The following is a 922,746-nucleotide window of genomic DNA, read 5'->3' on the forward strand; positions in this document are numbered from 1 at the left end:
CGGCCGTTAAGCTCCGCAGCGCCGATGGTACTCCCTTGCGGGGTAGAGTAGGTCGTTGCCTCATCCCTTTTTTCCCCCTAAGCCTCTGATCGCCCTGCGTTCAGAGGCTTTTTTATATTCTTCTCTCCACAGTTTTCATCATTCCCGGGTACCACTCAGAAAATGTGTCGCTCTTAACTCTTTCCCGAATGGTTTCCATCAACCATAAATAAAATGTGAGATTATGTTTGGAGGCAAGTTCAAGTCCCAGTATTTCATCATTCCGAAAAAGATGATGAACGTAACTCATATTATATCGTTGACAAATTTCTGATGGGAAATCGATATCAAGTGGTTTATGATGGTGTTTCCATTTGGCATTTCGAATATTGATTGTACCATTTCTTGTAAACAACATTCCGTTTCTGGCATTTCGAGTTGGCATCACACAATCAAACATGTCAATTCCTAAAGCAACACACTGAAGCAGATTTCCTGGTGTTCCCACGCCCATAAGATAACGTGGTTTGTCTTTAGGTAAGTGATCTGTGTTGAAATCGGCAATTTCATACATAATATCTGTAGGTTCACCAACACTGAGACCACCAATGGCAAGCCCTTCAAAATCCAAAGAAGCCATAAATTCACTGGACTCCTTTCTCAAATCTTTGAAGGTTCCTCCCTGAACAATTCCGAATTGCAACTGCTCATGGCCGTAAAGAGATTTGGTTTCTTCAAACTGTTTTCGCCCTCGTTCGGCCCATCGATGTGTCAATTTCATGGAGTTCTCGACGTAATCATATTCGGCGGGATAGGGCGGACACTCATCTAAAATCATCATGATATCAGATCCCAGGATTCGTTGAGTATCGACAACGTTTTCGGGCGTAAACAGATGTTTGGATCCGTCAAGATGACTTTGAAATTCGGCTCCTTCTTCACGCAATTCACGAATATCAGAGAGTGAAAAGATTTGATAACCACCCGAGTCGGTAAGAATAGGGCGATCCCATCCCATAAATTTGTGTAGTCCACCGGCCTCCTGCATAATCTCATTTCCAGGTCTGAGATAGAGATGATAGGTATTTCCTAATATAATTTGGGCTTTTACCTTATCTTTGAGATCATCCTGATTGACCGCTTTAACACTTCCAAGTGTGCCGACCGGCATAAAAATCGGGGTTTCAATAGTGCCGTGGTCTGTCTTTAATAAACCGTTTCGCGCCTTGGTTTTATCAGATAATTTTTTTACTTGAAACAAGAACTTTATCTATTTTATTTACTTTCCATTATTTTGTTCTAAAACTACAATAAAAGTTGTTCTAAATCATTTAGTTTCAGGTGAGAAACAAATACAACTTTGCTCAAAAACTGCTGGCATAATTATCTCCAAATCAAAATTTTCTTCGGAGACAAAATATGAGTGATTCACTCGTCATTATTCCAACCTTCAACGAAGCTCATAATATTGGGCGCATGATTGATCAAATCCAATCTTTGGATATTGGGATAGATACACTTGTGATAGATGATGGCTCGCCCGATGGCACCGCAGATATTGTTCGATCTAAAATGACGGATAAAAATGGTGTTTTTTTAATTGAACGAGAGGGAAAACAGGGGCTTGGAACGGCTTATGTTGCCGGTTTTAAATATGCTCTTGAAAAAGGATATACTTACATTTGCGAAATGGATGCCGATTTTTCTCACAATCCAGAGGATCTGCCACGGCTTATCGAAAGCGTTAAATCCGAGGGAGCTGATATTGCTGTTGGGTCGAGGTATTCTCAGGGAATTAGTATTGTAAACTGGCCGTTGAGCCGACTGATCTTGTCGTATTGTGCAAATCTGTATGCAAGATGGATAACCGGGATTCCCATCAAGGATACTACAGCGGGATTCAAGTGCATTCACAGAAAAGTACTGGAAGCTATAGACCTGGATCGCGTTGGTTCTAACGGATATGCATTTCAAATTGAAATTCATTTCCGCGCATGGAAAGCAGGATTTAAACTAAAGGAAGTCTCCATCATATTCCGGGAGCGGGAAGAAGGCGTATCCAAGATGTCAAAATCGATAGTAAGGGAAGCCGTTTGGAAAGTTTGGAGTTTAAAAATACGTTCTCTCGTCGGATCTCTTTAGTGATGTTCTAAAACAAGATTGAGCCAAAAGAAACAGCACTGTTTTGCTCTTTTTCATCCCACCAAAAATAGTTGAGGAGTTCACCTTTTTTGTCCGGAAAGATATTTAGATACGTGTAGAGTGGCGGAAAACCACAAATTCGGGTAGAGTCATAATCCCTTTTTACATGATTTAACAGATGATCAGGATTTCCAATCTCAGAAAGATCCAGGAATTGCTTATCAGATTGTTCAACTTTTTCCCTCAGAATGTTTGCCGGCTCGCGGTCGCCAAATTTTTGTCCGACATGAGACAAGTCTCCACTGATTAGCACAAATGTTTCTTCATCAATAAATGATTTTAGCTGTGTTGTGAAATGCTCGATTTTTTTTGCCAAATCTCCGGTTTGAGAGTAGTAGAGATCATCAAAACCTGAAATGAGAATGGGTACAATTTTAAAATCGTGCTGCCAGATTTGTGAAGCGAATACGAGATGAAACTCAATGCTGTGTTCGATTCTGTGGGCCCGGTCTTTCAGAGTAAATCCGTTTTCAGGACTTTCACTATCGAGTGCCTGAATCACCTCCAAATCGGGCGAAAGAATTCTCCCAGGGATTTTGAACATTTTTTGCGATCCAATAAAAGGCAGTCCATCATAAAAGCGATAATAGTAATTGGCGTAGTGAGAAGTAGCCAAAATCACGACTCTTTTCGGAGCGATTTTCTTTAAATGTGAAAAAGCTTCACCATATAATTTCTTGCCCACAGAAATTTCAATGTGGGGAGCGTAAAGTGCACTTGGAATTTTTCCATTTTCCTGCTCGAAATCAGGAAGCAGCTCAGATACAAACGTCTGTAATTGTTCAGCGTTATTCGGATAACTGTTGCCAGCCAGGAAAGCCTCACGAGCCTCGCCTTTTTCGAAATCCTGGTCAAGTTGGTCGGAGTAAAAATGGAAATATTCAGAATGCAACAACCGGTGTTGATCCAGCAATTGCACGAAATCCAACAGGTTTTCCGTAGAAAGAGAACCATCAATTTGTTTATGAATATCATCAATGCTTAGCTCCCCGGTTATCATCTGAAGAAGGGGTTGAACATTGGCATCAAGAGCAAAATTCTCTGAAAGATATCCCATTGAATCATGGAAATAGAGCAGTTTCCGGCCATTATCTTCAATAGGAATCATTTGAAGATCCCGTCTAAGCGGTGGAACCGGTTCGGTAGTGGAATGAAAAAGTTGTTTATTCCTCAGCATCTGCTTGTCCTCTCATTTTCCAGCACTCGCAATTTTTTCCATATTTAATACAAACGGGATGATCCGGAGGTTCAGAAATCCGGGCTTTACATGCATTTCGTCCATGATGTATAAATAAATGCGAAAGATTTGTCCAGGTTTCCTGAGGGAACAACCCCATCAGATCACGCTCAATTTTATTGGTATTTTTTTTCTCTTTGGTAAGTCCAAAACGGTTCGAGAGCCTTTTAACGTGAGTATCCACCACAACCCCTTCATTTTTTCCGAATGCATTTCCCAGAACCACATTGGCTGTTTTCCGTGCCGCACCTCGGAGAGTGAGAAGTTGACTCATGGTTTGAGGCACTTCTCCATCAAATTCTTCTACTATTGTTGTAGATGACTCTTTCAACGATTTTGCCTTATTCCGGTAAAATCCGGTTGATCGTACCAACTCTTCCAGGTCTTCGAGCTGTGCCTGCGACATCGCTTCGGGAGTTGGATATGCCTCGAACAAATCTGGCGTTACCTTGTTGACCCGAACATCGGTGCATTGGGCGCTCAAAATTGTAGCTATCAGAAGTTCAAACGGGTTGCGATGATTCAGTTCGCACCTGGGATTCGGATAATGCTCAAGAAGCTCTTCATACAATTCAAGTGCCCGTTTCTTTTGTTCTGCTGTTTTCTTGGGAATTTTAGCCACTGAATAATTCTGATTTATTTGAGAGGATTTTGGAAAAAATGACTTCCATACAATTATTAAATTCAATTTTGAAGTTCGTAATTCCTGATCGCCTGTTCAAATTTGATTTCATCCCTGGAGTATTTAAAAAACGGTTGTTCACAAATGCAATAAATGCTTAAACTTTCAGGGTGTTGCGATCTGCTTCAACAACTAATTTTTATGAGTAAAAAAGCCACCTACGGCACTGTTTTTTTATTTACCCTGATCTATGTTCTCAGTTTCGTAGATCGCCAGATTGTCGCTGTTTTAGGCGTTCAAATTCGGGATGCTCTTCAATTGAATAACTTGCAGATTGGGCTTTTGTATGGCCCGGCTTTTTCATTTATCTATGCGATTGCCGGAATCCCCATGGGCAGGCTGGCCGATAGAACCTCGCGTAAATTGATGATTTGTCTCGGACTATTTATTTGGAGTTTGATGACAGTTTTTAGTGGTTTTGCAGCTTCGTTCTTGTTTTTGGTTACCGCCCGGCTTTTTGTCGGTTTGAGCCAGGCAATGCTTAGTCCGGCAGTTTACTCCTATCTGGCCGATACTTTTTCACCCAACAAAAGAGCTACTATTTTTTCGTTTTATTCAGGTGGAATTTTCATTGGAGTCGGATTGTCTTTTTTGATTGGTGGATCCATTTCGCTGGCCTATGACTGGAGAATGGCAATGATAGCCGTTGGCGTGCCGGGAGTGGTGATTGCTCCTGTGACGTGGTGGTTTTTAAAGGAACCTGATCGCCCATTTAGTAAAAAAGGAACGGAAAATAACGCTCTTTCAGAAATTCGGGATCTTCTCAAAAAGAAAACCGTTCGATGGCACCTGCTGGGGTTCTCGTGCCTTGCCTGCACGGGATACACCATTTTAGCCTTTGTTGGAAATGTTTTTAACGATGTTTATTCGGAACCGGGTTTGATACCAAATTTTGGATGGTTTATGATGGGGGTTGCCGGCACAGTGATTATTTCAGGGCGGGTAGCTGATCTGCTTGCACGAGACAAACCAGAGTACAGATTCTGGATGGGAATCGTAGCGGCTCTTGGCGGGCTTCCGTTATATATTTTTGGTCTCTTCCAGCCGGATGCCACCACAGCATTTATCTGTGTTGGTATTGGAGTTTTGATTTCATCCTCCTATAATGGCGTGGCCGCTGCTTTGCTTCAATATTTTGTGAGGAGTGATCAACGGGCGTTAGCCGGTGGGCTTTACCTGTTTGTAATAAGCATAGCTGGGTTTGGGCTGGGACCGCCTGTAACAGGTTGGCTGATCGATTCAGTTTATACCGGAACGTATGCCGTTTCCTATGCTTTAATGACAGTTATGATAGTTTGCAGTTCAATTGCTACCGTTTCGTTCATCCAGGCAATGAAATCATATCAGCACGACGCTTTAAATACATGAGGATTCGTCCATTTAACTAAAAGAAAATCATCAAATTGGAAAATAATCAGACCGAAAAAACCGAGCCGAAGAAGGATGAAACGTCCTGGAAAGAATCGCCTTTTTTAATTATAAAGGGATTTTTGATGGGATCGGCAGATATTGTGCCCGGCGTTAGCGGGGGAACCATGGCATTGATTACGGGCATTTACGACCGGTTGATTTTTGCGATACAAAGTGCCGATTTACAGGCAGCCAAAAGTGCACTGACATTTCAATTCAAAAAGCTATTCGAGCACTTTCACTGGAAGTTTTTCCTGCTTCTTTTCACGGGAATTTTTTCAGCGGTCATCTTTTTTACACGGATTGTTCCCCTCCAGGTTTACATGTTTACCCATCCCGAAATTGTATATGGTTTGTTTTTTGGGTTGATTGTGGGATCCATTGTTCTGCTTATGTCGGAAGTGGAAAAGACGGAGAGAACTCCTGTCAACTTTTTATATGTGCTTGTTGGAGCATTTATCGGGTTTTGGGTCGTCACACTTGTTCCGGCCGATACTCCCGAATCGTTTGGGTTTGTCTTTCTTTCGGGATCCATTGCAATCTGTGCTATGATTTTACCAGGAATATCCGGCTCTTATCTTCTGCTGATTTTTCGAAAATACGATTACATTCTTTCCCTTCTGGGAATGATCGGAACGATGGATACGGTAGATGCGATACTAAATCTGATTCCTTTTTTCCTTGGGGCACTGTTTGGAATCATACTCTTTTCGCGGATTTTATCCTGGTTGCTTAAAAACTTTCATACCGCCACACTAATGGTCTTAATTGGATTTTTGATAGGATCGCTTTACGTGATATGGCCGTATCAACAACGCACTTTTGAAGATCACGTTCGGGATAGGGAAATTGTGGAGATGACAGACCCCATTGTTGAAGAATTACAGCAAAGGGAATCTATCCCGCCGGGCCCCCAATACCAACGAATTGGCGAGATTCAAAACCCCGATGCATCATTCGATCGTTTGAAGCGGGTAGAGATTGAAACGGTTTCAAGAAAACTTGTATCCAGTCAGCCATTCTTTCCGGGAATCAACTGGCCGGAACAAGATCAGGGGATTAATAAAATTGGAGGTATTGCCGGAATGGGAATCGGTTTGTTCCTGATTATTGGCATCGCATGGCTGCGTAGAAAACAGTAGAATTCTACTGTGTAGGTTCATAATATTTCCGTATTTATAGCGGTGGAGTATTAAAGAAATCATCACATTTTCCGTATTATTAAGTATAATCATCAACTAAAAAATTGGTGCCAATCATGATCAATTTTAAAAAAATTTTAGTACCGACCGATTTTTCATCCGGTTCTGAAATAGCATATTCTGTGGCGCAAAATATTGCAGATACGTTTGGTGGAGTAATCGATTTTATTCACGTCGTACCAACAATCACATATCTGAATGAGAGCATCAAGAGGCTTGGGGTTCCTTTAGATATGGAGAAGGATATCTATCCCAAAATTATTGAAGAGTCTGAAGTGAAGCTCGAAAAAGCGATGGACCAGTACCTGAAAGAAAAAAGCAAGGGAAAGCATATCGTAAAAATAAACCGCAGACCTTCTTATGCAATTTCTGAATATGCCAAGAAGCATGATTATGATATGATTGTGATTGGATCTCGCGGAAAAGACGAGACCAAGTTTATTCGGGGCGGAACCACGGAGCGGGTTATCCGAAGATCACATGTACCGGTATTTTCCGTGGATGACAGGTTTGATAAGAGCAAAGTCAAAAATGTGTTGATGACCACGGATTCCTCCGAAATGTCGTTGGTTGCCTTCCCACTTGCTGTTGCTATTGCGGATGCATTTGATGCAAGGCTCTCGCTTATGCATGTTGTTGAACTTTATGGTAGTCTTTCGGAAGAGATACCTAAAAGTCCCAAAAAGGGTGAACTGGTATCGATTTACGAAGGCATTATTGAACGAATTAATCATTATCTCACCAAAAAAGGCTTTGACAGTATTCACGTTCAGAGAACGGGTGTAACGTATGAGGATGAGGTGATTATAACCGACGGAGAAAATAGCCGATCCATCCAGCTTTCCACAAAGATTGAGAAAGGGGTTTCGGCCCATTATGAGATTGAGGCTTACGCTTCTGATGAAGCTGATGTTGTGGTGATGGCAACTCACGGCCACAGTGGATTCGCTCATTTAATCCTTGGCTCCACAGCAGAAAAAGTGGCTCAATATGTGAAGAAACCCGTCATTACCATCCGGCCTGATGAAGACGAGTTTGAAGACTGATCGTTTTAAACAACCGTCTTCAGATTTTTTTGTGAGGTTTATTTTTTTTAAGCAATTTAATTTGAAATGGCGGAAAAAAAGTATGGCTTGTTTTTGAAGCAGACATTCATCTTCTTGTCCATTGATTGTGTAAATCAATCAAAATGACTATTTATAGAGAAAGAGAAATAGGTACCATTCATTGAGCTTTGAGCTATTTATATACCGGCATTTCTTTAACCAGACATCTTAGCCGATTTAAAATCTAATTTAAACCAGATACATAGTTATGAAAAAAGTTGGTACAAAAATTCTGGGTTTGTTCCTTATAATTGCCGCACTTCCGGCTCTTGTAAATTCTCAGGATCTTGCCTCGTTTGAAGAAAAAGTTACCGAATTTACCCTCGATAACGGGTTGAAATTCGTTGTGATCGAGCGACCGGTAGCACCGGTTGTAAGTTTTGCTACGTATGTAAATGTGGGGGGAGTGGATAATCCAAAAGGGAATTCCGGCCTGGCACATGTTTTTGAACATATGGCATTTAAGGGAACCCAGACAATAGGAACAACCAACTGGGAGGAAGAAGAAAAAGTTCTGCAAGAACTTGATGAAATCTATCAGGAATGGCTTGAAGAGCAGTATGCCACGGAGCCGGATTCTGCGAGAATTGACGAGTTGTGGTCTGAATTCTTGGCGTTGCAGGAAGAAGCCGGTCAATATGTGGTGAATAATGAATTTTCTGAGATTGTAAACCGAAATGGCGGAACGGGTATGAATGCCACAACCAGTGCAGATCGTACCAATTACTTCTACAGCCTTCCCGAAAACCGAATTGAGCTTTGGTTTAGCCTTGAATCCGACCGGTTTATGAATCCTGTATTCAGAGAATTCTATAAAGAAAAAGAAGTTGTTCGGGAAGAACGAAGATCCAGTTACGAATCTTCCCCGGTTGGAAGCCTGTATGAATCATTTATCACCACTGCTTATTCAGCACATCCCTATGGAGTACCTAATATCGGTTGGCATTCAGATATTACAGCCACTACCATAGAAGATGCCCGCAAGTTTTATGAAACCTATTATGTTCCAAATAATATTACCATTGCAATAGCCGGTGATGTAGATCCTGGGGAAGTTCAGGAACTCGCCGAGATCTACTTTGGTAGACTCGAAAGAGGGCCCACACCACCGCCGATTTATACCGAAGAACCGAAGCAGACGGGAGAAAAAAGATTTACGATTCAACGGGAATCCCAACCTTTCTTGCTTCTTGGATACCACACCGTAAATGATCAACATCCGGATTTTGCAGCTCTTGATTTGTTAGGCTCTCTGTTGGTTGGTGGCCGTACTTCAAAGCTATATAAACGACTTGTGGAAGAAGAACAGATCGCACTGGGTTTTCAAATGTTGAACGGAGTGCCCGGTTCGAAATACGGAACGATATTTGGGTTACTCGCCGTGCCAAACCAGGGAATTTCTGTAGATACTCTGGAAACGGCTATTTATGAGGAAATTGAAAAAATCCAAAATGGTGAAATTACCCAGGAAGAACTCGACCGTGTTCGAACAAATGCACGGGCCGGGCTGATTCGCGGATTGGATTCGAACTCGGGTTTAGCAGTAGGGTTTGGCGCCGCCGAAGCGCTTCAGGGTGATTGGCGCAAAGTCTTCACAGATCTTGAAGAACTTGAAAATATAACTGTCGAAGAGATCCGGCGGGTTGCTAATGAATATCTGGTGAAGGAGAATCGAACGGTCGGCATTATTTCCAATGAATCCAGCGAGGAGGAGGTAGCCGATGCGAATCAATAAGAAATATTTTTATCACCTTTCAACAGAAAAGTTATTTGATATGATGAAACGAATCGTATTTCTCAGCATGCTATTCCTTTTTGCAAACTCTGCACTGCATGCTCAAAAACAGTACGATGAACTGGAATATCCTGAATTAAATGAATTCCAGGCTCCCGAAGTCGAAACATTTACTACCGATAACGGAATTCAGTTTTTTCTGCTTGAGGATAAGGAATTACCGTTGATTGATCTTACCGTGGTAATTAAGACAGGCAGCATTTTGGATCCTGCTCAAAAAGAAGGGTTGGCGTCCATCGCAGGAACGGTCATGCGCTCGGGCGGAACGGAACAATATCCGTCTGATTCTCTCAATGTTCTGCTCGAAAATAAAGCAGCGAGCATGGAGACGGGGATTGGCTTTACATCAGGCAGCGCAAGTATGAATGTGTTGAAGGAAGATTTTGATGAACTCCTTCCGGTATTCATAAACCTGCTGACAAGTCCCGCATTTCCGGATGATAAGATTGAGCTGGCTAAAACTCAGACAAAATCCAGTATTTCACGAAGAAATGACGATACCCAGTCGATTGGCGTTCGGGAATTTCGCCGATTGATTTATGGAAGGGATACACCATATGGACGAAATATTGAGTACGAAACGATTAACAATATCACTCGCGACGACTTGGTTGAATTTCATGATAAACATTTTGTATCCGAAAATATGATGGTGGGAATTGTAGGCGATTTCGATGCATCAGAAATGAAGAACAAGTTGGAGGATGCTTTCAGTAATATTCCCTCAGGTCAAGAAACGAATTTGGACTTTCCGGAAGTGAATTATCAGCCAAAGAGCTCCATCAATTTTGCGAACAAATCAGATGTAAATCAAAGTTTTATATTGATGGGCCATCTTGGTGGACTTCGTGATAATCCGGATTATCCCCAAATTCAGGTAATGAATCGGGTATTGAGCGGCGGCTTTTCAGGCCGGTTGATGCAGGTGATCCGGACAGAAATGGGACTCGCCTATTCTGCATTTGGTCAATACAGCATGAACAGTTTTTATCCGGGATTCTTTTATGCCGGAGTGATGACTAAAAGCTCAACAACAGCCGAAGCGATTGAAGCCGTGATTGGAGAGATTGAACGGCTCCAAAATGAACCAATTACTCAGCAGGAGTTGCAGGATACCAAAGACCAGATTCTGAATTCTGCCGTTTTTGAATACGACAGTTATGAAGAAATTCTCAGCCAGCAAATTTCTTATGAATACCAGGGACTTCCATTGGATGCTTACGAAGAATACCTGAACGGAGTTCGGGAAACCACCATCGAAGATGTTCAGAGAGTGGCCCGGGAATATTTGACACCTGATCAGTTGGAAATTTTAGTAGTTGGAAATTCCCAGGAACTCGGGGATCAACTGCAGCAATTCGGGGAAGTGAATGAAATTGATATTTCTATTCCCGAACCGGGCGGGCAAGAAGAAACCGTTGCCGGCGATGCGACAGCCGGACGCGACTGGCTCAATAAAATGGCGAGTGCGGTTCTGCCGGGCGGACCCATTGAGGGCGAGTTGATTTTTGAAGCAAAGAATGTTGTTCAGACGCCACAAGGTGAAATGAATCTTGATCTTGAACAGACCATCAACTTTTCCACAGATAAATTGGTAGCCAATGTTTCCATGCCGATGGGGCAGGTTACCATGCAAATTGAGGATGGAGAAGGGAAAATGATCATGGGAGGAAACGAGATGCCCATGCCGCCGGCTCAAAAAGAACAGTTGATGGCTGAGTACCATCGGAACCATGTATATCTTGCTCTAAAAGGAGCAGATCTTGGAGTTGAATATCTTGGCATGGAAGAGATGGAAGGACAGGAATTGGCACACATTCGGGTGGAAGCGAATGAAACGATTCATCTCTATCTTGATCCCAATACATCACTGCCGATTGTGAGAACCTATCAGCAATTTGATCCTCAGGCTGGAGAACAAGTGACAGTTAAGGTTGTTTCAAACGATTGGAGAGAAGCCGATGGAGTGCTCATGCCGTATGAAACGGTTGTTTACGTGGGTGGCGAGCAAAGTGCTACAACTATTGTCAGCACACATTCCGTTGAATAAATTTTTCTTGCAAGGTGAATTTATCAAAGGCCCTGTTTTTTGGGGCCTTTTTTATTTTATCTTGATTAATCGACACTAAAATCATTGGATGAGAATGTTCGATCGTAATCCAAGAATTTTTGTAACTGAATCATTCGATGATTGCCACTAACGGATCAAACCAAAAAGATTCATGAAAATTGAAAAAAATGAATACGGTGAGTTTTTTGAACGATATGTAAAACTCAGTAATAACACTCTTTTGGTTGATCTTTTGAGGTCAAACGCCAAAGAGATGAACGATCTTTTTGAAGGTTTATCGGAGGAAGATGCGCTCTATAAATATGAGGAAGATAAATGGACGCTGAAGCAGGTTTTTGGGCATTTGGTTGATACGGAACGCATATTTAATTATCGTGCGCTCTGTGTTGCCCGTGGAGAACCTAATGCGTTGCTCAGCTTCGATCAGGATGTTTATGTTGATAATGCCGATTTTAATGCAATGCCAATATCCAAATTGCAAGAGCAATACAATGCAACCCGTCAGTATACCATCGCTCTCTTTTCTCATTTTACCGATGAAGAACTCTTGAGAAGAGGTTCAATCAGTGGTTATTCATTTACGGTGAGAGCTACGGGCTATGTCATTGCCGGTCATGAACTTCACCATCTCAATATAATCAATGAGCACTATTTACCGGGACTTACGCAGTAATTTCTGCCACCGTCTCATACGCGTTTGCATCCTGAACTTCCAGCAAATGCTCGGATGAGAAATGGCCTTCATGATTTTTCGCAAGCTGGATCAACATATCTACTAATTTCGAGGTATCAGCAATTTCCTCCAGTTGAATGGGGTTTGTGTTTTTAATCCAGTCTTTTGCCAGTTCAACAAAAGCATCATCGATATTTCTGGCTGTGTGTACACGCATTTTTTGTAATGCAGCAGCGTTACAATACTGCTCATATTGATTAGAAATTGGGATGGTGAGCAATTTCTTGCCCAGAAACATCGCCTCGGCACATGTTTCAAATCCGGCACCTGTGATCACTCCAAAACTGCTTTTCATGCTATCCAAAAAAGGAAGATTCCCGACAGGTCGAATAAGGACGTTCTTTTCAGCGTATGATTCTTTACAATCAGGAGAAAAAACATGCCATTCAACTTCAGGAATCTGGCTGAATTTTTTGGCCAAAAATTGAGGATCAAAAGCAGGAAGATATACGGTTACATGATTGCTTTTTTTTGTGATTAAAGAGCGGACATCTCTTCGAATAATGGGAGGCAATATAAACGAATCGTACCGCTTGAAGTGAAATCCTACCGGTTTTCTGCACGGAGCAAAATGGCGGAGTATTTGTTCACCCACCAACGATTTTTTGGAAGGTCGTGGAGCTTCAGTCGACAGAAAGGAAGCCTGGTGACTCAAGGCGATGGAAAACACACTTTTTTGATGGGCGGCCCACGCGGTTACCGGTTCAAAGTCAGAAATGACAAGATCGTACTGTTTAACATCCAGCGCGTGAATATCCCGTATAAACGTAACGGGTTTTAGATTAAAGGCCGTTTTCAGATACGAAACACTGCCTTCCGAATCATACGTTAAACTGATCCCTCTCTTCTGGATAACCGTAATATCTTCAAGATTCATAGTACAGTTGTAGCCGCTGAGAAGAACATCAATCTCCGCTTTTTCTGACAATATGGGGAGAATTTCTCTTGCTCTGCTGATGTGGCCGTGACCGGTTCCCTGTATTCCGTAAAGTATTTTCATTTGATATAAACCTCTGAGTTGCGTCGGTGAGATCGAATGAGCTTTTCAATTCTCTCATTTTGTATAAAATCTTCTTCCCTGAATTTGTACATATCCCACTGCTGTCCGTCGTATTCCAGGGAAGTCAGGTTTTCTACCCAATCGCCGGAGTTCATGTAAATTACCGATCCTTTTTCATTCTCAAACCCGCGAATCTTGGGTTGATGGATGTGTCCGCAAATCACGTAATCGTATCCCTGGTCAATGGCAAGCTCGATAGCTGTTGTTTCAAAATCTTCAATAAAGCGGACAGCCTTCTTTACACCGTCTTTTATTTTTTTGGAAAGAGACAACTTACCTCGCCCCATTCTTTCGGTAATTTTGTTGATGGCGCGGTTCAGAAGTATCAATAAATCATATCCTTTTCCACCAATTTTGGCCACCCATTTGCTGTGTTTCATGGTGATGTCAAAAATATCACCATGAAAAATCCAGACTTTTTCGCCGTTCAGTTCGAGAATAAGTTTATCGCGAATAAACAGGGGACCTAATTGCAGGCTGGAAACTTTTCTGAGAACCTCGTCATGATTTCCTGTCAGGTAATAGATATCGGTACCGTTGGTCATCATGGTAAGCATGGTTTTTAAGACCATCATATGAGACTCCGGCCAGTAATATTTTCTGAAATTCCATACATCCACAAAATCCCCATTCAAAATCAAAATTTTCGGATCGATGGAATTCAGGTACTGCAACAATTCGAGTGCATGGCAACCCACAGTTCCCAGATGGATATCTGATAAGACAACAATATCGAGCGGTCTTTTTACCATAAGTAGATGATTGTTTATGACTAAGAAAACCATTCATTATTATTAGAAGTTGTACCTATTGTTAGTTTTTGATCACCAGATTGTTAAGAAATTATTTCCCAACTAAATGATTTTAATTGTAGATTGTAGGATATGTGCTAATTTAGGGGATGTCTATAAGTCTTAGGTTCGCAATGAAATAGACAAGTTTACTCTTCGGTCCTGCCAGATTTTTTAGGTAGCTCAATTTATTTTTTCTCAATGAGACTGATAATTTTTTCATTCAAGCATGTCTAAAAGCAAACTTCTGAAGGAGAGGGTCAAAGAGCTCACTTGCCTCTATACAATTTCTAATCTGAATGAACACGAGCTTTCAGTGAATGAACTTCTTCAAAATGCAGTGGAATGTCTTCCGGAAGCCATGCAATACACTGAATACTCATCCGGCTGTATTGAATTTGATGGCCATCGGTATACAACAGAAGGCTTTGCTCCTTCAAAGTGGATGTTGACTGAAACCAACGAGACTCTTCGGAGGGATAAGTTGAACGTTCATGTGGCTTATTCGGATGATTTCTCAAATCAAAAGGAAGCACCATTTTTAGATGAAGAAAAGCAGATGATTCGTTCCATTGCTTATCAGCTTTCCCTTAAGATAGATCGAATTCACAGGAAAAATGAACTTCAGAAGAAGCAATTAATCGTCAAGCGATCGTATGAGTTAAGCGGAATCGGGACATGGGAACTGAATGTAGAGGATTCTGTTTTCTACTGGACTCCTTTCATCAAGGAGTTACATGGAATTGACCTGGATACTGATTTAAAGCTTGATGATGCATTCAAACTTGTAAAAGAAGGAGAGAGCAGGCAGATCATTCAAAAAGCCATAGCGGGTTGCATAGAAAGGGGAGGTAGTTTTGATATAGAAATAGAGTTGATTACAGGGAATGGCAAAACCGTTTGGACGCGTATTGTAGGCGAGGCGAAATTTGAGAATGGTACATGTACCCAACTCTATGGGACCCTTCAGAATATTCAGAAAAGGAAGCAGGCTGAATTATTGGTTAGTGAAAGCAGGGAAAAGTTGCACAAAATCATGAATCAGTCACCAGATGTAATTTGTACTGTAGATACTGAAGGCAGATTTGTAGAGGTAAGTGAAAAATGTATAGAAGCTTGGGGGTACCAACCTGATGAAATAATAGGGCAACCTATTTTTAATTATGTTCATCATAAAGACGTACACAAAACCCGTCGGGCTTTCAAGAAGATTGTTGCCGGAAGAGAAATGAATAATTTTGAAAATCGGCACGTACATAAAAACAGATCTCATATACCCGTTATCTGGTCGGCCAAATGGGATGAAAAAGATGGGCTCATATATTGTGTAGCCAGAAACGGAACTGAAAAAAAGCAAGCGGAAAGAGAGTTGAAAGAGTATAATAAGTTTATAGAAACAGCAATTGAAAATTTGCCTCTTGGCATTGCTGCTTACAGTACATCAACAGGCAAAACACAACTAATCAATAACAAATACAGCGAAATTTGCGGATGGCCAAAGGAAGAACTTTCTGATGGTGAGAAGGTTTATGAACTTCTTTTTCCCGAAGAAGCCTACAGGAATGAAATTAAAGGCAGAATTCTTGAAGACACCGAGAGTGGTGAATTAGATAGAATGGTTTGGGAGGGTTTTAGGATTACTGCAAAAAATGGAGAAGAGAGAATTGTACAGGCCCAGAATATTCCTCTATATGAACAAAACCTGATGATTTCTACCCTTATTGACATCACGGAGAAGAAAAAGATGGAGCAGCAATTGATTGAGAATGAAAAACGGTTTAAGGCCTTGGTTCAGGAGGGATCTGATTTGCTGGCAATTTTCGATCAAAATGGTATTTATACATATGTAAGCCCAACCTCCGAAAATATTCTTGGAATCAAATCCGAGCATTTTGTTGGAAAAAATTTGCTACAGTTTGTCCATGAGAAAGATAAAGCCAAGATTATCAGAGTGATAAAAAATTTGCCGGCATTGAAGCGATTCAAAATTCCGGTGGTTCGGTTTCGAGATGTAAATTACAACTGGCGATGGCTGGAAACGACTATTACAAATTTGACCAAGGAGCCGGCTGTTAACGGATATGTAGCTAATTCCCGCGATGTTACAGAGCGGGTTAAAGAGCAGAAAATCCTACAGGAATCCCTCGAAGAGAAAGAAGTTTTACTATCCGAAATTCATCACCGCGTAAAAAATAACCTGGCTATTATTTCCGGAATTTTACAGCTGCAAGCGTATGATGAAGAGAACGAACAGGTTCTTGAACGGCTCTACGACAGTATATTCCGGATTCAAACAATGGCGTCCATTCATGAACTTCTCTATCAAACAGATAACTTTTCGAGACTTCTATTTTCCGAGATCATCACGAAACTGACTTATGGGATTGATGAGACATTGAGAGGTGGCAAAAACGTGAATATCAACATATCTCAGCAAGAGCATGAGTTAAATATTAACCAGGCCATACCCTGCTCACTGATTATAAATGAGGTGATTACCAATATCTACAAGCATGCTTTTAAAAGCAGAAAGGAGGGTTCTCTTTGGATAAGTATCCAGGAAGAAAATGGGTGTTTACAATTGAAAATACAGGATAATGGGATCGGTCTTCCAGAAGGCTTAAATACAAATGAGTCGACTACGTTAGGAATGAATATCATCAGAATTTTGTCTATTCAACTCGAAGCAGAATATAAGTTTGAAAGCTCTTCGGAAGGCACAATATTCGAGCTCAAATTCGCAAAAAATATTTTTGAAAAAGAGCTTGTGAATTCCCGGTGAGATCTTTTTCGATAATTTTCAAAGAGTTATCCTGCGTGGGATAAACCAATCAAAACCAAGTTATTTAGCGATGTCAGAATCTGCCGATAAAATCATTGTGCATATCCATTTGGGAGACCAGAATTATAAAACGGTAATGACGGCCGGGAATCACGAATTAATTGCGGATGAACCAGAAGAAGCGGGCGGAAGTAATGAAGGGCCCGGGCCATACGATTATTTGTTGATGGCATTAGGTTCTTGCAGTGTAATCACAATGAAAATGTATGCTGAGAGAAAAAAATGGCCTGTTGAAGATATTTTTATTGAAATGAGGCACTCGAAAGTTCATGCCGATGATTGTGTGGATTGTGATGATCCAAACGCCAAAATCGATAGAATAGAGAAGGAAATTATTATAAAGGGAGACTTAAATGAGGAACAACTCAACCGGTTGCTGGAAATATCAAAGAAATGTCCCGTTCATAAAACATTATTGAGTGATATTGAGATCGACTCAACCCTCGGGTAATCAATAGATTGTTCTCTAGCCGGTTGTAACGGTAGAATTTAATCCAATCAGAGATTGAAGATATCGGTTTTTGGGAGTTTGAAGATCTGGTTTCTCTGCTTCATCATCAACACAAAAATCGATAACCCGGAATTCGTTTGGGGATAAATGATCGTGACAGTCATTTTGGATTGATTCCTTCCAATAACCCACATTTAACCATGTGAAAGGGTTGTTAAATGTAGAATAGAGAGCGAACCATAATTCAAAATCACTGCTGCTTAATCCATTACCTTGCAAGATCTCTGTCTGCTCAATTTGCTTAATATCCAATTGATACTGTCTCGCCAGCGTTTGAATGATTTTTTCAGGATCACTTTTTTTATGTGATTTATCCTTGGAAGGTGTTGAATTTCGAACAAACGTACTGTTAACATCAATTCTTATAGAAGCTACCACACCGGGGTTTTCTAAACTTGGAAAGCTCTGGATGTGAAAATTGGATTGGTTCCTTTCGATGTAGCATGAGAGCGCCTTTAAAACCTGGCCTACAGCAATTACAGAACATCGGTAATTATTTCTGTCTTTCAGGTAGGCAGGTAAGATGGAAATCTCAATAACATTGCCAGAGATATGATATTTCCATGAGTCCGTTTTATAAAGATTCGAATGTTTACGAATCTCTTCAATCCATTTTTTAAGCATCTCTCTTCTCGCTATTAATTATTGCCTATGGCTATCAGATCGAAATGGACGGTTAGTTCTTCATCAGCTCTGATTAGTCCCATTAGTGCCGTCGGGGGTTCTACCCCAAAATCGGTCATTCGTATTGTTGTTTGACCAACTGCACGGACTCTCTCATCATTCAGGTAATAGGCATTTGTCATAAAGCTTATATCCCTGGTGTTTCCCGCGACGGTTAGGTTTCCGTGCACTCTCACTTCAAATGCATCATCAAATGACTGAGGCTGACTTATCAAATCGGCCTGCTCAAATACAAAAGTAATCTCAGGAAATGTATCTGCCTTAAGTGCCTTCTGCAGGTCTTTATTCATCTTTCGTTGACCACACTCTATGCTGTCAACTTCAATCTCTATTTGTACAGAAAGTATTTCTGTGACTTCATTTAAAAGAGATGAAGGATTGTTGAATTCAGGCAGTGTTGCTTCTCCTGAATAATTCTCAGCAAGGCATTCAAACTCATTGACATTTGATCGTCCCTGGAACCAAAGTTTACTCTCATTAAGAGGGACAAACGTAGATTGAAATGAAAAAACTTCCCCCGCAAAAATCAGACTGAAGAGCATGAGAACGGCTATCTTCATAAATGATATGTTAGGGAAGTTTTTCATCTTGAAAAAAATATTATGGCTATCTACTGAAAGATACGTCAAATTTTATAATAACTTCATCTTTAGATCGAATTGTACCAAAAACTGCGGTCGGCGGATCGATACCAAAGTCGGTCATCAGAATTTGTTTTTCGCCAGTGAACTGGATGCTGCCATCCTGAACATTTGCTGTTACCTGCATATCAGCCGTATAGGAAGTTCCTTTAGCTGTGATAACCCCGTTTCCGGTGATTAATAATGCACCGTCTTGACTGGTTACTTCTGTAACGTTATTAAGCTCGAAAGTAACATTCGGGTAATCATCTTTTTCCATGTGTTTATGGATATTTTTTTTGAGCCCACCAGACTCAGCATCAATTCCCTCTACAGGAATGGTTAAACTCAGGCTTTTAAAAGATTCAGGTGTAAGATTTTCTGCACTGACAGACTCTATATTTTGAAGAACAAGAGTACCGTTTACTTCAGTAGCCTGGGCCTCCCAGTCATGAACGTTAGAGTCTCCGTCAATAATCATGCTGGAGGATTCCTGAGCGGTAAGTGTGATGTCCTGTGCTACGGCTGATCCTGCCATGAATAGTAGCGCGATGAAAAGGGATATTATTTTTTGAGTATACATAGCTTTGTAAATTTAATTTGCAGGGTTGTTTTTTTACAACCCTGCATGGGGTTTATTAATTCAATTTATTTCTTAGAAACTTACTACTGCTTCGATGTTGATTCCGCTGAATTCTGCATCATCATATACTCCGGAGAATCCATCGTAAGACTGAGTTACAAATTCAACTTTTGTCAGTACGTTTTTGGTGAGGAACCAGCCACCACCGATGTTCAATCTTGAGATGTCAACGTCTCCATCGGAAATATGATCACCAGATACAGTGTTGTATCGTCCGCCGATGTAGAAGTCTTCATCTGCACCAAATCTGTAGAGAAGTTCTCCACCAAGTTGTGTGAATGATCGTGAGCTGGGCTCAGCAGATCCCTGACCGGATGTGGTTTCAAATACTCCGAAGAATTCCAGGCCTTGATATTTCAGGAATGGGTTGATCATGATAGATGTCATTTCTCCACCACCAGCATCAGCAAATGCAGGGTCGAATCGGCCAGCCCGGAAGTTGCCGGGTTCAATTGCGTTATAGTATCGGCTACCTGCCCGGTCGCCAGCGTAGATGTAAATTCGGGCAGCTTCAGATATTCTCATGAGAGATCCGGTAATTCGGAATCTGAAATCGTCATTTATTTGGCTGTCATATCCAACTTTTGCGAGGAAAGTTGCTTTTGTTTTAACGTCGCCCTCAACAGTGCTTTGATTTAATTTACCATTGGTAAGGCCAATCATTCCAAATATCGGTCCGTTGTACAAGTACACTTCACCACCAACTTCTGTTGTGAATGAATCCATGATGTAGTTACCTACAAATGGGTTGAAGATCGTAGCACCGTTATCACTTCGTCGGAAGTGAGTATCACCGTAGTTGTTTTCCATGTGTCCCACTTTAATTCGCATGTGGTCACTTAATTCAGAAAGAAATCCTTCTTCAATGAAATCAAATGAATCCATTTGCAGATATCCACCTTTAACGTATGCTTCCGGGTGGTGTTGAGATGAAAGATAGGTTCTGAGGTGCATTCTCAATCCGGGAGCCAAAGCTACATCAAAATCCAGGTTTGAGGTTGCCAGGTTAAAGTTGTTTTCAAGGTCGGGTAAATCACCTGCGGCATTATCATGGCTCATTCCCTGGAACTGTAACGTGTTAGAGCCGCCAATTCGAAGATTAAAACCATCGAATTCTTTGTCGGTGTAGAAGGGAGCTTCAAATTCGTTCAAGCCTGTTTGATCAGGAGAGACATAATAGGGTAACACCCGATCATTATCTTGGGCTTGCAATCCAATGCCCCAAAGCGAGAATAAAAATATAAAGGATAATGTAGTTGTTAGAGTTTTCATGGTCTTATTTTTTTCTGTGTTTATTGGGTAATTATTAAAAATTTTTTTGAGCCGTAATGTGGCCGTCATCTGTTGTTTGTTTCTTGATGACGGAACAAATATTGCAAGAAACAGAAATAAGAGTAAGAGGACTTAATCTGATTGAGCAGTAAGGACATCCCCTATAGGAATGGGGATTTCCCCTATGATGTGTATAAAGAAGAGACGGAGTTTTCTGTAGGAGAAATGGATGGGAAAATCATAAAAAAGCTATCTGGCGGACTCTTCTACCCACTTTACGGCATGGCGCATCAATTCGTTTGCAGTGTCTACCTGGAGCTTGTCTTTGATGTTTGCCCGATGAGATTCCACGGTTTTAACGGAGATGTGTAATTTATGGCCGATCTCTTTTGTGGAGAGGCCCTTTCCTGTTAGTTCGAAAACTTCAAGTTCACGATCGCTAAGCAAATCAAGAGGATTGTCGCTTTTGGAGGCATTGCCCGTGGCCATTTTCATGATCAGTTTTGTACCAATGTTTTCGCTCAGGTAAATTCCTCCTTTCAATATTTGCCTGATTGCGGAAATCAAAACTTCGGCGGCTTCCAGTTTCATCAGATAACCTTTGGCTCCAGCCCGCAGGGCGCGTTCCGCATAGAGCTCTTCATCGTGCCGGGAAACTACCAGTATTTTTAAATCCGGCTGTTGATGCAGTACATTTTTGATGAGTTCGATGCCGTTCATCCCCGGAAGGGAAATATCAACAACTGCAACATGTGGTTTCATATTAATGATATCCGTGAGTGCTTCTTCAGCACTTTCAGCCTGACCACAAACTTCAAAACCAATCTCTTTTTCAATAGTCATTACCAACCCCTTTCTCATAAGTGGGTGGTCGTCAACAATGTAGATTTTTTTGTTCTCAGCCATGGTTAAGTTTGCTTATTGCTAAAGTTGTTAAGAAGATAAGATTTTATAGGAGGATCCCACGGCGAGAAGTGTAACCAAAATTGCTGCTCCGCCGAGGCTGCTTTTTTCTATTTCAAAATTTGCACCGATTAACCGGGATCGGAACTTCATAATCCTGACTCCCAGTCCTTTATGTTTATCCCAGTCCTGGGAAAAACCTGTTCCATTGTCCTCAATTTTTACGATAAGTTTCGTTTCATCGTGTTTCATATCAATCTGTACTTTCGAGGCATTTCCGTGTTTTACGGCGTTACTCGTAGCCTCTTGTACAATTCTGAACAAATGAGTCAGGCTTGTGGGATCATCAAAATGAATATTGAGAGTATCTTTTAATTTGCACTCGATATTAAAAAGACGTTCAGCATTTGTGGCGAGGCGTTGAAGTGCGGCAACAAGGCCACTGCTGTCCAGTTCAACGGGAATCAGGTTTCTGGAGAGTCCGCGGGCATATTCATCCGCTTCTTTCAGTAAATCGGTAATTTCCACAACATCTTTTGCCAGAGGATGATCTTCATCTTTCAGTGAAGAAGCAATATTTTTGGTAATCAGGGTAATTCCCGTCAGCATTTGCCCAAGCCCGTCATGCAGATCCTGCCCGATTCTGAAACGTTCATGTTCGCTCACCCGCAGTACTTCCTGCTCAAGACGGCGTTGTTCTGAAACATCCCGGATGATACCTGTATAGAGGCGTTGTCCGTTTACATTCACCTCACTGACCGCCAGATACATCGGGAAAGTTGAACCATCTTTTCGTTTACCGGTCACTTCTCGGCCAATCCCAATTATTTTTCGATCACCCGTCTGATGATAGTTATGTATGTAGCCATCATGTTCGCGACGGTAGGGCTGGGGCATCAAAACTTTTATATTTTGTCCGATCACTTCGGAGCTGCTGTACTGGAAAAGATCTTCTGCAGCTTTATTGAACGTTCGCACACTTCCCCGGTCGTCGATCGCAATAATGGCATCGACGGTTGTTCGTAATATACTGCGTGCACGGGCTTCACTTTCCCGAAGTTTCATTTCGATAAGGAACTGGCCTTCTTTATTCCGGGCCATTTTTTCAGCAAATGCAAGCCGAACATCCAGCCGCTGTTCGCTGTGAAGTGATTCAATAATGTACTGATCAATATCGGCGTCAATCAGGCGGTGTAGGTGTTCAACATCCGATTGAGTAATAACTGCAAAAATCGTGTACTTTCTGCCGTGCTCTTTTGCCCGAATCAGTTTGCAAAACTGGATGGCCTCTTCAGAATAATCACTGATTAGAATGAGCGAAAAATTCTTCTCCTCCAAAAGATTCAATCCCTGGTCAGTCGGCTCTGTGATGACTATATAATGATGTCGCCTCTGGAGGGCGTTGAATAATGTTTTTTTGACCTCTTTGTCAAACCCTGCAATAAGTGTATTCATCAAGCGGTAACTTCTTTTTGAATGATGTATGGGAATCTAATAAATATCTGGCTATTTGTAATGCTTTAAGATGATGGGTATTAGCCTGCTAATACTGTGTATCTGTTGTGGAATCAAATGTTTGTGCCAGGTTTACGAATCTGTTGATTCAGAATATTTAGGTAAACGTACAAGTCCGTCCTTCCATTCAATTTGGAGTTCTTTTTTGGGATCAAACGTTGTTTGGGTGCGTATCCACTTGCCGTCCTGCAGAATTCTCGAAAATCCCTTTTCCAGGGGGGCTTTCGGATTGATTTCTCTCAGCTTTGCAAAAGCATCTTTGTAACGCGATGTTTTATCATTCAGAACTTTTTCCGATCTGTTTTTCATTTTTTCATTAAGTGATTCTATCAGCCGGGAGTAATTTTGAATGGAGTTTTTGGGACTTTGCTGCTCCAATTGATTCATGGAATATTGAAGTGTGGATTCGCGTTCTAAAACCATCTGCCGGAATCGGCTTCGCATTCTTTCCCTCAGGCTATCCACTCTATTTCTCTGAATAGTCAGCCTTTCTTGTACAACGAGCAAAGCGTGCGAGTGGGCAAGGCGATCCACATAATCCCTGTAATATTGAATTTTTTGCGCAATCAGGGATTCAAGAGTCTTAACATCATCCTCAATCTGAAAACGAAGTTCATTGATATCGGGTGTAGAGATGATCACGGCTTGTGTTGGCGTTGCAGCCCGGGCATCGGCCACAAAATCGGAAATACTAAAATCAACTTCATGTCCCACAGCACTTACAATTGGGATAGCACACTTATGAATGGCTCGTGCTACAATTTCTTCGTTAAACGGCCATAAATCTTCCAGCGAGCCGCCACCGCGTCCAATAATAATAAGATCCACCGGATTTTCCTGCCGTTCAAAATACTCCAGGGCTTTTACCAGTTCACCGGCGGCCTGCATTCCTTGTACACTTGCGTGATGAAGATACAGCGTAGCTACAGGCCAGCGCTGTTGAAAAGTTGATTGAATATCATGAAAGGCAGCTCCCGTGGATGATGTGATTACGCCAACTCTAAAAGGGAAAGGAGGAAGAGGTTTTTTGATGGAATCATCAAAGAGTCCTTCATCCTGAAGTTTTTTCTTAAGCTCTTCGAACTTTTTTTGAAGGCGCCCAATTCCAGCTTGTTGAACAAGGGTAACGATCATTTGGTAACGCCCGTGGGGTGGATACACCTGGATGTCTCCCCCAAGCACCACTTGTTGACCATCCTGCAACTCCACATCAAGCCGGCTGGCAGTGCTGCGCCAAATGACACAGGGAAGCTGGGCGGAATCGTCTTTTACGGTAAAATAATAGTGGCCGTTCCGGCTTTGGTTTACATTGCTGATTTCACCTTCTACCAGGATATCCCGGAAATTACTTTCAAGAATATTTTTGATTTGATCTGTCAGCTCCGAAACCGAGGGTACATCGAACGCAAAGGGTATCTGGTTTTTCATCGTTAAAAAATCACTGTTCCAAAAACCAAAATCCAATGATTTTTTGGAACAAAATCAAAAATAAGTAATACAGAATAATGAGACGGAGTTGCGGCCGTTATTGAATCGAACTATTAAAGTAGAGAAATATTTCCTATCCAAGCCCCGGAAAAATCGGCCATCTTTGTACATAAAAGTTTCTGTATCGGACTCATCAGGAAATATTGAATATTGAAACAGCATTTTATTAAAAACCCCGATTAAAAGCCATAAACGGCGATCTCATTTGAAGTGACGTAGTGTTGTTGTAGTGTTAAAAAAGCGCTTTTCTTCGAGTGTAGTAATTTTATTGAGTTTAAAGTTCTTGCTAAGCAAAGTGATGTGATTAATCTTTAAAAGAGACGGAAAGGTGTAGTCACCATAACGAAAACTATTCCAAGTAACAGCAGTAACGTATGAAAAGATGTAGATACAAAGACGACCTTTGGAGATTTTTAACTTTACTCGTGATGATATTCTTTCTGGCGCAATCCGAAGGGATAAGAGCAAATTCCTATGGGCTGGATTCAAAGAAAACTTCTCAAGAAAAGACACACCAAATTCATAGTGAATTTAAAGCGGATACAACAGATACCTTTCACGGGGTTCCTGTTTCATTTTTGGAAGATTTAAAAGAGAGAACATTCACCTATTTTTGGGAGGTTGTGGATACATCAACTTGGCAAAGTGATGATCGGTATCCCACACGAAATTTTGCCAGTATCGCTGCCACCGGTTTTGCTTTGCCAACCTATATAATAGGAATTGAGAACGGGTACATTACCAGGGAAGAGGGAACAGAGCGAGTACTAAATGTATTGGAATGGCTTTGGAATGCTCCTGTGGGTGATGATGAAAAGGGAGTTGCCGGTTACAAGGGATTTTACTACCACTTTCTGAACTACGGATCTGGTACGCGATTTAAAGATGTTGAGCTTTCTACTATAGATACGGGTTTGCTGATGGCCGGAATTCTAACCGCTCAAAGCTATTTTGATGGGGACAATTCAGAAGAAACTAAAATTCGTGAGTTGGCCGATTCTTTATACAGACGGGTTGAATGGGATTGGGCGATGAATAACAATCCTACCATGTCTATGGGATGGCGTCCGGAAAGAGGATTTATAGAAGCTCAGTGGAAAGGCTACAATGAAGCGATGATTTTATTGATTCTCGCTTTAGGCTCGCCAGAGCATCCCATTCCTGATAATTCCTGGGATGTTTGGACATCCACATACGACTGGGAAGATTTCTATGGATTTGAACATGTGAATTTTGGCCCGCTTTTTGGTCACCAGTATTCGCAAATGTTCGTTGATTTTCGCGGCATTCAGGATGATTATATGCGAGAGAAGGGAATCGATTATTTCGAAAACTCAAGACGTGCCACTCTTGCAAACAGAGCCTATTGCATTGATAATCCCAACAATTTTGAGGGATATGGAGAAAATATTTGGGGATTAACGGCAAGCGACGGCCCTGCAAATGAAACACGTGAAATCGGTTCCAAATCGGTTCGTTTCCGAACCTATCACGCCCGTGGAGCGGCTGCCGGATATATCCAGGATGATGGAACCATTGTTCCCACAGCTGCCGGTGGATCCATCCCATTTGCTCCCGAAGAGACACTGGCTGCACTTTATACAATGAAAGAGAGATTTGGTGATCAGCTCTATACGGGATATGGCTTTATAGATGCCTTCAACCTGACCTATCAGGAAGATGGTTGGTTTAACGAAGATTATATAGGAATCGATCAGGGGCCTATCATTATTCAATTGGAAAACCTTCAAACAGGTTTGATTTGGAGCATTTTGCGGGAAAACGAATACATCCAAAAAGGATTGGAAAAAGCCGGATTTACAGGCGGCTGGCTCGATGAAACAGATTAATTATTAAACAGAATAAAATGAAAAAATCCATGAAAGCATGTAACAAATGGATGTCCGGAATTACAAAAACAGGCAGGCCCATTCTGTTTCTTTTTGTGATTTTAATAACCGGACTTCTAAACAGTGAGAATGCCTGGGCCCAGCAACAGGTTCAGGGAACGGTGGTAGATGCCCAGAGCGGGGAAACACTTCCGGGTGTAAACATACGAGTACAGGGCAGTGGTAATCGAGGAACGGTAACCGACATGGATGGTAATTTCAGTATTACCCTTCAAGCCGGTGAAAATGTACTGATTTTTTCATACGTCGGTTATACTCTACAAGAAGTAAATGTTGAAGGACAACAGGAACTATTCATTGAACTGGAACCACGAGTCGGTGAACTGGATGAACTTGTAGTCATCGGTTACGGAGCCGTTCGTAAACGTGATGTAACCGGTTCGGTAGGCCAGGTTCCGGCAGAAGAAATCGGGGATTTTACAACCTTTAATGCCGAACAATCCCTTCAGGGAAAGGTAAGTGGTGTGCAAATCAGTGCCTTGTCTGGTCAGCCGGGAGATGGCTCGGCTGTGCGAATTCGTGGAGTAGGAACATTTAATGATTCCTCTCCAATATATGTAGTTGACGGGGTAATTCTTGATAACATCGATTTTCTGAATCCTGCAGATATTGAATCCGTTGAAGTTCTGAAAGATGCGTCAGCTACCGCAATTTACGGATCAAGAGGTGCGAATGGAGTTATTCTGATTCAAACAAAAACCGGCTCGGGCCTTGAACAGGGCAGTACATTGGTAACCGTGTCGGTTGAAGGAGGCGTTCAGCAGTTGGAAAAACAGATTGATCTGTTAAATGGTCGCGAATTTGCCATCATAGCCAATGAGATTCGCCCAGGATCTTACAATAATGTGGATGCCGTTCCGAACACAAACTGGCAGGATCAGATTTTTGATACCGCTCCAATGCAGAATCACCAGATATCTGTTAGTGGAGCCACGGATAAATCCGATTATTATGTGAGTCTTGGCTATTTCCAACAGGCAGGTATCATAGACAAGTCGAATTACGAGCGACTGAACCTGAAATTGAACAATAATTATTATCTCAGTGATAACGTAAAACTGGGAAATAATCTCACCATCTCTCCGTACCGGCAACGCATTGCTCCAAATGTATCCTTTGCAGCTTATCGGGCACAGCCTCTGTTAGATCCCTACTATCCGGATGGAAGTTTTGGGGTCGTTTACAACGTAGGAAATCCACTGGCCAGCCTGGAGTACTCTAATAACTACAATCGTGGAGTTCGGGTTGTTGGAAACGTATTCGGTGAATTTACACTGTTTGAAGATTTCCTTTTCAGAACCAGTTTTGGTACAGATGCTTCTCTGAATCGCGCCAAAAATTTCACGCCGGCATTTACAGTGTATAATCCTGATGGAACGCAGTCGCAGCAGAACAATGAATTCAGCGATCTGTTTAAAGGAGAAACCCTGAATTACAATCTTCTTTGGGAGAATACGATAAACTATATCAAAGATTTTGGCAGGCATAGTGTTAATGCGGTTGCCGGACTTACCATGCAGCAGGTGAAATCTGAGCGATTGGAGCTGTCTGGCCAGAATATACTTCGGGATGATGAAGATTTCTGGTATATCGATCCCTCTTATGTTATCGATGAAGCGAATAACATCAACATGTTATCGTCTATCCTCAATGAGGTAGATCCAAACCAGTATTTCAATATGATGTCGTACCTGGGGCGTGTGGTTTATTCCTATGATGGTAAGTATACGGCCACTCTGACAATCCGACGAGACGGTTCATCGAAATTTTCGGAAGGAAATCAGTGGGGTACTTTCCCATCAGCCGCATTGGGCTGGAATATCGACCGGGAAGCTTTTATGGAAGATATTACATGGCTTAGTAACCTGAAACTTCGTGGAAGCTGGGGTATGATTGGTAATGAAAAGATTACTTATTATGATCGGTTTTCGCGTATAAATGCCGGGTTATTAGCTGTTTTCGGAAATCCGGATGCCACTTATAATGCGGCTACATATGGAAAATCAGGGAACCCCGATCTGCAATGGGAAACCACTACTCAAACAGATATCGGTTTAGAAATCGGCATGTTAGACCAGCGATTGTCTGGTGAATTTGATTTCTACAACCGGGTCACAGACGATATTCTGATTGAACTTTCCACTCCCGGCCATCTCGGAAACGGACAGGGACAAAAAGTGCGATATAATGCAGCATCTGTTCTTAACAGAGGAATTGAATTTCGGGTGAACTGGGAAGATTACATAGGCGATGATTTCTCATATGGAATCACAGTCCTCGGTAATACCATTCATAACGAAGTTCAGGATATCGGTGGAAACAGTGAAGTTGATGATGAGCTGATCGGTGGAGGATTGGCAAACGGCCAGCAGGTTACCCGATCGATAGTCGGCCGTCCAATTGGATCGTTCTATGGATACGTAACCGATGGTATCTTCCAAAATCAGAATGAGTTGGACAGCTACCCACATCTTTCAAACGCCGGTGTTGGAGACCTTCGATTTGTAGATACCAATGGAGATGGTACTCTAAACGGAGACGACAGAACTTTTATCGGTTCTCCGATCCCTGATCTGGTCTACGGATTTTCGGTTGATCTGGCATATCAAAACTGGGATTTGTCAGTTGCTTTTCAGGGGCAGTACGGAAATGAATTATTTAACGGTAAAAACGCAGTCCGTCCTGATCCTTACAACTTTGAGCAACATGTTTGGGATCGCTGGACCGGCGAAGGAACCAGTAATTCTGAACCACGTCCTTCATATGGCGGCTACAACTATTTACCGTCCGATCGATTTATTCAGGATGGTTCGTACTTGAGACTTCGAAGTATTGCTCTTGGATACAGCCTTCCGACGGGACTGGTAAATAATTTGAATATGACTCGTGCAAGAATTTATGTGAAAGGAAATAACCTGTTCACATGGACCAGTTACACCGGATATACCCCGGAGATTGGTAGCGGAAATGTACTCTCAAACGGAATAGACACGGGTATCTATCCCATTCCACGAGTTTTCTCCGTAGGAATTAACACAACATTTTGAGGCCATAATTATGAAAATTCACAAGATTTTAATTTTGACATTTGTACTTGTGGCTTTTGCAGGCTGCGAGGATTTTTTAAGTGTTAGTCCCCAGGGGGAACTGACGCAAGAAGCATTTCCAACGACTCCGGAAGATGCTCTGCAAGCGACAAACGCCGTGTATTCAACTGTTCGGAGCTGGCACTATCACAGTGGTGGATTTCCCATTCTAGATTTTATGTCTGATGATGGACACAAAGGAAGTAACCCCAATGACGGCGCAAATACACAGGGGCCATATGATAATTTCACGCACACCCCAACTCAAGACGGGCTTGACCGATGGTGGAATGCACTTTATGAAGGGATCAAACGTGCCAATGTGGTTCTTGAGAAAGTTGAGCCTATACAAATGGATCAGCAATTGAAAAGCCGGTATCTGGCTGAAGCAAGTTTTTTGAGAGGGCTTTACTACTTCGATTTGGTTCGGGCATGGGGTGGTGTTCCATTGGTTACCTCATTGGAAGTTCCCTTTGAAGTTCAGAGATCATCAGCCGCCGAGATTTATGATTTGGTAGAGCAGGATCTGCTGTTTGCGATCGACAATCTTCCGCCCAAAAGTGCATATGGTGCCAACGATCTGGGAAGAGTGACCAGAGGAGCTGCACAGGCATTACTGGCAAAAGTATACCTGTTTCAACAAGATTTTGAAGGTGCTGAGCAGTATGCGATGGAAGTTATCAATTCTGGCGAATATGGACTGGAACCTGATTTTTATGATGCAAACGGACCCGGCGGGGAGCACGGCATAGAATCCGTCTTTGAAATTGGCGCTGTTGCCACTTCCGGCACAGATAATGGTGGTAATCAGTATGCCAATACCCAAGGTGTTCGCGGCACTCCAAACAGAGGATGGGGCTTTAACCGGCCTTCTGTTGATTTAAGGGAAGCGTTCGGCCCAAACGATCCGCGTCGAGATGCCACAATTATTGAACTTGGTGAAGTTATTGACGGAGTAGAAATTTTGGGTGATGGTACAACTCCCGATGAAATGACCGATGAAAACGGAATTCTTCAAATAGAAAGTTACAACCAAAAAGTGTGGATTCCGGGAACATCAACCAATACACAATTCGGGCATAACCGGCGCCTTATTCGTTATGCAGACGTGCTGTTGATGGCAGCCGAAGCTCTGAATGAAAATAATAAACCAGGGCAGGCGCTGACTTATCTGAATCAGGTGAGGGAGAGAGCCCGCCAGGGAAATGCATCCATTCTGCCGGATATCACTGAGACAAATAAGGATGCCCTCAGAGATCTGATCATAAAAGAACGCAGACTGGAGTTGGCACTTGAAGGCCATCGTTTCTGGGATCTTGTTCGCACCGGAAAAGCACCGGAAGTACTCGGTCCGTACGGATTTGTAGAAGGCAAACATGAAGTACTTCCAATTCCTCAAAGTGAAATTGACCTGTCGCAGGGAACGCTCACTCAAAATGAAAATTGGTAAAAGAACATTTAAAACATCAATCCAACCATAACAAAAACAAATAATTATGAAAACAAAACTTACAACACTACTGATGCTTTCAGCTGTTTTTATGATGGCTGTTCTGTTTCAGGCATGTGGAACCGATAGTGGACCAGAAGATTTGAACATCGAGTCGATGACGGTAGGAGGTCAGGATTTGAATGCTGCTGAATCCCCCGAAGATGTGCCAGCGGATGCAAGCATTGAAGTGACTTTTAGCTCTAATGTGCAAGCTGCAACGGCTACATCAGCGAATATCATGTTAGTTCAGGATTATAACGATGAGCAGATTCCGTTGGATATTTCTGTAAGCGGAGCAACGATTACAATTACTCCACAAGAGAACCTGGGATCTGGCGCTCTGTATCAACTGACACTTAGCAGTGGACTTCTGAACGAAGATGATCAACCGCTTGCAAATACAACCCGGTCTTTCTCCACAGCGGGTACATTTGCACCTGCGGGCATGGTTGCTAATTGGACATTTGAAGATACTGCGGATGATGTAGTTGGAACTTACAGCCCGAGTGCCTCTGGAGTCGTCGCTATTACCTATACAGACAGCCGTAATGATGCTGCCGGAATGGCTGCCACATTTGATGGAGATGCAAGTATTATTGAGATCCCCAATGGCGATCAATTAATTGATACCGAGGAATTTACGATGAGTTTTTGGCTAAAAACCAATTCTACAAATCACGTAAATGAAAATGGAGATCCAGCCGGACATTTTGTATTTGGGTTGGCGGCATTCCATGGAATCCAGATGGAAATTCCAGCTAACTACTCTCAATTTGCCATCCCAAATGCGGTCAGGCTTTCAGATGGAACGGTTACAGGGGCTGGTAATATGAATTGGAATGGAGATGGTATTACCGGACAAACCGGCGGTTATGTAGCCATTACTGTAAGCGATGAAGAGGATGTACCTGCTTTAATTAAAGATAAATGGACTCATGTAACCATTATTGTTGATGGACCAAATAAATCTCGTTCATTATATGTAAATGGTCAATTAAGAATGCATCACGACTTTACATTGTTGGATGCAGACAGCCCATTACAAAATATGACGGGCATGGCTTACAATGGCAGTGAACCTGACGTTTATCCAGAATTAGCTTTTGGATTTATCCAATCAAGACAGGGTACAATGTGGGATAATGAACCTTGGGGAGGATATGATTTCCCAACAGCAAATCACTTCAAAGGTCAGCTTGACGATATAAAAATCTATCATAAAGCCCTTACTGAAACTGAAATTCAGTTAATGTACGATTCAGAAAGTTAATTCAAGAAAACCCATAGAGGTACGTTCGCGTATCCACCATAATTCCCGGTATGGATGCTGCTTTGCCTGAGTGAGGGAGTGGCGCTCCACACCGGGAGTTTTTTATCACAGTTGAAGTATTTATGAAGTAATGAATCACAAACTATATAATCTTTCTACAGTAAGGGAGAATTTTTCATATCGTCTCTTTTTTGTAATTAATTTTTTTTTGATTGCTTTCCTAATAACAGGCTGCAAAGATAAAAGCACGGAACCTGAACCGGGTACATTCCAATTGCTTAAAGCTTCTGCCGATGATGTGACACTGAGAAGCAGCCAATCGACTCCCGATATTCCAGCAACTGCTACATTTACGATTGATTTTTCAACGGCTTTAAATCAGCAACAAGCTCAAAACAGTATTCGAATTGTTTCTCTTGAAAATGATGAAGCTGTTTCGTCTGACATAACATTTGAGAATAATGGAAACAGCGTTGTCATCACTCCACAGCAAACACTGAACTGGCTACACGAATATAAACTTGAAATTTCTGATGAACTTGAATCAGCTGAAGGTGCCCATTTTCCAGGCGTGGAATTTCTATTTGAAACCAAAAACGGGTCAGGAGAGATCGTTTCCATAACAGTCAACAATACAGAGCTGCCAGAACAATCTGTGATTCGCAATGTAACTTATAATGATGTAACTGTGGAGATTGTCTTTTCTGAATCGTTAAACGAACAGAATTTGCAGAACGATATCAGAATTACGCCGTCATTTGCATCCGACTTTTCACTTTCGCCGGATGGCAAAACCGTGACCATCACCAATACAGAAGACCTTGATTACTATCGCCACTATTTTGTGAATATAAGTGGTGATCTGTCTTTTGAAAACGGATTTGAGTTCGACGAGTTTAACACCCGTTTTCAAACCGGCCTGAATTCCGAACCGAAGTTTCCGCAAATTTCTGATGAAGAGCTACTCACAAAAATCCAGGAAGCTACTTTTGGCTACTTTTGGGATTTTGCGCATCCGGTGAGCGGACTGGCAAGAGAGCGGAACACCTCGGGAGATACCGTTACAATCGGAGGCAGCGGCTTTGGAGTTATGGCGATTTTGGTCGGCATTCACCGTGGATTTATTACCCGGAATGAAGGAGTAGAACGGCTTCAAAAAATTGTGGATTTCCTGGAATCGGCGGATCGCTTTCATGGAGTTTGGCCTCATTGGATGAATGGAAATACAGGCAATGCAATCCCCTTTAGCCAGTACGATGATGGCGGTGATCTTGTTGAAACGGCGTTCATGGCACAGGGACTCATAACGGTTCGCGAATTTTTAAATGAGGGAATTGAAGAGGAGGGAAATCTGATCGATCAGATCAATGGCCTTCTCGATACCATCGAATGGAACTGGTACACGCAGGGTGGTCAAGATGTTTTGTATTGGCACTGGTCAGAAAATCACGAGTGGAGAATGAATCACCAAATACAAGGCTATAATGAAGCATTGATTGTGTATGTGCTGGCCGCATCGTCTGATGATTATGGAATTAATCCTGAAGTATATCAACAGGGATGGGCAAGATCAGGTGGAATTGTGAATGGGAAATCATTTTATGGAATCACGCTTCCCGTCGGATTCGATTATGGCGGTCCACTCTTTTTTGCACATTATTCCTTTCTGGGACTCGACCCAAGAAACTTATCTGATTCGTATGCAAATTACTGGACGCAAAATCAAAATCATACGCTCATAAACCGTGAGCATAATATTGTCAATCCCAATAATTTTGTGGGATACAGTGCCAACAGTTGGGGCCTCACGGCAAGCGACAATCCCGAAGGGTACAAAGCTCATGAACCAACACACGATGACGGGACCATTACACCAACTGCAGCCGTTTCGTCTATCCCATACACTCCGGATGAATCGATGGATGCGATTCGCCATTTTTACTATGCATTGGGTGATAAACTTTGGGGTGAATACGGATTTCATGATGCATTTAATCCCACACAAGGGTGGTGGGCGAATTCCTACCTGGCTATTGATCAGGGCCCGATTATCATCATGATAGAAAACCATCGGTCGGGTTTATTATGGGATCTTTTTATGGATGCGCCCGAAGTACAATCGGCGCTGCAAGAACTTGGTTTTACTACAAACGAATAATTTTAATATCAAATAGCAGAGTGGAAGCAATGAAGAAAATGTTGATATTGGCGATTGTGACAATACTATCAGCGAGTTTTGGGTGTGGCAGTAATTCTCCTGTCTCTGATTCCGAGAGAAGCATCGAACAAAAAGTGGATTCGCTGTTGTCGGTCATGACGCTACAGGAAAAAGTTGGTCAGCTTACGCTTTATACCAGCGATATGGATCAAACCGGTGCATTTTTACGCCCGGAATATTTGGAGGATGTCAGATCCGGAAACGTGGGAGCGATATTTAATGCCTATGGTGCTGAGTATACACGAGAACTTCAGGAGATGGCAGTTAACGAAACACGGCTTGGCATTCCTCTTTTGTTCGGATACGATGTAATTCACGGCCACCGAACCATTTTTCCGGTTCCGCTGGGACAAGCTGCAAGCTGGGATCTGGATCTTATTGAAGCTTCCGAAAGAGTTGCTGCCCGTGAAGCCTCCGCAGAAGGATTGCACTGGACATTTGCTCCAATGGTTGATATTTCTCGGGATCCTCGCTGGGGAAGAATTGTAGAGGGTGCAGGTGAAGATACCTATCTGGGATCGAAGATTTCGGCAGCAAGAGTGCGTGGATTCCAGGGAAATGACCTAGGAGATGTACAGACAATTGCCGCAACTATGAAACACTTTGCCGCTTATGGGGCTGCAAAAGCCGGCCGGGATTATCACACCGTTGACATGTCGGATAGGGAATTGCGCGAGATCTATCTGCCACCATTCAAAGCAGGTTTTGATGCAGGAGCTGCTACTGTGATGACATCTTTTAACACGCTCAACGGAATTCCTGCTACAGCCAATGAGTACCTGTTTGAGGATATCCTTCGGGATGAATGGGGATTTGACGGTTTTGTAGTAACAGACTATACAGCCATCATGGAACTGCTTTTTCACGGAGTGGCAAGAGATGAACAGCACGCCACAGAGCTCGCGATGAATGCCGGAATTGATATGAGCATGCAGGATGGATTTTATCAACGAAATCTGGCAGATCTGGTTGAAGAGGGCAAAATCACAGAAGAACAACTAGACAATGCCGTTGCAAATGTTCTGCGTGTGAAATATCAATTGGGTTTGTTTGAAGATCCATATCGCTACAGCTCTACTGAAAGGGAAGAAGCTGAAATCATGAAACCTGAGAATATTGAGACAGCCCGCGATATGGCCCGGAAATCAATGGTTCTTTTGAAGAATCAAAACCAGGTTCTACCAATCAAAGATGATGTGGAAACGATTGCCGTGATTGGCCCGCTTGCAGATAGTCAACGCGATCTGATTGGAAGCTGGTCGGCCGCAGGAGATTGGTCGAAATCCGTTTCCCTGTTGCAGGGATTGAAGAATAAAAAACCGGAAATTAATTTCATCCATGCAAAAGGGACCGGAATTGATGATGGAGATACATCCGGCTTTGATGCGGCTGTTAACGCTGCCCGTCAGGCTGATATGGTGATTTTGGCTTTGGGCGAAGCGTACTGGATGTCAGGTGAGGCAGCAAGCCGTTCAGAAATTGATTTGCCCGGCGCACAGCAAGAGCTTGCCAAAGAAATTCATGCACTCGGCAAACCAACCGTTGCCGTATTGATGAATGGCCGTCCATTAACTATCAACTGGCTGGATGAAAACATTCCTGCTATTCTCGAAACATGGTTCTTGGGAACAACCACAGGCGACGCCATCGCCGATGTACTTTTTGGCGATTATAATCCATCCGGAAAACTGCCGGTGACATTTCCGAAAAGTGTTGGCCAAATTCCTATCCACTATGATATGAAAAATACCGGCCGCCCGTTTGATGCCAATAACAAATACACCTCAAAGTACCTGGATATATCCAACGAGCCTCTGTATGTTTTTGGTCACGGTTTGAGTTACACAACCTTTGATTATAGCCCGATTACTTTATCATCCAACAAAATGGCCACATCCGATAGCCTGCAAGTATCGGTTACAGTCAGCAATACGGGTGAATACGCAGGCGAAGAAGTAGTACAGCTCTATCTGCACGATAAAGTGGCTTCGATAGCTCCTCCGGCGCGACGTTTAAAAGGATTTCAAAAAATAAACCTGCAACCGGGAGAATCGAAAGAAGTAGTCTTCAACGTTACGAATAAAGACTTGTCATTCTACCAAAAGGATATGAGTTACGGCTCTGAACCCGGAGAATTTATGGTCTTTGTAGGAGGAAGTTCAAAAGACACGCAGTCGGCTGAGTTTGTTTTGGAATAGCATGGCGCTTAGCGCAGAAAGCTTGGCGTAAAGTGTGGGGCGAAGAAGGATAAGTACGATGTAATCTTTTCAGCCTGATTGTGTAAGGTTCACAGATTTTTGGTTCATATATAAGAACAGGTGAACTGCAAAATCTATTACCACTATGGCTGAATTTAGATTTCAAAAACTGGAAATTTGGCAAATAGCAATTGAAATTGCAGATACTCTGTTTGATATAGCAGATAACCTTGAACAGAGAAAACTGTTCCGATTTGCAGATCAGTTGCGGGGAGCGGGAATGAGCATGTCGAACAATATTGCGGAAGGGTCAGGATCGAGTTTTAAAAAGGTCTTTAACCGATATTTGGATGACGCCAGGAACTCAGCCTTTGAAAATGCGAATATTGCAATTTTGTTATGCCGAAGAAAATTGATTTCAGAGAAACAAAAGGAAGATATTTTAGAAGATCTGGATAAGTTTTGTCGTAAAACAAGCTCTTTCCAAAAATCATTGAACCGCTAAACGCCTTGCGCCACGCTCTCCGCGCTAAAACGTCATAATCAATTCAGTAAGATTCTGATCCGTTGAAAGATCCAGACGTTTCCGTAGTCGATACCGACGCTCTTCCACACCGCGAACGGAAATATTTAAAAGTGGTGCAATTTCCTTTGAAGAGAGGTTCATCCGCAAATATGCACAAAGCCGAAGATCGCTTGGAGTAAGCTGGGGATATTCTTCCTTCAGCCGTTTGAAGAAATTTCCATGGGCTTCGTTATATAACTGTTCAAAAATTTCCCACTCATGCTCATCTTCAATTCCATCTTCAATCAGTTTAATGAGTTTGTTATAGGATTTGTCAGGAAGTTGATTTCGTGACTTTTCTTTTTGACTCTCCAGTTCATCTTTAATGGAACTCAAAAGATTGTTTTTGCGCATCATTGCCATGGTATTGGACGCCAGTTGCGCAGATTTGTGCTCAATTTCATTCTGAAGTTTTTCATTACTCAGTTTGATCACTTCTTTCTCCGCTTTTTCCCGATCCTCAAGAATTTTCTGCTGATTCTTTTCCAGCTCTTCACCGAGTTTTTTCCATCTTCGGCGGGAGATATAGAATCGAATCATCAAAACAAAAGACAATAATAAAATAAAGTAGAGCACAAAGGCTGCGGGTGACAAATACCATGGTACTTCAATTGTAAAAGAGAAAGTTACCGGCTCCGTAAGCTGTCCGCTGGGGCCAATCGAGCGGACAAAAAAGGTATATTCTCCGGCGGGCAACCGAAGGTATTCTGACTGAGTGTTGGTTGTCCATTCACTCCAGTTTGCATCAATTCCATCCAGTTTGTATTGAAAGAACGCACGATTTCCGGCCATTTGGGTGGTTGACCAATTAAAACGAATCGAATTGTTTTGATTGGAAAAATTCTTTTCTGAAGATACATCGGGATTAAGGACGGATGTATGTTGTTGTGAATTACTGATTGTAACGGAATTCAATTCAACTTCAGGAGCGGGATAGTTCGTTTCATTCACAAGGTCCAGATTGAGAACGGCAAAACCATCTTCCAGGCTGATAAGATGTAAGTTTTCATTCAGCGGAATGATATTTTCATAACCCTCAACCAGTTTTAGATTATACATTTCGGGCAGTATTCTGTACACAAGATTTATGGAATTGAAGTAAACTTCCACCAACAGAATTTCTGATTCCTTAATAATCCAATACCATTGTTCACCAACGGGAATAATATTGGATACGGATTCCCTGACCGTAAAAAACTCATTTAAATCGTTATAGGGGACAAACCTTTCGTTAATGGCATCCCACTGATAAAGCGTATCGGCGATGGAAGTCATTATCTGGTTGTTCATCTTGAATACAAGATTCGTACTCTGCGGGAGCCCCTCGGCGCGTCCAATTTCACGGATTTGATCGATCCGGTTAAATTGCATGTTTGGTTGAAGCCGAAAAACTCCCCGGATAGTATGCCCAAGCCAGATGTTTCCAATATGATCAAATTCCAGGAAACGGGCGGGTGATTGAAATCCGGACATCAAATATGATTGTTGCCAAATGTCATTCTCTTTTTGATAGACAACAAGGTTGCTGTATGTACTTTGCAGGAGGAGTTCCCGGTTATTGACTGGGTAAGGTTTCAGGTTATATCCCCCGTGAACGGTACTTACTTTGGTCAACTCCTTATTTTCGATAAGGTAAGTTCCATCGTTCAAGCCGCTGTACAGTTTTTCATCAAATACTTTGAGAAACCAAACCTGTCCCTGGGAATCCGGGATCAGAGATTTGTCATAAAAATTTCCGTTTTCATCCCTTTTGTACCAGTAGATGCCCCGGTTTGTACCTATGTAAAGTTCGTTATTATGAAGGGCAGCAGTATAAACACTTCCTATTCCATCGGGTTCTTCCAGGTATGGATGAATGGGTGTATCAAAAGCGATGTAGCCGATTCCCCTGTCCATCCCAACCCACACATTTCCAAAAGAATCGGCGTGAAGTGATAAAATGGTGTTGTTCTGGAGTTGATTCCTGGTGTTAATATTTTCGAGAAAATTAAAATCCAGATCGTAGATGTAAATGCCATTCAGAATAGTTCCGATAATAATTTTATCGTCTGTCCGGACAATCGTATTGATCCTGTTTTGAACCACCTCGTCGGCGCGTTCTGCCTCCCAATCATCAAATGCATTTCCATCAAACGTATAAATTCCGCCGGAGGTACCAATGAGCATGGAGTTCTCGTTCAGGCGAATAATTGAGGCTACTTCTTCCTGGCTGAGAAATTCGCTTCCGGCTACCGGAATAAATTCATCATTTATCAGCCGTCGCAATCCTCCCTGAACTTGTTGAGTGTAAACGTTGTCTCCGATTTTGTATAAAAACATAAACGATCCGGGTGGATCCAGGCGATAAACGTCTGCATTTACTTCATCATAACAATAAACAGACCCAAAGCTGTGGAAGTAAATTTTGTTTTGATGTTCTACAATTTTCCAGATTTCATCGTTGTTTAAATCCGGATTTTCCAGTCTGTTTGCCAGCGAGTGATATTGAAGTTCGCCTGCCGCGTTTTCTTCCCAATAGCCAAAATCTTCAAAAGAACCGGTGTAGATTCTATCATTGATGTATGCTACAGAGCGGAATACCGTACTGCCTGGAAGTTTGTGGAGAGTAAATGTGGAATTTTCATAAATCAATAAACCGTTGTTATTGGCGATTAAAATACTTCCACTGTCGTTGGCTGTAATATCCCAGTTTTGGTTTCCGGCCCCGGCTTCACTTGCACTATAATTACTAACCTGGTAACTGATTTGAGCCTGAACAACAGCCAGATCCGCCAACAGAAGAAATAAGATTGGAAGTATAAACCGTACTAAAACCATAGCTTTATTTCGACCTTTCACAACATGAATTTTTCTCAATCCTTCAAGATAAGAAATAAACGATATCTATTGGTGAATGTTGGTTTTGCATAAATGCGAATAAAAATTTTACGTACAGGTTGAAATATGTGTAAAACATGTGTAATGTGTAGGTGTACTCAAATTTTTTACGCCTGTGGATAATAACAACAACAAATTTCCTCCCATAAATGTACTCAATGTAATGAGGGGATTTCATCATTCTGATATTCCTCATCATGTAACTCCCTACCGGTTTGAAACACGGGATGGGAAACGCTATAAAATTTCGGAGATTCGGCAGGTACACCGTGAGCGGGTAGGCAAGGGATTTCATTACCATTATGTGGTAAGAACGGATAATCAAAGATATTTCCACCTCGTATTGGAAAGTGAATCATTTACATGGAGGATGATCCAGGAAGTGGATAATGAACTGTTCTTTTCGTGACTATCGATTGCATTTACAGACTGTAAACATCAATAAATCAGGGCTTTTTTTCTGGCGATGTCAGGCTCTGGGGTGGAACTGTTTGTGTACCTGGTGAAGCAGGGAACGGTCTACATGGGTGTAAATTTCGGTGGTTACAATAGAGGTGTGGCCAAGCATCTCTTGTACGGCTCTCAAATCAGCTCCGCCCTCAAGCAGGTGAGTTGCGAACGAATGGCGAAAAATATGAGGATATACGTTTTTTTTGATTTCCGCTTTTTGTGCGTACTTATTCACAATATTCCAGATACTCATGCGGCTTAGCGGTCCGCCGCGTTGATTCAGGAAAAGCTTATTTTCACTCTTTCCGGGATTTTTATCGCTCATAAATTCTTTCCGGGCGGTTTCTATGTAATGCTCAATTGCCTGCTGTGCTATTTCTCCGATAGGTACCAGCCGCTCTTTATTTCCTTTCCCGATTACTCTGATGAAGCCTATTTCAAAGAAAAGCCGGTTCATCTCCAGGTCCGTTAATTCACTTACACGCATGCCGCTTGCATAGAGTGTTTCAAGGATGGCCGCATCCCGGATGCCGGCGGAGGTTGTACGGTCGGCAGTATCAATGATGCGCTCAATTTCATTGGCATCCAATACTTCAGGTAATTTTTGGGCTTTTTTGGGCAGATCGATCAACTCTGCCGGGTTGGCTTCAGCAAGTTTTTCAACAAGGGCAAACTCGTGGAAACTCCGGATGCTGGAGATATTTCGGGCAATCGTACTGACGGCCAGCCCCATATCCGTTAACAGTTCCAGGTATTGTTCGATGTGAGAATGGGTTACGCCACCCAAATCCCGGACATTCAGGTCTTTTGCTATAAAATCCAGATACCGGTCCAGATCGTTTTGATAGGAGATGACGGAGTTTTCGGAGAGGCCTTTCTCAAGTTTTATGAACTGCAGGTACTGCTTGAGTTCTCGTTCAAAAGCCTTCATTTTTTATGATGTCTCCGTATCAGGGATCTCTTTATTCTCGGGTTGTTTTTTCTGTTCGTTTTTTTTTCGATTCGTCCTGCTTCTTTTCATCGTCGGGATATTCAATTCTTGTATGATATACCCCTTTCAGGATGCTCAGAAAAGAATCTTTAATGATTTGAATTTGCCGGAACGTTAAAGGACAATTAGCCAATTGGCCGTCGTTTATATGATCATCAACAAGCTTGTTTATCTGGTTTTCAAGCTTATTATAGGTCGGATCCTTCATAGAACGGCAGGCAGCCTCCACAGTATCGGCAAGCATCAGAATACCTTGTTCTTTTGTATAAGGAATGGGACCGTCGTATCGAAAATCTTCATCCTGTACATCTTCTTCCTCATCGGTAGCTTTTTTGTGAAAATATTTTATAAGAGAAGTACCGTGATGGGTTTTGATAAACTCGATAATTACCTTCGGTAGATTATGCTCTTGGGCAATTTTTGCACCTTCGCTGACATGAGCTTTAATCACCAGCGTACTCATGCGTGGTTTGAGCTTTTCGTGCTCATTTGTTTGGCTCTGGTTTTCAATAAAGTAGCTGGGTTTTACCATTTTGCCAATGTCGTGATACATGGCACCAACCCGGCATTGCAGAGCATTAGCGCCAATTGCCGAGGCGGCCGAATCAGCCAGGTTGGCAACCTGCAGGCTGTGATGGAAAGTTCCCGGCGCTTTCCCCATTAATTCTTTCATTAGTGGGAGGTTCGTATCCGCTAACTCAAGGAGTGTGAAATCGGTTGTGATTTTGAACAATTTTTCGAACAACAAAATCAACGGATAGGTAAAAAGGATGAATACGGAGTTGATGGCGATAAACATCAGATCGGGCCAGAAGTTGCCCCAGCCGCTGAGCCGCGTTAAAGCAAATCCCGATATTACCACTAAATAAGTCGCAAAAACAATTCCGGGTGTGATGAAGAAGAACTGCGAACGTTTTTTAATATCACGAACAGAAAAGACCCCCAAACTGCACGCTGCTGTGGTTGCAACCAGGTATTCAAAATTATTGTCGTGAATCAACCCGGTAATAATGGCGATTGTTATAGTGGCCATCAACCCAACCCTTGAATCAAAAATAATGGTTAGAATAATGGGAGCTATGGAAATCGGTACAATGTAGCTATTTACGTTTTCGATGGGGTAAATAAGCGTGCTGGTGAGAATAACTGCACCTAATACCAAAAATACAAGCAGCAGCATAGAGGGCTGATCGAAAATAGACCGCCGATAAAGGTAGAGGTAGAAAATAAACATCACGGTTGCCATGATGATCACAATCGACTCTCCAAGATATCTCAGCCATCTTTCAAGGGTAGATGCTGTTTGAGCACGCGCCTCAGCAAGGCTATAGAGTTTGTTAGCCGTTTCCGGAGTAATAATATCCCCGGTTCGGATGATGATCTCTCCCTGATCAACGGCTCCTTTTGTGGTAGAAATATTTGCCAGATTTTCATCGAGGCGTTCTTGGGTCGCCGATTCGCTGTAGACCCAATTTGCTTTAATAACCTGGCTGTAAATCTGAAGTGCCGCCTGCGCTACATTGGGAATAAATATTCTGTTCAGATAAAGCCGCGAATAATCAAGTGTTTCCGGGAGATCTCGTATATTGGCTTTATCTACCGTTCTTTCTGTTCGGTCCTGGAGATTTCTGATTGTAATTTCATCGCTTTGCAGGTCTCCTTTTTCCCGGTCAATGATGCCGTCTGACATCAGCGAACTGATCAAATTTTGTAGCTGATTTCGAATTTGAGAGATTACCGACCGCTGTTGAGGTTGATTATTCAGGATAACGGCAGAGTAATTTTCAAGGATGGTATTCCAGGATGATGAGTCGAGCTCTACAATTGAAAAATTTCGTTCCTGCATATACCGGATGCTGTCATTAGCAGCAGAAGAACTTCCCTCTTGCCGGGACCGTTGCCATTGCAAATAACTGTCTAATACTGGTTGAAAATCACGATAAAGAGAGTCTAAGCGGGCCTCTACAGTGGCACGAGCATCCGGATCAACGTGAAAAATAGGAGCGGTCTGTTGCTGAATTTGGTCTCTTTCCTGCTCTAGCTCATCTGCCGTTTTTTTGATGGCGAAGGTAAATGGAGCGGTCAAATCATCTGCGCGCCACGGTTCACCAACCGAATAATTGGAAACGGTTTGGAACGTGGATTTGGGAAGAGTGATCAGGATGATGAGCAAGAAACATATGAAAATAATAGCCCGAAAGTATTTGTTTTTCCTTTCTTTATTCTCCCTTTCCTCCTTAATCTTATTGGCGCCGATGTTAGGAGCTGCTTCCCGTTTTTTTTGTCCAAGGCCAATTTTTTTGAGAATACTCATGATAGATTTTTTAGATAATCCCGAGTGTAAACGAACACAGAGGTAATGAAAAGTATAAGAAGGGTTTACGATTAATAAAAGAGGTTCGGATATCTATAATAATTCCATCAGCTGTTGCAGGTTACAGCTCACCAATTTCTGTTCGGAATTCATCCTCCGTCCAAACGGTGATTCCGAGTTGTTTGGCTTTGTCCAGTTTGCTTCCCGCAGATTCCCCCGCAAGTACATAATCCGTGTTTTTACTAACCGAAGAAGTTGTTGTACCGCCATGCTTTTCGATCAATTCTTTGGCTTCATTCCGTGTGTAAGTGGGCAGTGTTCCCGTAAGCACAACTTTTTTCCCTTCCAGTTTTTTTGATAATAACCGGGCCTGTTCCTGTTCAAGAGCGAGACCGGCATCTTTCAGCTTTTGTACCAGTTCCTGGTTTTTTTCTTTCTGAAAAAAAGCTTCAACCGACTCGGCTATCTTTGGGCCGATGGAGTCGATATTGGTCATCGTCTCTGCATCAGCCCGAATAAGAGCATCAAGCGACTGAAAGTGGCTTGCAAGGTCCTTCGCTACTGTCTTCCCTACAAAACGTATTCCGAGCGCATAGATTACACGGTCCAGGGATTGTTTTTTACTTTTTCCAATGGCATTAATCAGGTTTTGAGCACTTTTTTCACCCATTCGTTCCAAAGGAACAATGTCTTCTTTTTTAAGCGTATAGAGATCAGCGTAGGTTTTGATAAGATCTTGTTGAAGCAAAAGTTCAACAACAGCTTCCCCAAGACCTTCAATATCCATGGCATCCCTGGATGCAAAATGTGTAACGCGTTCGCGAACTTGGGGAGGGCACTGCGGATTAATACATCTCCAGGCTACTTCACCATCCAGTTTTACCAATTCATCTCCGCAAGCCGGACAATTCTTCGGCATAGAGAAGGGAGCGTTTCTGTTTTCCGCATCCGGATTCATAACGCTGACTACTTGAGGAATAATTTCACCAGCTTTTTCAACAATAACCGTATCTCCTTCACGAATATCTTTTCGCTGAATTTCATCTTCATTATGAAGGGAAGCCCGTTTCACGGTTGTTCCGGCCAAAAATACCGGTTTAAGTTCCGCCACCGGTGTAATTTTTCCAAGGCGTCCTACTTGCAATGTAATAGATTCCAGTACTGTTGTAGCCTGTTCAGCTTCAAATTTGTAGGCAATAGCCCACCGGGGAAATTTAGATGTGGTGCCGAGTTCCTCGTAAAACTTTTCTTCATTTACTTTCAGAACCACGCCATCTGTTTCGTAAGGCAAATCCGGCCGAATTCTTCCCCAGCGATCAATCACATCAAAAACATCATCAATAGATTTACACACTTCAAAATGTTCGCAAACCTGGAAACCATACTCTTTTAAAAGATGTAGTTTCTTTTGATGAGTCGTGTTTTGGTCAGAGTTTTCCATCAACAGATCAAAAGCAAAAAATTTGATCGGACGGCGCGCTACTTCTCTTGAATCCTGCATTTTTAAAGATCCTGCAGTCGAATTTCGTGGATTGGCAAAGGATGGCAATCCCTGTTCTTCACGATTTTCATTCATGCGTACAAATGCCTCTTTTTCCATGTACGCTTCTCCCCGAACTTCAAGCACTTCAGGTGAATCCGTATTCAACTTTAAGGGAATATCCCGAATGGTTTTGAGGTTCTGTGTGATGTCATCTCCGCGTTCTCCATCCCCGCGGGTTGCCCCGAGAACAAATTCACCATTTTCATACCTCAACCGGATGGATGCTCCATCAAATTTCATTTCGCATGAATAGGTGTAGTCGGAATGTCCCAGGATATCCCGGACCCGCCTGTCAAAATCGCGCAGTTCTTCCTCGTTATAGGTATTGTCGAGGCTGAGCATCCGGGTGGGGTGTTCCACCGTGGGGAATTCACTGGAAGGTTCTCCCCCCACGCGCTGTGTGGGAGAATGTTCGGTAGCCAGGCCAAACTCCTGTTCCAGTTTATCAAGTTCTTCCAGGGCTTCGTCGAACTCCCGGTCGCTAATGAAGGGGTGGGCTTCCTGGTAATAGGCTTTATTTGCGCGGTTCAGGAGATCCCGTAGCTCCTCAACCCGTTTCTTTGCAGAAGCTTTATCCATGGGTAGAAAGTATTTTAAAAGGTAGGCCTGTTTGCGATAGAATCCGGCGGTGGTATGCCTTCAGGTAGTTCGTAGTCGATGCTGGTCGCCCATTTTTCGTCCGACTCAAAGAAATTGCGTGTAAGTTCAATATAGTCGGATTCCTGTTGGAAAAAGTTTTGAGCTGAATTTTCGATCAGGTTCCCATCCTTAAAAAGCAGCATGTTTTCGTATGATCCGCGGACACGAATGGTGTCGCTAAACTCAAATTGCATCGCAGTTCCCTGTTCAAGCCAATAGGGATCCATTCTGGGTTTGATATCACTCCAAACCCGAACAGGTCCTAAACCATCATATGCCGCATATATTGTCAGTTGAAGAGTCTCGCCACTTGGAACAGCACTTTGTTCGGATTGAATCATTTCTGTTTCGCCATCAACAGCTGCAAGAGAGTCTTCCAGTTCAAGTGATAAATTGCTCCGGGTTGCAGTATTTGCGGGATCCACTTGTTCTTGTGTCTGATCCTGCTGTGATCCATCACCCAGTGTGAAAAATCCATTTACGTATAGAAAATAGGCTACAAACCCGGCAATAATCAGTATAATGATGAGAGCCACAATCCATACCGGAGTGTGTTTCTTTTCTTGAGAAAATTTTCGTCCGACATCCGCCCAATCAACACTTTTTACAGAAGGCTCGGTATCTGTTGTTTTGGGTTTAGTCTCATTTTTAGGAGGGGCTGTTTCGGCAACATCCGATTTATCTTCAATATTTTGAGGCGCCTGAATTGTTTCTTCTTCAGCAGTTTCTGAATCTTGATCTTCATCTTCAAATGAGAATTCATTTTCGATTGTTTCCTCAGGCGGGATGAATTCTTCGTTCTCATTCTCCGATTCAGAATCAGTTTCCGCTTCGTGATCGTGTTCGGTTTCCGAAGGTGTTGGTTCTTGTGGAGCCAGGGCCGGGTATTCTTCCAGCAATAAATGAGTATAATTTCCAGCCTGATTTTGGTCGAGAGCTTTGATCATAACATCATCGTCAATTTTCAAAGCGCGGCCATAACTCCTTACAAAACTCCGGATATATGTTTGATTTTCTTCCGGATGGCTGAAGATAGCCCCATTTTCAATGGTTTTAAGGGTGGAAACCGGAATTTTTGTTAAATGTTGGACATCCTGAACGGTTAAACCAAGATGAGAACGAATTTTAGACAGGTCTTTACCAAGAGCTGGCATAAAGCTTTTTTTAGAGATTATTTTTGAATAAATCTAACGAATTGTGAACCATTCATAAAGCAGCAAAATCATTCTGCTAAAAGAATGTAAGAATTTTCAGGTTTTGGGTTCATACAGATATGGAATTAATGAAAAAAATCTATCAATCGTATGTGGAAATTGCCTTTCCGCCCACCTGTGTTTGTTGTGGTATATCTACAAGTAGTGAAGACAGATTTATTTGTTCCCTCTGCCGTACCAATCGGTTCGAAATTGTTGGAGACGAACAGAATGACATTCTACCATCTACCGTAAAATTTGTGAATACAATGTGGAATTTTGATAAAGGCGGATATCTTCAGGATTTATTGCACAAATTAAAATACCATCATTTGAGGGGCGTTGGGCTGGAACTTGGATACCTGATGGGGACAAATTTTTTACATCGCCATTCTCAAGAAGAATTGGATGGAATCCATGAGGCTAAACCGCTCATCATGCCCGTACCATTGCATCGCTCCAAAAAACGCAAGCGCGGTTATAATCAGGCAAGAGCACTGGGAGAAGGAGTGGCAAAGTCAACCGGGTGGGAGATCCTTAAACCCGGGGTGATAGAGCGCATCAAAAAAACCAAAACCCAAACCGGGTTAAATCTAAAACAACGATCTGAAAATTTACGGGGTGTATTCCGGGTAACAGATTCCCAACCGTTGAAAGGCCGCTTTCCGATTATTGTGGATGATGTATTTACCACCGGCGCCACAACATTTGAACTGGCAAGAGTGATTCATAATCTGAATGAACAAAGTTCGGGGATTATGACAGTGGCTAAAGCATAAACTTGAAGTCAGAAGAATTAAACTTCGAGCAACTGATGGCAGAAGGAATAGATTCTTCTCTTTAACAATTTGCAATCAATGGTTCGCCATTCCTTTGGTATCATTTTAGCCGAATACAGCCTATCTTTTAAGTCTATGAATTCTCGTAAGTCACATTCACAAAATATACTGGAAACGCCGGTTTCAACGGTTACCTCCGGGGGACACTGGTTTCACGCCACCCGAAATACGATTAAAGAGTACGTACCCGGTCTTTTGGATAAATACAACTTTGAAGAGTTAATAAAAAAAGCTGTTGTCTGGATAGACAGCGCGGACTCACTTTCGTTGATAATCTATTTTGGCCTCGCGTTTCTCGTAAATCCGTGGATAGCAGCGGCCATTGCACTCGCATTCCATGTTTTTTGGTATCACAAAAAAAGTGCTTTTGTCAATATTGTGATGACGCCTATTCTCTCTTTTTTGAATAAGGATATTTTTCAATTATTGGTGGCGGCTCTTGTGTTGAGTTATATGGGAATGAGCGGCATGTATACGGCGGTCGTACTTGGGATCATTTTTTTCTTCCTGTTTAAGGTAGGGCTTTTGAGAAGGGGATGGGATCGGCTGCAAAATCCTAAAGAAAAAGGGAATCTGCCATTGAATGACAGGGTTTTGAAAATGGTTTTAATCAGGTATGCCATCTATCAGAACATTCCGCCCAAAGAGGTTCAAAAGTTGGACGAACACGTTCAGAAAGCTGTTTTAGAATTTAATAAAAAGAAAAAATGAGTCATATTCGCTTGTTTATAGCTCGTCACGGCGAAACGGATTACAACAGGAACGGATTATTACAGGGCAGGGGGATTGATGCTCCGCTAAATGAAACCGGACAGTCTCAGGCCCGGCATCTTGCTGAATATCTTAGCAGTTACGAATCAACATCTGTTGTAAGCAGCAGCTTGCGACGTGCCTGGGAAACGGCATCATTTTATGAAGAAAAAACCGATCTCACTCTTCAAAAAAACAATGATTTGGACGAGATGGATTTTGGTGATTTTGAGGGGATTGCCATGACGGAGATCGCCAAAGAACTGGATGATTTTCAAAATGGTTGGAGGAAAGGTGATATTTCGCTTAGAATTCCCGGCGGAGAATCCCCGAAAGAAGTTTTTGAACGAGCTGACGCGGCTGCGCGATCGTATATCAGCGAAGCCGATTCGCAAACAGTTATGTTGTTTATCCACGGTCGGCTGATTCGTATTTTACTATCTGAATGGCTTGGATATGGGTTGAAGAATATGCACCGAATTGAACACCGGAATTGTGGCGTAAATCATTTGATTTTTAAAAATGGAAAGTTTGAACCGGTTTATTTGAACAAAACAGATCATCTTGAACTGGTAAATATCGACTGACGATTATGAGTGAAAAAGTAAAAAATATGTTTGCCGACATTGCGGATGATTACGACCGCATCAACACCATTCTCTCTTTTGGAGTGCATAATGCATGGAGAAAAAAGACGGTTTTGGAAAGTGGTGCCGCTCCCGGCGACAAAGTGCTGGATTGTGCCACCGGAACTGGTGATTTGGCGATTGAATTTAAGAAAGCTGTTGGCCACCAGGGCAAAGTTATCGGGACTGATTTTTGTGAGGAGATGATTGAACACGCTCCCGCCAAAGCCAATAAAGAACAACTGGTTGTAGAATTTGAAGTGGCGGATGCCATGAATCTTCCTTACGAGGACAATACTTTTGATATTGCCAGTATTGCCTTTGGAATCCGCAATGTGGATGATCCGCTGGTTTGCCTCAAAGAGATGGCTCGGGTTGTAAAATCCGGCGGAAGGGTTGTGGTATTGGAGTTTGGTCAGCCAAAGGGGCCCGTAAAAATTCCTTATGAGATTTATAGCAAACACGTAATGCCGGCCATTGGAGGGTTTATCAGCGGTAATCGCGAAGCTTATACATATCTGCCCGAAACAAGTGCAAAATTCCCGGCTGGAGACGAATTCCTGAAACTAATGAGAGAAGCCGATGTTTTTAGTGACCAGCGAGCGGTAAAACTAACCGGTGGAATATCTTACATATATGTGGGTACGGTGGGAGAGAATTAGTATATTCTAAACCCTGTCATGATGAAGGGTTTTTAAATTATTCGAAATCTTTCATTTTAAGACTGTGGTATTTTAAAACATTCAAAAAAATCTGTTTCATGGACATCGAAGAAATACGAAAATTACTTCCCCATCGGTATCCCTTTCTACTTGTAGACAGAGTTTTAGAACTCGAAGAGGAGCGAATTGTTACGATAAAAAATGTAACTGTAAACGAAGAATTTTTTAATGGACATTTTCCCGGCAAGCCCATTATGCCGGCGGTTTTGCAGGTAGAGGCAATGGCCCAAAGCGGGTGCATTATGTTGATGAAAAACAAGGTGGAAGACCCGGATAATTCACTCTTGGTTTTTACAGGCATTCAAAATGCAAAATTTCGAAAGCAGGTGGTTCCGGGTGATCAACTGAAAATGGAAGTAAAGCTGACCGGCATGCGCCGTAATTTTGCTACGATGGAAGGTAAAGCCACAGTCGACGATAAAGTTGTCTGCGAACTGGTTGCTTCTGCAGCGATTGTTTCAAGAGATCAGGCATGAGTACACAGAAGAAACCATCCCGCCCGGAAAAAATAACTACCCAAACTGTTGTAGAAATGAAGCAGAGAGGCGATAAAATCAGCATGCTCACTGCTTATGATTACACCATGGCCGGAATTATGGATGCCGCCGGAGTTGAAGTAATTCTCGTTGGCGATTCTGCAAGCAATGTGATGGCAGGTTATGATACCACCGTTCCCATGACGCTCGATCATATGATTTATCATACTTCATGCGTGGTTCGGGCCGTGGATCGTGCACTTGTGATTGGCGATCTGCCATTTATGAGTTACCAGGTTACGGCCAAGGAAGCATTGATTAGTGCCGGCAGAATGATGAAAGAAGCTGGTGCACATGCCATAAAACTCGAGGGAGGAAAGTCCGTTAGTTCAACAGTAAAGAGAATTGTAGATGCCGGTATTCCCGTAATGGGGCATCTTGGATTGACTCCCCAAAGTATTTATAAATTTGGGACTTACAAGGTGAGGGCGAAAGAGGAACAGGAAGCAAAAGAGCTTGTTGAAGATGCCAAAGCACTTGAGGATGCCGGTGCATTTTCTATCGTGTTGGAAAAAATTCCGTCAGATCTTGCAAAGAAAGTAACGGAATCTCTCTCGATTCCAACTATTGGAATTGGCGCAGGCCCACACTGCGACGGACAGGTTCTTGTGATCCACGATATGCTTGGCCTGAATAAAGACTTTTCTCCAAGATTTTTACGCCGATATGAGGATCTCCATAGTAAAATGACGGATGCCGTATCCCACTACATCAGCGATGTAAAAAGTGGTGACTTCCCCAATGAAAATGAGCAGTATAACTAAAAAATCTCCACTAAAAGGGGAAATGTAGACTTCCACAAGAGTAAAAGTGCGCTGTTTCTTTGACAACCAAAGAACTAAATTTCTACTGTATCCCCATCCCAATTATCCCTACTTTTAGGTCTCGGTTTTGATCTTTTCAGAGCTTCTTTACAGGCATTGATTTTATTATGAGTGATTACCAAAAACCGCTGATTTTAGTTTCTAACGACGACGGTATTTTTTCAAATGGAATAAAGGCACTTGCCGATGTGGCCGATGAGTTCGGAGATGTGGAAATAATCGCACCCGATCGCCAGCAAAGTGCTGTGGGACATTCGATTACAATTTCTACACCTCTTCGCGCCCGTTCATTTCGCATCGACAATCGTTTTAATGGACAGGCTGTATCCGGAACACCGGCGGATTCTGTAAAACTGGCTCACAACCAGTTGATGAACCGTAAACCCGATTTGGTGGTGAGTGGTATCAACCATGGAAGTAACGCGGGAATCAATATCATTTATTCCGGAACAGTAAGTGCGGCCACAGAGGGCACTATACTTGGTTATCCGTCCATCGCTATTTCCTGTACCGATTTTGACGAAGATGCCGACCTGAGCGGATGCAAAGATGCCGCCCGAAAAGTGATCGGATATGTGTTGAATCACGGGCTTCCAAAAGGTGTGACACTAAATTTGAATGCGCCTTCCGGACCGCTCAAAGGAATTAAGTGGGTCCGTCAGGCAAACAGCCGATATGTCGAAGAATTCGAAGGACGGATTGATCCCCATAACCGTTCTTATTACTGGATGACTGGAAAATTTCAGCTTTTGGATGAAGATGAGGACAACGACATTTCTGTTATCGAAAAAGGATATGCCGCTCTGACTCCCATTCAATACGATTTGACGGCCTATTCTCTTCTTGATGATTTGAGGGATTTAGACCTCTAACACTAATTGCAAATTCTGATTTATCAGATTGGAGAAGCTCATTTTCAGTGTTTGGAGATCACTTCACTTCCGTTCGTGATGACGGAATATTACTTTGATGAGGGAATTATTCTCACAGCCCATTTTCCTTCAAATTTCCAGCCAACTCCAGCCAGAATTTTTCCACAAGTGGTTTGCGATCTTCCTTCACCTGTATCTCAATTTGTTCCAGGTGGCTAATGGAAATTGTGCCCAAATGTTGGCCCCACCTGGCGCTTTCATCCGTCACAAAAGAATCATTAATTCCTTCATGCTGGAAAATAAGCTGATTTTGAATCCTGTAAATGGGATGAAGCGGTTCTTTGGTGCCTTTCCCCACAGCGGCACTGTAAGAAAAATATTGAATGCCGTCTGTATCGGAAATCGTGGTATTGAATTCATTGGTTACATATTCCCTGGTAAGCTGCTGCACAGCCGCTACTGCATTACTTTTGGTTGAGGGATAAATGCTTTCTCCGAACCAGTCTACAAATTCGGCAAGTTTGTCGCGGATAGTATCTGGAGAGTTCAGAACCAGCTCCGCCAGGCTTGTACCGCGATGAGGCGTGGCGATTGTGGTAAGCGATGCAACCGACTCTGAAACATCAAGCCGGGCAATAGCATAGCGCATATCAAGCCCGCCCATGCTATGGGCTACAATATTGATTTTCTCGTAACCGTACTTCTCTTTCAACTTTTTAATAATGCCTGACCATTGCTCGGCTCTGGTTTCAATCGTGGCATAGGGTACAATATTTGGGGCAAAAGCATGAATTCCAAAACTGCGAAGCCGCATGCAGGGTTTATGCATCGGCGAAGGAGAGAGGAGAGTGGAAAATCCTCCGTATCCATGACACATTAAAACCGGGTATTTTAACTGAATAATTTCCGGTTGCGGAAATTCCGAGAGGGCAAATTTTTTGAGATACTTTTTCGGTTCAATCCACTTCATATTATCAAGATAAAAGGTTTTCGCTTAGGAAAGTAGCCTTTCACAAAACAGCTGTCAGATCAGAATGTTCCAGAAGAACGAAATGTTTTTTGGCTCAAAAAAATCAGTCGTCACTTTCAGAATAAAGAAAAATTGTTCTCTGAACCGTTCCGTTAAAGGCGATGTGAATCTGCATGTCTTTTTCAGGAAAGTAAACATTCCCAATTGTTTCGGCCCGGTATGGCCAAATTCGTTCGTGCAGTGTGTAATGAAAGCTCGTTTTTGAAAAGGATGGGCTAACTTCAACAACATACCGTTTTCGGCTGAAACTGCTGTCAATAAGGATATTCTGGCTGCGAATTTGTGCATTTGAAATATTAAAATCGCGGAAAGAATCGGTGATCAATGAATCGATCTGGGTGGCAGATCTGAGCTGATGAACCGGTTGAGGATCTGTTGTCCACAGTAAATAAACAGATAATGCGCACGAGAGAACCAGCATACTGACAATGAGGACTTTTTTCCTGCTTGATCCGTTTTCATCTGAACTGCTCAAATTAGCCTCAATGCTTTTCGTTTCGTGGTTTGTACAATCCCGAAGGGCCTTGTACTTTTAAAATTCCCTTTTTTGATTAGATGTTTGAAGTTAACAATTGATTTGCTTTGATGGCATACCACTTTGAGAAGATTGTCGATAAGAAACAGGTCGATCTATTTCATGAATTTCCGTTTGAGATTTATGAGCACTACCCAAACTGGATTCCGCCATTTCGGTTTGAGATCGAAGATATTTTTGATCCGGATAAGAATTCTTTTTTTCAGCATGGAGAGTGCGAGCGATATTTAATGTATGCTGATAACCAACTTGTAGCACGCTTTGCGGTCATGAATCATCAAGAACGGGATGCTGTTTTTAAACCCAAAATGGGTGGGCTGGGTTTTGTTGAAATGATCAACAATCAGTCCGTGGCAAATGCAATGATTGATTTTGCAAAGAAATGGCATGGCAAACGGGGATACGAAGCTTTTCGAGGCCCGATCAATTTCGGCGAAAATTTAAATTTCTGGGGACTCCTGGTTGAAAATTTTGATGAACCGCCCATCTACGGAATGTTTTACCACGCACCTTATTACAAAGAGCTAATCGAAAATACCGGCGCCAAAAAACTGGACGACCACTGGAGTTACAAGCGCGAATTTGCCAAACCATTACCATCCCGATTGGTGAGAATTACCAATCGTATCGAGAGCCGGCCGGATGTACGTTTGCGGCCTATCGATATGAACAACCTGGAGCGCGATGCCGAATACATTCGTGGGATCTACAACAAAGCATGGGCCGATCAGGATATCGCCGAAAGAGAACATGAGTTTAACGAACTTTCAAGAGAGGATATACAGGAGATGGTTAAAAAACTGAAACCCATCATGATTCCGGACAGTGTCATCATCACGTTTGTGAAGGATGAACCGGCTTCTTTTGTGGTTTGTGTACCCGACCTGAACGAGATCTCTGCCGAAACGAATGGTCGTCTCCGCTGGTGGCAAATTCCAAAGTTAATGCGATTTAAAAAGCGGGTTAAACATCTACGGACAACCGTTTACGGAACTCTTCCAAAATATCGAAAAATGGGGCTTGAAGCCCTTACGTTTGTTCGCGGTATCCAGATGACACATGCTGCTGCTCCAACATTAGACTATTTTGAAGGAACCTGGGTCAGTGAAAAAAACTGGCTGATGCAGCGAAGTCTGGAGGCACTGGGATGTGTCCATCACAAGACACATCGGACGTATAAGTGGGCAACAAATTGATTTTGTAATGCTTGATCTTTTACATCCTAATGAATTCACCTATTTCCTTTCGTCCTAAAAGTTTGTTACTTACAAATAGAGCATTTAAAAAAATGCATGGGAGAAATGATGGGAAGAATTATAAAACAACTTCTCTTCTGGAGTCCCAGGGTTCTGGGCGTTTTGTTTGCTCTGTTTCTGGGACTTTTTGCACTGGATGTGTTCAGTGAAGATCTTAGCGTTGCAGATGCCATACTTGCTTTTCTCATTCACCTGATTCCAACATACGTAGTTCTAATCGTTATTTTTATAGCGTGGAACAGGGATGATATCGGCGCAATTATTTTCTTTGCTTTGGCACTTTTTTATATCGTATCCAGCAGCGCTGAAAACTGGGTGATATCCGGGCCTATGATTCTTATCGGGGGGCTTTATTTGATTGCTTATATCCTGCAAAAAACCCTGAAGAATCACGATCAACCAAATCAGATTTGAGACGTTTAAATAGTTTTTAAAATCAGTCTTGAAATGATTTTCAAAGACTAATTCTCAAAATTATGTACACCCGCCCTGAACTCTTTTGATCTCTTTTTTCGGTGGCTGCAAGCTGTTTTTGAGGCGTTCTTCAATCTCTGTAAGTCTTTCGGCAGCTTCTATGTGGAATTTGTAACGGGTCAGGTCGGTTTTGCTAACATCTCCAATCGGTTCAACAGCATTAAAAATAACTTCACGAAATTCCACTACAGGTGATTCCAAAATTACCGGATCGGTATCACCGAGTTCGCGAGCTAAAAATGCTGCTTTGTAGACTTTATCCATATCATCCCCGATAAAAACGTTGGTTTTATACGGCTGCTTCAACATCGAACGCCATTCGCGGTTATAAAGATTTTCGAAGGGAACATTGATCGCAGCCGGGATGGAAGCTTCTTTATATGCCGTAGTGTCCCGAATGTCGATAATGTTGAATTCATGGACATTATTCATGATCTCAAAAGCCAGCTTGTCGATAGTCATTGTATCGAAATTGTTCGATACTTCAGAGATCTGTGCCGAATCCATTTTGGAAAGTGTATACTCCTTTTTGTCGGGAGTCATCCAGATAAGAGTGATGATTACAATAGGAAGGACTGCTGTGAGGCTGTATTTGATTTTTCGATCTCGCGGTATTTCAATTGTTTTTCCGTTGACTTTATCCTCAATTTTTGAGGTCAGATAGAATGCAAGAAGAGCAATGATTGTCAGGAGAATGCCGAAAAATTCAGGTGATATTCCCAGCATGTCATTCATCGTCAGCGGCCCCATATTTGTAGAATTAAACAGGGTTTCCAGCATAGGATACCCTTCCGTGAAAGCTAAAATCCCAAGGATTGAACCTCCTACAAAAGCAAAGGCATCAATACGCCCGACCGCCAGTGCACAAAGGCTGGTTCCCGGACAAAATCCCCCCAGAATAAATCCAACGCCCATGATGGCTCCGCCCACCAGTGCCGACCAAAGAAAAGTTGGATTGATATAAATCACATTTAAATCAAGCAGGCCGAGATGGGCAAACAGCAGCACACCAACCATTGCCGTAACTCCAGCCGTAAAAAAGACTTTGAGTACGGTAAAATCATATCCATAAAAAAGGCCGACGAGTTTTCGGGAAGAGGAAAAACCGGCCTGTTCAAGCGCAAACCCAAAAGCAATCCCAACGATGAATGCTACAACAAGGTTAAATTCAGAACTCAATATTTCGGGGACAAGTGGTGCCATGTTAACCTCCTACGAAATCCATAATTTTCTGAAAAACCAGGCAACCATATAAGCCGAGCCAAAGATGGCGAACATCGTAATAATTCCTCCAAACGACATTACCGCCATTCCACTCAAGGCTGAACCGCTTGTGCATCCGCGGCCGAGTTGAGATCCCAATCCAAAAAGTGCGCCGCCCAAAACGGCGAAGATAATTCTTGTTTTGCTTTGGATTCTCGGTCCCTTTTCAAGTTTGAGTGCAATCCTGTTGGAAATCACCCCGGAGAAAAATGCGCCTATTAGCACCCCGATAATTTCATAAAACAGCCAGGTATTCAGCGGACTTCCGGGATTCGATTGCTGGTAGTTCGCGTAATATTCAGTGTTGTTCCAGTGTTCGGGAGCAACCTGTTCTACACCATATAGAGCCACAGCTTTAACGCCGCCGCTGGCCCCAAGTCCACGGCCGGTTACATAAATTGTGGCCAGTAATACAAATCCTAAAAAAAGGCCGGCCAGGTATGGATTCATATACGCTTTTGGTTTCATAATTCACCTCCTTCTGTTGCAATGACTTCAGCTTTTGGTTCCGACGGCGTTTCATCCTCACTTTCATCTGATTTCGTTTCAAGCTCTTCGTACCCGGTTACCATGGCTCTTATGTTGGAGGTGGGACGATCTCCGGTGGTTGTCATATAAACATGCAGGATAATGAACGCAACCAGGATAAAAGCTCCGAATGTATGCCAGGCAGCAATGACGGATAAATCAATATCGCTTATGATTACCACATCGTTGGCGTTAATGGTTTTGTGAAACATGTACAACAGTCCGGAGAGAACCACAATGGGCACAATCAAGATTTTGAAGGCCAGGTATGTGAAAATTTGAAGAGGATTCAGTTTCTGCCAGCGTCCATGGAGTGTGGGATGAGGCTCGTTCCGAAACATGCCCACGGTGTAGTATCGAAGCTGTGCACGAATATTTTTCAAGGTTGGGATATAATTACGCCACTCATCCGTTGTAAAATGCCAGAAGATGGCGAGACCAATCAGTAGCAGAAGTGCATAGGCCGCATAACGATGAAACATGACGGCTTTCTCAAACCCAAAAATGTGGATAGAATCGTGTACTTCAAACCCTGTAACGGCAAGAAACAGGATTAGTGCTGCTTGTCCCCAGTGCCAAAACCGCTCAAACCGTTTATATTTTTTGATCTTCTTCATCGTCAAAATCTTTATAGTGAGTCATCTCAAGGTCTTTTTCGCTGCGGATATGCGTTACAATTCTGAGTGAGCCGTGAATCATCACACCAAAAACAGTAAGCAGAATCAGCCAGTTGCCGAATGAATCAAGGAAGTGATTACGATCTCGCCCGGGAATGTAAAATCCTGTGAGGTTTTGAAGACGTCCGTCGTTTCGGGTATGACAATCCTGGCATTGCAGGGCACCCGTAGCAGGAGCCACCATATGATTGATGGGCCAATACATTTCGGTTTCAATAAATGTATGTTTACCACTATAGGGAAGGCCCACTTCCCTCATTCCGGCTTCGGCGGCAGTGGACCAGTCAAAATCCTGCCAATAGGCACTGTCTCCTACGGCTTCTCCATACAATTTCGGCTGGATAAGTGTCAGGTACTCAGTATCAAAAATCTGGTCGCCACGGTGAACTTTTACGGGTACAATTTTTGAGTTCGGATCCTCATGGCTTCCTAATAATTTATTCACTTGAACCGGTCCGGCGGTAGTATCCACTTTATCTCCCAAAAGATAATGCTGTGCTTTTCCATTGAACCAAACGTATTCGGGCACAAGATCAGATCCCCATTCAAACGAACCTTTAATGGAGAGGTAGGTGTGCTGACCTGTGGAATCATCTACTTCGTAAGGATCGCCATTTTCCAACATGCCTGCATCCGACCATTTCCATGTCAGTTTCGTGGGATTTTCTTTGGCATATGTTGGAATATGACAGGTTTGGCAGGAAACCCTCGCTCCGTGAATATTCAGCATTTCTGAGAGGTGAGGTGTATTTGTATGGCAATCTTCGCAAAACAGCCGGTTCACATTTTCGGAAGAAACCGAATACATTTTCCCTTTAATCTGGTGATTTTCCGCGGTATGGCAGTCCACGCAGCTCATATTCAAACCGGTTACAGCCATATGAACATCCAGTTCACGGTCAGCCGAATAAAGCGCTTCTTCCAGGTCCCCGTGTTTTACATTATTTCCGCCGCCGCCATAGAAGTGACAAGTGCCGCAGTTACTTATGATGGGCCTCCCAACACTTTTTGCTACGGCTGTCAGATCAACACCTTCCGCCGGGAAACCAGCCGATCCGGAGCCTTTTATATACTCTTCGCTGTTATCGTGGCAGGAAAGGCAATCCACATTCGTAGGATCCATGAAATTGAAATCTTCAACACTGTTCAATCCAAAACCGGTGTGACATTTTGCGCAGGCTACTTCATTCCCAGCCACGCTGATGCAGTAATTATTCAAAGCATTTCTTTTGCCCAGCGCATGGATTCCGCGCCCCTCAATGTAGGAGATGCGTTCCCAATTCCAGTGGTTCGATTCCATGACTTCGTTATGCCGTTCATTATGGCAACTAATGCAAGCTTCGGTGACTTCCTGGGGAGTGGTAAACATCCGGTCCAATTCAGGAAATTTTGAGTGATCCACCGGAGGTTTTGGAACCTTGGCGTACCGTATTCTAAGTTCTTCAAGCGCAAGGTTAGGCTCAGGTTGGCGGTAATTCATTTGAATAATGGCGATGACAAGGGCCGTCACAACCAGGATCAACAGGAGGTATAACTTTTGTTTGTGGTCAGATATACTCATGTTTCTCTCCGAAAAATGAACAAGTCTCCCGGACTTGTTTTTAAAACTGTTACATAGGATTAGTTTATCTCAATATCGAGCCATACACAATAAGGCATTCCCTGATTGCCAGCTTAAAAAAGGATGGTAATGTCCTAAAATACAATGACTTAAAGGTATGAAGACTTGCGTCCGGAGCAGTTGATGGAGAACCCAATAACCGATTGGCCTGGTGGAAAATTGACTCCAATCTGACGTGAGAGAACGAATAATTCCCAACCTTTCAAAAGTCCACCTTCTACAGTAGTTTACTGTTATAATCATTTGAAATAGAAACAACGTATGGTAGAAGGAACATCACTGTTGTTCATAGCTTTTTTGGCCGGGGTCATCTTTGCGGGTGTATATCTATATTTTTTCTATGGGTTGAATGATTGGTGGAAGAAAGTATTTAAGTCCCTGCTGTTTGTTGCCGCTTTGATCTTTTTATATGGATTTATCTATCAGTGGGGAATGGCAACTTTTGAGGGTTTTGAAAAAAGTTATATCCATTCCATTCAGGTAGTTATTGAGTCGATTACTACATCCGGTTATGGAGGCGATGCTCCCTGGAAGAGCGATTTTATGAATATTTTTGTGGTGTGGATGAATCTGACGGGAGTCATTCTGGTTTTCCTGGCATTTCCGCTTTTTGTTTTTCCGATGATTCGTGAAGCCATTCAACCCCATCCTCCCGAATCGGTTAACCTGGAAGATCATGTTATTATTTGCTCAATCTCAAAAAGAGTATCCATCCTGCAAGATGAGCTTCATTCAAAATCCATCCCGTATGTGATTATTGATCTGGATGAAGATGCCGTTCTGGATTTAAATCAAAATGGAACGTTGGCTCTGTGGGGAAATCCTTCTGACAGGGATGTATTGGAATCCGCCAATATTGAAAAAGCCCGGGCGCTGGTGGCGGATATGGACGACGAAAATAATGCTCTGATTACACTTACAGCACGTTCGCTCCGGGATGATCTGAAAATTCTGAGTGTAGCCACAGAAGAAAATGTGATTGCCTATCATCAATATGCCGGAGCAACGAATGTGATTTTGCCAAGACGCATTTTAGGGCAGAGCTTGGCAGAGAGAGTGATTGTTTCTCTTTCAAAAGATTTACAGGGAGTTACTCAATTAAGCGATGAACTGGAACTGACCGAAATTCTGATAGAACCCAAGAGTGATATTGTCGGCAAAAGTATCCAGGAATCGAAAATCAGGCAGCGGTTTGGAGTTAACATTATTGGCGCCTGGTTTTGGGGCAATTTTGTTGCCAATCCAAAGCCCAACCAGGTGATCAACGAACATACCATTCTTCTTCTGGCGGGGCCTCATGATAAACTGACGGAATTCAGAACCAAAACAACGTCGAAAGTGCATGAAGTTGAAGGCCCCATTATTGTTGCCGGTTTGGGAGTTGTAGGACGAACCATCGCGGCGCTTTTTCAAGAAAACGACATTCAGTTTACAGTTGTGGATATTGATGAAAAAGAAGGGGTGGACGTTATTGGCGATATTACCGAGGAGGAGATTTTAAAAGAAGCCGGAATTGAAAATGCATCGACCATTATTCTTGCCGTTAATGATGACCGAACGGCGATCTTTACAACACTTGTTCTCAAAAAAGTAAATCCCGAAATCGAAATCATCGCAAGAGTAAGTGATGTGGAAAATATCGGCAAATTGTACCAGGCCGGCGCCGATTACGTACTTTCCCTGCCAACCGTTTCTGGACGGATGCTATTCTCCATTTTGGTTGAAGATGATGAAGTTCTGTCCGCAAATACCATGTATGAGGTTGTGAGAATCAAGGCTCCGGAACTGGATGGGAAAAGCCTTGAAGGAGCAAATATTCGCGCTGAAACCGGATGCACCATTGTAGCAGTAGAGCGCAACGGGCATTTGGTGGCTGAACTTGGCCCATCTTTCGAACTCCACGAGGACGATCAACTTATTGTTGTTGGAAGTGACGAGACCATTAATGCGTTCAGGAAAAAGTACAGTTAGATAAAGAGATCGCCTAAGCTGAAAAAAGCATCTGAATATGCCTTTCGAAACAAATCCGGGAGATCAGGCTACAAATTATTCAGACTTAGGTTCGAAATTCTTGTGTTTAATTAAATCCATTCGTGGCTTTGAAAAATCTGGGACAATATAAAGATCTCGCCTTCTTTCTGTGGAAATATGGAAACAGTAATTTCATTGAACAGGCGAAAATTCAGGAGATTGCAAGCGAAGAGTGGAACGAGCAAAAACAGATTTCGGGGGATGTTCTGCCATCACAAATGGTTGAAGATCTTAAGGAAATGGGTCCGGCATTTATAAAACTTGGTCAGCTGCTTTCTACCCGCCCCGATCTGCTTCCACCGCCTTACATTCGGGAGCTTTCCAATTTGCAAGACCAGGTGGAGCCGTTTTCTTATGAACAGGTTGAGGAGATTATACAATCTGAACTTGGGGTTAAGATTTCAAAAGCATTTAAACATTTTGAAAAGAAACCAATTGCCTCTGCTTCGCTGGGACAGGTTCATATTGCCGAACTCAGGAATGGCGGAATGGTAGCCGTGAAAGTTCAGCGGCCGGGCATCCGTAAGAGAATCAGTGAAGACCTGGAAGTGCTTGAAAATACGTGTGAGTTCCTTGAAAAGAACACAGATTTCGGGAAGAGATATGGCTTGAATAAATTGTTTCAACAATTCAAGAAAACGCTGATACATGAGCTGGACTATCTCAAAGAGGCTAAAAATCTTCGCATCTTTGAGAAGAATCTTTCGGAATTCAGGCGGATTGTTATTCCCGAACCGGTTGAGGATTATTCCACAGATCGTGTGCTTACCATGCAATATCTCAAGGGGAGAAAAATCACTGAAATTTCGCCCTTGCAGCAACTGGAGTTGGATGGTGATGAGATTGCTGACGAACTTTTTCGGGCGTATTTGAAGCAGATTGTGATTGACGGATTCGTTCATGCGGACCCACATCCCGGAAATATTCACTTGATGAATGACAACAGGGTAGCCATGCTGGATTGTGGAATGGTTGCTCATGTTTCTCCGGAAATAAGGAATCAGTATTTAAAGCTTGTTCTAAATATTGGGGACGGCAGTGCGGGCGAAGCAGTCGATAAACTGATAACGATGAGTGAGGAGCTGGAAAATGCAGATGAAGTTCAGTTTCGAAAAAGTGTCAGCAGCCTGATTCTTGACAACATGAATTCTACAGCCAGCGAACTTCAGACCGGAAAAATTATCCTTGATATAGTTAAAGTTGCAGGGAAAAGCGGATATTTATTGCCGGTTGAAATGAGTATGATTGGGAAAGCGCTTCTGAATTTGGACCAGGTTGCGCGAATATTGTCACCGGAGTTCAATCCCAATGAGGCAATCCGTAAACATGCGATGGAACTTACCAACAAACATTTATGGAAAGACCTGACGTCTTTGAACTTTTTTCCAACTGTTCTGGAGAGTAAGGAGCTGATTGAAAAAATGCCGGAGCGGCTGAATAAATTCCTGCGCAATGTAGCAGAAAATAAGGTTCAATTTAAAATAGATGCGCTGGATGAGGAACGCCTTATGATGGGCTTCCAGAAAGTAGCAAACCGGATTACAGTTGGCTTAATTCTGGCCGCACTCATTGTCGGTTCATCCTTGCTGATGCAGGTTCAAACTGAATTTACACTATTTGGTTATCCGGGCCTGGCAATGATCTTTTTCCTCGTCGCTGTATTGGGATCCGGTATGCTTGCCTTTCGGATTTTTGTATCGGATAAAAACGAGTAAAATAGTTTGACCCGAATCAATCCACATATTTATGATTCCACCAGTCCGGCTGATCTTTTAAATATTTGTCAAACCAGGAAATGATGCTCTCTTTCCAGAGTTTGTATTTTTTGTAGTCGAGGATGTGATGATCCTGTCCGTCAACTGTAACTAAAGCAGTTTCTTTTCCAAGAAGTTTTAGAGCGGTGTACATTTGCAGACTTTCTCCGAGCGGGACGTTTGTATCCGCAGCTCCATGTACAAAAAGAAGCGGGGTGGTCACTTGGTCTGCTGAAAAAAGCGGGCTCTGGTTTACATAAATATCCTTTCGGTTCCATGGGAATGAATTAGCTGCTGCAACCGCATTGTATTGGAATCCCCAATAACCTACGCCCCAATAACTTGAAAGATTACTGATTCCTGCATGACTGACGGCCGCTGCAAATATGTCGGTTTCCGTCATCAAAAGCATCGTCATAAATCCACCGAATGAAGCCCCGATGGCACCCACATTTTCACGATCGGCATATTCATGTTCATCCAAAAATTCACCCACTCCGGATATAATTTCTTGCGAAACAATTTTTCCCCAGTCGTTTACATGTAGCGCTGAAAAATCCTGTCCGTAGCCAACGGCACCACTGGGTTGCATCACATAGACAATGTAGCCCATCGCTGCATAAAGTTCTTTGGGATATCGTCCGCCAAAAGCACGGTTTACAGGAACGGTTCCCCCGTAATAGTAGGAAATAACAGGGTATTTTTTGTTCGGATCAAAATTTGGTGGGAAGTAGATCACACCGTCAATTTCAGTTCCTCTTTCGTTTGTGAATGTCCAAGTTTCGTGCTCGCCAAACTGTACATCAGCAAAATAGTCCTCTCCGGGATATCTCAGCAGAGTCGATTCATCATCTTCCAAATCATGCGTATAAACCTGAATCGGCTGGGAAATTCCTGTTCCTGAATAGACGGCAACACTCCCGTCTTTCGAAATATCCACACTAGAAACGGCATCAAGTTCGGTGGTAAGTTTTGTGAAGCGGGAACGGCGCACATCATATTTGTAGAGAGTATTGAATGAGCGGTCTGTTGTCTGGAAATAAATCGTATTTGAATCTCCCCAAATAGCATTGTCAATCGAGGGGGCAAAATCGTACGTGATGGGAGTGACATTGGCCGATTCGATCTCATACAAAAAAGCCTGGTAGTCATAATCATTTGGCGTCGTGCCTTCCGGTACATTCACGCCAATATCTCCAAACATTGTAGGTCCGCCTGTAAATAGTATCGTCTCGCCATTGGGAGAAAAACTTCCGCCACCGCCAAAATTGGCTGAGAAAAGAGAATCCGTTTCCAGGGTTTCAAGATTCAGCAACTGGTATTCGCTAATGCTGTAAGGACGCTGTGAATAATCGATATGAGCGCGTGAATAGAGCAATTGCGTCCCATCGGGGCTGATATCAAGAAGTGAAGTTGTCAGGCTTCCGGCGGTAAGTCGTTGCGTGGTTCCGTCCGGCACGTTCAGTTTGTAAAGAAAATTTCTGTTGCCAAACCAGGGACGCCGGGCTTCCACATCACCAAGTAGTTCCACGCCGGAATCGTTGGACTCTGGTTCTTCGGAAATGGTATAAATAATGAATGTTCCATCGGGCGACCACCGGTAACTTCCGAAATCGGATACACCTTCCAAAAGCTTTTGCTGCGATCCGGTGTCCAAATCAGAAAGCCAAAGTGTAGTTTTCCCATCGTTTGATTCTGTATATGTAAACTTTAACCCTTCCGGAGCCCATTGTAGCCTTCCAAAGTTCTCCGTGCCCTTGTATTCCCGGTAGAGATCTCCTGAATCAGTTTCCCTGATTTCAATCCAGGATTCGGTTTTTCCATCCGGTGACGAAGATTTGCTAATTCGCATGGCTGCAAGGCTGCCATCTGCGGAAAGCGCAAGATTACTGACCGACGGCTGGTTGGACAATGTTTCCAAATCGAGAGTTTTCATGGGAGTGAGAGACGGAGAGACCGACGCTTCGCTGTTCCAGGAAACAGTAGCGGAAAGAGTAAAGTCAGCACTGTTTTCAGGATCGTACATGGAGCGAATCATTACGAGATGTTTGCCTTGGGTAAGCATTAATTTTTCGCTTTGAAAACCAGCCTCAGCATCTTCATCTTGGCTGCCGGTTTTGGTCGATTTGGCTGTTCCATTTATGTATAATTTAAAAGGATGATGACTCTTTACTTCGAGAGTTGCTTCCGTAAATCGTTCTGAACTCAGGTAGAATGCTGCCCAGTAATTTTGTGGATGTTGGCTTCCATTCGTTTCCAACACTAACGTTTCCCCAGACGCAGATTTCCACTCCAGTTCATTGTTCTGAGACCAGCCAATCACATTCCCATCTTCAGGATGCCAAGCGGAAACATCTACGGGTTCATGGCTCAGCAGATCAGACAATTCAAACGTTTTATTCTGAATGTTTTTTTGCTCGTGATAAACCGGGAGTTGCGTCTCAACCGGTCCGAGAATCAGCCATTCTGGAATAGTTGTTGAATTTTCCTGAGCATTCGCTGAAGAGAAAAAGCAGAAGACAAGAAGAATAAAGAACAATAGTGATTTATGTATACGCATGAGAACAGTTTTAAATTGAAAATCTTGTTGTGTTGAAAGCCAACCCTGCAATCTTTAAAAATATACAATTAATTTGATAAGACTTCGGTAGATATCATGGTCAAGTGGAACGAATCAGGAAGAAAATTAGTTTAACATTAAACAATTTTGAATCATCAAATGAAACAGGAATTATGAAACGCGAGAACAAAGGAATTCACCACATCTCAATTATTTCCGGGGATGCTCAAACCAATGCTGATTTTTATGTAAAGAAGCTTGGCCTGCGGATGGTTTTAAAGTCCGTGAATCAAGATGATGCGGGTACCTATCACTTGTTTTATGCCAATGCCGAAGGTGAGCCAGGTTCAAGCATCACGTTTTTTCCCTGGAAGAGAGCTGTAAAGTCAATCAGAGGAGTGGGGGAGGTTGAACGCATTTCGTTTTCAGTACCTGAGGGCTCGATCTCTTATTGGAAGCAACGATTTGAGGATTTGGAGATTCCTTTTGATGAACCGTTTGAGCGATTTGGCAAACCTGTTTTACCGTTTGAAGATCCGGACGGATTGCAGCTTGAAATCATTGAAGACGGCCGGTCCAACGATTTACCCGGCTGGAAGGAAGCCGAAGTTCCACTCGAATATGCTATCCGCGGATTCTGGGGAGCGAATCTATTACTTCCCCAAATGGAAGAAACCGCTGAGATTCTGACCGATTTTTTGGGCTTTGAGAGATCAGGTGAGTCAGGAAATCAAATCTTATTTGAAGCAGGTAGTTCGTTAGGGCATTCTGTGATTCTGGAAAAAGCAGAGAATCCTCAGTACGGAAAAACAGGACGGGGAACCGTGCATCACATTGCATTCCGGACTAAAGATGAAGAAGAATTGCAGGAGGTAAGGCAGAAGGTATTCACCAAAGGATTGTCGCCGACCCAAGTGATTGATCGTCACGTTTTTAAATCCGTTTACTTCCATACTCCCGGCGGTGTTCTCTTCGAACTGGCTACCGATGGCCCCGGATATCAATCCGTGGCCTCCAGCGATGAAGAGATGGGCCGAGAACTGTTTCTGCCCGATTTCCTCGAACCAAAACGGGAAATGATCGAGCAAAGGCTGGAACCCATTTCGATCTAAAACTCCACTTTAAAGGAGGAGGGAATCAGCAAAGTTTATAATAGGAATGGTTACATTTCAAAGCTGAAAGACCTCTTTTATCTTCTTTCAAACGAAATCAACCCAGTCATTGCGAGTGAGTGACAGCGATCGTGGCAATCCCCTAACATTGTTCCTCACTTTTGAGATTGCCACACATTGTTCCTCACTTTTGAGATTGCCACGTCGTCACTCCGTTCCTCTTCGCAATGACTATTTAAACATTTTCATTCCTCCACATTCAAAAAACTCCTGTCCATTTCGTACCTTTCGCTCTTGTTAAAATTCGATCCATTCAACATTTAAAAGTCAGGTTTCAGTGAGTGATCAAAAAGTAATTTTTTCGATGGTTGGGGTGAGCAAAGTTTACAAACCTCAAAAAACAGTTCTGAAGGATATCTACCTTTCGTTTTTTTATGGCGCCAAAATTGGTGTGCTCGGGGCAAATGGTTCCGGTAAAAGTACGCTGCTTCGAATCATTGCAGGAGAAGATGAAGAGTACATCGGCAATATTTCCCGGCAAAAAGGAGTGACGTTTGGTTTGCTTCCCCAGGAACCAAAGCTCGATCCTTCCAAAACCGTGAAAGAGATTGTTCAGGAAGGTGTACAAGAGACGATGGATCTCATCAAACAATATGAAGAAGTAAATGCTGCGTTCAGTGATCCCGATGCGGATTTTGAGAAACTGATCGAAAAACAGGAGAAGCTGCAAAGCAGAATTGATCACTTGGGAGCGTGGGATATCGACAGTAAACTGGAACAGGCGATGGACGCGCTTCGAACACCTCCGGGAGATACGTCCGTTGAGGTGTTGTCTGGCGGTGAAGCCCGTCGGGTTGCACTCTGCCGATTGCTCTTACAAAAGCCGGATGTTCTTTTACTTGATGAGCCCACAAATCACCTGGATGCCGAATCTGTTGCGTGGCTGGAACAACACCTGGCCCGATACGAAGGAACCGTAATTGCGGTGACGCACGACCGTTATTTCCTGGATAATGTGGCCGGCTGGATTTTGGAACTGGATCGGGGCGAAGGTATTCCGTTTGAAGGAAATTACAGCTCGTGGCTGGAGCAGAAACAACAGCGCTTGAAAGTAGAAGAGAAACAGGAATCCAAACGGCAGAAAACTCTGGAACAGGAACTGGAGTGGATCCGGCAAAATCCAAAGGGTCGCCGGACCAAGAGCAAAGCCCGTATCAACAAATATGAGGAACTGCTATCCGAAGAGCGCAGTAAACAACGCGAAGACATGGAGATTTTCATTCCGGCGGGACCGCGATTGGGTGACAAAGTGATTGAAGCCGATCATGTTTCTAAAGGTTATGGCGACCGCCTGCTGATAGAAGATATGAGCTTTAAACTGCCGCCCGGTGGAATTGTAGGTGTGATTGGCCCGAACGGCGCTGGTAAAACCACACTGTTTAAAATGATTACGGGAGAGGAAGAAGCTGATAACGGAACGTTTGAAACCGGCAGCACGGTAGAATTGGGATACATCAATCAAAAACGTCCGCTTGATCCCAATAAAACCATTTGGGAAGAAATTTCAGAGGGAAATGATATTGTAAAACTTGGAAATCGGGAAGTAAACTCGCGGGCCTATACTGCCCGGTTTAACTTCAGCGGAAGTGATCAGCAGAAGAAATGCAGCGAAATTTCCGGCGGTGAGAGAAACCGGGTTCACCTGGCCAAAATGTTGAAGCAAGGTGCAAATGTTCTATTGCTGGATGAGCCGACCAACGACCTGGACGTCCACACTCTCCGTGCGCTCGAAGAAGCTCTTCTCGATTTTGCCGGTTGTGTTGTGGTGATTTCCCACGACCGCTGGTTCCTCGACCGAATTGCTACTCACATTTTGGCTTTCGAAGGCAACAGCCAGGTGTACTGGTTTGAAGGAAATTACTCCGAATATGAAGAGAACCGAGAACAACGGCTGGGTTCAAAATATCATCCCGAAAGAATTCATTACAAGAAATTGATGCGGGAATAGTTAATCCCCTTTGCCCCGAAAGGATCCCTTTGGGAAAGGGGGAAAGTGACCACGACGAATGTCGTGGGAACTCGGTGGATGTCTCTCATTACACCTTTCGATTTAACGATGTAAAGATTTAGCGACGTAACGATTTTCGATTTTACTTATATAGATCGATAAATCGAGGATCGGAAATCTTAAAGATCGTTACATCAAATGCATTACCTTTCTGCCGCAAGGTTGAAACTTGTGCGATGAATTTTCAAGTTAAAAACTTGAACCAGACTAGCGGCAATGACGAAGAATGATTTCCGATTAGGAAAAAAACTTCTTCATTCAGATTTTTGTTTAGATTAACAGAACAGAGAAGCTGAAGACCTTGATATGATTGATTCTTTTCGTGAAGCACTGGTTTTTGAATATGAAAGATTGATAGCCTTTTTGCCGCGTCTGTTACTGGCGATTATTGCGGCCCTGATTATTTATACGCTGGGGAAATGGCTGGCCAAAGGGGTTATCCGATTTTTGAAGAGAAGTTCGATTCCCGAAACCTATCACGACTATTTTGGCAAACTGATCAAAATAATCGGGGCATTTGCCGCATTTGTCATTTTTTTGAATCTGATTGGATACCAAACTCTTGCCGCGAGTCTTTTGGCCGGCGGCGGATTAACAGCAGTGATGCTGGGATTCGCTTTCAAGGATATCGGCGAAAACTTCCTGGCGGGATTTTTCCTGGCTTTCAGTCGGCCGTTTACAACGGATGATATCATCGAAACAGACGGCATCCTGGGACAAGTAAAAAGTATTCAGCTTCGTCACACACACATCCGAACCGGCGATGGCTGCGATGTATTTGTTCCCAGTGCACAATTATTCACCAAACCGCTTCACAACTATACGCTGGATGGACTTCGCCGCGGCAGTTTTACTGTCGGGATTGATTATGCCGATGATGCCCAAAAAGCGGCTGATCTCCTTTTGGAATCAACAAACGAAACAGACGGTGTTCTCGAAATTCCCAAAGCGTCCGTACAGATTAAAGGTCTTGAACCTAATTACGTGGAACTTCAGGTTTTTTTCTGGATCAGGGCAAAAAACCAAGAGGCGTCTCTTGCCGGCGTAAGAACCCGGGCTATGAATAATTGCAGAAAAATGCTGATTAACCACAACTTTACAGTGAGTTCTAACGTCTCTACAGCAGTGGATATGAATCCGATTGAAGTACTTCTTCAAAATCGTGAAGATACTCGGAAGGATTGATTCATGAGTTTACTTATTTTAAAGAACATCTACGATAATCACCTTAAGGGGGAGCAAATGAATAAACAGATTTTATTTTCCTGTCTGATTTTACTGGCAGCTACACTATACACTTCCGAGGCAAATGCTCAAATTGATGCCCGCATGCTTCGGCAGGCTGATGTTTCTGATACGCACATCGCCTTTTCTTATGCCGATGATATTTGGATCGTTCCGATAGAAGGAGGAATCGCGAACCGCCTTACATCAGCCAAAGGAACTGAATCATTTCCTCGGTTTTCTCCGGATGGTTCAACCATTGTCTTTAATGCTAATTACGATGGTAATACGGATGTTTACGTGATTTCTCCCCTGGGGGGAATTCCTGAGCGAATTACGCATCATCCCATGGAAGAACGGGTTTTAGGTTGGTTCCCTGATGGAGAATCGATTCTTTTCTCTTCCAGTATGAAGAGCGGTCGCCAGCGTTTTAACCAGTTTTATAAAGTCTCAAAAGAGGGAGGAAACGCTGAGAAGCTCCCGGTTCCATACGGAGAATTTGGGGCTATTTCTCCCGATGGAGATCGTATTGCTTATACTCCAATTTCCCGCTCATTCCGTACATGGAAACGATATCGCGGCGGCATGGCTCCCGATATATGGTTGTTCGATTTGGAATCGTACGAATCACAAAATATTACAAACAATTCGGCCAACGATGAACAGCCGATGTGGTACGGCTCTACCATCTATTTTTTATCTGACCAGGGAGAAAATCAAAGAAACAATATCTGGGCATATAACACTGAGTCCGAAGAGACTCGTCAGGTCACAAATTTCAGCGATTACGATATTCACTTTCCGGCAATCGGCCCGTCAAATCTTGTGTTTGAAGCGGGTGGTCATTTGTATCTGATGGATCTCGAAACGGAAGAGTACGAAGAAGTAAATGTGGATGTGATAACAGACCGTTCCACCGTTCAATCCAAAACGGAAAACGTAAGCAACCTGGCTCAGAGTGCATTCATTTCTCCGGGCGGAGAGCGCGTACTTTTCCAGGCAAGAGGAGATGTTTTTTCTATACCGGCTGAACATGGGCCAATTTTGAATCTGACACAAAGTTCCGGAGTTGCCGAGCGATATCCGGCATGGTCTCCCGATGGAAAATATGTGGCCTACTGGAGTGATCGATCCGGAGAATATGAATTGACGCTTCGGGACAAAGCCGGCACAGGTGATGAACGGAAACTTACATCCACCGGCGAAAAATTTAAGTACAGTTTGTATTGGTCTCCAGACAGTGAAAAACTCGTTTTTGTAGATAATGCGATGAATATTCGCCTGTATGATATTGAGGAAGAGGAATTTACAGAGATCGATAAAGGTCTCTGGATGTTTGAAGGCGGACTTCAGAATTTCAGTGCGGATTGGTCGTCAGACAGCAAATGGGTGGCTTACTCACGCGGGTTGGATCATCAGCAAAATGCTGTTTTTCTTTTTAATACGGAAACAGGAGAACGCCACCAGGTTACTTCAGGATATTATCATGACCGGAGCCCGGCTTTCGATCCGGACGGAAAATATTTGTACCTGTTAACGAGCCGTTCGTTTAGTCCCGAGTACAGCGATTTTGATGGAACCTGGATTTATGCCAACTCTACAACGATTGCGGCAGTACCTCTGAGGGAAGATGTTTCATCACCACTGGCACCACGGAATGATGAAGTACAAATTGCCGATGAAGCAGATGAAGAAAATGGGGAAGAAGAAGGTGATGATCAGGAAGAATCTGATGAGCCAGAGGAAGTTGTTATTGATTTGGAAGGATTTGAAGATCGGCTGATTGAGCTCCCGGTGGATGCCGGGAACTATGGAAATATTAGTGGTGCATCCGGTAAAGTGGTTTATATGAAATATCCGAGAACAGGATCTGATGGACGAAGCGGAACTCTTGCATTTTTTGATTTGAAGGAGCGAGAAGAACAAACTGTCATTGAAGACATATTTGGATATCAGCTTTCTGCTGATGACGGCAAAATATTGGTTGGCAGTGGCGGAGGAAGGTATGGAATTATTGATCTGGCTCCGGGACAAAGTATCGAAACTCTATTGCGCACCGGCGAACTTTCTATGATGGTCCAGCCAAAAGAAGAGTGGCAGCAGATTTTTAATGATTCCTGGCGGTTTGTGCGGGATTTCTTCTACGATCCAAATTTCCACGGAGTAGACTGGCCGGCGGTTAAGGAACGATATCAAACCATGTTGGATGACGCAGAAACCAGAAATGATGTAAACTATGTAATCGGTGAAATGATTGCCGAGCTGAATGCATCACACACATACCGTGGCGGCGGAGATATTGAAGGTGCTGAAATGCGTGGTGTAGGATTGCTTGGAATTGATTGGAAATTGGAAAACGGCGCTTACCGCATTACAAATATTATCAAGGGAGCAACATGGGATAATGAAGTTCGGTCACCGCTTGATATGCCCGGAGTGGATGTATCAGAAGGCGACTATATTCTTGCAGTCAATGGCGAACGAATAAATACGAATGAAGATCCTTATGCGGCATTCCAGGGATTGGCCGGAAAAACCGTGGAGCTGACGATCAATGATTCACCCGATATGGACGGTGCCCGAAAAGTTATTGTAGAAACATTAACCGACGAAACACGATTACGTCACCTCGCCTGGATGGAATCAAATCGAAAACGTGTGGATGAAGCCACGAATGGCCGCGTCGGATATATCTATGTGAGAAGTACAGGTGTTGACGCACAAAATGAACTGGTTCGCCAGTTTTTTGCCCAACACGAGAAAGACGCCCTGATTATTGATGAACGGTTTAACAGCGGCGGTCAAATTCCTGATCGTTTTATAGAATTGTTGAACCGACAGGAACTGGCACACTGGGCCGTACGTGATGGAAAAGATTGGAAATGGCCACCGGTTGCACATTTTGGCCCCAAAGTGATGTTAATCAACGGATGGAGCGGTTCCGGTGGAGATGCATTCCCGGCTTATTTCAAAGAAGCCGGGCTGGGTCCGCTAATTGGAACAACCACCTGGGGTGGACTGATTGGGATTTCCGGATCGCCACAGTTAATTGACGGTGGAGGTGTAACTGTTCCAACATTCAGAATGTATTATCCCGATGGGGAGTGGTTCCCCGAAGGAGGTGGAGTTACGCCGGATATTCGTGTGGTTGATGATCCGACTCAACTGGCGAATGGAGTGGACCCGCAACTTGAACGAGCTATTGAAGAGGTTCAGCGGTTGATGAGAGAAAACCCGGATTCTTATCAACGTCCGGACCGCCCGCCATATGAAAACCGAACCGCAGATAATTAGAGGGTAATGTCAGTTTGAATACTATGATTAAATCGATTGATTAAGTTATAGTATTCAACATGGCGTATTTAATTCAAATACCTTAAGAAAATCTGGATAAAGGAGTGACTGAAATTGAAGGGTAATTATTCTTGATGGAGCACTAGTCAAACCAAACTATACGATTGGTATAAGAAATTTGCCAGACGGGGAAAAGAATTTTACGGGTTCACTTTAGCAGACGGCTTCCAGAAAAGAAAAGCTGCCATCAACACAAAAAATCCATTTCGGATTACCATCTTCCAACCAAACTGACTCCCAAGCAAGCTGCCAATCAGTGTGGATTCACCAAGTTCGCCGAAACATCCGCAATCCCCTTCTATTCCCTGGGTAAGTCCATAAATTGCAAAAATGAAGAATATCAGGTAGATGATTGTAGCAATCGGGTCAACAATTTTTGAAAAAAGACTCAGTGCCAAAAGACCTCCAACCAGTACTTCCACATATGGAAGCAGGTCAATAATCAGAGACTTCAGCCCGATAGGCAACCAGGTAATGTAGGCCACTGATTCAAACAAGGCGGAGTTGTCCTGCATTTTCAGAATTCCGGCGAAGACCAAAAGTCCACCGAGAATAAACCGAAAAAGATACTGAACGTAGGTAATGACTTTGTTTTTATTCATCGAACTAAATTACGAATATTTTGGATGAATATTTTTCAAGATAAAAGTTTTCACATTTGATGGCAGAAAAATCAACTCAACAGAATTAGAGTCTGTTATTTATAGCACTTTTCCATATCTTCCCTCTTACGATTAATTCTTTGATCATCGCCGTCAACAAATGACCGACAAACCTCACGATTATTGCGGGATTTTTGGAGTTTATAACCATCCGGAAGCCGCAGTCCTCACCTATTACGGTTTACACGCACTTCAACACCGTGGACAAGAATCAGCCGGAATTGTAACCACCTATTACGATATCAACAAAGGGCGATATGTAATGCCCATGCACAAAGATTTTGGGTTGGTTCTTTCTGTTTTTGATGATTCCAAGATCTTCAAAAAAGAATTGATTGGCCGATCTGCAATTGGCCATAACCGATATTCTACCTCGGGATCATCCAAAAATCCGGCAAATATTCAACCGTTTCGGGTTCATTACCGAAATGGAAACCTGGCAATTGGCCACAATGGAAACCTGACAAATGCCCGCCAGTTGCGCGAGCGATTTCGTGATGAGGGGGTTTTATTTCAAAGCACCTCGGATACGGAATTGATTCTTCACCTGATTTCTCACAGCAAAAAAGAGACAGTGGTAGACCAGGTTCTCGATGCTCTCAACCAGATTGAGGGTGCATACTGTTTAATGATTTTGACTGATGAGCAATTGATTGCTGTTCGCGATCCCAATGGGTTTCGGCCGTTGGCTTTGGGCATGATTGATGATTCTTACACCATAGCCAGCGAAACGTGTGCTTTTGATATTATCGGCGCGGAATATATTCGTGATGTTGAACCCGGCGAAATTGTGATTATTGACAGGGAAGCAGATATCAATCAAAAACCCAAGTCTCACTTTTTAAAACCAAAAGAAGGGACCGCACCCAGCCAGTGTATCTTTGAGTATGTCTATTTCTCCCGGCCAGACAGTAGAATTTTTGGCGAAAATGTCGATAAGATCCGGCGCAATCTTGGGAAGCACCTTGCCAAAGAACACCCGCTGAATGAAATCATTAAATATAACAGTGAGGACAAACGTCCCATTGTTATCTCAGTTCCCGATTCGAGTAACACAGCCGCCATCGGGTATGCCCATGAAAGCAAAAAAGCCGGTTATGATTGCAAGTATGATATCGGCTTAATTCGAAATCATTATGTGGGCCGCACCTTTATTTCACCGGGACAAAAATCGCGCGAGCAAAAAGTCCGTACCAAGTTCAATCCTGTTCGGGGAGTTTTGGAAGGGCGCTCGGTAATTATTGTAGATGATTCAATTGTGCGCGGAACAACGTCTCGTCATTTAGTAGATATGATTCGCGAGGCCAACCCGCTGGAAGTTCACTTTTTAGTGAGTTCGCCGCCCATAACTCATCCATGTTTTTATGGAATGGATTTTCCCGATCCCGATGAACTGATAGCCAATAAGTTTGACGGAAATACGGAAGCAATAGCCCGGGAAATCGGCGTAGATAGTTTGCGATATCTCTCAGCCAATGGGCTCGTTAGCGCTGTAAAAGAAGCCAATAATTCTCACCATAATTACTGTACTGCCTGTTTTACCGGAGACTATCCCGTACCGGTTAACTTTGGCGTGGAGAAAGAAGAAAACGAAATTGTTTGATGGCATTCGATACCGCCACATTTGTAACGAGTGCGCCCTCACTGAATGAGTGTCCGCCAGAAGGTCTGCCAGAAGTCTGTTTTGCAGGACGATCGAACGTTGGAAAGTCCTCGCTTATCAATACTCTTGTGAACCGGAAACGCTTGGCCAGAACAAGTAACACACCGGGAAAAACCCAGCAGATGAATTACTACAACATCGATCAAAAATTTTATATTGTAGATCTTCCGGGGTTTGGATTTGCAAAGGTTCCTGAAAAGGAGCGACAGCGTTGGGGCCGGGATATTCAACAATACCTGCTGAAAAGAAATACGTTGAGTATTATTCTGCATCTCGTAGACTCACGGCATCATCCCACCAAATTGGATAAAGATTTTTTTTATTGGATGGCGTCCAACCAGAAACCGTTTAGCGTGATACTTACAAAAACAGACAAGCTATCCGGGAATAAATTGGCAGCATCAAAAAAAGTTGTAAAAAAAACACTGGAAAAGATGAACATTGAAGTTCCGATTCTCGTCAGTTCATCAGAAACAGGCCAGGGAATGGACGAGCTTCAATCTCTGATTACAGAATTTGTTAACCGTAACTAGTAAATATATTTGAACCCAAGAACCTATGTCATTTAAAGTTTTATTGCTTGATAATGTAGACCCCGTTTGTGCGGATATTTTTAAAGAAAGAGGAATAGAAGCCGATCAGCCTCCAAAAATGGAGCTGGATGAACTAAAAAAAATTATCGGCAATTACGAGGCGGTTGTTGTTAGAAGTGCTACAACTGTCAATGAAGATTTGCTGAAGCACGCAGATAACCTGCAGATCATCGGCCGTGCCGGTGTTGGGGTTGATAATATCGACATTCCTGCAGCAACCCAAAAAGGGGTGCTTGTGATGAATACTCCGGACGGAAACACAATTTCCACGGCGGAACACACTTGCGGTATGATCATTGCCCTGGCCCGGAATATTCCACAGTCTGTAGAGAAAGTGAAAGGCGGGGGATGGGACCGGAAAAAATACATGGGTACCGAAGTTCATGGAAAAACCCTCGGAATTGTTGGGCTCGGAAAAATCGGGACTGAAGTAGCCCTGCGGATGAAAGCATTCGGAATGGAGATTGTTGCTTATGATCCGTTCACTACACAGGATCATGCCAAAGATATTGGCGTAAAACTGATGGAACTCGATGAATTATTGGGTGTCACAGATTTTCTAACTGTTCATACACCTCTCACGGAAAAGACCAAAAACATGATTTCTCTTGAAAATGAAGAGAAATTGAAACCCGGAATGAGATTGGTTAACTGTGCAAGGGGAGGAATTTATAAAGAAGAAGATCTTCCCGAACTCATTGAAAAACAGATTATTGCCGGTGCTGCACTGGATGTTTACACCACTGAACCTCCCTCAGAAGAGTTGTATGAAGTACTGAAAAATCCTGCAATTATTTCTACGCCTCACCTTGGTGCTTCAACTGAGGAAGCACAGGAAAAAGTAGCCGTGCAGATTGCCAGCCAGATTTCTGATGCGCTTGAGAACAAAAATTATAAAGGCAGTCTGAACAGCAAGTCTATTTCGTTGCTTACCAACGATGAAGTTCAGCCCTATGTTGAACTCGCTGAGAAACTTGGAAAGGTATCCGGACAGATCATGCCGAAAAATGCCAGTAACTTTTCTTTTGAATACACCGGTGTTTGCACCAAATATTCTGAAGTACTGACCGATGCTGTTTTGAAAGGAATGCTTGCTCAGTTTGTGAGTGAATCTGTGAATTTGATTAATGCACGTCATTATGCCATTGAGCGCGGGTTCAAACTCAGTGAAACCAACAAGAGTGATGACAAAAACTATAACGATCTGATTACCATTAAACTTGGTGACAGCTCTGACTACAAGCAGATTTCTGCTGCGGTATTTGGCCCGGGCGATTATCGAATTGTTGAGATTGACGGATTTGGAATCGAGTTGCGACTTGAAGGGGATATCCTGATGTATCAAAACATAGATAAACCGGGTATGCTCGCTGCCGTTTCCAGCACATTAGCCAAGCAAAATATCAACATTGGCGCATTGAGTCTCGGCCGAACAGGCAAGGGATCAAATGCCATTACGGCCGTCATTGTAGATAAACAGCTCGACACTGAAGAGTTGGAAGCTATTTACGAGCTTGATGGCGTAAGCAATGTAAAATACATTTCGTTGAGCTAAGAAAACTTCCATCAAAGGGAGACTTATTTCAAGTCATCGGATGAGTTGTCAGTAATAGAAAAGAATTTGTTACAAATACTCATCCGATGACTAAATTATTTCTGTCCTTTTCCTCTTAGCAATGGTGTGCCAGATCAATCCCACAACAAGAAAAGCCACACCTGAAATCCAAATAACGGGTTCAATCCAGAAGGAGAGAAAAAGGCATCCAAAAAGTCCCATAGCCGGAATCCAGACAGGATAGAGTCTTAGTTCTTTGGGCATCATCAAAGCAGAAAGATTGGTGATGGAGTAATAGATCAAAACCGTGAATGCACTGAATGACCAGGTAAAAATCACATCGCCACTCATTACCAGCAACCCGATGATAATTCCTGTAACCAAAACTGCCGCAGCGGGACTTTTGGTCTGAGGATTGATTTTTGATAAAACGTGAGGTACGTCACGTCGTCTTGCCATTCCCAGCAGTACCCTGGAAAGGCCTAAAATGAGATTGAGTAAAACCCCAAGCATTGCCGTTATGGCCGCGATCGTGATGACCGGACCAATGAGAGGAACGGAGAGTGTTTCGGCGACAATCATAAGGGGAGCGGCTTCACCATCTATAGTGTGTCCGAATGCATCGGCTCCCATAATGGAAAGTGCCGTAAGAGAAACCAACAGGTACAAAACCACAATGATCACCATCGCCAGAATAATTGCTTTTGGGATTGTAGTTCCCGGCGAATGAACTTCCTCGCCTAAAGTGGCAATTCGTCCATAACCTGTGTAAGCAACAAACATGAGGGCAGAACCATAGAGAATGGATGATCCGGAGGTATCCGTCAAAGCATTTGTGATGGGTTCAACTGGCAGCCCGTTCACAAAACCCGCTGCAACAATCAAAACAAAAAGTCCAAGAAGAGTTACCGATACAATCACTTTATTCGCAGTATTACTTCTTCGGATTCCGCCGGAAACCATAATCGTCATCACGAACAGTATCGCCAAACCGGAAATCACAAGTGTAAGCGAACCGGCCTGAAAATCCACTGCATAAAAGATATAACCCACGCATCCCAGAACAGCTGTAGCAGCAGAAGCAGATTTGGCAATCATAAACATCCAGCCGGCAGTAAAACCGAGATAAGAATTCAAAAACCGGTATCCATATTCATATGTTCCTCCACTAACCGGATGAGCCGCAGCTAATTGAGCACTGCTTAATCCGTTAAAAGTGGCCAGGATTGCTGCTATTACAATGGAAATTATGATTCCGTTTCCGGCAATTTGTGTGGCAATGGCGATACTCACAAAAATGCCGGTGCCTACAATGGAACCCAAGCCCATAAAAATGGCTCCGGGAGTTTTTATACTTCTCTCAAGTTCGTTTTTCAGGTTGCTCATTTTTCATGATATTGATTGAGTTTCAAAAAGAGAAAAACATGTACATTGACTGCATCTGAATGTAACCAGCTTACAAAGATGAGTGAAGATCTAAAAATATCATGTACTTAAATAATATGGATTGATATGATATCAGAAAATAAATGGTACATCAAATATACTTTTGGATTAGCCGGCCTCATGCTGACCATTTACACGATGGTGGTAGCAAAATCGGTTTTAGTGCCGCTTCTGTTTTCGTTGTTTTTTGCAATCTTGCTTTTACCGGTAAGCGGCTGGCTTGAGCGATATAAATTTCCGCGGGTACTCTCATCTTTTGGCGCCATCTTTTTAGGGATTATTCTTTTTTCTGGGGTTTTGTTCTTTTTCTTTACTCAAATGAATGATTTTGCCCAGGATGCCGATATGTTTGTTGAGCGCCTTCAGGAAATGCTCGCGTCGTTGAACCAATTTCTTTCTCAGTATTTTGATGTGCAAAATGTAATCCGGCTGGATCAAATTGTTGAGACACTTTTCAATTTTGTGCGCGAAAATACAGCCTCTCTTACCCGGCAGTTAAGCAGTGCGGCTTCAACACTTACAACAATTCTGCTTGTACCGATTTTTGTGTTTTTGATTTTGCTCCTCAGAGACATCCTCAAAAATTTTCTACTGAAAGCATTTGGACAAGGGGATTCCGGACAGGAGAAAAAAGTAAAAACGATCATTTTAAATGTGAAGGCAACGGTTCAAAATTACATTACGGGCGTGTTAATCGTGATGGGAATTCTCTCTGTTCTTTATTCCATTCTTTTGACTGTGATTGGAGTTGATCACGCTATTTTCTTCGGAGTTTTTGCAGGCATGATGAACATCATTCCATTTGTCGGCCCGCTTTTGGGTTCCGTTTTACCGATTCTTTATGCACTCATTACGATGGATTCTCTTTTCTATCCTCTCATGATTTTGCTCGGTTTTTACGTCATCCAACTCTTTGAGGGGAATTTAATTACACCGGTGATTGTAGGCAGCCAGGTGAGTATGAACGCTTTGATTACACTTTTGCTTCTTTTTGTAGGTGCCCAGGTTTGGGGCCTTGCCGGTATGATTCTTTTTATTCCGCTCGGAGCCATCGTGAAAGTGATTTGTGATGAGGTTGATCAACTGAATCCCTACGGATATGTGATGGGACGTACCACAGAAGATAAAAGTGAAGAGCGGAGTATACTGGCAAAAAAATTAAGGCAGCTTTCAGAAAAAGCATCATCTGAAAAAGACAAAAAGCCTGAATAGTTTCACAATCCTAAATTTAAAAAATCCAAGTCTGTTATGAGATCTTTCAAACGAGTTTTTCTGATGATTTGTGTGATTTTCCCTTTGTTTGCGACAACTTCTTTTGCTCAGTCACTGGTTATTAAAAACGTTCAGGTTCTGACGATGGAGAACGATCAGGTTCGGCAGAATCAAACCATTATGATTAAGGACGGATGGATTGAATGGGTGGGACCTGATAGCGAAGCCGAATATCCCGATGATGCAACCATTGTAGAGGGTTATTTTTACGTGATGCCTGGCCTTGCCGAGATGCATGCGCATATTCCTTCACCCGACCAGGGAGAACAGGCGATGCTCAATACGCTGGTTCTCTACCTTTCCCAAGGGATGACAACCATTCGCGGAATGTTGGGAGATCCTGTTCATCTTGAGTTAAGAGCCAGGGCAGAAGAGAGTGATTTTTTAAGTCCGAGGATTTTAACATCTGGCCCTTCTTTCAATGGAAATTCGGCCACTTCTCCGGAAATCAGCCGGCAGATGGTTCGGGATCAGGTGGATGCCGGCTATAATTTGCTAAAATTTCATCCCGGGATTACACTTGAGAACTTCAGTGCTATTACAGATGAAGCGAACAGCCTGGGTATTGAATTTTCAGGTCATATTTCAGAAGGAATTGGATTAGAACGATCCCTTGAAGCAGGGCAGGGGACTATCGATCATTTTGACAAATATCTTGAATTTCTGGCTGACGATGCCGAAAAAGAGAATGGATCTGTAATCTATTTTGGGTACGAAGAAACGCCCCGTGCGGATATTTCACTGATTGAAAATGCCGCTCAGATGACCGAAGATGCCAGTGCATGGGTAGTGCCGACAAATACACTTTTGGAGAATGTTTTCAATCCTGAATTGTCGGTTGAAGAAATGCAGCAATGGCCGGGAATGGAATACATGTCTGAAGACTTGGTTAATGGCTGGACCAATTTTGTGAGGCAACTCAGAAACAGCGATGACTATAACGAAGAACAAGCCCGCCAATACCTTGATATCCGGAAAGAGCTAACGCTTTCAGTTCATGAGCATGGCAGCCGGTTGTTACTTGGCGCCGATGCTCCCCAGATTTTTAATCCCCCGGGATTTGCCGCACACCGTGAGCTGGAACTGATGGTTGAATCCGGGCTTACTCCATTCCAGGCACTTCAAACCGGAACGGTAAATGTGGGCCGATATCTTCATGAAGAAGACACCGTTGGCAAAATAGCCGCAGGATATCGCGCGGATTTAATTCTGCTTGATGTAAATCCGCTTAAATCGATTCCATTTCAGAATCATATTCAGGGAGTAATTTATCGTGGCAACTATCTGAATAGCCAAGAATTACGCACTTTGTTGAATAATTTGAGGAATTAAAAGAATCTGTGAAATGAATTTGAGTCATTGCACGAGATCAGGAAAAGAGAACATCAGCTCCTTTACCCTGTGCGATGAGAGATTTATAGGTTTTCAGTTCCTCCTGAATATTTTGATCTGTCAAATCAATGGTTACTCCTTTTTCGGCAGCCAAATACGCCGCCTGAACGAGCTTTGAAACTTCAACTCCGAATTCCCAATTCAGGAAGGCATCTTTACCATTTAGAAAAGAATGAACCACATCCTGTTGCTCTGTTCCATATCCATACAAATCCGCTTCATTTGGATGGACGGGAAGAAGTCCCCTAGAAGCTGTTGATTTTTCCATTGCCAATTCAGCATCTGCCACGCCTTCAGCAGCTTCATCACCAATAAATATTTCCGAGGGAGAAATCAGAGAATTGATCTCCATGGCATAACCGGGGCCTAAAGCATCCATAGAAAGGCGGAGCCCTTGTTTATCGTACATCCAGGAATTGGTGAATTGGCCTTTTACAAGCTGGCCGGTTTCCGGGTTTTTGAATGTGATGATGCCTGTTACAAAGTCTTCCGCAGGAGTTTCAGCATAATCGACTCCAAATTTTTCCTTCAGTTGTTTGCGATATTTTGGTTGTCCCCATTTCAAAAGAGAAGTATCACATTGCACGGCAACCGGTTCCAGAAATGTGGGTGATTTTCCATGAGGAGTGAGAATGTGTCGACAAACTGCAATGCTATGGCAGCCCATGTCCGACAATACGCCGCCTCCCTGTTGGGCTGGATTCCAGAACCAGGCGTTATGTGGCCCCGCATGTTCTTCGGTACTTCGGGCCAGTGTAAACGAACCCATCACTTCCTGCTGTGGACGTAGTTGATCAAGGGCATTATTAACAGCTTTCATATGCAGCTGATTCTCATAATATGCCGTCAAAAGATTGGCGCCACGGGCAAGGTCTACCATTTTTTGCGCTTCAGCTACGGTTCGCCCAAGTGGTTTTTCACAGATAACGCCTTTTAATGGAGCTCCTTTTTGAACGGCATCCGCAATTTCTTCCATAATTGCCAGCCGGGTATAATTGGGTGAGTAAATAGCGATGGCATCGCAATGATTACACATTTCTGAAACAGTATTGAAAAGTTCAGGGTTTCCAAGTCCGTTTTCCTTAGCATATTTTGCCAGCTCTTCAGCTTCTCCGCGTTTGTAGATCGCCGATATTTCAATGTGGCGAACCTGCTTCATAGCAACAGCTAAAAATTTGCCAATAAATCCTGATCCTACAATTCCAATCTTCAATGCTTTCATTTAAAAATGTACTTTGGTGTGATAATTCAATAATGATTCTGACTTTTTAACGCCGTTAATCTACACAGTATATGAGATTCAAAAAATTTAAAAAGCCAAAAATTCGAAATATTTGACCTCATTGAGAGACCAGGTAATGATTTGTTTATCAGGATTTTATGATTAGCCGGTTTATTTTATTTGCAAATTAAAATCGAGGAATTAAATTCAGTGAGGTCTGGCAGTGGAATAAACGTCTATCTTAAATAAAAGAAGGAGAAATATGGCAGGTATCGATAATAAATACAGTGATTTAGCGCTGTTGATTCTGCGGATTGGAGTTGGAGTCATTTTTATTGTATCAGGCTGGGGGAAGTTGACCGGTATTGAAGGTGTGCAAGGTTTTTTTGGCACTGCTGGAATACCTCTTCCAGGGATTATGGCATGGGTTGTGGCTCTTATTGAGTTTTTTGGAGGAATGATGGTTGTTTTTGGCGCCTATGCAAAAATACCGTATTTGTTATTGGCTATTATAATGCTGGTAGCAATATTTACGGTTAAAATTGATCAGGGATTTGGAGCATCTCGATTGGAGCTAATGCTTCTATTGACATGTTTCGCTTTGTTTTTGACCGGGAGTGGCCAATATTCTATTGATTACAAGATAGCGACTCGTTAATTCAGCAATAAAACTTATCGGATGAGTGAATCATTTTAAAATGACATGGATTACAATCACTCATCCGATCATTCGTTTCTTCTACTCTCCTTCAACTTCAGATAAATGTTCTGTGAGTTCCATTCCCTCTTCGCCAATATAAAACACAACCAGTCGAACAGGCTCATCGCCAACGTTTTTCCCATAATGCCATGTGTTTACAACTTCGGCAAATGCATCTCCGGTCCGAAAAATTTTAGTCTCTCCATCTTTAATAGTAACCTCAAGTTCCCCACTCATAATATAGGCAAGCGAAGCCACAGGATGACGATGAAAAGCTGTTTCAGAACCCGGCGCAAATTCTATATGCAAAGCGGTTATTTCGGCAGATTCCGTCTTCGGATATTCAATCGGTTGATTATTCCAGGCTGTAGAGGTTTGAAGAAGTTGAGTGCTGGTTACCGGTTCGTCGGCTGTTTGTGATGTGCTTTGTTCACAGGTAACCACTAACAAAGAAATGGCCACGATAACGGCAAATAAGAGAAGTTTTAATTTCATGGAAAGCAAGTTAAACGGTTAGGTTTTCAGTCTCCCTCAAAATGCTTCTTTTCCTGATTATATTCATCATTAGTTATCAGACCTTGTTGCCATAAGCCTGTCAGGTAATCCAGTCTGTCCATACTGCCGGGATTTAACTCCGTTTTTTGGGAATTTCTTTTCTTTTGATCCAGAATTCGTTTTCTCTGCATTTCGGCAGCTTTAAGAATCATCTTGGCTAGATCCTCAGGATTTTCAAGTCCTATAAGTTCAACTCTTCTTGTATTGGTTTTTAATTGAAGAGTACCGATTCCAAATTTTTTATCTGTCCAGCGCTGATGGATGTCAACCTCGTTGATGTTTTCAATGTCTACCATCTCCGTGTATGTGGGATGAACAGTTGTAATAGACCGATCCGTAATTTTATAAAATGTGCCAGAAAGCTCACTGATTTTTTTGTAAAGAATATAAAGACCAACAAGAAGAGGAGTTAAAAGAACACCGATTACATACCACCAAAAATGGTGGCTTTTTCTCGGTTCTAAACGGATTGTTTTTTCAGTCATAGGTTTAAAATAACAAATGATCGTGAACAGTCATTCAGCTTTTCAAGCGATGACATGCCGATTAATCACAAGAAAATCTTCAAAACCTTCATAATCAGTTTATAAAAAACTCGTTCATTTTTGTTATCTTTTTCAACTGTACTAAATGCAAATTGAGCCATCACGAATTTGAAAATTTGGAAAATTGTAGTGTCGGTTTGGATGACGATTGTCATTACTGCCGGCTTCCTCATTCAGATACCCGATATTCCAATTTTACAGCAGTCAGCCCGGAATCTGTTTCTGCATGTGCCCATGTGGTTTACAATGATGGTGGCGTTTGCCATGGGGTTTTATTTCAGCATCCGTTATTTGAATGATGAACAGATGAAATGGGATCGAAAAGCGGAAACGGCTACATCGGTCGGTTTGCTTTTTGGAATTTGTGGCCTGTTTACCGGATCGCTTTGGGCACGATTTACATGGGGTGCCTGGTGGACGTTTGCCGAACCCCGAATGAATTTAGCCGCTTTGGCAATGCTGGTTTTTGTAGCTTATTTTATTTTACGGTCAGCTTTTAACGATCCGGAAAAAAAGGCGAAAATTTCAGCAGTCTATAATATTTTTGGAGTTACCACGATCCCGTTTTTATTGTATATCATCCCGAGGCAGTTACCGAGTTTACATCCCGGTGCCGAGGGAAATCCGGCATTCAGCGAAATAACCGCGCCCGAACTGAGATATATTTTTTATCCGGCCATTATCGGCTTTATAGGATTATCAATCTGGATTATGGATGTTGTTAACAGGTATAAGATTTTGCGGGAGCGCGTATAAGCGAATCATGGGAATAAATATACAAGATTCAACAAAAACCGCCGTTGATACCCTTACAACCAGTTACTCCGGTAAATGGGATGGGGTTGAAGGCATTGAACAATCGTCCGGATTTATACAAATGATGGCATCCAACGATCTTATTTTTGTAGTTTTAGGAGTGAGTTTAATTATCTGGTTTGTATTACTTTTCTACCTGATACGGGTTGACAGAAAAGTGGGCAAGCTGGAAAAATCATTGAAGGAAGAATCAGATGAAGCCTAAATTAATTATCGGTATTGTTTCCATTATTGTTTTTACATCCCTTCTGATGTACAACTTTGGAAACAGCATTAGTACATATGTAAACTTTGAAGAGGCCGAAGGCCGGTCATCTTCGCACGTGGTTGGTGTGTGGGATTCTTCACAAGATTATGGATTTTCTCGGGATACCATGCAATTCGTTTTTTATATGGAAGACCGCTCCGGAAATGTTCGAAAGGTGATCTATCCACGACCTAAACCGAATAATTTTGAACAGGCCACCCAGCTTGTTGTCATTGGTGAGATGAAGAATGATGTATTTTATGCAAACGAAATGCTCATGAAATGCCCTTCCAAATATAATGACGAGCCGCAGTTTGAGCAGGTGAACGCGACAGAGAGCTAACAACATGATTGCAGAAGCAGGACGCTGGTTTTTATCCATTGCTTTTATCTCCTCTGTGTTTACGATGGTTTTGTATGCGTATGCATCCATCAAACACGATAAAAAAGCGGAGCAGATTTCAAACTGGTTATGGGGCTTGAAGGGAATTCTTGTTACGGCTGCATCCGCAGCTTTGATCTACCTGATTATGACTCACCAGTTCCAATACTTTTACGTATGGAATTATACAAGCCTCGACCTTGAACCCCAGTATCTTTTTTCAGCTTTTTACGGCGGACAGGAGGGAAGCTTTCTTCTTTGGGTTTTCTTTGCTTTTTTAGTTGGCTTGGGTCTGATCAAATGGACGAGAAAACCTTATCGCGGGCCCGTCATGTTTGTAATGGCGATGACCCAGTTTTTCCTGCTTTCCATGATTTTAGGCTGGGATTTTGGAGTGGCAAAGATCGGAGCCTCACCATTCCGAACCATTGCCCAGGAAATGCCCAATGCTCCGTTTTTGCAAGCCAACCCCGGATTTGTACCACAGGATGGAACCGGCCTGAATGATCTCTTAAAAAGTCCCTGGATGATGATTCATCCGCCTATCATTTTTCTTGGTTTTTCTATGATGACGGTACCTTTCGCATTTGCCGTAGCATCTCTCTGGACAAAGACTTATCACGAATGGATTCGTCCGGCTTTACCGTGGACTCTTGCTGCAAATCTTTGTCTTCTGACAGCAATTTTCCTCGGAGGATATTGGGCGTATGAAACTCTTTCATTTGGCGGTTATTGGGCGTGGGACCCTGTTGAGAATGCCTCACTCGTTCCCTGGTTAATTGGTACGGCCGGTATTCATGCGATGATCATTCAACGGAAAAGCAAGCGAGCACATAAGGCATCCATTTTCTTTGCGCTGCTGGCGTATGTTTCTGTGATCTACCAAACATTTTTGACAAGATCCGGTGTTCTTGCCGATCAGTCCGTTCACAGTTTCGTGGATTTAGGTTTATACAATCAACTGCTTGCTTTTATTTTGATCGTAACCTTTATGGGTATTGGTTTCTATCTCTATCGATATAAAGAGCTTCCATCACCAGAAAAAGAGTCGAAGTTTTTGAGCCGGGAGTTCATGACATTTACCGGGGCCATGCTTCTGTTCATTCTCGGTATCGTAATTATTTTGGGTACCAGTTCTCCCATTCTTGGAAAGTTATTTGTTGATAATCCCACTCCGCCGGACATTCAGTTCTACAACGACTGGAGTATGCCGATAGCCATCATCATGGCGATTACCACAGTGATTGGCCAGTATTTGTTCTGGGAAAAACATACCTGGGAAAGTCTTGCAGGAGAATTAATTACTCCACTCTTGGTTACTTCAACCATTTCTGTTATTTCCATTGTATTAGGGAATGTGACATCGCTGTACTACATGATTTACATTTTTGCCGGCTGGTTTACAGTGATTGGAAATGGAACTGTACTGATCAGGTTGCTGAGAAAAAACCCAAAACTCGTGGGTGGCACACTGACACACATTGGTTTTGGTTTACTTCTTCTAGGAATTATTTCGTCATCGGTTTATACCACACCAATGCTCGATAAACGAACGGAAGATTATAATCTCAGGGTAGAACAGGGAGATGTGATTGATGAAGAAGGATTTCCCATCACACAAAAAGTGGAAATGTTTGAGTTGACCATCAATCAACCCAAGCTGATCAGTGATAAATATATGGTGACATACGAGGGCTATGAACTAAGCGATTCACCTCGTCCGGGGCAACAAAATTATCGGCTGAAATTTGAACCGATTGAAGGCGGTAATCCATTCTATCTTTCTCCGGAAGTCTATCCAATGCTTACTTCTTCAGGGCCTAATAGTGTTGAATGGTCGGTGGATCCTCACGTTCGCACAGGATGGTTTAATGATATTTATCTCTACGTGGCGGGTAGCCAATATGTTGAAAAGAGGAATGAAGCGGTTGAGCAGAATTCTCAAAATCAGCCAATGATTCCGGTCGGTGATGCTCAAAGTGAAGATCAGCAAGCTGAAGAAGATGTTCAAACAATAGAGTTGAGCCAAGGTGAAACGACAACAGCCGGGCCATTTCAGTTCACGTTTCAGAATTTTGTACCTGCAAGTGAAGAGTCACTTCCCGAGAATACACAAATTGGAATTCGATCTCTTATTCGAATTGAGCACGAACCTTCTGGTCGTGCATTTGAAGCGGAACCACTATTTGCCGTGTATACAGAAGATGACAGAAGTTATACCTATTCACCGCCGATTGATATCCAGGAGTGGGGAATGAGTGTTCTGTTTACCAGTGTACATCCGGAAACAGATTCCATAGAACTCAGTGTGTATGGATTGGACGAAAACTTTGAAGAGGATTGGGTTCTTGTAGTAGCGGAACAGAAACCGTTCGTTTCCATTGTTTGGATGGGAACTTTTATGCTTATGGCTGGTTTTTCGGTATCCATTTTTCGGCATTGGGCTCGCGAAAAGAATACTGTTTAATTATGTACAATTGAATGAAGATTGCAGAAATCAGAAGTGTTTCATGCTTCTGATTTTAACTGTTTGCTATTCAGTTTTTCGGCCTTCTTTATACGCATATTCCAAAAGTACTTCCATTGAAACTACTTCTAAAGTCAGTTCATTTGTAGCTTCGAGTACTACCAGGGGAGCCATTCCTTCATTGTAAGCTTCTTTCCATCGGGCAGCACAAAGGCACCATTTATCGCCAGGTTTCAATCCGGGAAAATTGAATTGTGGCATTGGAGTGGACAGATCATTCCCTTTGGCCTTAGAAAATTCAAGAAATTCTTCAGTCATAATAGCACATACCATATGATCTCCACGATCGTCCTCACCCGAATCACAACATCCATTTCTGTAATAACCGGTTACTGGATCGGTACTGCAATTTTGTAAAGATTCTCCAAAAACGTTTTTCGACTGAAAGTTCATTCTTCTAAAAAATCTAATTCAAGAGAGTTAGTATTGATCTTCCTGTAAAAGCATGATTTTCTATGCTTGCCATCTTTATTGGTCGTATGGCAGGCGCCATCGCCATCCAGGGTTACTTTATAAATAATTGCATCCTGATCGCAATCCACAAGAATTTCATCAATTAAAAGGGTATTCCCGGAGGTTTCACCTTTCACCCAAAACTGGTTTCTGCTGGTGCTCCAAAAAGCAGCCTTTTTATTTTTGATGGAGTAATTTAAAGCCTCGCCATTGACAGAGGCTAGCATCAAAATGTTTCCGGTTGAAGATTCCTGAACCACTACGGGCAACAAGCCATTTCGCTTTTCAAATTGCATTTGAAGTTCTGTTCCTTCTTCGAGTTGCCGGGGATTGCTCTTGTCCATAGAAATAAGATCCAAAATTTATGTCTGACGATAAGATAAAAGATTTGAGAAGCTGTTTTTGAACAACTTTAAAAATAGAGAGGAAATGAGGTATAAATTGTAGAAAGTGGCGGATTAAATACTTTCTTTAATTTGGCTGTATAGCCAGGCTCGTGCCGTTGTCCAGTCACGTTTAACCGTCGCTTCAGATACACCGAGAATGTCCGCCGTTTCTTCTACTTTATATCCGGCAAAATATCTGCATTCCACAATTCTTCCCTGGCGTTCATTCATCTTTTCAAGTCTCGTCAGGGCTTCGTCCAATGCAATCAATTCATCAGCTTTTTTTTCAGTCATATAAAATCCTTCTTCAAACTCAACCGGTTGGTTTTCTCCGCCCCGTTTCTGGCGACTTCTTTTTTTTGCATAGTTCACCAAAATCTGGCGCATAGCCCGGGCGGCCACACCAAAAAAGTGTCGCCGGCCATCCCAATCACCTTCTGGTGGAAATTTAACCAGTTTCATGTACGCTTCATGTACCAGAGCGGTGGTATTTATAGTATGCCCGGGGCGCTCCCGACGAAGTTGGTGATGAGCCATATTCCGCAAATCATCATATACGAGCGGCAGAATTTTTTTGATAGATTCAGAATCATCTCGTACAGAGTTCAGGATTGATGTCAATTGATGCTTTTCTTCAGACATAAATAGAAATCTATTATTAGAGCAAATTTATACTTCAAATAACCTATAGCCTAGTAAATTAGTTCTAATATCTACCACAAACCTGATTGGTTCGCCATCAGATTTATATACTACTCCTTTAATAGGGTTGAGCTGTTTCAAACATAAATAATGCATAGCAAATAAACCATAGCCATTAATTTATGTAGATTTGAAATGAGTAGAATGAGTAGAGTTAAAAATAACACGAAAGATTATAATGTCAGTCAGTTTTTTACAGTGTTAACATTGGTTTCATTATTACTTTTTGGGACCATTTCATGTAGTGATAATTCAACAGGCACAGAACCGGATCCTAAAGAACCAGAAAGTATTTCACAGGTAGATACGGCTGTAAATAGTTTTATGAGTCAATACAGTGTACCGGGTTTGTCAGTAGCGATTACAAAAGACGGAAATCTGGTGTATGCAAAAAGTTACGGACATGCAGATGCAGAAAATAATGTTGAAGTGTCTAATTCCAGTCTGTTCCGTATTGCCAGTGTTTCCAAACCTATAACCGGCGTCGCTATTATGAAATTGGCAGAGGATGGTTTGTTATCACTGGATGATAAAGTTTTCGGAGAGGGGGCCCTTTTAGGTACGGAATACGGCGCAAAAGCGTACAGCGCAAATCTGAAAAATATTACGGTTAATCATTTATTGCACCACACAGCCGGCGGTTGGGTGAATGACGAGACCGATCCGATGTTCCAAAATCTTGAAATGAATAATCATGAATTAATTTCATGGGTTCTTGATAATTATACACTCTCGAATGCTCCGGGGACAGCTTATGCCTATTCCAATTTTGGATATTCATTACTTGGCAGAATTATCGAAGAGGTAACTGGCCAATCTTATGAAAATTATGTTATAAATGAGATTCTTGGGCCCATGGGGATAAACACCATGCAAATTGGTGGTAATACAGCGGGGGAGAGAATATCGAATGAAGTTAAATACTATGGACAGCATAGCGATAATCCTTATGGCCATAATGTGACGCGAATGGATGCTCACGGCGGGTGGATCGCTACCGCCACCGATTTGGCAAAATTTCTTGTCCGGGTTGATGGGTTGCCCTCAAAGAGCGATGTATTACAAGCGTCAACCATACAAACTATGACAACGGGATCACAGGCAAATTCAAGCTATGCGGCTGGTTGGTCTGTAAACTCAGCAAACAACTGGTGGCATTCCGGTTCATTACCGGGGACAGCAAGCCTTATTGTGCGAAGTTCTCAAGGTTACAACTGGGTCATCTTGTGCAATACCCGGGCTTGGGAGAATACTTTTTTTAATGATTTGGATCTTCTTATTTGGAAAGCTGTTAATGATCCTAATACTGAATGGCCGGATGTGGACTTATTTTAAACAGTTTTAATGTTTAAGAATCAATGATCTGTATTTTGAGATAAAGCCTGAATGAAACAAGCTTTGAACTTCTGTTACTTTTACAAAATATGGAACTTTTTTTCTGATATCTTTTAACATTTAAAAACTAACGCATAAGACATAAAAATCATGAAAAAAATCTTTGTACTTACATTTATAGTTATATGCAGTATTTCTGTTGTGGACTCCGCTCAGGCTCAGGACAGAAAATTTGGAATCGGTGGTATTATTGGTGATCCCAGCGGCGTAACTGCAAAAGGCTGGCTTTCCGAATCAACAGCTATTGCCGGTGCCTTCTCAGTTAATTTGGGAGAGGACTATTCCTGGTTTCTTCTCCAGGCAGATTTCCTGAAGCAAAATACACTTGCCGTATGGGAAGAAGCTCTTCTGCAATCGCATTTTGGAGGTGGTTTAAGAGTAGTTTCCGGAGATTACTCGGATTATGTTGCACTTCGTGCCCCGATAGGAATTGATGTAAATGCCATTGATGCCCCCGTTGAAGTGTTTATGGAGGTGGTTCCTACCATCGATGTGGATCCCGAAATCTTTTTCTATTTTACCGGCGCAATGGGCTTCCGGTATTATTTCGGAAGTGATTGATATCCCTTTTACAGAAATACTATTATAATTTCAAAACCCCGGCATTTAATGTCGGGGTTTTTTTATTTCTTCAGATTTTATGAGCCATTATGGAGTTTGTTGTTGCATAGACCAAATGGATAACCACATATCAACCGAGGTGGATGTCCATATCTACAGACGATTAATTATAAAGATGACTATCTATGCGATCACAGTTTACAACTATTGCTTTATTGAAGAAATTAGCTGCAAATGGACTATTCTTTTTGTTGGCATTTATGCTCATAACATGCTCCGACAATCCAGGCAGCCCAAATTCGGAGCCTGAGCCGGAACCAGAGCCTAAGCCTACTCCCGAAGTGACAGTTGGGAATTTAGACATAACTACTGTTACAACAGGATTGGATCCTGATCCGAGAGGGTATACCGTTCTTGTCGAAAATGGGGAAAGCATAGATGCAGGCCCCAATGAAGTTTTTACACTCGAGGAGATTGATGAAGGGACGTATTCAGTAGAATTGAGTGATGTGGAGGAACATTGTACCGTCCAAAGTGCAAATCCTGTATCTGTGGAAATTGTGGCAGAGCAGACATCCACAGTTGAGTTTGAAATTGAATGTGCAGGTATTTTCCGGGAAAAAGTAGTTTTCTTCAGAAATGGTACACAGAGTGCAAAAACCGGGTATTCGCTGGCACAGCAAAGCTATTATGCAATGAACTATGATGGTTCAGAACTGGAAAGAGTGAAGGATTTAAATTTTGATGGACGAATTAATTTCTCATCAGATATTTCACCGGACGGCACAAAAATGGCTGTTATTTATATGGAAGACAGAGAATTTGATTCTCGGATCGGTATTATCAATGCTTATGATGATGAATTGATTTTCCTCAATGATCTGGAATCGGATGTCTCATATTTTTACCCGGTTTTTTCTCCGGATGGAAGCAAGATTGCGTACATAAAAACCAGCGATTCATCTACAAAAAGAGATATCTATATAATGGACTCAGATGGAACAAATATTGTTCAGGTTACAACATCAGGTGCGCTTGAGGAAAACCTGAATTGGTCGGCCGACGGTTCAAAAATTATATTTGAACGTTCAACGAAGGATTATAAATATCAGGGGATTTATTCAGTCAATACAGATGGAACCGGAGAGAAGCTGATAACTGATTCAGAAATGGAATTTACAGATCCGGTATGGTCGCCAAATGGTGATAAAATTGCAGTCGTAGGTTCCCAATTTGAACCGTATTATTACAATGAGGTGTTTGTGATGAACCCGGACGGAACAAATATCCAAAAAATAGCGAGTAAGGAGGGACAAAGCATCTATTACAGCGGTTTAAAATGGTCGCCGGATGGTACTAAGATTTATTTCTTATCGAACAGAGATGGTCAGCCGGATGCTGAGTTTGGATATGCTTATGCCTCCAAGGATATATTCATGGTAAATGCTGATGGCTCAAACCTTGTAAACATAACGAACACACCACAGGTTGATGAATCAAACCTCATGCTGACACCATGAGGTTATTCTACATCATTTGTGATTGTTTCAAAATCTTCCAATCGATTTTGGGTAGAAAGGAATTCTTTTAAACGTTCTTCGGCTTCCTGTGTAGACGTATGATTCTCCCCAAGTGATTGCAGCAGAATTTGGTAGCCTTCAATCAAAAGAGGTTCTGCTTCTTCCGTTCTGTTCAATGTAGCCAAACAATCTCCAAGCATACTGGTGGTAACACCACGTTCCGAACTGTTCGTGGACAACTGTTTAACCCGGATTTCGTATGCCCGCTGAAAATTAGGCAAAGCTTCTTGGGGATGATCTTGCAACATAAGTACAGAGCCAAGATTATGATAGCCATAACCCAAAAAAAGATGGTCTTCGGGTAAACCCTTTTCCCAAATATCAATCGCTTTTTTATAACTTTCTATGGCACCTTCCAGGTCTCCCGTTGTTCGTTTTGCATAAGCAATATTGTTGTATTGAATACCAACATTTGGGTGCTCATTTCCATAAATACTCTCATAGATTTCTGCCGATTCCTGTTGCATTTTTAGTGCTTCTTCAGGTTCTCCCAGATTTGTAAGTACAGAGGCAAGATTATTCATCGCATAAGCTACATCTGCGTGGTCTTCTCCCTTTAATTCCCTGAACAGCTCAAGTGCCTGCTCATGGTTGATCCGCGCTTCTTCATACTCTTCTAAATCATCATAAATAATTCCAATATGGCTCAGAACCTGCGGTATGGATGGGTGTTGGTCGTTTTCATAATTGGACCGGTAAATGCCCAGTTCACGATTATATAATTTCAAGGCTTCATTATGATATCCCTGATCCAACAGCAACGTGGCCAGATTCCCGAGAGATACGGCAAGTTGTACATCATTTGAATCCCGGAGTTGTTGTTCCAGTTCTAATGATTCGCGCAAAAGCTGTTCTGCAGATTCCAAATCGCCCATTTCCCACTTTAAAACGCCTCTATCACTAATACGTATAGCGACAGTAGTATTTTCTTTTCCAAGCCTGCTGAGATCCGATTCAAAAGCCAGACGCAAAAGAGAATCTGCAACAGCGTAGTTTCCTTTTTTTTGCTCAAGTTTTCCATATTCAGCCTGAGAGTCCGATATATCCGGATGTGGAGGTGTATAAAGATTATTTCGAACCTTTAAAGCTTCGGCTAAATGAACAGATGCCTTCTCCAAATCTCCGAGTTCACGATAAGTAACTCCCAGGGTATGATGAACAGCTGCTGCTACCGATGGATCCAGGTCTAATTCGTTGTCCATTCTTTCAGCAGTTTGATCAAGAATATCAATCACCCGAACATCCCGGCCATCTTCAAATGGGTTTGGAGAGGCGAGCATCTCCTGAAGAAAAGCATTGACCTGTTCCGTCTTCTGCCGTTCAATTTCAGTATTTCTGGCCTGAATTAATGAAAAAATAACTGTTCCAATAAGGATGAAAACTACAATCAGAGCTGCAGAGACGGCCGTTCGATTGCGCTGAACAAACTTTTTTGTGAGGTAACCTGCGCTTTCTGGGCGTGCTGAAATCGGTTCATTTTTTTGATAATGCCGAATATCCTGTAATAGCTGATCTGCAGAACCATATCTTCGTTCTGATTCTTTGCGAAGAGCCTTCATAATTATATTGTCCAGGTCACCGCGCAATTCTTTTTTGAGATATTTGGAATTTAAGCCGGTTCTAAGCCGTTTACTTTCTTCATTATTGATTTCCAAACCTTTGCCAACAAGGGTGCTTGGTTTGGTAGGGTAGGTCTCTGAAATAATGCTGCTGATTTCCATCGGGCTTTTTTCCGATAGATTGTATGGCAGGGAACCGGTAAGAATCTGGCATAGAATTAAACCAAGTGCATATACATCTGTTGCGGTAGTGATGGATTCTCCCCGGACCTGTTCAGGACTTGCATATTCTGGTGTCATAAGGTATTGCCCGGTTCGCGTCAAAGCTGCTCCCTCTTGCGGATCTTCTTCAAGTATTTTTGCGATACCGAAATCAAGAAGTTTAACGCTGCCGTTATTATCTACAAGTATATTTGTAGGCTTTAAATCCCGGTGGACAATCAGGCGTTGGTGTGCAAATTGTACTGCCTCGCAAACCTGCGCAAAGATATCAAGGCGTTGGGAAAACCCTATTTTGTTCTCGTAACACCATTCCGTGATTGGTTTACCATCAATATATTCAAGAATAAAATAGGGGCGTCCCTCATCAGTCACACCTGCATCAAACAGTTGAGCTATATTTTTATGATGCAGCTTGGCGAGAATATTTTGTTCTAACTGGAGCCGTTTGTGCATGGATCGGCCCGGAATCAAACCATGCAAAAATTTGATGGCTACATCGCGTTCAAACTGGCCGTCTGCACGGGAAGCATGGTAAACGATACTCATCCCCCCACGTCCAATTTCTCTATTGATTTTCCAGGGGCCTACACGATCCCCCGCTTTGATGAAATCGTGCTCTAAGATATCATCTTCCAAAAAAGTACCGGATGAATAGTAAGCTTCCAGAAGTTTTTTCACTTCTTTTGCAAGACCAGAATCCTTTTCCTCAAGATTTTTAAGAAATATTTCCTGTTCATCAAGTGGCAGTTTTTCGCATTGATGGAAAAGTCCCTGAATTTCACCCCATTTATTTGAGTCCATACATCTTTTTTATTAAAAAGTTTAATCAGTATAACTTGAGGTGAGAATTGCCGCAAATTAATTTTGTTTAAGAATCAGCCGAAGCAGTTTGTGGATAGCAATCAAAAAAGATTAATCGATTTTACCTAACTTATAGTAACTAATACGTTCGGTCTGAATTCTTTTGCGAATTAGATCTATATTCGAGTAATTTAAGGTATCATCTTAAACAGAGCTAAATGAGACATTGCTCCCGACTTTTACTGCTTCTGGCAGTTTTACTTATCAGTTCATGTTCGAAAAGGTCTGATACTTATCATGTAAGTATTACCGCAGTTCCCACAGAAGCCGGAACTGTAACACCCGCTGAAGGTGATTTTAATATTGGCAGATCGCTTGAAATTTCCGCTTTTCCGAACGAACATTGGGTATTTGAGAGATGGGAAGGAGATCATACCGGAACGAATAATCCGGCAATTATCAATTTAGATACAGACAAGGATATTGCAGCTATCTTTGCCAAACGGGAATATAATCTTACTGTAAATATTGAGGGAGAAGGCTCTGTCAGCGAAAGGATTGTTCAACAAAAAGCTACCGAATATCCTCATGGAACAGTTGTAGAATTGACTGCAAATCCGGCCGATAATTGGGAATTTATCGGTTGGCAGGGAGATATAACAGGAGCCGAAAATCCGGCTGAAATTACGATTGAAGGTGAAATGGAAGTCACAGCCGTATTCAGCAAGATTGAATATCCGTTAACTATCAATATTGTGGGCCAGGGAACGGTTACTGAAGAAATTGTCCAGGCCAAAGCCACTGATTATCCTTTTGGAACGGTTGTTAGATTAACGGCTGAAGCGGACTCAGGCTGGGCTTTCACAGAGTGGGAGGGAGATTTGGCAAGCACTGAGAATCCGGCTGAGATCACCATCGACGAGCCCAAGACAGTAACTGTAAACTTCGATCGAACATTCAGGTTGAATACAATTTCGATTCCTGCCGCCGGTGGTACAATTGAACCTTTAGACGGAACCTATGTGCGCGACACTTCTTTTGATGTAGAAGCTATTCCCAACGATGGCTGGCAATTCGTTGAGTGGCGTGGTGATTTTACGGGTACCACAAATCCGTTTAATCTTACTATGAATGGTAATAAAACTCTCGAAGCACATTTCGAACCTCTCAGTTTTACGTTGGATACAACCATAGTAGGAAATGGTCATATCTTGATTGATATATTGAATGGAGGAGAAACAGAAGATGGCTACGAGTACGGTACTACCCTGGAATTAACAGCCGTTGCCGAAACTGACTGGTCATTCGTTCGGTGGCAAGGAGATGTGTCGGGTACCATAAATCCTACGCTTGTTACTATTGATGGAAGTAAATCTGTAACGGCCGTATTCCGGTTCTTCGATGGTGGGAACGGCAATCCTGGAAATCCATATCAGATTTCCACATTGCTTCAACTCCAGGCCATGCAGGATTATCCCGATTCGCATTTTATTCTTACACAGGATATTGATGCAAGTGCAACTTCCGGTTGGAATATCGGTGCAGGATTTATGCCAATCGGTTCTGATGAAGTTCCATTTACCGGTGGTTTTAACGGTGCAGGATTCAATATTTCAAACCTGTTTATGAATCGGCCGGACGAACAGAATATCGGACTATTTGGCAATATTGGTACCGGAGTGGTTATTCAAAACACGATTCTAACCAATGCTGATGTTACAGGTAATGGAAATACAGGGGCTCTTGTAGGGCAAAATAACGGTGAAGTATTGCGCTCACACAGCACAGGAAGTGTGAGCGGATCATTCGCCAGCAGTGTTATTGGCGGCTTGGTTGGGCTGAATAATGGAACGGTTCAATCATCATCATCCAATGCAACGGTGATTGGTTATTCGAATGTTGGTGGATTAGTTGGAAGCAATACTTCCGATATTCTCAAATCCTATGCTCTTGGAGATTTTTCCGGCACTGACAATATTGGCGGTCTTTTGGGCGAAAATGTTGTGGGCGGTTTAGTTTCAGAATCGTTTGCAGCCGGCTCAGTATCAGCTTCACTTGGAAATGATGGCGGATTGGTTGGCGCAAACAATGCAACCGTAGAAATTAGTTATTGGGATACGGACTCATCCGGTCAGATGGATGGAGATGGTGATGGCGATGTGACAATTGGACTAACCGGTTTAACGACACCCGAAATGTCCGGACCTGCTGCCGAAACAAATATGAGTGATTTTAATTGGGTGGAAACGTGGACAACAACCCCTGCGTCTTACCCGATTTTACAATGGCAGTCTCAATAGAAGAGAAATAAAATCATTGAAAAAAAAAGCTCAATCTGAATAAACAAATTGAGCTTTTAAAATGGAGCGGGAAACGGGATTTGAACCCGCGACCTTCTCGTTGGTCCCGACGTTTCGGGACTCTGCCAATGAGCTATTCCCGGTATTCGTTTTCATCTGAGTCAATCAGTTTTTGGATGAACACTTTGCTTTTCTGCCGTTTGATAAAATTTTCAAATTTGATAGCCTCTGTTTTGGTGTCAAACGATTTGCAGAATTGAATCTCCCATGGTATTCCTGATTTTGTGGAAGGTGTAGATCCTTGATTATGAAGATGAAGTCGATTTTGAGGTGTATAGGAAGTGTAACCGGTATAAAATCGATCGGCTGATTGACTATGTAGGATGTAGGTATAAAACATTGAAAAGCCCATGAAATAAAAAAAGCTCAATTCGAGTGATCAAATTGAGCTTTTTTAAAATGGAGCGGGAAACGGGATTTGAACCCGCGACCTTCTCGTTGGCAACGAGATGCTCTACCACTGAGCTATTCCCGCTTGTTGCAAGACTTCAAATATAAAGCCTTTCGGCCTTCCTTTTCAACACTATTTTTAATTTTTTAATCTGGTTTTTCAATTTCAAGCTTCAAAAAAATCATCAATAGACACCAGTTACAAGTAATAAACTCTTATCGAACAATCGTCTCTGAGCGTTTGGGTCCGGTTGAAATGATGTTAAATTTCACTCCCGTGTAATCTTCTATAAAAGAGATGTAATTCTTTGCTTTTTCCGGGAGATCTTCAAAATTTGAGATATCTCTGGTTGATGATTTCCAGCCCTCAAATGCTTTATAAACCGGTGTGGCTTTTTCTACATTTTCTGTATCGAGGGGGAAAACACGGCTTGTCTTTCCATCAAGTTCATATTCTGTACAGACTTTTATTTCATCAAAATCGTCCAGAACGTCCAGCTTGGTGAGAGCAAGTTCATTCATTCCATTAAGCTGAACAGCGTATTTCAAAGCTACAAGATCAAGCCAGCCGCATCGTCGTGGGCGGCCCGTAGTTGCGCCAAATTCCTGTCCGTTTTTTCGGAGGGTTTCTCCGTATTCATCGTCCAATTCAGTAGGGAAGGGACCATTGCCTACTCGTGTACAATAAGCCTTTGTAATGCCCATTGCATGCGTCACAGCTAATGGGGGAATCCCACTTCCAGTACAGGCGCCTCCGGCAGTCGGGCAGGAGGATGTTACATATGGATATGTTCCGTGATCAACATCGAGCAAGCTGCCCTGGGCTCCTTCAAGTAAAATAGATTCTCCATCAATAAGGGCCTGATGAAGTTTTTGAGATGTATTACAGACAAACGGTTTTACCTTTTCGATGGCAGGTTTGAGCTCTTCAATCATCTTGTCGGCATCCAAAGGATCTTCACCATAAACATTTTCGAGGGCAACATTTATATCCTTAAGATTTTTCCGGATTTTGGAGTTCAGAGCGTTCTCATCTAAAAGATCGTCCATTCGAATTCCAATCCTGGAAACCTTGCTGACGTATGCAGGGCCAATTCCCCGGCCGGTTGTTCCAATTGCATCGCTGCCGCGACTTTTTTCTTTTACTTTATCCAGAACTTTGTGATAGGGAAGAATAAGATGGGCAGAACTGCTTATAAAAAGTCTGCCTTCTAAATCAACGTCATGCTCTTGAACTTCTTCGAGTTCTTCCACGAGAGCGATAGGGTCAATAACCACACCATTCCCGATTATACATTTTGAGTTTCCATTGAAAAGGCCTGACGGAATGAGGTGAAGCACAATAGTGGTATTGTCGAATTTAAGGGTATGGCCGGCATTGGCACCTCCCTGATATCGGACCACATATTGAGCATCGGCACTCAACAGATCAACAATTTTTCCTTTTCCTTCGTCTCCCCACTGGGCTCCAATAACAATTCGAACAGGCATAAAATCCAAAAAAAAGGAGGTGTGTTAAACACCTCCGTATTAAAATTTAAAAGGTTTAACAGCTACTAGTTTTCCTGGTATGAGGCAATTGCTTCATCCAGCGTTTTGTAGTGCTTAAATACAGTAATGAGTTTTGTGATAATGAGCAAGCTTTCAATTTTATCTGTAGCGTTGGCAATTCGTAAATCACCACCTGCTTTCTTCATCGTTGTAAGTGCTCCAATAAGCATGCCCAATCCGGATGAGTTCATAAACTTCACTTTTCCGAGGTCGACAACTACATTGGTTTTGTCGTTCTCGATCAACTCATGAAGTTCTTCATTCAGGCTAACGGCATCGGGTCCGCCCATTACATTACCTTTAAACTCGATTACCACACAGTTGTATTTTTCAGAAACATTAAAACTCATAGGTCAAACTTTTTCTATTATCCGTTGTTATTATTTGGCTTGCATTGCCCGTTTCTGAAGTTCTACAACGAGCGCACTTGCAACAAATAGTGAGCTGTAAGTCCCTAAAACGATACCGATTACGAGAGCAAAAGCAAAGCCTTTTAGTACTTCTCCTCCAAAGATAAACAGCACGGTTACCACAAACAAGGTGGTTAATGAAGTGATAACAGTTCGGCTGAGAGTGTCATTTAAGCTTTTGTTAATCATATCCTTGAAGTTCATGGTTTTGTAAACCAGCGAATTTTCACGAATACGGTCGAAAACAACCACTGTATCGTTCAGTGAGTACCCGACAATGGTCAGAAACGCAGCAATAATTGTTTGATCAATACTTACATCAAATGGCGCAAATTTTGCCATTATCGTAAAGATTCCGAGCACAACCAGTACGTCGTGTGCCAATGCGGCGATTGCTCCTGCCGAATAATACCATCCTTTGAATCGAATAAAAATATAGATGAATACAACGGCGAGTGCGAACACAATAGAGTAAAGCGCACCCATACGCAGATCTTCGGCAAATCGCGGACCTACAAGGTCGGTCTTCTCAATGGTAACAGGGTTGTCCGGATAGATTGACTCAAAATTTGAGAGGATGAGATCCTCTGTTTGAGTGATATCCATCTCCGTATCTACCCGAACCAAAATTTCACTGCTCGATCCGAAAAGTTTTATTTCCGGGGTTGTACCCAGCGGTTCGGTTAGTTGGTCCCGGACTTCAACGACATCCACGGGATTTTCGAAATCGAAAACGAACTCTTGTCCGCCACGGAAGTCAATGCCATAGGTCAAACCCATTGTAAAAATGGCCACAATGGAAATAATGACCAGCGCACCAGAAAAGAAATAGGCGATCTTCTGGGCTCTTATAAAATCGTAATTTGGTGTTTCAAACCATCTCATAATGTATACCTGTTTATTTTAAATTCTTTTTGATTGAATGATTATCCAAAGTTGATGTCGGCTGATTTATCGCGGGTCAGGTAATCAACAACCACGCGTGTAATCACAATTGCGCTAAACAGCGATGCAACAATTCCTGCCATCAGAGTAACGGCAAAACCTTTAATCGGTCCCACACCAAAGCTGTACAGAATTACAGCTACGAAAAATGTGGTAATGTTAGCATCCATAATAGCACTCATAGCGTTGGAGTAGCCATTATCTATAGCTGCGCGTAATGTTTTGCCACCGCGCATCTCTTCGCGAATCCTGTCAAATATCAGCACGTTCGCATCCACCGCCATACCAATCGTTAATACAATACCGGCGATACCCGGGAGGGTCAGCGTTGCGTTAAATGCGGCCAGAATTCCGAGAATAAAAATGATGTTTAGAATGAGAGCAAGATCGGCTATTCCACCACCGGCTCTGTAGTAAATAATCATAAAAAGAGCTACCACAAAAAGCCCGAAGAGGGTAGAATACAGACCCGCCTGGATAGAATCTTCACCTAAAGAAGCACCCACGGTTCGTTCTTCAATAATATCAAGAGGAGCGGGAAGTGCACCAGACAACAGAATGTTTACAAGGTCTTCCGCTTCCACAACACCACCTAACCCGGAAATGGATGAGCGTCCATTGTTAATTTTATTCTGAACCGTGGGATAAGAGTACACATAGCCATCAAGTACAATTGAAACGGGTTTGCCAATGTTTGCTCCGGTAATTCGCGACCATCTTCTGGCACCTTCGGAGTTCATTGTCATGGAAACTTCGGCAGCATTTGTGGTCGGTTCAAACGCAACCCTTGCTTCTGAAATCACATCGCCGGTCAACTCAACCTGGTTTCTTACAGGTATCAATTCAAACAATTCTGTTCCGTTGTCTTCGGCAAAAGCACTGGCTCCCCACATCAGTTCGATATTTCGGGGAATGAAACTCTGAACATCTTCCTGTGCAAGAATATCATTTACAATGGAAGTATCTCTGCCGGCGGTATATCCGAATGAGTACTGATTGGTACCACGCAGGTCAAACACTTCGAGCAGGTTGGTCACGTCATCATTTGATGAATCTTGTGCTAAAGAATCACCCTCGGCCTGAGCGAGTGTATCAGCCTGTTCCTGTTCCATTTGATTGCTGAAATATTCAGCGATTTGCTGCTTAACAGCGTTGATTTCTTCCGGTTCGGGGAGTAATCGGAACTCCAGTCGAGCTGTTCCCCGAAGCAGGTCACGAACCCGCTCTTCATCGGCTACGCCCGGGAGCTCAACAACAATCCGGTTATTGCCCTGTTGAAGGATAGAAGGTTCGGTTACACCATACCGGTCCACACGAGAGCGGATAATTTCCATCGCGCGATCAACAGCCGCGTTGCGCTGCTCTCTGAGGTAGGTTGCAATCTCTTCGTTTGTGGAACGGCGAGTGATATTGTCGGCGTCTGATCTGTAGTAACGGCTCAAAAGCCCATCAGGATTGCGTGTTTCAAACTCGGTGACAAATTCATCAATGAAATCTGTTCGTTGTTCAAAAGCGCGTTGGCGTGCAATCTGGATGATTTCACGAAGTTGATCATCAGCATATTCGCCGGCCAATTCGAGTAGTAATTGCGGAGTTCCTACTTCCAGTGTTACGTACATACCACCTTGCAAATCAAGGCCCAAAGAAAGAGATTCTTCTCGGAGGTTCTGTAATTTTGCAGCATTTTCTTCCTCGTATTGTGCTCGTTCCGATGGAACCATACTATTTATATGGCGTTGTTCCAATTGCCACTGAATAGTGGGGAATAGATAATAAATCGTCAATCCAAGGAACAGAACGATGCTTCCTATTTTAAATCCGTTGTTCTGTGATTTCATAATATTTATTAAATGATGTCTTAAAAAGGTTTAAATAATTTCATCGCGGTAGATAACAGGGTAAAATGTGATTGTGTTGAAATGAAAAGCCCTGTTAAATGGACAAATAAGAATGATTGTCCGGCATTTAGAAGAGATGATGCTAGGGAGCATTAATACTTATGCCGCTGATCAGCGGTTGCAGATTCTCGCCCAGTATAACTGCAAAAGAATAAAAAACCTCGTTTTGAGGGACGACCTGATGTGGGTTTGAATGATTTGTTATACCGGAAACATCAAGTGTTTGTGGAATCCAGTTGGGAAGTACTTTCAGGCTTTCAACAAGCACTGAATTAAAACCAGATTTTTGATTCTGGAATATATTCCACTGCTCAATCAGCCAACCGGATTGGGATTGATTTTGAGTGTGGGTGTCCGATGAAACCGGAATTTTGAAATGATCCCTGTGATTGGCCACCAGTTCGGAAGCTTCTTCTACAAGAATCCAGAAATCACCTGCCTGTTCCGGCAGTTCTTTGATCGTATTTCTGAGCTTAACCTCACTTTCATTTCCAGAGGAGACTACATTATGATCCAGCCATCGTGTAAAAGCCGTTTTTTGAGCCTGGCTTGAAAATGGCACAAGCAAGTGCGCCAGGAACCCGGCCATCAAAAAAGTGATGGTAATTGACCGAAAGATATGTGTAGCTCTTTTATTCATCAGACTTGTAAAAATAGACAGAATCAACCCTCATGACAAACATTATTTGCTGAGAATTTGAGACAAGAAATGGATCAAACTGATTCTTCAAATCATTCCTGCTGAAACGTGTCTTCCTGCATTAAAACTTCACCGAATGATATTTCCTCCGCAGCAAGAACCATGATGGTTGTGGGCAGGTTTTTAAGCCGTTTCTGAAGGGATTCATAATAAGAGGAAAAGTTTTCATCTGGCACGGCCATTCCCATAAATACAAGATCGGCATCACCGGAAGATTCGTGCAGAATTTGGGTAAAAGATTTACCTTCGGAAACCAACACCTGTGCTTCTGCACCAATCCGGATTTTTTGAATGATTTCAGTCAAATTCTGTTGAGCACTTTCAGCAGCCGCCTGATTATCTACAACCATTTTAATTCGTACTTTGGCATCCCACCAGGGCCGGCTGCTTTGCAACAAATAGGCCAGAAGCATCATCAATCCGCCATTTCCCCTTAAACCTCCCCACCAGATATCAATGATTTCTTTGTCTCCATATCCTTTTTCCTTGTTGTCGTGGACAACAATTACGTTTCTTTTTTGGCGATGAAAATGGGTAATCATTCCACAGTATTCATCGATATATTCTTTATTCTCGCTGTCTCCAAGAATTACCGTGTTTGGAACCAATGCACCAAGGCCGTACGAATCCACAAGTTTCTTGCCGCCTTCGAATGCACTCGCCGCAGTAGTCACCCTGACCAATCCCTGAATGCTTCGTTTTGAAAGAAACTCGCGGATTTTTTCTTCCATATCCTGCTGCCTTTCAGGGCTGATATTATCCGTTGTCAAAACAGTTGATATCGTGAGAATGCCCCTGTTGTGAGTAATGGAGGAGGCAAATTCAATGAGATGAAATCGTTTTGTGGGAGCTCCTGAAAGTACGAGAGGATGTGGCCGCCAGGTTTTGGCTTCAGTTTCAACACTCATTCGCATCAAACCTGCGCGGGTGATAGCCATCCAGATTCCGCGCCGTACATCTCCCCAAGTTGATTCTAGTTCTCTCCGTTGCAACCAGATAAAAATGACAATGACAAATAAAAAAGCAATTCCTGTAGCGAGTGCGTTGATCAGAAGCATGACACTAATACACCCCAAAGCTCCAAGCAATGAGAAGCTCCAGTGCACCTTGAACTTGGGTCTGAATGAAGGGCTTTGCAACAACCGCTCAATTCCTGCGGTGATATTGAGAACGCCATATGTGGTTAAAAAGAACATCGTAAGAATAGGAGCGATGATATTCAGATTGCCAAAGTAAACAGCGGTTAAAGCTACCAGTAACGTTATAACCGTACCAATTCTGGGGGAGTCGTCTTCGCCATCGCCCCGGCCGAGCCACCTCAACCATCTTGGTAAAACGCCATCACGGGCCAGAGCCTGGAGAACACGCGGAGCTCCAAGAATACTGCCTACAGCACTGGAAAGCGTGGCGCCCCAAACGCCAATCAAAATAGCATCCCCCCAGTAAGACATTTTTCTCATGATGAGGGGATCTTCGATCAATGTAAGTGCATCGGCCCGATTGGCCAGAATGATTGGCAGAACCATATAAATTAAATAGCCAACGCCAATTGCAGCAAAGGTTCCTTTGGGAATAGATTCGGCGGGATTTTCAAGATCACCGGACATATTTACCCCAGCCATAATTCCTGTTACAGCGGGGAAGAATACGGCAAATACAGTCCAGAATGGTTCGGAGTGGCGTTCGGCCGCTCCCCACATTTCAATATTGGATTGTTCAATCGGGCTGCCGAACAAAAGTGAAAGCAGTGAGAGCGCAATCCCAAACATGATGAAATACTGGGCACGGATGGCTGCTTTTGCCGAGATAATGGCAAGCACGGCGACACCAATAGTCGTGACCAGCCCTACAATCTTAAAATCCAATGCAGGAAAAACGCCAACTATACTTTCTGCAAATCCTACGGTGTACAAGGCTACAGAAAGTGCCTGGGCTATGTAGAGCGGAATACCGATAGCGCCGCCCGATTCAATTCCCAGGGATCGGCTGATCATGTAATAGGCGCCACCAATTCGTACGCGCTGATCTGTAGCGATAGCAGCAATGGAAAGGCCGGTTAGAAAAGTAATGGCAGTGGAAAGTGTTACAATCAGTAACGTACCGATAAGGCCAACATTCCCGACAACCCAGCCAAATCGTAAGTACATGATAACGCCGAGAATCGTCAGGATGGAAGGAGTAAAAACACCACCGAACGTACCTAAACCACCTTTTTTTGATGGAATCACTTCCTGTTCAGGTACAGACTTCCGGAATGGATTTTTCATAAATTAATTTCTTGTCCCCTGAACCCTTCTGAAAAATTTATTGATTCTTTGGATTTCAATGTGTCAAAAGCCATGTGTATTGAGCCATTCAAAGAAAGCAATTTCAATAAAAAAGAAAAAGAGTTTATCCTAAGCGGATGATTTTTCTTTTTTAAGTTCACGGTCAAATTCCTGTTTTAAATAACGGCCGGTATAGCTCTCTTCTATACTGGAAATTTCTTCGGGTGTACCGGTTGCAAGAATTTCACCGCCGCCGCGCCCTCCTTCAGGTCCAAGATCAATAATCCAATCGGCCGCTTTAATAAGATCAAGATTGTGTTCAATTACAATAACGGTATTTCCCTTGTTTACCAGTTTTTGGATCACTTCCACCAGCATTTTTACGTCCTGAAAATGGAGGCCGGTTGTCGGCTCATCCATAATGTAAACCGTATCCCCGGTGCCAATTTTCGACAATTCCCTGGAGAGCTTGATCCGTTGAGCTTCACCACCACTGAGTGTAGTACTGGACTGGCCAAGCGTCAGATATCCCAAACCGACGGAGTTTAAGGTTTTCAATTTTCGTTTTATAGAGGGGATGGAATCAAAGAACTCATACGCCTCACTGATGGGCATCTGAAGAACATCCGAAATATTTTTTCCCTTGTAATGAATTTCCAGCGTTTCACGGTTATAGCGATCTCCATTACAATTCTCGCAATCCACATACACATCGGGAAGGAAATTCATCTCGATTTTCCGAACGCCATCGCCCTGGCAGGTTTCGCAGCGGCCTCCCTTCACATTGAAAGAGAATCGACCCTGGTCATATCCCCTGATTTTAGATTCAGGAAGTTCAGCAAACAGAGAGCGAATATGATCAAAAACCTTTGTGTACGTGCCGGGATTTGATCGTGGTGTTCTTCCAATCGGGCTTTGATCAATCGAAATTACTTTATCAACGTTTTTCAAACCTTCTATTTCCTGGTAAGGAAGAGGTACATCTTTTGATTTATAAAACTCGTTCGAGAGAATAGGCGCGAGTGTTTGGTTGATCAACGAACTTTTACCGCTACCACTGACTCCGGTTATACAGATAAATTTGCCAAGTGGAATTTCCAGATCTACCTCTTTCAGGTTATGTCCGGTCGCTTTTTTAATTTGAATACTTTTTCCGGTTCCTTTTCGTCGCTTTTCGGGAAAGGGGATGGTTTCTTTATCCTGCAGGAACTTCATGGTCATGGAGTCCGGATCAAGTGCATCGGGCTTTCCTTTGGTTACAATGTAACCGCCTTCCGTTCCGGCGCCGGGGCCAAGGTCCACCACGTAATCGGCATGTTCAATCGTTTCGCGGTCGTGTTCAACTACAATTACTGAATTGCCAAGATCCCGCAACGTTTCAAGCGAACGGATCAGTTTGATATTATCTCTTTGATGAAGTCCAATACTCGGTTCGTCCAAAATGTAAAGTACGCCAACCAATTGAGTTCCGATCTGTGTTGCAAGCCGAATACGCTGAGCTTCTCCGCCACTCAATGTTTGCGCTTCACGGTCGAGAGTGAGGTAATTCAGCCCCACATTCAATAGAAAATCCAGCCGGTCGATAACTTCTTTCAATACCTGTTGACCAATGGTTCGCTGGCGTTCATTCAGTTTTAAATTGCCAATCGTTTTTCGCAGGGTGTCAATATCCTGAACAACAAGATCGTGGATTGTATACCCATCTATTTTATAGGAGAGAGCTTCGGGATTCAGCCGCCCGCCATTGCATTTGGGACATGTTATTTTGGATAAATATGCTTTTGCCTTGTCCCGCTGCTTATTCGATTTACTCTCTTCATACTGTTCCCGAATAATCGATCGAAGGCCTGAAAATTTATGCTTATAGGTTACATTGTTTTTCTTGAAATCATAACTCACATTGAATTTTTGATCGCCACCACCTTCAAACAAAAGATCGAGAGCTTCCTCAGAAAAATTTTCAATGGGAGTATCAAAATCATAACCAACAGTTTCCAAAACAGCCCTTAACTGTTTGAATACAAAAATATCCCGCGGTGTACCCAAGAAACGAATAGCCCCTTCGCTGATTGATTTTTCCGGATTTTGGATGACAAGTTCGCGGCTTACATCATACCGGTAACCCAAACCGTTACACGCTTTACAGGCTCCAAAAGGAGAGTTGAACGAGAATAGGTTGGGAGCGGGATCTTCATAAGAAAGCCCGCTTTCGGGATCATAAAGATTTTTGCTGAAGACTTTGTCGTGGATTTCACCATTTTCCTGGATTCCCAAAATCAGGTTTCCGTCGGCCATTTCCAGAGCAAGATGAACACTTTCCGAAATTCTTTTCTCGCTTTTTTGTGAGATCACAAATCGGTCTACAACAACCTCAATATTGTGTGTTTTGTATCGGTCCAGTTTAATTTCACCTTCAAGGTCAATCAATTCTCCATCCACCCGCGCTTTGATGTAACCTTGTTTCTTCATCTGTTCAAAAAGTTCGCGGTAATGTCCCTTTCGTCCGCGGACCACCGGCGCCAGGCAGTAAGCTTTCGTTCCCTCTTCAAGCTCCATAATGGCAGCTACAATCTGATCGGATGTTTGCTTCTCCATTTTATTCCCGGATTTATAGGAATAGGGGATGGCAATCCGTGCGTAGAGGAGCCGGAGAAAATCGTAGATTTCCGTTACCGTACCTACTGTTGAGCGCGGGTTTCTGTTTGTCGTTTTTTGGTCGATGGAAATAACGGGGGAGAGTCCGTCGATAAAATCAACATCGGGGCGTTCCATCATTCCTAAAAATTGCCGGGCATAAGCCGAAAGCGATTCGAGAAAACGGCGCTGACCCTCCGCATAAATCGTATCGAAAGCCAGTGATGATTTGCCGGAACCGGAAAGACCGGTTAAAACCACAAACTTCTCTCGGGGGATGTTAATATCGATATTTTTAAGATTATGCTCGCGGGCGCCGCGGATTACAATATCTTGTTGCACAGAAGAATGGATTGTAGGTTAAAACTTGTAAGATACAAAGAGTATTGATGAACAACATCCCTTTCAACAATGAAAAAAAGAAACGCATTCATGTTTTGCTAGATTGTTTTATGATTTAAAAAGTGAGTTCGGGCGAAGTCGAAAACCCGCTGAATATTTTCCGTCTTCCTTCTTAAAAAAGCTCAACACTTAGTTCATTGTTTCGTTCTCAATTGTATAATTACAGGATGCACTATTAAAACTTTATCAATTCATAAAATGATGCTTATATTTAGGGTCTTTTTGAACCGTATTTAATTTTAGACATGAGTACTATCGCCAAACGAGCCAATAAAATTGAAGTCCCCGATCTGATGGAAGGCCATGGTTGGCATCCGCTTTCCTGGAATGATAAAGAAATTGAACAACTCCCCGAGTATCCTGATACCGCAGAACTTCAGGCAGCATTTGAAGAATTGAAGTCACTTCCTCCGCTGATTACATCCTGGGAAATTGAAGCTTTAAAAGAAAAACTAGCCAGAGTTTCCAAAGGAGAAGCTTTTTTGTTGCAGGGAGGCGATTGTGCTGAAACGTTCGATGCCTGCCGCTCTCCAAAACTTGTAAATCTGCTGAAAGTGATTCTCCAGATGAGTTTCATTATGATTCATGAAATGGGAACCGAAGTGGTTCGTGTTGGCAGAATTGCGGGTCAGTATGCGAAGCCGCGTTCCAAAGATTTTGAAGAAGTGAACGGCGAAAAAATGCTGAATTATCGCGGAGATCTTATCAATAGCTTTAAACCCGATGTGGAGGCGAGAAAGCCGGATCCCAGGCGATTACTCGAAGCATATCAAAAATCGGCTTTATCATTAAACTTTTTGAGGGCTCTTTCTGATGAAGGATTTGCGGATTTGCAACATCCAGAACAGTGGGAACTCGATTTTATGCATAATAATGAGTTCTATAAAGATTATGAGAGCATGGTTGCCTCCATCAACAATGCCATCAAATTTATGGAGACCATTACTCCAAACCGGTTCAATACCATTCATAAAGTGGATCTCTATACGTCTCATGAAGCACTGAATCTTTTTTATGATTCTGCTCAAACAAGAAGAGTTCCAAGAAAACAGGGTTGGTGGAATTTAAGCTCGCATATGGTTTGGTTGGGCAATCGTACACAACAGCTTGATGGCGCACATGTTGAATATTTGAAAGGGATTCAAAATCCGGTAGGGATTAAAGTGGGTCCTCCTTTTGATCTGGATAACCTGCTTTCCATGCTCGATGCCATCAATCCGTCTCACGAAGCCGGGAAAATTGTTCTGATAACACGAATGGGACACGGACAGGTTGAAAAAAATCTCCCATCGTTTATCCGTGCTGTTAAACAAAATGGGCATCCGGTGGTTTGGAGCTGTGATCCTATGCATGGCAATACATATTCTACGGGAAATAACATCAAAACCCGGAAATTCGAAGAGATTCTTGATGAAATCAGAATGACGTTCGATGTTCATCGATCCGAAGCCAGCTACCTTGGCGGGGTTCACCTCGAGTTGACCGGAGATAACGTAACCGAATGTGTGGGTGGTGCTAATGGTTTGAACGAAGATGGCCTTAGCCACAACTACGAAACCTACTGTGATCCACGGCTGAATTACGAACAAAGCCTTGAAATGGCATTTCTGGTAGCGAAAGAATGGAATAGAAGTTATCGGTAAGACTTTTTTGCATTTCTGTTTTTAAAGGGAAGGCATTGTTGCCTTCCCTTTTTTATTTGCAGCCCATCTATACCCAAACTTACTCTCAAAAAAGACGAACCAAACCAATGGTTATCAGGATCAGACAAAAAAATATGTTCTGATTCACGGTTTATACCCATCTCCGCCAACTTTACAGTTCTATAAAGACAGGTTGACCAACACATAATGTCAAACGGTCGGGTTACGTTATATAAATGAAATATCTGCAGATTGATATTTCAAGGTTGTCAGTTGTTTTTGTGGATTCTCAATTTGGCATTCAGATTGCATAATTAATAAGTGAAAACATGAATTATTAATCTTAACCAAAAGGTGATTTACTATGACACTTATTAAATATAATCAGCCAGGTAGAGATATTTTCGGAAAGAGATTTTCAGACATTATGGACGAATTCTTTAATGATGCGGTAGCAACAAGACAAACGTCATTTGCACCAAGCATTGATATTTCCGAAACCGACAAACAATACCTTATTGATGTTGAGCTTCCCGGAATCAGCAAAGAAGACATCGACCTCAATATTGAAAACAACACATTGACCATTTCCGGCGAACGTAAGTTCGAGAAAAAAGAAGATGGCAAGCAATACCACAGAGTGGAATCACACTATGGCAGCTTCAGCCGATCTTTTACACTGCCGGACAATGTAAAAACTGACAGCATTAATGCCACTTACAACAATGGAATACTGAATATAACCGTTGATAAAAGTGAGCAGCAAATGAAGAAGCAGATTAAGATTAAGTAAGTGAATGATTACAGAAGAGCTGTTCTACTTAGTCCCCTAAAGAGAGCAGGTTAGTTAGCGCCGGAGCTGCATTGACATGCACCTCCGGCATTTTTTTGAATTTTAAATGTATCAGACAATAAGAGACAAGTACTACGTTAATTGTCATTGTAAAAATTAAACTAATATTTATCTATGATGGACAGAATGAAAATAAGTATCCTTGCTATGCTGACAGTTGTATTCCTGTTCCTGGGAATGCATTATGCAACTGATAATGGATCGGATCATGCATCTGTTTTTAGCATGCCTGAGTTTAACACTGCGGAGGTGACCAAAGCAGAAGATGCCCCCATTTCTTCGCTTAAGGATTTTAACGATGCAATTGTAAATATTGTAGATCAAACCAATAAAACAGTTGTTACCATTACTACCACTCAGACGGTAACGCGACGGCAACAATCCCCGTTTTCTTTTTTCTTTGATGATCCCCGGTTTAACCAGGAGCAGGAATTTAGCCGTCAGGGATTGGGTTCAGGCGTGATTGTTTCAGAAGATGGATACATCCTCACAAACAATCACGTGATTGAAAATGCCGATGAGATTACGGTCAGACTTTTTGACGATGAAGAATTGGATGCGGAAATCGTAGGGACAGATCCGGCCAGTGATATTGCCGTTTTAAAAGTAGATACCGGTAATGAACTTCCAGCCATCTCGTTAGGAGACAGTGAGAATATTCGGGTTGGGGAAATGGTGCTGGCAATTGGTAGCCCATTAGGGCAGCAATTTGCACACTCCGTTTCTATGGGAATTGTAAGTGCAAGCGGCCGTTCCTCTTTGGGGTTAAATTCTTATGAAAATTACATCCAAACCGATGCCGCAATCAACCCTGGAAATTCCGGCGGTGCTCTTATCAATCTTGATGGAGAACTAATTGGAATTAACACAGCGATTGCCAGCCGAACCGGCGGTTACCAGGGACTTGGTTTTGCTATCCCGGTAAATATGGCTCGCAATGTAATGGAAGCCTTGATTACAGAAGGCCGTGTTGCACGTGGCTATCTTGGAATTACCTTTGGCGGAGAAGTAGACCGTACGATGGCCCGAGCACTTGGGCTTGAAAATGCAAGAGGCATTGTAGTTGGAGATGTGATGTCGGACGGACCCGCCGGAGAAGCTGGCCTCAAAGAAGGAGATGTGATCTTGGAACTGAATGGTCAGCGGGTTCAAAGCTGGATGGACTTCAGAGTGAAGATCGGAAACCGCAAACCCGGCGATGAAATTACACTTGGAGTCTTCAGAGATGGCGAGCGAATGGATTTTGATATCGAGTTGGGAGAGTTGGAAACTGAAGAAATGGCATCCAATAACATTCAGAATGAAGACATGGACAATCTCAGGGAAACACTTGGTTTCTCAGTGGAAGACCTGTCAGACAATATTCGTCGCCAGCTTGACCTTGGAGAAGGCGTTAATGGTGTAATTGTGAGCAATATCTCGCAAGCAAGCCAGGCTTATCGACAAGGTCTGCAACGTGGTGATGTGATTACGCGAGTGGGTGACGAAGAAGTTTCAACTCCCAATGAATTTTATAGTGCCATTCAAAGTTATATAAATGACGAAACTGAAGCTGTTTTACTTCGTGTAAATCGGCAAGGTAGAAACGTTTTTATTGCAATTGAATTGCAGTAAAAAGCCATGTGGTTATGGTTAAGGTTAGGGCCTCTGTCATTTTTTTGACAGAGGCTTTTTTTATGTTTATGATTTCCAGTTAACCTGCAAAATGACAAAAGGAAAGTGTAACGTGATGCAAAATTCCATAAATGACTGTCAATATCGCAAAAGGGATTTGTAGTGGCATATCTTTTGCATATTGATGGATAGATGAATGATGAGGAGTAAGTATGGAGTACAAAGATTATTATAAAATTTTAGGAGTTTCCAGAAGTGCTTCCCAGGACGAGATTAAAAAAAAGTATCGGAAGCTGGCGGCGAAATACCATCCCGATAAAAATCCGGACAATCCAAAAGCCGAGGATAAATTCAAGGAAGTTGGCGAAGCTTACGAAGTGCTGAAAGATCCTGAGAAACGCAAACTTTATGATAAAGTTGGCTCCGACTGGAAACGGTATCAACAGGCGGGCGCCAGTGCCGATGATTTTAACTGGGGCCAATATGCCAGAGGCGGCGGTGGCCAGCGGATTAATATGGATGATATTTTTGGTGGAGGCCGATCTGGCGGAGGCAGCCCATTCTCCAGCTTTTTTGAAACCATTTTTGGAGGTGGAGATCCTTTTGCCGGCAGACAGTCTCAGGCTCGCCAATATCAAAGCAATGCACGAACAGCTGCTCCCCAAAGGGGCCAAGATACAAAGGCCGAGATTGACATAGATTTGAAAGACGCCATGACCGGTATTGAAAAGCAATTCCGTGTAAATGGCGAAAGGGTTAAAATCAAAATTCCTGCTGGCATTGAAAGTGGTAAGCGATTGAAGCTCAAAGGAAAAGGGTTGCCGTCACAAACGGGAGGAACAAAAGGTGATTTATACCTGACGGTGAATGTAATTGAGCCTGAGGGCTTTGAACGCAGAGGAAGTGATATTCATCAAAAAGTACCCTTAAACCTTTATACGGCTGTTCTGGGAGGCGAGCTGACGGCTCAAACTTTGAATGGAAAAATCAAATTAAACATCCCGCCGGAAACTCAAAATGGAAAGATATTTCGTTTGGCCGGACGAGGTCTGCCTCCATTCAAAAAATCCGGAAAGAAAGGCGACTATTATCTCAAAACCGAGATCGTAATTCCCGAGAATCTCACCCCAAAAGAGAAGGAACTTTTTAAGAAGTTGGCTGAAGAACGTAAAAACTAATTGAATAATGCCACTGACTTACTGAGATTCTCATTAAATCAGTGGCACTTTAATTCAGCAAACTTCAATAAATAATCCAGGGAAGGATTAATCAAAAAGAACGCGTTTGTGGCCTCCGTGCAGAATATGAATCGGAATACTTAATCCCACATGAAAGCTAAGTGCATTCCCCTTTGAAACCAGTGTTTCAGTAAATTCTTCTCCATTTACGCTGTAGGTGACATCTGTAGTTTCAATACTTTGTAGCCCGTAATTATAAGTAACCCCGGCGGTCAGAATGAAATGCCGGAAAGGATAGATATTTAAATCTATTCCGGCCTCTGTCAGAAACTTATTCTTGTTTACAACATGGGTTACACTCCCGATTTCCTGAAAGTCAGTTTTGTTGATAGTACCATTAAGTACCTCTGTACTGTCTGAGTCTGTTTGATTGGTTAGCCAAACCAAACCAACTTTGGGTGCGAGGCTTATCCCCTTTATAAGTTTGAATTCCTTACTGACAATCAACGGAACCTTTAACGTAGAAAGAGTACTTTCGTCATCATCTTTACTGCCATATTGCGAACCGTCAGGTGTTTTAAAGTAATATGCTCTTGAAAGATTTGTGGTATAAATTCCTGTTTGAAATGACCAAGTCCCTTTGGCTATTCGGATAGGAACGCCAAAGATCAACTCTTCACTGGTTCCTGGTTGAAGAACATCTTCTTGCCCATCAACTGTAAAACTATACTGGTTCGTCCCGGCGGTAAACCCAGTATGTACAGAGAGTTGTGCGGTGGCAATAGCTGAGAAGAAAAAGCAGAAGATGAATAGAAAAAAGTACTTCATATAAAAAAAATTTTTAGTTGCGGTAATTTGGTTAAAAATAGTGAATAAAAGTATTAAAAAAGACCGCGTTTGAAGTAGTAGCGTAAGCCGACATTAAAGCGAAAGCGTCTTTCGTCCTCTGATTCTATGAGAGAGCCATTTGAAAATGCTTGCCAACTGTTCCAGAAATACTGATAATCGGCACTAGCAAAAAGAGAAAAACTATCTTCAATAAAATAGTCAAAGCTTGACACGAGAAATAGTCTGCTCCAGGGGGCACTATTTCTTCCGAACCTTAAATAATTCAAAGTCGTATTGACAAGAAATCTGTCCGTAATTGTGTAAAGCCAGCTTGCGGACGAATTGAAAATTTTATTGTTATTCAGTGGGGAGTCCTTACCCAGCACTTTATGATATTGGAATGATCCTGAGAATCCAATTTGATGTTTTAGCGAGAGGTTTTTAAACCATGAGCCACCAAATGTGGGGGTGAGAGAAGTTTGAGTTGAGGTTTCTTTGAAAGTATCTCCGTTATGCCTGTGTTCATCGAGTGAATAGTTTACGTTATGTTGCAGGTCAACTGTAGCAGAAACCTCCCAGCCTTCTCGCCTGGTACCTAAAGCTTCAGACGTTACATCAGTTAGATAAAGGAGATCGAATGGATCCAAAGTAGATAAATCAGTAGCTAAACGTTCATCCATGTCTCCCCAAAAATATTTTTGAGGTCGGTCATATGTTTGTTGATATCCGTTCAGCCGGGTAAATTGTTCTGCAGCCTGCATCATGTCTTGTTGAGTCATATTTTGGCTGTTATCCAGGGAGTTCATTCGTTCATTTAGCCGAAGAGACTTTATCATGGGGTTTACAGTACGTAAGCGCCCGTAACCGATCCCGATGGATAAGGTTGGCTCGAAAACTCTGTTCAAAGATTTTTCATCATACTCGGCGACTGACTCTGACACGCTCTTGTCCCACAGATTTACTTGTCTGAATAAACCGGAGAAACTTCCTTTAAAAAAATAATCAGAGCCATCCAGGAATAATTTTTCATCCAGCGACCATTGAAGATATAATTCGATATCATCTCTTTCATCTTCAACCCCTGTTCTGGAAGTTTGATTTCTGACACTGTAATCAATAATTGGATTGATCCTATATGTGGATACCCTTGGCTCCGACTCATAATAACGAATATATTGGGGAGCTAATCGGCCGGTAAATAAATTATCGGTAGCCGATGAATTAGACATTGTTGATTTACTTTTTTGGAATGCTCCATCTAAAGAAAAATCCAGGAATAAATTTGTATATCCCCATTCCGGCAGACGATAGTCCAGCAAAGGTTGAATATTCTCAGGATTGGAAAAGCCAATAGATTCCTGGGCAACAGCATAAAATGGGACTGAACAGAATGTAAGTAGGATAAGTAGTTTTTTGCTCATGATAAGTAGTCATTTAGTTAGTGTACCTTTTCAGCAAAATAGAAAATTGCAAGTAAATAACTACTGACATGATCATGTGATTCCATACCAGGTATTCTTAAAATAATCCGGTTAGCGTGTGTTTTTATAAGGTTATTTACATCAGAAAGATATTTTTAAAATTGGTTTCCAAACCCTTCAAACATTTTTACTTTCTGCTAATAACAAAGCTCGTATCTTAAAAGAAAAATAGTTAGACAGTTATGAATTTTTTGATATCACTACTACTCATCACAGGCTTTTTATTGAATACACACGAATCAGAGCGCTGGGGACAAATCGGCCATTATGTAACCGGCGAAATTGCAGAACAACATTTAAACGAGCACGCCAAAAAACGGGTCCAGGATCTTCTTGACAGTTCTATGCCTATGTCTGCGGTTTGGATGGACGACATTCGTTCAGATAGCAGCTATGATTTTGATACTTGGCATTACGTTACCATTCCCGATGGCGAAAAGTACGATCGCAGCCTGCAACCAGAAAGCGGTGATATTATCTGGGCATTGGAAACACTCATTTCTGAATTAAAAGCCGGCGGACTTTCAGAAGAAGAAGAACTGGAAAAGTTGAAGTTAGTAATACATATGATCGGAGACATCCACCAACCACTGCATGTGGGAACCGGTGAAGATCGTGGTGGAAATGACGTTCGGCTCCAATGGTTTGGAGAGAACAGCAACCTGCATGCCGTTTGGGATAGCGGCATGATTGATTCCATTCAAATGAGTTATTCAGAGATCGCTGAAGAGTTAAACGTGGTTTCTCCGGAACAGGTTGAGGAGTGGCAAAGTGCCACCGTTCGCGAGTGGGCATACGAATCCATGGAATACAGGGATGAAGTTTATGACTTGCCCGATAACATGCGAATTAGCTACGAATACCGGTATTTCAAAAAAGACATTGCTTTCAAACGATTACTCCAGGCAGGTGTTCGAATGGCGGGAGTATTGAACGAAATCTACGGGGAATAAGAATTTCCCAAAGTTTGTCTTTTTTTGAATTGATTACTCACCGGGATTTATCGAAATATACTTTAGCATGGCCCGTCAGCTTCATGATTTAAGAGAATTCAGTGGGTAGCTTAAAATATCAACCAACCGCTTGATCAGCCCGTAATTTCTTTCAACACTTCTTTATGGATTTGATAATCATCTTCTCCAAAGAGCACAAACCTGACCATGAGCACATGTTCAAAACTACCCGATAGATCCATCACTGTTGTTAATGCAATTTTTGCCGCTTCTTTTTTGGGATAACCAAATACCCCGGTAGAAATGGCGGGAAAGGCAATGGATGTGATCATATTTTCATCAGCTATTTTTAAAGCATTTTCATAACAATTTTTCAAGAATTTATCCTCAGGTTTGTCTTTTCCATAAACAGGACCTAAGCAATGAATGATATGCTTATTGGGAAAATTGGGTGCTGATGAAATAACCGCTTCACCCGGAGATATTGGAGCCATACTTCGTGTCTCTTCTGTTAATTCGGGATCACCGATTGTGTGAATAGCACCGGCTACTCCTCCGCCGGTTCGCAATTGAGCATTTGCTGCATTTACAATCGCATCACAGTCGGGCTGATCAACAATATTTCCCTGTTTTATTTCTAAGATTATTGCATTGAATTTATTTTGTGTCATGGTAATGTTACCTAAATATTATCAAGTTTACTCTCATCTTTCTTAATTTTGGACCCGTCGCTCTCAAAACCCGCACAAAAAAAATGCAAAATGCCTGTCAGAGTTACAAAAACGTAAAAAACGAAGCGCTTTTAGTCATTTAAAAAGCAAAAAAATATATGTTTTTTTGTCAGAAATATGACTTAAAAAATCGAAAGCGCTTTCTCTAAAAATAGAAAATGTAACCGCTTTTTTCGAGAAATAATCCATAATTAGTTTTGACTACACAAGGACGATATTAAGACAATGTTAAGGGAAAATAATAGAAAGGGCTTCCAATGATGAAAAGATGTAATTATGACATTATCCTATAAAATAGACTGGAAAAAATACTGGATAAACTCTTGAATTAGGAGGCTTTCCCCCCCTAACTTTTAATCGAGTTGATAAACAATCAATCTCAATTAAACCGCAATAAATAATCATACAAATGAAAGCTCTAAAAATTGTAACCGCTGTTAGTTTCTTACTCGTAGCAAGCTTGTCAGCAGCAAGTAGCTTATTCGCTGCTTCTGATGTGGCTGAAGATTCTGTAGTAGTTGCAAAATTTCAAAATGAGAAAGAACTCTTCACCAAACTGGAAAGAGGACTGATCTATAACTTGAATTCTAATGTAAAGGGAGTTGTTGAATCTTCTCTTTATAATGCAATCAACTATAAAATTGCTTACCCTGAATTCGATTCACAAAAAGTGAAAGAGTTGATCAGCAGAATTGCACTTGAGGGAGAGAGTCACTCACTGAGATACAAAGCATACCTCACTTTGGCTTATTACAAACACCCGAGTCAGTTTGATTCTCCCGAAGCGCTGTTGTCCATGTTGGATTACAAGCATCAGGACGGAATCTTCTTCTATCTACAGGACAAGGTTCAGACTGAACAATTCACTTCTAACATAAATTAGATCCGAATACATGGTGAACTGGCTACTATAATAAAATGTCAGGTTGCCTGTGCTAATCAATGGAGCAGTTTTAGAAATTAAGACTGTAACCCACCATACATCAATCCGGTTGATTCCTTCTCAACAGAATGCGAATCAGCCGGATTTCATTTTTTTCATGAACAGAAATGGAGGTTTTCATGAAAACAGAGAAAGTCAGGATTAAAAACGGGGCCATAGAATTACCCGAAAAAGTACGATTATCTATGAATTTGAAAGATGACGAAACCGTACTTCTTGAACTGAATGAAGACGGAACCGTAACTCTTCGAAAGAATGATACGATTGCCAATTTGAAAGGAATTATCAAAAAGGGCGAAACCCCGGAAATACAGGTAAACGGGTTTTATAATTTACAATTTGAGACGTCCTCAAACGGACAGGGGAAACAATGAAAGCTTTAAATACTGAGATTTTATTGAAATACCTGGTAGAAGGCGAGGAAAACGCGGATGATGCTGAGATGTTTTTTCATTCGGCATCACCTTCAGAAACCTATTTTTTAAATAATATTGTGTTGCATGAAGTTATCACATCCTTCGAGGAGAATGTGAAATTTGATAAGACAGACATTCTTAAAGTACTCTCTGCGTTGATCTCAAATTCACAAATACGATTTGAAAGCCGGGAGGCTGTAACCGATGCGATTGAAATGTATAAGATCGGGCGTGTTGGTTTTTCAGAATGTCTGAAAACAGTAATTAACAGAAAGCATCAATCAGAAGAAATTTCTTCTGTGCAGAGCACTAAAAAAAGAAAAATGAAAGCTGTTGTGTAATTTAGCTGTTTAGATTTTTTTTCTTCAAATACTCAGTGTCCATTCTGCCATAACCCTCATCTGTGTCATCAATATGACAGTAATCTGCCAACTCCGTTTGTTTTTTCATTGAATTGGAGTCCGCAACGTCAGGAATCTGCAAATCCGACAGTTCTTTTTTGGGAGGTACGATTTTAGCAACTTACTTATAGAAAATGATCAAACTATAAGTGAGATATGAATTTCAATAAATTTACCATAAAAGCTCAGGAAGCCGTTCAGGCGGGGCTTGAACTTGCTCAAAATCATAATCACCAAGCGGTAGAACCGGCCCATATTTTGAGGGCATTGGTTTCTGATCCCGAGAATGTGACGGTAAACATTCTCAAAAAAGTGGGTGTTGCCATTCCCGCTTTGCATGACCGGTTGGATGGAATCATCAAGAAATTCCCGGTTGTAAAAGGCGCATCTGTTTCAGGCCAATATTTGTCGAACCATACAAAAGAAGTGTTCGACAAAGCCCAGAAAGAAGCGGATGATTTGGGTGATGAATACATCAGTTCAGAACACATTTTACTTGGATTGCTCCAGGCTGGTTCTGAAACGGCTACGCTTTTAAAAGACCAGGGAGTTCAGAGAAAACAGATTTTAAAGATTCTCAAAGATGTTCGGGGCTCTCAAAAAGTGGATGACCCCAACGCAGAAAGCCGTTACCAGGCTCTCGAAAAATATGCCCGAAATCTCAATGAATTGGCTGAAAAGAATAAGCTTGATCCGGTTATTGGGCGTGACCAGGAAATTCGCCGCGTTATGCAAATTCTTTCTCGGCGGACCAAAAACAATCCTGTTTTGGTTGGGGAACCGGGTGTTGGTAAAACAGCGATTGCCGAGGGATTGGCACTGCGGATTGTACGCGGTGACGTGCCCGAAGGCCTGAAAACCAAGCAAATCGTTGCGCTCGATATGGGCGCTCTGGTCGCCGGTACCAAATTCCGTGGAGAATTTGAAGAACGCCTGAAGGCCGTTGTCCGCGAGGTCATTGACTCTGACGGCGAACTGATTCTTTTCATCGACGAAATTCACACACTTGTCGGAGCCGGTGCTACAGAAGGTTCAATGGATGCAGCCAATATCCTGAAACCGTCGTTGGCCAGGGGAGAACTGCATGCTATCGGGGCAACAACTCTCACCGAATACAGGAAGTATATTGAAAAAGACAAAGCGCTTGAACGGCGTTTGCAAACGGTTTATGTAGGCGAGCCCTCTGTTGAGGACACGGTTTCTATTTTGAGAGGATTGCAGGAGCGTTATGAAGTACATCATGGAGTTCGGATTACCGATGCCGCCATTGTAGCTGCTGCTGAACTTTCTCACCGTTACATTGCGGATCGCTTTCTTCCGGATAAAGCCATTGACTTGATTGATGAAGCGGCCTCGAGACTTCGATTACAGATCGATTCAATGCCGGAAGAACTCGATAGCATTGAACGGCAAATTCGTCAGCTTGAGATTGAACGTGAGGCCCTGAAGCGTGAGAAAGATGATGCCAAGCTCAAGGGCAATGAAAGAGAGCTGGCCGATCTTGAGGAAAGAAGAAGTTCGATGCGGGCACAGTGGGACTTGGAAAAGAACCTGATCCAAAAAACACGTGAACTCAAGCAAGCCATCGAAACAGCCAGAATAGAGGCCGACAAAGCTGAAAGAGAAGGTTTGTACGAAAAAGTGGCTGAGTTGAGATACGGAACCATTACTCAGCTTGAGAAAGATTTGCAGAACACAAAGGCCGAACTTGACGACGTTCAGGAGGGCCGTTCATTACTCAAAGAACAGGTTGAGGCGGAAGAGATTGCCGATATCGTTTCACGCTGGACTGGAATTCCGGTGACTAAAATGCTATCCAGCGAACGGCAAAAATTACTGCTGCTCGAAGAAGAACTTCACAAACGGGTGATTGGTCAAGACCAGGCTATCGAAGCCGTTTCAGATGCTGTTCGCCGTGCTCGTGCAGGACTGCAGGATGAGAACCGTCCGATTGGTTCGTTCATGTTTCTCGGCTCAACCGGTGTTGGTAAAACCGAATTGGCAAGGTCTCTGGCGGATTTTCTCTTCAATGATGAAGATGCCATGATACGGATCGACATGAGTGAATATATGGAAAAACACAGTGTGAGCCGATTGATTGGCGCACCTCCGGGATATGTTGGATACGACGAAGGCGGTCAGTTGACAGAAGCCGTTCGAAGAAAACCGTATTCGGTGGTGCTGTTGGATGAAATCGAGAAAGCTCATCCGGATGCATTCAACATTTTATTGCAGGTTCTGGATGACGGGAGGTTAACCGATAACAAAGGCGTGACAGTCGATTTCACGAATACCATTGTGATTATGACGAGTAACATCGGTTCTCATTTGATTTCTGACCAGATCGAGAAAACCGGTGGAGAGATGGACGAGGAAATGTACAGAACTCTTCAGGATGAGTTGCTGGATCAACTGAGAAAAACCATTCGTCCAGAGTTTCTGAACCGGATTGATGATGTGGTTATTTTCCATCCGCTCAATCAAAAACACATTCGTTCTATTGTGGATATTCAGCTTAAACGCGTCGAAAAAATGCTTTTACGCAACAAAGTTTCACTTTCAGTAACCGACAAAGTGAAAGACTGGCTGGCCAAGCGTGGATACGATCCGGTTTATGGTGCACGGCCGCTCAAGCGGCTTATTCAAACCGAAATCGTTAACCAGTTAGCCAAGCAACTGATTAAGCGGGATGACGACTCACAACATATTGAGTACGAAGCAACGGTCAGCAAAGACGGAAACCGCCTCGAATTTGCAGAAGTGTTCAGCGATGCCGAAGCGTGGGCGGATTAATGAGAGAAAAGTGAAAGGTGAAAAGACAGAAGAGAGCACATGTCATTGCGAGTGAGTTTGCGAACGGGGCAATCCCCTAAACTGGAATCAGGAGATTGCTGCGGTGTCGCTATGCTCCTCCTCGCAATGATTTTTTAATGCCTATTCAATTTTTTCTTCATTACCACCACCCGAGAACCAGGCCTGCCAACACCAATCCCACAACATGATATCCATTATCCAAAAAGTGCAGCTTCATCGGGATATTGGTAAAAATTCCGGTTGTTCCGGCAAGTGAAAAAACAAATCCAGCACCGGCGCCAAACCCTATTAAAGCGCCATTTCCGGCGCTGTTTACTCCAAGTACGGTGATAAACATTGCAAGGGAAATGACCCCGATGAATTGCAGGATAACCGAATAAAGATAAATAACAGGATTTGGTTGCTCCATGGTTTCTTTATCCAGATTTCGGAGCTTCATCCAGATATTTCCAAAAAGCACGGGGCTATACCAAAGCGCCCCTAAAACAAAATACACTACTGTTGCTACAAGTATCGAAAGCCAATTGAGAGAAGAAAGCAGTTCAGACATGAGTGTAGTTATTAGGTGAAAGTTTCACCCTATTTAGCTAAGAAAATCTGAAAAAACAATAGAGCTCTGTTAAGCTGTCATAAACAGCTTTTCAAGACAATCTTCCTCAAAGCAGTGTATCAGGATTCAGTCCTTTCAGTTCATCCTTTACAAAAGTTCGTCCTTCACGAATAAGTTCTCCATCGCAATAAACATCCGGACCGATGCAGACCAAATCCCAGTGAATGTTGCTGGAATTTCCGTTTGGAGCAATGGCATAATCTTTTCCAAGCGTAAGGTGATTTGAGCCGTAGATTTTTTCATCAAACAGAATATCGTACATCGGTTTTTCAATAACCGGGTTGAGACCAAAACTGAATTCACCAAATCGCCTTGCGCCTTCATCGGTATCCAGAATTTCTTCTAGCGCTGTATTGTTTGAGGAATCAAAATCTACAACCACACCGTTTTTCACCTCAAGTTTCACAAACTCAAATGGTTTTCCCTGGTAAACGGATGGGGCATAAGTGATATGACCATTCACAGAATCGAGAATGGGGGAGGAGAATAGTTCACCATCCGGAATATTTCTCTTGCCGAAACATGGAATCCAGTTCTGTCCTTTGACGGAGAACTCAATGTCAGTGCCATCTCCTTTCATTCGAATTATATCTGTTTTGCGCAACAGTTCTTCGAGCGGTTTCATGGCGTGCTCAAGTTTTTCATAATCAAAAATACAGGCGTCGTAATAGAACTTGCGGAATTTTTCAGTCGGCATCTTTGCATTCATGGCAAAAGCTGGTGAGGGATATCTCAACACCACCCAGTTTGTATGCTCAACTCTTTGCTTAAAGTGAACGGGATTCAGGAATTGTTTGGAATACGCGCTGTTTGCATCCTTCGGAACACCAGAATTTTCATAAATATTTTCAGCCGCCCGAATTCCCACAAAGGCGTCCATCTGTTTCATGAGAGGAAGTTGGTCAACCTCGGCCTGGTTTTTCCAGAAGTCTTCATCGCCATTTTCCAGTAATACCCGGTTAATTTCCGGATCTTCAATTTTAATAAATGGATTTGCGCTTCGCTTTCTCACCTCTTCAACCAGCGCTCTTAATAATCCGATTCCATTCAGCCCAATCAGTTGAAGCATAATGTTTTGTCCGGATTCAAGTTCGGTGCTGTGATCCAAAAGTTTTTGTGCAAGTTGTTGATCTTCCTGAGTATACATTTTAGTCTTTTATGATTTTGACAGTTCTATAATTTCGTTACAGAGTGCAAGCTCCTCTTTTTGGTTGGAGGCAATCAGCACCATTCGGTTTCGGCTGCTGAATTTTTCCACAAGATCTTTAACCACATCTTTCCCTGCTTCATCCAGGTTTGATCCGGGCTCATCCAGCATTAAAATTTCAGGATCATGAATAATTGCCGCCGCCAGCTTAATTCGTTGCTGCTGACCGGTTGACAAGTCTCCATAATGAAGTTCAGTGAGTTTATCGGCTCCTAACGGCTGCAGAACATCTTTCAATACGTTATCCTTCAAAGAGCGAACTTTTATGATGAAATCGAGATTTTCACGAACGGTCAATTCCTCATACAACTGTACATATGGAGCTGCATAACCGAGAGAATTCTTTAAGCCCGCTCGTTCAAGTTCCTTGTTATTCATCATCCATTTAACAGAACCGGTTGTGGGTTTCATCAGACCGGCCAGGCATCTCAAAAGAGTAGATTTTCCCGAGCCGTTCATTCCGGCAATTCCCAGTACGGTGGTGTCTGTTTTTATGGAAAGGCCGGAGAACACGGTCTTTCTGCCGAATCTTTTTTCAAGGTTTTCTGTAATCAATTGTATCATTGCCAAAAGGTAGGCTGAGATGAAGCAAAAAGAAAAGAATTTTTAAAATGCCAGAGTAATTTTCTAAGAAATAGGAAATGTGATAAATTCCATTAATAGCATCATTTACCATTTGACAATGTAACCCCATTTCTACTCAACTATGGAGCAGTTTGCTGAACAAATCACAGAAAGTTTAATTCAACAGCTATCCAAAGAAGCTGATTTTTTTACCCCTCAGGAACTGCTCTCATACGGTATTTCCAGTGTGGTTGTAGAAACATTAAGAAGAAATGTTGTGTCTACAATTGAGTCTGGTATGAATTTGCCTGCAACCGATTGGGTTCAAACAGACTCTGAAAAAGTATTGGCTGCCTGGAATGTTTTCGTGGATGTATCCAAACAACACATCAGGATTCCGGCATCCAGAATTTCCAACCTGTTGGAAGAAGCCGTAGAGCAATGCCTTGAGCTGGCATTGAAACCGAGACAATCTGTTCCGGAAATTATTTTCAAAACCCGCAAGACAATTGACCCGGAAACTGCAAAAATGCGTGTTGCAGCTCTTGTGGTGAATCAACAATTGGGTCTTGCTCTTTTGAGATATATGGAAAAGAAAGAGAAGCCGGAGCTTTCTCTTGATGAGGCCCGCGAACTCATCAGAAAGATAGATGAGAAATTGGTTGAGAATTATCATCCGTTAAACTGGGCACAGTCATTAAAACCTGTTTTTGAATTAGCAGGTTCTGCCGTGCATTCCGAGCTCTTTCGCATGTATTTTGAAGACAAAGAAAAACTCGGCATTGCCCGAAAGTTTGATCTTCTGGAGAAGGATTTGAATGAGACGGAATTCATTGAATTTATGAGTTCAGCCGACTTATTGGATGTTGACGATTTTGAAGATTCCCAATCCGAACTGTTTGTTACGGATGAAGAGATTCCTACTCAGACTGAATATGAAGAAGAGGACTCTTTTGAAGAGGAATCTGTGGAGCTGGATGAGGAAAAAGTGAATTCTGAATTCCTTGAGGAGGATGAGCCTCCTTTTGATTTGGAAGATGAAAATGAACCGGAAGAACAGCCCGTTTTTGAAGATAAAATATTTGAAGAGGCTGACGAAGAGGAACAGGAAACTATTCAACAGGATTACCCCTCAGAAGACGAGGAGCTAGAGGATGAAGAATCTGAAATAGAAGAATCCGAAGATCTTGATCTTGAGGACGAGACAACTCAAAAAGAGGAAAATATTGTCAATCTGTTTTCACAAATTACAAAAGAGGAAGATGATGGGGACCTCTATTACCTCGAAAAAGAAGAAGAGAGTCGTTTGTCACTTGTGGAACCTGAAGAAGAGGACGATGACGATAATATTACTCTTCTGAACAAATTCATGTTTGATGAAAGCGTGTCAGATAATGATGAAGATTTTGAAGACGAAAGTGAAAACGAGATCCGACCGAAAAAAGAACCGTCATCCATTTATGACGAAATGAATCTTGTTAAGGAAAATCATCAGAGAAATGAAAGAGCGCCGGAAGTTTTTGATGAAATTTCTGATGAGGAAGATGCAGGAGATGAAGAAGACGAATCGGATGAAGGTCTCTCATACAAAATTGAAACGAGAGAAGAAGAGGCTGAAGATGCTTTAGAGGAATCTCAACCTGTAGAAAATGAAGCGGAAGAACCTGATGCGGAAAGTGAAGAAGATCTGCCTATGTGGCGATCATTTTTGGAGAGGGATGATCTTGAAACCGATTCAGGTTATGAATATGAGGATGAAGACGATGATGAAGAAGAATTCGAAGACGAGGAGGAATTTATAGAGGAACCGATTTATGATCTGACCGTCTCCGAACCCGATCCCGAAGAAAAACTCAGGGATATTTCGAAATGGATGGATGATGAGAAAGATCGGTTTATAGAAGAAATTTTTAGAAGTTCTGAAGTTGCGTACGAACAGGCACTCATCGAAATTTTGGATTTTGATAGCTGGAAAAGTGCGTCGCATTATCTTGAAAGGGAGGTTTTTTCGAGAAATAGAATAGATGTGTATGATGAAGCCGCGGTAGATTTTACCGATCGATTGCACAGCTATTTTATGGAAAACAAATCATAACATGACTAATCGAGATTACCATGTCAGAAAATGGAAAAGTGGAGCGACTAAAAAAGCTCAGAGAGGAAACAAAGAAGGGTGGAGGCGAAGCCCGGATACAAAAACAGCATGACAAGGGGAAGTTAACGGCAAGAGAACGAATTGATATTCTCGTTGACAAAGGAAGCTTTGAAGAAATTGACGCTTTTGTTACACACAGGAGCCAGGCTTTTGGGTTAGATGGACAACAGGTGATGGGAGATGGCGTAGTTACCGGTTTTGGAAAAATTGAAGGCCGACCGGTGTATATATTCAGCCAGGATTTTACCGTTTTTGGCGGGTCTTTATCAGAAACGCATGCCGAGAAAATTTGCAAAATTATGGATTTGGCTGTGAAGAATGGAATCCCGATAATTGGCCTGAATGACTCGGGAGGGGCACGTATCCAGGAGGGGGTAAGTTCGCTTGGAGGATATGCAGAAGTGTTCTGGAGAAATTCAATGGCATCCGGTGTGATTCCGCAAATTTCTGCTGTGATGGGTCCATGCGCAGGCGGAGCGGTTTACAGTCCGGCCCTTACTGATTTTGTTTTTATGGTAAAAAACACGAGCTACATGTTTGTAACGGGCCCTAACGTAGTGAAAACTGTGACTCATGAAGAAGTGACGTCCGAAGATTTGGGAGGCGCCTCTGCGCATGCTACAAAATCCGGCGTGGCACACATTACCAGCGAAAACGATGCCGAATGTCTGCGGCAGATTCGCCAGATGATGAGTTATATTCCGCAAAATTGTGAAGAAAAAGTACCGGCTCAAAAATCAGTAGAACCCGATTCCAAAAAAGCTGCCAAGTTGGATGAACTGGTTCCTTTAAATCCCAATAAACCCTACGATATCAAAGATGCTATCAAGGGTGTGATGGATAAGGATTCCTTTTTCGAAGTTCATGAAGAATATGCCGATAATATCGTGGTTGGTTTTGCAAGGCTGGATGGAAGAACTGTTGGGATTGTTGCAAATCAGCCATTGTCTTTAGCAGGTGTGCTTGATATAGATGCTTCCTTGAAAGGTGCGCGGTTTGTTCGATTTTGTGATGCGTTTAATATTCCGCTCGTTGTATTTGAAGACGTTCCCGGATTTTTGCCCGGCACTGATCAGGAGTGGGGTGGAATCATCAAACATGGAGCCAAGCTTCTCTATGCATTTTGTGAAGCAACCGTTCCTAAAATGACGGTCATCACCCGAAAAGCTTATGGTGGTGCGTATGATGTGATGAACTCCAAACATGTTCGGGCAGATTACAACGTGGCCTGGCCAACATCAGAAATTGCCGTAATGGGAACCAAAGGCGCTGTTGAAATTATCTTCAGGAAAGAAATTGAAAGTGCCGATGATCCCGCAGCGAAACAGAAAGAGCTTGAGGATGAGTATAACAAGGAATTCGCTCATCCATACAGAGCGGCTGCCCGGGGATTTATTGACGATGTAATTTTGCCGTCGGAAACAAGAGAAAAACTGATTAAAGCGTTCGAACTTTGCCAGAACAAGGTAGATTGTGTTCCCAAGAAGAAACACGATAATTTGCCGATATAAACGGACTACAGTTCGTCAAGTTGTGAATTAAGAATTAAGTTTATTGACAACGAGAGTAGGACGAATCATCGGATGGGCGAATAAGCTTGAGGATTTAAAGTTTTGATATAAAACTCATCCGATGAACGCTTGAGCCAGTTCAAGGAGTGTATTCTCACGATCTGCGCGTTATTTTATGGCATTATAAACGGTAAAAATGGAGCCGATTGAATGAACATTGGAGCTTCTTTTTTATTCATCTTTAGTTGGCTTAACAGCCCCTTCCCTGAAGTGATGAATCCTGTTCATTTCCAGATTGGTTAAAGTATCGTCTCTGCCAGACGGCCATTGAATCACCAACGTATCTATGGATGATTCTCCCAATCCAAAAAAAAGAGATTTACTGCCGGAACTGACGTATGAATTGCCGGCTTTTACGGTTTGCATTTGAACCTGTCTGTCTCTTCGTTTAACAATGGCCCGCACTCCAATGGCATCCCGGTTCGAGAGAGTACCTTCAAAATCGAGCCGAACCCAGTTGTTTCCAGTTGATTGGTTTTTGATAAGCTGTGAGGTGTCTCCATTAATGTTCGAGAAAATCAGATCGGGAGTTCCCGATCGGTCAAAATCGGTTACAGCCAGCCCTCTCGTCATTGCATGGTTTGGAAATTGCACAATCTCGTCTGTGACATTCTGAAACGATTCATTTCCTCGGTTTTTGAAGAATAGATTTTTTGCTTCTAATTCATCTTCAGGCTGCCAGAGCGGTCCGTTCCCCATCACCAAATCCTGGTGACCGTCGAGGTCCAGGTCAATAAAAACGACTCCCCAGCCGGATACACGGGCGCTGGGCATGATTCCGGTTTGGTAGGTTACATAATCAAAACGAAGATTTCCGTAATTTTTGAAAAGGCTGGCCATTTGTCCAATGAGGTTCGTGGTTACAAGATCAACTTCTCCACTATGATTAAAATCAACCGCATCTACTCCCATGCTGCTTTTGGCTTCATCTACAAAGGCGGCAATTCCTACCTCCGAAAATGTTCCGTCTTTTTTATTAATGTACAACCTGTTTGGCGACAGATCATTTGCGATATATATATCCGGCCAACGATCATTGTTAAAATCCGTCCAAACCGCTGAGAGTCCTTTTCCATCTTCGCGATGCCTGTGAGCATCCTGGTTATTAACCCCGCTTTCTGCCGATACGTTTTGAAATGTGCCGTCACCATTATTTCTCAAAAGGATCGTTGGCTGGGCATTGTAATGTATCGGTATGAGAGATCCCCGACCATAGTAACGGGAATCATTGATATCCCAGTCTACATTGTTGATAAGCAATAAATCCAGGAATCCGTCACGATCATAATCAGCTGAAGAGGCTGCAGCCACCATACACGGAAAATCACCGCAATATCCCTCGAGATTTACATTGGCTGAATGGGTAACATTTGTAAAGACACCAGCTTCATTTCGAAAAAGTTCGCCGCCGTTGTAGGCTGTTACATACAAATCCTGATGCCCGTCATTATTATAATCAAAAAAAAGTGCTCCAATCGGGTATCCCTTTATTTGATCCAGCCCCGATTCCCGGGTGATATCTTTAAATGTTCCATCACCAAGATTTCGAAATAACGCTGAGGATGTAGACAACTCTTCGGGAACTTCTTCAAACGACGGCATATTTGTAAAAAACAGGTCCTCCCAGCCGTCACCGTCAATATCACCCACGGCAACACCTCCGCCCATTACTTCCAGGTAGGAAGGATTGTTTTGGTTGATTTTGGGTCGTTTAAATAATTCAAGTCCTGCCTGCGCAGTTACATCCGAAATACGAATCGGATGGTTGTTAGGAGAAAAACTTTGAAGAAATGAAATTTGATAAACTCCGGTAACGTGAGCTATCAACAGAAGCAAGACAGATCCCGATAAGCATAGTATCGCGATTGTCCGCCATGAAAACCGCCCTGATTTTGTTGACCTGGAAAGCATGTTATGATTTGTTTGAAAAAAAACACATAATGGAAAATCCGTGTGGAATTTGAACAGAGTATTCAGGTAAAGAATGATAAATAAATGGTGAATGCCCAAAAAAAAGTACTTTTGTCTTTAATTGGTATTCTGTTTGTGTTTGCAATGGTGCTGTATTTTAAGAAAAATCCTGGAAGTGGCACTGAAAACAGAATAACGGATCCTCATTTTCTTGAAGGTAAACAACTGGCAACTACCTATTGCAGCAGTTGTCATAAATTTCCAGATCCCAACCTTCTACCGTGGAGAACGTGGCGTTTTGAGACCCTTCCGGCAATGGCTCCGTTTCTCGGGATGGATATCAACCGTTCCTCATACAACCCTGCCAGAAATCCCTATCTCCCTGAAAATTATTATCCTTCCGAACCGGTCCTTAGCACACAGGAGTGGAAAAAAATCCAAGACTATTATTTGCGTGCAGCACCGCAAGATTTAAATAAGACAGAAAGAATCCCGCCAATAATTGTCGATACACTATTTTTCAGTGCTGCATTTTCCGACGTTCAGGCTGAAGAACCACCGGGTGTAACAGCTGTAAAATTTGATCCGGTAAATCGATTGATTTACGCAAGTGATTTTCATGAAGGGATATTCATGGTTTTGAATGAGGATTTGCAACTCGAACACCGTTTTGAAATAGAATCAACATTAGCTGACATTCAATTTCTTTCGAAAAGTAAGCAGAGAAAACCCGGGCTACAGGAATTTCTTTTTACATTCATTGGCCATTTATATCCATCTGATGCACCCTATGGATCAGTACGAACCGGCAGTTATGATCCGGAGGCCCGGAGTTTATCAGTGGATTCAATTTTGGTATCTGATATAACACGACCCGTGGAAAGTCAGTTTGCCGATTTGAACCGCGACGGCCTGGAAGACCTGCTCGTAAATGAATTTGGTCATCGAATGGGCAGTCTCTTTTGGGTGGAAAATAAAGGCAGTGGAATAGCACAGGAAAAGCACATATTGATCAACACACCCGGATGTATCCAATCATATATTACTGATTATACTCAGAACGGGTGGCCAGACATTCTATCCCTCTGCACTCAAACCGATCAGGCTATTTACATATTTTCAAACAAAGGAGAAGGAGAGTTTGAAAGAAAGAAATTACTTCAGTTTGAAGTTACTGCCGGTTCAAGCTCATTTGAACTGCATGATTTTAATAAAGACGGGCATGTGGATATTTTATATACCAGCGGCGATAATGCCGATTTCTCAAAAGTATTGAAACCATATCACGGAGTTTACATCTATTTGAATGACGGACAGGATCAATTCAGCCAAAAGTGGTTTTATCCAGTAAATGGGGCTTATGATGCAAAAGCACGTGATTTTGATTTGGATGGCGATTTAGATATTGCGTTGATCTCTTTTTTCGCAGATTATGAGAAAAGTCCTGAGGAGGGATTCCTTTTTTTCAAAAATGAGGGGGATTTTTCTTTTAGGCCATATCATCATCCGGCCGCCAAACTGGGCAGATGGCAAACGATGGATGTGGCGGATTGGACTGGAAACGGAAGGGATGATATTCTTTTGGGCAATTTTTCCAGGGGCCCCTCATTAGTGGCAGATTCGGTTCAAAAAAGGTGGGAAAAATCTCCTCATATCTTATTGTTGGAAAACAATAAATAGGAATAAGTTACCGGTTAATTTTTTCTTGACTATTCAGCCGTTAATAATTATTTAAATAACAGCTCAAGTGTATTATATACACCAAAACTCTAATGACAGTTTTCCGTCCATTTTTTTACACTTAAACTGGAAGCGCTTTTATATAACTGTCAGTGTTAAATAACCTACCGGATAGCTACATGTTTTTGCAAGCAGATCATTCTTTAGATGGGAGTCAGGAGAATGATACAAAGTTATGGAAAGCCTATTTAGAAGGCGATCAAAAAGCTTTGGGAAGAATTTTTTTGCAGCACTACAAAAGTCTTTACCAATATGGGTTAAATCTGTCATTGGATGACGGTGTTGTGGAGGATGGAATCCAGGAATTATTTCTGAAGCTCTGGAAAAAAAGAAAGAGAATTAATGAGGCAGATTCTGTAGAGTACTATTTACTGTATTCATTAAGACGGATATTGTTACGCCACAAGGAACAGTCTGAATCGATTCACAGAAGAAACAGAGAGTACATGGAGGATATTTCACTTTCACTTCAATCTGCCGAGGATAGAATTATTTATGGAGAGATTGAGAGGAAACGCTATCAATTATTTTTAAAGGCACAGGAGAATCTGACTGACCGGCAAAAGGAAATTTTTTATCTCCGAATGAGTCACGGCATGACAAACGCCGAAATAGCTGAATTTCTCGATCTGTCTATTCAAAGAGTTAAGAACTGCATGTATGAATCCGTAAAGATTATTCGAGAGAGTATTGCCCGCGCCTCTGTTAACAAGTAGAGCTTACCGACTAGTATCGATATTTGTCTGCTGACAGTTTTTTCATTAATCAAAAGAAAAAACCGGTACTTATTCTTTTGGCTTGTGTCTATTAAGGTGAAGACACACAAAAATCAGATATCCTTTTTTACTACAAGTGACAGACAAAGAAAATGACAAACTTGAAAACCTTCTGCTTGACGACACTTTTGTTCGTTTCATAAAAGGTGTTGCCAGCGAGGAAGAACGGATCTACTGGCAGGAATGGCTGCAACGGCATCCCGATCACAAGATCCTGCTTCGGGATGCAAAAGAGTTGGTTCAGTTTGCTGAATTTAATGAAGGAAAAATTCCGAATCCCCAGGTTGAGTTGACAAAACTTGAAAAGTCACTCAGCGAATCTTCCTTGTCTTCAAAAAAGCCCGGTAAAAGAAATTTGTTTAAGGCAGGCAGAAGAAGTGGCGGTATTTGGTTTACAGCAGCCGCTATTATTGTATTTATAATGGTGTCTATTGGAATTTTTCAGTTTTCTGAAATTAGTACAAAGCAGCAACAAGAAGAACTTACCACTGTTTCCAGATCCGATTACCAAACAGGATTTGGAGAAAAAGCTTTCCTGCATTTGACTGACGGATCCCGCATTGTGTTGAATGCAAATTCCCATCTTACATATTCATGGTCCGATTCAAATGGAAGCGGACAAAATATTGACATCCATCTGGAAGGAGAAGCCTGGTTTGATATCGAACCGCACACAGGCGAAGTTTCACGTCTTTTAAGAGTCCACACCCAAGACGGAATTGTAGAAGTAACTGGTACCATATTTACCGTTCAAACATCATCTCAAGGTACCCGCACAGTTCTGGAAGAGGGTGAAGTTAAAGTTAGCATGCCAAATCATGAAGACTCTGAACATACTATTAATGCAACGCTGGAACCGGGAGAGATGGCCCGGCTTCTTCCCGGAAATGATAAAATTTTACTTCAAAAAGTGAATCCTGGTCTTTACACATCCTGGATCAGGGATATCTGGACATTCGAAAAAACTCCATTAAGTCAAATAGCAGAGCGCATTGAAACTGTATTTGGTATTGAAGTGAAAATCCCCTCTGCCGATTTGCAAAATAAAACTGTTTCCGGAACCATCAGCAGCACCAATCTTCAACTTATAAAAGAAGGCCTGTCCGAAGCTCTGCACGTGCATGTAAGACAGGAAGGGGGGACAATTTTCATAACCCCGAAATAAGGATTTCTCTTTGAATGAAATTCCTGTCGATGTCAAGGAAGTAAAATTTATTTGAATTGTGAATTAGCTTCAGGCAACCATCTTGAAGTATTTACTCTGATGAAGGAGCATTACGAGACAATCCCGGAGTATCGCACTGTTGCCGGGTAATTGTAAAATGGAGCACTGTGTTTTTAAGAAGAGAAGACCTGGCAGTATCATTCATAAAATCAAAACATCAACCAAAACGGACCGAAAATATGGAGCGGATACATTCTACCATACGTAATTTGCTTGTTCTATTGCTCATCTTTTTTGTGAGTACATGGGAGATGCAGGCCCAAGAGAAAAATTCTCTGGCATCTGTTTATGTGGATATGCAAAAAGAAGTTGGTACCCAAGCGTATCGCATACCCCTCAAAAACATTCTGAGTAATCTTGAAGAACAGTACAGGGTTACATTTCTGTACCAGGATCAGGTGATGGAAGATCAATATGTAAATCTACTTGAATCTGAGTTAAACCAGATGAACGGAAAGAGGCTTGCAGAAATTTTAACAGCTATGGAGCTCAATTATTCACAGCTAAATGAGTATACATATGTAATCTCCCGGCCCGAGATTCCGCTTGTTGTAATGCAGGAATTAATTACAGGAACGGTTACGGATGCAACTACAGGGGAGGCGCTTCCCGGAGTAAACATTACGATTAAAGATACCGACCAGGGTACCGCAACGGATATTGATGGGATGTATGAACTCACGGTGCCAACTTTGAATGATACACTCGTATTTTCTTACGTGGGATATCAGAGTCAGACCGTTCCAATCAACGGGCGTACTACGGTAGATGTAGAATTGGGAATGGATGTATTTCAGGCAGAGGATATTGTTGTTGTTGGATATGGAACTCAAACCAGGGAAACTCTTTCGGGTTCTGTCAGTTCGGTTTCGGGACGACGAATTGAGCAAATACCTGTTACTAATATGGCCAATTCTCTGACCGGCCAGCTTCCTGGGATCGTAACTGTAAACCAGAGTGGTGAGCCCGGATTCGATGGTGCACTCATCCGAATTCGTGGAGAGAGTACATTGAATGACAATCGTCCTCTTATAGTAATTGATGGAGTCCCGGACAGGTCTGGTGGACTGGATCGAATAAATCCGAGAGATGTAGAGAATATTAGTGTTTTAAAAGATGCATCGGCCGCAATTTATGGTTCTCGTGCAGCTAATGGTGTAATTTTGATTACGACCAAACGAGGACGTGCGGGGACTCCTCAGTTTTCGGTGAATTATAATCAGGGTTTCAATCAGCCAAGCCGTGTTCCTGAAATGGCAGATGCCGAGACTTATATGACGATGTTGAACGAAATTGATATGTACAGGAACACTGAACCCCGTTATAGCCAGGAGGAGATTAATTGTCATGCACAGGTACAGGATCCATGGCTCTGCCCGGACACAGACTGGTTTGCAGAGGCTTTAAAACCAATATCGTACCAGACCAGAGCGGATATGTCGGTCTCGGGCGGAACTGATAATTTTCGGTATTACCTTTCTTTTAGCGGGTTAACCGAGGATGGATTTTACGAAAACAGTGCTACCAGTTATAATGAGTATAGTTTTCGAAGTAATCTTGATGGGCAGCTCACAGAAAACATTTCGCTTGCTGTAGACCTTCTTGGGCGGTTTGAAGACCGGAATTTTCCCACAGAAAGTGCAGGTGAAACATTCCGGATGCTGATGAGAGGCAAGCCTAACGAACAAGGTTATTGGCCGAATGGACTGCCTGCACCAGATATTGAGAACGGAACCAACCCTGTCGTAACTGGAACAGATGCCACAGGCTATGACCGTGATGATCGCTATTATTTTCAAAGCAGTGTGAAACTCAACATCGAAATGCCGAGTGTTGAAGGCCTCTCTTTTACAGGTACCGCTGTGTTTGATAAAGATTTTCGCAATCGAAAATATTGGCAAACACCTTGGACCCTCTACGACCTGGCCGGTTTTGATACTAATGGAGATGGTGAGCCTGATGGCATGGACAGCAGTGGTACACCGATTTTTAATGCAAGCCTGGTGCCAAATCAGGATGCAAGGCTGGAACAATGGTCCGATGAGGGGCAGAACATCCTGGTGAACTTTCTGGCCAATTACCGAAGAGACATTGAAAATCACTCCTTTGGCATTTTACTCGGTGCTGAAAGGCAGGAGATCAAAAATTCCGGGTTTTATGCTTTCAGGAGGTTTTTCCCAACCACGCAGATCGATCAGCTTTCTTTTGGAGGTGAAGAACAGCAAAACATTGAAGGTGGTAGTTCTTCTTTGGGAGATGATATCGACCGGCCGAACAGAGCACTGCGGCAGAACTTCTTCACGCGCCTCAACTACAACTACCAGAGTAAATATTTGGTGGAGTTTGTGGCTCGGTACGACGGTTCGTACATCTTCCCGGAAGGCAGCCGTTACGGGTTCTTCCCTTCTGTTTCAGTGGGCTGGAGGCTAACCCAGGAAAACTGGTTTCGGAATGCAACAACTTTCTTCGATGAGCTGAAGCTCCGCGCTTCTTATGGACAAACCGGAAATGACCGGATCGAAGAGTGGCAGTTTATGTCCACATACCAATTTGGTGACGGGTATATATTCAACAATACTGCCAACCAGAGTATCTATCCGGCAAGAACACCGAACCCGGATGTAAGTTGGGAAGTGTCCAATCAGTTCGACTTGGGAATCGAATCTCGAATGTTCGACGACCGGTTATCATTGGAGCTTGATTACTTCAACGAACTTCGGACCGACATTCTTTGGTTTAGAAATGCCTCTGTACCCCAAACGGCCGGAATCAACCTGCCGCGTGAAAATATTGGTGAAGTGAAAGCTTATGGATTTGACGGCAGTATCGGTTGGCGGCAACAGTTCGGCACCGATTTCTGGCTGGATGTATCTGTGAACGGTGGATATGCAACCAATGAGATTCAGTTCTGGGATGAACCACCGGGAGCTCCTGAATGGCAGCAGTCTACAGGTAGCCCTATGACGATTGATGATGATGGTAATGATTATGGACTCATGTATGATGTGATTGGCGTCTTTAGAGATGAAGCACATCTAAATAGTATGCCCCATTTGGAAGAGGCACGCCCTGGTGACTTGATCTTCAGGGATGTGAATGGAGATGGGTTGATTGATGGAAAAGACCGAATCCGTACTGACAGAACCGGGGTTCCAAAATGGAATGGAGGACTGAATATCAGTGGTCAGTATAAGGCATTTGATTTCGTAATTTTATTTCAGGGTGCAGCCGGCGCTTCACAATGGGTGCAAACCCAGTCGGGTGACTTTGGTAACTATTTAAGTCACTTTGCCGATCAGCGGTGGACGCCAGATAACCCGGATGCTTCAGGCCCGAGAGCTTTCCAGCGCGAAGAGGAGTATTGGATCAACCAGCGCAATACGTACTTCTATATGGACACGGATTACATTCGGCTCAAAAATATGGAGATCGGGTATAATCTGCCGCCTTCTCTCACAACCCGAATGGGTATTAACAGGCTGCGAGTGTATGCAAACGGATTTAATCTGATCACGTGGAGTGATTTTCCATTGGATCCGGAAGCCCGGAACGCATCGGGATCCTATTATCCCCAGAAGCGGGTGTTCAACCTCGGTTTATCACTGGCATTTTAGGAAAAGTTCTGTTTGAACAAACCTGTCGGTTTTTCGAAACCAGGCAGGTTATTTCCACAAATAACTCTGAAAAATTTTAAAATCATGAAGAATTTATCAAAATCATTATTACTGATACTGACTGTAATAATTGTGGCTTTTGGTCTCAATTCTTGCGGTCAGGACGCATTGAATCTGAGCCCCACAGATCAGATTTCTGACAATCAAGTGTGGGAAGACCCCGCGTTGATGGACCTCTATTTGGGGGATGTCTATCGGCAAATGCACCACGGACAAGATGAGTTAAAGCTCTCCTCGCTGACAGATGACACTCATTTTACTCATGATTACGGATCATTTGGGATCGTTTCGGGCAATTGGAGACCCGACGACCTCGGGTCACTTGGTCGCGGAGATCTCCAGCATTTTCGGTGGGATCATCTCTATTATGCAATCCGGCAGGCCAACATCATCCTGGAGAATATCGATGATGCCAATGCCAGCGAAAGTTTCAAAAGCTCGATAAAGGGAGAAACACATTTTTTGCGAGCGTATTTCTATCATAATCTCATCCGTATGTACGGTGGGGTGCCTATCATCGAAACTTCAGTCGACCTGTTTGGTGATGAGGACCTGCTGGTTGCACGAAACTCTTTTGAAGAGAGCGTTAACTTTGTAGTTGAAGAAGCTGATCGTGCAGCCGCACTGCTGCCGATTGAACCCCGGGACCTTGGTCGGGCTACAAAAGGCGCGGCTTTAGCTCTGAAAGCAAGGATACTGATTCATGCAGCCAGTGATTTGTTTGCCGATCCAATTGGTTCCAATCCCGAATTGACCGGGTACACCTCCGGCAGTCAGGAATCTCGCTACCAGGCTGCAAAAGCCGCCGCACAGGAAGTGATGGATTTGAATATATACAGCTTGTACAACCAACATGCCGATCCCGCTGTAAATTATGAGCAGCTCTTCCTGGTGAATGGAAGACATTCTGAAACTATTTTAAATCGCTATTTCCTGGCCAGCAGAGATTGGACAGACCGCTACTTGACGCACCAATTTAACGGTCCAAACGGTTACCGGGGGTGGGCTGGTAATACTCCACTTCAGTCATTGGTAGATTCTTATGAAATGTCCGACGGATCCGAATTCGACTGGAATAATCCTGAACACGCTGCAGCACCATACGAAAATCGGGATCCCCGTTTTTACGCTTCCATTTTGTACGACGGAGCTCCTTGGGTAGAACCACCTTCATTTCGGGAACCTTATGATGCGAATGGGCATATTCAAACATTTGAATCTATAACCCTGCCCGACGGCTCAGAGGCTGTAGGAGTGGATACCAGAAATGGGCCAATAGAAGACTGGAACGGTAGTTACACACGGTACTACATGCGAAAATTTATCGACCCGACGATGCTGCCTTCAGAACGCCAGGAAACCCCCTATCCGTATTTCCGGTATGCCGAAGTTCTGTTAAACTATGCCGAGGCATGCATTGGGTTGAGTGAAGATGAAGAAGCCCGCCAGGTAATCAATATGGTGCGCGAGCGTGCCGGGATGCCGGATATTACCGACAGTGGCCAGGCTCTTGTTGAAAGATACCGGAATGAGCGTCGTGTTGAACTGTTCGGGGAGGAACACCGGTTTTTTGATATACGCCGATGGAAAACCGCTCCGGAAAAATATCATAATGGCTTCGGGATTAGAATTACAGCGGATGCAACGGATCGAAGAGATCGAAGTACATATTCCAACTATACTTATGAGCCGTATAGTATCCGGGAAAGAAACTGGAACGATAGCCATTATTTTGCGCCGATCTCTGAGGATGAAATGAATCGGAATAATCAATTAATCCAGAATCCGGGATATTGAATTGATCCATTTGCTTTGAGGTTAGGTTTATTTAAGCCTGTCAGGTTTGTTTGATGAATTGCAAATGAAGTCTGACAGGTTTTTTATGATCAATTCAAACATATTAGAAAACTGTGGTTGTTATAATTTGAAAAGCTGCATGAGAATTGAAAGTGGATTTTTACAGGCGAATCAATCATTTTATCCTCTCAAAAGCTGACAGATGTGCTGTCTTTTCATATCATTCTCTTTCAATTCGCAAAATTGTATGTCTGCTCTATCTAAGCTTGCTGCATTTCTTATAGGCTGTTGTACTCTGATGTCGGGTTGTACCTCCAAAGAAATACCCGAGTGGCAACAAGAGGATGGGTACCGCTGGGCAGAGGTCGATCCAGGTTTTTGGGATGACGAAGGTTTTAGGATGTTGCTCTCCTCAAATACAGGGATCATTTTCAGGAATGATGTCAGCGAAGAATTGCGGCGAAAGAACAGGCATTATCTGAACGGTTCAGGTGTGGCGGTTGCTGATGTAGATGGTGATGGATTGGTTGATATCTATTTTGCAGCGATCGATGGGCCAAATAAACTGTATAAAAACCTTGGCGGATTCCAGTTTGAAGATATTACACAAGAAGCGGGTGTAGCCCACGAGGGATTCAATTCAACAGGTGTAGTTTTTTCTGATATAAATGGAGATGGCAATCCTGATCTTCTTATCACTTCACTCAGTGATGAGAATTGTCTCTACATTAATGATGGTAACGGCAGATTCACCCTCAAAAAAGACAGTGGTTTGGGAAAAAGCCGGGGCGCCCATACAATGGCTATTGCCGATATTAACAGAGACGGGCTACCCGATTTGTACATTGCCAATTATAAAATTCAAACCGTCCGTGACATGTTTTCCGCCAGGGAGCTTTCGATGGAAAATACGGTGGAAATCATTGACGGAACATTACATGTGATCCCGGCATTCAGCGACTATTTCACAATTGTGGAAACGGAGGAAGGGCCATTCAGAAACGAGATTGGGGGGCCAGACGAGCTCTACCTTAATATTGGAAACGGTCGCTTTGAGCGTGTAAATCCACTTCATCATTTTTTTGATGAAGATGATAATCCTACAGGCTTATCACCCGACTGGGGTTTAACAGCCACGTTTCGTGATGTAAACGAAGACGGTTTGCCCGATTTGTACGTTGCTAACGATTTTTGGACTCCCGATCGTTTTTGGATCAACAGGGGCGACGGCACGTTCAAAGCTATAGAAAAGCATGCCATCCGTAATATGAGTTTTTCCTCTATGGGAGTTGATTTTTCCGACATTAACAGGGATGGTCATATCGATTTTGTGGTTACCGAAATGTTGAGTCGTAATCACTCGAGACGTCTTCGGCAATCATCAGATTATCTACCGGAATATCAGGGGAAAACCTTACACAATCGCAATTCTGTTTATTTGAATCGCGGAGATATGTTTGAGAACGAGCAAACAGGGACATTTGCCCAGATCGCTTATTACAGCGGATTAGAGGCCAGTGAATGGTCGTGGGCTACCCGGTTTCTTGATGTAGATCTGGACGGATATGAAGACCTGATTGTGACAACCGGATTTGGAAATGATTACCAGGATATGGATACCCAGGTTGCTATGTATGAGTTAGATAGGGGAAGTTCACGGGGTGGAGCCGATATTTTAAAATACCCACGCCTTGAACTGCCAAATAAAGTTTTTAAAAATAATGGGGACCTTACCTTTTCAGATGTAAGCGATGACTGGGGATTTGACTCTGATGATATTTCCCATGGAATGGCCATGGCCGATCTCGATAACGACGGAGATCACGACCTCATTTTAAACCGCATGGATGATGAAGCCGCTGTGTATGAGAACAGGTCCAACGCTTCCAGAATTGCAGTTCAGGTAAAGGGAGTGGTACCAAATACACAAGGTATTGGAGCAAAAGTTGAATTAAAGGGAGGTCCGGTTCAGCAGGTTAAAGAAATTACAGCCGGTGGAAATTATTTATCCGGCTCGCAAACGCTTGCCGTTTTTGCCGCCAATGATGAAAGTGATGAACACTCAATTATCGTAACCTGGCCGGATGGCAGGAAAAGTTTGATTTCAAATGTATCGGCCAACAGGATTTATGAAATTGACCAGTCATCCGTTGAAATTTTTCGGGAGGATTATGACTCTGTTATTGACAAGAGTATAACCCCGATATTCCGGGATGTATCTGATGAACTGGCACACAGGCACCAGGAAAACGATTACAACGATTTCAGGTTTAGTCCTTTGCTTCCTGCCAAAATAAGTAGCTTTGGCCCTGGCGTTGCATGGTTTGATGTAAACGGCGATGAGAATGATGATCTTTTTATTACATCGGGAAAAGACGGCCGGCCGGTTCTTCTAACAAACAATGGCAACGGAAGCTTTACGCATGCAGAAGTGAATGGATATGGTGATAACGCTCCGGGTGATCAAACGGCGATTTTGGGTTGGAAGGAGGATGAAAAGAATCGTATTGTCGTCGGGAGTGCCAATTACGAGCAGGGAAACCCGAATGTTCCGGCGGCCTTTGTCTATGACTTTAGTCATCAGGCTGCTTCAAGTGCCACGTCGGGTTTGGTGGCACAAGTAAAGGAAATTCCCGGCATCCATTCCACTACGGGACCGATTGCCGCTGCCGATTATACTGGAGATGGGTTCGTGGATCTGTTTATTGGCGGGCGTTTTAAACCGGGCCAGTATCCTGTGGATGCCGATTCGAGACTGTTTCGAAATAATCGTACTGGATTTGACTTAGATGCTCAAAACTCCGAGAGGTTAACCGGGGTTGGGCTCGTAACAGATGCCCTCTTTGTTGATATGAATGGCAACGGTCGGCAAGATCTCTTAATCAGTACGGAATGGGGAACACTTAAACTCTTCGAAAACCGGGGCGGCAGATTCATTGAAGTTACGAATCAGGTAGGGCTCAATACGTATAAAGGATGGTGGAACGGAATTGCCGTCGGCGATTTTACCGGTAACGGACTACCGGATATCGTGGCGCTCAATATTGGTTTAAACAGTTCTTATCAATTACGTGGCAATCGTGCGGTCCGAATGTATTACGATGATTTTAACTGGGACAGGCGACTCGATATCCTTGAAACGTACTACAGTGAAGAAGAAAATGCATATGTACCCAGGCGAAAACTTCATCAGTTTGAATCGGTTCCTACAATTCTATCAAATGTTCGATCACATGCCCAATTTTCAGAAGCAACTATTGAAGAGATTTTCGCCCAATCTTTTGAAAGGGTGCCGTTTAAAGAGATTAATACACTTGAGCATGTGGTTTTTATAAATACCGGCACTGGCTTTGAAGCCAAACCTCTTCCCACCGAGGCACAGTTCTCTATGGGGTTTTATGCGGGAGTTTCTGATTTTGATAATGACGGTCATGAGGATTTATTTATTGGACAGAACTTTTTTGGGTTCTCCAAAAATACGCCTCGACTTGATGCAGGAAGAGGTTTACTGTTAAAAGGGGATGGGACCGGTAATTTTATGACGATTTCCGGAAACGTGAGTGGTATCAAGATATATGGAGAGCAACGAGGTGCGGCGCTTGGCGATTTTAATGGTGATGGAAGGACAGATTTGGCGGTATCCCAAAATAACGGGCAGACAAAATTATTTGAAAACCAGGTTAACACAGAAGGAATTAAAGTAAAATTAACCGGTCCGCAATCAAATCTTAACGCTGTGGGTTCAAGCCTCCGATTGATCTACCAAGGTGGGAAAAAAGGACCTCGAAGATTTGTCCAGGCTGGAGGAGGATACGGCTCGCAAAACAGTTACACACAAGTGTTAGGTGTGATTGAAGGAGAATTTCCCTTAGCTGTTGAAATAACCTGGCCAAACGGCTCAGTAGAGAGAGTTGAGATTCAGGATAGAAGGCAGTTAGTGGAAATTGAAATAGGCTCCGAATAAAAAATTATTTATAATTTTCCCATATCGGCTTGATCGGAATAAGCACCAAATTTCGAATATACTCGTTTGTTCAAGGATGAATCAATTTCGCGCTTCTTTTTCCAGGTTTCTTGTATGAACATAAAGCTTGGGGTTTGGATTTTGAAAATTGGAAGTTAACTTTTGATATGGATTTATTTGAAAAAGACAGCCCGAACGATTCCCCTCTTCAGAGAGATTATGAAAATCAGCCGCTGGCAACACGTATGCGTCCGCAATCGCTGGATGAATTTGTAGGTCAGGAGCATTTGGTTGGAGAAGGCAAGATGTTGAATCGAATGATTAAGAGTGGAGTGATTGGTTCGTTGATTTTTTATGGCCCTCCAAGCTCAGGTAAAACCACATTGGCTCATGTCATTTCGAGAGAAATTGATGCAAGGTTTGAAGTGATTAATGCCGTGCTTGACGGAATCAAAGAGTTGCGAAAAGTGGTGTCGAAGGCCGAACATCAGAAAAAAGCCACAGGGAAGAAGACCATATTGTTTGTGGATGAAATTCATCGTTGGAATAAAGCTCAGCAGGATGCACTCTTGCCACATCTCGAATCCGGCGTTTTGACACTGGTTGGAGCCACAACAGAAAATCCCTTTTACTCGCTGGTAAGTCCATTGCTTTCCCGTTGCCAGCTTTTTGAATTGTATCCTTTAACGAAAGAGGATGTAAAAGTAATGATTGGCCGGGTTTTGAAGGATGAAGAAAGAGGCCTGGGATTTGTAGAGATTGAAATTTCCGATGATGCCGTTGAGCATTTCGCTGATTATGCCGGTGGCGACATTCGGAATGCGTTAAATGCACTGGAAGTGGCAGCATTGTCAACACCAAAGAGTAAGGACGGAAAAGTGGATATTACCCTTGAAATTGCTCGCCAATCCATCCAAAAAAGAAGTGTTCGGTACGACAGAACCGGTGACGAGCATTATCATTATGCCTCTGCTTTTATTAAATCCATGCGCGGTTCTGATGTAGATGCGGCTCTTTACTGGATGAACGCGATGCTTGAAGGTGGCGAAGATCCGAATTTTATATTCCGCCGGATGTTAATTTTTTCATCTGAGGATGTGGGCATGGCCGATCCGTATGCCATTACGGTGATTAATTCTGCACATGAAGCTTTTATAAAAACGGGCATGCCGGAAGGATTTTATTTTTTGGCTCATGCCTGTATTTTTCTTGCGATAAGCCCAAAGGGTAATAGCACAAAAGCTGTCTTTGAAATAAATAGTGAAATCAAGAAGAAAGGAATTGGTGAGATTCCAGCCCATCTGAGAGATAAAACTGCAAATAAACTGGCATCCATGTATTTAGATTCCAAGAATGCTTCGGATGACTATAAGTATCCTCACAGTTTTAACAGGCACTGGGTTCGGCAGCAATATCTCCCCGAGGAGTATAAAAATCAAACCTGGTACGAATTCGGAACTGAAGGCAGAGAGCCCGGACTTAATAAAAGGCTTGAAGAGATTAAAAAAAGAGAAGAGAAATAGGATCATTTGTATAAAAAAAGCTTGGCCGGAATTGTCCATTCCGGCCAAGCGAAGTATTGGAGCTATTGCTCGATGTCTACCATAACATGAGTTCTTAGAAATGAAGTTCTTTATCGTTCATCACTGATATAATGATAGGGTGTTTCGGGATGAATGGCAAATAAAATTAGGTAAATTTTATCTATCACATAGATAATTAAACTTTAATTAAAAATGTAAGCGCTTTTTTTAAGTGTAAGCCGAATTTTACAGTTCAAAAAAGAATTAAAAAATTTTTTCCAATCTGATTTATCGAATGGGAGAGATACAGGAAATGGAAACAGAGCGGTTTTGATTCAGAAGAGCATAGTCATCAGAAACCGAAGGTTGTGGATTGTTTCGAATTTTTTAAATGCGGCCTGATTAATTAAAGCGAAGCATGTAGCCAACTCCGTGAAGCGTCACAAGGAATTTGGGATCGTCAGGATTTTGCTCGATTTTAGCTCTCAATTTTGAGATGTGTACGTCTACTGTACGGGTGTTGGTGCTGTATTCATAGCGCCATACTTTTTCCAGCAGATCATCCCGAGAGATGGGGCGATTGGCATTGGCCAGAAAAAATTCGATGATTTCAACCTCACGTGTGGAGAGTTCTTCTTCTTCCTGGTTCGGTTTTTTTACCTTGGCGTCGTTTAGGTCAATTTTAACATCGCCAAGTTTCAGGATTTCTACCGGCCCGGATTTTGTATAAGCATTAGCCCGTCGCAGCCTTGCTTTAATTCGTGCAAGAAGTTCTTTTACCCCAAAAGGCTTTGTGATGTAATCATCTGCACCGATATTCAGCCCTGTGACTTTATCAATCTCCTGGTCGCGTGCGGTGAGCATAATAATGGGAAAGGTGTATTTCAGATCCCGAATTTGCTTACAAATATCGTAACCGCTCATATTAGGCAGCATCAGATCCAGAATCATTAAATCCGGTTCAATCCCTTTAACGGTTTCTACTGCCTCAGCCCCGTCCGTAACAACGGTTACATCGTAACTTTCAGCTTCCAGGGTATCTTTAAGAGTAAAGACAAGACTTGGCTCATCTTCAATAATTAAAATTCTTTTCGATCTATCCGACATATTTATCTAATTCAACTCTTTTCGAAAAATTAACGGAGTTAAGGTTTTCCTGTTCATTATAGCCTTCCGGAACTTTTACGAGCGCAGGAAAAGATATTGAAAATGTAGCACCCCTTTCCGGTTCACTCTTCAAAGAGATGATTCCCCCATTCAGTTCCACGAGATTCTTAACGATGGATAACCCAAGTCCGTGCCCTTTTGTTTTGGCAGTAAGAGAATTCTCCACCCGGTAAAATTTGTCAAACACATTTTTCTGCGCTTTTTTGGGAATGCCTTCTCCCTTATCGGTTACAGAAAGTTGTACATGATCTTTATCGGAAACCAAGTCAATCCGGATTTCCTTCTCTTTATGGCTGTATTTGAGACTATTTTCGATAAGATTATTCATGATGGTTTCCAAGTGATCCGGATCAATCATGACCAGAGGATTTTTTTCATCTGCCTTGAAAGAAAACTCAAAACCTTTCTCTTTAACATATTCTTTATTTGTCTCATAATAGTTACTAATGAGATGTTTGAGCTGATACGGAGCTTGTTCAACTACGGTCTGTCCAGAGTCAACTTTGGCTACATCCAGTAATTTATCGATCATTTTACGTAAACGTATGGCTTCTCCATATATATGTGTGCCATACTCTTTCAGGCGTTTCCCTTCAGTGACTCTGCCGTCTGAAATATTTTCACCGGCGGCCTGCATGACGGCAAGCGGCGTTTTTAATTCATGCGTAACATTGGCAAGGAAACCTGCCTGACGCCGGGCAAAATCACGCTCGCGCTGGGCATTTATAAACATAAAAATGAAGGCGCCAAAAAGAATGAAAACGGCGATTCCAAGAAGAATGAAGTTTCGATTTACAGATGCCTTGGTTGCGGCTACCGAGGGAGACTCAAGAAATGAAGCATAGAGAACCCAATTATCAAGCAGGTCGGGAAATCGCTGGCGAATGTCTACTTTTCCACGATCGTATGCAAAGCTGTCATCACTGCTCAGAAGAATTTCATCCTGCATCCAGTCGCGCAACCAAACAACAATTCCGGATTCATCAGGCGTACCAATTTTGATCGCCAATTTTGGCTTCATCACATTGTTCAACAGGTATTCCCTGTTGATTAGAAAATTGATATGACCCACGGTCTTTTGTTGGTCCATATCTATCAACGCAAGGGTCATAGAGCGATGGGCATCAAACTCTACTTTATTATTCCAGCGATAATTCTGAAGAGAAACTGTATTCATCCGCGACTTGGATATGCCAATACCATCACAAACCTCTTTAGGTACATTTTTTTCAACGATGAAAGAAGCGGAGGCTTTATCAAACTTGTAAATGGGTTCATCCGGGTACCAGCAACCGATCCTCTCATCCGAAGTGTAATATATATCGGAGAACAGAGAGTCATCAATGGCATCTAAAAGAACTTCTTTGAAGTTGACTGGAAAATCACCGGTTTCATTCCACGAATCTTCCAGGTTACTCATGTCCAGTTTGCTGAGGTTTCGGAAAGGGTAGGAGAAGCGGTGTCTGATTGTTTCGGTAAACTCCTCGAGTTGGCTTTTTCTGTTTTCCTTGGCTGATTCAATGGTTGATTCTCTCAACGCATATAACGAGTAGACATTTAGTCCGGTGAGGACAATAACAGCAAGAATCCCCGCACCCAGAAAAAACCAGCGTAATGTATTGCTCTGTTTAAATCGGTTAAAAATTGACCTCATATAATAGATGGTTGGTAATCAATTGCAATTGTCAATATTAACTTTAAAAAATGATACTTTCAGAGATTTTAAAAATTTCCTATCGATCTATCCTTCATCCGCAGACCACTGGTTGTTTGACCGGTCTACATCGGGGAATTTAAAATCGGGATCTATAGTAACTTGCGAAACAGGAGCTTCCGACATGATACGAATTTGAGCGGTTCGATATCCGTTCAGCCAACGCTCCACATCAACCGTTTCCGTATGAACGGTGTTGTTCTCAAACTCTATCAGAACGGTTGCCGGCATGGGTACATTGCCACGATCTTCAATTTCAATGACTACAGTATTTTCTTCATTTCTTACATCGGCAACGGCTTGGTCAAGAACCCAGGTTTCGTAATACCAGGATCTCCAGAACCAGGAAAGATCGCGGCCGGTTACATCTTCAACCGTTCGAAAGTAATCCCACGGGTATGGATGTTTGTATTGCCATCGGGCCATGAATTCACGGTGAGCTTCGAGGAAGAGTTCGTCTCCCAGAATTCCTTTTAAGGCGTATAAAACAGAGGCTGGTTTATCATACGATGCCACGCTGAAGGAATTGGGATAGTAGTGATAGTCTGACCATCTCATCATTTCTCCTTCTAACTCGGTTCCGGCAATCTGCATATATGTGCTGAATACGTCCAATTGATCAAAGCGATCGGAGCCGTATTTGTCGATGGAGGCAAGATTGTCGTGAAAACTGGTAAATCCTTCGTCCATCCAGGAGAAACGGCGTTCGTTGGTACTGAGCATCATGGGAACCCACATGTGTGCCAATTCGTGAGCTGTAACGCTGTGAAGACGGACAGCACCTGCCTGATTATAATCACCGATGATGGTCATCATTGGAAACTCCATACCACCGCCGATAATATCGGCTCCTTCAACGGAAGTCATGTGCGGCCAGGGATAAGAAAGGCCTGTGTAAGTCGACAAAAAATCGATGGAGTGTTGAGCATAGGATGCTTGTTCTTCCCATAACGGAGCCGGTTCACGATAAAATGTGTTGATTCGGGTGTAGTCAGTTTCACCGTCACCATCCAAATCGCCAACGGGTGATCGTGTACCATCCCATTTTGATTCGAGCGTGGCACTAAAAGCTACATCAGTGACATTTTGAGATTGAAATCGCCAGGGAAGTTTGCCGTCTTCAGTATTTTGTGTCACATCTCCAAGCTCATCGAAATCAACAATAGTTACAACTTCGTCACTTTCGCCGGCCTCTCGGTAACGTTCAAGAGTTTCATCAGACAGGGTACTTTCCGGGTTTAAAAATTCTCCTGTAGCCATAACCAGCCATTCGTCGGGAGCCGTTATGGTTACATCATAGTCTGCAAAGCCATGGTAAAATTCGGCATTCCCCAAAAACGGATCATTGAACCATCCATAAACATCATCATAAACGGCAAATTGAGGATACCAATAAGCCACATAATAGAGATTGTCACGGCTTCTCCCCATTCTTCCTGAATCATTTCCGGCACCTCCTTTTTGTGGAATTTCAAATGACCATTCAAATGCAAAATCCATGGAGTCACCCGGATTTAGAGGGCTTTCGGGGTAGATGTATAAGTGAGTGCCTTCGAGAATATAGCCGCTGGCGTTTTGGGTCCATCGTTCTAAAATGCTGGTCTCATCAATTTCCTGACCGTTTACGGCAATGCGAGAGAGGTCCATGCCGCCGGTAATCTCAATAGTTTCATTTTTAGGAACCCCTGCTTTATGAACATTCTGGGTTAGTTCAACAACAAGTACATGCAGCGAGTGGGGCGAGTTATTTTCATAAGTAACCTGAGAATTTCCCTTCAGAATATTTGTTGAAGTATCAATTTCAGCGTGAAGAGTATAATATGCATAGTTTTGCCAGTATTCATTTGAAGGAGCCCCGTTGGCTGTTCGTGTCCCCTGGCTTACGGCCGCGCTATATGCTGCGGGAATCTCAATAGGGTAGGGTATGGGCCGTTCAATCTGGCTGGTTAGAGTGTTTAGGTCTGGGGAAGTGTATGTTACCGTCTCAGTTGTGGAACAAGATGAAAGGGCTAAAAGTGAAATAAAAATCAGGCAGGAAATAGTACGATGAAAAACTTTCATAGAGGATGGCGTACGTTGATCAAAATTTTGGATTGAAGTCTTTGATGATTTGTAAAGAACATTATGAAAAAAACGATTTAATAATCGTTGGTAAATTTAAGCTTTGATATTGATTTATCATAAACCAAAACATGATGTAAATGGAGCGTTATTAAAGGGATTGTAATTTTCTATCCTTGAATCGTTTAGCCGTTTTTAAAAAAAACTTTCATCAAGAAAAAGCTATTGTGTGTTATGGAGTTATCATTAAATTATCAGTTGGAACGATTTGATATTTAAATACGAATTAGCCATTATCGTTTCAGGCTTTAACAATTCACTAATCATAACATAATTGGGGATAACCTATGGATGTAGAAGAGATTAAAAAGTGGTACATGGAAGCACTCGGCAAGTATATTGAATTTGAAGGCAGGTCCCGCAGAACTGAGCTGTGGACGTTTGTTCTTGTGAATTTTGTGATTTCTGTGATTCTGTCTGTGTTGGACACAATAGTGGGAATGGGCATTGGTTTTATTGGAACTCTGTTTAGCCTGGCCATTTTGTTGCCAAGTATTGCGGTAGGAGTTCGCCGGCTTCATGATATTGGCAAAGAGGGCTTGTGGATTCTGATTGGCCTGATTCCGCTTATTGGTTGGATTGTACTTATCTATTTTTATGTGCAGGATAGCGAACCGGGTACGAATGCTTACGGGCCCAACCCGAAAGGTATCTGATTATATCGTTCAACCTGAACCGCTTATTTCACATTTAATATTATGGAAGAAAAAATTCCCGGTAACGAGCCCGGCGCTCAAAGGAAAAGCTCGCACTCACCTTCAGTGGATGCAGATATAAGCCAAGTCCGGCTTTTTGGTATTATCGGATATATATTCCCGATTCTTTTTTTCCTTCCGCTGGTAACCGATGGCAAAGACAATTCTTTTGCAAAGTATCACGCAAATCAACAATTACTTTTACTGCTGTTCCTGGTTATAGGAAATATGGCTGCCGGTATTTTAACGGTTATTTTAATTGGCCTTTTGCTTTATCCAGTTGTTTGGCTTTTTTGGTTGGTTTGTATGATTCTCGGTATTATGAATGTGGTGAATGAAAAGGAAAAGCCGTTACCGCTTATTGGTACAATCACCACACTGATAAAGTAGTAAAAAAATAAAGCTTCAAAGAAAGCCCTGTTCGATGCATTGGAGGGCTTTCTATTTTTCTGATTCTTACTTTATAGAGTTACTAAAAACGAATTACTCTATGTTGAAAACCAGGTCTATTGCACTGTCTGCTATTGCGGCCTCATTGGCCGGCTTTTTATTTGGATTTGATACCATCGTGATTTCCGGGGCTGACCAGCCGATTCAGGAACTCTGGCAAATGAGTGATTTGTTTCACGGAACGTTTATTATGTCGATGGCTCTTTGGGGAACGGTCATCGGAGCTCTTTTTGGAGGTATCCCGTGTGACAAATTTGGAAGACGAAAAACACTCTTCTGGATTGGAATTTTATACTTTCTTTCCGCCGTAGGCTCAGGCCTTGCGCCCGATCCGTATATTTTTTCATTCTCACGCTTTATTGGCGGCCTGGGTGTTGGGGCCTCATCCGTAGCTGCCCCGGTTTACATTTCAGAAATTACACCCGCAAGAAATCGTGGCAAGCTGGTTGCTTTGTATCAATTCAATATTGTGTTTGGAATTTTGGTTGCATACCTGTCTAACTATTGGCTGGGAACCACTTTGGATGAAAACGCCTGGCGCTGGATGTTGGGTGTAGAAGGAATTCCTGCGGCCATCTACTGTTTCTTTGTGATAGGTATTCCGGAAAGTCCCCGATGGTTGGCAATCAAAAAACAAGATACATCAACCGCACGGGAGATATTGCAACAACTTAACCCAAAAGCCAATATCGACAAGATGATGGCTGAAATAACCAAATCGGTTTCTGGTGATTCTGGAGCATCCAAATTCTTTTCGAAAAGACTTCGCTTTCCAATCATGCTGGCATTCCTTTTTGCGTTTTTCAATCAGTGGTCGGGAATCAATTTTGTGCTTTATTATGCTCCCCGAATTTTTGAACAAGCCGGAATTGCCGCAAGCGAAGTTCTCGGAGCTTCAGTACCTATTGGGGTTGTAAACCTGATTTTTACCCTCTTCGGCATGTATCTGATTGACAAAGCTGGAAGAAAGGTTTTGATGTATATTGGATCATTTGGCTACATTTTATCTCTGCTGGGAGTCGCATGGGCTTTTTCAACCGGTGCTGAAGGAGCGATTGTGGTTGCATTTGTCACGGCATTTGTTGCCTCGCATGCTATTGGACAAGGGGCCGTCATTTGGGTATTCATTTCTGAAATATTTCCAAATGCCGTCCGCGATTATGGAATGTCACTCGGATCCGGAACGCATTGGGTTTTTGCCGCCATTATTACGCTGGTGACTCCCTCGGTTCTTAATGCATTTTCCGGAGCACAAATCTTTTCCTTTTTTGCTTTTATGATGTTCCTGCAACTCCTGTTCGTCTGGAAGCTTATGCCGGAAACCAAGAATATTTCGCTTGAAGAAATGGAAGCTAAACTAGGTATTAATCGAGAGGCGTTGGAAGAGTGAGCAAAAACAACTCAACAACCCCGGCTGATTCTTTGATTCAAAAAAAGTCTACAGATTTAAACCAATAATTTGAATCTCGCGGAAATAACAAAAGCCGGGTAACTCCAACAATTGATGAACGTACTGATTGCAGGTTTTTTATTCTGTACTGGATCTTTTTAGGGTAAGAAAATCAGCGTATCGCTATGATTCCTGCTCAAAGAAGAATAGTTTGGACACCGATGTAGAAAAATCTTCGATAGGTACCCTACAAACTCCCTCTTCCAACATTCTTAAATGTGTCTCTTTCTCTCCATGAATAACCATTTTTTGAGGAGGAGATTTATGAAGCCGGTCAATAGTTATTTTTGCCTCATGATTTATAACTTCTAAATGGATGGACAACTTATCTGTGTCAATATCAAACGAGTCAATATTTATGAAGTTTGTTTTCTTATCACAATAAACATGAACTTTTGATAACGGCAGGTATAACTCACACTGGTTCCATCCCTTGATATCGTTGAGGGAGATACTTTCGGGGATAGAAATAAAACCTCCCAATTCACTGACAAAGGTTAGTTTCTTTTCGGGTATTTTGATGATTACTAAATCGTCCTCACCAACAAATTCAGAAACCACATATAACTTAAACTGATTATTTACCTTGTCGTGTAATACACGTATTGAGGTTTTATGATCGTCCGAAATAAAGGTTCGAACTGGTTTAAGTGTTAAATTTTTTCTTGATAATGCCTGTATTTGGGTGGTGGGGGAAGAAAAGTTACTAGAAAAGCGCTTTTCCTCCTTACTCGATTTTAAGCGAATGTAAGAGGGTTTCTTATCGGTATCATTTGTGGATTTTTCGATTAGATCGACGGTATTGTAGTAATCCCTAAACCAATCTGCCAAAAGGCGGAGTTCGCAATCTTTCTCAATCCACCCTTCAATCCATATTATTTCTTTAGTAGACAGATCTGATGGATAGCGGATATAAGTTTCTATATGTTCTTCGGAAGGTTTATCCAAAATAACGTTTGTTGTTTTTACCCATGTCTTTGCAAAATCGAACTGGTGCCGATTTTAAAGCCAATCATCTTTGAAAGAAGATACTAAATCTTTTTTAATTTGATTAACAATATACTCAAGATATTGTCTTTTGTTATTCCTGTAATCCTCATGATCTAAGTGTGGCAGATAGTTTTTTAGCCATTCATATTGCGAGAATTCTTTCCTGCCATCCGTGAAATGATCTCTTACAATATCTTGGGCTGCAACCATATACAAATCCAGCTCCTCGCTATCTAATTTGCCTTTTTCAACGTATGACACGCCGGTTTTTTTCTTTGTTTTTTGAACGCTTTCATCCAGAAAATTTTCAAAATCTGATTGAAACATATCCTCTTCTACATTCGGTAACTTACTCGATTCTGCAAGAGATTCGTTGAGATGCACGTACGCTTCTCGAATGATGGATGCCAACGCCACAAGTGGAAATTCTTTTCGATATCTGTCCTGACAGATTAATACTTCAATCACTTCATCCAAAATATCAGGAATCTGCATTTTTTCATGTAACCTGGAGCAGAGTTTCATCTGCATAAACTCGGACGGCATTGCCGGTTGATTTTGAATTTCTTTCTCCTCAACAATAATTCTGCCGTCGTGATACATTATTGAGTGATGACAGCTTTTTTCTTTTAAAGCCAATTTAAGATTTCGAATAATTTTTCTCAGGGATGGATCTCTTTTTCCAAGAGAACGGAAAATATTATCCTCTACTTTTGTAAAGATAAGTTTCCTTAATTCAATACGGATTTTTTTCTCGGTAAAGGTTGCGATATCCTTATCACAAAAATATTCCTTTAATTTTATTAGTTCGCCCTTCTCATTTTTCTCAAAAATATCTGCGATAAAATCCCAGGCAATGTCTTCAAGTTTTTCTCCTCGTATCATATACAAAGAACTAGAAGAGGCTTTCATTCGTAAATATGCCAATGCTTTTCTGTGGCAAAAACGAATAAGTAAATGCAATTCATTTCTGCTTTCGCAACCGTCTATACAGCTTTTAACAGTCTCTTGTATTTTCATTTAAAATAATTTTGTATTTCTTAGTAAGAATCGTAAGAAATCTTAAAAGATTTTGGCAAGATTCGATTATTTTTTTAAAAATTTATGTCTGCACACTATTTTAAATGTTATGAAATTCTAATCAAATGGTAATTACTTTACAATACACAGTAAGCTATTAGCAAATGTATTTCAGTAATAATTAACAGTATTCTGCGAGGTCCTTGACTTAACTGTAATAAGATTAAAAAAAATTAATTAAATAATTTTAATTTTTCATTAAATAAAAAAAGGCACTGAGCTTTGCCGAATAATACTTTTTAAAACCCAAGCAGTGTGCTATAGAAGTATATTTGAATTCACATTCAATGTTTCTGAATAAATCAATTTTTTAGATAAACATATCAATAAGGGTATTTCATGAGCGACTTCGACAACAATTCCTTTTCAAATGGCAGCAACGGTTTTCATAGAGAACAGCCCCGGTATAAGGGAGAAAATGTGACGAACAATCAGAAGCTGTTTGAGTCTGGTAATGATAATGAGATTGATTTACGAGTTGTATTCGGAGTTCTTTTAAAATATAAATGGTGGGTGATTGGCATCACGCTGCTTTGTTTTGGCGGTGCGTATTTATATGCGAATTTAGCTCAGCCAATTTATGAAAGCTCGGGTACTGTTCTGATTACCCAAGAGAATTCTCAGTATCCCATGAAAGACTCTGATTTATCATATATGATGTCTTCAACGTTTGGGGTTGGTGCGGGCAACAGGCTGGAGAATGAAATGGAAATCTTACAATCCAGGAGCCTTTCAAGTGAAATTGCCAAGAGACTTTTAGAAGAGAAAACCATGGAAAACGGTGAGAACTTCCCGATTCTCTGGTATAATTATCCTGAAGATTCTACCCTTATTCCTCAGTCTGCCGTGGCACAGAGAATAAAAAATAAAATGATTTTAGAGCGGACGGATCAGGATACAGATGTTATTAGAATCCGGTATGAAAGTTACTCTCCATTCGAGGCAAAACGCCTGGTTGATATCACCATCGACACTTACATTGATGTATCTATACGGCAGAAAAGAACTGAAGCAAACTCAGCTCTCACATTTCTTGAGAGCGAATTGGATGATGTAGAAAGTAATCTTGAATCGGCCGAAGTAGCCCTGAAAGATTATAGAAAGAATACGAACCTGGTAGAGGTAGATGGCCAGACAAATGCAGTCATAACCAGGATGGCAGAACTTGAATCCCAGATGCAAGAGGTACAGGTGCAGCGGGTTTCTATAAGTTCTTCCATTGAATCGTATGAGAACCAGCTTGAGCAAATTAAACCCGGTCTTGCCGAACAGTTTGCCGAGAATATTAGCGGCAGGCTGGAAGGAGCCCAGTTGCGTTTGGCTGAGTTAAGAACAGCCCAATCATTAATGCTTCAACGAAATCCTGGATTGCAAAGTAACCCGGAATCCGAGCCACAGTTTATTCGTAATCAGGAAGAGATTAGAACGGTTCGTGAAGAGATAAGGGAAATCACCAATAATCTTTTAAATGCAGATGATTCCGATGTGTACATCGGTTTCCTGGAACAAGAAGATGGTGGTGTGACAAATCGTATTCTTGAGCTCAGAAAAAATTTAATTGAGTTGAAAATTCAAGAGTCGCAACTCAATGCACAGGAAGAGGTTATCCAGCAGAGAATGGCAGAAGAGAATCAATTTTTTGATGGTCTTCCGGAAAATATGCTGGAACTGGCGCGTCTTCAGCGGGAAGTAAAAATCTCGGAAGAACTTTTTACTACAATTTCGAATCAGTTTGCTGAAACGCAGTTATGGGAGCAAACACAATTTGGTGCAGGGCGGCCGATTGATTACGGTTACTTGCCAGAGGATCCATCCTCGCCGAATAAGATTTTGTATTCTCTCATCGGTTTGATCATCGGATTTACATTTGGAATAGGGTTTGTAGTTATAAGAAGTTCACTTAATTCGAAAATTGATGGCGCAGAGAAACTGAAAGATGCGGGATTCCGTTTGTTGTCGGTCATTCCTGATTATACCAATCATGTGAAGGAAAAATACAACGGGCAATCCTTTGTGCACGTAAAAGATAAAAAGGTAAGCACCGGCTGGGAAACCATACTGGATTCTATTTCACCCATTTCCGAAGCGTATCGCCGCTTGCAGAATAATATTATTTTTTCCGATCCGGACACGAATATTCAGACTATCGTAGTAACCAGTTCTCAGAAGAGTGAAGGGAAAACCACCGTTTCTGCGAATCTTGCCGTATCATTGGCAGAAGGTGGAAAAAAAGTTCTCCTGATTGACAGTGACCTCCGGAGACCGAATATTCATACATTTACCGGTGAAGCGAGAGAACCGGGCCTATCAGAAGTTTTTTATGATGACAAATCACTAAGTACGGCTATAAAACCAACCATTGCCCCGGCAGTAGAGGCTCTCACGGCGGGTCATTCCATTCCCAATCCTGCAGCCGTGATGCAGAGTAAGAAACTCAAAAGTTTTTTAAGTGAGTTAAAACACCACTACGATCACATCATTATTGATACTCCGCCATTTGGAGTGATTACAGATGCTGCCCCGTTAATGCAGAATGCAGATGGTGTAATTTTGGTAGCCCGGTTTGGCCAAACTCAGACATATCAGCTTGAACAAACCATTGAGAACCTGAAGGGTGTGAACGCGAATATAATTGGGACTGTATTAACAGCTTATAAGCATAGCAAGAGCGCTGAATATTACAATTACAATTATAAGTACAATAACTATGAAGCTTACAAAGAGTATCAGGAAACTTAGTCCGGATATTTTCAAGTAGCGAACCCCATTGTCTGTGAGATCTTGAGGATGTCTGTCCTCCAGATAGAGATGTTTCTTTACACTTTATCTCAACTGAAAATTCAGATGATACGCCCTTATAGCACTTAGAAATTTAAACTTTCGAACATCAGCATTAAAACCCAAAAGAACAACAAGAGCAATTCATGAAAAAAAACGGATACCTGATTTTATTACTCACCTTATTATCATTTGGCTCAGTATCAGAAAGCCTCAAAGCTCAGGATTTGTCACAATCTCTTTCTCTTTTTCGCTTGGCAGAGGGATATGTCCGTATAGCCGAACCAGGCGTTTTTGCGGATACAGTAAGTGTCTTTGGTGATGTGAATGCTCCCGGGCAATATATTATTCCGCGAGGTACAAATATTCATGAACTTATTGGGTATGCCCGTGGCCCTGTACAACAACGAAATATTTCTCAAACGGCAGACTGGAGTAAACTGCGTGTAGAAATTACGATTTCAAAGAAAGATCCGTCAACAGGCAGAAGAACCCAGGAATCATTTATGTTTCGCTACAATGAGGATTATCCTGACGAGTTTACAAATATGCCTTTGGGCAATGATTACATCGTAAGTTTGGAACTAAGGCGAAGGCCGGCTTTTGTGGATTGGCTGAGAGTGATTTCATCCATCGCAGGGACAACAGCAACAGCAATTCTTATAATAGATCGCTTGTCTTCTGAATAGAATAGGAATGCTCTGAGAGTGGGTGTTTCATCATTTTTAAAAAGGGCCAGATATTTTCAATAACTCCGTTTTGATAATTATCTGAGCTCGGTTTGGGTTATAAAATTAATCAGCAGATTTAAAGTAGTGGTAGGAACATATTAATGATGATTTTGATCGATTCAGTAAAATAAAATCACTGATAAGACGAATTCATCAGATGCTTTTTTTTAGCCTTCAAGAAACATTCTCTGGCAAAACATCTTTGGCAATATGTGTCCGTAATTACGTAAATAATTTTTGGCTCTAGGCAATCTAAGAAAATAAAATATGGCCTTTAGATATGGATTTCTTACATATCTCAGCAGATCTGGTTCAACTTTTTTAAGCAACTTATTAAATAATTATGCTGACATTTGTGTGACTCTTGAGGGAGATTTTCCACCCGAACTTTTAGGTGTGAAAAATCGATCTGTGTTGCACATTAACGCATATGAGGAGATTGACTATTACTTTGATTATATCGTCAATAACTCAAGAGTTTCTTCCTGGGATTTGGATTTAAGAAGTTTTAAAGATGATTTGTATGAGGCTTCATTACCCATTTCCGGAGCAGATATTTTTAAAAAATTATTAGAAGCCTATCGGAATAAGCATAAACCGAATGCCACGGTTGTTCTCTACAAAGGCGTTCCCTTTTTGCCCTGGATGCTCGATGAAGTTGTTCAAAACTTTCCGGAATCCCAGGTGATTCACCTGTTCAGAGATCCAAGGGCCGTTTACAATTCCCAAAAAGGGTTGCCACTGCCTTATGAAGAGAGGGATTTTGTGTTCAATCCATTTCAAACGGTGGATGAATGGAAAAGGTCCGTTCAGAAATGTAATCATCCTGTCCGCCAAAATGTCCTTCCTGTCAGGTACGAAGATCTGATCCTCAATACAGAAGCTATAAGAAAACAGCTGATTTCATTTCTGAAAACTTCCGACAACCTGGCTACAGAAAATACATTTTCCCAGCGAATTCCGGACCAGGAGCAGGTGATTCACCAGGATGTAGCAAAATCACCCAAAAAAGAAAAAATACACAGATGGAAGGAAAATCTTGAACCCAGAGAAATTGAAATATTGGAAATCGGGCTGGGCGAACTTTTAAAAGAACATGCCTATGATTTATCCGGATCTCACAACACAATCCCGTCACAGATTTCTTACTACAAGAGTTATCTGAGTTACACATTTTATACAGTATTTCACCGAATAAAGAGAATCATAAACGGAGTTCGAACCGATCCTTCAAAGTATTATATAAAATTGAAGAGCCGCTTCTGACAAGCAATTTACTTTTATGAAAAATGATTTGATCTCTATTGTAATCCCGGCTTTCAATGCTAAAGAATATATAGCATCGGCTATAGAAAGTGTCTTAGGCCAGGAAGGTCTTGAATGCGAATTTGAAATCATCGTTGTGGATGATTGTTCTCAGGATGGTACAGCTTCATTTGTCCGCGAAAAATTCAATTTGCAATCGGTTCGGGTCATTGAATTGGAGAAGAATAGTGGACCTGCTCATGCCAGAAATGTTGGCATTGAAGCTTCAAAAGGAAACTACATTTCTCTTTTGGATTCCGATGATATTTTCCAACCGGAAAAATTAGCCAGCCAATATACTTTTTTGGAAAATAATCCGGGGCGTGGAGCTGTAATAACCGCATCCAAAACAATTGTAGATAAAAAATATGGAAAAGATATCACCTATCATTTTCCTGTGACAAAACTTGAACAGGCAAAAGAAGTATTCTTTTCAAAAATAGCCCGCTTTACCTCCACTTTATTTTTTAGGAAAGAGTTGTACCAAAGCACAGGGGGATTCGATTGCAGCATGAATCATTTTGAGGATCACGAGTTCTTGTTAAGGTGTATTAAGCACTCAAATCTCGGCTATATCAATCAACTTTTGACCTGTTACAGGGTTCGTGATGATGGCCTGTCGGGATCCATATCTGAGGTGAGTTTCCTGAATAGCAGGCAGAAATTTGAAGAAAAAGCATTTGATATTTTCCCGGAGCTGAAAGTATTCGAACACGAATATTGGTCGAATGAATACTTCGGTCTTGGAAAGATCCTATTGTTTCAGAAACGGAATCGAAAGAGATCCAGATCCTATTTTAAAAAGAGTATTAGTGGAAATATGCAAAATGTGAAGCCCTATATCGGCCTGATGCTTTCGTATTTACCGCTTTTTGTCAGCATGAAAATCAGAAAAAAATTAATACTTGAGTCTTAATTGCCTGTGAGTAAAAAAGCTGACAAAAAAAAGGACTTATCGAAACAGTTGTCCAAAGGAAGCCAGATTGCCTTTATTGGCAACGGTTTATCCAAGGTTTTTTCAATAGGAACCAAAGTAATTATTTCCCGATTGATGGGCCCCTCAGGATTAGGGACGTTTGAGCTGGTTATTTCTCTCACAAGATTTGCATCCATGACGGGACAAATTGGCCTCCATCAAACCGTTGTTTATTACATATCGCATTTTCGAAGAAATGGTGAAGAAGACAAAATAGCCGCCGTAATCAGAAGTGGTTTCTTTGTTTTGGGGATTGTTTTCACCATCGTCACACTCCTGATGTTTTTATCAAGAGATCAAATCAAAACGGTCTTTTTTAGTAATGAAACTCCCGTCATTGTCATCACTGCGTTGACGGTAATGATCGTAGCTTTTGGTTTGAGAAATTATCTGACCATGTGCTACAGGGGCTTGAAAAAGATTACACAGGAGGTTTTTATAAACCAATTTGCATTCTATTGTATCATTGTGTTGAGTTTGGGGGCATGTTATTTAATCCGTTCCAATATTACGATTCATTGGCTGGCTATACTTTTAATTTTTTCGGCAGTTCTTTCCTTCTCCTTTTCTCTGCCTGTTTTATTTACTCATTTAAAAACAAAAATCTCCAGAGAGGAAGAGCGGACCATTTTAAAAAAAATGTTGATCTATGGATTTCCACTTTGGGGGAATGGTTTCCTGAACATTGGAAGAGCCCAATTGGATCGTGTGATGTTAGGTATTTTTTCAAATACTTCTCAGATTGGTTTTTTTGCAGCGGGAAATACGATCGCCGTTATTTTGTCTTTCATCCTGGACGCTTTTACGCCCATCTCCCAACCGCTGATTTCCGAGGCTTACGCAAGTTCCGATTTTCAGCAGCTTAACCACATTTACCGAACACTTGTAAGGTGGGGGGCAATAATATGTATTCCACTTGGCGGGGCATTCATTTTATTTGGCGAGCCCCTTTTGGCGATCATTTTTGGGGCTGAATTCAGCGGAGCTTACCTCATGCTGGTATTTCTTGTTTTTGGATACACTATAAATGTTTTGGCCGGGCCAGCAGGAAATATGTTGATTATGACCAATCATCAGAGAGCCAGTTTGCTGTCTCTCTTAGCCGGATTTATAATAGCTATTGGCCTCCACTGGTTTTTAATCCCAGTTTATCAGGGAGTTGGTGCTGCCGTTGCAACCGGTGTGTCACTGGCTGTTACAAATGTACTTCGGATTTTCCAGGTGAAGCATTATCTCAAGATTTCTTATGAAGTAGCAACCGTAGTTAAAATTTCTGCCGGGATAACCGCATCTGTGCTGTTGGTATCATATTTACGTGGGTTTGGTATTCACCTGATTTTCTTGGCGGCTATTTACACAATTATGTGCCTGATATTACTCTACTTCCTGGTAGATATTCGATCTGTCAGGGATAACATCCAATTAATCAAAAAGAATAAATAAAACCTGAAATGGATCTTCTTTCAGATGCTTTTAGAGTACTCGGTCTTTTTGAGATCGTAGATAAAAAAAAGCGGCAAAGAGTCAATCCGGCCGAGACTCTCCTCGTTTCTGGTTTTTGGAGAAGTGGAACGACACTTCTTATGCAGGCAATTAGTAAAATTTTTAACCGAAGGTCGATCTATGAACCTTTACATTTTAAAACTGAAGAGGCAAATAGGTTTTACTACAAAAATGAAAGTGACCGGCAATGGATTCCCTATTGGAATGATTACCTCAGTGACGATGAATTTTTTCATCTGCAGGAACAGGTTTTGAAAGGAGACCTGAAAGGAGAGTGGGTGAGAAGACATCGCGAGTACAAAGTGGCGTTTGCAGATCCATTGGTCGTAAAAATGGTAAGGTCGAATTTATGCCTGCCTTATTATGAGAAAAAATTCACATCAAAATGCATACTTCTGATTCGGCATCCGGGAGCTGTATTGGCCAGTATTATCCGGAACAAGGGAGGAGCAGCCAGAATTAAAGCCCAAATTTCCAGGTCAGACCTGGTCCGTCAATTACTCAGGAAATTTGAAAATGAATTACCAATAGATAACCATTTTGATCAGTACCTGGATGATGTGAATGCCCGCATCATTCTTTTATACATGATAATGAACGAACTCCCGCTTTACTGGAAAGAGGCAGGGTTCATCCATCCATTGGTTATTACCTACGAAGAAATGATCGCCTCGCCTCTTGAGATGTTTTACGGAATAAAAGACTATCTGAATATCGATAATCAAACTTCTGATGAAGAAATTTTAAGTATTTGGAAGAATCCTTCGGGAACTACGAAAAAAGAGAGAACCGATATTTCAGTCAATGAACGGTTGAATAGCTGGAGATCTGAACTGGATTCGGGAACGGAGGAGATGATTTACCAAATACTTAACAATGGTTCCGTTTTTCCAAGAACCAGAAACCAAATTAACCAGATTGATAAACTTGTAACTGAAAATTAGCTATGTCAGATACTCCCTATTTTATCGGAATTGGTGCCATGAGATGTGGCAGTACGTGGATTTCGCAGGTATTGAGCGAACACCCGGAAGTGTATATTCCTGCGTCTTTAAAGGAAGTACATTTCTTTGATGCCTTTTATAAAAATTCCAAAAGAGATAAAAAAGAGAGGTGGAATTATGGGCGGGGTATTGAGTGGTACATGAATTTATTAAATGAAGGAGGAAGCCATTTAAAGTCAGGAGAAATAACGCCCAATTATTTGTACGATAATGAGGCCCCCAATCTTATCAAACAGGACTTTCCGGATGTGAAGATTATTGTTTCGCTTCGGGATAAAGTTGAAAGGTCGCTTTCACATTTTCAGTTTGTGAAAATGCACAATTATCTGGAAACCACCGGAGATGATCTGGCTGACTATAAGAAGTACGATTCGGATTATCATTTTTCGGATTACAGCCATTACGAAGAACGCCTGAAACGGTATCACGAGCTTTTTGATGACATTCTTGTTATCAATTTTGAGGATATCAAAGAACGCCCATCCATTGTGTGCAAACAGCTTTATGGTTTTTTGGGAATTGAGGATGAGTTTCAACCTGCTTGTCTGAACAAAAAAATGAATAAATCCAGGGGCAAGAGGTCTGATTTTTTGTATGAAGTGTTCAAAAAAACAAGAAAAAAAGTAAAGAAAAACAGGGGGTTGGTTAAAGTATCCAACGCAACCGGCTTTACGAATGTGTTTAAGTTTCTCAACAGGCTGAATCTGTCCGAGAAAAAAGAGGTGAGTGACGATCTGAAGGAATATGTAGAGGGCTTATTTGCGGCTTCTGATGTAAAAGAAAAATCAAATCAGATTTAAGAATCGAATCATGGATATAAGCCGAATCTGAATCGAATGACACCACAAAAGGTAAACTTAATTTACATCGGCCCGATGGGTTACAGTGGGTCTACACTGCTGGATTTGATTTTGAATCAGCATGAGGAGATTCAAAGTGTGGGCGAGCTGATTTTTTATGATCGGTGGAGAAAGGACAATTTACTTTGTTCCTGTTCAAAGCCAATAGATGAGTGTGCTTTTTGGAATAAAGTGCAAAAAATGCTGCCGGATGATTTTAGACTGCATGGAGAACTGAGCCGGCTGAAAACATTTACAGGATTGGACTTCTTTACGAAAAATTTGTCAAGTGCATATTTTGAGCAAACTTATAAGTTGGTCGATAAAGTAAGCAGGATCAGTTCTGTGAAATATGTTCTGGATTCATCAAAAAGTGTTGGGCGGTTGGAGAAACTTGCAGAAGGCAAACAGGTTATAAATTTAAAAGTTATACACCTGATCCGAAATGGAAAAAGTGTGGTGCAAAGCAGCCTGAAAGAAAAAGCCCGGCCCAGCTATGATAATGACCAAAAGACATCCACGCGATCAGCCTATAAAACAGCTTTAAGATGGTTTTTAGTAAACAGAAGAATGAAAAAAGTCATCAACAAGTTCTCGTTAGATTCCATCGAAATACGATATGAAGACCTGATAAATGATCCGCAGGATGAGCTGAACCGCATTTTTAGCTTTTTAGATCTTGAGGCAATGGAAATCACCAATACGATTGATAATTCAAACATTCACAATATAAGCGGAAGCAGGTGGAGGTTTGACAACCAGATAGAAATTGTTCAGACAAAGCAAAACCACAATTTAAGTGGATACCAGAATTTCATTTTTAATTTAATTGCAGGAAATCTTTATAAATCATATGGATACAAGTAAAAAACTATGGGTTATCGGTTTCCCGAAAAGTGGCAATACATGGGTATGCTATTTAACCTCCTACATCTATAATGTGCCCTATTTTGATTTTGCTGATTTGAATTCAAAACCAAAACAGGAGTGGGTTTACGAAAACACACGAGGACAGCATGAGTGGGATCGGATTCACGGTATTGATGTTTTATACAAGTCTCACAAAATGATTGAGGATCTTCCCGTGAATACAGAAACCGACCTGATTCTGTATGTACATCGCGATCCCAGAGATGTGTATATCAGCTTTAAACATTTTATGGAAAATGGTTTAGCCGAATGGAAAGGACGGCTGCAATACCGGTTTTTCGGTTTTTTGGGAGAGAAATCAAGAATCAAGTGGTTTATAAATCAGTGGGAAAATCATTTAAAAGAGTGGGCCGAAATTGCAGATTTGAACGTCAGTTATGACTCTCTGTTGGAAGAAGGAGCTGATTATTTGTACCCGATTCTAAAAAAAGAAAAGGAAGATTTAGACAAAGAAATTGTTGAAAGTGCAATTGAGAAATTTAGTTTCAAAAGTATGACGAAAGGACGGAAACGGGGAAGCGAGGATAAAGACAGTTTTTTTAGAAAAGGTGTTTCAGGTGATTGGGAAAATCACCTCAGCAAAGAGGAAAGTGATTTGTTTAACCCGGTTTTAAAAGGATAAACATATGGCTGCCAATATTCTTATTAATTCTCATCGCCGTTCAGGAACTCATTTTCTTATCGATTCCATTCGGGCAAATGTTCAGGATGCGTGGTTTCCCAATCATTTTTTGTTGCCGGCAGATTTTAATATTGGCTCTTTATTCGGAAAAGATGAGAAGGTTTACAAAATATTTAAAAAGTATCTGAATGAAGACCGGCCTGTGATTATTAAAAGTCATCTTTTACCCGAGGAGATGAATATTGAAAATCCGAAGGATAAATTTGAACAGTTAATAAAGGATACTTTTCAGCAGTCAAAAAAAATCTACATCTACAGAAATGGAAAGGATACGTTGGTTTCATTATATCATTTTCTGAAACCGGGAGTGGACTTCCATAATTTTTTGGAAACAAAAAACGACCATATCATTAGAAAAATACGGACAGAACAAGCATATGATGAAAACCGGGTGCGTTACTGGGGATATCATGTGGAGGAATGGAAGAAAGTTGAAGACGTGTGTATCCTGAAGTTTGAAGATTTAAAGAATAACTATACTGAGGCGATAAAGTCAGTCTGTGATTTTATAAATGAACCACCTCAGGATCCTGTCAAAAAACCTCAAATACCCCGTTTTAAACTGCTGCATGGAATTCAAAAAAAAATGAGTAACCTGGGAATTACACCATTGCCCGCAAGCTCATCAGTCAGGCCCCGAAAAGGAAAGGTTGGGGATTCAGATTCCTATTTTACCAAAGAGTTAGACACTTATTTTAAGAAACAACTCGAGCATTCTGCCATTTAACATATAATTTCTCTTTTAAAGTTCAGGTATTCCTTGAAACTACGTGATATAGAAAAATTTGTATTCTTTGCTACTCTGGCCGGTTTATTTATTCCGCTCTCGGTAAATATCAGGGTGATCAATTTGTATGTGTGGAATATTCCGGCAATAGCTTTAATGATAGTCGTTTTTTTGCAGTCTTTATATACAGGCTTTTGGAAAGTTCAAAAGTGGGATCTCTGGGATTACAGTTTAATTGGTTTAATGTTTGTGTTGATCATTTTTTCGATGATCGGTGCCAACTTTATGAATAACCTTCCATTTCTCACCCAATATATAACCATACTGTTTATGGCTTTTTATGCCAGAAGAGCATGGGGCAGGGTTATTACTCCCAAAGTGCTGGTAAGCTTTGCACTTATCAGCGTATTTATTCAATCTGTAATAGGAATTATACAACAGCTTACATTTAGTCAGTTTGGAAATCCAAAAGCTTATTTTGGGCGCGGACAAAGTACAGAACTAAGAGATTCGTTTGGAGTAGAAATCAGCAGGGTACAGGGAACTCTGGGCCATCCCAACCTTGTGGGAAATTGGTTTATTACTTTGTTTCCGTTTCTTATAGTGAGTGATTTTTTTGACCGGAATAGAATAGCGTGGATAATGAAGAGAATAGCTGTTCTTCTCGGTTTTATTGGGCTTTTATTTACGCTTTCGCGGGGAAACATTGCCTTCTTTAGTTTATTATGCGTTTTATTCATACTCCCCTGGCTGAGATTAATCAGTCCCAAAATGTGGTCTTCTTCCCAAGTATTAACCAGAACGGTATTTGTTATTGTATTGACATTATCCTTGCTGTATTTAATCACCACAAACATGGAAGCGATAAATACCTACTATTCGGTTTTAGGGGATAGAATAGAGCAAGCTACATCTGTGAGAAATTCCAGGGGAACGGCAGATTTCAGGTTAGAGATGAACAAAGGTGCCTTACAAAAAGTGGTTGATCAAAAATTTATTCTTGGGAATGGCTTTAACAACTCAAGGAATATTTGGTCGGATGTAGATACCGATATTCCCGTTTGGTGGAACTACAGACCCCATAATGTTTATCTGGCCCTGGCGGTGGAAGGAGGAATCTTCGCTTTTATTTTTTACATCATAATAACCTGTCTGCCAATCTATTACCTTTATAGAAAAGTGAACTCCAGTGAGGTTTTGAAATATGCCTTTCTTTTTGCCTTGTGTGCCGGGTTTTTATTTGGCCAAATTTATCTGACGCATCTTTCGCCTGAATATGGTGTTTTATACTCTCTTATTTTGGGAAGCAGTATGGGGTATATTGATGAGATTTCAGCTATGTCCAATTCTCTGAGAGAAATCAGTTAGAGACGTGCTGATCCGTTTTCTTTTCGTAAAATTTTTGTGCAAGCAAGGTGCTATAGATCTTAGCACCATCACTATTCAGGTGTCCTGCATCAAACGAATATTGAAGTTCATAGAGCTCGGGAAAATTCTCAGGATCCGCTAATTGAATTTTATGGGATTCAGGAATGGCATGATATAAGTTGACTAAACTTTGTCTCGTGTTTCGTGGAGAAAGAAGGAAGATCAACTGTATATTCTTTTCCTTTGAGTCTTCAATCAATTTCAAAATTCTTTTGAGGTGAACTTCATTGAGCTCATCCGAAATGGATTTAAAATGGTTTTGAGTTGTTTGTGCTCTGACATCAAGCAGAGAACTACTATCAGCAAGGGCTTCTCTTCTTTCGGTATAATGATGAATAAGTGTGGAATCCGTTGTTGTATTTAATTCATAATCCAATGGAACATAACCGTTCGATGACGGCCCTAAATATTCAGCTTTATAATATCCGGGGCTTAAATATGATTGTCCAAAATGTCCCAGATTAAACATATTCTCAATAAATGAAATACCATATTTAATGTAATATTTGATGCTTTCCTGGTAGCTCATGCCGGGATGGTTAGCCACATACGATGAAATAAACCTCAATTCGTTAAAATTAATCCAATAAGTAGTTCTTTCCTGATGCATAACTTCATTGCCGAGGTTCTGTACGTGAGTCAATTCAACAAAAGCATATTTTTCCTTTGCATTTGCAGATAATTCAGAGTCCAGAAAATGTTCGTACAAGTGATACACTTGGGGTGCGAAAGTGGCTTGAGCTCCTAAATTGAAAGAAGAGATTTTTTGATTAGACAGGTTTGAATAAACACTATCGAATACGGATGGATCAATTTGCCGATAGACCCTGCTTGACCCGAAAAAATAAGCATCTGGCAGATCAGATTTATTCCGTTCATCCAGGGTTCGAATTTTTGAACTGAACCACGGATTTCCCCAATGATATGGAGCCAATAGGCCTATCGCCTGCGAAAGGAGAAAGAATATAAAAACAAAGATGACAATTTTTTTACAGAAACGTTTCATGATTGTCCTAAAATTGGAAGTAAATAAAGGAGTTCTCTGTCCCGAAAAAGGAAGCTACAAGAGCGGCAAGGATTAGATATGTACTCCACCTGAACGGGACTGAAAGTGACCTGTTTTCAAATGAAAGTCCATGTTCCTGTTCTCTCTGAATCCATTCAATGGTGATAAAGATTGCTATTAAAATTGCCAGATATAGAGGGAGAATTTCCGGGAGGGAAAAAAAACTTGGACTCATTATGCCCGCAAGATATGCTATGGCATGTTGTACACTTTCAGCACGGAAGAATATCCACCCTAATACGGTTATCAGGAACGTTAAGAGGATGCTGAAAAATTCTTTTATGCTGGGAAAGAGTCTTCCCTTTGATACGATTTCGAGATTTTGCCGGTTTTTATCCATTAGAAGTAATGGTAGAAAGTAAGCGGCATTTAAAGCTCCCCATACGATAAATGTCCAGTTTGCACCGTGCCAAAATCCGCTGACAATAAAAATGATGAAGATATTTTTAACCTGCATGGATAGCGGACCTCTGCTTCCACCAAGAGGAATGTATAAGTAATCCCGAAACCAGGTGGATAGTGAAATGTGCCACCGGCGCCAAAACTCCGCGATGTCTCTCGAGAAGTATGGGAATGCAAAATTTTTCATGAGATGAAATCCAAATAATCGTGCAGTTCCAATGGCTATATCCGAGTAGCCGGAGAAATCTCCATAGATTTGGAAAGCAAAAAGAACTCCTCCCAAGAGCAATGTGCTACCGGAATAATCTGAATAATTTGAAAAAATATCATTGACATATACTGCACAATTGTCTGCTATGACCACTTTTTTGAATAATCCCCATAAAATTTGCTTCATTCCGTCTGCAGCTTTCACATATTCGAAGGATCTATATTTAGAGAATTGTGGCAAGAGGTTTCCAGCTCGTTCAATAGGGCCGGCAACCAATTGCGGGAAAAAGCTTACAAAGGCAAAGAACTGAATAGCGTTTGTTGTAGGCGTAAGTTTTTTCCTGTAGATGTCAATTGTGTAGCTGAGTGTTTGAAATGTATAAAAGCTTATTCCAACAGGCAGGATGATGTTGAGAGTAGCAGGTTCAAATGGTTGGCCGAAAAGCGTAAAAGCATTCGCAAAATTCTCTGCAAAAAAATTGAAATATTTAAAAAATCCTAGGAAACCGAGATTTACAAGAAGGCTGACAGACAGCAGTAATTTACGCTTATGCTCAGCTTCAGTTTTTGACAAACGAATGCCGACAACATAATCGACAACAGAACTGAATGCAATTAAAGACAAAAAACGCCAATCCCACCATCCATAAAAGAAATAACTGACTATAAGTAGTAAAAGGTTTTGATCTCTTAAACGCTTGTTAAAAACAAACCAATAGAGCAAAAAAACAATGGGAAGAAAAAATGCAAATTCTATCGAATTAAAGAGCATTTACTATAAAGTGAATGAATACATAATTAGCCTTGGTAACTGAAAGCCAGGAAATAAATCATTTAAATATTTGCCATAAAGCCTACATGTATTGTTCTACGCACTGGAGATAAGTTGCTGAAAATAAAGGCTCTCATCTCCATTTATAATTCACTATTTCTAAACCAAACCCCCGGAACTATCTTTTATTCTAAACTAACTTATTTGCTTGCAGGCCTTTTAAAATCTACCTGTATCATTCTGATGCTGGTTTACTCTTCGTGCAGCCAGGCTCAAACGCCAAAACCTGAGTTTGGTATCCATAGCCATATCACCAAAAAGAAATCGTTTGATCTTGAAAGTGAATTTGCGGCACAAAATACACTCCTTGAAATAGCCAGGGATAAAGAGTCCCGGTTGATACGGACTGGATTTCTGTGGCGGGATGTAGAGCAAAAACCCGGCGAATGGGATTGGTCTGCCATTGACGAGGTCGTGGAAAATGCAGAGAAACATGATCTTCAGATCATTGCAGTTTTACATGAATCTCCGGCTTGGGCAAAAAAACCATTGGAGAAAAACCTTGAGGGTTGGAAAGAGTTTGTAAGTCGTGTAACGGAACGATATAAGGGAAGAATAACACGTTGGGAAGTGTGGAATGAACCGAATCTGTCCCATCGTTTTAAATCAGCTCAATCCAAACAATTCTTTTCTGAATTGCTTAAGGAGTCGTACAAAATTATAAAAAGTACGGATGCTGATAATCGTGTGGTTTTGGGTGGAATGGCAAGTCAGGAATCTGCTTTTCCTTTTTGGAAGGCCATCTTTACTCATGGAGCTCTTCAATATTGCGATGCCGTGGCAATTCATCCCTATCAATTTCCTGCAGAAAGTCTGGTGGATTATCTCGACAGACTGAGAAAACTGATGGGAGAATATGGCGAAGTAAAACCGGTGTGGATTACAGAATACGGGAATAGTTCGAGGCGCAATCCAATCCATCCGGCAGAATCAACAATTTTTGTAGAGTTAATTGAAAAAGCTTCTGCGGAAACATTTCCCAACCAGGAAAATCTCCAGATTGGTTTTGTGGAAGGAAAGTTGAAGAACACCTTTTTTGAACCGTTGGCAGATCAATTACAAGAAAATGGATGGAAGACTGAATCCATCAACATAAATACAAATGAAGGACAAGAAAAATTGCATTCTCAGGAATCCCGGATTCTGATTGTCGCGGCGTATTCTCAATTTTCAAGAGCACAACTCCAGGATATTTACGATTCAGTTAAAGACGGCGGGTTAATGGTCTCCATGGATGGTATACCGCTGGTTGCGTACGCTACCGAAGAAGGCGATGAAAAACCGGTAAGGTACACCAACGATTACAGACAAAAATTTAAAATCAGGATGAGGAGAATCCGCCATAGAAATGTAGCTAAAAAAAGAGAGGTTAAAATAGCCGACGGCGTGGAATTAAGTAGTAATCCGCAATCGAATATTTTCATTAACAGAATTTTGAGGAACCCAAGGGATGAAGATATTTCCTACACGCCTTTGCTGTCGGTGTATGATGGAGGGAAAGAAATGGGAGAAATCGCTTCGCTTTTTAAATACTCAACCTCGGAGTTTAATGGAAGTGTGCTAATGATCCCGGTTCCTATGATAAATGGCGACAGTTTTGAAGTGCAGAGTGTGCAATTATCAAAAACCGTGTTAAGCGCCTGGGCAACCGGCGTTGAAACGTTTATTGCGTTCGAGCTCAGAGATAACAAGTATAATGTCAGAGAAAAATATTATGGCTTATTGGATGAGAATATGAATCCCAAACCAGCCTTTGATAGTTATTCGAACCTGATCAAACTGGTTTCATCTCATACCGTTTTGGATTATGAGAAAAAAGGAAAGGGAATGTCTATTCAGCTTGAGGATGATAAAAACGGAGAGATCGTGTATATCGGATGGGGAGATCATTTCAGAAAAAAAATGGATTCAGAAAATCGTGTTTTTAAACCGCTGGATATCATCACAAATGCAACGGATGAATCATCCATATACATAGCCAGGAACTCTTCCAATGGAATCTAAAATTTTATTGGTCAACGACTATTATTCTGAAGGAGGGGCCGAAGGCGTATGCCGGAAAATTGAAGAGATCGTAAAAAGAAGAGGGGGGACCATCTCTTTCTATTATGGTTCAAAAAAATACCGGTTGCCGGACTCTGCGAAGGAATATATCTACTCCAAAAAGTATTACAGCGAATTCAAAAAAAAGATACTGGAGTTTGAGCCGGATATCATCCATTTGCACAATTATTATCATTTACTCTCACCGAGCATTTTAAAAGCGATAAAAGATTGCAGGAGGTCCGGCAGTTTTAATGGACGTGTAGTAATGACCGCCCATGATTATCATCTACTGTGTCCGGACAGCGGTTTATACTATAATTCTGATGGCAAAATTGTCCCCCAGAAAAGTTTGACTTCCTGGCAGGATATTTTGACTAAACAATATGATACGAGAGGATGGGCTTATAGCACGTTGAAAAAAGTGCAATGGGTTTACAATTATTCAATCCTGAAGCTTCAGGACCAGATTGATACTTTTTTAGCCCCAAGTAATTTTCTGAAGAAAAAATATGCAGAAAAATTTCCCGATAAACAGATTCATCTTGTGCGCAATCCTTATGAGATTAATGTAATCAACACCCCGTCAAAATCAATTCCGGACGAAGAGGAAACACTGAAAATTGTATTTCTTGGCAGAGTTTCGCCGGAGAAGGGGATCAAAGAATTTATTCGCTCACTCGCAGAGTCTAAGGTGGATAATTACCGATTCGATATCATAGGCGACGGACCCGATATTGAAAAAACTCAAGAATTAATTCAGGAACTGCACCTTACTGAGAGGATATTTGTATTAGGACGTATTCCCTACGAAGATGTCCTCCAAAGATTAACAGAATATGATGCTCTTGTTCTTCCTTCATTGTGGTTTGAAAATGCACCCTTGGTGTTAGTAGAAGCTGTAATTGCAAACATTCGAATTCTGACGAGCAATTGGGGAGGAATGAAAGAGATCGCAGAATTATGTGGAGGCAGTTATTTAATGAATCCACTTGATAGCGGTTCGGTGGAACGCTCAATGAATGACATTTACAGTGATATTTATGTTGAGAAGAAATCCCTTAACAGAGATATAGAGCGTATAACAAAAGAGTTTTCTACAGAACTGTTCATCCAAAAAATGACAAGTTTATATTCTAATAACAGTGCTTGATTTAAAAAATATTGCGGTTACTCACGATTGGTTATTAGAGTATGCAGGTGCGGAAAGAGTGCTTGAGGAACTTTTGCATGTTTTGGGAAAAAAGACAAAGGTGTATACCACGGTATTTGATGGTAAAGATCTTCCATTTCTTCAGGATCATGAGGTTGTAGAAAGTTTTATAAGCAAATTACCGTTTGGCAGGTCTCATTCTCATTACCGCAAATACCTCCCGATAATGCCTCTTGCCGTTGAACAATGGGATATGAGCGAGTATGATATTGTTATTTCAAGCAATTATGCGGTAGCGAAAGGCATTATTTGTCATCCGGATCAGCTCCATATTTCATACGTACATTCACCCATTCGGTATGCCTGGGATATGCAGTATCAATATCTCGATGAGGCCGATTTGGACAAAGGGATAAAGGGATGGATTGCGAAATACTTGTTACACAAAATTCGCTTGTGGGATGTTCGAACAGCGAACCAGGTGGATAATTTTATTGCAAATTCTCATTTCATCAAACGAAGAATTGCAAAGGTATACAGACGCGAAGCCAAAGTGATTTATCCACCCGTGGATATCAATGGGTTTAAGCTTAATAAAGACAAAGATGATTTTTACTGTACGGTTTCCCGCCTCGTTCCGTATAAAAAAACTTCGATGATCATAAGGGCCTTTAACCAAATGCCAAACAAAAAGCTGTACGTTATTGGCGGCGGACCAGACCTTGAAGAAATGAAAAAAATGGCGGGGCCGAATGTGGAGGTTTTAGGATTTCAACCGCAGGATAAAATGGTAGAGTACATGAGAAATGCGAGGGCATTTATTTATGCTGCTAAAGAAGATTTCGGAATCGTACCGCTTGAAGCACAAGCCTGCGGAACGCCGGTCATAGCTTTTGGTGAGGGAGGATTGTCTGAAACGGTTGTGCCGTGGCTGGGTAACGGACAAGCGGATGTCCCCACAGGTATCCTCTATAATAACCAGACAGCGAAGGATTTGGTGAATGCCGTTACCTTATTTGAGGGTAATCAAAATGTATTTGATTCAGAAGCTATCAGGGAGCATGCTGAATTTTTTGGTCCCGAAAGATTTAGGTACGAGATACAAGGTTATATAGAAAATTCCTGGGAATCGTTTCAAAGTTCAATTGTATAATAGATCAAATTCAGTCTCAGCACACACATCAAATTGCAAAGAAAATGTAGAGAAAGCTTTTTCTAACAAACTCTGACGATGTGTTACCTGAAAAGAGATTTATAAATGATGGGAGATATGTCCGTTCTTCTCTTCTTTCTCAAAACCAAATAAAATTATTACTTGCCTCACAACTGACCCTTCTTTTTATTTTTCTTTCTTTTTTTGAAGAGGCAAAAGGACAACAACACAAACTTGTTCCTACAGATAATTGGAGTTATGATTATATACAAAGACTCCAACACCGCGGATTTTTAAAAGAGCTCAACCCGACAAGAATTCCGTATTCAAGATCAGAAATTAAAGCTGCATTGGCGGCGTTGGAGGACACCGAACTATCCAACACGGAATCCCGATGGGTAGAAAGGCTTCGAAATTATTTTGATGTAGTTTCATCGGATACGGTTCGTACAAGTGATGATTTTACCTATGGATTGCAACTCGAGGGAGGATTTTCAGCGAGTAACTCCGATTCATTAATGCCGATGAGAGATCTCGACAGCAAAGGATTTATTTATCCAAATGGCACTCTTACCGGGTACATGGAAAAAGGGAATTTTATTGCTCATATGGGAATTCATCATGATCTTTTTTATGATCAAGACCCCATTGGCCTGGATGCAACGAGAAGACTCTACATTCGTAGCCAGGATGCTTATCTGGGATTTGCAAACGATTACCTTCAGATCTATTTAGGACGATTTCAAAACCACTGGGCGTCATTCGGTCGCTCCTCCACCATACTGAGTGACAATGCCCGAAGTTTTGACCAAATCAATATCACATTTGGGAATGAAGTGTTTTCCTTTCGATCCCTTTTAGGTGAATTGGATAATATTAGTGCAAGAGGAGTGTATCACGGGTTTAATCCTGTTGTGGGAGCCCGGCAAAGGTATTTGGCCGCTCATCGGTTCGACTGGCGAATCGTCCCGAATATCAGGCTTACGTTTTTTGAGTCGGTTCTCTATTCAGGGCCTTCATCCTCGGTTTCACTAAAATATCTGAATCCACTTCACTCCCTGGTTTTTGTGCTGGCAAATAAACCTCAAAATAATGAAGGCAATATTTTGATTGGCGGAGCACTGTGGATGCAATTCATGAATAATTTGACGATTCAGACCCAGTTTATGCTGGACGATCTGGACGTTGAAAGTGATAATGAACGAACCACATTTTCATGGTTTACTTCTATTGATATCGCAAATGTCTTTTCAAATGTAGATATCGGAGTAGAGACTGAAGCTGTTGCCTACCAAACGTACAACCCCGAACAGGCCGAAGGACGGTATCTCTATTTAAAACGCGGATTGGCCACGCAGTTCAATGATTATATTTATACATCTCTGTTTAGTAATATCTATTCCGGAGATCTTAGAATTACCCCGAAACTATCTTTTCTCTGGCAGGGCGAACAGGAAATCAATCAGCCACTGGTTAAGCGAAATCCAGATGGAACTCTGCTGGATGTTATTCTTACCGGGCTGCCTGAAAAAAGAATACGCCCCGGCCTTGAGTTGTTTTATAAACCTGTTGAAGCACTTACACTTTCGCTGGATCTCGGGTTTATGATGGCAGATGATCTGCAACATATCTCCGGGAACTCTGAAAGTGGACTCAACGGTATGTTGGAAATCAAGTGGAAATTATTTGATGTTCATAGCCAGTAACTATTCTGGATTTGCATCAATTCTGTCTCAAGTCTAAAAGGTGGTCTATTTTAAGGTTTCTGCAATTCTTTTTCGTCTTTTTGAATTTATTTCAAAAAAAAATCTGCAATTCTTTCCATGTGTTAAGAGACAAAAGTATATAGCATTAAGGATGGTTTTCTATCAAATGAGAATACCTTTTAAGCTACTACAAATACAATATTGATCTGAAAGGCAGAATGAAATTCATTCTGCTGCTTACAAAGGCCACAAAAATGGATTTTAAATTGTGGCCAAAATCATAAAGGTGAAGTGATATTTAATTAGTACGGATACGAACCTTTTTCATTAATAAATAGCCAAGTATTAGATCAAGTATGGATAGCCCATTACAGGTACTTTTAACTGAAAAATCATCATCCAGGCTTGTTGCGCCTTTTAACTTCAGGCTGTCGCCCTATATAATTCCTATATCAATCATGATACATCTGGGAATTATAAACTTTTTCCTTTTCCTGTTCACGCCTGCGACATATCTGGATCCGGTCAGCATTTTGTATTACAACTTTAGTTGGTTGTTTATTGCTTTTTCTCTGAAATATTATCGTATATCAAGAAACGAAGATTTTTCAACCAACCTGCCGAAATATCTGTCTTTATATATTCTCTTCGTGTTGGCCTATTTTGCCTACTTTGCGTTCCGGGGAATCGGATTTTCGATCCAGCATCAGGCCGTAATTCTATTAACAATTTTTGATGTCGTTACCTTTCACAGGGCTGTATTCTACTATTTCAGAAAAATCTACAGAGAAAAGGGAGGTAACTTTGTAAATGTAGTAGTAGTTGGGCTGGACAAAAACCTGGAAAAGCTCCGCAGTTTCTTTGCTCAGCCGGAATTGGGATACCGATATAAGGGATATTTTCATAATGAAAATCCGGGAGGAGGGGAATATCTTGGAAGGATTGACGACGTTTATAAATATATTAAACGCAATAATGTTGATGAAATTTATTGTGTGGCCTCTCAATTGTCTGAGAATGAGTTGCGAACCCTTCTGACATTCGCAGATAATAACTTCAAAAAACTCAAAATTATACCGGATAATAAAGGGATTTATACCCGAACCATGAATATTGAGCTTTTTGATACTACTCCGGTTTTAAACCTGAGAGAACTAAAGCTTAATACGGAATACGGAAGAATTGGAAAACGTGCATTTGATATCGTGTTTTCGTCACTTGTTATCCTGTTGATTCTCTCATGGTTAACCCCTTTGATGTACGTGATTATTAAGCTGGATTCAAAAGGTCCGTTGTTTTTTAAACAGTTACGGAATGGTCACAAGAAAAGGCCATTTAATTGTCTGAAATTCCGTTCAATGAAGGTGAATGAGCAAGCGGATAAAAAAATGGGTACGAAAAATGATCCCAGAATCACGAAAGTGGGCCAGTTTCTCCGAAAAACAAACATTGACGAGCTGCCACAGTTCTTTAATGTTTTTGTCGGGGATATGACAGTGGTAGGTCCAAGACCTCACATGAAAGCTCATACCCAGGAATTTGAAAGATCAGTCAATAAATATTTGGTACGGCATTTCTCAAAACCGGGAATTACCGGGCTTGCACAAGTCAAAGGGTACAGAGGGGAGATCAAAACCAAATACGACATTATCCACCGGGTAAAACTGGATATTTTTTATCTCGAGCATGTCTCCTTTGGCCTGGATTTGAAGATTATCTTAATGACGGTTTTTAAAACTTTTACGGGTGATAAGAAAGCGTATTAGTGAATGCCCATCTATTAAAATTAGAATACTCATATTAATATTAGTTACACATGAAAAACGACAGTAATCATCTGAAAGAACTGGAAGATGAAGGAATTTATGTGATGAGAGAGGTGGCTGCCCAGTTCGAGCGGCCAGTACTTTTGTTTTCGGGAGGCAAGGATTCGATCTGTATGTTCCACCTGGCCCAAAAGGCTTTTTACCCGGGCAAGATCCCCTTTCCTCTGATGCATATTGATACGGGGCATAATTTTCAGGAAACGATAGATTTTCGAGACAAACTGGTTGAAGAAAACGGGCTTGAATTGATTGTGGGTTATGTACAAGACTCCATCGACAGCGGCCGTGTGAAAGAGGAAACCGGACCGGATGCCAGCCGAAATGCCCTGCAAACAGTTACCCTTCTTGATACGCTTAAAGAATACCAGGTAGATGCCGCACTTGGTGGTGGTCGCCGCGATGAGGAGAAAGCACGGGCTAAAGAGCGATTCTTCTCCCACAGGGATGTGTTCGGTCAGTGGGATCCAAAAAATCAGAGACCCGAACTCTGGAATCTCTATAACGGCAGAAAAAACCAGGGGGAGAGTTTTCGTGTTTTTCCGTTAAGTAACTGGACGGAAATGGATGTATGGCAATACATTGCACAAGAAGAGATTGATATTCCGTCGCTCTATTTTTCTCATGATCGAAAAGTTTTCAATCGGCGGGGAGTATGGCTTGCCGATACGGATTTTGTTAATCGACAAAATGAGGAGCAACTCCAAACTAAAACGGTTCGTTTCCGGACGATTGGAGATGCTACATGCACCGGGGCCGTTTTGTCAGATGCTTCCAATATCGAAGAAATTATTGATGAAGTGGCCTCTGCCCGTCAGACGGAACGAGGTAATCGCCACGATGATAAGCGAAGTGAGACTGCAATGGAAGATCGGAAGCGATTGGGATACTTTTAAAATCGCCATCTTTCTGAATTAAAATTATAAGGATAAAGAGTTTAATATAGATGAGTAATTCCAACGGGCACAGCAAAGAAAATAATTATTTGGATATGGACCTGCTGCGGTTTACAACTGCCGGCAGCGTGGATGATGGAAAAAGTACACTGATCGGTCGGTTGCTGTATGATTCCAAATCCATTTTTGAAGACCAAATGGAAGCCATTGAAAAATCCAGCAAGAGCAGTGGGGAAGAAGAAGTCAATCTGGCGCTGCTCACAGACGGTTTGAAAGCCGAACGTGAACAGAAAATTACCATAGATGTGGCGTACCGCTATTTTGCAACGCCCAAACGGAAATTCATTATTGCGGATACACCCGGTCATATTCAATATACCAGAAACATGGTGACCGGCGCCTCTACAGCAGAGCTGGCAGTAATTTTGGTAGATGCTACCAAAGGATTGCTGACCCAGTCCAAGCGGCATGCGTTTATCTCATCATTACTCCAGATTCCCCACCTGGTGGTGGCAGTAAACAAGATGGACCTTGTGAATTATAGTAAGGAAAGATTTGAAAGTATTGTTTCGGATTTTCGCCATTTCGTGCAAAAGCTTGAGGTGGATGATGTTACGTATGTTCCTATTTCAGCCCTGAAAGGAGACAACGTTGTGGACTCCGGAGAAAATATGCCTTGGTACAAAGGCTCAACATTATTGCACATTCTAGAAACCGTTCGGGTTGATTCAACCCAGAATGTGATTGATTTCCGTTTTCCCGTTCAGTATGTCATTCGTCCGAATCAGAACTTCCGGGGATTTTCAGGCCGGGTAGCCTCAGGCCGAATTCGGCCGGGCGAGGAGATTATGGCATTGCCTTCGCGAAGGACCAGTAAGATCAAAGAAATTGTTACGAAAGACGAAAAGTTAGAGGAAACACATCCCGGTGATTCGGTTACGATCACACTTGAAGACGAGATTGACGTGAGTCGCGGAGATATGATCGTCAGAAAAAACAATGTGCCAAATGTTAATCAGCACTTTGAAGCTTTTGTGTGCTGGATGACCGATGAGCCGATGGAATTGGGCAAATCATATATCATCAACCATACAACCCGCACGGCGCAAGTATTTATTGATGAGTTGGTCTATCGGATGAATGTGGATACCATTGGCCGGGAAGATGCCGATACATTGAAGCTCAATGAGATCGGCCGGGTAAAACTTCAAACTTCTCTGCCCCTGTTTTTTGATCCCTACCAAATCAATCAGAAAACCGGAAGCTTTATTATTATTGATCCGGCCAGTAATGTGACGGTTGCCGCGGGCATGATTCGTGCGGGATCAACTGTTTCAGGAGATGAAGACGTAGTTGAAGAACTGACTGATCAAATTACAGAGGAGAAAACTATTCAGAAGTCTTCTCCAAATGTGGTTTGGGAACCATGGAATATTTCTCGCCAGGAGCGGGAGAAGCGAAATGGCCATGCTTCTAAAGTGTTGTGGTTTACAGGAATATCCGGAGCCGGCAAGAGCACCATCGCCAAAGAAGTTGAAAGACAACTTTGGGCTGAAGGTAAACAAACCGTTCTGCTGGATGGCGACCAGGTTCGCCATGGACTGAATCGGGATCTTGGATTTAGTGCCGGGGATCGTTCGGAAAATATCCGAAGAGTCGGTGAAACCGCACGCCTGTTTTTTGAGCATGGAAATATTGTTCTTTGCACGTTTGTATCTCCCTACAAAAAAGATCGGGAGATTGTGCGCAGCTTATTCCCCGAAGGCAGCTTTGAGGAAGTGTTTATAACCTGCTCACCTCAAACAGCCCAGGAACGGGATCCTAAAGGACTGTATGAGAAAGCCAAAAAAGGAGAAATTACAAATCTGACCGGGTATGACGCTTCCCATGAAGCTCCCGACAAGACATCTTCGCTACATATTGATACTACGGAGCTTTCCGTTGAAGAGGCAGTGGAACTGGTGAAGAAGCTTATTCAATAGACTTCTGTATAGCATAGACAGTTAATAGGTAGGTTGATGAAGTAGATTACAAGCAGACTGCTTCATCAATTTCTTCTTCATACGTAACCGAAGGGCCAGTAATTACTGCATTTTTCTGATACGTGTTTTCTTGAAAGCTCAGCTTAAACGTATATTCTTCATCCTTTTCAACAGCGTTTATATCAAAAGTGGCTCCGGTCAATGCCTGGTTGCTATGGTCATAATTCCATTTCAGGTTTTTGGCTAACCTCCACTTTGTTCCATTTTTCGCGGAGCTTTTTCTGTATGCAATAGAAGCTCCAGGCAAATTAGTAATCGAAATCACCTCGTCGGCATTGACACAGGCTAATTTTACATGGACGCTTGCGTCAATGAGCTTAGGTGGAGGCGCGGGAAGTTGAATCGATACTTCAGGTTGATCACAGAAATTAACCTGGACGGATTTTGAGTCAGTGGCCGTTTCAATTTTAACGGTGAGATCCGTATTTGGAGCTTCAAATTCAAATCTGTTATTGTTGTTTGATATATGAATTTCATTAAAGAACCCGGCTCCGGAAGCTGTTCCGAAGAGTTTTCCTGTGTTTCCATTTCGATTGACCACGATATAGGCTGAGCATGTGACAGATTCATCGATAACGGATCCAATCACAACGGCATAGGGCAAGGTCATGGAATCAAAAATTACACCGTTTCTCCCTTTTGATAGTTTTTCGATCTTTACGGTTTCCTCATCCAATATTTGCAGATTTTGATCAAAAGAAGTTACAACAAGTGGATCCCCGGCTTTAAATGGATTTCCGTCAATCGGGTTTTGAAAATCGTTCGGGATAGCTAACGAGAGGGATATCTTTTCGGAAGATTCTGATGTTCCCGAGTCCATTAGTATGGAGGAAACTGCAACATGATTGTTTTGATCCGAGATTGAAATCGTATTGATTCCTGCTGCATAAATGGTTTTTCCATCACTATTGATCAAATCAACCGGGGACAACTCAAGAGCTTCTGTCACGGATGGATCATAAAAAGTTAATTCAGTTCTCAGAGGGCCTGTAAGTATGTTTCCGTTTTCATCTTTAAAGACTGAGCCGTTCAAAATTTGTAACGTTGTGCCGGCAGATTGTTTTGCATTCGAATAGGTTTCAACCGCATATCTATTTTTGATTCTGCCATTTTTCTCTGCAAATCCTTCATGGTTAATCGTTACATAAATCCCCTTTTTTTCTTCCCGGACATTCTTCTTAAGCATTTTTACCTGGTAGTCAGTTGATCCGTCTTCTCTGATTTTGATAGTTTTGGCAGTTCGCACATACTGATTTGATTCCAATATGAGCTGAACAATTACAGGAGAATCCTCGGAAGGAGGCACTGAATTCTGAATTCCAAAGTTCAGAATGCCGTCTTGTATGTTTTTTTCGTTCAAAGGGTCACTATAAGTATCAATGACATCTTTTCCGTTTTTCCCGGCAAATGTTACACGAACATTTCTTTGAATAAGTTCGCCGGTTGAAGCGTCCGTAATAAGGACGGTAGGGGTTGTCTCTATTGGTTCAAGCTCAATAATCAGGCGGAAATCTTTTGCAGCATCTGTAACTCTGTCAACATCACAGCTCACAATTCCAGCTATGATGATCATTCCAAAAAAGAGTTGTATGAAATTTCTTTTCCTCATTGTAGTTGACATGTGTAGGTTAAAGAAATATGCTATCCACAGACTATACAAGCCTGAACAAGTTAAAGATTACATCTGTTCTCTGTGGTAAATAGAGAAACAAACTCACTTGTTCCGAAAAGTTACTATTGAGAGACAGCCATCAATAGGTTAATAAGAAAATGAAGCAAACTGACTTTATAAATAACCGGTCATTGGGGACACCTTCAGGTTCGCTAAAATATTAAAAATGAGATGGCCTCAGGAGAAATCAAACCAATAGAATGAATAAGCCCAATTTATTACTGGCAAATATCTTCATTAATCGTTTCTTCATAAGTAACAGAACTGCCGGTAATTGCTACATCTTGCTGATAAGTATTTCCATCAAAACTAACTTTAAATGTATACTCCTCATCTTGTTCAACCCCGGTAATATTAAAACCAACACCTGTTAAAGCTTGTTCATCCTCATCATATTCCCACTCAAGATTTTCTGCCAGCCGCCAGGGAGTTCCAACAGCAGCACTACTTTTTCTGTAGGCAACGGATGCAGCCGGCAGATCAGTGATTGAAATTTTTTCATCAGGCGCTGCACATCCTAGAGTGATGTTTACTGAACTATCAATAATATTTGGCGGAGGAGTGGGGAGGTTTACGGTTACATTGGGTTGAGCACAGAAATTTGCCGTTACAGAATGTGTTGTGGTGGCCGTCTGAATATCAATATTTACTTCGGCGTTCGGCGCGATGAAAGTAAACTCATTATTGCTACTGCCGATCTGTACTTCAACAAAAAATCCGGTTGAATAGGCGCTGCCAATCAGTGCTCCGGAATTTCCATTCCGTTCGATGGTCAATTGCGCGGGACAAGAAGCCGACAGTTCGGTGAGGGCATAGCCTGTGACCACCGCATAAGGCAAAGTGGTTGTGTTAAAAACCACACCGGTTTTCCCATTGGCAAGCACTTCCACCGTTTCCGAAACAACTTCAGTCAGTTGAAAAGAGTGACTAAAAGTGAATATGAAAATTTCGTCTCCAATCTTTACAGAGCTTCCATCCGGTTTCTTAAAGCCATCCGGTAAAGAAAATGAGACCGAAATTTCACCGGCAGATGCCGCCTTTTGTTTAGACATTGCTTCCAGCGAAGTTGCGAGATTACCATTTTCGTCCATAATTCGAATGGTATTGACGCCTGCGGCCTGGATTGGATTTCCATCATTATCAGTTAATTCGAAAGGGAGCAATTCGAACACTTTGTCTGCAGAAGGATTATAGTACGTTAATTCTGTTCTCAAGGATCCCCTAAGCGGGCTGCCGTTTGCTCCAAGAAATACAGAACCTTCCGGAACCTCCAGCGAAGTTCCGTTTCCATCCTGATTTGAAGGTGATTCCACTACAAAATTTTCCTGGATTGCGCCATCATTTCCGGCGGATCCCTGGGTATTTGTAGTTTTTTGAATTCCATCCGGATACGGCCCGGAATTCTCTTTTAGCATTTTAACATAGAAATCCGGAGATCCCTCTTCGGTGATGATAATTGTCCTGGATTTTTGCTGATAACCGTTGGCTTCTAATATTAGTTGAATTTTAACAGGTGAAGATTCGGAAGGTGCCAAAGAATTATCGATACCAAAATTGAGAATTCCGTCACTTACTTCATCCTGGGAAATCGGATCGCTATAAATATCGATCACATCCGCGCCATTCTGTCCCGCAAAAGTGATTGTAACATTTCCCGAGATGAGGTCACCGGTCGTTGCATCCGTAATCAAAACCGAAGGAGTTGTATGGATCGGTTCGAGGCCAATAATCAGCCTGAAATCATCCGCAGCGTCCGATACTTTATTAAAATCGCAGCTTGAAAGGAGAACAAGAAGTACGACCCCAAAAATCTTTAAAAAGGGAGTGTTAATTTTTTTCATTATTCGAATTTAAAGTCTGGTGGTAAGACTGATATTTAAGACCGGGTATAACTTAAAACTGTACATAGCATCTTCAAATGTATCAGCCTGGTTAGCTGTTGGCGCAATCATTCCTTTGCCCTGCATGTCTACATTTGGGTTGTTGGTAAACATAGCTCCAAGTTCGAATCCAACTTTTACGCGGCTGTTTTGATTTACAGCATTTCCAACTCCCAACCCCAGGTACGGAACAATTTTGGACTTGTAGGTGGCCTGTCCTGTTATTTCTCCAAGTCTTTCCGGTTGAAAAACTTTGCCCTCAACTTCGTACGGTTCGGATGGTTGAATGAGTCCCTCGACTAAAAAATCATGATAGTAAATTCCGCCTGTGAATTTGAACCAATTGTTAAAAGGGAAATAATCGACAACGGCACCAAAACTTTTCACACTTCCGTCAAGATCATAGTTGTAGTTCGGATCATCCTCTACTTCCCCGGATCTACCGTAGGCAAAAAAAGAAGCGTTTACGCGGGCATTAAAATTATTGTTAAGAGAGTTTACGACCTCCAGGCCAATTCCCGTGGTACCGGCTTTGATGCCAACAGCAGTTTGTGCGTAAAGAAATTCCGCTGATCCAAAAAGGAATATCAGGAGAAGGGGAATGTTTTTTAAAGTATGAGTCATCACATAATTAATGATTAATTCATGCAGTTGATTCTCTGCATGAGGAGAAAAGACAAATTGAAAAGAGACATCATCCGATTAAAACTTAATAGTATTTCTTTTCAAATAGTATCGAATGCTTAAAAAAATCTAATATTTTAAAACGGGTTATGAAGAATCAGAAAAATTATCCGGAGAGACAGTTCATTCTCCTTGTGCGGCAGTCTATTATCAAGGAGACTTTCTTTCAGGTATTTCGTTTTTCAAGTTGTTTAATTGAAGTTTGGCATTGAATCCAATTCAAAAATGAATAGAATTGGCAAACTTTTGACAAAGAAGAACAGCTTAAAAATGATGGGTGGGGGAGAAAAGTCGAAAGAATTAACGTGAAATTCTCAAATTAGGAGTTGCTCAAAACAAGCTATAAGAGATGCTTCATCTGTTAACATTTTAGGACGACAAATTATAGCCCGAATAGCTTCCCCTGATATCTTGCCGGGTAAATTGGAGCATAAATGTGGTCCCTTTTTCTGTGCTCATATAGTCGAATTGGGCATTGAGTTGCCTGGACAGAGTTTTGATAAGAAGGATTCCGGTGGTGTTTATTTCATGTGGTTTGAAATCCTGTGGCAACCCCCGGCCATTGTCTTTGATTAGAAGATTTACTTCGTTGTCTTCTTGCGTGAGATTAATCTGAATGATTCCAGGATCGGTTCCTCCAAATGCATGGTTCATACTGTTGGTAATTACTTCGTTTACAATCAAAGAAAAGGGCACTGCCTGATTGATATTTAATGTATCAATCTCCTGAATTTCAAATCGCGTTCTGATCTTCTGATCAGGCTGTGTGGCCCCAACAATATTATTGGCCAGCCTTTTGATCGCTTCCTTAATATTGATATGTGTCAGATTCTGTCCTTCATAAAGAAGTTCATGAATGTTCGCGATGGATTTAATGCGCGAAGTGAGAGCTTGCAATTCTTTCCTTAAAGGTTCATTATCCTCTTTTCGGGCCTGTAATTCCATCAACCCTGATAACAAAGCAAGATTATTCTTCACGCGGTGGTGGAGTTCCTGAAGTGTGGTGTTAATTTGTTCAAAAGCTACAATCTCGGCTGTAATATCCCGCTTGATTCCTACCCAGTACTCAGGCTGTGATGAATCAATCCGCACGGGAAAAATGGAAATGCTGGTCCAGAATTTCTCACCATTTTTTCTGTAATTAATCAGTTTGGCGTGACCCGGTTTTCCGGTCTCAATGGCATTTCTCAGTTTGTCCAGTTCCTTTCTTTCTGTTTCAGGGCCCTGGAGGATCTTGGGAGTTTTACCAATCACTTCCTCCTTTGTATAACCGGTCATTTCGAGATAGGCATTATTAACAAACACAATTTTTGGGCCACCCGATGAATTTTTGCCGGGTGTGTCTGTCACAACCACTGCATCTGAAGCATTCTCTATTATGGAACGAAAGATATGTTCATTCATGAAGGAGCGATTAGGGAATCAAAAAAGGAGATATTTTTTTTCTCTTAGAATTGATTAATAGCCAATAAAAAATTACCAACGTAGTAAGCCAATAATAATAAAAAATTTATTAAGACACTTATATCTTTTTTAAATAAAAATCTTCTCAGAAATATTTAACCGTTCTTAACGCAACACACATTTTCTATCTTCTGATTTGAGTACTCAAGGTTTTTTACTTTTCCGGGAGGATGTTTTTTGGACTTAATTTTCTCTTTTAAATGATTGGATATTGAACTTTATTTAATACGTTATACTATCTGTGAAAAGAAATCTTATCGATATGTCTGAAATCATTGAGAAAACAAAAAACGAACTAACAGGTCTGCAATATTCTTTAGACCAGATTCAACTGAATAAGATAAATGTGGATTTATTATTTATCTCAAACACACCCTATACAAGGGGTTTGATTGAAAACAGTGAGAGATATTTTGATTCTCGTGTCCAGACTCAAAAAGAATGGGAGAAAAAAGTTACTGAGGCTGCCGGTTTAGAATATGACGAAACACAGCCGTTTGATCGCCAGAGAATCTATGAAATATTGGGCGATGAAATGGATGAGACAATCACCCCGGAAAACCAGGAATCAATTCATTCTTCGGAAGAGGTTGAAATAGAGAGTTTGCTAAGTCATATCGGGGAGATCAAGGAACTGGATCAAAAAATTAATGATCAATTGGACCATTATCTGGAACTATTCCCGGCAACGCAGCAAATCGATTTTCATTTTATGCTTGATGCATTGCAAAACTTTGTTGAATGGGCGGACGATTATTCGACTAAGATAAAATCTTTTAAAAGGGGAAACATATCTGAAAAAGAGATGGAGGAATTTAAAATAAGCAGTGAATTCGTCAGCTTATGCTGTAACTGGCTGAGTTCCACAGTGAGTACTGTTCTGAAGTACGGGTTTGGCGGCTCGGAGAGTGAGACGATATAAAATTAATCCTTCCCATATAAACAGGTAATTGCAGTCGAGAGATCATCGCCATTTTGTCTGCGATGGTGGAACTCTGTAAACACTCAAAAGGCTCTTTTTCAGACAGAAATCATTAGGTATTTATTTAGATTTAATCTAAATTAACACTCATTCATTGGAGAGTTAGCCGTATTCTGGGCTTTAACCTCTTCTAAAATTAGAATTACAAAACGATCAGTATCAAATCTTACTAATGAAAATTGTCCAAATAGTATCCCTATTGTGTTTGATGGCATTGACCGCTTTAACCGCTCATGCTCAAACAATTTCAAAAACGACCAAAGTAGCTCCCGGCATTTATGAAATCATCCACAACCAGACAACGGATGAAATTTATATAGCATCTGCCGGTTCCAGGAGCAATCCCGTTAGCTATATTTATGTGTTAGACGCAGAAACCCTTGCCAAAAAAGATAGCATTGATGTGCAGCCGCATCGTGTTTTTGGGTTAGGATTCAACCAGAAAACTCAAACACTCTACACCTCAAATACAGTTTCTAATTCGGTTTATGCGATTGATGTATCCAAAAAAGAAGTTGTTGCTACCATCACGCCGGATAAAGAAGAATCCCACACCCGGGAAATCGTTGTTGATGAAGAAAATAACCTGGTTTATGTAACAGATGTTGGCAGCCCCGGATCTGTTTGGGTGATTGACGGATCATCAAATACGCTGGACCGCATTATTGAAAATACAGGCGAGACCACCACTGGGATTGCATTCAATAAGGAAAAAAATCTGCTCTATCTCACCAATATGGGGAGTAATGAAATTGCCGTTCTGGATATAAACACCGACAAAGTTGTACAAAACTATTCGTCACACAGTGAACGTCCCACAAATGTTGAATTTGATCCCGAAACCGATCGCTTATTTGTAGCAAATCAGGGCACAAATGATGTGACCGTTTTAAATGCCACGACCGGAGAACTCATTAAAACCATTGAAACCGGAGAAGGAGCGTTGGGCATTCGGTTTGATCCTAAACAAAAACGGATATATGTAGCCAATCGCGGCGCAGGAACCGTAACCGTTATTGATTCGGAATCTTATGGTGTTCTTGCCAATTTGGAAACCGGAACTCATCCCAACACCGTAGCAATCAATCCTGACTCGGGTGCAGCTTTTGTAACGAACAAAGCCAAAAGCGGCCAACGGGGAAGCTCAACTCCTCCGCCACCTGACCCGAATGGAGACACGGTTACCAAAATCACTCCCTGAGAATTTTTATCCACTTTTGTTTCCCATACATCAGATCCTGGTGGTATACTTTATGCTGCCGGGATTTTTTATGTCAAGAAGTCTTTGAACGGATTTTGAAATACTTTTCCTCTAAAAAATTCAACTGTTCACCTCTCTTTTTCACTGCATTTTACATACAGTTCTCTTATTTTTCTTACTTGTATTAAATCTAAATAAAGATTAAACAAATTGATTCGTACCACAGCTTTTTTACTTTTTGCTTTTATTCTTCTGTCTCTTTCCTATCCATCGAATAACCTTTTTGCTCAGAACTCAATTACCTTTCAGGATGTAAGCGGTCAAACTGTAACGCTGGAAAAACCCGCCGAACGAATTCTTTTGGGAGAAGGGCGGAGTTTGTTAGCATTGGCTCTCATTGATGAGAATCCCATTGACCGAATTGCCGGCTGGATGGGCGATTTTCATTTTTTGGGCCAGGAAATGTATAATCATTACAAAGATAAATTTCCCGCCATTGAGGATATAACTCTGGTTGGCAGAACAGGAGAGGATACATTTTCGATTGAAAAGGCTTTATCAACTCGACCGGACGTAGCTATTTTTGGAATCAATGGACATGGGCCGGGGTCGGATTCTTATGAAACCATCCGGCAGTTGAATGCAGCAGGAATCCCTGTAGTTTTTGTTGATTTTCGGCAACAGCCATTCGACCATACCTTGCCCAGCATGAGAGTTTTAGGAAAAGTCATTGGCCAGGAAGAAAAAGCGGAAGCATATATTGAATTCTACCAATCCCGAATGAATCGAATTTCGGAACGAATTTCGGAGTTGGAATCCATATCCCGTCCAAAAGTTCTTCTTGAAATGCATGCAGGAGCGTTCAGTGAATGCTGTTCTTCTCCGGGAAATGGAAGTTTAGGAGAGTTTATTGAATTTGCCGGCGGCCAAAATATAGGTGCTGATGTCATTCCCGGCGCATTAGGTTTGCTGAGCATGGAATATATTTTGTCCGAAAATCCGGATGTTTACATTGGCACCGGGGTGGAGCGGAGTATCCGAAAGACGGGAATTAATATGGGGTCAGGTGTTGATCCGCAGGACTCTCGGGAGTCTCTCAAAGAAATCGTGAGCCGTACAGGAATCAGTTCGCTCTCAGCCGTACAAAACGATCATTATCATGCGATTTGGCATAATTTCTATAATCTGCCCGTTAATATTTTAGCAGCCGAAGCAATCGCAAAATGGATTCATCCGGAGCTTTTTGAAGACATTGATCCGGCGGAAACATTGCAATATATGAATGAACATTTCCTGGCAGTTCCTATGAGAGGTACTTTCTGGGTGAGCCCCGAGTAATCTGTTTAACCTTCCCGATGTATTCCTTCAGTTTACGTAATGAGTAACGATTCGCAAGTAAAAATTCCTGAACAAAAAAAAGATCAAACTCCTGATCCATCTGCAAAAGAGATTAAGAAAGATACCTCCTCTTTGGTTCTGGAAGAGTATCAAAAATCGGTTGTCTGGAGGTACGGAATTCTTGTCCTTCTTGCGGCTGGTGTTCTGATTGCTTTCATGTTTGATTTAACGGTGGGCGCTTCTTCTCTTACGATCGCAGATTTGTGGCGTGGCATTATGGACCCCGGCAGTGTGGAACGAACGACGTCTGTGATTATCTGGGAAGTCCGGTTTCCTTATTCGTTGATGGCGGTATTGGTCGGCGGAGCACTGTCTCTTTCAGGTACAGAAATGCAGACGATTTTGAATAATCAGCTCGCCAGTCCGTTTACGCTTGGAGTTTCTGCGGCGGCATCCTTAGGGGCGGCTTTAGCCATTATTCTGAACATCACTATTCCGGGAGTTTCTGAAAACTGGATTATATCCGGTAATGCCTTTCTTTTTGCATTCGGATCAGTATTACTTTTACAGGCGATGGCCCGGTTAAAGGGGGGAAGTGCTGAAAACCTTGTGCTTCTGGGAATTGCATTCGTATTCACGTTTAATGCTCTTGTGGCATTAATTCAATTTGTATCCACACAGGAAGCATTGCAGCAATTTATCTTCTGGAGCATGGGGAGCCTGGTCCGTGCCAACTGGGACAAAATCCAATTTCTGACGGTTGCTTTCGTGTTGATTCTTCCTTTTTCTATCAAAGCCTGCTGGAAAATGAATGCACTTCGCTTGGGTGATGAACGAGCAAAAAGTTTTGGTGTAAATGTAAGCAGACTCCGGTTCGCCTCCCTGTTTCGCATTAGTATTTTATCGGGTATTTCAGTGGCGTTTGTGGGTACCATTGGATTTATCGGATTGGTGGGGCCGCATATCGCTCGTCTGATTATTGGTGAAGACCACCGTTTTTTGATTCCTGCCAGTATCTTTAGCGGCGCTTTTGTGATGTCGCTGGCATCCATCGCCAGTAAAATCATTTTTCCGGGAGTTCTGATTCCACTCGGCATTGTTACGTCACTGATCGGAATCCCGATTTTTCTTACCCTCATTTTGAGCAAAGAAGCATAAATATGATTTCTCAAAGCACATCGAATTTAAAAATTTCTGATTTTTCTACCGGATATCGGAAAAAGCAGATTATCGACAATCTAACCCTCCCAAAATTTGAGGCTGGTAATCTTATTGCCATTGCGGGACCAAATGCGGCTGGAAAATCAACTTTTTTAAAAGCGTTGGCAGGCCATCTTTCAGCTACAGGAACGGTGATGTTAGATGATAAAAACCTCTTTGATCTCAAGTTTGAAGAGTGGGCGGAACGTGTAACATTCATGCCTCAAAAACTTCCTGATGGCGTGGGATTAACGGTATTGGAATCGGTTATCAGTGCACTTAAAACCATTCCATCTCCAAAGTTTCTCAACAAACAGAAAATTCACGAACAAGCGATGGAAATTCTGGAACAAGTAGGAATCGAAGGAATTGCCATGCAGCCTTTAAATAAAATTTCGGGCGGTCAGCGACAGCTTGCAAGTCTTGCACAGTCGTTAGTTCGTGATCCCGATCTTTTTCTGCTTGACGAACCCACCAGCGCTCTTGATTTACGTTATCAAACGCAGGTTATGAATTTGTTGGGACAATTGGCACAAAAAGGAAAAATTGTGTTTGTAGTACTCCATAATTTGAGTCTCGCAGCGCGATGGGCCGATCAAATCATCATCTTCAGAGATGGAAAATTACATGCTTTTGGCCCGCCAAAAGAAGCGATTACCTCTGAAGTTCTGGCGCATGTTTATGGAGTGAAAGCCCGAATTGAACAGTGCAGCTGCCATCAATTACAAATCATGGTAGACAGCGTCATTTAAATCACAATCATTTTACCATTACACTATGAAAGAAATAAGCCGAATATCAACCGACAACGGAAGCATTTATATCAAAAGATTGTGCAAACATTTTTCTCATAAAGTACCGGCCAGTTTCTCTGAAAATGAAGGAAACGTTGAATTTCCTTATGGAGATTGTATCATGACGAGTGATGATAATCAGCTTACTTTCGTTATTACAGCTGACTCGGAAGAGAATTTAAGCAATGTAAAAAGTGTACTTATCAGCCATCTGGAGAAATTTTCGAGAGATGAGGAACTGACGGTAGAATGGCATAAACAGGATTAGAACTAAATAGCAGTTCTATTAAAAAAGCAGAAGAACTATTTCAAGCTCTCCTGCTTTTCAGTATACAATTCACTTTTGTTTAATAGACTAACAAGCTGTTTATAAGTTCAGCTCCTTCGTAAACCAATCCTTTGGTTACAGAGTAGTCTGCCGGATCAAAAATGTAAATATTATTTCCTTCGGATTGAGTATTACCAACAATGGCTACTGTTCCGTCATCCAATAATTGCATGGATCTTCGCGGCCATTTACTCAATGGAACATCCAGTTTCTGGGTTGCACCGCTTTCAAGATTTACGGCGTGATATTCAATCACAAAATCTCCCTGGTAATCTCCATATTCATCAACCAGATCACTTCGAAAAACCTGAACCACAGCTACATTATTTCCGGCGTAAACCATTCCACCGGTATGATTTCCCTCAAATTTCTCTGTAAGATTCAGGAAATAGCTGTCATCAAATTCTGTTTCCCCGGCGTTGATACGTACAATTCCTGAAGGAATGGATTCATTAGCTCCCCAATAGTCTGAATTACATGCAGCAAGATAAAGATCACCGTTTTCAGCAATGCCGTGAGAACTTATTATACTATAACCCAGGCATGCAGCTTTGTCAGTATAAATTGTTTTTTCATACTCCAACGTGGAAGCATCATAAATAGCGACAGGAGCTTCATCAAAAGCTACATAATTTTCATCGGTGTGAATGTACGGTACAAAGATTTTGCCGTCTCGCAGAATATAGGAGGAGGGAATGGACAATGCATTTTCATCGGTAGGCAAGGTAATGGTTCCCTGAGATTCTTCGGTCATGGTTTCGGTATCGATGATTTGATAACCGAAAACACCACCAGGAGCCTGGCGTGGACCTGTTGAAATCATCAGTCGTGTATCGGATAAAAATTCGAATACCGGACCACCACTGATTCCCAGGTTGGGAACGGATCCGAGATTCACTAAAATTCCATCTTCTCCAACTTCATATTTCGTCAGCAGTTCTGGTGAATTCAAGTACACATAACCATCATTGCCTGTTACGGAAACCGGTACAACACCAGGAACTTCCTGAGACTCTGCAATATCGGCCGTTCCCTCACGAATATCTGTCAAGGTATGAAAGGGATATGACTCGATGCTGGGCAAGCTCAGCGCCAACAAATAGCTGTAAGTATCCGGATCTGGTTCAGGATCTGGTCCTGTTGGGCTGTTATCATCCTGGCAGGCCACAATACCTATTACCAGCATTAGGAGAATCGTATAGTTTGTAAGTTTATGAATCATGATATGATTTATGAGTTGTTGTTTTTGAGATTAAGTAAAGTCCTATCGAAGCAGGTAGCGCACTTTGATATAAAGAGATCGTCCGGGTTTTTGGAGTCTGAAGCTATCGTAAGCTTCCGTATTGAAAATATTTCGGGCTTCCAGGCTCAGATTGTACCGGCTATCCGGGGTTGAAAATGTGATTCCGGTGTGATTCAAAAATTGGTGCGGAATCACATTTTTAGTGCTTTTTATAGAAATGCTGGAGTAGTTAAGATAAAATTCATGCACAAAATTCATCGAATAAAACACAGATACATGGCTCTCGGGAATAAGATCTTGAAACGTGTACGATGTCCGGAGGTTTGAGAAAAGATAGGGTGTGTTCGGCATTTGATCGCCATACACGCGACTTTTCGTATTGGTTCCCGGGATGTATTTTTCATTGTTCAGAACACGCTGCCACGTCAAATTTCCGCTGATAGAAAATCTGTCCTGATAGTTGTAAGATCCATCCCATTCAACACCTCTTACCAATACATTCAGTACATTTTTATACGAACTAAAAACTCCTTCTTGTTGATGAAAGATGTAATCATTCACGTCTCGCTGGAAGACATTCACCGTATTACTAAAAATTCCTGAGGATGAACTGTAGGAATGACTCAATCCCGCATTGAAGTTATAACTTGATTCTGGTTTTAAATCAGGATTGGCCAAAATACGTAGGCCATCGCCAAATATTTCCCGGGGTTGAGGTAGGCGGAATCCTCTTTCAAACGAAGTTTTTAAGAATAAATCCTGGAGAAGATAGAATCTTGCGGAAAGTGCATATCCAAGATTTTGGCTTGACGTTTCAATGTCTTCAATCTCAAATTCTCCCTGCGTATACTCTACAGCATTTTTGGTAAGCATATCGAAGTGATAGAACTTTACAGCGGCTACAACTTCCAGCCGATCATCCAAAAAGTTGGAATCCAGAGCAATACCGGTTACAGATTTTTTTAATGTATTTGGCGAACGGAATGGTTCATCATTATTGGTATTTAATCGGTTTTCGCCTTTCCGGCTGATATCTGAATAGAGTTCATTTACAGAAATCTGAATGGACTCGGAAAGTGCATATGTCGCATTCAGGCGGAAGAGATATTGAGACTGATCAAATTCAAAAATGGTTTTTTCGCGAACAAGCTCGCCAAGACTGTTATTTTCGGTACGGATAATATCCCCATTCCAGTTGTAGCGGTTTGATGAAGTATCCACACTGGTACTGGTTACGGTGTTGTGCAAGCCGAACAGGTCAAGATCCAGTTTATCATTCAACAGGTTTGATTTTCGATAACGAACTGTATACGATAAATTCTCTTCCTCTTCGGTCGCTTCGCCTACAGGAGTGCCATATACGCCATTTTGAATATCCTGATCGATCCCGGCATACGAGAATTGTGCCATCAATTCATCAGCCCATTTCACATTTGTAAATCCAATATTTGCAGCGATTCGCCTGGATTTATACGCATCATGAAAGCGTGTGATATCCATTTCTTTACTAACTCCACCCACAGAAACCGTCATATCATTCATCTGATAGTTGTTGTCGCTGTAGTTGTAATAGCCGGACACACCTGCTGTAAATCCGTTTTTCCAACGATGACGACCACTCAAAGCTCCGCGATGTGTATTGAAAGAACCTGCACTATACGAGGCATCCAGAAATGAAGAAGTTTGGCGGTCTGTCACAATATTAATCGCGCCACCGAGGGCATCGGCACCCAATTCAATCGGAACAACGCCTTTATATACATCCACGCGATCGACCAAATTTACCGACAGGTTATTCAGATTATAACCGCTTCCCAACTGGTCAACCGGAATACCATCCACAAAAATTCGAATTTGTCGTCCCGACAGCCCGTTCAGAGATAATTCATAACTGGAACCGAGCCCCCCCGATTCCCGTATTCTGATTCCTGATGATTCATTTAAGACCTTCTGTACATCGGCAGTAGTATTCTGAATCTCTTTTGTTTGAATAGAGTTGACCGTAAAACTGGCACGTTCTATTTCTGCGGATTCACCTTGAGCCTGCACCGTAATTTGGTCGAGTCCGATCACATCATCATTCAGCCGAATTTCGAGCTCAATTCTTTCGCTGTTGGCAACTGTAATTTCTTGCCTGAATGCCTGATAACCAATCCCGGATACAATCAAAACATACGTACCCGGTTCTATATCTGTAATTTCAAAAGCTCCATCTTCATCAGAAAAGCTGCCGATATTGGTATCCTCAAAATGAATTGTAATTCCTGCAACGGGGTTGCCGTTCGTATCTGATATCCGTCCTTCAACCGAAGCCCGATCCGTATTCGTTTGTGCAGATACCGACCAGAACAGACCTGATATTGCGAAAAGTAAAATGAAAATTGGTGCAAGTTTTTGCATCAAAAAAAGATGTAATCGTAATCAGTGAATTTTTTAAATGAGTTTAGGAAAGTTGATAAAACGAAGGGCGTATCCTATGAAACGCCCTTCTGTTTCTATCACACAAAGTGGTTATAACGTTACCTGAACTCCTGCCTGAACGTTGAACGGTTTTTGAGGCTGGCCGTATCCGTTATAGTAATGTTCATCCGTCAGGTTGTTGAATTTGAGCGTAAAGCGATAATCGGAATGATCATAAAATAGTGCTCCATCAAAAGTTGTATAATCAGACGAACCAAATGTATTGGTTGTGTTGATAAAGATTTCACTCACATAATTTCCACCAAAGCCGATGCCAAATCCGCCAATCGAGCCATCGATAAATCTGTGGCTCAGCCAGAAGTTAGCGACTTCCTGCGGTGAATAGGTTACGCTATTGCCTTCAAGTTCTTCATTGACATTTTCCTCAATCGTGGCTTCGTTATGAGTATATCCGGCCACCAGATTAAAACCGGGAAACGGATTGGCAATCAGATCAATTTCAAATCCTTTACTCAACGTTTCTCCTTCCTGAGCACTGTATTCTCCATAATTTAACACAGCATTTGTAATGGATATATTGTAATAGCTGATGGTACTTTCCAGCTTATCTCCAAACAGTTGAAGCTTGGTTCCAACTTCCCACTGAGTGGCTTTTTCAGCATCGAAATTGGTGAGGTCTCCGTTTTCATTCACACCAGGCGCTACATTACTGAAGCCATCCATATAGTTTGCGAAGATCGACACTTGATCCATCAATGGGGAATAGGTGGCTCCGAGTTTGTAAGAGAACGTATCCTGATCGTATCCACTATCGTCTTCTACGCCATTTGCTACTACATTCTGATTGGTAAAGTGATCATATCTTAATCCGCCAAGAATGGTCAGCCGATCGGCCACAGTAACAGCATCAGAGACGTATAATCCAAATGTATTCTGGCTGGTTTCGTACCAGCTTCTGGAAAGATTATCTGTGATGTACTGTTCCCATGCCTGCTTCGACAATACAGGAACTGCCGGATTTTCCCCGGAGAGATCAACCCGATCATACTCGATGAAGGGCGGGCCGGGCTGAACCGCGCGTTGATAATCATCAAATAATTTCATGTAGCTGGCACCGACCACTACTTTGTTTTCAAGATTTTCAAACGAATGAATTCCCGTAAAATCCTGCTGAAAATGGACCGATCCGGCCGTTCTGGGAGCGTATTGAATGAAGTTTCGCTGAAGAGTATTGTCATCCAACATCACCAATCTCAGAAAATCTGCATCTACATCAATTATGGATGAAAGAGCTTTCGTTTCAGACGACCAGTTGTCAGATATTTCATAATTAATGGTTCCGCCTAATACTCTGGATGCCATATCACTGGCCAAATCATTTCCGTGATAGGCTGTTTCGTAATCCCAGTTTAAATCATCCCAGGTATCGCCGGAAACCGCACCGGAAGCTCCGCGTGCGAAATAAAGCAGTCGTTTGGTTTTAAACAGTTCGGCTTCTACGTTGATGGAAAGGCGATCATTCACATGATAGGTTAGTGAAGGCGCAATCATCAAATCTCTTTGAATACCCTGATCACGAAAATCATTTTCGGAATGCACGGCTCCATTCAACCGAAACAGAACCTTGTTATCTTCATCGAGAGAAGTGTTATAATCTGCTGTAAAACGATTCAGTTCCCAGCTGCCGGTAATGTAAGACGCGCTAAAACGTTCCTGCTCCAATGGTTTTTTAGTTACCCGATTGATGAGTCCGCCATATCCGGCAATATTTTGCGTGTAGGCGCCAAACAGTGTGGACGATGGACCTTTAATCACTTCAATTCGTTCAATATTTTGTGGATCAATGGGAACCCTTGTATAGGAAACAAGACCATTTCGTACATAAGAATCGGTTCGAAATCCACGTAAATAGGCGGTTACATTCCCTTCGTTCGTTGCCACATAACCACCGCCGGTAATGCTTTTAAAAGCTGACGGAAAATCGGTAACCAACTGTTCTTGCATCAATTCATCCGTCACCACTGTGTATGACTGAGGATTGCTGAGGTTTTCGATAGGCATACGCGCAACATAGTCGGTCGTTTTCTCTGAAAATTTATTCAACCGGCTGGCAACAATAATCGCTTCATTCAGTTGCTGTGTATTTTCTGAAAGGATGACATCATCAACATTTACGGTTTCACCTGCCCGAACAGTGACCCTGAGATTTTTGGTATCCAAACCAATAAATGAGAATACCACTGTATAACTTCCCGGTTCAATATTTCGAAGAGCATACTCTCCGTTTCTGTCGGTAGCGGTACCTTTTTGTGTACCTTCAAGAATTACATTTACGGTAGCGGCGGGTTCCCCGTCCGAAGTTAACACGCGCCCTTCTATAGTCCCCGTGTTTTGAGCACTCACAATTTGTGAAAGACCTGTCAGCAGCATAAAAAAGAAAATGCCAATAGCTACTTTTTTCATCTTAACTACATCTTATTTTATAAAGTTATGATTAATTTTAAAATCTATTTAGATTAAGTCTAAATAAGATTTAATGCAACTTTTACTTTTAAAAAGTTTTTAAATAAACCTGTCTCCAGCCGATATTTTTGGGCTATATTTCCGTGAATCAATTAAATATGGAAGACATCCACATTGGCAAAAAACATTCGCTCTATTCTAAATTTTTAGATGAAGAGAGAGAGTATTGGGTACACCTGCCAGACAGTTATGAGGACACGACTTATGCTCCACAAGATTACCCCGTGTTGTATGTTTTAGATGGCGACAAACAATTTCATCTGCTAACCGGGATACAAAATTTTCTAAGTGAGGGATTGTATGCTTCTATTCCCGAAATGATTGTGGTGGGAATTTTAAATACTCATCGCTCACGGGATTTTACTCCCACGCATTCAAAATCTCATCATCCGGAAATTGGCGGACAATTTACATTTCCGGATAGCGGTGGGGGAGACACTTTTTTAGATTTCATTGAAAAGGAACTCGTCCCTGAAATCAATCAGAACTATCGAACAAATAAGTATAAAATTTTTGTCGGACATTCCTTTGGCGGATTGCTGGTTCTTTATACACTTTTAACTCGCTCCAACCTGTTTAATGCCTTTATCTCTATAGATCCCAGTATTTGGTGGGATGATTATTTTGTACTGGACAGATCCAAACAGTTATTGAGTGAGAAAAACTTTGAAGGCAAAACACTTTATTTGGCCCAATCTCCCTTTGGAAGCTCGAACCGGGCACCGGAGGAGTCGCTTGAATTTCGTGATCAGCTTCAAAAAAACACAATAAACGGCCTGCGCTGGAAATTCCGCTATTTTGAAGAAGAAAATCATGGCACAATTCCACTGCCGGCTGAACATCACGGATTACGATTTATTTTTGATGGATATCGAACCGATGTAAAGACAGCTGCGGAAGATCCCGAAATGGTTATCGACTCTTTTAAAAAACTTTCGAAAAAACTGGGGGTTAAAATACATCCACCAGAATATTTAGTGGATGGCCTTGGTGATTTTTGCCTGAAGTATGGTGAAACGTCAAACGCCCTGAAGTTTTTTAAGATAAATCAGGAAATCTATCCTGAAAGTCCTCATGCATTTCTCCAATTGGGAAATTACTATTCCCAAACCGGGGCTCCAGAAAAAGCTATTCAAGCCTATAAACAAGCTCTTGAGTTGGATAGTACGTATCAACCGGTTATTGAGAAATTGAAAAAGTAAGAACTTAAATAAAGGAAGTTATTATCCAACCTCTTCCAGCTCAAGCGGTCTTAAATTCGGTTTTCCGGAAAGATCTTCTATGTAATCCTCCAGCTCATCGAGTTTAAAAACTCTGATATCCAGGTTCCTACAACGGCTGCGAAAATCATCTTACGGTTGAGAATGCTCTTTCTCGATTGAGTGGTAGAAGTCGTCATCCCATCCTTGTGAACGAGCAATGATGATTACACAGAGATTTACTCTGAAAGAGGTATGGGTATTTTCATGCAATACGGATTGTTGGCTTGCGAAAACTCATTGCCATGATGAGAGTCATAGAATGCATGTCTATCGCTAACCTGTCATTTTCTCTCAAACATTTATTTGATTTATACCTTAGGACAAACTAATTTTTAGTCAAGGCTAAATAAATATTTAACTATGAAAGAATTATCTGTTTTACTCTCACTAATTTTGATTATTCCCTATATCGGATTCGCTCAAAATCAGGTTGGAGAGATTGAAGGAATCGTTAAATCGAAAGGTGAAATGGTTATCGGGGCAAATGTTGGAATCCCCGATTTGCAAAAGGGTGCGGCTACCGATGCCAACGGATTTTATCACATCAAAAATATTCCGGCTGGTACGTACACACTGGAGATCTCATCAGTGGGGTTTCAAAAATATTCTGAAACTGTTGAGGTTCAATCCGGTGAAATTCTGGAATTGAATATCGAGCTGGAAGAATCCACACTTGAGCTCGATCAAATAGTCGTCACAGGAACGATGAGGAAAATCTATGTGAAGGACTCTCCGGTGAAAGTCAGCGTGGTGAAAGCTGCCCAGCTTGAGCAGGGAAAAGTCAGTGCTAATATTATGGATTTGATCAGTAGTGTAAACGGACTTTCCACGCAACTAAATTGTGGAGTTTGCGGAACCAATGCCATTCGAATCAATGGAGTGGAAGGGCCAAACACAGCCGTACTGATTGACGGTATGCCGATCATGGGTGCGCTGGCCTCTATTTATGGATTGAATGGAATCAGCCCGTCTATTATTGATCAGGTTGAAGTGATTAAAGGCCCTCAATCTACGTTGTATGGAACACAGGCGTTGGGTGGAGTGGTCAATATCATCACAAAAAACCCTGCCACCACGCCTACATTTTCTGCAGATATTTATGGCAAGACTACTGAAGAAGGAAATGTAAACCTGGCGTATTCTCCAAAAATCGAACGTTTTGAAGGGTTTTTGAGCGGAAATGTTGTGCGACTGGAAAACTATTTTGACAAGAACGGCGACAACTTCAATGATCTTGTGAAGCAGTCCCGGGTCTCTCTTTTCGGAAAAGGTACATTGCTCGGAGAGAATATGGAACAGCGGCTGAATGTGGCCACCAAGTTTTACACTGAAAACAGAACCGGCGGCCTCCAGGATTTTACAGATGATTTGCGCGGATCGGATCAAATATACGGGGAATCGATCTACACCAACCGGTTGGAATTGATGACCGATTACCGGCCTGCAGGCCTCAACGAACAACTTCGTTTTAGCGGAGCGGCAACCTATCACGAACAAGACAGTTATTACGGAACGGACTGGTACGACGCTCAGCAGAGCATCTACTTTCTGCAGGGTACTTGGGATCAGTCAATAGGAGATCATTTTAAGCTCCTCAGCGGAACCACCATCCGATATGAAACCTACAACGATAATACTCCAGCCACCTCAGATAGTCCTGACCGACGTTGGATTCCCGGAATCTTCTCTCAGGGTGAATTGGCTATAGGTGATTTTACATTTGTCGGTGGACTCCGAATCGATCATCATTCTGAACACGGGTATATAACGGCACCGAGATTATCCGCAAAATTCAGCCCGACCGATCTGACCACATTTCGTGCCAGTGCCGGAACCGGATTTCGGGTTGTGAATGTTTTTACAGAAGATCATGCCGCGCTGACGGGTGCGCGTGAAGTTGTTTTCAATGAAGATCTTGACCCTGAACGATCAAAAAGCATTACCGCAAGTTTGGAGCAAATTATTCCGTTTGGTGTCAACCCGCTTACTGTTAGCTTGGATGGTTTTTACACGCATTTTTCAAATCAAATCATTCCGGATTATGACCAAGATCCCAACCTGATCGTCTATGAAAACCTGAACGGATTTTCAGTCACACGCGGATTTTCAGTAGATATCGATCAAAATTTTACAACCATTCCATTCAGCTACAATGCAAGCATTACTATTATGGATGTATTTACCGAAGAGGACGGCAATCGTAAAGCCCTGGTTTATGCTCCGGATTATCTCGGCACCTTTGGAGCCACGTATGACATTCGGTCACTTGATGGCCTTTCATTTGGATATAACGGAAATCTGGTTGGCCCGAAACGCATGCCAAATAATTATGTAGAAGATTTTGGTCTGGATGAATGGTCCCCGGCTTACTCCACACATGATCTTAAAATCACCAAAGAATTTACAAATGTGAATAGCCCGAACGGAATTGGTTTTGAAGTGTATGTATCGGCAGAAAATATCTTCGATTTCAAACAGGACAGCCCTTTGGTTGATCCGCAAGATCCTTTTGGTCCCAATTTCGATACCATTTATACATGGGGACCAATTGTTGGGCGAACATTTTCACTCGGTGCCAGACTAAATCTTCGATAGATGAGAAATTTCAAGTACAAATTTAAATTCGTAGCCATCTGGGTGGGAATGTTTCTACTGATGGGGGCTCTGTTCGGGTCCCCATTACCCGCCCAGAATACATCTTCTGTAGATTGGTATTCGTTTGAAAAAGCTATACAACTTGCTGAAGAGAATCAGCAGCTCATTCTGGTGGACGTTTGGGCCCCATGGTGCGGCTGGTGCAAAAAAATGGAGAAAGAAGTTTATCCTGAACTCTCAAAAAATATTACAAGCCAATTTATATGGACCCGATTAAACAGAGATGATAATCGCTCAAGACTTCATTTTAAAGAGCAGCGTTTTACTCCACTGAAAATTGCACAAAAATTGAATACTCAAAGCGTTCCGGCTCTTGTCGTTCTTTCTCCGGACGGAGATTATCTATTCCACATTTCTGGTTTTACGAAGGCCAAAAAGCTGGAATCAATTTTGGAATATGTTATTACTAATACGTTGAAAAGTTCTTCGATTTAAAAATAAAAAAGTGCTTTCTATCCCTTTTTCTAATCAACCCAATTGTTGAAAACTTGCCGGAAATGTGGAAAAGTATTCATTGACAATGAGTTGCCCAGCCGTTTAATTACAAGCAGATTTTAAAGGTGCCCCGAACATTCGGGGTGAAAAGGGAATCCGGTGGAAATCCGGAGCTGTCCCCGCAACTGTAATCCGGTTTATTTCTTTATTTACACCACTGTTTCAGCCCCAAAAGAAACGGGAAGGTTTAAAGAGATCATCGGTAAGTCAGGAGACCTGCCTTCTATAAATCAGTAAACAAAACCTTCGGGAGTTAAGGTGTTGTTGAAAGGCAGAAAGATCCTTGGTTCAATTCTTTAACCTATGTTCAACTTGCCTTCCTCAACGTTTTTAGCCTCCATTCACAGCTAAAACAAGTTCTAAAATGTTAACACATACCCTTGGATTTCCCCGCCTTGGTGCGCAGCGAGATTTGAAAAAACTCGTCGAGTCGTACTGGAAAGGAGAAATCGATCAATCTAAACTGATTCAATCCACATCAGCTCTAAAAGCGGTCCACTGGACCCAACAGAAGAGTGCCGGGATCGATCTGGTTCCGTCAAATGACTTCTCTCTCTACGATCAGGTTCTGGATACAGCTCTCCTTGTCGGAGCCATTCCGGATCGATACAAAGATTTATATCAGTCCGAACAAGAAAAATCTACCAGCTACCCTATTGATACCTATTTTGCCATGGCCCGTGGATTGCAGGATGACAAACACGACATCCCCGCTATGGAAATGACCAAATGGTTTAATACCAATTATCATTACATTGTGCCGGAATTTTCGGCCGATCAGGAATTTGAATGTCTGTCCACCAAAATTTTTGATGAATATGAAGAAGCACAATCTGTAGGAGTTGTTACCAAACCCGTGCTTATTGGTCCGGTTAGTTTTTTGCTTCTCGGAAAAGAGAAAGATACATCTGATGGATTTCACCGGTTAGATCTGCTTGATAAATTGTTGCCTGTCTATCAGGAAATTCTGAGCAAACTTCAGGACAAAGGTGTTGAATGGGTTCAGATTGAAGAACCATTCCTGGCGCTGGATCTTGAAGATGATGCGAAAATATCTTTTCAAAAAGCCTATGAAACGTTTCACCAGGATCTTGATAGCTTAAAGCTTTTGCTTACCACATATTTTGAAGGACTGAGTGATAATACAGCGCTGGCCTGCGGACTTCCCGTAGACGGACTTCACATTGATTTGGTGAATGATCCGGATCAGCTGGGTAACGTGTTGGATCAACTAAACGAAGAAACAGCGCTATCTTTGGGATTGATTGACGGCCGAAATATCTGGAAAACTGATCTTCAAAAAGCAGCAGCTTTTGTTGAAAAAGCAAAAGAAAAAATCGGAGAGGATCGACTGTTAATCGGCTCGTCTTGCTCACTGCTTCACAGTCCGGTAGATCTGGATCAGGAAACCGACGAAACCGCTCTTCCTGCTAAAGTGAAGCGTTGGATGTCTTTTGCGAAACAAAAATTGGGAGAAATTTCTCTGCTGAAAAAACTTGTAGCTGATGAACTTTCTGCCGATGAAAAGCAAAAGCTGGAAAAGCATCAAGCCGATGTAGACGACAAACGGACATCTGAGCTTGTAAACAATCCAAGCGTTCAAAGCCGAATGGATAATCTGGATGACTCCTACCTGAACCGTAAACAACCGTTTACCGAACGGCAGGCTGTTCAAAAAGAGCATCTCAACATTCCTGAAACGTTTCCTACCACCACCATAGGTTCGTTCCCTCAAACATCAGAAGTACGAAAATGGCGGGCCGATTACCGGAAAGGAGTTCTTTCGGAAGATCAGTACACAGAAATCATCCATAAAGCCATCAGCGAACTGATCAAAACCCAGGAAGAAATTGGACTGGATGTATTAGTACACGGTGAATTTGAACGGAATGATATGGTAGAATATTTCGGTGAACATTTTTCCGGATTTGCTTTTACGCGCAACGGCTGGGTACAAAGTTATGGAACACGAGGAGTAAAACCGCCCATTGTGTATGGTGATGTACACCTTCCCGATCCGGTAACTGTTCCATGGTCGGCGTATGCGCAATCGCAAACCGACAAACTCGTAAAAGGAATGCTAACGGGTCCGGTCACTATTTTGCAATGGTCGTTTGTGCGGGATGACCAGCCCCGATCCGAAACCGCGAAACAGATTGCACTGGCCATTCGCGATGAAGTACAGGATCTGGAAAAAGCCGGTATTCAAATCATACAAATTGATGAACCTGCCTTCAGAGAAGGATTACCGCTTCGATTGGATAAACGCGAGGCGTACTTAACATGGGCTGTGGATGCTTTCCGAATTTCGTCCACCGGAGTGGAGGATAAAACTCAAATCCATTCTCATATGTGTTACTCGGAGTTTAATGACATCATTGAGCACATTGCACGCCTGGATGCGGATGTTATTTCCATGGAAACATCGCGTTCACAAATGGAACTGCTGGATGCCTTCGTACAATTCGATTATCCGAATGAAATTGGCCCGGGAGTGTATGACATTCACTCGCCGCGAATTCCTTCCACAGAAGAGATGGTAGCACTATTGGAAAAAGCCGTTGAAGTGCTGAAACCCGAACAAATTTGGGTAAATCCTGATTGCGGACTTAAAACCCGCGGCTGGGAAGAAACCATTCCATCACTAAAAAATATGGTGCAAGCCGCCGGAAAAATGAGGCGAGAAACTGTCGAATCTTAACCCCTTTTTCCCGGCCTGCTCATGTGTCGGGACAGAAAGGATTGGAGGTTGATTTTTTATCTCCCCTAAATCCCCTCCTTATACAGGAGGGGACTTTCAAAAAACTATCAATCACATGCTTAACGCCACCATATATGAACCCTAAACTTATTGGAAAAACATCTGTCCGCGACAACATAAAATTAAGTGAGGACCCATCGTATCCAATTTTTCGTGAACTTTATGAAAAACAGAAAAAAGCTGTTTGGTTTCCTGAAGAGCTAAATATTCAGCAGGATGCGCTGGATTATCATTCCCTGTCTGATGATGAAAAAGATCTTTTTGATACCGCGGTCGGTTATTTTTGCTCATCAGAATTGCTGGTACAAAATGTATTGGTCAATTCCTTTTTCCCACTGCTAACCGACCCTCATGCAAAAATGAGTTTCAGTACGCAGCTTTTTATGGAAAACATCCATAGTGACTTTTTTGAAATCGTTTTGCAATCGTTCGGAATGGATCGCGAAAAAATGTACGATGTAGCTTTTTCTGATCCCATTCTTCGCAAAAAGCAGTCGCTAATTGTAGAAGAGATCGACAAAATCAGTTACAACGGAATTGACCCAAATTCCACCGAAGGTCAGAAAGATATTCTTCGTGCTATTCTTCTGAATAACATTATTCTCGAAGGTATTTTCTTTTACTCCTCATTCGCACACTTCTTTGCACTGAAAGATATGGGCAAAATGAAAAATGTTGTTTCCGGTGTGGAACTGGTTTTAATTGATGAATCTCTCCACCTGCAAAATGGTATTGAAGCTATTCTCATCATGCTGGAAGAAAATCCCGGCATCGTGGAAGACGAGCAATATGTACAAGAGATTCGTGACGTGATTCTGGAAGGAACGGCTCTGGAAATTGAATATGTACAACACAAATTTGGCAATAAAACCATTCTTGGAATTTCATTTGGCGAGATGGAACGCTACCTGAAGTACATTACCGATCGACGCCTGCAGGAGCTCGGATTTGAACAGGAATTCCACATCACGGAAAACCCGCTTCGATTCCTGCAAAAAGAAGATGTGAAAAAGCTGATCAACTTTTTTGAAGTGTCATCCACCGAATACACCAACTATTGAATATCGAACAGACGAACAAGGAATAACGAATGATGAAGTGGTTGCTTCTCATCTACTAATTTAATCACATAAAAATACCGCAGGAGTTAACATGCAACGCACAGTAATAAAACGAGACGGCACTGAACAGGATTTTCGCACTCAAAAGATCATCAATGCCATTTTTGAAATTATACAAGGACTGAAAGTTGAGGATGATTATGAGCTCGTTTTTCTCATCATGAAAGAGCTCGACTTGAAAGTTCCGGAACGGGTAACCACCGAGGAGCTTGATCGCCTTGTACTTAAAGCTATTGAACAGCTTATTCCAAAGCATCCCGTGTATGATACACTCGCCACACGGCAGTTATTAAAGCTGATCAACAAAGGCATTAATCGCCGTCTGGATAGTTTTGAAGCTTATTTTGAACATGCACTGGACCAAAATCTGCTGGATGAAAGTTTGAGGGAGTTCGATATTGAATTGTTGTCTGGTGCCCTGAATTACGAGAGAGACGGCTTGCTTGATTATTTCGGTTTAACAACGCTGAAGGATCGCTATCTGATGAAAAACAGACAGACCGAAACGATCGAAAAACCGCAGTGGTTTTTTATGCGAGTGGCAATGGGGATTGGCAATTCCAACGAAGAAGTCGTTAAAATCTATAACAAGCTGTCGAAGCTGGAATACCTGCATTCCACACCGACGTTGTTCAACTCGGGAACGGTCACCTCTCAGTATTCTTCCTGCTATGTGAGCGTGGTGGATGATTCGTTGGATTCGATCATGAATAAAGTTCGCGAAACCGGGTTTTTAGCCAAATATGCCGGCGGTGTCGGAACGGATATCACGCGTGTTCGGGCGACTGGTTCAAATATTAAATCCCTGAATGCACCATCATCCGGAGCGATTCCTTTCATTAAGATTTTTGATACACTGGTGAATTCCATTCAGCAGGGTGGCCGCCGCCGAAGTTCTCAGGTGATTTCTATGCAGCCTTGGCATCTGGATATTGACGGATTTCTGGATCTTCGTGAAACCACTGGAAATGCTTATTTCCGAACTCCATCACTAAACACCAAACTCTGGATGCCGGATGAAATGATGCGCCGGATTCATCAAGGCGAACCGATTTATCTGTTTGATCCGGGGGAGTGCCCTGAATTGGTAGAAGCGTTTGGTGATGATTTCAAGAAAAAATATGAAGCCCGAATTGAACAGGCAGAAGCAGGAAAACTGGATCAGTTCAAAAAGCTTGACAGCCAGAACTTCTTCAAAAAATATTTGTTTAAGTTAGCCAAAACGGGTCATCCATGGTTGATCTTTAAAGATGAGCACAACCGTCACAATCCGTGCCCGGAATACAGTGTCATCAACAGCTCCAATCTCTGTACGGAAATTTCGATTCCAAACCGGCCGGATTCAACCGCCGTTTGTACACTGGCATCCATCAATCTTTCTCAACATGTGAAAGAAGACCAGAGTGATGTGGATTGGGAAAAACTGGAAGACACGATTCAGGTGATGGTTCGCGGGCTTGATAATATTCTCGATAAGAATTTTTATCCATCCGAAGCCGCCCGAAAAAACACGATGGACTTGCGTCCGCTTGGCATCGGTTTGATGGGTTTTGCAGAAGCGTTGATTGATCTCAACATCTCATATGATTCTGAAGAAGCCGTGATTTTTGCGCGTAAACTCGGCGCTTTCATGAAAAAAATTGCCTACCAAACGTCAGAAAAACTGGCTGAAGAACGCGGTGCATTCAATCATTATCAGGAAATGGAGGAGCAGGACAAGCCCTACGACTATGCTCCCCGCCGAAATGCAGTGCTTTTAGCCATTGCGCCAACGGCGTCTATCTCCATTATTTCCGGCACCACTTCCTCCATCGACAGTTACTTCAGCAATCTCTATTCCCGCGATACGCTTTCCGGGAAACATATTGTGATTAATCGTCAGTTAATTCGTGATCTGGAAGAAAAAGGACTATGGAATGATGAAATGGCCGACACCATCAAAGCCAATAGTGGTTCTGTTCAGCATATCCGGGAATTGGATGGAGTGATCGAAAAAGAGCTCTATAAAACGGCGTATGAAATTCATCCAAAACGACAGGTAGATATTGCTGCAGCTTTCCAGGAATCGATTGATCAGGCGGTTTCTAAATCGATTTATATTGACGAGCAGCTCCGTGGAAATATGGAAGAGATCTATATCTACGCGTGGGAGAAAAAACTGAAATCCACCTATTATTGCTTTATCGACAAAGTGGTGAAAGGCGAAAAGTATACCTCCAAAGTGAATAAACGAGGAACACGACGAGGATTCGGAGCAACGGGATCTTCTAAAAACTCAGCGGTTCAGTCCAAACCCGAGCAAGAGGAAAGTTTGGAGGAATTGGAAAAAAAAGCCCGAAAAAAATTCGGAGATGATGTGGTAGATCAGGCATTATCTGCCGATGCAGATTCCTGTCCGACGGATCCCATGTTGCGAAAGATCTGCCCGAGTTGTGAGTAAATGATCTTTAATCAATTTCTTATACAAGTTCATACAGACCATATTTTTCAGGGATTTTTGAAAAAGGGCTTTAAAAGCTTTAAAACTGGTTCTTGTGAATGATTGTGCACCTGAAATTGTGCCCAAACTGGAAAGGAACAGAAGATTCCCCTATACTTTTTCGTGAAGCACACTACACTTAAAATGAAAAGCCCTTGCAACTCATTGAATTGCAAGGGCTTAATAATTGTACCGAAGGCCGGGCTCGAACCGGCACTCGCATTGTAATGCGAATTGGATTTTAAGTCCAACGCGTCTACCAATTCCGCCACTTCGGCACATCATTTCAAGACCTGAAATATAAGGGTAGACCTGGTTCTTCTACAAGAAGGAATTTAGAATATTTTGACGTGCCAAAAGTATTGGAACTGACCTCGAATTTAACCCTCTCGATTTCTGGCCAGCAAATAAACAGGTACACCAACTGCAAGAATAGCTACTCCCACAAGCGCACCGGATCCGGTGAAGGCAAGGCTGGAATAGAGCATGTATCCACAGGCAATGAGGAAAAGAATAGGCGTTAGAGGGTATAAAGGAACCCGAAACGGAAGTTCTTTTTTTCCCTGCCGAAAACGAAAGATGAAGAGTGTAGCTGTCGTCAACAAAAGAAATAACCAGAAAACCGGAGCGGTATAATCGACCATAGTCGTCACAGCTTCCTGCGACCATGCGCCAAGTCCGACTAATAATAGAGCAATCACTCCCTGTACAATGAGTGCATTGACCGGAGTATTATTTTTTGAGTTCCACTTCCCTAAAAAACTGAGCAAACTAAAGTCGCGTCCCAGTGCATAGTTAGTTCGGGCACCGGTAATAATTGTAGCATTTGCAGTTGAAAGAGCGGTAGCAACAACAATAAAAGTAACAATGATAGTCCCTTCAGGGCCAAATATTTGGTTGGCAAGGTCGGCTCCAACTGTTTCTGAGTTTTGAAGGGATTCTAATCCAAGTACACGGAGGTAGGCTGAGTTGATTAAAACGTAGATGAAAGTGATGATAAGTATACCAAAAAGAAGCACTTTCATCATGTTTCGCTTTACATCTTGTAATTCTCCTGAAAGATAAGCGGCTTCATTCCATCCGCCATACGTCAATAATACAAAGATCATAGCCGCTCCCGCAGAACCTCCTGAAAATAAACTCCAACCTGAATTTGTATTTGATTCAGAAAGTTCTGGTAAAGATTCTGCTGATATCAGTCCGGACAATGAGAGTAAAATCATCATCACAATAATTAAACCTGTAAGCAGATTTTGAATCCGCCGTGAGGGTGTCGTTCCGAATAAATTGAGGCCGGTGAGTATGATAATGGTTAAAGCTGCATATACAGCAGAACTGTGGGGGCCGATATCAAGAATCAGCGCTGCATAATCTCCCAAAATAAAAGCGATGAGAGCAAGCGAGCCTGTCTGGATGACCGTCATGCGTCCCCAAGTAAACAGGAATCCGATGGGTGGGCCAAATGCACGACTTAAAAAATGATATTCTCCACCGGCATCCGGTTTTGACGAGGCAAGTTCAGCATAGCAAAGAGCTCCCATCAGGGAAATAAATCCACCGGCTATCCAAAAAGATATGAATTGAAATTCGTTGGCTGAATTACTTGCCACAATGGGAGGAAGCCGGAAAATTCCAATTCCAACCACAATACCGACCATGACGGCAATGGAGCTGAGTGTTGTGAATCCCTGAATGGGTGTATTTTCCTGTAATGACGCTTTCATTGCTCATTCAGGGTTGTGGACCACTCTTCGATATGATGTGAATCACCTTGATGGATCTGGGCCGTACCTTCAATGGTATTATTTTCAACTCGTCCGTTGAAAATGTATCGGGTGTCATTTTCCTCATCCAGTGCAATGACATTGATACGTCTTCCAAGCAATGAAGCCTCTTCAGTTGTAATACCGCGATTTCCTATATACAATTGCACATTGATTTCCTGGAATTCCTGTTTTGCGGCCATAGTAAAGGACTCTCCGTTGGTTTCCCACTTCCAGTTTTCTCCAACTTTGGCGGGAATTACCCAAAAGTAAATATTCCTGTTGGCATATCGCTGGAAGTTATCAGGTTTCCAGTCGCCCATATCAAAACTGTGAGATACTACCCGTGTTCCCGGGCGAAGATTTTCAAGAAGAGTGGGGCGTAATTTTCTATTTACGGAGGTCAATAAATACATGGTAACGACAGAGGCTTTCCTGAAATCAGTTTCAAAAATATCTTCTTGCAGAAACATGATTCGATCTGAAACTCCTTCTGATTCGGCATTCTCCCGGGCTTCAAGAATCCGCTCGGGATTCAGATCTATTCCATGCCCGACGGCTCCGCGCTTGGCAGCGGCAATAACAATTCGTCCGTCGCCCGAACCAAGATCAATCACATAATCGCCGGTTCCCACATCGGCAAGGTCCAGCATTCTTTCCACCACATCACTCGGAGTGGGGACATAGGGCACATCCAAATCCTGGGCCTGGCTTTGAAAAACCAGCAATAATACGATTCCGGTCAAAAGTGAAGCGATTTTTAACATGAATTGAGGGTTGTTACCGCTTGAGTCGATAAAGTTCGGTGAGAGTAGATATTTTGCGACCGGAACTGATTTCTTTCTTGGTTTCATTGGGTCTCCATTTTTGGTTGAAGGTTCTTTTGAACCATCAAAGCCATTTGTGTGAATCCGTTAGGGATGATGGATCAAAGCTGATTTTAAAGCAGAACTCATATCAATAATTTTTCAACACTATTATATCGGCAAAAGTTGTATCAAAATTTGTAATTAATCGTTAAAGCCGGTTATGGACTATGTTTACGTTTATGATTGAAGTTCTTAAAGATTTGATTGCAATTATATATGATCTTAATTCTAAATGACAGGACAACATTCGATGGCAAAATATTTATTCAGCTTTTTGGTACTTCTATTTCTCGTTCAACCGGTTTTTGCTCAAGATTCAGATCGGGATTTATTAACCGAACTGGCATGGCTGCAGGGCAGATGGGAAAGAGTTACAGACAACACAAACCGCACGGCTTTTGAAGAGTGGGAAGTACAAAATCAGATTTTGGTTGGCAGAGGTGTAACGATTCAGGGAACGGATACCGTTTTCGTGGAGAAACTCTCTATTCTGATGAAAGATGATCAGCTCTACTACGTGGCGGATGTCAATCCGAACACAGAACCAACATTTTTTAAAATTACAGAGTATTCCGAAAAAGGATTTATTTCTGAAAATCCCGATCACGATTTTCCAAAAAAGATCGAGTATCGGCTTTCCGGGAATGGCCAGCTAACAGCTACTATTTCTGGTGACGGCCAATCGATTCCATTTGTATTCAGAAAACAATAACACTCACTTTTTTACAATACGAAGCGAAAAACCGTGATCCTTTTGAGTTCTTTAGGATATGGAAGACTGATCTTTTATCCCACTAATCAGAAGGTCTCTGATTCAGCTTCTTTTAAAGAGAAAATTTTCTCCATCGGAATCCATTTTTGATCTTCAGCTGCAAAGGGTAGACGTTTTTGATAGGTGTCCATCAATGTTTCCCATTCCTGAACTTTTGGATTGTTACGATCTGCTTCTGCTTTTACTTCGGGATCATAATCGTCTGTAGTTTCCATGATCATAAACAGCCGGTCGGCTACATGGTAAATTTGCATATCAATGATTTCTGCATCCGAAATGCTCTTCAAAATTTCCGGCCATACGTTTTGATGATGCTCAATATATTTTTGGATGAGTCCGGGATCGTTTTTTAAATCAAGAGCAAAACAGAATCTTTGCATAGCTGAAGGTTTGATGGGTTAAGTGAAAGAATTCAGGACAGTTTTAGCGTGAAAAACAAACAGTTGATGATACTAAGTTATCGCAATTTTACGATTACTAAAACCAAAGTAAGCAACTACCATAAAACAGATCACCGGCACAAAAAAGGAGAGGTGTATGCTTCCACTGATATCGGAAACCTGCCCCTGGATAGCCGTTAATACAGCGCCGCCGAGAATCGCCATAATCAAACCGGAACCAGCAATTTTTCGGTCTTGCCCCAGTCCCTGTGAAGCCAGGCCGAAAATAGTAGGAAACATCAGGGACATGCATCCGGAAATTCCCACCAACGCAAGAACACCCACAAATCCTCCGATAAAAATCACAATCAATAGAAAGATGACGGCAACAAACGCACTAAAAATGAGAAGGATGGACCCGCGAAATTTTTTGAGAAGCGCTGTGAAAGCGAATCGCATAATCGTAAATAAAACGAGTGCAGCCAGGTAATAGTTAGCTGCTCCGCTTTCATTCAGATCAAGTTCACCCATCACGTATCGAATCGTAAATGACCAAACTCCAATCTGTGCACCTACATAGAAAAATTGTGCAACCACTCCCCATCGGTAATTTGGGTTGTTGAATAGTCTCTTGAGCGAAGAACCCAGATGAATACTTTCTCCCATTTCTGAAAATTTGGGCATTTTTACTATGGAAATGGTGATCCAGATGACGGCCAAAAGCAACGCCACGCCGACGTAAGGTCCCATGACTGCAGAAAGTTCTTGTTGTTGAATAAGTTGGAGTTGTTCGGCGCTGAGTCCCGCTCGGGTAGTGGCATCTGCCGTATTCAGATTATTGAGGATAAAAAACTTGCTCAGCAGCACTCCGGAGATGGATCCGATTGGATTAAAAGATTGAGCCAGGTTTAGTCTCTGAACGCTGCTTTCGTCCGATCCCATTGCCAGGATATAGGGATTGGCCGTAGTCTCCAAAACCGATAAACCTCCTGCAAGAATAAAAAGTGCCGTGAGAAAATGACCGTAAACCATTGTTTGGCTGGCGGGATAAAACAAAAGAGCTCCCAGGATGAAAAACCCAAGACCGAGCAGAATACCGGCCTGGTAGGTAAATTTCCGAATAAAAATGGCCGCAGGAAGAGCAAGACAAAAATACGAACCATAAAAAGCCACCTGTATCCATGACGTTTGAAAATCGGTCATACTCATGATTCTCTTAAATGCCGCAAGCAGCGTATCCGTCATATTGTTGGCCAGCCCCCACATAAAAAACATGCTGGTGACGAGAACAAAAGGAATCAGGCATTTTTTTTCAATAACGGAAGAAGACATGGCTTTAGGTTTAAAAATCAGGTTAAAGTGATCTCGAATCGTTCATGTTTGGATTTTTGAATACGACAATTCAACGATTATAAGCCCGGTCAAAATGAACATATCCGCCATCCACAAATAGCCATTGACCGGTTGTATGAGAACTCCGGCTGCTGAGTAAGAATACGGTAGCGGCTGCAATTTCCTCAGAGGTTGTCATTCGTTTTTCGAGGGGAATGCGATCTGTAATTTGAGCCAAGCTGCGTTCAGAATCATCAAAAGAGTTAATCCATCGTTCATACTGGGGAGTCATGACTTCAGCAGGGACGACGGCATTCACCCGAATTCCGTATTGAGCTAATTCAACCGCCCATTCCCTTGTCAGAGCAAGCTGTGCTCCTTTGCTGGCGGCATACCCAGATGTACCTCCTTGGCCGGTTATGGCTGTTTTTGAGCTAATATTAACAATCGATCCTTTCGTTTTTTTGAGATGCGGAAGAGCATAATGTGCGAGATCATAGTAGTGCAACAGGTTAGTGATAACGGATTTTTTGAACGCTTCAGGACTGCCGGAATCCAACCCAACGCCATCGTTAACACCGGCGTTGTTTACGATTCCGTGTAAAGCTCCAAACGTATCTACCGTTTTTTGCACGGCTTCTTTACAGATCTCGGGATTCGGTAACTCAGCCATGATATTCAGACATTTACCGCCTCCTTCTTTGATCTTTTTTTCAATATCGATACCGGCTTCTTTCGATCTGCCCAGAATTACGGGAATTGCGCCTTCCTTCACCAATTCCAAAACAATTCCTTCGCCAATTCCCTTGGCACCGCCGGTGACGATAAAAACCTTGTTTTTCAGGTGTAAATCCATAAAATGTTACATTAGTTGATAAAATTTTGCGGCTGAAATCCCCATAATATTGTCGTATTCAGCCGCGCTTAATCCGTCCAGAAAATCTTCAACAATTCCTATCACTTCATCATATTCACCGGCTAAAAGGCAAACCGGCCAATCAGAACCAATCATAAGTCGATCAGCTCCAAACAATTCAAGACATGTTTCTAAATATGGTGTGAATTCATTTTTTTTCCAATGATTCCAATCTGCTTCAGTCACCATTCCTGATAACTTCACATGAACATGGGGAAACCCGGCCAGTTTTTTCATGTGAGCGGCCCAATCATCAAACGAACTTTCTTTGATGGTTGGTTTGGCAATGTGATCAATCACGAAATTCATTTCGGGAACTCGTTCCACGAACTTTACAGTTTCATGAAGCTGGTTTTCAAAAATGAGGATATCGTAGCGAAATCGAGTCTGCTGAAGCGTTTCGATTCCGGCGATAAAGGAATCGTCAAGCATGGTTCCGGTCGGCTGTCCCTGGAGAATATGTCGGAATCCCTTTAGCTTGTCGTATTGGGAAAAGTGTTCTAGACGCTGGTTTAAATTGGGAGCTTTCAAATCAACCCAACCTACAACACCTTTGATGAAATCATGTTTCTCTGCCAGATTTAACAGGAAGTATGTTTCCTCTTCGGATTGATCTGCCTGAACGGATATGCAACCATCAAATCCGGTTTTTTTGAGGACGGGTTCCAGATCTTCCGGCATAAAATCCCGCCGGATGACTTCCATGGAATCGTCAATCCACGCATCACGTACAGGATCAAATTTCCAGAAATGTTGGTGGGCGTCAATTTTCATCGGAATCGGCTGAAGTTAAAACATACGTTTGTCCAGCTTCTGTATTCAGATCGTATAAATAAACGTCCCGAAGATCCAAGCTTGCAATTTCAGCTTTCGGACTGATTATCGGTTCCTTGATTTCCGGCACGTCATAAAACGGGTTCGGATTTTCGCCAGATGCTTCTTCAAGCCCTTTTCCTTCCAAAGGAGTGTAGGAACGAATTCGGCTGTTGCCGCCAAGATCAGACTGAATCAAAACTCTTTTTGCAACTCCATTTTCCCATTCAATGTCTACTTCAAATCCGCCGTTTGCCCTGAGCCCTTTTACGTACCCTTCACTCCAGGCTGTTGGTAGTGCCGGTAAAATATGAATAGCTTCGTCGTGGCTCTGCAGAAGCATTTCAGCGATTCCTGCTGTGCATCCAAAGTTTCCGTCGATCTGGAAGGGGGGATGAGCATCAAATAAGTTAGGATAGGTGCCGCCCCGTTCCGAGCCGTCGGACTGACGAGACGGGCTGAGTTGATCCTGGATCAGTTTATAAGCGTGATCTCCGTCTAAGAATCGTGCCCAAAGATTCACCTTCCAGCCCATGGACCAGCCGGTGGAAACATCGCCGCGGTATAAAAGCGATTGACGGGCGGCTGCAAAAAGTTCCGGTGTTCGGTACGGAGAAATCTGGTTTGATGGATAAAGCCCGTACAAATGAGAAACGTGTCGGTGATCATCTTCCGGATCATCCCAATCATAAATCCATTCCTGCAACTGTCCGTACTGGCCAATTTGCATGGGTGGCAGCTTGGATTTCATCTCTTCGAGTTCCTGAACGAACTCCTCATCCAGATTGAACAATTCGGCTGTTTTTTGGGTGATCGAGAATAAATCGAAAATCAGTTGATTGTCCATCGTAACTCCGGATGATATGGCCGCGCTTTTCTCGTCTTCATAATGATAGACATTTTCGGGAGATACGGAAGGTGTTACAACCATCCAGTCGCTGTCGGCAAATGGCTGCAATTCATCCAGGTAAAATTGCGATGATGATTTGAGAACCGGGTAAAACGATTCAATGAAGTCCGTATCGCCGGTAAAATTATAGTGTTGATAGATGTGCTGGTTATACCAGGCTCCGGCCATTGGCCACATACCCCAGGAAAAAGCGCCGTCAACGGGATCGGTTACCCTCCAAAGATCCGTGTTGTGATGAACCACCCAGCCATCTGCATTGTAGGTTTGACGCGCACTCTGCTGACCCGTTACCGAAAGGTCGTGAATCATGTCAAACAAGGGTTGATGCAATTCACTCAAATTGGTAACCTCAGCCGGCCAGTAATTCATCTCCGCATTGATATTTTGCGTGTATTTACTGTCCCAAGGCGGCATCATATGATGATTCCAGATTCCCTGTAATGTTGGCGGCTGACCACCCGGCTGCGAAGAAGAGATCAACAAATATCTCCCGAATTGAAAGTAGAGCGCGGCTAACTGCGGATCATCTGATGTGGCAAAATCTTTAACCCGGATATCTGTCGTTTTTTGAGCGGCGTCTGTCTTTCCTAAATACAAATCCACACGATTGAAATAGGATTGATAGAACTCAATGTGATCTTTCAGAAGATCCTCGTAGTCTTTTTGAAAAGCATTTTGAAGATGATTGGATGCCATTTGCTCCGGATCGCCGCTCAGATCATCATAGTTTTGGAAATTGGTTTCGATAGAGATAAAGAGTGTCAGGTCATCAGCATTCTGAACAGACAATGTGGAATCGCCAGCAGAAATTTCACCCCCATTTTGTACAGCACGAATGGTTGTTTGAAACCTGACTTTGCCTTCTTTCCCCTCATGATCGCTGGTTCGTCCGGATATTTCCATATTATTTTCATGGATAGAAATCCGGTGCTCCTGCGGACTTTCAAAGGAGAGGACACTATTTATCCTGCCGGGTTGATCAGCGGTTATTTTCATGACAATCACATCATCCGTAAAAGAAGAAAAACCCTCTCTGTGATAGGTAACACCGTCAATTTTGTAGGATGATGTGGAAACGGCAGTTTCAAGATCAAGTGTTCGCGAGTAATCCGAATATGAATCATGACCGGGAAATTCGATAAACAGATTCCCAACCGGTTGATACGGCATCCCGTCATTCATCGACTGAACATGTTCGTTTGCATATTCTTGTGCTTCCGCATACCTGCCTTCATTCAGCAATTTTCTTATTTCGGGAATTGCATCAGCGGTCTCCGGATTAATATTATTGCCGGGTTCACCCGCCCAAACCGTTTCCTCGTTCAATTGCAACTCCTCTCTGGCTGGATTTCCGAAAATCATGGCTCCCAATCGTCCGTTTCCAATTGGCAGAGCTTCAACCCAATCATTGGCCGGTTCATCATACCTGAGAGTCAGATCCTGTTCTTTTGGCTGGATTCCCTGCTCGGTTCGGTTGCATCCAGCCAGGAACAGAATCACAAAAAAGCATAATAGGACGGGAACTGTTCTTGTCATAAGACGGGTAATTTTTTGTGATTTATTTCTTATAAGCGATGGCAGTTTGTTTGGCTGTTCCCAATCCGTCAATTCCCAGTTCCATAACATCGCCCGGTTTGAGATATCGCGGTGGTTTGAATCCAAGCCCGACACCTTCTGGTGTTCCTGTGGAAATGATATCACCCGGCATTAAACTCATGAATTGAGAGAGATAACTTACTATATGAGGAATATTGAAGATGAAATCTTTCGTATTTCCATCCTGCAATTTTTCTCCATTCAGTTTAAGCCAGAGGCGCAGATTATGTGGATCAGCAACCTCGTCTTTCGTTACGAGATAGGGGCCCAAAGGCGCGAATGTATCGCAGCTTTTTCCTTTTACCCACTGACCTCCGCGTTCAAGCTGAAACTCGCGTTCGCTAACATCATTATGAACGGCGTATCCTGCAACGTAGTCCATCGCTTCCTCTTTCTCTACGTAGTTTGCCTGTTTGCCGATAACCAGGGCCAGCTCAACTTCCCAGTCTGTTTTCGTACTGTTTTTGGGGATGATAACCGGATCAAACGGACCGCTAAGTGAAGAATTTGCTTTGAAGAAAATGATCGGTTCCTTCGGGATTGCAGCCCCGCTTTCTGCGGCGTGTTTACTGTAATTCAAACCAACACAAATAATCTTCCCAGGTTTGTGAATCGGCGCTCCAATTCGAACGTCATCATCAACCCGAGAAGCTTTTTCAGGATCAAAATTCGATTCAAGTTTTTCAAGTCCGCCTTCTACGAAAAACTCTTGGTTATAATCGCTTACAAGATGGCTGACATCATATTTTACTCCGTCAGCTTCAATGCCGGGTTTTTCGGCTCCCGGTTGGCCGTATCTGAATAATTTCATCTTTATATTTGGTTTTTTTGAGGACGACCAGCAGAATGAGACTTAACAATAAGCCTTTGTGTTCTCTGCAGTTGGTCCATTCATTAGTTATTTATTTTGATAAATCCGCCGTCAATCGGGTAATCAGTTCCGGTTATAAAACCGGCTTTATCGGAACAAAGGAAAAGTGCGAGTTCGGCAACTTCTTCTGGTTTGGCCATCCGTCCGATTGGCTGTGTTTTTGATAATTTATCATACATTTCCTGCTCTTGTCCCGGATAATTCTGGGCCAAAAATCCATCCACAAAAGGTGTGTGAACCCGGGCTGGGGAAATGGAATTACAGCGGATGCCATCGTTAATATAATCTTTAGCCACGGAATAGGTCATCGTGAGAACCGCGCCTTTGGTCATGGTGTATGCAAAACGGTCCGGAATCCCCACATGAGAAACCACCGAAGCCATGTTCAAAATACATCCCTTTGATTTCTTCAAAGCTCCAATGGATGCCTGGATACAGTTAAAAACTCCTTTAATATTAACACTGTAGAGCCGATCCAGATCTTCTTCACTTGTTTGTTCAATATTCCCGACTTTCGCAATTCCGGCGTTGTTTACCAGTATATTCAGCTCTTCGGTTTCGGTGATTTTTTGGATGACTTCATGAACTTGTCTGTGATTGGAAACATCACATTGGTGAACAGTGATTGCCGACTCATTTTGTCCGATTTTCACATCTTCCTTGAGTTCCAGAACATGAACTTTCGCTCCGTTAGCAATAAACAGATTTGTGATGGCGAGGCCAATTCCACTTGCTCCTCCTGTGACGATTGCGGTTTTGTCTTTTAATTCCATTTGTCTCAGATTTTCGATTAAATATGAGCAGTTATTTTAAAAATAGTAATTGTCGTTAGGCCCACATCCTCAGAAATTATCTTGTCGATTCCCCCTTCAAATGAGGAATCTTTATGCCAATTCACGCCAGATTTTTCCGTTTGGAAATTCATAATCTTTAAGTGATTCGGGTTTCATCTGGATGCTGTACCCTGGTGTTTGGGGCGGCATGTATGCTCCATTTTTAATAGTGACCGGATCCATAAAATGTTTGTGGAGATGATCCACATATTCGATGATCCGGTTTTCTTTGCTGCCACTAATAGCAATGTAATCAATCATGGATAAATGCTGAACATATTCGCACAAACCCACGCCACCGGCATGCGGACACACCGGAATTCCAAACTTTGCCGCCATTAACATAATGGCCAGGTTCTCATTTACACCGCCCACACGGCAGCTATCAATTTGGCATATCCCGAAAGCGTTTGCCTGCATTAACTGTTTAAATATGACCCGATTTTGACAGTGTTCCCCGGTGGCAACTTTTATGGGTGCGATGGCTTTCGCAATTTTTGCATGGCCCAAAATATCATCGGGACTTGTAGGTTCTTCAATCCACCAGGGATTAAATTTTGCAAGGGATTTCATATTTGAAATGGCCTCATCCACATCCCATTTTTGATTGGCGTCCATCATCAGAAACATATCCTCACCAATCTCTTCCCGAATGATTTGAGCGCGGCGCATATCATCCTGTAAATCAGATCCTACTTTCATTTTCAGGTGAGTAAACCCTTCTTCTTTGGCTTCTCGACTCAGCCGGTGGATTTTTTCATCCGAATAACCCAGCCAACCTGCCGAAGTGGTATACGCCGGATAACCGTTTTGAAGTAAATCATCCATTCGTTTCTGCCTGGATGGCTCCTGTTTTTTCAATATTGAGAGAGCTTCATCAGGAGTAAGAACATCCGTGATATAGGTAAAATCAACACATTTCACCAGTTCCTCGGGTGCCATATCTGCCAGAAGTTTCCAGAGAGGCTTGTTTTCGGCCTTCGCGTAGAGATCCCAAACTGCATTTACCAAAGCACCGGTAGCAAGGTGTATTACACCTTTTTCAGGGCCAAGCCAACGGAGCTGACTATCTCCCGTAGTATTCTTCCAGAAGCTTCCTAGATCATCTGTAATCTCACGAAGAGTTTTGCCGACAATCAGATGTTCCATGGATTGAATGGCCTGAACACAGATATCATTTCCGCGGCCAATCGTAAACGTTAAACCGTGTCCTTCAAGCTCACTATTTGTTTTGAGAATTACATAGGCTGCGGAATAATCCGGATCGGGATTCATGGCATCGGAACCGTCCAGCGTCTGGCTGGTGGGAAAGCGAATATCTTTCACCTCAATGTGTGTGATGGTAGCATCCATATCCAATACTTTATGGGCCAAATGGTTATGCAAAAGTGTGCAGTTAAAACCTGTTGCATCTAAAATAGAAATGGCCGCTCGAATATCAACGGATTTTTTTCTTGAGAATAAATATTTCTGAATGCAGGAATGCTATTTTAAGTTCAATGCTATTGAAGTAGAATTTTTAAAAGATGAAAGAATGTCCAAAAGAGTTTTAACCATTACGATGAATCCGGCGCTGGATGTAAGCAGCGAAGCGAATGAAGTGTTAACCGACCAGAAAGTGAGATGCGATAAACCACAGTATGATCCGGGAGGGGGAGGAATAAATGTAGCCCGCGTTTTAACACGGCTGGGAATAGAAGTGGATGCCGAATATTTGGTTGGAGGTGTAACCGGAAACTTTCTGATGCAATTGCTCAAAGAAGAGAAGATGTACGATCACCCGATAGAAATTAAGGGTATAACCCGTGAGAATACTTCAATCATTGATAAAAAAACCGGAGAGCAATACCGGTTTGTATTTCCCGGTCCCCAGATTGAAGAGAGTGAATGGAAAAGTGTTATCAAGAGGGTGGAGGATGAAATTTCAACCTACGATATTGTGGTGGCGAGTGGAAGTCTGCCGCCGGGTGTTCCCACAGATTTCTATAGCAGGCTTGCAAAGATCGTTTTGGATGAAAATAAAACGTATATCCTGGATGCATCCGGGGAGTCCCTGCTGGCGGGAATTCAGAATGGAGCGACATTTATCAAACCAAACCAGGAAGAATTCGATGCGTTGGCAGAAAGAACAAATTCGAAAGACCATCAAGCACTTGTAAAGAAATTGTTTTCCTTTGGTGTTGAAAATATTATTCATACAAAAGGAAAGGACGGAACTTATTTATACAATCAATTCGGAACGAAAGAGTTTACTTTGCCGGAAATTGAGGTAAACAGTTCTATTGGTGCGGGTGACAGTTTTGTGGGTGGACTTGTAGCCGGTCTTGTAGAAGGGAAAACAATTGAAGATTCGATTTGCTATGGGATTGCGGCAGCCTCAAGTACACTAAAGAGCTCAGGAACCGATCTTTGCGAACTCAGCGAGGTTCAGGCTATAAGCAGACAGCATTGCGGCGGGAAAGGCTGAAATTATATTTTACTCCTGGATTTCTAATGTAATTCGAATGGTGATTTAATCTCACTCTGGCTGAAAATGGCTTGCGGCTCCTTTCCAGGTTCCTTTTTTAAAACGGAGAGTATAGGTTTGTAGGTGATCAGATTTTTGCTGAGTCACTTCTCCTTCAATCTGTTTTGTAAGTGCTGCAATTATCCGTGAATCCAGCGAATTCGGGTCACTGAGATCAAAATCGTTTTGTGGTGTTCCGTTATTTTGAATGGTGAATTCCACGGAATCATCTTCCAGTTTAAATACAATTTGTATGAAGGGTTTATCAATCCCTATAAATTTATGTTGGTTTGTAATTACAAGAAGTTCATTACAAATCAAACCAACCGGAATTGCCTGATTGATATTCAGTTCTATATTCTCAATATGTGTTTTGTATTCAATATTCTTTCGATTGGGGGCAAACATTTCATTCAGATATTGGATCTGTTCTTGCAAGTACCAGTTAAAGTTAATCGTGGGCTCTCCCGCCACGTCTGCAAAATTTTCGTAGATAAGTGAGATCGTTTTTAACCTGGTTTTATAGTGCTCTAAAATTTGTTTTGTGGTTCCACCTTTTCCATGCATAAGCTGAAGTTCCAGCAAAGCACACATCAGGGCTATATTATTCTTCACTCGATGATGGAGCTCAGAAAGCAAAATCTGTTTTTCTTCGAGATTTTTTTTAAGCTTTACTTCATTCTCTATTTGTTGAGAAATATCTTCGATCATAGCAATTAAATAGATCGGGTTTTTGTCTTTTTCATATACAGCGCTCTTCGTTACCCTGCCGATAAAATAACTGCCATCTTTTCTCTTATACCTTTTTTCGGTTTTATAACTTGATAATTCTCCAGCAATCAGTTCCTGGTCCAGTTCGCGGCCGCGTTCCAGGTCATCCGCGTGTATAAAATCAGAAAACCTGAGACTTAAGAGTTCTTCTTTTTTATATCCCAGAAGATTACACAGAGATCTGTTTACGAGAATCCAGTTTTCATTGGGTTTATGATGTGCAATTCCGACAGGAGCGTACTCAAAAGTAGATTCAAATTTTTTACTGTTCTTTTGAGCGTCATTCACAAGGTCTTCAATCAGAACGTTACTTTGGTAAACGAGAAAGAAGATCAAAACGCCGGTTGCAATTACATAGAACCAACCCTCGAGTGATAGGACAAGGAGAAGTGTATCAGGATCTTCAATCAGGGAAAACAAAAGCTGATCGGAGTATTGAATCCACACAGCTCCAACCAGCACATAGATAAGTGCAATGATGAATGGACTACTCTTGATTATAGTTCGCAGCTTATTCATACAATTGATTGCTTTGACCTGACTCTTTCATAATCAAAGTAAATAGCATGTTATTTCAAAACCATTTACTAATTTTGTTTTCGATATGCTTTTGAAGTTTTTAAGTTGTTTTTGAGATAAAACCCTTAATTGACTGTTCTATGAAATACATGATGTCTGCTTTTTTACTGCTTTTGATAACATCTTTATCGCTGGTTGCAGCCACAACCTCCGATGATTCATCGGAAAAACAACCGGTTTATTCTGAGGATGATCACTCCATCCGCGTAATGACATTTAACCTTCGTTTGGATACATCCAGCGATGGCTCAAATGCTTGGCCAAACCGAAAAGAGATGGTTGCGCGGACCATGCGATTTCATGAAGCTGATTTTGTCGGGATACAGGAAGGACTTCCACATCAACTGGATGAACTGGACGAGATGCTTCCTTATTTCAAAAGAATTGGGGTGGGGCGAAACGGAACTGAAGAAGATGAAGGAGAGTATTCGGCCATCTTTTACCGGGAGAGCAGGTTCAAACTTGTAAACGACAATACATTTTGGTTGTCGGAAACTCCCAATGAAGCGGGGAGTAAAGGCTGGGATGCTGCATTGCCGAGAATTGTAACATGGGGCGAATTTAAAGACACCGAAACGGATGAGACCTTTTTTGTTTTTAACACTCATTTTGATCACATAGGAGAAACGGCTCGTGCCGAAAGTGCGAAACTGATCTTACATCAGATACTGGATATAGCTGAAGGGAAACCGGTAGTTTTGACAGGAGATTTTAATACCACTGAGAATGATCCTCCATATAGAATTCTCACCAAAACGAATGGGAATGAGTTGCCGCTTGAGGATGCATTTTATCACTCCGAATATGGACATCACGGTCCTACATCAACATGGAATGGGTTTGATAAAATTGTTCCGGATCGAAGAATCGATTTCATATTTACAAACACAGGATTTCGTGTATTACAACATGCCATCATTGCCGATCACCAGGACGGGCGGTTTCCATCCGATCATTTGCCGGTAGTAGCAGAAATTGAATTCTCTGAATAAGAGAAGCAGAAACGCCAATTGTGGATAAGATGCGTTGTGCTAATCAAATCCTTTTGGGTTTTTCTTCTGCCAGTTCCAGGCGTCCCTGCACATTTCTTCAAGTCCGCGCTCGGTTTTCCAGCCAAGTTCCTTCTCCGCTTTTGACGGATCTGCGTAACAAATGGCGGCGTCACCGGCGCGTCGGGGTGTAATTTTATAGGGAATGGAGACATCATTAACTTTCTCAAACGTTTTAATAAGTTCAAGAACGGTTGAGCCGCTGCCTGTTCCCAAATTATAGGTCACCAGACCGGGTTTTTCATCAAGTTTTTCAAGTGCCTTGAGGTGTCCGATGGCAAGATCAACCACATGAATATAATCCCGTTCTCCGGTTCCGTCGCGTGTAGGGTAATCATCTCCAAAAACATTCAGTTTTTCGAGTTTACCAACGGCAACCTGGGTGATATAAGGCATTAGATTGTTAGGGGTTCCTTGTGGATCTTCCCCGATCATCCCGCTTTCGTGAGCTCCAACCGGGTTGAAATAACGAAGCAGGGCGATGTTCCAGTCAGAATCTGCGGTATGAATATCTTTCAGCAGATATTCGCTGGTAAGTTTTGTTTGTCCATACGGATTTACAGCACTCAGGCTGGCTTCTTCCGTGAGCGGAGACTGCGAGGGATTGCCATAAACAGTAGCCGATGAGCTGAAAACAATGTTTTTAACGCCGGACTTTACCATCACATCACAAAGGTTTACGGTTCCGGAAATATTGTTTTTATAATAAAGCAGCGGTTTCTCAACGGATTCTCCAACGGCCTTGAGTGCAGCAAAATGAATCACTGCATCAAATGAATGCGCATTAAAAATTTCGGTCAGTTCTTTTGTATTCAACAGATTGATCTCGAAGAAATCGACAGTTTTACCTGTAATTTTTTCTACTCTCTTAAGAGATTCAATACTACTGTTGCTGAGGTTGTCTACTACTGTAACGTTGTAATTGGCGTTGAGAAGCTCAAGAACCGTGTGGCTTCCGATAAACCCGGCTCCGCCTGTAACAAGAATGTTTTTCATGAATACATATTCGATTAAGATCAAGCAATAAATCTTAGTAAAGATAAGCCCAAAAAGTGGTAAGGGAAAAGCCGGATTCCGAAAAGATAGCAGCTAAAAAGGGATGGAAATTTTAAAAGTGGTTCCACGGTTCAGAAAACTTTGAACACTGATTTCTGCTCCGTGAAGTTCAAGTATCTTTTGAGCGATGGACAAACCGAGCCCGGCACCAGAGCTGTTAGATCGGCTTTTATCAACTTGGTAGAACCGGTCGAAAACGTGCGGGATATCCGATTCGGGTATTCCTTTTCCGGAATCGCTGATTTCAAGACTGATGTCCCTGCCGTTTTGAATGGTTCGAATTGTAACAGTTCCACCTGAAGGCGTGTGCCGGATAGCATTGTCTATGAGATTAGAAAGTGCACGATCCAGCAGGCCAATGTCGGCATATATTTTTGCATGAGGATTTTCTGGGAAAACTGTATGGATATGAATGTTTTTCTGTTCGGCTATGGGTTTAAATTGTTGCACGAGATCCTGCACCAATTCTGCCATCGAAATATGTTCGAGCGTTGGAGTTACATTTTCTGCATCCAGTTTGGAGAGCTCGAACAGATCGTTAATCATTCTGTTCAGTTTTTGTGTATTTCCCAAAACGGTGTTCAAGTAGTTCTGTAGTTCTTCCTTGGAAATATTATCGCCTTTAAGCTGGATGGTTTCCAGGTATCCCTGGATGGACGACAAGGGATTACGTAAATCATGCGAAACATTTGCAACGAGTTCTCTCCGGAGCTTGTCAGCTTTTTTGATTTCATTCATACTTTCAACAACCGTATCTGCCATGTTGTTAAAGCAACGGGACAGGTCGGTAATCTCGTCGTTGCTTTTCAGAGGAATCCGCTTATTGAGTTCACCACGCTCAAAATCTTTCACCGTTTTTTTCATGACTTCAAGCCGGTGGGTGAGCATTCTGAAAACGAGAAAACCGATAATCAAACCGACCAATAAGATGATTCCAATAAATATCAACGTTCCTCTCAGGATGTAGCTATTCCTGAGCATATCTGCGGTTTGGGTAAATTCATTACCTTCCAGAACCACATAAATGTAGCAGTTCTCTTCACCCATAATGGTGATGTTGGCAGTGCTGAAAGGTTTTAGCCGATTGGGATTTAATGGATCCATTCCCAGGATTGGCAGTGGTTCTCCGTCAATAAAATCGTCAAGAGGTTTCACGTCCACCATTTTAACAAGTGGTTTCTGGCCGTTGGTTTCTCCCTGGATAAAGTTTTTGATCATCCCCTGGCGGCTTAAAAGATAGAAGTCAAACTGTGGATTGGCTCCGCTGAGCTCATTCAGTTTTTGCTCGATCGCGTTCGCATCAAACTCATCATCTACAATAGGCTGGAACTCGGTTACGAGCCGCATTGCAAGATCTTTGTTGGTGGTTTGAATGGATTCCTGGATGATTCTGGATGATGCATCAATACTGGTATAAGCTACCAGTACTCCAAAGAGAATCATGATTCCTGAAAAGATAGCAATCAGTTTAATGTAGAAGCTACGCATGGTTTTCTGCCTCTTCCAGATCCGCAAAGCGGTAACCAACGCCCCAAACTGTTTTTATAAATTGCGGGTTGGATGGATCGTCTTCTATTTTGCTTCGCAACCGGTTGATGTGTGAGTTTACCGTGTGGCTGTAACCTTCGTAACTGTATCCCCAAACCTGGTTCAAAAGTTGCTCACGGCTATATGCTTTTCCGGGATTGGAGCTGAAAAGAAGAAGCAGGTCGTACTCTTTGCTCGTTAATTCAACGGTACTGTCAGATAGTGTAACCTTTCGTTTTTTGGGATAGATTTTGAGATCGTTGAAAACAAGCTCGCGCGGAAGGTTTCCTTCATTCTCCTGGTCAACTTTTATGCGCCTGAATATAGCTTTAACTCTTGCCGTTAATTCCCGAATACTGAACGGCTTTGTCATGTAATCATCAGCTCCCAGTTCCAGTCCCAGTATTTTATCAACCTCTTCGGCTTTCGCAGTGAGCATCAAAATAGGAACCCGCCGGTTTTCCTGGCGGATTCTTCTGCAAACTTCAAAGCCATCCAGTTTTGGCAGCATGATATCCAGAATCAACAAAGAGGGATCCAACTCTTCATAAAGTTTCAGGGCTTCCAGTCCATCGCCGGCGGTATGTACATTGTAGCCCGCATCCTGAAGATTGATTTTAATCAATTTTACAAGATCCCGATCATCTTCAACAATTAATATAGAGTTTGCAGATTCCTGCATGAGACATTTTTTTAGAATTAAGAGATCAAAATGTCATTTTTCTCCTGCGATTATTCATCACAGAAACGTAACATCTCTATTGCAGCTGTTTTAGCTCTTTTATCAGCTGAGTGCAATATTCATTCATCTTCGCAACCATGTTTTTTATACTCTCATCGGCCGCTCCTTCCTCAAGCATAATTTTTGATGTTTCATACATCGTAATTACAGCTTCGAGCTTCATCATTTGTGCAACCGGTTTAATTTTATGACCTGCACGCCTGAGGTTTTCCATGTCGCGCTTCTTCAATGATTTTTCGAACTGTACCTTAAACTCCGAGAACGACTCCACAGAAGCCACAGCAAATTCACTGATATAATCCTCATCACCATATAAAAGGTCAACGATTACCTTTCTGTCTACGAGTGGTTTTTGTGATTCCATGGTCTATTGATTTACAGGTTTTTTGATGCCGTGAGGAGATGGTTTTCCATATTCGTCGAGATGAACAAATACGATTTTTTCGATCCGTATGATCGGTTGCCGGGTAAACTTATGCCGGACTTCACATCGCACGGTTATGGATGTTGTTCCCAAAGAAACAGTTTCCATGCCAATTTCAATGATGTCTCCAAGTTTAGCTGAACTTACAAAATCAATTTCAGACATGAACTTGGTTGCAATATTTCCTTTTCCCAGTTGACAGATAACGTAAATAGCAGCTTCCTCATCAATCCAGGCCAATACCGCCCCCCCGAATAACGTGCCATGGGCATTTAAATCCTGCGGTTTGATGAGTTTGCGGCTAAAAAATCTCATTTTTGGAAACGTATCTTGCATGAATGCGCGCTTTTAAAGTTTTATTTAAACAAGAGTTATGAATGCTGTTGTGAATGTCTGATAGTATGATCTAAGATAGCGTGTTTCTCTGTTTTGTGAAACGATTATAATAAAACTCGGAGTCGGCCGGCAAAATAATCTCTCTTATTTTTTTAATAATCGATTAACACTGAGTTAATGAGCGATGGATATGTTAAAGCAGTAACTCCAAAGCGTACTATCGACAATCATATAACGGCAAAAAAGGCTCTCTTGATTGAGGGCTTTTTTTATTTGTAATCTGGAAGTGTGTTTTAGCAAGTTAAATCCTATTTCCAGGGTTGTATATCGAGATACAATTTCGCTTCAAATCCTTTTCGTGATGATAGAGGGATGTATACGCCATTCCCATCACTTTGAATATTTTTGCCACGTTTTTCTCCCCACTCTTCGTCAGTTGGAATGTACCGGATATTCCAGCCGTCATTCGTAATAGTTGCACGTACGGTAAGTTTTTCACGATATAAATTTTCCTCCGGTATTCTCTCTTCAAGAAATAAGATCCTGTCGATCCGATACTCGGTTGTCCGAACAACGAGGTCTATGGTAAAAACAAGTGTTCGTCCGTGAGTGATTTTACTGCTGTCAAGAAATACGGAAAATAGAACCGGAAGACGAGGTTTGGTTCTGCCAAGCTTGTCAGGGCGTAACAGTTCATCAAATGTTCGGAATACAGCTGAACTATGATCTATTTTTCGCTCACTTAACTTATACGTATACGCACCTCTGGGAGCCACTGTCGATTCAAAAAAGTAAGATGCTTTGATATCTTTGTCAGCATCATAAGCTTCTTTTACTGATGGTGGTAAAGGAAGATGCGTGGGTTCTAAAATTGCTTTAACAAGGGTATTTCCAAACAGAAACCGAACAAGGTTTTGATATCCTTCTTCGGAGTTTACCATCCCAAAATGGCCGCTGTGGCTGTGATGGGTATAAGCACGCGGAGAACCGGCAACGCTGGCATTTTTAATTTTTACGAGTCCGTCACTCATAGCACCCACCGCATATTTTGCTGCTATATAATCTTTGTGATTTGTTCCCACAAGGCAGAAAAAACGGGAGGGATCAAATTTTCCGCCTAATGAATTTACTTCATCCTGTTTTTTATTATCCAGATGGAGATAGGTGGCCATCTTGTCGCGGTTAAAATTGTTTATATCCCACATGTCAAGAAAACCCGGAACATTCATTCCTCTTACTTCAATTCCGTTATGAGGTGTACCGTAAGTGAATACCTTATCGACCGATGACTTTACTTCAGCCGAACTAACATCCTCATTCTGTAGAAAACACCGGCAGATTAAACCACCCATGGAGTGTGCCACCAAGTAGACTTTAAAATCATCATGAGCTTCAGAATTATCTCCACACACCAGGTTCTTTACTTTTTCAACAAGCTTGCCGAGTGCTTCAGCAGCATCAATGATCGATGGACGCTCACCATATCCCATCTCCTTTGATGCCGTGTCATAATATCGGTGGATAATGATGCTTTTTGCCGGGATGGAATTCTCGTTCTCAATGCCATTCAAATAATTATCGAGATATCCATAGTCTTTCATGAGGCGAATCAGCGGAGATTCAAATATGTGTTTGGTAATATCTCCATCCCATTCCTGGCGAATTTTCGTGGAACCAAGATTAAACCCCATGTATGGAGTGGCCACTGTATCCTCAATTTCAGATTGCATCATGGCGAAACCTCTTACATAAATGATGGGGTAGTAGGGCGGTTGAATGATGGACATGTAGTTTCCCTCAGTTTAGATTTTGTAACATGACTAAATAAATAAATGAAAAACAACAATGATTTACTATTTTTGTGCGAATGGTTGAAAATTCGCTTGGGCTTATTGGAAGATACTCGTAGCTACATGCCTGATTATTGAATCACTTATTCACATCTTTTTAAAAAGTATGATCGCTGTCTGTATTTTTTACGGGTGGTTCCTACTTTTAGAAAAGAATATCATCTGATTAAACAAAGACAAATTGTTGGATTTAATTGTAATAGCAGGGGTTATAATTATTGCCGTCGGTAACTATATGTTTACCGCTTGGTTTATTAAATATGCAAGGTTACGCAGAATTACCGATGTGCCCACAGAGCGTAGTTCGCACAGTATCCCAACCCCCAGAGGAGGAGGGATAGGTTTTGTGTTGATTTCTCTCATTGCATTTATACTCTATTTTGCCTGGATGGGGTTACTGAGTTCAAGCATTTATTTAACCATGTTAATAACCCTTTCGGCGATAGCTTGTCTGGGTTGGTTTGATGACAGGAGGGATCTTTCGCAGATTATCCGCTTTACCATTCAGGTTGCAGCAGCGGCAAGTGTGATTTTCTTTGTTGAAGGGCTGGATACTTTTTTTGTGCCCTATGCATCAACTATCTCTTTGGGGGTATTTAGTCCCTTTCTCGGACTGCTTTGGATAACCGGGGTTACAAATATTTATAATTTTATGGATGGGGTTGACGGTATTGCGTCGATTCAGGCGTTAAGTGCTTCAGCGGGATGGATGATTTTTGGCTACCTGTGGAATGAGCCCATTTTAATTGTCATCAATTTGATCGTATTTGCGTCAGTTGCGGGATTTTTAGTTTACAATTGGGCTCCCGCCAGAATTTTTATGGGAGATGTAGGAAGCATCTTTCTTGGGTTCTTTTTTGCAATTATGCCTTTTTTGGCTGCAGCCATAGCAGAAGAAAGAACAGTAGGTTTTACACTCTGGATTGGCGCCCTTTTGATATGGCCATTCCTTTTTGATAGTTCCTTTACACTTCTTCGCCGCTTTATGAAAGGTGAAAACGTATTTCAGGCCCACAGAACCCATTTGTATCAAAGATTAAACATAGCAGGATGGCCTCATTCCACCATCTCCACACTCTATCTTATTTTTTCTTTTCTCTGTTTAATCATCGCTCTGGTTTTTACTCATGAAGAGAGCTTTATCCAAATTCTCTTGCTCATCACACTTCTAGTACTATCGTTGATTTATATATTGGCTGTTCAGAGAGTTGAGAAAAAAATATAGGATTATATTAAGTATCTATAAATATTTAATTTAGTGTCTATATACTTTTAGAATATCATATACTTTAGAGTCAATACAAGTCCATAAAGTCAATGATGATATCCTTTTAGATCAAATTAAAATCTTTTGTAGATATGAATTTAGATTTATCTAAAATTTTGAATATTGAGAGACTATTTTAAAAATAATTTTATTTACTATATTAAGGGCTTAAGTTTGGGGTTTTTAAAGACATAAATTTTTCCAAGGTACATCTACGGTTTAAATTATTTGCAATGGCAATTATAAAGAGATATACTCGTCGCGCCTTGTTCTTCATTGCTGGGGATGCAATTGCGATATCAATTTCAGCCGTATTGTCTTATCTCATTCTTGGATCTGTTGCAGGCTTTAATAATTCCTTTCCTTTTCAGAATTCAGCTATATATCTCTCGCTAACATTGCTTTCACTCGGTTTTTTTAAGATGTATCGGGTTAGCTGGAGGTTCACAAGTTTGAGGGAGTTGTTGATGATAACAAGCGCTCTCATCCTTTCATCAGTAATATTTGCAGGTATTCTATTTTTGTTTGGCCAGGTAGACAATTTTCAATTGTCTTTTCTGGTTGTCGCTTTCCTTCAAAATATTTTATACATCGGAGCTTTCAGGATTAGCAAACGAATGAGTCTGGAGATTTTTAATAGTCAGCACCACGAGAAAAGGGCTGTTGTTTTTGGTGCAGGAAATGCGGGCGATCAGATCTTGCGTGATATTAAAAGACACCGGCACTGGAACCTTAACATTATTGCGGTTTTTGACGATTCAGAAAGCCTGCATGGTCTTTCAATGCATGGCGTGCCGATAAAAGGCGATCGCAAAAAGATGGTTCAGTTTTTAAAATATACGGATATTGATGAGCTGATCATTGCCATTCCATCCCTTCCAAAAAACGAGTTAAAATCAGTTATAGAAGGAGTGAAAGAGGTAGATCCAAATCTTAAGATCAAAGTTCTTCCTTCATTCCACCTTCTTTCCGATGATCCTGTAGGTGTGAAAAATATTCGGGAGATCAGTATTGACGATATCCTGGGAAGAGAACCTGCCAAGATAGACATGGAGTCTATACGAACAAGCATTTCAGGTAAATCAGTTTTGATAACAGGTGCAGGAGGATCCATTGGGCGAGAGATTGTTCGCCAATGTGTGGGATTAAATGCGGGTAAAATTATTACACTGGATATTGATGAGACCGAAGTATTTCACATACAAAAGGAATTTGAAAATTCATCTGATATCATTCATCCATATGTGGCAAATATCCTTGACGAAGACCGGATGAATCGGCTGCTGAAGCAAGAAAGGCCGGACATTATTTTTCACGCGGCGGCATACAAGCATGTGCCAATGATGGAAAATTTTCCCGAAGAAGCGGTTAAAGTGAATGTACGGGGCACACAGATTCTAGCGAGCCTTTCCTGCATTCACGAGGTGAAGAAATTTGTGTTGATATCAACAGACAAAGCTGTAAATCCCACGAATGTTATGGGGGCTACAAAGCGAATTGCCGAAGAGATTTGTCTCTCTCATAACGATCTTTGCATAACCAAGTTTATTTCAGTCCGTTTTGGAAATGTGCTTGGTTCACGAGGATCGGTCGTTCCAATTTTTATCGATCAAATTCGAAAGGGAGGGCCTGTAACAATTACACATCCGGAAGTGAAAAGATACTTCATGACGATTCCCGAAGCTGTATTATTGGTGATGCAAGCAGGCGAAATGGGTAGAGGTGGAGAAGTTTTTGTTCTGGATATGGGCGATCCGGTTAAAATTGTGGATATGGCCAAACAGCTTATCCGATTGCATGGCCTTGAACCGGAGAAGGATATTCCGATTGAATTTATTGGCATGCGTCCCGGCGAGAAAATGTTTGAAGAATTGCTGAAAGCAGAAGAAGGCGTAGAGAAAACAAATCATGAACTTATCCATAAAGCCATTTGCCGGAAGGATGTGGATAACGAAGAACTTGGAATAATAACATCCCGTTTGCTCGACAATATCAAAAACGGCGAATACAAGTCAATTCGCCACCTTATAAAACAGCTTGTTCCTACCTTTACTTATAATGCTGAAGAATCAGATCTTCAGGAGAATCACAAATCACTCAAAGAGTTCGCTGATTGAACCAGCTTTCCGATTGTAAATCAGTCAAGAGAATGATAGTTTTTGGAATTATAAATAATGATGTTTTTTTCAATAGAATCATTCGTCAAAGAGTATTTTGTTTCTCAAATCAAGTAAGGAATCTTATATTCCACAGCTTAAATCATTTGTACTTACAATTAAATTGAAATGGGTGTAGAAAGTTTACTTCAGAAAATTCAACAAAGAGAGTATACAATTGGTATTATCGGCTTGGGATATGTTGGTTTGCCGCTCCTTTGGACCTTTCATGAGAAAGGAATGCCGGTTATTGGGTTTGATATAGACGAGAATAAAGTAAACTGTATCAACCAGGGAATTCCGTATATCAAACATCTTGGAGAAGATAAGATGAAGGTTTTGGCAGATTCAGATTTGTGCAGGGCTTCATCTGATTTTTCGAAACTGGTTGAAGCCGATGCTTTGTTGATGTGTGTTCCCACTCCGTTGAATTTATACCGCGAGCCCGAGATGAAATATGTGATTCAAACCACAGAAGTCATCTCGAAGTACCTGCGAAAAGACCAACTGGTAATTCTGGAATCCACAACCTGGCCGGGAACAACAGTTGAGTTAATCATTCCCATGCTTGAGAAGGAGACGGGTTTGATCTCGGGTAAAGATTTTTATGTAGCTTACAGTCCGGAACGGGAAGATCCGGGAAATGCAGATTTCAATACTTCCAAAATTCCCAAAGTTGTTGGGGCAGATGGGGAAGATGCTTTAAAACTGGCTTGTGAAGTGTATAATACCGCGATTGTCAGAACCGTGCCGGTCAGCAATACGAAAACCGCAGAAGCTGTAAAACTGACGGAAAACATTTTCCGGTCTATAAATATTGCTCTTGTTAACGAACTTAAGGTTGTTTACAAAGAGATGGGAATTGATGTTCATGAAGTATTGGATGCCGCTGAAACAAAACCTTTCGGCTTTATGAAATTTACCCCGGGGCCAGGTTTAGGCGGGCACTGTATTCCCATCGACCCGTTTTACTTGACTTGGAAAGCGAGACAATATCAGCAGAATACACGGTTTATTGAACTGGCAGGCGAAATAAATACGGAAATGCCAAACTATGTTGTAAACCGTGCCGTTAAAGCACTTAATTCGCACAAAAAAGCTGTAAATGGAAGTTCCGTTTTGATTGTAGGTCTTGCATACAAACCCAATGTGGATGACGACCGGGAATCGCCCAGTTACAGGCTCATGGATCTTTTCGATTCAATGGGAGCTGAAGTATCTTATTATGACCCTTATGTACCTGTTATCAAAGAATCCCGGGAACACTCTCATTGGGCAGGTCTAAAATCTGTTGAATGGAGTAGAGAAACGATGGAAAAATTTGATGTTGTAGTCATCTCTACAAATCATTCCGATATTGATTATCGTCAACTTTCGGATTGGAGTGATTTGATTGTGGATACCCGCAATTCAATGAAAGACGTAGCCCATCAAAACGGCCATGTTTGGAAAGCATGACCTTAATAAGATGATTTAATCAATTTATTCATTCAAATAGACCGTGAAAATTTTAATTCCCGAAAGCAATTCAAAAAGTACCTTTAGATGAAGATTTTAATAACTGGAACGGCCGGATTTATCGGCTTTCATTTAACTAAACGGCTCTTAAGAGAAAACTTTCAGATAGTTGGCATTGATAATATCAACGACTATTACGATGTAAATCTTAAGCAAGACAGGCTTCGGGAAACGGGTATTGAAGAACCCGAAAAAAATGCGATTGTAACCAGCTCACTGGATAAAAATTATCGATTTATACAAGCAAGTCTCGAAGACCAACAAGTTGTAAAAGATCTATTTGAAAGCGAGAAATTTGATGCTGTTGTTAACCTGGCTGCCCAGGCCGGGGTTCGGTATAGCCTGGAAAATCCTCAAACCTATATTGATAGTAACATAAACGGTTTTTTAAATATACTGGAGGGATGTCGCCATACAAACGTTGGGCATCTTATTTACGCTTCATCCAGTTCGGTTTATGGAGCAAATAAAGAGATGCCGTTTAAAACCACGGATGTGGTCGATCACCCCGTAAGTTTGTATGCAGCCAGCAAAAAATCGAATGAACTGATGGCACATGCATATTCGCATTTGTTTAAAATCCCCACTACCGGGTTGAGATTTTTTACTGTATATGGCCCTTGGGGCCGACCGGATATGGCGCTATTCATTTTCACCAAAGCAATGTTGGAGGGAAATCCTATTGATGTTTTTAACTATGGGAAAATGGCCCGCGATTTCACCTATATTGATGATATTGTTGAAGGGATTACAAAACTGATACCCAAGGCTCCTGACGACGAATCGCCCTATACTGCTGAATATACCCAAGCTCCCTATCAACTCTTTAATATTGGATACGGAAGTCCCGTTAAACTCATGGATTTTATACATGAAATAGAGAAGAATCTTGGTATTGAGGCAAATAAAAATCTGATGCCTATGCAAAAGGGGGATGTGCCTAAAACATGGGCAGATGTTCAAAGTCTTCACACCTTAACAGGATTCCGCCCGGAGGTATCTGTAGAAGAAGGGGTTAAAAGATTTATAGATTGGTATAAAAAATACTATAATATATAGGTAAAGACCGATTTGGATGGCTTAAGAAACAACTCTGCAGCAAATAAGTACGAATGCAAGATATCTAAGCTATTTTTTATAATTACGGGCACCATTTGCAATTAAACCGTATCTTTATGGTACAGAAGATATTTAACCATTATTCCTCTTTATACCTTATTATATTTGCCTGTTTAAAACAGCAGTTATGCCTTTTAGGGAGTGGTTTGGCCAATAGAAATACTAAGCGTTGGTAATGCTGAAAAGGATCATTGATTATAGAGACTTTGGTAAGTTCCTTATCGAGTTGTCCGTTTGGACGTCTATTACAGTTGCTGCCTTTCTTTTGAGATTGGATGGGAATATTAGCGGATTTGAAAACGAAATTATCCAAGCTACTTTATTTCTCTTCGGCCTAAAAGCTCTTTCTATTTACTGGTTTGAAACATTCCGTCAATCATGGAGAAATACCGGTTTTAGAGATCTCTTCTCACTTTTAAAATCACTGACACTCATCAGTGGAATCTTTTTTCTTGCCGCCGTTATATTTAGAGAGTTTATTGTAATTCCGCTCTCAGTCCCGATTATTGAATATTTTCTTTCCCTTCTTGTCCTTTCAGGAATTCGGGTAGGAACAAGGTTTTATCTTGTTTACTGGAATCCAAAGTATAATCGGTCTAAAAAAAGTAATTACCGCGTTTTGATTGCAGGTGCCGGCGAAAGCGGGAATATGGCAGCCCGCGAAATGTTTCGGCACCCTCAGGCAGGCATGCAACCAGTTGCCTTTCTGGATGATGATAAATCAAAACACGGCCAAAAATTTCTTGGCATTCCTGTGGTGGGCACAGTAGAAGATATGGAGGAAACGGTAGACCACTACAAGATCGATGAAGTTTTGATTGCTATGCCATCCGAGTCTGGTGAAGTTATACGTCGAGTAGTAGACCACGCCCGCAAAACAAATGCAAAATACAGGATCATTCCCAGCATTTATGATTTGATCAGTGGTAAAGTCACGATCAACCAAATTCGTAATGTAGACGTTGAAGACCTTTTAAGGCGTAAACCGGTTGAGCTGAATAGCTCCATGATTAAAAAGTATATAGAGAATAAAACGATTTTGGTAACGGGGGCCGGTGGCTCTATTGGATCAGAGTTGGTTCGCCAACTTTCGAGGTTTAATCCTCGCGAGGTTGTTTTATTAGGCAGAGGCGAGAACAGCATTCATCAGTTGATTAATGAAATTGAATATAATTTCAGTGATTTAAAATATGCTGTTCAGATTGGTGATGTTCGGGATTCCAGCACCATGAAGAGAATCTTTCAGAGATATAAACCCGAGGTCATTTTTCATGCTGCTGCTCATAAACATGTTCCGCTTATGGAAGCAAACCCGGAGCAGGCAGTTTTGAACAATGTGTTGGGAACCCGAAACCTGGTGAATCTTGCTGTAAAAAACGGGGTTACTCATTTCGTAAACATTTCAACGGACAAAGCTGTAAACCCAACATCTGTAATGGGTGCCACCAAGCGTATTTCTGAACAGATTGTACAATGGGGCGCAAGCCAGGCGAAGAATGGCGAAGTGTATGTGTCCGTTCGTTTTGGCAACGTTCTTGGAAGCCGTGGGAGTGTAATTCCAAAATTCAAGGAACAGATCAAACACGGTGGACCAATATCTATTACTCATCCCGATATGGTGAGATATTTCATGACGATTCCCGAAGCATCTCAACTGGTCATGCAATCCGGTGCTTTGGATATGAATGGCTCTGTTTTTGTTCTGGATATGGGAGAACCTATCAGTATTGAAACGATGGCGCGGGATTTGATTACTCTTTCAGGTTTTGAGCCAGATAAAGATATTGAAATTGAGTATACGGGAATGCGGCCTGGCGAAAAACTCTTTGAAGAACTGCTTACCGCAGAGGAAGGCACCGACATGACTCAGCACGAAAAAATATATGTAGCCAAAAGTATCGACAGTATTGATCATTTGACAATGGGCCTTGATCATCTATTGGAGATGGCTCAAAATGGAGATCACGATACGATTAAACAGGCAATAAAAGAACTTGTACCAACCTATCAGTATCAACCAAAAGAAGTGGTAAACTATTAAGCAGATTTTTTTAAAGCATGACTGGTTTTTATTGGGGAAGTGTTAATTGAAATCGATGAAATATTCATGTTTTAAACTCTTACTTCCACTTGCAGGAGCCAGTAAGTATCGGAAAAGATTCTGTTATTAAAACCGTTCGTTTATTAAGAACTCTATCATTTCTATATTACCCAATTAATTAGCAAATAAAGAAGCGTTATAGTGTCTGATATAAATAAAAATGAGCCGGATCAACCTGAGTCTTCAGAAGCGGGGAAAAAGGGCAAAAAACAGCTTCAAAAAAGAGTTCCGGCCGAAGAGTACAGACTGATTCCAGTTGAAGAAAATAGCTATGATGATTCTGACGACGAGGTCTTAATTGATGTAATTGGTACCTTAAAAGACATTTGGATTAACCGGACCATCGTCTATATAACTACTGCCGTTGTATTTGTAATTGGGCTTCTGATTTATTTTGGGAGTGACCGTATTTACTATTCTGAGGCGCAGTTGATGCCTGAATCTTCCTCAAATCAAAGTCAGCTTGGCCAGCTTTTCCAGCAATATGAGAACATTTTTGGCATTCAGAGAAGTGTTGAGGAAAACGATATCCAGGTCTCAATGTATCCGCATATTGTTGAAAGCCTTCGATTTCAAATCGAATTGATGCAGCACAAAGTCTATTTTGGAGAGCTTGAGCAGGAACTCACCATTTTCGAATATTTTACCGAATACTACAATCCACCATTTACAAGTAGAATTACGGACTTCGTTTGGGATTACACCATCGCCCTTCCGTTTACAGCGTGGAATTTTATTAAATCCCTTTCTTCTGATAGCGAGAAAGTACAGGAACCTATTGATTTTGCACAATTCAGGGAATTCGAAGCTCCGAAAATACTGGACAGTCAAATCAAAAGTGTTGCCAGTACCGTCAGTGCACTGATTACAATTTCACGTGAGCCTCAAACAGGATTTGTCAGTATAGGCGTTTCCTTGCCTGATGCCCAGGCTTCTACAGAAATGGTAATCCTTGTGAAAAACCTTCTCCAGGAATATGTGATTGATTACCGGACGGAAAAAGCTATGAATAACCTGGTATTTATTGAAGAACAATTTGAAGAGGCGAGAGTCAATTTCCAGGCAAAGCAGGATTCTCTTGCGGCTTTCCAGGACAGGAATGTAAACGTGGCAACATCCAGTATGGCCGTGGTAGAACAGCGTTTGCAATCGGAATATGAACTTGCTTATACGCTTTACAATACGTTGGCACGGCGTTTACAGGAGGCAAAAATCCAGGTGCAGGAACAGACCCCGGTTTTTCGTGTGCATGAACCAGCGATTGTACCAACTCAGCCGGCTGAACCAGACGCCATACGAATTTTAGGAGGAGCTATATTTGTTGGGCTGTTTTTGGGAGTTGCGTTTATTTATCTGCGCAGATGGTTTGGCATATTCGTACAAGAGTTTAAAAATAAAGATCCAAAACCTTACAAGGTCTGAGTTTGAAGTTATTCAAAAGTGTTAGGTATTATTTAAGTGTCTATAAGGATTTTATAGGCAAAAGGTTGTATATCGTTTTTTTGTTAACCGCTATTGCGGCTCTTACCGAAGGTTTTGGGATAACATTGATTTTGCCTCTGATTGAAGCTGCCGGAGCTGCTGATGGCGGACTCAACAACGGTGGTGCAGCCATCCAAATATTGTATTCAATTCTCGCCTTTATGGGGATTGAAGAATCCGTTGTGGGCATCCTCATTTTTATTGGGATTATATTTATCGGCAAGGGGTTGCTAAAGTTCGTAGAAGGAGGATATGCAAGTTATCTGCGTGCCGAACTACTCAAAGAGATCAAGAGTAAAATGTTTAATGCGTACCGGCTGATGGACTACAAATATTACGCAGAAAACAACACCGGTCATTTTATTAATGTCATCAACGGGCAGATCAACAACTTTATCCGCTCGTTTGATACGTTTACACGATTTCTTACGATGATCATCATCACGGCGTCGTATCTTTCTATTGCCTTTCTCTTGGCGTGGAATTTTGCATTGATGGCGATTGGAGTAGGAATTTTGCTGCTGTTCATGTTCAAGTATTTGAATACATATGTTCAGGAACTATCCAGAAAAACCTCATCGGAAGAGAGCGTTCTAAATAAATTTCTTGTTCAGACCATTCAATCATTCAAATACCTTTCTTCAACCAATCAGATGCAATATCTGAAAGGTGGTGTAATGGCCAGCATTCGGAAATTGGCCCGCTATATGTTCAGACAGGGAGCTGCCAGTGCATTTACACAAGCCATTCGCGAACCTGTTTCCGTTATTTTTCTCCTCTTTGTGATCATCATTCAGGTGATGGTATTTGATTCTCCAATCACTCCTATTTTTGTAGCACTTCTGCTTTTTCACAGGGGAATGCAGCATATGATCGGGATACAGGATGACTGGCAGAAAACCATGGAAAAAATCGGTTCTCTCGAAATGGTTGTGAAAGAATTTGAAGTGTTGAAATACAATCGCGAAAAGAGTGGAAATCGTGTAATTGGACAACTATCCAAAGGAATAAGGCTGGAGGACGTTAATTTTAAATATGACGATAAGGAAACAGATGTTCTGAAATCTATTAATGTCGAAATTCCCGTCAATCAGATGATAGCCTTTGTTGGTGAATCGGGCGCCGGAAAATCCACTTTGATTGATACTTTAACGCTTCTTCTGAAACCCAAAAAAGGGCAAATTTTTATAGATGATATTGAATCATCAGAAATTGATGTAGCTTCGTGGAGAAACCAAATTGGATACGTATCGCAGGAAACGGTTGTATTTGATGACACAATTGCGAACAACATTTGTCTCTGGAAAGGAGATTATGAGAATAATTCTGAAGTAAGAAAGAATGTTGAGGAAGCTGCAAAACGTGCCTTTGCAGATGAGTTTATAAAGAACATGGGGCAGGGTTATAATACCGTGGTTGGAGACAGGGGAGTGAGATTGTCCGGAGGTCAGCGGCAACGACTCTTTATCGCTCGCGAACTCTATAAAAATCCCAATCTTTTAATTCTTGATGAAGCTACCAGTTCGCTTGATACTGAATCTGAGCGATATATTCAGCGTAGCATCGATTCATTAAAAGGTTCGATGACGGTGGTCATCATTGCCCACCGGTTGTCTACCATTAAAAATTCAGATCTTATTTACGTACTTGAAAAAGGTGAAATTATTGAGAAAGGTTCGTACGATGAACTTTCACTTAACAGTGACTCCCGCTTTGCTCAAATGGTTGCCATTCAAAGTCTTTAGCGGGTTGGTTTTGACGACTTTTCACCTTTTTCAACCGTTTGCAAATCGACAGGGACTGAACTACATTTAGAACTCAAATCAGATGAGTGAAGAATGAATCACAACCTGGCCATTGTCATACCCGCCTACAAGCCCGATTTTTTTAAAGAAACGCTACGAAGTATTCAGGCACAATCAGACCAAAGATTTTCGCTCTACATTTTTGATGATGCCAGTCCTGCAAATCTGGAATCAATCGTTCAACAGTTTGCCTTTGAGTTTCCCGTAACGTTTAAGCGGTTTGAAAAAAATATGGGAAGTGAGTCGCTCGTAAAACAGTGGGAGCGATGTATCGACCAGACAGAAAACGAAGAGTGGATCTGGCTTTTTTCTGATGATGATATCATGGAACCGGATTGTGTAAAGTCCTATTACCAGGCCAAAGTGAAGAATCCCGGGTATGCTGCATACAGGTTTCATACAAAAAAAATTTCTGCTGAAGGAGATGTGATTCGTGAAAACCGTTTCCCCGCTACTTTTGATGGTGCAGATTTTTTGAACTTGAAACTATCATATGAGCAGGAAAGCTATGTCGTGGAATACATTTTTTCACGCGAAGGGTACGAGTTCATTGGAGGTTTCCCGGATTTGCCACTGGCCTGGGCATCCGATGATCTGTTTTGTCTTAAGTTGGCAGATTATGGCAGAATCTGTACGATTGAGGGCGGAAATATATGCTGGCGGTACAGCGACTTGAACGTATCCGGAAAAAGTCATCGCGGGAGTGCACGGCAAAAAATGGAAGCTTCGTATCAATTCGTAAATTGGATCTTAGATCATCAGAATATACGTGACAAACTGAACCCACGTGATTTGCCTATTTCCTGGTATGTTCGTCAATTAAGAACAATGCGAAATCAGCTTACAATGATGGACGAACTAAAAGCCGTTCAAAAACTGGCTGTTCGAGATAAGCGGGTATGGAAGCATTTTTTTAAAATGAAAAAGAACAGAAGCAAAATTATAGGATGGCTGAAAAGATTCTCATCATAAGTCCTGTACCTCTTTTTCCCGGCCATGCGGGGAACAGAGAACGCATCAGAGCTATATGCTCAGAGTTGATGAAGCGCGGATACGTGGTTGATTTTTTTTACGCAGGCTTCGATTCTGTATTGGATGAAAATCATGTTTCATTCTTCAATGGGGATGTACTGAAACACAATGTGGATTCCTATAAATTAAGCTGGACAGGCAACCCGGTTCAAAGAATATCAGAGATTATAAACGGCTTTAAAGACAAGGCACACAAATGGTTGCGTCATCTTCTGGATGGACCGGATTCAGCAAAGTTTAATAAAAGTATTTATCAGTATAGAAATTCAAGCAAATTATTACTCCTTAAAAATCAGCTTGGGGACAAAACTTACAAAGCTGTGATAGTCAATTACGCTCCATATTCTTTTTATTTTGATCTTTTTCCTGCCAAAACGATTCGGATTGTTGATACTCATGATCGTTTGACGGACCGGTTTAAACTTTTCTCCGAGAGTAATCAATCTCCTGTTGATTGGCACAGCTTGAGATACCGGGATGAAAAACGGGCTCTTTCAAAAGCTGATGTGGTTTGGGCAATTACGCATAATGAAAATCAACATTTTAAAAACATGTTTGATGATGACCATGTAAAGGTTTTCACACTGACACATTTAAAACCTTTTGAGAAAGTAACAGCTGAAACGACAGGAAAAAACATTGTGATGATCGGCTCGGGAAACCGGCTAAATATTGAAGGTTTGGATTGGTTTATGGAACAGGTTTGGCAGAAACTGAAACATTACGATGATGATCTCCGGTTTATAATCGCGGGTTCCATTTGCAAGGTAATGGAGGAATCTGTTGACGACCGTGTTCATCTTTTTGGCTTATTCGATTCGCCCAGGGAAGTTTATTCTCTGGGAGATGTCTTTATCAATCCAATGCAAAGCGGAACCGGGTTGAAAATCAAGACTGTTGAAGCTTTGTCTCAAGGCAAATTTGTAATTTCTACAACCGCCGGGGCTACCGGGCTATATGAGATGATTGGCAACGGCTTGATTTGTTCGGATGAACCCTCTGTGTGGATTGAACAAATTGTAGCTTTTTTTCGGGATCCCAATCAAAAGAAAAAAGAACTTGAAAGTGCTGAACAGTTGATTTCAGAAGTTTACAGGAAAAATTTGGATGTGATTTCAAAATCGTTGGAAGATTGAAAGTGAAACCAAAATCAATGACAGAGTTGATTACTTTTTCTACCTTATAGACGTGATCCAAAAAATTGAGCGGGAGCTCAGCCGATGAAGATTTTAATACCATACGACATCACTACCACCGGGATGAAAAATCCCTATCTCTTTCTGTTGATGAGAGAATTCTACCGGTTTGATGATGTGACCGAATTACAGCATGGTTATGGCTGGCTTTATGAGCCGGGTCTTTGGGATATTATCCATCTTCATTGGCCCGAGTTATTGGTGAAATCTCAACTGGCCGATATGTCCAGGACGAATCTTCTTGACGAAAAGCATTTCGACAGGGTTATTGAAGCCATCAGAAAGAAAAAAAATGAGGGAGCAAAAATAATCCTGACGGTCCATAATGAGAAACCTCACAAGGATAAATCCGGTTTGTTCGAAGAGTTTTACAAAGATATGTACGCGCTTAGCGATGGATTTATCCACATGGGTAAATTTTCCAAAAAAATACTTCTGGATGAGTATGCTGAGATTGCTAAGAATAAATTACATGTAGTTATTCCACATGGCGACTATGGTTTTTTTCCTGATGATCTAACACGATCTGAATGCCGAAACAAACTGAATATTTTAAAGGATGAAAAACTGATTTTAAGTTTTGGGGCGATTCGTTCAAAAGAAGAATTAGAGCTTGGAATCGATGCTTTCAAAAATGTGGAAATTGAAAACAGTATTTACTCAATTACCGGTTCGATCCCAAATCCATACCGTTCACAACCACAGCATTTTATTGTGAGGAAAAAACTGTATGCCAATATGTTCAATAATCGGATCAGAACCCATGAGCGAATAGTAGGACCGGAAGAAGTTCAGGTTTATTTGAAGGCTGCCGATCTTCTATTTATTCCGAGATTCAATACACTGAATTCCGGAAATATTGCGTTAGGGTTTACTTTTGGCAAGGTTGTAATCGGGCCGGATTATGGGGTCATCGGCGAGGTTTTGAAAGAAACTGATAATCCTGTTTTCAATCCGCATGATTTACAATCCGTAAGTGATGCCATTAAAAAAGGGCTTGAGTTGGCTGAGGCTGGCCACGGAATTAAGAATAAGGAGTATGCCAATCATTCTATGCAATGGGAGCAGATTGCATCGGAGACCATCAAAGCCTATCAATCCATATAGAACGACAGATGAATCAGCTGAAATCGCATTCTAATCTGCCGTTTGTCTCGGTAATTATTCCCTTTTTTAATAACCATGAAGAGGTTATTCGGATCGAAAAAAAACTCAGGGGACAAACCTATCCTTTGGACTGTTTTGAAATTATTTTTATCGATAATGGATCAACGAAATCATTCGAATTTCCCAAATTATTTTCAGAGAGAAATACACTCTTGTTTGAAAAGGAGCATATCAACAGTCCGTATTCAGCCAGAAACCGTGGAGTTGAAAAATCAAAAGGAGAGGTTATTGTATTTATCGATGCCAATTCAACGCCACAGGAAACCTGGCTGGAAAATGGAATTAACTGCCTCCGGCAAACCAATTCTGATCTCATCGGAGGAAAGGTTCAATTCGATTTTAAAGAGAAAGTGACGGCCGGGAAAATTGTGGACGCCCTTACATCCATCAATATGGAGAAAGCTATTCGTGAACGTGGAGCTGCTTACACGGCGAACCTGTTTGTGAAGAAGGAAGTTTTTGAAGCAGTTGGACTTTTTGAAGAAGGTGTGCGTTCCGGTGGTGATGTGCGATGGACACTGAGAGCAAAAAAGCATGGATTCAGCATTTCATATTGCCAGGCTGCGGTAGTTGAGAAATTCGCCCGGCCTGCCAAAGAGCTTTACCGAAAGAAAATTCGGACTGGAAAGGGTTATTACTATTCGTGGAGACAAGAACCGAACCGGAGAATTTGGTTCTATAATTTCTTTCGATCATTAAAACCACCGGCAAAATCGAAAATAAAAAATTTGAATCCAGATCGATATGATCCCGAATTTGATAAAAAAATAACGGGAATCTGGTTTCATATTTATATTTCGGGAATAGTAGAGCAACTCGCATTTATCTCTGAATACTTTAGCGTGAAAATCAGACATCGACTTTGATTGAAGAAATACCAATTACTTTTGTCTAATCAAAGTTTACATCTACTGGTGGAAAGTGGATATAACCTTCTCGAAAGAAGATCTCGGAGCTATATGCAACATTTTTTCTAATTGGTGGTTTAAAGAATTAGTTTTTCTTCGAATGAAAAGTAAAAAAGACAATAATATTCTAAGGAAGCACAATAGAGACAGAGGGCATATTTTCTTCTTTAAAACCAAAAATTTTAAAAAGAAAACGAATTCTCGAATATTGGGTAATATCGATTATTGTGCATGAAGCGAACATTATCATGCAAACCTTTTTACTAACCATAGACGATGTTTAAAATAAGGAGATAAGAAATGTTTAATTTTGAAATTAAATATTTTGATAAATTTATATTTAAATTACTCATTGAGAAAAGAGAGTAGATATTATTGTGAATAAATTATCCAAATAATGATTTGGTTAAAAAATGGATGTAAAAGAATATCTCATCAAGGTGCCGATTGTAGGAAATTTAGGAAAACGATTTATCAATTTATGGAGAGACAAATCTGATAAGAGGATTATCAAAAGGTTAGGAGGAATACCACACCCAATTGCAAAAATAGTTCAACATGTTTTGATTGATTTTAACAAGAACCATCTTACGGCCAGACAAGAGTGGACACAAGAGATTGAAACTAAACGAGAGCAATTACTAAAAAAGAATACCCCTTTGGTTGATGGATCATTCGATGATGAAGGGCTTTATGATGGTAACAAAACTGTTAGTGAAGCCTGCATAGTTAGCAGGGATCCAAACTCCGCAAGATTTCTTTATTTGATAGCAAAATTCTTGAACCCAAAGTATGTTCTTGAACTGGGGACAAATCTTGGAATTTCTTCGGCATATATTGCGGCAGCTCTTAATGATAATAAAAACAGTGGCTATCTGATCACGCTTGACGCATCCCCGTATCGTCAAAGAATTGCAAAAGAAACACATCAAAGTATTGGTTTAGAAAATATAAAATATGATCAGGGGCTATTTTATGATATTCTGGATGACTCCTTAAACCAGATAAGACAAGTTGATTTAGCTTTTATTGATGGACATCATCAGTATGATCCCACACTGTATTATTTGGAGAAAATTTATCCTTATTCAAATCCAGGATCAGTATTCATTTTTGATGATATACGATACTCTGACGGTATGAAAAAAGCTTGGGAGGAGATCCGAAATGATGAAAGATTTGATTTAGTTATCGATCTGAAAAATATCGGGATCTGTGTTTGTAAAGGAGAGGAAAGATCCAGACGCTTTGTGATTCCTACCATTTATAATATTTTTCGAGATTGAGTACTACTTAATATGCAGCATCTTTTTTGATGCCATTTTTTTATTCATCCGAAGTGTGTAAATATAAAAACCGGAGGCTAGTCCCGATCCATCCAGGAGTTGGATAAAATAGGTGCCCGGTTCTCTTCTCCCGTTAAAGAGAGTTTTAATTTTTTTTCCAGCCAGGTTATAAAGGTCTATTTGCACCTCTCCGGCTTCCTCAACAGAGTAATAAAATTGCGTTTGACTGTTGAAAGGGTTTGGATAGTTTTGTTCTAGGTAAAAGGATAATTCAGTTTCAATCTGAGGAAAGACTCCTCCTGTGATTTCTTTATATCTTTTTATCGCTTCCAGGAAATAATAGTCTGCATATACAGTGCCTCGTTCTTTATCACCCCGGTGAATCGTGGAGCGAAGAAGGATCGAACTGTCGCTGGTATTTTGAGATGAATAATGGGTCATAAGAGAGCTAAGGATATTTACAGACGTATCGAAATATTTAGGCTGATCTGTAAAAGAATACAACTCCATAAGGCCGGAAGCGGCAACAGAAGCAGCCGAAGCATCTTTGGTGGTAGAAGGAATGGACGGTTCAAGAAAGTCGTACCAGGGTATATTGTCGTCAGGTAAATTGGCGATAAAATATTCGGCAGCTTTGATGGCGGCCTCCAAAAAATCAGGGCGTTTGGTATAACGATAAGCCATCGTAAAGCCGTAAATAGCCCAGCCCTGCCCGCGGGCCCATACGGAATTTGGACCATATCCCTGGATGGTAAATTTTCGGTTTACATTTCCCTGGTCATCAAAATCTACAATGTGATAGGTGCTTCCGTTTTCTCTGAAGTGGTGCTTGTACGTAGTTTTTGCATGTTCAACGGCTATATTCAGCCATTCTTCTTTTTCAGAATATTTTGCAGCCAAGAAAAGCAACTCAAGATTCATCATGTTGTCGATGATCACCGGATAATTTGCATTTAACGATTCCCACGGATCCCACGATTTGATTGCTTTGATATCAGGATTATAACGGGAAGCGAGACTATTAGCCCCCTGCATAACGGCTCGTAAATATTGTCGATTTTGAGTTAGTATGTATCCGTTTCCCAAACTCCCGAATATTCTGAGTCCCACATCATGGTCGTTAGACATATTTGCCGTGCTTTTCATGTCCTCCGTCCACATGCTGGCATAATCTTTCCATTTTTCATCGCCGGTAAGTTGATACATATACCAAAGAGACCCTGCAAAATAGCCGCTGGTCCACTCATTTCGGGTGTGGGAAATCCATTTTCCTGTTTCTGGATCTGTATGAGCAGGATGGAGGGTAGGATCGAAAGCGAGCTCCTGTAATGTCTGGGTTAGTTTTTTATCTGCAAGATCTACCGCCTCATTTAGATAATGAAAATCATGGAGTCTTTGAGAGGAGATTTGTGAAAAACTGAACTCAACAGAAAAATTGAAAAAGAAGAGGAAAAAAAATAAAAAAAGATGAATGGTATAAAGAGCTTTCATTTTAAAAAACATTTTCCAACTTCGAAAAGTTGTATTTAGAGTGGCGCCGGGAAAGCAAGAAGAATATTCGAGTTTCGACAATGATTCTGTTCAACCAAATAATTCACAACCTGCTCATATTCTGCACTTTCGAAAGCGGTAGCGGCAGGGCGGAAAATTTCCAGGTATCTACAACTATTAAAGCCGGGATCGGAATTGAATAACGTCGCTTTATTTGCTCCCTGGATATATGAAGCTACATTGTCAAGAGCGGCTTTTAGTCCTCCATAAGTGCAATCAGCAGTGGCACAGTCTTTTAAAACCGGCCAGTCCCGATCATCACCTGTTTTCAGATAATGATTTTTTCGCAGCAGGCTCAAATACATATAGGCTTTTAAATTGAAATACACATAATGCTGGGGAATTGCCCTGCTTGCTTCTCTCGGGAGTCCGCCATTCGATTCAAATTGTCCACCGATTCGCTGAGATACCGGTTCAATATGAGTGGAAGAGTTTAAATGGTTCTCCTGTTCAGTGAATAACAGATAGATGACTCTTTGGGCATCCAGCCATGTAGAGACATTACTTCCGCCATAAGACTGAGGTGGATAATTATTATGAAGCCATATATAAAATTCAAAAAACCATTCTTTCAGCTTAAAGTGTTGATCTGCTGTCCAGTGAGGACTGTCATATAGTAAACTGGCTGATTCAATCATATCGATAAAATCCAATGCCCCTACGATACCGGACCCTCCCGGTTTTTCATGCACTCCCCACTGAATGCTTGAGAAATTCATGTTGGGGTTCATTCTTGTACCGGGATTGAGAAACCAGTTCTTTAATTCTGTTGAAGCTTTTAGAGCATACTTTTCATCTTTGGTGAAGTAGTACGCGAGAGACAGGCTGTAGACCGCTGCTGAAATCCTTTCCAGTTTGGGTTTATCATACTCATAAAATTCAGGATTGGTTCTGCCGTCGATTAAATCCGTATAAGCTCCTGTAGAATCGGGGTAGGCGTACCTGTGAATACTCATATAATCGTGAGGATCTCCACTTGGAGGCAATTTCGGCTTTTCGGTTACATAGCTGAAAGACACGTTAAGAAGAGAATCCGCCCCGGTAATTAACCGATTAAATTCCAAGGATAATTGAGAAGAATCCAGGCGTAAAGAATCAATAAGATCCAGATGATCCGTTTGTAATAAGTACGGTCCGGTATTGGAATTTGTAAGCCGCTTTAATTGAAGAATATTATCTGATGAAAGAGATTTTCCACAAGAAATGAAGACGAATGTGCACGCAAAAACGGCAGCGATCACCTTTAAAGAATTATATCTGAATCTATATACCAACGTTTATTTAAATATTTCAAACATTAACAGTAAATGTACTTGTAAAACTAATATCAAATATAAAATACGTTTTAGTCATTTACGAACAGTTTACAGAAGCTTAACTTTTTTTATAACAAATCTTTTAACTCAATTTTCACTTTTTCCTGATGATATGAAACCCTATTATCTATCCTCTTTAGAAATGGAGTAAATGATTGTTGATGCATTTACCATACATCGGTAGATTTAAAGTATAATATCTAAACGTGATTTCGGGAGTAGCTTCAGAAACCATAAAAAGGTTTTGGTGATTTCGGATTCACATCATTGTTACACGGTTTTTAAATGATTAATAAAATATTAGAACGACTTAAAATACTATTCTCAACCAAGAGCTCCCGGCGTAATATGTGGCCCATGGCCGAAAAACTTCCAACAGAGCACATCAAAAATTGTAAGCTGGTTGAAGACCGCTATCAATTACTGCGGGAAATCCACACAAGAGGAACCTGTGCTGAAATCGGGATACTAAAAGGAGATTTCTCCAGGGAAATTCTGGATACCATCAAACCCAAAAAACTTCATTTGGTGGATGTAGATTCCGAGGCCATCAAAATTGCAAGAGTTCGATTCAAAGAGTACATAAGTGACGGTTTTGTTTCGACTCATGAGGAAGATTCTTCCAAATGGCTTCAATCCATGCCGGATGAAACGTTTGACTGGATTTATATTGATGGAGATCACAGCTATGAAGGCGTTAAAAAAGACCTGGAAGCAGCTCATCCAAAATTAAAACCGGAGGGCATGATCTCTTTAAACGATTATATCTTTTTCGGGCCTTCCGATCTGACAAAGTACGGCGTGATTGAAGCAACCAATGAGTTTTGCCTGAAGTATGGTTATGAATTGGTTCACTTTGCCCTGCATGGCCGCATGTATAACGATGTGACCATCCGGCGAATGAAATAATAATCGTATTTGGAATCGGAGATGAGACGAGGCTTAGAATAACGTTGTTCAGAGCCTGAAATGTGCAAATGCTATTTGTCTCCGGGCGAAGTTTCAAATTCCATCCTTTCAAAATTACCGGGATGTATGCTACCTTTCGGGAATCATAACAGAATCGTGCTATTTTGAATCCAACCGTTACCGTTATAATCCCTGTTTTAAACGCAGCTTCTATGCTGCCGAAAGTGCTGGAGGCTCTTGCCAGCCAATCCTATCCCCGGGAGATGACAGAGGTTCTTATTGTTGACAACGGTTCTGCGGATAACTCAAAAGAGGTGGCAAAATCCTATGGAGTGAAGGTCTTATCCGAAACGGAAACTAAAAGTCCATACGCGGCCAGAAATGTCGGTTTTGAATATGCCACCGGGTCGATAATAGCGTTGACAGATGCGAATAAAGTACCGGACAAACACTGGATTGAAGAAGGGGTAAATTCTCTCCTTAAAAACGATGCTGACTTAGCCGGCGGCCAGATTCTGTTTGATCTTGATGAAAACCCCACAAGCGCTGAACTGTTCGATGCCATCACCTACAACGACAATCGTAGATTTGTTCTTGAACAACAAAGTTCAGCTTCCGGAAACCTGTTTTTCAAAAAGAACCTGTTGGATGAACTTGGACCGTTTCCCGATCAGTTTCGGTCCGGTATGGATATTTGGTGGACAAAAAACGCCGTTCAAAACGGGCACAAAATAGTGTTTTCAGAAAAAGCCGTTGTTTATTGTAAACCGCGTAAGCTAAAGTCAATCTTAAAAAAATCAATGCGGGTTGGTGTGCTTCACCCCATTATTTTCAAGCAGCAGGGAAAATCTATTTTCTACATTCTGGGGCAGACATTTCGTACCTTTGCACCACCAAAAATCAAACCGTTAAAACAGAAACTTTCCAAACTTGGGAAACCGAACTCACTTTTTAGAGTTTGGTGTGTTGCATGGATGTGCAAAGCCATGATGGGTGCAGGTCGTTTTCGTGGACTTACTCATCTTAACCAGAATATCCGAAGCGATGCGGAGTCATACACTTTGAATTGATCTGAATGAAGATTGGGTTCATTTATTATACATTTTATCCCGTTTCTGGGGGAGCGTCTGTTCACGGTTACAACCTGGCCAAAGAACTGCATGCGATGGGATACGAGCTGTATAAAATAAATGGAGCAGCCGATCCATTTACCACTAAGCTGCAAAACCCTGTTTCAGGAATCTTTCGGATTTTAGCAAGCTGCGATGTGATCTACATACGAATGGACTACTTTCTGAATCTCAGAAACCTGGTTTCGCTTTTCGCAATTGCCGGCAGAAAGAAAATTATTGTCGAGATCAACTCTCCATCGGATGAATTGCATTTGTTTGGACGAAGCGGGAAATATATTCGGCTTGCAGATCGTATAATGAGAAATATCCTGAAACATGCAGATGCAGTGATTACGGTCAGCGAATCATTAAAGAAATATTGCAAAGAAGCCTTGAACCTGGATAAAGTTTATGTGGTGGAAAATGGCGGTGAGATTTTTCCCGTATCAGATTATGCAGTAAGCAAAGAAGTGGAAGAAAAGTTTGTACGGATCAGGCAGAAATATTCAAAAATTGTGGTCTGGTCGGGTTCTTTGAATGAAATGCAGGATTTGTCGGGAATTCAAAAAATAGCCGAATCACAGAAAGAACATACGGCCGTTATCCTTATCGTAAAAGAGGATTTAAAAGAAGGTGCTTATCCAACGTCCCTCCAGAACCTGTTTGTTTTTAAAAATCTTTCGAGGGATGATGTCAAATATATTATCTCCAAATCGGATATCGGGTTGGCGTTGTACAGCGAGTACCCGTGGTCTCGGTGGGGATTTTATAACAGTTCGCTCAAAATATTTGAATATTTGAACAACGGCCTTCTTACAATTACAAATACGGAAGGTACCAGGTCTCAGAATTCATACCCCAATTTTCGATTTGTTGAAAATATGGATGAGATGATCAGAGTGATTGAGAATCATACACCAGGTGCTTTTGAAATACCGGCTCCCAGAACATGGAGAGACGTTGCAGAGGAGACATCACAAATCATACAAAAAGTGGTTCAGGGATGATGACAATCACTCATAAACATGTTAAACAATGGCTGTTTCTGTTGCCATTTTTCCTCTATGAGGATCTTATCCTTTCGGTAGGCATGTTTGTGATAGGCTATCTGATTATTGAGTATGAAAAAATAGATGTGGCGCTTTCCAAACTGGAATGGCGGGAGTACCTGTTTTTTATCTACATGTTTCACATGTTGTTTGGAGAAAGAGAGTTTGCCTATGTGGGATTTGAACCGCTCTTCGTCACGGAAATCGTAATATTCGGATTGGTGGTTTCCTATGCGAGAGAGCTTCTTCAAATCAGGAAAGTACTCCTTGTTTATTACCTGATTGTGCTGGCAGGGCTTGGGTTTGCCGTGGTCTACTTTTCGGATAACCAGATTGACGCGATTCGTGACTCCTTTATGCTTGTGTATGCCATTTGGGTTCCCATCGTTTACTACATTTTTAAAAATGAAAATCATTACGATCTGTTCTTTCTCTTTTTGAAACTTTTTATAGTACTGAAAGGTGCACAGTATGTCTACGAAGCGGTGATGATACTGACCGGCATGAAGATCATTTCTTTTGAAGGCTTCCGGTTTGGTGTAGGTTTCATCCTTCCGTCGCTGATTGTACTCACCATTTTCCTGCCGCTCCGGCAGGTCGACGTCAAATACAAAATTGCCGCTCTCGTTATGGTGCCCGCTGTATTTACCATGTTTCACCGGTCCGTATTTCTGGGCATAATACTTGGTTTGCTTCTTATTTTTGTGATTGGCAGCAATTTCACCCGAAAGAAGATTGTAACCTACGGGCTTTTGAGCCTTGTTCTGCTCATCGGGTTTTTATTCTACTACAATACAGTTGTTGATGTGGATATCTTCAGAATACTTGAACTGAAGACCTCTTTAGAGGAGGGAAATATCAACTATCGGTTTGTATCGTGGCAGCATGTTATGGATAAATTTTATGAACACTTTCTGCTTGGCTACGGGGTGGGGCAGCCGGTCATGTTTTCACAAAACAACATTTTTTATAACACGGTAGAATTAACCTATTTCCAGATCAGAGATCTTGATGGAAACGCACAGCCACACAATTCATATCTGAATATTCTTGCACGTTTTGGAATCCTGATTTTCCCGTTTTTTTTGTATGCCGTATTACAACCGCTCAAAAAGATCCCGGAATACATGCGGATTAAAAAGAGAGGGGGGAGTCATGCCTACTCAAAATTTTTGTTGCTGATCGGGTTCTTAATTTTGATGTATGTTCTCGCATTTTTCAATGTTGTTCTGGAAGGACCGCATCACGCATTTCCTTTTTGGCTGGCTATTGGGATGCTTCTTGGCTATGGAAGAGCCGGTAATTTTTCTGAAAAATTTGTTCAAATAAAACAAGTATCATCGGTTTCATGAAAATACTCCAGGTTCACAATAAATATAAGATTACCGGCGGAGAGTGGACCGTTCTGAATCAGGAGTACGATTTACTGAGAAGAGATCATGAGGTTGATCAGTTGATTGTTGATAATAATGAAATACTGAATTCGACACTCAGCAAGCTGAAGCTCATTTTTTCCACGCATTACAATAGCTCTTCAAAAGAATTGCTGAAAGCGAAACTGCACGAGAGCAAACCGGATGTGATGCATGTTCACAATTTTTTTCCGCTTTTAACCCCATCCATTTTTGAAGCTGCCAGGGAAGCCGGTGTTCCCTCAGTGTTAACTTTGCACAATTACCGGCTGATTCATCCCAACGGATTGATGTACCATCAAGGTAATATTGATACGCGAAGTGTTTCCGGTAGTGCGTATCAATGTGTAACAGACGGCGTTTACCGGGATTCCATACTGCAAACGGCGGTTTCGGCTCATATGATTGAGTATCATCGAAAACACAAGACCTGGGATAGGCTGCCGTCTGCTTTTATTGCACTTTCAGAATTTTCAAAACAGAAATTTATTGAAGGCGGTCTGCCCGGCGACCGTATTATTGTAAAACCAAACTTCATGGAAGATCCGGCGGGGAGTCATCCGGGGTTACTGTCCAAACCAAAGAAAAAGCATCAATTTATTTATGTAGGGAGAATGAGCCATGAAAAGGGAGTTCAGGACCTGATTGATTGCTGGATGAAATACAAGATTAAAGCAAAACTGATTTTGGCCGGTGATGGACCTCTGAAATCAAAGCTGGAAAAAAAATCCAAAGATAACAGTCAGATCATGTGGCTGGGCGAAGTTTCTAATGAAGAGATATTACAAAAGCTCGCCGAATCCAGTGCGCTGTTATTTCCAACAAAATGGTATGAAGGGTTGCCCATGATCCTGATTGAAGCGATGTCCGTTGGTTGTCCAATCCTTACATCCAAAATCGGGAATCCCCAGGATTTGGTAGATCACAACGAAAACGGACTCCACTTTGAACCGGGAAATGTAGATGAACTATATGAAAGAATTCAGTTTTTCGAACAAAATGAAAAGCTGAGGATGAAAATGGGAGAAAAGGCCCGGGAAAAATATGTGAAGTATTTCACGCCGGAAAGCAATTACAGGCAACTGATGGATGTATACGAAATTGCCGAACAGCTTGAACAACAATTGGCTGGATCACAAGAAACGGTTTTGGCGAAATGAGCGACCGGGTAAATATATTAGGGACAGAAGTGAGCCGGTACAATCTCTCCGAAACAATGGAGTTGATGAGTGAGGCTATCCAGGGCGGGAAGAAACTGAGGATTTCAGTAACGCCTGTAAATTGCATTCTCTGGGCCCGCAAGAATTCGAAATTGCGTGAAATTTACAATACGGCTGAAGTTGTAACCGCTGACGGCGTTCCAGTTGTGTGGGCCTCCAAAGTGTTAAAAAAACCGATCCGTGGTCGGGTTACGGGTCTTGATCTTTTGCCGGAGTTTGCAAAAGTAGCGGCAGAACGAAACCATTCCTTCTTTTTTTTAGGTGCAGCCGAAGGAGTTGCAGAAAGCCTTGCTGCATCACTAAAGGAGAAAAATCCCGGATTGAAAATTGCGGGAACATATTCTCCTCCGTTTGCGGCTCAATTTTCTGATGAAGAAAATCAGAAAATGATAGAAATGGTAAACAGATCGAATGCAGATGTACTTTGGGTAAGCCTAACCGCCCCCAAACAGGATTATTGGATTGCCAATCATTTTGATAAGTTAAATGTATCCGTGGCAATAGGTGTAGGCGCAGCATTTGATGTTGTTGCCGGAAATATTAAAAGATCACCTGCATGGATGCAAAAGTGGGGATTGGAATGGCTCTACCGGCTTATCCAGGAACCCAGAAGGTTGTCAAGGCGGTATCTGATCGAGGCACCTGTTTTTTTGCCCTTAATTATGAAGCAGGCATTTCAGACAAAACGAGAACATGGATATACAGAAAACAGATAAAATTTATGTGGCCGGCCATCGGGGAATGGTGGGTTCGGCTGTACTAAGAAAACTTACTGAGGAGGGATTTTCAAACCTTGTTGTAAGAACAAGCAGCGAACTGGATCTTCGTAAGCAAGAGGAAGTCCATTCATTTATCAGCCGGGAAAAACCCAAGGCAGTGATTATTGCGGCTGCAAAAGTTGGCGGCATTCTTGCCAATGATTCTTATCCATATGCTTTTTTGCACGACAATCTTATCATTGAAGACAACCTGATTCATGCTTCTCATGAAAATGATGTTGAGAAACTGATTTTTCTGGGCAGTTCCTGTATCTACCCAAAATATGCTGACCAGCCATTAAAAGAAGATTCGGTGCTTACGGGACCACTCGAGCCAACCAATCAGTGGTATGCCATTGCAAAGATTGCAGGGGTTAAATTATGCGAGGCGTTGCGAAAAGAGCATGGGCGCGATTATGTGTCGCTGATGCCTACGAATCTTTATGGTCCCGGCGATAATTTTGATCTGAAAACCTCGCATGTGCTGCCTGCGATGATTCGAAAGTTTCATGATGCTGCGGAACAGGGACATGAACCTGTAACATTGTGGGGATCCGGCCAACCAATGAGAGAGTTTTTATATGTAGATGATGTTGCCGATGCCGTGCTTTTTACACTGCGAAACAAAATGAGCGATCATCTATATAACGTGGGGACCGGGAAGGACATAACCATTTTAAAACTGGCACAAAAAATTCAGAAAATAACAGGTCACAAAGGTGAAATTATTTGGGATACCGGCAAGCCTGACGGAACTCCGCGAAAATTAATGGACGTATCGAAAATAGAAGCGGATGGATGGGTTTACAAAACCGAACTGGACGATGGGATTGAGAAAACTTATAGATGGTTTAAACAAAACCGCGAAAGGATTAGAGAAGTAAGGTTCGGTTAAATAAAGCCCCGGAATCAACGAGTCTTTTAAAATGGACTAAAAGATATTAAAATTATTTCATAGATAATTTCATGGAAAAAACCATATTCTGATAATGTGTTTTTCTCATAAAATTAAGTTCATTATTGGAAGCAAATATTCTTAAATTTATTTGTTATCATTTAATTCACTGAACGCATTTTCCTATTGTAAATAAGTTTGAAACGAGGTAAGTTTGTTGTTTACAAAAATTGCGTGGCCGAGAAAAGTAACTTGTAATGGATATATCGATCAATGAGGTTCAGACGGTAAGAGAAAGACTTCAGCAAGAGTCCAGAAATGGAAACGACAATGCTGATTCTTATCTCAAAAACGGCTATATGCTGTCGACCTATAAGAACCTTAAAGTAAGACAATATAAAGGAAAGAGAGTAGTAGATCTTGCGATCGGTTCGGTAGCACTTATTTTTTGTCTGATTTTATTTCCATTTATTGCACTTGGAATCAAACTTTCTTCCAGGGGACCAATCTTTTTTAAGCAAAAGCGCACCGGCCAAAATGGAGTTATTTTTACCTGCTATAAATTCCGGACAATGCGTTGTTCGACAAAACGTACACCAAATGGAAGGCCGGATATCACTGTAGAAGGAGATGACAGAATTTTTCCCTTTGGGAGATTACTCCGACTTTTAAATTTGGATGAACTCCCGCAAATCATCAATGTTTTAAAGGGAGACATGAGTTTGGTAGGCCCAAGGCCATACCCGGTTGAAGAGTGCTCTTTTTGGAATTCAACGTTTGACGACTTTTTTTACCGATATGCGGTAAAGCCCGGAATTACCGGTTTTTCGCAAGTGAAAGGATATAGGGGAGGTACATACAGTGTGGAGCACATGCGAAAGAGAACGGATTACGACCTGATCTATGTCCAGAAAAACACTTTTTTAATGGACCTCTATATTATCATGAAAACAGTAACAAAAATGATCAATTTGGATACAAACGCCCATTAAACCCATTCAATTTGTTCGACGTTAACCCCTCCAGAATTTATTACAATACGATATAGCCTACACATGAAAAAAGTTTTATCAGCACTCTTAATTCTATCCTCTTTTTTACTTCTCATTCCAAAACTATCGAACGCCCAACAGATTCCAAGCAACATCAATATCGGGAATATCCAGAATGTTGATGTAAGCTCGCTGACCGATGCCCAGTTGCTGAATTTTTATCAGCAAATGCAGGAAAACGGATTTACGGTTCAGGAAGTGGGGAATATAGCACGCGCCAGAGGTTTACCCCAGGCCCAGGCCCAGTTGCTTGTTACCAGGTTAAACCAGGTAGCTGCTTCCGTTGGGGGAGGTCAGGATGGACAGAACGGTTCAGGTAATCAAGGCCGTGATGACGCAGGCATGCAATTACAGTACAGTGAATTGCCCCCCGTTGAACAAGAGTTGCTTGTAAGTGAATTAAGGAGATTGGTTGAACAACGGAATGAAGAAGAAGTGATGAGACAACTTGATCTCATTATTGAGGAAGGGTTTCCTATTTTCGGGGAGAGTATTTTTGCAGGATCTTCCCAATCGTTTGAACCCTCTGTAGACATTCCCACCCCGGTTGATTATGTATTTGGTGCAGGTGATGTTGTTGAAATTGAAATATGGGGGGCAGCTGAAGAGCGGTATTCCGAGGAAATCGATCCATCCGGAAATATCAGGATTCCACGGATTGGCCCGATTCAAATTTCCGGGTTACGTTATGATGAAGCCAAAGCAAAAATTTTAAGAAACCTGAAACAAATATATTCAGGACTGAACCTGACAAATCCGAGTGAAGGAAATACTTTTGCAGATGTATCACTGGGTGATGTTCGAAGCATCAATGTAAGTATGATCGGTGAAGTGCGGCAGCCGGGTTCTTATACGGTATCTTCATTATCCACCGTATTCAACCTTCTTTATGCCGCCGGCGGACCAAATCGGTCGGGTTCATGGAGGGAAATCCAGATTATTCGTGGTGACAGTATAGCGTATACATTCGATATCTATGACTTAATGATATACGGAGATCAGTCAGACAATATCCGGCTTCGTGATCAGGATGTGATAAAAATTCCTCCCTATATAAACCGCATTCAGCTTACCGGAGAAGTAAAACGTCCCGGTTTGTTTGAGTTGGAAGAAGGTGAGACACTCGGTGATTTGATGGATTTTACAGGCGGTTTTTCAGCGGATGCTTACAAAGACCGAATTATTATTCACAGGAAAACCAATATTCAGCGAAGTGTTGCAGACGTCAATTGGCCGGATGGATCCGACTTTGTCCTGAGAAACGGTGACGAAATAGAGATAGGATCCATTGTAGATCGATATGAAAACCGTGTGAGCATTGAAGGTGCGGTTTACAAACCAGGCGATTATGAACTTACAGATGGATTAACATTACTGGATTTGATTCAGAAAGCCGAAGGAGTTACGGAAGACGCGTACCTGGACAGAGGTATAATTTACCGAAGTATGGATGATTTGATGCTGGAAAGTATTCCGTTCTCCGTTCGTGATATCATAGAAGGTAACGCCGACGATATTCCACTTAGAAGAAATGACCTTATTAGAATTTCTTCCCGTTTCGATTTAAGAGAAACTCTTACAGTGAGGGTAAGCGGGGCCGTAAATAATCCCAACAGGTTTGAATACCTGGAAGGCATGACTCTGGAAGATGCCGTATTCCTCGCTGATGGACTGAGAGATGAAGCTGCTGCCTATCGGGTTGAAGTGGCCCGGCGTGTGGTGGACGGTGATACTAGGGTGAAGGTCAATCAGATTGCAAATATTTACGAGTTTGAAATAGACGAAAATTTCAGCTTCCAGGGAAGTGATGGTGAGTTTGAGCTTCAACCTTACGATATGGTATTTGTTCGTACCAAGCCCAACTACCAGGAACAGTTGACCGTGAGAATTGAAGGCGAAGTTCAATATCCCGGAGAATATGTTCTCGAAAGAAGAGATGCACGCCTCACTGATTTGATCAGACAGGCAGGCGGTTTATCTGATTTTGCCTATCCTGCCGGCGCCTCAATGGACCGTATTCTTGAAATCACAACCCGCCGGGTTGAAATAGATCGTGAAGGTTCGGAAGGCAGAACCCAAACGCTTAACTCACTGAACCTGGAAAATGTCAACCTCGATCGTTTTGAAACGGTTAATGATACTACATATACCCCTGTGGGTATCCGTTTAGACGATGCATTGGATGATCCGAGTAGCATAGACGATATTCGTTTACAGGAAGGGGATATCATTCGAATTCCGCGTAATTTACAAACCGTTCGGGTAGAAGGCGGTGTTCTTCAGCCGGTCACGATGCGTTATGTTCCGGGCCGCGGATTACAGGGATACATCGACAATGCCGGCGGAACAACAGATCGTGGCCAGCGCCACAGGGCATATATTGTTTATGCCAATGGCGAAGTTGATCGGGTCCGGCGCTTCCTCAGAATCAGAAGTAATCCTGATGTAGAGCCCGGAGCCACTATTATCGTTCCGGAAAAACCGGCAGGACGTGAAATGTCGCCCCAAGAGCGAATTGGTTTAGCCTCGAGTATTGCTACAACCACCATTCTGTTCCTCAACCTGCTTGACAGGCTTCGTTAATAATTACTCAACATTTAAAGGAGGCTTTTGAGAGTCTCCTTTTTTTGATATTTGAGAATGAAGCAAAACGGCAGAAGTAACTCATTACTATTTTCACTTCTTGTCGAACATTTCGGATTTCTTTACTTTTATTCTGTCGTTAATCATCTAAAAGAAAAGGCTTCTGAACGGAGTGAATGCCAACCATCGGATTAGGAAACATTTATGAGCCGTAATAAAACCGCACTCATTACCGGAATAACAGGACAGGACGGATCTTATCTTGCCGAACTTCTTCTGGAAAAAGGTTATACCGTTCACGGTATCAAAAGGAGGGCAAGTTTATTTAATACAGAGAGAATTGACCATTTGTATGAAGATCCTCATGCGGACGATCCATCTCTGTTTTTGCACTACGGGGACATGACCGATTCGATGAATATCACCCGGATCATTCAGGAAACCCAACCGGATGAGATTTACAATCTTGCTGCAATGAGTCACGTGCAAGTCAGCTTTGAGAAACCGGAATACACTGCCAACGCTGACGGCCTTGGGATGCTTAGAATTCTTGAAGCGGTTCGTCTGCTTGGGATGGAGCAAAAAACAAAAATCTACCAGGCATCCACATCAGAATTATACGGGTTGGTACAGGAAGTTCCCCAAAGCGAGAAAACACCATTTTACCCGCGTTCTCCCTATGCGGCTGCAAAACTTTACGCATACTGGATTACCGTGAATTACCGAGAAGCCTACAAAATGTACGCCTGTAACGGTATTCTGTTCAATCATGAATCACCGCGGCGTGGGGAAACTTTTGTGACGCGGAAAATTACCAGGGCCGCTGCGAAAATTGCTCTGGGGCTGCAGGATATACTTTATATCGGGAATATGGATGCCCGGCGCGATTGGGGCCACGCCAAAGATTATGTGGAAGCAATGTGGCTGATGCTCCAGCAGGATAAACCGGAAGATTTTGTGATTGCAACTGGAGTGACAACAACTGTTCGCGATTTTATCAGAATGGCCTTTGCGAAAGCAGGAATGCAGATTCGTTTTGAGGGTGAAGGTGTTGAAGAGGTTGGAATTATAGACACATTGGATGAATCTTTCCCCACCAAAAAAGAAAGTGGTCTCAAGCCGGGCGATGTTATAATAAAGGTAGACCCACGTTACTTCCGTCCAACCGAAGTGGATATTTTGATCGGCGATCCCTCAAAAGCAAAAGAAAAACTGGGATGGCAGCCCAAATATACCCTTAAGATGCTTGTGAATGATATGGTTGAATCTGATCTCAAGCTTTTCAAAAAGCAACAAACACTCCTTGCCAACGGTTACTCTATTTTAAATCAGGCTGAATAGGTTTGATAAAGCGAATGGATGGTAATTTTGATCTGCAGAAGTAAAAACTATGTTTTTAATTTCCTTGGTTGTATCTCGTTATCGCATTCAAACAAGCAGCATATTTAGTGTGGCGAAATAGCATCGGATTATGAACAGAATCAATGTGAAATGAAGCCTGCATGAAAAACTCCATAACACGGATTTATCGTCTGTTGCCGGATGGCGATCTTTTCAAACTGGTTACCCTTTTTGGGATGATGATTTTCGCTTCCCTGCTGGCTTTGGTAGGGGTAGGTACAGTGCCACTGTTTGTCGCCGCGGTCATTGATTCTGAGAGGGTTTTCAACTATCCGGTTGTTGGGGATTTTCTGGAAATGATTCACATCACCACACCCTATCGTCTCGCACTTTTCGGAGCTGCTGTTCTGTTCTCGATTTATCTTTTGAAAAATCTTTTCATGGTATTCTATAACTATTTGAACAGCAAATATATGATGAACCGGGTTCTCTATCTTCAGAACCGGATTTTTAAAGCATATATGAGCTCTCCATATACTTTTTTTATCAGCCGGAATTCCTCTGAACTGTTAAGGAATATCAACAGCGAAATAAATAAGATTATTGACGGTACGCTCAAGCCCGCGCTCACGATTTCTCTTAACGGTATTATGACCATCGTCATTATTGGCGGACTCATTGTTGTTGAACCGCTTATTACCGGAATTGGAATTCTTCTCTTTGGCGGGTTTTCATACCTGTTTTTGCGCCTGACCAAAAAAAGCATCTCTTTCTATGGAAGTGAATCACTGGCCCACAGGCGCTCAATGACAAAGGCAATTCTTGAAGGCTTGCAAGGATTCAAAGATGCAAAGGTTTTAAAGCGGGAAATGTACTTCCTGAATGAATATGACAGCCACGCAAAAACCCACAGAGCCTACGATCTTAAAAGGTCTGTTTTAAACAGTCTCCCCCGGCAAATCCTTGAAATGATTTCGCTGACAGGCATTCTTTTTATTGCCGTAATGTTGGTACTGCAGGGGCGGGAGATGACAACGATTGTTCCCATGATTGCCCTGTTTGGAGCCGCTGTGATGAAAATAAGGCCCTCCATTTTTGCCATCATTGATGATATCAATAAGCTCCGCTATAATTTCTATTCAGTGGATGCAGTGTATGATGATCTTACTTACCTGGAAAGCCAGAAATATCAACTTTCGGATATCAGGGAAGATCAAAAATTAGCTTTAAAGAATGAGATACGCATTGAAGATCTCGAATTTTCCTATCCAAATGAACGAAAACCCGCTGTTCGAAATATCAATCTGACCATACCCAAAAACAGGGCTGTGGCTTTTGTGGGGCCTTCAGGGGTTGGGAAAACAACATTGGTCGACGTAATTTTGGGGCTTCTGGAGCCACAAAAGGGGAAAATCACAGTTGACGGACTTGATATTTTTGAAAACCTCGATGCCTGGCAAAAAAATATCGGTTACATTCCCCAGTTCATCTACCTGCTTGATGATACCATCCGCCGAAATATTTGTTTTGGAATCCCGGATGATGAAGTAGATGAAGAGAGGCTCAAGACGGCTCTTGAAACTGCCCAGCTTGCTGAGTTTGTACAAACCCTGAATAAAGGAGTAGACACTATTGTGGGGGAACGGGGTATACGTCTCTCTGGTGGCCAACGACAACGAATCGGGATTGCAAGGGCTCTTTATAACAACCCACAGGTGTTAATCATGGACGAAGCCACCTCAGCCCTCGATAACATTACCGAGAAAGTTCTTATCCGCGCCATCGAAAGACTGCGTGGTGACAAAACCATAATTATGATTGCGCACCGTCTGACCACTGTCCAAAATTGCGATACCATCTATATGATGAAAGACGGAAAAATTGCAGGATCAGGCCCGTATGACGAACTCCTTCAAACCAGTAAAGAGTTTCGTAAGATGAGTTTGGTTGATGAAACGTGAGTGACGATTATTCAATGATAATATCTGGCTATTCAATACCTGATGAGTTATAGCAATTGACTTAAAAAGTTTCTCATTCCATTACTTTTTTTCTAAATTTAAAAACTCATATCTATCATAAGATGAATTGATACATAACTGCTATTACCCGGAAGGAAGGAATTACATTTTTATTCTCAAAAATGGAGTTTGTTGCCTGTTTATGCTGAATATATTTCTGTAAGAACTTCTAAATCAGTAGCAGAGAAAGTAAAATAGTAATAGCTTAAATGCTTTTGAGTTTAATCTTAGGTTGACCCCTTACTCTCGTTTTAATACTTTGTCGCACTTATATTTTTCAATATACTATGTACTCTCAACTGAGATTTCTAATCTATGAATAAAGACAATCGCCAAGACTCAGATTTTTCCGAAAGTGGTTCAAAAAACGGACACCACACATATTCATCTGAATATTATAAAGGAGAGAAACAACTTTTCGAGAACGAAAGTGACGAAATCGATTTAAAATATTTATTTGCCAATTTACTGCGATATAAGTTTTGGGTTATTGGCATCACTCTTGGATGCATATTGATTGCTTTTCTCTATGCCAATTGGGTTCAACCCGTTTATCAAAGTACGGGTACACTATTAATAGCCCAAGAACAGAACCGTTATACCTGGGCAGGTACAGATCTTTCCAGTATGATGCAGTCTTCTTTCGGAGTGGGAACGGGAAGCAGGTTGACAAATGAAATCCAGGTCCTGCAATCGAGGAATTTGGCGGATGAGATAGCGGGGAAAATTATTGAGAAAAAAAGAATGGATGACGGGTCTGTCTATCCAATTTTGTGGTTTGAGTACCCGGAAGACTCAACGGAAGTGTCCCAAAGTATGCTGGCTCTCCGAATTCAACAGAAGATGAACCTGGAACGTGTTGATCAGGATACGGATGTTATTCGAATTTCATTCAGCAGTTACTCTCCGTTGGAAGCCCGTGATTTGGTAGACATTACAATGGAAACCTATTCGGATGTTTCTGCCCGCCAAAAACGATCGGCAGCAAATAATGCACTTGCTTTTCTGGAAGGAGAAAGAGAGGAAGTTCAACAAAATTTGGCGGATGCTGAAACAGACCTGCGCAACTATATGGAGAGTACCAACCTCGTTCAGGTTGACGGCCAGACAGAAGCTGTAATTGAACGCATGGCCGAACTTGAATCACAAAAGCAACAGCTTCAGGTTCAAAAGGTTTCCGTAAGCTCTTCAATCCAGTCATACGAGGAACAGCTTGAACAGATCAGGCCGGGATTGGCAGAACAGTTTGCTGAAAATATAAGCGGACAACTGGAAAGAGCACAGTTCCGGTTGGCAGAACTTCGTACTGAGCGATCCCTTTTGCTTCAAAATAACCCTGCGTTACGAAGTAATCCGGAGTCTGAACCGCAATATGTCCGTCTTCAGGACGAAATTCAAACCGTTCGGGGCGAAATCCAGGATATCACGAATAATCTGTTGAATGCCGATGACTCGGATGTTTACATTGGTTTTCTTGAACAAGAAGATGGTGGTGTTACCGCCCGGATTCTTGAACTGAGGAAAAATCTTATCGAGTTACGAATTCAGCAGTCTCAATTAGAAGCACAAGAGCGTGCCATCGATCAGAGAATGATTCAGGAAAACCAGTTCTTTGACGGTTTACCGCAAAACATGCTACAGCTTGCCAGACTGCAAAGAGAAGTTCAAATCCAGGAGCAACTATTTACCACGATTTCCAACCAATATGCTGAAACGGAATTATGGGAACAGACTCAATTCGGAGCGGGCCGTCCCATCGATTACGGAAATCTTCCACAAAGTCCAAGGTCTCCCAATAAGACTCTTTACCTTTTGATTGGTTTTTTGGCAGGGGGTATTCTTAGTGTAGGATTTGTTATTACAATAAATTCAATGAATAAAAATATTGACGGAACCGAGAAAATCCGTGGGATAGGATATCCATTGTTAGCCGTGATTCCTGACTTTAAGAGTCATATGAAATCTAAATATTCCGGCAAAGAATATATCACCGTGCAGGACAGAACCATCTCTGCCTCCTGGTCTACTTTGATAGATTCGGTTTCACCCATATCGGAAGCATACCGCCGTCTCCATAATAATATCATTTTTGCTGATCCCGATGAGAAGTACCAGACCATTTTAGTGACCAGCTCAAGAAAAGGCGAGGGGAAAACAACGATTTCAACCAATTTGGCGGTCTCTCTTGCTGAAACCGGAAAGAGAGTTCTGTTAATTGACACGGATTTAAGAAGGCCGAATATTCACCGGTTTACCGGAGAGGCCAGAGAGCCCGGTATTGCAGAAATATTCTACAATGATAAATCAGTAAAAGCTGCCATTAAGCCTACAGTTGCTCCCGGTCTGGATATCATAACGGCAGGAAAAAGTATTCCAAATCCGGCAGCTGTTATACAAAGTCAGAAGCTTAAGTCTCTTATCGATCATTTGAAAGATGATTATGATCACATAGTTGTGGATACACCACCATTTGGTGTAATTACGGATGCAGCCCCAATGATGAAAAAGGCTGATGGGGTAATTCTGGTGACACGATTTAATGATACACAAACCAACGAGTTAAACCATACCGTAGAGAATCTTAGACGTGTCAATGCCCATGTAATCGGGACTGTTTTAACCGCTTATCAGCATCGTGAGAGTACAGATTACTACTATTACGGACAATATTCCTACGATAGTTACCGAGGGTACGAAGAGTACCAGGAAAAGTAGGAGTGAGTGGTTCAAATTTTTCCATTTTCTCAAAATCTCAACTAATCTTATAAATACCCCAAACCACATGCTACGAAAAGCTATCTCAGTTATTCTTTTCCTTTTTCTTATTACAACGATCTGTTCTCAAAAAGTGAATGCTCAGAATCAGTTTTCTCAATCTTTGTTTCGGATGGCTGAGGGGTTTGTACGAATCGCGGAACCCGGTCAATTATCGGATACACTCAGTGTATGGGGGGATGTAAATTCGCCGGGCCGGTATATTGTGCCTCGAAATACCAAAGTACATGAACTGGTTTCTTATGCACGGGGTCCGATACAATCAAGAATTGCCGGACAAAATTTGGATTGGAGTAAATTAAGGCTGGAAATTTCAATTTCAAGGCCTCAAGGCAATGGCCAGCCCGATGAGGTAGCCTCATACGAGTTTATGTATAATGATCCTTACCCGGTAGATCTTAGAAACTACCATTTAGGCAATGATTACATTGTAAGCGTTGAGGTAAAAAGGAAACCTGCTTTTGTTGATTGGTTAAGAGTGGTTTCCTCAATTGTTGGAACTACAGCTACAACCATTATCATTGTAGACCGGTTAACCGAGTAGCAATGTTCACGATGATTCTGTTCCGACATTTTCTGTTTGTTTAAAGGATTCGATATGCAGCTTTTGAACAGATACCATTGATGGCTTTAAAATCATCATCTCGTGAAGTGAGAGTTAACATATTTCTTATTTTAATTTTAAGTGTAGAAGAATGAGGGGCGCAATGAATAAATTTGCATTGACCGGCTTGGCCGGATACATAGCGGAAAGACATCTGAAGGCCATTCAACAGACTGGAAACAACTTGGTGGCTGCTGTCGATCCACACGATTCAGTCGGAATTATTGATAGTTATTTCCCTGATGCGAGTTTTTTTACAGAAGTAGAACGATTTGACCGCCACCTCGAAAAGCTCCGCCGAAGAGACCATAATAGTGGAATCGATTATCTCAGTATTTGTACTCCAAACCATCTTCATGATGCCCATATCCGAATGGCCCTTCGGCTGGGAGCAGACGCCATCTGTGAAAAACCCCTGGTGCTGAATCCATGGAACCTCGACATTTTACAGGAACTGGAAGAGGAGTATAAACAGAGGGTTTGGACAATTCTTCAGTTGAGAGTTCACCCCGGGATTTTGGCATTAAAAAAGAAACTCACGGAAAGTAAAAATGAAAAGAGGCATCAGGTTCGGCTCACATATATTACATCACGCGGGTTGTGGTACTACTATTCCTGGAAAGGAGAGGAAAGTAAATCAGGAGGAATTGGTACGAATATCGGGATTCACTTTTTCGATCTTTTAATGTGGCTTTTTGGTGAACCGACTACGATTGAACTTCACATACGGGAGAAAAACCGCCTTGCAGGATTTCTTGAATTACCCAATGCAGATGTAGAATGGTTTTTGTCTCTGGAAAAACAGGATGTCCCCACAAACTATAAGGATAAACGGACGTTCCGTTCCATAACCGTTGATGGCAAGGAAATAGAATTCAGCGGCAGATTTGATAATCTTCACACGAAAGTATACGAAGAGACACTGATGGGGCGTGGATTTGGTATTTCAGATGCCCGGCCCTCCGTCGAATTGGTTCATAAGCTACGAACGATAGATGTTACGCAAAAACCTGTCGGTTTAGTTCACCCGGGCGTGGAGCGTTTAAACCATTTGTCTTTGCCTAAACAAGCGTAGCGAATTGTTCCAAATTGTGCAGCAGAGATTTCGTAAGCAATGAATTCCAGGGAAGAGTTCAGCAAGACCTCCGAAGCTTCGCATACCTTGCTTTAAAAATGAAATGGTGGTTAATTGTCTCCAATGAACAGCAAAAAAAAGATTGAAGATGTTACAATACACGAATCGGCCTGTGTTGATAATCCTGTAACGATTGGTGCAGGAACGAAAATCTGGCACTTCTGCCATGTCTCTGCACATGCATCCATCGGCGAAAATTGCGTTTTAGGTCAGAACGTATTTGTTGCGAATGATGTGAAAATCGGCAACCGGGTGAAGATTCAAAATAACGTATCGATCTACACAGGCTGTGAAATTGAAGATGAGGTTTTTTTAGGGCCAAGTTGTGTACTCACAAATGTGACTAATCCACGCAGCCAGGTAAATCGCCACTCACTATATGAAAAAACACTCTTCAGGCGCGGCGCCACAATTGGTGCCAATGCAACGATTGTCTGTGGAATTAGCATTGGTCGCTATGCTTTTATTGGAGCCGGTGCTGTTGTAACAAAAGATGTTCCGGATTATGCACTGATGGTTGGAAATCCTGCCAAACAGAAAGGGTGGATGAGCCGGCACGGGCATATTTTAAAAGATCCGGATGAAAAGGGAGTGATGATTTGTCCGGAATCAGGTTACAGGTATCAGTTATCAGTAAACAATAAACAGGAACAACAGTTGCGATGCCTTGATCTGGATGAGGAGGAGCCGTTGCCGGAAGAGCTGGCCAGCGGTTCAAAACCGTATGAGGATTTTAAAAATAAGGTTTAGAAGTTTAGAGGTTTATTTACTCACTTTGTGAGTGTGTTTATTAGTTTTGAAGTTAATGAGTTTAGGTCTCGTTTCACGAAAGCGTTCAGAGGATGAGATTTTATTGCGTCTTAAACTTATGTAACGGACGCAGAGTGTTTCAAATAATCAATAAAATGAAGCAATTTAGTTTTGAAAAATTAGATGTTTGGCAGAAAGCGACGGACTTCATTACAGATATCTATTCGATCACTGAATCTTTTCCTGATACCGAAAAGTATGGATTAACAAGTCAAATCAGAAGAGCCTCTGTATCCATAGCATCTAACATTGCAGAGGGAAGCTCAAGAAAAACACCGAGGGATAAAGCAAGATTTTATAATATTGCATACAGCACTGCTATCGAAGTTCTGAATCAATTGATTATAGCAGAAAAGCTAAATATGCTGGATAGTGATAAATACAGAACTTTGAGAGAAGATCTTGAGGAAATTACCAGAATGCTAAACGGTCTTCATAAATCCACAAACTCTCAAACTAAAGACGCAAAGCGTTTCTAAACCCCTAAACCCCTAAACTCCTAAACCCCTAAACTCCTAACTCAAAAATGGAATTCATAGACCTCAAAACTCAGTACAACAGATATAAAGATGAGATTGACGCCCGAATCCAAAAGGTTTTAGAGCATGGGCAATATATCATGGGACCGGAAGTGAAAGAGTTGGAGGAGTTACTGGCTGAGTACGTTGGGGTAAGACATTGCATGACCGTATCAAGTGGTACACATAGTTTGGAAATTGCTCTCAGGGCATTGGACATTGGCCCGGGCGATGAAGTGATTACGGTTCCCTTTTCCTGGATCAGTTCTGCAGAAGTGATTATGCTGGTGGGAGCAACCCCCGTGTTTGTAGATATTGAGTACGAAACGTTTAATTTGGATGCATCAAAACTTGAAGATGCGATTACTGAAAAAACGAAAGCAATCATTCCGGTAAGCCTGTTTGGCCAAATGGCAGACATGGAAGCGATACATCATATTGCTAGAAAGCATAATCTTGCCGTAATCGAAGACGGCGCGCAGAGCTTTGGTGCTTCACAAAACGGCCGGCGAAGCTGTGGAGTATCATTGATCGGCAGTACTTCTTTCTTCCCGGCCAAACCTTTTGGCTGCTATGGCGATGGCGGAGCACTCTTTACAAACGATGATAACCTTGCAAGCAACATGCAAGCCATTCGCACGCACGGCGGCGCTAAACGTCACCATCACACCCATGTAGGAACGAATGGCCGTTTCGATACCATGCAGGCGGCTGTGTTATTGGCAAAATGGCCGCATTTTGAAGAAGAGGTAGAGAAACGACATGAAGCCGGTGAGAGATACAGTCGTTTACTGAGGGAAATCTGTGTAACACCCGATGTTGTAAACGGCAATACACATGTTTACGCCCAATATACCATCCGTGTAGATTCGGAAATCAGAAATGAGGTTGCAAACGCAATGAAAGAAGCAGGCATTCCTGTTGGAATTTATTACCCGAAATGTTTTCATGAGCAGCCGGTTTTTAAACATTTAGGATACTCTTATGGAGATTTTCCTGAAGCAGAAAAAGCTTCCAAAGAAGTGCTGAGCTTGCCGATGCATCCTTTTTTGAAAGAAGAAGAACAGGAAGAAATCACTGAAAGGTTGATTCAAATAATAAATAAAGAATAGTGGCTAAGGGTACTCGTCAAGTTCTAATTCTATCTATTGTTTTACAATAAAGCTGTTACCTGATTTGACCGTACCAAAATTGCAATTTTGGGGAGTTGGTACGGACTTGGTATAGGGTTGGTACGGAGATTGATGGTAAAAAATTGAAAGAAATGACTACTGAAAGTTTGCTTTAGCGTAGAGTATTTTAAAATTAGTGACGAAGGATACCCCCATAGATTTAGAACGTCCTCCTTGAAGTGCCATCTGTTAAATATGAACCATCCTGACAGGCTGCCGCTGAGCGGTACCTGGTTTAAGAGAGGGCATAATGATTTTCTGCTGTGTAATAATATACGGTACTTTCAGAACTCAAAAGTTAATAGAGGCTTCCCCTTCCCGGTGAGAATCCGGACCTGGTGTTCGGATGAGGAGTTGCTGAAAAGTTTTAAAGAGCGGGAAAAACTGATCAGGCAGGTGTACCAGTTTAGCCGGCTCTACTGGAAATCTGTGAGCCAGCAATCCATACCCGTGACTGTAAAATACCCGGAAATGGTGGCAGAGATGTTCCCGTGGTTTGAAAGCCTCACCCTTCCGTCATTCGGGAGGAAAAATTTGTGGTTTTTGTGAGTTGCAGGTTATGAGTTGCGGGTTGCGGGTTCAGCTTCGTTACTTCGAGTGCAGCAAAGCGGAGTCGAGAAGTCTCGATGTACAAGCTTAATCTACAGGTTCCGGGCAAGCTCGACCGGACGAATTATTGATTACAAATGAGCCTATGCATACACACACAGACTCCAAAGTAGCTGGCATAAAAAATTATTAACAATTATTAATTTTTTCTTGAAAAAAGTTCCCCAACCTGTATCTTCGGAGGTGAAAAAAATGTTAAGGATAACCATTCACCAAGATTGCAACTGTAACATTTTCGGGTTGAATAAATCTTATGAAGAAAAGAATCATTACCATTAGCCTTAAATGCATAAACCCGGAAAACGCCACGGTATGAGCCATTACGGGAAATATTTTTAAAATGATCCAACGTTCTACCGGCAGCCCTTCCAACATACGGGAGTGGTTTGCCTTTTACATTAAACCCCGTCACGAAAAGAAAGCGGCAGCCCGCCTTGAAGAGCAGTTTAAAATTTACTGCCCCCTGAAAGAAGAGCGGATTCGCTGGAGTGACCGTTGGAAAACGGTAGTAAAACCACTCGTTCCGGGATACATTTTTGCGAATGTGACGGAACCGGAGTGGTTACACCTGTTACAAGACCCTTCGGTATTTAGGACGGTCTGTTTCAAGGGGAAACCGGCCATTATCCGGGAACGGGAAATGGAGGCAATGAAAAAAGTTCTTGGTGAAACCGACTGTGAAGATATTAGGCTGGAACCGCTGAATAAGGGTGATCGTGTAGAAATCACAGGTGGATCTTTCCAAAATGTGAATGGTGTAGTTGTAACCATAAAAGGAAACCGCGCCTCCCTGCGCCTGGACTCCCTGAACTGTGCCATGACCTTCACCGTTTCGGCAGCAATACTGGAGCTGGTTTGATAGCAACAAATAGAATGGCGTCATTCCGGCCCCCAACCGTCAGGGAAAACCTTCATGTGTAATCACAGCAACAGTCATTCTGATGGAAATCAGAATCTCATAATGTGATCACTGGAAAAATATAAAATGTCTATCTGTGCCAGTAAAGCACATTTTAGTTTCGGAATGGGACTTAGTGAGGCGAAGCTGTATAAAATGAGACATTTAGTTGGAAAATATATGACAACTTCTATGATAAAATGATAAATAAAATCAAAAAATCTGTCTTTGAACTACTATTAAAAAATCCAAAAGTTTTTGATTCGTATCGAATATTTACTGATAAGTTTAAAAGTAAAAGCGAAGAAAAATTATTTTTGAGAAACGCAATAGTTGGTATTAAAGACCCTATTAGAATTATTCAGATTGGAGCTAATGATGGGCTTAGAAGTGACCCTGTTCGGGAATTGATTATTGATTTTAAATGTAAAGCCTTACTAATAGAAGCAGATCCTGTTTGCTATGAAATCTTGAAAGAAAATTACTCCTATCTAAAAGAGAAGGATATAATTTTTCTAAATGTTGCTGTTGTGCCAAATAAGGAAGATAATATTGGATTTTATTCACTATCAGAAGAATTTCGATCAAAATTAAAAAAATCTGAACAAGTGAAAATGGCAAGGAAAGCGAGTACTGATAAATCTTTGTTTATTGATTATTTAAATGAAGTTAATATAGAAAATCCAGAGAATGCAGTTGTTCAGCAAGAAGTAGAAACAAAAAAACTTGATGATTTATTTGACGTGTATTTTGAGCCAAATGTTTTAGTAATTGATACCGAAGGATTAGATTGGTCTCTTATGCAAAGTTTAGATTTGCGTACTTATTCTCCAGATGTGATTTATTTTGAAAGTAAGTTCCCAACGGATGTGAATATTAGACTAGAGGTGTTAACAAAACTAGAGGAATCGGGGTATAAAATTCAGGATTTTGGAAATAATATTGGCTGTCAACTTATGGACAGATTGGTTAGATAATATTGAGTCTTAGAAAGAAAACTCTTAATGGCCTGTTTTGGGTAGGACTTGAAAAGGTTGGCCTTCATACTATTCAGCTTGCGGTCTTTATAGTTCTAGCAAGGTTGTTAACGCCTGAGGATTTTGGGTTGGTTGGGATGATAATGATTTTATTCTCTGTCTCCTCGACAATCATAGATGGAGGAATAAATCAAGCGATAATACGAGAGAAAGAGTTAATAAGAGATGATCTTGAGACAGCATTCACAATAAATGTAGTTCTTGGTTTCTTTTTATATAGTCTATTGTATTTATCAGCTCCTTCAGTAAGTGAATTTTATGGAGATTCTCGTCTGACACTATTAATAAGAATAATGGGGTTGGCAATATTATTTAAATCATGGGGTCTTGTTTACAGTGCAATTCTTATTCAAAAGTTAGATTTTAAAAAAGAACTTTACTTGATGATACCAGCCCATTTAGCGTCTGGTTTCATAGCGATTCTTCTCGCATTTAAAGGGTTTGGGGTTATTTCGTTGGCTGTTAAGTTTGTGGTATTAGAGTTTCTTAATGCAGTTTTACTTTTTATTTTTTGTTCTTTTAGAGTCAGTTTTGGATTCGATAAAAATTCTCTAAAGAAACTTATTGGGTTTGGATTCAACCTATCCGTTTCGAAAATACTGACAAGTATAAATTCAGATATTTATAAAGCTGTTATAGGTAAGGTTTATTCTGCATCAATTTTAGGACTTTACACTCAATCACAGAAAATTAAAAGACTCATTTCTGTAAATATAATTAGTGCCATACAGAAGGTTACATATCCAGCACTTGCAAAGATAAGAGACGATAAAAATAAGCTTAAAGAGACATATAAGAAAATAGTTATAATTAGTTGTCTATTCACAGTACCGCTCATGACAATTCTAATTATAACTGCTGACCCATTAATTCCTTTTCTTTTGGGAGAACAATGGAGAGATGCAATCCCAATATTACAGATTATTGCTATTGGAGGTATGATTTACAATGTTACTCTTATACATCAAAATTTGCTCAAAGTTTTGAATAGAACTGATGTTTTTTTAAAACTTGAAGTGATTCAAGTTTTTAATTTTATGTTAGCTCTTTTCATAGGAGTTTGGTTTGATATATATGTACTGTTATATCTTATAGTTGTGGTAAGATATATAAATACAATTATCTATGCTTTTTCTGTAGGTCATTTTATTGAATATCCCCTAAGTGAACAATTCAAAGATATTGCAGATATAATATGTATCTCAATATTAACATTATTAATAGTTTTATATCTAAAAGGGTTTTTACTTGATTTACAATTAAAGGACATTTATACATTAGTTTTACTTTTTTCAATATGCATTGTTTTATTTGTTCTTAATGGTATAATATTTAGAACAGATAAATTAAGTTTGATAAAAGAGATTGTATTGGAGAAGAGAAATTGAGTCGAGTTTATATAGTTTCATCAATACTACCACCGACTTTTAGTGGAGCTGGTATAAGAGCATTGCGAACAGCTAAGAACTTATCAGATAAGTATAATGTCTCCTTAATTACAGAAACAAGTAAAGTTGAAACTGATTTACAAACAGTAGTTATCAAGGGGCTAAGTGGTTATAAAAAAGATCATATTGTCTTTCTGCTCGTTAAGTATTTCTTCATTTTCTTTATAACACCTTTGAGTATTTTTAACCAATTGAGGAAAATAGAGGAACCCGATTTAATTCATTGTTTTTCTGTAACTTGGCTTGGTATTTATGTGTATTGGTATAATAAAATTTTTTGGAATGCACCTATACTATTTGAGGTGACTTTATTAGGGAGTGATACTATAGATGCAAAAAACAAGTGGTGGATTTATCGGAAAATCAGTGACTATTGTTTAAAAACAGCTGATCAGATAAACGCGATTTCATTGAGATTATATCAAGATTTATTAAAGAAAGGTTTAGATAAAGAAAAAATCTCACTTATTTCGAACTCTGTCGATATAGATCGCTTCAAACCGATATCTAAATATCAGCGAAGTATCAACAAAGGAAATTATAATATCAATAGTGATACATTTGTAATAATTACTACTGCTGGTGTATCTAAGAGGAAAGGCTATTTATTGCTAAAAGATATTGTTAAATCTTTACCTTCTGACTTTAATTATCATTGGTTTTTTGTTGGTGATTACTCAAGAAGGAAAAAAAGAGATTTAATGAATTATATTTTAAATGATTTTAAAAAAAATAACATCGACCAAAATGTTACATTCACTGGATATACGGATCCCGTCTCATACCTTAGAATGTCAGATCTCTTTGTCTTTACTTCAGAAAGAGAGGGATTTGGAACTGTGATTATTGAGGCGATGAGTTCAGGTCTCCCCATAATCTGCAAAAAAATTGAAGGGATTACAGACTTTATACTTAAGAATAATTCGGGGGTAATTATTGACTCTAATGATCCGAACGATTTTGTAGAGGAAATTTTAAAAGTTAAGGATGACGAGAAATTAGCAGAAGAAATGGGAAAAAATGCAGTAAATGTAGTTAAAAATCGATTTAGCCTTGAGATTATTATAAAAGAATATGATGAACTCTATCAATCATTAATAACATGATAGCCAATAAGTGATTTTATAATAATCAGTTTATTTAAAAAGATATGATTATACTTTTTTCTTTATTATTTCTTTTAGCAGTAGTTCTTTTAGTTTTCTTATTTCGATCATATACCAGTTTACCATATAAGATAGCATTATTGATATTACCATTTAATGCTATAGCGGATATTATGGTGGATTTTTCACTTTTAGGAGAGATTCACTTTGGAGAAATAAGAGGGGCGATTTTGTTGATTTATGTTTTAGCAATGTTGCCTTTTATAAGGCTAAATGGACCTGCAAGGACAGTAGTGATATGGCTCATCTATCTGTTACCTCTAATTTTCTTTAGTTCAGATATTATTTACTCATTCCAGGTTTATTCCAAAGTAGTAATTGCTTACCTGATGTTGCCAATTGGAATTTGGTTATTTCGAAGTAAGAGAAGCTTTAGTAAGCTATGTGTTTCACTTGTAATTACGTCTTACATCTATGTGATCGGATTTTGCATTTTTCAGTATTTTGATTTGGGTGAAGTTATTTATACAGATGAAGGGTTCTCAACGTTTGGAGGTGGACAAGCAAAATTTACCCAAATACTTACTTATGCAGTAATTGCTTTCCCTTTTTCTTTACACATGAGTGATAGTTTGAATAAGCAAAGAATTGTACACATTTTAGGACATCTTGCATCCGCAATTATTATAATTTTGGTATTTCATAGGTCTTCAATTTATGCATTATTATTTGGTTATTTAGTTCTCGTCATAGTCGGATATCAAAGGAAAAATATACTGAAGCTAAGTTTGATTATTCTTTTAGTCATTTTTTCAATAAGTACTTTTTTTTATCCGAGTATGTATGAATCACTTTTTGTCATATCTGGGGAACGAGATTTTTTGTTAGAGAATGAATTTGAATCTTCAAGGGGAAGACTTAGTGAGTTATATTTTGTAGAAAGAAATTTTACAAATTATACAACAATTGAAATTCTTTTTGGTCAAGAGTTATTTAATGGCAGGGTTTTAACTGATAGTTATAGAATATATAAATCCGCTAGGCCGTTGCATATCGATTATGTTGTAGTTCTTTTAGGTGCTGGAGTCGTTGGGTTATTCATGTATTTTTATATTTATTGGAAAATGACTTTATCGATAATTAACAGATCTAAATCTCTTCCAAATACCATTAAAAAAGGTTACTTAGCAACCTTTTTGGGACTTCTTATTGCGTGTCTATCAATGTCTCTTTCCAACCAAATATGGGGTCTTTCTTCACTATCAACATTTTTCTTGTTTACGGGGGCAATGATTGGTTTCCCAACCTCTTTTAAAAAGACTTAACCTTGAGAAGGATGCCAAAAAAACTCAAACCTAATTTATTTATTGTCGGACAGCCCAAATCTGGTACAACAGCGTTTTATGAATTTCTCAAATCTCATCCAGATATATATTTACCACCCCAAAAAGAGATTCATTATTTCTGCAAGGACTTTCATAAAGAAAATGAAAGGTACCATGGAGAATGTCTTCATTTTACGTATAGAACTGAACCAGAATTTCTATCACTATTTGTGGATCAAAATGGCGAAAAAGTTATCGGCGAGGCTTCCGTAAATTATTTTTATTCAGAAGTTGCTGCACAAAATATTCATAATTTTAACTCTGATTCAAAAATACTCATCTTTTTAAGAAATCCAGTTGATTTTTTAAAATCTTGGCATGCTCATTCCTTGCTTACAAATGGGGAGACTTATGAAAGTTTAGAAGATGCTTTAAACGCAGAGGAAAGAAGAAAAAATGGAGATGATCTAACGCAAATCATAAAGGTGCCCTCATATCTTTTTTATACTGAAAGATTACACTACGTTAAACATCTAAAACGCTTTTTAGATGTTTTTCCCAAAGAGCAAATTAAAGTAATTATTTATGATGATATTGTTTTAAATATCGGAGAAGTCTATAAAGAGATTTTATCTTTTTTAGATGTTGATAAAGATTTTGAACCTGATTTTAAGGTGATCAACTCACGAAAGAAAATACGCTTTAAGAGTGTCCTTAGGTTTACAAAATTTCCTAAGGTTAAAAAATTAATGAATTTAGCCATTTCAAGGAAAATTCGTCAAAATATTGGCTTGCAAAAACTTTTTAAAAAAATATTTCTTGTTCCTTTTGATAAGTATCCAGAAAATGAAAATCTGGAAAAAGATATTAAAAAGAAATTTGAAGAAGAGGTTATTCAACTTTCAGATATTCTTGATCGTGATCTGAAAGGGTTATGGAATTTTTAAATTATAGAATGTTAGCATTAATCCTAACTGACTTAGAGTTGAATTTCTTCTTATTTAACATACAATTCTAGTCATTTTTTTAGATGAAGATTCTAATAACTGTACCACATAGAAGAATTGGAGGTATAGCGAATTATTTCGAGGTCATTAAAAAATATTTTAGAAGTGATGTCGAATATATTTATCGTGGATCAGTGAAGTATAATAATTATAAGATTTTTGTTTTTATAAGGTTGATTAAAGATTACGCCATTTTTGTACAAAAGCTGTTTTATAGAGAGAATAAAATCATTTTAATTAATACTTCAATCAACAAGAATAGCATAATAAGAGATTTGATATACGTTTTTTTGTCTAAACTCTTTTTTAAAAGAGTAATTTTATTTATCCATGGATGGAATGAAAAAGATGAAGGTTTTTTAAAAAAAAATAGAGGTTTACGTGTTTCGATCATGAAAACATGTAATGCTTTTCTTGTTTTGTCAAACACATTCAAAAACAAGTTAAAGTGTTATGGATTTAAATCACCGATTTATATAACAACTACTGTTGTCGATGATGAATTTGCCCCAAAAGAATTTAAATTTCATAAAACAAACGAAAAAAGAATATTATTTCTCTCACGAATTGAAAAGGAGAAGGGCATTTTTGAGTTAATTGATGCATTTAAATTATTAAATAAATATCAAAATTTTAAGTTAGTAATAGCAGGAGATGGTACCAAGTATGATGAATTAAGAAGGGTTGTCCTTGAAAGTTGTACAAGAAATATTATTATCAAAGGGCATATAATTGGGAGTGAGAAGAAAAGAGTTTTTGAAGATTGTGATATATATGTATTTCCAAGCTATCATGAAGGAATGCCTACAACAGTCCTTGAAGCAATGTCTTGGGGATTACCTATTATTACTTCCCCTGTTGGGGGATTAAATGATTTTTTTGTTGAAGGGAAAATGGGCTATTTCTTAGAAAATCGTGAGCCTAAATACATTGCGGAAAAGATCCTTTCTCTTTTGAATAACCAGGAATTATTAGAGAGTATTTCTAGATATAATTTTTATTTTGCCAAAGAGCATTTTTATGCTACTAAAGTTGTAGACAGGCTTGAAAATATATTTAAAGAAATGCAATGTCTTCATTGAAGATAATAGATTTTAATTGTTGAGGTAGGGTATATAGAGTTGACTATTAACAAATATTCAATTGAACTTTTTTTAGATAAAACAGTAGAGAATAATTTTTTAGGATTCGATCCATACGATGGTTGTGCAACATCATGTCACTTATTGAAGGCTAATAAACACCTGCGTTTATTTTGTCAATATTTTAATAAATTTAGTCCTATTAATTTCCGGCCGTTATTGGGTATTGATAAGCATATTATGCCCCAGGTTCTTGCATATTTTGGGTTAATTGTATTTAACGAAAAACTTGAAAATAAGTTTAAGCCCGAACTCGATAATGCAGTATCCTTATTATTAGAGAAAAGTTTATTTGAGGAATATGGATATCATTGCTGGAATTCTTTAGGTTTTCCACTACAAATGCGCAATTCTTACTCCCCATCTGATATTCCAGATGTGGTAGGTGGAAGCTTAATAGGACTTTTTTTTTTAGAGTATCATAAGAGGTATAATTCTAAAATTATATTAGAGGTTTTAGAAAGTCAGTATTCTTTTTTTCTAAATGAACTTTTTGTACCGATAGGATCTGATGAAGCTTTTATCAGATATCGTCCTACACAACCGAATCATAAGGCTACTTACAATGCGTCTTTATTAGCATGTAATTTTTTGATCCAAGTGGGTACTTATTTAAATAAAAGAGATCATGAGAAGATAAAAAAATGCTATAATTTTGTTTTAAACCACCAAAAAATTACTGGTGAATGGTTCTATACAATTGATCTTAAAACCCAATCTGAAAAAAAACAGGTGGATTTTCACCAAGGGTTTATACTGGATTGCATATTATTATTTATGGAGCAATATGGGTTTAAAGAGCCGTACCTATCGGCCTATGAAAGGGGGTTAAGCTTTTATTATAAAAAACAATTCTTAGATACAGGTCAAGGGATTTATAGGTATCCTAAAAAATATCCAATTAATATCCATAATCAATCACAAGGCATCATAACTTTTGCCAAAGCATCATGTATAGATATGAAATATCTACAGTTTGCAAGAGTAATTAAAAAATGGACACTTGCAAATATGTTTGACTTCAAGAAAGAATATTTTTATTACTTAAAATTTCCAGTTATCAAATATGATATTCCATATATAAGATGGAGTGATTCTAACATGTTCTTAGCTCTTTCAACACTTAAAAATATTGAGGCTAATATTTAGCCGATTGTTTTCAAAAAACATGCATGTTAAGATTTAACCGTGATGTTGAAATTAAATAAATTTAAAAAAATATTTTTTTTGGTACTGTATTATGGTATAGCATGTAGGTTACCAAATATTTCTTTTCCAGGAGGGAAAGTTTACAATTGGTTTCGAATACTTTGCTTAAAGAAAATTATTAAAATAGGTGATGGATGTCGAATTATGGCTGGTGTTTACATTGGAGATGGAAATGATATTGAAATAGGGAATAATTGTAATATCAATGAGGGTGTTCGTCTTGATAATGTAAAAATTGGAAACAATGTAATGATCGCACGAGAAAGTGTTTTTTTAGGTAAAATGCATGAATTTAAAAATATTTCTATACCCATGATTGAACAAGGGATCAAGGGTAAAAAATTTACAATTATCGAAGATGACGTTTGGATAGGTATTAGAACAATTGTAATGCCTGGTATTACAATTAAGAAGGGATCGATAATCGCTGCTGGAGCTGTTTTAACAAAGGATACTTCAACAAATGGAATTTATGGAGGTATTCCAGCAAGATTAATTAAAGAAAGAGAGTAATACTCTAAAGTTTTTTTGTGAAAATCACAATATTGATAGGTGAAATTTAGAATAATGAGTGTACTGTTCCATCTTGGCCACCCGGCACATTTTCATCTTTTTAAAAATGTGATTCAAAAATTAAAGGATGAAGGACAAACTGTTCATATACTTGTAAAAGAAAAAGATGTCTTAATTGACCTATTAGAAGAGAGTGGATTTGATTATGGAAATATTTTGCCTGAAGGTAAGTCTGCTGGAAAACTTGGTTTAGTCAGGGATATGTTTATCCGGGGGCAAAGAATCATTTCTTACTGTAAAGAGCACCGCCCAGATTTGTTAATCGGTACATCACCCGACATTTCGTATGTTGGAAAATATTTGAACATTCCATCTGTAAATGTAAATGAAGATGATGCGAATGTTGTGCCACTGTATGCATGGATTTCGTATCCCTGGGCTACTGAGATTATCAGTCCTGAATGTTGCAATAATGGACGCTGGACAAATAAAACCACTCCTTATAAAGGATATCATGAGTTAGCCTATCTTCATCCCGATCATTTTACACCGGATGAAAAAATAGTTTCGAGATATATGGATCCTGAATCGATATTTTTCGTTCTGAGATTTTCCGGTTTAAAAGCACATCACGATACCGGCATTCGGGGAATTGATAATGATGTGGCAAAAGAGCTGGTCTCTATGCTGGTTCAGCATGGCAATGTGTATATCACATCAGAAAGGTCACTAGAAAAGCACTTTGAACCGTATCGCTTACAAATCAATGCAAAAGATATACACCATATTTTAGCACATTCAAATCTTGTAATTGGCGACAGCCAAACCATGTCTGCCGAAGCGGGAGTTCTTGGTACGCCATACATACGTTTTAACGATTTTGTGGGAAAAATTGGATATTTAAAGGATTTAGAGGAAAAATATAAATTAGGTTTTGGCATTACACCAGACCAACCCGGTGAACTTCTAAGAATTTCTGAAGAATTGGCCTCCTCTGATGTAAAGGATGAGTTCCAAAAAAGAAGGGCATTTATGTTATCTGAGAATATCAATACTGCTGATTTTATTTATACACAAATAAAAAAATATTTATGCTAATTGACATCATTGCCGGTGCAAGGCCCAATTTCATGAAGATTGCACCAATCATCAGGGAAATTGAAAAAAGCCGGAAAGAAGGGGCAGATTTATCGTATCGGCTGATTCACACCGGGCAGCATTACGACCGGAATATGAGCGGCAGCTTTTTTGAGCAACTGGGAATTCCCGATCCTCACTATAACCTTGGGGTGGGAAGCGATACCCAGGCCGGGCAGACGGCAAAGATCATGACTCGTTATGAAGAGATATTGTTCGACAAACCTGCCGATCTGTGCCTGGTTGTTGGGGATGTAACGTCAACAATGGCGTGTGCTATTACGGCAAAAAAAATGCACATCACGGTAGCCCATGTGGAGGGAGGAATCCGGTCCGGCGACCGGCGAATGCCGGAAGAGATTAATCGCTTGGTAACAGACTCCATTACCGATCATTTCTTTACCACCAGCCAGACGGCAAACGAAAATTTAAAAAGGGAAGGGGTTGAAGAGAGCAAGATCCATTTTGTAGGTAACACCATGATCGACACCCTTCTTGGAAATATGGACAGGCTTATAAAGCCCGGGGTTTGGGACGAGGCAGGTTTGAAAGAAAAAGAGTACCTGGTTATGACCCTCCACCGGCCGTCTAATGTAGATGAAGAGGAGCAGTTGAAAAGTCTCATTTCGGAGATCATCTCTTCAAGCAAAGAACTGCCGGTCATTTTTCCGGTCCATCCGCGTACAAGGAAGAATCTTGAAAAACTGGGTATTGAATACGACTCTTTGATCTATACAGATCCGTTAAGCTACCTGGAGTTTAATTATCTCGTCAGGCACTCCAAAGCGGTCATTACCGATTCCGGCGGCATTACGGAAGAAACAACCGTGATGGGGATTCCGTGCATGACCCTTCGAGACAGCACAGAACGCCCGGAAACCTGTATAACCGGTACCAACGAACTTCTGGGGACCGACCCAAGAGCCATTAAACCCGCCATGGAAAAATTGTTCAGCGGCAAGTGGAAAGAGGGGAGTATCCCTGAATTATGGGATGGCAGGACGGCGAAAAGGATTGTGGATATATTTACTTCGTTTTGAGTGCAAAAAGCAGTATTTCTGTGTGTGATTTCAGGATTGATTTGAATTTTCATTTGTGGTTGAAGTGGAAGCACTGATTTTCATGAGTATGATGATTATTTTCCGGAGTGTTTACACAAATGATCGATTCGATTCTTTTGAAATTGTTTGAAATCACCGGTTTGGTCAGGTTTGAAGGTACTCATCTTCAAGACAATGACGAAGATGAAGAGGATCACGTAGCGAAAAAGTACCTAAAGGATTTGTTGAATAACCAGTAATGAAGATTATCAGTCCCGCTCTCACAATATTTTTTTATATACTGGTGATTCTGATTCTTTACCTGCTGCCAACGGGTAGTGTTAATCTCAATAAACCGGTTATTGCCTCTTTCCGGCTGGACTCTTTGCTCCACATGCTTCTTTTTCTTCCATGGATGTATTTTAACAGCCAATTTCGCCGGCATCAAGGGAAATTGATTCGCACCAGATCGATTATTATCTGGCTGTTTTCGGGGATATTATTAGCCTCGGGGATCGAATGGATACACCTGTTGGTTTCTTACAGGATATTTAATTTTAAAGATATGTTTTATAACATCGCAGGACTTTTACTGGGAATGGCTCTGGTTCCTGTGGTAAATAAGATTCGCGGTATGTCTGCCGCATCTTTGAAGAATGATTAGCATTTTCCAATGCTAAAAACATATTCTTTACCGTTTACATTACTTACTTTAATGCGGACTTGATATAAAAAAAGATCAATTTCAGTTTGATATAACAGAAAAGAACACAGAACAGGAGATCCTTAGCCAGGCTCAGGATGGCGGTAAAAGGATCGAACATTCTCATGAAAATCCTTATGTCGGACCTTCACTAATTATTAAAATTTATTAATAAATCAATTGCTTTCATTCCGGAAATGGTTTATAATCGGACAACGGGTAAAATTATTGCATGATTGTTTTACCTCAGAAATGGCTATGAAGGTCTATCTAAACTATTCTTTTAAAGTGGGGTTAACTGCGTGTTTGAATCTGTTTTAACCAGGGTTAATGAAAGTGAAAGAAAGCCGCCAAGCTACGGAAAGGAGCTTGACGCGAAACTTTATGCTTACCTGAATACACTTGTAGACGAAAATACTGTTTCCAATCTTGCCTGGGATTTTCATAAAAATGAATCGGAGATCCCTGATAATCTGTACCGGCATACCGGTTTGGTCAATCTCCATCGGATCAATGATATCAAAAGGATTAATAAATACCTGGAAGCAGCCAACAGAAACCTTACAAACGGCCAGTACCTGGTGATTTCTATGGAAACGATGTCTTCCCGGAGAACCAGGATTCTTAACAAATACCCGTCAGGGTTCAACAGGATCTACTATTTCTTCGACTTTTTCCTGAAGCGGGTATTTCCCAAGTGGAAACCGACCCGGAAGCTCTATTTTTTGATTACGAAAGGAAGAAACCGGGTCATTTCTCTTACGGAAGGGTTGGCAAGAATGATCTCCTGCGGATTTGAGATTGTTGATTTTAAAAAGGCAGCTTACAATACGTATATCGTTGCAAGGAAAGTAAAGGAACCGGCCTATGACATGCAGCCCACCTACGGAGCGCTGATACGGCTAAACAGAGTTGGGAAAGGTGGAAAGATGTTCAGGGTATTTAAGATGCGCACGATGTATCCCTATTCTGAGTATCTGCAAGATTATATTTTTAAAAAGCATGACCTGAGAGAAGGCGGGAAGTTTAGGAATGATTTTCGAATGACAAGCTGGGGTAAGTTTTTCCGAAGATACTGGATTGATGAATTGCCGATGGTTATCAATTGGTTCCGGGGAGAGATGAAACTGGTGGGAGTGAGGCCGTTGAGTAAACATTATTTTGAGTTGTATCCCAAAAGTCTCCAGGAAATGAGGGTAAAGGTAAAGCCCGGCCTGGTTCCTCCTTACTATGCAGATATGCCGAAAACCCTTGAAGAGATTGAGGAGTCGGAACGTAATTATCTCATTGCATATGAGAAGAGCCCGTTTCTTACGGATGTGCGGTACTTCTTTAGGGCATTTTTGAATATTTTCTTGAAGGGTGCACGGAGTAAGTAAAAAAAGTCATTGTGAGCGTTGGGAGATCGCTTCATTTTGTTCGCGATGACGGTAGCGGGTTGTGAGTATGTTTTCTTTTCTATCTAATGAACAAGTCATTGCGAGGGAGCCTGCGACCGTGGCCCCGAAGGGGTGCCTTTGGCACAATCCCCGTATGTCATGATGCTTCTTATCTTGTTGGGGATCGCTTCACGCTGTTCGCGATGACGATGGTGGGTTGGGGGATGTTTTCTATCCAATGAACAAGTCATTGCGAGGGAGCCTGTGACCGTGGCCCCGAAGGGGTGCCTTTGGCACAATCTCCGTACGTCACGATGCTTCTTATCTTGTTGGGGATCGCTTCACGCTGTTTGCGATGACGGTAGTAGGTTGGGAGATCGCTTCACTTTGTTCGCGATGACGGTAGTGGGTTGGGGGGATGTTTTCTTTTCTATCCAATGAACAAGTCATTGCGAGGGAGCTTGCGACTGCGGCCCCGAAGGGGTGCCTTTGGCACAATCTCCGTATGTCATGATGCTTCTTATCTTGTTGGGGATCGCTTCACGCTATTCGCGATGACGGTGGTGGGTTGGGGGATCGCTTCACGTTGTTCGCGATGACTTGAGGGGGCTTTATCTTTCAGTTCTTGCCCCAGAATGGTACATAAGCTGTCATTACATCATAACGGTATTTAATGTAAAAGACGCCGCTCCATTTCCAGAAAATAATGCTAATGCAGGTAGCAATCGCGGCTCCTTCAATACCATAAGCAGGAATAAGAATGTAGTTCAGAAGAAAGCTCAATACAGACGAAGCGAGAGTAATATTTTGAAAGGCGATCTGGCTGTCGGTCATCTGCATAAAATAACCTTCTGATCCAGCCCATGCCCCGGCCAAATTGCCAATCGATAAAATGATAAGCGCATTTTTGCCGGATACAAATTCATTTCCAAATATCGAAAGGATAAAATCAGGAAACAGAACCAGAATCAGAAACAACGGAAGGGTACAGAAAAAGATGACAGAACTTGAATATCGAATTACTTTTCGGAGTTCTTGTATTTTGTTTTGGGAATAGAGCTCAGAAAATTTTGGTGTTACCACTACATTCACCGACGTCCAAAAAAGCAGCAGTAAGCCCGATAATTTTAAGGAAATATTATAGATGCCAACATCTTGTTCTGTTAAAAATGCTCCTACCATAATTGTGTCTATCCAACTATTCCAAAAGACCAGTGATCCTGCGAGAAGCAATGGCATGGAAAGTTTAAAAAGACGGGAAAAGTCATATCGGTTCATTCTTCGCCTGCCGGATTTGAAAGGATGAATATCATCTGTAATTAACCAGTAGAAACTTAATATCGTGATGAGATACAACCCGATTATGTAAGCAATTAATACAATCAGGTTTTGATGCCAGATGAGGATAAAAATCAACAAGAGCAGGAGAGCACTGATATGTCTGGCGACAAACCGAATAAAGACGTATCGGTTGATTTTCTCAAGCCCCTGGAGAGTTCCGGCATTGAGGTTAATAATACTCAGAGGGAAAACGGCAAGGGATGAGAGTTCGAATGTCAGTGTCAGATCCGGATTTTTAAAAAGAGTGCCGGCTATCCATTCCGCTAAAATAAATACAAGTAAAGAAGCTATAACAGATAAAACAGTAACGATAAGTAAAGCCGGCTTGTAGGACGATACGATGTCTTCAGGATCACGAAGACTGGCTGTAATTTTAACAATCGCCATATCCAGCCCTGCCGTTCCGAGAATGGAACCAAACAGAATTGCACTTAGTGCCAATGAGAATTCTCCCCAAGTTTGTGCTCCAAAAAAACGTGCTACAACAAACGCAAACAGGTAAGCGCATGCCAAACCGGCTATTTTTACGAACAGGCTTCTGGATGCTCCCGAAAGGATGTCTGAATAGTCGCCTCTAAATATCGTTTTAAAAGGGTTGATTACTGGCAAAATGGATTTGTGGAAAATGTGCAGATGAAGAATTCTGAAACGTCATTCTGAAGATTGTTCCTCACACAAAATGGAGCTTGCAGTGTATGTATCATTGATGACAAATATGGCTAAAACCGTGATCATTAAAAAGGCAACTATTGGTTAATGTCTGATCTCATACATGTTTTTATTTTTCTACCCTGAATAAAAGTTTATTTTCCACGAATAGATTTAAAAAGATCGTGTATAACGTTATAGCATGATGTAAAGCTTCTACATAGTTAATGAAAATACTATTCGACTTTGGCCACCCGGCAGATGTACACTATTTCAGGCATTTGATTTTTTACCTGGAAAAAAATGGGAATGAAGTAGAGATATTGGCTCGAGACAAAGACGTAACTTTAAAACTGCTTGAGAACTATCAACTTTCGTTCATTAACAAGGGAAGGGGAGGAACCGGCCTGTTTGACCGTCTGGCATATACTCTCCGAAGTTTGCAAACACTCCGAAAAGCATTCCATCATTTTAAACCGGACATTTGTATCAGTCATGCATCCCCTTACCTGGCTCTTGTAGCGGCGTTCTCTAAAACTCCTCACATTATGTTTAACGATACGGAGAAAGCATTTCTTTTTGATAAGGTTTTGAAGTATTTAAAGCCAAGAACCTATTCTCCGGATTCATTTCATCGGAAAGAGCATAAAGATTTAAATCTTTTCGATTCGTATATGGAACTGGCCTATTTGCATCCGGACCTTTTTGAACCGGATGAATCTATAAAAGACTTGTTGGGAGAATCATATGTACTTCTTCGATTTGTTGCGAATAAAGCGACTCATGACATTGGCCATGTGCATCTCAATCACGATTATAAAAGAGAGTTGGTGGATACGCTTGGTAAATTCACAAAGGTCTGGATTTCTTCTGAAGATCCGCTTCCTGAAGATTTGAAACCCTATAATCTGAAAGTTGCTCCCTCAAAAATTCACGATGTAATTGCTTGTTCCGAGCTTGTGATCAGTGAGGGTGCCACCGTATGTTCGGAAGCCGCCATGTTGGGAATTCCATCGGTTTTTATCAACCAAAATACACTGGGATATATTTCGGAGTTGGATAAAGAATATCAATTGGTTGATCATTTTTCAGCCGATAAAAATGGACGGCAGGCAGCGCTTGAACGTGCCGTTGCTCTCCTGAAGGATCCCGATCGAAGAGAGACGTATTTGCAAAGACGGCAGAGAATGTTGGCGACCAAAAAAAATCTCACCCAATTAATGATTGAGATTGTCGAAAATGTTGCTGGAGAAATTGGCAAGGAGATCCATAAAAACGAGCCGGCCATATGAATCAATATGTAAAAAGAGGCCTGATATCGATCTTCATTGTTGTTATCTACTTTACCGCCTGGAAAGGCATTCGCAGTTTTGTTACGTCCACGACCATCATTCCTCAAATAGAATATGCTATTTCCAATTGTGATGATACCATTGCCTATGAACGCTCTGCAAAATCTACATCACTTTTTATCTATCTTTTAGACAGAGAAGCAAACGAATATGAAACGTACGGATATGTTACCCCGGCCGGGTTTTACCTGCTTTTTGGTCTCATTTTTATCGTTTTGTTAGGAGGTGGCCGCTTCTACTATTATTTGCTCTTTGGTTTTCACGCTCTGTTTTGGATTCTTTCTACAGCGGCTATTTTTCCCGCACTTTGCTATCATTCGGCATTCTTGCATTTTACGGTTCTGGGGATTAAATATTTCACTCCATTCATCACTTTTCTGATTTTAATTTTATTGATTTCTCCGGATTTAAAGAACAGATTGAACATTTCAGATGAGATTCCGGAGCAGAGGCCAGATTGACGTTACGTTCTTGTTAGCCAAGTTAATCCTTTCCAAAAGCTATACTGGCTTTAGCTCAACTCCTTAAAAAAAGAAATTGTTTGTTTCATCGCTTCGGAGAGTGTAAAGTCTTTCACGGATTCAGAAATGTCGGGCTGATTTTTTTCGAATTCCGGAAACCGGCCTAGTGCTTTTTCTATTGCCTGCTGCAACTCTTCAACGCTTCCATCCTTAAACAGAAACCCGTTCTTTCCATCTATCAAGTATTCCTTGATTCCTCCGGAATCCGAACCAACAAGGGCTGCTCCACATGCAATCGCCTCAATCCCAACAAGTCCCAAAGGCTCTTCAGATGAAGGAAAAATAAATACTTTTGAGGCCTTATGGGTTTCTGCGAGAGTTTCCTCCGTTAGCCGGTCGCCGAACTCTATCAAATGAGAGATACCGGTTTTATCAGCATATTGAATGAGATCTTCTTTCCGTCCGCCCGAAAAATGAAGTTTGATGGTTAATCTCTGTTTCTCGTAATAATCTCTGTTTTGATGAATCGTTTCGAGCAAAAGCCGGATACCTTTTCTCCTGATCGTACTCCCGGCAAAAAAAAGATCGATGGGGCGGGGGGCGGACTGATATGTAAATACACGTTCATTGAATCCCGGGGTTATCACAGCACTTTTGCAATCATATTCTCTCTCTAATCTTCTCACCATGTATTCGCTATTCGTTACCACCGATGTACAATGATGCATGGTATAGCGGGCAATTTTGTACAGGAAGCTGTGTTGATTTACATAATGGTTTACGCTTCCATGTACATAGGTAATGTGTTTGATTCCGTGAATTTTCTGTGCAGCGAGCATCAAAAAACCCGGCCAGATGGGTGCATGAGAGTACAGTATGTCAAATTTCCGGGCGCGATAAATGACAACGGGCAGATATGAGAAAAAAAGGAAAAAAGTTTTGAGAACAGATGTAAATAGATTGCCGGTTTCAAGATCACTTTTGAAGAACTTGAAGTAAGGATTATAAAGGAGTTCCACTTCCAGGCCTTCATCTCTTAACCCCTCGTAAATATTTTTTATGAATGGCTGATGCGTTGGATTTTTCTTTGTCGGATAGCTATTGGTAGCAACAAGAACTTTCATTGGGTACGGCTCAAGCGGGCAATATTATTACAGGCAAATTGTATTACGATGCAGAAAACCTAAGGAATTAAGGGATTCAAAAAAACATTGAATATTTTGCACCCGGAATAAATTCCGGGCTCGTAAGTATCGCCCTCCACTTGTCGGGCTTGTTGGATTGCCTGAATAAAGTCCGGCAGGACGGAATATGCGAGCCGGTGATTCATCGCCGGACACCCCGGAATGAATTCCGGTCTCGTAAGTTTCGCTCTCCGTTTGACGGGCTTGTTGGATTGTCCGAATAAAGTCCGGGAGGACAGAATATGCGAGCTGGTGATTCATCGCCGGCCTCCCCGGAATAAATTCCGGTCTCGTAAGTATCGCCCTCCATTTGTCGGGTTTGTTGGATTGCCCGAATAAAGTCCGGCAGGACGGAATATGCGAGCCGGTGATTTATCACCGGGCACGCCGGAATAAATTCCGGGCTCGTGAGTATCGCCCTCCATTTGTCGGGCTTGTTGGATTGCCCGAATAAAGTCCGTCAGGACGAGATGTATGAGCCGGTCATTTATGTCTGGTTCCTTGATGTGGATTTTTGTCTCTTTTTTGGATAATCCCATGTTTTTTCAGCAAGGCTTCATTTTCATCATCGAACGAATAATTTTGATGATGCTTTTTTTGATTCTGAATATATTTTTTAACGCTTTCCAAGTTAGACTGGCTTACACTAAAAGCACTATAGCCACCTTGCCACCTGAAACCTCTGTCATTTTGAAAATATGTATCATTCAGCCACTTAGATGATGAACCCTTTATAAGGTGCATTATTTTGCTTAGAGACATTGTCGCGGGTTGTTGAACCAGTAGATGTAAGTGATCCGGCATTCCTCCAGACTTAATGATAGTAAATCCCTGATTTCTTGCTATTCCAGTAAGGTATTTCCTCAATGATCTTTCCATTTCGGAATTAATAAGTGGTTCTCTGGATTTTGTACAAAAAATTATGTGAATGTATAGAATCGCAAAACTTCCCATGGCGAGAATGATTGTAAGAGTTTATGAGTATGAGCCATTTTTTTAGAAATTCTTACAAAATTTCTTCAATAAAGTCCGGGAGGACGGAATATGCGAGCCGGTGATTCATCGCCGGACACCCCGGAATAAATTCCGGTCTCGTCAGTTTCACCCTCCATTTGTCGGGCTTGTTGGATTGCCTAAATAAAGTCCGGCAGGACGGAATATGCGAGTCGGTGATTTATCGCCGGACTCCCCGGAATAAGTTCCGGGCTCGTAAGTATCGCCCTCCATTTGTCGGGCTTGTTGGATTGCCCGAATAAAGTCCGGCAGGACGGAATATGCGAGCCGGTGATTTATCACCGGACTCCCAATGTATAAGCGGTGATTTATCGCCGGCTCCCGGTTATATCACTTCCTTTATTTAAATGCGGAAATTTTTCATAGATCGGTTTTCTATCGATGAAATTACAAAACCGGTGGTACGATTTTTTATCGGATAAATTAATCACAAGCAGATCTTGATCTCGGTATCTGAAATAGTCGCAAACGGTTTTATTATGTTCTAAATAAGCTTCTTTAAGGATTTCTTCATTAAATAAATCATCCGCCGGTGCGTCGAACCTAATTCGCATGTACTCCAATCTGTTGAGGCCTTCTGCTTTAAAAAAGGTCTCATTTTCTTCGCTGGTCGGGAGGTGCCCATTTTTTCCGAACTTCCTGATATGGTGATTGATAAAAGAGTCGTACCATCGCTTTTCATCATCGCGGACAGTGAGTATAAATTTGCTTCCCGGAAATGCACTGTCGAGCGCCTGGAAAGTGTAGGGAAGACCAAACAGCTCGTCTTCGAATACTTGTGCGGTTTTGCAATGCTCAATAAGCGGTTTGAAGTCCCGAACGGCATAGTTCTGATAAAAGGGATAAACGGCTGTTTCAGATCCAACGCGATACCCCAAATCCTGAAACGCTTTCTTCAAAGAGGTTGTGCCGGTTTTACTCATCCCTATACAAAATATTTTTTGTTTCCCGAACACTTCCATTTTATGCTTCACGATTGGGAGGAAGGGGAAGCTTCTGCTTAATTTATTTTTCAGAAATTGAATCACGCGAATCGATCATTGGGATTTATTTTAAAGCGGAGAAAGGAATTCCTAAAACCATAATCCGAAAATTCATATTGATATTCCATTCGATTCAAAATTGAGGTTTGTATTTCATATCTTTCCTCATTCAGAAAAAATCAGAAATAACAGAATTTTTTGGACTTTATTAAACCTTACGCTTCTCTAATTGAGCGTGAAATTGAACAACTTGGCCTGCCTGAAAAACCGTCTACTTTATATGATCCTCAGCGCTATATACTATTAAGCGCGGGAAAACGTATCCGGCCAATTCTTACATTAATGGGGTGTGGCCTTTGCGATCATGATATTAAAAAAGCCTTGCCTGCCGCACTTGCCGTTGAATTGGTGCACAATTTTACCCTGATCCATGATGATATTATGGACCAGGCAGAAATCCGCAGGGGGAATCCACCCGTGCACATGAAGTGGGATGAATCTACGGCGATTCTTTCCGGTGACAGTCTTTTTGTTCAGGCACTTCTTCAATTGCAGAGATTTCCGAAAGAGGTTGATTTTAAAAAAATCAGCGAGGTTTTTTTGGAGGGGGTAAACCGGGTATGCGAAGGCCAGGCACTTGATATGGAATTTGAAAAGAGACTGGATGTAACTCCGGACGAATATCTGGAAATGATAGCGGGAAAAACAGCCGCGCTGATTTCCGTATCATTGACTTTGGGAGGGATGGCAGCGAATGCATCATCAGAAAAACTTGAGCAACTCGATATTTTGGGGCAAACACTTGGACTCGCTTTCCAAATCCAGGATGACCTGATGGACGTAACAGCCGACCCTGAAAAGTTCGGTAAAAAAAAGGGCGGAGATATTTGGGAGGGCAAGAAAACATTTCTGATGGTTAAAACGTTGGAGTGCTGCAATCCTGATGAAAGGGAATGGCTTACGGAGTGCCTGAAGAATCGTCCGCTGGAATCTGAAGATGTACAAAATGTTTTAAAACTTTATAAAAAATATGACGTTACTAAAACGGCTGAAGTGCTTCTGAACCAATATTATGAGAAAGCAATAAATATTCTCGGTCAATTTGGTGATTCCAACTATAAACAAGATCTTCAACAACTTATAAATTATTTGAAAAGACGTGATTCTTAATCATATGCGAAACGTTATTATTGTTCTTTTGGCGATGGCTGCCCTGGTATCTTGCCGAAGTAAAGATTTAATCCGGCCCGGGGATTCACTCGAGGTTGCTTACGAGAAAGCCATGATGCAATTCAATTCTGAAAAATACTCCGATGCTGCCCGTGCTTTTGAAACGGTGATCTCCATCGGGCGGGGAACCGACTATGGAGAAGAAGCTCAATATTATCTGGCCGAGAGCTATTTCAGAGGGAACCGATACTTGCTGGCAGCTTCTGAATATGAGCGGTTTGCACAATATCATCCCAATTCCCCACGCCGCGAGGAAGTGGATTTCAAAGAGGCTCTGTGCTATTACAACCTGAGTCCGCGATATCGGCTTGATCAAACCTATACCCAGAGAGCTATTGAAGAATTTCGACTTTTCAGAACCCGCTATCCGGATGCTGAAAGGGGAGATGAAGCTGCGGGTTACATCGAGGAGCTAAGAAATAAGCTTGCCCGACGAGATTATAATGCGGCGGATTTTTACATGAGAACCGAACGCTACAATTCAGCCGCTATTTATTATGGCCTTGTGATTGATAACTACCCGGAAAGTTCCTGGGCTGAACGAGCGCTTGTAAAACAAATTGAATCCTACGTCCTCTACGCAGAGAATAGCATCCAGAACCGGCAGGCGGAGCGGTTTGAATTGGCTCTTGATAGCTACAATACGTATCTCCAATTATTTCCCCAGGGAGAAAACAGGAGCGAGGCTGAAGACCTTTTTGACAGAGCCATGGAAGGATTGGGCGAACATGATGATGGATCGGTTGTTGTTGAAACCAACTGATTTTCATCTGAATGACCTCAGGGAATTTCTGTAACTGGTGGTTTGACATTTCTGTTTTTATTCATTCAATGAATATTCGACTTTGAAAAAAAGAGTCGGCATACTGGGAGGTTCCTTTGATCCGGTGCATTGCGGGCATATTCGGATTGCGAATTCTTTTTTGAAATCCGGGTTGATTGATGAACTTCTGATTCTTCTGTCTCCTCATCCGCCACATAAACAAAACCAAAAAAAGGCCGATTTCTTACATCGGTTTGAAATGTTGAAACGCGCGTTTGAAACAATACAGAATGTGACACTCAGCGATTTGGAGCAGAAGCTTGAAAAACCTTCCTATACTCTCCAAACCATTGAGTATCTCCAGGAGAAAAATCCGGAAACCCTATATTATCTCTGTATTGGTGAAGACAGCCTTCAATACTTTGATAAATGGCATAAGTACCAAAAAATACTCGGGAAGGTACATCTTCTTGTAGCAGAACGCCCCGGTTTTGACAAGTATGGGGTGAATCCGGAGATACTTGAGCGGGCTATTTTTGTAGAGCATCAGCCTTACTCCATTTCTTCAACCACCATCAGGAAAGCGGGAATTGAGATTCAGGAAGATTTACCGGAGACCGTTGTGTCTTATATCAAAGAGAATCGTCTGTACGAGTAAATTTTCCAAATTCTCTGGACGGAGATTCAGAGAGAAATGTACAAGGGATTGCTCTTAAATCAGATCTTTAAAATTGATACGTAACGCCAAGATGGAATTGGACATTTGTCTTATCCATCGGTTCAAAGTTTTTGATGTTGATGCCGCCGAATTCGCCGTAGTTATAGCGTCCGTAGTTAAAAAGTTTGGTCCATGAGAAGTTTGCGGAAATCAAAAAGTTCTGGTAATAAAACAAGCCACGGGCTCCGAATGTCAGATCCGTTCGGTTTCTCCAGTAATCGCCGAAGCCTTGCCTGAATTCTGCAGGGCGATTTAAAAAGCGGTCGTATTCGTAATGAAAGTGATTGTTGTCGGCCATTCTTCGTGCAAATATTCCAATTCGTCCCGTATCAAAATAGGCATCGAGACCTGCGAACTGGCTGTTTGAACCCGGGCCAATGGCGGCTCCGATTACTTGTCCCCGGTTGGTATGTCCCTGCCGGATTGCGTCATCCGTATAGTAGTAGCTTTGAGGCCTGACTTCATCCAAATAGCCGGGAGTCATGTTCGTTAATTCAACATTCAGCTTATAAAAATGGACAAGGGGTGCAAAAATCAATTTTTGGAAGCCAAAAGCATAGCCGCTGTTGTGGCGTGGTTCCATAAGAAGATCCCGGGTATCCCAGGCAAAATCATCCCGGAAGTATTCGCCATAGATTTCAATATTGCTTTGAGGCCAAACCCATCTTGCGTATAACGAATTGAGGTGATTACGCGGTTTGATAATTCCAACCGGACCTCTTGTTTTTTCAAAGTTTTTATAGAGAAACGGATCAAAAATATAACCGAGTTCTTCTGATGTCAGCACTCCGCCATCAAGGTAGGTGTGGATCGCGCGGGTTAACCCTAAATGCACGTTAGACGCAAAAAACGGCGAGTAGGAGAGGTTAACGGCATTCATGAACCGATCTTTCTGATACTGAATTTCCTGATCAAAATAGTCGGAATCTTCCGGAAAACCGCCAAGCCATTTAAACTCAAAACTCCCCACATAAGGAACTTTAAGCGGCCCACGGGTTCCTATAAAAAAGTGTGGCATCCCGGCGGCATTGTTGCTCATGATGAGCGGATACTTTACGTTGGCTCCCCACCACATAGGCTCCGTACTTACGCCTGCTTCAATATTTTTATAATGAACCCGAACAGATGAGTAACCGAGGCTGAACGTTTGAAACGAATCGGGACCGAAGCGGAACGGCCGGTCAATCGAATTTCCGATTCCTTCGGCGATGTAACGAATATTTCCGTCCTGATCCAGCGGTATGAATCGGGGGACATCAAATTCCAGGTTTTGTTGACTGATAATATGTGGGCGGAAAGTGATGGTTACAAAGTCTGAAGTTAACCAGAAACCTCCCTGGAATTCTGTATTAAACCCTTTTCCGTACCAGGCAGCTTCGTTATTCTCGCCGTAGGGTACGGATGAGTTTGCAGTAAATTCCACATTCGGACTGTATATGCCTACCTTGAAATAGGATTTATACTCGTATTGCGGTGATTGAAAAACCCGGCTCCAAATGCCGTAGTCATCGGAATCCAAATCCATATACTTTAGATAGATATGATTCCAGGTCGGACGGTTTGTAAATGAGGAGTACTCAGATCCGTGAATGAGCTGGTGAATGCGCAACTGCTCTTCTTTGATGTCATCAATCGGTATGGTCTGAGATGATGCAGAGAACCAGGTACCCGGGAGGATAAGCAATAGCACGCTCCATATCGCAATAGAAACGACACGCGACCGCCGGATTTTATTTTGGAATATGTAGATGATGTTTTTCAAAAAATATCAGGGATTACAAAATGTACGTGATTCCAACCTGGAACTGGACGTTAATAAGATCTTTGTGCTCGTAATTTCTGACGTTTACCCCTTCAAATTCACCATAGTCGAACCGTCCGTAGTTAAAAGCCTTGGTCCACATAAACTTGCCATTCAGGTAAAATGGGCCGGGCCCATAAAGAAAATTAAAACCGAAATTCAGGTTCACGCGGTGTCGGAAATAATCACCGAATTCGTCGGAAGGAGCGAGGTCGGCCGATCCCCTCAGGAAATGAAAATTGTTGTTATCAACCCACCGCTGGGCAAAAAGGCCAAATTTATAATTATTCTTGTAGGCATCAATGGACAGATATTGACTGTTTGAGCCGGGCCCGATGGCAGCTCCCAGAACTTCTCCTTTATTGGTATGGCCCTGCCTGATTCGTGAGTGTGTGTAGATAAATGTTTGCGGCCGCACCTGTTCAAGAGCAGAGGTGGTGAGATTGGTAAATTCGACATTGGTCTTCAGGAAATCCACCCATGGTATGTAGGAAATTTTCTGGAAACCGAAAAGATACGCCCCGTTATGATGTGGCTGATTAATAAAATCGCGGGCATCGTAACTGTGATCTTCCCGGTAAAGCTCGCCATAAATTTCAGCATTCGCTTCCGGAAGTGACAAATGCAGGTAGAAAGATGCCGTTTGATTTCGAACCTGTTTGGTATCGTTGCCTCCGGAGCGTTCAAGCGTGGAGCTGCTGAGAGGATTAAAAATGAGGCCTACATTGCTGAAACTGAAACCGCCCTCCTCGTAAAGGTGATAGACCCGGGTAATACCAATCGTGAGATTTTTAAAGAAAAAAGGCCTGTAGGCAACATTGATGGAGTTGGTAAACCGTGTGTTTCCTTCTCCCACGCCGTCATAATATTTCGATTCCTGGGGATAACCGAGAATCCAACGAAACTGCAGGTCACCAAAGTAAGGGATATCGACAGGTTCCCTGCTGGAAAAGAAGAAGTGAGGAATTCCGGCGGCATTATTACTGAATACCAGGGGATAGCGGACGGCCGGTCCCCACCACAGAGGTTCTGTACTCAATCCTGTTTCAAGTGATTTGTAATGCAGGCGGATAGAGCTGTTACCGGGATCGATGGTTGTAAACGAATCAGGGCCGAACCGGAATGGCGCATCGAGCTGTGCCTGGATACCTTCGGCCACATAACGGATGTTCCCGTTTTCATCCCGAAAAATAAACCGCGGATGCCGAAAATCGAGATTCTCCTGGTATATGATATGGGGATAGAGATTGATGGTCAGAAATTTCGAGGTGAGATAAAATCCTCCTTTGAATTCTGTATTGCTTCCTCTTCCGTACCATGCCGCACCGTTATTCTCGCCATAGGGAAACTTGGAATTCACCGTATTCTGAATGAATGTGGGAAGCATTCCTGCTTCAAATACATTTTCAAGGCCAACTTTTCGGTTGATCAGATTCCTGTTCCACCACTTGCTTTGATCGGTGCCATTCATCAGGGAGTGGTAAGCATTTGCTGAAAATGGCCGGCTGACGGTTCCAAACGTTACTGAATCGGCCAGAAGGATTTGAAGTGTTGCCTGTTCATCCAGCACACTTCCCACGGGAATGGTCTGAGCAATAGCCTGGTACGGAACCAGAAGAACGAGTATTGTAAAAAATACTCCAATACACTTCTTAAGACTTGACATTCAGAAAATTTATCGTGCTGTTTGAACTAATTTTCAACGGTAGGGGCAGAAGTAAACGATCTGTTCAGCCCGTGATTAATCATCAAATATATGAAATCTTGTTATACTTGATGACAGTTTATAATGTGTTTGTTTTTGGATTCTCCTTACTGCTCGAACAGAAAAAGTTTAGAGTCGGTGTTTGCCTTCTTGTGCCAAATTTTAAAAAGGCACAGAAGATTTTGGGACGGTTGAGACTGAAACCTACCAGGTTTTTTCGAAGGATTTTGGATCCAGTTCCTTTTCGTCGTGAACCCAATACGTATCATGGTCAGAAGACAAGAGCATCGGGTCGTTTTCAGTCAGCCGGTGTATCAATGCAAAAGGCAAAAGAATCACGTAAAAAACAATTGTCAGCAAAATATTTGGCACAATATAACTGAGCAATTTTGACAAGCCCATCCATAACTTTTCGATAATTTGACTCAAATAGTCTGAAAGGCCAAGAAGCCCGACTACCAGTGAGATATACAGGAAAACCCGTGCATCCGAAAAGAAATAAATCAGCAGGAAACCCATGCTGATAATTAAGACCGTCGATTTCGATTTATCTTTTACCATAATTAGTTAATTAAACTCAATTGAGATTTAAAACAGTGTATAAATGAATGGGGCAATTGCACTTCCGCCGCCAATCACGATAAGGATGCCTAATATCAACAGGACTAAAATTACCGGCGCGAGGAGGAATTTTTTCCTCTCTTTTACAAAGAGCCAAAGATCTTTAAGGGTTTCCATAACAAGGGTTTAATTTTCTGATGTTAAATAATTATACAGCGTTTCTGCCACGAATTGATGACCATATTCATTCCAGTGGGAGTCTACTTCGGAATTAAATTTTGTTTGATGTTCCCGATAGTCCGCCTGCATCCAAGGCGCAAGGTTTAAAAAATCCATGTTATACTTTTCGGTAGTTTCGCGCATTAAATCGTTCAGCCAATATGCCCCGCTGGTGGATACATCATTTCCATCATAAATTACTTCTCGCGGTGCATCCATTACAAATATAATCCGTTTATTTGGATTTTCTTCACGGATTTTGCCAATTGTATAATCAACGGCCAGCTCAATTTGTTCCCGCATTTCAAATACTTCTTCGGGATTGATATTCGCTTCAAAATTTGGTGCTTCTTTTTCCGCTTCTTCCTCATCAGCAGATAGCGATTCAGTCATATTGGCAAACATTCTTTGAAGATTGATTCCAAGATATTCATAGTGACGAACATATCTCTGAACCCGGCTTTTTTGGATGATTGAGCGCACAAAACCTGGATTGAGTTTTTCATCAAGAAAATTGGTGAATACCGGGTCATTTTCAATAATTGTACTGTCAGGATTTACCGTAACCGTCATAAGGGATCGAAACCGGGGATCGTCCGTGCCTCCGGTAATCGATTCGTTGAAATCGTTGTGCACTATAGTAAAAACAAGCGTAGACGGATTGTATTTTTCAACAACATACCGGCTCACATGAAGATATTGCGTTAAAGGATACAAGGATTTTCCAAACGCATAAACTTCCTGATCATCCGGAAGCATCTCGTTCAAAAGATTCGGATAGCTTTTTGTGATATCCACCTGCAGGGCTTCCACATACGAATCCCCAATCACGGCAATCAGGTTTTTGCCAGAATCGGGTTGATAGTCGATCGGAGAGTTCCATCCCTCGTTATTAATCGACCAGTCCGCTCTTAACTGAAAGAACTTTCCTTTTGTATATGTTCCTGATCCGGATTCCGGGTTGAATTTCAGGATATTCGTTTGCTCATCATAAATGGTTTCCGGACGGCTGGGGAGCGGCATGAAAAAAGCCAGGATAATTTCCAGCATAATAATGAGAATGATAAGCGATGGAATGCTTACCAAGAGCACATTTTTGATAAACTCTCTCATTTTGATTGTTTAATCCTTTTTAAATGTTTCCATCCATTTTTCCTTGTTTTCCCAGTCGGGCTGATCAGTTTTCTTCAGGATGTAATCATTCACAACCAGGTAATCCATTTCGGTTCTCATAAAACATTTGTACGCGTCCGCCGGTGTGCAAACAATCGGTTCCCCACGGACATTAAAACTGGTATTTACAAGAACGCTGTACCCGGTAAGTTCTTTAAACGCTTTCAGCAGTTTCCAATATCTTGGGTTGGTTTCTTCATGAACGGTTTGAACTCTTGCCGAGAAATCAAGATGTGTAATAGAAGGAACATCACTCCGTTTGAAATAGAGTTTTGTCCAAAGATCCATATCGTGGTAACCCTCAGGCAAATCATTTCTCCGACTCTTCTGTACATCGGAAATCAGAAGCATATAGGGAGAGGGGACATCCATTTCAAAATAATCATTGCAATCTTCAGCTAAAACGGATGGAGCAAACGGACGAAATCCTTCGCGGTATTTAATTTTCAGGTTCAGCTTTTTCTGCATTTCTTCATTTCGGGCATCCGCAAGAATACTTCTGTTTCCCAAAGCCCGTGGGCCCCATTCCATTCTGCCCTGAAACCAACCGACAACATTTCCGTTTTTCAACAGGTCGGCGGTTTTTTTAGCCAGGGATTCGAAAGGTTCAACCTTTTCGTAAACGGCTTTGTATCGCTTTAAAGACTGAAGCACTTCTTTCTCTGAAAAGTAAGGACCAAGATAGGTTCCTTTCATGGAATCATTTTCTGAATCGACTGTCCGTTCATTTCCGAAATACATGTAATGAACGATTTGAGCCCCGCCCAGAGCTCCGCCGGCATCACCGGCAGCGGGTTGAATAAAAAGATTATCAATAAATTCTTCTTTGATGAGCTTGCCGTTTGCTACACAGTTCAATGCAACCCCACCCGCCAGGCATAGGTTGGAAGATCCCGTGACGGCAACAGCTTCTTTGGCCATCAAAAGAATAATCTCTTCAGTTACTTGTTGAATGGCATGGGCAAGATCACAATGTTTTTGATCGAGATCACCATCCGGAATGGCTTTTGGAAATCCGAAAAGTTTTTCCCATTTCTGATCATCCACCATTTTTAAACCGGTGGCATAATTAAAGTAATCCTGGTTGAGCCAGATCGATCCATCATCCTTAATATGAACAATATGCTCTTTAATAAGGTCTACATACTTTTGAGTTCGTTCCGCGTGTGGATTTCCGTAAGGAGCGAGGCCCATCAGTTTGTATTCACCTGAGTTGACCCTAAAACCCAGGAAGTATGTAAAAGCAGAATATAGCAGGCCAACAGAGTGCGGAAAACGAAGCTCCTTAATTTTCTTTATGCTATTCCCTTTTCCGATACATATGGAAGCTGTGGCCCATTCACCAACACCATCGATGGTAAGGATTGCAGCTTCCTCGAAAGGTGAGGGATAAAAAGCACTTGCCGCGTGAGAAAGGTGGTGTTCAGGGAAATAGAGTTTCAGTTTCTTTTTGTCATATTTCTGGATATCAGAAAGCCCGTCTCTCAGGAGCTTCTTGAGAAACATTTTTTCTCTGAGCCATACGGGAATAGATGTGAGAAACTGCCGTAAACCTTTTGGAGCAAACGCATAGTACGTTTCGAGTAAACGTTCGAATTTTAAAATGGGCTTATCGTAAAAAACAACTGCATCCAGCTCGTCAATAGTATACCCGGCTTCTCGCAGGCAGTATTGAACGGCATTTGTTGGAAATTCTGCAGTGTGTTTAACTCTGGTAAAACGATCTTCCTGGGCGGCAGCTATAATTTCTCCATTTGAGATTATTGCCGCTGCAGAGTCATGGTAAAATGCTGAAATGCCTAATATTACTTTATTTGCCACAAAAACAACTAATTATCATTTATTGCACCGTAGGAACAAAGAAGTGGAATCATACTTCTATACGACTACATTATTACTGAATCATAACAAACCTAAAACATAAGACTATTTAAATAATTATCATAGGTGAACTCGATACAGATATGAGAGAAACTCCTTTGGCTTTGGATTAAAAAAATCCAAGATTCTTGTCTGTTATGATTGCATAAAATACCGTAACTTGAATATTTAGGAAATATTACGAAAAAGCTTTTACAGAACTCCATGAGTGATGATGCACAAGTAACTGGGAATGAATTGGCGGAGTCGAAATCCGAGTCAGGTCTTAAATTTCAGTCCCTCGATATTATTGAAATTGACCTCATTGAGAAGGCGAATACAGTTTGGGATGGCAGGCGAACAATCATAGTTTTTATAGTGATATGCCTTGCCTTTGCATATTTTCATAGTGAATATGGACCAACTGAGTATACGTCAACGGCTTCATTAATCCAGGAATCGGAAGGGGCATCCGTAGGTGACTTCGGTAGTTCATTTCTTCGGTCTTTAACAGGGTTGAATTTTCCCTCTGGCGGCGGCAGTGGAAATATGTCGGCTGTGGCTACCGGTAGAGCGCCTCTGCCTGTTTCATTATATCCAGTGATTGTAAGTAGTACTGAGTTTCAAAAAGAATTGATCTACACAGAGCTTGAGTTTTCAACTTTTAACGACAGCACTATGACGATCTTTGATTACTATCACGACTATAGAGAACCTGCCTTGAGAGACCGGGTTTATACATTGATAGGCAACATGACTATTTATTTACCCGTAACAGTGTTGCAGTGGGGCAAAAGCATTCTGAAAGGCGTAATCAATGGCATAACCAGTCTTTGGAAGGAGGAGCCTCCTCAAGAATTTGCTAATGTAGAAGAAGTCGAAATTGATCAGGACGAACGGCTTCAATCGGTTACTTCTGATGAACGGGCCGTTATTGAATGGCTGAAGTTGCGCATAAGTCTTTCGAGTGCCGGGGGAATTATGGAAATAACCACAACCTTTCCGGATCCCAAAGCAGCTGCATTGGTCAACGCGAAGCTTATTCAATACATACAGGACTATATTACAGATTATAGAATCCAGAAAGCCCAGCAGAATCTTGACAATACACTTGAAAGATATGACGAAGCTAAGGAGCGATATGAAGAAGCTCAATACGAGCTCGCCCAATATCGGGATGAAAACCTCAATGTATCGTCTCAAACGGCAAGCCTGGAAGAAAACAGGTTGCAAAATGAAACCAGCTTGCGAGGCAGTATCTATAATTCGGTTGCCCAGGAAGTTGAACAGGCAAGAATGATATTGCAGCAGCAAATACCGGTTTTCAATCCTCTTGAAAAACCAAATGTGCCGCCATATCCGTCTTCGGGTTCATCTCCGTTGCTTATGGTTTTTGCGGGTGTGTTAGGCTTGTTTGCCGGTATTGCATGGGTATTGATTCGCAGTACATCGCTTTTCAATTAGCGCAACATTTAAATATTTTATTATTCAACATGAGTAAGAGTTTTAATCTCCCTAAATTAAATAGATGATAGATTCATTAAAGAAAATCTATTCTCTTTTCTCAAGGAAAGATCGCATTAAATTCCTCATCCTTTTTGTTTTAATGCTGATTGCATCGTTTTTCGAGGTACTTGGAATTGGTATGATTCCAGCCTTTGTAGTTACAATGGCAGAGCCCGAAAAAATACTTAATATGCAATATATAGGTTCGATACTCACGTATTTGGGGATTACTACACGTGAGTCACTTATTTTTTCCGGTGCGTTTACACTACTTCTTGTGTACATCCTCAAGAACGTATACCTGACTTATTTTAATTATCTGCGTCAAAAATTTGTGTATAGGCGCAAAATCTACCTGCAAAACCGGATTTTTAAAGCTTACATGACGGCGCCTTATACATTCTACCTAAACAAAAATTCAGCCGAATTGTTGAGGAATGTCAGAAGTGAGGTGAGCAGCCTGATAACCGGTACCATTTTTCCTGTCTTCGATATTACGTTAAACGTAATAATGTTTTTCTTAATTATTGCAGGACTTCTTTACCTGGAGCCTCTCATTACTGTCATTACCATTTTTATTATGGGTGGTTGCGGATATACATTTCTGCGCATAACTCAGAAAAAAACCCTGGAATCAGGTAAAACCCAACGGTTGGCGAGGGGAGATATGAACCGTATGGTACTTCAGGGATTGGGTGGATTTAAAGATTCAAGAGTGCTAAATCGAGAAAAGCTTTTTTTGCAGCAGTATGATAAATTCGCCAAGAGAAACATGACGGCATCTATCTATCAGTCAGTTGTAAAAAGCCTTCCCAAACCTATAATTGAGACGCTTTTAGTTGTAGGTATTCTAACTATTACTCTGATAATGGTAAGTGAAGGACGGGATTTTTCAGGAATTATCACAATCCTCACTTTATTCGGTGTAGCTGCTGTAAAATTGATGCCTATTTTTAATAATCTGATCCAACAGATTACAACGATTCGCTATAGTGCATATTCGGTATACGCCATATTTGATGATATTGAGCTTCTTGAAAATAAATACAAGGATTTCCGTGATAAGATCTTGAAATCAGCGGAAAAGCTGAATCTTGAAAAGGAAATTGAACTTGATAATGTAAGTTACAGATACCCGAATTCTGATGAGTATGCTGTAAAAGACATCAGTCTTAAAATTCCCAAGGGAAGCGCCGTTGCTTTTGTGGGCGAATCCGGAGCCGGAAAAACAACCTTAGTGGATGTGATTTTAGGCTTGCTTACACCTGAAACCGGGGCTATTTATGTCGATGGTGCAAATATTGAAAACAACCTCAGGGGATGGATGAAGAACATCGGGTACATTCAGCAGTCCAATTATCTAATGGACGAAAGGATTTTCCGAAATATTGCTTTTGGTATACCCGATGATGAGGTGGATAAAGAGAAGCTGAACGAGGCGATAGAAGCCGCCCAACTTAAGGAATTGATCGAGCGTCTGCCGAAAGGATTGCGTACCCGTGTCGGGGAACGGGGTGTTCGGTTATCCGGTGGACAGCAGCAGAGAATTGCCATTGCACGGGCTCTGTATAACGATCCACAGGTGCTGGTTATGGATGAAGCCACTTCAGCTCTGGACAATATTACTGAGAAGTATGTGATTGAGGCAATAGAACGGCTCAGAGGCGACAGAACCATTATCATGATTGCCCACCGCCTTACAACCGTTCGCAATTGTGATGTGATTTATATGTTGAATGAAGGCGAAATTATTGCCAAAGGTACATATGATGAGTTGCTTGAATCCAGTTCAGAATTCAGGAAAATGAGTTTGGTTGAGGATTGATTTATTCAACTTATGATCATGTGTTACTTTCTACATTGGAGTTTGGAAACAGGAGTTATTTAAGAATGCTTTTCTAATGAATTTTAACGGCAAATCAATTTTAATTACGGGTGGTACAGGTTCGTTTGGCCATGCTTTCGTTGAAAGAATTTTGAATGAGTGGCCGGATGTTGAGCGGTTGGTTATTTATTCCCGCGACGAGCAGAAACAGTATGAAATGGAGCAGCTTTACCCACATCAAAAATACCCGATGATTCGGTTTTTTATTGGGGATGTGCGCGATTATAACCGTCTTCGCCGTGCATTGAATGGCATAGACTATGTTATTCATGCTGCTGCGATGAAACATGTTCACATTGCAGAATACAATCCCGATGAATGTGTGAAGACAAATATCGGTGGTGCCGAAAACCTTGTCAGAGCTTGCCTTGAGGCCAATGTGAAAAAAGTTGTAGCCCTTTCAACGGATAAAGCCGCAGCCCCAATTAATCTATACGGTGCCACAAAGCTTGTTTCTGATAAATTGTTTATAGCCGCGAATAATATTCGTGGGAAAAACCCAATTACGTTCTCAGTTGTACGATATGGCAATGTCATGGGCTCCAACGGATCGGTGATTCCTTTTTTCATCAAAAAAAGAAACGAAGGAGTTCTGCCTATTACCAACGAACATATGACCCGTTTTACCATTACACTTGAGGACGGAGTGGACATGGTGCTGCACGCTTTAGAACATGCCTGGGGAGGTGAACTTTTCGTTCCGAAAATACCTTCATACAGAATTATGGATGTGGCCGAAGCGATTGGCCCCGAATGCGAAAAGAAAGTCATCGGCCTTCGTCCCGGTGAAAAAATTCACGAAGAGATGATCACTTCATCCGACTCATTTTATACATATGATTTGGGAGATTATTATTCCATTTTACCGTCGCAGCATATGTGGGATTTGGATGAGTATATTGATCATTTTAATGCCCGTAAAGTGGATCTCGGATTCCGTTACAATTCCGGGGAGAATGATGAATGGGTAACTGTTGAAGAGATCAGAAAGCTGATCAAAGATCACGTAGATCCGAATTTTTCGGTTTAATTGGTTAAACCTGTCCTCCTGAATGTTTTAATATAAATCAACCATGCCGTCTGAATCAGATAGAAACTTTGATCCCATTCCTTATGGCAGGCAGCATATCTCTCAGAATGATATTGATGCGGTAACCCGTGTTCTTCAGTCCGACTATCTGACCCAGGGGCCGGAAATCGGGAAGTTTGAAGAGGCTTTTGCAGATTATGTCGGGAGTAATTATGCCGTAGCTGTTTCGAATGGAACAGCCGCTCTCCATCTTTGTGCATTGGCTCTTGATGTAAACCATAAGAGCAAAGTAATTACAACCCCAATTACTTTTTCAGCATCTGCAAATTGCATACGCTATTGTGGTGGTGAAGTTGATTTCGCAGATATTGATCCTGAAACATTCCTGATTGATATCGGGAAGATAAGAGAAAAACTCGAAGCTGCGCCCAAAGGGACATACGATGGTATTATCCCGGTTGATTTTGCCGGAAGAGCAGTCAATCTCGAAGAGTTGAGAAAGCTCGCGGATGAGTTTGACTTGTGGATCATTGAAGACGCTTGTCACGCTCCGGGTGGTTTTTTTGTAGATTCAACCGGTACCAAACAGTTTTGTGGAAACGGGCAGTTTGCAGATTTGGCAATTTTCTCCTTTCATCCCGTAAAACATATTGCGACCGGAGAAGGTGGAATGATTACCACGAACAGCGAAGAACTCTATCAGAAACTGTTGAAGCTGCGTACTCACGGGATTACCAAAAATACTGATGGATTTACAAATTCGATTGAAGATGCAATTGGGGATCCTCAAACTCCGGAACTGACAGCTCAGGAATTCCCAAAATGGTATATGGAAATGCAGGAGTTGGGATACAATTACCGGCTGACCGATTTTCAGGCAGCTCTGGGTACAAGTCAACTGGCCAGAGCTGATGAAGGTCTCCAAAGAAGAAGAGAAATTGCTGCCCGCTATGCTAATGCCTTTAGTGGGAAAAACTACATCCGAAGACAGGCCGGTGTGGTAAAAGGGCATGCCTACCATCTATATATCATTGAAGTAGATGACCGCCTTGGCCTGTATAATGAACTTCGCGATAATCACATCTTTGCACAGATACATTATATCCCCGTTCATCTCATGCCGTACTACAAAAATCTGGGATGGAAGAAGGGCGATTTTAAAAAAGCTGAAGAATATTATTCTGGATGTATCAGCCTTCCCATGTATCCGACTCTTACCGACGAACAGCAAGACTTTGTGATTGAATGCATTGACAGGTTTTATGGGTGAACATATCCAAAAAATCGGTTTGGGTACGGTTCAGTTTGGCCTTCCCTATGGCATTTCAAACCGCAGTGGCCAGACATCATCCGAAGAAGTTTCTGACATACTAAACATAGCCCGGCAAAAGGGAATCAAAATTCTTGATACGGCCTCGGCTTATGGAAATGCTGAGAAGATTTTGGGGCAATCGGATCTTGCAACCTTCAAAGTTGTATCAAAGTTTATGCCTCCCGAATCAGGATCTTCGATTTCCAATCAGCTGAAGAAGTCTTTGGATGATTTAGGAATTCTTTCCCTTTATGGATATTTGGCACACAGGCCGGGTGATCTTGCACAGAATTTATATCAATGGGAAGAGCTTCTCAGTCTAAAAGAAAGGGGCAAAGTTCAAAAGATCGGATTCTCTCTGAACACTCCGGTTGAGCTTGAAACACTACTTAAAAAGGGGACTAATCCCGATATTATCCAGGTTCCATTTAATTATTTCGACAGACGGTTTAAAGATTTAATGATGGATTTAAGAAATAACGGGTGTGAAATTCATACTCGATCCACATTTTTACAGGGATTATTTTTTGTGGATGCGAGTGAATTAGACAGCCATTTTGATGAAGTACTTTCACTGTTAAAAAATCTTCAACAAAGTGTAAAGAATTTACCGGGAGCTCTTTTGAATTTTGTTTTGAATCAGCCATTTGTAGATACTGTGATTGTAGGAGTCGAAAACAGTAAACAATTCATTCAGAATTTAGAATCATTTACTATGTTTGACCCTTTACCTGAGTTGCAGCAGTCTATTTCAGAATCGATACTTGTTCCTTCTAACTGGCCAAAAGATTGATATGGTTTATACATTTGATTTAACCGGAAAGGTAATTTTGCTAACAGGCGGCTATGGATATCTTGGAAAAGCCGCATCTGAAAGTCTGGTCTATCATGGAGGAATCGTCTATGTGCTAGGCCGATCCAAAGAAAAATTCGACAAAGCCTTTGATGGCCATTCAGAACTTGGCAAAAAACTTCATTTTCAACACTGCGATGTTGCCGAAACATCCTCCATCAAACAAGCCTTTGAGACAGTCATAGCAGAGGAAGGTAAAATTGATGTCTTGATAAATAATGCCTTCTATCTTGATGGACAACATCCACTTACCATGACTGATGAACAGTGGGAAACGGGCATTGACGGAACACTCAGCAATGTTTTTAGATGCGTTCGGGAAGTTATTCCGCATCTCGAGAAGAGTGAATCGCCAAGGATCATCAATGTGTCATCCATGTATGGCGTAGTTGCCCCGGATTTTAACGTCTATGAAGATTTCCAGGGAATGTTAAATCCACCTCATTATGGCGCTGCAAAGGCAGGCGTTGTTCAGCTATCGAAATATTACGCCAGCTATCTCGGTAAAAAAGGAATTACTGTAAACACGGTCACCCCCGGGCCATATCCGCCTGAATCTGTCCAGGAAAAGCAGAAGTTTATTGAGCTTTTGGAAGAGAAAACGTTGCTGAAACGCATCGGCAAACCTGAAGATCTTGGCGGCGCATTTGTTTTTCTTGCATCCGATGCTTCAGGTTATATTACCGGGCAAAATATTATTGTTGACGGTGGCTGGACAACCGTCTAACTGTGGAAAGAAATTCCTATAAAACTAATAACCTTCTACAAACAAAGAATCAAAATTTAAATGAAAGTAGTTACAATTATTCAGGCAAGAACAACATCTTCACGACTCCCAAATAAAGTTTTGCTTGAAATTTATGGTAAATCACTTCTGGAAAGGGTGATTGACCAGTGCCAGAAAATCAAGAACAGTGATGAAGTTTGGGTGGTAACATCAACCCACCAGAATGATGATTTAGTGGAAGTATTGTGCGAGCGTAAAAATGTGCCGTGCCACAGAGGTTCTTTGGAAGATGTTCGCGGACGTTTCTATCATGTTGCGAAGAAACAGAATGCAGATATCATAGTAAGAGTAACAGCAGACAATCCATTTACAGAACCGGAAATAGCTGAAGATCTGATTGATTTTCTGAAGGAGAATTCAGATAAATACGATTATGTACGGATGCAGAAGCCAATAATTATTGAAGGTTCTCATAGTGAAGTTTTTACGATGGATGCATTGGAAAAGTCTGTAAATGAGTATGATGATGACCGAAATCGAGAGCATGTAACGCCCGCTATGATTGAGGAGATGAAAATGTTTGAAACGGTTCCTACCAACAAGGATTTAGTTACTGAAAAACCCTACTTTACAGGCGTGGATACTTTTTCGGATTTTAAAAAAGCAACCTACTTATTTCAAAAGTTTGGCGAACAAGACACTTTAAAACACTTAATCAAAGAAATAAACAAAAATGGAAAAGCAATTTAACGAGGACGGATTTATTGTTATTAAAGATTTCTTCGACAAAGAATTGATCGAGGAGATTAAAAGTGCCATTGTATCCTTCGATAAGTGGGATATAATGAGAGACAAAGATGCGGTTTTTGAAGGAGACGAGTCCGAAAGAGATTTTAAGTACATTCAAAACATCAATTACTATGTGCCAAAGTGCCACAAAGTGTTGACCAATAAATTGTTCGATAAAGTTGCTGAACTGCTGGGAGAGGAGATTTATTTCGTGAATATGGAAATTCACAATAAGGTTCCTGAAAAAGGAACATTTACGCCTGCTCATCAGGATAATTTTTACTTCCAGTTGTCGCCGCCCTCTTCATTAACGGCTTACATTCCATTAGAAATGCATAGTGCAGATGTTAACGGTGGTCTTAAATTTCTGAAAGGAACCAACAAGCTCGGTACGCTGAATCACAAATCTTCTACGGTTAAGGCGTTTTCAAGCCTTCTTGAACTGGATAACCCCGAAGATTATGAAGAATACAAAACTGATATCGGGCCTGGTGATATCGTATTTCACCATGCAGATACGGTACACTATGCAGACGATAATAAGTCGGAGCATCACAGACGCTCACTTTCTTTAAGATTTAATGGCGTATCAGCCAAAATCGATCCGAAAATCCGCGAGCAATACAAGAAAAATTACAAAGTAAACCGCGAACGGGAACTGGAAGAAACAAACTAATTTCATCTGGTCTTTGATTTTTGAGAAAAGCATAGCGGTTTTTAAAAAGATATGGACTGAGGTTAGATGAAGTCTGATCTCTTTATTCGAACAGATGGCTCTACACAAACAGGGTTGGGCCATTTGGTTCGATGCATTTCATTAAGCAATATTTTAGAAGATCAGTTTACTATTACATTTGTCTGCAGGGAGATAAACAGGCAAATAGAAGACGAACTGGATCAGCTGGGGATTTCTTTAATCAAAATTGATGATGAGGAGAAGTTCTTTGATTATTTACATCCCGATTGCACCGTTGTATTGGATGGCTATTCTTTTGATTCGGCCTATCAACGGGAAATAAAGAATCGGGGATGCGCGCTTGCCTGTATTGATGATTTACACGACAGGGAGTTTTTTGCCGATCTGATCATTAATCACGCTCCTGGAATCAAACAGGATGATTATAAAGCCCAGCCATATACGCATTTTGGATTGGGGCCGGATTTTGTCCTTCTGCGTCCGCCTTTTCTCGAAGCTGCATCACAAGTTAATCTCAGAACCCGAAACAAGCACGAACACATTCTGATTTGTTTTGGGGGATCAGATAGCGAGAATTTGACTGTTCGGGCACTAAATGTCGTGTTTAATTTTAATCAGTTTAAAAAAATAACTATCATCACAGGTTCTGCTTATAATTATGCAGACGAACTATTACGAACGATAGAAAATCAAAAAAGAGTAATGCATTATCATGCATTGAATGGTGGGGAAATGGCAGCGGCTTTTTTAGAATCGGATATAGCTATTGTGCCCTCCAGCGGTATTTTATTTGAAGCATTGGCTACCGGAAATATTGCAATTTCCGGCACATACGTAAACAATCAGAAAGAAGTGTATGCCGGGTTTAAGGAGCTGAATGCAATTATTGATGCCGGTGAATTCGGAGAAGATGAAATACACGGTGCCATCCAACAGATTGGCGATAAGAAACTTAATAAAGAAGTTATTGACGGAAAAAGTCCGGATAGAATTCGAACTCTATTTCAAACCATAAAAAGGGACTAAGACAAAGAAGTTACTATATGACGATTTTAGGAATTGCAAACGATGAAACGGCAAGTGCCTGTTTGGTTCAGAACGGCAAACTTGTAGCCGCAGCCAGCGAAGAGCGGTTTACCAGGGTTAAAATAGATAATTCATGGCCAACACAATCCATTAACTATTGTCTGGATTTTGGCAATACTTCGCTCGAAGAAATTGATTACATCGCTTACGGGTGGAGTGCCGGCTTTAATGCAGAAACGCATCTTCTCGAATATTTTGACCGCATTGTGTACGAGGCTCAGAATAACCCGGGCGGCCTCGGTATTTTCCGCGAACGGATTGAAACCGAGATTGAGCAGGATCGAAAAAAGCGGGATGAATTTTGGGCGTTTGTGGATGAACATGGCTTGAGAGATAAAGCCGTTTCGTACGATCACCACGAGAGCCATGCCTATTCTGCATATTCTTATTCTCCGTTTGAGAATGCGCTTGTTGTCACTTGTGACGGAAGAGGCGATTTTATGTCGTTTTCTGTTGGAAATTTTTCTCCCGATAAAGTGGATTTCCTGTACCGCGGCAGCAGTGTGGACAGCTTAGGGTTTTTCTATGGGAGAATTACCGGCCTATTAGGATTTCGTCCTCACCGCCATGAAGGAAAAGTAACAGGACTTGCAGCACATGGAAATGCTGAAAAACTGCTTCCGAAAATGCGCGAAATGATCTACGTAAAAGACGGACAGATTTATGCGCAGTCCGGCGATTTCTTCCGGCCATTCTACACTAATTATTCAGATCCGCTTAAGAAACTGATTGATGATCATACTCGGGAAGATGTTGCCGCCGCAGCCCAGGTGCATCTCGAACAATGTGTCACAGAAATTGTGACTCATTACGTGAAGCAAACCGGCGCCGAATACGTCTGTTTGAGCGGGGGCGTTTTTGCGAATGTTCGGGCCAATCAGTGTATTATGGAAATTCCCGGGGTGAAGAATATTTTTGTACAGCCCCAAATGGGAGATGGAGGCTTGTGTGTAGGAGCTGCGGCTAAAGTTCTGTACGATCAGGGAATCCACAAAGTAGAGATGGAAAACGTCTATCTTGGCCCGGAATACTCATCCGAAGAAATTGAAAAAGCGCTCAAATCCACTGACGACATTGTTTTTGAGAAGTTGGATGATCCCACTGATGCAGCAGTAGAAGCCATTGAAAATAATGAGGTTATTGGTTGGTTTAACGGGCGAATGGAGTTTGGGCCGCGCGCGCTTTGCAATCGAAGTATCGTTTATCATTGTCACGATACCACGGTTAACGACTGGCTGAACGAACGCATGGACCGAACGGAGTTTATGCCGTTTGCCCCGGTTACGCTCGAAGAAGTAGCCGAAAAATGTTACATCGGCTGGAAAGAAGATCACATTGCGAGCCGGTATATGACCGTGACTTATAATTGTTATGATGAAATGGCTGATAATTGCCCGGCTACTGTTCATATTGACGGCACCGCGCGTCCGCAGATTGTGAAGGAATCCAATAATCCTGCGATGTATAAACTCCTGAAAGCTTACTATGAAAAAACCGGTGGTCTGTCCCTGATTAATACATCATTTAACCGGCATGAAGAACCTATAGTAAACCGGCCGGAAGAGGCTATTGAGGCACTATCACAGGGTATTGTTGACGTGTTGGTGATCGGGTCTTTTGTAGCAAGAAAGAAGTAAGAATTTCAATAAAACAAGGAAGAGAATTGAGCTATGAAAACGTTGAAGGATATTCAGCTTGGTGATAACAATATAATCGGCACATCACATCGGCCTTTTATTATTGCTGAAATGAGCGGGAATCACAATCAGTCGCTGGAAAGAGCTTTGGAAATTGTGGAGGAAGCGGCCAGGGCGGGTGCTCACGCGATTAAGCTGCAAACCTACACCGCCGACACAATGACCATTGACGAAACCGGCGGATTATTCAGTATTGATGACGAGGATTCCCTCTGGTATGGAAAAAATTTATATGAACTATATGAGCTTGCTCATACTCCGTGGGACTGGCACAAACCCATTTTCAAAAAAGCCCGGGAGTTGGGATTGATGCCTTTCAGTACTCCATTTGATGATACTTCAGTAGATTTTCTGGAGGAACTTGGAGTGTCGGCTTACAAAATTGCTTCTTTTGAAAATACCGACTGGACTCTCCTCAAAAAAGTAGCCCAAACAGGAAAACCGGTTATCATGTCTACCGGGGCAGCCAATCTTTCTGATATTGATGAAGCCGTCAGAGTTTTGCGATCAAACGGTTGCGAAGATCTGGTTCTTTTGAAATGTACCAGTACCTATCCTGCAACCCCGGAGAATACAAATCTTGTGACCATTCCAAGTATGCGGGATATTTTTAATTGCCATATAGGGCTGTCCGATCATACGCTTGGAATTGGAGCCGCTGTTGCGTCGGTTGCCTTGGGAGCCAGCGTAATCGAAAAGCATTTTACTCTCAGCCGGGCCGATGGTGGAGTAGATGCTGCATTTTCCATCGAACCGGATGAAATGAAAGCCTTGGTAGAAGAATCAGAAAGGGCATTTCTGGCATTGGGCGATGTGCAGTTTGGAATCCAAAAAGCAGAAGAGAAAAGCCTTCGTTATAAACGATCCATCTATGTGGTTGAAGACATTGCTAAAGGTGAGGAATTAACGAAAGACAATATTCGTGTAATTCGCCCCGGCGATGGCCTGAAACCCAAATTCTATGAACAGGTATTGGGCAAGAAATCCTCAAGTGATATAAAAAGAGGGACACCTTTGAGCTGGGAATTGTTGTAAAAGCAAGGAGCCATCGGATGCGTGTTAGAGCATTATTTTAACCGTAGCAAATTCACTCATCCGATGACTGAGGTGAATAAAGCCCTCTAAACTAAATAAAACTATTTGCTTGAAGACCGAAAGAGAAGATTGTATTTTACAAGTCTTCTTAAATTTTAAATGGTGAAAATAAGTTGTTAACTGCTGATACGCTTAAAGATAAAAAAATCATGGTCGTAGTAGCTCACCCAGATGATGAGCTACTTGGATTGGGAGCCACCATGCATAAGCTTATCCATTTGGCAGCAGTTCAGGTACATGTAGTTATTTTAGGAGAAGGCCTGACCTCACGTTCTGACAAACGCGACGTTGAAAAATGGCAAGCCGATCTTGCGAAGCATAGAAATGATATTAAAGAAGCTCAGAAAGAGATTGGCTATCATTCTGTTTCCATTCATGATTTTCCCGATAACCGATTTGATACGGTAGCCTTGCTTGATCTGATCAAAGTTGTTGAAAAAGAGAAATCCGATTTTCAGCCCGAAATTATTTTCACTCACCACGGCGGTGATGTAAACATTGATCACCAGCGGACATTTGAAGCGGTGATTACGGCTTGCAGGCCAATGAAAGATGAGGTTACAAAAACCATCATCACTTTTGAAACACCCTCCGGCACAGAATGGAGAGCGTCTACAGATCCGAGACATTTTATTCCAAATTGGTATATGGCAGTATCTGAAGCCGATATTGATGCGAAAATCAAGGGAATGGAAAGATATCGGTTTGAGAAACGTGAATATCCTCACCCACGCTCACCAGAGGCATTGAAAATTCATGCAAAGAATGTGGGCGTTACCGTGGGCTGTGAATATGCCGAGCAGTTTTGTCTTGTACGGAGCATTCAATCGTAGAGAAAATGGATCCACAGAAATTGAAATTTGAACATCTACAAACGTAAGAAAGAAATTATAATGGAAAAGCCGGCTTATTTGGGAATTTTTGGCCCCGGACCCAACTCTTCAGCAGCTCTTTGCAGTGACAATGAAATCATTGCCTGGGCAGAGGAAGAACGATTTAACAGGATAAAAACATCGCCAAACTCGTATCCTTCTCAGGCAATTGCTTTTTGTTTGAAAGAAGCTGAGAAAAAGGGTTTAACGGTTAAAGCAGTGGGTTATGCCTGGGATTGTGATAATTACGCTGAGCTGGCTACCGATAATTTAAAGGAAACCATCAGGAAATATCCCAGTGAAACAGACGATATCAGTTTAAAAGTACAGGAGTCGCTGAATTCCCTGTACGATCCGATGATGATCAAAAATGATCTTACGCTGATTCTCAGGAAGAACGGAATTGAGCTTGATGACCTGGAATTCAAATTTTACGCTCACCATTTGTGCCATGCGGCTTCGGCTCACTACGTTTCCGGGTTTGATGACTCCATGATTATTGTAAACGACGGTGTTGGAGAGGTAGCTTCATCAACTCTCTATTTTATTGATGACTCCGGCGAGTTTAAAGAGCTTGAAAATGTTGAATTGCCAAATACTCTTGGCGGTTTGTATGCCTCTATCACAGAGTTTTTAGGCTTTCGTGCGTATATGGATGAAGGGAAAACAATGGGGCTGGCCGCTTATGGAAAGCCAAATCCCGAAATCCAGGAAATATTTGAGGATATCGCCCATAATGTAGAAAACAGTTTTCAGTATACTGTAAATCCACGCTACAGGTATAGCGGCAAGCGAACCTATGGAAAACGGTTTACCGATTTGCTGGTGGAAAAACTCGGCAAACCGAGAAAGCATGGAGAGGAATCGGCCATGAAAGATCCCTATCCGGATATTGCTTATGCCGTACAGAAACAGTTGGAGGATTTTCTTGTTTCTCAACTGAAGTATGCAGCCAGCCTGAATCTTTCCAAGAATGTTTGTTTTGCAGGTGGCATTCATATGAACTGCAAGGCGAACGGGATGCTTGGCGAGTATGACCATTTTGATAATTACTTTTTTCAACCTGCGTCCAGTGATAATGGTGTTTGCCTGGGGGCAGCAATGCTTGCAAAAAAAGATTTCTCGGATACCGAACCCAACTATCCTAAGCTGAATCATCTTTATTATGGTCCTTCTTACAGCGATGATGAGATAGAAGAAGTTCTGAAACGGACCAAGCTCCAGTACAAGAAGTGTGACAGCATCGCCAAAGAGGTAGCACAACTTATTTCCGAAAATGCTATTGTCGGCTGGTTCCAGGGACGAATGGAAGTAGGAGCACGCGCCTTGGGAGGCCGGTCCATACTGGCCAATCCGCTCAACCCGGATGCAAGGGATCATGTAAACAAGCATGTAAAAAACCGGGAATCGTGGAGACCATTTTGTCCGTCATTACAGGCCGAATCGTTCAAAGAGTATTTCGATACAAATATCGATTCGTCCAACTATATGATTATTGCCTGTGACATTGATAAGAATTATCTCGACAAACTTCCGTCATGTATTCATGTGGATGGAACCGTTCGGCCGCAAACCGTGGAAAAAGAGGCGAATCCGATTTACTGGGAAATGCTGGATGAGTTCAAGAAAATTACAGGTCACCCGATTGTTGTGAACACCTCATTCAATGTTCAGGGAGAGCCGATTGTAATGAAACCTGAAGATGCTATCCGGTGTTTTTATGCTTCCGGAATGGATGCTCTGGCAATGGGTTCTTTCTTAATCAAGAAACCGTAAGAGATGAATGTTTATCTTCCAATTGAAGTAAAAGTCAGAGAGTTGGAGGGAAAAGCTCTGCTGGCACTGGTAGCTGCAGAAAGAGGTCATACCGTTATTCTTGGAGAGAAAAAAGATACCCTCAGTCTTGCACAGACCAGCCATCTGCCGCCAGGAATTGTTCACGACAAATCGCTGACACCGGGCGAATACAAAATTAAAAGTTATACAAATCTCAAAAAACAGGGACATCTCATCACCGGACAGGATGAGGAGAGCGGGTTATTGGACGAATCCTTCGACAGTTTTGCAAAACGAAGATTTTCTGAAGAGACCGTTTCTATGGTAGACAAGATTTTTGCATGGGGAGGGCATGACCAGTCCTCTCTGCAGAAAATTTACCCAAATTATGCTGATAAAATTGTTGCCACAGGATCGCCCAGAGTAGATTTTTGGCGAACGGAATTTGACGATTATTACAAGGAGGCAGCCTCAGGTCTGGAGGCTTACATTTTTGTTGCGTCCAATTTTGGATATCCAATTGATGAAAACCTTTTTTGGGATAAAATCGCCCGTCTGAGACAGGCAGGATATTTTGATCGTGATCCTGGAATGGAAAAATTCATGTACGAAAATTCTGCCTATCAGTACAGGTTATTGCATGAGTTTATAGTAATGATCAGGCAATTGTCTGATACGTTTCCGGATAGAAAAATTGTGGTTCGACCTCATCCGGTAGAATCAATTGATGCCTGGCATAAATTATTGGGTGAATTCCAAAATGTTATCATCAAACGAGAAGACACCATTAGCGGATGGATTCGCCATGCATCGGTACTTATCCATAACGGCTGCACGAGTGCGCTGGAAGCGGCAGTCAGCGGTTTGCCAAGTATTGCATATCGACCCATCCCCGATGAAATAGAGAGAGAAATTCCAAACAGGACCAGCCTTCATGCTTTTTCGTTAGAAGAGGTTGAAAAAATGATTTCCGATATCCTGGAAAATGGAGATACAGAAGGTTTGGATAAAGCTGAAGAGCTCAGTAATGAAGTTATTGATGAGCGAATATCAAGCGTTTCGGGAAAACTGGCTGCTGAAAAAATTGTGGATGAATGGATCAATATTGCAGAAAAAGCAAACCTGAAAACATCCTCAGCTGATGAACTGCTTGCAAAAAAACCAAGTGATACGGTCAGCTTAAGAAGAAAACTGAAACGGCAGGCGGTTGAAATTCGAAACTCACTGATGGGCATATCCCAGGTTAAGAAAAATCAAAAACTGCTCAAATCAGATCATAAATTTCCATCACTTTCTGATGAAGAAATGCAGGGAATGATCAAGAAATTGCAAACCACTCTGAATCGTTTTGAGAAAGTGAAAGCGGTGCGGTTTGGGGAAAAATCTTTTATATTCTTCACCGATCATTAACATCTTTATAATACATCTATGAGCGACAATGAGTGGATTATTGATTTATCAAAAATCAGATCACGTCAGGGCCTTTACGAGTTTCTAAATCCACAATTCGCTGAAATTGAATCGGGTGAAAAAGTCCTGACAATTGGTGCCGGGGGAGAAGTAAATGAACTTCTCTATGAATATGGCAAAAAGAACCAGTTCGAAATAGATTCGTTCGATATTGACGAAGATAAAACCCCGGACATTTTGGGTGATATTTGTACCTATGAATTTAAAGAAGGCACATATGATACCATTGTTATGTGCGAAGTGCTTGAGCATTTACACGCACCACATCTTGGTGTTGAAACGGTTTACAAAGCATTAAAGCCGGGTGGAAGGCTGATTCTTACAACCCCTTTTATATTTCCGATTCATGACCGCCCATACGATTATTTTCGCTTCACAAAGTATGGACTGAAACACCTGCTTTCGAAATTCCAGGAAGTGACCGTTAAAGAGCGCAACAGTTCTTTGGAAGCCATTGATGTACTTTGGATGAGACTCAACAAAATCAAAGGCAAAAGAACACACTACCTAAAACGGATTATTGTTTTTACGGTTTACTATCTGAAAAGGCCCCTGACCGTCTTTTTGATGAGATATGTTAAAACCGATATTATGACAACCGGTTATAATGTATTGGCAATTAAGAGTAAATAAATTGTGTCCTTTAAAATTACGACAGAGCTGTAAAAGCGAGGTATTGATTTAGAATGGCGAAAACGGTTGAGATTATTGGCCCGTCCGGTTCGGGGAAATCAAGTGTTTATCATCAGTTGCGGGCAAACTGGAAGGAAGAGTACAACTGGGTGCCGTATGATGATTTGAGCCGATCTAGAAAACAGATGCGCAAACGATACCTTAGAAAAGCACTGAAGTTGTTTACGGATCGGCTGCCGATTGGGGAGCAGTCTCAGAATAATACGCTTGCAAACGATGAGTGGAAGTTCATCAACCATGACAACCGGATTTTTTTGAATGATGAGAATGCCGAATTCAAAAAGGCGATTATGGATCTCGTAGAAGAGCATTGCAAAAAGTGGTATGACGGATCCGATAAACGATTTGTAACAATCCACATGATTATGTGGTCCATCGCTCATATCGACCGGGTTATGAGCGCAAGGAATGACAATCGATATTGTATTCTAAAGCAAGGAGAAGGATTTTTAAGCCGGATCATGCATCTGAACTCTCCTTCATTTAATGAAAAAGCTCTTAACAAATACCTTGAGCATCTTTTATTCCCCGACGTTCTGATTTTTCTGGATGTGCCGGTGGATGAAATACTAAAGAGAATAAAAAATCGAGACCGCCTGGCCACACTTCACAAAGACATGGATGATGAAGCGATTCGGCATTACTCCGAACAGACCATTCATTTTTTTAAAATGGCTATGGGCGTTGCCAAAGAAAAAGGTGTGGATGTATACGGTGTAAATGCAGGGGAAAACCTTGAGGAAACTACCTCACAGATTCTTGATATCCTCTCAAAAAAATAGGTTTCGCTCAATGCAAACCGATAGCGAAAACAGTAAGGTAATCATCTTATAAAAGCTCGTAACAGTATGAAAATCACAATTGTAAACAGGCATCGGGATGATATGTTAGGTGGCAGCGAACTTCAGTGTGATTTTATTGCAACGGAGCTTGTCAAGCGTGGTTACGCGGTTCACTACGTAGCGCCCGAAGGCAGTAAAGAGAGAATTTACGATTGGCCATATACCGTTTTGCCTTGCAAAAATCAGCCAGAAGATATAAGCCGTGAAATATTATCTACTAACCCGGATCTCGTACTCTGGCGTTTTAACAAGCATCATTTTTTCCCGGTAATACGAAAACTGAAAAAAGAAAAAATTCCTGTCTTATTTGCAGCTTCAAGTGTGAATGATGTAGATCCCTGGTTTTATAAAAAGAAAAACGGAATCAGGAAAACGGTCAAAAGTTTGGTCAAAAGTCATTGGAATCATTTGGGAATGAGACTTGTAGATGCCGTTACAGTCAACAATGCGGAATACCTCAATCGATTGTCTGTGGCTGATCAATATTTTGTTCCAAACGGAATGCCAATTGATTCTGAACCGTTTGAGTGGAACAAGCGATATTGTGCTTGGGTCAGTAATATCAAACAGATCAAGCGACCCGAAAAACTGGTTGAGCTTGCTACTTGTTTCAGAAGTGAAGATGTTGATTTCATCATGGTGGGAGATATTCAGGAACCAAGTTACGAATGGATGAGAACCCCTGGAAATCTGCCCGACAACGTGTACTATCTTGGTGTAAAAACACCTGAAGAGGTGAATGGAATCCTAAAATCAGCCGAAATTCACATTCATACCTGTTATCCCGAAGGTTTTCCAAATGTTTTTATTCAGGCATGGATGCAGGGAACTCCGTCAGTTAGTTTTGGCTTTGACCCTAGCGATTACCTGAAAACCAAGGAAATGGGATTTGATGCCAAAGAGAATTGGGAAGATTTTAAGAGGTATGTGAAATTGCTTTTGGATGATGAAGCACTGCGAGTTAAACTTGGAGGTAATGCTTCGAGGTTTGCCCACGACACTTTCCGGATTGAAAAAACGGTTGATAAACTGGAGGAGATTTTCGCTAAACTCATCAAAAAAGTTAATGTATCCGGTTGAATTATCTTTACTGTATTATTCTTAGTTTAAGCACTTCTTTTTAAAGTATTCAAATTGATAATCCATGTGCGGAATTTTTGGAATTACTCATCTTAATGATTCAGACCTTGGGAAAGCACGGGAATCTCTTCATACCCTTGCTCATCGCGGACCTGATCAATGGAATGAGTATCATGATGATTATGTATATCTCGGGCACAGGCGGCTCAGTATCATGGATCTGAGTGAACAGGGAATGCAGCCAATGGTTAGTACAGACAAGAATGTCTTGATTACTGTAAACGGCGAGGTTTACAACTTCATGGATCTGAAAAACCAGCTCAGTCATAAGTACGAGTTTGCCAGTACATCTGATTCCGAGGTAGTCTTATACGGTTATATGGAGTGGGGAATTGATCTGTTGCTGGAGAAGATGGACGGCATGTACGCGTTCAGTATTTACGATAAGGTGAAGAAAAAGCTGTTTCTGGTGAGAGATCGGGTTGGCATTAAACCCATGCACTTTTCTGATATCAATGGACAAATATCATACTCTTCCGAGCTAAAAGCTATTCAGAAATTTTATGGTGATTCGCTCGAAGTCGATTATACAGCCCTGTATGATTTCCTTACCTATCGGTACATTCCGGCGCCAAAAACGATGTTTAAAAACGTCTACAAACTGGAACCGGGACATTACCTGGAAATTGATCTTAAAAACAGATCCAAAAAAGATGTGAGATACTGGAGTCTTGAAGTAAATCCATGTGATGACAATATTGAACAGGCCAGCGAAAAGATTTATGAACTCGTAAAAAAATCTGTTGACGAACAGATGATGAGTGATGTTCCTGTCGGTTTCTTTTTGAGCGGCGGTATTGATTCCAGTACAGTGGTAACGATGGCTTCTAAACTGGTGCCGGATGTCAGTACTTTTTCAATTGGTTTTACTGATAAAGATCATGATGAAACCCACTATGCCGATTTGATTGCAAAAAAGCTGGGTACCGATCACCACAAAAAAATTCTGGATGAAAATCTCACCAAAGATTTGTTTGATCGATTGGAACCCTGGTATGACGAACCATTTGCGGATTTTTCCTGCTTCCCAACCTATCTTGTTTCAGAATATGCGAGGGAAAATGTAACCGTAGTTTTAACCGGCGACGGAGGAGATGAAGTATTTGGAGGATACGCCTGGTATGACCGTTTTGTAAATAAATCTCGGTTTAGATTTCCATCATTATCCTTTCTGAGAGTATTTACAAGGCCGTTTTTAAAGCAGAAAAACATTTTGGAGAAAATTGCGAGAAATATTGAAAATCCGTTTTTGTACAATGATTTCGAGCTGTACACCAAGGTGATGAACGGATTGCTTCGCCAGGATAAAGAGGAGTATCGAAAGGAATGGGGTATCCCGGAAGATTATGACGATTATTGGTCATATCGAAAGTATTATCGTGAAGATCTTGACGTATATACGCGCTTACAGTATCTGGATTTTCACACTTTTCTTCCGGATGATATTCTTACAAAAGTTGACAGGGTTAGCATGGCAGTATCGCTGGAGTGTCGCGTTCCTTTGCTGTCTAAAGAGATTGTGGAGTATCTTTTTAGTTTGTCGCCGGAAGTACGCTATCATGGAGGTGAATTGAAAGGTGCTATGAAAGAAGCGTTTAAAAACGAAATTCCTGACGAAATTTTAAACCGCGAAAAGAAAGGGTTCAGCATTCCTCTTCACACCTGGAAAGAAAATCTCATGGAACAGCCGCAGAATATACGAACGTTTGTTCTTGATGAGATTTTCAATATTCGCTAACTGGAATACATGATTAAAAATATCAGCATTATATAAATGAGTGGAGTTTTAGATAACGTTACCGTCATTATCCGTTCAGTTCGCGAACGAACCGAAGAAGTTTGCAAGAAACTGATTCTGGAGCAGGGGATTAATGAAGAAGATATTCATATTGTCCGGGAGGTGCCTTTCTCCAAATCGATGAAAGTTTCGTTTGAGACCGGAATTAAACAGGGGAAAAAATGGACACTCTGTATTGATGCGGATGTTCTCCTGAAACGGGATTCCATCAAAACATTGGTTCGGTTTGCGGATCAGCAAAGAGAAAATGTTTGTGAAGTGCAGGCTTTCGTGCTGGATAAATTTTTCTCGGGTCCAAGGCAGGCCGGGAACCATCTTTACCGAACATCACTTTTACCGGAAGTAATCAAGCGAATTCCTGAAGAGGGGACGGATATACGGCCGGAAACATACACAATTGCCCGAATGAATGAAGACGGGTATCCATGGGAATTGATGACAAATGTGATCGGCATTCATGATGATGAACAGTACAACATGGATGTCTACAGGAAAGCATTTGTACAGGCAGTAAAGCATCTCGATCGTGCCGAGCTTTTGGTGACTCACTGGAAGAAAAATGTACATAAAGACCAGGATTTTTTAATCGCTTTGCGGGCATTTTCCGACAGTATTAAAAACACCGAAGAGATTTATATAAACAGCGAGCAAAATCTGTACAAGCAGAAATTTGAAGAAGCGGGTTTTGAGGAAAAAGCTCCATTGAATACAGATGAGTTTTCACTGGATATGATTGAAGAAAGAATTGATGTTTGGGAAATTGACGAAAAATACTACTCGCATTATCCCGACAGCCAGGGATTGGATAGCAGGCGACAAAGCCGTTTACGCAGGTTTAAATCCAGCTTGAGAAACCGTGGGGTCATGAACACAACATTATTGATCGTTGGTACGGCATTTAAAAAAGTTGGGAAGACAATGACACGCCGAATTACTGAGTAAAGGAGCTAATTTCATTAGTCATGGCAGGTTCTGAGAAATCAATCATTTTTGTGCTGGGGGGATTAAGCGGCGGAGGAGCTGAACGTGTTGCTTCGCATCTCATCAATTATTGGCACGAAACCGGCTGGGATATAACATTGGTAATTCGCCGGGGGCCAGAAGAAGACTTTTATCCTATACCGGAAAACCTGAAACGGCATACTTTGGGAGGAGAGGGGCCATCAGCGAACAAACTCATTGCTCTTATCAAAAATATACCGTTTGTTTGGCGGTTGAGACAGGCCATTAAAAAGGAGAAATCCCCGATTGTTATATCATTTCTTACCAAGACAAATATTCATACCATATTGGCCTGCATAGGTTTGGGGCGGCATGTGATTATTTCTGAAAGAAATGATACGACCCGCGAAGATCACCCCTTTCCGTGGCCATTGCTTCGCAAGCTTACGTACAAGTTTGCCGATGTGGTAACTGCAAATTCCCAAATAGCACTTGACGGAATGAAAAGTTATGTGCCCGACTCTAAACTGAAATTGGTACGCAATCCTGTTAAAATTCCCGACCAGATTTCACAACCCGATCGCTCCAAAATTGCTTTGAATGTAGGGAGATTGGTTCCGCAAAAGAATCAGGAGTTACTCATTAACGCTGTTTCTGTACTTGATGAAAAACTTCTGGACGGCTGGTCGTTTGAGATTTTAGGTGAGGGTGAGGAGGAAGAAAACTTAAAGGAAACGATTTCAGAACTTCATGTTGAGGACCGAATTCTTCTTCGGGGAAAAGTGAAGGAGATTTCGGATTACTACAAAAAAGCAGGAATATTTGTTTTATCATCCAGGTATGAAGGAACGCCAAACGCGCTTTTGGAGGCGATGTCGTTCGGGTTGCCGCCGATTGTTTCCGATGCTTGTCCCGGCGCACTGGAATTTATCAACCACGGTGAAAATGGTTTGATATTTACTTCTGACGATGTTAAAGATCTTTCCGAAAAAATGAAGATATTAATGGAAAATCCCGCCGAAAGGTTGGCTATCGGAAGAAAAGCCAGGGAAACGGTCACTCAGTTTTCCTCAGAAAACGTCATGCCGGTTTGGAATGAGTTGATTCGGATTCCTTAGGCTACCCAAAAAATAAGATGCAGAGATAGAAATGTTATTTCCCGAACTTTCTCGCTTAGAAATTGACAGTATGAAAGCGTCTGGTGCTTTTTTTCTTGGCATTCCAAAACGCCTGATCAAAAGAAAGAGGAAAAAAGTTTTCATCATTGGATTCCATAAAACAGGAACTTCATCCATGGGAAAAGCTTTCCAGATTCTAGGATACAGGGTTTGTGGAAATATCAAAAAGGGCAGGGATTACGAGAAAGTGGATATGCCGACTCGTGAGTATATTTTATCCAAAGCGGAAGAGTTGACTTCACGGTACGATTGTTTTCAGGATACACCGTGGTTTATGTTTTATAAGGAACTGTACGAAATGTATCCCGACGCCTATTTTATTTTAACGATTCGACCGGATGAGAATTGGATAAAAAGCGTTCTTTCTCATTTTAGCGAAAGAGAAAACAGCAGTTATCATAAATGGATTTATGGTCATTCTGATCCAAAGATGAATAAAGAAATCTATCTTTCAACTTATCAAAGACATAACAGGGAAGTCAGAGAGTTTTTCAGCGATAAGCCGAATTTTCTTGAAATAGAACTTAAGGAAAAGGATAAATGGGAGAAAATTTGTGCTCTTTTAGGGATACGAAAACCTATGGTCAAATTTCCACACGTGAATACAATCAGTTCTCGAAATAGGTTTAATACAAAGCTAAAAGAGAAAGTAAAAGATCTCTATTATAAGTAGCCTAAAAACTCTAGAGAATTTTACTGATCTCATCTACAATATATTTTCCATGTTTGTGAAAGTTATACTCTTCTTCAAACAATTGTCTGCCGTTTCTGGCAATCTCCTCTCGTTCCTTATCATGCTCCAGGTAGTACTTTATTTTGTCGATTAAATCGTCTTTGTCATCAAAGGTCACAAGATGTTTGCCATCCACAATTTCAAATGGCAATTTCACTTTATTTACAGAAGGAGAGGAAAGAATAAACGAACAAAGAGCCCAGCATTCCCAATGCCGGTATGTAAATTCGCCATACCCGTCTAAAGCAAGATTGATTTTACTATCTCTCGTCGTTTCATAGAATTTTCGTTTTGAGAGACGTGGAAACTGAAGATGTTCAGGAACTTCCCGCTCGGGATTTCGAACATCCGTATGCAGTCCTCCATAAAAATGAATCCCGGTTTTGGAAATAGCTTCCAGCATATTTGTTCTCATAAAACTTCTGGAGGTCTCCTGGCCCAAAAAAAAGACATCATGGGTGTAACTTTCGGGTACATTTTTGAACCCATACTTTTTGGGGTCAATTCTGTTGTAGTTCAAAATATTCGCAGGAATCAGGGGGCAGCTTAAAGCAGTGGTGCGGAGCTTGGCTTTGCTCTCAGCATTTAATTTTTTGTACATGTCCAGATCTTTAAAATGTTCGCGTCTGAATACCAGATTCAACATGTCCATCATTTCATTTCCAGGGACCATTTCCGCATCAGGGCTGGTTAGAAGAAGAATGACAGGAACATCTCCTAATTTTGATCTTAGTTCACGAATAGCTCTTTCAGAGGATTCTAACGGACGCCCCTCACTTCGAAAGTTGCATTCGTAGTTAAAAATAACTGCATCAAATTTATTAATTTCCTGCTTTGTAAATTTTCTGATGCGCTTAAGAGTGATCCTTTTTACATCTGCCTGAGTTCGGAGGGATGCGCTAAAAAAACCCACACGATTATGCCAGTTGAATGAATCCCTCAGTTCTCTCAATGATCGCTTCCAGAAAGCCCCGCGTTCCTGCTTTTTAACATATAATATTTTCATCCCGGAAGTTCTATACTCCTGAAATTGTTATTTTAACCGATTCATTAACCGGATGCCAAGTTAAGTTTTAAGATATTGGAAAGATAGAGCTTGAGTTGGACATACATAAATAATTTTACAGTTTGATTGAACAAAATACCAGCCACAGTGATATGAATATTCTCTTTCTTTATTGGGGAAAAAAAGGTGGCGGTGCAAAATATTCACTCGAGATTGCAAAAGAGCTTTCGTTAAGAGACGATACGAATCTTCATCTCTCCATTTCCAGACAATGTGAAATACGGGATCAGTTTGAAGCATTATTAGCGCCTGCTTTTTATGTAGAGACGTATGAAGGCATTGTAGGATTTCTAAAGACATACTTCATCAGGAAATATGCGATTCAAAAAGAGCTTGAGGATTATCTGAAAAAGCATAAGATCGATGTGATTATTATTGGCATGGATTTTTTCTGGGGACCAATCATCAACAAAGCGGCTCATAATACAGGCGCAAAAACGGTCTTGGTAATTCATGAACCCAAACCACATCCCAAAGAATCTTTACCGATGAAGGTTTTCAAAAATCGAAATCTCAAAAAGTCGATTCCGGGAGCGGACCATGTGGTTGCTCTGACCGAACATGTCAGAAGTTATATTGAAAAAACCTATGAAGTGATGCCTGAAAAGACTTCAGTAATTCCTCATGGAATTTTTTCATACTACAAAACGGATAAACTCCGAACGTTGAAGGAAGGTGGAAAAACGTTTAAAATTTTGTACTTCGGCAGAATAGATTATTACAAAGGCCTGGATATTCTGTTAGATGCTTTTTTTGAGTTGGAAAAAAATCGCAATGATCTTCAACTTCAAATTTGGGGCTCCGGAGATATCAAACCTTATCAGGATCAAATTCAAAAAATCAAAAATATTAGACTGGAAAACCGATGGGTGGATGAACAGGAAATCACAGAGGTGTTCAAAGAATGTGATCTTTGTGTGCTGCCGTATCGCGAGGCGAGTCAATCGGGCGTTGCGGGAATAGCGGCTCATTCCGGAATGCCGATTGTGGCTTGTCCGAGTGACGGTTTAAAAGAACAGTTACGTAACTATGGTGCAGTATTATCTGAAGATTTTACTTCTGAATCACTGAAAGAGTCCTTGGAGAAGGTTATTGAAAATCCTGTTTTATATTCTCAATTATCTCAACAGGCACTTGAATATGGAAACCAATTGAGCTGGAAATCCATAGCAGACGAATTTTATAAAATTTCATCAAAAATCAATTCAGGCTTGAAATAATGGTTATTTTGGGTGTTTATTTGCAAAAAATTAAAGATGTATTTGGAGTTCACATTTCATGAGTAACAGGCAAACCCGTAAACCTATTTTGGTTAGCGGATCACATCGTTCAGGGTCAACGTGGCTGGGGAGAATGATCGACCTCTCCGATGAAATTGGGTATATTCATGAGCCCTTCAATCCAACTTCAGGGATAACAGGTGAGCTATTTAACAAATGGTTTATATACATTTGTGAGGAGAATGAAGGACCCTATAAAAAAGCCATCGGTGATTACTTGAATTATCAATATCCCTTTACAAGAAAAATCCGGGAAGCTAAAACCTGGAGAGATTATGCCAGGCCTTTCAGAGATTTTTCGAAATTTAGCTGGTACCGGTTGAATGAAAAGCGACCGCTAATGAAAGATCCGATCAGTATTTTTTCGGCTGAGTGGCTGCATGAAACATTTAATATGGATATGATTATTCTGATCCGGCATCCGGCTGCATTTGTAGGCAGTATTAAGAAAGTGGAGTGGAGAAGCGGAATGGGGAATTACCTGAAGCAACCTTTGCTGATGCGCGATTACCTGAAACCATTTGAACCTGAACTGAAAAGACAGGCTGAAGAAAAACAGGATTATATTGAAGAGGCCGTACTCCTGTGGAATATGATTCATAGTGTGATCTTAAAATACCAAGCGACTCACGATGACTGGTTTTTTATCAGGCATGAAGATCTCTCAAAAGATCCCATTGAAAAGTTTGAGGAAATTTATAATTACGTCAATCTGGATTATACACCGAAGATCAGGCAGAAAATCAAAGAATTCTCGACTGAGAATGAGTCAGCCAGCAAGTTAAAAAGGAATAGTGAATCCAATGTCTGGAGTTGGAAAAGACGGCTGACACCTGAAGAAATTAAACGGGTGCGTGAAGGGACCAAGGAGATTGCTTCACACTTTTATTCAGAAGAAGACTGGTAATTCTCAAATAGAAAGAAACTTCATAGAAGAACCGATGCAAAACATTCTTTTTATAGTACAAACGAATACCGTAAGTGGAGCGGAGATTGTACTTGAGAATTATTTGAAAGAGATGGATGAAAACGAGAATCTGTTTCTTTTGACAAATAATGAGGTTAAAAATTTCTATTCAGAAGTTTTTAAAGAGACGAATATCTATTCCAAAAAAAGTATGAAGCGGGTTTATTTCAGCAAGAATCCCTTCAACTACCTGCAATTTATTTCTTATATCCTTATCAATATTTTTGCCATACATAAGATTGTGAAGAAACATCAGATCGATGTTTTATATGGCAACAACAGTATCGATACCGTATTGATTACCATGTATAAGATGTTGGCAGATAACAGGATAAAGGTTGTTGCCCACCTGCACAGTATCATAGAAAAGAACAGCATGATCGGATCATTTCTGGACCGGTTTGCCCATCGGTTGGATCACATAATTGTGCCGTCGAACGCGACAAAACAATCAGTCAAGGAATTGATTGGAAACAGAACTCCCGTTACGACCGTCTATAACGGAATTGATATTCCGGAGAAAAAGAAAAAAACGGACTACTCATCAGTGGCTTCATCGCTTGGCTTGCCGGAAGGAAAGCAGATAATTGCATTTGTGGGAGCAGTAGAAGGCCGAAAGAGACCGGATTTGTTTCTATCAATCATTCAAAATTTATCGAAATTGAGAGACGATTTTTTTGCGATTATTGTAGGTAAAACAGAGAATGAAGAGTTGAAAGAAACTTTACAAAAGCGAATAAAAGAAGAAGAGTTACCCGTAAAAATTATTGGTCTGGTTGATTATGAGGTGATGATGTCGCTCTATGAAATCATTGATTATTTGATTTTAACCAGCGACAGAGATCCGCTGCCAACCGTGATATTGGAAAGTATGGCACACGGAAAGATTGCCATTTCCAGGGATGTAGACGGCGCACGTGAAATGATTCAGCATCAAGAAAATGGATTCTTGTTCCCGTATGAGATGTCATCTGAAGATGCTGCAAAAATCGTAAATGATGCTTTAGGACTTTCAGATGAAGAGAAGGAATTAATTCGCAAAAATGCACGAGAAACGATTAACAAAACTTTCAACAATCAAATTAAAAGTGAAAAGATAAACTCGATTTTACAGTCTTTATAGAGGGCTGATTAATTAAATCTTGAGTAAGCTTGCAATCAGATTTCAAGTGGTACGGTATGGAAAAAAAGGAAAAATTATTTGAACTGCTGAATAACTTCTTTGATAAAGTGTACGTGATTTCTCTGAAGCGAAGTTCAGACAGACATGCACTTATCAAGGAAAGGCTTGATGGACTGAATTACGAGATTTTTTGGGGTTTTGATGGAAGAGAGCTCGAATATAAGGATATGCACCGGCAAGGTTTATATCATCCCAATCTCTCCAAGCTTTTGAAAAAAAGAAAGGGAAAACCGGCCAAGAATATGTCACGAAATCAGATCGGGTGTGCATTATCTCATGTTGGAGTTTACGAAGAGATTATTAAAAACAATTATTCAAAGACTCTGGTTTTGGAAGACGATCCAATCATAAATTTTGGTGCTGCTGACTCTCTTGAGAAAGCCCTTCAGGAAATGCCCGATACATGGGATTTTCTCTATTTAGGCTATCATGGGGCAAATAAAAACCCTACAACATTGCTGAAACTTCAGAAAAACGTTCTAACAATTACGTCTAAATTGGTGAAGCCTTTTGAACGTTTGCGGATGATTGATGAAGATGTCATGGATGGTTGGTTTGCAAAACCATACTCAGAGAATCTTGAAAAAGCCGGTACATACCTCGGGACTTATGCTTATGGAATCACGCCTGAGGGTGCAAAGAAAATCTTGAAATTTCAGCGGCCGGTTGTCCAGGAAGCGGATAACGTGGTAGCAGAATTAAGTACGTATGGATGGATAGAAGCCTATAATGTTAAAGAAGATGTATTTCTACCGAACAGGGAAATTTATAGTACAGTGAACAACGGGTAATTACTGGTACCAATTATCGTTGAGATTGAGCTGGGTTAATTCAGCTTATCAGTTTTCTTCTTTTGACAGAGGAATAAACATATTGATGAAAATAATCTGAAATCTATTCAAAACGGTTTCACTCTCAATTGATATTTGAAAGAACAAGAGATTGGAGATAGACAGGTTTCTATATTGGAATCGAGAGAATCAATTCATAATTTTACTGTTTCCAAAAAAGAATGTATCAGCATCAAATTTTAGAGATGTTGTGCAAGCCATACTCATGTTTTCATTAGCAGTTATAATAATCGTACCTTGAAACAACTTCGTATTACATTAGGAGAATACAAGGTTACCCTTGATGACAAGTTGATTCTGATGCTTGTCAAACCACTTTTCGTCCTGTTTATTTATTACGGTATGTTCAGCCGTTTTGCCGGTGTAGGAGGTTTAACGGGAGGAAAAACGGCAATTCTTGTTACGGCTGGCCTGTTTATACTCTGTTGCTATCATTTCTTTTTCGTCAATTTTCAACAGAAGCTTTCCCCACTTTTTACTTTCTGTTTGATTTTCTTTTTTGTGGCCGGGTTGAGTCCGTTGGTATCTGCTTTCATATATAATGTCCGCCTTGGACTCATTTTCAGATTTGCCTTTGAGATCGGGGTCGTTTTTGTCATGTTTTTTTGTGTGTACTACCTGCTCAGGGAAGGGCTGATTACTCCGAAATTCGTTATCTATACCATTGCTATTGTCGGGACCATATCATCACTTCAGTTTTTATCATCTATTGTGGGCAGGGTAAATATCCGAAGGTTGAGGGGGTTGGGTGGCCTTAACTATATTGGGAACTCCTTCGCCGTGAGTGCAATTTGCTACGTCATGATTTTGTATTCGGGCAATCTACAGGGATATAAGAAATATCTTGCTATTGGCGGTATGTTTTTCACCGTTCTTGCAATGCTGATGTCAGGCACAAGAGCCGCACTGATTGCTTTTGCAGTAGGGCTTGTTCTCTATCAATATTTTGGAATGAAAAGTAAACAGTTTAAGAAATATGTGTTGATCGCCTTTCTTATCATGCTGATTCCCATTGCGATAATCGCAATGAATATTGACTTGACATACTTCTTCCGGCGGTTCACCTTCGCAGATATCTCTTCCATGGCGTGGATTCGTTTCAGTATTTTTGCAAGATCTGTTACCGATTTAACTCTGGTTGAATTCTTATTTGGCAGGCCGGATTTGGCTGCATTTAGTAGTACCGATAGTGATGAAATTACCCGGTACATCAACCCGCATAACGTTTTCTTAAGTCTTATACGGTTCAATGGTATTTTTTCATTTATCTTGTTCTTTTGGATTCTGACATATATCTATTCAAATTATCTGAAGATTTATGTGAAGAGCATATCCATCAAAAAGTATCGGTTAACCGAAGCTACCATTCTTATTTTTCTTACAATGTCTTTTATAAACGTGATGCTTAGTGGCGGGAAATTTACCCGTAACTTTTACCTTTTTATATCTTTAGGATATGCGGTAGGTTATATGGATATTTTAAGAAAGTCGTACTCTCCAAAAGAGTATTTAAAGAAACTGTTATAACCACTCTCTCTTTTTTTCATGTACTTTTATTACAAATTGGATGCTAAGATATTTTCTGAAAAGTGAGGATAGCATTTCTTGTCACACGTTCGGATACAATAGGCGGATCTCATATTCATGTCAGAGATTTGGCCAAAGCTTTAGGTGAAAATGGAAACGATGTAACAATTTTCATCGGCGGGAGCGGGCCTCTTCTTAAATACTTTAAAGATTTTGGTTTGAACATCACCAATATTCCGAGTCTTAAAAGGAATATTTCTCCCATCAATGATCTGAAGGTTTTTTTTCATATCAAGCGTGAACTAAAGAGGTTCGGGCCGGATATTATCTCAACCCATTCTTCTAAAGCGGGTTTTTTGGGGAGATTAGCGGCAAATCAGTTGAAGATTCCGGTGTTATTTACAGCTCATGGATGGTCGTTTACTACGGGAAAAAATTCAACGCGACGTTTCCTGTATAAATCACTCGAAAAAATTGTGGCTCCAAAAACGGATCGTTTAATTACCGTATCCGATTACGATAAGAAACTCGCTCTTGAACATCTCCCGATACCACCCGAAAAGGTGATGACCATACATAACGGCATGCCGGACAATGACGAATCCTTTCGTGCAGACACCGGCAGAGAGAACCCGGTACATATTGTGATGATTGCCCGGTTCGATCACCAAAAAGATCATCTGGAACTATTGGAAGCCGTACATTCTATTCAAAATATTCATCTGCATTTTGTGGGAGATGGCCCGCTGATTTCAATCGTGAAGGAGAAAGCCAGGGAATATAACATCCTGGATCAGATAACTTTATGGGGGCGTTTAGAGTCGGTTGATGAGGTTCTTGCGAAGGGACAGATCTTTGCTTTAATATCCAATTGGGAAGGTTTTCCAAGATCTACACTTGAAGCAATGAGAGCTGGATTGCCTACTGTAGTGTCGGACGTGGGAGGGGCTGCCGAAGCTTTGGAACACAAACGAACGGGTTATGTTGTAACGAAAGGGGATATTGACGGATTACGAACGGCAATAAAAGAATTGGTACAGGATCCGGAAAGAAGGAAAGAAATGGGAAATGCTGCGAGAAAGAGATATGAGAATTTTTATACATTTGAAACGATGTATAAACGGACTTTCGATGTCTATCAGGAAGTGCTGAATGCCAACCCCAAAGAAGAAAATTAGGTGGAAAAAGAAATTCTGATTACCGGAATTAGCGGGTTTATTGGTACAAATTTGAGGAAGTATCTGAAAGAGGATACGCATATTAAAATCAGTGGCTGCTCGAGGGATAAAGAAAAAGTAAAGCATCTGGATGACCAGCTTCAGAATATTTATTCAAATAATGAAATATTTGATTGTACCAGGAGCTTTGATTCATATATCCATCTTTCAGGTAAGGTTCATGATATCAAAGAAGAAAAGAATGAGGATGAGTATTTCAAAGCGAATTATGAAATGACAAAGAAGCTGTTCGATTGTTTTTTATCGGACACTCAATCAAAGAATTTTATATTTCTGAGTACCATTCATGTGCTTACAGAAGAGCCTGAAATGGAACTGGATGAATCATACAAGCCAAAGCCATTTACACCCTATGGAAAATCTAAATTTATGGCAGAACAGTACATCCGGGAAAATTGTCCGCCAGATAAAAATTGTTATATATTGCGTCCCAGTATGATACATGGGCCAGGCAATAAGGGGAATCTGAACCTACTGTTCAATCTGGTTAAATATGGTATTCCATATCCCGTAGGAGCTTATAACAACAAGCGCTCATTCGTCTCCATAGAAAATCTTTGTTTTATTTTGAAGGAGATTATTGAAAGGGAAATTGAGCCGGGTCTATATCATATTGCCGATGATGAGCCGACGTATACACACGATTTGGTAAAACTCATTGCTGATGCAACAGGAAAAAGGGGCAGAATCTGGAATGTAAACCCCAAACTTTTGAAAACACTGGCTAAATTTGGGAATAACGTTCCTTTCCTGATTAATGAACATCGGTTAAAAAAACTGACCGGAGATTTTATCGTTTCAAATAAAAAATTAAAAAAGGCATTAGGTAAACCGTTACCCGTCAGTTCAAAAGAAGGTTTACACCGGACATTGAATTCATTAAGTATCCATTCAGGTTCATAGAATAGATAAGAGTAAAATTTATAAAATCAATCAAAGATCAATCTAATTCATGCTTGTACAAGTAACCACATCTACCTTTGGCAAAGCAGGCTCCAAACCTGTCGATTACCTAAACAGCAAAGGCATTCCCTTTAAAACAAATCCCTATGGACGCAAGCTTACCGAGGACGAAGCTATTGAAGTGATTTCCGGTGCGGATGCAGTTATTGCCGGCACAGAGCCGCTTACTGAAAACGTATTGAAGCAACTGCCGGATTTGAAAATTATTTCAAGATGTGGAACGGGAATGAACAATGTAGATTTGGATGTAGCCAAAGAACTTGGAATCAAAGTATTCAATACACCCACTGTTCATGTTGATGCCGTCGCAGAATTGGCTTTAGCCGGTACACTTGCAACACTTCGGAGTTTTGTAAAGAACGATCAAACCGTTCGAAGTGGCGAATGGAAAAAAAGTATGGGGCGGTCTCTGTATGATAAAAATGTAGGAATGGTCGGTTTTGGAAAAGTGGGTCGAAGATTTTGTGAATTGCTGAATCCTTTTACATCAAACCTGTTTTTTTTCGATCCCTTTTTGGATGAGAGAACGTCTGTTTTGAATGACGCAAAACGGGTAACACTCGATCAGCTTTTTGAAAATTCGGATATTATTTCTCTTCATGTTCCATATACAAAAGAGAATCACCATATGATAAATGCAGAAAATCTGAGCCTGGTGAAGAAAAATGTTACCATTGTAAACACTTCCCGTGGCGGACTTATAAATGAAGAAGATCTATATATGTTTTTGCAGGACAATACTGAGGCTGGAGCATATCTTGATGTCTTTGAAAATGAACCGTATGATGGGCGTTTAAAGGAATTGGATAACGTAATTCTTTCGCCGCATGTTGGAACATCCACAAAAGAAACACGGGAAGAGATGGAACTTGAAGCAGCTATGAACCTTGTCAATGCACTTGAGAATGAGTAAAAAGTTGAATGTACTGGTAACCGGCGGCGCTGGTTTTTTGGGAAGCCATATTAGTGATGAATTGTCCGACAGAGGACATAACGTTACAATAACCGACCTTGAAGAGTCCAAATGGATCCGTGATGACCAGGAAATGGCCGTAGGAGACATCACTGATAACGACTTTCTTGAACAGGTGATGGAAGGTAAAGATGTGGTCTACCATTTGGCGGCACTTGCAGACCTGAATGCAGCCAAAACCCGTCCTGTTGAGACGGCAAAAATCAACGTACTTGGCACCGTGAATCTTCTTGACATGGCTGTGAAAAAGGGAGTAAAGCGAGTGGTTTTTGCAAGTAGCGTCTATGTTTATAGCCGCGAAGGTGGTTTTTACCGTTGCAGTAAACAGGCCTGTGAGAACTATATTGAGGAATTTAACAACATCTACGATCTGGATTATACCATTCTTCGCTATGGAAGTTTGTATGGCCCGCGAACGGATGAATCAAATGGCGTATATCGACTTTTAAAACAGGCAATGGAACAGAGTGAAGTGCAACATCGTGGTGCGCCCGAAGACAAGCGGGAATATATTCATGTTTTAGATGCCGCGAAGTTATCGGTAGATATTCTGGACGATGAATTTAAAAATACGCATGTGGTTATTACCGGTAATGATGTTCTAAGAATTGAAGATCTGTTTTATATGTTCTCGGAGATTTTGGGGAAAAATATTCATCAAACCTACATTGAAGGTGAAGAGTGGGACGGCCATTACAGGGTTACGCCCTATACATTCACACCAAAAACGGGAAAAAAATTAACCACCCCACATTATGTAGATATGGGGCAGGGAATCTTACAGGTAATTGAAGACATATACCGAAAGATAAATTCAGCCAAAGGGAAAAAAAATTAAGTACTATTCTATCTGAGATTCCTCAACATATTTTTGATCCTTTTCTTAAACGGCTTGTGGGACTCCAAATTTTTAACTTTCAGTCTTTCTTTGTTTAAAGTATCATTCATTTTTAAGATTACTTCTGAAAGCATCATTGAAAGAGATTCCATTGTAAGCTCTTTCTGCAAATGTTGTGGATTTTCTGATGAGAAATTTGGACTTGAAAAAAGGTCACCGGTTTGATCATTGAGATAGTTAAGAGCCACTTCCCGGTTTGATTTTTCATAGATTTTTAAAAACTCTTTCCGTTCGGCGTTCGTCAAAAAGACACATTTCTCACCTTTTATTTCAATTTCTTTTAAAATATCCCTCAATTTCCGCATCTCATCCTTTGAAAGGTATTGATTTGTAATGCGTGAAATTTCAAGTGCATTCCTGGAAAATCCACTGTTTTCCACCAAACCTTCAGTCACATTTTGAAGGATTTCACTCCCAATGGTTTCTCCGAATGTTTGAATGAGGCTTGTCGGTCGCGGTAAATATTTTCGGTCAAATCGCTTTACCTTGATATTTTCCTTTCCAAAAACGTCTGCATACTGTTTTAAAAAATCATTCCAGTGGAAGTCGTTTTCGTCGAAATGCTCCATGAATTCATCAAATGAGTATATAGCACCGCTGTAGATTCTCTGCGCATAGGTAGATTCAATAAATGAATCCTGTCTTCTCAAGTAGACAATGATTTGGATATCAAATGAAAATGGCTCGAAAGTTTCCTTCAACAAAGAGGCTATGAGCCCGGCATTTCGGTAGGAGATCATTTTATCTCCCGAAAATTTTTCATTACTGACTACATAGGTATGAATGTTTTTATGTTTTGGCAGAGAAATATTACGGGAAGCTTCGTCACGTAATTCATCCACCAGTTCCGGTTCAAACCGGGTAAGTCCTCTGACTTTACGGGCTATTTCAGGAAATCTTCCCAGATAGCAAATGCCTTCGCCTAAAAGCTTGTTATTGTATTTAGACAGTATACTTTGTATAGTAGTCGTTCCCGTTTTTTGAGTGCCGATATGTATGAAAAGTCTTTTATTATCCATGTATTTAAAAGCTTATTAAACACACAGGGGGTAATCCTGGAGTATATTTTATTTAGTTGGGATTTTTAAGGATTTAAAAAGAAAAAAGTGTAACAATTTGATCAAATTTCACTCTTAATGAATAGAACAAAAGCGGTAATATTCGATTTTGACGGTGTAGTGCTCGATTCGGCAAACATCAAAACGGAAGCATTTCTTGAACTTTTTAAAGAGTTTCCGGAGTATCAACAAGCAATTAAAGAATATCATATTGAGCATCAGGGAATTACCCGCTATAAAAAATTTGAATGGATTTATTCTGAATTGTTAAACAAGCCTTACAATGAAGAGATAAAAGAAAAACTTGGCAAAGGTTTCTCAGAGTTAGTTTTTAAAAAAATAATGAAGGCCGATGCCCTTCCTGGCGCAATTGAATTTCTTGAATCTCTTAAAAATAATATTCCGGCATATATAGCATCTGGAACACCCGATATCGAGCTCAATAAAATTGTAAAAGGGCGCCATTTTGAGACGTATTTTAAAGCCGTTTATGGCTCGGATATTTCCAAAGAAGAGGCGATTGACCGGGTTGCAGATCTGGAATCCGCCAAAAATTCGGAAATGCTTTTTATCGGTGATGCCATCACAGACTACAAAGCAGCTACTTCTCGGGATGTTCCATTTATTGCTGTATATTCTGATGAAATGAAAGAGTATTGGCAAAACAGGGGTATAGAACCCGTCAACAATTTAATGGAGATCCATGAAAAAATGGATCAGCTTGTGCTTGATGAATAATTATTTTTTTAAAGTGGTTCGGGTTAAAATCAAAATATGTTGAATCAACAAAATGATGGCTCATTCAATTTGAATATATTTGATTCGCCTGAAAATGCAGCTTCTTCTCTTGCTCAACAGATCATAGATCAAACTCTTGAAATTATTGAGAAACAAGGGAGTTGTGTGTGGGCTGTATCCGGCGGCAGCACAATTACAAAACTCTACGATGCATTGCTTCTCCACGATGAAGCTCTGCGAGAGATCTGCAATAAACTAACAGTGATTTGGGTGGATGAAAGAGTCGTTCCCCATACCCATCAGGATAGCAATTTTGGAAGTGCATATAATTATTTTTGGAGCAAATACAAAGATGCCAATCTTATTCCTGTTCCTTATCAACAAGATGCAGAGGAAGCAGCAAAAGTATATGATTCAGTTTTATCTGAAAATGGAGTTGAACCAGGTAACGTTGACATCACTATTTTAGGAATGGGTACAGACGGCCATACCGCATCGCTTTTTCCAGGGAATTCTGCTCTGATGGAGAGAAATAAAAAAATCGTGTTCGTTGAAGATTCCTCAGTTCAACAGCCAAGGGTTTCTCTGACATTTCCATTTATCAACTCATCCAGACATATCTACCTTCTTTTTTATGGAGCCGGCAAAGCTCACACATTCCAACAGGCAGTAAATTCGGGCTCTGTTGATGACTACCCGGTTCTGGGCATTAAGAGAGCCAATTTGGGGATTTATATAGATCAGGATCTGACCTTTTAACTTTAATCTTTACCAGGAATATCGGCTCGTCCTATAACATGCAAACATTGATCGTAGAAATTCTTAGCCATCCCGTACATGTGTACAGCCTGAAAGCAGATAATATTGAAGTTTACCAGGAGAAAGCTCTCGAAGAGGCTAGAGACTTATTTCTGGAATTTTATGATGAAGTTTATCAAAACCTGATGATGAAAGATTTCAATCCGCTTTGGACTCCGGATACGAAATCAGAAAATGATGTGGACTTTAAAGACGATTTCTGGAGAGTCAGTTACTTCTTTTATAACGTAAGCCTGATTAAACTTCTGCAGAAAGAGCATCGGGTGAAAGTGGTTGACCGAACCACTTCGCCATTTGATATCCAGGCCTATTTCTATAATTTTTTGAAACAGGAAGGCATTGAGTTTGAAAAAGTCCATAAACCAGACAGGTTCATCAACCGAAATGCTATCAAGAAATTTGTTCTGAACTCCATTCGGAATTTTCCTCAGAATATTTTGTCTTTTGGAAAAGAGATTAAAAAAAGGTTGACACTTAAGAAAAGTTCTATTCAGAATACTCATCCTGATAAGAAGAAGATTTACCTTTTTGTGGAACCGGTGGGCGATATCAAATATATCGACTGGCGATATAAGGAGTTGTTGCAAGAGCACGATGAGAAACGCAGCGAAATTATCTTTGTTTCCACAATCAACTTTAAAGGGGCAGATGAGCAAAAGTACAAGTTTATAAATGTAAACAGGTTATTGTCCAAACCAGACTTGGGTCGCACCATTCTTGAGTCGTTTTGGGCAGGACTGAAAGTGCGAATGTACAAACTTTCAAAGCGTTTAAAACCCGGTACATCAACCGAGTTTAAATACTTCCTGAAAAATGTACCGACAAGCTTCTTTTACCCGGTGAGGGAGAACATCGGTTTTAACAATTTATTTGAGAAATTTGGGCGTGGTTTATTGGTGATTAAAGGTCCCGTTTTAAACAAAAGCGGGGCAATGCAAATCCAAAATGCAAGAAAGCATGGCGTACACACATCCATTGTTGCTGCCAGAATATTAACATCAACGCGGTTAAGCAATCAGTTTGTGCCCTCCCATTTTAATCAGAGTTTTCCCAGGATTTATCCGGACTCAATGGTGATTTACGATCGGCTCAGTTTTGAAACCATTCAAAAACAGGCAGGGGAGAAGATCACGTTGCACACGATGGGGAATGAGACATTCTCTTATGATGAGGTAAAACCGGTTAGGTCAGAAGTCTTTAAAATTACGCTTGCACTGCAAAAGAAAAAGGAAATTGAGACGATGGTTGATACGGTTGTTGAAGCCATCGAAGGAATGGGTAATGTCGTTTTAAACCTGAAGATGCATCCAAGTTTTCCCATCCCTGAAAAATTAATGAAACGATACCGGCAAATTCCTTTTATAAATATCATGCCCGTTCAAACCTCGCTTGATGATACAATTCGGGAATCGGATGTGTGCATTACTTCGTACTCAACAGCTTCGCTGGAATTTGTAAAAAAAGGAAAGCCCACTGTTTGGTTAAAAAATGTAACTTTAAATAGTTTGTTCTTTGCCGATCTGCAGAAAAATGTCGGTATTTGTATTTCTGATAGTGGAGAATTGAAGAAACTCATCAAAAAGATGAAAGATGATCCGGATTATTATTCAGAAGAAAGCAGGAAGCAACACGCACAGATCAACCAAATTTTATATCATCTGGATGAAACGTCATCACTGAGTGAAGTTATCCAAATGGAACTGGAAAAAGTTTAATTCTCTCCGAATATTATCGGGATAGACATTGAAGTAAAACTATAATTGATTTAGAAACATGCATATTGCTCTTTTAACAGCGAAAGGAAATAATCAGACACTTGAAAATAAAAATGTGAAGGAAATTGGTGGCAAACCGTGTATGGCATGGTCTATTTTTGCCGCACAGGAATCTGAATATATTGACGAGGTTTTTGTTTCTACCGAAGATGAGAAGATCAAAAAAGTGGCCATTGAACATGGTGCAAAAGTAATTGAGAGGCCCAATGATCTTTCCCAGCCATTATCCAATCACGGAGATGTGATTTTGCATGGAGCCAAACAGATAGCAGGAAGAGTTGATGAAGAGATAGAGACGGTAACCATTCTTCTTGGAAATACGGTAATGACACAAGCAGAGGATATTGATAAGGCAATCCAAACCGTGATGGATGATGGGGTGATAGATTCCTGCATGACGGTGTGGAAAGCCCAGGACGATCACCCGCTGAGAGCGATGGTCATTAACGAAGATGGATATTTGGAATCATATGCCAAAGGAGAAACTCCGGATACCAATCGGCAAAGTTACCGGGAAGTATTTTTTTATGATCAGGGGCCGTGGACCGTCCGTATGGAAAGCTTGTTGCGATCAGAGAAAACGAAGGAAGGACCGGGGCCGTGGTGGTGGATGGGTAAAAACTGTAAATCTATCGAAAGGTTATGGGTAACGGGACGGGATACTCACACCCAGTTTGACGTTGATATAGCTGAATGGTGGCTAAAGAAATTCAGGTTATAAATGAATGGCGCTGATATATTTTGTGATAGTATCTGAACAATACAGATTTCCGAGACTGTAATCTATTGACTATGGCAAAGAAAGAATCCCGGCGGCTGGCCTATATCGCAAAAGACACGAAGACCTATATGAATATTGAGGAGGGGCGGTTCAAATATTCAAAAAAAGGCGATACAAATATCCTGTTCATTATTATTCCCAGGAATATCAGGGGCAATCTTCGGGAGAGGATGGAAGAGACGGTGAAGAAGGATAAATGGGATGAAATCATCTGGGTTGAAACCCGGAGTAATACCGTTTCCGAAAGAGAAGAGAAACGAAAGAAAAAAAGTGAACTGTATAGTTTTTATTGGGATGTAAGAGAATATTTCTACAATTACCTGGATCGCCGAAAGCTGGATTCAATCGCTGCGAAATATTCACCCTGCGAGCTGGTTTTTTCAGCACATAAAAATACCCAGGAGCATTTGGCGGCAAAACTTCATCCCAAAGAACTGATTATGGTTGATTCGGGCCACAGGATCTTTAAACGGATGAATGATAGCGGCTACATCAACTACAGCCGTTGGCATATTTCCAAATCACGCTTTACACGATATATGTTTTGGGGTACGGGCCTGAAAGTTTTTGACCGTTCCAAAACCACACTTTTTACCGTTTATGCGGATGAGATTGAGACCAATCACAAAGTTGTAAAAAATAACTTCGACTACCAGAGCCATTTATTAAACTCCAAAGAGATTGGTGATGAAGTTGTCTGGATCAGTACACCCATTTATGCTATGACTCCCGGTGTGCGTCTTGAGGATTATGTGAAGTATATCCAAACGTACATCCGCGAACTTGAAATTGACCATACAAAGCTGATCTACATTCCACATCCGGGCAAGCAAACCGATGAAGAGATCGCCTACATTCAGAAAAATCTTAACTGCAGGATAGATGACCGGGATATTCCTGTGGAGTTCAAGATTGCCAATTACGAAAAATTACCCGAAATCTGTATTTCTCCGTTTTCTTCAGCACTGGTGAATATTAACGTGGCATCCAACGGCAGAATCAGAATTGTGAGCGCCTGGCACTACGAATTAAGTAGCTTTGAGATTTGGAATAACTGGAAAATCGATGTAGAAAAAAATCCCAATCTTGATGTGGAATTCGTAGAAATTGGGGATTGTAATCCTATGTTTTATTTGGAAAAAAAGGGCCAGAGCCAAATGCCCAGTTACAAGAATTTTAGTGATTGGGAAAGTTCCAGATCAGAATCGAAATAAGATTTATTTTTTACTCTTATTTGAGCAAACGTTTGAGTTTACGAACAACTTTCTGAGAAAATGTAGGCCTCTCTTCAAGCTCTTTAATTCTCTGGTTTAACCGTTTTGTTTCCTGGTAGAGGTGATGAAAAGCCAGGGAAAAATTCACTGCAATGTCTACCTCATCTACCTCGCCGTTATTCTTTTTTCGGCTGTAATCACTTTCGATTGGAGGGAACAGAACGCCCGACTGAATTCCCAGATATTCTTTTGCGAGACCCGCATTCGATTCACTATAATGGTCTAAGAACTCTTTTCTTTGCTCGGGCTTAAAAAGCGAATATTTATTGAAAGCACTTCGTTGCTCCTGCTTTCGGAGCAGTTTTTTTATGGATTTTTGGCGGGCTCTGTCAAGATGTGGATTGACCAATTCAATAACTTTAAGAGCTGAATTGGTATAACCTTCATTATATGTTTTTTCACCACTGTATTTTTGAAGGAGTTCGCTGCCAATGGTTTTCCCAAAATCATGGATGATACTATCCAGTTGAGGCAAGAATTCCTGGTGATATCGTCGCACTAAAATGTTTTCTTTACCAAAATGTTGTGCAAACGAATCAGCCACTTGTTTCCACGAAAAAGATTCATTGTCCAACCGATCAATGAATTGTTGGAATGTGTAGGCGCTGCCGTTATAAATTCTTTGAGAAAAAAGCGATTCAACAAAATCATCCTGCCTTCTAAAGTACACCACAACTTTAACATCCAGGTTAAAATCATCCAGGATGTTCTTCAAGTGTTTGGCAACATAACCGGAGTTTTTATAGCCGTCTCGTTTATCTCCGGCAAGTTTTTCGTTACTGAGTATAAATTTCAGGCCACTTCTATCTTTGTAAGGCGCCAATCCCGATTCAATCAAAGAGGTCAATTCATCAACAACACTTTCTGAAGCATTGTTTTCTTCGGCTATTTGAATAATGGGTTGTTTATGCCGGCCGAGATAAATAATATCGTCTTCAAAATTACTATCAACTTCCAGTGTTTTTTGGATGGTTGTAGAACCAGTCTTATGAGTTCCTATATGCAGAAAAAGCGTGTTTTTAGACATGCAGACTATAGTTCCTGTAATAATTTAAGGTTAAGAAAACCGTGCTGAGAAAGGTTGAGCAAATTCTTTCTTTGAGACCGGAATGGAGTCAGTTTAATCACGAATGTTTAGTTCAAAAGATTTTCATAGACATCAAGATATCGTTGTTTAAACCTGTCGAATGAATATTCTTCCCGGGCCTTTTTCATAATCTTTCTACGATATTCAATATCTGTCAATTCACTGTTCATAGCCTCGTGAATCAGTTTGGCGAGGTTTTCGGGAGAATCGTTATTAGCATCGAATTCTAAACCTACTTTCATGCCTAATAGTTCATTGTGCTCCCGGATGTTTGGTGGAAATCCAATGACCGGCAAGCCCATACAAAGTGCTTCAATATACATGAGAGCGAACCCTTCTGCTTTACTGGGTGCTACAAACAGGCCCGCTTTTTCCATCACTTCCGTATTTTCTTCGGCTGAAAGTCTTCCCAGAAAATGAACATTCTTAAGATTGTTGGATTTTACAAAAGTCTTGTATTCCAGTTCATCATCACCCGAACCAATTACCGACAGGTTATATTGATCCATTTTGCTATCCACATTGAACGCTTCTAATAAAATATGAGGACCTTTTTGAGGTTTCAATCGCCCAAGAAAAACGATGGTATTCGATTCACTCGGTTCCGCCGGACGAAAATACTGCTGATCTATACAATTGTGGATGTACCTGCCTTTATTCTCCAGTTCCGGTTGAAGTGAACAGGCTTCTTCATATTGTGATTTGCTTACAAAAACCACGTAATCATACAGTGAAATATTATCAGTAAGACCTTTTGAATGATGGGTCAGAAGGAGCGGAGCTGAATGCTTCTGTTTGCGATATAAATTTGCTGCGTTAGAATAGGTGTAATGAACGTGAACGAGATCCGGTTTAACGGCCTTCATTGCCTTTTTTAAAAAAAGCTCTCTGTCATATAGAGAATCCCTCACGAATTCCCAAATATGCTTTTGAGGATTCTTAAGAGCTTTTTTGTTTTTAAACGATTTTAAAATGTCTTTTGAAAGGCTGGTCAAACTCGGAACAAACATTGTGGGAAGCGCCGTGGCATAAGAGACATCATTTGAAATTTGGAACTTCGTCTCCTCCCAAATTTTTTCATCTTCCCAAGGCAGAATAAATACTTCATGACCAGCTTCAACAAGAGCATTTGTCAGTTTGAGTGAGATGACACATTTTCCACCAAAAAAGGGATTAACGGTAGCTCCCTGGAGGAATGGCGAAATACTCAGAATTTTCATAAGAACAAATTTAAAAACGTATGTGTGATCCTTTTTTCTTTTAAAACCAAGCGTAGCAATATGTTTCAAGGTTAAACATATAGGATATAAAAGCGTATAACTTATATTAAACCGTAATGTTTATTTCGAGCTTCCATATAAGCAAAAACAGGAAGAAGATTGAGCATAAACCTGGAGAATGTAGAAAATAAATTAAAAGTACTTTTGAAAAAGAATGGGTTTAATATATGATTTAAAAGTGTAATTCAGACAGACATTTCCAAAACTTTCTGATACATTTTTAAATAGTTATCTTTAAATCTTTCAAATGAGAAGTAATCCCGGGCAACCTTCTTAAGTTTTTGCCGGTGTTCTACATCCGTTAGATTGCTGTTCATGGCCTTGTGGATTAATTCGGCAAGATGTTGGGGTGATTTTTTGTTTGCATCAAATTCATATCCCGCTTCCATATCGAAAATTTCATTATGCTCACGAACATTTGGCGGATATCCGATTACGGGGAGTCCCATGCACAATGCTTCAATATAAGTCAGGGCAAACCCCTCGCCATGGCTTGGAACCACAAAAAGACTGGATTGCTCCATCAATTCAGCATTTTGTTGCTTTGATAAACGTCCTAAAAATTGAACATTATCAAGATTATTTTTTCTGGCAAAAGCCTTGTACTGTTCTTCCAGTTTGCCTTCTCCTATAATCAACAATTCATAATCGTCCAGTCTTTTATCTTCTGCAAAAGCATCCAATAAATTTTGAAGTCCTTTTTCGGGGCGAAACCTGCTCAGGAAAAGAATCCTATTGGTTTTCTTAACCTGGGATGGCTTAAAATACGTTTCGTTGACTGAATTATGGATGTAACAGCTCTTATCCTTTATTTCCGGATATTTGTCCAGTGCTAAATCGTGTTGATGTTTACATACAAAAACAGTGTAATCATAAAGATTCAGCTTATCGAAAATGCCATTAGAATGATGAGTCAGGATTACCGGAACTGATGAGTTGAGCTTGGAATAATAATCAATTGCGTCGGAGTGAGTATAGTGTATGTGAACAATATCAGGTTTCACACGTTTCATCGCTTTTCGCAAGAAGATATTTTTATCATAAAGGGAATTTCTGATGTAGTCCCAAATATGATGCTTAGGCTTTTTTATAGCTTTTTTTGTAAAGAAAGAGCGAAAGAGGTTTTTCCCAAGGTTTGTTAATCTTGGAAAGAAAAGAGTTGGTAATGCCGTGGCACTAGAGGCGTCGTTGGAAGTTAAAAATTTCGTCTCTTTCCAGATGTACTCCTTGCTCCAGGGTAAGACAAAAACTTCATGGCCTCCTTGAATTAACGCATTTGTAATTTTTAGAGAAGCAGCACTTTTACCACCGGATTCAGGATGAATAGGAGCGCCACGCAGAAAGGGTGTGATACTAAGAATTCGCATGTAAAATTATCAATTGATTTTTACTTTCCCGATTAACATGTGAATGAGACTGGTTGGTAATTCTCTCCAACGCTTTTGTGATATTTTCGATCACATTTCTATATTCTAATGAACTTTCCTCTCTTTTGTTCCATATTTAAAACTATAACATTGAAATTATTGAAGATGTGAATAAACTGACTGATGAATAATTAATAATAACATTGAACTTTTCATCGTCAAATTAGTAGACGTTTTTGTTGCCGGTAATACTAAATTTATATAAGTAATAATAGTTTTAAAGATGGAATAAAAAATTAACTGACAGATTTATTTCTATCTTGGAAAGGAGAAATTTTAAATATTTGTGACAACTAGAAAGTTCCGGATTTCATAAATATTAGAAAGTCCGGTTGTTAAAGCTGGGTAAATTATTAAGAGAGGTACAAATATGAACCTTTGGATTGCAAAACTTGGAATGAGAGATTTTAAGACGTTGCAATTGGAGCAGTTTCAAGAAATTGCACATGGATTTTGGATGTTGAAAAATGCTAAAATCTCAGAGTATAAAACGGAGCACCTTCATTATCTCTCCTATCGTTCTCCCTTTAAGATATCAAAAAAAAGATATTCTGATATTGGGGAGAAGCTCCTCGGATATAGCGGGCTGATTTTACCCATTTTAAAATCCGGAGAAGATTTTGGAGATATAGCCACATTTTTAAAATACGAGGATGATCTTCCGGCGCTCCTTGACAATGCCACGGGACAATTTTCACTGTTTAAAGCATCTGTCGATTATTTTGAATGTATTACGGATAATCTTGGCGCACATAAAATTTACTACTGCGAACAAGATAATGGTACTGTCTATGTTTCGAATTTCCTGCCGATGATTCGGGCGGGCCTGGGATCAAGTAATCCGAATTACAATTTTTTTGTCGACTGGATAGCTGCGGGCGGCAATTATGGATATGCTACAGAAGAGAAAGATATTTTTAATTTGCCGGAATATGGAAGGTTAACCTGGTCTGCATCAAACGGTCTTGAGGTGAGCCGGTATCATGATATTTCAAGGATGATAATACCGGCTGCCTCTCAAAAAAAATATATAAATGAATGTGCAGATCACCTTTCAAATGCAATTCATTATTTGTCTAAAACCCGGCAATCGGTTTTAACACTTTCTGGTGGTTACGATTCCCGATTAATTCTGAGCATGTTTCATGGTTTGCCCAAAGAATCGTTGGAATGCTATACCTATCCCGACCATATTTATGATATGTCTCTTGCCAGGAAAGCGGCCGGGAAATTTGGTTTTCCTCACACAGTTTTAAGAGCCGATGATATGCCGGATGTTTACGAGCTTGACGAATTTATTCAAGAAGATGAAACACCGTACTGGTGCTACAGCAATGTTTTTAGATATCTGTTTAAAGACAAAATCAGAAGTTTGTTACGAGGCGGCCAAAAAGTTCTTTTAAGAGGTGATGCAGGAGGGACGCCACATCCAAAACTTAAAAAATTTAGTGAGCTTAGAGGAAATATTGAATTTTTAGTAGACGAGTTGGCAATGAGTATGCTGAATCTTCAAATTTTAACGCCTGATGCAAAGGAAAGCCTCAGCCAGAGATTCAGATCTTATTATGTTGATAAATATGGTCCTTTCTTTAGAGAGAATCTGACATTGAATCTGGCTGTAATTCAACACTATTTTGAAAGATTTCGCCAGTACCAAACCGGTAAACTCATCCACCACACTTATGACTGTGATCTCTTTTTGCCGTATGGAAATGAAACCTATATCCAAACAACTTTCAATGCTTCTACCGAAGAACTTTACAGGTACAAAAATGAAAGCATTCATCATCAACTCTATGAAAAATTTACCGGGGGGAAAATCTCCAGTCCGGACTTTACAACCGGTGTTCATTGGGATGCAAATAATATTCAGAAGATTAAGTATCAGATAGAAAGAAAAGTTTTACAGCCCAGGTTTAAACCTGATGTTAAATATACTTCTAAAATCAGAGCAGAGTTTTTTAACACGAATCTCGACTATTTCAGAGAGATCGTTCGCTCATCATCCGATTCTGATATTTGGCATTTTTTTGACCGTAAACAGATCGAATCACTATTGAAACCCGGCGATGAGTCACACTTGGGGAATATGAAAGTTATTTTCAGAATTATTCCGCTGCTCAAGAGAGATTTTTCTTTTCATAAATAGTTGAAATCAATATTCATGAAAAGAAGTTAATTGGTTACATTTGTGAATTGTACATCCTATTTCATTTCTAATGAATTAAAACGCATTGTTTATTAATGGAGCCAACCGGTTTATTTGTTCTCGTTCTTGTACTGATTGCTTTAGTATTATTGGTCATCAAAAACTATCCGGCGGATGCAGTTTTTATCGGTTTGCTGACCGTTATTGTTGTTTCAGGTATTGTAACCCCGGCGCAGGCACTGGTAGGCTTTTCAAATGAAGGGATGTTAACCATTGGGGCTCTGTATGTCGTTGCAACAGGCCTCAGGGAAACCGGTGGTGTGCAAGTGATTGTAAAAAGACTTCTTGGCACGCCACGCCAACTTTGGAGAGTACAGGCTAAAATATTTGGTCCGGTATTGGCTCTAAGTGCCTTTTTGAACAATACACCCATTGTTGCAACATTTATACCCGCACTTCAGGAATGGGGTGGAAAATTCAGAGTGCCCGTTTCTAAATTATTGATTCCATTGAGTTATGCCGCCATTTTGGGCGGTACCTGTACACTGATCGGCACCAGTACGAACCTCATCATCAACGGACTTTTATTGAGCGAAGTAGGTATACCTCTCGGAATGTTTGAGCCTGCATATGTAGGGATTCCGGTAGCTGTCGTTGGATTTATTTATATGATGACAGTGGGCCGGCAACTGCTGCCGGATACACAATCTGCACTTGCTACTTTCGAAGACACACGAAAATATACCATCGAAATGATTGTAGGGGATGAAAGCCCATTAATTGGCCAGTCAATTGAGCAGGCCGGGTTACGTCAGTTGCCAGGGCTATTTGTGGCAGAAGTTGTAAGAGACGGAACAATTCTTGCGGCCGTGGAACCTGATGAGGTACTGGAGAAAGACGATAGAATTATTTTTACAGGCCTTGTGGATTCTATTGTAGATTTACAGCGGATTCAGGGATTAATTCCCGCTACAACGCAGGTTTTCAAGCTTGAAACACCGAGAAGAGAACGTCACCTTGTTGAAGCTGTGGTTTCACCTTCAAATCCTCTCAATGGAAAAACCATTAAGGAAGGAAAATTCAGAAATCAGTTTGGAGCCGTTGTTCTAGCCGTATCCAGAAGAGGTGAGCGGATTAATAAAAAAGTAGGGGAGATTCGGCTGCGAACCGGTGATATTTTGCTACTTGAAACCCCCCGTGATTTTTCAGAACGATATAAGTATTCAAGTGATTTTCTGCTTGTAAGCACATTGTCTCAAAAAAGAGCTCCTAACTATAAAAAAAGCTGGATTGCCTGGATTATTCTTGGAGGGATGGTGACGCTTGTCACGGCTAATATTCTCACCATGTTACAGGGCTCTTTTCTTGCTGCTGCCCTAATGATTGTTTTTGGTTGTACCCACGTAACCGAGGCGCGCAACAGTATCGATTGGCAGGTGTTGCTTGTAATTGCCGCCGCTTTGGGTATTGGGAATGCATTACAAATTACAGGTATCGCCCAAAATCTTGCCGGTTCATTTATCGGTCTCGCCGGTAATAATCCTTACATGGCTTTAATATCTGTTTATTTTTTAACGTGGATACTAACCGAGATTCTTACAAACAATGCAGCAGCGGTTTTGGTCTTTCCGTTTGCCATGTCGGTCGCTGCAAATCTGGATGTTCATTACATGCCTTTTGTGATGACGGCACTTTTTGCCGCTTCAGCAAGTTTCTCTACTCCCATTGGTTATCAAACCAACCTGATGGTGTATGCCGCTGGCGGGTATAAATTTAGAGATTTTATCAAAGTGGGATTGCCACTAAACTTGTTAGTTGCTATAATCATCATTCTGCTGGTTCCAATTATTTGGCCTTTTTAAAAAGCAGAATAAACAACACGGGATATTGGCTTGAGGAAAATGATGATATTGAAAGATTTCAATCACCAGTGGATGCGTCATCAAGTTATCAATAGAGGTTAATGAATTCATCGCATGACTGGAGAAAGTTCCCTCAGAGAATTTTTTAAAAAGACTGATTGGATCCGGATTGCATGGGTAACAATTATCACAACTCTTTTAATTGCATCGGTTTACATCATTTTTAAAGGCCCGGATCTCGGGAATGACAGTTACAGTTACATACACATGTATGTCTTTCGTCCGCCCGGTTACCCTCTTTTTTTGGCCTTTCTGAGACTTTTTACGGATCACTCTTTATGGTTAGCTGTGATTCTGCAAACTTTTTTTAATGCTGCCGTATTTATCTTTTTTATTCGATATATCTGTAAAGAATTTGGAATTCATCCGGTACTCTCACTGCTGATTTTGCCATTTATTGTTTATTACTTCGTATCAATGGTAGAGCCTCAAAAAATTTTGACGGAGTCCATTGCCTTTCCACTGTTTTTGCTTCTGTCTGTTTATTTCATCAAAGGTGTCATCCATAAAAACATGAAGGGGTTAATAATTGCCCTGGGAATCAACGTAATTCTGGTATTAATCAGGGGACAGTTTTTATTTGTATTCCCGCTGGTAGCACTCGCCGGCTGTTATGTAATTATTTGGAATCGGACCTATCAGAATGCAAAATATATTGCCTTGTTTTTTGCAGTTGTGGTGATTTTATACGGTTCGGTGGGATTGATCAACAGAACTTATCATCATATAGTGCATGATACATTTTCTGATACGCAATCGTATTTAAGCTTCGTTCGGAACGCTTTTTATATTTCTGAAGAAGATGACTATTTACTTTTTGAAGATGAATTTCAACAGGAATTACATCGGGAAATGTATGATACGCTTTATAGTTCCGGATTGAATGCAGATGCATTTTATGACACGATTAATCCCGCCATCCCTAAACAAGACCGAAGGCGAAGTGATTTAGTCATTCATTTTCATGAAAGCTTGAAAACAATCGCCCAGATACTTTTGGGAGATTTGATAAGAGATAAATATCAAGATTTGAATCAATTTGAGTACGAGCTGGAAAGAGACGAACTGTTGAAAGAGTTTTCGGGAACGTTAATTAAAGAGAATTTCTCACTCTATATGTATCTCGTAGCCTCAGAAATTGTGGTTTACGGGTTCAATGGCAACCGAACGTTCATGCTGACTACAGCCCTGATCTTTATTATTTCCTTCATTGGACTATGGAGGGCTAACAAGTTCAGTGAAATTCTGTTTTTCTTTATCATTGCCCGCGTGTTAAATCTGTTGGTGATGGCTTTGTCTAACAGGGTGTTAGGACGCTACACGATGTATGAAGAGTTTATTCTTCTTTCAGTACTTATGGTGATCTTTATAAAATTCATGATAATTGCCACCAACAAAGAAGAATTCCGGCTAACATCTGAATAACTAATCTTTTTTTACAATTTCATTTTTTTCTAATTCGGAATTTTAAGCTGCTTAAAATACATTAAGCCATCAAATTGTCATGAATCTGATTAATGGGTAAAAAAATTACGCACTAACTAACTACTACACGTGCTATTTTGTAGGAACGGGGTTCATCAATAAGGCAAAAAATATTTTTAAGCATATCAGAATATTACTCAAGTCTTTATGTAATGGAAGAAAAAAACGTTCGCGAGAAAGGCATGTCCGCAAATCCTGATGACCGTAGTGTTTCCATAATTATTCCTGCGTACAATGAAGAGAACGGGGTTGGAAAACAGATTTCAGATCTTCAGGAAGTTATGGACAGATCCGGCTGGGATTATGAAATCATCGTTGTGAATGATGGTTCTACTGATGGCACACTTCAAGAAATAGAAAAGCATGATGTAACCGTTATAAGCTTTCCGCAAAACCGGGGATACGGAGCTTCATTAAAAGCGGGAATTGCCAGATCGAAAGTTGAGAACATTCTGATTACGGATGCAGACGGAACATATCCCACAGAAATTATTCCTGATCTGTTAGAAAAGATAGAAGATTATGACATGGTTGTGGGAGCCAGAATTGGAGAGAATGTTAAAATCCCCTGGGAGAGAAAACCGGCGAAATGGTTTTTGAGGAAACTATCCAGTTACCTGGCCGGGCAAAATATTCCGGATTTGAATTCAGGTCTCCGGGTGATGAAAAAGCCTATTGTTGAACGGTTTCTCCATATTCTTCCGTCTGGTTTTTCTTTTACTACAACCATTACCTTGTCCATGCTTTGCAACGATTACCTGGTTTATTATCATCCTATAGAGTATGCAAAAAGAACGGGCAGCTCTAAAATAAAACCTACCGATGCCTATCATTTTCTTTTCCTGATTCTTCGAACCATCATCTTTTTTAATCCGCTAAAAATATTTCTGCCATTTGGCGCGCTTTTCTTTCTGATTGGTTTATTCAAGTTTATTCTGATTGATATTTCAATCGGAAATTTTTCAGAAACCTCTATGATAGGATTTCTGGCTGCGTTTATAATTTGGGCTATTGGATTGCTTTCAGATCAAATTGCCCGTGTTGGTTTGGGGAAGGCATAATTAAAGATGTATAAAACCGTCCTGAAGTTCATCAAAAAACCCGCGTTTAAGATTACAACCAGCCTTCTGATAATTGTGGCTCTTTTATACTGGTTGCCGTGGACGGAGTTAAAGGAAACACTGGGTAAGATTTCACTGATATCGTGGCTGCTTGTGCTCGTCGGTTTTATTGCGGGCCATATGATTGGCGTGGTAAAGTGGAAGCTTTTGGTGAATATGGGGAAAACCCCTCTTCCATTTTTAGTTGCTGTTCGATGTTACTTTGCAGGTCTTTTCTCCAATCTTTTTTTGCCATCCCTTGCGGGGGGAGATATCGTTAAAACCGGTCTTGCAATCCGCTATAACAAAGAAAAAGGGACCTCCATTTTTGGTACCATTCTGGATCGAATCATCGACACCGCATCCGTTGTATTTATTATTATTGTTGCGGCACTTTTATCTCCAAAATTTGTACAACCACAAGATCAGAAAATCATCTATTTAATTGTGGGCATCTTCTTGGCTATGTTTCTTTCAGGAGTGATTTTTTTGGCAATTCCGGTTGAAAGAATAAAGAATCAAAAAATTCAGGATGTTTTAAAACGCGCCCGGGAGATTTTAAAACTTGTCTACAAAAAACCTGCGCGTCCGGTAATTGCTTTTATTTTATCTCTTTCCGTTCAAAGTACTTTCATATTTTTGACAATATACCTGGCCGGAATCTGTGATATTCACATCCCTGTGGTCCTTTGGTTTTTGGTTTGGCCTCTTGCCAAGCTTTCCGCTTTACTGCCCATCAGCTTGGGGGGAATTGGTGTGCGCGAAGTTGCCTTGGCTGCATTATTGAGCCGGGTATCCATACCTCTTGCTGATTCGGTCGCTTTGGGACTTTTATGGGAAAGTGTATTAATATCAGGGGGATTATTTGGAGGGTTGTTATTCCTGGCACTGAAGTATGTTTCTTCACAGGACATCCCCTCACTTACAAGTTTTTCAAAGACAGATGAACCGATGAATGAATTACCCTGACCATGACTGACAAGAAACCTCATATAGTAATTTTAGGAGCAGGCCCGGCAGGAGTTGGTGCGGCTTATCAATTAACCAAACAAAATAAAGCCAGGGTTACCGTTCTTGAATTGAATGACGGAGTTGGAGGTAACTCGGGAAGTTTTCAGGAAGAAGGAATGTATCTTGATTTCGGCAGCCATAGGCTTCATCCTGCTTGTCATCCGGAAATTTTAGAGGATATCAGGGAAGTTTTAGGAGACGATTTGTGTATTCGTCCGCGCCACGGAAGGATTCGGTTGAATAATCGATGGATTCATTTTCCGCTTAAAGCCTCCGAACTGATGACACAGCTCTCTCTCAGCTTTTCTTTTGGAGTCTTTTCGGATATGGTTCGGAGCTTTTTTACAGGTAGCAGTAAGCAAAATGGAAATGACGAAACCTTTGCAACGGTTCTGAAAAACAAGCTTGGCAAAACCATCTGTAACGAGTTCTATTTCCCATATGCGAAGAAAATCTGGGGTTTATCACCCGATGAAATTTCAGTAGTACAGGCAGAAAAACGAGTGTCGGCAAATTCATTTGGAAAACTGATCAAGAAAGTTTTTTCGAAACCCAAAAATGCAAATCAGGATGGAGCACCTGTTTTTTACTATCCTAAAAAAGGGTTTGGGCAAATTACGGAAGCACTTTATGAGAAAGCAGAGGAGAATGGCGCTACATTTCTTTTTAATGCCCGGGTAAAGAATCTCGTAACGGAAAATGGTACTGCCAAATCTGTAATCTTTGAAGAAAAGAACGTCGAAAAAGAGATTAAAGCAGATTATATCTGGTCTACCTTGCCTATTACATTAATGGCGTATGGGCTGAAACCAGAAGCGGACAAGACTATTATGGAAGCCGCAAAAAGAATGAAATTCCGCTCAATGGTTTTGATTTATCTCTTCATTGAGAAAAACCGGTTTACAGAATTCGATGCACATTATTTTCCTGAAATTGATATTCCGATAACCCGTCTTTCGGAAATAAAAAATTACAGCGATACGTACGAACCCGAGAATCTGACCTGTATTTGTGCAGAACTGCCCTGTAATTTTGAGGATGAAATCTGGGCAACATCTGACGAGATGTTAGGTGAACTGGTACAAAAGTCCTTACAGAAGGCGAATATTCCGGTTGATTCGCCTGTAAAAAAAGTTTTAGTGAAACGCCTAAAACATGCTTATCCAATTTATAATACCGGTTTCGAAAAGAATTACGATATTCTTGATAACCACTTAAAAACGGTTGACCGGTTATTGGCATTCGGGAGACAAGGACTTTTTGTCCATGATAACACCCACCATGCTCTTTATATGGCTTATTCGGCAGTTGATTGTATAAACGGGGATGGCAGTTTTAATCACGAAAAGTGGAAAAATTACCGCAAAGAATTTGAGTCTCACGTTGTGGTAGACTAGCGTTTTTTTATACGAATATTTGTTACCCGGAAAGAGCTTTTTCTATTTGGTTAGCATCCTTTCAAATTGAATGAACGGTCTATGCAAATCCAAAAAAATTACAATAGATACACCTTTTCGATTGTATACGTAGTTTTTTGTTTTGCCATCCTGTTTTATATGCACGGATTAATAGACAATAAACCCATTGTAAGCGATGCGGTTCAGAACCTCAGGATGGCTTATCACTTGTACAACAGTGGAGTGTTATCAAATGAGAATGATACCACAGTGGTTCCGGAACCTACCAACTACCGTGAGCCGATTCCGCCAATTGTCACTGCGGCATTTATTGCTCTGCATCCCGGATTGAACAAGGTAACCTTACAGAGTTTACAATCGGGAGAACACACAAAGAAAATAAAGCAGGTTGATCTGTTTTGGATTCTTCTGTTGTTGATTGGCGTAGGATTTTTGAGTTACTCGGTTACGGCTAATAAGTGGGTTCCTTTTCTGGCATTATTTTTCATATTGATTTATTTCATTCGTTTTGGGGGCCACTTTGGTACCTTGTTTACAGAACTGCCGGCCGCTGCATTAATCATTTGGTCATCTTATTTCCTTTTGATTGCAGTAAAATGGGAACGTCTTTTTATATATTTCATAGCAGGTCTTTCACTTGGATTACTCATCTTAATCAAAGCCGTATTCTATTACCTGTTCCTCGTACTTCTTTTGGTTTTTATTTTTGGGGGAACTTCAGAAAAGAAGCCTGTAAAAGTTGGCCTGTTGTTTTTTGGAGCGTTTATTGTAGTTGGCCCATGGCTGATCAGGAATTATTATATATATGGAGAAGTTGGGATCACTCAAAGAGGAGGGGTAGTTCTGTATCAAAGAGCTGAACATAATATGATGACAAAAGAAGAAGTTAACGGAGCTATTTATTTATGGGGACCCGAAATATACCGTAGTATTGTCAGAGATAGTTTTCTGGGATTTAAAGAGAGTGATTTTGAATCCGGTGGGAAACTGGTTCGTCTGAATCGTGATTTGGAAAGTGATAGTGCCGCCGTTGATGACGGAAGGCCCGAATTGGCAGAGTCTTTCTTTAATAAATCGAGGGCGGAAGTAAACAGGCTGCAAACTGAAATGGGAAGAGATGGACAGGAAGCTAGCCGGCGAGATGTATATAATTTTTTGCAGGGTGAAGCCAAAGAAATGATTTTAAATCATCCTGTTCGGCATGTATTAATGTCTCCGGTATTTCTTTGGCGTGGAATATGGTGTTTCCCCAACAGTACAATTCCGTTATTTCCCGATACTTTACAAAGGTATTTGCACGATGTGGTGAATCTATTAGCCTACCTGTCATTATGGAGCTTCTTTATTTTTGGTTTGATAAAATTCGACAGGATCTATATGGCTCTAACCATTCTTCCGGTATTAATGTTGCTCTTTCATGCGGGGGCCACCCACAACATTCCCCGGTTCAGTGATCCCGCAATACCATCCATGCTAATTTGTCTCTCCATTCTGTTTTTCTACGTGATTAGAAAAAGCTATAACAATTTATTCACAACTTTAGCTAAAAAGCGTACCGAATAAAAACTAACCAAGTCCCTATTTTTTAATGAATATATGATTCGCTAATTTTGAGGACTCCTGAACAAGTGGGATATCATCTACAAATCAGTAACTAATTTTTGTGAAGTTTTATGAATCAAATCGACGAGTTAATCAATATTTCGATAGAGGCAGGAAAAGCCATTTTAGGCTACTATGATGAAGAGATCAAGGTAACGAGGAAAGAAGACGATTCTCCGCTCACCAAAGCCGATCTGGCTTCTCATAATGTAATTGTGAACTCTTTGAAAGAGTTAACCCCCGACACCCCGATTATATCAGAAGAAAGTGGGATACCAGCATATGAGGAAAGAACAAAATGGCGCTCGTATTGGCTCGTCGATCCGTTGGACGGCACGAAGGAATTCATCAAAAAAAACGGCGAATTCACAGTTAATATAGCCCTGATGGAAGAGGGCGAGCCCGTAATTGGGGTAGTACACATTCCGGCAAAGAAAATTACATATATCGGCCAGAAATCAATTGGTTCTCATAAGATTGATCAAGAGGGAAACAAAACAAGGATTTTATCATCGAGGCCAGACAAAGATCAGCCGGTAACTATTGTTTCGAGCCGTTCTCATGGCGCTTCCGATACAGAAGACCGGTTAGAGGAAATGGGTTTTAAAGTGGGCGAGTCTGTAGCTGCCGGAAGTTCCCTGAAGTTTTGCCTGGTTGCAGAAGGAGTGGCTGACATTTATCCGAGATTTGGCCCAACCATGGAATGGGACACAGCTGCCGGTGATGCGGTTTTCAGGTACTCTGGAAAAGATGAAGCAAGATACTCCCCCATAACATACAACAAAGAATCTATGAAGAATGGAGAATTTGTTATTGGACATGAATAGAAAAGATGGATATCCAATAGCGAAAGCCTTAATTTCCCTGCTTACAGAAAATTTAGTTGAAAACTACGATTTACGGATCACATGATGAAAGAAAGAAATCATCTGAAGGAACTTGAAGATGAAGGAATATACGTAATGAGGGAAGTGGCCGCTCAGTTCGAAAGGCCGGTACTTCTTTTTTCGGGCGGAAAGGACTCAATTTGTATGTTCCACCTCGCACAAAAGGCTTTTTATCCCGGCAATATACCCTTCCCGTTGATGCATATCGATACAGGACACAACTTTCCTGAAACTATCGAATTTCGAGACAAGCTTGTTGAAGAGAACAATCTCGAATTGATTGTAGGATACGTTCAGGATTCGATAGATAAAGGCCGTGTGAAAGAAGAAACGGGACCTGATGCGAGCCGCAATGCCCTTCAAACCGTAACTCTTTTAGACACTTTAAAAGAACATCAGGTGGATGCAGCGCTTGGCGGCGGCCGGCGGGATGAGGAAAAAGCAAGAGCCAAAGAACGATTCTTCTCTCACAGAGATGTGTTTGGACAATGGGATCCAAAAAACCAGCGTCCCGAACTCTGGAATCTTTTCAACGGAAGAAAAAATCCGGGCGAAAGTTTCCGGGTCTTTCCTTTGAGTAACTGGACAGAAATGGACGTTTGGCAGTATATCGCCCAGGAAAATATTGATATTCCTTCAATCTACTTTTCTCATGATCGGCAAGTCTTTAACAGGAGAGGTGTGTGGCTTGCAGATACGGAATTTGTGAATCGCATGGAAGATGAAAAACTCGAAACCAGAACCGTGCGTTTCCGAACCATCGGTGATGCCACCTGTACGGGGGCTGTGTTATCGGATGCATCCAATATTAAAGAGATTATTGATGAGGTAGCCTCGGCCCGGCAAACCGAAAGAGGAACCCGGCATGATGACAAGCGGAGTGAAACCGCCATGGAAGACCGAAAGCGGCTTGGGTATTTTTAAGATAGGATGGAGATCCGGAAACGGTTGACAGATGACCGAAAGTCGATTTAGGTGAAATCCCGAATCAGCATTTTTTAAAATAATAAACAGATTTAATAGCATTGATGAGCAATTCCAACGGGCAAAGCGGAAATAAATATTTAGACATGGACCTGCTTCGGTTTACAACTGCAGGTAGCGTGGATGATGGGAAAAGTACATTAATCGGCAGGCTTTTATACGACTCCAAGTCTATTTTTGAAGACCAGATGGAAGCCATCGAGAAATCGAGCAAAAGTAGTGGCGAGGAAGGTGTAAACCTGGCATTACTGACGGATGGTTTAAAAGCCGAGCGGGAGCAAAAGATCACTATCGACGTAGCCTACCGGTACTTTGCCACTCCAAAAAGAAAATTCATTATTGCCGATACGCCCGGCCATATTCAGTACACAAGAAATATGGTTACCGGCGCTTCCACGGCAGAACTGGCCGTAATTCTTGTAGATGCAACCAAAGGGTTGCTCACTCAGTCCAAGCGCCATGCGTTTATCTCCTCACTCTTGCAGATTCCGCACCTGGTTGTGGCTGTGAACAAAATGGACCTTGTTGATTACAGCAAAAAACGGTTTGAAGAGATTGTTTCTGATTTCAGGAATTTTGCTCACAAACTGGATGTAGACGATATTACGTATGTACCGATTTCGGCCCTCAAAGGTGATAATGTTGTGGATAAGGGCGAAAATATGGATTGGTATAATGGCTCTACCTTATTGCATATCTTGGAAAGCGTTAAGGTAGATTCCACGCAAAATATTGTGGATTTCCGTCTTCCCGTTCAGTATGTGATTCGTCCCAACCAAAACTTCAGAGGCTTCTCAGGGAGAGTTGCATCCGGAAGGGTTCGTCCGGGAGAAGAAGTTATGGCTTTACCCTCCAGAATGACGAGTAAAATCAAGGAGATTGTCACTTATGATGAGAAACTTGATGAAGCTCACCCCGGCGATTCTATAACGATTACGCTGGAAGACGAAATTGATATCAGTCGTGGAGATATGATTGTCAGGAAAAATAATGTGCCTAATGTAAGTAATCATTTTGAGGCATATCTCTGCTGGATGACAGAAGAACCGTTGGAATTAAACAAAGCGTATGTGATCAATCATACAAGCCGAACGGCACAGGTTTTTGTCCAGGACCTGGTTTACAGGATGAATGTGGATACCATTGGAAGAGAAGATGCCGATACTCTTCATTTAAATGAAATCGGCCGTGTTAAGCTTCAGACTTCCAATCCGTTGTTTTATGATCCCTATCAAATAAATCAGAAAACGGGAAGCTTTATTATTATTGATCCGGCAACCAATGTTACCGTAGGTGCGGGAATGATCCGTGCAGGTTCAACAATTGCTGATGATGAGGATTCTATTGATGAAGTACTGGAAGCCGAATCAAGTGAAACGAATCAAGAAATACTGCCAACATCCTCTCCGAATGTTGTTTGGGAACCCTGGAATATTTCACGGGAAGAACGTGAAAAACGAAACGGACACAAAGCTATGGTTCTTTGGTTTACTGGTATTTCCGGTGCAGGAAAAAGCACAATTGCCAAAGAGGTAGAGAAAATGCTCTGGGAAGAGGGAAAGCAGACCGTTTTACTGGACGGCGATCAGGTTCGACATGGATTGAACAGAGATTTAGGTTTCAGTGCTGAAGACCGGTCCGAAAACATTCGAAGGGTAGGTGAAACCGCACGACTTTTCTTTGAGCATGGCAATATTGTGCTTTGTACGTTTGTTTCTCCGTATAAGAAAGATCGGGAAATTGTTAAAAGCCTGTTCCCGGAAGGTAGATTCCAGGAAATATTTATAACATGTTCTCCTGAAACGGCCCAAAACAGGGATCCGAAAGGCCTCTATGAAAAAGCAAAGAAAGGGGAAATTACAAATCTTACCGGTTTTGATGCCTCTCACGAAGCTCCGGAAGAGAAAACATCTCTACATATTGATACCACAGATTTAAGTGTGGAAGAAGCTGTAGATCTGGTTAGGAACCACATTAAGTAATTTTAACTCTTCAATTGCTCTGATAGTGATTTTTTTTAAATTACCGTCAGAAATATGAGGAAGAATGAAGGTTCTATTAATACAAGGTCCAAAAAAAACTGCCACTTCCAGCCTGACAGGATTACTCAACTGTCATCCGGAAATCTTTGTGCTTTTTGAGAATTATATTGCACAATCTCAGATTACCAAATACGGAAATCAGTTGTTTGAACGGTATCCCGAAGCCAGGCAGTTTTTCAGGTCCACCAAGGATTTTGGAACACCCATATTAGATCTTTTTTCATATCTCAAAGAAAAAGAACCCGCTTATTCCTACCAATATGTAGGAACAAAAATCAACAGCCTGGATGCCGCTCTAACGCAAACAGAAACGGATCATAAAATTATTTTTACGAACAGAGATATTCGATCGTGGCTGGTGAAGGAAAGTGTTATTAAATACTTTCGAACGGATCTCGATATTGTCGCTCCGGCTATGGATTACCTGCGTTATACCATTCAGTCTGCTCAGTACAATCACGCATTTCATTTTTGGCTGGAAGATTTTATTACAAATCAAAAGAATGTAATCAATAGCCTGTCCGATTATCTCGACTTAGAATTGAACGATTACGTAAAAAACTGGTGGGAAAATTTTGGGGCATTTGATGAGAAAGATCCTAAAAGTGTTTTTAAGCTCGATCATGTTCATCACTCTTCAAAAGTAGAACCCAGGGGACTTGATACCCAATTTAAACTAAGAGAACTTCCTTTCTGGGAAGTCCTGAACGATCTTTTTGATAAGTATTATCTGAAGACTGATTACTCCTCATTTTCAAAAGATGAAATTGCTCAAGATGTGGAGAAAGTAGAAAAGCTAAAGGTATTTGCCCCTTTACCTTACACGAAAGCTTATCAATATGTAGATTCTGTTCGGATGGGTTTTTCCGGGCGGGAATTACACTATAAAGACGGAGATGATAAGCGTACGAAAAAGTCAATTACCTCTAAAATGTTCCGTTTATTAAAAAAGAAAGTGGATAGTAAGATTGTTCGAAATTAATTCTCCTATTTTAATCTGCTTTGAATTTTTCGATCCGGAATGCTCAATGATTTTGGTTAGTTGATAACATTGGATTGGATGCCATTCGAAATTTAAACACACCTTTTTAACATCTTTTATGTCAAAGTTGCTCATTCATATCGGGACCTGGAAAACCGGTTCCTCAACCATTCAGTACAATCTTTATACGTTACGGGAAAAACTGGAGGAGGAGGGGTTTTACTATCTCTGTAAAGAGAATAAAATGGTGGATCAAGATGGTATTGTACGCGAGTTTACCAAACTTGAGGATAAGTTTATCCAAAAATCGAGAAAGAAGTTTAAAAAAATACTTGAGGATAAGCGAGGTAAAAACAAAGATATAAACTTTATTTCAAGCGCTGAGGAATTCAGTGGAAATCCTTTTTACGGATTTAAAAATGCAAAAGCTGTTGCCCAGAATCTTTTTGAAATCACCAAAGATCTGGGCCTGGATATTTCTGTCATTGTCTATTTACGGCGTCAGGACGACTTCTTTGAATCGCTTTACCAGCAAAGTATTCGTTTGGGAGAAACCCACAGTTTCGAGGATTTTTTGAATCAGTTCGATTCGTCCGATTTTAACTGGTATTCTTTGCTTCAGGGTTATGCCGATGTTTTTGGAAAAGAAAAGATCATTGTGCGGAGATATCACAAAAAATATCTACCCGAAACAAACAGTCTTATTCAGGATTTTGGAAAGGTGATTGGGAGTGATATTCTTGCCAATTTTGAGGAGACAACTTCCAAAAACAAGGGCTTTTCAAGGGATACAATGGAAATCACCCGGATTATGAATAAATATTTTGAGGGAGAAGAACGGTTGCAACTCCGAAAAATATACGATCAGGTGAATGCAAAATATCCATTTGAAGAGTATTCTTTCTTTACAGAAAATGAGAGATCGGTTTTTCTTGAGAGATATCTTGAGTCGAATTCTGCGGTTGCCAGAGAATATCTGGCTGAGGAAACCTTGTTCCCTCAGCCCAAATACAATTCAACAAATAACCAGTATAACGGGTTGACACTTGAGGCTGTGATCGTCAATTTTTCTAAGGCGCTATTGCTCGTCAAGGAGGATAGTGAGAATGAAAAGAGAAAACTGGCAAAGAAGTTGAAGAAATATTTTTTACGTTTCCAGGCGAAGAAAACGTTCTCAGAAAACTTGAACAAATTTCCCGGGCTTAAAAAATCATTGAAAGGTTTATTCGGTAAATGATTATAAAAGCCTAATTCGATTTGGAACCCTTATCCTTTTTTTGAGTTTACATTTGATTGCAAATCCTAATAAATTCCATGCCTTGAAAAAAATGTAGTTAAATCAGTGTTTGGGGTTTATCAGAAGTTTGATTTTGAAAAACTACATACTATATTTTTCGTTTTTAATCTAAATCTATTTAAGTCTGTATAGAACAATATATACGATTTCATCTCTCTAATTGATGTTTAAACATTCGAGCTATTTTAAAAGCTGTTTCCTGGCGTTATTTGTATTTCTTTTTTCGATACCACTTCTTGAGGTAGCATCTGCCCAGTCTATTTATCTTGAATGGGTAGATAATCCTCTCGAAACGATGGTCGTCAACTGGGTTGATAATTCGGGTGGGAATGCGACTGTAGAATATCGAACGGTTGGTTCTGCTGGATGGTCTACTTCAAGCGGATCAAACCGATCCATTCCGGGAAGTTCAATGAGAGTCTATACCGTTCACCTGAATGGGTTGACTCCTGGCCAGGCTTATGAATTTAGAGTCGGTGGGAATAGTGACATTCATAAATTCAGAACAGCTCCCAATTCGCTTGAAACCCCCATGAAATTTATTGTTGCCGGCGATATACTTGAAAATGGTGTAGGGTATGAGCAAGCTCTTGAGGACTTTGTGAAAGTAAGTATACATGCCGCTGCAGCTGATCCCTATTTTGCAGTTCTCGGTGGGGATTTGGCACACGCCAGGGGAGATGCAAATAATGTAAATCAGTGGATGGACTTTTTTAGGCTGTGGCATGACAATATGGTTACTGATGACGGATTTATGGTCCCGATTCTTGCAGCCGTGGGGAATAATGAAGTGCCTAACAGATATGGAGACGACCCCGAGGATGCAGTTTTTTACTATACATTTTTCCGGTACCCGCAAGATCAATGGGGATCAAAAATTTCTTATGGGAAACTGGATTTTAGAGAATACCTCAGCATTATCACTCTCGATTCCGATCATACCCAACGCATTCCCGGGATGCAAACCCAGTGGTTGCGGGGCACATTAAACAATCGGCAGGGCGTTCGACATGTTATTCCGATCTATCATGTGGCGGGATGGCCAACTTTTGCATCGCGGACGTTAATTGGGCCGCAGGAAGATCTGGTTAGAAACAACTGGCATAAAGTTTTTTGGGATAACAGGATTCGATTGGTTTTTGAGCATCACGATCATATATATAAAAGAACGTTTCCGATTGGCCAATGTGATGATGAAATCCGCAATGAGAAGGATTGTCAATATGGAAATAATGCACAAAATGGTGTGATTTATATGGGCGGCGGTGCATGGGGATCAGATAATGATCGTGCTGCTGAAAACAGATGGTATCATGAACAGGTAACAGATCAGATACACAACTTTGTAGTTGTAGAGATTGATGGAAGTGCTCAAACGGCCACGGCTATTGGCGAGAACGGACAAGTACTGGATGAGTTTACCGATTATGTTTTTTTGAGAGAACCGACTTCACTTCCTCCGGATGATATCACACCAACCTCATTTACAGCACGCTGGGAATTAGTTGAAGGTGCCACCAATTACCGGATTGATGTTTCAACCGATCCCGATTTTGACACCTTCTTCAGAAATAATAAAAATAAATCCCTGGGAGATACCAATGAATTTGAGCTTGAAGATCTTGATCCCGAAGAAACATATTATTACCAGGTTCGAGCAGAAAATGATTTAACGACAAGTGATAGTTCAGATGATATTGTTGTTCAGCTTATTATTATTGATCCGAACCTGTCATCGATGTCGGCCGAGAAAAATACAGCAGTTGGAGACAACAAGGAAAAAGTTGGTATCACTGTAAGCGTTCGCGATGAAGATGATCAACCTGTTGAGAATTTCCAGGTATCGCTATTTGCTGAAGAAGGAAATTTAAAAGCTGTAAATAAGTTTGTGAGAACCAATGCACAAGGATTGGCAGAGTTCCAGGTTTTTAACGACCGTGCACAAACCGTTACCTACGGAGCATCGGTTGGAAGTAAAGAGGTCACCCAAAAAGTGCAAGTTACATACTTGCCTGTTGCTCCTGTGGCACTGTCTGCGAGTGGAGTTCAGAATCGACAATTTAAGGCAAACTGGGAACTGGTTCCTGATACCGATTCGTATATTCTGGATGTGGCTACCGACAACAGCTTTTCTCAATTTGTAAGCGGATATGATTCCCGGAATGTAGGAAATGTAACATCACATACAGTGGAAGCGGTGAATCCGGGTACGGAGTATTTCTATCGTGTAAGAGCGGTAACCAACAGTTTAGTTGGTATCAATTCTCAGGCGATTAGTACCATTACTTTCCCGGATACGCCAGAAGCAACCGGGGCGTCTGATATAAGTGTAATCTCTTTTAAAGCGAACTGGAATGCTGCGGCCGGTGCAAAAAAATATCGGTTAGATGTTGCACGAGATCAGAATTTTGAACAGATCGTGCAGGGGTATGAGGATTTGGATGTTGGAAATGTTCAATCCTATGAAGTGGATGGACTGCTTCCCGGAAGAAATTACTACTACAGGGTTCAGGCGGAATCCGAACCCCGGCTCAGTAACAACTCCAATATTGTTAATGCTACAACCAATTTAATAGATACGGAAAGTTCAGAAATTACTTCTCAGCAGTTGCGGGTTTTGGCAAACGGGGAACAGGTCAACGAGATTATGATAATCGTCCGGGACGAAGAAGGTGCCTTGCAGAGTGGTGTTAAAGTCGAATTAAATTCGGAGAACGGCAGTTCTCAAATTGAGGAAATTCAACCTGTTACAAATGAAGAAGGTATGGCTGTTTTTGGAGTTAAAAACACAAAACCGGAAGAAGTTACATACTCTGTAACGGCTGCCACCGTAGATATGGGTGAGATCTCAGTTGAGTTCTTACCGGTTGAAGGCGAATTGAGTTTAGGCCATAATTTTCCAAATCCATTTCGGTTTAACTCTTCTATTCCTTTAACAATACCAAAATTAATGAGTGTCAAACTCCAGGTTTTCAATTCATTGGGAGCGCCTGTGCGTACACTGATTGACGAGGAAATAGAGACAGGATATTATGAAGTGCCTTTCAATGGAGCTGATTTGGCAGCGGGTGTATATTTCTACCGGTTGATTACTGAAGAGGGTACAAAAACAGGAAAAATGGTTCTTGTCAAATAGCCATGCTTCAATTAATTTTATGGGTTCAAAAGACTTTATAAAATTAATTTAGATATTATTACGGTACTCTTATCTCGAAGAGTTTAAAACTATTACACCTTTTTATCTTATAGAGGGTAAAACAAAGCTACTTTAATTATTGGGTACGTAAAAAGGAAGAATTATAAAATTCCACGAAAAATGTGAACGGGATTTTACGTTTGGATTGATTGCTGATCATTTGTTGAAAGAGCGATTGATCATTAAATAAGGAAGTACAACAATTTTCGAACAGAAGAGGTAATACTACAATCAAAGCGCTACGATTAGTTTCTATTTTTATTTTTGTGCTGAGTTTCTATTCCCCGGCACTTTTATACGGTCAAGAACCACTGACTGCTGAAGAGTTAGAGAGATTTCGCGAGATCAGAAGTTCACTGGTCCAACAAGGTTTTTTACAGAATCAGACAGATATATTTACTGCGGAAGCGAATGGTTCTGTATCCATTATCGAATACTCATCCTATACAGGCGATAATAAATCAGTAGGCACCGATGGCGCGAGAGGCGCGGATTTCAAACCCGATGGAACCCGATACTATATTCTTGGGCGAACTTCACAAAACGTTTTAGAGTACCATTTGTCCAATGATTGGGATATTGAAAGTGCCTCTTTTGTGAGAGAGTTGGATATCTCTCCGGAAATGGGTGACGGAGCCCAGAATGCAGTAGCCGCCAATGGATTTTTTATTCGGAAATCGGATGGAAAAAAAATGTGGGTGTTTAACCGCACAGAGATATGGGAATATACCTTATCTACAGCCTGGGATATTTCATCAGCCAACAACACCGGTTATAAAAACCTGAGTAGTACCGTTGTCAGGGGGCATGATATTGAGTTTCGGCCAGATGGAAAAAAACTATATGTGGATGACAGGATTCAGGAAGTAATATTCCAGTTTAATCTCTCTGAGTCCTGGGATGTTGAAACAGCCTCTCTCGATGAAGTACTGGATATTTCTGATGAACAGGAAGCGGTTAGGGGAATCTATTTCAATGAGCAGGGCGATCGGATGTTTTTGAATGATACGGACAGACAGGAGGTACTGGAATATGTTTTATCCGACGAATTTGATGTAAGTTCTGCTAATTATGTCGGGTCGTTTAGTACGGCCTCACAAATTCCAAATGCGGAAGGATTTACCATGAGTCCGGATATCCGCTGGTTCTATATGTCTTCAACAAGTGAAGAGATTATCTACCAGTATGAAGTGTCGCCTGTGGGAGGTAACGAATCAACTCTGGCAGCCGATAAGGAAAAAGTTATAGCAAATGGAAATGCCACAGCAAGGGTAACGGTAACGGCTCGTACTCCTGGGGGGGACCGACTGCCGGGAATTAAAATCAATCTTAATTCCAACAGTGGAAATTCTGATATCGATGAAGTGAACAGCTATACAAACTCTGATGGAGAAGCAAGGTTTGATGTAAGCAACTCGGGTGCCGAAACGGTTACATTTACAGCCAGTGGTTATGGAACGACTATCGATCAGCAAGTTTCTGTCCGGTTCGTCAATATCGACGGAGAAGAATCTTCGGTAGCATCAAACAGGGAGAAGGTAATTGCAAACGGATCAGCAAAAAGTGAAATAACCGTAACTGCCAGAGATGAAGATGGTGATCCGTTGGAAGACGTTCAGATCAACCTGAATTCAAACAGTGGAAATGTAGACATCAACGATAACAGCCAGAATACAAATTCGAATGGCGAGGCGGTGTTTGAGGTCAGTAATGATATGGCAGAGAATGTTACGTTTACAGCAAGTGGAATGGGCGTAACCATCGATCAACAGGTGTCTGTTCGTTTTGTGACGGTTGATCCCGAAGAATCATCCATTGCTTCCAGCGAGAACAGAATTCAGGCCAATGGTGCAGAATCGAGTATCATAACCGTAGTTGCCAGAGATGAAGACGGAGATGAACTTCAGGGGCTTGAAATCAGTCTGCAACAAAATGGAGGAAATTCAAATATTGAAGCCATTCAAAAGGTTACGGACGACGACGGTATTGCTGAATTCAAAGTAACCAACAAAGTAGCTGAAGTTGTGGAGTATGAGGCCAAAGGGTTGGGAGTTACCATTGGGAACGACGTTTCGGTAAACTTTATACCGATTGATGCGAATAAGTCTGAGATGTCTATTTCCACTCAAAAAATTCTTGCCAATGGAAGTGCAGAAGCTACAATCACTGTAACAGCACGAGATGAGGATGGTGATCCTTTCAGCAACGTGGATATAAACCTGAATCAAAATGGCGGAAATTCCACAATTACGAATGTTCGGAAAACAACAAACTCTGAAGGTGTTGCAATTTTTAGGGTTAAAAATGGTAATACTGGGGCAATAACGTATTCCGCAAGTGCACTTGGAGTAACAATTAGTGAAACGATAAACGCTCGATTTGTAACTGTAGATCCGGAAGAATCGCTCCTCACTGCTAATCCGGAAAATGTGCAGGCAAATGGGGAAGAGGAGAGCCAAATTACAGTAACTACCCGGGATGAAGACGGCGATGTTTTACACGGAGCACGGGTCTTAATTGAAGCACTGAATGGCAATTCTGTTATTGATAATTCCGAAAAGATAACCGAATCAAACGGGACGGCCGTTTTTACGGTAACAAACAATACTCCTCAAATTGTGAACTACAGGGTTACGGCAGAAGGAGTTGAATTTCCGGATGACGTTTCAGTAGGATTTATCCCAATTGCACCCGTTGGTTTAGCCGCTACGAATGTTCAGACAAGACAATTCAGGACAAATTGGGAAATGGTTGGTGGAGCTGCGACTTACCTGATTGATGTTGCTACAGACAGCTCTTTTAATAATTTAGTCGAACCTTACAGTGCTTATGATGCCGGCAATGTGACCTCTTTCACTGTTCAGGATGTAGCGCCTGGTACAACTTATTTATACCGGGTGCGTGCCGTAAGCGACGGATTGATTGGAGCAAATTCCCAACTTATTCAAACTACAACATTTCCGGAAACGCCGGAGGCCCTAGCAGCATCTAATAGGAATGCCCTGAAGTTTACCGCGAACTGGAATGAAGCCGAAGGAGCCAGGAAGTACAGGTTGGATGTGGCAATAGATGGATCATTTGAGAATAAACTTCCAGAATACAACAACCGTGATGTAGGCACTTCGACAAGTTTTGTGGTCGAGAACCTTATTCCGGGAGAAACTTACTTCTATCGTGTTCGTTCAGAAGCGGGACCGCGCACAAGTGGAAATTCCAGCCTTGTGGAAGCTTCAACGTTGACGATAAGCAGTGAGGAATCAGAAATTGCATCTTCGCAAATGCGGGTTTTGGCGAATGGAGATCAACCCAATCAAATCACGATTATAGTTCGCAGTGACGGTGGAATTTTATTGGAGGGTTTGAATGTCTCTTTACAACCTCATAATGGCAATTCAGAAGTGGAGGGTGTTCAGCCAGTTACAAATGATGAAGGAATAGCCACTTTTGATGTAACGAACACATCCGCCGAAGCTGTAGAATATTCCGTAGTTGTCGAAAGCATTGAGATTGGAACCATCAGGCTTGAATTTGTTCCAAATGATGGTGTTCTGAGGCTTGGAAATAATTATCCCAATCCGTTTTTGATTCGTTCAAAAATCCCGCTCACACTTCCGAACAAAATGCACGTTGAATTGCGTGTATTCAATTCCCTTGGAGCTCCTGTCCAGACTTTGCTGGATGAAGAGTTGGAAACAGGTTACTACGAAGTTCAGTTTAACGGTGCGGGACTTGCAGCCGGCGTCTATTTCTACAGGTTGATTACTGATGACGAGGTGAAAACCCGGAAGATGGTCCTTGTAAAGTAGAGCGGCAAGATATCTTCTTTGAAGAAGCTCATTTTGAAAGCGAAGCTGAAAAAAGCATCGATAAAGTGATTCTGTGGAGATAGAGGATTACTAGGGTTTGCGATACTTATCCAGATACTTCATTGAATCCTGAGCCACCAAACCCACACATGCAGGGATTTTTTCAAGCTCCAGAACTTTGGCTATTGCAAGCCGGTGAAATCCATTTCCACCAAAAATAACCTCACCGCCTGATCCGATATGGACCAAGATTCCTTCCGATTCTCTGAAATTGGAAGGATCCATTTCTTCTCTTGTTTTTAAACGTCCGTCTCTTTTCGTTTCCTCAAAAGCCTGGTCCAGCATTTCAAAACGGGCTTTAATTTTTTTTTGGGGCCAGTCGCCATATTTTTTTGTGTTGCTCATGTGTTCAATCACTCCCAGCTCTTCCCATGATTTTCCATCTTTCCAATGTCCGTAGCAGTATTGGATTCTGAACTCCCCAGAGATAGGTTTGATATCCTCAACCTTATTCCAATCCACAACAACGCCGCTGGCTTCACTTCGGTGCAGGCCACTCACCCTTTTCACCTCTTCGCGTTCAATCATTGACTCAATTTTTCGTGGATCCACCCATATTCGTTCATTGTACAGGGGAGCCGAAAGTCCGTATTTTAATTTATTTCTAACGTCCCGCAGGTAGATCTTTGATCGCTTACGAATTCTCCGAAATGAGCTCCTGATTTTTTTATAAACTTTTTTGAGAATTTGGACCATTATGCCGAGAAAGTATATAAGATTGATTCGCGATTTTACGAACAGTAATTCTTTTTTTAAATCAGTTTTTGAAAGTGTTGAACTATCAAATGTATGATTTATTAAGCAATTATTTCAAAAGGGAAAATGTCGTTTCACCAGTTATTCATAAAATATGATTCCGCTTAATCAGCCTTCTTTGCTCCCTCAATCTGAATCCGATAAGCATGTATCCCACATATTTCAAAATATGGAAGAATTTGTGCACGATAAAGAATGGCTACCCGGCTATCCTGGATTTTATGCATGTTCAGATGGATCGAGTATTGGCGCATCAATAATGCCTGTTAATTGAATATATTAGCTGAGGTGCGAAAACTTCCGTCTGAAAATTTAACGGTCCGTAGTTTGTATTTATGCAGAAGGGATCCAAAAGTAGAATTGTTAATTTTGACATAGTTGGATATTTTCACAAACACATTTTTGTGCCTCACTTGATCACTCCATAAAAATTTGTTTATAACTTGAGCATGACCAAAATCAGAGCTTTTGCTTTTTTATTTTTTTCGATTGTCATTCTAGTCTTATCCATAAATGTCTCATACGCCCAATTTGGAGGACTGGACTCAGTAGATCTTGGCACTTTACAGTCATCTGATATTTCAGACACTCAACTTCGTGCAGCAATTCTTCGTGCCGAACAAGAAGGAATAACTATTGATCAGGCTCTTCAGATGGCACAGGCTCGGGGGCTTTCACCTGCCGTAGCCAACCAGCTACGCACCCGGATTCAACAGTTACAAATGGATGAGAATTTTGAAGAATCGGGTACCGGAGACCTTCAACAGCAGGAAGATGAATTTTCAATTCCCCAAGAATTTATACGGCCAGAGCGTGTGGAAACGGAGGAGATGCGTAAAACATTTGGCTCACAAATTTTCCGATATCGTGAAACGGAATTTTCACCCACACTTAATGTGGCAACACCGGTTAATTATACGCTTGGAGCCGGAGATGAATTGGTGATAAACATTTGGGGCGACCAAACGGATACCTACAGGTTGATTGTAAATCCTGAAGGATCCATTTTTGTACAGGGTATTGGTCCTATCTTTGTAAATGGGTTGACCATTGAAGAGGCCAGTGATAAAATAATTGGAGAACTTGAGCGGATCTATTCCGGGCTTGGAGATGAAGGCCCTGATCAAACCACCTATGCAAGAGTTTCTATTGAGAGACTTCGAACCATTCAGGTCTCTATTATTGGGGAAGTTACAAATCCCGGAGATTATACTATTCAATCCAATTCAACTGTTTTTAATGCACTCTACAGAGGTGGAGGACCCGGAGAAGATGGATCCTACAGAACTATTCGTGTGATACGTGACAATGAGGTTATTGCCGAGATGGATCTTTACGATTTTCTTGTAGAAGGTCTTCAGACTGGGAATATTCGCCTTAGAGACAGAGATGTTATTCAGGTACCTCCATATAAGAATAGGGTAGAAGTTAAAGGAGAAGTGAAACGAAGCGACCTTTATTTTGAAGTCACCGATGGAGAAACACTTGAAGACCTGCTTAGATACGCCGGTAACTTTACAGACAGAGCATATACACGTCAAATACGCATTCATCGTAATACTTCTGCAGATCGGAAAATTGTAACCGTTAATCAGAATGAATATGATGATTTTCCCGTACAAAGTGGCGATTTGGTCTATATCGATGAGATTCTTAACCGATTTGAAAATCGTGTTGTTATCAATGGAGCGGTATGGAGAAGTGGGGAATTTGAGCTCAAGGATGGGATGACACTCCATGATTTGATTATGGAAGCCGAAGGTCTCCGTCCTGATGCGTTCATGTCGAGGGGGTTGATCAACCGGTTGAGAGATGATTACACATTAGAACAGATCTCATTTGATGTGTCTGAGGTACTTCAAAATCCGGATGTCTACGACATTCCATTGAAACGAGAAGACCAGGTATTGATTCGTAGCATTCATGCAATAAATGATGAACAATCTGTACAAATCAGTGGGGCCATCCGGCAGCCGGGAGAATATAACTTTCGTGATAGCATGACACTTGAAGATCTGATTTTAAAAGCCAATGGCTTTACTGATGCGGCCTCTGAGGCCCGAATTGAGATATCACGCAGAATTCTTGGTGAAGCCTTACCCGAACAGAGAGGACAGCAACTGGCTGAAATCTATACATTTGACGTATCTCGGAATTTGCAGCTCCGAGATCAGGACAGAATATTTCAACTCCAGCCTTTTGATGAGGTTTATATTCATCGCCGTCCCGACTATCAAACTCAGCAGAAAGTAACTATTGAAGGGGAAGTAATGTTTCCCGGAACTTACACGATACAAAACCGAGATGAACGAATATCTGATCTTGTAAAAAGAGCGGGTGGTTTAACAAGCGAAGCTTACCAACAGGGAGCCAGACTCATCAGAAGGCATACCGCTATTGACCGTCCGGAGATCGAGTTCGATTTCCTGGATTCTGAGGAAGTTGTTAATGAACAACAAACGGGGCTAACAGGTAGACAAGGTCAGGAAAACAATCAACAAGAAGAGAATCAGGAAAAAGCCGAAGATACAGAAATCCTTGAGACGAGAACTCAATTGAACAGGGATGATTTACGCTCTTCGCAAAATGATTCTTTAGAATCTGAAAATGGAGGAGATTCTACTGCCGATAGTAGAATCGGAATTGATCTTGCTACAATTTTGGAAAATCCTGGGTCAAGAGATGACCTTTTTCTACGGGATGGAGATGTACTTCGCATTCCCCAGGAACTGCAAACTGTAGCCATTAGTGGAGCTGTAATGCAGGATGTAGAAGTGCGATACAGGGAAGGTGCCAATATGGGTTATTACATTAGCCGTGCAGGAGGGTTTGCAGTAAATGCCCGGAAGAAAAGCGTATATATTGTATATGCAAACGGGGATGTTGACCGCAGAAAAAATTATATATTCGGACTCATAAAAAGTTCACCGCCTATCGAACCGGGAGCTCATATTATCATACCTGCAAAAGCAAACCGTGTACGAATGAATTTTGGTGAGGTGGTTTCCGTTTCAGCCGCAATTGTGGGAATGACAACTTCATTGATTATTGCCTTAGACCGATTAGCCAGATAGTTTTAAGAGGACAGAATTCCGAATGTGAATGTGCCTACTATACATATCTAATTCTTTAAGAAAATGAGTAACGAGAAAGACGATAATAAAAACTTGTATAATAACGACCCGGATACCAACTCACCCACACCCGAGATTCGCTATATTCCCATCGATATACAGGCGGTTGCGAATGATGATGAAATTGACCTCATCGATATTTTTAGAAAATTGTGGGAAGGCCGGAAGATGATCTTCCTGACTGTGGTTGTTTTTGCTGTTATCGGTTTAATAGTTGCCCTGACAGGGGTAAAAGAGTATACCTCAGAGGTTAGTCTAATGCCTGAAACGGGACAATCCATGTCTTTGGGCGCTTTGGGCAGCCTTGCTCAACAATTTGGCTTTTCTGCGGGTGGACGTCCAAGCGGCGATAACATTTCAGTTTATCTGTATCCGGCTGTTATTAATAGCAATGTTTTTATGGCGGAACTGATGCAATACGAGGTATCTGTTCCGGGTATGAATGAAGAAGTTACACTTGAAGAATATTTTAGAGAGTATCAAAACAGTTCGTTCATTAATAAACTTCTGAAATACACGATAATGCTCCCCTTTACAGTTAAAAACTGGATTTTTAAAAATGAAGATAGTGTAATGACCACATCAGGCAGAGCATTTACAGGCCAGGATAAGATGAAACGGCTTACGCATATGCCCAGGGGAGACTGGGAAATACTTCGCAATATAAACGGCCGAATCGGTACAAGTATTAATGAGGAAACCGGAGTGTTTACCGTCAGCGTCCAAATGCAGGATCCATATATTGCCGCTGATGTTGCTGACGAAATTGTTCAAAGGTTATCAGAATACATCACAGAAAACCGGACACAAAAAGCCAGACAAGAACTTGAGTTTATAGAAGAACGATTCCAGGAAGCCAAAATCAGTTTTGAAGAGGCACAGCAGCAGCTTGCAAAATTTAATGACCAAAACCGGGGGCAACTAACGGCTATGGCCCAAACGGAAGAGCAGTTGTTACAGAGCCAGTATAACTTAAATTTTAATCTCTACAACTCTATGGCACAGCGGCTTGAGGAAGCCCGTATAAGTGTTCAGGAAGATACACCCGTCATAAAGGTACTGGAACCGGCGGCGGTTCCCGACAGAAGAAGTGCCCCGCGGCGGACGTTTATTCTGGCCGTGTTTATAATTCTTGGGGGACTTTTGGGAACTGGTATTGTTTTGCTAAGACCTTACTACTGGTCGTTTCAAGAGAAATTAACTGGAGATTAAGTTCAAAGTATTGCTTGGAGAGTAAATGAATAATGAAGTTAAATGTATAGAGTTACCTAAAATTGGAGATCATCGCGGTAATCTCACCTATTTTGAGGATAACAATCAGATTCCTTTTAAAATTGAACGTGTATTCTGGACTTACGATGTGCCAGGTGGACAGATCCGTGGTGGACACGCTTACTACAAGCAAAATGAATTTATTATTGCACTTAGCGGCAGTTTTGATGTAGTCATTACGAAACAAGATAACACCAGGGAAGTTTATTCGATGAACCGGTCGTACTATGGCTTGTTTGTGCCTGCAAAGACATGGAGGCATCTGGAAAATTTTTCAACAAACAGTTTGTCTTTGCACGCTTCCGACAGCATCTTTGAAGAAGAGGACTACATTCGTGATTTTAACATCTATGCAAACCTTTAAAACAAGTACAGTTTTTGATTGTTCTGTTATAACGTTGCCGATCGTACACAATGAGGCCGGCAATATTACAGCTATTAACAATAACAGAACGATGATTCCTTTTGATATTAAACGGCTGTATTATCTTTATGATGTGCCTGGAGGCGAATCAAGAGGAGGACATGCTCACATAGAGTTACAGCAAATTATTATTGCGGCAAGTGGTAGTTTTGATCTTACCCTGGATGATGGTACCACAAAACAAACGTTTAGTCTATCCCGTCCTTACATGGGCGTATATATGCCCCAGGGACTGTGGCGGGAGTTGGATAACTTTTCATCCGGTGCAATTTGCCTTGTTTTAGCTTCCGGTGAATTTCTTGCTGATGACTATATCAGGGATTACAACCTATTTAAAGCCCGTAAAAAAATATGATACATCCAACAGCGGACGTACAATCTTCGAAGATTGGTGAAAATACACAGATTTGGCAATACACAGTGATTTTACCCAAAGCAAAGATTGGCAAAAACTGTAACATCAATTGTCATGTCTTTATTGAAAACGATGTGGTGATTGGTGACAATGTTACAGTGAAACCTGGAGTACAGATTTGGGACGGCCTGTGGATTGAAGATGATGTGTTTATTGGCCCGAATGTAACCTTTACAAATGACCTGACTCCCAGATCCAAAATGCCACCGGAAGAGTTTGCAAAAACTGTTGTACAAAAAGGGGCCAGTATCGGTGCAAATGCAACTATAATTGCAGGAATTACAATTGGGGAATACGCCTTGATTGGTGCCGGGGGTTTGATTACTAAGAGTATCCCGCCTTTTACTCTCTGGTATGGGAATCCTGCGAGACACCAAGGGTTTGTTACAAGGAAGGGGAAAATTCTCTCTATAAATTTAATGGATACTGACGGAAGACAGTATTTCTTAGAAAAACATGAACCTGTTTTAAAAGAAAGATAAATACAGAACTGTTCATAATGTTTGGAAAAACCATAAATAGGATCTTAAAACCTTTGGGATTTCAGATGTTAAGGTTAAATAAAGACATCACTGCAGAATTACATGATCCTGTTGGATACAATAGTAAAAAAGGGATGAATGATTTTTATTCTGATGAATCCAACATAGAGGCTTATATAAACGAAACAAGATTGAAATTTTATGAAAGCTTATCATCCTTGATAAGTATCAACAAGAATAATATAAACGAAATTGTTGATGTCGGTTGTGGAACAGGACATCTATTATTGAACGTAAACAAAATATATCCCGATGCGAATTATTTAGGACTTGAATATGCTGAAGAAGCTATTCAAAGAGCAAAGAAATATTTTCCTAAAGCTAATTACGAAGTGTTTGATATTTACGAGTCCTACGATAAAAAATTCGATGTTGTTTTCTGTACTGAAGTTCTTGAACACCTTCTATATCCCGAAAAAGCTTTTACCAACCTTCAAGCTATGTTGGATAGAAATGGAACTCTTATTATTACTGTACCGGAAGGAAGAAAAGATAGGTTTAGAGGACATATTAATTTCTGGAGTCCGGAGTCCTGGAAGGTGTTTATTGACAATAATCTAACGGAGTCATATTCGAGCGAATTTCAAGTTCTCGAAGTGAATAATCACTTTTATAATGTTGCTATTATTAAAAGTGGCTGATTTATTTAATTCAACTTTTGGTGATATAAAAAACCAATAATGATCTTCACGATTTTGTTGTTTTAAAATCTAACAACTGGAAAATATACACTTCGTAGTTTAATGACTGAAGATCTGTAAAGAAGTTTAGTAAGAGAGTTTTTTGGATTATAAAATTACCCGTTAATTAGAAAACAAATACTATAACTCTCTTTTGAAAACTGTCAACACCCTTTTTAAAAGTATAAAGATTCAAACTTAGAATTTTAAGTTTAGATAAGATTTCTAAATCAATAGACTATTAATGAAAGTTTTTCAATGTATTCACAAGTATCCGCCTCATATCCCCGCTTTCGAAAAAAAATATAAGATTAAAAACCGGGATTTGAGCTTTAATGAGATCCGGGAACTGCTGATACAAGATGGGTATGCTTCCACCTATATTCTAAAACCAGCCTTAGAGAGTATAACAAATGAAGTGTTTTTTACCCTGTGGGATTATGAACGACTGCAATATCAATGGGCAGAGGAACAACATCTTCAAACAAAAGATTTAGATGAAATTAAACTTGCCCAAATTGAAACGTTTAAACCTGATGTTTTCTACAATCACTCACCACGATATGATAATAATTTTGTTCAGAAATTAGCTGTTTTTGAAAATTTGAAAAAAATTTGCTGGGATGCCGTTGCAGCAAAATATCCCCTTATGCATGAAAAATATGATGCCAGGGTAACTCTATTTAAGCCACATGTTAAATACTGGAAGAGCAAGGGTTTAAATGCAAGTATATTACCACCCGCCTATGTACCATCTTGGGAAAAGTATCTTTCTGAGGATAGAGAGATAGATGTATTGTTTTATGGGCAGTGTAATGAGAAGTTTTTTTCCAATAGAAATCAAATTATTGCTGAACTATTAAAATGGCAAAGCACCAAAAAGTATAATGTAAAAGTGCATATACAAGGTATTAATAAAAAATATCCGCTTTTTGATGTGAAGGGATTGAGAAGATTTACCAAATGGATTAATAAAACTCCAAAGCCAATAAAAAAATATGCACTTGGCCCCATTTATGGCCAAGCTTTGTACAAAGCTATTGGTAATTCTAAAATAGTTGTGAATGCATCTGGTAACTACAACGGCGTCTTTAAAGACAATATGAGAATTTATGAAGCATTGGGTGTTGGGGCATTAATGATCGGAGAAGAGGGGGTTTACCCGGACTTTATTGAGCCTGATAAGGACTTTTTAACTTTTAGAAATGCTGAAGAACTTATAACAAAAATAGAAGATTCATTGTCAGAACCAACCGAAAGGAAAGAAAAAGCAAAGCGGGCTCATGAGAAATTAAAAATGAGTTGCTCAAAAGAAATACAATGGAATAATTTTTGTGATATTGTTACTAATTTAAAGAATTAATTATGATTGACTTTCTAAATCTCAAAAAGATTAATAAAAGATATGCTTTTGAGTTGAAGCAGGTTGCTGCAGACGTGATTGATGGAGGTTGGTACTTAAAGGGCAAAGAGGTAGCTTTATTTGAGGAAAAATTTTCAAACTATAACCAGGTCAGTTACACTGTGGGAGTAGGCAGTGGGTTAGATGCACTTCGGCTTATTTTAAGAGGCTATATTGAAATGGGGGTTTTGGAAAAGGGTGATGAAGTTATTGTACCTGCCAATACATTTATTGCAAGCATTTTGGCAATTACAGATAATGATTTGGTACCGGTTTTTGTTGAGGCAGACATAAAAACCTTCAATATCGATATATCAAAAATTGAAGATCATATTTCACGCCATACGAAAGCAATTATGGTGGTTCACCTATATGGCAGGGTTTGTTGGAGTAAAGAGTTAACAGAGATGGCAAAGCGCCATAATTTATTGGTTATTGAAGATAATGCTCAAGCCATCGGAGCAGAATGGAATGGAAAGAAAACAGGATCATTGGGAGATGCTGCCGCTTTCAGTTTTTATCCGGGAAAAAACCTTGGAGCTCTTGGTGATGCAGGAGCCGTAACTACAAATAATGGTGAGCTTGCTGAAATAGTAAGGGCATTGGGGAATTATGGCAGCAAAAAAAAATACGTACATACCTATTTAGGGGTTAATAGTAGAATGGATGAAATACAAGCAGCTTTTTTATCCGTTAAGATGAACTATCTGGACGAAGAAAATCAGCGTCGAAGGGAAATCGCAGAAGTTTATTTGAATGGCATTGTAAACGAGAATATAAAATTACCAGAGATAGAAGAGCCATTAAATAATCAAGCCCATGTATGGCATCTTTTTCCGGTATTGTGTGAATTTCGTGATAATCTGCAGCAATATCTTAGTGATTATGATATTCAGACATTAATACACTATCCTACTCCGCCATATAAACAGAAAGCATATAATAACTATTCAGACATTTCATTCCCTGTTACTGAGAAAATTCATAATCAGGAATTAAGCCTTCCAATAAGTTATGCTCTTACAGAAAAAGAAATCGAATATATTATTGAAAAGCTCAATAGATATAGATGTAAAGATTAAACGTATCGTCTAATATTTTAAATACTTTAGATTCATTTCAGGATTAGCGGATAGTTGGCAAAAAAAAGTTTAAAAGAACGCACAACAATTGGAATATTCTGGAATTTCCTCGAAAAATTTTCAGTTTCTGCCGGCCAATTTGTTATTGGAATAGTTCTGGCCAGATTATTAGTTCCGGAAGATTTCGGGCTGATTGGCATGTTGTCCATCTTTATTGCGATTTCTCAGACTTTTATTGATAGTGGAATGGGGTCGGGGTTGATTCAAAAACAAGAGAAATCGATTAATGATTACTCTACTGTTTTTGTTTTTAATTTATTAGTAAGTGGAGCTGCTTATCTGATTTTGTTTTTTTCGGCTCCTTTTATTGCTGATTTTTACCAGAGGCCAATCCTTGTTCCATTAACCAGATCCCTTTCTTTAGTTCTGATATTAGGTGCCCTGTCGATTATTCAAAGAACAAAATTGACCATCGACATGGATTTTAAAACTCACGCCAAGGTAAATTCTATCTCTTTGATTTTGGGTGGTGGATTAGGAATCATCACAGCATTATACGGTTACGGCGTGTGGGCGCTGGTTGTAAAAACACTACTCATATCAGGGCTTCAAACAATCGGTTACTGGATGGTTGGGAATTGGTCGTTATCATTTCAGTTCTCTAAAAGATCATTTAGAGAGTTGTTTGGTTACGGTTCGAACCTACTCGCCGCATCTCTTTATGCACAATTACTGTCGGAACTTTATAATATTGTAATAGGGCGAGCTTATAATGCTGTTGAGCTTGGGTATTATACACAAATGAAGAAGACTGGCGATATAGTTGCCTCCACCATAACCAGTGTAATTCGGCAAGTTACGTTTCCTTTGCTTGCATCTCTTCAAAAAGATAAAGTTCGATTGGTTTCTATCTTCAGAAGAACCATCAAAATGGTCGCATTTGTTATTATTCCAACCATGACACTTCTTGCTCTGCTTGCCGAACCATTGATCATTTTTTTACTTGGAAACAAATGGCAGCCCGTGGCACCACTGCTTCAATTGTATTGTATCGCAAAATTATTTTATCCAATGTTAACTATCAATTTGAATATTTTAAAGGCAACCGGCCGCTCAGATCTGTTTCTTAAAATAGATCTTATAAAGTTTCCACTACTCATAGGAACACTTTTGGTCACAGTTCCTATCAGTGTAAAAGCCATGGTAATCGGACAGATTTTTGTGGTACTTATTTCTTCTTATATGAATTGTTACTACTCGGGAAAATATTTCAATTATGGATATTTAAAACAGGTAAAAGACATGGCGCCATTTATTGTGGCTACAGCTGGTATGGGAATTGTTGTTTTTGTGGCTTTATTAAACATCGATTCCAATGCATTAAAACTTCTTACCGGAATACCCGTTGGCCTAATTACATATACTGCAATAGCATATTTTATGAAATTGGAAGAAGTAAATGAGTTTAAGTATTTGATACATAATTTTTTATTAAAAAAATTAGACAATAATAGGAATGGCTGAACCACTGGTTTCGATAGTCGTCATCACGTACAACTCCTCAAAATTTGTACATGAAACCCTTGAAAGCTGCAAAGCACAGACATATAAAAATATAGAATTAATTATTAGCGATGATGCTTCTTCCGATGATACTGTACAATTATGTAAAGAATGGATTGAGAAAAATAAAGACAGGTTTGTAAGATCAAAGGTAATTGAGTCAGGAAAGAATACAGGTATAGCACCCAATTTAAACAGAGGTATTAAAGATGTTTCCGGTGAGTGGGTAAAAATTTTGGCTGGTGATGATTACATTTCTTCTGATTTGGTGGAAAAATACATTGCTTATACTATAGATAAGAACGATATATCAATTCTTCATAGCAATGCTATTCTTATAGATAAAAATAACAGAAAAAGAAAAAAAGATTGTTCAGTTTTTCGAATTAATCAACCAAATTGTACGGCAGATGAGCAATTTGAAATATTATTAAGGAGTGGGCCTATAATTGCATCCTCGGCAATGGTAAAAACAGCCTTGTATAAAAAAGTAGGGTTTTATGATGAAAGAGCAACCTTTTGGGAGGATACTCCCTTTTGGATTAAGGTGACTAAAGCAGGAGTTAAGTTAACGTATTTAAATTATTATGGAACCTATTATCGTCGTGAAAATAGTTCAGTTCAAAATAATAATGACAAAGTACTTTATAATAAATTTCAGATTTCAAAAATATCATACAGATATAAATTTTTAAAACATCTGTATCCCATTACAGATAAGATTAGAATTAGTGTTCAATATTGGGCATTTGTTTTTCTTTATACCTTATTTAAGAATAAAAAAAATATTGTAACCAGATCTATGAGAAGAATTACAAATGAACTATACAGATTAAGATAGAATATAAATCTCTTGAATTTTTATATGCTAATTAGTGTAATTATTCCAACCTATAACAGAGCTCATCTAATAACCGAAGCCATTGATTCCGTGTTAAGCCAAACCTATAACAATTTTGAGCTATTGGTTGTTGACGACTACTCTACGGATAACACAGAAAAAGTTATTAAATCGTATAATGATTCTCGTATTCATTACCTCGCAAATACACGGAAAAAAGGGGCCCAAGGGGCCAGAAATACTGGGCTGTTTGCGGCAAAGGGAGAGTGGGTGGCTATGTTGGATTCGGATGATATTTGGTTGCCGGAAAAATTGGAAAAGCAAATTGACTATTTACTAAAAAAAACTAAGCAAAAGATAGTTGGAATTGGGTGCGGATTTGCAAGTTACGATTTTAAAAATAATCGAATTGTTTCTAAAAGAATTCCTTCCAAAGTAGCTTTTTCCAGAAAAGATTTGCTTTACGAAAATTGTATTGGTGGATTTTCGGTTTTTATATTCAAAAAAAAGGCGGCTTTTAGATTTAATGGTTTTGATGAAGAATTTACTGCTCGCCAAGATCTTGATTTTTATATTTCTCTTACTGATATAGGGCAAATTGAGATGGTAAAAGATGTATTGGTCTTATATCGTTTTGATAATAAAAATAGAATTACAACAGATTTTAGCTCACACATTTCATCCCTAATTTTATTTAAAAAAAAATATGCTGATGAGATAAATAATGATGAAAGGTTAAAAAACAGGATACATTCAAGATTATTTTTGTTTTATGCACTTACAGTGAATAAAAAAGCATGGCAATATTTTTGGAATTACCTCATAGGCTTTTTTGGGGATGGAAAAAAAAGTATAGAAATTTCGAATCTAATTCTTAGGTATCATACTAAAAGAATGCTCGGTAAGGTAGCAGAAATGTTTAAGAAACATTAAAAATTTATTGGTTTGATAAAAAAATATTTCACACAAAAACATCTCATTTACTACAATATTTTTCTTACCCTGGCAGCATTGTTTTTGTATTTATTTAGCCCAATGCATTATAACCATACCTATATTTTAATTACCGTATTTCTTTTCTTAGTACAGGCAGTTCCATTTACCCTTTTAGTCAGTAATGGCAATTATGTAAATTTTTACACTCTTTTTTTTACGAGCTTCTTCTTTATTAACTTTTTTTACGCATCGGTTGTTTATCCAATTAACCCTTATTTACTGTGGATTTTTTCTGTTCCGTTCAATCACGATTACATTACAAAAGGGACTGCATTAGCGCTGTTGGCATCGGGTTGTTTTATAACCGGTGCTTCATTTAAATACAAAAAAAATAACAACTTATTAATTATATCAAAAAATTATACTGGCGTTCAAAAGACTTCTTTTTTAATTACCCTGTTGTTTTTATTGTTCTTGGCCGTTGTAGGCCCGGCATTTTTAAGCGGCAGTTTTACAGGAGCCAGTACCATATCTACTTATGTATTATTACTATTAACGTGTGTGATGCTTCTTGCATCGATCTTATATTTTAAACAATGGAGGTATAATTCAAATTTTACCAAAGTAATTTTTTGGTCAGTTAATCTGTTTTATATTTTTCTCTTTCTAAGAGTTGGCGACAGGGGGCCGGCTCTTCTTCAAATCTTGCTCTTGTTTGGGCTGTATGCAGTTTATGTAAAACCCATTCCGAAAAGATATTTAGCTATTCTCGGGATTTCTGGAATATTAATGATGCAAATTATTGGACTTGGCAGGGTTTCAGATACGAATGTAGAAGGAACAATTGTTAGCAGGGGGGTTGAGAAAGCGCTAAATAGTAATGTTTTGGCTTTAACGTCAAGCTTTATCGTGAACAGTAGAAACCTCTATGTGGGGTTAGAATATGTTGATAATGAAGGTATAAACTATGGTGAAACTTATATTACATACTTACTTAGCCCTATTCCTTTTGGGCAAAGAACATTTATTGCAATAACAGGTGAACACATTACTGGATCCGCTACTTTTTTTACTGAGCTTGCATTCTCAAACAATGCGAGTTTTGGATTAGGAACCAATTTAGTAGCGGATGTGTATATTGCATTTGGGCTTACGGGGGTAATCTTAATGTTTGGTTTATTAGGCAGTTTCATAGAAAATTATAGGAATAAGTTACAAAGAGATGGCTTACATATAGATATTATCTATTTTTCAATGCTTATGTACGCAGTTTACTTGCCCAGAGCTTCTATGTTAACTCCACTAAATATCATTGTTTGGACAATAGCACTTTCTTATCTACTCAGAAGAATAAAAGTTGTATTACCTTACTATAGAACCTACAAGCTTAAATTTAACAATCTCAAAGAGTAATTTGCTTAGGTACTAATTTGAGCAGTGAGAATTAAGTGCTAAATGAAATAAAAAGTCCTTAATCTATTATTAATAAAAGGAGAATGGGTATCCAAAGTCTGAAGTACTTAATCTGGAAACTTTTATATAAAACAGTCCCAACAACGCTTCTCTACAAACTAAGCCATTATAAATCCCACTTGCTCCACGGGGGGCATCGGTACTGGGTAAACCTGAAGAATCCTCAAACCTTTAATGAGAAAATTATCTGGCTGAAGAGATATCACCGGTTTGATCTGGGACCTATTATCAAGACCTTCAGCTGGGTAAAATGCTGGATCTAAGTCCATTAAAAAAGTAGTATGAAAGAAAAGATATGTTTGCTTATTAATTCCTTAAATCCCGGAGGTATGGAAAGAGTTACAAGCGAGCTTGCAAACTATCTGTCTACAGTAGAGAAAAAAGAAGTTCATTTAATTGTCTATGGAAAGGAGAGGGATCACTTCTACAAAATCTCGGAACGGGTAATAATACATAAACCTGATTTTCAATCCAGATATCCATTCAAAATATTGTTAGCCGTCAGGACAATTGCTTTTCTTCGCAAGAAAGTGAAAGAAATTCATCCGGATACGCTCCTTAGTTTTGGTGAAATATGGAATGTATTTGTCCTTATCTCATTATTTGGATTGAAGTACAGGATATTTATTTCGGACAGGGCACAACCCGGAAAACAAAGACCTTTAGAGGGACTGAGGAAATGGTTGTATCGGTCGGCAGCGGGAATTATCGTTCAAACCAAAACTGCTAAACTTATTTATGAAAGAAAATTCCCCCATTCAAATATTAAAGCTATTCCAAACCCTATTTATCAGATTAAAAGGTCACATCATCAAGACAGAGAGAACTCTATTTTGTTCGTAGGCAGGTTTATACCAACCAAGCATATTGACCGGCTAATAAAGATGTTTTCAGAGATAAATGCGGATAATTGGAAACTGATAATCGTTGGGGGCGATCATGGGAAGAGTAAGCTTTCGAATGATTTAAAGGCATTAATAGGAGAATTAAATCTGGAAAACTCGGTTTTTTTGGAAGGTTATCAGTCGAATGTCGATCAATATTATTTGACCAGTAAGATTTTTGCATTTCCTTCCAGTTCAGAAGGATTTCCAAATGTGGTTGGTGAGGCGCTTTCGGCTGGGTTGCCTGTGGTGGCCTATGATTGTGTGGCCGGTCCATCTGAGATGATTGAAAACAGAAACAATGGTTTTTTGATTGACCTTCACAATGAAAAGATGTTCAAAGAGAAACTGGAATACTTAATGAATCATGAAGAGCAACGGATAGAGATGGGGGAGAAGGCCAGGGAATCTGTTAAAAAGTTTAGCGTAGAAAAAATTGGGGAGAGATTTTACGAAACAATAACCAATTCCGGAAGAAGTTAAATGAAACTGCTCGTTAACACAGCAACCACATATAAAGGTGGAGGTGTACAGGTTGCTTTATCATTTTTAGATGAGTGTAAAAATTTTCAGGAGCATAGCTACCATGTTGTGTTAAGCAAGGGAGTTTCCAAACTGTTGAGAAGAGAAAATTTTCCATCGAATTTCACTTTTTATGAAATTGGTTATCGGCCCTCCCGCCGGATATTCAGTCCGAAATCAAAGGATCTGTTTTTTAAAAAACTGGAACACCGGGTAAAGCCCGATGTTGTTTTTACGACTTCAGGTCCAGCTTACTGGAAACCAAAAGCGCCTCATCTGGTGGGATACAATTTGCCTCATTATATCTATCCGGAATCCCCATATTTTCAAATAATTCCTGCTTACGAGAGGCTCAAATGGAGGTTGAAGGGGAGGTTTTTAAAACTTTTTTTTAAAAGGGAAGCAGATGCCTATGTAGTTCAGACGGAGGATGTTAACAGGCGGGTCAGGGAGTGGCTGGATACCGAAAACGTACATACAGTTACGAACACGTGCAGCAGCCATTATTTTTCTCCTAAAGTAGTGCCAGAGAAATTACCGGCCCGCGCGACAAACGAATTCAGGTTTTTAACTCTTTCAGCTTATTATCCGCATAAACAAATTGAGCTCATCAGATCGATTATCGATTCACTTGAAGCTGATTATTTAGATAAAGTTCGATTTGTTGTTACACTATTAAATAAAAACTATATAGAGATATTCCCTCCAAAATATCGGGAGTTTGTCTACAACACAGGTCCGGTTCCTGTAGAGGAGTGTCCTTCTCTATACAAGGAGTGTGATGCTGTTTTTAATCCGACATTACTGGAATGTTTTTCAGCTACTTATCCCGAAGCAATGGCAATGGAAAAACCTATACTTACATCCGATTTGGGATTTGCGCGTAGTATATGTGAAGAAGCTGCCTTATATTTTAAACCTATGAATTCTGATTCAGCAGTAAAAAAAATTGAGAGGATAATTGATGACAAAACTCTTCAGAATCACTTGATTGAAAAGGGAAAAGAAAGACTCCGAAAGTTTGATAGTGCTGCTGAACGAGCTGAAAAATATCTAAAATTGTGTGAACATATTCATAGTCATTAACATGAGTTCGATATGACTGAAATCCACACAAAATAGGAGATCCTGAGTCAAATCTGGATAGATGGCAGAAAGGATCGACCATTCCAATGAAAATCTCTAAGCCAAACTCAGTTTAATTAGGAATGTCTACAGCCAAAGTCTGCATACTGAAATTGCTAACACCAATTTCCCAATCCAGAGTTTTGTAAACTCATCCTTTAAAATACATGAATACTGAATGGTTAAATTTTTATAGATGAAAGTATCCATAATCACGGTGAGCTATAATGCTGAACAAACATTACAGGATACTATAGATAGCGTACGATCGCAGAATTATCCAGATATTGAGTATATCATTTTGGATGGAGATTCTAACGATTCGACTTTAAAGATTATCCAGAACAACTCTGATGTTGTTGATAAATGGGTTTCTGAAAAAGATAAGGGAATATATGAGGCTATGAATAAAGGCATTCAAATGGCTACCGGTGAGGTTATAGCTTTTCTAAATGCGGATGATATCTATGCCTATCCAACGGCTGTATTTGATATGGTCCAGTTGCTTAAGAAAAAGAATGTGGATTCCTGCTATGCAGACTTGGTTTATATCAGAAAAAAGAATTCCAATAACATCTTAAGAAAATGGAAAAGTGGACACTATCAAAAGGGCATGTTTAAAAATGGCTGGATGCCTCCCCATCCCACTTTTTTCGTTAAAAAAGATATCTATGAAAAATACGGAATGTTCAACCTGGATTTGGGAACAGCGGCTGATTATGAAATCATGTTGCGGTTTTTACACAAACACAAAATAAGTGTCGCCTATCATCCAAAAACCCTCATTAAGATGAGAGCAGGTGGTGTTAGTAACAAATCTATCATCAATAGAATAAAGGCTAATAAAAATGATCGCAAAGCATGGCGGATAAATAGTCTTAAACCCCGATTTTATACATTTTTATTAAAACCGCTCAGGAAAATTAATCAATATCTATCTATAGATTGATAGTTAAAAAGCGATCCAGCTTTTCTCTCTTGCGAAGCAAAGCAAAGAAAAGACAATGAACTTTGTTTCTGATTTTAAGGAGGGTTATTTTACATACACTAATAATTTACTAGTTATTTATTTAAGTCATTCATTGAGGTTAATTTTTTTATAGCTTCAGAAAGCTTTATCGTTAAGGTCTTAGACTTCGTTAAAGATTAGATCTTCAATAATTTATTTTATTAAGTATTTTGGAACTCACTTTAAAGTGAGGAGATTTTAAGGGATTCTAAACATTAAGATAATTTAATATTTTAGAGTTTCATTTCAGATCCGTTCTTTATATTAGGAGTTATATAAAATCATCTGCATGGAAGTATCCAATTTCTACATTATAGGGTTTTGTGTTTTTGTTGCCTTCTGGGTTTCAACAGCACTCATTCCAATTCTTTTGCTTGTGGCAAAACGGAAGAAGCTCTTTGATGACGGTAACGGTTTTCACAAGCTTCACGATGGTTTAATACCAACTCTCGGTGGTGTAGCTATTTTTACTGCCTTTATTATCACATTTTCTGCAAGCTCATTTGCCGACAATATACAAGGGTATGGATATTTCATATCGGCTTCAATAATTCTATTTGCAGCTGGTTTAAAAGATGATTTGATTGAAATTTCGCCCACCAAAAAATTAGCTGCACAATTTTTGGCAACAGCTCTTATTGTATTTGGGGCTGGTATTCAATTTACAAATATGGGAGGGGTGTTTGGTCTTGAATCTATTTCAAGCTGGGTTGGCATACCACTTACATTTTTTACCATCATTGTAGTGATCAATGCCCATAATTTAATTGACGGCATTGACGGGCTTAGCGGAAGTATTGGAGTACTGGCATCCTTATTTTTTGGATATTGGTTTTATAAAGTTGGTATATATCATTGGGCGGCCTTTTCATTTATATTGACAGCCTCTATTCTTGGATTCCTCTGGTATAATCGTCCGCCTGCTAAAATATTTATGGGAGATACAGGCTCTCTGATTATTGGGTTTTATTTGGCTATTCTGGCTGTGAACTTTGTTGAATATTCCACCCTTGTTACTGACGTGGTTTATTGGCAACCATCAGCACCGATCATTGTTCCGGCAGTTCTTGTCGTTTCACTTTATGATACCCTTCGAATCTTTATTGTTCGTGCCCTTAAAGGCAAATCTCCCTTTGAAGCTGACAAAGGCCATGTTCATCATCATCTGTTAAGTGTAGGTTTATCTCATGGACAGATTGTTATATTCTTACTTTCGCTGAATGTTATCATTCTCGGAAGTGTAATTGTAGCTTCAAACTTTCTATCGAATACATGGTTACTTGTTTTTCTTTTAAGTATAAGTATGGCTTTATTTCCTACAAACCGCTGGAAGAGGAACCTTCTCGAACGATTCTCTACAGGCAAATGGGAGTTCAATGAATTAGATGAAATTGAAACTTCAGAACCAGTGCCAATGCCTGAAGAGGTTTATTCAAACCATGAAAAGGAAGAATCTGAGGAGCTAAAAATCGTACAAAAAGTGTAATTCCCTTCTTTCCTCAGTACATTCTTAAATATAGTTATTGCTCTTTTTAAATCTCATTTGAGGTATCTTCTAATGTGAGGTTTAAGCTTAAAAATTTTAGTTGTATGTAATTGTGAGTTATCTTAGAAAATGTCCCATAATGAACTGAATGTTAATCAAAACCCCGATCTCTCTGTAATTATTCCGGTTTACAACACCGAAGCATACCTGGAAGAGGCTCTGAACTCCATTTTGGTTCAGGATTATTCAAACTTCGAAATAATTGCTATTAATGATGGTTCCCAGGACTGTTCAGGACAGATACTGGAAATGTATAAGGAGAAAGATCCGAGAGTGCATGTATACCACCGTGAGAATTCGGGCTTATCAGCTACACGAAACTTTGGACTCAGCCAGGCCTCAGGCTCGTATGTTTATTTCTTCGACAGCGATGATATTCTTCTGCAAGGTGCTTTCACACATCTAATGAAACTTTTAAAAAGTGTTGGTGGTGAGTTGATTGCTTTTTCAGGCAGATACATTAATGATAAAGGCGATGCGGTTAGCACAGAAAAAACACTCAAAAAAAGTGAAATTACCGAACCTGTCCCGGGAGAAGAGCTGTTGGTGAAGCTGATGCAATCTGAGATTTATTCCCCGGTTGTCTCAATGTACATTTACCGAAAGAGTTTTCTTCATAATAATCAGCTAACCTTTCAGGAAGGGTATATACATGAGGACGAATTCTATACCATAAAGGCTTTAAGCATCGCAGACAGGGCACTTTCTGTATCAGATGTATTCTATGAACACCGGATAAGAAATGGTTCCATCATGAAAAAAGAGCCTGGAATCATGAATGTGGAAGGATGGTCTAAAGCCGTATCGCAAATACTCACTTTTGCTGACAAATATCCGTTGCACTCAACCACCCATGTAATGATTATGGGCCGTGCAAGATTGCTTACTCATAATTCACTCGGAATTCTTCATAAATTGCAGAAAGAAAAGAATACAACCATAAGTATTGATGATTATTTTAGTGAGACTCAATTTGAAAAATTGGGTTATGATGTTCAATTGAGAAGTACACATCCCACACTGTACCGTATCTATAACAAATTGAAGAATTTAGTCTTTGGCAAATAGGAATAATCAGCTTTAACTGATCAAAACAAAAGGTTGGCAACACTTTCAACATATAAACCTGCTATCATTATTCCCGCCTACAAGAGGGATAAATCCTTATTAAGATTACTTCATTCTATTAATGAAGCCAATTTTTCTGATCAGGATATTCGCGTGATTATTTCTGTTGATGGTGATCCCAACCCGGATGTGATTTCTGTAGCAAAGAATTTCTCGTTTAAGAGCGGCACTGTTGAGGTTATTGAGCATGATAAGAATTTGGGACTGTACAAACATATTTTAGAGTGTGCGGATTACTCAGGGAAATACGAAAGTGTTCTAATATTAGAAGATGATTTAGTGGTTGGTCCGGCTTTCTACGAATATGCACAAAGAGCTCTTTCGTATTACGATGAAAATGAATCCATAAGCGGCGTTGCACTATACTCTCAACGTTTTAATGAAACAGCATTGCTTCCTTTTGAACCGCTTAATAGTGAATGGCCGGTTTATTTTATGCAATTGGGTTGCTCTTGGGGACAGGCATGGACAAAAAGGCAATGGAATGATTTTAAAAATTGGCATCTTCAAACAAGTAGCAATACTACCTTGGATAAACCAGTGATTCCAAAAAATATCCAGAAATGGGCTGAGTCATCCTGGAAAAAGCATTACAATCACTATCTGATTGAGCAAAATAAATATATGGTTTATCCATACAACAGCTTTACAACGAATTGTACGGATAGTGTTGGATCACACATGAAGTATTTACTGAATACATTTCAGGTTCCTCTGAATATGTCGGAAAGCTTAGGGGATGGATTTCAATTTCCCGAGTTTAATGAAAATTCTATTCGGTATGACAGTTTCATGGAATCAAAAAGTAAAATGCTTGAAAGGTGGTTCGGCTTGCAGTTAGAAGAGGTTGAAGTGGATTTATATGGCTCAAAACCGGTTGAGGTGTTGCAGAAAAAAAAGTACGCGGTTACTGTCAAAGAAGGGGAAAATCCAATCCGCTCTTTTCCTTTGTCTTTCAGGCCTATTGAGTTGAATTTAAAGTATGAAACACATCATAAAGATAATTCTTTCCTACACTTGTTTAAATCGGAAGATGTGCCCACCAATCATTCATTAGCGGATTCTATCTATTATCAATTGGCAGAATATTTTTTATATATACCGATTGAATCAAGACGATTTGCCTCTCTATATTTCAAAGAATTTCTAAAAAGTTTGATTGGAAGGTTCAAAAACCTGTTTCTATCAAAGTGATAAAAAAATCAATCTGGAATATAGAATTCGGCAAAAAAGTGTTAGTATTACCCCGATCATCAAATCATTTCTAAATGAAGACAACTGCTATTATATAATGAGGGATAGAATCACATTCATTCTGCTTTTTTTATTGGTGATGACACCGATCCGATTGTTGGGGCAAAATAGCATCACCTTTGATACAAGCGATGAATATTACTACAGGCTCTTACAGATTTCAGGTATTTCAGATGATCCGGCTTCTTTTAATCTTCGACCTTTTAGCCGATCAGAGACTATAGAGACAACTCACCCCTGGCAGAATATCTTAGATACAACAAATGAAACAGAACAGGGATTATCTTTCAATCATCACTCATTGAAGTTTTTTGACCCCGTGCTGTTTCAGTCATACAATACAAACCTTCCCCGGGGATCAAATGATGGGCCTGTTTGGCAGGGCAGAGGATATAACGTGTCGTTTACAACAGGAGTCAAAGCATCGATGGGCCCGTTAAGCATTCGCTTTCGCCCTATTGTGGGAATGGCCCAAAACAGATCATTTGAATTGGCTCCTTATACTTTAGAGCAGGTCAGGAATAGTATGTATCAAGGAACTCCATTACATGAATATACATACAGGGATTTCAGAGGATCTATTGATTATGTGCAAAGATACGGTGATTCTACCTATAGTTGGTTTGATTTAGGCGACAGTGCCATTGAGCTTAACTACAGCGGATTCAGGTTGGCCTTCTCTAACCGCCAGATTTGGAGTGGGCCGGCTGTTAATACCTCCCTCCAATATGGCTATAGCGGCCCCGGCTTCAGGCACCTTTATGCAGGCACTAATCGCCCTGTAAATTCAATAATAGGAGGTTTTGAGTTCGCATATATCTTTGGGAAAACACTGGAGTCTGATTTCTACACGGTGGACAGAGTTGTGGATTCTCAATCAGTAAACTCACTTATTTTTATTTACAGGCCCTGGTTTGCCGACCATTTTTCTATTGGTTTAATAAGAACTTTTTTCCATGAATATCCTTCCTCTTTTTCTGAGTATAAAACGCAGGCCAGGAAATTATTTCAGCCCAGTCTAAAAAAACGTCTTGCAACGGAAGATAATCCCTCGGGAACCAGTCCGGATAATCAAATGGGAGTTGTCTTTTTTAGATATTACATTCCGAATTATGGTTTTGAGATATACTGGGAATATGGACGCAACGATCATAATGACGATTTAAGAGATTTTCTGGCGCAACCCAACCATCACAGGGCATATACTTTAGGTTTGACGAAAACAGTTTCTCTTCCTCAAAATCGCTTGCTGGCGATCAACTTTGAAATGAATCAACTGGAAGCCATGAGAACGGCTCTAACGAGAGGGGATGGTCATCTCGGCGGTTGGTATACACATGCTAACCAGATTTTGGGCTTTACGAATAATGGACAAATTCTGGGTACAGGGTATGGGCCGGGAGTAAATATGCAAATGCTAAAAGGTGATATGTTTAACGAGGAAGGAAGCATCGGATTTAAATTGGCTCGTATCACATATCACAATTCAAGATTGGATCAATTCTTTGATCAGATAGAAGAAGCGAATGCTGAGCCCATCGAACGATGGGAAGTCAGGAACGTGGAATTGATGATCGGTGCTGAGATAAAGAGATTTTTGCCCCACAATTTTGAAATTTCTGCTGTAATTGAACAAAGCTTCATCATGAACCAGCATTATATTAAAGAAAATGATTTAACAAATACCCGATTTGAATTGGTCATCAGAAAACAAATTGATGGGTGGCTGAGATGAAACATGTAATGAGATGGTTATGCAGTTTTTTGCTAATAACGATTTTGGCCAATCCTCAACATACAGCGGGACAGTCATTGGAAAGAATATCGGTTGCAGAAAGATCGGATGATCTTGGATTTGTAGTTCGGTTTCATCTGACCGAACCGGTCGATTCTGTTGAGATTGCCCAGCCTCAGACAAATCAGGTTCAAATGATATTCTATTCTGATGATTTGAATACGTCAGCCTATATCCCTCCAACTGACGACAATGTGATTGAGTCTATTGATATTCTTGAACTAAACAACGGTGTTGGTTTCGATTTGACACTCGGGGATGAATACAACTTTATCACTGATGCCTATCCAGATGTAAATTTGCGGGATATCTTGCTTTCCCTGCAGCACGCAAATTCTTCAGAAGTCGCTTCCAATATTTCAAGTTCAGATGTTCTTTTCCCTGTTCGTGAAGAAGAACAAACTGTTCCTGAAGACGTCACTGATACGAACCAGAATAATGAGCAAGATCAAAAACCAAAGACGAGTAGTGGTGGAGCTTTTTTAACAACAAAAAATCCCTCTTCACTCAACAGAATTACCCCGGGAGACCCGATGGAACTCTATCTTCGGGCAGTCTATCCACGTGAAAGAAGAGCATCACAACCTTCGTTTCTTCTTCGTCCGGCTAATATCAGTCAATATCATGATGAAGCAGAAAATGTCGTTCATCCCTGGATGGATCATTCCTTTTTCGAATCACAAACCCGGTCTGACGGGCTTTTTGACTGGAGGATTTATTCTCCTGTTTTTTATACTTCCAATAACAGTGCGATTCCCATGGGACAAAACGATGGGGTTTTGTGGCAGGGCAGGGGGAACAATTATTTTATAACAGGTGGAGCAGGGATACAGGCCGGGCCACTTACCGCTGTTTTCAGGCCACAATTCGCCTATAGCGAAAACCTCGGATTTACAGTTGAAAATACGGATCTTTCTACAAATCGAAATTTTGAGGTTTCCCAGTATCCGAGGTTTGGTGATTCTGAGTTTCAAATGCATTTAACACATGCCGACATTCCCTGGCGATTTGGGGAGGAGTCGTTAAGTCAGTTTGATTTTGGAGATTCTTTTATTCAGTTGGAATACGAAGGATTTGCCGCCGGTTTTTCCAACGAGCGAATTTGGACCGGTCCGGGGATTCACAATTCACTCATTTTCAGCAATCATGCTCCCGGCTTTTTGCATGGATTCCTTGGGACCAATGAACCCTATTCTACCCCATGGGGAAGTTTAGAAGCCCGCTGGTTATGGGGAGGGTTAAAGGAGTCTGATTATTTTGATGAAGATCCATCCAATGACAGGAGATCTGTTAGTGCTTTATCATTCAATTTTTCTCCTTCTGTTATTCCGGGGCTGTCTGTAGGATTTACCCGTGCCGGTTATTCTTATGACGACGGTCTGGATTTCTCGGATCTTTTTTTGGCTCTCAGGTCAACTCAGTCCTCAAATGTTACCGATCCTGATAAAGCAACGTTTCACATGACGTCATTGTCTGCGCGCTGGACATTTCCTGCTGTAAATTTTGAGGTATATGCCGAGTGGGGAAGGAATGATTACCGAAGAGAATTTCGTGATTTGATTGCCGAACCGGAACTTAATCGTGGATATGTTTTTGGTTTTTTGAAGAACTTTGAACTCACTTCTTCTAAAAATCTTCTTCTGAATATTGAAATTACGGATCTCGAAAATTCAAGCGTAACGGCCACAAAAAGGGATTTTAATATCTGGTACGAAAACCCAGTCATTGAACAAGGATTCACACATAAAGGGCAAGTATTAGGAGCAGGCATCGGACCGGGATCAAGCACCCAGCAGATCCATCTCCACTATTATGATAAATGGGGGATGGTGGGTTTATCGGCAAGTAGGATAGCACATCATATGGACAGACATTTTAAATATGAGGACTATTTCAGAAGTGAACTGGCAAGATGGCCGGAATTCTATTTTCTACTTGACAGGCATGAAATTGAAGCGCGATATAGTTTCGATCTTTTACTTTTCCTACCATATAGCTTTGAGTTTCAGGTCGGATATAGAATTGGCAGAATCAATAACCGTTACAATCTTAGGGGTGTGGATGTCGATAATTATCAATACTCGTTCACTCTTCGTTACAATTTTGGACTCAATAGGTAGAAATTCAAATGGATAATGAAGCTTTTTAAAACATTGAAAATCAAGCTATTCAATAATTAAGAAAAGAAAACTTCATATATTTTACTTAATAATTTATACATGAAGAAATTTGTCGTCTTTTCATATCCACGTACTGGCAGCACGCTTCTTGTGAAAACCTTGAATAACCTCAAAGGTGTGGTTTGTCAATCAGAAATTTTTCATCAAGACTTTAATTCTTTTAAAAGAGCTTTTATAGACAGAGAGTTTATTAGTAATAATATGAAGTTACCGTTAAAAGGTTTTTTTTTAAATGAAGAGAAAGTATTTAAGAAATTATTCAGGTTGAAAAATCACGACTTTCATTCCTTTCTAAAAGAAATATATCAAGAAACAACTTTAGCGATGGGATTTAAAATATTTCCCGGCCAGCATGATGAAGCTTTCAATTATTTGCTCGGTGAAGAATCTGTTTATAAGGTGATATTAGAGAGGGAGAATCGCTTGAGAAGCTATGTTTCCGAACAGATTTCTTTTAAAACAGGTAAATGGGATCGATATACTGGTGAGGAGCCAAACCTTGTTCAAATTGATATAGATGTCAATGACTTCTTGCTATACAAAGAAAGAATTGATGGTTATCTTATAGAAACAGAAAAAGCTTTGGAGATGTCTGGACAGAAGTATTTAAAATTGACATATGAGAAGATATTTCAAGATGTTCCATACAAAATTATACTCGATTTTTTAGATATTCTGGAAATTATTCAATTTGAAAATAGTATTAATCAAGAAAGACAAAACCCATTTTCTTTAGAAGATATGATCTTGAATTATAGGCAAGTCAAAGAGGCGCTTACAATACAGGAATTGCAGCATTACTTAGATAATTCTAGATAAAAATCGAAATAAAAAATGTTTTAAAAACCAATTGCTGTAGTGATCATATGAGGATTACACATTTTAGAGAAAAGCTTACCTTTAACTTGCAAAGTAGAATACATGTCCTTTTAACCAATTTTTGCTTGAACCGTCGTTCAAATCTGATACCTGAATCAAATTAGTAAAACCAATTGCTCCAGTTGATGGGTTGCGATAATGCAAGGGTATATTTGTTCCTGTCTGAGAACCTTGTCCAGAGCTTGGAAGATTACCTTCCCAACCCTGAACCAAAGAAACATACATATTTACTTGGTTTAAAACTGAAAATGGCAATCCACCAATAGACAGACTTCCACTTGCTGTTCCGAAATCGATGTCATTTGTGGAAAGGTCGACCGTGCAAATGACTAATTTCCCAATTTTAATCGCATGTCCGATTTGATTGCCATAAGTAATGGACGAAAAGGAGCCGCTTGTGGGGTTATAAGTTGGTGTCCAAGTGATTGTATCATTGTATTCGTTCAGAGTGTCAGCACCAAATGAGATACCATTATTGAATGTCTGTAGATCAGAAAAAGTATTTGTGCTGGAGAGATTTGCTTTATTGTTATTCAGTACTTTACCCTGATTAGCGCTCAGAGGTTTATCTGTATCGTTTGAAGTAAGATTATCTACAATATCAGAAACTTCAATAACATCACCACTTTGCGCAAACTGATTAGCTGAGACCAATACCGGATTATTAGAACTGTTTCCGATATACAAATCTAATCCACCAGAACCATCTTCTACAAACACTTCGGTTCCCTCTGCCAGTGTTCCGGGTACCGAAGGAAGGATTATTCGTTTTATTGCTGTCATTTTTTCTTATTAGTTGTTAAAATTGTAAGATTCAAATTTTATTGTACTATCCAAAAAGCTGAGGAGTCACTCTGATTATTGTATTCCGTTTTAATCCAATCTGAAGAACGAACAGTATTTGATATTCGAACCTCATCAAGTAATCCTTCCCATGATTGGAAACCTGGTGATCCAAATGCGTAAACAGCACCAATTTGTAAATCTTCAGATGTTAAAACAGGCCCTGAATCATTTGAAGAGTTATCCAGAGTACCTGTGAGATAAATTTTCCAATCAGAACTTGTCCCATAAGAAGCAACGATATAATTCCAATTAGTTGTTATTGTGTTAATAGATTCTACCCCAAGTCCATTGGGGTTGTCGTATGTTTGAAAACTAATTTTCCCGGCTTCAGTGGTCGTTTTAAGTTCCCATTGTGTATTCGTCCCATCAAATCCTTTAGAGATTATTTGTTTATCTATACTTATAGCATCAGGTTTAACCCAAGCCGAAACAGTAAAGTCATCAAGTGGAGATAGACTATTACCTATATTTATATAATCAGCATTTCCATCAAAATGTTGAGAGTTGCCGATTTTACCAGATCTTTGATCTGGTAAATTTCCTCCAAATATACCATCATTGTTATTCATAGTTGAATCCATTGAAATACCAGAAGATTCTCCCATGTGCCAAACTGCTAAATAGTTATTTGTCCAAACATTTTCTCGACCGTACGTGCTGTCAGGGGCCGGTTCATTGCTTACGCCATCAACATCTATATAAAAGGTAGTACTAGATGAAAGTGAGGGAATTTTCACCCAAAGTTCGCCAGCTTTCGAACCGGTTTCACACGAAACGACTTCTCTTGCCAATTGGATGGTTTTCTGAACATCAGAATAACATCTTATGTCTTCTCCTCCATTTCTTACAACACTCCAAAAAATTTGAGGCATATCAGCTAAATTTACTAGGATTGGAAAATTGATATGTGGTCCTCCTATAACCTCTGTGGCGTTTACTGTAAGCTTTGTCATTCCGGTTTTCTGACTCAGAATTCCAATCAAATATGCAGAAAAACTCATTCTACCCCCCCATAAACGTCCCATTCATTGGTATCAACTTTTACAAGCATAAAGCCTTTATCTTGGCCTGCTGTGTTTTTCCCTCCGTTCACTATAACGCCTGATCCTTCTACTATAGTAACCTGACCAACTCCCACCTGGCGGATTACTCTCCAATAGCCAATAGGAAACGCCTCACTAGAATTTGGGGGAATTGTCACATTCTCAGCACTTCCACTTGTGCAACGATCTATGCGGTACGAATCGACCAATGTTAACGTCCAGTCTCCTGTTCGTTCCTGCCAGTTTTGGTTTTTATCCGCTTTCGCATCATTTAATACCTTTCCTTGATTAGCGCTCAAGGGTTTATCCGTATCGGTTGAAGCAAGGTTATCTACAATATCAGAAACTTCAACAACATCACCACTTTGAAGAAACTGATTGGCAGACACCAACACTGGATTATTAGAACTGTTGCCGATATACAAATCCAGTCCGGATCCATTTTCTACAAATACTTCAGTTCCTTCCGCTAAGCTTCCGGGTACAGAAGAAACAATTACTCGTTTTATTGCAGCCATTGTTTGTTGTGTTTGTGAATGTTTAGTTTTAAAAAGGGTTTTCTTATTCTACATGCTATTCTCAAAAACTGTTAAATCAATCAAATCGGAAACTATACACGGCTCCATTGGTCACATATATTCTTAGACGGCAATTTTGCCCCTCCAATTCATCAATTAAATGGGATGACCACGTAACCTCGTTATTTAACCCATTTTGGGTAATTATCTCTGAATCTGATTTTGTAAATCCAGATATTGGAGTTCCTGTAATACTGTTTAAAATTTCAACTAAAATGGTTCCTTCTGAATTGAGATAAAGCCCTGTTGTTCCATAAGGGATATTTAATCTGGAGGTCTGCCAGCTTCCTTCGATACCACCTGCCACAAGTTTTGCAAACCGATCCCTTTCTATGTGATGTATAGCAATCGTCCATTCCGCATCCAAATCTGTATTGACATTCAGTTGCCTTTGTTCTTCAAGTGTGTTGGCAACGATTACTCCAACAATAATTCGATCAGTTGAACCATTATTATGAACTACAAACCCACATCCAGGTGACACTCTTCCTACTTCATTAGCACCATTAGAAAGATTACACTGATTAGTATCCACTCTTAAGTATGGGCTAAGATTAACTGCTGGCCGGTTCATATCAGGAAACTTCCATGCCCCTTCAACTTGGCCGCTGTGTTGAGGCGATAGCCCAGTTTTTGTTCTTGAATGGCCCCAAACCGGATATGTAGGTCCATCTGTTCGATCAGGTCTTCTATAGAGAGCTCGTTCGTCATTTCTGAAATAAGCTGATGGAATTACAAAATATTGTCCTGCATAAAAAATTACAGGGGTTGTTTGGAAATCAGTTCTAACTTTTGACTCTTCTTCTGATATAGGTTCATAGTGTTCACTTCCGTTTGCACATCCTTTTTGCGTATCTACTAATTCCCAGAAAGAAACCTGATCTGCTTCACTTCCGTAGTCATAAACATTTGCTGGATCAACAATTATATGATTTCCATTATCAGTAAGAATGCTGTATGGTCCATCATACGTAGCGGCCGTGGCCATTCCTAACCATCTTGTTAAATAATAAGGAGTTGGCCAGTTTTGAAATTGACCACTTGAACGCCCCCGTCCTCTAAATGCAATTACCCATTCATTACTATTTTCATCAAAAAAAAGTGATCCAGGATTATCATCCCCAGGAACATTGGTAATAACAGATTGTGGAGTTGACCAACCTGTCAATCCATCATCAGATATAGATATGAAATATTCAGAACCCAGAGAATACCATAATGATAAAGCTATATATTTTTCTGATGATGCATCATAAATAATTTTAACACTGTCTACATCGTTTTTTCCAACTCCTGAAGGTGCTGGGAAATTTATCATGTTACTTTCAGTAGCATTGTCCACAAGATCGGGTCTTCCATTGGTGATAATTTTATCCCAAGAAGTTCCATTATTAGTACTTCTCATCACAGCAAGTGCCCTTTTATTCTGTGCCTCATCCTGATCATCTGTATATGGGAAAATCAGGTTATAATATAAGCGAAGATTCCCTTGGTGGTCTATCATCAATGAGCCCGTTATACCTCGAGTCCACGCAGCTTTTGGGTCATTAATGCCTGATCCTGACGGCAATCTTTCCCATGATTCATAGGGGGTATCCGTAGTTCTGTTCATGTGATGAAGAACAACTTGATTGCCAACCTCAACGGTAGAAAATGTAAGATTATCAATTGCTGAAAAGAGATCCGTATCAAGAGTAAAATACCTTTCGAGATCTAACCTTTTGGCTGCTCGTCCTTGAATTATGTTTGATGCAGGTGAAGGCCCAACCGAATTTGTAGTTCTTATTTCGATATCTGTCATCTCTTCTTGGTTGGGCTGGTCGCCAATAACAAGCGGGCTTGTCGTTGTCCCTCCGGCTTGCCACGATCCTCCATCGAGACGGTATTCTATATCTGTGACTGGAGAGCCTCCATTGAAACCAAGCAGAAAATTGACAAATATTTCTTGGTTTCCTGAATTAATAGAAGTAATCGTTGGTGCTTCGGGAACGGTTGCCGGTGTACCATTTGCTGAATTACTAGGCTCACTTAAATTTGTTCCGCTTACAATGCGAACACGAACAGAATAGGTTTGCCCATTTGTAAGTCCTGAAATAACAACAGGACTTGTTGACATTTCCGAAGAAATCCATCCCTCTTCGTCTAAACTATATTCTACGTCGGTGATGGGATATACAGAATCATCATAGGTAAAATGAACCGTGAGTTGTTGATTACCATCATCGATTGAGGTAATTATTGGGGGCGGAAGGTCTACGGCGATTGCAGAGTTCCGAATGCCATATAAATCAAATAATCGAACACTCATGATATCAGGCTTCCTGTTAAGAGCCAATCGTTTAAACCCCGATGTACAGCAGAAGCAGTGGCATATTGCCCAGCAAGTTTGTTATGTCCAGAGAAAACATTGATCGTAACATTTGTTCCTGCAATAATCGAGATATCACCTGAGACAGCATTATGCTCAAATACCAGTGTGGCTCCAACAGGGAAGGTATTCTCATCCAAACGGATATCACCTGCATCTGTTTTGCTAAGAATGGTATTGACATGATCCCCGATTTGAGGTACATAAGGCGTTCCAGTCACTTCTTTAATGCTGGTTAAGATTGTAGCGGTATGATCTGGTGATGAATCGTATCCGTTTTCATGAACTCTGACTCCAAGATCTTCTTCAAAAATATCATACAGAAGTGTGTTTTCGTCAATCCCTCCGGTAGTAATGAGCTCTAAAACTGATTCATAATCTGGTGGAACGGAGGCCGGAACCGGCGTCCCACCTCCTGAAGGTCCTGCAAAAATCTGTTTAAATTCATTTGAAGTGTCATCAAAAAGAAGGAAAAGTTCGCGTTCCTCTAATGATGCGGGAAGTGAAGTCCCTCCACGGATATTTAATATACCTACTGCCATATGTTTATGGGTTAACTTGCGTTGTTGAGATCAAGTTGAAAACCACCAGAAGTGTTTAGGTCTTCATCAAAACTGTCATCGATATTTAAATCCGAAATTTGTATAGGCATCGGTCAGAATCTGTATGTAGACCAATGATTCGGTTGTAGCTATCTCTCAACTGAATACATCAGTTAGTCTTATTGTATTGTCTCATCCTCTAAAAGCAAAGAGTTGAAATTCAAAAGTTGAATTTCGGTAGCAACTTCTTGAATGAATTCCCCAATTTGAAGTAAATTGGTTACTTGATGATCCTAATATGTTAGCGCGATACAGCCTTTGAAAATCTTGATAATGAATAGACTCTGTGATGTATTTATAGAATTATTTTTTTAAACACAAATTATTTTTCAATTATTTAAAATATGAACTAAGAAAAAGTTGATGGCTATTACGGCTTAACTATTAGTAACAATTGACATTACTGGTGATCATACAAGACATTATTTGTATACTATTCGAACACAAAGAAAGAATTAATATCTTTTGATTAAGATTAGAATTTAGTGATTAAACCCATAGCTTTTTACCTTCCCCAATTCCATCCAATCCCCGAAAATGACAAATGGTGGGGAGATGGTTTTACGGAATGGACAAATGTTAAGAGTGCGAAACCTCTGTTTGATGATCATGAACAGCCGCGCCAACCGGGAGAATTAGGATATTACGATTTACTGGATTCTCAAATCCGAATTAAACAAGCGGAACTGGCCAAAGCCCACAATATTCATGGATTTTGTTATTGGCATTACTGGTTTGGAAATGGCAACACTCTTCTTGAGAAACCTTTTCAGGATGTGTTGAAAAGTGGCGAACCAGATTTTCCATTTTGTTTAGGATGGGCCAATGAATCATGGACAGGTATTTGGCATGGGGCTCCTAACCGGATTCTTATGGAACAAACATATCCCGGAATTGAGGATATTAAAAACCATTTTAATTATGTATTGCCGGCTTTTTCTGATGAAAGATATATAAAAGTTGATAATGCGCCCTTCTTTTTGGTTTATCAACCTCAGAAAATACCTGATTTACAACTTTTCACGGAGACCTTCAACGAATTTGCAATCAAAAATGGGTTCTCCGGAATCCACTTTGTAGCAACCAATGTAAGCTTGGGTTGGGAGTTGGATAAGTACAATTTCAAGGCAATTGTCCCTCCGTATCACCATAGAATAACCTGGGAGAAAAAGAAAAAGTTTGTTCATTCACTGTCTTCAATCTTTCAAAAGAAAAGTAGAAATAAGCGACTTCAGCATGTTTATGATTATTCAATGGCAAGTAAGTATTTTTTGCCCGATTCGAATATCAAGGATAAAATATACCCGGCAGTAATTCCGAATTGGGATAACAGTCCGCGTTCTGGGGAAAATGCTGTTATTTATACAAATTCAACCCCTGAAAAATTTGAGAAACATCTCCGTGAAGCAGTGCAATATGTCTTGAAAAATAATTCTAACCACCGGTTTCTAATGGTCAAATCCTGGAATGAATGGGCGGAAGGAAATTATCTGGAACCTGACAAGAAGTGGGGACGTGCTTATCTTGAAGTGTTTAAAAAAGTAATGGATCAAAATGAGATCGATCCTGAAACGGACAAGTGATGAAGAAAAAAGTTTTGTAATGCATGTCTGAAGAACTCAAATCAATCACACTTACAAAAAAGTGGGGCCATCATACCAAGTCCGGCGGTTACGATAAAATAACGGATTATTTATCGGGAGAAAAAGTTGTAACGGGCAAAAGCAAAATCCAGAGATTTTCACTTTCCCACAAATCGTGGAAATATTTGGTTCCTTCCAGCAGATTTGTGAATCACTATGAACCGGTTGATTTTTTTAGTGAATTAAAAATTTTAAGAAAAACCTTTCGTAGTGACTTCGATATCATACACGTTCTATATGCGGAAGATCAGCTAAATTTTCTGTTGAAGTTTCGCAAATATTTGGACTGTAGCCTGATTGCTACCTTTCACATGCCTGCAAGTTCTAAATATGTTCAAAAAGCGATATCAGCCGGGCATTATAGGAATTTCAAAAAGTTGGATGCGGCAATTGTTGTCTCTCACTCCATGGTTGATTTGATTGGTGAATGGATAGGGGAGGATAATGTGCATGTGATACCGCATGGAATTGACACAAGTATTTTCCATCCCGATAATTCACCAAAAGAGGATTCAGGTTTTATAAACTTACTTTCAGTTGGCCATCATGGAAGGGACTGGGAAACTATCCTTGATGTTATGCGGATTTTGCAAACAACGGCCGACAACTATGTTTATAATGTGGTGGTTCCAAAATGGATGAGCCATAAATTTAAAGGCATTAAAAATGTTAAAATTCACAATAACATCCCCGAACAAAACTTGATTGAACTTTATCAAAAAGCAGATGTATTACTCCTTCCTGTGTTATATGGAACGGCAAACAATTCCATTTTAGAGGCTTTTGCATGCGGAACACCCGTGGTGTCGTCGAAGGTTGGCGGTATTCCGGAATACGTGGATGGGGAATCAGGCTGGTTATTTGAAAAAGGAGATTCTCAGGGAATAGCGGAGCTTATCAAAGTGATGTTTGAGGATTCAAGTCTTTATCTTTCAAAAAGAGATGCTGCCCGGAAAAGGGCACAGTCATTTGATTGGAATTTAATTGCGGATAAAATTCACGAAGTATATTTGAATACTCATAACAAAAGAAATGCAATCAAAAAAGCGGGGAATTCTTTATCTGATTGATGGCTGACAAAAATTTTACACACCTCTTGCTCACACGCTTTAACCTGGATTTTTCTCCGTACACGCACACTCCCTATCTTTGTGATGATCAGTGGCATCAGGATAGATTTAAACTTTTTAACAGGTATTGCTTGCCATCGGTCATCAATCAAACCACACAAAATTTCGAGTGGATTATTTTTTTTAATGAGGAAAAAAGAGAACTCTATACATCTTTTATTCGGGAGACGGAAAAGGCACTCAAAAATGTTCGGTTTCTTTTTGTGAAACCCGAAGAAGATCACCGGCAGAGACTGGTTCACTACATCAAAAGAAAATATTCTTCAGATTATTTGATTACAACCCGCATCGATAATGACGACTGTATTTCCAGCCATTTTATGGAATCTATTCAAGAAAAATTTATGGAACGGCGTGATGCATTCGATCATGAATATGTGCTCAATGCAGGTACTGGATACCAGTATGAGGTAAAATTTCCATTCAGAAAAGCGTTAATTAAAGATTACACGTATTCTCCATTCCTCTCTCTGTTCTCAAAATTGAAGGGTTGCGATGAGATCAACACCGTATTGAAGCACGCTCATCATCGTTGGGAAGAATATGAAACATCTGAGGAGATGCCGGATCATCCATATTGGACGCAAATCATTCATGAAAAAAACGTGTCTAACCGAATACTGTCATTAAATTTGTATGTTCATATATCTGACAAGCATTTTCCGGTTTTGATAGATACACCCAGGAATCAGTGGTGGTTTGGACTCTTGCTGTTGCCCGTACAAATAACTATGACTGTTATAAAAAGAATTGCAGAAAAAATTAAACATCACTAAGAAAGAATAATTATTCAACCATGGCAAAGGAGATCATTTTTCTTCTTACACACCGAATAGATGATGTGATTCTCAACAACATTCGCAAGATTAACCGTGAGAAAGGGGCACGGGATTTTGCTGTATTGGTTCATGGAGAAAAGGACACGTCGGATTTAGAAGTTCCCGTCTACCATTTTTCATTAGATCAGCTCAAAGTTCAGAAATTTAAAATGCTTGAAGAAGGTTCGATGTTCTCAAGCGTTCATTTAGCCTTTCTCTATTTTTTTAAAAAAATCCCTGATTACGATCACTATTGGTTTATCGAATATGATGTGGAATTTGGCGGAAAATGGTGCCATTTGTTTGATACGTTTGTTAATAGTCATGCAGATTTTATATCAAGCTACATTCAGCCCTATAACGAAAATGAATATTGGCCCTGGTGGGGACTTGATCACCCAAAAAAAAAGATTCCGGTTTCCAGCAGGATACGATCATTTAATCCCATTTATCGGGTTTCAAAAGAGGCATTGAAATTTCTCTGTGAAGAATTAAAAACCGGTTGGGTTGGTCATCACGAGGTGATGCTTCCGACTTTACTTCATAAAAATGATTTTAAGCTGTTGGATTTAAGAGGAGATCGTGAATTCGGAAATTCTGAATATCCAAACTTTTACCGGGAAAATGCGCACTTTCCAACATCTGACGACCGCTTTTTAAAATTGGGTTCGTTAAGGTATCGTCCGGCGATGAAAAAGGCAGGATCAAAAAATATAATCTATCATCCTGTTAAAATGGATATGGGATTAAGCCGGTTTGAAGAAACGGTTTATCAGCTATCCTTGCTAAAGAAAAAGATGAAGAGATTTTTCTGATTTTTTTCAGGAAAAGAAAATTCTTGAGATATCCTTTCTTACAAATAACTCAGGATTGATCGGGCCATTTTTTTATTGATCTCTTTCCGGTCAAATTCTTTCGAAAAACCTGAGTTGTCAATTTCCAACTTTTCGTCAGAGAATTTTTCAATCTCCCTGATTTGCTGGAGGAGTCCCTCCACATCTCCCGGATCAAACAGAAAAGATCCATCTACATTTTCCCGGAGAAATTTTCGGGCATATCCCTGTACTCCCGCAAGAATGGGTTTTTCCACAATGGCTAATTCAAAAATCTTTGAAGGCAAGACTTTTCGGAAAACCTGAAGATCATTTAAGTGAATAAAAAGAATATCTGCTTTTTTATATTCTTCGATGACTTCATCTCTGCTGACCGGATCGAGAACTTCTACATTTTTAACATCAAATTCCTGAAGGCTGTTTTCGAGTTTTTTCCGGGCGCCACCATCACCAATTAATGTAAAAGAGTAAAAACCGTCGAGTTGTTTTGCCGCTTCCGGTATAATTTTATGCAAGCCCTGCCCATCACCAATATTGCCGGCATACACTATTTTTTTGATGTAATCATGATTAGAATCATCTTTTTTACTTTGAGCTTTTTTAAAAACGGGATCCACTCCGTGAGTGAAGAATGAAAATACAGCGATGGATTTATCCTGGAAACTTTGCTTAAATCCTTCGCTGATAAGGTTGATATGGCTGGCATATTGGTGAATTTTCCTTTCACGCGAAGCAATTACCGGGGCCAACACATTTTTGATCAGCCAATTATCCGAAATTCCGCGCAGCGTTTCACTGAAAAGATCCCGGATATCCACATAAAGCGGAGCATTATTTCGCTTGGCAATCCAATAGCCCAGGTAGGACGTGAAAAAACGACTGGATGAAGCGAATATCAAATCGTATTTCCTGTTTTTGGTCCTTTTCAGGGTTTCAAAAAAATAAGTTTTAAAGCTGAAAATCTGGTCACTGATTCCACTTTCATGAGATGGAACCACGATGCGTTCAATCGTAACATTATCGATCTTCTCTCTCACTTTAAACTCTTCCCGGAAAGTTGAATATCGATTGGGGCTTGTCGTCAAAACATCAATCTCTATGTCCGTATTTTTGGTTTGATTGATCAGCTCATCCACCAGTGGGGAATTTCTAAAAGAACCTGCACAGAGATCCGGCCGAAAATAAAACGTGAGATACAGAATGCGTTTCATATCTGCGGAGCTATAATTTTGAGCAGAGATTGGTTGACAAATGTGTATTCAAGAGCTTTCGAAGTCTTATAAGAATTGAAGCCTATACAGTAATCATAAGAAAACTCCCGAACATGTTGAACACTTTCAAAAAAAATGATGACTCCATTCGTTAGTTCCACACACTGATTTGTCAATAATTTGATATCAATTTCGGGGTCAAAGTAAAGCCTGCCTTCAACCGGTTTGTCAAGATTCACAATATCCTTGATTTCAATGAAATCTTTATCCACAGTAAAATTTCTCTTATGATGGAAATCCTTCCCGGATTTTAGCTTATGTTTTAAAAGTATTTCAATTCCTGAGGATGTTTGGTTTTGAATCGCCACAGTTGGCCGTCTGCCAACTCTGAAACGACTCCAAACATCTGCGGTGTCTTCTCCGTTAAATGTTACGGTATTATGGGCTTGTGTAGAACGTTCCCAATTCCGCCGTTCTCCCGTATTATATGTTGAAACACCCGGATCGGTAATTACGGGTTTGTTTTGCACCTGTAAGATGAAAGAAAGAGAATCGGCGTGTGCATGTGCCGGCAGATAAGATGGTTCAATGCCTTCTGCATCGATCGTTAGTTCGAAATTACGATTGCTGAATTTTCTATAACCCGAATCAGACAAATCAATATTTGGAATCTCTTTGAGATTACAAGCTGTAGCCATCGTGAAAATTTCATCTTTGGAATACGATTGACCTTTGGTGGAATCGTTGAAATGAGCAAGATCGCCATTGCTAAAACTCATCTGCTCGATCCAACCGAGCATTTTTCCAGAAAGCTGGTAGATTTGTGTAGAGAGTTTGGAACCGGGCGGCAAATAGTAGATTGCTTCCAAAAAACGAAACAGCATAATGAGGTGGTACATCGGACTGCGTTCAAAATGTGCACCATCCTGCAAAATTTGTTCGGGAATCTGTTCGGCCAAAATAGATTTTGCCATTTGAACCCATTTCTGTTGATGAAAGGAAACCCCTCCCATTAAAAGGGCAAAAGCATTCTCCATCAGGTGGTTACCTAAAAGATGGTATTCCGGCCGATCTGCAAGAAAATGGAGTTCAGAAAAAAGATATTCTGTGAGATCAGGCTTGGCTTCAATTTCATCATGATTTTCTGATAAAAACCGGATCACGTTCATCACACGAAGAGAAGCGGGATACGGTTCAGGCCCGATTTTCCCCTGTTCCAGCCATCGGTAAAGATCCAAAACCAATTCCGCCCGAAAATTGATAGAAAGTTCATCCTGTTTCAGAAAGTCCGCATACTGCAGATGATAATTCCACAATTTTCCATGTTTCAGTTCATTCCATCGAACCCTCGTTTGAAAAGTTTCTGATTTGTTCAACAGGTTGACTTTAATTCCGCCGTCCGTGACTTCAAAAAAGTTTTTAGCTGACGGTACCGGCAGCATCGAGAGGGGGAAAAACTGTAAATTTTCACTATCGATCTTTTTCAGAGAATGGATTCGCTGTAATCCATATTTCAATCGATAGGAAACCTGTACTGGTTTTAAATGCCGCAGAGTGTGGTAGAGATCACGAACATTTGAAACTATCTGCACGGCTTACATATTTGGTTGATGATTATCGAAAGGTAAACAATCAATGAAATTCCTGTTTAGTTTAAAAATAGTATGGTTTGTTGAGCGGTTTTTTAATCCCAGTGCTACCTCGGACCAATTTAGCAAAGTTGGGTTTATCACTTGCAATCAGGTCAATAAGCATAAATCATGGTTGCCTGCTGAAAGGTTATAGAGATTTCAATAAATTGATGAAATTTTCGTGTTCATCTGTAAAAGTATAAACATCCTCCGGCATTTCTCTCATATTTTTTTGCCAAATCTCAATTTGAGGAAAATCCACACTTTGAATTTTTTCAATCGCTTGCTTGGAATTTTCAAGGTCAATTTCCATCCCGATATTATAGTGCTTTACAAGCCTGGCATTTTGTGAACCTGTCTGAACAATTAACGGTCGTTTAAAATAACAAGCCTGGTAAAACCGGTTTACAATTGCCCAATTTTTGTTCGCCTGTGTTTGATAATGCGCTCCCCAAACCAGGTCTACATTTGCAAACATTTCATGTAGATCATCGGGGTAGACAAAAGGGCCATCATATTGAGCAAATTCCAGAGATCGAAATTCTTTCTCAGAATCTTCCGTATTCAAAAAAAGTCCGCGAAGAAGCAGACGAATTTCGCCTTTACTATTTTCGGCAAGTTGCTTCAAAACGCTGAGAGATCTTTCGCATCTCAACATCCCGAAATATCCGATTGTGACATGATTTTTTTTGGTGATTGGAGAAACCGTTTCGGTTTGATGGGAAAGATCTTTTTCAACCTTGTTTTCAATCACAAAAAAATCACCCTGAATTTTCTGAATCGGTTTGAAATAATTGTCGATATAAGCAGGAGACGCTACAACGATGACCGTTGTTCGCTTCAAAAGAAACCGTTCAAGACTTCGAAGAATCATTGAGACAAAGCCCTCTTCAGCAAGTATTGAGCGAATATCGGCAACATCGTAAACGATTTTGATATCGCCGGATTGAAATAAAGTAGCCAGCCAACTGATCAGAAGTACATCAAGATTGTAAGCGTAAATTACATCTTTGTTTTTTAATGATTTACGAATCCGGAAAATGGATTTCAACAGAATCCCCAACCTTCTGAAATATTGTCCGTGTTGAATTTTTCCGAGGGACTCGGCCGGAATGGTCCACGGCTTGCCTTTGTAATGATCCCGGTCAAATCCCACAACAGAGCAATGAACCCCAATCTCTGATAATTTTTCGATGCGCTTTCTATAATACGAATCCGAAAGTACGGGCAAGACAAACAGGATTTTCATGTTGGCTTGTTGAAGTTTTTCAGATAAACAAGAGTCGCCACAATAATCGATGCAAAGGAAAGAAGCCAAAGTTCAGGGGCAGAGAAGACTTTTTTCATTTGCTGGGTCAGATATTTCTTTTCGGTTTTGGAAGGTTTATGACCATAGGATATTCCACCTCCTTTATTCATGGCTAAAAAGCGGTTCAGAGATTTGCCTTTGAACCGATCCATCATTCTTACTATAAACAGGTAATCCGCATTTATTTTCAGGTTTGTGTCGAAATTTCCAAGCGCATCAAAAACCTCTTTTCTGAAAATGATTCCCTGGTGGCAAACCCGTCTCAGGTACACGCTGTATTTATTGATATATCGGGAATACCTGACTAAGCGGACAAAAGGGTGGAGGAAGATCATATTGCCAAAGAGAAACCCGGTTTGATCATCGCTGTTTCTTAAAGTTTCCAGCAAGCTCCCGTTAAGGTATTGGTCGCCGGCATTCAGGAAATAAATGAACTCTCCATTCGCCATTTCAAGGGCCTGATTCATCGCATCATACACCCCAAAATCACTCTGGTGCACATACCTGAAATTTGAGAAATGAAAGGCGTCGTTGATTGTTGAAAGACTTTTGTCCGAGCTATTATCTTTAACCAAAATTTCTACGGAAGAATCATCCAGGTTTTTCAGGCTGGCCAGAGTTGGATAAATATCATTTCCCGGGTTTTTTGTAACTATAATAACCGTAAGCAGCAAACGAGTAGAGTTCTGGTTTAAAATTATGAATGATTAGTAGCCCTTTTTGCAAACATAAGGTATGCTTTCTTGAGCATTTTCAGTAGTGATTTACACTTGAGAATCATCAATCTCAGAAATAACCGCTCTGAATTTACCGCTTGAGGATTTTTCAATCGAGTCCACGAGATCGAACCTGATGGTCATTTCATCACCGGCGCGTCTTCGGAATTCACGGATCAGTGACTCCTTATCTTTTTCACCAAAGTTTTTTCCCGGTACAATTCTGAAGATAATCTCTTCTTTTTCTTTTTGAAAAAGCTGAATCTCCAAGGCGTTTTCAGCATATTCAAAAACCTGGTTCATTCCGATTAATTTTCGTCCGTCAGGTGTTACGACATAATCTTCCGTGCGACCATCGATACCGGAAAAAGTATCTGATTTTCTTCCACATTCACATTCTGAATGAAGTGGAATGCCATAATCTCCAATTCGATAACGGATAAACGGCATCGCTTCATTTCCCCAACTGGTCAGAATTAATTCCTGGTTTTCGGAGTCATCCAGTTTCTGCGATTCGATATGGCAATGTTCGTAATCAACGTGAAATCGCCCATGTTTACATTTTGACATTGTGCCGGCAAACTCCACATTTCCATAGAATTCTGTGACAGGTGCACCAAATACATCACGAATGATCGTTTTATGATTTTTCAGAAGAGCATCAGAAGCCGAGAAGATTATTTTGGGTGGATTCAGTAATTTTAAATCATTCTCTCTCATCAAGTTGGCAAGGTTCACCATGGCTGAGGGATATCCTGTAAAAAAAACAAAATAAGTTGAATTCAGGTAGTCAACAATGTCATGAACGGTTTTTTGGGAAATGTGAGAGGTACTCAGGTAAACCCGGTTATTAAAATAGTCGTGCCTCCAGTAGGGAGGATTTTGTTGGTTTTGAGAGATCGGTAATCTTGCTCCAAACATCAGTTGGCGGTCATTATATTTCACGCCAAACCGTTCCCTGAATCTCCAGAAAACGGCCCATTGTAAATTCAACGATTCTTTGGTTTGATAAATCGTGAGCGGTGTTCCCGTCGTTCCGCTTGTCAGTTGTTTCTTTAATGAAGCTTTTTCAAACTTGTTTGAGATCAGTTCTTCCTGATTTTTTTTTACCATCTCTTTTGTGAGTACCGGCAGCTTTTGGAGATCATCAACAGTTTTGATTTGCGAGATATTTACACCGTGTTCATCATACCATTTTTTGTAAAATGGAACGATATGATACGCGTGATGAATCAGTTGAGTAATTTTCTCATTTTGATACGTTTCTATCTGCTCTCTCGATTTCCATTCGCTCTCTTTAAGAAACTCAAGATGATCAGAAAATCGGGCGCTATATCTGTCTTTTTTTAACTTCAATCCATAGAGAGAAACTGCGATATTTTGCAGAGAATAAGGGAGTTTATAATAGATATTCTCAATAAAAGAGTCCGGCATCGTTGATCTAAACGGTTTTTGATAATCATTGAAATGTAAAGGTTTGGCAGGTCTATTCGAATACGAAATTCATGAATCCTGGTTTGAGGTGACACCACTTGTCATCGCAGTTTCCTATTTTCCCATTGAGGTCAAAATCTGTATCATCCCAAAAACCAAAGTATGATTCAACTTACGAGGAGCCGTCATTTAAAAACCCTTGCTCAATCACTGGCTGAAAAGCTTGTGGACACGGCTCCAGACGATCCGTTTGTATCTCAAAAAGTGATGGTTCCCAATCTTGATACCGCACGCTGGTTTAAACTTTTTGCGGCTCAACAAAACGGCATTGCAGCCAATCTGGAGTGCATCTTACCGGCAGAGTGGTTTTGGAGACAAATCCGAAAAATTTATCCTGATCTGCCCGATTTATTACCGTCTGATCTTCAGCCAATGAAATGGGCATTGTTTGAACTGTTGAGTGATGTTCATTCCAGAACGAAATTCGAGATTTTGGACAGGTACATTAAGAGCCAGCCTGAGGAAAGAAAAACGCAGGCGACCTTTCAACTTGCCGGCCAGATTGCTTCTGTATTTGACGAGTATCTGGTCTATCGCCCCGAGATGATATTGCGATGGCAGCGGGGACGATCAGGAAAAGCAGATGAAAAATGGCAATCCGAATTGTGGCGTTTGTTGAATGACTTCTGGAAAAAGTCGGGCGATGGAGATCTGAAAAACCGGGCAGAGCTTTATGAGGAAGTAATGAGAGCTTTCTCAAAAAAAGAGCTTGATGTGGACGACTCACTTTATATTCTGAATCCCGGATTACTTCCGCTTCCAATCGTGAACATGTTGAAGAAAACCGGGGAGCAATCGGAAGTATTTGTTTATCAAATATCTGTTTCAAAAGAGATTAGAAAAAATTCAAATGAAATATTTCAAGTCTTTGGTAGAGAATCAACAAATGAAGATCAGGTAATAAATATTTTAGATCCAAATGAAGTCCTGGAACTTCACTCTGAGATTCCTGATGATTCCATTTTACAGCAAATTCAATCTGATATTTTCCAGGGGAATTCAATCCGAAAATTTTCAGAAAATGAAAGTGAGATTGGTGGAATAGAAATTCGATCCTGCCACAGTTCGCTTCGTGAAATCGAAGTACTTCACCAGTTTCTTTTGGAGAAATTTGAAGAAAATGAAACACTTCATCCCGATGATGTTCTCGTTGTAACTCCGGATTTGGAAACTTACAAACCGTATATCAAAGCGGTGTTTGATCAGGCTGAGGCCGGGCTGCCACAGATACCTTATCACGCCGGATATTCATCACGAAATTCTGAAGCGGGAATTGAACGGACACTTCTTCGCCTGTTATCATTGGTGGATTCTCGCTTTGAGTTTTCAGACGTTATTGACCTTTTCATGATGAAACCGGTTTATCAATCTTTCGGAATATCAGAATCGGATGGAAACAAACTCAAACGGTGGATTGAAGAGAATCATGTGGTTTGGGGATTGGATGCCCGGCACCGAAAAGAATTTGATCAGCCTGCCGAAGAGTTACAGACCTGGGATTCGGCTATTCGCAGAGGATGGTATGGGAATCTGCTTGGTGGCAAGTCGGGTGATTCAGTAAATGATCTGTTGCTTTACCAGGGGATTCGAACCACGAATGACCAAGAAACCTGGGCGGCTTTCTCAAATTATTTGAGTCAGTTGAATAACATGCGACAAGAGATCAAAAGAAAGAAGAGATGCTCAAAGTGGGCTGAATGGCTGTCGAGTCGAATGGATTCTTTATTTGATGCCGCCTCACTTGGAAGTCTGGAAGCTCAGGGCATAAAACGAATGATTGGCCAAATCAGTGAGCAATCGGAAATTGCCGGTTGTGAACAGGAAATTCCCTTCTCGCTTTTCAGGAGTGAGCTTAGTTCCATGCTGGATCGGCATAAAGCGTCAGGGGCGTTATTTACCAACGGCGCAACGTTTAGTTCTATGGTTCCGGTTCGAAGTATTCCATTTAAAATCATTGCATTAATCGGGCTGAATGAGAGCACGTTTCCCCGAAAACAAATCACTCCCGATTTTGATTTAATGGCGCAAAATCCGCTGCCGGGGGAGAGGAATCGAAAGAATGAGGACCGGAATCTTTTTCTCGAATCGGTCATGGCTGCCGGCGATGTTCATTATTGCAGCTATATCGGGCAAAGTCAGGTTGACAACGAAGTGATTCCGCCATCCACAATTGTGGGTGAGTGGGTGGACGTGCTTTCAAAAACGTCCGGAATGGATTCAAAAAAAATCATCAAAAAGGAAGCTCTTTCAGGATTTTCACCTGCCAATTTTAAATCAAAAAAGAGTTTTTCGGGGATTTATTTTCAAACGGCAAGGTATATGTTGGATGACGAAGAATCGGTTTCCGGTTTGAAATTGAGCGAACCGATTCCTCTGGAGGAAGCAGAAGAAACTATTCAGCTTGATGATTTAATCCGGTTTTACAGCAATCCAATCCAGTGGTTTTTTCGAAAACGGCTGGAGGTTTCTTTGAGGGAGGCCAACCACGGGAAAGATGAATTTGAACTGGATCATCTCGAGAAACACATTCTTTTCCAAAGAGTTTTTGGCTGGGTTTTAGATGGAATGGACGATCAGAAAATTCAAAAGTATTTGGTTCAGTCAGGAGCCATTCCGGTGGGTTGGTCCGGTGAACGAAGAGTTTTGGAGCTCAAGAGAAATGTTCGCAGTGCGATCGCCGTCATGAAAGATTCAGGAATTCATCCAAAGCCAGGCCACTATCAAATACATGTAGCGGCCGGGCAGAGCCAAGTTGAGGGAAGTTTGATGAGCTATTCGGATGATCAGTTTGTGGATATTAATCCATCAAAATTTTCCGGTAAAATTGCTATTGATAGCTGGATCAGGCATCTCTGTGGGAGTCTGGCGGAGTCTTTTGAGGAGAGAAAATCCATCCTGTTTTGTGAGTTGAAAGATGGCGATTCAAAGAAGATAGTTTTCAAGCCCGTTCCAAAACCAGATGCAATCTTATCCGGATTGATCAATTTTTATCATGAAGGATTGATTCGCCCCCAAACGTTTTTTCCGAAAACACTTTATGCGTTTGAAGAGCGAAAAAGGGGAGAGAAACTGGACGCTTATTACAAAGCTGCGAACGCATTCAATACGGATGATTATTCATTTGGGGAGAATAATGATCTGTCGATCAAAACACTGTTGGGTGAAAATGTGGAGTTTCAGGAAAAATTCATCACGGAACGATATCGGCGATTCATACAGCAAATGATGGATCATATGGAGGAAAGTTGATGAAACGGATTGAGTCGTTATATGATGTTAAGTGGAATCCTCGAATCCTGATTGAAGCAAGTGCAGGAACAGGCAAAACCTACACGCTGACTGCACTTTATATCCGGTTATTGGTTGAAAAGAAATTGGATGTAGATCGAATTTTGGTGATGACTTTCACTAAAAAAGCTACGGCTGAACTGAAGGAAAGAATTTTTAGGCGGCTCAAAGAATGCCTGAACAGGCTTGAAACCGGAAAGGAATCTGACGATTCGTTTGTGAATGAATTCGCCGATCAGGTCTCAAATTCAGATGAGGCTATTCAGCGACTCAAGACAGCGATTCAGAATTTTGATGACAGCCAGGTTTATACCATTCATGGTTTCTGCCAGAAAATTCTCAAAGAAGAAGCATTGCTTGCCGGAACTCCGTTTGATTTTGAAGTGGCTCAACAGGACGAACTTTTGACGCAGGCTTCGGAAGATTTTTGGCGGAATTTTATGGCTCAATACAGCCAGTCTGAGGCGGGCAGGTATTATATCTCAAAGTTACTGGGTATTGCAAATTCACCTTCCGAATTGAGGGATAAGCTCCAATTGGTTTTTAGTAAACCATATGCGGAATTGGAAGGTGAGGGGATAGGTAATCCAGTTCAATACCTGGAAAAGGTTTTGAATATTCGGCGTGATTTGGTTGAACTTTGGGGAAGGAATCAGGAAGAATTATTGGAAATTCTGAACCAATGTTATGTAAAAAGATTTCAGCAGCATTTGCAATCTCGACTTCGAAAGTTAAATGCTTTTATTGATGATGATTCATTCGAACTCGACGCCCCCGAAAGCCTGAAATATTTCACTTCCGATTATTTGTATGACCCCAAGAATCTTCCAAAAAGCGGGAATCCGAAACCGACTATTCAGCATCGGTTTTTTGATCTTTGTTCCGAATTGGAATCCTTGATTGCTGAAATGGATAAAGTAAAAACCACACTTATCCAGGAGGCAATAGAAGGAATTACAATCATTCGGGAAAAACTTTCAATTAATTCCAGTACGGTTACTTATGATGATCTTCTCACTCGGGTTGAAAGAGCTTTAACTCATTCTGAAGATGCGGAAGAATTGGCCGGGATTCTCAATCAAAAATATCCTGCGGCGCTTGTGGATGAGTTCCAAGATACCGATCCGGTTCAGTATTCAATCCTGAATTCAATCTATCCTTCACAGAATACCAACTCTTCGCTGTTGATGATCGGCGATCCCAAACAGGCGATTTACGCGTTTCGCGGGGCTGATGTTCATACGTATCTGAAAGCCAAAAAGGAGCCGTCAGTTCAGCAGTATACGCTTCACAAGAATTTCAGAAGTACGCCGAGTTTCAATAAGGCGGTTAATACATTGTTTGGTTTTTCTGGTCAGCCATTTATCGAAGAGGGAATTCAATATTTTGACGTAGAGGCTGGTAACGAAGAATCAGAAGATGATTTTTTAGTGGATGGAATTCCTGCAAGTGGAATCCGGATTCTTGCAAAGCCTGGAATTGACACCAGTAAAAAGGATGCAAATGAATTTGCCTTTTATCAAACAGTAAGTGAAATCACGAAGCTTTTACGGGGATCAGAGGAAGGAAAGGTTAGAATGAAAGGCCGAAAGTTAGAAGCCGGAGATATAGCCATTTTGGTTTCGAGCCATAAAAGTGGAGAAGAGATCAAGCAAAGGCTCAAGGCAGTTGGAATTGATTCTGTGACATATTCCCGCGAGAAGGTTTTTGAGTCGGCGGAAGCCCGGAGATTGGAATCCGTGATGAGCGCAATTCTTGAGCCTTTCAATCGGATTGCTGTAAACAATGCATTGGTTTCTGGCTTTTGGGGACAAAATTTGAATGAAATTCATGAGTTGTCCATCGAAGGGAATCAGCGACAGGAATTGATAGAAGAGTTGCAGGATCTCAACGAAACCTGGTCTTATGATGGTTTTTATACCATGTTCAGAAAACTGCTTTTTGATGACGGAAGAATCACAAAATTGGCGCAGTTTTCTAATTCCGAGAGAATCGTGACGAATCTTTATCAACTGGCGGATATCTGTTCGAAAGCCGAGAAGGAGGGCAAACTTAATCCATATTCTTTGCATTTCTGGTTTGTGGATGAGATGGCTGATCCCGATAAAGATGATGAGAAAACTCTGTTACTTGAAAGTGATCAAAACCTGGTGAAAATCAGCACCATTCATAACAGTAAAGGCCTCGAATTTCCGGTTGTTTTTTGTCCCACGCTCTGGGATATGAAAAGTAATAATAAGAAGCCGTTATTAATCGAGTATCATGAGGACGGGGAACCGATTATCCGATTTGATCAGGAATCTGGTGAACGAAGTGAGTGGGCGGAAGGACAGAATAATATCGAAGATACCGCCGAGGAAATTCGGAAGTATTACGTGGCTGTCACCAGGGCAAAGTACTTGTGTGTCATTCCGTGGGCCAATCATGAAGCTTCGTTAAAATCTGGTGTGGCCTGTTCTTTGGTTGATAGGTCTGCTGCCCAAGAGATTGCCAAAAAAGGGTTGAAGCTTAAATCAGGAACAGATTACACGGACGATAAGATTCTGAACATATTCAAAGATCTGGAAAATAAATCGGATGGAGCCATAGAATTAAATATTCCGGAAAATATTGATGAAATGGAAAAATCCGGTCCGGAGAAATGGATTCAGAAATCAGAACTTCAATTGAAAAATTACAAAGGAAGAACGGAGCTTGCCGTACAACGGCGCATAGAGAGTTTTTCATCTTTGACAAGTCACAGTGCACTGCCGGGAGAACCTGATTATGACCAGGTGGTGGAATCATATCTCTCCCTGATTCATCAGCAAAGGGAGGAAGTTCGTGATTTGAGCATCTTTACATTTCCGCGTGGAGCCACGGCAGGCACGGCTATTCATAAGTTGTTTGAGGACGATCATTTTCTGTTTGAAACTGCACGGAGTGATGATCATTCCGGTTTGATTGAAAAGGTTCTTGAGCAGTATCAAATGGATGGGAAATGGATACCGGTTATTCAGAGGATGATGAGGGGTGTTGTCACTTCGGATATTCCCGGATTGGATTTGAGTAAGGTAAAAAACAGCGAGCAGCTCCGCGAGATGGAGTTTCATTTTACAGCGCGTCAGCCATCCTTAGAAAACATTCTGAGGATCATTCGTTCGGGAAATCAAAGCCTTATCCTACAAGGTCAATTGGAGAGTTTTATGACTGGATTTATTGATCTCGTGGTGAGGCAAAACGGGAAATATTTTATTGTCGATTATAAGTCCAATCATCTCGGCGATTCCATCGAGGATTACAGTCAGCCCCGATTGAAAGAAGAGATTATTCACGCTTCATATGATGTCCAATATCACCTGTATACAGTGGCACTTTGTAAGTACCTGAAGTCACGATTGCCGGGCTTTAATTACGACTCTGATTTCGGCGGAGTGGCTTATCTGTTCGTTCGGGGAATGCAAAAAAATGAGGGGTCTGGCGTTTGGTTTCACAAGCCTGATGAAGCGGTTATCCGGCGTCTTGCAAATGAGTTGGAGGTACAATTATGAGCAGACAATTATCACTGATGAAAGATTGGTTTGAGGAGGGGGTAGAGGCCGGATGGATTGAAAGATATGAGCAGGAATTGATTCGATTTCTGAAGAAAGAATTTGGTGAATTCAGTGATGAAATCCGGATGAGTTTAGTTTTTCTTTCCCTGTTTATTAAAGCCGGACATACCTGTTTACCGATGGACAAAAGCCCTGTTGAATGGATTGAAATCCTGGGCCTTGATGTAGATGGAAAATCTCATTTTCCAACAAAAAAAATAGAGCTTCAGATCCTCAAATCAAGCTCTTTGGTTGGATCTGAAGGTGATATGAATCCGTTAATTCTTACGGATAATCACGTGACATTCAGACGATATTTTTTCTATGAACAAACTGTTAGACAATGGATTAATAGAATTATATCAAATAAATATATAACTGATATAGATGGTATATCACTCCGGTTTTTGCACAATTTATTTACAGAAGAAGCAGAAGGTGTCGATTGGCAAAAAGTGGCGGCGGCACTTTCATTAATCAAGCCGTTTCTCATCATATCCGGAGGACCCGGAACGGGAAAAACAACAACAGTTGCCCAGGTACTTGCTTTGCATCAAAGGCTGTCGAAGAAGCGACTTAATATTGCGCTTGCCGCACCCACCGGAAAAGCTGCCGGACGAATGGGGGAAGCGTTAAACCGGGAACTGGAAAAACTGAATTTGAGTCCGGAAGAATTGAGTCATTTTCCGAGAGAAGCAAAGACCGTACACCGGCTGCTTTCGGGAACGGAATCCAAAGGACTTTTGCCGCCGATTGAGAAGAAACTTTTACATCACGATTTGATCATTATTGATGAAGCATCCATGATGGATCTTTCGTTGATGTACCGGTTAGTGAATCATCTAAGCGACCATACAAAATTGATCCTTCTTGGAGACAAAGATCAGCTTGCATCGGTAGAGGCGGGAGCAGTCTTTGCAGATCTTTGCCAGAAAGAAAAAAATGGATTTTTGCCGGAGACGATACAAACCCTGAAGCGTCTTGGAATCACAAACGAATTACCGGAAGATACCGAGTCGGATATGAGTGATTCAATTGTGTACCTGACCAAGAGTTACAGGTTTGATGAAACGAGTGGAATCGGAAGGTTGGCAGATCTTGTAAAAAGTCAGAATCAAAAAGGAGAAGAGGCGGCCTCCATTTTTAACCAATATTCTGATTTGAACTATCAGGCTTTCAGTTATCAGAAAGAAGACATACAGCTAATTCTTGAGGATTTGAAAACGAAGGTCCAAAAGTGTTCGAAAATTAAAAAATATGATGAACTGCTTTCTTTTTGGAAGGAGTCCATTTGGCTGATGGTTCTTCGCAGGGGATTGACCGGATCTGAACGCCTCAACCGATTGATCGAAGAGCGTTTGGCTGCAGAGCGAATTGTTCAGATGGACGCTGGTTGGTATCACGGCCGGCCGATCATGATCACCCAAAATGATTATAACCTTGGCATTTTTAATGGTGATTTGGGAGTAGCCATGATGGATGAAGATGAATCGATTTGGGTTTATGTAGAAAGCGGATCAGAAACCAGGCGGTTTAAACCTCAACGGCTGAGTCACTACGATCCCGCTTTTTTTCTGACTGTTCACAAGAGCCAGGGATCTGAATTTGATCAGGTGAATTTGCTGCTCCCACAAGCGGACACGCCGATTTTAACCAAAGAGTTAATCTACACAGCCATCACAAGAGCGAGGAAAGAATTCTCTCTTTATGGAGATCTTGATCTTTTTGAACAAGGAATAAAAAGAGAAACGTTGAGGTTTACGGGATTGAAAGAATTGCTGTATAAATAAAAAATGCCATTTCAGATGTCTCCAAAATGGCATTTGTTGTGAAATGAATTGGGTCTATGTGTCGTACTTCACGCCACAACCATACGGAGTATTGCTTTTTACTTCTACTTCTTCACCGTTCATCAGGCTACTCATTGCGGAATCGATGTAGTTGTGAGCGGTTTCGAGAGAGCTTGCCCGGGGAGTGGGTTTATCATCAATGGCGCCGTTGTATCGAACCGTTCCGGTGGGATCAATAATGAACATATGCGGCGTTACACGTGCATCGTACGCACGTCCCATTTCTCCTTCCGGATCGAGTAAAATAGCTGTTGGAGATGCGTCATACTCTTCGATAGATTGACGGGCTTCTTCCGGTTCCATGTAGCCTTGTTCGCCGGGAGCGGAGGATATCACAGAAAGCCAGACGACTCCCTGATCGGTATATTTTTCCTGGAGTTGCTGCATATTATTTCCGTCGTAATGTTTGCGGATATACGGGCAGCCGTGGTTCAGCCATTCAAGAATTACATATTGTCCTTCGTAATCGGAAAGGCTGTGAGTGTTACCATGTGCGTCCACAACTTCAAAGTCGGGAGCCTGCTGGCCAACAAGCGCATCAACGGCGGGGGCATTCTCCTTATCTTCAATGGTCAGATTAATGACCATCGTTGCGGCAAGAATCAATAAAAATAGAATTGTTAACTTTTTCATGATGTTTGGGGGTTTATTGAGAGTTGAAGGTTACAAGAGAAGTCTATTATCAATCTTTCATGGATAGGGTTTGATTTTCCTGTGGAAGTTCATCCAGCACATCGATTACAATTCCGGGCGTCAAAAGCTCGGGAAGAACCATCGGCTCATCCAGATCTTCATGATAGATTACATAAAGCGGAACGCCATTTCTTCCAAAGGATTCGAGAGCACGTGTAATTTCGGGGTTTCGATTGGTCCAATCCGCTTTCATCATTACAAAGTTGAGATCCTGAAATTTCTCTTTTACCTGATCAGAACTGAACACAATCCGTTCGTTTGCTTTACAGGTTATACACCAGGCTGCGGTAAAATCAATAAATACATTGTTGTTTTCTGCGAGATGCTGATCCAGTTGATCTTCGGAATAAGCTTGCCATTCAATTCCGTATTGGTCTGTTTTGGATACTGAAGATTGTGCTGTCTGAGCACTGGATGAAGCCGAAATGAAGAATCCGCCGACAATCAGGAGAACGACAAAAACCCTGCTTACAATTCTGGAAACATTCGAAATTTGAGTGGCTTTCCATCGGTTCAGAATCCAGATACCCATGCTCATCAGCAAGAGGCCAATCAGGAGATTTGTTAAACCATTAATGCCAACCTGCTGACCAAATACCCAGGCCAGCCAGATAGCCGTTGCAAAAAGCGGAAAGGCCATGAATTGTTTAAACGTTTCCATCCAGGCTCCGGGCTTTGGCATTTTTTTCAACAATGCCGGAAAAGATGATAAAATGATATATGGAATCGCCATTCCAAGTCCAAGAACAGCGAAAATTAAAAGCGCGGCAATTGCAGGCATGGTGATGGCAGCTCCCAGTGCGGTTCCCATAAATGGAGCCGTGCACGGTGTTGCAAGTACGGTTGCCAACACTCCACTGAAGAACGAGCCTTTCAGTCCTTCACCGGTTTTTGCGCTTCCGGCTACATTCATGAGTGAATTTCCGATTTCAAAAATGCCCATCAAACTAAGGCCGAGGCCGAACATCAAAAATGTCATAAATGCAATGAACGGCGGGGATTGTAATTGAAAACCCCATCCCAGTTCTTGTCCGCCAGCTCTCAGTAAAAGCAGTAATCCGGCCAGAACCAGAAATGAAATAAGGACTCCGGCGCCAAATACCCAACCGTGCAGTTTGGCCTTTCTGGGGTCATCACCAGAGACCTGCACAAAGTTCATTATTTTGATGGAGAGGATTGGAAAAACGCAGGGCATCAAATTCAAAATCAATCCGCCGAGGAAAGCAAAACCGAGAATCAACAAAAATGATTGAGATAAAACGGGTTCGGAGGCAGTGGCAGCAACAGGTTCTTGTTCACCGCCGAGATTGATATCTACCGTCATTGCTTTGATGCGGCCGCTCTCATCCCAGCCTTCTTCATTATAAACCAATCCCCAAACCCGCTGAATGTCGTCTGATTTATAAACCGACTTTTGAAGCTTTATTGTAAGGGTATCGTTTTCAACAGCAAAGGGTTGATCCGCTCCGTTTTCTATCTCTCCCTGTTCATTGGCAAAATAAATGATGTTTGAATATTCAGGGATCTCAAACGCATCCGTTGTTAATTTTAATGTTACGGTATCATTTTTTACATCGGCGAATGCTTGCCAGTAATCGAGATCGGCAGGAAGTTTTTCGCGCATTTCAGAGAAAAGCGGAAGAACGTCTTCATTGAATTCCGGGCGTTCGGCGACATTCAGTGTCAACTCGAGATCTCCATATTCAGGAATGCAAACTTTTTCGCAAATCAACCAGTCCGCTTCTACAGTGAGAGTGGTTTGGTCTCCCAGGGCAAGATCTTCGGGTGCGGTAGCTTCCATCATGTAAAGCATGCTATCCTGGTAGGCATAACTTGTAAGGTCGCCGGGAATATCTTTCCATTTGGGATATGGCCATTTTATATCCGAGATATTAAAATCCGTCTCGTGAGTCCAGTTGAGAGTCAGTGGCATTCCGGAGTCTCCGGGATTCCTGTAGTAAACATACCAACCTTCGTCGATATCCATTTGAACTCCAATCCAAAACGTTTCTCCCGGTACAATGACAGATTGTTCGGAGATAAGCTCAACTTCCGCATGATCAGTCTTTACCTGGAAAGCTTCGATAGACTGCAACCCTGTGAAGAGAAGTAAGATGGAAGTGAGTAATGTAATTCTTATAAAATATTTCATGCCTGACAGTATTTAATCTGTTTTTTCAAACTTTAAAGAAAGTTATTTCGTGCCGCTAAGTACACCTAAAAACAATTTTTTACATGCTCCGTTCGTGTCAAAACATTAACAAATGTGTAACAAGGAGTCAGTTTGGAGAATACGGGGTTTGATGAAAGTAGAATCCAATACTGCTGAAAAGTTGAATGAATTCTGAAGGAAATTTGAAGTTTGGTGTGAGATATTCTCTTCTTGCGATTCATCATCAGAGAATCATCCGATGAATGAAGCTCACTTTCGAACTCGAACTGCCATCAACCCGAAAATAACTGAGATTAGAGACAGATATCCCAGCCAATCCCCGAAACGGTTGTAGAAGGTTTTGTAATCGGAATTGTAAATGGTAGAAGTAAAGGCCGTTTCTGTCCAGTATTCGGTCTCTTTCTGAATTTTTCCATCGGGAGAAATGATACCTGAAATTCCATTATTTGCTGATCGTGCAACCCACATTCGCTGTTCGATGGCTCGAAGTCTTGCGTAAGAGAAATGCTGAACATGGCCATTGGAATCGCCCCACCAGCCATCGTTCGTAATAATGGTGAGAAATCCCGCACCATTGTGAGCAAATTGATTCACCCATCCAGGAAAGACGGAATCGTAACAGATGAGGGCGGGGGTCTGATGATTATCAACAGAAAAGAGAGTCGCTTCCCGGCCAAGTCCATAACCCACGAGAGTTCCCCAGTCAAACCAATTGACAACATCCAATCGCTGGAAATATGTGACAAACGGGAAACGTTCAACAATGGGTACCAGCCTGGCTTTTCGATAAATTTCAGCAGCTTTATCAGGTTGAAAGAAAAGCGCCGCATTATAAACACTGTACAAAGACCCATCAGCAAATCGCCTGGGGATGTCTTCTATTTCTTCCTCATCGTCATAATCTTCTATTAATACAACTCCGGTAATCAGTGTGGCATCCCATGATTGTAATGAATCCCGGACCGAGTTTAATTGTGGAGAATTAAATCTTAACCCTGCATCTACTGCGTTTTCGGGCCAGATGATAAGATCCGTTTCTTCTGTTCTGGCTTCATTTGAGAGGCGTAATAATTTATCAATCAGAGCATTGAGAGAGGGTTCTCCGCCGTAGTTTTTATAGGAATCAGAATTTGGTTGAACGACGGTGACATGGATGGCTTCATCCTCCGCGTAGTTCATGGTTATTAGAGAGATCACTGAAAATAATGGGAAGAGAAGAAATACAGTAATTGCAGTAATAAGATAGTTCCGGTTCTCTGAATACTGGATGCTTGTATAAAAAAGAGCAGAGGTCAGAACAACCCAAAAAGAGACGCCTAACACGCCGGTGACAGAAATATATTGAATGACACCGGTGAGATTCGACCACGCATTTCCAAGGGTCAGCCAGGGCCAGGAGAGATCCCAGTTGTGATGTAGAAATTCATAGCTAACCCAAATTGTTGCTGCAAAAAATGACGATAAAATTGGGTTCAAATCAGATTGCTGAAATCTGCGAATCAACAAAAGTGGTATCAGCATCAACGCCGCATTGGCGAGAATTGCAGCCACTCCACCCGCAACCGTGGCCATCATTAACCAGTATGTGGTTAACAAATTCCACAAAACAAATGACGGGTAGGCATAAAAGATAACTGTGCGTTTTGTATCGCAAAGAGTACAAATTCTGAAAAGACAAAGAAATGCCGGAATTTGGAGAACTGCCAGATCGAATGGCGGATATGAAAGAGCCAATAAAACAGCAGCCGTTACAGAAAGAACCCAGGGATGATCCCAAAGCCGGATTGAATTCATATAAATTTTAGGGTTTAGTCATTCTCTGAGTTTTTAATCTTCATACGTTTTTCCGGCAATAATTACCACGAATTCGCCTTTGATTGAATCTTTGGAGTTCCAACGCTCAACAATATCAGAAAGTTGTCCGCGATCTATTTCTTCAAATTTCTTTGTAAGCTCGCGGGCTACACACACCCATCGCGTTCCTTCACAAAACTCTGCCAGTGTATTCAACAATTTCACCACACGGTATGGACTTTCATAAATAATAGTTGTGATATCTGAATCGGCAATTTCCTTAATTTTGGTTTGCCGTCCTTTTTTCTGAGGCAGAAATCCCTCGAAGAGAAATCGGTCACTCGGTAAACCACTTGCTGCGATGGCAGCTGTGACCGCACTTGGCCCCGGAATGGGGCAGACATCATGGCCGTTTTGATAGGCTGACCGAACGGCTAAAAATCCCGGATCGGAAATGCCAGGCATTCCCGCATCGCTGATTAAAGCAACCGTTTGATTCTGGTTCAAGAGGTCCATCAAATAATCCACCTTTTGATGTTCGTTGTGCTGATGAAACGAAAATGTTGGTTTATCGATTTGAAAATGCTGTAGCAAGACGGATGAAGTGCGAGTATCTTCACACCCGATGTGATCCACATTTTTGAGCGTGTCAATTGCCCGTTGTGAAAAATCATTCAAATTGCCGATTGGAGTTGCCACGATGTAAAGTGTAGCCAAAGTTGGTAGATGCTTATGAGTTTGAATTCAATTTTGATTTTTTTAGTCATTGCGAGGGAAAGGAATGACCGTGACAATCTCCAGACTGATCCAGGAGATTGCTTCACTCCGTTCGCAATGACTTTCAAAAAAAGCCGGAATAAAAGTTCAAAGAAAATATTAAAACTTGTAGTTTATTGCGTTAAAACAAAAATCATAAATCGAAAAGTTACATATGGATTTTAAACCATCAGGAATAAATCATATTACAATCAGGGTAAACGAAATTGAGCGGGCTGAGGAGTTTTATGGAGAAGTACTTGGATTTGAGCTCGTTCGGAAGATGGGGCAGAGTATGGCCGTCTACAAAATAGGAGAGGAAGATACCCTGGTGATTGTAGAAGCAGAGACGAGTTATGATCCTAACTCAAGAGATTTTCGGGTTGATCATTTTGGTTTTTACCTCAATTCGGAAGATGAAGTAGACGAAATGGCAACGTACTTACGGGAAAAAGAAGTAACGATTTTGAGTGGCCCCGCAAACAGAAAGAAAGGGCGATTTGTATTTGCGTCCGACCCCGACGGCAACCTCATAGAATTTTTCTACGAGTCGGAATAACTGCAAAAGCGAAAGATTGTCACATCATACACAGAAATAATCTTATGGCATGAACTTTGCTGCAAAATGTATCTGAGATGATTTTAGGTTTATTTTGAAACCATCAGATTAAGAACTAAAGATTTTTATAAGAATAAATGAGTTTGGAAAAAGAAGAATATACCGAAGACGGACAAACAGAGATGGCTGAAGCATCATCCGAAGAACTGAAAAATGTTTCCGAAGAGAGTTCTCTTGAAGAGCAGATTGATGATACCGATCAGCTTATCGTAGATCAGCAAAAACGAATAAACGAGTTGGAAGAAGAACTTGAAAGGCTGAAAGATTCCCAGCTTCGAAAAGCTGCCGAGATGGAAAATATGCGCAAGCGAATGCGTCGTGAGCGCGAACAAACATTCCAATCGGCACGCGAAGCTGCTCTGGATGCTTTCCTTCCTATTAATGATGACCTGATTCGAACACTTCAGGCCATGAAAGAAAATGATGCGGATCAATCGTACGTAGAGGGTGTGCAACTCATTGCCAATAAATTTGAAGATGTGCTGGAAAAGCACAACGTCAAACGAATTGATGAAACCGGGGTTCCTTTCGATGTAGATTTTCATGATGCAATGCTGAGGCAAAAAGCGGAAGATGATTCGATTGAAAGCGGAACCGTTTTACAGGTTTTAGAGAATGGTTACCGAATCGGGGACAAGACACTTCGGCACGCAAAAGTAATTGTAAGCGAATAATAATTCATTTATGTCAAAACGCGACTACTACGAAGTATTAGGTGTAGATAAGAATGCCAGCGAGCAGGAACTGAAAAAGGCCTATCGAAAACTGGCGATGAAGTACCATCCTGACCGGAATAAAGATGATGAAGATGCGGAAAGGAAATTTAAAGAAGCTTCCGAAGCATATGAGGTACTTCGTGATCCGGAAAAAAGACAACGATATGATCAGTTTGGCCATTCCGGAATGAATGGCGGCGGATTTGGCGGTGGTGCGTCAGATTTTGGAAATGCTAATTTCGAAGATATTTTCAGCCATTTCAGTGATATTTTTGGAGCCGATATATTTGGCGGCGGTGCAGCTCGCGGACAAAGCCGCAGAAGACGTGGAAGCGGCCGTCCCGGATCGGATATGAAACTCCGCGTTGCACTCACGCTTGAAGAGATTGCCGAAGGTGTTGAGAAAACGCTGAAAGTAAAAAAGCATATCAAGTGCGATTCTTGTAGCGGGACCGGCGCTGAGACAGAATCAGATTTTGAAACCTGCCCGAGATGTAATGGAGTCGGTGAAATTCGTCAGGTTTCTCGAACAATGTTTGGTCAGTTTGTAAACGTACAACCGTGTCCAACCTGCCAGGGTGAAGGAAAAATTATCAAGAATAAATGCAGCAAATGCGGTGGTGAAGGAAGATATAAGAGTGATGAAAAAATCAAAGTAAATATCCCTTCAGGTGTAGCAAATGGAAATTACATTACCTTGAGGCGTCAGGGAAATGCCGGCATTCGGGGTGGCGAACCCGGCGATCTTATTGTATTGATCGAAGAGAAAGAGCATGAACATTTTGAGCGGGATGGCAATGACATCTATTACGACCTTCTCGTGAGCATTCCCGATGCTATTCTCGGAACGGAAGTAGAAGTGCCCACACTAAAAGGAAAGGCAAAAGTTAAGATTGAGCCGGGAACTCAACCCGGCAAACTGCTTCGAATGAGGGAACGTGGAATCAAAGGCCTGAACAATTCCGGAATTGGTGACCAGTTTATAAGGATGAATGTCTACATTCCCAAAGATTTAACGGGTGAGGAGAAAAAACACATAGAGGCCATTCGTGGTGAAGAACACTTCGATCCCAAAAGTGCTCAGGAACGTGAAAAAAGCTTCTTCTCGAAAATAAAAGACGTGTTTAATTGATTTTTTTAGAGGGTGACGGAAATTGTCACCTCTGCATTGTATGTTTGGCTAAACAAATCAAACGTCTGTTATGGAAACAACTGTAATTCTGAGTGCACTTATTTTTTTCGCAATTGGCTTTGCACTGGCTTTTTTTATCGGGAAATCCAAACAAAGCCGGCTTGAGGAGAGAAACGCAAATCTTTCCCAAACGGCTGAACTCAGCGAATCAAAATTAATCCGCGAAACTGAACGGGCAAATCAGGCCGAAAAAGAATTTACCAGGCTTAAAGCAGAGTATGCTCATCTTGAAGAGAAACTCTCCGAACAGAAACAGCAACTGCGGGAATTACAGGAGCAGTTTCGCACGGAATTCAAAAACCTGGCGAATGACATTCTGGAAGAAAAATCGAAGAAGTTTACAGAACAGAATAAAGAGAAGCTGGATCAACTACTGAAGCCGCTCGGCGAAAAGATCTCGGAGTTTCAGAAGAGGGTTGAGGAAAGTCATAAAGAAGATATTAAAGGAAGAAGTGCTCTTGATCAACATTTGAGAATGCTCCAGGAGATGAATCAAAAAATGAGTGAGGAGGCAAAGAACCTCACGAAAGCACTGAAAGGAGATACCAAAAAACAGGGGAATTGGGGAGAGGTCATCTTACAAAGAATCCTGGAAAGATCTGGTTTGAAAAAAGGATCGGAGTATGAAACGCAACACAGTACCACGATGGAGGACGGAAGGCGTCTTCAGCCGGATGTGATTGTAAAACTGCCGGATGAAAAACGGTTGATCATCGATTCGAAAGTTTCTCTGACTGCGTATGAAAAATATTCATCGACGGAAGAGCTTGACGAACAGGCAACTTATTTGAGACAGCATATTCAATCTCTCAGAAGCCATGTAAGAAATTTAAGTACAAAGAGTTACGACCAAATTCATGGTTTCAATAGTCCCGATTTTGTGCTTTTATTTATCCCCATTGAACCTGCATTTGGCCTGGCTATGCAGAATGATCCTGATCTTTATAATGAAGCATTTGATAGGAATATTATTATTGTGAGCCCAACCACACTGCTGGCAACCCTTGCAACCATCGAAAACGTTTGGAAGCAGGAATATCAAAATAGAAATGCGATGGAAATCGCGAAAAGAGGTGGGCTTTTATACGATAAATTTGTCGGTTTTGTAGAGAACCTAGAAGATGTTGGGAAGCGAATTCGGCAGACAAACGAATCGTATGAATCTGCGATGAAACAGTTGTCAACGGGTGCTGGAAATCTTGTAGGTCAGGCGGAAAAATTGAGAGAGCTTGGAGCAAATGCTTCAAAAAAATTGTCGGGAGATTTAACGGATCGTGCTTTGGAGTCCGGTAATAATGATCAGGAAAGGGAAGAGCTAATCTGAAGTTGAGTACGGATTGACAAGAGCAGCCAATTTATATCCATTGTGATTAGAGATTGCCGTGTACCAGTTATTCTCCCAATTCCAGGAAACCACATGATATCCGTCAATTTCAGCGACATAAAAATCATCTGATTTCTTGCATTTTTTTACGGCTTCGTTGTCTCTTTTAAGTACGGAATTGGATTCAACTTTATTCAGATCAAACGTGAATACGTAAATCGTTTCTCCCATTTCCGGTTGTACATACTCAAGCAGCGGGGTGTTAAACTGGTCAATGAAATCAGAGAAAACAATTCCTGCAAATTGTGCGCCTTCAATATCAGGAATGGTGAGATCGATATTGTGATTTTTAGCCAGGTAAGCTTCTGCCTCTGCAATGGATGAGGTTTTATAATGCGGTTCAATAACGGTTCCGGATGTTGTTACAAAATGTTCAGCAGCCATCTGCTCCACGATGATCTTATTCACATTCCTGTTCATCCCGGTGTTTTCAAGAACCTGTACGGTAATCAGTGAAAAGATAATTACCACCGCAGCAGCAGATAAATATCGAATGATTTGTCCTGAGTAGCCGCTTAAAGAAAAAGAAGGAATTTCGAATTTGTTCCTGGTAGCTTCACATTCAAGATCTAAAAGTTCGGGGTTTTCTTTTTGGATAGCTCCATGAATACGTTCCAAAAGATCATCCGAGGCTTTTTTCTTAGGAAGGCAAGCCAGCGCTTTTTTTAAATTGAGTACTTTTTGATACTCCATGGCTATATCAGGATGATCTCTGAGAAATCTGAAGAAAGCTTTTCTTTCCCTGTCGCTTGCTTCTCCGTCAGCAACCGCATGTAAAAGAGCCTGAGCTTGTTTGCGGGTTAAATCATACATTGGGCGCGCGTGCTTTACTTATTTTGTGATCCTAAGCCCGAAGGTCGAGTTGAATTTCTCTAATCTATAATTGATGAACAATTAGCATTTTCCAATCATTCACGGCCAAGAGGGAAAAATATCTATATAAATAACTAATAAACAATCACTTTTGATTAAGCATCAATTTTAAAAGAACTCCATGGCAAGTCTAAGGGAGTTTTGGCTTTTATGCGAATCTCTTTTTTAAGAGTAGGATGTTCAAATGCAAGTTCCACCGCATGCAGCGAGAGGGCACCGTTTCCTTTTGAACCATATTTTTTATCATTCAAAATTGGATACCCCTGATTAGCAAACTGTACTCGTATCTGATGGGGGCGACCGGTGATTAGTGCAATCCTCACCAAGGATAGATTCTTTTGAGTTTCTACCGTTTGGTAAACCAGTTCAGCTTTTTTTGCTTTTTTATTTTTGGAAGAGACAACCGATACAACATTGGTTTTTTTGTCTTTCAATAGAAAATCTTGCAGCATTCCATTTTTTGGAGGGATGCCTTCAACCAAAGCCAGGTAGGTTTTCTTAACCGATCGTTTACGAATCTGTTCACTCAGACGAGATGCGGCTTTGGATGTTTTTGCAAACAGCATTACTCCGCTCACGGGTTTATCTAGCCTGTGTAAAAGACCAAGAAAGGCATCTCCCTTTTTGTTGTACTCTCGCTTGAGGTATTCTTTACAAAGATTCAGAAGATCGGGATTCCCGGTATAATCTTCCTGGGATAGAATACCCGCCGGTTTATTTACCGCAAGAAGATGATTGTCCTCAAAAAGAATTTCGATATCCGGATGAGTGCCGGTGGTTTTCATGTCTACAGTTATTTATCATTGCAATATCATTGAAAGATAAGGGTTAAATTACTCTGCTGTAACTATTCCATTTGATTCACATGCCGATAACGCTCGAAGAAAAAATTGCTCATTTACCAACCAGTCCCGGTGTTTATCAATTTAAAGACAACAGGGGGAGTTACCTTTATGTTGGAAAGGCCAAGCGGCTAAGGAATCGTGTGCGTTCCTATTTCCAGGATTCGAGTAATCATGACGGACGAATCCGGGTCATGGTAAATAAGATTGAGGATGTGGAAGTTATCGTAACAGATTCGGAAGCAGAAGCCTTAATCCTGGAAAATACGCTGATTAAACGCCATCAACCCCGCTACAATATTATGTATCGGGATGATAAATCCTATCCTTACATCTGTATCACTCCGGGCGAACGTCCGCGTGTTTTTCCAACCCGAACCGTGATAAAAGACGGGAGCAAATATTTTGGTCCGTATGATCATGTAGGCCATATGAGGAGAATGCTCGAAACCATCCGCAAAACTTTCGATCTTTGTACATGTGCTGTATCTCCGAAGTTGATAGATAAATCCAAAGGCATGCCAAAGTGGCATTCGTGTTTTGATGATTATCTTCAAAATTGTTCTGGTGATTGGGATCTGGAAAGGTATCAAACGGCTATGGAGAAAGTAGAACGACTCCTGACTGGAAAAACCGAAGGATTGATGAGAGAGATCAAAGAAGAGATGTCTATCGCTTCAGATGCATTGGAATTTGAGGAAGCTGCCCGCCTTCGTGATAGTTTACAGGCGCTTCAGAAGTACAATCAAAAAATGAAGATTGTTGATAATAAGAAAGTCAACAGGGATCTGTTTGCTCTGGAAGTGGATGAGGAATTGATGGAAGGCTGCGGAGTGCTTTTTAAAATCAGGGAAGGAAAACTGATTGGGAAATTTCACCGGTTTTTGAAGAATATTGAAGGAATCGGCAGGGGAGATATGTTGCAGTCATTTATTGAGGATTATTATACAGGACAGTTTGCCGGCGCTATTCCTGATGAAGTATACCTGAGTGATGAAATTGATGATATCGAACCATTGAGTGAATATCTTTGGGAAGAACATGGAAAAAAAGTGCCCATCAGAGTTCCAAAAATCGGGGAGAAACGGCAGTTTATTGAAATGGCTATTTCTAATGCAAAACTGAAACTTGGAGAACGGAAAATTGAGAAAGCAAAAGCAGAGCGCGATCGGATTCCGCAGGCTGTTAAAGATCTAAAAGAAGCACTACGGTTAGAGCGGTTGCCCCGAAGAATTGAATGTTTTGACAACTCAAATATTCAGGGATCAGACCCCGTGGCATCCATGGTTTGTTTTGTTGATGCACAACCCCGGAAAAACGAGTATAAGCGGTTTAATATAAAGACCGTAGAGGGTCCCGATGATTTTGCATCCATGAGAGAAGTTGTAAAACGCAGATATTCACGGGTTAAAAAAGAGAAGCAGCAACCCCCGGATCTTGTTTTGATTGATGGAGGAAAAGGCCAGTTGAACGCTGCTTTGGACGCTCTCAGGGAAATCGACTTTTTAGATCATGTAGAAGTCGCTGGATTGGCGAAACGGTTGGAAGAAGTGTTTCTGCCGGGTAAATCAGATCCCGTAATGATTCCCAAAACATCGCCGGCTTTAAAACTTATACAGTCAGCAAGAGATGAAGCTCACAGATTTGCAATCACATTTCATCGCAGTAAAAGAGGAAAACGCACTTTAAAAACAGAATTAACCAAAATTGAGGGCATTGGAGAGAAGAGAGCGCAAGAGTTGCTAAAACACTTTGGTTCGGTAAAAAAAATAAAAACAAGCGATCTCGAAACTCTCCAACAATTTTTAGGTAAAAAAACAGGAGATGCTGTCTACAGGTATTTTGCTGAATCTGAGAGCTAATCGTTTAACATGAAAATGTTATAGATATGTTGATTTCAGTGTTGTAATATATACTCAGCAGTGAAAGATAAAGTGCCTGTAATAAAGTCAATCAGGAATGATTGGCACGTTATATGCAGTATTTAAAACGGAAATAATGAATCGACTGAATGGCTTCATGTTGATTATTGTTTCTTAATTGAAGTAGCACTATTATAGATCCGAGAATTATGAGACTTAATAACTCAGACCACATACCGAGTAATTACGAACAAATGAAAGACCGCGAATTGGTTCATTTGTTTAGGAAGAATGACGATCAATTGGCTTTTAAAGAGCTGATGAATCGCCACCAGGCGAAAGTGTATTCTTATATTTTCAGTATGATTCAAAATCGTGAAACGGCGAACGACATTTTCCAGGAAACCTTCACAAAGGTCATCACAAAAATGGATGACACCTATAATGAACAAGGAAAGTGGATCGCCTGGGTTATGAGAATTGCTCATAATGCAACAATTGATCATATCAGAAAACAAAAACGATTTGTGGACGTTACATCTTCGTATGACAAAGAATCGAAAACCGATTTTTACGACAGATTGCCAGACGAAGATGCCTTGGCTCAGGATGAAAAACTTGAGCTGGATGAATCGACGTCCAGTTTGCTGAAGCATATATCGAATTTGCCTGAAGAACAGCGAACGGTTGTGATGTTACGTCACTATTATGAAATGCCGTTTAAAGAAATTGCCGAAATGACGGATGTATCCATCAACACGGCCTTAGGAAGAATGAGATATGCTTTGATCAATCTTCGTAAAATGTTCGATGAAGAACGTGAGAAGGAATCTAACAGTGTATGAGTACCAAGGAGAATAGAAGCATAGCTTACATATATAATGAAATGGATCCCTCGGAAAAACTCGAATTCGAGAGGGATTTGGCGAGGGACAGCAACCTGTTGATTGAGGTTGAGTCTCTCAAAAAAATTTCAAAGAGTCTAAACCAGCTCGGACATATTGATCCACCCGATCATGTGGTACAAGCTGTTTTTGATTCGGCAAAAAACAGTTCCTCTTCATCGGGGAATAATTATTGGAGAACTTTTTTCTACTCGGCTGCGGCAATTGTGCTAATCGCCATGACTTCCGGAATTTTTATGATGGACGATCCACAGCCTGATTCAGAAAATAATCAAGCCCAATCTGCTTCCGTATCGGCAGCTCCAGTTTTTTCACAGCCTGTAAATACCTCAGCGCCCGAAAATCTTACCCCTTGGGTTGATAAGAATGAGGTACTCTACTTCCAGGGACAAACCGGAGCCGGCAGCGAGATAGCCATTGATTCGATAAGAAATGATAGTTTTAAAAAACTAACGCCGGTTACGGATCCTTCACTGGTCAGAACATATCAGCGCCAGTTGCAATTAACGGGCAGCCATAATTAATTCCTATTGCTCTTATAAGTAACTAATCATTAAGGGGTTAATAAACTTCTATTCGAAGTTTTCCACCATAGAATGTGAATAACTTCTTTTGGTTAGGTACAAGGTGAGGCTTATATTAAAATCTGTCAGAATTAATTAACCCTTGGAGTCGAATGGGAAAAATTATATCGATTGCCAACCAAAAAGGTGGGGTTGGTAAAACAACTTCGGCAATAAATCTTGCTGCGAGTCTCGCGGTTATCGAACATCCTACTTTAATCATTGATATTGATCCCCAAAGCAATACGACAAGCGGACTGGGCATTGAACCTAAAAATGTCTCCAACTCCGTTTACGAAGTGATGGTTGGCGGTATTGATGTAAATGATGCCATCCGTGAAACGGAACTTCCGTACCTCGATTTGGTCCCCTCGCATATCAATCTTGTTGGAGCAGAGATTGAGATGGTTGACAGAAATGAAAGAGAACGAATTCTTTTAAAAGCTATCGAAGGCCTTCGCGACAAGTACGATTTTATCATTTTTGATTGTCCGCCATCTCTTGGGTTATTGACAATCAATGCACTTACGGCTTCTGATTCAGTAATGATTCCTGTTCAGTGCGAGTATTTTGCCTTAGAAGGGCTTGGGCAGTTATTAAACACCATAAAGATTGTTCGTCAACATTTGAACCGGGAACTGGAAATTGAAGGGGTGTTGTTAACAATGTATGATACACGCACCCGTTTATCAAACCAGGTAGCAGAAGAAGTAAAACGATATTTTGATGACAGGGTTTTTTCAACCATTATTGCAAGAAACATTCGTCTTGCGGAAGCTCCCAGTTTTGGAAAACCGGCTATTTTATATGATGCCTCCAGTGTTGGATCCAAGAATTATCTCTCGTTAGCCAGGGAGATCATTCACAATAATAAGAAGTTATTTAAGTCGAGTCCTGTCTTATCTAAATCATAACGTGATATGTCAAAAAAAGTATTAGGTAGAGGTCTTGGAGCTTTTTTCCCGGATTACGATGATGATTCGGGAGATGATGAAAACTCTCCAAAAACAAAAACGGCCGTACCTATAGAACCTGCTGATCGCGTAAATGTGGTTTTGGATATTCCAGTTGAGAATATTCGGCCGAATCCTCATCAGCCCAGAACCGATTTTAAAGAAGAAGCTCTCGAGCAACTGGCAACATCCATCAAAAAACATGGATTGATTCAGCCTATTACGGTGAGGCATATTGGGGAAAAGCGTTTTGAACTCATAAGTGGTGAACGGCGCTTTCGGGCAACAAAGCTGGCAGGACTTCAGAATATTCCCGCTTATATTCGCGAGGCAGATGACGAACAGATTATAGCCTTTGCGCTAATCGAGAATATTCAGAGAGAGCAGTTAAATCCGTTGGAAATTTCAATGGGGTATCAGCGACTGATTGATGAATGCGATTACACTCAAAGTGAAGTTGCGGAAAGGGTTGGTAAAAATCGATCCACGGTAACAAACATGCTGCGGCTTTTACAGCTTCCCGCATTTCTCCAGGCTGCACTCCGCGACGAAAGTATCACGACCGGGCACGCACGTGCACTTATAAATATCAAAAGTGAAAAAGATCAGGAAAAACTCCTGAAAACGATTCAGAAGAAAAATCTTTCTGTTCGGCAGACGGAAGAGCTCGTAAAATCATATGACAAAAAGAGCGAACAAAAAACCTCAAAGAAGTCTGTTTCCAAAAGCAATCCCTTTTTGGATGATGTTTCCAAACGACTGCGAAATCAGCTCAGTACCAAGGTTAACATTAAACAAAAAGGAAAAGGCGGCGAGATAAGAATTGAGTATTATTCTGATGAAGATTTAGAACGATTGATTCAATTTTTCGATGAAATGGGTTAGTTTCTGTCTCTTTCTTTTAGCCAATCTTTTTTTTTCGGATGGTTTTGCCCAACATACAATCCTGCATAATGATTTTTCGCTCCTCGAAAATCGCCTTGAACAATCATATTTTTTAGAATTTGAACAGCAGGATACTACTCAGACTACTAGAATTGAGTATCCAAGTCCAAAATCTGTACTGTACAAATCACTGATTATACCCGGTTGGGGACAAGTAGTAAACCGTCAGATTTGGAAAGTTCCAATTATATATGGAATGTTTGCCGGTGTAGGCGTTTACACATTCTATCTGAATGATCAGTACAAAGATTATCGGGCAGCATATTACAACGAAACCCATGATGATATGCAATTCGGCCCCACACCTGAACGTCTTGTCGGGGTAAATGTCAATCAGTTACAATCCACCAGGAATAGCTATCGAAATCAACGGGATTTTATGTTTGTTGTAATGGGGCTGGCGTACGGATTGAATGCATTGGATGCTTACATATTTGCCCATATGCGCAGTTTTGATGTTTCCGATGATTTAAGTGCAAAAACTATTATTCAACCAACATTAATCGCTGAAGGACGGCCGGGAGTTCGGGTTACATTTTCACTAAACAAAAAATGAGATATGAAACCACACAAAGTTTTTTCCAATAATATTGATGCCGACAGGTACGAATCAGAAAGCAGCAGAAGCCTGTGGAGTATTTTCAAAATAATGGGAGAGTTTGTGGACGGTTACGAAACGCTTCTCAAAGTGGGGCCGTGCATCTCTATTTTTGGTTCAGCGAGGGTTAAGCCGGGATCGAAATACTATGAGTTAGCGGTACAGGCTGCGGCTTCTATTTCGGAAAATGGGTTCGGTGTCATTACCGGAGGGGGGCCCGGTATCATGGAAGCTGCTAATAAAGGAGCTTATAGCAAGAATGGAAAATCTGTAGGGTTGGGAATTGATTTACCCAAAGAACAGGGAGTGAATCGTTACGTGTCTCCAAACTATGTTATCAATTTCCGTTACTTTTTTGTTCGAAAAGTAATGTTTGTAAAATATGCGCAGGGATTTATTGTACTTCCCGGAGGATTTGGAACATTAGACGAACTTTTTGAGACAATCACCTTGATTCAAACCGAAAAAATCATGAAAATTCCCATAGTGCTTATAGGTACAGAATATTGGCAGGGGTTAATCGATTGGATTAAGGACAAACTTGTACAAAACGGCTACATTCATGAAAATGATTTGGATCTTTTCTATTTAACGAATGATGTAGATGAGGCTGTGAAGCATATCTGTGATTTTTATGAAGATAAAGAACCAAAACCCAATTTTTCGTACTAGGAACTTTTAGAATTAATCCCCGTTTAAATTTTTAGAATTTAATTAATGATTTTGTATTTATAATTTCGTTAAGTTATTCGCGTTTATTCGGAAGGAAACAAAACAAAACTATATTTAGCATGAAATCTATTAAAATTATACTATCACAATGCCTGGCACTTTTAATGATGTTGGGTTTCGCAGAACTGACAATGGCTCAGGATGAAGCCAGGGCTGAGGCTATCCAGATTTATAACTCGGCCCAGGAAATGGCAGGGCAAAATGAATTTGACGAAGCCATTACTCTTTACAGAGATGCTTTGAGTATTTCACGCGAAAACGATCTAACGGACATTACAGATCTTATTGAAGATCGACTTCCAAAAATTTATGCCAGCAAAGCTTCAAATGCATACCGAACATTCCAGAGCGAAAGAACGCTTGCTTCAATAGACGCAGCGATTGCTGCTTTTGAAGAATCCGGAGAAGTAGCCAATGAGTTTGGTGATGATCAGGTTGTACAACAGGCCAACGGTGCCATTCCGCAATTGCATTATGTTCGCTCAATCCTGAATTTCCGACAGGAAAATTATGATCAGGCTTTGGCCGATTTGGACACAGCTATCGAAATGAACGGAAATTATGCTGCAGCTCATTATCAAAAAGCTGTGGTTATGAAAAATATGAGTCCGGCTGATGTAGAAGCGTGGCTTGCACAATACGATACCGCTATTCAAGTAGCCCAGCAAACAAACGATTCAAAAACGCTGGAGAATGCTACCAATGGTGCCAGAGATGAGTTGATTTTCCGTGCTGTTAATCTTTCTGAAGAAAGACAATTTGGCCCTGCTGTTGAACTTTTGAACAGAGCTGAACAATATGATGATTCTGCCTATGAAGTTCATTACCGATTGGCAGAAGTTGCCAACAAGCGAGGGAATTGGTCAAACGCGGAAACTGAAGCTCGCGAAGCTCTTGAACTCCATAATGGTGGTGTAGCTGACAAAGCCAAGATTTATTTTGAGCTTGGAACAGCTCTTAAAGGACAAGGAGAATTCGAAAACGCATGCTCAGCTTTTGAAGATGCACGTTATGGTGACTTTACAGAACCGGCAAACCATGAACTTCAATTTGAATTGAAGTGTGAAGGCCATACTGCTGCCGGAAGATAGTGTTACAATATAGTTTTTGAAGAAAAGCCGTTCCGAAACCCGGAGCGGCTTTTTTTTTGCTGTTTCATTTTTCCCTTGGCCCGAACTTAACTATCTTTTTATTTTGAAATACATATAAAACAACCTGTAATTTTTTCATGTCTACAACAAAATCTCTCGATCAAGCCTGTGTAAATACTATTCGTGGTTTAGCAATGGATGCCGTTCAAAAAGCAAATTCCGGACATCCCGGAATGCCGATGGGAATGGCTGATGTAGCGTATGTTCTTTGGACAAAATTCCTGAAGCATCACCCCAAAAATCCGCGTTGGTTTGATCGTGACAGATTTATTCTTTCGGCCGGCCACGGTTCGATGCTGCTTTACTCCTTACTCCATCTGACCGGGTATGATGTTCCGATCGAAGAAGTCAAAAATTTTCGCCAGCTGGGCAGCATCACGCCGGGTCATCCGGAATTCGGCTTAACACCGGGTGTAGAAACTACAACCGGCCCACTGGGACAAGGATTTGGAACCGGAGTTGGAATGGCCATAGCGGAAGCTTTTATGTCCGCCATGTTTAATAAAAATCAGTTCAACCTGGTTGATCATTATACTTATGCTATTGTTAGTGACGGCGATTTAATGGAAGGAATTTCTCATGAATCTGCGTCTCTTGCAGGACATCTTAAGCTTGGGAAGCTGATCTATCTCTACGATTCAAATAAAATTTCGATTGAAGGATCCACAGATTTAGCTTTTACTGACGATACGAAGAAACGATTTGAAGCTTATGGATGGGATGTCCAGGTGGTAGATGGCCATAATCACGAAGAGATTGAAGAAGTCATTAAAAATGCTCAGAAAACAGATACCCCATCGCTGATTGAATGCAAAACAAAAATCGGTTTTGGAAGTCCCAATAAAGAAGGTACGTCAGATTCTCATGGTGCTCCTTTGGGGGAAGAAGAGATCAAGATAACCAAAGAGAAATTAGGGTTGGATCCGAATGAAAAATTCCAGGTGAGCGACGCAGTATATACCAAAATGAGAGAAGTCCTTGAAAAGGGGGCTGAATGGGAAGGTCAGTGGAAAGAAAAACTGGACGAGTATGAAAAAGTGTATCCCGTGGACGGGGCTTCTTTCAAGAAGTTTGTCTCCAGGGAAATGCCCAAGAATTGGGATGAAATTCTTCCCGCTTTTGAAACAGATGCAAAAGGAATGGCCACCCGAAAGGCTTCGGGGAAAGTTTTAAACAGCCTTGGTAAACATATTTTAAACTTGCTGGGTGGATCAGCGGATTTGGCAGGCAGCAATAATACCGAACTTGAAAACGAATCGTCATTTAGTGCTACAAACCGGCTTGGAAGAAATTTCCATTACGGAGTTCGCGAACACGGAATGGCAGCAGCTTTGAATGGATTGGCACTTCATGGAGGTGTGATTCCTTATGGAGGCACGTTTCTTGTTTTTTCTGATTACAACAAGCCGTCGATTCGAATTGCAGCACTTTCAGAAATTCCTTCTATTTTTGTTTTTACACATGATAGCATTGGTTTGGGTGAAGACGGTCCAACCCATCAACCCATCGAGCATCTCGCTGCACTGAGAGCCACGCCGAATGTGCATGTAATACGACCTGCTGATGCCAATGAAACGGCTGTTGCCTGGAAGTATGCAATTGAGCGTGAGCATGGTCCGTCTCTACTGGTACTCACACGGCAATCTTTGCCTACCTTGGATCGGGAAAAATACGGTGATGTTTTGGGCACGGAGAAAGGTGCGTATATCCTCAAAAAAGAAAGTGGTGAAACACCCGATTTAATTTTAATGTCTACAGGGTCGGAAGTACACCTTGCATTGCAGGCCGCTGAGAAACTGGAAGAGAATGGAACCTCAGTCAGGGTTGTGAGCATGCCATGTATCGAGAGCTTCAAGGAGCAATCCGATGATTACCGAAACAGCGTCTTGCCATCAGAAGTGAAGAACCGTATATCCATTGAAGCAGCAACAACATTAGGCTGGCACAGATGGGTTGGGAGCGAAGGAATTGCCATCGGGATTGACCGGTTCGGGACTTCGGCACCTTACGAAGAAGCTTATGAGGATTTAGGATTAACTGTTGAACGTATCATCAAAGACGCTGAAAGTTTACTTTCTTAGGAAAGCTCTTTGGGCGGTTCATTTTTATGAATTGTGGTGAAGGTAATGTCGTCGATTGGTTTTTCATCACCGATAAACAACTCGATTGATGAACGAATTTTCTGAGTGATTGTCTTCGCATGAAGAGATCCGTAAATGGAGAGAATTCCATCAAGTCGGTCTTCACCATATTCCTCATTTTTATCATTCCGCGCTTCAATCAAACCGTCGGTGTAGAGAAGCAAACTATCGCCGGGTTCGAAAAGGAATTTTTTCTCTTGTAATTTTTTTCCAAGGGCTTTTGTACTGGTCATTCCCAAAGCGAATCCATCTGTATCAAGACGAAAGGTGGCATCATGTTTTTTGCTGTAAATAATAGGGATGTTATGCCCGGCGCGTGAGAAGAGAAAATGATCTTCTCCGTGTGGGAAAAAAGCGGCACAAGCGGTCACAAATGTCTTATCTCTTTTGTTTGATTTGACATAGTTGTTGAGCTCCATGAACAACTCTTTGGGATTCGGCTCAAGTTTTTTAATCAACAAGTGAACCAGCGCCTGAATTCTCACCATATACAGGGCAGCACTCATTCCTTTTCCGGAAACATCTGCAATGATAATGTACGTGCCTTTTTCCGACTCAACGATATCAATGTAATCTCCGCCAACTTCCTGGGCGGTGGCAGCAAAGGAATAGGCTTCCAGTTGATTAATTCTGGCATTAGACGGAGGCAGAAGGCTAAGCTGGATCTCCCTTGCAAAATCGAGTTCTTTTTGCACATCTGATTTTTCAAGAAGTTCAATCAAAAGAATCAACAAAATACCCGTAAAGGAGAGGGGAAGAAACAATGGATGAATGAGGAAACCAGATAATCCGATCAGAGAAAAAATATAATGCGCCAGGAAACTTACAACTGAGATTCCAAAAACCAGCCGGCGCACGGGATTTAACCGTTTTGTGAGCGAAGAAAGAAGGCTTAAAAACTTCTGGACAACAGGAATTCGCTCAGCCGGTACTCCGGGATTTTGCTCTTTAAGCGCGTCGTGATATAGCTGTTTAATTCGTTCGGAATCGGACTGAAACTCCTTGCCAAGTTGCTTGGAGTTCATCCCGGTTACATATTCTTCGTAAAAAGCTTTCGTGCTGTACGAAGATCTGGTTTCGTTTTTTAATCCCATGTACGTCTGTCAATTCAAATTTATAACCAATGTTACGGATGTTTACCCCAAAAAGTTATTAATTAGGATATTGAAGCACTAAAAGTTTGTTTCCTGAAGGCCAATCGGTTTATCATTCAAATGTTTTATGGGTTCTGTATACCGTTCCTTTTATTACGGCGACCAGATGATTATTCTGGTTTCTGATTTCTGCCTGGATAACTCCGGTCTTGTGTCCCATCGAGATCGTTTTTGCTGTTACGGTTAAAACATCACCGGGGCCGGCCTTTTTTGTAAATGATATAGAATGATCAATTGACACAGCCAGACGACCATAAGAAGCTGCTGCATAGGCAATGGCACTATCGGCAAGTGAAAAGAAGATACCGCCATGTGTAATTTGGTAGCCGTTTAGCATGTCGTCACGAACTGTACAACGTAGTTTACAAAAACCTTTTTTTACTTCAATAACGTCAATTCCCAGCCACTGAGTGAAAGCATCCCTTTCGAGTATATAACTGACAATCTGTTCAGGAGTGGATTTTGACTTTTCATCCATAAAAAATCCCCCGTGTAATTTTCTGTTTAAGAAGTTCCGGTTAAGCTTTTTGGATCTGATGCATCAAATAAATTGACTTTATGATCACAAGGAGCAACCATCTGTGAAACTCCGGTTATCACAACGCCTGCAATTGTAGAATCATCCAAAAATGACTTGGCTTATGTGAAATAAAAATGCTGCCGGAAAATAAACAAATGGAAATTAAAACCAAGATGGGGGAGGCTCTGATGAGAGAAAATAGAAACTTGTCACGCATAGATAAGTAGCACAGTAACAATCGAATTAAAACAAAGACTAAATGAGAGTTCTCAAAATCTATTTTCCTGTCACCGCTATAATCTTTTTTATGATGCCATTCTCGGTTTTAAATGCACAAGATGTATTTGAAGGAACCATCAATAATTATGAAAAACCTTCATCAAAAATTTTGACCGGCATGATGATGCCTTTTGAGATTGGAACAGTAGATCAGAATGGGACCTTTTCCATACCATTAGATGAAGACTTTTTAAATGTTTTGGAAGAATCAATAGAGAAAGAAAACCAAAATTCAAATGGATGGTCCACCAGTATGCTCACAACCGGAAGAATGTTTAGCTGTTCTGATGGTGATGTGGAAGTAACGAATACCGAACTCCCAATCGCAAACCTATCTACGAATGGGAGTTATATGATTGGTAATCCTGAAGAAGAAGTGGACCATGGTTATTTTATGGCAACCAGTTCAAGCGAATTTACAGAAGCGGTCAAATCATTTGGACAAAGCGATGCCGTTCCCGGGTATTACATTGATTGGTATTATTTTGAAGAGCCGTTTTCTGTAAGCGGATCATGTGAAGTAAAAACGTATGCTATGAATCAGGAGGATTTATATATGCAAACAACCACTTACAATCTTGATTTTAAAGAGGGATGGAATCTGGTTAAGTTTGAAATATCAGATATCTATGAAGATCCGGATGGTACAAATCCTCCAATGGAAATGAGCTATTCAACAATAAATGATATTCCGGCTGAGGTGGTCTACTATTTTTTTGAATAAGTCGACTATTTAACAGCCTGAATAATTCTGATCCTTTTCAAGAAGATCTTTCTTTTCTATAAATGAGGGCCTGACTAAATTTCAATTCCGGATATTCTTCCGTTTCACTGTAATCCGCGTAATAATGTAAACTATCGTCAGGCTTTTTGATGATTGCAGATGAGTATGATTTAATATTTCCGGGGCCTGCGATTTTTGCCTGATGAAAAAGTGTATCTCCTTTCACCCATGCAACTCCGGTATGTATTTCATGCTCATTTACAGTTGTAAAAGAAATATTCTTTTCAACAGGATTGTAAATATAGACGCCTTCGTATTCAGCAAATAACTGACCGGTTTTCGATGTCAGCGTATTTGCCACAGGGATTAAAAATTGTTCATTACCTGTTTTGTACTCAAGCCGTGAGATAAATGAAGAATCTTCCGGAATGCCAATCCAGGAACCCGATATATCTTCAAAAAAAGCCAGTAACAGATTTGGATTATCAGACAAGGGCGCTTTCTCAAGAATAAAAGGATCATCCGGTTCTTCGGGAATTTGAGCCTTATATATACTCAGCATGCTTATCAATATGAATAGGAGGTATTTCATGCTTGTCAAAGGCTGGGTTGATATTTGACAACGTTTTAACTCAGAAACCTATCTAATCATTTTTAAGATTAAGTACAATCTTCTTGTTCAGTCTTTGTGTATGAATGTGGCCACAAATCCAAATCCGGCAAAGTAAACAAGAGCAATAATTGGTCCCCAATAAAAAACAGAAGGATAATCAGGAAAGAACCAAAGTAAGCCCGTCACAGAAATTAAAAATATGGTAGTGACGACAAGTGTTGCGGGCATCCATCTTCGGGTGAGGCTGGGATATGCAAATTTGATTGGGACAAATTGCATGATCGTAAAAATAACGATGAGAGCCGCGTTGAAACCGGAAGAAAAATCAAAAATAAAAATCAGGTAAAAAGCTACCATATTCCACATCACCGGAAAACCTTTGAAATACAGATCGTTGGTTACCATTCCCGCTTTCCCATAGTAAATGGCGGAGGTAAGGACGATGAGTAAAGCCATCGCTAAGCCAAGTGAATCGGGCATCAAATCTGCCTGGTAAATCATATAAGCCGGTACAACTGCATATCCGCAAAAATCAATCACAAAATCAATACTTTTGCCACTCATCGTTGGCAGAATTTCTTCCACTTTGTAACGCCGTGCAAGTGTTCCGTCCAGTCCATCAATAACCTGAGCAGCAAGCAGCCACAACATTGCTGACCGGAAATCTTTGACTCCTGTCTCGATGAGTGCCATAAAAACGGTAATAATACCACTGGCAGTAAAAATGTGTACAAACCAGGCTTTTAGTCGTGCCGCCATATCTAAATTGTAATTGATTTAACTGTTATAAGTGTCCGCATATATAACTATTTTTTGCCGTAGTATGAATCATCAAAATATGAAATCCAGGTTAGGATCAGCAATGCGTCCGGCATTAATGCTGATCGGTCTTCTCCTCCTTGCGGGGCTGTTGATTCATTTTTTTACAGATAATCAGTTAAGCTGGCCGGCTTATATCTCGATGATGGTTTTCTATTCTCTGATATTTGGCCTCGGAGCCTATGCTGCACAATTACGCACAGCAAATGATAGCGACAGTTTTCTTCTGGCAGGCCGCCAACTCCCGCTTCTGCTCGCGGTTTTTACCATGAGTGCCACCTGGGTAGGAGGTGGTTATATTAATGGTACTGCAGAATACACGTACAGTTCCGGGTTGGTTTGGGTACAGGCTCCATGGGGGTATGCTATGAGCCTGATTATTGGCGGATTATTCTTTGCCAGAAAGATGCGCCGAAAGGGATACCGAACTCTCCTTGATCCACTTGAAGAAAAGTTTGGGAAACGAATTTCTGCACTTTTTTTCCTTCCGGCTCTTTCGGGAGAGGTGTTTTGGACAGCAGCTATTCTAACGGCACTTGGTACTACTTTTGGAGCTATCGCCGGTTTGGATACATCTACAGCTATCATTTTATCGGCTCTCATCACCATTGCTTACACCGCATTGGGTGGACTCTGGGCCGTTGCTCTTACCGATTTTTTGCAGCTTATTCTTTTGCTTGTCGGACTTTCATTAACGGTTCCTTTTGCTTTGGATGCCGTTGGCGGATGGCCGGCAGCCTGGGAGCAATATCAAAATACATTTGGTGCAGCTGCCAGTTTTTTTCCATCAAGAGAAGCACTTGGAAATTATTACTGGAATTGGTGGGATTACGCACTTTTACTCTGCTTTGGCGGTATTCCGTGGCAAGTCTACTTTCAACGTGTGCTGGCTTCGCGTGATGAAAATACTGCTGTTCGGCTTTCCGTCATTGCCGGTGTGGTATGTTTGATTGCTGCGGTACCTGCCGTTCTGATTGGAATTGCCGGTCAGACGGCTGATTGGAGTTTGCTGAATGCCCCGGCTCCGCCAGATGCCGCATCAACCCTTCCGTGGGTAATCCGATACCTGACACCGGGCTGGGTTGGAATTATCGGGCTGGGTGCTGTGACTGCGGCTGTGATGTCTTCAGCAGATTCGTCTATTCTTTCCGCTTCATCAATGTCCGGGTGGAATGTCTATCGTCCATTATTCAAACCGAAGATCGACACCAAAAACCTGAGAAAGCTGGTCCAGCGGATGATCTGGATTATCGGAATTGCAGCCATGCTGATTGCATTGAATATTCAAAGTGTATATGAACTGTGGTTTCTTTGCAGCGATTTCGTTTATTGCCTGCTGTTTCCGGCGCTGGTTTGTGCACTCTTTGATCCCAAAGCAAATGGTGTAGGTGCTTTAGCCGGTTTTATCGTGGCCGCAATTCTTCGATTTGGCGGGGGAGATGCAACGCTTGGGATTCCGGTTCTTTTGCCGTATCCAATGATGGAAGATGGGGTTTCACTGTTTCCATTCAGAACATTGGCAATGACCTCCGGATTAGTAACCATCATCATCGTTTCCAGAATTCGTTCTTTTTTCCGGTGAGGATTATTTCCCCTCAAGCACGGCAAGTGTACTCGATTTATATGTGCGGCTGATCGGCAATTCAGAACCATTCACAGTTACAGAGGTCGTATTAAACGTATCAATATGATTTTGGTTGATAATGTAGGATCGGTGAATCCGGATAAACGTTTCCGGCAGATTTTCCTCAAAAGACGAAATCGTTTCGCGGGTAGTTAAGATTTGATCTTTTGTGTGAAGCTGAACATAATCACTAAGACTTTCAAGGTAAATGAGATCGTCCAATTTCACCTGGTGATTGGTTCGGTCTGCCCGAACCGCGATAAACTCCGTTTTCAGGGATTCTTTCTCTTCCATTAATTGCTGCACTTTGAATTCATTATTCTTCACCCGCCTGAAGAGGAGGTAAAATGCCTTGATCAATACAATCAGATAAACCGAAAACCCAAGCGCGAATATATTTGTCATCATCGGGTCCAGTTCGTTGTAATTATAATTTGCGAGAATGATGAACGATATCAAAACCACAATCATCTCTAGGTAAAGAGAAACGATGACGGTGTACATAGTATAGATGGAGAACCGAACGTACTTTCGTTCGAGTAAAAATTTTGGTACCAGGTAATAATTGAAAAAGTAAGAAGTGGCCATCGCAACCGGAAGAAGGAAGGTGACGAAGTAAAAGCTTTGGGTGTAATTTTCATAGCTGTTTCCAAAGCTGACGACCAGTATGGAACCAGCTAATATCCAAAAAAGTATATGTTTACCTGCGTGCATCGTTTTTGACTAAAAATCCTGAATAGTTCACAGAAATCCATCTTTTATCGACGAACTACATCTTTAGCAGGGGTTTCTACCTTGCTGAAAAGTGCTTGCTAAAGATACATTTCTTGTGAACATTAAATTTAAAACAGGTGAAAATTATGCTTGATCTATTTTATGAAGGCGGACCACTTTTTATGGGTATTTTAACGATTATTTTGATCGCTTTAATTGCAACAGCAGTTTATTCATTCATTGGAACCAAAAAAGGAAGTTCCGGAGCGAAATCAATTTCGTTAGTAAAAGAGATTGGAATTTTTGGATTGGTCGTCGGTATTCTCGGTCAATTGATAGGTCTTGTTCAAGCCTTTGATGCCATTGAGCGTGCCGTAGATGTCTCCCCGGCTTTATTGGCCCACGGACTGAAAATTTCCATGATTACAACCCTTTACGGGATGATCATCTTTTTGATTGCCTGGCTTCTTTACATTGGTTTAAAAGTAAAAATAGATAGAGAGTAAAAACAGTAACTTATTTTCAACTTTTCTATCCAGTCAATCTTTGACCAGCTAAATGATATTAAGATCAAGAGACGGTATTTGGATCTCATATCTACTCATCAATCACACTGTTTATAAAAAACTATGGAAAAAATCCTGGCAGTTTTAGCACTTGTTTTATGTTGTATTCCGTCCCTATTGGAAGCTCAGCCTTGGGTTCAGGAATTAGATTCTGTATTACTTACCCTTACCGAGCAGGAGATGTTCAACGGGCAGGTATTGCTCGTCGAGAAAGACGAGATTGTATTCTATAACGGGTATGGTTCGTATGACAACAAGCCGATTGATACAACAAGTTTATTACCCATTGCATCGGTCTCAAAATCGATTACGGCTTTCGGCATCATGATTCTCAAAGAACAGGGAAAACTTAGCTATGATGACAAGATAACCGAGTACCTGCCGGGAATGCCTTATCCAGACATTACAATCCGACAGTTGTTGAATCAAACCAGCGGCATTCCAAATTTCTTATCAGTAGCGATTGAATATGGTGATACGACGCGGGTGATGAATCGGGTGATGAATAAGGATAGGATTTTCGAACTAATTAAAGATGTAAGTCCCACTGCAGGTAAAGCCGGCGAAAAGTTTTTTTATAACAATTCGAATTACCTGTTATGCAGAAGTATTATTGAAAGCGTTTCGGGAATGTCCTATTCAGATTTCATGGCGCAAAACCTCTGGGAGCCCCTGGATATGAATCAAACTGAATCCGATACCAATGATTACCCGGAAGATATTCAGATCAATACCAACAACTTTTATAATCCGGAAAGTGAAATTAATAGTACAGCAAGGGATCTTTTCCGGTTTTCACAGGCTTTAACCAACGATATCCTGGTCAGTCAGGAATCTGTTGAAGAAGCATTTTCCCAAACACGGTTGAATGATGGAACAATTAGCAATTATGGGTTGGGTTGGTACATCCGGGAAACACCTGACAATAAATCCGTAGGACACTGGGGTGGTGGAGAATTAATTAAGTCATATTTGGAAATATATCTAACCGAAGAAAAAAAGCTGGTTATTCTCTCCGTCAACTCCACCGGCTACATCGATAAAACCTACCGGGTGATTAGAAATATCTGGGAGAATAAACCTTACGAAATTCCGACTCAGCTTAGCGAATATGATATAGATCCCAAATTATTCCAGCAATACACAGGCCGTTATTTAACTCCTAATTTAGGTCTGCTTCATATCAGTACTGAAAACGGAAAGTTATACCTGAGGCCGGACCCTGTGCCGGGCAAGGAAGAATTGGTTCCCTCTTCAGACTCCACATTTTATTTTAGAAACCAGGATTTAGAGTGGCAGTTCTACCATAGCGGGAAGGGAGATGTTATCGGGTTTGGATTTAAGGATGACAGGAAAAACATGGGACCTAAACAGGATTAGTCATTATGCGATTATTTGAAATTTGTATCCTCGTTACTCTTTTTATAACGGCATGCGGCCATTTCATTAAACCTGAAAAACGGCCGAAAAGCTTGATTTATTTGCCTTTTTTTGTGCTGCTCCTGATTCTCTTGCACCTGCTGATTGAAGGGTTCAGATGGCAAATAGTGCCGGCTTATTTCCTAACATTGCTGTTTTTAATTCAGTCAGTTCGACTCATCAAACGAAAGCAAAACTTGTTCGTTTATAACGACCGAAAATGGCTTCGGATATTGGGTGGAGTTTGTTCAATTCTTCTTTTGATCGTTTCCGGTGTGTTGGTTTCGATACTCCCCGTTTTTGATTTGCCTGAAGCCACAGGTCCATATACAGTTGGAACGACAACATTTATGCTTGAAGATTCCGATAGGGAAGAGGTCATCACCGGAAATCCCAATGACAATCGAAAGCTGATGGTACGTGCCTGGTATCCCTCTGATGATCTGTCTTCAAATGTGAAAGAGATGGAATATATGCATCCGTATGAAGCGGAGTATTTTGCAAAGAAATATGGATTGCCGGCATTCACGTTGAATCATTTGAGACATGTTGATACAAATGTTTACGAGGATCTGATTGTTTCCGGTCAGGAATCAACATTTCCTGTTCTTCTTTTCTCTCACGGATACAAGGTTCCGCCGGCCACATATGCATCCTTTTTGAGTGAAATCGCCAGTCACGGCTACATCATTTTTGCAGTCAATTATCCCTATCAATCGGTCGCAACGGTTTTCCCCGATGGCAATAAGGTTTCTTTTGATTACCGGTACGAATCCAGAAACTTCGAGAATGTCTGGGAACAGATTGTTGAACTCGAAGAGAATTTTTGGGCCGCTGAGAGCGATTCTGCAAAACGGTATATTATTCGCGAAATTTCCAATCTCTATCCCAATGCAGAAATGATGCGGCAATGGGCAGTCGACCTCTCTTTTGTGATTGATGAATTGGAAGAGATCAATTCCCAAACCAATAATCGATTTTTTGGCAAACTGAACCTTGACAAGATCGGGGCGTTTGGCCACTCGGCAGGAGGGGGCACAGCCGGACAACTGATGCTTACTGATTCAAGAGTAAAAGCCGGGATAAATTGGGACGGTGCCCAATGGGCTGATATGATCGACTCAACGCTTACGAAACCATTCTTGAGAATTGAAGCGGTTTACGAACCTACAAAATTTGCCCCGAATGACTTGGTCTTCCACAATGTAAACGAAGAAGTTCATTACAATGTAAAAGTTGATGGTTTTGGCCATAGCAACTTCAGCGATATTCCTTTGTTGATACCGGTTCAGGCCGTCAACCAGGCGGGAGATATGGATCCCATTCGGGCGATTGAATTGATCAACGAATACTCGATCACTTTTTTTGATAAATATCTTCGTGATGATCAGGGAATTGAAGTAACCGATTTGAATCAAAAATATCCTGAAGTGGAGTAGATTCAAAGACTCGTAAAGTTTCAAAAGATTTAGCGGATCAAAAATCGTATTTAAACCTCTTCTCTTACCCTAATCCGATGATCTGTATTGCTCTCCAAAAATTCATCAGGAATAGGATAGCCTGCTCTTTTTTTAATGGAATTCGGAACCCGTAGATTGCTGTAATAATCAAGCCAAATAATGCTCATAGTAAATATCAATTGGTTAGGAGCAGGTGTTTATTCATATAATGTGAGCGAAACAGGATTGGACTATTAAACATAAAATTTAAAAAGTTGTCGCATGGATAAAAGTCAAAACGCATCTGAAAACACAGAGAAGAATATGGAAAATGGGGAAAGTAAATGTCCTTTTCATCATGAAGCTCCAAGCCCGACTGCCGGAGCAGGAACGACGAACAGGGACTGGTGGCCGAATCAGCTAAAACTGGATGTATTACGTCAGCATTCGTCATTGTCTGATCCCATGGGAGAGGATTTCGATTATGCAGAAGAGTTTAAAAAACTGGATTTGAACGAAATCAAACAGGATCTGTACGATCTGATGACCGATTCGCAAGAATGGTGGCCGGCCGATTGGGGGCACTACGGTCCGCTTTTTATCCGGATGGCATGGCACAGTGCGGGAACATATCGTGTGGCTGATGGCCGTGGAGGCGGCGGAACCGGGAATCAGCGGTTTGCTCCTTTGAATAGCTGGCCCGACAATGTGAGCCTCGATAAAGCACGCCGTTTACTGTGGCCCATCAAGCAAAAATATGGACGAAAAATTTCCTGGGCTGATCTGATGATTTTGACCGGAAACTGCGCTCTGGAATCTATGGGCTTTAAAACATTCGGTTTCGGCGGCGGACGTAAGGATGCATGGGAACCGGAAAAAGATGTGAACTGGGGAGCAGAACGGGAATGGCTTGCCAGCAATCGTCACGATGAAGAGAATATTCTTGAAGGAAATCTCGCAGCCGATCACATGGGATTGATTTATGTGAATCCCGAAGGTCCTGATGGAATTCCTGATCCCAAAAAAGCCGCTCATTTTATTCGCCAAACATTCAAAAGAATGGCTATGGATGATGAAGAAACCGTAGCATTGATTGCAGGCGGACACACGTTTGGTAAAGTTCACGGTGCATCAACAGAAGACCACAATGCGGACGATCCTGAAAAAGCACCGATTGAAATGCAGGGGCTTGGCTGGGCAAACAGCTATGAATCCGGGAAAGGTGCGCACACGATTACAAGTGGACTGGAAGGAACCTGGACGCAAACGCCCACCGAGTGGAGCATGAACTTCCTGAAAAATCTCTTTGAATATGACTATGAACTGGAGAAGGGACCCGGCGGAAAATGGCAGTGGACAGCTACCAACGAAGAGGCAAAAAATACAGTACCGGATGCGCATGATCCGAAGAAGAAAACCACTCCGTTCATGCTGACAACCGACCTTGCGCTGAAGGAAGATGCCGCTTACGAAAAAATTTCACGCAGATTTTATGAGAATCCGGATGAATTTGCAGATGCATTTGCACGTGCATGGTACAAACTGACTCACCGCGATATGGGGCCGAAGTCACTTCTGCTCGGACCGGAAGTTCCTGAGGAAGAATTACTCTGGCAAGACCCGATTCCCGAAGTGGATTATGAACTGGTAAATGATGAAGATATTTCCACATTGAAAGGGCATATTCTGAATTCAGGATTGACGGTTTCTGAGCTGGTATCCACAGCCTGGGCTTCTGCTTCTACCTTCCGCGGATCGGACAAACGTGGGGGTGCCAACGGAGCACGTATTCGGTTAGCTCCTCAGAAAGACTGGGAAGTCAACAATCCCGATCAGTTGCAGAAAGTGCTTGCAACGCTTACAGATATCCAAACATCTTTTAACGATTCCCAGGAAGGCAATAAGAAAGTTTCACTTGCCGACCTGATTGTTCTGGGCGGATGTGCGGCCATCGAAAATGCAGCGGAAAAAGCCGGGCACGACATCACGGTTCCCTTTACACCGGGCCGCGCCGATGCCCCGGCCGAACAAACCGATGTGGAATCATTTGAATGGCTGAAACCACATGCTGACGGATTCCGAAACTATGAGAATATGGAAGAGGACGTAACGGCAGAAGAGATGTTGGTTGACAAAGCTCAGCTGATGACGCTGACAGGTCCCGAGATGACCGTACTTCTCGGCGGAATGCGAGTGCTGGATACCAACTGGGACGGATCCGAACACGGCGTATTTACGGACAAACCCGGAACACTGACCAACGACTTTTTCGTGAACCTGCTCGATCTGAGCAACGAATGGAAAGACGTTTCCGGTGACGGTACCTTGTTTGAAGGCCGTAACCGCGATACCGGTGATGTAAAATGGACCGCCAGACGCGCCGACCTGATCTTCGGTTCCAACTCTGAACTGAGAGCCATCGCCGAAGTATACGGAAGCAACGACTCCGAAGAGAAGTTCCTCAAAGACTTCGTCAAAGCCTGGAATAAGGTGATGGAGTTGGATCGGTTTGATTTGAAATGATTGGCTTAGAACATAGCTAAACAATCGAAAAGGCAGCCTGGTTACGGGCTGCCTTTTTTCTGTATTATTATTCAGTAAAGATTTACAGGAAAATTGATGATAAATTTCTCTCTTTTGAGAGGAGACTTTAGTTCAGTCCCTAGCCTGATCTGATTATTCCGAAAACATTTCCTGCAAAACACTCAGCGTTTTATTTTGGGCAGATGAAGGAATGGTCCCCAGTTTTTTAATCAATCGCTGCTTGTCCACCGTTCGAATTTGATCCAACACAATTTGGCCTTTCTTTTTCTGAAAGGTAACCGTGACTCTTGAGGGATGATTTCTGATGGTTGATGTCATCGGGGCGATGATGACGGTTCGGATATGCCGATTCATTTCATTGGGAGAGATCACCAAACAGGGACGGGTTTTCTTGATTTCTGAACCTTTCGTAGGATCGAGAGATATTAACCAGACATCAAACCGTTCTACCATGTCCACTCGGTTTCATCCCATTCGCTGGATTGTTCCGTTTCTTCCTTGTCCAATAGCTCATCATCTTTTTCCTGAGCCATTTTTTCAAAGGCATCATTCCAACCATAGCGGGTTTGATCCGGTGAGCGCAAAATGATCTGATTGCCTTCAAGGATCATTTCGATTTCTTCAGAAAGCCCGGCCTCTTCAATGATCGGTTTGGGAATTCGAACGCCTTGGGAATTTCCGATGCGTATGAGTTTTGTTTTCATGGTATTCAATTTTGATATAATGTAATTACAATATAAGTACTTTAAAAGGTATCCGAAACCAACGGTTTCAAGTAATTTTGGTAAAATGATGGGACGAGGTTTAAGCCATTCTTAGTTAAACTCAGAATCTCCAATTGATTTCAAGATTCAAAAAAAAGTCAATGAATCTATTTTTCTTTTCGAGTGATTTCAATCCCTTCAATATCAAAAATCCTCTCAGGTAAATTATCTCCCATAAAAAAATTGGGTCCAGAGAAATCTGCATAAATGCGGCCGCCACAGGTCTTGTGTATTAAACCCGTTCTGACTGGGGTACCTGTTCTAGGTCGTTCAGGATCTGGTTCTACATGTGGAATAACATCGAAATTATGGCTGCCGCAGCTTAGGCAATGTGCGGGAGATTTTCGTTTCCTAAATAGTTCATTTCTCTGTTCGTCTGATAGAATTTCTACAGGAACAATAGAATTACAGCCATAGCAGATACCTGTACTACGGCTTAAAGGAATTAATTTTCCATTGATCTTATAGTTGAAACCTCCCCAAGAGGAGAAAGTAGACCCACTTAAGTCGCATTTTGTACAAGTATATTTGATAGGAATTGGCACAGGTTCATTATTAGTTATTTAAGATAAATGTTCTTAAAAAATCCGTGGTGTTTTTGAGTTTTCTCTTTGCTGAGCGGCTACTTGTAGATTTTTTATAGTTATTAAAATTTGTTTCAATACTACTACAATAATTTTCATAAGAATCATTGTTCAATGAACCCGCTATAAGACGAAGTGCATATTCTAGCTTCTTTTGATTATTTCTGTATGGCACCTCGTATTCAATGCAAAATCTTGATAGATAATCCTCGATCTCTATGTCGTTTCTTTTTAAATAAGATATTATACTCTCGTTAATGACAGTACCTGCCCAATCCAATGATTCAGCATTAGAATATGCTTCGATTAGTCCCTTCCCAAAAACTGAATTTACAGTTAATGAGTGCATTGATTCATTGAGACAATATAATTCACCGTGTACCAAACTCCCTCTTACAGGGAAAAAGAATAGATTAGTTCTGGCATTAAAAGTAAATGAAATTTTCAGTATCTCTTCTAGCGCAGTTACCGAATCATCATTACTCCAGAAAATAATCGTATCTGAAAAGTTTAAACAATTTATATCTGTTCCCGATGTATCTGGAATAAAACCACCTTTTGTTTCAGTAAGCTTCCCGGATGCCATTGCATTCCCAATCTCTCTAAGATTGTTTCCAATAATAAATTTTTGTTTATCCATACTATTATTTAGAATGAAATCTTTAAATCCTAAATAATCAAAATAGGCAACGAATTTTTTTTCCACTATTGAAATTTTCCGGTTATTGTCACGAATTATTATGTGAAAATGCTATCTGAGTTATAAACTTCTCCGTCACAAGTAAAGTAATAGCCGAAACCTAATCTTTTCTTTATTTGAACCAGACCAAGGTTATTTCTGAATTGTATAGGATATTCCTTTGGAGTAGTAGTTAGTATTAATTCACCATTTCTGTTTAAATATTCAAATTTGTTATTCCCACGATTAGTACTTGCTAAAGCAACACCGTACTTAAATCGTTCTGCATATTCATACTTACATTCAGAAATGATTTGGCCAGATCTACTTATATATCCATATTTTTCTCCGTCAGTATATACAGCAATACCATTGTAGAAATTCGAACAGATAGAAAATTTAGTTGAAATTTTACAGTTTATAATTTCATCGAAATTTGTATTAACAATCATTGCTTTATCTTTTGTTTCAATAAAATCAGTACCCATAAAGAATGTTTCGTTTTTTTTAAGTGTGAATCGAACACAATATTTCCACTTTTGTCTATATAGTTTTGATTTCCCGAATTAGTATTACCTGGCATTTTAATTACTGCAAAACCACTTGAAAATATCTCAGCACTTTCAAAATCAAAATCACGAATCAAATTTCCTTCTTTATCAATATAACTATACATATACCAAGATAACCCATTACCAGAATCCCTGTTTGCGACTAAACTGAGTCCTTCAGAATATGGATAGACAATATCGAAGGTAACGTCGGTTAATTTTGTATCATTAAAGTGAATGAACCCTTTTGTTATTTTATTATCAAATAGATTTCTATCATCGTAGTAATTTCCGATATTTTTTTTAGGTGAATAATCAACAATACCCTCTGATAGGAAACCAAGATGAGCGTATTTAAATGGTAATATTTGTTCTCCGTTTTTATCTATTGAACCGAATTGTAAGTAGAAACCTGGTCCCATCCAGCCGAGTTCTTGTTCAGTCTTAATAGCTACTGAAGCCCATCCGGCGTTTAAGTCTCTACATGAATCATATTTAAAGGGAGTGATAAAGTCGCCTTTCTCATTTAAGTAAGCCCACTTATTGGAATTATTTTTTACTCGTGCCAATCCATCCTTAAATGGGTTTGCGTCTGTATAGATTGGATCTATAACAATAAATTTTTCTGAATTGCAATATCCCCATTTACCGTCTTTTTGAAAGGGGATTAATAAAGGTTTTTGAAAATTTTCAGAATCAATATCAACTTGCTCATAATAATTTTTTTTAATGTCAAGGATAAGTGAATGTGAATTATTAGAAGAGATTGAATTTTTTATTGAATCAAATCTAGATTCGTATGAATCAGTATAGATTTATTTTCATCCTTATCAATAATAAATATACTTTCATTATTATATAAGTTTGCTTTGTTTGTCCAATTATAACTTCCATAGATCAGAGTTTCCCCATCAATCAGTGCAAATTTTTCATGATTTAACTTTTCCTTATTTTTGTTGAAAATAACTTTACAACCAAGTCTTTCTAATCCTTCAAAGAGCTTTTTAAGTTTATTATTGACTTTATCATCTTCGATAATTAATTCAATATCTATACCTCTACTCTCAGCAGAATATAATGATTGAAGTAATTCAACTGACGTGAACCAAGGAACACTTATTTTAATCCATTTTTTTGCTTGATTTATTTCTGAGATAATTGATTGCTCAATATTTTCAAAAATGGTTTTCATTTTGGAAGCATTTCAATTGAAACTGCACTTATCTTAAAATAGAAAAACAGTTTATTTAAGGTTGAATGACTCTAACGACATTCTATTATAATTTAAAGCCACTCTTAGCACAAATCTGATTTAAATATTTTCGCTTGAATTCCCAATCGCACATCCCCACCAAATTTCATAGTTTCCATAAATAAACAATTTTCGAAAACCAAGGAGTGATGATGAATCGATTTTTAAGACTATTTGTGGCAATCCTTTTTTTAGGCTTAGCCTTTCTACTTTCGGGATGTGGCAATAATAATCAGATGGAAGAATCGTCAGCGGCAGAAGGAGGGATGACCATCGAAGACCGTCTCGACCAATACACCACGTTTGAGCTGAATACGGATATCAGTGAATTCACCCAGAACCAGAGAGACATGCTCTCACTTTTGATTGACGCCGCCCAGGCTATGGACGACGTTTTTTGGGAAGAAGCGTATGGATATCACAACGAATTGCTGGAAGAAATTGATGATTCCGATCTCTGGGAGTTTGTGGAAATTAATTATGGTCCGTGGGACCGGTTAAACGGGGACGAAGCGTTCATCGACAGTGTGGGGGCGAAGCCACTTGGTGCGAATTTCTATCCTGTGGACATGACCAAAGAAGAGTTTGAAGCATGGGATTCCGAAGACAAAGACGATCTCTATACACTGGTTCGAAGGGACCGCGACGGAAATTTGATGACGGTTCCCTATCACGAAGAGTTCAAAGAACAGCATGAACTTGCGGCTGATAAATTAAGAGAAGCTGCGGCGTTGGCTGGAAATCCCGGCCTTGAAAAATACCTGTATGCCCGGGCAGAAGCACTTCTGACGGACGAATACCAGGAGAGCGACATGGCCTGGCTGGATATGAAAACCAATCAAATTGATATCGTGATTGGCCCGATTGAAACGTATGAAGATCAACTCTACGGTTACAAAGCTGCCCACGAAGCGTACGTGCTGGTTAAAGATATGGAGTGGAGTGACCGTCTTTCCAAATATGCCGAAGTGCTGCCTGTTTTACAGCGTGGTTTGCCGGTTCCGGATGAGTACAAGCAGGAAGAACCCGGTGCCGATTCTGACCTGAATGCGTATGACGTGATTTATTACGCGGGCGACAGCAACGCCGGTTCCAAAACTATCGCTATCAACTTGCCGAATGACGAAGAAGTTCAGCTCGAAAAAGGAACGCGTCGGCTCCAGTTAAAAAATGCGATGCGTGCGAAGTACGACAAGATCCTGGTGGATATTGCCGATATGCTGATCGTGGAAGAGCAGCAGGAACACCTCACATTTGATGCCTTTTTTGCCAACACGATGTTTCATGAAGTGGCACACGGATTGGGAATCAAGAATACTATTAATGGAAACGGAACGGTTCGCGAAGCCCTCCGAGAACACGCATCAGCCCTCGAAGAAGGCAAAGCCGATGTTCTTGGGTTGTATATGATTTCCGAGCTCCGCAAAGACGGAACAGTAACAGACGGCGTCATTGAAGATAATTACACGACGTTTGTAGCCAGTATTTTTCGGTCGATCCGGTTCGGAACCAGCAGCGCTCACGGACGTGCCAACCTGATCCGTTTCAACTACTTCGTAGAAAATGGCGCCATTGCCTACGATGAAGACCAGGAAGCCTGGCGTGTAGACTATGACAAAATTCCTGAAGTAACCGATTCTTTATCAAACCGAATTCTCACTTTCCAGGGAGATGGTGATTATGAAGGCGTTGCCAATTTCGTAGAAGAGTACGGACAGGTCAGCCCGCAATTGCAAAATTCGCTCGACCGTCTCGCCAATGCCGGCATCCCCACAGATATTGTGTTTGAGCAGGGTAAAGAAGTGTTAGGGCTTTAGGGAACAGAGAAACAGGTTGATTTATGAAACTCGTTCCGAAGGTCCTCCTTCGGAACGGTCCAATGAAGCTCTGCTTCTATTCACAGGAACTGGATTCAAGTGAAAGGAAGCGGAGCTTCCGGGAGGCGTTCCAAAACAGAGCTTTGAAACGAGTACGCTTAACCTTATTCCATCGTAGCGCCACTGGCAACTTCGCGATAGAGTTTCCAGCCGTCGCCCTGATTTCGGAAAATCATGATATATGTATCGGGTAATTCTACAGGTTCGCTTTGGCCCTCTGGCGTGTAATAAGAAACCGTACTACCCATCTCAAATGCCCATTCATTATTGATCACTTCAATCTCATTGGGTGTAATTGATAAGGAGTCGTAGGGCAGGGGACCTTGTGCTTGTGCTTTCATGTCCATCCAACCTTCTGACGCTGGCAAGACCATGATCGTGCCTTCTGTCATCATAGATCCCAGAGTTGCCATATCACGGGTTTTAACGGCTTGCATGAAGTTATTTCTCATTTCATTAATATCAGCTATAACAGCTTCGCGGTCAACGGTTCCTTGCATATTTGCAGCATCTTCAGAGGGAGAATCGCAGGAAAGGAAAGTGAGGATAATGATCGATAAGAATGTCAGATTGGTATAGTTAGTTTTCATGAAGTTTCCCTTTATCAGATTTTAAATTTTGATAAGCCAATTAAATAAAATCTGTTGGAATAAAAAAAATTTATCTGTAAGTGGAATAAAATCAGATAAATGGAAGCGATTTTTGGAATGGGTAAACAAAGAAACTGATCAACCGATTAACCGAGAAACAGAAAAAGTTAATGAGCTAAATTTTACACTTTAAAATTAATCTGTTTCTCGGTTCCTCTATTTCTCTGTTTAATTTTTATTCGCTTCGCAAGCTATTTACTGGATTTTCTGTTGCGGCTCTGTATGTTTGAATGCTCACCGTCAAGGCTGCGATTAACATGGAAAGGATTAATGCTGCCAGGAATGGGTAGAAATCCAGATCGATTCGGTACCTGAAATTGGCCAGCCATTCTCGCAGAAAGTACCAGGCAATTGGCAGACTGATGATGTTAGAAAGCAAAATCCATTTCAGGAAATCTTTGCTCAGTAATAAGCTGATTCCACCGGTAGTAGAACCCAGCACTTTTCGGATTCCGATCTCTTTTCTACGCTGTTGAACTGTAAATACAGATAATATAAACAGTCCGATTGCTGCAATGGCTATTGCCAGAAGAGAAAAGTGACGGATCATTTGCGAGAGAGTTTGTTCGGTATTGTACTGCTGGGCAAAGGATTCATCCAGAAAATCGAATTCAAATGAGCGATTGGTAAGAAATGATTTCCAGACATTTTCAATCTCTGATAAAGTGGAATTTAGATTTTGGGTATCCAGTTTTATGGATAGGGTTGGAAGTGCGCGTGAGTAAAACATAATCAGCGGTTCCACTTCATGGCGGACCGTTGCAAAATGGAAATCCCCGACAACACCCACAATGCTCAGGGTGGTTGGATTGTCGCTGGTGGCTCCAAATGTTACAGTTTTATCAGTGCCTGTATCCCACCCGAGCATTCGCAAAAAAGCCTGGTTAACCAGTACAGAATTCCCGGAATCGGCATATTGAGTTGAAAAATTACGTCCCTCAAACATTTCAATTCCCATCGTTGGGATATAAGTGTCATTGATATTTGTCACGCTTGTGATGATGTTTTCTTCGGAAGAGATTCCTTCAGGGGTTACTCCGGATCGCCCGTACTGAGAACCTATCTGCTGAGAAGAAGCTCCAACAAAAAGAACGCCCGGGATGTTTGACAACTCCTGATAAAAGGTCTCGGCATTCTCAGGATTTGCGAACTGGCCGGCATTGAGTGTGATAATCTGATCCCGTTCGTATCCTAAATCAGCATTAAAAATGAAGTCCATTTGCTGGTAAACCACCATTGTTCCGGCAAGAAGTGCAATAGAAATTACAAATTGCAAAACCACGAGCGAATGGCGCAGGAGAGAACCCTTTGAACTTGATGAGAATGTTCCTTTTAAAACGGAAGATGGATTGAATGACGAGAGAACTGCGGCCGGGTATAGTCCTGAAAGGACTCCAATCAAAAGAATTCCTGTGATTGAAAGCCCGATAAATTCTGGAGTCAGCAGCCAGTTCATTTCGGCATAACGGCTGTAAACATCATTCAAAACCGGGATAGAACTATACACCAATACAATAGAGGCAGCAAATGCCAGGAATACCATAAAAATGGATTCAACAAGATGTTGAGCAATAAGCTGGCTTCGGACACCGCCAACGACTTTTCGCAACCCAATCTCTTTTGCCCGGGAAGCGGAACGGGCGGTCACCAGGTTTACGTAGTTGAAACAGGCGAGAATCAAAACCATAAAAGCAATGGCAGACATGATATACACATTGCTGATATCACTTTTTCGATTGTTCAGATCAAACAGAATATCCGAAGAGTTCAGGTGGACATCCGAAAGGGGAATGAATGTTGGGAAGAACATTTCATAGCCGCCGTTGTTTGTGGCGATTTCCATCAGTCGGTCGGCATATGCTTCCGTATCCCGGGGCCGGTCGAAAAGCACATAAGTCTGAAAACTGATAGAACTCCACGATTGCAGAAACTGGGCAAATCCGTCTTGTCCTTCACCTGGAACCATTGCCTGTAGCATCTCAAACTGGAAATGCGAACTTGGCGGCACGTCTTCCATTACTCCAACCACTTCAAGCAGATTTCCCTGTTGGTTTTCAATTGTATGGCCGATGACATTATTACTCCCAAACACACGGTGTGCAAATCCTTCGGTAACTACGATGGTACCCGGTCTTGTGAGGACATCATCATAGGTTCTCTGAAGCAGTTCAAAATCAAAAATTTTAAAGAAAGAATTTTCCGTCAGGTAGGAAGTCTGAACCAGGTAGTTTTCATTATTGTAGCGAATGGTTGATTCTCCCTGGTTCGAAATGCGGACCGTTTCTTCAACTTCGGGCAGATTTTCTTTCATGGCTTCGGCAAGGGCCGGATAAGAAACGCCCACTCTTTGAGAAGAAACACCCCGGGCTTTATCTACAGTTACAACCCGCGCAATTCGGTCGTACTTTGAGTTGAATTGATTGAAGCTGAGATCCTCCCAAACATAGAGTCCAAGAATGATAAATGCTGAAATTCCCAGGACCAATCCAATAAGATTTACACCGGTGTATGTTTTGTGTTTGGTTAGATTTCTCCACGAGGTGAGGAGGTAGTTTTTAAACATGCTGGAGTGGTTTTAGATTATTAAAAGAGATGCCCGATTTTTGAACACTGCCTGTCTCTACGGTGGAAAAATTGCATAGTTTCGGTAAGGACGAGACAGTGAGGAAAAAAGGTTTAATGAAACAGAGAAATGGGTAAACCAATAAACTGAATAAAGATAAAGTTTTCGAGTCAGTTGCCAGACTCAAACGTTTTACCCGTTCCGAAGGTCCTCCTTCGGAACGCACCCCTGAATCTCTCCTTCTACTCAAACAAGATAGAACCTAATCAAAGCAGAGTGTACTTGAGGCAGAATGAATTCTCTGAAAAGCCAAGGGTAACATTTGATTTTTTTATTAACAAGTTAGGGGTTAATATCTAAATACTTTGCACTTATAAATAAACTCACCTTATAAATAGTGGGTTTTTAGCAGATGATTTAAAAAATCTCACTTGACAAAATCATTCGTTTTGAATAGCGTTGTTCTGTTATTCCCCATCAACTCATCACAGGAGGCAAAAAGATGACAGAATCGCGGCTGAATCTTAATCTTTTCACCAAAGTTCAGGATGATATCGAAAAACGGCAATACATTATCCTGGCAGAACTCAAAAAAATCTCCGGCGAATTTCAATATTATAAAATCTATCCGCATTTAAGCGGACTCGTTGAAATTCGCAGAACACTGCAGGATGTGATTGACCGGCTGGCTGATCTGAGAAGTAAATTTCCGAAACGAATAGGAAAAATCGACTGGGTAAACCGAACGATTGAACACGAAGTGGTCTTTGTGGACGGAACCGATTTGAAAGCTGTTGAGGATCTCATTACATGGGCACTGCCAAAAATCGACAAAGTAATTCATGAAGGCATCGCCATTCACGATTATGTTGAGAAAGAACTATCGGTTGAACATGTTGGCATTCTGCCCAATTACCGGGATGAGGGCTACTTTTTTGTACCGGATAACCAGGAATTGAAGCTGAATCTTTTTCGGTTTGAGGTATCCATTTTTCAAAGTGCGGAAGACCAGTTTCGTTCTTTGAAAACAAAGTTTTTGAAGGCTCTTGAACAGGGAAGAGCACACCTTTCGCCGGGTTCTATTAAACTGGAACTCATTCGCCAGGAAAGAGAACTGCCAAACCCCGCAACTTACGCATTTGATACGCGCCTGGATTTTCCCTTTGCTCACACCATTCTACCCGTTGCAAAAAGGAAACTGATGCAGACGATAACAACTCAGTCTTGAGTGGTGAGTCCTGAGTCGTGAGGTTTTCTAAAATATTTCTCTTTGTAAGGTATTTTGAGTTTGTGGCTCTTACAAGTATAAACGCTAGTTAATATCAAAGAGTAATGGATAATTTTAGGAACCTTATTGTATGGAAACGGACAGTTGATCTTGCTACTCTGATTTATAAGGAAACATTAAATTTTCCAAAATCGGAGTTATATGGATTGACTTCACAAATAAGGAGAGCGGCTGTTTCTATCAGTTCAAATATTGCTGAGGGAGCGGGTAGAAGATCAAAAAGGGAGTTTGCGAACTTTCTGAGTATTTCATATGGATCAGCATGTGAGTTGGAAACTCAACTCTTAATCGCCAAAAATCTAGGATATGTAAAAAAAGATGATTTCAAAATCCTCTTTTCTGAAATCGACGAAATCCAAAAAATGCTCTACTCTCTTGGAAAGAAGCAAAAATCCTGAGCCCAAAAACTCACGACTCATGACTCTGTCCTCTTGATTAATATTTCTCAAACCAGCCCAAAATATACGCCACTTTTCGTATCAAATTGCTCGGGGTAGAGGCGATGGAGTGAGAGGAGTCCGAGATTTTTACCAATGCGGAAGGGACGCCCTGTAATTTTAATGCCTGGTAGAATTGCTCACTTTCGCTTACAGGTGTTCTGTAATCATACTCCCCAACCAAAAGCATTGTAGGAGTTGTAACATTTCCGACATATGAAATGGGAGAGCGTTCGAGATATTGTTCGGGATCATCCCAGGGATATTCAGAAAACCAGTACTTGTTGAAAAATGGATAACCATCTGATGTGAGGACAAAACTGTACCAGTTAATGACCGGTTTTGCTACAACGGCTGCTGCAAATCGGTCGGTGTGACCAACCGCCCAGGAACTCAAAACTCCACCGCCACTTCCCCCGGTGATATACAGTTTTTCCTCATCGATATATCCCTGGCCAACTACATAATCTACGGCATCCATTAAGTCGTTATAATCTTCGCTGGGATAATTGAGATTAATATAGGAAGCGAAATCGCTTGAGTAACTGGTGCTTCCACGCGGATTTGTATACACAACCACAAACCCTTTTGCCGCCATCAATTGTAACTCCGGCGTGAAACGTGCGCCATAATTGGTGTAAGGGCCGCCGTGAATTTCAAGAATCATCGGGTATTTTTTATTGGGATCAAAATCCGGTGGAGTGATAATCCAGCCCTGAACTTCAAAATCATCGACGGATGAATCCACCCAAAATTCGGTGGTTTCACCCAATTGTTTGGATGAGAGAAATACCTCGTTCAGATTGGTGATTTGAGTAACAGCCATCCGGGTTGGATAATGGCCCACCGCGAGTTCCGTTGGCCGGTCAGTGGCTCCTGAAGTAATTGCAAATCGTCCATTCTCAGCAACCGAATAAGATCCGCCACCATAAGGCCGCCCGATACTGGATGTTCCAAGATTGGAGACAAGAGTAGAAATATCTCCATTCAAACGAATATTCCCGACTTTGGTATTTCCTTCTTCGTCATATAAAAAGAAGAGTGAACGGCTGTCACCGGCCCAGGTAATATTCCCGATATCCACTCCTAAATCATCAGAGATCTTTTGAAGGTTTGATCCGTCTCTGTTCATGATATATAAATCCGTCAGTTGATAGCCAACAAATTCATCTTCATAACCTGTGTAGGCAATGTACTGGCCATCGGGTGAAATTTTTGGATTGCTATGCGGTCCTCGTTTATCCGTGATTTGGTTCAGCTCTCCGGATGTAATATCCATTTCAAAAATTTGTTCGTTGTTTGGATCAAGATCAGCGTTGCCTGTACGATCTGCCGTAAACAAAATGCTTTCTCCGTCGGGCGTCCAGGATGGTGAAGAGTGATTGTAATTCCCCCCGGTTAATTTTCGGGGTGCGCCTCCTTCTGCAGAAACCATATAAATATGAGAATAAGTCTCCTCAAGTACTTCAAAACGGCCATCGGCTTTAAATTGAACATAGTCGATCACTGTTGCTCCATCGGCCCATTTTGCTCCTTTTGGAGGCGAAGGGAGGTTGGCGATCTGAGGTTTGTCGGACGGAAGTCTCATCGTGAAAAGTAATTTGGTTCCGTCTGGTGACCACTGCAAATTTCCGGGACTGTGAGTGAGGTTGGTGATTGACGAAGTTACACCACGGTCCATCCATCGTACAAAAATCTGGCTGGATCCTTCTTCAGATGAGGTGTAGGCTATCTTTGATCCGTCGGGTGACCAGGTTGGTGTTCCATAGGATGATTTGCCGGAGGTCAGCGGTTCGTGCTCATCCCCGCTAAAAGAGATACTCCATAAATTTGTATACCGGCGATCCGTCATTACATCAAACTGATGGCGAACATAAATAATGGTATTTCCATCAGGTGAAATCTGGGGATTGTCTACAAACTGAAGATCATAAACATCCAGATAATCAAAATTGGTTTTTTGGGCTTGAATTTCCTGGTTTAGTGAAAGTAAAAAAAGAGGGATGAGAAGGAATATTAAATGTTTTTTCATCAGGAAAAGTAAGCTTTAGATTTTGGAATTTTGATATGGGAAAGGGTATCCGCTATGGAGTCATAAAAAGCGGCGAATCTGTTTTTGTAATCAATTCGTGGGTGGTGGAACCAAATGTGAGGCGCTTAATGGCAGATACGGCATGTGCACCAAGTACGATAAGATCTGCCCCGATTTCTTTTCGTCGTTTCAAGATAGCCTCGCTTATTTTATCACCAGCCATAAATTTCTGAGTTACATTCTTAAAATCGTGTTCGAGCAGGTAATCATTGGCAAAATCAAGAATCGTTTCTGATGAAGATTCGGAATCGTCATTGTCTGTTTTAGAAATATGCAGGAGTTCGATTTCCAAATCCTTTCCAAAAGGAGAGAGGTGGGCAAAGCTTTTCAGGGATCGGGATGCCGGGCGACTTCCATCAAATGCAATCAGCACTTTATGAACTTCCTCAAAATGATGGGTGACAATCAACGTTGGCGAAACCCCGTTTTTAACAACCTGGGCAAGAGTTTTGGTCTCCTGTTTTGGTTCATTGTAGAAAAAGTGTGAATCGCGCCCTACAACTAACAGGTCGTGGTATTTCATTCCTTCGATGATCCGGTCATACGATGCACCTTCCTGGGTGATAGCGGTATAACGGACTCCTGATTTTTCAACACTGCTTTCAAATTTTTCAAGCAACCTTCCAGCTACATTCCGGCTGTTGTCTGTTAGTTCTTCCCAGAGATTTCGTGCATGGTGTGTCTGATCGGGATCGCCAATGATTCCGGTCGGATAAATATTGCTTGTGTCCACCACGGCAAGTCCGGTAACCGAAGCGTCATTTCGTTCAGCCAGTGAAATGGCGTATTGAGTAGCGATAGGAGTGTCTTCGTCGGGGTCGAGTGCTATGAGTATGCGCTTAATCATTCGAGTAATTTTTTTTGATTTTATATTCGCAATGTATCAAGAGAGAGGCTAAAAGGAAATATGTATTCATGGATCAGAAGAGAGTGTTTGGATGTGTGTTTGCTACTATATGATGTACAATAAAACACTTACAACCAACTACAGTCAAAACAGAATTTTCGCGGTACTGCAGAAATCATTATAATCATCTGAACCATAACGGCTAACAAACTACCAAAACATCTTGCTCATTTTCTGCCATGAATGAAAAAGCCAAAGCATACTGGAAAGAAAACCTGAGATTGCTCACCATTCTACTTGTGATATGGTTTCTTGTCTCTTTCGGGTTCGGAATTATATGGGTTGATCCGTTAAATACGATTCGATTGGGAGGATTTCAATTAGGTTTCTGGTTCGCTCAGCAAGGCTCTCAGTACGTGTTTGTCATCCTGATTTTTATATATGTCTACCAAATGAACAAACTGGATAAGAAATTTAAATTCGATGAAGTTGACGACGAACATTCTTCAGATCAGCCTCAAACGGAGGTGCATTAATGAGTATTCAAGTCTGGACCTTCATCATTGTCGGGGTTACGTTTGCGCTATATATTGGGATCGCGGTTTGGTCCCGAGTGGCCTCTACCAGTGATTTTTACATTGCCGGTGGGCGGGTTCACCCCGTAGCCAATGGCATGGCAACAGCCGCCGACTGGATGTCGGCCGCATCATTTATTTCCATGGCCGGCCTGATTGCTTTTCTCGGTTATGACGGATCTGTATACCTGATGGGATGGACCGGCGGGTATGTGCTTTTGGCGTTGTTATTAGCCCCATATCTGAGAAAATTCGGAAAATTCACCGTGCCCGATTTTGTGGGTGACCGATATTATTCAAGCACGGCGCGGGTTGTGGCAATTCTTTGTGCCATCTTTATCTCGTTCACCTATGTAGCCGGGCAGATGCGGGGCGTTGGTATTGTTTTTTCACGATTTCTGGATGTGGGAATCACAAGCGGTGTTTTGATTGGAATGGTGATCGTTTTCTTCTATGCGGTTTTGGGAGGAATGAAAGGGATTACCTACACACAGGTCGCACAATATTGCGTGTTGATATTTGCCTATCTTGTGCCGGTTATTTTTGTCTCGATTTTGATGACCGGAAACCCGATTCCCCAGCTCGGATTTGGTGGAACGTTGGCTGACGAACCGGGTGTTTTTCTTTTGGACAGGCTGGATGGGTTGATGACTGAACTTGGTTTTACGGCTTATACGGACGGCACGAAACCTCCAATTGATGTCTTTTTTATAACCGCCGCTCTGATGGTTGGAACTGCCGGACTTCCCCATGTGATCATACGGTTTTTTACCGTCCCAAAAGTAAAAGACGCCCGGATTTCTGCCGGATATGCTCTCATTTTTATTGTCGCCCTCTATAGTACCGCACCTGCGGTAGCTGCCTTTGTGAAAGCAAATTTGATTAACGATATCAGTAATGTTGAATATACCGAAGCGCCCGAATGGTTCCACAACTGGGAGACTACGGGTTTGCTTCAGTTTGAGGATGCCAACAATGATGGTCGCATTCAATATCACGCCGACCCGGAAATAAACGAATTGACAATTGACCGGGATATTATGGTTCTTGCAAGTCCGGAAATTGCAAATCTGCCGAATTGGGTTGTAGGGTTGGTCGCCGCTGGCGGACTGGCAGCAGCACTTTCAACCGCTGCGGGTTTGTTGCTTGTACTCGCTACATCCATAGCCCACGATCTTTTCAAACGAACGTTGATTCCCACGATGAAGGAGAAAACGGAGTTGATTGTCGCGCGGGTAACTGTGTTCTTTACGGTTTTAGTGGCCGGGTATTTCGGTATTAACCCCCCGGGATTTGTAGCCCAGACTGTAGCCTTTGCATTTGGTCTGGCAGCAGCCTCATTCTTCCCGGCTATTTTGATGGGAATTTTCTTCAAGCGAATGAATAAGGAGGGCGCAATTGCCGGGATGGCTGCCGGAATTATATTTACGGCTGCTTACATTATTTATTTCACCTTCATCAATCCGGAACTCAATAATGTGGATCATTGGTGGTTTGGAATTTCGCCGGAGGGTATCGGGACTTTAGGGATGATTTTAAACTTTGTAGTTGCAATAACAGTCATGAAGTTCACAAAGAAACCACCTCAGGAAATCCAGGATTTGGTGGAAGATATTCGTATTCCGAGACAAATGAGAGCGTCGGATAAGGAAGATTCTTCTGATTAGGCACCTGCTCAAAGTTATAAAAGTCATTATGACCGTGACAATCTCCACAGTCGGGGATTGCCACGCTACGTTCCACTCCGCTCGCAATGACTTCGTCAACGTAATAAACGTCATCGCGAACGGAGTGAAGCGATCTCCAAGCGGTGCTTCTACAAAGCTTAAATCATGAATTGGGAGATTGCCGCGGTCGCAAGCTCCCTCGCTGATGACAGAAAAAAAATAATTAGCTTAGCTGTCAGTATTCTATCAACCGATTCAACGTCTCTTTCAATCTATATTTAGCTAAATAACCCCGTTCCATATTTTTGTTGAATGGGACGGGCGTATGAAGAGAAGAACAGCGCATGACCGGAGCATCCAGAAATTTAAAACCTCTTTCCATAATTCCGGATGAAATTTCACTCATCGGGCCAAGAATTTCAGAGGGTTCCTGAAGCAGTAAAACTTTGTTGGTTTTTTGAACGGAATGGAGAATGGTTTCCCAGTCGATCGGTGCAAGAGATCTCAAATCAATAACTTCAAGATCAATTCCTATTTTAGCATACATGTCGGCAATTTCTTCTGCCCAATGAACCCCCAATCCATAAGTGATGATGGAAATATCCGATCCTTCACGAACTACATTCGCTTTTTCGAGATCTATCCGTTTGCACTGATCAGGAGTTGTTGATTTGATACTTCTGTAAAGCCGCTTGTGTTCAAAAAAGAGAACGGGATTTGGATCATACAAAGCCGTGTATAACATATTTTGTGCATCCTCAACAGAAGACGGAACCAAAATTCTCAGCCCGGGATGTTGCATAAACCAACCCTCGGGGCTTTGAGAGTGAAACGGACCTGCGCCGACATCTCCTCCATGAGGAGCACGAATGGTGATGTTCAAATCCGGTAACCATCGGTAGCGGCTTTTGGCGAGGTTGTTGATGATCTGGTTGAATCCGCATGAAATAAAATCTGCAAACTGCATTTCTACCAATGGCTTAAAGCCTTCAACAGCCAGACCGATCGCTGCCCCGATTGCCCCTGATTCAATGATCGGTGTGTTTCGAATTCGATCTTTTCCAAATTCCTCAACAAAACCTTCGGTCGCCTTAAAAACTCCGCCGTATTCAGCAATATCCTGTCCAAAAAGAATGAAGGAATCGTCTTCTGTAAAGGCCTGTTTTTGGGCAAGATGAATGGCATCAATAAATCGTTTTTCCGAGGATTTCCCATCCTTTGATGTTGAACCTTTTGTCGGTTTGGGTTGAGGAGAAAGGCCAGCCCGTTTGAGTTCTTTTTCAACCTCAAAAACCGGTTCATCTGCATGAAGGGCTTGCTGTAAATCGTCTTCAAAAGTTCCGCGGATCTCATCCCTAATATCCTCAAGCCGCTTTTTGCTTTTCGAATGAGTATTCTCACGCATCCAGTTTTCAAATCTGAGAATGGGATCTTTTTCTTTCCACTTTTCAAACTCTCCGTCGGGTACGTAAAACGTTCCAGATGCTTCTTCATGCCCGCGCATACGAAAGGTCATGGCTTCAATCAAAACGGGTGTTCCATTCAAAGCAGATTTTCGGGCTTCCTGAACGGCATCCTGAACCGCAAAGAAGTCGTTACCGTCAACTTGCATTCCTTTTAAGCCGTAGCCTGCAGCACGATCCACGAGGTTTTCGCAGGCATACTGTTCAGCAACAGGTGTGGAAAGGCCGTATCCGTTATTTTCAATCATAAAAATGACCGGCAATTTCCAGACAGCGGCAAGGTTCAGCGCTTCGTGAAAATCGCCTTCGCTTGTGGCTCCGTCACCGCAAAAACTTATGGCAACCTGGTTGGAGCCTTTCAATTTTTGAGCCAGGGCAATGCCATCTGCTACCGGCATGGTGGTGGCAAGATGGGAGATCATCCCGAATATTTTATGCTCAACGGAACCAAAATGAAAAGAGCGGTCGCGTCCGCCGGTAAATCCGTCCGCCTTCCCCAAAAGTTGACAAAACAGTTTGTAGATAGGTACGCCGCGTGTTGTAAAAACACCAAGATTGCGGTGCATGGGAAGAATATAATCGTTCTTGTCGAGCGTGAGGGCAGTGGCAACGGAAATTGCTTCCTGACCAATTCCTGAAAACCATTTGCTGATTTTATTTTGCCGAAGCAGGTTAAGCATCCGTTCCTCAATGAGCCGGGGAAGCAGAAGTGCTTTATAGATTTTTTCAGCTTCGGATTTTGTCAGTTTTTTATCAGTTTGGATCACACAGGACAAGATTTATTGAAAAATTTGACAGGTTCACCTCCCTAATTTGGAAGTATTACCACCCCAACAGATACGCAAAAATAAGCGGAGCTACAATGGTAGCATCAGATTCGATAATAAATTTTGGTGTATCAATTCCGAGTTTTCCCCAGGTAATCTTTTCGTTGGGTACCGCACCAGAATATGAGCCATAGCTGGTTGTAGAATCACTGATTTGACAGAAATAGGACCAGAGCGGCGTGTCTTTTAAACCGAGATCCTGTTCCATCATCGGGACGACACAGATGGGAAAATCACCGGCAATACCGCCTCCAATCTGAAAAAATCCTACTCCATTCTGTGAATTTTTTTGATACCAATCGGTAAGCATCATCATATATTCAATCCCTGACTTCATGGCCATCGGACTGGTTTCACCTTCAATACAATGTGATGCAAAAAAATTACCGCACGTGGAATCTTCCCAGCCGGGTACAATAATCGGAATATTTTTTTTGGCGGCCGCCATCAGCCATGAATCATCAGGATCAATCTGGTAACTGCCTTTCAAATCGCCACTTAAAAGTAAATCATAGAAGTACTCATGAGGGAGATATCGCTCATTTTCTTCCGTTGCTTTTACCCATCGTTTTACCAGGTGATCTTCTATCCGGCGCATCGCTTCTTCTTCAGGAATACACGTATCAGTAACACGATTAAAATGTCCTTCCAAAAGTTCCTGTTCATCCTGTGGGCTCAGATCGCGATAATTCGGAATTCGCTTGTAGTGATTGTGCGCAACAAGATTAAACACATCTTCTTCAAGATTGGCTCCCGTACAGGTGATGATATGAACCTTATCCTGGCGAATCATCTCTGCAAGAGACAATCCAAGCTCGCCGGAACTCATGGCACCGGCCAGGGTGATCATCATTTTTGCACCGGAATTGAGTTGATCTTCGTAAGCTTTGGCGGCATCAACGAGGGAGGCTGCATTAAAATGGCGAAAATGGTGAGTGATAAAGTTGGATACGGGTCCTTTTTTACTCATCTGATTATGATTTTTGGCTTAATAATTGAGTAAGATTGTTGTTTAATTTGCAACAAGAGAGGGATTCATGATCAGTCATGATATCCTAAAATTTCAAGCATTTTATCTACCGTTTGCTCATCACGATAAAGATAATCAAACATATTTCCATCCTCATCAATATCCACAACAACATGCTTGGGAGAAGGAATCAGACAGTGTTTGATGCCTCCATACCCGCTAATCGAATCCTGGTAAGCACCGGTGTGGAAAAACCCTATGTACAGCGGTTCCTGATCATCGTCCGAATAGACCGGAAGCAGCACTTGCTGATTCAATTCTTCAGAATTGTAGTAATCGGAATGATCACAACTGATTCCGCCGATATTAATTCTTTTATACTGATTCTCCCATTTGTTAACAGGCAGAAGAATGAATTTTTCATTGATAGACCATGCATCGGGGATGGTATTCATCAAACTGTTATTAACCAGGTACCAGAGCTCGGTGTCGTTTTGCTGTTTTTGTTCCAGAACCTGAAAAATTACGGCTCCGCTTTCTCCAACGGTATATTTACCAAATTCAGTAAAAATATCGGGTTCTTCAATCCCGGCATCCGCACAAGTGTCTTTGATGTTCAGGACCAGTTCCTGAACCATGTATTCAAAATCGTAATTAAAATTGAGGCTATTTTGAATCGGAAAGCCACCGCCAATGTTTAATGCAGAAACTGTTGGCACCAACTTCTTGATGGATGTAAAAAGCGCCAGGGCTTTTTTGAACTCATTCCAATAATACATGTTGTCGGTTATACCGGAATCCACAAAAAAATGAACCATCACAAGTTCGAAACGGTCATCGCCAATAATTTTCTCATTGATAAAATCAAGAAGCTCTCGTTTGTTAATCCCCATCCGTGAGGTGTAATAGGCCGCCTGCGGATCTTCCTCAATACAGATTCGAACACCAATTTTAATTTTTTGGTCCGTCTGCAGCATCTTCAACTTTTCCAGTTCACGCATGTTATCCAAAACGGTTATGGAATTTGAAAACCCATCATTAATCAACCTGCCTATTTTCTTGACATAGTTATCCGTTTTATAACCGTTGTGAACAATCGTTCTTTGTTTGTCAAGTTTTCCCTGGTTATACAGATTTTCGATTAAATCGATATCAAACGAAGAGGACGTTTCCAGCGAGACTTTTTCTTTAAGCGCTTTGCTTACTACATGATTGAAGTGGCAGCATTTTGTGCAGTAACAAAATTCATATCGGCCAGAATAGTTGTTCTGGCTGATCGCATTATTAAACAGTTTTCTGGCAGTCTGTATTTTTTCTTTGATGTCGGGCAGATAGGTAAGCCTGAATGGCGTCCCGTATTTTTCAATCAGTTTGGAGAGGTCTACGTCATTGAAACTCAGGTTCCCATTGATCAGGTCGAAACCGTTTTGAGGGAAATCGTAGGTCTGATCAATGAGCTCGTAATACGAATTTTTCATTAATGCTTAATAGGGTAGGGTTATGAAAATTTTGGGTAATAATGTATGAATTTGTACTCTTTTTTCTTCTCATTTATTTTCATCAGAAAAAATGAATTCGATAATCCTATCTTCAGGATTAACAACAAAATAATGAACTTCATCGGTCACTAAAATTCATGGTGATTGAGATTTAACCTGATATTAAATGAGAAGTTTTGAGTCTCTCAGTTTCTTTTTTTAATCAAAAGTTACTCTTCTAACGTAGGGACAATGCGGTGTTTTGTTCCTTGTTCGTATGCATAGGCAATTTCAAGTAGTACGGGCTCACTCCAGGCACGCCCAAAAATGGAAAGTCCAACCGGCAGTCCTTCGATATTTCCCATAGGGACAGTGATGATTGGATATCCTGCTCTTGCAGATGGTGAGCTTGAAGAAAGTGAAAAATTGTCTCCCAAAATGAGATCGGTTTTCCAGGCTGGTGAACCGGTGGGAGAGATAATGGCATCGAGATTGTGTTCGTCCATCACACGATCAATTCCATTTTCCCTGCTTTCAGTAAGCATTCGTTCAAGTGCTTCTTTATACTCTTCTGAATCGAGATTTCCTTTTTCCGATGCGGAGATGATGAGGCTTCGATCAAACCGTTCGGTTTCGATAGATTCATTTTGTGTAAGCTCAGCCAGTTCTTCAATACTGGAAACCGGTGCATCTTCTCCAAGCGAGGCAAAATATTTATTCAATCCGTCTTTGAATTCATACAGAAGAACCTGGAAGGCATCTCCGCCAATATTTTCTTTTGAGATTTGGTCCATTTCAATTACAGTTGCGCCCTGTTCTTTAAAATAATTAACAGCCTCATTCATCAACGTATCCACCCGAAAATGATTTCCCATCGGGCCTGTGTAGAAGCCAATTCTCTTTCCCTCAAGCCCGGACTCATTTAAAAATCGGGTGTAATCTTCATACCGGTTTTCATCGCTGGTTTCAGTCAGTGCGTCATTTGGATCAGTTGCTGCTAAAGCTCCCAAGAGAATCGCAGCATCGCGTACGGTTCTTACCATAGGACCGGCGCTGTCTGTGTGATAAGAAATCGGGATAATTCCATCCCGGCTCCATAAACCCACAGTCGGTTTCAACCCAACAATTCCATTTGCATTCGACGGGCAAACAATCGATCCATTCGTTTCTGTTCCAATTGTGATTGTTGCCAGATTTGCAGAAGCAGCCACTCCGGAACCCGAACTGGAACCGCATGGATTCCGTGTTGTGTCATACGGATTATTTGTCTGTCCACCCAAACCGCTCCATCCACTTGAGGAGAAATCGCTGTGAAAATTGGCCCACTCACTCAGGTTTGCTTTTCCAAGAATGACGGCACCCTGTTCTCTGAGTTTTTGGACGATGAAAGCATCATTCGGCGGAATTGATCCTTCCATAAATCTTGATCCGGCTGTGGTTGGCATGTCGGCCGTATCGATATTGTCCTTCAAAATGATTGGAATTCCATGAAGTACACCTCTTGAATTGCCATTCTGTAATTCTTGATCAAGTTGTTCGGCTGTTGAAATGGCATCAGGATTTATATAAATGATGGAGTTCAACTCAGGACCTGATTGATCAATTTTTTCGATTCGGTCGAGGTAAGCCTGGACAACTTCCCTGATCGTGAATTCCCCATTTTCATATCCCGTCCGGAGTTCATTAATCGTGACTTCTTCAAACCGGAAATGTTCAGAAGCACGTTCGTTGGTTGGCTCGGATTGATTACATCCGAGAAGGATCATAAATAGAAGCGGAAAAACGATTTTGGTAACTTTCATAGAAATTGAAATGAGCTATATTGAATGGAATCAGATAGAAGAATATAGAAAAAACAGATGAAGCGAGAAGATTTCTATGAGCGGGTGTATGAGGTTGTTGCAGAAATTCCTGTTGGATGTGTAACCACATATGGTGCTATTGCCGGACACCTCGGTGTTCGTTCAGGTGCCAGAATGGTTGGATATGCACTGAATAATCTCATATCAAAAGAAGGAGAGCATTACCCTGCACATCGGGTGGTGAATCGACTTGGCCAGTTAACCGGTCGGGGTCATTTCCCCGACGATTCCATGAGGGAGCGACTTGAACAGGAGGGAGTGGAATTTACCGAAGATTATACGGTGGATATTGAGAAACATTTCTGGGATCCGGATGAGCATCTTCGATAAGAAAGTTATCTGATGGCCTGGATTTTTTCAATCAGCAGCGGTTAAGCGTGTTTCCTGTTTTTTGTAAAACTTGTGAACAATAGAAAACCAGCTAAACCGGCAATCATTAAACCGATCATTAAAGCAAGAATAAACCCGAGTGTGCTCCATTCAATGATTCCAAGAAGAGCAACGACGATTAAAATCAAAGACAGAAAGAAAAGTAGTTTGACAAGTTTCATGCGTTGAAGGATTAGGTTTGAGTTTTCACATTCAATACCTCACTACAAATGCGCACAACATTTTGCCTGAACTTACTTCTTTTTTTGAAGTAACTCAATACACCTATATCTATGTGAATCAGTTGGTTAAGATGCTTTTATGAATAACCAATCCAAACCGCGATGGCGATAGCCACTGCACAGATAACAAGCAGTTTTATCATCAAGGGATAGATAAACCGGAACCAACGTTCGTAGGGAATGTTGGCCAGTCCGAGAATTCCCATTAAAACGGCGTTTGTGGGTACAATCATATTCATTAAACCATCCCCCAGTTGATAGCATAAAACGGCAACCTGTCGGGAAACGCCAACGATGTCGCCGATGGGGGCCATCAACGGCATGGTTACAAAAGCCTGTCCGCTTCCAGAAGGAATGAAGAAATTCAAAATACTTTGGACGAATAACATGCCAACGGCAGCAATTTCAGCCCCGGCATAGGAGAGGGGAGTTGCGAGTCCATTAACGACCGTATGCAAGATTTGGGCGTCTTCCATCAGCAGGGCGATGGATCGTGCCAATCCGATCAGCAACGCTGTACCGGTTAATTCAGCAGCTCCTTTTGAGAAAACGGAAGCGGTATCGTTCACTCCCAATCCACCGATGATTCCTGCAATGATGGCGAGGGCAAAAAAGATGGCGCCAAGTTCAATGATATACCAGTGCCACAGCCATATGCCGATAATCACCAATACAAGCGCAATAAGTGTAATGCCCAGTACGAGTATTTTTTTTGTATCCATTGCAGGATAGCTCATGTTTTCATGTTCATCTTGCTCAATTCCTTTCATTAAACTGGACTCGGGATCTTTCTGGACCCGTTTTGCATACGACCAGACATGATGAAATCCGACCACGAGTAACGGAACTGCCAAAATCAGGCGATACCACATTCCGGACGTTGGGGTGAGTTCTGCAATATCCTGCGCGATAAGAAGTGTAAATGGATTGAGGACGGCAACCCCATATCCAATTCCGTAACCCACCACCATTGTGCCGATAGCAGTGATGGCATCCAGGTTCAGTGCGATGCATAATGAAACCAGTATAATCGCAAAAGGAATGTATTCTTCGGCCATTCCTAAAGTGGCGGATGCGGCTGCAAATGCTATCATCATAAGAAAAAGAAGAGGGCCGGGTTGATTGCCAAATGTATTAAGAATTTTTCCAAGCAACGCATCAATCGCCCCGGTTTGGCGAATTACAGCCAGCGATCCGCCAATAATCAAAACGAAAAAGATAATTCCCTGTGCATCCGCGAATGCTCTTGGAACCACTGTGAATAGAGATGTAACCGGTAAATACTCTTTGTCCGGTATGGTATCAAATGAGTTGGGGACCACCACTTCCCGACCGGCTTCATTTTCAAACGTTTCAAAATGTCCCGAGGGAACAATCCATGTGAGGATTAATGCAGCAACCATCAGAAAGAACAGAAGGGCGAGAGTGTGAGGAACTTTAAATTTCAATAGAAGATGGATTGGTTAAGATTCTCACGAATGATACTAATTATGAATCAAACATTTGAGAAATATCAATCCACGATATTTTACTTGAAATTCCCCTCCCACGGGGTAATGGGAGGGGATCCACCTCTCTTGCAGCTAAATAACAAATCGGTCAGGTTATGATGAGTTGTATCATCGTAACTTTAAAATGTTTCCAGATTAAATCTTTTTGATCAGAGAAAAGACAGATGTGAAAATGAAGCTGAAATTAAATCGTTCAACTTCTCTTTTATCAAATGAAACGGCAGTCTAATGAAGGAGAGTGATTAATTAGACTTATCGGATTTTTTGTTCCGATTTTTTGATCTCTTGAAGTCCTCATTTTTCAGCGGATCCCAAATTTTATTCTTGGAATCTTTGTCACGTGTGAGGGGAGCAACCAATACATCAAAAACCTCTTCCGGCAATTTGGTGTATTGTGCGGTTACCTGTTCAGCGGCTACATCAAAGTGCCACTCAATTCTCTTGGCAAATACTTCTTCCAGGTTTTTGATAGCTTCTTCATCTTCTTCATTATTCGTACTCAACGTGCGAAGGGCCTGGATGATTTCCTGTTGCCCCAGAAGTAAAGCTTCCATCAGCGCTTTATTGGTGATTACCGTATTCAACAAAACCTTGAGAATCTGCTGATTCTGTAGAATTTTTTGGAGGGGATGATCCGGTGATTCGATCTCTTTTTTCTCAACCCGTTCCGGTAAATCATAGACGCCACGGTGAACACGAACAATCAAGCCCATGCTGGTCATTTCAGAAAGGCCACTCCGGGCATTATTGTAATCCAAACCGGTTTTCTCAACAATATCCTGGATTTGCATCTCTTCGCCGGCTTTATCTAAAACTTCAATAATTTTAGCTCGACGTGGTGATATAGAATTGCGCTTCGTACTCATAAAAAAATGGTTTAACTGAATATTGACCAGATCGAGAAATATTACATACTATAGTAGATTCTTTTTAGATGATTTGCAAATACATAGCTGCTTAAACAACGAACGAAAACCGGCTTTCATTCATCGTCCAAATTATTGATCGAAACTTTCCTTCATGTCCATCAAATTGATTTGTATTTTGGCAGTGAACCAACGTTGACAAAACACATTTTGAATGAAGTATATTGGAGGACATGTCAGTGCCGCAGGTGGTGTTGCAAATGCACCCATTCGGGCACATGAAATCGGGGCGACCGGTTTTGCACTTTTTACAAAAAATCAACGCCAGTGGACCGCCAAACCGTTAACAGAAGAAGATATTATCGGGTTTAAGCAAGCTTGTAAAGCCCACAATTACCCGATAGAAGCGGTGATGCCTCACGATAGTTATTTGATTAATCTCGGGCATCCCGAAAAGGCTGGATTGAAAAAATCGAAAGATGCGTTTCTGGATGAACTGCAAAGATGCGAACAACTGGGAATACAAAAGCTGAATTTCCATCCGGGGAGTCACCTGAAAAAGATCAGTGAAAAAGAGTGCATTAAAGTGATTGCAGATTCAATCAATGAAGCACTCGATCAGACCTCTTTTGTAAAAGCTGTCATCGAAAATACGGCTGGCCAGGGAACCAACATGGGCTACCGATTTGAGCATCTTGCAGAGATGATTGAACGGGTTGATCAAAAAGAACGGGTTGGAGTTTGTATTGATACGGCTCACGCTTTTGCCGCCGGTTATGATGTTTCGACTGAAGACGGTTTTGAAGATACTTTTCATCAGTTTGAACAAATTGTAGGTTTCAACAAATTGATGGGGATGCATTTGAATGATTCCAAGAAAGCGCTGGGATCCAAAGTTGATCGCCACGAAAGCTTGGGTGACGGCCTGATCGGGTGGACTCCTTTTAAAATGATTATGAAAGATTCCCGGTTTGATGGAATCCCGCTCATTCTTGAAACACCTAATATGGAGAGATGGGCAGAGGAGATCGAACAATTACGAACCTGGGCCGGTGATACAATTCATCCCACAATTTCAGAAAAAGAAAATATTTCCAAATAAAATTCAACGATGTCAAAAAAGAAACTCTTTCTACTCGACGGAATGGCGCTTGCATACCGGGCACATTTCGCATTTATCAATAGCCGGCTAAAAAACTCGGAGGGAATTCCGACCGGGCCAATTCTTGGTTTTGCAAATACGGTGGAAAAGATGCTCGAGGAGGACAAGCCCACGCACATCGCCGTGGCCTGGGATACGCATGAACCGACTTTCCGCCACAAAATGGATGAGGAGTACAAAGCCAATCGTCCGCCGCAACCGGAAGAACTGAAAGTTGGCATTCCTCTGATGAAAGAGATGTTAAAGGCGTGGGGAATTCCCTGTATTGAACAACACGGGTATGAAGCGGATGACATTATCGGGACAATTGCAAACGGTGCCAATGCCGATGACGTGGACGTGATGTTGGTGACGCCGGACAAAGATTTTATGCAGCTCGTTCATGATCACATTAAAATGATGAAACCCGATAACAAGGACGGCGGTTTCAATATTATCGATCGGGAAGGGGTGAAAGATTATTTCGGAGTTTATCCTGAACAAGTTATTGATGTGCTGGCGATGATTGGAGATACATCCGATAATATCCCGGGCGTTCCGGGTATCGGCAAAAAAGGCGCTCCAAAGTTAATTAAAAAATATGGTTCGCTGGCAGCGGCCATTCAGGACGCTCCCAACATTTCAGGAAAGAGGGCGCGTGAAGGTCTGACGGAATTTGCCGACCAGGCACTTTTAGCCAAGGAGATGGTCACAATCAAAACAGATGTGCCGGATGTTGAAGATTGGGAGAAGCTGGAGTGGAAAGGACCGGATAACAAGAAATTGGGCCTTTTCTTCAAAAGAATGGAATTTCGAACATTAACGCGAAAATATTTGGGTGAACAAGGTCCGGTTGCTGAAAAAAGCGGTGACCAGGTTGACTTGTTCGGCTCGTTTAAAGAAGAGGCGCCCAAACAGGAATTGGATGAAGAGAAGGTTAACTATGAGTTGATAAACACTATTGAGAAGTTGAAAAAAGTTGTACAGATCTTTCAGGACAAGAGCGAATTCTGCTTTGATACGGAAACGGATGGGCCCGATCCGGTGATCGCCAATTTAGTTGGAATTGCACTTTCAGCTATGCCTGGTTCAGGGTATTACGTTCCGGTGAACGTAGAAGGCGGACTTGATGAAAGGGAAGTGATAGATATTATTCGCCCGGTTTTTGAGAATCCCGATTCCATTAAAATTGCCCATAATTACAAGTTCGATTATTTGATTTTATCGCGGGCGGGAATTGATATCAAAGGAAAAGCATTTGATACGATGGTTGCGGCTTATCTTGTGGATGCTACTCAGAAATTGAAAATGGACGAACTTTCCAAGGGATTGCTGAATTACAAACCGGTTCCGATTGAAGAGCTGATCGGGAAAGGGAAAGCTCAAAAGTCGATGGCAGATTTGAGTCCGGATGATGTGTATTTGTACGCCTGCGAAGATGCGGATATTACTCTTCGATTGCATGAAATTTTAAGTAAACAGCTTAAGAAAGATGAGTTGGAAGAGATCGCCTTCAACGTGGATTTTCCCCTGATGGAAGTGCTGGCTGATATGGAGTATAAAGGTGTTAAGCTGGATACGGAGATGCTCGCCGGGTTTTCTAAAGAGCTGGAAAGTGATTTGTTGGAGCTTGAAAAAGAGATTTATGAAAAAGCAGGAGAGGAATTCAACATAAATTCACCTCAACAGTTGGGTGTGATTTTGTTTGAAAAGCTGGAGTTGCCCGCAGGAAAAAAAACCAAAACCGGTCAGTATTCAACGGCAGAATCGGTATTGACGAATCTTGCAGCGAAGTACGAAATGCCAAGTTTGATTCTGGATTACCGGCAGTTGACGAAACTGAAATCAACTTATGTGGATGCTCTTCCGGCGCTGATAAAACCGGAAACCGGTCGCGTGCATACGGATTTTAACCAAAGTGTAGCGGCAACGGGACGATTGGCCTCCTCTAATCCAAACCTTCAAAATATCCCGATTCGAACCGAACGTGGTCGGGAAATCCGAAAGGCGTTTATTGCTGAAGAAGGATATAAGTTGATGTCTGCTGATTATTCCCAGGTTGAGCTTCGGGTGATTGCGCATATCGCCCAAGACCAGGCGATGATCGAGGCGTTTATTAATGACGAGGATATTCATTCCAGAACCGCAAAGGAGATTTTCAGCCTTGATTCGATTGACGAAGTAACACCCGATCACCGGCGAAAAGCCAAGGAAGTGAATTTTGGGATTCCGTATGGTGTGAGTGCGTACGGATTGGCCTCTCGCTTGGGAATTGAGAACAGTGAAGGAAAAGAAATGATCGATCAGTATTTCGAGCGGTTTCCAAAAATTCTGACTTACATTAATGATACAAAGGCTTTTGCACGCGAACATGGCTATGTAAAAACCATGATGGGCCGGCGGCGGTATATTCCGGATATCAAATCGGGCAACTGGAATGTGCGCGGATTTGCCGAGCGAGTCGCGATCAATATGCCGATCCAGGGAACAGCGGCTGATATTATTAAACTGGCAATGATCAACATTCACAACTGGCTGGAAGAAAACCAGAAACAGAGCCGAATGCTGCTACAGGTACATGATGAGTTGGTGTTTGAAATCCACGAAAGCGAATTGGATGAAGTGCCGGCAAAAATCCAAGAGTTAATGGAATCGGCAGTGGATCTTGTTGTTCCATTGAAAGTAGATACCGGAATTGGCGAGAATTGGTTGGAAGCTCATTAGGAGATTCGTGAAGCAGAGCTTTGGGGAGGCGTTTCGAAGGAGGACCTTCGGAACGAGTTTTGCTGAAAACAGAGTCCCTTTTTAAATCCAATTACTTCTACTTGTCACCTACTTGTTCCGAAGCTCTGCTTCGGAACACACACCTTGGAAGCTCAGCTTCAATCGTAACTTTCAGAATCCTTCAATAATTTCTCACCGGTTTCCAGGTAGTGATTCATCGATTTCTCCCACCACTTCATGGATCTACAGAAATCGTCTTTTAACTGATTTTCGATATAGAAATTCGCTTCATCACTCAGTGCCGTGTATTGATAGCGGATGTGAACGTTCGTCAGTTCATCGGCAACTTTCTCAAGATCGATATTGATACGGATCACATTTTCTCCGGGTGACACCCTGAGGAATTCAATTTTATAATCCATTGGGTCGTATTGAGTGACATGCCAGACGGTTTCATGCTCGCCATGATGTGGCGTGGTAAAAACACAATCCTTCTCAATCAATCCGGATGCGGAATGGATCATTTTACAGTTCCATCCATCAAGCCAGTCGTTTTCCCGAACCGGACAAAGAAGCGGAAAAACTTCATCCACACTCCCTTTATTTGACTGGATGTAACAAAACGTTTTTTGTTTTCCCTGGAATGACATAGCTCATTCAATTAGATATTGGAATGTATAAAATTTCGGGAAAAAATATGTCAGAATAAGAGTTGGGATTTAGGACAAGGCTTTATTTTTCGCCTCTTCTGAAGAAATCACCGGTACAATTTTAAACTCCATTACATCGTCCCAGTTTGAGATCCACTGGTGAATTTTTTCTTCGGAATCCGTTTCCATTACCTGGTAGCATTTTTCCATGTTCTCATCAATCCAGCTATGGATATAGGTGAGCCCTTCCGGTTGCATGCGTCCTTTCTCTTCAAGTCGTTTGTAAATCTCATTGACTTGTCCCGGTTTGAAAGTTTCAATGATCATGTATGTCATGTTTCTCCTCTTGTCAGTGTGTTTTTTTAAATGTACAAATCCATTCAATTTTAGGCTGATTTTTTAAGATTTATCGAGCATTCGCTTTCTCATGTTTGTATTTTTAAAGAAAGAGAATTTTTAGAGAGTACTATGAGAAGTTTAAACAGACGGGCAAAGATCACGGGGACCGGTTCTTATCTTCCAAGTAAAACCATTAAAAACAGTGATCTTCATGTTGAATTTGCATCGAAAGATTCCTGGATTCAGAAGAACCTGGGAATAAAGGAAAGAAGAATTGCTGATCCCTCTGAGGCGACCAGTGACCTTGCAGCTAAAGCTGGGCAACGCGCAATAGAAAGTGCAGGCCTCACCCCACCGGATATCGATCTTATTATAGTAGCGACAACTACACCAGACCGGCCGGCACCATCCACGGCCTGTATTGTCCAGGAAAAAATCGGAGCGTTTAATGCCGCCGCGTTTGATTTGGCAGCGGTTTGTTCGGGTTTTTTATATGGAATGACGGTTGCCAACCAGTTTATAGCCACTAAAATGTACGAGCATATTTTGGTGATTGGAGTAGATGTTTTCTCGCGCATTACGGATTGGGAGAGAAGAGATTGTATTTTTTTCGGAGATGGTGCAGGGGCCGCTGTTTTTTCACCGGCGGGAGATTCTGAAGGATTTTTGAACTTTCGGCTTCATGCAGATGGCCGGGGAAAGTTTCACTTTACGATTCCGGCTGGGGGATCCGAAATACCGGCAACACCAGAGACACTCGATAAGCGGCTTCACTTTTTTGAAATGAACGGACGAGCTGTTTATGAAACGGCCACAAAAGTCCTTCCGGAGGTGATTCTTGAAGTTTTGGACGATGCCCATTTAACGGTTGATGACATCAAACTTGTGATTCCCCATCAACCCAGCATTAAAGTTTTGAAAGAAGTGGCGAGAATCATCAACATGCCTTTTGAAAAAGTAATGACCAATATGGCACATTATGCGAACACTTCCGGCGGTACGATTCCCATATTGCTTGACGAAGTCGTGCGGGCCGGTAAGATCAACAAAGGCGATCTGATCCTGTTTGCAGCTGTAGGAAGCGGCTGGACCTGGGGCGCTTCCATTCTGAAATGGGCTTAAAAATTACACAATGATCAATTGAGAAGAGTGTGTCATATTGAGCGCAATTCCGAGTTTTTTTCACTCAGAATGAAGTCGAAATATGAGTTTTCAGTTTCGCACCGATTTAAAACTGTCAATGTTGCGGCATGAGCAAGTCTTTCACTCGCATCTTTTTTTTAGAAAGAAAACTTTGCATTCGAATTCATTTCTCAATTTTAAATTTAAGCAGTTTCTGAAAGTCCACAATGAAGGAATTATCCTTTACGATCATTGAGACGCCGCGTCCCTCGGCATATTTTCTGGCTTTAGATAACTCCTTTTTCAAATTTTCGCTGATGTCAGATTCAAGAATTTTAGAAACAGTTTTTTCTCCAAAGACAAATGAAGCTCTAAAAAAGCCATCGTAGATAATGATAAAAAACAGGTTCCTCTTTTTGAGGAATGTCTTCAATATCCATCCGTTTTTTGGGCCATAAAATTTCCACTCCTCAACTGTTTCTCCGGCTATTTTTTTGACTGTTTCCCGAAGTTCCAGAAGAGGCGTATAAGCCTGTTTTAGTTTTTCCCTGATTTGAACTTCATCAGGTGTAATATTTTTCTCATGAAATGCACTTTCTGTCATGATAAACCTCCTGATTTTTAAGTTTGAATACAGACTCCTCTATGAAACATAAATAGCTGAGTAGTCAAATCAAATAGAAATTCTTAACTCTGTTTTTGATGAATGCTCAGAATCAGGCTTATCAAGAAACCAGGACAAACTCTGTCCGTTAATATTTTTTGAATGAATTTTATTTTCCTTCGCAACGTAAAAAAATCCAAATACAAAGCAGATCCAAAGAATGGTTTTCTTACTCAATATCGAGATTATATTTTTCCAGGAGGCCGGGTAATCCATTGAGGGAAAATTTGGCTTTATTGATATTGTTGATGACAGGATCAATAGAAAAATTATACGATGACTTGAAGTCGGCTTTCTTAAGATTTGTGTTTCTGAAAATGGCCTGATGAAGATCGCAATTCGCAAAATTACAATCTGAAAGATTGGTTTCGGTAAAATCCACCTCTTTAAGATTACAATCCAGAAAAGAAATGTCTTTGGGATTTATTTGGTAGAAAGAGGAGAGGCTCAGGTTGCAGCCGTGGAAATGGATAGAGAAAAGAAATTCATTGCAATCTTCAAAGCGTAATCCCACCAGTTTACAATTTTGGAAGGCAACTTCATTGAAAAATACATCATATAACCTGGATGAGCTGAAATCACAATTTTCAAATTCACATTCAATGAAATGGATTCCCGTAAGATCCGAATTTGGTAAAATGCAGTTAACAAACCGGCAACTTTCGTAGTCGCCGGCATCCATTTTTTTTAGCCCTTTAAAGGTTTGATCTGCGAAATATGAAGCCGACATGCGGGAGTGGGTGCTTCTTCAAACAATATCAATTGTCGTTCTATTTGAAAGAGTAGCTTATTCTTTATTATAAGCCTCAAGTGCGGCATCAAGGCTCGTATGATGATCAAATACAGTATTCAACTGAGAAACCATCAACAAACTGGAAATCCGTTTGTCGGCATTACACAATTTAATGTCGCCATCATTTTTTCGAACAGTATTCAATCCACCGATGAGTATTCCAAGACCGGATGAGTTCATGAACTTCACATTTTCAAGATTGATAATAATCTTTTTCTTGCCTTCATCAATCAATTTATGGATTTCATTAGAGAAGGTTTCGGCGTCCGGTCCGCCCATAATTCTTCCTTTTAAATCAATGACTACACAATTGTACTTTTCAGATATGCTATAATTCATGGTCCCCTAAATTTAGTGGTTTATTGGTGGAGGAAAATTACAATTTAAATTATTAAAAGCTAATAATAGTTCGACATTAAATATTCATATTGAATCAAAAAAACCAATTATAATATTATAAGAAAGTAGTTTGATATGAATTTTCTTTTATATTGGCGAATAAATTGATGTGGATGATTTTAAATGATCATTAATTCATTTGATGAAAAGTGAAAAAACTTTTACCAGAAGCATTAATGAATTAGAAAATATTTTCAGTTTCCTGGAAGTTAATGGAGAGAGATTTCATATGAATGAAAGGAACCTTCATGATCTTGAACTTTCGGTTGAAGAAATTTTCACAAATATGGTTCGTCATAATTCGAGCTCCAACCAGGCTATTGAAATATCGATAGAGCTTGATGACGGACAGATTTTAACTTGCTTAACTGATCACGAAGACACGCCTTTTGATTTTACTCAACTCGGTGAGATTGATTTTGAAGAATATATAGCCAAAAAAAAATCCGGCGGCTTAGGAATTTTTCTTGTGAAAGAATTGATGGATGAAGTGAGATTTGAACACCTGAACGGGAAGTCGAAAATCACAATAATAAAAAAAGCTTGAGGTTTTAAATGCTTACTATCGAAAAAAAGAGTGCGAATGAACTGAAGTTTATTGGCCGTTTAGATGCAAGCCAGGTAGAAAAAGCTGCAAACCATCTTTCAAAAAAAGAAGAGACGATTACGATAGATATGTCGGACCTAGATTACATTTCCAGTATGGGATTGAGCATTTTGGTTAATACCTATAAGCGGTTGAGTGAAAACGGACACTCAGTTAAATTAAAGCACTTGAATAATCACGTAAGAGCCGTTTTTAAATATACCCGCCTCGACCAGGTTTTTATTATTGAATAGTTCTAAATTTATTCAGTTTTTTAGATACTTTATTTCAGATATTTTTGATTAGGGGTCTTCGGTAATTAATAAATAAGGTGAATGGTCAGGGCAAGTGATAATGAACTTGTAGAGCAGTGTTTACAGGGTGATAATGGGGCATTTAATGAATTGGTTGAGCGGTATCAGTTAACGATGTACAGGACTGCTTTGTCTATCGTGAAGAATCCGGAGGTAGCCAAGGATGTTACTCAGGATGGATTCATAAAATCGTGGGAAAAGCTTGGTACATTTGATCCTGAGTATAAATTTTATAGTTGGCTGTATAGGATCATTGTCAACGAGGCTTTAAACAAAGTTCGGCAGAATCAAACTTTTGAAAGCATCTCCAATCAAAAAACCGCCGGCACTACACCTTTTAAACAATTAGTACAGAAAGAAGAAAACCGTCAACTCTATGAAGCGATTGAATCACTTTCCCCAGAGTTTAGTGCGGTCATTTTTTTAAGACATTTTGAAGAGTTGAGCTACCGGGATATTGCCGAAGTTCTGGAGATTGAAGAGAAGACGGTAAAGTCGCGACTTTATGGGGGAAGAATGAAACTCCGGGAAAGTCTATTTGTAGATCGTTAGGGTAGAATCTTATGCGAACCAAGAAAATTTTAAAAACTTACCAACTTTTTTGGTTGTGATGTGTAATTAAAGTAAAACAGTTTGTTGAAATTGTATCTCTGTTGGTTTTGAGGATACAATTATAATGGCGCAGCAATGGAAAATAAGATTATAGAATTAATTCAGGCAGAGATTGACAGTGAGAATTCTCCTGAAGAAAGTAAGAAACTTGAATCGATTCTTAATAATAATGAAGAGGCTCAATCTCTACATCATGATCTGCTGGAAATCTCTGAGAAGATGAAAGATCTAAAATCAGAATTTGAGCTCCCGGAGGGAATTTCGATGCATATAAGTAAGGAAATAGCAAAAAAACCAAAAACCGGTGAACTAAAAAATTTGGCAAGTTAACGGCTAATCCAGCTTTTCATAAGCTGATTACCCGCAGTGGTTCTGATATTGAAAAAAACTAGGTCGATATGTGATCGGTGGTTAACAAGCCGGTCACTCTTTTTCTTGAAAATAATAGTTGAGCAAAAAGACAAAAATGTCTCAGTGATATGAGGCATTTTTCTATTTAAAGGATCTGATATTCAGGCAAGTGAATTTTTTTCGGTCTGTGGGAGACCTCATTTTTAAACGTGGTTTATACTCGCCCCGTTTAAAAATTGAACTGAGAAGATTGATAGCACTTTATGATTCAGGAGTCCGGCAGTGTTTCCAGAATACTGAGATAGGAATTGTACCTCTCGGGATCGATTTTTCCTTCATCAAACGCTTCAATTACACCACAAGACGGCTCGTGATAGTGCGTACAATTATAATATTTACAACCCTGTCTAGGTTCAATCATCTCAGGAAAGTAAAGAGACAATTCACTTTTATCGATATTAACAATTCCAAACTCGCGAATGCCGGGAGTATCCACAATATAACCGCCGGTTGTTAGTGGAACCAGTTTGGCAAATGTAGTGGTGTGTTTGCCTTTGTTAGAGTAAGCGGAAACGGCATTCACTTTTAAATCCAGTTGAGGATCTATAGCATTTAATAAGCTGGTTTTCCCCACACCGGATGGACCAATAAAGACGGATACTTGTCCTTTCAACTCCTCTGAAAGCCTTTCTAATGAGTCTTCATCATCTTTTGAGGTGATAAGGAATTCATATCCCAAATCCCGGTATAAGTTTTTCAAATCCTCCAGGAATCTGTTGTCTTTATGATTGGCAAGATCGTTTTTATTTATAATAATTCCGGCGGGAACTTCATACGCTTCACAGGTCACCAAAAAACGATCGATAAAACCGGGTTTTAACTTTGGCTGTTTGATACTTTGAACAACCCACGCTCTGTCGACATTTGAAACGAGTATTTGTTCGCCCCGGCGGCCATGGGTAGCCTGCCTGGGAATGTAATTTTCTCTCTCCTTGATTTCCTTTATGGTGCCGGCACCGTCTTTTTCAATCTCAACATTTACAAGATCGCCAACAGCAATGGGATTGGTCACTTCGCCGGTATCGAGGCGGAATTTGCCAGGCAACCGGCAATCCACAGTTTTTCCGTTTAGAGAAACTTTATACCATTTGCCGGTAGACTGAATAACACGACCTTCCTTCACATTGCTTGTGTCAAGATTAATAAATTTTTAGCAGTGCAATTTAAAATATAAGCACAAAATAAAGAAGCCATCCTTTAAGGTTAAAGGATGGCTTCGTAATGATCGTAATCTTTAAAAATTAATTGGGAGCGAGTTCTTCATGAACGCCTTCCCGAAACTCCTCAATCATTTTATCATTAAATGCAGGAATGTCATCAGGATTTCGGCTGGTGGTTAATCCCTGATCAACCACAACTTCTTCGTCCACCCAATTCACACCGGCATTAATCAGGTCGGTTTTAATAGATGGATAGGAAGTCATTTTCCGGCCATCCAGCTCTTTCGTTTCAATCAGGATTTGTGGTCCATGACAAATAGCTGCTATGGGTTTGCCGGCATGTAAAAAACCGGTAACAAACTGAATAGCCTTTTTATTCATTCGTAACTGGTCGGGATTTAATACCCCACCAGGCAGCAAAAGATTATCAAAATCTTCAGCCTTCGCTTCGTCCAGATTTACATCAACTTCGTATTCATCGCCCCAGTTTGTATGATCCCATGCTTTTATGGTTCCACTTTCGGGAGCGACAATAAAAGTCTCCGCACCAGCCTTTTCCAAAGCTTTTTTCGGTTCGGTCAGTTCTACTTCTTCAAATCCATCGGTTGCTAAAATGGCAATTTTTTTACCTTTAAGTTCTTCAGTACTCATGATTACGAATAGTTTTAGTTCTCATTTTATCTTGTATTTATTTAAAGAAAATGAAGGCTATTTTGTTCCATTTTTCTTCAGTCAAATCCTTTTGAATTCCTGGTTCAAAAATTCACTGAAAATAAAAAAGCCCCAGAATGTGGGGCTTTTAGTTGTGTGTGAAAGAAGTTTTTTACTCCATTACCAAGCTTTCAGCACTGGTATCTTTTGTCCTGCCGGACGCCCCATTGTGCGATTTATGTTCATCGGAAACTTTAAATCGCTTTTGAGGGTCGGTAACAGGTTTTTCTTCAAGTACAATGTCGAGAATGGGATCCATCCGTTCTATATATTGAACCTCAAGACCACCCAATACATCCGACTCAATTTCATCGACATCTTTCTCATTCTTCTTAGGCAACACTACTTTTTTAATGCCTGAACGTTTTGCGGCAAGCACTTTTTCTTTGATACCTCCAACCGGCAGAACCAATCCACGAAGGGTGATTTCACCCGTCATAGCAAGAGAGCCTTTTACTTTTCTTTGAGTAAAGATGGATGAAACTGCTGAAAAAATACTGATTCCGGCGGATGGCCCATCTTTAGGAACGGCCCCTTGCGGCACGTGGATATGAAGATCCCAATATTTAAAAGCATCCTCGGGGATATTTAATTTATCGGCGTGAGCTTTTAAATATGAAATAGCAAGCATGGCAGATTCCTTCATTACATCGCCAAGCTGTCCAGTGATATGAAGTTTGCCACTGCCTTTGCTAACACTTGCCTCAATAAAGAGAATGTCACCTCCGTAAGGAGTCCATGCAAGTCCGGTGGATACACCAGGAACAGTGGTTCGCTCGGCCACTTCTGAGAAGAATTTCTGCTTGCCAAGTATTTCCTGGATGTCATTCACTCCAACACTTTTTTCGTCGATGTCATCACTGGCGATTTGTGCAGCCACATTTCTGCATACGGCAGCTATTTGACGTTCCAGATTCCTTACACCGGATTCCCGTGTGTACTCATCAATAATTTTTTCGATAGCAGCTTTAGAAATTTTGATCTGTTTTTTAGACAAACCATTTTCTAGAATTTGTTTCGGAATGAGATACTTACGCGCAATTTCAACTTTCTCTTCCAAGGTGTATCCACTGATGTTGATAATCTCCATTCTGTCACGAAGGGGCGCTGGAATAGTATCCAGTGAGTTCGCTGTTGCGATAAACATGACTTTGGAGAGATCGTATTCCAGTTCAAGATAATTATCTGTGAACGAGTCATTTTGTTCGGGATCAAGAACTTCAAGCAGGGCAGAGGTCGGATCACCCCGAAAATCAGATCCTACTTTATCAATCTCGTCCAGCATCATGACCGGATTTCCTTTTCCGGCTTTTTTCATTGCACGGAGAATTCGTCCCGGAAGTGCGCCAATATAGGTTCTTCTGTGTCCACGAATTTCAGCTTCATCATGAATACCACCGAGACTAAAGCGTTCAAACTGCCTGTTCATGGCTCTGGCAATAGACTTACCCAACGATGTTTTTCCAACGCCGGGAGGGCCATAGAAACAAAGGATTGGCGCCTTCATATCTTTTTTCAGCTTTAATACGGCCAGATATTCAATGATTCGTTTTTTAACTTTTTCGAGTCCGTAATGATCTTCATCAAGAATTTTCCGGGCATGTTTGAGGTCCAGCTTATCATCGGAATATTCGCCCCACGGAAGATCCAGAATCCACTCTACATAGCTGTGAATAATTCCGTAATTCGGAGATGAATTTGGTGTCATTTCAAGCCGCTGAATTTCTTTTTCTGCGGCTTCTATAACTTCCTCTGGCACATCAACTTTACTTTCAAGACGTTCACGAAGTTTAGCAATATCTTGCTGTTCGCTATCTTCGCCAAGTGCTTCCTGTATTGCCTTCATCTGTTGGCGGAGATAGAAATCCCGCTGTTGATCGTCAATATCCGTTTTAACTTTCGAACGGATTTCTTCACTAAGATTTAAAACCTGAAGCTCTTTATTCAGGTGCTCCATTACCTTATCCAGCCGTTCTGAAAAGGTCTTGATTTCAAGCAAATCCTGTTTCTCATCAAGAGATACCTGGAGGTTCGAAGAAATAAAGTTCAATAAAAAGGTAGGGCTGGAAATATTATTAATTGCGATAGATGCCTCCGAAGGAATATTCGGAGATAAATTCACAATTTTAGAAGCCGTCTCTTTAATGGATCGCATGGATGCATCCCGCTCAATTCCTGAAACATCCATGTTTTGTTGAACGGGTTCTACATCGGCTTTAAAGAATGGATCGGTTTGCGTGAATTCCTCAATGTGGAAAACACTTTTTCCCTGGATGACAATACTCTTGCTGCCATCAGGCATTTTGATAAGTTTTAAAATTTGGGCTACAGTACCATATTGAAAGAGGTCTTGGGGATCCGGATCTTCAACAGACTCATCTTTCTGAGCTACTACACCAATGGTTTTGTCGTTTTCATAGGCTTCTTTAACAAGAGCAAGAGAACGGTCTCTTCCTACGGTGATTGGAACGACAACACCCGGAAATAAGACGGTATTTTTAAGGGGAAGAATAGGCAAACTATCCGGAATTTCTGATTCCGTAAGTTTTCTTTCCTCTTCTTCGCTCATCAGAGGAATTGCTTGTTCAAAATCATCAAATCCTTCATTTTGATCTTCAAATGCCGTCTGAAATCTGTTTTTATGTTCAAACATGTAAAGGGGATAAATTTCAATGTTAAATTATTTTACTCAGTAAATGGCAAATTGGAAGCCAAAAATCTCTTTGCTACCATAACGTCAGAAGTGGCATCAGGGTTCTGCCAAATTGTGAGTGCCGGATTATTTTCTGTCACTTGGACAGGTTCCTTTACTGGAAATAAAATTTCAGTCCCAATAAGGAAAAACCTAAAATCTCCTGTGTGGGTCCGATTTTACGGCTTTTCAGTAATACAGACATATTCACATCGAAATGATTTGTTTCAATACCCGTTCCAAAACTGTAATAACCACTCATTTCCGGGGCAAATCGCGTTCCACCCCGGATGGGAATATAAGGTACAGGACGCAACTCCACACCAATGTAGCTTGCTAACCCTTTATGGTTGAATGGAGTATCGGACAGGGAATAGCTAAAGTCTCCTACTACTTTAACTGCCTGGTACTGAAATAGTGCTCCTGCCTGTATGCTGGTAGGGAGGAGGAGGTCGAACGGGTCTGCGTTATGCGAATCAGCGGTTAAGTTTGTGAAATCATCAAATTGAGACAAAAACAGGTAATGTTCATTAGGTGCGCCCGTGAAAACGGTTTCTGATGGCGATTCCAATTCAGATGTAAAAGCCTCGGCCGTTTCAGAGGTATATTGATAAGGTGATTTATATTGATAAACAGCTCCAAGATCTGTTATTGAAAGGCTTAGCCGAAGCGACTTTTCTGTGGGTTCATTTTGTTGGCGTAATACAGAAAGGTCGTCACCAAATGTAATCAGATAAGTGACGCCGATATCAAGTCCTATTCCGATCCCTGCGGGTTTATAAAGATCATTGAATGAATGTTCGGATTGTGATGGCAGGCTGCCATTATTAAAATAGTGTTCACCGTATCCGCTTAAAATTCCGGAAGTTTGCTGGGTATAGGCAGTCTTTTGATTCCAAAGTGATGATTCGGAATCCATCTCATACCAATTTGTGTAATCTGCTTCAAAAGTTGATCCGGCCAGTACAATTTTTGGGGCAATACCAATGATAAATTCCGAAAGTTGGGGAAGCAGTCCGTTTAAGTACGTAAACGATTCAGCATACCCAAAGGAGAACTCATGCAAAATGTGTGTTTTCTGGCTGAAGGACCGATCTACAATCATACTGTTGTTTTTTTCTACAGGTATATTGGCAAACAGGCCTTTGCCGAGTTCGTACCTGCTGCCGAATCGTGTTCGAAGAGATAGGGCATAACTTCGTTTTGGGCGTACCCATTTCAGGCCAAACCAATAAAAATCATACTCCGTTAAGAACTCTCTTTTTGTCTTGTTGAGACTGGAATAGTTTCGGTTGAGGAGTGATTCATAGTCATCACTTTCCAGTGTTTTAACGTCCGACTGAGCATCAAAAATCGTGAATTGATCGGTAAAATGATTGTACCGGTCCAAGCTGTTTGGAATCGGAAGAAGTGTATCGTAATAGAGCCCTCCCTGAAGTACCGAAATCTGAAATCGATAATTTTTTTCCTGGATGTAGAGATTTGCCGGATTAACAAAGAGTGCTTCAAACCCTGTTAAATAGGCCGTTCCACCTCCGCCGAGCGCCATACTTTCGGTAGTGAATGATATTTGTGCCTGCGAAGTTCTGGGAATCGCTAACGCAAAAATCATGCAGAGAGTTAGTAAAACGTACTTTTTTTCCAGGATCAGCACTTGAAAATCCCTAATGATTGAGGACTTGTAATTTGGCAGCGCGAAGCATCAGGGTTTTTTGTCCCCTGTTTTTGAAAAATACAACAACTCTTGAGTCTTTTCCTGTTCCGCTTCGGCGAATAATTTTGCCGGGGCCAAACGTTGGATGCATCACATGGGCACCGGCATGAAAAGGATCATCATCATACTCATATTGATAATCACTGGTTGATGATGAAGAGTTCTTTGATTGGAGCGGCTGTTTCCAGTCGTATTCAATTTTTTGGTCGGATGACGATGAATTATTTGGTGAAAAATCATCCCGGTTCTTTTGCTTAATGGTGGCACCGGACTCTGTTCTCACAATCCCGGGATCTACCTCATCCAGAAATCGTGAGCGGGCCTGCCGTTGCTCTTCTCCAAAACGATATCTCATCTTGCTATGGCTGAAAAACAGATGCTTCTCAGCACGGGTTATTGCCACATAAAAGAGGCGGCGTTCTTCTTCAATATTGGCCTCTTCTCCTTCCCGAGCCCCCATTGGGAAAAGATTTTCTTCCAGGCCTACGATAAAAACGGCGGGAAATTCCAGCCCTTTGGAAGCGTGAACCGTCATCAAAGTTACGGCCGGTTTGTCTTCATCATATTTATCTGTATCCGTGATCAAGCTAATCTCCTGGAGAAATGAAGCAAGATTTGGATTGCCATTATTCTGTTGATAGTAAGCGATGGCATTCTGAAGTTCGAGAACGTTATCCCGGCGGGACAGGGATTGCGCACTGTTTTCCTCAACCAAAGCCTTCATATAACCGCTTTGTTCCAGGATTTTTTTTGTCACTTCCAAAATAGAAGTGCCTGTCTCGAGCTCCCGGCGCAGGTTATTAATCATCTCCACAAACTCGCCAATTTTAACTTTTGCAGGTTTGTAAAGATCAGCTTCCTCCACATTTTGAATGATATTCCAGATTTTCCGCCGCTCATTTCTGGCTTTTTTCAAAATATCATTCAGCGTTTTGTTTCCGATTCCACGGCTCGGTTCATTGATAATTCGAAGTAATGCCTGTTCATCTTCGGGATTTACCAACAAGGTGAGATAAGACAAAACATCCTTGATTTCTTTTCGCTGATAGAATGAAAGTCCGCCCACCAACTGGTAAGCAATTCCTTTCCGGCGGAGCGATTCCTCAAAAATTCTGGATTGATAGTTTGTTCGGTAAAGGATCGCGAAATGATTGTTTTGATAGCCGTGGCGAAGCTTCAAATTGTTGATGTGATTGACCACCCGGTTTGCTTCATCCCGTTCATCAAAATTTTCGAGAAGAGTGATCGTATCGCCTTCTGCATTGTCCGTCCAAAGCGTTTTTTCGAGTTGCTTTTCATTTCGTTTGATGATCGAATCTGCGCACTGAAGGATGTATTTTGTAGAGCGGTAATTTTGTTCCAGCGGAACCTCAATCGCATCTTCATAATCACTTTTGAAGTTCAGAATATTCGTGATATCGGCCCCGCGAAACGAATAAATACTCTGGGCATCATCGCCCACCACACAAATATTTTCATACTTCTCAGCCAGCATTTTTGTGACTTTATACTGGGCGTGATTGGTATCCTGGTACTCGTCAATAAGAATATGTTTGAACCGATCCTGATATTTCTCCAGCACATCCGGATGTTCCTGAAAAAGCTGAATCGGGCGGATCAGCAGATCGTCAAAATCCATGGCGTTCGTCTGCTCCAATCGAATATGATAGATCTCATAAATTCGGGCAGTAATGTCATCCAGTGTACTGTTTACAAATCGAGATTTATAAGTATCCGGCAGGATTAATTGATTTTTGGCATCGCTGATTTTACGGTGAATGGTTCTCGGTTTGATTTCCCTGGGATCATAATTCAGTTCTTTCATGATCAGTTTGATGGCATTCTCCGAATCACTGGTATCATAGATCGAAAAGTTGGCAGAGAACCCGATTTTTTCCGCCTCAAACCGAAGAATTTTTGAGAAAATAGAGTGGAAAGTTCCCATCCACAGACCTTTGGCCTTGTCACCGATCAGGTTCTGAATTCGTTCCTGCATTTCCCGTGCGGCCTTGTTTGTAAACGTAAGGGCCAGAATCTGTTGAGGTAACGCGTGATGCTGTTGCAGAAGGTACGCTATGCGATAGGTGAGAACTCTTGTTTTCCCGCTGCCGGCACCGGCTACGATCAGAAGCGGCCCATGCGTATGCGATGCAGCTTGTCTTTGTTGTTCGTTTAATTCTTTAAGAAAATCCGGTGGTGATTTTCGCCCTGATGATTCCGGCTGTAGCGTAAATTTCTGCATGAAATATTTCTTGCTTCCTATTGACTTCTGAAGTGTGTAAAACTACGAATAATTACGGAAGGGTTAAGGACAAATTTGGATGAAATCTTACTTCGGTCTGATGAAGATTAGTATCTCATGATAGTACCATTTTGCCGTATTAAGATTCCAAATCAGGATGAATGAAACTTAGTTTTCATCAATCAACAAAAGCTGAATATCCATCACATTATTTCCGGTAGGGCCGGTTTTGATATGTCCGCCAAACTTTTCAAAAAAGTGATAGCTGTCGTTCTTCTCGATATATTCATTTGGATTGATTCCCCCGGATTCGGCTTCCTCAAAAGTGTTCTGGTCCACCACAGCACCGGCGGCATCGGTTGGGCCATCTATTCCGTCTGTTCCTGCACTTAAGAAAATGACAGGTTCATCATAATCTTTCAACTTCTTCGCCATTCGTAAAGCGATTTCCTGGTTACGTCCACCCAAGCCATCTCCGGTCACTTTAACTGTACTTTCTCCATAAAAGACAGCCGCATTTTTTCCTGATTTTTTGATCAAGTCATTTTGAAGATGCTCCAAAATATGTTTTTCAAACTCATCCACTAAGCCAGACCAGGCCGGTTCAATCAGCGTTGTTTTGTAACCTTGCTCCTCAAGCATGGATTTCGTTTTCTGAGCTACTTTTGATGCGGAAGACACAATCCATTGTTTATGATTGGGGATATCTTCTGTTTGAGAAGAACCTCCATTTCTGGCTTCTTCATCCATTTTATTTGCGAGATGATTTCTTACATCATGTGGCAGATCATTCCAGATCATATACTTTTTCAGCACTTTAAATGCTTTATCGAACGAAATCTCCTGGGGAGTGGTGGGACCGCTGCCTATGGACGCCAGTTCATCATTCGGTACGTCTGAAATAACCAGATCGATCAAAGTTACCTTATTAAAATAGGATAAAAGCCGGCCGCCTTTAACTTCAGAAAGAGCTTTCCGAACCGTATTGACTTCGTGAATATCGGCTCCGGATTCCAAAAGAATCTTGTACGTTTTCTGAAAATCTTCAATGCTTAACCCTTTTGCCGGATAGCACATCAGCGCTGAAGTTCCTCCCGACAATAGATTAATCACGACTGAATCGTCTGGAATTTCTTCAATCAGTGAAATCAATTTTTTGGTTGCTTTTACACTGTTTTCATCCGGAAGAGGATGGGAACCTTCCATCATTTCAATTTTTGAAGGAGAGGTTTCCGTATCTGGCGGAGCAATGATAAAGCCTTTTTCGAGATCGTCCGCCAGGATATTTTCCATCGCAATAGCCATGGTTGGAGAAGCTTTTCCTGATCCGATTACATAGGCTTTTTGGTGTCCGCCAAGGCTAAACTTTTCATCATGTATAGAGAGTGTTCTGCTTTTCTTATCCCAGTGTACGATTTCAGGGAGAAATTCTTTGGGATTGACATTCTTCAAAATGGATTTAAAAAATTGAACCGTCTGTTTTTTCTGATTCATCCTTTTTTTAATTCGTTTCTAAAATCTGTGAATTAAAATTTAATAGCCCCTTTAATAACTACTAAATAAACTAAAATCAATGGGGAAATGATCAAAGTTTGTGTTGACTTAAGTGGAAAATCGGCTTACCATAAAAAAAGCATCAGGTTTCCGATTTAAAAATCGGGATGAAAAGGGAATCCGGTGAAAATCCGGAACTATCCCCGTAGCTGTAAGCTCATCATTGTGTTAGCCTTTCGATGCCACTGCCCCGATGGTTCGGGGCGGGAAGGCAGCTAACATATTGAGTAAGTCAGAAGACCTGCCTGTTTGCCAAACTAATTCAGGCTTTCGGAGGAAGAGCCGGGAATAGAGAATCAATTTTCGGTTCTATATCCCCACACTTTTTTCATCGGAAGCTCATCGGTTCAATATAAACATCAAAAAATAACCATGAGCAAAAAATTCTTAACACTCATAATTGGGGTATTTTTGTGCACCTCATCACTTTATGCACAAACCAATTCTCAGGTTGCAGATACTACGCTAAATCTTGACGAGATTGTTATCCAGGCTTCAAAAATTTCCGTTTCACCAAGAGAAACAACACGTCCGGTTCTGATTATCGGCCGGAAAGAAATTGAACAAAGTTCGGGAAGCAATGTAGCACAGCTTTTACATCAGCACAGCGGAATTCGTGTAAACAATTCAATGGGTTCTCCGGCCAATAACCAGGATCTTTTTCTGCAAGGGGCGAGTTCATCCTATGCATTAATTTTGTTGGATGGCATTGCTGTAAACGATCCATCCGGAGTTGGCGGAGCAATTGACTTACGATTACTTCCTTTGCACAATGTTGAACGAATCGAAGTTCTGAAAGGAAACCAATCTACACTTTATGGTTCTGACGCACTTGCCGGAGTTATTAATATTATCACCAAAGAAAGTGCTGCAAATATTTTTCAACCGTCTGCAATGTTTGAATACGGCGCTTACAACTCTTTGAAAGCCGCCGGTGAAGTTAGCGGATCCGTAGAGGAACTTCTGGATTATTCTGTAGGATATAATTATCAGTCCAGTGATGGTATTAGCGCTGCAGCTACCCCGGAAGGCTCGGAATCATTCCAGGATGATGGATATGATCAAAATTCTTTTTATGCAAATGTAACTGTAAAACCTGTAGAAGGGCTGGCGATTAAACCGTTCATAAAATACTCTGATTTTGAAGGTGATTATGATGCGGACGCTTTTATGGATGCACCCAATTCATTTTCAAACAATATGTTGAATCCCGGCGTCCAGGCTATATTCGAAACAGGGCGGTTCAGAGTAAATTCAACATATATGATTTCGGAAACAGAGCGAGTATTTTCAAGTCAATATGGGGAATCATCTTATGAAGGTAAATTTCAAAATTTTGATACATTCTTAAATTACCGGTTTAGTCCGTATATCCATGCGATGGCAGGTATTAACTGGCAGGAAGGTCTCATTCCTGAGGATGAAGTAAATGATATTTCTGAAGTTTCCACATCGTTTACAAGTCCATACGCTACAGTGTTTCTTGATGCCGGAAACGGACTCCGGGCCGAAGCAGGTTTCCGGGTAAATATCCATTCTGAGTATGGTAATAATTCTACCTACAGTTTTTCTCCTTCCTACCAGATTTCTGATAACTTCAAAGTTTTTGCTTCCTATGGAACCGGGTTTAAAGCCCCGTCTTTGGATCAGCTTTTCGGGCAGTTCGGAGCCAATCCTGACCTTGAACCAGAGGAAAGCCGAAGTATTCAGGTTGGATTTGAAACGTATTTAGCTGAACAAACTGTGAAAATTGAAACTCACTATTTTGACCGCGAAATCGAGAACTTAATTGCATATGCTGCTGCGGGTTATATAAATCGCGATCTCGAAGAGACCAGCGGAATTGAGTTGAGTATCAATTGGCTGGCAACAAGTAATCTTACCGTTGGCGGTTTCTACAACTACCTGGAAGGGGAAAGTATTACTTTAGACGATGCCGGTGATGAACAATCCAGCAGTGATTTGATAAGGCTTCCGAAAAACAGTTTCGGGCTGAATGCTGCCTACCAATTTGGAAACGGTTTAACCGTTAAAATAGACGGTGAGTTTGCAGATGAACGAACCGATTTGTTTTTCAATCCAGCCAATGGCTATGCTTCCGAAGAAGTAACGTTGGATTCGTATGTTCTTGCCAACCTTTATGCAGAATATGCAATTCTTGATCAGTCATTGACGATTTACACGACCGTTAGAAATCTTTTTGATACAGATTTTACCGAGGTTTACGGATATAACACGATGGGAATTCACGCAAAAGCCGGGGTTCGGTTTAGTTTATAATTGTTAAATTTCCGATGGAACGATCGGCCAGTTTGTGAATGGCGACATCGCTTAGGTGAATTCAAAAATCGGTCGTCCGGTCCATCGGATTTTTTTATCTTCACACAAGAAAACCCTGAACTATTTTGGAAACGGACTCGCAAAAGTACAAAACAATTCTAAGCTGGAGTGGAGGAAAAGACAGCTCTATCGCTCTTCAGAGACTGTTGGAAAACGATCAGGTTTCTGTTGAAAGATTACTTGTTTCTATAAACTCATTCACAAACCGTGTGTCTATGCACGGCGTTCGAAAAGAACTGATCCAAAAGCAGTCCGATGTTCTTGGAATTCCTGTTACGTTTCTGAATCTTCCCGAAAATCCTTCGATGGAAGACTACAATTCAATTCTTCAAGAGCAGATGATTCAACTGAAGAAAGAGGGCTTTACCCATTCTGCTTTTGGTGACATTTTTCTTGAGGATTTACGTAAATACAGGGAAAAACAGCTCGACGAGATTGGGATGAAGGCACTTTTTCCGATTTGGGAAGAAGATACAACTCAACTTGCCCAGACATTTATTGCCGATGGTTTCAAAGCAATCTTTGCCTGTGTGAATGAGAATCTGTCCGTCTCGAGATATGCTGGTGAAGTATTTTCGAATCAATTTTTAGAGAACATTCCTGAGGATGTGGATCCATGCGGTGAAAATGGAGAGTTTCACACGTTTGTTTTTGACGGGCCGATTTTCCCCAAACCTGTTCCTTACAAAAAAGGAGACATAGTAGATAAAAAATATCCTTCACCCGAAGGTGATGGAGAGATGGTATTTCGCTTTTGTGATTTGATGGCTGTCTAAGCTTTCCAAATTTCACACACACCGGATTCCAAAATCCTGTTATCATGTGTGGCGAGTGCAAAGTCAGAAATTATTGCTGTGGCCGTGATTAATCTGTCGGCAGGATCGGCATGGAAAGAATTGGGCAGGATGCGTTGTGTGAGTACTACATCAATATCCACAGGAAGAAAGGAAATAAAATCAGGATTGGTTGCTTCACGAATCCAGGTTTGAAAATCGGGTTGGAGGGAAATTCGTTGCTTTCGTTCCAGCATCTCAGTTTCCCAAATTGAAACCCAGGATATGCAAAGGTTTTTCTCCAAAGCTTTTGAGTCCAGAGCTTTTCGCTCTTTAGGCGATAAATTTCCGTCGCCCAATAGCCACCAAAGCCAAATATGTGTGTCGAGAAGAATCAATCTTTGTCGGGTTCATTCACTCCAATAGAATGATTCCAATCAGGGCCAGAATACCCTTCGAAACCGGAATCGGCAGGAGAGAGGCCGGATGAAGAACCTTTTCCCTTCAATTTTTTCCAGGGTGCTTTGGATCTTGAAGCTCTTTCTGAACCTTTAAGCTCATTCTCCAAACTTCGAATAAACAGTTCCTTAAGCGTAATATTTTCCTCAAGAGCCTTCATTTTGGCTTTTTTTAAAATAGAATCCGGTAAATCGATTGTTGTTCGCATAAAAACATATTAACATATCTACATAAATATGGCAATCTTCGTTTTATTGCACCTCAAGCTATTTCGTGAAAAAAAGATTCAGCTTTCTGATTCACCGGTGACACGAATCTTCACGGAAGTATCCAAACGGGAGGCGCTGGTTCCCCGGTAATGACCGGTTACAGGCATGGTGTTGGCAGGGTCGTGACTTGTGGCAACTGGGATGTAGTATTTATTGATGAACAGGCCGGAACTTGGATCTAGGCCAATCCACCCTGCTCCGGGAAGTAAAACTTCCACCCAGGCGTGGAGCTCATGACCTTCGCCAAACATGGGATTAAATGCATAGCCGCTAACAAATCGAGAGGGCAGCCCTTTACTGCGAAGCATCATCATCAGCATCCAGGAGAGTTCTTTGCATGAACCTTTTTTTGATTCAAAGCATTTGTCAATATCCAGTTCTACTTCGCCTTCATTGTATTCGTGTGTCCAGAATTGACAGATGTAAATGATCAGATTTGATAAAAAGTTTATAAGATCATGCTCACTTTCATCCTGTATTTCATCCACAAATTCACTCAATTTTTTTGATAAAGGATCGTGCTGCAAATACGGTTTTAAAAGTACTTGCTGCTCTTCAGGGTAAAACTGCTCGCCGTCGTTGAGTTTAATGACCGGATCCAGCAGAAAATCAAACGGATTAAATTCGCGCACCTCCAAATCCATCTCCATATGAATGCTGAATTCTGTGATACGCGTGTCATGAATCCAAACCTGGTAGCAGTGATTATCCTCAGTATCAAGGCGGGAGGCCAGTCCGTCCGGTTGGGGTGTTACCTCTATATGAAAATTATTGAGTGTGAGGTACGGCCTGTCCAGCGGGTAGAAACGCAGGTAATGAATATCAAACTTTACCGGCGATTTATACCTGTATTTTGTGGTATGTGTAACCTTCAGATTCATCTAAGAGGTTAATTTAATAGGTGTTATGTCTGTCGGAAAGAGAGCCTGGTCCAAGGCATCTGCCGGCATATGATTGATAGAATTTCGAAGACTTTCGTTCCAGTATTCTGAGATGTGTTCCAGCTCTTTCTCATCAAACCTGTGTTCGATAATTTTATACGTGTCTTTTCTCAAAATGACCGTGTCCAGAGGATAGCCTACATCATTTGCAGACAGCCGGGTTGCATCGAATGAGAGAAAAGCACTTCTGAGCGCATATTCCAACGTCTCGTTGCAGGTAATGGAACGCCTTAATATCGGGTGACCAAAACCGGTATTCCCGATGATGACAAAAGGTGTGCTGTAGCCAACTTCAATCCAATTACCCTCCGGGTAAAGAAGAAAAAGCTTTGGTTCTTCATCACGCTGTAACTGTCCGCCGACAATCGCATAGAGGTTAAATTTAAATCCAGACTCTTCAAGGTTTGCCCGGTCTTCTTTTGCTACGCGTTTTACCTGTTCAGAAAACTTGTTCGCAGCTTTGTAAAGCTTATCAAAACTGTCATCCTCCTCTTCAATTACTTCGTTGAAATAAGTGATGGCTTTATCACGCACCGATCGCAAACCCGAGGTCATGATAAAAAAGCTGTGTTTGGGTTTATTTACAGTGTAAACTTTTTTGGATGTTGTTGTTTCTGATCCCGAAGTAATCCGTGTATCAGCAAGGCCCACAAGGCCTTCATTGGTTTTAATACCTAAACAGTAAGTCATTTATTGATCCATTTGTTGAAAAGATTGATCATGTTCAATTTTGAAAAAATTTTGATGAATAGCGTTCGAAACTTCATTTATTCTGATCTGTAAATTGTCCAGAAATTCATGAAGCCCATAGTTGATAACATCAGACACATCATAGTATTCAAGCTGGGAACGGAGCGAGCCGAGCGCTTTTTCCGCACTGTTTGTAAATCCATGCCCCGATGAATCGGATATTTTGTAAAGACACTTTTCAGCTTCACAAAGACAGAAAAAAATAGATCGCGGGAAGTATTTGTTCAGCACAAGAAAATCGACAACGCCGGACGGACTGATTTCACCAAAGATTCTCCGGTATGTATTGAATCCGGAAACAGATTTCAGGAGTGATGTCCATTGAAGAATGTCAATCGTAGAGCCCACTTCATCCGGCGAGGGAAGCAGTACATGGTACTTCACGTCCAGAATTCGGGAGGTTTTGTCTGCCCGTTCCAAAAATTGACCGAGCTGACGAAAATACCACTCTTCGGTTCGGGCAACGCTGTTATCTTCAATTCCATAGAGAAGCTGAATGCTGTATTTAACCTCGGTAAAAAATCCACGGGGATCTTCAAACTGCCAGATTTTCTTTCGTTTTCCCTCCAGGGCAAAAAGGTATGCTTCATTCAGTTTTTCCCAGCTTTCCTTGGTCAGTTTTTCACGAACCGTACGCGCATTTCCTCTCGCTTTGGATATACAAGAGAGAAGTGAATTTGGATTTTCATCATCAAAAGCCAGAAAGTAAATAGCGTTGAAACGATCAAAATTTTCATATTTACTGATGTACAATTCGCGGTCACCGGTTGCCGTAATCAACGGCTCCCACTGCTCTTTTTCACTTGGTGGGAGATCTAACATGAGATTGAAATTTACATCGATAAATCGTGCGTAATTCTCTGAACGCTCAAGATATCGTCCCATCCAGTAAATGGAATCTGCAACGCGGCTTAACATATTTCTAGAGGTTAGGATGCTTAATCATTCGTATAAAATCCAGGTATCTTTACTGCCACCGCCTTGCGATGAGTTTACGACTAATGATCCCTTTCTTAACGCAACACGGGTAAATGCACCGGGAATGACTTCAATGTCTTCGCCATAAAGTATGTAGGGACGTAAATCTACATGGCGGGGTTCGATATTCGACTCCGCCAGTGTGGGTACTGTGGAAAGTGATAATGTTGGCTGAGCAATATAATTACGGGGATTTTTCCGGATCAGTTCTGCGAATTTTTGATGCTCATTTTTATCTGCTTTAGGCCCAATCATCATACCATAACCGCCTGCGGCATTGGTTTCTTTTACCACCAGCTCTGGAAGGTGCTCCAAAACGTATTGGCGTTCTTTTTCATCAGAGCAGAGATATGTGGGGACGTTCGGAATGATTGGATCTTCATCCAGATAATATTTGATGATTTTCGGAACATATGCGTAAACAGCTTTATCATCGGCTACACCGGTACCCGGCGCATTTGCAAGTGCAATATTTCCGGCGCTGTATGCGTCGAAAAGTCCCTCAGCCCCCAGCATGGAATTTTGCTTGAAGGTTTTAGGATCGAGAAAAGTATCATCAATTCTTCGATAGAGTACGTCAACCTGCTGCAACCCCTGCGTGGTTTTCATGAATACATGGTCATTTTTTACCACAAGATCCTGTCCGGTAACCAGTTCAACACCCATCATTTGTGCCAGGTAGGAATGCTCAAAATAAGCGGAGTTATAAATGCCCGGCGTTAAAAGTCCCACAACAGGTTTACTGCTATCTGTCAGGTATTGAAGTAGATGCAAGAGCTTGTTGGGGTAGTCGGACACAGGCCGGACACCGATTTTATTAAAAAGGGTAGGGAAGGCGCGTTTTATAATTTCACGGCTTTCCAGGAGATAAGACACTCCCGAAGGACATCTCAGATTATCTTCCAATACAAAAAATTTGCCGTCCTTGTCCCGAACAATATCTGTTCCGGTGATGTGACACCAAATCTCCCGGGGCGGAGTCAATCCTTCGCAAGGTTTGAGGTAATTAGAACTCGAGAGAATAATTTCCTGAGGGATAACTTTGTCCTTCAGAATTTTTTGGTCATTGTACAGGTCCTGGATAAAAAGATTCAGTGCATAGATACGCTGTTTTAGTCCTTTTTCAACCCGTTGCCACTCTTTACCGCTCATAATTCTTGGGATAATATCAAGCGGCAGAATTTTTTCAGTGCCTTGATTATCGTGATACACATTAAAAGTCATTCCCATGGACAGCTGAGCCCGTTCCGTCGATTGCTGGATTTCTCTGAGCTTTTCATCCGGTATTTCTTCTAACAATTTTTTGAACTTCAAATAGTGAGGCCGACACTGCCCGCTGATGTCAACCATTTCATCATAGGAGTCATTATGTGTATAGGATACGTTAGGCATTAAATTAAATTATTTAAATAATCTGTGTTTATAACATTATTAATTTAAACCATTTTAATAAATGGCAAAATATGATTTTGTTGAATTAATGGGAAATATTTTTGCAGGAAAGAAATGGTTTTTTGGCAAATGGAAGAGAATACAAGTTTTTGATTTCGGGTTACTCATCCAAAACAGAATAGAGCGAGTAGGAAAAGTCTGAAAAAGAATCTCCTCTCAACATAAAAAAGGTTTAAACAACGGATGGCTGAACCTTTAATGCTTGAGATTGTTCTGAGACTTCGACTCCCATCCGTTTGATATCTCCAAAAAATTGAGTCGGCTCAATCAGGTCTGCCTGAAACCATAATCCTGATTTCCGAATAGAACCATTCAGGTATTGAAGAATACAAGCTACGGCCGGGACGGCGGTCAGAACATAGGCATTACTGTGAGAGAGTTTCATGCAAAAAGAACTGGTTCTATGATTTGAAACTCCCTGCGCATCTATTTGCAGCACAGCTTGATAGGGTGGTTTACTGAAATTCACAAGGCTCCAGTACAAAAGCTTGGCGATGTGTTTATGTACTCTTTCTCCAAACAACTTGAGAGCTGAAAAGGATAGGGGCATGATTAAATAATCTGTCATCCAGTTGAAGCCTGCTATATAAAAACCCACTTCTTCCAGTCCCTCGATAGTATCGGGGAGGCATCGAAGTTCTTCAAGGTACATCGGCGTACATATCTGTTTCCCGAATGTGTTACCGAAATCAAAGGTGGGAAGGTTTTTAAACCCTGTTTTTTTCCAATCTCCATTTTTAAAAACCGCAGGGTTGAAATCTTTTAATTCGTGAATGAATTCCAGAATTGTGGAATCTGAAAATTCGAGCTCTTTCCAGTTAATCTGAAAGGAACCGTACACATTGGCAACGTTTAACTCATCGAACTGGCCGGCAGCATGGCGGATCATTGCCGCGGGAACACCCGGATGGAAACCTCCGTCGGTGATAAAACAACGGTTCTTGGTTTCAATCTTATGCCGGAGAGATTGAAGTACGCTCAGTTTTTGTGGAGAGGAGAGCTGTATATCGATATAATCAGTTTCGGTATCGAGGGCAATTGTTGCCACTTCCTTCACAAAATCCATCGTGCTGGAAGCTACCACAACCAAATCCGTATCCCAGAAGGAGGACACCAAATCATTTAGATTAGCCGCATCTACTTTTTTTGCTGAAATGCGGTTTGTGCGGTAAGCAAGATTCAACGTTTTGGCAGCTTCTTTTGCTTTATCAGGATTTCGGCCCGCTATAACAATTTCTGCATTCGTTTCCTGTAGCAGGTATTTCGCAATCAGAAATCCAGTATTTCCATATCCGCCAAGAATCAGGATTTTGGGTAATGACGGCATCTTAACCTCTCTCGTTAATCAGCTGTTTAATATTACGTTAGGAAAGGAATGTGTAGATATGATAAATTCAGAAATTTCCGGAGAGAACCTTTACAGGACTTTGATATCCTGAAGAGTCCCATTTTCGATCTGAACCGTACGGTTAGGGAATTTCCGGATTACATCATAGTCGTGAGTGACCATCAAAACACCCATCCCGCGATTATTAATTTGGTGGAGAAGTTCCATAATCGATGAACTGGCTTCAGGATCGAGGTTGCCTGTGGGTTCGTCCGCCAACAAAAGACGCGGTTCATTTGCCAATGCCCTGGCAATGACCACTCGTTGTTTTTCTCCACCGGAAAGATCGTTTGGCATCGCTTTTCGTTTATGACTCAAACCAACCAGTCCGAGGACTTCAATTACACGTTGCTTGATAAACCGTTTTTTGTGGCCGGTTACACGCAGGGCAAATGCCACATTATCAAATACATTCCGATCCGGTAAAAGTTGGAAATCCTGGAAAACCACCCCAATTCGGCGCCTGAGGTAGGGAATTTTCCGGTCCGGAAGATTGGATACATCAAAATCGGCAACTTTAACCAGTCCTTTGGTGGGTTTTACATCTTTATACAGGAGTTTCAGAAAAGAACTTTTACCGGCACCAGTCCTGCCAATTACATAGCAAAACTCACCCGTTTCAAGAGAAAAGTTGATGCTGTCCAGGACCGGCGTACCATTATAAGCAACCGATACATTCAACATTTGGATAACGTCGTTGCTGCTCATTTTAATACCATTGTTATTCTGAGACTTCTTTTGTGAGCCGGTTTCAGTTCAAACCCATCATACGCCTGTAAGATACTGAAATCCGTTTGCTCAATCATCTCCCGAATTTCACTGAGAGTATAGATTTTTTGTTGATGTTGCTCCTCAAATCGCTCCAGAACTTCCCCGCTTTTTTCATCCAGTTTTTCGATGTGAAAGAGATTTGTATGCATCCGTTCTTTAGCATTAAACGAGCTTCCCCGCCGATACCGAATCTGCCCGTTGATGGTTTTTCTTTCATTATTCAGAAATTGAATGGCTTTACGGGAATTACGCGGAGTGGTAAAATCATACACAAAAATTCCTCCCGGATTCAGAACCTTCTTCACTTCCTGGTGAAGTTGAATAATCTCCTCTTTTGTATGTAAATAGTTGATGCTGTCAAACACCATGTAAACCACATCAAAGGTCTTCTCAAAAGAGAGATTCAGAAAATTCATGGGATAAAAATCAATGTCTGAATTGACTTTGGAAGCTTTTTCCCGCGCAATTCGGATCATATCGGCCGAGCCGTCAGTAGCTGTAATTTCATAGCAATCAAGCTCTTCGAGGGAAAGGGCAATTGTTCCGGTTCCACAAGCCAGTTCCAGAATAGAGCGGGCCGTGGGCTGATGCATCAGAATAATTTCATCGATATAATCAGCCCATGTTTCATAATCCACATCCGACATCACAATGTCATAAATATCAGCGAGTACAGAATAAGTTGGTTTTTCCTGGAGGGTAAGATTCATTAAGATTTTTTTGTCCTGTTTTCTGTCATCATAACGGCCATTTTGTATGCTGATAAAAACGAGTGTTCGTCTGCAATATTTTTTCCGGCGATATTAAAAGCTGTTCCGTGATCGGGCGATGTTCGAATGATAGGCAAACCTGCTGTAAAGTTTACACCTTCGCCAAAAGTGAGGGCTTTAAATGGAATGAGTCCCTGATCGTGATACATGGCGAAAGTTGCATCGAATTGTTCGTAAATATGGTTTCCAAAATATCCGTCTGCAGCAAAAGGTCCAACTATATTCAAGCCTTCTACGGCTAACTCTTCAATTGCCGGGCCAATTAATTCAATCTCTTCTTTTCCAATTACACCGCCATCACCCGCATGTGGATTCAATCCAAGAACGCCAATTTTTGGCTCATATAACCCAAAATCATTTTTGAGACTCTGGTGAAGAATTCGGAGATGACTTTGAAGTTTTTCTTTCTGAATGGATTTTACCACATCTTTCAACGGAATATGAATGGTTGCCAAAGCCACACGTAAATCATCACTGGCCAAGATCATAACAACTTCATCCGTTTCGGTTGTTTCAGCTAGAAATTCTGTATGTCCCGGCACATCATAACCCGCTTTATGAATGGCTTCTTTGGATATTGGAGCTGTGACAAGCGCGTTTGCCTGGCTATGCAAACAGAGTTCAATTCCCTGGTAAACAGCTTCCATAGCCAACCTTCCCGCTTCCTTGGATATTTCACCAGGCTTCAGTTCAAACTCGGCATCATCAAAAAGATCCAGAACGTAAACGTAACCCGTCTCAAGCTCGGTATTTCCTACAAATGGTTTGGCTGGAAGATGGATGTCAAACAGATGACTGTAATACTCAAAAACGGGCTTGCTTCCAATCCAAACCGGAATGGAATTCTCAAGATCCAAATCCTTTAATGATTTGAGTGTGACTTCCGGCCCAATTCCGTTGGGATCTCCCATGCTTATGGCTATCGTCGGCTTCATGTTCGGAAAATAGAAAGATCAGGGATGAGGAAAAAATGCAGTTTGGTTTTGTTTAATTTAATAAGAATCATGCTGAGCTTAACTCAGCATGATCTGAAAAAATCAATCCTACGACTGCTGTTCAGAAACAAGCTCAAAATCTCCAAAGCCGGTTGTAGCCTCGAAAATCAGCGTTTTGTTGGGATAAACCCAGATTTCGCGTGTAGGCGCATTGGTTGGCATTCGGCGTTCAATATTATCCGGTTCGCCGTAGAGGATGTAAGCTTTCCCCTGGTCCGTTTCAAAACCGGGTACCTGTAGTGATGAAAACTCATTATAAGCATAATCAATTCTTTTATAGAACTCCGTCATCAATTCATTGAATTCTGTATCCTGGGTTGGGTCCCGTTGCGCCCAGAACTCACGGAATTTGCGTTCTTTTTCCGTGTCTGACCCGGAATCAATTTCATCCAGTGTGTTGTCGCTGACGATGAACCGAAGCATGTTAATTGCAACATCCAGGTTGTACAGACTGACCGGCATGTCCAGCCATTGAGATTGGATCATTTTTTCGCCAAGAACTTCGCCACTTTCACTGTTTTCAAGGGCAATCCGGTACCTGGAGTTCTCAAAATTTTGGTTAGGAATTTGAGCATATGCATAAAGAGCGCCATCATCAGAAATGTTGGTATGAAAACCGATTTCATCTTCTGAGTGTGTGAAACTAACTTCGCCAAAACGAATGAGTTCTTCAGGACTGATTTCTACGGTATGGCGAAGTTCTTTTGAATCGGCATTGGCTCCGCCAGTCAGGCGATAAAGCTTTAGACTCAATGACCCGGCATTCTCACTTGCTGTTTCCGGAATTCGTACCAATATGCTGTAATTCTGCCCATATAAAATATTATTACCATAGTTATAAAAGGTAGCCGAGAAGCTGTTTTCATCTGTTTCAAAACTTTTCAGCAACATAAATTCGGGGTTATCAGACCCTTCATAACCTGTGATTTCAAAATTTCTTTTTGGAGATGGCATTTCTCTGTCCGGCCTGCTATTTCTGCGATCAGCCATCGCCGGCATGTTGGAACGAATCATTTGAAGCTCATAGTGATATTCACCGGGACCGAGCGTGGTACTCATAAATCCCTGTGTATAATCTGATCGGGATGTTGTTTTCTCATATGTATCCACCCAAAGCGTGTCTTGCCATGCATCTCTGAAAAGAGATTGACCCGTGTCCGATGATCTCCGGGAAGCCATTCCTTCATAAACTTCAAAACCAACCTGAACAGGGCCATAATACTCAGCTTCCGGTCTGGGGCCTTTCATGTTCATACTTTTTTTGAGGAAAGGAACAGAATCATAATCGAGCCTGAAGAGCACAGCAATTTGCGACTGGTTATCATCGGTGGGAAAGGAGACATGATCAAAATAGGAATTCGGTCGGTCCGTTCGCATTAAAAGTCCCTGATAAGCCGAACCAGCTCGATGAGTTCTTTGTGCATACAGAGTGGAAACAGTAAGGCTAAGCAGCAGTAGGAATAGTAAAGTACGTTTAATCATGATGGAGATGGTTATTGTGTGTTGCTTATTTAAATAACGGACTACACAAATTATATTTTACCATATTGGAACGTGAGATTCACAATCGGTATTATCACACCAGAAAATTAATCTAATATATTGCATAATGAAAGAAGATTGGCTTCAGAAGCTTGTTAATACGTTAGATAAAGAAGTAGAAAAAATAAAAGAGGGCGGGGGAGCTGCAAAAGCCGATAAAGAGCATAAAAAAGGAAAGCTGACGGCGAGAGAAAGAATCACACTTCTTTTGGATGACGATGACGATTTTATCGAAATTGGTGTGTGGGCCGCTTTTGAAATGTATAAGGAAGAGGGCGGCTGCCCGTCCGCCGGTGTCGTTACAGGAATCGGGAAAGTTGCAGGCAGAGAGTGCATGATTGTTGCAAATGATGCTACTGTAAAAGCCGGGGCCTGGTTTCCTATGACGGCCAAAAAGAATTTACGTGCGCAGGAAATTGCATTGGAAAACCATCTGCCGATTATTTACCTGGTAGATTCGGCAGGGGTTTATCTGCCGATGCAGGATGAAATTTTTCCGGACAAGGAACACTTCGGTCGAATCTTCCGAAATAATGCGCAACTAAGTGCAAAAGGCATTCCACAGATTGCAGCTATTATGGGAAGTTGTGTTGCCGGCGGGGCTTATCTGCCGATTATGAGTGATGAAGCCCTGATTGTTGACGGCACAGGAAGTGTTTTTCTTGCCGGCAGTTATCTTGTAAAAGCCGCTATTGGCGAAGATGTGGATAATGAAACTCTGGGCGGAGCCACCACTCATACGGAAATCAGCGGTGTAACGGATTACAAGGTGAAGGATGATACCGAATGCATTCTGACGATACGCGATTTGATCGGAAAACTTGGACCAACAGGCAACGCAAATTTTAACAGGCAGCAAACCGTTGAACCAGAATTGGATGTAGCTGATGTTCTCACCGATTTTCCTGAAGACCGCAGCAAACCATACGATATGATGCCGATTATTAAATCGATGGTGGATGCCAATTCTTTTACTGAATTCAAAAAAGGCTACGGCCAGACATTAATTACCGGTTATGCCCGAATGGATGGCTGGAGTGTGGGGATTGTGGCCAATCAAAGGAAAATAGTAAAGAGCAAAACAGGAGAGATGCAGATTGGCGGTGTGATCTATTCCGACAGTGCCGACAAAGCCGCCCGGTTTATTATGAACTGTAATCAAAAGAAAATACCTATTCTTTTTTTACAGGATGTAACCGGGTTTATGATCGGCAAGCGGAGTGAACATGGCGGCATCATCAAAGATGGGGCAAAAATGGTCAATGCCGTTGCCAATTCTACCGTGCCGAAAATTACAGTGATTGTTGGAAACAGTTACGGCGCAGGAAATTATGCGATGTGCGGGAAAGCGTATGACCCAAGATTTATTTATGCCTGGCCAACAGCGCAGATTGCCGTAATGGGCGGAACACAAGCCGCTAAAGTTCTGACACAAATCAAGGTCTCTTCTCTCGAAAAGAAAGGCAAAGAAATTTCTGATGAAGAAAAAGCCGGTATCCTGAAAAAAATCAAAAACCGGTACGACAAACAAACTGATGTTCGCTATGCAGCCGCACGGTTATGGATCGACGATATCATCACTCCCGAAGAGACGCGGAAACGAATTTCTCATGCCATCTCGTGCGCCAATCATAATCCTGAGATTCCAGAGTTTAAAACCGGAGTGATTCAGGTTTAGCCAGGGGTTTTCAGGAGGACTGAAGAATTTCGGGATATAGTTTGTGTTGCAGGACTACGAGATTCTTCACATCGACTCACTCCGTTTGTCTATGTTCTGAATGACAGTTTTTTAAACAACTCGCAACCAATCACTTCGCCGGGACCAGCCCTTTACAATCTTTATATGAATCCGGCTTGAACCTTAGGGAATCTTTTCCTAAATCTTACCCACACGTTCTTTTCAAACAAACCAGTCATTTCATATGAAGAAAACCTACCTTCTTTGGGCAGTTCTTCTGTTAAGTAGTTTACTGCCTCTCTTAGTATTTGCACAAAGCCCCCCGGCTTATGCATTGGAAAATGTAACCATTCATCAAAGTGATGGATCCGTTATTGAATCGGGTACAATTGTCTGGCGCGATGGGGTAATCGAAGCCGTCGGACGAAATGCCGAGATTCCTTTTGATGCTTTTTCGGTTATAGACGGCGGAGATTCCCTCCACGTTTATCCCGGATTTATTGACGGCCTCGGAACCTGGGGAAGTCCCGATCTTCCAAGTCGTCCTGAGCAAGTGGATGATCCCGGAAATCCTGGATATGAGCGCGCAGGAATTCAGCCGGAACGTTCTGGCGGCGAACTTCTGGATGCATCCGGAATCAAAATTACCGATGTGATGAAAGCCGGAATTACCACTGCCAACCTTGGCCTGAAAGGATATATGCTTGCGGGTCAGCCGGATCTCTATTTTCTGAATGGAGAAGAGACCACCGATTATCTTTTTAGAGAATCGACCGGCTATCAATTTGCTTTTCAAGGAGCTGCAGGTGGTTGGTCCAGCCGGGCGTATCCCTCAACCACAATGGGCGTGATGGCACAATTTCGTCAATTGATGTACGATGCAGAGGCCTTACAGGATCATATTCAATATTTTGCGGATGCCAACGGAAATATTCAGGCACCCAAAAGAGATAAGGTTTTGGAGTCTCTGTTTCCGGTCTTAAATGGTGAAGCCAAACTCTTCGCTAATGTAGATTCGCCGGAAGATTTTGAACGATTGATGATTCTGAATGATGAGTTTGGTCTTGACATCATTATCGTTTCCGGGAAATCCATGAACTACAAAGCTTCTGAACTTGAAGAGCTGGGAATCCCTGTATTAGCCTCCATCGAATTTCCGGAAAAACCAAAATGGATGAAGGATGATGAGGAAGATTCCGAAGAAGAATCCATTTCATCGGAAGAGCAAAGCTATCGGGAGCGACAGGAGAAAGCTTATAACTCGGCAATCAAAAATATCAAAACACTTCTGGATGAAGATGTCCGGGTTGGTTTTGCCAGTGCGGGACTGAACGCTGATAAGCTTCTCGAATCTCTCAGAACATTGAAAGAAGAAGGAGATCTTTCGGATGAAGAAATCCTTCAAATCCTCACCGTCAACACGGCCGAAATATTGGAAAGCAGCGAAACACTGGGTCAGTTGGAATCAGGTTTTAATGCAAGTTTTGCAGTGTTTGATTCTCCGTTTTTGGATGAAAAAGCCAAAGTGAAAATGGTCATTTCAAACGGAGAGATTCATGAATTTTAAAAAGAATAGTTATCAGGAAATGAATAAAAGGAAACATAGCTTTTTGAAGATTTCTAAGTCGGTAATGACTCTTTTGAGTTTGGCATTTATTCTGATTGCCGGAGCAATAACACCGGCAGTTGCCCAGGAAAAAGGGTCTGTTTTAATTGAAAATGCCACTGTCCTGACAATAACCGGTGAAAATCTTGAAAACACCGATGTTTTGGTTGAGGATGGAATCATTACTGGAATTGGTGAAGATCTCGATGCTCCCCGTGGAGCGGATCGAATTGACGCAACCGGTAAATATGTGATGCCGGGTATTATCGATGCTCACTCTCATCTCAACGGTGTGGATATCAATGAGGCTACATCGCCGGCAACGCCACAGGTTACGATGAAAGAGTCGATTGATCCGAATGATATTGCCATTTATGCGGCACTCGCGGGTGGAATTACATCCATCAACCTGATGCACGGTTCAGCAAATGTGATTGGCGGACGAAATGCTACGCTAAAATTGCGGTACGGACAAGATCAGCAGGGACTGATTTTTGAGGATGCTCCTCAAACCGTCAAATTTGCACTTGGTGAAAATCCGATGCGAGTCCATGGCGAGAGTTCGAGAATTCATCCAAGTACAAGAATGGGTGTCGAGATGGTGATTCGTGAGTATTTTGATGCCGCGATTGACTATCGAAGAAACCGAACCGAATACCTTGAAGCCAAAGAAGAATATGAGCGAACCAGGAGTGGAACGCCACCGCTACCAGTTGCAAAAAATCTTCGTTTAGAGGTTATCGCCGATATTATTGATGGGAATATTCTGGTTCACTGCCATTCGTATCGGGCCGATGAAATCCTGATGCTTACCCGTGTTTTTGAAGATTATGGTGTGGAAAATTACACATTTCAGCATGCCAATGAAGCCTTTAAGGTGGCCCCTGAATTGGCTGAACATGGTGCACATGCTTCGGTTTTTGGGGATTGGTGGGCGTACAAATTTGAAGTGTATTACAGTACCGCATACAATGCTTCCATTCTGAATGAAAATGGTGTGGTTGTGAGTATCAATTCGGATGATAACGAACTCATCCGGCACCTGAACCACGAAGCCGCGAAGACAATCCGGTATGGAAGCACATCAGAGAATGATGGGTTGAGAATGATCACGCTCAATCCGGCTATTCAGCTTGGAATTGATGAGTATGTTGGCTCTATCGAAGAAGGAAAACAAGCTGATATTACGATCTGGAATGGTCATCCGTTGAGTGTTTACAGCATCAACGAAATGACTTTGATTGATGGTGTGGTTTACTTCGACCGTGAAAATGATGGCGATGATATGAGGTTAGATCGTGCAGTCAGCGCTACCGAAAATTACGAGGATACACAATCCACTGCTTATCAAAGTTCAGGTGGCAGAGATGAAGATGCCTGTATGGAAGGCGTGTTTATGCTTTTCGATTCGCAGGAAAACAGGCAGGCGTTTCACCAGGAATTCCACAATCATACTAAATAACCAGTTCTATGAAGAAAGCAGTTTTATTAACCTTTACGATTGTTTGTATGAGTGCACAATTGCTGTTCGCTCAGATCACGGAAAAACCGGAATTCGGTAAATTTGCCATCACAAATGCAACGATACATACCGTAACCAATGGTACAATTGAAGGCGGCATTGTTTTGATTGAGGATAATTCAATTTCATTTGTGGGCCAAAATGCCAGGATTCCGAATGATTACACCACTATCGACGCAACGGATAAACATGTCTATCCGGGATTCATTGACGCCAACACTCGTCTTGGTCTTGAGGAAGTGGCTTCAGTGAGCTTAACCCAGGATTATGCCGAGGTGGGTGATTTCAATCCCCACATGAAGGCATTTACGGCTGTTAACCCGAATTCAGCTTCCATTCCCGTCACAAGGGTAAATGGAATTACGAATGTGGTTGCCATTCCGGCCTCGGGTGTTATTGCAGGAAAAGCAGTTCTGCTGAATCTTTGGGGATACACACCTGATGACATGGCTGTCAAACCATCCGCCGGACTTCACATCGAATGGCCTTCTGCCATGAAAGGCGGTTTTTGGGATAGCCGATCGGATGAAGAAGTTCAGAAAGAGTTTGAGGAAGATCTCAAAGAACTCAATGACTTCTGGAAAAAAGCAGCCTTCTATGATGAGATGATGAACGAATATGAGCTCGATCCCGGGAATCGTTCGCAACCGGATAAAAACACCAAAATGGAAGCGATGCGGGAAGTTGTGAGCGGAGAAGTGCCGGTCATCATTTCAGTGAATAGTGAAAAAGACATCAAAAATGCACTTGAATGGGCGGAAGAAAACGAAGATGTAAGTGTCATATTTGCAGGCGTTTCAGAAGGCTGGAGGGTTGCTGAGGAATTAGCTGAGGCCGAAATCCCCGTGATAACATCCAGCCAGTATACCATTACCCGGGATTATGATAATTACCAGCGCCCCTATCAAAATGCCGGTTTAATGGCAGAAGCCGGGGTGAAGGTGATGATATCCACCGGTGAAGGTGTTGAAAATGTGCGGAATGTCGGATTTCATGCAGGATACGCCGCCGCGTACGGCATGGGCAAAGAAGAAGCTTTGAAAGCGGTAACCATCAATCCTGCGGAAGCGTTTGGGGTTGGTGATCAGCTTGGGAGTATTGAGGAAGGAAAAACAGCGAATCTCTTTATTTCCGATGGTGATCCATTCGAGCCTATGACGCATATTGAATACGTCTTTATTAATGGATATAAAATCCCGATGACCAGCCGTCATGATCAACTCTATGAAGAGTTTTTAGACCGGGACGCGGTTAATCGATGATGTGATTAGCATGAGAAGTAGTTTTCCGAACTTCTTGATCATGGAATGATGAAGCTCGGAAAAATGGATGCATATTTGATAAGAAGGAGAGAGGATCTCATACAGATCCTCTCTTTTTTTGATAGATGACCGCTACTATCCTGTACACGTATGAAAAAAATAGCTAACTATTTTTTTCTGTTTCAAACTGATCAACATACTCCGTTGGACTCATTTCGTAATACTCTTTAAAAACATAGCTGAAATAGGAGAGGCTTTTATATCCCACTGCGTAGGCTACTTCCGTAATATTCCCCGCTTCTATCAGCAGCAGTTCTGACGCTTTCTCCATCCGGTATTTTTTGATGTATTCGCCGGGAGAGAGATCCGTTTTTTTCTTTAATTTCCTCAAAACCTGGCTTCGGTCCATGTGCAATTGATCGGCCAAATCCTGCACTTTAAAATCAGGGTTGGAAAATTGCTCAGCTAAGACTCCATCAATCTTTTTCAAAAATGGATCATCAGATGATTTTTTTTCACGTTCAACCGAATGGTTTTTAGGATGTTCTTTCTGCAACAATTTCCTGAGCCTATGCCTGGATTCGATCAAATTCTGAACTCTGGCTTTTAAAAGATCGGGATCAAAAGGCTTGGTGATGTAATCATCGGCACCAACTTCCAAACCTTCGATCTGACTTTTTTTCGCGGCTTTCGCGGTCAGGAAAATGACCGGAATAGAAGCCGTCGCTGAATTCTCTTTCAGTTTTCTATTAAACGAAATCCCATCAAGCTCCGGCATCATAATATCGGCAATAATGAGATCCGGCAGATATTTTTCTGCGATGGAAAGTGCCTGGACTCCATTGGCAGCTTCCAGAACACGATAGATTCCCGAAAGTTCTTCAATCAAAAATTCGCGAACATCATCATTATCTTCCACAACCAATATGGTTGTTTGGTCTGTATCCGCAGTTTCTTCAGTATGTTCTTTTTTCTGATACACTTCATGATCATCATAAAAATCAGGAGCAATTACATAGTCTTTTTCTCCCGATTTGAGCTGATCTTCAGTAAAATGATTTTTGCCTTTTTTCAGTCTTACCGTAAATGTAGTGCCTTCACCGGGAACTGAAGAGACAGTCAGATCACCCTGATGAAGTTTTGCAAATTCCAAAGCGAGTGAAAGGCCAATTCCCGATCCTTCATGATAACGGGTTTCGGAAGAATCCACCTGGTAAAACCGGTCAAAAACTTGTTTCTGTTCCGTTTCTGAAATGCCAATACCGGTATCACTGACCTGAATGGTAATATCATTTTCGAGTTCATTCACTTCAACAAGAATACGTCCGCCGGAAGGCGTAAATTTGATGGCATTTGACAGAAGATTCCCTGCAATTTTATCGAGCTTATCTGGATCTGCATAAACGGTCAGGGATTTATCAGGGACTTCAAGAATAAGTTCCAGTCCCTTTTCATCACAGATGGATTGAAACAGTTCGGTAAGATCTCCCAGGAATCGATTGAGATCAATTTTAGCGGCACGCACTTTCAATTTCCCCTGTTCAACATGCGTTAATTCCAGGGTTTGGTTCATCAGTCTCAACAGGCGATTACTGTTACGAAGCATGCGGTCGAGCTCGTGCTGAGTCGGCTCGTCAAATTTTTGTCTGTCTTTCGAAAGAAGCCGTTTTAAAGGACTTATGATCAGAGTCAACGGTGTTCTGAATTCGTGGCTGATATTTGTAAAGAAACGGGTTTTCGCCTGATCCATCTCTTTTAGGCGCTCGGCTTGTTCTTCCGTTTTTTGTTTTTCGTTTTGTAACTCTTCAGTTCTTTCATCAACCAGTTGTTTTAATCGTAGTTCATTCTGTTTGAGGGAACGAACTCTCAGCCGAAAACCGATATACAAAAGGAGTGCGATTCCCAAAATCATCAGGGCTCTGAACCATATCGTCTCATAAAAAAATGGGTCTATGACAATGGTCTGAGTCGCCGGATCGGGATTCCAAACGCCTACATTGTTGGATCCCATGACCTCAAATGTATAACGACCCGCAGGAATATTGGTGTAGGATACAGTCCGGCGGGACCCGGCTTCCACCCACGTATCATTATAGCCTTTTAGTCGATATCGAAACCTGTTTTTTTGAGGTTCCACATAACTAAGAGATGTAAATTCCAGCTCAAAATCCCGTTGGGCTGCTTCAAGGTTGATATCGGATTTTTCGGTGCTTAGGAATGTTTGATCAGGCGTTTGAAGCTGCTCAATATGTATGGGCGGAATCAAATCGTTTGTGATGATCTCAGAAGGATTGAAGACAGTTATTCCACCCTGACCCGGAAACCACATTTGTCCATCGGACGCAAAAATTCCGGGTGATTGTACGCCCCCATTTCCCTCACGATTGCGAAGTCCATCACTTTCGGTATAGGAAACCCCATTGATGGATTTAATTTCACCCTGATGAAAAGCTTCAAGTTGTTCCTTTGAAACCGTAAAAATCCCCCGGTTGGTATTGAACCAGAAATTGCCATCATCGTCCATCAAAACAATGTGGATCACATAATCTAGCAGGCCGTCGCTACGGTCATAATGGGTGATGGTTGTAAAATCCGGCTGGCTATCTTTTATCTCCAAACGAATCAGTCCGATGTCTTCGGTGCCAATCCATAAAACATAATTTTCGGGATTTGACCCCGGTTCAATAAAAAGAGAGCGAATCAGATCGCTTTTTAAGCCACTATTTGAACTGTATAGGTCAAAATTTTCATCTGAGTAATTTGCGATTCCACCGCCATTCGTAGCAATCCAAACAGAACCATCCGGCGCATTCAAGAAAAATCTGGCAGCAAAATCTGTAAAACCATTTGTACTGTTAAAGATTTTCCACTGGTCATTTTTCTTTCGAAACAATCCGATGTTTGAGCCCAGCCATAAATCTTCATTTTTATCCTTCCAGATCGCATGAACAGTTGCATTCATGAGACTCTCCGGTTCGAGCACTTTTTTGAATTGATGGGCTCCGGGATTGAGTTCGAAATATCCATTATTGATAACCCCGGCAAGAATTTTACCATCATCTTGTTGCAGAAGAGAACGGATCGCTACGACATTTTCATTTTCGAAATCATATAATTCACTGATAGCTCCACTGTTGATATGGACCACACCCGGACCAAAAAGTCCAGCCCAGACAGTCCCGTTATCATCCTCCATTAATGGATATACATTATTCCCGGGCAGCCCGTTTTCCGTGCTGTAAACTGTAAAAGGATTCGGCTTTATTCTGTATAAACCATCCATTGCCGTACCTACCCATAAATTTCCCTCGTGGTCAAACAGATAACTGTTAATATCATCTTTGATTTCAAGAACCAATTCATCTTCATGGAAAATTTTATTTCTTGTGAATGTCCACTTCTCTCCACCTTGACTGGTAAAAAAGGATTCCCCCAGAGAGTAGGTTTCTCCCACGCCCCGTTTGTAATGGTTGGCAATGGGCCCGCCAAAAAGGAAGAACCCATTATCGAACTCTTCATAAGGAATTGTTTTCCCATTGGTTTGCATTTGCAGGAGATTGGCATCAGGATTCGATTCGTTTGAAGAACAACAGGGCTGAATTTTTCCATTTTGAAAGGTGTATAAATCCCCATCAGATGCTATCCACATCACACCGGAGTTATTTTCATACAACGGATAAAATTCAAATGGAACCAGGGCTGTAAACATGCGTTTTGTCTCTCCATTCGCATATCGATACACATCCTGAGTGGTTCGATCCATATACCAGATGGCGCCATTTTTTTGCACAAATATCCGATGGATGTTCCCCTTAATGATTTCCGGCTCAAAGGGTTGAAGCTTCTTTCCATCATACACACTGATGCCTTTATCCGTACCAAACCAAATGTTTCCATCCGGCCCTTTTGAGAGCTGGTAACACAGTGAGCCATTCAGTCCGTCTTCTTCTCCAATATGTTTGAATGTTCCATCCGAAAAGCGGACGAGAAATTCCTGTTCGGTTTCCAGCCATAATGAACTGTCTGCCGCCTGTTGGAAATTCTGAAATCGGTTGGTTGGCAGATCGGGATATTCTTCGGTCTGATAGACTTTAAACTGAAGTCCGTCAAATCGCACCAAGCCATCAAAGGTTACAAACCATAAGTATCCATCCTGGGTTTGATGAATTCTTAGTGCATTATTCACCGGCAGTCCATCTTCCATTCCCCAGCGGTCAATAACAAAAGAGGGGTGATAGATACGGCTTTGAGCCTGTGCGGTAAGTGTAGCTGTCAGAATTAAAAAACTGCTAACGATCAGCTTTAAAGGAAGATGAAATAAAGATGTCTTCGGAAGATGCATGAGCCAGAATTTACCGCTGGGATGTCTTAGCTGATGGAATAGTTCGGTTTAATGTAGCAGACTTTTTGTAATTAATCAGGTTAAAAAAAATCAACTTATTGAAATGAATCCAACAAAATTACACCTGTTACATTCAGAACAGAAAAACCGTGTTTCAATCTGATTAACACACTTTTGCATCCTCATCTAAAACTTTTACACCATTTCTGATAACTCTTCTGCATGCATTTTCTGTACAATAGATGCAATTCGTGAACACAATGATACATGACCATAAAACAAACCAACCCGGATTCTGAAAATCAGAAACCGACGGATTCATCACACTCAAAAAATGATAAACAGCAGAAATGGCATCATTCTTCTTCCAGGACAGAAGTGGATGCTCTAAAAGCTATACTCAAAAAAAAGAAAAGCCGGGATGATGACGACTCCGACCAAAAGTGACAGCCTTCTTATATGCATAAATCCAATACAACCTCTATGAATTATCCACCTTTTCAATCCGTCTCGCAATCCTTCAAACAGTTATTCGTTCCGGAAAAAACTTCTGTTCGGTTTACAGTTCAAATCATTCTCTTGATTGTCCTTTTTTATTTTCTGGGAGGATTAGCCTTCAGTCAAACTATTTATGTGGATATTAATGCATCCGGTTCCAATAATGGCACTTCCTGGGCGGATGCCTATGCTGATTTACAGGATGCGCTTGGTGCCGCTACCGGAAGTAATGAGATCTGGGTTGCCGAAGGGACCTATATTCCCGGATCCACCCGGAATGACCATTTTGTGATTTCCAGCAGTCAGAACGGTTTAGAAATATATGGGGGATTTCCAACCGGCGGGGATTCATTCAACAATCGCGATTGGGAAAATTATGAAACGATTTTGAGCGGAGAGATCCAGGATGATAACGATAGTTCTAACAACAGTTATCATGTAATTGAGACGATTGATATTTCAACCGGAGTCATTGTGGATGGATTTACCATCACCCAGGGAAATGCCAACTCCTCAAGCACCTTTGACAGATATGGTGGTGGGTGGTTCAATCAGGCTACAACCGGAAATACATCCAGCCCTACCATTCGTAATACTGTTTTTATAGAAAACCAAGCTAACTATGGTGGTGGAGGAATGATAAATCTTGGAATGGGTGGAGTTGTCTCACCGCTGTATGAAAACGTTACGTTCTCTCAAAATTCTGCCGCTTCCAGCGGCGGGGCAATATACAACACAGCCGTTAGTGGTGGAATCGCATCCCCTGAGTATATAAACTGTACCATCATTAATAATACAGCTCCCTCAAATGGTGGTAATGGTGGTGGTGTCTATATTAGTTTATCGAATGGGTCCGGCTTAACGGCATTCACAAATTGCCGTATAGCAGGAAATAGTGCAGCCGATGGCGGTGGATTATATTTTCTCGCAAACAACGGCGGAGATGGAACAATCACAATTACCAATAGCCTTATCACCGGGAACCGTGCAGCAGGTTTTGGAGGCGGCATGTACAGTACCAAACAATCAGGCAGTTTGCCCTCGCATATTATCACCAACACCACGTTTGCCAGTAACCATGCCGAAGGTTTTGGTAGTGCCATGATGAGCAATGGAAGCCAGGACAGCCCCCGTTTTATAAATAGCCTTTTCTACAATAATACTACCGGGGGCGGTTCTAACTTTGTATTTTTAACCAATAGCGGAGGAACATCGTACATTACTCATTCTATGTTTCAGTCGAGTTACAGCAGTCTGAACGAAGGCTGCACCAACTGTATCGATCAATCAGGAGGAGGGAATGTTTACGAAACGAATCCTCAGTTTGTGGATGCTCCTTTAGGCACAGCTGCTCCCACAACAGCGGGTGATTTCTCTCTTCTCATTACTTCGCCGGCGATCAATCAGGGAGATCCATCCACAGACTTTTCTATCTTTTTGGATGATGGAGGAGAAGAAATAGATTTTGCAGGAAATCCCCGGTTGTATGATGGAGATCCCTCAACCGACTTGATTGATATGGGGGCTTATGAAGTACAGGATGAGCCGTTTACCATTACACTTACCGGCGGGGAAGACTGGCGGATGCTTTCCTCTCCCATCGATGGCTTTTCGTATGAAGAACTGCTTGAAGACTTCTGGACCCAGGGAGGAACGGGCGCCGATTGGAGTGGCGGAACGCCCAATATTTACACATGGGCGACCGATCAGGATGGAAATAGTCCCATCGACTGGGCTCCTCTTACCGACCTTACCGCGACCATTCCAGCTGGCAGTGGCTTTTTGATGAGTGTGTACAGTGATGATGATTATGATGAAGATCCCGAAGGATTTACGAAAACGATTCAGCCTCACGGTCCGATTCGAAACGGAAATATATCCCCGAACATGAATTCAACTTCCGGGGGATGGTCACTTGTGGGAAATCCATATGTATATCCGGTGGACTTTTCTGAATTAAACACTTCTGGATTAACCGGCGTGGCATACGTTTTTGACCGCAATTACAGCGGCTCTGATGGTGGCGATTCCAATGGAAATACCGGCGGATGGCGCAGTAGCAATGGCAGCTACGGCGATTTGACCGATGGAATCATTCATCCCGCGCAGGGATTCTTTGTACAAAACAGCGGAAGCAGTGGCTCACTCACCTTTACCGAAGCCAGCCAGACTACCGGTGGACAGTTCTACGGAAAAGAAAAAGAGTTACAAAATTTTGTTCGATTAGAGCTCAAAGGAGAAGCAGGATACAATTCGGCCTGGATTCGATTCTCTTCCGAGGGAGCTAACAAACAAATCTACGGAGATGCCCTGGAATTGCAACCTTATTCCGAGAATTACACACTTCTTGGTACAAGAAAAAATGATGGCACATTGCTGGATATCGCCCAATTCTCTTTGCCAGAACCATCCACTGAAATCCCGCTGGCAGTAGAAGCGACCATCCCCGGAACCTATCATCTGTCAGCAACAGATATCGATCTTCCGGCGGGAACACAATTCTATTTGCATGATCGCCAAACCGGGCAAACCATGTTGATTGACGAATCGCTCGACTATACTTTCACCATTTCGCAGGCTCAAAAATCCCCGGTATCACCCCGGGAAATGACATTTAAAAATGGACCAATGAAAGCCATAAGTGTTCAATCGGATCGGTTTGTCATCAGCACATCCATGAGCGATAAGTTTCCAAACGAGCTCCCCGGAAAAATTGCGTTAGGGCAAAACTACCCGAATCCGTTCAATCCAGCAACGGTTATCAGTTATCAGCTTCCAGCCACCAGTGAAGTGCGTTTAGAAGTCTTTGATATGCTGGGTCGACAGGTTGCAACCCTGGTTGAAGGATCTGTAGAAGCCGGAAATCACCAGGTCAACTTTGATGCCGGAAATCTCACAAGCGGCGTCTATCTGTATCGGCTGACCGCCCACGGTGCAAACGGATCGAATCAAATCTTCACCAGAAAATTAACTCTTATTAAATAGCAAAGTATTTAGTATTCAAAACCAAAAAACAACCATCATGAAACGGTCACATTTTTTTATTGCACTTTGTGCGGCCATTTTTTTGGCTCTCATTATCATACCAAATCGGGCATCTGCTCAGGCCCCTCCGCCTCCGCCGTCTAAACCGGAACAAACTCCAATTGATGGCGGCCTTTTCTTGTTGGCAGCCGCAGGTGGAGGATATGCTATTAAAAAGTTACGGCAATCTGAGAAATAGTTTTCATTGAGTGTGCCTGAAAGAGTGTTTGAGCGGAAAATAAGATTCGCCTGTACACTCTTTTAACGCCACTGAAAACTCAATTTAGCTCACCGCCTGCATTAACCATGCACAAATATATGCTGCGTAGGTTCCAAGAGCATATCCTAAAACGGCCAGCAATACTCCAACCGGCGCAAGTGCAGGGTGAAACGCCGATGCTACCACCGGGGCGGAGGCTGCTCCTCCAATATTTGCCTGGCTTCCTACTGCTGTAAAGAAAAAAGGAGCTTTAATCAGTTTTCCAACGGAGAGGAGCAAGGTTATATGGATCAAAATCCATACGGCACCGACAATGAAAAACCCAGGTGCGTCCAGTATGGAAGAGATGTCCATTTTCATTCCGATGGTCATCACCAGGATGTAGATAAAAATACTGCCGATTTTTGAAGCACCGGCGCCTTCCAGTTCACGAATCTTCGTGAGCGATGCAATGAGTCCGCCCGTGGTAGCAACGACGATAATCCAGAAGAAAGAAGAATCAAGGCTAAACTGTTCCAGAACCGGTGCATTTTCTGAAATCCAGGGAGCAATGGTATCTCCCGCGATATGACCGATCGCTGTAATTCCAAAAGCTACGGCACCCAATTTTACCAAATCCAAAAACGAAGGTACTCTGGCGATGCTGGCACGATATTCCTCAATATTGTTTTTTAATTCGGTAATGGCAGATGAATCTGCCTTGAACCAGCCATCTACCCGGTCAGAAATTCCGGCGCCATAAAGTAGAAATGCCATCCAGATGTTTGCAACGATTATATCGACGGTAACCATGGCCCCAAATAGTTCATCGCTTGGACCGAATACTTCGTACATGGCCGCCTGATTTGCACCGCCGCCAATCCAGCTTCCGGCAATGGTGGAGAGTCCGCGCCAAACGGCTTCGGGTCCGGCTCCGCCAACCACATCAGGATTGAAAAATCCTACGATTATAATTGCAAGAGGTCCGCCAATCAGGATTCCTGTCGTTCCGGTTAAAAACATGATGATTGCTTTCGGACCGAGATTTAGAATTCCTTTAAAATCAATACTCAAGGTTAACAAAACCAAACAGGCCGGAAGCAAATAACGGGAAGCCATAAAATAGAGATTCGAATCCGCTTCCGAGACCACACCAAACGTGGTCAATAAAGAAGGAATGAAATAACACAGGAGCAGGGCAGGAACAAACGTATAGAATTTTTGCCAGAATGGATGTTCACTGTTTGATGTTATGAAAATGACAGCAAGAATTACCATGAGAAGTCCGAAAACAATGGCATCATTTGTCAGGAGTGCAACGGCAGGTGTTAAAATCATAGAGTTCGGTTATCTTTTAATTGGTTGTGATCTTGCTATTGTCATTGCGAACGGAGTGAAGCAATCTCTTATCGTATTTTGAATGTGGAGATTGCTTTGCAAGCTCGCAATGACCAAAAGTAATTAGTAGCTTTTCAAAAACTTTTTATAATGCATATAGAATCAAGCGGGTTATTTTGTGATTCAAAGAAATAGAATATACCAATGAAAGAAAAGATCAAAATTGCATCAGGACAGGGTTTTTGGGGAGATCTTCCCAAAGCGCCAATCAATCAGGTAAAAAAAGGGTCAATAGATTATTTGGTGATGGATTATCTCGCGGAAGTAACGATGTCGATCATGCAAAAACAGCGCATGAGAAATGAAAATTTTGGTTATGCCCGGGATTTTGTGGATGTGATTGAAGCGATTCTGAATGAAATTAAACATGATGGAGTGAAAGTAATATCTAACGCAGGAGGCGTGAACCCGAATGCCTGTAAAGATGCGATTCTTCAAGTTGCTCAACGTGCCGGCGTAACCGGATTAAAAATTGCCGTGGTGGATGGAGATGATATTTTGCCGCATTTGGATAAACTCCTAAAGGAGGGACACAAACTTCAAAATATGGAAACCGGAGAATCGATCAAGACAGTGAAGGACGATCTGCTCAGTGCAAACGTCTACTTTGGCTGCCGACCGATTGTTGAGGCTTTGGAAAAGGACGCTGACATTGTGATTACGGGCCGGGTGACAGACACCGGGTTGACACTTGCCCCGATGGTTTACGAGTTTGGATGGGATTTCAAGGATTATAATCTGATGGCCGCCGGAACCATCGCCGGACATATTATTGAATGTGGCGCTCAGGTTAGCGGTGGAAATTTTACAGATTGGGAAACAGTGGATGATTTTGTTGAAATTGGATTTCCAATTATTGAAGCGTATCCGGATGGTACTTTTTTTGTAACAAAACACGTAAATACCGGCGGCCTTATCTCGGAAATGACGGTTAAAGAACAGCTTCTGTATGAAATCGGAAATCCAAAAGAGTACATCACTCCGGATTGTATTGCGGATTTTACTACCATCCAGGTTCAACAAGATGGAGAGAATCGTGTGAAAATATGGGGAATTGAAGGAAAGCCGGATACTCCCACTTATAAAATTTCAGCAAGTTATATAGATGGTTATAAGCTCTCATCCACCCTGATTTATAGCTGGCCGGAGGCACTGAAAAAAGCCAAAGCTGCCGGAGATATTTTGTTGAAGCGTGCAGAAAAACTGGGGATATCATTTCGGGAAACGAATATCGAATTTGTAGGGTTGAATTCCTGTAACGAAGATGCGATGGAACTTGAAAAAGATCAAAGTGATTTAAATGAAGTTCAGATGAGAATCTCCGTGCATGGTGAGTCAAAAGAAGACCTGGATCGGTTTGGAAAAGAAATTGCCCCACTGATTTTAACAGGCCCCAGCGGTGCGACGGGTTTTGCGGGTGGTCGACCCAAAGCGAGTGAAGTGGTAGCTTATTGGCCCGCTCTTTTGGGAAAAAAAGCATCAACTCCCAGGGTTAATTTATATGAGGTTTGATAGATGGCAGACAATTTCATTATTCAGAGTCGAACCAGGTCGAAATAACTCAAAATGGCCTGGGAAATAATGGAAGAAGTAGAGTCAATCATTCATTAACTTCTTTCACGACCTTTTAATCTGTTTTCTTTAACAAAAGAAACTATTCGCAGTATGGTTATCGGAATTATTGGAGCTGGAATTTCAGGTTTAACAGCCGGCAGAATGTTAGCCGGAGCAGGACATGAAGTAACAATTTTTGAGAAAAGCAGGGGATATGGCGGCAGGATGGCAACCCGATATGCCGGCAAGAATTTAGGCTCCAAAATGGACCACGGTCTTTCAAATTTCGAAGTAAAATCTGACGAGTTTCTTGAATTCACAGAAGAACTCCTTGAAAAGGGGCTGATACAAAAATGGGGTAGAAAATTCGCTTCTTTTGATGGCGATAAACTTCTGGAGTCGACACCAAATATTTCTTCAGGTCCGCTTTATACTTCTACCAAGGGAATGAATGAGATTGGAAAATATTTGAGCCGATGGGTTGATATCCGCACAGAAACGAAAGTTGGTGGACTGACTTATTTCGGAACTAATCGATCCAAAAAACGATCCTGGATGATAAATCTCACCTCCAGCGAAACATTTGGGGCCGATGCCGTGATTCTCGCACTCCCGGCTCCACAAGCCTATGGCATTTTGGGAATGGCGAGGGACGAAACCAACACGTTAAAAATTATCCGCCAGATTGATGAGGTGAGTTATAAACAAACGTATTCTCTGATGGTTGGTTTTGACTCTCAGGATGTTCCCGAGTGGGAAGGAGTGATTTGTCAAAATAGTGCTCTCGAATTTATTTCAAACGAAGCTCTGAAAAGGGAATCGCAAGAATGCTCTTTTGTACTGCATGCAACAGAATCATTTACAAAAGAGTACAAAAACAAGAATGAGGAAACGGTCATCAGAAAAATGCTGGATGAATTTGTGAAGGTTGTCGGTGACCGGGCTGTTTCTCCTAAATGGAATCAACTCCATTTTTGGCGTTATAGTAGAGCAAAAAAAATCATAAATAGTCCGTATCTTGAGCTTGAAGATGAAGACGCCCCATTGGCACTCGTCGGAGATTTTTTGCAGGGAAATACGGTAGATGACGCTTACCGTTCTGCTCATTTATTAGCAACGGACTGGATAAAAAAATTTAAAAATAAGGTTCACATTCCAATTGAATGAAACAGGCAAAAGCTTCGTTTCTTCTTTTTATATTTAGCGCTCAGGACAAAAACCACACCTAACTTGGACTCCTTTAAAAAGCTTAATCGGTATTTGAAAAAGTACAGGGGAATTATTCTTCTTGGTGCTCTTTTTCTAACCGGATCCAATTTTTTCCTTATCTGGATTCCAGTGCTCATCCGGCGCACGATGGACCGTGTTGAGCAGTTAGGAACCGATCAGGGTGGGCAGTACGAATCAATGATGGACATTCTCTTCTCGAGCGAAGCCGGAGAAATTCTTGCGTTCAATTCATTGCTGTTGGTGGGGACAGTACTTTTATATGGAATTCTTCTCTTTGCAACGCGGCAAACGCTGATTGTCAGTTCCCGAAAAATTGAATTTGATATTCGAAACCGGGTTATGGACAAATTGTTGGTCTTACCTCAAAGATACTTTGCATCCAATACCTCTGGTGAAATTTATGTGAGAGCTACCGAAGATATTGCCAGGGTTCGTGAATATTTTGGTCCGGTTCTGATGTACACCATCAATACATTTACCCGCGCAGGATTTATCATCTCCATGATGATTATCGTAAATCCGACTCTCACGTTTTGGGCTCTTGTACCGCTACCGTTTCTTTCAGCATTTGCCTATTGGGTGAGCGGTTTTATCAATAAATACCAGGTAATTATCCAGGAACAGTATTCCAGAATAGCCGGCAAAGCAAACGAAACGTTCAGCAGTATTCGTCTGATTAAAGCGTATAACCGGCAAGAGTATGAGCAGAAAAAGTTTGAAGCCGAAAGTGAGGACTATCGAAAGAAAAAACTTCGGCTGGATCTGGTTGAATCTCTGTTTCATCCCACACTGAATCTCCTGATTGGTGTATCGGTGGTGATTGTAGTTTGGAAAGGTGGAGTGATGGTGATTGATGATCAGATTACGGTTGGAAATATTGCCGAATTTGTGATTTACGTAGCTTACTTAACCTGGCCGGTTGCGGCATTGGGATATACGGTAAATACACTTCAGAAATCACTGGCTTCCTGGGAACGCATCAATAACATGCTGAGTGAACCGATTGAAATTCGCGACAAAAACAGGGAATCAGGTTCAGTTTCTTCTGAAATGAAAGGGGAAATAGAATTCAGAAATGTAAGCTTCAGATACCCAGGATCTGAAGAGTTTGCTATCAGAAATATTAACATGAAGATTCCGGCCGGAAGCAACATCGCCATTGTTGGAAGAACGGGGGCAGGAAAAACATCGTTAGTTAATTTAATTCCGCGTCTTTTCGATCCTACGGAAGGAGATATTTTTATAGATGGTGTAAATGTAAAAAATTGGAATTTGGCTGATTTAAGAAAGTCAATTGGTTATGTTCCTCAAGAAACATTTCTCTTTTCTACAACTATTAAAGAGAATATTGCATTTGGCGTAGAAGATGCTTCCATGGAACAGGTTGAAGAGGCGGCAGACAGCGCACAGGTGCTTGATAATATTTTGGATTTTGAGAAAAAATTTGAGACACTTGTTGGAGAAAGAGGAATCACTCTTTCAGGCGGACAAAAACAGAGAACTGCTATTGCCAGGGCTATAATAAAAAAACCTGGAATTGTTATATTCGATGATTCGCTAAGCGCCGTCGATACAAAGACAGAAGATGCTATTTTAGAGCATCTGCGGGTGAAATTGGCACATGTCACAACTATCATGATATCACACCGAATATCTACAGTTAAAAACGCTGATACAATTTTTTATATTCAGGAAGGTTCGATTGTAGAATCAGGTACCCATGATGAATTAATAGAAGTCGAAGGACGTTACTTTGACATGTACCGAAAACAATTACTTGAACAAGAATTGGCTCAAATATAAAACATAAAAACGGGGACCTTTTGTTTGAACGGCAAAAGCCCATAAATCACAGCGGGAGATAACAATGATTATTGTACCCTTAGGTGTTGCCTCAGCAACGCCAACTGCAACCAGACACTTGCCATCTGTTGCCCTGTGGAGAGAAGGAGATGTTCATCTTTTCGATTGCGGGGAAAATGCTCAAATGCGGATGTTGCAAGCAGGACTTAAACGGTCTAAGATTGAAAATATCTTCATATCCCATTTCGATGTCGATCACTTTTCGGGAATCATAGGATTGCTTTCCACACTGCAATTGCAGCGCCGGGAAAAAGCACTGAATATTATTGGTCCGAAAGGAATGAAGGAATATGTGGAATGGAACCTCAAATTTGCGAAAGTAGATCTTAATTTTGAGATTAATTTTGTAGAAATAGAAGAAGGTTTTGAAGGAGAAAAAGTGGTTGATGAAGATGAGTACTATGTGGAGGCTCGTCCGTTAAATCATTCAAAATTTTGTATAGGTTATCGCTTTCAGGAAAAAGATCGTCCCGGAAAGGTTGACGCTGAAAAAGCGGAAGCGATGGGAATTACAGAAGATGCTCAATACAAAGCTCTGAAATCCGGCGAAGACGTTGAGTTGGAAGACGGCACGGTTATAAAATCGTATGATATTGTTGGTCATCCGCGACCGGGCGACAGTTTTGCTTATGTAACGGATACAAAATATCATCCAAATTCTGTGAAGCTGGCGATGAATACAAACATTTTGTATCACGAAGCTACTTTTAGTGAAACGCTGGCTGATAAAGCGGCAGAAACCGGCCATTCAACATCGGCAGATGCAGCCCGTGTTGCCAATGAAGCTCAAACAAAACTTCTGGTTATCGGACATTTTTCAGCTCGATATACAAACCCTTTTGTCTTGTTGCGAGAGGCACGGGAAAAATTCTTCCCTGCGTGGCTGGCTACTGAACTCCGCCCGATTTATACGAATCCATCCCAGGAAAAAGGAATCGTACAGCAGAAGGTTTATTTGAAAGAAGCGAACGACAGTTCTGGCAGCAGCAGTAGTAGTGGCGGCGACAAGAAAAAAAGGAGTAGCTTCAAAAAATATGACAAGAGCAATAAGCGTTTCAGAAAACGTAAAAGTTCTTCATCAGACAGAAACCGAAAGACACGAAGCGACTCTAACGAACGCAGACGCAAGCGTCCCGAAAGAAGCAGGAGTGACAGTCATGACACGAACAAAGGGTCGTCACGAGCTCCGAAACACATTACGCCAAGAACACCTTTCGATAATTTTGACCGCTTCTAATTTGTAACGCGTTTTGAGATCTAAAAGTGAAACGAAAGCCGTCGATTCTATATTGATTCGACGGCTTTACTACTTCTTTAAGCCTTATCGATGGTGGGCTATTCTGGCAATCGTACTTACCTTGTCAGCAGCTTACCTGGGAACCGTTCAACCAAAACTGACACAGATTGCCGTTGACGAACACATCACCAATGGGGATGTTGACGGGTTGATGTGGATCATTTTATTGATTGTTTGTGCGCTGGTTGGTGAATTCCTGATTCTTATTCTGAATACCTACATCACCCGTTGGTTTGGACAAGGTGTTTTATATCGGTTGAGGAACGCAGTATTCGAGAAAATTCAATCGCTCCACGTACAGTTTTTTGATAAAAATCCTATTGGGAGATTAATTACCCGAACCACCAGTGATATTGAAGCACTCAGCGAGCTTCTGTCCGATGGAATAGTGAATATGATCGGAGATCTGTTCAGAATCTTCTTTATTCTTTATTTCATGCTTACCATGAGCTGGGAATTGACCATTGTCTCCATTCTGGTTCTTCCGGTTCTGTTTTATGCAACTTTCTGGTTTAAAGGAAAAGTTCGCATCGCATATCTTGAAGTAAGAGACCAGATTGCACGGCTGAATTCCTTTGTACAAGAGCATATCAATGGAATGTCAGTTGTACAACTCTTTAACCGTGAGAAGAAAGAGAAGCAAAAATTTATTGATATCAATGCAGATCACAGGAAAGCTCACATTTCTACAATCTTTTACTTCTCCATATTCTGGCCGGTGATTGAGGTTCTTGCCAGCCTCGCCATGGCCCTGGTGGTTTGGTATGGAGGCGCACGGGCTTTGATGGGGGACGTGACGTTTGGGGTGCTCCTGGCTTTTATTCAATATGTGCGCCAGTTCTTTAACCCGATCAGAGGTCTCTCTGAAAAGTACAATACACTTCAATCTGCGTTGGCTTCCTCCGAACGGATTTTCAATGTTCTTGATACTCCAAAGAAAATTGCTGAACCGGATCAAGAAACCTCGATCAAGGATTTCAAGGGAGAAATTGAATTTCAGGATGTTTCTTTCCGATATAATGAAGACGAAGAACTGATTATAGACGATGTGTCTTTTAATGTGAAACCCGGTGAACTACTCGCAATTGTGGGTGCAACCGGTGCAGGAAAAACAACCATCATAAATTTGTTGCTCAGATTTTATGATATCCAGAAAGGAAAAATTCTTTTGGATGGAACAAATATTCGAGATCTGTCTCTTAAAGATTTACGGTCCCAGTTTGCACTCGTTCTTCAGGACAATGCCCTTTTTTCAGGAAGTGTTTTAGAGAACATTACTTTGGGGCATGAAGAAATTACACGAGAACAGGTAATAGAAGCAGCAAAAGAAGTGGAAGCGCATCAGTTTATAAAAAAATTACCGGGTACGTATGATTTCGTACTTAGAGAGCGTGGTGCTTCGTTATCTATGGGACAAAGGCAATTGATTTGTTTTGTACGAGCTATGGTTTATGATCCAAAAATTTTAATCCTTGATGAAGCCACTTCCAGTGTTGATTCCGAAACCGAAGAGCTTGTTTCCCGTGCCTGTAAAAAGATGATGCAAGGCAGAACATCCATTGTTATTGCTCACAGATTATCGACAATTCAAGGTGCAGACAAGATCTTGGTTATGCATAAAGGACAAATTCGGGAAACGGGAAATCATCATCAATTGATACAAAAAGAAGGTGGAATTTACAGGAAATTATATGAGTTACAGTATAGAGATCAGGCTATTAACTCAAACACAATTGCTTGAACGCACTAACTAATCAAATAAGGAGGAACCCAAAATGGCAGACTTAAAAGAAAAAGAAGAAGAGTTGAAAGAAACTCTCAAAAAAGAAAGAGAAGAATTAAAAAAATCCTACGATGACATTCGGAAACGATTGAAAACCGAAGGTGATCGTCTTCAGGGTGAACTCAGAAAAGAGTATGACACCGCCCGCAAATATGTAGAAAAAAATCCTGAAACCGGAGTTGGTGTTGCATTAGCCGGTGGATTATTGTTAGGTTTTGCGATTGCAAAACTTTTCAACAGATAAAATTGAATGAACCCAATACAATTTGATAAAGTTGAAGACCTCTTTGAGCGCCTGGATGCGCTCAGGGGGTATCTTTGACTACGATAAGCGCAAAGTTCGAATTATAGAATTACAGGAACAAACCCAGGATCCCAATTTCTGGAATAACCCAGATAAAGCTCAGCAGGTGATGCGAGAGCTTGATTTCGAAAAGGAAATCACCGGGAAATGGGATAACCTCAATGATCTTCGGGAAAGCATTAAGGTTTACAAACAGTTCCTGGATGAAGGTGAAGATGTAACCGATGAAATTCAGGCGGAGGTTTCTGACTTCAAAGAGAAGCTGAAAGACCTCGAGCTTCAAAATATGCTCAGTGGTGACGATGATCACCGAAATGCAATTGTTACGTTCAATCCCGGAGCAGGCGGAACCGAAAGCCAGGACTGGGGGGTGATGCTCTTCCGAATGTTTTCTCGCTGGGCCGAGAAAAAAGGACATGATGTTTCGGTAGTTGAATACCAGGATGGCGATGTGGCCGGACTAAAAAGTGCTACACTCGAAGTAAAGGGGCCGAACGCTTACGGATATCTTAAATCGGAAAGTGGCGTTCATCGTTTGGTACGGATTTCTCCTTTCGATAGCAACTCGCGGCGACATACTTCGTTTTGCTCGGTTTTTGTTTCACCCATAATAGACGATACGATTGAAGTGAATCTGAATGATTCGGATATCGAACTTCAGCGATTCCATGCCAGTGGTGCAGGCGGACAAAATGTGAACAAGGTAGAAACCGGTGTTCGTCTTATCTGGACGGGCAAGCTCTCGGATGGAACCGAAGAACGGGTTGTTGCTGAATGCCAGCAAGAGCGATCTCAACTTCAGAATCGTGAGAAGGCAATGGTTTTGTTGAAATCGAAAGTGTACGAGCTGGAAAAGAATATCAAAGAAAGAGAACAGCAGAAACTTGAGGATTCAAAAAGCAGTAATGAATGGGGATCTCAAATCCGGTCATATGTTTTTCACCCTTATAATATGGTGAAAGATCACCGGACCAATCACGAAACCGGCGATGTGCAGGGAGTGATGGACGGCGATCTCGACGAGTTTATGAAAGCTTACCTGATGATGAGTGCCGCGGCAGTTTCATCATGATTACAGTTGGGGTAACAGGGGGAATCGGCTCGGGAAAGACCACCGTTTGCAAAGAGTGGGAAAAACTTGGAGCAAAAGTTGTGTACGCTGATGATCTTGCCAAGAATTTGATGACTTCTGATTCGGATCTGAAACAGAAATTAGTCAAAGCATTTGGTCGGGAAACATATCACGAAGATGGTTCCCTTAATCGTCCCCATTTAATTCGCCATGCTTTTGAAGAGGACAGAGTGGAAGAATTAAATAAGTTGGTTCATCCGGCAGTTGCCAAAAAGTTCAAAGAAATTAGTGAACAGGCGAAGCAAAACGGCGAAAAGATACTGGTTGAAGAAGCTGCTTTATTACTTAATAATGGTCGCCCATCATTTCTCGATATCATTGTACTTGTAAAAAGTAACCGGGAGAAAAGGATTGAACGAGTAGTAGAAAGAGATGGTGTTTCTTCTGAAAAAGTATTAGACCGTGACAAAAATCAACCTGATTTCAACAATCTCTCACACCTGGTGGATTATACAATAGAGAACAATGGAACGCTTAATGAACTTAAAGAAAAGTCCGGGAAGTTGTTTGATTTGTTGATGGAAATAGCAAGAAAATAAAATGGGCTTTTGCCAGGCTCAGGGTTCTCAAAAAGAAAACTTTTTTAAAGATCCGCGCCGTCTACGGCAATCTTCATTCCTTCGCGGATATCGTGTTCAAGCGTGTAACCGGCATTCACTTCTACAACATATTGCGCGGGTTCTTCCGATTGAATACTTTCCTGAGAATACGGCTGAGTATTACGATGAATGCGGACGATTGTCATTTCGGAATTTACAAACATGATATCCAAAGGAAGGGGAGTGTTGGCCATCCAAAAACTTCTTGTTTGCTGATTGTCGAAGATAAAAAACATACCCGCATCATCCGGTAAATCTGTTACATTCATCAAACCTTCGCTGCGGGAACGGTTATTGTCAGCAATGGCAGCTTTAATTGTGGAAATTGTATCAGCTTCCGATCTGAGAAAGGAAACCTCGGCATTAAATTCTAATACGCGTCCGTTTTCTTCATTGGATTCCTGATTCTGGTTATTATTGTCAGAACAGGAACTTAGAATAAGAAGTCCCACAAAAAGAAAGAAAATGGGATAGATGAAGATTTTACTGAACATTAAAATGATTGGCTTGAATAATATTAGGCATTTATAGTAAACAGCAATGCGCGTATTTGCAAGTCGTATCAGTTGTAATTTTCTACATTTTAGGTTATTTTTTGGGTCTGTAAAGTGAGCGCCGGGAGGTACTCACTTTTTTTTGTACTTATATGTAGTGAAACGGATGCAAAACGAATCAATAAATAAAATAAAAGAGATTGCATATCCCATTGTGGAGCAAGGGGATGCATTTCTTGTTGATGTTGAGATTAAACATCAAAAGGTGCCGGAAGTATGGATTTTGGTTGATTCTGAAAGTGGAAACGTTTCGTTAGATACATATTCGGCGATTAGCCGAAGAATTGGTGATGCACTTGATGAAGAGGATATTTTTCAAAACAAATACAGACTGAATGTTTCATCCCCGGGATTGTCCCGGCCGCTCTCTGATAAGCGTCAATATGCAAAAAATCAGGGGCGTGTTGCAAAGGTGAAATATAAAGAACAAGATCAATATCAAACGGTAGAAGGCGTTATCAAACAGGTTGAAAAAGATAAAATTTCAATAAACACGGAGGATGGAGATGTGTTTGAAATTTTATTCGAAGATATTGTTGAAACCAAAATTGTTCCAAAAATTTAGGCCTTAACTTTTAAACAAAAAATTCTGATGCAAGACGATATTTCCAAGCTCATTATTCAGTCTTTTGCTGAAATTGCAAAAGACAAAGGAATTGATAAGGACCTTTTGTTGTCTATTCTCGAGGATGTATTTCGAACCATGATTCGAAAAAAATACGAATCCGACGAGGCCTTTGAAGTCATTTTAAATGCAGACAGGGGAGAGATCCAGATATTGCACATCCGGGAAGTGGTTCCGGCTGATGAGCTGACAGATGAGGTCACAGAAATTACCCTTGAAGATGCACAAAAACACGATCCGGATTTGGAGCTTTACGATGAGTATGCTCAGGAAATATCGATCACAGATTTTGGCCGGCGGGCTGTTACCATGGCGCGGCAGCAATTGGCGCAACGAATCCGTGAAATAGAGAAGGATAATATTTTTGAGGATTACTCCGACCGAGTTGGCGAAATTGTTTTGGGTGATGTATATCAGGTTCGAAACAACAAAGACATTCTTGTGAATCACAACGGAGTGGAGCTTTTACTGCCAAAAAATGAGCAGATTTATAAAGACCGTTTCCGAAAAGGTGACACCATTCGGGCAGTGGTTGTGGAAGTAAAACGACACAGCGGAAATCCGACAGTTGTTATTTCCCGAACATCGCCACTGTTTCTTGAAAGGCTATTTGAAAATGAAATTCCGGAAGTTTTTGATGGCATCATCGAATTGAAACGAATTGCCCGCGAACCCGGAGATCGTTCAAAAGTAGCGGTTATTTCGCACGATGAACGCGTTGATCCCGTTGGTGCATGCGTTGGTATGAAAGGAATTCGGATTCACGCCGTGGTGAGAGAATTGCAAAACGAGAATATCGATGTCATCAACTATAGTGATGATAAGATTGAATTCATCAAACGTGCGCTTCAGCCTGCGAAGGTTCTGAAAGTTGAATTGAGTGAAGACGGTACCCGTGCAAGTGTTCTTGTTCCGGCGGATGAAGTTTCTAAAGCCATCGGAAAAGGTGGGGTCAATATTCGATTGGCTTCCAAGCTTGTGGATTGCGAAATTGACGTGTTCCGTGAAGTTGAAGAAGAAGACGATATTGATATCGCCGAATTTGAGATCGATTTCGGTCCCGAAACCATTGCTATTCTTCGTGAGATTGGATGCGACAGTGCACGTGCCGTACTCGAACTTGACGAGGATGAACTTGTGCGCAGAACTGAGGGACGAATTTCCGAAGAAGAAGCCGAGCGCATTATTGATATCATTGCATATGAATTTGAGGACGAAGAAGATTGATCGTACCTTTAGGAATCGGCTCATTTTTTTACATTAGATAATAAACGACGAAACACCATTTATGACCAAACAAAAACCCAAAAAGCTCTTTAAGGTAGCATCAGAATTTAATGTTGCCACTCAATCCATTGTAGACACGTTGAGTGAGAACGGATATGATGTGACCAATCGGCCAAACTCCAGCATTACACAGGAGATGTACGATGTGCTGGAGGGGGTATATGGTGATGACAAAGAGAAAAGCATCGAGCATGAAAGAGCGCGGGAAGAGTACGAAAGTCGCCGCAATCAAATCATGTCGAGCCGGAATGAAAGTGTTACTATTGACAGCCATCTTGAGCCGATTGAGGACCTTCCCCTCGAGCCTGAAGAAGATCCTGTTCCGGAACCAAGCCTTGAACCACAGGAAGAAGAGGTAGTAGAAGCTGCTCCGGAAGAAGAGGAAGAAATATCAGATGAAGAAGAAGACGAGATTGATGAGCCGGCGCCGGTTGAAGCCCAAGAACAAGAAGATGAGGCTGAAGAACTGGAAGAAGCCGACGAAGTTGATGAACCTGATGAAGAAGAGGAAGAGGATGAAGAAGAAGTTACGGCTGAAGCTGAGGAAGATTCAGATGAAGATGTAGAAGATGATGAGGTGGAGGACGACGAGGACGAAGAAGAGCCAGAGGCTAAAAAAGAAGATTCGCAAGAAGATGAGGAAGAGGAGGTTGTCCGGGGCAGAGCCAATAAACTAAGCGGTACCAAGGTTTTAGGAAAGGTTGAATTTTCTCGTGAAAACCGGAAGAAGAAAAAAACCAGAAAGCGACGAAAAGATCGTCTTGACAGGGATGAAGACTATACCCGCAAAGACAAAAAACAACCTAAGAAGGATGATACAGCAGACAAATCATCATCCAAAAAAACCAAAAAGAAAAAATCGCGGCGAAGCAGTAAGGTCGACGATGAGGATGTAGAAAAGAAAATGCGTGAAACCCTTCAAAGAATTAAGGAGGGGGACACTGTAGGAAGCCGACGGCAAAAACGACGTCGTCAACGTAAGGAAGAAAGGGAAGAAGAACGTGCACATCAGGAGGAACTCGAAGAACTTGAAGAGTCAACGCTTGAGGTTACTGAATTTATTACAGTGAGTGATCTTGCCGACTTGATGGGTGTGAAACCTAATGATGTGATTACTACATGTATGTCTCTCGGTACCATGGTTTCCATTAACCAGAGACTGGATGCTGCAACGATTGAGCTTGTAGCAGCCGAATACGACTTCGATGTTGAATTCGTAGATGCCGAAGAGATGATCGAAGAAGAGTTTGAACTCATTGAAGATGATCCGGAAGATCTTGAACCCCGCTCCCCGATTATTACCGTAATGGGCCATGTGGATCACGGGAAAACCTCTTTGCTTGACTACATTCGTAAAGCAAAAGTTGCTGCCGGTGAGGCAGGCGGAATTACGCAGCATGTGGGTGCGTATGAGGTTGAAACCGAATCAGGAAAGAAAATTACATTTCTTGATACTCCCGGTCACGAAGCGTTTACCGCTATGAGGAGTCGTGGAGCCCAAGCCACAGATATTGTTATCCTCGTTGTTGCTGCCGATGATGCCGTAATGCCTCAAACCATTGAAGCTATCAACCATGCCAAAGCGGCCGGAGTTTCTATTGTTGTGGCTATTAACAAGATGGATAAAGAAGGTGCGAATCCGGATAAAATTAAGAACCAACTTTCCGAACATGGTGTAATTGTTGAGGAATATGGAGGAAACAACCAGGTAGCTGAAGTTTCTGCTCATACCGGAGAAGGGATTGATGAGCTTCTCGAAAAAGTTCTTATCGAAGCTGAACTGATGGAGCTTAAGGCGAATCCAAATCGTCTTGCACAAGGAGTTGTTCTTGAATCGCGAATCGATAAAGGAAAAGGAACTGTCGCCAACATTCTTATCCAAACCGGAACATTGAAAATTGGTGATCCTTTTGTGGCCGGTCCTGTTTTTGGACGGGTACGTGCTATGGAGGATGAGCGTGGAACCCGGTTGAATTCAGCAGGGCCATCTACCCCGGTTCAGTTAACCGGATTTGATGACACGCCACAGGCCGGAGATCGATTAATCGTCTCGAGTGATGAAAAAACGGCCAAAGAAATTGCTAATCAACGGCAGCAAATTCGCCGGGAACAGTCACTCAGAAAAGTGAAACACCTTACATTGGATGATCTTTCTCGACGAATGGCCCTTGGTGAGGTTTCTGAACTGAATATCATTATCAAAGCCGATGTGGATGGTTCCATTGAGGCGCTTTCCGGTGCATTGCAGAAACTTGGCACCGAAGAGGTATCTGTGAATATTATACACACAGGTTCTGGTGCTATTACTGAAAGTGATGTTCTTCTCGCTTCAGCATCAGATGCGATTATCATCGGTTTCCAGGTTCGGCCTACGTCCAGCGCTCGTAAGCTTGCAGAGGCCGAAAGCATTGATATTCGGCTGTTCAGTGTTATTTATGATGCGGTTGATGAGGTTCACGATGCTCTTGAAGGTATGCTCAGTCCTGAAATCAAAGAAGAAATGAAAGGATTGGTTACTGTTCGTGAAGTCTTCAGGATCTCCAGAGTTGGAACTATTGCCGGCTGTTATGTAAATGAAGGTAAAGTGAACCGGAATAACCCAATCCGAATTATCCGTGATGGTGTTGTAATTTATGATGGTGAGATTGATTCTCTCAAACGTTTCAAAGAAGATGTGAAGGAAGTTCAATCTGGCTACGAATGTGGTATTAGTATCGAAGGCTTTAACGACATTAAAGTTGGTGATGAATTTGAAAGCTATGAAGTGATTGAAGAGAAGCGGAAGCTTGAAGATGCCCGCTAAACTGTTCTGAATATTTCACAGATTTACACCAAATCTTAATGCTAACACCAAAAAATGAGGAATCATGAGTATACGGACAGAAAGACTCAGCTCTGTTATTCAAAAAGATATTGGACAGATTCTTCAGCAAAACTATCAGCCTGCCGGCACTTTTATTACGGTGACCCAGGTTCGGGTTACAGATGATCTTTCCATTGCTAAAATTTATTTAAGCATTTTTTCTCCCGGCAGGGAAACCGATCCCATCTACAAGGCTATTGATGATCATCAGGATGAAATTCGTTATCAGCTGGCATCAAAAATAAAAAATCAGGTTCGCCGCATTCCGGAACTTCTTTTTTATGAAGATGATACCGCCGAATATGTGAATAAAATGGAACATCTGTTTAAGAAGGCAAGAGAGGGACGGGCAGATGATGCTGATGAAAATCAATCAGATAAATCTGAAGCATAAACCATTGCTATCCATTCATGGCTAAAAGCATTATCCCCTTAAACGAATTGCCAGTTATTGACAAGGATAGTGTTGAAACCTCAAACCTTGATGTTTACTCATCGGGTGCAATTATTGTAATGGATAAACCTTTAGGGTGGAGCAGCTTCGATATCGTTAAATATGTACGAATTCGGATTCCTGCAAAAAAAGTTGGTCATGCCGGTACGTTAGATCCTTTGGCTACGGGACTCTTATTGTTGTGTTCTGGCAAGGCAACCCGAACCATTTCCGAAATTCAATCCCTAAAAAAGACCTATGTAGCAAGAATAAAGTTTGGTGTATCTACTCCAAGCTACGATTCTGAAATCGAGCCGAATGAAACCGCAGAATGGCAACATATAACCGAAGATGATATCAGGAAAATCATCAAGGAAAAGTTTACAGGGACGATATTTCAAACTCCACCGGCTTATTCTGCAATAAAAGTAAAAGGGGAAAGACTTTATAAAAAAGCGCGAAAAGGGGAAGATGTTGAACTTCCTGTCAGACAGATTTCTATTGACTCCATCGAAATCCAGGACTTTTCCTTGCCTGAAATTACCGTGAAAGTTCATTGCGGTAAAGGAACATATATTCGTTCTTTGGCCCATGATTTAGGAATTGCTTTAGACAGCCGTGCTCACCTCACCTGGCTGAGAAGGACTGATTCAGGGGGCTTTTCTGTTGAGAATGCATTAACACCCGATCAATTTGGAGATCAAATAAAGATGATCAAAAATGGCTGAAATTATTTTTTTGAATGACGTTAAAAGAGATTTGAACACCGTGCTTACTGTAGGCACGTTTGACGGCGTTCATGCAGGGCATAAAGTTCTTATTAACAAGGTTTTGGATGTTGCTGAAGAAAAGAAAGCCCGCAGCGTAATTGTAACTTTTGATCCTCATCCGAGGGATATTATCAACCCCGGTGATGCGGGAATCAAACTTCTGAGCTCTCTTGATGAGAGAAGCGAAATGCTAACAGATTTAGGCGTAGATGAAATGGTTGTCATTCCATTTGACCGGGATTTTTCACTTCTGACATCCGAAGAGTTTGTACGAGATATTATCTGGGAAAAAATTGGGGTCTCAGCATTTGTAATTGGCTACGATCATCAATTCGGGAGAAATCGCGAAGGAACAATCGAAACCGTACAGGAGCTTGGCAGAGAACTTGGTTTCCATACACATGTAGTGTCAAAACAGGAAGTGGGAGACAAAACAGTAAGCAGCACCGCTATTAGAAAGGCGATCTATGAGAAAGGCGATATGGAACTGGCGGCTTCTCTTTTAGACAGATTTTATATTCTGAATGGAACGGTGGTTCACGGCGATAAGAGAGGAAAGAAAATTGGATATCCAACAGCGAATATTCAGCCGCAAAATTCACAAAAAGTGATTCCCAAAGATGGTGTTTATGCCGTTTGGGTTAGGTTTGAAGGGGAATTCTATCAAGGAATGATGAATATTGGTCAGCGCCCGACGTTTAATGGTGGCGGTACAGTTTTAGAAGTTCATATTCTTGATTTTGAAAAAGAAATTTATGGCAAAGATATCCAGTTACAATTCGTGAAACGCATTCGGGAAGAGCAACATTTTGATGGTATTGAAAATCTCAAAAATCAATTAAGAAAAGATGAAAAAGAAGTTCGTGATGTTTTAGAGAATAGATCTCCAAATATTGCAAAACACTTGAAATAACTTTATTTTATGTAGCTATGTTAGATAAAGTAAATTTGATAAATCAGAAATGAGCATAACAAAAGAAAAGAAACAAGAAATTATTGAAAATTACGGTGGCTCCGGAGAGAATACCGGGTCAACGGAAGCGCAGATTGCTATACTTACCGCTCGAATTAATGATCTGACTGAACATTTAAGTGGAAATAAGCAAGATCATTCATCACGGCGTGGCCTTCTAAAAATGGTAGGAAAAAGGCGACGACTTCTTAACTACCTTAAGGATAATGATATTGTGAAATACAGGGAATTGATTAAGGACCTGGGTATTAGAAAATAAGCATCTCCAGTTTGGCACGTATTTACACGTGCCTTTTTTTTATCCTCAAATACCGTTCGCTTACCATGTGGTATTTGTTTGATTTGCTTTTAAAAAAGGATAATTACATTTGACAATTTAGACGAAAGAAAAAAATAGATTTTATGAAAGAAGATTTTAAAAGTGTTGAGTTTGCACCGGGGAAAACATTATCAGTTGAGACGGGAAGACTTGCAAAATTAGCTGATGGTGCCGTAATGGTGCGCATGGGAGATACCATGGTTTTGTGTACAGTTGTAAGCGCTAAAGAGGCAAAGCCGGGTCAGGATTTTTTCCCACTAGTAGTTGATTTACGCGAAAGCTTTACTGCTGGAGGAAAATTTCCGGGAGGATTTATCAAGCGGGAAGGCCGCCCTTCAGACAATGAAACTCTTGCCAGCCGATTGATTGACAGAAGTTTGAGACCTCTTTTCCCTGATGGATATTACAATGATACTCAGGTCATTTGCCAGGTTTTTTCATCCGATGGTCAGCATGAGGCCGATGTATTGGGAGCTTTGGGAGCCTCTGCAGCAATTCACATCTCAGATATTCCCTACGATGGTCCCATGGCCCAGGTGAAAGTTGGACGAATCAATGGGGAGTTTGTAATCAATCCAACCATTGATGAGCTAAAAGAAAGCGATATGGATATGATTGTTGCCGGTACTGCCGACAGCGTGATCATGATTGAAGGAGAGATGAAGGAAATTAGCGAAGGTGAAATGCTGAATGCCATTAAAGAAGGACATAAAGCCATCGCAAAATTATGTGAATTTCAGGAAGAGCTTCGAAGAGAGTTTGGTGTTGAAAAACGCGATTTTGAACCATCGTCATTCGACGAAACCCTGAAAGCGAAAGTAGAAGAATTGGCTGCCGGTAAAATAAATGAGATTGTAAATACCGGTCTCGGAAAAGAAGAGTATAACGGCCAGCTCAGAGAAGTCAAGAATCAGGCAATTGAAGAGCTTACGGCTATTGAAGAATATGAAGAAGCCGAAGCAGACATTTCCAATATTCTGAGCAAGATCGAAAAAAATGAACTCCGAAATATGATTTTGGAGAAAAAGCGAAGAATTGATGGAAGAACCCCTGAAGACATTCGGGATATCTGGACGCAGGTTGGATACCTTCCCAGAACTCACGGATCTTCCATATTTAGCCGTGGTGAAACACAAGCACTTGTTTCTGTAACGTTAGGAACAAAACAGGATGCTCAGTCCATTGATACTTTGTTTTATGAAGAGGATAAAACCTTCTTCCTGCACTATAATTTCCCTCCATTTTCTGTAGGAGAAGCAGGATTTATGCGAGGTCCCGGCCGACGCGAAATCGGGCATGGACATCTTGCAGAACGAGCTCTGAAAATGGTTTTACCTAAATTTGAAGACTTTGGTTACGTAATTCGGGTTCGATCCGACATTTTAGAATCCAATGGTTCATCTTCCATGGCATCCGTGTGTGGAGGTTCTATGGCTCTGATGGATGCAGGTGTGCCATTGCCGAAACCAGTTGCAGGAATTGCAATGGGAATGATTGTTGGAGAAAACAACACCGTTGTACTTTCTGATATTCGGGGCGAAGAAGATTTCATGGGAGATATGGACTTCAAAACCGCCGGTACCGCCGATGGTATCACAGCTACCCAAATGGATATGAAAGTTCAGGGAATCAGCTTTGAGATTATTGAAGAAGCCCTTGAACAAGCCCGAACAGGTAGGTTACATATTCTGGAGAAAATGGCGGAAACCATTTCAACAGGTCGAGAAACCTTATCTGAGTATGCACCGCAGTTCATCAATATGACGATTGATGGCGACAGTATTGGCGCTGTGATTGGGCCTGGCGGTAAAGTGATTCAAACTCTTCAAAAAGAAACAGATACAGAAATCTGGATTGAAGAAGATGATAAGGGCAAAGGTCAGATTACCATTTCTGCTGATAGCCTTGAAAAAGCTGAAAATGCTAAGAAACGTATTCAGGCTATCGCCGGTCAGCTTGATGAAGGAGCAACTTACGAAGGTACCGTAAAAGCCATTAAGGAATACGGAGCTTTTGTTGAGATTGTACCTGGTAAGGAAGGATTGCTTCATATCTCAGAGTTAAATCACAGTCATGTGAAGAAAGTAGAAGATATTCTTTCAGTTGGAGATACTGTAAAAGTAAAACTGCTGAAAGTTGAACATGGTGGAAAACTTCGGCTTTCAAGGAAAGCACTGCTTCCAAAAGATGATGAGTGATAGTTTAGCAACCTAAACTAACTTATTTTAAAAGCGACTTCATTTTTTGAAGTCGCTTTTTTTATTTTAAGCCAGTATTACTGTGAGCTTTGTTCTGTAAGTGTATTATTTTTATCAAATGAGATTCTTAAAAAAAATTCTGTTTCCAATCATTTTTACACTGGTACTGATTTCAAACGGATATAGTCAACAGAATTCTGATCCTAAAGGTGCTTTTGTACGTTCTTTAGTTGTACCTGGATGGGGGCACTATTATGTAGATCATAACGAATGGAGAAGGGGACAGATTCATCTTGGTGCAGAGGTGGCGTTGATTATTTCCTATTTTGGTTTTTCAGCTCGCGCAGATAATTTGGAAACTCAATATGAAACGCTCGCCTCTTTAGAGGCCGGAGTGGATATCTCTGGCAGAAGCCGAACGTTTAGAATTGCCATAGGTAATTTCAATACATTGACTGAGTATAACGATTTTCAACTTCGGAGCAGAAATTGGAACCGAATTTTTGATGCCCAAGCTGAGAACAAGTGGAATTGGGAAACCGAGGATGCACGTAACAGTTATAACGATCTCCGTTCAGATGTTGATCGTGTTAGAAACCAACTTCCTGCAATATTTGGTTTGATGGTAGTGAACAGAGTGATCAGTGCAGTAAGTGCCTATAATCGGGCAAAAAACCATTCCAAGACTCCTGAGCTCTCTCTCTTACCCGTCTCCACACGTTCAAATGGTCTGGGAATTGTTGGGAAAATGAATATTCGATTCTAGCAGAGCAGACACTTCATGAATAATCGTTATAAGCTCACATTCGAATACGATGGTACGAATTTTAATGGCTGGCAAAAACAGCCTGAAGGCCGGACGGTTCAGGATGTAATTGAAAAAGCGTTGAGTACATTTTATCAAGAGCAGATAGAAATTGTGGGACAGGGTAGGACGGACGCCGGTGTACATGCAAAGGAACAGGTAGCCCATGCCGATTTGCCTTCTTTGTACAGTCTTCAGCGGATTTTGAGGGCAATGGCAGGACTCTTCCCTGAGGATGTAGCTCTGGTTGATGCAAAAAAAATGGATGATGATTTCCATGCAAGATTTCACGCCAAATCGCGAATATATCAATACCGTGTTTTAGAAAGACAATCTCCAATAATGAGGAATTTTTCCTGGTCCGTTTTTAAGCCAGTATCAGTTGCATTGCTGGATGAATGTGCGGGGATGATTCTTGGTGAGCATGATTTTATCAATTTCTGTATTCCTCCGGATATAAGTGAGATGACAACGTTATGTACTATTCAGCAAAGCTTTTGGAGAAAAGAAGAGGGTGTACTGATCTATCAAATTGAAGGAAACCGGTTTTTACGCCATTTGGTACGACGACTGGTGGGAGCAATGGTCCAGGTCGCAGATGGCACACTTCAATTCAATGATTTTCAACAGTTGTTAGTAACTCAGCCTGCCCGGCGTAAAGCTCATGCCGCACCGGCAAAGGGACTCACGTTAATGAGTGTTAGCTACTAATTTTTCTTGTCTAAATTTCCATTGGGAAAGAGATAACCAATGGATTCATTCGCACATTTTTCGGCTCTAAAAAAATTAAAAAAATGATGGATTTTGGTTTTTTTAAAACCGTTTTAAAACTGTAGTAATGATCATGGTTATAGTTTGCTTGTTAAATAAGTTCTTTTCGTTGTAAGTTTAAGGAGGTATATTTTAATGTATCCGTGATTTTGTCGTTTTCAAATTGCCTCTTTAGTATGTATTCAAAGGAAAAATCAGAGATTCTCTTTTCAGAGAAAGCCCTATTTAATATTAAAGTACCTTATAAGCTGATAGAGACAAGCCAAACAGACGAGAAAAAGCCTTTAATAGTATACTTACATGGATTTAACGATCATATTGAATCGTTTTTAAAAACCTGTAAGCCATTTTTAGATCGAATTGAAGCCTACCATTTGTTTATTCAGGCTCCATATCCACTTTATGATAGATCCCACAAGAAAAAAGTTGAGGAGTGGGGAAGGGCCTGGTACTTGTATGATGGAGATCAAGAACAATTTCTGAATTCACTGGCGAAGACTTCAGAATTAATTGACGAGGTACTCACAACCTTAGAAAACAAGGTTTCAGTTGAAAGGCTTTGTGTGCTTGGCTATTCTATGGGAGGATATTTAGCTGGTTACTATGCTTTAACACGATATCATTTGGTGAATGACTTAATTGTTGCAGGTGCAAGAATCAAAACTGAAGTTTTGAATGAAAACTGGGGTTTAATCAAAGATTTACAAGTGCTTGCAATCCATGGTAAAGGAGATAATAAAGTTGATTATAAGCCTCAAAGAACCGAAATTGTACGATTATCAAAAAATGGTATAAATGCAAATTTCAAACTGATTAATCAAAAGCATATTTTTAATGTTGCGTACATTAAAGAAGCATGTGATTGGTTAGTCGAGAAGGGCTACAGTCGAAATAAGTATGCATTAAAACATTAACTAATCTGTTCATCGGCAACCTCATAAACAGACAAATTTTTTTATGGAAAAATTAGAAGGACTAAAAATTCTTGTTGTAGAAGATGATCCAACAGTAAGACTGCTCGTAAGAAAAGCTCTTGAAAATCATGGAGCAACCATATCTGAAGCCGATTCTGCAAAAAATGGAGAGACCAAAGCTCTGCAGAATGAATATGACATGATTGTTCTGGATTTACGTTTGCCGGATGGAACTGGCTATGATGTCTGTGTAAATCTGAGAGATCAAAATGTTACGACTCCGATTTTGGTATTGTCAGCAGAACAAGAGACAAACATGAAGGTGAAAGTCCTGAACGTAGGGGCTGACGATTATCTTACCAAGCCCTTTAGTGTTGAAGAACTTCTTGCACGTATTGAAGCTATAATGCGTCGAAGTATTTCACAGGGAACAGAAAGTGAGCTGGAATGTTATGAAATGAAAATTGACCTTATTAAGCGAAAAATGATTATCAATGACGCTGAGGTTGATTTAACAAACAGCGAGTTTAACCTTCTTGTATATTTGGTGAGAAATAGAGGGAGAACAGTGTCTCAGGAGGAGCTTGCAAAAAATGTTTGGGGAATTGGTTTTAATACTCAGACCAATTATATCAACGTGTATATTAGCTACCTGAGGAAGAAAATTCGGAAACATTCAGATTTTGAATATATACGAACGATCAGGAAAAAAGGCTTTAAGATTGTGTGTGGTCCCAAAGAGAAAGAATGATAAATTAACTCTTTCTCCTCTCTAACATATTTGTACATCAAACGAATCAGATCTGATCTCTTCAGAAACCAGCAAATATGAGAATTGTTTAGTCTGCGAAGGAGAGAGGCTCTTCTTCTACGGTGTTAGATTCTGAATGTCTGAAAAGCAGATATTCTTCGGGAGTAACATCGGCAATTAAATAATTCAATGGATCAATCGGGCGATTTCTAACCAACACTTCATAATGCAAATGCGGACCTTCTGTAAGCCCTGAGTTTCCACTAAATCCGATTAACTCGCCTCTTTGAACTTTATCTCCTGTTCGTAATCCATCAGCAAACGTTGACAGGTGAGCGTATCTGCTGACAAATCCAAAACCATGATCGATCTCTATAACATTTCCAAATGTTCCTTTTCTACCGGCAAATTTTACAGTGCCGTCACCGGTTGCAAATACGTCAGTATTAATATCAGCACGAAAATCAATCCCCTCATGCATTCTCTTATAGCGTAGAACCGGGTGGATTCTCATTCCATATCCGCTAATAATAATACCATTTACAGGGCGTATGGCGGGGATGCTTTTGAGACGCTCCTGGTTTGAATTATAGTAGTTTTTTACCTCGGCAAAAGAGACCTTTTGAACTCCCATTCTTCGTTCAAGACGATCTAATTTTGATGCCGTACTTCGCAGAATTTCTGAAGTTTCTTCGGTGTAATAATCAAAATGTGAATATCGATCTGTACCGCCAATTCCTCCCATCCTCAAATCTTCGGTCACAGGATCCAGGCCAAGTATGGTTCGATACATTTCATTATCCAGTTCAGAAATAGCTTGTAGCTGGTTTTCAATATCAATAATGGATGATTCAGCACGCTTGAGTTGATCAATAAGAGCCTGATTCTCATCCTTAAGCATAATTTCTGCGGGAGTGCCAATATAATTTGTCAGAATAGAGAGGCCAAAAGCTGCTAAAACAATACCGTTAATGAGCCAAAAGGAGAGGGAGTGGGTGAGCTTTTTTTTGATGTCGTATTCAATAGGTACAAATTCACAACGTTCTGAGTCGTAGTAAAAGTGATTTTTCTTAGCCATAGAAAATATTAAAGAGGTAGGTTTTAGCCTTAGAAATTTAGTCTTTATCTCCGTAAAATAAAAATTCAGATCGATATATTCTATTATTCAAAATCGCCTTCAAAATATTCAACGGCTCTTCGCGGCATTTCACTTCTTTTCTTCTTATCCGCGATATGTTTTTTAATTTTTTTCTGAAACGCTTCGGCGGCGTTATATCCGTAATGCTTGAGAAGGTAGTTCATCGCAATAACTTCCGCAATAACCGTAATATTTTTACCCGGAGTAATGGGCAGGTGAATTAACGGAATATTCGTTCCAAGTATTTCAACTGTATCATGATCAAGACCGGTTCTGTTGAGATTTTCGGTATCCTCCCAAAGGGATAATTCCAGGATCACTTCTAATCGTTTTTGATAGCGAACGGAACGAATCCCAAACATAGACATGACATCAACAATGCCGAGGCCCCGTATCTCCATGAAATGTTTGTTCATTTCTGTGGCGGATGCCAGCAAAACATTGCTCTTTTTGGTTAGCATCACCACGTCGTCCGAAACAAGCCGATGCCCTCGTTCCACCAAATCCAGGGCTACTTCACTTTTCCCTAATCCGGATTTACCGCTTATCAGTATGCCAATTCCATACACATCCACCATGGTTCCATGAAGCATGGTTTGAAGGGCAAAATAATCTTCAAGGAAATCCCGAAGCAGATACATGAATTTGGTGGTTTCCATTTCGGTTCTGAAGATGGGAATTTTTCGTTGCTCTGCTTTTTTGTAAAGGGTATCACTCAGTGTATTTCCACTGGTGAGAAAAATCACAGGCAAATCAAATGAGACAAGCGTTTCAAAAGATTTTTCGCGGCCTTCTTCAGTTAAATTTCGAAGAAAATTGCATTCGGTATTCCCAATTACCTGGATTCGCTGATAGGTAAATAGATCAACATAACCAGCCAGGGCCAGGCCGGGTCGGTGCAGATCTGCCTCCGTAACCAATTTCTTTTCTGCCTGAGATGCCGCTGCGCACGGTTCAAGCCCTATCTGGATTCGTTCTCTTAATTTTTCAATGAGATATGAAACCTGAATGTCTTCTCGTCGCGGTATGGCTTCCTGGTTGTATAGAGACATCTACCTGTCGTTTGTTATTGAGAGTCTAAAAATCGTTTGAAAATAAAGAATTCCCGCAACTAAGAATACAGAATGTTAACTGGTTATCCTTAACTGCGGGAAGCTATCATATTTATTATTGATGTTCGAAGTTCTTCGTTTTGTATTTACGTAATTGCCGGACCGCAGTATCTACAGCGGCTCCCATTGCCTGCTCATAAGTTGGGGCATCTTCGGATACGTTAATTAATTTTCCCGGCACTTTTACATTCAGTTCAGCAGTTGAGGGGTTTTCATCATCCTGTCCGGGTTTAAGAATAATGTCGCAAACAATAATTTTATCAAAAAACTGATCCAATTTTTCTACGGCATCCAGGCAATATTGCTTTAAATCCGGACTACTTTGAAAATGTCTTGCTGTGAATGTAGTTTTCATATTTACCTCCAATTAGGATTTATTTTCTGCCCTTGGATGGGCTTGACTGTATATTTTTTGAAGTCGTTCAACACTTGTATGTGTATATATTTGTGTAGATGCAAGATTTGCATGACCAAGAAATTCCTTAATTAAACGGATATCGGCCCCGGCATCCAGCATATGGGTGGCAAAACTGTGGCGAAGTGTATGCGGACTTTTTTGAGTGACTTCGCTTACTTTTAAGAGATATTTTTTGATGATTCTCTGCACCATTCTTGGATAAATTCGATTACCGCCAACCGATAGGAAGAGAGCATTTTTTGCCTCTTTACTACTTTTCGTTGTAAAGAGCTCAGATCGTGTTTGCAGATGATTTTTTATAGCATCCAGAGCTTTATCACCAAGAGGTACAATCCGCTGTTTACTACCTTTCCCAAGCACGGTAAGTTGATGTTGATGAATTTGTATGTCCTTCACATTTAAATTTGTAAGCTCACTCAATCGTATTCCTGTTGAGTAAAATAGTTCCAAAATTGCCCGTTCCTGTACGGTTTCAGGAGCAGGGTCACTGGCAAGTTCCATCATTTCATTGATTTCACCGGCCTGTACAATTTTTGGTAATCTCTTTTCTTTTTTGGGGATGATGAGTAAATGAGCAGGGTTTTTTGTGATATAACTCCGTTTATAACAGTATTTAAAAAAAGAACGAACAGCAGCCACTTTTCTTGCAATTGTATTTCTCGCCATGCCTTCTTCGGTCAATTCACCCAGCCACAGTCGAATGGTTAACCTGTCAATATCGGAAACATCAACTGAATCGGGTTCTTTTTCGAAGTGTTGAGCTGTAAAGTCCAGAAGCTGGGTCAGGTCGTTCTGGTACGAAGTAATGGTGTGATCGGAAGAATTTCGTTCAATTTTCAGATACTTCAGGTATTTATCGATCAGCTCCTTCATCTCCTGAAATATGCAATGTTAATCATTAAAAATAAACAGCTAAACTCTTTGAAATTTTAGACTTTTCGTCCCTTCCAGTTAGTTGACGTTCCACCAAAATAATCCCGGATTTTTACGATAGCCAGCCATTCAAACCACAATACAGCAATCGGGTGGGTAAACGAAAAAAGCGGGTTCATTTTAAACCATATGGCAAGGATTAATCTTTGCATCAATATCAATACGATGGATGCAACAGATAAGAAGAAGATTGTGCGGTTAAAAGTTAGTAGCGAGATTAGAATAGTAATGAAAGGGAGCACGAATACTATCAGATGCAAGACTCCCATCAGAATAAAGACGAATATGGAATTGTTGAATCCAAGTAGAAAGTTTTTTCGAAACCCTTCAAAAATTTCATTTTCATTGTGATACATCCGGCAGGAAACAGTTCCAATCCCATCAAACATTCGCAAAACAAATCCTTCTTTTTTAATCCGTTTTGCCAGTTCAACATCTTCTATCACCTGGTTTTTTACCGATTCGTGTCCGCCAATTGTTTCATAAGCATGCCGTCTAAAAGCAAGACACTGGCCACAAGCGGCTGTAAATTTCGTATTCATTTTTTTTCTAAGAAAAGAAGGCATCCATTTGGGATTTCTGTAGACGTAAATCGCCGGCAAAACACTGAGTAAGGTGTAATAAACAACCGGAATGATTGTCTGTTCCCAAAAAGTGACGAGTTTCTGCCTGGGCCAAACGGTAAGCATGTCCAGATTATAATGATCAAATGAAGCAACAATCTTTCTTAATGTACCCGGCTGGATTTGGGTATCCGCATCCAGGAAAAGAAGAATCTCTCCAGTACTTTTGTGGAATAACTGATGGCAAGCCCACGGTTTTCCCAGCCAGTTAGCTGGCTTTTCTTTCCCTTTATAAACAAAGAATTTCCTGGGATATTTTTCTTGGAATGATTCAGCAATTTCAAAAGTTTGGTCGGTTGATTGATCGTCCATAACAAGAACTTCATAATTCGGCCAATCTTGATCTTTAAGTGATTGGAGCAAATTTCGAATCGAGCCTTCTTCATTCCTGGCGGGGATACAAACCGATACACGGAGTTGATTATCCAGGGAAGATTCGGCGTAAAGTGATGTCAGTTCAATCCGGTTTCTTAAAAAAATTATTGACGTGATCAGCAGATAAAGTAAAGAGAAGAAAAGGAGCCAGGTTATGATTTGTAATGCCATGAAATTGTAGTTACTATAACTATATAACTTGGTTGAGAACGATATTTATGCCGAATTGATTCAGGGTACAGCATGAATATAATATCTAATTATTCCAGAGATGCTCAAACCGACAAACCAAAGCCAGGGAGTTATGAATGGTGGTACTTCGATGCGCAGTCGGTAGATGGGTATAAAATTGTAGTCATTTTTTACGAAGGCAATCCTTTTTCAAGTAAATACATCCATGCATTGCAAAATGGAGGGGGTTCAACGGCGGAGAAATACCCGGCCGTAAGTATTTCTGTCTATCAGGAAAGCAGACCTGTTTTTTATTCTTTCCGAGAAGTGGAACCGGAGCAGGCAGATTTCTCTTCTGAAATGCCTTTCGGAAAAATAGATAAGTGCTCCTTTCAAGGGATAAATCACCAGGCGAGAATTGAATATAAAATTGAATTGGATCAGGAGCTTTCAACCGGAGATTCAATCCGTGCCAGCTTACTTTTTAGCAATGATATTCAGTCGATACCGAAATTCAAATCTTCGGGTAAAAACCGGGGTTCACATGAATGGAACCTGGTTTTGCCTTCTTGCCATGTGCTTGGCGAAATAAAGATTGATGGATATGAAAAAAAAGAAATTGCATTCAACGGATTAGGCTATCATGATCACAACACCGGGTTTGAGCCTTTAAAAAAGAGCTTTAAAGAATGGTACTGGGGAAGATATCACCTGGAAGATTCTACATTTATTTATTACTTGATGAACCGCGGTGATTCCTGGGAAAACAGAGCATGGATCATTGATAAAAATGGCTCTCTTTTTGAATGTGAAGATGTTGAAATTTCCAGTTATAGTTTGTCACTATTTGGATTTAAATCAGCGAGGGTTATTGAATGCAAAGCCGGTGATGTTGAAATTTTTGTTCAACTGGATCAGGTATTGGATAACGGCCCTTTTTATCAGCGTTTTGGAGGACGATTACTTCTGAAAAATGAGAGTGGAATTAGCGAATCAAGGGGAATATCGGAGTATATCAGACCGGCCAGAATTCATCAAAAAATTTTCAGACCATTAGTAAATATGCGAATTACTTATCCTGGAAAAATTCATTGGGTTCAGAAAAATCCTCATCTGTACCGTTGGACATGGTGATGAAATCTTCGAAGTAGTTTTTACTCCTGACTAACTTTTCAGGAACTAATTGCCTTTTCAATTCTGTCTTTCAGGGCGGGAATGATGGGATGAGATATTTCACTTTCAAACGGTTCGATAAAAATAGTTGAACAGGAGAGATGGTCAGCCGTTCGAAAGTGATCGTAAAGATCTCGTGCTAAAGACGGGTAATCTTCATCATAGGAATGGACATTCTTTTGAGAAGATTGTTGCCGTTGACGGTGAAAGAGATAGTAGTGATTTGAATCTGTAATTTTAAGAATCGGCTCCACAAGCCACTGTACATCGGCCCTGGGTTTGTAGTGAGTAAATCTTGTGCCAGGGCTTTTCTTTTGAGTTGATTCGTCTGACTGATCAGCCACCCATACTTTTTGACACAATACATCTTCAATCATTCTTGCATCTACAAATCCGGGGCGGAGAACGGTGATTTTTTCACCACTCAAATCCACAACAGTCGATTCCAAGCCGATTTTTGAAGAATCACCATCCAGAACGGGGAGCTCAGGGCCGAAGTCTTCTTCAATATGACGGATATTTGTAGGGCTCGGCCGACCGGATTTATTGGCACTTGGTGCTGTTAACGGAACGGTTTTTTTGATGAGTGAAAGTGTTAAAGGATGATCCGGCATACGAATGGCAACCGTATCCAAACCACCGGTTACGATATCCGGAACACTATCTTTCTTTTTTAAAACGATACTTAACGGGCCCGGCCAGAACTGATCCGCCAATTTTTTTACGGTCTCGGGAATTTCACTCGCAAGCAAGTCTAACTGGTCAAAATCACTGATGTGGACAATCAAGGGATTCTCGGAAGGCCGGCCCTTTTGCTCAAAGATTTTTTTAACGGCATTTACATTAAATGCATCAGCGGCAAGGCCGTAGACAGTCTCAGTAGGTATCGCAACAGTATGCCCTTTTTTGATGAGATCGGTGGCTTTTTCGAGCGTTACCTTCATACCGGTTCCGTTTCTTCAACGTTGGTTTTTTGAAGTTTTTGCAGATAGGAAATCGCCGCATCCACATTCGGTATGTTTGAAATAACAAAGGTTACTGCATCATTTTTCTGGACAACCTGGTAAGGATGTTCCTTATAACTCTGAATTTTCTTTAGCGTGCTTTGGAAGAGCCCGGTGTCATAGAAATGATCACCAAGTTTACTCTCATTTTTAGGACAAAGTAACCACATTCTATCAGATCTGGCAGTCACTTTTTTGAAGAATAAGCGAGATGCAAGTAATTTGATTTTAGCCGCCTTCAATAAGTTGATGCCACTGTCGGGCATTTCTCCGAAGCGGTCTTCTAATTCTTCCTGCCACTCATCAATTTGTTTTAAACTTTCAGCTTCGGAAAGTTTTCGATATAAATTCAACCGCTCCACACTGTCTTCCACATACGAATTCTTCAGGTACGCAGACAGGTCGAATTCTACTTTTGTGTCGGGGTAATCTACCTTTTTCTCCTCATGTTTGAAGAGTGAACCGTACTCTGTTTCCTTCAATTCCCGGACGGCATCATCGAGGATTTTGGTATAGAGTTCAAATCCAATATCAGAAATGTAGCCACTTTGCTCCGCTCCGAGAATATCACCTGCGCCGCGAATATCAAGATCTCGCATCGCAATGTTGAAACCGGATCCCAGATCGGAAAATTCTTCGAGTGCAGTGAGCCGCTTTCGTGCTTCCGGGGTCAGTGTATTAACCGGCGGTGTGATCAAATAACAGTAAGCTTTTCGGTTTGAACGGCCCACACGCCCACGTAATTGATGTAGTTCAGATAAGCCAAAATTGTTGGCATTGTTGATAATAATGGTGTTTGCATTGGCAATATCGATTCCGTTTTCAACAATATTTGTAGATACAAGTACATCAAATTTATTGAGATAGAAATCCCGGATAATTTTTTCGAGTTTGGCAGGAGACATCTGTCCGTGTGCAAATCGAACCCGAATATCCGGGACGAGTTGTCGGATCATCCCAGCCATTTCTTCAATATTTTTTACCCTGTTATGAATGAAGAAAACCTGGCCGCCACGGGAAATCTCTTCAATGATAGCATCCCGAATTAATACTTCATCATAACTGTGAATTTCCGTATAAACCGGTTGCCGGTTGGGGGGAGGGGTGTTGATAATACTGAGATCACGGGCTCCCATCAGGGAAAATTGAAGTGTTCTTGGGATGGGGGTCGCGGTAAGTGTCAACACATCCACAGAAGCACGAAATTCCTTTAGTTTCTCTTTGACGGTTACACCGAATCTCTGTTCCTCATCGGTAATCATCAAACCAAGATCCTTGAACTTTATATCCTTTGAAACAATACGGTGGGTTCCGATCAAAATATCAGTCTTTCCTTCTTTGAGATCTTCGATGATCTGTTTTTGCTCCGCTTTTGATCGAAAACGGGAGATCACGTCCACTTTAACAGGATATTCCTCCATTCGGCGGCTAAATGTTTTGTAGTGCTGATCTGCCAAAATAGTCGTGGGTACTAAAACCGCAACTTGTTTCTGATCCATCACGGCTTTGAAAGCTGCACGAATGGCAACTTCCGTTTTCCCAAATCCTACATCGCCGCAAACGAGCCGATCCATTGGTTGGGAAGATTCCATATCGTTTTTCACCGCATTGATGGCATCCATTTGGTCCGGTGTTTCCTCGAACTCAAATCGTGCTTCCATCTCCGTTTGCCAGGCATTATCCGATGAATATTCGAATGCATCTTGTGCTTTTCTCTTGGCGTAGAGTTCAATCAGGTCTTTGGCAATGTCTTTAACTTTCTTCTTGGTACTTGCCTTTTTACGAGCCCATTCTCCGGAACCAAGTTTGGTTATTTTCGGAACTTTCCCCTCTTTACCGGAATATTTTTGAAGCTTGTGAAGGCTCGAAACATTCACATAGAGAATGGAGTCCTCCTGGTACCGAAGCACGGCCGCTTCCTGAACGGCTCCCCGAACTTCAATCTTTTTGAATCCCGCAAACTTCCCGATTCCATAATCTACGTGAACCACATAATCACCAATATTCAGGTCTTTCAGCTCTTTGAAAGAAATTCCACCACGAACTCTCTTCCGGTTGATTCTGGGGCGGTGATACCGGTTAAAAATCTGGTGATCCGTTAAAATGGCCAATCCGTTTTCAGGAAGCAGAAATCCTTCCTGAAGATTCTGGATGAGAACGGTGTATCGAAAATTGTTAGCCGAATCACCTAAAATATTTTCAAATCGGTCTTTTTGATTTTCGTGATCTGTTAGGATGTAAGTATGATTCCTTTTTTTTGTCTGATCAGATATAAACTCCTTGAGAAGTTTAAAACTTCCGTTGAAGGATGGGTGAGGAGATGCCTTCAACTGAATCGACTCATCCGGCTCAATCTTCTGATTGAATGTACCCAAAAGAATCATCCCGAAATTCTGGATTGTCTCATCCCATTCTGTAGTCGTTAAATATTCAGAGGAGGGTTTGGGATGATTTTCCTGATCGAGCTGCTCATAAATTTCCGTCGCTTTTTCAAAATGTTCCTGGATTTGTTCGCGGATCAGGTCTGAATCTTCAGCAGCTATAATCGAATTTTTTGGCAAATAAGACATCAAACTGTCTTTATCTCCACTTTCGGAAGTTGCGGCATTCGGAACCAATCGGGTTTCATTCAGAAAAGCAATCGATCGCTGGGAATCCGGATCGAATTCACGAATTGAGTCAATTTCATCGCCAAAGAATTCCAGCCGGACCGGGTATTCTCCCGAAAATGGAAAGACATCAAAAATACCCCCACGAATGGCAAATTCACCAGGAGCATCCACAAACCGGGTGGCCCGATAACCTTGCTCGGTAAGCTTTTCAGAGAGTTTGGCCGGAGCATGTTCGTCTCCCTTTTTCAAATGAATGGACGATTCGTAAAACTGGCTTGCAGGTACAAGTTTTTCCGTGATGGCATCCACCGAAGCGATAATTGTAAGCGACGGTTTTTCACTCAGCATCTCTAAAACTTCGGAACGCTGAACCATAACCGACATATCCACAACCTTTTCCTGATCATACGGTTTGTTTCTTGTGGGCGGAAAAAGGTAAACATTGGATGCTCCGAGATTCTCAAAATCAGATGCAACGGAAGCCGCTTTTTCAAAATCCTTTGCGATATAGAGGAGGGTTTGGGTTTTGCCCCGAATGTTTGAAAGGAGAAAATTCGCTGAAGAACCGATAAATCCCTTCCATTCGAGGATCGCTTTTCCCTCTAATTTTTCAGCAATATTTTGGGAAGAAACTCCTACGTTTTGCTGAATTGCCGATGTGATCTGGTCAATCATTTTTTGTATTCAAAAACTGTAATTCGTTTCTCTCAGGAGTAAAACAATGGGGATCGTGTGAAGAATCGTTCATTTAAAAATCCAAGTAAGAGTACCAAAATTCCCAATCCCAAATACCACGGATAGAGTTCCCGGTAATCGATGTAAATAATTTCTTCAATCTCTGATTGTTCCAGGCGGTCGATTTCATCATAAATATCAATCAGTTCCTGTAAATCAGTAGCCCGATAATAATTTCCCCCGGTTTGATTGGCTACCTGTGTTAGCATCTCTTCGTCGATATTTACTTCCACATTTTGGTAACGGCGGCCAAAAACTGGGTCGTCGACAGGGTAGGGGGCCGTTCCCCTGGTTCCTATTCCAAGCGTATAAATCCGGATGCCAAAGGTTGCAGCCATCTCACCGGCGGTAATCGGGTCAATTTCACCGGCGTTATTCATTCCGTCTGTCAGAAGAATAATTACTTTACTTTCCGCTTCGCTATCCCTCAGCCGGTTGATGGATGTTGCGATTCCCATGCCAATGGCCGTACCGTCCCGAACCATGCCAAGATTCACAGATTCCAGCATATTTTTCACCAGATCGTGATCGAGTGTGGGAGGCACAACAGTAAAACTTTCGCGTGCAAAAACGTTGATTCCTATTCTGTCTGAAATTCTTTCGTTGATAAAATCGGAAGCAACTGACTTTGCCGCTGCCAACCGGTTTGGAGAAATGTCTTCAGCCAGCATTGACGATGAAATATCAATACTTATGATGATATCAATTCCCTCGGCATTACGCTCAATATTTGAGTTTTGAAGTTGCGGCCGGGCCAATGCCATCACCAGGAGAACATAAGCGCCAATGTAAAGAATGGGTGTCAGCCAAATTAAGTAGGCCCGATAATTTCCCGGCAGTTCTTTAAAGAACTTTGTGGAAGAGAAGGTTAGGGATGGATCTTTTTTGGTAAGGACAAACCATAGCTTATACCCGATATAGAAAGGCACTAAAATCAGTAGCCAGAAAAATTCGGGATTTGCCCAACTCATGAAACTTCTTCTTTGTTTTTTATCTTATCGCCCTTCACAATTCCATGCTTTACTTCGTACTTGTACTTCATATACTTGATCTGCTCGTGATTTACAACCTCGGCCGTTTCGATAAACAAACGAGCCGTATGCAATGCTTTTTGTGCACCTTCTGTGCCCGGATTGAAATTGGCAAATTTTACGATATCCGCTTCATTCAGAACTTTTCGGGTGATGGAGATTATTTTTGGTGGAGCGTGTTCATCCTGAAGAGAAAGAGTGATCTCTGATGTTGTCATTTCAAGAGCGTGGAATTCATAAACACGTTTTATGTATAGTCGGATGGCATCTCCCAATTCAACATAGAATCTTTCAAACTGTTCAAATGTTTCAAGAAATTCCACATCAAAGAGGCCTGAAATGGTTCCTTTCAGCTCTTCAATCGGATCCGAGAAGGGGGCGGGAGGAGCCACCGGTTCAGGTTCTGGCTCTTCAGTGATTTCTCGATTGGTGTACCATCTGTAGAAATAATATCCTGCAATTAAAAGAATAATCAATCCAAGAATATACGGCCACCATGCTCGTGCAAATGAGAAGATCGGTTTCATTGGCCGGAACTCATCATCGTCGGCAGCGAGAGAAGTTTTAAAATGAAGGGGGACAGGAGTCGTGGTTACTGTGGTATCACGAGTTTCTGATTGTACGGAAATTTCTTTTGGACCTATCGTCAGATCCTCGATCCCGAAAAATTGAAGATTGTAAACAATACTGTCTCTCCCGGCGGTTGACTGATATCGCTGGACTGAATTTACCGTCAAGTCTTCTTCAAAAGATTCTTCGGTTGGGAATTCAATACTGCTGTATGAGCCGTTGAATACAATAGTGTACGTAAACTGATCGCCTACTTGCAGCGAGTCTGCATCCACATAGGTGTGGATTTGTTGAGCAGTACTGGCTGCTGAGAAGCAGAAGCTTAGAAACAGAAAGACAAAAAATGTTGCCGGTTTCACGCAGATTTAAATGATTCAGAATTAACTCTAAAAAAATTCAAGTCCTAAAGATAACGAATGCTTTAACGAAAGTGGAAACGGATTATTTAATCCACCGTTGAATTCTTATTTGATTCCACCAAGAGGATGAAAAGATGTGCCAAAAATAAAAAAAGTGAATGGGAGAACAACCCATTCGGAAAAGTATTTAGTGGAACAGTAAAAAAATCCGGTTACCAAATAACCGTTAAATGTATCAAGATTATTTACATATAGAATTCAAAATTCGGGTTAGGTAATGATCAGACTATTTACTATGAAATTGGATTATGATTCCAGTTGGAATTCTATTATTTTTGTGCGGAAATCATCTGCCGGTATAGCCCTTCAAATTCACTTTATTTATGACAAAGAAACTTATAGCGCTCGTTTTTTTACTGTCTCTGTTCATTCTCATTGCTATGAATTGGGGGAACAATGAAATTCGCTTTCCTGAAAAAGAAACTATAACCATTCAAAATTTAAGTGAGATTCCTCCTTCACCCGGCGTGGATATTTACGGGCTGACTACAGACAATTTTGAAGTTCTGGATGATGAGATTCAACGGAATGAATCGCTATATATCGTTTTGAACAGAAATGATGTTTCTCCCGAAAAGATTTTTGAGATACAACAGGCCGCAAAAGGCGAGGTGAAACTTAACCGGATGATGCCCGGACAAAAATATCGATTATACAGGGATGAGGAAGGAGTTTTTGCATTTGTGTGGCACCGGACGTCTACAGAATTTACCACCATCAACTGGAAAGATGAAATTACAATTGAGAACGGAGAAATACCTGTAGAAACAGTTATAAGAACGGTTTCCGGTACGATTCACAGTTCTCTTGCCAGTGCTTTGATGGAGCAGGAAATATCTCAGAAACTTGTAGTGGAACTCGCAAATATTTATGCCTGGACGGTAGACTTTTACGGACTACAAATGGGAGACCAGTTTAAAGCTGTGTACGAAGATCGATATGTGAATGGCGAGTATATTGGAATCGGCAAAGTAAGAGCAGCTGAATTTGTGCATCGCGGTAAAGAACTTCGTGCCTACTTTTTTGACGATGGTGAGCAAGCTGGATACTATGACAATGAAGGAAACAGTATGCGCCGTGTGATGATGCGTGTACCTTTTGAATATAATCCGAGAATTAGTTCAAGCTTTTCGAGAAACCGATACCATCCAATCCTTAAACGAAATCGCCCTCATTACGGAACCGACTACGCTGCACCAACAGGTACTCCGATACTTGCGGCAGGCGATGGTATTGTTACCGAAGCCCAGCGACGCGGGGGCAATGGAAATATTGTTCAGATCAAACATAACAGTGTTTACCGAACAGCTTACCTTCATATGAGTCGATTTGCGTCCGGAATTCGTGCCGGTGTTCGAGTGAAACAGGGACAGGTTATCGGTTATGTTGGCCAGACAGGTTTGGCGACAGGGCCACACTTATGCTACAGATTATATAAGCATGATTCACCCGTCAATTCTGTAACCTATGATTTTCCGCCATCCGAAGGTCTTAAAGATATTTACATGGATGCGTACAAAACTACTATGGTTCGTTTTGATGATATGCTCAATAGCCTGGACGCTCCTGAAGAGCTTGCGATGAATTAAAATCTCCGAATTCTTCTCTGGAAAAAGTTAATCAGAGGTTGGATGTAGGACTCATTTGTATACACATCAATGGAGTCCATTTTATTTTTCAGGAAGTATTCAGCGAGCACTTTTTTGCGATCTTCAACTCTCTTCCGGTAGGCTTCTCTAACTTTTTTACTGGATGTATCTACCAGGGCTTCCTTGCCCGATTCTGCATCCCTGAGCGGTACAATACCAATATTGGGCAAGTCTTCTTCCAGTTTGTCATTAATTACCAGATTTACAAGGTCGTGCTTGCGGGCGGTAATGCGGTGTTGCTTTTCAAAATTTTGATCCTGGAAATCGGATGCCAGCACGAGAATGGCCCTGCGTGTTAGTAACCGGTTTACATAAGACAGAGCATCTGCAATATTCGTGGTTTTTCCCTGGGGCTCGGTTGTGTAAAGTTCCCTGATGAGCCTGAGTACATGCGTACGCCCTTTCTTGGGAGGAACAACTTTTTCAACTTTATCAGAAAAAAGAACCAGTCCTACTTTGTCACCATTTTTGATGGCACTGAACGCCAGCACGGCACAAATCTCAATAGCCAGTTCCATTTTGGTTTGAGAGTGGCTCCCGAAAAATCCACTGGGTGAGATGTCCACGCAAAGCACCAGAGTCTGTTCCCGCTCTTCTTCAAAAACTTTGATATATGGTTCCGAACTTCTTGCAGTCACATTCCAGTCAATCTGCCGAACGTCATCGCCGAAGGTGTAGGCACGCACTTCGGAAAACTCCATTCCCCGGCCTTTAAATGCAGTTTGGTATTCGCCGCTGAAAATGTTATTCACCAATCCCTTGGTGTGAATTTCCAGCTTCCTGATTTTCTTTAATATCTCTTTCGAAATCATAATAAAACGTTAGGCATCAATAATACTCAGATATCCAGTTGGACTCAAAAATAATGAGTTCCGGGACCGCCTCAAAGTACACAATTCTTAACAATAGCTTAACAGTTAGGTAACGCTTTCATAAGCTCAAATGGTGAATGTATATCAGCATTAAAACCCTTTAATTGTTTAATACTTGCAACGGATGCTTATTGGAAAAGGATTCAATAAAAAGTGCGAACAGATTCTTAAAAGAGCCGCAGAAATTACTGATTACCAACCTGGACATAATATATCCGTTGAAGAACTCAATGAAGACCTAGGTTTCGGCAGGAGAGAGATTAAGTATTACTTCGAATATATGAATGATCAAAAACTGATTGAACTCACAACGATAGGCGGTCCTTTTTTATACGGACACATCTCGATTACTCTGAAGGGAATCGCCAAAATCAAAGCACTTCAAAAAAAGGAAAATAACTCCTGAGCGGGAGCCTGTTTATTGCATCAAACCGTTCCTTGGTGCCTCAATTATTCCATCCCCCCAATTAAACTTTTAGGTTAAAGTTTACTACATTTCTGAAGGAGGTTTTCATCTAAACTAAGTCAAGAAATAATGATTATCGGAGTTCCAAAAGAGATTAAAACACACGAGAACAGGGTTTCGCTACAACCGGCCGGAGTGCTTCAGATGAAAAGAAATGGGCATAAGGTTTTAGTAGAAAAGAATGCTGGTTTGGGCAGCGGATTTACGAATGAAATGTATGAAGAACGGGGGGCTACGATCATTGATGATGTCGGGAAGATATGGCAGGAAGCAGACATGATCATGAAAGTAAAAGAACCAATCAAGGTTGAATATCCGCGGATGAGGGAAGGGCAGATTATATTTACCTACTTCCATTTTGCTGCCAGCCAGGAGTTGACCGAAGCCGTTCAGAACTCCGGTGCAATTGCCATTGCCTATGAAACTGTTGAGAAGAAAGATGGTTCATTGCCGCTGCTTGTTCCGATGAGTGAAGTTGCCGGCCGTATGGCAGCACAGGAAGGCGCCAAATATTTGGAAAAAGCAACGGGTGGTCGCGGCATTCTGATGGGCGGTATTCCCGGCGTGCCTCCGGCAAATGTGATTGTACTTGGGGGGGGGATTGTAGGAATAAATGCAGCAAAAATTGCAGCAGGAATGGGTGCCAACACTACCATTCTGGATATCAACATTCCAAAGCTTCGATATCTTGATGACGTGATGCCCAAAAATGTGCATACACTTTATTCAACCGAAGGGAATATTCGTAATCTATTGCCTCTCACAGATTTAGTAATTGGAGCTGTTCTTATCCCCGGAGCAAAAGCGCCCAGCCTGATTCGCAAGGATATGCTAAAACTGATGCGGCCCGGAACAGTCATGGTGGATGTTGCTATTGACCAGGGGGGGTGTTTTGAAACATCAAAACCGACCACTCATGACGATCCTATTTATATTATTGATGATGTGGTTCACTACTGCGTGGCAAATATGCCGGGAGCTGTTCCGTATACATCCACATTAGGACTCACCAATGTAACAACTCCTTACGCCGTTCAAATTGCGAATAAAGGATGGAAACAAGCATTGACGGATGACCCTGAACTGAGAAAGGGATTGAACATTGTTGATGGCAAGATAGTCTACAAAGATGTCGCCGAAGCTTTTGGTATGGGCTACACGTCCATTGAAGAGGTGATTTAAATCTATCGCGGTTAAGAAACTTTCTTTTGATAAAAAAAAGCCCTGCACGAAGAACATGCAGGGCTTTTTTAAGTTCAGTAAGAAAATTATTTATCGATCTTCAACCGGAACCCATTCGAGATTTTTCTCACCTACATAAAGAGCACGCGGACGAATCAGGCGGTTGTTTTCTTTTTGTTCAAAGAAGTGAGCGGTCCATCCTGAAATACGGCTCATTGTAAAAATACAGGTGTACAAATCGGGTTTGATTCCAAGTGAATAATAGACCGTTGCAGAAAAGAAGTCTACATTGGGATCAATGCCTTTCTCATCTTTCATGGTTTTAACCATCGCTTCAGACCATTCATAGAGATATTCATGCCCGGTTTCTTCAGAAAGTTTTTTCGACATTTTTCGAAGATGTACGGCTCTTGGATCAAATGTTTTATAAACCCGGTGACCAAAACCCATCATTTTCTCTTTTTTGCTAAGTTTTTCTTTTGTGAAAGCGACCGGGTCTGCATCTTTTCCTTCTTTTTCCTCAAGGTCCAGAAGCATGTTCATAACGGCGGTATTGGCTCCACCATGAAGCGGGCCTTTCAGAGCTCCAATTGCTCCCGTTACTGCAGAGAACATATCAGACTGCGTAGCACAAATGGTTCTGGCTGTAAATGTTGATGCATTCATGCCATGCTCAGCGTGGATAACAAGGCAAAGATCCATTGTGCGCTCGGCTGCTTCGCCTGGTTCTTCACCATTCAACATGTAGAGGAAGTTGAATGCTGTACTCCCTTCATCCAGAGGTTCAATAATATCTTTATCGTTTCGGGCACGGTCAAATGCAGCAATGATTGTTGGAATTTGAGCGGTAACCGCAATGGCATGATCCATTGTATCGCTCGAGTCGTCCTGAAAATCAGCAAGCATAGAAACAGCCGTTCTCAATACAGCCATCGGCTCAGCAGTCTTCCTTGTTGTTTTGATGTAGGTCAAAACCGGTTCCGGAAGCTTTCTCTCACTTCTCAGCTTTTGATGTAAATCATCCAGTTCCTGTTCATTCGGTAAACGATCATTCCACAACAAGAAGCAAACCTCTTCAAAAGTGGCATTTTCAGCAAGTGTATCAATGTGATACCCGGAAAAAATCAGGTCTCCGGATTTTCCGTCAATAAAACTTTTTGTTGTTGAGAAAGCGACAATACCATCAAGTCCTTTATTGATGTGAGGGTATTTGTCGAGATCTATATTCTGTAGATTGTGCTCCGCCATTTCTATAGTCTTTTTAAAGTTATCTGATCTTTGTTTGCAATCTTTTTACAACCTTGTATTTAACTCGGAATCCCGAAAAAATAGTGATTTAACTTAAGATTACTGTTTTTACAGGTTATTTCATTTACAATATTAAAATACAAAACAGAGGACGATTATAGAAGCCTCGCTGTACTGTTTAATAGATTTATGTAACATAAACCATCACAGTTTAGTTTTCGCTTCTTCCCAATATTTATCCATTTCCTCAAGGTTCGATTCTGTAATGGATTTTCCCTGTTCAGCAAGCTTTTCTTCAATATATCTGAAGCGGTCGTTAAACTTTTTGTTGGCCATGCGGAGAGAGTCCTCTGCATTCAGATCCAGCAATCGTCCCACATTCACGAGGCTAAACAGAAGATCACCAAATTCTTCACGCTGTTCTTCTTTAGATTGACGATTTACGGACTCCCGCCACTCATCAATTTCCTCATTTAGCTTTTCCCAGGCGAGTTGCCATTCGGCCCAGTCGAACCCCACATTGCCTGCTTTTTCCTGCATGCGTTGTGCCCGAATTAGTCCGGGCAGATGTTTGGGGACACCATCTAAAACAGACTTTTTGCCTTCTTTTAATTTTATAGATTCCCAGTTGGCGGCTACACCTTTTTCATCTTCCACTTCAACATCATCAAAAACATGGGGATGCCTTCGTATCAGTTTTTCGGAAATTCTGTAAATCACATCGTCAATTGTAAAAGTATTTGTTTCGGAAGCCATCTTGCTGTGAAATACCACATGCAAAAGAAGATCGCCCAGTTCTTTGGATAGCTCGTCATACTCTTCCTCATCAATCGCTTCAACTGCTTCGTACGCTTCCTCAATCAGGTTGTCTTTGATGGAGTGATGCGTTTGCTTTCGATCCCACGGACATTCTTTTCTGAGGATGGAAACAAGTTCAACAAAATCTTCAAATTTATCGGAAGGCTTCATTTTCAATCGTCAGTTAACAGTAAGCAGTTGACACGAATACAATTAGTCGAGTAGAAGGTATTAATTTTGATGATGATTTTTCAGGGAATTTGAAAATTTGAATTTCTTGAAATATTGTGAATTTACGATGTATTGATGTTGGGAGAATCCACAGGTAATGAGAAGAGATTTTTAGCTGGTAATCTATCGGGAGATTACATTACACTGCCTGCGATGATTTATTGTTTTCCAAAATCTGAGCTACGTTTGTTTTTTCTTCTTTTCGGCTGCCGGGAAGAGAATGTTGTTCAGGATCAACCGATAACCCGGGCTGTTTGTGTGGAGGTTTAAATCAGTTGGGGGATCTCCAACCCGATGTTGGTAGTCTTCGGGATCGTGACCTGCATAAAATGTAAAGGTTCCGCGGCCAATATTTCCATGAATATATTTTACCTGATCCCGTCCGGGAGATTCTGCAAGAACAACTACACTGCTTTTAACTTTATCCTTTTGAAAGGCTGTGGCTTGTCCGTAAAAGCCACGCAGACTATTTACATGATTTTGAGTGAGCATGGTTGGAACCGGATCCCATTTTGCCGAAAATTCAAAAAGGGTAAAATAATCAAGGCTTTCGCTGATTCGGTTTAAATCCACTTCGATATCAATATCGGAGTGTTCATAAATATACGGATCCGTTATGATTTCAAAATTTTCAAAAGCAAATGTGTTACTGAAGTTTAGTTTTTCATTCACATTTGGGTCGATCGGGTCGCCGTCCATTGGTGTGGGAAGGGCATCTACTCCTTCGGCTGCAAGTGCAAGATCGAATGTGTCTGTAGCGGAACACATGGCAAACATGAAGCCACCCTCCGTTACGAAGTCCCGAATGTTGTGGACCACATCAAGTTTAAGTTGACTAACTTTATCATACCCTAATTTTTGTGCGAGTTCTTCCTGTTCACGAACGCTTGCAATATACCAGGGTGATGTTCTGTAAATCGCCCAGAATTTTCCATACTGACCGGTAAAATCTTCATGGTGCAGGTGGAGCCAATCGTATTCTTCAAGCGCACCGCTGAGAACTTCAGTATCATAAATTTTATCGTAGGGAATTTCTGCGTAATCGAGTGCAAGAGTTACAGCGTCATCCCAGGGAAGAGCGCCAGGTGGAGTATATACTGCAACATTCGGTGATTTTTCCAGGTTGATGGCAGCCATATTTACATTGGGCTGCTCTACTTCGGCAATGATCGAAGCTGCTTCTGATTCTGAAATGGTTTCAACACTTACATTCTTGAGCCGGCTTTTTCGAACGATGTCATTTGTTGCCGAGGTAAGAAAACTACCGCCCCGATAGTTCAGCAACCACATTCCGGATTCACCCGAATCAATATGGTTAAAAATAATTCCATAAGCTTTCAGGTGGTTGGTTTGAGAACCATCCATCGGGATAAGCACTCGCTGAGCATTTGAGGATTCTGCAATTCCCCCACAAATCAAGGCAAACAAAAGAATATGAATAAGCCGTCTGGTCATATCATTCAGGTAGAAGTTGTTTCTAAATTTTCGAGTTTATCTCTCACAAATGGCGCATAGAATCCATTCGGGAATTCAATAAGAAGTTCTTCAAACAAGTCAATAAGATTTTGCCTTGTGAATTGTAGATCCATTTCTGATTCAAGAAATTCAAATAAAAACGGACTTTGGGGAATACTCTCCACTTGTAATGTGGATTCAACCAAAATAGCCTGATCCCAAAGCAAACGTTCTTTGAGCGGGCTGTAGGGTTGAGATTGAATGATCCTGTTCAATAGCTGAAGTTTCAATTTATTGTATTGATCGGGAAGATCAGATGATATTTCCAGGGATAGATCGTCCGAAAAAGAGTGGTCGGGTTGCGCCAGAATAGGTTCCAGTTCAGCAAGTGCATCATCATAATTTCCCGTATGGATGGAATACAATGAATTTCCAATCGTTTCAAGCAAGCTTCCCGTTGAATCTGCCCGAAGACCATTCTTTATCCACATTCTTAGTTTAATTGCATCGTTCGCATAGTATGACGTATTTCTTCGTTCAAGCGTTTTAAGCTGAATTTCGGCAAACTCAAAATCACCGGCGAAAAAATCGGAGAGGCTGAGATAGTACCGGGTTTTCTCGGACAACGCTGATTCATCCGACTGTTTGTCGGCCCTCGTCAAAGCTTGCCTTGCAGTCATAAAATCCTTTTTAAACAGGGCAATTCGTCCCTCGGCATAGTACAAGTAGGGATCCTCCCGTTCTGCATGACTTTGCATTTCACCGAACCAAAATTCGGCTTTCTCCAAATCTTTGTAGAAATCAACCGACAAATCAATCAAATTGGAGTAGATTTGAGAGGCGTTATCATAATTCGGAGCCGTCTCAATAAGTTGTTTGTAGCCTTCAAAAGCTCTTACAAATTTTTGATCCTGTTCAGCCGAAGTAAGAATATTGTTTTGCTTTAGATATTGTCCCCATTCCCGATAAGTGGCAGCCATATCCTCCATCGCTCGGAAACGAACGGAAGAATCATCCGCATCTGTGTAATATTGAAAAGCTTGTGTCGCCAGATCAAATTTCCTGGCAGAAGCCAGCTGATTTCCAAGAGTAAAAAGGGAATAAATGGTATAGGGAGTTTGATTTTCATACTGCCGCGCGAAAACAAAAGCCCGCTGATATTCATCCGTTTCCATTAAGAGCCAAATTAAAAGCTGGTATAAAGGCGAATACGCTCGGTGTCCCGTATCCAGATCCATCAATTGGTCTTCAAGTTCAAAAGCGGCAACTTCATACAATGTTTCATCCCGCATTCTTAAAAAACGTTGTTGAACAATGCTCATTTGGTCCGGCGATATAATAATCAGCCGAAAATATTCGCGAACGGATTCTTCAAAGCGTCCGGCTTGCATATATGTATTTGCCAATTCATTAAGGAAAAGAGTATCGTCACCGAGATCTTTTCGTGCTTCTTTGAATAAGTCGATTGCCGCATCGAATTCCTGGCGGCTGGCGATCGAATTTCCAACGGCAAAATACGCCTGATGATTTCCGGGATTTTGATCAATAACACGCTGCCAGGTTTTCAGAGCTTCATCGCGATTACCTTTCAGGTGGAGAATTTCTGCCAGCTTGATGGATGCCTGTAGCCGAAAACGATTATCATTAGCCTGGCTTCGCGCAACGGCTTCCGCTTCATTAAATTTTTTCAGGTTGATGAGGCATTGTGTATATCGGTCAAAATAAACGAAGGAACGGGGATTTTCTTCATACAAGCTTTGTATGATAGGAAGTGCCTCCTCATACTCCTGCTGCTGCATAAGGATATTTACCGTTTGATAATCTTCAATCTGCCCAAATACTTGCGGGGAAAACAAGAGCAAAATGGCGGGAAGTAAAATTAGTTTTTTAAGATTCATCAGGTGCGAAAAAGAGTTCCTTGTGTATATCTGGCATTTTATTTCTGAGATTCACATAAAAGCGATGCAGTGGAAAACCAACCACATTATAATAATCGCCATCAATTCTTTCGACAAAAAGTGATCCAAGATCATCCTGGATTCCATACGAACCGGCTTTATCAAATGGCTGGCCAAACTGAACATACTGGTTTATTTCCTGTTCAGATAACGCAGAAAACGTGACTTTTGTTCTCTCGGAAAATGAAATGAACGAAGTAAACTCACTTGCGGAATTTGTGAGGCCGGCGTAGACTCCGCTAAAAACATCGTGTGTATGACCGCTTAATCGTCTTAGAAATTCTTTCGCCTGATTTTCATCAGCAGGTTTTCCAAGAATTTCATTGTCTAAACAGACAATGGTATCTGCCGCAATGATAAACCGTTCAGGTTGATGGACTGCGACATCTTCTGCTTTATGCCTGGCCAGTGTTTCAACAACTGTGTCGGGTTTGGTTTCATCCTCAATGATTTCATCAATCGAAGACGGCATGACCTCAAACCGAATGCCAACCTGTTCTAATAACCGCGCTCTTCGGGGGCTGGCGGATGCCAAAACAACTTTCATAAATTTTGTATACTACTTCGAGTTCCGTTTTTTCAGTTTCAGATAATTAGATAACTTAATCAATCGAACTTACAAAACAGAAACCGTTTAAAAAGCACTCATGTCAGCAAAAAAAAGAAATACCAAAGAAGAAAAATCCATGCTCTTTACTCCGCTTAATTATAAGTTGATGGGATTGGGTTTGTTGCTGCTCATTATTGGATTTACAGCCATGAGAATTGAAAATGAAGTGCATGGTTTTATCTCTCTATACATTTCACCGGTTGTTATTATTGCGGGCTACGCCGTAGTTGTGTATGCTATTTTGAAGAGAGATCACAAAGTTGAAAATCCATCCGCATCCACTCACAGTTCATCTTAGAACCATTGTATCGGCTCATCAACTATTTATTTGGCTTAAACCTGATCTACCTGTTTATTCTTGAAGGAAAAATGGGAGATCACGCCCTGATTTTGATCGGGTTGGGGCTCTCCGTTTTGGCGGCATATATCGCTTTTTTATTTAACTGGATTTCTCTGGATGCCACGACAGCCGTAATCATTTTGGGAACGATGGTTTTAGGTTTGGGAGGCTGGGCTCTTGCTGCATCGGTCATCTTCTTTTTTGGCTTCAGCAGCATGCTCACTCGATTTAACGAACACGAACAACCCGACTTTGATAAGAAGCCAACCCGAAAACGCCGGGATGGATACCAGGTGTGGGCAAACGGATTTTGGGTGGGAATTTTTTGTATTCTTTGGTTTGCACTCGGTACTTTGTCAGCCTTAATAGCCGCATTTGCAGTGGTTGCCACTGCTACGGCCGATACCTGGGCTACGGAAATCGGCACGTTAAAACCTGGTAAAACCTGGAATATTACTACGTTTGAGCCTGTAACTCCCGGTGTGGATGGCGGAATTAGTATAAAAGGGACATTGGCTGCACTGGCCGGGGCAATGGTAATAGCGTGTTTTGTCTTTTTTACGGATGTTTTATATCCCATCCGGTTTTTTGGGATTATTCTATTTTCCGGCTTTTTTGGTGCGTTTATCGATTCAATCGTTGGGGCTTTGTTTCGTCAGCGAAAGGTAGAACTCTCTGCTCCGGATGATTTCAGTAACTCTTCTGAATCTTTCACAAACAGTTTTGTAAACTGGGCGGCAACTGGTATTAGTGGTCTCTTAGCAAGCTTGATAACAGAAATAATTCTTCTATGAAATGGTATAAAAAACTTCACTGGCAAATTATTATCGGTTTAATATTGGGCCTGCTTTGGGGACTTCTGTCCAGCGTTGCCGGATTCAATGAATTTACAAGCAATTATATTCGTCCTTTTGGTGATATTTTTATCACTCTTTTAAAATTGATTGCCGTTCCCTTGGTTTTGGCATCGCTTGTCGTGGGGGTTTCCAGCCTGAATGATATGACAAAGCTTTCGCGGATGGGAGGAAAGACAATTGGTATTTATATGGTAACCACCGTTTTTGCCATTACCATTGGTTTGACTTCTGTAAATGTTATTCAGCCCGGCAAAACACTCCCGGAAGAAACACGAACCTCATTAATGGAAAGTTACGGAGAAGGTGTACAGGGAAGAGGGGATGCCGCTCAACAGCTTTTGGATCAGAGTCCGCTTCAATTTATTGTGGATATAGTACCAGAAAATTTCTTCGCTGCCGCTTCGGATAACGGCAATATGCTTCAGATTGTTTTTGTGGCTTTACTGCTTGGAATCGGGATTGTTCAAATCCCCATTCAAAAATCGCAGGTGCTCATTAATGTGTTTGAGGCTTTGAATGATGTGATCATAAAAATAGTAGACTTAATTATGAAAGTGGCTCCTTATGGAGTTTTTGCCCTGATGGCGGTAGTCATTATCGATCTTGCCGGAGATGATATTGGTCAGGCTCTGATACTACTTAAAGCGCTGGGATGGTATTGTCTTGCCGTGATTATTGGTCTGCTGGTTCATGTATTTGTGGTTTATTCAACCCTTTTCAAAATCTTCAGTAAAATGAAACTCAGAGATTTTTTCAGGGCTATTCAGCCAGCAATTTTACTGGGGTTCAGTACAAGTTCCAGTGTAGCTACTTTGCCGGTAACAATGGAACGAGTTGAAAAAAATCTGGGAGTTGAAGATGAGGTTTCCAGTTTTGTTTTACCCGTTGGAGCCACCATTAACATGGACGGAACCAGCCTTTACCAGGCAGTTGCAGCCGTTTTTATAGCTCAGGCTTTGGGAATGGATCTAACCATTGCTCAACAATTGATCATTGTTCTTACGGCAACTCTGGCTTCCATAGGGGCCGCAGGCGTTCCCGGAGCGGGAATTATCATGCTTGTAATTGTGCTTCAAGCCATCCAGGTTCCTCTTGAAGGGATTGCTTTAATTTTAGGAGTAGATCGGATTCTGGATATGCTCCGCACCTCTGTTAATATAACCGGTGATGCCGCCGTGTCAGTTGCTGTGGCTTATACAGAAGGTTTACTCGGGCCGCTTCATCTGGATGATGAAGACGTAGAATGAAACTTTTTCTCCTGAATTTTCCTTTTCCTGAGGGAAAATGACGGCTTTAAAGTTTAATTTTATGATGAGTATTGCAATACTTGTACTGATGCTTCACATGCCATTGGTGAGCGATTCAACCGGATCAGCCAAATCAGAGACGGATTGGTATGATGAAAAGCTGAATCAAGGAATTGAAGCCTTTTATCAAACGGATTGGGATCGAGCGAACAGCATATTTGAAGAGATAAAAAACAGACATCCGGATGATCCTCGCCCATACTTTTTCGAAAGTATGATGCCCTTTCTTGAATATTTCTTTATTGAGCAATCGGGAGAACTTGCCAATGATTTTTTAGATAAATCAGAAAAGGCAGTAGAGTTAAGTCATCAAAAACTCGAAAAGCAGTCCAGCGACACAACCATGGTTTTAATGTTGAGCGGACTGTATGGCTATCGCGGATTGGTAGCAGCAGGTCAGGGAGAACATCGTATTGCATTACAAAGTGGATTGAAAGGTTTCAATTATACAAGAAAGTTACTCTCCATTGATTCAAACCGTCCGGATGCACGCATCGGGAAAGGAATGTTTTACTATATGGTCGGCAGTGTTCCGAGCGGGATGAAATGGGCTACAAATATTTTTGGCTTCAGCGCCGATATTGAAGATGGATTTGCTGAACTGAAGATTGCGGCTAACAGTAACAGTTATATCAGTAATGATGCCAAAATGATGCTGATGTATCTCTATGAAAAAGAGGGAAGATTGGGGGATGCTTTATATTATGCCAATGATCTGACAAATACCTTGCCCGACAATGTAATTTTTTTGTTTAAAAAAGCAGAAATTCTTGAGAATCTTGGTAATAGAGAGGATGCAATTGACGTTTATAAGTCAATAATTACGCATAATAATACAAACCTTGACCTGATAACTGTAAAAAGCAGAAAAAAAATTACAGAACTCGAAAAAATCACCCTAAAATAGTAGACAATAATCGAATAAATTCTAACTTTAGAGGGAACAGTAGTTGTTCATTCTGCTAAAACCGCCTATGGGACAAAAGCTACAAGGATCTTTTTTTACATTATTCCTGCTTGTTTCCATCCTTTTGATTTGGGACGGTAGAACTGCAGCTGAGGCACAAATATCTCTTGAAAGTGCTTTACCTCTTGAAATTCAATTTTCTCAGGGAGAAACTATAGTTGAGCAATCCTCGATAACTGTTGGCCTTTCAGATTTTCAATCTATTCTCTCTGATGATCTTTCTCTTCTACATGATCAGTGGCAGCCGTATGATGGTGATCAGAATCCGGGTATTAATTATTTTGTATCTGAAAACAGCGCGTTCGTTGCCCCGGGAAAAGTTCAGATTAAAGATTTTCCATATCAAACATTTTTTGTCTCATCATTCCAAAACAATAGCGGCAACAGCATCGGGCATTTGATGCTTGCCTACGACTTTATCTATAATTTTTTTGAACGTTCGGAAAACAACGATTTTGAATTGATGTACCGAATTAATGATGGTGAATGGAGTAGTGTTCAAAGTGGAAAAATCGAATCGTTTTCCCTCAGGTCTGATGAAGACAGCTGGCGTTCATTTTCCATTAATTTAAACATCGATGATATCTTCCTGCGCCAATCGGATGTGATTCATTTGATGTGGGTGATTGACGGAACTGAAACGATTTCAAATGAAATTCCAATGGCGCTTCAGAGAATGGAAATATTTCCTGAAGTGGGTGAGCAGCTATCCTTGAACAGGGGAGATGTTATTATTACTGAAATATTGCCCAAATCGGATGTAAATGGCAGTGATTTCGAATACATAGAAATTTATAATCCCGCAGAACAACGGTTATCGTTAAAAGGAGTGGAAATTTTTACATCTCTTGGAGTCAAAGTTATTCAGCAGGATATCTATGTAGAGCCTTATGGCTTTACAGTAATATCCAATGCGGATATTTCCAGTCTTGAAGGTGTAAACAATAGTTATTTTTATAGCGGGTCAATCATTTCTGAAAGCAGGGGACGGGTTGGGCTTGAGCGGAACGGACAACTTATTGCATCGGCCACTTATGAAGCTACGGAACCCGGAGTAGCTCTCGAACTGAACCGTGTATCAAGGGCGTATGATGGGTATTCAAGCTTACAGGATTTTGCTCCATCTCAATCCACATATTATCAGGATTTGTATGGCTCTCCGGGTTCACGGGGAAATACGGTTCCTATGTATTCTAAAGGGCTGTCTGATAGTGGCTTATATCTCTTTACACTTCCCGGGAGATCCATTCAAAGATTGAACCGAAATTCTGCATTAGAGTTCTATGATCTGGCTGGTGAACCCATCAACATGGATACTGTAGAGCCTTATCAACCTGTTTTGGTTCAAAAGACGGATAACTCGGCTGTTAAAATATTCACTGAATCAGAATATAGTTCAAACTCAACGGCGGTACCGGTATCTGAGTTAACTTCTGGTTCAGATTTTATTGCAACACCTGTTTATGCAGAGAATAGTGGACAAACAATGAATAAGTCCACAAATTTATCGAGAATAGCACCTGTTACGCAGATATGGAATCGACAGAAGCAGAAGTTTGATCTTCAGTTTCTTAGCCAGATAGAAAATGATTACTGGAGTCCATTTGTCTTGAATGAAAGTGTAGCCAATCTTCTTGGCAATTCCGATAACCGGATTACAGGCCCCTCTATGGAGCGTTTTATTGAATTCAGTTTACTTCCTGAAAATGGGAATGAGGGGTTGATCGCAGATGCGGTAATGCTTGGTTTTTTAGACAGCCCGGCGCAAAACTCGCAACTTCGTTTTGATCTTCCAAAACTTGAACTTTTACCTTCGGCCAATAATAATACCAACTTTAGATCTCCGCTTCTTTATCTTTCATCGACGCTTTCGTCAGAAAATTATAACTCATTTACCCATCTGCCATTTGATATTAATCAGGAATATGAAATAGGCCTGGGCGCCAAAATGATAGACAATGCAGGTAGCGCTACCATAAAATGGAATCTGAACAATGAGCTGCCAGAAGAGTGGATTCTGACTCTCGAAGATACATTTAATGGTACTTCGGTAAATCTTCGAGAAGAGAATGAATATCGTTTTCGGTATAGCAGCAGCGTTTCGGCAATGAATGAAAACAATCAGAATGAAACACCAAAAATAACAGCGTTCACTGCGCAGGGACGTCCCCGGTTTGTTTTGAAAGTACAGCCATATGAATCCTTTTCTGAAAATACGGAAGACGTGGAGACCCCGGACAAAATTGAACTCCGTCCAAATTATCCGAATCCTTTTAATCCATCTACAAATATAAATTTTTATATTCCCGAGGAACGAAGTGTCCGGGTTGGGATTTATAATATTGTTGGACAACAAGTAGCACTTTTACTGGATGATACAATTCAGGCTGGAGAGCATTCTCTCGTTTGGGATGCATCTGATAAACCGAGTGGTATTTACATCGTTCAACTTGAAAGCGGAAATCGAATTTTTACAAGAAAAATTACATTGATTAAGTAACACGCTTTCAAAGCACACGAAGATAATTTTAATCAAACAGATATTCGTTTTAAAGTAATTCATGCAGTTTAAAACAGCTCAGGGAGTAGATATTCCGGAAATTGGAATTGGAACCTACAGATTGTACGGCAGAGAGTGTAAACAGTCCGTTTCTGATGCTCTGGCTATTGGTTACAGGCACGTCGATACAGCCCAGATGTATAAAAATGAAAAGGAGGTTGGGGATGCCATTTATTCGTCGCCGGTAGATCGGGAAGATATTTTTCTAACCACCAAAGTGTGGCACACCAATCTCGATCATGATGATGTCCTTCAGTCGGTAGAAGACAGCCTTCGTCAATTGCGTACCCCATATGTTGATTTGTTGTTGATTCACTGGCCTAACAAGCAAGTTTCCATACAGCAGACGTTTGAGGCCATGCTTACACTCCGCGATCAGGGCAAGGCGCTCAATGTCGGTATCAGTAATTTTCCTTTGGGGTTAACCCAGGAAATCGTTGAAGAACTTCGAATTCCAATTTTGACAAATCAGGTTGAATACCATCCATTTTTAGCACAGTTTGACCTGATTGATTACTCTTACGATCACGATTTTTTGGTGACAGCTTACAGTCCGCTGGCCCAGGGAAAAGTGTTGAATAATGATAAGTTGATCGAAATTGCAGAAGAGTATGGTAAAACACCTGCCCAGGTTTCTCTGCGATGGCTGATTGAACAGGAAAATGTTGTGGCTATTCCAAAAGCATCTTCAAAGGAACATTTGGAAGATAATATCGACATCTACGATTTTGAGTTATCAGATGAACATTTCGAACAAATTGATGCTCTTGATAAAACCACACGATTGGTGAACCCATCCTTTGCCCCTAAATGGGATATGTAGTCTCAATTGATTTCAAGAGCAGGAACGATCTTTCTTTTCGAAGTCTTTTATAAATAGAAGACATCAAAAAAAGATTTTAATATGCTCAATAAGTCAGACTATTATATTCTCGCAGCTGCTTTGGTCTCATTAATTCTATCCGTCTCCCTATGGTTTGGGATAGATCAGGATGCGGGGCTTTTTGTTGGGCTATGGGTTCCATCTATTTTGGGATTTGGCGCTTACTTCAAGATTATTAAATATGGAGGTCGGTCATGAATATCCCATTTCTTTTTTCATCAGGTATTATTGTTGTTATCCTTTTTGTGATAGGAATTGTATACACCTTTAGAGAATTCAGTGAGATGGAAAGCCACCCCTCAGACTTCAGGCAAAATAAAAAAGAACAACCAGCCGAAGTTTCAGATGAGAATTGACTGGCTATGCCCAGCGCGTCCGGGCATTTGCTATCACCCTATCAGCACCGTTTTTAAAAAGTGAATGATTCATTTCTTTGTCGGTGTTTTTATCAGTTTCGCCAAAAAGAAAAATCTTATCTCCATTCTTCGTTTCTGAAACATACTGAATAACAATTTCGGTGCATTTTTTGTCTCTCAAGTGATCGGGCAAATTATAACCGGTTATCCAGTCAATATATCGAACGTTGTTCACGTGTCGATTCATATCCAGATCATTAAGACTGACCGTTGTGATTAGCTCTGAATCTTGTCCATCTAGTTTGGGAAGGTTTTTTTTATGAAGATCCAAAACATGCTTGTCCGTTGCAAAGCGTTTGCTCATCAGTTCTTCCGGCATTTTTACCGGTCTCTTTTTTTGAATGTCCAACACCATCCACTGACTCAATCCTGCCGCGAGAAGTTTCCCTTCTTTATCAAATAGTTCATAATCCCGATATGCCCGGATTCCATCACCGGTAGAAGGCCATGTAGTTACTTTTATTGATTCCCATCTTTTGGGGAATTCGTGAACCTTTACTTGCAGTTTGTACAGTATCCACGTGAGGCCCTTTTCCTGGAGATCTGATATGTCGAAATGAAGTTCCTGTGCATGGAGTCCTGCTGCTTCCTGAAAGTAATCGCATATAGTAGAAATGCTTGCTTCTTGCAGATGATCAACTTCGTATGAACGGACTTTGTAAGGAACCGAATATTTATACTCTTGCTTTGCTGACATATCTGTAGATTGATGATGTGACCTCTTTGAAACTTACGGCATTTGGTTTAATCATTCATCCTTACTGCATGATTTTTCTTTCTCAGATTTTTTTTCTGAACCGGTAGTTTGCCTCCGTGATTAAGAGTCGATCATAATTTGTATGCTGCAATTGGCACAGGTTCTTCTTTTTGAGGGATCATTTATAAATGAATTTCTCGTCTTGGTATTTAATTAGATTGGTTATGTAACTCCATTCAAAAATGCTTTTTAAGAAATAAGATATTATGAGCTGAATGGTTTTTATAATCGAATCTACTGCTGTGTTAAATGGTCATTTTTTTTATCAAAAAATCGGGAGGGATTCGAATAACGCACGGGTAACATTTCAATGATTTGCACAGATTTTGTCGATTCACCTAAAACAATTTTAGGTCTTGTGGGTAGTTGGGAATTCAACATAAGACAGTACGATTAATTCTGTGGCGATTGATTGGTTTTATAGATGTAATAATGCTCTTTTTATTATATTTGTTGATGGTTTAATTTTATAAAAAAAAAGACTGTAAAGTATTTTGTTATTAAAATAAAATCATTTATAAAAAACATATAAATAATTAATTTTAAAATGTAAATATTAAGGCTTTTTAAGATTGATTGTGATTTGTGGATAACTTTTTCACTTGTGAATAACTATACAAACCTTTCTTTGATGCTTGTTAGGGCTTATAATTATCCCCATAAGTCATATTTATATTTTTATAAATGATAATTTTCGAAAAATAATATAAGATTAATCGGTTTTCGATGAGGCCCTTCAACGTGTTTTTATGTCCTCAAATCCAGACACTTTTCTTAATGTGGATAACTTGATTGAATTGTGGAAAAGTATTTGATTTTTTTCTTGCTGTCTCTGCTTCTCACAAATATATTGTGAAGTACAATTTCTAGCCAGGTCGCCAAATCATCAACGGCTAATTACACGATAATACCAGATACAAAGAGGAGATTATATTTATGAAATTTAAGCGATTTTATACCAAAGAGGAATGGAGTTCACCGTACGAGGAGATTAAGTTTGAGAAAAGAAAATCAGAGATTAAAAATCCCGACGGTTCACTCATTTTTCAGATGGATAATGTAGTTGTGCCATCCAGTTGGTCACAGGTCGCTACCGATATCATTGCTCAAAAATATTTTAGAAAGGCCGGAGTTCCTGCCAAACTGAAAAAAATAAAAGAGAAAGGTGTCCCTGCCTGGCTTCAGCGATCGGAAGCAGATGAGAAAGCTCTCGAAAAAGTTGAAGAGGATGAAAGGTACAGCCATGAAATTGATAGCAAACAAGTGTTTCACCGTCTTGCAGGGTGCTGGACATATTGGGGATGGAAACACGATTATTTTGATTCCGAAGAGGATGCCAAATCTTTTTACGACGAACTTTCCTACATGCTCGCCAATCAAATGGCAGCACCGAATAGTCCGCAGTGGTTTAATACCGGATTGCATTGGGCGTATGGAATTAACGGTCCTGCTCAAGGCCATTACTATGTAGATGGTAAAACCGGCGAACTGAAAAAATCGGAAGATGCGTATTCACACCCTCAGCCGCATGCGTGCTTCATCCAAAGTATTGATGACGATCTTGTAAATGAAGGCGGTATTATGGATCTCTGGGTTCGTGAAGCCCGGCTTTTTAAATATGGCTCCGGAACAGGGAGTAACTTTTCGAAAATTCGTGGAGAAAATGAGCCTCTCAGTGGTGGCGGAAAATCATCCGGTTTGATGAGTTTCCTGAAAATAGGAGACCGTGCTGCCGGAGCAATCAAATCGGGTGGAACAACCCGGCGTGCAGCCAAAATGGTAACCCTTGATTTGGATCATCCAGATATTGAAGAATATATCAACTGGAAAGTCCGGGAAGAGCAGAAGGTAGCTGCAATTGTGGCTGGTTCAAAAGTTACGGAAAAGCACCTCAAAAAAATTATGCAGCTTTGTAATGAACCGGTAGAGATTGATGGAAAAAGTTTAAACGGTGCAGTAAGTCGCGATCCGCTGAAAAATGAAGATCTTGGAATAGCGATCAAAAAAGCAAAACGGGATCACGTTCCTTTGAATTATATTGAACGCGTTATTCAACTTGCTGCCCAGGGTTTTAAAGATATTGAATTTGATACCTATGACACGGACTGGAATTCCGAAGCCTACATGACTGTAAGCGGACAGAATTCAAATAATTCCGTTCGTGTGCCAAACAGCTTTATGCAGGCCGTTGTGGATAACAGCGAATGGAATCTGTATGGCCGTGTTGAAAAGAAAAGAGCGGCAAAAGAAGGTCGTGATCCAGAACCGATGGAAACAATGCGGGCCCGTGATTTATGGGATCAAATCAGTTATGCGGCCTGGTCTTGTGCCGATCCCGGTACGCAATACCACGATACCATTAACGAATGGCATACATGCCCCGAAGACGGACCGATCAACGCAAGTAATCCATGTTCGGAGTATATGTTCCTGGACAATACCGCGTGTAATCTCGCTTCTTTGAACCTGATGAAATATTTCAAAGATGAGGATTGCAGTACGTTTGATGTAGAGTCTCTTCGTCATGCATCCCGGCTTTGGACCACTGTTTTGGAAATTGCTGTATTGATGGCACAGTTTCCATCCAAAGAAATTGCTGAGCTTTCTTATGTATTCAGAACACTCGGTCTCGGCTTTGCCAATATCGGTGCAGCTCTGATGGTACAGGGTGTTCCCTATGACAGTGCTGAAGGCTGTGCTATTGCCGGTTCACTGACATCTATCATGCATATGAAGGCGTATGCTACAAGTGCTGAATTGGCAAATGAATTGGGTACGTTCGAAGGATATGAGCGTAATAAAGAGCATATGCTGCGGGTTCTTCGAAATCATAGACGGGCCGCTTATAATGCAGAGGAGAACGAATATGAAGGTCTCACAATCAAACCTGTGGGAATCAGTGAGGATCACTGTCCAAAATATCTGTTGAAAGCTGCCCGCAAAGATTCTGATGAAGCCGTTGAATTGGGCGAGAAGTACGGATACAGAAATGCACAGGTAACCGTAATTGCCCCGACAGGAACTATTGGTTTGGTGATGGACTGTGATACTACAGGTATAGAACCGGATTTTGCACTTGTGAAATTCAAAAAACTTGCCGGTGGCGGATACTTCAAAATTATCAACCAGAGTGTACCGCTGGCTCTTAAAAATCTTGGATATGATGAAAAAGAGATTGATGAGATTGTTAAGTATGCGAAAGGTCATGCATCATTGGAAGGTTGTCCACATGTAAATCCGGAAACGCTGAAAGAGAAAGGGTTTACGGATGAAAAATTGGAAGCTATTGAAAAAGCATTGCCCGGTAGTTTTGACATCAAATTTGCATTCAATCACTGGACACTTGGTGAAGATTTCTGCAAAGAAGAGTTGGATTTAACGGAACAGCAGTTGTCCGATCATAACTTCGACATGCTTCGATATCTTGGATTCTCCAAAGATCAAATCCAGGAAGCTAACGATTATGTGTGTGGTACAATGACAATAGAAGGTGCTCCGCATCTGAAGGAAAAACATTACCCGGTATTCGATTGTGCGAATAAATGTGGGCGAATCGGCCAGCGGTTTATTTCAGCCGAAGGACACATCAATATGATGGCGGCTGCACAACCGTTTATTTCTGGTGCAATTTCCAAAACCATTAATCTGCCGAATGAAGCAACTGTAGATGATTTCAAGGATGCATATATGCAATCCTGGCAAAAAATGTTAAAAGCCAATGCACTCTATCGAGATGGTTCCAAACTCAGCCAGCCACTCAACTCCATGAGTGATGTTCTTGATGAACTTGAAGATGAGGATGAAGAAACCGTTGCGGCACAAGACAAAGTGATTCAAACAGCCGAAAAAATTATTCATAAATATGTGGCCCGGCGTCAACGATTGCCATTCCGAAGAAGTGGGTATACCCAGAAAGTGAAGATTGGCGGTCAAAGTGTGTATCTGCGAACCGGTGAGTATGACAATGGTCAGCTGGGTGAAATCTTCATTGACATGCATCGCGAAGGTGCTGCATTCCGAAGTTTAACCAACTGCTTTGCTATTGCTATTTCCCTCGGTCTGCAGCATGGCGTGCCACTTGAAGAATTTGTGGATGCATTTGTATTCACCAAATTTGAACCGAGTGGAATGGTTGCGGGAAGCCCACACGTGAAAATGACGACATCCGTGATCGATTACATCTTCAGAGAACTTGCCGTTACTTACCTGGGAAGGGAAGACCTTGCTCACGTAGCGCCAGAAGATATTCTGAAGAGAAAATTACGACCATCGGAGGAGCAAGAACTTGCAGATGAAGTTGCAAAACAATCTCATCCAAAGCCTCAAACCTCAACGGTTAAGGAAAGTGCAAATGTTACCGAACGGCAGTATCAATCTGATAATGATGCTGACTCTGATTATGATCGTGCCAAACAACTTGGTTATACAGGCGACTCCTGCCCCGAATGCGGGAGCATGACTATGATTCGCAATGGAACATGTTTGAAGTGCATGACCTGTGGATCTACAACAGGCTGCTCCTAATTTTAGACTACTGCATTTCCGACCCAATGATGGAAATGGAGACTTGACTAGTCACAAACCCGTTAGAAAGACCTTCTAACGGGTTTTTTTATAGATTGATTTTGATGTAAATAGAAGTTCCGGAAAATGAACAAGGGGAGATCAAAAATCCTTTTTTTATGAGGGGATTTTTTTGAAAATTCTAAGTCACAATAAATGTTTACGAAATCAGTCTGAAAGTAATCGTGCGAAGGAAGGTGAAGGAAATTGCCAGCAACAAAAAGTACCTCTCAAGTCAAATTATTTTGAGAATCTATTGAAGCCTGAATCCAAAGGTTAAAAGAATAACTTTAACCCAAAAACCAATTCACTTTAATTTAATTGCCGGTTTTGATATTAGCTGCTTTAGACGATTCCCAAATATTGTGATTAAGGCTCTTATCTGGGTATCTGTTATTAAGAAGCACAGCATCGCATCTTTGGTCGGTCCAAATGTTATTTTGTTGGCCGTCATTATAATACCAGAAAGAACGGTTATTACTGATCGTATGATTGGAACAGGGGACAGGGCTTGAAAAATTCGCAGAGTAAAAGGCAACATTGCTATCTTCCCATTCCTCGCTATAAAGAATATTTTTATTTACGGTGATATAATCTCCACCGGCAATTCCAATACCAACCTGTCCCGGTGTTACACCAACATTTCCTTCTGCAATTTGATAACTTCCACCTTCATCACCAAGCATAATAAATGAACCTGTATCCGAATAGCCATGGCCTCTTGCTCGGTTATGCATAATTCGAATCGGATCTTGCTCGGTTCCATTCGATCGGAAAATCGAAATCCAGTCAATAACATCATTTGCACCCGGACGCAGGAGTTCATCAATTCTCTCCATCGTATTATATTGCACCCGGATTCCTTCACCTTCACATTTATCAAGTTGGATGAAGTTTCTGCCAATATTAATTCCTGTATTCCACTCAATATTTACCGGTCCGGTACAAGAAGTAGGTAAAATTCCTGCTGATACTCTGGTAAAAAAGCTATGAGAGATATGAATTTGCTGAACATCGTTTAGCCGGATTGCGCCATTCAATTCACCATTTCCGGAACCGGAATCAGAAATTGTTAATCGTTTAAGAATTACGTTACTACCGGAATCAAAGAAGATACCGTTATCTACATAGTTTTTAATTTCAATACCCTGAATGGTTACATTTTCAGCATTGCCGGTGAATGCAGCAGAGATGTAATTATCACCATCAAGAATAGCACCTCCCTCACCCAGCCAAACATTGCCATTTTTTGGATTATGAACCCTTTGCTTAGAGTGTACTCCAGCCCTTACCAGAAAAACAGTTCCGCCAGGAAAATTATCATTTGCCTGCTGAAAATTGTCGCCCGGGTTTAAAGTAACCTGTCCAGAGCTTTCCATGCTACTACTGCATGCTTCAAGGAAAACCAGGGATAGCAATCCCGCAATTATAGGTTTGACCCACTTATTCATTTTTTTAACCCCAATTTTTTACAGACCGAAAAAACCAATTACTTATTAAAAGCCAACTATAAATAAGTAATAAAATCCTTCAATTTATATGCTATTAATTTACTTATTCATAGTTTTATTTAAAACAGTAATGTAGATGTAAATTCAAAACTGTACGAATTCTTCAAAAAAATCATCGAAAATAATATCTAAATAGATATTTTCGTGATTATTAGTTTTAATTAATATATAAGGCTCTCTTTAGATTATTGCTTTATACGGAGTGATCAGGACTAAAAATCTTAAAATATTTTGATTTAGCAGTTGGTAAAAGATTTGAAATTCAAATTAAGCACCTGTAAAAATTCTGTGCTTCATTTGATAAATAGACCGAAAGAAAGGCAGGTAAGGCATCCCGGAAAAAATCTTTAGTTCTTGCGGGAAACTTGTCTCCTCGGCAAGGAATTCCATCACCCGATCAAAACTGTTCTTGTGGAATAGATGATCAAAAACCGTTAGAGATTTTTGATTTTCGTGATTTAGAATATAAAGCATCATTAAATCATACACTCTGAAACGATAGCTTGAAGCCGGAGTTTCCGGTAACGTATTTCCACTTTCCAAAGCCGCAATAATTTTCTGAGAATGTTTTTGAATACGGCTAAACGTATAACCGGTTGAAGGTTTCGCCAGACCAGCAACAGTACCGATATTCAAAACTCCGTCGCAATACCATGCCGGGTATTTCCGGTCTTCCATGGGAATAGCTCCAAATTCTTCACGATGAACCGAATACTGAAGGTGGTTCAATTGGTAATTCTTTTTTAAATATGCTTCGATTTCACTTCTATAAATATTCTGTTCAAGAATTTTTTTTGAAAAAATAGTGTATTCAACCAAAGCTTTTGTCTTCGAAAAGGGAAGAGTGTACATGAATGTTACACCCTGTTTTTGAGAGACCTCAAAATCCATGAAAGTAGCCGTTTTGGGATTAAACCGTTCGTATTCGGTTTCAATTTCCCATCCCAGGAAGTGCTGAGTTAATTTATTGTCGACTTTCATCCGCTCAAAATTGGAGGGTTTTTTAACACTCTGGAAAATATATTTGGCGCTGAAATTTCCTTCTGTTGTTTGTACAGTTCCACCCCCCGATTTCCCTGAAAAATCCAAAATATCAGTTCTTAATAAAGTTATGTTTGGATTCGCTTTGGCTCTTTTGAAAACAGCTCTTTCAAAATCAATACTTCGCAAACATTGATATTGATAACGTTTCAGATTTTCTGAATAGGTTTTGCCGTTTACTCTAACCAATAAATTTTTCCATGCATGATGAATCAGATCTGGATCAGGCAAATCAAAATCTTCCCAGAAGCACCAGGTTTTATCATTTTTTGGTTCAAAAGATTGGTCAACGAGCAAGATTTTTAAATCCCGGAGTACAGGTGAATCCATAATTCGCCAAAGGAGACTGAGTCCTGCAGCACCGGCACCCGCTATGATGATATCGAATCTTTTTTGATCAGCCACTTTCGAAATTATTTTTAAATGTAATGACGTAACTCTCTGTGGAAAAACACCATTCAGGTACAATTCATTGATTTACAGGTCTAAATCCAAATCAATATTGTCAACCCGTTCCAACCAAACTGGTACTGTCAGCGCGGCTATATAAACAAGCGAGCCTATTATCACAAATGTTAGTGCAAAAGATGCATCGGCTTCAAGTATGTTGTAGTGTCTTAAAAGATTGTACCAGTCATGGGATTCCTTTCCAAGATTTCCTATAAGTGGTAGTTGTCTTTGTCCGCCGTCAGCCGCATAAAAAGCCACGCTGAACCAGGCGGATCCAAGAAGGTAGAGGGCGAATTGCGTTCCTTTTATGTATCGGTTGAAGATGGTAAAAATCACAATCAACAGCGGAAGTAGAATTTCATTAAGAGAACCGCCAAGAATGGTTATGATTCTGGATCCGAAAATACTGAAGAACGTATGCCCGGCTTCATGTACAATCAGCAGAAAATTACTGACTAGAAACTTTTCAACATTTACCGGAAAAGGGAAGGAATAAGAGATACTGAAAAAGATGTTGAAATTGAGGGTCCAGTATGCCTGGTGGAGTTGGTATACTATAAAAGGGATCAGGAGAACGCTAACCCACCATTTTTTCAAAATCTGTTGCCAGTCCAAATTCTTAAACGATGCTAAAAATTACTAATACTGTTGAAAGTTAAATTCACAGATGTAAATAATCATAAAAATCATTCACTTTCAGTCGAAATCTATAAAATTTTTTGATATCTGGGTTTTATAATATTACTATTGTTTAAAGGTGTAACAATAAAGGGGTATTGAATTTTAATCGTTTCCCAAATGAGATATTTCAGCTACCTGATCATCGTTCTTTTTCTTTTCCAATCCTGTCAATCGACACAAAAGATTGATACGGTTATTTCTACTGACAGCGGTAAGATAGAAGGGGTTTTTAATACCGAAACGGGGATTTACGCGTATAAAGGAATCCCGTTTGCGAAAGCTCCGGTGGGAGATTTAAGATGGAAAGCACCACAAACAGCTGAACCATGGGTGGCGACATTTAATGCAACTGAGTTTGGCCCTATTTGCATGCAGGGTGAACCGAGGCCATTTTCGATGTGGACTCAAGAGTTCATAGCACCTGCCGGAAATATGAGCGAAGATTGCCTGAATCTGAATATATGGACAAAAGAAGGTCCAATAGATTCAAAACGCCCCGTTATTGTTTTTATTCATGGCGGTGGATTTTCAAGCGGATCGGGTTCTGTTCCTATTTACAATGGTGAAAGAATGGCTGAGAAAGATGTGGTGTTTGTAACGATAAATTATCGTGTTGGTATTTTCGGTTTTCTTGCACATCCGGAATTGTCAGAAGAGTCATCAAATAATGTATCCGGGAATTATGGCTTGCTAGACCAGATTGCCGCTTTAGAATGGGTGCAAAACAATATTACGAATTTTGGAGGAGATCCGGATCGGGTAACGATTGCGGGACAATCAGCGGGCTCATTTAGCGTGAACTATCTTGTAGCCTCTCCATTAGCCGAAGGACTTTTTCACGGAGCAATTGCAGAAAGCGGAGCGGCCATGTTACCGGCTGCACGTTTAACAACCGACAACTCCCTGAGCAGTGCAGAGGAAAGAGGTGAACAGGCACTTATGTCACTTAGGGTTGGCAACATTTCTGAAATGCGAGAATTACCTGCTGATTCTTTACTGAGTGCGCAAGGGCAATCCGGGTCGCCAATTATCGATGGATATGTAATTCCGAAACCCATTCATTCTCTATTTATTGAAGGAAATTATAATGACGTTCCACTTCTTACAGGATGGAATGAAGATGAAGGATTGTCCTTTGGCACCCCGCCCACTGCGGAACAATTTAAACAGAATTTGCGGGACCAGTATGGCGATTATGCTGATGAATTGCTGGAATTATTCCCCGCAGATACGGATTCAATCGCCCGGCAATTACAAAAAGATCTGAATATGCTGAATACTTTTGGATTGCAGAATTGGAAATGGGCACAGGTTCAAAATCAGACCGGCGATTCACCGGTCTATCTATACTACTTTACACGGGATGTGCCATATACAAATGAACAACAAGATTTTGGTGCTTTTCATACCGGCGAGGTTCCTTACGCTTATAACAACCTCCATACAAGCAAACGCCCTTGGGAGAGCATTGATTATGAGCTGGCCGAAACGATGTCATCCTTTTGGGTGAGTTTTGCAGAAGACGGTGATCCGAATGGTGAAGGAATGCCAGAATGGCCAAATGCCCGGCCGGATAATTACCCTGCCATGTTTTTCGGTGATAGCGTACATGTTCAGGGAGTTTCAATGAAAAGCCGGCTGGAACTACTGGATAAATTTTACTCTGAGAATTCAAACCTGAAATAGATGATTAATCCTTAAATAATGCTATGAAAATTAAAAGAATTTTACTGGTCACACTTTTTACAATTTTATCGCAAACGGCGATTGCTCAAATGCCTGACATGCCTCCTCAGGGAAGGGCGGAGGTAAAATCAATGAATAGCGAAATTTTGGGAGTTGAGCGCGGGTATTCCATCTATCTCCCCAAAAGTTATACCGTTGATGAGGACAGATCTTTTCCGGTTCTGTACCTTTTGCATGGTGTTTTTGGCGATCACACAAACTGGGTTGAGCGCGGACATATCCAGGATGTTGCAAATCGGTTGATTGATGGAGACGAAGCCGTTGAAATGATTATAGTAATGCCCGATGCCGGAACCGAATGGGACGGTTATTTTAATATGGATGGCTGGGCTTATGAGGACTATTTCTTTGAGGAATTGGTACCATACATTGAGGAAAATTATCGGGTGAAAACCGGGAAAGAAAATACAGCCATTGCTGGACTTTCTATGGGCGGAGGCGGGGCTACCGTTTACGGTCAAAAGTATCCTGAAATGTTTTCAACCGTTTATGCGATGAGTGCACTGATGACACTTGGAGAAGGCGGAGGATTGAATCAGGAAGATCCTAAATTCCGGGAGCTGAATCGAACAGTACGAGAGGAAAGTGCCGTGAATTTTGTAGCAAATGCTGATGAAGAAACCGTTGAGGAATTGAAATCAATCCGATGGTTTGTGGATTGCGGTGATGATGATTTCCTGTTGGATGCAAATATTTCATTTGTGGAAGAAATGAAAGAAAAAAGGATTCCACTTCAGTTCAGAGTTCGTGACGGCGGACACGATTGGGAATATTGGCATTCGGCACTTTACATCGCTTTACCCTATGTTTCTCATGGATTTATGAATAATTAATTTCGCGAAAAAAAGATGTCAAGAACAGAGTAATTATCTAATCATTTAAAATTGGAGCTATCATGAAATCAAAACAAATCTTAAAGAAAGCTTTTCTACTCGTTGGCCTTTTTGGGTTACTATCGGGGTCGGCTGTTTCACAGTTTCAGCAGAATCCAGTCGTTTCTCCCGATATTCATGAAAATGGTTCAGTAACATTCCGCTTGATGGCACCCACCGCGGATTCGGTTAAAATTAGCGGGAGCTGGATGCAAGGTTGGGGAGCCGCAATACAACTTGAAAAGGGTGAGGATGGAATCTGGGAGAGAACCTTCAACGATCTCACTCCTGACTATTACAACTACTTTTACAATGTGGACGGAGTTCGAACTGTTGATCCACATAATCCCTGGGTAATCAGAGATGTTCGAAATACATTCAGTGCATTAATACTGCCGGGAGAAGAAAGTAAAAACGTTCAGCTCAACGATCAAAGGAATGGAACCATTCAGGAAGTTTGGTACCCGTCTCCAACGTTGAATATGGATCAACGACGAATGAAGATCTACCTGCCCCCCAATTACTATGAAAGCGATGAGAACTATCCGGTTCTGTACTTGCTTCACGGAGGTGGAGGGGATGAAAATGCCTGGACAGAACTGGGCTTCGCAAATCGAATTTTGGATAATGTTATTCATTCAGGCGATGCAAAACCGATGATTGTTGTTATGACCAATGGAAATCCAAATCAAACCTCAGCATGGCACGTGGCTCCGGGACATGAACCGGTACGGGAGTCGGATTCGGTGAATCCAATGGCAACCGAGCTTTTTGAGGAGAGTTTGGTAAATGATGTAATTCCGTTTGTAGAATCCCGTTATCGGGTAAAAACCGGGAAAGAAAATCGCGCAGTCACTGGTCTTTCTATGGGAGGATGGCAAACACAAAAACTGGCTCTCAAACATCCGGATGTGTTCAATTATTTTGGCGTGATGAGTATGGGGATTATCGAAGAAACTCAATTTGGAATGAATGCGCAGAATCACCTTGAACTTACCAGCCAGAATATTGATGATTTGAAAGAAAGCGGATATGAACTTTACTGGATTGCATGTGGAAGTGATGATTTTGTTTTTGAAAGTGTAAATAACATGAAGAGAGTCCTCGATAACCATAATTTCGATTATGTCTATCGCGAAAGCGGTGGCGGACACACCTGGGACAACTGGCGATTGTACCTGTCAGAGTTTGCACCGATGTTATTTCAATGATTTCTCATCATCGGTTGATTGATTTCAGCTCAATCTATCATGAAAACAAACAGACGATCTTATTCCAGAAAATGCGCACTGAAGCTCCGGAATTGGTTTATCAGCCATTCCGGGGATTTTGGAAATGAGCGTCACCTAAGTGATCAGGTGCCAGTAGTTCATTCTTATTATTCCACAGGGACACTCAAAGTTCAGCGATATTTGTGTCTCTGTTGTTAACTTTTCCAAAAATTTAATCGTCTGGGTTAAAGTCTAACTCATTAAACGTTTTCTTTCCCTTTAAAAAATATTCGATAATGAGAAGTCGATTCAGGATAAGGTATTCGGGTATCGGCTCTCTTGAAATTTGCCTTAATTTATTTCTCTTCCTTAATGTTTGCGGAATCTTTCCGTAGAAAGAAAAGTGTGCCTGAATGATGGCCAAGGTTTCTGCTGGTTTTCCTATCAATAAAGATCGAAGACCAGATATTCCGTCCAAAACCAAACGAAAAAAAAGTTTCGGAATTACAAAGCGATCCAGATTTTTCAGAAGCATTGCCAGGCTGTTTCTGTAGTTGTAAAAAACTTTTCGGGGAGAGCCGTGAGCCAAAGATCCTCCCCCTAAGTGATACACAACACTTTTTGGCGCGTATTCAATTTTTTGCCCCAACCGGAGGCAACGCCAGCATAGATCAATTTCCTCCATATGAAACTCAAAATCTTCATCGAATCCACCGGTTTTAAGAAATAGCTCTTTTCGAATGGCAAAAGCAGCGCCAGAAGCCCAGAAAATTTCAGTCGGTTCATCATATTGTCCCTCGTCTTTTTCAACATGATCCATAATTCGTCCCCGGCAAAAGGGATATCCCATCCAGTCCATATATCCGCCACCTGCCCCGGCATACTCGAAATAATCAGGTTTTTCGCAAGAAAGAATTTTCGGTTGCACTACTCCCACAGATTCCTTGCTGAAGGCTTCGTTGAGATAGATAAGCCAATCGGTGTCAGGTTTTGCATCGTTGTTCAGAAAAACAAGAATATCACCTTTGGCATGTTCTACAGCCCGGTTATTTCCTCCAGCATACCCATAGTTATCCTCGAACGTTACAATTCTACAATTTGGATAATGATTTTTGATCCAATCAACCGTGGAATCTTCCGAAGCATTATTAGCAATAATGATCTCAAAATTATTATACTTTGACTCAACAACTGAAGGCAGGAATTTTTGCAGGTGATGTAATGCATTCCAAGTGACGATAATAATACTGAACGAATGTTGCACTGTGTAAAAATAGTCTAAAAAATTGGCCAAAAAGTTTTGCAAGCTTCTGTAGGATTCCTATCATCCCAATATACACCATTTACAGCGGCATGAAGAAGATAGGACTTATAGCAGATACTCATAATTATCTCGATCCGCAAATTAGCGATTTTTTTTCTGATCGGGATGAAATTTGGCATGCAGGAGATTTTGGAAGCATTCACATTGCAGAGGCTCTTCGGGAAGTTGCCCCTGTAATTGGTGTTTATGGCAATATTGATGGAAGAGACATCAGGGATGTTTATCCACTACATCAACGGTTTAATTGTGAGGGAATTGATGTTTGGATGACTCATATAGGTGGGATTCCCGGCCGTTATTGTATTCCTATTCGAGAAGAGATAGAAAAAAACACTCCGGATTTATTTATTTGTGGTCATTCACATATTCTGAAAATTGCGAGAGATCAATCCTTAAACAAAATGCTCTATATGAACCCCGGCGCTGCTGGTAAACATGGCTTCCAGGTTTATAGAACGATTGTCCGTTTCTCCATTAACCAAGGCAAGATTCAGGATGTGGAGGTTATCAACCTTGGAAGAGTGGGTGATTGATTAAAGCTTTAATCACACTTTAATGGGTTTACTAAATCTATATTCTTTTAGCATGGCAAAACTTTTACTTATTGTAATAGTTATTCTTGCCGGTTGTAATAGAGAAGTATATCATTTTGAATCTATTTCCAGTGATATCAGTCAGGTAACTTTTCAAAATAATGTCACAGAAACACGCTCCAACAATATTTTAAATAACGAATATTTTTATAACGGTGCGGGTATAGGAGTCGCAGACTTTGATAAAGATGGATATCCGGATCTTTATTTTGCCGGTAATCAGGTAAAAAACCGGATGTACCTCAATAAGGGAGATTTTGTTTTTGAAGATATCACTGAAAGTGTGAAAGTAGAGGGAAAAGAAGAAAAGTGGTATAGCGGGGTTTCTGTGGTAGACATTAATATGGATGGCTGGCCAGATGTATACTTATCAGTAACCGGTTCAAAAGACGCGGCTCTTCGGAAAAATGAACTTTATATCAATCAGGGACCGGATAACTCTGGAAAAATACAATTTATGGAGATGGCCGGGGAATATGGAATTGATGATTCTTCCTACACAACCCACGCAATATTTACAGATATAGATAGAGATGGGGATCTCGATTTATATCTGCTTGTTGCAGATACGGATCAGGGAATGTCAGCTCTCAGTAACCGGGTAAATATTGATCGCTTATATCGAAATGAAGGAGCCGATTCAACCGGACAAATTATTTATACGGACATCAGCGAAGAAGCCGGAATTACCAAAGCAGGATTCGCTCTTGGTGGATTGGCTACAGATATCAACCAAGATGGATTTGTAGATATTTATGTAGCAAATGATTATATGGACCCTGATTTTTTTTGGATAAACAATGGAGATGGTACATTTACGGATAGAATTTATGAGATGTTTTCGCATACCAGTTTTTCCTCAATGGGAACAGATGCCGCTGATATTGACTGGAATGGGCGTATAGATCTGTTTACACTGGATATGTATCCGGATGTAAATGTGAGGAGGAAAATGATGGCAAATCCAAATAATTACCAGAATTATATAACAAACGGATTTGAAGGAAATGGAGATCAATTTACCAGAAATACATTACAATATAATGTTGGAAGCATTGAAGAGCATGGCATTCCAACTTTTAGTGAAATTGCATGGTTGGCGGGAGTAGAGGCTACAGACTGGAGTTGGGGCTCTCTTTTTTTTGATATGAATAATGATGCCTATTCAGATCTTTTCGTGACTAATGGCATTCCTAAAGATATTACAGATAAAGATTTTTGGAGAGAATATGGCCGTGTTCGTTCTGTAATTTCAGTTGAAAATGCTCTCCGAATGATGTCGGGAGCCAAAATATCCAACAAGGCGTTTGTAAATAATCGGGATCTTACGTTTTCTGATGTTACAAATCCATGGGGATTCAATACAAAAACGTATTCCACAGGAGTTGTCTATGCCGATCTTGATAAAAATGGAGCTATAGATCTCATTGTTCAGAACATCAATCAGCCGGTATCCATTTACAGAAATAATCTTTACCAGAAAGAAAAAGAGAATGCAGAAAATTGGTTAAAACTTTCTTTTGAAGGACCCGAGAACAACTCAATGGGAGTTGGAGCCGTAATTGATGTGTATAGCCAAAAACTGGGGCATCAACGAATAGAGAACACTCCTTACAGAGGCTATTTATCCAGTGTAGATCCGTTGCTGCATATCGGTCTTGGTCAGATTGCAACTGTAGATTCTTTGATTGTAACGTGGCCTATTGGAGAAGAATCATATCAAAACCGATACAAAAATATAGGTTCAAATCAGATTTTAACGATCAGCTTTGATGAAGCTGAACAAGAAAAAAATACCATTAGAACTATCAGTGAACCTTTTTTCAAGAAGGTGGATGATATTACAGGAATTTCCTATCAACACAAGGCTGAATATACCAACGATTTTTATAGCCAACCCTTATTGCCATATAAAATTTCTGATTTTGGCCCGGTGCTGGCTTCCGGAGATATTGATGGAAATGGACTTGAAGATCTCTTTATTGGAGCTACAAGAAACAACGAAGCGGAGATCTATTTTCAACAAGAAGACGGTACATTTATTTCTGCTTTCCTACGTGAATTAGTCGATCACCCGGAACAACTTTCTTTAGGAGAACACACATCCGTTTTGCTGGCAGATTTTGATGGTGATGATTATCCGGACCTTTATTTTGGAACAGTTTCTACATCAGATTATTCATCACCTGCAGAAGCCGAAGACTTTGTTTTTAAAAATAATGGAGATGGCACCTTTACACTTATTCAGCATGCATTTCCTTATCCCAATATCCAGGTAACCTCAGTAGTAGAAGAGGCTGATTATAACAACGATGGACTCCCAGATTTATTTATTGGTGGAGGGTACTTGCCAGATCAATATCCAATGAATACTCCAAATAAACTTTTTATCAATCGATCTGACACCAGCACTCTTCGATTTGAAGAAGACACGACACGAATGACATCCGCATTGTCTCAAACGGGAACGGTTTTGGATGCCGTTTGGCTGGATTTTAATCACGATGAAGTACTTGATTTAGTGGTGGCGGGAGAATGGATGAGAGTGAGTTTTTTTGAAAATCAGCAGGAAGGCTTTGTAGATGTGACGGATAAAGTGGCACCAGCATCTCAACCAGGAATGTGGAAACATTTGCAAAAGGCCGACCTTAATGGTGATGGTTTGATGGATCTTTTTGCAGGAAATCATGGGCTCAATTCACTTTATTCCGGCACTTCCAATGAACCAGTTTCTATTTATTATGGAGATTTATTTGCGGATAATTTTTTTGAAGCGTTACCAACGGTTTTTTTAAAAGATACGTCCGGACAAAAACATGAATATCCTGCGCATTATTTTGAGGATGTTAGACGGCTAATTCCTGGCTTGGCAAATCGGTATGCTACGTACAGAGAATTTGGAGAAACAACGATAGAAGAGCTTTTAAGAGATAGTAACTCTACACAAAAAATAATCACTGATTCTAAAAGTGTAGTTTGGCTGCAAAATAAGACCGGTCAGTTTCATTATTTTCCTCTGCCAAAAGAGGCACAATTTGGTCCGGTTTATGATTCCCTTGCAAAAGACTTTACCAAGAATGGAAACATAGATATTCTTCTTATTGGTAACCAAACTGGGGTCGATTTGCAGCTCGGATCAAATAGTCAGTTGAAACTATTACTCTATGAGGGGGATGGTAACGGATCTTTTTCTACTGTTCCGCTAAAAAAAAGTGGTTTAAGTCTGCAAACGGATGATCTTCGATCACTTATTACTATGAAAATCGATACTAGTAGAAAGATCATTATTTCCCGTCAAAATGGAAAACTGGAGATCTTTGAGTTTTAGAAATGATCTTTATTCTTCAGGAACTCGTCAATTCCATTTATTTTATGAAGTTTAACGTTCAAAGCAGTTCCACTCTGAGTTTATTCAAAATCATCTTATAATGGGTTTTAGTTTCGATGATTAAAGCTGAATTCAATTTATTTGAAGTGCACATAAATGATACTCCTCAAAATTGAGCTAGGCTGATTGCTCAGATCAGCGAGCAATATGCGGCGCCATTTCTTAAAGATTACTGTAACTGACTGTAGGGAATAGCGGTCTATTCGGTGGTTTTGCGTAGCGGTAAGATTTAATGGGAGATACTTGATTAGATGTCGAAATGAAGCCTTTTCAATATGAATACGTTTGTAAATGCTTATTATCCAATGTATAGCAATATGTTACAAGGCTTTATAACACGCTATACTTTAAAAGTATATTATGAAGAATATAACTTCTTTATTTTATTGTTTTTCAATCCATTTCCTCTGTGTTTTACAATTTTTAAAAGTGAATAATGTCTTTTAAAACCGCTTTTTTAACTGATTAAAAAACTTTTTTTATTTCTTTTAAAATTGGAAGCGCTTCTTTATAATTGACTCGAACCACATGTAAAAAATGTAAATAGTGAGACAAGCATGTACGTTAAAAAAAGAGCATGATGGCTTTTAATGCTTCAATATTTTTCCGTTAAAGCAATTCCTCTCTATTTACATACTCGTCCGCTTGTTTTGTTAGCGGAATTTTATAATCCAATAACCTCAACCATAACCACAACTATTGATATGAACGATACAAAACTATGGGTACATCTGTCTATACATAAATATATAGACAGATTTGTGTATTTGTCTTTCCAGAAAAAACCTTTTTGGAGAGTAAGTTCAGTGCTTTTTACTGCATTAACTATCTGTTTTTCCGTGGCCATAACCCAAAGTTATGCTCAGAATTTGGAAATCAGCGGTCAAGTAATTGATGCTAACTCCGGGGAAGCCCTTCCAGGTGTGAATATTCTCATTGTTGGTACTGATGATGGAACAATAACTAATGTTGACGGAGAATATTCTATCTCTGCACCTGAAGACGGATCTTTGCGATTTACATTTATTGGATATAAGCCGATCACAATACCAATAAGTGGTAGATCAACAATTGATGTAGAAATGGAACAAGACATAATCAGTGGCGATGAGCTATTAGTTATTGGTTATAGTGTACAGGAACGAAGGGATATGACAGGCTCTATTTCAGTAGTTGATATGGATCAATTTGAGACCAGAGCTGTAACCGGTGATATGGTTTCGAAACAACTGCAGGGTATGGCTTCAGGAGTTTCGGTTGTATCATCTGGCCAGCCGGGAGAGACACCAGACATCCGGATTCGCGGAATTAATACGTTTGGCAACAATGCACCTCTTGTAGTTATAGACGGCGTGCCTGGGAATATGAATAATTTGAATTCAAATGATATTGAGTCCATTCAGGTTCTTAAGGATGCTTCTTCTGCATCGATTTATGGAGCACGAGCTGCCAATGGTGTAATTGTTATTACCACCAAAAAAGGTGGAGGAAGTGTACAGGTAAATTATAGTGGCACCTACGGAGTAGATTGGCAAGGAAGGGACAACCCATGGGATATTGCTTCACCACAAGATCATGCAAATTTGGTTTGGACAGCCCAACAAAATTCAGGTCAAACGCCAAGTCATGTCTTATACGGGAACGGTTCGAATCCCACACTTCCGGATTTTATATCACCAGCTGGCGCAAGTGAAGCAGATGTCAATCTTGATAGTTATTATTTGATACCCGAGTATACAGATCCAGCAATGTTGGGAACATTTAATCAGTTAACACGAGCAAATAAAGAAGGGACCGACTGGTTTAATGAAATTTTTAGACCTGCAGCGACAATGCAGCATAATATTTCTGTAAATGGCGGTAGCGAAATTGGGAACTTTTTGTTTTCAGTTAATTATTTGGATCAGGAAGGAACGTTAAAGTATAACTTCCGCGATCGGGTAACTTTACGTGCAAATACGTCTTTTAATTTAGGAGAAAATTTTAGAATTGGAGAGAATCTTTCGTATTCAGTTTCGGAATCTCCCACGGTTGCTGCTCTAACGGAAGGCAGTTCTATTGGTTTTTCATACAGAATACAGCCTATCGTTCCTGTTTATGATATTGCAGGAAACTTCGGTGGGCAAGCAGGGGCAAGTCTTGGAAATGCAGCAAATCCTGTAGCTATGATGTATAGAACTCGGAATAACGAATCACAAACTAGAAATTTGTTCGGAAATGTTTTTGCTGAATGGGATTTTCTCGAAAATGTTATGGTACGAACCAGTTTTGGAGGAGAATTATGGGGTTGGGAGTCCAAAAGCATCAACTATCCCTCCTATGAAGAACAAGAGCCCACGACAACAAATGGAATGGATGCAAATTCTGACTCGGGTTATAATTGGACATGGACAAATACACTTCGATATACTCAAACCCTTGATAGGCATGAAATCGAATTACTTGTAGGCGCTGAGGCACAACAAGAAGGAGGGAATGCAAGAAGGGCAAATGTACAAGGATTTTTCTCTCTTGATCCCAATTATGTTAGCCTCTCCACCGGTTCGGGAACTCCTGTTGTAAGTGGGTGGGAATGGCAAAGTTCCTTACTGTCATTTTTTACTCGCCTGGATTACATTTTCAATGACAGATATATTGTTGGAGCCACCATTCGTCGCGATGGTTCTTCAAGATTTGCGAATAATCAGTGGGGTTGGTTTCCTGCAGTAAGTGTAGGTTGGAGAATAAGTCAGGAAAACTTTATGCAGGATATAGATTGGCTTACGGATCTTAAATTGATTGCTGGTTATGGAGTAATGGGTAATCAGATTAATGTTGATCCTGCCAATGCATTTACGCTTTTCACTAGTGATCAAGGAAACTCTTTTTATGCTATAGACGGTAGCAATTCAAGTCCTTCAGAAGGGTTTCGGCTTGATAGGATTGGTAACCCAGATGCTGAATGGGAGCGTAATGTAACAGCAAATATAGGTATTGAAGCCAGTCTTTTTAATGATCAACTTCAAACGAGCATTGAATATTACTGGAAAGATGTTACGGATCTTCTCTATAACCCAGAACTAATTGGAACTTTTGGAGTAGCTTCTCAGCCCTATGTAAATGTTGGGAATATGACAAATCGTGGATTAGATATGAGTTTGTCAACAAATGGCGGGTCAATTGGTGGTCTGCAATATAATGCAACGTTGACTTTCACTTCATACAATAATGAAATTGTCAAAATATCTAATGACGCAGACTTCTTTGATCAAGAAACCCGAAGATTTGGTGTGCCATTTATCAGGAATCAGGTTGGTGAGTCGATTTCCTCATTCTATGGATATGACATCGAGGGATTTTGGCAAGATCAGGGCGAAATTGATCAGACAAATTCTGCTGTAGTTCAACAAACAGGAAATTCAGAGGCTGTCTATCAATCAGATATGGCTGTTGGAAGATTCCGCTATAAAGATGTGAACGGTGATGGTCAGATTACACCGGATGATCGTACGTTCCTTGGAAATCCTAATCCAGATTTTACATATGGTTTGAATCTGGGATTAAACTATAAAGCCTTTGATCTGAACATGTTCTGGTATGGTTCTCAGGGGAATGATATCTGGAATGGAGTAAAATGGTTTACAGACTTTTATGGCAATTTTAATGGAGCTAAGAGTAATCGCGCTGTAAATGATTCCTGGACACCAGAAAATCGAAACGCTCAACTTCCAATTCAAGAAGCGAGTGGGTCATTCAGTTCAGGTGAAGAACCCAATTCTTACTTTGTCGAAGATGGTTCCTATTTGAGATTACGAAGCCTGCAACTGGGGTATACACTACCTGCTGATTTGTTACAGAGAGCAGGCATCCGAAATGTGAGATTATATGTTCAGGGGAATAATTTGATAACCTTTACAGGTTATAATGGCCCCGATCCCGAAATTGGATTTTTCAGTGGGGATGGTGGAGGTGGTTCCACCAATTTTGGAATTGATGAAGGGCAGTATCCAACTCCCAAACAGTTCCTTTTCGGAATCAATATCTCAATTTGATCGAGAATAATTTTAAAATTATATAGCGAAGACTATGAAAAACCAAAAATATACTTATATAGTAGCACCTATAATAATTGCAGTACTGTTATTTTATGGCTGCGAGGATTTCCTAAGCGTACCTGCCAAAGGATCCTTAGGCGAAGAGGTTTTAGCGAATACTCAGGGAGTTGAGACCTCACTTTTAGGAGCATATGCCGCTCTTGACGGGGCCGGATTAGGATATAATGCGTGGGAAACTTCTCCTCATAATTGGGTTTATGGAAGTGTAGTAGGAGGGGATGCCCATAAAGGAAGCGAACCCGCAGATCAGGCTCCCATTAATGAAATGATGGCAGGAAACTTTATTCCTACATCTTCATTCTTCAATAATAAATGGAAAGCTCTTTATGAAGGAATAAGTAGAGCAAATGCTACTCTATCTCTACTGGAACAGGTAGAAGACATGTCGGAGGATCAAATTGCAAGAGCAAGAGGTGAAGCCCGTTTTTTGCGAGGACACTATTATTTTGAACTTCGGAAAATGTTCAACAAAGTTCCTTGGATTGACGAAACCACAGAAGATCTGAACCAACCAAATGATTCGGAAATTTGGCCAAATATTGAAGCTGATTTTCAATATGCATTCGATAATTTACCAGAAACCCATGGTGAACGGGGACGGGTAAATAGATGGGCTGCTGCTGCCTATTTAGCAAGAACATATGTCTATCAGGAAAAATGGAATGAGGCCAAATCGTTGTATGATCAGATAATTCCCAATGGGGTAACAAGTCAAGGGGTTTCATATGATCTTGCAAATGGGTTTTGGGATAATTGGAATCCCGGCATGGAAGATGGATTGCCCGAGGCAGTCTTTTCTATAGAACAAGTGGCCAATGATGGTACGGGAGGCATTAATAATGCAAATTTTGGTATGATGTTAAATTTTCCCCAAGATGCCTCTACCTTTCGTTGCTGCGGTTTTTATTCCCCAACCCAGGATCTTGTGAACTCTTATCGTACTCAAGACGGCTTACCTTTAATTGATGGGTATAATAATGAAATAGTAAAAAATGATCTTGGCGTAACCTCAAGTCAACAATTTGATATGTATGGCGGGGAACTTGATCCCAGACTTGACTGGACGGTTGGCCGTAGAGGAGTTCCATATCATGATTGGGGCCCTTTCCCCGGACAAAGATGGGTTCGTGATCAGAATTTCGGTGGGCCATATTATGCAAAGAAAAATATCTATTGGAAATCGCAAGAGGCCCAATATGCAGATAATCGATCCTGGGCTCCGGGAACAGCAATTAATATCCCTGTTATTCGGTTTGCGGACGTATTATTAATGGCGGCTGAAGCAGAAGTTGAAACTGGTTCTTTAGAACAAGCGCAAACCTATGTAAATCGCGTCAGAGAGCGTGCTTCCAGACCGGAATCATGGGTTGATAATGATTTGAATAGGGGCTTTGCTAGCGCTGTTGTGAACAATGAGTCTGAAATGCTTACTACAGAAGTAGAAGCTGGTGAATGGGTGGTTCGCGAAGATACTGGTACAACTTTTACATTCATCGGAGGTGATCCAGGTAATATTAGTAGCTGGAATGAATATTCTGAACCAAATTATAATATTTCTCAATATACAATACCTTGGTCAGACACTAATACAGCCAGAGAAGCGGTTCGATTTGAACGAAAACTCGAGTTAGCCATGGAAGGGCATAGATTCTTCGACCTTGTAAGATGGGGAGTTGCTCAAGAAGTGCTATCCGACTTTTATATTTATGAAGGTAGTGTATTCCCTGGTTCTGAATTTGCGAATGGCCAGTTTAGAAATGAATACTATCCAATACCTCAACGTCAGATTGACCTTAGTGAAGGTACATTGCAACAAAACCTCGGGTATTAATTTCTTTATAATTTTTAATTTAGGAATGAAGGCGTGTGTTTTAATACATACGCCTTTTTTTATGACTACGATTCAAAAGGGAGACAGCATTAAATGCTGACTGAATGACCAGCGGAATTCCTCCCCCGGGATGTGTACTTCCACCAACAAGGTATAAATTTTCGAATGTTCTCTCTTTATTTCGTGGCCTTACAAATGCTGATAATTTATTATTAGATGAGGTTCCATAAATACTGCCCTTGTTAGATTTGTATTTTTTAAAAAAGTCATTGGGAGTTATAACCTTTTGGTATTCAATGGATTCTCGCAATTCAATCAGACTTCTTTCTTCCAGGTTTCTGATTAGAAGATCTCTATACGTATTTTCTATTTCGTCCCAATTTTGTTTATTCGTGAGATACGGAGCATTGACTAATACGAACAAATTTGAGCTTCCATTTGGAGCGTCATCAGGATCGGTAGCTGATGTATTTGCTACATATATCGTGGGATCGGTTGGCATAACTTTCCGATCAAAAATGTCCTCAAATTCTCTTTTATAATCATTCGAAAAGAAAATATTATGGTGCTTTAGGGAGGTCCATTTTTTCCTGCAGCCTAATAGCATTACAAATCCTGAGCAAGAAGGCTCAATGGTTTTTTGTCTGCTACGTCTTCGCTTTGATACACTATTCTCCGGCAGAAGATTCAGAAACGTTTCCGTTGCATCCGCATTCGAAAAAAGAAGATCTGTATCAAAAATACTACCGTCGGTCAGTTCAATTGCGGAAACCCTTTTTTCTGTTTGATGAATCGTTTTTACTTCAGCATTAAATCGAAAAGTTGCACCTTGTTTTTCGGCAAGTCTGTGAATCGATTCAGCAATTTTATAGAGCCCGCCTTTCACATAATTACCGCCCTGGTTTAATTCCACATGTGGAATGACATTCAACGTAGCCGGTGCTTTAAAAGGAGAGGAGCCGTTGTATGTTGTAAATCTTTTAAAAAAATTTCGAAGATAGGGCGTTGAAAAATAGCTGTCTACTTTTTTTGAAACACTGGTAAAGGCATCGATCCTGAGTAAATCCATGAAGTTTAGATTGGACAAATCCCGAGCCCTGTAAAGCGGATTAAAGAGGAAAGCATTAGCCGTACGATCGTAAAGTTCTTCGGAATAGTTAAGGAATTTTTGATACGATCCAGCGTCTTTTGGGGCGAAATTCTCTATTTGCTGAATGCTTTTGTCCGGATCTGAATAATTGTCAAATATAACTCCATCAGGATAAAAGTATCTGCATAAGAGATTTAAATCTATAAGAGTGAGATAATTATCAATATCATCCTCACACTCATCAAATAGTTTTTGAAGAACGAAGGGCATTGTAAGGAGGCTGGGGCCCGTATCAAACCGGTAGCCGCCCATTTCAACCTGATTCATTTTTCCGCCCGGCATCGAATTCTTTTCAAAAACCGTTACTTCGTAACCTTTATGGGCAAGGAGGGAGGCAACGGCCAAACCTCCGATTCCGGCACCAATAATGGCTACTTTTTTAGACATTTGTTTGAACCAAAAAAGGTTTTAATGGAACTTTGGTTTGTGAGAATCCCTCAAGTGGAGACTTTCTCTGTGCACCTGGCCACAGTTTCTATGTGATATGTTTGTGGAAACATATCCACAGGTTGAACCTGTTCGATATGGTAGTTGTTTTTTAACTCCTTTAAATCGCGCGCCATTGTGGAAGGATTACAGCTTACATAAACAAGCGTATCCACGGCTAGGTCGGAAAGTTGTTGAACTACATCCGGATGCATACCTGATCGTGGCGGATCGGTAATAATACAATCCGGGCGACCATACTTTTCAAGGAACGGTTCGTTAAAGGTATCCTTCATATCACCCAGAACAAATTCGGTATTCTCTACGGAGTTTTCCCTAGCATTGAATTTGGCATTTTTAATGGCCACATCAACCAGTTCAATCCCAACCGCTTTTTCTACAGAATCAGCCATAAAAAGTGTGAGAGTTCCCACACCACAGTAGAGATCGAAGAGCTTTGAGCCGGATTTTAAATCAGCATATTCTTTCGCCACGGAATATAGTTTTTCTGCTTGGCGTGTATTGGTTTGAAAGAATGCATTCGCATCTATTTTAAATGAATGCTGACCTATATTATCCACAATATAGCCGGGCCCGTAAATCACATTTTCGTACCGGCCAACGGCTGTGGGATTGGGTTGATCATTGATATTATTAATAATCGTTGTGATCTCCGGAAAATTTTCCTGAAGTGCATTCGCCAACGGCTGAATGATATCAGCATCGTCTTTGTAAGTCACAAAATTTACCATCAAATCATCTGTATGATGAGAGGTACGAATGACCAGGTGGCGCATGAAGCCTGTTTTTTCATGAGTATCGAAAGCCGGGATGGAATGCTCTTTGCAATAATTTCGAACAAAGTCCAGAAGTCTATATGAGATCGGATCCTGGAGATGACACTCCCGAAGATTTAAGATCTTGTCATATCGTCCGGGAGCATGAAGGCCGGCTGCAAATCCCGAATCATCTACGAACTTATCAGCCTGGATTTCTTCATCAGACAGCCAACGGCGGGTTCCAAAACTGTATTCCATTTTGTTGCGGTAGTATAAAGACCGGTCACAGCCTATGATCGTTTGAACAATATCGGGATCGAGACCGGCAATTCGCTCCATATGATCGCGCACATGCTGTTCCTTAAACTCAAGCTGTTTTTCGTAAGGAATATGCTGCCATGTACAACCGCCACAAGTACTGGCGTGAGAACAGGTTGGAGTGATTCGAATAGGAGATGGATCTAAAATCTCAAGAACTTTAGCTTCCCGAAACTTTTTCTTCTTGCGAACGATCCGTGCTTCAACCGTATCGCCGGGAGCTGTGCCGGGTACAAACACTGCAATTCCATCGTGTTTGGCAATGCCTTTTCCTTTGAATGCTGTGGACTCAATCTCCAGATTAATAACCTGGCCCTTCTTTAATGACATGAATACTACTCGATTTCTTAGGATTCCTGGTGTTCGTGAAAGAGAATGGAAAAAGCTGTTTTTAGATCCGAACACTCTTTCAGTTTATCAATGCTTTGCTCAAACCGCTTCATTGTTTGAGTAGAAACGGCTTCAAGGAATTTTACTGCGGTTTCTGGATTTCTCTTTTTTAAGGTCTCAAAATCGGGTTTGAAAAAACCCAAAAGCGTGCTTTCGGTGATACATTGTGCGGTTGACATTCGCGGGATTTCATATCCAACCGCCATAATACCAATTTCGGATGGCGCATGAATATCGAGCGTGAATTTTTCATCATCCGATAATTCTGAGTTGCGTGATACAATCAACCTTACAGTCCCTTCTTCAATAAAATACATGCCGGCCCCGGGATCATTCTGATGATAGATGAATTCTCCTTCCTTAAATTTTCTTCGATGGCAGAGCTGCAACAACTCGTATCTTTCAAACGGTGTCAAATCTTTCAACAAATTGGATTTGAATACGATGTTGCCTTGATTCCGCATTTTTTTAAAATCACTTTTCTTAAACATACCTGATAGATTTAAAATGAATGGCCAATTCCAAAACTAAAATATGCAGCCCGATTATTAAACCAGCCTTCTTCCAGGTCGTGAACCCTGAATGTTAAATCGAATCGGGCGACTATATACTCCCAATCGAACCTAAGTCCGAAACCCGAACCCACTGCAATCTGCTTATAAAAGGAATCTAAGTAAAATTTACCATCATTGAGCAGTTCTATATTTTCTTCACTTCGGAAGGTGTTTTCTGGTCCGTACCAAACATTCCCGGCATCGGTATGCCAGGCAGCCATCCAATTGGCGCCTAATACGTTACGCATGATTGTGTGTCGGAACTCTTTAAAAAGAGCCAGTTTGATTTCACCGCCGGGAATGCTCACTTCGTCGGGACTGATACTGCCAGGCCCAAGTCGAAACGGATTCCATCCGCGAATATCGTTACTGCCGCCGGCAAAAAAGCGTCGGTTTAACGGAATCGTTTCACTGCCTCCGTAAGGATGGGCAATTCCGACAAATCCACGGATGGCAAAAACAGTGTTTGGCGAGAGCGGAAAATATCGCCGATAATCTGCCGAGAGTTTGATAAATCGACTATATGCTAATTCATTGGTCGAAATGCCGAAAGGCGAGGGAATGGCACCTTCAATGGTTCCCGGGGTTACTATAAAACGGTCAATCGTATGGGGAACGTTTCCGGCAATTGCGATGGAATATTCGAAAAAATAACCGTAATCCCGTTGAATGAGATCTGTGTTCTGGCTTCTGAGAGTATACCTTAAAATGGACGAAAACTGGGGTTCGAAATCCTGTTGAATGCGCAAAAGTTCAATTGATCCCTCACCAAATTCATCAATCAGATTTAGACGGAATTGAGACGACGGTGTTGTATCCACTACGTCCAGTTCAATGAGATCAAGAAAACTAATCAGTCTTGGTGAATGTCTGAACTCATAGCGAAGATTAAACCGAATATCCGAATTGATATCAAAATAAAGTTGATTGGACTGGCTATACGACAATGTATATCGTGTTCGGGCACTTTCGATGAAATCAGCATCCGTCAAAAAAACGAATGGAAAATTGAGTCTGGGTACAGAATATTCGGCACGAACTTCATAGCTCTGGAAAATTTCTGAACCGGTTGATGTTCGCCTTCCGGAGCTGTCTTCCGGGGCAATTTCGCTGAGAGTCCGTGCGGAAACAAACTCAAAATTTGTATTGATCCCAAGTGTAAAACTTTCAGAACGGCCAAAAAGATTGTTGTTGTTATAATTTGCTCCGACACCGGTTCCGAATCCATATCGTTTCATTCCGAAAAATTCCATTCGTAAAGAATGTTTTGGGAGAGTTTGAAGGCTGAAATGTACCGGGATATCCGTTTGAGTATAGTCGGGGAGCGAGTTTTCTTCACTCAAACCAAATCTGTCAATAACCATATTTCCAAGATTCTGGAAAGAATTGATGGTTTGGAGATAGGCGGATTGATCGAAAGTAGCACCGGGGGTAAAACGGATTTGTTCTGTGAGAAGACTGAATTTAGACTGAGCTGAATCTTCTTTTCTCATGTAAATGGTATATCCCGGTTCAGTATGGGGTGGACCTTCGGCTGTGGTAGAGTCATCAAACACTTCTTCGCTGTCTGGTCCGCGAAGGTCAATGTGTACATCGCCGAACCTGAAAATTTCTCCGGGATTAACTGCAAAAAGAACATCCAGTTGTTGAGGGGCGTTTTCTTGCTCTTTGACCAAAGCCCGAACTGAATCCCGGGAGACGGAAGCATAGCCGTTATTTTTCAAAAAATCGATGATACGCGTCTGTTCTTCGCGTAATTGCTGCGCCCGATAATTGTCATTAAAAACAAATGTAGAATCGTTTAATCTTTCACCCTCAAAAACACTTTGTCTATAGAAGTTCTCGAGTTTTCCTTCTTGTTGGAATTCAGGTAGTCCGGTAAAAGACACCGTTTGTATATAAGACGCCTCGCCCTCATCAATCAGGAAGGATACTTCAAACCGGTTTTGGCTGTACTCAACGATTGTAGTATCAACGCTTACATCGAAATAGCCAAGGTTCTCGTAATAAACCTCAATTCTATTGATGTCGTTAGCAACCACAGCACGATCCAGCAGAGCCGGTTCTTCTCCAACTCCAAACCATCTGTTAAAGTAATACCATGGCGTAAACCTGGGAATCCCTAGGAATTCCCGGTTAGTACGCGTTCTTACAAGTGTTTGCAGTGTGGTATTGGAGACGTTTTCGTTTCCTGTAAACCGTACAATCCGTACAACCTCATTTTCTCCATCAGAAGAGCCTTCGCCCTGTTGGCCTGTATTTTGAGCATTTGCCAAACAGGGTAAAAGAATCAAAAACAGCAGGCAAAGGAATAGCGGTAAGAAATTTCTCACGCAATCAGATTAATAGTGTCAAATGATATTTTCTTAATTACGAACGGTTATAATTGCAGGAAATTGAATAGAAAAAGTATAAAGACTATTTTTACGTCTTTATACGTCGTCGTAATCAAACCCTTCGTCTTCTTCGCCGTGAAAGAAATCTTCTTTACGGATGTAATCGGGCCAAATATCTTCAATTCCTTCATAAATTGTTTCTTCACCTTCTTCGATTTCATCGAGCTCGTAAAGGTTATTAATGGCTTGCTGCGGGAGTCCGTTTCTCTCAGCCCATTCGATCAATTCTTCTCTTGTGGCTGGGAAGGGTGCTTCATCAAGTGCAGCAGCTAATTCAACTGTCCAAATCATAATAAAATATTTTTAATCTTAATCTGTTAATGCAAATATATTTCGAATAGCTATAAAAGAGTTGTGAGGAAGAAATGCAAATAAAATTCGAATAAAATTTAAAACATTTTTTCGGACACTTCTAATAGGTAAGGCAAATATTTTTTATCTTTGCCCTAGTTACATTATAACAATTCAAATTAATGAGGATTATTGTATGAGTATGCCAGGCGGTTTTGAAATGGTGATCATTGTTCTTGTGATCTTACTCCTGTTCGGCGCAAAGCGGATTCCAGAGCTTGCACGCGGAATTGGTCAAGGTATTAATGAATTTCGAAAAGCTTCCGATGATATCAAGAAAGAAATTGATAAAGGGAAGCAAGATGTCTCGAATTCCACCAAATACACTGAAAAAGAACAAGAACAAGTAGAAAAAAATTAACATTTCTCAATGAATACTCTGCTCTCCGTTCAAGAGCAACTACAATCAGGCAAACGAAAGATTACCGATATCTGCGAAGAATATCTCCAGGAAATTGGTAAATCTAACACGGAGGTAAATGCCTTCGTTCATGTAAATGAAGATGATGTTCGAAAACAGGCATCGGAAGTACAGCAAAAAATAAAGGCCGGTACGGCTGGAAAGCTTGCCGGCATGGTAGTTGGTGTTAAAGATGTTATCTGCGAAAAAGGCAAAAAAGTGACTTGCGCCAGTCATATCCTTCACAATTTTGAAAGCGTTTATGATGCCACTGTCATAAAGAAATTGAAGAAGGAAGATGCCATTCTGATCGGGCGTACCAATATGGATGAATTCGCAATGGGTTCATCAACCGAAAATTCCATTTACGGTCCTTCAAAGAATCCAGTAAATACGGATTATGTTGTGGGAGGGTCGAGTGGAGGAAGTGCCGCTGCAGTGGCCGCCAATATGTGTGATACAGCACTCGGCTCTGATACCGGTGGTTCAATCCGCCAGCCTGCATCGTATTGCGGTGTAGTTGGCTTGAAACCTACTTACAGCCGCGTTTCCAGATATGGCCTTGTAGCTTATGCTTCTTCCTTTGACTGTATTGGTCCATTTGCAAAAAATGTAACGGATGCTGCTCTTCTTCTCGAACAGTTAGCCGGTGATGATCCGATGGATAATTCTTCTTCTGATAAGCCGGTGGAGAATTATTCAAAAGCAATTGAGGATTCATCCGGAAAATTGAAAATCGGTGTTCCCAAAGAATATTTTGGCGAAGGTTTGGATGATGAAATCCGGGAAGGAATTGAGTCACGCCTCAAAGATCTTGAAAAAGATGGGGCTGAATTGGTTCCTGTAACACTTCCTCATATGAAATACGGCATAGCCACATATTATATTTTGGCTACGGCTGAAGCGTCAAGCAATCTTGCCCGGTATGATGGTATTCGATATGGCCATCGCGCCGATTTCGAGAAAGTGGAGGAAGAACTCGCGAAAGAACGCAAAGAATTAAAAAAGGCAGCTGAGAACGCCTCGGCTTTTGAAACAGCCAATATCGATTCGCCATTGATCCGTCTCTATAAAAAATCCCGAACAGAAGGATTTGGTACAGAAGTGAAGCGGAGAATTATTCTCGGTACTTATGTTTTAAGTGCGGGGTATTATGATGCGTATTATGGCAAAGCTCAAAAAGTCCGTCGGCTGATTAAACAGGATTTCCTGGATGCTTTCAATAAAGTAGATGTCATTGTTTCTCCAACGGCGCCGACAACGGCTTTTAAACTTGGCGAAAATCAAGATGATCCTCTTCAAATGTATCTGAATGACGTGTATACGATTTCAGCGAACTTAGCCGGAATTTGCGGAATTAGTGTCCCGGCCGGAACTCATTCAAACGGACTTCCTTATGGAATTCAGTTTATGGGAAATACCTTCCGCGAAGTAGATATTCTTAGAGCCGCAAAGCAACTCGAGTCATTGTAAACCACGGTTTGATGAACCGATTGAAGGACAAATGGATTCTGATTACCGGGGCCACCTCCGGAATCGGGAAAGCTTCGGCTGAAGTATTTGCTGAATCCGGAGCGAACCTGATCCTAACTGGCCGTCGTGAAGAACGTTTGAAAACCGTTCAAAAAGACCTCCGGGAAAAACACTCCATCGATGTTCAAATCTTTTCTTTTGATGTGAGAGACCGTGAGGCCTGCAAAAAATGTGTCGATTCTATTTCTCAACCTATCGACATTCTTTTAAATAATGCAGGCTTGGCTTCGGGAAAGGATTCCATAGATGAAGCCGATTTTGAAGACTGGGACAAAATGATCGATACGAATATCAAAGGCCTTCTTTCTATGACCCGATTTGTTTCAGAGAGAATGAAGGAAAGAAATGAAGGCCATATTATTAATATTGGATCGATTTCCGGCCATGAAGCCTATCCGGGAGGCTCTGTATACTGCGGAACCAAACACGCTGTAAAAGCTATCACACAGGCCACAAAAATGGATTTAACGGGCACTAATATTCGGGTAAGTGCAGTATCGCCGGGCTTGGTTGATACAGAATTCAGTGAAGTTCGTTTTCATGGCGATAAAGAACAGGCGAAAGAGGTCTATAAAAATATGAAACCTCTCACCGGCAGGGATATCGCAGAGATTATCTATTTTGTGGCGAACCGCCCGGCTCATGTTAATATCTTGGATACGATTGTTTTTCCGGTTCATCAATCCTCTGCAACAATTGTAGCAAGATCCGGATAGCTTTCTTATGAGCGAGAGAAAATCTTATCTTGAATGAATCTCTTGTGTTTTGTCCATATGTGAAGCGCCTACTCTCTATCTTCATCAGTTTGTATATTCCTCAAAAAACCAACAATGGTGAAACTTCGATTTTTACTTGTATTCATACTTCTGACTCTGATCATCGGTTGCAATTCCGAACCTAATCTCAAATTCCAGAAACAGGGCAGAGAAGTCCCTGAATTTTCGGCTGATCATGCCTATCAATATGTTGAAGATCAGGTAGCATTCGGCCCCCGGGTACCAAATTCGGAGGCACACAGAGAGACCGTCCAATATCTGCGCAATCATTTTTTAGAAACTGCGGGAAAACAATCCGTATACGTTCAATCTTTTGAAACGGAAGTATATGGTGATTCTTTACAACTCTACAATATCCTGGCGGCATTTGGACCTGAAAAGCAGGATCGAATTTTGCTAGCTGCACATTGGGATTCCCGTCCCAGGTCTGATGAAGAAGACGATCCGGAAAAACGTAATCAGCCGATTTTGGGAGCAGATGACGGAGCCAGCGGAGTAGCTGTTTTGATGGAACTCGCAACGATCTTTTCCGAGTATGAACTCCCGATCGGTGTTGATATTATTCTATTTGACGGTGAAGACTATGGAGAAAAGTCGGATTTGGAGAATTACTTTTTGGGATCGAGATATTGGGGGAATAATCCTCCGGTTGCCGGCTATAATCCCCGATTTGGGATTCTTCTTGATATGGTTGGAGGACAAAATGCTCAGTTTCTTAAGGAGGGTTATTCGATGGACGTAGCACCGAATTTAGTGGATGAAATTTGGGTAATTGGACAGGAATTTGGCTACGGAGATTTATTTGTGAATGAGATGGGACAGCGAATCGCGGACGACCATTATATTGTTGAAAGACTAACGGGAATCCCAATGGTGAATATTATCCATCACCGGATATCTCCAACCGGAGTACTTGAATTTCCGCCTTATTGGCATACGCAAAATGATACTATGGACATCATCGATCAAAATACCTTACAGGCAGTTGGAGATGTCCTTTTAGAATTGATTTATAACCGAATTCCATAATGAATTACTTAAGAGTAGAGTTTGAATTGTCACCCGACCTGCATGAATTTTTCATCGCTGAGTTAATGGATCTTGATTTCTATGGATTCGAACAGTTTGATGACAAGCTTGTAGCTTATATCGACAAACAGCGATTCAATGATTCAAACAGAGAATATTTAGAGCAATTGATTTCAGCTTATTCTGGCGATTCATTCTTGGAATTCGAAGAGATTCCCGATCAAAACTGGAATGAGGCGTGGGAACAGACGATTCAACCGCAACGAATCGGGGCGCTTTTGGTAAAACCGACTTGGTCTACAGAAGCGCCGTCAGATGGAGAAATTCTGTTAGAAATCGATCCGAAGATGTCTTTTGGAACCGGGTATCATGCAACCACCCGGCTGATGTTGAGACAGATACAGGAAATCAATCTCAAAGGAAAAAGAGTTTTGGATGCCGGAACAGGAACCGGAATTCTGGCGATTGCCGCAGTAAAACTTGGAGCAAAAAAAACGGTCGGGTTCGACAACGATCCGTGGAGCCGTGATAATGCACGTGAAAATACGCTACTTAACCAGGTTGATGAGTCTGTGGAAATCCGGTTTGGCGGCATTGAAACTGTGGATGAACTCGAGATTTTTGATGTAACGCTCGCCAATATCAACCGAAATGTACTTCTTGAAATCCTGCCGACTCTTGTCAACCACACCAGGGAAGGAGGCATCATCTGTCTGTCCGGACTTCTTGACAAAGATGAAGATGTCATGCGCGATAAGGTTCAGACATTGTCCGTTCAGATCACCGCTATCGAACAGGAAGATGAATGGATTTTGATGCAAATCTTAAAGAACGAAGTGAAGGAATGATTTCAGCTTCTATTGATATCGGCACAAATACAGTTCTTTTACTGGTTGCAGAGATTAGTGATGGAAAGATTTACCCACTTGAAGAAAAACAGCGAATTCCGCGGTTGGGAAAAGGAGTGGATAAAGCGAAGAATCTTCATCCTGATAGTATTCAACGTGTTTTAAATTATCTGAAGGAATACAAGAATTATTTGGACGACAATTATCCGGGAGTTTCCTCTCAGACAATTGTTGCCGCTACCAGTGCTGTTCGAGACGCCTCTAATCGGGATGATTTTATGGAAGCCGTAGAAAAAGAAACAGGGTGGGAAATTCGTCTCCTGAGTGGTTCTGAAGAAGCCGAGACAACCTATAAAGGTGCATTATCGGTTTTAGAAGATCGATCAGAGAAAGGAAACCTGATTCTTGATATTGGGGGAGGAAGCTCTGAATTGGCTTTTGGCAAGGGATACGATTTAAAAAGTGCCGTTTCTATTGATATGGGAAGCGTACGGTTTACAGAACGTTTTTTTGAGAATGATCCGCCGACATCACAACAGATTCATCAGGCACAATCTGAAATCCGTAGTTTGTTGACTGATCAGGAAATACCCGCAGGGGAATTTGATTTGATCGGTGTTGCGGGTACGATCACCTCTATTGCGGGCATTGAACTGGGATTAGATGATTATGACGTTGACCGGTTAAATCAATTTCCACTAAAAAAAGTAGCTGTCGAGAAGTTTATTGAAGAATTCTCAAAAACATCTTCAAAAGAAATTGAAAAGAAATACCCGAGATTTTTAAAGGGCAGGGGAGAAGTCGTTTTAGCCGGGATTTTGATTCTCAATGAAGTAATGCAATGGTGCGGCAGGGATTCAATTATTACTTCAACCGGCGGTATTCGGCATGGAATATTGCTTGCCTGATATGCAGGTAATCAATAAAAAAACCCTGAAGACTTTAAAATCTATCAGGGTTTGAAATCTGTTTATCTAAATATGTTTTATTTAGTTAATCGGTACTCGAACACCAGCGGCCAGTGAGAATTGATCAAAACCACTCAGGAAAATTCGAGGTTCAGCATATAACTTTACGGATCCGAGATTGTATTCAAGTCCGGCACCAACACCAAGACCTAATTCTGTTTCAGAAGAGTCAACAGACCCAAAAAATTCAGAATCTGGTCCGTCATAATTAACTTTGCCATAATGAATACCCAGAGTTCCAAGAGCATAAATAATCATGTCATTTTCGTTGTAGAAAATGTAGTTGTAGTTAGCATTGATTTCTAGAAAAGTGTATGAAAGCTCATAGCCGCCACCAAAGTCGTCAGAGCCCATAAGCCAGTAAATGATATCAGCTCCAAGTCTCATATCTTCATTTAAAATATAAGTTCCACTTGCTTGGATACCAAGATTTTCAAGATCTGTACCATACGCGAGACCACCGCCGATTGAAATATCGCCTACTTCCTGAGCGTATAGGTTAGTGTTTGACAAGAATGCCAAACCGATTACGAGTGTACCGACTGTAAGTAACTTTTTCATTTTTATTTAGTTGTAAGTTTGAGATTAATTTTAGGTTATTATGATAGTAGTTTTGCAATTTAGCTGTATATGCGAAATACATCGATGAGTTGTGTCATATTTTTGCAAAAAATTCTCTCCTTCTTAAGGTAAGATTCGAAAGTTTATAAATATGCTTTCTTCGAATTTTTTACAGCCCAAATCTACGCAGAAAAACAAATATTTTAAATGGGAATTCTTACCCCTCCGGTCAGAACCAATTGATGGGCAGAACTCAATGCATATTTTCCTTCAATAAATCCCAAAACCGATCCCAATGAAAGTTCATAACCTGCTCCAATATTCAGGCCTATATAAAGTTGTTCTGTACTGTCTCCACTGGGTAGCCGGATATCGTCGTGATCAGAAAATAATTTCGCGAAATTTAAACCGCCTAAAAAATAAAATTTCATGCCTTCCTGATTTATAAAAAGGTAATGGCCGTTCGTATTCACTTCCAGCCAGGTAAATTCAAGCCCATGAGAATCATTGCCGGGGAAATGATAGATTGCATCAGCACTGACACGGAATTCACTATTTATTGTATACAATCCGCCAGCCTGGATGGCCAAAGATTGAATTTTGGAGCCATATCCAAAACCACCTTCAAGGAAAATATCACCTTCTACATCTTGAGCGGTAGCTGTTAAACTAATTCCGAATGAAATGAAGGCTAAAACAAAAATAAAAGGTAGATTTTTCATATTCCTCTCGTGTATTTGGTTTAATTTGCAGGTTACGATATTTTGCAGCACAAGTAAATTGTTTTTTTCCTTCAGAAATATTTTCTGATAAATTATTTTAAAGATCTGTACTTAAAAAATTGATTGAATGAGCGGTTCCGAAAATTCTACAGATATAAACCTGGTTCGGGAAAATGCCTCCTCGAGCAGCCTGGAAGATGATAAATTTGTAAAACAAGCCATAAAGGGCAATCAGGATGCCTATAAACAGTTAATGGATAAATACCAGAAACCGCTTTATTTCCATGTTCTGAAAATGGTGCGTAATCATGAACAGGTAGAAGACCTTGTTCAGGAGGCTTTCATGAAAGCTTTTAACAACCTGAGCTCTTACAATACAAATTATGCCTTTTCTACCTGGCTCTATCGAATTACTACCAATCACACGATTGATTATCTTCGCAAGAAAAAACTGAATACAACTTCCATAAACGAACCCGTAAAAACAAGGGATGGCGAAATGGAAATACAAATCAGCGATGAGGCGGAGACGGATCGCAATATCATTCGCAAAGAGAGAAAAGAGATTATCCATACGGCCATCAACAATTTGCCCAAGAAATACAGGAAAGTAATTGAGATGAGACACTTGCAGGAACTCAGTTACCAGGAAATTGCCGAACAGCTTGATTTACCACTCGGTACGGTAAAAGCTCACATCTTTCGGGCAAGAGAAATGCTTTACAAGGAGTTAAAAGATAAGCGAGAGAAGTTTTAAGGGTAAAACCCATTCGTTCCTTTTGGGAGATTCCAGGTCAGGACATTTGTACTAATGGAACAAAAAAACAGGTTTCTGGTTTTCTTCAAAAGGAATCCATGATGATACACTTCTCTCAGGTCTTTTTTTGAATGATATAAGTGTTGAGAAAAGTGGCACTTTTTCAACAAAATTACGCTTTGGATACGCAGGAGAAGCGCGATGTAGATTATCTGCAGATACCGGTATGATAATTTTAAACATTAAATCAAAACTTCAAATACATATAGCATGAAAACTTCTTACAAACTTTTAGTACTTGCATTTCTATCCTTTTGGTTGATTTTAGGATTAAATGCTTGCAGTGATGATTCAACCGGAGCCGATGATGAAGAAAGTTGTAACATCTCGCTACCGTCTGAATTTGCTCCTGTTACAGTTGATGTTTCATACTTCGATTCTCAAACGGAACCTGAAGCGGATGAAGCTCAATTCCAAACTTATTTCCAGGTCGAGCAAACTGCCAGACAAGCTAATTTGAGCTTTGGCGGTTCAGCTGTCTTTATTCTTGCTCCTCAACTAATAACTTTTGCTAAATTCACTGGTGTATCTCCGGAATTTGAGAATGGTTCTTGTGTTTGGACGATTTCTCCCCCGCCAAGTCAGACACAGGGCCTTGATCTCACAGTTACCGTGAGAGGTTCCTCTACTGCCGATGGCGTTAACTGGGAGATTATTTATGATGGTGATTTAACGGACGGAGGTTCAGTTCAGGACTATAAAATCTTAACAGGATTTACTTCCACTGATAATAGCAATGGGGAGTGGAATTATTATTTGCCTGAAAATCAGAGCTCTGAGGTTCTAACATATACCTGGAGTGTTGAAGCTGAAGAGGATTATGATCTTGGTGTTACGGCTAATCCTAATGAATTTGGCGTTGCAGCAATAGGCTACTCAAAGGGAGGTGTTCAAAACTCTCTTACAATTAATACTGGAGATGGTGAGATCGAGGCGTTTTGGGACGAAGATCTAGACTCAGGATGGATCGAACTTCCCGGAGAATCACGCCAATGCTATACTGCCTTCAGAAATGAAGCCTGTCCGTAAAGTAATCTTTCAATAATTTTTGAGGCTCTGTTGTAAATCAGCAGGGCTTTTTTTGTTTAAATACATTATCGTCTTAAAACACGATAATTAATGATTATCGTGTTTTAAGACGATAATTGAACCAAGGGAAAATATCGAGCAGATGAAGCCGATAGAGATTGAATGTAGAATAACTTTAAGAGAAGACGAGTAAATAGATAATTCTTTGGGGCAATTCAGGTTAGAGCGACTGGCTAATCGTGTTATCCGAATCTTTTTCAGCCGAATAACTTCTGGAAAATTGTTTATCTCGTTAAAAATTATATATTCTTAATTAATTATTTCTAAAAAGACTATAAATTACGAGAAGTTAAAGAAGTTTGTCAGTCAGGTCTGTTATAGTGTATAGATATAGCGAGTTTTGTTCTTTTTTGAGTAGCAATTGCTGATTGTAGTTTCTTATTAAAACTGTTCATTGACTATAGAGCAGTTCATTTATCTGGGTCAAATATTCCATATGAAGGAGTCTAAAAACGAGAATACTGCGAAAGGTCTGCTAACCTCCGATCAGATTATTGATTATGAGATTAAAGCGTTACTTGAAGCTGTTTTTTTAAAATATGGCTACGATTTTCGTGACTATTCAAAAGCCCATGTAAAGCGCCGCATTTTAAACCGAATGCAGCTTTCACACATCGAAAGTGTGAGTGTTTTGCAGCATCGGGTGTTACGTGAAGAAGAATTGGCCAATCAACTCTTGCGGGATTTAAGCATCAATGTGACTGAAATGTTTCGCGACCCCGATTTTTACAAGATGGTAAGAGAGAAAGTAGTACCCATTTTAAAAACATGGTCGTTCATAAAAATCTGGCATGCAGGATGCAGTACCGGAGAGGAAGTTTATTCCATGGCAATCCTTTTAAAGGAAGAGAATTTGTATGATCGTTCCCAAATATATGCCACTGATTTTAACCAGTATTCATTAAAAAAAGCTGAGCAAGGAATTTTTTCATCTGAAAATATGAAAAAGTACGCCCGTAACTATCAGGCATCGGGCGCCAAAGGCGTGTTTTCAGATTATTACCATGCCAAGTATGATTCAGCCATCATGGATTCGTCCCTTAAAAAAAATGTGGTCTGGGCCAACCATAACCTTGTAACGGATAGTGATTTTGCCGAAACCCAAATCATTATTTGCAGAAATGTATTGATCTATTTCAACAATCAACTGCAAAACAGGGTGCATAAACTGTTCCATTCCAGTCTTGTAAATGGTGGGATATTATGTTTGGGGAGTAAAGAAAGTATTCAGTTTTCCGAATATGGCCAGTTTTTTGAACCGGTCAGCAAGAAGCAAAAAATTTTTAAGAAGAAATACAACGGATGAGCCGAGATCAAAAATACAAGGCGATTGTAATTGGCGCTTCTTCTGGCGGGATGGAAATAATTTCTATGCTGGTGAGATCACTTCCAGCTGATTTTTCGCTACCGATTCTTGTAGTTCTCCACGTGGCGGATACTTCTGATGGAAGTTGGGCTGGTCTTTTAAATGATCGGGTTCAGATAACCGTGAAAGAAGCAGATGAAAAAGAGCAAATCAGAGAGGGCACCGTTTATATTGCTCCGGCAAATTATCACCTGTTACTTGAGCCAGACTTAACACTGACTCTTACGGTAGACGAACGAGTGAATTATGCCCGTCCTGCAGTGGATGTATTATTTGAAACGGCGGCAGAATCCTGCAAAGATCAACTAATTGGCATTGTTTGTACGGGTGGAAATTCTGATGGAGCTTTGGGACTTCGCTACATCAAAAAAAAGGGTGGTGTAACAATTGTCCAGGATCCGGATACGGCTGATGTTGTGTCTATGCCTTTATCGGCTATCAAAGCAGCTGATCCGGACTACATTCTGTCACCTGAGGAAATTCTTGATTTTTTATTAACCACACATTCTAATCAACGCATTTATGAATTTGAGGATTGATACGCTGAGGAAGAAAATTGGACTCGGCTTCGGTTTGTTAACAATCGTACTGGCGATTGCAGTCTTTATTACTATTTACTTGATTCAGGATATAAATAATATCTCTGATTTTATCAGGGATCAGCGATACTCATCAGCCCGTGCCGGCCTTGAATTATCAGATGGAATAAATGAAAGTATGGCCGATTTGAGAGGCTGGACAATTTTACAGAGAGATTCATTTAAAGTAGACCGGGAAGAGACATGGGAAAATGAGATACGGCCAAATATAAACAGATTGCAAGAAATATCTGAAGATTGGACAAACCCGGAAAATGTTGAACGCTTAGCTGAATTAGCGCCATTAATTTCCCGCCTCGAACAATTGCAGAATGAGGTGGAAGCTCTCGCCACAACGGATTTAGAACAAGCTACCAACATCTTAGACGGAGAATTGTTTGCTTTAAATGAACAAATCGAACGAGTTCTCGAAGCGCTGGTAGAAAATCATGAACGATTGCTGCAGCAGGATTTTGCTACAATCGATCAGGAAATCACACTGCTTAATAATATTGCGTGGCTGCTTTTAGCCGCTGGTGTGCTGATAGGTTTTGTCTTGGCTGTAATTATTACAAACTCTATTACCGCACCTTTATCGAAAGCTGTGGAAGTAGCCAAGAATATAGGTGATGGGGACCTGACGACTTCGGTTCCGGTGACAGGTTCCGGAGAGATGAGAAAACTGGGAGAAGCGCTGGTAAATATGCGTAATTCATTGAAGAAGACTCAGGAAGAAAATCAGCTTTATGATTGGTTTACCCGGGGACAAAATAAACTAAATAATGTAACGAGAGGGGATCAGGGAATTGAGGAGCTTGCCAATAAAATCATCAAATTTCTAACAACTTATGTAGTTGCAAGTATAGGGGCTTTGTACTTATTTAATGATGATAAAGAGCAACTGGAGCTGATCGGAAAGTACGCTTTCAGTACAGCAGGCGAAAAAAATTCATTTAAATTTGGTGAAGGGTTGATTGGTCAGGCAGCATCAAATAAACAGACAATTACGCTTACTGAAATAGATGAAAATTATATACGCATCAAGTCATCTATCACAGAAGCACCTCCCAAAAATATTTTGGCTATTCCGTTTATTATAGATAATAAGCCTTTGGGAGTTGTGGAAATTGGCAAGTTTGAAAGTTTCGCTCAAAAAGAGATCGAGTTTTTAGAATCGAGCATGGAGGACGTTGGCATTTCGATGTATTCTGCCATTGCCCGTAAGAAAATCCAGGAACTTCTCGAAGAGACTCAACTCCAGAGTGAAGAGCTCCAGCAGCAACAAGAAGAACTGGAACAAAACAATGAAGAGCTTGAAGAACAGGCACACAGCCTCAAAGAACAGCAAGAGGAATTGAGAGTAGCCAATGAAGAATTAGAAGAGCAAACTCAGGTTGTAGAACAGAAAAATCATGACCTGGAAAGAGCGAGAACAGAAATAGAATTAAAAGCTGAACAACTTGAAATCAGCAGTAAGTACAAGAGTGAGTTTTTGGCAAATATGAGCCATGAACTTCGTACACCGTTAAATAGCTTGTTGATTCTTGCAGGCGATCTCAAGAGAAACAAGAATGGGAACCTCAGCGAAGATGAATTAGAGAACGCAGAAGTAATAGAAAAAAGCGGCCGCGATTTGCTGGAACTGATTAATGAAATCCTCGATCTTTCTAAAATTGAGTCCGGTAAAATGGAACTGAATGTGAGCGAGGTAAACATAAATGAATTAGCCAATGACCTCTCCAGGAATTTCAAAAAACAGGCTGAAAAAAAAGGACTTAATCTCATCACCAATATTCATGAGAAAGTGCCAGAGGCCGTTTATACAGATCGCCAGCGCCTTGAGCAGATCCTGAAGAACTTGTTGTCGAACGCATTGAAATTTACGGCTAACGGTGAAATTAAAATCGATTTTACCAGGAATGCCGATGAGTTTATTTCTATTGCCGTAACCGATACGGGCATTGGTATTCCACAGGAGAAGCAGGATTTGATTTTTGAGGCTTTTCAACAGGCCGACGGAGGAACATCCCGGAAATATGGTGGAACCGGTTTGGGCCTTTCCATCTCCAGGGAGCTTGCAAAATTGCTGAGCGGGAAAATGACTCTCGAAAGTTCGGAAGGGAAGGGGGCAACGTTTACAGTTACAATTCCTTTGACACTCAAATCAGACGGAAACAAGACATCAGAAAAGACCGCTAAAGTAACTGTAAAATCCAACAATATCACTGTAAGAAATACCCGTTTTGTTGATTTCCCAACGATTGATGACAATCGGGAAGATATATCAGAATCAGATGATACCATTCTCATCATTGAGGATGATGCGAATTTTGCAAAAATTCTTGGAAAACAGGCAACGGAGAGAGGGTTCAAATTCATTTCTGCAGCCACCGGTGAGGATGGACTTATACTGGCAAATCAATATCAGCCAACGGCCATTATTTTGGACTTGAACTTACCCGGTATTGACGGGCATATGGTACTGCGCGAACTCAAAGGAAATCCAGATGTACGCCATATTCCGGTTCACATTATTTCTGCTGAAGAAAAATCCCTGGATTCTATTAAATCAGGTGCTGTTCAATATCTTACAAAACCGGTAACCGAAGATCAGCTTCAGGGCGCTTTCGGTCGCATTGAAGATTTTATCAACAGGAAAATGAAAAATCTTCTTGTGATAGAGGATAACGACACAATGCGCAAGTCGATTGTAAAATTAATCGGTAACGGAGATGTGAAATGTTTTGAGGCAGGAACGGCAGAAGAAGCTTTTCAGCAGTTAGAAAAAAACCGTATTGATTGCATTGTCCTGGATATCGGGTTGCCGGATATCAGTGGATTTGATCTCATCCAAAAACTTGAGGAGGATTACCAGGAAAAATTACCGCCCATTATTGTGTATACGGGGAAAGAGCTCACCAAAGAGGAAGTTGACAAATTACAGCAGTATGCTGAAACCATTATTGTAAAAGGGATAAAAAGTGAAGAACGTCTCCTGGATGAAACCGCCCTGTTCCTGCACAGAACTGTGAAAAATCTACCCCAAAACAAACAGGATATTATCACAAGTCTTTACGATAAAGAATCTGTGTTCAGGGATAAAAAGGTTTTGCTTGTGGATGACGATATGCGCAATGTATTTGCGCTTTCGAAAGTGCTGAAAGAGAAAGGCCTGGAAATCGACAAGGCAGAAAATGGCCGTGTAGCTCTGAAAAAATTAGATGAGGGTGTGGTGGATTTAGTCCTGATGGATATTATGATGCCCGAAATGGACGGTTATGAATGTATGAGACAGATTCGAAAGCAAAGCAAGTTTCGGGATTTGCCCATCATTGCTTTAACTGCAAAAGCCATGAAAACCGACAGGCAAAAATGTCTCGATGCCGGGGCGGATGACTATATCACAAAACCCGTTGATCTTGAACGGCTACTATCCCTGATGAGAATTTGGATTAAAAAATAATCGATGATTAAAAACGACAAATATCGAGAGCTAAAAGTACTTCATCAAAATAAACCGAAAATTTTGATGGTTGATGACAGGGATGAAAATCTGCTGGCATTGGAACGGCTTCTTGAAGATTTACCGGTTTTGCTGTACAAAGCAAATAGTGGAAATGAAGCTTTAAAACTGACGCTTCATCATAATTTTGCCCTTGCTCTGCTGGATATTCAAATGCCCGATATGGACGGTTATGAATTGGCAGAGATTTTAAGGCAGGAAGAAAAAACGGCTAATCTGCCATTCATTTTTATATCGGCCATTTACACAGACAGTGCAAATATTTTTAAAGGATACCGAAAAGGGGCTTTCAGTTACATTACCAAGCCTTTTGAGCCTGAAGTTCTTTTAAGCAAGGTGCGGTTTTTCATCGATAAATATCGGCAAGAACTTGAGTTAAATATAAAAAGCGAAGAACTACAGAGGAGCAATGAAGAACTGGAATCATTCAGTTACAGTGTTTCTCACGATTTAAGAGCGCCACTTAGAGCGATTGACGGTTATGCCTCCATTCTGCTTGAAGATTACTACGACAAATTGGATGATGACGGGCAGCGGTTTTTAAGTATAGTAAAAGATGAAGCCACCCGGATGGGGAATTTGATTGATGATTTACTTTCTTTTTCGCGTTTGAACAGGAAAGAACAAATCATTGAACCGGTAGATATGAAAAAGCTGGCTGACCATGTGATGGATAAAATCCGGGATGCCCATAAAGGCCTTAATATAAATTATAATTGTAGTTCGCTTCATGAGGTTTGCGGTGATAAATCTCTTCTGCAGCAAGTTTGGGTGAATTTATTGGGGAATGCAGTGAAGTATCGCGCGGCGGATCAAGAGCCCAAAATTAATGTTACTTCAAAACTGGATAAGGCAACCGAACAGGTTGTGTTTTCTGTGGAAGACAAAGGGGTGGGTTTTAACACAAAATATGCCGACAAACTTTTTGGGGTTTTTCAACGGCTTCATCGGGATGATGAATTTGAGGGTACGGGAATTGGCTTGGCTCTTGTTCGAAGAATTGTTAATCGCCATGGTGGCGATGTGTGGGCAGAGAGCGAACTCGGAAAAGGAAGTACTTTTTATTTTTCACTACCAATTTTAAAGCAGCAAATAACATCAAATAATCATGCCTAATCAAGTTGAAATTTTATTATGTGAAGATAACCCGAGGGATGCAGAATTAACGATCCGCGCCCTCAAAAAAAGAAACCTTTCCAATAATGTACAATGGGTCAGGGATGGTGAAGAAGCCCTGGAATACCTTTTTGCTACAGGGCGTTACGAGCAAAGATCTATAAAAGACAAACCAAAAGTGGTTTTACTGGATTTGAAGATGCCTAAAGTGGATGGACTGGAAGTTCTGAAAGAAATTCGAACACATCCCGAAACAAAGAAAATACCGGTTGTGATACTTACTTCATCAAAGGAAGAGAATGATATTGTACAGAGCTACGAATACGGAGTAAACAGCTACATCGTAAAACCTGTTAATTTTGAGAAGTTCTTGGATTCAATCGCTGATGTTGGTTTTTACTGGCTGTTGCTGAATCAACCGGGGAATAGATAAATCAACGGAGAATGCGAATATGGGATATAAAATTTTAATTGTTGATGACAATCAAGTAGATGCCCAATTGATGAAAGAATATCTTATTCGTTCAGGAGAGGGCTTCGGGGAAATTACGCTTGTTCATGATAGAGAAGCTTATGAAGAATCGCTTCAGACTTTAAAACTCGATTTGATTCTTTCGGATTATCGGCTGATCGATTTCAATGGAATAGATGCTATTCGTCTTAGAAATCAATACTGCAAGGAGGTTCCCTTAATTATTATCTCAGGGACAATCGGGGAAGAAAAAGCCGTAGAAGTGATAAAAGCAGGAGCGATTGATTTTTTAATCAAGAACAATACAGAAAAACGCCTTGCTCAAATAGCGATCCGGGCTATTGAGGAAGCCGCTGAGAAAAGAAGGCGAAAACAGGCAGAGGAATCATTAGAAACGAGTGAAGAAAACTACCGTTTGCTCACAGAAAACTCTACCGATATGATTAGCCGTAATAAACCAGATGGGGAATATTTATACGTATCTCCCTCGAGCAAAGATGTTTTGGGATACGAACCGGAGGAACTTGTGGGCACGTCGGTTTTTGATTATATCCACCCCGATCATCAGGATGTTATTGAGAAGTCACGCCAAAACCACCAGGACAATCCTGATATAAATATTTTTCAATATCTGATAAAACGAAAAGATGGAGAGTGGCAATGGGTGGAGACCACCAGCAGAATACTCCGGCACCCGGAAACTGGAGAGGTACATGAAATTCAAGCCTCAACGAGAGACATAACAAAAAGAATAAGCTATGAGAAAGATCTTGAAAAAGAGGTTCATCTGAATGACCAAATTATCAACAGTTTGCCTGGAATATTTTTTATTCTTTCTGAGGATAAAAAAATTATCCGGGTTAATAAAAAACTGCAAACTATTCTTGGATATACCGCTGATGAGCTTGCAGAAATGAGACTTCAGGATTTATACACTGAGGAAGATCAGAATAAGGTCAGGAAAACAGTTGAAAGTGCTTTTAAAAATGGCAGTGCCTCATTGTCTTCTCAACTGAATACCAAAGAAGGTCTACAGCCTTACTATTATTTAACTTGTTCCCGGATTCGCCAGGAAGAGAAAGATTTAGTTTTGGGAATGGGGATTGATATTTCTGATCGGGTCAGGGCTGAAGAGATGATTCAAAAATCTCTTAAAGAGAAAGAAATCCTATTGATGGAAATACATCACAGAGTAAAGAATAATCTTGCTTTGATCTCGGGAATTATGCAACTGCACGCTTCAAAAACGAATAACAATGAAGTTTCCGAGCATTTGACAAATAGCCAAAGCCGAATCAAATCCATCGCAATTGTCCATGAATTGCTGTATGAAACTCACAATTTCTCCGACATTCCACTGAATAAGGATATCGAGAAACTGATTAAACATATTTCAAACACAGTTCAGGCTAAAACTAACATCGATTGGAAAATAGATATGGATCATGTTGAATTGAACGTGAACCAGGCCATTCCGTGTGCACTTATTGTAAATGAAGTTATTACGAATATTTATAAGCACGCTTTTCATATGCAAGAGGAAGGAAAAGTTACAGTTTCTCTGAAGGAAAAGAATGGTGGCGTGACGGTTACCATAGATGATGACGGAATTGGCATGGCAGAAGACATGGACTTATCCAATTCAGATAGCCTGGGAATGACCCTTATCAAAACCTTAAGCAATCAACTGGATGGTAACGTTGAATATAAAACAGAGGCAGACGCAACAAGGTTTAAATTAACCTTCCAAAAAATGGACGTGAAAGGCGGGGCCAGCCATTTTTACAGTCAACACCTTTGATATTCTGTTAATGTGATTTAGGAAAAGCAGACTGCTTGTTTTTTTGATTGAGTTCAAACCAAAAATCTTTTCTTAATAGATAATTTGTGGAACGTATGGAAGAAGCATTTGTTGATTTAATAGTTTAATCAACATTAAAACGAAGTTTTTTCATACATGGATCTGAAGTTAAAGGGTAAAAATGCGATTGTAACTGGTGCCAGTAAAGGAATTGGAAAAGGGATTGCTGAATCCCTGGCTAAAGAAGGGTGTAATGTAAGTATTTGCGCACGTCACAAAAAAGAACTTGAAGCCACTGTTGAAGAACTGCTTGAATATGATGGCGATATAATATCTGTTGCAGCTGATTTAACGAGAGAAGAAGACATTCAAATGTTGGTGGATACTACATTCAATTCCTTTGGTTCAATCGATATTCTTGTCAATAATGCCGGAACTATTGGTAAAGCGGGAACTTTTGATGCAACTCCTCTTGCTAAATGGAAGGATGTTTTTGAGCTAAATCTATTTTCAGTTGTTTCACTTACCAAGAAAGTTGTACCCTACATGAAGGAAAAAGGGTGGGGACGAATCATTAATATTTCTTCTGAGAATGGTTCACAACCTTATCCCGATATGATCCATTACAGTGCCTCAAAAGGAGCTCTCGACAATTTTTCAAAAGCTTTGTCGAAGGCTGTAGCTGGTGACGGAATTCTGGTTAATACAGTAAGTCCGGCCTTTATTATGACGCCGCTTGTTGAGAATATGATGGAACAGGCAGCAAAAGAAGAAGGGATTTCCAAAGATGAGGCTATACAATCATTTCTAAAAAATCACCGACCAAATATTGAAGTAGAGCGTCCGGGAACCATTGAAGAAGTGGGAGAGTTGGTTGCTTTTCTCGCCTCACCCAAATCATCATTTATTAATGGAGCCAATTACCGGGTAGATGGCGGTTCGGTTGCTGCGGAATAATTTTTATCAGGCAAATACGATTTTTTTGTTCTTCATAAAGCTTTGTAACACTTTGAGATAACCTTCATCACATCATAAAGCATTTCATCACATTTGTTTTCAGAGCTATCTGGGAATAAGTAGATTATTTATACAAAGATGCCCTACGAAGGCCTGATACCTATCATGATAATTAAAAGGGGAGTAGCTTCCTTTATCATATAAGACCTCAAGGTATCAGGTCTTTTTTTTCTGAAAGCCCTGTATCCCAAAATTAAAATTCGTCACACGGTAAGGCATTTCATCACACAAATGGATGTGTTCGTCACTTCAGTGTTTTTTGAACTCATCTGAATTGATAACTTAGGTTTTATTTGTATCTACAGAAAGAAGTTGATTACCCGTAACCTTTCTCCGTACGATTAGACATGCAATATTTAGTCTCCCAAAAAATCACAGGACTAGTCGTTCTATTTGTTTTTTTTCTCTCATGCGGTACGGGAAAATCCGCCATTGATCATTCTTCATTTGGTGTAACCTCTCAGGCCAATATCAGTAAAGTTGGTATATCCAAAACCGGGGGAAATGAGTGAGGTCATATGAAAAAGAACTTAGGGTATATAGTCTTAGCCATCTCCGGTTCTATATATATACTCTATAATTTTACTGTTACCAGCTATATTTTGCACCTGATACCGGAAAGAACTCTTGTTCTAAGAGAAACAGCTGTGGCTGAAATTTCAGCTTTCATTCCTGTTGCCATTCTTTTTATCGGGTTGATGAAGCTCTCACAATTCAGGGAAGAATTATTTAACCGGTTCTCGGCTAAATCACTTTTTATTCATTCGTTGATACTGATTTCATTTATTGGGATCCATTCTTTTTGGCAAGTGTTTTCTAATTCACTTCTCATATCGGAGACCAAATTCAGTTTTGATGCAATTACTGTAGATGCCATGACTTTTCTGAATATGCGGACGATGGTATATGTACTTATTGTGGGATTAATTATCGGCGTAAAGCGTATTGAAGAGAAAGAGAGTTATACGCTAAAAGAATCGGAACTGAAATTAAAACTTGAACGGGCAAAAATTCGAAAATTCGAGTTAAAACTGAATCCTGATGTCATTTACCCCACACTGGAATATGTAAAAGAAAATGCAGAAAAAAATCCGGAGTTATCTTCTCAACTAATTCTCAATTTAAGCAAGCAGATGAGAATTTTAATTGATCATCTCAGTGATGAATGTATTCCACTGAACGAGGATGTGCAATTCTTTAAATACTACTTTGAAAGTTTGAATATTCGTCTTAAAAAGAAGATAGAAATTGATGTGAAAGTAGATGAAAAACATATGGATATGAAAAATCCATCGCTGGTTTTGCTGGTGCCTTTTTTTGAGAAATTATTTATCGGAGAATATTCAGGATTTACAAAACAAGTGGAGAAGATAACCTACAGTTCGGGACATACACGGCCCAATGCTGTGGAGCTCTCCATTGAAATATCTCCCGTAGAAAGTATTGTGGAACTGAAAAAAGATTTGAAGGATGATGAGCATATACAAGCTATTCAAAATCTCTTAAAATATTATGATGAAAACAGCTCTCTGAATGCAATTTTGGCAATAAATACTCTTGCCATTCATCTTACCATTCCATTTGTACCTGTAACAATGGAGGAGTATGCCTGAGAAGATCAAACAAAAAGTATTTCATTCGCTGCCATATATCGGTGTGCTGTTTATGATACTTTTTTTAACTACTCTCATACCGGCACTTTACTTTCAAAGCGAGAGTAATATGGAGATAAGTTTTTGGTTTGTCAGGGCATTTTTAATTGCGATAACTCCAATTCTATTTATTCCGGCTATCTATTGGATTTCAATAAAAAGGCCTATTCTCCAGAACTGGAAGAACATTCTACTGCATGTAGTTTTAAGTGCTGTTTTCTGCTTCTTTTTCCTGCTGATATTTCAACTCACACTATTCTACTTATACCAGGGAAAAAATTTCCTGGCACTTGCCCTGGAAAGTATTACCAATATTTTAACGCGCCAGTTTTTCTCTGTTGGAACCATACTTTTCTTTGGCTATTGGGGAATTGTGGTTCTTTTTGGCCTGAAAAGATATTATGAAGAAGTGGATGACGTGCAGCGAAAAGCCAATGAAATTCAATCTCAGCTTGAACAGGCAACTCTTTCCAGCCTGCAGGCTCAGCTGAAGCCACATTTTTTATTTAACACCTTAAGCATGGTTGACCAGATGCTTACTGAAAATCCCTCACAAGCTGTTGCCATGGTTGACAAACTGGAGAGACTGCTTCGAAATACTTTCGATCGCAATAACTCTGAGAGTTGTACCATAGAAGAAGAGGTCGAATTTCTTAAAAAATACCTGTCGATTGAGGAGAACAGATTTCAGGACCGGTTAACGGTTGAATATTCGATCTCCGATAGTACTGAAAATATTATGATTCCACGTTACCTATTACAGCCGCTGGTTGAGAATGCCATTGTGCATGGGGTCGGTAAGACGATTCAGAAATCTGTAATTTTGATAAAATCTGAATTTTTAGCTGACCAGCTGGTTCTTTCTGTAGAAAATAACGTATCAAGCTTTCGAAGTTTCAGGCGGGAAAGGTCAAAGGGAATCGGGTTGAATAATGTGGAAAAACGTATTCATATATATTTTGGTGAAGACGCCAGGTTAAACGTATTAAGTTCAAAAGCCGATGTTTTTAAAAGCAGGATCCTGATCCCTAAAAAGTATTTGTTGGATCAGCAAACAGAGAAAGCAAGAGACCGTTCTTCAAAACCTCAATATCATAAATCTCTAAAGCTATGATTCGGGTAATTGTCGTTGATGACGAAAAACACGCACGTAACAAGCTTGCCAATTTGTTAGCTGGTTACGCTGATCTGGACGTGGTTTCAGTCTGTAAAAACGGTCTTGAAGCTATAAATGAAATCAATAGTAAAAATCCTAACTTGGTTTTCCTGGATATCGAAATGCCTGAAATTGACGGTTTTCAGGTAATTGAAAATATTGAGTGCGATCCGCTTCCATATATAATATTTGTTACTGCTTTCAGCCATTATGCGGTAAAAGCGTTTGAAGTTGAAGCGCTGGACTATATTCACAAACCCATTGACAGGGCTCGAATCAAAAAAAGTATGGACCGATATTTTAAAGTGGCCAGCAATAATGGAAGTATGGATGAGTATGAAGAGCGCGTTCGAACCGTTTTGAGAGAGGTTGAGAACCACAAATGGCTGGAAAGATTTATCGTAAAGAAATCGGGAGAATATTTCCTGGTGAATGCCAATGATGTTTTTTGGATTGAAGCTGACGGCAATTACATAAATATCGTAACGAGTGATTCAAAATACTTTGTAAGGCATACTTTAACCGGGTTTGAAAACCATTTGGATTCAGCGCAGTTCTTTCGAATTTCACGATCCGTTATTGTTAATATCGATTGGATTTCAAAAATCGAAGATCATCATTATGGGAATTTTATGATTCAGATGAAAAACGGTTCAAAGCTGAAAATGAGCAAGAATTACAGGGGAATACTGGAAGAATTCAAAAACTTTTAGGCCCAACATGTCAGGATTTAATCCAAGTATTTTAAGTTTGATGGATGTAAGCTGAGGCAATTTTACATCCATGTACACTTTAAAGATTTAAACCATTTTTTAAATCTGTTCATCTCACCTCAAAGGGAGTTCGTCACATTCTTTTTAAACCGGCCGGCGATATTCTCAATTTGGTTTATAGCTATTTCAATAAACCAAAACATTAATAAACCCAGAGGGTATTTCTATGATTAGAAAGATACTTCTATGTGGGATTCTTTTATTAATTCCATTCTCAATAGCACTTGCACAAACAGGCAGTTTAACAGGTAGAGTTACGGATACCGAAACCGGTGAGGTATTACCCGGGGTGAATGTTTTAATTATGGACCTTGAACGGGGCGCTGCAACGAACGTGGATGGTGTTTATACCATCGAAAATATGCCTATGGGTACCTATTCAGTTAGATTTACCTATATAGGATATCGTCCGTTAACTGAAATGGTAAATATCTCGGCCGGCCAGAACACACTGAATGTGAGCCTTTCAATAGAAAGCTATACTCTCAGTGATGTGGTCGTTACCGCAATGGGCCTTGAAAGGTCTGAGCGCTCGCTTGGATATGCCTCACAGCAAGTAAGCGGGGAGGTATTGGAGGACGCTCAGGAATCGAATATGGTAAGTGCACTTGCCGGACGCACGGCTGGGGTGCAGATTAACAACTCAAGTGGACAACCTGGTTCATCATCCCGAATTATCATCAGGGGGAACTCGTCGCTGCTGGGCAATAACCAGCCACTGTTTGTTGTGGATGGCGTTCCCATCAGTAATGAGTCGGACGATAATATTCAAGGCTCAACCGTATTTACAGGTGGAACCTCAAACAGAGCCCTTGATCTTGACGCAAGTAATATTGAGTCAATGACTGTATTGAAGGGAGCCAGTGCTACCGCATTGTATGGTTCGCGGGCTGCTAATGGTGCCATTATTATTACTACCAAAAGCGGTCAGGAAAATCAGAATCCTGTAATCACTTTTAATACATCTGTAGGATGGTCTGATACATATACCGATGGTTATCAATCGGAGTATCTGGGTGGTACCAACGGCTTTTACTATAATGGGCTGCCAGCGGATCGTGGAGGTTATACAAACAATCCCGATGCCGGCGGGACACAGACCAGCCAGAGCTGGGGACCTCACAAGGATGAAGTGCCACAAGAAGTGCTTGATGATCTGGGTGTGGACCGGATTGAGACGTTCGACCCAAGAGAGCAGTTTTATGAAACCGGGGTGAACCTGAAAAATTCACTAAATCTGAGTGGTGGCACGAATAATTCAACATATTATGCTTCAATCAGTAATACCAACCAGGATGGAACCGTGCCGGGCACTGATCTGGAGCGTACCAATGTGATGGCTCGTTTTGGAACTTCCTTAAGTGAAGATCTGAATGTGGAGACTTCGGTTAACTATATAAATACGTCCAACAGGTGGCTCGCAGAGGGAAATGGATCTCAGGTTTATTTGTACGGTCTGAATTTTACGCCTATTAATTTCGATCTGTCTCAGCCCTCAACATTTGAAGACGGCACACAGCGGAATTTTTCCACTTCATTTAACAATCCTATTTGGTTATCCGAAAACAACGGTTTTACCAGTGATATAAGCCGGTTTATCGTAAACGGTAATATTACTTACAACATCTTGCCTTGGCTGAATGTTTCAGAGCGAATCGGAATCGATACCTATACCGATCAGCGAAAAGGCGAAACTAATATCGGTACACGGGGAGTCCCCAACGGTAGTATGTATGATCAGGTGATTAAACGATCGGAAATTAATTCAGACCTGATGTTTAATGCCAATTTTGATTTGTCACAGGACATCACTCTCGAAATGATGGTGGGCAATAATATCAATATCCGGGATTTCAGTTCGGAAGAAGTTATAGGGACAGGCCTGAATATTCCCGGTTTCTTTCATATCTCAAATGCAAATTCAACAGTACCCAATGAAGATATCACCGAGCAACGGCTGGTAAGCTTGTTTTCAAGTGCAACAATCGACTATCAGGATATCGTTTATCTGACATTGACAGGCCGAAACGATTGGACGTCAACCCTTCCAACTAATGAAAACTCCTACTTTTACGGGTCAGCCAGCTTAGGATTTGTCCTTACGGATGCTTTCGAACTGTTTCAAAATACTTTTCTGTCGTACGCCAAACTTCGGGCCTCCATATCCCAGATTGGTAATGATGCACCGGTATATTCCCTGTCCACAATCTTTATACAATCTGATCCAAGCGATGGAGTTCGGGGTGTGATCAATTATCCATTTAATAGTGTAAACGGGTATCGTCTGAGTACTTCGTTAGGAAATCCGGATTTGAAACCTGAAATATCCACCGAATATGAAATTGGCCTGGATCTTCGACCCTTCGAAGGCAGGGTGAGGCTGGATGGGGCTTACTATAACCGTAAAACTGTGGATCAGATCTTTGATATTCCCACTTCTTCAGCTACCGGTTATACCAGTCGGCTGACAAACGCCGGAGAATTGAGGAATTATGGGTTTGAGCTCTCTGGCGGGATCTCGTTGATCGAATCCAGAAATTTCCAGTGGGATGTGGATGTGAATTTTTCAAAAAATACAACTGAAGTGGTAGAATTTGCTCCCGGAGTGGAAAGTATTTTCCTCGGCGGATTCTCCAACCCTCAGATTCGCATTGAAGATACGAAAGATGGTTATGGAGTGATCTGGGGTATCCGTTATCAGCGCAATGATGATGGACAGTTATTAATCGGTGAAGATGGCCTGCCACTGGTAGCTCCAGACTTGGGACCGATAGGTAATGTTTCTCCTGACTGGACCGGTAACCTGCGAACCAGTTTCAGCTTCAGGGGTATCAGTTTGTCGGCCTTGCTGGACAAACGCCAGGGCGGTGATATCCTGAACTTTGATCAGTATTATTCCTCGTACTATGGAACGCATGAGGTAACAGCAGACCGCGGATCCACATATATTTTTGAAGGTGTAAATGCGGAAACCGGTGCCCCAAATGATATCGAAATTGTTCGTGACCAAAACTTCTATCAGGGTCACTACAGTAGTATCTATGAGAATTTCGTTGAAGATGGCAGCTTCCTGAAACTGAGGGAACTCAGTCTTTCCTATTCGCTTCCACAGTCAATGTTGGACCAACTTCCAATCCGTTCACTGAGAGTAACCGGAACAGGCCGTAACCTTTGGATTGATAGTGACTTTTCGTACAAAGACCCTGAAGGAAGTCTATTAGGCGCTGGAAATGCACAAGGATTTTATCACTCTGTAACGCCGAGTACGAGAAGTTTTGTGGTCAGTTTAAACATATCATTTTAAACACATTAGGGATATAAGATTATGAAAATCTCAAAGATAATATCAGTATTTCTATTAACAACAGTTCTGCTGTTTGTATTTGGATGTGAAGATTTTTTAGATGTAAATACGGACCCAACGGCACCCTCAAATGTGCCTCCCAATCTGCAGCTTTCAGGGTTGCTTGGAACGTTTAGTTATGAGATAATCGGCAACGATCCTGCTCGAACCACCAATCGGTGGGTACAGCAGCTTTCATGGACTGGTTTTCCTCCCTCTTCGGATAATTATGATTTCGATGAGTCGGGGCCCAATAACTTTTGGGATTCTACCTATACACGGGTTTTGAACAATGCCAGGGAAATGGAACAAAAAGCCGAGGAGAACGGCAATCCGGCTTACTCAGGAATTTCAAAAATAATCCAGGCTTGGACATTTGCCATTTTGACGGATCTGTGGAACGAAATTCCTTACAGCGAAGCATTTGATCCTGCAAATACAACGCCGGATTACGATAATCAGGAGTTCATGTATGGAGAGATTATGAGATTGCTTATTTCTGCCCTGGAAAACTTAGCAGAGCAAAGTCCGGCACCGCCGGGAAATGATGATCTGCTCTATGGAGGTGACATGGACAAATGGAAACGGCTTGCATACACCTTGATAGCTCGTTATGAACTGAGGCTTACAAACGCCCCCGGCCACACTGCCGAAAATCAGGCCAATGCAGCTCTTGATGCACTCCAAAATGGGTTTACAAGTAATGATGACGATGCAGATTTCCAGTATTTCAATAATGATGGAGAAGAAAATCCATGGTACCAGTTTGCCATTGACGGTAAATGGGATACCCGTGATCAGCTCAGTGCACATTACATCAATCTGCTGCAGGATCTTAACGATCCACGGTTGTCTATTCAAGCGCGGCCTGTAGGAGCTGTAGACAACAATGGTCTGGTGGCCGGTTTCGATCCGGATATGGTGGAGTACACAGGGAATCTAAATGGAGAGGATGGCGGTGGTGCCAGTAATTTTTCATCTATCGGTACCTTTTACAGTGCTCCCGATGCTCCGCTCACCTGGTTCAGCTATGCGGAAGCCAAGTTTATTGAGGCTGAAGCAATCTATATTACTCAGGGTGCAGAAGCTGCCCAAGCTGTTTATGAAGATGCAATACGTGCTTCGATGGATAAACTGGATGTTGATCAGGGAGATGTTGACACCTATATCACATCGCTTTCGCTGCTGTCAGTAGCAATGGATCCGCTCGAAGAGATCATCACACAGAAATATATCGCCAATTTCTTATCTCTTGAAAATTTCAATGACTGGCGACGAACAGGCTATCCTGAACTTGAGGCTGCAGTCGATGCGGTAACTCCTTCAGACCAGATTCCGGTGCGATATCCATATCCCAGTTCTGAGCTACAGAATAATGCAGATAATGTATCCCAAACCGGTGTTCCTGTTGGTTTCGAATCGCTGGTCATAAATGTGTGGTGGGACTCCGCAAATTAACAGCATTCGCGATCATGTTTAATAATTGAAAGGTGGGAATGTGAAAGTGGCATTTTCCCTCAAAGGGTAAAGTAGCTATGTTTTACTTTTCATACATAAAAAAAGGACTAACCAGCGCGAGCTAATTAGTCCTTTAATTTTTTGGCTCCCCAGGCTGGACGAGGAAGATTTAAGCGATCGCTATAGAGCTCAAACTCCGAACTGTTTTGAGTTTAGTGGAGGTTGGGCGTGAGCTGCTTCAGGATAGCGCAAATATTGATGAAGCATTAACGACGGCGTTTGTTGGGACCATCAACCAAGCTGTTTTGGATGCTACGTTTACCGGCGCTGGTGGAAAGACCCCATGGCAACAATTATCAGGCAAACAGAAGAATATACTAACGGCGGGAATCCCGATTGGTCACATTTTGTCAAAGCATCTCGAACGCTTCACGATAATAACGTTCCTGAGGATGCACGCTCGTTTATGTATGCGCCGGCTGTATGGGAAACTTTGGCATTAACTGAGGATGATAATGGCCGGTATCAAGACGCGCCGTCTTTCATCCGGAATATAACAGGGTTTACCCCTTCGGGTGTTGCAGAGGGTGAAGCCTATGCCGGGGACTTCTCAAATGTGGTATACGGATAGGAAATATTACTCTGGAACAGCATCAAGGAGTTTCAGCCAGAAAGTACGCAAGTGTGTGTGGCTGGCAGCTGCGCGGTTGGATATTGCAGTATTCAGGCCAAATGCATTGGTGCGAATTGAGGAAGCTTCTGCATAAGAACTTATTCATCGGAAGTTGAAAAACTTCCATTCTCGTCTGCGATATCGGACTGGCTATAAAGCCTTTCCGGTATCGCTTTTATTTATAGATTTGACAACAAATATTGTCACTTTCCGTTTTGATTATGTACATTATGTACAAATCGTACAAAATGAGGTGTAATTATGGATGTGAAAACTGTAAATAGCTCCAGTGCTCGACAGTCCTTCTCCGATATTCTTAATGATAGTGGGTATGGAGGCCAACGGATCGTTGTCACTCGTAAGGGTAAGGCGGTTGCTGCCGTAGTACCTATTGAGGATCTTGAAGCCATTCAGGCTTTGGAAGATCACAAAGATGTTGAAGAAGCCAGACGTATTCTCTCAGATTCTAAGAGTGAATTTATTCCCTGGGAGCAAGCTAAAAAAGAGCTGATTAAAAAATAATGGCTTGGCAGGTAGAAATTGAGCGCAAAGCCCAAAAAGCTCTCAAGAAAATACCTAATCCATTCAAGTCGAATATTATCGAGGCAATTGATCGGTTGACGGAGGATGTAAGGCCTGTTGGAAGCAAGAAATTGAGAGGAGCAGAGGACCTATACCGAATTAGAGTAAATGATTATCGAATTGTCTATCAAATTCATGATCAAAAACTGGTGGTGTTAATTGTCCGTATTGGTCACCGAAAAGATATTTATGAGGGGCTTTGAAAGATTCTTATCAATAATTCTTATTTAGTGAAGCATATCTATATCTAAAACCTTGTTCTTACAGAGCGCAATTAAACGAAAAGAAGGGGACAAGAAAAATGTTTTACCCTGTACAAATAAAAAAGCTCTAACCCATTGTTTTACAATTGATTAGAGCTATTTAACAGCTCCCCGGGCTGGATTCGAACCAGCGACCGATCGGTTAACAGCCGATTGCTCTGCCACTGAGCTACCGAGGAGTGACATATAAATCTGTATTGAACTCGTTTTCGAAACAATAAGAAGTACCAAATATAAGGCCTTCTGAATTCAGATGTCAAGGAAAAAATGCACTAATTTTTTGGCAAAAAAATAGCCGCTTCCATAAGCGGCTATTAAAAAAAAACTTAGTCAGAGAATTAAACTTCACCTGAATTCTTCATATCCTGAATCTCCAAACGAACTTCCTGAGATAATTTTTTTATCTCCTGTAATTTTTTACGTGCTCTGGTTCCAGCGGCCTTATTTCCTTTCTCATAGAATTTATCAATATCCGGCTCAAGCTCTGAAATTAGCTGGTTTAGTTCTTCTTTTCTACTCATAAGTAACACCTGTGGGTTAGTTTATGTTTTCTAATACTTCAATGCGCACAAACTATTGAAGAAGTGCTTAACTGGCAAATTAAAAGCGGGTTATTTTTCATTATTTACGCATATTATTTAGCAGAATGCTGCAATTGATCTAAAATTCAGAAAGTGGACGCACTTTTTATCCGAATCGGCATTGAAATTCCTCTTAAGTGTTTGGGAATATGCTTTTTAACCAAAGAAGCATCGATTTTTTCAATCCTCAGTGTTTCGGGAAAATCTTGTTTGATGAAATCGGACGATTTATCCTTGTTAAAGACTGTGATCGCATCAATTCCAAAGTTTTCTGCTACCACTACCGCCATATCTGAGAGCGGTAACGGCCGATAACTTTTTACTTTTAAATCCAGAGCGAGGTTTGATAATAATATCATTGGCTGATCGGGAAGGGCATCAATCTGTTTCTTATCGAACTGAACAGTATCGTTATCTATAGTCAAAAGAGACTTCTGAAATCCATTCAAAGCAATCGTTGAAATTCCCTCATCTGCAAATAACGCTACCAGTCGATGATTCAGTTCTTTAATCGCCCGAATCTCGGCATCTTTCCTCATGACACCTGTTTGTATGATGCGTTCGGTATGTTGACTGTCACCATGAATGATAATACCACGCTTCTTTTTTCTGGATAGAGACTTTGCAAATGATGACAAAAAAACACCGTTATCGAGATGCTCGTAATCCAGAATTGCGAGAAAATCCATAGTTACTTTTTCAATGAACTTGATGAAAAACCGTTTGGCAGAAGATGAGAGACTAAATGACGGGACAGGGATTGATCATCATGATGAAGTACCAATGTCTGGTCCGGCATGAATTCGAACAGAACCTGACGGCACGCACCACACGGGCTTATATATTCACTTTGAGGGGCGTAAACGTGCATGCCAAGGAATTCACTGTAACCGGAGGCCAAAGCTCTTGAGAGGGCCACACGTTCGGCGCAGAGGCCAAGATTCCATTCTTTGAACTCAATGTTTACGCCGGGAATATATCCATCGGTTGTTTTCAGAAGAGCCGTAACGGGAAAGTCCGATTGATCAGATACGGTTGATTCGCAGAGCTTCTGTAAATACAGATTCACATCGTCCACTTTTTTTACGATCGGATCATAGATTACAGCGTCCTCTGGGAGGGATTCGAGCTTTTTGAGGTTAAATTTTTCAATCCAGAATTTGGATAACTGATTGGAACGGCTTGAATCCAGAATAGCAACAGGATGGTCTCCATTTCCCAGGGAACTGCATATCGCGGCCTGATCGGCTGGGATCGTCAATGGATATGAGCTATTTTCTACCCGAACACCCGGATAGAAAGTCCCGGATTTTCCCAACACATAACAATACTCATCGCTGTTGGAATAGGGGGCGTAAGCATTGGATGCTATATTTGTGGTTTGATTCTTCAATATTGAATGCTGTTCATCACGGCGTCTGCAATTTGTGCACGAATCCGACTGATTCTGCTTCCGTAACTGCGGTTGGGAAACGTTCGGTTTGTTAAAATGATAATTGCGATGTTTTCATTCGGATCCACCCAAAAACTGGTCCCGGTAAAACCTGTATGCCCGAAACTGTCTTCGCTGGTTAATGTGCCCGCAGTACTGAATCCCTGGCTTTTCCTGTCGAATCCGAGTCCCCGCTGGTTTATTGGTGATTGATGGCTTGTAAACAGATTGATGGTTTCCGGCGAGAGATACTGATGACCGGCATAAACGCCATCATTCAAAAGCATAAAGAAATACTTTGCCATATCCTGAATGCTGGAGAACAGACCGGCATGGCCTGAAACTCCATCCATAAAATAAGCACGTTCGTCATGAACTCGGTGGTGAACCAATCCCCGGCCGTAAACGGTATCAATTTCTGTGGGAGGGATGCGATTCGTTAACAGCCTTCCCAAATGTTCCGGATTGTATGTCGTGGATGTCATTCCCATTGGTTCGAAGAATTCATCTTGTACATACTCATCAATCCGTTTGCCGCTCACTTCTTCAATAATTTCAGCAAGAAGAATAAATCCAAGATCGCTGTATACGTACTCTTCTCCGGGATCATTGATGAGCGGTTCATTTCGAACGGCTTCAATCAATTCTTCGCGCGTGCGCAATTTGTCCACATAAATTCGGAATGCAGGAAGTCCGGACGTGTGCAAAAGAAAATGCCGTATTGTGATGTCCCGTTTTTTTCCCTGATCATACTCGGGAATGTATTTCGAAACAGGATCATCAAGAGTGATTTTACCCTCATCGACCAGTTTCATCATGGATGTGGTTGTCGCCATAATTTTGGATATGGAAGCGAGGTCGTAAACATTATTCGGCTGTACGGCTTTGGTTTTGGAATAGTCGTGATATCCGTAAGATTGTTGCCATACAAGTGATCCATTCCGTACAACTCCAACCACACCACCGGGAAAGACGGAATCATCAATAGCACTTTGCATAATTTGATCGACTTTAATGAGCGAATCAATGGACATATCTGCGGCAATAGGTTCATCAAACCGAAGAGAGCTTTGAGGAATTTCTAAACCATCGCCGATATTGTACATGTTCGGAACTTCGCCGGGAAACTTGCCCTTAACATCAGCAGCTCCAAAAATTGCCGGAACTGTTTGGCGAACCTGATCCGCCGCACCCGACCATGCGATTAAATGTACATCTGTGTCCGGCAGTGTTTCTACCAAATAGGGATTGCCGAAGGCGAGAAGAATTTCAGGTTTATTCAGGCTGGATATCTGGTCCAGGATCCTGAGATAGTTCCGCGGCATATGTGAAGAACGGTATGAACTAACCCGAATGAATGAGCCCAGGATTACCAGATCCGCTGATTTTGCATCATCCAGAAGTTCATCAATTTCCTCTTCGCTTGTTCGGGAATCGAGCGAGTGAAAACTAACATTCTCATGATATTTTCGAATTTCATTTCTTAAAACTCCGGCTGAGGAGTGTTCATCGCCATCAGAAATTCCAACCACCAGAATACTTGGGTAGTCAGCCTGCCGGACGGGAAGAACGTTGTTATTCTTCAAAACAGTGATCGATTCTCGTGCAATTCGATTCGCCGTATTTTGAAACTGTGGAGTATTAATCTGATAACTCAGCGTTTCAATATCTGCAAATCTGTTCGTGAAAACTCCCTGAGAAGATTTCAACGTCAGAATTTTTCGGACTGATTTATCGATTCGATCTTCTGTCAATTTCCCTGATTCAACTGCTTTTTTAATTTCATTGATGGCGGCCTTTTCATCGGTGCTGACAAGCATTTGATCAACCCCGGCTTGTAATGCTTTAATGACGGCTTGCCCCGGAGAAAAGTGACTGGTAATTCCCTGCATTTCCAAACCATCGGTAACTACCAGCCCATCAAAAGAAAGAGAATCGATAAGAATTCGTTGTAAAATGGATTCGTCCAACGTTCCGGGAAGTCCCTCGTGTTCACTGATGTTTGGAAAGGAGATATGAGCACTCATGATGCTCTGCATTCCTTCATTAATGGCATTCCTGAAAGGGACAAGTTCAATCGAATCTAACCTTGAATAGTCATGGGTAATCGTTGGAAGAGCGAGGTGAGAATCCGTATCTGTATCTCCATGGCCCGGAAAGTGTTTGCCGGTTGAGACAAGTCCTTCACTCTGAACACCTTTCATGAATTCAATCCCATATTCTGATACCATTTGTGGATCGGCAGAATAAGAACGAACGTTAATCACGGGGTTTTCAGGATTGTTGTTTACATCCAAAACCGGCGCATAGATTTGGTGGACACCTACCGCTTTTGCCTCAATTGCTGTTATTTTTCCCTTTAAAAATGCATTGTAGGGATTTCCCGTTGCTGCAATTCCCATTGCCGGAGTGAAACGGGTGGTTCCATCAATCCTCATTGCGGCTCCAAACTCCATATCCTGTGCGATCCATAAAGGATATTTAGCCAATTCCTGAAGTTGGTTGTTCGTAACTGCCTGACCATAAATATCTCCCTGGAAAAAAAGAATTCCCCCAACATGATAATCCGTGATCAATTCCTTTAAACGCAGATAATCCAAATCGCGGTCATTCATAAATGTACCATAGGCCCGAACCATAAATAGCTGCCCGATTTTTTCATCGAGAGTCATTTCAGACATGATTGAATCAACATTCACCACGATCGCTGATGAATCTATCAAACTGTCCTGATCATTTGTAAAGGCGGGTGTGCTGGTAATTTGAGCATCGGCAGAATGAGTGAGTAGAGTAACGATCAAAAGAAGTGGAAGTGAGAAATATCTGAAAAAAGATTCTATCTGATTTAGAGCAATGGGCTTTATTTGAGTCATCAATTCGTTCGTTTGTTGAGCGTTGATTTAATTCGGTGATAAAGTCATGGTTTCAAAACTGGTCTCCTGAAAGAAGGTACTATCCTGGTAGATAAATCGGTAGCGGCCGTCGAGCCACAAGTTTGTTTGATCTCCATAATACGTAGATAACGGATTGCCCGATTGGCCTGTCGGCAAGATTGTTTGAGATTTTCCCGGCGTGGAAAAATCAACGATTCTTCGAATGGAAGGTCCCAGGTACATTTCGAAAGGGAATTCCCAATTGTATTGGCCTTTGTTGATAGACATTGTATTTCCACGCACGGTAAACGGGCCTTTACTGAATAAGTTATTAACGATCATTTTAAATACGGCCGGTGCTTCCGGAGATTGGCTGGCTTCACTTAATAAGGGCGGTTGCAAAGTCAGTTTCAGAACATTTTCCCAACGCCATTCAAAGGGTTGTGATCCAAATTCTTCATTTAGCTGCTGAAGAGTTTCCGCCATACTATCGCGTACAATCTGATCCCGTGTTTCGGTTTGAAGTGTGTTCTGATTATCAAAAAAAGCACTGTTTGATTGTAGCATTTCCGAAATAATCATGACCGGAAGATGCTCAAGACGGGTCAGTTTTTCATATAGATCTGATCCGATTTCATCGAGTAAAACGTTTCGGGTAAGATTGATAAAAAACAGGTCAAATATCGTGGCGGCAGTTGATGATTCGGTATACTCAAAGTTCCAGTTCTCGAGGTAGGAAAGTGCGGTTTGAAGCTCATTCGAATTTTCTCCGCTACGAAGAATCGGAAGAATCATTTCGGTAATTTCCCGGGCATGTTCTGAGTAAACATCGTTTTGCATAGCCTGCATCGTTTCTGTTTGCAGGCTGTCGGACATCTCCAGGTATTGGTTGATCCTCATTATACGGGAAGGCGGTTCCCAAAAGGTGGAAATGTAATAGGGATAACTGTCGGTATGCATTTTGTTATTTGCATGGGCAACAAAACCTTGCTCGGGATTTACTACATGAGGTAGGTCATCAAACGGAATGGTGGATTGCCAATCGTAAGACGGATCCCATCCATGCCTGAACATTAATGGATTGTAGTCGCGGATTGGAAGATTGGCACCGGTAAAAATGGCAATATTATCGTCGCTGTCAGCATAAATAAAATTCATTCCGGGAGTGTCGAATCCTTCAACGGCATTTCTGAATTCATTCATTGTTTTGGCATGGTTCATCTTATACAATGCCCAGACTTCCTGGCTGACTTGATGCCCCATCCAACTGAAGCTAACGAGTTTATCACCAAGAGAGGAATCGGGATGAATGTCACTGATGATTGGCCCGTGCTTTGTACTTCTTACAACATGAAGTTCATCATCACTGTCTTTTACTTGTATGATTTCGCGTCTTTCGTTGAATTCTTCATACACAACCACACTGTCGGAGACACTGTCCAGAATATATTCATCAGGATTGTTTGAATTGATTTGTTCAGAGAAAAAATCGGTATCATCGGCCATGATGTTTGTCATCGACCATGCGATGTATTCATTTTGTCCCAAAACAACAAAGGGCGAACCCGGGATGGTAGCCCCGGATATTTGGTGATTGGGAGTGTGATAGGAAACCTCGTACCAAAACCCAGGAATGCTTAGCCCCATATGCGGATCGCCGGCGAGAATCGGTCTTCCGGAAACAGTTTTACTGCCGTTGACAGCCCAGGCATTACTCCCAAATTGCGTTCCTTTTTTTTGAAGAGCCGATCTTAAATCGAGTTCCGTTTCAAGTAAAGGCATGGTTGCCGATGCTACGGATGAAGATTCAGAGTCGGAAAGCGTCGTTGGATACCGATCGTTGTAAACCGGAATCAGTTGTTGAAATTGGTACGGATCCAATTCCTCTGCCAGGTATGCATACGTCAATTCACTCCACCAGTGTATATTTTGATCCCAGGCCATCAATCTTGAAAGAGCAATGGTATGAGTTGGAGTCCATTCGATAGGCTTCACACCAAGCAAGGTAAATTCAGCAGGAAGATTATCCCTGTTTTGATCGATAAAAGCGTTCACCCCGGCTGAGTATCGTTCCAGGATATGAAGTAATGAATCAGGAGCTTCGGCTTCTATTCGCTTCGCCGTTTCCCAAAAACCGAGCGTGCGTTGATGGATATCATATTCAACCAGATCTTTGCCCAGGAATTCTGCAAACCGGCCTTCGGCTGCAATTTGTGAAAGCGTCATTTGCCAGAGTCGATCCTGTGCGTGAATGTACCCGATGGAATAGTAAAGATCGTCTTCACTTTCAGCATAAATGTAGGGAACCGCATATGGATCCCAGTGGACTTTTACCTCTTGCTGAAGTTCATCAAGATGGATTTCAGCGTCGTATTCGGGGAGGGGAGAGTAAAAGGTCCAGTAAGCGGACAGGATGGCAATCCCGAATAATAGAATTCCTAAAAAAATCAGGAGTTTTAAAATGAACCTCATGTAGTAACTTATAGATGGAAAATAACTTTCGCGTAAGATTGAAAATTCATCACAAAATACATACTCTCACAACCGAAAGTAATGATAATCCACTGAAAATTTGGAGCCAGGATGAGTGACATAAAAAAAGTATCGGTAATTGGAGGCGGAACAATGGGAAATGGAATCGCTCATGTCTTTGCGATGAGTGGTTTTGAAGTGACGCTTGTTGAGACGAAACAGGAATTTCTGGATAAAGCTTTGAACACCATTGAGAAAAATTTATCCCGAATGGTTAACAAAGAGAAAATTTCCGAGAGTGATAAGACGGAAACCCTGAACCGTATTCACTCCGCATTGGATATTTCTGAGGGAGTAAAAGACAGTGATTTGGTTGTGGAGGCTATTCCGGAAAATTTTGCCCTGAAGAAAAAGGCTTTTGAAGAGATTGAATCCGCCGCTTCATCAGAGACCATTTTTGCTTCAAACACTTCATCCATTTCCATCACAAAATTGGCTGCAGTAACCCATCGTCCCGAGAAATTCATCGGGATGCATTTTTTCAATCCCGTTCCTGTGATGAAACTCGTGGAAGTGATTAATGGATTGGAAACCAGTCCTGAAACTACAAAAGCGGTCATGGATTTGGCGGAGAAACTTGGCAAAGTTCCGGTACCGGCAAATGATTCACCGGGATTTGTTTCCAATCGAGTGCTGATGCCGATGATCAACGAGGCGATTTTTTGTGTGTATGAAGGCGTGGCAAAACCGGAAGATGTGGACCAGGTGATGAAATTGGGAATGGCCCATCCTATGGGGCCGCTACGGCTTGCGGATTTCATCGGCCTTGATGTATGCCTGGATATTTTAAATGTCTTGTATGATGGTTTTAAAGATCCAAAATATCGGCCGTGCCCTCTTCTGGTGAAGATGGTGAATGCCGGAAAACTCGGTAATAAAACCGGGGAAGGTTTTTTTAAATACGATTAATTATAAATGATGAATGTTGAAAAGTCATTGCGAGGGAGTCCCGATGCTTCGGGGCGACCGCGGCAATCCCCAACTGGTTTTTTTAGCGGGAGATTGCTTCGCTTAGCTCACAATGGCAAAACCACGGCAGGTTACGGACACAACATTCATCCATTAAAACTCTAATTTTTAAAATGATAGATTTACGAAGTGATACAATAACGCGGCCGACCCCCGAAATGCTTCGGACGATGATTCGGGCCGAAGTTGGTGATGATGTATTTGCAGCCGATCCAACGGTGAATAAATTTCAACAGAGAATGGCCGATATGTTCGGGATGGAAGCGGGGCTTTTTGTGCCAAGTGGCACGATGAGTAATCAACTTTGTCTGCACGTTCTCACAGAACCGGGAGATGAAGTGATTATTGATGAGGCCGGTCATGTATTTAACTATGAATCGGGTGCAGCGGCCTATCTTTCGTCCATTCAATTACGGTCTTTAAAAGGAAATCGGGGAAAATTAACTTCCGAATTGATTGAATCGGCCATTCGTCCCAAAAATGAGTGGGATCCGAAATCCAAAGTCATTGCACTTGAGAATACCACGAACAAAGGCGGAGGGGCGTATTACACAAAAGACGAACTTACAGAAATTCGTGAGCTTGCCGACAGGCATGGACTTTTTGTTCATCTGGATGGCGCCAGAATCTGGAATGCGATGGCAGTTTCCGGAATAGAACCGGATTTTTTTGGAAGTATCAGCGATACGATTTCCATCTGTTTTAGTAAAGGACTCGGCGCCCCGATAGGTTCAATGATGCTGGCAAACAAAGAGCAAATTAAACGGGCACGAAGGCACCGGAAAATGCTGGGAGGAGGGATGCGGCAGGTTGGGCTTCTTGCGGCTGCTGCGGAATATGCAGTTGATCATCACCAAACACTTTTGGATGATGATCATAAAAGAGCCAAAAAATTTGCTGAGACAATTTCAAAGAATCCAGCTTTTGGGGTTGATCTTTCAACTGTTGACACAAACATTGTTTTGTTTGATGTGGTTGATGAAACGGCCGAAGAAGCCCTTCAAAAGTTTTCAGATGCTGGAATCGCATTTGTACCTTTTGGGCCAAAAACTATTCGCGCTACATTTCATTTCCAAGTCGATGATGAGGATTTGGAAAACGTGTTGAAAGCTGTAGCGGAATATCAGTGAAAGTTAGAGCCATCGGATGAGTATTTAGAACGGAGAATTACTTTCAACCAGTTACACTCATCCGATGACTTGGCTTATTTACGTAGTATATTCAGCGTTAATTCTCACGTATTCATAAGAGAAATCCGAACCCCAGCCTACGGATTTTTCGTCACCCTGGTTTAGATCTATCAAAATGATGATAGTTGATTCCGCCATCACTTTTTTGAGTTTCTTTCGAACGCCGTCAATAGGCTGACCCGCTTTCACAACCTGCTCCATTTTGTTAATATCTGCGCCGATGTAGAGATCTACTTTCTCAGGATCAAAATCAACTCCGGATCGTCCGGCTGCGGCAATAATTCGTCCCCAGTTGGGATCAGAACCAAAAATAGCTGTTTTTACAAGATTGGAGTTGGAAACTGTTCGAACAACCTGCCGTGCCTCTTTCTCTGTTTTGGCTCCTTCAGTGTGATATTCAATCAGTTTCGTGGAGCCTTCGCCATCCGAAATAATCAGTTTTGCGAGGTGTGTACAAAGTTGTTCGAGATTGGCTAAAAACAGATCATAGTTGGCATCTTTTTCGGTGATTTCTTTGTTGCCAGCTTCTCCATTGCACATAATTGAAACCATGTCATTGGTAGACGTATCGCCATCCACTGTAATCATGTTGAATGATTTGTCGACAGCCGTTCGGAGAGCTTCATCCAGCAACTTTGGGCTGATGGCAATATCGCAAACAATAAATCCGAGCATGGTGCCCATATCAGGATGAATCATTCCAGAGCCTTTGGCAATCCCCGCCATGTTGATTTCGTGTCCTTCAACAGTGAACGATGTAAATCCTTCTTTGGCAAAAGTGTCGGTTGTGAGGATCGCATTTGCTGTTAAAGATCCGGCAATTACCCGATCCGAAAGTTTTTTCACACATTCTTTGATTCCTTTAACCACTTTCTCCGTAGGGAAGGGTTCTCCAATCAAACCGGTGGATGCGACGATGACCGCTTCTTTTGGAATCTTCAACTCTTTGGCCGTGGTTTCTGCCATGGCCACGGCGCCTTTCCAGCCTTCTTTACCGGTACAGGCATTGGCATTTCCGGAGTTGATGATAAACGCCTGTGCCATTCCATCTTTGATGTGCTGGCGACTCAGTTTAATGGGTTCAGCCGCTACAATATTTCGGGTAAATACGGCTGCTGCGGATGCCGGCACCGATGAGTAAATAAGAGCGATGTCTCTCCGCTTCGATTTGATTCCCATATGGGCTCCCCAGCATTTGAAACCACGTACGTGAGTAAGATTATTTAACATAATTTTAGTATATGAAAATTAATTTGAGAAAAAGTTTGGTTGGTAAGCGAGTAGGATGAGAGGACAGAAGCTGCCTTCTCAACATGAGAAGTGATCAGACCCGCCTGCCGGGAGGAGCTATACGTACCGGTGGAGTTGGATTGAGGAAGTAGATTCCTGAACCACTGGAAATGGGTGATATGTTGAATGGATAGCTTTTCATAAGTTCCTGTGATGATAAGAAAAAAATCCATTTAATTTCATCAAAAGTTTTTAATCATTCTTGTTTAATAAAGAATGAATAATTCAAACACTTTTATGGGTTTAGCGGGATATGTTTCAACCCGGTTGATTCAATCAGCCCGAAGACGATGTTCATATTTTGCACCGCTTGTCCGGCCGCTCCTTTTACAAGATTATCAATTGTAGAGATTGTTATAATTCTATGTGTCCGCTCATCATAAGTTGCATGAATATCGCAGTAATTAGAACCGCGAATATTTTTAAGGGATGGCGGAGCATCGAAGACTCTTACAAAATGTTCCTTCTCATAGACAGAATGGAAGAGTTCTTCTACCATTTCCATGTTTACTTCTTTTTTTGGCGTACTGTAAGTCGTGGTCAAAATTCCCCGGTCAATGGGCAGCAAATGTGGAGTAAACAGAATTTCAGTTGAATATCCCGAGTAATTCAGGAGTGTATTTTCGATCTCTGGCGTGTGCCTGTGATTGACCAGCGAATAAGCTGAGAAATTTCCAAAGACATCGGGAAAGTGCAGGCCCTCTTTGGGTTTTGCCCCGGCACCGGTCACACCGGATTTCGAATCCACAACAATAGAAGAAGGATTAACATACCCGTGTTTGATGAGAGGCGCGAGTGCTAAAATCGCAGAAGTTGGATAACATCCGGGATTGGCAATAAGTCTCGCATTTCGAATCTTATCCCGAAACAGTTCCGGCAAACCATAGACAGAATGCTCCATAAATTCCGCAGACACATGCGTTTTTTTATACCACTCCTCGTAAATCCCCTGAGAAGAAAATCGGAAATCACCGGAGAGATCAATCGTAACGAACTCATCAATCCCATGATCTTTTACAAAGTTCATGGAAACTCCATGGGGGAGTGCAAGAAAAACCAAATCCGGCTCAAAATCCGATACGTTTTCAATGGAAATCAGTTCGATATCCACCAAATCCTGGAGATGCGGATAGATATCGGAGATTCGTTTTCCTGAATATGTTTCGCTGGTTACAAACTCAAGGGTAACTTCCGGGTGATGGGCAAGCAATCTGACAAGCTCTGATCCGGTATATCCGGAAGCACCTACAATTCCTACTTTATGCTTGGGCATTCTTTTCTACTTCTTTAATCGATTCTACGAGTACGTCTACAACGGTGTCCAGTTCATCTTTGGTGATGATAAGCGGTGGAACCAGCCGGATCACATTTCCCGAGGCGCAATTAGAGAGCACGCCCCGTTTCATCATTTCTTTCACAACATCCCCACCGGGAAATGCCAATTCAATCCCAACCATCAAACCTTTTCCTCTTACTTCACGGATGGAATTCCAATTGTTGGAGAGATCGTCTAATCTTGTTTTTAAATAATTTCCGCGAACCCTGGCTTTTTCACAGATATCTTCATCCTGAATAGTTTTCAGAGTTTCGAGTGCGGCGGCACAAGCCAATGGGTTTCCACCAAAAGTGGTGCCGTGAGTTCCATGATCGAAAGCCTTGGCGAATTCCTCTTTTGCAACTACAGCACCGATTGGGAAACCCGATCCGAGTGCTTTGGCAAGCGGCATGATATCCGGTTTGATTCCGTAATGTTCAAAAGCAAACATTTTCCCTGTTCTTGCGATGCCGCATTGAACTTCATCAAAAATCAGCGGGATTTCATATTGATTACAAAGTTTTCGGGCTTTTTTTAGATACTCCGCGGATGCTTCAATAATTCCGCCTTCACCCTGAATCGGTTCGATAATGATCGCAACCGTTTCATCATTCACCGCTTCTTCAAGTGCATCGGGATCGTTCATAGGAACCCGTTTGAATCCGGGGGGAATGGGATGAAATCCATCCTGATATTTCTCTTTTCCCATAGCAATGGTACCGAGTGTTCGCCCGTGAAACGAATTTTCCATACTGATGATGGTTCCGGTTTTGCCTTTTTTGTACGAATATCGTCGGGCAAGTTTTATAGATCCTTCAACCGCCTCAGCGCCACTGTTACAAAAGAAAGCGCGATCCAAACCAGAAAGTTTAACCAACATTTCGGCAAGATTACTCTGCGGACCATTGTAATAAAAGTTGGAAACATGGATAAGCTTTTCGGCTTGTTTTTGAATGGCTTTTACAATTCTTGGGTGCGAATGTCCCAAACTGTTTACGGCGATACCGGCAAGCGCATCGATGTATTCATTGTGTTCATCATCCCACACTTTGGAGCCTTTTCCTTTTACCAACGAAATGGGATAGCGGCCATAAAGGTCAAAGTGATATTTTTCCGCTTTTTTTTGGGCCGGTTCTTTTCCAAAAATAGTTTTTACAGTTTTAAAAACTTTCCCGGGAATATTCGTGGGCATGGTAGTATAAAATTGAAATTAATAAGTAGTTATAAAGAGTTGGAAAATCTTAGTTTTTGATTTCAGTTCCAAGCTTCTTGTCTGTCAATAAGATACGTAATAAAGTTTCCTTTTTCGTACCGTTTATTATATGAGATGATTGTACGCCTTTTTCCAGCGCTATCAGGCAAGACTCAATCTTCGGGATCATTCCTCCCTGTATCACAGAACCGAATAAATTTTTGGCTTCCTCAGCAGATAGTTCATGAATAATGGAGGCCGGATCATCAACATCCTCCAATAAACCATCAATGTTTGTGAGGGCGATAAACTTTTCAGCTTTTACAGAACCCGCCATGTGTCCGGCAAACATATCGGCATTTACGTTGTAACTGCTTCCGTCTTCCCCGGATGAGACTGGAGAAAGAACCGGAACATAGCCGGCATCCAAAAGGGTGTGAATGAGCTTGGTGTCAACGGAGTCTACATCTCCAACAAAACCCAGATCGTGTTTCTCTTCAACCTCATCTTTTTTTGTAATGTGAAATCGTTTTTTAGCCCGAACCATAGAAGCATCCCGCCCAGAAATCCCGACTGCCTGAACTCCTTTGGCATTTAGAAGCCCGACCAATTCCTTGTTCACCATTCCGCTGAGAGCCATTTCCACATACCCCATAGCGGTAGCATCGGTCTTTCGATGGCCACCAACGAATTCAGAAATTACACCAACATCGTCCAATAGCTGTTTGATTTCAATTCCGCCTCCATGAACAACCACAACTTTTGCTCCGAGTTGATAGAGAACGGCAATCTGCGAGATAATTTCATTTTTTGTCTCATCATCTGTGAGGGCATTACCACCGGTTTTGATGAGAAATACTTTTTCCTTTAATGATTGAAGAAGGCTTTCATCAACCTCAAAAGAAAGTGATGAAATCAGGTGATTAATGTCAGGTTTATTTGTGGACAATGGTATAGAGTCTTTTAATGCTTACTTGGGATTAAGCCTGTAAAATAAAAGACTTTGGGGAAATGTCTTATGAGAAGTTTGGAAGAATTTTATATAGTTTAGTCATTGAATTATTGCCTTGAGAGATCTGAACTTGAAAACAGATATTTAAGAGTTATTACACTTGAAGATAAGACAACCATTCATAATGCATTCCCTGACAGAAGGTTCCAGCCATGAAAGTTAATTACTATCCTGACACCGATTCGCTCTATATTGACCTTTCTTCAAATCCAAGTGCAAACAGTGAAGAAGTATCAGAAGGTATTGTTATTGATTATGATGCAGACGGAAATATTGTAGGAATCGATATTGATAATGCAAGCAAAAAGATTGATCTGGAAGACTTATCATTTTCTAAAATTCCTTTTAAGAAAAATCCTGTCTCAGATTCAATCACCTGAAGAATCATCGGATGAGTATTTACGCCAGCTTATCAAACTCCGGTTTATGAACTCATCCGATGATGGATTATTTATACCAATGCCAGTCCAATTCGTCCGCGTTCCATATCAATATTGGTAATTTCTACATTGATGATATCGCCGACAGCAACTTCTTCATGAGGATCATCCACACGCTTGTCTTTCGCCATGTTTGAGATGTGAAGGAGTCCGTCCTGTTTCACGCCGATATCCACAAAAGCGCCAAAATCTACTACATTTCGAACCGTCCCTTCCAGCTTCATGCCGGGGGAAAGGTCTTCCATTTTGAGAATATCTGATCTTAATAATGGTTTTGGTAAAGACTCACGCGGATCACGCCCTGGTTTTTGGAGGTTTTCGATGATGAGTTCTAATGTGGGAACGCCAACGCCGATCTGTTCAGCTACCTGTTTTTTGTTGATGTTTGATAAGGACGATTCAATTTTCTTTTGCTCTTTGGTAAGATTTTCAACATCAATTCCGAACAAGTTGCAGAGCTTTTCAGCGGCCTCATAACTCTCCGGGTGAATCGCAGTATTGTCCAGCGGATGTTCTCCTTCGGGGATTCGTAAGAAACCGGCGGCTTGCTGGAACCGAAAATCACCAACACCTGAGATCGTTTTAATCTCTTCACGGTTTTTGAACCGGCCTTTGTTTTCACGGTATTCAATAATTTTCTGTGCCACGCTTTTACTCAATCCGGAAATGTGTGTGAGAAGCTCGGAACTCGCCGTATTCAAATTCACGCCCACATCATTTACACAGCTTTCCACAACGTCATCGAGCTTCTTTGATAAAGCGGTTTGGTTGATATCATGCTGATAAAGTCCCACTCCAATCGATTTCGGATCAATTTTTACCAGCTCGGCAAGGGGATCCTGAACACGTCTCGCGATTGAAATATTTCCCCGCTGGGCAGCATCCAGCTCTGGAAATTCTTCCCGAGCCACTTTGGAAGCAGAATAAACGGACGCGCCCGCCTCGCTGATAATCAGGTAGTTCAGCACTTCATCTTTATTCTTTTCCTTTCTCTCGCGAATCACGTCGACAATGAATTTTTCAGTTTCACGGCTGCCGGTTCCATTTCCGATGGCAATCAAAGTTACACCGTACTTGTCGATATACCTGTTCACTACCTGAGCACTTTCTTCGATTTTTTTCTGAGGAGGTGTGGGGAAAATTGTAGAACCTTCCAGGTACTGACCCGTTTCATTGATAATCGCTACTTTACAGCCGGTTCGGTAAGCCGGATCCACACCCATCACGACCTGGTCTTTAAGCGGTGGCTGCATCAGCAAATTTTTGAGATTGGTGGCAAAGGTTAGAATGGCGTGCTCATCGGCCTGTTCGGTCAGTTCGTTTCGGAGTTCCCGTTCCAGTGATGGAAACAGAAGGCGTTTGTACGCATCTTCCACAGCATCCTGCAGGTAAGGCGTAAAAATGGATAAATCATTGGTAATCACAACATCATCCAGGTTGTCGAGTGTGCGGTCGGTGTTTAACTCCAGGTCCACAAAAAGCACGTTCTCCCGTTCACCCCGATTCAGCGCCAGTGTTTGGTGGGGTTTGATATACTGAACCCGGTTTTTGAATTCATAATAATCTTCAAAATTTGTTCGCTCATTTACAGCAGGATTTTTCTTTGATGTGATCACACCGTGTTTTCTCATAATTGCACGGAGCATATCACGTACATCAACCGATTCGTTAATCCATTCCGCTACAATATCTAACGAGGTATTGAGAGCAGTATCTGCATCGGGAATTTCATGTTCTTCACTGATGTATTCCCGGGCATAATCCAGCGGATTTCCATCTTCAATTTCCTGATCCCAGATGAGCTGTGCCAGCGGTTCAAGACCTTTCTCTTTGGCCATATCTCCACGGGTCTTTCTTTTTTTCTTGTAGGGAAGGTAGAGGTCTTCAAGTGTTTGAAGATCCTTGCATGCTTTAATTTTTTCTTCAAGTTCGGGTGTAAGTTTGTCCTGCTCTTTTATGGATTTCAGAATGGTCTGTTTACGGTCTTCGAGCGTGCGGTGGAATTCAAGCGAGTCGCGAACGGCCCGGAGTTGCTCCTCATCCAAACCACCGGTGGCTTCTTTTCGGTAGCGGGCCAAAAATGGAATGGTAGCTCCCTCATCTAATAAATTGGCTGTAGTTTGCACCTGTTTTTCGGAAAGTGACAGGGCAGAGGAAATATGTTTGATGATTTGTAATTCGGTCATGGTAGTTTAAAACTTCACTTCTAAAAATTTCAATGGAATGGTGGTTCAAAAGGGAGAGAAAATAAACATCTGTTGAGTCAATCTCATCCTGAAAATTTAACGGATAGAGCGATTATTTTTCAGGGAAGGTGAATCATTGAATCTACACAAATCTTATTTATTGATTACTGACCGTGATTTTCTTGTCATAATACGCGAGAAGGTTTACCAAATCTTTTTGAGACTTGTCATCCAGATCATTTTGTTTGATAAATGAATTCAACTCTTTTTTAGAATCGCCACCGATGGTTTTTATAATCTCCTTTGCTCTTAATCGGCCCAGTTTATGCAATTTATTATCCGGTGTCTCCAGAAAATACTCAGTATCGTTTTTATAACGGTTGGTTATTTTTCCTGTGAATGGATCTTGCCTGTTCCCTCTGACAAATTTTACTGTATGAAGAGCAAATAATTTGATGGCCCCGTTTTGGTTGTATAATACCTGAACAGGGATTGTTTCAGCAAAGCCAAACTCTTTGTCCGTAAGTTCTAAGGTGTACACTTCCTGGATGTTTTCAGATGAATCAAAATCATCAGGTAATTCAAAAGAGAACCCTTTTATATTTTCATTTTCAAGAATTAAAATCTGCCCGTCTTTTTTATATAAAATTTGATTCTGCTCAAGGTCGTAATTGATGGGTACAATGTCACTTTGGTTATTTGATTTAAAAAGAAAACGCCCATTTTTAAATTCATCATTCAGAAGCGGGCTGCCAACAACGTCAGTGTTTTTGAAAGTATAAATTCGACTTCCTCCAAGATGAGTCTCCCTTGAAACACCGTATGCAGTTGTTTTTTCCGGGCCTTCCTGTGCTTTCAAGTCAACAGAAAAGATGAATAAAAGAACAAGAGATAATGGAATATGGTATGATTTTCTCATAATAGAATAGTTTTTGTATGACTTGAACTGTAGAAGTCAGAATATGATTTTAAAATGTAATGCTTACACCTGATCATTTTTGAAATTAAGCATATATTAAAATTGCCCGAATGAAAAGGCAAATTAACAAACGAAGTATGGATATATCACTACAAGAACTACAGAGCGCGGCAGTAGAGTTTGCGAAGGCTGGTGGGAAATCAACACTCAACTATTTTAAAAAATCATTTGACCTGGAGTTTAAATCAGACGACACTCCTGTTACAAATGCTGACCGAAATGCGGAAAAAATTATTCGTGAAATGATTCATAAGCATTTCCCTGATCATGGAATTATCGGTGAAGAGTTTGGCAGGGAGAATGAAAACAGCGATGTTGTTTGGGTTTTGGACCCCATTGATGGAACTCAATCCTTCATTCACGGTATTCCTTTCTATACAACGCTCATTGGAATTTTGATCAAAGGTAGACCGGAAGTCGGAATTATTTATGCACCGGCATTGGATGAAATTGCATCCGCAGCAACCGGTTTGGGTTGTACGCTAAATGGTTCCGAAATCCATGTGAGAAAGTGCGATGAACTGAGCAAGGCTACCTTTTTGACAACGGATGTTACGACTTATGGCGAACACGGATTTCAAAAACCGCTGGATTCCCTCTTGGAATCTACACGCATTCACCGAACCTGGGGAGATGCCTATGGACACTTGATGGTTGCTGCCGGCAGAGCCGATATTATGATCGATCCCATTTTAAGCATTTGGGATGCTGCCGCACTTTTACCGATTATCAAAGAAGCAGGAGGTTCTTTTTCTGATGTTCATGGAGAAGAAACGATTGAAACAGGCAATGCTATTTCAACAAATAAAACGTTAGTTAAACAAATTATTCCACTATTTGATGAAGTTTCCTGAAATGAGAAAAATCACACTGTCAACCGCGCTACTTTTTGTTTTCTGTTCTGTCAACCTGCTGTATGCACAGGATTGGGATTATCAAAAATACCCGAAACTGGACATCACTCTACAGCATCTGAATGCTGATATTCATATTGATGAATTTGGTGCCATTGAGGGAGACGTTCTCTACAGGGCATCGGTGAATGTCGATGATCCCGATTCCCTGGTTTTTGATGCGAGCAGACTTAATATTCTTGGCGTATGGGTAAATGACGCCGAAAAACAGTTTAGTGCACAGAATGATCAGCTTGCCATTTATCTTGATGAGGTCTTTGCTCAGCAATCGGTTTTGAACATCCGAATCCAATACGAAGCAAATCCGAAATATGGCGTCCTCAGAGATGTAAACCGAATCACATGGACGTCCCAATTGCCCAAGTCAACACGGCACTGGCTTCCGGTTATTGATCATCCCAGGGCACAGTTTACAACAGAGTTTGTATTTACCCATCCATCCGGAAACACGATGATTGCCAACGGAAGGAGAATGGAATCCGGTGTGGTAAGTGTTGACGAGGAACGAAGCACTTTTCAAACCAGTAGTGAAATTCCGGCAACGGCTTTGGGATGGGCCCTTGGTGAATTTTATGAAAGCGGGTCTGAAAATGTAAACAGGCTTCGCCGGGATGGGAATCAATCACCCATTCAGGTTCATGTTTATTCGGAGACAGAAGTTGATACAGACGCCAATTTAGCAACGGTAGCAACCAACGCCCTTCAAACGGTTCGTAACAGTTTACGCACACCTTATCCATTCCGTGATTTGAACATTGTTATTCTGGATAATGATTTTTGGGAGACCAAAACGTATGCTGCCGGAATCCTTTTTGTGTACCGGGATCGGGGCGATATTGAAAATCAGATCAGGCGGGGAGTTCTAAGCCAATGGATCGGAACATATATCAGGGAAGAACAATGGAATGATGCCGATGCCATTCAGGCCATTCATGCACGGCTTTCAAACCAGTTGTTTGATTTAGAACCTGAAACGAATGACGGCTTCGAACCCTATGATGTTTTCTCTCCATATAGTTTTTCCAAATGGGAAAATTTTATGAACTCAAACGACCTGCCGCGATTTAAAGCCTCACTGGATTCATCGCTCAATACTATTTTCAACGATGGTCATAACATTTTGGGATGGAATGAATTATCAGAAATTATATATAACCGGAGTGGTCAGCCTTTCTTTGAAGGTTTTGAGTTTGAGGATCCGGAGAGCGAAGAAAGCCAACCGATTGTCTACACGGCCGGCATGGACTGGAATGAGACCGATAACACCATTCAAATTAATTTCGAAGCCGTAAATCAAAGTGTGGATGAATTGGTAACCGTTTCCGTAGAGGAAATAACTTTCCAGGGACCTCGGCAGCATGAAGTAACATTTACGGGCGAATCGGAGAGTTCTGTACTCAGTGTTTCTTCCGGAATTGAAAACATGTTGCTAAGTATTGAGGGGCGTGATGACATTGAACTGAATGTTGAAAAACCATTTATGTTTTGGATTTATCAGCTCAGAAATAGTTCTGATCCCCAAGAGCGCCAGGAAGCGGCAAAAGGGTTGGCCGCTTTTACTGATAATCCAGATTTACAACTTGCTCTTGACGATATTCTACGCGTGGAATCCAACCCTGAAGTTTATGCCGAAATTGTTCGCGCGCTCTCTAAATTAACAGCCGGTGCTTCCGGAATGGATCAGCGGTTTCTCGATTACTCATCCAACCAGCAGCATCCGGCGGTTCGAACCGCGGCGGTACAGGCACTTGCTGAATTTCCAAACAATGAGCGTGTCATCAGTCGCCTTCAAACTGTGATTCTACAATCCGAGAATGCTGAGCTTCAACAAGCGGCGATCCGATCCATGGCTGAGGTTACTGATGCCGAGCGATTCAATACCATCGCCGGAAACCTTGTGTCCCGTGAGCCGGTTCTTGAACATGTGCCTTTGATCCTTCAGTTACTCGCAGAAAAAGGTGAGGAAGAATCGGCCGTTGAAATGGCTTCTACATTTATCACGGAACAGTTTCCTTATGAAGTTAGAAACGAAGCGCTGGAAATTGTGTTGGAATATGATCGGTCATCCCGAAATTGGGAAGAGCGATTGTCAGAACTTTTTGCCGATACTCATCCCGGAATCAGATACAGGGCGGCTTCAGCACTTCAGTACGTGAACGGATCAGCCAGAAATTCTTTGGTAGAACAGGTTTTACAGGAAGAGTATGATGAGAGAGTCAGGATACTGCTGGAAAGCTATCAATCAAATTAGGGAAAAGTAATCACAGAAGTACAGATATCATATCAACAAGCTGTACTTCTGTTGATTAAAATAAAATCACTGCCGAATCCATTTTAAAATGTCCTTGAAACCGGCTGTACTACCGTAGCTTAGAATCCCTACTTTGTAGATTCTGGCACTCAGCCACATCGTTCCTACAAATGTGAGAAGCATCAGGAACATCGCTAATCCAATTTGCCAGAACGGGACTTCAGTTATGGCAATTCGCGTAATCATCACAATAGGAGAGAAGAATGGTATCAGCGAACTGATGATGGACAATGTACTGTCGGGACTTCTCCAGGCATGAAACATGATGAAATAAGCCAACATAATCGGGATGGTTACCGGCATCATAAGCTGCTGGGTATCGGTCTCGGAATCTGCGGCAGAACCAATTGCGGCAAACAGAGAACTGTACAGGACGTATCCCAAAATAAAAAAGAGAATAAAATAGACGATTAATGAAGTTTCAATGGTTGGAATATCCAGGAAAGCCGGAACCTCTGCCTGCTCGGCGGCACCCATCGCTTCGCTCATTTGTGTTGATTGATCAGTCATCAGGGAAGCTGCAATCGGGCCGGCAATGGACGACAAACCAAACAGGGCAATAATCCAGATTCCAAATTGTGTGATGGCAAGCGCGCCAACACCCGCCATTTTTCCTGAGAGCAATTCAATCGGTTTTACGGATGAAGTGATGACCTCAACAATTCGGTTGGTTTTCTCTTCAATCACACCCCGCATGATATAGCCACCGTAACCAAAAATGGCAAAGAAGATAACAAAGCCCATGGCCATGCCCACAAACGTGAAAAATGCTGTATCGTCTTCGGTTTCTTCACCCTCGGCGGTTAATCTCCGTGAATCGAGTGCGATGCTTGTTTCAAAAATATTTTTGATGTCTTCGGATACATCTGCCCGTTGCAGGCGTTCTTCACGAATCACTTCGCGCATGTCCGACCGAATGGAATTCAGGAGTTGAATACCGCCGCTTCCGCTGTAGATCAACTCAATGGTTTTATCAGTAGTGATGTTATCTTCATCCAAAATTACATATCCGGTAATCTGCTCTTGCTGTACCAATGATCGCAGAGAATCTTCCGAAACGTTACTAAAATCAGTGTATCGGTCGGCATTCAGGTCTTCGAGCGACTGTACAAGAACTTGCGTATTGTCAATCACACCGATTTCAAAGGTGATATCGCTGTCCCAGATAGAGATAAAAACGCCAATACCAAACATGGCTGCAAATCCCACCGGCACCAAAATGGTAGCCGCAATAAAGCCCTTACTTTTAATGCGGGTCATGTATTCCCGCTTCAATACCAAGAAAACCTGTCGCCAACTCATGATGCTAATTGTTGTTGATTTTTGATGTTATCTTCACCCACGGTAGATATAAAAATTTCGTTAAGAGAAGGTTCAACCAACTGGAATTTGTGAACCTCTGCTTTTTCCATCGCCTTTTTCAGAATATCCTGGTGGTTTAATCCATTCAGAATTCGAATCTCGGCAAAATTCGTTGAACGATTATTGATACGAATATCCTCCAATTCATCTAAAAATGAAGCATCTCCCTGGAATTCAAGAAGAACAGTGTTTTTGCCAAATTCTTTTTTGATTTCTCTCAGATTTCCGGTCAATACAACCTTCCCGTTATTAAACAGGCAGATATCATCGCACATCTGTTCAACCTGTTCCATCCGGTGTGTGGAGAATAGAATGGTTTTATTTTTTTCGCGCAGTTCAATAATAATCTCTTTCAATAATTCGCTATTGATGGGATCGAGGCCGCTGAATGGCTCATCAAAAATATAAATCTCGGGATCATGAACAATCGTAGAGATAAACTGAATTTTCTGGCTCATTCCTTTGGATAGTTCACCAACTACCTTGGAATGCCAGTCAATGGCGCCGAAGCGTTCCAGCCAGTAGCGAATCTGCTTTTTAGCCTCACCGGCACTCAAACCTTTCAATTGGGCCAGGTAGAGAAGCTGTTCCCCGACTTTCATTTTTTTGTAGAGTCCGCGCTCTTCAGGCATATACCCAATCAGTTTTTGAGTATTCGGGCCCACTTTATTTCCTTTGATGGTTATTTCGCCGGCATCCGGTGGAATGATGTAGTTAATCATCCGGATGGTTGTCGTCTTGCCGGCACCGTTCGGGCCGAGAAGTCCGAAAATACGTCCCTGCTTCGCTTCAAAGGAGACATTGTTAACGGCTAACGTTTTACCAAAAGCTTTACTTAGATTTTGTACCTGAATCGTAGTCATTTCAGTTCATTTGTTTAGAAAAAACATAGTTGAATTCTTATGAAAGCAATCAACAAATGAGGTGTAACAATAGGAAGAATCTTCCTTAGATAAAAGCCGGATTGCAGATAGAAAAACAGAATTAAACCGATGAATAAATCATTGGATAATTATTGAATGATAAAACATAAAAAGGGTTTTATATTACTAAAAGATTAAGGCCGTTGCGGATGGCGCGATCTTTTTATTTCTTCTACCAATGATGTTCAGGGTTTGGTTGAGCCCGAAATTTTTAAAATGAAAACATGCATATTGTTCATATTTCTGCAGAGTGTTATCCCATTGCAAAAGCCGGGGGATTAGGGGATGTTGTTGGAGCATTGCCAAAATATTTAAACCAGGCCGGGGAAACGGCAAAGGTTATTTTACCTCACTATTATAACAGCTGGATGGAAAAAGCGGAGACCGAATTGCTTCTCGAAGAACGGGCTCCATTCGGACAAGCTTCTTTCGCATACAGGGTTAGTAAATTGATACAACCGGATTTGGGTTTTGAATTATTCCTGATTGATATTCCCGGCCGATTTGACCGTCCCGGAGTCTATCTTGATCCATGGTCCGGCTATGCGTATTGGGACGAGAAAGAACGTTTTTTCAGTTTTCAAATTGCCGCTCTTGATTGGATCAATCAACAAGAAAATATTCCGGATATTGTTCATTGTCACGATCATCACACAGCGCTGGTTCCTTTCATGATGACCCAGAGTTATCGTTACGAAAAGCTGAAACATGTGCCCACCGTTCTGACCATTCATAATGGCGAGTACCAGGGGCGATATGACATGGATAGTACGGCATTGCTTCCGGATTTTGATCATTACAAAATCGGTCTTCTGGATTGGGATGAAACACTCAATTCACTTGCAGCGGGAATTAAAACAGCCTGGAAAGTAACAACCGTTTCCGAGGGCTATATGGATGAACTTCAGGAATACTGCCATGGACTTGAACATCTTCTTCGGGCTGAAAGTGAAAAAACACTAGGGATTTTGAATGGTATCGATTCAGAAATCTGGGATCCCGCCACAGATAATTATTTGGAAGACCACTACTCTGCTAAAAACTACAAGTCGGGGAAGAAGAAAAATAAAGAGAAGCTTTGTGAACATTTTTCATTAACTCCAGAAAAACCGCTCTTTTCCTTTATCGGCAGACTGGTTCGGGAGAAAGGAGCCGATTTGCTTCCGGATCTCATCAAAAAAAGCCACAGTGAAGGAATTGATGCAAACTTTATTGTTTTGGGAACCGGAGAACCTTCGCTGCATTCCGTTTTTGAGAATCTTCAAAATGAATACACCGGTTATTTCGACTCCCGGTTAGAATACAATGAGGGACTTGCTCATTTAATTTATGCCGGAAGTGATTTTCTTTTGATGCCTTCCCGGGTGGAACCTTGTGGACTGAACCAGCTTTATAGTATGAGGTACGGTACTATTCCCGTAGTTCGGAAAACAGGAGGTTTGGCAGATACGGTAAAAGACGTTCAGGAAGAAGACGGATACGGATTTGTTTTCGGAGAATTTAATCTTCAGGAAGCCTTTGAAGCGGTAGAAAGAGCGGTGGAAATATTTAATAAAAAGCGCTTATTTGATAATAAACGAAGGCATGTAATGAATCTGGATTTTTCGTGGAAAAAAGCCGCACAAAATTACATATCAATGTATAAATCTATGAAGGGATAAGTTATGAGCATGGAAGATAAAACGATCGCTATTATTTTAGGAGGAGGAAGAGGTACACGTCTCGATCCGTTGACACGTCACCGAAGTAAACCTGCGGTTCCAATCGCAGGAAAATACCGGTTGGTAGATATCCCGATTTCAAACTGTTTGAATTCCTGGATCCGTAAAATTTTTGTTCTCACACAGTTTAACTCTGCTTCGCTGAACAGGCATATCAAAAACACGTATAATTTTGATCTTTTTTCTCACGGTTTTGTTGATATTCTTGCGGCTGAGCAGACACCCAAAAGTACCAACTGGTTTCAGGGGACGGCGGATGCTGTACGCCAGTCACTTCATCACTTAGCCAATTACGACTATGATCATGTTCTCGTACTCTCCGGTGATCAGCTTTACCAGATGGATTATCGAAAGCTGCTGGAAGTTCATGATAAAGAAAATGCAGACGTAACCATTGCCACGTTGCCCGTTACGGCAGAAGAAGCCACCGGTTTTGGTATCATGAAAACCAACGAAGACGGATTGATCGAAAGCTTTGTGGAAAAGCCCTCATCTGAGGAATTGGCTAAATGGGCATCTGACACTGCCCCGGAAATGAAAGCAAAGGGCAAGGAATATCTTGCATCCATGGGGATTTATGTATTCAGTAAAGACATTATGCTGCGTCTTTTTGATGAAAATCCAGATGCAACCGATTTCGGAAAAGAGATCATTCCAAAAGCCATTGAGGAAGGAAGTAAAGTTTCGAGCTACTTGTTTAACGGTTATTGGACAGATATCGGAACCATCAGCTCCTTTTTTGATGCAAATCTTGAGCTTTCCAACACGGTGCCAGCTTTCAATCTGTATGACAACGAACAGGTTATTTATACGAGAGCAAGATATTTGCCGGCTTCCAAATTAACCGGCACAAGCCTCGAAAGGGTCCTGATTGCTGAAGGCTGTATCATTGAAGCAAGCCGGATTGAACAATCGGTCATCGGAATTCGAGCCAGGATCGGGAAAGGAACAACGATTGAAAACTCCATCGTGATGGGTAACGATACATTTGCCACACAGGAAGATATAGACCGTCAGTCGGATCGACCAATGATGGGAATCGGCCAGCGCTGCTTTATCAGCCGAGCTATTCTCGATAAAAACGTTCGAATCGGGAATGACGTCAAGATTGTTGGCGGCCCGCATCTTGAAGATGGCGAATATGAAAAACACTCTGTTGTGGATGGAATCGTCATCATCCAAAAAGGAGAGGTCATTCCGGACGGGTACAGTATTTAGGTTGAACAGTGTTCAGTCTGCAATAAACAGTTTGTTTGACAAACACTGTCACTTTTAAAATTTTCTGATAGCTGATAGCTGATAGCTGATAGCTGATAGCTGATAGCTGATAGCTGATAGCTGTAGGATTATTTCTCTGCCTGTACTACATTCCGTTTCAACTCTCACTCAATACAGGTATATGAAAAAGTACACCACGGAGATCAAATGGGGACTGATTTTCACAATTGTAGCTTTGTTGTGGATGATTTTTGAACGACTGATGGGATGGCACGGCGAGAATATTGATCAACATGCTACCATGACAAATCTTTTCGCCATCCCGGCCCTCGTTATTTATGTTTTGGCACTTCTCGACAAACGAAAACGGGATTACAATGGAGTCATGACATGGAGACAAGGCTTTGTTTCCGGATTGATAATCACGCTGGTGGTTGTTATTCTTAGCCCGCCGGCTCAATATCTGACTCACACACTGATTACACCAGATTATTTCCCAAACGTGATTGATTATGCAGTCAGTAGTGGAAATATGAACAGGGAGGAGGCAGAAGCATATTTCTCATTAAATAACTATATGATGCAAAGTGCCATTGGCGCCCTGATTATGGGAGTTGTTACGTCAGCTATTGTTGCGATTTTCACAAGGAAATCTGCCGCTTAAACTTCTCCGGGATAGAGTGAATGGATTGAATCAGATTTCTGAATCGCGTGAAGAATAGAATTAATCTTTGGCTAAGTGGAGTTCTACAGCTTTGTTTTTCTGAGCATCTGAACCTTTTATCAAATCTATAACCTTGTTTTCTACAGAATAATGGGCCAGTGTTCCTCTGCCTTTTTCAGGAACTTCAACAGCATTCCAGAAACCGTACATGTGAACCTTTAGATGCACTCCGGAATTAGGTAATTCAACTTGCGCATTGAGTCCTGAGGTATTGCCCGAGTATGCGCCACTGGTTTCTTCCCCGATAAATGTTCCTCTGTTCATATTGTGAAGAATCGCACTCACGTCCGCTGCGGTAGAAAAGGTGCCTCCGTCAATCAGTACAAAAAGCTGTCCGGTGAATGGTTGGTCAACAGGTTCTTGTATCGTTAGCTCATCATACAATTTGTTGGTGACCAGGTATCCGCCATCACTATTGGGTTCGGTTCCATTTCGTAAATCTTCGTAAGTGTCCGGCTTCCATGTTGTGAATGACGGATCAATAGATATGACCTCAATCCGGTCGAAATAGCGGAACGGTTTGTCCGTAAAACAGGAAATAAGGTGAGCTCCGTAGGCTTCAACGCCGCCGCCATTTCCTCTCAAATCCAGAATAACCATCTCCGCGTTCTTTGATCGGATTTCTTCCATGGCAGAATCAATCTCGGAAATAAAATCTTCACCCAAAAACCATCGGACCTGCAGATGAGCAATATCGTTATTGTGAGAAAAATTCAGGGTTACAATATCTGATTGTCGTCCGGGCAGGGGCGAATGCTGCAGAATTTCGCGATTCACCGGATTTTGGTTCTTGTTATCACTTCGGTCGGATCCTTTCACTCCATCAAGAGTTGCGGTAACTGTTTCCCCATTTTGAGTTTTTGCGGTAATCTCAAACGTTTCAGCCTGCTCAACAAACAGCCAATAATAAGAATCAAAGCCTCGTCCGATCCGGCTGAGTTTACCCGTTTCAATATAACCGTCACCGCTGATCGTTTTCATAATCGTATGGATCACAGAGGAGGCGGAGTGACCGTTTATAGACAGAATTTCCATGCCGGGTTTTATGGTTGTATTTGCCGGCGTTTCATTATAAAGAACCATCAACTTCTCGCCATTTTCTATCGTGACATCCAATGGAAATCGGGATGCATTTGCACGTTTTGTATCGGTTTCTTCATCATATTCCAGTCTCATGTGGCCGTCTCTCACTTCTGTAAGTGCTTCAGATAACAGAGTGATAAACTCTAATTTTGATGCCGGACCTTGTATCTGGTTGTAATAGGATGTCCAATTTTGCTCTAACTCTTCTTTGTCAGTAAATCGATGTAGTCCTCCATGCACTTCCTTTACAGCGTTGATCATGATCGTAAAATCTTCCTGCATTTGGGATTGAGTAAGTACATCTTTTGGCAATGGATTTGCTGAATCCTGTGCAAAAACATAAACATGCACGAGCAGAAGATGGAGGATAAGGAGTAGAGTTTTTAAGAAAGAGGTTTTGAAGAAATGGCTGGGAATGTATTCCGGAATAGTATGTGAAGGAATCACGTTTGTAAATTTGATGGCAATTAATGGTTCCGTTGGGAAGCCTTTCGTTGAACAGACGAATAACAACGAGAACCATTACAGACAATCATTTGGATACTCTAAGGTTTTACGAAGAAGAAAGAGATATAGGAATGATTTCGTTTACCAGGCGGAAGTTTTCTCATATCCTAATTTAATCAACAAGTCGTTGTATTCCTCCTTAAAGAACCGAATATGTTCCTGGCTAAAATGATTGACCCAGTCGCCGGAAATACCTTTACGGTAGTGACTTTTGGTATCTTCTTGACCTCTATCACGACCTTTGGATAATTTCGAAAATCGTTTTTGGAATATGTGACCTAACAATCGTTCGGCTGGAATTTTTGTTCTCTTTATGCGATAAGGAATCCAACCTCCCGTTTTAGCATTGATTCTATTCAATACCGTGATAAGGAGGTTTTTAATGCTGTGTTTTATACGAGGGGAATCATCCACCATTTCCAGGAAAGTCATCGCTTCTAAAATTGAGTTATACGGAGAACGAATCAACTCTTCCATCTTCATTTCCAGTACATTTTTTTGAGTATAATCCCAATTGTAAAGGTCCTCAAATCTATCCCTGACAAATTCCATTTCAAGAAGTAATCCATCCTCCTTGCTAAGCTCCTTTAGTTTATTTCTGTGATCTACAAGAGCAAGCCAACCTCTTATGGGATGTGAATATAGGTGAGAATAATAGCCGGAAACAATAATGTCTCTTGGATCACGAATTACATGAAACCCTAAAAAGTTATCAATTTTTTTTACATGCTTTATATTGGCATTTGTGTACGAAAAAAAATCGATATGATTTTCATTTAAATACCGGTTAAGGTCATATTCGAACACTTCCGGAGCATGTGCACTTTTGTATGTCAACTGTAATTCATCGCATACCAATTGCAGGATTAAGCTTATCCATGTTGAAGCACATTTGTGGTGACCAAAGTATGCACGTAATGGTTGTATCCGATTCATCTTATCCGTCTGTTTGAACGATTTGAAGTTTGTTTAACCTGTATTGATTGGGTCAAAAACTATAGGTTCAGAAGAAATGAATCTGTTCAGTGAAGAGATTAGCTATTTAATGTGAGGATGGCAACAAGTGAGCGGGTTTGGTCAGTAGGCTTACTAAGATAGTATTTACTTCGGAAGTGAGGGCATTTTTTGTGAAGAAGAAAAGCACGGTTTAATAGGATAACTGAATTAGGATTCGTCAGTTTAAGCGCAATAAGGAGGGACGAAAAATGAAGTCGAAAACAAATATTTCGACTTCCACAACAATTCGGGCAGGCTACTCCGCTGAGCTCAATATGACGTTTATTACTTCAGTTATCCCGGAACAGTTCGGCCAGTTTTTCCTCGAGTTCCCCGCCGTGAAGATCTTTTGCGATGATGATTCCATCCTCATCCACGAGGAAGTTTTTTGGCAGGGAAGTGATGGCATACTCTTTTGCGATTTCTCCATCGTACCCATCCACATTTGATACATTGGTCCAGGTTCTGCTGTCCTGGTCAAGTGCCCGGAGCCAGCTTTGCCTGTTGAACTCCACGCCAAAGCCGAAGATTTCAAATCCGGCATCGTTGTATTGGTCGTACATTCTGTTCAAGTGATCGCTTTCGGATCGGCAGGGACCACACCAGCTCCCAAAAAAGTCGATGAGAGTATAGGTACCTAAGTTATTATAAAGTGAGATTTCTTCGCCGTCGGGATTCGGAGCCAAGATTTCTGATGCCTCCCCGCCAATGGAAACCTGTTTCAGAATCCGGACTTTCTCTGATACAAATTCAGCCACTACAAGTCCTTCGTGTTCTTCGGAGAAATCTGCAGCCAGTTGTTCATAATAATCCATGTGCTTGTCTCCGTCCCAGCGGACCATTGTTGGATAGATGGCAATCGAGGTTCCCATGTCCTGCACGGCATGGAGCAGCGTATCGCGATAGGTTTCCTCTGCCTGAAACACTTGTGTTCCAAGCTGTTCGATTCGTTCGGCATTTTCCGGGTTATTTTCATCTACCAGGTCTTCCAGCGGATCACGCACCGGGTACACAATTTCTCTCAAAATCCTTCTGCGGAATTCTTCATACTCTTCAAACAGATCGGTATCCGGCGATCCGGTCACTTCATACTCGCCGTCCAATGAGAAATTGATTACGATATTCTGGCCGAAATCCGCAACAATCGGCACATCCAGCGAATCGTTGATTCGCAACTCATACAGATGAGGTTCCAAACTGTAGGATGTCGAAAAGGTACTGTCTGCATTGACGGTGAGTGTATCCACAACATCAAATTCATTGGCGTTTAAACCGGTAGCCTGGAAGAGACGGATTGTCTGCTGGTCAGCGTTGTGAAGTTTTCCTTCTAACGTAAAAACGGTTTCTTGTTCTTCAGGAGTTGTTGTACAAGAGATACATAAAAGGAGGGAGAGAGCGAAGAGTGAAAAAGACGTTTTGGAGGTCACGTAGGTTAAGTTGGTTAATTTTTTAAGATAGTTATGCCGGCAGCATATTTGGATTGCTGTATAAATACGTTCATACCATCTTTAAACCAAATAACCGGGTGTTATAGTTCGTTAAAAAAACAGCGACCGTACATTAAAAACGAGTCGAAATGATTGGTTCTTTATTCCTTACTTCTTTAAATCATACGATTGGATAAAAGATTGAATTAGCCAATTTTTTTACCGGCCATAGGCCCGGGTTTCAGACTGTGAATCTCTTCGATGTTGAGCAAAATAGCTGCCTTGGGCTTTGGCATTCCCGCCTTAAGTGACATCTCTGCGGTTTTCTCATAAATCTCTCCGTTAGTCAGAACTTCAGGGTTTCCGATAAACCGGTATCCATCCATGATCTCTGTGTTTACAACGGCCGTTACCACTTTCGAACCATCCAAAATATTCTGATAGGTTCTGCCGCCGGTGCCTTCGGTAAAAATGAGTGTTTCGTCATTGAAAACACGGGTGGAGCGTTTGGGAGCATTATTGGGAATTCCGTCTTTACTAATAGTAGCGTGAAAGCATTGCTGAGACCGGATCATCTCTTTCATCTCTTTTGTAAGCTGTGACATAACTGCAATTTCTCTTTATAATTTTTGATGTTTGAAGCCAATCATGTGGTGAGGGAGTGACTTGAAAAAATGTATTATGAGCGTCCTCTTTTGTTTGATCATCTGACTTCATTTCCTTCTATCAACTTCAATCTATCCGGCAAAATTGTCAACTCTTTTTTGGATCTTTAATTAAGATATCCGGCTTGAATCCGAAACAATCGTTATGTCCGGCGAGTCTTTAATTCTCAGTTGGTAAAAATGTGATTTCAAGCTATAAGGATACCGAAAGTGTACGATCATCCTTAAATTAACTCCGAAACAACTCCGTATATACTCCGTGTTTACTCCGTAAAATTAGGGAGTTGGTACGGGGTTGGTCAGGTTTTGGTCTGAAGAAGGGACGAAGATAGCAGGAGGGAGGGTTGGGGTTGCGACATTTACGGTTTTGCTTACATCATGAATTGGATAAAACTGTATAACGGCGTGGCATTTCTGCCGCCGGTCTATCAATTTAAAAATTTAAGTATAAACGAAACCGGTCGGCAGGAAATGCTTGTTATATGACTAATAATCAAAACTAGCTTTCATAATTTTCTACATATACATGGAAATCAGTTGGATTAACAATATTGAAATTCAACAACTCACCTGCAGTTTTCTTAATAGGGTCCCAATTAATTGTAGCAACAATACGGATTCTAGCCCATTCATAAACTGATTGTGGATGTCCTAAATCTGAAAATGGACTCCTCCGAGCATACATTTCTGAAATATGGCCTGGAATACCTCTATTCGATAAATACTCTAAATACGCCGTATAGTTTATTCCTAATTCTAAAGAAAAATCAATCGTATCAGGAGTTACATTTACAACATTATGCTCGTAGTAATTAATGTTTTCAACTTCAATATTTGTGACAATTGCATCACGATCTGCCACAAAAAAACCAAGCGTTTGAAACTCTTCATAAATCTTAGACTCAAGATTTCTTAATTGATCATTTTTTCCCTCGTCTTGTATTTTACTTCCATACGTATAACTCTTGGGTAAAATATACTCAAGCAGTTCTCGTGCACTTTGGAATAAATCTGTTTCCTTCTGTAGTGACTGCAAAAAACCATCTATCATCTCAAAATGATCAAAATTATAAACCTTACAGGCTTCTTTCCAATCAGGATCATTTGATACAACATTGAGTTTTATATTATTTTCTTCACAATATTTATATAATATTTCAAGAGAAAATGCATCAGGAAATTCGGCCTTTTTCTTTGGGTTATGAAATGGAGGTAGTGACGAAAAATATCTTTTGAATACGACTGAAGGCTTAATCGTATCAACTGGAATAATTACTGCATTTGTACTACTTAAAAAAGTCCTAAACTGTTTTTTAAGATCATTCAATATTTTATTTCTTTTATGATCTTTAAAGAAATGAGCTATGTTGGGAGATTTAGAGTTCCTAAGAATCCTACCTTTAGTTCGTAAACTTTGCAAAGCAGAGAATCCATCATCGACAAAATTTGATATATTATCAATGATTTCATCGACAGTTACTTCGGTGATAATCAATTGAACCCTATTAGACTGGACGTGCTGAGAAAAAGCCGCTAACAACCCACGTTCATACTGAAAATTTTGCTGTATAAACACTTCCGTATCTAAAAAAACATACTTTTCAGAAGGATCGATATCAGCTGATTTTTGTTTAGTCAATTAATATCACCTGAACTGTTTAGGAAAAATTTACCATTGTAATCATATAACGGTATGGCAATTCTGCTGCGGGGCAATCAACTCAAAAATCGAGCAATCAACGCGAGCCGGTCAGCAGGAATTGCTTTGTTAGAGGTCAAGTCATCATCTTTTTTAATTACAGGTTTGACTTAATTACGGATAAATCAGTTTTGTAGACATCATTGTTTGATTTTATAAACAACCCATCTTCTGATAAAAATAAGACTGGATTATTGATACTGGGCAAATTATCGCCCACCAACTGAACTATTTCAGTCCATGAATCGCCCAAGTCATGAGACCCAAATATTCTATTATTCTCTACTTTAATCAGAATATTATCAATCCAAATATTACTTAAAGGAGATACATCTTGCTGGTTCCAGGTTGAGCCTCCATCACTGCTATTATGCCCCTGAATAAGCAACTCCTGAGAATTATCTGGATTTACCACTATTCCGTCAGCAAAAACAAAGGGACTGATCGTTATTCCACTCTTGATTGATGAGAAAGTACTGCCTCCATTTGTTGATTTCCAAATGTTATGATCAAATGATGTTGATGTATAGATTACATTTGAATTTTCAGGAGATATCTCTACGTGTTGAAGCAGTGCATCGAATGTATCACTCACATCATCAGATGATAGAATATGTTGCCAAGATTGCCCTAAATTTGTTGACTTATACAATCCAAACCCAAGTGCATCACTTGTAACAACATAAATACCATCGGTTGCTGTTATTATTGCTGCATTATTTAAGGAAAGCGGATCACCTGATAAGGTATTATCGATTGAACCGACATCCCATGTTTGTCCTCCATCCTGAGATATTAAATACCCATCATCGTGGCCAGCGAAAACCAAATCAGGCTCATTAGCCGCGATAGTAATAAAATTCACATTGATTTCAGCAGTTTTATCCCAAGATTGCCCATCATCGCTTGAACGCCAAATACCGTCATTTCCATCGTCAAATGCCACCTCTTCAGTCGAAACAAAAACTACTCCACTTGGGGCATTGTTTGCCTGTAATATTGTCACATTCCCCTGTTGTGGTAAGCTAATGGCCATAGTATTTGGGGCTTCCTCAAAAATAGCCGTTATATTTTTGTTGTCGTCAACAGTAATATTTATCGGGTTTTTATTCCCGGTTGTGTCTCCTTCCCAATGAGAAAAAATCCAACCTTCTTCAGCCTCCGCAGTTACTTCAATTTCTTCTCCCTGCTCATATTCTTCTTTATCAGGATTAAGTATTACACTTCCTTCTCCTTCAACCTGTACCGTTATTGAGAATGATTGAATCTCGAATACAGCAGTAACAGATATATCTTCATTGATAGTAATCGTTTTTGGATTTTCGTTGCCCTCTATATTCCCACTCCATTCGATAAACTCCCAGCCTTCCGCTGGATTTGCAGTGAGTTGAACTATTGTACCATGAGGATAATCCGTCGTTTTTTGTTGAATAACTTCTTCCTGTACACTTCCTTCCCCTTCTACATTAATAGTTAACGGGTATTCTCTTTTTATAAACTGTGCAGTGATACTCTTATCGGAATCCATCACGATAGAAGCTGGATTTCGATTTCCGGAATGGTCCCCCTGCCATCCATTAAAAACCCAATGTTCGTTTGGTGTTACAGTTAATTCAACCTCGGTGCCTTCATCAAATTCACCAGAAGATGGATTTACTGAGCCTGCCTCAGAGGGATTAACATTTGTAGACAACGTATAGATCGGCGTGTTCTCAGTAGAACAGTCCGTAAGAAGCAGTAAACTAGCAAGTAAAAATGGTATTGATAATTTTCTCATGAAGTAACGCAGTCTTGTTTTCTGGCCATTATTGACCGCTAACGGTTTGGTGTTTCTGTTGCGGGGCTGTGATATTGAATTTCAGCAATCAACGCAAACCCGCCAGCAGGAAACACTTTGTTAGCTGTCTATTCATCATCGAGCTGAAAGAATCTGCGTAAGTAATAGTTTCCTGACTTTTTACCATCTAAACCAGAAGCAGCTCCTATCACAAAATATTTAAACTCAGATAATGCTCTAAAATTAACAGTCTCAATAGTATAACGTTCGTTATTGTGATTTAAGAGCACATGGTTGTAATAGTTGAATCTATAGTAACCAGATTGAGCGTAATTGTATGAGTAAAAATTCACCCAATTTCCCTCATTATTAGTTAGACGAATAATGTTTGTTAAGTCAGATATGTCTTGATTAAAATCCAATCCGTCTGTAGCTACTGTTCGCTTATATCTTGTTAAGGCGGTGAAAATATGATCAATTAAACCAACACTTATTCCATCACCAAAGTATTTTGATGACAAATTATGATTATAATATTCAGTTCCTCTTGCAAAAATGTCTTCGTGCTTATATTTGGCTCTTATGGCAATATACCCTTGTCTATCCTCATAGCTGATTTCGATAATTATTGGCTTGATAGCATCAGTAACCCCGAAGTCTGATAAAACTGCCAAGAAAATATCAATGTTTTCTTGAAATTTATTTTCATACTCGACAGAGATACCATTTGTCTGTAACTCGATATCTTCTTCTAAAATTTGGGCATTTAACTTAGTAATACTCACAAAGAGCATAGTTAATATGATTAATAACAGTTTCATTTTTAATTGGAATTTATAAGAAGGGCAATGTCATTTATAAATTCATCGAAATCAGGTAATAGTGTAATTTCACGGTAAGCTTTTTGTGAACTCTGAATATTTGGATGTACTCCATCAGTGAAAAAGTAATATTTAGAATTTTTATAACCATTTTGCCCACAAAGTTCATCGAGCTGAGAACATAATGCATTGATATTTATGTTTTTTCGACTGATTACTGCTATTGGATAAGATGCTTTCTCTGATACTTTTATTACAAATTCTTCTTTTGTTATTCCATCTTTATAAGTTACTGATTTACCGCATACAGCTCTAAGATGTGATTTCGCCTTTTCGTGGATTGACAAAATAGCTTCTCTTTTTCTACCCAAATCCATTTTTAAATCTATAAAACACTTTATTTCATTGTTAACAACTATTGAAAGGTCAGGGTGGATGGTCTTTTTCTTTGATCCTATTTGAAAAGTTATCGCTTGATCCAGCATAATTTTGTCAATCATTGGAAAGGCATCAACTAAATAACAAGCCAATAAATCTTCAACTGTACTCGATACAGTATGGCTTCTTCCTCTTCGAACTTTTGATTGAGAAATTTCAAGTTCAGCAAACCGCACGTTTCTTGCGTCTACATAAATTTCAATTACATTATTCATAAATTCTCTTTTATTCATTCGCCGAGTTCAAATTTGTAAAGACAGCTAACGGCCTACCGCATAACCGGCGCAGGGATTATGATTTATTAAAAGGCTACTCATTTGAACAATTATTGGCAAGAAATTTAATCAAAGCCACGTCTGCGTCCGCCGTTAATGCGATTGTTAGGCAACTTTTTACTTGAATTTAGTTTTATAAAAACTTTTGTGAACACTAGATTCAATTAGTGTTGATTCAGCTAGATTTTCTAAGAAATTCAATTCGTCTAAAAAACCATGCATTTTGTTAAATGCGAGACCATTGTAAAAGTGCATAAATAATTCGTGCTCCGATAATTCAGATTGGAAGAAATCTGAGTAAACAAATCGGTCATTACCATCTGCATGTTCACTTATATACTTCAAAATATGATATGCATTTCGAAAATAGTGGCCATAAATTTTCCCAACTTTCGAAAAATATTCGTTATAAATATGGACTGAGCTTTCTTTCGAATAGTCTTCTTTAGTTATTGTATAATCCTCTGCAATTCTTTGATAGAATGTTTCTTCAGGTTTAGTTCGTAAACTCTGATCTGGATTAACTCCAACTCTATATTTGTAATATTTTAAGAAATCATATCTAATTACTTCAAATGCTCTAACCCCTTCATGTCTTTCATTTTTTGTAGAGTCATTATTACACATCAAACTTGCATCATAAATAACGATACTATCTTTTAGTTTTCTGTGATTATCTATCAATTTGAAAAGGATAGACTCAAATTGCTGCTTACCAAGTACTTTTTTTGTTTCTTCTAATTCGCGTTTTTGTGATTTATAGGTTAGCCAAATTAAAACAACAGTAAGCGTTGATAAAAAGACACTCAATAAACTGTTTAAAAAAGTTCCAAAATAACTACTTATTGAGGGCTCAATAGTAAATGTTCCATTAATAAATCCAGAATTTAAATATACACCTATTACAGCTATCAATATTAGTGCAACAGAGGTGCCTACGATCCAAAAAAAGGTTATAGTTTTCAATCTAATACTAAGTTTTCAAACGGTTATGTTTATGCTACTCTATACCATAATAATTTGATAGTGCACCCGTCAATAATTTTGGAGCTGTTTCAAGGGCTACTTTCCAAGTTCCTTTTGATGCCTTAACCATCATGTTCCCGATCCAGGATTTTACTTTTTCGCCAAAATCTTTTTTTACATTTCCATCTTCATCTATGGCGACTTTCAGTGTCTCTATATCACTATCAGTAATACCAATTCCTTTTAAAAAATTAGCCAACGACTTTAAATCGTTCTCTTTGATGTTTTGATGTACAGTTTGATTAACCTTTTGCCCCCCAGCAACTATGTTATTACTGCCATAGATTGTATAGTTGAATATATTTTTAACTTGTTCTTTAGGTAGATCAGAAATTGCCTCTTCAGAGGACATTATATTAGGGTCGACTTCACTCAATTCAAGTATAAAGTCTAACAACTTATTTCTTGTAGTATCAATTATTGCTTCGACAGAAGATTTTGATAATTCTGATTGGGCGCCTACCAAAGCATAATCTGATGCATCTTCATATTCCATATTCCAGAGAACTACAGCTTCAGCGGGCCAACGTCTTACTAAAGTTGTTTGATCACTACCCTCAACTAAAGACTCTAATTCTCTTATCCCATTTATAAATCTGGATTCATTCCACATTTTCTGAAAGTTTTCTGGCATTTTCCAAATTGGTACTCCCACATTTTTAGCACCACTACCAAATGGACCAGAAAAAGTCCCAAAATTTTGGCTTTTAATTATTCTATAGGAGGGTAACTCTGCATCTTCGTCATACCCATTCAATTCATTATCTACCCATTCCTTAAACTCCTTATCCTGCAAAATAGATGCTAATACCTTTGCTTTACGAAGAGCACTTGAAAGTTTAGTCTCTGAATCGACTATATCGTTACGTAACTCTTTTATTATTTTCATTGTTGTATCTGAATTTAATGATGCATCAAAGTTGCCTAACGACCCAGCGTTTAAACGACGCGGGGATTATGATTTCTTTGAAGTAGCGAAATTAATTTCTGGCAATCAAGTTCCATCGTACCCGTCCGCGTCCGATTTAAAACGCATTGTTATAGGGCGTTTCTTTTAAAATGAATTTATAATTTTACCCAAAGCATAACCGAGACCAACTGAAAAGGCTATTAGCCACCAATAGTTTTTTATAAGGGATATATATAAAAGAGTTTTGCTCTGTTAAATTTCTAATTCTTTGTTCTTGTTCACGTATGGTTTTTTGATACTCTAGATTTTCAGTTTCTAGTTTTAATTTCTGTTTTTCTAATTCTTTTATCTGTGCTTCTTCCTCAAGTTCTTTTAATTGCAGTTGGTATTCCTTTGTAAAGCCTCCTGATTCCAAAAATTCTTCTGTGAATTCATTTTTTTTAATTTCCCAACAATCAAGATGGATATTTCTTTGAAATGTCGCTGGTTCAGGTTGTTGGTTATATGCCATATAATCGAATAAGTATTTTACTTTTTCGATTGCTACTGAACTCAAAAACTTATCTCTAATTTCAATCGGATTATGCCACTTTTCTGGATATTCAAGTGTAAATTTTAAAATCCTATCACAGGTTTCAAATTGATTAAGCAACTCTTTTTCACTCATATGTGTGTCCAAGAAATAACAATCTAATGTTGAAGTTTTCCTTTAAGTAACTAGAAAAAGATGACACGTTGTAGTCATTCGATCCCATAAATTCGTTAATAAAATTTTGATATTCATTTGAACTATAACCCATTTCTAAATTGTCATAAAATTGCTCATAAATTTGAGAAATTTTATATGACAACCTGAAATCTCCATCCATTATTGATCCACTGTGCCAACTAACATCACTTCCCAGTTTTGAATATGCATAGTAATGATTGGAAGATTGTACTTTTTCATGGGGTGATATAGATATATGTCCCCTTAAGAATGGTAGTATTTTAAATTCTTGTCGAAAAGAATTATGGTAATACCTTAATTCTTTGTGGAAGAAAGGGTCAATGAGAAATAATCTTCTTAAAAGTGACGAATTTAATGACTCATTATAATCCTCACTGGTTAGTGATAAAGGAGCAACATAAAGTCCATACTGTTTTGGTGGATCATGCATTGACTTCAATATGTTATGTTGAAAGTCTTTTGCATTTTTTGCTAAGTCTCTAAGTTTGAAGTACAAGATTGGATTATCACTAAGAGAATTATCTCGTCTGAACTTTCTTATTTTTTGTAGTGGTCTGTTTGGGCTTGTTAGATGAAAGTTAAATTTTAAAGGTTTCAAACCTTCAGATACTTTGAATTGGAGATAAAGTGGTACAAATCTATTGAAAAGTTTATCAGCACCAGACAACTGTTCATCAATAGCGATTAGTTGAAATCTGTTAGACCAAAAAGGAGTTATATAACCTAAGTATGATGCAACATCTGCTTCTATTTGTGATTCAGATAATTCACTATCAATCTTGTACCCTTTATTCATATTTCAGTCTTTGCTGGTTAAGCCCTATAACGTTGCAGCAATTAAGCGGCGGCGTTTATTAAATAGAAACGATAACCAGGACGGCTTTGCCGTCCGCTTGAATTGATTGTTATGTGTATTTTGATTCTCGGAGAACACGATAAAGGACTTGGTAAACCCTTCCCGAAAAGTACTGTTTCTGGAAGAAGGCTTAGGAATATTATTGATAAAATTTCTCTTGATTGTACAATTGAGAATGCTTTTCAATTTGATGGTGAAATTAAAGAAAGAGACTTGGCTTTTGCGAATAATTATGATGTAGTAATTGCCCTTGGAAGGAGGTCTCACGATGAATGCCTTCGTCAAGGTATTAACGCAAAATATTTACCTCATCCAGCTGTAAGGACAAGGGCGCAATTGGAAAAACTTGAACAAGGTCTAAAAAAATACACATAACGACCCGGCGTTTAAGCGGCGAGCCTGGGATTTAGAATTAAGGACCCGTATCGCATTCGAGTCCGCTTGTAACGCTTGTTATGGCCCGTGGTAATACTGAGCATTGTCAAGATTTCTTAATAGAAATGAGATAAAGCTTAGTATGTCCAAACAATCTTGTTGAGAAATCGGCCAAAGAATAGCTGGCTCATGTGCTGTAGGATTACGAATAGCTCTCATTAAACCAGATGAAAGAAATTTAACACCATCTTGAACATTTCGATCAGTTTCAGTTTCGCAGGGAGTTATTTTAAGGACCCCATCACATCCCCAAACATTCATCATTAATGTTTGTCCATCATCTTCACTTTGTGATTTATTCTTCACATCGTAATTGTATGCCTTCGCAGCTTCAAAAACTGCGTGGAAAAAATTCCCTTGAATAAATAAATCTCTTGAATGCTGATATATAGATGGGTGGAAATTTCTAGATACAAATGCTTCATATAGCTCTCTATTAACTACGTTTGGAGCAATCCCATTATCAAGCAGAATCTGGTTAATTTCATCTTTATGCTCTTCTGGAGTGATATTGCTACAAAACTGGGCTAATAGCTCATCTCTTTCATCATTATTCATTTGCCTTGTGGCGAGAGAGAGGATCCAGTTATATATCGTTTGAGCTCTTTCTGAAGTTATAGCATCGTTGGTAAAATTTTGGCATTCGAAATTGAAAGTTGCTGTAGCATTTCTATTGATTGTGTTTATTGGAACATCCCATTTGAGAATGTCTCCAATTTGCACCGCTATTGCTTTATATGACATAAATTCTACTAATGTTTTTAAGTAGGATCATAAGATATTGTAGCTGACAAATATCTTTTCAAAAAGAAACTTCTTCTTCTTTAGTTTCACAATTTGTTAATTCTAAATTTGAATGAATTTGGACTAAACTTTCAGGAGCTGTTAAAAAATCAGCAATAGTCTTGGTTAATTTTTCCTTATCACTTCGATAAACTCCATATTTTTCAATTTTGTCTGTTATATCGATTGAGTTGTATGTTATTTCTTCAATAACTTGAACCTCAGTGTCTCCTGAAACACGTGATTTTCTGGTTGTCTTTGAGGCACTTACATCTACATCACAATATTCATCATTTTCAGATGGTATGTAGATTAGTTCATAATTCTGTTCAGAAAGCAGGTTTTGGATAAATTCAAATGACTTTCTGTACTCGGTTATTTTTCTTAGTTGAAGTACATTTTCTAAACAATGTTTTTTAGTTCTATCAAATCTGAACAGGCCTTTTGAATCAAAATAAATCTCAAATAAAATTCCATTCAATACGTGGTTTTCATGGTTCTCATTGTACTTACCAATATTGAGGTTAATGTTTTCCATAAATTCTACAGCTTTAAACGCAGCCCCACTTGCTTGTAATAGGTTTCTGCCCAAAAGAAATTTTTCATTTTTATTTAAGCTGTCACATGAGATATTTAATAATTGTTGTATTGCTGGGTTTTGAATATCCCAATCATATGATTTAACCTTCATGATTAATTCACCAAACTTTCCTGCTGGTTCGTATAGTGAGTCTTTAACAACCTTCTCGTCATAAGGAATAGTTTGAGAATACACCAATTGCCCAGTGTTAAAATAAAAGTCACCAATAAGTGAAGTATGCTCCCAAGAGGTTTGTCTACCTCCGCTTAGATTAAAAACTGTTTTCCTGACTTTTTTAAATAACTCTTCAACGAAAATGCCTTCTCGTCCTAAATATCTCAATAGAGATCCTGTATATATGCTGTTTCCTTCAAAACCAATATCACTTGCGCCTTCATTTGGAGAGGTTGAAAAAGCAAGAAGAGTTCCTCTAGGTGCTTGAATAGGAGAAAATCCGATGTTTCCACTTCTATCAAAGCTTTTTCTACAAGCATCCATTATAACTATATTTACTTTATCGGTATGCTTTTTAAGGATGTCGAGAATTTCATTTAATCTGATACAAGTTCTAGAAAAGTAATGTTTACTGTTAGTGCTTAATAATTGAGAATCAATTGCAGCTAAATAGTTTTCCCCATCAATTTCTAAACCATGTCCAGCGAAATAAAATATTGATGCATCGTAATCAATAATTTTATTTTCAAACTCTTCCAAAATTTCAGAATACTGTTCAGATTTACAGTTAGTTTTTAAAATCACGTCATATTGAAGCTTGGTAAATATTTCAGCAATTGCGTTTGCATCATTTACTGCATTTGTAAGTTTTGCAGATGCTTCATAGTCATTATTACCTATTACTAATGCTAGTGTTTTCACAAGAGATGGATTAAATATTTATTAAGGGCCATAACGGCCTTGGGCATATGCAGCGAGGCGACCAACACAAAAGTTAAGCAACCAACAGCTAACTCGACTGCATGATGCCCTTGTTATACCAAATACAGCGATTAAACTGTGTATTCAATTAATTCCAGCTTCTTAATAAACCGAAAATCTTTCCGGTTTTTGGATAGTAAAGGGATTTCGAGGGTCAAGGCTGTAGATGCAATCAACATATCCGGAATCAGTACACCATGACTCAAACGATATTTTTTAAAAAGATCAACAGCAATCTCCGAAGTTGATTTACTTAATTGAATAATCTCAAAATTGGTCAAGAATTTTTGAAGGGATTTCAAATCGGTCTTATTCTCACAGCCCACCATCAGTTCAAGCTGAGTAACTACACTAATTGCTAGTATGTGATCAGCCTCAAGATTTTTCAGGAATCCTTTCGTTTTTTCAACTCCACGACTGTAATCAATAAGAACGTCAGTGTCGATAAGCAACAATCCGGCAGCCATGTTTATGGATTAGACCACTGTGATTTGCGAACCTTCCTGACCCATGCAGTGCTATCCTGCATATCTTCCCGATCTTTCCACATACCAAAAAACGAACTCTCTAAAATGCTTTTCTTTGTTGATTTTTTTGTCTCATCCTTTACATATCGCTCATAAAGAAAATCCACAAAATCCTGGGCTTGCTGTTTTGCCTCAGGAGGTAGCTTTTTAATTTTTTTTGAAACCGTTGATTCACTCATAGTAAAAATGTTTATGTGTAATCTAATAAATGAATGCTAAAGATGAGAAAAAATTGTTCGGGCTGTTTCAACCTACATGAAATTTCTCCTTGGGTATAACATATAATTAAGCGGATTTCACAATCCGTTCGAATATGACGCATAATATTTTAAACCCTCAAAAAAACCAAGTAAGAGGAAGTTTTTTCAATGTTATGCAAATTTATGCATGCATGAATGTTGCATAATATGATTGATTAAATTTTCAACAAACAAAAAAAGCCATCCAGGAACAAACCCGGATGGCTTTTTGAATTTCAGTTGAGTCAGGAATCTATCCCAATAACTCTTTTAGTGTAATGCCAATTTCGGCGGGGCTTTCGGCTACGGTTACGCCGGCATCTTTTAAGGCTTGTTTCTTATCTGCGGCAGTACCTTTTCCGCCGGAGATGATGGCGCCTGCGTGGCCCATTCGTCGGCCGGGAGGGGCGGTGCTTCCGGCAATAAATGCTACAACCGGTTTGTCCACATTTTCTTTAATGTAAGCCGCGGCTTCTTCCTCGGCAGATCCGCCAATTTCACCAATCAGCACAATCGCTTCGGTGTCGGGATCGTCCTGGAACAGTTTTACGGCATCGGTGTGGGTGGTTCCAATCACGGGGTCACCGCCAATTCCGATCGCGGTACTTTGTCCGAGTCCGGCTTTGGTCAGCTGGTCAACCGCTTCGTAGGTCAGCGTTCCGGAACGGGAGATTAGTCCAACACTTCCGGGCGTAAAAATCATGCCGGGCATAATGCCGACTTTTGCCTCGCCGGGAGTAATCACGCCGGGGCAGTTCGGGCCAACCAATGTAGCTCCGTGATTCTTGCAAATCTGCTTCGCTTTCACCATATCCTGAACGGGAATTCCCTCGGTAATACAGATAATCACTTTGATGCCGGACACAGCGGCTTCAATAATGGCATCGGCCGCAAACGGAGGCGGTACAAAAATAACCGATGTATTCGCTTCCTCTTCTTTAACAGCATCGGAAACCGTGTTAAAAACGGGTTTCTCGAGATGGGTTTGTCCGCCTTTTCCGGGCGTTACACCGCCAACTACATTCGTTCCGTATTCGATCATCTGGCCGGCATGGAACGTTCCCTCGCTACCGGTAAAGCCTTGTACAATCAGGCGGGTTTCATTACCAACTAATACACTCATGAAACAGGTTAATTCGTTTGTTTTTTCGGGTTTTATTGATTCGGTCTGAATATACCATCATTGGGAATCATTGCCAAAGTAATAGGTTGTTGAGTAAGCCATTTAACAAGATTATACGCTGATTCTAATTACAGATGTTTTGCCCTCTTACTTTTGAATCGTCAAAAGTAAGCAAAAACTCACGGCTGTGAAGAAAAAACGGTGGGTGTTAGCTCAGCATGGCAACCTTCCCCGACGGTTCGGGACGCGGCGAATGGTCCATAGCGCTTAGAGTTAGATTTTGGTTTATCACCGGTAACGAAGGCTGCCCTCTATGCTTCGCCAATTCCCCTTGTTTCCGTTTTTTCTTCAAGGCCGAATGGTTTGAAGCTTGAAATCGTGATTCAGGCTTCCGCGGGAATAGCGGGAAGGATAATCCGAGAGGTACGCAAGAACTGAAATCTCGTAATCCCATTGAAAACATAGAACGTGGTTATCTCTATTCCCGATGTGCTTTTTGGGTACCTTTTTTCAGATAAAAAAGGTACGATCCCTAACTTGGGTAAAACTCAGATGAATATTGACAAGGTAAAACAGTGATATAAATAATAACCTTCATATTTCTCTTGTCCTTTTGGGCCGCCAAAAGAACGAAAAACTCACGGCTGTGATGGCTTCCGGGCAATCGGAGCACCGGCACGTGTACACAACACGAATGTCTCACTTCGTGAGCCGGTGTTGCGATTTCTCACGTGCTGTTATGCTTCTCATGCGACTCCTCCATCCATCAAGGCCGAAGTAGTTGCTTGCCATAAACACACTTCTGTATTCTGAAACCTGCAATCTGCATTCTTCAATCACTCCTCGCGGGCCATTCCCCTCAATTCCCCCTTCCAAGGGGAACTCTTATTTCGTCATTCGTAAATCCTTGTTCGATATTCAATATTCGTTTTATCTAGCCCCCAAATTTCCCTATCATTTCACTATGATATCAGACGATAAAAAAGAGGAAATTCGTGCGGCGGCGGACATCGTGGATGTGGTCGGCGATTATGTGAAGCTTAAGAAATCGGGCGGCGGATTTGTGGGGCTGTGTCCGTTTCATGATGAGAATACGCCTTCGTTTCATGTGACGCCTCGTCTCGGTATCTACAAATGTTTTGGGTGCGGCGAAAGCGGCGATGTTTTCAACTTTGTGATGGAAATGGAAGGCATCGGATTTCCGGAAACGCTCCGAACACTCGCCGAACGGTACGGAATTGATATTCCGGAGGATCATTCCGAGGAAGACAGCCAGGAAACCAAAAAGCGGGAGGGAGTGCTTCATGCATTGAAGTTTGCCGGACTGTTTTATCATCGCCAGTTGCTGGAATCTCCCGAAGCAGAGAAAGCCCGTTCCTATCTCGACGGCCGCGGATATCCCATGAAAATCTGGAAGAATTTCGGATTGGGATATGCACCCAGCGGATCCGCTCTTTTGAAGGAAGCTCAAAAAGAGGGAATCGAAGAGGAGTATCTGCTTGAAGCCGATCTGATCAAACCTAGCAACCGAGGCGACGGTTACTTTGATTCGTTTCGCGACCGGCTGATGTTTCCAATCTTCAATCCATCAGGAAAACTGATTGCGTTTGCCGGACGAATTCTGAATGAGAATAAGAAGACGGCGAAGTATATCAACTCCTCCCAAACCATTGTCTACAACAAAAGTGAGGTTGTTTACGGTGTTAATTTTGCGAGAAATGACATTCGCAAAGAGGAAGAGGTGATCCTGGTGGAAGGTTACACGGACGTCATTACGATGCATCAAAAGGGAATCAAAAATGTGGTGGCATCGAGCGGTACATCGCTGACCTCCGGACAGATTAAGATTTTACAGCGGTATGGAAATCGTATCGTCATGATTTATGATGCGGATAACGCCGGACAAACCGCGATGGAACGCGGAATGAATATTGCGTTGGAGCAGGGAATGGAAGTGAAGCTGATGGAACTGCCCGAAGGTGAAGATCCCGATTCGTTTGTGAAGCAGTACGGGAAAGAATCGTTCAACGATTTCAAGAAAGAGCATGCTGAAGATTTTATCACCTTTACCATTCACAAAGCGGAAAATGCCGGACGAATGGAAAGTCCCGGGGACCGATCATCTGTCATCAAACAAATTTTAGATAGCATCGCACGAATTCCGGAAGAATTGGATCGTCAGGTGTACGTTCAGCATCTCCATCAAAAAACACAGGTGTACCGAAAGGGATCGGATCGCGAGCTTTTTCAACAGCTTGACCTGATTCTGAGTGAACGGCAAAAGCAGCAGCGATTTGAAAAGAGAAGAGAAGATTTCTCGCGACAACGAAATGCAGAATCATCGGTTCCGATGCAGGATGAACAACCAAGTCACCCGGCGGATCAAAAAGAAGTTCGAACTCGAAAACGTCCCCATTATGAATTGGAAATTATTCGACTGTTGCTTCAATTCGGAGAAAATATGCGGCGATTTATCGGGCACAACATCGGGGAGGATCATTTTGAAGATGAACAGGTGCGAACTTTTTTCAGTGACATCATGAAACGGCATGTGGATGGAGAAGACATCAGCGTGGATCATTACATGAATCGCGAGAGCCCGTATCCTGCGTTATTGGGAGATATTTTAGTGGACCGGCATACCATCAGCGAGAAGTTTGCCAAGCGTACGGGCAGTGAATTCAAAAAAGACAAAAACCCGATTTTGTCGGCAAAATCTGCCATGAAGCCATTGAGGCTTTATTACTGTGAACGGCGTAAAGAAGAGATTTCAAGAAAAATTGCGAATGCTTCCACTGAAGAAAAAGAGAAGATGATGAGCATGTTGAGCAAGCTTCAGAAGGAAATCACACGAATAAAAAAAACAACGGCTGACGATCTTTTTGACAACCCCGACTTCCTGAATGACGAAAAGATGAAGGGAAGTGAGACGTTTGAGTACAAGATGAAAAACAGCATAGAGAGAAATTCCGGCTGATTTTCATCAAAAATAAAAACCCACAGGTATCATCTCTAAAATACTCTGTGGGTTTGGTGTGATGGGTAATAAATGTGGTTAGTTCACATAAATACGTGCCCCAAATGTTACGGCTTCCAGATATTCCGCATCATCATTTAAGGGGATGTCACCTTCCAGCATTAAATCAACCGGGGCATTTTCAATGTGGTAGTCAATGCCAATCGGCAGTAAAAATGCATTCGAAGTCACATCTTCAGAAATGAATACCGGTTGGTAGTTGAGTCCGCCGTATAAGCTGATGGGATGAAAATCTTTACTGATATTTAATCCGAATTTCAGCCCTGTGTCATACTGACTGTAAACACCGGCAAGTAGTGCCGCAGAAAGATCGGAATTGGGTTCCGATACCAGGTTAAATTCAAGGTGGCCGCCGATATAAACATCATCCTGGAAAGCACCCACTTTAAAATGTCCTGTGATGCCGTGGGTCAGTCCGTATGCGCCTCGGAATATCATCATGAAGTCTTCCTGCTCGGTTAAGGCTACCGGTTGTAACCCTATGGCAAACGTGCCTTCCTGAAGAGTTTGGGCGTTTGAAAAGAAACCATCCTGAGCTTTGGCGGTTTCGGTTACTGAGACGAAACATAGTGTAATCGCCGCAAATAGTAATAGCTTTTTCATAAAAATAATTTAGTTCAAGTTCACAATCTTAGAGTAAAAAAATGATGTTATGTTCCAATTTCTTATGGGTTTAAAGTGATTTTTTAAACGAAGAAGAAATGACCGCCGGGATTTTAAATCTATAACCGGAACAAAACGATGAAAAAAATGCTCTCTTAACTGCCTGGTACTTATAAAAACTTGAAATTTATAGCACTTCGAATTACTATAAATAATTCCATAACCTAATAGAAAACAAATGAATAAGTCTATCTTAACACTCTCTATTCTATTTTTATTGACGGCAAACTTTGCCTATTCCCAAGACATGTCAGACGAAGAAGTGGATGATAAAGGATTCTATCTTGGAGCTTCGTTGATGGGAACCAGTTTTGATATCCCCGATTTTTTTGATGACAAACACACAGGCGGAGGCATAGCCTTGAAGGCGGGATATAATTTTAGTACAAACTTTGCCATCTTTGCTAATCTTGACGGATCCAACATGAGTCCTGATGATGGGGATGATTATACACTGGCCCATTTCGATTTGGGAGTGGAAGGACGGCTTGGAGATAGCAGCAGTAGTTTTCGTCCCTATGGACGGGCTTCATTTCTTGGCGTAGCCGCTACATTTGAAAGTGAGGAAGGGGATGCGGAAATCAGTGGCGGCGGTTTTGGAGCCGGGGTTGGCCTTTATTATTTCGTCAATAACCACTTTGCATTTGAGGTCGGATATACTCACAGTTGGATAAATATTAATGAAGTGTCATTCGGGTCCATTTCTGTTGAGATTGAAGAAACTGCTAATTCGGGAAGACTGGGATTAGGCTTTTCCTATCATTTCTAAATCACTTGAAATTTTTAATGTGTTATAAGGTTTTCCGGTGATCAATCGGGAAACCTTTTTTTTATCTGCCTTACAGAGAAAACGATTTATGAATGCTGAATGTTAATTTCAGTGCGAATGGAACCATTTATTATCGTTAACTTCATTCGCATAACGAGTTTAAAATTTCTAACGAATCAACCAAAAAGAAGTATAAAATGATCTCAGATCTGGACGTAGCAAAACAGGCTGCAAGAGAGGGTGTTCGAGTTATCAAATCATTTCGGGAAAAAGGCATTAAAATCAAGAAAAAAGGTTTCCACGATTTGGTGACGGATGCCGATGTTGAAACCGAAAAAGCAATTATCAAAGTCATAAAGAAGCATTTCCCTGATGATGAAATTCTTGCGGAGGAATCATCCGCTGAAGATGCGATGAGCGATTCGCGCGTATGGATTATTGACCCGATTGACGGTACAACAAATTTTGCCAACGGATTCCCGATTTATTGCGTATCCGTGGCATTGTGGGAAAACAAAGAGCCGAAAGTTGGAATTGTTATCGAGGTAAACCGCGAAGAAGAATTTACGGCCATTGCCGGAGAAGGCGCATGGTTGAACGACGAAGAGATTCATGTATCATCAACTGCTGAATATGAACACGCGTTTATCGGGACCGGCTTTCCCTATAACGATCTCTCTGTTGTGGATTCCTATCTCAAACTATTTCGCAAATTGATGGAAGACGTTCAGGGAATTCGGCGTCCCGGTTCAGCCGCTTATGATTTATGTTGTGTTGCCAGCGGCCGTTTCGACGGGTTTTATGAATATTCTCTCCACATTTGGGATGTTGCAGCTGCGGCATTGATTATTAAAGAAGCTGGTGGAACAGTAACCGACTGGGATGGAAGCGACAAATGGGCATTTGGTGAACGATTTGTTGCCGGGAATTCAGAGGTTCATTTCTATCTTCTTCATAAGATTCAGGAGTTTATCCCGGCTGAACAAAGAAAGGTGGTGACGGAGAGCCTCGATCATAAAAACTCCGCTTCATGAAATGGAGTTTTCCCAATACATAACGTTGCCACATCTGTATCATTTATTAAGCAGCAAAGCAATATCGGCCACAATTTTAGGAATTTGCTTTCTTTTCATATTCAGCATGAACCTGGCAATAGTTAGTCTTTTTCTTATTTCGGTTTTAGCAATTCCTTTTTCACTGTACATGCTTTTTGTTCTGTATAAGTACGAGAAAACTGGCTGGATAGCAGGTTTCATAGTCTGGATTGGAATTTCTTTTGTACCTCGTTTTTTTATCTCGGTTGACAATTTATTCCTGATTGCCTTCAAATATTTGCCGCTGTTTTTCTTTGTTTTGTATACCATTTTACTAAAAGAAAAAGTTGGGGAATGGATTATTGAAATGAAATTTGAACGAGAATCAAACCGACTCAGTCATTCAAAAGGAGATTTATGAACCGAATTGGAATCCGGCACGAAGATAAATATAAATTTGAGCGGAGAACGCCCATCATTCCGGATCACGTAAATGAACTCACCGAAAAGGAAGGTCTCTCATTTTTTGTGGAGAATTCCGAGAAGAGGATTTTCAAAGATCAAGAGTATAAAGATGCCGGAGCTGTGGTAGCGGATGATCTTTCAGAATGTGATGTGATTTTTGGAGTGAAGGAGATGCCGGAGAATTACTTTGAAGAGGGGAAAACTTACGTCTTTTTTTCTCATGTGATAAAGGGGCAGCCCTATAACATGCCGATGCTCAGGCGATTAATGGAGAAAAAAGCGACTCTCATCGATTATGAACGAATTGAGGGAGAAAAAGGACAGAGGCTGATCTTTTTCGGGCGTTATGCGGGGCTTGCCGGAATGATCAATACGCTGTGGACCACCGGCCAAAGGCTTTTGGCAAATGGAATTGAAACTCCGTTCGCAAAACTCCAGCAAACAAGACATTACAATTCGCTGGATGAAGCAAAAGAAAATGTGTTTGAAATTGGCAACGAGATAAAAACTTCAGGATTATCGGAATCGGCCAAGCCATGCGTCATTGCGGTAACCGGAGATGGAAATGTATCGAAAGGAGCTTTGGAAATCCTGGATCTTTTGCCGGGTAAATCTGTCTCGGCGGAACAATTGAAAAATGGTGATTACGAAAAAAATCAGGTGATTATCAAAGTCAATTTGCTGGTCAGTGATTACATGATTCCAAATGGGGATTTTGAATTTGGCCTGCATCATTATATCAATAATCCTGATCAGTATACCTCAACCATTGAAGACTATCTGCCAAATATTGATGTCTTTGTGAATGGAATTTATTGGGATGAGAAATATCCCCGGTTAATCACCAAAAACTGGCTTCGGAAAATGGATGCTTCCAACCGATTGGAGCTAAAAGTAATCGGAGATATTACCTGTGATATTCATGGATCTGTTGAATGTACGGAGATGGCAACTCCAATTGAGGACCCGGTTTTTGTTTATAATCCTCAAACGGATTCCTTCCAAATGGGATTTGAAGGTCGGGGAGTAGCAGTAATGGCCGTCGATATTTTGCCCAGTGAATTGCCGCGAGAAGCATCCGTACACTTCAGCGAAGCTTTAAAACCCTATCTTAAGAATTTTGCTGAGTCGGACTTTTCAAAATCTTTGGATCAACTAAATCTTCCTGATGAGATCAAAAAAGCAATCATCGTTCATAAAGGAGAGCTCACGCCGGATTATAAGTATTTAGAATCAAGTTTGGCAGAATGATTTTGCTTCATTGTTGATTCTGATGGATGAATTATTTAGAATTGATCCAAATTAGAAAACACAGATTACACTAATGATTACGCACAGACACATTCTTTTTATCATCGCCGGTTTCCTTTTTTTCATCTCATGCTCGGATGAAGAAGTCGTGAATATTTACTCATCGCGGCATTACGATACGGATCTTCAACTCTACGAAAATTTTACAGAAAAGACTGGAATTGCAGTCAATTTAATTGAAGGATCCAGTGATGAATTGATCGAAAGAATTAATAATGAAGGAATTAACAGTCCGGCCGATGTGGTCATTACGGTGGATGCAGGCCGCTTGTGGAGAGCAAAAGAGGCCGGTGTTCTCCAATCCTTTGAATCCGATTACTTAAGTGAAACGATTAACGACCAGATGCATGATCCCGAGGGATATTGGGTTGGATTGTCGAAGCGGGTGCGCGGAATTGTTTACAACAAAGAGGCAGTAGATACAACTGATCTGGAAGGATACTGGGAACTTGCAGATGACCAATGGAACGGAAGGATTTGTATGCGGTCGTCCAACAATATTTACAATCAGTCTTTGGTTGCTTCTCTGATTGAAACGTATGGAGAAGAAGAAACAGAAGAGTGGGCAACAAATTTGGTCAATAATTTTGCACGATCTCCACAAGGTGGGGATACCGATCAGATCCAGGCTGTGGCTGCCGGTTTGTGTGATATTGCCATTGTAAATCACTACTATTTGGCTCGTTTGATACGATCAGATTCTGAGGAAGATCGTGAAGTGGCCTCGCAAGTTGCCATGTATTTTCCTGCGGATGAGCATGGTGGGGCTCATGTGAATATCAGTGGAGCAGGTGTGGCAGCAAATTCACCAAATAAAGAAAATGCTATTCGGTTTATTGAATACCTGGCTACTGAAGAAGCCCAGCAATATTATGCAATTGCCAACAATGAATTTCCTGTTTTAACCACGATGGAACTTCCCGAAGTTTTGGGCCAGTTCGGCAATTTTGATACGGATGGAGTGAATGTGGCAATGTATGGTATCAATAATCCAACGGCTATCCGTGTAATGGATCGGGCAGGGTGGAGGTAGCTCTTGACTTAAGACATGTTTTTTTGCTAAAAAATATCGGATTGATCCCAATGGAAATATTGCTGTACATTCAGCATCGTGTCGAAAAAATACCATGTCTAAACAGGCCTATTCGTCAGATGAGGTTTTAGACAAAGAATTCGTTCTTAGCTGGCTCACTCATCCGATGAATCATATTAAGTTTCCTTTTCTTCGGCTTTCCTCGTTTTTGCAATGGATCGGCTCAGGATATAAACGGGCACAAGTCCAACAAGAATGATAGCCAGTGCAGCGCCTGACGATTCTCCCAGTCGTTCATCTGAAGCCAGCCGATAGACCTGAACGGCAAGAGTGTCAAAATTGAATGGCCGGACGATGATTGTTGCCGGCAACTCTTTGATAACATCTACAATTACAAGCATGATGGCTGTAAACAGGCTTCCTGACATCATCGGTACATGAACCTTGCCTAATATTTTTCTGAAACTATATCCCATCCCTTCGGCCGCTTCATCCATGCTTGGGGTTATTTTTCCAAGACTCGCTTCAACCGTGTTGTAAGCCACAGCGAGGAAGCGAACCACATAGGCAAAGATCAGGGCGAAAATGGTTCCGCTTAAAATCAGTCCGGTTGAAACTCCAAATGAATCACGCATCCAGCTATCAATTGTATTGTCGGTCCAGCCGAAGGGAATCAGGATTCCGACAGCAATCACTGATCCCGGAATAGCGTAACCCATAGAGCCAATTCTTGTTGCTGTCCGGGTGATCAAGTTTGGATTCAACCGAACGCCGTAAGCCATAATCAACGCAACCGCAAGCGCCACAAACCCGGCAATGAGAGCAACCAGGATAGTATTAAAACTGAATTCAAAAAAGCGGGAATCAACGGCAATATCGAAGTTGGCGATCATCATATCCGTCAAAATCATCGTCGGGAATACAAAACCAATCAGTACCGGAATAGTACAAAAAATGGTGCTACCCCATGCTTTCCACCCATTTAGCCGGTAAACGGAGAGCCGTTTAAAACGACCGGTGGTTTCGTGCTTCATTTTCATTTTATTCCGGCTTCTTCTTTCGAGAAGGATCAGAAACAGAATAAAAATCAACAGAAAAGCGGCGAGCTGAGCGGCAGCGGCCCGTTCTCCCAAACCAAACCAGGTTCGGTAGATTCCCGTTGTAAATGTCTGAACTCCGAAATAATCAACCGTACCAAAATCATTGAGAGTTTCCATCAAAGCCAATGCCATGCCGGCTGCAATAGATGGACGTGCAAGAGGCAGTGCAATCTTATAAAAACTTTGAAAAGGTGTAGCACCAAGGCTCCGGCTCGCTTCAAGCAGGGACGTCGATTGCTCCAAAAAAGCTGCCCTCGTGATTAAATAAACATAGGGGAAGAAGACAAACGACATCATGATAATGGCCCCGCCAATGGAACGCACATCCGGGAAATAGTAATCGCCAAGTCCCCAGCCGGTGATATCACGAATCATATTTTGAAGGGGACCTGTATAGGCAAGAAAATCGGTGTAGGTATAGGCCATCAGGTAAGCCGGAACAGCCATGGGAAGTATCAACAGCCAATTAAAATATTTGCTGCCGGGGAATCGGCACATGGTAACCAGCCAGGCATTTCCAACGCCCAGAATAAAGACTCCGGTTCCGACACCAATCATGAGAATCAATGAATTCTTGATGTAGTCGGGGAGAACTGTTGAGGCGAGGTGTTGCCAGATATCACCGCTCGGGATAAAAATATTTGCAGCCACTGTTAGAACCGGAATGGAAACCATCAACGCTGCAAAAATGGTGAGAGCGTTCCACCAGCCCGATTCTGATTTGATGGAACCAGTCTTTGGCCAGAAATCACTGTTCTTCGTCATCTCAACAATGTTTCGGATCATTTAAATGGTTTCATTTGTGATTGGATTGTTGATAGAGAAGAAAATTAAATTCTGAATTTCCATTCCGAAGAAGATTTTCCAAACTCTTTTTTCAGAACGAGGTTTGCGGCATGATAACCGCACATTCCGTGAACTCCGCCTCCCGGAGGGGTTGAAGAAGAACAAAAATAAATACCGTCAGCCGGAGTTGCATAAGGGTTTATCCAGTTGACAGGTCTTGAGAAAAGCTGCCAGATATCCTGCCGTCCGCCATTAATATCTCCACCGATATAATTGGCATTGTACTCCTCAAAATCACTTGTATTCATTGTGACTTTCTTCTCAATAACATCTTTAAAACCGGGGGCGAACCGTTCAATCTGGTTTTCAATGATGTCGGTCATATCTTTTGTGGAACCGTTCGGTACATGGCAATATGCCCATAAAGTTTCCTTTTTATTCGGTGTTCGGGTTTTATCAAACAAACTTTGCTGGGCAACCAGTACAAACGGGTTATCGGAATGATTTCCATTTGCTATCTCTTTTTCAGAAGCGGCGATCTCAGCAAAAGTTCCACCAAGATGAACGGTTCCTGCCCGCCGGCATTCAGGATCTTTCCAGGGAACGGGTTCTTTTAAAATATAATCAACCTTAAAAACTCCGGAACCTCTTTTGAATTTTCGCAATTTCCGTTTGTATGAGGATGGAAATTGGTCACCAACAATTAGCGAAACCTGTTGCGGTGTCAGGTCAAACAAAACTGCTTTTGAATCGGGCAGTTCTTTTAGCGACTCAACCTGGAAACCCGTTTCAATTTCGCCGCCTAAAGATTTAAAATATCCTGCCATTGCATTTGCCAACAACTGAGAACCACCTTCGGGCATAGGCCAGCCACCGGTATGTCCCGTTCCGAAGAAAACCAGGCCAATTGCTGTGGTAGCTATTTCATCAAGTGGGAGGATTGAATGAGCAGCCATTCCTGCAAACAATGCTTTTGCCCGATCTGTTTTGAATTTTTTCTGGAACCTCGTGGCTGGCTGAAGTGCTTTCAATCCGAATAAACCCATTTGAACAGGATTTTTGGGAAACGATAACGGACCTAAAAAATCCTTGCTCAAACCATCCCAGTTTTTTTGGATCGGCTTCATCAGCGTTCGATAATAATCCGCATCATCCTCCAAATGAAATGCTGTTTCCTGTAAGTCGTTAAACAAAACTCCGGCGGGTTGGTCGTCCAGCGGATGGACTGCCGGGTGAATCGGATGAATCCATTTCAGCCCAAATTTTCCCAAAGGCAACTTCTTGAGAAATGGGGAAGCAGCGGCCATTGGATGAATGGCAGAACAGATATCGTGAAAAAAACCAGGTTCTATCAATTCTGCGGTTCTCACTCCCCCACCAATAGTTTCCGACGCTTCAAATATTTTAACGGAATAGCCTTCAAGTGCAAGCCGGATACCGGCGGCGAGACCATTGGGTCCCGAGCCTACAACAACAGCATCATAAGAAGAATCTTTTCGTGGCAATGGATTACAATCATTTTGAATCTTAACGGCCTGAAAGATACAAATGATTCACCAAAGCTATAGACCATTTGCCGGGAATTCAGGAGAGAAAGAATTCGAATTTATTCCGACGCTTGCGAAGAAGGAGGATGATTAAACAGCAGTTTTTTGATTTTCCAATCTCCGTATTGATCTCGTTCCCAGTGAATCATTGATCGGGCCCAAAACGTTGAAGAATCACCTTCGGTAGAGATCCATTTTATTGAAAAGCTTCCAACTTCAATGGCTTGTTCTTTCGAAAAATTGATGGATTCCGTTACGTGATCGTACTCGGCACTCTGGTTCATATCAAAGAGGTCTTGATAAAATTCCTGAATGGCAGGTTTCCCTTCAAGCTCAAGAAGTTGCGGCGGGATCATAATCGCATCATCAAAAAAAATGGTCATACATCCTTCAGCATTCAAATCATTCCAATTCTGCCCAAATGTTTCCCAGCTTGCTTGTACGGCATCATAATCTTCAGGCGTATTTGTATCATTTTCACAACTGATTAAAGAAGCCAGCGAAATAAAGGCGAAGAATATATATAAGGATTCTTTCATAGAATTCGGGAATCTGAGAGATTGTGAATGAAAGTTATAATTCTTTCAAGTCAAATACGCATTTTTGGTTTCAGAAAATGGTATAATCTCGATTTTTTTGATTCGAGGAGTTGGAAACAAATCAACAGAAGACATTCTAAGTTCTCGAGTGATCTTTTAAAAACATTTCGGATTTGACTTCTTCTTCCGCAAAGAAGTGGTTTTTTTTATTAGAACGATTCTTCATTACTTTTTACTGCACCATTTAAATAATCGGAATGAATAATCATCCAAAACAATCTCCTGCCATAAATAAAAATGAACATCAGATCCATACGATCTTCATCCGGATATTGATGATTATTTTAACGATCGAATGGGCCTATCTGCTTTATGAAACACAATGGCTGTCACTTTTCCTTGTTTCACTAATTATAATTACACTTTTTGCTCCATCTCTTTTCAAAAGCAAAATGGATTTAGAGTTGCCGGCGGAATTCCATTTTATGGCCGTCATATTTGTTTTTGCATCGCTCTATCTTGGAGAAGTACAAGAGTTTTATCAAAGAATCTGGTGGTGGGATATCGCTTTACACACCACCGCCGGACTCATGATGGGAATTGTAGGGTTTCTGATGGTTTATATTTTAAATGAGAGTAAACATGTTGAGCTTCAAATGAGCGCAGCTTTCATAGCGCTCTTCGCTTTTGTATTTGCCGTATCGATTGGTACAATCTGGGAAATCTATGAGTTTTTTATGGATCAGGTGTTCGGTTTAAACATGCAAAAAGAAATGTTTACGGATCCATCCGGACTTACAGATACCATGTGGGATATGATTGTGAATGCATTAGGAGCATTTGTGATTAGTTTTACAGGGTGGATGTATATCAGAAAGCAAAGACATTTCTTTATAAAATCTCTCATCCAGAAATTCATTGAAAAAAATCCATCCTGGTTTCGAAGATAATATTCTAAAATTTTTTAAAGTGAAGTTGCATTTAAAAAACTGAACTGATAGTTTTCCTTCATGATGAAAAATGGTTTAACAAATAACATTTGGTGGTGGCGCGGTCAAACATACTTTGGCAGTGGAATCACTATGATTTAAACCATACACAGAACGAATTTTAAAACCCACTGCAGTTACTCTGGAGTGGGTTTTTTTTTGGACATATGACATTTAAAACTTTTTCAAAACTTGCCAAGACATACTCAGCGATCCCGGTATCGCGCAGAATGCTGGCCGACATTTTAACGCCCGTTTCCCTTTTTCTTTCCATTCGCGAAGGGGCAAAATATCCATTTCTTCTCGAATCTGTTGAAGGTGGAGAGCATTTGGCGAGATACTCATTTATTGGCTGCAATCCGTATCAGGTTCTCTATGTGGATGATGAAAATGTAAAGCTTATTAATCCCCAAAAAGAGGAAACAGCGCTACTTCAGGAATCCTATTTTGATGCGTTAAATCGTCTGGTACATCAGCATACGGAGCCAAAATTGCCCGAACTACCCAGGTTGACGGGAGGTGCTGTCGGGTTTTCTTCATATGATACCGTACGCGATGTTGAACATCTGCCGGATGTACCAGAAAACGATCTTCATACGCCCGAAGCCATCTGGTCTTTTTATGATGAGGTCTATGCTTTTGATCACGTGAAGCAGCAAATTGTTTTAATGAAAACGATTTTTGTTGATGAAGAAACGGATCTAAAGAAGGCTTACGATTCAGCAATTGAGGCTTTGGATCGAATGGAGAACTCTGCCGTACGTCAGGTAAAAAAGGGTGAGGCATTTAATCTGGATGCAAAAAATCTTTCGAGCAATATGGATCAGGATAAATTCCATTCCATGGTGCAAAAGGGAAAGGAATATATTTATGAAGGCGATATTTTCCAGGTTGTTCTCTCCCAAAGGTTTGAAGTTCCGTTCGAAGGCGACAGTTTTACTCTTTACAGGGCATTAAGAATGGTGAATCCGTCACCCTATCTTTTTTATCTCGATTTTGATGGATTCTCCCTGGTTGGATCGTCTCCAGAAGTTTTGGTTCGCGTAACTGAATCGGAAGTAAGGCTTCTGCCCATCGCCGGAACACGAGCGCGTGGAAAGACCCATGAGGAAGATTTAGCTCTTGAAGAAGATTTGAAGAAAGATCCAAAAGAGATTGCTGAACACATTATGCTGGTTGATTTGGGAAGAAACGACCTTTCGCGTGTATGCAAATCCGGCACCGTTCATTTAGAACGAAACCAAAGCATTGAGCGGTTTTCTCACGTCATGCATATTGTCTCCGATGTTGTAGGAAAAATCGCAGATGACAGAAATTCGGTTGATGCCCTTATGCAATGTTTTCCTGCCGGTACGGTCAGCGGGGCGCCAAAAATCCGGGCTATGGAAATCATTGATGAACTGGAGCCGACCAAACGCGGACCTTATGCCGGTGCAGTCGGGTACTTCGATTTTTCTGGAAATATGGATACTTGTATCGCTATCCGGACGATGCTGGTTACAGGAGATCGGGTTTACATCCAGGCGGGAGCGGGAATTGTGGCCGACAGTGATCCTCAAAAAGAATTTGAAGAAACGAAAAACAAAGCCGGCGCTTTAGTTGAAGCATTAAGCGTTGCACTTGAAATCACAACTTAGAAATTGATTAACTTAAGCTGTTAAATTTTTGATGTAAACCATGAGTGATCAGAAAACCATTTTATCGGGAATTCAACCCTCCGGAAAACTGCATATCGGCAACTATTTTGGAGCCATGAGGCAGCATATCCGAATGCAAAAGGAGGGAGATGCTTTTTATTTTCTTGCGAACTACCACACACTTACTTCCATCAATGATGGTGAATTGCTGAGGCAGTACACACTCGACGTTGTTCTTGACTATTTGGCTCTGGGATTGGATCCCAATGAGTGTACTTTTTTTGCCCAATCAGATGTACCGCAGACAACAGAGCTTGCTTGGATTCTGGGTTGCGTAGCACCGGTTTCACTCATGGAAAAAGGTGTGGCTTATAAAGATAAAGTCGCCCAGGGATTGCAACCGAATGTTGGCCTGTTCAGTTATCCGATATTACAGGCCGCCGATATTCTGATTTATCATTCCGATTTGGTTCCGGTTGGGGAAGATCAAAAACAGAATATTGAGATCTGCCGTGACCTTGCTGGAAAACTGAATCGCGCTTTTGATGCAGAACTTCTGAAATTGCCCGAGGAATATATTGTGAAAAGTGTTGCTGTTGTCCCGGGAATTGACGGCCGAAAGATGAGTAAATCTTATAATAACACCATCCAGATTTTTGATGAAGGCAAATCCCTGAAAAGCAAAGTGATGTCCATTCAAACGGACTCAACTCCGCTGGAAGAGCCAAAAGATCCCGAAACCTGCAACGTTTTTGCTTTGATTAAACTCTTTGCCGCAGATGACAAAAGGGAAGAAATAGCCGAGAAATATCGGGCGGGCGGATATGGATATGGCCATGCCAAAAAAGAATTATTGGGAATGATTACGGGTTACTTTTCCGAAGCCCGTGAAAAGCGAAAAGAATTGGTAAAGGACATGGATTATGTCCACGATGTACTAAAAGAAGGCGGAAAAAAAGCACGTGAACGCGCAGAATCCGTTATGGAACCGATACGATCAAACACAGGACTTTATAGAAGTTTTAAATGATGTAGATACTGAATATTGAGTACTCCGTATCAAGTATCAAGATACGTTCTACTCATATTCGTTGTTCTCAATCCTTGTAATTATGCATTGATTGTAGATGTTAAATTTGAATTCCATTTATATGTATGAACGCAGAAATCAAATCTCCTTACAGAAAATCTCAATACTTACTACTTGATACTCGATACTAAATGATATTGATAATCGACAATTACGACTCTTTTACCTATAACCTTGTGCATATAGTTGCGACGGAAACAGACGATTACAAGGTAATTCGAAACGATGCAATGTCGGTCGAAGAAGTGAAGGCACTTAACCCGGATAAAATTTTGATTTCACCGGGGCCGGGCCGACCCGAAGATGCCGGTATTACTGAAGATTTAATTCGTGAACTTGGACCTGAAATTCCTGTACTCGGCGTTTGCCTTGGTCACCAGGCCATTGGCGATGTATTCGGTGCCAAAGTGGTATACGCACCAAGTTTGATGCACGGGAAGACATCCGAGATTTTTCATGATGGAAAATCAGTTTTTAAAGGGGTTGAAGATGGATTTACAGCAACGCGATATCACTCTTTGGTATTGGCTCCGGAAACGATTCCTGATGATCTTGAGATCTCAGCAAAGACAGAAGATGGAGTGATCATGGGAGTTCGTCATAAGTCGTTTCCAATTGAAGGAATTCAGTTTCATCCCGAAAGTATTTTGACAACTGAAGGGCCGAAAATTGTAAAGAACTGGTTAAAGTCTTCATATCAAAAAGTAAAAGCCTAATAAACGTTACGCATTGTGAATAAATCATTTACAGAAATACTTGAAAAAATTTCTATGCATGATCATTTGACAGATCATGAGGCTTCTTTGGCTATGAAGCTTATTCTGCATGGGGATATATCCGACGAAGAAATTGCTGCTTTTTTACTTGGCATGAGAATGAAAGGAGAAACGGTTGTTGAACTCACGTCATTCGTCCAGGAGATGCGTTCTGTTGCCGTTCCGGTTGAAGTGGATACCAAACATGCGGTGGATTTATGCGGTACCGGTGGCGACAAATCCGGTACATTTAACATTTCTACAACAGCGATGTTCATTGTTGCCGGGGCCGGAGTTCCCGTTTTAAAACATGGAAACCGGAGTGTTTCCAGCAAAAGCGGAAGTTATGATGTTCTTGAACTTCTCGGAGCCGTTCCGAATCTTCAAAAAAAGCAGGTAGAAGAGTTATTCAATAAAACGGGAATGGCATTTATGTTTGCGCCAAATTTTCATCCGGCGATGAAATACGTAATGCCCGCACGCCGCGCTTTAAAAATGAGAACATTTTTCAATATTCTTGGGCCGCTCGTTAATCCGGCAAATGTGAAATGCCAGGTGATTGGAGCTTTTAATAAGGAGACGGCAAAGAAAATGATCCAAATTCTCGGAAATTTACACACAGAAAATGCTTATACCGTCAATGCACATGATGGTTTGGATGAGGTAAGCACAACGTCTCAAAGCGAAATTTTTGAACTAAAAACCCATCTGAGCGGTGATTCCGTGACTTTCGATCCCATTTCCCTGGGATATGAAAAAACGGATCATAATTCTCTTCTTGGAGGAGATGCAAAACAAAATGCTCAAATCCTGATGAATGTGCTTGAAGGAAAATCAACAAAAGCACAGCGGGATATTGCAGAACTGAATGCATTGTTTGCCATCCGGGCGTCCAATATTACAGATGATCTCGAAGAAGCGAAAGAGATGGCCGTACGAAGTATCGATTCCGGTGAAGCCGGGAAAAAGCTGGATCAGTTTATTAAAGAATCACAAGCGATTGCAGCGGGATAGATATGGCTGATATTCTAAAAAAAATTACGGGTCAAACCTTCGAGGATCTCAAGAAACGTAAGCGAGAAATTTCATTTCGTGATTTGGAATCCCTTCGCGGATATGAGAAGGAAAGGCTGGATTTTGCCGGAGCATTGAAAACAGATTCAGTTTCAATCATATCCGAGATAAAAAAAGCGTCTCCTTCCAAAGGTATTATTCGGGATGATTTTGATCCGAAAAAAATAGCGGAGGCTTATGTCGAAAATGGGGCATCAGCCATTTCTGTATTGACAGACGAGCCATTTTTTAAAGGCTCTTTGAAATATCTTGAAACTGTTTCAGAAGATTGTCCGATTCCATTGCTGCGCAAAGATTTCATCATAGATCCGTATCAAATAAAAGAAGCAAAATCTTACGGTGCAGATGCTGTACTTTTGATCGTAACGATGTACGAAGGAAGTCAACTTTCTGAGCTTCTTGCTGCGGCAAAAGAGTTTGAATTAGATGCATTGGTTGAATGCTATGAGCGTGAGGAAGTTGAAAATCTGGAATGGAAGGGAATTGAAATTTTAGGTGTAAATAACCGTGACCTGAAAACCTTTGAAGTTAACTTGCATCGCGGAATTGAACTTTTGCAATTGGCCCCCGATGAGGTCGTAACTGTCTCTGAAAGTGGAATACATAATCCGGATGATTTACTGAAGTTGTATAAAAACGGAATTCAATCTGCTTTGATCGGCGAGCATTTTATGAAACAACCGGATATTGGAGCGGGGTTAAGAAGCTTTTTAGAGGAGTTTGAAGAATTGAAATCCAGAGATATTTCCACAGAGGAAGTTTGATTTATGAGTGATTCATCAAACAAAAGAACAAAAGTTAAAATTTGCGGCATAACAACTCTGGAGGATGCACGGTTTGCATCGGGTGCTCTTGCTGATTATCTCGGATTCATTTTTTACGATAAAAGTCCCAGGTATATTGAACCGGCAAAGGCCGGCGCTATTATCAATTGGATTGAAGGTCCGCAAAAAGTTGGCGTTTTTGTGAATCAGCCGTTGGATGATGTGAATGAAATTGCAATGCGAACAGGAATCGATTTGGTTCAGCTCCACGGCGATGAATCACCGGGATATTGCGATATGATCAATTTTCCTGTGATTAAAGTTTTTCATATCACCAAACAAACAAACTCCGGGGATTTGGTGTCTGAAATTGAAGCCTATAAAAATTCAGCCGATTACTTTTTGTTTGATACGAAAATTGATGATCTCTACGGTGGAACCGGTCAGACTTTTGATTGGTCGTTAATACAGGATTTATCTTTGGGGAAACCATTTTTTCTTTCTGGAGGATTGAATCCCGGAAATGTTGCAGAGGCTATTAAAAAAGTATCTCCGGATGTGGTAGATCTCTCCAGCGGATTGGAGGAAGCACCCGGTCTCAAAGATTTTGATAAAATTGAAACGTTCTTTGATGTGATGCGAGACATCTGGGAAGAACAAGAATCGTAGGATAATTTTATAGTGATAAATAGACTGGAGATTGCTTCGCTCTGCTCGCAATGACTTAATTTATTTGGTCATTGCGAAGGAGCACTGCGACTGTGGCAATCTCCTCATGACTTAATAAAACCTAAATGAAATACACAGCACCCACAAAAACAGGTTACTTTGGCGATTATGGCGGAAAGTTTGTCCCCGAAATTTTGATTCCGGCTCTGGATGAATTGGAAGCTGCTTATGAAGAGACTCAAAATGATCCTCTTTTTCAGAAGGAGTATCATGATCTGCTTCGGGAATATGTTGGCCGGCCGACAAAGCTGACTTTCGCAAACCGTCTCACTGACTATTACGGCAAGGCCAAAATCTATCTCAAAAGAGAAGATTTATGCCATACGGGAGCCCATAAAATTAATAATGCGATTGGCCAACTTTTGCTTGCCAGGAAAATGGGTAAACGCCGGATCATTGCCGAAACCGGGGCAGGTCAGCACGGTGTAGCCACGGCAACTGCTTGCGCAAAATTCGGTTTCGATTGTGTGATTTACATGGGGGCTGAAGATATGGAGCGGCAAAAGCTAAATGTTGATCGCATGCAATTGCTCGGTGCCGAGGTTCGATCGGTAGAAAGTGGCTCAAAGACTTTGAAAGATGCCACAAACGAAGCAATTCGCGATTGGGTGACGAATGTGGACGATACGTTTTATATCATTGGGTCGGTGGTCGGGCCGCACCCATATCCTATGATGACCCGAAATTTTCAAAAGGTAATTGGCGAGGAAACCAAAGATCAGATCCGAAAAGCTGAAGGGAAATTGCCGGATTATCTTGTTGCGTGTGTGGGCGGCGGAAGTAATGCCATCGGTTTTTTCTATCCTTTTATTGAAGATGAAGACGTAAAAATGATCGGGCTTGAAGCCGCAGGTTTGGGAGCGGATACGAACCAGACGGCAGCAACACTTACCAAAGGGACTCCGGGTGTACTACACGGTTCTCTAAGCTATCTTCTGCAAAGTGATGAGGGCCAAATTCAACTGGCCCATTCCATCAGTGCCGGATTGGATTATCCCGGCATAGGCCCCGAACATTCCTATCTACATGATTCGAAACGAGTTCATTATCACGCTGTGACTGATAGCGAAGCAATGGAAGCGGTCGAATTGATCTCAAGAAAAGAAGGAATTATTCCTGCCATTGAGAGTGCACATGCATTTGCATATCTCGAGAAGTTGATGCCGATGACTCAGAAAGACGAGATTATTATAGTAAACTGTTCGGGTCGTGGAGATAAAGACATGAAAACAATATCCGAGTGGTTTTCTCAGTAAGATTTCAGAATGTTGTTATATAATCAGTTTAGCTGAGGTTAGCTCTTTATCAGCTTTCTCACCACTTTTGAGGTCAGGTCTTTAGGCTCTTTTTCATACATAACGGTATTTCAGAAGGACCAGAATGAAAGATGTAATCCTGTTCCGCCTGATCTATTCTGATTTTTGCGGCTATGAAATCTAGCTGATTTTAAAACATATTGTTTATTTGCAGCTACAGTTTTATTTGAGTTAAATACTCCTTCACTTGTACAACTTTTTCATGACTCTCATCATAATTTTCTTGAAATATTGAAAGACTTTTCTCAAATAGATCTATAGCACCTTCAGTTTCCATATTCATCATTTTTAGCCTTCCATATTCCATATAAAACTCTCCGGTTCTATAGTGATCGGGTGTAAATTTGTCCGTAATAATAGATTCTGCTTCAGAAAACAGTTGTTCAGCTTGTACAAAATTATTCTGGTCTCTGGTTACGGCAGCTAATTTTACAAGATCAATTGCAATTTCTGAGTGATCGTCTCCTAACACTTTCTTATCCCGCTCAACAACTTCTTCAAAGAGTGTATGGGCTTGTTCAAGTTCATTCATTCTATAGTACAGATCAGCCAGATTATAGAGAACGACCGTTATTTCAGAGTGGTCGGATTCCAGGTAATTATCCATGATAGAAAGTGCATCATTGTAAAGATCCACGGCTTGGGTTAACTGACTGGTTGCGGCTTTTACAAGTGCTAGTCTGTTGATAATGGCAACGTAATCAAGGCTGTCTGTTAAAGCATTTCTTTCAAACAGCTGAAGGGCATCAGTCTGCATTTTTCCCGATTCCTCGTATTTTCCCATCCGGTAGAGAAGCAGACCGTATGAACTAAATGTTCGAATATGTTGTGGGTGATTTTCTCCCAACAATCGTTGTTTTAAACTTATCCCTTTTTGATAGTACTCCTCAGATTTTGCAAGATTTGAACGGTCTGAATAGTACAAAGCAAGCGAATTATAAACATTTGCCAATTGTAGATGGTTATCCCCATACTTTTCTCGAAGCCTTTCTTCAGCCGACAACAAATTGATTTCTGCCTCATCAAAAAGTTCTTGTCTATTCTGCATACCGGCCAGGCTTATGAGTGTATTGATGGCCGATAAATCATTTTTTGCATCAAGTTTTTCATACAATTGCAAAGCCTGAATCAAATATTTAGCCGCATGTTCATAATTCATGCTATTGCTGTAAATCAATCCTATTTCGTAGTATCCATTCGCTACTTCAAGAGATTCTTTTCCATGTACGGTTTCATTGATCAACAGGGCATTATTCATCCAAACAAGAGCAGATTCATATTCTCCCTGTATCCGGTCCAGACGGGCTATCAGAGTCATGTTTTCAGCTACTGCCGGATGATCTTCTCCATACAACGCAATGGTTTTTTCCAGTGATTTATTAATCAACTCTTTCGCTTGTTCGTATTCACCTAACCCGATAAGGGCTTTGCCTATTACAGTTTGCATTTCTGTATAAATTTCGGGTTCATCAACAAGCTCGGTTTCAATATTTAAAATACCGGCCTCAAGAAGCTGATTTACCGTAACAGTTCTCCCAATGTTTTCTTCATAGTAGGGATTACTGGCATTAAAAAGTGTGGTTGTAAACTCTTTGATCCGTGTTGCTTTTTTGGCCTCCTGTTGAGCAATGTCTCGCTGCTTTTCTATTTGATAGATATGATAAATCCCGAAGCTTCCCACTGCGGCTAAAATAATCATGATGGTTGTAAGAACCGTTTTATGCCGCTTGGTAAATTTTGTTACTCTATACCGGATCGTTCCTTTTCGGGCAAAAAGTGGCAATCGCTTTTGATATCGATCGATATCTTCAAGCAGTTGTTCTACTGAATTATACCTATAGTTGGGTTCTTTGCGAATCGCTTTCAGAACTACAGCATCAAGGTCACCATAAAGCTTTTTGCGAAGTCCTGCCGGAGACGTCTTTCTTCGTTTGGCAATCTTTTGAGGAGGCCCATTTTTAAGAGATTGGCTGGGTAGTATCGGCACACCTTCCAATATGGTTCTTTCAATAGCAGAAATTTCCATCCCGCTTACATCCAGCGGATAAGTATCGGTCAGCAATTTGTGAAGTAAAACACCAAGTGCATAAACATCTGTCGTGACCGTTATGGTTTCGTTTTTGATTTGTTCGGGTGCTGCATATTGAGGGGTCCAGAATTTCTGCCCGGTCCGGGTTTCCAAAAGGTCTATATCCGTAAAGGCCGGGTCGAGGAGTTTTGCCACTCCAAAGTCCAGTATTTTAACAATGCCATCTTGATTTACATAGATATTTTGTGCTTTCAAGTCTCGATGTACAATCAGGTTACCGTGTGCATACTGAACGGCCGAGCAAATAGTCCTGAAGAGTTCAATACGTTCGTCTGTTGTCAACCGGTATTTGTTACAATATTCATCAACAGGGATACCATCAATAAATTCCATAACCAGGTAAGGAGTGCCTTCTTGTGTAATTCCCCCATCATATAGACGGCAAATATTTGGGTGATGAAGACGTGCCAAAATTTCCTGTTCTATCCGAAATCGTTTGATATTATCTTCACTCTCAACTTCTTTTCGGATCATCTTAACAGCCACTTCCTGATGGAATTGGCTATCCGAACGTTCTGCTTTGAAAACACTTCCCATACCTCCTGTACCCACAAGATCAGTGATCTGATAGTGCCCGATTTTTTTTCCAATCATTTTATTTCTCGATGAGATTTTTTGAAACTGATTGTAAAGTTCGGAAATCGTATCCTCACTAATTTCAAGTTCAGCCAAAAAATTTTCCTCTTCAGATTCTCGGATGGATTTTAAAAGCTGAAGAATTTCGTTCCGCAGTTCGTGATCATTCCCACAAATATTTGTGATATAATTCTGTCTCTCAGTATCCGTAAGTGTCAGAGCTTTATGGGCAATAGTTTTAATACGCTGCCAGCGTTCCGCTTCCATCTGATCTCCATCTAATAGAAAATGCAAGGTTTTTTACTGCAGATGAGTGAAATACATCTAGTTTACAGGGAGATACTGTTTTTTTAGTCTTTGATATAACCATCCCCTTGCAGTCACCCAATCTCTTTTAATCGTGCGTGCTGATAAATTTAATACCTTAGCAATATCATTGATTTTCATATCTCCGAAGTAACGGTAAACAACGATTTTTGCTAACCGGTCGTCAAATTTTTCAAGTTCACCCAGCGCGTCATCAATTAGTATTAATTCCTCTTCTGTTTGGTGTTCTGTACTTATAATTTCATCGATATAGGTAACCTCATTTTTCTTACCACCTCTTTTTTGGGCTCCTTTTTTTCGAGCATGGTCGATAAGAACATGGCGCATGGCCTGTGAGGCTACGGCATAAAAATGAGCCCGGTCATTCAGCGACATTGTCTCTTGAGATGTGAGCTTCAAATATACCTCGTGAACCAAATCAGTTTTTGAAAAGGTATGGTCAGGCGACTGCCCCTTCATCTGGCGTTGAGCCAAAAGTTTGAGGCGGTCATAGACTAGTGGGAAAAGTTTATTAAAAGCTGATTCTGATCCTTCCTGAATCTGATTTAACCACCCTGTGATATCCCCTGTACTATTCATGCTTTGCTATTTCAATCAGTTAGTATCCTGGCAAACCATCGATTTGTCACTTTTTTGGTAGGTCTTTCGTGTTCATAATAAACACTATCTCTGGATCTCCGGAATTTTCATCAGTGAGGACTGAAAAGATTCAGAAAGTGTATTAGAAATTGATTGACTAAATAAGAATTCACTCTAACAGCATGAACCTGGAATAGTTCCAATTTCTGTTGAATCAATCAAGATTATAGAATCAAAACAAGTCTGAAATTCAAATCACTATACGTAAGAAAATGATGAGACCAAAAAGAATCAACGTCTCCCTTTTTTAAAACTGATGGCATTGGATTTGACGAATGACTCTTGCGAACCAACTGAAGAGCTTAATCTCAAAATTTCTATAAACTAAAATTATAACAAAGAATAGTGAAATAAATACAAATGAAACAGATTATCAGTTTTAGTGTCATTTTTATACTGGCAGGTTTTGTAGCCTGCAAGGGGCCTACAGATTCAAATAATTCACCAGATCCATCTGATCCGGCTCCGAAGCCGGAGGCCACTTTCGAAGGGTTAGGAGATCTATCAGGAGGTGATTTTCAGAGTTCTGCAATATCAACATCGGCAGATGGTTCTGTCGTAGTTGGGTTCAGCAGTTCCACAAATGGTACAGAGGCATTTCGCTGGGAAAATGGTAAAATGGAAGGGCTGGGCGACCTTCCCGGAGGAGATTTTTACAGCGTTGCCCGTGATGTCTCCGCCGACGGTTCAGTTATAATTGGAACCGGAACTCTGGGTGATTTTCCCTCACAAATTGAAGCTTTCAGATGGGAGAGGGGAGTTATGGAAGGCTTGGGGCAACTGAAAATCGACATTGAGTATTCAGACGCACGCGGCGTATCAGCCGATGGAAGTATTGTGGTGGGCCTTGCCTCTTCTGCAAATGGCACAGAAGCGTTTCGCTGGGAAAATGGCATTATGACCGGGCTGGGAGATTTTCCAAGTGGAGATTTTCTTTCCATTGCTTCTGATATTTCTGCAGATGGTTCTGTTGTTGTGGGCTACGGACAGTGGGGAACAGTGTATAACGAGATTGAAGCCTTTCGATGGAAAGATGAGATAATGGCCGGTTTGAGTGGTTTGCCCGGTGCCGATTTGAATTCCAATGCTTACGCTGTTTCAGCCGATGGGGCGGTAGTGGTTGGGAGAAGTAATTCTGCAAATGGAAATCAAGCCTTCCGCTGGGTTCGCGGCGATATTGAAGGTCTTGGGGATTTAGCCGGCGGCACCTATTCCAGTCTTGCACACGATGTTTCGGAAGACGGCTCAATAGTAGTAGGCAGAGGAAATTCTTCAATTGGCAACGAAGCGTTCATCTGGACAGAGTCGGAAGGGATGCAAAATCTGCAAGATGTACTGGAGAATGAATATAATCTGAATTTATCCGGATGGACACTTTCAGCGGCTTTCGGTATTTCTGATGACGGCATGGTGATTGTGGGAACTGGTACAAACCCGAATGGCGAGACCGAAGCCTGGCGTGCTTTTTTGGGAGAGCCAGGACATAACGAAACAACGAAGATCCAATAAACAATATTCAGTAAAATGTTCAGCAGACAAATTAAATTCATATCTATTATTGCAATTGTACTAACGGGAGTTATCTCATGTGAAGGACCCGTGGGGCCGACAGGCCCACAAGGTGAGTCAGGTAAGCAAGGGCCACGGGGAGAAGAAGGGGCAGTCGGTTCAGCAAACGTGACATCATACCTTTTCACAGATCTCGAGTGGTCGGGCTCAGCGAGATCGATTAACATCTTCTATGACGAGGTCTTTAACATTTCCGACGAAGTAAAAGAAGAAGGAGTGGTCCTTTTTTACCTCAAGTTTGACGTTTCACCTAATGTGTGGTGGCCTGCACCGGCACCGTACATATTGGTAGGCGATGAGCAGTACAGTATTGTAGCGGCGTTTGGCAATGGCGCGATTGTACTTTTGCTCAGGAATCCTGACGGAACCCAAATTCCAGCTAATGAGGATGTCATAAATGTTGCCGCTCTTCGGGTTATCCTCGTGCCGCCTGGTGCGCTGATTACATCGGAAATGGTGCCCAACGATATGATCAGTCTGAGCTACGATGAGGTTGCTATAAGGCTCCGCCTACATGAGTGAAAACAGAAAATGGCAGACGCTTTTGTCACGAAGAAGAGCTATACGAGAAGGCCCGGACCCTATCTTAACAATCAATAAGCAGGTTTTCAATAGTCGGGAGATGATTATGTGAAAAACCGTTTAACCGAGGTTTTTCTGGTTTTCAGCCACTTTTTTTCTGGAAGAAGACTCCCGAATGATCAAGTTTGGCTCCAGCTTAGTTTTTTGTGGTGTGAAATCTTCCGGGTTTGTTCCGATCTGTGCCAGGAAATGTTTAGCAGCTAAATTGCCCATGCCAATGGTATGTTGATCAAGCGATGATAAAGCCGGTTCAATAACCGATGCAGAAAAATCATTACTGTAACCGACCAGTGCTATTTGATCCGGTATTTCGATATTGTTTTCCTTAAAAACCTGAATTGCTCCAATTGCAGCAAAATCACTGGAAGAAAAAATGCCATCGGGCATATTAGACATTTGCAAAAGCTTTTCACCCAACTGACGGCCGGTTTGTAAAATACTATAAGTATCTTTGATTAGATCTGATTCAATAATGAGATCTTCATCTACAGGTAAATTGTGTTTTTTGAGAGCTTGTATATATCCCCTCAGCCTGTTCTGATAAATATGAATATGTTGCCTGCCTGCAAAATGGGCAATACGTTTACACCCCTGTTCAATTAAATGGGTAACCGCTTTATACGCACCCAAACAATCATCAGAGACGACAAGATTCACATCCAATGATTCAATAACCCTGTCATAAAGTACAAGAGGAACTCCTTGCTGTTTTATTCTTTCATAATGCGAAATATCGGTAGTCTCCTTTGCTACGGATGCAATAATTCCGTCAACACGAACATTTAGCAAAGTGTCGATCCCGGCTTTCTCTTTGGCAAACTGATCATCCGATTGGCAAATTATCAGATTGTATCCCTCTTCTCTTACAATTTCCTCAATACCGCGAATAAACGAGGCAAAAAACTGGCGGTCGGAGGTAGGAACAATAACGCCGATCATATTGCTTTTACCTTTTCGGAGGGCAGAGGCAATATTATTAGGCTGATAGTTTAGCTTTTCAACCATTTCCCATACAGCCTGTTTTGTGGAATCGCTGATTCTGGGATGATCGCCTAAAGCTCTGGAAACAGTAGAAGGTGTTGTATCCAATTCTCTGGCAATATCCGAAATGGTCGTCTTTTTTTTCTTCTTCAACCGTAGTTATGAAATTAAATTTACTTGAATCGATGAAGACGATTGTATCTGAATAAAAAACATAAACTCCATACGTATTGAAAATAGAAGTTTGACAATAAAAAAGCGTGAACAAACCAAATCGCTTCGAAAGGTTCAGAATAAAGTTAGCTGTTTTTTTTAGATGATCTACAAAATTTGGAGATCAATATAAATATTCTTTAATTTTTAGATATGTGCAAACGATTGCGCAAATCTTGTGATTTCATATTTTTCAAGGGCAATTGCCATTCGAATGCAACAATGAGCCTAACTTTAACCAATTAATGGACATCAGGATGAAAAAGAGATATACAGTAAAGCTTTTATGCTTTTTATGTATGGGAGTGTTGGTGAATCATATCGCCATTGCACAAGATTTTACGGTTCAGGGAACCGTTTTTTCTTCAGACAATGAGGAAGCGCTTCCAGGAGTGAATATTATTGTGAAAAACACTGATATTGGAACGACAAGTAACGTAGATGGAGAATTTTCGCTTGTAGTTCCTTCCGAGAATGATACTCTTGTGTTTTCATACATCGGTTATGAAACACTGGAAGAGCCTATTGCCGGGAGGAGTAATCTGGATATTTTACTTGTGCCACAGGCAATTGTAGGCGAAGAGCTCGTGGTAGTAGGTTACGGTGCAGTGAGGGAAGAGGCAGTAACAGGTTCAGTAGCCTCGATAAGTGGGGATGCTGTGGCAGAAGTGCCATCTGCCAATATTACTAACGCTTTGCAAGGTCGATTGCCGGGGGTTCAATTCTCGCAAACATCTTCTAAACCGGGATCTTCAATGCAGATCCGCATTCGTGGTACACGGTCGCTTACGGCCAGCAATGATCCTTTGGTAGTGTTGAATGGGATCCCTTTTTCAGGATCCATCAGCGATATCAATCCCAACTCCATCCAGAGCATAGACATTTTGAAGGATGCCTCCGCAACAGCTATTTATGGTTCAAGGGGAGCGAATGGTGTCATTCTGGTATCAACAAAAAGGGGAGAAAGAGGCCAGGAAGGGGCAACGATAAGTTATAATGGCTACACGGGCATCAACACTGTTTTTTCCAAATATCCCATGATGAATGGTCCCGAATTTGTGGCTCTGAGAGAGGCTTCCGAAGACTACCCTACAAATGGAGCTGATGAGTCCAATGATATTAATACCGATTGGCAAGACTTATTATACCAAAATGGTGTAGTGACAAGCCACGATATAGCTGTTGCCGGTGGAACCGATCAGGGAAGCTATAACTTTGGCGTTGGATATTACAGTAATGTAGGAGTGGTTCCCACCCAAAAGTACGATCGGATTTCTTTACGGGGGTCAATCGATCAGCAGATCGGAGAATATTTTCGTTTTGGTCTCAATTCAAACAATAATTACAACATTACGGAAGGCTCTCAAGTAGGTTTGTACGGCATTTTAAGTATGTCGCCTATTGCAGATCCCTATAACGATGATGGATCCTGGAAAAGAACCATCAACATGCCGGATGATGAACAGTGGTTATATTCAGAAGAGATTTTGGAGGATATTGATGACTTGTGGTTAAGTGAAACCAGGGGTTATGCTACATATAATTCTATATATGGTGAGCTGGATATTCCGGGAATTGAAGGTTTAACATATCGTGCGAACCTGGGTTTGGATTTTCGCCAGAGTAATGGCGGAGAATTTAAAGGACAGGGAATCAACAGTACCAATCCCGAAACCGAATCAACGGCATCAGTCAGTAATTCACATACCTATCACTGGATTATTGAAAATATCGTAACCTACGATCGTATTTTTGCAGAAAACCATGAGGTGAATTTAACCGGGTTATACTCTGCAGAAGAGAATAAGTATAACCGATCATACATGGCCGCAAGAGATATCCCGGTCTCCGCTTTTCAGTTCTACAATTTGGGACATGCGGCAGGGGAAAAGACGATTGATCCTGGGGAGCAACAATATGAGAAGAGTGGTTTGATGTCATGGATGGGGCGAATCATGTATATCTATGATGATCGCTACATGTTTACAGCTACTTTACGATCTGATGGTTCCTCAAGACTGGCGGAAGGACATCAGTGGCATACCTATCCTGCTATATCTGTTGGCTGGAATGTTGGCAACGAATCGTTTATGGAGGATGTAGAGCTGATTGACAGGTTGAAACTGCGGGCAGGTTATGGAGAAACTTCCAACCAGGCCATAGCTCCTTACGCCACTCTTGGTCGTTTAGCTACACGGCCATATAACTTTGGTCCGGATACTTATGATACCGGGTATTATGTGTCTGAGCTACCAAACCCTAATTTGGGATGGGAGTATTCGGAAACATGGAATTATGGAGTGGATTTCGCGATTCTGAATCATCGATTGTCTGGTACCATAGAGTATTACGTAACAAGTACGAAAGATATTCTGCTGGGAGTAAATCTGCCCGGTACCTCGGGTGTAGGCAGTTACACGGCAAATATTGGAGAGACGCAAAACAAAGGGTTAGAGCTTTCACTTAATGGTGTTATTCTGGAAAACCTAAACGGCTGGTCTTGGGAAGCCGGAATCAACGTTTACGGCAACCGAAATAAACTGGTATCACTTGCTTCAGACCAGGAACGTGATGAAAGTAACTGGTGGTTCGTTGGACATCCCATTGATGTTATATACGGCTACAAAAAAATTGGGCTTTGGCAAGAGGGTGATCCCTACCTGGATATTCTGGAACCGGGAGGCAATGTAGGTATGATTAAAGTTGAATATACCGGTGAATACAACGAAAATGGCGAGCCCGTACGGGCTATTGGTCCGGAAGACCGGCAAGTCATTGATCTGGAACCCGATTTTCTGGGAGGTTTCAATACGCGTGTGGCATATAAAGGATTTGATTTGAATGTAGTTGGTGCTTTTCAGCGTGGCGGCATTCTCATCAGTACGCTTCATTCTGCATCAGGGTATCTCAATATGCTGAGCGGGCGCAGAAATAATGTAGATGTAGATTATTGGACCCCAGAAAATACAGATGCCGATTATCCTGCACCCGGCGGTATTACCAGTGGAGACAACCCCGAACATGGAGAAACTCTTGCACAGTTTGATGCATCATACCTGAAAGTACGTACTCTCACACTTGGGTATAACTTCAGTCAGAGCAATTGGTTACAAAACGCCGGAATCAGCGGGTTACGGATTTATGCTACGGTACAAAATCCATTTGTATTGTTTTCACCATTTCACAGTGAAACAGGTATGGATCCGGAAACCAATTCGTATGGTGATGAAAATGCGGCCACAACCGAGGTATATCCAAGCCGTTTGTTGACAGTAGGTACGAACTCTCCGGCTACACGCAACTACCTTTTAGGCATTAACTTTACATTTTAAATATTTGAGAGGAAAAAAATGAAACGTTTAAAAATAAAATCTTTTTTAGGAACCGCTGTCCTGGCGTTTTTGATAGCGTCCTGCACTGATATTTTGAATGAGGAGCCACGTAGCGTTTATGAACCGGGTTTTTTCGAGACTGAAGAAGGTGTCCGAGGCGGGTTAACATCAATGTACGCACACCTGCGCTATATTTATGGAAATGCCTACTTTTACAACACCACTCAAACCGGTACAGATGAAGCGACGTACGCTCAAAGTGCAGACCAGAACTTCTTGGTTATGGATATTTCCGGTCGGGGAGATATTACTCCTGAAACCAGCCGTGCTGATGTATTGTGGGGAAACTCGTTTAACAATATCAACACAGCTAACGGAATTATTGAGAATGGTGAAACCGTGGGCATTTCTGATGCTCTGATTGCCGAAGCCCGCTTTTTCCGTGCCTTCGACTATTTTATGCTTGTACAAACATTCGGCGGAGTTCCCCTGGATTTGGGTGCGGGAGAACTGGCGTTCAACGACAATCCTGTAAGAGTCTCTTCTCGTAATACCGTGCCGGAGGTTTATACTCAAGCCATATTTCCGGATCTGCTGCAAGCGGTAAATGATCTTCCGGATAATCCACGGATTACGGGTGGCGTCACCAAAACGGTGGCACGTCTTTACCTGGCAAAAGCGTACCTGACATTTGGATGGTGGCTGCAGAATCCCAATAACATCCCGACATATCCGGAGACCAGCCGATCCGATCCTGACGGAAATGACGCCCAATGGTATTTTCAACAAGCGTATGATGTGGCAACTACAGCTATCGACAATCCGGGCCCATTCGCCCTGCAGGATACGTATTACGATGTGAACTGGGCTCCAAATGATCGAAATAGCGAAATCCTGTTGTATGCCGATCATACCGAGACTAGTGAATATTACAACGATTCCAGCCTTACGTATGCAAACGGAGGAGGCGCTGATAATTTTGCTGTCTGGATGATGACCTGGAATTATACCGTTCTGCGAAGTAGCTCTTCAAATACAGAATGGTTGGGTGATATAGAATCTGTTCGCCGGGAAGCAGTACAACCTCTCGGACGTCCTTGGATTCGGATGAGCCCTACCATCGGAGCCATTACCAATACCTTTGATGATAAGACGAATGATTCTCGTTATGACGGTACTTTCACAACGGTCTATCGGTCTAATATTGATGTAGAACCGGCCATATCAGGGCCTGTATATAACGCAAACGGTATGGAAGTAGCAGGCGGAGATCCAATTCTTACATTTTTGGATGAAGAGCCAGCTACCCCAATAGATTATTCGCTTCCACCCGAACAAGGTGCTAATGTAGGAGCAGGAGTACTGCCCGGCAGGCCGGATTTTGTTATTGGTCCAAATGATATAAGCAGAAGGGTATACCCGGGTCTTTGGAAACTTGGTGTTTACCGTACCGATAGTGGCAATGGGCTGGGGCAACCGAATGCGGCCAGCACACGTCCCTTCAATATTGCTAAATTTTCTGAGTTGTATTTTATAGCTGCAGAAGCAGCCGTGAAAGGTGCGACAGGAAGCAGAAGTGCCAGAGAACTGATTAATGTAATTCGTGCACGCGCAGGAATGTGGCGCTGGGACAATAGCGAAAATGAAGAGCGAATAGAAGACAACAGCGCAGAAATGGTAGCTGCAACACCCTCGATAATTGACATCGATTATATTTTAGAGGAACGTTCTCGTGAATATTTCGGGGAAGGATACCGATGGTATGATCTGATTCGTACCCAAAAATGGGAAGAAGTTGCCGGTAGCTATGAAATTGCGGGCGACAATTATGGAGATCATACTCCTCAAACGGTAACCCGTTCTATTCAACCCTACCATTATTTACGGCCGATTCCACAAGGTCAACTGGATGCCCTTGATATGAGTGCGGCTGAAAAAGATACATATCAAAATCCGGGATACTGATAGTCATTTTTTTAACCAGGTAATACCGGTGTTAAATGAATAATAATGGTGGATACGTTTTGGAAGTGGTCTTCTATGTGTAGGCCACTTCCATTTTTTTAGATCTTGTTCCGTATGAAATAGCAGGATCATCACATCCGGAAAAATATATTTACCATAACATGTCTGTATAGTCTCAAGTCAGCGTTCAGGTAATTGGTATATTTACCTGAAGATATTCCGGAATCTATCCGGTTTTTTTGAAGGCTGATTCTTTTAGAAAGTGGGGTGTCCGTTCTCTGTATTTTTTCTTCATTTTCACCCTTGCTTTATTTTTTCTCAGCATCGATAATAAACAACATATCTTTGTCAAAATTCCACTCATTTCCATACCTTACCCATCTTTACCGATTGATAGTTTAGATTGAAAATATTTTTAGACATTTAAAAAATGATCGCACAAAAATCCCGTATTCAATCCCTGTTTGAAAATAAGTCTGACGATGAAAAAATCATGTCGCTCTTTATTTCTGCAGGTTATCCCGATTTAGAATCAACGGTTGATTTGATTCTCGGATTTGAAAAAAACGGTGCTGATCTGATAGAGCTTGGGATGCCTTTTAGCGATCCGCTTGCAGATGGCCCTACCATCCAGTACGCCAGCAATATTGCAATAGAGAATGGAATAACGATGGATGGAATTTTTGTAATGGTTCGAGAGATCCGTAAATCATCCGAAATTCCATTGATCCTTATGGGATACATCAACCCAATCATGAAATACGGCATTGATCGATTTTGTAAAGAAGCCGAAAGTAGTGGTGTAGATGGTTTGATTATTCCTGATGCACCGGTTGAGGAATCAACCATTATTTCTGAAAAAGCCGAGAATCATAATCTTGACCTTGTCTATCTGGTGGCTCCGAATTCATCGGATGAACGCATGAAAGTGGTTGATGAGCACAGCAAAGGTTTTGTATACTGTGTGTCTGTTACCGGGGTAACAGGGGCCAGGGAAGGAGATGAGGTGGCAAAATCTGTTGAGAGATTTATCGACAGAGTCAAAACAAATGTTCGTAAAAATCCTAAGCTTGTGGGATTCGGAATCAAAAATTTTCAGGATGCTCAAATAATATCTAAAGAAGTGGATGGTTTTATAGTAGGAAGCGCCCTTATTGATGCCATCAGAAGTGAGTATCCCAAACAGGGATGGAAGAATCATGTTCTCTCCTTTGTTAAAGAATTAAAATATGGAAACAACCAAGCGTAAAGTATTCTGAGTTATGATGAATAAATTTTTATTGGGTATTTCGGTTTTAGGAATTTTAATTTTTGTCGCCTGTGAAGGTGATTACAGGCCACAATCGATTGGAAGTATTGACGATGTATACGTGGTGATGGATTCAACCGACTGGAATAGTAAAACCGCTCTTGCTATAGAAGAGACTTACGGTAAAGGGATTGAAACTCTTCCGGGTTATGAGCCGACCTATAACCTGATTTTCAGAGATTTTAATTCGAACGAAGAGCTGGAAACCATTCGTGATTTAAAAAATATTATTTTTGCGGCTCCCATTAATGGAGATAATAACGTTGCTGAATTAATACGTGCGCTTTTAAGTGATGACGTTGAAGAGAGGGTTAAAGCCGGAGAGAGTTTCGCCTTTCCTCTGGAAGACCGCTGGGTTCGCGATCAGTGGGTGATATTGTTAACATCTACTTCAGATTCTTCATTGGCCGAGAAAATTCGAAACTCCGAGCAATCACTTGTCAATCATTTGATGGAGCGGGAATTTGAACGAAGGGAATACGAGATTTACCGGCGTGGTGAACAGTTGGCTTTAAACGATTCGCTCTGGACTGAATATGGCTGGAAAGTACGCATGCAGCATGATTATATACAGACTGTTGATACAACAAATGTACTTGTTTTCAGACGGTCTCTGCCGGAAAACGATCGCTGGATGATGGCATGGTGGAAGGATGACGTTGATGGGATCGGCTTCCTCAATAAAGAATGGATCAATGCCACACGAGATTCACTGCTTCAAAAATATGTACAGGGCACACGGGAAGGCTCATATGTAACCACAGAATACCGACAACCCAGAAACGTGATTACACAGCAAATGGAGCGCGATGATCACATCATTGGCTATGAAACTCTGGGAACCTGGCGTATGACTAATGATTTTATGGGAGGGCCATTTGTGAACTTCACGTACTACGATCCTAAAACGGAACGATTATTTATGATTGAGTACGGACAATTTGCTCCCAGCGTTGCTAAACGTCGATTTGTGCGCCAATTTCGGACAATGGGTCGTACCTTTGAATCTGATTCAACCTGGACCAATGAGCCGGAACCTTTAACAAATTTGATGAGTGAGTAAACGAAAAAATCCTGACGAGTAACTTCTCGCAAGATTTCAAAAATATCGCAGTATTACTCTACAATTCCGGTTAAAAATTCAGATTAAGAATACCACTCACATCGGCTCATCAAAAATAAGATTGCGATAAACTATTGAATACAGTTCAAGGATGAGTGAGAAGAATGTTCAAATTATCGCGTATCATGGCTGGGGATTTGATTCTTCCATCTGGGACGGACTGAAAAAAAAACTGGATCCACATGTTCACTTTGAATGTGCTGATCGCGGTTATTTTTCCCATCCAGATAAACCTTCCTGGAATGATGATTTAAAATCTGAACCTGAGAAATTCCTGTTTTTGCATTCGTATGGTTTGCATTGGTGCGACCGGAAAATTCTTGAAGAGGCTGATCATATCGTGTTAATCGGGAGTTATTTAAATTTTCATCCGGTGGAAAGAAAAGCGTACAAACGGTCCAAACTTGTTCTCAGAAGAATGCTGACTCAATTTGTAGATGATCCCACAACAGTTCTTCAGAAGTATTATGAAAACGCATTTTATCCGGATAAGGCTGGATTGAATGTTCCGGGTCACCTGAACCACGATCTGTTATTATCGGATTTAAGTGATTTAGATCAGGACAATCGCGAAAATGCGGTATTATTTGATATGAGGGATATTACCATTATTCATGGAGCTGAAGATCAAATTGTGAACAATGAACTTGCGCGGGATATGTACAAAAAGCTACGCTTACGGAGCCAGTATTTTGAAATAAAAAAAGGCGGTCACGCCTTACAATTCACCCACAGTTCCAAAGTATTCGAAATATTAAACTCTCTCTTCAAGTTCAAATAATCGATTCTTTAACAATTTGATTTAAAACTATGGTCTCCTTTATGGATAAGAAACTTGAGATTAAAAACAATTTCTCCAGGTCAGTTTCTTATTACGATAAAAATGCCACTATTCAGAAGGATGTTGCCGATCGGATGGCCAAGGCTCTTGAACCCTGGCAACAATCCATTCCCGATGGACCCATTCTGGAAATTGGATCCGGTACCGGATTTTTTACTAAGCATTTGATTCGCATGTATCCCGGTAGGAACATTGTTGTATCTGATTTATGTGATAAGATGGTTCAGTTTTGCAGGGAGAAATTCGGTCCATCAGATTCTGTTGAATTTAAAACCATAGATGCCGAGAGTGATGTCTTCGAGGAAAAAAAACATGCGTTGATTGCCGGGAGTTATGCGGCCCATTGGTTTAATCATCCTTCAAAAAGTCTCTCCAAACTTGCTTCATCACTAAAGCCCGGTGGATTGATGCTGATCTCATTTCCAGTCAAAGAATCGTTTTCGAATTGGAGGAAATATTGTCTCGATTTGGGAATACCGTTTACCGGAAATACGCTGCCGGATCTGGAGCAGGTTGTCATTGAACTATCCATGGGGCCTGCCCAGGTAGATTATTATGAAGATGATATGATTGATTCGTTTAAGAATGTTTTTGATTTTTTCAGGCATCTGAAGAATACGGGTACCTCCACAAACCTGGCAGATAAACAACTGTCTGTTAAACAGTTGAAATTATTGAATAACTATTGGCTTGAAAAAGAGCACGCTCGCATTAGAGTTCAATATCATACAGCTTTTATAGCAGTAAAAAGAGATTTAGAACCATAGCGTTCTGTTATATGATTTACTCATAGGTAAATTTGATATCGTCTCTTACTCCAGAAATGCTGAAAGACGATTAAGAATAGATATAACTTTCCCTTGGAGATTGGCTGAAATTTTTCTGAGTTCTCTTGGTCTCTTAATTAAGAAAGTATTGATTCGTTAATTACAGATAATCCTGGAAAATTCTATCTAATTCCTTATCAATACTTTCAACAATTACCGGGTTAAATTTTTGCCCGGTTAACGTTTCATAAAGTTCGGCATAGCGTTGGTAAATGCTCCACCGAAACGTATCGGGAAGATCGGGCAGGGTTTGGCCTTCTTTGCCCTGGAATCCTTTATCCATTAACCATTCCCGAAGAAATTCTTTAGAAAGCTGTTTTTGGGGCTGACCGGCTTCCAGTCTTTTTTTGTATCCTTCCTGGTAAAAATAACGGGATGAATCTGATGTGTGGACCTCATCAATTAAAGTAAGTTGCCCGTTATGAAGACCCATTTCGTATTTTGTATCTACAAGAATAAGTCCTTGGTCGGCAGCTATTTCTGTGCCTTTTTTAAAAAGTTTAAAAGCTTTTTCGCGAATCTCCTTCCAAAGCTCAGGTTCCACAATTCCCCGGTTAAGAATCTCTTGTTCAGAAATGTCTTCATCATGTCCTTCGGTTGCTTTGGTGGCAGGAGTCAGTATCGGCTCCGGAAACCTTTCATGTTCCCGCAATCCGGGAGGAAGAGGTACCCCGCATAACTCTCGCTTGCCGGATTTATAAACTCTCCAGGCATGTCCGGTCAGGTAACCTCTGACAACCACCTCAACCGGAATGGGGTCACATTTTTTTGCAATCATCACATTGGGGTGAGGGACATCTACCACATGGGTGGGCATAATTTCTTCCACTTTAGAAAACCCAAAAGCAGACAACTGGTTTAGGATTTGCCCCTTAAATGGTATTGCCTGTTTCATGATGTGATCGAACGCGGATATTCGGTCAGAAACTACAATGCCTAGTTTATCGCTGCCAAGCGGATACACATCCCGTACTTTTCCTCGGTATGGCTCGCCTGCTGTTGTTGCGTCTGTGGATACGATACAATTAATGAGTGCTTCCTGCTGGTTCATAAAGAATTCTATAAATCAGGCTTTTACATTCTTTGATGAGTTTCTTGGTACAAGAATAGGATCAAGCACGGTTTGTATTTTTTCTTTTGGATCATGCCGGATAATCTCTGCAAGCCGGCGAGTAGCAGTTACACCAACCGAGTACATTTTTTGGTCGATAGTGGTAAGATCCAGATACTTGGTAAACTTGATATTATCGTATCCCATAATGGCGATATCTTCCGGGATTCTCATGCCAAGCTTGGTCAACGCGTGATAAGCGCCAATTGCCTGAGTATCGTTAGAGCAGAAAATGGCATCGGGGAAATCTCCCATTTGATCATATTTGTAAATGGCTTCAAATCCGGCTTCTTCGGTATAGCCTGCATGTTTTGTGGTGTCGCCGGATACGAACAATTTCTTTTCAATAGGCATTTTAAACTCTTTGAGTGCCTCAAGAAACCCTGCTTCCCGTTCCTGGGATGAACTTGTATTTTTGAATGGACGGATCATTCCAAGGCGTTCAAATCCTTGTTTAATCAGGTGTTCTCCCGCCAAAAAACCACCCTTACGATTATTTAGCTCGAAATAATTATAATCGGGGTGAGAACTGCCAATCAAAACAATTGGAATTTCAGATGATTGAAGTTGATGATGTACCGTTTCCGTAATATCAATACTGATTGTAATAACGGCATCCGCTGTTCCTCGGTCAAAGAAATTCTCTACACCTTCTTTAGGATTCTTGGAGCCCGTATTATAAATAACAATATCCAGGTCCATATCCTGGATTTCATCTTTTACTCCTTTCAGAACCTCATTATAATAGGGAGTGGTAAAAGAAGGAACGGCAATTGCCAGCATCTGTGGCTCACGGCTTGCAAGTTTCCGTGCACTTACCTGTGGCCGGAAGTTCAGTTCCCGGATGGCATCATTGACTTTTTCCTTTGTTTTTTCAGAGACATTCGGAGAATTATTCAAAACTCTTGATACCGTAGATATTGCAACCCCGGCTCTTTGTGCAACCTGGTAGATGGTGATCTTTTTATTTTTTGATTTCATGTTTCCCCAATTCATTCAAGATAGAATACGCACTTATCGGAAAATGAGACGCATTTGATTCAAGTTTAAAATAAAAGAAAAAAATGATATTTAATGTAATTATTAATTCGAAGGAACTTTTCATGAGTTAGTTGGCATTACTAAGATAAATCACTTGCGCTTATGACTGATCTCATTAAAATTCCCTACTTGGTACTTCGGCCTATTTATGAGAAGACCAGCTTTCATAAAGCGGTTATTTCAGAAATAGAAGATACGAAATTGAGGTTTGCTTATTCACATTGCAGAAGTATTACCCGTAAACATGCTAAAACATTTTATATGGCTACGCGGTTTCTGCCGTATCACAAACAGAGAAGTATCTTTGCAATTTACGGACTCTGCCGAACCTTGGATGATATTGTTGATGAAAGTCCGGCGATGATTTATCAAAATAAGAGAAGTAAAAAACAGATCATAGACAGTCTGGAAAAATTTCGGGTACAACTTATTAGTGCCTATCGGGGAATGGAACAGAAAAACAGTGTATTGATTGCTTTTGCGGATGTTCTCAATCGATATCAAATTTCACTGGAATATCCACTTACGTTGTTGGATGGCGTAAAAATGGATCTTGTTAAAAACCGGTATAAGAATTTCGATGAGCTTTACGAGTACAGCTACAAAGTGGCATCTGTTGTAGGATTAATGACGACCGAAGTTTTTGGTTATAAAAATTCACAGGCTGTAGATTATGCCATCGACCTTGGGATTGCCATGCAGCTTACAAATATTCTTCGGGATGTGGGCGAAGATTTATCCAAAAACAGAATTTATCTGCCAAAAGAAGATTTAAATCAGTTTGGTTTGACCGAGAAAGATCTGTTTCAGCGAGAATTATCAGCTAATTTTGTGGAGCTGATGAAATTCCAGATTGAGCGGGCCAGAGAGTATTATCATCGGGCGGACAAAGGCATACCCATGCTTGAAAAAGACAGCCGCTTGCCCGTTCTGCTTGCCAGGGAAAATTACAGCAGAATTCTGGATAAAATTGAAGAGAACCAATACCAGGTATTTAATCAACGAGCTTACCTCAATTCAACCGAAAAGTTCTCAATTCTTCCAAAAGTTATGCTTCAATTGCGCAGCGATTCAACAGCCTGAAAGTTTTTAAAATTCTTTTTCTCAGGCATTTACAGTTCAGTTTTTTTTCTACTATCTTAAAATAAAGAGAGCGAGTTATTGCCCGAAATGAAACTGATGCCTGTATGATGAAGTCGTACAAATCCTGGAAAAGTCCAAGCCTGGGAAAAAAAATGGAGATGCTCATTTTTGGCAAAGAGGGCACGCCTGTCATTTTGTTTCCATCAGCATATGGTTCTTATAATGAGTGGGAAAATTGTGGTGCATTCGATGTTCTCCATCAGCAAATAGAAGAGGGATATAACCAGTTTTTCTGCGTGGACGCTTTTGCAACAGAGAGTTTTGTTAATCCATCCATTCCTCCACTGGCACGAATCCAGAGATTTAATCAATACCAGGAATATATTATTGACGAGTTGTTGCCTTTTATCGCTCGTGAAAACTCCAATCCATTTATTATGGTGGCCGGTGTTGGTATAGGCGCGTACTGCGCGCTTCTTATGGGATTAAAACACCCGAAAGAATTTCATAAAGTGATTGGAATCAGTGGATATTATGATATATCCGTTCACATGGATAGAGAAATTGACGATAGTATTTATTTCAACAACCCGGTTCAGTTTATCCCAAACCTTCATGATGATAAGCTCCTGCGTGACATTAGCTCTGTTGAGATACGGTTGTTAAATTACAAGAACGATCCGACGAATGAGGCCACGAAGAGAATGAGCGAGATATTATGGTTAAAGTTCATAGAACATGAACATTTTGTTTGGGATGAAGAAACCACAAATCTATGGACGTTAGCTCCGTACATTTTAAAAGATAACCTGTTCTAAATATTATGGCTTCAATAAAGAAAGTTTTGATTGCAAATAGGGGAGAAATTGCAGTTCGGGTTATTCGTACCTGCAAAGAAAGAGGCATTAAAACGGTGAGTGTGTATTCTACTCCGGATAAAATGGCCCCTCATGTGTTGGCCGCTGATGAATCGTATCACATTGGTGAAGCTGCATCTGCTGAGAGCTATTTAAGAATGGATAAATTGATTGAGGTTTGCAAGGAATCTGGTGCCGATGCTGTTCATCCCGGATATGGTTTTTTGAGTGAAAACGCCAAATTTGCAAATCTTTGCGAAGAGAATGGAATCAATTTTATGGGCCCGACCGCTTATGCTATTGAAATGATGGGGGATAAGACCAAAGCCCGCGAATTAATGGCAAAGACGGATGTACCGTTTCCGCCCGGAACTGAATCGGCTATGGATGACGTTGAGGCTGCAAAGAAAATTGCAAAAGAGATTGGTTACCCGGTTTTGATAAAAGCTGCTGCAGGCGGCGGTGGAAAAGGGATGCGAATTGTTCATGACGAAAAGAACTTTGAAAATAGTGTAAAGGCTGCGCGGTCTGAAGCCAGAAGCGCATTTGGAGACGACCGTGTTTTCGTGGAGAAATATCTTGAAGAACCGCGTCATATCGAGTTTCAGATTTTTGCGGATAAACACGGAAATGTCGTTCACTTGTTTGAGCGCGAATGTTCAGTACAACGTCGTCATCAAAAAGTAATTGAAGAAGCTCCTTCGGCCGTTCTAACGGATGAACTTCGTGAACGCATGGGGAAAGCAGCCTGTACGGTTGCAAAAAGCTGTAATTATGTTGGTGCGGGAACCGTAGAATTTTTAGTTGATAAACATCTTCATTTCTACTTTCTGGAGATGAATACCCGTCTTCAGGTAGAACACCCGGTAACCGAATTAATAACCGGTCTTGATCTTGTCAGCCTTCAAATTGATGTGGCAGAAGGGAAGGAACTCCCTTTCAAACAAGATGATATTAAGAAAAACGGGCATGCGATTGAGTGCAGGATTTATGCGGAAGATCCCGCCAATAATTTTTTGCCAAGTACAGGTACGCTCCACAGACATAGAATTCCGGCCGGACCGGGTATTCGTGTAGATGCCGGAATTGAGGAGGGACAGGATGTTTCTATCCATTATGATCCAATGATTTCCAAACTTTGTGCATATGCCAAAGATCGTGAAAGAGCAATCGAACGGATGTTAAGAGCTTTGGATGAATATGAAATTTCCGGTGTTCGGACAACCATCCCGTTTTGTAGTTATACTCTGAATCACGAGAAATTCAGAGAGGGAAAATACGACACACATTTTGTGCCGAATTATTTTACTCCTGAGAAAATCTCAGATTTCACTGACATAAAACTGGCTGCTATTGTATCTTCCGTTCTCAGGTTGAGAAATCAACAGCATAAGTCAAATTCAAAGCCTTCAGGTGATCTTGTTGAAGAGAGCATCTGGTGGAAAAACCGTAAAGCAACTCTGTGAAATCTAATCCAAAATTATTCAACCAGCTCGAAAAACTACTAACCGAACAACGAAATCCAAACAGCAGTGAGATTGATCTTGCTGACTCTCGAACGATTGTCCAAATCATCAACGAAGAAGACAAGAAAGTAGCCAACGCCGTTGAAAAGAAACTGGATGTAATTGCTGATGCTATTGATGCCATTGTCGAGAAACTGAAAATCGGTGGACGCATTCTCTATTTTGGAGCCGGTACCAGTGGTCGCCTTGGAGTATTGGATGCTGCTGAATGTCCACCCACTTTTGGTACAAAACCTGAAACCGTTCAGGGATATATAGCCGGTGGAGAAAAAGCTATGTTTGAGGCCCAGGAGGGAGCCGAAGACAGTGAAAAGATTGGAGAAGATGAAGTTGATTCTCTGAATATAACGGATAAGGATGTTGTCATCGGTTTAGCTGCAAGCGGCCGTACGCCATATGTTCATGGGGCATTGAAGCGTGCAAACTCCATTGGCTGCGTGACTGCGATGGTAACTACAGTTTCTGAAGAACAGGTTGAAGTAGATGTGAATTTCCTTGTGGCTGTACCCGTCGGCCCGGAAGTGCTGATGGGAAGTACCCGAATGAAAAGTGCTACTGCTCAAAAAATGATTCTCAACATGTTCACTACCGGGGCAATGATTCGGCTTGGGAAAGTCTATGAAAATGTGATGGTAGACTTGCAGCTCACCAACAAAAAGCTCGAGGAGAGAGCAAAAAGGATCGTTATGAGTCTCTCAGGTGTTGATTACGATGAAGCGTCGAAATTACTTGACAAAGCCGATAATCACGTAAAAACAGCACTACTGATGGCACTCACAAATGTGGATAGAAATACCGCTGAATTGAAACTAAAAGAGAACGACGGTTTTATCAGACGGGCCCTGCAAAACAGTTAAAAAAATTTTCCATTCTTATCATGTATTGGCGTTGGAACCGTTCTATGCATAAATCATGTATATTTAATGTTTATCAAAATTAAGCTAAACATAAGCGGTGGCTAAGAAACAGCATCAAAAAAACAGGCGGCTTTCGGACAAGGACTATCGGAATTTAGTTCTGACCAGCATCGTTCTTGTGGAGATCGGGCTGATTTTATTGATTCGTCTCTGGCCTGAAACCGTTTATGAGCCCGAGCTTGATTATCAAATACAGCAAGACGAAGTAATAGCACTTGAAGAAATTGAAGTAACCAGGCAAGCATCTTCTCCGCCACCTCCACCAAAGCCACAAATACCTGTACCTGTTCCAAATGATGTAGTAATTGAAGAAGAGCTGGAATTCGAGCAAGATGTGGATTTGAGTACCCTGCCAATGCCGGAAGAAGGTGCGGGTACAGCTATGAGTGGAGATGAAGAACGGATTGTGGGAAATCCTGAAATTCCACCCTCGGTTGTACGTATTGTGGAAGCCACAACCCCGGCTGGAGTGCCTGAAGAGTACAAGGGCAGATTGGAAATGATCGTTAATTTTCTGGTAGACACAGAGGGGGAAGTAGAGGAGGTGAGTATCATGGAAATTCGTCTCTACGAAAGAGATGGCAGCGGCTTTGAACAACTTGAATTTGTACAGTACGGTTTGATGGATGCAGTTTTAAAAGCGGCTATGCAATGGCGTTTTCGTCCTGCAAGACAAAACGGGAGACCGGTGAAAGCTTTTACAAGACAAAGATTTAATTATTAGAGATTAATTCTGGAATGGGGTTATAATTCAGGGGTTGGTAGCACGCATTAGATTTTTGATTCACTTCATCATTGATAATAGATCGTTAAACCTCTATCTTTGAAATCTTTGTGAAAATCGAAGTGAGTTCGATTTTTCGGAGAGGTGCCAGAGTGGTCGAATGGGCTCGCCTGGAAAGCGTGTGTACCTCGAAAGAGGTACCGAGGGTTCGAATCCCTCCCTCTCCGCTGAAATAGCCGATTATTGTTATTGAAAAACAATAATCGGCTTTTTTTATAGTCATTCAAAACTGCTAAATATTGGTTTTCTGCTTATCTTTGTAAGATCAAACGACTATACTGGATGGTGAAATATCTAATCCCAGGGATTCATTTTTGATTTCAGTGAGATATAGATGTTAAATATTCAAGCGAGATAAATTTTTAAATAAACGAGACCTGTTTTGTTTTCTCTTTTAGATGTTATACCTGATTTTTACGTTCCCTTCTTTATCTTCTTTGCCCGAATTCTTGATGTGAGTCTCGGTACCCTTCGAATCATGTTTGTGTCAAAGGGATTACGTACAAAAGCTTCCATGCTTGGATTTGTAGAGGTTTTAATCTGGATTGTGATTGTTGCACAGGTTTTTCAAAACCTGGATAACTGGGTAAATTATGTAGCATATGCCGGAGGATTTGCCACGGGAACTTTCATCGGCATGTTTATTGAAGAGCGGATGAAGGTTGGCGTACAAATTTTCAGAATAATCGTAGCCCAGGATAGTGATGTTCTTATCTCAAAGCTTCAAGAAGCAGATTTTCGGGTGACTGAGATTGATGGACAAGGTAAATTTGGTCCTGTAAAAATTCTATTTACTGTTGCAAGAAGAAAACGTTGGCAAAAGCTTGAAGAGCTGCTGAAGGAATATGCACCGGCTGCGTTCTTTTCTGTTGAAGACGTGAAAGATGTCTCAATGTTAGAGGATGAAACAGAACCTTATAAACAGGATGTTTTTACCCGGATGCTAAAGATGAAAAAAGGGCTATAGCCTAATTGTGATGATCGGAATTCCTGTAGTGTTCCCGCAGTAAATCCTTACCGAAATCCCCGTCAAAATCTCTCCAGACAGTGTGAATATGATTGGCATCATCTTGGGTATTATCAAACTCTATTAAAAAAGTTTTGCCTTGTACACGGTAATAATGGGGTTTGCCAAGTTCAGTTGCACCAGCCCATGCAAACTTAATCTCTTCAAATTCTTCACTCTTAAGATTTTCATAGCGTTTTTGCGCAAGTTCCTCCGGCATTGCTGACAAGTATTCATTAATGAGATCCAATAGAATCTTCTGTTGAGATTCATTCAATTCTCCCATCATAATGCCTTCAAAAGTCAAAGGCCCCACTTCGGTTGAGGTGGAAGTTACAATTTCCCAAAATGCTGTTTCCAGGAAAATTGCTTTGTCCAGTTGTTCATCAGACATAGACTGAATGAGCTCAATTCCATAATCTTCCTCTTTGTGCAGAGCTGTTTTCTCACCTTTTCTGGAACCTTCAGGAATAACGGACGGACGTGCACCTAAAAATCGTGGAACCAATGAAACTTCTCCCTCAACAACTGTAAAATTCAGCGAAATATGATGGCCTTCGAATGACCAAGCCCACTTTTCTTCATTTGCCGGATCTCCATAAAACGTCGTGTAGTATAATTCCGGGTTCCGAAAATCGGGATTGTTTTCAATTTCAGCCAGAACATTTTCAAGTTCCATAATGGAACGTGTTTTATCATATCCGGTTTTGCTTAGAAATTCCTGAAGAACATCAAACAATAAATCCTTTTGATTCGGATTAAGCTCTTCGAGTGGAATTCCCGGCCGCGGCCACATAGCTGCCGGTAAAAAATGCCATGTATGACGGGTCAACTCGTCAAATGGTTTTTGGGCTTTCTGAAGTTGTTCATCATTTAAAGAGTTAAGAAAAGTAGTTGCCGGGTCATTTTCCGGGATATGAAATGATGTGAATGAAATGCTTGCAAGCAGGATTATAGACAGGATGTATTTCATTGGTAGAGTTTTGTTTATGGCATCAAGCAATCTGTTTGAATGTAAACTAATCTCTTCAAACTGCCCAATGAGAATTTGGATGAGAGAAATCCCATCAACTCAATAATGAATACTCAATCAATAACTCTTGATTATTTCTCCACTGGATCCATCCATCACCAACTTTTTGAAAATTTTGATCCTGGAGTTCTACTTCCATCCAATCTTCCTGGATGCGCAACGGTTTCATAAAGACAAAATCAGTAGTCACCTGTCCGGCGTAATTAAGAGGTTTAATCCGTACGGTTTGTGGCTGATTGGGTGGGAATTCAACAGAATGAACATTGAGTAAAAAGTCCGGCCAATATATAATCTGGCCTGCATGTCGATTGACATAAGCATTTCTTTGATCGGTTTTATTGACAATGACTTCTACGAAATCCCGATTGATGGATTTAATCTTAAAGTGAAGGATTTCATAATCCATTTTGAGGTGCTCAGGAACCAACCACGGAGGAGCATAAGAAATATCGAAACGATGTCCGTCCAACTGTTGGAAAGTGATGCTATCTGAAGGAGTGTGATCAGAAACGGGTTTTTCGAAATTTGGCATTCCATAAAAGTAAAGTACGGAGTGATTGATAAAATCTGGTGTGAAGAAACCAAGCCCAAATTCAGAATTTTCATCCGGCATTTGGATATCAACTTTGGGACCTGTAGCAACTGTTGGGGCAGGTCCTGGAGTGAGTTGTGAGGATGGCCCAGAAGTTGTTTCTGAGCGTTCTCTTGTGATAAGACGATAAGCGGTGATTGCGATAAAAATGAGAAAAACTATCCCAAGTACCTGGTTAATTCGAACAATCAGTTCACGTTCTGCATAATAAGCAATGATGAACGATACGAGCAGTGCTACAAAAGCGGAAATTACTCCATATCCTAAAACAATGGCTCCGCCCGCAAGGCCCTGACCTTCGGCTGCACCTGTAATTCCCGCATAGTATACGCCTGCGAAAAAAAACACAATGATCATAAAAAAGTAGAGGAGAAGAGAGGCTGGTTTGAATAACTTTTTCATAATCAACTGAATTAGAAATTGGTCATTTTTTCTGTTGTTGATCCTTCTTCAACCGTCAGGGTAAATGTTTCTTTTTTCCCACTGTGAGTTCCAAGTGCGGTTAGAGTTACCTGGTAGGTACCCGGGTTCAAAATGAATTTCCTGGGATTGTTGGCATCCGATGTATAGGTTCTTGCTCCAGCTATGGATGTATTCGTTTCTGCATCCCTGATGTCAACCATTGCATCAACAAGTCCATCCGAACTGGTAGCACCAATCATAGCAATTCCACTTCTAAAAATGTGTTCAGTTTTCACCGTTTCATTTGCCGTGACCACTAGTCCGTCAATGGAATGTTTTCTCGCAAGTCCGTTAATTGAGATTGCCTCCAGATCCACATTATACATTCCCGGTGTTAGCCTGAACGACTTTGGATTACTGCTCGCCGATGTATACGATCTTCCGCTGGCTATCGCCGATTCGGTCTCAGCATCATAAATCTGAATCATGGCATCCACCAAACCATCCGAGCCATTTACACCGATACTTGCTATCCCACTTTTAAAATCATGCACAATTTCAACAATACCGCCACCTGTAACACTGACATCCTCAAACCGGTGAGATATTGATGAGCCATCAAGAGCAAGTGCATTTACTTCAATATCATATACGCCCGGGTTCAGTTCATAATCGTCAGTCTGACCATAAGTTCTCCCGCGGGTAACAGAACTGCCATCCTGCGAATAGATTTGAACAGCAGAATCCCAACCTTCTCCATTATTGGTGGCAATCACTCGAATCACTCCGCCATCGAAACTTACAGTTTGATGGCCGAATTGATCTTCAATACTTTCAACTCCGTAAATCGTTATCGGATTCACGTCACTATTTTCAAGCGGTGTGACTTCCAAATCATAAGTGCCTGTTGGAAGAAACAGAAATGTTGAGTCGCGATAGGTACGGCCCGTCTCTACTTTGGTACTTGTTCCCGCCTGGAAGGCAACAACAATTGCGTCAATAGGTTCATTGTTTTTAATAGCATAAATAGAAAAATTTCCCTCAGGTTCATCTACGGTAGATTCGGTTGCTTCATTCAAGACTGAACTCAGAGTTTCTGCATTTTCAGCATCATAATATTGGCCTCCGCCCGCATTTGCTGCACATTGCAGTTGTGTAGTTTCTTCTCCCTGAAGACCAAAACCAATAATGTGAAGTTTAAAATCAATGCCGTCATCTTTGGCAGCCTGCACGACTTCGCAGATATTGCCGTCGCAGGATTCAATTCCATCCGTTACCAAAATGACCGTAGCCTTTTCATCTGCTTCCCGCAACGTATTAATGACTTCAGTAGCGGAGTAGGCGAGAGGAGTCCGGCCGAGCGGTTTTATGCCGTTAAGAGTTCTGTTTACAAGAGCTTTGTCATTATTATCCATTCCAATCATAAACTCTACATCCCGACAATCTCCTTCCCGCCGGTGACCGTAAGCAAAAAGCCCCACATTTTGATTCTCAGGAAAGTTATTTATTGAAGTTGAAAGGACATCAGTGGCGATTTCCATTTTAGAAATCCCATCAATTTGGCCCCACATGGATCCACTGGCATCATAAATAAAAATAATAGGGGAGGGGGCTGAAGTTTCTTGTGCATGTACCTGAACTGCAAAGCATACCATGCAGAGAAGCAGAAATAATCGTCTCATGGTTTCTGGCTATGGTTTTGGGTGATCTACAGACAGAAATGCACATCTGCAAAGCCAACATACACAAATGAGACCATTAATCAGATTAAAAAAATTTCACTTTTTTTCACCATTCAGAGTTACAACCAGTTTTCTTGATCCACCACGATTTCTGTGTTCACAAAGATAAATTCCCTGCCAGGTACCCAAATTGAACCGCCCATTTTTTATTGGCACGGTTACGGAGTGACCCAGAATAGAACTTTTTAAATGGGAAGTCATGTCGTCAGCTCCTTCAAGTGTGTGTTCAAATAAAGACATGTCTTCGGGGACCATTCGGTTGAAGTGGGTTTCAAAATCGCGGCGAACTGATGGATCGGCGTTTTCATTGATCGTCAAACCGGCACTGGTATGTTTGATGAAAATATGAGCCAATCCTGTTTTTATCTCATTCAGCTTTTCAAGCTGAGAAGTAATTTCATTGGTGATTAAATGAAAGCCTCTAGATTTCGGAGAAAGTGTAATTTCTTTTTGATACCACATTTGTAAAGCTTTTGAATTCGGTTTTCATTTTAAAAATTAAAAACAACAAGTAGTTTAGAAATCGATCCTTCAGGGGTTTGTTCAATATGGTTGATTAAATCATAAATCCAATCGTTGAATAAGCCAGCAGATTTGCAATGGCATGTGCAATCCACCCGGGGATAATGCTACCATCTGCTACTTTCTCATTCAGATATACTTTTATGTATGAAGCAATAGCTGGAAAGAGAAAAATAACCATCAGAAAAAAGAAACTGTCTGTCACAAAAAGAAACAGGGCCGAATGAATCAAACCGAAAAGTACAGCCTGTAAAATATTGCCAATTTTGTAGTTTGTAAGGGCAATGAGTCTCTTGGCAATAAATCCCCTGAAGAGGATTTCTTCAGCAAGTGAGGTTTTAAAAACAGCGCCTACAATTAAAATGATTACAGATTCAGCATTGAATTCCATTTGCCGAAACTTACCTGTCATACTGCTTGGATCACTCATAATCCCAAAGAATTCGCTGTTGTACATACTTAAAAGTAGAAGAGGTCCTGCAATCAGCAATGACAAGAATATGGCAGAGAGATTGGCATCCGGGTTCGATTTTTTCAGACCGATATAGTCAAAGAATCCTTCTGTTTTTTTCATTTTTGTCAGGTAAAAAACAAAAGGAAGTGCGGCAAAAATCAGGATTTGCAGGACGGCAGAGATTAATTCGTTGATCATGATAGCTTTTAATTATTTATTCTCAGATAGTTCCTTAAGAGCTTATTATCATATCGAGATTCCCATCGATTAATCAATTGGCTTTTCACGTAACTTTCTTTCTCTGTCAAAAATTTCGGCAGCATCGGAGGATGTTGATGCTACCCGAAGATTCCTTTTATTACTCCTCCGTCATGGCTGATGGTTTGTCCGGTTACATAACCACTTTTTGGGGAAAGAAGCCATGCAGCAAGGGATGCGAGTTCCTCAGCCTTGCCCATCCGGCCAACAGGAACATTTTCTTCCATTTCTTTTTTGGCTTCATCATAGGTTATTCCCTGTACGCTACTATTATTTTTGATAACACGGTCAATTGCAGGGGTTTCATGAGAACCGGGTGCAAGTACGTTTACCGTTACTCCTTGTTTAGCAATTTCAAGTGCTAATGATTTTGCAAAGCCAACAACTCCCGCCCTGAATGAATTACTTAGAACCAATGAAGGCAGAGGTTGTTTTACCGACTGACTTTCAATGAATAACATACGCCCATAGTTTTTCTTTGTGAGTATGGGGGCAAGACGGATGGCAAGGTCAATTTTCCAGCGCATAACGAGCTGCCATGATGAATCCCAGTCTTTCATATCGGTTTGAAGTGGAGTGCCGGTAGGCGGACCACCTGCATTAAAAAGTACGCCATGCAATTCTCCTGATTTCGCAGCTTTTTCAATCTGATCGATAGTATCATCATAAATCAGGCTTCCCTGAATGATGTTAATCTTACCACTATAATCCTTAAATTTTTCCCTTAACAAGTCACCACGGCGGGCGACTAAAACTAATTCAGCTCCTTCTCTTAAAAGTTGCCTGGCTATGGCTTCTCCAAAACCGCTGCTGGCTCCGCAGATAATAAACCGTTGATTGGTGAGTTCTAAATCCATGAATTCAAGATTTTGTCATTACAAATTTTTGTGTACGAATTCTTTATCTGATCACTTGAAACTACCCGTTTTATTGTAGCTTTGCTACTCCTATAAACTTTATTTGAATCTTCATTTGGAGAATTACACAAGCGTTTTTCAGATCATACTAATGGACAACCGTCTTGGAATAAATCGATCAGTAAAACATTTTTAGTCTTTCGAATTTTCAAGTTTTTGAGAGTAAAAATATTTTAAGCAAAAGAATACGATTTTGGCGGAATTAACCGTATCTTGAAGGCTTCGAATTTTCACAGACTTATATCTCAAACAATGTCACAACAATTACGAAATATCGCCATCATCGCTCACGTAGACCACGGCAAAACCACGCTTGTGGATCAAATGCTGAAGCAAAGCGGCACCTTCAGAGAAAATCAGCAGGTAGCCGAACGGGTGATGGACTCCGGCGATCTTGAGAGAGAAAAGGGAATTACCATCAGCTCAAAAAACACGGCTGTAAAATGGAAGGATACAAAAATCAATATTGTAGACACTCCCGGCCACGCTGATTTTGGTGGAGAAGTGGAGCGTATCCTGAAAATGGTAAATGGTGTAATTTTGCTGGTGGATGCCGCTGAAGGGCCCCTTCCTCAAACCAAATTTGTTCTTAGAAAATCTCTGGCGCTTAACTATCGCCCCATTGTTCTTATCAATAAAATCGACCGGAAAGATGCACGGCCGGATGCTGTTTTAAATGAGATTTTTGACCTGTTTGTTTCTCTGGATGCAACCGACGAACAATTGGATTTCCCAGTTCTCTATGCGATTGGGATTGATGGAATTGCTAAAACAGAACTCGAAGACGAGGGGAAAGATTTATCCCCATTGTTTGATTTGATTGTGAATCATATCCCACCGCCAGAACAAATTTCCGATTCACCTTTTAAAATGTTGGTCAGCAGTGTTGACTGGAATGATTATGTTGGCCGAATTGCCATCGGCAGGGTTGAGCAGGGTACCATCAAGACCAACCAGGAAATTGTATTGATGGACCGAAAGGGAAATCAAAAAGCAAAGGCAAAAGCTACCAAGTTGTTTACGTTTAACGGTTTGAATCGTGAACCCGTTGATCAGGCCAATGCCGGTGATATTTTTGCACTTGCCGGATATGAAGCCGTTGAGATCGGTGATACTCTCACACACATTTCCGATCCAACACCTATCGAATATTTCGATATCGATCAGCCAACAATGGCAATGTATTTTCGGGTCAATAATTCACCTTTTGCAGGTCGTGAAGGGGATTATGTGACATCGAATATGATCAAAGATCGCCTTCAGAAGGAGATTCGAACAAATGTATCCATCCACGTTGAACAAACAGATAATCCGGATATTTTTAAAGTATCCGGCCGGGGAGAACTTCAGTTGGCTATTCTCACGGAAACCATGAGACGTGAAGGATATGAATTTGCTGTTTCCCGTCCCGAAGTTCTTTATCGGGAAGTGAATGGTCAACTCCAGGAACCGTTTGAGGAAGTGGTGATTGATGTTCATTCGGACTACAGCAATAAAGTGATTGACAATCTCCAGAAACGAAAAGGGATCATGACATCGATGGTCCAGGAAGGGGAAAATCACCGGATTGAATTTAGTGTTCCTTCAAGAGGTTTGATTGGTTTTCGTGGAGAAATGTTAACAGAAACCCGCGGAACAGGTATTATGCATCAGCAATTTTCGGAGTACAAAGAGTTTGCCGGAGACATTCCGGGACGAACCCGAGGTGCACTGATTGCTCTTGAACAGGGTGATGTTACATCGTATGCACTGGAAGGATTACAGGATCGGGGTCAGTTTCTTGTTGAGCCTGGCAATCCTGTTTATGCCGGACAGGTTGTTGGAGTGAACAACCGTGTGGATGATTTGGTTGTGAATGTTGTGAAGAAGAAAAATCTAACCAATCACCGCGCCACTCAAACAGCCGATTCAGTTAAGATTTCTCAAGCTAAAAAAATGACTCTAGAGCAGTGCATTGAATTCATCGATAATGATGAACTTCTTGAAGTGACTCCTGAAAGTCTAAGAATTAGAAAATTGCACCTGGATCATAACGACAGAAAGCGGGCAGAGAAAAAGAAAGAAGCTGTAGAACAGTAATAAAAGTCTGCTTTGAATGATGATTTTTGCGGCTCAGTCATTTTTTGACTGAGCCTTTTTTGTTTCTACTATTTTTTTGACAAGGAATTGAAAATAGTTTTCAGTTGTTGATAAAGGGAATTGAAAACAGATCCCTCTATGAAGAATATTAACAGTTACCGGGTTTTTAATAACAACGATCATAAACCAAATAAAGATGGCGATTTTGTAGTCTACTGGATGCAGAATACCCGACGATTTCATTACAATTTTGGTTTGGAGTACGCGGTTAGCTGGGCAAACAAACTTGGGAAACCACTTCTCATTTACGAGGCTTTTTCATGCCACTACCGCTGGGCAACTGATCGCTCACATACATTTATGATGCAGGGAATGAAAGAGCATTTGGATTTTGCGGAGAAACAAGATCTCAACTACCTCACGTTTTGTGAACAAAAGCCCGGCCAAATTGATAGCATGGTGATGGAAATTTTTGACAGGGCTTCAATCATAATTTCTGATGAGTTCCCGATTTTCATCATCAAAAAGAGCAATGAGAAATATTCCCGGAAAGTAAATATTCCATATATCACGGTTGACAGTAATGGCATCATCCCGCTGGGTATTACGGACAAAGATCCGTACAGTGCATACTTGTTTAGAAAAATCATGCAGAAACATTTCGTGGAAGCATATACTCATCCACCAAAGAAAGATCCACTGGATGACCTTGAGCACACGGATAAAATCAGAGGGTTGACAGAAATCACAGACAAGTATCCTTCCGGTAAAGAAGCACTTTCAGAGATTGAATCATTTGTTTCTAAGCTGGAGATCAATCATTCCGTCAAGCCGATAGATTGGGAGGGAACTCGTAAAGCCGGTCTCGGTATGTTGGGGCAGTTCATCTCTAATGGATTGTTTGATTATGGTGACAAAAGAAATGATCCGGATGAACAAAAAACGAGTCACTTGAGCCCGTGGCTACATTTTGGAAAAGTATCTGTTTTCGAGATTGTTCGTGCCGTTTTTGATCATCAACCGGATGATTGGAGTCTTGATCGAATAACATTTAATGCCGGTTCAAGAGAAGGGTTTTTTAATGGGGATTCAAATATTTCGAAATTTCTGGATGAGTTAATTACATGGCGGGAAGTGGGATTTCATTTTGCTCACCACCGTCCGGATTACGATCAGTTTGATAGTTTGCCGGATTGGGCCCGTGATACATTGAATGAGCATCGCGGCGATTCCAGGGAGTGGAATTATTCATACAATGAACTGGCGGAAGCGAAGACACATGATGAACTTTGGAATGCTGCTCAAACACAACTTCGAGAGGAGGGGATCATCCACAATTATTTGCGAATGCTATGGGGGAAAAAAGTTATTGAATGGACACCTGATCCTGAAACTGCTCTTAAGTACCTGATTGATTTGAATAATACGTATGCTATTGATGGTCGTGATCCGAACAGTTACACCGGAATTTTCTGGTGCTTCGGCCGCTTTGACAGGGCTTGGCAGGAGCGATCCATTTTTGGAAAAATCCGTTACATGACCAGTGAGAGTACTCGAAAAAAAGTAAAAATAAATCAATATCTGGCTCAGTATAGAAATCAAACCAATCCGCTGTAATATCGATAAATTAGCCTATAATGTATTATTATCGATAAATTAGCCTATAATGTATTATTATCGGTAAATTAAACGATAAATTGAAAATATCGAATAAAATACCGATATTGAAGTATGAAAAGTACAATAACCGGAGATATCGTATATTCACAGTCAGTTGAAAAGCCAGACATTTGGTTAAATCCATTAAAAAAATTGTTCTTAAAGTTTGGTGATTCCCCCGCAGATTGGGAGATCTACAGAGGCGATAGCTTTCAATTAACGGTAGCTACCAAAGATGCGGTAAGAGTTGCAATTCTCATTAAATCTGTCATCAAAAAACAAAAGTCTAAAAAACTTGATGTAAGGCTGGCAATTGGCGTTGGAAAGGAAGATGTGTATGCCAATCGAGTTAGTGAAGCCTATAGCGAAGCGTTTGTTTACTCCGGCCAGTTATTAGATGCATTAAAAGAGAAAAAAATCCATCTTGGAATAAAATCACCTTGGAATGATTTTGACAAAGAATTCAATATGATGTTTAAACTGGCATTAGTTATAATGAATTCGTGGACAAGCAATTCTGCCGAAGTTGCTGAACTTCTGTTTAGCATTTCAGGAATTACCCAAGTAGAAATTGCTGAGAAGCTTGGAATAGCACAATCCTCTGTGAACGACAGGATTAAAAGAGGAGCGATTTATGAAATCATGGAAATGGAGCAGTATTTCCGAGAAAGAATTGAAAACAAACCGTACTACTAAATTCAGGATATGATTCTAGTAAAATTGATCCTCGCACATATTATTGGCGATTTTTTCTTGCAAAGAGCTAAATGGATTGAAAGTAAGGAGAGAAAAAAATGGTTTTCGCCACATTTGTTCCTACATGTGTTCATCCATTTTATATTGGTGATGTTGATTTTATGGGATTTTAGCGGATTGCCGGCTGCACTTATCATTATGATTACTCATTATTTTATTGATGGATTTAAACTTAGTTTTCAGAATGAAAAAACGAAAGGTTTCTGGTTTGGGGCTGACCAGGTTGCTCACCTTCTTGTACTCGTTTTAGCCTGGAATTTCTTCTGGGGCGGGACAATGATCGGCGGACTAAGCGACCAATTTTGGATTGTGTTAACAGGATTGCTTTTTCTTACATATCCAGCTTCGTATATCATGCAGTATATTATGGATCCGTGGAACGAACAAATTGAACTGGATCAGAAAGAGTCTCTCCGCGGAGCGGGTAAATATATCGGAATGCTGGAAAGGGTTTTTGTCTATCTTGCCTTTATGACTGGAAATGCACAGGTGATTGGTTTTTTATTGGCGGCTAAATCTGTTTTTCGGTTTGGAGATTTAACAAAGTCTAAAGACCGAAAATTAACTGAATATATTCTGATAGGAACTCTCTTCAGTTTTTTAATGGCAATTATTGCCGGGCTTTTGAGTACAAGATTTTATATGCTTTAGAAATTTAAAGCTGATCAATCAATTCAGTAACAAGCTTCGCAAAATCTTCCTTTCGGCTTTCGGCTGCTTCTTTCACTTCAGAATGATCTAATTTCCCTGATGAAAGACCGGCCGCCATATTCGTAACCAAGGATATCGCTGCTGCGGGTATTTTAAGTCTTGAAGCTTCCATTAACTCGGGTGCTGTACTCATGCCAACCACATCAACCCCAAGCCGCTGAAAAGCAGTAATTTCGGCTTTGGTTTCATAATTCGGACCTTTTACATAGAGGTATGTGCCTCGTTGGATATCTAACCCGATAGAGGATGCGATTCCTCTAACCCTTTCTGAAACAGGGTAAAGGTTATACCGAAACGTATTGGAAGGTTTGATAGATATTTTTTGAAAAAGTCGAAAAATATCATCGATGACCATTAAATCTCCCACTTTAAACTGAGAATTTACTGCTCCGGCAGCGTTTGAAATTATGACTTTATTTGCATCGAATTCTTTTGCGATGTGGATGGGAAGGACGGTAGTAGAAAAGGGAAATCCTTCGTAATGATGAAACCGGCCCGAAAAGATCAGAACAGATTTATTTCTAACTTTACCGGAGATCAACATTCCGTCATGGCCGTGGACAGAAGTAACCGGGAAATGAGGTATTGTGTGATAAGGAACTTTTACGGGATGATCTATTGAATCTGTAAATCCACTTAAGCCCGAACCAAGAATTACCGCTGCCTCAAACGATTCAGGAAAGCCTTGTTTTACCAGAAATTTTTTCGCTTCGAACGTTGGCTCAGAAAATTTCATCCTGAAATATTTTCGATGGAGTATCCTTTCTTTTGATCATGTGAAACCAGTTTAAACAATGGAGAAACCGTTTCGTGATAAGCCATAATAGTATATTTTTGCTCAAAAGCCAGTTTCTGAAGTTCTTCTCTTTTCTTCAGACTTTTTTCTGGTTCTTCATCATATTTGGCTTTATACGTTCTATTGATTGCTCCTCGTGTTCCAATTACATCCCCGGCCATCAAATAACGGTCATCTCCATTTTCATAAAATAATACCTGATGGAATTTTGTGTGGCCACCAATTCGCTCAACTCTTACATGTGGAATTGGATTGTCTTCTTCTGCCAGAAAGTTTAAATCAGCCTTATTGTCAACAAAGTGAAAAAATTCGATTTCATCTTCATTATGCTCATCAATGGTTTCCTGTAAACGTTTCCATCCGTCTTTTGAAACCCAAATGGATGCATCCGGAAACGTTAATTCCCAAAAACCGTGTTTTCTGTTCGCCAGTCCACCCATGTGATCAAAATGAAGATGACTGATGAAAATATCTGTAATATCATATTCATTCAGAGAATGTTCAGCGAGATTATTGTGCATGGTATCAATGGACGAATCCTCTCCAAACAAGTCACCTATTCCGGCATCAAAGAGAATGTTATGATTTTCCTTTTGAATCAGAAAAGGATTGATTGAAAGTTTAAGAGCGCCTTTATTTGGAGGATCACTTTTCGTAATTCTTTCAAATTCTTCATCTCTCCCTACTGAAAACGTTCCCTCATACAGAGAGCTTACAAGTGTTTTGTTATTCATATTACAACCAAGAGATCTGCTGTCAAACAGACTGCTTTATTTATTTCTGTTTTCGAATTTTTCGTATGCCTCAATGATATCCCGGACCAATTTGTGGCGAACAACATCATTTTGGTCGAGATAAACGAAAGAAATCCCATGTATTCCCTGGAGAATTTTTTGAATGGATACAAGTCCGGATTCCTGTTTTCTGGGAAGGTCGGTTTGCGTGACATCACCTGTAATGATTGCACGGCTGTTAAACCCGATTCGTGTTAAAAACATTTTCATCTGAGTATTGGTGGCATTTTGAGCCTCATCCAATATTACAAAGGCATTGTTTAAAGTACGTCCACGCATATAGGCTAATGGAGCAATTTCAATGATATTCTTTGCAAGCTGAAATTCAAGCTTGTCGAATTCAATCATTTCTTCAAGAGCATCGTAGAGGGGGCGGAGATAAGGATCAATTTTTTCCTTAAGATCACCCGGAAGAAAGCCAAGATTTTCACCGGCTTCGACAGCGGGCCTTGCAAGAATAATTTTTTTTACCTTGCGTTCTTTTAATGCTCTTACTGCAAGTGCAACCGAGGTATACGTTTTGCCGGTTCCTGCAGGACCAATTGCAAACAGGATATCATTTTTTTCGGATGATTTGACAATTTCCCGCTGACCTGCGGTTTTGGCGGTTATAGCCTCACCGGTAAATGTGTGCAAAATCGTATCGCCTGTATCGGTATCTTCTGGCGGTGCCCACATCTTAGATTTGCCCCTTTCAGATTTATCAGCAAGTGCCAATAGCGTAGAAAGATCACTTTGTTGAATCTGGCCATTGCGTTTGGCGAGGCGAATCATCTCCTCTATTATTTCCCGGACGGATTCTACATCTGATTCCGGCCCAAGGATTTTTACACGGTTTCCCCGTGCGGTAATTTTTGTGGATGGAAAAGCCCGATCAAGCTGATTGAGATGTTCATCTGAAAATCCCAACAGAACAACCGGTTCAATATCCTCAATGAAAAGAGTTTCTTCTGAAATTTGTTGTGATGTTTCGATAAATACAGTCCTTTATAGTTAACAAATCAAAAATAACAAATATTTGTGATTACTTAAGCCACTGTGTTTGAACCTGATCGAGCAGCTTTCTCTAATGTTGTTATTGCATTGGGGATGTTATCGGCCTTAAAAACACTACTTCCGGCCACTAAGACATCTACTCCTTTAGAAACAAGTTTCTTGGCATTTTTTGTTCCCACGCCTCCGTCCACTTCAATCAGAAAGGAAAGCTGCAACTGATCTCTTAATGCGGTGAGCTGAACAATTTTATCATAACTGCTTTCAATAAACGCTTGTCCTCCAAAACCGGGATTGACGGTCATAATCAACACCAGGTCTACATCGACGAGGATAGGTACAAGTAAATCCACGCTTGTTGCCGGATTAATTACAACTCCAGTCATGCATCCGTTTTCTTTGATATTCTGAATTGTTCTGTGAAGATGCGGACAGGTTTCATAATGTACAGAAATGAGATCTGCTCCGGCATCTGCAAAATCGTCAATGAAGAGGTCCGGGTTTTCCATCATTAAATGAACATCAAGAAATGCTTCAGGAGTAAGGGAGCGCACAGTTTTCACCATTCCGGGTCCAAAGCTGATATTGGGTACAAAGTGGCCATCCATGATATCACAATGGATCCATTGGATGCCGTGGTCAGTACACTCTGAGATTTGATCGCCCAGTCTGGAAAAGTCTGCCGCAAGAATCGATGGAGCCAGAACGGGAAGATTAAAATTCATTTTATGCTAATTGGTTCAGTTTTGATTTTGAGAGCTGGTAGATGTCGAATCATCAATTATAGCTCCGGATTCGCTTTCTTCACGGGCATCGAAACGTTCAGCAACTACAAGCTGAAGGGATTCGCCTTCGGTGAGTTGTTCTTCATTTGGAGTGAATGAGATAACCGTGTTGGGTGTATACTCGCGACTTGGCTGGAAGCGAACTTCACCCACGCGCAAACCAGCTCTTGTTATGTTTTGTTGAGCTTCTGACAAACGCATACCTACAATATCAGGGACCTCAACAATACGCGATCCCAATCCATCACTTACCGCAAGATTTACAACGGTACCACGGGCAACGGAATCTCCGGGAGCCACGGATTGCCTTAAAATGGTATTTCTAAATCGGGATGATTCATAACTTTTTGTACCTACCGTCAATCCATGGTTTTCAAGCTGAATTTCAGCATTTCTTAAAGACATATTTACTACATCAGGTACAACAGTCTGTGGGGTCTGAGCTGTATTGACAGTCAGATAGATTTTGCGGTTTGGTTTTACAATTTGTTGCGGAGATGGGGACTGATCAATAATGTAATTTGCAGGATATGCAGAATGTGCACGGCGGTCAAGTACTTCATGCCTGAGGCCATATTCATCCAATAGTTCAGCAGCCTCGTCGAGCGATATTTTTGTGACATCCGGGACGGTGACCCCTTCATTGTAATTGGTATAAGTCGGCATGATGAGAAAATCCAACAAAAGTGCCACTACCAAACCGAGAGCAATCAGGCTTCCAAGAAAGATGTATAATCTTCTGTCTCGAAGAATTAATTTTAGTTTTTCAATAAAACGATCCATCTAAAAACGATAGGTTAAAGTGAATTGCTTACCGGGTACAACGCTTGAAGTTGCCAATAGCCTGTTTTGTTTCACTTTTAGTGTAAAATATGCATCAAACGCCGAAATAATATGATTGGCAATCAAGATGGATACAAAATATCCGCCGCGTCTGAAATCAGTATTAAATTGATCTCCGATTTGAGCTCCCTGGTAGAAAAATGGACTTGCATACGCACCCCCTCTGTCTATTTGATATCTGTCGTCATAAAAAATATCGGTATGGCCAATAGTATCATGGAAATCATTATAGTCTTTCCAGCCCGCCTGGTATTGATAGTATTTGGAAAGTAATTCGTAATATTGCTGACTTCCGTAGTCGGGTAAGGTGTGTGAGAAATTACTGTTTATTTGGGCGTCTGATGTGATATAAAGTGTGTTTCGTTCAACAGCCCGTAAAACATTCAAATCAATCTTTTCCCAGTCTGTTTGAATATTAAACGTTGCTTCTTCACCCTCTACCATTTCACGTAATTCATCAATGTGAGGATTATCGAGGTCATTAACCTCATGATATCTTACCAACCAATTAGAGTATTCTACAACACTCCAGTTTCTGTTGGCCCACTTTTCAAAGTCTCTTTCTCCATTTCGTGCTTTATTTCGGTTATCCACAAATAAATACACTGATGCAACCTCTACACCAAGAAACAGACCTGCTTTCCACCAACTATTATTCTTTATTTGTCCGGAACCAGGCATAACCAAAGAACTGAAGAAAGCATGAAATTTACTTCCATTTCGGATAGCATATTCTTCTTCATAGGATTGAACGGCAGATTCCCTAAGAAGGAGAGGGGTGACTACATAGTAGTTTTTATTCTGGGCCTGATTATTTGTTTTAACTTCAACAATCGGGTCATCACCCAAAGAAGCCAACTCCTGAGCATTTGCACGGATTGATAGCAGCAGGATGATTATGCAAAGTAATGGAATTTTCAAAACTGATTGAAATCAAAGGTTAAACCAAAGTAAATAAGTAATTCCTTGCCGTAATTTAAAGAGTTTTCAGATGATGTGGATATAAATTGGTCTGGCAATGTAACGTTAAATCGACTGAAACCATACGTTGTACTTATAAAGAATTTAAGTGGGAAAAGATAATAACTATTTAAAGCAAACCTCAATTCAGTTCCAATCCCGGTTTTTATATTGGTTCCTATGTCCAGCGGACCTCCCCATCCATTGCCGGCTTCAAAGAATAAATGCGCATAAAGTTTATCTAAAGAATAAGCTCCTATCTGTTTATTGATATCTCTTTTAATGGGTGTCAGAAGAGAAAGCCGTCCCCATGCCGTGCGTTGGCCACCAATTGCAAAATAGGGATATGAACGCATTCCTGTTAATCCACCGACATAATCAAGATAAAAATAGTCTTCTTGCTCATTAAAGTAACTGAAAATTCGGGTGGTTAACATTGTGTGAAATTTATCACCCAAAGAACCACCAAACTGATTTTTTAATTCTATTGAGTAGTTTGTCTTTTTAGAATAGACTGGTGAGAGTGAACCGTCTTCTATTTCAAATTCCTGTAGCAAACGTCCGTTTTCAACGCGAAATGTTGTAGTCGCCATTGCACCCTCGGTAGCAATATCGGTATGGCGTGAGGGAACTCTTGTATCTACATAATATGAAGCCGAATAAGAAGCTCCTTTGAAGTATTCTGTTGTTGAACCTGGAATAAACTCATTGTATTCATCGGAAAAGAAACCATCTGTCGCAACGCTGTAAGGAGAATAAGAGGCTCCCAGTTCAAACAAACTCCATTGATTTAGTTTACTTCTCAGGAAAAGGTTGGCTTCCCAAACATTGTAACGAATATCAATAGATTTTTGAATGGGAAAACAAGAGGTACACGGAAATTCTTCAATGCTGATTCCATCCCGAACATTTCTCTTAAGATTATAAACTTCGAGACTGATGGTGGGAGACCAACTTCTTTTGATAAACGGAATTCCCCTTTGATCGATAATTATAAACATATCACGATCGAGATTATTCAGGCGGTTGGGGGAGATAAAATCAGAAAAGCTTTCCGCTTCCAGTGAACCCCATCCAAACATGGCGCCACCGAAAATACTGAGTCTTTCAGTTACCTCTCTTGACGTGAAGTAAGCTCCTGCCTTAAAATCTCTGATGAGGTTTTTTCCAACGTCTCCGAATTTTCCGTCTCCGATCAATCGAATATTACTTCCCTTCAGTTTGGAATAATTATCAAACCGAACCACAGGAATAATACTAAGCCCGGTTGTGGTTTGGCTATAGGGCCGCCAGGTGAAATCGGTATCAGAAAGAGATGTTTCGTCAATTACGATTTTCTGTTCGGTGTTGGATGCTTTTAACGAATCGTGAATGAGTGACAGATCGCGGACATTATCATAAGCAGCGATACCTGATAATGATTGATCTCTTTCAGTTTGAACCAAATCATTTATTTGATGCGTTTTCCGAAATTCAGGCAGTGGAATTGCAGAAATTTTATAACCACTGGCTTTGTATTCAGAAAAGAACAGAGAGTCTTTCGAAGCGAATGGCATAAATGCCCCACCATAAACATTGGTGATTTTCTGAATAGAATTTTGATCGGTGCGCTTCCGGTAAATGTTGAAAATTCCATTTGCATCGGACGAGAAATATAAAAAATCGCCTTCAGCATCCATCCACGGATCTCTGAAATCTGTCCGCTCATCACGAAATAGGGGAGTTATTTCACCGGATTCAACATCAATTTCATAGAGATTTCGGTTGTTCAAATCTGCAGAGGAAAAGTAAATTATATCGCCTTCAGGAGACCAAACAGGTGTATAAATGGTTTCTCCTTTGGTGAAATTTGTGAGCTGTTTTATTTTATTTTCACCGGGTTCTAAAAGCACAATATTTTGTGTTCCCTGTTTAAGTTGAACGCCAGCAATCAGGCTGTCGGACGGATGCCAGGAAGGATCTTGTATGCGTGCGTCTTTCGTGATTTTCCGGTTCTTCAGAGAGTCGATTTCAAAAATGTAAATATCGTGATATTGTTCTCCGACTTTATTTGTGGCTGTTTTACTGTACACAATTTTTTTCCCGTCTGGAGAAAAGCTGAAACGGTTTCCAACAAAATCGATAGCTAACCCCGATTGATCATAAATGCCCAATGAATGATTCTGAGTGGAGTTATCCAACATCGGATTTGTGAATTCATCCACTTCAAGTGTAGAATCCGGTGTTTGAATGAGGAGTTGAGTGGTTCCATAATCACGCTCACGATTCGTTAAATAAGCGAATATCTTTTCGTTTGGATCGTATTGAGGATAGAAATTCATAAATCCACGTTTTTCGATCGTAACTATTTCTCCGGGTTCAATTCCCTCAACTTGCTTTACATATTTTTCTTTCCGATCACGAATCCACTCTTCATACAATTCTTTACCCGGTACACCTGTTACGGCTTCCATCACCGTTCCAAAATTATCACTTCCTTCAGACGACTCCCATGCAAGTTCAGCGATTGTTTTCTCACCGAATCGATCCGCTAAATAGCTCACAAAGTCAAATCCCTGGTTGTAAACCGTTTCTCTTTCAATACTCGTTTTCGAACTGAAATGGCCCATCTCAACAAAATTGAGAGTATTGTTGTAGAGAATATTCATGCGAAGAATCATATCCCGGTGGCTATCCCAGTAATCGTAATAGATATTTTCCCGCATGTATTGAGCCGTTCCTTCCGAAAACCAAGCAGGAATACTGGCTGTGGAGAATGGATGAGTAATAATGCCATTGGGTGATCCATAAAGCACATCCGGGCGGCGGACATCTTCATAAGAAAGCCATTGAAAGTAGATGGATTGAATGATGGGTGGACGTTTCATAGAAGCCCCCATTTGCACAATATGAGTAAATTCGTGTGTGATGACATTTCGCAACCATTGATGAGTTCCGCGCAGAGGCGTATCCAGTGGTGGAATCCAAATATCAATTTTATCATCAAAAAAATAAGCGGCCCCATTGGAGTAATCTTCTCTGTCTCTCAAAACAATGCTGACTTTCCGGCCGGGTTCATATTCATAAAGTTCTGTGATAGGTGTGTAAATCTCTTGAGCGACCAAAGAGGCAACGCCGGCTGTAGTTTCACTTCCTTCCTGGTAATGAATGAAGAAATGTTCGCCTTCAATCGTGTACCAGGGGAGATGATTGTAAGAAAATTCAATGTCTGAAGGAGAGATTTGCGCCATCAAGTGCAATGGAAATACGCTTAAGATCAAGCAAAGGTAAAAATGATATGTAATAAATCTTTTCACTTATCGGGCAATTGCAATTTTAATCAGTTTCCTCTCCGTGATTCCATCAGATTTGGCTTCAATAAGTGCAAAATATCCACCACTGGCCCAGCTGGATGTGTCCAGCAAAATCTCCTCAGCTATACCACCTTTACTTTGAAAAGTATGATTGCCGATGACCCGGCCACTCATCGTCAATATTTTGATTTGAATCTCAGCAGGTTCACGGGTTTGAAATCTGATTTGAGTTTCGTCCGTCGCAGGATTCGGCCAATTGTATGTCTCTTCATCATTTAATAATGAGAGCTGAGGATTCGACGGCGCATCGGAATTGATGAATCCGGATATTTTATTCCTGGTTTGATTTCCATATTTCGACTTCCACTGGAGATTCTTCAAATTCTTAAATTCCCAAACTTTCAAATCTCCCGTATGACTAACAGCAATTAATTTATTTCCTGAAATAAGCGGATGAATGGGTTGAGATTCTTCATTTTCAATTCCTCCAACATATAATGGAAATCCATCAATTAACTCACCATGTTGGTCAAATGCATACAGATTCATGGAGTAATTATCGTATCCGGTAATGATAAACTCATTATTGTTATCTCCATTCAAATCTGCAACGATTGGTGTTCCTGTAAAACGGGTTTCAGCAGGTGCGGAAATAGGAAATGACGGAAGGAATGCCCCATTCTTATTCTTTGCAATTACCTGGTTTGACGTATAATCAATAAATAAAAAATCCAGTTGGCTGTCTTGATTGAAATCAACAAATGCCGGCCAGTCGATGAAACCGGATTTATGAATCACTTTCTTAGTCTGATAGTTTTCATCCGGACTAAAAACGGAAAGTTGGCCATCCTCAAGAAGGTAGAAGAATACCTGGTCATTCGGCGCTTGAATTAATCCAGTATAAAACCTTTCATCTTCATTTTTTTGATTGATGACAAAAGTTTCAGATCCCCCCGGATGATTTAGAATGAGTGAACCATTCTCAATTTTTGATTGGTAATCGCCAATTTTTTCAGAGAACTGAACGGCGTTGTTTGTGCTCAAAATTTCATTGTTTGACAGATCAATTCTGTCGGTTGTGCCATCAATATCAAGAATGTTTGTCTCGAATGAACTGATAAATGCAGAGTTTGATTGAATGGTAAATTGGGATTCCTCAGAAATACTTTCTTCATGGAACTGATAAATAGATAACTCAATATTTCCAGTTTCTCCAGGTAATCCGGCCACTGTAAATAGGTCGTTATTGATGAACGGTTGCTGAAGAGTGTTTACAGAAATCAGTTGCTCAGAAAGATGTTTATCATTCGGCTGATAAAATTGAATACCATCATATCCCGGGATTAAAATCCAATCATTATTAACAACTGTAATTGTTTGAACTGCAAGTGGATATCGTTTCCAATACTCATTTTCGGCATCCGAAAAAGCGGTGATATTCATATCTGATTTTGAATCCCAAAGCTCATAAATACCAGGGAAAGGCTGAACAGGTCGAATCTCAAAACTTGCAACCGGCAGGTTGTCTGAAATATTATAGATTTCGAAATAGGAGGGAGCACCCGAATTACTATTATTTGTGGGAGTGGTTTCCGGGCTGAATCGGTTGTTGTAAAATTGAAGGGTGTCTGATTGGATAATAACACTGGCGTTGTTGCCTGACCACCAGAAATCATAAGGAGATCCATTTACTTCATTTTGAAACAGCCCGATAGAGGTTGGGCGGCCAATATCCTGGGCTCCGTCTGCTTCCTCAAGATCTATTCCTCTGCGATCCGCATTATTATTAACGCCTCCTGTATCCATTTTTTCTCGGATGATGCCTTCGTCAATATGCCAGATTAGAATTCCACCATTTAATGTATCATCAGTTTCCAGATCAGAGATAAATCCGCCCGGGAGCGAAAAATCATAATTGCTTGCAGATACAACCACACCGGGTTCCAGCAATTCATCAAATCCGAATTCTTGATTTGTAAATTCTGTGTCGTTGTTTGTAAATGTTTGCTGAACGTAACTCCCGTCATTTTTTTTAATTGTCAGAGTAATTCCGTTTCCATCAGGGTCACGATGGCGATTTTCGATAAGAAAGTATTCTTCATTGGATATTGAAACTTTGGAAATACTTTGCTCCTGATGAAGGTTGGCTGCGGGCAAATGAATCGGATTTTCTTCATCATATTCAACGGAAAAGGGGACAGACCATCCGAGGTAGGTTTTTTCCCAAGCCGAAAGTTCCGGTGGGAACAGGCCGTTGTAGGAGAATATTCCGGCACCGTCCATCAAACCAAATCGGCCAATACCCGATTGGCCCGTATTTGTATCAAACAGATCTGGTAAGCCAAGATGGCTTCCGATTTGTGCGGTTAAAAGTCCGTTTATGGAAAGGGATAACAGGAATCGGTCATCAGCAGCATCTGTGCCGGCCCTTGTAAGTGTTCTGGGGATTATGAGTGAATTGCTCACTAACAGATTGCCATTGTTAATTGGAAAACCGGAGAAAGACGGATCATCCAAAAACCGGGAAAGAGTTTCTCTGCTTAAATAAAAAGAAGGTAAATCCTGGGGAGTTTTGTCAAGGTTTGTTCCTGTAAGTTCGATGTCACGTCCCACACCCGCATGGAAGATTACGAATGCAATGTTATCGGCTTCGGTAAAGTTGTTTATGATTGCATTCGATTCACCTACCATTGTCCAGGCATCAGTCACTAACTCAGCCATACTCGACAGATCAGGATTTTCACCGGTCGGGGAGTATTCTTCCATCCTTTTGTTTAGCTGATAAACTTCTGGTAGAACTTCAAAATCAATCGAAATTTTACCACCTGAAACAGTTTCAAAATAGTTTTTGGTGAATTCAAGATGAGCTTCAAAATAGCTGTGATCGTGAGGAAGAGCATCGATATTTGTTCCGGGATCTTCAAGGTAAGGAATGCTGCCAGGGCCAAATGTTCCATTACCTGATGTAAAGCGATTGGTGTCCGGAAGAAATTCTACCATCACCCCGATAATTTTTAAATCATCAGGGGCAGAAATAGTTTTTTGAGGGGGGGAATATTGAGAAAATGAAGCGAGATTCGGTTTGATTTGAACCTGCGCGGATGCATTATCGATCCAGAAAAGAAATAAAAAAAGCAGTGATAAAATAGATATACCACTGCTTCTTGAAGTTAAATATGTCATCCAAAAGAGAAGATCTTACCTAAAATTCATCAGAACGCTTAACCGGATCGTGTTTGCAAGAGGGTGATCGTCCTCAAGTGTGTAGATATAGCTGAAATCCACTCCGAAAATATTGTACCGAAGTCCGGCTCCCAGGGTTATAAATTCCCTGTTTCCATTTTCAGGATGTTCGTAATAATATCCTGTTCTCAAGGCAAAAAGCTGATCGTACCAATACTCAAGTCCAAATCCATACATTAATTGCTGGCCAAGACCAACGCTAACGGTTTCAGTGCCATTGAATCTGTCATAGGAACCCCATGAATTAAACAGGGCTTCGAGGACTCCCATTGTTTCATATTCAGGATTTTCAGGATCGTCACTGATACGCTCGTTACGAGCCATGATCTTTGAAATGTCATTGGAGAGTGTGAGCGTATTGATACCATTTGCATCAATATCCATGGTGTAAGCCCAGCCTAAGCGCATCACGGTTGGAAGGGGATCTTTCTGGGCATTGTCTGTGTATTGTATGCCCGGTCCAATGTTTGAAAGATTAAATCCGGCATTAAAAGTCGCCTGTCTGTTAGCTACCTGGAACGGGTTGGTTTTATAAAGTGCTGCAAGGTCAATGCCGACACTTGATCCCGGACTAATGTCCTGACCACTAACACTACCGTCCGCAAGTGAACTGTAGATGTATCTTAATCCGGTTCCGAGAGAGAAGTTATCCGAAATGCGGAAACCATAGGAGAGACCGGCTGAAATTTCAAAACTGTTAAAACGCCCGAGTTCCAGTCCTGTTTCATCTGTTCGGATTTGCTCGCCGAGATTGAGAAACGTGATGTGTCCGCCAATGGTGCCAATGTCTTCCACATAATAAGTTCCCACGAGATAATCATAAAACAGATCTGCATTAAAAGCAGGAAGCCAGTTTGCATGAGTTACACTGATCTGGTTTTGATTCTGAAAAGCGAGTCCTGCAGGATTCCAAAATATTGCCGACGCATTATCTGCTACAGCAACTCCCGTGTTACCCATACCCGTTGCCCGGGAATCGGGTTCAATTTGCAAAAAGGGAACAGCGGTTATTCCAACCTGGGCTTTAACTACAAAAGCGGGGAGTAGTAGAAGTGCTGTAAGAGTGAAGAAAATCTTTTTCATAACGTGAGTACTAAGTGTTAAATGGATCTGTAACTCTATTTAATATTTGGTTAACTCGGATAATACGTGATCTATTGTTTCGCCAACATTCGGCCATAAGATTGCAATCTGCTGGATTAATATTGATTAGAAAATTCTAAACGAATGAATGTAATGGTTTAACCCATCACAGGTAGTCAATCTTCTGTTGAATAGTGAAACTTGTAGCTTTTTACAATAGGCTTCCTTAGAGTTTATAACACACATTTCCAGGGGTGAAGAGAATGTAGACAAATGTACCCAAAAAAGGATCAAATAAGAATTTTTTTAATGTCTTTCTCTAAGAGAATATAATACGTGCACACCCAAAAAAAGTCAAGTTTCTAAGCTTGCCCTGAATGCCTTCAAATTAAATCATTTCTACTACTAAAGCTGATGCCCCACCACCGCCATTGCAGATTCCTGCACACCCAATCGAGCCATTTGTCCGTTTCAGGGCGTTTAGCAGCGTAACGACAATTCTTGCACCGGAACATCCTATTGGATGACCTATGCTTACTGCTCCACCATAAATATTTACTTTTTCGGGATCCAGCTCCAATAGTTTATTATTTGCCAGAGAGACTACCGAAAATGCCTCATTTATTTCAAATAAATCAACATCACTTTTCGCTACACCTGCGCTTTTTAAAGCTTTGGGTATAGCATCAGAAGGCGCTGTTGTAAACCATTCCGGAGCTTTTGCTGCACTTGCCCTACTTCGAATTCTGGCAATTGGCTTTAAATCCAATTCCTTTGCTTTTTTCTCGCTCATTAGAAGGACGGCTGCGGCTCCGTCATTAATACTGCTTGCATTTGCCGCTGTAATCGTTCCTCCTTTATCGAAGACAGGTTTGAGTTGAGGTATTTTCTCAAAATTAACCCTTTCAAGTTCTTCATCCATTGTCATTTTTGTCACAGTGCCCTTTCTGTCAGTGACTTTCATAGCGACAATTTCATTCTTAAAGTATCGGGCTTTATGTGCGGCGATGGCACGTCTGTATGATTCGGTTGCAAATTCATCCTGCTGCTCTCGTGAGATGTTGCATTCCCTGGCACAGATCTCTCCGGCACTGCCCATATGAAAGTCGTTGTACACATCCCATAAGCCATCGATCAGAATACCGTCTTCAACTTTGGAGTGACCTAACTTCGAACCAAACCGATGTTTTCGAAGATAGTATGGTACATTACTCATACTCTCCATTCCACCCGCAACCATAATATCATTTTGACCCAATTCAATTTGATCAGCCGCAATCATAATGGCTTTCATTCCCGAAGAACAAACTTTATTGACGGTTGTTGCCGGTGTTGTATCCAGTAAACCTGCTTTAAGGGCCGCTTGCCTTGCCGGTGCCTGGCCAATTCCTGCAGACAAAACATTTCCCATCACAACTTCCTGTACATCATCCGGTTTTATTCCGCTTTTTTTAATCACTTCATAAATAACGGAAGCACCAAGATCGGGTGCGGAAAAGGAGGAAAGTTTTCCGCCAAATGAACCAATGGGTGTTCGTTTGGCTTCAACAATAACAACAGCAGACATTTCTTTCTCTCTTTTGGGTTACAATTCAATAGCTTGTTTTAAATCTTCAACTAAATCTTCAGCATCTTCTACTCCAATGGAGAGCCGAATCAGTGAGTCGGTAATCCCGACTTTTTCCCGAACTTCTTTAGGGATGGAGCCGTGTGTCATAGAGGCCGGATGACTGATTAATGACTCAACGCCTCCTAAACTCTCAGCAAGTGTGAATATTTTCGTGCCGGACATTACTTGTTTTGCTTTTTCAATGGTGTCGTCTTTGAGACGAAATGAGACCATTGCTCCAAAATCTTTCATCTGTCTTGCGGCTGTTTCATGCTGTGCATGAGTCTTTAACCCGGGATAAAAGACGTGATCTACATCGGGATGAGATGTTAACATATCTACGACAGCCTTCGCGTTTTCTACTGAGCGCTGCACACGTAAATGCAGGGTTTTTATGCCTCTCAAAATAAGGTAGCAATCCATTGGTCCCGGAACGGCTCCGGATGTTTTTATCTGAAAACGGATTTTTTCCATGAATTCCTCATTGGAAGAAGCAACAGCTCCGCCAATTACATCTGAATGACCGCCCAAATATTTTGTAGTGGAATGCATAACGACATCAGCGCCTAATAACAGGGGCTGCTGAAGGTAGGGAGAGGCAAATGTATTATCCACAGCAGTGAGAGCATCACTTTTCTTTCTTGTTAGATCTGCAACCGCTTCAATATCAATTACCCGCAAAAGGGGATTGGTGGGCGTTTCAATCCAAACGAGTTTTGTGGATTCTTTTAAAGAGCTCTGAACCTCCTCAAGGTTGGTCATATCAACAAAAGAAAACTCAATGCCATATGGTTCAAAAACCTGTGTGAATAACCTGTATGTACCTCCATACAGATCATTCGTAGAAAGTACATGATCTCCGGGTTTTAAAGTTTTTATGATCGCATCAATAGCTGCCACTCCACTGCCAAAACATGCACATTCATCAGCTTCTTCAAGTCCGGCAATAAGTTTTTCAAGAGCTGTTCGAGTGGGATTACCTACTCTGGCGTAATCATAACCCTGGTGTTCATTTGGAGATTTTTGTGCGTATGTAGATGTATGAAATACCGGTGGCATAACAGCTCCGGATGTTTTTTCCGGTTCCTGGCCGGCATGTATTGCTTTTGTGTTAAACTTCATTTTAAAAATTGTAAGATCGTTCAAGAGATTCTGCATCCTCATTCATTCCCAACTCAACATACACCTGGTAAAGATTGCTGATGTATCCCATATTTTCGGGGTTCAGTTCAGCAAGCCTTTCCCAAAGAGGCAAAGAATACTGCATATATTCACTCTGTAGGTCAGTGAATAATTCATCATTATTATAATTAGTTGATAGTTCTTTCAATCTCGTTGAGGTGTTTTTATAGAAAGTGGCTATTCTGAACATGCCTTCCTCCGTTGTGGGAAGTGATTCCTGAATAGACTCGAAGAGCGAATGAGCTGAATCGAGAAGTTCAGCCAATTCTTCGCGATCGCTCTCTGAAAGTTGGCCTTCACTACTTTGCAGATATTGATCCGTTCGGTTTTTAAAAAGATAATAGAGTTCGGTTGCAAGAGATTCCTGGTAATTATAACGGGTGGGATATTCTTCCGAGAGCTCTTCCAAACGTTCAATGGCCTCTTCATGCCTGTCGCTCAATATCAGAACGTTTATTAAACCATGATGATAGAGTAGTTGGTCCGGATGGCCTTCAACAAGTTGCCTGTAACGATTTTCAGCCTCAACTAAATCACCGGATTCGAGGTATAAATATGCCAGTTTTTCTTTCACCTCTGGTTTTTCCACTTGATTTCGATTGTCAGCTGTTTCCAGTATTTCAATTGCATCACTCAAATTCCCGCGCTGGTAGTGAGTTGTTGCCAGCACATTGTACGTCTTAAGACTATCCGGCATAAGGGTAATAGCGTTCTCAAAATGAGCAACAATTCCTGTCACTTCTTCCTCCGAACGTTCGGAAGCATTTTCCTGGAGCTTTTTAATGCCGTTGGTTTGTTCATCTCGCCAGGCTTTTAATAAAATATCATTTAGCTGGCCGGACTCGGCAACAAACTGAGCCGAATAGTTATCCGCAATACCTCTGATGTTCGAATAAACAGGTTGGCGATTTGCCGGATTCGAAATGGTTTGAGAGTAACGATAAAGCAAATTGCCTTTTTCAACCGGAAGTTCACTATTCTCCGGGTTTTCTGAAATCTCCCGATTGATTTCCCGAATCTGTTCCTGCAGAGATGTTATATCGGAATTCGATGAACCATCTGATTCGGTATTTTTGAGATTACTACATGAAAAACTAAAAAAAATCCCGAATGCAAGTACGAGACTTGACATTCGGGTAAATCGATAAATCATAGAAAAAAATTAGTTGGAGTTATCCATTCCTGCTTTTTGCATGGCTTCTTCAGCCTTTTCTTCCATTCCAAGAGCCGTGTATACCTGGAAGAGAGACTGCCAGTTTTCCGGGTTTTCCGGGTTGATTTCGGCAGCACTTTCATAATAGGTCATGGCTTCTCTCAGATTTTCTTTTGCACTTTCATCAAAATTGTCAGCTTCCTGATTGTCGGTAGTGTTATTTCTTCTCTCAAATAAGTTGGCTGCACGGTTCTGATAAATAATTCCAAGAATGAAGTTGGCTGATTCACTATCGGGTTCAAGCTCAACTACTCTCGACATTTCACGAATAGCAATACCGGTCAATTCGTCAATTTCTTGTTCTTTAGAATCAATTTCAGACTGAAGTTCTTCAATTTCAGCTTGTGTTTGCTCAAGTTCTTGTCCGCGTTGATTTCTTGCAGCTTGTCTCAATTCGAAAAGTTCTTCGTACAAGTCAGATACGTCATTAGAAATACGCTCAACGCTTTGGTAAACCTGAGTACCAAGTACCCGTCTGTATTGTGGGTTATTTGGTTCTTGTTCAATTAATTGCTCTACCAAAGAAATCGCCTGATCCCTTTCACCTGACTGGATGTAAGCATCGGCGAGAAAGCGTACAAACATCGACTCCTCAGGATACATTTCACGGCCTTCTTGTGATAACTGAATAGCCTCTTCGTACTGGTTGTTGTAGAGATAGAGGCTGTTGAGGTATTCATAATCTTCAGGAGTTGGCTTATCGAGAAGATCCATAACTTTTTCATAGCTTGAAATAGCTTCTTCAACCCGGTCTAACTGAAAATAGGTTGATGATATAACCTGAAAAGTCATTGCACTATCGGGGTTGATGATAGTAGCATTTTGAAGGTGCTCAAGAGAAGCTTCATATGGGTTCTCAGTAGCATTAAAGAGGCTGTCATCATTCTGAATACTTACCCCTGCATTATATTCATCGGCCCAGAAAGAGACTATAGAGTTGTTTAATTCTTCAAGTTCTGCCGGGGTTTCTGGTTGTTCCTGCATTAAAGATTTGGCAGTATCGAATGAAGCTCTTGCTTCTTCATAAACAGGCTGTCTGGAACTTGGTGGATCCATCTCCCAAGCTTGTGATGACAGAACAATTCCTTTATACATATGTGCAACATAATTGGCAGAGTCTGTTGCAAGTGCAGTGTTTACTGTTTCAAGCGCTGCATCATAGTTCCCTGTAAATAGATCTACTTGCACATCGTCAACAAGCGGGTCTGCTGTTTCACACGCCCAAAATAATGCCAAAGGAGCAAGTATTAGAAAAAGTATTTTAGTGCTTTTCATTTTTGTATGAGTGATGTTTTTCTTATTTAATTCAATATGTAGAAAGTAACCATATATAGAGGATTCCGCAATATTAGGTTCCTTTCAAATCATTAATTCAGGCTAATTTACAATAGCTTTTTAAAAGCCCGTTAATCTATCTTCAAATTGAAATTTTTATGGTGTAAAAACACGTATGATGAAAAAAATTGTTAAAACGGATAAAGCTCCATCCGCAATTGGTCCGTATAGCCAGGCAGTTATAATTAATAACACTCTGTATTGTTCCGGTCAGATTGCCTTAGATCCCCAAACAATGGAAATGGTTGGTGACAGTGTTGAAGACCAAACAAAACAGGTGATGATAAATATTGAACAGATTTTACGCGCAGCCGGCAGTAACTTCAGCAAAGTTGTTAAATGCTCGATATTTCTGGATAATATGGACGATTTTAAAATCGTCAACGAAATTTACGGCAACTATTTTAAAGAAAATCCGCCTGCACGAGAGACAGTTGAGGTGAGCACATTACCCAAAAACGCGAAGGTAGAAATTAGTTGTATCGCTTTTATCTGATTTTAAAAAGAAAGGGATGCCGTTCTTGATGACCGATTTCCCATGCCGTCAAAAACTTCTGCTTCTATATTATTTTCTTTTGAAGGAGTAAATCCGGGGAGGTAGTAACTGAGGGAATTTATGTCAGGATCATATTCAACAATTCCCCTTTGCCCATTTACAGTAATGATTGACGAGCGATAATCTATGCCGGTTTGGCGATCTATCGCTGGGATTTTTACGATCCAGTTTCCAGCGAGATTTTTACCAAATTCCGGCATTCCAACCCAGGGAGGAGTGTCATCTTCCATAATCACAAGACTGCTTATTTCCCGCATAGATGATCGAATATATCCATCAGAGTTCACGGCTCCCATAAAATAAAGCCGATTTCTGAACTTGTCAGCTGAAAAGAGTCCAAGATGTGGGTTCTCTTTTAAATCTTCAGGGAGAATGTAATTGAAATAAATTTGTCCATCTATCGGAAGCCTGTCCGGCGAAAAATTGAATTGAATTTCATCGTCCATTTGAAGGATGTCCAAATGAAGATCAAGTGTGTCGTAAAGTGCATCTTTGGGGAATTCGACCCACAATCTCTGATCCGGAGTATGAAAAATTTGTTTTACACCGGGCGTGAGTTTTTTTTCGATTGAAGAGGTAGAACTGAAGCGAATCGGGGTTTCATTCTTCTGGATTTCAAAGTCAATATCTTCAGCGTTCGCCAATAGTGGCGTTTCATCATTCAGAAGTATTTTGTTCCAGCTGATTGCAAATGGTTTTTGCGTTTGTGACGGGACCGGATAAGTTGGAACATGGGTGATTTTTTCGGGTCCCTCATAATTATTCACACGAATTGTTACGGCAGCCGTGGTTCTATTGCCGTAAATATCCGAAGCGATAATTCGAAGTGGATAAGTGCCGTCTTCAAACGTTAGGACACCTTCATTTTTTAAAATTTTATAAATGGGAAGCTTGTTTCCAGCTACACGGTACAATCGCTGAAATCCCCTGCGTGTTTGAGCCAACATCAAGTAAGACCGGTCTAAAAACATTTGTCCGGTTTCTTCATATGAAAACTGATCCACACTGGAATGATAAAGTGTATCCGCTTCATAAACCAATGTCAGTGTATGAACGGCATAGACATTTGGGGTCTGATTGGCACGGTCATGAACATTTACAGCAAGACCAATGGGTTGATTGACCGTAACACTTCCAAAATCATATAGATTACCATTTCTTCGGGCATTTATAATTTCGAATCCATCGGGTTTCAAGGAACCTGAGTCCAGGAATTCAATGCCAAGTTGTCGAAATACGGGAGGGATATTATCTGTAACCCTGATATTTGTCAGAAGTGGATTGAATGGTTCGTGATCCGGGGTTCGGAGTTCAAAATGGAGATGTGGCGGGCCGATTCCGGTAGAACCTGAGAAAGCAATGACTTCGCCTTTTTTATAAGTAATGGAATCCGCTTCAACAATTTCATCAATTGCTGAGGAGTAATCAGTCATTCGAATTGAATCTACAAATGCCTGGAGTTCGGGTTCAAACCGATTAAGGTGGGCGTAGACAGAGTAAGATCCATCTTTATGTTTGAGATAGACAACATTTCCATATCCATGCGGACCGGTGGCAATTCGATAGACTATGCCGTCACGGGTTGCGAAGACGTTATATCCTTCTTGTCCCCAGGTTCGGATATCCAATCCGGCATGTAAATGCGCTGATCGGGTTTCTCCAAAAGTGGATGAAATTTGATGGGTAGCATCCGTAGGCCACGCGTATGTTACAGAATCTTCCAAAAAGGGGAGAGGCTGAGACATGATCTGGCTATTTGCCAGCATCAACAGGCCAAGAACCAATACCAAGATTTTCAGATTACGCGCGAACATATACTTCTAACGTCGAAAATTGATTTCCTATAGATGCTTTAATGGTATCTCCGCTAACAATGGGGCTGACACCTTCCGGTGTGCCGGTAAAAATTAGATCTCCCGGATAGAGTGTAAACTGATGAGATAAGTAGGATATTATCTCATCCGCCGAAAACAGCATATTCGATGTATTTCCGCTCTGTCGAAGTTCACCGTTTACTTGCACCTGAATATCCAGATCTTGGAGATTTAATTTTGTAGTAAATTCAACCAAATTGCCAATGGGTGCAAAGCTGTCAAATCCCTTTGATAATGCCCAGGGTAAACCATTCTTCTTTGCATTTGATTGGATATCACGTGCCGTAACATCAATACCGACTGCTATCGCTTGTATTGAATTTAATGCGTCATCAACAGGAATATTTCGAATCTGTTTCCCGATCAACAAAACAAGCTCCACTTCATGATGAACATTTGTGGATTCTTTTGGAAGAAGAATAGTGTCTTTATTAAAAATCAGACTGCTTCTGGGTTTTAAAAAAACAACGGGATCTTCCGTTCTCTCACTTTTCATCTCTTCGATGTGCCTGGCATAATTTCTGCCAATGCAGTAAATGGAGCCGAATTGTAAATAGGGGTATTCTTTGATCTCGAAACTCATAGACCAAAAATAAAAAAGCCCTGACAACAATGTTATCAGGGCTTTAAAAAAATTAAAAAAATTTAAACTTCTTCTACGGAAACGTATTTACGACCGTTACCACGGGTTCTGAAAGTAACCTGACCGTCGATGAGTGCAAAAAGTGTATCATCACCGCCACGGCCTACGTTTTCGCCGGGATGAAATTTTGTTCCACGCTGTCTTACGATGATGTTTCCGGCACGGACTACTTCACCGCCGTATTTTTTTACACCAAGTCGCTTCGATTCTGAATCTCGTCCGTTTCTTGTCGATCCTTGACCTTTCTTATGTGCCATAATAGATTAACCTTGTGTTAAGAAATTTTTTCGATTTGAAGTTGAGTAATAGGCTGTCGGTGCCCGTTTTTAACTCGGTACCCTTTTCTTCTTTTCTTCTTGAAAACCATCACTTTATCGGCTTTCAGGTGTTCAACGATTTTTGCTTCTACTTTAGCACCTTCAACACTTGGTTTGCCGACCGTAACCTTTCCTTCAGCGTCTTTTACCAGAAGAACTTCATCCAAAGTGATTTTTTCATCATCAGAAGAAATTCGGTTTACATAAATTGTTTGGTCTTCAGCAACCTTATATTGATGCCCGCCAATTTTTACGATAGCGTACATGTCAGTCAATTTCTTATTATTTGTTTCGAATTTTATACAGATTCCAAAGATAATGTTTTTTCAAATGAATTGAAACCTGTATCAATATGATTTTTTGTGCAACGAACGCTATCGGTTGGATTCATATTTAGAATAATATGCTACGGAGTTTTAATGGAATAACATATAATCTGAACTGCTATGAGTAAATTACCGGATCTTCACAAACAAGCCTTTAAATATAAGAACACCAAAAAGCTTCAGCATGATGGCGGACGGGCGTGGATTAAAGATTCACAACTATTTGAATCCCGAAAGGGCGGAAATGGCCGACTCGTTACCGAGAAAAAACAGTCGCGAGAGACCAAAAGCAAAATGCATGAGATGTAACCATTTCGGGAATGAACGGATTTAGGCTCAAATTAGCTAGCCAGTTTCCGTGGTAACGCCTTGTGTATTCCGCTTCGGTTTACATGGCCAATGTATTTACCGATGATTCTCACTTCTTCAAATACATCCGGTTTAATGATAATGTCGTCGTATTCTTCATTTGCTGGTTCAAGTCTCAGGCCATTTTTATCATAAAAAATCCGTTTCAGACTGGTTTCTCCGTTGTAAAGTACTGCACCAATGTCTCCCTCTTTTACGTCATTGTCCATCAGCAGAACAAAATCTCCATCATAAATACCGGCGTCTTTCATACTCATTCCGGAAACGCGGAGTGCAAACATATCATCCATATTTGGGAAGAGAGTTTCCAGGGTGATTTGCCCCAAATCTGCTTCCACGGCTTCCTGAAGATACCCGGCAGCAATTAAACCACGAACAGGAATGCCCGAGTTTTTTTTGAGGCCGAGATTTTCTTCATAATTCGGATGAATATCGTATTCGTCATCATCAGTTTTAATTAGGTATCCTTTCTTTAGCAATGCCTGTATATTTTGCGTAACACTATTTGGGGATTTGTAATTGAAAGCCTCTGCGATTTCCCTGTACGTTGGCCAAACATCATGTTCTTTTTTATAGTCGATGATGAAATCAAAAAACTCTTTTTGTTTTCGGGTAAGTTGAGCGTTGTCCATAGAATTTTATTTTTTATGTATGATGTATGTGTAATAAACAAAGAACTCTTTATAAAAACAATAGATGAACCTTTTTTTATCCAGGGACAATTTCGGATCGATTTTACTCTTGTTTAGCGCGCTTATTTTATTCAATTCTTGTTTGGAAAGACCTCAACTGGAGAGAAATGAAATCATCAAAATTGAATATCCAAAAATTGCGGATGCTATAATCGGGAGAAATTTCGACCGATTGTGGAGCTTTACCACTCATGAAAACGAAGATGTTCGAAAACTTGCCTGGAAATCAATTGCTAAAAGTAAGTCCCCTAATCTTCATGAGTTCTTTGAATACGCTATCCAATATGACAACTCTTTCGCGTGGTATGCACTTAGTTTTCATCCGTTATCAGATAAGCAGGTTGAGTTTTTGAATGAATATTTCGCTGATGGTATCATTCGGTCTGAAGGTGTTTGCGAGGTCTTTTTCAGAAAGGGAAATTTGACCACATTAAACATACTGCTCAATAAGAAAGAACAATTACTCAAGAGTGAGAAGTGTGCAAAAGCAGTGGGCGGAATTTTATCTCGCATAGAGGTGGATGATCTCAAAAAAAGAGAGGCATTTTCACTGGCTATGAATTCAGATCATGCCATCATTTGGCGGAATTTTTTATACGGATTTTACCGATCACCAATTAATCGTCCTGCAGAAGGTTCTGTCTTAATGAATGATTTTTCTAAACTATTGGATAACTACGATGGCCATTTTTCCACAATGATGGATGAGTACATCGTTCGGATTCTCGGAAAAACTGGTTTCATGAAGGTTATGGAGCGAAGATCTGATATAACGCTAAACCATGCCATTCAACTCTCCACAGAGCTGGCGAATACAATGACTCTTTTTAAAAAGAGTGAATTAAACCATCCACATATTAAACGTTTGTTGAGACATCCGGTGGATAATGTTGTAGCACAATCACTTCAGTCTTTAAAAGGATTCGACTCCATACCGGATGAGCTAATTAACCTTGTGAACAATGAAATTGCTCCAAATACTCGAGATGGAGAAGTGTTCATTGAAGCATTGGAATTGCTCATTAAAAATGAAGTTGATATTGAGGAGTATAAATACAAAATGGAATTTTTGGGTCATCATAATGAATTTCTTAAAGATCGGATACTCACGCTTTTTAGCACGTTTGAATCAACGGATGACTACTTGGAAAGAGTGAGAAGAGACGTTCATGATGGAGGTATTACCGGATCAATGGCGCTTCAATCTCTTGCTTTTTACTACTCTGAGAATGTTGAGGAACCCGGCATTCATAACAAACTGAGAGCAATTGTACTAAATGTGCTGGAAGAAAGTGATGCCACCATGTTTTCTTCTCTGAATATGTTTTTGATGAGCAGTGATCTGTTTACTGAGGAAGATTATGAGCGTTTGCATACTTTATACAAAGCTTTTGCAGAGGCCGGAGAATGGGATAAAGCATACGTTCTGAGGTCAGTTTTTGAAAACAGGTTTCAAGACCGTTTTGAAGCACTTGAAAGGCCCGAATTATCATTTCGAATTCCTGATTGGAATCGTCTCTATGAAATGGGTGTTCAGCCTTTCTGGAGATTAAAAACCGAAAAAGGCATAATTGAAATTCAACTGGACCCGCTGGCTGCTCCCTTTACTGTTTCTTCAGTTGACAGCCTGACACGAGCCGGTGAGTACGACAATATCTCATTTCACAGAATTGTCAGAAATTTTGTTGTACAGGGCGGGGATATAACCCTGGATAAAAACGACCAATTGCGAGTTGATTACAGACTTCCCACAGAGCCATCTTTTCAATCGTTTGAGCGTGGTATGGTTGGAATTGCCAGCTCGGGACAAGATACAGAAGGGAGCCAATTCTTCATTATGCTAAACTGGTCCCCGCATTTAGACGGTAACTACACCGTTTTTGGGAGAGTAACAAAGGGAATGGAAGTAGCGGATCGAATACAGATTGGGGATAAGGTTTTAAAGGCAGAGATTTATTTAAGGTGATTGGTAAAAAAATAAACAGAGAAATCGATTCATAAACGATTGAATTAGTGTTTTACTTCATTCAAACAGCAATCCCAGAATCTTCAAGAGCAGATTAATTTTTGAATTTCTTAGAAAACTAAAACTTTCTCTGTTTTATCACTCATTTCCCTTCGGCGTAAATGCCTGGATTCCCGTAATCTCTCTCCCAAGAATTAATCCATGAATATCATAGGTTCCTTCATAGGTATTCACCGATTCAAGGTTCACCATATGATGAATCACACGATATTCTCCGGTAATACCATTTCCTCCATGCATGTCTCTGGAAACACGGGCGATTTCGAGAGCCTTTCCAACATTATGGCGTTTTGCCAACGAAACCATACTTGGGTGAAGACGCCCGGAATCCTTCAGTTGTCCCAATCGCCAGGCCAACATTTGCATGGAAGTAATATCCGTCAGCATATCGGCAAGTTTTGTTTGCGGTAACTGATTTGCACCAATCGGTTTGCCAAATTGCTTTCGATCCAAAACGTATTGTCTTGCCTTTTGATAACAAAATTCCGCAGCTCCCACGGCTCCCCAGGCAATTCCATAACGTGCACTATTCAGGCACATAAACGGGCCTTTCAATCCCCGGATATCGGGAAATACATTTTCATCCGGAACAAAAACATCCTCAAAAACCAGTTCGCCGGTTGAAGAAGCTCGCAAACTCATTTTATGTTTGGTAGCGGGAGCTGAAAATCCGTCCATCCCTTTTTCAACCAGAAATCCACGAATGACGGGTTCATCATCTTTATTCTCTTTTGCTTTTGCCCAGACGACCGCAAGATCGGCAATGGGAGAATTGGTAATCCACATTTTTGCACCGTTTAAAATCCAGCCGCCATCCTTTTTTAAAGCGGTGGTCGTCATCGAGCCGGGATCGGAGCCATGATCAGGTTCAGTCAATCCGAAACAACCAATGATTTCTCCTGTTGCAAGTCGTGGAAGGAAACGCTCTTTTTGCTCTTCCGTCCCGAACTCGGAAATCGGGTACATTACCAGGGATGACTGCACGGACATGAATGAGCGATACCCAGAATCTACACGTTCAACTTCACGGGCAATCAGTCCGTAAGCCGTTTCGCTGACTCCGGCTCCGCCATACCTTGGATCAATTGTTGCACCTAAAAGTCCCATGTCGCCCATCTCTTTGGCGATCTCGATATCAAATATTTCATCCTGATTGCCTTCGAGTGCTCTGGGTTCAAGTTTGGACTGAGCATATTCCCGGGCGGTTTCCATCACCATCCGATCGTCTTCAGAAAGCTCGGATTCAAAAAGGTAAGGGTCGTTGATATTAAAGGTGTTTTTAGCCATGGCAGATAATATTTAATTCACTTGATTGATTTGTGGAGCCGTCAGCTATCAGTCATCATAATTATTCTGAATGCTAACAGCTGACGTCTGACAACTGGAAATTAATGGTTTGTTTGGCAACTGCACTGAATCACGTTATCGGATTCGATAATGGCATGCCAGTCGAACTGTTCATCATGATCCATTTGTTCCCACCAAAAGGGGAGACGCTCTTTCGGATGATTACCAATTTCATTCATTGTCGCTGCATCATACAACCGGCCATTTACCATTGTATACACAACATTTTCTGTTTCCTGTAGATTTTCGAGCGGGTTACCATCAATTACAATTAAATCAGCAAGTTTTCCTTCTTCAAGAGAACCGAGGTGTTCGCCAACTCCAATGTAATTTGCACCATTAATGGTAGCTACTTTTAGTGCTTCATGATTACTCATTCCGCCCTGTTCAAACATCCAGGTTTCCCAATGCGCGCCGAGGCCTTGTAACTGGCCGTGAGCTCCAATATTAACCGTTACTCCCATATCATGAAGATCAGCCGCAGAAGCAGCGCTTAACATGTGTCCCATTTCATATTCTTCCTCCGGAACCATTGTTCTGTGGCGGGATCTTGAATCAATGATAGACCGTGGTGTAAAGTTCAGCAGGCGTTCTTTTTCCCACACATTTGTATGTTGATACCAATAAAATTCGCCACTCATTCCGCCATAGTTCACAATGAGCGTTGGTGTATAGCCAACATCCGTGTTCGACCACAGTGTCAACACATCTTTGTAAAGCGGATAAATGGGAACGTTGTGCTCAATGCCGGTGTGGCCGTCTATGATCATGGACATATTGTGGGTATAAGTTGAACCACCTTCGGGTACTACATTGATGCCAATTTCCCTGGCAGCCTGTAAAACCTGCTGGCGCTGTTCTCGCCTGGGTTGATTGTAACTTTTAACTGAAGTAGCACCAAACGCTTTTGTTCGCCGGATGGCCGATCTTGCGTCATCAAGACTATTAATAACCGCCTTAAAATCACCCTCGGCGCCATAAAGAATTCTTCCGGATGATAAAATTCTTGGCCCAATCATATTTCCCGCTTTTACCATTTCGGATTGTGAAAAAATCATCTCCGTATCAGACGAAGGATCATGGGCTGTTGTCACTCCATATGCCAGGTTTACAAAATATTCCCATTGCTGATTCGGGCTCAAACCCTGACGGAAATTCCCAATATGAGCGTGTGCATCAACCAAGCCGGGCATGATCGTTTTTCCTTCAACATCAATAACATGGGCATCCTCGGGGATATCCATTTCTTCTGATGAGCCAACAGCGGAAATCCGGTTTTCTCTGATGACGATCGTTCCATTTTCAATCACTTCATCTCCATTCATAGTAATGATATGGGCATTCGTAAAAGCAATAGTACCGGCGGGCATATCCAGGTCCAACTCGAGTCCAATATCAATTCCTTCATTGCTCTCAAGGGGGAGTTCATCATTGTTCTCACCCTCAAGAAAATCAAAGGCTTTTTGGAGTTCAACAGAGTAATATTTTGGGCCGAGTGTCCAGTGGAGCTGATCGCCTTCATTCGACCAATGAAGACTGATTCCTGCATCTTTTGCAACGTGCGTGACCGGCATCGCTTTGGTATTTGCATTTAAATCAATACCACTTCCTACTTGCGGCATAGGAGCGATGTACACTTTAAACAATTCATTAAATGCCACCCATTTGTTGTCAGGGCTAAGCACAAAATTGTTGGCATACTTAGACGTGAAATGGGTTTTGTGATCCTCTCCATTCAGATTCATTGATTTATATTCACGATCCAGATAAGAGCCGCCAAGATAAAATATTCGTTTCCCGTCCGCGCTAAAAGAAGGATCTTCGCCATTCTCATAAATCAACGTCTGTTCACCACTTGAAACCGGTATGGTGTAAATTCCCGGATTTACCGTGTAAGCATGCCCTTGATGATTATTACCGTTTTCTCGCCGGAACAGGATAGAAGTTCCTTCAGGGGAAAACGAGGGTTCGCGGTAAATCCCTTTTTTGTTGGTGATAGTTTGTGGCGAAGCGTTATTTCTTGTGATATCCAACACATTGATACTTCCCATTTCCACATCATTCCAGGTAACATAAACCAGCTTACTGCCATCTGCAGAAAACGAAGGTTCAAACTCCAGGTTCGAATCATTTGTGAGCCGTTCTGGAGTTCCATTGGGTAATTCTTTTTTCCAGAGATATCCGGCTGCATTGAACACCAGTGTTTCTCCATCCGGAGACGTTACGGCATGGCGTATAGCTTTCGCAGTGAATGTTTCAGAAGCAGGATTAAATTTGTAATGAACGGCATCGGCTACTTCGTAATTGATTTCAGCTTCAAACGGAATCTCCTCGACTGCCAGAGTTTCTACATTCAATTTGTTGATTTTTCCCTGGGCCCAGAAAACAAGATGTTGTCCGTCCGGAGTCCAGTCGAAATTTGTGTAGGGCCCAAAAATAGCCCAGGCTTGTTGTTGATCCGGGCTCATATTGTCGTAAACAGGCCTTTCAATTCCGGTCTCAAGATCACGGATGTAAAGAACGGATTTTGTCCGAACTCTTTTTACAAACGCCAGTTTTGATCCATCAGGAGATACGGTAGGAGAGATAGCTCCGCCGGGACCACCGGTTACGCGTTCAATTTTACCTTCTTGACGGTCATAGCGATTAATTGCATAAATCTGGCTGTTCGGATCTTTGTTGTACTGAAAAAATCCACCGGGATAGACATCCTGGCTGTAATACACGTAGCGGCCATCGGGAGAGACAAAGGGTTGTCCCACATCTTGTTGATCATTCGGCCGTTCAGTTAATTGAATTCCTGATCCACCAGAAATATGATACATCCAGATTTCTCCGGCTCCCAGTGAGCGTGTGGAGGTGAAGTGTTTTCTTGCAACCAGATAATTTCCGTCCGGCGTCCAGGAAGCATTATTCAAAAGTCTAAAGCCTTCTTCAGTTATTTGTTTTGCGTTTGATCCGTCGCGATTCATCACCCAAATATTATCACCGCCACCGGCATCGCTTGTGAAAGAAATTTTGCTGCCATCCGGACTGAATCTTGGCTGTACTTCATAAGCCACACTTTCCCGAATGGCTTCTGCTTCACCGCCTTCTATCGGAATCACAAAAATATTTCCCAGCAGATCAAAAACAATTTCTTCTCCATCGGGACTTACGTCCAGGTTCATCCAGGTGCCTTCGGTTGTTTCAAAACTAATCTCTTTACTTTCAGCTCTGTGTTGAGTTACATCCCATTTTTCATCATTATTTTCTGAATCCTGAGCGGAAAGAGTGGCAGTGCAACAGATGGTTAACACAAATAGCAGCAGACGCTTTATCATAACAAATATTTCTTTTTGATTTGATTTGCTTGATGTTACTAAAAGTTGAGGAGAAACGAAGAATAGAATCGTATTTTTTCGAACAACGAACTGATGGTTTTGAGGATCATTTAATAGGCAAGAAAAATACAATGTCCGGATTGCTCAAAAAAAAATGGCGACCTGATCAAAGCCGCCATTTTCACGTTAACTTTAGGGGTAAAAACTCTTAAAGTCTTTCTATTTCCATTCCCAAAAATTGTTCCAGCTCATCCACAGATTGGATATTTTCAAATGCATCAGGTTTCATCTTCGCCACGAAATCTGCGGGAATATGAACCGCACGAATCAGAACATCCTGGTAACCATCGGAAGCGGATAAGTTGTAGTTGGCGTCCAGAAATATTCGAACATCTATTGCGGTGAAATCGAAATCAAAAAGAACAGTTCCTCTTGAATTGAATTCCGTAATGGGAAGTTGCCGCCAGACTTCATAATCTCCATCAAAACCTTCCAATACAAAAGCCAAGACAATATCCTGATCAAGAACTTCAATGGATCCGGGAATATCTTTATAGAATTCAAATCCATTTCCGGAAGTCAGGGTTGCGTTAAATTCAAAAGAGGTTGGCAGAATTTCTGGTCCTGCGGGCCCGGGAGGTCCTTCCGGGCCAACAGGGCCGCGACCGCCACAGGAAATAAAGAATGCCGTCATCAATAAGAGAGCCGTTGCAGCTTTTATTACTTTTTTCATAAGAGTGATGATTTAATTACAGGTTATATACATTCTAACGTTGTCCCGTAGTTAAGTTGCACTCAGTAAAATAGTGTAATAAATGAATCTATCTTATTGATAAAATTGTAGTTATGATGATTTACTTTAAATAGCATTTTCATGTTAGAAGCGTAAAATGCTGAGAGTGAAAGGATAAGAAATGAGAATTAGTGAGCTTGGAATGTAGAAAAAATTGAGACCGCTATAACCACTGAATAAGCTCATCCAAAACGGACCGCTTACGGTAAACACTATAAATCGAAGCAACCCAGATGGCTGCGTGAATCAAAGGTAAAATCCATGTAAAGGGCAGACTTAACATACTTAAAGCGAAACCAATTGAGAACATGAAAACTCGGTAAGCCATATAAAATAAGATATAGAGCGGAACTAAGGTTCCGAAAAAGATGGCAGCTGCATCTAAATAACTTTCATATTTTTCATCCTGAGTTTTTTCCAATTCATTTTTACGTTCTTCCTTTTTTAGCTTTTTTCTGAGTTCCCGATCTAAATTTTTATCAAACACTTTTTCCTCACTCAAACGGATGAATACAGCTCGGTCTACATTTTGGTACAATCAATACTATTTAATTAAAGTCATTTGACGCGTGTATACTACACCACTTACATTTAATTGATAATAATAGACGCCACTCGCCATGTCAAATGCATTCCATGTTACCGCGTAGGAACCGGGAGCTTTTGATTCATTGACAAGTGTCGCTACTTTTTGTCCCATTACATTAAAAATGCTCAATTCTACGTCAGACTGAACCGCGATTTCATAGTCGATATTTGTAGTTGGATTAAACGGGTTCGGGTAATTTTGTCGCAGTGCAAAGCGATCCGGTATATCGTTGTTTGTGGAATTTTTTGAATCAGGGTAAATGGTGAGAGTAAAACGATTCTCCGGCGGAGCTTTTTCTCTTTGAAGTGGATTCTTTATCAATGGGTGAAATGGTTTCTTATCTGCAATTTTTGCAGAACTGCCTGCTGAGAGAAATTTGTAGGAATCTGTCTCTTTGAGATTAACGGTTTTACCGGTTTGGTTATCCTTTAAAATAAGAGACCACTCAATTGGAATGTTTTTTAACTCGGGCCAAGTCAGGGATACTTCTTCGCTTATTGTTGTCCAACCCTCATCAACGGCTTGAAATGCATTTATGTGAAGTGGAATTTCAAGCGCTTCGGTAAACTCAATTGGCAGATTATTGATATCAAGAAGGATTCCCTCCGTTTCTGTGGATAAGCTTAAATAATCATCATGGTCGAGCGGAGTAAGTTCAAGTCCGTCAAAAGAATCCATTCCAGGTTGTCCAGCTTTATTGAATGAAAAGAAAGCTTCATTAAACATCTTGTCTGTCTCAGCTTTCAAATGAATGGAAATTGCCTCATCAATTTTCTCTTTGTAGAATGTACCGCCAATAACTTTGTCTGATTCTTCGATCGTTAGTGATGCGGAACCGGCTGCGTCAGTGATCACCCAAAAACCTTGAAAAGGTGCGATTCTTCCATCATTTAAAGATCCGGAACTTCCATTCCAAACCCGATAGCTTCCGGCTACCTCACTGGCTTCAACGTCAGAACCGATTGGTGTTCCATAGCTATGGTCGTAGACATAAACTGTATTTGTGAGATTATTTTTATCCAACAAATCCCAATCAACAGGAGAGAGGTATGGATTTCCCACCAGTGTGGCTTCGCCTCCTGAACCGGAGTGAATGGAAGGAGTTACCGTTCCTGAATTTTCAGTGCCAGCCATTTCCAAAATTTTGGGAAATCCACTATTTGCTTCCGACTCGTTATGATTATCATCACTGTAGACAAATACCAAAACCCCTTCACCTTCATCCATCGGCCCTGTAAGATCATCCACAGCGTTAAAAGTGGTACCATCATACGTAACAACATTTGGTGCTCCACCTGAATAATTTGCCCCTGTTGAGCTTCCCTGTGTCCATATGGAACCTAACAGATCATCATATGAATTATTGGAGGTAGGAGTGGAGAGCATCCGCCAACCTTCTGTTCCGGTTATTTCTAACCAGGGATGGAATGGGAATCCTCCAATTCGGGTTCCCGGCGAGAAAGGTGAACCGTCATGAGTATCCGCAGTTGAATGATCTGTAAAGTTGCCGGTAAGATCCGGGCTTCTTGTAAAGGATTGATTTGATGATCCTTCAGTGCCTCCGTAGGTGTACCATATGATTTCTATTCCTGAATTATTCTTAAGAGTAATATCGTCTCCGCTGTTGTTAAGACTGAGGCTTCCGGTTGTCTGGACAATGGCGCCACCAAATTTTCCGGTTGGTGTTCCTCCGCCAAAGACCAGAACCGCCTGATTTGGTTTAAGAACTGTTGGGTTTTCAAATGTATGAGTAGTACTATTTGAATCTTCTATGGTCCAATCAGAAATATCTAAATCCGCAGTTCCGGTGTTAACGAATTCAAGAAATTCATCATCATCTGAATCGGTACTTCCGTCTCCATTCGCATCCCCATCCGGATCAGCCAAAAATTCGTTTAAAACAATATCAGGAGTATCGAGAGTGGTTGCCTCACCCTGGGGCACGGCACTGTCAGTTTTATAATCGATATCAGAACCTGTATTTGTGTAGGAAAATATTTTAAAATAGTACGTGGTTGTTTCATTCAGACCTGAAAAACTTGCAGATTCTTCACCAGAGTTTACATTTAGCGCTCCGGAACCATCGGACAGATCTGTATCATTTGGTTCGGTATTCGTGTCAGATGGATTTGAAATAGAACCGAAATCAGTATCACTTACTTTTATTAGATAAGCATCAGGAGCTGGAGTGCCTGATGCATCGGTCCAGGTTAACCCAACAGAATTTACAGAACCCGTTGCATTAAAAGAGGTAACATGATTGGCCGGTTCTGTCTTTAAAGACGAGATTATAACAATTGATCCGTTTGTTTGAGAAGCATTAATAGAGCCAACCGTTGCAACCTCGTACGTCCAACCACTTCCATTATCACCTACAACATTGTTTGGTGCCTGAAGGCTGTTGTCGTTGTCGGAATCAGAGCCGATTTCATGGAGGTAATTGTCAGCTTCTGGTGAACCGGAAGTTGTGATATCATTACTAATATCACCAACACCACCCCAGGCAACGGCGTCGATTACATTACCCGATTCGTCGTAAAGAATAATTCCATCTGGACCGCCTTGCAGACTTGAAGAGATTGACTCGTCAGCCCCGGAAGAGAAATCACCAGCACCGAGTACATAGAATCCTAAAGCATTACCTTCAGAATCGGTAACCCCATCATCGGGAATAACAAATGCCCCAATAGTATGGGTGAAAATTTCTGAATCTCCATTGCCATTCACATGATATATTTCGTATCCGCTTAGGTCAGTCCCGGCAATTCCTATGAGTTCGATGAATTCAATATCATCCGAACTATCATCATTTGAACGAATTTCATTTATTCTTACCTGTCCCTCTACTGTTCTCCAAAACATAAAAAATAATAGCATGGAGAAAAGAATAGTTGTATTCTTTTTCATGAAAAACCTGCCAAAGTATTGTTGGTTAGTCTATACCGAAAAGGAGAAAGGCTATTGTGTTTACCCCAAAAATCTCTCTGCTACCACTGCCAAAAGCCAAACCCTGATGAATTAAATCTACTTATACTATAAACCTCCTTTTTCAGGAAGTCAAATGAATTGCCGATTCTTTCCGGGATTAAGAAAAAGTTTTTTTAAAAATGTTGAAAAATCTGCTGGAAAAAGAGGAACATCTATCGCTTATTTATGATTAGTATAAATAGAAAAGTTGCTCGCTATTAACTAATGAAAGATGACGTTTTATAAGAAAGCCTGTTTGTCAGTTTTGTGGCTTTTCTTGACCGCCCAACCACTGTACTCTCAAGCAATATCGATTCCGGATACACTTCAAGGTTGGGATACTATATGGATGGCTGGTTTAAATGGATCACAAGCTGCATACAACAATTGGTCTCAGGGAGGTGCTAGTTCAGTCAGCGGAACGGGCTCTTCGGTTTTTACTCTTTTGAACCGTAAAGGTGAACGAGGATATGGATTCAGGGTCAACTTAAAGTATGGGCAATCCTACAATAATGGCCAGGGAATTCGGAAAACAGATGATGTGTTGTCCATTCGAAACCGGGTTACCAAAAGTTTTAAAGACGAAAAAAAGTTAGCCGTATACGTGTCCACATGGTTTCAAACCCAATTCGATGAAGGATATAATTACAATGCAGGGGTAGGGGAAAGCGATTCATTGATTTCCGATTTTTTGTCACCCGCATATATCACAGAAAGTATGGGACTTGCCTATACACCTGACGATTTCTTTACGATGGAAGTTGGGATCGGATTAAAACAAACAATTATTAAAAATGGGGATCTTTCAGTGAATTACGGGCTCAACCCCGGAGAACATTTTGTTTCGGAGGGAGGTGTGTCTACCGGTTTGAACTATAAGAAAGAGATTTTTACAAATATTTATTATACGGCGAGTTTTGAAACCTTTACCAACTTGTTGAATGGTTTGAAAAAAACCGACATCTATTGGTATAACGAGTTGCATGGAGAAATCAATAAGGTAGTAAGTGCCACCTTTCAATTCGAACTAAGATACGACAATGATTTCTCGAGCCAGTTTCAGATGAAAGAAGTTCTGTCTGCAGGTGTATCTCTAAAAATATTTTGAACACTTTTATGTGCTAGAAAAGAACTACTCGTATCCAAGCTCTTTCTATATTTCTCTTGCAATGATTAATCTCTGAATTTCGGATGTACCTTCGCCTATCGTCATCAATTTTACATCTCGCAAAAAGCGCTCTACATGATACTCTTTTGTATAACCGTATCCACCATGTATTTGGATGGCTTCGAGAGTCGCCCGTTCCGCCATTTCCGACGCAAAGAGTTTGGCCATCGATGCCTCTTTTGTAAATGGTTTTTGTTGATCTTTATTCCATGCAGCCCGATGAACCATTAAGCGCGCGGCTTCAATGTCAACAGCCATGTTTACCATCTTATGTTCAATGGCCTGGAAATCTCCAATCGATTTTCCAAACTGTTTGCGCTCCCTGGCGTATTTCATGGATTCTTCCAAAGCTCCTCTCGCAATGCCCACCGAAAGCGCCCCGATGCCGATTCGTCCGCCGTCTAAAACTTTCATGGTGTCAACAAACCCGTGGTTAAGTTCGCCAAGCAGATTCTCTTCCTGCACCTTCACACTTTCGAAAATAACTTCTGATGTATCGGATGTATTCATTCCAAGTTTGTGAATAGATTTTCCCGGCTCAACGCCATTCCAATCCCGCTCAACAATAAATGCACTGATTCCCTTTGTTCCTTTTTCGGGATCTGTTCGGGCAAGAACAACATAGATATGGCCAACGGAGCCTTGTGTGATAAATGTTTTGGTTCCATTTAACATCCAGTGATTGCCATTTTTTACAGCAGTGGTTTTCAGGTCAGATGCATCGCTGCCGGTACCAGGTTCTGTTAGGCACCAGGCGCCAAGCTTTTCTCCTTTTGCAAGAGGTGTGAGATATTTTTCTTTTTGATGATGATTTCCTGCAAGGGCAATATGTCCGCTGGCAAGAGAGGTGTGTGAGGCAACTGTTAAAGCAATTGAGGCATCCCATCGAGCAATCTCTTCGATAGCCAGGCAAAAACTGACGGTGTCAAATCCGGCACCACCATATTTTTCATCATGATAGATTCCAAGCAATCCCTGGTCTGCCAGCATTTTAATAATTTCGTGTGGGAAGTTTTTTTCCTGATCTCTCTGAATAACATCCGGTGCAATATATCGCTCCGTAAAATCACGGACACTCTCCCGGATCATCTGATGATCTTGCGTTAATTCGAATGATAGATAATGAGTTTTTTCAGGGGAATTCAAATGTGTACGAGGATTTAATTTCAAATTATGGAAACGCTTCCAAAATATAACGGTTATCTTCCCAAATTCATTTGATTATTCCTGTCTTTAAAGAATTGAAATATTAGAATTTAGTTTTTTAAAAGATTTTTGGAACATTCTTGCGTGCCGGATGTACCAAAAAATAACAACAAGATGAATTCATCATCTTTGCTCAATCAACAATAATTCAAGATAAAAGCGCAAGAGGACATCATGATTAAGAAAGCAATAATGTTAGCAAGTGTTATGGTTCTTAGTTTTGGAATCGCATTTGCTACAACAAACCCTGAAACAACGAAAGCAGATACTGAAGCCTATGCAATCATCACAGGAAGTGTGGTTGATGCGGAAACAGGAGATGCTGTAACGAATGCTACCATAACCCTTACGGGTACTGAACTGTCTACCACTACTGATGAGTACGGTACATTTACCTTTGAAGAGGTAGAAACCGGAAGTATTACTCTTACTGTTGAAGCTGATGGTTATCAGACAGCAGAACAATCAGTAGATGTTACAGAGGCAGGGGCCAATGTAGAGATTGAAGTTACCCCTGAAATGTAACTTATACGTCTTAACTACTTATTTAAAAAGCCCTCCATTTGCGAGGGCTTTTTTTATTTCCGGAATAATCAAAACAGATTCATCCAAAATTCCAGTTGACACCCCGCCCGATTTCAGGATCAGGAAATTCCCAGCTTACCGCTCCCTGATCGCATGCATACATACAAGTGCCGCATTCAATACAATCTTCTACCTGAAAGTGAACCACGTTTTTCTCATCAATGGTGTAGCAATTTGCAGGGCAGGTATACGTCGTTGCTTTATGAGGACACGTAGAATTGCAAATGTCCGTATTTACTTTTATATGAGGTTTAATATCTGATTTTGCCTGATTTCTGTAGTTCACAAGGCCGAGACGTTCGGGAAGACTTAGCAATTTCATTTCGAAAGAATTTTTTAGTAATAAGTTTCTTTTGTTTGTCAGTAGCCAGTGGTAAGTGGTTTTTTAATTCTAAACCAATAACCAACTGTTCCCACGAATCACATTCATTTATAGTGCTTTCCCACCTTTTATTCCTACTTTCATCAAATCCCACCAGGAAGCATGTTTCTTTACGGAATCATTAAGCATCGTTCGCGCTTTCTTTGTGGGTTCATTTTTGATGGTGAAGAAATTCCGCCCGAAGTCACAAATCAGGTTTGGCACTTTTTGTGTCATAACCGGATCATGTAACAGGTGAACGGCATCCTGGAAATTGTTGATGTCTTTCATCACATAACTCTCGCTCAATGCATTCTCATATTCTATTAAAGCGTTTTCGCTGAAATCATTTTTTTCTTTTGATTTGGCAATGGTTTCAGCCGCAAGAATTCCGGAACGCATTGCATAATCCATTCCCTGAATGGCTTTACCGGCATTCATCAGTAAATTGGCTGCTTCGCCGCAAACCAAGAGTCCGTCTTTATACAGTTTTTTGGGCATGATGCGTTTGTCGCCGGAGGAAACGATATGCGCCGAGTATTCTACGATTTCTCCGCCTTCAATCATATCTGCAATAACAGGATGTGTTTTGAATTTATTAAGGATATCCTGAGGTTTTTTATTCTTTTCTCTGAGATCTTTCACTCCCAAAACAAGACCGACGGAAAGAGTATCTCGATGCGTATAGAGAAATCCGCCGCCTTCAACGCCATCTGTGGCAAATCCGACAAACTCATTGCTCATTCCGCTTTTCTCCCGAAGTTGAAAACGATCTTCCAGTTTCTTTTGATCGAACCGAATGATTTCCTTGATTCCGGTCAATACGTGGGCAGCCGGGACATAATCACTTTGCAAACCGACCTGGCGAGTCAACAGATTATTTACTCCTTCAGCAAGGATCACAGAATCCGCATAGAATTTTTCATCACCGGTTCTAATGCCCACAGCTTTGTCATTTTCAAACAAAATTTCTTCAACAAGAATATTCGTGGCGATAAAGGAGTCCATTGCGAAATCACTTTCGTCGATTGCTTCCTGTACTTTTTCGGCCAGCCACCTGTCAAATTTGGAACGAAGGACAACAACACCACTGTAGGGAGGTTCATTAAAATGAGAGGATTTAAAATCAATGGTGAAGCAGGATTCTTCATCCATAAAACTGAGCCGCCGGTGATTGATATATCGATCCCAGCCACCATCTTCTTTCCAGTATTCGGGTACAAGTTTGGCAAGATCATTTCCCCATAAAACTCCGCCCGATACATTTTTTGCCCCGGCAAATTCCCCTCGCTCAATTAACAGGAATTTCATGTTATTACGGGCCAGAGTCATGGCTGCAGAAAGCCCGGCAACCCCGGCACCGACGATTATGCAATCAAACTTTTCGTCCATAGAACACTAATAGTATTGAGTAATGAGTATTAAGTATTGAGAGGTTTTGAAATATGAATCTAATGACAACTTGTATATTTCGTCCGATACTGTTAAACAAGTAAGTTCATAAATTTTGCTACTTGCTACTTGCTACTTGCTACTTGCTACTTGCTACTTGCTACTCCAACTACTCACTTTTAATTTTCTTCAACTCTTCAATAAACGGTGGAAGTACCTGGTAGAGATCTCCGACTATTCCGTAATCAGCAATATCAAAAATAGGTGCATCGGGATCTTTGTTGATGGCAACAATCACTTTGCTATTTGCCATTCCTGCAACGTGTTGGATGGCTCCTGAAATTCCAACGGCGATATAAAGTTGTGGAGAAACAACTTTTCCGGTCTGGCCGATTTGAAGACTTGGATCATAAACGCCGGCTTCAGTCAAGGCTCGTGAAGCTCCAATTGCGCCATTCAAAAGAGAAGCCAGTTCTTCGACCAGGTTTTGGCCTTCTTCATCCTTAACGCCTCGTCCGGCAGCCACAACAGTTTCTGCTTCGGAGAGATCAATTTTATCCCCGGTAGCCCCGATAATCTCTTTCAGAGTGATTCTCAAGTCATTCTCATCAAAAGAAAAGTCGATTTCTTTTATTTCAACATCGGCAGATTTTTCGGTTGCTTCGTAGGAACCGGATCTTACCGTAATAAAAACCGGGGTTCCTTTTGCCTCAACAGACGAGATGATTTTCGATGCCATTACGGGACGTTTTCCTTTCACGCCTTCATCAGTCAATTCAAATTCCGACATGTCCGAAAGGGCAGGGGCGTTCTGGTTTGCAGCCAAAGCTCCCAGAATGTCTTTTGAACTTTCTGTGGATGCAAAGGCCAGTAATCTTGGATTGATCTCTTCCACAGCCTTTGCCAATGCTTTCAATAAAGGACCATTCAGGTGATTTTTAAAAATAGGATCCTGGATTGTGTAGATCGCAGATGGTCCGTAACCGCTAACTTTCTGTGCAACCTCTTTGGCATTTGAATCGATGATTAAAGCAGCTGAATCCAACCCCGATTCTTCAGCAATTTCATTACATCTTGAGAGAACTTCGAGAGAGGAACGTTTAACTTTTCCGTCATTGACGGAAATATAGGTTAATAAAGTACTCATTCTTATTTCTTTAAATTCTTTGTCTGATTAGATAACATTTACTTCAGTGTCGAGAAGCCGTGCAACTTCGCGGGCGATTTCATCGGGTTCGCCTTCATATTTCTTTCCGGCCTGGCGAACAGGTTTCTCCTCGAAAGAAAGCGTCTTGGTTTTTATGGATCCAGCTGAAAAATCAACACCAAGATCTGTTAATGAAATGGTATCCACCGGTTTTTTCTTGGATTGCATAATGCCTTTCAGGTTTGGAATCCGTGGATCATTCATGTCATTTGAGCACGTTACCAAACCCGGAGAAGGAATTTCAATCAATTCCTGTCCTAAATCGCCCTGCCGTTTCACTGTTAAAAATCCATCTGTCATTTCCATTCCTACTACATTGGTTGTGTAAGGAATATCCAGGAATTCAGCGAGCATGGACCCGGTCAGCCCGGCATCCGTATCCTGCGATTGTTTTCCACAAAAGATGTAATCGTATTCTTGATTTTTGAAGAAAGCGGATAATACCTTTGCATACGCAAAAGAATCAAAATTACTGTCGGTGTCGGTGATAATATGATTTCCTTTGTCAGCCCCCATTGCAAGAGCTTTCCGGATGGTTTCTTTCGCCTTTTCCGGGCCGACTAACAAAACCTCCACTTCGGCACCGTGAGCCTCTTTCAAAACCAGGGCCGCTTCAACAGCGGAAGCATCGTAGGCGTTTAAAATATTCCGATCAGTATCCTGTATGAGTTTGCCTTCTTTAATTTGTAGAGGAGCATTTACATCGGGAACCTGCTTTATACAAACCGTTATTTTCATACTTGATGTTTGATTTAAAATTGTTATGGAAACGCTTTTCCAGCGCATCAATGAATATACAAAACATGATCCAAAAAGATTAAGGCCAATCTTTCCTTAAATCAATCGGGAGATCAATGTATGGATTCCAAATTAAGGCTTGCCGTAAGGAATAAGAAGAGATTTTTTAAAAAGAGGAAGATCAGATCTCAGAGTCGCCTGACGGAACAGATGCATCCGTTTGGCTTGTACTTTGTTTGCCAAAACCTGTCGCCCGATCAACGATTTTTTTGAACTCTGATGAAATGGATTGAAGCCGTTCATCCCACTCTTTATTCACTGTAACTCCTTGAATAGATTCATGATACGTGATAAGTGTGTATGCAACTGCAAAGGGTTCAAAAATGGCACGAATAATCAGGGAAGTAAGGAGAAATACGCCAACTATCGTGATAATCTGAAACCAGATGGCATCAAATAACATCATCATAATAACGCCGGGAATACCCAGGATAATGAGCAAGCCGACGTAGAAAGCTTTGCCAAGAAACCACACTTTTAATGCTGACATTAAAATGGGTTTGTAGGATTGAGCATAAAGAATAATTCCATGGCGGGCGCTGTTCCAAACATTTTCCTCATCTTTTGCAATTGCGTAGGAAAGAATGGCCTCATCAACATAACTAAGAGATCGTTCAACAATCTTTGCCGCCCAACGGGCAACATCTGTAGCACCTCCGCCAAGAGGTAACCAATCAACAATTCGCACAAAACGGCGCGTAAATCTTTTCACTACACCATGAATCAACTGATCGAGTCCGAAGAGAATGCTGACATCTTTGAAATTAGTCTCAACAATTTCACGCCCGTATGCAATTTGAGTTTTCTGATCAGGAAGTTCATTATTTACATAAAATTTGGTAAGTACAGCTATATGAGCTCCTTTCACAAGGTAGAGAATATAACGGCGGCCAAAGTAAAGGACTGAATAAGGACCGGCGACAGCTACGATAAAAAAGAGATAGGCAAGCAACTCCACCCGTTCAGCGAAGAAATAAGCGAGTCCCCCGAAAACACTAAACCAAATAACCGATACCAGGAAAAATACGCCGTACACCAAAATGTTAAGTCCCAAGAAAGGCGTTGTTTTTGTTAAAAGTTTAAATGCTTTTCCAAAAGCTTTTGGCTTGGCTGCTGTGGTTGTTTCCATGGAGGTAAAATTGGTGGGTTCGGTTATAAGTCTTTGTTTCTCAGTTTTAAATCATACTATTGGTATATGCGTTTTTTAAATCTGAAATGTATCATAAAAAAGAAGCCTTCTTCTTATTACTGATTTTATGATCAAAAGCCGCTCTCTGGTAATTTATCTGATATGTATTTCGTGGAATCTTACCTTATATTTCGCACGCTTAAATAAAATCTATACTCAGCCTTTTGGAAAGAATTTCAATCCGACCTGAATATTCAAAAACTGGAGTTGCCGCTGCTATTATTCTTGTAATCCTTTTGGGATTGGTATGGACAGGCAACAGCTCTTTTGAAGATCGGGTAATTACAGTTCGCTATTTTCTGTTTGCACTGGTAGCTCTGATTGCGTTTATAACGCCCTATATTTTGTTCCCGGACAGAAATATTTCCACCATTCAATTGGGAAACTTTTCCGGGGCTTCAATCAGAAAATATATACTGGGAAAAGTCTGGAATCTTTCCTGGCCAATATTCCTGTTGATTGCATTCATCTACTTTGGAGATTTGCAAACACCGTTTGAATCACTGCTTGAGAAGTTTATGTACACATTCAGCAGCCTTTCACTTTTCTGCGGAGCTCTGCTCGTCTCCCTGGTTCGATATGTTAAAAGTGGCGAATCATCTCAATTTTGGAAGGAAGCTGAAAAAGGAGAGGGGCAGAACCATTTTTCATTTTTCCTGAAATACAATCAGATTGATCCGAGTGCGCTTCCAAGTCTTTTAAACACAATGTTGGTTTTTTCCCTTGGAGCCGCATCTTTGGTTATCGGATCCATTTTGCAGCAGCAAATCTCACTTTTTGCAGAAGGTTTCTTTTACATGAGTATTCTTCTGATGGGTTTGTTTCTTTACTTCAAACGAACGCCGTCTGTTGACCGAAGTTTTTATCTGACGGATGCTTTTTTCCACGAATTTTTTGGAGTTACCCTGAAGGGAGAGGAATTAACCGTGAAGCGTGAAGTTGAACAACTTTGGTGGGTTCCTGGCAGAATTAAGATGCATGTTTGGCAATTTTTGCTTCAGCTTGATCGAAAAATTCCTGCAGGACGCGTAGTAGCGGCGGGACATGTAGCAGTTTGGTTTATCGCCTATCAACGGCCTGAGCCACAATTTTTGACAATCATTTGGATTCTATTTGGGATATTCCACCAGCTTTTTACCCTGATGAGCATCCAGCAAGAAATGGCACCTCACTGGATCTTGCGTTGGGTTGATAATAATCACATTTGGACTCTAAGCCGTTTTTGGATGCAATTGCGTTGGCTTTTGCCTTTACTGCTTAGTATGAATGTTCAGTATTTTATTTTTGCCACGCCGGGATTTTATGAACAGGCAATTGTCATTACGATATATTTGGGAAGTGCTTTTTTTACTTCTCTTTTTGGAACCATGAAATTAAAGCAGGATTTGAAAACGTAGAAATGCTTGAAATCAACGAGTTAACGAAGCAGTATAAGCCGGGCAAGCCCATCTTCAACGGGATTTCCAAACAGTTTGAAGCTGGCAGCAGAATTGGATTTATTGGCCCGAACGGATCAGGAAAAACAACTTTTCTGAGAATTTTATCGGTCAACTCATTTCCCACATCCGGCGAGGTTTTGTTTGAGGGTTTGAATATTCATCAATCCCCGCACCAGTATTTAAAAAACGTTGGACTGGTTCATGATGAGGAATCCCTGCCTCAACATCTGAGTGCGTCAGAACTGCTTCAGTGGATACTGCGAAGCCGTTCACTTTGGAATGATGATTCCCATAATCAGATAAACAATATACTGGACGCTCTGTCGCTCGTAGAAAGAGACGAACCAATCGGCACTTATTCCACAGGGATGAGAAAAAAGACACAGATTGCGGCGGCGTTTATTATCAAACCAAAAGTGCTGATCCTGGATGAACCATTGAGGGGTTTGGATGCTTCTACCCGTGAAGTTGTCTTTGGTTTATTGGATAATGCCAAAACTCAGAATACGTTGATTTTAATGGCTTCTCATTCTATGGGGACGGCTCCGGATTTCTTTGATGAGATCGTGGAATTTCCATTGTAGCTTCTTATAGTTAAAGAGATTTGGCTACAGGATTTTAAGTTCAATTTTTTCGGCCAATTTTGGGAATCTCTTCAAGTGAAGCAAAGCGATAGGGCAGAATCTCTTTACCGTATTTTTCAGTGTAGACCTGTGTGAATACGGCGCCTACCAAAACAACGAGAATGTTGTAGTACACCCATATCACAAAAATAATAAGAGAACCGGCAGCTTTATAGGCCGCTTCAATGCCACTCGTTGAGAAATAATATGCGATGAGGTATTTGCCAATCAAAAATAAAATAGTTGTTACCATGCCCCCAACGGCAACATTTTTCCAGTTGGCGTGAATGTCCGGGAGAATCATAAAAATGAGCGTAAAGGCAATGGTAGCGATAATGATTGTACCGATTTGTGTGGCAAGTAAATAGTAATCCAGGCCGATATTGGGTAAATAATTCAAAAGCCATCCGCCAAATGTTCCAAGTGCGGCCTCTGTGACAAGAGATGCAATTAAAAGAAGACTTAACAGGATAATCATCCCGAATGAAAGAAGTCTGTTAAAGACAAAATTCCAGATTGAATTAATCCTGATTTCCTTCACATTCCAGATTCTGTTCAGAGCAATCTTTAATTCTCCGACAACAGTCGTGGCACCAAATATAATGGCAATAATCGCAATGACTGTAGTCACAATCCCACTCTCTTCCGGGTTTCGCTGAACCAGGTATTGGTTCAGGTTGTTGATCATGGTTTCATCAAGGAAACCTCCGGCAAAGTAGTGTACCTGCTCAACGATGGTTTGCTCGCTTAAGAAAATTCCTCCCAATGCAAGAACCAGGATAAGAAGTGGGGCGAAAGAAAAAATGGTGTAGAAAGCAATGGCTGCACTGAAAGTAAAAATCTCGTCTTCAACAGCTTTGTTCACTGTGTTTACAAGCAATTCCCAGATATCTCTCAACAAACTTTTCATTCTTAAAAAATAGAATCTAAAACGCGGTCGAGTTCATTCGTGGTGTTATAATAATGAGGTGAAATACGAACGAATCCTTCCCGCGCTGAAATCGTCATTTTTTCTGTTTGAAGCCGATGAACGACCTCTTCGGCATTGCTATTCTCTGGCAACGAAAATGTAAAAATACCTGCATGATGCTCAGGTGATTTCGGTGTAATGATTTGAACACCATTTATCGGCAATACATTCGCGAAGAGATGAGCTGTGAGTTCCATAATTTCTTTTTCAACAGCTTCTTTTCCAATTCCAAGCAGGTTTGAAAGTGAAGCATTGAACCCGACAATTCCCATCATATTGAACGTACCTGTTTCCAGGTGTTGGGAAATGGGCAGCCACTCTTGGTTGAAATTTGAAAGTTCCCATGGAGTTTCTACAGACAACCAACCGGTTTTTGCCGGAGTAAGATCATTCGCCAGTTTCTCTGAAAGGTAGAGAAATCCGATGCCCATCGGCCCCATCAGCCATTTATGTCCGCCGGTGGCAAGTGCATCTATTTGGCAGGCTTCAACATCAATCTCTATAGCTCCGAGTGCCTGAATTCCATCCACAATAAAATAGATGTCATTTTTTTGGCAAACTTCTCCGATGGATTTCAAATCAGCCCGGAAACCATTCAGGTATTGCACAGCACTGATGGAGACGAATTTAGTTTTTGAGGTAATTGCATCTTCAATCATATCCCTTGTAACCTTTCCCTCGTCATCCGGTTCCAGATAAATCAGTTTTACACCTTTTCTTTCAAGAATTCGAAAGGGTTGAATGTTGGCGGGGAACTCCATTGTATTGAGGATAATTTCATCTCCGGGATTCCAGTCAAATCCTTCTGCTACAACCGAAATTGCATCGGACGTATTTCCCATAAACGAGATTCGGTCGGTTCCACCGGTATTGATAAGTTGAGCGATGAGCCCGCGGGTTTCCTCAGTTATTTTCATCCATTCTTCAAAGTTGTCAATATTTCCGCTGTTACGGTCAGAAATGAAACGTTCTAAAGCTTCTTTAACCCGATCCGATTGAGGAGAAATTGCCGCATGATTTAGATATGTATGATCTTTTTCAAGGTGAGGGAAAATGGCTCGTAGTTCAGACTTGTTCATAAAATAGATTTATTGTTCAATTTGTGTGACACCGGCGCTGACCGCAAATTTCATGGCATCGGCCGGATTGACGTTGAGCGGAGAAACTTTGGCTGGATCGACTAAAAATAAATTTCCTGAAAAGTTATAGGAATGAGGAAAATAAACAGCCACCCTGTTCTCAACATGGAAGAGCTGAAGGCTTTCCTCCGTGATGAAACCGATTCGGTCAACTCCTTCCATAAGGTTTACAACAACCGGTTTGTTGAATTTTTTCTTATTTCCCACAAACGCTTCTGTGAAATCTTTAAACGCCGTATAGATAATTTTTACAAAAGGCGTTTTTGAGATCAGCTTTTCGAAGTACGAAAAAATGGGCCTCGAAATAGTCCATGAAACCGCCAGGCCAAGCAATACAATCAAAATAAAAGCGCTGAGAATGCCTAACCCCGGAATTTGAAATGGTAACCAGGAAAATAGCAATGCATTCAGAGTTGCGTTGGCCCAGTCAACAATCACAATAATGATGTAGAAAGTTGCAAACGTGGGTAACACAAAAAGGAGGCCGCGAAAAAAGTAGTTAAATATCAGTTTCATAGGGTACAGGTTTATTTGTGAGCAAATAATAAATAAAGATACGGAACAAGTGTATGCGATATGAAGAGAACTTGTCCCGTCAAAAGCCTGAACTGAAGAACTTCTTTTGGCTTTTGATCTTTTCGTGGTAAATCGGGTGAGGTTAAGTTTAAAATTTTTTATTTTATGAAGCTTGAGGATAAATCTTACGCCCATTACAATATCGTTATGCCAAAAAAGTCATCTGCACAAATCAGAAACGAATTTTTCGAATTTTTTGAAGAGAAAGAACATCTGATTGTGGACAGTGCGCCGGTCGTTCCGAAAGACGATCCCACACTTCTTTTTACCAATGCAGGGATGAACCAGTTCAAACCAATTTTTCTTGGAGAAGAAGACGGATTGAATGAGAAGGGGAAACTGTGGAAACGTGCGGCGAATACTCAACGATGTATCCGTGTGAGCGGGAAGCATAATGACCTGGAAGAAGTTGGACACGATACGTATCATCACACGCTTTTCGAAATGTTGGGGAACTGGTCCTTTGGCGACTATTTCAAAGAGGAAGCCATCGAATGGGCCTGGGAACTGCTTGTAGAGCGTTGGGGCATGGAACCCGACCGTCTGTACGCAACGGTTTTCGGGGGTGATGAAGACGAAGGTTTACCGGTGGACGAAGAATCGATTGAACTGTGGAGATCCAAAACGTCCATTTCTCCCGATCATATTTTGAAATTTGGCAAGAAAGATAATTTCTGGGAAATGGGGGACACCGGTCCATGTGGACCATGCTCGGAAATTCACATTGATTTGCGTCCGGACGAAGAGCGAAAGAAAAAGCCCGGATCAGAGATCGTAAATATGGACGATCCGCGTGTAATGGAAATCTGGAATCTGGTATTTATCCAGTTCAATCGCTTGCAAGACGGTTCCCTCGAGAAACTTCCCGCCCAGCATGTGGATACCGGAATGGGTTTTGAGCGTTTATGCGCAGTTCTTCAAGGCAAGAAGTCCAATTACGACAGTGATATTTTTGAGCCGATTTTAGACAAAATCAGTGAACTTTCCGGCAAAGCATATGGTGATGATGAAGAGATTGATATCGCCATGAGAGTAATTGCCGATCATATTCGTGCCGTTAGTTTTTCTATAGCTGATGGAGCCTCTCCATCCAATGAAGGCCGGGGATACGTGATTCGAAGAATTTTAAGACGAGCTGTTCGATATGGCTGGGACCGCCTTGGTTTCGACGCTCCCTTTATGGGGAAACTGGTTCCGGTATTAGCTGAAGAGTTTAAGAATGTATTCCCTGAACTCCATGCACAGCAAGAATATGTGCAAAATGTTGTATTAGCCGAAGAGCGAAGCTTCCTGAATACACTTGGCCAGGGAATTCAGCTTTTTAATGAGATGATTGAAGGAGCAGATAAACTTTCGGGTGATGATGCTTTTAAACTTCATGACACGTACGGATTCCCGATTGACTTAACCCAACTGATGGCCCGGGAGCAAGGAATTTCTGTGGATGTTTCCGGTTTTAATCAGTTGATGGACGAGCAGAAAAAACGGGCCCGGGCTGCCGGCAAGTTTACTCATACCGGAGGAAGTGATATTCAGTGGAATCAAATTACTGATGGTGAGTTCGAATTTATTGGATATGATGAGGTTGAATCTGAGGTAGAAATTACAGCATCAGCCGTTGATGACGATGAAAACCTGATTTTATTAAACAGAAGTCCGTTTTATGCAGAATCGGGTGGCCAGATTGCCGACACCGGGCTCTTAGAAAAAAATGGAAGTGTTATAAAAGTCCTGGATGTTCAAAAAACTTTGGATGGTCACGTTCATTATGTTGACCAGCTTCCGGAAGATTTGAGCGGAACATGGACTGCAAAAGTTGATGTTGACCGGCGCTGGGAAATTGAGAAACATCATTCGGCCACACACTTGATGCATGCCGCACTGCGGGAAAAATTGGGGAAACATGTAGTTCAAAAAGGTTCACTTGTAGAACCCAATCGCCTTCGGTTTGATTTTTCTCACTTTGAAGCGGTTTCCAAAGATGAGCTGGAACAGGTCGAAGAACGCATCAATCAAAAAATACAAGAAAATATCCCACTTAAAGAAGAAAGGTCTGTTCCTATTGAGGAAGCCAAAAAACGAGGAGCCATGATGCTTTTCGGTGAAAAATACGGCGAGCGTGTCCGGATGATTACATTTGATCCGAATTATTCGGTAGAACTCTGTGGAGGAACTCATGTGAATGCCACTGGAAAAATCGGTTATTTCCGGTTTACACATGAAACTTCTGTAGCCGCAGGAATCCGAAGAGTTGAAGCTGTTGTTGGTAAAAGTGCCGACAAAACATTGCGGGAAGAACGTAAATTGATGGAGGACATTAAGGGGCTTCTTGGAGATCAAACCGATCCGGCCCAAAGTGTTCAGCATTTGATTGATGAGAAAAAAGCTTTAGAAAAAGAACTCAAAAAACTTCAGCATCAAAAAGCAGCTGGACGGCTGGACGAGATTCTGGATCAACCTGATGAAGTAAATGGTGTAAAACTCTTTACGGGTCAATTGGATGGTGGTTCTATGGATCGGCTGAAACAGTCGGGCTATGATGCCTTAAATAAATCTGACACGAGTAGCGTGATTGTTTTGGCAACCGTGAATGAAGAAGAAAACAAAGTCTATTTACTGGCAGCCATCACAGATGATCTAATCGGAAAGGGAATGAAAGCTGGCAATTTGGTGTCTGTATTAGGAAAAATAGTCGGTGGTGGAGGTGGAGGTCAACCAAACCTTGCAACTGCCGGAGGACGTTTCCCCGATAAAACCAACGAAGCTTTTGAGACGGCTAAAGAGTGGATCGAAGAACAGAATTTGTAAAAACCTGTGTTAGCAAGTCTGTAAACTTCTGAAATTTTGGGTATATTTTGCAACTAATCAAAATTTGAATAGGACATTTTAACGAACGTTATGGCGAAGAATAAACAAGAAGCATTTTTTGCGCCTGTGGGCCTGAAAAATAGAAATAACGGTAAAAAAATTGACAAAGCGGTAGATCTGCCGGAAGCTACAAAAAAGAAACATGACGATTTAGGTCTTTCGAATGAAGACCTCGTTACGATGTTCGAAATGATGTATTTGCAACGGCGTTTTGAAGAACGTGCTATGCAAATGTATCAGAAAGGTAAATTTGGTGGATTCCTTCACTTATATATTGGGCAGGAAGCGGTTTCGACCGGTACTGTTTTTGCCCTGAATGATGATGACGATATTATTACTGCCTACCGGGATCACGGCTGGGGACTTGTTCGTGGCATATCTGCAAAAGAAGGTATGGCCGAGCTTTTTGGAAAAGCAACAGGTTGCTCCAAAGGGAAAGGCGGATCCATGCACTTCGCCAAAACCGAGAATCATTTTTGGGGCGGATACGGAATTGTTGGCGGACACATCCCGATTGCGGGTGGAATTGCATTCGCAAACAAATACCAGGAAAATAATCGCGTAACAGCTTGTTTCCTGGGTGATGGTGCTGTAGACCAGGGTTCTTTGCATGAGACTCTGAATATGAGTCAGCTATGGAAGTTGCCATGTATTTATGTGGTTGAAAACAACGGTTATTCCATGGGTACTTCTGCCCGCCGCCACACGGTTGGGGAAATTCATGAAAGAGCGAAAGGATATGGAATGAAAAGCGCCGTATTTAATGGCATGGATACTCTTACCGTTTACGAGAATATGAAAGAGATTGCTGATGATGTCCGTAAGGACAATCTGCCATATTTTGTTGAGATACGAACCTATCGTTACCGTGGACATTCCATGTCTGATCCTGGTAAATATAGAACCAAAGAGGAACTTGAGGAATATCATAAAATTGATCCGATTGAACGGATGAAAACCTATCTCATGGATGAAAAAATCATCAAAGAAGACAAGATAAATGAGATACAAGATAAGGTAGAAGAAGAGGTGATGGATGCAATCGATTTTGCTGAAGAATCCGACTTCCCTGAACCGGAAGCTCTTTATGAAGACATGTTCACCGGTACACCTTATTTCCACGATAGACAGTAAACAACCGAATCGAAAGCTAACCAACGATAATCATTAAGAATTTAAAGAATGGCCCAATTACAATTTAGAGAAGCACTCCGTGAAGCAATTGATGAAGAAATGGCCCAGGATGATAGCATATTTATCATGGGTGAAGAAGTTGCCGAATATGATGGCGCTTATAAAGTTACGGAAGGCCTTCTTGATAAGTACGGTTTAAAAAGAGTTATTGACACGCCTATTTCAGAATTGGGTTTTGCTGGTATTGGTGTTGGGGCTGCCATGAATGGTTTACGTCCCATTGTAGAGTTTATGACCTGGAACTTTGCAGTCTTGGCTGCAGATCAAATTCTGAACCACGCATCCAAAGTAAAATACATGTTAGGGGGACAGGCAAGTGTTCCTATTGTATTTCGGGGACCGAATGCTTCCGCAGGTCAGCTTGGGGCAACCCACTCCGTGGCATATGATTCAATGTATGCACAGTTTCCGGGGTTGGCGGTTATTTATCCTTCAGAACCCGATGATGCCAAAGGACTACTAAAATCTGCAATTCGAAGTAATGACCCTGTGATTTTCATGGAATCTGAGCAGATGTATGGGCTTAAAGGCGAAGTGTCTGAAGAGGAGGACTACATCATTCCCATTGGAAAAGCCAAAGTGAAACGTGAAGGTGATGATGTGACTGTTATCGCCTCCGGTAAAATGTATCATATTGTGAAACAGGCCGCCGCACAGTTGGAAAAAGATGGCGTGGAAGTTGAAATCATTGATCCAAGAACAATCAAACCGTTTGATATAGAAACGGTTATTGAATCTGTCAAAAAAACTAATCGTTGTGTAATTGTGGATGAAGCTCATCCTTTTGGCGGAATGGCGTCAGAGGCAGGATTCTTAATTCAGCGCGAGGCATTTGATTATCTTGATGCGCCTGTTAGAAGAGTGACCTTACCTGATGTAAGTGCTCCGTTTTCCAAGAAACTTTTCGACCTTTGGTTACCAGATGCAAAACAGGTTATTGATGCTGTAAATGCAGTTACCTATCGTAGTTAAACAGCATACCGATTAAAAAATTACTGATATTTAATAGATTCTAAACCAAATTTGAATAACGAACTGATATTATGGCCATAAAAATTGAGATGCCCAAACTCAGCGATACCATGGAAGAAGGGGTTATCGCCAAGTGGAATGTAAAAGAAGGAGATAAGGTAAGTTCCGGAGATGTTATTGCCGAGGTGGAAACCGACAAGGCAACGATGGAAGTTGAGGTGTTTGATGAGGGTACGATCCTCAAAATTCTTGCACAAGAAGGAGATGCCATTCCGTTAGGAGGCCTTATGGCTGTGGTAGGTGAAGAAGGAGAAGATATTAGTGATATTCTCGATGGAGCTGCGGGCGGATCCGAACCAGAAAAAGCTGACGTTGAAGAAGAGGAAAAATCCGACAAGAAAGAATCGGCTCAGAAAGAAGAGAAAAAAGAAGAACCTTCTCAAACCTCATCCGACAATGGACGGATAAAAGCATCACCTCTGGCGCGTAAAATGGCAGAGGACAAGGGAATTGATCTGAACCAGGTTGAGGGATCGGGCCCGGAAGGACGAATTGTTAAACGAGATATTGAGGATTATAAACCATCTGCAGCTTCGGCTCCTTCATTTGCATCTGAAGAAGGCCAGGATATCAAGATTTCCCAGATGAGAAAAACAATAGCTCGTCGCCTTTCTGAGAGTAAATTTACAAATCCGCATTTCTATGAAACGATTGATATCGACATGGAAAATGCAATGGACGCCCGTGTTCGGTTGAATGAAATCAGCGATGTGAAAATCAGTTTCAACGATATCGTAGTGAAAGCATGTGCGGTTGCTCTCAGAAAACATCCCTATGTAAATTCTTCATGGATGGATGATGTGATTCGTCAACATGGGGATGTAAATGTAGCTGTTGCCGTTGCAATTGAAGAGGGTTTGATGACTCCCGTTATCAAACATGCTGATAAGAAAAACCTTCGACAGATTTCATCCGAAACCAGAGAATTGGCCGGACTCGCCAGAGACCGAAAACTTCAACCGGAACAAATGGAAGGAAGTACCTTTACCGTGAGCAATCTCGGAATGTTTGGAATTGAAGAATTCACAGCCATTATCAACCCGCCAAATGTTTGTATTCTTGCAGTTGGAGCTATTCGTGACGTACCTGTTGTGAAAAATGGAGAAGTGGTTCCGGGCAAGCGAATGAAAGTAACACTTTCCAGTGATCACAGAGTTGTAGACGGAGCAAAAGCTGCGGATTTCCTGAGCACCTTACGCGAGCTTCTGGAAAATCCACTGAGTATGCTTCTCTAAAATAGAGTGAGTTTCTTTTTAGGACGGACGGAGGAATATTGTTGAAACGGTGTCGGATGAAAGACTTCCGAAGATACCTATTCCTCCATCCGTTTGATAAATCAGGTTTGGTATCTCTCCGGGTGATAACGTAGATCCTCCAAGCTGAACCTGTTGAGATCGAATCAAGTCCACCAGATTTTTGTCTACGGATTGAGTTACGATTAATGTCTCACCGTAAAAAGCTACGCCCAGCCATGGATATTGCAGTGTAATGGTTCCATCTGAATTTTCTTCGAAGCTCCCTTCATTGATAAGCCCCGAAGAATTGATTTCAAAATCTGTGTATTCAACATCATCTTCATCAATTGCTGCCCGGTAAAAAGGAGTCATATTATCAATACTTGCATGAAGGGCTATGGCGCTGAACACAAACACATTCTGAGGTTGAGTTTTCTCAGTAGCTGAAAGAACAAGCTCCAACTGATTGGCTTGATAGGTTAGGCTAACCGGAATTTCATTGATAACACTAAAACCATCCGGAACTGTAGTTGTGGCCTGGATCACCTCAGATCGGTCCTCAAAAGATACATCCAGGCGATAGGTTCTTTTTGGTATTACCTGGTGGATGAAATTTTCAGGTTCGTAGATTTTCTTGAGGGAATTGTAGGTGTAACCAAAAATCTCGTCTTCATTTCCATTTTCATCCAAGAGTACGATCTGTACATTTGCATTCGTAAGTATGGATTCCGACAGAATATAAACCTCATCGGCCGGGTTGGTTTTAAAAACTCTAACTGCCGGTAAAGTATCATTCGCAACTGCGTAACTTTCAACCACTACGTATTCCTGGTAAGTATCCTGTTCATAAGGATCGCATCCAACAATGAGAAACAGAAGAACCGGAATTATTGACAAGTATTTCATCATTCTAAAAATTTACTGTGTATGAAATGGAGGGAAGTATTGGCAGCAGTGTTACGTCTTGTCTTTCAATAGGATTTTCATCAAAATCATAATTGTAGAACCAGATATTTCTACGCGAATAAACGTTGATGATCTGTAACTGCCATTCGGCTTCACCCAGGTTAAAGAATGTACCCTGTCTGCTGAAGGACAAATCCAACCGATGATAGGAGGGAAGGCGTGCCGCATTCACATTCCCCACCACAAAAACATCCCGATCGCCGTTATCCCAGGGAATATCTGAAAGTTGATATCTGCCGAGAGGTTCGGTATATGCCTGGCCGGTTGCATAATTAAAGACGGCAGAAAGACTCCATCGATCCGACAATCGATAACTGGCGGTAACATTTACATCATGAGTTCGGTCATATTTTGGCGGATAAAATTTTGCCTGTGTGGGATCATCAAGAATCGGGGAATTAAAACCGGGGAATTTTCTCCGGGTGACTCCGTAAGTATATCCCACAAAGCCGTTAAACCGTCCCACCTGTTTTTCAAAAAAAGCTTCCAGGCCGTATGCATATCCTTTTCCGACCCTGAAAAGTTCGGAGTATTCCTGGCCAGCCGCATCATTCAGAAAGGGATCCAGTTCAAAAAGATCTCGCATTGTTCGGTAGTAAATTTCAACATCAAATCCATATCCTTCGAAAGGAACTGTTTTAGCACCTATTACAAATTGGTCGCCATAAGCCGGTGAAATTCCTTCATCGGAGGTCAGCCACAGATCAAAACCAGAAAATGCTTCGTTTGTGATAAGGGTCAGGTATTGATAATATCGGCCATAAGCAGCCTGAAAACGGATTTTCTGAATGGGGCGAAATTCTGTGGAAAGCCTTGGTTCTAATCTCAGATAATCTCCTTCCGAGAACGAATTTAACCGTATTCCTCCCGTAAATTTCCACTGATTGGATGGACGCCATTCATTCTGAAAAAAAGCAGATAAGTATTGGGATTCAATTCGTTCATTAAACGTATCCATATTGTCAAAACGGTCTCTGAAACTCAGGTTCAGATTTCCGGCCCAAATACCTGCTTTAAACGTGTGTTTCTCATTGGGCAAATATTCCAGGTCAGCCTTTAAAGAAAAATCATAGATTTCATTATCTCTTTCAAAAGGCGTGCCGGCAATATCAAATTCCGGTTGATTAAAGTATCTGGATCCGGTTGCCGTGAATGTACCAAAAAGCTTCTCTGTGAAGATACGCCTCCACTGAGCGGTAACGGTCTGATTTCCATATTTAAGAAGAATGCTTCCATCTTCCTGGAACGGGAACGAGACATTATCATTCCCGGAATAGAAGGCCAGAGAAAGACGGTCATTTGGAGTTGCATCAAAATTCAGTTTTCCGTTGATATCGTAGAAATAGAATTTATCCGGAACGTTATCCACGCTTTGCCTGAGTACGGCCAACAAAGGTTCCAGTGTAGATCTGCGAACAGCCAGCATCCATGAACCTTTGCTGTACGGACCTTCAATTGAAGCTCTTGATGAGAGCAGACCCAGACTGACGGCTCCACTGGTTTCATTTCGGTTTCCATCTTTGTTGAAAATGGTTAAAACAGAACCGATTCGTCCGCCAAATTCAGAAGGATATCCGCCTTTATATAAACGAACATCTTTCACCGCATCGGGATTAAATGTGGAGAAAAAACCAAAAAAGTGGGAAGGATTATATACAGTTGTTTCATCCAGGAGAATCAAGGTTTGATCGGGGCTTCCGCCACGAATGTACAAACCGCTGGAAAAATCAGAAGCTGCTTTCACTCCGGGAAGAAGCTGAATAGAACGAAAAACATCCGGTTGAATTACTGAAGGAAGTTCTTTAATGAGTTCGATATCAACCTGGGCAGTTCCGATATTCCGGAGTTCTTCACGTTCCGCTTCCGATTCAACATAGATCGCCTCCATTTCAACACCTTCCGGAATCAGTTCTATATCAAATCGTAAGCTTTTACCGGCTTCCAATTCAATTTCTGCCTCAAATCTTCTGAAACCGATATAACTGGCGGCAAGGGTATAATTTCCCGGAGGAATATTTGTGATCGTGTAATATCCAGATGTATTGGAAGATGTGCCGCGATTGATTTCCATCAGGGCAATATTGGCCATTAAAAGAGTTTCTCCGGTCTGGCTATCGGTGATAAATCCGTTAACCGAGGCATTATCCTGAGCCATTGCCTTAAAAAACGGAATGAGAGCCAATGAGATGAACAGCAGCAGTTTTAACTTCAAAGAAATAATTTTTGAGTGTTTTGAGTTTGTCAATTACACGTCTCTTGAACTTAAAAAGTTATCAGGAAATTCCGGTGAAATGAATATTAAATCACTGAATTAAATGGTAATAAAATAGTTTTGAAGATATTCAGATACGCAGAACTTTAATAATGATCCAGAATACGATTCCCGCTAAAAAAACGTTATATTAACTGTGAATCGGGAAAAGAAGTTTTAAACCGATTTATTGTTCATTGAAATTTTGGGGATGTACCGGATTCGACGGGTTGAGTACAATTGCAGGCTGCATGCCGAGATTGACCGATGAATCTCGTTAAACATTCATCATGGAATAATGTAATTGACAACAATTACTCTTACAGACTCGCAGCATAAACTGACGAGTCCGTTCCTTTGGGTACTTGCCAGTAGGACCCATCGCGAGCGCCGATAAAACTGGCTTTTCCCAAGCGCATGTCTGTTGCGTGGAAGGAGAACTTAATACAGAATAGGATGGAGTTGCTTTGCTATTGAGCATTGCTTCATCCGAAACCTTAATCAATAGCTAAGCATGTAGATGCTTGACGATTTACCTTCTCGGACGCGGGTTCAACTCCCGCCATCTCCACAATTGATTTAAAACCCTTGTCTACTTGTTAGGCAAGGGTTTTTTTATTGGGAAATTAGTGTAACACTATCTGCTATTTTTTTACTGCTCTTGTCTAATCATCCATAGAATAATAGAAGAGAAGAAAATGCAATGAACCCATTCATCCGCTTATCTGCGCGCAAAAGAATTACGATGAATTTGATAATTACTTGCATCTCAATGATTTTGGTCATCAAACTTTTATTATTTAAATAGTTACAGATAGGCATGTCTTAAAAAAATTAATGTTAAAGAAAATTAATATTGAGTATATTAAAAATAACAAGTAAAGCTGTTCGCCTTCATAAACTACAATTTGGAAATCTGTCGGGGAGATGATTCCAAATAAATATTGGTTGGCAATACGTGGAGGTAATTTTTTGGGCCAGTTCTTTCAAAGGGTTTAGCAAATTGTATCTGGTCGTTATTCACACAATTTCTAATGAGCAAATATGATGAATCAAATTAGAATATGTCTCATCGAAGATTCCGAAAAGGATAGAAAAATCATTTACAATGAATTAATCGACTTGTATGGAGATTGCAAGATCGATGTAATCGAATCGTATGATAAACTGAAAGATAGTTACAAGCTCAGTTACTATGATATTATCATATGTGATTTTAAGCTCTCGGATTACAAGGGGGTTGATGCTCTTTTTTATGTACGCGAACGGGATCTGCATATACCGTTTATTTTTGTTTCTGACCTGGAATGGGAAGATGCCACAGTAGATACCTTGGTTTTGAATGGCGCCACGGATTACGTTTTAAAGAGTAATCTTAAGCAACTTCAGTTTGTTATTCGGAGAGAGATTAACCGCAGCCGACATTATTCAAATACAGAGCAAAAATTAAAGGCAAGCGAGTACAGGTTTCGATCTATTGTGCAGTCGATTAATGGAATTGTCCGCGAGGTGGATTTGAATACGTTTGAATACATTTATGTGAGTCCCCAGACGGTGAATATTCTGGGTTATGCGGAATCCGATTGGTTTAACAATCACTATTTTTGGATTGAACATATTCATCCGAAAGACCGGAAAAAGGCAAGTGCAAAAGTTGAAAAAGCGATTAAAGAAGGGGGGAATCATACCATTGAATACAGAATGATCAATTCTGATGGCGATATCGTCTGGATTCGGGATCTTGTTACAATCAAAGAAGAGAACGGAGTTCCGGTTTGGCTGGATGGTTTGATGATTGATATTTCAGAAGAAAAAGAGGTGGAACTTCAACGAGATCATGCACTCGAGAACGAAAAAAGAAGAATGAAAGAGCAGAAATGCCTGTGGAATATCACCAGTTTGGACGAACAGGAATTCACTATCTCTCAGCTTCTTCAGCGATCTTTAATGCACATTCCCATCGGATTCCAATTCCCATCTGTTACGGGAGCCTGTATCCGGTACAACGGTGAAGAATATCAAACCAGTAATTATGAGGAAAGTGAGATTAAACTCGTCTCAGAAAACCAAAAAATTCGGAATGGACCACTTTCTATTGAGGTAGTGTATCTGAGTGATGAAAATGTGGATTTAAAGCAACCTTTTTTGAGAGAGGAGAGACATCTTTTGGATACGATTCTGGATATTTTATATATCAAGATCAGCAAGAAATTAACAACAGATGACCTGAAGAGACACGAGCAGCTTCTTATAAATACATATGAACTTGCCCAACTCGGACGATCTTTATAAATAAGAGTGGAAAATGAGATTCTGAATTTAATTCAGAATCTCATGTTATAATTATCCTACAGTCCACGTTTCAGGTCCTCGAAGAAGCTCATCCAGATCTCCAACGCCTTTACGTTCAATCACTTCATTCACCTGCGCATTTACACCTCCATCATAGCATGGACGGTCAACGGCAAAAAGAACACCAAAAGGCCGTGGAAAGTGAGACTCCGTCTCATCGCGAGGCTGATCAAAGAAACGTGACAGCAAATGAGCTTTTGTAGTATCCGTTTCATCATGAATCCAGAGATCGTCCCGGGAATATTCACCATCCTCAAGAGACACGATTTCAGGCTTTAATCCATCAAGGCGAATTCCCTTTTCACTCTCTTTTCCAAAAATAAGAGGTTCTCCATTTTCAAGATAAATCGCTTCCCGCGGGCGGGATTTTTTATCCGTAAATAATTCGAATGCGCCATCATTAAAAACGATGCAATTCTGATAAATTTCCAACATTGAAGTACCTCTGTGCTGGCTTGCACGTTGCAGCATTTGCTGAAGGTGACGAGGATCTCTATCCATGGCTCTGGCAACAAACGTTCCATCTGCTCCCAAACTCAAAGAAAGTGGGTTGAACGGATGATCAATGGATCCATATGGAGTAGATTTAAAGACAGATCCTTCAGGTGAAGTTGGGGAATATTGTCCTTTCGTCAGGCCATAAATCTGGTTGTTAAAAAGAAGAAGATTAACATTTACATTTCTTCGAAGTAATTGGATGAAATGATTGGCTCCGATAGATAAAGAGTCGCCATCACCTGTGATTATCCAAACACTTAATTCTGGCCGCGATACTTTTAAACCGGTAGCAATTGCAGGAGCTCTTCCGTGAATGGAATGCATTCCAAATGTATCCATGTAATAGGGGAACCGGGCCGCACAACCTATCCCGGAGATAAATACAATATCTTTCTTGTCCACGCCAATTTCGGGCATGGTATTTTGTACCTGTTTTAAAATGGTGTAATCACCACAACCGGGGCACCAACGTACATCCTGATCGGAAGAAAAGTCCTTACTGCTGTAAGAAATATTTTCAGGTTCACTGTTTCCGTTTTTTAAATGCTTATCAATTTGTGTAACAAGTGACATTATGCTTCTCCGTTTGATTTGGAAGAAATAGCGTCTTTAATTTTTCTTATTAATTCATCAACAAAAAATGGCCGGCCTTTAACCTTGCTAATTCCAATGGCAGGAACCATAAATTTGTCGCGAATCAAACGAACTAATTGACCGCTATTCATTTCCGGAACCAGGATCGTGTTGAATCCCGAAATCAGTTCTTCAAGATTTTTTGGAAATGGATTCAGATACTTAATATGTGCATGAGAGATGTCCAGCCCTTCATTTCGCAGTTCTCTCAAAGCTGTTCTGATAGATCCGTAGGTTGAACCCCAGCCAAGAACAAGGATATCTCCCGAATCATTACCACTGTCAACTTTTTGAAGCGGAATGTTATCGGCGGCTTTATCTACTTTTTCCTGCCTGATAAGAGTCATTTTTTGATGATTCTCCGGATCGTAAGAAACATTTCCGCTCAGATCTTCTTTTTCAAGTCCACCAACCCGATGTTCAATTCCCTTGGTTCCGGGAATCGCCCATTTTCTAACGAGACGGTCATCACGCCTGTAAGGCATAAAAGGCTGAGCATCTTCGCCATTTCGGGGCGGCTCGAATGTAACTTCAATTGGTTTCAGATCTTTTTGCTGAGGAAATTTCCACGGCTCTGAGCCATTGGCAAGATACCCATCCGAAAGGAAAAAGACGGGAACCATGTGTTCCAGTGCGAGTCGGCAGGCTTCAAAAGCGGCATCAAAACAATCGGCCGGAGTTGAAGGTGCTACTACAATTGCAGGACTTTCTCCATTTCGGCCATACATAGCTTGCAATAAATCAGACTGTTCCGTTTTTGTAGGCATACCAGTTGATGGACCGGCACGCTGAACATTCAGAATCACCAATGGTAATTCCAGCATTACGGCCAGCCCTATGGCTTCTCCTTTTAAAGCTATTCCCGGACCAGAAGAGCTTGTGACACCGAGGTTACCCCCAAAAGCTGCGCCGATTGCAGACGATACGGCAGCAATTTCATCTTCAGCCTGGAACGTAGTTACTCCAAAGTTTTTTAACTTGGAGAGTTCATGAAGAACATCTGAAGCAGGTGTAATAGGATAGGAGCCAAAAAAGAGTGGCAGATTTGCCTGTCTTGTCGCTGCAACCAATCCCAGTACAGAAGCTTTATTTCCGGTGATACTTCGATATTCACCCGGTCCGATTGACGCTTTGTGAACGGTATATTTTTCTGAAAATATTTCTGCCGTTTCACCGAAGTGATAACCTTCTTTCAACACTTTAACATTGGCTGAAGCGATTTCCGGATTATTCTTAAACTTATTCTCCAGGAAAGAGACCGTTGATTCCAGCGGCCGGTTGTACATCCAGTAGAGTAGCCCCAGAACAAACATGTTTTTAGCCCGCTCAACGTCTTTGTAAGAGAGGCCCGTATCCGAAAGGCTCTCCTTGGTCAGCTTGGTGATGTCAATTTCATAAACGGTGTATTCACTGAGAGTACCATCTTCCAGCGGATTGTTTTCTTCACCGTATTTGGCAAGGTTTAGATTTTTTTTATCAAAGCCGGAAGTATTTACAATAACTGTTCCGCCTCTTTTCAAAAGAGAAAGGTTCGCTTTGAGGGCGGCTGAATTCATAGCAACTAAAACATCACAAGCATCGCCGGGTGTGAGGATTTCCCTGCTCCCAAAATGGAGCTGAAAGGATGAAACCCCGGGAACGGTTCCTGCTGGGGCGCGAATTTCGGCCGGAAATTCGGGCAAGGTTCGTAAATCATTTCCTTCGAGTGCAGTTGTGTTCGTAAACAGGGAACCGGTGAGTTGCATGCCATCGCCAGAGTCACCGGCAAATCGAATAGTTACCTGTTCACGTACAAGATTTTGTACATCCATTACAGTGTGTTATGGTATTGGATAGGTGTGTTAAGATGATAATTTTTGATTAAGTGGAATATATTCAGAAATAAAATACAATGCAGTCTTAAAGCCATCCTTTTCGCCGGAAATAAAAAATCATCAGGATTGTTAAAACCACCATAATGGCCAGCGATGCTGGATAGCCGTAGTACCAACTTAGTTCGGGCATATTCCAGGGACTTGCTTCCGGGTTGAAATTCATTCCATAAATTCCGGCAATAAACGTAAGCGGAATAAATATCGTGGCTATAATCGTCAGAACTTTCATTACTTCGTTCATTCGGTTACTCAGTCCGGACATGTACATATCATAAAGTCCGAAAACCATTTCCCGGCTGGTTTCAATACTGTCGATCACCTGGACAAGATGATCGTACACATCCCGGATAAAAACCTTCACCTCTTCAGAAATTAGTGGTGATTCATCTCTGATCAGAGAATTCAGTCCATCTCTGAGAGACCAGACGGATTTTCTGAAATAGATAAGATCGCGCCGCATGGCGTGAATTTTTTGAAGGTGTTTTTCATCCGGTTCCGAAATTACAAGTTCTTCGAGATCCTCAAGTGTTTCCCCGATCAGGTCGAGTGCGTGATAATAATGATCCACAATGGTATCTGTGAGAGCGTAAGCCAAATAATCTGCATCGAGTTTCCGGAGCCGGGTATTCTCCATTTCAAGGCGTTTAATAATCGGATCAAAAACAGGAGTGTCGCTTTCCTGGAAAGAGAGGACATAATTTTTCCCCAGAACAATACTTACTTGTTCTGTTTCGAGATCCTGAGATTCCGATCCGTTATCTTTATGAGTGATCATTCTCATTACGATAAACACCGAATCCGAATAATGCTCAATCTTCGGACGCTGAGACATGTTTACAATGTCTTCCTGGATCAATGGATGAAGTTCGAAATAATCCCAGACACTTCGCAATTTCTCCACATCATGAAGGCCCTGGATTTGAATCCACGTTTTAGATTCTGACTGCAAAAAGGGCTCAGACGTTTCAATTTTTTTGATCGGAATTTTGTCATAATGCTGTTCATCAAAATCATGAACCGTCATAATGACTTCGTCCATTCTCTGGATACCGGTATAAATCGCGGTACCGGGTTTCTGTCCCGGCGGTTTACGATGTGTGCGCTTGGCAGGTCTCTGAATAAATGCGCTTTGAAGTTTCCTTGCTACTTTTTTGGCGTTTTTTTTCATTAGAATGAATTCATTTTCAGAGCGATATTCTATATGTAAATGCAAAAATCATAGAAAAGCAACAACGAAGTAAAGTTGCAGTGATAATGAAAGCCTACTTATTTAATCTTTAATGCAGCGTACAGATCGTCCGAATGCTTTATTGCCGGCAAAGGTACTGCTGGCTTCAGCAAATCCTAACACTTCGCCACTTGAATTGGAAAACTGATCAGAAGCCCAGTAATTTCCCCTGATTCCACGGTCAATCAAATGACCATTTAACGATTGAAGTCTTCCAGCCGTATGTAAATTAAGTGTAGAATTAAAAGCTGACGTTCGGTTTCCTTCGCCCATTCCTCCCTGACTAACCGGTGCTTCCCTGAAGGCCCGTAACTCCACAACGGTAGGTATTCTCCAGCCAAGACCAAGAAGCAGTGTACACGGATCATTGGCAGGTTCCCAGTTGGTATCTTCATTAATTGAAATAATTTTCCATTGGGGAGTCAGTGTCGTGCCATTGTGATAGTACCCCTGTTTGCTATTGAATTGGAAAAACCAACCGGCTGCACCGGGATTGTCATCCACAGAAGTTGATGGTTCCGTACTTGCACCAAGATTGACGGCGAGCCAAACTTTATCTCCACCCGGGCCGTTCCAGTTTGCCTGAACCGTGGGGTATAACCGATCATTAAAAAGCTGGGTATTGGAAGGGGTAATGCCTTTTACAAATCCATGTGAAACGATCTCTGGTCCGTCATATGTACCCAAAAATTTGGAACATGATGAGGCAGCAAACAGAAAGCCAAGAAACAACACTATAAACGATCTTCGCATGAAAGTCATAAATCAGATTCTCTAATCAGCTTAAAATAGGCAGTTCAGGACTTAATTCACAGATGTTTGGAAAGAATATTCATATGTTTCTTGCAAGATGATTTTTTCTAATTTAGAGTCGTTTCATTCTCACTGAATTGTTGCTAAAATTTTTAACAGGCTCTTATGTATCAAAAGGACAAGTATGTAAAAAATGATCCTGAATATGTCTATGAATTTATCAATGCCCATCCGTTTGCAACATTTGTTCTGAATGGAGACCGGCTTCTTGCCACTCACATTCCGGTACTTGCAGACGGAGACCCGAAGAATTTTCGCCTCTTCAGTCACATTTCAAACGAGTATAACGAACAGATCAAGTACCTGGAAAATGGCCGGGAAGCATTGCTCATTTTTCACGGTGCACAGGCTTATGTTTCATCTTCATGGTATAAACGAAAAGGGGTGAGTACATGGGATTATTCTGCCGTTCATGTTAATGTTCGTCTTAAAATTCAATCCGGCAATGATTTAGAAGAGTCACTTAAAAAATTAGTTAGAAGATTTGAGCAGGAACAGGACTCTCCTCTGTACTATGATGAAATCCCTGATAAAATGGTGAAAGGTTTGATTCCACACATCACCGGGTTTTGGGCTGAGCCTTTTAAAATTGAAGCCATTGCAAAACTTCACCAGGGATACAAAAAAGAAGATGTTGATTCGACCATCAACCATTTGAGGAAACAACAGGACCCATCAGCCCGACGTTTGGTGGAAGATATCCGAAGAGAGCACGAATCGGATCAGAATCAGAATAGATGATTAAATGGTTTATTCTGATGAATTGACGATTTCATCAAAAGAGACGGAGTTTTCAACGTCTTTAGAAAAACCTTTGATGAACGCATTCCTGAGAATTCCTCCGATGGTCGGCCAGATTTTAGTGTCGGGATTATTCAGGTCTCCTTCAAAAGGAACTTGTGTGGCAAATTGATCTCTTCGTTGATTTTTGAAAATCGTAGTTATAAATCCGGCAATCCCTTCCCACAAAGCCCTTAAAGGTTCCTTTGAATCTTCTTTGAGATCAAAGACTTTCAGATCGGTCATGACGGGTTTTACATACCCCTCAAGGATTCCATCAGAAGCGGCCATTTCAGTGTACAGGTTGAAGGTTCCTCCTTCAAAATCCAGCTTGGCATATGCTTCGGTAAAATCGTTAAGGGCGGTCATTTGAACTCCCTCAAATTTAGCAGAGAGATCAAAATCAGGAACGTCTTTCACGATGTTTGCATCACAAGAAATATCCAGAAACCCACGACCGATAGATTTAGCGGTGAGTGTTATGGAAGATGGCAATGTGCCTTTTCGTCCTTCCACATTCCGGAGATTGGTGGCTTCCATCTGAAGACTGTCCAGACGAAGGTCAACTTCAGGATTGGATCCAAAGTCTTTGTAGGTGATTACGCCGTCTTCGATAAGAAACCGGTTAATCTGTAACGGCATTAATTCCTTGATTGGTGTCGTCCAATCGGCTTCTGATCCGGTCTGAGAACCTGTACTGCCTGCCGCGAAATTTAATTCCGGTTCGAACAATTTGATTTCACCCACAATTTTTCCCCTGAATAGGGCACTCCATTGCACGGAAAGGTCAATCAGGGGAATATCCAGAAAAGGAACGGGAATATCCTCGCCGGTTTTAACCATATTCAATCCCTCAATTTGGTATGCGCCCCGGAACAAGTGCAGGTCTACATCTTCAATCGATCCGTGGTATCCGGGAACGTCATCCAGAACTCTGTTCACATAGCCGGTAACCCAATACGGCAGATAAATTCTGAGTCCGGTCAGAACCAGCGCAACGATTAATATGACGGTCAGGACTTTTTTCATTTCCATGATATAGGTTACAATCCTTTTAATTGCTAAAATTTGCTTTTGTTTCTGATTTTAAACTGCCTTCTGATCTCACCTTTTTCTATTTTTTAGAATTCTGGTGATACAAATTTCAATCCATCAAAAGACTATGCGCCAAAAACTGTCCTTCTGTTTTCTGATTCTCATTCTTTTGCCGTTTTTTGGAATTGCTCAACCTCATCCAAACCAGGTTTTTGAGCCGGATTTTTTCCCCTTTTCAGTCTGGTACAGCGGTGGTGATGCCCGGGCCCCGATGCTTTCAACCATAAATCCTGAGTCTGAAGAGGAGTGGCGAAAAGACCTTCAACAAATCAGGGATTTGGGATTCAACACCGTGCGAACCTGGGTGGAATGGCAGCGGGTGGAACCGAGGGAAGGCGAATATCATTTTGAAAACCTGAGATTATTGATGAGACTGGCAGATGAAGTTGGCCTGAAAGTATTTATCCAGGTGTATGCGGATTCGGCCCCGGAGTGGCTCGGCAGCCAATATTCGGATGCAAAATTTACCACGCAAAGCGGTGTTCAGGTAGAACCTCAGGCGGCGCCGGGTTATTGTGTGGATCATGCCGGCGTGCACGAGGCGATGATGAATTTCTACACCGAAACCGCGAAAGTAGCCAACGAATACGATAACCTGATTGGCTGGGATTTGTGGAGTGAACCGCACATCATCAATTGGTCGAATATTGATTATGTGCAGAATGCACAGTTTTGTTATTGCAGCTACACGCAGTCACGATTTAGAAACTGGCTTCGGGAGAAATACGGCTCGCTGGATAACCTGAATACGGCGTGGCACCGGAGTTTCAATTCGTGGAACCAGGTAAGTCCGCCGCGATTTAGTACGATTCTGAGTTACACCGATTACATCGACTGGAAGACATTTATCTACGAGAAGCTTCAGAAAGATCTGTCCGACCGCTATAACGCCATTCGGGATGCGGATATGCAGCATGTTGTAACGTCTCATGCGGCTGTCTCATCCATTATCATTTCTCCACACATGGGCGAGGGTGCCACCGATGATTTCCTGATGGCTGATGCTGTTGATTATTACGGTGTATCGCTTTATCCGAAACACAATCATCCTGACCGGCACTGGCCGGCCTGGCGTGTGATGAACATGATGGATTTTTCCCGCAGTGCCAATATCGATAACAACGGCTGGTATGTTGGCGAACTCCAGGCTGGAAAGGGAACGATTGCCCTTCTTGTCAGCGATCCGGTTACGCCGGGCGATCACAACGTTTGGGCATGGACAGCCATTTCCAAAGGAGCGAGGGGAATTAATATCTACGCGTATCACCCGATGTCGTCTGGGTATGAATCCGGCGGATACGGGTTGATTAACCAGGACGGAAGTCTCACCGATCGCGCGAGAAATGCAGGTAAAATTGCGCAGATAGTGACGAAGAACAAAGATCTTTTCCTGAAATCGAAGCCGGTTCCTGCACAGGTCGCTCTTGTTTACAATCCGCTTTCACAGATGGTTGGCGGAGCGCAGCGGCGGGCCGATTATCCGAGCGGACACCACGATTCATTAATTGGCTATTACCGCGTTTTTGCAGAAAACAATATTGATGTTGACTTTATCCATCGGGAAGATTTGGAGAATAAAGATCTCTCGCAGTACAAATTGGTTATTTTACCCTGGTCGATGATGCTGACTGATGAAGCTGCTAACGGTTTAAAGCGATTTGTAGAAAACGGAGGATATGCAGTAGCTGAAGCCCGAACCGCGTGGAATGATGAACGCGGCTATGCCTCCGAACGGATTCCCGGAATGGGACTGACCGAAGTGTTCGGCGTTTACGAGGACCAGGTGTGGATGCGCGAAGAAGACCTCGACTTCCCGTTGATTGACCGCCAACACCCCGCAACAATTCCGCTTGGAGCGGGAGGGAAGCTGACCGGCTTTTTATACGGAAGCAGCTTTAAACCCTATGCCGGTTCCGAGATTGATATTCTTGCAACATTCGGACTGACCGGAAAACCAGCTCTCACCGTTCACAAATACGGGAATGGCGAAGCGATGATGATCGGCACCTTTCTCGGGCTGGCCAATCATCCCGAATTGAAACCCGGAAACGCTGCTTTCATAAAAGGTCTCGCAGACTGGGCCGGTGTAAACCAAAAAGTAACCAGTTCCCACGACGGCAGTGAATCCGCCATCGTGGATATACAGCTCCAGGAAAACGAAGACGGCTACTTACTGTTTGCCATTAACCACGCTGAAACCGAAGAGGAGGTGAGCATCTCTCTTCAAATGGAAGAGGATGGAACCTATTCTGTGAGAGAACTTACACAGGAAGATGAATTTACTTTAGAAACAGAAGATGGAGTATTATTGATAGAGACTATGTTGCCCGGAAGAGATGCGAGGGTTTGGGAGATTGCGAAGTAACGGTCTGGTGTTTTTGCGGCCGGACTGTCAATAAATAGTTCAGCGAGAAGCCGTAACCGGTCCGCAGGAAACACTGGTTAGTGTCTGAATTTATTTAAAATACTCTTTAGCTCGTTCTATGTTTTTCTTCTCATCTCCTTGATGTATTGCAAAATGACAATTTGAACATAATAACATTAAGTCAGATAGTTTAACCTTCGTTTTTTTTGAGAGTTTTGATAATGGAACAATATGGTGAACTTCAATTATGTCTTTTTTTAAAAAAGGATAATTATCTTTAAAACTGAATGAACAAAGCTCACAAAACAATTTTTCATTTTCTTCAAGAAATGCTTCTAATTTCTTTAGTCTCAACTTTGGATCACGTTCAATTTGTTGATGAAGAACGAGTCTTTTGTGACCTTCAAATGAAAAAGGGTCTTCTGATATTAAATCAGAAATCTTTTGTGATTGTCCTCTATGGACTCTTGTCTTTTCATAATATTCTGCCCAGAATTCTATTTCTGATTTTAATTCTTTTCTATACTCATGCTTTACATATGGGTCAGATACTGTGAGATCAACTGGTGGTTTTTCTTTTGGGTTATGATTTTTGATAGTTGTTTCTAAAGCTAAAGCTTTGGCTTTTTCTTCACCAAGCGTATAAACTGGAAATGTGTCAGATTGAAGGTTCCATTCTTCATCATACCATCTTGCTTTCCAATATATGTAGGGTCTTAATTTGCCTTTTTCTACCCGTCTAGTAATCCTTTTTTCAGGGTCTGGATCAAGGGTTTTCGCATTGAATTTTGATTTCTTTTCTATAGGAAAATTAGCTAGAACTTCATGACGATAAAGAATAGCCTCTTTCAAAGAATCTTTCATTGAACCAAATAAATTGTCAGTAAAGAATTTATGAAATTTGGCTCCTTCTCTTCGCACACGAACCCACCAACCTCGATTAGCGTGATGTCTCGTTATCCCTTTTGGTATATGAAAGGCATCTGCATCTTTGAAAGCAGTTTGGAGTGTTTTCTCTAAAAATTTCTTGTCATACATTTTACCAAAGCAAGTTTAAGGCACTAACTTGTATTTAGCGACCCGTACACAAATGCCAATGTTATAAAATAATAGCTGAAACACCCGTTTATGGCAAACAGAATGAATATTTTGTCCGAATAAAGTTTAATCGGACAGGATAATAAGCATGTATTGAAGATATTTTTAGATAGCGAATAGGAATGTTTTTGAACGCTGTTCCCAAAAAAAGTCAATCAATAGTTTGAGTTCTTTCTATTGCTATTTTACCCAAAAATCCACCACCATCACATCCTCCAAATGCGGGCTTAATATCTCTCCAAACTCCTGATGAGCAGGGTGGGGAAGGTAGGTGGTTCGTCCCTCTTCGCTGTCGAACGTGAGAATAAAAGCATGGGTAAAGCCTTTGTTGAGTCCTTCGGGACTGTTATTCAATCCCCATTCAAAATCTTTAATCGTATCAATTTTTGAGGGTAGTGCTAAAAAAGCGTCTTCCACTTCTTTAATATCAGTTTCGGTCGCTGATTCTTTAAACTTGAACATGACCACATGGCGTAATTGCTGAGACATTTCTTCTGTTTCGTTGTTAGTAGTTGCCTGATTTTCAGCTGCATCAGAATTGGAACAGTTTGTAAACAATACAAATGAGATGATTATTAGAAAGGCATATTTCATGCTGGAAAGGTTTAAGAATATGTAGTTAACAATGAGTTTAGAACGTAAATAAAGAAATTTGAGGGAATTAGAAAGAAACGATTCGCTTTAAAATGGATTCAAGTGAAATATGAATCAAATCATGAAATGCATCACACAGAGTCTTTAGTCAAATTCAATATGCCGGTTCTGGTTAGCGCTATTTGGAAGTCAACGCATCTTTCACAGCATCCCTAAAACTCCCACGGTTTGCGAGGACATTTTCCGGTTTCATGACTTCCAGTTTTCGCGCGCCACGGTAGAAGAAGTAAAGGCTGATGGCCATCACGGTGTGGGCCAGGTCAAGATGGTTAAACCATTTGTGAAGCCCAATCTCACTGGTGTAGAAAAAGGCGGCAAGGATGGAAAAAATCACAGAGAGAAAAATAATGCGGCTGCCTTCGTTTCGTGTATTCCAGTAAACCCAAAAGTGGAGGGGAAGCACAACCAGTCCCAGTCCATACGCCGAGTGTACCTGGATATAGAAAAAATTGAGAGTCGAAAAGGCGAGGACCGCAAATGTAAGAAGCTCAACAACATTGGCAACACTCAAAAACCTTGCGAATTTTTGGTTTATAATCGGACTTGCATGCTTGATCGAAGATCTCTCAATATACATCACAGAAAGCATACTGATGAGCCAGCCAGGGAGTTTCCACGTGAGGCCAACGGCATATTGAAAAGCATGTCCCAAAACTCCGCCCAGGAACGTAGCCAGCGCCATAATGAGAAAGTACATCCGCATGTATTGGTGAACTTTCCCTTTCTTGTCCAGTTTCAAAAGTTTGATGAAAGCGTACACACAAACAGCCGTGATCCAGAAGTCGGTAAACGTAACCATCGGCTCCATGACAGTGACGCCGAAGATCTCTATCGAAGGTTGGGTTGGAGTGGTTGAGGTTTGCATAAACGAGAATAAAAATTACAAGTTTACAAATTTGTCATTTTTGTTGTGGGCATCTTCCAGCAGTGCTTGTAAAACCATACTTAATTTTTCCTCAAAAAAATAATTGAGTTCATCCGTGGAAGCAGACTTAGCAAATTCGAGCGCTTTTCCAATTTTCAAAAACAATTCCGGTTTGTCTGATTTCGCGTGGCTGATATAAATTCCTACAGGTACAACATCAACTTCGGGGCACTGGTTCACGATCCATCCCAATCCTTTTTTAAAATCCGGTTTTTCAGTTGAGAAAGGAACAATTTTTCCCTCAGGATAAATAAACAGGCAGGCATTTGGCCGTTTCATCGATTGAACCGCATATCGGAGAGACCGGACTGCTGATCGGGGATTTTCCAAATTCACAGAAAAAGCCCCGATTCGTTTGAATAAGCCATATTCGCGCATCTGCTTGTCTTCCATCATGGCGCGGGCATTTTGCCTGAATAATTTTCGGTTGAGCAGGAGAGGAATCAGGCCGTCCCACCACGAGGTGTGATTCAAATAGTAGATGGTTTTGCTGTCTGGCTCCGGATGATAGTTTTGATCTACCCAAACATTTTCAAACCGCCGCCGAAAGAGCCATCGCATGTACAAATCGAACACAAAAATAAACCAACGAGATTCCTGTGCCGGTATGAATTCAGATTCGGATTTTTTCAAAAATGGAATGTGTTTTGAATGAGTACTTTATACCAGTCATTTTGAATCCCGACAGTTGCCGGGACAGGCTTTGATTCAAAATCCCAAAAGTTACGAGCGAAATAAGAAATTCTGACTTTCACTAAAATAACTCTTGTTGATATATTTGCTCAAAAATTTACCCTAAATATAACGCATGGAATTGATAAACAGACAAATCGAAGAGTACACGGAATCGTTCACCTCAAATGAATCAGAGATTTTGATGGAGCTTATTAAGGCATCCGAAGAGAATCTGGAGTACACCGATATGCTGACCGGCCGGCAGGTCGGACGATTGCTTAAGTTTCTGATTCAGCTTTCGGGAGCCCAGCGAATCCTGGAGATTGGAACGTTTACCGGATACTCCGCGATCTCAATGGCTGAAGTTTTGCCAGAGGATGGTACGCTGATCACTCTGGAAATGAATGAGAAATACCGGCAGATATCAAAATCCTTCTTTGAAAGAGAACCTTTTAACAAACTCATTAACCAGAAAATGGGGAATGCGCTGGAAATCATCCCTACGCTTTCCGGAGTATTCGATTTGATTTTCCTTGATGCGGATAAACTCAGTTATCCTACTTATTACGAAATGCTAAAGCCGAAATTGAAATCCGGTGGACTGTTTGTCATTGACAATGTTTTATGGGACGGAGATGTGCTTCGCCCGTCCACTGAGAAATCACGGGCCATTCACAGACTCAATAAAATAGTGAGGGATGACATGGATGTAGAGCAGTTGATGCTTCCGTTGAGAGACGGGGTTACGGTTGTTAGAAGGAAATGAGTTTTAAGTATGAAAGTCTTGAATGGCACAAGCGGGACGCTTGCGCTATCGGGAAGAGATAAGTTTTAAGTATAAAATCTTGAATGAATAGAAGCGGAGCTTCTGGTGGACGTTCCGAAGGGGATCTTCGGAACGAGTATTATAAGTAAACACTGGCATCTTGAGCGCAGTTATGAAGTTGCTTTTGCTTCATAACGAAGTCGAAAGAGAACAATAAGACTTCGATTATACTCCTCTAAAACTAGGTCGGCTTGTACTCAGGCTGACAATTTTCTTAGAATATAATTCTGTTTTACTTCTTCGACCCCTTATACAATTCATACTCCAACAAACGGCATTCGATTGTAGAATTGAAAAATGTTGTTCTGGAAGAAGCTCTCAATCCAACTTTCTTTGTGAGTTTATTATTTGCTGTGAATACATAACCGGTTTTGCCCGGACATTCACTTTTCATGAAATCTCCGATGCCTTTATAAAGAGGCACGAGATCATCGGGATTGCCGATTCGTTCGCCGTAGGGTGGATTGAAAACAACTACTCCGTCACCATCAGGAACGGGAGTCTTGGAAAAATCACAGGTTTCAAAGTCTATCATGTGATCCACACCGGCAGTTTGGGCATTCTTTTTTGCTGCGATAATCGCATTCGGATCATTATCACTTGCGATGAATTTGCCTTCGATTTTTTTTGTCACACCACGCTTGGCTTCATCCCGGATGGATTGATAGTAATCATCATCAAACCCGAGAATATGCATAAAACCAAAGTTGTTTCTCAGTGAGGCCGGTGCACGATTTGTGGCCTGCATTACGGCTTCAATCGCAAGTGTTCCGCTACCCGCCATTGGATTGATAAAATGCTGTCCTGGCTGCCATTTTGTGGATTTTACAATCGCAGCCGCCAGTGATTCCTGCATCGGAGCCGGTCCACCAGATCCCCTGTAATTCCTGCGGGACAATGATTCACCTGATGTATCTACAAAAATTCTTGCAATGTTTTTATCCCAATAAAGAAACAAAACGGTTTTTTGGAGATCAGAACCACTGTCTGGCCGTTGATTCTTTTTGAAACGGATTCGGTCGGCTACAGCATCCTTTACAATCAGGTTTGCAAACTGGTCATTTTCAATGGTTGGATGATCTACACGTGAAGTAACCGAAAAATAGCCGTCATCAGAAATCCATTCTTCCCAGGGATATTTTTTGATCCAGACTTTTAATTGATCTGGAGTTTGGATTCTTCTCTCGTCAATCAGGAAATGAACTCTGTGGGCGGTTCGAAGCCAGAAATTCAACCGAATACATTCATTCAAAGAGGCCTTGATTTCAATTCCTGTCTCGCGTTTGCTTGTTACCGTAAACCCCAGATCCTGTACTTCCTGCTCCAAAAAAGGGGCGAGGCCAAGGGGACAGGTAATGCTTACGGAACTTTTTTTTGTAAAATTTGCCATATAATAATTTAGCGATGCCTATGTAACGATTTCGTATGGATCAAAAAAGAAGCCGACTACAGAATGCAGTCGGCCATATAACATTTAATCAGAGAATTTTTAAAACTTGATGCGTCATCGCGAGTCCCATGCTTTTCGGGACGTGGCGATCTCCAAACATAAGGGGATTGCCACATTTCACTCGCTGCATTCGCAATGACTACTGTTTTACATATCCTCCTTTGTAATTAAGCTACTTCCAGTAATTCAATGTTAAACGTCAGGTCTTTTCCAGCCAATGGATGATTGGCATCCAGAACCAGTTCTTCGTTCTTGATTTCAGTAATCCGAACCGGAATGGGTTGTCCGTTTTGCTGATTAACCTGTAGTTGCATTCCAATTTGAGGTTCTACATCATCGGGCAATTGATTCTTTGGTACGTTGATGATTAAGTCTTCTCTTACTTCTCCGTACGCTTCGTCGCTGGGGATGTCAACAGTTGTTGAATCACCTTCACTCATCCCAATTACTGCTTTTTCAAAACCGGGGATGAGCTGTCCCTGTCCTAATTGAAATTCAAGCGGTTCTCTTTCTTTAGATGTATCGAACACTTCGCCGTTTTCAAGTGTGCCGGTATAGTGTACTTTAACGGTATCTCCGTCTTTTGCTTTAGACAAAATATTCCTCGTATTTTTATTATCAATTTTGCGTACTTAAAGGTAACCTTTTTTTCGCACAATCGAGAATTGAAACCCCTTACCGCATTTGTAAATTATGTCTATAAAAGAGATTCTAAATTCAACAAAAACAATTGTGATTGTTGGGTGTTCGTCGAAACCTACCCGAACCAGCTATCGGATTGCCAAATATCTTGCAGATGCCGGTTTTACAATCATTCCGGTCAATCCTAATGAAGATTCGGTTTTAGGACAATCCTGTTATCCCCAAATCTCTGATATTCCTGATGATATTGAAGTGGATATGGTTGATATTTTCAGGAACAGTCAATACACGGCCAAGATGGTTAAGGAGATCATTGAGTGGGCTGATGAAAGCGGACAGAAACCTGTGATTTGGACTCAGATCGGGGTTAGTTCTGATGAAGCGAAAACCCTGGCTGAAGCGAATGGATTTACCTACATTGAGGACAAATGCCTGATGGTTGAACATGGAAGAGCAGGCTAATCTTCTTTGCCTAATAATCGTTGTTTTCGTTCCTCTGCATATTCATCCATTTTTGATTTGAGAATGGTTTCAATTTCTTTTCGTTCCTCCTGCGGAATGGTTGTGGAAAATTCTTTTATCCGTCCGTCATCACGGTTTTCTTCAACCAAATATTCCATCCCGAGAACTTCTTCGCTGACCCATCGCCAGGAAATCACTTCTTCCCAAAGAATATAGCGATCCAAAAAAATTACTCCTTTGGAGCGAAATTCAGGAACAGCTTTCAATGTCCAGGTAAACACACCAAAACTGACGAGAGAAAGTCCGGAAGAAACCCGAATCCCGGTAATGGCCTGATCGGTCAGAACGGCTGTTCTGTAAATGCCAAACAAAATGAGAGCAACAGCAAGCAGATTCGGCGCATGGTCGATCCAAAATGACCGGTATTGATAGAGAACCTGCCCCGATTCACTCCTGAGATTGTAAAGACGGGCCGCATATCCAAAAAAGAAGCCTGCCAGAAATGAATAGAGAATCATCATGAATGGAGCGGCTACAGATTGGGGAAAGAAACCGACGGTGTAGAAAATCATCAACAGAGTGAAGACAAAAAGAATAATGAGGGAGCCGTTTAAGACATTGTTCTTATTGAGCCTGTCAAATCGGAACCAGGGTTGATACCCGACAAAAACTCCTGCAATAGCCGTCAAGAATAAAAATAGATTTAAAATCCACATGCTTTGATCGTATTTTTCAACTTGATATGTTACTAACCCAAATAGCGAATAGCAATCCAAAATAGTTCATGGATCAACGATTTAAACCTGTTTCAGTTGATGTTTCCAATTCAGACCAGACTTTAACGATTGAGTGGGCGGATGGACACACGTCTGAGTTTTCTCTTTTCGGACTTCGGAAAAATTGTCCGTGTGTGGAATGCCGGGGCGGCCACAGCCAAATGGGGCGGTTTGAACCACAGCTTTTTCTTGTAGAACCAACACGAATCTTCAAGATTATTTCGGCGGAGCAGGTAGGGAATCATGCCCTCAAAATTACCTGGAACGACGGCCATAATGCCGGCATGTACCGCTGGGATTTATTGCGTCATATGGATGAATCGGTTGAGAAGCTGAGAGAAACATCTGCGAATTGAGATTCTGAATCAAAGCCTGTCCTGATAACTGTCGGAGTTCAGAATAAGATAAAATTTTTACTTTCTCATCAAGCCAAACAAACCAACAACCGCAGCAACCGCGCCTCCAATTAACATCCACATTGCCTGACCGCTTGGCGACCCGGTGAAAAACTCTTCAACTTCGGAGCCGATGGATTGGTATTCCTGGTAGCCAAAATAGAGAAGTAAAAGTCCTGCAATGAAGAGTCCGGCTGAGAGTGCTTTTTTCATAGTTAGTCCCCGTTGTTGTTTTTTGATTGATAGTAATCTTCCCGGGCTTCGAGAAGTTTCAAAATGCGTTCCATGCTTTTCTTTTTCTCCAGGATATCCCGCGTATAGAAAACCGTTGAAATAATCACAAAAACCCATGAACCAATTCCAAGCCAAAGGCTTACGGTATTTGCTGTATTTCCGTACTCAATAAAATGATAGACACTGACAAATGAAAAAAGAATAATTGAAAAAATGACGAATATCCCCATAATTCTTGCCTGTCGAAGTCCTTTCTGAGCAAGTTTAAAGTATTTTCCTTCCTCAAGCCATTGCTTCTCTTTGTATAACAGAGAATGCTGGTATTGGTTCAATTCTTCCCGGATCATCGCAGTAAAGACGTCATCTTTTGTCATAATTCCTGGAATTTAAATTTGGCCGGATAGTTATTGATAACAATACTAATTTCTAAGCATTGGTTCCATCAAAACAAAAAGTAAAGGATGAAAAAACATATCTATAAAACCATGCTCACCTGGACCGGAAACCTCGGGAAGGGAACAATTGACTATCGCGCGTATCAAAGAGATTTCAGAATTCAGGTGAGTGGAAAACCGGATCTTTTGGGGTCGTCTGACCCATCTTTTCGGGGCGATAAAAGCTGCTATAATCCCGAAGAACTATTTGTCGCTTCTCTTTCATCCTGCCATATGTTATGGTTTTTGCATTTGTGCTCTGAGAATGGAATCACGGTTGTTGATTATCATGACGGTGCGGAGGGAGTGATGAAGGAAGAAGAAAACGGAGCCGGTTATTTTGAATCTGTAACACTTAAACCCGAGGTTATTATTCTTGAATCAAACCGTATTGAGATGGCAGAAAACTTACATTCGCAGGCTAATAAGATGTGTTTTATTGCTAATTCCTGCAATTTTGAGATTTCGCATCAACCAGTTACCAAAGTTTTAAAGTAACTTTTTGAAAGGGAAATGATTGGAAGAGTCTCAATACTTTTCAGGCCTTTTCCAATTGTTCACTCAAGTGAATCCAACCGTCTTTGTGATAAACGGGTTTGAAAAGTTTGGGATGTAGAACCTCACCTAAAATCCGTGTGGACTCATAAACTCCGGGGCCCGGACGATTGAAATAACGATTTCCGTCAAGGATATAAACTTCTCCATTTTGAACTGCTTTTAAATCAGCCCATTTGGTTTTTTGTGTAAGGAGATGAATCTCTTTCATCGTTTGTTCAATTGGATAGCCGCATGGCATAATTAGAATGACATCCGGATCTTCTTTCAAAATATCATCCCATTCAATCCAGGGCGAATGTTTTCCCGGCTCTGAGAGGAGATATTCGCCACCGGCTATTTCAAGAAGTTCGGGAATCCAGTTTCCTCCGGTCATTAATGGCTCAATCCACTCAATGCAGGCCACTTTTTTGACGGATTCTCCAATCACTGTACTTCGGATGATATCCAGCCTGGATTTGAGTTTCTCAACCAATTCTTCGGCTTTTTTGGGAACGTCAAGAGCTTTTCCAACCGTATAAAATGTTTCAAAAATTTCCGAAAGATTCACAGGGGAGAGAGAAATAACTTTGGCTCTGCCGCCACAGTATTCATTGACGGCTCTTTGAACATCATCCAGCGAAACCGCACAAACTTCGCAATGATCTTGAGTGAAAATAATATCAGGATCAAGTTCAGCCAGTACATTAACGTTTACGTTGAATATCGAAAGTCCGCTTTTCAGAATTGATTTAATATTCTTATCGATTTGGAGGCTGTTGCCTGTGTTTTTGACAGATGAGTCAGTCACTACCGGTAATTCTCTTATCGATGGAATCGTATTGCATTCGTGAGATCTGCCAACAAGTTGATCTTCTAAACCAAGCTCGCAAATGATTTCAGTAGCGCTTGGAAGCAGCGAAACAATTTTCATAAATACTAATTTTTCGACTGTGACGATTCAAATTGCCTGTAGAATTATCAATCCAACAAATTCATTTTAGTGGAATTTCATTCACCAGCCATTACCGTTCCCAGTGAATCGGCTGGAGAAAAAGCCCCAAATGGATAATCGTTCGGGGTAACCACCACACCTGTTGTTTGTTTGAAAGGGATATTTGAATCAGCGTTGTAAGTGGCTTCTACAAACCAGGCAGTAAAACCGGAATCCGGGGTATTAATTTCCACAGAAAGCTTTCCATTACCTGGAATTTCTAACTTTCTGGCAAGCCAGATGCGATCAATCATATAAAGCCGGAAATCACGAGCTTCAGGATTATGAGCATTCCAAAGAAGCAGTTCGTCAGGCAGATTCTCAGGATCCAACTGAATTTCAAAACCTGATGTGTCTGCTGCCCAGTTAAATGAAGGGATCGTGGAATCATTCAAAATGAAATTGTAATAAGCAATCAAACTTTGAGATGCATCACTATTTTCGAGTGAATGTCCGGCATTTGGTACGTATCTCAAATATTTGGGAGATGGGAGATTTTCCCAGTAAAATTGCCAGCTGTCGGGAAGGAAAAATTCATCGCTGGCAGCATTAATTAAATATTTTGGCAAGTCCAGACTGTCCGGATAAGAAAAGGGATCAATCAGTTCGAGCATTCTGTCGTATTCGGCAGAATATTGCCATTCCATGATATTCTCATCTTCATAATCTTCAATTGCGGGAGACCATTCGCCGTATGCCCGCCAATGATGCTGAAACGACGGAACAATGTTTAACAGATCAATGACAACGGGGGCAATCGCAATCACGCGATTATCAAAAATTCCGGTCGTCCAGGTTGTCCATCCTCGTTTAGACGCACCGGATACAACAAACTTATCAACAGGTGTATTTTGTTGATTTTGCATAAAATCAGTCACCGTGTCCATAGCCCGCATGGCAGCGGCGGTCATGGGAAGGCGGGGGAGCCATTCTGCATCTTCATCCCGGGCACCACCTTCCAAGAACTTTCTCCAGGCATAGGAGATAATTTCATCTTCGATTCGTTCATCCATTCGTTCGTCGCCTGAAAAAGTAATGGGTTGAAACGGGACGTTATGCAGATCAACAGTAACAGAATTCGTTGCAAGAGCTGCATTCAAAATCAGTGGGTTTACCGATGTGGGAGCGGAGTCATTTCTATTGCCACCGCCAATCCAAAGCAGAGCAGTTGAATGATCAATACTATCGGGAACGACAATAGTAAGCCAATGCCACCATTCATTTTCATCAACAATATCTTCAGTCAGCCAGGTTTGCGAAACCATACGAATTACATGAGCCTTGTAATTTTCACCCTCAATTGTGTTTTGGAGTTCGTATCTATAGGTGGGATCAACCTCGGAAAGATAAGCCTCAAACGGGTTTAGAATTTTTGCTTCCTCCTCAGAAGCAGAACAAGAAACCAGTACAAGAAGAGTAAATATGAAAATACCAAGAGCTTTAATCGCTCTCATATTTCCAAAAAATCTGGATTGATCGTTCGTCAATAACACAAAAAGAAGGGTTAAGATTGATTGTAGCTATTTCCGTAATAGCATTTACACTCAATTACGAATCGATTCAGCCCCTATGTTCGATAATTGATGGTCCTCATTACGAAGTGTAAATGATTCGACCAATTTATCAGTAAATTTTGAAAGTCGCTTATGTTTCTTAGTTCTTAGTGAATCACTGAATTTATAGATAGCAAATGCATTCATCACCCACAATGCCATAAAAATTCCAATACAAACAGAAATGGAAGGCTCGTAGGTTGTGTAGAGTAAACCTGTCAGAACTAATGACGTGTATGAGCCGTGTAATATGCCATCGATTTTGGCACTCCAGAAGCCAATTCGTTCAGTTACTTTTAAATTTACAAACCGATCTGACTTTGTAAAAGATAGAATCATCTCAAAATTCGAATGATTTTTATAGATCCATCTCTTTTTGGCCGGTTCGTCAACAACCTTTCCGGAGGTGTCTTTATCAGCAAAAGTATCATCCAGTTTTGTCTGAATCTCATTCCACATCAAATCTTGTGAAAGATCAGATTCAAACCATTTTTCAATGAAAATATGGGTTTCGTTTATCAGGTTATTTTCTGCGGTAGTGGGACGGTTATATTCGTAGTCGCTCTTTATAGACGGTTTTTTTGAGCTCAAGCTTTTTTCTTTAAATCTTTCTGAATTTACCAGGGATAATTGGTTTGTGTCAGAATTTTGATTGGTTTTTTGAGAATCTCTGACCTGATTCATGATTTCCTTAACCGCTTCTACAGAATAATCTTTATATGACATTGAAGTTTTTTTAAGCCTCCTCTTTTTGAAATTAAATGAAATAGTAGAGAGTTTTAATCAGTTTTCCATGGAAGGTTCCCAACATCCACATTCCCACCTGTTAGAATGACTCCAATTTTTTTTCCGGAGAAGTTCTCTTTGCTTTTTAGCAAAGCTGAAATCGGAACGGCACTGGATGGCTCAATAATGATTTTCATTCGTTCCCACACGCGTCTCATTTCACGAATGATGTTTTCCTCCGAAACGGTTATGATATCATCCAGTTTATCTTGTATGATTTGGAAAGTGAGATCTCCTAAAGATGTACGCAGTCCATCTGCAATGGAATCTGTTCTTAAAACCGGTTGTATAGAACCGGCTTGAAATGACCGGAAAGCATCATCTGCAAGTTCAGGTTCTGCTCCAACAACATCTATTTCTGGATTCTTTGATTTTGCCATAATAGTAGTACCGCTAATAAGCCCGCCACCCCCAATAGGAGCTATGATCAAATCCAGATCAGGGATTTCTTCGAGTAATTCTTTTGCAGAGGTTCCCTGCCCGGCAATTACATCAGCGTTGTTAAAGGGATGAATAAAAGTAGCTCCGGTTTCAGAAATGATTTGATCTGTAGTTGCTTGCCTGGATTCAATAGTTGTTTCACAGAAGACAATTTCAGCTCCATAATCATGCACGGCATTTATTTTTACTTTTGGAGCATTTTTGGGCATGACAATTGTTGCCTTATATCCATTTATTTTGGATGCAAGAGCCACTGCCTGGGCGTGATTTCCTGATGAATGAGTAATGATTCCTCTTTTCCCCTCATCTTTGGATAATTTCGAAATAGCATTGAAAGCCCCCCGGAACTTAAAAGCACCTATTTTTTGAAAGTTCTCACATTTAAAATAGATGTCCGCTCCGGAAATCTGATTAAAAAAAGAGGATTGGAGAACCGGGGTTTTGTGAGCATACCCGCTAATCCGTTCAGCAGCTTTTAAAATATCCTGATACGATGGTACTTCGCTCATTAATAATCCAGTCCGGGTTGGGTAATTTCATAGTTCATTTCGGATTTGGCATCATTAACAATTTCCTCCACATCCATCATAAGCTGTTGTGCATCGTAAACAATTCCATCTTTGATGGTGTATTTTACGCCTCCAACCCGAACGGCTTCATTTTGGTCATTAACCTGGATGGCTCCCGTTCCATATAACACTTTTAAATTCTTCTGTGGATTTTCTTCCACAATGACCAAATCAGCCAGCTTCCCGATTTCTATGGTTCCAAGCTGATCGTCAACTCCCAGAACTTCAGCAGCTCTAAGTGAAGCTGACTGGAAAATTTCAAGAGGATGGAAGCCTGCTTCACGCATCAGTTCCATCTCCCGGATGTATGAAAAACCATATAATTTATAGATGTAGCCGGCATCGGAACCAAGTGTAACGGTACCTCCGCGGTTTTTATATTCGTTTACGAATTTCATCCATGGTTGATAGTTTTCTTTCCAGCCTATTTCTTGTTCGGTTCCCCAGTTAAACCAGTAGGAGCCGTGAGCTCTTCGATTGGGTTTGTAATATTCCCACAACGAGGGGAGGGTATACTTTTCATGCCATTCAGCCCGCATCGCCCGCATCAAGTCGCGGCTGGCTTCATAAATAGTGAAAGTAGGATTGATCTCAAAATTTCGTTCCAACAGTGTGTTCATCACAGTATTCCAGTGATCACTTCCCGGTTCCGCTGCTTGTTCCCACAGTTTTCCGGCTGCCTCAAAACGGTGTTGTTCATCGCTGTAATTATAATTAAGGGGATAATCCTGGATGACCTGATTCGTGAAAAGTGCCTCAGGCAAACCGTACCAATGTGTCATTCCCTTAAGTCCCATCTCGGATGTATTTAATACGTTTGCATAGACCACGCGGGTTTGTGCGTGATGAGTCATGGAACCAAGTCCACGTTTGTTCGCTTCATCCAGTGTTGCTTCCCAAATTTCCGGTCGGGCTCCGAAAAATTTAATTCCGTCGGCGCCTTCCTCATCAATCATCCGAACCCAATTTCTGGCTTGTTCCGGTGTTGTAATTGGCCCATCATGGCCCATTCCAAACCCGACATATGCGAAAATTCTTGGGGCCGTGATTTCATTATCGGCACTTCTCTGCTTGTGTCGGAGGGTCCAGTCGAGTCCGTTGAATGAACCCGGTTCTCGGATAGAAGTGATGCCGTGTGCCATCCATAATTTATAAACATATTCAGGTACCGTCCCTTGGGCATTTCCACCGGTGTGAGCGTGCATATCAAAAAAACCGGGAAGAATGTACATTCCTGACGCATCAATTTCATGCGTGTTTTCATCCGCTTCCGGCCGATGGCCTTCATTTATTGGAACTCCGGGATATCCAACATTATGAATACTTGCAATTGTATTTCCATTGATAACAATATCTACCGGTCCCATGGCAGGCGAACCCGTTCCATCTATCATGGTTACGCCACGAATAATGAGGCGATCATACGGGCCTTCTCCATCCGTTCGGTCAGGTGCATCGGGCATTTGGGCCGATAGGGTGGAGAAACTGATTAGAAAAAAAAGAAGCGCAGTAAAAAGTCGTAGTAACATGGGATGTGTATTCTTTCTTTTGATCAATTGAAGAAAGAATATAACACACCTTCACCATTAAAAAAGGAAATGATTTGAGCGGATTAATCGATCTTGAAAAAGTTGTAATATCCTCTTTTCGGCCTGTTGCCGGATTCCATCAAAACAGCTTCTCCGCGAATGTAGATGATTTCACCGCCCAGGAAACTTTTGGCGGCTTTTTTTGCCAGCCATCCAAGTTCACTCAACACTGAGAATTTTTCGAAATCTTTGGTTCTAGATAATCTGATATCAGTGGAATCATCCAACCGAAGATCGAGGATTCTTGCAGCGTCCACACCAAATGCTTCGCCCATGGTCAGCCGGTTGATGTAATCAATACCGTGCACAGACAAGGTTCCATCGTTATTGCCGAGCCGAAAACCGACCGTTGGATTGTCATCTGAATAATCGGGAAGCAGAAAATAGAGATGATCCCAGTTTTGCTTATCAGTTTGATGAACAAAACGATAGCCGCTGACAACAAGATCGGTTGCGGCCTGATCCTGGTAAGTGTGATCCATATAGGCTGTGCCGCGAACGGTTTTCTCAATATTATTTACTTTGATGGTACCCTGAACTTCAGCATATGGAATATGTGTGATTATGCCTGCTTCCTCATCACCGATATGAAAAATGCCATCCCCCCATTTTAAACCTTGATGAATGTTACTCAGTTTTAAATCAACATCATAGGTTACATCATCTTTGGAAAAACCCACCCGGACTTCATGTTCATTTGGAAGCTTGCCTTTAAAATAGATTGTCCGTTCGTCCCTCAATTGGAACATGTAGGAATCTTTATCCTGAATGAGATAGTGGATAGGATACTCGCGTGAAACCTGGTAAACGTCACCTTTTTCGAGATTGTAAATAGACATCTGAACACCGCTTACAGGCGATTTAAAACTCCCGAAATTGGCAACGGAAAATGCAATGTGAACGGTGATATCATCATTCAGATAAAATTGATAATTCCACATCTCATTGTAATGACTCCCTTCAAGAGTTTTTGCCCAAATGTCATCATCCGAAGCCGGTTGTATATCTCCTTCCGGATTTGAAACCTGAGCAAAAAGTGCTGAGTGCGAAATAAAGAAAACGGCAAAGAATACCAGTGTGTATCTATACTTCATATGATAATATGCAATGGGTATTTGTCTCTGATAATGGATTCTAACCTGTGAGATATTTAATGAATCGAACTGTTAACGAACAAAAAATAATTTCGTTGCCTTTAAAGAAGGAGGCGTTCAAGATAAATATCTTTTAAGCCAGTCGTATAAATAAATTGTATTCATTATATGAACAGTTGTTTCTGTTCAAACCATTCAGAGTTGTATTTCACATATCATCAGAAATAGATTCGGTAAAGCATACTTATGTTTCTGCCCGGAGCAGGAAATACATCTTTGATTCGGGAAAGATGATCTCTGTACGTAGTATCCAATAAATTTGAGCCGCTCAAGGAAATGGTATGCAGAATTTCTCCCGTTGAGAAACGATATTGAAGGGTGGCACTTAACAGGTTGTAACCCTTTGTTTCCGTTTCAAATTCTCCAAGCCTGGTTTGCTTATCCGAAAGTTTGTAGCGTGTAGTTGCCGTGAAGTTTTTCTTTGAATATTGCATATAGATGGAGCCTTGCAGCGGAGGAATCATGGGAAGGGGACGTGTATCGCCATTATAACCCGTTATGGCCTGTTCCTCTTCACTTACATCTCTTTCGGCTACTGTATATGAAAGGGATACACCAACACTCACCTCATTTGTAATCTGTACGTCACCGGAAAATTCAACTCCGTAAAACATGGCCTCTTCTCCTACAAATTGGTAATTGTTAAGTGAAGGGTCGGAAACGCTTTGATCACCGGTATCACGGGCATAAAGATAATTTTGGAAATCATTTCTATAGCCGGCCAGTTCTGCATTAAACCGGTTTGATCTGTATCTCAGAAATAATTCCAGCCCAATTCCACGTTCTGCATCCAGATCCGGATTTCCAATTTCAAAACTGTAAGCTGCGAGATGCGGGCCTTCTGAGAAAAGTTCTTCCAATGTTGGAGCGCGAAACGAGTATATATATGTTGAGCCAATAAAAAACCGATTTCTGATTCCATAAATTGCTGAGGCAGAAGTAGATAGCGCAGAAAAATCTCTTTGTCTTATTTCACCGATCCGGGAAGAAACCCGTTCTTCTTTTGGCTTCGCTTGTACATATTCAAAGCGCGAACCAAGTTCATAATGCAGGTTTCCGGCATCACCTTGCTGTATGATGTAAGCTGCTCCACTATACTGGTTTGAATCAGGGGTTCTGGCTCCAAAAATGGCATAGTCCTGCCATTCTCCCCAAAGACCTATGGAGCCTCCACTAAAAATTCCCCATTTTTTGTTATGAACTTTTGTTGAGGCATGAGCCGTAAGATTACCAAATTCCGTACCTACGGATCCGTTGGATTCAAGTTCAATATGGTTATAGTTGACAAACGAATACCTGGCCTCTGCCAATCTGAAGAAGGGATGATCAAAGATTCGCTCTCCGCGAACATCAAACTGGTATTTTGTCATTTCAATATCCACTCCGCTGGGGTGTCCGCCTAACGGATCCGGAGGAATTCCATATTCCGAATAAAAATAGGAACCGGATACGCCGATGTATCCTCTGTTCCCGATATAACTGACACCGGCAGTATTATGTGTGTTTAAGATAGCTGAGTTCTCAACATTACCTTCCGGTGTCGAAAAATCGGAACCTGTTCGCGCATTGACATCCAAATTCATCGCAAATTTACCAAGTGGAAGGGAGGCATCGAATGCACCGGAAGCTTCATTATTAACCGTTTTCCCCTGGAGTGAAGCAGAGCCCGTGATTGAATTTGGAACAGACGTGGGAATCTGATTACGAACAACATTTATCACTCCGCCAATAGCATTGGCTCCATAAGCTAAAGCTGCGGGGCCTCGCGCAATTTCAATCTCTTCTGCTCCCATGGGATCAATTGTGACAGCATGATCGGCAGATTGAGCCGATACATCCCCGGTTCGTTCACCATCCTGTAATATCAGGACTCGTTCGTCACCAAGACCTCGAATCACGGGGCGACCGGGAGCAGGTCCGGAAGACCGTTCACTGAATCCCGGTTTATTTTGAAGAGTTTCGGATAGTGTCGTTCCCAGATTTCTCCGCAGTTCCTCTCCCAGAATTTTAGTGGATACATGTTCCAATCGGGAGCCTGCAGTGGATTCCGAATCACCCGTTACTGTAATTTCCTCACCCATAACAGAGGCTGGCTGAAGGGATATGCTAATGGATTGAGTTTCGCTACCCACTTCAATTTCACGATGCCAATCACGAAAACCCAGTCTGTGAACAGCTAATGTATAGGTTCCGGGCGGTACATTTTGAAATTGAAATTCGCCGTTTCTGTCCGCAGTAATGGCACGGTTTATTTCTTCCAGGTGAATGTATGCAAAGGGGACCGATTCGCCTGAGCTCGCATCTTTTACCGTTCCGCTAATACTTGCTGAGGAAGTATTTTGGGCGAATGCTGCATCAGGGAAAAAATTAAAAAATGTTACTAATATAATTATGAATAAGTGGGGAGTAAGTATAATCTTTTTCATAGAAGTGATAGAAAAGGGGAGAACGTTTTAATTCGGAACAGGAATTAAAAAAGGCCCGCATTTTCACAGGCCTTTTAAGAGTTAATTAATGGTCGTGATCACCATCTTCATGATCTCCTTCTTCAACATGGAATTCTATAGCATTTTCTTGGTCAACCGTAGGTGTACTGAGATGCGAATGATCTCCATGCGCTAACATAAACTGAACTTTGGTTCCACCTTCTGCAAGTGGAACGAGGTGAAAGCTCCATCTTCCGTCCTCGGTATGTTGTTCAATTTCAAGAATATTTTCATCGCCAATAACCCAGTCAAGATTATAACCGTCTTCTAAGTCTTCGGCGTGGACATGATCTCCATGGTCATCCAAAAATTCTACCTCAAAATGGTACTCTTCTCCCACATGATAGTGAAGGTGTTCGAGTTCGGAAACTTCTCCATTAACATATTGGATAACAACGTCTCCATCATGAATGAGTTCAAGTCCGGTTGGGTCTTCGTGTTCATGTTCGTCATCATCAGATCCAACAGAATTTGAGCATGAAGTGAAAATGAGAAGCGAAAAAGTAATTGCAATAAAAACAGAAGTTTGTGAAATAAATTTATTCATCTCAATAAAATTTTATATGAAACACCGGCATATCTATCGTATAGATCATAGACCGATGAGTAGGTTTTAGTTTGAATAAAACCCTGGTAAAATCAGGGCAGAAGAATCAGGCAATTAATGATGCGAGGGGAGGAGCCCGATAATTCTGGATAGAGATGAGTGGATCCGGCAGAATAAAAGAAGGAATATCGATCTGAAATAAGCTGTAGTGCAGCCCAATAGAATAATCTGCATTATGATTTACTTCGTAAGTAAATTGAGATGCACAGATCGGACAAAAATTGTGATCCTGAAAGATCGTCTGCTGATCCGAAGAAATGTCGTACGAATCTGAGTGCAGATGCACAGATGAACTGAAAAGTCCGGTGAGGACTAATATCAATAGAGAAATTGATAAGAATCTGTTTTTTCTGCTCATAAGTCGTGGAGAAAATATCGCTTGTAATATTACAATAGCAAATTCTTATTTAAAAGCATTTGTAAAACTTTTTACACAACGAATACAAAGTCAAAATTATTGAATTGTAAACGTTATTTGATGAATTACAGATATCTTAGATTTATTCCTTACGTTCTCACAAATAGAAACCTAAATGTTTAAGTATGGAATGGCTGCAAAGTCTTAGCAATTGGTTTTTTAGTCTCAGTGAAAACTATGGAGTAAATCCGTTTATTTTTGGCGGAATTTATATTGGTGCTATTCCTTTTTTTACAATCTCGGTTGCCTGGGGTGTGAGAAATTATAAAAGAGGATTATCAATTGTTTTGCCCGTTTTGAGTACATCTTTTTTCTTTATATCTGCTTATTTGTATTTGCTAATTGCCGGAGAGAATGTTCCTGTATGGGTTTATTTAATCGTCATTGCAATGCTGGTTTATGGTGGATGGGCAACGTACAAGAAAGTTCAATCCCAAATTAAAGAAGAGCCTACCTGATGAAATATATGTACGATTCTGCGGTAATTGGTGGAGGGGCGGCTGGTCTTACAGCGGCCGGAATTTCTGCGAATTTCGGAGCGAAAACGATTATGATAGAGAAAGACCGGCTTGGCGGAGATTGTACCTGGACCGGATGTGTGCCCAGTAAAACACTGATCAAAACAGCTTCAGTTTTACACTTGGCCAAAGAAGCTGAAAAGTTTGGATTGAAATTCGACCTGCGTAGTGTTGACACAAAAGAAGTGATGAAACATGTGGATCAGGTTCGCCGGGAGGTTTATGAAGATGCTGACAAGCCCGAGATTTTTGAAGAGATGGGGATTGATGTTGAATTTGGTGAAGCATCATTTGTGGATGATCATACCCTGAAAATTCTATTGATGACTGGAGAAGAGAAAACGATCACTGCAAAATACTTTTTTATTTGTACGGGAGCGAAAGCCTCCGTTCCACCCATTTCGGGCCTGGAAAATGTAAACTATCTGACGAATGAATCTCTATTTGAAATTGATGATCTGCCTTCAAAACTCGTCATTATTGGAGCCGGGCCGATTGGAACAGAGATGGCACAAAGTTTTCAACGTTTGGGAACGGACGTTCATGTTCTCGATATGGCTCCAAGAATTTTGATGAATGATGATCCCGACCTCACTGAAATGTTGATGGATCAACTCAAATCAGAAGGAGTAAAGTATTACATGAATGTTTCGGTGAATCAGGTTGAGCAGAACGGGAAAGGAGTAAGAATCCATTATTCATCTCATAAAAAGACATTTTCGATAGAGGCGGATGCCATCTTACTTGCAACAGGCAGATCTCCAAATCATCATTCTCTAAATCTCGATGCCGCCGGGGTTAAGTTTGGTAAAAAGGGGATTTCCGTTAACGAAAAATGCAGGACCAATCAGCGCCATATTTATGCTATTGGAGATGTAACCGGCGAATATCAATTCACACATATGAGTGAGCATATGGCGAAAGTGGCAACATCGAATGCACTTATAAAAGTGCCCATGAAAATCGATCGAAAACATGTGCCGTGGGTAACCTATACAGATCCTGAATTGGGCCACATCGGGGCTACGGAAAAAGAATTAAAGGACAGGGGAGAAAGCTTTGAAGTCTACCGATTTCTTTTCAGTAAAATGGACCGGGCAATTACCGATGGAAATTCAACCGGCCTGATTAAAGTTTATGCAAAGAAATGGAGTGGTAAAATTCTCGGAGCTTCCATTCTTGGCGCTCATGCCGGAGAAATGATTTCACAATATGCATTAGCCATGAAAAATGGTGTTTCACTTCGTGAGTTTGCCGATACCATACACCCTTATCCAAGTTATGGTCTTGGTGCTCGACGGGCGGCCGACCAGTGGTATATCAAAAATCAATCGGAAACACTTGTTAAATGGATTCAGAGAATTTTCCGGTATAAAGGAGATATTCCGGATTACAGTGATCCGAATCGCATCGTATAACTTTAGCGAAACAGGCATTATTCTTGTAAATGGATGATGTTGTTCTCATATTCCTACTTGATCTAAACCCCACCCAATCATTGATAAGAAATTTAAGTGTTCATATAAACTCTATGGCTTACAATAAACTAAGGACTTTTAAAACACCTATTCTTGCATCTTTTCTGCTGGTCACCTTTGTTTTTTCTGCATGTAAAACGCAGAGCCAAAAAACGGGAATAGCCTATCAAATCCCGGAACCTCCTGAAATCTCCTCAGGATACACCGAAAAACCGGGATGGGAAACTGAAGAATTTGCCGTTGCCTCAGCAAATCCGTTATCAACCGATGCCGGCTATCAAATTATACAGGCGGGTGGAAATGCAGTGGATGCGGCTGTAGCCGTTCAGCTTGTTCTCACGTTGGTAGAACCTCAATCCAGTGGAATTGGTGGCGGAGCCTTTTTCCTGATGTGGGACGGTGAGGAAATCCATGCGTTTAATGGCAGAGAAACGGCTCCATCCGGTGCTACTCCCGAACTTTTTTTGGATGAAAATGGTGAAACTCTTCCTTTTGGAGATGCTGTAAGGAGTGGAAAGTCGGTCGGGGTTCCCGGTACTTTAGCTTTGATGAAAAAGATTCATGATGAATTTGGAGAATTAGCCTGGGAAGATGTATTGGCACCTGCTATAACATTAGCTGAACAGGGCTTCAATATAACTCCGCGTCTTCATGCAATTCTTGCTGATGACGAATCGCTGCGAAATGATGAACTTGCTGGAAAATTTTATTTCGATTCAGATGGAAATGCTCACCCGGAAGGATATTTACTAAAGAACCCGGCATTAGCTCAAATTCTGCGAAATGTAGCTGATGAGGGCATAAGTGCTTTTTATGAAGGAGATGTTGCGCAAGATATTGCTCAGAGAGTCCAGAGCCACGAGCGGCCCGGTTCCATGACTGCTGAAGATTTGGCCAATTATCCTGCGCTGGACCTGGAAACGGAAGAGATGTGCAACAACTGGAAAACATACGAGATTTGTGGGTTTCCTCCGCCGGCTTCAGGGCATTTGGCCATCATGCAAATCCTTGGCATTATGGAACATCTGGAGAATCCTGAAGTTTCATTTCAAGATTCAATACCATCGCCTGAATGGCTTCACCAGTATCTGGAAGCGGCCAAACTGGCGTTTGCGGATCGAAATCAATATGTGGCGGACGAACGATTTGTAGAAGCGCCCGACGGAAACTGGCAGTCGATGTTAAATCCTGAATATTTGACAACACGTGCAGAATTGATTCAGAGCAATGCAACGATGGAGAAAGCTGAACCCGGTGTGCCGGGGGAAATGCAAAGCATGTACGGAATCCAAAAAACGCAACCGGAATTTGGAACCAGTCATATCAGTATTGTAGATCGTGATGGAAATGCGGTAGCTATGACCACAACCATTGAAAGTGGATTTGGAAGCCGGATTATGAGTGATGGCGGAACAGGACTCCCCGGAGGATTTATGTTAAACAATGAATTGACTGATTTCTCTCTGAATCCAGTGGATGAGGATGGTAATTTGATCGCAAACAGGGTAGAAGCTGGAAAACGTCCACGATCCAGTATGGCGCCAACCTTGGTATTTGATGGTGAAAGTGGAGAATTCCTGGCGGCAGTCGGTTCACCCGGTGGCACGTCCATTATTCATTACACAGCAAAATCTATTGTGGGAATGTATGACTGGAATTTGAATGCACAAGAAGCCGTTGATCTCCCGAATTTTGGAAATTATAACGGCCCTTCAGTACTGGAAGAAGACAGATTTCCCGCAGAACTTATTGAAGCGCTGGAAGCAATGGGACATCAAATTGTAGTTCGCCCCATGACAAGCGGACTTCATGCCATTCAAAAAACTGAAACCGGATATTTCGGGGGTGCCGATCCCAGAAGAGAAGGTGTTGTGATGGGAGAATAGGAAATAGTTTTAACTCAAAATCAACGAACAAAAGGAGTGAATTATGGGACTGATTGAATTTTTAATTTTGCTTTTAATTGCCGGAATATGCGGATCTATCGGACAGGCCATTGCCGGATTTACCCGAGGCGGATGTCTTGTCTCGATTGTTGTGGGCTTTATTGGCGCTCTACTCGGTTCATGGCTCAGCGTTCAATTGGGGCTTCCCGAGTTCTTTAACATCCAGGTGGGAACCAGTAATTTTCCGATTATCTGGTCCATTATCGGTTCAATTATATTTGTTGCGATTGTTGGGTTGATAACAGGCCGAAGAGCCAGAATTTAATGATTGCACATGAGTTAAGTCATCGGATGAATGTATTCAGCATGAAGCTAAATCTGGAATAGATTACTCATCCGATGACTCTTTTGTATCATTTTGTGCCTGAATTTCTTTGAGTTTACCAACGGCTCTTTCATTCAGGTTTTCGAACACTTCTTTGGAGATTTCGCCCGTTGTGAATTTCATTCGTAACCAAACAACATACGTTGCCATCACATCTTCGTAACAGTAATGTTCAATCTCTTCCAGTTTTCCATCGCGGTACATTTGGAGCACTTCATTTCCCTCCGCGGTTTGTTTGAATGGAACGCCGATCAGTTGGCCAAGATGCTTTAATTTGGGATAAGAGCTGGCACCGTAATTACTGAATTCATCCATCAAATCGATGTTTACTTTGCTGAATCGGTAGCGAATATCGTAGTGGCTGAGCCGTAGCGGCATCTGAATATTATGTTTCATGGCGCGATAAGTGATCAGCGGCAAATCAAATCCCCGGCCATTGTGGTGAATCAATCCAAAATCTTTATAGGTGAGAAGCGTATCAAATAATTTGTTTAATCCGTCAGCTTCATCATCGCCATTCCAGCTAACTTTTTGAACCGGCTTTCCGCTATTTTCAACCCAAAGCCCAACCCATGAGATCATTCGATGGTACATGGGCGGCAAAAAACCGGATGAGTTTCTGGCCAGTTCCTCACTCGCAAAAATCAGGAGATCATCTTCTTCGAGATCGGGTTCGTTGACAACAGTTCTGATAAATGGAAAATCGGGGACGGTTTCAACATCAAATACAAAAAACATGTGTTTTGAATTATTTAAAATTTGGAACCTTCAAGCGTCCGAAGGTCCTTGAAGCGTTCTTTACTAAGAATGATCGTGACGCTCGAAGGATCCCGAAGCATCGGGTACACTTCAATGTCACTTTTAACTTCTCTCGCCGGCAATTGATTGTTGGAATGTATCAATAAATTCGGAATCAGAAAGATTTCGCGCCAAAAGGTTCATTGTTTTCGTTAACGTTGCCTCCATGGTCATTTCTCCCGCACTGAGGGCTCCTAATTTTTTAAGTGCTTTTCCGCTTGCATAGTGGGTTAAATCCACAGAATCGTAGGCGGCTTGAGACGTTATCATTACGTGACAGTTTTGATGAATGCATTTTTCTACGAATGGAAGCAAATTATACTCTCCTTTACTTGGAATATTACCACTGCCAAAAGCTTCGAGAATGACTGCTTTGGTTTGATCGAGATCAAAAAACTCTAAAAAAGCCGGGTTTAGATTTGGATATATTTTAATCACCTGAACGGCATCATCAAAATCTGAGTAACATTTTCTTTCCAAAGAATGACTTTCAAGAAGATCGGCTGATAACTCTATATGGATTCCTACTTCTGCCAGCGGAGGATAATTGGGCGAGGCAAAGGCATCAAAATCGCCAATGCTCATTTTGGTTGAACGATTTCCCCGATACAGATGATCGTTAAAACAGATCGCAACTTCGTGAATATCATAAGTGGCAAGCTCAATGGCATTAATAAGATTTCTGCGGGCATCACTTCGAATGTTGCTCATGGGCACCTGGCTTCCGGTCAAAATTACCGGTTTTGAAATATTCTGCAGCGCAAATGAAAGGGCAGAAGCGGTGTACGCCATGGTATCCGTTCCGTGGAGAATGACAAAACCATCGAACTCATCAAACTGCTTGTCAATCTGTTCGCTCAGTTTATTCCAATGGTATTTATTGATGTCGGAACTGTCCTCAAAAAATACATTCTGAATCTTGATTTCAGCAATTTTCGAAAGTTCGGGCATCTCTTTATAAAGAACGTCTGTCCACTTATCTGGGTCGAGTTCATTGCCATTTTCATCGAAATGCATGGCGATAGTACCGCCGGTTTGAAGCAGAAGAATTTTTTTCATGTTGATTTGATCATCAAGCCTTCTAAATTATAAAGATCAGTTTTGATTCATGAGTGGAAATAAAGTATAATTTTAATAGGATGCATGTTTAAGAATATCGCATCCGGTTTCTATTCAGAAATCACCATGGATTATAAATTAAGAGTTACAAGAAGTAATCATCTAAGAAAAATTTGGAGCTGTAATGAAAGTATATGAGCCAAAAAATATAAGAAATGTCGCTCTCCTCGGGCATTCAGGATCAGGGAAAACAACACTTGCCGAAACGATGATTTTTGAATCTGGTACATCCCGAAAAAGAGGGAACATTCAAAGTAAAAATACACTCTCCGACTACCACAGCATTGAAAAAGAGAAAGAAAAATCAATATACGGATCACTCCTTCATCTCGATTGGCGAGGTACGAAAATCAATTTAATGGATACTCCGGGGTCCAACGATTTCTGGGGACAAGTTTCTGAATCTCTTCACGTAGCCGATACGGCCGTTTTTGTACTGAATTCTGAATCTGGTGTAGAAGTTGGAACAGATGCGTTCTGGAAAGCGGCGGAAAGGCGATCGCTTCCATCACTATTTGTTGTAAATAAACTGGATAGCGATAAATCAAATTTCCAAAATGCAGTGGATATGGCAAAAGAGCATTTTGGGCGCGGTGTTGTAGTTGTACAATATCCGTATAGTGAGGGAGATGATTTTCACGCGATTATTGACGTCTTAAAAATGACGATGTATGAATTTCCCGAAGATGGTGGGCGACCCGATAAATTACCGATCCCGGAATCACAGCGGGCACAAGCTGAATTGCTTCATAATGAGTTGGTAGAGGCTGTTGCTGAAAATGACGAAACCCTGTTGGATCTCTATTTTGAACACGGCGAACTGGATGAATACCAGATGCGTGACGGACTTCAGATGAGTCTTTTAAACCGTGATATTTTTCCTTTGTTCTGTTCGTGTGCTTCAAAAAATATGGGAACTGGACGAATTCTCGGATTTTTGGGAAATGTGGCGCCATCACCGTTGGAATCCAAAACAGAACTCAGTAATGGAGAGACTTATGAGCTTTCCGAGGATTCTCAACCTTCGGCCTTTGTATTTCGATCATCTTCAGAAACGCATGTTGGCGATCTTACTTATTTGAAAGTTACAGGAGGCACAATTTCTCAGGGAATGGATTTGGTAAACAAACGAACAGGCAATAGCCTTCGGATTGGCTCGCTCTATATCAACCAGGGACATGACCGAACGGAAGTGGATGAAGTTCATACAGGCGATTTGGCAGTTGCCGTTAAACTCAAAGATCTCCAGACCAGTGATACTCTTGCACCCAAAGACAGCGATATTCAATTTGCTCCTGTCAATTATCCTGACACAACCATCAGAAATGCCATTAAGTTGAAAATTGAAGGAGATGAAGACAAGCTTGGGAATGCATTAAGCCAGATTCAAAAAGAAGATCCTTCGCTATATGTGGAGCATAGCCAGGAGTTGCAGCAAACTATTTTACATGGTTTAGGGGAAGAGCATTTAAATGTAATTCTTCATCAGCTGAAGGATAATTATAATCTTGATGTTGAATATATCAAGCCGAAAATTCCTTACCGCGAAACCATCACTAAAAAAGTGGACGCTCATTACAAGCATAAAAAACAAAGTGGTGGGGCAGGTCAATTTGCAGAAGTTTACATTTCTATTGAACCCTGGTATGAAGGAATGCCTGAACGAACGGACATTAAGGTTCGTGATGTACAAGAGATTGAGCTGGAATGGGGTGGTAAATTGGTATTCCAAAACTGCATTGTTGGCGGTGTGATAGATAACCGGTTTATGCCGGCAATTCTGAAAGGGATTATGGAAAAAATGGCAAATGGCCCAATGAGCGGTTGCCGTGCGCGTGATATTCGTGTGTCCGTTTATGATGGTACGATGCACTCTGTTGACTCTAATGAAGCTGCCTTTAAAACGGCTGGACTCATGGCTTTTAAAGATGGTTTTATGCAGGCTTCTCCGCAACTTCTGGAACCACTATATGAAATTGAAGTGACTCTGCCCGCCGATTATATGGGGGATGTGATGAGTGACTTAAGCTCCAGGAGAGGGCAGATCCAGGGAATGGATGCGGAAGGTTCCATCCAGAAAATTAAAGCGATTGTACCTTTGCAGGAATTGGATCAATACACAACACGATTGAAATCCATGACGCAGGGAAGTGCAACTTACTCAAGAAAATTCCATAGTTATGGACAAGTTCCGCACGAAATCCAGAAACGGGTGATTGAAGAAACGTTAGAAGCAGAAATGACCTGATAAGAAACAGGATTCTGACTCTATCTTTTTGGTGAAGTATTCAGCAAAAAGTCCAAATTTTTAAGGGGGAAGGGTTTCCGTGCATAGAGAAATCCTTCTCCATATTTATAGCCCGCCATGTGCCCGAAATATTCTGATTTTGCCCGCAGAGATTTCAAAAAATCGGGGTCGGAAATGTAGGTTGCAGGTTCATCTCCGGGATCAGATACATTAAACTGAGAAGAGAATGCCATAATTGCTTTCTCTTTGATTTCTAAAGTCTCGGTGATATCAAAAACAAAATCGGGATCAAAATGGTCATGCTGCATAAAATGAAGTACATGCGATGGCCGGAACGGTTCCTGGATTTTGCCGTCGGGCCCCTTTGTTTTAATTTTTATCAAACCACTGTAGAAAATGGCGTCAATCAGTAATGCAGCTGCATTTTCGTGATCGGGATGACGATCATGAGGAGTTGGAATGAAACAAATATGAGGTTTGTAATACCGTATTTTTTCAATAATTGCTTTTTGATGATCGCGATTGTTAACCAACTCCGTATCCGGCAATCCAAGATTTTCACGTGCATGTAATCCAATAATCTCAGATGCTTTTTGAGCTTCTTTCTTTCGTATTTCTGGTGTGCCGCGAGAGCCCATTTCACCACGGGTCAAATCAACAACAGCTACCTTTTTTCCTGATTGAATCAGAGAAGCAAGGGTGCCAGAACAACTTAATTCAGTGTCATCGGGGTGGGCTCCAAAAGCAAGTACATCAATATTCATAATTCGATATTTTCTGCAAATTTTTATTTAATATACTGAAACGTAATGAGTTTCTGATCGTATGCGGTTAATAACTGCATATACATGTTCACCAAAAAATAGACCCGGTCATCCACGCTTATTTATTCATCCAATGAATAGATTTCTAGTCAGCATTTACGAAGGTTCAAAAATAGCCATATCTGCAATTTGGACAAACAAAACCCGTGCAGTTTTAACAACTACCTGCATTGTTATCGGGATTGTTTCTGTTACGGCCATGAATACGATTTCTGATGGAATTGACAGATCATTTGAAGAAAGTATGGATATGCTTGGCCGCAATGTGGTGTATGTTGCTAAATGGCCATGGGGTTTTGGAGGTGAGTATAAATGGTGGGAATATCGGAATCGCCGGGAAATGAAAATTTCTTATGTGGATGATATTCGGGAACTTGCGCCATCGGCTTCCAGCGTATCAGCCTCGGCAAGCAGGAGAACTTCTGTTAAATATGGAGACAGAATTGCGGATAATGTTGGACTGAGTGGTGTCACACAAAGTTATTTTCAAACAGCAGGATTGGATATTGAAGATGGAAGGGCATTCAGTGAATCCGAAGTAAACAGAGCTGCAAAAGTAATTATTTTGGGAGGAAGCGTTGTAGATGTGCTATTTCCGAATGATGAAGATCCCCTTGGTAAAAATGTTAGAATTAATGGCCAGCGTTTTACGGTAATTGGGTTGCTGGAAAGGCAGGGTAGTTTTCTGGGGCTAGAGGATACAGACAATCAAATCATTGTGCCGATAACGGCTTATGGAACTATGTACAGCCTCCGTTATGGGATACAGCTGGCGGTGCAGTTTCCGAATGAAGAATCTTTGGAAGACGGAGAATTTGAAGTGATTGGAGCGATGAGACAAATTCGTCAATTAGATCCGCTTGAAGAGAATGATTTTGCTATTAATAAAGCCGCCCTTTTTGAACAGGAATTCCAGGGAATGAAGGTGGCCATTTACGGAATCGGTATCTTTTTAACGGGATTGGCATTATTTGTGGGTGGAATTGGTGTTATGAATATCATGTTTGTTTCTGTAAAAGAGCGAACGAAGGAAATCGGTATCAGAAAAGCAGTTGGCGCCAAACCTTGGGAAATACTGCTTCAGTTTTTGATGGAAGCTATTGTGATCTGTCTGGTCGGAGGTGTAATCGGCGTTATTCTTTCAATTGGTGTCACTGAATTGATCAACCAGTTTTTTGTGGCGTATTTAAATTGGTCTACAGTACTGAATGCCATCTTAATTTGTGCATTTGTTGGAATTCTCTTCGGATACATTCCTTCAAGAAAAGCGGCCAAATCAGATCCAATCGAATCACTTAGATACGAATAACCATGAATATCATAGAAGTTTTTAAACAGGCATTCGATTCGATCCGGGCAAATAAACTTCGCTCATCGCTGACTCTTGTGGCTATTTCTGTGGGCGTATTTGCCATTATTAGTGCGAATACAGCTGTGCTCGTTTTAGATACATATTTTAAAGATACTCTCAGTTTGATGGGGGGCGATGTCATCAATATTTCTAAATATCCTGCAATAAGTATGGGGCCAACCGATTGGGATAAGTATCGAAACCGGCAGGATATTACCATCGAACAGATGGAGAGGCTGGATGAACTGGCTGCAACGGCCTCAGGAATTGGGCCGAACCGATCTTATAATACCACAAGGGTTGCGTATGAAGAAGAACAGACGGAACCGAATATCAGCATTGAAGGAGGGAACACGGAGTTTCTTGCAAACAATGCCTATGATATTGAGTCTGGAAGGAATTTTTCCCAGGCCGATATTGATTATGCGCGCCCTGTTGCCATTATCGGGGCCGATGTGGTTACGGCGCTCTTTGAACAGGTTGACCCCCTGGGAAAAACCATTCGTGTAGAAGGACGGCCTTATACTATAATTGGTGTTACAGTGGCAAAAGGTAATGTATTCGGACAGACTTTAGATCGATTTGTGGTTCTGCCTTACACTCATCTTGCAGGGTTGTATGGTAAGAATCAAAATATTGGAATTCAGGTGCGGGCAGGTTCAGTTGACAGGGTGGCGGATGTAATTGATGATTTAACAGGCATTTTACGCGCAATACGAAAAGTTGATCCCGGGGAGGAGAGCGATTTTGAAATCACAACAAATGAATCACTTGGTGGAGTATTTGATCAGTTTACCGGTTTGTTATATATCATCGGATTTGTGATTGGAAGTATTGTACTTCTTGGAGCCGGAATTGGTGTTATGAATATTATGCTGGTTTCAGTGACTGAACGCACCAGGGAAATTGGAATACGTAAAGCAGTAGGGGCAACCAAAAAAGCTATCATCTCTCAATTCTTGATGGAATCTATTGCTATTTGTCAAATCGGAGGTGTTATTGGAATACTAATTGGGGTTGGCTTGGGTAATGCTGCCGCGGTCTGGCTCGAGTCGAGTGTAGTGATTCCTTGGAGTGCGGCCATTGGAGGTGTTGTGGGCATGACACTCGTTGGAATGATCTTTGGAGTATACCCGGCTTACAAAGCTGCACAATTAGATCCCATTGAAAGTTTGAGGTACGAATAAATATCCTCCATTTCGAGCTTATCTTTTCAAAAGAAACTTGTTTACTTTATAACTGTTACAATAATATCCGGTGTTTCGAACACTTGGTTTCTTAGTTTACCATTACCCATTTAGATGTTATTTTGATACAAATTTTTAAAAACCGTTGAAGAGGAATGAATTATGGATGAGAATATTATTAATGATTTAAATGAAGAGCTTGAGAGTGTTATTGAAGAAGGATCTTCACTCTTGAAAGATGCGGAATTGGAAGAAAAACTCGAGGAACTTAAAACCGAAGCGGAATTGCTGATCAGGAAACACCCGATCACCAGTGTTTTGGCAGGTGCTGCTGTGGGATATATACTTGCAAAAATTTTAAAATAGAATCTGAAGATGTCTGAACAGTTTACCAATAACGGTAAGAAGAGCAAGATAACTTCGGATATCCGAGAGTATGTTGAGAAGCGTGTACAACTTTTGACGCTGACTATTACGGAACAGGTTGCCCGAATTATGGCCGAATCATTTCAAAAAGTTCTGGGCATGTTTATCCTCAGTTTTGCCCTCTTTTTTCTTTGGTTTGCTGTTGGGTTTTTGATCGCTGAACTAATCGGCAGTTTTAGTGCCGGCTTCGCTATTGCATCTTTACCTTTGTTCGTTGTGGGATTCATTTTTCTGAAATCAAAATCCAAAAGTATCACAGAAAAAGTTCAGGCTCAATTGATGGCGAGTATCCTGGACGACATTGATTTTGAGAAAGAAGCGAAACAGGATAAACTTGAAGGGAAAAAAATTGGGCAAAAATAACAACATATCAATGGCTGACATCAGGAAACAAAAGAAAAAGCTTGAAGACGATTTAGAGCTGCTTGAAGGAAATATTGAAAATCGGATTTCGGGAGTTCAAAAAAAAGTGTTAGGTACATTGGAACCGATTGAAGCTATAAAGAGAAATCCTTTTAAATCGATAGGTACTTCAATCATTATTGGTTTTGCTTTTGGTATGCTTGGGGATGAAAAGTCATCTTCTGTAGAGGGCGGGGGTTCGGATTCTAACAAAGAAAAGCTAGCGCATCTGCTTTTCAGTGAAATCAAGAGAGTAGCTGCAAGAAAAGCGGCCACATATTTGTCAGAGTTTATTGATGAAAAAATGTCAAAAAGGAAATAATACTTTTTTGTTTAGTAATTCGGGGATTTCGGTTTGAGCCTTCAAATGTTAAAAAACATTTTTATTTCCGAAATAAGCTACTTTTTTTTGAAACTCTGATTACACTTATTCGTCTAAAATTTAAACCAAACTCTGGTTGCTTTTGTACGTCTAAATAGGGTACAACATGTAATCAAAATACTTAATGGATCTATGAAAAGAATATTCTATCTACTAACATGCTTTTTGATTCTTCCCCTTGTAACTATTGCCCAAACAGAACAAATATCCCTTCAGGAAGCTATTAATATCGCTCTGGAGAACAACTATTTACTGAAGCAGGCAGAGAACAATCTGGATTTAACTGAACATAATATTAGAAGTGAGTATGCCGATTTCCTTCCTACTGTTTCAGGTAGAGTAAGTGGCTCCAGAACTGCCGGTCAACAATTTATTTTCGATCGATTTAGCGAAGGTTTGGATCCATTTGTTGATGTTACTTCAGAGGCGGTAAGTGGTAGTGTAGGTGCTGATATCATCATATTTGATGGATTTAACAACATCAATACACTTCGTGCAAGTCAACAAGTTCAAATATCGAGAGAAGAGAGTTTGAGGAGAGCACGTGAAAATGTAATTTTTACAACCGCGTCACGATATCTTCAGGTTCTGCTTGATATGCAACTTCTTGAAATTGCTGAAGAAAATCTGGTGACTTCTCAACGTCAGGTTGAACAAGTTAGGGCTCAGGTAGATGTTGGTTCTCGTCCCACAGTTGATTTATATAACCAGGAAGCCCAGGTTGCCAACGATGAATTGACAGTCACACAAAGACAAAACAGCCTTAATATCAATAAACTTTTATTGGTCCGACAACTCCAAATTGACCCTCTTGGTAATTATGAGTTTGTGATACCTGAAATATCTGATAATCAGGAAGCCAACACTTTGGCTATGTATAATTTGGGTGATCTGATTGATCAGGCATTGCTGAACCGTTCCGATATAAAAAGTGAAGTTGCGGACATTAATAATTTGAGATATCAGTTGAAAATTGCTCGTGGTAGCCTTTTCCCAACCATCTCAGCAAGTGCCTCAATATCATCTCGTTATAGTGATCAATATTCACTCGCCGGCGCAGACGTATCATTCAGCGATCAGTTTTTTGATCAACAGGTAAACCGCTCACTTGGTTTGTCTATAAACATTCCAATTTTTAATAATTGGAACAGAATGTACAACATTGAGAATTCTAAAGTTCAGTTAAAGAATGCTGAACTGTCATTGGAGAACTCAAGATTACAGGTCATTCAGGAGGTTACACAGGCGTACAACGATTATTCTTCGTATCTGAAAGAATTCTCTGCTGCTGAGAAATCTTTGGTTGCCAGTGAAAAAGCTTTTGAAACACAACAGCAGCGTTATAATGTTGGGGCAAGTACCCTGATCGAGTTGAGCCAGGCTCAAGCAAGTTATGTAGAAGCTCAATCCAATTATACACAAGCACGTTACAATCTTATCTTCCAGGAAAAACTTCTTGATTACTATCTCGGACAAATTACCGGTGAAGACATAGAATTTTAAGAATCAGTATCAAATTAAAAATTGATAGGGCAATTTAATGGCTAACAAAAAATCTCCTACGAAAAAGCTGCTAAAAATTCTTGGTATCATAGTTGTTCTTATAGTTGTCCTTGGAGTTGTAGCGAAATTTGCCGGATGGCTGGACGGAGGCCCAACTGAAAAATCAGTAGAGACAGAAATAATTGAATTAAGAACCATCACTCAAATTGTTTCTGCTTCCGGCCGGATTCAACCAGAAGTAGAAGTTATTATTAGGCCCGATGTATCAGGTGAAATTATTGAACTCGCTGTTGAGGAAGGAGATTTTGTAAGAGCAGGAGATCTCCTTGTTCGGATCAAACCGGACATTTACCAGGCACAAATCGATAATTTGAATGCAAACCTTCTCACTCAGCAATCCCGAATGGAACAGGCCCGGGCCAATATGTTGCAGGCTGAAGTTGAATATGAGCAAAATAAACAACTCTATGATCAGGATTTGATCTCTGATTTAGAGTACAAGCAGTCTCTAAACAATTTTGAAGCCCAGAAGGCAAACTTTAAAGCGGCCGAGTATCAGATTGAAAGTGCACGGGCACAGTTAAGACAGGCTGAGGAAGAACTTGAGCAGACTGTGATTCGCGCTCCCCAGGATGGCACAATTACCCAGTTAGCCGTTGAACAGGGTGAAAGAGTTCTTGGGCAGTCTCAAATGGCTGGTACGGAAATGATGAGTGTGGCCCGCCTTGAGCAAATGGAAATAGAAGTGGATGTAAATGAGAACGACATTGTAAATGTCAGCCTTTCGGATACAGCCAGTATTGAAGTAGACGCATATCCCAATCGGTCTTTTGAAGGTGTGGTTACTGAAATCGCCAATTCCGCAGAAGTAACCGATCAGGGATCGGCAGAGCAGATTACTAATTATAAAGTAAAAATCAGGATTACAACTCCGCACAATTTAGATCAGTCTTCGGCAGATTTTCTTGCGATAAATGTAAGTGAAAATCCGGAGCAGAATTTTGTACCGAATTTTAAACCGGGAATGTCTGCCACTGTGGATGTAAAAACAAATACTGTGTATAACGTGGTTGCAGTTCCAATTCAATCTGTAACCGTTCGGGACTTCGCAACGGATACTACCACAACCGAAACTGATGCTTCTTCAATAAGAAATGAATCTGAGAACCGTTTGGGCAGCCAGGAAGATTTTAGAAAAGTTGTTTTTGTAAATGAAGAAGGGACCGCAAAAAGGGTAGAAGTTGAGACTGGAATCAGCGATAATACTTTTATGCAAATTATGAGTGGCCTGGATGCCGGGCAAGAAGTTGTAACAGGTAGTTACAGAGTTCTCTCTCGTGAACTGCAAGATGGTGATAAAATTACAGTAAGCAACAATAATAATTAAGTTCGGCAAAGGAGGATGTAGAATGGCAAAGAAAGTTATCGAGATTAAAAACCTGTCTAAACACTACCAAATGGGACAGACATTGGTTAAAGCACTGGACGGAGTTTCCTTTGATGTCGAAGAAAATGAATATATAGCTATTATGGGGCCATCCGGTTCTGGTAAATCTACGTTGATGAACTTAATCGGATGCCTGGATACGCCAACCACCGGAGAATACATTTTAAATAGTCAGCGTGTAAGTGAACTGGATGACTCAGAACTCGCGCAAATAAGAAACCGGGAAATTGGATTTGTATTTCAAACGTTTAATTTGCTTCCAAGAACGGATTGCCTGAGTAATGTAGAATTACCTCTCATCTATTCTGGAATCAAGAGCTCGGTCAGAAAGGATAAAGCGACTCAAACTCTCACCAAGGTTGGTTTAGGTGATCGTTTGGATCATAAACCCAATGAACTTTCTGGTGGACAGCGTCAACGTGTGGCTATTGCACGTGCACTGGTAAACGACCCGTCTATACTTCTTGCCGATGAACCGACGGGTAACCTGGACACAAAAACCGGTGAAGAAATTATGTTGCTCTTCGAAGAACTTCACAGGGCGGGGAATACCATTATTCTGGTTACACACGAAAACGATATAGCCAATCACGCCAGGCGTATTGTCAGGCTTCGGGATGGCAAAATTGAGATAGACCAAAAGGTAGCCAATCCCACACTTGCCAATGTTGATACGCATCTTCTGGAAGTATAGAATCTCCCTCATCCAAATATTTTAAATTTCATTCTGAAGAAACCAAAAGAACTTCGGTAGTGTTTATTTCTCAGTATATGAGAGTTTCAAATGTCAATTTCGGCACCGCAACGAAGAGAATCCAGAAATGCGATTTGAATATCTTGTTTGAGAAACTTTCGGTTTTTCTAAAGCAACTGTAAAATTGGTATTTTTACCATCCAATGTTACAAGTAGTTGATGAGTGTCTGAAAAAAATTACAGAAAGTATTGTTAAAATGATACGTTCGTTTTAACTGAATTCCACTGGAACCCCCATTATATGGTCATTATCTTTGGATAGATAACATATTCCCAAGACAGGGAATTCAAGGCGTAACTTTAAGCCGAATCAACGTATATTTAAGAGTTAAAAAAACATTCAATCATAGTTAAATTCATTGAATTACCAGGACAATAATTATTCTCCCAACACACAGTTTTCTATTTTCCCCCCGGCAGTAAAACATCTTCTGATTGTTAATTTGCTCGTTTTTGTAGCCTTAACAAACCCCATGCTGCAAAACATTTTAATGCGTTTTGGTGCATTATGGCCAATCGGTTCCGGACTTTTTGCGCCGTGGCAGCTGGTTACTTATATGTTTCTGCACGGAAGTTTCAGCCATGTTCTTTTTAATCTTTTTGCATTATGGATATTTGGGCAAGGAATTGAGAACTACTGGGGAACAAAACGGTTTACAGTCTATTACTTTTTAACAGGAATCGGAGCCGCTCTTCTCCATATGTGGATTGGAGGAACAGGTGCGCCTACAGTTGGTGCTTCTGGTGCCGTGTACGGTATTTTGCTTGCATTCGGAATGATGTTTCCGAATCGATACATCATGCTTTTAATTCCTCCCATACCGATTAAAGCGAAATATTTCGTTGCAATTTTTGGTGCTATAGAATTGTTCTCAGGAGTGATGAGACCCGATAGCGGTATCGCACACTTTGCCCATTTAGGCGGAATGATTGTTGGATTTATTCTGATTAAATACTGGGGCGTAAAAGGCGAAGATGATTATTAATATCCTTTGAATATGTACGAGCAAGATTCTTTTTTTAATGCCATGAAGCGTGGGTTCATGAGAATCCCGTCCGTTATTCGTACAATCATTGCCATAAGTGTGATTGTTTTTATCATACAGGCAGTTGTTGGATCTATCCGTGTCGGAAATACATCCATCAATCATTATATCATTCAATATCTGGCATTTGATCCGAATCTATTCACAGCCATTACACAGCCATGGCGGTTTTTCACCTATATTTTTCTGCACGGTGGTGGATTCCACCTGTTATTCAATATGCTTTGGCTTTGGTGGATGGGAAGATCTGTTGAGGAAACCATAGGTCCGCGTTCATTCTCAGTATTGTTTTTTGGTTCCGGAATCGGAGGAGCCGTTTTTCATATCGCCCTTTCCTTTTTGTACGGAACAAGTTACGTGATTGGAGCTTCCGGTGCCGTTTTTGGAGTGATGGTGGCCTTCGCTTACATGTTTCCGCGGATGCCCATTATGCTCTTGTTTTTACCGCCGATTGAAGCTCGTTTTGTGGTGGCCGGTTTGATTGCCCTCGACGTACTGTTTATTGGTGCAGGCGATAATGTTGCCAGGCTTGTCCATTTAGGCGGTGCGGGTGTTGGTTATCTTCTGATTAAAGCTCATTATCAGGGAAAAGATCTCTCATCAATTGTACGGCCAATTGAGAGACTTTGGCAGGAAAAGCCAAAAAAAGCAAAGCGGAAAAAGAATAAGAATATGTATTCAGTAAGCGATGTTGAGATTGTTGAAGAAAAAAATCAATCTGAGTTGGACGAAATTCTTGAGAAAATTTCCAAACAAGGATATGACGGATTGACCAAAGAAGAGAAAAAGAAATTATTCGATTTAAGTAAAAAGAACTAAGTGTCACTTTCGTTTAAGAAACAAAATTAAAGGTTTTAATTAATGTTAACTGATTACTGTTAACTGAATTTATGAATCCAATAGAAAGAAGAAAATCCATCACTGTACAAGTTGGGGATGTCCCAGTTGGGGGAGACCATCCAATTGTTGTCCAAAGTATGACCAACACAGATACGGCCGATATTGATGAGACCGTTGATCAAATTGATCATCTGCATCAGGCTGGTTCTGAACTTGTCAGAATTACTGTGAATAATGACGAGGCAGCCAAAGCCGTCCCGCATATCAAGGAGAAACTAATCAATCGGGGAGTTACGGTTCCGATTATCGGCGATTTTCACTATAACGGACACCTTCTTCTGACCAGGTATCCGGAGATGGCGCAATCACTTGCCAAATTCAGAATTAATCCGGGAAATACCGGCACAAAAACACGTGATAAGAATTTTTGTACCATTGTTGAACAAGCCATCAAATACGACAAACCTGTTCGGATTGGAGTAAACTGGGGATCGCTAGACCAACAGTTATTGGCTCAAAAAATGGATGAAAACAATCAGAAAGAAAATCCGAAATCATCCAAAGCAGTCATGCTCGATACGATGGTTGAAAGTGCCCGCCGCTCTACCGCTTTGGCCGAAGATGTTGGTTTGCCTTCGAATAAAATTATTGTGAGCTGTAAAATGTCCGGCGTACAGGATTTAATTAATGTCTACCAACGGATTGCTGAGGATCTGGATTATCCTCTTCATCTTGGATTGACAGAGGCCGGAATGGGAATGAAAGGTACGGTAGCAAGTTCAGTTGCGCTGTCTGTCCTCTTGCAAAAAGGAATCGGAGATACAATTCGGGTTTCATTAACACCTATGCCCGGAGCCGACCGGGCGGAAGAAGTTCGGATTTCGCAACAGATTCTGCAGTCAATGGGAATTCGAAATTTCATTCCACAGGTCACATCTTGTCCGGGTTGCGGACGAACAAAAAGCACCTATTTTCAGGAATTGGCTGATGAAATCCAGAACTACATTGTTGAAGAGATGCCGATTTGGAGAGAAATTTATCCAGGCGTAGAAGAGATGGATGTAGCTGTCATGGGATGCATTGTAAATGGTCCGGGAGAATCACGGCATGCCAATATCGGAATTTCGCTGCCGGGAACTTTTGAAGAACCCAAAGCCCCTGTTTATGTTGATGGTGAGCATTTTATCACACTTCGGGGAGATAATATTGGAGCTGAATTCCGAAAAATTCTTGAAGATTATATCATGAAGAATTACGGAAGTAAAGAGACCGTTGACGCCTGATTTGTGCCAGTTTACTTTGTGTACTAGAAATTCAATTCCTGGATTTTATTTCTGACTTATTGGGTCTTTTGGGATTTGAGCTTTTTCAAATAAATTTTGAAGGAGTTTTTTAATAAAGGATATTTCAGCAATTCTACCTGATAAATCTTAAAAGGTGTTTCTCGATCAATGTTCTTTCGTTCAAATTCTGTGAATGAACGAATTGATTAAATTCATAGATTTGTATTTTGGCTGAGGAATAGATCACGCTAAGATCAAAAAATAACGAGCTACGTTTATGTCCGTCTACAGAATCCTTTCAGTTACCCTATTCTTATCATTTTTTTTGATGGGAATATTTGGATGCCAAAAATCAGAAGAAACGGCTGAACAAGATACTGACAAATACGATCAGGCAGTGGCTGATTTCTATATGAGCCTTGGGGCCAGCGAAACAGATCAAACACGTTTTGCTTTCAATAAAATGAATGACGTAGCCCTGGCTTTTCCTGAAGAAACATCTGCTTGGGCTAATCTGGCCGTTTTTGCCATGCGCCAGGGAAATTTTACTCTTGCAAATGAACGTATCGGTCAGGCTCTGGAATTGAACCCGGATCATCCCGAGGTGTTACATCTGGCCGGGCTTATCGCAAGCCGGCAGGGAAATATTGCGGAAGCCATTGAGTATTTCCGGCAGGCCGCACCTTCAGGAGATCCGCGCGTTTTATATGCACTGGCCCAGGAATTGGAGCGTGAGAATCCCACCGGAAATGCAGATGAAATCAAAAAAACTCTTCAACAGCTTCTTGAGATCAATGAAAATAACCAGGTTGTTTTGCTTGAATTGGCCAGAATTGCCATCAGGGAGCAAAATGCAGAAGCTGCCACTCAGTATTTAACCAACCTTGAAGGGTTATCTGATAGTTGGAACCCACTCAACCGTGAGCAGCTTGGAATCCTTTTTGAACTTTTAGAAGAGCAAAATTTTTCAGATTTGTCCCTTGAACTTTCATTTTTGAGAAGCGGCCTTGAATCGCAGCCACGTTTCCAGGATGATTTGTTAACGGTACAGCTGCCACCAACCAATGTGGGATTTCTGATAACCGAGTTTATTCATTTAAATCAACCCGAAGTTCAAGCCGCTGAACCGGATTTGGAAATGCAGCTCACCCGCCACTCTCTGGATCTTCCCACCGAGCAGGCAGTTTGGGTAAAAGGGGTTACACTTTTGGATGATGCTCCGCCATTTCCAATTGTCGTTGCCGACGGCCAAATCCTGATTGATGGGCAGACACAGCTTGATTTTCCCGGCTCAACGGATTCAAAACTTTCTATAAATGTAGTGACTGAAATCGACTACGATTATGATTTTCGTAATGATTTGGCGGCAGCGGGTTCAACCGGATTTAAACTTTTCCGGCTAAATGATGATCGGACATTTTCGGATATCACTTCCGGTTTGGGACTTTCAAACAGTGTTGTAAATGGAAGTTATACCGGCGTTTGGGCGTTTGATGTAGAAATGGATGGAGATTTGGACCTGTTATTATCAGCTTCAAATAACTCATTTGTATTGAGAAATAACGGAGACGGAACCTTTACAAGAATCACTCCATTCAATGAAAATCAGGGAATCGAACAGTTTTTATGGGCTGATCTGGACGGTGAAGGAACTCCCGAAGCAATCATATTAACGTCCGCCGGTTCACTGATTGTTTATAAAAATCTCCGTGGAGGTTCGTTTGATGATGGAAATCAATTAGCCCAAAATATAGCCGCCATTGCTGTAGGCGATATGGATGCCAATGCCCAATTTGAAATCATCGCGGCAACTCAAAGTGGTTCGCTATTTAGTCACAATTATTCACTTGAAACAGGTGAATGGCAATCGGGATCATTCATTCAAAATGGAATTCCTTCACTTGATTTGAAAGCAACTTCTTTGTTTACTGCTGATCTCGATAATAACGGTTCAATTGATCTGATTTTGTCAACAAACGATGCGACTCATGTTTGGCTTGGCGATGAAAATCGAAATCCGGTAAAACTTAAGGGAAGCTTGCCCGGCAGAATCTATTCTGTTTTTGATGTTGAAGGAGATGAAAAACTGGATTTGTTGGGAATTGCTGATGATTTGTCCCCATTTTACTTGAAGGCAGAAACTACGAAAGAATACTTTGCCAGATCGATTCGTGCCCAGGCTTCAGGTTCAACCGGAGATCAAAGAATCAACTCTTTCGGAATTGGGGGAGAAATGGAGGTTCGATCCGGCCTTCTTTATCAAAAACAGTTGATTTCATCACCTATTGTTCATTTTGGTTTGGGAGAATATGAAGAAGCCCAAATGCTTAGAATCATATGGCCCAACGGATCGGTTCAGGCCGAATTTGCAGAACTTGGAATGGGATCCACCATTTTCAACGAACAGATTTTGAAAGGGTCCTGTCCGTGGTTGTTTACACACGATGGCGAGAAAATGCAGTTTATTACGGATATTCTGTGGAGGTCGCCTCTTGGGTTGAGAATCAATGCGCAAGAGACCGCTGGTGTGGTTCAAACATTGGATCGTGTGAAAATTCCTGCAGAAATGCTTGTGGCAGAAAACGGAATCTATAGTCTCCGAATTACAGCAGAACTTTGGGAATCTCACTTCTTTGATCACGTTCAATTGGTGGCAGTAGATCATCCTGTGGGCACAGAAATATTTGTTGATGAGCGGTTTGTCTTTCCGGCCCCGGATCTTTCAACGAAGTTAATAGGCGCCCTTCAACCGGTTCAAAAAGTAACTGATCAGAAGGGCAACGATTTAACGAATGAAATTACGAACATTGATCAGGATTACATTCAGCCATTCGAAAAAACAAAATACCAGGGACTGGCAAAAGAGCATTTCATTGAGATTACTCTTCAAAACGAAAATGTTGGAAAACAGGAGTTATTGGTATTACATGGCTGGCTTCGCCCAACCGACAGCTCCATAAATCTTGCATTAAGCCAGGGAAGTATAGAAGCGCCCAAGGGATTAAAAGTTGAATTTCTGAGCGATGCCGGAAATTGGAAAACTCTTTATGAAAATTTTGGAATCCCCGCGGGAAAAACGAAAACCCTTCTACTTGACCTGGAAGGAGTTTTGGAAAATCAGGAAGATCGAAAAATACGGCTGACAACCACGTCAGAAATTTATTGGGATGGGATTTTCCAGGCTGAGAAGATGGATTCAGGAAAAATCATAGAAACTGAACTTGAGTCGGTAAAAATGGAATTGCAATATCGGGGTTTTTCAGAATGGTCTCGGGCTGACTCCACTTCCCCAATGCTTCCGGACTACAACGAAATTTCCAGCACAACCCAGCGCTGGAGAGATCTCGAAGGCTTTCACACGCGGTTTGGTGATGTGAGTGAGTTGCTCGAAAAAGTGGATGACCGCTATGTTATTATGAATGCTGGCGATGAGATAGAACTTCAGTTTAAAGAAGGAAATCCCCCGCAGGAAGGATATCAGAGAAGTTTTGTATTTGTATCTGACGGCTGGGAGAAAGACGGTGATTATAATACAGAAGCATCTGCAACTGTTCTGCCTTTGCCGTATCATGGTCAGGCCGATTATGAATATGGTGGTGGAGGCTTGCTTTGGGAGGATCCCGTCTATCAAAAACACAAAGAAGATTGGGTAAATTATCATACAAGATATATCACTCCTGCTGCCTTCCGTTCGGCCTTGTTATTCGGTGAAGAGGAGTAAATGTGTATATTGTATTGATCTCTCAGTAAAAAAGTTTTTATGAAGAAAGAACACGTTAAAAAATCAGTTGTGATCCTGATTTTTCTCATTCTTGTTTCCATACCTTTTGGGATGAAGAAGTACGATGAGTTTGTCAATTCTGAGAAGTTCGAAAACCGTCAGGAGATTATCGACAGATATGGCTTTTTTCTTGAAGATGTGACGGATGAAATTGAAGTCGATTTTGTACACAAACGCCCAATTGTGGATGAAAAACTTGATCATATCGCTCCCCAGATTGCTTCGATGGGCGCTTCTGTTTCAGTGACTGATTTTAATAATGATGGCTACCAGGATTTTTATCTGACGAACAGTGAATTTGGAACAAAAAATGCTCTCTACAAAAACTTTGGCAACGGAACGTTTATTGATGTAGCCGAAGAGCTGGGCATTGCCGATCTCAACTCGGAACAGGTTGGCGCTTCCATGGGTTCACTTTGGGCCGATTATAATAACGATGGATTCGAAGATCTTTTCATCTATCGCTGGGGAAAACCTGTGTTGTTTAAGAACAATAACGGCGAAGGTTTTTCTGAAGTAGCAGGAGCTGGATTTCCAGAGCATATCAATGCAAATACAGCAACCTGGATCGATTATAATCGTGATGGCCTCTTGGATCTTTTTATCGGCGGGTATTACAAAGAAGATGTGAACCTGTTCGATCTTGAAAGCACGCAAATGATGCCGGACAGTTATGAATATGCTACAAACGGCGGACTCAATTATCTTTTTGAAAATCAGGGCAATGATACTTTTTTGGATGTGTCTGAAAAGGTTGGCTTGCAGGAATCGCGCCGGTGGACACTCGCTTCGTCTGCTACAGATATCAATGATTCCGGCTATCCGGACTTAGTGCTGGCTAACGATTATGGAGTGGATGAAATCTACATCAATAATTACGGAGAAAGCTTCACAAACGTTGGCGAGGAAGCCGGCATTGGATTTGCGCCAAAAAGTGGTATGAGTGTTTCTTTTGGTGATGTTTTAAATCAGGGCAAGCATGCCATTTACATTACAAATATCTCTGAATCCGGTGTTTTGATGCAGGGAAATAATTTGTGGGTTCCTTCCAGAGATGATGATACCGGAGAAACTCCTGCCTACAGAAACCTTGCCAGTAATCTTGGAGTCGAAATTGGAAATTGGGGGTATAGCGGACAGTTTCTGGATTTTAACAATGACGGCAACCTCGATCTTTATGTAGCGAACGGGTACGTTTCAGCAACTCCGGATACCGATTATTGGTACGATTATGCAAAAGTTGTGGGTGGAAATCGTTCGATTATCATCGATGCAAATAACTGGCCTGCAATGGAGAACCGAACTTTTTCCGGATATCAGGCCAATAAATTATGGTTGAATGATGGGGCCGGAAGATTCCAGGAAGTTGGGAATAATGTTGGCGGTGCCCTTGAACTGGATAGCCGTTCCGTTGCCTATGCCGATTTTTTTGGAAATGGTTCCCTCGATCTGATTGTAGCGAATCAGGATCAACCGGTTAAAGTATACAGAAATTACGTTGATCCTAATCATAACTGGATTGGGTTTGATCTTGAAGGAACCAAAAGCAATCGAAGTGCAATTGGTGCAATTGTTATTCTTCATTGGGATGGAAAACAATCGAGAAAAAGTATAACTGCCGGTGAAGCATTTAGCTCTCAAAGCCAGCGACCGCTTTATTTCGGGCTTGGTGATGTTAAGCAGATTGAAAAAGTGGAGATTCGATGGCCATCAGGAATTGTTCAGGTGATCGACAATCCCGTAATAAATCAGAAACATCTCATAGAAGAACTATCGGAAGAAAATTGAGTACCGTTCAAGCATCACAGCCTTTGCAGGCTGTAAAAAAATTTAGACTGCCTCCTGGTTACATCGGGCCCATCTTAATTTCAGCCATTGTTGTTGCTGCGCATATTTCGTTTGGTGTTCTGGATGGATGGGAAAAATTTGCTGTTGCTCTTATAGCTGCGATGGCCACAGAATCCGTTCTTCATAAAATAGTGGTGGGAGAGTGGCGTAACCTTTCAAGTGCCTACATTTCCGGTAACAGTGCCGGAATTCTTGTTCGTTCTCCATTCTTATGGCCGTTTGCTTTATGTGCGGCTATCTCTATCGCTTCCAAATATGTATTTCGGTTTCGCGGCACACATATTTGGAATCCAACCAATTTTGGCATTGTTGTTATGCTTCTCATTGCTTCCGACAGTATGGCGGTTCTGAGTATTCAATGGGGGAATAATATGTGGGCTATGTTAGTGATCTGGATTGTTGGATTACTTGTTATTTCAAGAGTAAATCTGGCAAATATCTGTATTACGTATGTCCTGTCGTTTATCTTTTTCGGCTGGCTTCGAAGTATGATCACAGGTGATGCTTTTCTTGCGGAGATAGCACCGCTAACAGGGCCTATGTATCAGCTTTTTGTTTTGTTTATGATTACGGATCCAAAAACAACATTAAAATCAAAAACCGGCCAAAACATCGTAGCATTTCTTATTGCATTTGCAGAATTCTTTTTTCGATTGGGTGAAGCGGTTTACGCACCTTTTTATGCTCTTTTTATTGTTGGGCCAATCGCCCTCATCATTTCAATTCTGTGGAAAGAGAGAAAAGAAAAGTTAACCCATTCCTGACCAGAACTTTAGAATAGTTGAATATATTCTGCTCTCAAAAAAAATTCGAACTTAAAGAAATTTTTTTCCGACTTAATTTTTTAGTGCCCTGATCTGCCCATTGTTGCAATCCTAACAATTAATACTATTTCTTCTCAAGAGTTCATTTCAGGCAAAGGCCTTTCTTAAATAATAGATGGTCAGTTATGGATTGAAGGTTTTAAGTAGTTGAATATAATGTAGATAATGAGGACTTCAATATGTAGATCTTTACCTTTTTCCATGACTGGATTCCATCAAACAGGAGAAATAATAGAAGACTGTAAATAATTAAGATTTTTGGCTCTTAGACTCTTTAAATGGAGAATATTAGAGATTGATTAATTTTTACTTATGAAAGCGCTTTTTTTATATTAGCGAAGCTATTCAACTTTTATAGGCATTCCATCTTATAGAAGAGTTTCTCAATCAAAACATAAATAATCAGATATGAATGGTATAAAGCTACATTTAAATACTTTTATCATTTCTGAAAAGCTGAATCAAACAGCTTCTGATCTCAAAATTCGTCAAGTACTAAAAAATGCTTTCCATGTCATTTTAGTATTGGCATTCTTATTTGGGTTCGGTTTAAGCTCACTTTCAGCACAGAATAGGGTAGAAGTTACAGGTACGATTACGGATGCTACGGATGGTTCCCCTTTACCGGGAGCCAGTATAATAGTATTAAATTCTGAAGAAGAAACCGGTTCAACGATAGGTACTACATCGGGAATTGATGGAACCTTCAGTCTTAGAGTTCCAGAAAATCTAAATACATTGACATTCTCATTTATTGGGTATGTTACTCAGGAAGTAACTATTGATGGAAGAACAGAAGTCAATGTGCAGTTAGAACCAGATATTGCAACTCTCGATGATATTGTTGTGGTAGGATATGGTTCTCAGCGACAAAGAGAAGCTACAGGCTCAGTCGTTTCGATTAGTGAAGCCGATTTTAACCAAGGCGTCATTTCCACACCCGAACAGTTACTACAGGGACGAACAGCAGGGGTACAAATAACCACAGCCAGTGGTGAACCTGGCGCAGGTTCTTCGATCCGAATACGAGGTACTTCTTCGGTTCGAAGTGGTAACCAACCACTTTTTGTGGTGGATGGTGTTCCTTTGGGCGGTGGAGAAACCACTCCTGGCGGAACTAATATTGGAGCGGGTGGACAGTCAGCAAGAAACCCTCTTAGTTTTCTTAATCCTAATGATATTGAGAGCATCAGTATTCTTAAAGATGCTTCTGCCGCAGCAATTTATGGAGCCAGGGGCGCCAACGGCGTTGTTCTGATTACCACAAAAACAGCTGCTGCCGGAGAACCTACGTTAACAGTTTCTTCAACAACAAGTATTAGTTCAGTCCGCAAGAAACTGGATTTGTTAAGTGCCGATGAATATGTAAGTGCAGCCGAAAGATCCGGTGCCGATCCGGCAGTGGTAGAGTTTGGAGGCGCCACTGACTGGCAGGATGAAATTTTCAGAACCGGAGTCTCTCAGGATTATTATATGGGATACGGAAACGGTACTGAAACGGGATCTTACCGATTATCTCTTGGTTATGCAGATCAGCAAAGTATTGTTGAGAGTGCTGCACAAGAGCGGCTCACCGCACGAGTAAATGCTACCCAGAGATTTCTGGATGATGTTATCGTGTTGGACATGAATTTAACCGGTACTCGTTTAAATGATGTGTATGCACCTGTTGGAACAGATGTTGGTTTTGAAGGAAACCTGATTGGTGCTGCATTGCAAGCGAATCCAACCCGACCGGTTTACAATTCTGACGGAACGTATTTCCAGTCATCCGATTTCCGAAACCCTGTTGCTATGCTCGAGTATATCGACAATAAATCTGAAACAAGCCAGATTTTAGCGAACCTTGCAGCAACAGTTAACCTGACCGATTGGCTGGCTTATAAATTGAATTTTGGATATGAAAATTCTGATGCTGTCAGAAGAATTGGTGTGAGTCCACAACTGGCTTTTCCCGCTATTCAGGAATCGGATGGGCGAGCTGTCATTGACAACTTATATGTAAACACCCAACTGATTGAGCATACATTAAACTTAAATCGCCCCATGTTAGGTGGAAATGTGGAAGCCTTAGCCGGTTTTTCATATCAGCGATTTGAACGAAGAGGAGATTGGCTTCAGGCGGAATATTTTACCACTGAAGAAATCCCTTTTGTTGATAATGTAGACGGTGTTAATAATGACGGAAGCAACAAAGCATTCCAAGCTTCATCATTCAGAAGTGTAGAAGAACTTCAGTCTTATTTTGGTCGTGTTGGTTATAACTATGACGACAGGTATATGTTAACGGCAAACCTCCGGGTTGATGGCTCTACAAAATTTGGGAAAAATAATAAATATGGAGTCTTTCCTTCACTTTCAGGTGCATGGAGAATTTCAAGTGAAGAATTCTTTGAGCCATTGTCAGATACCTTCAGTGATTTAAAACTGAGAGTTGGTTACGGAATTACCGGTAATCAGGAATTTCCGGGCCGGGTATCACTGGCTATTTTTGAAGCGAATAACGATGGTTCCATTACCCAGGTAAATAATCCAAATCCTGATATCCAGTGGGAAGAAACTGCACAATTAAGTGTGGGAGTGGATTTCGAAATATTCCAGGGGCGTTTTGGCGGATCTATTGATTACTTCAATAAGCAAACGGAAAATTTGATCATCCGTCAGGATTATGCACAACCGGCCGCTGTTGATTACCAATGGGTAAATCTGGACGGAACCGTTTTAAACGAAGGATGGGAATTTTCAGTCAATGCCTATGCTATTGACAAAGCGAACTTCACATGGCAGATTGATTACAACATGAGTTTCCTGAAAAACGAAGTTCAGAATCTTAGCACATTTGTTAACACAGGCCAGATTCACGGACAGGGACTTACAGGTGCATATGCCCAGCGAATTGCAGAAGGCCAGCCACTTTTCTCATTCTATATGAGAGAATTTGAAGGGTTTGATGAAAACGGTCTGGGAATATATGGAAATAACGAGCAGTTAAGCTTTGTAGGTGATGCTCTTCCGGATATGACCCTGGGCCTGACAAACACATTCAATATGGGACGATGGGATCTCAGTGCATTCCTTACAGGATCATTTGGATTCAAAGTTTATAACAATACAGCGAATGCCATTTTCCTTAAAGGTAATTTGAGGAATGGAAGGAATGTTACAAAAGATATTGCTAACAGCGATGAATCAGCCAACAACTTTGGGGAAGCGTCTACACGATTCCTGGAAGATGGAGATTATCTCCGACTTGCCAACCTAACTCTTGGTTATAATGTAGATCCCGAAATGATTGGTTTGGGAAATGCTCTTCGTGGACTTCGATTGAGTGTTACCGGCCAAAATTTGTTCGTCATTACAGATTACACCGGTTTTGATCCCGAGGTAGATACAAATAAAGCTATAAACGGAGTTCCTTCGGCAGGTATTGATTATACCACCTACCCAAGGCCGAGAACTGTGAGCTTTAATGTAAGGCTGGACTTTTAAATAAATTGAAAAGGAGATTTAGAATGTTTAACAAAATCAAATATATAGTATACTTGCTTTCAGCGATGCTACTCGTGATGGCAGGTTGTACGGATTTAACAGACACTGTTGAAGACGGTATTGGAGAAGAGTCAGTTGACGGAGGAGCAGCACCGATTGATAATCCAACTTCTGCTCTTGTCGGAGTTTATTCTCAATTGAATAACCTTCGTGGTGCCGGAGAAACATTTGCCCTCATGGAGCACACATCAGACGAGATGATGGGCCCAACCCGCGGAACTGACTGGAGTGATTTCGGGGTTTGGAGACAGCTTCATGCACATACATGGGATCCATCTCACGGTCAACTTTTGAATGCCTGGAATCAACTGAATTCCGGTGTCTATAGAGCTACCCAGGTCATTGAAGCTTCGAGTGCATCCGCACAAGAAGTGGCCGAAGCCCGGTTCCTGCGAGCCTATTTCATGTATTACATCATGGATTTTTATGGTCAGGTGCCATTTCGTGAACCAGATGCCGCCGCAGATGATATACCTTCGGTTTATTCCAGAAGCGAAGCATTTGAATTTATTATAGATGATTTAACTGCAGCCAGAGATGCCCTGCCAAATCTATCATCCGGTGCAGATGCCGGGCAGGCTTCACAAGAATCAGTGGACTTTTTGATGGCCCGCTTGTATCTCAATAAAGCAGTCTACCTCGGTTCAGATGCAGAAAACCCTTCAGCTGGCCCTTACACATTTGAGAATGGAGATATGGATGAAGTAATTTCAAGAACACAGAACATTATTGATAATCCGTATACAGAATTAACCAGCTATTTTGACAATTTCCATTGGAATAATACAAACCTTTCTAACGAATTGATTTTTGTAATTCCGGAAGAAGAAGGTGGCGGAAGTTCATTCAATCACTTCTATATGACGCTGCACTATAATAATAGCCCAAGCGGTTGCTGTAATGGTTTTACTACCTTGGGAAGCTTTTATAATAAATTTGAGGACAGTGATGTGAGGAAAGGGCAGTACATCCCTGGAATGTCTCAAAACGGAGTATTGGCTGGATTTCTCGAAGGACAGCAGTATGGCAGTTTTGACGGAAGTATAGATAATCCGGGCGAACCGCTGAATGATCGTGGTGGAAATCCACTGGTGTTTACTCCTGAGGTTGATCTCTTCTATTCCAATGAGCGAATGGGAATTCGTGTAATCAAATACTTGATTTATTATGAGAATCCCGAACGACCAGCAACTGATTTCGTTCTGTTCAGATATGGAGATGCCTTGCTTATGAAAGCAGAAGCCCATTTCCGAAAAGGCGAAACAGGTCAGGCTCTTTCCATTATTAATGACCTTCGTGAACAGAGAGGTGCATCACAACTCAGTAACCTGGATGAACAAACCATTCTGGATGAACGTGGTCGTGAACTTTACTGGGAAGGATGGAGACGCCAGGATCTGGTACGATTCGGAGCCTATACTAATGAGTGGGAAGAAAAACCCGCGTCCGAAGGTTACAGAGTGCTTTTCCCGATACCTCAGCGAGCACTTGACACCAATCCAAATCTTGTTCAAAACAGCGGATATTAATCCTATTTAGTGTCGATTATTAAAAAGGCTATGTATTTTTATACATAGCCTTTTTCTATTCCAAGTTTTCCTATGAAAAGAGTACTTTCTCTATTTTTATTCGTTACTGCCTTGTTCTTGTTCATCAACTCTTGCGGGAGGAAAACCGATAAAAAGTTTGAACTTCTTGATTCCGAAAATACAGGAATAGATTTTGTGAATCAGCTAACGCCTTCCACAGAATTGAATATTTTCAATTACCTCTACTTCTATGATGGAGCGGGACTTGCTGCCGGCGATTTAAATGGGAATGGTTTCCCGGATCTGTTTTTTGCATCTAATCAGGGCAAAAATATTCTCTATCTAAATGAGGGTAATTTTACATTTCGGGATGTCACCGAACAAGCCTTTCAAACACAAAGAAACTGGTGGACCACGGGCGTTACATTTGTGGATATCAACAATGATGGACGATTGGATATCTACGTTTCCAATGTGGGCGGAATTTTAAATTTTGATGGCCACAGTGAACTATTTATCAATCTTGGGAATAATGAAGAAGGTGTTCCGCAATTTGAAGAACGGGCCGCTGAATACGGTTTAGACCTTCAGGGCCTTGCAACACAAGCGGCTTTCTTTGATTACGATTTAGACGGCGATCTGGATATGTACATGATGAATCATTCGGTTCATTCACTGGGTACATTTAATTATTCCACGTTGCGGGAAGAATCTCATCCGTTTGCCGGCGACCGTCTCATGAGAAATGATGATCATACATTTACAGACGTAACAGAAAAAAGCGGAATTTATAATTCTGCACTCGGATATGGCTTGGGAATTGGAATATCAGATCTAAATCAGGACGGATGGCCGGATATTTATATCGGAAATGATTTTCATGAAGATGATTATCTCTATATCAATAATCAAGACGGCACTTTTACGGAATCCCTTGGAGAGATGATCCGCCATACAAGTTATTCATCTATGGGAAATGATCTTGTTGATTTCAATAATGACGGGCTAGTTGATATTATTTCCCTGGATATGCTTCCTGAAGATTATGAAAAATTAAAAGCATCAGCGGCAGAAGATCCTCTTGAAATATTTAACACCAAACTATCTTACGGCTATAAATATCAATTCACCAGAAATACACTGCAATTGAACCGTGGTGCAGGAAAATTCAGTGAGATTGGGATGTTGGCGGGTGTATATGCTACCGATTGGAGCTGGGCAGCTTTGGGAGCCGATTTTGACAACAATGGATTTAACGACTTGTTTATCTCCAATGGTATTTACGGGCGCACCAATGATCTGGATTATATAACCTATATCACTCAGGATGACATTCAGGAAAAACTGGCGGGAGAACTAAGCGAAGACGATGTACGGCTTGCTGAGCGTGCGCCTGCTGTGAAAATCCCAAATTATATGTATAGCAATAACGGGTCGCTGGTATTTGAGGATGTCTCCGAATCGTGGGGACTAAATCAGAATACATTTTCGAGCGGTGCGGTTTTTGCAGATTTGGATAATGACGGGGCTCTCGATTTGGTCACGAACAATGTAAATCAACCGGCATCTGTTTATCGGAACAGATCACGCGAGTTAGGCGAAAAATCCAGTCGTTTCTTAAAAGTTAAACTGAATGGCCCGCAAAAAAACCGATATGGAATCGGGACAAAAGTTTCCATACACAGAGAAGCTGAAAGAGGTGTTTTGATTCGAGAACTCTATCCGGTCAGGGGATTTCAATCTTCAGTCGAGCCCATTCTTCATTTTGGTTTGGATTCCCTCCAAACAATCTCCGAAATGATTGTTGAATGGCCAGATGGAAAAAGTCAGGTTCTTCAAAATATTTCCACCAATCAAACATTGGAAATCGATTACGCAAACGCTTCAGAAATATATCAAGAAGGTTCAGTTTCTGAGAGCGATCAAGGACAAGCATTTTTTGAAGAAATTACTGAACAGCTAAACATCTCCTATAAACATGAGGAAAATGATTTTATTGAATTTAACCGGGAGACACTCATTCCTCATATGGTTTCCCGGGAAGGTCCGGCGATTGCTGTTGCTGATGTGAACGGGGATGGATTAGACGATTTTTTTGCGGGTGGTGCCAAACGTCAGCCAGCTTCACTTTATATCCAACAAGATAACGGCACTTTTCAACAGAAGAATATTTCGGCTTTTGAGGAAGATTTTATACAGGAAGATGTTGATGCGAAATTCGCTGATTTTACCGGTGACGGACACACCGATTTACTTGTTGTGAGTGGAGGAAATGAATACTCCGGCAGTTCAGAATATATGCCGCCACGACTGTATTTAAATGACGGCAAAGGAAATTTTATTCGGGATAATGAACGGCTACCGGATTTATATATCACAGGCTCTGTAGCTGCGGTTAGTGATGTCAATCAGGATGGATTGCCAGATCTTTTTATTGGAGCCAGAGCGGTTCCCTGGAATTACGGTCATCGCCCGGAAAGTTATCTTTTAATCAACCGGGGAGAGGGTTTTTTTAGAATTGATACTACCGAGTTTGGAAAGCAATTTTCAGATTTAGGGCTTGTTACCGGAGCTGTATGGTCTGATATGGATTTGGATGGAAAACCCGATTTGGTTATTTCCTCAGAATGGGAATCCATTAAAATTGTATTCGGTGATCAGGACAAAAGAATTCAGGAGCTTCGTGGTTCTTCCGGTCTTTGGAATACGGTTGTTGTTAGAGATTTGAATCACGATGGCTGGCCGGATATACTGGCTGGGAATCTTGGTTTGAATTCCAAGTTTAAAGCATCGTCCGACAAACCCTTGCGAATGTACGTGAATGATTATGATAACAATGGAATCATAGAGCAGATAGTTACATACGTTGATAAAAATGGGAGAGAACGACTCTTTGCCACAAAGGATGAGCTTGAAGAACAACTACCCTATATCAGGGAGCGATTTGAGGGATACCAGGCTTTTGCCGAAGCTGATTTGTATGATGTCCTTGATCAAGATCTTTTGAATCAATCCATTCAATATGAAGCAGAAGAATTACACTCTGTTGTGTTCATGAATAATGAAAATGGCTTTATCAAAAAAGCTTTACCTATTGAAGTTCAGTTTTCCCCGGTTTATGATTTCTTCATTCATGACTTAAATAGCGATGGTTCTGAGGATGTTATTTCTGTGGGAAATTTTCTGAACGCCAACATCCAGCGGGGGCGTTATGATGCCGGCTATGGAAGCATTTTGTTTAATGATGGAAATGGCAATTTAGATCACATCCCCAACAGGGAAGCTGATTGGTTTTTGAACGGTCAAATCCGAAGAGCAGAAATGATTCGTATTGGTAATTCAAAGGTATTAATCACAGCAGAAAATGATGGGATTTTGAGATTCTTCAAAATAAACTCTCTTTAAGAATGGGGTGGAACTGCTGAGCGAAATCAATTCTTGAAAAAGTAACTTTAGATAAAAAAATCCCTCTACTATAAATAGAGGGATTTTCTGTTTTTGCAGGTTTGTTAGCGTAAAAAAGAGTTTACATACTTTTTGCAGGAGTAAGGGTGATATTTCTGAATGAAACGGGTCCATGATCTCCCTGAAGCATAATCGGGCCCGGTTCGGCTTCTTTACTGTCCAAAGCTCCGCCGGTTGTTCCTGGAATGGGGCGGTTACAAATGATTTCCTCTCCATTAAGGACTACTGTAACCAATCGGCCGGTAAGTGTGACGTCCAATTTTTGCCATTCACCGGAAGGCTTCATTGCATTTTTGATCGGATCGATGAAGCCATACACTCCACCGGTTGTAGTTGAAGAAGCCTTCATTTCATACGAATCCATGATTTGTACTTCGTATCGCCCGCGAAGGTATAAGCCACTGTTACTTCCTTCCGGAATGTTGAATTCCAGGGAAATTTTGAAATCATTGAACTTGTCCTTCGTAATCAGATGTCCACCGGTCTGCTTATTCACCAATACACCATTTTCCATACTGAACTGATTGTTAGCAGCCAAAATCCATTGGGACAGATTTTGGTCAAGAAGATTTACAGGTTCGCCCCATTCTGGCTTATGATCACGTTTTAATTCCGGAGCCCGCACGGCTGTCCAGTTTAGTGTGGTTGAACCGTAAGATGTTGTACCTGTGAGTTTTTCATTGGAATGAGTAAACTCCATATGCATATCGGAATCCGTTTGAATCCACTGAGGCGGAATGGTGAAACTGAAAACTCCTGTGCTTTCTGAAAATTTAACTTCAGAAACGGGGCGGGCGCTGCCATCAATTCCGACAAATTCTCCAACAAGCGCATTTGTTCCCGATGGTTTTATATAGAGCCAGGAAGGTCTCTCTCCATTTTCAGTTTGCACCGTAATATTCCAGCTCCCTGAAACTTCCGATCCCGGAATTGACTGAGAAAAGAGAGAAAGGGGAAGAAGCATCAATGAAAAAAAGAAGAGTGTTTTAAAAAAAGTGAAATTATTTTTTTTGAGATTTTTCATAAGAAAATATGGTAGAATTGATAATTACAAACTTTAAATCAAGCATTTTTATATGCTGTAAATCAGCTTCTATTCTAAAATAATAGGGAAAAATGAGAAGGCAATGAAATGCTGGGATCAATTTAATTTTAAAAAACTGTTTAAATTTTTCGACATCATAACTCTTCCAAATGGACAGGTCTAAATATCCAGGCAACCAATAAATTGAATTGTTATGTTCTGCGTTAGACGTAAAGAAATTGTTAAATGAGTTCTACAACCGCGGGTTGTTATTTCAGACTTTGTACATTGCGATCATAAAAAAAGTGTCTTTTAAACAGTTCCAAAATATTTTTATATGAAAAGAAGAGAATTTATTAAACGGATAGGAATAGGCGGATTTCTAATTGCGAACGGCCAACTGTTCCGAACTTTTTTTACTCTTGATGATAAGGATGTAGACTTTCGATTCTTAGTTGCTTCAGACGGACATTACGGACAACCCGAAACGGATTATGAGGATTACTTTTCTACAATTGTTGAAAAAATAAATGCCTATCACGATTCATTTCCTTCGGAGTTTGTGGTTTACAATGGTGATATTATTCATGATGAACCTCAACATTTAAAACCGGCATTTGAGGCTTTATCAAAAACGAACCTGCCATTTTATGTAACGAAAGGAAATCACGATATGGTTACATCAGGAGCCTGGGAAAAGATGTGGAGTTATCCTCAAAACCATGCGGTAACTTATGAAGATCGGGTGATTTTACTTGGAACAACATCCAATGAAATGGGGGAGTATCTTTGTCCTGATTTAGATTGGTTTCAGGATTCTTTAAAGACGTATAAATCAGCGTCGGAAATTTACATTTTCCTTCATATTACACCGAATAACTGGACTGAGCATGGTGTGGACTGTCCGGAATTTCATGATTTGCTTGCTGGTTATTCAAATGTCATAGCTGTTTTCAATGGACATGATCACGATCAGGACGATATCAAAATCAGTAACAACAACATTCCGTACATGTTCGACGGACATTTTGGCGGCAGTTGGGGAACCGAATACCGTGGTTTCCGTGTAGTTGAAAGATTAAAAGACGGAACGCTTAGAACTTATTTGATGGATCCGGATATAAAAATAAATCAAAAGGAAATTTAGATAGATCTGTGAGGTTTGGCTGTATGCTAAATTGAACTCACCTGATCTTTTGAAACTTGTTTCTCGGCTTCCCTGTCATCAAATAAGAAAATGAAAATAATAAAAATGACAATGGCAAAGCCGGCAGGAACCCACCAGAAGTTGTACCACTGATCCAGACTCAGAGCTGACTGATCTCCAAGGAATAGGTTGAAGACATATCCTGCAACCTGAGCGCCAATCAGCATACCTACACCGTATGTAATCAGAACGATTAGTCCCTGAGCCTGACCGCGAATTCTTTCAAACGATTTGATGTCAACATAGATCTGGCCGGTTACGAAAAAGAAGTCATAACAAATTCCGTGTAAGGCAATTCCCCCGAGAATCATCCAGGTGGTGACTTCCGGAGCTCCAAGAGCAAACAAAGCGTAACGAAGCCCCCAGGCAAGCATTCCCACACCAAGCATCCATTTTACACCCAAGCGAACGAAGAAAAACGGAATCAGAAGCATAAAGACAACTTCCGAAGCCTGACCGATTGTTTGTGTTGCTGCGATATTCTGGAAACCTGCATTTCCAAGATATAATTGTGTAAAATTGTAATAAGCGGCAAGCGGGATGCTTATCAGCATAGAGCTGGCCAAAAAAATGTAAAACGATTTACTGCCCAGTTTTTTCAGTGCATCAATTCCAAGAATGCTCCTTGCCGATACGGAATCTCCTTTGGCAGGAGGAGGAGTGTGGGGAAGTGTGAAGCTATAGAGTCCTAAAATAATACTGGCAATTGCAGTTAAATAAAGCGGTAATGCAGTTCCTTCGGGAGTGACTCCTTCGGCCACAAAACTTACCAGTCCAAAACTTACAGTGAGTCCCGCTACAATCCAGCCGATTGTTCCAAAAACCCGAATCACCGGAAATTCTTTTTCCTGATCGTTAATGTTATGGAAAGACAACGTATTTGCCAGACTCATGGTGGGCATATAACAAAGATTATACGCAAGGAGCATCAGGATAAAAACAACAGGATTGTCAACAGCTTGAGGAGTCAATCCCATGATGATTCCTCCGAGGATATGCAGCGTACCTAAAACTTTCTCTGTTGCGAAATATCGGTCGGCAATCAATCCAACAAAAAAGGGTGCACAAATGGCTGCTATCGGATTAACCGTAAAGGGCCAGTGTGTTAAATCTTCCATTCCAAAATTCGACATATAAACGGCAATAGCAGTATACCAGGCTCCCCAAATGAAAAACTGGAGGAACATCATTGCACTCAATCTGGCTTTGACGAATTTTTTCATGAACTGACTTTTAAAGATTTATTCATTTGTTAATAACCTGCTGAATATGAATTTTATGTATGATAAGTGCAAGTAAAAGGATGAGAAACGTTTGCAGATTTTTGAAAACTTCGTTATTTCATAAACACTACAAAAAAACTAAAGTTATATATCATAACAATGAGCAAAAAATTAAAGTATGGAATGGTTGGTGGCAGCCTCGATGCCTTTATTGGAGAAGTACACAGAAAAGCTGCTGCATTGGATAGTAAATTCTCACTGGTTGCGGGAGCTTTTAGTAGCAGCCCGGAGAAATCAAAAAAAACAGGTGAAGCTTTAGGGCTTGATCCCAGCCGGGTTTATGGCTCCTATAAAGAAATGATCGAAAAAGAGAGCGAACTACCTGAAGAGGAACGCATTGATGTTGTATCCATCGTGACTCCAAATCATGTGCATTTTGATCCAGCGAAACTCGCCCTCGAAAATGGCTTTCATGTAATAATGGACAAGCCGATCACCTTTAATAGTCAGGAGGCAAAAGATCTTAAGGGAATTGTTGATGAGACAGGCCGCGTTCTTGCACTGACGCATACCTATACGGGTTACCCGATGGTAAAAGAAGCCAAAGAGTATGTAAGAAATGGAAAACTTGGAAAGCTTCGTAAAGTTTATGTGGAATATCCGCAGGGCTGGCTTAGTCTGCCGCTCGAAGAAGATGGTGATAAACAAGCGTCCTGGCGAACGGATCCCTCACGCTCTGGAGCCGGCGGATCAATTGGAGATATTGGTACTCATGCAGCTAATCTCGCGGAGTATGTAACCGGACTTAAAATTACTAATATCTGTGCAGATTTAAATACCAAGGTTCCCGGAAGACAATTGGATGACGATGCCGCCGCTCTTTTAAAATTTGAAGATGGCGTTTCCGGCGTTTTGATGGTCAGCCAGATTGCAGCCGGAGAGGAAAACGATATCAAGGTTCGTGTATATGGTGAAAAAGCAGGACTGGAATGGAAACAAAGTGATCAAAATACTCTTTTGTTTAAACCTCTAGACGGACCAGCTCAAATAATCAGAACGGGGACAGGATATGTGTCGGATCTTGCGAAGGCTAATACAAGAACCCCCGCCGGTCATCCGGAAGGATACCTGGAAGCTTTTGCCAATATTTATGTAGCCTTCCACAAGGCTGTAACCGATCATCAGTCTGGGGAATTTAAGTCGGCAGACAACTATGATTTTCCTGATGTTGTTGATGGCATTCGGGGAATGGTTTTTGTGGATACAATGATCGAGTCAAGTAAATCTGAAACTAAATGGACACCGTTTAAAGTATGAAAACAATAAAAGGACCCGCCATATTTTTAGCACAATTTGCCGGAGATGAACCTCCGTTTAATGATCTTGAGTCAATTTGTAAATGGGCTGCCGATTTAGGTTATAAAGGCGTTCAAATCCCAACCTGGGAAACTGGTCTGATTGATGTTAAAAAGCTTGCTGAAAGCAAAACCTTTGCCGATGAATACAAAGGTAAAATCGAGGAAACAGGTGTTGTAATTACTGAATTGGCTTCCCACCTGATTGGTCAGTTGGTGGCTGTTCATCCCGCTTACGACACTATGTTTGATGCATTTGCTCCACAAGAGCTGCACGGCAAACCAAAGGAGCGTCAAAAATGGGCGGTTGAGCAACTCAAGTATACAGCAAAAGCCAGCAAAAATTTAGGGCTGGATGCGCATATCACCTTTTCCGGAGCTTTGATGTGGCATACGGTTTATCCGTGGCCTCAGCGTCCTGCAGGGCTTGTTGAAGATGGATTTGAAGCACTCGCAAAAATGTGGAAACCTGTTCTGGATGAATTTGACGAAAATGGAGTTGATGTCTGTTATGAGCTTCATCCGGGTGAAGACCTTCATGATGGAATTACTTATGAAAAATTCCTTGAAGCTACGGATAATCATCGCCGGGCAAGGATTCTTTACGATCCGAGTCATTTTGTTCTTCAGCAGCTCGATTACTTAGAGTTTATCGATATTTATCATGACTATATTGAAGCTTTCCATGTGAAAGACGCCGAGTTCAATCCAACCGGAAGAGCCGGCGTATATGGAGGATATCAAAGCTGGATTGACCGTCCCGGACGATTTCGTTCTATCGGAGATGGCCAGGTTGATTTCAGAAGCATTTTCACAAAACTATCACAATATGATGTGGATTGCTGGGCAGTTTTGGAATGGGAATGCTGTATCAAACACCCTGAACAGGGCGCACGTGAAGGTGCAAAATTGATCAGCGATTATATCATCCAGGTGACCGAAAAAGCATTTGATGACTTTGCAGGCGGCGGTGGTGATACCGAACTGAATAAGAAAATTTTGGGACTTGATTAAAGAGTATCTATAAATTCAAAATTTGACAGGGTTTCTTATTTACTTCTCATAATAAAGTGCAGTTTTTGTATCTTTTTGAGATGTAAATAGAAACCCTATTTTTTTGAAATCATGCCGAAAGTTATTCAAAAGCTTCACGATTTTGCCAATCTCATTGATCCCGAAAAAAACCAAATCTTCAACATGTCTCATGAAGAGGCAGAAGAAATTGTAGCAGGAGGAAACCCGGATGAAGTAAGAAAAATTGACGGGAGTTTCGCAATTGTTACCAAGCGGGATCAGCAGGTTCGAATGGCTCGTTCAATTGGTCGTCCAATGCGATATTTCATGGCTAAACAAGTGGATGGGCCACTGTTGGTTGTTGCCGAAAGAATAGATGATATTTACAACTACCTGAAAGAGCTTGATCTTCATCATCAATTTAAGCCAGATTATACGCGAATGGTTCCCGCCCATTATGTTACCAAACTTGATGTGATTGGCTGCCCGGATCCGAATCCTGATTACAAACGATATTTTACACCGAAGAGAAATCAGCTTTCCGGGAATTTGGACAAAATCGGAGAAGCCTATGTCAGCGCAATGGCTCATGAATGTGAAAAATGGCTGGATTCAATCCCTAAGGAAGAACCGATTGGTGTGCTGTTTTCCGGCGGAATTGATAGTGGTTCCGTTTTCCTGACTCTTTATGATTTATTGCTAAAAAGGGGAGAGTCACCCGCACGATTGAAAGCTTTTACACTTTCGATTAATCATGGCCCGGATGCATCCCAAGCTTACGAGTTTTTGGATTCGCTGGATTTAAGCATGTTCCTTGAAGTTATTGAAGGAGAGGTCACCGACCTTGATTACAAGGAGACAATTCGGGTGATTGAAGACTATAAACAGCGTGATGTTGAAGCTGCGACAACAGCACTAACGCTTTGCAAAAAAATCCGGGAGAAATATCCTGACTGGAAATATCTGGTTGATGGCGATGGGGGAGATGAAAATCTGAAAGCCTACCCGATTGAAGATAACCCGGAATTGACCATTCGGAGTGTTCTCAACAATCCACTGCTTTATCATGAAGGGTGGGGAGTCGACAAAATTAAACATTCGTTAACCTACAGTGGCGGACAAAGCCGAGGTAGTGTCCGGACGTATGCAACGGCTTCGCATTTCGGTTTTGAAGGTTTCAGTCCGTATTCGCTTCCAAATGTTATTGAGGTTTCAGAAGGAATTCCATTTATCCAACTTACAGATTGGAAGCATGAGGAGCTTTATGCCTTAAAAGGAGAAATTGTTCAGAGAGGAATAAAAGCTGCAACGGGCCTGGAGATGCCGGTATTTCCAAAGCGAAGAATGCAGCACGGTTCTGTTCAAATGGATGATTTCAGCAAGGTTTTTCCGGATGATGAAATGGTGTATCGCGATTATTTCCGGTCGCTTTATCACTAATTTATTTTTCAGTTATGATGCGATCACCGTGACTTGGCGGAACCGAAATAACTAAAAATTCTACTGATTTCTTTGAAGTGTTTTTAACCTGATGTAATACATTTGGCAACACATGAAGACCTTCATTGGTTTTAACTGAGAATACTTTTTCATCCATTTCAATAGTCAGGATGCCATCAAGAACATAGAAAAATTGTTCAGCTTCTTGATGATAATGCTCTGTTTCTTCTGAACCCGGAGGCATTAATTCCTGAATGATGCTAAGCCGATCGTTTTTTACAAAATGCCAGCCATCACAGGAATTTCCCCATTTGTAATGTTCTGAATTACCTTTGTTTATTTTCATCTATCTGCAAAAAATTTTCAAACATGCAGGTCTAATTGGACCAGATGATGCTGGTTAATACTCCAAACTGATCTCCAAAAAGCCGTCCGTTATCCAAGGCAGCTTCTATTCTGAGTGAAATATTCTCATTTGGAATTATCGGTAAAGGAAATTCCGCACCTGCCAGGATGGACCATTGCTCCAGCACTCGTCCGGGAAGAGTATCTACTGTATTTTCGCAACGAATTCCGAACAACTCTTGCTCGCCTAAATTAGGAACCCGGTTATCACAGCGCTTGCCATAATTTCTGCTGTACGTAACTTTTCCAAACAGATCAAATGCCTCAAAATCAGATTCAACACCGATATGATGCGCTACAATCCGGTTGTTGAGAATTCCCAGATTTTCTTCATTCAGTTTAAATAATGGATTGCCAATCATACGGAATTGATAGGCCCATCCGGTTTTATAAATTCCATGATTATAGTAATTCTGATTGCCGCGATAGAGGTCAACACTGGGATCTGCATCAGGATTTAACCTTCTCTCGCCACCCTGATTTTTTGTGTAAAGATATTCATACACAAAGTTGTCAATGGGGAAATTGAAATCTTCATCAAAATCGACAGAAATTCCGGTCAGAATATCATTCATATTCTTGAATTTCAGATCATACTTTGTTTCAATAGGAGCCTGTAGATAAATGTTTATATTCGTTTCCGGAAGTTCAATCAAAGAACCGAATGCCCACGTTCCAAGTTGATTTCCCAAAACATATGCCTGATCCTGTCCCGGAGTGGCTTCATCTCCGCTTTGAGCAAAGAAGATGTCAATAAAATCAGAAAAGCCACTTGGGATATCACCAACACTTGGATCCGGACTATTGCCCCCCCACAAAACATAATGAGCGAGTCCTCCATAAATATTTAAAACATGATCGCCCCCGAATTTAACATACCCGGCTTTTTCGTGAAGAAGTACATCATTTACATATCGTTCACTTCCCAGCCATCCATGGGAAATAAACCCTTGAATATGAATAAAGTTATTTGTGAAAGGTATTGGTGTCCAATCAATTAAGCCAAATTTTAATTTTGGTATTGGAGTGGCGTTCGTGCTGATTCCAAGAGAGCCCATTCCCAAAGGATGATCATAAAGTGGGGAGGGATCAACAAACCTTCCACCGGCTAATTCCAAACCGTATCCCTGAATTTTAACATATCCCTGATTTAGTGAAACTGTGGACTGATCTCCAGGTCTTGCGATCAGACTGGCTCCATACAGAATGTCAATGTCTTCCCATTCATCGAATAAATTGTGGTATTGAAGCCTCGTTAGAAACTGGCTCCCTTCCCTCGAATAGATTCCGTTCCTGTTGGAATCAAACCAAAAAGGAGTGTTGCTTTCAGAACTGATGATACCCGTTGTTTCGATTGAAAATTGAGCCTGGATATCGTTGACAGTGAAAAGGGTAAGAAAAAATAGAACCGCTGTAAGGGTTGATATTATTCGTTTCACAAAAAAACTCATGTTTGAATGGATGAAGTCGTAAATCAAAGATAATAAAAAACTGGTTGTTTACAGATGGATTCGTTTGCCAAAAGCAATCTAAAAATGGTATCATGATGATAGATTAATCTTTCTGAATACGTTTTCTCGATTTTGATTCGTCAGATAACCAATAAAACTGTTGAAAAATATCGTCCCCAAAAGGCGGAAGTTGATCATTCCATCCCTTACCTGTATTTAAATGAAAAGGAAGTTCAGAAGGATGGTACGGTTCAAGATGTAAATACCATTTTTCTGACAAACAGGGAGTGTCCGTTCAAATGTGTAATGTGTGATCTTTGGCGCCATACACTGGATAAGCCCACGCCAAAAGGAGCAATTCCGAGACAAATTGAGTATGCACTGGAAAGGTTGCCAAATGCGGACGTTGTGAAGTTGTATAATAGCGGCAATTTCTTTGATGGGAAAGCTATTCCCAGATACGATTACGAGAAAATTTCCGACTTACTTTCCGGTTATGATCACGTTATCGTTGAGAATCATCCAAGATTAATCGGATCATTCATTCCCAAGTTCAGAGATATGTTAAACAGTTCTTTGGAAATAGCGATGGGACTCGAAACCATTCATCCAAAGGTTCTTCCAAAGCTGAATAAGCAGATTACGAAAGAAGATTTTTTTGAAGCCACTCGTTTTTTAAATCAAGAGGAAATTGACGTACGGGCTTTTATTCTTTTAAATCCGCCTTTTTTAACGGATCCCAAAGAAAATATTGAATGGTGCTTAAAATCCGTTGAATTTGCATTTGATTCCGGTTGTACTGCCTGCTCTATTATTCCTGTTCGGGACGGAAACGGAATTATGGAGGAGTTAAAAAAATCCGGAGATTATATTCCTCCAACACTTACAGCCCTTGAAACGGTGTTCGAGCGATCTTTGCAAATGAATAACGGCAGGGTTTTCTGTGATGTTTGGGATCTCGAAAAATTTTCGGATTGTGATGTTTGTTTTGAACCCCGAAAAAAACGGTTAGAAAAGATGAATCTGTCACAGAACGTTTTGCCGGGAATCAATTGTGACTGTAATTGAAGTTACTGTTATAGATGAAAAAGTTTGATTTTATGGTAGTTGGATCAGGATTTTCCGGTTCAATTACAGCAATGGCCTTAAAGAATTCCGGGTACTCGGTGTGCCTGGTTGAAAAGGAAAAACATCCTCGGTTTGCTATTGGCGAATCTTCTACTCCGATTGCAGATATGATTTTGAGAGATCTGGCTGATCAGTATAATCTTCCAATTTTGAAGAAGCTGTCCAGGTACGGAGAATGGCAGAAGAATTATCCTGAAATTGTCTGCGGTTTGAAAAGGGGATTCAGTTATTATCAGCATAAAAATAGAGAGAAGTTTCATTCAGATGAAAATCATAGCAGGGAGTTACTTGTTGCTGCCAGCAAAAACGATCAAAATTCAGATACAAACTGGCTTCGAAGTGATGTGGATCACTTTTTGGTAAAGAACGCAGTTGAGACAGGAGTGACTTATTTTGATCAGACCGAAATTGATAAGCTCTCCAGAAATGCGAATGATAAAAAATGGTCGGTTTTCCTGGATTCATCCGGGGCGTTGGAAGAAATTGAATGCAATTGGTTGATTGATGCCACAGGCGGACCCAATTTTTCAGCCAAATTCTTTAAAACTGAAAGCACTTCAACGGGTTTTGAGACTAATTCTTCCGCCATTTATTCTCATTTCAAACATGTTCCTCACTGGCTAAAACACCTCCATAATCACGGGTTTAAAACTTCTGACTATCCATATAACCCGGATTATTCAGCCCTTCACCACTTGATTGAAGAAGGGTGGATTTGGATGCTTCGGTTTAATAATGATTTGTTGAGTGCCGGGATTCTGTTGGATCATAATCACAATGAATTGAATGCAGATATTGAGCCTGAGAAGCAGTGGAATACAATAATTGGAAAATATCCGTCCCTTAAAACTCTTTTTAAAGATGCTGAAATCGCTGAAATACCGAACCGTTATTTCGGAACACCACGGTTACAACGAAGATTGGATAAATTGTTCGGCAACGGCTGGGTGGTTTTGCCACATACAGCGGGTTTTGTAGATCCACTTCACAGTACAGGAATTGCATTTACGCTGAGTGGAGTTGAGAAAATTTTAAAACTTTTCACTTCAAATTTGTCCGAAAAAGACCAAATAAAGTGCTTGGGAAATTATCAAGATAAAGTCTTTAATGAATTGTTCTTCATTGATTTATTGGTTTCTATTTCTTATAAAACAAGAAACCATTTTGACCTATTTTCTGCCTCCACAATGCTCTATTTTATTGCTTCTATTCGATATGAACAAAGTCGATTGAGAGGTGAAATTCCAGACACATTTTTGTGTGCAGGCGAGCCTGAAATCAGAGAATTGATTCAACAATCGTTCAATGAAATCAAATCATCGAATATGGATGCTATCTCAGATGGAGAGATTCAAAATCTTATTCAACGAATTCGCAAGCGAATTGAACCCTACAATTCAGTTGGGCTTATGAACCCGGATCTGAAAAATATGTACAAACACACGGCTGTCGAGCTTTAAGAGGTTTTTATCCCGCTCCACCTGAAGCCCCTCCGCCAGCCGCACCTGCCGAAGCCCCAACACCTCCGCCGGCACTGGAAAACGTTGAAGTACTGGTTGAGGCTAAAGTTGAAACCGTTGCCGCAACAGATGAAGGAGTATGAGACGAACCTTGCATCAAAATAATCCAGGTAAAAATGACCACATCATTGTCATCAGCAGATTTGACAACTGTTTCGATGTGATGTTGTGAGAGACTTAAAGCCATGGCGTAAATAAAATGGCGATCAAGCATTTCCATTCGTATTGTACGTTTATCTGCATTCTTGAGTCCATCGCGATAGGCTTTCCATCGTTTGTACATTTCCTGGCCCTCCTTGGTTCTCCTTTGAATTCCAAAAGAGCCAACCATAAATAAAGCCGAAACAAACATTCCAATCAGTGCAAACTCATTTTCAGAAAGAATGAGCAGCGCTACAGAAGAAATGATCAAAATGGCCTGTGCTACGATATTTAGTAATACTCCTTTTTTACTTCCTTTATCAATCCAGTTTTTCTCATCGTAGACAGCCTTTACCTCCTTTTTCCATTCAGGAAACCACTTTGACATCTTGAATTCTCCCTCCTTAAAGAGTTCATCAAATTTGTCATATCCATTTTCAATCTGGTTGTTCAGGTGATCTACAATCATCTTCTCCCAAGTTGGAAGAGAATCTTCGGGCTGAGGCTCAACCTTTCTTACTCTGAACTCGGTCGATTCTGATGAAAAAAATCCGTCTTTCTCTATTTTTTCTTCTTCAATAGTAAACCAGCCTCGGCGGGCGAGATCAAAAATGGTTGCCACTAAATGCTGGCCGCTGGTAATATTATTTCCCATCAATTTGCCAATGATGGCGGGCGGAGTGGAATCAGGTATGAGGATGGTTTCCCGGTCAGAGATGGTTCTCGTTGGAAAACGCGTCCCATATTTTTTATAGAGTAGAATAAAAACAGCGATACTGAGAGCACAAATTAGAATAGTAATTTCAAGTGTAATCGAGTCAAAATATGCTTGTCTTTCAGCCTGCTGTTCTTTTTTCTGAACATAAGCAGCTTCATCATTTTGAATCCATTCTAACGATAAATTCGGATCCGTAACTGTGACTGAATTCATGTCGAAAATGGAAGTGGGAAAGGCCGTACGAACCTGTAATGATTGATGTCTTGTTAGATCTTCAGCGGTAATAGTTAGTACGCCGGGTGTTTTATTGATTTTCGTTTTCTCTGCATCTGTACGCAGCCAGACATAGAGCGAATCAGTTGAAACGGCATGTGGAAACTGAATATTGATATCAAGATTCTCCGTTGATTTTTCCCGTCCTGAAGCAATGTAGTTCCAGAAGAATTCCGTCCAGTCTGGCCCAACCGACACTGCATCTGCCAGGTCGTAGGAGAGAGTGAATGTTCGATTGTCATCAAGAGCCTGGTAAAACCATTTGATAACAACGTCATTCCCATCCTCCGAAACGCTGAATGTTCCGGGTTGTTCATTATTCGTGTTGATGAAGCTCGAATCACCTTCGAAAACCTGGATATTCCGGATTTCAGAAAAACCGTTTTTGGGTAATCGATAATCTGCCCAACTAAATGAACCCATAAATTGATAGGTTCTGTGTTCGTCAATATGAACAATTCCATTTTGTTGTATGGCTACATCTACCTGGATATCAGGAATCTCATAAGATTTATCCTGGGGAAAACCATTTTCAAACAGCAATAAGAGAAGGAAGATGAGGAATACTATTTTTTTAAGAATCATTGAATTTGTTCAAGAATTGAGTTTGAAATTTCGGGCATTCCACCTTTCTGCGATGCAACAAAAGCAGCATACTGATTGGAAAGAGCAAGGATTTTTGGGGCTGGAGTGTCCTTCAATTTCAGATATGTAAAACAGGCAAGAAACGCATCGCCCACACCCACAAAATCCCCGTTTTCAGTAACAGGGAGGGCATCTTCATGAAAAAACCCCTCTGAAATAAACATTGAACTACCGTTTTTTCCTTCGGTCAACAAAACCGTTTTGGTTGGATTATTCTCAACTATTTCTTTCGCGAATTTTTTTGAGCCGTACCAGTCAGCCAGTGTTTTATATTCATGTTCGTTAATCTTTATAATATCCGATTTTTTGATCAAGTTGAGAATCAGTTCTTTATCTATGAATGGAGGACGAAGATTGAGGTCAAAAACTTTAAGGCACGTATCCGGAACTGCTGCAAGCACTTTTTGAATGGTATTTCGTGAAACGTTATTTCGCTGCGATAAAGAAGCGAAACAGATAGCATCCAGCGAATCAATTTCCATTTTTAGCGAATCTGTGAGGGAGATATAATCCCATGCCGATGGTTTTTGGATTGTATATGTAGGTTCACCTTCTGCAAATGCAACAGTCACTATTCCGGTTGGATGAACCCTGTCTTGTTGAATGTACCTGATGTCAATTTCTTTATTCTTGAGAAAACGAAGTAATTCAGAGCCTTTATTATCATCACCAACCCGGCTTAAAAGAAGTGAATCTGCTCCCAGACAATGAAGATGATAAGCGACATTTGCGGGTGAGCCTCCAGGCTTTTTATAATCGGGAAAAATGTCCCACAAAACTTCTCCAATACTTAATGTTTTATACATAATTTTTTTGTTATGATAAAAATACAACACCTCATATATGATAGAATATGAGTGTTTTTTGAAAAAAAGTTAAATCTACTTTGAGAGTTTAATCTTTGTTGTATTTTTGTGTGATCAATTAACTAAATGAATGCTATGGATAGAAAAACATTTCTAAAAAGTTTGGGAGTTGCAACAGTCGGTGGTGCGGCATTATCCGGTTTGCCATTGACATTAACAGGGTGCACAACAGAAGGAGCTAATAACGAGCTTTTTTTTGATATTTCTCTTGCTCAATGGTCGCTCAACCGAAGTTATTATGGCCCTTCCAGAGAACTTGGCTGGGATGAATTTGGCCGCTTGCTTCGTGAAAACCCCGCTGAGCTCTACCAGGGAGATATTGATCCTCTGAATTTTGCCCAACATGCCCGCCAAAGGTATGATATTGGCGCTATTGAATATGTAAACCAGTTTTATTTTGATAAGGCAGAAGACGAACAGTATCTCAATGAACTCAAAAATATTGCGGATAATGAAGGTGTAAAAAGTGTTCTGATTATGTGTGATGCCGAAGGAAATCTGGGTGATCCTGATGACGCAGCGCGTCAGCAGGCGGTTGAGAATCACTATAAATGGGTAAATATGGCCAGTTTTTTGGGATGCCATTCCATCCGGGTAAATGCCGCCAGCCAGGGAACATATGATGAACAAATGCAGCGCGCCGCTGATGGTTTGCGCAATCTTTCTGAATATGCCGAAAGTGAGAATATTGGCGTAATTGTTGAGAACCATGGAGGCCTTTCAAGTAATGCCCAATGGCTGGTGGGTACGATTCAAATGGTGGATCATCCTAACTGCGGAACTTTGCCCGACTTTGGAAACTTCAACATTTCCCAAACCGAATCTTATGATCCTTACCAGGGAACAGAAGAGTTGATGCCTTATGCCAAAGGTGTAAGTGCAAAAACACACAATTTCGATGCAGAAGGCAACGAAGCGGATAAAGATTACCTGCGCTTAATGCGAATTGTGAAAGATGCCGGATACACAGGCCATGTTGGGATTGAGTATGAAGGCAATGAACTTTCCGAAGACGAAGGAATTAAGGCTACCAAGGCTTTGCTGGAAAAAGTCGGCAGAGAACTTAATCAGGTATAAAAAAATTATTTTTTTAATCTAAAAAATAAAATCTCCTTCAAACCCTTGTAGGTTTGTCTATTAATCTTAGGCTATTTTTTAACCCCGAAGTACTATTTCATGTTATTGAATCTCAAAGCTAAAAAGCAAAATAGCTATGATGCTATTGTTGTGGGAACAGGTATCAGTGGTGGCTGGGCTGCAAAAGAACTCACAGAAAAAGGTTTAAACACTCTTGTACTTGAACGAGGCAGGGATGTAAGACATATCGAGGACTATCCCACTGCACACAAAGATCCCTGGGAATTACCCAATGCCGATAATATTTCTGCAGAAGAAGCAAAGCATTATAAAAAGCAGATGCGCACCGGATATACTGTTCGTGAATCCACGAAACACTGGTGGGTGAAGGATACTGACCAACCTTATGTAGAAGAAAAGAGGTTTGATTGGATGCGGGGTTATCACGTAGGCGGACGATCGATTATGTGGGGGCGGCAAAGTTACCGTTTATCACAAATGGATTTTGAAGCAAATCTGCGAGATGGCATCGCTGTGGATTGGCCCATTCGATATGAAGATGTCGAAAAATGGTACGATTATGTTGAAGAATTTGCCGGTATCAGCGGCCAGACTGAGGGACTCCCTCAACTTCCGGATGGTAAATTTCTGCCTCCTATGGAGCTGAATTGTGTGGAAAAAGTTCTCAAAGAATCAATAATGGACAATTTTGGACGGGTTCTTACGATTGGCCGTGTTGCGAATCTTACGGCCCATCATAACAATCGTGGTCCGTGTATGTTCCGGGATCGTTGTATTCGCGGATGTCCTTATGGGGGCTATTTCAGCAGTAATGCATCTACATTGCCGGCTGCTCAAGCCACAGGAAATATGACTCTCCGCCCGCATTCTATTGTGAATTCTGTGATTTATGACGAAGAATCAGGAAAGGCAACTGGAGTTCGGGTGATTGATGCAGAAACACTTGAGGAACTTGAGTTCTATGCAAACATTGTATTTCTCAATGCTTCGAGCATGAACACAACCATGATTATGCTCAATTCCAAATCAAATCGGTTTCCAAACGGTTTGGGAAATGATTCTGGTGAATTGGGATGCAATGTCATGGATCATCATTTGGGCGTAGGGGCCAGTGGCGATATTGAAGGGTTCGAAGACCGCTACTATTGGGGAAGGCGCCCGAACGGATTTTATATTCCGAGATACAGAAATTTGAATGGGAACAACCGGGATTATATTCGTGGTTTCGGATACCAGGGCGGTGGAAGCCGCGAAGCATGGCAGCGTGGCGTTCGTGAATTGGCAATTGGTCTTGAGCTTAAAGATCTCCTGAAAGAGCCCGGAACGTGGACACTCGGTATGGGAGGTTTTGGTGAAATGCTGCCAAATCATAACAACAGGGTTTCCCTTAGTGAAGATAAAGTTGACAAATGGGGGCAACCTCAACTTGTTTTTGATGTAGAGTTCGGAGAAAATGAGTATAATATGCGCGAAGATATGAAAAGCGATGCCGCTGAAATGCTTGAAGCTGCCGGAGTGAAAAATATCGAAACACATGACGATCCCGGCGGACCCGGCCTCGGAATTCACGAAATGGGAACAGCCCGGATGGGACGTGATCCCCAGACTTCCGTTCTCAATAAATGGAATCAGGTTCATTCTGTGAAAAATGTTTTTGTAACCGACGGTGCCTGTATGACCTCAGCAGGCTGTCAAAATCCCTCTTTAACATATATGGCTTTAACTGCCCGCGCAGCAAATTTTGCTGTAGAAGAACTCAAAAAAGGAAATTTGTAATCATGGACAACACCAATAAAATTGACAGAAAAGAAGCAATCAAACGAACCGCAATGATTATCGGTGGTGCAGTTTTTGCTCCCAATATTTTAGGCATTTTGAAAGGTTGTACAGCTCAGCCGGGCGTAGACTGGAATCCGGTTCTGTTCTCCAATGATCAGGCAAGATTAGTCACTTCTCTGGCAGATGTCATTATTCCAGCCGATGAATATCCTTCTGCAAGCGAAGCCGGCGTTCCCGCTTTTATTGAATCCATGATAAATGAGGTTTACACAGAAGAACAGCGAAATGAATTTCTTGAAGGATTAGATAGCTTTGCTGAAAATTCTCGCATCACGCTGGAAACGGATTTTTTTGACTCATCGGATGAAAGACGTTACGAAGTTGTCTACAACGAAAATCAAAGTGCTTTAGAAATTGACAGGAATGAAAGTGCGTCATTCTTTCTTCGATTCAAGGAATTGACCATACTTGGCTATTTCACTTCTGAAATTGGTGCTTCTGAAGTCCTGCGTTATGAAGCCATTCCGGGAATGTATGATGGCTGTATGCCATTTGAAGAGATTGGAAAAACCTGGGCTGTTTAATGGTAAGTTCTTTGATGAAGTTTGATTTCAGTCTGTAGTAAAGAGGTATCATATCCGAAATATTCGAGAGTGCAAACGAATGAGAAAGGCCTTATTTTGTTTGCACTGCCATTCTATAGAATGATCTCAATCGATTGTTGATGTAATCTCTACATGAGGATAGACCCAAAATATTTTAATCGCTTCATCGCTATCTGTGCACTGATAACGGCCGTCGTTATCATATATAGTACTATTCGTTATTCACAGCGCCAGGTAACCGGTTTTGAAAGTAACGTTTCTGAAATTCTACCCGATACGCTCTCATTTCGCTCATTTTCTGCTCAGGATAGTTTACATCTGAACACGATTGAAAACCGTCCGGTAATCATTCATTTTTGGTCCACATGGTCTGACAAGTCCATAGAAGTGGGTGAGTTTCTGAATAGTTATTCAAATGATCACAATTCCCTGGTTGTGATTGCAGCCGCCGTTAGAGATGGAGATGAACTTGTGAAAGAATATATCGCTCAACATCCAAAGCCTTTCCATTTTGTTGAAGGAACCGATGTTTATCAATCTCTGCTTGCTCCGGGAATGCCAACCCAGATTTTCATCAACAGAAAGAAAGAGATTTTTGATATTCATGTTGGGAATGATACGATGGAAATCGAAAAAAAATTAAATCTTCTCTTGTCTGGTGAGTAATTCCATGAATGATATCATTCTTAATGGAGAACTTATTTCTGAAGCGGAAGCAACAATTCCGGCCGTAACTTCCGGGCTTTATTATGGTGCTGGAGCATTTGAAACTTTTCTAAGCGAAAATGGAGAAATCTTCAAGTACAATGAGCATATAAAAAGACTCAATGCCGCTCTCAAATACCTGGGTTTGTCCAAAAATATGTTAATCGACGCTGATTCGGTTTTAGGCCAGATCAAAAAACTTTTACAAAAGAATAACTTGTTGGATGAAAAAGCCAGAATTCGAATTCAGGTTTCCTTATCCGAGAAACCGGGATATTCAGGGAAGGATGAAGCATCGGTTCTTACCATTATTTCTGCTTCTGGATGTAAAAAACCTGTCTCCCCACAGCATTTAGTTTTATCGGATACGAGTGTTGTTCCGTCTTCAGCAAGGCCCACACAGTTCAAATTGAGCAATATGCTGCACTACAGACAGGCATTCAGGGAAGCTGAAAAAAAAGAAGCAGATGATGCAATTCTGCTCACGATTGGAGGATTTGTAGCCGAAACGTCCATTGCCAATATCTTTTGGTTGAAAGATGGGGATGTTTACACTCCATCAAAAGAATGCGATATTCTGCCCGGAATTATGCGAAAATCAATTGTATATATTCTTCGCGAAGAGTTGGGATACGAAGTTAATGAGGGGAAATATAGCATGGATGAGCTTTTGATAGCAGATGCCGTTTGGCTTACCAATAGTGCGATTGATTTTGTGCCGGTGAGCAAAATTGAAGGAATATCATTCGATATTACGAACGGACTTTTTTCTGATTTGAGTAAGCAATTATCGGACTATAAAAAGGAGAACATGATTCATGTCTGACTCCCTCGAAAAAATCAAAAGGGTAGAGGAGTACCTGGATTCCATTCCGAAATTTAGTAAAGCGGGAAAATCTGCAGCCAATTTTAATCTGGCAAGGATGAATGAGTTTTGCAAGCGGATGGGCAACCCTCAAAATGACTTCAAATCCATTCACATTGGTGGAACGAATGGGAAAGGAACCGTCTGCAGAATGACCGCCTCCGTCTATCAACAGGCTGGTTATAAAGTTGGACTATATACATCACCTCATTTGTTGAATGTTCGGGAAAGGTTCCAGGTGAATGCCCAACAAATTAAAAGCGATCTTCTGTTAGATTTTTTTGATGAATATGGTCCTTTCATTCAGGAATCAAACTTTACATACTTTGAAATTACAACGGCCATTGCTTTCTGGTTCTTTTCAAAAAAAGAAGTGGATATTGCCATTCTGGAAGTGGGCTTAGGTGGCCGTCTTGACGCTACCAATGTTGTCAATCCGGAAGTTAGTGCAATTACATCGATTGGGCTTGATCATACAGATATTCTGGGCGATACCATTGAAGCCATCGCATTTGAAAAGGCCGGCATCATCAAAAAAGAGCGACCGGTTGTTATTGGAAATTTGCCGGATGAAGCGGAAGCGGTTGTGCGTTCTGTAGCAGAGTCGCATCATTCAAACATTTTGAAAGGAGCTGACCTTCAGGCTGTTTCTGAGAATCAAAAAATTCACCTTCGGGGAATCCATCCAATGGTTACGATAGATGCAAAAAATTGGAAGAAAATTGATGCTCAGAATGTTGCAATTGTCTATAAAATTGTTGAGACTTTAACTTCAGTTTTTCCAATAAAAATGGATACCTTTGCTGAAGGCATTGAACGTGTTCACACGCGGTTTTTGAATCATGCCGTTTTTGAAGAATTATCTACAGAAAAAAAATGGTATTTTGACGGCGCTCATAACGAACAGTCTGTTAAAACGTTGATTAATCACTTATTGGAGTTGGCACCTGCAAATCGATGGTCGGTGGTATTAAGTTTCATGGGGGATAAGCTAAATGCAAAAATTGCAGAGCTATGGAACAATTTCCCCAATATTTACCTCTATGAAATGGAAGGGCAACGCTCCGCTACCATTGAGACAATGAAAAGTTATTTTCCATCAGCAAGAGTGATTCAAAACCATAATTTTTTGCACTCAGATCATTTTAAATCAGAATTAGTAATTTTTAGCGGAAGTTTTTACTTTTACAATATAGTCAGCAATTGGATGGGTGCCATAGCTTCTGCTGATCAAAAAAATCCTTCCGCACTTTAAGTTAATACCCTCGGCGTACTACTAATACCAAGTTGTTCGCTTTTCTCATGAATCAAATATTAGAACTAAACTTTCATTATGTCGGAGAATCAAACCGATAAAGATTTTCAAATTGACCTGGAAACTCTGCATCAAAAAAATGTTAAAGACCTGAAGGCTATTGCGAAAGCTCTTGGGCTGAAGGGGGTTTCCACTCTAAAAAAACAAGGCATTATCGATCGTATTCGTGATAATGTTGGCCAAAATCATTCCAATTCTGACAGTAAAAATAACGAGCCGCAAAGCTCCAGTTATGGTCAGGAGTCGCATATTCAGACGTACGACGACAAGCCAAAACGAAGTAAAAAATCTTCCTCTTCCGGGTCTAACAAAAGGCAGCCAAACCGAAATAATTACAAGAAAAACAAGAAGCATGTAAGCAATGTGCTTCCTGAGTCGGATGCTGACACCTTAGATGAGCGACTTGAAGATATCGGGCCACGGTTAGGCAAGTTTCTTTTAAATGAAGGAACTCTTGAAATTCTTCCAGATGGTTACGGATTTCTCCGATCTGTGAACTATAATTATAAAGCCAGTCCGGATGATATTTATGTTTCTCCTTCACAAATCAAACGGTTTCGGTTAAAGCAGGGAGATTGTGTGATTGGAATTATCCGGCCTCCAAAAGTTGGCGAGCGTTATTTTGCACTGTTACGCGTTGAAGGTGTAAACGGAAAAATTCCTCGGGATATGGATAATCGCGAAGATTTCGAGGATTTGCTACCCATTTACCCCGATTCCCGATTCAAACTTGAAAATCACTTTTCCGAGTACACTACCCGAATTATGGATTTGTTCACTCCAATCGGGAAAGGGCAGAGGGGACTGATTGTTGCCCAGCCAAAAACGGGAAAGACAACTATTCTCAGAAATATTGCCAACGCGGTTAATAAAAATCATCCCGAGACAAAGATTATCATTCTGCTCGTTGATGAGCGTCCGGAAGAAGTGACCGAAATGCAGCGTACGGTGAAAGACGCAGAAGTTGTAGCGTCCACATTTGATGAGAAGCCAGAAAATCACGTGGGTCTTTCCGAAATTGTATTTGAAAAGGCCAAGAGACTTGTTGAAAGTGGACATGATGTGTTATTACTGATGGACTCCATTACACGCCTTGCACGTGCTTACAACGTGGCTACGGGCAGTTCAGGTCGAACCATGACGGGCGGTGTGGATTCTGAAGCTCTTAAAGCTCCGCGACAACTGTTCAGCTCGGCACGAAATATTGAAAATGGCGGAAGTCTAACCATCATCGCCACAGCTCTCGTTGATACCGGTTCACGAATGGATGATGTGATTTTTGAAGAGTTCAAGGGAACCGGTAACATGGAATTGGTACTTGACCGGCGTCTTTCGGAACGACGAATTTTCCCTTCTATTGATGTTTTCAAAAGTGGAACACGCCGCGAGGAGCTTATTGTCGGTGAAGAGGAGAGAGAAAAAGTTGTATTGCTTCGACGTTACCTGAACAATCACAACGCTTTTGAAGCCATGGAATTTCTGCTCGATAAGATGAAAGGAACAAAATCGAACGAAGAGTTTCTCATCTCTATGAATAAGCAGTAGGAAGTATCAATTCCATTCCAATCAGACAAATAAGGCATCCTGATCTCAACTCAGAATCTAAAGTTCAAGTATATATTTTGCTAATGAGATTCTGAGTCAGGTTCAGATTGCTCTTTTCATATCCTTATCAGGGATTGAGTAAAATATATTTCTTGTGCTGATCTCTTGATAATTGACCTGATTTTCTAAAAAGTGAATGGTAGAAAAACATGACAGCATTCTCTTTCAAGGCCTGCCTGAGCAAAAGCGTTTTAGCCTTTTTTGATTGAATAGCATCCGTATCCACCTGCTTCATCGAATAGTGATTCAGATGATATTCTGTGGGAACCAGATCTCCCATAAAATAAGCGACTTCCTCATTGCTTTTCATTTTAACAACCAAATGTCCGGGAGTGTGTCCGCCTGTCTTAATCGTAAGAATTCCTTCAATTGGAGAAAAAATCTCTTCTTCTATAAAATGAAGTCTTTTTTCGGCTACAAGTTTATAGATTTCGTCCAGTTTATAGCCGGCTCCCGGGAGTTTATTTTCCTGATCAATCTGGGAGAGAGCATATTCCCATTCCTCCCGATGCACAAAATATCGTGCATTTGGAAAAGTTGGCAGCGTTGATAAATCATCTGATACATAGGATATTCCGGCAGCATGATCGAAATGAAGATGGGTTAAAATAACGATATCGATATCTTCCGGAGTGAGCTCAAAAATATCGAGATTGGTAACGATATTGGATGTATTTCTATAGCTGCTTCCTGCATCCAATCCCCATCCCAGGCCGGGATCTACAATAATGTTTTTCTCTTTTGTTTGAATCAGAAGAGGATCAATTCCTATCGCTGAGGTAAATTTGCCGATATTTGGATCATCTTTGAGGTTGTCCAGCCGCGAAGGCTCCATTTTTTGAAAGGTTCCATCTTCAAATAGTTCAAAGAAACCTTCGCTCAGCTGTTCAACGGTAAATTCTCCAATCTGCATATATGGCTTTAAGAATCGATTTTATATGGAAGGATTGTCCAATGCTGAACTCCTTTTTGCTGGAGGATATTATTTACATCATTAACATCAGACTGAATATCTGAAGGAACCCAACCCAACATCCAGGATTTCATCTGGGCATTGGCTCCTCCAAAGAAAGCTTCAAAAAGATCTTGTTTTTTGGGATAAGTCTCGATGTTATACTCCTTAATTCCACCCATTTCTGCGGCAATTCTGAGGGCATCGTCAATATCTCCGATGGCATCCACAAGCCCTACTTCCAGAGCATTCTGACCTGTATAAACACGTCCCTGGGCAACTTCATGAACCTGATCCACAGTCATCCCTCTGTTTTCAGCTACAACACTTAAAAAAGTCTGATAGCTTTGGTCAATATTAGCCTCAAAGATATCCTGTTCTTGTTCACTCAATGGATCAGTAAAATCAAAAAGATCGGCATACTCATGTGTTTTCAATGTTTCGTAATGAATGCCGAGATGTTCTTCCATCAATTCTTCGACGTTGAAAATCATGTTGGCAACACCGATTGATCCGGTAATTGTATTAGGACCTGCTAATACTGTATCTGCGCCCATAGCCATGTAATATCCGCCTGAGGCAGCAACGGTTCCCATCGAAGCAACGACCGGTTTCTTTGCTGCCGCTTCTTTTACGTAGTGCCAGAGAATGTCTGAAGTGGTAGCAGCGCCACCCGGACTATCGATGTGAATAACAATTGACTTGATGTCATCATCTTCCAAAGCGTCATCAAGTTGTTCTTTGAAATCTCCGGCAGTAATTCCGGTATTGGTCGCAAAGGGGGATTCCGCAATCTCCGGTAAAATCATTCCGGAAGCATAAATGACGGCGATTTTATCGGATGAGTCAATAACGTCGATACCCACACTGCTGTCTGAAACCCGGTTGTATCGGCTGTAAGTGACGGTTTTTAAATCTTCATCAACTTCAACGCCTATTCGTTGTTTAATGATATTAGCGACTTCATCAGTGTATGCAAGCGAATCTATCAATCCATTTTCAACTGCAAACTGAAGCCGGTTAATCGGAGGTGTATTTATCATTGCGTTAATTTCGATTGGAGTTTTTCCGGTTCGCTCACTCACCGCATCCACAAATGTTGCAGAGTAAGAAGCAAGAATTTCATTGATCTGTTCCCGGTACTCTGGAGAGCTGGAGTCTCTCAAATATGGTTCCACCACAGACTTATACCGGCCCGCCCGAAGCATTTCCGGTTCAACACCAATCTTATCAAGTAATTCTCTGTAGAACGTAAGCTGGGCTGCAAATCCACTAAACTGGAACATGGTTTCCGGCGGCGAGAAAATACTGTCTGCAGCTGTAGCTAAATAGTACGCTTTTTCATTCATTCCAATATCGTCTGTACTGAAATAGATGAATTTGCCGCTCTCTTTAAAATCTTTCAAATCTTGCATAACGGTTTCAAGATTAGCCCAGGAAGCAACCACGTTATTCGCCTCAATCCAAATTCCGGGAATATTATCATCAGATGCCGCTTTTTTCAGGTTTTGCTTGAGACCGGTCACAGATACCTGGTTCATCATGGCAGGATTGAGCAACTCTTGTACGGGATCGTATGGAACCCGCATTGGAATATCTCCAGACAAGTTTATCTTTAAAACCGTATTTGAACGGATATAGGGTTCAGGCTGAGATGAACTGCTGGCAAGAAAAGCAAAAAATATCAGAACAAGAATAGTCACCCCGATGAGCGTGCCCAAAACTGAGGCAAGAAACGTTTTAAAAAATTGCATAGTTAAATCTCTGTAACATTTTATTTGAGACCGAATGAGCGGCCGTTTAGAATTATTTGCAGAACTTACTAAAAAGTAATATTCATTCCACGAACTTTTAACAATACGAAGAATGCAAAAGTTTGATGCACTTATCATTGGATCAGGCCATAACGGTCTTATTACAGCTTGTTATCTGGCAAAGGCAGGATATAAAGTTGGAATTTTGGAGCGGCGGGATACTATCGGTGGTGCCGTGTGTACGGAAACGATGTTCAAATCACCTGAGAATCCCAACGGTTTTCGAATGGATATTGGTTCTTCGGTTCATATTATGATTCATCAAACCGGAATTATTGAAGAATTAGGTTTGGCCAACTACGGACTTGAGTACATTGAGATGGATCCGTTTATGAGCTACCCGGTTCCTGATGGAAAAGGTGTGATCCATTTTTTCAAGGATCTGGACCGAACCCTTAATTCCATTTCAAAAGTGGCTCCTGAAGATGTATCAAATTATAAAGATTTTATTGATTTCTGGGGACGAATCAACCGCCATGTTTTGAAGGCGTTTATGAATCCACCGACCGGCAAAAATATTGTAACGGAGATGATCAAGGGCCAAATTAAGAACGGAGCCATGTTCAAAAAAGGAGAGCAGATGGACGGCCTTCAAAAAATTCTTGGGAGCTATGGCAAAGTGGTTGAGGATTCATTTGAAAGCCCCTATATGAAAGCTGCGTTGACGTGGTTTGCCGCACAGTCCGGGCCGCTTCCGGATCAGTCTGCCACAGGTGATTTTGCAGGATGGCAGGCCATGCTTCATGAAAGCGGGGCCAAACACCCGAGAGGCGGAAGCGGGATGTTAACACAGGCGATGGCGGCTTTCATTAAAGATCATGGGGGAGAAATTTTCACAGATCACGCCGTTAAAAAAATTGACATCAAAAATGGAAAGGCTGTTGGAGTCATTACTAAAGATGATGAGTACTTTTCCGGTAACCTGATTGTATCGAATGCTCATGTTCAGACCACAATACTGAAAATGGTTGGGCGTGAAAATCTGGACCGTTCATTGTTTAAAAAAGTAGAAAATATCAGCGTTGGAAATGGATTTGGAATGGTAATTCGTTGTGCGGTTGAGGAGTTGCCGGAATATACCGCGGCTCCGAATGATCCTCATATCCACAACGGTATGCAACTTTTGGCGCCTTCTACGGACTATATGAACAGGGCAATTGGTGATTACATAAAGAAACGTCCGCCCGAAAATCCGGCTGTTCTGGCAATGACGTTCTCAAAGATAGATCCCGACGTGGCAAAGGATGGAAAGCATACGTTGTTTGGCTGGGCGCAATGGCATCCGTATGAATTATCCGATGGCAAGCACTGGGATGACATTCGGGAACGGGAAGCCGAAAAAATTTACTCGGTAGTAGAAAAATATGCTCCAAATATGAAAGGAAAGCTGATTGATTGGTATATTCAGTCTCCTTTAGATATTGAAAGAAAACACGGATTACTTCGCGGCAATGTGATGCATGTTGAGATGAATTTTGACCAAATGTTTATGTTTCGGCCCATTCCTGAAATGAGCCGGTATGAAACACCGATTGAGAATTTATATCTGTCCAGTGCGTCTTGCCATCCGGGTGGTGGAGTGTTTGGCGCTGCCGGGTATAATGCCGCACAAGTAATTCTGAGTAAACGCAAAAAAAGATTTTTCGGAGTATCCACTTGAAGATTCACTTTCCCAATTCATTCGCAGAAATAAGTTTGTCTGCAATTTCAAAGAACATCCAGTCCATTAAAAACAAATCCGGCAACAAGAAAATTTTAGCAGTTGTGAAGTGCGATGCTTATAGCCACCATGCTGTAAGAGTCGCTTCCCGTATTGAAAATCAGGTTGATTGGCTGGCCGTAGCAAACGTGGATGAAGGAATTGAACTTCGAATGGGAGGAATCAAAAAGCCGATATTGGTTTTGGGGGTTCCGACTTATAAAAATGCTGCCGCTTACCAAACGCATAATTTAACTGCAACGGTCAGTCACAGAACTCATTTTTCCATTTTGATGGACGGCACTTCTTATCACATCAATTTTGACACAGGGATGGGAAGGCTTGGGTTTGTACCTGAACAGGCAGAAGAAGTCAGGCAACTAGCTGTGGCAAATCAGCGATTAATTTGCAGCGGAATCTATTCACATTATGCAACGTCAGATGATCCCGGATCGGATTATGTACAAACTCAACATGAGCGGTTCGTCAAAATTCTGGACCATTTTGGCGAAATTCCATTGGTTCATATGAGTAATACGGGTGCCGTAGCTAACTATCCGAATCTTAATCATTTTGACATGATCAGAACGGGTCTTGGCATGCTTGGGTATAATCCCGGGGAAACCCGTCATGACTGGCTGGAGCCGGCTTTAACCTGGAAATCAACCATCGCTCAGGTTCGTCCTATAAAAAAAGGAGATGTGGTTAGTTATTCCTCAACGTGGATGTGCCCGGAAGACGGGTATCTTGCTACCATTCCTGTTGGCTACGGAGATGGAATTCCACGCTCGCTAAGCAATAAACTGAAAGTGAATATCGGTGGAAAATTATATCCCCAGGTTGGAAATGTAACGATGGATTACATCATGATTTACTTAGGTGAAGACCAGATCCCAACGGAACAAGAAGTTATTCTGATGGGGAAAAATGGATGGACAGCACATGACTGGGCTGATCAGGGAAAGACCAACGTCCATGAAATTATGACGAATATCCAGGGGAGAGTTTTACGCCGTTTTATCGACTCTTAGTAGGACCTATATCTGTGATAAGAATATCATAAATAAGCGTTTCTTCCACATATTGTGAAGTCCGGTTATTTGAAGGAACAGCTTTAAATCCTTGATCGGGTGACACGACAATCGTGCGTTTTTCTCCATCTTTCATACCAAGTAATCCACGCTGAAAGCCGGGAGTATGTGTCACAAAAATATCATATGGGTTTTGTACGATTATTCCCTGCCCATCGGAATTGGCTATTGATATGTTAACAGGTGAAGATTGTCCATCCGCAAAAGTACTAAATATAACAGCACCAGACTCAGTTCTGAGTGTCAGATAAGCATTAATACTGGATATGTGATTTACTTCAAAGGGACCAAACCCTTCTTCATGCAGGTAAACTTTTACACCTTCATAGATATCAACTGATTCAACATTGGTAGTATCAAAAGCTTCCGGAACGGTGGAGTAATCCGGCGGTTCAAATCGATAAGGGTCACTCGTATCACAAGAAACAACAATAATAAAAAGGAAAAGAAATATTGATAAAATTGAAATTCGGGACAGTTGCATAAACAGATTAAATAGTACTTGGTTTCTTTAATTCGATTTCTGATTAGTCATCAAAAATAGCAGTATTTACTGACTGTTTAAAAAGAAACATTAACATTTGATTTCGGATGAATCCTAAGACTCATTAGTGAACGCAGCTTCCATGTCTTTCTTGCGTTTTCTGCTGGCAATTCTGCTAAGTAAGATAGAAAGTTGATACAGAAGAATAATCGGCACCGCAATCATTACCTGGGAAACAGGGTCTGGCGGAGTTAAAAAAGCAGCAAGTATCAGTGCGCCAACAATAGCGTGCCGGCGGAATTTTCTCATTGCTTCAGGATTCACCAATCCAACTTTTGAGAGAAACCAACTGATTACCGGTAACTGGAAGATTACACCGCAAGCCAGTGTCCAAACGGCAACGGATGTAAAGTATTCATTGATATCAAACTCGTTGGAAATGAAGTCTGCAATCACAAATTGGGTAAAAAACTGAACGGCAAAAGGAACAAGAATCAGATAACCAAAAGCAACACCAAGCAAAAAGAAAAAGGTGATGAACATGGAATTGAAAAAGGTCTTGAGCTTTTCACCGGATTCAAGTGCTGGTTCTATAAACGCCCACAACTGGTAAATAAAGAGAGGAGCGCCGATAATGATGCCAATAATGATTAGTGTTCCCCAGTAGGTGAAAAACTGTCCCGGAAGGCGTCTCGAAATCAGTTCGAGTGCTACTGGTTCAATGGGCATAATCCGGTACATGAAAAAGTCCGTTTTTGCCGGACCGAGGATGAACTCATTGATAAAAAAATCAGAAAAAATAAAAGCGATAACAACACCACCCACAACCCCGGCAAGACCTTTTAAAATTCTCCATCGAAGCTCTTCAAGATGATCCAGGAAAGACATTGATGCGGTTGGATCTTTTTTTGGAGGCTGCGCCTTGGGAAGAATAGCGCCCATTATACTTCTATTGGAACTGTCTGTAGATTCGCTCATTTATCCTCAAACCTGCTCGTAAAAAATAAACTGATGGATTTGCTGTACGATTTTCGATTGTACATACGCAGTAAAAAAACTAATCCGAAAGATATCAAAATCGTAGCAATATACCGTCTGTTCATTTATAAAAATTGTGCTCCTTATGCCTCAACGAAATCATAGAGTGGAAATTCTTTGCAGATTGCCTGAACCTCTTGTTTAACGGTTTCGAGCGTGGATTCATTATTGGGATTTTGAAGAACGGTGTCAATCAATTTCACCACATCAGAGAATTGTTGTTCTTTAAAACCACGGGTTGTGAGCGCAGGCGATCCCAAACGGATTCCCGATGTTACAAACGGACTTTCCGTATCAAAAGGAACCATGTTTTTATTAACGGTGATTCCTGCTTTGTCCAACGACTCTTCTGCAATTTTTCCTGTTAGATTCTTATTCCTCAAATCAACCAGAATCAAGTGATTATCCGTACCATCACTCACTAAATTATAACCGAGATTCTTAAACTCATCGGCCATGTGTTTGGCATTTTTTTGAATTTGCTGCTGATATTCTTTGAACTCGGGTTGTAATGCTTCACCAAAGGCTACAGCTTTTGCTGCGATCACATGCATTAAAGGTCCGCCTTGCGATCCAGGGAATACAGCGGAGTCTAAAACTTCGCTGGTGTTTTTCACACGTCCTGATTTTCTGGCGGTAACTCCCAGTTTATTTTCTCCGTCGTTTCCAACCAGGATCATTCCGCCTCTTGGGCCTCGAAGTGTTTTGTGTGTGGTAGTTGAAACTACATCACAGTAGGGCAGAGGATCATTCAAAAGATCGGTTGCTATAAGGCCTGCGGTGTGAGCCATATCCATCCATAAAAAGGCTCCTACTTCATCGGCAATGTCGCGGAAAGCCTGGTAATCAAAATCCCGTGGATAAGCACTGGCTCCAATAGATATCATTTTCGGTTTCACTGCTTTTGCCTTATCCCGAACTTTGTCCAGGTCAATTCTGCCTGTATCTTTTTCAACTCCATAGAATTCCGGATGATATTGGATGCCGGAAAAATTTACCGGTGAACCATGTGTAAGGTGGCCTCCATGCGAAAGATCCAATCCTAAAAGTGTATCGCCGGGATTCATAAAAGCCAGGTAAACAGCAGCATTGGCTGATGCTCCCGAGTGCGGCTGTACATTCACCCAATCGGCATCAAACAATTTTTTTGCACGTTCACGGGCCAGATCTTCAATTTTGTCTACATGTTCGCAGCCACCGTAATATCGTTTTCCCGGATAGCCTTCTGCATATTTATTGGTAAGCACGGTACCCATTGCCGAGATTACAGCGCGGGACACAAAATTTTCGGATGCAATGAGTTCAAAGTTGTTGTTTTCTCTTTCAGTTTCCTGCTGAATATATGCGTAGAGTTCAGGATCCTGGTTTTTCAATACATCCATAGACTATTTTTGCTCAATTACTGATTGAATTTTATTGATTCTGCGTTCGTGCCGGCCGCCTTCAAAATCTGAAGTGAACCAAGCGGTAAGTATCTTTTCAATTTCTTCTTCATTCAACTCCCTGCCGGGTATGCAAATGATATTGGCATTGTTATGTTGCCGCGAGAGTTTAGCAACTTCAGGTGAATAAACCAAAGCCGCACGAACCTTATTGAATTTATTAGCGGTCATGCACATTCCCTGTCCACTGCCACACAATAATATGCCGGAGTCGTGCTCACCGGAATTAATCTTTTCAGCCACCTGGATTGCAAAATCAGGGTAATCAACCGAGTCTTTGGAATGGGTACCAAAATCTATTGGCATGTGTCCCATTTTCTTGAGAATCTTTTTGGTAATCTCTTTTGCTTCGAAACCGGCGTGATCACTTGCAATCGGTACAATCATTTTACATCTGTTAATTTAAATAAGTGGTTCAATATCTTGAAAATATTCATGATGAGAAAGCAACATCCATTGATAATTTGAACAAATTTCGAAAGCTGAAAATGAGATAATATCATTGCGAAAGAAATGAATGAAGTGTGGCGATTTTCAAGCGATGATTACAAAGAGATTGTGCCAAAGGCATCCCTTCGGGGGCTTTGTTGCACTCGCAATGGCAAATCATAGAGAACTGCAATTTTGAGAAGATTATGTTATCAATCCCAACTCAGGCAGACTGTTGAAGATACCGTTTGTGATTGACAAGAAACTCGAGGGATACATCGTTAAACTCATCCGGCCTTTCAACGTTTACCACGTGTCCGCTTCCTTCAATAATGGTTAGATAAGAGTGATCAAACTCCTGGATCATCTTTTTGACAGGAGGGAGGAACATATGATCTTCCTCTCCCATGACGTAAAGTGTGGGCGCTTCCATCTCTTTTTCTTTAAAATGCCTCAAAAGCGGATTCACATCATACGTCAACCGAAACCATTTTAAGAACTCCTTACGAGCCAGGCTTTTAGCTTCCCTCACAAAAAGAAGGCGTGACTCTTCGTGATTTTTTTTCGGCATAATGATCCATGCGAAAAGCCTGTAAAGCCACATAAATGGAACTATTTTTTTGAAGGTATGTCCCAGCCAAACCAAAATTCTCGATCGAATGTTAAGACGCGTTATAGCTCCGCACATCACCGCAGAAATTACACGGTCGGGTTCCATTTCTGCAATTGTTCTGATGATGATTGTTCCAAGTGAAACCCCCACAAAATGAGCCCGATTAATACCATTTTTATTGAGCGTATCTACAACATCTTTACTGACGGTTTTAAACGTATATTTCTCTTTATAATATGCCTCAAGAGAACTCATCTCTTTGGATTTTCCATGCCCGCGTAAATCCACCAGAAGAACATTGAATTCTTCGCTGTAAGCCTTCACCTGCTTGAACCAAATGGCTGAAGAGCCACCCGCACCGTGTATAAAAACAACCCAGTCTTTTTCGGGTGAATTGAGATATTTCTTTGTAAAAAGCATTTCTAAAATGTGCAGTCAGATATGTCCTTTTCCGTACGTGAAAGGACAAGATAAGTGAATTGTGGCGAAAATTTTATCATAACTATTTAAACGAATAAACAATTCGATAATTTTAATAGCTTACATTCTGCATGACAAAAAGTTACAAATTTGGTTTCTTTACTTTTTCTATCATACAGGAAATGCGTTTGGAATGAGGAAAATTACAGCAGTCATCAAATCTTTTTTGTGCATTCTATCCACGGGTTTGGTCTATACGATTTATGCCATTGGTTTGTTATTCATCAGGATTTTTAAAGGGCGATACGAACCCTGGAGAAATAAATGCCTGAAATTATGGGGCAAACTTGCATTAACTTCTCTCGGCGTAAAGGTTGAAATGAAAGGCACACCACCTGAGCCGCCATTTTTTCTTGTCAGTAATCATTTAAGCTATATCGATATTCCGGTTTATTACTATTGTTTGAAAACAACATTTGTATCTAAAGCAGAGATTAAGAATTGGCCGATTGTGGGATTGATGGCACGGTCGCTTGGAATCATTTTTATTGACAGAAATAGAAAACGTGATGTCCAAAGAGTAAACACAGTCATTTCAAACAAAATAAATGACAGACAGGGAGTAGTACTTTTCCCTGAAGGCAAAACCTCCGCCGGTGATGATATAATGCCTTTCAGGCCTTCGCTGTTGCAACATCCGGCTATCGAAGGATTACAGGTTCATTACGCCGCCATTCGATATCAAACAAGCGAGAAAGATGTACCGGCTCGCGACTCTGTAGCTTGGTGGCAGGATATCAGCATGTTTCAGCATTTAATCGGTTTGGCGTCTAACCGGTCTATTACCGCCGAGGTCACCTTCGGAGAAAAAAGCATCAGGAAAGAGGATAGAAAAGTATTGGCAGCGGAACTTCATAAAGAAGTCAAATCTGTATTTAATCCAATGACACCCAATTGATTATGGATATTATCTTGAATCCATTGAAAAAAGAAAATTGACTCATAATCTCTTAAAAACCATAAAGATTTTTTGCATAATCTATGCCGGAGCACTTCTTCTGTCATGGATCATTCAAATCTATTTTCCTACATCTGACAAACCCAATCGGTACCAGGAAGCTCAGGTTATTGTGGATAATGGCAAGAGAATTGATCATCAGTTTCTTTATCTCGCAAATTCAGAATCAGATCAGTCCATCATTCTTCTTCCTGATCTTTTTGGCGGGCAGGAATTTTTGTTACCGCTGGCTCGAATGCTTGATGATTCTTTGAATGTGATCATTCCTGAATATCCTCAGGTTACAACAAATAATGTATCTGTAAGCCATTCTGTGCAAAGCCGTGCACGCTTTATTGATAGCTTGGTTGATTCCCTCAATCTTGAAAATGTTCATTTACTGGGGCATGGGTATGGCGGACTTATCGCGATAGACCTGGTATCTGATTCCACTCAAACCCAATATCAAAGTTTGGTTCTGTTATCATCGTATGGTCCGCAGGAACTGCAATTTTTGGGGAATCATATCATTAACAGATCACTTTATTCAACGCTATATCCTGTTGTGACGGTTTTTAAATATTTGGTTCCTCATATGGGCTGGTATTACGAACAGCCCGTAGATTTCAATTTTGCTAATACGCTCATTGCTTTAGATCAGCGGCCGGTTCGGGATCAGCTCCAAAGAATTGAAATACCAGTGCATATTTTACAGCCTATCAAAGATCGATATGTATCTCTGTCAATTGCTGAAGAAATCCACCGGCTTGTGCCGCATAGTTCGCTGTTTTTGGCTGATGGAGATCATCTTACAACCCGAAAAACACCCGGAGTTTGGAATCAGCAGATTATTGATTTTGTGAATATTGTACACGATGGAATGGCTATTGGAAGAGATGAAGCGATAATCAGCCGCCTGGAAGCTTCCCAGGAACCATTTGATGCGGATAAATTTGCCACAATTGGCGGCTGGACGCTAATAATTATTCTTTTTCTGCTTGCGCTGATATCCTTAATCAGCGAAGATCTCGCTTGTATTGCAGGTGGATTACTGGTTGCCAGCGGCATCATTGATTTCTGGTTTGCGGTTTTGGGCGCTTGTATTGGCGTTTTAGGTGCCGATGTCATCCTCTATTTCCTGGGCAAGTGGATTGGAAACCCAATCCTGCAATGGATTCCATTCCGGTGGTTTATCAAAGAAGAAGACATTGTAAGGGCTGAACAGATGTACCGAATGAGAGGAGTTGAGATTATTTTTGCCACACGTTTTTTGCCAGGCACCCGCTTGCCGGTTTACCTGGTTTCAGGGATGATTCGAGTAAAGTTTTCTTTCTTCCTGCTTTATTTTGTGATTTCAATGATGATCTGGGCTCCGCTATTGGTTGGTATTTCTGCACTCATCGGCCAGCCAATGATTTCATACATGGCTACGTATCAAGAATACGCTTTATGGCTGATACCCATTATTTTGGGGACTATTTATCTGGCAATAAAGGGAATTATAATGGTTTCAACGCCAAACGGACGACGCAAAATTGTTGTGAAATATCATCGTTTCCGGGAAAAGTATCTGGGAAAATAGAAGTGTTTTATCTCTTCGATTTAAAAAACTCCTGAAGTAAATACTGACAATCCGCTTCCATCACGCCCTGGATCACTTCAATATTGTGATTGAGTTTATTATTGGATGAGATATTAAAAACCGTTCCGCAGGCACCAGCTTTTTCATCCATAGCCCCAAAGACAATTCGTTTGATTTTGGTCCACACCAGTGCCCCGGCACACATGGGACAAGGTTCAAGAGTTACGTAAAGCGTACAATCGTGCAGGTATTTATTTTGAAGAGTGGAGCAAGCGGCGGAAGTCGCAATCATTTCAGCATGGGCCGTAGAATCCTGAAGCATTTCCACTTGGTTATATCCCTTTCCAATAATGCTGTTTTCGTGGACGACCACCGCACCAACGGGGATTTCTCCTTTTTCATAAGCGGTTTCTGCAAGCCGAAAAGCCTGCATCATATAATTTTGATGAATATTTTTTCCGTTAAACATTCGACAAGAAAAATGTTAAGTTTCTGCTATAGCTACGTTCACTAATCCGGGTCACAAATAAAATGCCACCAATTTCTAATGTTGAGAAGTCAATAAAAGGATTACTACTCGAGAATATCCGATCCATAAAAGACTTTCCCAAACCGGGAATTGTTTTTAAAGATATTACTCCCTTATTAAATGATAAACACCTTCTGGAATTAACTTCAATGCTGTTGGCAAATCCTTTTCGGGGAATGGAAGTAGATCACGTTGCCGGTTTGGAGTCGAGAGGATTTTTATTCGGAACGAATCTTGCCCAAGATCTTCATGCCGGTTTTATCCCCATTCGAAAACCAAACAAACTTCCGGCAGAAACTGAAAAAGTGGAATATGAATTGGAGTACGGAACGGATTCACTTGAAATTCACCAGGATGCGATCAAACCCGGTGCCAAAGTAGTCATTCATGACGATTTGATTGCCACGGGTGGAACCGCAAAAGCTGCCACCGAATTAATCCAGAAGTTAGGAGGCCAGATCGTTGGATATTCGTTTGTTATGGAAATTAAAGCACTTCAGGGAAGTTCTAAGCTGGAAGCTGTAGCGCCTTGTTTCGCATTACTTTCAGTTTGATGGAACAAAAATTTTAATTCATCATCTAACCACTGAACCCTTAATTCATTTATTACTATGGTACAAAAACAACTACTTACACTTTTTATGGGTGTGGTTTTAATGCTTGGGATTATTTCTTGCGGACCATCACTCGTGATTCAAAATGTTGATTACGCACATCCGATTGAGAGTGTTCTCGAACCGGACAGCGATAACATGGTTCACGATGATCGCTACGCTATTGATTTCTCAATCGCACCTATTTTAGAAGAAGAAGGCACAACATCTGTAGATGAAATTCGGCTCATCCGGAATACTGCAGGTTACTATTTTGTGACCGCAAATGGCTTTAGCAATGTCTATGTTTTTTCGCCGGCTGAGAGTGAATTGAAGCTCAAAAATACGATTGAATTTGAGACAGGTTTAAGTGAACCAGCGTTTAACCAACGTGAGGACTTTATTGAATTGGTAGATCTTGCAAATGGTGAAACGTACAGATTAAACCATGAAGGAATACAAGAAGAAGAGGACTCAGAATGAATACTTTAATCAAACAGTTTACACTTTTTGTTGTACTGACACTTTTTACAGGAATGGCTGCCGTTGCCCAGCAGTCTGACTATCAGATTCAGCAGGATTTCAGAACAGAATACAATGAACTTCTTGAACGAATCGACCAGGCTACTACAACGGAAGCGTTAGAGGAGATTGAAGAGGCGATCAATGATCTGGAAGATGAATACGAGCAACATGCCGATTTAATTGATGCTTCCAGCAATCCTGATTCATTTGATGGCGCAATTTCCACATTACGCCAAACTCATGCATCTGCCGTAGAAAGCATCTCGACCATTGAGGATCTGAATGATCAGATTGAAGATCTTGAAACCGAAATGGAAGGAGTGAAGTCTCGTCTGGATCAATTAAGTGATGAACGGACAACGCTTCAACAGCAAATTGATGCATCTACTGAAAATGAAGCTCGCCAGGCTTCTTTAATTCGCCAGTATCGTGAGAATATTGAAGAGCGAAACCTCTTCGTTTCCAATTTCCTTGGCGAATTGCTTTCAAAATATCAATCAATGGATAGTGCCCAGCAGCAGGAAATTTCTGAAGCTGCCGGCCGACTTGAAGAAAATCCGATTGATGTTATCAAAAATGTAATCAACGAATACATCAATATGATGGATCAATCCTCCGCTTTGATGGCACCCGATTACGTTTCGATGAAAGCTCAGCATGGATATTTTGTGGAAGTTTGGGATAGTATCGGCGAGCAGTTGGTAAATACGTTTGCTCCTGAAAATCCTGCTCAAACACAAGAAGAAGTTGATCAACTTCTTACAGCCTGGCAATCATCCATCACCAATAATCTCTGGGGATCCATTCGAACTTCTTTCAGCGAAAATGGAGTTGAGTTAGCTGAATTCAATTCTTCTGAAGAGTTCTTTAATGCTTTAAACAGCTACCTGGATGGCTCCATCGAGACCAGCGTTGAACGTAACAGCGAAGAAGACTACGATGTGTATCGCGAGTTCAACAACTTCTGGTCAAACACGGTGAAAGCCGAATGGGGAGAAATGTTTATTGAAGGTGATATTCTTTCTCAATCTCAAATTTCAGCGATTGATATGAAGCTTGATGATTGGAGAGACGAAGCTATGCCTACTTCCAATCTTACATTTATTTTGTTGATTGTAAGTATAGCTGTGATCATCGGCTTGATCGTACTTCTTCTCACCAGGAAAAGTGGTGAATCCAAAGCGTAGACAATAAAGTTTTAAACAGATCTAAAGCCGTCCTGATACACATTCGGGGCGGCTTTTTTTATGGCAGGGATACAGATCTTCGGAGAATCCATTCAACAGAGAGAAGAAACAAAACTACAAAGAACCAAATTGCTGAATGATGAATGAAAACCAACTCTTCACTGATTTCTTCCGATATCTGTACACTTTCACTGTCCTGCAGAAAATCATTCAGCCGGTTCATGTCATAGTCTTGAAGAAAAATACCTTCCGTAAATTCCGATAACCTGCGAAGTAATTCGTCATTTCGTTTTGTATTTAGAAACTCTGCAGAAGATTGACTGACCCTGACCCGTGTTTCGGCCGTTCCGATCGTTCGATTGTTTTTAGTAGCAGTGGCTTCCACACGATAGATTCCCTGGGGATAATTACCGATATCAGCTGAATACGATTCATTTTGTCGATGAGTCATTCTGTATACACTGCTCTCTTCATCACGGTCTTCATAATTTACATCAAGTTCAATGATGGCATCCGGCTCGGGTTCACCTCGTTCGTTAAACAAAGTGCCTCTTATTTCAACAGGTTCATTCTCGGAAAAAATACTTTTTGCAGGTTCAATGATCAGGTTTTCGCGATCGGGAGACGTTGAAGTCCAGGATATCAGATTGGTAAATAATTGTTCGAAAAATTGCCGTGTTTCCGGATTCTGGCTTTGTTCAAATCTGTACCAGCCATATGCGGTTACGGATGCTCGCCTGCTTGTTGAGGCGTCTTCCACTATTAAAACAGGAAGCCCCGATTGAATACTTCTGTAATTTGCGGTTAACAAAGTTTGGGATAAAGAAGAGGATTGATATTGGCCGCGATATGTTTGCAATGTTGGAAATCGCTGAATTCCGGCTGATTGTAGTTCCAGCACAGGATGTGATACCGAGGATTGAAAGGGTTCTAGCTGTACATCAATTTGCTGGTTCCCAATAGATGACAAATAACTTGCAGTCAGTTGAGTTATTTGATTGCTCATCAAAATTCTGAATGTATTGGGAGCTGCTATATAGAGAATCGGTACTTGTTGATTGTTCAACCATTCAAACAAAGATGAATTTATTGCCGGAAGTCCATGCAGCACAATTAAATCCATATCTTCATTCAATTGCTGTGGATTACTTCCCACAAACCGATTATTTCCCAGATAAGTTGAACTGAACAATTCATTCTGCTGATCCGTAGCAATCAGTCTTCGGATTGAACCGATATCAGGATGAATTTCGAAGGCAAGGGATAGAATATTTGTTTTATCCTCCAACACCTCGATGGTAAATTGCGACTGATTATTTTGTTCGGTGAATTCACCGTCTTTTGGTGGAATCCGAATCTCAAAATCAAAAAAACCGGCTTCTGTAAACTCTTGTTGAAATTCGACTATTTGGCTGCTTGTTTCTGCGCTGAATGTAAGGGAATGCGTCTCAGTTAATTCGCCGTCTTTAAATAATTGTACAGTTGTTTCTTCTCCTTCAAAACCTTGTTGCTGAATTTCGGCCGTAAAAGTCTGACGGGTTTGTGTATAGACCGTCTGAATGAAATCAACATTTGAAATGGCAATATCACGAACGGCCGTGGTATCTCCAACAGGCACAGTAATGAGAGGTATCGATAAATTTTGAGCTGCAAAAACCGGGTTTCGTCCATTTGTAAGAATTCCGTCTGAGAATATAACGGAGGCCCGATAATTCGTTTCGCGCTCACGAATAAATTCAATAAGTGAATTTAAGTTGGTACGAAATCCATCAACTGTAACCTCATCAAAAGAAGAAACCTCATCATCAAACAAAAAATAATCGTATTCGAATTCACTGCTTTCCGAACTCCTGAACTGTGCAATAATGTTTGAATAGGATTCCAGACCTGAGTACTCTCCGCGCTCTACTGAAAGACTTTGACTGTTATCAATAAATACAGCTATTCGTGGATTGTCAGAGTCTGAGTTTTGCCGCACGAAAAAGGGATTGAGAAGTAACAACAGCAAAATGAAAAGTGAAGCGGCCCTCAGCGTAATAAGTGTATAGCGTTTTAGCTGAGGAACGGAGGAAAGGTGCTGGTAACTCCACCAGGCTAAAAAGAAAGAGACAAGCGCGAGCAGTACAATGGCCAAAATCGGAAAAACCGGACTAAAACCCTGTATAAACGCGCAGTTCATGAGTCCAGTTTTAAATGTTTTTTGCCAACTTGTGGATGATATCAACGGTTGATAATCCTTCGGCTTCAGCAGCATAATTGGTTACTATTCTGTGTCGCAAAACAGGTACGGCAAGTGCTTCAATATCTTCCATTTCCACATTGTATCGTCCTTGGGACAACGCTCTCGTCTTGGCACCCAAAACCAGGTATTGCGAAGCCCGCGGGCCGGCTCCCCAACTGAGGTATTTGTTAACAAAATCGGGAGCATGTTCCGTATTTGGCCTGGACTGAGTAACGAGTTTTACTGTTTTATCCAAAACATGATCGGGAAGAGGTACTTCCCGAACCATTTTCTGGATGTCCAGTATCTGGTCTTTCTCCAAAACCGAATTGATTTTTACGTCCCTCGGGGAAGTAGTTTGATTTACAATCTGTTTTTCTTCATCAAAAAGCGGATAATCCAGCCAGATGTTAAACATGAAACGGTCGAGCTGGGCTTCGGGCAGGGGATAGGTTCCTTCCTGTTCAATTGGATTTTGTGTAGCCAGAACAAAGAAAGGCCGGTCCAGGTTAAACGTCTGCCCGGAAGCTGTTACGTTATATTCCTGCATTCCTTCCAGCAAGGCAGCCTGTGTTTTCGGAGGTGTTCGGTTGATCTCATCCGCCAATACAATATTTGCAAAAATTGGTCCTTTGATAAACTTGAACGCCTTTTTGCCTGTTTCCTTATCATCCTCAATCACTTCAGTTCCTGTAATATCGCCCGGCATTAAATCCGGAGTAAACTGAATTCGGCTGAAGGAGAGGTTCAACGTTTCAGCAAGTGTCTGAATGAGTAAAGTTTTTGCAAGGCCCGGTACTCCGACAAGAACACAATGTCCGCGAGAGAAAAGAGAGATTAAAAGTTGATCGACAACATCTTTCTGGCCGACAACCGTTTTGGCAATCTCATTCTTTATTTTTGCAAAAGAGTCACTAAAAAAAGATGCTGCTTCTTCAGGCGCTTCAGGAATCGATTGATACATAAATAAATCTAAATTTGTGCTTCTGTTGAAATATCTTCAGGCATTGGGATCTTGAATTCAACATAAACTTCTGTTCTCAAATCGTCGATCCATTGACGCATAATTCTGTTTTGTTTTTGCTGCAGGGCCACTTGCCGGAGACGATCGTAATCAGTTTCAAGGTTTGCGCGGTGTTGTGGGATATGGCTATCCAAACGGACAATACGAAAAGCCCTGTTCACATTTGGATTATTCGGATTGTATGGCCTGGGTTCAGAAATATCTCCTTCCTCATCCAACAATAATACAATTCTGTAAAGAGCCGGCTCAAGCTGATCGAGCGAAATAAGCCGATTGGCATTTTGCGGATTATAAATTTTACCGCCTACAGATGCAGTTTCTTCATCCTCGGAATATTGTCTTGCCAAGTCTGCGAATGATTTATCATGATTTAAAACACTATCGCGTAATGCGGTCAGTTTTTCAATAGCTGATTCTTCATCTACACTGGCTTCATCAACTTCAATAAGAATATGGTTGGTCTCAATATTGTCGCCCACCCGCCGATTTAACCGAATGACGTGAAAGCCGAATTGAGTTTCAACAACTTCGGAAATACCTCCGGGTTCAAGGGCAGATGCAGCCGCAGAATAATTAGCGACAAGATCATCCAGCGGCATTAATGGAAGGAGTCCGCCTCTGGGACCCGTTGGGCCGTCACTATATTTGCGAGCCATTTCCTCAAAATTTTTCCCACCGGTTGTAACAGAATCCCGTAGCGCCTGTGCACGCTGGTAAGCTGCTTGTTTGGCGTCTTCAAGAGGAGGAGGGATTGCAACAATCTGCGAGATAGCAACCTGTTCCGGAATAATTGGAACCTGTCCATCGGGTATTTGTTCAAAGAAATTTAGTACTTCGGGCCGTGTAATATTAATCTGCTGCATTTTTTGCTGCTGAACTCTCTGAGCAGTTAACTGATCCCGGAACTGCTCTCTGAATTCAGCCCGAATTTCAATAATACTTTGCCCGAAAGCATCTTCAAGCGCCTGTTCACTTCCCGCTTGCCTGGTAAGTTGTTCAATTCGCTGGTCCATCATTCGGTTCACTTCGTCATCACCAACAACAACAGAATCAATCTGAGCTTTTTGAAGCAAAACATAGTTATCTACCATGCTTTGGAGTGCACTGTACCAAAGTTCTTTATTGAACTCAACATCCTGGCCTTCGACCCGGGCCTGACGTAAAAAGTTTTGCACTTCGCTATCAACGTCAGATTTTAGAATAATACGGTCGTTGACAATCGCAACAATTCTGTCTGACACCTGGGAATTTTGAGCGAACAGCGGCGTTGTGAATATGATAAGCAATAATAGAGATGTTAATGCCTTCGAGTAAATGTTCATTAAAATGTTTGTGTAATTATTGATTTTTGAATTTTTCAGATAGAATAGCTTTGATATCGCTAACGTCAGCCAATTCAATTTCATTATTCGCTTCCGCCTGAAGATAAAGATTTCGAATGTAAGCATTTGTTATTCTTCTGGATTTTTCCAGAGTCAGCCATTCCTGGATTTGAGGAATCAGCCACTCCAGTTCCGGGTATTCTCCTTCAGACTTAATATCCATCAACTGAACAAAATGATATTGTCCTTCATAAAAGTGAATGGGAGACCGCTCCGTAATTCCCATGATACTTAAATATTCATTCAAAGCAGGAATATCAGCCGCAGCAAGAGATTCGGGCCAGTACATGGATGATTGCCTCAATTGCAGATCCGGATCTACGCTATATTCTCTTACCACATCTTCCCACGGTACTCCATTCGCTATCTCGCGATTTGCGTTGTCGGCCTCCGTTCTTGTTCGGGTTGTAAGATGGCGAAATTGCATATAGGTTTCATCGAGCATGAAGCGATCCTTGTTGGCCTGGTAATAATTTTGTGCTTCTTCGAGTGTAACGGCGAGTTCTTCTTCATTTTCCTGCAAAATATATTCTTTTAACTGAGCTTCCAGCACCTGGTCGTAGAAACGATCCATTTTCTCCCGAAACTGCTCTGTTTGGCTCACCCCCACACGTTCGGCATGTTGAAGAGAAACCTGTTTTCGAATCCACTGCTCGGCATAGGTTTGAATCGCACCAGCAGAATCCTCTTCAAATACAAATTCGGGAATCTCGTTCATTGCGTCCTCAAGATACAAATGCGTTCCATCTACGGATGCAATAACAGAATTGCTGGTAGATTGTGTTCTGCTCGTACAGCCGGCAGCAATCATTGAGATCAGTAAAGAAATGAAAAGAAGAGACGTGTTCTTCATCCGTTATTGGAGGTTGTCAGGATATGTTACCAGGTTATACCGCTCTTTAAGTTGGTTAAGAAAATTTTCTTCATGGATTGATTGGTAATCAGAAAAAACTCTATCAAACGCTTCATCAAAAGATAGCATTCTTTCCGGATTTGTTTCATTCAATACATATATGAATTCCCTGTCATCAACGGTTAACGGTTCAGAAAATTCTCCAATGTCTAATTTTTCGAGCGTTGCGTAAGCAGGATTTTGGGGATGACTGGTAGAATCCTGATTTACAACCACATTTTCCATATTCTCTGAAATGGAAGGGATATCCAATCCTTCGTTTAACTTTTGATGTACACTATTTATAAGACTGTCACTCGGCGCATAAATTTCTGTGTAAACAAATGTTTTCTCTTTCTTGTAATTACTTTTGTTGGATTCGTAATATGCCCTTAGTTCACTGCGATTTGCAGACTCGGGATTCCAGATATGATTTTCATTTACTTCAAAAACAATCAGCCCGTTCAGGAAATGGTCCACTTCTTGTGCAAAGTCCGGGAAATATTGGCGCGTAACATCAACGAGATTTTTTTCGATGATCGAATTTCGATAAGAAGTCACGAGATCACCTGATTCCATAACCTCATCCACAGAAGCTTCTTGGTTTAACCACTCTTGAAAGTGATTATTCGTATAACTTTTACCGTTGAAATGAATCAGTTCTTCATCCGAAGACGTTGTTTGTCCTGATAAATTGGTAAATCCGGATCGGTTAATTCTAAGGTCACTTTCATTTGCGATACGTTCATAAACATCATCACGATCAGGGTCCAGTCTGCCAAGTTGCTCCAGCCGTTCCAAAACAAATTCCTCTTTCTGTTCCTCATTTTCAAAGGTTTGTACGGAGTCTATTTTCATGATGTGATATCCATAACTGGCTTCAAAGGGCTCGGAATAAGCACTGTCGGGATTTGTGCTCATTGCCGCTTCGATGAGTTGGGCTGGAAATCGTGTGCCGTAACCGACCCAACCTAAAAGTCCGTCCCGGTTTTTCGTGGAAGGATCTTCGGTATAAACCTGAAGAACATCGTTCCAGGATGAGTCTGATTCCAGAGCCTGAAAAGCCTGCTGAATCTTTAGTGAGCCGTCGGTTTCATCTGTTTTTCTTACAAAAATATGTTTCACCAATCTTTGGGGAGTTCTTGGACGAATATCCTGTAACATGATTACATGGTATCCAAACTGCGAACGGACAGGCATCGATATTTCTCCGGGTTCCAGGCTGTAAGCGGTGTCTTCAAACGGTTGGATAGTACTTCCAGCCGTAAACCAGGAAAGTTGGCCTCCCACAGAATTACCATTTTGTTTGGAAGAGTGCAACTCATTCATTTCTTCAGGCGAAGCGCCGTTTAGTAATGAATCCCGTACAGCGATGAGAGAATTATACACATCCGCGGTATCTTGCGGCAGAGCATCCTGTGGCAACTCTTTGAGGATGTGAAATGCTTTTATCTCATTCTTAAACCTATTCTTAAACGTTTCAACCCGTTCTTTTTTAATGTCATTCTCAATCCAATAGCGAATGGCGATATCGGAGGCATAATCATTAAATTCAGCCTGTACTGTTGAATCCTGATCATAACCCTGTTGATATCCTTCATAGAGCTTTAATCTGAAGTCAATATAAGTTGGGAAAAACTCACGGAGTTCAGAGCTGTCGGCCATTTCCGGATTTCTGTTTCTGTAGAAATTGGTTTTCAATTCATCCATTGTAACGGTCTGATCAGCAAATGTTGCGATAACCGATTCATTGATATCTTGATTTGAAAGCTCCTCAGAGCTCTTGCAAGAAGATACAATCAAAAGAAGAAGCCCTGTTATAAAAAGGAGATAAGTTCTCATGTTCGGAATAGTACTTATAGAAGTGATCGTTAAAAAAGCATGCCGGCAATAGTAGCGGTCATGAGGTTGGCAAGAGTTCCTGCCAGCACAGCGAGCAGGCCGAAAGTAGCCAATTCTGATTTACGGCTGGGAGCCAAGCCGCCAATTCCCCCAATTTGAATGGCAATGGATGAAAAGTTGGCAAACCCGCAAAGAGCAAACGTGGCCATCGTAACTGTTTTTGGAGACAGAATATTTTGTTCAACCATATCGGCAAGCTGTAAATAGGCTACAAATTCATTCAATACAACTTTTGTCCCCAGCAAAGATCCCATATTGATCGCATCTGACCAGGGAACACCAACCAGAAATGCGATAGGAGCGATAACCCATCCAAGAAGGGTTTCAATTGTTAACTCAAAACCAAGCATCTGATTAAGGCCGACGAGGCTTCCTAGTTCACTTAAAAAATAATTGAACATAGCCAGTAATGCGATGAATGCCAATAACATAGCGCCTACATTTGCTGCCAGTTTTAACCCTGTTCCTGCGCCCGTTGCAGCCGCGTCAATTCCGTTGGCATCCGTTTTTTCAATACTCAGTTTAACATTTCCTTTTGTTGCCGGTTCTTTTGTTTCCGGGAAAAGTATTTTTGCAATGACAAGAGCGGCGGGGGCGGCCATGAGACTGGCTCCCAAAAGCTGTTCGGCAAACATTAATCGGCCAACATCAAGTGAAACACCTTGTGCTGCGCTATAGGAATTTCCAAGCATCTGTACGTAAGCAGCCATAACTCCTCCTGCGATTGTTGCCATGCCGCCTGTCATAATTGTGAGAAGCTCGGATTTTGTCATCTTCTCGATGTACGGTTTGATAACAAGAGGGGATTCTGTTTGGCCTACAAAGATATTGGCTACAACCGAAAGAGATTCCGCTCCGGATGTTCCCATCAGTTTCTGCATGCCGGATGACATCCAGCTTACTACTTTTTGCAGAATTCCATAATGATAAAGGATGGCGGTCAGAGAGGCGAAGAAAACGATAGTAGGGAGGACCTGGAATGCAAAAAAGTTCCCAAGGCTTCCTTCCATTCCCGGACTTTTCGCAAGATCTCCGAAAATAAATTCAGCTCCGGCAGTGGTGAAATCCAGTACAATCACAAAGAAACTGGAAACCCAACTGAAAAATGCTTTTGGCCAGCCCAAAGGTGACCAAAATTCAGCCATTACAGATCCTTTTAAAATAAATACCGCCAATACAAACTGAATACCTAAACCTGTACCCACGAGTTTCCAGTTGATGGCTTTTCGATTGTTACTAAATGCAACGGCGATACCAATAATCGCGGCCATTCCAATAGCGCCTCTTAGAATATCCATTAGTCGTTTTCTTTGTTGGTTGAATCTAATTGAGTTTGAGTCAAAGGAGGGATGATCTTTCCGCGTTTTTGATCGGCCGGCGGACGAAAACAGTGCCGCGCTCTTGGTTCATAAGCATCTTTTTCACCCACAAGAACCTGGTCTTCATTTTCCACCACTCGCTGAGAGAAATTTGCCATCATTCCGCTTTCTGCGCAAATGGCATGAAGTTTCGTAACATATTCTGCAATCGCCAATAATTGAGGCATTGGCTCAAACGGTTTCCCTTCATAATCCATATCAAGTCCTGCGATAATAACCCGTTTGCCGTCATTTGCCAATGTGTTGGCAACTTCTACAATTCTGTTATCGAAAAACTGCGCTTCGTCAATACAAACTACTTTTGCAGAAGAAGTTAAAAGAATAATCTGGTCGGCCGTATCAACCGTTAATCCCGGCAGGGTGGTTTCGTTATGAGATACAACTTCCGATTCACTATAGCGGTTATCAAGAGCCGGTTTAACGATAATTACGCTTTGCCCGGCAATGTGAGCTCGTCTTGCCCTACGAATAAGTTCTTCTGTTTTTCCGCTAAACATCCCACCGCAAACAACTTCAATCCATCCTGCATGATTGGGGAGAAAAGACGGTTCATTAATCATATAAAAAAGCCTTCAAATTCTATAACAGGTTTGATGGATGGAATATATCCTGCTGGCATCAAAACAAAAAGAGAAGAATTTTATAAACTGTTTTTATGCTTTTTAGGATGGTTGCCGTACTTTGAATGCCGTTAGAAATGGTATTTTGCAACTGATCTCAGACTATGACTCAAAAGCGTTCCTGTTCACAGGCTATTCTTCTGAAAAATGTTTTGTTGATCTGCATTTCTCTTTTCTGTGTTGAATCTGTTGCTGCCCAAATAGTTGATGCGTCCATTCGCGATATTCCGAAAGACAGTACATTTGATGTAGTCACCTGGAACATTGAATGGTTTGGCAGTGAAACCAATGGTCCAGAGGATATTGAACTGCAGATGAACAATGTGATTGAAGTGGTTAAAACCATGGATGCCGATCTTTATGCATTCCAGGAAATTGTTGATAAACTACTCTTTTTTGCACTGGATGACAGCCTGGAGAATTACAATGGTTTTTACGCCTCTTACGCTCAATCCCAAAAGACAGCCTATCTTTTTAAAACTTCCGTCATTGATTCTCTCGATTCCGGGTTACTGAAAGCTCAACAAAATGAAGACAACTGGGCTGGCGGAAGGTTTCCGCTTTTTTTCGAATTTGATGTAACTCTCGCCAATCAAACATTGCGTGTGTTTAGTTATAATCTTCATGCAAAAGCTTTCTCTGATCAGAATGCATACAATCAACGGAGGAATGCAGCCAATTCTCTGAAAGAATATCTGGATCGGTCGCGCTACAATGCGAGTGTAATTGTGCTTGGAGATTTTAATGATATGCTTACAACTTCTACCTTCGATGAAAGAGAATCTCCCTATTCAGTTTTTGTTGAAGATAATGATTATCTGAAGGTGACTCTGCCGCTGGAGGAACAGGGATTTGAGACATATCTTCCGGAAGAGTATAACAGCTTCATCGATCATATTATAGTGACCAACGTGTTGAAGAATATTCATATGCACGGTGAACAGATGGTTGCTTCAACTGATTATATTGAGAATTTTGAATCAACAACTTCTGACCATGCCCCGGTTTGGACACGCTTCGATTTCACCAAAAACTTTGAAGATCGTTATGAGGAACTTCCCGAAGAGTTCCTGGTTGGGCCAAATTATCCGAATCCGTTTAATCCATCTACGACCATACCATTTGAACTGAATGAACTGGCCGAAGTAAGTGCTGCTGTTTATGATATCATGGGAAGGGAGATCGCCGTTCTTTCAAATGATCAGCCATTTAATGCAGGAGAACACACACTGACATTTAATGCTGCCGGGCTGACAAGTGGAATTTATCTCTTCAGGCTGGAATTGAGTACGGGTCAGACACGAACTCAAAAAATGACTCTGATCAAATAATCCAAAAAAGCTGCTTCATATAATTCTTAGAATCTGACACATTCCTTATTACATTCTATATTTACTTTGTTATCTTAGGGATTTATGAATTTGTAACGTGAAGATCAGTAATGCCTACAATTGACAATGAAAAATACGAGGCGGTTATAGGCCTCGAAGTTCATGCTCAACTTTTAACAGACAGTAAAGCTTTTGCGCCTGTTTCATCGGAATATGGTGGCGCTCCCAATACACAAGTAACACCGTTGTGCCTCGGGCATCCGGGAACTCTTCCTGTTTTGAACGAAAATCTTGTTCGTTATACGATCAGAATGGGGCTTGCCACTAATTGCAAAGTTGCTGAGAAATCGATCTTTGCCAGGAAAAATTATTTCTATCCCGATTTGCCGAAGGGTTATCAAATTTCCCAGTATGAAACGCCTATCTGTTATGACGGCCACATTCAAATCGAGCTTGAAGATTATGATAAGACCATTGGCATTACCCGGATTCACATGGAGGAAGATGCCGGAAAATCGATTCACGATCAGGATCCATATCACACATTAATTGACCTGAACCGAGCCGGTACACCTTTGATTGAAATTGTATCCGAACCGGATATGCGAACACCGCGGGAAGCCTACGAATATCTCAAGAAAATCAAGCAGATTGTTCAATACCTGGAAGTGTGTGACGGAAATATGGAAGAGGGAAGTTTGCGCTGTGATGCGAACGTTTCCATTCGTCCGCGAGGGCAGAAAGAGTTTGGTACGCGAACGGAATTGAAGAATATGAACTCGTTCAGAAATGTGGAACGGGCATTGATTTATGAAATTGAACGCCAGATTGATTTGGTTGAATCCGGCGGAGAAGTGATTCAGCAAACGCTTTTGTGGGATCCGAATAAATTGGAAACCCGCCAGATGCGATCGAAAGAGGAAGCCCACGATTACAGGTATTTCCCTGAGCCCGATCTTCCGCCAATTATTGTTACTTCCGATCTTCTGGATGAGGTGAAAACTGAATTGCCGGAATTGCCGGATGTTCGTTTTGAACGGTTTATAAAGGAATTAGGACTGAATGCCGATGATGCGGAAATTCTTACAGAATCACGATATTTGGCGGATTATTTTGAAGAAGCCTTAGATATTCTTGATGATCCGAAAGCCATTGCCAATGTGATTCTTACGGAAGTTCTCAGAGTTTTGAATGAGAAAAGCATTTCCATTCAGGAGTTTTCAATATCGCCGGAACAGCTTACCGAATTGATTCAGCTTAAAAAGGATGACAAGATCAATTCGTCAGCTATGCAAACTATTTTCAACGAAATGCTGGAAAGTGCCGATTCGCCATTGGATTTGGCTAAAAAATTAAATCTTATTCAGGTATCAGATACCGGTTTTTTGGAGCCGATTATTGAAGATGTAATCGAATCAAATCCTGAAGAAGTTCAGCGTTACAGGGAAGGTAAGAAAGCTTTGATCGGATTTTTCATCGGACAAGTGATGAAAGAATCGAAGGGCAAAGCAAATCCAAAACTGGTACGCGAACTAATTTCCAAGAAATTAGAATTGAATTAATTTGAGGATACTCGCACCTTTAAGGTACATGAAAGCTCAAAGTTTATTTCTTTTTTTGCTGTTGCTAACAGTTGTTTCATGCTCGGGGGATGATGAAACGGACGAACATTCAGCGATTATCGAAGGACAGATTACTGTAGATCCGGCACTCGATGAAACGAGAGATTACAGCGGGATTGAACTCATTTCAACCATTCGTTCATCTGTCAATGAAAGCGATACTCTTTTTCATGCCATAACTGATTCGACCGGCAGCTTCTCCGGAATAGCGTCATTTTCAGAGAGGAATATTTATCCGCTGCTAATCACCAGAAATAACAATACGTTTGGGATCGTAAATGTTGTTTTCGCTGAAAATGATACGATACGAATCACTGGACAATTGCCCAACATTAATGAGACGGTTGATGTCTCATCCCGCGAGAATGAAGTTATTGAGGTATTTCAGCGAATAGAAAGAAACTTTTCGCGGGTGGCTAGATTTATTAATGCCGGAATTATGTCCCCGGATAGTGCGGCACTTGAGGTCAATAAATGGAGCGATATTTATTGGGATATTTATGAGAAATATCCAGATACCTATGGCGCCAAGCTGGCCGGTGAAACATCGATTTCTATGCTAAGCGGACTTAACGATTCCCTGATGGTTAATCGGTCGGAAGAATTATTGCAGAACTATCATACCCTGATGCCTGTAACTAGGGAGACACTTCTTGAATATTATGCCGAAACAAGTGGTTTAGAACGTGCGCTTGCATTTATTGAAGATCTAAAAAGCCGTACAGATCAGGAGGATGATCTAATTGATCTTGAAATGGAACGAATTGAACTTCTGTATGACAGTTCACAAACAGTGCAGGCAAACCAGGTTCTTGATCAGTTTAAAGAAACGTATGCCGAGCACGAAATGGTGATGCAATGGGCCGAGGATATAAGTTACGACCTGGAATTTCTTGCCCCGGGTTCTCCTTTTCCCAACCTGAACTTTCAACTTGTGAATGGAGATTCCCTCCGTATTCAGGAATTGCAGGGAAATCCTTTTTTAATTGAGATTACAAGATTTGAAAATCCACTATATCAACAGCAGTTTAACAGAACGGTTGCCATTCACCAGATTTATAAAAACTTTGGGTTAGATATAGTAACCGTTCCCTTAGCTACAACAGATGTAACCATGAATGCTTTCTTTGAAGAACGCCAACGTTTGTGGAAAGTAGTTCAACCCAACTCATTTAATGCGGACCAATTAATTGAACGTTTAAATTTAAACCGGGTCCCGACAAGATTTTTAGTCAACAGCGACGGTACCATTATCAGGAGATATGTAGCTGAAGAATATGATGACATCGTTCGCGGACTACAACAAATAACAACTCAAACAGAAGAATAAGTAACATATGAGAACTTTATTAATAGCCGGAAACTGGAAAATGAATGCAGGCCCAACCGAAGCTAAAGAATTGGCTGAAAGCATGGTTGCTGCAAGAGAGGGTAAAGATGATTCACAAGATTTGTTGATTTGTCCACCGTTTATATCGATACCGGCAGTAGCTGAAGCATTTAGCGGTTCCAATTTTAAAGTTGGC

The 922,746-nt window shown here is 41.1% G+C and carries 751 protein-coding genes, 4 tRNA genes, 1 other RNA gene, 2 pseudogenes and 2 riboswitches (1 of these 760 only partly in view); of the genes and pseudogenes, 437 read left to right on the plus strand and 321 right to left on the minus strand.

From position 1 onward, the window contains the following. Positions 1 to 112: 112 nt before the first annotated feature. Complete coding sequence (gene tgt, locus L0B18_RS08920; protein WP_370647578.1) at positions 113 to 1,249, minus strand: tRNA guanosine(34) transglycosylase Tgt; 1,137 nt, start codon at positions 1,247 to 1,249, stop codon at positions 113 to 115. A gap of 149 nt (positions 1,250 to 1,398) precedes the next feature. Here tgt and L0B18_RS08925 point away from each other — a divergent pair, with 149 nt between their 5' ends. Then, a complete protein-coding gene (locus L0B18_RS08925) occupies positions 1,399 to 2,121 on the plus strand; it encodes a polyprenol monophosphomannose synthase (RefSeq protein WP_234571414.1) in 723 nt (240 codons plus the stop codon). Between the two features lie 7 nt (positions 2,122 to 2,128). On the opposite strand, the gene amrB is transcribed toward L0B18_RS08925, so the two are convergent. Then, positions 2,129 to 3,358, minus strand: coding sequence for an AmmeMemoRadiSam system protein B (gene amrB, locus L0B18_RS08930; RefSeq protein ID WP_234571415.1), 1,230 nt, complete (start codon positions 3,356 to 3,358; stop codon positions 2,129 to 2,131). Next, a complete protein-coding gene (gene nth, locus L0B18_RS08935; RefSeq protein ID WP_234571416.1) occupies positions 3,345 to 4,040 on the minus strand; it encodes an endonuclease III in 696 nt (231 codons plus the stop codon). The genes amrB and nth overlap by 14 nt, the downstream gene beginning before the upstream one ends. A gap of 201 nt (positions 4,041 to 4,241) precedes the next feature. On the opposite strand from nth, the gene L0B18_RS08940 reads away from it, so the two are divergent. The 6 genes from L0B18_RS08940 (at position 4,242) to L0B18_RS08965 (ending at position 12,357) form a co-directional block, all read left to right on the plus strand. Further along, positions 4,242 to 5,468 (plus strand): spinster family MFS transporter, encoded by a 1,227-nt coding sequence (locus tag L0B18_RS08940; RefSeq protein ID WP_234571417.1) that lies wholly within the window; start codon positions 4,242 to 4,244, stop codon positions 5,466 to 5,468. A gap of 35 nt (positions 5,469 to 5,503) precedes the next feature. Then, the gene (locus tag L0B18_RS08945; RefSeq protein WP_234571418.1) at positions 5,504 to 6,652 is read left to right on the plus strand and encodes a DUF368 domain-containing protein; all 1,149 of its coding nucleotides are present in this window, start codon (positions 5,504 to 5,506) and stop codon (positions 6,650 to 6,652) included. Between the two features lie 116 nt (positions 6,653 to 6,768). Beyond that, positions 6,769 to 7,758 carry a universal stress protein gene (locus L0B18_RS08950; protein WP_234571419.1) on the plus strand — a complete coding sequence of 330 codons (990 nt, stop codon included), beginning with the start codon at positions 6,769 to 6,771 and terminating at the stop codon, positions 7,756 to 7,758. Positions 7,759 to 8,026: 268 nt separating this feature from the next. After that, positions 8,027 to 9,553 (plus strand): M16 family metallopeptidase, encoded by a 1,527-nt coding sequence (locus L0B18_RS08955; RefSeq protein WP_234571420.1) that lies wholly within the window; start codon positions 8,027 to 8,029, stop codon positions 9,551 to 9,553. 40 nt (positions 9,554 to 9,593) lie between these two features. After that, positions 9,594 to 11,663: a M16 family metallopeptidase gene (locus L0B18_RS08960; protein ID WP_234571421.1), complete on the plus strand. Its 2,070-nt coding sequence runs from the start codon at positions 9,594 to 9,596 to the stop codon at positions 11,661 to 11,663. A 172-nt stretch (positions 11,664 to 11,835) separates the two neighbouring features. Continuing rightward, a complete protein-coding gene (locus L0B18_RS08965; RefSeq protein ID WP_234571422.1) occupies positions 11,836 to 12,357 on the plus strand; it encodes a DinB family protein in 522 nt (173 codons plus the stop codon). Here L0B18_RS08965 and L0B18_RS08970 read toward each other — a convergent pair. Then, positions 12,347 to 13,417, minus strand: a complete 1,071-nt coding sequence (locus L0B18_RS08970; RefSeq protein ID WP_234571423.1) for a glycosyltransferase family protein — start codon at positions 13,415 to 13,417, stop codon at positions 12,347 to 12,349. The two genes, L0B18_RS08965 and L0B18_RS08970, sit on opposite strands and share 11 nt — an antisense overlap. After that, the gene (locus L0B18_RS08975; protein ID WP_234571424.1) at positions 13,414 to 14,229 is read right to left on the minus strand and encodes a UDP-2,3-diacylglucosamine diphosphatase; all 816 of its coding nucleotides are present in this window, start codon (positions 14,227 to 14,229) and stop codon (positions 13,414 to 13,416) included. Before L0B18_RS08975 ends, L0B18_RS08970 begins: the two co-directional genes overlap by 4 nt. A 268-nt stretch (positions 14,230 to 14,497) precedes the next feature. Here L0B18_RS08975 and L0B18_RS08980 point away from each other — a divergent pair, with 268 nt between their 5' ends. Both L0B18_RS08980 and L0B18_RS08985 read left to right on the plus strand, forming a co-directional pair. Next, complete coding sequence (locus L0B18_RS08980; protein ID WP_234571425.1) at positions 14,498 to 17,050, plus strand: PAS domain-containing sensor histidine kinase; 2,553 nt, start codon at positions 14,498 to 14,500, stop codon at positions 17,048 to 17,050. Positions 17,051 to 17,120: 70 nt separating this feature from the next. Continuing rightward, a complete protein-coding gene (locus tag L0B18_RS08985) occupies positions 17,121 to 17,561 on the plus strand; it encodes an OsmC family protein (RefSeq protein WP_234571426.1) in 441 nt (146 codons plus the stop codon). A 15-nt stretch (positions 17,562 to 17,576) separates the two neighbouring features. On the opposite strand, the gene L0B18_RS08990 is transcribed toward L0B18_RS08985, so the two are convergent. The 7 genes from L0B18_RS08990 to xseA all read right to left on the minus strand — a co-directional run bounded on the left by L0B18_RS08990 (position 17,577) and on the right by xseA (position 24,686). After that, positions 17,577 to 18,245, minus strand: a complete 669-nt coding sequence (locus L0B18_RS08990) for a hypothetical protein (RefSeq protein ID WP_234571427.1) — start codon at positions 18,243 to 18,245, stop codon at positions 17,577 to 17,579. 14 nt (positions 18,246 to 18,259) lie between these two features. Further along, positions 18,260 to 18,865 (minus strand): YceI family protein, encoded by a 606-nt coding sequence (locus L0B18_RS08995; RefSeq protein WP_234571428.1) that lies wholly within the window; start codon positions 18,863 to 18,865, stop codon positions 18,260 to 18,262. 46 nt (positions 18,866 to 18,911) lie between these two features. Further along, the gene (locus tag L0B18_RS09000; RefSeq protein ID WP_234571429.1) at positions 18,912 to 19,508 is read right to left on the minus strand and encodes a YceI family protein; all 597 of its coding nucleotides are present in this window, start codon (positions 19,506 to 19,508) and stop codon (positions 18,912 to 18,914) included. A 72-nt stretch (positions 19,509 to 19,580) separates the two neighbouring features. Beyond that, a complete protein-coding gene (locus L0B18_RS09005) occupies positions 19,581 to 20,840 on the minus strand; it encodes a hypothetical protein (RefSeq protein ID WP_234571430.1) in 1,260 nt (419 codons plus the stop codon). A 249-nt stretch (positions 20,841 to 21,089) separates the two neighbouring features. Then, the gene (locus L0B18_RS09010) at positions 21,090 to 21,746 is read right to left on the minus strand and encodes a response regulator transcription factor (RefSeq protein WP_234571431.1); all 657 of its coding nucleotides are present in this window, start codon (positions 21,744 to 21,746) and stop codon (positions 21,090 to 21,092) included. A gap of 27 nt (positions 21,747 to 21,773) precedes the next feature. Beyond that, complete coding sequence (locus L0B18_RS09015) at positions 21,774 to 23,198, minus strand: sensor histidine kinase (protein WP_234571432.1); 1,425 nt, start codon at positions 23,196 to 23,198, stop codon at positions 21,774 to 21,776. A 132-nt stretch (positions 23,199 to 23,330) separates the two neighbouring features. Then, entirely contained in the window at positions 23,331 to 24,686 is a 1,356-nt protein-coding gene (gene xseA, locus L0B18_RS09020) for an exodeoxyribonuclease VII large subunit (RefSeq protein ID WP_234571433.1), read from the minus strand. A gap of 434 nt (positions 24,687 to 25,120) precedes the next feature. On the opposite strand from xseA, the gene L0B18_RS09025 reads away from it, so the two are divergent. From L0B18_RS09025 to L0B18_RS09055, 7 genes are all read left to right on the plus strand, one after another. Continuing rightward, positions 25,121 to 26,596: a glucoamylase family protein gene (locus L0B18_RS09025; protein WP_234571434.1), complete on the plus strand. Its 1,476-nt coding sequence runs from the start codon at positions 25,121 to 25,123 to the stop codon at positions 26,594 to 26,596. A 17-nt stretch (positions 26,597 to 26,613) separates the two neighbouring features. After that, on the plus strand, positions 26,614 to 29,703 hold the full coding sequence (locus L0B18_RS09030) for a SusC/RagA family TonB-linked outer membrane protein (RefSeq protein ID WP_234571435.1): 3,090 nt from the start codon (positions 26,614 to 26,616) through the stop codon (positions 29,701 to 29,703). Between the two features lie 10 nt (positions 29,704 to 29,713). After that, the gene (locus tag L0B18_RS09035) at positions 29,714 to 31,192 is read left to right on the plus strand and encodes a RagB/SusD family nutrient uptake outer membrane protein (RefSeq protein ID WP_234571436.1); all 1,479 of its coding nucleotides are present in this window, start codon (positions 29,714 to 29,716) and stop codon (positions 31,190 to 31,192) included. A gap of 46 nt (positions 31,193 to 31,238) precedes the next feature. Then, positions 31,239 to 32,504 carry an Ig-like domain-containing protein gene (locus L0B18_RS09040; RefSeq protein WP_234571437.1) on the plus strand — a complete coding sequence of 422 codons (1,266 nt, stop codon included), beginning with the start codon at positions 31,239 to 31,241 and terminating at the stop codon, positions 32,502 to 32,504. A 208-nt stretch (positions 32,505 to 32,712) separates the two neighbouring features. Continuing rightward, on the plus strand, positions 32,713 to 34,662 hold the full coding sequence (locus tag L0B18_RS09045) for a glucoamylase family protein (protein WP_234571438.1): 1,950 nt from the start codon (positions 32,713 to 32,715) through the stop codon (positions 34,660 to 34,662). Beyond that, positions 34,590 to 36,920: a glycoside hydrolase family 3 N-terminal domain-containing protein gene (locus L0B18_RS09050; protein ID WP_234571439.1), complete on the plus strand. Its 2,331-nt coding sequence runs from the start codon at positions 34,590 to 34,592 to the stop codon at positions 36,918 to 36,920. The genes L0B18_RS09045 and L0B18_RS09050 overlap by 73 nt, the downstream gene beginning before the upstream one ends. Positions 36,921 to 37,065: 145 nt before the next feature. Beyond that, complete coding sequence (locus L0B18_RS09055; protein ID WP_234571440.1) at positions 37,066 to 37,425, plus strand: four helix bundle protein; 360 nt, start codon at positions 37,066 to 37,068, stop codon at positions 37,423 to 37,425. 24 nt (positions 37,426 to 37,449) lie between these two features. On the opposite strand, the gene L0B18_RS19835 is transcribed toward L0B18_RS09055, so the two are convergent. Then, the gene (locus tag L0B18_RS19835) at positions 37,450 to 40,323 is read right to left on the minus strand and encodes a triple tyrosine motif-containing protein (protein WP_234571441.1); all 2,874 of its coding nucleotides are present in this window, start codon (positions 40,321 to 40,323) and stop codon (positions 37,450 to 37,452) included. Positions 40,324 to 40,477: 154 nt separating this feature from the next. On the opposite strand from L0B18_RS19835, the gene L0B18_RS09065 reads away from it, so the two are divergent. Then, complete coding sequence (locus tag L0B18_RS09065; protein ID WP_234571442.1) at positions 40,478 to 40,771, plus strand: hypothetical protein; 294 nt, start codon at positions 40,478 to 40,480, stop codon at positions 40,769 to 40,771. A gap of 60 nt (positions 40,772 to 40,831) precedes the next feature. Here the strand turns inward: L0B18_RS09065 and xerD are convergent, their stop codons facing one another. From xerD to L0B18_RS09085, 4 genes are all read right to left on the minus strand, one after another. After that, a complete protein-coding gene (xerD, locus tag L0B18_RS09070; protein ID WP_234571443.1) occupies positions 40,832 to 41,743 on the minus strand; it encodes a site-specific tyrosine recombinase XerD in 912 nt (303 codons plus the stop codon). A gap of 31 nt (positions 41,744 to 41,774) precedes the next feature. Beyond that, positions 41,775 to 44,117: an HD family phosphohydrolase gene (locus L0B18_RS09075; protein ID WP_234571444.1), complete on the minus strand. Its 2,343-nt coding sequence runs from the start codon at positions 44,115 to 44,117 to the stop codon at positions 41,775 to 41,777. 121 nt (positions 44,118 to 44,238) lie between these two features. Next, the gene (gene ligA, locus L0B18_RS09080; protein ID WP_234571445.1) at positions 44,239 to 46,239 is read right to left on the minus strand and encodes an NAD-dependent DNA ligase LigA; all 2,001 of its coding nucleotides are present in this window, start codon (positions 46,237 to 46,239) and stop codon (positions 44,239 to 44,241) included. A gap of 14 nt (positions 46,240 to 46,253) precedes the next feature. After that, a complete protein-coding gene (locus L0B18_RS09085) occupies positions 46,254 to 47,453 on the minus strand; it encodes a helix-turn-helix domain-containing protein (RefSeq protein WP_234571446.1) in 1,200 nt (399 codons plus the stop codon). A 128-nt stretch (positions 47,454 to 47,581) separates the two neighbouring features. On the opposite strand from L0B18_RS09085, the gene L0B18_RS09090 reads away from it, so the two are divergent. The 7 genes from L0B18_RS09090 (at position 47,582) to surE (ending at position 52,661) form a co-directional block, all read left to right on the plus strand. Then, positions 47,582 to 48,271 carry a ComF family protein gene (locus tag L0B18_RS09090; protein ID WP_234571447.1) on the plus strand — a complete coding sequence of 230 codons (690 nt, stop codon included), beginning with the start codon at positions 47,582 to 47,584 and terminating at the stop codon, positions 48,269 to 48,271. A gap of 135 nt (positions 48,272 to 48,406) precedes the next feature. After that, complete coding sequence (locus tag L0B18_RS09095; protein ID WP_234571448.1) at positions 48,407 to 49,042, plus strand: hypothetical protein; 636 nt, start codon at positions 48,407 to 48,409, stop codon at positions 49,040 to 49,042. Next, entirely contained in the window at positions 49,039 to 49,668 is a 630-nt protein-coding gene (locus L0B18_RS09100; protein ID WP_234571449.1) for a histidine phosphatase family protein, read from the plus strand. The genes L0B18_RS09095 and L0B18_RS09100 overlap by 4 nt, the downstream gene beginning before the upstream one ends. A 5-nt stretch (positions 49,669 to 49,673) precedes the next feature. After that, positions 49,674 to 50,369 (plus strand): bifunctional demethylmenaquinone methyltransferase/2-methoxy-6-polyprenyl-1,4-benzoquinol methylase UbiE, encoded by a 696-nt coding sequence (gene ubiE, locus L0B18_RS09105; RefSeq protein WP_234571450.1) that lies wholly within the window; start codon positions 49,674 to 49,676, stop codon positions 50,367 to 50,369. 98 nt (positions 50,370 to 50,467) lie between these two features. Beyond that, the gene (gene fabZ, locus L0B18_RS09110) at positions 50,468 to 50,905 is read left to right on the plus strand and encodes a 3-hydroxyacyl-ACP dehydratase FabZ (RefSeq protein WP_234571451.1); all 438 of its coding nucleotides are present in this window, start codon (positions 50,468 to 50,470) and stop codon (positions 50,903 to 50,905) included. Beyond that, on the plus strand, positions 50,902 to 51,729 hold the full coding sequence (gene panB / locus L0B18_RS09115) for a 3-methyl-2-oxobutanoate hydroxymethyltransferase (RefSeq protein WP_234571452.1): 828 nt from the start codon (positions 50,902 to 50,904) through the stop codon (positions 51,727 to 51,729). Before fabZ ends, panB begins: the two co-directional genes overlap by 4 nt. 167 nt (positions 51,730 to 51,896) lie before the next feature. Then, positions 51,897 to 52,661 (plus strand): 5'/3'-nucleotidase SurE, encoded by a 765-nt coding sequence (gene surE / locus L0B18_RS09120; protein WP_234571453.1) that lies wholly within the window; start codon positions 51,897 to 51,899, stop codon positions 52,659 to 52,661. 112 nt (positions 52,662 to 52,773) lie between these two features. Here surE and L0B18_RS09125 read toward each other — a convergent pair whose 3' ends face one another. Together L0B18_RS09125 and L0B18_RS09130 are read right to left on the minus strand one after the other, a co-directional pair. Beyond that, positions 52,774 to 53,631: a lipase family alpha/beta hydrolase gene (locus tag L0B18_RS09125; RefSeq protein ID WP_234571454.1), complete on the minus strand. Its 858-nt coding sequence runs from the start codon at positions 53,629 to 53,631 to the stop codon at positions 52,774 to 52,776. A gap of 103 nt (positions 53,632 to 53,734) precedes the next feature. Beyond that, positions 53,735 to 54,166 carry a hypothetical protein gene (locus tag L0B18_RS09130; RefSeq protein ID WP_234571455.1) on the minus strand — a complete coding sequence of 144 codons (432 nt, stop codon included), beginning with the start codon at positions 54,164 to 54,166 and terminating at the stop codon, positions 53,735 to 53,737. Positions 54,167 to 54,276: 110 nt separating this feature from the next. On the opposite strand from L0B18_RS09130, the gene L0B18_RS09135 reads away from it, so the two are divergent. Next, positions 54,277 to 55,422: a hypothetical protein gene (locus L0B18_RS09135; protein WP_234571456.1), complete on the plus strand. Its 1,146-nt coding sequence runs from the start codon at positions 54,277 to 54,279 to the stop codon at positions 55,420 to 55,422. 96 nt (positions 55,423 to 55,518) lie between these two features. Then, complete coding sequence (locus tag L0B18_RS09140; protein ID WP_234571457.1) at positions 55,519 to 55,896, plus strand: DUF7670 domain-containing protein; 378 nt, start codon at positions 55,519 to 55,521, stop codon at positions 55,894 to 55,896. Positions 55,897 to 55,956: 60 nt separating this feature from the next. On the opposite strand, the gene L0B18_RS09145 is transcribed toward L0B18_RS09140, so the two are convergent. From L0B18_RS09145 to L0B18_RS09160, 4 genes are read right to left on the minus strand one after another with little or no spacing between them, the layout of a single operon-like run. Next, positions 55,957 to 57,159, minus strand: coding sequence for a YeeE/YedE thiosulfate transporter family protein (locus L0B18_RS09145; RefSeq protein WP_234571458.1), 1,203 nt, complete (start codon positions 57,157 to 57,159; stop codon positions 55,957 to 55,959). Between the two features lie 9 nt (positions 57,160 to 57,168). Further along, positions 57,169 to 57,687, minus strand: a complete 519-nt coding sequence (locus L0B18_RS09150) for a YeeE/YedE thiosulfate transporter family protein (protein ID WP_234571459.1) — start codon at positions 57,685 to 57,687, stop codon at positions 57,169 to 57,171. After that, positions 57,684 to 58,364: a cytochrome b/b6 domain-containing protein gene (locus tag L0B18_RS09155; protein ID WP_234571460.1), complete on the minus strand. Its 681-nt coding sequence runs from the start codon at positions 58,362 to 58,364 to the stop codon at positions 57,684 to 57,686. The genes L0B18_RS09150 and L0B18_RS09155 overlap by 4 nt, the downstream gene beginning before the upstream one ends. Continuing rightward, positions 58,342 to 59,985 carry a tetrathionate reductase family octaheme c-type cytochrome gene (locus L0B18_RS09160; RefSeq protein ID WP_234571461.1) on the minus strand — a complete coding sequence of 548 codons (1,644 nt, stop codon included), beginning with the start codon at positions 59,983 to 59,985 and terminating at the stop codon, positions 58,342 to 58,344. Before L0B18_RS09160 ends, L0B18_RS09155 begins: the two co-directional genes overlap by 23 nt. A 321-nt stretch (positions 59,986 to 60,306) precedes the next feature. On the opposite strand from L0B18_RS09160, the gene L0B18_RS09165 reads away from it, so the two are divergent. Then, positions 60,307 to 62,016 (plus strand): potassium channel family protein, encoded by a 1,710-nt coding sequence (locus tag L0B18_RS09165; RefSeq protein WP_234571462.1) that lies wholly within the window; start codon positions 60,307 to 60,309, stop codon positions 62,014 to 62,016. A 122-nt stretch (positions 62,017 to 62,138) separates the two neighbouring features. Further along, on the plus strand, positions 62,139 to 63,791 hold the full coding sequence (locus tag L0B18_RS09170) for an ABC1 kinase family protein (RefSeq protein WP_234571463.1): 1,653 nt from the start codon (positions 62,139 to 62,141) through the stop codon (positions 63,789 to 63,791). 16 nt (positions 63,792 to 63,807) lie between these two features. Here the strand turns inward: L0B18_RS09170 and L0B18_RS09175 are convergent, their stop codons facing one another. Continuing rightward, positions 63,808 to 66,390 carry a S9 family peptidase gene (locus tag L0B18_RS09175; RefSeq protein WP_234571464.1) on the minus strand — a complete coding sequence of 861 codons (2,583 nt, stop codon included), beginning with the start codon at positions 66,388 to 66,390 and terminating at the stop codon, positions 63,808 to 63,810. A 173-nt stretch (positions 66,391 to 66,563) separates the two neighbouring features. Here L0B18_RS09175 and L0B18_RS09180 point away from each other — a divergent pair, with 173 nt between their 5' ends. The 4 genes from L0B18_RS09180 (at position 66,564) to L0B18_RS09195 (ending at position 74,088) form a co-directional block, all read left to right on the plus strand. Continuing rightward, on the plus strand, positions 66,564 to 67,502 hold the full coding sequence (locus L0B18_RS09180) for a VOC family protein (RefSeq protein WP_234571465.1): 939 nt from the start codon (positions 66,564 to 66,566) through the stop codon (positions 67,500 to 67,502). A gap of 337 nt (positions 67,503 to 67,839) precedes the next feature. After that, complete coding sequence (gene ettA / locus L0B18_RS09185) at positions 67,840 to 69,510, plus strand: energy-dependent translational throttle protein EttA (protein ID WP_234571466.1); 1,671 nt, start codon at positions 67,840 to 67,842, stop codon at positions 69,508 to 69,510. 366 nt (positions 69,511 to 69,876) lie between these two features. Further along, the gene (locus tag L0B18_RS09190; protein ID WP_234571467.1) at positions 69,877 to 70,755 is read left to right on the plus strand and encodes a mechanosensitive ion channel family protein; all 879 of its coding nucleotides are present in this window, start codon (positions 69,877 to 69,879) and stop codon (positions 70,753 to 70,755) included. Between the two features lie 57 nt (positions 70,756 to 70,812). Continuing rightward, a complete protein-coding gene (locus L0B18_RS09195) occupies positions 70,813 to 74,088 on the plus strand; it encodes a S41 family peptidase (RefSeq protein WP_234571468.1) in 3,276 nt (1,091 codons plus the stop codon). Between the two features lie 200 nt (positions 74,089 to 74,288). On the opposite strand, the gene L0B18_RS09200 is transcribed toward L0B18_RS09195, so the two are convergent. Then, positions 74,289 to 74,750, minus strand: coding sequence for a MauE/DoxX family redox-associated membrane protein (locus tag L0B18_RS09200; protein WP_234571469.1), 462 nt, complete (start codon positions 74,748 to 74,750; stop codon positions 74,289 to 74,291). A gap of 160 nt (positions 74,751 to 74,910) precedes the next feature. Here L0B18_RS09200 and purF point away from each other — a divergent pair, with 160 nt between their 5' ends. The 3 genes from purF to serA are packed head-to-tail and all read left to right on the plus strand — an operon-like array spanning position 74,911 to position 78,621. Then, positions 74,911 to 76,413, plus strand: a complete 1,503-nt coding sequence (gene purF / locus L0B18_RS09205; RefSeq protein ID WP_234571470.1) for an amidophosphoribosyltransferase — start codon at positions 74,911 to 74,913, stop codon at positions 76,411 to 76,413. Beyond that, entirely contained in the window at positions 76,413 to 77,006 is a 594-nt protein-coding gene (yihA, locus tag L0B18_RS09210; protein ID WP_234571471.1) for a ribosome biogenesis GTP-binding protein YihA/YsxC, read from the plus strand. Before purF ends, yihA begins: the two co-directional genes overlap by 1 nt. Before the next feature lie 25 nt (positions 77,007 to 77,031). Continuing rightward, positions 77,032 to 78,621: a phosphoglycerate dehydrogenase gene (serA, locus tag L0B18_RS09215; protein ID WP_234571472.1), complete on the plus strand. Its 1,590-nt coding sequence runs from the start codon at positions 77,032 to 77,034 to the stop codon at positions 78,619 to 78,621. Between the two features lie 90 nt (positions 78,622 to 78,711). Here serA and L0B18_RS09220 read toward each other — a convergent pair whose 3' ends face one another. Beyond that, positions 78,712 to 80,007, minus strand: a complete 1,296-nt coding sequence (locus L0B18_RS09220) for an APC family permease (RefSeq protein ID WP_234571473.1) — start codon at positions 80,005 to 80,007, stop codon at positions 78,712 to 78,714. A 126-nt stretch (positions 80,008 to 80,133) separates the two neighbouring features. On the opposite strand from L0B18_RS09220, the gene L0B18_RS09225 reads away from it, so the two are divergent. Together L0B18_RS09225 and L0B18_RS09230 are read left to right on the plus strand one after the other, a co-directional pair. After that, entirely contained in the window at positions 80,134 to 81,279 is a 1,146-nt protein-coding gene (locus tag L0B18_RS09225; protein WP_234571474.1) for an AI-2E family transporter, read from the plus strand. Between the two features lie 36 nt (positions 81,280 to 81,315). Further along, entirely contained in the window at positions 81,316 to 82,671 is a 1,356-nt protein-coding gene (locus L0B18_RS09230; RefSeq protein ID WP_234571475.1) for an amidohydrolase family protein, read from the plus strand. A 37-nt stretch (positions 82,672 to 82,708) separates the two neighbouring features. Here the strand turns inward: L0B18_RS09230 and L0B18_RS09235 are convergent, their stop codons facing one another. Further along, entirely contained in the window at positions 82,709 to 83,953 is a 1,245-nt protein-coding gene (locus L0B18_RS09235; protein WP_234571476.1) for a Gfo/Idh/MocA family protein, read from the minus strand. A 262-nt stretch (positions 83,954 to 84,215) separates the two neighbouring features. On the opposite strand from L0B18_RS09235, the gene L0B18_RS09240 reads away from it, so the two are divergent. Continuing rightward, positions 84,216 to 84,611 carry a DoxX family protein gene (locus L0B18_RS09240; protein WP_234571477.1) on the plus strand — a complete coding sequence of 132 codons (396 nt, stop codon included), beginning with the start codon at positions 84,216 to 84,218 and terminating at the stop codon, positions 84,609 to 84,611. An 81-nt stretch (positions 84,612 to 84,692) separates the two neighbouring features. On the opposite strand, the gene L0B18_RS09245 is transcribed toward L0B18_RS09240, so the two are convergent. Together L0B18_RS09245 and L0B18_RS09250 are read right to left on the minus strand one after the other, a co-directional pair. Then, entirely contained in the window at positions 84,693 to 85,148 is a 456-nt protein-coding gene (locus L0B18_RS09245) for a cupin domain-containing protein (RefSeq protein ID WP_234571478.1), read from the minus strand. 26 nt (positions 85,149 to 85,174) lie between these two features. Beyond that, on the minus strand, positions 85,175 to 85,693 hold the full coding sequence (locus L0B18_RS09250) for a PH domain-containing protein (protein ID WP_234571479.1): 519 nt from the start codon (positions 85,691 to 85,693) through the stop codon (positions 85,175 to 85,177). A 168-nt stretch (positions 85,694 to 85,861) separates the two neighbouring features. On the opposite strand from L0B18_RS09250, the gene ccsA reads away from it, so the two are divergent. The 4 genes from ccsA to L0B18_RS09270 are packed head-to-tail and all read left to right on the plus strand — an operon-like array spanning position 85,862 to position 89,665. Next, positions 85,862 to 86,509 carry a cytochrome c biogenesis protein CcsA gene (gene ccsA / locus L0B18_RS09255; RefSeq protein ID WP_234571480.1) on the plus strand — a complete coding sequence of 216 codons (648 nt, stop codon included), beginning with the start codon at positions 85,862 to 85,864 and terminating at the stop codon, positions 86,507 to 86,509. A gap of 7 nt (positions 86,510 to 86,516) precedes the next feature. Further along, positions 86,517 to 86,774, plus strand: coding sequence for a CcmD family protein (locus L0B18_RS09260; RefSeq protein WP_234571481.1), 258 nt, complete (start codon positions 86,517 to 86,519; stop codon positions 86,772 to 86,774). Further along, entirely contained in the window at positions 86,764 to 87,159 is a 396-nt protein-coding gene (locus L0B18_RS09265) for a cytochrome c maturation protein CcmE domain-containing protein (protein ID WP_234571482.1), read from the plus strand. Before L0B18_RS09260 ends, L0B18_RS09265 begins: the two co-directional genes overlap by 11 nt. Before the next feature lie 4 nt (positions 87,160 to 87,163). Beyond that, a complete protein-coding gene (locus tag L0B18_RS09270) occupies positions 87,164 to 89,665 on the plus strand; it encodes a heme lyase CcmF/NrfE family subunit (protein ID WP_234571483.1) in 2,502 nt (833 codons plus the stop codon). 66 nt (positions 89,666 to 89,731) lie between these two features. Here the strand turns inward: L0B18_RS09270 and L0B18_RS09275 are convergent, their stop codons facing one another. From L0B18_RS09275 to L0B18_RS09285, 3 genes are all read right to left on the minus strand, one after another. Continuing rightward, positions 89,732 to 90,118: a DUF2237 family protein gene (locus L0B18_RS09275; RefSeq protein ID WP_234571484.1), complete on the minus strand. Its 387-nt coding sequence runs from the start codon at positions 90,116 to 90,118 to the stop codon at positions 89,732 to 89,734. Next, positions 90,115 to 90,522 (minus strand): phosphoribosyl-AMP cyclohydrolase, encoded by a 408-nt coding sequence (locus L0B18_RS09280; RefSeq protein WP_234571485.1) that lies wholly within the window; start codon positions 90,520 to 90,522, stop codon positions 90,115 to 90,117. Before L0B18_RS09280 ends, L0B18_RS09275 begins: the two co-directional genes overlap by 4 nt. 114 nt (positions 90,523 to 90,636) lie before the next feature. Further along, positions 90,637 to 91,206 carry a sigma-70 family RNA polymerase sigma factor gene (locus L0B18_RS09285; protein ID WP_234571486.1) on the minus strand — a complete coding sequence of 190 codons (570 nt, stop codon included), beginning with the start codon at positions 91,204 to 91,206 and terminating at the stop codon, positions 90,637 to 90,639. Positions 91,207 to 91,410: 204 nt separating this feature from the next. On the opposite strand from L0B18_RS09285, the gene L0B18_RS09290 reads away from it, so the two are divergent. The 3 genes from L0B18_RS09290 to L0B18_RS09300 all read left to right on the plus strand — a co-directional run bounded on the left by L0B18_RS09290 (position 91,411) and on the right by L0B18_RS09300 (position 94,742). Next, a complete protein-coding gene (locus L0B18_RS09290) occupies positions 91,411 to 92,601 on the plus strand; it encodes a serine hydrolase domain-containing protein (protein ID WP_234571487.1) in 1,191 nt (396 codons plus the stop codon). A gap of 150 nt (positions 92,602 to 92,751) precedes the next feature. Then, complete coding sequence (locus L0B18_RS09295) at positions 92,752 to 93,222, plus strand: hypothetical protein (protein ID WP_234571488.1); 471 nt, start codon at positions 92,752 to 92,754, stop codon at positions 93,220 to 93,222. A gap of 185 nt (positions 93,223 to 93,407) precedes the next feature. Beyond that, the gene (locus L0B18_RS09300; protein WP_234571489.1) at positions 93,408 to 94,742 is read left to right on the plus strand and encodes a TolB family protein; all 1,335 of its coding nucleotides are present in this window, start codon (positions 93,408 to 93,410) and stop codon (positions 94,740 to 94,742) included. Between the two features lie 2 nt (positions 94,743 to 94,744). Here the strand turns inward: L0B18_RS09300 and L0B18_RS09305 are convergent, their stop codons facing one another. Beyond that, positions 94,745 to 97,384 (minus strand): serine/threonine-protein kinase, encoded by a 2,640-nt coding sequence (locus L0B18_RS09305; RefSeq protein WP_234571490.1) that lies wholly within the window; start codon positions 97,382 to 97,384, stop codon positions 94,745 to 94,747. A 218-nt stretch (positions 97,385 to 97,602) separates the two neighbouring features. Between L0B18_RS09305 and L0B18_RS09310 the strand changes: the two genes are divergently transcribed. Further along, positions 97,603 to 99,684: an InlB B-repeat-containing protein gene (locus tag L0B18_RS09310; RefSeq protein ID WP_234571491.1), complete on the plus strand. Its 2,082-nt coding sequence runs from the start codon at positions 97,603 to 97,605 to the stop codon at positions 99,682 to 99,684. Positions 99,685 to 99,817: 133 nt separating this feature from the next. On the opposite strand, the gene L0B18_RS19840 is transcribed toward L0B18_RS09310, so the two are convergent. The 9 genes from L0B18_RS19840 to uvrA form a co-directional block, all read right to left on the minus strand. Beyond that, positions 99,818 to 100,096 carry a GIY-YIG nuclease family protein gene (locus L0B18_RS19840; RefSeq protein ID WP_370647540.1) on the minus strand — a complete coding sequence of 93 codons (279 nt, stop codon included), beginning with the start codon at positions 100,094 to 100,096 and terminating at the stop codon, positions 99,818 to 99,820. A gap of 48 nt (positions 100,097 to 100,144) precedes the next feature. Beyond that, positions 100,145 to 100,219: transfer RNA gene (locus tag L0B18_RS09315), tRNA-Gly, on the minus strand. A gap of 131 nt (positions 100,220 to 100,350) precedes the next feature. Next, the gene (locus tag L0B18_RS09320) at positions 100,351 to 101,625 is read right to left on the minus strand and encodes an adenylosuccinate synthase (RefSeq protein WP_234571492.1); all 1,275 of its coding nucleotides are present in this window, start codon (positions 101,623 to 101,625) and stop codon (positions 100,351 to 100,353) included. Between the two features lie 65 nt (positions 101,626 to 101,690). Further along, the gene (locus L0B18_RS09325; RefSeq protein ID WP_234571493.1) at positions 101,691 to 102,035 is read right to left on the minus strand and encodes an STAS domain-containing protein; all 345 of its coding nucleotides are present in this window, start codon (positions 102,033 to 102,035) and stop codon (positions 101,691 to 101,693) included. 30 nt (positions 102,036 to 102,065) lie between these two features. Next, the gene (gene secF / locus L0B18_RS09330) at positions 102,066 to 102,980 is read right to left on the minus strand and encodes a protein translocase subunit SecF (RefSeq protein WP_234571494.1); all 915 of its coding nucleotides are present in this window, start codon (positions 102,978 to 102,980) and stop codon (positions 102,066 to 102,068) included. Positions 102,981 to 103,021: 41 nt separating this feature from the next. Then, positions 103,022 to 104,878, minus strand: coding sequence for a protein translocase subunit SecD (gene secD, locus L0B18_RS09335; RefSeq protein ID WP_234571495.1), 1,857 nt, complete (start codon positions 104,876 to 104,878; stop codon positions 103,022 to 103,024). Between the two features lie 142 nt (positions 104,879 to 105,020). Next, positions 105,021 to 105,578 (minus strand): hypothetical protein, encoded by a 558-nt coding sequence (locus L0B18_RS09340; RefSeq protein ID WP_234571496.1) that lies wholly within the window; start codon positions 105,576 to 105,578, stop codon positions 105,021 to 105,023. A 92-nt stretch (positions 105,579 to 105,670) separates the two neighbouring features. Then, positions 105,671 to 107,905, minus strand: a complete 2,235-nt coding sequence (locus L0B18_RS09345) for a Na-K-Cl cotransporter (RefSeq protein ID WP_234571497.1) — start codon at positions 107,903 to 107,905, stop codon at positions 105,671 to 105,673. A 129-nt stretch (positions 107,906 to 108,034) separates the two neighbouring features. Continuing rightward, a complete protein-coding gene (gene uvrA / locus L0B18_RS09350) occupies positions 108,035 to 110,881 on the minus strand; it encodes an excinuclease ABC subunit UvrA (RefSeq protein ID WP_234571498.1) in 2,847 nt (948 codons plus the stop codon). A 305-nt stretch (positions 110,882 to 111,186) separates the two neighbouring features. Between uvrA and L0B18_RS09355 the strand changes: the two genes are divergently transcribed. The 4 genes from L0B18_RS09355 to L0B18_RS09370 all read left to right on the plus strand — a co-directional run bounded on the left by L0B18_RS09355 (position 111,187) and on the right by L0B18_RS09370 (position 116,229). Beyond that, on the plus strand, positions 111,187 to 112,584 hold the full coding sequence (locus L0B18_RS09355) for a 3-deoxy-7-phosphoheptulonate synthase class II (protein ID WP_234571499.1): 1,398 nt from the start codon (positions 111,187 to 111,189) through the stop codon (positions 112,582 to 112,584). A 364-nt stretch (positions 112,585 to 112,948) separates the two neighbouring features. Further along, positions 112,949 to 113,377 (plus strand): Hsp20/alpha crystallin family protein, encoded by a 429-nt coding sequence (locus L0B18_RS09360; RefSeq protein WP_234571500.1) that lies wholly within the window; start codon positions 112,949 to 112,951, stop codon positions 113,375 to 113,377. 174 nt (positions 113,378 to 113,551) lie between these two features. Beyond that, positions 113,552 to 115,051, plus strand: a complete 1,500-nt coding sequence (locus tag L0B18_RS09365; RefSeq protein ID WP_234571501.1) for a Do family serine endopeptidase — start codon at positions 113,552 to 113,554, stop codon at positions 115,049 to 115,051. 212 nt (positions 115,052 to 115,263) lie between these two features. Beyond that, positions 115,264 to 116,229, plus strand: a complete 966-nt coding sequence (locus tag L0B18_RS09370; protein WP_234571502.1) for a DnaJ C-terminal domain-containing protein — start codon at positions 115,264 to 115,266, stop codon at positions 116,227 to 116,229. 87 nt (positions 116,230 to 116,316) lie between these two features. Here L0B18_RS09370 and L0B18_RS09375 read toward each other — a convergent pair whose 3' ends face one another. Both L0B18_RS09375 and L0B18_RS09380 read right to left on the minus strand, forming a co-directional pair. Then, the gene (locus tag L0B18_RS09375; RefSeq protein ID WP_234571503.1) at positions 116,317 to 117,057 is read right to left on the minus strand and encodes a hypothetical protein; all 741 of its coding nucleotides are present in this window, start codon (positions 117,055 to 117,057) and stop codon (positions 116,317 to 116,319) included. A 53-nt stretch (positions 117,058 to 117,110) separates the two neighbouring features. Further along, positions 117,111 to 118,478: a hypothetical protein gene (locus L0B18_RS09380; RefSeq protein ID WP_234571504.1), complete on the minus strand. Its 1,368-nt coding sequence runs from the start codon at positions 118,476 to 118,478 to the stop codon at positions 117,111 to 117,113. Positions 118,479 to 118,720: 242 nt separating this feature from the next. Between L0B18_RS09380 and L0B18_RS09385 the strand changes: the two genes are divergently transcribed. After that, positions 118,721 to 119,491: a S1/P1 nuclease gene (locus tag L0B18_RS09385; protein WP_234571505.1), complete on the plus strand. Its 771-nt coding sequence runs from the start codon at positions 118,721 to 118,723 to the stop codon at positions 119,489 to 119,491. A gap of 134 nt (positions 119,492 to 119,625) precedes the next feature. Here the strand turns inward: L0B18_RS09385 and L0B18_RS09390 are convergent, their stop codons facing one another. Further along, positions 119,626 to 120,162, minus strand: coding sequence for a macro domain-containing protein (locus L0B18_RS09390; RefSeq protein WP_234571506.1), 537 nt, complete (start codon positions 120,160 to 120,162; stop codon positions 119,626 to 119,628). Between the two features lie 469 nt (positions 120,163 to 120,631). On the opposite strand from L0B18_RS09390, the gene L0B18_RS09395 reads away from it, so the two are divergent. The 4 genes from L0B18_RS09395 to clpB all read left to right on the plus strand — a co-directional run bounded on the left by L0B18_RS09395 (position 120,632) and on the right by clpB (position 124,775). After that, positions 120,632 to 121,105 carry a hypothetical protein gene (locus tag L0B18_RS09395; RefSeq protein ID WP_234571507.1) on the plus strand — a complete coding sequence of 158 codons (474 nt, stop codon included), beginning with the start codon at positions 120,632 to 120,634 and terminating at the stop codon, positions 121,103 to 121,105. Positions 121,106 to 121,284: 179 nt separating this feature from the next. Then, the gene (locus L0B18_RS09400) at positions 121,285 to 121,539 is read left to right on the plus strand and encodes a hypothetical protein (protein ID WP_234571508.1); all 255 of its coding nucleotides are present in this window, start codon (positions 121,285 to 121,287) and stop codon (positions 121,537 to 121,539) included. After that, positions 121,536 to 121,922, plus strand: coding sequence for a hypothetical protein (locus tag L0B18_RS09405; RefSeq protein ID WP_234571509.1), 387 nt, complete (start codon positions 121,536 to 121,538; stop codon positions 121,920 to 121,922). Before L0B18_RS09400 ends, L0B18_RS09405 begins: the two co-directional genes overlap by 4 nt. 216 nt (positions 121,923 to 122,138) lie before the next feature. After that, positions 122,139 to 124,775, plus strand: a complete 2,637-nt coding sequence (clpB, locus tag L0B18_RS09410) for an ATP-dependent chaperone ClpB (protein WP_234571510.1) — start codon at positions 122,139 to 122,141, stop codon at positions 124,773 to 124,775. A 160-nt stretch (positions 124,776 to 124,935) separates the two neighbouring features. On the opposite strand, the gene L0B18_RS09415 is transcribed toward clpB, so the two are convergent. From L0B18_RS09415 to L0B18_RS09425, 3 genes are all read right to left on the minus strand, one after another. Next, positions 124,936 to 125,346, minus strand: a complete 411-nt coding sequence (locus L0B18_RS09415) for a DUF1761 domain-containing protein (protein WP_234571511.1) — start codon at positions 125,344 to 125,346, stop codon at positions 124,936 to 124,938. Positions 125,347 to 125,452: 106 nt separating this feature from the next. Then, positions 125,453 to 126,553: an aminopeptidase gene (locus L0B18_RS09420; RefSeq protein ID WP_234571512.1), complete on the minus strand. Its 1,101-nt coding sequence runs from the start codon at positions 126,551 to 126,553 to the stop codon at positions 125,453 to 125,455. Between the two features lie 9 nt (positions 126,554 to 126,562). Next, positions 126,563 to 127,177, minus strand: a complete 615-nt coding sequence (locus L0B18_RS09425; RefSeq protein ID WP_234571513.1) for an ABC transporter ATP-binding protein — start codon at positions 127,175 to 127,177, stop codon at positions 126,563 to 126,565. A 142-nt stretch (positions 127,178 to 127,319) separates the two neighbouring features. Between L0B18_RS09425 and L0B18_RS09430 the strand changes: the two genes are divergently transcribed. Both L0B18_RS09430 and L0B18_RS09435 read left to right on the plus strand, forming a co-directional pair. Beyond that, positions 127,320 to 129,272, plus strand: a complete 1,953-nt coding sequence (locus tag L0B18_RS09430; protein ID WP_234571514.1) for a hypothetical protein — start codon at positions 127,320 to 127,322, stop codon at positions 129,270 to 129,272. Between the two features lie 20 nt (positions 129,273 to 129,292). After that, the gene (locus L0B18_RS09435; protein ID WP_234571515.1) at positions 129,293 to 130,843 is read left to right on the plus strand and encodes an acyl-CoA carboxylase subunit beta; all 1,551 of its coding nucleotides are present in this window, start codon (positions 129,293 to 129,295) and stop codon (positions 130,841 to 130,843) included. 231 nt (positions 130,844 to 131,074) lie between these two features. Here the strand turns inward: L0B18_RS09435 and L0B18_RS09440 are convergent, their stop codons facing one another. Beyond that, positions 131,075 to 132,814, minus strand: a complete 1,740-nt coding sequence (locus L0B18_RS09440; RefSeq protein WP_234571516.1) for a CRTAC1 family protein — start codon at positions 132,812 to 132,814, stop codon at positions 131,075 to 131,077. Positions 132,815 to 132,898: 84 nt separating this feature from the next. Here L0B18_RS09440 and L0B18_RS09445 point away from each other — a divergent pair, with 84 nt between their 5' ends. The 7 genes from L0B18_RS09445 to L0B18_RS09475 all read left to right on the plus strand — a co-directional run bounded on the left by L0B18_RS09445 (position 132,899) and on the right by L0B18_RS09475 (position 147,513). Continuing rightward, positions 132,899 to 134,494 carry an FG-GAP repeat domain-containing protein gene (locus L0B18_RS09445; protein ID WP_234571517.1) on the plus strand — a complete coding sequence of 532 codons (1,596 nt, stop codon included), beginning with the start codon at positions 132,899 to 132,901 and terminating at the stop codon, positions 134,492 to 134,494. 179 nt (positions 134,495 to 134,673) lie between these two features. Continuing rightward, complete coding sequence (locus L0B18_RS09450) at positions 134,674 to 135,270, plus strand: RNA polymerase sigma factor (protein WP_234571518.1); 597 nt, start codon at positions 134,674 to 134,676, stop codon at positions 135,268 to 135,270. A gap of 136 nt (positions 135,271 to 135,406) precedes the next feature. Then, positions 135,407 to 136,495, plus strand: a complete 1,089-nt coding sequence (locus L0B18_RS09455) for a FecR family protein (protein ID WP_234571519.1) — start codon at positions 135,407 to 135,409, stop codon at positions 136,493 to 136,495. 239 nt (positions 136,496 to 136,734) lie between these two features. Continuing rightward, the gene (locus tag L0B18_RS09460) at positions 136,735 to 140,169 is read left to right on the plus strand and encodes a SusC/RagA family TonB-linked outer membrane protein (RefSeq protein ID WP_234571520.1); all 3,435 of its coding nucleotides are present in this window, start codon (positions 136,735 to 136,737) and stop codon (positions 140,167 to 140,169) included. Positions 140,170 to 140,253: 84 nt separating this feature from the next. Continuing rightward, entirely contained in the window at positions 140,254 to 142,026 is a 1,773-nt protein-coding gene (locus L0B18_RS09465; RefSeq protein ID WP_234571521.1) for a RagB/SusD family nutrient uptake outer membrane protein, read from the plus strand. A 247-nt stretch (positions 142,027 to 142,273) separates the two neighbouring features. After that, on the plus strand, positions 142,274 to 145,990 hold the full coding sequence (locus tag L0B18_RS09470; protein WP_234571522.1) for an FG-GAP-like repeat-containing protein: 3,717 nt from the start codon (positions 142,274 to 142,276) through the stop codon (positions 145,988 to 145,990). Positions 145,991 to 146,157: 167 nt separating this feature from the next. After that, positions 146,158 to 147,513: a replication-associated recombination protein A gene (locus L0B18_RS09475; RefSeq protein ID WP_234571523.1), complete on the plus strand. Its 1,356-nt coding sequence runs from the start codon at positions 146,158 to 146,160 to the stop codon at positions 147,511 to 147,513. A 402-nt stretch (positions 147,514 to 147,915) separates the two neighbouring features. Here L0B18_RS09475 and L0B18_RS09480 read toward each other — a convergent pair whose 3' ends face one another. The 3 genes from L0B18_RS09480 to L0B18_RS09490 form a co-directional block, all read right to left on the minus strand. Next, a complete protein-coding gene (locus L0B18_RS09480; protein WP_234571524.1) occupies positions 147,916 to 148,620 on the minus strand; it encodes a response regulator transcription factor in 705 nt (234 codons plus the stop codon). Further along, positions 148,610 to 150,334 (minus strand): sensor histidine kinase, encoded by a 1,725-nt coding sequence (locus L0B18_RS09485; protein ID WP_234571525.1) that lies wholly within the window; start codon positions 150,332 to 150,334, stop codon positions 148,610 to 148,612. Before L0B18_RS09485 ends, L0B18_RS09480 begins: the two co-directional genes overlap by 11 nt. Positions 150,335 to 150,421: 87 nt before the next feature. Beyond that, on the minus strand, positions 150,422 to 152,455 hold the full coding sequence (locus L0B18_RS09490; RefSeq protein WP_234571526.1) for a M1 family metallopeptidase: 2,034 nt from the start codon (positions 152,453 to 152,455) through the stop codon (positions 150,422 to 150,424). A gap of 347 nt (positions 152,456 to 152,802) precedes the next feature. Here L0B18_RS09490 and L0B18_RS09495 point away from each other — a divergent pair, with 347 nt between their 5' ends. The 3 genes from L0B18_RS09495 to L0B18_RS09505 all read left to right on the plus strand — a co-directional run bounded on the left by L0B18_RS09495 (position 152,803) and on the right by L0B18_RS09505 (position 155,050). Continuing rightward, the gene (locus L0B18_RS09495) at positions 152,803 to 153,171 is read left to right on the plus strand and encodes a DUF805 domain-containing protein (protein WP_234571527.1); all 369 of its coding nucleotides are present in this window, start codon (positions 152,803 to 152,805) and stop codon (positions 153,169 to 153,171) included. Between the two features lie 42 nt (positions 153,172 to 153,213). After that, complete coding sequence (locus L0B18_RS09500) at positions 153,214 to 153,600, plus strand: DUF4870 domain-containing protein (protein WP_234571528.1); 387 nt, start codon at positions 153,214 to 153,216, stop codon at positions 153,598 to 153,600. Positions 153,601 to 153,700: 100 nt separating this feature from the next. Next, positions 153,701 to 155,050 carry a sugar porter family MFS transporter gene (locus L0B18_RS09505; protein ID WP_234571529.1) on the plus strand — a complete coding sequence of 450 codons (1,350 nt, stop codon included), beginning with the start codon at positions 153,701 to 153,703 and terminating at the stop codon, positions 155,048 to 155,050. A gap of 183 nt (positions 155,051 to 155,233) precedes the next feature. Here L0B18_RS09505 and L0B18_RS09510 read toward each other — a convergent pair whose 3' ends face one another. Together L0B18_RS09510 and L0B18_RS09515 are read right to left on the minus strand one after the other, a co-directional pair. Then, positions 155,234 to 156,058, minus strand: coding sequence for a hypothetical protein (locus L0B18_RS09510; RefSeq protein ID WP_234571530.1), 825 nt, complete (start codon positions 156,056 to 156,058; stop codon positions 155,234 to 155,236). Positions 156,059 to 156,112: 54 nt separating this feature from the next. Then, on the minus strand, positions 156,113 to 156,985 hold the full coding sequence (locus L0B18_RS09515) for a hypothetical protein (RefSeq protein WP_234571531.1): 873 nt from the start codon (positions 156,983 to 156,985) through the stop codon (positions 156,113 to 156,115). A 534-nt stretch (positions 156,986 to 157,519) separates the two neighbouring features. Between L0B18_RS09515 and L0B18_RS09520 the strand changes: the two genes are divergently transcribed. The 11 genes from L0B18_RS09520 to L0B18_RS09570 all read left to right on the plus strand — a co-directional run bounded on the left by L0B18_RS09520 (position 157,520) and on the right by L0B18_RS09570 (position 170,023). Then, positions 157,520 to 159,919 carry a GumC family protein gene (locus L0B18_RS09520; RefSeq protein WP_234571532.1) on the plus strand — a complete coding sequence of 800 codons (2,400 nt, stop codon included), beginning with the start codon at positions 157,520 to 157,522 and terminating at the stop codon, positions 159,917 to 159,919. 185 nt (positions 159,920 to 160,104) lie between these two features. Continuing rightward, entirely contained in the window at positions 160,105 to 160,647 is a 543-nt protein-coding gene (locus tag L0B18_RS09525) for a hypothetical protein (protein WP_234571533.1), read from the plus strand. 309 nt (positions 160,648 to 160,956) lie between these two features. Continuing rightward, the gene (locus tag L0B18_RS09530; RefSeq protein WP_234571534.1) at positions 160,957 to 161,955 is read left to right on the plus strand and encodes a sulfotransferase; all 999 of its coding nucleotides are present in this window, start codon (positions 160,957 to 160,959) and stop codon (positions 161,953 to 161,955) included. A 16-nt stretch (positions 161,956 to 161,971) separates the two neighbouring features. Next, positions 161,972 to 162,910, plus strand: a complete 939-nt coding sequence (locus tag L0B18_RS09535; RefSeq protein WP_234571535.1) for a glycosyltransferase family 2 protein — start codon at positions 161,972 to 161,974, stop codon at positions 162,908 to 162,910. A gap of 6 nt (positions 162,911 to 162,916) precedes the next feature. Next, positions 162,917 to 164,413 (plus strand): flippase, encoded by a 1,497-nt coding sequence (locus tag L0B18_RS09540; RefSeq protein ID WP_234571536.1) that lies wholly within the window; start codon positions 162,917 to 162,919, stop codon positions 164,411 to 164,413. Positions 164,414 to 164,421: 8 nt separating this feature from the next. Further along, the gene (locus L0B18_RS09545; protein WP_234571537.1) at positions 164,422 to 165,417 is read left to right on the plus strand and encodes a sulfotransferase domain-containing protein; all 996 of its coding nucleotides are present in this window, start codon (positions 164,422 to 164,424) and stop codon (positions 165,415 to 165,417) included. Positions 165,418 to 165,419: 2 nt separating this feature from the next. Further along, on the plus strand, positions 165,420 to 166,277 hold the full coding sequence (locus L0B18_RS09550; RefSeq protein WP_234571538.1) for a sulfotransferase family protein: 858 nt from the start codon (positions 165,420 to 165,422) through the stop codon (positions 166,275 to 166,277). Between the two features lie 36 nt (positions 166,278 to 166,313). Continuing rightward, positions 166,314 to 167,183 carry a sulfotransferase family protein gene (locus tag L0B18_RS09555; RefSeq protein ID WP_234571539.1) on the plus strand — a complete coding sequence of 290 codons (870 nt, stop codon included), beginning with the start codon at positions 166,314 to 166,316 and terminating at the stop codon, positions 167,181 to 167,183. After that, entirely contained in the window at positions 167,170 to 167,868 is a 699-nt protein-coding gene (locus tag L0B18_RS09560) for a sulfotransferase domain-containing protein (RefSeq protein ID WP_234571540.1), read from the plus strand. Before L0B18_RS09555 ends, L0B18_RS09560 begins: the two co-directional genes overlap by 14 nt. Before the next feature lie 4 nt (positions 167,869 to 167,872). Continuing rightward, a complete protein-coding gene (locus tag L0B18_RS09565) occupies positions 167,873 to 168,655 on the plus strand; it encodes a sulfotransferase domain-containing protein (RefSeq protein ID WP_234571541.1) in 783 nt (260 codons plus the stop codon). Between the two features lie 33 nt (positions 168,656 to 168,688). Further along, positions 168,689 to 170,023 carry an O-antigen ligase family protein gene (locus L0B18_RS09570; protein ID WP_234571542.1) on the plus strand — a complete coding sequence of 445 codons (1,335 nt, stop codon included), beginning with the start codon at positions 168,689 to 168,691 and terminating at the stop codon, positions 170,021 to 170,023. Here L0B18_RS09570 and L0B18_RS09575 read toward each other — a convergent pair. Together L0B18_RS09575 and L0B18_RS09580 are read right to left on the minus strand one after the other, a co-directional pair. After that, positions 170,016 to 171,089: a putative rhamnosyl transferase gene (locus L0B18_RS09575; RefSeq protein WP_234571543.1), complete on the minus strand. Its 1,074-nt coding sequence runs from the start codon at positions 171,087 to 171,089 to the stop codon at positions 170,016 to 170,018. The genes L0B18_RS09570 and L0B18_RS09575 overlap by 8 nt on opposite strands. 7 nt (positions 171,090 to 171,096) lie before the next feature. Next, complete coding sequence (locus L0B18_RS09580) at positions 171,097 to 172,533, minus strand: MBOAT family O-acyltransferase (RefSeq protein WP_234571544.1); 1,437 nt, start codon at positions 172,531 to 172,533, stop codon at positions 171,097 to 171,099. Between the two features lie 114 nt (positions 172,534 to 172,647). Between L0B18_RS09580 and L0B18_RS09585 the strand changes: the two genes are divergently transcribed. The 7 genes from L0B18_RS09585 (at position 172,648) to cysN (L0B18_RS09615) (ending at position 183,349) form a co-directional block, all read left to right on the plus strand. Beyond that, positions 172,648 to 174,597 carry a glycosyl hydrolase gene (locus tag L0B18_RS09585; RefSeq protein ID WP_234571545.1) on the plus strand — a complete coding sequence of 650 codons (1,950 nt, stop codon included), beginning with the start codon at positions 172,648 to 172,650 and terminating at the stop codon, positions 174,595 to 174,597. Beyond that, positions 174,587 to 175,789, plus strand: coding sequence for a glycosyltransferase (locus L0B18_RS09590; RefSeq protein ID WP_234571546.1), 1,203 nt, complete (start codon positions 174,587 to 174,589; stop codon positions 175,787 to 175,789). Before L0B18_RS09585 ends, L0B18_RS09590 begins: the two co-directional genes overlap by 11 nt. Continuing rightward, complete coding sequence (locus tag L0B18_RS09595; RefSeq protein ID WP_370647580.1) at positions 175,776 to 176,942, plus strand: glycosyltransferase; 1,167 nt, start codon at positions 175,776 to 175,778, stop codon at positions 176,940 to 176,942. Before L0B18_RS09590 ends, L0B18_RS09595 begins: the two co-directional genes overlap by 14 nt. An 80-nt stretch (positions 176,943 to 177,022) precedes the next feature. Further along, positions 177,023 to 178,648 carry a capsule assembly Wzi family protein gene (locus L0B18_RS09600; RefSeq protein WP_234571548.1) on the plus strand — a complete coding sequence of 542 codons (1,626 nt, stop codon included), beginning with the start codon at positions 177,023 to 177,025 and terminating at the stop codon, positions 178,646 to 178,648. Between the two features lie 356 nt (positions 178,649 to 179,004). Continuing rightward, positions 179,005 to 180,414, plus strand: coding sequence for an exopolysaccharide biosynthesis polyprenyl glycosylphosphotransferase (locus L0B18_RS09605; protein ID WP_234571549.1), 1,410 nt, complete (start codon positions 179,005 to 179,007; stop codon positions 180,412 to 180,414). Positions 180,415 to 180,464: 50 nt separating this feature from the next. After that, positions 180,465 to 181,367, plus strand: a complete 903-nt coding sequence (cysD, locus tag L0B18_RS09610; protein ID WP_234571550.1) for a sulfate adenylyltransferase subunit CysD — start codon at positions 180,465 to 180,467, stop codon at positions 181,365 to 181,367. A 50-nt stretch (positions 181,368 to 181,417) separates the two neighbouring features. Further along, positions 181,418 to 183,349: a sulfate adenylyltransferase subunit CysN gene (gene cysN / locus L0B18_RS09615; RefSeq protein ID WP_234571551.1), complete on the plus strand. Its 1,932-nt coding sequence runs from the start codon at positions 181,418 to 181,420 to the stop codon at positions 183,347 to 183,349. A 46-nt stretch (positions 183,350 to 183,395) separates the two neighbouring features. Here the strand turns inward: cysN (L0B18_RS09615) and L0B18_RS09620 are convergent, their stop codons facing one another. From L0B18_RS09620 to L0B18_RS09635, 4 genes are all read right to left on the minus strand, one after another. Continuing rightward, on the minus strand, positions 183,396 to 184,982 hold the full coding sequence (locus L0B18_RS09620) for a hypothetical protein (RefSeq protein ID WP_234571552.1): 1,587 nt from the start codon (positions 184,980 to 184,982) through the stop codon (positions 183,396 to 183,398). Between the two features lie 317 nt (positions 184,983 to 185,299). Then, positions 185,300 to 186,922, minus strand: coding sequence for a hypothetical protein (locus tag L0B18_RS09625; RefSeq protein ID WP_234571553.1), 1,623 nt, complete (start codon positions 186,920 to 186,922; stop codon positions 185,300 to 185,302). A 9-nt stretch (positions 186,923 to 186,931) separates the two neighbouring features. After that, a complete protein-coding gene (locus tag L0B18_RS09630; RefSeq protein WP_234571554.1) occupies positions 186,932 to 187,585 on the minus strand; it encodes a hypothetical protein in 654 nt (217 codons plus the stop codon). 429 nt (positions 187,586 to 188,014) lie between these two features. Further along, positions 188,015 to 189,049, minus strand: coding sequence for a sensor histidine kinase (locus tag L0B18_RS09635; RefSeq protein ID WP_234571555.1), 1,035 nt, complete (start codon positions 189,047 to 189,049; stop codon positions 188,015 to 188,017). A 322-nt stretch (positions 189,050 to 189,371) separates the two neighbouring features. Here L0B18_RS09635 and L0B18_RS09640 point away from each other — a divergent pair, with 322 nt between their 5' ends. From L0B18_RS09640 to L0B18_RS09665, 6 genes are all read left to right on the plus strand, one after another. Continuing rightward, complete coding sequence (locus L0B18_RS09640) at positions 189,372 to 190,031, plus strand: hypothetical protein (RefSeq protein ID WP_234571556.1); 660 nt, start codon at positions 189,372 to 189,374, stop codon at positions 190,029 to 190,031. Positions 190,032 to 190,263: 232 nt separating this feature from the next. After that, a complete protein-coding gene (locus L0B18_RS09645) occupies positions 190,264 to 191,292 on the plus strand; it encodes a YncE family protein (protein ID WP_234571557.1) in 1,029 nt (342 codons plus the stop codon). Positions 191,293 to 191,502: 210 nt separating this feature from the next. Then, positions 191,503 to 192,630, plus strand: coding sequence for an ABC transporter substrate-binding protein (locus L0B18_RS09650; RefSeq protein WP_234571558.1), 1,128 nt, complete (start codon positions 191,503 to 191,505; stop codon positions 192,628 to 192,630). A 39-nt stretch (positions 192,631 to 192,669) separates the two neighbouring features. Beyond that, positions 192,670 to 193,788: a FecCD family ABC transporter permease gene (locus L0B18_RS09655; protein ID WP_234571559.1), complete on the plus strand. Its 1,119-nt coding sequence runs from the start codon at positions 192,670 to 192,672 to the stop codon at positions 193,786 to 193,788. A 2-nt stretch (positions 193,789 to 193,790) separates the two neighbouring features. Beyond that, entirely contained in the window at positions 193,791 to 194,582 is a 792-nt protein-coding gene (locus L0B18_RS09660; RefSeq protein ID WP_234571560.1) for an ABC transporter ATP-binding protein, read from the plus strand. A gap of 25 nt (positions 194,583 to 194,607) precedes the next feature. Then, a complete protein-coding gene (locus L0B18_RS09665; protein ID WP_234571561.1) occupies positions 194,608 to 194,892 on the plus strand; it encodes a DUF2218 domain-containing protein in 285 nt (94 codons plus the stop codon). Positions 194,893 to 194,971: 79 nt separating this feature from the next. Here L0B18_RS09665 and L0B18_RS09670 read toward each other — a convergent pair whose 3' ends face one another. The 3 genes from L0B18_RS09670 to L0B18_RS09680 form a co-directional block, all read right to left on the minus strand. Further along, positions 194,972 to 196,174 (minus strand): DUF4374 domain-containing protein, encoded by a 1,203-nt coding sequence (locus L0B18_RS09670; RefSeq protein WP_234571562.1) that lies wholly within the window; start codon positions 196,172 to 196,174, stop codon positions 194,972 to 194,974. Between the two features lie 42 nt (positions 196,175 to 196,216). Further along, a complete protein-coding gene (locus L0B18_RS09675) occupies positions 196,217 to 198,595 on the minus strand; it encodes a TonB-dependent receptor (RefSeq protein ID WP_234571563.1) in 2,379 nt (792 codons plus the stop codon). A gap of 111 nt (positions 198,596 to 198,706) precedes the next feature. Next, positions 198,707 to 201,079 (minus strand): TonB-dependent receptor, encoded by a 2,373-nt coding sequence (locus L0B18_RS09680; protein ID WP_234571564.1) that lies wholly within the window; start codon positions 201,077 to 201,079, stop codon positions 198,707 to 198,709. A gap of 158 nt (positions 201,080 to 201,237) precedes the next feature. On the opposite strand from L0B18_RS09680, the gene L0B18_RS09685 reads away from it, so the two are divergent. From L0B18_RS09685 to L0B18_RS09710, 6 genes are all read left to right on the plus strand, one after another. Further along, positions 201,238 to 202,341, plus strand: a complete 1,104-nt coding sequence (locus tag L0B18_RS09685; protein ID WP_234571565.1) for an alpha/beta hydrolase-fold protein — start codon at positions 201,238 to 201,240, stop codon at positions 202,339 to 202,341. A 420-nt stretch (positions 202,342 to 202,761) separates the two neighbouring features. After that, positions 202,762 to 204,996 (plus strand): TonB-dependent receptor, encoded by a 2,235-nt coding sequence (locus tag L0B18_RS09690; protein ID WP_234571566.1) that lies wholly within the window; start codon positions 202,762 to 202,764, stop codon positions 204,994 to 204,996. Continuing rightward, positions 204,997 to 205,491 carry a thioredoxin family protein gene (locus tag L0B18_RS09695; protein ID WP_234571567.1) on the plus strand — a complete coding sequence of 165 codons (495 nt, stop codon included), beginning with the start codon at positions 204,997 to 204,999 and terminating at the stop codon, positions 205,489 to 205,491. A gap of 106 nt (positions 205,492 to 205,597) precedes the next feature. Then, a riboswitch (cobalamin riboswitch) is annotated at positions 205,598 to 205,789 on the plus strand. Between the two features lie 126 nt (positions 205,790 to 205,915). Then, the gene (gene metE, locus L0B18_RS09700) at positions 205,916 to 208,252 is read left to right on the plus strand and encodes a 5-methyltetrahydropteroyltriglutamate--homocysteine S-methyltransferase (protein ID WP_234571568.1); all 2,337 of its coding nucleotides are present in this window, start codon (positions 205,916 to 205,918) and stop codon (positions 208,250 to 208,252) included. Positions 208,253 to 208,386: 134 nt separating this feature from the next. Next, positions 208,387 to 209,373, plus strand: a complete 987-nt coding sequence (locus L0B18_RS09705; protein WP_234571569.1) for a ribonucleotide-diphosphate reductase subunit beta — start codon at positions 208,387 to 208,389, stop codon at positions 209,371 to 209,373. 91 nt (positions 209,374 to 209,464) lie between these two features. Beyond that, complete coding sequence (locus tag L0B18_RS09710; protein WP_234571570.1) at positions 209,465 to 211,873, plus strand: ribonucleoside-diphosphate reductase subunit alpha; 2,409 nt, start codon at positions 209,465 to 209,467, stop codon at positions 211,871 to 211,873. Positions 211,874 to 212,102: 229 nt separating this feature from the next. Here the strand turns inward: L0B18_RS09710 and L0B18_RS09715 are convergent. The 3 genes from L0B18_RS09715 to L0B18_RS09725 all read right to left on the minus strand — a co-directional run bounded on the left by L0B18_RS09715 (position 212,103) and on the right by L0B18_RS09725 (position 214,529). Then, a tRNA-Leu gene (locus tag L0B18_RS09715) sits at positions 212,103 to 212,190 on the minus strand. Positions 212,191 to 212,292: 102 nt separating this feature from the next. Next, a complete protein-coding gene (locus L0B18_RS09720) occupies positions 212,293 to 213,636 on the minus strand; it encodes an APC family permease (protein WP_234571571.1) in 1,344 nt (447 codons plus the stop codon). Next, positions 213,633 to 214,529, minus strand: coding sequence for an SAM-dependent methyltransferase (locus L0B18_RS09725; protein ID WP_234571572.1), 897 nt, complete (start codon positions 214,527 to 214,529; stop codon positions 213,633 to 213,635). The genes L0B18_RS09720 and L0B18_RS09725 overlap by 4 nt, the downstream gene beginning before the upstream one ends. A gap of 265 nt (positions 214,530 to 214,794) precedes the next feature. On the opposite strand from L0B18_RS09725, the gene L0B18_RS09730 reads away from it, so the two are divergent. Then, positions 214,795 to 215,256: a DUF6265 family protein gene (locus tag L0B18_RS09730; RefSeq protein ID WP_234571573.1), complete on the plus strand. Its 462-nt coding sequence runs from the start codon at positions 214,795 to 214,797 to the stop codon at positions 215,254 to 215,256. 86 nt (positions 215,257 to 215,342) lie between these two features. Here L0B18_RS09730 and L0B18_RS09735 read toward each other — a convergent pair whose 3' ends face one another. The 8 genes from L0B18_RS09735 to L0B18_RS09770 form a co-directional block, all read right to left on the minus strand. Next, on the minus strand, positions 215,343 to 215,696 hold the full coding sequence (locus L0B18_RS09735) for an L-rhamnose mutarotase (RefSeq protein ID WP_234571574.1): 354 nt from the start codon (positions 215,694 to 215,696) through the stop codon (positions 215,343 to 215,345). A gap of 72 nt (positions 215,697 to 215,768) precedes the next feature. Then, positions 215,769 to 217,028 carry an L-fucose:H+ symporter permease gene (gene fucP / locus L0B18_RS09740; protein ID WP_234571575.1) on the minus strand — a complete coding sequence of 420 codons (1,260 nt, stop codon included), beginning with the start codon at positions 217,026 to 217,028 and terminating at the stop codon, positions 215,769 to 215,771. 70 nt (positions 217,029 to 217,098) lie between these two features. Next, positions 217,099 to 217,884, minus strand: a complete 786-nt coding sequence (locus L0B18_RS09745; RefSeq protein ID WP_234571576.1) for an SDR family oxidoreductase — start codon at positions 217,882 to 217,884, stop codon at positions 217,099 to 217,101. A gap of 6 nt (positions 217,885 to 217,890) precedes the next feature. Then, positions 217,891 to 218,718, minus strand: coding sequence for an amidohydrolase family protein (locus L0B18_RS09750; protein ID WP_234571577.1), 828 nt, complete (start codon positions 218,716 to 218,718; stop codon positions 217,891 to 217,893). Next, positions 218,708 to 221,203 carry a glycoside hydrolase family 95 protein gene (locus L0B18_RS09755; protein WP_234571578.1) on the minus strand — a complete coding sequence of 832 codons (2,496 nt, stop codon included), beginning with the start codon at positions 221,201 to 221,203 and terminating at the stop codon, positions 218,708 to 218,710. Before L0B18_RS09755 ends, L0B18_RS09750 begins: the two co-directional genes overlap by 11 nt. A gap of 22 nt (positions 221,204 to 221,225) precedes the next feature. Continuing rightward, a complete protein-coding gene (locus L0B18_RS09760) occupies positions 221,226 to 222,074 on the minus strand; it encodes a fumarylacetoacetate hydrolase family protein (protein ID WP_234571579.1) in 849 nt (282 codons plus the stop codon). A gap of 83 nt (positions 222,075 to 222,157) precedes the next feature. Further along, a complete protein-coding gene (locus tag L0B18_RS09765) occupies positions 222,158 to 222,907 on the minus strand; it encodes an SDR family NAD(P)-dependent oxidoreductase (RefSeq protein WP_234571580.1) in 750 nt (249 codons plus the stop codon). Between the two features lie 111 nt (positions 222,908 to 223,018). Then, positions 223,019 to 224,320, minus strand: a complete 1,302-nt coding sequence (locus L0B18_RS09770) for an L-fuconate dehydratase (protein ID WP_370647581.1) — start codon at positions 224,318 to 224,320, stop codon at positions 223,019 to 223,021. Positions 224,321 to 224,501: 181 nt separating this feature from the next. On the opposite strand from L0B18_RS09770, the gene L0B18_RS09775 reads away from it, so the two are divergent. Beyond that, positions 224,502 to 225,434, plus strand: coding sequence for a 1-phosphofructokinase family hexose kinase (locus L0B18_RS09775; RefSeq protein WP_234571582.1), 933 nt, complete (start codon positions 224,502 to 224,504; stop codon positions 225,432 to 225,434). Between the two features lie 51 nt (positions 225,435 to 225,485). Here the strand turns inward: L0B18_RS09775 and L0B18_RS09780 are convergent, their stop codons facing one another. Further along, entirely contained in the window at positions 225,486 to 226,763 is a 1,278-nt protein-coding gene (locus L0B18_RS09780; protein WP_234571583.1) for a sensor histidine kinase, read from the minus strand. 140 nt (positions 226,764 to 226,903) lie between these two features. On the opposite strand from L0B18_RS09780, the gene L0B18_RS09785 reads away from it, so the two are divergent. Further along, positions 226,904 to 227,815, plus strand: coding sequence for an endonuclease/exonuclease/phosphatase family protein (locus tag L0B18_RS09785; RefSeq protein WP_234571584.1), 912 nt, complete (start codon positions 226,904 to 226,906; stop codon positions 227,813 to 227,815). Positions 227,816 to 227,854: 39 nt separating this feature from the next. Here the strand turns inward: L0B18_RS09785 and galE are convergent, their stop codons facing one another. The 6 genes from galE to L0B18_RS09815 form a co-directional block, all read right to left on the minus strand. Continuing rightward, positions 227,855 to 228,868 carry a UDP-glucose 4-epimerase GalE gene (galE, locus tag L0B18_RS09790; protein ID WP_234571585.1) on the minus strand — a complete coding sequence of 338 codons (1,014 nt, stop codon included), beginning with the start codon at positions 228,866 to 228,868 and terminating at the stop codon, positions 227,855 to 227,857. A 93-nt stretch (positions 228,869 to 228,961) separates the two neighbouring features. Beyond that, positions 228,962 to 230,416 carry a sensor histidine kinase gene (locus L0B18_RS09795; protein ID WP_234571586.1) on the minus strand — a complete coding sequence of 485 codons (1,455 nt, stop codon included), beginning with the start codon at positions 230,414 to 230,416 and terminating at the stop codon, positions 228,962 to 228,964. Then, positions 230,409 to 231,137: a response regulator transcription factor gene (locus L0B18_RS09800; protein ID WP_234571587.1), complete on the minus strand. Its 729-nt coding sequence runs from the start codon at positions 231,135 to 231,137 to the stop codon at positions 230,409 to 230,411. The genes L0B18_RS09795 and L0B18_RS09800 overlap by 8 nt, the downstream gene beginning before the upstream one ends. Before the next feature lie 76 nt (positions 231,138 to 231,213). Next, the gene (locus L0B18_RS09805) at positions 231,214 to 231,561 is read right to left on the minus strand and encodes a taurine dioxygenase (protein WP_234571588.1); all 348 of its coding nucleotides are present in this window, start codon (positions 231,559 to 231,561) and stop codon (positions 231,214 to 231,216) included. A 3-nt stretch (positions 231,562 to 231,564) separates the two neighbouring features. After that, entirely contained in the window at positions 231,565 to 231,957 is a 393-nt protein-coding gene (locus L0B18_RS09810) for an acyl-CoA thioesterase (RefSeq protein ID WP_234571589.1), read from the minus strand. Between the two features lie 308 nt (positions 231,958 to 232,265). Further along, positions 232,266 to 233,744 (minus strand): lipase family alpha/beta hydrolase, encoded by a 1,479-nt coding sequence (locus tag L0B18_RS09815; protein ID WP_234571590.1) that lies wholly within the window; start codon positions 233,742 to 233,744, stop codon positions 232,266 to 232,268. 247 nt (positions 233,745 to 233,991) lie between these two features. Between L0B18_RS09815 and L0B18_RS09820 the strand changes: the two genes are divergently transcribed. The 12 genes from L0B18_RS09820 (at position 233,992) to L0B18_RS09875 (ending at position 250,844) form a co-directional block, all read left to right on the plus strand. After that, positions 233,992 to 235,032 carry a glycosyltransferase family 4 protein gene (locus L0B18_RS09820; protein WP_234571591.1) on the plus strand — a complete coding sequence of 347 codons (1,041 nt, stop codon included), beginning with the start codon at positions 233,992 to 233,994 and terminating at the stop codon, positions 235,030 to 235,032. A 464-nt stretch (positions 235,033 to 235,496) separates the two neighbouring features. Then, entirely contained in the window at positions 235,497 to 237,191 is a 1,695-nt protein-coding gene (locus L0B18_RS09825) for a polysaccharide biosynthesis protein (RefSeq protein WP_255695652.1), read from the plus strand. 168 nt (positions 237,192 to 237,359) lie between these two features. Continuing rightward, on the plus strand, positions 237,360 to 238,688 hold the full coding sequence (locus L0B18_RS09830) for a nucleotide sugar dehydrogenase (RefSeq protein WP_234571592.1): 1,329 nt from the start codon (positions 237,360 to 237,362) through the stop codon (positions 238,686 to 238,688). Between the two features lie 87 nt (positions 238,689 to 238,775). Next, positions 238,776 to 239,807 carry an NAD-dependent epimerase gene (locus L0B18_RS09835; RefSeq protein WP_234571593.1) on the plus strand — a complete coding sequence of 344 codons (1,032 nt, stop codon included), beginning with the start codon at positions 238,776 to 238,778 and terminating at the stop codon, positions 239,805 to 239,807. Between the two features lie 235 nt (positions 239,808 to 240,042). Continuing rightward, complete coding sequence (locus L0B18_RS09840) at positions 240,043 to 241,908, plus strand: polysaccharide biosynthesis protein (RefSeq protein ID WP_234571594.1); 1,866 nt, start codon at positions 240,043 to 240,045, stop codon at positions 241,906 to 241,908. A 201-nt stretch (positions 241,909 to 242,109) separates the two neighbouring features. Next, a complete protein-coding gene (locus tag L0B18_RS09845) occupies positions 242,110 to 243,390 on the plus strand; it encodes a GNVR domain-containing protein (RefSeq protein WP_234571595.1) in 1,281 nt (426 codons plus the stop codon). A gap of 65 nt (positions 243,391 to 243,455) precedes the next feature. Continuing rightward, positions 243,456 to 245,195 (plus strand): ABC transporter ATP-binding protein, encoded by a 1,740-nt coding sequence (locus tag L0B18_RS09850; protein ID WP_234571596.1) that lies wholly within the window; start codon positions 243,456 to 243,458, stop codon positions 245,193 to 245,195. 93 nt (positions 245,196 to 245,288) lie between these two features. Beyond that, positions 245,289 to 246,227: a glycosyltransferase family 2 protein gene (locus L0B18_RS09855; protein WP_234571597.1), complete on the plus strand. Its 939-nt coding sequence runs from the start codon at positions 245,289 to 245,291 to the stop codon at positions 246,225 to 246,227. Beyond that, the gene (locus tag L0B18_RS09860) at positions 246,203 to 247,423 is read left to right on the plus strand and encodes a glycosyltransferase (protein ID WP_234571598.1); all 1,221 of its coding nucleotides are present in this window, start codon (positions 246,203 to 246,205) and stop codon (positions 247,421 to 247,423) included. Before L0B18_RS09855 ends, L0B18_RS09860 begins: the two co-directional genes overlap by 25 nt. Before the next feature lie 84 nt (positions 247,424 to 247,507). Beyond that, on the plus strand, positions 247,508 to 248,590 hold the full coding sequence (locus L0B18_RS09865) for a glycosyltransferase (protein ID WP_234571599.1): 1,083 nt from the start codon (positions 247,508 to 247,510) through the stop codon (positions 248,588 to 248,590). An 8-nt stretch (positions 248,591 to 248,598) separates the two neighbouring features. After that, positions 248,599 to 249,516, plus strand: coding sequence for a glycosyltransferase (locus L0B18_RS09870; RefSeq protein ID WP_234571600.1), 918 nt, complete (start codon positions 248,599 to 248,601; stop codon positions 249,514 to 249,516). Between the two features lie 455 nt (positions 249,517 to 249,971). Further along, positions 249,972 to 250,844, plus strand: a complete 873-nt coding sequence (locus L0B18_RS09875) for an O-methyltransferase (RefSeq protein WP_234571601.1) — start codon at positions 249,972 to 249,974, stop codon at positions 250,842 to 250,844. A 3-nt stretch (positions 250,845 to 250,847) separates the two neighbouring features. Here the strand turns inward: L0B18_RS09875 and L0B18_RS09880 are convergent, their stop codons facing one another. Together L0B18_RS09880 and L0B18_RS09885 are read right to left on the minus strand one after the other, a co-directional pair. Then, positions 250,848 to 252,335 (minus strand): glycoside hydrolase family 88 protein, encoded by a 1,488-nt coding sequence (locus tag L0B18_RS09880; protein ID WP_234571602.1) that lies wholly within the window; start codon positions 252,333 to 252,335, stop codon positions 250,848 to 250,850. 35 nt (positions 252,336 to 252,370) lie between these two features. Beyond that, positions 252,371 to 253,459: an alginate lyase family protein gene (locus L0B18_RS09885; protein WP_234571603.1), complete on the minus strand. Its 1,089-nt coding sequence runs from the start codon at positions 253,457 to 253,459 to the stop codon at positions 252,371 to 252,373. Between the two features lie 537 nt (positions 253,460 to 253,996). Between L0B18_RS09885 and L0B18_RS09890 the strand changes: the two genes are divergently transcribed. From L0B18_RS09890 to L0B18_RS19845, 31 genes are all read left to right on the plus strand, one after another. Further along, positions 253,997 to 254,620 (plus strand): class I SAM-dependent methyltransferase, encoded by a 624-nt coding sequence (locus tag L0B18_RS09890; protein ID WP_234571604.1) that lies wholly within the window; start codon positions 253,997 to 253,999, stop codon positions 254,618 to 254,620. 164 nt (positions 254,621 to 254,784) lie between these two features. After that, on the plus strand, positions 254,785 to 255,690 hold the full coding sequence (locus tag L0B18_RS09895; protein ID WP_234571605.1) for a glycosyltransferase: 906 nt from the start codon (positions 254,785 to 254,787) through the stop codon (positions 255,688 to 255,690). A gap of 5 nt (positions 255,691 to 255,695) precedes the next feature. Further along, positions 255,696 to 256,739: a glycosyltransferase gene (locus L0B18_RS09900; RefSeq protein WP_234571606.1), complete on the plus strand. Its 1,044-nt coding sequence runs from the start codon at positions 255,696 to 255,698 to the stop codon at positions 256,737 to 256,739. Then, the gene (locus L0B18_RS09905; protein WP_234571607.1) at positions 256,736 to 258,133 is read left to right on the plus strand and encodes an O-antigen ligase family protein; all 1,398 of its coding nucleotides are present in this window, start codon (positions 256,736 to 256,738) and stop codon (positions 258,131 to 258,133) included. The genes L0B18_RS09900 and L0B18_RS09905 overlap by 4 nt, the downstream gene beginning before the upstream one ends. Then, a complete protein-coding gene (locus L0B18_RS09910; RefSeq protein WP_234571608.1) occupies positions 258,130 to 259,353 on the plus strand; it encodes a glycosyltransferase family 4 protein in 1,224 nt (407 codons plus the stop codon). The genes L0B18_RS09905 and L0B18_RS09910 overlap by 4 nt, the downstream gene beginning before the upstream one ends. Beyond that, positions 259,350 to 260,129, plus strand: coding sequence for a WecB/TagA/CpsF family glycosyltransferase (locus tag L0B18_RS09915; RefSeq protein ID WP_234571609.1), 780 nt, complete (start codon positions 259,350 to 259,352; stop codon positions 260,127 to 260,129). Before L0B18_RS09910 ends, L0B18_RS09915 begins: the two co-directional genes overlap by 4 nt. Then, the gene (locus L0B18_RS09920) at positions 260,113 to 261,066 is read left to right on the plus strand and encodes a GDP-L-fucose synthase family protein (RefSeq protein WP_370647582.1); all 954 of its coding nucleotides are present in this window, start codon (positions 260,113 to 260,115) and stop codon (positions 261,064 to 261,066) included. The genes L0B18_RS09915 and L0B18_RS09920 overlap by 17 nt, the downstream gene beginning before the upstream one ends. A 257-nt stretch (positions 261,067 to 261,323) precedes the next feature. Next, positions 261,324 to 262,058 (plus strand): sugar transferase, encoded by a 735-nt coding sequence (locus L0B18_RS09925; RefSeq protein WP_234571611.1) that lies wholly within the window; start codon positions 261,324 to 261,326, stop codon positions 262,056 to 262,058. 63 nt (positions 262,059 to 262,121) lie between these two features. Beyond that, entirely contained in the window at positions 262,122 to 264,701 is a 2,580-nt protein-coding gene (locus L0B18_RS09930) for an SLBB domain-containing protein (protein WP_234571612.1), read from the plus strand. Positions 264,702 to 264,905: 204 nt separating this feature from the next. Then, complete coding sequence (gmd, locus tag L0B18_RS09935; protein ID WP_234571613.1) at positions 264,906 to 266,042, plus strand: GDP-mannose 4,6-dehydratase; 1,137 nt, start codon at positions 264,906 to 264,908, stop codon at positions 266,040 to 266,042. 161 nt (positions 266,043 to 266,203) lie between these two features. Next, a complete protein-coding gene (locus L0B18_RS09940; protein ID WP_234571614.1) occupies positions 266,204 to 268,003 on the plus strand; it encodes an ABC transporter ATP-binding protein in 1,800 nt (599 codons plus the stop codon). Positions 268,004 to 268,378: 375 nt separating this feature from the next. Continuing rightward, positions 268,379 to 270,778 carry a GumC family protein gene (locus tag L0B18_RS09945; protein WP_234571615.1) on the plus strand — a complete coding sequence of 800 codons (2,400 nt, stop codon included), beginning with the start codon at positions 268,379 to 268,381 and terminating at the stop codon, positions 270,776 to 270,778. 67 nt (positions 270,779 to 270,845) lie between these two features. Continuing rightward, the gene (locus L0B18_RS09950; protein WP_234571616.1) at positions 270,846 to 271,382 is read left to right on the plus strand and encodes a hypothetical protein; all 537 of its coding nucleotides are present in this window, start codon (positions 270,846 to 270,848) and stop codon (positions 271,380 to 271,382) included. Between the two features lie 163 nt (positions 271,383 to 271,545). Beyond that, complete coding sequence (locus tag L0B18_RS09955) at positions 271,546 to 272,517, plus strand: Gfo/Idh/MocA family oxidoreductase (RefSeq protein ID WP_234571617.1); 972 nt, start codon at positions 271,546 to 271,548, stop codon at positions 272,515 to 272,517. Positions 272,518 to 272,640: 123 nt separating this feature from the next. Beyond that, positions 272,641 to 273,327: an acyltransferase gene (locus tag L0B18_RS09960; RefSeq protein ID WP_304622018.1), complete on the plus strand. Its 687-nt coding sequence runs from the start codon at positions 272,641 to 272,643 to the stop codon at positions 273,325 to 273,327. 155 nt (positions 273,328 to 273,482) lie between these two features. Beyond that, positions 273,483 to 273,866, plus strand: coding sequence for a four helix bundle protein (locus tag L0B18_RS09965; protein WP_234571618.1), 384 nt, complete (start codon positions 273,483 to 273,485; stop codon positions 273,864 to 273,866). A gap of 47 nt (positions 273,867 to 273,913) precedes the next feature. Beyond that, positions 273,914 to 275,017 (plus strand): DegT/DnrJ/EryC1/StrS family aminotransferase, encoded by a 1,104-nt coding sequence (locus tag L0B18_RS09970; protein WP_234571619.1) that lies wholly within the window; start codon positions 273,914 to 273,916, stop codon positions 275,015 to 275,017. 255 nt (positions 275,018 to 275,272) lie between these two features. Then, the gene (locus L0B18_RS09975) at positions 275,273 to 275,626 is read left to right on the plus strand and encodes a hypothetical protein (RefSeq protein ID WP_234571620.1); all 354 of its coding nucleotides are present in this window, start codon (positions 275,273 to 275,275) and stop codon (positions 275,624 to 275,626) included. 400 nt (positions 275,627 to 276,026) lie between these two features. Further along, positions 276,027 to 276,545 carry a UpxY family transcription antiterminator gene (locus tag L0B18_RS09980; RefSeq protein WP_234571621.1) on the plus strand — a complete coding sequence of 173 codons (519 nt, stop codon included), beginning with the start codon at positions 276,027 to 276,029 and terminating at the stop codon, positions 276,543 to 276,545. A gap of 239 nt (positions 276,546 to 276,784) precedes the next feature. Then, entirely contained in the window at positions 276,785 to 277,561 is a 777-nt protein-coding gene (locus tag L0B18_RS09985) for an FkbM family methyltransferase (RefSeq protein WP_234571622.1), read from the plus strand. Between the two features lie 2 nt (positions 277,562 to 277,563). Beyond that, positions 277,564 to 279,009, plus strand: a complete 1,446-nt coding sequence (locus L0B18_RS09990) for a lipopolysaccharide biosynthesis protein (RefSeq protein WP_234571623.1) — start codon at positions 277,564 to 277,566, stop codon at positions 279,007 to 279,009. Then, positions 279,006 to 280,175: a glycosyltransferase family 4 protein gene (locus tag L0B18_RS09995; RefSeq protein ID WP_234571624.1), complete on the plus strand. Its 1,170-nt coding sequence runs from the start codon at positions 279,006 to 279,008 to the stop codon at positions 280,173 to 280,175. The genes L0B18_RS09990 and L0B18_RS09995 overlap by 4 nt, the downstream gene beginning before the upstream one ends. Before the next feature lie 44 nt (positions 280,176 to 280,219). Next, positions 280,220 to 281,500, plus strand: coding sequence for a hypothetical protein (locus L0B18_RS10000; RefSeq protein WP_234571625.1), 1,281 nt, complete (start codon positions 280,220 to 280,222; stop codon positions 281,498 to 281,500). 11 nt (positions 281,501 to 281,511) lie between these two features. Then, a complete protein-coding gene (locus L0B18_RS10005; protein WP_234571626.1) occupies positions 281,512 to 282,447 on the plus strand; it encodes a sulfotransferase domain-containing protein in 936 nt (311 codons plus the stop codon). A gap of 83 nt (positions 282,448 to 282,530) precedes the next feature. Beyond that, on the plus strand, positions 282,531 to 283,589 hold the full coding sequence (locus tag L0B18_RS10010; protein WP_234571627.1) for a glycosyltransferase family 4 protein: 1,059 nt from the start codon (positions 282,531 to 282,533) through the stop codon (positions 283,587 to 283,589). A gap of 39 nt (positions 283,590 to 283,628) precedes the next feature. Beyond that, on the plus strand, positions 283,629 to 284,798 hold the full coding sequence (locus L0B18_RS10015; RefSeq protein WP_234571628.1) for a hypothetical protein: 1,170 nt from the start codon (positions 283,629 to 283,631) through the stop codon (positions 284,796 to 284,798). Between the two features lie 42 nt (positions 284,799 to 284,840). Continuing rightward, on the plus strand, positions 284,841 to 285,371 hold the full coding sequence (locus L0B18_RS10020) for an acyltransferase (RefSeq protein ID WP_234571629.1): 531 nt from the start codon (positions 284,841 to 284,843) through the stop codon (positions 285,369 to 285,371). Between the two features lie 54 nt (positions 285,372 to 285,425). Continuing rightward, the gene (locus tag L0B18_RS10025; RefSeq protein ID WP_234571630.1) at positions 285,426 to 286,469 is read left to right on the plus strand and encodes a DUF354 domain-containing protein; all 1,044 of its coding nucleotides are present in this window, start codon (positions 285,426 to 285,428) and stop codon (positions 286,467 to 286,469) included. Further along, the gene (wecB, locus tag L0B18_RS10030) at positions 286,463 to 287,548 is read left to right on the plus strand and encodes a non-hydrolyzing UDP-N-acetylglucosamine 2-epimerase (RefSeq protein WP_234571631.1); all 1,086 of its coding nucleotides are present in this window, start codon (positions 286,463 to 286,465) and stop codon (positions 287,546 to 287,548) included. Before L0B18_RS10025 ends, wecB begins: the two co-directional genes overlap by 7 nt. A gap of 259 nt (positions 287,549 to 287,807) precedes the next feature. After that, a complete protein-coding gene (locus L0B18_RS10035) occupies positions 287,808 to 288,212 on the plus strand; it encodes a VanZ family protein (RefSeq protein WP_234571632.1) in 405 nt (134 codons plus the stop codon). A gap of 341 nt (positions 288,213 to 288,553) precedes the next feature. Further along, positions 288,554 to 289,630 carry a sugar transferase gene (locus L0B18_RS19845; RefSeq protein ID WP_234571633.1) on the plus strand — a complete coding sequence of 359 codons (1,077 nt, stop codon included), beginning with the start codon at positions 288,554 to 288,556 and terminating at the stop codon, positions 289,628 to 289,630. Between the two features lie 618 nt (positions 289,631 to 290,248). On the opposite strand, the gene L0B18_RS10045 is transcribed toward L0B18_RS19845, so the two are convergent. Beyond that, the gene (locus L0B18_RS10045; protein ID WP_234571634.1) at positions 290,249 to 291,580 is read right to left on the minus strand and encodes a flippase; all 1,332 of its coding nucleotides are present in this window, start codon (positions 291,578 to 291,580) and stop codon (positions 290,249 to 290,251) included. Between the two features lie 266 nt (positions 291,581 to 291,846). On the opposite strand from L0B18_RS10045, the gene L0B18_RS10050 reads away from it, so the two are divergent. Continuing rightward, positions 291,847 to 292,911: a DUF354 domain-containing protein gene (locus tag L0B18_RS10050; protein ID WP_234571635.1), complete on the plus strand. Its 1,065-nt coding sequence runs from the start codon at positions 291,847 to 291,849 to the stop codon at positions 292,909 to 292,911. Then, the gene (locus L0B18_RS10055; protein ID WP_234571636.1) at positions 292,908 to 293,432 is read left to right on the plus strand and encodes a hypothetical protein; all 525 of its coding nucleotides are present in this window, start codon (positions 292,908 to 292,910) and stop codon (positions 293,430 to 293,432) included. The genes L0B18_RS10050 and L0B18_RS10055 overlap by 4 nt, the downstream gene beginning before the upstream one ends. A 50-nt stretch (positions 293,433 to 293,482) precedes the next feature. Here L0B18_RS10055 and L0B18_RS10060 read toward each other — a convergent pair whose 3' ends face one another. From L0B18_RS10060 to L0B18_RS10075, 5 genes are all read right to left on the minus strand, one after another. Continuing rightward, positions 293,483 to 294,556, minus strand: coding sequence for a glycosyltransferase family 4 protein (locus L0B18_RS10060; protein WP_234571637.1), 1,074 nt, complete (start codon positions 294,554 to 294,556; stop codon positions 293,483 to 293,485). A gap of 317 nt (positions 294,557 to 294,873) precedes the next feature. Next, complete coding sequence (locus tag L0B18_RS10065) at positions 294,874 to 295,155, minus strand: hypothetical protein (RefSeq protein ID WP_234571638.1); 282 nt, start codon at positions 295,153 to 295,155, stop codon at positions 294,874 to 294,876. Further along, positions 295,100 to 295,570 (minus strand): IS200/IS605 family transposase, encoded by a 471-nt coding sequence (tnpA, locus tag L0B18_RS19850; protein WP_370647545.1) that lies wholly within the window; start codon positions 295,568 to 295,570, stop codon positions 295,100 to 295,102. Before tnpA ends, L0B18_RS10065 begins: the two co-directional genes overlap by 56 nt. A gap of 147 nt (positions 295,571 to 295,717) precedes the next feature. Next, entirely contained in the window at positions 295,718 to 295,912 is a 195-nt protein-coding gene (locus L0B18_RS10070) for a hypothetical protein (RefSeq protein WP_234571639.1), read from the minus strand. A 26-nt stretch (positions 295,913 to 295,938) separates the two neighbouring features. Continuing rightward, a complete protein-coding gene (locus L0B18_RS10075) occupies positions 295,939 to 296,592 on the minus strand; it encodes a sulfotransferase (protein WP_255695655.1) in 654 nt (217 codons plus the stop codon). Between the two features lie 219 nt (positions 296,593 to 296,811). Here L0B18_RS10075 and L0B18_RS10080 point away from each other — a divergent pair, with 219 nt between their 5' ends. The 3 genes from L0B18_RS10080 to nadD all read left to right on the plus strand — a co-directional run bounded on the left by L0B18_RS10080 (position 296,812) and on the right by nadD (position 299,264). Then, entirely contained in the window at positions 296,812 to 297,783 is a 972-nt protein-coding gene (locus L0B18_RS10080) for a polyprenyl synthetase family protein (protein ID WP_234571641.1), read from the plus strand. Positions 297,784 to 297,787: 4 nt separating this feature from the next. Continuing rightward, the gene (locus L0B18_RS10085) at positions 297,788 to 298,606 is read left to right on the plus strand and encodes an outer membrane protein assembly factor BamD (RefSeq protein ID WP_234571642.1); all 819 of its coding nucleotides are present in this window, start codon (positions 297,788 to 297,790) and stop codon (positions 298,604 to 298,606) included. 82 nt (positions 298,607 to 298,688) lie between these two features. Beyond that, positions 298,689 to 299,264: a nicotinate (nicotinamide) nucleotide adenylyltransferase gene (gene nadD / locus L0B18_RS10090; RefSeq protein WP_234571643.1), complete on the plus strand. Its 576-nt coding sequence runs from the start codon at positions 298,689 to 298,691 to the stop codon at positions 299,262 to 299,264. Positions 299,265 to 299,331: 67 nt separating this feature from the next. Here the strand turns inward: nadD and L0B18_RS10095 are convergent, their stop codons facing one another. From L0B18_RS10095 to L0B18_RS19855, 6 genes are all read right to left on the minus strand, one after another. After that, positions 299,332 to 301,086 (minus strand): capsule assembly Wzi family protein, encoded by a 1,755-nt coding sequence (locus L0B18_RS10095; RefSeq protein WP_234571644.1) that lies wholly within the window; start codon positions 301,084 to 301,086, stop codon positions 299,332 to 299,334. 13 nt (positions 301,087 to 301,099) lie between these two features. Continuing rightward, positions 301,100 to 302,791, minus strand: a complete 1,692-nt coding sequence (locus tag L0B18_RS10100; RefSeq protein ID WP_234571645.1) for a capsule assembly Wzi family protein — start codon at positions 302,789 to 302,791, stop codon at positions 301,100 to 301,102. A gap of 243 nt (positions 302,792 to 303,034) precedes the next feature. After that, on the minus strand, positions 303,035 to 303,391 hold the full coding sequence (locus L0B18_RS10105) for an SxtJ family membrane protein (protein WP_234571646.1): 357 nt from the start codon (positions 303,389 to 303,391) through the stop codon (positions 303,035 to 303,037). A 27-nt stretch (positions 303,392 to 303,418) separates the two neighbouring features. Then, positions 303,419 to 303,568, minus strand: a complete 150-nt coding sequence (locus L0B18_RS10110) for a DUF5989 family protein (RefSeq protein ID WP_234571647.1) — start codon at positions 303,566 to 303,568, stop codon at positions 303,419 to 303,421. A gap of 9 nt (positions 303,569 to 303,577) precedes the next feature. After that, a complete protein-coding gene (locus L0B18_RS10115; RefSeq protein ID WP_234571648.1) occupies positions 303,578 to 304,723 on the minus strand; it encodes an SGNH/GDSL hydrolase family protein in 1,146 nt (381 codons plus the stop codon). A gap of 9 nt (positions 304,724 to 304,732) precedes the next feature. After that, a complete protein-coding gene (locus tag L0B18_RS19855; RefSeq protein ID WP_234571649.1) occupies positions 304,733 to 306,604 on the minus strand; it encodes a carbamoyltransferase family protein in 1,872 nt (623 codons plus the stop codon). A gap of 264 nt (positions 306,605 to 306,868) precedes the next feature. On the opposite strand from L0B18_RS19855, the gene L0B18_RS10125 reads away from it, so the two are divergent. From L0B18_RS10125 to L0B18_RS10225, 21 genes are all read left to right on the plus strand, one after another. Further along, positions 306,869 to 308,107, plus strand: a complete 1,239-nt coding sequence (locus L0B18_RS10125; RefSeq protein WP_234571650.1) for a Wzz/FepE/Etk N-terminal domain-containing protein — start codon at positions 306,869 to 306,871, stop codon at positions 308,105 to 308,107. Between the two features lie 64 nt (positions 308,108 to 308,171). After that, positions 308,172 to 309,974: an ABC transporter ATP-binding protein gene (locus tag L0B18_RS10130; protein ID WP_234571651.1), complete on the plus strand. Its 1,803-nt coding sequence runs from the start codon at positions 308,172 to 308,174 to the stop codon at positions 309,972 to 309,974. A 76-nt stretch (positions 309,975 to 310,050) separates the two neighbouring features. Next, positions 310,051 to 311,064, plus strand: a complete 1,014-nt coding sequence (pseB, locus tag L0B18_RS10135) for a UDP-N-acetylglucosamine 4,6-dehydratase (inverting) (protein ID WP_234571652.1) — start codon at positions 310,051 to 310,053, stop codon at positions 311,062 to 311,064. Between the two features lie 43 nt (positions 311,065 to 311,107). Next, positions 311,108 to 312,334, plus strand: a complete 1,227-nt coding sequence (pseC, locus tag L0B18_RS10140; RefSeq protein WP_234571653.1) for a UDP-4-amino-4,6-dideoxy-N-acetyl-beta-L-altrosamine transaminase — start codon at positions 311,108 to 311,110, stop codon at positions 312,332 to 312,334. After that, entirely contained in the window at positions 312,327 to 313,169 is an 843-nt protein-coding gene (locus tag L0B18_RS10145; protein ID WP_234571654.1) for an aldo/keto reductase, read from the plus strand. Before pseC ends, L0B18_RS10145 begins: the two co-directional genes overlap by 8 nt. A 1-nt stretch (position 313,170) precedes the next feature. Continuing rightward, positions 313,171 to 313,956, plus strand: coding sequence for an SDR family NAD(P)-dependent oxidoreductase (locus L0B18_RS10150; RefSeq protein WP_234571655.1), 786 nt, complete (start codon positions 313,171 to 313,173; stop codon positions 313,954 to 313,956). Positions 313,957 to 314,016: 60 nt separating this feature from the next. Further along, entirely contained in the window at positions 314,017 to 314,706 is a 690-nt protein-coding gene (locus tag L0B18_RS10155) for a cytidylyltransferase domain-containing protein (RefSeq protein ID WP_234571656.1), read from the plus strand. Further along, on the plus strand, positions 314,690 to 315,421 hold the full coding sequence (locus L0B18_RS10160; RefSeq protein ID WP_234571657.1) for a phytanoyl-CoA dioxygenase family protein: 732 nt from the start codon (positions 314,690 to 314,692) through the stop codon (positions 315,419 to 315,421). Before L0B18_RS10155 ends, L0B18_RS10160 begins: the two co-directional genes overlap by 17 nt. 66 nt (positions 315,422 to 315,487) lie before the next feature. Further along, the gene (pseG, locus tag L0B18_RS10165; RefSeq protein WP_234571658.1) at positions 315,488 to 316,468 is read left to right on the plus strand and encodes a UDP-2,4-diacetamido-2,4,6-trideoxy-beta-L-altropyranose hydrolase; all 981 of its coding nucleotides are present in this window, start codon (positions 315,488 to 315,490) and stop codon (positions 316,466 to 316,468) included. 17 nt (positions 316,469 to 316,485) lie between these two features. Beyond that, complete coding sequence (locus L0B18_RS10170) at positions 316,486 to 318,165, plus strand: carbamoyltransferase family protein (protein WP_234571659.1); 1,680 nt, start codon at positions 316,486 to 316,488, stop codon at positions 318,163 to 318,165. A 33-nt stretch (positions 318,166 to 318,198) separates the two neighbouring features. Beyond that, positions 318,199 to 319,260 carry a pseudaminic acid synthase gene (gene pseI / locus L0B18_RS10175; protein ID WP_234571660.1) on the plus strand — a complete coding sequence of 354 codons (1,062 nt, stop codon included), beginning with the start codon at positions 318,199 to 318,201 and terminating at the stop codon, positions 319,258 to 319,260. Between the two features lie 209 nt (positions 319,261 to 319,469). After that, complete coding sequence (locus tag L0B18_RS10180) at positions 319,470 to 320,153, plus strand: PIG-L deacetylase family protein (RefSeq protein ID WP_234571661.1); 684 nt, start codon at positions 319,470 to 319,472, stop codon at positions 320,151 to 320,153. Positions 320,154 to 320,213: 60 nt separating this feature from the next. Next, positions 320,214 to 321,968 carry a carbamoyltransferase family protein gene (locus tag L0B18_RS10185; RefSeq protein WP_234571662.1) on the plus strand — a complete coding sequence of 585 codons (1,755 nt, stop codon included), beginning with the start codon at positions 320,214 to 320,216 and terminating at the stop codon, positions 321,966 to 321,968. Positions 321,969 to 321,971: 3 nt separating this feature from the next. Next, complete coding sequence (locus L0B18_RS10190) at positions 321,972 to 323,378, plus strand: surface carbohydrate biosynthesis protein (protein WP_234571663.1); 1,407 nt, start codon at positions 321,972 to 321,974, stop codon at positions 323,376 to 323,378. An 18-nt stretch (positions 323,379 to 323,396) separates the two neighbouring features. Further along, positions 323,397 to 324,071, plus strand: coding sequence for a class I SAM-dependent methyltransferase (locus tag L0B18_RS10195; protein ID WP_234571664.1), 675 nt, complete (start codon positions 323,397 to 323,399; stop codon positions 324,069 to 324,071). A gap of 53 nt (positions 324,072 to 324,124) precedes the next feature. Next, positions 324,125 to 324,913, plus strand: coding sequence for a deoxynucleoside kinase (locus L0B18_RS10200; RefSeq protein WP_234571665.1), 789 nt, complete (start codon positions 324,125 to 324,127; stop codon positions 324,911 to 324,913). Positions 324,914 to 324,979: 66 nt separating this feature from the next. After that, positions 324,980 to 326,053: a glycosyltransferase family 4 protein gene (locus L0B18_RS10205; protein ID WP_234571666.1), complete on the plus strand. Its 1,074-nt coding sequence runs from the start codon at positions 324,980 to 324,982 to the stop codon at positions 326,051 to 326,053. A gap of 64 nt (positions 326,054 to 326,117) precedes the next feature. Continuing rightward, positions 326,118 to 327,851, plus strand: a complete 1,734-nt coding sequence (gene asnB, locus L0B18_RS10210; protein ID WP_234571667.1) for an asparagine synthase (glutamine-hydrolyzing) — start codon at positions 326,118 to 326,120, stop codon at positions 327,849 to 327,851. Between the two features lie 36 nt (positions 327,852 to 327,887). Next, positions 327,888 to 328,853 carry a hypothetical protein gene (locus L0B18_RS10215; RefSeq protein ID WP_234571668.1) on the plus strand — a complete coding sequence of 322 codons (966 nt, stop codon included), beginning with the start codon at positions 327,888 to 327,890 and terminating at the stop codon, positions 328,851 to 328,853. 20 nt (positions 328,854 to 328,873) lie between these two features. Next, positions 328,874 to 329,971: a glycosyltransferase gene (locus L0B18_RS10220; RefSeq protein WP_234571669.1), complete on the plus strand. Its 1,098-nt coding sequence runs from the start codon at positions 328,874 to 328,876 to the stop codon at positions 329,969 to 329,971. Positions 329,972 to 330,002: 31 nt separating this feature from the next. Beyond that, positions 330,003 to 330,704 (plus strand): sulfotransferase family protein, encoded by a 702-nt coding sequence (locus tag L0B18_RS10225; protein ID WP_234571670.1) that lies wholly within the window; start codon positions 330,003 to 330,005, stop codon positions 330,702 to 330,704. 10 nt (positions 330,705 to 330,714) lie between these two features. Here L0B18_RS10225 and L0B18_RS10230 read toward each other — a convergent pair whose 3' ends face one another. Continuing rightward, entirely contained in the window at positions 330,715 to 331,770 is a 1,056-nt protein-coding gene (locus tag L0B18_RS10230; RefSeq protein WP_234571671.1) for a glycosyltransferase, read from the minus strand. 122 nt (positions 331,771 to 331,892) lie between these two features. Here L0B18_RS10230 and L0B18_RS10235 point away from each other — a divergent pair, with 122 nt between their 5' ends. The 9 genes from L0B18_RS10235 (at position 331,893) to L0B18_RS10275 (ending at position 341,650) form a co-directional block, all read left to right on the plus strand. Beyond that, the gene (locus L0B18_RS10235) at positions 331,893 to 333,050 is read left to right on the plus strand and encodes a glycosyltransferase family 4 protein (protein WP_234571672.1); all 1,158 of its coding nucleotides are present in this window, start codon (positions 331,893 to 331,895) and stop codon (positions 333,048 to 333,050) included. A 58-nt stretch (positions 333,051 to 333,108) separates the two neighbouring features. Beyond that, entirely contained in the window at positions 333,109 to 334,017 is a 909-nt protein-coding gene (locus tag L0B18_RS10240; protein ID WP_234571673.1) for a sulfotransferase, read from the plus strand. 34 nt (positions 334,018 to 334,051) lie between these two features. After that, on the plus strand, positions 334,052 to 335,200 hold the full coding sequence (locus tag L0B18_RS10245) for a glycosyltransferase (RefSeq protein ID WP_234571674.1): 1,149 nt from the start codon (positions 334,052 to 334,054) through the stop codon (positions 335,198 to 335,200). Positions 335,201 to 335,256: 56 nt separating this feature from the next. Further along, the gene (locus L0B18_RS10250; protein ID WP_234571675.1) at positions 335,257 to 336,051 is read left to right on the plus strand and encodes a glycosyltransferase family 25 protein; all 795 of its coding nucleotides are present in this window, start codon (positions 335,257 to 335,259) and stop codon (positions 336,049 to 336,051) included. 297 nt (positions 336,052 to 336,348) lie between these two features. Next, entirely contained in the window at positions 336,349 to 337,638 is a 1,290-nt protein-coding gene (locus tag L0B18_RS10255; protein WP_234571676.1) for an O-antigen ligase family protein, read from the plus strand. A gap of 62 nt (positions 337,639 to 337,700) precedes the next feature. Next, positions 337,701 to 338,816 (plus strand): glycosyltransferase family 4 protein, encoded by a 1,116-nt coding sequence (locus tag L0B18_RS19860; RefSeq protein ID WP_234571677.1) that lies wholly within the window; start codon positions 337,701 to 337,703, stop codon positions 338,814 to 338,816. Next, the gene (locus L0B18_RS10265; protein WP_234571678.1) at positions 338,817 to 339,779 is read left to right on the plus strand and encodes an NAD-dependent epimerase/dehydratase family protein; all 963 of its coding nucleotides are present in this window, start codon (positions 338,817 to 338,819) and stop codon (positions 339,777 to 339,779) included. It abuts the gene before it with no gap. Positions 339,780 to 339,828: 49 nt separating this feature from the next. After that, positions 339,829 to 340,752, plus strand: a complete 924-nt coding sequence (locus L0B18_RS10270; protein ID WP_234571679.1) for a phosphoglycerate dehydrogenase — start codon at positions 339,829 to 339,831, stop codon at positions 340,750 to 340,752. After that, complete coding sequence (locus L0B18_RS10275) at positions 340,745 to 341,650, plus strand: NAD-dependent epimerase/dehydratase family protein (protein WP_234571680.1); 906 nt, start codon at positions 340,745 to 340,747, stop codon at positions 341,648 to 341,650. The genes L0B18_RS10270 and L0B18_RS10275 overlap by 8 nt, the downstream gene beginning before the upstream one ends. A gap of 8 nt (positions 341,651 to 341,658) precedes the next feature. On the opposite strand, the gene L0B18_RS10280 is transcribed toward L0B18_RS10275, so the two are convergent. Continuing rightward, positions 341,659 to 342,729, minus strand: a complete 1,071-nt coding sequence (locus L0B18_RS10280; RefSeq protein WP_234571681.1) for a hypothetical protein — start codon at positions 342,727 to 342,729, stop codon at positions 341,659 to 341,661. Positions 342,730 to 342,846: 117 nt separating this feature from the next. Between L0B18_RS10280 and L0B18_RS10285 the strand changes: the two genes are divergently transcribed. The 5 genes from L0B18_RS10285 to L0B18_RS10305 all read left to right on the plus strand — a co-directional run bounded on the left by L0B18_RS10285 (position 342,847) and on the right by L0B18_RS10305 (position 348,095). Next, positions 342,847 to 343,506: an HAD family hydrolase gene (locus L0B18_RS10285; RefSeq protein ID WP_234571682.1), complete on the plus strand. Its 660-nt coding sequence runs from the start codon at positions 342,847 to 342,849 to the stop codon at positions 343,504 to 343,506. 36 nt (positions 343,507 to 343,542) lie between these two features. Then, positions 343,543 to 344,265 carry a 6-phosphogluconolactonase gene (pgl, locus tag L0B18_RS10290; protein WP_234571683.1) on the plus strand — a complete coding sequence of 241 codons (723 nt, stop codon included), beginning with the start codon at positions 343,543 to 343,545 and terminating at the stop codon, positions 344,263 to 344,265. Positions 344,266 to 344,303: 38 nt separating this feature from the next. Beyond that, positions 344,304 to 346,040: a hypothetical protein gene (locus L0B18_RS10295; protein ID WP_234571684.1), complete on the plus strand. Its 1,737-nt coding sequence runs from the start codon at positions 344,304 to 344,306 to the stop codon at positions 346,038 to 346,040. A 58-nt stretch (positions 346,041 to 346,098) separates the two neighbouring features. Next, complete coding sequence (locus L0B18_RS10300; RefSeq protein WP_234571685.1) at positions 346,099 to 346,821, plus strand: acylneuraminate cytidylyltransferase family protein; 723 nt, start codon at positions 346,099 to 346,101, stop codon at positions 346,819 to 346,821. A 71-nt stretch (positions 346,822 to 346,892) separates the two neighbouring features. Further along, entirely contained in the window at positions 346,893 to 348,095 is a 1,203-nt protein-coding gene (locus L0B18_RS10305) for a hypothetical protein (RefSeq protein ID WP_234571686.1), read from the plus strand. 16 nt (positions 348,096 to 348,111) lie between these two features. Here L0B18_RS10305 and L0B18_RS10310 read toward each other — a convergent pair whose 3' ends face one another. The 3 genes from L0B18_RS10310 to L0B18_RS10320 all read right to left on the minus strand — a co-directional run bounded on the left by L0B18_RS10310 (position 348,112) and on the right by L0B18_RS10320 (position 351,889). Beyond that, positions 348,112 to 349,182, minus strand: a complete 1,071-nt coding sequence (locus tag L0B18_RS10310; protein ID WP_234571687.1) for a hypothetical protein — start codon at positions 349,180 to 349,182, stop codon at positions 348,112 to 348,114. Positions 349,183 to 349,289: 107 nt separating this feature from the next. Continuing rightward, the gene (locus L0B18_RS10315; RefSeq protein WP_234571688.1) at positions 349,290 to 350,462 is read right to left on the minus strand and encodes a glycosyltransferase family 4 protein; all 1,173 of its coding nucleotides are present in this window, start codon (positions 350,460 to 350,462) and stop codon (positions 349,290 to 349,292) included. Positions 350,463 to 350,707: 245 nt separating this feature from the next. Beyond that, a complete protein-coding gene (locus L0B18_RS10320; protein ID WP_234571689.1) occupies positions 350,708 to 351,889 on the minus strand; it encodes a glycosyltransferase family 4 protein in 1,182 nt (393 codons plus the stop codon). Between the two features lie 430 nt (positions 351,890 to 352,319). Between L0B18_RS10320 and L0B18_RS10325 the strand changes: the two genes are divergently transcribed. The 14 genes from L0B18_RS10325 to L0B18_RS10390 all read left to right on the plus strand — a co-directional run bounded on the left by L0B18_RS10325 (position 352,320) and on the right by L0B18_RS10390 (position 375,830). After that, positions 352,320 to 354,098, plus strand: coding sequence for an asparagine synthase-related protein (locus L0B18_RS10325; RefSeq protein ID WP_234571690.1), 1,779 nt, complete (start codon positions 352,320 to 352,322; stop codon positions 354,096 to 354,098). Positions 354,099 to 354,193: 95 nt separating this feature from the next. Then, positions 354,194 to 355,960, plus strand: a complete 1,767-nt coding sequence (locus L0B18_RS10330) for an SLC13 family permease (RefSeq protein ID WP_234571691.1) — start codon at positions 354,194 to 354,196, stop codon at positions 355,958 to 355,960. A 114-nt stretch (positions 355,961 to 356,074) separates the two neighbouring features. After that, the gene (locus L0B18_RS10335) at positions 356,075 to 357,445 is read left to right on the plus strand and encodes a hypothetical protein (RefSeq protein WP_234571692.1); all 1,371 of its coding nucleotides are present in this window, start codon (positions 356,075 to 356,077) and stop codon (positions 357,443 to 357,445) included. Positions 357,446 to 357,657: 212 nt separating this feature from the next. Beyond that, a complete protein-coding gene (locus L0B18_RS10340; RefSeq protein ID WP_234571693.1) occupies positions 357,658 to 358,566 on the plus strand; it encodes a glycosyltransferase family 2 protein in 909 nt (302 codons plus the stop codon). 6 nt (positions 358,567 to 358,572) lie between these two features. Beyond that, entirely contained in the window at positions 358,573 to 359,574 is a 1,002-nt protein-coding gene (locus tag L0B18_RS10345) for a lysylphosphatidylglycerol synthase transmembrane domain-containing protein (RefSeq protein WP_234571694.1), read from the plus strand. Positions 359,575 to 359,576: 2 nt separating this feature from the next. Beyond that, positions 359,577 to 361,013, plus strand: a complete 1,437-nt coding sequence (locus tag L0B18_RS10350) for an FAD-dependent oxidoreductase (RefSeq protein WP_234571695.1) — start codon at positions 359,577 to 359,579, stop codon at positions 361,011 to 361,013. 81 nt (positions 361,014 to 361,094) lie between these two features. Next, positions 361,095 to 362,597, plus strand: a complete 1,503-nt coding sequence (locus L0B18_RS10355) for a hypothetical protein (protein ID WP_234571696.1) — start codon at positions 361,095 to 361,097, stop codon at positions 362,595 to 362,597. A gap of 110 nt (positions 362,598 to 362,707) precedes the next feature. Further along, positions 362,708 to 363,463 carry a 3'(2'),5'-bisphosphate nucleotidase CysQ gene (cysQ, locus tag L0B18_RS10360; RefSeq protein WP_234571697.1) on the plus strand — a complete coding sequence of 252 codons (756 nt, stop codon included), beginning with the start codon at positions 362,708 to 362,710 and terminating at the stop codon, positions 363,461 to 363,463. Positions 363,464 to 363,544: 81 nt separating this feature from the next. Then, positions 363,545 to 364,447 carry a sulfate adenylyltransferase subunit CysD gene (cysD, locus tag L0B18_RS10365; RefSeq protein ID WP_234571698.1) on the plus strand — a complete coding sequence of 301 codons (903 nt, stop codon included), beginning with the start codon at positions 363,545 to 363,547 and terminating at the stop codon, positions 364,445 to 364,447. A gap of 104 nt (positions 364,448 to 364,551) precedes the next feature. Further along, positions 364,552 to 366,489 (plus strand): sulfate adenylyltransferase subunit CysN, encoded by a 1,938-nt coding sequence (gene cysN / locus L0B18_RS10370; RefSeq protein ID WP_234571699.1) that lies wholly within the window; start codon positions 364,552 to 364,554, stop codon positions 366,487 to 366,489. A 64-nt stretch (positions 366,490 to 366,553) separates the two neighbouring features. Continuing rightward, positions 366,554 to 367,531, plus strand: a complete 978-nt coding sequence (locus tag L0B18_RS10375) for a hypothetical protein (RefSeq protein WP_234571700.1) — start codon at positions 366,554 to 366,556, stop codon at positions 367,529 to 367,531. A 118-nt stretch (positions 367,532 to 367,649) separates the two neighbouring features. Next, positions 367,650 to 368,768 (plus strand): hypothetical protein, encoded by a 1,119-nt coding sequence (locus tag L0B18_RS10380; RefSeq protein WP_234571701.1) that lies wholly within the window; start codon positions 367,650 to 367,652, stop codon positions 368,766 to 368,768. Between the two features lie 223 nt (positions 368,769 to 368,991). Next, positions 368,992 to 371,964: a fibronectin type III domain-containing protein gene (locus L0B18_RS10385; protein WP_234571702.1), complete on the plus strand. Its 2,973-nt coding sequence runs from the start codon at positions 368,992 to 368,994 to the stop codon at positions 371,962 to 371,964. 326 nt (positions 371,965 to 372,290) lie between these two features. Beyond that, on the plus strand, positions 372,291 to 375,830 hold the full coding sequence (locus tag L0B18_RS10390; protein ID WP_234571703.1) for an Ig-like domain-containing protein: 3,540 nt from the start codon (positions 372,291 to 372,293) through the stop codon (positions 375,828 to 375,830). Positions 375,831 to 375,920: 90 nt separating this feature from the next. On the opposite strand, the gene L0B18_RS10395 is transcribed toward L0B18_RS10390, so the two are convergent. Together L0B18_RS10395 and L0B18_RS10400 are read right to left on the minus strand one after the other, a co-directional pair. Further along, positions 375,921 to 376,418: a hypothetical protein gene (locus L0B18_RS10395; RefSeq protein ID WP_234571704.1), complete on the minus strand. Its 498-nt coding sequence runs from the start codon at positions 376,416 to 376,418 to the stop codon at positions 375,921 to 375,923. Positions 376,419 to 376,750: 332 nt separating this feature from the next. After that, positions 376,751 to 376,900 carry a hypothetical protein gene (locus tag L0B18_RS10400; RefSeq protein WP_234571705.1) on the minus strand — a complete coding sequence of 50 codons (150 nt, stop codon included), beginning with the start codon at positions 376,898 to 376,900 and terminating at the stop codon, positions 376,751 to 376,753. A 195-nt stretch (positions 376,901 to 377,095) separates the two neighbouring features. Here L0B18_RS10400 and L0B18_RS10405 point away from each other — a divergent pair, with 195 nt between their 5' ends. The 21 genes from L0B18_RS10405 to L0B18_RS10505 all read left to right on the plus strand — a co-directional run bounded on the left by L0B18_RS10405 (position 377,096) and on the right by L0B18_RS10505 (position 402,672). Continuing rightward, positions 377,096 to 379,720 carry an SLBB domain-containing protein gene (locus L0B18_RS10405; RefSeq protein WP_234571706.1) on the plus strand — a complete coding sequence of 875 codons (2,625 nt, stop codon included), beginning with the start codon at positions 377,096 to 377,098 and terminating at the stop codon, positions 379,718 to 379,720. 63 nt (positions 379,721 to 379,783) lie between these two features. Further along, complete coding sequence (locus L0B18_RS10410; RefSeq protein WP_234571707.1) at positions 379,784 to 380,992, plus strand: Wzz/FepE/Etk N-terminal domain-containing protein; 1,209 nt, start codon at positions 379,784 to 379,786, stop codon at positions 380,990 to 380,992. Between the two features lie 25 nt (positions 380,993 to 381,017). After that, positions 381,018 to 381,416 (plus strand): sugar 3,4-ketoisomerase, encoded by a 399-nt coding sequence (locus L0B18_RS10415; RefSeq protein ID WP_234571708.1) that lies wholly within the window; start codon positions 381,018 to 381,020, stop codon positions 381,414 to 381,416. Then, positions 381,403 to 381,831, plus strand: coding sequence for a sugar 3,4-ketoisomerase (locus L0B18_RS10420; RefSeq protein ID WP_255695660.1), 429 nt, complete (start codon positions 381,403 to 381,405; stop codon positions 381,829 to 381,831). Before L0B18_RS10415 ends, L0B18_RS10420 begins: the two co-directional genes overlap by 14 nt. Continuing rightward, positions 381,828 to 382,373, plus strand: a complete 546-nt coding sequence (locus L0B18_RS10425) for an acyltransferase (RefSeq protein ID WP_234571710.1) — start codon at positions 381,828 to 381,830, stop codon at positions 382,371 to 382,373. Before L0B18_RS10420 ends, L0B18_RS10425 begins: the two co-directional genes overlap by 4 nt. A gap of 17 nt (positions 382,374 to 382,390) precedes the next feature. Beyond that, on the plus strand, positions 382,391 to 383,074 hold the full coding sequence (locus tag L0B18_RS10430) for a class I SAM-dependent methyltransferase (RefSeq protein WP_234571711.1): 684 nt from the start codon (positions 382,391 to 382,393) through the stop codon (positions 383,072 to 383,074). 283 nt (positions 383,075 to 383,357) lie between these two features. Next, positions 383,358 to 384,476, plus strand: a complete 1,119-nt coding sequence (locus tag L0B18_RS10435) for a glycosyltransferase family protein (protein WP_234571712.1) — start codon at positions 383,358 to 383,360, stop codon at positions 384,474 to 384,476. Between the two features lie 2 nt (positions 384,477 to 384,478). Next, positions 384,479 to 385,597: a DegT/DnrJ/EryC1/StrS family aminotransferase gene (locus L0B18_RS10440; RefSeq protein ID WP_234571713.1), complete on the plus strand. Its 1,119-nt coding sequence runs from the start codon at positions 384,479 to 384,481 to the stop codon at positions 385,595 to 385,597. 54 nt (positions 385,598 to 385,651) lie between these two features. Beyond that, positions 385,652 to 387,121: a lipopolysaccharide biosynthesis protein gene (locus tag L0B18_RS10445; protein ID WP_234571714.1), complete on the plus strand. Its 1,470-nt coding sequence runs from the start codon at positions 385,652 to 385,654 to the stop codon at positions 387,119 to 387,121. Continuing rightward, the gene (locus L0B18_RS10450) at positions 387,114 to 388,001 is read left to right on the plus strand and encodes a glycosyltransferase family 2 protein (protein ID WP_234571715.1); all 888 of its coding nucleotides are present in this window, start codon (positions 387,114 to 387,116) and stop codon (positions 387,999 to 388,001) included. Before L0B18_RS10445 ends, L0B18_RS10450 begins: the two co-directional genes overlap by 8 nt. 24 nt (positions 388,002 to 388,025) lie before the next feature. Beyond that, the gene (locus L0B18_RS10455) at positions 388,026 to 388,934 is read left to right on the plus strand and encodes a glycosyltransferase family 2 protein (RefSeq protein WP_234571716.1); all 909 of its coding nucleotides are present in this window, start codon (positions 388,026 to 388,028) and stop codon (positions 388,932 to 388,934) included. Positions 388,935 to 388,946: 12 nt separating this feature from the next. Further along, complete coding sequence (gene wzy / locus L0B18_RS10460; protein ID WP_234571717.1) at positions 388,947 to 390,350, plus strand: O-antigen polysaccharide polymerase Wzy; 1,404 nt, start codon at positions 388,947 to 388,949, stop codon at positions 390,348 to 390,350. A gap of 341 nt (positions 390,351 to 390,691) precedes the next feature. After that, on the plus strand, positions 390,692 to 391,777 hold the full coding sequence (locus L0B18_RS10465) for a glycosyltransferase family 4 protein (protein ID WP_234571718.1): 1,086 nt from the start codon (positions 390,692 to 390,694) through the stop codon (positions 391,775 to 391,777). A 318-nt stretch (positions 391,778 to 392,095) separates the two neighbouring features. Next, entirely contained in the window at positions 392,096 to 392,902 is an 807-nt protein-coding gene (locus tag L0B18_RS10470; RefSeq protein ID WP_234571719.1) for a glycosyltransferase, read from the plus strand. Positions 392,903 to 393,137: 235 nt separating this feature from the next. After that, positions 393,138 to 393,890: a glycosyltransferase family 2 protein gene (locus L0B18_RS10475; RefSeq protein WP_255695620.1), complete on the plus strand. Its 753-nt coding sequence runs from the start codon at positions 393,138 to 393,140 to the stop codon at positions 393,888 to 393,890. Positions 393,891 to 394,239: 349 nt separating this feature from the next. After that, the gene (locus L0B18_RS10480) at positions 394,240 to 395,436 is read left to right on the plus strand and encodes a glycosyltransferase family 4 protein (protein ID WP_234571721.1); all 1,197 of its coding nucleotides are present in this window, start codon (positions 394,240 to 394,242) and stop codon (positions 395,434 to 395,436) included. A 129-nt stretch (positions 395,437 to 395,565) separates the two neighbouring features. Next, on the plus strand, positions 395,566 to 396,564 hold the full coding sequence (locus L0B18_RS10485) for a glycosyltransferase (protein ID WP_234571722.1): 999 nt from the start codon (positions 395,566 to 395,568) through the stop codon (positions 396,562 to 396,564). Between the two features lie 33 nt (positions 396,565 to 396,597). Then, positions 396,598 to 397,818 (plus strand): glycosyltransferase family 2 protein, encoded by a 1,221-nt coding sequence (locus L0B18_RS10490; protein ID WP_234571723.1) that lies wholly within the window; start codon positions 396,598 to 396,600, stop codon positions 397,816 to 397,818. Positions 397,819 to 397,915: 97 nt separating this feature from the next. Then, positions 397,916 to 399,613, plus strand: coding sequence for a capsule assembly Wzi family protein (locus L0B18_RS10495; protein ID WP_234571724.1), 1,698 nt, complete (start codon positions 397,916 to 397,918; stop codon positions 399,611 to 399,613). Then, positions 399,610 to 401,793 carry a capsule assembly Wzi family protein gene (locus L0B18_RS10500; protein WP_234572362.1) on the plus strand — a complete coding sequence of 728 codons (2,184 nt, stop codon included), beginning with the start codon at positions 399,610 to 399,612 and terminating at the stop codon, positions 401,791 to 401,793. Before L0B18_RS10495 ends, L0B18_RS10500 begins: the two co-directional genes overlap by 4 nt. Before the next feature lie 99 nt (positions 401,794 to 401,892). Then, on the plus strand, positions 401,893 to 402,672 hold the full coding sequence (locus L0B18_RS10505) for a hypothetical protein (RefSeq protein ID WP_234571725.1): 780 nt from the start codon (positions 401,893 to 401,895) through the stop codon (positions 402,670 to 402,672). Between the two features lie 81 nt (positions 402,673 to 402,753). On the opposite strand, the gene L0B18_RS10510 is transcribed toward L0B18_RS10505, so the two are convergent. The 5 genes from L0B18_RS10510 to L0B18_RS10530 form a co-directional block, all read right to left on the minus strand. Beyond that, positions 402,754 to 403,515: a hypothetical protein gene (locus tag L0B18_RS10510; RefSeq protein ID WP_234571726.1), complete on the minus strand. Its 762-nt coding sequence runs from the start codon at positions 403,513 to 403,515 to the stop codon at positions 402,754 to 402,756. Positions 403,516 to 403,553: 38 nt separating this feature from the next. After that, positions 403,554 to 404,603, minus strand: a complete 1,050-nt coding sequence (locus L0B18_RS10515; protein ID WP_234571727.1) for a LamG domain-containing protein — start codon at positions 404,601 to 404,603, stop codon at positions 403,554 to 403,556. Then, on the minus strand, positions 404,576 to 405,139 hold the full coding sequence (locus L0B18_RS10520; RefSeq protein WP_234571728.1) for a hypothetical protein: 564 nt from the start codon (positions 405,137 to 405,139) through the stop codon (positions 404,576 to 404,578). The genes L0B18_RS10515 and L0B18_RS10520 overlap by 28 nt, the downstream gene beginning before the upstream one ends. A 76-nt stretch (positions 405,140 to 405,215) precedes the next feature. Beyond that, on the minus strand, positions 405,216 to 407,507 hold the full coding sequence (locus L0B18_RS10525; RefSeq protein WP_234571729.1) for a fibronectin type III domain-containing protein: 2,292 nt from the start codon (positions 407,505 to 407,507) through the stop codon (positions 405,216 to 405,218). Continuing rightward, entirely contained in the window at positions 407,504 to 408,109 is a 606-nt protein-coding gene (locus L0B18_RS10530) for a hypothetical protein (protein ID WP_234571730.1), read from the minus strand. The genes L0B18_RS10525 and L0B18_RS10530 overlap by 4 nt, the downstream gene beginning before the upstream one ends. 545 nt (positions 408,110 to 408,654) lie before the next feature. Here L0B18_RS10530 and L0B18_RS10535 point away from each other — a divergent pair. From L0B18_RS10535 to L0B18_RS10550, 4 genes are read left to right on the plus strand one after another with little or no spacing between them, the layout of a single operon-like run. Then, positions 408,655 to 409,752, plus strand: coding sequence for a glycosyltransferase WbsX family protein (locus tag L0B18_RS10535; RefSeq protein WP_234571731.1), 1,098 nt, complete (start codon positions 408,655 to 408,657; stop codon positions 409,750 to 409,752). 23 nt (positions 409,753 to 409,775) lie between these two features. Then, positions 409,776 to 410,882 carry a glycosyltransferase family 4 protein gene (locus L0B18_RS10540; RefSeq protein WP_234571732.1) on the plus strand — a complete coding sequence of 369 codons (1,107 nt, stop codon included), beginning with the start codon at positions 409,776 to 409,778 and terminating at the stop codon, positions 410,880 to 410,882. Beyond that, entirely contained in the window at positions 410,882 to 411,718 is an 837-nt protein-coding gene (locus tag L0B18_RS10545) for a glycosyltransferase (protein ID WP_234571733.1), read from the plus strand. Before L0B18_RS10540 ends, L0B18_RS10545 begins: the two co-directional genes overlap by 1 nt. Before the next feature lie 20 nt (positions 411,719 to 411,738). Next, the gene (locus tag L0B18_RS10550) at positions 411,739 to 412,575 is read left to right on the plus strand and encodes a hypothetical protein (protein ID WP_234571734.1); all 837 of its coding nucleotides are present in this window, start codon (positions 411,739 to 411,741) and stop codon (positions 412,573 to 412,575) included. A gap of 38 nt (positions 412,576 to 412,613) precedes the next feature. On the opposite strand, the gene L0B18_RS10555 is transcribed toward L0B18_RS10550, so the two are convergent. From L0B18_RS10555 to L0B18_RS10575, 5 genes are all read right to left on the minus strand, one after another. Then, entirely contained in the window at positions 412,614 to 413,804 is a 1,191-nt protein-coding gene (locus L0B18_RS10555; RefSeq protein ID WP_234571735.1) for a glycosyltransferase family 4 protein, read from the minus strand. Further along, positions 413,801 to 415,396, minus strand: a complete 1,596-nt coding sequence (locus L0B18_RS10560) for a heparinase II/III domain-containing protein (RefSeq protein ID WP_234571736.1) — start codon at positions 415,394 to 415,396, stop codon at positions 413,801 to 413,803. Before L0B18_RS10560 ends, L0B18_RS10555 begins: the two co-directional genes overlap by 4 nt. A 187-nt stretch (positions 415,397 to 415,583) precedes the next feature. Next, entirely contained in the window at positions 415,584 to 416,684 is a 1,101-nt protein-coding gene (locus tag L0B18_RS10565) for a hypothetical protein (RefSeq protein ID WP_234571737.1), read from the minus strand. Next, positions 416,681 to 417,418: a glycosyltransferase gene (locus tag L0B18_RS10570; RefSeq protein ID WP_234571738.1), complete on the minus strand. Its 738-nt coding sequence runs from the start codon at positions 417,416 to 417,418 to the stop codon at positions 416,681 to 416,683. The genes L0B18_RS10565 and L0B18_RS10570 overlap by 4 nt, the downstream gene beginning before the upstream one ends. 90 nt (positions 417,419 to 417,508) lie before the next feature. Next, positions 417,509 to 418,894, minus strand: a complete 1,386-nt coding sequence (locus L0B18_RS10575; RefSeq protein WP_234571739.1) for a phenylacetate--CoA ligase family protein — start codon at positions 418,892 to 418,894, stop codon at positions 417,509 to 417,511. A 162-nt stretch (positions 418,895 to 419,056) separates the two neighbouring features. Here L0B18_RS10575 and L0B18_RS10580 point away from each other — a divergent pair, with 162 nt between their 5' ends. From L0B18_RS10580 to recD, 3 genes are read left to right on the plus strand one after another with little or no spacing between them, the layout of a single operon-like run. Next, a complete protein-coding gene (locus L0B18_RS10580; RefSeq protein WP_234571740.1) occupies positions 419,057 to 422,203 on the plus strand; it encodes an exodeoxyribonuclease V subunit gamma in 3,147 nt (1,048 codons plus the stop codon). Next, positions 422,203 to 425,772, plus strand: coding sequence for an exodeoxyribonuclease V subunit beta (recB, locus tag L0B18_RS10585; RefSeq protein WP_234571741.1), 3,570 nt, complete (start codon positions 422,203 to 422,205; stop codon positions 425,770 to 425,772). Before L0B18_RS10580 ends, recB begins: the two co-directional genes overlap by 1 nt. Continuing rightward, positions 425,769 to 427,604, plus strand: coding sequence for an exodeoxyribonuclease V subunit alpha (gene recD, locus L0B18_RS10590; protein WP_234571742.1), 1,836 nt, complete (start codon positions 425,769 to 425,771; stop codon positions 427,602 to 427,604). The genes recB and recD overlap by 4 nt, the downstream gene beginning before the upstream one ends. 54 nt (positions 427,605 to 427,658) lie before the next feature. Here recD and L0B18_RS10595 read toward each other — a convergent pair whose 3' ends face one another. The 4 genes from L0B18_RS10595 to rsmI all read right to left on the minus strand — a co-directional run bounded on the left by L0B18_RS10595 (position 427,659) and on the right by rsmI (position 433,041). Next, on the minus strand, positions 427,659 to 428,297 hold the full coding sequence (locus tag L0B18_RS10595; protein ID WP_234571743.1) for a thioredoxin family protein: 639 nt from the start codon (positions 428,295 to 428,297) through the stop codon (positions 427,659 to 427,661). A 49-nt stretch (positions 428,298 to 428,346) separates the two neighbouring features. Next, the gene (locus L0B18_RS10600) at positions 428,347 to 430,509 is read right to left on the minus strand and encodes a protein-disulfide reductase DsbD family protein (RefSeq protein ID WP_234571744.1); all 2,163 of its coding nucleotides are present in this window, start codon (positions 430,507 to 430,509) and stop codon (positions 428,347 to 428,349) included. 270 nt (positions 430,510 to 430,779) lie between these two features. Then, on the minus strand, positions 430,780 to 432,324 hold the full coding sequence (gene lnt / locus L0B18_RS10605) for an apolipoprotein N-acyltransferase (protein WP_234571745.1): 1,545 nt from the start codon (positions 432,322 to 432,324) through the stop codon (positions 430,780 to 430,782). 33 nt (positions 432,325 to 432,357) lie between these two features. After that, complete coding sequence (gene rsmI, locus L0B18_RS10610) at positions 432,358 to 433,041, minus strand: 16S rRNA (cytidine(1402)-2'-O)-methyltransferase (protein WP_234571746.1); 684 nt, start codon at positions 433,039 to 433,041, stop codon at positions 432,358 to 432,360. A gap of 214 nt (positions 433,042 to 433,255) precedes the next feature. Here rsmI and L0B18_RS10615 point away from each other — a divergent pair, with 214 nt between their 5' ends. From L0B18_RS10615 to L0B18_RS10630, 4 genes are all read left to right on the plus strand, one after another. Next, complete coding sequence (locus L0B18_RS10615) at positions 433,256 to 433,639, plus strand: VOC family protein (protein WP_234571747.1); 384 nt, start codon at positions 433,256 to 433,258, stop codon at positions 433,637 to 433,639. Between the two features lie 137 nt (positions 433,640 to 433,776). Beyond that, positions 433,777 to 434,373, plus strand: coding sequence for a nucleotide exchange factor GrpE (locus L0B18_RS10620; RefSeq protein WP_234571748.1), 597 nt, complete (start codon positions 433,777 to 433,779; stop codon positions 434,371 to 434,373). A gap of 10 nt (positions 434,374 to 434,383) precedes the next feature. Beyond that, positions 434,384 to 435,547, plus strand: coding sequence for a molecular chaperone DnaJ (gene dnaJ / locus L0B18_RS10625; RefSeq protein WP_234571749.1), 1,164 nt, complete (start codon positions 434,384 to 434,386; stop codon positions 435,545 to 435,547). 70 nt (positions 435,548 to 435,617) lie between these two features. Then, positions 435,618 to 436,931, plus strand: a complete 1,314-nt coding sequence (locus L0B18_RS10630; protein ID WP_234571750.1) for a DNA recombination protein RmuC — start codon at positions 435,618 to 435,620, stop codon at positions 436,929 to 436,931. Here L0B18_RS10630 and L0B18_RS10635 read toward each other — a convergent pair. Both L0B18_RS10635 and L0B18_RS10640 read right to left on the minus strand, forming a co-directional pair. Continuing rightward, entirely contained in the window at positions 436,923 to 437,804 is an 882-nt protein-coding gene (locus L0B18_RS10635) for an anti-sigma factor family protein (protein WP_234571751.1), read from the minus strand. The two genes, L0B18_RS10630 and L0B18_RS10635, sit on opposite strands and share 9 nt — an antisense overlap. 155 nt (positions 437,805 to 437,959) lie before the next feature. Further along, positions 437,960 to 438,649 carry an RluA family pseudouridine synthase gene (locus L0B18_RS10640; RefSeq protein ID WP_234571752.1) on the minus strand — a complete coding sequence of 230 codons (690 nt, stop codon included), beginning with the start codon at positions 438,647 to 438,649 and terminating at the stop codon, positions 437,960 to 437,962. A gap of 80 nt (positions 438,650 to 438,729) precedes the next feature. Here L0B18_RS10640 and uvrC point away from each other — a divergent pair, with 80 nt between their 5' ends. The 9 genes from uvrC (at position 438,730) to tkt (ending at position 448,496) form a co-directional block, all read left to right on the plus strand. Beyond that, on the plus strand, positions 438,730 to 440,568 hold the full coding sequence (uvrC, locus tag L0B18_RS10645) for an excinuclease ABC subunit UvrC (protein ID WP_234571753.1): 1,839 nt from the start codon (positions 438,730 to 438,732) through the stop codon (positions 440,566 to 440,568). A gap of 209 nt (positions 440,569 to 440,777) precedes the next feature. Next, positions 440,778 to 441,413: an RNA polymerase sigma factor gene (locus L0B18_RS10650; RefSeq protein WP_234571754.1), complete on the plus strand. Its 636-nt coding sequence runs from the start codon at positions 440,778 to 440,780 to the stop codon at positions 441,411 to 441,413. Beyond that, a complete protein-coding gene (locus tag L0B18_RS10655) occupies positions 441,410 to 441,997 on the plus strand; it encodes a hypothetical protein (protein ID WP_234571755.1) in 588 nt (195 codons plus the stop codon). Before L0B18_RS10650 ends, L0B18_RS10655 begins: the two co-directional genes overlap by 4 nt. A 152-nt stretch (positions 441,998 to 442,149) precedes the next feature. Next, positions 442,150 to 442,950: a ParA family protein gene (locus tag L0B18_RS10660; RefSeq protein ID WP_234571756.1), complete on the plus strand. Its 801-nt coding sequence runs from the start codon at positions 442,150 to 442,152 to the stop codon at positions 442,948 to 442,950. Positions 442,951 to 442,956: 6 nt separating this feature from the next. Next, positions 442,957 to 443,874, plus strand: coding sequence for a ParB/RepB/Spo0J family partition protein (locus L0B18_RS10665; RefSeq protein ID WP_234571757.1), 918 nt, complete (start codon positions 442,957 to 442,959; stop codon positions 443,872 to 443,874). Further along, the gene (locus L0B18_RS10670; RefSeq protein ID WP_234571758.1) at positions 443,861 to 444,490 is read left to right on the plus strand and encodes a DUF5683 domain-containing protein; all 630 of its coding nucleotides are present in this window, start codon (positions 443,861 to 443,863) and stop codon (positions 444,488 to 444,490) included. Before L0B18_RS10665 ends, L0B18_RS10670 begins: the two co-directional genes overlap by 14 nt. 3 nt (positions 444,491 to 444,493) lie before the next feature. Beyond that, positions 444,494 to 445,204, plus strand: a complete 711-nt coding sequence (locus tag L0B18_RS10675; RefSeq protein WP_234571759.1) for a TIGR00730 family Rossman fold protein — start codon at positions 444,494 to 444,496, stop codon at positions 445,202 to 445,204. A gap of 119 nt (positions 445,205 to 445,323) precedes the next feature. Next, a complete protein-coding gene (locus L0B18_RS10680) occupies positions 445,324 to 446,355 on the plus strand; it encodes a hypothetical protein (RefSeq protein ID WP_234571760.1) in 1,032 nt (343 codons plus the stop codon). A gap of 137 nt (positions 446,356 to 446,492) precedes the next feature. Beyond that, complete coding sequence (gene tkt, locus L0B18_RS10685; RefSeq protein ID WP_234571761.1) at positions 446,493 to 448,496, plus strand: transketolase; 2,004 nt, start codon at positions 446,493 to 446,495, stop codon at positions 448,494 to 448,496. Here tkt and L0B18_RS10690 read toward each other — a convergent pair. Next, positions 448,493 to 449,650, minus strand: a complete 1,158-nt coding sequence (locus L0B18_RS10690) for a PP2C family protein-serine/threonine phosphatase (protein ID WP_234571762.1) — start codon at positions 449,648 to 449,650, stop codon at positions 448,493 to 448,495. The two genes, tkt and L0B18_RS10690, sit on opposite strands and share 4 nt — an antisense overlap. 112 nt (positions 449,651 to 449,762) lie before the next feature. Continuing rightward, positions 449,763 to 450,188: a hotdog fold thioesterase gene (locus tag L0B18_RS10695; protein WP_234571763.1), complete on the minus strand. Its 426-nt coding sequence runs from the start codon at positions 450,186 to 450,188 to the stop codon at positions 449,763 to 449,765. A gap of 349 nt (positions 450,189 to 450,537) precedes the next feature. Here L0B18_RS10695 and L0B18_RS10700 point away from each other — a divergent pair, with 349 nt between their 5' ends. Then, positions 450,538 to 451,233: a hypothetical protein gene (locus L0B18_RS10700; RefSeq protein WP_234571764.1), complete on the plus strand. Its 696-nt coding sequence runs from the start codon at positions 450,538 to 450,540 to the stop codon at positions 451,231 to 451,233. 37 nt (positions 451,234 to 451,270) lie between these two features. Here the strand turns inward: L0B18_RS10700 and L0B18_RS10705 are convergent, their stop codons facing one another. Next, positions 451,271 to 451,795 (minus strand): hypothetical protein, encoded by a 525-nt coding sequence (locus tag L0B18_RS10705; RefSeq protein WP_234571765.1) that lies wholly within the window; start codon positions 451,793 to 451,795, stop codon positions 451,271 to 451,273. A gap of 117 nt (positions 451,796 to 451,912) precedes the next feature. Then, positions 451,913 to 452,605: a CDP-alcohol phosphatidyltransferase family protein gene (locus L0B18_RS10710; RefSeq protein ID WP_234571766.1), complete on the minus strand. Its 693-nt coding sequence runs from the start codon at positions 452,603 to 452,605 to the stop codon at positions 451,913 to 451,915. Between the two features lie 79 nt (positions 452,606 to 452,684). Between L0B18_RS10710 and L0B18_RS10715 the strand changes: the two genes are divergently transcribed. Continuing rightward, positions 452,685 to 454,247, plus strand: a complete 1,563-nt coding sequence (locus tag L0B18_RS10715; RefSeq protein ID WP_234571767.1) for a sodium:solute symporter family protein — start codon at positions 452,685 to 452,687, stop codon at positions 454,245 to 454,247. Between the two features lie 3 nt (positions 454,248 to 454,250). On the opposite strand, the gene L0B18_RS10720 is transcribed toward L0B18_RS10715, so the two are convergent. After that, positions 454,251 to 455,003: a LytR/AlgR family response regulator transcription factor gene (locus L0B18_RS10720; protein ID WP_234571768.1), complete on the minus strand. Its 753-nt coding sequence runs from the start codon at positions 455,001 to 455,003 to the stop codon at positions 454,251 to 454,253. Positions 455,004 to 455,149: 146 nt separating this feature from the next. On the opposite strand from L0B18_RS10720, the gene L0B18_RS10725 reads away from it, so the two are divergent. The 3 genes from L0B18_RS10725 (at position 455,150) to L0B18_RS10735 (ending at position 458,427) form a co-directional block, all read left to right on the plus strand. After that, positions 455,150 to 455,509, plus strand: coding sequence for a MotA/TolQ/ExbB proton channel family protein (locus L0B18_RS10725; protein WP_234571769.1), 360 nt, complete (start codon positions 455,150 to 455,152; stop codon positions 455,507 to 455,509). A gap of 123 nt (positions 455,510 to 455,632) precedes the next feature. After that, entirely contained in the window at positions 455,633 to 456,949 is a 1,317-nt protein-coding gene (locus L0B18_RS10730; RefSeq protein WP_234571770.1) for a serine hydrolase, read from the plus strand. A 5-nt stretch (positions 456,950 to 456,954) separates the two neighbouring features. After that, positions 456,955 to 458,427 carry an alpha/beta hydrolase family protein gene (locus L0B18_RS10735; RefSeq protein ID WP_234571771.1) on the plus strand — a complete coding sequence of 491 codons (1,473 nt, stop codon included), beginning with the start codon at positions 456,955 to 456,957 and terminating at the stop codon, positions 458,425 to 458,427. 50 nt (positions 458,428 to 458,477) lie between these two features. On the opposite strand, the gene L0B18_RS10740 is transcribed toward L0B18_RS10735, so the two are convergent. Continuing rightward, positions 458,478 to 458,615 carry a hypothetical protein gene (locus tag L0B18_RS10740; RefSeq protein ID WP_234571772.1) on the minus strand — a complete coding sequence of 46 codons (138 nt, stop codon included), beginning with the start codon at positions 458,613 to 458,615 and terminating at the stop codon, positions 458,478 to 458,480. 94 nt (positions 458,616 to 458,709) lie between these two features. Here L0B18_RS10740 and katG point away from each other — a divergent pair, with 94 nt between their 5' ends. Further along, positions 458,710 to 460,950 (plus strand): catalase/peroxidase HPI, encoded by a 2,241-nt coding sequence (gene katG / locus L0B18_RS10745; RefSeq protein ID WP_234571773.1) that lies wholly within the window; start codon positions 458,710 to 458,712, stop codon positions 460,948 to 460,950. A 153-nt stretch (positions 460,951 to 461,103) separates the two neighbouring features. Here the strand turns inward: katG and L0B18_RS10750 are convergent, their stop codons facing one another. The 7 genes from L0B18_RS10750 to L0B18_RS10780 form a co-directional block, all read right to left on the minus strand. Next, on the minus strand, positions 461,104 to 461,424 hold the full coding sequence (locus L0B18_RS10750) for a type II toxin-antitoxin system PemK/MazF family toxin (protein WP_234571774.1): 321 nt from the start codon (positions 461,422 to 461,424) through the stop codon (positions 461,104 to 461,106). Further along, positions 461,418 to 461,675, minus strand: a complete 258-nt coding sequence (locus L0B18_RS10755) for an AbrB/MazE/SpoVT family DNA-binding domain-containing protein (RefSeq protein ID WP_234571775.1) — start codon at positions 461,673 to 461,675, stop codon at positions 461,418 to 461,420. The genes L0B18_RS10750 and L0B18_RS10755 overlap by 7 nt, the downstream gene beginning before the upstream one ends. Before the next feature lie 167 nt (positions 461,676 to 461,842). Next, positions 461,843 to 462,280, minus strand: coding sequence for a hypothetical protein (locus tag L0B18_RS10760; RefSeq protein ID WP_234571776.1), 438 nt, complete (start codon positions 462,278 to 462,280; stop codon positions 461,843 to 461,845). A 10-nt stretch (positions 462,281 to 462,290) separates the two neighbouring features. Next, a complete protein-coding gene (locus tag L0B18_RS10765) occupies positions 462,291 to 463,025 on the minus strand; it encodes a hypothetical protein (RefSeq protein ID WP_234571777.1) in 735 nt (244 codons plus the stop codon). A gap of 32 nt (positions 463,026 to 463,057) precedes the next feature. Beyond that, positions 463,058 to 463,486 (minus strand): WG repeat-containing protein, encoded by a 429-nt coding sequence (locus L0B18_RS10770; protein ID WP_234571778.1) that lies wholly within the window; start codon positions 463,484 to 463,486, stop codon positions 463,058 to 463,060. Continuing rightward, entirely contained in the window at positions 463,447 to 464,364 is a 918-nt protein-coding gene (locus L0B18_RS19865; protein WP_370647583.1) for a WG repeat-containing protein, read from the minus strand. The genes L0B18_RS10770 and L0B18_RS19865 overlap by 40 nt, the downstream gene beginning before the upstream one ends. Next, positions 464,325 to 464,741, minus strand: a complete 417-nt coding sequence (locus L0B18_RS10780; protein ID WP_234571780.1) for a phospholipase D-like domain-containing protein — start codon at positions 464,739 to 464,741, stop codon at positions 464,325 to 464,327. The genes L0B18_RS19865 and L0B18_RS10780 overlap by 40 nt, the downstream gene beginning before the upstream one ends. A 212-nt stretch (positions 464,742 to 464,953) precedes the next feature. On the opposite strand from L0B18_RS10780, the gene L0B18_RS10785 reads away from it, so the two are divergent. Then, positions 464,954 to 466,618, plus strand: a complete 1,665-nt coding sequence (locus tag L0B18_RS10785; protein ID WP_370647584.1) for a dipeptidyl-peptidase 3 family protein — start codon at positions 464,954 to 464,956, stop codon at positions 466,616 to 466,618. 164 nt (positions 466,619 to 466,782) lie between these two features. On the opposite strand, the gene L0B18_RS10790 is transcribed toward L0B18_RS10785, so the two are convergent. Both L0B18_RS10790 and L0B18_RS10795 read right to left on the minus strand, forming a co-directional pair. Next, positions 466,783 to 467,268 (minus strand): YybH family protein, encoded by a 486-nt coding sequence (locus tag L0B18_RS10790; RefSeq protein WP_234571782.1) that lies wholly within the window; start codon positions 467,266 to 467,268, stop codon positions 466,783 to 466,785. Between the two features lie 235 nt (positions 467,269 to 467,503). Continuing rightward, positions 467,504 to 469,891: an ABC transporter permease gene (locus L0B18_RS10795; RefSeq protein WP_234571783.1), complete on the minus strand. Its 2,388-nt coding sequence runs from the start codon at positions 469,889 to 469,891 to the stop codon at positions 467,504 to 467,506. A gap of 502 nt (positions 469,892 to 470,393) precedes the next feature. Between L0B18_RS10795 and L0B18_RS10800 the strand changes: the two genes are divergently transcribed. Both L0B18_RS10800 and L0B18_RS10805 read left to right on the plus strand, forming a co-directional pair. After that, positions 470,394 to 471,119: a hypothetical protein gene (locus L0B18_RS10800; RefSeq protein WP_234571784.1), complete on the plus strand. Its 726-nt coding sequence runs from the start codon at positions 470,394 to 470,396 to the stop codon at positions 471,117 to 471,119. 104 nt (positions 471,120 to 471,223) lie between these two features. Continuing rightward, complete coding sequence (locus L0B18_RS10805) at positions 471,224 to 471,577, plus strand: four helix bundle protein (protein WP_234571785.1); 354 nt, start codon at positions 471,224 to 471,226, stop codon at positions 471,575 to 471,577. A gap of 37 nt (positions 471,578 to 471,614) precedes the next feature. Here the strand turns inward: L0B18_RS10805 and L0B18_RS10810 are convergent, their stop codons facing one another. Further along, a complete protein-coding gene (locus tag L0B18_RS10810) occupies positions 471,615 to 473,648 on the minus strand; it encodes a S9 family peptidase (RefSeq protein ID WP_234571786.1) in 2,034 nt (677 codons plus the stop codon). A gap of 52 nt (positions 473,649 to 473,700) precedes the next feature. Continuing rightward, complete coding sequence (locus L0B18_RS10815) at positions 473,701 to 474,555, minus strand: universal stress protein (RefSeq protein WP_234571787.1); 855 nt, start codon at positions 474,553 to 474,555, stop codon at positions 473,701 to 473,703. A 239-nt stretch (positions 474,556 to 474,794) separates the two neighbouring features. Here L0B18_RS10815 and L0B18_RS10820 point away from each other — a divergent pair, with 239 nt between their 5' ends. Then, positions 474,795 to 475,091 carry a DUF4212 domain-containing protein gene (locus tag L0B18_RS10820; RefSeq protein ID WP_234571788.1) on the plus strand — a complete coding sequence of 99 codons (297 nt, stop codon included), beginning with the start codon at positions 474,795 to 474,797 and terminating at the stop codon, positions 475,089 to 475,091. After that, positions 475,091 to 476,797 (plus strand): sodium:solute symporter family protein, encoded by a 1,707-nt coding sequence (locus L0B18_RS10825; RefSeq protein ID WP_234571789.1) that lies wholly within the window; start codon positions 475,091 to 475,093, stop codon positions 476,795 to 476,797. The genes L0B18_RS10820 and L0B18_RS10825 overlap by 1 nt, the downstream gene beginning before the upstream one ends. Positions 476,798 to 477,032: 235 nt before the next feature. Here L0B18_RS10825 and L0B18_RS10830 read toward each other — a convergent pair whose 3' ends face one another. From L0B18_RS10830 to L0B18_RS10845, 4 genes are all read right to left on the minus strand, one after another. After that, positions 477,033 to 479,027 (minus strand): alpha-ketoacid dehydrogenase subunit alpha/beta, encoded by a 1,995-nt coding sequence (locus tag L0B18_RS10830; protein WP_234571790.1) that lies wholly within the window; start codon positions 479,025 to 479,027, stop codon positions 477,033 to 477,035. Positions 479,028 to 479,082: 55 nt separating this feature from the next. Continuing rightward, on the minus strand, positions 479,083 to 480,057 hold the full coding sequence (locus tag L0B18_RS10835) for a deoxyhypusine synthase family protein (RefSeq protein ID WP_234571791.1): 975 nt from the start codon (positions 480,055 to 480,057) through the stop codon (positions 479,083 to 479,085). A gap of 71 nt (positions 480,058 to 480,128) precedes the next feature. After that, positions 480,129 to 481,535, minus strand: coding sequence for an arginine decarboxylase (locus L0B18_RS10840; protein ID WP_234571792.1), 1,407 nt, complete (start codon positions 481,533 to 481,535; stop codon positions 480,129 to 480,131). Positions 481,536 to 481,765: 230 nt separating this feature from the next. After that, positions 481,766 to 483,337, minus strand: coding sequence for an amidase (locus L0B18_RS10845; RefSeq protein ID WP_234571793.1), 1,572 nt, complete (start codon positions 483,335 to 483,337; stop codon positions 481,766 to 481,768). Between the two features lie 57 nt (positions 483,338 to 483,394). On the opposite strand from L0B18_RS10845, the gene L0B18_RS10850 reads away from it, so the two are divergent. Continuing rightward, positions 483,395 to 483,727, plus strand: coding sequence for an MGMT family protein (locus L0B18_RS10850; RefSeq protein ID WP_234571794.1), 333 nt, complete (start codon positions 483,395 to 483,397; stop codon positions 483,725 to 483,727). Positions 483,728 to 483,768: 41 nt separating this feature from the next. Here L0B18_RS10850 and L0B18_RS10855 read toward each other — a convergent pair whose 3' ends face one another. From L0B18_RS10855 to L0B18_RS10865, 3 genes are all read right to left on the minus strand, one after another. Next, complete coding sequence (locus L0B18_RS10855) at positions 483,769 to 483,948, minus strand: hypothetical protein (protein WP_234571795.1); 180 nt, start codon at positions 483,946 to 483,948, stop codon at positions 483,769 to 483,771. Positions 483,949 to 484,085: 137 nt separating this feature from the next. After that, positions 484,086 to 485,456 (minus strand): YfcC family protein, encoded by a 1,371-nt coding sequence (locus tag L0B18_RS10860; protein ID WP_234571796.1) that lies wholly within the window; start codon positions 485,454 to 485,456, stop codon positions 484,086 to 484,088. A gap of 305 nt (positions 485,457 to 485,761) precedes the next feature. Then, positions 485,762 to 486,385: a hypothetical protein gene (locus L0B18_RS10865; protein WP_234571797.1), complete on the minus strand. Its 624-nt coding sequence runs from the start codon at positions 486,383 to 486,385 to the stop codon at positions 485,762 to 485,764. A gap of 214 nt (positions 486,386 to 486,599) precedes the next feature. Here L0B18_RS10865 and nfo point away from each other — a divergent pair, with 214 nt between their 5' ends. Together nfo and polA are read left to right on the plus strand one after the other, a co-directional pair. After that, positions 486,600 to 487,487 carry a deoxyribonuclease IV gene (gene nfo / locus L0B18_RS10870; RefSeq protein ID WP_234571798.1) on the plus strand — a complete coding sequence of 296 codons (888 nt, stop codon included), beginning with the start codon at positions 486,600 to 486,602 and terminating at the stop codon, positions 487,485 to 487,487. Positions 487,488 to 487,496: 9 nt separating this feature from the next. Then, the gene (gene polA, locus L0B18_RS10875; protein ID WP_234571799.1) at positions 487,497 to 490,250 is read left to right on the plus strand and encodes a DNA polymerase I; all 2,754 of its coding nucleotides are present in this window, start codon (positions 487,497 to 487,499) and stop codon (positions 490,248 to 490,250) included. Between the two features lie 158 nt (positions 490,251 to 490,408). Here the strand turns inward: polA and L0B18_RS10880 are convergent, their stop codons facing one another. Both L0B18_RS10880 and L0B18_RS10885 read right to left on the minus strand, forming a co-directional pair. Then, the gene (locus tag L0B18_RS10880) at positions 490,409 to 490,900 is read right to left on the minus strand and encodes a hypothetical protein (protein ID WP_234571800.1); all 492 of its coding nucleotides are present in this window, start codon (positions 490,898 to 490,900) and stop codon (positions 490,409 to 490,411) included. Positions 490,901 to 490,969: 69 nt separating this feature from the next. Further along, positions 490,970 to 491,236 carry a DUF3303 domain-containing protein gene (locus L0B18_RS10885; protein WP_234571801.1) on the minus strand — a complete coding sequence of 89 codons (267 nt, stop codon included), beginning with the start codon at positions 491,234 to 491,236 and terminating at the stop codon, positions 490,970 to 490,972. Positions 491,237 to 491,368: 132 nt separating this feature from the next. Here L0B18_RS10885 and L0B18_RS10890 point away from each other — a divergent pair, with 132 nt between their 5' ends. Beyond that, positions 491,369 to 492,361, plus strand: a complete 993-nt coding sequence (locus L0B18_RS10890) for a 3-oxoacyl-ACP synthase III family protein (protein ID WP_234571802.1) — start codon at positions 491,369 to 491,371, stop codon at positions 492,359 to 492,361. Positions 492,362 to 492,545: 184 nt separating this feature from the next. Here the strand turns inward: L0B18_RS10890 and L0B18_RS10895 are convergent, their stop codons facing one another. The 3 genes from L0B18_RS10895 to L0B18_RS10905 form a co-directional block, all read right to left on the minus strand. Further along, on the minus strand, positions 492,546 to 492,965 hold the full coding sequence (locus L0B18_RS10895) for a DUF3788 family protein (protein WP_234571803.1): 420 nt from the start codon (positions 492,963 to 492,965) through the stop codon (positions 492,546 to 492,548). 229 nt (positions 492,966 to 493,194) lie between these two features. After that, positions 493,195 to 493,755 carry a pentapeptide repeat-containing protein gene (locus L0B18_RS10900; protein WP_234571804.1) on the minus strand — a complete coding sequence of 187 codons (561 nt, stop codon included), beginning with the start codon at positions 493,753 to 493,755 and terminating at the stop codon, positions 493,195 to 493,197. A 57-nt stretch (positions 493,756 to 493,812) separates the two neighbouring features. Next, a complete protein-coding gene (locus L0B18_RS10905) occupies positions 493,813 to 494,157 on the minus strand; it encodes an STAS domain-containing protein (RefSeq protein ID WP_234571805.1) in 345 nt (114 codons plus the stop codon). A gap of 202 nt (positions 494,158 to 494,359) precedes the next feature. On the opposite strand from L0B18_RS10905, the gene L0B18_RS10910 reads away from it, so the two are divergent. The 4 genes from L0B18_RS10910 to L0B18_RS10925 all read left to right on the plus strand — a co-directional run bounded on the left by L0B18_RS10910 (position 494,360) and on the right by L0B18_RS10925 (position 496,059). Beyond that, positions 494,360 to 494,764, plus strand: a complete 405-nt coding sequence (locus tag L0B18_RS10910; RefSeq protein WP_255695621.1) for an ATP-binding protein — start codon at positions 494,360 to 494,362, stop codon at positions 494,762 to 494,764. 8 nt (positions 494,765 to 494,772) lie between these two features. Continuing rightward, the gene (locus tag L0B18_RS10915) at positions 494,773 to 495,057 is read left to right on the plus strand and encodes an STAS domain-containing protein (protein WP_234571807.1); all 285 of its coding nucleotides are present in this window, start codon (positions 494,773 to 494,775) and stop codon (positions 495,055 to 495,057) included. A gap of 81 nt (positions 495,058 to 495,138) precedes the next feature. Beyond that, positions 495,139 to 495,669, plus strand: coding sequence for an RNA polymerase sigma factor (locus L0B18_RS10920; RefSeq protein ID WP_234571808.1), 531 nt, complete (start codon positions 495,139 to 495,141; stop codon positions 495,667 to 495,669). Positions 495,670 to 495,804: 135 nt separating this feature from the next. Then, on the plus strand, positions 495,805 to 496,059 hold the full coding sequence (locus L0B18_RS10925) for a hypothetical protein (RefSeq protein ID WP_234571809.1): 255 nt from the start codon (positions 495,805 to 495,807) through the stop codon (positions 496,057 to 496,059). A gap of 289 nt (positions 496,060 to 496,348) precedes the next feature. Here the strand turns inward: L0B18_RS10925 and rsgA are convergent, their stop codons facing one another. The 6 genes from rsgA to L0B18_RS10955 all read right to left on the minus strand — a co-directional run bounded on the left by rsgA (position 496,349) and on the right by L0B18_RS10955 (position 506,153). Then, positions 496,349 to 497,263 (minus strand): ribosome small subunit-dependent GTPase A, encoded by a 915-nt coding sequence (gene rsgA, locus L0B18_RS10930; RefSeq protein ID WP_234571810.1) that lies wholly within the window; start codon positions 497,261 to 497,263, stop codon positions 496,349 to 496,351. 118 nt (positions 497,264 to 497,381) lie between these two features. After that, on the minus strand, positions 497,382 to 497,951 hold the full coding sequence (locus tag L0B18_RS10935) for a type 1 glutamine amidotransferase domain-containing protein (protein WP_234571811.1): 570 nt from the start codon (positions 497,949 to 497,951) through the stop codon (positions 497,382 to 497,384). Between the two features lie 172 nt (positions 497,952 to 498,123). After that, positions 498,124 to 500,664 carry an endopeptidase La gene (gene lon, locus L0B18_RS10940; RefSeq protein ID WP_234571812.1) on the minus strand — a complete coding sequence of 847 codons (2,541 nt, stop codon included), beginning with the start codon at positions 500,662 to 500,664 and terminating at the stop codon, positions 498,124 to 498,126. A 154-nt stretch (positions 500,665 to 500,818) separates the two neighbouring features. Then, positions 500,819 to 502,315, minus strand: a complete 1,497-nt coding sequence (locus tag L0B18_RS10945; RefSeq protein WP_234571813.1) for a DUF5723 family protein — start codon at positions 502,313 to 502,315, stop codon at positions 500,819 to 500,821. Between the two features lie 52 nt (positions 502,316 to 502,367). Beyond that, a complete protein-coding gene (locus L0B18_RS10950) occupies positions 502,368 to 504,659 on the minus strand; it encodes an ATP-dependent helicase (RefSeq protein ID WP_234571814.1) in 2,292 nt (763 codons plus the stop codon). A 168-nt stretch (positions 504,660 to 504,827) separates the two neighbouring features. After that, positions 504,828 to 506,153 carry a glycerate kinase type-2 family protein gene (locus L0B18_RS10955; RefSeq protein ID WP_234571815.1) on the minus strand — a complete coding sequence of 442 codons (1,326 nt, stop codon included), beginning with the start codon at positions 506,151 to 506,153 and terminating at the stop codon, positions 504,828 to 504,830. 127 nt (positions 506,154 to 506,280) lie between these two features. Beyond that, positions 506,281 to 506,476, plus strand: a riboswitch (cobalamin riboswitch). 109 nt (positions 506,477 to 506,585) lie between these two features. Here L0B18_RS10955 and L0B18_RS10960 point away from each other — a divergent pair. Next, entirely contained in the window at positions 506,586 to 508,493 is a 1,908-nt protein-coding gene (locus L0B18_RS10960) for a TonB-dependent receptor plug domain-containing protein (RefSeq protein ID WP_234571816.1), read from the plus strand. Between the two features lie 125 nt (positions 508,494 to 508,618). Beyond that, on the plus strand, positions 508,619 to 509,329 hold the full coding sequence (locus L0B18_RS10965; protein WP_234571817.1) for an adenine nucleotide alpha hydrolase: 711 nt from the start codon (positions 508,619 to 508,621) through the stop codon (positions 509,327 to 509,329). Here the strand turns inward: L0B18_RS10965 and L0B18_RS10970 are convergent. The 11 genes from L0B18_RS10970 to L0B18_RS11020 all read right to left on the minus strand — a co-directional run bounded on the left by L0B18_RS10970 (position 509,326) and on the right by L0B18_RS11020 (position 519,580). Beyond that, a complete protein-coding gene (locus tag L0B18_RS10970; RefSeq protein ID WP_234571818.1) occupies positions 509,326 to 509,724 on the minus strand; it encodes a type II toxin-antitoxin system VapC family toxin in 399 nt (132 codons plus the stop codon). The genes L0B18_RS10965 and L0B18_RS10970 overlap by 4 nt on opposite strands. Beyond that, complete coding sequence (locus tag L0B18_RS10975) at positions 509,721 to 509,993, minus strand: hypothetical protein (RefSeq protein ID WP_234571819.1); 273 nt, start codon at positions 509,991 to 509,993, stop codon at positions 509,721 to 509,723. The genes L0B18_RS10970 and L0B18_RS10975 overlap by 4 nt, the downstream gene beginning before the upstream one ends. A 78-nt stretch (positions 509,994 to 510,071) precedes the next feature. Next, the gene (locus tag L0B18_RS10980) at positions 510,072 to 510,935 is read right to left on the minus strand and encodes a transglutaminase family protein (RefSeq protein WP_234571820.1); all 864 of its coding nucleotides are present in this window, start codon (positions 510,933 to 510,935) and stop codon (positions 510,072 to 510,074) included. Next, on the minus strand, positions 510,936 to 511,685 hold the full coding sequence (locus L0B18_RS10985) for a hypothetical protein (RefSeq protein ID WP_234571821.1): 750 nt from the start codon (positions 511,683 to 511,685) through the stop codon (positions 510,936 to 510,938). Further along, positions 511,686 to 512,663, minus strand: a complete 978-nt coding sequence (locus tag L0B18_RS10990) for an alpha-E domain-containing protein (RefSeq protein WP_234571822.1) — start codon at positions 512,661 to 512,663, stop codon at positions 511,686 to 511,688. Between the two features lie 24 nt (positions 512,664 to 512,687). After that, a complete protein-coding gene (locus L0B18_RS10995; protein WP_234571823.1) occupies positions 512,688 to 514,115 on the minus strand; it encodes a circularly permuted type 2 ATP-grasp protein in 1,428 nt (475 codons plus the stop codon). A 232-nt stretch (positions 514,116 to 514,347) separates the two neighbouring features. Further along, positions 514,348 to 515,502 carry a saccharopine dehydrogenase NADP-binding domain-containing protein gene (locus L0B18_RS11000; protein ID WP_234571824.1) on the minus strand — a complete coding sequence of 385 codons (1,155 nt, stop codon included), beginning with the start codon at positions 515,500 to 515,502 and terminating at the stop codon, positions 514,348 to 514,350. Positions 515,503 to 515,592: 90 nt separating this feature from the next. Continuing rightward, on the minus strand, positions 515,593 to 516,270 hold the full coding sequence (gene ftsE / locus L0B18_RS11005) for a cell division ATP-binding protein FtsE (protein WP_234571825.1): 678 nt from the start codon (positions 516,268 to 516,270) through the stop codon (positions 515,593 to 515,595). Beyond that, positions 516,267 to 517,043: a class I SAM-dependent DNA methyltransferase gene (locus L0B18_RS11010; RefSeq protein ID WP_234571826.1), complete on the minus strand. Its 777-nt coding sequence runs from the start codon at positions 517,041 to 517,043 to the stop codon at positions 516,267 to 516,269. The genes ftsE and L0B18_RS11010 overlap by 4 nt, the downstream gene beginning before the upstream one ends. Beyond that, complete coding sequence (gene pdxA, locus L0B18_RS11015; protein WP_234571827.1) at positions 517,043 to 518,038, minus strand: 4-hydroxythreonine-4-phosphate dehydrogenase PdxA; 996 nt, start codon at positions 518,036 to 518,038, stop codon at positions 517,043 to 517,045. The genes L0B18_RS11010 and pdxA overlap by 1 nt, the downstream gene beginning before the upstream one ends. Positions 518,039 to 518,146: 108 nt before the next feature. Continuing rightward, a complete protein-coding gene (locus tag L0B18_RS11020) occupies positions 518,147 to 519,580 on the minus strand; it encodes a GWxTD domain-containing protein (protein WP_234571828.1) in 1,434 nt (477 codons plus the stop codon). A gap of 127 nt (positions 519,581 to 519,707) precedes the next feature. On the opposite strand from L0B18_RS11020, the gene L0B18_RS11025 reads away from it, so the two are divergent. The 4 genes from L0B18_RS11025 (at position 519,708) to L0B18_RS11040 (ending at position 525,708) form a co-directional block, all read left to right on the plus strand. Then, the gene (locus L0B18_RS11025; RefSeq protein ID WP_234571829.1) at positions 519,708 to 521,318 is read left to right on the plus strand and encodes an acyl-CoA carboxylase subunit beta; all 1,611 of its coding nucleotides are present in this window, start codon (positions 519,708 to 519,710) and stop codon (positions 521,316 to 521,318) included. Positions 521,319 to 521,562: 244 nt separating this feature from the next. After that, complete coding sequence (locus tag L0B18_RS11030) at positions 521,563 to 522,885, plus strand: amidohydrolase family protein (protein WP_234571830.1); 1,323 nt, start codon at positions 521,563 to 521,565, stop codon at positions 522,883 to 522,885. Positions 522,886 to 522,949: 64 nt separating this feature from the next. Then, positions 522,950 to 524,386, plus strand: a complete 1,437-nt coding sequence (locus tag L0B18_RS11035; RefSeq protein WP_370647585.1) for an amidohydrolase family protein — start codon at positions 522,950 to 522,952, stop codon at positions 524,384 to 524,386. An 8-nt stretch (positions 524,387 to 524,394) separates the two neighbouring features. Then, positions 524,395 to 525,708: an amidohydrolase family protein gene (locus L0B18_RS11040; protein WP_234571832.1), complete on the plus strand. Its 1,314-nt coding sequence runs from the start codon at positions 524,395 to 524,397 to the stop codon at positions 525,706 to 525,708. A gap of 163 nt (positions 525,709 to 525,871) precedes the next feature. Here the strand turns inward: L0B18_RS11040 and L0B18_RS11045 are convergent, their stop codons facing one another. Next, on the minus strand, positions 525,872 to 530,050 hold the full coding sequence (locus tag L0B18_RS11045; protein WP_234571833.1) for a hybrid sensor histidine kinase/response regulator transcription factor: 4,179 nt from the start codon (positions 530,048 to 530,050) through the stop codon (positions 525,872 to 525,874). 267 nt (positions 530,051 to 530,317) lie between these two features. On the opposite strand from L0B18_RS11045, the gene L0B18_RS11050 reads away from it, so the two are divergent. Genes L0B18_RS11050 through L0B18_RS11060 form a run of 3 tightly spaced genes read left to right on the plus strand, consistent with a single transcriptional unit; the run spans position 530,318 to position 533,771 of the window. After that, the gene (locus L0B18_RS11050) at positions 530,318 to 530,497 is read left to right on the plus strand and encodes a hypothetical protein (RefSeq protein WP_234571834.1); all 180 of its coding nucleotides are present in this window, start codon (positions 530,318 to 530,320) and stop codon (positions 530,495 to 530,497) included. A 36-nt stretch (positions 530,498 to 530,533) separates the two neighbouring features. Beyond that, the gene (locus tag L0B18_RS11055) at positions 530,534 to 533,533 is read left to right on the plus strand and encodes a T9SS type A sorting domain-containing protein (protein WP_234571835.1); all 3,000 of its coding nucleotides are present in this window, start codon (positions 530,534 to 530,536) and stop codon (positions 533,531 to 533,533) included. A 37-nt stretch (positions 533,534 to 533,570) separates the two neighbouring features. Further along, positions 533,571 to 533,771, plus strand: coding sequence for a PID-CTERM protein-sorting domain-containing protein (locus L0B18_RS11060; protein ID WP_234571836.1), 201 nt, complete (start codon positions 533,571 to 533,573; stop codon positions 533,769 to 533,771). Between the two features lie 84 nt (positions 533,772 to 533,855). Here the strand turns inward: L0B18_RS11060 and L0B18_RS11065 are convergent, their stop codons facing one another. Then, on the minus strand, positions 533,856 to 535,109 hold the full coding sequence (locus L0B18_RS11065; protein WP_234571837.1) for a DUF819 family protein: 1,254 nt from the start codon (positions 535,107 to 535,109) through the stop codon (positions 533,856 to 533,858). Between the two features lie 204 nt (positions 535,110 to 535,313). On the opposite strand from L0B18_RS11065, the gene L0B18_RS11070 reads away from it, so the two are divergent. The 8 genes from L0B18_RS11070 (at position 535,314) to coaE (ending at position 544,871) form a co-directional block, all read left to right on the plus strand. Continuing rightward, positions 535,314 to 536,681 (plus strand): acyclic terpene utilization AtuA family protein, encoded by a 1,368-nt coding sequence (locus tag L0B18_RS11070; protein ID WP_234571838.1) that lies wholly within the window; start codon positions 535,314 to 535,316, stop codon positions 536,679 to 536,681. Positions 536,682 to 536,834: 153 nt separating this feature from the next. After that, positions 536,835 to 537,890 (plus strand): NAD(P)/FAD-dependent oxidoreductase, encoded by a 1,056-nt coding sequence (locus L0B18_RS11075; protein WP_234571839.1) that lies wholly within the window; start codon positions 536,835 to 536,837, stop codon positions 537,888 to 537,890. A 63-nt stretch (positions 537,891 to 537,953) separates the two neighbouring features. Beyond that, positions 537,954 to 539,756 carry an ABC transporter ATP-binding protein gene (locus L0B18_RS11080; protein ID WP_234571840.1) on the plus strand — a complete coding sequence of 601 codons (1,803 nt, stop codon included), beginning with the start codon at positions 537,954 to 537,956 and terminating at the stop codon, positions 539,754 to 539,756. Between the two features lie 64 nt (positions 539,757 to 539,820). After that, positions 539,821 to 541,053, plus strand: coding sequence for a ribonuclease Z (gene rnz / locus L0B18_RS11085; RefSeq protein WP_234571841.1), 1,233 nt, complete (start codon positions 539,821 to 539,823; stop codon positions 541,051 to 541,053). Between the two features lie 13 nt (positions 541,054 to 541,066). After that, positions 541,067 to 542,854, plus strand: a complete 1,788-nt coding sequence (locus L0B18_RS11090) for an ABC transporter ATP-binding protein (protein ID WP_234571842.1) — start codon at positions 541,067 to 541,069, stop codon at positions 542,852 to 542,854. Between the two features lie 34 nt (positions 542,855 to 542,888). Then, positions 542,889 to 543,140, plus strand: coding sequence for a hypothetical protein (locus L0B18_RS11095; protein WP_234571843.1), 252 nt, complete (start codon positions 542,889 to 542,891; stop codon positions 543,138 to 543,140). Positions 543,141 to 543,146: 6 nt separating this feature from the next. Beyond that, positions 543,147 to 544,272, plus strand: a protein-coding gene (gene prfB, locus L0B18_RS11100) for a peptide chain release factor 2 (RefSeq protein ID WP_234571844.1) whose coding sequence is annotated in 2 segments (ribosomal slippage) — positions 543,147 to 543,215 and positions 543,217 to 544,272 — 1,125 coding nt in all. Because the reading frame shifts where the segments join, the coding sequence is not laid out codon by codon here. Next, positions 544,269 to 544,871, plus strand: coding sequence for a dephospho-CoA kinase (gene coaE / locus L0B18_RS11105; RefSeq protein ID WP_234571845.1), 603 nt, complete (start codon positions 544,269 to 544,271; stop codon positions 544,869 to 544,871). Before prfB ends, coaE begins: the two co-directional genes overlap by 4 nt. 44 nt (positions 544,872 to 544,915) lie before the next feature. On the opposite strand, the gene L0B18_RS11110 is transcribed toward coaE, so the two are convergent. After that, positions 544,916 to 545,425 carry a DUF192 domain-containing protein gene (locus L0B18_RS11110; protein ID WP_234571846.1) on the minus strand — a complete coding sequence of 170 codons (510 nt, stop codon included), beginning with the start codon at positions 545,423 to 545,425 and terminating at the stop codon, positions 544,916 to 544,918. 166 nt (positions 545,426 to 545,591) lie between these two features. Here L0B18_RS11110 and rimP point away from each other — a divergent pair, with 166 nt between their 5' ends. The 12 genes from rimP to L0B18_RS11170 all read left to right on the plus strand — a co-directional run bounded on the left by rimP (position 545,592) and on the right by L0B18_RS11170 (position 558,194). Further along, positions 545,592 to 546,050 (plus strand): ribosome maturation factor RimP, encoded by a 459-nt coding sequence (gene rimP / locus L0B18_RS11115; RefSeq protein ID WP_234571847.1) that lies wholly within the window; start codon positions 545,592 to 545,594, stop codon positions 546,048 to 546,050. A gap of 27 nt (positions 546,051 to 546,077) precedes the next feature. Then, entirely contained in the window at positions 546,078 to 547,337 is a 1,260-nt protein-coding gene (nusA, locus tag L0B18_RS11120) for a transcription termination factor NusA (protein WP_234571848.1), read from the plus strand. A gap of 61 nt (positions 547,338 to 547,398) precedes the next feature. Beyond that, the gene (gene infB / locus L0B18_RS11125) at positions 547,399 to 550,200 is read left to right on the plus strand and encodes a translation initiation factor IF-2 (RefSeq protein WP_234571849.1); all 2,802 of its coding nucleotides are present in this window, start codon (positions 547,399 to 547,401) and stop codon (positions 550,198 to 550,200) included. Positions 550,201 to 550,264: 64 nt separating this feature from the next. Then, positions 550,265 to 550,654, plus strand: coding sequence for a 30S ribosome-binding factor RbfA (gene rbfA, locus L0B18_RS11130; RefSeq protein WP_234571850.1), 390 nt, complete (start codon positions 550,265 to 550,267; stop codon positions 550,652 to 550,654). Between the two features lie 17 nt (positions 550,655 to 550,671). Continuing rightward, positions 550,672 to 551,421, plus strand: a complete 750-nt coding sequence (gene truB, locus L0B18_RS11135) for a tRNA pseudouridine(55) synthase TruB (RefSeq protein ID WP_234571851.1) — start codon at positions 550,672 to 550,674, stop codon at positions 551,419 to 551,421. Beyond that, positions 551,414 to 552,376, plus strand: a complete 963-nt coding sequence (locus tag L0B18_RS11140; RefSeq protein WP_234571852.1) for a bifunctional riboflavin kinase/FAD synthetase — start codon at positions 551,414 to 551,416, stop codon at positions 552,374 to 552,376. Before truB ends, L0B18_RS11140 begins: the two co-directional genes overlap by 8 nt. 49 nt (positions 552,377 to 552,425) lie before the next feature. Then, on the plus strand, positions 552,426 to 552,695 hold the full coding sequence (gene rpsO / locus L0B18_RS11145; RefSeq protein WP_234571853.1) for a 30S ribosomal protein S15: 270 nt from the start codon (positions 552,426 to 552,428) through the stop codon (positions 552,693 to 552,695). Positions 552,696 to 552,838: 143 nt separating this feature from the next. Continuing rightward, the gene (pnp, locus tag L0B18_RS11150) at positions 552,839 to 554,953 is read left to right on the plus strand and encodes a polyribonucleotide nucleotidyltransferase (RefSeq protein WP_234571854.1); all 2,115 of its coding nucleotides are present in this window, start codon (positions 552,839 to 552,841) and stop codon (positions 554,951 to 554,953) included. 118 nt (positions 554,954 to 555,071) lie between these two features. Then, a complete protein-coding gene (locus L0B18_RS11155; RefSeq protein WP_234571855.1) occupies positions 555,072 to 555,719 on the plus strand; it encodes a hypothetical protein in 648 nt (215 codons plus the stop codon). A gap of 15 nt (positions 555,720 to 555,734) precedes the next feature. After that, the gene (gene truA / locus L0B18_RS11160) at positions 555,735 to 556,469 is read left to right on the plus strand and encodes a tRNA pseudouridine(38-40) synthase TruA (RefSeq protein WP_234571856.1); all 735 of its coding nucleotides are present in this window, start codon (positions 555,735 to 555,737) and stop codon (positions 556,467 to 556,469) included. 236 nt (positions 556,470 to 556,705) lie between these two features. Then, positions 556,706 to 557,443 (plus strand): alpha/beta hydrolase, encoded by a 738-nt coding sequence (locus L0B18_RS11165; RefSeq protein ID WP_234571857.1) that lies wholly within the window; start codon positions 556,706 to 556,708, stop codon positions 557,441 to 557,443. 43 nt (positions 557,444 to 557,486) lie between these two features. Next, complete coding sequence (locus L0B18_RS11170) at positions 557,487 to 558,194, plus strand: response regulator transcription factor (protein WP_234571858.1); 708 nt, start codon at positions 557,487 to 557,489, stop codon at positions 558,192 to 558,194. Between the two features lie 88 nt (positions 558,195 to 558,282). On the opposite strand, the gene L0B18_RS11175 is transcribed toward L0B18_RS11170, so the two are convergent. From L0B18_RS11175 to L0B18_RS11195, 5 genes are all read right to left on the minus strand, one after another. Continuing rightward, complete coding sequence (locus L0B18_RS11175) at positions 558,283 to 559,272, minus strand: M23 family metallopeptidase (RefSeq protein ID WP_234571859.1); 990 nt, start codon at positions 559,270 to 559,272, stop codon at positions 558,283 to 558,285. An 83-nt stretch (positions 559,273 to 559,355) separates the two neighbouring features. Then, positions 559,356 to 560,384 (minus strand): HPr(Ser) kinase/phosphatase, encoded by a 1,029-nt coding sequence (gene hprK, locus L0B18_RS11180; protein WP_234571860.1) that lies wholly within the window; start codon positions 560,382 to 560,384, stop codon positions 559,356 to 559,358. 115 nt (positions 560,385 to 560,499) lie between these two features. Beyond that, complete coding sequence (hpf, locus tag L0B18_RS11185; RefSeq protein WP_234571861.1) at positions 560,500 to 560,799, minus strand: ribosome hibernation-promoting factor, HPF/YfiA family; 300 nt, start codon at positions 560,797 to 560,799, stop codon at positions 560,500 to 560,502. 12 nt (positions 560,800 to 560,811) lie between these two features. Beyond that, entirely contained in the window at positions 560,812 to 561,735 is a 924-nt protein-coding gene (gene xerC, locus L0B18_RS11190; protein ID WP_234571862.1) for a tyrosine recombinase XerC, read from the minus strand. Positions 561,736 to 561,791: 56 nt separating this feature from the next. Continuing rightward, the gene (locus tag L0B18_RS11195; protein ID WP_234571863.1) at positions 561,792 to 562,964 is read right to left on the minus strand and encodes a glycosyltransferase; all 1,173 of its coding nucleotides are present in this window, start codon (positions 562,962 to 562,964) and stop codon (positions 561,792 to 561,794) included. Between the two features lie 72 nt (positions 562,965 to 563,036). Between L0B18_RS11195 and L0B18_RS11200 the strand changes: the two genes are divergently transcribed. Further along, complete coding sequence (locus L0B18_RS11200) at positions 563,037 to 564,098, plus strand: hypothetical protein (RefSeq protein ID WP_234571864.1); 1,062 nt, start codon at positions 563,037 to 563,039, stop codon at positions 564,096 to 564,098. A gap of 38 nt (positions 564,099 to 564,136) precedes the next feature. Here L0B18_RS11200 and L0B18_RS11205 read toward each other — a convergent pair whose 3' ends face one another. The 4 genes from L0B18_RS11205 to L0B18_RS11220 are packed head-to-tail and all read right to left on the minus strand — an operon-like array spanning position 564,137 to position 570,448. Then, positions 564,137 to 565,081, minus strand: a complete 945-nt coding sequence (locus L0B18_RS11205; protein ID WP_234571865.1) for an L-threonylcarbamoyladenylate synthase — start codon at positions 565,079 to 565,081, stop codon at positions 564,137 to 564,139. After that, positions 565,078 to 568,428 (minus strand): transcription-repair coupling factor, encoded by a 3,351-nt coding sequence (gene mfd / locus L0B18_RS11210; RefSeq protein WP_234571866.1) that lies wholly within the window; start codon positions 568,426 to 568,428, stop codon positions 565,078 to 565,080. The genes L0B18_RS11205 and mfd overlap by 4 nt, the downstream gene beginning before the upstream one ends. A gap of 32 nt (positions 568,429 to 568,460) precedes the next feature. Further along, on the minus strand, positions 568,461 to 569,459 hold the full coding sequence (locus L0B18_RS11215) for a vWA domain-containing protein (protein WP_234571867.1): 999 nt from the start codon (positions 569,457 to 569,459) through the stop codon (positions 568,461 to 568,463). Then, positions 569,456 to 570,448 (minus strand): hypothetical protein, encoded by a 993-nt coding sequence (locus L0B18_RS11220; protein ID WP_234571868.1) that lies wholly within the window; start codon positions 570,446 to 570,448, stop codon positions 569,456 to 569,458. Before L0B18_RS11220 ends, L0B18_RS11215 begins: the two co-directional genes overlap by 4 nt. 383 nt (positions 570,449 to 570,831) lie before the next feature. Between L0B18_RS11220 and L0B18_RS11225 the strand changes: the two genes are divergently transcribed. Continuing rightward, positions 570,832 to 572,097, plus strand: a complete 1,266-nt coding sequence (locus L0B18_RS11225) for a M23 family metallopeptidase (RefSeq protein WP_234571869.1) — start codon at positions 570,832 to 570,834, stop codon at positions 572,095 to 572,097. Here the strand turns inward: L0B18_RS11225 and L0B18_RS11230 are convergent. After that, entirely contained in the window at positions 572,094 to 572,969 is an 876-nt protein-coding gene (locus L0B18_RS11230; RefSeq protein ID WP_234571870.1) for a DUF58 domain-containing protein, read from the minus strand. The two genes, L0B18_RS11225 and L0B18_RS11230, sit on opposite strands and share 4 nt — an antisense overlap. 184 nt (positions 572,970 to 573,153) lie before the next feature. Here L0B18_RS11230 and L0B18_RS11235 point away from each other — a divergent pair, with 184 nt between their 5' ends. Beyond that, positions 573,154 to 573,435 (plus strand): hypothetical protein, encoded by a 282-nt coding sequence (locus L0B18_RS11235; protein ID WP_234571871.1) that lies wholly within the window; start codon positions 573,154 to 573,156, stop codon positions 573,433 to 573,435. A gap of 129 nt (positions 573,436 to 573,564) precedes the next feature. Continuing rightward, a complete protein-coding gene (gene ald / locus L0B18_RS11240; RefSeq protein WP_234571872.1) occupies positions 573,565 to 574,677 on the plus strand; it encodes an alanine dehydrogenase in 1,113 nt (370 codons plus the stop codon). Between the two features lie 90 nt (positions 574,678 to 574,767). Here the strand turns inward: ald and L0B18_RS11245 are convergent, their stop codons facing one another. The 5 genes from L0B18_RS11245 to L0B18_RS11265 form a co-directional block, all read right to left on the minus strand. Beyond that, entirely contained in the window at positions 574,768 to 575,925 is a 1,158-nt protein-coding gene (locus L0B18_RS11245) for a citrate/2-methylcitrate synthase (RefSeq protein ID WP_234571873.1), read from the minus strand. A gap of 204 nt (positions 575,926 to 576,129) precedes the next feature. Further along, entirely contained in the window at positions 576,130 to 576,894 is a 765-nt protein-coding gene (gene mazG, locus L0B18_RS11250; protein WP_234571874.1) for a nucleoside triphosphate pyrophosphohydrolase, read from the minus strand. A gap of 240 nt (positions 576,895 to 577,134) precedes the next feature. Beyond that, positions 577,135 to 578,409 carry an asparagine synthetase B gene (locus tag L0B18_RS11255; RefSeq protein ID WP_234571875.1) on the minus strand — a complete coding sequence of 425 codons (1,275 nt, stop codon included), beginning with the start codon at positions 578,407 to 578,409 and terminating at the stop codon, positions 577,135 to 577,137. A gap of 5 nt (positions 578,410 to 578,414) precedes the next feature. Beyond that, positions 578,415 to 580,307: a tetratricopeptide repeat protein gene (locus L0B18_RS11260; protein WP_234571876.1), complete on the minus strand. Its 1,893-nt coding sequence runs from the start codon at positions 580,305 to 580,307 to the stop codon at positions 578,415 to 578,417. Next, positions 580,297 to 580,914 carry a Maf family protein gene (locus L0B18_RS11265; RefSeq protein WP_234571877.1) on the minus strand — a complete coding sequence of 206 codons (618 nt, stop codon included), beginning with the start codon at positions 580,912 to 580,914 and terminating at the stop codon, positions 580,297 to 580,299. The genes L0B18_RS11260 and L0B18_RS11265 overlap by 11 nt, the downstream gene beginning before the upstream one ends. A 100-nt stretch (positions 580,915 to 581,014) precedes the next feature. Here L0B18_RS11265 and L0B18_RS11270 point away from each other — a divergent pair, with 100 nt between their 5' ends. From L0B18_RS11270 to L0B18_RS11305, 8 genes are all read left to right on the plus strand, one after another. After that, positions 581,015 to 581,275 carry a DUF3098 domain-containing protein gene (locus L0B18_RS11270; protein WP_234571878.1) on the plus strand — a complete coding sequence of 87 codons (261 nt, stop codon included), beginning with the start codon at positions 581,015 to 581,017 and terminating at the stop codon, positions 581,273 to 581,275. Positions 581,276 to 581,280: 5 nt separating this feature from the next. Beyond that, complete coding sequence (locus L0B18_RS11275) at positions 581,281 to 582,111, plus strand: DUF92 domain-containing protein (protein ID WP_234571879.1); 831 nt, start codon at positions 581,281 to 581,283, stop codon at positions 582,109 to 582,111. Further along, positions 582,108 to 583,421, plus strand: a complete 1,314-nt coding sequence (locus tag L0B18_RS11280) for a dicarboxylate/amino acid:cation symporter (RefSeq protein ID WP_234571880.1) — start codon at positions 582,108 to 582,110, stop codon at positions 583,419 to 583,421. The genes L0B18_RS11275 and L0B18_RS11280 overlap by 4 nt, the downstream gene beginning before the upstream one ends. Before the next feature lie 37 nt (positions 583,422 to 583,458). Further along, positions 583,459 to 584,388, plus strand: coding sequence for a tetratricopeptide repeat protein (locus L0B18_RS11285; RefSeq protein WP_234571881.1), 930 nt, complete (start codon positions 583,459 to 583,461; stop codon positions 584,386 to 584,388). Between the two features lie 67 nt (positions 584,389 to 584,455). Then, positions 584,456 to 586,948: a T9SS type A sorting domain-containing protein gene (locus tag L0B18_RS11290; protein ID WP_234571882.1), complete on the plus strand. Its 2,493-nt coding sequence runs from the start codon at positions 584,456 to 584,458 to the stop codon at positions 586,946 to 586,948. 61 nt (positions 586,949 to 587,009) lie between these two features. Continuing rightward, on the plus strand, positions 587,010 to 587,831 hold the full coding sequence (locus L0B18_RS11295; protein ID WP_234571883.1) for an aldo/keto reductase: 822 nt from the start codon (positions 587,010 to 587,012) through the stop codon (positions 587,829 to 587,831). 81 nt (positions 587,832 to 587,912) lie between these two features. After that, the gene (locus tag L0B18_RS11300) at positions 587,913 to 588,089 is read left to right on the plus strand and encodes a hypothetical protein (protein ID WP_234571884.1); all 177 of its coding nucleotides are present in this window, start codon (positions 587,913 to 587,915) and stop codon (positions 588,087 to 588,089) included. After that, positions 588,086 to 588,247, plus strand: coding sequence for a hypothetical protein (locus L0B18_RS11305; RefSeq protein ID WP_234571885.1), 162 nt, complete (start codon positions 588,086 to 588,088; stop codon positions 588,245 to 588,247). Before L0B18_RS11300 ends, L0B18_RS11305 begins: the two co-directional genes overlap by 4 nt. A gap of 4 nt (positions 588,248 to 588,251) precedes the next feature. Here L0B18_RS11305 and L0B18_RS11310 read toward each other — a convergent pair whose 3' ends face one another. Continuing rightward, positions 588,252 to 589,004, minus strand: coding sequence for an acyl-[acyl-carrier-protein] thioesterase (locus L0B18_RS11310; RefSeq protein ID WP_234571886.1), 753 nt, complete (start codon positions 589,002 to 589,004; stop codon positions 588,252 to 588,254). A gap of 996 nt (positions 589,005 to 590,000) precedes the next feature. Here L0B18_RS11310 and L0B18_RS11315 point away from each other — a divergent pair. Further along, positions 590,001 to 593,588 (plus strand): vitamin B12-dependent ribonucleotide reductase, encoded by a 3,588-nt coding sequence (locus tag L0B18_RS11315; protein WP_234571887.1) that lies wholly within the window; start codon positions 590,001 to 590,003, stop codon positions 593,586 to 593,588. 356 nt (positions 593,589 to 593,944) lie between these two features. On the opposite strand, the gene L0B18_RS11320 is transcribed toward L0B18_RS11315, so the two are convergent. The 3 genes from L0B18_RS11320 to L0B18_RS11330 all read right to left on the minus strand — a co-directional run bounded on the left by L0B18_RS11320 (position 593,945) and on the right by L0B18_RS11330 (position 597,244). Further along, complete coding sequence (locus tag L0B18_RS11320; RefSeq protein WP_234571888.1) at positions 593,945 to 595,078, minus strand: hypothetical protein; 1,134 nt, start codon at positions 595,076 to 595,078, stop codon at positions 593,945 to 593,947. Positions 595,079 to 595,405: 327 nt separating this feature from the next. Next, the gene (locus L0B18_RS11325) at positions 595,406 to 596,584 is read right to left on the minus strand and encodes a lycopene cyclase family protein (RefSeq protein ID WP_234571889.1); all 1,179 of its coding nucleotides are present in this window, start codon (positions 596,582 to 596,584) and stop codon (positions 595,406 to 595,408) included. A gap of 72 nt (positions 596,585 to 596,656) precedes the next feature. After that, positions 596,657 to 597,244 (minus strand): hypothetical protein, encoded by a 588-nt coding sequence (locus L0B18_RS11330; protein ID WP_234571890.1) that lies wholly within the window; start codon positions 597,242 to 597,244, stop codon positions 596,657 to 596,659. Between the two features lie 183 nt (positions 597,245 to 597,427). Between L0B18_RS11330 and L0B18_RS11335 the strand changes: the two genes are divergently transcribed. From L0B18_RS11335 to L0B18_RS11345, 3 genes are all read left to right on the plus strand, one after another. Beyond that, positions 597,428 to 598,996, plus strand: coding sequence for a carboxylesterase/lipase family protein (locus L0B18_RS11335; RefSeq protein WP_234571891.1), 1,569 nt, complete (start codon positions 597,428 to 597,430; stop codon positions 598,994 to 598,996). Positions 598,997 to 599,019: 23 nt separating this feature from the next. Further along, positions 599,020 to 599,889, plus strand: a complete 870-nt coding sequence (locus L0B18_RS11340; RefSeq protein WP_234571892.1) for an alpha/beta hydrolase — start codon at positions 599,020 to 599,022, stop codon at positions 599,887 to 599,889. Between the two features lie 62 nt (positions 599,890 to 599,951). Further along, positions 599,952 to 601,139 (plus strand): alpha/beta hydrolase, encoded by a 1,188-nt coding sequence (locus L0B18_RS11345; protein ID WP_234571893.1) that lies wholly within the window; start codon positions 599,952 to 599,954, stop codon positions 601,137 to 601,139. Positions 601,140 to 601,371: 232 nt separating this feature from the next. On the opposite strand, the gene L0B18_RS11350 is transcribed toward L0B18_RS11345, so the two are convergent. Continuing rightward, complete coding sequence (locus tag L0B18_RS11350; RefSeq protein ID WP_234571894.1) at positions 601,372 to 602,403, minus strand: glycosyltransferase family 2 protein; 1,032 nt, start codon at positions 602,401 to 602,403, stop codon at positions 601,372 to 601,374. An 89-nt stretch (positions 602,404 to 602,492) separates the two neighbouring features. Between L0B18_RS11350 and L0B18_RS11355 the strand changes: the two genes are divergently transcribed. The 4 genes from L0B18_RS11355 (at position 602,493) to L0B18_RS11370 (ending at position 612,369) form a co-directional block, all read left to right on the plus strand. Continuing rightward, on the plus strand, positions 602,493 to 602,996 hold the full coding sequence (locus L0B18_RS11355) for a metallophosphoesterase family protein (protein WP_234571895.1): 504 nt from the start codon (positions 602,493 to 602,495) through the stop codon (positions 602,994 to 602,996). Between the two features lie 52 nt (positions 602,997 to 603,048). Further along, entirely contained in the window at positions 603,049 to 606,384 is a 3,336-nt protein-coding gene (locus L0B18_RS11360) for an FG-GAP-like repeat-containing protein (protein WP_234571896.1), read from the plus strand. 764 nt (positions 606,385 to 607,148) lie between these two features. Next, positions 607,149 to 610,475, plus strand: a complete 3,327-nt coding sequence (locus tag L0B18_RS11365) for a SusC/RagA family TonB-linked outer membrane protein (RefSeq protein WP_234571897.1) — start codon at positions 607,149 to 607,151, stop codon at positions 610,473 to 610,475. Positions 610,476 to 610,509: 34 nt separating this feature from the next. After that, positions 610,510 to 612,369 (plus strand): RagB/SusD family nutrient uptake outer membrane protein, encoded by a 1,860-nt coding sequence (locus L0B18_RS11370; RefSeq protein WP_234571898.1) that lies wholly within the window; start codon positions 610,510 to 610,512, stop codon positions 612,367 to 612,369. A 40-nt stretch (positions 612,370 to 612,409) separates the two neighbouring features. Here the strand turns inward: L0B18_RS11370 and L0B18_RS11375 are convergent, their stop codons facing one another. The 5 genes from L0B18_RS11375 to L0B18_RS11395 all read right to left on the minus strand — a co-directional run bounded on the left by L0B18_RS11375 (position 612,410) and on the right by L0B18_RS11395 (position 618,673). After that, positions 612,410 to 613,906 (minus strand): phytoene desaturase family protein, encoded by a 1,497-nt coding sequence (locus L0B18_RS11375; protein WP_234571899.1) that lies wholly within the window; start codon positions 613,904 to 613,906, stop codon positions 612,410 to 612,412. 50 nt (positions 613,907 to 613,956) lie between these two features. After that, positions 613,957 to 615,372 (minus strand): 23S rRNA (uracil(1939)-C(5))-methyltransferase RlmD, encoded by a 1,416-nt coding sequence (gene rlmD / locus L0B18_RS11380; protein ID WP_234571900.1) that lies wholly within the window; start codon positions 615,370 to 615,372, stop codon positions 613,957 to 613,959. A gap of 17 nt (positions 615,373 to 615,389) precedes the next feature. Next, positions 615,390 to 615,923 (minus strand): cyclic nucleotide-binding domain-containing protein, encoded by a 534-nt coding sequence (locus L0B18_RS11385; RefSeq protein ID WP_234571901.1) that lies wholly within the window; start codon positions 615,921 to 615,923, stop codon positions 615,390 to 615,392. Between the two features lie 11 nt (positions 615,924 to 615,934). Continuing rightward, positions 615,935 to 618,319, minus strand: coding sequence for a BamA/TamA family outer membrane protein (locus L0B18_RS11390; RefSeq protein ID WP_234571902.1), 2,385 nt, complete (start codon positions 618,317 to 618,319; stop codon positions 615,935 to 615,937). Between the two features lie 99 nt (positions 618,320 to 618,418). After that, positions 618,419 to 618,673, minus strand: coding sequence for a DUF2795 domain-containing protein (locus L0B18_RS11395; protein WP_234571903.1), 255 nt, complete (start codon positions 618,671 to 618,673; stop codon positions 618,419 to 618,421). A gap of 202 nt (positions 618,674 to 618,875) precedes the next feature. Here L0B18_RS11395 and L0B18_RS11400 point away from each other — a divergent pair, with 202 nt between their 5' ends. From L0B18_RS11400 to L0B18_RS11425, 6 genes are all read left to right on the plus strand, one after another. After that, entirely contained in the window at positions 618,876 to 619,094 is a 219-nt protein-coding gene (locus L0B18_RS11400) for a Sec-independent protein translocase subunit TatA/TatB (protein WP_234571904.1), read from the plus strand. Between the two features lie 9 nt (positions 619,095 to 619,103). Next, entirely contained in the window at positions 619,104 to 620,606 is a 1,503-nt protein-coding gene (locus tag L0B18_RS11405) for an amidase family protein (RefSeq protein WP_234571905.1), read from the plus strand. 11 nt (positions 620,607 to 620,617) lie between these two features. Continuing rightward, on the plus strand, positions 620,618 to 621,382 hold the full coding sequence (locus L0B18_RS11410; protein WP_234571906.1) for an SDR family NAD(P)-dependent oxidoreductase: 765 nt from the start codon (positions 620,618 to 620,620) through the stop codon (positions 621,380 to 621,382). 114 nt (positions 621,383 to 621,496) lie between these two features. After that, a complete protein-coding gene (locus L0B18_RS11415) occupies positions 621,497 to 622,471 on the plus strand; it encodes a M28 family peptidase (protein ID WP_234571907.1) in 975 nt (324 codons plus the stop codon). Further along, positions 622,471 to 623,319, plus strand: a complete 849-nt coding sequence (prmA, locus tag L0B18_RS11420) for a 50S ribosomal protein L11 methyltransferase (RefSeq protein WP_234571908.1) — start codon at positions 622,471 to 622,473, stop codon at positions 623,317 to 623,319. The genes L0B18_RS11415 and prmA overlap by 1 nt, the downstream gene beginning before the upstream one ends. Further along, on the plus strand, positions 623,277 to 624,227 hold the full coding sequence (locus L0B18_RS11425) for a Ppx/GppA phosphatase family protein (RefSeq protein ID WP_234571909.1): 951 nt from the start codon (positions 623,277 to 623,279) through the stop codon (positions 624,225 to 624,227). The genes prmA and L0B18_RS11425 overlap by 43 nt, the downstream gene beginning before the upstream one ends. Positions 624,228 to 624,308: 81 nt before the next feature. On the opposite strand, the gene L0B18_RS11430 is transcribed toward L0B18_RS11425, so the two are convergent. After that, positions 624,309 to 624,848: an outer membrane beta-barrel protein gene (locus L0B18_RS11430; RefSeq protein ID WP_234571910.1), complete on the minus strand. Its 540-nt coding sequence runs from the start codon at positions 624,846 to 624,848 to the stop codon at positions 624,309 to 624,311. Positions 624,849 to 625,051: 203 nt separating this feature from the next. Next, positions 625,052 to 625,570, minus strand: a complete 519-nt coding sequence (locus L0B18_RS11435; protein ID WP_234571911.1) for a hypothetical protein — start codon at positions 625,568 to 625,570, stop codon at positions 625,052 to 625,054. Positions 625,571 to 625,697: 127 nt separating this feature from the next. Between L0B18_RS11435 and L0B18_RS11440 the strand changes: the two genes are divergently transcribed. From L0B18_RS11440 to L0B18_RS11520, 18 genes and pseudogenes are all read left to right on the plus strand, one after another. Then, complete coding sequence (locus L0B18_RS11440; protein WP_234571912.1) at positions 625,698 to 626,327, plus strand: RNA polymerase sigma factor; 630 nt, start codon at positions 625,698 to 625,700, stop codon at positions 626,325 to 626,327. 270 nt (positions 626,328 to 626,597) lie between these two features. After that, positions 626,598 to 627,416, plus strand: coding sequence for a hypothetical protein (locus L0B18_RS11445; RefSeq protein WP_234571913.1), 819 nt, complete (start codon positions 626,598 to 626,600; stop codon positions 627,414 to 627,416). A gap of 496 nt (positions 627,417 to 627,912) precedes the next feature. Then, a complete protein-coding gene (locus tag L0B18_RS11450) occupies positions 627,913 to 628,782 on the plus strand; it encodes a CheR family methyltransferase (protein WP_234571914.1) in 870 nt (289 codons plus the stop codon). Then, positions 628,779 to 629,381 carry a chemotaxis protein CheB gene (locus tag L0B18_RS11455; RefSeq protein WP_234571915.1) on the plus strand — a complete coding sequence of 201 codons (603 nt, stop codon included), beginning with the start codon at positions 628,779 to 628,781 and terminating at the stop codon, positions 629,379 to 629,381. The genes L0B18_RS11450 and L0B18_RS11455 overlap by 4 nt, the downstream gene beginning before the upstream one ends. A 178-nt stretch (positions 629,382 to 629,559) precedes the next feature. Continuing rightward, positions 629,560 to 631,566 (plus strand): annotated as a pseudogene (locus L0B18_RS19970) (ATP-binding protein); the annotation flags it as partial. A 96-nt stretch (positions 631,567 to 631,662) separates the two neighbouring features. Next, positions 631,663 to 632,883, plus strand: a pseudogene (locus tag L0B18_RS19975) (response regulator); the annotation flags it as partial. Between the two features lie 3 nt (positions 632,884 to 632,886). Beyond that, positions 632,887 to 634,059: a sensor histidine kinase gene (locus L0B18_RS11465; RefSeq protein WP_234571917.1), complete on the plus strand. Its 1,173-nt coding sequence runs from the start codon at positions 632,887 to 632,889 to the stop codon at positions 634,057 to 634,059. Further along, the gene (locus L0B18_RS11470; RefSeq protein WP_234571918.1) at positions 634,052 to 634,492 is read left to right on the plus strand and encodes a response regulator; all 441 of its coding nucleotides are present in this window, start codon (positions 634,052 to 634,054) and stop codon (positions 634,490 to 634,492) included. Before L0B18_RS11465 ends, L0B18_RS11470 begins: the two co-directional genes overlap by 8 nt. A gap of 19 nt (positions 634,493 to 634,511) precedes the next feature. Beyond that, entirely contained in the window at positions 634,512 to 636,332 is a 1,821-nt protein-coding gene (locus tag L0B18_RS11475) for a PAS domain S-box protein (protein WP_234571919.1), read from the plus strand. A 156-nt stretch (positions 636,333 to 636,488) separates the two neighbouring features. Next, on the plus strand, positions 636,489 to 637,289 hold the full coding sequence (locus L0B18_RS11480; RefSeq protein ID WP_234571920.1) for an SDR family NAD(P)-dependent oxidoreductase: 801 nt from the start codon (positions 636,489 to 636,491) through the stop codon (positions 637,287 to 637,289). 578 nt (positions 637,290 to 637,867) lie between these two features. Then, entirely contained in the window at positions 637,868 to 638,962 is a 1,095-nt protein-coding gene (locus L0B18_RS11485; protein ID WP_234571921.1) for a sensor histidine kinase, read from the plus strand. After that, a complete protein-coding gene (locus L0B18_RS11490) occupies positions 638,955 to 640,115 on the plus strand; it encodes a sensor histidine kinase (RefSeq protein ID WP_234571922.1) in 1,161 nt (386 codons plus the stop codon). Before L0B18_RS11485 ends, L0B18_RS11490 begins: the two co-directional genes overlap by 8 nt. Continuing rightward, complete coding sequence (locus L0B18_RS11495) at positions 640,112 to 640,870, plus strand: LytR/AlgR family response regulator transcription factor (RefSeq protein ID WP_234571923.1); 759 nt, start codon at positions 640,112 to 640,114, stop codon at positions 640,868 to 640,870. The genes L0B18_RS11490 and L0B18_RS11495 overlap by 4 nt, the downstream gene beginning before the upstream one ends. A gap of 226 nt (positions 640,871 to 641,096) precedes the next feature. Then, a complete protein-coding gene (locus tag L0B18_RS11500) occupies positions 641,097 to 644,234 on the plus strand; it encodes a SusC/RagA family TonB-linked outer membrane protein (protein WP_234571924.1) in 3,138 nt (1,045 codons plus the stop codon). A gap of 21 nt (positions 644,235 to 644,255) precedes the next feature. After that, entirely contained in the window at positions 644,256 to 645,731 is a 1,476-nt protein-coding gene (locus L0B18_RS11505; protein WP_234571925.1) for a SusD/RagB family nutrient-binding outer membrane lipoprotein, read from the plus strand. Positions 645,732 to 646,074: 343 nt separating this feature from the next. Next, entirely contained in the window at positions 646,075 to 646,362 is a 288-nt protein-coding gene (locus L0B18_RS11510) for a hypothetical protein (RefSeq protein ID WP_234571926.1), read from the plus strand. 303 nt (positions 646,363 to 646,665) lie between these two features. Continuing rightward, entirely contained in the window at positions 646,666 to 646,926 is a 261-nt protein-coding gene (locus L0B18_RS11515; RefSeq protein WP_234571927.1) for a type II toxin-antitoxin system Phd/YefM family antitoxin, read from the plus strand. Beyond that, positions 646,926 to 647,189, plus strand: a complete 264-nt coding sequence (locus L0B18_RS11520) for a type II toxin-antitoxin system RelE family toxin (RefSeq protein ID WP_234571928.1) — start codon at positions 646,926 to 646,928, stop codon at positions 647,187 to 647,189. The genes L0B18_RS11515 and L0B18_RS11520 overlap by 1 nt, the downstream gene beginning before the upstream one ends. A 167-nt stretch (positions 647,190 to 647,356) precedes the next feature. Here L0B18_RS11520 and L0B18_RS11525 read toward each other — a convergent pair. The 6 genes from L0B18_RS11525 to L0B18_RS11550 form a co-directional block, all read right to left on the minus strand. Further along, positions 647,357 to 647,428 (minus strand) — tRNA-Asn (locus L0B18_RS11525). Positions 647,429 to 647,587: 159 nt separating this feature from the next. After that, entirely contained in the window at positions 647,588 to 647,770 is a 183-nt protein-coding gene (locus tag L0B18_RS11530) for a histone H1 (RefSeq protein ID WP_234571929.1), read from the minus strand. Positions 647,771 to 647,916: 146 nt separating this feature from the next. After that, on the minus strand, positions 647,917 to 648,519 hold the full coding sequence (locus L0B18_RS11535) for a hypothetical protein (protein ID WP_234571930.1): 603 nt from the start codon (positions 648,517 to 648,519) through the stop codon (positions 647,917 to 647,919). Between the two features lie 2 nt (positions 648,520 to 648,521). After that, positions 648,522 to 649,223, minus strand: coding sequence for a cytidine deaminase (locus L0B18_RS11540; protein WP_234571931.1), 702 nt, complete (start codon positions 649,221 to 649,223; stop codon positions 648,522 to 648,524). Further along, a complete protein-coding gene (locus L0B18_RS11545; RefSeq protein ID WP_234571932.1) occupies positions 649,220 to 652,135 on the minus strand; it encodes a glycoside hydrolase family 3 N-terminal domain-containing protein in 2,916 nt (971 codons plus the stop codon). The genes L0B18_RS11540 and L0B18_RS11545 overlap by 4 nt, the downstream gene beginning before the upstream one ends. Positions 652,136 to 652,162: 27 nt before the next feature. Then, entirely contained in the window at positions 652,163 to 654,607 is a 2,445-nt protein-coding gene (locus L0B18_RS11550; protein WP_234571933.1) for a penicillin acylase family protein, read from the minus strand. A 120-nt stretch (positions 654,608 to 654,727) separates the two neighbouring features. Here L0B18_RS11550 and L0B18_RS11555 point away from each other — a divergent pair, with 120 nt between their 5' ends. Genes L0B18_RS11555 through L0B18_RS11565 form a run of 3 tightly spaced genes read left to right on the plus strand, consistent with a single transcriptional unit; the run spans position 654,728 to position 656,766 of the window. Then, entirely contained in the window at positions 654,728 to 655,576 is an 849-nt protein-coding gene (locus tag L0B18_RS11555; protein WP_370647586.1) for a 3-hydroxyacyl-CoA dehydrogenase family protein, read from the plus strand. 6 nt (positions 655,577 to 655,582) lie between these two features. Beyond that, positions 655,583 to 655,741: a hypothetical protein gene (locus tag L0B18_RS11560; protein ID WP_234571935.1), complete on the plus strand. Its 159-nt coding sequence runs from the start codon at positions 655,583 to 655,585 to the stop codon at positions 655,739 to 655,741. Positions 655,742 to 655,749: 8 nt separating this feature from the next. Continuing rightward, a complete protein-coding gene (locus tag L0B18_RS11565; protein WP_234571936.1) occupies positions 655,750 to 656,766 on the plus strand; it encodes a threonine aldolase family protein in 1,017 nt (338 codons plus the stop codon). Positions 656,767 to 656,844: 78 nt separating this feature from the next. Here L0B18_RS11565 and argJ read toward each other — a convergent pair whose 3' ends face one another. The 4 genes from argJ to argB all read right to left on the minus strand — a co-directional run bounded on the left by argJ (position 656,845) and on the right by argB (position 661,572). Continuing rightward, complete coding sequence (argJ, locus tag L0B18_RS11570) at positions 656,845 to 658,056, minus strand: bifunctional glutamate N-acetyltransferase/amino-acid acetyltransferase ArgJ (protein WP_255695625.1); 1,212 nt, start codon at positions 658,054 to 658,056, stop codon at positions 656,845 to 656,847. Positions 658,057 to 658,351: 295 nt separating this feature from the next. Beyond that, on the minus strand, positions 658,352 to 659,389 hold the full coding sequence (argC, locus tag L0B18_RS11575) for an N-acetyl-gamma-glutamyl-phosphate reductase (RefSeq protein WP_234571938.1): 1,038 nt from the start codon (positions 659,387 to 659,389) through the stop codon (positions 658,352 to 658,354). Then, positions 659,376 to 660,623, minus strand: coding sequence for an aspartate aminotransferase family protein (locus tag L0B18_RS11580; RefSeq protein ID WP_234571939.1), 1,248 nt, complete (start codon positions 660,621 to 660,623; stop codon positions 659,376 to 659,378). Before L0B18_RS11580 ends, argC begins: the two co-directional genes overlap by 14 nt. 49 nt (positions 660,624 to 660,672) lie before the next feature. Continuing rightward, on the minus strand, positions 660,673 to 661,572 hold the full coding sequence (gene argB, locus L0B18_RS11585; protein ID WP_234571940.1) for an acetylglutamate kinase: 900 nt from the start codon (positions 661,570 to 661,572) through the stop codon (positions 660,673 to 660,675). Between the two features lie 215 nt (positions 661,573 to 661,787). Between argB and L0B18_RS11590 the strand changes: the two genes are divergently transcribed. Continuing rightward, positions 661,788 to 662,015, plus strand: a complete 228-nt coding sequence (locus tag L0B18_RS11590; RefSeq protein WP_234571941.1) for a DUF2283 domain-containing protein — start codon at positions 661,788 to 661,790, stop codon at positions 662,013 to 662,015. A gap of 71 nt (positions 662,016 to 662,086) precedes the next feature. Here the strand turns inward: L0B18_RS11590 and L0B18_RS11595 are convergent, their stop codons facing one another. Both L0B18_RS11595 and L0B18_RS11600 read right to left on the minus strand, forming a co-directional pair. Then, entirely contained in the window at positions 662,087 to 664,261 is a 2,175-nt protein-coding gene (locus L0B18_RS11595; RefSeq protein WP_234571942.1) for a Tex family protein, read from the minus strand. A gap of 157 nt (positions 664,262 to 664,418) precedes the next feature. Continuing rightward, positions 664,419 to 665,180 carry a hypothetical protein gene (locus L0B18_RS11600; RefSeq protein ID WP_234571943.1) on the minus strand — a complete coding sequence of 254 codons (762 nt, stop codon included), beginning with the start codon at positions 665,178 to 665,180 and terminating at the stop codon, positions 664,419 to 664,421. Between the two features lie 137 nt (positions 665,181 to 665,317). Between L0B18_RS11600 and hisN the strand changes: the two genes are divergently transcribed. Both hisN and L0B18_RS11610 read left to right on the plus strand, forming a co-directional pair. Continuing rightward, positions 665,318 to 666,094, plus strand: coding sequence for a histidinol-phosphatase (hisN, locus tag L0B18_RS11605; protein ID WP_234571944.1), 777 nt, complete (start codon positions 665,318 to 665,320; stop codon positions 666,092 to 666,094). Beyond that, positions 666,081 to 668,405 (plus strand): hypothetical protein, encoded by a 2,325-nt coding sequence (locus L0B18_RS11610; RefSeq protein ID WP_234571945.1) that lies wholly within the window; start codon positions 666,081 to 666,083, stop codon positions 668,403 to 668,405. Before hisN ends, L0B18_RS11610 begins: the two co-directional genes overlap by 14 nt. 66 nt (positions 668,406 to 668,471) lie before the next feature. Here L0B18_RS11610 and L0B18_RS11615 read toward each other — a convergent pair whose 3' ends face one another. Then, positions 668,472 to 669,767 (minus strand): ABC transporter permease, encoded by a 1,296-nt coding sequence (locus L0B18_RS11615; protein WP_234571946.1) that lies wholly within the window; start codon positions 669,765 to 669,767, stop codon positions 668,472 to 668,474. Then, a complete protein-coding gene (locus tag L0B18_RS11620) occupies positions 669,764 to 670,690 on the minus strand; it encodes an ABC transporter ATP-binding protein (RefSeq protein ID WP_234571947.1) in 927 nt (308 codons plus the stop codon). The genes L0B18_RS11615 and L0B18_RS11620 overlap by 4 nt, the downstream gene beginning before the upstream one ends. Before the next feature lie 284 nt (positions 670,691 to 670,974). Here L0B18_RS11620 and L0B18_RS11625 point away from each other — a divergent pair, with 284 nt between their 5' ends. From L0B18_RS11625 to L0B18_RS11635, 3 genes are all read left to right on the plus strand, one after another. After that, the gene (locus L0B18_RS11625) at positions 670,975 to 672,411 is read left to right on the plus strand and encodes a glycogen synthase (protein WP_234571948.1); all 1,437 of its coding nucleotides are present in this window, start codon (positions 670,975 to 670,977) and stop codon (positions 672,409 to 672,411) included. A gap of 9 nt (positions 672,412 to 672,420) precedes the next feature. Then, positions 672,421 to 673,689, plus strand: a complete 1,269-nt coding sequence (locus L0B18_RS11630; RefSeq protein ID WP_234571949.1) for a glucose-1-phosphate adenylyltransferase — start codon at positions 672,421 to 672,423, stop codon at positions 673,687 to 673,689. Between the two features lie 181 nt (positions 673,690 to 673,870). Next, positions 673,871 to 674,353 (plus strand): DUF4199 domain-containing protein, encoded by a 483-nt coding sequence (locus L0B18_RS11635; protein ID WP_234571950.1) that lies wholly within the window; start codon positions 673,871 to 673,873, stop codon positions 674,351 to 674,353. Between the two features lie 60 nt (positions 674,354 to 674,413). Here the strand turns inward: L0B18_RS11635 and L0B18_RS19870 are convergent, their stop codons facing one another. The 12 genes from L0B18_RS19870 to L0B18_RS11695 form a co-directional block, all read right to left on the minus strand. Beyond that, the gene (locus L0B18_RS19870; RefSeq protein WP_234571951.1) at positions 674,414 to 675,943 is read right to left on the minus strand and encodes a S41 family peptidase; all 1,530 of its coding nucleotides are present in this window, start codon (positions 675,941 to 675,943) and stop codon (positions 674,414 to 674,416) included. Positions 675,944 to 676,084: 141 nt separating this feature from the next. Next, positions 676,085 to 676,939: a sulfotransferase domain-containing protein gene (locus L0B18_RS11645; RefSeq protein ID WP_234571952.1), complete on the minus strand. Its 855-nt coding sequence runs from the start codon at positions 676,937 to 676,939 to the stop codon at positions 676,085 to 676,087. Positions 676,940 to 677,289: 350 nt separating this feature from the next. Then, the gene (locus L0B18_RS19875; RefSeq protein WP_234571953.1) at positions 677,290 to 678,426 is read right to left on the minus strand and encodes a redoxin domain-containing protein; all 1,137 of its coding nucleotides are present in this window, start codon (positions 678,424 to 678,426) and stop codon (positions 677,290 to 677,292) included. A 206-nt stretch (positions 678,427 to 678,632) separates the two neighbouring features. Further along, positions 678,633 to 679,031, minus strand: coding sequence for a pyridoxamine 5'-phosphate oxidase family protein (locus L0B18_RS11655; protein ID WP_234571954.1), 399 nt, complete (start codon positions 679,029 to 679,031; stop codon positions 678,633 to 678,635). A gap of 559 nt (positions 679,032 to 679,590) precedes the next feature. Continuing rightward, on the minus strand, positions 679,591 to 680,730 hold the full coding sequence (locus tag L0B18_RS11660) for a PIN domain-containing protein (RefSeq protein ID WP_234571955.1): 1,140 nt from the start codon (positions 680,728 to 680,730) through the stop codon (positions 679,591 to 679,593). A gap of 157 nt (positions 680,731 to 680,887) precedes the next feature. Further along, on the minus strand, positions 680,888 to 682,567 hold the full coding sequence (locus tag L0B18_RS11665; RefSeq protein WP_234571956.1) for an InlB B-repeat-containing protein: 1,680 nt from the start codon (positions 682,565 to 682,567) through the stop codon (positions 680,888 to 680,890). Positions 682,568 to 682,695: 128 nt separating this feature from the next. Further along, positions 682,696 to 683,388 (minus strand): hypothetical protein, encoded by a 693-nt coding sequence (locus L0B18_RS11670; RefSeq protein ID WP_234571957.1) that lies wholly within the window; start codon positions 683,386 to 683,388, stop codon positions 682,696 to 682,698. Positions 683,389 to 683,390: 2 nt separating this feature from the next. After that, positions 683,391 to 684,059 carry a hypothetical protein gene (locus L0B18_RS11675; RefSeq protein ID WP_234571958.1) on the minus strand — a complete coding sequence of 223 codons (669 nt, stop codon included), beginning with the start codon at positions 684,057 to 684,059 and terminating at the stop codon, positions 683,391 to 683,393. A gap of 159 nt (positions 684,060 to 684,218) precedes the next feature. Continuing rightward, a complete protein-coding gene (locus L0B18_RS11680; protein WP_234571959.1) occupies positions 684,219 to 685,067 on the minus strand; it encodes a putative phage abortive infection protein in 849 nt (282 codons plus the stop codon). 34 nt (positions 685,068 to 685,101) lie between these two features. After that, a complete protein-coding gene (locus L0B18_RS11685; protein WP_234571960.1) occupies positions 685,102 to 686,016 on the minus strand; it encodes an AbiTii domain-containing protein in 915 nt (304 codons plus the stop codon). Positions 686,017 to 686,200: 184 nt separating this feature from the next. After that, on the minus strand, positions 686,201 to 686,704 hold the full coding sequence (locus L0B18_RS11690) for a hypothetical protein (RefSeq protein WP_234571961.1): 504 nt from the start codon (positions 686,702 to 686,704) through the stop codon (positions 686,201 to 686,203). Next, the gene (locus L0B18_RS11695) at positions 686,697 to 687,563 is read right to left on the minus strand and encodes a hypothetical protein (protein ID WP_234571962.1); all 867 of its coding nucleotides are present in this window, start codon (positions 687,561 to 687,563) and stop codon (positions 686,697 to 686,699) included. Before L0B18_RS11695 ends, L0B18_RS11690 begins: the two co-directional genes overlap by 8 nt. A gap of 120 nt (positions 687,564 to 687,683) precedes the next feature. On the opposite strand from L0B18_RS11695, the gene L0B18_RS11700 reads away from it, so the two are divergent. After that, entirely contained in the window at positions 687,684 to 687,998 is a 315-nt protein-coding gene (locus tag L0B18_RS11700; RefSeq protein WP_234571963.1) for a hypothetical protein, read from the plus strand. A gap of 78 nt (positions 687,999 to 688,076) precedes the next feature. Here L0B18_RS11700 and L0B18_RS11705 read toward each other — a convergent pair whose 3' ends face one another. The 5 genes from L0B18_RS11705 to sucD all read right to left on the minus strand — a co-directional run bounded on the left by L0B18_RS11705 (position 688,077) and on the right by sucD (position 692,246). Next, positions 688,077 to 688,802, minus strand: coding sequence for a TIGR02391 family protein (locus L0B18_RS11705; RefSeq protein WP_234571964.1), 726 nt, complete (start codon positions 688,800 to 688,802; stop codon positions 688,077 to 688,079). A 58-nt stretch (positions 688,803 to 688,860) separates the two neighbouring features. Further along, complete coding sequence (locus tag L0B18_RS11710; protein WP_234571965.1) at positions 688,861 to 690,297, minus strand: caspase family protein; 1,437 nt, start codon at positions 690,295 to 690,297, stop codon at positions 688,861 to 688,863. Positions 690,298 to 690,428: 131 nt separating this feature from the next. Further along, a complete protein-coding gene (locus tag L0B18_RS11715; protein ID WP_234571966.1) occupies positions 690,429 to 690,824 on the minus strand; it encodes a type II toxin-antitoxin system VapC family toxin in 396 nt (131 codons plus the stop codon). Between the two features lie 2 nt (positions 690,825 to 690,826). Further along, entirely contained in the window at positions 690,827 to 691,063 is a 237-nt protein-coding gene (locus tag L0B18_RS11720; protein ID WP_234571967.1) for a DUF2281 domain-containing protein, read from the minus strand. Positions 691,064 to 691,376: 313 nt separating this feature from the next. Next, on the minus strand, positions 691,377 to 692,246 hold the full coding sequence (sucD, locus tag L0B18_RS11725) for a succinate--CoA ligase subunit alpha (RefSeq protein WP_234571968.1): 870 nt from the start codon (positions 692,244 to 692,246) through the stop codon (positions 691,377 to 691,379). Between the two features lie 964 nt (positions 692,247 to 693,210). On the opposite strand from sucD, the gene dnaG reads away from it, so the two are divergent. Next, positions 693,211 to 695,223 carry a DNA primase gene (gene dnaG, locus L0B18_RS11730; RefSeq protein WP_234571969.1) on the plus strand — a complete coding sequence of 671 codons (2,013 nt, stop codon included), beginning with the start codon at positions 693,211 to 693,213 and terminating at the stop codon, positions 695,221 to 695,223. Between the two features lie 78 nt (positions 695,224 to 695,301). Here dnaG and L0B18_RS11735 read toward each other — a convergent pair whose 3' ends face one another. Then, positions 695,302 to 695,886 (minus strand): hypothetical protein, encoded by a 585-nt coding sequence (locus L0B18_RS11735; RefSeq protein ID WP_234571970.1) that lies wholly within the window; start codon positions 695,884 to 695,886, stop codon positions 695,302 to 695,304. A gap of 238 nt (positions 695,887 to 696,124) precedes the next feature. Here L0B18_RS11735 and L0B18_RS11740 point away from each other — a divergent pair, with 238 nt between their 5' ends. The 4 genes from L0B18_RS11740 (at position 696,125) to L0B18_RS11755 (ending at position 700,558) form a co-directional block, all read left to right on the plus strand. After that, on the plus strand, positions 696,125 to 696,715 hold the full coding sequence (locus tag L0B18_RS11740; RefSeq protein WP_234571971.1) for an outer membrane beta-barrel protein: 591 nt from the start codon (positions 696,125 to 696,127) through the stop codon (positions 696,713 to 696,715). Between the two features lie 197 nt (positions 696,716 to 696,912). After that, entirely contained in the window at positions 696,913 to 697,749 is an 837-nt protein-coding gene (locus tag L0B18_RS11745; RefSeq protein WP_234571972.1) for an inositol monophosphatase family protein, read from the plus strand. Positions 697,750 to 698,166: 417 nt separating this feature from the next. After that, on the plus strand, positions 698,167 to 699,465 hold the full coding sequence (locus L0B18_RS11750) for a bifunctional lysine ketoglutarate reductase /saccharopine dehydrogenase family protein (RefSeq protein ID WP_234571973.1): 1,299 nt from the start codon (positions 698,167 to 698,169) through the stop codon (positions 699,463 to 699,465). A 73-nt stretch (positions 699,466 to 699,538) separates the two neighbouring features. Continuing rightward, a complete protein-coding gene (locus tag L0B18_RS11755) occupies positions 699,539 to 700,558 on the plus strand; it encodes a Fe(3+) ABC transporter substrate-binding protein (protein ID WP_234571974.1) in 1,020 nt (339 codons plus the stop codon). Positions 700,559 to 700,734: 176 nt separating this feature from the next. Here the strand turns inward: L0B18_RS11755 and L0B18_RS11760 are convergent, their stop codons facing one another. The 3 genes from L0B18_RS11760 to L0B18_RS11770 all read right to left on the minus strand — a co-directional run bounded on the left by L0B18_RS11760 (position 700,735) and on the right by L0B18_RS11770 (position 704,530). After that, the gene (locus tag L0B18_RS11760) at positions 700,735 to 702,444 is read right to left on the minus strand and encodes an ABC transporter permease (protein ID WP_234571975.1); all 1,710 of its coding nucleotides are present in this window, start codon (positions 702,442 to 702,444) and stop codon (positions 700,735 to 700,737) included. A 44-nt stretch (positions 702,445 to 702,488) separates the two neighbouring features. After that, entirely contained in the window at positions 702,489 to 703,949 is a 1,461-nt protein-coding gene (locus L0B18_RS11765) for a phytoene desaturase family protein (protein ID WP_234571976.1), read from the minus strand. Positions 703,950 to 704,050: 101 nt separating this feature from the next. Continuing rightward, the gene (locus L0B18_RS11770) at positions 704,051 to 704,530 is read right to left on the minus strand and encodes a YybH family protein (protein WP_234571977.1); all 480 of its coding nucleotides are present in this window, start codon (positions 704,528 to 704,530) and stop codon (positions 704,051 to 704,053) included. A gap of 335 nt (positions 704,531 to 704,865) precedes the next feature. Between L0B18_RS11770 and L0B18_RS11775 the strand changes: the two genes are divergently transcribed. The 8 genes from L0B18_RS11775 to trpB all read left to right on the plus strand — a co-directional run bounded on the left by L0B18_RS11775 (position 704,866) and on the right by trpB (position 712,824). Further along, complete coding sequence (locus L0B18_RS11775) at positions 704,866 to 705,480, plus strand: hypothetical protein (RefSeq protein WP_234571978.1); 615 nt, start codon at positions 704,866 to 704,868, stop codon at positions 705,478 to 705,480. Between the two features lie 206 nt (positions 705,481 to 705,686). Then, positions 705,687 to 707,156, plus strand: a complete 1,470-nt coding sequence (gene trpE / locus L0B18_RS11780; RefSeq protein ID WP_234571979.1) for an anthranilate synthase component I — start codon at positions 705,687 to 705,689, stop codon at positions 707,154 to 707,156. Between the two features lie 40 nt (positions 707,157 to 707,196). After that, a complete protein-coding gene (trpS, locus tag L0B18_RS11785) occupies positions 707,197 to 708,186 on the plus strand; it encodes a tryptophan--tRNA ligase (protein ID WP_234571980.1) in 990 nt (329 codons plus the stop codon). Between the two features lie 191 nt (positions 708,187 to 708,377). After that, positions 708,378 to 708,962 (plus strand): anthranilate synthase component II, encoded by a 585-nt coding sequence (locus tag L0B18_RS11790; RefSeq protein WP_234571981.1) that lies wholly within the window; start codon positions 708,378 to 708,380, stop codon positions 708,960 to 708,962. Between the two features lie 15 nt (positions 708,963 to 708,977). Then, positions 708,978 to 710,015: an anthranilate phosphoribosyltransferase gene (gene trpD / locus L0B18_RS11795; protein WP_234571982.1), complete on the plus strand. Its 1,038-nt coding sequence runs from the start codon at positions 708,978 to 708,980 to the stop codon at positions 710,013 to 710,015. A gap of 2 nt (positions 710,016 to 710,017) precedes the next feature. Next, positions 710,018 to 710,839: an indole-3-glycerol phosphate synthase TrpC gene (trpC, locus tag L0B18_RS11800; RefSeq protein ID WP_234571983.1), complete on the plus strand. Its 822-nt coding sequence runs from the start codon at positions 710,018 to 710,020 to the stop codon at positions 710,837 to 710,839. 3 nt (positions 710,840 to 710,842) lie between these two features. Beyond that, entirely contained in the window at positions 710,843 to 711,508 is a 666-nt protein-coding gene (locus L0B18_RS11805; protein ID WP_234571984.1) for a phosphoribosylanthranilate isomerase, read from the plus strand. Between the two features lie 125 nt (positions 711,509 to 711,633). Further along, positions 711,634 to 712,824, plus strand: coding sequence for a tryptophan synthase subunit beta (trpB, locus tag L0B18_RS11810; RefSeq protein ID WP_234571985.1), 1,191 nt, complete (start codon positions 711,634 to 711,636; stop codon positions 712,822 to 712,824). Positions 712,825 to 713,038: 214 nt separating this feature from the next. On the opposite strand, the gene L0B18_RS11815 is transcribed toward trpB, so the two are convergent. Continuing rightward, the gene (locus tag L0B18_RS11815; protein ID WP_234571986.1) at positions 713,039 to 715,843 is read right to left on the minus strand and encodes a serine/threonine-protein kinase; all 2,805 of its coding nucleotides are present in this window, start codon (positions 715,841 to 715,843) and stop codon (positions 713,039 to 713,041) included. Positions 715,844 to 715,873: 30 nt separating this feature from the next. Then, positions 715,874 to 716,455, minus strand: a complete 582-nt coding sequence (locus tag L0B18_RS11820) for a sigma-70 family RNA polymerase sigma factor (RefSeq protein ID WP_234571987.1) — start codon at positions 716,453 to 716,455, stop codon at positions 715,874 to 715,876. A gap of 420 nt (positions 716,456 to 716,875) precedes the next feature. On the opposite strand from L0B18_RS11820, the gene L0B18_RS11825 reads away from it, so the two are divergent. Further along, complete coding sequence (locus L0B18_RS11825) at positions 716,876 to 718,024, plus strand: hypothetical protein (RefSeq protein ID WP_234571988.1); 1,149 nt, start codon at positions 716,876 to 716,878, stop codon at positions 718,022 to 718,024. Positions 718,025 to 718,300: 276 nt separating this feature from the next. Next, positions 718,301 to 718,606, plus strand: a complete 306-nt coding sequence (locus L0B18_RS11830) for a hypothetical protein (RefSeq protein ID WP_234571989.1) — start codon at positions 718,301 to 718,303, stop codon at positions 718,604 to 718,606. Positions 718,607 to 718,726: 120 nt separating this feature from the next. Here L0B18_RS11830 and L0B18_RS11835 read toward each other — a convergent pair whose 3' ends face one another. Next, on the minus strand, positions 718,727 to 719,800 hold the full coding sequence (locus L0B18_RS11835; RefSeq protein WP_234571990.1) for a LacI family DNA-binding transcriptional regulator: 1,074 nt from the start codon (positions 719,798 to 719,800) through the stop codon (positions 718,727 to 718,729). Positions 719,801 to 720,117: 317 nt separating this feature from the next. Here L0B18_RS11835 and L0B18_RS11840 point away from each other — a divergent pair, with 317 nt between their 5' ends. The 6 genes from L0B18_RS11840 (at position 720,118) to L0B18_RS11865 (ending at position 729,197) form a co-directional block, all read left to right on the plus strand. After that, positions 720,118 to 723,192, plus strand: coding sequence for a SusC/RagA family TonB-linked outer membrane protein (locus L0B18_RS11840; RefSeq protein ID WP_234571991.1), 3,075 nt, complete (start codon positions 720,118 to 720,120; stop codon positions 723,190 to 723,192). Between the two features lie 18 nt (positions 723,193 to 723,210). Continuing rightward, positions 723,211 to 725,157, plus strand: a complete 1,947-nt coding sequence (locus L0B18_RS11845; protein ID WP_234571992.1) for a RagB/SusD family nutrient uptake outer membrane protein — start codon at positions 723,211 to 723,213, stop codon at positions 725,155 to 725,157. A 430-nt stretch (positions 725,158 to 725,587) separates the two neighbouring features. Next, positions 725,588 to 726,406, plus strand: coding sequence for a tryptophan synthase subunit alpha (gene trpA / locus L0B18_RS11850; protein ID WP_234571993.1), 819 nt, complete (start codon positions 725,588 to 725,590; stop codon positions 726,404 to 726,406). Between the two features lie 13 nt (positions 726,407 to 726,419). Further along, a complete protein-coding gene (locus L0B18_RS11855; RefSeq protein WP_234571994.1) occupies positions 726,420 to 727,529 on the plus strand; it encodes a DUF4837 family protein in 1,110 nt (369 codons plus the stop codon). Positions 727,530 to 727,680: 151 nt separating this feature from the next. Then, a complete protein-coding gene (locus L0B18_RS11860) occupies positions 727,681 to 728,370 on the plus strand; it encodes an alpha/beta fold hydrolase (protein ID WP_234571995.1) in 690 nt (229 codons plus the stop codon). A gap of 41 nt (positions 728,371 to 728,411) precedes the next feature. Next, positions 728,412 to 729,197 carry a methyltransferase domain-containing protein gene (locus L0B18_RS11865; protein ID WP_234571996.1) on the plus strand — a complete coding sequence of 262 codons (786 nt, stop codon included), beginning with the start codon at positions 728,412 to 728,414 and terminating at the stop codon, positions 729,195 to 729,197. A 160-nt stretch (positions 729,198 to 729,357) separates the two neighbouring features. Here the strand turns inward: L0B18_RS11865 and L0B18_RS11870 are convergent, their stop codons facing one another. Together L0B18_RS11870 and L0B18_RS11875 are read right to left on the minus strand one after the other, a co-directional pair. Continuing rightward, entirely contained in the window at positions 729,358 to 730,308 is a 951-nt protein-coding gene (locus tag L0B18_RS11870; protein ID WP_234571997.1) for a phosphoribosylaminoimidazolesuccinocarboxamide synthase, read from the minus strand. 15 nt (positions 730,309 to 730,323) lie between these two features. Then, positions 730,324 to 731,349, minus strand: coding sequence for a LacI family DNA-binding transcriptional regulator (locus L0B18_RS11875; protein WP_234571998.1), 1,026 nt, complete (start codon positions 731,347 to 731,349; stop codon positions 730,324 to 730,326). A gap of 162 nt (positions 731,350 to 731,511) precedes the next feature. On the opposite strand from L0B18_RS11875, the gene L0B18_RS11880 reads away from it, so the two are divergent. The 7 genes from L0B18_RS11880 to L0B18_RS11910 all read left to right on the plus strand — a co-directional run bounded on the left by L0B18_RS11880 (position 731,512) and on the right by L0B18_RS11910 (position 737,543). Then, positions 731,512 to 732,492 carry a phytoene/squalene synthase family protein gene (locus L0B18_RS11880; RefSeq protein ID WP_234571999.1) on the plus strand — a complete coding sequence of 327 codons (981 nt, stop codon included), beginning with the start codon at positions 731,512 to 731,514 and terminating at the stop codon, positions 732,490 to 732,492. Positions 732,493 to 732,596: 104 nt separating this feature from the next. Continuing rightward, a complete protein-coding gene (locus L0B18_RS11885) occupies positions 732,597 to 733,310 on the plus strand; it encodes an alpha/beta hydrolase-fold protein (RefSeq protein ID WP_234572000.1) in 714 nt (237 codons plus the stop codon). A 5-nt stretch (positions 733,311 to 733,315) separates the two neighbouring features. After that, on the plus strand, positions 733,316 to 734,815 hold the full coding sequence (gene accC / locus L0B18_RS11890) for an acetyl-CoA carboxylase biotin carboxylase subunit (RefSeq protein ID WP_234572001.1): 1,500 nt from the start codon (positions 733,316 to 733,318) through the stop codon (positions 734,813 to 734,815). Then, complete coding sequence (murQ, locus tag L0B18_RS11895) at positions 734,812 to 735,732, plus strand: N-acetylmuramic acid 6-phosphate etherase (RefSeq protein WP_234572002.1); 921 nt, start codon at positions 734,812 to 734,814, stop codon at positions 735,730 to 735,732. The genes accC and murQ overlap by 4 nt, the downstream gene beginning before the upstream one ends. A 97-nt stretch (positions 735,733 to 735,829) precedes the next feature. Continuing rightward, positions 735,830 to 736,516 carry an energy transducer TonB gene (locus tag L0B18_RS11900; protein ID WP_234572003.1) on the plus strand — a complete coding sequence of 229 codons (687 nt, stop codon included), beginning with the start codon at positions 735,830 to 735,832 and terminating at the stop codon, positions 736,514 to 736,516. Between the two features lie 138 nt (positions 736,517 to 736,654). Next, positions 736,655 to 736,743, plus strand: a tRNA-Ser gene (locus tag L0B18_RS11905). Positions 736,744 to 736,958: 215 nt separating this feature from the next. Beyond that, the gene (locus tag L0B18_RS11910) at positions 736,959 to 737,543 is read left to right on the plus strand and encodes a DUF2179 domain-containing protein (protein ID WP_234572004.1); all 585 of its coding nucleotides are present in this window, start codon (positions 736,959 to 736,961) and stop codon (positions 737,541 to 737,543) included. 1 nt (position 737,544) lies between these two features. On the opposite strand, the gene L0B18_RS11915 is transcribed toward L0B18_RS11910, so the two are convergent. The 6 genes from L0B18_RS11915 to L0B18_RS11940 all read right to left on the minus strand — a co-directional run bounded on the left by L0B18_RS11915 (position 737,545) and on the right by L0B18_RS11940 (position 743,442). After that, positions 737,545 to 738,555, minus strand: coding sequence for a DUF3500 domain-containing protein (locus tag L0B18_RS11915; protein WP_234572005.1), 1,011 nt, complete (start codon positions 738,553 to 738,555; stop codon positions 737,545 to 737,547). 94 nt (positions 738,556 to 738,649) lie between these two features. After that, positions 738,650 to 739,609 (minus strand): hypothetical protein, encoded by a 960-nt coding sequence (locus tag L0B18_RS11920; protein ID WP_234572006.1) that lies wholly within the window; start codon positions 739,607 to 739,609, stop codon positions 738,650 to 738,652. An 11-nt stretch (positions 739,610 to 739,620) separates the two neighbouring features. Continuing rightward, the gene (locus L0B18_RS11925; RefSeq protein ID WP_234572007.1) at positions 739,621 to 741,291 is read right to left on the minus strand and encodes a VWA domain-containing protein; all 1,671 of its coding nucleotides are present in this window, start codon (positions 741,289 to 741,291) and stop codon (positions 739,621 to 739,623) included. 96 nt (positions 741,292 to 741,387) lie between these two features. Continuing rightward, on the minus strand, positions 741,388 to 741,813 hold the full coding sequence (locus tag L0B18_RS11930; RefSeq protein WP_234572008.1) for a secondary thiamine-phosphate synthase enzyme YjbQ: 426 nt from the start codon (positions 741,811 to 741,813) through the stop codon (positions 741,388 to 741,390). Positions 741,814 to 741,907: 94 nt separating this feature from the next. After that, positions 741,908 to 742,525 (minus strand): CPBP family intramembrane glutamic endopeptidase, encoded by a 618-nt coding sequence (locus L0B18_RS11935; RefSeq protein ID WP_234572009.1) that lies wholly within the window; start codon positions 742,523 to 742,525, stop codon positions 741,908 to 741,910. A gap of 140 nt (positions 742,526 to 742,665) precedes the next feature. Then, positions 742,666 to 743,442, minus strand: coding sequence for an SDR family oxidoreductase (locus L0B18_RS11940; RefSeq protein WP_234572010.1), 777 nt, complete (start codon positions 743,440 to 743,442; stop codon positions 742,666 to 742,668). Positions 743,443 to 743,754: 312 nt separating this feature from the next. Between L0B18_RS11940 and typA the strand changes: the two genes are divergently transcribed. The 4 genes from typA to L0B18_RS11960 all read left to right on the plus strand — a co-directional run bounded on the left by typA (position 743,755) and on the right by L0B18_RS11960 (position 748,647). Further along, positions 743,755 to 745,581: a translational GTPase TypA gene (gene typA, locus L0B18_RS11945; protein ID WP_234572011.1), complete on the plus strand. Its 1,827-nt coding sequence runs from the start codon at positions 743,755 to 743,757 to the stop codon at positions 745,579 to 745,581. Positions 745,582 to 745,719: 138 nt separating this feature from the next. Further along, positions 745,720 to 747,198, plus strand: a complete 1,479-nt coding sequence (locus L0B18_RS11950; protein ID WP_234572012.1) for a hypothetical protein — start codon at positions 745,720 to 745,722, stop codon at positions 747,196 to 747,198. Between the two features lie 114 nt (positions 747,199 to 747,312). Continuing rightward, positions 747,313 to 747,936 (plus strand): winged helix-turn-helix transcriptional regulator, encoded by a 624-nt coding sequence (locus tag L0B18_RS11955; RefSeq protein ID WP_234572013.1) that lies wholly within the window; start codon positions 747,313 to 747,315, stop codon positions 747,934 to 747,936. Between the two features lie 9 nt (positions 747,937 to 747,945). Then, on the plus strand, positions 747,946 to 748,647 hold the full coding sequence (locus tag L0B18_RS11960; RefSeq protein ID WP_234572014.1) for a DUF3307 domain-containing protein: 702 nt from the start codon (positions 747,946 to 747,948) through the stop codon (positions 748,645 to 748,647). 4 nt (positions 748,648 to 748,651) lie between these two features. On the opposite strand, the gene L0B18_RS11965 is transcribed toward L0B18_RS11960, so the two are convergent. The 13 genes from L0B18_RS11965 to L0B18_RS12025 form a co-directional block, all read right to left on the minus strand. Next, positions 748,652 to 749,443, minus strand: a complete 792-nt coding sequence (locus L0B18_RS11965; RefSeq protein ID WP_234572015.1) for a purine-nucleoside phosphorylase — start codon at positions 749,441 to 749,443, stop codon at positions 748,652 to 748,654. Continuing rightward, on the minus strand, positions 749,440 to 750,237 hold the full coding sequence (locus L0B18_RS11970; RefSeq protein WP_234572016.1) for an MBL fold metallo-hydrolase: 798 nt from the start codon (positions 750,235 to 750,237) through the stop codon (positions 749,440 to 749,442). Before L0B18_RS11970 ends, L0B18_RS11965 begins: the two co-directional genes overlap by 4 nt. A gap of 36 nt (positions 750,238 to 750,273) precedes the next feature. Beyond that, positions 750,274 to 751,254, minus strand: a complete 981-nt coding sequence (locus tag L0B18_RS11975) for a PhoH family protein (RefSeq protein WP_370647587.1) — start codon at positions 751,252 to 751,254, stop codon at positions 750,274 to 750,276. A 71-nt stretch (positions 751,255 to 751,325) separates the two neighbouring features. Further along, positions 751,326 to 752,015, minus strand: a complete 690-nt coding sequence (gene rpe / locus L0B18_RS11980; RefSeq protein ID WP_234572018.1) for a ribulose-phosphate 3-epimerase — start codon at positions 752,013 to 752,015, stop codon at positions 751,326 to 751,328. A 15-nt stretch (positions 752,016 to 752,030) separates the two neighbouring features. Continuing rightward, complete coding sequence (locus L0B18_RS11985) at positions 752,031 to 752,858, minus strand: PASTA domain-containing protein (protein ID WP_234572019.1); 828 nt, start codon at positions 752,856 to 752,858, stop codon at positions 752,031 to 752,033. After that, complete coding sequence (locus L0B18_RS11990; protein ID WP_234572020.1) at positions 752,859 to 753,839, minus strand: DUF5683 domain-containing protein; 981 nt, start codon at positions 753,837 to 753,839, stop codon at positions 752,859 to 752,861. After that, on the minus strand, positions 753,836 to 757,108 hold the full coding sequence (locus L0B18_RS11995) for a TolB family protein (RefSeq protein WP_234572021.1): 3,273 nt from the start codon (positions 757,106 to 757,108) through the stop codon (positions 753,836 to 753,838). The genes L0B18_RS11990 and L0B18_RS11995 overlap by 4 nt, the downstream gene beginning before the upstream one ends. Positions 757,109 to 757,174: 66 nt before the next feature. Continuing rightward, entirely contained in the window at positions 757,175 to 760,354 is a 3,180-nt protein-coding gene (locus L0B18_RS12000) for a T9SS type A sorting domain-containing protein (protein WP_234572022.1), read from the minus strand. A gap of 15 nt (positions 760,355 to 760,369) precedes the next feature. Further along, positions 760,370 to 761,497 (minus strand): type IX secretion system outer membrane channel protein PorV, encoded by a 1,128-nt coding sequence (porV, locus tag L0B18_RS12005; RefSeq protein WP_234572023.1) that lies wholly within the window; start codon positions 761,495 to 761,497, stop codon positions 760,370 to 760,372. A gap of 388 nt (positions 761,498 to 761,885) precedes the next feature. After that, positions 761,886 to 763,064 (minus strand): acetyl-CoA C-acyltransferase, encoded by a 1,179-nt coding sequence (locus L0B18_RS12010; protein ID WP_234572024.1) that lies wholly within the window; start codon positions 763,062 to 763,064, stop codon positions 761,886 to 761,888. 18 nt (positions 763,065 to 763,082) lie between these two features. Then, positions 763,083 to 764,228, minus strand: a complete 1,146-nt coding sequence (locus L0B18_RS12015; RefSeq protein WP_234572025.1) for a cystathionine gamma-synthase — start codon at positions 764,226 to 764,228, stop codon at positions 763,083 to 763,085. Between the two features lies 1 nt (position 764,229). Continuing rightward, positions 764,230 to 765,441, minus strand: a complete 1,212-nt coding sequence (locus L0B18_RS12020; RefSeq protein WP_234572026.1) for a tetratricopeptide repeat protein — start codon at positions 765,439 to 765,441, stop codon at positions 764,230 to 764,232. Between the two features lie 9 nt (positions 765,442 to 765,450). Next, on the minus strand, positions 765,451 to 766,776 hold the full coding sequence (locus tag L0B18_RS12025) for a tetratricopeptide repeat protein (protein WP_234572027.1): 1,326 nt from the start codon (positions 766,774 to 766,776) through the stop codon (positions 765,451 to 765,453). A 175-nt stretch (positions 766,777 to 766,951) separates the two neighbouring features. Here L0B18_RS12025 and L0B18_RS12030 point away from each other — a divergent pair, with 175 nt between their 5' ends. After that, positions 766,952 to 767,332 carry a RidA family protein gene (locus L0B18_RS12030; protein WP_234572028.1) on the plus strand — a complete coding sequence of 127 codons (381 nt, stop codon included), beginning with the start codon at positions 766,952 to 766,954 and terminating at the stop codon, positions 767,330 to 767,332. 2 nt (positions 767,333 to 767,334) lie between these two features. Here L0B18_RS12030 and L0B18_RS12035 read toward each other — a convergent pair whose 3' ends face one another. From L0B18_RS12035 to rplU, 4 genes are all read right to left on the minus strand, one after another. Next, the gene (locus tag L0B18_RS12035; RefSeq protein WP_234572029.1) at positions 767,335 to 769,206 is read right to left on the minus strand and encodes a M23 family metallopeptidase; all 1,872 of its coding nucleotides are present in this window, start codon (positions 769,204 to 769,206) and stop codon (positions 767,335 to 767,337) included. After that, a complete protein-coding gene (locus tag L0B18_RS12040) occupies positions 769,193 to 769,849 on the minus strand; it encodes a fumarylacetoacetate hydrolase family protein (protein WP_234572030.1) in 657 nt (218 codons plus the stop codon). The genes L0B18_RS12035 and L0B18_RS12040 overlap by 14 nt, the downstream gene beginning before the upstream one ends. A gap of 62 nt (positions 769,850 to 769,911) precedes the next feature. After that, entirely contained in the window at positions 769,912 to 770,166 is a 255-nt protein-coding gene (gene rpmA / locus L0B18_RS12045) for a 50S ribosomal protein L27 (protein ID WP_234572031.1), read from the minus strand. 17 nt (positions 770,167 to 770,183) lie between these two features. Further along, positions 770,184 to 770,492 carry a 50S ribosomal protein L21 gene (gene rplU / locus L0B18_RS12050; RefSeq protein ID WP_234572363.1) on the minus strand — a complete coding sequence of 103 codons (309 nt, stop codon included), beginning with the start codon at positions 770,490 to 770,492 and terminating at the stop codon, positions 770,184 to 770,186. 180 nt (positions 770,493 to 770,672) lie between these two features. Between rplU and L0B18_RS12055 the strand changes: the two genes are divergently transcribed. Next, a complete protein-coding gene (locus tag L0B18_RS12055; RefSeq protein WP_234572032.1) occupies positions 770,673 to 770,861 on the plus strand; it encodes a hypothetical protein in 189 nt (62 codons plus the stop codon). A 32-nt stretch (positions 770,862 to 770,893) separates the two neighbouring features. Here the strand turns inward: L0B18_RS12055 and lexA are convergent, their stop codons facing one another. Then, the gene (gene lexA, locus L0B18_RS12060) at positions 770,894 to 771,553 is read right to left on the minus strand and encodes a transcriptional repressor LexA (protein WP_234572033.1); all 660 of its coding nucleotides are present in this window, start codon (positions 771,551 to 771,553) and stop codon (positions 770,894 to 770,896) included. A gap of 142 nt (positions 771,554 to 771,695) precedes the next feature. Here lexA and L0B18_RS12065 point away from each other — a divergent pair, with 142 nt between their 5' ends. Further along, positions 771,696 to 773,579 carry a peptidylprolyl isomerase gene (locus tag L0B18_RS12065; protein WP_234572034.1) on the plus strand — a complete coding sequence of 628 codons (1,884 nt, stop codon included), beginning with the start codon at positions 771,696 to 771,698 and terminating at the stop codon, positions 773,577 to 773,579. Positions 773,580 to 773,717: 138 nt separating this feature from the next. Here L0B18_RS12065 and L0B18_RS12070 read toward each other — a convergent pair whose 3' ends face one another. From L0B18_RS12070 to L0B18_RS12090, 5 genes are all read right to left on the minus strand, one after another. Continuing rightward, entirely contained in the window at positions 773,718 to 774,926 is a 1,209-nt protein-coding gene (locus L0B18_RS12070) for an acyl-CoA dehydrogenase (protein ID WP_234572035.1), read from the minus strand. A gap of 101 nt (positions 774,927 to 775,027) precedes the next feature. After that, a complete protein-coding gene (locus L0B18_RS12075) occupies positions 775,028 to 778,309 on the minus strand; it encodes an amidohydrolase family protein (protein ID WP_234572036.1) in 3,282 nt (1,093 codons plus the stop codon). A gap of 208 nt (positions 778,310 to 778,517) precedes the next feature. Next, positions 778,518 to 779,042, minus strand: coding sequence for a hypothetical protein (locus L0B18_RS12080; protein WP_234572037.1), 525 nt, complete (start codon positions 779,040 to 779,042; stop codon positions 778,518 to 778,520). A gap of 223 nt (positions 779,043 to 779,265) precedes the next feature. Then, positions 779,266 to 779,604, minus strand: coding sequence for a hypothetical protein (locus tag L0B18_RS12085; RefSeq protein ID WP_234572038.1), 339 nt, complete (start codon positions 779,602 to 779,604; stop codon positions 779,266 to 779,268). Between the two features lie 42 nt (positions 779,605 to 779,646). Then, positions 779,647 to 782,568, minus strand: coding sequence for a lamin tail domain-containing protein (locus L0B18_RS12090; protein WP_234572039.1), 2,922 nt, complete (start codon positions 782,566 to 782,568; stop codon positions 779,647 to 779,649). Positions 782,569 to 783,007: 439 nt separating this feature from the next. On the opposite strand from L0B18_RS12090, the gene L0B18_RS12095 reads away from it, so the two are divergent. Continuing rightward, positions 783,008 to 783,766 (plus strand): DUF3078 domain-containing protein, encoded by a 759-nt coding sequence (locus L0B18_RS12095; protein ID WP_234572040.1) that lies wholly within the window; start codon positions 783,008 to 783,010, stop codon positions 783,764 to 783,766. 45 nt (positions 783,767 to 783,811) lie between these two features. Here the strand turns inward: L0B18_RS12095 and L0B18_RS12100 are convergent, their stop codons facing one another. Next, positions 783,812 to 784,972 carry an acyl-CoA dehydrogenase family protein gene (locus tag L0B18_RS12100; protein WP_255695631.1) on the minus strand — a complete coding sequence of 387 codons (1,161 nt, stop codon included), beginning with the start codon at positions 784,970 to 784,972 and terminating at the stop codon, positions 783,812 to 783,814. Positions 784,973 to 785,224: 252 nt separating this feature from the next. Between L0B18_RS12100 and L0B18_RS12105 the strand changes: the two genes are divergently transcribed. Then, complete coding sequence (locus L0B18_RS12105; RefSeq protein ID WP_234572042.1) at positions 785,225 to 785,557, plus strand: carboxypeptidase regulatory-like domain-containing protein; 333 nt, start codon at positions 785,225 to 785,227, stop codon at positions 785,555 to 785,557. Positions 785,558 to 785,636: 79 nt separating this feature from the next. Here L0B18_RS12105 and L0B18_RS12110 read toward each other — a convergent pair whose 3' ends face one another. From L0B18_RS12110 to L0B18_RS12130, 5 genes are all read right to left on the minus strand, one after another. Further along, a complete protein-coding gene (locus L0B18_RS12110; RefSeq protein ID WP_234572043.1) occupies positions 785,637 to 785,939 on the minus strand; it encodes a ferredoxin family protein in 303 nt (100 codons plus the stop codon). Positions 785,940 to 786,047: 108 nt separating this feature from the next. Continuing rightward, positions 786,048 to 787,370 (minus strand): FAD-dependent oxidoreductase, encoded by a 1,323-nt coding sequence (locus tag L0B18_RS12115; protein WP_234572044.1) that lies wholly within the window; start codon positions 787,368 to 787,370, stop codon positions 786,048 to 786,050. Positions 787,371 to 787,539: 169 nt separating this feature from the next. Then, complete coding sequence (locus L0B18_RS12120; protein ID WP_234572045.1) at positions 787,540 to 788,517, minus strand: electron transfer flavoprotein subunit alpha/FixB family protein; 978 nt, start codon at positions 788,515 to 788,517, stop codon at positions 787,540 to 787,542. 27 nt (positions 788,518 to 788,544) lie between these two features. After that, positions 788,545 to 789,315, minus strand: a complete 771-nt coding sequence (locus L0B18_RS12125) for an electron transfer flavoprotein subunit beta/FixA family protein (protein WP_234572046.1) — start codon at positions 789,313 to 789,315, stop codon at positions 788,545 to 788,547. Positions 789,316 to 789,496: 181 nt separating this feature from the next. Further along, on the minus strand, positions 789,497 to 790,504 hold the full coding sequence (locus L0B18_RS12130; RefSeq protein WP_234572047.1) for a hypothetical protein: 1,008 nt from the start codon (positions 790,502 to 790,504) through the stop codon (positions 789,497 to 789,499). Between the two features lie 224 nt (positions 790,505 to 790,728). Here L0B18_RS12130 and L0B18_RS12135 point away from each other — a divergent pair, with 224 nt between their 5' ends. Together L0B18_RS12135 and L0B18_RS12140 are read left to right on the plus strand one after the other, a co-directional pair. Further along, positions 790,729 to 791,961 carry a hypothetical protein gene (locus tag L0B18_RS12135; RefSeq protein WP_234572048.1) on the plus strand — a complete coding sequence of 411 codons (1,233 nt, stop codon included), beginning with the start codon at positions 790,729 to 790,731 and terminating at the stop codon, positions 791,959 to 791,961. Positions 791,962 to 791,963: 2 nt separating this feature from the next. Continuing rightward, positions 791,964 to 792,587, plus strand: a complete 624-nt coding sequence (locus tag L0B18_RS12140; protein WP_234572049.1) for an ATP-binding cassette domain-containing protein — start codon at positions 791,964 to 791,966, stop codon at positions 792,585 to 792,587. A gap of 40 nt (positions 792,588 to 792,627) precedes the next feature. Here the strand turns inward: L0B18_RS12140 and L0B18_RS12145 are convergent, their stop codons facing one another. The 3 genes from L0B18_RS12145 to L0B18_RS12155 are packed head-to-tail and all read right to left on the minus strand — an operon-like array spanning position 792,628 to position 795,251. Further along, positions 792,628 to 793,536, minus strand: a complete 909-nt coding sequence (locus L0B18_RS12145) for a YihY/virulence factor BrkB family protein (RefSeq protein ID WP_234572050.1) — start codon at positions 793,534 to 793,536, stop codon at positions 792,628 to 792,630. 2 nt (positions 793,537 to 793,538) lie between these two features. Further along, a complete protein-coding gene (locus L0B18_RS12150; RefSeq protein WP_234572051.1) occupies positions 793,539 to 794,675 on the minus strand; it encodes an aminotransferase class V-fold PLP-dependent enzyme in 1,137 nt (378 codons plus the stop codon). 9 nt (positions 794,676 to 794,684) lie between these two features. Continuing rightward, on the minus strand, positions 794,685 to 795,251 hold the full coding sequence (locus L0B18_RS12155) for a DUF502 domain-containing protein (RefSeq protein ID WP_234572052.1): 567 nt from the start codon (positions 795,249 to 795,251) through the stop codon (positions 794,685 to 794,687). Between the two features lie 165 nt (positions 795,252 to 795,416). Between L0B18_RS12155 and alaS the strand changes: the two genes are divergently transcribed. The 4 genes from alaS (at position 795,417) to L0B18_RS12175 (ending at position 801,640) form a co-directional block, all read left to right on the plus strand. Next, positions 795,417 to 798,119, plus strand: coding sequence for an alanine--tRNA ligase (gene alaS / locus L0B18_RS12160; RefSeq protein WP_234572053.1), 2,703 nt, complete (start codon positions 795,417 to 795,419; stop codon positions 798,117 to 798,119). A 90-nt stretch (positions 798,120 to 798,209) separates the two neighbouring features. Continuing rightward, positions 798,210 to 799,313 carry a pyruvate dehydrogenase (acetyl-transferring) E1 component subunit alpha gene (gene pdhA / locus L0B18_RS12165; protein ID WP_234572054.1) on the plus strand — a complete coding sequence of 368 codons (1,104 nt, stop codon included), beginning with the start codon at positions 798,210 to 798,212 and terminating at the stop codon, positions 799,311 to 799,313. A 48-nt stretch (positions 799,314 to 799,361) separates the two neighbouring features. Next, on the plus strand, positions 799,362 to 800,345 hold the full coding sequence (locus L0B18_RS12170) for a pyruvate dehydrogenase complex E1 component subunit beta (RefSeq protein WP_234572055.1): 984 nt from the start codon (positions 799,362 to 799,364) through the stop codon (positions 800,343 to 800,345). 71 nt (positions 800,346 to 800,416) lie between these two features. Then, on the plus strand, positions 800,417 to 801,640 hold the full coding sequence (locus tag L0B18_RS12175; RefSeq protein ID WP_234572056.1) for a pyruvate dehydrogenase complex dihydrolipoamide acetyltransferase: 1,224 nt from the start codon (positions 800,417 to 800,419) through the stop codon (positions 801,638 to 801,640). Between the two features lie 18 nt (positions 801,641 to 801,658). Here L0B18_RS12175 and L0B18_RS12180 read toward each other — a convergent pair whose 3' ends face one another. Both L0B18_RS12180 and L0B18_RS12185 read right to left on the minus strand, forming a co-directional pair. Then, complete coding sequence (locus tag L0B18_RS12180; protein ID WP_234572057.1) at positions 801,659 to 802,549, minus strand: DUF4249 family protein; 891 nt, start codon at positions 802,547 to 802,549, stop codon at positions 801,659 to 801,661. 1 nt (position 802,550) lies between these two features. Next, positions 802,551 to 804,818 (minus strand): TonB-dependent receptor, encoded by a 2,268-nt coding sequence (locus L0B18_RS12185; RefSeq protein ID WP_234572058.1) that lies wholly within the window; start codon positions 804,816 to 804,818, stop codon positions 802,551 to 802,553. A gap of 246 nt (positions 804,819 to 805,064) precedes the next feature. On the opposite strand from L0B18_RS12185, the gene ssrA reads away from it, so the two are divergent. Beyond that, positions 805,065 to 805,431: a transfer-messenger RNA gene (ssrA, locus tag L0B18_RS12190) on the plus strand. Between the two features lie 470 nt (positions 805,432 to 805,901). After that, on the plus strand, positions 805,902 to 807,149 hold the full coding sequence (locus L0B18_RS12195; protein WP_234572059.1) for a PAS domain-containing protein: 1,248 nt from the start codon (positions 805,902 to 805,904) through the stop codon (positions 807,147 to 807,149). Positions 807,150 to 807,200: 51 nt separating this feature from the next. On the opposite strand, the gene L0B18_RS12200 is transcribed toward L0B18_RS12195, so the two are convergent. From L0B18_RS12200 to L0B18_RS12215, 4 genes are all read right to left on the minus strand, one after another. Beyond that, positions 807,201 to 808,280 carry a 2-oxoacid:ferredoxin oxidoreductase subunit beta gene (locus tag L0B18_RS12200; protein WP_234572060.1) on the minus strand — a complete coding sequence of 360 codons (1,080 nt, stop codon included), beginning with the start codon at positions 808,278 to 808,280 and terminating at the stop codon, positions 807,201 to 807,203. Next, positions 808,280 to 810,151, minus strand: coding sequence for a 2-oxoacid:acceptor oxidoreductase subunit alpha (locus tag L0B18_RS12205; protein WP_234572061.1), 1,872 nt, complete (start codon positions 810,149 to 810,151; stop codon positions 808,280 to 808,282). The genes L0B18_RS12200 and L0B18_RS12205 overlap by 1 nt, the downstream gene beginning before the upstream one ends. An 88-nt stretch (positions 810,152 to 810,239) precedes the next feature. Further along, positions 810,240 to 811,382: a magnesium/cobalt transporter CorA gene (corA, locus tag L0B18_RS12210; RefSeq protein WP_234572062.1), complete on the minus strand. Its 1,143-nt coding sequence runs from the start codon at positions 811,380 to 811,382 to the stop codon at positions 810,240 to 810,242. A gap of 102 nt (positions 811,383 to 811,484) precedes the next feature. Then, positions 811,485 to 812,204 carry a fibrobacter succinogenes major paralogous domain-containing protein gene (locus tag L0B18_RS12215; protein WP_234572063.1) on the minus strand — a complete coding sequence of 240 codons (720 nt, stop codon included), beginning with the start codon at positions 812,202 to 812,204 and terminating at the stop codon, positions 811,485 to 811,487. Positions 812,205 to 812,360: 156 nt separating this feature from the next. Here L0B18_RS12215 and L0B18_RS12220 point away from each other — a divergent pair, with 156 nt between their 5' ends. After that, positions 812,361 to 812,996, plus strand: coding sequence for an FMN-binding negative transcriptional regulator (locus L0B18_RS12220; RefSeq protein WP_234572064.1), 636 nt, complete (start codon positions 812,361 to 812,363; stop codon positions 812,994 to 812,996). 9 nt (positions 812,997 to 813,005) lie between these two features. Here the strand turns inward: L0B18_RS12220 and L0B18_RS12225 are convergent, their stop codons facing one another. Next, the gene (locus L0B18_RS12225) at positions 813,006 to 814,064 is read right to left on the minus strand and encodes a DUF748 domain-containing protein (protein WP_234572065.1); all 1,059 of its coding nucleotides are present in this window, start codon (positions 814,062 to 814,064) and stop codon (positions 813,006 to 813,008) included. A 133-nt stretch (positions 814,065 to 814,197) separates the two neighbouring features. On the opposite strand from L0B18_RS12225, the gene L0B18_RS12230 reads away from it, so the two are divergent. Then, positions 814,198 to 816,495 carry a beta-galactosidase gene (locus L0B18_RS12230; protein WP_234572066.1) on the plus strand — a complete coding sequence of 766 codons (2,298 nt, stop codon included), beginning with the start codon at positions 814,198 to 814,200 and terminating at the stop codon, positions 816,493 to 816,495. Between the two features lie 90 nt (positions 816,496 to 816,585). On the opposite strand, the gene L0B18_RS12235 is transcribed toward L0B18_RS12230, so the two are convergent. From L0B18_RS12235 to L0B18_RS12250, 4 genes are all read right to left on the minus strand, one after another. Then, positions 816,586 to 817,533 carry an HNH endonuclease gene (locus L0B18_RS12235; RefSeq protein ID WP_234572067.1) on the minus strand — a complete coding sequence of 316 codons (948 nt, stop codon included), beginning with the start codon at positions 817,531 to 817,533 and terminating at the stop codon, positions 816,586 to 816,588. Between the two features lie 240 nt (positions 817,534 to 817,773). After that, the gene (locus tag L0B18_RS12240; protein ID WP_234572068.1) at positions 817,774 to 818,082 is read right to left on the minus strand and encodes a Dabb family protein; all 309 of its coding nucleotides are present in this window, start codon (positions 818,080 to 818,082) and stop codon (positions 817,774 to 817,776) included. Between the two features lie 283 nt (positions 818,083 to 818,365). Then, complete coding sequence (locus tag L0B18_RS12245; RefSeq protein ID WP_234572069.1) at positions 818,366 to 819,112, minus strand: DUF6962 family protein; 747 nt, start codon at positions 819,110 to 819,112, stop codon at positions 818,366 to 818,368. Between the two features lie 15 nt (positions 819,113 to 819,127). Next, the gene (locus L0B18_RS12250) at positions 819,128 to 819,805 is read right to left on the minus strand and encodes a lysophospholipid acyltransferase family protein (RefSeq protein WP_234572070.1); all 678 of its coding nucleotides are present in this window, start codon (positions 819,803 to 819,805) and stop codon (positions 819,128 to 819,130) included. Positions 819,806 to 819,980: 175 nt separating this feature from the next. On the opposite strand from L0B18_RS12250, the gene L0B18_RS12255 reads away from it, so the two are divergent. Further along, the gene (locus tag L0B18_RS12255; protein WP_234572071.1) at positions 819,981 to 820,613 is read left to right on the plus strand and encodes an O-methyltransferase; all 633 of its coding nucleotides are present in this window, start codon (positions 819,981 to 819,983) and stop codon (positions 820,611 to 820,613) included. A gap of 292 nt (positions 820,614 to 820,905) precedes the next feature. On the opposite strand, the gene L0B18_RS12260 is transcribed toward L0B18_RS12255, so the two are convergent. After that, complete coding sequence (locus L0B18_RS12260) at positions 820,906 to 822,063, minus strand: THUMP domain-containing class I SAM-dependent RNA methyltransferase (protein WP_234572072.1); 1,158 nt, start codon at positions 822,061 to 822,063, stop codon at positions 820,906 to 820,908. 227 nt (positions 822,064 to 822,290) lie between these two features. Continuing rightward, positions 822,291 to 822,719, minus strand: coding sequence for an FKBP-type peptidyl-prolyl cis-trans isomerase (locus L0B18_RS12265; RefSeq protein WP_234572073.1), 429 nt, complete (start codon positions 822,717 to 822,719; stop codon positions 822,291 to 822,293). Between the two features lie 97 nt (positions 822,720 to 822,816). On the opposite strand from L0B18_RS12265, the gene L0B18_RS12270 reads away from it, so the two are divergent. Then, entirely contained in the window at positions 822,817 to 823,227 is a 411-nt protein-coding gene (locus L0B18_RS12270) for a CoA-binding protein (protein ID WP_234572074.1), read from the plus strand. On the opposite strand, the gene L0B18_RS12275 is transcribed toward L0B18_RS12270, so the two are convergent. Continuing rightward, a complete protein-coding gene (locus tag L0B18_RS12275) occupies positions 823,224 to 823,943 on the minus strand; it encodes a hypothetical protein (protein WP_234572075.1) in 720 nt (239 codons plus the stop codon). The two genes, L0B18_RS12270 and L0B18_RS12275, sit on opposite strands and share 4 nt — an antisense overlap. A 68-nt stretch (positions 823,944 to 824,011) precedes the next feature. On the opposite strand from L0B18_RS12275, the gene L0B18_RS12280 reads away from it, so the two are divergent. Continuing rightward, positions 824,012 to 824,359, plus strand: a complete 348-nt coding sequence (locus L0B18_RS12280; protein WP_234572076.1) for a DUF971 domain-containing protein — start codon at positions 824,012 to 824,014, stop codon at positions 824,357 to 824,359. Positions 824,360 to 824,416: 57 nt separating this feature from the next. On the opposite strand, the gene L0B18_RS12285 is transcribed toward L0B18_RS12280, so the two are convergent. Both L0B18_RS12285 and L0B18_RS12290 read right to left on the minus strand, forming a co-directional pair. Beyond that, complete coding sequence (locus L0B18_RS12285; protein ID WP_234572077.1) at positions 824,417 to 824,611, minus strand: DUF3185 family protein; 195 nt, start codon at positions 824,609 to 824,611, stop codon at positions 824,417 to 824,419. A gap of 2 nt (positions 824,612 to 824,613) precedes the next feature. Further along, positions 824,614 to 825,006 carry a hypothetical protein gene (locus L0B18_RS12290; RefSeq protein ID WP_234572078.1) on the minus strand — a complete coding sequence of 131 codons (393 nt, stop codon included), beginning with the start codon at positions 825,004 to 825,006 and terminating at the stop codon, positions 824,614 to 824,616. Positions 825,007 to 825,093: 87 nt separating this feature from the next. On the opposite strand from L0B18_RS12290, the gene L0B18_RS12295 reads away from it, so the two are divergent. Then, complete coding sequence (locus tag L0B18_RS12295; protein WP_234572079.1) at positions 825,094 to 825,564, plus strand: OsmC family protein; 471 nt, start codon at positions 825,094 to 825,096, stop codon at positions 825,562 to 825,564. A 40-nt stretch (positions 825,565 to 825,604) separates the two neighbouring features. On the opposite strand, the gene L0B18_RS12300 is transcribed toward L0B18_RS12295, so the two are convergent. The 9 genes from L0B18_RS12300 to L0B18_RS12340 all read right to left on the minus strand — a co-directional run bounded on the left by L0B18_RS12300 (position 825,605) and on the right by L0B18_RS12340 (position 836,101). After that, positions 825,605 to 826,534, minus strand: a complete 930-nt coding sequence (locus tag L0B18_RS12300) for a cobalamin-binding protein (RefSeq protein WP_234572080.1) — start codon at positions 826,532 to 826,534, stop codon at positions 825,605 to 825,607. 77 nt (positions 826,535 to 826,611) lie between these two features. Next, entirely contained in the window at positions 826,612 to 828,048 is a 1,437-nt protein-coding gene (locus L0B18_RS12305; protein ID WP_234572081.1) for a PhoPQ-activated pathogenicity-related family protein, read from the minus strand. Positions 828,049 to 828,138: 90 nt separating this feature from the next. Next, positions 828,139 to 828,873 (minus strand): hypothetical protein, encoded by a 735-nt coding sequence (locus L0B18_RS12310; protein WP_234572082.1) that lies wholly within the window; start codon positions 828,871 to 828,873, stop codon positions 828,139 to 828,141. 53 nt (positions 828,874 to 828,926) lie between these two features. Continuing rightward, a complete protein-coding gene (locus tag L0B18_RS12315; RefSeq protein ID WP_234572083.1) occupies positions 828,927 to 829,883 on the minus strand; it encodes a threonine ammonia-lyase in 957 nt (318 codons plus the stop codon). Then, positions 829,883 to 831,472 carry an amidohydrolase family protein gene (locus L0B18_RS12320; protein ID WP_234572084.1) on the minus strand — a complete coding sequence of 530 codons (1,590 nt, stop codon included), beginning with the start codon at positions 831,470 to 831,472 and terminating at the stop codon, positions 829,883 to 829,885. Before L0B18_RS12320 ends, L0B18_RS12315 begins: the two co-directional genes overlap by 1 nt. A gap of 83 nt (positions 831,473 to 831,555) precedes the next feature. Beyond that, on the minus strand, positions 831,556 to 832,626 hold the full coding sequence (locus L0B18_RS12325) for a hypothetical protein (protein WP_234572085.1): 1,071 nt from the start codon (positions 832,624 to 832,626) through the stop codon (positions 831,556 to 831,558). Positions 832,627 to 832,844: 218 nt separating this feature from the next. Beyond that, complete coding sequence (locus tag L0B18_RS12330; RefSeq protein WP_234572086.1) at positions 832,845 to 835,112, minus strand: TonB-dependent receptor; 2,268 nt, start codon at positions 835,110 to 835,112, stop codon at positions 832,845 to 832,847. Positions 835,113 to 835,197: 85 nt separating this feature from the next. Beyond that, complete coding sequence (locus tag L0B18_RS12335; RefSeq protein ID WP_234572087.1) at positions 835,198 to 835,719, minus strand: hypothetical protein; 522 nt, start codon at positions 835,717 to 835,719, stop codon at positions 835,198 to 835,200. A 106-nt stretch (positions 835,720 to 835,825) separates the two neighbouring features. After that, positions 835,826 to 836,101, minus strand: coding sequence for a hypothetical protein (locus tag L0B18_RS12340; RefSeq protein WP_234572088.1), 276 nt, complete (start codon positions 836,099 to 836,101; stop codon positions 835,826 to 835,828). 221 nt (positions 836,102 to 836,322) lie between these two features. Between L0B18_RS12340 and L0B18_RS12345 the strand changes: the two genes are divergently transcribed. The 4 genes from L0B18_RS12345 (at position 836,323) to L0B18_RS12360 (ending at position 840,404) form a co-directional block, all read left to right on the plus strand. After that, on the plus strand, positions 836,323 to 836,655 hold the full coding sequence (locus L0B18_RS12345; protein ID WP_234572089.1) for a hypothetical protein: 333 nt from the start codon (positions 836,323 to 836,325) through the stop codon (positions 836,653 to 836,655). After that, entirely contained in the window at positions 836,655 to 838,133 is a 1,479-nt protein-coding gene (locus L0B18_RS12350; protein WP_234572090.1) for a dihydrolipoyl dehydrogenase family protein, read from the plus strand. Before L0B18_RS12345 ends, L0B18_RS12350 begins: the two co-directional genes overlap by 1 nt. A gap of 113 nt (positions 838,134 to 838,246) precedes the next feature. Further along, positions 838,247 to 840,079, plus strand: coding sequence for a gamma-glutamyltransferase (gene ggt, locus L0B18_RS12355; protein WP_234572091.1), 1,833 nt, complete (start codon positions 838,247 to 838,249; stop codon positions 840,077 to 840,079). 43 nt (positions 840,080 to 840,122) lie between these two features. Next, positions 840,123 to 840,404, plus strand: coding sequence for a GlsB/YeaQ/YmgE family stress response membrane protein (locus tag L0B18_RS12360; protein WP_234572092.1), 282 nt, complete (start codon positions 840,123 to 840,125; stop codon positions 840,402 to 840,404). Positions 840,405 to 840,467: 63 nt separating this feature from the next. Here the strand turns inward: L0B18_RS12360 and L0B18_RS12365 are convergent, their stop codons facing one another. Further along, on the minus strand, positions 840,468 to 841,202 hold the full coding sequence (locus L0B18_RS12365; protein ID WP_234572093.1) for a ribonuclease H-like domain-containing protein: 735 nt from the start codon (positions 841,200 to 841,202) through the stop codon (positions 840,468 to 840,470). A 123-nt stretch (positions 841,203 to 841,325) separates the two neighbouring features. Beyond that, a complete protein-coding gene (locus L0B18_RS12370) occupies positions 841,326 to 842,321 on the minus strand; it encodes an asparaginase (RefSeq protein ID WP_234572094.1) in 996 nt (331 codons plus the stop codon). A gap of 184 nt (positions 842,322 to 842,505) precedes the next feature. Here L0B18_RS12370 and L0B18_RS12375 point away from each other — a divergent pair, with 184 nt between their 5' ends. Further along, complete coding sequence (locus L0B18_RS12375; RefSeq protein ID WP_234572095.1) at positions 842,506 to 844,629, plus strand: elongation factor G; 2,124 nt, start codon at positions 842,506 to 842,508, stop codon at positions 844,627 to 844,629. Between the two features lie 20 nt (positions 844,630 to 844,649). On the opposite strand, the gene bshB1 is transcribed toward L0B18_RS12375, so the two are convergent. Continuing rightward, positions 844,650 to 845,393: a bacillithiol biosynthesis deacetylase BshB1 gene (gene bshB1 / locus L0B18_RS12380; RefSeq protein ID WP_234572096.1), complete on the minus strand. Its 744-nt coding sequence runs from the start codon at positions 845,391 to 845,393 to the stop codon at positions 844,650 to 844,652. A gap of 133 nt (positions 845,394 to 845,526) precedes the next feature. Here bshB1 and L0B18_RS12385 point away from each other — a divergent pair, with 133 nt between their 5' ends. From L0B18_RS12385 to L0B18_RS12465, 17 genes are all read left to right on the plus strand, one after another. Next, positions 845,527 to 846,762, plus strand: coding sequence for an ABC transporter permease (locus L0B18_RS12385; RefSeq protein WP_234572097.1), 1,236 nt, complete (start codon positions 845,527 to 845,529; stop codon positions 846,760 to 846,762). A gap of 2 nt (positions 846,763 to 846,764) precedes the next feature. Further along, positions 846,765 to 847,991 carry an ABC transporter permease gene (locus L0B18_RS12390; RefSeq protein WP_234572098.1) on the plus strand — a complete coding sequence of 409 codons (1,227 nt, stop codon included), beginning with the start codon at positions 846,765 to 846,767 and terminating at the stop codon, positions 847,989 to 847,991. Between the two features lie 162 nt (positions 847,992 to 848,153). Continuing rightward, on the plus strand, positions 848,154 to 848,357 hold the full coding sequence (locus L0B18_RS12395) for a hypothetical protein (RefSeq protein ID WP_234572099.1): 204 nt from the start codon (positions 848,154 to 848,156) through the stop codon (positions 848,355 to 848,357). 9 nt (positions 848,358 to 848,366) lie between these two features. Then, on the plus strand, positions 848,367 to 848,780 hold the full coding sequence (locus L0B18_RS12400; protein WP_234572100.1) for a phage holin family protein: 414 nt from the start codon (positions 848,367 to 848,369) through the stop codon (positions 848,778 to 848,780). Further along, a complete protein-coding gene (locus L0B18_RS12405; protein ID WP_234572101.1) occupies positions 848,752 to 849,141 on the plus strand; it encodes a hypothetical protein in 390 nt (129 codons plus the stop codon). Before L0B18_RS12400 ends, L0B18_RS12405 begins: the two co-directional genes overlap by 29 nt. A gap of 192 nt (positions 849,142 to 849,333) precedes the next feature. Then, a complete protein-coding gene (locus L0B18_RS12410; protein ID WP_234572102.1) occupies positions 849,334 to 850,704 on the plus strand; it encodes a TolC family protein in 1,371 nt (456 codons plus the stop codon). Positions 850,705 to 850,741: 37 nt separating this feature from the next. Next, the gene (locus tag L0B18_RS12415; RefSeq protein WP_234572103.1) at positions 850,742 to 852,091 is read left to right on the plus strand and encodes an efflux RND transporter periplasmic adaptor subunit; all 1,350 of its coding nucleotides are present in this window, start codon (positions 850,742 to 850,744) and stop codon (positions 852,089 to 852,091) included. A gap of 22 nt (positions 852,092 to 852,113) precedes the next feature. Next, positions 852,114 to 852,845: an ABC transporter ATP-binding protein gene (locus L0B18_RS12420; RefSeq protein WP_234572104.1), complete on the plus strand. Its 732-nt coding sequence runs from the start codon at positions 852,114 to 852,116 to the stop codon at positions 852,843 to 852,845. A gap of 419 nt (positions 852,846 to 853,264) precedes the next feature. Further along, positions 853,265 to 853,891 carry a rhomboid family intramembrane serine protease gene (locus L0B18_RS12425; protein ID WP_234572105.1) on the plus strand — a complete coding sequence of 209 codons (627 nt, stop codon included), beginning with the start codon at positions 853,265 to 853,267 and terminating at the stop codon, positions 853,889 to 853,891. A 12-nt stretch (positions 853,892 to 853,903) separates the two neighbouring features. After that, entirely contained in the window at positions 853,904 to 854,770 is an 867-nt protein-coding gene (locus L0B18_RS12430) for a rhomboid family intramembrane serine protease (RefSeq protein ID WP_234572106.1), read from the plus strand. 71 nt (positions 854,771 to 854,841) lie between these two features. Beyond that, positions 854,842 to 856,074, plus strand: a complete 1,233-nt coding sequence (gene ispG, locus L0B18_RS12435) for a flavodoxin-dependent (E)-4-hydroxy-3-methylbut-2-enyl-diphosphate synthase (protein WP_234572107.1) — start codon at positions 854,842 to 854,844, stop codon at positions 856,072 to 856,074. Between the two features lie 328 nt (positions 856,075 to 856,402). Continuing rightward, on the plus strand, positions 856,403 to 859,795 hold the full coding sequence (locus L0B18_RS12440) for an FG-GAP-like repeat-containing protein (RefSeq protein ID WP_234572108.1): 3,393 nt from the start codon (positions 856,403 to 856,405) through the stop codon (positions 859,793 to 859,795). 39 nt (positions 859,796 to 859,834) lie between these two features. After that, positions 859,835 to 861,643: a CRTAC1 family protein gene (locus L0B18_RS12445; RefSeq protein ID WP_234572109.1), complete on the plus strand. Its 1,809-nt coding sequence runs from the start codon at positions 859,835 to 859,837 to the stop codon at positions 861,641 to 861,643. After that, on the plus strand, positions 861,640 to 862,467 hold the full coding sequence (locus L0B18_RS12450; RefSeq protein ID WP_234572110.1) for a hypothetical protein: 828 nt from the start codon (positions 861,640 to 861,642) through the stop codon (positions 862,465 to 862,467). Before L0B18_RS12445 ends, L0B18_RS12450 begins: the two co-directional genes overlap by 4 nt. Positions 862,468 to 862,935: 468 nt before the next feature. Next, complete coding sequence (locus L0B18_RS12455; RefSeq protein WP_234572111.1) at positions 862,936 to 866,016, plus strand: SusC/RagA family TonB-linked outer membrane protein; 3,081 nt, start codon at positions 862,936 to 862,938, stop codon at positions 866,014 to 866,016. A gap of 23 nt (positions 866,017 to 866,039) precedes the next feature. Continuing rightward, positions 866,040 to 867,605, plus strand: coding sequence for a RagB/SusD family nutrient uptake outer membrane protein (locus L0B18_RS12460; RefSeq protein WP_234572112.1), 1,566 nt, complete (start codon positions 866,040 to 866,042; stop codon positions 867,603 to 867,605). Between the two features lie 72 nt (positions 867,606 to 867,677). After that, entirely contained in the window at positions 867,678 to 871,010 is a 3,333-nt protein-coding gene (locus tag L0B18_RS12465; protein ID WP_234572113.1) for a VCBS repeat-containing protein, read from the plus strand. A gap of 121 nt (positions 871,011 to 871,131) precedes the next feature. Here L0B18_RS12465 and L0B18_RS12470 read toward each other — a convergent pair whose 3' ends face one another. Then, entirely contained in the window at positions 871,132 to 872,094 is a 963-nt protein-coding gene (locus L0B18_RS12470; protein ID WP_234572114.1) for a 3-keto-disaccharide hydrolase, read from the minus strand. Positions 872,095 to 872,431: 337 nt separating this feature from the next. On the opposite strand from L0B18_RS12470, the gene L0B18_RS12475 reads away from it, so the two are divergent. Further along, positions 872,432 to 873,241 carry a metallophosphoesterase family protein gene (locus tag L0B18_RS12475; protein ID WP_234572115.1) on the plus strand — a complete coding sequence of 270 codons (810 nt, stop codon included), beginning with the start codon at positions 872,432 to 872,434 and terminating at the stop codon, positions 873,239 to 873,241. Between the two features lie 26 nt (positions 873,242 to 873,267). Here the strand turns inward: L0B18_RS12475 and L0B18_RS12480 are convergent, their stop codons facing one another. Continuing rightward, positions 873,268 to 874,524, minus strand: coding sequence for an MFS transporter (locus L0B18_RS12480; RefSeq protein ID WP_234572116.1), 1,257 nt, complete (start codon positions 874,522 to 874,524; stop codon positions 873,268 to 873,270). A gap of 159 nt (positions 874,525 to 874,683) precedes the next feature. Between L0B18_RS12480 and L0B18_RS12485 the strand changes: the two genes are divergently transcribed. From L0B18_RS12485 to L0B18_RS12495, 3 genes are all read left to right on the plus strand, one after another. Further along, positions 874,684 to 875,841 (plus strand): Gfo/Idh/MocA family protein, encoded by a 1,158-nt coding sequence (locus tag L0B18_RS12485; protein ID WP_234572117.1) that lies wholly within the window; start codon positions 874,684 to 874,686, stop codon positions 875,839 to 875,841. Further along, complete coding sequence (locus L0B18_RS12490) at positions 875,838 to 876,893, plus strand: sugar phosphate isomerase/epimerase family protein (protein ID WP_234572118.1); 1,056 nt, start codon at positions 875,838 to 875,840, stop codon at positions 876,891 to 876,893. The genes L0B18_RS12485 and L0B18_RS12490 overlap by 4 nt, the downstream gene beginning before the upstream one ends. Positions 876,894 to 877,004: 111 nt before the next feature. Further along, positions 877,005 to 878,333, plus strand: coding sequence for an asparagine synthase-related protein (locus L0B18_RS12495; RefSeq protein ID WP_234572119.1), 1,329 nt, complete (start codon positions 877,005 to 877,007; stop codon positions 878,331 to 878,333). A 1-nt stretch (position 878,334) separates the two neighbouring features. On the opposite strand, the gene L0B18_RS12500 is transcribed toward L0B18_RS12495, so the two are convergent. Beyond that, positions 878,335 to 878,679, minus strand: coding sequence for a cupin domain-containing protein (locus tag L0B18_RS12500; RefSeq protein WP_234572120.1), 345 nt, complete (start codon positions 878,677 to 878,679; stop codon positions 878,335 to 878,337). Between the two features lie 31 nt (positions 878,680 to 878,710). Beyond that, on the minus strand, positions 878,711 to 880,177 hold the full coding sequence (locus tag L0B18_RS12505; protein WP_234572121.1) for a capsule assembly Wzi family protein: 1,467 nt from the start codon (positions 880,175 to 880,177) through the stop codon (positions 878,711 to 878,713). Between the two features lie 144 nt (positions 880,178 to 880,321). On the opposite strand from L0B18_RS12505, the gene L0B18_RS12510 reads away from it, so the two are divergent. Then, positions 880,322 to 881,257, plus strand: a complete 936-nt coding sequence (locus L0B18_RS12510) for a radical SAM protein (protein ID WP_234572122.1) — start codon at positions 880,322 to 880,324, stop codon at positions 881,255 to 881,257. 14 nt (positions 881,258 to 881,271) lie between these two features. Further along, on the plus strand, positions 881,272 to 882,777 hold the full coding sequence (locus L0B18_RS12515; protein ID WP_234572123.1) for an NAD(P)/FAD-dependent oxidoreductase: 1,506 nt from the start codon (positions 881,272 to 881,274) through the stop codon (positions 882,775 to 882,777). 7 nt (positions 882,778 to 882,784) lie between these two features. On the opposite strand, the gene L0B18_RS12520 is transcribed toward L0B18_RS12515, so the two are convergent. Next, the gene (locus tag L0B18_RS12520; protein ID WP_234572124.1) at positions 882,785 to 884,554 is read right to left on the minus strand and encodes a DUF2207 domain-containing protein; all 1,770 of its coding nucleotides are present in this window, start codon (positions 884,552 to 884,554) and stop codon (positions 882,785 to 882,787) included. After that, positions 884,551 to 885,420 carry a PfkB family carbohydrate kinase gene (locus tag L0B18_RS12525; protein WP_234572125.1) on the minus strand — a complete coding sequence of 290 codons (870 nt, stop codon included), beginning with the start codon at positions 885,418 to 885,420 and terminating at the stop codon, positions 884,551 to 884,553. Before L0B18_RS12525 ends, L0B18_RS12520 begins: the two co-directional genes overlap by 4 nt. Before the next feature lie 135 nt (positions 885,421 to 885,555). Here L0B18_RS12525 and L0B18_RS12530 point away from each other — a divergent pair, with 135 nt between their 5' ends. The 7 genes from L0B18_RS12530 to rho all read left to right on the plus strand — a co-directional run bounded on the left by L0B18_RS12530 (position 885,556) and on the right by rho (position 893,392). After that, complete coding sequence (locus L0B18_RS12530) at positions 885,556 to 886,557, plus strand: sugar phosphate isomerase/epimerase family protein (protein WP_234572126.1); 1,002 nt, start codon at positions 885,556 to 885,558, stop codon at positions 886,555 to 886,557. A gap of 99 nt (positions 886,558 to 886,656) precedes the next feature. Further along, positions 886,657 to 888,354, plus strand: coding sequence for a GMC oxidoreductase (locus tag L0B18_RS12535; protein WP_234572127.1), 1,698 nt, complete (start codon positions 886,657 to 886,659; stop codon positions 888,352 to 888,354). A gap of 2 nt (positions 888,355 to 888,356) precedes the next feature. Next, on the plus strand, positions 888,357 to 888,941 hold the full coding sequence (locus tag L0B18_RS12540) for a gluconate 2-dehydrogenase subunit 3 family protein (protein ID WP_234572128.1): 585 nt from the start codon (positions 888,357 to 888,359) through the stop codon (positions 888,939 to 888,941). Between the two features lie 153 nt (positions 888,942 to 889,094). Beyond that, positions 889,095 to 889,628, plus strand: coding sequence for a TlpA family protein disulfide reductase (locus tag L0B18_RS12545; RefSeq protein WP_234572129.1), 534 nt, complete (start codon positions 889,095 to 889,097; stop codon positions 889,626 to 889,628). Next, positions 889,621 to 890,493 carry an aminotransferase class IV gene (locus tag L0B18_RS12550; protein ID WP_234572130.1) on the plus strand — a complete coding sequence of 291 codons (873 nt, stop codon included), beginning with the start codon at positions 889,621 to 889,623 and terminating at the stop codon, positions 890,491 to 890,493. The genes L0B18_RS12545 and L0B18_RS12550 overlap by 8 nt, the downstream gene beginning before the upstream one ends. Next, positions 890,486 to 891,787 (plus strand): bifunctional folylpolyglutamate synthase/dihydrofolate synthase, encoded by a 1,302-nt coding sequence (locus L0B18_RS12555; RefSeq protein ID WP_234572131.1) that lies wholly within the window; start codon positions 890,486 to 890,488, stop codon positions 891,785 to 891,787. Before L0B18_RS12550 ends, L0B18_RS12555 begins: the two co-directional genes overlap by 8 nt. Before the next feature lie 78 nt (positions 891,788 to 891,865). Next, positions 891,866 to 893,392 (plus strand): transcription termination factor Rho, encoded by a 1,527-nt coding sequence (gene rho / locus L0B18_RS12560; RefSeq protein WP_234572132.1) that lies wholly within the window; start codon positions 891,866 to 891,868, stop codon positions 893,390 to 893,392. 127 nt (positions 893,393 to 893,519) lie between these two features. Here rho and L0B18_RS12565 read toward each other — a convergent pair whose 3' ends face one another. Together L0B18_RS12565 and sppA are read right to left on the minus strand one after the other, a co-directional pair. Next, a complete protein-coding gene (locus L0B18_RS12565; protein ID WP_234572133.1) occupies positions 893,520 to 894,365 on the minus strand; it encodes an MBL fold metallo-hydrolase in 846 nt (281 codons plus the stop codon). Between the two features lie 8 nt (positions 894,366 to 894,373). After that, complete coding sequence (gene sppA / locus L0B18_RS12570; protein WP_234572134.1) at positions 894,374 to 896,158, minus strand: signal peptide peptidase SppA; 1,785 nt, start codon at positions 896,156 to 896,158, stop codon at positions 894,374 to 894,376. Between the two features lie 112 nt (positions 896,159 to 896,270). Between sppA and L0B18_RS12575 the strand changes: the two genes are divergently transcribed. Next, entirely contained in the window at positions 896,271 to 897,878 is a 1,608-nt protein-coding gene (locus tag L0B18_RS12575) for a phytoene desaturase family protein (RefSeq protein ID WP_234572135.1), read from the plus strand. 35 nt (positions 897,879 to 897,913) lie between these two features. Further along, complete coding sequence (alr, locus tag L0B18_RS12580) at positions 897,914 to 898,948, plus strand: alanine racemase (RefSeq protein ID WP_234572136.1); 1,035 nt, start codon at positions 897,914 to 897,916, stop codon at positions 898,946 to 898,948. Here alr and L0B18_RS12585 read toward each other — a convergent pair. From L0B18_RS12585 to L0B18_RS12605, 5 genes are all read right to left on the minus strand, one after another. Beyond that, the gene (locus tag L0B18_RS12585; protein WP_234572137.1) at positions 898,935 to 899,492 is read right to left on the minus strand and encodes an FKBP-type peptidyl-prolyl cis-trans isomerase; all 558 of its coding nucleotides are present in this window, start codon (positions 899,490 to 899,492) and stop codon (positions 898,935 to 898,937) included. The genes alr and L0B18_RS12585 overlap by 14 nt on opposite strands. 114 nt (positions 899,493 to 899,606) lie before the next feature. Next, a complete protein-coding gene (tatC, locus tag L0B18_RS12590; protein ID WP_234572138.1) occupies positions 899,607 to 900,470 on the minus strand; it encodes a twin-arginine translocase subunit TatC in 864 nt (287 codons plus the stop codon). Positions 900,471 to 900,613: 143 nt separating this feature from the next. Then, the gene (gene glyA, locus L0B18_RS12595) at positions 900,614 to 901,912 is read right to left on the minus strand and encodes a serine hydroxymethyltransferase (RefSeq protein ID WP_234572139.1); all 1,299 of its coding nucleotides are present in this window, start codon (positions 901,910 to 901,912) and stop codon (positions 900,614 to 900,616) included. Positions 901,913 to 901,915: 3 nt separating this feature from the next. Continuing rightward, entirely contained in the window at positions 901,916 to 902,359 is a 444-nt protein-coding gene (rpiB, locus tag L0B18_RS12600) for a ribose 5-phosphate isomerase B (protein ID WP_234572140.1), read from the minus strand. A gap of 265 nt (positions 902,360 to 902,624) precedes the next feature. Continuing rightward, the gene (locus L0B18_RS12605; RefSeq protein WP_234572141.1) at positions 902,625 to 903,434 is read right to left on the minus strand and encodes an alpha/beta fold hydrolase; all 810 of its coding nucleotides are present in this window, start codon (positions 903,432 to 903,434) and stop codon (positions 902,625 to 902,627) included. 193 nt (positions 903,435 to 903,627) lie between these two features. Between L0B18_RS12605 and L0B18_RS12610 the strand changes: the two genes are divergently transcribed. Together L0B18_RS12610 and L0B18_RS12615 are read left to right on the plus strand one after the other, a co-directional pair. Then, entirely contained in the window at positions 903,628 to 904,392 is a 765-nt protein-coding gene (locus L0B18_RS12610; RefSeq protein ID WP_234572142.1) for a lysophospholipid acyltransferase family protein, read from the plus strand. Positions 904,393 to 904,429: 37 nt separating this feature from the next. Beyond that, positions 904,430 to 906,013 carry a VTT domain-containing protein gene (locus L0B18_RS12615; protein WP_234572143.1) on the plus strand — a complete coding sequence of 528 codons (1,584 nt, stop codon included), beginning with the start codon at positions 904,430 to 904,432 and terminating at the stop codon, positions 906,011 to 906,013. 7 nt (positions 906,014 to 906,020) lie between these two features. Here the strand turns inward: L0B18_RS12615 and tadA are convergent, their stop codons facing one another. After that, positions 906,021 to 906,482 carry a tRNA adenosine(34) deaminase TadA gene (gene tadA, locus L0B18_RS12620; RefSeq protein ID WP_234572144.1) on the minus strand — a complete coding sequence of 154 codons (462 nt, stop codon included), beginning with the start codon at positions 906,480 to 906,482 and terminating at the stop codon, positions 906,021 to 906,023. A gap of 62 nt (positions 906,483 to 906,544) precedes the next feature. On the opposite strand from tadA, the gene L0B18_RS12625 reads away from it, so the two are divergent. Genes L0B18_RS12625 through L0B18_RS12635 form a run of 3 tightly spaced genes read left to right on the plus strand, consistent with a single transcriptional unit; the run spans position 906,545 to position 908,847 of the window. Continuing rightward, positions 906,545 to 907,096, plus strand: coding sequence for an adenine phosphoribosyltransferase (locus tag L0B18_RS12625; RefSeq protein WP_234572145.1), 552 nt, complete (start codon positions 906,545 to 906,547; stop codon positions 907,094 to 907,096). A gap of 57 nt (positions 907,097 to 907,153) precedes the next feature. Continuing rightward, entirely contained in the window at positions 907,154 to 907,618 is a 465-nt protein-coding gene (locus L0B18_RS12630; RefSeq protein WP_234572146.1) for a hypothetical protein, read from the plus strand. Then, a complete protein-coding gene (locus L0B18_RS12635; RefSeq protein WP_234572147.1) occupies positions 907,615 to 908,847 on the plus strand; it encodes a hypothetical protein in 1,233 nt (410 codons plus the stop codon). The genes L0B18_RS12630 and L0B18_RS12635 overlap by 4 nt, the downstream gene beginning before the upstream one ends. A 58-nt stretch (positions 908,848 to 908,905) precedes the next feature. Here L0B18_RS12635 and L0B18_RS12640 read toward each other — a convergent pair whose 3' ends face one another. The 7 genes from L0B18_RS12640 to L0B18_RS12670 are packed head-to-tail and all read right to left on the minus strand — an operon-like array spanning position 908,906 to position 918,207. Continuing rightward, the gene (locus L0B18_RS12640) at positions 908,906 to 911,026 is read right to left on the minus strand and encodes a hypothetical protein (protein WP_234572148.1); all 2,121 of its coding nucleotides are present in this window, start codon (positions 911,024 to 911,026) and stop codon (positions 908,906 to 908,908) included. Positions 911,027 to 911,036: 10 nt separating this feature from the next. Beyond that, on the minus strand, positions 911,037 to 912,032 hold the full coding sequence (locus L0B18_RS12645) for an AAA family ATPase (RefSeq protein ID WP_234572149.1): 996 nt from the start codon (positions 912,030 to 912,032) through the stop codon (positions 911,037 to 911,039). An 8-nt stretch (positions 912,033 to 912,040) separates the two neighbouring features. Continuing rightward, positions 912,041 to 913,378 carry a peptidylprolyl isomerase gene (locus L0B18_RS12650; protein ID WP_234572150.1) on the minus strand — a complete coding sequence of 446 codons (1,338 nt, stop codon included), beginning with the start codon at positions 913,376 to 913,378 and terminating at the stop codon, positions 912,041 to 912,043. 52 nt (positions 913,379 to 913,430) lie between these two features. After that, the gene (locus L0B18_RS12655) at positions 913,431 to 914,327 is read right to left on the minus strand and encodes a peptidyl-prolyl cis-trans isomerase (protein WP_234572151.1); all 897 of its coding nucleotides are present in this window, start codon (positions 914,325 to 914,327) and stop codon (positions 913,431 to 913,433) included. 3 nt (positions 914,328 to 914,330) lie between these two features. Then, positions 914,331 to 916,208, minus strand: a complete 1,878-nt coding sequence (locus L0B18_RS12660; RefSeq protein WP_234572152.1) for a peptidylprolyl isomerase — start codon at positions 916,206 to 916,208, stop codon at positions 914,331 to 914,333. A 29-nt stretch (positions 916,209 to 916,237) separates the two neighbouring features. Further along, entirely contained in the window at positions 916,238 to 917,566 is a 1,329-nt protein-coding gene (locus L0B18_RS12665; RefSeq protein WP_234572153.1) for a NupC/NupG family nucleoside CNT transporter, read from the minus strand. Next, entirely contained in the window at positions 917,566 to 918,207 is a 642-nt protein-coding gene (locus L0B18_RS12670) for a thymidine kinase (protein ID WP_234572154.1), read from the minus strand. The genes L0B18_RS12665 and L0B18_RS12670 overlap by 1 nt, the downstream gene beginning before the upstream one ends. Positions 918,208 to 918,371: 164 nt before the next feature. Between L0B18_RS12670 and L0B18_RS12675 the strand changes: the two genes are divergently transcribed. The 4 genes from L0B18_RS12675 to tpiA form a co-directional block, all read left to right on the plus strand. Further along, on the plus strand, positions 918,372 to 919,598 hold the full coding sequence (locus L0B18_RS12675) for an endonuclease/exonuclease/phosphatase family protein (protein ID WP_234572155.1): 1,227 nt from the start codon (positions 918,372 to 918,374) through the stop codon (positions 919,596 to 919,598). 110 nt (positions 919,599 to 919,708) lie between these two features. Further along, on the plus strand, positions 919,709 to 921,160 hold the full coding sequence (gatB, locus tag L0B18_RS12680) for an Asp-tRNA(Asn)/Glu-tRNA(Gln) amidotransferase subunit GatB (RefSeq protein ID WP_234572156.1): 1,452 nt from the start codon (positions 919,709 to 919,711) through the stop codon (positions 921,158 to 921,160). Between the two features lie 28 nt (positions 921,161 to 921,188). Beyond that, positions 921,189 to 922,550: a TlpA family protein disulfide reductase gene (locus L0B18_RS12685; RefSeq protein ID WP_234572157.1), complete on the plus strand. Its 1,362-nt coding sequence runs from the start codon at positions 921,189 to 921,191 to the stop codon at positions 922,548 to 922,550. A 7-nt stretch (positions 922,551 to 922,557) separates the two neighbouring features. Next, on the plus strand, positions 922,558 to 922,746 hold the start of the coding sequence (tpiA, locus tag L0B18_RS12690; protein WP_234572158.1) for a triose-phosphate isomerase. It continues 576 nt past the right edge of the window; 189 of the gene's 765 nt are visible here — the first part of the coding sequence; the start codon lies at positions 922,558 to 922,560; its stop codon lies off the right edge, out of view.

The organism is Rhodohalobacter sp. 614A (genome assembly GCF_021462415.1).
Lineage (GTDB): Bacteria > Bacteroidota > Rhodothermia > Balneolales > Balneolaceae > Rhodohalobacter.

What these genes read in the sequence shown, in the direction of transcription:
- L0B18_RS09055 (WP_234571440.1), top strand. Translation starts at nt 37,066, where the DNA reads ATGGCTGAATTTAGATTTCAAAAACTGGAAATTTGGCAAATAGCAATT.
- L0B18_RS10245 (WP_234571674.1), top strand. Translation starts at nt 334,052, where the DNA reads ATGCAAAACATTCTTTTTATAGTACAAACGAATACCGTAAGTGGAGCG.
- L0B18_RS12040 (WP_234572030.1), bottom strand. Translation starts at nt 769,849, where the DNA reads ATGAGTTTCGAGATCAAAGAATACCCCTATTTACAATTCGGCTCCATT.
- L0B18_RS12200 (WP_234572060.1), bottom strand. Translation starts at nt 808,280, where the DNA reads ATGTCACTTGTTACACAAATTGATAAGCATTTAAAAAACGGAAACAGT.
- L0B18_RS11165 (WP_234571857.1), top strand. Translation starts at nt 556,706, where the DNA reads ATGTATTCAAAGGAAAAATCAGAGATTCTCTTTTCAGAGAAAGCCCTA.
- L0B18_RS11395 (WP_234571903.1), bottom strand. Translation starts at nt 618,673, where the DNA reads ATGATTTGGACAGTTGAATTAGCTGCTGCACTTGATGAAGCACCCTTC.
- L0B18_RS10620 (WP_234571748.1), top strand. Translation starts at nt 433,777, where the DNA reads ATGAGTTTGGAAAAAGAAGAATATACCGAAGACGGACAAACAGAGATG.
- L0B18_RS10230 (WP_234571671.1), bottom strand. Translation starts at nt 331,770, where the DNA reads ATGAAAATATTATATGTTAAAAAGCAGGAACGCGGGGCTTTCTGGAAG.
- L0B18_RS11860 (WP_234571995.1), top strand. Translation starts at nt 727,681, where the DNA reads ATGAGTGAGAAGAATGTTCAAATTATCGCGTATCATGGCTGGGGATTT.
- L0B18_RS12490 (WP_234572118.1), top strand. Translation starts at nt 875,838, where the DNA reads ATGAAAACAATAAAAGGACCCGCCATATTTTTAGCACAATTTGCCGGA.
- L0B18_RS11500 (WP_234571924.1), top strand. Translation starts at nt 641,097, where the DNA reads ATGATTAGAAAGATACTTCTATGTGGGATTCTTTTATTAATTCCATTC.
- L0B18_RS09975 (WP_234571620.1), top strand. Translation starts at nt 275,273, where the DNA reads ATGAACCATCCTGACAGGCTGCCGCTGAGCGGTACCTGGTTTAAGAGA.
- L0B18_RS12120 (WP_234572045.1), bottom strand. Translation starts at nt 788,517, where the DNA reads ATGAGTACTTTATTAACCTATATTTCCGTCAATGACGGAAAAGTTAAA.
- L0B18_RS11175 (WP_234571859.1), bottom strand. Translation starts at nt 559,272, where the DNA reads ATGGCTAAGAAAAATCACTTTTACTACGACTCAGAACGTTGTGAATTT.
- L0B18_RS12630 (WP_234572146.1), top strand. Translation starts at nt 907,154, where the DNA reads ATGGTACAAAAACAACTACTTACACTTTTTATGGGTGTGGTTTTAATG.
- L0B18_RS12365 (WP_234572093.1), bottom strand. Translation starts at nt 841,202, where the DNA reads ATGTTTTTTGTATTTGATGTTGAAACCGTCCCCGATTTTCCATTTATC.
- L0B18_RS10340 (WP_234571693.1), top strand. Translation starts at nt 357,658, where the DNA reads ATGGAAGAAAAAAACGTTCGCGAGAAAGGCATGTCCGCAAATCCTGAT.
- L0B18_RS10280 (WP_234571681.1), bottom strand. Translation starts at nt 342,729, where the DNA reads ATGGATAATAAAAGACTTTTCATACATATCGGCACTCAAAAAACGGGA.
- L0B18_RS12035 (WP_234572029.1), bottom strand. Translation starts at nt 769,206, where the DNA reads ATGTTCGCGCGTAATCTGAAAATCTTGGTATTGGTTCTTGGCCTGTTG.
- corA (WP_234572062.1), bottom strand. Translation starts at nt 811,382, where the DNA reads ATGAAAAAAAACGCCAAAAAAGTAGCAAGGAAACTTCAAAGCGCATTT.
- L0B18_RS11445 (WP_234571913.1), top strand. Translation starts at nt 626,598, where the DNA reads ATGAAAACTTCTTACAAACTTTTAGTACTTGCATTTCTATCCTTTTGG.
- L0B18_RS11535 (WP_234571930.1), bottom strand. Translation starts at nt 648,519, where the DNA reads ATGGATTTTCTCGCAATTCTGGATTACGAGCATCTCGATAACGGTGTT.
- L0B18_RS11195 (WP_234571863.1), bottom strand. Translation starts at nt 562,964, where the DNA reads ATGGCATTACAAATCATAACCTGGCTCCTTTTCTTCTCTTTACTTTAT.
- L0B18_RS10005 (WP_234571626.1), top strand. Translation starts at nt 281,512, where the DNA reads ATGCCAAAAAAACTCAAACCTAATTTATTTATTGTCGGACAGCCCAAA.
- L0B18_RS10565 (WP_234571737.1), bottom strand. Translation starts at nt 416,684, where the DNA reads ATGAAAATCCTGTTTGTCTTGCCCGTACTTTCGGATTCGTATTATAGA.
- L0B18_RS11305 (WP_234571885.1), top strand. Translation starts at nt 588,086, where the DNA reads ATGAATATCCCATTTCTTTTTTCATCAGGTATTATTGTTGTTATCCTT.
- L0B18_RS09325 (WP_234571493.1), bottom strand. Translation starts at nt 102,035, where the DNA reads ATGAGTTTTAATGTTTCTGAAAAATACAACTGTGTGGTAATCGAGTTT.
- L0B18_RS08980 (WP_234571425.1), top strand. Translation starts at nt 14,498, where the DNA reads ATGTCTAAAAGCAAACTTCTGAAGGAGAGGGTCAAAGAGCTCACTTGC.
- L0B18_RS11020 (WP_234571828.1), bottom strand. Translation starts at nt 519,580, where the DNA reads ATGATTAAACGTACTTTACTATTCCTACTGCTGCTTAGCCTTACTGTT.
- L0B18_RS11290 (WP_234571882.1), top strand. Translation starts at nt 584,456, where the DNA reads ATGGGACAAAAGCTACAAGGATCTTTTTTTACATTATTCCTGCTTGTT.
- L0B18_RS10540 (WP_234571732.1), top strand. Translation starts at nt 409,776, where the DNA reads ATGTCTGAAGAACTCAAATCAATCACACTTACAAAAAAGTGGGGCCAT.
- prmA (WP_234571908.1), top strand. Translation starts at nt 622,471, where the DNA reads ATGAATTACTTAAGAGTAGAGTTTGAATTGTCACCCGACCTGCATGAA.
- L0B18_RS12275 (WP_234572075.1), bottom strand. Translation starts at nt 823,943, where the DNA reads ATGTGGATTTTAAATCTATTTTTATTCTTGACGGCTATTGCAGGAGTT.
- L0B18_RS10555 (WP_234571735.1), bottom strand. Translation starts at nt 413,804, where the DNA reads ATGAAACGCATTCTGTATCTCACGTTTTATTTTCGGCCGGATCTCTGT.
- L0B18_RS09340 (WP_234571496.1), bottom strand. Translation starts at nt 105,578, where the DNA reads ATGAATAAAAGAGCTACACATATCTTTCGGTCAATTACCATCACTTTT.
- L0B18_RS10780 (WP_234571780.1), bottom strand. Translation starts at nt 464,741, where the DNA reads ATGAAAACCATTTTTGAAAATATTGAGCAATCAATTATCTCAGAAATA.
- L0B18_RS09415 (WP_234571511.1), bottom strand. Translation starts at nt 125,346, where the DNA reads ATGTCTGAACTGCTTTCTTCTCTCAATTGGCTTTCGATACTTGTAGCA.
- L0B18_RS09465 (WP_234571521.1), top strand. Translation starts at nt 140,254, where the DNA reads ATGAAGAATTTATCAAAATCATTATTACTGATACTGACTGTAATAATT.
- L0B18_RS10125 (WP_234571650.1), top strand. Translation starts at nt 306,869, where the DNA reads ATGAGTGATGATGCACAAGTAACTGGGAATGAATTGGCGGAGTCGAAA.
- L0B18_RS12555 (WP_234572131.1), top strand. Translation starts at nt 890,486, where the DNA reads ATGTCTGACTCCCTCGAAAAAATCAAAAGGGTAGAGGAGTACCTGGAT.
- L0B18_RS11560 (WP_234571935.1), top strand. Translation starts at nt 655,583, where the DNA reads ATGATGAATGTTGAAAAGTCATTGCGAGGGAGTCCCGATGCTTCGGGG.
- L0B18_RS11715 (WP_234571966.1), bottom strand. Translation starts at nt 690,824, where the DNA reads ATGGCTGCCGGATTGTTGCTTATCGACACTGACGTTCTTATTGATTAC.
- L0B18_RS09825 (WP_255695652.1), top strand. Translation starts at nt 235,497, where the DNA reads ATGTATCGGGTTAGCTGGAGGTTCACAAGTTTGAGGGAGTTGTTGATG.
- L0B18_RS12335 (WP_234572087.1), bottom strand. Translation starts at nt 835,719, where the DNA reads ATGAATAAATTTATTTCACAAACTTCTGTTTTTATTGCAATTACTTTT.
- L0B18_RS09380 (WP_234571504.1), bottom strand. Translation starts at nt 118,478, where the DNA reads ATGAGCAAAAAACTACTTATCCTACTTACATTCTGTTCAGTCCCATTT.
- L0B18_RS09375 (WP_234571503.1), bottom strand. Translation starts at nt 117,057, where the DNA reads ATGAAGTACTTTTTTCTATTCATCTTCTGCTTTTTCTTCTCAGCTATT.
- L0B18_RS11310 (WP_234571886.1), bottom strand. Translation starts at nt 589,004, where the DNA reads ATGTCAGCAAAGCAAGAGTATAAATATTCGGTTCCTTACAAAGTCCGT.
- L0B18_RS10510 (WP_234571726.1), bottom strand. Translation starts at nt 403,515, where the DNA reads ATGACAGCAATAAAACGAATAATCCTTCCTTCGGTACCCGGAACACTG.
- L0B18_RS11530 (WP_234571929.1), bottom strand. Translation starts at nt 647,770, where the DNA reads ATGAGTAGAAAAGAAGAACTAAACCAGCTAATTTCAGAGCTTGAGCCG.
- L0B18_RS12280 (WP_234572076.1), top strand. Translation starts at nt 824,012, where the DNA reads ATGGATCAACGATTTAAACCTGTTTCAGTTGATGTTTCCAATTCAGAC.
- L0B18_RS09435 (WP_234571515.1), top strand. Translation starts at nt 129,293, where the DNA reads ATGTCAGAAAATGGAAAAGTGGAGCGACTAAAAAAGCTCAGAGAGGAA.
- L0B18_RS11880 (WP_234571999.1), top strand. Translation starts at nt 731,512, where the DNA reads ATGACTGATCTCATTAAAATTCCCTACTTGGTACTTCGGCCTATTTAT.
- L0B18_RS10420 (WP_255695660.1), top strand. Translation starts at nt 381,403, where the DNA reads ATGCAAACCTTTAAAACAAGTACAGTTTTTGATTGTTCTGTTATAACG.
- L0B18_RS11435 (WP_234571911.1), bottom strand. Translation starts at nt 625,570, where the DNA reads ATGAAAAATCTACCTTTTATTTTTGTTTTAGCCTTCATTTCATTCGGA.
- L0B18_RS11630 (WP_234571949.1), top strand. Translation starts at nt 672,421, where the DNA reads ATGGAAGATAAAACGATCGCTATTATTTTAGGAGGAGGAAGAGGTACA.
- L0B18_RS09815 (WP_234571590.1), bottom strand. Translation starts at nt 233,744, where the DNA reads ATGTCCATCATTCAACCGCCCTACTACCCCATCATTTATGTAAGAGGT.
- L0B18_RS10475 (WP_255695620.1), top strand. Translation starts at nt 393,138, where the DNA reads ATGAAAGTATCCATAATCACGGTGAGCTATAATGCTGAACAAACATTA.
- L0B18_RS12295 (WP_234572079.1), top strand. Translation starts at nt 825,094, where the DNA reads ATGAAAAAACATATCTATAAAACCATGCTCACCTGGACCGGAAACCTC.
- L0B18_RS11760 (WP_234571975.1), bottom strand. Translation starts at nt 702,444, where the DNA reads ATGATCCGAAACATTGTTGAGATGACGAAGAACAGTGATTTCTGGCCA.
- L0B18_RS09500 (WP_234571528.1), top strand. Translation starts at nt 153,214, where the DNA reads ATGGAAGAAAAAATTCCCGGTAACGAGCCCGGCGCTCAAAGGAAAAGC.
- xerD (WP_234571443.1), bottom strand. Translation starts at nt 41,743, where the DNA reads ATGAAGGCTTTTGAACGAGAACTCAAGCAGTACCTGCAGTTCATAAAA.
- L0B18_RS09955 (WP_234571617.1), top strand. Translation starts at nt 271,546, where the DNA reads ATGAATAAATTTGCATTGACCGGCTTGGCCGGATACATAGCGGAAAGA.
- ftsE (WP_234571825.1), bottom strand. Translation starts at nt 516,270, where the DNA reads ATGAGCAGCAACGACGTTATCCAAATGTTGAATGTATCGGTTGCTTAT.
- L0B18_RS10285 (WP_234571682.1), top strand. Translation starts at nt 342,847, where the DNA reads ATGAATAGAACAAAAGCGGTAATATTCGATTTTGACGGTGTAGTGCTC.
- L0B18_RS10505 (WP_234571725.1), top strand. Translation starts at nt 401,893, where the DNA reads ATGAAGAAATTTGTCGTCTTTTCATATCCACGTACTGGCAGCACGCTT.
- L0B18_RS10700 (WP_234571764.1), top strand. Translation starts at nt 450,538, where the DNA reads ATGATGCCATTCTCGGTTTTAAATGCACAAGATGTATTTGAAGGAACC.
- recD (WP_234571742.1), top strand. Translation starts at nt 425,769, where the DNA reads ATGAGCAGACAATTATCACTGATGAAAGATTGGTTTGAGGAGGGGGTA.
- L0B18_RS09880 (WP_234571602.1), bottom strand. Translation starts at nt 252,335, where the DNA reads ATGAAAGCTCTTTATACCATTCATCTTTTTTTATTTTTTTTCCTCTTC.
- L0B18_RS10885 (WP_234571801.1), bottom strand. Translation starts at nt 491,236, where the DNA reads ATGACATACATGATCATTGAAACTTTCAAACCGGGACAAGTCAATGAG.
- L0B18_RS11665 (WP_234571956.1), bottom strand. Translation starts at nt 682,567, where the DNA reads ATGAGAAAATTATCAATACCATTTTTACTTGCTAGTTTACTGCTTCTT.
- L0B18_RS10810 (WP_234571786.1), bottom strand. Translation starts at nt 473,648, where the DNA reads ATGAAAAAACATTTAATATTCCTTCTCATCCCTCTTTTTTTACTTTCA.
- L0B18_RS09620 (WP_234571552.1), bottom strand. Translation starts at nt 184,982, where the DNA reads ATGATCATCATAGCTGGAATTGTGAGCTGTGATGTTGACAGAGTTACA.
- L0B18_RS11155 (WP_234571855.1), top strand. Translation starts at nt 555,072, where the DNA reads ATGAGATTCTTAAAAAAAATTCTGTTTCCAATCATTTTTACACTGGTA.
- L0B18_RS12325 (WP_234572085.1), bottom strand. Translation starts at nt 832,626, where the DNA reads ATGAAGTATAGATACACACTGGTATTCTTTGCCGTTTTCTTTATTTCG.
- L0B18_RS10705 (WP_234571765.1), bottom strand. Translation starts at nt 451,795, where the DNA reads ATGCTGAGTATATATAAGGCTCAAATTCCCGAAGAACCGGATGATCCT.
- L0B18_RS10110 (WP_234571647.1), bottom strand. Translation starts at nt 303,568, where the DNA reads ATGGAAACCCTTAAAGATCTTTGGCTCTTTGTAAAAGAGAGGAAAAAA.
- L0B18_RS10170 (WP_234571659.1), top strand. Translation starts at nt 316,486, where the DNA reads ATGACGATTTTAGGAATTGCAAACGATGAAACGGCAAGTGCCTGTTTG.
- L0B18_RS10755 (WP_234571775.1), bottom strand. Translation starts at nt 461,675, where the DNA reads ATGAAAACAAAACTCATACGCATCGGAAATTCCCAAGGCGTTCGAATT.
- L0B18_RS10790 (WP_234571782.1), bottom strand. Translation starts at nt 467,268, where the DNA reads ATGAAAACTAACTATACCAATCTGACATTCTTATCGATCATTATCCTC.
- L0B18_RS08950 (WP_234571419.1), top strand. Translation starts at nt 6,769, where the DNA reads ATGATCAATTTTAAAAAAATTTTAGTACCGACCGATTTTTCATCCGGT.
- L0B18_RS10785 (WP_370647584.1), top strand. Translation starts at nt 464,954, where the DNA reads ATGAATCGATTTTTAAGACTATTTGTGGCAATCCTTTTTTTAGGCTTA.
- L0B18_RS10915 (WP_234571807.1), top strand. Translation starts at nt 494,773, where the DNA reads ATGCTTACTATCGAAAAAAAGAGTGCGAATGAACTGAAGTTTATTGGC.
- L0B18_RS09810 (WP_234571589.1), bottom strand. Translation starts at nt 231,957, where the DNA reads ATGCAAGATACGTTTCCAAAAATGAGATTTTTTAGCCGCAAACTCATC.
- fabZ (WP_234571451.1), top strand. Translation starts at nt 50,468, where the DNA reads ATGGACATCGAAGAAATACGAAAATTACTTCCCCATCGGTATCCCTTT.
- L0B18_RS12330 (WP_234572086.1), bottom strand. Translation starts at nt 835,112, where the DNA reads ATGAAAAAGATTATACTTACTCCCCACTTATTCATAATTATATTAGTA.
- L0B18_RS09770 (WP_370647581.1), bottom strand. Translation starts at nt 224,320, where the DNA reads ATGGATGCTACCATCACACACATTGAGGTGAAAGATATTCGCTTTCCC.
- L0B18_RS09805 (WP_234571588.1), bottom strand. Translation starts at nt 231,561, where the DNA reads ATGGAATCACAAAAACCACTCGTAGACAGAAAGGTAATCGTTGACCTT.
- L0B18_RS08970 (WP_234571423.1), bottom strand. Translation starts at nt 13,417, where the DNA reads ATGAAAATACTTTACGGAATACAGGGAACCGGTCACGGCCACATCAGC.
- L0B18_RS10375 (WP_234571700.1), top strand. Translation starts at nt 366,554, where the DNA reads ATGAAGGTTCTATTAATACAAGGTCCAAAAAAAACTGCCACTTCCAGC.
- L0B18_RS11840 (WP_234571991.1), top strand. Translation starts at nt 720,118, where the DNA reads ATGAAAAAGAGATATACAGTAAAGCTTTTATGCTTTTTATGTATGGGA.
- L0B18_RS10160 (WP_234571657.1), top strand. Translation starts at nt 314,690, where the DNA reads ATGGAAAAGCAATTTAACGAGGACGGATTTATTGTTATTAAAGATTTC.
- L0B18_RS09750 (WP_234571577.1), bottom strand. Translation starts at nt 218,718, where the DNA reads ATGAAAATTGACGCCCACCAACATTTCTGGAAATTTGATCCTGTACGT.
- L0B18_RS11600 (WP_234571943.1), bottom strand. Translation starts at nt 665,180, where the DNA reads ATGAGAAAATCATACCATATTCCATTATCTCTTGTTCTTTTATTCATC.
- glyA (WP_234572139.1), bottom strand. Translation starts at nt 901,912, where the DNA reads ATGGATGTATTGAAAAACCAGGATCCTGAACTCTACGCATATATTCAG.
- L0B18_RS10670 (WP_234571758.1), top strand. Translation starts at nt 443,861, where the DNA reads ATGAAATGGGTTAGTTTCTGTCTCTTTCTTTTAGCCAATCTTTTTTTT.
- L0B18_RS12400 (WP_234572100.1), top strand. Translation starts at nt 848,367, where the DNA reads ATGTCTGAACAGTTTACCAATAACGGTAAGAAGAGCAAGATAACTTCG.
- L0B18_RS09765 (WP_234571580.1), bottom strand. Translation starts at nt 222,907, where the DNA reads ATGGAATTAAAAGACAAAACCGCAATCGTCACAGGAGGAGCAAGTGGA.
- L0B18_RS11565 (WP_234571936.1), top strand. Translation starts at nt 655,750, where the DNA reads ATGATAGATTTACGAAGTGATACAATAACGCGGCCGACCCCCGAAATG.
- L0B18_RS10680 (WP_234571760.1), top strand. Translation starts at nt 445,324, where the DNA reads ATGAAATCTATTAAAATTATACTATCACAATGCCTGGCACTTTTAATG.
- L0B18_RS09430 (WP_234571514.1), top strand. Translation starts at nt 127,320, where the DNA reads ATGGAGCAGTTTGCTGAACAAATCACAGAAAGTTTAATTCAACAGCTA.
- L0B18_RS10220 (WP_234571669.1), top strand. Translation starts at nt 328,874, where the DNA reads ATGGCAGGTTCTGAGAAATCAATCATTTTTGTGCTGGGGGGATTAAGC.
- L0B18_RS09360 (WP_234571500.1), top strand. Translation starts at nt 112,949, where the DNA reads ATGACACTTATTAAATATAATCAGCCAGGTAGAGATATTTTCGGAAAG.
- L0B18_RS11695 (WP_234571962.1), bottom strand. Translation starts at nt 687,563, where the DNA reads ATGAATAAAGGGTACAAGATTGATAGTGAATTATCTGAATCACAAATA.
- L0B18_RS08955 (WP_234571420.1), top strand. Translation starts at nt 8,027, where the DNA reads ATGAAAAAAGTTGGTACAAAAATTCTGGGTTTGTTCCTTATAATTGCC.
- L0B18_RS10300 (WP_234571685.1), top strand. Translation starts at nt 346,099, where the DNA reads ATGCATATTGCTCTTTTAACAGCGAAAGGAAATAATCAGACACTTGAA.
- L0B18_RS11070 (WP_234571838.1), top strand. Translation starts at nt 535,314, where the DNA reads ATGAAAGAAAAGATCAAAATTGCATCAGGACAGGGTTTTTGGGGAGAT.
- L0B18_RS12105 (WP_234572042.1), top strand. Translation starts at nt 785,225, where the DNA reads ATGTTAGCAAGTGTTATGGTTCTTAGTTTTGGAATCGCATTTGCTACA.
- L0B18_RS10250 (WP_234571675.1), top strand. Translation starts at nt 335,257, where the DNA reads ATGGAAAAAAAGGAAAAATTATTTGAACTGCTGAATAACTTCTTTGAT.
- L0B18_RS11610 (WP_234571945.1), top strand. Translation starts at nt 666,081, where the DNA reads ATGAAGTTTCCTGAAATGAGAAAAATCACACTGTCAACCGCGCTACTT.
- L0B18_RS10055 (WP_234571636.1), top strand. Translation starts at nt 292,908, where the DNA reads ATGAATCAATATGTAAAAAGAGGCCTGATATCGATCTTCATTGTTGTT.
- L0B18_RS09195 (WP_234571468.1), top strand. Translation starts at nt 70,813, where the DNA reads ATGAATAAACAGATTTTATTTTCCTGTCTGATTTTACTGGCAGCTACA.
- L0B18_RS09710 (WP_234571570.1), top strand. Translation starts at nt 209,465, where the DNA reads ATGCAACGCACAGTAATAAAACGAGACGGCACTGAACAGGATTTTCGC.
- rpsO (WP_234571853.1), top strand. Translation starts at nt 552,426, where the DNA reads ATGAGCATAACAAAAGAAAAGAAACAAGAAATTATTGAAAATTACGGT.
- L0B18_RS10575 (WP_234571739.1), bottom strand. Translation starts at nt 418,894, where the DNA reads ATGCCGGACTCTTTTATTGAGAATATCTATTATAAACTCCCTTATTCT.
- L0B18_RS11935 (WP_234572009.1), bottom strand. Translation starts at nt 742,525, where the DNA reads ATGATCAACGAATTAATCTCTGCCGTCCTGCAAATCCTGATTTTTGCC.
- L0B18_RS08925 (WP_234571414.1), top strand. Translation starts at nt 1,399, where the DNA reads ATGAGTGATTCACTCGTCATTATTCCAACCTTCAACGAAGCTCATAAT.
- L0B18_RS10695 (WP_234571763.1), bottom strand. Translation starts at nt 450,188, where the DNA reads ATGGATGAAAAGTCAAAATCCACTCCTGAACAGATTGTCAGTTATATA.
- L0B18_RS09560 (WP_234571540.1), top strand. Translation starts at nt 167,170, where the DNA reads ATGGATACAAGTAAAAAACTATGGGTTATCGGTTTCCCGAAAAGTGGC.
- secF (WP_234571494.1), bottom strand. Translation starts at nt 102,980, where the DNA reads ATGAGATGGTTTGAAACACCAAATTACGATTTTATAAGAGCCCAGAAG.
- tkt (WP_234571761.1), top strand. Translation starts at nt 446,493, where the DNA reads ATGTCTACAACAAAATCTCTCGATCAAGCCTGTGTAAATACTATTCGT.
- L0B18_RS09165 (WP_234571462.1), top strand. Translation starts at nt 60,307, where the DNA reads ATGGTAGAAGGAACATCACTGTTGTTCATAGCTTTTTTGGCCGGGGTC.
- L0B18_RS10315 (WP_234571688.1), bottom strand. Translation starts at nt 350,462, where the DNA reads ATGAAAATTCTGAGTATTTCGCCATTCCTCCAGGGAGCTACCGTTAAT.
- L0B18_RS12305 (WP_234572081.1), bottom strand. Translation starts at nt 828,048, where the DNA reads ATGAGAGCGATTAAAGCTCTTGGTATTTTCATATTTACTCTTCTTGTA.
- L0B18_RS11345 (WP_234571893.1), top strand. Translation starts at nt 599,952, where the DNA reads ATGAAATCAAAACAAATCTTAAAGAAAGCTTTTCTACTCGTTGGCCTT.
- L0B18_RS09915 (WP_234571609.1), top strand. Translation starts at nt 259,350, where the DNA reads ATGAGCGACCGGGTAAATATATTAGGGACAGAAGTGAGCCGGTACAAT.
- L0B18_RS10545 (WP_234571733.1), top strand. Translation starts at nt 410,882, where the DNA reads ATGGCTGACAAAAATTTTACACACCTCTTGCTCACACGCTTTAACCTG.
- L0B18_RS10925 (WP_234571809.1), top strand. Translation starts at nt 495,805, where the DNA reads ATGGAAAATAAGATTATAGAATTAATTCAGGCAGAGATTGACAGTGAG.
- L0B18_RS10795 (WP_234571783.1), bottom strand. Translation starts at nt 469,891, where the DNA reads ATGTTTAAAAACTACCTCCTCACCTCGTGGAGAAATCTAACCAAACAC.
- L0B18_RS09050 (WP_234571439.1), top strand. Translation starts at nt 34,590, where the DNA reads ATGGGATCTTTTTATGGATGCGCCCGAAGTACAATCGGCGCTGCAAGA.
- L0B18_RS09260 (WP_234571481.1), top strand. Translation starts at nt 86,517, where the DNA reads ATGGGAATAAATATACAAGATTCAACAAAAACCGCCGTTGATACCCTT.
- L0B18_RS10145 (WP_234571654.1), top strand. Translation starts at nt 312,327, where the DNA reads ATGGGTGAACATATCCAAAAAATCGGTTTGGGTACGGTTCAGTTTGGC.
- L0B18_RS12470 (WP_234572114.1), bottom strand. Translation starts at nt 872,094, where the DNA reads ATGAAAAATCTCAAAAAAAATAATTTCACTTTTTTTAAAACACTCTTC.
- fucP (WP_234571575.1), bottom strand. Translation starts at nt 217,028, where the DNA reads ATGTCTTCTTCCGTTATTGAAAAAAAATGCCTGATTCCTTTTGTTCTC.
- L0B18_RS09725 (WP_234571572.1), bottom strand. Translation starts at nt 214,529, where the DNA reads ATGAAACCAAGAAAGAAATCAGTTCCGGTCGCAAAATATCTACTCTCA.
- L0B18_RS10085 (WP_234571642.1), top strand. Translation starts at nt 297,788, where the DNA reads ATGCGAAACGTTATTATTGTTCTTTTGGCGATGGCTGCCCTGGTATCT.
- L0B18_RS09030 (WP_234571435.1), top strand. Translation starts at nt 26,614, where the DNA reads ATGAAAAAATCCATGAAAGCATGTAACAAATGGATGTCCGGAATTACA.
- L0B18_RS10840 (WP_234571792.1), bottom strand. Translation starts at nt 481,535, where the DNA reads ATGAAAAATTCGTATTACGAGCTCATTGATCAGACCTACGATTTCCCT.
- L0B18_RS10130 (WP_234571651.1), top strand. Translation starts at nt 308,172, where the DNA reads ATGATAGATTCATTAAAGAAAATCTATTCTCTTTTCTCAAGGAAAGAT.
- L0B18_RS10920 (WP_234571808.1), top strand. Translation starts at nt 495,139, where the DNA reads ATGGTCAGGGCAAGTGATAATGAACTTGTAGAGCAGTGTTTACAGGGT.
- L0B18_RS11720 (WP_234571967.1), bottom strand. Translation starts at nt 691,063, where the DNA reads ATGAGTGAATCAACGGTTTCAAAAAAAATTAAAAAGCTACCTCCTGAG.
- L0B18_RS09090 (WP_234571447.1), top strand. Translation starts at nt 47,582, where the DNA reads ATGAAAAAAATCTATCAATCGTATGTGGAAATTGCCTTTCCGCCCACC.
- mazG (WP_234571874.1), bottom strand. Translation starts at nt 576,894, where the DNA reads ATGAAGCCTTCCGATAAATTTGAAGATTTTGTTGAACTTGTTTCCATC.
- L0B18_RS10430 (WP_234571711.1), top strand. Translation starts at nt 382,391, where the DNA reads ATGTTTGGAAAAACCATAAATAGGATCTTAAAACCTTTGGGATTTCAG.
- L0B18_RS08985 (WP_234571426.1), top strand. Translation starts at nt 17,121, where the DNA reads ATGTCAGAATCTGCCGATAAAATCATTGTGCATATCCATTTGGGAGAC.
- L0B18_RS12465 (WP_234572113.1), top strand. Translation starts at nt 867,678, where the DNA reads ATGAAAAGAGTACTTTCTCTATTTTTATTCGTTACTGCCTTGTTCTTG.
- ald (WP_234571872.1), top strand. Translation starts at nt 573,565, where the DNA reads ATGATTATCGGAGTTCCAAAAGAGATTAAAACACACGAGAACAGGGTT.
- L0B18_RS10615 (WP_234571747.1), top strand. Translation starts at nt 433,256, where the DNA reads ATGGATTTTAAACCATCAGGAATAAATCATATTACAATCAGGGTAAAC.
- pseB (WP_234571652.1), top strand. Translation starts at nt 310,051, where the DNA reads ATGAATTTTAACGGCAAATCAATTTTAATTACGGGTGGTACAGGTTCG.
- L0B18_RS12660 (WP_234572152.1), bottom strand. Translation starts at nt 916,208, where the DNA reads ATGAGAACTTATCTCCTTTTTATAACAGGGCTTCTTCTTTTGATTGTA.
- L0B18_RS09780 (WP_234571583.1), bottom strand. Translation starts at nt 226,763, where the DNA reads ATGAATAAGCTGCGAACTATAATCAAGAGTAGTCCATTCATCATTGCA.
- L0B18_RS12150 (WP_234572051.1), bottom strand. Translation starts at nt 794,675, where the DNA reads ATGAACAAGTCTGAACTACGAGCCATTTTCCCTCACCTTGAAAAAGAT.
- L0B18_RS10150 (WP_234571655.1), top strand. Translation starts at nt 313,171, where the DNA reads ATGGTTTATACATTTGATTTAACCGGAAAGGTAATTTTGCTAACAGGC.
- L0B18_RS09135 (WP_234571456.1), top strand. Translation starts at nt 54,277, where the DNA reads ATGGCATACCACTTTGAGAAGATTGTCGATAAGAAACAGGTCGATCTA.
- L0B18_RS11740 (WP_234571971.1), top strand. Translation starts at nt 696,125, where the DNA reads ATGAATAAGTCTATCTTAACACTCTCTATTCTATTTTTATTGACGGCA.
- L0B18_RS10985 (WP_234571821.1), bottom strand. Translation starts at nt 511,685, where the DNA reads ATGACTTACTGTTTAGGTATTAAAACCAATGAAGGCCTTGTGGGCCTT.
- L0B18_RS12685 (WP_234572157.1), top strand. Translation starts at nt 921,189, where the DNA reads ATGAAAGCTCAAAGTTTATTTCTTTTTTTGCTGTTGCTAACAGTTGTT.
- L0B18_RS09305 (WP_234571490.1), bottom strand. Translation starts at nt 97,384, where the DNA reads ATGGACTCAAATAAATGGGGTGAAATTCAGGGACTTTTCCATCAATGC.
- L0B18_RS10715 (WP_234571767.1), top strand. Translation starts at nt 452,685, where the DNA reads ATGAAATCCAGGTTAGGATCAGCAATGCGTCCGGCATTAATGCTGATC.
- mfd (WP_234571866.1), bottom strand. Translation starts at nt 568,428, where the DNA reads ATGATTGACCAGATCACATCGGCAATTCAGCAAAACGTAGGAGTTTCT.
- L0B18_RS11615 (WP_234571946.1), bottom strand. Translation starts at nt 669,767, where the DNA reads ATGAGTTGGCGACAGGTTTTCTTGGTATTGAAGCGGGAATACATGACC.
- L0B18_RS11735 (WP_234571970.1), bottom strand. Translation starts at nt 695,886, where the DNA reads ATGAAAAAGCTATTACTATTTGCGGCGATTACACTATGTTTCGTCTCA.
- pseC (WP_234571653.1), top strand. Translation starts at nt 311,108, where the DNA reads ATGCCGTCTGAATCAGATAGAAACTTTGATCCCATTCCTTATGGCAGG.
- L0B18_RS10935 (WP_234571811.1), bottom strand. Translation starts at nt 497,951, where the DNA reads ATGAGTACTGAAGAACTTAAAGGTAAAAAAATTGCCATTTTAGCAACC.
- L0B18_RS10100 (WP_234571645.1), bottom strand. Translation starts at nt 302,791, where the DNA reads ATGTCAAGTCTTAAGAAGTGTATTGGAGTATTTTTTACAATACTCGTT.
- L0B18_RS10480 (WP_234571721.1), top strand. Translation starts at nt 394,240, where the DNA reads ATGGAAGTATCCAATTTCTACATTATAGGGTTTTGTGTTTTTGTTGCC.
- L0B18_RS12255 (WP_234572071.1), top strand. Translation starts at nt 819,981, where the DNA reads ATGGAATTGATAAACAGACAAATCGAAGAGTACACGGAATCGTTCACC.
- L0B18_RS09635 (WP_234571555.1), bottom strand. Translation starts at nt 189,049, where the DNA reads ATGAATGAACATATCTTTCGTTCCATAATAGAGAATGCTTCAGATGCA.
- L0B18_RS12270 (WP_234572074.1), top strand. Translation starts at nt 822,817, where the DNA reads ATGTCTATAAAAGAGATTCTAAATTCAACAAAAACAATTGTGATTGTT.
- L0B18_RS10355 (WP_234571696.1), top strand. Translation starts at nt 361,095, where the DNA reads ATGCAAATCCAAAAAAATTACAATAGATACACCTTTTCGATTGTATAC.
- L0B18_RS09075 (WP_234571444.1), bottom strand. Translation starts at nt 44,117, where the DNA reads ATGAGTATTCTCAAAAAAATTGGCCTTGGACAAAAAAAACGGGAAGCA.
- L0B18_RS11855 (WP_234571994.1), top strand. Translation starts at nt 726,420, where the DNA reads ATGATGAATAAATTTTTATTGGGTATTTCGGTTTTAGGAATTTTAATT.
- L0B18_RS11400 (WP_234571904.1), top strand. Translation starts at nt 618,876, where the DNA reads ATGCCAGGCGGTTTTGAAATGGTGATCATTGTTCTTGTGATCTTACTC.
- L0B18_RS12075 (WP_234572036.1), bottom strand. Translation starts at nt 778,309, where the DNA reads ATGATAAAGCGTCTGCTGCTATTTGTGTTAACCATCTGTTGCACTGCC.
- L0B18_RS11355 (WP_234571895.1), top strand. Translation starts at nt 602,493, where the DNA reads ATGAAGAAGATAGGACTTATAGCAGATACTCATAATTATCTCGATCCG.
- L0B18_RS10530 (WP_234571730.1), bottom strand. Translation starts at nt 408,109, where the DNA reads ATGGCAGTAGGTATATTAAATATCCGTGGAGGGACTTCACTTCCCGCA.
- L0B18_RS11490 (WP_234571922.1), top strand. Translation starts at nt 638,955, where the DNA reads ATGCCTGAGAAGATCAAACAAAAAGTATTTCATTCGCTGCCATATATC.
- L0B18_RS09040 (WP_234571437.1), top strand. Translation starts at nt 31,239, where the DNA reads ATGAAAACAAAACTTACAACACTACTGATGCTTTCAGCTGTTTTTATG.
- L0B18_RS12285 (WP_234572077.1), bottom strand. Translation starts at nt 824,611, where the DNA reads ATGAAAAAAGCACTCTCAGCCGGACTCTTCATTGCAGGACTTTTACTT.
- L0B18_RS10595 (WP_234571743.1), bottom strand. Translation starts at nt 428,297, where the DNA reads ATGAAAAAGTTAACAATTCTATTTTTATTGATTCTTGCCGCAACGATG.
- L0B18_RS10725 (WP_234571769.1), top strand. Translation starts at nt 455,150, where the DNA reads ATGCTTGATCTATTTTATGAAGGCGGACCACTTTTTATGGGTATTTTA.
- L0B18_RS10440 (WP_234571713.1), top strand. Translation starts at nt 384,479, where the DNA reads ATGATTGACTTTCTAAATCTCAAAAAGATTAATAAAAGATATGCTTTT.
- trpE (WP_234571979.1), top strand. Translation starts at nt 705,687, where the DNA reads ATGACATTTAAAACTTTTTCAAAACTTGCCAAGACATACTCAGCGATC.
- L0B18_RS11580 (WP_234571939.1), bottom strand. Translation starts at nt 660,623, where the DNA reads ATGCCCACGAATATTCCCGGGAAAGTTTTTAAAACTGTAAAAACTATT.
- L0B18_RS12290 (WP_234572078.1), bottom strand. Translation starts at nt 825,006, where the DNA reads ATGACAAAAGATGACGTCTTTACTGCGATGATCCGGGAAGAATTGAAC.
- L0B18_RS10580 (WP_234571740.1), top strand. Translation starts at nt 419,057, where the DNA reads ATGATTCAACTTACGAGGAGCCGTCATTTAAAAACCCTTGCTCAATCA.
- L0B18_RS11635 (WP_234571950.1), top strand. Translation starts at nt 673,871, where the DNA reads ATGAAAAAGTACACCACGGAGATCAAATGGGGACTGATTTTCACAATT.
- L0B18_RS11365 (WP_234571897.1), top strand. Translation starts at nt 607,149, where the DNA reads ATGAACGATACAAAACTATGGGTACATCTGTCTATACATAAATATATA.
- L0B18_RS09405 (WP_234571509.1), top strand. Translation starts at nt 121,536, where the DNA reads ATGAAAGCTTTAAATACTGAGATTTTATTGAAATACCTGGTAGAAGGC.
- amrB (WP_234571415.1), bottom strand. Translation starts at nt 3,358, where the DNA reads ATGCTGAGGAATAAACAACTTTTTCATTCCACTACCGAACCGGTTCCA.
- L0B18_RS09870 (WP_234571600.1), top strand. Translation starts at nt 248,599, where the DNA reads ATGAATCAGCTGAAATCGCATTCTAATCTGCCGTTTGTCTCGGTAATT.
- L0B18_RS09270 (WP_234571483.1), top strand. Translation starts at nt 87,164, where the DNA reads ATGATTGCAGAAGCAGGACGCTGGTTTTTATCCATTGCTTTTATCTCC.
- metE (WP_234571568.1), top strand. Translation starts at nt 205,916, where the DNA reads ATGTTAACACATACCCTTGGATTTCCCCGCCTTGGTGCGCAGCGAGAT.
- trpA (WP_234571993.1), top strand. Translation starts at nt 725,588, where the DNA reads ATGATCGCACAAAAATCCCGTATTCAATCCCTGTTTGAAAATAAGTCT.
- hprK (WP_234571860.1), bottom strand. Translation starts at nt 560,384, where the DNA reads ATGTCTCTATACAACCAGGAAGCCATACCGCGACGAGAAGACATTCAG.
- L0B18_RS11075 (WP_234571839.1), top strand. Translation starts at nt 536,835, where the DNA reads ATGGTTATCGGAATTATTGGAGCTGGAATTTCAGGTTTAACAGCCGGC.
- L0B18_RS09875 (WP_234571601.1), top strand. Translation starts at nt 249,972, where the DNA reads ATGGATGTAAAAGAATATCTCATCAAGGTGCCGATTGTAGGAAATTTA.
- L0B18_RS09785 (WP_234571584.1), top strand. Translation starts at nt 226,904, where the DNA reads ATGAAATACATGATGTCTGCTTTTTTACTGCTTTTGATAACATCTTTA.
- L0B18_RS12545 (WP_234572129.1), top strand. Translation starts at nt 889,095, where the DNA reads ATGAGGATAGACCCAAAATATTTTAATCGCTTCATCGCTATCTGTGCA.
- L0B18_RS10655 (WP_234571755.1), top strand. Translation starts at nt 441,410, where the DNA reads ATGAGTACCAAGGAGAATAGAAGCATAGCTTACATATATAATGAAATG.
- L0B18_RS12090 (WP_234572039.1), bottom strand. Translation starts at nt 782,568, where the DNA reads ATGCTATTATTTTTTATGTTTTGGAGAACAGTAGAGGGACAGGTAAGA.
- rnz (WP_234571841.1), top strand. Translation starts at nt 539,821, where the DNA reads ATGATTATTGTACCCTTAGGTGTTGCCTCAGCAACGCCAACTGCAACC.
- L0B18_RS10325 (WP_234571690.1), top strand. Translation starts at nt 352,320, where the DNA reads ATGAACCTTTGGATTGCAAAACTTGGAATGAGAGATTTTAAGACGTTG.
- L0B18_RS10215 (WP_234571668.1), top strand. Translation starts at nt 327,888, where the DNA reads ATGAGTGGAGTTTTAGATAACGTTACCGTCATTATCCGTTCAGTTCGC.
- L0B18_RS10105 (WP_234571646.1), bottom strand. Translation starts at nt 303,391, where the DNA reads ATGGTAAAAGATAAATCGAAATCGACGGTCTTAATTATCAGCATGGGT.
- L0B18_RS10735 (WP_234571771.1), top strand. Translation starts at nt 456,955, where the DNA reads ATGCGATTATTTGAAATTTGTATCCTCGTTACTCTTTTTATAACGGCA.
- L0B18_RS09985 (WP_234571622.1), top strand. Translation starts at nt 276,785, where the DNA reads ATGATAAATAAAATCAAAAAATCTGTCTTTGAACTACTATTAAAAAAT.
- L0B18_RS10350 (WP_234571695.1), top strand. Translation starts at nt 359,577, where the DNA reads ATGACTGACAAGAAACCTCATATAGTAATTTTAGGAGCAGGCCCGGCA.
- L0B18_RS11200 (WP_234571864.1), top strand. Translation starts at nt 563,037, where the DNA reads ATGAATATAATATCTAATTATTCCAGAGATGCTCAAACCGACAAACCA.
- L0B18_RS10270 (WP_234571679.1), top strand. Translation starts at nt 339,829, where the DNA reads ATGCTTGTACAAGTAACCACATCTACCTTTGGCAAAGCAGGCTCCAAA.
- L0B18_RS09265 (WP_234571482.1), top strand. Translation starts at nt 86,764, where the DNA reads ATGAAGCCTAAATTAATTATCGGTATTGTTTCCATTATTGTTTTTACA.
- argC (WP_234571938.1), bottom strand. Translation starts at nt 659,389, where the DNA reads ATGCCCAAGCATAAAGTAGGAATTGTAGGTGCTTCCGGATATACCGGA.
- L0B18_RS12635 (WP_234572147.1), top strand. Translation starts at nt 907,615, where the DNA reads ATGAATACTTTAATCAAACAGTTTACACTTTTTGTTGTACTGACACTT.
- L0B18_RS11985 (WP_234572019.1), bottom strand. Translation starts at nt 752,858, where the DNA reads ATGGATCGTTTTATTGAAAAACTAAAATTAATTCTTCGAGACAGAAGA.
- L0B18_RS12500 (WP_234572120.1), bottom strand. Translation starts at nt 878,679, where the DNA reads ATGAAAATAAACAAAGGTAATTCAGAACATTACAAATGGGGAAATTCC.
- tadA (WP_234572144.1), bottom strand. Translation starts at nt 906,482, where the DNA reads ATGTTTAACGGAAAAAATATTCATCAAAATTATATGATGCAGGCTTTT.
- nfo (WP_234571798.1), top strand. Translation starts at nt 486,600, where the DNA reads ATGAAGTATATTGGAGGACATGTCAGTGCCGCAGGTGGTGTTGCAAAT.
- L0B18_RS12015 (WP_234572025.1), bottom strand. Translation starts at nt 764,228, where the DNA reads ATGAAGTTTAACACAAAAGCAATACATGCCGGCCAGGAACCGGAAAAA.
- L0B18_RS09425 (WP_234571513.1), bottom strand. Translation starts at nt 127,177, where the DNA reads ATGATACAATTGATTACAGAAAACCTTGAAAAAAGATTCGGCAGAAAG.
- L0B18_RS11045 (WP_234571833.1), bottom strand. Translation starts at nt 530,050, where the DNA reads ATGCATCTTCCGAAGACATCTTTATTTCATCTTCCTTTAAAGCTGATC.
- L0B18_RS11690 (WP_234571961.1), bottom strand. Translation starts at nt 686,704, where the DNA reads ATGAGTGAAAAAGAGTTGCTTAATCAATTTGAAACCTGTGATAGGATT.
- L0B18_RS09300 (WP_234571489.1), top strand. Translation starts at nt 93,408, where the DNA reads ATGCGATCACAGTTTACAACTATTGCTTTATTGAAGAAATTAGCTGCA.
- L0B18_RS09490 (WP_234571526.1), bottom strand. Translation starts at nt 152,455, where the DNA reads ATGAAAGTTTTTCATCGTACTATTTCCTGCCTGATTTTTATTTCACTT.
- L0B18_RS10890 (WP_234571802.1), top strand. Translation starts at nt 491,369, where the DNA reads ATGAGAAGTTTAAACAGACGGGCAAAGATCACGGGGACCGGTTCTTAT.
- L0B18_RS11385 (WP_234571901.1), bottom strand. Translation starts at nt 615,923, where the DNA reads ATGTTTAAGAAAAGTGATTTTAAAAAAATGCGGAATCAAGGCAACATC.
- L0B18_RS12485 (WP_234572117.1), top strand. Translation starts at nt 874,684, where the DNA reads ATGAGCAAAAAATTAAAGTATGGAATGGTTGGTGGCAGCCTCGATGCC.
- L0B18_RS09475 (WP_234571523.1), top strand. Translation starts at nt 146,158, where the DNA reads ATGGATTTATTTGAAAAAGACAGCCCGAACGATTCCCCTCTTCAGAGA.
- L0B18_RS12670 (WP_234572154.1), bottom strand. Translation starts at nt 918,207, where the DNA reads ATGATTAATGAACCGTCTTTTCTCCCCAATCATGCAGGATGGATTGAA.
- L0B18_RS11050 (WP_234571834.1), top strand. Translation starts at nt 530,318, where the DNA reads ATGACCATAAAACAAACCAACCCGGATTCTGAAAATCAGAAACCGACG.
- L0B18_RS11245 (WP_234571873.1), bottom strand. Translation starts at nt 575,925, where the DNA reads ATGGCGGAGCACAATCTACAGAATATAGATCTCGACAAATACCCTCAC.
- xseA (WP_234571433.1), bottom strand. Translation starts at nt 24,686, where the DNA reads ATGAAAAACCAGATACCCTTTGCGTTCGATGTACCCTCGGTTTCGGAG.
- L0B18_RS09395 (WP_234571507.1), top strand. Translation starts at nt 120,632, where the DNA reads ATGAAAGCTCTAAAAATTGTAACCGCTGTTAGTTTCTTACTCGTAGCA.
- L0B18_RS10065 (WP_234571638.1), bottom strand. Translation starts at nt 295,155, where the DNA reads ATGGGATTATCCAAAAAAGAGACAAAAATCCACATCAAGGAACCAGAC.
- hpf (WP_234571861.1), bottom strand. Translation starts at nt 560,799, where the DNA reads ATGAAAACTACATTCACAGCAAGACATTTTCAAAGTAGTCCGGATTTA.
- L0B18_RS09520 (WP_234571532.1), top strand. Translation starts at nt 157,520, where the DNA reads ATGAGCGACTTCGACAACAATTCCTTTTCAAATGGCAGCAACGGTTTT.
- tnpA (WP_370647545.1), bottom strand. Translation starts at nt 295,570, where the DNA reads ATGGGAAGTTTTGCGATTCTATACATTCACATAATTTTTTGTACAAAA.
- cysN (WP_234571551.1), top strand. Translation starts at nt 181,418, where the DNA reads ATGAGTAATTCCAACGGGCACAGCAAAGAAAATAATTATTTGGATATG.
- L0B18_RS11230 (WP_234571870.1), bottom strand. Translation starts at nt 572,969, where the DNA reads ATGATTTCGAAAGAGATATTAAAGAAAATCAGGAAGCTGGAAATTCAC.
- L0B18_RS12195 (WP_234572059.1), top strand. Translation starts at nt 805,902, where the DNA reads ATGATGAATCAAATTAGAATATGTCTCATCGAAGATTCCGAAAAGGAT.
- L0B18_RS09575 (WP_234571543.1), bottom strand. Translation starts at nt 171,089, where the DNA reads ATGAAACGTTTCTGTAAAAAAATTGTCATCTTTGTTTTTATATTCTTT.
- L0B18_RS09865 (WP_234571599.1), top strand. Translation starts at nt 247,508, where the DNA reads ATGAAGATTTTAATACCATACGACATCACTACCACCGGGATGAAAAAT.
- L0B18_RS11405 (WP_234571905.1), top strand. Translation starts at nt 619,104, where the DNA reads ATGAATACTCTGCTCTCCGTTCAAGAGCAACTACAATCAGGCAAACGA.
- L0B18_RS09025 (WP_234571434.1), top strand. Translation starts at nt 25,121, where the DNA reads ATGAAAAGATGTAGATACAAAGACGACCTTTGGAGATTTTTAACTTTA.
- L0B18_RS11270 (WP_234571878.1), top strand. Translation starts at nt 581,015, where the DNA reads ATGTCAGCAAAAAAAAGAAATACCAAAGAAGAAAAATCCATGCTCTTT.
- L0B18_RS12055 (WP_234572032.1), top strand. Translation starts at nt 770,673, where the DNA reads ATGAGTAAATTACCGGATCTTCACAAACAAGCCTTTAAATATAAGAAC.
- L0B18_RS10500 (WP_234572362.1), top strand. Translation starts at nt 399,610, where the DNA reads ATGAAACATGTAATGAGATGGTTATGCAGTTTTTTGCTAATAACGATT.
- L0B18_RS12640 (WP_234572148.1), bottom strand. Translation starts at nt 911,026, where the DNA reads ATGAACTGCGCGTTTATACAGGGTTTTAGTCCGGTTTTTCCGATTTTG.
- L0B18_RS09760 (WP_234571579.1), bottom strand. Translation starts at nt 222,074, where the DNA reads ATGAAATTATTCAGATACGGCCAACCGGGAGCCGAAAAACCCGGCATT.
- L0B18_RS12540 (WP_234572128.1), top strand. Translation starts at nt 888,357, where the DNA reads ATGGACAACACCAATAAAATTGACAGAAAAGAAGCAATCAAACGAACC.
- typA (WP_234572011.1), top strand. Translation starts at nt 743,755, where the DNA reads ATGTCACAACAATTACGAAATATCGCCATCATCGCTCACGTAGACCAC.
- dnaG (WP_234571969.1), top strand. Translation starts at nt 693,211, where the DNA reads ATGATATCAGACGATAAAAAAGAGGAAATTCGTGCGGCGGCGGACATC.
- L0B18_RS09480 (WP_234571524.1), bottom strand. Translation starts at nt 148,620, where the DNA reads ATGTCGGATAGATCGAAAAGAATTTTAATTATTGAAGATGAGCCAAGT.
- L0B18_RS12010 (WP_234572024.1), bottom strand. Translation starts at nt 763,064, where the DNA reads ATGTCTGCTGTTGTTATTGTTGAAGCCAAACGAACACCCATTGGTTCA.
- L0B18_RS12655 (WP_234572151.1), bottom strand. Translation starts at nt 914,327, where the DNA reads ATGAAGAACACGTCTCTTCTTTTCATTTCTTTACTGATCTCAATGATT.
- L0B18_RS09890 (WP_234571604.1), top strand. Translation starts at nt 253,997, where the DNA reads ATGATTAATAAAATATTAGAACGACTTAAAATACTATTCTCAACCAAG.
- L0B18_RS10865 (WP_234571797.1), bottom strand. Translation starts at nt 486,385, where the DNA reads ATGAGTACGAAGCGCAATTCTATATCACCACGTCGAGCTAAAATTATT.
- L0B18_RS08965 (WP_234571422.1), top strand. Translation starts at nt 11,836, where the DNA reads ATGAAAATTGAAAAAAATGAATACGGTGAGTTTTTTGAACGATATGTA.
- L0B18_RS10800 (WP_234571784.1), top strand. Translation starts at nt 470,394, where the DNA reads ATGACAGAATCGCGGCTGAATCTTAATCTTTTCACCAAAGTTCAGGAT.
- L0B18_RS10025 (WP_234571630.1), top strand. Translation starts at nt 285,426, where the DNA reads ATGAGTGTACTGTTCCATCTTGGCCACCCGGCACATTTTCATCTTTTT.
- L0B18_RS11360 (WP_234571896.1), top strand. Translation starts at nt 603,049, where the DNA reads ATGGCAAAACTTTTACTTATTGTAATAGTTATTCTTGCCGGTTGTAAT.
- L0B18_RS11205 (WP_234571865.1), bottom strand. Translation starts at nt 565,081, where the DNA reads ATGAAGGTAACGCTCGAAAAAGCCACCGATCTCATCAAAAAAGGGCAT.
- L0B18_RS09860 (WP_234571598.1), top strand. Translation starts at nt 246,203, where the DNA reads ATGGCTGAAAAGATTCTCATCATAAGTCCTGTACCTCTTTTTCCCGGC.
- L0B18_RS12155 (WP_234572052.1), bottom strand. Translation starts at nt 795,251, where the DNA reads ATGAAACTGATATTTAACTACTTTTTTCGCGGCCTCCTTTTTGTGTTA.
- lon (WP_234571812.1), bottom strand. Translation starts at nt 500,664, where the DNA reads ATGTTTGAACATAAAAACAGATTTCAGACGGCATTTGAAGATCAAAAT.
- L0B18_RS09970 (WP_234571619.1), top strand. Translation starts at nt 273,914, where the DNA reads ATGGAATTCATAGACCTCAAAACTCAGTACAACAGATATAAAGATGAG.
- L0B18_RS11035 (WP_370647585.1), top strand. Translation starts at nt 522,950, where the DNA reads ATGACTCTTTTGAGTTTGGCATTTATTCTGATTGCCGGAGCAATAACA.
- L0B18_RS12315 (WP_234572083.1), bottom strand. Translation starts at nt 829,883, where the DNA reads ATGAGCGAAGTACCATCGTATCAGGATATTTTAAAAGCTGCTGAACGG.
- L0B18_RS11455 (WP_234571915.1), top strand. Translation starts at nt 628,779, where the DNA reads ATGAGCCGAGATCAAAAATACAAGGCGATTGTAATTGGCGCTTCTTCT.
- L0B18_RS11495 (WP_234571923.1), top strand. Translation starts at nt 640,112, where the DNA reads ATGATTCGGGTAATTGTCGTTGATGACGAAAAACACGCACGTAACAAG.
- L0B18_RS09085 (WP_234571446.1), bottom strand. Translation starts at nt 47,453, where the DNA reads ATGCCAGCTCTTGGTAAAGACCTGTCTAAAATTCGTTCTCATCTTGGT.
- L0B18_RS12440 (WP_234572108.1), top strand. Translation starts at nt 856,403, where the DNA reads ATGGGAATATTTGGATGCCAAAAATCAGAAGAAACGGCTGAACAAGAT.
- L0B18_RS09370 (WP_234571502.1), top strand. Translation starts at nt 115,264, where the DNA reads ATGGAGTACAAAGATTATTATAAAATTTTAGGAGTTTCCAGAAGTGCT.
- L0B18_RS12215 (WP_234572063.1), bottom strand. Translation starts at nt 812,204, where the DNA reads ATGACTTTCATGCGAAGATCGTTTATAGTGTTGTTTCTTGGCTTTCTG.
- L0B18_RS11770 (WP_234571977.1), bottom strand. Translation starts at nt 704,530, where the DNA reads ATGAAAGAATCCTTATATATATTCTTCGCCTTTATTTCGCTGGCTTCT.
- L0B18_RS09925 (WP_234571611.1), top strand. Translation starts at nt 261,324, where the DNA reads ATGGATATATCGATCAATGAGGTTCAGACGGTAAGAGAAAGACTTCAG.
- purF (WP_234571470.1), top strand. Translation starts at nt 74,911, where the DNA reads ATGACCGACAAACCTCACGATTATTGCGGGATTTTTGGAGTTTATAAC.
- L0B18_RS11030 (WP_234571830.1), top strand. Translation starts at nt 521,563, where the DNA reads ATGAAGAAAACCTACCTTCTTTGGGCAGTTCTTCTGTTAAGTAGTTTA.
- L0B18_RS11925 (WP_234572007.1), bottom strand. Translation starts at nt 741,291, where the DNA reads ATGAGACGATTATTTCTGCTTCTCTGCATGGTATGCTTTGCAGTTCAG.
- L0B18_RS12345 (WP_234572089.1), top strand. Translation starts at nt 836,323, where the DNA reads ATGGAATGGCTGCAAAGTCTTAGCAATTGGTTTTTTAGTCTCAGTGAA.
- L0B18_RS11595 (WP_234571942.1), bottom strand. Translation starts at nt 664,261, where the DNA reads ATGACCGAATTACAAATCATCAAACATATTTCCTCTGCCCTGTCACTT.
- L0B18_RS11675 (WP_234571958.1), bottom strand. Translation starts at nt 684,059, where the DNA reads ATGAATAAAAGAGAATTTATGAATAATGTAATTGAAATTTATGTAGAC.
- L0B18_RS12420 (WP_234572104.1), top strand. Translation starts at nt 852,114, where the DNA reads ATGGCAAAGAAAGTTATCGAGATTAAAAACCTGTCTAAACACTACCAA.
- L0B18_RS11515 (WP_234571927.1), top strand. Translation starts at nt 646,666, where the DNA reads ATGGATGTGAAAACTGTAAATAGCTCCAGTGCTCGACAGTCCTTCTCC.
- L0B18_RS11000 (WP_234571824.1), bottom strand. Translation starts at nt 515,502, where the DNA reads ATGCCGTCATTACCCAAAATCCTGATTCTTGGCGGATATGGAAATACT.
- L0B18_RS12445 (WP_234572109.1), top strand. Translation starts at nt 859,835, where the DNA reads ATGAAGAAAGAACACGTTAAAAAATCAGTTGTGATCCTGATTTTTCTC.
- L0B18_RS10485 (WP_234571722.1), top strand. Translation starts at nt 395,566, where the DNA reads ATGTCCCATAATGAACTGAATGTTAATCAAAACCCCGATCTCTCTGTA.
- L0B18_RS09225 (WP_234571474.1), top strand. Translation starts at nt 80,134, where the DNA reads ATGATATCAGAAAATAAATGGTACATCAAATATACTTTTGGATTAGCC.
- L0B18_RS12455 (WP_234572111.1), top strand. Translation starts at nt 862,936, where the DNA reads ATGAATGGTATAAAGCTACATTTAAATACTTTTATCATTTCTGAAAAG.
- L0B18_RS09015 (WP_234571432.1), bottom strand. Translation starts at nt 23,198, where the DNA reads ATGAATACACTTATTGCAGGGTTTGACAAAGAGGTCAAAAAAACATTA.
- L0B18_RS09000 (WP_234571429.1), bottom strand. Translation starts at nt 19,508, where the DNA reads ATGTATACTCAAAAAATAATATCCCTTTTCATCGCGCTACTATTCATG.
- L0B18_RS10995 (WP_234571823.1), bottom strand. Translation starts at nt 514,115, where the DNA reads ATGCCTAACGTATCCTATACACATAATGACTCCTATGATGAAATGGTT.
- L0B18_RS12175 (WP_234572056.1), top strand. Translation starts at nt 800,417, where the DNA reads ATGGCCATAAAAATTGAGATGCCCAAACTCAGCGATACCATGGAAGAA.
- yihA (WP_234571471.1), top strand. Translation starts at nt 76,413, where the DNA reads ATGGCATTCGATACCGCCACATTTGTAACGAGTGCGCCCTCACTGAAT.
- L0B18_RS12070 (WP_234572035.1), bottom strand. Translation starts at nt 774,926, where the DNA reads ATGGCTAAAAACACCTTTAATATCAACGACCCTTACCTTTTTGAATCC.
- L0B18_RS09720 (WP_234571571.1), bottom strand. Translation starts at nt 213,636, where the DNA reads ATGAAAGCGTCATTACAGGAAAATACACCCATTCAGGGATTCACAACA.
- L0B18_RS11485 (WP_234571921.1), top strand. Translation starts at nt 637,868, where the DNA reads ATGAAAAAGAACTTAGGGTATATAGTCTTAGCCATCTCCGGTTCTATA.
- L0B18_RS09035 (WP_234571436.1), top strand. Translation starts at nt 29,714, where the DNA reads ATGAAAATTCACAAGATTTTAATTTTGACATTTGTACTTGTGGCTTTT.
- L0B18_RS11215 (WP_234571867.1), bottom strand. Translation starts at nt 569,459, where the DNA reads ATGAGTTGGGCAAATCCCGAATTTTTCTGGCTACTGATTTTAGTGCCT.
- L0B18_RS11140 (WP_234571852.1), top strand. Translation starts at nt 551,414, where the DNA reads ATGGCTGAAATTATTTTTTTGAATGACGTTAAAAGAGATTTGAACACC.
- L0B18_RS12360 (WP_234572092.1), top strand. Translation starts at nt 840,123, where the DNA reads ATGGGACTGATTGAATTTTTAATTTTGCTTTTAATTGCCGGAATATGC.
- cysQ (WP_234571697.1), top strand. Translation starts at nt 362,708, where the DNA reads ATGAATCAAATCGACGAGTTAATCAATATTTCGATAGAGGCAGGAAAA.
- surE (WP_234571453.1), top strand. Translation starts at nt 51,897, where the DNA reads ATGAGTGATTACCAAAAACCGCTGATTTTAGTTTCTAACGACGACGGT.
- L0B18_RS11930 (WP_234572008.1), bottom strand. Translation starts at nt 741,813, where the DNA reads ATGTGGTATCAAAAAGAAATTACACTTTCTCCGAAATCTAGAGGCTTT.
- L0B18_RS12390 (WP_234572098.1), top strand. Translation starts at nt 846,765, where the DNA reads ATGAATATCATAGAAGTTTTTAAACAGGCATTCGATTCGATCCGGGCA.
- L0B18_RS09320 (WP_234571492.1), bottom strand. Translation starts at nt 101,625, where the DNA reads ATGCCTGTTCGAATTGTTATTGGAGCCCAGTGGGGAGACGAAGGAAAA.
- lexA (WP_234572033.1), bottom strand. Translation starts at nt 771,553, where the DNA reads ATGGACAACGCTCAACTTACCCGAAAACAAAAAGAGTTTTTTGATTTC.
- L0B18_RS09240 (WP_234571477.1), top strand. Translation starts at nt 84,216, where the DNA reads ATGGCAGGTATCGATAATAAATACAGTGATTTAGCGCTGTTGATTCTG.
- L0B18_RS11170 (WP_234571858.1), top strand. Translation starts at nt 557,487, where the DNA reads ATGGAAAAATTAGAAGGACTAAAAATTCTTGTTGTAGAAGATGATCCA.
- L0B18_RS12385 (WP_234572097.1), top strand. Translation starts at nt 845,527, where the DNA reads ATGAATAGATTTCTAGTCAGCATTTACGAAGGTTCAAAAATAGCCATA.
- L0B18_RS10195 (WP_234571664.1), top strand. Translation starts at nt 323,397, where the DNA reads ATGAGCGACAATGAGTGGATTATTGATTTATCAAAAATCAGATCACGT.
- L0B18_RS08990 (WP_234571427.1), bottom strand. Translation starts at nt 18,245, where the DNA reads ATGCTTAAAAAATGGATTGAAGAGATTCGTAAACATTCGAATCTTTAT.
- L0B18_RS11885 (WP_234572000.1), top strand. Translation starts at nt 732,597, where the DNA reads ATGATGAAGTCGTACAAATCCTGGAAAAGTCCAAGCCTGGGAAAAAAA.
- L0B18_RS09245 (WP_234571478.1), bottom strand. Translation starts at nt 85,148, where the DNA reads ATGAAATTAAAACTTCTCTTATTTGCCGTTATCGTGGCCATTTCTTTG.
- L0B18_RS09930 (WP_234571612.1), top strand. Translation starts at nt 262,122, where the DNA reads ATGAAAAAAGTTTTATCAGCACTCTTAATTCTATCCTCTTTTTTACTT.
- L0B18_RS11865 (WP_234571996.1), top strand. Translation starts at nt 728,412, where the DNA reads ATGGATAAGAAACTTGAGATTAAAAACAATTTCTCCAGGTCAGTTTCT.
- L0B18_RS10650 (WP_234571754.1), top strand. Translation starts at nt 440,778, where the DNA reads ATGAGACTTAATAACTCAGACCACATACCGAGTAATTACGAACAAATG.
- L0B18_RS09150 (WP_234571459.1), bottom strand. Translation starts at nt 57,687, where the DNA reads ATGAAACCAAAAGCGTATATGAATCCATACCTGGCCGGCCTTTTTTTA.
- L0B18_RS09125 (WP_234571454.1), bottom strand. Translation starts at nt 53,631, where the DNA reads ATGAAGTGGATTGAACCGAAAAAGTATCTCAAAAAATTTGCCCTCTCG.
- L0B18_RS09675 (WP_234571563.1), bottom strand. Translation starts at nt 198,595, where the DNA reads ATGCAAAAACTTGCACCAATTTTCATTTTACTTTTCGCAATATCAGGT.
- bshB1 (WP_234572096.1), bottom strand. Translation starts at nt 845,393, where the DNA reads ATGAATATTGATGTACTTGCTTTTGGAGCCCACCCCGATGACACTGAA.
- L0B18_RS10465 (WP_234571718.1), top strand. Translation starts at nt 390,692, where the DNA reads ATGAAAGAAAAGATATGTTTGCTTATTAATTCCTTAAATCCCGGAGGT.
- L0B18_RS09910 (WP_234571608.1), top strand. Translation starts at nt 258,130, where the DNA reads ATGAAAATACTCCAGGTTCACAATAAATATAAGATTACCGGCGGAGAG.
- L0B18_RS12080 (WP_234572037.1), bottom strand. Translation starts at nt 779,042, where the DNA reads ATGAAAAAAGTAATAAAAGCTGCAACGGCTCTCTTATTGATGACGGCA.
- L0B18_RS12240 (WP_234572068.1), bottom strand. Translation starts at nt 818,082, where the DNA reads ATGTCTCAGCAATTACGCCATGTGGTCATGTTCAAGTTTAAAGAATCA.
- L0B18_RS09690 (WP_234571566.1), top strand. Translation starts at nt 202,762, where the DNA reads ATGAAAGAATTATCTGTTTTACTCTCACTAATTTTGATTATTCCCTAT.
- L0B18_RS10880 (WP_234571800.1), bottom strand. Translation starts at nt 490,900, where the DNA reads ATGTCATTCCAGGGAAAACAAAAAACGTTTTGTTACATCCAGTCAAAT.
- L0B18_RS09290 (WP_234571487.1), top strand. Translation starts at nt 91,411, where the DNA reads ATGAGTAGAGTTAAAAATAACACGAAAGATTATAATGTCAGTCAGTTT.
- wecB (WP_234571631.1), top strand. Translation starts at nt 286,463, where the DNA reads ATGCTAATTGACATCATTGCCGGTGCAAGGCCCAATTTCATGAAGATT.
- L0B18_RS11825 (WP_234571988.1), top strand. Translation starts at nt 716,876, where the DNA reads ATGAAACAGATTATCAGTTTTAGTGTCATTTTTATACTGGCAGGTTTT.
- pseG (WP_234571658.1), top strand. Translation starts at nt 315,488, where the DNA reads ATGAAGTCTGATCTCTTTATTCGAACAGATGGCTCTACACAAACAGGG.
- L0B18_RS11260 (WP_234571876.1), bottom strand. Translation starts at nt 580,307, where the DNA reads ATGAATCTTAAAAAACTAATTTTACTTCCCGCCATTTTGCTCTTGTTT.
- L0B18_RS10690 (WP_234571762.1), bottom strand. Translation starts at nt 449,650, where the DNA reads ATGGGATTAAAAAACGAAACCAGATCTTCGTACAGCACGAAAGCTTTT.
- L0B18_RS12605 (WP_234572141.1), bottom strand. Translation starts at nt 903,434, where the DNA reads ATGCTTTTTACAAAGAAATATCTCAATTCACCCGAAAAAGACTGGGTT.
- L0B18_RS09555 (WP_234571539.1), top strand. Translation starts at nt 166,314, where the DNA reads ATGACACCACAAAAGGTAAACTTAATTTACATCGGCCCGATGGGTTAC.
- L0B18_RS11425 (WP_234571909.1), top strand. Translation starts at nt 623,277, where the DNA reads ATGGATTTTGATGCAAATCTTAAAGAACGAAGTGAAGGAATGATTTCA.
- L0B18_RS09100 (WP_234571449.1), top strand. Translation starts at nt 49,039, where the DNA reads ATGAGTCATATTCGCTTGTTTATAGCTCGTCACGGCGAAACGGATTAC.
- L0B18_RS10855 (WP_234571795.1), bottom strand. Translation starts at nt 483,948, where the DNA reads ATGAAACTTGTCAAACTACTTTTCTTTCTGTCTTTGATTTTAATCGTC.
- L0B18_RS09590 (WP_234571546.1), top strand. Translation starts at nt 174,587, where the DNA reads ATGGAATCTAAAATTTTATTGGTCAACGACTATTATTCTGAAGGAGGG.
- L0B18_RS10990 (WP_234571822.1), bottom strand. Translation starts at nt 512,663, where the DNA reads ATGTTAAGCCGCGTTGCAGATTCCATTTACTGGATGGGACGATATCTT.
- L0B18_RS12350 (WP_234572090.1), top strand. Translation starts at nt 836,655, where the DNA reads ATGAAATATATGTACGATTCTGCGGTAATTGGTGGAGGGGCGGCTGGT.
- L0B18_RS09440 (WP_234571516.1), bottom strand. Translation starts at nt 132,814, where the DNA reads ATGCTTTCCAGGTCAACAAAATCAGGGCGGTTTTCATGGCGGACAATC.
- L0B18_RS10295 (WP_234571684.1), top strand. Translation starts at nt 344,304, where the DNA reads ATGCAAACATTGATCGTAGAAATTCTTAGCCATCCCGTACATGTGTAC.
- L0B18_RS10900 (WP_234571804.1), bottom strand. Translation starts at nt 493,755, where the DNA reads ATGTCGGCTTCATATTTCGCAGATCAAACCTTTAAAGGGCTAAAAAAA.
- L0B18_RS11430 (WP_234571910.1), bottom strand. Translation starts at nt 624,848, where the DNA reads ATGAAAAAGTTACTTACAGTCGGTACACTCGTAATCGGTTTGGCATTC.
- L0B18_RS10400 (WP_234571705.1), bottom strand. Translation starts at nt 376,900, where the DNA reads ATGCGCCAATACTCGATCCATCTGAACATGCATAAAATCCAGGATAGC.
- L0B18_RS11280 (WP_234571880.1), top strand. Translation starts at nt 582,108, where the DNA reads ATGAAATGGTATAAAAAACTTCACTGGCAAATTATTATCGGTTTAATA.
- L0B18_RS12610 (WP_234572142.1), top strand. Translation starts at nt 903,628, where the DNA reads ATGAGGAAAATTACAGCAGTCATCAAATCTTTTTTGTGCATTCTATCC.
- rho (WP_234572132.1), top strand. Translation starts at nt 891,866, where the DNA reads ATGTCGGAGAATCAAACCGATAAAGATTTTCAAATTGACCTGGAAACT.
- L0B18_RS10205 (WP_234571666.1), top strand. Translation starts at nt 324,980, where the DNA reads ATGAAAATCACAATTGTAAACAGGCATCGGGATGATATGTTAGGTGGC.
- ubiE (WP_234571450.1), top strand. Translation starts at nt 49,674, where the DNA reads ATGAGTGAAAAAGTAAAAAATATGTTTGCCGACATTGCGGATGATTAC.
- L0B18_RS12130 (WP_234572047.1), bottom strand. Translation starts at nt 790,504, where the DNA reads ATGGAAACAACCACAGCAGCCAAGCCAAAAGCTTTTGGAAAAGCATTT.
- L0B18_RS12520 (WP_234572124.1), bottom strand. Translation starts at nt 884,554, where the DNA reads ATGATTCTTAAAAAAATAGTATTCCTCATCTTCCTTCTCTTATTGCTG.
- L0B18_RS12140 (WP_234572049.1), top strand. Translation starts at nt 791,964, where the DNA reads ATGCTTGAAATCAACGAGTTAACGAAGCAGTATAAGCCGGGCAAGCCC.
- L0B18_RS09545 (WP_234571537.1), top strand. Translation starts at nt 164,422, where the DNA reads ATGGATCTTCTTTCAGATGCTTTTAGAGTACTCGGTCTTTTTGAGATC.
- gatB (WP_234572156.1), top strand. Translation starts at nt 919,709, where the DNA reads ATGCCTACAATTGACAATGAAAAATACGAGGCGGTTATAGGCCTCGAA.
- L0B18_RS10720 (WP_234571768.1), bottom strand. Translation starts at nt 455,003, where the DNA reads ATGCACGCAGGTAAACATATACTTTTTTGGATATTAGCTGGTTCCATA.
- L0B18_RS11685 (WP_234571960.1), bottom strand. Translation starts at nt 686,016, where the DNA reads ATGAAAATAATAAAAGAGTTACGTAACGATATAGTCGATTCAGAGACT.
- L0B18_RS09940 (WP_234571614.1), top strand. Translation starts at nt 266,204, where the DNA reads ATGAAAAACTCCATAACACGGATTTATCGTCTGTTGCCGGATGGCGAT.
- katG (WP_234571773.1), top strand. Translation starts at nt 458,710, where the DNA reads ATGGATAAAAGTCAAAACGCATCTGAAAACACAGAGAAGAATATGGAA.
- L0B18_RS12535 (WP_234572127.1), top strand. Translation starts at nt 886,657, where the DNA reads ATGTTATTGAATCTCAAAGCTAAAAAGCAAAATAGCTATGATGCTATT.
- L0B18_RS12645 (WP_234572149.1), bottom strand. Translation starts at nt 912,032, where the DNA reads ATGTATCAATCGATTCCTGAAGCGCCTGAAGAAGCAGCATCTTTTTTT.
- L0B18_RS10010 (WP_234571627.1), top strand. Translation starts at nt 282,531, where the DNA reads ATGAAGATTCTAATAACTGTACCACATAGAAGAATTGGAGGTATAGCG.
- L0B18_RS09155 (WP_234571460.1), bottom strand. Translation starts at nt 58,364, where the DNA reads ATGAAGAAGATCAAAAAATATAAACGGTTTGAGCGGTTTTGGCACTGG.
- L0B18_RS12530 (WP_234572126.1), top strand. Translation starts at nt 885,556, where the DNA reads ATGGATAGAAAAACATTTCTAAAAAGTTTGGGAGTTGCAACAGTCGGT.
- L0B18_RS11510 (WP_234571926.1), top strand. Translation starts at nt 646,075, where the DNA reads ATGGCAACAATTATCAGGCAAACAGAAGAATATACTAACGGCGGGAAT.
- L0B18_RS10960 (WP_234571816.1), top strand. Translation starts at nt 506,586, where the DNA reads ATGAGCAAAAAATTCTTAACACTCATAATTGGGGTATTTTTGTGCACC.
- trpS (WP_234571980.1), top strand. Translation starts at nt 707,197, where the DNA reads ATGAGTGATCAGAAAACCATTTTATCGGGAATTCAACCCTCCGGAAAA.
- L0B18_RS12575 (WP_234572135.1), top strand. Translation starts at nt 896,271, where the DNA reads ATGCAAAAGTTTGATGCACTTATCATTGGATCAGGCCATAACGGTCTT.
- L0B18_RS11845 (WP_234571992.1), top strand. Translation starts at nt 723,211, where the DNA reads ATGAAACGTTTAAAAATAAAATCTTTTTTAGGAACCGCTGTCCTGGCG.
- L0B18_RS11320 (WP_234571888.1), bottom strand. Translation starts at nt 595,078, where the DNA reads ATGAATAAGTGGGTCAAACCTATAATTGCGGGATTGCTATCCCTGGTT.
- L0B18_RS11300 (WP_234571884.1), top strand. Translation starts at nt 587,913, where the DNA reads ATGCTCAATAAGTCAGACTATTATATTCTCGCAGCTGCTTTGGTCTCA.
- sucD (WP_234571968.1), bottom strand. Translation starts at nt 692,246, where the DNA reads ATGAGTGTATTAGTTGGTAATGAAACCCGCCTGATTGTACAAGGCTTT.
- argJ (WP_255695625.1), bottom strand. Translation starts at nt 658,056, where the DNA reads ATGTTAAATAATCTTACTCACGTACGTGGTTTCAAATGCTGGGGAGCC.
- L0B18_RS11950 (WP_234572012.1), top strand. Translation starts at nt 745,720, where the DNA reads ATGAAGAATATTAACAGTTACCGGGTTTTTAATAACAACGATCATAAA.
- xerC (WP_234571862.1), bottom strand. Translation starts at nt 561,735, where the DNA reads ATGAAGGAGCTGATCGATAAATACCTGAAGTATCTGAAAATTGAACGA.
- L0B18_RS10155 (WP_234571656.1), top strand. Translation starts at nt 314,017, where the DNA reads ATGAAAGTAGTTACAATTATTCAGGCAAGAACAACATCTTCACGACTC.
- ispG (WP_234572107.1), top strand. Translation starts at nt 854,842, where the DNA reads ATGAATCCAATAGAAAGAAGAAAATCCATCACTGTACAAGTTGGGGAT.
- L0B18_RS10075 (WP_255695655.1), bottom strand. Translation starts at nt 296,592, where the DNA reads ATGGAAGTGTTCGGGAAACAAAAAATATTTTGTATAGGGATGAGTAAA.
- gmd (WP_234571613.1), top strand. Translation starts at nt 264,906, where the DNA reads ATGAGCCGTAATAAAACCGCACTCATTACCGGAATAACAGGACAGGAC.
- L0B18_RS11670 (WP_234571957.1), bottom strand. Translation starts at nt 683,388, where the DNA reads ATGAAACTGTTATTAATCATATTAACTATGCTCTTTGTGAGTATTACT.
- L0B18_RS09900 (WP_234571606.1), top strand. Translation starts at nt 255,696, where the DNA reads ATGAAGATTGGGTTCATTTATTATACATTTTATCCCGTTTCTGGGGGA.
- L0B18_RS10815 (WP_234571787.1), bottom strand. Translation starts at nt 474,555, where the DNA reads ATGATTAAGCGCATACTCATAGCACTCGACCCCGACGAAGACACTCCT.
- L0B18_RS11095 (WP_234571843.1), top strand. Translation starts at nt 542,889, where the DNA reads ATGGCAGACTTAAAAGAAAAAGAAGAAGAGTTGAAAGAAACTCTCAAA.
- L0B18_RS09445 (WP_234571517.1), top strand. Translation starts at nt 132,899, where the DNA reads ATGGTGAATGCCCAAAAAAAAGTACTTTTGTCTTTAATTGGTATTCTG.
- L0B18_RS12300 (WP_234572080.1), bottom strand. Translation starts at nt 826,534, where the DNA reads ATGAAAATTGTTTCGCTGCTTCCAAGCGCTACTGAAATCATTTGCGAG.
- L0B18_RS10550 (WP_234571734.1), top strand. Translation starts at nt 411,739, where the DNA reads ATGGCAAAGGAGATCATTTTTCTTCTTACACACCGAATAGATGATGTG.
- L0B18_RS10600 (WP_234571744.1), bottom strand. Translation starts at nt 430,509, where the DNA reads ATGAAATATTTTATAAGAATTACATTACTCACTTCCATCTTACTTCTC.
- trpC (WP_234571983.1), top strand. Translation starts at nt 710,018, where the DNA reads ATGGCTGATATTCTAAAAAAAATTACGGGTCAAACCTTCGAGGATCTC.
- L0B18_RS12115 (WP_234572044.1), bottom strand. Translation starts at nt 787,370, where the DNA reads ATGGACGAAAAGTTTGATTGCATAATCGTCGGTGCCGGGGTTGCCGGG.
- L0B18_RS09515 (WP_234571531.1), bottom strand. Translation starts at nt 156,985, where the DNA reads ATGATACGAGGAGAAAAACTTGAAGACATTGCCTGGGATTTTATCGCA.
- L0B18_RS09670 (WP_234571562.1), bottom strand. Translation starts at nt 196,174, where the DNA reads ATGATTCATAAACTTACAAACTATACGATTCTCCTAATGCTGGTAATA.
- L0B18_RS11265 (WP_234571877.1), bottom strand. Translation starts at nt 580,914, where the DNA reads ATGAAAGTTGTTTTGGCATCCGCCAGCCCCCGAAGAGCGCGGTTATTA.
- galE (WP_234571585.1), bottom strand. Translation starts at nt 228,868, where the DNA reads ATGAAAAACATTCTTGTTACAGGCGGAGCCGGGTTTATCGGAAGCCAC.
- L0B18_RS08995 (WP_234571428.1), bottom strand. Translation starts at nt 18,865, where the DNA reads ATGAAGATAGCCGTTCTCATGCTCTTCAGTCTGATTTTTGCGGGGGAA.
- uvrC (WP_234571753.1), top strand. Translation starts at nt 438,730, where the DNA reads ATGCCGATAACGCTCGAAGAAAAAATTGCTCATTTACCAACCAGTCCC.
- L0B18_RS10035 (WP_234571632.1), top strand. Translation starts at nt 287,808, where the DNA reads ATGAAGATTATCAGTCCCGCTCTCACAATATTTTTTTATATACTGGTG.
- cysN (WP_234571699.1), top strand. Translation starts at nt 364,552, where the DNA reads ATGAGCAATTCCAACGGGCAAAGCGGAAATAAATATTTAGACATGGAC.
- L0B18_RS11625 (WP_234571948.1), top strand. Translation starts at nt 670,975, where the DNA reads ATGCATATTGTTCATATTTCTGCAGAGTGTTATCCCATTGCAAAAGCC.
- L0B18_RS12025 (WP_234572027.1), bottom strand. Translation starts at nt 766,776, where the DNA reads ATGAAAAGCACTAAAATACTTTTTCTAATACTTGCTCCTTTGGCATTA.
- L0B18_RS09390 (WP_234571506.1), bottom strand. Translation starts at nt 120,162, where the DNA reads ATGACACAAAATAAATTCAATGCAATAATCTTAGAAATAAAACAGGGA.
- L0B18_RS09385 (WP_234571505.1), top strand. Translation starts at nt 118,721, where the DNA reads ATGAATTTTTTGATATCACTACTACTCATCACAGGCTTTTTATTGAAT.
- L0B18_RS11755 (WP_234571974.1), top strand. Translation starts at nt 699,539, where the DNA reads ATGATTACGCACAGACACATTCTTTTTATCATCGCCGGTTTCCTTTTT.
- L0B18_RS11920 (WP_234572006.1), bottom strand. Translation starts at nt 739,609, where the DNA reads ATGAAAAAGTTATTCAAACCAGCCTCTCTTCTCCTCTACTTTTTTATG.
- L0B18_RS11255 (WP_234571875.1), bottom strand. Translation starts at nt 578,409, where the DNA reads ATGACCAGACGGCTTATTCATATTCTTTTGTTTGCCTTGATTTGTGGG.
- lnt (WP_234571745.1), bottom strand. Translation starts at nt 432,324, where the DNA reads ATGAATTCAATCCGGCTTTGGGATCATCCCTGGGTTCTTTCTGTAACG.
- L0B18_RS09745 (WP_234571576.1), bottom strand. Translation starts at nt 217,884, where the DNA reads ATGGATTTACACCTGAAAAACAAGGTTTTTATCGTCACCGGCGGTGCC.
- L0B18_RS09345 (WP_234571497.1), bottom strand. Translation starts at nt 107,905, where the DNA reads ATGAAAAATCCATTCCGGAAGTCTGTACCTGAACAGGAAGTGATTCCA.
- L0B18_RS10980 (WP_234571820.1), bottom strand. Translation starts at nt 510,935, where the DNA reads ATGAATCTGAAGGTTACACATACCACAAAATACAGGTATAAATCGCCG.
- L0B18_RS10495 (WP_234571724.1), top strand. Translation starts at nt 397,916, where the DNA reads ATGAGGGATAGAATCACATTCATTCTGCTTTTTTTATTGGTGATGACA.
- L0B18_RS10945 (WP_234571813.1), bottom strand. Translation starts at nt 502,315, where the DNA reads ATGATTTTTGCGTTAGCGATTCCCAGAACTTCGCAGGCACAAATATCA.
- L0B18_RS10305 (WP_234571686.1), top strand. Translation starts at nt 346,893, where the DNA reads ATGGCAAAGAAAGAATCCCGGCGGCTGGCCTATATCGCAAAAGACACG.
- L0B18_RS12515 (WP_234572123.1), top strand. Translation starts at nt 881,272, where the DNA reads ATGAAAAAGTTTGATTTTATGGTAGTTGGATCAGGATTTTCCGGTTCA.
- L0B18_RS10635 (WP_234571751.1), bottom strand. Translation starts at nt 437,804, where the DNA reads ATGTATGATTTAACCCGCAAACAAGCTCAGGCTCTTTTACATGCGGTT.
- L0B18_RS11285 (WP_234571881.1), top strand. Translation starts at nt 583,459, where the DNA reads ATGACGGCTTTAAAGTTTAATTTTATGATGAGTATTGCAATACTTGTA.
- L0B18_RS10240 (WP_234571673.1), top strand. Translation starts at nt 333,109, where the DNA reads ATGAGTAACAGGCAAACCCGTAAACCTATTTTGGTTAGCGGATCACAT.
- L0B18_RS09665 (WP_234571561.1), top strand. Translation starts at nt 194,608, where the DNA reads ATGAAAGAAATAAGCCGAATATCAACCGACAACGGAAGCATTTATATC.
- trpB (WP_234571985.1), top strand. Translation starts at nt 711,634, where the DNA reads ATGAAATACACAGCACCCACAAAAACAGGTTACTTTGGCGATTATGGC.
- L0B18_RS11705 (WP_234571964.1), bottom strand. Translation starts at nt 688,802, where the DNA reads ATGTCATATAAAGCAATAGCGGTGCAAATTGGAGACATTCTCAAATGG.
- L0B18_RS09950 (WP_234571616.1), top strand. Translation starts at nt 270,846, where the DNA reads ATGCTACGAAAAGCTATCTCAGTTATTCTTTTCCTTTTTCTTATTACA.
- L0B18_RS10330 (WP_234571691.1), top strand. Translation starts at nt 354,194, where the DNA reads ATGGAGCCAACCGGTTTATTTGTTCTCGTTCTTGTACTGATTGCTTTA.
- L0B18_RS09945 (WP_234571615.1), top strand. Translation starts at nt 268,379, where the DNA reads ATGAATAAAGACAATCGCCAAGACTCAGATTTTTCCGAAAGTGGTTCA.
- L0B18_RS09625 (WP_234571553.1), bottom strand. Translation starts at nt 186,922, where the DNA reads ATGAAAAAAATTAACACTCCCTTTTTAAAGATTTTTGGGGTCGTACTT.
- L0B18_RS11470 (WP_234571918.1), top strand. Translation starts at nt 634,052, where the DNA reads ATGCCTAATCAAGTTGAAATTTTATTATGTGAAGATAACCCGAGGGAT.
- L0B18_RS10905 (WP_234571805.1), bottom strand. Translation starts at nt 494,157, where the DNA reads ATGAATTATAGCATATCTGAAAAGTACAATTGTGTAGTCATTGATTTA.
- L0B18_RS12235 (WP_234572067.1), bottom strand. Translation starts at nt 817,533, where the DNA reads ATGTATGACAAGAAATTTTTAGAGAAAACACTCCAAACTGCTTTCAAA.
- L0B18_RS12430 (WP_234572106.1), top strand. Translation starts at nt 853,904, where the DNA reads ATGTACGAGCAAGATTCTTTTTTTAATGCCATGAAGCGTGGGTTCATG.
- L0B18_RS12225 (WP_234572065.1), bottom strand. Translation starts at nt 814,064, where the DNA reads ATGAAAAAAGTCCTGACCGTCATATTAATCGTTGCGCTGGTTCTGACC.
- L0B18_RS11965 (WP_234572015.1), bottom strand. Translation starts at nt 749,443, where the DNA reads ATGAAATTTTCTGAGCCAACGTTCGAAGCGAAAAAATTTCTGGTAAAA.
- L0B18_RS09175 (WP_234571464.1), bottom strand. Translation starts at nt 66,390, where the DNA reads ATGCGTATACATAAATCACTATTGTTCTTTATTCTTCTTGTCTTCTGC.
- L0B18_RS09140 (WP_234571457.1), top strand. Translation starts at nt 55,519, where the DNA reads ATGGGAGAAATGATGGGAAGAATTATAAAACAACTTCTCTTCTGGAGT.
- pseI (WP_234571660.1), top strand. Translation starts at nt 318,199, where the DNA reads ATGAAAACGTTGAAGGATATTCAGCTTGGTGATAACAATATAATCGGC.
- L0B18_RS09485 (WP_234571525.1), bottom strand. Translation starts at nt 150,334, where the DNA reads ATGAGGTCAATTTTTAACCGATTTAAACAGAGCAATACATTACGCTGG.
- L0B18_RS12310 (WP_234572082.1), bottom strand. Translation starts at nt 828,873, where the DNA reads ATGTCATATAAAGATTATTCTGTAGAAGCGGTTAAGGAAATCATGAAT.
- dnaJ (WP_234571749.1), top strand. Translation starts at nt 434,384, where the DNA reads ATGTCAAAACGCGACTACTACGAAGTATTAGGTGTAGATAAGAATGCC.
- rbfA (WP_234571850.1), top strand. Translation starts at nt 550,265, where the DNA reads ATGAGTATACGGACAGAAAGACTCAGCTCTGTTATTCAAAAAGATATT.
- L0B18_RS10425 (WP_234571710.1), top strand. Translation starts at nt 381,828, where the DNA reads ATGATACATCCAACAGCGGACGTACAATCTTCGAAGATTGGTGAAAAT.
- L0B18_RS10515 (WP_234571727.1), bottom strand. Translation starts at nt 404,603, where the DNA reads ATGGGACGTTTATGGGGGGGTAGAATGAGTTTTTCTGCATATTTGATT.
- L0B18_RS10975 (WP_234571819.1), bottom strand. Translation starts at nt 509,993, where the DNA reads ATGCGAACAACAATCGATTTACCGGATTCTATTTTAAAAAAAGCCAAA.
- L0B18_RS11295 (WP_234571883.1), top strand. Translation starts at nt 587,010, where the DNA reads ATGCAGTTTAAAACAGCTCAGGGAGTAGATATTCCGGAAATTGGAATT.
- L0B18_RS09310 (WP_234571491.1), top strand. Translation starts at nt 97,603, where the DNA reads ATGAGACATTGCTCCCGACTTTTACTGCTTCTGGCAGTTTTACTTATC.
- L0B18_RS09655 (WP_234571559.1), top strand. Translation starts at nt 192,670, where the DNA reads ATGAGTAACGATTCGCAAGTAAAAATTCCTGAACAAAAAAAAGATCAA.
- accC (WP_234572001.1), top strand. Translation starts at nt 733,316, where the DNA reads ATGGCTTCAATAAAGAAAGTTTTGATTGCAAATAGGGGAGAAATTGCA.
- L0B18_RS11820 (WP_234571987.1), bottom strand. Translation starts at nt 716,455, where the DNA reads ATGAATAGTACAGGGGATATCACAGGGTGGTTAAATCAGATTCAGGAA.
- L0B18_RS09145 (WP_234571458.1), bottom strand. Translation starts at nt 57,159, where the DNA reads ATGGCACCACTTGTCCCCGAAATATTGAGTTCTGAATTTAACCTTGTT.
- L0B18_RS10180 (WP_234571661.1), top strand. Translation starts at nt 319,470, where the DNA reads ATGGTCGTAGTAGCTCACCCAGATGATGAGCTACTTGGATTGGGAGCC.
- L0B18_RS11960 (WP_234572014.1), top strand. Translation starts at nt 747,946, where the DNA reads ATGATTCTAGTAAAATTGATCCTCGCACATATTATTGGCGATTTTTTC.
- L0B18_RS11010 (WP_234571826.1), bottom strand. Translation starts at nt 517,043, where the DNA reads ATGAATCTTACCCTCCAGGAAAAACCAACTTATTCTGTACTCGCTGAT.
- L0B18_RS10665 (WP_234571757.1), top strand. Translation starts at nt 442,957, where the DNA reads ATGTCAAAAAAAGTATTAGGTAGAGGTCTTGGAGCTTTTTTCCCGGAT.
- L0B18_RS10455 (WP_234571716.1), top strand. Translation starts at nt 388,026, where the DNA reads ATGCTAATTAGTGTAATTATTCCAACCTATAACAGAGCTCATCTAATA.
- L0B18_RS12675 (WP_234572155.1), top strand. Translation starts at nt 918,372, where the DNA reads ATGACTCAAAAGCGTTCCTGTTCACAGGCTATTCTTCTGAAAAATGTT.
- L0B18_RS12475 (WP_234572115.1), top strand. Translation starts at nt 872,432, where the DNA reads ATGAAAAGAAGAGAATTTATTAAACGGATAGGAATAGGCGGATTTCTA.
- L0B18_RS10850 (WP_234571794.1), top strand. Translation starts at nt 483,395, where the DNA reads ATGAAGCGAGAAGATTTCTATGAGCGGGTGTATGAGGTTGTTGCAGAA.
- asnB (WP_234571667.1), top strand. Translation starts at nt 326,118, where the DNA reads ATGTGCGGAATTTTTGGAATTACTCATCTTAATGATTCAGACCTTGGG.
- L0B18_RS11235 (WP_234571871.1), top strand. Translation starts at nt 573,154, where the DNA reads ATGCTTATTGGAAAAGGATTCAATAAAAAGTGCGAACAGATTCTTAAA.
- L0B18_RS11335 (WP_234571891.1), top strand. Translation starts at nt 597,428, where the DNA reads ATGAGATATTTCAGCTACCTGATCATCGTTCTTTTTCTTTTCCAATCC.
- L0B18_RS10320 (WP_234571689.1), bottom strand. Translation starts at nt 351,889, where the DNA reads ATGCGAATTCTTAGTATCACACCCTTTCTGCGTGGCGCTCCTATTCAT.
- L0B18_RS12370 (WP_234572094.1), bottom strand. Translation starts at nt 842,321, where the DNA reads ATGAAAAAAATTCTTCTGCTTCAAACCGGCGGTACTATCGCCATGCAT.
- L0B18_RS09495 (WP_234571527.1), top strand. Translation starts at nt 152,803, where the DNA reads ATGGATGTAGAAGAGATTAAAAAGTGGTACATGGAAGCACTCGGCAAG.
- L0B18_RS12220 (WP_234572064.1), top strand. Translation starts at nt 812,361, where the DNA reads ATGTATCAAAAGGACAAGTATGTAAAAAATGATCCTGAATATGTCTAT.
- L0B18_RS11480 (WP_234571920.1), top strand. Translation starts at nt 636,489, where the DNA reads ATGGATCTGAAGTTAAAGGGTAAAAATGCGATTGTAACTGGTGCCAGT.
- L0B18_RS09220 (WP_234571473.1), bottom strand. Translation starts at nt 80,007, where the DNA reads ATGAGCAACCTGAAAAACGAACTTGAGAGAAGTATAAAAACTCCCGGA.
- recB (WP_234571741.1), top strand. Translation starts at nt 422,203, where the DNA reads ATGAAACGGATTGAGTCGTTATATGATGTTAAGTGGAATCCTCGAATC.
- L0B18_RS11065 (WP_234571837.1), bottom strand. Translation starts at nt 535,109, where the DNA reads ATGATTTTAACACCTGCCGTTGCACTCCTGACAAATGATGCCATTGTT.
- L0B18_RS09630 (WP_234571554.1), bottom strand. Translation starts at nt 187,585, where the DNA reads ATGACTCATACTTTAAAAAACATTCCCCTTCTCCTGATATTCCTTTTT.
- L0B18_RS10225 (WP_234571670.1), top strand. Translation starts at nt 330,003, where the DNA reads ATGTTATTTCCCGAACTTTCTCGCTTAGAAATTGACAGTATGAAAGCG.
- infB (WP_234571849.1), top strand. Translation starts at nt 547,399, where the DNA reads ATGACCAAACAAAAACCCAAAAAGCTCTTTAAGGTAGCATCAGAATTT.
- L0B18_RS09180 (WP_234571465.1), top strand. Translation starts at nt 66,564, where the DNA reads ATGAAACGCGAGAACAAAGGAATTCACCACATCTCAATTATTTCCGGG.
- serA (WP_234571472.1), top strand. Translation starts at nt 77,032, where the DNA reads ATGTCATTTAAAGTTTTATTGCTTGATAATGTAGACCCCGTTTGTGCG.
- L0B18_RS10750 (WP_234571774.1), bottom strand. Translation starts at nt 461,424, where the DNA reads ATGGTAGAACGGTTTGATGTCTGGTTAATATCTCTCGATCCTACGAAA.
- L0B18_RS10805 (WP_234571785.1), top strand. Translation starts at nt 471,224, where the DNA reads ATGGATAATTTTAGGAACCTTATTGTATGGAAACGGACAGTTGATCTT.
- truB (WP_234571851.1), top strand. Translation starts at nt 550,672, where the DNA reads ATGGCTAAAAGCATTATCCCCTTAAACGAATTGCCAGTTATTGACAAG.
- L0B18_RS12145 (WP_234572050.1), bottom strand. Translation starts at nt 793,536, where the DNA reads ATGAAAAGTTTGTTGAGAGATATCTGGGAATTGCTTGTAAACACAGTG.
- L0B18_RS09505 (WP_234571529.1), top strand. Translation starts at nt 153,701, where the DNA reads ATGTTGAAAACCAGGTCTATTGCACTGTCTGCTATTGCGGCCTCATTG.
- L0B18_RS11940 (WP_234572010.1), bottom strand. Translation starts at nt 743,442, where the DNA reads ATGGATTTAGAACTCACCAATCAACGGTTTATTATCTGCGGAGCCAGC.
- L0B18_RS09905 (WP_234571607.1), top strand. Translation starts at nt 256,736, where the DNA reads ATGATGACAATCACTCATAAACATGTTAAACAATGGCTGTTTCTGTTG.
- pdxA (WP_234571827.1), bottom strand. Translation starts at nt 518,038, where the DNA reads ATGAAGCCGACGATAGCCATAAGCATGGGAGATCCCAACGGAATTGGG.
- L0B18_RS09460 (WP_234571520.1), top strand. Translation starts at nt 136,735, where the DNA reads ATGGAGCGGATACATTCTACCATACGTAATTTGCTTGTTCTATTGCTC.
- L0B18_RS12375 (WP_234572095.1), top strand. Translation starts at nt 842,506, where the DNA reads ATGAAAGTATATGAGCCAAAAAATATAAGAAATGTCGCTCTCCTCGGG.
- L0B18_RS09645 (WP_234571557.1), top strand. Translation starts at nt 190,264, where the DNA reads ATGAAAATTGTCCAAATAGTATCCCTATTGTGTTTGATGGCATTGACC.
- L0B18_RS12205 (WP_234572061.1), bottom strand. Translation starts at nt 810,151, where the DNA reads ATGGATGTACAAAATCTTGTACGTGAACAGGTAACTATTCGATTTGCC.
- pnp (WP_234571854.1), top strand. Translation starts at nt 552,839, where the DNA reads ATGAAAGAAGATTTTAAAAGTGTTGAGTTTGCACCGGGGAAAACATTA.
- L0B18_RS12170 (WP_234572055.1), top strand. Translation starts at nt 799,362, where the DNA reads ATGGCCCAATTACAATTTAGAGAAGCACTCCGTGAAGCAATTGATGAA.
- L0B18_RS10660 (WP_234571756.1), top strand. Translation starts at nt 442,150, where the DNA reads ATGGGAAAAATTATATCGATTGCCAACCAAAAAGGTGGGGTTGGTAAA.
- L0B18_RS11545 (WP_234571932.1), bottom strand. Translation starts at nt 652,135, where the DNA reads ATGACTCAAATAAAGCCCATTGCTCTAAATCAGATAGAATCTTTTTTC.
- L0B18_RS12110 (WP_234572043.1), bottom strand. Translation starts at nt 785,939, where the DNA reads ATGAAATTGCTAAGTCTTCCCGAACGTCTCGGCCTTGTGAACTACAGA.
- L0B18_RS09960 (WP_304622018.1), top strand. Translation starts at nt 272,641, where the DNA reads ATGAACAGCAAAAAAAAGATTGAAGATGTTACAATACACGAATCGGCC.
- L0B18_RS12020 (WP_234572026.1), bottom strand. Translation starts at nt 765,441, where the DNA reads ATGATTTATCGATTTACCCGAATGTCAAGTCTCGTACTTGCATTCGGG.
- L0B18_RS12495 (WP_234572119.1), top strand. Translation starts at nt 877,005, where the DNA reads ATGCCGAAAGTTATTCAAAAGCTTCACGATTTTGCCAATCTCATTGAT.
- L0B18_RS12525 (WP_234572125.1), bottom strand. Translation starts at nt 885,420, where the DNA reads ATGTATAAAACATTAAGTATTGGAGAAGTTTTGTGGGACATTTTTCCC.
- L0B18_RS10955 (WP_234571815.1), bottom strand. Translation starts at nt 506,153, where the DNA reads ATGAATCAGAAAAAACAGACGGTTCAATTTTTTAAATCCATTTTGAAG.
- cysD (WP_234571550.1), top strand. Translation starts at nt 180,465, where the DNA reads ATGAAAAACGACAGTAATCATCTGAAAGAACTGGAAGATGAAGGAATT.
- L0B18_RS09680 (WP_234571564.1), bottom strand. Translation starts at nt 201,079, where the DNA reads ATGAAAAAAGTAGCTATTGGCATTTTCTTTTTTATGCTGCTGACAGGT.
- L0B18_RS10050 (WP_234571635.1), top strand. Translation starts at nt 291,847, where the DNA reads ATGAAAATACTATTCGACTTTGGCCACCCGGCAGATGTACACTATTTC.
- L0B18_RS09160 (WP_234571461.1), bottom strand. Translation starts at nt 59,985, where the DNA reads ATGAGTATATCTGACCACAAACAAAAGTTATACCTCCTGTTGATCCTG.
- L0B18_RS11060 (WP_234571836.1), top strand. Translation starts at nt 533,571, where the DNA reads ATGAAACGGTCACATTTTTTTATTGCACTTTGTGCGGCCATTTTTTTG.
- truA (WP_234571856.1), top strand. Translation starts at nt 555,735, where the DNA reads ATGAATAATCGTTATAAGCTCACATTCGAATACGATGGTACGAATTTT.
- L0B18_RS12180 (WP_234572057.1), bottom strand. Translation starts at nt 802,549, where the DNA reads ATGATGAAATACTTGTCAATAATTCCGGTTCTTCTGTTTCTCATTGTT.
- L0B18_RS09230 (WP_234571475.1), top strand. Translation starts at nt 81,316, where the DNA reads ATGAGATCTTTCAAACGAGTTTTTCTGATGATTTGTGTGATTTTCCCT.
- L0B18_RS11340 (WP_234571892.1), top strand. Translation starts at nt 599,020, where the DNA reads ATGAAAATTAAAAGAATTTTACTGGTCACACTTTTTACAATTTTATCG.
- L0B18_RS10405 (WP_234571706.1), top strand. Translation starts at nt 377,096, where the DNA reads ATGACCAAAATCAGAGCTTTTGCTTTTTTATTTTTTTCGATTGTCATT.
- L0B18_RS11225 (WP_234571869.1), top strand. Translation starts at nt 570,832, where the DNA reads ATGACAAAGAAACTTATAGCGCTCGTTTTTTTACTGTCTCTGTTCATT.
- L0B18_RS11645 (WP_234571952.1), bottom strand. Translation starts at nt 676,939, where the DNA reads ATGAATCGGATACAACCATTACGTGCATACTTTGGTCACCACAAATGT.
- L0B18_RS11550 (WP_234571933.1), bottom strand. Translation starts at nt 654,607, where the DNA reads ATGAGGTTCATTTTAAAACTCCTGATTTTTTTAGGAATTCTATTATTC.
- porV (WP_234572023.1), bottom strand. Translation starts at nt 761,497, where the DNA reads ATGAAAAAGATTTTCTTCACTCTTACAGCACTTCTACTACTCCCCGCT.
- L0B18_RS10895 (WP_234571803.1), bottom strand. Translation starts at nt 492,965, where the DNA reads ATGACAGAAAGTGCATTTCATGAGAAAAATATTACACCTGATGAAGTT.
- L0B18_RS08960 (WP_234571421.1), top strand. Translation starts at nt 9,594, where the DNA reads ATGATGAAACGAATCGTATTTCTCAGCATGCTATTCCTTTTTGCAAAC.
- L0B18_RS09365 (WP_234571501.1), top strand. Translation starts at nt 113,552, where the DNA reads ATGATGGACAGAATGAAAATAAGTATCCTTGCTATGCTGACAGTTGTA.
- L0B18_RS10415 (WP_234571708.1), top strand. Translation starts at nt 381,018, where the DNA reads ATGAATAATGAAGTTAAATGTATAGAGTTACCTAAAATTGGAGATCAT.
- L0B18_RS09565 (WP_234571541.1), top strand. Translation starts at nt 167,873, where the DNA reads ATGGCTGCCAATATTCTTATTAATTCTCATCGCCGTTCAGGAACTCAT.
- rpiB (WP_234572140.1), bottom strand. Translation starts at nt 902,359, where the DNA reads ATGATTGTACCGATTGCAAGTGATCACGCCGGTTTCGAAGCAAAAGAG.
- rplU (WP_234572363.1), bottom strand. Translation starts at nt 770,492, where the DNA reads ATGTACGCTATCGTAAAAATTGGCGGGCATCAATATAAGGTTGCTGAA.
- L0B18_RS11805 (WP_234571984.1), top strand. Translation starts at nt 710,843, where the DNA reads ATGAGTGATTCATCAAACAAAAGAACAAAAGTTAAAATTTGCGGCATA.
- L0B18_RS10395 (WP_234571704.1), bottom strand. Translation starts at nt 376,418, where the DNA reads ATGATTGAACGCGAAGAGGTGAAAAGGGTGAGTGGCCTGCACCGAAGT.
- L0B18_RS12480 (WP_234572116.1), bottom strand. Translation starts at nt 874,524, where the DNA reads ATGAAAAAATTCGTCAAAGCCAGATTGAGTGCAATGATGTTCCTCCAG.
- ggt (WP_234572091.1), top strand. Translation starts at nt 838,247, where the DNA reads ATGGCTTACAATAAACTAAGGACTTTTAAAACACCTATTCTTGCATCT.
- L0B18_RS10385 (WP_234571702.1), top strand. Translation starts at nt 368,992, where the DNA reads ATGTTTAAACATTCGAGCTATTTTAAAAGCTGTTTCCTGGCGTTATTT.
- L0B18_RS12460 (WP_234572112.1), top strand. Translation starts at nt 866,040, where the DNA reads ATGTTTAACAAAATCAAATATATAGTATACTTGCTTTCAGCGATGCTA.
- L0B18_RS10185 (WP_234571662.1), top strand. Translation starts at nt 320,214, where the DNA reads ATGGAAAAGCCGGCTTATTTGGGAATTTTTGGCCCCGGACCCAACTCT.
- L0B18_RS09800 (WP_234571587.1), bottom strand. Translation starts at nt 231,137, where the DNA reads ATGCAGGAATCTGCAAACTCTATATTAATTGTTGAAGATGATCGGGAT.
- L0B18_RS12230 (WP_234572066.1), top strand. Translation starts at nt 814,198, where the DNA reads ATGCGCCAAAAACTGTCCTTCTGTTTTCTGATTCTCATTCTTTTGCCG.
- L0B18_RS10710 (WP_234571766.1), bottom strand. Translation starts at nt 452,605, where the DNA reads ATGGCGGCACGACTAAAAGCCTGGTTTGTACACATTTTTACTGCCAGT.
- L0B18_RS11370 (WP_234571898.1), top strand. Translation starts at nt 610,510, where the DNA reads ATGAAAAACCAAAAATATACTTATATAGTAGCACCTATAATAATTGCA.
- L0B18_RS09840 (WP_234571594.1), top strand. Translation starts at nt 240,043, where the DNA reads ATGCTGAAAAGGATCATTGATTATAGAGACTTTGGTAAGTTCCTTATC.
- L0B18_RS09550 (WP_234571538.1), top strand. Translation starts at nt 165,420, where the DNA reads ATGTCAGATACTCCCTATTTTATCGGAATTGGTGCCATGAGATGTGGC.
- L0B18_RS12585 (WP_234572137.1), bottom strand. Translation starts at nt 899,492, where the DNA reads ATGCAACTGTCCCGAATTTCAATTTTATCAATATTTCTTTTCCTTTTT.
- L0B18_RS11750 (WP_234571973.1), top strand. Translation starts at nt 698,167, where the DNA reads ATGAACCGAATTGGAATCCGGCACGAAGATAAATATAAATTTGAGCGG.
- L0B18_RS09285 (WP_234571486.1), bottom strand. Translation starts at nt 91,206, where the DNA reads ATGTCTGAAGAAAAGCATCAATTGACATCAATCCTGAACTCTGTACGA.
- L0B18_RS10335 (WP_234571692.1), top strand. Translation starts at nt 356,075, where the DNA reads ATGACTGGAGAAAGTTCCCTCAGAGAATTTTTTAAAAAGACTGATTGG.
- rpe (WP_234572018.1), bottom strand. Translation starts at nt 752,015, where the DNA reads ATGAATTTTAATCTTCCCGTTCTGGCTCCATCGATTCTTGCGGCAGAC.
- L0B18_RS11870 (WP_234571997.1), bottom strand. Translation starts at nt 730,308, where the DNA reads ATGAACCAGCAGGAAGCACTCATTAATTGTATCGTATCCACAGACGCA.
- L0B18_RS11415 (WP_234571907.1), top strand. Translation starts at nt 621,497, where the DNA reads ATGGTGAAACTTCGATTTTTACTTGTATTCATACTTCTGACTCTGATC.
- L0B18_RS09450 (WP_234571518.1), top strand. Translation starts at nt 134,674, where the DNA reads ATGTTTTTGCAAGCAGATCATTCTTTAGATGGGAGTCAGGAGAATGAT.
- rpmA (WP_234572031.1), bottom strand. Translation starts at nt 770,166, where the DNA reads ATGGCACATAAGAAAGGTCAAGGATCGACAAGAAACGGACGAGATTCA.
- L0B18_RS08975 (WP_234571424.1), bottom strand. Translation starts at nt 14,229, where the DNA reads ATGGTAAAAAGACCGCTCGATATTGTTGTCTTATCAGATATCCATCTG.
- L0B18_RS11055 (WP_234571835.1), top strand. Translation starts at nt 530,534, where the DNA reads ATGAATTATCCACCTTTTCAATCCGTCTCGCAATCCTTCAAACAGTTA.
- L0B18_RS10000 (WP_234571625.1), top strand. Translation starts at nt 280,220, where the DNA reads ATGATTATACTTTTTTCTTTATTATTTCTTTTAGCAGTAGTTCTTTTA.
- L0B18_RS10640 (WP_234571752.1), bottom strand. Translation starts at nt 438,649, where the DNA reads ATGAAAACCACCGGCACTCATCCGGATATCGAAATTCTTTTTGAGGAC.
- L0B18_RS09755 (WP_234571578.1), bottom strand. Translation starts at nt 221,203, where the DNA reads ATGACAAGAACAGTTCCCGTCCTATTATGCTTTTTTGTGATTCTGTTC.
- L0B18_RS09735 (WP_234571574.1), bottom strand. Translation starts at nt 215,696, where the DNA reads ATGCAAAGATTCTGTTTTGCTCTTGATTTAAAAAACGATCCCGGACTC.
- L0B18_RS12415 (WP_234572103.1), top strand. Translation starts at nt 850,742, where the DNA reads ATGGCTAACAAAAAATCTCCTACGAAAAAGCTGCTAAAAATTCTTGGT.
- rlmD (WP_234571900.1), bottom strand. Translation starts at nt 615,372, where the DNA reads ATGTCATTAAAGAAGGGCCAGGTTATTAATCTGGAGATTGAGTCCACA.
- L0B18_RS12260 (WP_234572072.1), bottom strand. Translation starts at nt 822,063, where the DNA reads ATGGCAAATTTTACAAAAAAAAGTTCCGTAAGCATTACCTGTCCCCTT.
- L0B18_RS10190 (WP_234571663.1), top strand. Translation starts at nt 321,972, where the DNA reads ATGAATGTTTATCTTCCAATTGAAGTAAAAGTCAGAGAGTTGGAGGGA.
- rimP (WP_234571847.1), top strand. Translation starts at nt 545,592, where the DNA reads ATGCAAAACGAATCAATAAATAAAATAAAAGAGATTGCATATCCCATT.
- L0B18_RS09830 (WP_234571592.1), top strand. Translation starts at nt 237,360, where the DNA reads ATGGGTGTAGAAAGTTTACTTCAGAAAATTCAACAAAGAGAGTATACA.
- L0B18_RS10825 (WP_234571789.1), top strand. Translation starts at nt 475,091, where the DNA reads ATGAGTATTCAAGTCTGGACCTTCATCATTGTCGGGGTTACGTTTGCG.
- L0B18_RS10310 (WP_234571687.1), bottom strand. Translation starts at nt 349,182, where the DNA reads ATGTCTAAAAACACGCTTTTTCTGCATATAGGAACTCATAAGACTGGT.
- L0B18_RS11505 (WP_234571925.1), top strand. Translation starts at nt 644,256, where the DNA reads ATGAAAATCTCAAAGATAATATCAGTATTTCTATTAACAACAGTTCTG.
- L0B18_RS11655 (WP_234571954.1), bottom strand. Translation starts at nt 679,031, where the DNA reads ATGTCACAGCTTACAAAAGAGATGAAAGAGATGATCCGGTCTCAGCAA.
- L0B18_RS11955 (WP_234572013.1), top strand. Translation starts at nt 747,313, where the DNA reads ATGAAAAGTACAATAACCGGAGATATCGTATATTCACAGTCAGTTGAA.
- L0B18_RS09530 (WP_234571534.1), top strand. Translation starts at nt 160,957, where the DNA reads ATGGCCTTTAGATATGGATTTCTTACATATCTCAGCAGATCTGGTTCA.
- L0B18_RS12000 (WP_234572022.1), bottom strand. Translation starts at nt 760,354, where the DNA reads ATGACATATTTAACTTCAAGAAGCAGTGGTATATCTATTTTATCACTG.
- L0B18_RS12625 (WP_234572145.1), top strand. Translation starts at nt 906,545, where the DNA reads ATGCCACCAATTTCTAATGTTGAGAAGTCAATAAAAGGATTACTACTC.
- L0B18_RS09685 (WP_234571565.1), top strand. Translation starts at nt 201,238, where the DNA reads ATGGAAGACATCCACATTGGCAAAAAACATTCGCTCTATTCTAAATTT.
- L0B18_RS10200 (WP_234571665.1), top strand. Translation starts at nt 324,125, where the DNA reads ATGGCGAAAACGGTTGAGATTATTGGCCCGTCCGGTTCGGGGAAATCA.
- sppA (WP_234572134.1), bottom strand. Translation starts at nt 896,158, where the DNA reads ATGCAATTTTTTAAAACGTTTCTTGCCTCAGTTTTGGGCACGCTCATC.
- L0B18_RS09190 (WP_234571467.1), top strand. Translation starts at nt 69,877, where the DNA reads ATGATTGATTCTTTTCGTGAAGCACTGGTTTTTGAATATGAAAGATTG.
- L0B18_RS12125 (WP_234572046.1), bottom strand. Translation starts at nt 789,315, where the DNA reads ATGAAAATAACGGTTTGTATAAAGCAGGTTCCCGATGTAAATGCTCCT.
- L0B18_RS10730 (WP_234571770.1), top strand. Translation starts at nt 455,633, where the DNA reads ATGGAAAAAATCCTGGCAGTTTTAGCACTTGTTTTATGTTGTATTCCG.
- L0B18_RS09660 (WP_234571560.1), top strand. Translation starts at nt 193,791, where the DNA reads ATGATTTCTCAAAGCACATCGAATTTAAAAATTTCTGATTTTTCTACC.
- L0B18_RS11410 (WP_234571906.1), top strand. Translation starts at nt 620,618, where the DNA reads ATGAACCGATTGAAGGACAAATGGATTCTGATTACCGGGGCCACCTCC.
- L0B18_RS09005 (WP_234571430.1), bottom strand. Translation starts at nt 20,840, where the DNA reads ATGAAAACTCTAACAACTACATTATCCTTTATATTTTTATTCTCGCTT.
- L0B18_RS10630 (WP_234571750.1), top strand. Translation starts at nt 435,618, where the DNA reads ATGGAAACAACTGTAATTCTGAGTGCACTTATTTTTTTCGCAATTGGC.
- L0B18_RS11970 (WP_234572016.1), bottom strand. Translation starts at nt 750,237, where the DNA reads ATGAATAACAAAACACTTGTAAGCTCTCTGTATGAGGGAACGTTTTCA.
- L0B18_RS09275 (WP_234571484.1), bottom strand. Translation starts at nt 90,118, where the DNA reads ATGAACTTTCAGTCGAAAAACGTTTTTGGAGAATCTTTACAAAATTGC.
- L0B18_RS11995 (WP_234572021.1), bottom strand. Translation starts at nt 757,108, where the DNA reads ATGGCGCAAATCTCTCCTTCAGACATTGAATTTTCTTACAATCATCTC.
- L0B18_RS12320 (WP_234572084.1), bottom strand. Translation starts at nt 831,472, where the DNA reads ATGTTACTACGACTTTTTACTGCGCTTCTTTTTTTTCTAATCAGTTTC.
- L0B18_RS10675 (WP_234571759.1), top strand. Translation starts at nt 444,494, where the DNA reads ATGAAACCACACAAAGTTTTTTCCAATAATATTGATGCCGACAGGTAC.
- L0B18_RS08940 (WP_234571417.1), top strand. Translation starts at nt 4,242, where the DNA reads ATGAGTAAAAAAGCCACCTACGGCACTGTTTTTTTATTTACCCTGATC.
- tatC (WP_234572138.1), bottom strand. Translation starts at nt 900,470, where the DNA reads ATGAGCGAATCTACAGACAGTTCCAATAGAAGTATAATGGGCGCTATT.
- L0B18_RS09250 (WP_234571479.1), bottom strand. Translation starts at nt 85,693, where the DNA reads ATGACTGAAAAAACAATCCGTTTAGAACCGAGAAAAAGCCACCATTTT.
- L0B18_RS19840 (WP_370647540.1), bottom strand. Translation starts at nt 100,096, where the DNA reads ATGGGCTTTTCAATGTTTTATACCTACATCCTACATAGTCAATCAGCC.
- L0B18_RS10950 (WP_234571814.1), bottom strand. Translation starts at nt 504,659, where the DNA reads ATGCAGAAATTTACGCTACAGCCGGAATCATCAGGGCGAAAATCACCA.
- L0B18_RS09835 (WP_234571593.1), top strand. Translation starts at nt 238,776, where the DNA reads ATGAAGATTTTAATAACTGGAACGGCCGGATTTATCGGCTTTCATTTA.
- L0B18_RS11590 (WP_234571941.1), top strand. Translation starts at nt 661,788, where the DNA reads ATGAAAGTTAATTACTATCCTGACACCGATTCGCTCTATATTGACCTT.
- L0B18_RS09580 (WP_234571544.1), bottom strand. Translation starts at nt 172,533, where the DNA reads ATGCTCTTTAATTCGATAGAATTTGCATTTTTTCTTCCCATTGTTTTT.
- L0B18_RS09525 (WP_234571533.1), top strand. Translation starts at nt 160,105, where the DNA reads ATGAAAAAAAACGGATACCTGATTTTATTACTCACCTTATTATCATTT.
- L0B18_RS11450 (WP_234571914.1), top strand. Translation starts at nt 627,913, where the DNA reads ATGAAGGAGTCTAAAAACGAGAATACTGCGAAAGGTCTGCTAACCTCC.
- ligA (WP_234571445.1), bottom strand. Translation starts at nt 46,239, where the DNA reads ATGGATAAAGCTTCTGCAAAGAAACGGGTTGAGGAGCTACGGGATCTC.
- L0B18_RS10835 (WP_234571791.1), bottom strand. Translation starts at nt 480,057, where the DNA reads ATGAGTAAAAAAGGACCCGTATCCAACTTTATCACTCACCATTTTCGC.
- L0B18_RS10060 (WP_234571637.1), bottom strand. Translation starts at nt 294,556, where the DNA reads ATGAAAGTTCTTGTTGCTACCAATAGCTATCCGACAAAGAAAAATCCA.
- L0B18_RS10820 (WP_234571788.1), top strand. Translation starts at nt 474,795, where the DNA reads ATGAATGAAAAAGCCAAAGCATACTGGAAAGAAAACCTGAGATTGCTC.
- L0B18_RS12665 (WP_234572153.1), bottom strand. Translation starts at nt 917,566, where the DNA reads ATGGATATTCTAAGAGGCGCTATTGGAATGGCCGCGATTATTGGTATC.
- L0B18_RS11875 (WP_234571998.1), bottom strand. Translation starts at nt 731,349, where the DNA reads ATGAAATCAAAAAATAAAAAGATCACCATCTACCAGGTTGCACAAAGA.
- polA (WP_234571799.1), top strand. Translation starts at nt 487,497, where the DNA reads ATGTCAAAAAAGAAACTCTTTCTACTCGACGGAATGGCGCTTGCATAC.
- L0B18_RS10525 (WP_234571729.1), bottom strand. Translation starts at nt 407,507, where the DNA reads ATGAGTGTTCGATTATTTGATTTATATGGCATTCGGAACTCTGCAATC.
- L0B18_RS09730 (WP_234571573.1), top strand. Translation starts at nt 214,795, where the DNA reads ATGGCAAAATATTTATTCAGCTTTTTGGTACTTCTATTTCTCGTTCAA.
- L0B18_RS10345 (WP_234571694.1), top strand. Translation starts at nt 358,573, where the DNA reads ATGTATAAAACCGTCCTGAAGTTCATCAAAAAACCCGCGTTTAAGATT.
- L0B18_RS11620 (WP_234571947.1), bottom strand. Translation starts at nt 670,690, where the DNA reads ATGACTACGATTCAGGTACAAAATCTAAGTAAAGCTTTTGGTAAAACG.
- coaE (WP_234571845.1), top strand. Translation starts at nt 544,269, where the DNA reads ATGATTACAGTTGGGGTAACAGGGGGAATCGGCTCGGGAAAGACCACC.
- L0B18_RS11915 (WP_234572005.1), bottom strand. Translation starts at nt 738,555, where the DNA reads ATGAAATACATCCTGTCTATAATCCTGCTTGCAAGCATTTCATTCACA.
- L0B18_RS10740 (WP_234571772.1), bottom strand. Translation starts at nt 458,615, where the DNA reads ATGAGCATTATTTGGCTTGATTATTACAGCAATCTACGGGTTCCGAAT.
- L0B18_RS09980 (WP_234571621.1), top strand. Translation starts at nt 276,027, where the DNA reads ATGATCCAACGTTCTACCGGCAGCCCTTCCAACATACGGGAGTGGTTT.
- L0B18_RS10520 (WP_234571728.1), bottom strand. Translation starts at nt 405,139, where the DNA reads ATGGCTGCAATAAAACGAGTAATTGTTTCTTCTGTACCCGGAAGCTTA.
- L0B18_RS11040 (WP_234571832.1), top strand. Translation starts at nt 524,395, where the DNA reads ATGAAGAAAGCAGTTTTATTAACCTTTACGATTGTTTGTATGAGTGCA.
- clpB (WP_234571510.1), top strand. Translation starts at nt 122,139, where the DNA reads ATGAATTTCAATAAATTTACCATAAAAGCTCAGGAAGCCGTTCAGGCG.
- L0B18_RS12245 (WP_234572069.1), bottom strand. Translation starts at nt 819,112, where the DNA reads ATGCAAACCTCAACCACTCCAACCCAACCTTCGATAGAGATCTTCGGC.
- L0B18_RS09470 (WP_234571522.1), top strand. Translation starts at nt 142,274, where the DNA reads ATGTCTGCTCTATCTAAGCTTGCTGCATTTCTTATAGGCTGTTGTACT.
- L0B18_RS10115 (WP_234571648.1), bottom strand. Translation starts at nt 304,723, where the DNA reads ATGAGAGAGTTTATCAAAAATGTGCTCTTGGTAAGCATTCCATCGCTT.
- L0B18_RS09795 (WP_234571586.1), bottom strand. Translation starts at nt 230,416, where the DNA reads ATGCGTAGCTTCTACATTAAACTGATTGCTATCTTTTCAGGAATCATG.
- L0B18_RS11520 (WP_234571928.1), top strand. Translation starts at nt 646,926, where the DNA reads ATGGCTTGGCAGGTAGAAATTGAGCGCAAAGCCCAAAAAGCTCTCAAG.
- L0B18_RS09010 (WP_234571431.1), bottom strand. Translation starts at nt 21,746, where the DNA reads ATGGCTGAGAACAAAAAAATCTACATTGTTGACGACCACCCACTTATG.
- secD (WP_234571495.1), bottom strand. Translation starts at nt 104,878, where the DNA reads ATGAAATCACAGAACAACGGATTTAAAATAGGAAGCATCGTTCTGTTC.
- L0B18_RS10410 (WP_234571707.1), top strand. Translation starts at nt 379,784, where the DNA reads ATGAGTAACGAGAAAGACGATAATAAAAACTTGTATAATAACGACCCG.
- panB (WP_234571452.1), top strand. Translation starts at nt 50,902, where the DNA reads ATGAGTACACAGAAGAAACCATCCCGCCCGGAAAAAATAACTACCCAA.
- L0B18_RS11745 (WP_234571972.1), top strand. Translation starts at nt 696,913, where the DNA reads ATGATCTCAGATCTGGACGTAGCAAAACAGGCTGCAAGAGAGGGTGTT.
- alaS (WP_234572053.1), top strand. Translation starts at nt 795,417, where the DNA reads ATGAAGCTTGAGGATAAATCTTACGCCCATTACAATATCGTTATGCCA.
- L0B18_RS11025 (WP_234571829.1), top strand. Translation starts at nt 519,708, where the DNA reads ATGAAAGAAGATTGGCTTCAGAAGCTTGTTAATACGTTAGATAAAGAA.
- nusA (WP_234571848.1), top strand. Translation starts at nt 546,078, where the DNA reads ATGCAAGACGATATTTCCAAGCTCATTATTCAGTCTTTTGCTGAAATT.
- L0B18_RS10770 (WP_234571778.1), bottom strand. Translation starts at nt 463,486, where the DNA reads ATGGGTACTGATTTTATTGAAACAAAAGATAAAGCAATGATTGTTAAT.
- L0B18_RS09535 (WP_234571535.1), top strand. Translation starts at nt 161,972, where the DNA reads ATGAAAAATGATTTGATCTCTATTGTAATCCCGGCTTTCAATGCTAAA.
- L0B18_RS09640 (WP_234571556.1), top strand. Translation starts at nt 189,372, where the DNA reads ATGTCTGAAATCATTGAGAAAACAAAAAACGAACTAACAGGTCTGCAA.
- L0B18_RS09280 (WP_234571485.1), bottom strand. Translation starts at nt 90,522, where the DNA reads ATGGACAAGAGCAATCCCCGGCAACTCGAAGAAGGAACAGAACTTCAA.
- L0B18_RS09965 (WP_234571618.1), top strand. Translation starts at nt 273,483, where the DNA reads ATGAAGCAATTTAGTTTTGAAAAATTAGATGTTTGGCAGAAAGCGACG.
- pgl (WP_234571683.1), top strand. Translation starts at nt 343,543, where the DNA reads ATGTTGAATCAACAAAATGATGGCTCATTCAATTTGAATATATTTGAT.
- L0B18_RS11790 (WP_234571981.1), top strand. Translation starts at nt 708,378, where the DNA reads ATGATATTGATAATCGACAATTACGACTCTTTTACCTATAACCTTGTG.
- L0B18_RS10450 (WP_234571715.1), top strand. Translation starts at nt 387,114, where the DNA reads ATGGCTGAACCACTGGTTTCGATAGTCGTCATCACGTACAACTCCTCA.
- L0B18_RS12410 (WP_234572102.1), top strand. Translation starts at nt 849,334, where the DNA reads ATGAAAAGAATATTCTATCTACTAACATGCTTTTTGATTCTTCCCCTT.
- L0B18_RS10845 (WP_234571793.1), bottom strand. Translation starts at nt 483,337, where the DNA reads ATGAAAGTTACCAAAATCGTTTTTCCGCTTCTATTTATGATCCTTCTC.
- L0B18_RS11440 (WP_234571912.1), top strand. Translation starts at nt 625,698, where the DNA reads ATGAGCGGTTCCGAAAATTCTACAGATATAAACCTGGTTCGGGAAAAT.
- L0B18_RS09420 (WP_234571512.1), bottom strand. Translation starts at nt 126,553, where the DNA reads ATGTATACTCAGGAAGATCAACAACTTGCACAAAAACTTTTGGATCAC.
- L0B18_RS12095 (WP_234572040.1), top strand. Translation starts at nt 783,008, where the DNA reads ATGGCTGGTTTAAATGGATCACAAGCTGCATACAACAATTGGTCTCAG.
- cysD (WP_234571698.1), top strand. Translation starts at nt 363,545, where the DNA reads ATGATGAAAGAAAGAAATCATCTGAAGGAACTTGAAGATGAAGGAATA.
- L0B18_RS11775 (WP_234571978.1), top strand. Translation starts at nt 704,866, where the DNA reads ATGATTATTTTAACGATCGAATGGGCCTATCTGCTTTATGAAACACAA.
- L0B18_RS09695 (WP_234571567.1), top strand. Translation starts at nt 204,997, where the DNA reads ATGAGAAATTTCAAGTACAAATTTAAATTCGTAGCCATCTGGGTGGGA.
- L0B18_RS11315 (WP_234571887.1), top strand. Translation starts at nt 590,001, where the DNA reads ATGAAATTTAAGCGATTTTATACCAAAGAGGAATGGAGTTCACCGTAC.
- L0B18_RS12565 (WP_234572133.1), bottom strand. Translation starts at nt 894,365, where the DNA reads ATGCAGATTGGAGAATTTACCGTTGAACAGCTGAGCGAAGGTTTCTTT.
- L0B18_RS11110 (WP_234571846.1), bottom strand. Translation starts at nt 545,425, where the DNA reads ATGTTCAGTAAAATCTTCATCTATCCCATTTTCTTTCTTTTTGTGGGA.
- L0B18_RS09775 (WP_234571582.1), top strand. Translation starts at nt 224,502, where the DNA reads ATGTCCAAAAGAGTTTTAACCATTACGATGAATCCGGCGCTGGATGTA.
- L0B18_RS09200 (WP_234571469.1), bottom strand. Translation starts at nt 74,750, where the DNA reads ATGAATAAAAACAAAGTCATTACCTACGTTCAGTATCTTTTTCGGTTT.
- L0B18_RS09605 (WP_234571549.1), top strand. Translation starts at nt 179,005, where the DNA reads ATGGATAGCCCATTACAGGTACTTTTAACTGAAAAATCATCATCCAGG.
- hisN (WP_234571944.1), top strand. Translation starts at nt 665,318, where the DNA reads ATGGATATATCACTACAAGAACTACAGAGCGCGGCAGTAGAGTTTGCG.
- L0B18_RS10380 (WP_234571701.1), top strand. Translation starts at nt 367,650, where the DNA reads ATGTCAAAGTTGCTCATTCATATCGGGACCTGGAAAACCGGTTCCTCA.
- L0B18_RS10020 (WP_234571629.1), top strand. Translation starts at nt 284,841, where the DNA reads ATGTTGAAATTAAATAAATTTAAAAAAATATTTTTTTTGGTACTGTAT.
- L0B18_RS09295 (WP_234571488.1), top strand. Translation starts at nt 92,752, where the DNA reads ATGAAAAAAATCTTTGTACTTACATTTATAGTTATATGCAGTATTTCT.
- L0B18_RS10910 (WP_255695621.1), top strand. Translation starts at nt 494,360, where the DNA reads ATGAAAAGTGAAAAAACTTTTACCAGAAGCATTAATGAATTAGAAAAT.
- L0B18_RS10435 (WP_234571712.1), top strand. Translation starts at nt 383,358, where the DNA reads ATGAAAGTTTTTCAATGTATTCACAAGTATCCGCCTCATATCCCCGCT.
- L0B18_RS09355 (WP_234571499.1), top strand. Translation starts at nt 111,187, where the DNA reads ATGAGTACTATCGCCAAACGAGCCAATAAAATTGAAGTCCCCGATCTG.
- L0B18_RS12395 (WP_234572099.1), top strand. Translation starts at nt 848,154, where the DNA reads ATGGATGAGAATATTATTAATGATTTAAATGAAGAGCTTGAGAGTGTT.
- L0B18_RS11375 (WP_234571899.1), bottom strand. Translation starts at nt 613,906, where the DNA reads ATGTCTAAAAAAGTAGCCATTATTGGTGCCGGAATCGGAGGTTTGGCC.
- L0B18_RS10275 (WP_234571680.1), top strand. Translation starts at nt 340,745, where the DNA reads ATGAGTAAAAAGTTGAATGTACTGGTAACCGGCGGCGCTGGTTTTTTG.
- L0B18_RS12030 (WP_234572028.1), top strand. Translation starts at nt 766,952, where the DNA reads ATGATGAAAAAAATTGTTAAAACGGATAAAGCTCCATCCGCAATTGGT.
- L0B18_RS09705 (WP_234571569.1), top strand. Translation starts at nt 208,387, where the DNA reads ATGAACCCTAAACTTATTGGAAAAACATCTGTCCGCGACAACATAAAA.
- L0B18_RS09400 (WP_234571508.1), top strand. Translation starts at nt 121,285, where the DNA reads ATGAAAACAGAGAAAGTCAGGATTAAAAACGGGGCCATAGAATTACCC.
- L0B18_RS11475 (WP_234571919.1), top strand. Translation starts at nt 634,512, where the DNA reads ATGGGATATAAAATTTTAATTGTTGATGACAATCAAGTAGATGCCCAA.
- L0B18_RS11465 (WP_234571917.1), top strand. Translation starts at nt 632,887, where the DNA reads ATGATTAAAAACGACAAATATCGAGAGCTAAAAGTACTTCATCAAAAT.
- L0B18_RS09095 (WP_234571448.1), top strand. Translation starts at nt 48,407, where the DNA reads ATGAATTCTCGTAAGTCACATTCACAAAATATACTGGAAACGCCGGTT.
- pdhA (WP_234572054.1), top strand. Translation starts at nt 798,210, where the DNA reads ATGGCGAAGAATAAACAAGAAGCATTTTTTGCGCCTGTGGGCCTGAAA.
- L0B18_RS09235 (WP_234571476.1), bottom strand. Translation starts at nt 83,953, where the DNA reads ATGAAAGCATTGAAGATTGGAATTGTAGGATCAGGATTTATTGGCAAA.
- L0B18_RS09855 (WP_234571597.1), top strand. Translation starts at nt 245,289, where the DNA reads ATGAATCACAACCTGGCCATTGTCATACCCGCCTACAAGCCCGATTTT.